Source organism: Thermodesulfovibrio hydrogeniphilus (genome assembly GCF_054657355.1).
Genome location: NZ_BAAHYW010000001.1, coordinates 113,609 through 1,036,354, shown reverse-complemented (window position 1 = coordinate 1,036,354; position 922,746 = coordinate 113,609). Strand labels below are relative to the sequence as shown.

The 922,746-nt window shown below is 35.9% G+C and carries 890 protein-coding genes, 12 tRNA genes, 1 rRNA gene, 1 other RNA gene, 13 pseudogenes, 2 CRISPR repeat arrays and 2 riboswitches (1 of these 921 running past the window's edge); of the genes and pseudogenes, 501 read left to right on the top strand and 416 right to left on the bottom strand.

Annotated features, from left to right (window positions below; translation table 11 throughout):
• The 11 genes from ACYQ3P_RS05205 to ACYQ3P_RS05155 all read left to right on the top strand — a co-directional run.
• Positions 1-775: the final stretch of a complex I subunit 5 family protein gene (locus tag ACYQ3P_RS05205; protein WP_460176881.1), read on the top strand. 776 nt of this gene lie to the left of the window's left edge; 775 of the gene's 1,551 nt are visible here — the last part of the coding sequence; its start codon lies off the left edge, out of view; its stop codon occupies positions 773-775.
• A 10-nt stretch (positions 776-785) separates the two neighbouring features.
• Complete coding sequence (locus ACYQ3P_RS05200; RefSeq protein WP_460176880.1) at positions 786-1,253, top strand: NADH-quinone oxidoreductase subunit B family protein; 468 nt, start codon at positions 786-788, stop codon at positions 1,251-1,253.
• Entirely contained in the window at positions 1,243-1,704 is a 462-nt protein-coding gene (locus ACYQ3P_RS05195; protein ID WP_460176879.1) for a hydrogenase 3 maturation endopeptidase HyCI, read from the top strand. The genes ACYQ3P_RS05200 and ACYQ3P_RS05195 overlap by 11 nt, the downstream gene beginning before the upstream one ends.
• A 48-nt stretch (positions 1,705-1,752) precedes the next feature.
• Positions 1,753-2,628, top strand: a complete 876-nt coding sequence (gene dapA, locus ACYQ3P_RS05190; protein ID WP_460176878.1) for a 4-hydroxy-tetrahydrodipicolinate synthase — start codon at positions 1,753-1,755, stop codon at positions 2,626-2,628.
• Positions 2,625-4,286: a DNA repair protein RecN gene (gene recN / locus ACYQ3P_RS05185; RefSeq protein ID WP_460176877.1), complete on the top strand. Its 1,662-nt coding sequence runs from the start codon at positions 2,625-2,627 to the stop codon at positions 4,284-4,286. The genes dapA and recN overlap by 4 nt, the downstream gene beginning before the upstream one ends.
• A 517-nt stretch (positions 4,287-4,803) precedes the next feature.
• Positions 4,804-6,153: a TldD/PmbA family protein gene (locus ACYQ3P_RS05180; protein WP_460176876.1), complete on the top strand. Its 1,350-nt coding sequence runs from the start codon at positions 4,804-4,806 to the stop codon at positions 6,151-6,153.
• A gap of 156 nt (positions 6,154-6,309) precedes the next feature.
• Positions 6,310-7,188, top strand: coding sequence for a UDP-3-O-acyl-N-acetylglucosamine deacetylase (gene lpxC, locus ACYQ3P_RS05175; protein ID WP_460176875.1), 879 nt, complete (start codon positions 6,310-6,312; stop codon positions 7,186-7,188).
• A 310-nt stretch (positions 7,189-7,498) separates the two neighbouring features.
• Positions 7,499-8,839, top strand: coding sequence for a Trk system potassium transporter TrkA (trkA, locus tag ACYQ3P_RS05170; protein WP_460176874.1), 1,341 nt, complete (start codon positions 7,499-7,501; stop codon positions 8,837-8,839).
• Positions 8,836-10,284, top strand: coding sequence for a TrkH family potassium uptake protein (locus ACYQ3P_RS05165; RefSeq protein ID WP_460176873.1), 1,449 nt, complete (start codon positions 8,836-8,838; stop codon positions 10,282-10,284). Before trkA ends, ACYQ3P_RS05165 begins: the two co-directional genes overlap by 4 nt.
• Positions 10,285-10,321: 37 nt before the next feature.
• The gene (locus tag ACYQ3P_RS05160; RefSeq protein ID WP_460176872.1) at positions 10,322-11,551 is read left to right on the top strand and encodes a putative DNA modification/repair radical SAM protein; all 1,230 of its coding nucleotides are present in this window, start codon (positions 10,322-10,324) and stop codon (positions 11,549-11,551) included.
• Positions 11,548-12,234: a TIGR03915 family putative DNA repair protein gene (locus ACYQ3P_RS05155; protein ID WP_460176871.1), complete on the top strand. Its 687-nt coding sequence runs from the start codon at positions 11,548-11,550 to the stop codon at positions 12,232-12,234. The genes ACYQ3P_RS05160 and ACYQ3P_RS05155 overlap by 4 nt, the downstream gene beginning before the upstream one ends.
• 16 nt (positions 12,235-12,250) lie before the next feature.
• Here ACYQ3P_RS05155 and ACYQ3P_RS05150 read toward each other — a convergent pair whose 3' ends face one another.
• From ACYQ3P_RS05150 to ACYQ3P_RS05140, 3 genes are all read right to left on the bottom strand, one after another.
• A complete protein-coding gene (locus ACYQ3P_RS05150; RefSeq protein WP_460176870.1) occupies positions 12,251-13,066 on the bottom strand; it encodes an SDH family Clp fold serine proteinase in 816 nt (271 codons plus the stop codon).
• A 309-nt stretch (positions 13,067-13,375) separates the two neighbouring features.
• The gene (locus ACYQ3P_RS05145; RefSeq protein ID WP_460176869.1) at positions 13,376-13,546 is read right to left on the bottom strand and encodes a hypothetical protein; all 171 of its coding nucleotides are present in this window, start codon (positions 13,544-13,546) and stop codon (positions 13,376-13,378) included.
• Positions 13,547-13,745: 199 nt separating this feature from the next.
• Positions 13,746-14,357, bottom strand: a complete 612-nt coding sequence (locus ACYQ3P_RS05140) for a hypothetical protein (RefSeq protein ID WP_460176868.1) — start codon at positions 14,355-14,357, stop codon at positions 13,746-13,748.
• A 66-nt stretch (positions 14,358-14,423) separates the two neighbouring features.
• A riboswitch (cobalamin riboswitch) is annotated at positions 14,424-14,713 on the top strand.
• A gap of 32 nt (positions 14,714-14,745) precedes the next feature.
• Between ACYQ3P_RS05140 and metE the strand changes: the two genes are divergently transcribed.
• Positions 14,746-16,977, top strand: a complete 2,232-nt coding sequence (gene metE, locus ACYQ3P_RS05135) for a 5-methyltetrahydropteroyltriglutamate--homocysteine S-methyltransferase (protein ID WP_460176867.1) — start codon at positions 14,746-14,748, stop codon at positions 16,975-16,977.
• Positions 16,978-16,979: 2 nt separating this feature from the next.
• Positions 16,980-19,133 carry a ribonucleoside triphosphate reductase gene (locus tag ACYQ3P_RS05130; protein ID WP_460176866.1) on the top strand — a complete coding sequence of 718 codons (2,154 nt, stop codon included), beginning with the start codon at positions 16,980-16,982 and terminating at the stop codon, positions 19,131-19,133.
• Positions 19,134-20,182: 1,049 nt separating this feature from the next.
• Here ACYQ3P_RS05130 and ACYQ3P_RS05125 read toward each other — a convergent pair.
• From ACYQ3P_RS05125 to ACYQ3P_RS05110, 4 genes are read right to left on the bottom strand one after another with little or no spacing between them, the layout of a single operon-like run.
• Positions 20,183-20,923 carry an ABC transporter ATP-binding protein gene (locus tag ACYQ3P_RS05125; protein ID WP_460176865.1) on the bottom strand — a complete coding sequence of 247 codons (741 nt, stop codon included), beginning with the start codon at positions 20,921-20,923 and terminating at the stop codon, positions 20,183-20,185.
• A gap of 10 nt (positions 20,924-20,933) precedes the next feature.
• A complete protein-coding gene (locus ACYQ3P_RS05120) occupies positions 20,934-21,626 on the bottom strand; it encodes a BsaWI family type II restriction enzyme (protein ID WP_460176864.1) in 693 nt (230 codons plus the stop codon).
• Positions 21,613-22,773: a DNA methyltransferase gene (locus tag ACYQ3P_RS05115; protein WP_460176863.1), complete on the bottom strand. Its 1,161-nt coding sequence runs from the start codon at positions 22,771-22,773 to the stop codon at positions 21,613-21,615. Before ACYQ3P_RS05115 ends, ACYQ3P_RS05120 begins: the two co-directional genes overlap by 14 nt.
• A gap of 25 nt (positions 22,774-22,798) precedes the next feature.
• Positions 22,799-23,590 (bottom strand): MlaE family ABC transporter permease, encoded by a 792-nt coding sequence (locus ACYQ3P_RS05110; protein WP_460176862.1) that lies wholly within the window; start codon positions 23,588-23,590, stop codon positions 22,799-22,801.
• A 34-nt stretch (positions 23,591-23,624) separates the two neighbouring features.
• On the opposite strand from ACYQ3P_RS05110, the gene ACYQ3P_RS05105 reads away from it, so the two are divergent.
• Positions 23,625-24,209, top strand: a complete 585-nt coding sequence (locus tag ACYQ3P_RS05105; protein WP_460176861.1) for a DJ-1/PfpI family protein — start codon at positions 23,625-23,627, stop codon at positions 24,207-24,209.
• On the opposite strand, the gene ACYQ3P_RS05100 is transcribed toward ACYQ3P_RS05105, so the two are convergent.
• Together ACYQ3P_RS05100 and ACYQ3P_RS05095 are read right to left on the bottom strand one after the other, a co-directional pair.
• Positions 24,206-25,861 carry an ATP-dependent helicase gene (locus ACYQ3P_RS05100; protein ID WP_460176860.1) on the bottom strand — a complete coding sequence of 552 codons (1,656 nt, stop codon included), beginning with the start codon at positions 25,859-25,861 and terminating at the stop codon, positions 24,206-24,208. The genes ACYQ3P_RS05105 and ACYQ3P_RS05100 overlap by 4 nt on opposite strands.
• Positions 25,862-27,124, bottom strand: a complete 1,263-nt coding sequence (locus tag ACYQ3P_RS05095; protein ID WP_460176859.1) for an endonuclease Q family protein — start codon at positions 27,122-27,124, stop codon at positions 25,862-25,864.
• A 548-nt stretch (positions 27,125-27,672) separates the two neighbouring features.
• Here ACYQ3P_RS05095 and ACYQ3P_RS05090 point away from each other — a divergent pair.
• On the top strand, positions 27,673-29,334 hold the full coding sequence (locus ACYQ3P_RS05090; RefSeq protein ID WP_460176858.1) for an IS1634 family transposase: 1,662 nt from the start codon (positions 27,673-27,675) through the stop codon (positions 29,332-29,334).
• 59 nt (positions 29,335-29,393) lie between these two features.
• Here ACYQ3P_RS05090 and ffh read toward each other — a convergent pair whose 3' ends face one another.
• The 7 genes from ffh to ACYQ3P_RS05055 form a co-directional block, all read right to left on the bottom strand.
• Entirely contained in the window at positions 29,394-30,716 is a 1,323-nt protein-coding gene (gene ffh / locus ACYQ3P_RS05085) for a signal recognition particle protein (RefSeq protein WP_460176857.1), read from the bottom strand.
• Positions 30,716-31,192 carry a peroxiredoxin family protein gene (locus ACYQ3P_RS05080; RefSeq protein ID WP_460176856.1) on the bottom strand — a complete coding sequence of 159 codons (477 nt, stop codon included), beginning with the start codon at positions 31,190-31,192 and terminating at the stop codon, positions 30,716-30,718. The genes ffh and ACYQ3P_RS05080 overlap by 1 nt, the downstream gene beginning before the upstream one ends.
• Positions 31,193-31,225: 33 nt before the next feature.
• Positions 31,226-31,558, bottom strand: a complete 333-nt coding sequence (gene trxA / locus ACYQ3P_RS05075; RefSeq protein ID WP_460176855.1) for a thioredoxin — start codon at positions 31,556-31,558, stop codon at positions 31,226-31,228.
• Positions 31,559-31,793: 235 nt separating this feature from the next.
• A complete protein-coding gene (locus ACYQ3P_RS05070; RefSeq protein WP_460176854.1) occupies positions 31,794-31,970 on the bottom strand; it encodes a hypothetical protein in 177 nt (58 codons plus the stop codon).
• Between the two features lie 117 nt (positions 31,971-32,087).
• Positions 32,088-32,657 carry a transposase gene (locus ACYQ3P_RS05065; RefSeq protein WP_460176853.1) on the bottom strand — a complete coding sequence of 190 codons (570 nt, stop codon included), beginning with the start codon at positions 32,655-32,657 and terminating at the stop codon, positions 32,088-32,090.
• Complete coding sequence (locus ACYQ3P_RS05060; RefSeq protein ID WP_460176852.1) at positions 32,584-33,195, bottom strand: IS4 family transposase; 612 nt, start codon at positions 33,193-33,195, stop codon at positions 32,584-32,586. The genes ACYQ3P_RS05065 and ACYQ3P_RS05060 overlap by 74 nt, the downstream gene beginning before the upstream one ends.
• A 243-nt stretch (positions 33,196-33,438) precedes the next feature.
• Positions 33,439-34,098 carry a hypothetical protein gene (locus ACYQ3P_RS05055; protein WP_460176851.1) on the bottom strand — a complete coding sequence of 220 codons (660 nt, stop codon included), beginning with the start codon at positions 34,096-34,098 and terminating at the stop codon, positions 33,439-33,441.
• Positions 34,099-34,317: 219 nt separating this feature from the next.
• Here ACYQ3P_RS05055 and ACYQ3P_RS05050 point away from each other — a divergent pair, with 219 nt between their 5' ends.
• The 8 genes from ACYQ3P_RS05050 (at position 34,318) to malQ (ending at position 47,432) form a co-directional block, all read left to right on the top strand.
• Positions 34,318-36,195, top strand: a complete 1,878-nt coding sequence (locus tag ACYQ3P_RS05050; protein ID WP_460176850.1) for a helicase-related protein — start codon at positions 34,318-34,320, stop codon at positions 36,193-36,195.
• Between the two features lie 149 nt (positions 36,196-36,344).
• A complete protein-coding gene (locus ACYQ3P_RS05045) occupies positions 36,345-39,023 on the top strand; it encodes an Eco57I restriction-modification methylase domain-containing protein (protein WP_460176849.1) in 2,679 nt (892 codons plus the stop codon).
• Between the two features lie 9 nt (positions 39,024-39,032).
• Positions 39,033-39,851 (top strand): TaqI-like C-terminal specificity domain-containing protein, encoded by an 819-nt coding sequence (locus tag ACYQ3P_RS05040; protein WP_460178050.1) that lies wholly within the window; start codon positions 39,033-39,035, stop codon positions 39,849-39,851.
• 677 nt (positions 39,852-40,528) lie between these two features.
• Positions 40,529-40,610, top strand: a tRNA-Leu gene (locus tag ACYQ3P_RS05035).
• An 85-nt stretch (positions 40,611-40,695) separates the two neighbouring features.
• Positions 40,696-41,904 (top strand): saccharopine dehydrogenase family protein, encoded by a 1,209-nt coding sequence (locus ACYQ3P_RS05030; RefSeq protein ID WP_460176848.1) that lies wholly within the window; start codon positions 40,696-40,698, stop codon positions 41,902-41,904.
• Positions 41,905-41,998: 94 nt separating this feature from the next.
• Positions 41,999-43,711, top strand: a complete 1,713-nt coding sequence (locus tag ACYQ3P_RS05025; RefSeq protein WP_460176847.1) for an ABC transporter permease — start codon at positions 41,999-42,001, stop codon at positions 43,709-43,711.
• 2 nt (positions 43,712-43,713) lie between these two features.
• Entirely contained in the window at positions 43,714-45,003 is a 1,290-nt protein-coding gene (locus ACYQ3P_RS05020; protein WP_460176846.1) for an ABC transporter ATP-binding protein, read from the top strand.
• 470 nt (positions 45,004-45,473) lie between these two features.
• Positions 45,474-47,432 carry a 4-alpha-glucanotransferase gene (gene malQ, locus ACYQ3P_RS05015; RefSeq protein ID WP_460176845.1) on the top strand — a complete coding sequence of 653 codons (1,959 nt, stop codon included), beginning with the start codon at positions 45,474-45,476 and terminating at the stop codon, positions 47,430-47,432.
• On the opposite strand, the gene mtgA is transcribed toward malQ, so the two are convergent.
• Positions 47,392-48,219, bottom strand: coding sequence for a monofunctional biosynthetic peptidoglycan transglycosylase (mtgA, locus tag ACYQ3P_RS05010; protein WP_460176844.1), 828 nt, complete (start codon positions 48,217-48,219; stop codon positions 47,392-47,394). The genes malQ and mtgA overlap by 41 nt on opposite strands.
• 40 nt (positions 48,220-48,259) lie before the next feature.
• Between mtgA and ACYQ3P_RS05005 the strand changes: the two genes are divergently transcribed.
• Positions 48,260-49,465, top strand: a complete 1,206-nt coding sequence (locus ACYQ3P_RS05005) for a cation:proton antiporter (protein WP_460176843.1) — start codon at positions 48,260-48,262, stop codon at positions 49,463-49,465.
• Here the strand turns inward: ACYQ3P_RS05005 and ACYQ3P_RS05000 are convergent.
• The 10 genes and pseudogenes from ACYQ3P_RS05000 to ACYQ3P_RS04955 form a co-directional block, all read right to left on the bottom strand.
• A complete protein-coding gene (locus ACYQ3P_RS05000) occupies positions 49,462-50,817 on the bottom strand; it encodes a TrpB-like pyridoxal phosphate-dependent enzyme (protein ID WP_460178049.1) in 1,356 nt (451 codons plus the stop codon). The genes ACYQ3P_RS05005 and ACYQ3P_RS05000 overlap by 4 nt on opposite strands.
• Entirely contained in the window at positions 50,807-51,259 is a 453-nt protein-coding gene (gene hepT, locus ACYQ3P_RS04995) for a type VII toxin-antitoxin system HepT family RNase toxin (protein WP_460176842.1), read from the bottom strand. Before hepT ends, ACYQ3P_RS05000 begins: the two co-directional genes overlap by 11 nt.
• Positions 51,231-51,662, bottom strand: coding sequence for a nucleotidyltransferase domain-containing protein (locus tag ACYQ3P_RS04990; RefSeq protein ID WP_460176841.1), 432 nt, complete (start codon positions 51,660-51,662; stop codon positions 51,231-51,233). Before ACYQ3P_RS04990 ends, hepT begins: the two co-directional genes overlap by 29 nt.
• An 11-nt stretch (positions 51,663-51,673) precedes the next feature.
• A complete protein-coding gene (gene thpR, locus ACYQ3P_RS04985) occupies positions 51,674-52,249 on the bottom strand; it encodes an RNA 2',3'-cyclic phosphodiesterase (RefSeq protein WP_460176840.1) in 576 nt (191 codons plus the stop codon).
• Positions 52,250-52,273: 24 nt separating this feature from the next.
• Positions 52,274-52,705, bottom strand: a complete 432-nt coding sequence (locus ACYQ3P_RS04980; RefSeq protein WP_460176839.1) for a phosphatidylglycerophosphatase A family protein — start codon at positions 52,703-52,705, stop codon at positions 52,274-52,276.
• Positions 52,695-53,708, bottom strand: a complete 1,014-nt coding sequence (gene trpD, locus ACYQ3P_RS04975) for an anthranilate phosphoribosyltransferase (protein ID WP_460176838.1) — start codon at positions 53,706-53,708, stop codon at positions 52,695-52,697. The genes ACYQ3P_RS04980 and trpD overlap by 11 nt, the downstream gene beginning before the upstream one ends.
• A 10-nt stretch (positions 53,709-53,718) precedes the next feature.
• A complete protein-coding gene (locus ACYQ3P_RS04970; RefSeq protein ID WP_460176837.1) occupies positions 53,719-54,288 on the bottom strand; it encodes an anthranilate synthase component II in 570 nt (189 codons plus the stop codon).
• Complete coding sequence (trpE, locus tag ACYQ3P_RS04965; protein ID WP_460176836.1) at positions 54,285-55,805, bottom strand: anthranilate synthase component I; 1,521 nt, start codon at positions 55,803-55,805, stop codon at positions 54,285-54,287. The genes ACYQ3P_RS04970 and trpE overlap by 4 nt, the downstream gene beginning before the upstream one ends.
• A 661-nt stretch (positions 55,806-56,466) precedes the next feature.
• Positions 56,467-57,024: pseudogene (locus ACYQ3P_RS04960) on the bottom strand (Uma2 family endonuclease).
• Positions 57,025-57,196: 172 nt separating this feature from the next.
• Positions 57,197-58,450 (bottom strand): ISNCY family transposase, encoded by a 1,254-nt coding sequence (locus tag ACYQ3P_RS04955; RefSeq protein ID WP_460176835.1) that lies wholly within the window; start codon positions 58,448-58,450, stop codon positions 57,197-57,199.
• Positions 58,451-58,689: 239 nt separating this feature from the next.
• Between ACYQ3P_RS04955 and speD the strand changes: the two genes are divergently transcribed.
• Complete coding sequence (speD, locus tag ACYQ3P_RS04950; protein WP_460176834.1) at positions 58,690-59,097, top strand: adenosylmethionine decarboxylase; 408 nt, start codon at positions 58,690-58,692, stop codon at positions 59,095-59,097.
• Positions 59,072-59,971, top strand: a complete 900-nt coding sequence (speE, locus tag ACYQ3P_RS04945; RefSeq protein WP_460176833.1) for a polyamine aminopropyltransferase — start codon at positions 59,072-59,074, stop codon at positions 59,969-59,971. The genes speD and speE overlap by 26 nt, the downstream gene beginning before the upstream one ends.
• Here the strand turns inward: speE and ACYQ3P_RS04940 are convergent.
• From ACYQ3P_RS04940 to ACYQ3P_RS04925, 4 genes are all read right to left on the bottom strand, one after another.
• Entirely contained in the window at positions 59,968-61,182 is a 1,215-nt protein-coding gene (locus ACYQ3P_RS04940) for a phosphoglycerate kinase (RefSeq protein WP_460176832.1), read from the bottom strand. The two genes, speE and ACYQ3P_RS04940, sit on opposite strands and share 4 nt — an antisense overlap.
• Before the next feature lie 10 nt (positions 61,183-61,192).
• Positions 61,193-62,197 (bottom strand): type I glyceraldehyde-3-phosphate dehydrogenase, encoded by a 1,005-nt coding sequence (gap, locus tag ACYQ3P_RS04935; protein WP_460176831.1) that lies wholly within the window; start codon positions 62,195-62,197, stop codon positions 61,193-61,195.
• Between the two features lie 18 nt (positions 62,198-62,215).
• Positions 62,216-63,457, bottom strand: coding sequence for a DUF1015 domain-containing protein (locus ACYQ3P_RS04930; RefSeq protein ID WP_460176830.1), 1,242 nt, complete (start codon positions 63,455-63,457; stop codon positions 62,216-62,218).
• Positions 63,458-63,751: 294 nt separating this feature from the next.
• Positions 63,752-65,032: an IS1380 family transposase gene (locus tag ACYQ3P_RS04925; RefSeq protein ID WP_460176829.1), complete on the bottom strand. Its 1,281-nt coding sequence runs from the start codon at positions 65,030-65,032 to the stop codon at positions 63,752-63,754.
• A gap of 128 nt (positions 65,033-65,160) precedes the next feature.
• Positions 65,161-65,427: riboswitch (cobalamin riboswitch) on the top strand.
• A gap of 29 nt (positions 65,428-65,456) precedes the next feature.
• Here ACYQ3P_RS04925 and ACYQ3P_RS04920 point away from each other — a divergent pair.
• The 3 genes from ACYQ3P_RS04920 (at position 65,457) to ACYQ3P_RS04910 (ending at position 70,240) form a co-directional block, all read left to right on the top strand.
• Positions 65,457-67,292: a TonB-dependent receptor plug domain-containing protein gene (locus tag ACYQ3P_RS04920; protein WP_460176828.1), complete on the top strand. Its 1,836-nt coding sequence runs from the start codon at positions 65,457-65,459 to the stop codon at positions 67,290-67,292.
• A 71-nt stretch (positions 67,293-67,363) separates the two neighbouring features.
• The gene (locus ACYQ3P_RS04915) at positions 67,364-68,350 is read left to right on the top strand and encodes an ABC transporter substrate-binding protein (RefSeq protein WP_460176827.1); all 987 of its coding nucleotides are present in this window, start codon (positions 67,364-67,366) and stop codon (positions 68,348-68,350) included.
• 228 nt (positions 68,351-68,578) lie between these two features.
• Positions 68,579-70,240 (top strand): IS1634 family transposase, encoded by a 1,662-nt coding sequence (locus ACYQ3P_RS04910; RefSeq protein WP_460176826.1) that lies wholly within the window; start codon positions 68,579-68,581, stop codon positions 70,238-70,240.
• 357 nt (positions 70,241-70,597) lie between these two features.
• Here the strand turns inward: ACYQ3P_RS04910 and ACYQ3P_RS04905 are convergent, their stop codons facing one another.
• Positions 70,598-72,034, bottom strand: a complete 1,437-nt coding sequence (locus ACYQ3P_RS04905) for a transposase (RefSeq protein ID WP_460176825.1) — start codon at positions 72,032-72,034, stop codon at positions 70,598-70,600.
• A gap of 730 nt (positions 72,035-72,764) precedes the next feature.
• Here ACYQ3P_RS04905 and ACYQ3P_RS04900 point away from each other — a divergent pair.
• The 4 genes from ACYQ3P_RS04900 (at position 72,765) to ACYQ3P_RS04885 (ending at position 74,874) form a co-directional block, all read left to right on the top strand.
• Complete coding sequence (locus ACYQ3P_RS04900) at positions 72,765-73,361, top strand: IS110 family transposase (protein WP_460176824.1); 597 nt, start codon at positions 72,765-72,767, stop codon at positions 73,359-73,361.
• A gap of 25 nt (positions 73,362-73,386) precedes the next feature.
• The gene (locus ACYQ3P_RS04895) at positions 73,387-73,632 is read left to right on the top strand and encodes a transposase (protein ID WP_460176823.1); all 246 of its coding nucleotides are present in this window, start codon (positions 73,387-73,389) and stop codon (positions 73,630-73,632) included.
• Between the two features lie 3 nt (positions 73,633-73,635).
• Positions 73,636-73,779 carry a hypothetical protein gene (locus tag ACYQ3P_RS04890; protein ID WP_460176822.1) on the top strand — a complete coding sequence of 48 codons (144 nt, stop codon included), beginning with the start codon at positions 73,636-73,638 and terminating at the stop codon, positions 73,777-73,779.
• A 273-nt stretch (positions 73,780-74,052) separates the two neighbouring features.
• A complete protein-coding gene (locus ACYQ3P_RS04885) occupies positions 74,053-74,874 on the top strand; it encodes a metal ABC transporter permease (RefSeq protein WP_460176821.1) in 822 nt (273 codons plus the stop codon).
• A 157-nt stretch (positions 74,875-75,031) separates the two neighbouring features.
• On the opposite strand, the pseudogene ACYQ3P_RS04880 reads toward ACYQ3P_RS04885, so the two are convergent.
• Together ACYQ3P_RS04880 and ACYQ3P_RS04875 are read right to left on the bottom strand one after the other, a co-directional pair.
• Positions 75,032-76,137 (bottom strand): annotated as a pseudogene (locus ACYQ3P_RS04880) (IS4 family transposase).
• 248 nt (positions 76,138-76,385) lie between these two features.
• A complete protein-coding gene (locus ACYQ3P_RS04875; protein WP_460176820.1) occupies positions 76,386-76,562 on the bottom strand; it encodes a hypothetical protein in 177 nt (58 codons plus the stop codon).
• Between the two features lie 124 nt (positions 76,563-76,686).
• On the opposite strand from ACYQ3P_RS04875, the gene gltX reads away from it, so the two are divergent.
• Both gltX and ACYQ3P_RS04865 read left to right on the top strand, forming a co-directional pair.
• On the top strand, positions 76,687-78,084 hold the full coding sequence (gene gltX / locus ACYQ3P_RS04870) for a glutamate--tRNA ligase (RefSeq protein WP_460176819.1): 1,398 nt from the start codon (positions 76,687-76,689) through the stop codon (positions 78,082-78,084).
• A complete protein-coding gene (locus tag ACYQ3P_RS04865; protein WP_460176818.1) occupies positions 78,074-78,271 on the top strand; it encodes a Trm112 family protein in 198 nt (65 codons plus the stop codon). Before gltX ends, ACYQ3P_RS04865 begins: the two co-directional genes overlap by 11 nt.
• Before the next feature lie 207 nt (positions 78,272-78,478).
• Here ACYQ3P_RS04865 and ACYQ3P_RS04860 read toward each other — a convergent pair whose 3' ends face one another.
• The 35 genes from ACYQ3P_RS04860 to ACYQ3P_RS04690 all read right to left on the bottom strand — a co-directional run bounded on the left by ACYQ3P_RS04860 (position 78,479) and on the right by ACYQ3P_RS04690 (position 109,881).
• The gene (locus ACYQ3P_RS04860) at positions 78,479-79,300 is read right to left on the bottom strand and encodes a DUF169 domain-containing protein (protein ID WP_460176817.1); all 822 of its coding nucleotides are present in this window, start codon (positions 79,298-79,300) and stop codon (positions 78,479-78,481) included.
• Positions 79,301-79,314: 14 nt separating this feature from the next.
• A complete protein-coding gene (gene fliW / locus ACYQ3P_RS04855; protein ID WP_460176816.1) occupies positions 79,315-79,725 on the bottom strand; it encodes a flagellar assembly protein FliW in 411 nt (136 codons plus the stop codon).
• Positions 79,712-79,957 (bottom strand): carbon storage regulator CsrA, encoded by a 246-nt coding sequence (gene csrA, locus ACYQ3P_RS04850; RefSeq protein WP_460176815.1) that lies wholly within the window; start codon positions 79,955-79,957, stop codon positions 79,712-79,714. Before csrA ends, fliW begins: the two co-directional genes overlap by 14 nt.
• Before the next feature lie 2 nt (positions 79,958-79,959).
• Positions 79,960-81,324 carry a flagellar hook-associated protein FlgL gene (flgL, locus tag ACYQ3P_RS04845; protein ID WP_460176814.1) on the bottom strand — a complete coding sequence of 455 codons (1,365 nt, stop codon included), beginning with the start codon at positions 81,322-81,324 and terminating at the stop codon, positions 79,960-79,962.
• A gap of 2 nt (positions 81,325-81,326) precedes the next feature.
• Entirely contained in the window at positions 81,327-82,967 is a 1,641-nt protein-coding gene (gene flgK / locus ACYQ3P_RS04840) for a flagellar hook-associated protein FlgK (RefSeq protein WP_460176813.1), read from the bottom strand.
• Positions 82,968-83,417, bottom strand: a complete 450-nt coding sequence (locus ACYQ3P_RS04835; RefSeq protein ID WP_460176812.1) for a flagellar protein FlgN — start codon at positions 83,415-83,417, stop codon at positions 82,968-82,970.
• Positions 83,401-83,700 carry a flagellar biosynthesis anti-sigma factor FlgM gene (gene flgM / locus ACYQ3P_RS04830; RefSeq protein ID WP_460176811.1) on the bottom strand — a complete coding sequence of 100 codons (300 nt, stop codon included), beginning with the start codon at positions 83,698-83,700 and terminating at the stop codon, positions 83,401-83,403. The genes ACYQ3P_RS04835 and flgM overlap by 17 nt, the downstream gene beginning before the upstream one ends.
• Positions 83,701-83,729: 29 nt before the next feature.
• Positions 83,730-84,482, bottom strand: a complete 753-nt coding sequence (locus ACYQ3P_RS04825) for a M23 family metallopeptidase (RefSeq protein WP_460176810.1) — start codon at positions 84,480-84,482, stop codon at positions 83,730-83,732.
• A gap of 7 nt (positions 84,483-84,489) precedes the next feature.
• Positions 84,490-85,599 carry a flagellar basal body P-ring protein FlgI gene (locus ACYQ3P_RS04820; RefSeq protein ID WP_460176809.1) on the bottom strand — a complete coding sequence of 370 codons (1,110 nt, stop codon included), beginning with the start codon at positions 85,597-85,599 and terminating at the stop codon, positions 84,490-84,492.
• Positions 85,600-85,663: 64 nt separating this feature from the next.
• Complete coding sequence (locus tag ACYQ3P_RS04815; protein WP_460176808.1) at positions 85,664-86,389, bottom strand: flagellar basal body L-ring protein FlgH; 726 nt, start codon at positions 86,387-86,389, stop codon at positions 85,664-85,666.
• Entirely contained in the window at positions 86,386-87,063 is a 678-nt protein-coding gene (gene flgA / locus ACYQ3P_RS04810) for a flagellar basal body P-ring formation chaperone FlgA (RefSeq protein WP_460176807.1), read from the bottom strand. The genes ACYQ3P_RS04815 and flgA overlap by 4 nt, the downstream gene beginning before the upstream one ends.
• 343 nt (positions 87,064-87,406) lie before the next feature.
• Positions 87,407-88,195 carry a flagellar basal-body rod protein FlgG gene (gene flgG, locus ACYQ3P_RS04805; RefSeq protein WP_460176806.1) on the bottom strand — a complete coding sequence of 263 codons (789 nt, stop codon included), beginning with the start codon at positions 88,193-88,195 and terminating at the stop codon, positions 87,407-87,409.
• Positions 88,196-88,208: 13 nt separating this feature from the next.
• A complete protein-coding gene (flgF, locus tag ACYQ3P_RS04800) occupies positions 88,209-88,928 on the bottom strand; it encodes a flagellar basal-body rod protein FlgF (RefSeq protein ID WP_460176805.1) in 720 nt (239 codons plus the stop codon).
• A 109-nt stretch (positions 88,929-89,037) separates the two neighbouring features.
• Positions 89,038-89,220, bottom strand: a complete 183-nt coding sequence (locus tag ACYQ3P_RS04795; RefSeq protein WP_460176804.1) for a hypothetical protein — start codon at positions 89,218-89,220, stop codon at positions 89,038-89,040.
• Between the two features lie 2 nt (positions 89,221-89,222).
• Complete coding sequence (locus tag ACYQ3P_RS04790) at positions 89,223-90,062, bottom strand: HDOD domain-containing protein (RefSeq protein WP_460176803.1); 840 nt, start codon at positions 90,060-90,062, stop codon at positions 89,223-89,225.
• An 18-nt stretch (positions 90,063-90,080) separates the two neighbouring features.
• Complete coding sequence (locus tag ACYQ3P_RS04785; protein WP_460176802.1) at positions 90,081-91,142, bottom strand: protein-glutamate methylesterase/protein-glutamine glutaminase; 1,062 nt, start codon at positions 91,140-91,142, stop codon at positions 90,081-90,083.
• Between the two features lie 16 nt (positions 91,143-91,158).
• Complete coding sequence (locus ACYQ3P_RS04780; protein WP_460176801.1) at positions 91,159-92,343, bottom strand: protein phosphatase CheZ; 1,185 nt, start codon at positions 92,341-92,343, stop codon at positions 91,159-91,161.
• 19 nt (positions 92,344-92,362) lie between these two features.
• Entirely contained in the window at positions 92,363-94,102 is a 1,740-nt protein-coding gene (locus ACYQ3P_RS04775) for a chemotaxis protein CheA (RefSeq protein ID WP_460176800.1), read from the bottom strand.
• Complete coding sequence (locus tag ACYQ3P_RS04770) at positions 94,102-94,509, bottom strand: chemotaxis response regulator CheY (RefSeq protein WP_460176799.1); 408 nt, start codon at positions 94,507-94,509, stop codon at positions 94,102-94,104. Before ACYQ3P_RS04770 ends, ACYQ3P_RS04775 begins: the two co-directional genes overlap by 1 nt.
• Positions 94,510-94,518: 9 nt before the next feature.
• Positions 94,519-94,896, bottom strand: a complete 378-nt coding sequence (locus ACYQ3P_RS04765) for a response regulator (RefSeq protein WP_460176798.1) — start codon at positions 94,894-94,896, stop codon at positions 94,519-94,521.
• 11 nt (positions 94,897-94,907) lie between these two features.
• Entirely contained in the window at positions 94,908-95,756 is an 849-nt protein-coding gene (locus ACYQ3P_RS04760; protein ID WP_460176797.1) for a CheR family methyltransferase, read from the bottom strand.
• Entirely contained in the window at positions 95,753-97,642 is a 1,890-nt protein-coding gene (locus ACYQ3P_RS04755; protein ID WP_460176796.1) for a HEAT repeat domain-containing protein, read from the bottom strand. The genes ACYQ3P_RS04760 and ACYQ3P_RS04755 overlap by 4 nt, the downstream gene beginning before the upstream one ends.
• A 76-nt stretch (positions 97,643-97,718) precedes the next feature.
• Positions 97,719-98,423, bottom strand: a complete 705-nt coding sequence (locus ACYQ3P_RS04750; RefSeq protein ID WP_460176795.1) for a sigma-70 family RNA polymerase sigma factor — start codon at positions 98,421-98,423, stop codon at positions 97,719-97,721.
• Between the two features lie 8 nt (positions 98,424-98,431).
• The gene (locus ACYQ3P_RS04745; protein WP_460176794.1) at positions 98,432-99,253 is read right to left on the bottom strand and encodes a MinD/ParA family protein; all 822 of its coding nucleotides are present in this window, start codon (positions 99,251-99,253) and stop codon (positions 98,432-98,434) included.
• Positions 99,243-100,262, bottom strand: coding sequence for a flagellar biosynthesis protein FlhF (locus tag ACYQ3P_RS04740; protein WP_460176793.1), 1,020 nt, complete (start codon positions 100,260-100,262; stop codon positions 99,243-99,245). The genes ACYQ3P_RS04745 and ACYQ3P_RS04740 overlap by 11 nt, the downstream gene beginning before the upstream one ends.
• Positions 100,263-100,272: 10 nt before the next feature.
• Positions 100,273-102,324, bottom strand: coding sequence for a flagellar biosynthesis protein FlhA (flhA, locus tag ACYQ3P_RS04735; RefSeq protein ID WP_460176792.1), 2,052 nt, complete (start codon positions 102,322-102,324; stop codon positions 100,273-100,275).
• A gap of 19 nt (positions 102,325-102,343) precedes the next feature.
• Entirely contained in the window at positions 102,344-103,411 is a 1,068-nt protein-coding gene (gene flhB / locus ACYQ3P_RS04730) for a flagellar biosynthesis protein FlhB (protein ID WP_460176791.1), read from the bottom strand.
• A gap of 3 nt (positions 103,412-103,414) precedes the next feature.
• Positions 103,415-104,146: a flagellar biosynthetic protein FliR gene (locus ACYQ3P_RS04725; RefSeq protein ID WP_460176790.1), complete on the bottom strand. Its 732-nt coding sequence runs from the start codon at positions 104,144-104,146 to the stop codon at positions 103,415-103,417.
• A complete protein-coding gene (gene fliQ, locus ACYQ3P_RS04720) occupies positions 104,143-104,412 on the bottom strand; it encodes a flagellar biosynthesis protein FliQ (protein ID WP_460176789.1) in 270 nt (89 codons plus the stop codon). The genes ACYQ3P_RS04725 and fliQ overlap by 4 nt, the downstream gene beginning before the upstream one ends.
• Positions 104,409-105,410, bottom strand: a complete 1,002-nt coding sequence (fliP, locus tag ACYQ3P_RS04715; RefSeq protein ID WP_460176788.1) for a flagellar type III secretion system pore protein FliP — start codon at positions 105,408-105,410, stop codon at positions 104,409-104,411. The genes fliQ and fliP overlap by 4 nt, the downstream gene beginning before the upstream one ends.
• 8 nt (positions 105,411-105,418) lie before the next feature.
• Entirely contained in the window at positions 105,419-105,847 is a 429-nt protein-coding gene (gene fliN, locus ACYQ3P_RS04710) for a flagellar motor switch protein FliN (protein ID WP_460176787.1), read from the bottom strand.
• A 2-nt stretch (positions 105,848-105,849) separates the two neighbouring features.
• Positions 105,850-106,815, bottom strand: a complete 966-nt coding sequence (gene fliM, locus ACYQ3P_RS04705; protein WP_460176786.1) for a flagellar motor switch protein FliM — start codon at positions 106,813-106,815, stop codon at positions 105,850-105,852.
• Positions 106,816-106,818: 3 nt separating this feature from the next.
• Positions 106,819-107,301: a flagellar basal body-associated FliL family protein gene (locus tag ACYQ3P_RS04700; RefSeq protein WP_460176785.1), complete on the bottom strand. Its 483-nt coding sequence runs from the start codon at positions 107,299-107,301 to the stop codon at positions 106,819-106,821.
• Between the two features lie 421 nt (positions 107,302-107,722).
• Positions 107,723-109,363, bottom strand: a complete 1,641-nt coding sequence (mutL, locus tag ACYQ3P_RS04695; protein ID WP_460176784.1) for a DNA mismatch repair endonuclease MutL — start codon at positions 109,361-109,363, stop codon at positions 107,723-107,725.
• A complete protein-coding gene (locus ACYQ3P_RS04690) occupies positions 109,363-109,881 on the bottom strand; it encodes a Slp family lipoprotein (protein ID WP_460176783.1) in 519 nt (172 codons plus the stop codon). Before ACYQ3P_RS04690 ends, mutL begins: the two co-directional genes overlap by 1 nt.
• Before the next feature lie 283 nt (positions 109,882-110,164).
• Here ACYQ3P_RS04690 and ACYQ3P_RS04685 point away from each other — a divergent pair, with 283 nt between their 5' ends.
• The 4 genes from ACYQ3P_RS04685 to ACYQ3P_RS04670 are packed head-to-tail and all read left to right on the top strand — an operon-like array spanning position 110,165 to position 113,526.
• A complete protein-coding gene (locus ACYQ3P_RS04685; RefSeq protein ID WP_460176782.1) occupies positions 110,165-111,241 on the top strand; it encodes a 3-methyl-2-oxobutanoate dehydrogenase subunit VorB in 1,077 nt (358 codons plus the stop codon).
• A gap of 3 nt (positions 111,242-111,244) precedes the next feature.
• Positions 111,245-112,270: a mechanosensitive ion channel family protein gene (locus ACYQ3P_RS04680; protein WP_460176781.1), complete on the top strand. Its 1,026-nt coding sequence runs from the start codon at positions 111,245-111,247 to the stop codon at positions 112,268-112,270.
• A gap of 49 nt (positions 112,271-112,319) precedes the next feature.
• On the top strand, positions 112,320-112,886 hold the full coding sequence (locus ACYQ3P_RS04675) for a hypothetical protein (RefSeq protein ID WP_460176780.1): 567 nt from the start codon (positions 112,320-112,322) through the stop codon (positions 112,884-112,886).
• A complete protein-coding gene (locus ACYQ3P_RS04670) occupies positions 112,858-113,526 on the top strand; it encodes an HAD family hydrolase (protein ID WP_460176779.1) in 669 nt (222 codons plus the stop codon). Before ACYQ3P_RS04675 ends, ACYQ3P_RS04670 begins: the two co-directional genes overlap by 29 nt.
• A gap of 12 nt (positions 113,527-113,538) precedes the next feature.
• On the opposite strand, the gene ACYQ3P_RS04665 is transcribed toward ACYQ3P_RS04670, so the two are convergent.
• From ACYQ3P_RS04665 to rpmB, 6 genes are read right to left on the bottom strand one after another with little or no spacing between them, the layout of a single operon-like run.
• Entirely contained in the window at positions 113,539-113,910 is a 372-nt protein-coding gene (locus tag ACYQ3P_RS04665; protein ID WP_460176778.1) for a DVU0772 family protein, read from the bottom strand.
• A gap of 18 nt (positions 113,911-113,928) precedes the next feature.
• Positions 113,929-114,255, bottom strand: a complete 327-nt coding sequence (locus ACYQ3P_RS04660; RefSeq protein WP_460176777.1) for a ferredoxin-thioredoxin reductase catalytic domain-containing protein — start codon at positions 114,253-114,255, stop codon at positions 113,929-113,931.
• A gap of 1 nt (position 114,256) precedes the next feature.
• Positions 114,257-114,505 carry a glutaredoxin family protein gene (locus ACYQ3P_RS04655; protein WP_460176776.1) on the bottom strand — a complete coding sequence of 83 codons (249 nt, stop codon included), beginning with the start codon at positions 114,503-114,505 and terminating at the stop codon, positions 114,257-114,259.
• Complete coding sequence (locus tag ACYQ3P_RS04650; protein ID WP_460176775.1) at positions 114,498-114,848, bottom strand: hypothetical protein; 351 nt, start codon at positions 114,846-114,848, stop codon at positions 114,498-114,500. The genes ACYQ3P_RS04655 and ACYQ3P_RS04650 overlap by 8 nt, the downstream gene beginning before the upstream one ends.
• 11 nt (positions 114,849-114,859) lie before the next feature.
• Positions 114,860-115,300 carry a DciA family protein gene (locus tag ACYQ3P_RS04645; RefSeq protein ID WP_460176774.1) on the bottom strand — a complete coding sequence of 147 codons (441 nt, stop codon included), beginning with the start codon at positions 115,298-115,300 and terminating at the stop codon, positions 114,860-114,862.
• Between the two features lie 18 nt (positions 115,301-115,318).
• Positions 115,319-115,507: a 50S ribosomal protein L28 gene (gene rpmB / locus ACYQ3P_RS04640; protein WP_460176773.1), complete on the bottom strand. Its 189-nt coding sequence runs from the start codon at positions 115,505-115,507 to the stop codon at positions 115,319-115,321.
• 83 nt (positions 115,508-115,590) lie between these two features.
• Here rpmB and infB point away from each other — a divergent pair, with 83 nt between their 5' ends.
• From infB to ACYQ3P_RS04620, 4 genes are read left to right on the top strand one after another with little or no spacing between them, the layout of a single operon-like run.
• On the top strand, positions 115,591-117,921 hold the full coding sequence (infB, locus tag ACYQ3P_RS04635) for a translation initiation factor IF-2 (RefSeq protein ID WP_460176772.1): 2,331 nt from the start codon (positions 115,591-115,593) through the stop codon (positions 117,919-117,921).
• Between the two features lie 2 nt (positions 117,922-117,923).
• On the top strand, positions 117,924-118,280 hold the full coding sequence (gene rbfA / locus ACYQ3P_RS04630; protein ID WP_460176771.1) for a 30S ribosome-binding factor RbfA: 357 nt from the start codon (positions 117,924-117,926) through the stop codon (positions 118,278-118,280).
• Positions 118,277-119,248 (top strand): DHH family phosphoesterase, encoded by a 972-nt coding sequence (locus tag ACYQ3P_RS04625; protein ID WP_460176770.1) that lies wholly within the window; start codon positions 118,277-118,279, stop codon positions 119,246-119,248. Before rbfA ends, ACYQ3P_RS04625 begins: the two co-directional genes overlap by 4 nt.
• Positions 119,233-119,997 carry a ParA family protein gene (locus ACYQ3P_RS04620; protein WP_460176769.1) on the top strand — a complete coding sequence of 255 codons (765 nt, stop codon included), beginning with the start codon at positions 119,233-119,235 and terminating at the stop codon, positions 119,995-119,997. Before ACYQ3P_RS04625 ends, ACYQ3P_RS04620 begins: the two co-directional genes overlap by 16 nt.
• On the opposite strand, the gene uvrC is transcribed toward ACYQ3P_RS04620, so the two are convergent.
• Positions 119,981-121,789 carry an excinuclease ABC subunit UvrC gene (uvrC, locus tag ACYQ3P_RS04615; protein ID WP_460176768.1) on the bottom strand — a complete coding sequence of 603 codons (1,809 nt, stop codon included), beginning with the start codon at positions 121,787-121,789 and terminating at the stop codon, positions 119,981-119,983. The genes ACYQ3P_RS04620 and uvrC overlap by 17 nt on opposite strands.
• A 48-nt stretch (positions 121,790-121,837) precedes the next feature.
• On the opposite strand from uvrC, the gene ACYQ3P_RS04610 reads away from it, so the two are divergent.
• The 11 genes from ACYQ3P_RS04610 (at position 121,838) to ACYQ3P_RS04560 (ending at position 134,199) form a co-directional block, all read left to right on the top strand.
• On the top strand, positions 121,838-122,440 hold the full coding sequence (locus ACYQ3P_RS04610) for a TetR/AcrR family transcriptional regulator (protein ID WP_460176767.1): 603 nt from the start codon (positions 121,838-121,840) through the stop codon (positions 122,438-122,440).
• A gap of 425 nt (positions 122,441-122,865) precedes the next feature.
• Positions 122,866-124,152, top strand: coding sequence for a TolC family protein (locus ACYQ3P_RS04605; RefSeq protein WP_460176766.1), 1,287 nt, complete (start codon positions 122,866-122,868; stop codon positions 124,150-124,152).
• Positions 124,149-125,240 (top strand): HlyD family secretion protein, encoded by a 1,092-nt coding sequence (locus tag ACYQ3P_RS04600; RefSeq protein ID WP_460176765.1) that lies wholly within the window; start codon positions 124,149-124,151, stop codon positions 125,238-125,240. Before ACYQ3P_RS04605 ends, ACYQ3P_RS04600 begins: the two co-directional genes overlap by 4 nt.
• A complete protein-coding gene (locus ACYQ3P_RS04595; protein WP_460176764.1) occupies positions 125,230-126,516 on the top strand; it encodes a TolC family protein in 1,287 nt (428 codons plus the stop codon). The genes ACYQ3P_RS04600 and ACYQ3P_RS04595 overlap by 11 nt, the downstream gene beginning before the upstream one ends.
• 477 nt (positions 126,517-126,993) lie before the next feature.
• Positions 126,994-128,154, top strand: a complete 1,161-nt coding sequence (locus tag ACYQ3P_RS04590; protein WP_460176763.1) for an efflux RND transporter periplasmic adaptor subunit — start codon at positions 126,994-126,996, stop codon at positions 128,152-128,154.
• Positions 128,154-128,849, top strand: a complete 696-nt coding sequence (locus ACYQ3P_RS04585) for an ABC transporter ATP-binding protein (RefSeq protein ID WP_460176762.1) — start codon at positions 128,154-128,156, stop codon at positions 128,847-128,849. The genes ACYQ3P_RS04590 and ACYQ3P_RS04585 overlap by 1 nt, the downstream gene beginning before the upstream one ends.
• Positions 128,846-130,075 (top strand): ABC transporter permease, encoded by a 1,230-nt coding sequence (locus ACYQ3P_RS04580; RefSeq protein WP_460176761.1) that lies wholly within the window; start codon positions 128,846-128,848, stop codon positions 130,073-130,075. Before ACYQ3P_RS04585 ends, ACYQ3P_RS04580 begins: the two co-directional genes overlap by 4 nt.
• A 24-nt stretch (positions 130,076-130,099) precedes the next feature.
• Positions 130,100-130,187 (top strand) — tRNA-Ser (locus tag ACYQ3P_RS04575).
• Positions 130,188-130,664: 477 nt separating this feature from the next.
• On the top strand, positions 130,665-131,315 hold the full coding sequence (locus ACYQ3P_RS04570; protein ID WP_460176760.1) for an ABC transporter substrate binding protein: 651 nt from the start codon (positions 130,665-130,667) through the stop codon (positions 131,313-131,315).
• Between the two features lie 47 nt (positions 131,316-131,362).
• The gene (locus ACYQ3P_RS04565; protein ID WP_460176759.1) at positions 131,363-131,686 is read left to right on the top strand and encodes an ABC transporter substrate binding protein; all 324 of its coding nucleotides are present in this window, start codon (positions 131,363-131,365) and stop codon (positions 131,684-131,686) included.
• A complete protein-coding gene (locus ACYQ3P_RS04560) occupies positions 131,683-134,199 on the top strand; it encodes an ATP-binding protein (RefSeq protein ID WP_460176758.1) in 2,517 nt (838 codons plus the stop codon). Before ACYQ3P_RS04565 ends, ACYQ3P_RS04560 begins: the two co-directional genes overlap by 4 nt.
• Here the strand turns inward: ACYQ3P_RS04560 and ACYQ3P_RS04555 are convergent.
• The 10 genes from ACYQ3P_RS04555 to ACYQ3P_RS04510 all read right to left on the bottom strand — a co-directional run bounded on the left by ACYQ3P_RS04555 (position 134,196) and on the right by ACYQ3P_RS04510 (position 144,234).
• Entirely contained in the window at positions 134,196-134,576 is a 381-nt protein-coding gene (locus tag ACYQ3P_RS04555) for a response regulator (RefSeq protein ID WP_460176757.1), read from the bottom strand. The two genes, ACYQ3P_RS04560 and ACYQ3P_RS04555, sit on opposite strands and share 4 nt — an antisense overlap.
• 1 nt (position 134,577) lies before the next feature.
• The gene (locus ACYQ3P_RS04550) at positions 134,578-135,852 is read right to left on the bottom strand and encodes a phenylacetate--CoA ligase (RefSeq protein ID WP_460176756.1); all 1,275 of its coding nucleotides are present in this window, start codon (positions 135,850-135,852) and stop codon (positions 134,578-134,580) included.
• Positions 135,839-136,318: a 2-oxoacid:acceptor oxidoreductase family protein gene (locus ACYQ3P_RS04545; RefSeq protein WP_460176755.1), complete on the bottom strand. Its 480-nt coding sequence runs from the start codon at positions 136,316-136,318 to the stop codon at positions 135,839-135,841. Before ACYQ3P_RS04545 ends, ACYQ3P_RS04550 begins: the two co-directional genes overlap by 14 nt.
• A 261-nt stretch (positions 136,319-136,579) precedes the next feature.
• Positions 136,580-138,373, bottom strand: coding sequence for a thiamine pyrophosphate-dependent enzyme (locus ACYQ3P_RS04540; RefSeq protein WP_460176754.1), 1,794 nt, complete (start codon positions 138,371-138,373; stop codon positions 136,580-136,582).
• A gap of 5 nt (positions 138,374-138,378) precedes the next feature.
• Positions 138,379-139,476, bottom strand: coding sequence for a hypothetical protein (locus ACYQ3P_RS04535; RefSeq protein ID WP_460176753.1), 1,098 nt, complete (start codon positions 139,474-139,476; stop codon positions 138,379-138,381).
• The gene (locus tag ACYQ3P_RS04530; RefSeq protein ID WP_460176752.1) at positions 139,473-139,787 is read right to left on the bottom strand and encodes a transposase family protein; all 315 of its coding nucleotides are present in this window, start codon (positions 139,785-139,787) and stop codon (positions 139,473-139,475) included. The genes ACYQ3P_RS04535 and ACYQ3P_RS04530 overlap by 4 nt, the downstream gene beginning before the upstream one ends.
• A gap of 6 nt (positions 139,788-139,793) precedes the next feature.
• Positions 139,794-140,258: an IS200/IS605 family accessory protein TnpB-related protein gene (locus ACYQ3P_RS04525; protein ID WP_460176751.1), complete on the bottom strand. Its 465-nt coding sequence runs from the start codon at positions 140,256-140,258 to the stop codon at positions 139,794-139,796.
• A gap of 169 nt (positions 140,259-140,427) precedes the next feature.
• Positions 140,428-141,267 (bottom strand): DNA-methyltransferase, encoded by an 840-nt coding sequence (locus ACYQ3P_RS04520; RefSeq protein ID WP_460176750.1) that lies wholly within the window; start codon positions 141,265-141,267, stop codon positions 140,428-140,430.
• Between the two features lie 38 nt (positions 141,268-141,305).
• Positions 141,306-142,094 carry an indole-3-glycerol phosphate synthase TrpC gene (trpC, locus tag ACYQ3P_RS04515; RefSeq protein ID WP_460176749.1) on the bottom strand — a complete coding sequence of 263 codons (789 nt, stop codon included), beginning with the start codon at positions 142,092-142,094 and terminating at the stop codon, positions 141,306-141,308.
• A 556-nt stretch (positions 142,095-142,650) separates the two neighbouring features.
• Complete coding sequence (locus tag ACYQ3P_RS04510) at positions 142,651-144,234, bottom strand: L-lactate permease (RefSeq protein WP_460176748.1); 1,584 nt, start codon at positions 144,232-144,234, stop codon at positions 142,651-142,653.
• Between the two features lie 507 nt (positions 144,235-144,741).
• Between ACYQ3P_RS04510 and ACYQ3P_RS04505 the strand changes: the two genes are divergently transcribed.
• Positions 144,742-145,281, top strand: a complete 540-nt coding sequence (locus tag ACYQ3P_RS04505) for a coiled-coil domain-containing protein (RefSeq protein WP_460176747.1) — start codon at positions 144,742-144,744, stop codon at positions 145,279-145,281.
• Here the strand turns inward: ACYQ3P_RS04505 and uvrA are convergent.
• Complete coding sequence (uvrA, locus tag ACYQ3P_RS04500) at positions 145,278-148,112, bottom strand: excinuclease ABC subunit UvrA (RefSeq protein WP_460176746.1); 2,835 nt, start codon at positions 148,110-148,112, stop codon at positions 145,278-145,280. The two genes, ACYQ3P_RS04505 and uvrA, sit on opposite strands and share 4 nt — an antisense overlap.
• Positions 148,113-148,441: 329 nt before the next feature.
• On the opposite strand from uvrA, the gene ACYQ3P_RS04495 reads away from it, so the two are divergent.
• The 3 genes from ACYQ3P_RS04495 to ACYQ3P_RS04485 all read left to right on the top strand — a co-directional run bounded on the left by ACYQ3P_RS04495 (position 148,442) and on the right by ACYQ3P_RS04485 (position 150,886).
• Complete coding sequence (locus ACYQ3P_RS04495) at positions 148,442-148,621, top strand: hypothetical protein (protein WP_460176745.1); 180 nt, start codon at positions 148,442-148,444, stop codon at positions 148,619-148,621.
• A gap of 62 nt (positions 148,622-148,683) precedes the next feature.
• Positions 148,684-150,219: a sigma-54 interaction domain-containing protein gene (locus tag ACYQ3P_RS04490; protein ID WP_460176744.1), complete on the top strand. Its 1,536-nt coding sequence runs from the start codon at positions 148,684-148,686 to the stop codon at positions 150,217-150,219.
• A complete protein-coding gene (locus tag ACYQ3P_RS04485; protein WP_460176743.1) occupies positions 150,203-150,886 on the top strand; it encodes a type 1 glutamine amidotransferase in 684 nt (227 codons plus the stop codon). The genes ACYQ3P_RS04490 and ACYQ3P_RS04485 overlap by 17 nt, the downstream gene beginning before the upstream one ends.
• A gap of 66 nt (positions 150,887-150,952) precedes the next feature.
• Here ACYQ3P_RS04485 and ACYQ3P_RS04480 read toward each other — a convergent pair whose 3' ends face one another.
• Positions 150,953-151,081: a hypothetical protein gene (locus tag ACYQ3P_RS04480; protein ID WP_460176742.1), complete on the bottom strand. Its 129-nt coding sequence runs from the start codon at positions 151,079-151,081 to the stop codon at positions 150,953-150,955.
• A gap of 96 nt (positions 151,082-151,177) precedes the next feature.
• On the opposite strand from ACYQ3P_RS04480, the gene cimA reads away from it, so the two are divergent.
• The 4 genes from cimA to ACYQ3P_RS04460 are packed head-to-tail and all read left to right on the top strand — an operon-like array spanning position 151,178 to position 154,015.
• Positions 151,178-152,761 (top strand): citramalate synthase, encoded by a 1,584-nt coding sequence (gene cimA, locus ACYQ3P_RS04475; RefSeq protein WP_460176741.1) that lies wholly within the window; start codon positions 151,178-151,180, stop codon positions 152,759-152,761.
• Positions 152,762-153,094 carry a phosphoribosyl-AMP cyclohydrolase gene (gene hisI, locus ACYQ3P_RS04470; protein ID WP_460176740.1) on the top strand — a complete coding sequence of 111 codons (333 nt, stop codon included), beginning with the start codon at positions 152,762-152,764 and terminating at the stop codon, positions 153,092-153,094.
• A gap of 15 nt (positions 153,095-153,109) precedes the next feature.
• Positions 153,110-153,451: a histidine triad nucleotide-binding protein gene (locus ACYQ3P_RS04465; protein ID WP_460176739.1), complete on the top strand. Its 342-nt coding sequence runs from the start codon at positions 153,110-153,112 to the stop codon at positions 153,449-153,451.
• Positions 153,452-153,457: 6 nt separating this feature from the next.
• Positions 153,458-154,015: an NUDIX hydrolase gene (locus ACYQ3P_RS04460; protein WP_460176738.1), complete on the top strand. Its 558-nt coding sequence runs from the start codon at positions 153,458-153,460 to the stop codon at positions 154,013-154,015.
• 32 nt (positions 154,016-154,047) lie between these two features.
• Here ACYQ3P_RS04460 and ACYQ3P_RS04455 read toward each other — a convergent pair whose 3' ends face one another.
• Positions 154,048-154,230, bottom strand: a complete 183-nt coding sequence (locus ACYQ3P_RS04455; protein WP_460176737.1) for a ferredoxin — start codon at positions 154,228-154,230, stop codon at positions 154,048-154,050.
• Positions 154,231-154,313: 83 nt separating this feature from the next.
• Here ACYQ3P_RS04455 and ACYQ3P_RS04450 point away from each other — a divergent pair, with 83 nt between their 5' ends.
• From ACYQ3P_RS04450 to ACYQ3P_RS04410, 9 genes are all read left to right on the top strand, one after another.
• Complete coding sequence (locus ACYQ3P_RS04450; protein ID WP_460178048.1) at positions 154,314-155,570, top strand: glutamate-5-semialdehyde dehydrogenase; 1,257 nt, start codon at positions 154,314-154,316, stop codon at positions 155,568-155,570.
• On the top strand, positions 155,567-156,187 hold the full coding sequence (gene nadD, locus ACYQ3P_RS04445) for a nicotinate-nucleotide adenylyltransferase (protein WP_460176736.1): 621 nt from the start codon (positions 155,567-155,569) through the stop codon (positions 156,185-156,187). Before ACYQ3P_RS04450 ends, nadD begins: the two co-directional genes overlap by 4 nt.
• Positions 156,188-156,191: 4 nt before the next feature.
• Positions 156,192-157,097, top strand: coding sequence for an AAA-type ATPase lid domain-containing protein (locus ACYQ3P_RS04440; protein ID WP_460176735.1), 906 nt, complete (start codon positions 156,192-156,194; stop codon positions 157,095-157,097).
• Between the two features lie 89 nt (positions 157,098-157,186).
• Entirely contained in the window at positions 157,187-157,552 is a 366-nt protein-coding gene (gene rpsF, locus ACYQ3P_RS04435) for a 30S ribosomal protein S6 (protein ID WP_460176734.1), read from the top strand.
• A 1-nt stretch (position 157,553) separates the two neighbouring features.
• Entirely contained in the window at positions 157,554-157,940 is a 387-nt protein-coding gene (locus ACYQ3P_RS04430) for a single-stranded DNA-binding protein (RefSeq protein WP_460176733.1), read from the top strand.
• A gap of 9 nt (positions 157,941-157,949) precedes the next feature.
• Positions 157,950-158,183 carry a 30S ribosomal protein S18 gene (gene rpsR, locus ACYQ3P_RS04425; RefSeq protein WP_460176732.1) on the top strand — a complete coding sequence of 78 codons (234 nt, stop codon included), beginning with the start codon at positions 157,950-157,952 and terminating at the stop codon, positions 158,181-158,183.
• A complete protein-coding gene (locus ACYQ3P_RS04420; RefSeq protein ID WP_460176731.1) occupies positions 158,180-158,461 on the top strand; it encodes a DUF507 family protein in 282 nt (93 codons plus the stop codon). The genes rpsR and ACYQ3P_RS04420 overlap by 4 nt, the downstream gene beginning before the upstream one ends.
• Positions 158,458-158,736: a DUF507 family protein gene (locus ACYQ3P_RS04415; protein WP_460176730.1), complete on the top strand. Its 279-nt coding sequence runs from the start codon at positions 158,458-158,460 to the stop codon at positions 158,734-158,736. Before ACYQ3P_RS04420 ends, ACYQ3P_RS04415 begins: the two co-directional genes overlap by 4 nt.
• A complete protein-coding gene (locus ACYQ3P_RS04410; RefSeq protein ID WP_460176729.1) occupies positions 158,737-159,051 on the top strand; it encodes an HNH endonuclease in 315 nt (104 codons plus the stop codon). It abuts the gene before it with no gap.
• Here the strand turns inward: ACYQ3P_RS04410 and ACYQ3P_RS04405 are convergent.
• Together ACYQ3P_RS04405 and ACYQ3P_RS04400 are read right to left on the bottom strand one after the other, a co-directional pair.
• The gene (locus ACYQ3P_RS04405) at positions 159,048-159,911 is read right to left on the bottom strand and encodes a cation diffusion facilitator family transporter (protein ID WP_460176728.1); all 864 of its coding nucleotides are present in this window, start codon (positions 159,909-159,911) and stop codon (positions 159,048-159,050) included. The two genes, ACYQ3P_RS04410 and ACYQ3P_RS04405, sit on opposite strands and share 4 nt — an antisense overlap.
• A 1-nt stretch (position 159,912) precedes the next feature.
• Positions 159,913-160,602: an N-acetylmuramoyl-L-alanine amidase-like domain-containing protein gene (locus ACYQ3P_RS04400; RefSeq protein WP_460176727.1), complete on the bottom strand. Its 690-nt coding sequence runs from the start codon at positions 160,600-160,602 to the stop codon at positions 159,913-159,915.
• A 15-nt stretch (positions 160,603-160,617) separates the two neighbouring features.
• Between ACYQ3P_RS04400 and ACYQ3P_RS04395 the strand changes: the two genes are divergently transcribed.
• Positions 160,618-161,439: a hypothetical protein gene (locus tag ACYQ3P_RS04395; protein WP_460176726.1), complete on the top strand. Its 822-nt coding sequence runs from the start codon at positions 160,618-160,620 to the stop codon at positions 161,437-161,439.
• Here ACYQ3P_RS04395 and dksA read toward each other — a convergent pair.
• The gene (gene dksA, locus ACYQ3P_RS04390) at positions 161,426-161,797 is read right to left on the bottom strand and encodes an RNA polymerase-binding protein DksA (RefSeq protein WP_460176725.1); all 372 of its coding nucleotides are present in this window, start codon (positions 161,795-161,797) and stop codon (positions 161,426-161,428) included. The genes ACYQ3P_RS04395 and dksA overlap by 14 nt on opposite strands.
• Before the next feature lie 1,221 nt (positions 161,798-163,018).
• Between dksA and ACYQ3P_RS04385 the strand changes: the two genes are divergently transcribed.
• From ACYQ3P_RS04385 to acs, 5 genes are read left to right on the top strand one after another with little or no spacing between them, the layout of a single operon-like run.
• The gene (locus ACYQ3P_RS04385; RefSeq protein WP_460176724.1) at positions 163,019-164,896 is read left to right on the top strand and encodes a DUF294 nucleotidyltransferase-like domain-containing protein; all 1,878 of its coding nucleotides are present in this window, start codon (positions 163,019-163,021) and stop codon (positions 164,894-164,896) included.
• A 2-nt stretch (positions 164,897-164,898) separates the two neighbouring features.
• Positions 164,899-165,591 carry a 3'-5' exonuclease gene (locus ACYQ3P_RS04380; RefSeq protein WP_460176723.1) on the top strand — a complete coding sequence of 231 codons (693 nt, stop codon included), beginning with the start codon at positions 164,899-164,901 and terminating at the stop codon, positions 165,589-165,591.
• Positions 165,592-165,604: 13 nt separating this feature from the next.
• On the top strand, positions 165,605-165,904 hold the full coding sequence (locus tag ACYQ3P_RS04375) for a DUF485 domain-containing protein (protein WP_460176722.1): 300 nt from the start codon (positions 165,605-165,607) through the stop codon (positions 165,902-165,904).
• The gene (gene actP, locus ACYQ3P_RS04370; protein WP_460176721.1) at positions 165,901-167,442 is read left to right on the top strand and encodes a cation/acetate symporter ActP; all 1,542 of its coding nucleotides are present in this window, start codon (positions 165,901-165,903) and stop codon (positions 167,440-167,442) included. The genes ACYQ3P_RS04375 and actP overlap by 4 nt, the downstream gene beginning before the upstream one ends.
• A gap of 44 nt (positions 167,443-167,486) precedes the next feature.
• Positions 167,487-169,454, top strand: a complete 1,968-nt coding sequence (gene acs, locus ACYQ3P_RS04365) for an acetate--CoA ligase (protein WP_460176720.1) — start codon at positions 167,487-167,489, stop codon at positions 169,452-169,454.
• 185 nt (positions 169,455-169,639) lie between these two features.
• On the opposite strand, the gene ACYQ3P_RS04360 is transcribed toward acs, so the two are convergent.
• Positions 169,640-170,083 carry a hypothetical protein gene (locus ACYQ3P_RS04360; RefSeq protein ID WP_460176719.1) on the bottom strand — a complete coding sequence of 148 codons (444 nt, stop codon included), beginning with the start codon at positions 170,081-170,083 and terminating at the stop codon, positions 169,640-169,642.
• Positions 170,084-170,214: 131 nt separating this feature from the next.
• On the opposite strand from ACYQ3P_RS04360, the gene ACYQ3P_RS04355 reads away from it, so the two are divergent.
• Together ACYQ3P_RS04355 and ACYQ3P_RS04350 are read left to right on the top strand one after the other, a co-directional pair.
• The gene (locus tag ACYQ3P_RS04355) at positions 170,215-170,598 is read left to right on the top strand and encodes a transposase (protein WP_460176718.1); all 384 of its coding nucleotides are present in this window, start codon (positions 170,215-170,217) and stop codon (positions 170,596-170,598) included.
• 40 nt (positions 170,599-170,638) lie between these two features.
• Positions 170,639-171,316, top strand: a pseudogene (locus ACYQ3P_RS04350) (IS256 family transposase); the annotation flags it as partial.
• 40 nt (positions 171,317-171,356) lie between these two features.
• Here ACYQ3P_RS04350 and ACYQ3P_RS04345 read toward each other — a convergent pair.
• The 6 genes and pseudogenes from ACYQ3P_RS04345 to ACYQ3P_RS04320 form a co-directional block, all read right to left on the bottom strand.
• Positions 171,357-172,163, bottom strand: coding sequence for an IS1634 family transposase (locus tag ACYQ3P_RS04345; RefSeq protein ID WP_460176717.1), 807 nt, complete (start codon positions 172,161-172,163; stop codon positions 171,357-171,359).
• Positions 172,164-172,464: 301 nt separating this feature from the next.
• Complete coding sequence (locus tag ACYQ3P_RS04340) at positions 172,465-172,845, bottom strand: hypothetical protein (protein WP_460176716.1); 381 nt, start codon at positions 172,843-172,845, stop codon at positions 172,465-172,467.
• A gap of 846 nt (positions 172,846-173,691) precedes the next feature.
• A complete protein-coding gene (locus ACYQ3P_RS04335; RefSeq protein WP_460176715.1) occupies positions 173,692-173,985 on the bottom strand; it encodes a hypothetical protein in 294 nt (97 codons plus the stop codon).
• The gene (locus ACYQ3P_RS04330) at positions 173,975-174,994 is read right to left on the bottom strand and encodes an Ig domain-containing protein (protein ID WP_460178094.1); all 1,020 of its coding nucleotides are present in this window, start codon (positions 174,992-174,994) and stop codon (positions 173,975-173,977) included. Before ACYQ3P_RS04330 ends, ACYQ3P_RS04335 begins: the two co-directional genes overlap by 11 nt.
• Positions 174,995-175,057: 63 nt before the next feature.
• A pseudogene (locus tag ACYQ3P_RS04325) lies at positions 175,058-175,138 on the bottom strand (prepilin-type N-terminal cleavage/methylation domain-containing protein); the annotation flags it as partial.
• Between the two features lie 11 nt (positions 175,139-175,149).
• Positions 175,150-175,362, bottom strand: a complete 213-nt coding sequence (locus ACYQ3P_RS04320) for a hypothetical protein (RefSeq protein ID WP_460176714.1) — start codon at positions 175,360-175,362, stop codon at positions 175,150-175,152.
• Between the two features lie 375 nt (positions 175,363-175,737).
• Between ACYQ3P_RS04320 and ACYQ3P_RS04315 the strand changes: the two genes are divergently transcribed.
• Positions 175,738-176,571, top strand: coding sequence for a tetratricopeptide repeat protein (locus ACYQ3P_RS04315; protein WP_460176713.1), 834 nt, complete (start codon positions 175,738-175,740; stop codon positions 176,569-176,571).
• Positions 176,572-176,983: 412 nt separating this feature from the next.
• Entirely contained in the window at positions 176,984-178,288 is a 1,305-nt protein-coding gene (locus tag ACYQ3P_RS04310) for a nucleotide sugar dehydrogenase (RefSeq protein ID WP_460178047.1), read from the top strand.
• On the opposite strand, the gene ACYQ3P_RS04305 is transcribed toward ACYQ3P_RS04310, so the two are convergent.
• Both ACYQ3P_RS04305 and ACYQ3P_RS04300 read right to left on the bottom strand, forming a co-directional pair.
• Entirely contained in the window at positions 178,269-180,896 is a 2,628-nt protein-coding gene (locus ACYQ3P_RS04305) for a CBS domain-containing protein (protein WP_460176712.1), read from the bottom strand. The genes ACYQ3P_RS04310 and ACYQ3P_RS04305 overlap by 20 nt on opposite strands.
• The gene (locus ACYQ3P_RS04300; protein ID WP_460176711.1) at positions 180,897-181,877 is read right to left on the bottom strand and encodes a DUF128 domain-containing protein; all 981 of its coding nucleotides are present in this window, start codon (positions 181,875-181,877) and stop codon (positions 180,897-180,899) included.
• 359 nt (positions 181,878-182,236) lie between these two features.
• On the opposite strand from ACYQ3P_RS04300, the gene ACYQ3P_RS04295 reads away from it, so the two are divergent.
• The 3 genes from ACYQ3P_RS04295 (at position 182,237) to ACYQ3P_RS04285 (ending at position 185,624) form a co-directional block, all read left to right on the top strand.
• Positions 182,237-182,707 (top strand): CinA family protein, encoded by a 471-nt coding sequence (locus ACYQ3P_RS04295; protein WP_460176710.1) that lies wholly within the window; start codon positions 182,237-182,239, stop codon positions 182,705-182,707.
• Positions 182,704-184,719: an NAD-dependent DNA ligase LigA gene (gene ligA / locus ACYQ3P_RS04290; protein WP_460176709.1), complete on the top strand. Its 2,016-nt coding sequence runs from the start codon at positions 182,704-182,706 to the stop codon at positions 184,717-184,719. The genes ACYQ3P_RS04295 and ligA overlap by 4 nt, the downstream gene beginning before the upstream one ends.
• A gap of 464 nt (positions 184,720-185,183) precedes the next feature.
• Positions 185,184-185,624: a 23S rRNA (pseudouridine(1915)-N(3))-methyltransferase RlmH gene (locus ACYQ3P_RS04285; RefSeq protein WP_460176708.1), complete on the top strand. Its 441-nt coding sequence runs from the start codon at positions 185,184-185,186 to the stop codon at positions 185,622-185,624.
• Here the strand turns inward: ACYQ3P_RS04285 and ACYQ3P_RS04280 are convergent.
• From ACYQ3P_RS04280 to ACYQ3P_RS04240, 9 genes are all read right to left on the bottom strand, one after another.
• Positions 185,618-188,032: a Lon protease family protein gene (locus ACYQ3P_RS04280; RefSeq protein WP_460176707.1), complete on the bottom strand. Its 2,415-nt coding sequence runs from the start codon at positions 188,030-188,032 to the stop codon at positions 185,618-185,620. The genes ACYQ3P_RS04285 and ACYQ3P_RS04280 overlap by 7 nt on opposite strands.
• A 262-nt stretch (positions 188,033-188,294) precedes the next feature.
• Positions 188,295-189,107, bottom strand: a complete 813-nt coding sequence (locus ACYQ3P_RS04275) for an ExeA family protein (RefSeq protein WP_460176706.1) — start codon at positions 189,105-189,107, stop codon at positions 188,295-188,297.
• A 2-nt stretch (positions 189,108-189,109) separates the two neighbouring features.
• Positions 189,110-190,333 carry a type II secretion system F family protein gene (locus ACYQ3P_RS04270; protein WP_460176705.1) on the bottom strand — a complete coding sequence of 408 codons (1,224 nt, stop codon included), beginning with the start codon at positions 190,331-190,333 and terminating at the stop codon, positions 189,110-189,112.
• Positions 190,330-191,970 (bottom strand): GspE/PulE family protein, encoded by a 1,641-nt coding sequence (locus ACYQ3P_RS04265; RefSeq protein ID WP_460176704.1) that lies wholly within the window; start codon positions 191,968-191,970, stop codon positions 190,330-190,332. The genes ACYQ3P_RS04270 and ACYQ3P_RS04265 overlap by 4 nt, the downstream gene beginning before the upstream one ends.
• Positions 191,967-193,556, bottom strand: a complete 1,590-nt coding sequence (mshL, locus tag ACYQ3P_RS04260; RefSeq protein ID WP_460176703.1) for a pilus (MSHA type) biogenesis protein MshL — start codon at positions 193,554-193,556, stop codon at positions 191,967-191,969. Before mshL ends, ACYQ3P_RS04265 begins: the two co-directional genes overlap by 4 nt.
• Positions 193,529-193,939, bottom strand: a complete 411-nt coding sequence (locus ACYQ3P_RS04255; RefSeq protein WP_460176702.1) for a hypothetical protein — start codon at positions 193,937-193,939, stop codon at positions 193,529-193,531. The genes mshL and ACYQ3P_RS04255 overlap by 28 nt, the downstream gene beginning before the upstream one ends.
• A 161-nt stretch (positions 193,940-194,100) precedes the next feature.
• A complete protein-coding gene (locus tag ACYQ3P_RS04250) occupies positions 194,101-194,613 on the bottom strand; it encodes a hypothetical protein (protein WP_460176701.1) in 513 nt (170 codons plus the stop codon).
• Complete coding sequence (locus tag ACYQ3P_RS04245; RefSeq protein ID WP_460176700.1) at positions 194,610-195,908, bottom strand: hypothetical protein; 1,299 nt, start codon at positions 195,906-195,908, stop codon at positions 194,610-194,612. The genes ACYQ3P_RS04250 and ACYQ3P_RS04245 overlap by 4 nt, the downstream gene beginning before the upstream one ends.
• Positions 195,909-195,986: 78 nt before the next feature.
• Positions 195,987-197,240, bottom strand: coding sequence for an ISNCY family transposase (locus tag ACYQ3P_RS04240; RefSeq protein ID WP_460176699.1), 1,254 nt, complete (start codon positions 197,238-197,240; stop codon positions 195,987-195,989).
• A gap of 440 nt (positions 197,241-197,680) precedes the next feature.
• Between ACYQ3P_RS04240 and ACYQ3P_RS04235 the strand changes: the two genes are divergently transcribed.
• The 5 genes from ACYQ3P_RS04235 to ACYQ3P_RS04215 all read left to right on the top strand — a co-directional run bounded on the left by ACYQ3P_RS04235 (position 197,681) and on the right by ACYQ3P_RS04215 (position 202,757).
• The gene (locus ACYQ3P_RS04235) at positions 197,681-198,301 is read left to right on the top strand and encodes a prepilin-type N-terminal cleavage/methylation domain-containing protein (RefSeq protein ID WP_460176698.1); all 621 of its coding nucleotides are present in this window, start codon (positions 197,681-197,683) and stop codon (positions 198,299-198,301) included.
• A gap of 96 nt (positions 198,302-198,397) precedes the next feature.
• Entirely contained in the window at positions 198,398-198,757 is a 360-nt protein-coding gene (locus ACYQ3P_RS04230) for a hypothetical protein (protein WP_460176697.1), read from the top strand.
• A gap of 1,252 nt (positions 198,758-200,009) precedes the next feature.
• Positions 200,010-201,314 (top strand): cytochrome ubiquinol oxidase subunit I, encoded by a 1,305-nt coding sequence (locus tag ACYQ3P_RS04225; RefSeq protein WP_460178046.1) that lies wholly within the window; start codon positions 200,010-200,012, stop codon positions 201,312-201,314.
• 2 nt (positions 201,315-201,316) lie between these two features.
• Positions 201,317-202,342, top strand: a complete 1,026-nt coding sequence (cydB, locus tag ACYQ3P_RS04220) for a cytochrome d ubiquinol oxidase subunit II (RefSeq protein WP_460176696.1) — start codon at positions 201,317-201,319, stop codon at positions 202,340-202,342.
• Entirely contained in the window at positions 202,338-202,757 is a 420-nt protein-coding gene (locus ACYQ3P_RS04215; protein WP_460178045.1) for an RrF2 family transcriptional regulator, read from the top strand. The genes cydB and ACYQ3P_RS04215 overlap by 5 nt, the downstream gene beginning before the upstream one ends.
• Here the strand turns inward: ACYQ3P_RS04215 and ACYQ3P_RS04210 are convergent.
• A complete protein-coding gene (locus ACYQ3P_RS04210; RefSeq protein ID WP_460176695.1) occupies positions 202,752-203,297 on the bottom strand; it encodes an HD domain-containing protein in 546 nt (181 codons plus the stop codon). The two genes, ACYQ3P_RS04215 and ACYQ3P_RS04210, sit on opposite strands and share 6 nt — an antisense overlap.
• Before the next feature lie 21 nt (positions 203,298-203,318).
• Between ACYQ3P_RS04210 and ACYQ3P_RS04205 the strand changes: the two genes are divergently transcribed.
• The gene (locus ACYQ3P_RS04205; protein ID WP_460176694.1) at positions 203,319-203,795 is read left to right on the top strand and encodes a methylated-DNA--[protein]-cysteine S-methyltransferase; all 477 of its coding nucleotides are present in this window, start codon (positions 203,319-203,321) and stop codon (positions 203,793-203,795) included.
• Here the strand turns inward: ACYQ3P_RS04205 and glgP are convergent.
• Both glgP and ACYQ3P_RS04195 read right to left on the bottom strand, forming a co-directional pair.
• Entirely contained in the window at positions 203,761-205,455 is a 1,695-nt protein-coding gene (gene glgP / locus ACYQ3P_RS04200) for an alpha-glucan family phosphorylase (protein ID WP_460176693.1), read from the bottom strand. The genes ACYQ3P_RS04205 and glgP overlap by 35 nt on opposite strands.
• Complete coding sequence (locus ACYQ3P_RS04195; protein ID WP_460176692.1) at positions 205,446-206,252, bottom strand: 1,4-dihydroxy-6-naphtoate synthase; 807 nt, start codon at positions 206,250-206,252, stop codon at positions 205,446-205,448. Before ACYQ3P_RS04195 ends, glgP begins: the two co-directional genes overlap by 10 nt.
• A gap of 84 nt (positions 206,253-206,336) precedes the next feature.
• Here ACYQ3P_RS04195 and rpsT point away from each other — a divergent pair, with 84 nt between their 5' ends.
• Positions 206,337-206,639 (top strand): 30S ribosomal protein S20, encoded by a 303-nt coding sequence (gene rpsT, locus ACYQ3P_RS04190; protein WP_460176691.1) that lies wholly within the window; start codon positions 206,337-206,339, stop codon positions 206,637-206,639.
• Between the two features lie 55 nt (positions 206,640-206,694).
• On the opposite strand, the gene ACYQ3P_RS04185 is transcribed toward rpsT, so the two are convergent.
• From ACYQ3P_RS04185 to cobA, 3 genes are read right to left on the bottom strand one after another with little or no spacing between them, the layout of a single operon-like run.
• Positions 206,695-207,606 (bottom strand): AEC family transporter, encoded by a 912-nt coding sequence (locus tag ACYQ3P_RS04185; protein WP_460176690.1) that lies wholly within the window; start codon positions 207,604-207,606, stop codon positions 206,695-206,697.
• The gene (gene hemG / locus ACYQ3P_RS04180; RefSeq protein WP_460176689.1) at positions 207,606-208,958 is read right to left on the bottom strand and encodes a protoporphyrinogen oxidase; all 1,353 of its coding nucleotides are present in this window, start codon (positions 208,956-208,958) and stop codon (positions 207,606-207,608) included. Before hemG ends, ACYQ3P_RS04185 begins: the two co-directional genes overlap by 1 nt.
• The gene (gene cobA, locus ACYQ3P_RS04175) at positions 208,940-210,478 is read right to left on the bottom strand and encodes a uroporphyrinogen-III C-methyltransferase (RefSeq protein WP_460176688.1); all 1,539 of its coding nucleotides are present in this window, start codon (positions 210,476-210,478) and stop codon (positions 208,940-208,942) included. Before cobA ends, hemG begins: the two co-directional genes overlap by 19 nt.
• A gap of 232 nt (positions 210,479-210,710) precedes the next feature.
• Between cobA and ACYQ3P_RS04170 the strand changes: the two genes are divergently transcribed.
• A complete protein-coding gene (locus tag ACYQ3P_RS04170) occupies positions 210,711-210,980 on the top strand; it encodes a hypothetical protein (protein WP_460176687.1) in 270 nt (89 codons plus the stop codon).
• Between the two features lie 2 nt (positions 210,981-210,982).
• Here ACYQ3P_RS04170 and ACYQ3P_RS04165 read toward each other — a convergent pair whose 3' ends face one another.
• Complete coding sequence (locus ACYQ3P_RS04165; RefSeq protein WP_460176686.1) at positions 210,983-211,390, bottom strand: hypothetical protein; 408 nt, start codon at positions 211,388-211,390, stop codon at positions 210,983-210,985.
• Positions 211,391-211,714: 324 nt separating this feature from the next.
• Here ACYQ3P_RS04165 and ACYQ3P_RS04160 point away from each other — a divergent pair, with 324 nt between their 5' ends.
• From ACYQ3P_RS04160 to ACYQ3P_RS04150, 3 genes are read left to right on the top strand one after another with little or no spacing between them, the layout of a single operon-like run.
• Positions 211,715-213,637, top strand: a complete 1,923-nt coding sequence (locus ACYQ3P_RS04160) for a thioredoxin domain-containing protein (RefSeq protein ID WP_460176685.1) — start codon at positions 211,715-211,717, stop codon at positions 213,635-213,637.
• A gap of 20 nt (positions 213,638-213,657) precedes the next feature.
• Positions 213,658-214,173, top strand: a complete 516-nt coding sequence (locus tag ACYQ3P_RS04155; RefSeq protein WP_460176684.1) for a type 1 glutamine amidotransferase domain-containing protein — start codon at positions 213,658-213,660, stop codon at positions 214,171-214,173.
• Entirely contained in the window at positions 214,166-214,735 is a 570-nt protein-coding gene (locus ACYQ3P_RS04150) for a sulfite oxidase-like oxidoreductase (RefSeq protein ID WP_460176683.1), read from the top strand. The genes ACYQ3P_RS04155 and ACYQ3P_RS04150 overlap by 8 nt, the downstream gene beginning before the upstream one ends.
• 6 nt (positions 214,736-214,741) lie before the next feature.
• Here ACYQ3P_RS04150 and ACYQ3P_RS04145 read toward each other — a convergent pair whose 3' ends face one another.
• Positions 214,742-215,419, bottom strand: a complete 678-nt coding sequence (locus ACYQ3P_RS04145; protein WP_460176682.1) for a pentapeptide repeat-containing protein — start codon at positions 215,417-215,419, stop codon at positions 214,742-214,744.
• Positions 215,420-215,934: 515 nt separating this feature from the next.
• On the opposite strand from ACYQ3P_RS04145, the gene ACYQ3P_RS04140 reads away from it, so the two are divergent.
• Together ACYQ3P_RS04140 and ACYQ3P_RS04135 are read left to right on the top strand one after the other, a co-directional pair.
• Positions 215,935-217,596 carry an IS1634 family transposase gene (locus ACYQ3P_RS04140; RefSeq protein WP_460176681.1) on the top strand — a complete coding sequence of 554 codons (1,662 nt, stop codon included), beginning with the start codon at positions 215,935-215,937 and terminating at the stop codon, positions 217,594-217,596.
• Positions 217,597-217,640: 44 nt separating this feature from the next.
• Positions 217,641-217,886 (top strand): hypothetical protein, encoded by a 246-nt coding sequence (locus ACYQ3P_RS04135; RefSeq protein ID WP_460176680.1) that lies wholly within the window; start codon positions 217,641-217,643, stop codon positions 217,884-217,886.
• A 74-nt stretch (positions 217,887-217,960) separates the two neighbouring features.
• Here ACYQ3P_RS04135 and ACYQ3P_RS04130 read toward each other — a convergent pair whose 3' ends face one another.
• Positions 217,961-218,239: a hypothetical protein gene (locus tag ACYQ3P_RS04130; protein WP_460176679.1), complete on the bottom strand. Its 279-nt coding sequence runs from the start codon at positions 218,237-218,239 to the stop codon at positions 217,961-217,963.
• Between the two features lie 745 nt (positions 218,240-218,984).
• Between ACYQ3P_RS04130 and ACYQ3P_RS04125 the strand changes: the two genes are divergently transcribed.
• Positions 218,985-219,683: a hypothetical protein gene (locus ACYQ3P_RS04125; protein WP_460176678.1), complete on the top strand. Its 699-nt coding sequence runs from the start codon at positions 218,985-218,987 to the stop codon at positions 219,681-219,683.
• A 452-nt stretch (positions 219,684-220,135) separates the two neighbouring features.
• Here the strand turns inward: ACYQ3P_RS04125 and ACYQ3P_RS04120 are convergent, their stop codons facing one another.
• The 10 genes from ACYQ3P_RS04120 to ACYQ3P_RS04075 all read right to left on the bottom strand — a co-directional run bounded on the left by ACYQ3P_RS04120 (position 220,136) and on the right by ACYQ3P_RS04075 (position 232,117).
• Complete coding sequence (locus ACYQ3P_RS04120) at positions 220,136-221,974, bottom strand: putative nucleotidyltransferase substrate binding domain-containing protein (protein WP_460176677.1); 1,839 nt, start codon at positions 221,972-221,974, stop codon at positions 220,136-220,138.
• Positions 221,975-221,980: 6 nt separating this feature from the next.
• A complete protein-coding gene (locus tag ACYQ3P_RS04115; protein ID WP_460176676.1) occupies positions 221,981-222,214 on the bottom strand; it encodes a YggT family protein in 234 nt (77 codons plus the stop codon).
• Complete coding sequence (locus ACYQ3P_RS04110) at positions 222,211-224,211, bottom strand: VC_2705 family sodium/solute symporter (RefSeq protein ID WP_460176675.1); 2,001 nt, start codon at positions 224,209-224,211, stop codon at positions 222,211-222,213. The genes ACYQ3P_RS04115 and ACYQ3P_RS04110 overlap by 4 nt, the downstream gene beginning before the upstream one ends.
• 1 nt (position 224,212) lies before the next feature.
• A complete protein-coding gene (locus ACYQ3P_RS04105; protein ID WP_460176674.1) occupies positions 224,213-224,473 on the bottom strand; it encodes a DUF4212 domain-containing protein in 261 nt (86 codons plus the stop codon).
• 10 nt (positions 224,474-224,483) lie between these two features.
• The gene (locus ACYQ3P_RS04100; RefSeq protein WP_460176673.1) at positions 224,484-225,161 is read right to left on the bottom strand and encodes a 3'-5' exonuclease; all 678 of its coding nucleotides are present in this window, start codon (positions 225,159-225,161) and stop codon (positions 224,484-224,486) included.
• 118 nt (positions 225,162-225,279) lie between these two features.
• A complete protein-coding gene (locus ACYQ3P_RS04095; RefSeq protein WP_460176672.1) occupies positions 225,280-226,629 on the bottom strand; it encodes a sigma-54-dependent transcriptional regulator in 1,350 nt (449 codons plus the stop codon).
• Complete coding sequence (locus ACYQ3P_RS04090; protein WP_460176671.1) at positions 226,626-229,322, bottom strand: bifunctional acetate--CoA ligase family protein/GNAT family N-acetyltransferase; 2,697 nt, start codon at positions 229,320-229,322, stop codon at positions 226,626-226,628. The genes ACYQ3P_RS04095 and ACYQ3P_RS04090 overlap by 4 nt, the downstream gene beginning before the upstream one ends.
• Positions 229,309-231,786, bottom strand: coding sequence for a DNA gyrase subunit A (gyrA, locus tag ACYQ3P_RS04085; protein ID WP_460176670.1), 2,478 nt, complete (start codon positions 231,784-231,786; stop codon positions 229,309-229,311). The genes ACYQ3P_RS04090 and gyrA overlap by 14 nt, the downstream gene beginning before the upstream one ends.
• A gap of 9 nt (positions 231,787-231,795) precedes the next feature.
• Positions 231,796-231,981 carry a hypothetical protein gene (locus ACYQ3P_RS04080; RefSeq protein WP_460178093.1) on the bottom strand — a complete coding sequence of 62 codons (186 nt, stop codon included), beginning with the start codon at positions 231,979-231,981 and terminating at the stop codon, positions 231,796-231,798.
• Positions 231,917-232,117 (bottom strand): FmdB family zinc ribbon protein, encoded by a 201-nt coding sequence (locus ACYQ3P_RS04075; protein WP_460176669.1) that lies wholly within the window; start codon positions 232,115-232,117, stop codon positions 231,917-231,919. Before ACYQ3P_RS04075 ends, ACYQ3P_RS04080 begins: the two co-directional genes overlap by 65 nt.
• Before the next feature lie 116 nt (positions 232,118-232,233).
• Here ACYQ3P_RS04075 and ACYQ3P_RS04070 point away from each other — a divergent pair, with 116 nt between their 5' ends.
• The 13 genes from ACYQ3P_RS04070 to ACYQ3P_RS04010 all read left to right on the top strand — a co-directional run bounded on the left by ACYQ3P_RS04070 (position 232,234) and on the right by ACYQ3P_RS04010 (position 248,748).
• The gene (locus ACYQ3P_RS04070; RefSeq protein WP_460176668.1) at positions 232,234-232,824 is read left to right on the top strand and encodes a SurA N-terminal domain-containing protein; all 591 of its coding nucleotides are present in this window, start codon (positions 232,234-232,236) and stop codon (positions 232,822-232,824) included.
• 2 nt (positions 232,825-232,826) lie between these two features.
• Positions 232,827-233,594 (top strand): diadenylate cyclase CdaA, encoded by a 768-nt coding sequence (gene cdaA / locus ACYQ3P_RS04065; protein ID WP_460176667.1) that lies wholly within the window; start codon positions 232,827-232,829, stop codon positions 233,592-233,594.
• Positions 233,591-234,244 carry a CdaR family protein gene (locus ACYQ3P_RS04060; RefSeq protein WP_460176666.1) on the top strand — a complete coding sequence of 218 codons (654 nt, stop codon included), beginning with the start codon at positions 233,591-233,593 and terminating at the stop codon, positions 234,242-234,244. The genes cdaA and ACYQ3P_RS04060 overlap by 4 nt, the downstream gene beginning before the upstream one ends.
• A complete protein-coding gene (glmM, locus tag ACYQ3P_RS04055; RefSeq protein ID WP_460176665.1) occupies positions 234,245-235,600 on the top strand; it encodes a phosphoglucosamine mutase in 1,356 nt (451 codons plus the stop codon).
• Positions 235,600-237,858 (top strand): DNA internalization-related competence protein ComEC/Rec2, encoded by a 2,259-nt coding sequence (locus ACYQ3P_RS04050; RefSeq protein WP_460176664.1) that lies wholly within the window; start codon positions 235,600-235,602, stop codon positions 237,856-237,858. The genes glmM and ACYQ3P_RS04050 overlap by 1 nt, the downstream gene beginning before the upstream one ends.
• 10 nt (positions 237,859-237,868) lie before the next feature.
• Positions 237,869-238,480: an imidazole glycerol phosphate synthase subunit HisH gene (hisH, locus tag ACYQ3P_RS04045; RefSeq protein ID WP_460176663.1), complete on the top strand. Its 612-nt coding sequence runs from the start codon at positions 237,869-237,871 to the stop codon at positions 238,478-238,480.
• A complete protein-coding gene (gene selB, locus ACYQ3P_RS04040) occupies positions 238,477-240,387 on the top strand; it encodes a selenocysteine-specific translation elongation factor (RefSeq protein WP_460176662.1) in 1,911 nt (636 codons plus the stop codon). The genes hisH and selB overlap by 4 nt, the downstream gene beginning before the upstream one ends.
• 490 nt (positions 240,388-240,877) lie before the next feature.
• A complete protein-coding gene (locus tag ACYQ3P_RS04035) occupies positions 240,878-242,308 on the top strand; it encodes a DegQ family serine endoprotease (RefSeq protein ID WP_460176661.1) in 1,431 nt (476 codons plus the stop codon).
• On the top strand, positions 242,305-243,303 hold the full coding sequence (locus ACYQ3P_RS04030; RefSeq protein WP_460176660.1) for a PIN/TRAM domain-containing protein: 999 nt from the start codon (positions 242,305-242,307) through the stop codon (positions 243,301-243,303). The genes ACYQ3P_RS04035 and ACYQ3P_RS04030 overlap by 4 nt, the downstream gene beginning before the upstream one ends.
• Positions 243,296-244,465 carry a 2-C-methyl-D-erythritol 4-phosphate cytidylyltransferase gene (gene ispD / locus ACYQ3P_RS04025; protein WP_460176659.1) on the top strand — a complete coding sequence of 390 codons (1,170 nt, stop codon included), beginning with the start codon at positions 243,296-243,298 and terminating at the stop codon, positions 244,463-244,465. The genes ACYQ3P_RS04030 and ispD overlap by 8 nt, the downstream gene beginning before the upstream one ends.
• Positions 244,466-244,516: 51 nt before the next feature.
• Positions 244,517-244,591, top strand: a tRNA-Pro gene (locus ACYQ3P_RS04020).
• Positions 244,592-245,417: 826 nt separating this feature from the next.
• On the top strand, positions 245,418-246,404 hold the full coding sequence (locus ACYQ3P_RS04015; protein WP_460176658.1) for an Rpn family recombination-promoting nuclease/putative transposase: 987 nt from the start codon (positions 245,418-245,420) through the stop codon (positions 246,402-246,404).
• Between the two features lie 418 nt (positions 246,405-246,822).
• A CRISPR array of direct repeats spans positions 246,823-247,296; the repeat unit is 36 nt; unit sequence GTCCGAACCTTGACCCCATCTAAAGGGGATTGCGAC.
• A 465-nt stretch (positions 247,297-247,761) separates the two neighbouring features.
• A complete protein-coding gene (locus ACYQ3P_RS04010) occupies positions 247,762-248,748 on the top strand; it encodes an Rpn family recombination-promoting nuclease/putative transposase (protein WP_460176657.1) in 987 nt (328 codons plus the stop codon).
• 627 nt (positions 248,749-249,375) lie between these two features.
• On the opposite strand, the gene ACYQ3P_RS04005 is transcribed toward ACYQ3P_RS04010, so the two are convergent.
• From ACYQ3P_RS04005 to ACYQ3P_RS03995, 3 genes are all read right to left on the bottom strand, one after another.
• Positions 249,376-249,531 (bottom strand): hypothetical protein, encoded by a 156-nt coding sequence (locus ACYQ3P_RS04005; protein WP_460176656.1) that lies wholly within the window; start codon positions 249,529-249,531, stop codon positions 249,376-249,378.
• Between the two features lie 35 nt (positions 249,532-249,566).
• Positions 249,567-251,429: a tRNA uridine-5-carboxymethylaminomethyl(34) synthesis enzyme MnmG gene (mnmG, locus tag ACYQ3P_RS04000; protein WP_460176655.1), complete on the bottom strand. Its 1,863-nt coding sequence runs from the start codon at positions 251,427-251,429 to the stop codon at positions 249,567-249,569.
• Positions 251,430-252,647: 1,218 nt separating this feature from the next.
• Positions 252,648-253,349, bottom strand: a complete 702-nt coding sequence (locus ACYQ3P_RS03995) for a class I SAM-dependent methyltransferase (protein WP_460176654.1) — start codon at positions 253,347-253,349, stop codon at positions 252,648-252,650.
• A gap of 602 nt (positions 253,350-253,951) precedes the next feature.
• On the opposite strand from ACYQ3P_RS03995, the gene mfd reads away from it, so the two are divergent.
• Entirely contained in the window at positions 253,952-257,095 is a 3,144-nt protein-coding gene (gene mfd / locus ACYQ3P_RS03990; protein WP_460176653.1) for a transcription-repair coupling factor, read from the top strand.
• On the opposite strand, the gene cas2 is transcribed toward mfd, so the two are convergent.
• The 4 genes from cas2 to ACYQ3P_RS03970 are packed head-to-tail and all read right to left on the bottom strand — an operon-like array spanning position 257,081 to position 259,202.
• Positions 257,081-257,347, bottom strand: a complete 267-nt coding sequence (cas2, locus tag ACYQ3P_RS03985; RefSeq protein WP_460176652.1) for a CRISPR-associated endonuclease Cas2 — start codon at positions 257,345-257,347, stop codon at positions 257,081-257,083. The genes mfd and cas2 overlap by 15 nt on opposite strands.
• Before the next feature lie 5 nt (positions 257,348-257,352).
• Positions 257,353-258,330 (bottom strand): type I-B CRISPR-associated endonuclease Cas1b, encoded by a 978-nt coding sequence (gene cas1b / locus ACYQ3P_RS03980; RefSeq protein ID WP_460176651.1) that lies wholly within the window; start codon positions 258,328-258,330, stop codon positions 257,353-257,355.
• A complete protein-coding gene (cas4, locus tag ACYQ3P_RS03975) occupies positions 258,331-258,846 on the bottom strand; it encodes a CRISPR-associated protein Cas4 (protein WP_460176650.1) in 516 nt (171 codons plus the stop codon). It lies immediately after the preceding gene.
• Between the two features lie 8 nt (positions 258,847-258,854).
• A complete protein-coding gene (locus ACYQ3P_RS03970) occupies positions 258,855-259,202 on the bottom strand; it encodes a hypothetical protein (RefSeq protein ID WP_460176649.1) in 348 nt (115 codons plus the stop codon).
• Positions 259,203-259,667: 465 nt separating this feature from the next.
• Between ACYQ3P_RS03970 and ACYQ3P_RS03965 the strand changes: the two genes are divergently transcribed.
• Together ACYQ3P_RS03965 and ACYQ3P_RS03960 are read left to right on the top strand one after the other, a co-directional pair.
• The gene (locus ACYQ3P_RS03965) at positions 259,668-260,681 is read left to right on the top strand and encodes an IS110 family RNA-guided transposase (protein WP_460176648.1); all 1,014 of its coding nucleotides are present in this window, start codon (positions 259,668-259,670) and stop codon (positions 260,679-260,681) included.
• Between the two features lie 493 nt (positions 260,682-261,174).
• A CRISPR array of direct repeats spans positions 261,175-268,390; the repeat unit is 29 nt; unit sequence ATTTATATCCCACATGGTTCAGATGAAAC.
• 426 nt (positions 268,391-268,816) lie between these two features.
• Positions 268,817-268,966, top strand: coding sequence for a hypothetical protein (locus ACYQ3P_RS03960; RefSeq protein WP_460176647.1), 150 nt, complete (start codon positions 268,817-268,819; stop codon positions 268,964-268,966).
• Here the strand turns inward: ACYQ3P_RS03960 and ACYQ3P_RS03955 are convergent.
• The 11 genes from ACYQ3P_RS03955 to ACYQ3P_RS03905 form a co-directional block, all read right to left on the bottom strand.
• Entirely contained in the window at positions 268,963-270,111 is a 1,149-nt protein-coding gene (locus ACYQ3P_RS03955) for an ATP-binding protein (RefSeq protein WP_460178044.1), read from the bottom strand. The two genes, ACYQ3P_RS03960 and ACYQ3P_RS03955, sit on opposite strands and share 4 nt — an antisense overlap.
• A 21-nt stretch (positions 270,112-270,132) precedes the next feature.
• On the bottom strand, positions 270,133-270,255 hold the full coding sequence (locus ACYQ3P_RS03950; protein WP_460176646.1) for a hypothetical protein: 123 nt from the start codon (positions 270,253-270,255) through the stop codon (positions 270,133-270,135).
• Between the two features lie 80 nt (positions 270,256-270,335).
• Positions 270,336-272,495: a CRISPR-associated helicase Cas3' gene (gene cas3, locus ACYQ3P_RS03945; RefSeq protein WP_460176645.1), complete on the bottom strand. Its 2,160-nt coding sequence runs from the start codon at positions 272,493-272,495 to the stop codon at positions 270,336-270,338.
• Between the two features lies 1 nt (position 272,496).
• A complete protein-coding gene (gene cas5b, locus ACYQ3P_RS03940) occupies positions 272,497-273,183 on the bottom strand; it encodes a type I-B CRISPR-associated protein Cas5b (RefSeq protein WP_460176644.1) in 687 nt (228 codons plus the stop codon).
• On the bottom strand, positions 273,164-274,069 hold the full coding sequence (gene cas7i / locus ACYQ3P_RS03935) for a type I-B CRISPR-associated protein Cas7/Cst2/DevR (protein ID WP_460176643.1): 906 nt from the start codon (positions 274,067-274,069) through the stop codon (positions 273,164-273,166). Before cas7i ends, cas5b begins: the two co-directional genes overlap by 20 nt.
• A 3-nt stretch (positions 274,070-274,072) precedes the next feature.
• Entirely contained in the window at positions 274,073-275,677 is a 1,605-nt protein-coding gene (gene cas8a1, locus ACYQ3P_RS03930; RefSeq protein ID WP_460176642.1) for a type I-B CRISPR-associated protein Cas8b1/Cst1, read from the bottom strand.
• 60 nt (positions 275,678-275,737) lie between these two features.
• Positions 275,738-275,992 carry a nucleotidyltransferase domain-containing protein gene (locus tag ACYQ3P_RS03925; RefSeq protein ID WP_460176641.1) on the bottom strand — a complete coding sequence of 85 codons (255 nt, stop codon included), beginning with the start codon at positions 275,990-275,992 and terminating at the stop codon, positions 275,738-275,740.
• A 1-nt stretch (position 275,993) separates the two neighbouring features.
• Entirely contained in the window at positions 275,994-276,782 is a 789-nt protein-coding gene (gene cas6, locus ACYQ3P_RS03920) for a CRISPR-associated endoribonuclease Cas6 (RefSeq protein ID WP_460176640.1), read from the bottom strand.
• 266 nt (positions 276,783-277,048) lie between these two features.
• On the bottom strand, positions 277,049-277,831 hold the full coding sequence (locus ACYQ3P_RS03915; protein WP_460176639.1) for an IS3 family transposase: 783 nt from the start codon (positions 277,829-277,831) through the stop codon (positions 277,049-277,051).
• Positions 277,832-277,863: 32 nt separating this feature from the next.
• The gene (locus tag ACYQ3P_RS03910; protein WP_460176638.1) at positions 277,864-278,133 is read right to left on the bottom strand and encodes a transposase; all 270 of its coding nucleotides are present in this window, start codon (positions 278,131-278,133) and stop codon (positions 277,864-277,866) included.
• A gap of 98 nt (positions 278,134-278,231) precedes the next feature.
• The gene (locus ACYQ3P_RS03905; RefSeq protein WP_460178043.1) at positions 278,232-278,453 is read right to left on the bottom strand and encodes an integrase core domain-containing protein; all 222 of its coding nucleotides are present in this window, start codon (positions 278,451-278,453) and stop codon (positions 278,232-278,234) included.
• A gap of 349 nt (positions 278,454-278,802) precedes the next feature.
• On the opposite strand from ACYQ3P_RS03905, the gene ACYQ3P_RS03900 reads away from it, so the two are divergent.
• Complete coding sequence (locus ACYQ3P_RS03900; RefSeq protein ID WP_460176637.1) at positions 278,803-279,000, top strand: hypothetical protein; 198 nt, start codon at positions 278,803-278,805, stop codon at positions 278,998-279,000.
• Between the two features lie 24 nt (positions 279,001-279,024).
• Positions 279,025-279,228, top strand: coding sequence for a hypothetical protein (locus tag ACYQ3P_RS03895; protein ID WP_460176636.1), 204 nt, complete (start codon positions 279,025-279,027; stop codon positions 279,226-279,228).
• Positions 279,229-279,474: 246 nt separating this feature from the next.
• Here the strand turns inward: ACYQ3P_RS03895 and ACYQ3P_RS03890 are convergent, their stop codons facing one another.
• Positions 279,475-279,675, bottom strand: coding sequence for a hypothetical protein (locus tag ACYQ3P_RS03890; protein ID WP_460176635.1), 201 nt, complete (start codon positions 279,673-279,675; stop codon positions 279,475-279,477).
• A gap of 157 nt (positions 279,676-279,832) precedes the next feature.
• On the opposite strand from ACYQ3P_RS03890, the gene ACYQ3P_RS03885 reads away from it, so the two are divergent.
• On the top strand, positions 279,833-280,156 hold the full coding sequence (locus tag ACYQ3P_RS03885) for a CBS domain-containing protein (protein WP_460176634.1): 324 nt from the start codon (positions 279,833-279,835) through the stop codon (positions 280,154-280,156).
• A 180-nt stretch (positions 280,157-280,336) separates the two neighbouring features.
• Here ACYQ3P_RS03885 and ACYQ3P_RS03880 read toward each other — a convergent pair.
• From ACYQ3P_RS03880 to ACYQ3P_RS03825, 12 genes and pseudogenes are all read right to left on the bottom strand, one after another.
• A pseudogene (locus ACYQ3P_RS03880) lies at positions 280,337-280,744 on the bottom strand (DUF1284 domain-containing protein).
• A 228-nt stretch (positions 280,745-280,972) separates the two neighbouring features.
• Positions 280,973-281,365: a transposase gene (locus tag ACYQ3P_RS03875; protein WP_460176154.1), complete on the bottom strand. Its 393-nt coding sequence runs from the start codon at positions 281,363-281,365 to the stop codon at positions 280,973-280,975.
• Positions 281,366-281,390: 25 nt separating this feature from the next.
• Positions 281,391-281,816: an IS110 family transposase gene (locus ACYQ3P_RS03870; RefSeq protein ID WP_460178042.1), complete on the bottom strand. Its 426-nt coding sequence runs from the start codon at positions 281,814-281,816 to the stop codon at positions 281,391-281,393.
• A 27-nt stretch (positions 281,817-281,843) separates the two neighbouring features.
• The gene (locus ACYQ3P_RS03865; RefSeq protein ID WP_460176393.1) at positions 281,844-281,987 is read right to left on the bottom strand and encodes a hypothetical protein; all 144 of its coding nucleotides are present in this window, start codon (positions 281,985-281,987) and stop codon (positions 281,844-281,846) included.
• Between the two features lie 137 nt (positions 281,988-282,124).
• Positions 282,125-283,627, bottom strand: a complete 1,503-nt coding sequence (locus ACYQ3P_RS03860) for an IS1634 family transposase (protein WP_460178041.1) — start codon at positions 283,625-283,627, stop codon at positions 282,125-282,127.
• 29 nt (positions 283,628-283,656) lie between these two features.
• On the bottom strand, positions 283,657-283,785 hold the full coding sequence (locus ACYQ3P_RS03855) for a hypothetical protein (RefSeq protein WP_460176633.1): 129 nt from the start codon (positions 283,783-283,785) through the stop codon (positions 283,657-283,659).
• A 556-nt stretch (positions 283,786-284,341) separates the two neighbouring features.
• Positions 284,342-285,679, bottom strand: a complete 1,338-nt coding sequence (locus ACYQ3P_RS03850) for a sigma-54-dependent transcriptional regulator (RefSeq protein WP_460176632.1) — start codon at positions 285,677-285,679, stop codon at positions 284,342-284,344.
• 1 nt (position 285,680) lies between these two features.
• Positions 285,681-287,282 (bottom strand): ATP-binding protein, encoded by a 1,602-nt coding sequence (locus ACYQ3P_RS03845; RefSeq protein ID WP_460176631.1) that lies wholly within the window; start codon positions 287,280-287,282, stop codon positions 285,681-285,683.
• Complete coding sequence (gene phnD, locus ACYQ3P_RS03840; RefSeq protein WP_460176630.1) at positions 287,245-288,888, bottom strand: phosphate/phosphite/phosphonate ABC transporter substrate-binding protein; 1,644 nt, start codon at positions 288,886-288,888, stop codon at positions 287,245-287,247. The genes ACYQ3P_RS03845 and phnD overlap by 38 nt, the downstream gene beginning before the upstream one ends.
• Entirely contained in the window at positions 288,875-289,504 is a 630-nt protein-coding gene (locus ACYQ3P_RS03835; RefSeq protein ID WP_460176629.1) for an MBL fold metallo-hydrolase, read from the bottom strand. Before ACYQ3P_RS03835 ends, phnD begins: the two co-directional genes overlap by 14 nt.
• The gene (gene murJ, locus ACYQ3P_RS03830) at positions 289,501-291,057 is read right to left on the bottom strand and encodes a murein biosynthesis integral membrane protein MurJ (protein WP_460176628.1); all 1,557 of its coding nucleotides are present in this window, start codon (positions 291,055-291,057) and stop codon (positions 289,501-289,503) included. Before murJ ends, ACYQ3P_RS03835 begins: the two co-directional genes overlap by 4 nt.
• 2 nt (positions 291,058-291,059) lie before the next feature.
• Entirely contained in the window at positions 291,060-291,767 is a 708-nt protein-coding gene (locus tag ACYQ3P_RS03825; protein WP_460176627.1) for a tetratricopeptide repeat protein, read from the bottom strand.
• Between the two features lie 763 nt (positions 291,768-292,530).
• Here ACYQ3P_RS03825 and ACYQ3P_RS03820 point away from each other — a divergent pair.
• From ACYQ3P_RS03820 to ACYQ3P_RS03735, 18 genes are all read left to right on the top strand, one after another.
• On the top strand, positions 292,531-293,127 hold the full coding sequence (locus tag ACYQ3P_RS03820; protein ID WP_460176626.1) for a hypothetical protein: 597 nt from the start codon (positions 292,531-292,533) through the stop codon (positions 293,125-293,127).
• Between the two features lie 142 nt (positions 293,128-293,269).
• Positions 293,270-293,941, top strand: a complete 672-nt coding sequence (locus ACYQ3P_RS03815) for a sulfite exporter TauE/SafE family protein (protein ID WP_460176625.1) — start codon at positions 293,270-293,272, stop codon at positions 293,939-293,941.
• 136 nt (positions 293,942-294,077) lie between these two features.
• On the top strand, positions 294,078-294,365 hold the full coding sequence (locus ACYQ3P_RS03810; protein ID WP_460176624.1) for a DUF5320 domain-containing protein: 288 nt from the start codon (positions 294,078-294,080) through the stop codon (positions 294,363-294,365).
• 42 nt (positions 294,366-294,407) lie between these two features.
• Positions 294,408-294,785: a CGGC domain-containing protein gene (locus tag ACYQ3P_RS03805; RefSeq protein WP_460176623.1), complete on the top strand. Its 378-nt coding sequence runs from the start codon at positions 294,408-294,410 to the stop codon at positions 294,783-294,785.
• 9 nt (positions 294,786-294,794) lie between these two features.
• The gene (locus ACYQ3P_RS03800; protein ID WP_460176622.1) at positions 294,795-295,166 is read left to right on the top strand and encodes a NifB/NifX family molybdenum-iron cluster-binding protein; all 372 of its coding nucleotides are present in this window, start codon (positions 294,795-294,797) and stop codon (positions 295,164-295,166) included.
• A gap of 15 nt (positions 295,167-295,181) precedes the next feature.
• The gene (locus ACYQ3P_RS03795; RefSeq protein ID WP_460176621.1) at positions 295,182-295,493 is read left to right on the top strand and encodes a NifB/NifX family molybdenum-iron cluster-binding protein; all 312 of its coding nucleotides are present in this window, start codon (positions 295,182-295,184) and stop codon (positions 295,491-295,493) included.
• A gap of 13 nt (positions 295,494-295,506) precedes the next feature.
• Positions 295,507-296,349 carry a P-loop NTPase gene (locus ACYQ3P_RS03790; protein ID WP_460176620.1) on the top strand — a complete coding sequence of 281 codons (843 nt, stop codon included), beginning with the start codon at positions 295,507-295,509 and terminating at the stop codon, positions 296,347-296,349.
• A gap of 2 nt (positions 296,350-296,351) precedes the next feature.
• On the top strand, positions 296,352-297,083 hold the full coding sequence (locus ACYQ3P_RS03785) for an MBL fold metallo-hydrolase (RefSeq protein WP_460176619.1): 732 nt from the start codon (positions 296,352-296,354) through the stop codon (positions 297,081-297,083).
• Positions 297,073-297,723 (top strand): class I SAM-dependent methyltransferase, encoded by a 651-nt coding sequence (locus ACYQ3P_RS03780; RefSeq protein WP_460176618.1) that lies wholly within the window; start codon positions 297,073-297,075, stop codon positions 297,721-297,723. The genes ACYQ3P_RS03785 and ACYQ3P_RS03780 overlap by 11 nt, the downstream gene beginning before the upstream one ends.
• The gene (locus ACYQ3P_RS03775; protein WP_460176617.1) at positions 297,720-298,550 is read left to right on the top strand and encodes a P-loop NTPase; all 831 of its coding nucleotides are present in this window, start codon (positions 297,720-297,722) and stop codon (positions 298,548-298,550) included. The genes ACYQ3P_RS03780 and ACYQ3P_RS03775 overlap by 4 nt, the downstream gene beginning before the upstream one ends.
• On the top strand, positions 298,547-299,401 hold the full coding sequence (locus tag ACYQ3P_RS03770; RefSeq protein ID WP_460176616.1) for an ATP-binding protein: 855 nt from the start codon (positions 298,547-298,549) through the stop codon (positions 299,399-299,401). Before ACYQ3P_RS03775 ends, ACYQ3P_RS03770 begins: the two co-directional genes overlap by 4 nt.
• Before the next feature lie 550 nt (positions 299,402-299,951).
• A complete protein-coding gene (greA, locus tag ACYQ3P_RS03765; protein ID WP_460176615.1) occupies positions 299,952-300,425 on the top strand; it encodes a transcription elongation factor GreA in 474 nt (157 codons plus the stop codon).
• Positions 300,418-301,167, top strand: coding sequence for a dihydroorotate dehydrogenase electron transfer subunit (locus tag ACYQ3P_RS03760; RefSeq protein ID WP_460176614.1), 750 nt, complete (start codon positions 300,418-300,420; stop codon positions 301,165-301,167). Before greA ends, ACYQ3P_RS03760 begins: the two co-directional genes overlap by 8 nt.
• An 18-nt stretch (positions 301,168-301,185) precedes the next feature.
• Entirely contained in the window at positions 301,186-302,109 is a 924-nt protein-coding gene (locus tag ACYQ3P_RS03755; RefSeq protein ID WP_460176613.1) for a dihydroorotate dehydrogenase, read from the top strand.
• Positions 302,081-302,884 carry an SAM hydrolase/SAM-dependent halogenase family protein gene (locus tag ACYQ3P_RS03750; protein WP_460176612.1) on the top strand — a complete coding sequence of 268 codons (804 nt, stop codon included), beginning with the start codon at positions 302,081-302,083 and terminating at the stop codon, positions 302,882-302,884. The genes ACYQ3P_RS03755 and ACYQ3P_RS03750 overlap by 29 nt, the downstream gene beginning before the upstream one ends.
• Entirely contained in the window at positions 302,877-303,740 is an 864-nt protein-coding gene (gene hslO, locus ACYQ3P_RS03745) for an Hsp33 family molecular chaperone HslO (protein WP_460176611.1), read from the top strand. The genes ACYQ3P_RS03750 and hslO overlap by 8 nt, the downstream gene beginning before the upstream one ends.
• Positions 303,737-305,218: a glycoside hydrolase family 3 N-terminal domain-containing protein gene (locus ACYQ3P_RS03740; RefSeq protein ID WP_460176610.1), complete on the top strand. Its 1,482-nt coding sequence runs from the start codon at positions 303,737-303,739 to the stop codon at positions 305,216-305,218. The genes hslO and ACYQ3P_RS03740 overlap by 4 nt, the downstream gene beginning before the upstream one ends.
• Positions 305,209-306,429, top strand: a complete 1,221-nt coding sequence (locus tag ACYQ3P_RS03735) for an AmpG family muropeptide MFS transporter (protein WP_460176609.1) — start codon at positions 305,209-305,211, stop codon at positions 306,427-306,429. The genes ACYQ3P_RS03740 and ACYQ3P_RS03735 overlap by 10 nt, the downstream gene beginning before the upstream one ends.
• Here ACYQ3P_RS03735 and ACYQ3P_RS03730 read toward each other — a convergent pair.
• Genes ACYQ3P_RS03730 through ACYQ3P_RS03715 form a run of 4 tightly spaced genes read right to left on the bottom strand, consistent with a single transcriptional unit; the run spans position 306,426 to position 311,093 of the window.
• The gene (locus ACYQ3P_RS03730) at positions 306,426-307,085 is read right to left on the bottom strand and encodes a ComF family protein (RefSeq protein WP_460176608.1); all 660 of its coding nucleotides are present in this window, start codon (positions 307,083-307,085) and stop codon (positions 306,426-306,428) included. The genes ACYQ3P_RS03735 and ACYQ3P_RS03730 overlap by 4 nt on opposite strands.
• Entirely contained in the window at positions 307,054-308,331 is a 1,278-nt protein-coding gene (locus ACYQ3P_RS03725; protein ID WP_460176607.1) for an adenylosuccinate synthase, read from the bottom strand. Before ACYQ3P_RS03725 ends, ACYQ3P_RS03730 begins: the two co-directional genes overlap by 32 nt.
• A gap of 21 nt (positions 308,332-308,352) precedes the next feature.
• Entirely contained in the window at positions 308,353-309,942 is a 1,590-nt protein-coding gene (serA, locus tag ACYQ3P_RS03720) for a phosphoglycerate dehydrogenase (RefSeq protein ID WP_460176606.1), read from the bottom strand.
• Positions 309,939-311,093, bottom strand: coding sequence for a pyridoxal-phosphate-dependent aminotransferase family protein (locus tag ACYQ3P_RS03715; protein ID WP_460176605.1), 1,155 nt, complete (start codon positions 311,091-311,093; stop codon positions 309,939-309,941). The genes serA and ACYQ3P_RS03715 overlap by 4 nt, the downstream gene beginning before the upstream one ends.
• A 754-nt stretch (positions 311,094-311,847) precedes the next feature.
• On the opposite strand from ACYQ3P_RS03715, the gene ACYQ3P_RS03710 reads away from it, so the two are divergent.
• Positions 311,848-312,096 (top strand): hypothetical protein, encoded by a 249-nt coding sequence (locus ACYQ3P_RS03710; RefSeq protein ID WP_460176604.1) that lies wholly within the window; start codon positions 311,848-311,850, stop codon positions 312,094-312,096.
• A gap of 419 nt (positions 312,097-312,515) precedes the next feature.
• Here the strand turns inward: ACYQ3P_RS03710 and ACYQ3P_RS03705 are convergent, their stop codons facing one another.
• Both ACYQ3P_RS03705 and ACYQ3P_RS03700 read right to left on the bottom strand, forming a co-directional pair.
• Complete coding sequence (locus tag ACYQ3P_RS03705; protein WP_460176603.1) at positions 312,516-314,231, bottom strand: DUF2207 domain-containing protein; 1,716 nt, start codon at positions 314,229-314,231, stop codon at positions 312,516-312,518.
• A 372-nt stretch (positions 314,232-314,603) separates the two neighbouring features.
• Positions 314,604-315,152, bottom strand: a complete 549-nt coding sequence (locus ACYQ3P_RS03700) for a LemA family protein (RefSeq protein ID WP_460176602.1) — start codon at positions 315,150-315,152, stop codon at positions 314,604-314,606.
• Between the two features lie 393 nt (positions 315,153-315,545).
• Between ACYQ3P_RS03700 and ACYQ3P_RS03695 the strand changes: the two genes are divergently transcribed.
• The 4 genes from ACYQ3P_RS03695 to ACYQ3P_RS03680 are packed head-to-tail and all read left to right on the top strand — an operon-like array spanning position 315,546 to position 317,799.
• On the top strand, positions 315,546-316,229 hold the full coding sequence (locus ACYQ3P_RS03695) for a ubiquinone/menaquinone biosynthesis methyltransferase (RefSeq protein ID WP_460176601.1): 684 nt from the start codon (positions 315,546-315,548) through the stop codon (positions 316,227-316,229).
• A gap of 30 nt (positions 316,230-316,259) precedes the next feature.
• Entirely contained in the window at positions 316,260-317,033 is a 774-nt protein-coding gene (gene lgt, locus ACYQ3P_RS03690; RefSeq protein ID WP_460176600.1) for a prolipoprotein diacylglyceryl transferase, read from the top strand.
• Complete coding sequence (locus tag ACYQ3P_RS03685) at positions 317,030-317,467, top strand: ClpXP protease specificity-enhancing factor SspB (RefSeq protein WP_460176599.1); 438 nt, start codon at positions 317,030-317,032, stop codon at positions 317,465-317,467. Before lgt ends, ACYQ3P_RS03685 begins: the two co-directional genes overlap by 4 nt.
• Before the next feature lie 2 nt (positions 317,468-317,469).
• Complete coding sequence (locus tag ACYQ3P_RS03680; RefSeq protein ID WP_460176598.1) at positions 317,470-317,799, top strand: hypothetical protein; 330 nt, start codon at positions 317,470-317,472, stop codon at positions 317,797-317,799.
• Here the strand turns inward: ACYQ3P_RS03680 and phoU are convergent.
• A complete protein-coding gene (gene phoU / locus ACYQ3P_RS03675; RefSeq protein WP_460176597.1) occupies positions 317,785-318,489 on the bottom strand; it encodes a phosphate signaling complex protein PhoU in 705 nt (234 codons plus the stop codon). The genes ACYQ3P_RS03680 and phoU overlap by 15 nt on opposite strands.
• 633 nt (positions 318,490-319,122) lie before the next feature.
• Here phoU and ACYQ3P_RS03670 point away from each other — a divergent pair.
• The 3 genes from ACYQ3P_RS03670 to ACYQ3P_RS03660 all read left to right on the top strand — a co-directional run bounded on the left by ACYQ3P_RS03670 (position 319,123) and on the right by ACYQ3P_RS03660 (position 322,624).
• Positions 319,123-320,106, top strand: a complete 984-nt coding sequence (locus ACYQ3P_RS03670; protein WP_460176596.1) for a KpsF/GutQ family sugar-phosphate isomerase — start codon at positions 319,123-319,125, stop codon at positions 320,104-320,106.
• Positions 320,106-321,155, top strand: coding sequence for an LptF/LptG family permease (locus tag ACYQ3P_RS03665; RefSeq protein ID WP_460176595.1), 1,050 nt, complete (start codon positions 320,106-320,108; stop codon positions 321,153-321,155). Before ACYQ3P_RS03670 ends, ACYQ3P_RS03665 begins: the two co-directional genes overlap by 1 nt.
• A 356-nt stretch (positions 321,156-321,511) precedes the next feature.
• Complete coding sequence (locus ACYQ3P_RS03660) at positions 321,512-322,624, top strand: LptF/LptG family permease (protein WP_460176594.1); 1,113 nt, start codon at positions 321,512-321,514, stop codon at positions 322,622-322,624.
• A gap of 99 nt (positions 322,625-322,723) precedes the next feature.
• Here the strand turns inward: ACYQ3P_RS03660 and ACYQ3P_RS03655 are convergent, their stop codons facing one another.
• Genes ACYQ3P_RS03655 through ACYQ3P_RS03640 form a run of 4 tightly spaced genes read right to left on the bottom strand, consistent with a single transcriptional unit; the run spans position 322,724 to position 325,966 of the window.
• Positions 322,724-323,425, bottom strand: coding sequence for a phosphate ABC transporter ATP-binding protein (locus ACYQ3P_RS03655; RefSeq protein ID WP_460176593.1), 702 nt, complete (start codon positions 323,423-323,425; stop codon positions 322,724-322,726).
• A gap of 2 nt (positions 323,426-323,427) precedes the next feature.
• Positions 323,428-324,264 (bottom strand): PstA family ABC transporter permease, encoded by an 837-nt coding sequence (locus ACYQ3P_RS03650; RefSeq protein WP_460176592.1) that lies wholly within the window; start codon positions 324,262-324,264, stop codon positions 323,428-323,430.
• Positions 324,265-324,296: 32 nt separating this feature from the next.
• Complete coding sequence (locus ACYQ3P_RS03645; RefSeq protein WP_460176591.1) at positions 324,297-325,145, bottom strand: PstC family ABC transporter permease; 849 nt, start codon at positions 325,143-325,145, stop codon at positions 324,297-324,299.
• Positions 325,142-325,966, bottom strand: coding sequence for a phosphate ABC transporter substrate-binding protein (locus tag ACYQ3P_RS03640; RefSeq protein ID WP_460176590.1), 825 nt, complete (start codon positions 325,964-325,966; stop codon positions 325,142-325,144). The genes ACYQ3P_RS03645 and ACYQ3P_RS03640 overlap by 4 nt, the downstream gene beginning before the upstream one ends.
• A 233-nt stretch (positions 325,967-326,199) precedes the next feature.
• Here ACYQ3P_RS03640 and ACYQ3P_RS03635 point away from each other — a divergent pair, with 233 nt between their 5' ends.
• The 8 genes from ACYQ3P_RS03635 (at position 326,200) to rrf (ending at position 333,707) form a co-directional block, all read left to right on the top strand.
• Positions 326,200-326,508 carry a hypothetical protein gene (locus tag ACYQ3P_RS03635; RefSeq protein ID WP_460176589.1) on the top strand — a complete coding sequence of 103 codons (309 nt, stop codon included), beginning with the start codon at positions 326,200-326,202 and terminating at the stop codon, positions 326,506-326,508.
• The gene (locus ACYQ3P_RS03630) at positions 326,495-326,671 is read left to right on the top strand and encodes a hypothetical protein (RefSeq protein ID WP_460176588.1); all 177 of its coding nucleotides are present in this window, start codon (positions 326,495-326,497) and stop codon (positions 326,669-326,671) included. The genes ACYQ3P_RS03635 and ACYQ3P_RS03630 overlap by 14 nt, the downstream gene beginning before the upstream one ends.
• A 64-nt stretch (positions 326,672-326,735) precedes the next feature.
• Positions 326,736-327,566 (top strand): glycosyltransferase family 9 protein, encoded by an 831-nt coding sequence (locus tag ACYQ3P_RS03625; RefSeq protein ID WP_460176587.1) that lies wholly within the window; start codon positions 326,736-326,738, stop codon positions 327,564-327,566.
• 5 nt (positions 327,567-327,571) lie between these two features.
• The gene (locus ACYQ3P_RS03620) at positions 327,572-329,944 is read left to right on the top strand and encodes a heavy metal translocating P-type ATPase (RefSeq protein WP_460176586.1); all 2,373 of its coding nucleotides are present in this window, start codon (positions 327,572-327,574) and stop codon (positions 329,942-329,944) included.
• A gap of 141 nt (positions 329,945-330,085) precedes the next feature.
• Entirely contained in the window at positions 330,086-330,238 is a 153-nt protein-coding gene (locus ACYQ3P_RS03615; RefSeq protein ID WP_460176585.1) for a DUF2283 domain-containing protein, read from the top strand.
• Positions 330,239-330,654: 416 nt separating this feature from the next.
• Positions 330,655-331,428 (top strand): undecaprenyl-diphosphate phosphatase, encoded by a 774-nt coding sequence (locus tag ACYQ3P_RS03610; protein WP_460176584.1) that lies wholly within the window; start codon positions 330,655-330,657, stop codon positions 331,426-331,428.
• Complete coding sequence (locus ACYQ3P_RS03605) at positions 331,428-333,545, top strand: DNA translocase FtsK (RefSeq protein ID WP_460176583.1); 2,118 nt, start codon at positions 331,428-331,430, stop codon at positions 333,543-333,545. The genes ACYQ3P_RS03610 and ACYQ3P_RS03605 overlap by 1 nt, the downstream gene beginning before the upstream one ends.
• A gap of 45 nt (positions 333,546-333,590) precedes the next feature.
• Positions 333,591-333,707, top strand: a 5S ribosomal RNA gene (gene rrf, locus ACYQ3P_RS03600).
• Positions 333,708-333,769: 62 nt separating this feature from the next.
• Here the strand turns inward: rrf and xerD are convergent.
• The 5 genes from xerD to ACYQ3P_RS03575 all read right to left on the bottom strand — a co-directional run bounded on the left by xerD (position 333,770) and on the right by ACYQ3P_RS03575 (position 337,717).
• The gene (xerD, locus tag ACYQ3P_RS03595) at positions 333,770-334,651 is read right to left on the bottom strand and encodes a site-specific tyrosine recombinase XerD (RefSeq protein ID WP_460176582.1); all 882 of its coding nucleotides are present in this window, start codon (positions 334,649-334,651) and stop codon (positions 333,770-333,772) included.
• Positions 334,620-335,423: a ribonuclease H-like domain-containing protein gene (locus ACYQ3P_RS03590; protein WP_460176581.1), complete on the bottom strand. Its 804-nt coding sequence runs from the start codon at positions 335,421-335,423 to the stop codon at positions 334,620-334,622. Before ACYQ3P_RS03590 ends, xerD begins: the two co-directional genes overlap by 32 nt.
• A gap of 454 nt (positions 335,424-335,877) precedes the next feature.
• Positions 335,878-336,477: an RNA-guided endonuclease TnpB family protein gene (locus tag ACYQ3P_RS03585; protein ID WP_460176580.1), complete on the bottom strand. Its 600-nt coding sequence runs from the start codon at positions 336,475-336,477 to the stop codon at positions 335,878-335,880.
• 12 nt (positions 336,478-336,489) lie between these two features.
• Positions 336,490-337,158, bottom strand: coding sequence for a hypothetical protein (locus ACYQ3P_RS03580; protein ID WP_460176579.1), 669 nt, complete (start codon positions 337,156-337,158; stop codon positions 336,490-336,492).
• Positions 337,136-337,717, bottom strand: a complete 582-nt coding sequence (locus tag ACYQ3P_RS03575) for an IS607 family transposase (protein ID WP_460176578.1) — start codon at positions 337,715-337,717, stop codon at positions 337,136-337,138. The genes ACYQ3P_RS03580 and ACYQ3P_RS03575 overlap by 23 nt, the downstream gene beginning before the upstream one ends.
• Before the next feature lie 103 nt (positions 337,718-337,820).
• Between ACYQ3P_RS03575 and ACYQ3P_RS03570 the strand changes: the two genes are divergently transcribed.
• The 5 genes and pseudogenes from ACYQ3P_RS03570 to ACYQ3P_RS03550 all read left to right on the top strand — a co-directional run bounded on the left by ACYQ3P_RS03570 (position 337,821) and on the right by ACYQ3P_RS03550 (position 341,281).
• Positions 337,821-338,021 (top strand): hypothetical protein, encoded by a 201-nt coding sequence (locus ACYQ3P_RS03570; protein WP_460176577.1) that lies wholly within the window; start codon positions 337,821-337,823, stop codon positions 338,019-338,021.
• Positions 338,021-338,277 (top strand): annotated as a pseudogene (locus tag ACYQ3P_RS03565) (ParE family toxin-like protein). Before ACYQ3P_RS03570 ends, ACYQ3P_RS03565 begins: the two are co-directional and overlap by 1 nt.
• 3 nt (positions 338,278-338,280) lie before the next feature.
• Entirely contained in the window at positions 338,281-339,021 is a 741-nt protein-coding gene (locus ACYQ3P_RS03560; RefSeq protein WP_460176576.1) for an aminotransferase class IV, read from the top strand.
• Between the two features lie 4 nt (positions 339,022-339,025).
• Entirely contained in the window at positions 339,026-340,057 is a 1,032-nt protein-coding gene (locus tag ACYQ3P_RS03555; RefSeq protein WP_460176575.1) for a chorismate-binding protein, read from the top strand.
• Between the two features lie 63 nt (positions 340,058-340,120).
• Positions 340,121-341,281 (top strand): ATP-binding protein, encoded by a 1,161-nt coding sequence (locus ACYQ3P_RS03550; RefSeq protein WP_460176574.1) that lies wholly within the window; start codon positions 340,121-340,123, stop codon positions 341,279-341,281.
• Here the strand turns inward: ACYQ3P_RS03550 and ACYQ3P_RS03545 are convergent.
• Genes ACYQ3P_RS03545 through ACYQ3P_RS03535 form a run of 3 tightly spaced genes read right to left on the bottom strand, consistent with a single transcriptional unit; the run spans position 341,270 to position 345,737 of the window.
• The gene (locus ACYQ3P_RS03545; protein ID WP_460176573.1) at positions 341,270-342,802 is read right to left on the bottom strand and encodes a bifunctional aminoglycoside phosphotransferase/ATP-binding protein; all 1,533 of its coding nucleotides are present in this window, start codon (positions 342,800-342,802) and stop codon (positions 341,270-341,272) included. The genes ACYQ3P_RS03550 and ACYQ3P_RS03545 overlap by 12 nt on opposite strands.
• Positions 342,799-343,986: an L-2-hydroxyglutarate oxidase gene (lhgO, locus tag ACYQ3P_RS03540; RefSeq protein WP_460176572.1), complete on the bottom strand. Its 1,188-nt coding sequence runs from the start codon at positions 343,984-343,986 to the stop codon at positions 342,799-342,801. The genes ACYQ3P_RS03545 and lhgO overlap by 4 nt, the downstream gene beginning before the upstream one ends.
• Complete coding sequence (locus ACYQ3P_RS03535; protein ID WP_460176571.1) at positions 343,983-345,737, bottom strand: carbon starvation CstA family protein; 1,755 nt, start codon at positions 345,735-345,737, stop codon at positions 343,983-343,985. The genes lhgO and ACYQ3P_RS03535 overlap by 4 nt, the downstream gene beginning before the upstream one ends.
• Positions 345,738-345,858: 121 nt before the next feature.
• On the opposite strand from ACYQ3P_RS03535, the gene ACYQ3P_RS03530 reads away from it, so the two are divergent.
• The 3 genes from ACYQ3P_RS03530 to mqnC all read left to right on the top strand — a co-directional run bounded on the left by ACYQ3P_RS03530 (position 345,859) and on the right by mqnC (position 348,556).
• A complete protein-coding gene (locus tag ACYQ3P_RS03530; RefSeq protein WP_460176570.1) occupies positions 345,859-346,335 on the top strand; it encodes a rhodanese-like domain-containing protein in 477 nt (158 codons plus the stop codon).
• A gap of 107 nt (positions 346,336-346,442) precedes the next feature.
• The gene (mqnE, locus tag ACYQ3P_RS03525; protein ID WP_460176569.1) at positions 346,443-347,522 is read left to right on the top strand and encodes an aminofutalosine synthase MqnE; all 1,080 of its coding nucleotides are present in this window, start codon (positions 346,443-346,445) and stop codon (positions 347,520-347,522) included.
• Positions 347,510-348,556, top strand: coding sequence for a cyclic dehypoxanthinyl futalosine synthase (mqnC, locus tag ACYQ3P_RS03520; RefSeq protein WP_460176568.1), 1,047 nt, complete (start codon positions 347,510-347,512; stop codon positions 348,554-348,556). Before mqnE ends, mqnC begins: the two co-directional genes overlap by 13 nt.
• Here mqnC and ACYQ3P_RS03515 read toward each other — a convergent pair.
• Positions 348,553-349,038, bottom strand: coding sequence for a peroxiredoxin (locus ACYQ3P_RS03515; protein WP_460176567.1), 486 nt, complete (start codon positions 349,036-349,038; stop codon positions 348,553-348,555). The two genes, mqnC and ACYQ3P_RS03515, sit on opposite strands and share 4 nt — an antisense overlap.
• A gap of 104 nt (positions 349,039-349,142) precedes the next feature.
• Here ACYQ3P_RS03515 and ACYQ3P_RS03510 point away from each other — a divergent pair, with 104 nt between their 5' ends.
• From ACYQ3P_RS03510 to ACYQ3P_RS03490, 5 genes are all read left to right on the top strand, one after another.
• Positions 349,143-350,012, top strand: coding sequence for a DUF4405 domain-containing protein (locus ACYQ3P_RS03510; RefSeq protein ID WP_460176566.1), 870 nt, complete (start codon positions 349,143-349,145; stop codon positions 350,010-350,012).
• Between the two features lie 91 nt (positions 350,013-350,103).
• A complete protein-coding gene (gene dnaJ / locus ACYQ3P_RS03505; protein ID WP_460176565.1) occupies positions 350,104-351,186 on the top strand; it encodes a molecular chaperone DnaJ in 1,083 nt (360 codons plus the stop codon).
• Positions 351,187-351,188: 2 nt separating this feature from the next.
• Positions 351,189-351,527 (top strand): MerR family transcriptional regulator, encoded by a 339-nt coding sequence (locus tag ACYQ3P_RS03500; protein WP_460176564.1) that lies wholly within the window; start codon positions 351,189-351,191, stop codon positions 351,525-351,527.
• Positions 351,528-351,570: 43 nt separating this feature from the next.
• Positions 351,571-354,201 carry an ATP-dependent chaperone ClpB gene (clpB, locus tag ACYQ3P_RS03495; RefSeq protein ID WP_460176563.1) on the top strand — a complete coding sequence of 877 codons (2,631 nt, stop codon included), beginning with the start codon at positions 351,571-351,573 and terminating at the stop codon, positions 354,199-354,201.
• 14 nt (positions 354,202-354,215) lie between these two features.
• The gene (locus ACYQ3P_RS03490; protein ID WP_460176562.1) at positions 354,216-354,665 is read left to right on the top strand and encodes an Hsp20/alpha crystallin family protein; all 450 of its coding nucleotides are present in this window, start codon (positions 354,216-354,218) and stop codon (positions 354,663-354,665) included.
• Positions 354,666-354,687: 22 nt separating this feature from the next.
• On the opposite strand, the gene nusB is transcribed toward ACYQ3P_RS03490, so the two are convergent.
• The 8 genes from nusB to ACYQ3P_RS03450 form a co-directional block, all read right to left on the bottom strand.
• Entirely contained in the window at positions 354,688-355,155 is a 468-nt protein-coding gene (nusB, locus tag ACYQ3P_RS03485) for a transcription antitermination factor NusB (RefSeq protein WP_460176561.1), read from the bottom strand.
• A gap of 11 nt (positions 355,156-355,166) precedes the next feature.
• Positions 355,167-355,628, bottom strand: coding sequence for a 6,7-dimethyl-8-ribityllumazine synthase (gene ribH / locus ACYQ3P_RS03480; protein WP_460176560.1), 462 nt, complete (start codon positions 355,626-355,628; stop codon positions 355,167-355,169).
• Between the two features lie 12 nt (positions 355,629-355,640).
• On the bottom strand, positions 355,641-356,768 hold the full coding sequence (gene rodA, locus ACYQ3P_RS03475) for a rod shape-determining protein RodA (protein ID WP_460176559.1): 1,128 nt from the start codon (positions 356,766-356,768) through the stop codon (positions 355,641-355,643).
• The gene (gene mrdA, locus ACYQ3P_RS03470; protein WP_460176558.1) at positions 356,755-358,509 is read right to left on the bottom strand and encodes a penicillin-binding protein 2; all 1,755 of its coding nucleotides are present in this window, start codon (positions 358,507-358,509) and stop codon (positions 356,755-356,757) included. The genes rodA and mrdA overlap by 14 nt, the downstream gene beginning before the upstream one ends.
• Positions 358,509-358,997, bottom strand: coding sequence for a hypothetical protein (locus ACYQ3P_RS03465; RefSeq protein WP_460176557.1), 489 nt, complete (start codon positions 358,995-358,997; stop codon positions 358,509-358,511). The genes mrdA and ACYQ3P_RS03465 overlap by 1 nt, the downstream gene beginning before the upstream one ends.
• A gap of 16 nt (positions 358,998-359,013) precedes the next feature.
• Positions 359,014-359,769, bottom strand: a complete 756-nt coding sequence (gene mreC / locus ACYQ3P_RS03460) for a rod shape-determining protein MreC (RefSeq protein ID WP_460176556.1) — start codon at positions 359,767-359,769, stop codon at positions 359,014-359,016.
• Positions 359,769-360,806, bottom strand: a complete 1,038-nt coding sequence (locus ACYQ3P_RS03455; protein ID WP_460178040.1) for a rod shape-determining protein — start codon at positions 360,804-360,806, stop codon at positions 359,769-359,771. Before ACYQ3P_RS03455 ends, mreC begins: the two co-directional genes overlap by 1 nt.
• Positions 360,807-360,880: 74 nt before the next feature.
• Entirely contained in the window at positions 360,881-361,297 is a 417-nt protein-coding gene (locus ACYQ3P_RS03450; RefSeq protein WP_460176555.1) for an RDD family protein, read from the bottom strand.
• A gap of 136 nt (positions 361,298-361,433) precedes the next feature.
• Here ACYQ3P_RS03450 and ACYQ3P_RS03445 point away from each other — a divergent pair, with 136 nt between their 5' ends.
• Together ACYQ3P_RS03445 and ftsY are read left to right on the top strand one after the other, a co-directional pair.
• Positions 361,434-363,212 (top strand): hypothetical protein, encoded by a 1,779-nt coding sequence (locus ACYQ3P_RS03445; protein ID WP_460176554.1) that lies wholly within the window; start codon positions 361,434-361,436, stop codon positions 363,210-363,212.
• A complete protein-coding gene (gene ftsY, locus ACYQ3P_RS03440) occupies positions 363,212-364,117 on the top strand; it encodes a signal recognition particle-docking protein FtsY (protein WP_460176553.1) in 906 nt (301 codons plus the stop codon). The genes ACYQ3P_RS03445 and ftsY overlap by 1 nt, the downstream gene beginning before the upstream one ends.
• A gap of 3 nt (positions 364,118-364,120) precedes the next feature.
• Here ftsY and ACYQ3P_RS03435 read toward each other — a convergent pair.
• A tRNA-Met gene (locus tag ACYQ3P_RS03435) sits at positions 364,121-364,197 on the bottom strand.
• 44 nt (positions 364,198-364,241) lie between these two features.
• Here ACYQ3P_RS03435 and ACYQ3P_RS03430 point away from each other — a divergent pair.
• From ACYQ3P_RS03430 to qmoC, 9 genes are all read left to right on the top strand, one after another.
• Positions 364,242-364,856 carry an XTP/dITP diphosphatase gene (locus tag ACYQ3P_RS03430; protein ID WP_460176552.1) on the top strand — a complete coding sequence of 205 codons (615 nt, stop codon included), beginning with the start codon at positions 364,242-364,244 and terminating at the stop codon, positions 364,854-364,856.
• Positions 364,857-364,950: 94 nt separating this feature from the next.
• Positions 364,951-365,601, top strand: coding sequence for an adenylate kinase (locus tag ACYQ3P_RS03425; RefSeq protein WP_460176551.1), 651 nt, complete (start codon positions 364,951-364,953; stop codon positions 365,599-365,601).
• A 14-nt stretch (positions 365,602-365,615) separates the two neighbouring features.
• Positions 365,616-367,001: a sulfate adenylyltransferase gene (sat, locus tag ACYQ3P_RS03420; RefSeq protein WP_460176550.1), complete on the top strand. Its 1,386-nt coding sequence runs from the start codon at positions 365,616-365,618 to the stop codon at positions 366,999-367,001.
• A gap of 12 nt (positions 367,002-367,013) precedes the next feature.
• Positions 367,014-367,415, top strand: coding sequence for a DUF6955 family protein (locus tag ACYQ3P_RS03415; RefSeq protein ID WP_460176549.1), 402 nt, complete (start codon positions 367,014-367,016; stop codon positions 367,413-367,415).
• A gap of 24 nt (positions 367,416-367,439) precedes the next feature.
• The gene (gene aprB / locus ACYQ3P_RS03410; RefSeq protein ID WP_460176548.1) at positions 367,440-367,868 is read left to right on the top strand and encodes an adenylyl-sulfate reductase subunit beta; all 429 of its coding nucleotides are present in this window, start codon (positions 367,440-367,442) and stop codon (positions 367,866-367,868) included.
• A 24-nt stretch (positions 367,869-367,892) separates the two neighbouring features.
• Positions 367,893-369,881, top strand: a complete 1,989-nt coding sequence (aprA, locus tag ACYQ3P_RS03405) for an adenylyl-sulfate reductase subunit alpha (protein ID WP_460176547.1) — start codon at positions 367,893-367,895, stop codon at positions 369,879-369,881.
• Between the two features lie 140 nt (positions 369,882-370,021).
• Positions 370,022-371,272 (top strand): FAD-dependent oxidoreductase, encoded by a 1,251-nt coding sequence (locus tag ACYQ3P_RS03400; protein ID WP_460176546.1) that lies wholly within the window; start codon positions 370,022-370,024, stop codon positions 371,270-371,272.
• Between the two features lie 3 nt (positions 371,273-371,275).
• Positions 371,276-373,510 (top strand): FAD-dependent oxidoreductase, encoded by a 2,235-nt coding sequence (locus ACYQ3P_RS03395; protein WP_460176545.1) that lies wholly within the window; start codon positions 371,276-371,278, stop codon positions 373,508-373,510.
• A gap of 40 nt (positions 373,511-373,550) precedes the next feature.
• Positions 373,551-374,699, top strand: coding sequence for a quinone-interacting membrane-bound oxidoreductase complex subunit QmoC (qmoC, locus tag ACYQ3P_RS03390; protein WP_460176544.1), 1,149 nt, complete (start codon positions 373,551-373,553; stop codon positions 374,697-374,699).
• A 59-nt stretch (positions 374,700-374,758) separates the two neighbouring features.
• Here qmoC and ACYQ3P_RS03385 read toward each other — a convergent pair whose 3' ends face one another.
• The 3 genes from ACYQ3P_RS03385 to rpsO are packed head-to-tail and all read right to left on the bottom strand — an operon-like array spanning position 374,759 to position 378,439.
• The gene (locus ACYQ3P_RS03385; RefSeq protein ID WP_460176543.1) at positions 374,759-375,943 is read right to left on the bottom strand and encodes a M16 family metallopeptidase; all 1,185 of its coding nucleotides are present in this window, start codon (positions 375,941-375,943) and stop codon (positions 374,759-374,761) included.
• A gap of 57 nt (positions 375,944-376,000) precedes the next feature.
• Positions 376,001-378,163 (bottom strand): polyribonucleotide nucleotidyltransferase, encoded by a 2,163-nt coding sequence (gene pnp / locus ACYQ3P_RS03380; protein ID WP_460176542.1) that lies wholly within the window; start codon positions 378,161-378,163, stop codon positions 376,001-376,003.
• Positions 378,164-378,169: 6 nt separating this feature from the next.
• Positions 378,170-378,439, bottom strand: a complete 270-nt coding sequence (rpsO, locus tag ACYQ3P_RS03375) for a 30S ribosomal protein S15 (protein ID WP_460176541.1) — start codon at positions 378,437-378,439, stop codon at positions 378,170-378,172.
• A 215-nt stretch (positions 378,440-378,654) separates the two neighbouring features.
• On the opposite strand from rpsO, the gene ACYQ3P_RS03370 reads away from it, so the two are divergent.
• Both ACYQ3P_RS03370 and ACYQ3P_RS03365 read left to right on the top strand, forming a co-directional pair.
• Entirely contained in the window at positions 378,655-378,927 is a 273-nt protein-coding gene (locus ACYQ3P_RS03370; RefSeq protein ID WP_460176540.1) for an HU family DNA-binding protein, read from the top strand.
• Between the two features lie 65 nt (positions 378,928-378,992).
• Positions 378,993-380,135: a small ribosomal subunit Rsm22 family protein gene (locus ACYQ3P_RS03365; protein ID WP_460176539.1), complete on the top strand. Its 1,143-nt coding sequence runs from the start codon at positions 378,993-378,995 to the stop codon at positions 380,133-380,135.
• 468 nt (positions 380,136-380,603) lie between these two features.
• Here the strand turns inward: ACYQ3P_RS03365 and ACYQ3P_RS03360 are convergent, their stop codons facing one another.
• Positions 380,604-381,923: a DNA recombination protein RmuC gene (locus ACYQ3P_RS03360; RefSeq protein ID WP_460176538.1), complete on the bottom strand. Its 1,320-nt coding sequence runs from the start codon at positions 381,921-381,923 to the stop codon at positions 380,604-380,606.
• 860 nt (positions 381,924-382,783) lie between these two features.
• On the opposite strand from ACYQ3P_RS03360, the gene ACYQ3P_RS03355 reads away from it, so the two are divergent.
• Positions 382,784-383,131 (top strand): ArsR/SmtB family transcription factor, encoded by a 348-nt coding sequence (locus ACYQ3P_RS03355; protein WP_460176537.1) that lies wholly within the window; start codon positions 382,784-382,786, stop codon positions 383,129-383,131.
• Between the two features lie 73 nt (positions 383,132-383,204).
• Positions 383,205-384,374: a permease gene (locus tag ACYQ3P_RS03350; protein WP_460176536.1), complete on the top strand. Its 1,170-nt coding sequence runs from the start codon at positions 383,205-383,207 to the stop codon at positions 384,372-384,374.
• Here ACYQ3P_RS03350 and ACYQ3P_RS03345 read toward each other — a convergent pair.
• The 5 genes and pseudogenes from ACYQ3P_RS03345 to guaB all read right to left on the bottom strand — a co-directional run bounded on the left by ACYQ3P_RS03345 (position 384,342) and on the right by guaB (position 389,303).
• Positions 384,342-385,097 carry a TlyA family RNA methyltransferase gene (locus tag ACYQ3P_RS03345; protein ID WP_460176535.1) on the bottom strand — a complete coding sequence of 252 codons (756 nt, stop codon included), beginning with the start codon at positions 385,095-385,097 and terminating at the stop codon, positions 384,342-384,344. The genes ACYQ3P_RS03350 and ACYQ3P_RS03345 overlap by 33 nt on opposite strands.
• Complete coding sequence (locus ACYQ3P_RS03340) at positions 385,098-385,985, bottom strand: polyprenyl synthetase family protein (protein WP_460176534.1); 888 nt, start codon at positions 385,983-385,985, stop codon at positions 385,098-385,100.
• Between the two features lie 48 nt (positions 385,986-386,033).
• The gene (guaA, locus tag ACYQ3P_RS03335; protein WP_460176533.1) at positions 386,034-387,566 is read right to left on the bottom strand and encodes a glutamine-hydrolyzing GMP synthase; all 1,533 of its coding nucleotides are present in this window, start codon (positions 387,564-387,566) and stop codon (positions 386,034-386,036) included.
• Positions 387,567-387,643: 77 nt separating this feature from the next.
• A pseudogene (locus ACYQ3P_RS03330) lies at positions 387,644-387,703 on the bottom strand (erythromycin resistance leader peptide); the annotation flags it as partial.
• Positions 387,704-387,842: 139 nt separating this feature from the next.
• Positions 387,843-389,303 (bottom strand): IMP dehydrogenase, encoded by a 1,461-nt coding sequence (gene guaB, locus ACYQ3P_RS03325; RefSeq protein ID WP_460176532.1) that lies wholly within the window; start codon positions 389,301-389,303, stop codon positions 387,843-387,845.
• A 32-nt stretch (positions 389,304-389,335) separates the two neighbouring features.
• On the opposite strand from guaB, the gene ACYQ3P_RS03320 reads away from it, so the two are divergent.
• Positions 389,336-389,408 (top strand) — tRNA-Arg (locus ACYQ3P_RS03320).
• On the opposite strand, the gene ACYQ3P_RS03315 is transcribed toward ACYQ3P_RS03320, so the two are convergent.
• Positions 389,409-390,632, bottom strand: coding sequence for a bifunctional 3,4-dihydroxy-2-butanone-4-phosphate synthase/GTP cyclohydrolase II (locus ACYQ3P_RS03315; RefSeq protein ID WP_460176531.1), 1,224 nt, complete (start codon positions 390,630-390,632; stop codon positions 389,409-389,411).
• Between the two features lie 579 nt (positions 390,633-391,211).
• On the bottom strand, positions 391,212-391,463 hold the full coding sequence (locus tag ACYQ3P_RS03310) for a hypothetical protein (protein ID WP_460176530.1): 252 nt from the start codon (positions 391,461-391,463) through the stop codon (positions 391,212-391,214).
• A gap of 4 nt (positions 391,464-391,467) precedes the next feature.
• Between ACYQ3P_RS03310 and ACYQ3P_RS03305 the strand changes: the two genes are divergently transcribed.
• The 3 genes from ACYQ3P_RS03305 to ACYQ3P_RS03295 are packed head-to-tail and all read left to right on the top strand — an operon-like array spanning position 391,468 to position 393,377.
• The gene (locus tag ACYQ3P_RS03305; RefSeq protein ID WP_460176529.1) at positions 391,468-391,605 is read left to right on the top strand and encodes a hypothetical protein; all 138 of its coding nucleotides are present in this window, start codon (positions 391,468-391,470) and stop codon (positions 391,603-391,605) included.
• Positions 391,606-391,621: 16 nt separating this feature from the next.
• The gene (locus ACYQ3P_RS03300) at positions 391,622-391,954 is read left to right on the top strand and encodes a hypothetical protein (protein WP_460176528.1); all 333 of its coding nucleotides are present in this window, start codon (positions 391,622-391,624) and stop codon (positions 391,952-391,954) included.
• The gene (locus tag ACYQ3P_RS03295) at positions 391,923-393,377 is read left to right on the top strand and encodes an SDR family oxidoreductase (protein ID WP_460176527.1); all 1,455 of its coding nucleotides are present in this window, start codon (positions 391,923-391,925) and stop codon (positions 393,375-393,377) included. The genes ACYQ3P_RS03300 and ACYQ3P_RS03295 overlap by 32 nt, the downstream gene beginning before the upstream one ends.
• Positions 393,378-393,383: 6 nt before the next feature.
• Here the strand turns inward: ACYQ3P_RS03295 and ACYQ3P_RS03290 are convergent, their stop codons facing one another.
• The 4 genes from ACYQ3P_RS03290 to ACYQ3P_RS03275 form a co-directional block, all read right to left on the bottom strand.
• Positions 393,384-394,337 carry a ketopantoate reductase family protein gene (locus ACYQ3P_RS03290; protein ID WP_460176526.1) on the bottom strand — a complete coding sequence of 318 codons (954 nt, stop codon included), beginning with the start codon at positions 394,335-394,337 and terminating at the stop codon, positions 393,384-393,386.
• The gene (locus tag ACYQ3P_RS03285; protein ID WP_460176525.1) at positions 394,334-396,541 is read right to left on the bottom strand and encodes a penicillin-binding protein 1A; all 2,208 of its coding nucleotides are present in this window, start codon (positions 396,539-396,541) and stop codon (positions 394,334-394,336) included. The genes ACYQ3P_RS03290 and ACYQ3P_RS03285 overlap by 4 nt, the downstream gene beginning before the upstream one ends.
• Before the next feature lie 249 nt (positions 396,542-396,790).
• Entirely contained in the window at positions 396,791-397,183 is a 393-nt protein-coding gene (locus ACYQ3P_RS03280; RefSeq protein WP_460176524.1) for a transposase, read from the bottom strand.
• Positions 397,184-397,208: 25 nt separating this feature from the next.
• On the bottom strand, positions 397,209-397,805 hold the full coding sequence (locus ACYQ3P_RS03275) for an IS110 family transposase (RefSeq protein WP_460176523.1): 597 nt from the start codon (positions 397,803-397,805) through the stop codon (positions 397,209-397,211).
• Between the two features lie 523 nt (positions 397,806-398,328).
• Between ACYQ3P_RS03275 and rd the strand changes: the two genes are divergently transcribed.
• Both rd and ACYQ3P_RS03265 read left to right on the top strand, forming a co-directional pair.
• The gene (gene rd / locus ACYQ3P_RS03270; RefSeq protein WP_460176522.1) at positions 398,329-398,490 is read left to right on the top strand and encodes a rubredoxin; all 162 of its coding nucleotides are present in this window, start codon (positions 398,329-398,331) and stop codon (positions 398,488-398,490) included.
• A 17-nt stretch (positions 398,491-398,507) separates the two neighbouring features.
• Entirely contained in the window at positions 398,508-398,993 is a 486-nt protein-coding gene (locus ACYQ3P_RS03265) for a ferritin family protein (protein ID WP_460176521.1), read from the top strand.
• Between the two features lie 25 nt (positions 398,994-399,018).
• Here the strand turns inward: ACYQ3P_RS03265 and dapB are convergent, their stop codons facing one another.
• A complete protein-coding gene (gene dapB / locus ACYQ3P_RS03260; protein WP_460176520.1) occupies positions 399,019-399,822 on the bottom strand; it encodes a 4-hydroxy-tetrahydrodipicolinate reductase in 804 nt (267 codons plus the stop codon).
• Complete coding sequence (locus ACYQ3P_RS03255; RefSeq protein WP_460176519.1) at positions 399,776-400,054, bottom strand: DNA gyrase inhibitor YacG; 279 nt, start codon at positions 400,052-400,054, stop codon at positions 399,776-399,778. Before ACYQ3P_RS03255 ends, dapB begins: the two co-directional genes overlap by 47 nt.
• 763 nt (positions 400,055-400,817) lie before the next feature.
• Between ACYQ3P_RS03255 and thrC the strand changes: the two genes are divergently transcribed.
• From thrC to ACYQ3P_RS03230, 5 genes are all read left to right on the top strand, one after another.
• Positions 400,818-402,164, top strand: a complete 1,347-nt coding sequence (gene thrC / locus ACYQ3P_RS03250) for a threonine synthase (RefSeq protein WP_460176518.1) — start codon at positions 400,818-400,820, stop codon at positions 402,162-402,164.
• Positions 402,157-403,356: a trans-sulfuration enzyme family protein gene (locus ACYQ3P_RS03245; protein ID WP_460176517.1), complete on the top strand. Its 1,200-nt coding sequence runs from the start codon at positions 402,157-402,159 to the stop codon at positions 403,354-403,356. The genes thrC and ACYQ3P_RS03245 overlap by 8 nt, the downstream gene beginning before the upstream one ends.
• A gap of 15 nt (positions 403,357-403,371) precedes the next feature.
• Positions 403,372-404,934, top strand: a complete 1,563-nt coding sequence (locus ACYQ3P_RS03240; protein WP_460176516.1) for an MBL fold metallo-hydrolase — start codon at positions 403,372-403,374, stop codon at positions 404,932-404,934.
• 1,142 nt (positions 404,935-406,076) lie between these two features.
• The gene (locus tag ACYQ3P_RS03235) at positions 406,077-407,321 is read left to right on the top strand and encodes an HD-GYP domain-containing protein (RefSeq protein WP_460176515.1); all 1,245 of its coding nucleotides are present in this window, start codon (positions 406,077-406,079) and stop codon (positions 407,319-407,321) included.
• Entirely contained in the window at positions 407,318-408,562 is a 1,245-nt protein-coding gene (locus tag ACYQ3P_RS03230) for a replication-associated recombination protein A (RefSeq protein WP_460176514.1), read from the top strand. Before ACYQ3P_RS03235 ends, ACYQ3P_RS03230 begins: the two co-directional genes overlap by 4 nt.
• A gap of 348 nt (positions 408,563-408,910) precedes the next feature.
• On the opposite strand, the gene ACYQ3P_RS03225 is transcribed toward ACYQ3P_RS03230, so the two are convergent.
• Complete coding sequence (locus tag ACYQ3P_RS03225; RefSeq protein WP_460176513.1) at positions 408,911-409,648, bottom strand: RNA methyltransferase; 738 nt, start codon at positions 409,646-409,648, stop codon at positions 408,911-408,913.
• Between the two features lie 360 nt (positions 409,649-410,008).
• Here ACYQ3P_RS03225 and ACYQ3P_RS03220 point away from each other — a divergent pair, with 360 nt between their 5' ends.
• The 15 genes from ACYQ3P_RS03220 (at position 410,009) to ACYQ3P_RS03150 (ending at position 426,457) form a co-directional block, all read left to right on the top strand.
• On the top strand, positions 410,009-410,926 hold the full coding sequence (locus ACYQ3P_RS03220) for an ROK family protein (RefSeq protein WP_460176512.1): 918 nt from the start codon (positions 410,009-410,011) through the stop codon (positions 410,924-410,926).
• Positions 410,923-412,707 (top strand): translation elongation factor 4, encoded by a 1,785-nt coding sequence (lepA, locus tag ACYQ3P_RS03215; protein WP_460176511.1) that lies wholly within the window; start codon positions 410,923-410,925, stop codon positions 412,705-412,707. The genes ACYQ3P_RS03220 and lepA overlap by 4 nt, the downstream gene beginning before the upstream one ends.
• Positions 412,708-412,716: 9 nt before the next feature.
• Complete coding sequence (gene lepB, locus ACYQ3P_RS03210) at positions 412,717-413,322, top strand: signal peptidase I (protein ID WP_460176510.1); 606 nt, start codon at positions 412,717-412,719, stop codon at positions 413,320-413,322.
• Positions 413,322-413,978 (top strand): riboflavin synthase, encoded by a 657-nt coding sequence (locus ACYQ3P_RS03205; RefSeq protein WP_460176509.1) that lies wholly within the window; start codon positions 413,322-413,324, stop codon positions 413,976-413,978. The genes lepB and ACYQ3P_RS03205 overlap by 1 nt, the downstream gene beginning before the upstream one ends.
• A gap of 5 nt (positions 413,979-413,983) precedes the next feature.
• Positions 413,984-415,411 (top strand): mannose-1-phosphate guanylyltransferase/mannose-6-phosphate isomerase, encoded by a 1,428-nt coding sequence (locus ACYQ3P_RS03200; RefSeq protein WP_460176508.1) that lies wholly within the window; start codon positions 413,984-413,986, stop codon positions 415,409-415,411.
• The gene (locus ACYQ3P_RS03195) at positions 415,392-416,771 is read left to right on the top strand and encodes a phosphomannomutase/phosphoglucomutase (protein ID WP_460176507.1); all 1,380 of its coding nucleotides are present in this window, start codon (positions 415,392-415,394) and stop codon (positions 416,769-416,771) included. The genes ACYQ3P_RS03200 and ACYQ3P_RS03195 overlap by 20 nt, the downstream gene beginning before the upstream one ends.
• Before the next feature lie 35 nt (positions 416,772-416,806).
• Positions 416,807-419,053, top strand: coding sequence for an outer membrane protein assembly factor BamA (bamA, locus tag ACYQ3P_RS03190; protein WP_460176506.1), 2,247 nt, complete (start codon positions 416,807-416,809; stop codon positions 419,051-419,053).
• 26 nt (positions 419,054-419,079) lie between these two features.
• Positions 419,080-419,616: an OmpH/Skp family outer membrane protein gene (locus ACYQ3P_RS03185; protein WP_460176505.1), complete on the top strand. Its 537-nt coding sequence runs from the start codon at positions 419,080-419,082 to the stop codon at positions 419,614-419,616.
• Positions 419,613-420,632 carry a UDP-3-O-(3-hydroxymyristoyl)glucosamine N-acyltransferase gene (gene lpxD, locus ACYQ3P_RS03180; RefSeq protein ID WP_460176504.1) on the top strand — a complete coding sequence of 340 codons (1,020 nt, stop codon included), beginning with the start codon at positions 419,613-419,615 and terminating at the stop codon, positions 420,630-420,632. Before ACYQ3P_RS03185 ends, lpxD begins: the two co-directional genes overlap by 4 nt.
• A complete protein-coding gene (fabZ, locus tag ACYQ3P_RS03175) occupies positions 420,629-421,051 on the top strand; it encodes a 3-hydroxyacyl-ACP dehydratase FabZ (RefSeq protein ID WP_460176503.1) in 423 nt (140 codons plus the stop codon). The genes lpxD and fabZ overlap by 4 nt, the downstream gene beginning before the upstream one ends.
• A 9-nt stretch (positions 421,052-421,060) precedes the next feature.
• Positions 421,061-421,837: an acyl-ACP--UDP-N-acetylglucosamine O-acyltransferase gene (gene lpxA, locus ACYQ3P_RS03170; RefSeq protein ID WP_460176502.1), complete on the top strand. Its 777-nt coding sequence runs from the start codon at positions 421,061-421,063 to the stop codon at positions 421,835-421,837.
• Positions 421,828-422,637 (top strand): LpxI family protein, encoded by an 810-nt coding sequence (locus ACYQ3P_RS03165; RefSeq protein ID WP_460176501.1) that lies wholly within the window; start codon positions 421,828-421,830, stop codon positions 422,635-422,637. The genes lpxA and ACYQ3P_RS03165 overlap by 10 nt, the downstream gene beginning before the upstream one ends.
• Before the next feature lie 107 nt (positions 422,638-422,744).
• The gene (locus ACYQ3P_RS03160) at positions 422,745-423,629 is read left to right on the top strand and encodes a hypothetical protein (RefSeq protein ID WP_460176500.1); all 885 of its coding nucleotides are present in this window, start codon (positions 422,745-422,747) and stop codon (positions 423,627-423,629) included.
• A 222-nt stretch (positions 423,630-423,851) separates the two neighbouring features.
• Positions 423,852-425,462, top strand: a complete 1,611-nt coding sequence (locus ACYQ3P_RS03155; protein ID WP_460176499.1) for an acyl--CoA ligase — start codon at positions 423,852-423,854, stop codon at positions 425,460-425,462.
• A 2-nt stretch (positions 425,463-425,464) separates the two neighbouring features.
• Positions 425,465-426,457 (top strand): NAD(P)H-dependent glycerol-3-phosphate dehydrogenase, encoded by a 993-nt coding sequence (locus ACYQ3P_RS03150; RefSeq protein WP_460176498.1) that lies wholly within the window; start codon positions 425,465-425,467, stop codon positions 426,455-426,457.
• 416 nt (positions 426,458-426,873) lie between these two features.
• Here ACYQ3P_RS03150 and ACYQ3P_RS03145 read toward each other — a convergent pair whose 3' ends face one another.
• From ACYQ3P_RS03145 to ACYQ3P_RS03135, 3 genes are read right to left on the bottom strand one after another with little or no spacing between them, the layout of a single operon-like run.
• Entirely contained in the window at positions 426,874-427,284 is a 411-nt protein-coding gene (locus ACYQ3P_RS03145; RefSeq protein ID WP_460176497.1) for an archease, read from the bottom strand.
• On the bottom strand, positions 427,281-427,691 hold the full coding sequence (locus tag ACYQ3P_RS03140; RefSeq protein WP_460176496.1) for a HEAT repeat domain-containing protein: 411 nt from the start codon (positions 427,689-427,691) through the stop codon (positions 427,281-427,283). The genes ACYQ3P_RS03145 and ACYQ3P_RS03140 overlap by 4 nt, the downstream gene beginning before the upstream one ends.
• Before the next feature lie 4 nt (positions 427,692-427,695).
• Positions 427,696-428,634, bottom strand: coding sequence for an NAD(P)/FAD-dependent oxidoreductase (locus ACYQ3P_RS03135; protein WP_460176495.1), 939 nt, complete (start codon positions 428,632-428,634; stop codon positions 427,696-427,698).
• 169 nt (positions 428,635-428,803) lie between these two features.
• Between ACYQ3P_RS03135 and ACYQ3P_RS03130 the strand changes: the two genes are divergently transcribed.
• Positions 428,804-429,067 carry a hypothetical protein gene (locus ACYQ3P_RS03130; RefSeq protein WP_460176494.1) on the top strand — a complete coding sequence of 88 codons (264 nt, stop codon included), beginning with the start codon at positions 428,804-428,806 and terminating at the stop codon, positions 429,065-429,067.
• Positions 429,068-429,180: 113 nt separating this feature from the next.
• On the opposite strand, the gene ACYQ3P_RS03125 is transcribed toward ACYQ3P_RS03130, so the two are convergent.
• The 7 genes from ACYQ3P_RS03125 to ACYQ3P_RS03095 form a co-directional block, all read right to left on the bottom strand.
• Positions 429,181-429,381 carry a heavy-metal-associated domain-containing protein gene (locus tag ACYQ3P_RS03125; protein WP_460176493.1) on the bottom strand — a complete coding sequence of 67 codons (201 nt, stop codon included), beginning with the start codon at positions 429,379-429,381 and terminating at the stop codon, positions 429,181-429,183.
• Positions 429,368-429,865, bottom strand: coding sequence for a 5-(carboxyamino)imidazole ribonucleotide mutase (purE, locus tag ACYQ3P_RS03120; RefSeq protein WP_460176492.1), 498 nt, complete (start codon positions 429,863-429,865; stop codon positions 429,368-429,370). The genes ACYQ3P_RS03125 and purE overlap by 14 nt, the downstream gene beginning before the upstream one ends.
• Positions 429,866-430,708, bottom strand: a complete 843-nt coding sequence (htpX, locus tag ACYQ3P_RS03115) for a zinc metalloprotease HtpX (protein ID WP_460176491.1) — start codon at positions 430,706-430,708, stop codon at positions 429,866-429,868.
• Positions 430,709-431,355: 647 nt separating this feature from the next.
• Positions 431,356-431,493, bottom strand: coding sequence for a hypothetical protein (locus tag ACYQ3P_RS03110; RefSeq protein WP_460178092.1), 138 nt, complete (start codon positions 431,491-431,493; stop codon positions 431,356-431,358).
• 140 nt (positions 431,494-431,633) lie between these two features.
• Positions 431,634-432,044: a hypothetical protein gene (locus ACYQ3P_RS03105; RefSeq protein ID WP_460176490.1), complete on the bottom strand. Its 411-nt coding sequence runs from the start codon at positions 432,042-432,044 to the stop codon at positions 431,634-431,636.
• A 344-nt stretch (positions 432,045-432,388) separates the two neighbouring features.
• Entirely contained in the window at positions 432,389-435,781 is a 3,393-nt protein-coding gene (locus tag ACYQ3P_RS03100) for an Eco57I restriction-modification methylase domain-containing protein (protein WP_460176489.1), read from the bottom strand.
• Positions 435,774-438,887 carry a helicase-related protein gene (locus ACYQ3P_RS03095; RefSeq protein WP_460176488.1) on the bottom strand — a complete coding sequence of 1,038 codons (3,114 nt, stop codon included), beginning with the start codon at positions 438,885-438,887 and terminating at the stop codon, positions 435,774-435,776. Before ACYQ3P_RS03095 ends, ACYQ3P_RS03100 begins: the two co-directional genes overlap by 8 nt.
• On the opposite strand from ACYQ3P_RS03095, the gene ACYQ3P_RS03090 reads away from it, so the two are divergent.
• The 3 genes from ACYQ3P_RS03090 (at position 438,830) to ACYQ3P_RS03080 (ending at position 441,343) form a co-directional block, all read left to right on the top strand.
• On the top strand, positions 438,830-439,237 hold the full coding sequence (locus tag ACYQ3P_RS03090; RefSeq protein WP_460176487.1) for a sugar nucleotide-binding protein: 408 nt from the start codon (positions 438,830-438,832) through the stop codon (positions 439,235-439,237). The genes ACYQ3P_RS03095 and ACYQ3P_RS03090 overlap by 58 nt on opposite strands.
• Before the next feature lie 120 nt (positions 439,238-439,357).
• Entirely contained in the window at positions 439,358-440,443 is a 1,086-nt protein-coding gene (locus ACYQ3P_RS03085) for a glycosyltransferase family 4 protein (RefSeq protein ID WP_460176486.1), read from the top strand.
• 66 nt (positions 440,444-440,509) lie between these two features.
• Positions 440,510-441,343, top strand: coding sequence for a Wzz/FepE/Etk N-terminal domain-containing protein (locus ACYQ3P_RS03080; protein ID WP_460176485.1), 834 nt, complete (start codon positions 440,510-440,512; stop codon positions 441,341-441,343).
• A gap of 37 nt (positions 441,344-441,380) precedes the next feature.
• Here ACYQ3P_RS03080 and ACYQ3P_RS03075 read toward each other — a convergent pair whose 3' ends face one another.
• Positions 441,381-441,632, bottom strand: coding sequence for a hypothetical protein (locus ACYQ3P_RS03075; RefSeq protein ID WP_460176484.1), 252 nt, complete (start codon positions 441,630-441,632; stop codon positions 441,381-441,383).
• 121 nt (positions 441,633-441,753) lie between these two features.
• Here ACYQ3P_RS03075 and ACYQ3P_RS03070 point away from each other — a divergent pair, with 121 nt between their 5' ends.
• The 3 genes from ACYQ3P_RS03070 to ACYQ3P_RS03060 all read left to right on the top strand — a co-directional run bounded on the left by ACYQ3P_RS03070 (position 441,754) and on the right by ACYQ3P_RS03060 (position 442,964).
• Positions 441,754-441,957, top strand: coding sequence for a nucleotidyl transferase AbiEii/AbiGii toxin family protein (locus tag ACYQ3P_RS03070; protein ID WP_460178039.1), 204 nt, complete (start codon positions 441,754-441,756; stop codon positions 441,955-441,957).
• Between the two features lie 11 nt (positions 441,958-441,968).
• Positions 441,969-442,277 carry a nucleotidyl transferase AbiEii/AbiGii toxin family protein gene (locus tag ACYQ3P_RS03065; RefSeq protein ID WP_460176483.1) on the top strand — a complete coding sequence of 103 codons (309 nt, stop codon included), beginning with the start codon at positions 441,969-441,971 and terminating at the stop codon, positions 442,275-442,277.
• Positions 442,278-442,688: 411 nt separating this feature from the next.
• Positions 442,689-442,964 carry a hypothetical protein gene (locus ACYQ3P_RS03060; RefSeq protein WP_460176482.1) on the top strand — a complete coding sequence of 92 codons (276 nt, stop codon included), beginning with the start codon at positions 442,689-442,691 and terminating at the stop codon, positions 442,962-442,964.
• Here ACYQ3P_RS03060 and ACYQ3P_RS03055 read toward each other — a convergent pair.
• Positions 442,927-443,352, bottom strand: a complete 426-nt coding sequence (locus ACYQ3P_RS03055) for a hypothetical protein (RefSeq protein WP_460176481.1) — start codon at positions 443,350-443,352, stop codon at positions 442,927-442,929. The genes ACYQ3P_RS03060 and ACYQ3P_RS03055 overlap by 38 nt on opposite strands.
• Before the next feature lie 159 nt (positions 443,353-443,511).
• Between ACYQ3P_RS03055 and ACYQ3P_RS03050 the strand changes: the two genes are divergently transcribed.
• From ACYQ3P_RS03050 to ACYQ3P_RS03030, 5 genes and pseudogenes are all read left to right on the top strand, one after another.
• Positions 443,512-443,742 (top strand): TIGR01212 family radical SAM protein, encoded by a 231-nt coding sequence (locus tag ACYQ3P_RS03050; protein ID WP_460176480.1) that lies wholly within the window; start codon positions 443,512-443,514, stop codon positions 443,740-443,742.
• Between the two features lie 14 nt (positions 443,743-443,756).
• Positions 443,757-443,942 (top strand): annotated as a pseudogene (locus ACYQ3P_RS03045) (hypothetical protein); the annotation flags it as partial.
• The gene (locus tag ACYQ3P_RS03040) at positions 443,887-445,413 is read left to right on the top strand and encodes a YifB family Mg chelatase-like AAA ATPase (protein WP_460176479.1); all 1,527 of its coding nucleotides are present in this window, start codon (positions 443,887-443,889) and stop codon (positions 445,411-445,413) included. The pseudogene ACYQ3P_RS03045 and the gene ACYQ3P_RS03040, both read left to right, overlap by 56 nt.
• Positions 445,414-445,770, top strand: coding sequence for a LysE family transporter (locus tag ACYQ3P_RS03035; RefSeq protein WP_460176478.1), 357 nt, complete (start codon positions 445,414-445,416; stop codon positions 445,768-445,770).
• Positions 445,761-446,051, top strand: a complete 291-nt coding sequence (locus ACYQ3P_RS03030) for a LysE family transporter (protein WP_460178038.1) — start codon at positions 445,761-445,763, stop codon at positions 446,049-446,051. The genes ACYQ3P_RS03035 and ACYQ3P_RS03030 overlap by 10 nt, the downstream gene beginning before the upstream one ends.
• Here the strand turns inward: ACYQ3P_RS03030 and ACYQ3P_RS03025 are convergent.
• From ACYQ3P_RS03025 to ACYQ3P_RS03010, 4 genes are read right to left on the bottom strand one after another with little or no spacing between them, the layout of a single operon-like run.
• Complete coding sequence (locus ACYQ3P_RS03025) at positions 446,038-447,282, bottom strand: glycosyltransferase (protein ID WP_460176477.1); 1,245 nt, start codon at positions 447,280-447,282, stop codon at positions 446,038-446,040. The two genes, ACYQ3P_RS03030 and ACYQ3P_RS03025, sit on opposite strands and share 14 nt — an antisense overlap.
• Positions 447,275-448,669 carry a DUF5752 family protein gene (locus ACYQ3P_RS03020; protein ID WP_460176476.1) on the bottom strand — a complete coding sequence of 465 codons (1,395 nt, stop codon included), beginning with the start codon at positions 448,667-448,669 and terminating at the stop codon, positions 447,275-447,277. The genes ACYQ3P_RS03025 and ACYQ3P_RS03020 overlap by 8 nt, the downstream gene beginning before the upstream one ends.
• Positions 448,662-449,441: a trehalose-phosphatase gene (gene otsB / locus ACYQ3P_RS03015; RefSeq protein ID WP_460176475.1), complete on the bottom strand. Its 780-nt coding sequence runs from the start codon at positions 449,439-449,441 to the stop codon at positions 448,662-448,664. The genes ACYQ3P_RS03020 and otsB overlap by 8 nt, the downstream gene beginning before the upstream one ends.
• Position 449,442: 1 nt before the next feature.
• A complete protein-coding gene (locus ACYQ3P_RS03010) occupies positions 449,443-451,683 on the bottom strand; it encodes an alpha,alpha-trehalose-phosphate synthase (UDP-forming) (RefSeq protein ID WP_460176474.1) in 2,241 nt (746 codons plus the stop codon).
• 36 nt (positions 451,684-451,719) lie between these two features.
• On the opposite strand from ACYQ3P_RS03010, the gene ACYQ3P_RS03005 reads away from it, so the two are divergent.
• On the top strand, positions 451,720-452,016 hold the full coding sequence (locus ACYQ3P_RS03005; RefSeq protein ID WP_460176473.1) for a cation:proton antiporter domain-containing protein: 297 nt from the start codon (positions 451,720-451,722) through the stop codon (positions 452,014-452,016).
• Here ACYQ3P_RS03005 and ACYQ3P_RS03000 read toward each other — a convergent pair.
• Entirely contained in the window at positions 451,956-453,224 is a 1,269-nt protein-coding gene (locus ACYQ3P_RS03000; protein ID WP_460176472.1) for an ISNCY family transposase, read from the bottom strand. The two genes, ACYQ3P_RS03005 and ACYQ3P_RS03000, sit on opposite strands and share 61 nt — an antisense overlap.
• 187 nt (positions 453,225-453,411) lie before the next feature.
• Between ACYQ3P_RS03000 and ACYQ3P_RS02995 the strand changes: the two genes are divergently transcribed.
• The 3 genes from ACYQ3P_RS02995 (at position 453,412) to ACYQ3P_RS02985 (ending at position 457,207) form a co-directional block, all read left to right on the top strand.
• Positions 453,412-454,665 (top strand): DNA methyltransferase, encoded by a 1,254-nt coding sequence (locus ACYQ3P_RS02995; RefSeq protein WP_460176471.1) that lies wholly within the window; start codon positions 453,412-453,414, stop codon positions 454,663-454,665.
• Complete coding sequence (locus ACYQ3P_RS02990; protein ID WP_460176470.1) at positions 454,662-455,366, top strand: MvaI/BcnI family restriction endonuclease; 705 nt, start codon at positions 454,662-454,664, stop codon at positions 455,364-455,366. Before ACYQ3P_RS02995 ends, ACYQ3P_RS02990 begins: the two co-directional genes overlap by 4 nt.
• 242 nt (positions 455,367-455,608) lie before the next feature.
• A complete protein-coding gene (locus ACYQ3P_RS02985) occupies positions 455,609-457,207 on the top strand; it encodes a conjugal transfer protein TraG N-terminal domain-containing protein (protein ID WP_460176469.1) in 1,599 nt (532 codons plus the stop codon).
• 27 nt (positions 457,208-457,234) lie between these two features.
• On the opposite strand, the gene ACYQ3P_RS02980 is transcribed toward ACYQ3P_RS02985, so the two are convergent.
• Positions 457,235-457,420, bottom strand: a complete 186-nt coding sequence (locus ACYQ3P_RS02980) for a hypothetical protein (protein WP_460176468.1) — start codon at positions 457,418-457,420, stop codon at positions 457,235-457,237.
• A 205-nt stretch (positions 457,421-457,625) separates the two neighbouring features.
• Between ACYQ3P_RS02980 and ACYQ3P_RS02975 the strand changes: the two genes are divergently transcribed.
• From ACYQ3P_RS02975 to ACYQ3P_RS02950, 6 genes are all read left to right on the top strand, one after another.
• Entirely contained in the window at positions 457,626-458,939 is a 1,314-nt protein-coding gene (locus tag ACYQ3P_RS02975) for an ATP-dependent helicase (RefSeq protein WP_460176467.1), read from the top strand.
• A gap of 781 nt (positions 458,940-459,720) precedes the next feature.
• Positions 459,721-461,205, top strand: a complete 1,485-nt coding sequence (locus ACYQ3P_RS02970; RefSeq protein ID WP_460178037.1) for a helicase C-terminal domain-containing protein — start codon at positions 459,721-459,723, stop codon at positions 461,203-461,205.
• A 92-nt stretch (positions 461,206-461,297) separates the two neighbouring features.
• Positions 461,298-461,654, top strand: coding sequence for a hypothetical protein (locus ACYQ3P_RS02965; RefSeq protein ID WP_460176466.1), 357 nt, complete (start codon positions 461,298-461,300; stop codon positions 461,652-461,654).
• A 155-nt stretch (positions 461,655-461,809) separates the two neighbouring features.
• Positions 461,810-462,025 (top strand): macro domain-containing protein, encoded by a 216-nt coding sequence (locus tag ACYQ3P_RS02960; RefSeq protein WP_460176465.1) that lies wholly within the window; start codon positions 461,810-461,812, stop codon positions 462,023-462,025.
• 258 nt (positions 462,026-462,283) lie between these two features.
• The gene (locus tag ACYQ3P_RS02955) at positions 462,284-462,511 is read left to right on the top strand and encodes a hypothetical protein (RefSeq protein ID WP_460176464.1); all 228 of its coding nucleotides are present in this window, start codon (positions 462,284-462,286) and stop codon (positions 462,509-462,511) included.
• Between the two features lie 152 nt (positions 462,512-462,663).
• Positions 462,664-462,969, top strand: a complete 306-nt coding sequence (locus tag ACYQ3P_RS02950) for a hypothetical protein (protein ID WP_460176463.1) — start codon at positions 462,664-462,666, stop codon at positions 462,967-462,969.
• On the opposite strand, the gene ACYQ3P_RS02945 is transcribed toward ACYQ3P_RS02950, so the two are convergent.
• The 4 genes from ACYQ3P_RS02945 to ACYQ3P_RS02930 form a co-directional block, all read right to left on the bottom strand.
• A complete protein-coding gene (locus tag ACYQ3P_RS02945; protein ID WP_460176462.1) occupies positions 462,966-464,288 on the bottom strand; it encodes an HD domain-containing protein in 1,323 nt (440 codons plus the stop codon). The two genes, ACYQ3P_RS02950 and ACYQ3P_RS02945, sit on opposite strands and share 4 nt — an antisense overlap.
• Positions 464,285-465,082, bottom strand: a complete 798-nt coding sequence (locus ACYQ3P_RS02940; protein WP_460176461.1) for a hypothetical protein — start codon at positions 465,080-465,082, stop codon at positions 464,285-464,287. Before ACYQ3P_RS02940 ends, ACYQ3P_RS02945 begins: the two co-directional genes overlap by 4 nt.
• Entirely contained in the window at positions 465,082-465,345 is a 264-nt protein-coding gene (locus tag ACYQ3P_RS02935) for a helix-turn-helix transcriptional regulator (protein WP_460176460.1), read from the bottom strand. Before ACYQ3P_RS02935 ends, ACYQ3P_RS02940 begins: the two co-directional genes overlap by 1 nt.
• Positions 465,346-465,472: 127 nt before the next feature.
• Positions 465,473-466,306 (bottom strand): hypothetical protein, encoded by an 834-nt coding sequence (locus ACYQ3P_RS02930; protein ID WP_460176459.1) that lies wholly within the window; start codon positions 466,304-466,306, stop codon positions 465,473-465,475.
• Positions 466,307-466,751: 445 nt separating this feature from the next.
• Between ACYQ3P_RS02930 and ACYQ3P_RS02925 the strand changes: the two genes are divergently transcribed.
• From ACYQ3P_RS02925 to ACYQ3P_RS02900, 6 genes are all read left to right on the top strand, one after another.
• Positions 466,752-467,033 carry a hypothetical protein gene (locus tag ACYQ3P_RS02925; protein WP_460176458.1) on the top strand — a complete coding sequence of 94 codons (282 nt, stop codon included), beginning with the start codon at positions 466,752-466,754 and terminating at the stop codon, positions 467,031-467,033.
• Positions 467,034-467,550: 517 nt separating this feature from the next.
• Positions 467,551-468,585, top strand: coding sequence for a hypothetical protein (locus tag ACYQ3P_RS02920; protein WP_460176457.1), 1,035 nt, complete (start codon positions 467,551-467,553; stop codon positions 468,583-468,585).
• Positions 468,586-468,620: 35 nt separating this feature from the next.
• A complete protein-coding gene (locus ACYQ3P_RS02915; protein WP_460176456.1) occupies positions 468,621-469,100 on the top strand; it encodes a hypothetical protein in 480 nt (159 codons plus the stop codon).
• Between the two features lie 14 nt (positions 469,101-469,114).
• Positions 469,115-470,005 (top strand): hypothetical protein, encoded by an 891-nt coding sequence (locus ACYQ3P_RS02910; protein ID WP_460176455.1) that lies wholly within the window; start codon positions 469,115-469,117, stop codon positions 470,003-470,005.
• 63 nt (positions 470,006-470,068) lie between these two features.
• A complete protein-coding gene (locus ACYQ3P_RS02905) occupies positions 470,069-470,257 on the top strand; it encodes a hypothetical protein (protein ID WP_460176454.1) in 189 nt (62 codons plus the stop codon).
• Positions 470,258-470,345: 88 nt separating this feature from the next.
• Complete coding sequence (locus ACYQ3P_RS02900) at positions 470,346-470,726, top strand: hypothetical protein (protein ID WP_460176453.1); 381 nt, start codon at positions 470,346-470,348, stop codon at positions 470,724-470,726.
• Positions 470,727-470,765: 39 nt separating this feature from the next.
• On the opposite strand, the gene ACYQ3P_RS02895 is transcribed toward ACYQ3P_RS02900, so the two are convergent.
• Entirely contained in the window at positions 470,766-471,170 is a 405-nt protein-coding gene (locus ACYQ3P_RS02895; protein ID WP_460176452.1) for a hypothetical protein, read from the bottom strand.
• Between the two features lie 491 nt (positions 471,171-471,661).
• Here ACYQ3P_RS02895 and ACYQ3P_RS02890 point away from each other — a divergent pair, with 491 nt between their 5' ends.
• Positions 471,662-471,904 carry a helix-turn-helix transcriptional regulator gene (locus ACYQ3P_RS02890; protein ID WP_460176451.1) on the top strand — a complete coding sequence of 81 codons (243 nt, stop codon included), beginning with the start codon at positions 471,662-471,664 and terminating at the stop codon, positions 471,902-471,904.
• Between the two features lie 33 nt (positions 471,905-471,937).
• Here the strand turns inward: ACYQ3P_RS02890 and ACYQ3P_RS02885 are convergent, their stop codons facing one another.
• Positions 471,938-473,101: a tyrosine-type recombinase/integrase gene (locus tag ACYQ3P_RS02885; RefSeq protein WP_460176450.1), complete on the bottom strand. Its 1,164-nt coding sequence runs from the start codon at positions 473,099-473,101 to the stop codon at positions 471,938-471,940.
• Between the two features lie 240 nt (positions 473,102-473,341).
• Positions 473,342-473,414 (bottom strand) — tRNA-Ala (locus tag ACYQ3P_RS02880).
• 123 nt (positions 473,415-473,537) lie between these two features.
• On the opposite strand from ACYQ3P_RS02880, the gene ACYQ3P_RS02875 reads away from it, so the two are divergent.
• The 4 genes from ACYQ3P_RS02875 (at position 473,538) to ACYQ3P_RS02860 (ending at position 476,525) form a co-directional block, all read left to right on the top strand.
• Positions 473,538-474,557 (top strand): alpha-hydroxy-acid oxidizing protein, encoded by a 1,020-nt coding sequence (locus tag ACYQ3P_RS02875; protein WP_460176449.1) that lies wholly within the window; start codon positions 473,538-473,540, stop codon positions 474,555-474,557.
• Between the two features lie 3 nt (positions 474,558-474,560).
• Positions 474,561-475,163, top strand: coding sequence for a plasmid pRiA4b ORF-3 family protein (locus ACYQ3P_RS02870; protein WP_460176448.1), 603 nt, complete (start codon positions 474,561-474,563; stop codon positions 475,161-475,163).
• Between the two features lie 347 nt (positions 475,164-475,510).
• A complete protein-coding gene (locus tag ACYQ3P_RS02865; RefSeq protein ID WP_460176447.1) occupies positions 475,511-476,107 on the top strand; it encodes an IS110 family transposase in 597 nt (198 codons plus the stop codon).
• 25 nt (positions 476,108-476,132) lie between these two features.
• On the top strand, positions 476,133-476,525 hold the full coding sequence (locus ACYQ3P_RS02860) for a transposase (RefSeq protein ID WP_460176154.1): 393 nt from the start codon (positions 476,133-476,135) through the stop codon (positions 476,523-476,525).
• A 252-nt stretch (positions 476,526-476,777) separates the two neighbouring features.
• Here the strand turns inward: ACYQ3P_RS02860 and ACYQ3P_RS02855 are convergent, their stop codons facing one another.
• The 23 genes from ACYQ3P_RS02855 to yedF form a co-directional block, all read right to left on the bottom strand.
• A complete protein-coding gene (locus ACYQ3P_RS02855; protein WP_460176446.1) occupies positions 476,778-478,439 on the bottom strand; it encodes an IS1634 family transposase in 1,662 nt (553 codons plus the stop codon).
• Between the two features lie 420 nt (positions 478,440-478,859).
• Positions 478,860-480,125 (bottom strand): flagellar hook protein FlgE, encoded by a 1,266-nt coding sequence (gene flgE / locus ACYQ3P_RS02850; protein ID WP_460176445.1) that lies wholly within the window; start codon positions 480,123-480,125, stop codon positions 478,860-478,862.
• A 13-nt stretch (positions 480,126-480,138) separates the two neighbouring features.
• A complete protein-coding gene (locus ACYQ3P_RS02845) occupies positions 480,139-480,555 on the bottom strand; it encodes a flagellar hook assembly protein FlgD (RefSeq protein WP_460176444.1) in 417 nt (138 codons plus the stop codon).
• Between the two features lie 9 nt (positions 480,556-480,564).
• A complete protein-coding gene (locus ACYQ3P_RS02840) occupies positions 480,565-481,617 on the bottom strand; it encodes a flagellar hook-length control protein FliK (RefSeq protein WP_460176443.1) in 1,053 nt (350 codons plus the stop codon).
• Between the two features lie 107 nt (positions 481,618-481,724).
• A complete protein-coding gene (locus ACYQ3P_RS02835) occupies positions 481,725-482,177 on the bottom strand; it encodes a MotE family protein (RefSeq protein WP_460176442.1) in 453 nt (150 codons plus the stop codon).
• A gap of 2 nt (positions 482,178-482,179) precedes the next feature.
• Positions 482,180-482,605 carry a hypothetical protein gene (locus tag ACYQ3P_RS02830; protein ID WP_460176441.1) on the bottom strand — a complete coding sequence of 142 codons (426 nt, stop codon included), beginning with the start codon at positions 482,603-482,605 and terminating at the stop codon, positions 482,180-482,182.
• Between the two features lie 2 nt (positions 482,606-482,607).
• Positions 482,608-483,918: a FliI/YscN family ATPase gene (locus tag ACYQ3P_RS02825; protein WP_460176440.1), complete on the bottom strand. Its 1,311-nt coding sequence runs from the start codon at positions 483,916-483,918 to the stop codon at positions 482,608-482,610.
• Positions 483,890-484,567 carry a FliH/SctL family protein gene (locus ACYQ3P_RS02820; RefSeq protein ID WP_460176439.1) on the bottom strand — a complete coding sequence of 226 codons (678 nt, stop codon included), beginning with the start codon at positions 484,565-484,567 and terminating at the stop codon, positions 483,890-483,892. Before ACYQ3P_RS02820 ends, ACYQ3P_RS02825 begins: the two co-directional genes overlap by 29 nt.
• Entirely contained in the window at positions 484,545-485,525 is a 981-nt protein-coding gene (fliG, locus tag ACYQ3P_RS02815; protein ID WP_460176438.1) for a flagellar motor switch protein FliG, read from the bottom strand. The genes ACYQ3P_RS02820 and fliG overlap by 23 nt, the downstream gene beginning before the upstream one ends.
• Positions 485,526-487,055, bottom strand: coding sequence for a flagellar basal-body MS-ring/collar protein FliF (gene fliF / locus ACYQ3P_RS02810; protein WP_460176437.1), 1,530 nt, complete (start codon positions 487,053-487,055; stop codon positions 485,526-485,528).
• A 6-nt stretch (positions 487,056-487,061) separates the two neighbouring features.
• On the bottom strand, positions 487,062-487,355 hold the full coding sequence (fliE, locus tag ACYQ3P_RS02805) for a flagellar hook-basal body complex protein FliE (RefSeq protein WP_460176436.1): 294 nt from the start codon (positions 487,353-487,355) through the stop codon (positions 487,062-487,064).
• A gap of 10 nt (positions 487,356-487,365) precedes the next feature.
• A complete protein-coding gene (gene flgC, locus ACYQ3P_RS02800; RefSeq protein WP_460176435.1) occupies positions 487,366-487,773 on the bottom strand; it encodes a flagellar basal body rod protein FlgC in 408 nt (135 codons plus the stop codon).
• On the bottom strand, positions 487,773-488,108 hold the full coding sequence (gene flgB, locus ACYQ3P_RS02795; RefSeq protein ID WP_460176434.1) for a flagellar basal body rod protein FlgB: 336 nt from the start codon (positions 488,106-488,108) through the stop codon (positions 487,773-487,775). The genes flgC and flgB overlap by 1 nt, the downstream gene beginning before the upstream one ends.
• Before the next feature lie 53 nt (positions 488,109-488,161).
• Entirely contained in the window at positions 488,162-489,436 is a 1,275-nt protein-coding gene (locus ACYQ3P_RS02790) for a sigma-54-dependent transcriptional regulator (protein WP_460176433.1), read from the bottom strand.
• Complete coding sequence (locus ACYQ3P_RS02785) at positions 489,433-490,521, bottom strand: two-component system sensor histidine kinase NtrB (RefSeq protein ID WP_460176432.1); 1,089 nt, start codon at positions 490,519-490,521, stop codon at positions 489,433-489,435. The genes ACYQ3P_RS02790 and ACYQ3P_RS02785 overlap by 4 nt, the downstream gene beginning before the upstream one ends.
• Positions 490,518-492,032, bottom strand: coding sequence for a tetratricopeptide repeat protein (locus ACYQ3P_RS02780; RefSeq protein ID WP_460176431.1), 1,515 nt, complete (start codon positions 492,030-492,032; stop codon positions 490,518-490,520). Before ACYQ3P_RS02780 ends, ACYQ3P_RS02785 begins: the two co-directional genes overlap by 4 nt.
• An 88-nt stretch (positions 492,033-492,120) precedes the next feature.
• Positions 492,121-493,113 (bottom strand): sigma-54 interaction domain-containing protein, encoded by a 993-nt coding sequence (locus ACYQ3P_RS02775; protein ID WP_460176430.1) that lies wholly within the window; start codon positions 493,111-493,113, stop codon positions 492,121-492,123.
• A 50-nt stretch (positions 493,114-493,163) separates the two neighbouring features.
• Positions 493,164-493,247: transfer RNA gene (locus tag ACYQ3P_RS02770), tRNA-Leu, on the bottom strand.
• 166 nt (positions 493,248-493,413) lie between these two features.
• Positions 493,414-494,637, bottom strand: a complete 1,224-nt coding sequence (locus tag ACYQ3P_RS02765; RefSeq protein ID WP_460178036.1) for a S41 family peptidase — start codon at positions 494,635-494,637, stop codon at positions 493,414-493,416.
• A gap of 65 nt (positions 494,638-494,702) precedes the next feature.
• Positions 494,703-495,809: a murein hydrolase activator EnvC family protein gene (locus ACYQ3P_RS02760; RefSeq protein WP_460176429.1), complete on the bottom strand. Its 1,107-nt coding sequence runs from the start codon at positions 495,807-495,809 to the stop codon at positions 494,703-494,705.
• 71 nt (positions 495,810-495,880) lie between these two features.
• On the bottom strand, positions 495,881-496,744 hold the full coding sequence (locus tag ACYQ3P_RS02755) for a cell division protein FtsX (RefSeq protein ID WP_460176428.1): 864 nt from the start codon (positions 496,742-496,744) through the stop codon (positions 495,881-495,883).
• Positions 496,741-497,385, bottom strand: coding sequence for a cell division ATP-binding protein FtsE (gene ftsE / locus ACYQ3P_RS02750; RefSeq protein ID WP_460176427.1), 645 nt, complete (start codon positions 497,383-497,385; stop codon positions 496,741-496,743). Before ftsE ends, ACYQ3P_RS02755 begins: the two co-directional genes overlap by 4 nt.
• A 47-nt stretch (positions 497,386-497,432) precedes the next feature.
• Positions 497,433-498,017 carry a sulfurtransferase-like selenium metabolism protein YedF gene (yedF, locus tag ACYQ3P_RS02745; protein ID WP_460176426.1) on the bottom strand — a complete coding sequence of 195 codons (585 nt, stop codon included), beginning with the start codon at positions 498,015-498,017 and terminating at the stop codon, positions 497,433-497,435.
• A gap of 819 nt (positions 498,018-498,836) precedes the next feature.
• Between yedF and glgC the strand changes: the two genes are divergently transcribed.
• Genes glgC through ACYQ3P_RS02730 form a run of 3 tightly spaced genes read left to right on the top strand, consistent with a single transcriptional unit; the run spans position 498,837 to position 502,864 of the window.
• Entirely contained in the window at positions 498,837-500,078 is a 1,242-nt protein-coding gene (gene glgC / locus ACYQ3P_RS02740) for a glucose-1-phosphate adenylyltransferase (protein ID WP_460176425.1), read from the top strand.
• The gene (locus tag ACYQ3P_RS02735; protein WP_460176424.1) at positions 500,071-502,239 is read left to right on the top strand and encodes a sensor histidine kinase; all 2,169 of its coding nucleotides are present in this window, start codon (positions 500,071-500,073) and stop codon (positions 502,237-502,239) included. The genes glgC and ACYQ3P_RS02735 overlap by 8 nt, the downstream gene beginning before the upstream one ends.
• Positions 502,223-502,864 carry a response regulator gene (locus tag ACYQ3P_RS02730; RefSeq protein WP_460176423.1) on the top strand — a complete coding sequence of 214 codons (642 nt, stop codon included), beginning with the start codon at positions 502,223-502,225 and terminating at the stop codon, positions 502,862-502,864. The genes ACYQ3P_RS02735 and ACYQ3P_RS02730 overlap by 17 nt, the downstream gene beginning before the upstream one ends.
• Here the strand turns inward: ACYQ3P_RS02730 and ACYQ3P_RS02725 are convergent.
• On the bottom strand, positions 502,842-503,990 hold the full coding sequence (locus ACYQ3P_RS02725; RefSeq protein ID WP_460176422.1) for an MFS transporter: 1,149 nt from the start codon (positions 503,988-503,990) through the stop codon (positions 502,842-502,844). The genes ACYQ3P_RS02730 and ACYQ3P_RS02725 overlap by 23 nt on opposite strands.
• Before the next feature lie 538 nt (positions 503,991-504,528).
• Here ACYQ3P_RS02725 and rsmG point away from each other — a divergent pair.
• The 20 genes from rsmG to ACYQ3P_RS02625 all read left to right on the top strand — a co-directional run bounded on the left by rsmG (position 504,529) and on the right by ACYQ3P_RS02625 (position 527,482).
• Complete coding sequence (rsmG, locus tag ACYQ3P_RS02720; RefSeq protein WP_460176421.1) at positions 504,529-505,191, top strand: 16S rRNA (guanine(527)-N(7))-methyltransferase RsmG; 663 nt, start codon at positions 504,529-504,531, stop codon at positions 505,189-505,191.
• Positions 505,173-505,853 (top strand): tRNA (adenosine(37)-N6)-threonylcarbamoyltransferase complex dimerization subunit type 1 TsaB, encoded by a 681-nt coding sequence (gene tsaB, locus ACYQ3P_RS02715; RefSeq protein ID WP_460176420.1) that lies wholly within the window; start codon positions 505,173-505,175, stop codon positions 505,851-505,853. Before rsmG ends, tsaB begins: the two co-directional genes overlap by 19 nt.
• Entirely contained in the window at positions 505,850-506,281 is a 432-nt protein-coding gene (gene rimI / locus ACYQ3P_RS02710) for a ribosomal protein S18-alanine N-acetyltransferase (protein WP_460176419.1), read from the top strand. Before tsaB ends, rimI begins: the two co-directional genes overlap by 4 nt.
• A gap of 357 nt (positions 506,282-506,638) precedes the next feature.
• Positions 506,639-506,800, top strand: coding sequence for a hypothetical protein (locus ACYQ3P_RS02705; RefSeq protein ID WP_460176418.1), 162 nt, complete (start codon positions 506,639-506,641; stop codon positions 506,798-506,800).
• Between the two features lie 45 nt (positions 506,801-506,845).
• Positions 506,846-507,613 (top strand): MlaE family ABC transporter permease, encoded by a 768-nt coding sequence (locus ACYQ3P_RS02700; protein WP_460176417.1) that lies wholly within the window; start codon positions 506,846-506,848, stop codon positions 507,611-507,613.
• Positions 507,610-508,359, top strand: a complete 750-nt coding sequence (locus ACYQ3P_RS02695) for an ABC transporter ATP-binding protein (RefSeq protein ID WP_460176416.1) — start codon at positions 507,610-507,612, stop codon at positions 508,357-508,359. Before ACYQ3P_RS02700 ends, ACYQ3P_RS02695 begins: the two co-directional genes overlap by 4 nt.
• On the top strand, positions 508,340-508,783 hold the full coding sequence (gene mlaD / locus ACYQ3P_RS02690) for an outer membrane lipid asymmetry maintenance protein MlaD (RefSeq protein ID WP_460176415.1): 444 nt from the start codon (positions 508,340-508,342) through the stop codon (positions 508,781-508,783). The genes ACYQ3P_RS02695 and mlaD overlap by 20 nt, the downstream gene beginning before the upstream one ends.
• Positions 508,764-510,122: a TolC family protein gene (locus ACYQ3P_RS02685; protein WP_460176414.1), complete on the top strand. Its 1,359-nt coding sequence runs from the start codon at positions 508,764-508,766 to the stop codon at positions 510,120-510,122. Before mlaD ends, ACYQ3P_RS02685 begins: the two co-directional genes overlap by 20 nt.
• A 439-nt stretch (positions 510,123-510,561) precedes the next feature.
• On the top strand, positions 510,562-511,173 hold the full coding sequence (locus ACYQ3P_RS02680) for an MlaC/ttg2D family ABC transporter substrate-binding protein (protein ID WP_460176413.1): 612 nt from the start codon (positions 510,562-510,564) through the stop codon (positions 511,171-511,173).
• Positions 511,170-511,637 carry a response regulator gene (locus tag ACYQ3P_RS02675; RefSeq protein ID WP_460176412.1) on the top strand — a complete coding sequence of 156 codons (468 nt, stop codon included), beginning with the start codon at positions 511,170-511,172 and terminating at the stop codon, positions 511,635-511,637. The genes ACYQ3P_RS02680 and ACYQ3P_RS02675 overlap by 4 nt, the downstream gene beginning before the upstream one ends.
• Entirely contained in the window at positions 511,630-514,455 is a 2,826-nt protein-coding gene (locus tag ACYQ3P_RS02670) for a valine--tRNA ligase (RefSeq protein WP_460176411.1), read from the top strand. Before ACYQ3P_RS02675 ends, ACYQ3P_RS02670 begins: the two co-directional genes overlap by 8 nt.
• A gap of 9 nt (positions 514,456-514,464) precedes the next feature.
• On the top strand, positions 514,465-514,944 hold the full coding sequence (locus ACYQ3P_RS02665) for a hypothetical protein (RefSeq protein WP_460176410.1): 480 nt from the start codon (positions 514,465-514,467) through the stop codon (positions 514,942-514,944).
• Positions 514,944-515,801 carry a carboxylating nicotinate-nucleotide diphosphorylase gene (gene nadC / locus ACYQ3P_RS02660; RefSeq protein ID WP_460176409.1) on the top strand — a complete coding sequence of 286 codons (858 nt, stop codon included), beginning with the start codon at positions 514,944-514,946 and terminating at the stop codon, positions 515,799-515,801. The genes ACYQ3P_RS02665 and nadC overlap by 1 nt, the downstream gene beginning before the upstream one ends.
• A complete protein-coding gene (purM, locus tag ACYQ3P_RS02655; RefSeq protein WP_460176408.1) occupies positions 515,798-516,826 on the top strand; it encodes a phosphoribosylformylglycinamidine cyclo-ligase in 1,029 nt (342 codons plus the stop codon). The genes nadC and purM overlap by 4 nt, the downstream gene beginning before the upstream one ends.
• The gene (locus tag ACYQ3P_RS02650) at positions 516,823-517,962 is read left to right on the top strand and encodes a sensor histidine kinase (RefSeq protein ID WP_460176407.1); all 1,140 of its coding nucleotides are present in this window, start codon (positions 516,823-516,825) and stop codon (positions 517,960-517,962) included. Before purM ends, ACYQ3P_RS02650 begins: the two co-directional genes overlap by 4 nt.
• A gap of 2 nt (positions 517,963-517,964) precedes the next feature.
• A complete protein-coding gene (locus ACYQ3P_RS02645) occupies positions 517,965-519,380 on the top strand; it encodes a sigma-54-dependent transcriptional regulator (protein ID WP_460176406.1) in 1,416 nt (471 codons plus the stop codon).
• A 159-nt stretch (positions 519,381-519,539) separates the two neighbouring features.
• Entirely contained in the window at positions 519,540-522,617 is a 3,078-nt protein-coding gene (fdnG, locus tag ACYQ3P_RS02640; protein ID WP_460176405.1) for a formate dehydrogenase-N subunit alpha, read from the top strand.
• A 10-nt stretch (positions 522,618-522,627) separates the two neighbouring features.
• Positions 522,628-523,362 (top strand): 4Fe-4S dicluster domain-containing protein, encoded by a 735-nt coding sequence (locus tag ACYQ3P_RS02635; RefSeq protein ID WP_460176404.1) that lies wholly within the window; start codon positions 522,628-522,630, stop codon positions 523,360-523,362.
• A 297-nt stretch (positions 523,363-523,659) separates the two neighbouring features.
• Complete coding sequence (fdnG, locus tag ACYQ3P_RS02630; protein WP_460176403.1) at positions 523,660-526,722, top strand: formate dehydrogenase-N subunit alpha; 3,063 nt, start codon at positions 523,660-523,662, stop codon at positions 526,720-526,722.
• 10 nt (positions 526,723-526,732) lie between these two features.
• The gene (locus ACYQ3P_RS02625; protein WP_460176402.1) at positions 526,733-527,482 is read left to right on the top strand and encodes a 4Fe-4S dicluster domain-containing protein; all 750 of its coding nucleotides are present in this window, start codon (positions 526,733-526,735) and stop codon (positions 527,480-527,482) included.
• Between the two features lie 342 nt (positions 527,483-527,824).
• On the opposite strand, the gene ACYQ3P_RS02620 is transcribed toward ACYQ3P_RS02625, so the two are convergent.
• Positions 527,825-529,060, bottom strand: a complete 1,236-nt coding sequence (locus tag ACYQ3P_RS02620) for an IS1634 family transposase (RefSeq protein ID WP_460176401.1) — start codon at positions 529,058-529,060, stop codon at positions 527,825-527,827.
• Positions 529,047-529,487: a hypothetical protein gene (locus ACYQ3P_RS02615; RefSeq protein ID WP_460176400.1), complete on the bottom strand. Its 441-nt coding sequence runs from the start codon at positions 529,485-529,487 to the stop codon at positions 529,047-529,049. Before ACYQ3P_RS02615 ends, ACYQ3P_RS02620 begins: the two co-directional genes overlap by 14 nt.
• Before the next feature lie 664 nt (positions 529,488-530,151).
• Between ACYQ3P_RS02615 and rho the strand changes: the two genes are divergently transcribed.
• From rho to argS, 4 genes are read left to right on the top strand one after another with little or no spacing between them, the layout of a single operon-like run.
• A complete protein-coding gene (gene rho, locus ACYQ3P_RS02610; protein WP_460176399.1) occupies positions 530,152-531,426 on the top strand; it encodes a transcription termination factor Rho in 1,275 nt (424 codons plus the stop codon).
• A complete protein-coding gene (locus tag ACYQ3P_RS02605; RefSeq protein ID WP_460176398.1) occupies positions 531,423-531,821 on the top strand; it encodes a PaaI family thioesterase in 399 nt (132 codons plus the stop codon). Before rho ends, ACYQ3P_RS02605 begins: the two co-directional genes overlap by 4 nt.
• On the top strand, positions 531,818-535,720 hold the full coding sequence (gene purL, locus ACYQ3P_RS02600) for a phosphoribosylformylglycinamidine synthase (protein WP_460176397.1): 3,903 nt from the start codon (positions 531,818-531,820) through the stop codon (positions 535,718-535,720). Before ACYQ3P_RS02605 ends, purL begins: the two co-directional genes overlap by 4 nt.
• Positions 535,721-535,754: 34 nt before the next feature.
• Positions 535,755-537,401, top strand: coding sequence for an arginine--tRNA ligase (argS, locus tag ACYQ3P_RS02595; RefSeq protein ID WP_460176396.1), 1,647 nt, complete (start codon positions 535,755-535,757; stop codon positions 537,399-537,401).
• On the opposite strand, the gene folP is transcribed toward argS, so the two are convergent.
• The 5 genes from folP to ACYQ3P_RS02570 all read right to left on the bottom strand — a co-directional run bounded on the left by folP (position 537,402) and on the right by ACYQ3P_RS02570 (position 541,219).
• A complete protein-coding gene (gene folP / locus ACYQ3P_RS02590; RefSeq protein ID WP_460176395.1) occupies positions 537,402-538,244 on the bottom strand; it encodes a dihydropteroate synthase in 843 nt (280 codons plus the stop codon).
• Positions 538,241-540,052: an ATP-dependent zinc metalloprotease FtsH gene (gene ftsH / locus ACYQ3P_RS02585; protein ID WP_460176394.1), complete on the bottom strand. Its 1,812-nt coding sequence runs from the start codon at positions 540,050-540,052 to the stop codon at positions 538,241-538,243. The genes folP and ftsH overlap by 4 nt, the downstream gene beginning before the upstream one ends.
• 152 nt (positions 540,053-540,204) lie before the next feature.
• Positions 540,205-540,597 carry a transposase gene (locus ACYQ3P_RS02580; RefSeq protein WP_460176154.1) on the bottom strand — a complete coding sequence of 131 codons (393 nt, stop codon included), beginning with the start codon at positions 540,595-540,597 and terminating at the stop codon, positions 540,205-540,207.
• 25 nt (positions 540,598-540,622) lie between these two features.
• Complete coding sequence (locus ACYQ3P_RS02575) at positions 540,623-541,048, bottom strand: IS110 family transposase (protein ID WP_460178035.1); 426 nt, start codon at positions 541,046-541,048, stop codon at positions 540,623-540,625.
• A gap of 27 nt (positions 541,049-541,075) precedes the next feature.
• A complete protein-coding gene (locus ACYQ3P_RS02570; protein WP_460176393.1) occupies positions 541,076-541,219 on the bottom strand; it encodes a hypothetical protein in 144 nt (47 codons plus the stop codon).
• A 457-nt stretch (positions 541,220-541,676) separates the two neighbouring features.
• Between ACYQ3P_RS02570 and ACYQ3P_RS02565 the strand changes: the two genes are divergently transcribed.
• The 29 genes from ACYQ3P_RS02565 (at position 541,677) to ACYQ3P_RS02425 (ending at position 566,470) form a co-directional block, all read left to right on the top strand.
• Positions 541,677-542,180 (top strand): nucleotidyltransferase domain-containing protein, encoded by a 504-nt coding sequence (locus tag ACYQ3P_RS02565; protein ID WP_460176392.1) that lies wholly within the window; start codon positions 541,677-541,679, stop codon positions 542,178-542,180.
• Between the two features lie 112 nt (positions 542,181-542,292).
• Positions 542,293-542,583, top strand: coding sequence for a HEPN domain-containing protein (locus ACYQ3P_RS02560; protein WP_460178034.1), 291 nt, complete (start codon positions 542,293-542,295; stop codon positions 542,581-542,583).
• A 184-nt stretch (positions 542,584-542,767) separates the two neighbouring features.
• Positions 542,768-543,301: an ArsR family transcriptional regulator gene (locus ACYQ3P_RS02555; protein ID WP_460176391.1), complete on the top strand. Its 534-nt coding sequence runs from the start codon at positions 542,768-542,770 to the stop codon at positions 543,299-543,301.
• 2 nt (positions 543,302-543,303) lie between these two features.
• Positions 543,304-543,819 carry a UpxY family transcription antiterminator gene (locus tag ACYQ3P_RS02550; RefSeq protein WP_460176390.1) on the top strand — a complete coding sequence of 172 codons (516 nt, stop codon included), beginning with the start codon at positions 543,304-543,306 and terminating at the stop codon, positions 543,817-543,819.
• Positions 543,820-543,931: 112 nt separating this feature from the next.
• Positions 543,932-544,600: a Wzz/FepE/Etk N-terminal domain-containing protein gene (locus ACYQ3P_RS02545; RefSeq protein WP_460176389.1), complete on the top strand. Its 669-nt coding sequence runs from the start codon at positions 543,932-543,934 to the stop codon at positions 544,598-544,600.
• A gap of 133 nt (positions 544,601-544,733) precedes the next feature.
• Positions 544,734-545,024, top strand: a complete 291-nt coding sequence (locus ACYQ3P_RS02540; RefSeq protein ID WP_460176388.1) for a GIY-YIG nuclease family protein — start codon at positions 544,734-544,736, stop codon at positions 545,022-545,024.
• Between the two features lie 402 nt (positions 545,025-545,426).
• Complete coding sequence (locus tag ACYQ3P_RS02535) at positions 545,427-546,599, top strand: GDP-L-fucose synthase family protein (RefSeq protein ID WP_460178033.1); 1,173 nt, start codon at positions 545,427-545,429, stop codon at positions 546,597-546,599.
• Positions 546,600-546,683: 84 nt separating this feature from the next.
• Positions 546,684-547,085: a four helix bundle protein gene (locus ACYQ3P_RS02530; protein ID WP_460176387.1), complete on the top strand. Its 402-nt coding sequence runs from the start codon at positions 546,684-546,686 to the stop codon at positions 547,083-547,085.
• 81 nt (positions 547,086-547,166) lie between these two features.
• The gene (locus ACYQ3P_RS02525; RefSeq protein WP_460176386.1) at positions 547,167-547,787 is read left to right on the top strand and encodes an oligosaccharide flippase family protein; all 621 of its coding nucleotides are present in this window, start codon (positions 547,167-547,169) and stop codon (positions 547,785-547,787) included.
• Positions 547,788-547,827: 40 nt separating this feature from the next.
• Positions 547,828-548,502: a flippase gene (locus ACYQ3P_RS02520; protein WP_460176385.1), complete on the top strand. Its 675-nt coding sequence runs from the start codon at positions 547,828-547,830 to the stop codon at positions 548,500-548,502.
• The gene (locus ACYQ3P_RS02515; RefSeq protein WP_460176384.1) at positions 548,495-549,898 is read left to right on the top strand and encodes an asparagine synthase-related protein; all 1,404 of its coding nucleotides are present in this window, start codon (positions 548,495-548,497) and stop codon (positions 549,896-549,898) included. Before ACYQ3P_RS02520 ends, ACYQ3P_RS02515 begins: the two co-directional genes overlap by 8 nt.
• 14 nt (positions 549,899-549,912) lie before the next feature.
• Positions 549,913-550,080, top strand: a complete 168-nt coding sequence (locus ACYQ3P_RS02510) for a hypothetical protein (protein WP_460176383.1) — start codon at positions 549,913-549,915, stop codon at positions 550,078-550,080.
• Complete coding sequence (locus ACYQ3P_RS02505) at positions 550,070-551,215, top strand: CapA family protein (protein WP_460176382.1); 1,146 nt, start codon at positions 550,070-550,072, stop codon at positions 551,213-551,215. Before ACYQ3P_RS02510 ends, ACYQ3P_RS02505 begins: the two co-directional genes overlap by 11 nt.
• Positions 551,212-552,123, top strand: coding sequence for a glycosyltransferase (locus ACYQ3P_RS02500; RefSeq protein WP_460176381.1), 912 nt, complete (start codon positions 551,212-551,214; stop codon positions 552,121-552,123). The genes ACYQ3P_RS02505 and ACYQ3P_RS02500 overlap by 4 nt, the downstream gene beginning before the upstream one ends.
• A 71-nt stretch (positions 552,124-552,194) precedes the next feature.
• The gene (locus ACYQ3P_RS02495) at positions 552,195-552,791 is read left to right on the top strand and encodes a methyltransferase domain-containing protein (protein ID WP_460176380.1); all 597 of its coding nucleotides are present in this window, start codon (positions 552,195-552,197) and stop codon (positions 552,789-552,791) included.
• Positions 552,788-553,609 carry an FkbM family methyltransferase gene (locus ACYQ3P_RS02490; RefSeq protein ID WP_460176379.1) on the top strand — a complete coding sequence of 274 codons (822 nt, stop codon included), beginning with the start codon at positions 552,788-552,790 and terminating at the stop codon, positions 553,607-553,609. Before ACYQ3P_RS02495 ends, ACYQ3P_RS02490 begins: the two co-directional genes overlap by 4 nt.
• Before the next feature lie 43 nt (positions 553,610-553,652).
• On the top strand, positions 553,653-554,573 hold the full coding sequence (locus ACYQ3P_RS02485) for a polysaccharide deacetylase family protein (RefSeq protein WP_460176378.1): 921 nt from the start codon (positions 553,653-553,655) through the stop codon (positions 554,571-554,573).
• Positions 554,570-555,814 (top strand): glycosyltransferase family 4 protein, encoded by a 1,245-nt coding sequence (locus tag ACYQ3P_RS02480; RefSeq protein WP_460176377.1) that lies wholly within the window; start codon positions 554,570-554,572, stop codon positions 555,812-555,814. Before ACYQ3P_RS02485 ends, ACYQ3P_RS02480 begins: the two co-directional genes overlap by 4 nt.
• A 111-nt stretch (positions 555,815-555,925) precedes the next feature.
• A complete protein-coding gene (locus tag ACYQ3P_RS02475) occupies positions 555,926-556,900 on the top strand; it encodes a glycosyltransferase family 2 protein (RefSeq protein WP_460176376.1) in 975 nt (324 codons plus the stop codon).
• Complete coding sequence (locus ACYQ3P_RS02470; protein WP_460176375.1) at positions 556,887-557,933, top strand: hypothetical protein; 1,047 nt, start codon at positions 556,887-556,889, stop codon at positions 557,931-557,933. The genes ACYQ3P_RS02475 and ACYQ3P_RS02470 overlap by 14 nt, the downstream gene beginning before the upstream one ends.
• Before the next feature lie 169 nt (positions 557,934-558,102).
• Positions 558,103-559,263 (top strand): glycosyltransferase family 4 protein, encoded by a 1,161-nt coding sequence (locus ACYQ3P_RS02465; protein ID WP_460176374.1) that lies wholly within the window; start codon positions 558,103-558,105, stop codon positions 559,261-559,263.
• Positions 559,264-559,596, top strand: coding sequence for an NAD-dependent epimerase/dehydratase family protein (locus tag ACYQ3P_RS02460; protein WP_460176373.1), 333 nt, complete (start codon positions 559,264-559,266; stop codon positions 559,594-559,596).
• A gap of 41 nt (positions 559,597-559,637) precedes the next feature.
• Complete coding sequence (locus ACYQ3P_RS02455) at positions 559,638-560,327, top strand: NAD-dependent epimerase/dehydratase family protein (protein ID WP_460176372.1); 690 nt, start codon at positions 559,638-559,640, stop codon at positions 560,325-560,327.
• A 43-nt stretch (positions 560,328-560,370) separates the two neighbouring features.
• Positions 560,371-560,733: a four helix bundle protein gene (locus tag ACYQ3P_RS02450; RefSeq protein ID WP_460176371.1), complete on the top strand. Its 363-nt coding sequence runs from the start codon at positions 560,371-560,373 to the stop codon at positions 560,731-560,733.
• A gap of 37 nt (positions 560,734-560,770) precedes the next feature.
• A complete protein-coding gene (locus tag ACYQ3P_RS02445; protein ID WP_460176370.1) occupies positions 560,771-561,976 on the top strand; it encodes a zinc-dependent alcohol dehydrogenase in 1,206 nt (401 codons plus the stop codon).
• Positions 561,943-562,998 carry a Gfo/Idh/MocA family protein gene (locus tag ACYQ3P_RS02440; RefSeq protein ID WP_460176369.1) on the top strand — a complete coding sequence of 352 codons (1,056 nt, stop codon included), beginning with the start codon at positions 561,943-561,945 and terminating at the stop codon, positions 562,996-562,998. Before ACYQ3P_RS02445 ends, ACYQ3P_RS02440 begins: the two co-directional genes overlap by 34 nt.
• Positions 562,995-564,212 carry a glycosyltransferase family 4 protein gene (locus ACYQ3P_RS02435; protein ID WP_460176368.1) on the top strand — a complete coding sequence of 406 codons (1,218 nt, stop codon included), beginning with the start codon at positions 562,995-562,997 and terminating at the stop codon, positions 564,210-564,212. The genes ACYQ3P_RS02440 and ACYQ3P_RS02435 overlap by 4 nt, the downstream gene beginning before the upstream one ends.
• Positions 564,213-564,224: 12 nt before the next feature.
• Entirely contained in the window at positions 564,225-565,337 is a 1,113-nt protein-coding gene (gene wecB, locus ACYQ3P_RS02430; RefSeq protein ID WP_460176367.1) for a non-hydrolyzing UDP-N-acetylglucosamine 2-epimerase, read from the top strand.
• Positions 565,338-565,357: 20 nt separating this feature from the next.
• On the top strand, positions 565,358-566,470 hold the full coding sequence (locus ACYQ3P_RS02425) for an NAD-dependent epimerase/dehydratase family protein (protein WP_460176366.1): 1,113 nt from the start codon (positions 565,358-565,360) through the stop codon (positions 566,468-566,470).
• A 762-nt stretch (positions 566,471-567,232) separates the two neighbouring features.
• Here the strand turns inward: ACYQ3P_RS02425 and ACYQ3P_RS02420 are convergent.
• The 4 genes from ACYQ3P_RS02420 to ACYQ3P_RS02405 are packed head-to-tail and all read right to left on the bottom strand — an operon-like array spanning position 567,233 to position 569,239.
• The gene (locus ACYQ3P_RS02420) at positions 567,233-567,643 is read right to left on the bottom strand and encodes a HEPN domain-containing protein (protein ID WP_460176365.1); all 411 of its coding nucleotides are present in this window, start codon (positions 567,641-567,643) and stop codon (positions 567,233-567,235) included.
• Entirely contained in the window at positions 567,640-568,131 is a 492-nt protein-coding gene (locus ACYQ3P_RS02415) for a nucleotidyltransferase domain-containing protein (protein WP_460176364.1), read from the bottom strand. The genes ACYQ3P_RS02420 and ACYQ3P_RS02415 overlap by 4 nt, the downstream gene beginning before the upstream one ends.
• A 39-nt stretch (positions 568,132-568,170) precedes the next feature.
• Positions 568,171-568,491 carry a hypothetical protein gene (locus tag ACYQ3P_RS02410; RefSeq protein WP_460176363.1) on the bottom strand — a complete coding sequence of 107 codons (321 nt, stop codon included), beginning with the start codon at positions 568,489-568,491 and terminating at the stop codon, positions 568,171-568,173.
• The gene (locus ACYQ3P_RS02405) at positions 568,469-569,239 is read right to left on the bottom strand and encodes an MraY family glycosyltransferase (RefSeq protein ID WP_460176362.1); all 771 of its coding nucleotides are present in this window, start codon (positions 569,237-569,239) and stop codon (positions 568,469-568,471) included. The genes ACYQ3P_RS02410 and ACYQ3P_RS02405 overlap by 23 nt, the downstream gene beginning before the upstream one ends.
• Before the next feature lie 441 nt (positions 569,240-569,680).
• On the opposite strand from ACYQ3P_RS02405, the gene ACYQ3P_RS02400 reads away from it, so the two are divergent.
• Positions 569,681-569,830 (top strand): hypothetical protein, encoded by a 150-nt coding sequence (locus ACYQ3P_RS02400; RefSeq protein ID WP_460176361.1) that lies wholly within the window; start codon positions 569,681-569,683, stop codon positions 569,828-569,830.
• A 190-nt stretch (positions 569,831-570,020) separates the two neighbouring features.
• Here the strand turns inward: ACYQ3P_RS02400 and ACYQ3P_RS02395 are convergent, their stop codons facing one another.
• The 6 genes from ACYQ3P_RS02395 to ACYQ3P_RS02370 are packed head-to-tail and all read right to left on the bottom strand — an operon-like array spanning position 570,021 to position 575,839.
• The gene (locus ACYQ3P_RS02395; protein WP_460176360.1) at positions 570,021-571,142 is read right to left on the bottom strand and encodes a baeRF10 domain-containing protein; all 1,122 of its coding nucleotides are present in this window, start codon (positions 571,140-571,142) and stop codon (positions 570,021-570,023) included.
• Entirely contained in the window at positions 571,135-572,208 is a 1,074-nt protein-coding gene (locus tag ACYQ3P_RS02390; protein ID WP_460176359.1) for an AI-2E family transporter, read from the bottom strand. The genes ACYQ3P_RS02395 and ACYQ3P_RS02390 overlap by 8 nt, the downstream gene beginning before the upstream one ends.
• 3 nt (positions 572,209-572,211) lie before the next feature.
• The gene (locus ACYQ3P_RS02385; protein WP_460176358.1) at positions 572,212-572,844 is read right to left on the bottom strand and encodes a gamma-glutamyl-gamma-aminobutyrate hydrolase family protein; all 633 of its coding nucleotides are present in this window, start codon (positions 572,842-572,844) and stop codon (positions 572,212-572,214) included.
• Positions 572,841-574,394 carry an N-acyl-D-amino-acid deacylase family protein gene (locus ACYQ3P_RS02380; protein ID WP_460176357.1) on the bottom strand — a complete coding sequence of 518 codons (1,554 nt, stop codon included), beginning with the start codon at positions 574,392-574,394 and terminating at the stop codon, positions 572,841-572,843. Before ACYQ3P_RS02380 ends, ACYQ3P_RS02385 begins: the two co-directional genes overlap by 4 nt.
• The gene (locus ACYQ3P_RS02375; protein ID WP_460176356.1) at positions 574,395-575,609 is read right to left on the bottom strand and encodes an N-acetylmuramoyl-L-alanine amidase; all 1,215 of its coding nucleotides are present in this window, start codon (positions 575,607-575,609) and stop codon (positions 574,395-574,397) included.
• Between the two features lie 5 nt (positions 575,610-575,614).
• The gene (locus tag ACYQ3P_RS02370) at positions 575,615-575,839 is read right to left on the bottom strand and encodes a NifU family protein (RefSeq protein ID WP_460176355.1); all 225 of its coding nucleotides are present in this window, start codon (positions 575,837-575,839) and stop codon (positions 575,615-575,617) included.
• A 116-nt stretch (positions 575,840-575,955) separates the two neighbouring features.
• On the opposite strand from ACYQ3P_RS02370, the gene ACYQ3P_RS02365 reads away from it, so the two are divergent.
• Complete coding sequence (locus ACYQ3P_RS02365) at positions 575,956-576,198, top strand: hypothetical protein (RefSeq protein ID WP_460176354.1); 243 nt, start codon at positions 575,956-575,958, stop codon at positions 576,196-576,198.
• Positions 576,159-577,394, top strand: coding sequence for a molybdopterin-binding protein (locus ACYQ3P_RS02360; protein ID WP_460176353.1), 1,236 nt, complete (start codon positions 576,159-576,161; stop codon positions 577,392-577,394). Before ACYQ3P_RS02365 ends, ACYQ3P_RS02360 begins: the two co-directional genes overlap by 40 nt.
• Here the strand turns inward: ACYQ3P_RS02360 and ACYQ3P_RS02355 are convergent.
• Entirely contained in the window at positions 577,384-578,265 is an 882-nt protein-coding gene (locus tag ACYQ3P_RS02355; protein WP_460176352.1) for an SDR family oxidoreductase, read from the bottom strand. The two genes, ACYQ3P_RS02360 and ACYQ3P_RS02355, sit on opposite strands and share 11 nt — an antisense overlap.
• A 96-nt stretch (positions 578,266-578,361) precedes the next feature.
• Here ACYQ3P_RS02355 and ACYQ3P_RS02350 point away from each other — a divergent pair, with 96 nt between their 5' ends.
• Positions 578,362-578,529 (top strand): hypothetical protein, encoded by a 168-nt coding sequence (locus ACYQ3P_RS02350; protein ID WP_460176351.1) that lies wholly within the window; start codon positions 578,362-578,364, stop codon positions 578,527-578,529.
• 616 nt (positions 578,530-579,145) lie between these two features.
• Here ACYQ3P_RS02350 and ACYQ3P_RS02345 read toward each other — a convergent pair.
• From ACYQ3P_RS02345 to ACYQ3P_RS02330, 4 genes are read right to left on the bottom strand one after another with little or no spacing between them, the layout of a single operon-like run.
• Positions 579,146-579,802, bottom strand: coding sequence for a formate dehydrogenase subunit gamma (locus ACYQ3P_RS02345; RefSeq protein WP_460176350.1), 657 nt, complete (start codon positions 579,800-579,802; stop codon positions 579,146-579,148).
• A complete protein-coding gene (locus ACYQ3P_RS02340) occupies positions 579,792-580,766 on the bottom strand; it encodes a 4Fe-4S dicluster domain-containing protein (RefSeq protein ID WP_460176349.1) in 975 nt (324 codons plus the stop codon). Before ACYQ3P_RS02340 ends, ACYQ3P_RS02345 begins: the two co-directional genes overlap by 11 nt.
• Positions 580,767-580,806: 40 nt before the next feature.
• Positions 580,807-580,995 (bottom strand): FmdB family zinc ribbon protein, encoded by a 189-nt coding sequence (locus ACYQ3P_RS02335; RefSeq protein WP_460176348.1) that lies wholly within the window; start codon positions 580,993-580,995, stop codon positions 580,807-580,809.
• 14 nt (positions 580,996-581,009) lie between these two features.
• Positions 581,010-581,273: a metal-sensitive transcriptional regulator gene (locus ACYQ3P_RS02330; protein WP_460176347.1), complete on the bottom strand. Its 264-nt coding sequence runs from the start codon at positions 581,271-581,273 to the stop codon at positions 581,010-581,012.
• A 62-nt stretch (positions 581,274-581,335) separates the two neighbouring features.
• On the opposite strand from ACYQ3P_RS02330, the gene ACYQ3P_RS02325 reads away from it, so the two are divergent.
• The gene (locus tag ACYQ3P_RS02325) at positions 581,336-582,298 is read left to right on the top strand and encodes a selenium metabolism-associated LysR family transcriptional regulator (protein ID WP_460176346.1); all 963 of its coding nucleotides are present in this window, start codon (positions 581,336-581,338) and stop codon (positions 582,296-582,298) included.
• On the opposite strand, the gene pyk is transcribed toward ACYQ3P_RS02325, so the two are convergent.
• Genes pyk through ACYQ3P_RS02285 form a run of 8 tightly spaced genes read right to left on the bottom strand, consistent with a single transcriptional unit; the run spans position 582,293 to position 590,504 of the window.
• Complete coding sequence (pyk, locus tag ACYQ3P_RS02320; protein ID WP_460176345.1) at positions 582,293-583,711, bottom strand: pyruvate kinase; 1,419 nt, start codon at positions 583,709-583,711, stop codon at positions 582,293-582,295. The two genes, ACYQ3P_RS02325 and pyk, sit on opposite strands and share 6 nt — an antisense overlap.
• Entirely contained in the window at positions 583,698-585,278 is a 1,581-nt protein-coding gene (nadB, locus tag ACYQ3P_RS02315; RefSeq protein ID WP_460176344.1) for an L-aspartate oxidase, read from the bottom strand. The genes pyk and nadB overlap by 14 nt, the downstream gene beginning before the upstream one ends.
• Positions 585,279-585,280: 2 nt before the next feature.
• On the bottom strand, positions 585,281-586,978 hold the full coding sequence (gene pilB / locus ACYQ3P_RS02310; RefSeq protein ID WP_460176343.1) for a type IV-A pilus assembly ATPase PilB: 1,698 nt from the start codon (positions 586,976-586,978) through the stop codon (positions 585,281-585,283).
• A gap of 10 nt (positions 586,979-586,988) precedes the next feature.
• Positions 586,989-587,867, bottom strand: coding sequence for a methylenetetrahydrofolate reductase (locus ACYQ3P_RS02305; protein WP_460176342.1), 879 nt, complete (start codon positions 587,865-587,867; stop codon positions 586,989-586,991).
• Positions 587,857-588,525: a methylenetetrahydrofolate reductase C-terminal domain-containing protein gene (locus tag ACYQ3P_RS02300; protein ID WP_460176341.1), complete on the bottom strand. Its 669-nt coding sequence runs from the start codon at positions 588,523-588,525 to the stop codon at positions 587,857-587,859. The genes ACYQ3P_RS02305 and ACYQ3P_RS02300 overlap by 11 nt, the downstream gene beginning before the upstream one ends.
• Positions 588,522-589,397, bottom strand: coding sequence for a bifunctional methylenetetrahydrofolate dehydrogenase/methenyltetrahydrofolate cyclohydrolase FolD (gene folD, locus ACYQ3P_RS02295; RefSeq protein WP_460176340.1), 876 nt, complete (start codon positions 589,395-589,397; stop codon positions 588,522-588,524). The genes ACYQ3P_RS02300 and folD overlap by 4 nt, the downstream gene beginning before the upstream one ends.
• The gene (gene folE, locus ACYQ3P_RS02290) at positions 589,397-589,960 is read right to left on the bottom strand and encodes a GTP cyclohydrolase I FolE (protein ID WP_460176339.1); all 564 of its coding nucleotides are present in this window, start codon (positions 589,958-589,960) and stop codon (positions 589,397-589,399) included. The genes folD and folE overlap by 1 nt, the downstream gene beginning before the upstream one ends.
• Positions 589,953-590,504 carry a 5-formyltetrahydrofolate cyclo-ligase gene (locus tag ACYQ3P_RS02285; RefSeq protein WP_460176338.1) on the bottom strand — a complete coding sequence of 184 codons (552 nt, stop codon included), beginning with the start codon at positions 590,502-590,504 and terminating at the stop codon, positions 589,953-589,955. The genes folE and ACYQ3P_RS02285 overlap by 8 nt, the downstream gene beginning before the upstream one ends.
• 268 nt (positions 590,505-590,772) lie before the next feature.
• On the opposite strand from ACYQ3P_RS02285, the gene ACYQ3P_RS02280 reads away from it, so the two are divergent.
• The 8 genes from ACYQ3P_RS02280 (at position 590,773) to ACYQ3P_RS02245 (ending at position 600,545) form a co-directional block, all read left to right on the top strand.
• A complete protein-coding gene (locus tag ACYQ3P_RS02280; protein WP_460176337.1) occupies positions 590,773-591,987 on the top strand; it encodes an acetylornithine transaminase in 1,215 nt (404 codons plus the stop codon).
• Entirely contained in the window at positions 591,984-592,883 is a 900-nt protein-coding gene (gene argF, locus ACYQ3P_RS02275; RefSeq protein WP_460176336.1) for an ornithine carbamoyltransferase, read from the top strand. The genes ACYQ3P_RS02280 and argF overlap by 4 nt, the downstream gene beginning before the upstream one ends.
• A gap of 104 nt (positions 592,884-592,987) precedes the next feature.
• Positions 592,988-594,757: an L-lactate permease gene (locus ACYQ3P_RS02270; protein ID WP_460176335.1), complete on the top strand. Its 1,770-nt coding sequence runs from the start codon at positions 592,988-592,990 to the stop codon at positions 594,755-594,757.
• Positions 594,754-596,145, top strand: a complete 1,392-nt coding sequence (locus ACYQ3P_RS02265; protein WP_460176334.1) for an FAD-binding oxidoreductase — start codon at positions 594,754-594,756, stop codon at positions 596,143-596,145. Before ACYQ3P_RS02270 ends, ACYQ3P_RS02265 begins: the two co-directional genes overlap by 4 nt.
• A complete protein-coding gene (locus tag ACYQ3P_RS02260) occupies positions 596,146-597,453 on the top strand; it encodes a (Fe-S)-binding protein (RefSeq protein WP_460176333.1) in 1,308 nt (435 codons plus the stop codon).
• Positions 597,446-597,982, top strand: coding sequence for a LutC/YkgG family protein (locus tag ACYQ3P_RS02255; protein ID WP_460176332.1), 537 nt, complete (start codon positions 597,446-597,448; stop codon positions 597,980-597,982). Before ACYQ3P_RS02260 ends, ACYQ3P_RS02255 begins: the two co-directional genes overlap by 8 nt.
• An 11-nt stretch (positions 597,983-597,993) precedes the next feature.
• Positions 597,994-600,126: an L-lactate dehydrogenase (quinone) large subunit LdhH gene (gene ldhH / locus ACYQ3P_RS02250; protein WP_460176331.1), complete on the top strand. Its 2,133-nt coding sequence runs from the start codon at positions 597,994-597,996 to the stop codon at positions 600,124-600,126.
• Positions 600,123-600,545, top strand: coding sequence for a PPC domain-containing DNA-binding protein (locus ACYQ3P_RS02245; protein ID WP_460176330.1), 423 nt, complete (start codon positions 600,123-600,125; stop codon positions 600,543-600,545). Before ldhH ends, ACYQ3P_RS02245 begins: the two co-directional genes overlap by 4 nt.
• Here the strand turns inward: ACYQ3P_RS02245 and ACYQ3P_RS02240 are convergent.
• From ACYQ3P_RS02240 to ACYQ3P_RS02210, 7 genes are read right to left on the bottom strand one after another with little or no spacing between them, the layout of a single operon-like run.
• On the bottom strand, positions 600,542-601,459 hold the full coding sequence (locus ACYQ3P_RS02240; protein WP_460176329.1) for a histone deacetylase family protein: 918 nt from the start codon (positions 601,457-601,459) through the stop codon (positions 600,542-600,544). The two genes, ACYQ3P_RS02245 and ACYQ3P_RS02240, sit on opposite strands and share 4 nt — an antisense overlap.
• Before the next feature lie 52 nt (positions 601,460-601,511).
• Positions 601,512-602,879, bottom strand: coding sequence for a sigma-54-dependent transcriptional regulator (locus tag ACYQ3P_RS02235; protein WP_460176328.1), 1,368 nt, complete (start codon positions 602,877-602,879; stop codon positions 601,512-601,514).
• The gene (locus ACYQ3P_RS02230; protein ID WP_460176327.1) at positions 602,876-604,813 is read right to left on the bottom strand and encodes a c-type heme family protein; all 1,938 of its coding nucleotides are present in this window, start codon (positions 604,811-604,813) and stop codon (positions 602,876-602,878) included. The genes ACYQ3P_RS02235 and ACYQ3P_RS02230 overlap by 4 nt, the downstream gene beginning before the upstream one ends.
• Before the next feature lie 3 nt (positions 604,814-604,816).
• Complete coding sequence (locus tag ACYQ3P_RS02225; RefSeq protein WP_460176326.1) at positions 604,817-605,317, bottom strand: DUF4410 domain-containing protein; 501 nt, start codon at positions 605,315-605,317, stop codon at positions 604,817-604,819.
• Positions 605,301-607,430 (bottom strand): tetratricopeptide repeat protein, encoded by a 2,130-nt coding sequence (locus tag ACYQ3P_RS02220; protein ID WP_460176325.1) that lies wholly within the window; start codon positions 607,428-607,430, stop codon positions 605,301-605,303. Before ACYQ3P_RS02220 ends, ACYQ3P_RS02225 begins: the two co-directional genes overlap by 17 nt.
• A 2-nt stretch (positions 607,431-607,432) precedes the next feature.
• Entirely contained in the window at positions 607,433-608,515 is a 1,083-nt protein-coding gene (locus ACYQ3P_RS02215; RefSeq protein ID WP_460176324.1) for a hypothetical protein, read from the bottom strand.
• 11 nt (positions 608,516-608,526) lie between these two features.
• Entirely contained in the window at positions 608,527-609,435 is a 909-nt protein-coding gene (locus ACYQ3P_RS02210; protein WP_460176323.1) for a hypothetical protein, read from the bottom strand.
• 119 nt (positions 609,436-609,554) lie between these two features.
• On the opposite strand from ACYQ3P_RS02210, the gene ACYQ3P_RS02205 reads away from it, so the two are divergent.
• Together ACYQ3P_RS02205 and ACYQ3P_RS02200 are read left to right on the top strand one after the other, a co-directional pair.
• The gene (locus ACYQ3P_RS02205) at positions 609,555-609,725 is read left to right on the top strand and encodes a hypothetical protein (RefSeq protein ID WP_460176322.1); all 171 of its coding nucleotides are present in this window, start codon (positions 609,555-609,557) and stop codon (positions 609,723-609,725) included.
• 601 nt (positions 609,726-610,326) lie between these two features.
• Positions 610,327-611,631 (top strand): UDP-glucose dehydrogenase family protein, encoded by a 1,305-nt coding sequence (locus tag ACYQ3P_RS02200; RefSeq protein ID WP_460176321.1) that lies wholly within the window; start codon positions 610,327-610,329, stop codon positions 611,629-611,631.
• A 40-nt stretch (positions 611,632-611,671) separates the two neighbouring features.
• Here the strand turns inward: ACYQ3P_RS02200 and ACYQ3P_RS02195 are convergent, their stop codons facing one another.
• The gene (locus tag ACYQ3P_RS02195) at positions 611,672-612,754 is read right to left on the bottom strand and encodes an HD domain-containing phosphohydrolase (protein WP_460176320.1); all 1,083 of its coding nucleotides are present in this window, start codon (positions 612,752-612,754) and stop codon (positions 611,672-611,674) included.
• A gap of 2 nt (positions 612,755-612,756) precedes the next feature.
• Here ACYQ3P_RS02195 and dtd point away from each other — a divergent pair, with 2 nt between their 5' ends.
• The 6 genes from dtd to ACYQ3P_RS02165 all read left to right on the top strand — a co-directional run bounded on the left by dtd (position 612,757) and on the right by ACYQ3P_RS02165 (position 618,675).
• Positions 612,757-613,224 carry a D-aminoacyl-tRNA deacylase gene (dtd, locus tag ACYQ3P_RS02190; RefSeq protein WP_460176319.1) on the top strand — a complete coding sequence of 156 codons (468 nt, stop codon included), beginning with the start codon at positions 612,757-612,759 and terminating at the stop codon, positions 613,222-613,224.
• Positions 613,209-614,477, top strand: coding sequence for a tRNA nucleotidyltransferase/poly(A) polymerase-related protein (locus ACYQ3P_RS02185; RefSeq protein ID WP_460176318.1), 1,269 nt, complete (start codon positions 613,209-613,211; stop codon positions 614,475-614,477). The genes dtd and ACYQ3P_RS02185 overlap by 16 nt, the downstream gene beginning before the upstream one ends.
• 615 nt (positions 614,478-615,092) lie before the next feature.
• Positions 615,093-615,977: a GGDEF domain-containing protein gene (locus ACYQ3P_RS02180; RefSeq protein ID WP_460176317.1), complete on the top strand. Its 885-nt coding sequence runs from the start codon at positions 615,093-615,095 to the stop codon at positions 615,975-615,977.
• An 830-nt stretch (positions 615,978-616,807) separates the two neighbouring features.
• The gene (trmB, locus tag ACYQ3P_RS02175) at positions 616,808-617,749 is read left to right on the top strand and encodes a tRNA (guanosine(46)-N7)-methyltransferase TrmB (RefSeq protein WP_460176316.1); all 942 of its coding nucleotides are present in this window, start codon (positions 616,808-616,810) and stop codon (positions 617,747-617,749) included.
• The gene (locus tag ACYQ3P_RS02170) at positions 617,749-618,162 is read left to right on the top strand and encodes a hypothetical protein (protein WP_460176315.1); all 414 of its coding nucleotides are present in this window, start codon (positions 617,749-617,751) and stop codon (positions 618,160-618,162) included. The genes trmB and ACYQ3P_RS02170 overlap by 1 nt, the downstream gene beginning before the upstream one ends.
• 30 nt (positions 618,163-618,192) lie before the next feature.
• A complete protein-coding gene (locus tag ACYQ3P_RS02165) occupies positions 618,193-618,675 on the top strand; it encodes a tetratricopeptide repeat protein (RefSeq protein WP_460176314.1) in 483 nt (160 codons plus the stop codon).
• Here ACYQ3P_RS02165 and ACYQ3P_RS02160 read toward each other — a convergent pair.
• On the bottom strand, positions 618,650-619,324 hold the full coding sequence (locus ACYQ3P_RS02160; protein WP_460176313.1) for a phosphorylase family protein: 675 nt from the start codon (positions 619,322-619,324) through the stop codon (positions 618,650-618,652). The two genes, ACYQ3P_RS02165 and ACYQ3P_RS02160, sit on opposite strands and share 26 nt — an antisense overlap.
• A gap of 671 nt (positions 619,325-619,995) precedes the next feature.
• On the bottom strand, positions 619,996-620,370 hold the full coding sequence (locus ACYQ3P_RS02155) for a hypothetical protein (RefSeq protein ID WP_460176312.1): 375 nt from the start codon (positions 620,368-620,370) through the stop codon (positions 619,996-619,998).
• A 155-nt stretch (positions 620,371-620,525) separates the two neighbouring features.
• Between ACYQ3P_RS02155 and hisD the strand changes: the two genes are divergently transcribed.
• Entirely contained in the window at positions 620,526-621,797 is a 1,272-nt protein-coding gene (hisD, locus tag ACYQ3P_RS02150; protein WP_460176311.1) for a histidinol dehydrogenase, read from the top strand.
• 257 nt (positions 621,798-622,054) lie between these two features.
• On the opposite strand, the gene ACYQ3P_RS02145 is transcribed toward hisD, so the two are convergent.
• On the bottom strand, positions 622,055-622,288 hold the full coding sequence (locus tag ACYQ3P_RS02145; protein WP_460176310.1) for a hypothetical protein: 234 nt from the start codon (positions 622,286-622,288) through the stop codon (positions 622,055-622,057).
• 96 nt (positions 622,289-622,384) lie between these two features.
• On the opposite strand from ACYQ3P_RS02145, the gene ACYQ3P_RS02140 reads away from it, so the two are divergent.
• Both ACYQ3P_RS02140 and ACYQ3P_RS02135 read left to right on the top strand, forming a co-directional pair.
• A complete protein-coding gene (locus tag ACYQ3P_RS02140; RefSeq protein WP_460176309.1) occupies positions 622,385-622,831 on the top strand; it encodes a transposase in 447 nt (148 codons plus the stop codon).
• Positions 622,809-623,486, top strand: a pseudogene (locus tag ACYQ3P_RS02135) (IS256 family transposase); the annotation flags it as partial. The gene ACYQ3P_RS02140 and the pseudogene ACYQ3P_RS02135, both read left to right, overlap by 23 nt.
• A gap of 40 nt (positions 623,487-623,526) precedes the next feature.
• On the opposite strand, the gene ACYQ3P_RS02130 reads toward ACYQ3P_RS02135, so the two are convergent.
• The 11 genes from ACYQ3P_RS02130 to ACYQ3P_RS02080 all read right to left on the bottom strand — a co-directional run bounded on the left by ACYQ3P_RS02130 (position 623,527) and on the right by ACYQ3P_RS02080 (position 634,877).
• On the bottom strand, positions 623,527-624,723 hold the full coding sequence (locus ACYQ3P_RS02130) for an IS1634 family transposase (RefSeq protein WP_460176308.1): 1,197 nt from the start codon (positions 624,721-624,723) through the stop codon (positions 623,527-623,529).
• A gap of 388 nt (positions 624,724-625,111) precedes the next feature.
• Positions 625,112-625,768, bottom strand: coding sequence for a cell division ATP-binding protein FtsE (locus ACYQ3P_RS02125; protein WP_460176307.1), 657 nt, complete (start codon positions 625,766-625,768; stop codon positions 625,112-625,114).
• A complete protein-coding gene (locus ACYQ3P_RS02120; protein ID WP_460176306.1) occupies positions 625,759-626,469 on the bottom strand; it encodes an ABC transporter permease in 711 nt (236 codons plus the stop codon). Before ACYQ3P_RS02120 ends, ACYQ3P_RS02125 begins: the two co-directional genes overlap by 10 nt.
• Entirely contained in the window at positions 626,466-627,266 is an 801-nt protein-coding gene (locus ACYQ3P_RS02115) for an ABC transporter substrate-binding protein (protein WP_460176305.1), read from the bottom strand. Before ACYQ3P_RS02115 ends, ACYQ3P_RS02120 begins: the two co-directional genes overlap by 4 nt.
• A gap of 11 nt (positions 627,267-627,277) precedes the next feature.
• Positions 627,278-628,405, bottom strand: a complete 1,128-nt coding sequence (locus ACYQ3P_RS02110) for a glycosyltransferase family 4 protein (protein WP_460176304.1) — start codon at positions 628,403-628,405, stop codon at positions 627,278-627,280.
• Positions 628,402-629,412, bottom strand: a complete 1,011-nt coding sequence (locus ACYQ3P_RS02105) for a glycosyltransferase family 9 protein (protein ID WP_460176303.1) — start codon at positions 629,410-629,412, stop codon at positions 628,402-628,404. Before ACYQ3P_RS02105 ends, ACYQ3P_RS02110 begins: the two co-directional genes overlap by 4 nt.
• Positions 629,409-630,584 (bottom strand): O-antigen ligase family protein, encoded by a 1,176-nt coding sequence (locus ACYQ3P_RS02100; protein WP_460176302.1) that lies wholly within the window; start codon positions 630,582-630,584, stop codon positions 629,409-629,411. Before ACYQ3P_RS02100 ends, ACYQ3P_RS02105 begins: the two co-directional genes overlap by 4 nt.
• Before the next feature lie 27 nt (positions 630,585-630,611).
• Complete coding sequence (locus ACYQ3P_RS02095) at positions 630,612-631,568, bottom strand: CgeB family protein (RefSeq protein ID WP_460176301.1); 957 nt, start codon at positions 631,566-631,568, stop codon at positions 630,612-630,614.
• Positions 631,565-632,680 (bottom strand): glycosyltransferase, encoded by a 1,116-nt coding sequence (locus tag ACYQ3P_RS02090; RefSeq protein WP_460176300.1) that lies wholly within the window; start codon positions 632,678-632,680, stop codon positions 631,565-631,567. Before ACYQ3P_RS02090 ends, ACYQ3P_RS02095 begins: the two co-directional genes overlap by 4 nt.
• A complete protein-coding gene (locus tag ACYQ3P_RS02085) occupies positions 632,667-633,512 on the bottom strand; it encodes a GT-D fold domain-containing glycosyltransferase (RefSeq protein WP_460176299.1) in 846 nt (281 codons plus the stop codon). The genes ACYQ3P_RS02090 and ACYQ3P_RS02085 overlap by 14 nt, the downstream gene beginning before the upstream one ends.
• 258 nt (positions 633,513-633,770) lie before the next feature.
• Positions 633,771-634,877, bottom strand: coding sequence for an IS4 family transposase (locus ACYQ3P_RS02080; protein WP_460176298.1), 1,107 nt, complete (start codon positions 634,875-634,877; stop codon positions 633,771-633,773).
• A 185-nt stretch (positions 634,878-635,062) separates the two neighbouring features.
• On the opposite strand from ACYQ3P_RS02080, the gene ACYQ3P_RS02075 reads away from it, so the two are divergent.
• The 5 genes from ACYQ3P_RS02075 to ACYQ3P_RS02055 are packed head-to-tail and all read left to right on the top strand — an operon-like array spanning position 635,063 to position 639,102.
• Complete coding sequence (locus tag ACYQ3P_RS02075) at positions 635,063-635,350, top strand: hypothetical protein (RefSeq protein WP_460176297.1); 288 nt, start codon at positions 635,063-635,065, stop codon at positions 635,348-635,350.
• Between the two features lie 30 nt (positions 635,351-635,380).
• Positions 635,381-636,478, top strand: a complete 1,098-nt coding sequence (locus tag ACYQ3P_RS02070) for a glycosyltransferase family 4 protein (protein ID WP_460176296.1) — start codon at positions 635,381-635,383, stop codon at positions 636,476-636,478.
• Positions 636,475-637,575, top strand: coding sequence for a glycosyltransferase family 4 protein (locus tag ACYQ3P_RS02065; protein WP_460176295.1), 1,101 nt, complete (start codon positions 636,475-636,477; stop codon positions 637,573-637,575). Before ACYQ3P_RS02070 ends, ACYQ3P_RS02065 begins: the two co-directional genes overlap by 4 nt.
• Positions 637,565-638,350 (top strand): polysaccharide deacetylase family protein, encoded by a 786-nt coding sequence (locus ACYQ3P_RS02060; protein WP_460176294.1) that lies wholly within the window; start codon positions 637,565-637,567, stop codon positions 638,348-638,350. The genes ACYQ3P_RS02065 and ACYQ3P_RS02060 overlap by 11 nt, the downstream gene beginning before the upstream one ends.
• Positions 638,347-639,102, top strand: coding sequence for a BUD32 family EKC/KEOPS complex subunit (locus ACYQ3P_RS02055; RefSeq protein WP_460176293.1), 756 nt, complete (start codon positions 638,347-638,349; stop codon positions 639,100-639,102). The genes ACYQ3P_RS02060 and ACYQ3P_RS02055 overlap by 4 nt, the downstream gene beginning before the upstream one ends.
• Here ACYQ3P_RS02055 and ACYQ3P_RS02050 read toward each other — a convergent pair.
• Positions 639,078-640,178 (bottom strand): DUF763 domain-containing protein, encoded by a 1,101-nt coding sequence (locus ACYQ3P_RS02050; protein WP_460176292.1) that lies wholly within the window; start codon positions 640,176-640,178, stop codon positions 639,078-639,080. The genes ACYQ3P_RS02055 and ACYQ3P_RS02050 overlap by 25 nt on opposite strands.
• A 529-nt stretch (positions 640,179-640,707) precedes the next feature.
• On the opposite strand from ACYQ3P_RS02050, the gene ACYQ3P_RS02045 reads away from it, so the two are divergent.
• Positions 640,708-641,301 carry a tetratricopeptide repeat protein gene (locus ACYQ3P_RS02045; protein ID WP_460176291.1) on the top strand — a complete coding sequence of 198 codons (594 nt, stop codon included), beginning with the start codon at positions 640,708-640,710 and terminating at the stop codon, positions 641,299-641,301.
• A gap of 325 nt (positions 641,302-641,626) precedes the next feature.
• Positions 641,627-643,192, top strand: a complete 1,566-nt coding sequence (locus ACYQ3P_RS02040; protein WP_460176290.1) for a thiamine pyrophosphate-dependent enzyme — start codon at positions 641,627-641,629, stop codon at positions 643,190-643,192.
• On the opposite strand, the gene ACYQ3P_RS02035 is transcribed toward ACYQ3P_RS02040, so the two are convergent.
• Genes ACYQ3P_RS02035 through ACYQ3P_RS02015 form a run of 5 tightly spaced genes read right to left on the bottom strand, consistent with a single transcriptional unit; the run spans position 643,181 to position 647,273 of the window.
• Positions 643,181-643,612 carry an ACT domain-containing protein gene (locus ACYQ3P_RS02035; protein ID WP_460176289.1) on the bottom strand — a complete coding sequence of 144 codons (432 nt, stop codon included), beginning with the start codon at positions 643,610-643,612 and terminating at the stop codon, positions 643,181-643,183. The genes ACYQ3P_RS02040 and ACYQ3P_RS02035 overlap by 12 nt on opposite strands.
• A 10-nt stretch (positions 643,613-643,622) precedes the next feature.
• Positions 643,623-644,927 (bottom strand): phenylacetate--CoA ligase family protein, encoded by a 1,305-nt coding sequence (locus tag ACYQ3P_RS02030; protein ID WP_460176288.1) that lies wholly within the window; start codon positions 644,925-644,927, stop codon positions 643,623-643,625.
• A gap of 25 nt (positions 644,928-644,952) precedes the next feature.
• The gene (locus ACYQ3P_RS02025; RefSeq protein WP_460176287.1) at positions 644,953-645,381 is read right to left on the bottom strand and encodes an ACT domain-containing protein; all 429 of its coding nucleotides are present in this window, start codon (positions 645,379-645,381) and stop codon (positions 644,953-644,955) included.
• Positions 645,382-645,391: 10 nt separating this feature from the next.
• Positions 645,392-646,687, bottom strand: a complete 1,296-nt coding sequence (locus ACYQ3P_RS02020) for a phenylacetate--CoA ligase family protein (protein ID WP_460176286.1) — start codon at positions 646,685-646,687, stop codon at positions 645,392-645,394.
• Positions 646,638-647,273 carry an indolepyruvate oxidoreductase subunit beta gene (locus ACYQ3P_RS02015; protein ID WP_460176285.1) on the bottom strand — a complete coding sequence of 212 codons (636 nt, stop codon included), beginning with the start codon at positions 647,271-647,273 and terminating at the stop codon, positions 646,638-646,640. The genes ACYQ3P_RS02020 and ACYQ3P_RS02015 overlap by 50 nt, the downstream gene beginning before the upstream one ends.
• 70 nt (positions 647,274-647,343) lie before the next feature.
• Here ACYQ3P_RS02015 and ACYQ3P_RS02010 point away from each other — a divergent pair.
• The 3 genes from ACYQ3P_RS02010 (at position 647,344) to ACYQ3P_RS02000 (ending at position 648,450) form a co-directional block, all read left to right on the top strand.
• Positions 647,344-647,414 (top strand) — tRNA-Gln (locus ACYQ3P_RS02010).
• Between the two features lie 10 nt (positions 647,415-647,424).
• Positions 647,425-647,499 (top strand) — tRNA-Glu (locus ACYQ3P_RS02005).
• A 24-nt stretch (positions 647,500-647,523) separates the two neighbouring features.
• Positions 647,524-648,450, top strand: coding sequence for a L,D-transpeptidase family protein (locus ACYQ3P_RS02000; RefSeq protein WP_460176284.1), 927 nt, complete (start codon positions 647,524-647,526; stop codon positions 648,448-648,450).
• Between the two features lie 8 nt (positions 648,451-648,458).
• Here the strand turns inward: ACYQ3P_RS02000 and ACYQ3P_RS01995 are convergent, their stop codons facing one another.
• Positions 648,459-648,767, bottom strand: a complete 309-nt coding sequence (locus ACYQ3P_RS01995; protein ID WP_460176283.1) for an alanine-zipper protein — start codon at positions 648,765-648,767, stop codon at positions 648,459-648,461.
• A gap of 197 nt (positions 648,768-648,964) precedes the next feature.
• On the opposite strand from ACYQ3P_RS01995, the gene ACYQ3P_RS01990 reads away from it, so the two are divergent.
• Together ACYQ3P_RS01990 and ACYQ3P_RS01985 are read left to right on the top strand one after the other, a co-directional pair.
• Positions 648,965-650,245, top strand: a complete 1,281-nt coding sequence (locus ACYQ3P_RS01990; RefSeq protein ID WP_460176282.1) for an IS1380 family transposase — start codon at positions 648,965-648,967, stop codon at positions 650,243-650,245.
• A gap of 1,064 nt (positions 650,246-651,309) precedes the next feature.
• Complete coding sequence (locus ACYQ3P_RS01985; RefSeq protein WP_460176281.1) at positions 651,310-652,041, top strand: hypothetical protein; 732 nt, start codon at positions 651,310-651,312, stop codon at positions 652,039-652,041.
• On the opposite strand, the gene ACYQ3P_RS01980 is transcribed toward ACYQ3P_RS01985, so the two are convergent.
• Entirely contained in the window at positions 652,021-652,269 is a 249-nt protein-coding gene (locus ACYQ3P_RS01980) for a hypothetical protein (protein ID WP_460176280.1), read from the bottom strand. The genes ACYQ3P_RS01985 and ACYQ3P_RS01980 overlap by 21 nt on opposite strands.
• A gap of 146 nt (positions 652,270-652,415) precedes the next feature.
• Here ACYQ3P_RS01980 and ACYQ3P_RS01975 point away from each other — a divergent pair, with 146 nt between their 5' ends.
• The 4 genes from ACYQ3P_RS01975 to ACYQ3P_RS01960 are packed head-to-tail and all read left to right on the top strand — an operon-like array spanning position 652,416 to position 655,091.
• Positions 652,416-652,934 carry a YceD family protein gene (locus ACYQ3P_RS01975; RefSeq protein WP_460176279.1) on the top strand — a complete coding sequence of 173 codons (519 nt, stop codon included), beginning with the start codon at positions 652,416-652,418 and terminating at the stop codon, positions 652,932-652,934.
• The gene (rpmF, locus tag ACYQ3P_RS01970) at positions 652,927-653,109 is read left to right on the top strand and encodes a 50S ribosomal protein L32 (RefSeq protein WP_460176278.1); all 183 of its coding nucleotides are present in this window, start codon (positions 652,927-652,929) and stop codon (positions 653,107-653,109) included. Before ACYQ3P_RS01975 ends, rpmF begins: the two co-directional genes overlap by 8 nt.
• A 7-nt stretch (positions 653,110-653,116) precedes the next feature.
• Positions 653,117-654,124 (top strand): phosphate acyltransferase PlsX, encoded by a 1,008-nt coding sequence (gene plsX / locus ACYQ3P_RS01965; protein WP_460176277.1) that lies wholly within the window; start codon positions 653,117-653,119, stop codon positions 654,122-654,124.
• Positions 654,114-655,091 carry a beta-ketoacyl-ACP synthase III gene (locus ACYQ3P_RS01960; protein WP_460176276.1) on the top strand — a complete coding sequence of 326 codons (978 nt, stop codon included), beginning with the start codon at positions 654,114-654,116 and terminating at the stop codon, positions 655,089-655,091. Before plsX ends, ACYQ3P_RS01960 begins: the two co-directional genes overlap by 11 nt.
• Here ACYQ3P_RS01960 and ACYQ3P_RS01955 read toward each other — a convergent pair.
• The 8 genes from ACYQ3P_RS01955 to ACYQ3P_RS01920 form a co-directional block, all read right to left on the bottom strand.
• Positions 655,081-655,818 (bottom strand): TVP38/TMEM64 family protein, encoded by a 738-nt coding sequence (locus tag ACYQ3P_RS01955; protein ID WP_460176275.1) that lies wholly within the window; start codon positions 655,816-655,818, stop codon positions 655,081-655,083. The two genes, ACYQ3P_RS01960 and ACYQ3P_RS01955, sit on opposite strands and share 11 nt — an antisense overlap.
• Positions 655,805-656,578, bottom strand: a complete 774-nt coding sequence (locus ACYQ3P_RS01950; protein ID WP_460176274.1) for a slipin family protein — start codon at positions 656,576-656,578, stop codon at positions 655,805-655,807. The genes ACYQ3P_RS01955 and ACYQ3P_RS01950 overlap by 14 nt, the downstream gene beginning before the upstream one ends.
• A 24-nt stretch (positions 656,579-656,602) precedes the next feature.
• Positions 656,603-656,995: a metal-dependent transcriptional regulator gene (locus tag ACYQ3P_RS01945; RefSeq protein ID WP_460176273.1), complete on the bottom strand. Its 393-nt coding sequence runs from the start codon at positions 656,993-656,995 to the stop codon at positions 656,603-656,605.
• A gap of 49 nt (positions 656,996-657,044) precedes the next feature.
• A complete protein-coding gene (locus tag ACYQ3P_RS01940; RefSeq protein WP_460176272.1) occupies positions 657,045-657,188 on the bottom strand; it encodes a hypothetical protein in 144 nt (47 codons plus the stop codon).
• A gap of 465 nt (positions 657,189-657,653) precedes the next feature.
• Positions 657,654-659,075, bottom strand: a complete 1,422-nt coding sequence (locus ACYQ3P_RS01935; RefSeq protein WP_460176271.1) for an efflux transporter outer membrane subunit — start codon at positions 659,073-659,075, stop codon at positions 657,654-657,656.
• Entirely contained in the window at positions 659,072-662,203 is a 3,132-nt protein-coding gene (locus tag ACYQ3P_RS01930) for an efflux RND transporter permease subunit (RefSeq protein WP_460178032.1), read from the bottom strand. The genes ACYQ3P_RS01935 and ACYQ3P_RS01930 overlap by 4 nt, the downstream gene beginning before the upstream one ends.
• Complete coding sequence (locus ACYQ3P_RS01925) at positions 662,203-663,348, bottom strand: efflux RND transporter periplasmic adaptor subunit (RefSeq protein WP_460176270.1); 1,146 nt, start codon at positions 663,346-663,348, stop codon at positions 662,203-662,205. The genes ACYQ3P_RS01930 and ACYQ3P_RS01925 overlap by 1 nt, the downstream gene beginning before the upstream one ends.
• A gap of 156 nt (positions 663,349-663,504) precedes the next feature.
• Entirely contained in the window at positions 663,505-664,077 is a 573-nt protein-coding gene (locus tag ACYQ3P_RS01920) for a TetR/AcrR family transcriptional regulator (protein ID WP_460176269.1), read from the bottom strand.
• A gap of 476 nt (positions 664,078-664,553) precedes the next feature.
• Here ACYQ3P_RS01920 and ACYQ3P_RS01915 point away from each other — a divergent pair, with 476 nt between their 5' ends.
• Together ACYQ3P_RS01915 and ACYQ3P_RS01910 are read left to right on the top strand one after the other, a co-directional pair.
• Positions 664,554-664,964: a nucleotidyltransferase substrate binding protein gene (locus ACYQ3P_RS01915; protein WP_460176268.1), complete on the top strand. Its 411-nt coding sequence runs from the start codon at positions 664,554-664,556 to the stop codon at positions 664,962-664,964.
• The gene (locus tag ACYQ3P_RS01910) at positions 664,957-665,259 is read left to right on the top strand and encodes a nucleotidyltransferase domain-containing protein (protein WP_460176267.1); all 303 of its coding nucleotides are present in this window, start codon (positions 664,957-664,959) and stop codon (positions 665,257-665,259) included. Before ACYQ3P_RS01915 ends, ACYQ3P_RS01910 begins: the two co-directional genes overlap by 8 nt.
• Positions 665,260-665,263: 4 nt before the next feature.
• Here ACYQ3P_RS01910 and ACYQ3P_RS01905 read toward each other — a convergent pair whose 3' ends face one another.
• From ACYQ3P_RS01905 to hisG, 6 genes are read right to left on the bottom strand one after another with little or no spacing between them, the layout of a single operon-like run.
• Positions 665,264-666,016, bottom strand: coding sequence for a carbon-nitrogen family hydrolase (locus ACYQ3P_RS01905; RefSeq protein WP_460176266.1), 753 nt, complete (start codon positions 666,014-666,016; stop codon positions 665,264-665,266).
• The gene (proB, locus tag ACYQ3P_RS01900; RefSeq protein ID WP_460176265.1) at positions 666,016-667,113 is read right to left on the bottom strand and encodes a glutamate 5-kinase; all 1,098 of its coding nucleotides are present in this window, start codon (positions 667,111-667,113) and stop codon (positions 666,016-666,018) included. Before proB ends, ACYQ3P_RS01905 begins: the two co-directional genes overlap by 1 nt.
• Entirely contained in the window at positions 667,110-668,111 is a 1,002-nt protein-coding gene (gene obgE / locus ACYQ3P_RS01895) for a GTPase ObgE (RefSeq protein ID WP_460176264.1), read from the bottom strand. Before obgE ends, proB begins: the two co-directional genes overlap by 4 nt.
• 48 nt (positions 668,112-668,159) lie before the next feature.
• Complete coding sequence (rpmA, locus tag ACYQ3P_RS01890; protein ID WP_460176263.1) at positions 668,160-668,429, bottom strand: 50S ribosomal protein L27; 270 nt, start codon at positions 668,427-668,429, stop codon at positions 668,160-668,162.
• Between the two features lie 3 nt (positions 668,430-668,432).
• On the bottom strand, positions 668,433-668,747 hold the full coding sequence (gene rplU, locus ACYQ3P_RS01885) for a 50S ribosomal protein L21 (RefSeq protein WP_460176262.1): 315 nt from the start codon (positions 668,745-668,747) through the stop codon (positions 668,433-668,435).
• A gap of 14 nt (positions 668,748-668,761) precedes the next feature.
• Positions 668,762-669,640 carry an ATP phosphoribosyltransferase gene (gene hisG, locus ACYQ3P_RS01880; protein ID WP_460176261.1) on the bottom strand — a complete coding sequence of 293 codons (879 nt, stop codon included), beginning with the start codon at positions 669,638-669,640 and terminating at the stop codon, positions 668,762-668,764.
• A 706-nt stretch (positions 669,641-670,346) separates the two neighbouring features.
• On the opposite strand from hisG, the gene ACYQ3P_RS01875 reads away from it, so the two are divergent.
• From ACYQ3P_RS01875 to ACYQ3P_RS01840, 8 genes are all read left to right on the top strand, one after another.
• Positions 670,347-670,496: a hypothetical protein gene (locus tag ACYQ3P_RS01875; RefSeq protein ID WP_460176260.1), complete on the top strand. Its 150-nt coding sequence runs from the start codon at positions 670,347-670,349 to the stop codon at positions 670,494-670,496.
• Between the two features lies 1 nt (position 670,497).
• Entirely contained in the window at positions 670,498-671,229 is a 732-nt protein-coding gene (locus tag ACYQ3P_RS01870; RefSeq protein ID WP_460176259.1) for a class I SAM-dependent methyltransferase, read from the top strand.
• Complete coding sequence (locus ACYQ3P_RS01865) at positions 671,210-672,340, top strand: glycosyltransferase (RefSeq protein WP_460176258.1); 1,131 nt, start codon at positions 671,210-671,212, stop codon at positions 672,338-672,340. The genes ACYQ3P_RS01870 and ACYQ3P_RS01865 overlap by 20 nt, the downstream gene beginning before the upstream one ends.
• 1 nt (position 672,341) lies before the next feature.
• The gene (locus ACYQ3P_RS01860) at positions 672,342-672,914 is read left to right on the top strand and encodes a class I SAM-dependent methyltransferase (RefSeq protein WP_460176257.1); all 573 of its coding nucleotides are present in this window, start codon (positions 672,342-672,344) and stop codon (positions 672,912-672,914) included.
• A gap of 155 nt (positions 672,915-673,069) precedes the next feature.
• On the top strand, positions 673,070-674,851 hold the full coding sequence (gene asnB / locus ACYQ3P_RS01855; protein ID WP_460178031.1) for an asparagine synthase (glutamine-hydrolyzing): 1,782 nt from the start codon (positions 673,070-673,072) through the stop codon (positions 674,849-674,851).
• Positions 674,827-675,966: a glycosyltransferase gene (locus tag ACYQ3P_RS01850; protein ID WP_460176256.1), complete on the top strand. Its 1,140-nt coding sequence runs from the start codon at positions 674,827-674,829 to the stop codon at positions 675,964-675,966. Before asnB ends, ACYQ3P_RS01850 begins: the two co-directional genes overlap by 25 nt.
• 695 nt (positions 675,967-676,661) lie before the next feature.
• Positions 676,662-677,984, top strand: a complete 1,323-nt coding sequence (locus tag ACYQ3P_RS01845; protein WP_460176255.1) for an amidohydrolase family protein — start codon at positions 676,662-676,664, stop codon at positions 677,982-677,984.
• Positions 677,985-678,578: 594 nt separating this feature from the next.
• The gene (locus ACYQ3P_RS01840; RefSeq protein WP_460176254.1) at positions 678,579-679,118 is read left to right on the top strand and encodes a thermonuclease family protein; all 540 of its coding nucleotides are present in this window, start codon (positions 678,579-678,581) and stop codon (positions 679,116-679,118) included.
• Here ACYQ3P_RS01840 and lpxK read toward each other — a convergent pair.
• From lpxK to rplI, 14 genes are read right to left on the bottom strand one after another with little or no spacing between them, the layout of a single operon-like run.
• Complete coding sequence (lpxK, locus tag ACYQ3P_RS01835) at positions 679,072-680,073, bottom strand: tetraacyldisaccharide 4'-kinase (RefSeq protein ID WP_460176253.1); 1,002 nt, start codon at positions 680,071-680,073, stop codon at positions 679,072-679,074. The genes ACYQ3P_RS01840 and lpxK overlap by 47 nt on opposite strands.
• Position 680,074: 1 nt before the next feature.
• Positions 680,075-680,698 carry a histidine phosphatase family protein gene (locus ACYQ3P_RS01830; protein ID WP_460176252.1) on the bottom strand — a complete coding sequence of 208 codons (624 nt, stop codon included), beginning with the start codon at positions 680,696-680,698 and terminating at the stop codon, positions 680,075-680,077.
• Positions 680,695-681,291, bottom strand: coding sequence for a MarC family protein (locus ACYQ3P_RS01825; protein ID WP_460176251.1), 597 nt, complete (start codon positions 681,289-681,291; stop codon positions 680,695-680,697). The genes ACYQ3P_RS01830 and ACYQ3P_RS01825 overlap by 4 nt, the downstream gene beginning before the upstream one ends.
• 20 nt (positions 681,292-681,311) lie before the next feature.
• Positions 681,312-681,476, bottom strand: a complete 165-nt coding sequence (locus tag ACYQ3P_RS01820) for a hypothetical protein (protein WP_460176250.1) — start codon at positions 681,474-681,476, stop codon at positions 681,312-681,314.
• A gap of 26 nt (positions 681,477-681,502) precedes the next feature.
• A complete protein-coding gene (recO, locus tag ACYQ3P_RS01815; RefSeq protein ID WP_460176249.1) occupies positions 681,503-682,279 on the bottom strand; it encodes a DNA repair protein RecO in 777 nt (258 codons plus the stop codon).
• A 3-nt stretch (positions 682,280-682,282) separates the two neighbouring features.
• Complete coding sequence (locus tag ACYQ3P_RS01810; RefSeq protein WP_460176248.1) at positions 682,283-682,735, bottom strand: bifunctional nuclease family protein; 453 nt, start codon at positions 682,733-682,735, stop codon at positions 682,283-682,285.
• 1 nt (position 682,736) lies between these two features.
• Positions 682,737-683,618 (bottom strand): GTPase Era, encoded by an 882-nt coding sequence (gene era / locus ACYQ3P_RS01805; RefSeq protein WP_460176247.1) that lies wholly within the window; start codon positions 683,616-683,618, stop codon positions 682,737-682,739.
• On the bottom strand, positions 683,615-684,802 hold the full coding sequence (locus tag ACYQ3P_RS01800; protein ID WP_460176246.1) for a pyridoxal phosphate-dependent aminotransferase: 1,188 nt from the start codon (positions 684,800-684,802) through the stop codon (positions 683,615-683,617). Before ACYQ3P_RS01800 ends, era begins: the two co-directional genes overlap by 4 nt.
• A complete protein-coding gene (gene alr, locus ACYQ3P_RS01795; RefSeq protein ID WP_460176245.1) occupies positions 684,799-685,887 on the bottom strand; it encodes an alanine racemase in 1,089 nt (362 codons plus the stop codon). The genes ACYQ3P_RS01800 and alr overlap by 4 nt, the downstream gene beginning before the upstream one ends.
• Positions 685,888-685,889: 2 nt before the next feature.
• Positions 685,890-686,078 carry a twin-arginine translocase TatA/TatE family subunit gene (locus ACYQ3P_RS01790; protein ID WP_460176244.1) on the bottom strand — a complete coding sequence of 63 codons (189 nt, stop codon included), beginning with the start codon at positions 686,076-686,078 and terminating at the stop codon, positions 685,890-685,892.
• Positions 686,066-686,668 carry a molybdenum cofactor guanylyltransferase gene (gene mobA / locus ACYQ3P_RS01785; RefSeq protein ID WP_460176243.1) on the bottom strand — a complete coding sequence of 201 codons (603 nt, stop codon included), beginning with the start codon at positions 686,666-686,668 and terminating at the stop codon, positions 686,066-686,068. The genes ACYQ3P_RS01790 and mobA overlap by 13 nt, the downstream gene beginning before the upstream one ends.
• Positions 686,658-687,464 carry an AmmeMemoRadiSam system protein B gene (amrB, locus tag ACYQ3P_RS01780; RefSeq protein WP_460176242.1) on the bottom strand — a complete coding sequence of 269 codons (807 nt, stop codon included), beginning with the start codon at positions 687,462-687,464 and terminating at the stop codon, positions 686,658-686,660. The genes mobA and amrB overlap by 11 nt, the downstream gene beginning before the upstream one ends.
• Positions 687,465-688,844: a replicative DNA helicase gene (gene dnaB / locus ACYQ3P_RS01775; RefSeq protein ID WP_460176241.1), complete on the bottom strand. Its 1,380-nt coding sequence runs from the start codon at positions 688,842-688,844 to the stop codon at positions 687,465-687,467.
• A gap of 40 nt (positions 688,845-688,884) precedes the next feature.
• Entirely contained in the window at positions 688,885-689,328 is a 444-nt protein-coding gene (rplI, locus tag ACYQ3P_RS01770; protein WP_460176240.1) for a 50S ribosomal protein L9, read from the bottom strand.
• A gap of 638 nt (positions 689,329-689,966) precedes the next feature.
• Here rplI and ACYQ3P_RS01765 point away from each other — a divergent pair.
• Positions 689,967-691,727: a sensor domain-containing diguanylate cyclase gene (locus ACYQ3P_RS01765; protein WP_460176239.1), complete on the top strand. Its 1,761-nt coding sequence runs from the start codon at positions 689,967-689,969 to the stop codon at positions 691,725-691,727.
• A 7-nt stretch (positions 691,728-691,734) separates the two neighbouring features.
• Here ACYQ3P_RS01765 and ACYQ3P_RS01760 read toward each other — a convergent pair whose 3' ends face one another.
• Together ACYQ3P_RS01760 and ACYQ3P_RS01755 are read right to left on the bottom strand one after the other, a co-directional pair.
• Positions 691,735-692,574: an HDOD domain-containing protein gene (locus ACYQ3P_RS01760; protein ID WP_460176238.1), complete on the bottom strand. Its 840-nt coding sequence runs from the start codon at positions 692,572-692,574 to the stop codon at positions 691,735-691,737.
• 628 nt (positions 692,575-693,202) lie between these two features.
• On the bottom strand, positions 693,203-694,432 hold the full coding sequence (locus ACYQ3P_RS01755; RefSeq protein ID WP_460176237.1) for an MFS transporter: 1,230 nt from the start codon (positions 694,430-694,432) through the stop codon (positions 693,203-693,205).
• A 141-nt stretch (positions 694,433-694,573) separates the two neighbouring features.
• On the opposite strand from ACYQ3P_RS01755, the gene ACYQ3P_RS01750 reads away from it, so the two are divergent.
• A complete protein-coding gene (locus ACYQ3P_RS01750) occupies positions 694,574-695,680 on the top strand; it encodes an IS4 family transposase (protein ID WP_460176236.1) in 1,107 nt (368 codons plus the stop codon).
• A gap of 213 nt (positions 695,681-695,893) precedes the next feature.
• A complete protein-coding gene (locus ACYQ3P_RS01745) occupies positions 695,894-696,169 on the top strand; it encodes a hypothetical protein (protein ID WP_460176235.1) in 276 nt (91 codons plus the stop codon).
• A gap of 86 nt (positions 696,170-696,255) precedes the next feature.
• Here the strand turns inward: ACYQ3P_RS01745 and ACYQ3P_RS01740 are convergent, their stop codons facing one another.
• Positions 696,256-697,509, bottom strand: a complete 1,254-nt coding sequence (locus ACYQ3P_RS01740; protein ID WP_460176234.1) for an ISNCY family transposase — start codon at positions 697,507-697,509, stop codon at positions 696,256-696,258.
• 192 nt (positions 697,510-697,701) lie between these two features.
• On the opposite strand from ACYQ3P_RS01740, the gene tpiA reads away from it, so the two are divergent.
• The 10 genes from tpiA (at position 697,702) to ACYQ3P_RS01690 (ending at position 707,134) form a co-directional block, all read left to right on the top strand.
• Complete coding sequence (gene tpiA, locus ACYQ3P_RS01735) at positions 697,702-698,448, top strand: triose-phosphate isomerase (RefSeq protein ID WP_460176233.1); 747 nt, start codon at positions 697,702-697,704, stop codon at positions 698,446-698,448.
• Between the two features lie 10 nt (positions 698,449-698,458).
• Entirely contained in the window at positions 698,459-698,800 is a 342-nt protein-coding gene (secG, locus tag ACYQ3P_RS01730; protein ID WP_460176232.1) for a preprotein translocase subunit SecG, read from the top strand.
• Entirely contained in the window at positions 698,800-700,386 is a 1,587-nt protein-coding gene (locus tag ACYQ3P_RS01725; protein WP_460176231.1) for a peptide-binding protein, read from the top strand. Before secG ends, ACYQ3P_RS01725 begins: the two co-directional genes overlap by 1 nt.
• Positions 700,387-700,614: 228 nt before the next feature.
• A complete protein-coding gene (locus tag ACYQ3P_RS01720) occupies positions 700,615-700,938 on the top strand; it encodes a hypothetical protein (RefSeq protein ID WP_460176230.1) in 324 nt (107 codons plus the stop codon).
• 57 nt (positions 700,939-700,995) lie between these two features.
• On the top strand, positions 700,996-701,655 hold the full coding sequence (locus ACYQ3P_RS01715) for a LolA family protein (RefSeq protein ID WP_460176229.1): 660 nt from the start codon (positions 700,996-700,998) through the stop codon (positions 701,653-701,655).
• Between the two features lie 28 nt (positions 701,656-701,683).
• Entirely contained in the window at positions 701,684-702,634 is a 951-nt protein-coding gene (gene pdxA / locus ACYQ3P_RS01710) for a 4-hydroxythreonine-4-phosphate dehydrogenase PdxA (RefSeq protein ID WP_460176228.1), read from the top strand.
• Positions 702,634-703,734, top strand: coding sequence for an oxidoreductase (locus ACYQ3P_RS01705; RefSeq protein WP_460176227.1), 1,101 nt, complete (start codon positions 702,634-702,636; stop codon positions 703,732-703,734). The genes pdxA and ACYQ3P_RS01705 overlap by 1 nt, the downstream gene beginning before the upstream one ends.
• A gap of 261 nt (positions 703,735-703,995) precedes the next feature.
• Complete coding sequence (gatA, locus tag ACYQ3P_RS01700; protein WP_460176226.1) at positions 703,996-705,450, top strand: Asp-tRNA(Asn)/Glu-tRNA(Gln) amidotransferase subunit GatA; 1,455 nt, start codon at positions 703,996-703,998, stop codon at positions 705,448-705,450.
• An 11-nt stretch (positions 705,451-705,461) separates the two neighbouring features.
• A complete protein-coding gene (gene gatB, locus ACYQ3P_RS01695) occupies positions 705,462-706,892 on the top strand; it encodes an Asp-tRNA(Asn)/Glu-tRNA(Gln) amidotransferase subunit GatB (RefSeq protein WP_460176225.1) in 1,431 nt (476 codons plus the stop codon).
• A gap of 2 nt (positions 706,893-706,894) precedes the next feature.
• The gene (locus ACYQ3P_RS01690) at positions 706,895-707,134 is read left to right on the top strand and encodes a c-type cytochrome (protein ID WP_460176224.1); all 240 of its coding nucleotides are present in this window, start codon (positions 706,895-706,897) and stop codon (positions 707,132-707,134) included.
• Between the two features lie 2 nt (positions 707,135-707,136).
• On the opposite strand, the gene ACYQ3P_RS01685 is transcribed toward ACYQ3P_RS01690, so the two are convergent.
• A complete protein-coding gene (locus ACYQ3P_RS01685) occupies positions 707,137-708,051 on the bottom strand; it encodes a branched-chain amino acid transaminase (RefSeq protein WP_460176223.1) in 915 nt (304 codons plus the stop codon).
• A 782-nt stretch (positions 708,052-708,833) separates the two neighbouring features.
• Here ACYQ3P_RS01685 and ACYQ3P_RS01680 point away from each other — a divergent pair.
• From ACYQ3P_RS01680 to ACYQ3P_RS01665, 4 genes are all read left to right on the top strand, one after another.
• On the top strand, positions 708,834-710,222 hold the full coding sequence (locus ACYQ3P_RS01680) for an alginate export family protein (protein WP_460176222.1): 1,389 nt from the start codon (positions 708,834-708,836) through the stop codon (positions 710,220-710,222).
• Positions 710,223-710,591: 369 nt separating this feature from the next.
• Positions 710,592-711,737, top strand: a complete 1,146-nt coding sequence (locus tag ACYQ3P_RS01675) for a metallophosphoesterase (protein WP_460176221.1) — start codon at positions 710,592-710,594, stop codon at positions 711,735-711,737.
• A 169-nt stretch (positions 711,738-711,906) separates the two neighbouring features.
• Positions 711,907-712,596, top strand: a complete 690-nt coding sequence (locus ACYQ3P_RS01670; RefSeq protein WP_460176220.1) for a hypothetical protein — start codon at positions 711,907-711,909, stop codon at positions 712,594-712,596.
• A 231-nt stretch (positions 712,597-712,827) separates the two neighbouring features.
• Positions 712,828-713,022, top strand: coding sequence for a CARDB domain-containing protein (locus ACYQ3P_RS01665; protein WP_460178030.1), 195 nt, complete (start codon positions 712,828-712,830; stop codon positions 713,020-713,022).
• A gap of 46 nt (positions 713,023-713,068) precedes the next feature.
• On the opposite strand, the gene ACYQ3P_RS01660 is transcribed toward ACYQ3P_RS01665, so the two are convergent.
• Together ACYQ3P_RS01660 and ACYQ3P_RS01655 are read right to left on the bottom strand one after the other, a co-directional pair.
• Positions 713,069-714,058, bottom strand: a complete 990-nt coding sequence (locus ACYQ3P_RS01660) for an acetyl-CoA carboxylase carboxyltransferase subunit alpha (protein ID WP_460176219.1) — start codon at positions 714,056-714,058, stop codon at positions 713,069-713,071.
• On the bottom strand, positions 714,055-717,453 hold the full coding sequence (locus ACYQ3P_RS01655; protein WP_460176218.1) for a DNA polymerase III subunit alpha: 3,399 nt from the start codon (positions 717,451-717,453) through the stop codon (positions 714,055-714,057). Before ACYQ3P_RS01655 ends, ACYQ3P_RS01660 begins: the two co-directional genes overlap by 4 nt.
• 721 nt (positions 717,454-718,174) lie before the next feature.
• Here ACYQ3P_RS01655 and hrcA point away from each other — a divergent pair.
• The 6 genes from hrcA (at position 718,175) to ACYQ3P_RS01625 (ending at position 724,999) form a co-directional block, all read left to right on the top strand.
• A complete protein-coding gene (gene hrcA, locus ACYQ3P_RS01650) occupies positions 718,175-719,221 on the top strand; it encodes a heat-inducible transcriptional repressor HrcA (protein ID WP_460176217.1) in 1,047 nt (348 codons plus the stop codon).
• Positions 719,222-719,230: 9 nt separating this feature from the next.
• A complete protein-coding gene (grpE, locus tag ACYQ3P_RS01645) occupies positions 719,231-719,806 on the top strand; it encodes a nucleotide exchange factor GrpE (RefSeq protein WP_460176216.1) in 576 nt (191 codons plus the stop codon).
• 17 nt (positions 719,807-719,823) lie between these two features.
• Positions 719,824-721,725, top strand: coding sequence for a molecular chaperone DnaK (dnaK, locus tag ACYQ3P_RS01640; protein WP_460176215.1), 1,902 nt, complete (start codon positions 719,824-719,826; stop codon positions 721,723-721,725).
• Positions 721,722-722,822 (top strand): molecular chaperone DnaJ, encoded by a 1,101-nt coding sequence (gene dnaJ, locus ACYQ3P_RS01635; RefSeq protein WP_460176214.1) that lies wholly within the window; start codon positions 721,722-721,724, stop codon positions 722,820-722,822. The genes dnaK and dnaJ (ACYQ3P_RS01635) overlap by 4 nt, the downstream gene beginning before the upstream one ends.
• A 478-nt stretch (positions 722,823-723,300) precedes the next feature.
• Positions 723,301-724,227, top strand: coding sequence for a metal ABC transporter substrate-binding protein (locus ACYQ3P_RS01630; RefSeq protein WP_460176213.1), 927 nt, complete (start codon positions 723,301-723,303; stop codon positions 724,225-724,227).
• Positions 724,217-724,999, top strand: a complete 783-nt coding sequence (locus ACYQ3P_RS01625; RefSeq protein ID WP_460176212.1) for a metal ABC transporter ATP-binding protein — start codon at positions 724,217-724,219, stop codon at positions 724,997-724,999. The genes ACYQ3P_RS01630 and ACYQ3P_RS01625 overlap by 11 nt, the downstream gene beginning before the upstream one ends.
• Before the next feature lie 601 nt (positions 725,000-725,600).
• Here the strand turns inward: ACYQ3P_RS01625 and ACYQ3P_RS01620 are convergent.
• Positions 725,601-726,854 (bottom strand): ISNCY family transposase, encoded by a 1,254-nt coding sequence (locus ACYQ3P_RS01620; RefSeq protein ID WP_460176211.1) that lies wholly within the window; start codon positions 726,852-726,854, stop codon positions 725,601-725,603.
• Positions 726,855-727,017: 163 nt separating this feature from the next.
• On the opposite strand from ACYQ3P_RS01620, the pseudogene ACYQ3P_RS01615 reads away from it, so the two are divergent.
• The 7 genes and pseudogenes from ACYQ3P_RS01615 (at position 727,018) to ACYQ3P_RS01585 (ending at position 736,485) form a co-directional block, all read left to right on the top strand.
• Positions 727,018-728,411 (top strand): annotated as a pseudogene (locus ACYQ3P_RS01615) (OmpP1/FadL family transporter).
• Positions 728,412-728,413: 2 nt separating this feature from the next.
• On the top strand, positions 728,414-729,934 hold the full coding sequence (locus tag ACYQ3P_RS01610; protein ID WP_460176210.1) for an AMP-binding protein: 1,521 nt from the start codon (positions 728,414-728,416) through the stop codon (positions 729,932-729,934).
• Positions 729,935-730,503: 569 nt separating this feature from the next.
• The gene (ilvB, locus tag ACYQ3P_RS01605) at positions 730,504-732,234 is read left to right on the top strand and encodes a biosynthetic-type acetolactate synthase large subunit (protein ID WP_460176209.1); all 1,731 of its coding nucleotides are present in this window, start codon (positions 730,504-730,506) and stop codon (positions 732,232-732,234) included.
• Between the two features lie 9 nt (positions 732,235-732,243).
• Entirely contained in the window at positions 732,244-732,732 is a 489-nt protein-coding gene (gene ilvN, locus ACYQ3P_RS01600) for an acetolactate synthase small subunit (RefSeq protein ID WP_460176208.1), read from the top strand.
• Positions 732,733-732,758: 26 nt separating this feature from the next.
• On the top strand, positions 732,759-734,000 hold the full coding sequence (locus ACYQ3P_RS01595) for a homocitrate synthase/isopropylmalate synthase family protein (RefSeq protein WP_460176207.1): 1,242 nt from the start codon (positions 732,759-732,761) through the stop codon (positions 733,998-734,000).
• Positions 734,001-734,043: 43 nt separating this feature from the next.
• Positions 734,044-735,126: an isocitrate/isopropylmalate dehydrogenase family protein gene (locus tag ACYQ3P_RS01590; RefSeq protein ID WP_460176206.1), complete on the top strand. Its 1,083-nt coding sequence runs from the start codon at positions 734,044-734,046 to the stop codon at positions 735,124-735,126.
• 27 nt (positions 735,127-735,153) lie between these two features.
• Positions 735,154-736,485, top strand: a complete 1,332-nt coding sequence (locus tag ACYQ3P_RS01585; RefSeq protein ID WP_460176205.1) for a hemolysin family protein — start codon at positions 735,154-735,156, stop codon at positions 736,483-736,485.
• On the opposite strand, the gene nrfD is transcribed toward ACYQ3P_RS01585, so the two are convergent.
• From nrfD to ACYQ3P_RS01555, 6 genes are all read right to left on the bottom strand, one after another.
• Positions 736,441-737,622 (bottom strand): NrfD/PsrC family molybdoenzyme membrane anchor subunit, encoded by a 1,182-nt coding sequence (gene nrfD / locus ACYQ3P_RS01580; protein ID WP_460176204.1) that lies wholly within the window; start codon positions 737,620-737,622, stop codon positions 736,441-736,443. The genes ACYQ3P_RS01585 and nrfD overlap by 45 nt on opposite strands.
• Positions 737,609-738,562: a 4Fe-4S dicluster domain-containing protein gene (locus ACYQ3P_RS01575; RefSeq protein WP_460176203.1), complete on the bottom strand. Its 954-nt coding sequence runs from the start codon at positions 738,560-738,562 to the stop codon at positions 737,609-737,611. The genes nrfD and ACYQ3P_RS01575 overlap by 14 nt, the downstream gene beginning before the upstream one ends.
• 129 nt (positions 738,563-738,691) lie before the next feature.
• Positions 738,692-740,242, bottom strand: coding sequence for a sulfate respiration complex hexadecaheme cytochrome HmcA (gene hmcA / locus ACYQ3P_RS01570; protein WP_460176202.1), 1,551 nt, complete (start codon positions 740,240-740,242; stop codon positions 738,692-738,694).
• Complete coding sequence (locus ACYQ3P_RS01565) at positions 740,239-741,564, bottom strand: (Fe-S)-binding protein (protein WP_460176201.1); 1,326 nt, start codon at positions 741,562-741,564, stop codon at positions 740,239-740,241. The genes hmcA and ACYQ3P_RS01565 overlap by 4 nt, the downstream gene beginning before the upstream one ends.
• A gap of 56 nt (positions 741,565-741,620) precedes the next feature.
• Complete coding sequence (gene tmcC, locus ACYQ3P_RS01560) at positions 741,621-742,298, bottom strand: TmcC family electron transfer complex membrane anchor subunit (RefSeq protein ID WP_460176200.1); 678 nt, start codon at positions 742,296-742,298, stop codon at positions 741,621-741,623.
• A complete protein-coding gene (locus tag ACYQ3P_RS01555) occupies positions 742,298-743,539 on the bottom strand; it encodes a TolB family protein (protein ID WP_460176199.1) in 1,242 nt (413 codons plus the stop codon). The genes tmcC and ACYQ3P_RS01555 overlap by 1 nt, the downstream gene beginning before the upstream one ends.
• An 85-nt stretch (positions 743,540-743,624) precedes the next feature.
• Between ACYQ3P_RS01555 and ACYQ3P_RS01550 the strand changes: the two genes are divergently transcribed.
• The 6 genes and pseudogenes from ACYQ3P_RS01550 to ACYQ3P_RS01525 all read left to right on the top strand — a co-directional run bounded on the left by ACYQ3P_RS01550 (position 743,625) and on the right by ACYQ3P_RS01525 (position 748,352).
• A tRNA-Arg gene (locus ACYQ3P_RS01550) sits at positions 743,625-743,698 on the top strand.
• A 308-nt stretch (positions 743,699-744,006) separates the two neighbouring features.
• Complete coding sequence (locus ACYQ3P_RS01545; RefSeq protein WP_460176198.1) at positions 744,007-744,153, top strand: hypothetical protein; 147 nt, start codon at positions 744,007-744,009, stop codon at positions 744,151-744,153.
• 12 nt (positions 744,154-744,165) lie between these two features.
• A pseudogene (locus ACYQ3P_RS01540) lies at positions 744,166-744,594 on the top strand (DsbA family protein); the annotation flags it as partial.
• Positions 744,578-745,666 (top strand): cytochrome-c peroxidase, encoded by a 1,089-nt coding sequence (locus ACYQ3P_RS01535; protein WP_460176197.1) that lies wholly within the window; start codon positions 744,578-744,580, stop codon positions 745,664-745,666. The pseudogene ACYQ3P_RS01540 and the gene ACYQ3P_RS01535, both read left to right, overlap by 17 nt.
• A 14-nt stretch (positions 745,667-745,680) precedes the next feature.
• Complete coding sequence (locus tag ACYQ3P_RS01530; protein ID WP_460176196.1) at positions 745,681-746,418, top strand: formate dehydrogenase accessory protein FdhE; 738 nt, start codon at positions 745,681-745,683, stop codon at positions 746,416-746,418.
• Positions 746,418-748,352 carry a molybdopterin biosynthesis protein gene (locus tag ACYQ3P_RS01525; RefSeq protein ID WP_460176195.1) on the top strand — a complete coding sequence of 645 codons (1,935 nt, stop codon included), beginning with the start codon at positions 746,418-746,420 and terminating at the stop codon, positions 748,350-748,352. Before ACYQ3P_RS01530 ends, ACYQ3P_RS01525 begins: the two co-directional genes overlap by 1 nt.
• On the opposite strand, the gene ACYQ3P_RS01520 is transcribed toward ACYQ3P_RS01525, so the two are convergent.
• On the bottom strand, positions 748,349-749,296 hold the full coding sequence (locus ACYQ3P_RS01520) for a C40 family peptidase (protein ID WP_460176194.1): 948 nt from the start codon (positions 749,294-749,296) through the stop codon (positions 748,349-748,351). The two genes, ACYQ3P_RS01525 and ACYQ3P_RS01520, sit on opposite strands and share 4 nt — an antisense overlap.
• Before the next feature lie 12 nt (positions 749,297-749,308).
• A complete protein-coding gene (gene scpB, locus ACYQ3P_RS01515; RefSeq protein WP_460176193.1) occupies positions 749,309-749,845 on the bottom strand; it encodes an SMC-Scp complex subunit ScpB in 537 nt (178 codons plus the stop codon).
• A 112-nt stretch (positions 749,846-749,957) separates the two neighbouring features.
• Between scpB and ACYQ3P_RS01510 the strand changes: the two genes are divergently transcribed.
• The 7 genes from ACYQ3P_RS01510 (at position 749,958) to ACYQ3P_RS01480 (ending at position 758,678) form a co-directional block, all read left to right on the top strand.
• A complete protein-coding gene (locus ACYQ3P_RS01510) occupies positions 749,958-752,642 on the top strand; it encodes a cation-translocating P-type ATPase (protein ID WP_460176192.1) in 2,685 nt (894 codons plus the stop codon).
• 248 nt (positions 752,643-752,890) lie between these two features.
• A complete protein-coding gene (locus tag ACYQ3P_RS01505; protein WP_460176191.1) occupies positions 752,891-754,051 on the top strand; it encodes an ABC transporter substrate-binding protein in 1,161 nt (386 codons plus the stop codon).
• On the top strand, positions 754,033-754,941 hold the full coding sequence (locus ACYQ3P_RS01500; protein ID WP_460176190.1) for a branched-chain amino acid ABC transporter permease: 909 nt from the start codon (positions 754,033-754,035) through the stop codon (positions 754,939-754,941). The genes ACYQ3P_RS01505 and ACYQ3P_RS01500 overlap by 19 nt, the downstream gene beginning before the upstream one ends.
• A gap of 60 nt (positions 754,942-755,001) precedes the next feature.
• Complete coding sequence (locus tag ACYQ3P_RS01495; RefSeq protein WP_460176189.1) at positions 755,002-755,871, top strand: branched-chain amino acid ABC transporter permease; 870 nt, start codon at positions 755,002-755,004, stop codon at positions 755,869-755,871.
• An 8-nt stretch (positions 755,872-755,879) separates the two neighbouring features.
• Complete coding sequence (locus tag ACYQ3P_RS01490) at positions 755,880-756,629, top strand: ABC transporter ATP-binding protein (RefSeq protein WP_460176188.1); 750 nt, start codon at positions 755,880-755,882, stop codon at positions 756,627-756,629.
• Complete coding sequence (locus ACYQ3P_RS01485) at positions 756,630-757,370, top strand: ABC transporter ATP-binding protein (protein ID WP_460176187.1); 741 nt, start codon at positions 756,630-756,632, stop codon at positions 757,368-757,370.
• Between the two features lie 9 nt (positions 757,371-757,379).
• Positions 757,380-758,678, top strand: coding sequence for a phenylacetate--CoA ligase family protein (locus tag ACYQ3P_RS01480; RefSeq protein WP_460176186.1), 1,299 nt, complete (start codon positions 757,380-757,382; stop codon positions 758,676-758,678).
• 41 nt (positions 758,679-758,719) lie between these two features.
• On the opposite strand, the gene ACYQ3P_RS01475 is transcribed toward ACYQ3P_RS01480, so the two are convergent.
• From ACYQ3P_RS01475 to ACYQ3P_RS01455, 5 genes are all read right to left on the bottom strand, one after another.
• On the bottom strand, positions 758,720-760,675 hold the full coding sequence (locus tag ACYQ3P_RS01475) for a TRAP transporter permease (RefSeq protein WP_460176185.1): 1,956 nt from the start codon (positions 760,673-760,675) through the stop codon (positions 758,720-758,722).
• A gap of 21 nt (positions 760,676-760,696) precedes the next feature.
• Complete coding sequence (locus ACYQ3P_RS01470) at positions 760,697-761,056, bottom strand: hypothetical protein (RefSeq protein ID WP_460176184.1); 360 nt, start codon at positions 761,054-761,056, stop codon at positions 760,697-760,699.
• A complete protein-coding gene (locus tag ACYQ3P_RS01465; RefSeq protein ID WP_460176183.1) occupies positions 761,053-761,751 on the bottom strand; it encodes a hypothetical protein in 699 nt (232 codons plus the stop codon). The genes ACYQ3P_RS01470 and ACYQ3P_RS01465 overlap by 4 nt, the downstream gene beginning before the upstream one ends.
• Positions 761,752-761,799: 48 nt before the next feature.
• Positions 761,800-762,807, bottom strand: a complete 1,008-nt coding sequence (locus ACYQ3P_RS01460) for a TAXI family TRAP transporter solute-binding subunit (RefSeq protein ID WP_460176182.1) — start codon at positions 762,805-762,807, stop codon at positions 761,800-761,802.
• Positions 762,808-762,869: 62 nt separating this feature from the next.
• A complete protein-coding gene (locus ACYQ3P_RS01455) occupies positions 762,870-764,273 on the bottom strand; it encodes an NAD-dependent malic enzyme (protein ID WP_460176181.1) in 1,404 nt (467 codons plus the stop codon).
• An 80-nt stretch (positions 764,274-764,353) separates the two neighbouring features.
• Between ACYQ3P_RS01455 and sdhA the strand changes: the two genes are divergently transcribed.
• The 5 genes from sdhA (at position 764,354) to ACYQ3P_RS01430 (ending at position 768,814) form a co-directional block, all read left to right on the top strand.
• Positions 764,354-766,087, top strand: a complete 1,734-nt coding sequence (gene sdhA / locus ACYQ3P_RS01450) for a succinate dehydrogenase flavoprotein subunit (protein ID WP_460176180.1) — start codon at positions 764,354-764,356, stop codon at positions 766,085-766,087.
• Complete coding sequence (locus ACYQ3P_RS01445) at positions 766,087-766,806, top strand: succinate dehydrogenase iron-sulfur subunit (RefSeq protein WP_460176179.1); 720 nt, start codon at positions 766,087-766,089, stop codon at positions 766,804-766,806. Before sdhA ends, ACYQ3P_RS01445 begins: the two co-directional genes overlap by 1 nt.
• Entirely contained in the window at positions 766,803-767,147 is a 345-nt protein-coding gene (sdhC, locus tag ACYQ3P_RS01440) for a succinate dehydrogenase, cytochrome b556 subunit (protein ID WP_460176178.1), read from the top strand. The genes ACYQ3P_RS01445 and sdhC overlap by 4 nt, the downstream gene beginning before the upstream one ends.
• Positions 767,147-767,461, top strand: a complete 315-nt coding sequence (gene sdhD, locus ACYQ3P_RS01435; RefSeq protein ID WP_460176177.1) for a succinate dehydrogenase, hydrophobic membrane anchor protein — start codon at positions 767,147-767,149, stop codon at positions 767,459-767,461. Before sdhC ends, sdhD begins: the two co-directional genes overlap by 1 nt.
• 141 nt (positions 767,462-767,602) lie before the next feature.
• The gene (locus ACYQ3P_RS01430; protein ID WP_460176176.1) at positions 767,603-768,814 is read left to right on the top strand and encodes a type II secretion system F family protein; all 1,212 of its coding nucleotides are present in this window, start codon (positions 767,603-767,605) and stop codon (positions 768,812-768,814) included.
• On the opposite strand, the gene bioF is transcribed toward ACYQ3P_RS01430, so the two are convergent.
• Positions 768,780-769,955 carry an 8-amino-7-oxononanoate synthase gene (gene bioF, locus ACYQ3P_RS01425; RefSeq protein WP_460176175.1) on the bottom strand — a complete coding sequence of 392 codons (1,176 nt, stop codon included), beginning with the start codon at positions 769,953-769,955 and terminating at the stop codon, positions 768,780-768,782. The two genes, ACYQ3P_RS01430 and bioF, sit on opposite strands and share 35 nt — an antisense overlap.
• A gap of 68 nt (positions 769,956-770,023) precedes the next feature.
• Between bioF and mraZ the strand changes: the two genes are divergently transcribed.
• The 21 genes from mraZ to ACYQ3P_RS01320 all read left to right on the top strand — a co-directional run bounded on the left by mraZ (position 770,024) and on the right by ACYQ3P_RS01320 (position 792,113).
• Positions 770,024-770,479 carry a division/cell wall cluster transcriptional repressor MraZ gene (mraZ, locus tag ACYQ3P_RS01420; protein ID WP_460176174.1) on the top strand — a complete coding sequence of 152 codons (456 nt, stop codon included), beginning with the start codon at positions 770,024-770,026 and terminating at the stop codon, positions 770,477-770,479.
• The gene (gene rsmH, locus ACYQ3P_RS01415; RefSeq protein WP_460176173.1) at positions 770,454-771,359 is read left to right on the top strand and encodes a 16S rRNA (cytosine(1402)-N(4))-methyltransferase RsmH; all 906 of its coding nucleotides are present in this window, start codon (positions 770,454-770,456) and stop codon (positions 771,357-771,359) included. Before mraZ ends, rsmH begins: the two co-directional genes overlap by 26 nt.
• Complete coding sequence (locus ACYQ3P_RS01410; RefSeq protein ID WP_460176172.1) at positions 771,347-771,679, top strand: hypothetical protein; 333 nt, start codon at positions 771,347-771,349, stop codon at positions 771,677-771,679. The genes rsmH and ACYQ3P_RS01410 overlap by 13 nt, the downstream gene beginning before the upstream one ends.
• An 80-nt stretch (positions 771,680-771,759) precedes the next feature.
• A complete protein-coding gene (locus ACYQ3P_RS01405) occupies positions 771,760-773,400 on the top strand; it encodes a peptidoglycan D,D-transpeptidase FtsI family protein (RefSeq protein WP_460176171.1) in 1,641 nt (546 codons plus the stop codon).
• Positions 773,401-773,812: 412 nt separating this feature from the next.
• The gene (locus ACYQ3P_RS01400; RefSeq protein ID WP_460176170.1) at positions 773,813-773,971 is read left to right on the top strand and encodes a hypothetical protein; all 159 of its coding nucleotides are present in this window, start codon (positions 773,813-773,815) and stop codon (positions 773,969-773,971) included.
• Between the two features lie 9 nt (positions 773,972-773,980).
• Complete coding sequence (locus tag ACYQ3P_RS01395; protein WP_460178029.1) at positions 773,981-774,409, top strand: IS110 family transposase; 429 nt, start codon at positions 773,981-773,983, stop codon at positions 774,407-774,409.
• Between the two features lie 25 nt (positions 774,410-774,434).
• Positions 774,435-774,827: a transposase gene (locus ACYQ3P_RS01390; RefSeq protein WP_460176169.1), complete on the top strand. Its 393-nt coding sequence runs from the start codon at positions 774,435-774,437 to the stop codon at positions 774,825-774,827.
• A 307-nt stretch (positions 774,828-775,134) separates the two neighbouring features.
• Positions 775,135-776,637 carry a UDP-N-acetylmuramoyl-L-alanyl-D-glutamate--2,6-diaminopimelate ligase gene (locus tag ACYQ3P_RS01385; protein WP_460176168.1) on the top strand — a complete coding sequence of 501 codons (1,503 nt, stop codon included), beginning with the start codon at positions 775,135-775,137 and terminating at the stop codon, positions 776,635-776,637.
• Positions 776,637-777,977: a UDP-N-acetylmuramoyl-tripeptide--D-alanyl-D-alanine ligase gene (locus ACYQ3P_RS01380; protein WP_460176167.1), complete on the top strand. Its 1,341-nt coding sequence runs from the start codon at positions 776,637-776,639 to the stop codon at positions 777,975-777,977. The genes ACYQ3P_RS01385 and ACYQ3P_RS01380 overlap by 1 nt, the downstream gene beginning before the upstream one ends.
• The gene (gene mraY, locus ACYQ3P_RS01375; RefSeq protein ID WP_460176166.1) at positions 777,974-779,059 is read left to right on the top strand and encodes a phospho-N-acetylmuramoyl-pentapeptide-transferase; all 1,086 of its coding nucleotides are present in this window, start codon (positions 777,974-777,976) and stop codon (positions 779,057-779,059) included. Before ACYQ3P_RS01380 ends, mraY begins: the two co-directional genes overlap by 4 nt.
• 4 nt (positions 779,060-779,063) lie before the next feature.
• The gene (locus ACYQ3P_RS01370) at positions 779,064-780,122 is read left to right on the top strand and encodes a D-alanyl-D-alanine carboxypeptidase family protein (protein ID WP_460176165.1); all 1,059 of its coding nucleotides are present in this window, start codon (positions 779,064-779,066) and stop codon (positions 780,120-780,122) included.
• Positions 780,094-781,542 carry a UDP-N-acetylmuramoyl-L-alanine--D-glutamate ligase gene (murD, locus tag ACYQ3P_RS01365; RefSeq protein WP_460176164.1) on the top strand — a complete coding sequence of 483 codons (1,449 nt, stop codon included), beginning with the start codon at positions 780,094-780,096 and terminating at the stop codon, positions 781,540-781,542. The genes ACYQ3P_RS01370 and murD overlap by 29 nt, the downstream gene beginning before the upstream one ends.
• The gene (gene ftsW / locus ACYQ3P_RS01360; protein ID WP_460176163.1) at positions 781,539-782,720 is read left to right on the top strand and encodes a putative lipid II flippase FtsW; all 1,182 of its coding nucleotides are present in this window, start codon (positions 781,539-781,541) and stop codon (positions 782,718-782,720) included. Before murD ends, ftsW begins: the two co-directional genes overlap by 4 nt.
• Positions 782,717-783,814, top strand: a complete 1,098-nt coding sequence (gene murG / locus ACYQ3P_RS01355) for an undecaprenyldiphospho-muramoylpentapeptide beta-N-acetylglucosaminyltransferase (RefSeq protein ID WP_460176162.1) — start codon at positions 782,717-782,719, stop codon at positions 783,812-783,814. Before ftsW ends, murG begins: the two co-directional genes overlap by 4 nt.
• Positions 783,811-785,184: a UDP-N-acetylmuramate--L-alanine ligase gene (gene murC, locus ACYQ3P_RS01350; RefSeq protein ID WP_460176161.1), complete on the top strand. Its 1,374-nt coding sequence runs from the start codon at positions 783,811-783,813 to the stop codon at positions 785,182-785,184. The genes murG and murC overlap by 4 nt, the downstream gene beginning before the upstream one ends.
• Positions 785,181-786,068: a UDP-N-acetylmuramate dehydrogenase gene (gene murB, locus ACYQ3P_RS01345; RefSeq protein WP_460176160.1), complete on the top strand. Its 888-nt coding sequence runs from the start codon at positions 785,181-785,183 to the stop codon at positions 786,066-786,068. The genes murC and murB overlap by 4 nt, the downstream gene beginning before the upstream one ends.
• A gap of 3 nt (positions 786,069-786,071) precedes the next feature.
• Positions 786,072-786,992, top strand: a complete 921-nt coding sequence (locus tag ACYQ3P_RS01340; protein WP_460176159.1) for a D-alanine--D-alanine ligase — start codon at positions 786,072-786,074, stop codon at positions 786,990-786,992.
• An 88-nt stretch (positions 786,993-787,080) separates the two neighbouring features.
• Positions 787,081-787,776: a cell division protein FtsQ/DivIB gene (locus tag ACYQ3P_RS01335; protein ID WP_460176158.1), complete on the top strand. Its 696-nt coding sequence runs from the start codon at positions 787,081-787,083 to the stop codon at positions 787,774-787,776.
• Between the two features lie 11 nt (positions 787,777-787,787).
• Entirely contained in the window at positions 787,788-789,053 is a 1,266-nt protein-coding gene (gene ftsA, locus ACYQ3P_RS01330) for a cell division protein FtsA (protein ID WP_460176157.1), read from the top strand.
• Between the two features lie 17 nt (positions 789,054-789,070).
• Complete coding sequence (ftsZ, locus tag ACYQ3P_RS01325; protein ID WP_460176156.1) at positions 789,071-790,495, top strand: cell division protein FtsZ; 1,425 nt, start codon at positions 789,071-789,073, stop codon at positions 790,493-790,495.
• Positions 790,470-792,113 (top strand): radical SAM protein, encoded by a 1,644-nt coding sequence (locus tag ACYQ3P_RS01320; protein ID WP_460176155.1) that lies wholly within the window; start codon positions 790,470-790,472, stop codon positions 792,111-792,113. Before ftsZ ends, ACYQ3P_RS01320 begins: the two co-directional genes overlap by 26 nt.
• 181 nt (positions 792,114-792,294) lie before the next feature.
• Here the strand turns inward: ACYQ3P_RS01320 and ACYQ3P_RS01315 are convergent, their stop codons facing one another.
• Both ACYQ3P_RS01315 and ACYQ3P_RS01310 read right to left on the bottom strand, forming a co-directional pair.
• The gene (locus ACYQ3P_RS01315; RefSeq protein WP_460176154.1) at positions 792,295-792,687 is read right to left on the bottom strand and encodes a transposase; all 393 of its coding nucleotides are present in this window, start codon (positions 792,685-792,687) and stop codon (positions 792,295-792,297) included.
• A 25-nt stretch (positions 792,688-792,712) separates the two neighbouring features.
• A complete protein-coding gene (locus ACYQ3P_RS01310) occupies positions 792,713-793,309 on the bottom strand; it encodes an IS110 family transposase (protein ID WP_460176153.1) in 597 nt (198 codons plus the stop codon).
• Positions 793,310-793,990: 681 nt separating this feature from the next.
• Here ACYQ3P_RS01310 and ACYQ3P_RS01305 point away from each other — a divergent pair.
• On the top strand, positions 793,991-794,527 hold the full coding sequence (locus tag ACYQ3P_RS01305) for a DUF996 domain-containing protein (protein WP_460176152.1): 537 nt from the start codon (positions 793,991-793,993) through the stop codon (positions 794,525-794,527).
• 1 nt (position 794,528) lies between these two features.
• Here ACYQ3P_RS01305 and ACYQ3P_RS01300 read toward each other — a convergent pair whose 3' ends face one another.
• The 4 genes from ACYQ3P_RS01300 to ACYQ3P_RS01285 form a co-directional block, all read right to left on the bottom strand.
• Entirely contained in the window at positions 794,529-796,073 is a 1,545-nt protein-coding gene (locus ACYQ3P_RS01300; protein ID WP_460176151.1) for an ATP-dependent DNA helicase, read from the bottom strand.
• Positions 796,070-796,483: a L,D-transpeptidase family protein gene (locus ACYQ3P_RS01295; RefSeq protein WP_460176150.1), complete on the bottom strand. Its 414-nt coding sequence runs from the start codon at positions 796,481-796,483 to the stop codon at positions 796,070-796,072. The genes ACYQ3P_RS01300 and ACYQ3P_RS01295 overlap by 4 nt, the downstream gene beginning before the upstream one ends.
• A gap of 55 nt (positions 796,484-796,538) precedes the next feature.
• Complete coding sequence (gene mtnP / locus ACYQ3P_RS01290) at positions 796,539-797,318, bottom strand: S-methyl-5'-thioadenosine phosphorylase (protein WP_460176149.1); 780 nt, start codon at positions 797,316-797,318, stop codon at positions 796,539-796,541.
• Between the two features lie 27 nt (positions 797,319-797,345).
• Positions 797,346-797,419 (bottom strand) — tRNA-Arg (locus tag ACYQ3P_RS01285).
• A 617-nt stretch (positions 797,420-798,036) separates the two neighbouring features.
• On the opposite strand from ACYQ3P_RS01285, the gene ACYQ3P_RS01280 reads away from it, so the two are divergent.
• Positions 798,037-799,050, top strand: coding sequence for an IS110 family RNA-guided transposase (locus tag ACYQ3P_RS01280; protein ID WP_460176148.1), 1,014 nt, complete (start codon positions 798,037-798,039; stop codon positions 799,048-799,050).
• A 257-nt stretch (positions 799,051-799,307) separates the two neighbouring features.
• On the opposite strand, the gene ACYQ3P_RS01275 is transcribed toward ACYQ3P_RS01280, so the two are convergent.
• Together ACYQ3P_RS01275 and ACYQ3P_RS01270 are read right to left on the bottom strand one after the other, a co-directional pair.
• Positions 799,308-799,970 (bottom strand): DUF1828 domain-containing protein, encoded by a 663-nt coding sequence (locus ACYQ3P_RS01275; protein WP_460176147.1) that lies wholly within the window; start codon positions 799,968-799,970, stop codon positions 799,308-799,310.
• Between the two features lie 31 nt (positions 799,971-800,001).
• Positions 800,002-800,124 (bottom strand): hypothetical protein, encoded by a 123-nt coding sequence (locus tag ACYQ3P_RS01270; RefSeq protein ID WP_460176146.1) that lies wholly within the window; start codon positions 800,122-800,124, stop codon positions 800,002-800,004.
• Positions 800,125-800,237: 113 nt separating this feature from the next.
• Between ACYQ3P_RS01270 and ACYQ3P_RS01265 the strand changes: the two genes are divergently transcribed.
• Positions 800,238-801,002, top strand: coding sequence for a vitamin K epoxide reductase family protein (locus ACYQ3P_RS01265; protein ID WP_460176145.1), 765 nt, complete (start codon positions 800,238-800,240; stop codon positions 801,000-801,002).
• Here ACYQ3P_RS01265 and ACYQ3P_RS01260 read toward each other — a convergent pair.
• Both ACYQ3P_RS01260 and ACYQ3P_RS01255 read right to left on the bottom strand, forming a co-directional pair.
• Positions 800,948-801,727 (bottom strand): DUF72 domain-containing protein, encoded by a 780-nt coding sequence (locus ACYQ3P_RS01260; protein ID WP_460176144.1) that lies wholly within the window; start codon positions 801,725-801,727, stop codon positions 800,948-800,950. The two genes, ACYQ3P_RS01265 and ACYQ3P_RS01260, sit on opposite strands and share 55 nt — an antisense overlap.
• Positions 801,700-802,692, bottom strand: coding sequence for a dTDP-glucose 4,6-dehydratase (locus ACYQ3P_RS01255; RefSeq protein WP_460176143.1), 993 nt, complete (start codon positions 802,690-802,692; stop codon positions 801,700-801,702). The genes ACYQ3P_RS01260 and ACYQ3P_RS01255 overlap by 28 nt, the downstream gene beginning before the upstream one ends.
• Before the next feature lie 99 nt (positions 802,693-802,791).
• On the opposite strand from ACYQ3P_RS01255, the gene ACYQ3P_RS01250 reads away from it, so the two are divergent.
• From ACYQ3P_RS01250 to ACYQ3P_RS01175, 16 genes are all read left to right on the top strand, one after another.
• Complete coding sequence (locus ACYQ3P_RS01250) at positions 802,792-803,046, top strand: FmdB family zinc ribbon protein (protein ID WP_460176142.1); 255 nt, start codon at positions 802,792-802,794, stop codon at positions 803,044-803,046.
• Positions 803,047-803,808 (top strand): sugar phosphate isomerase/epimerase family protein, encoded by a 762-nt coding sequence (locus tag ACYQ3P_RS01245; protein ID WP_460176141.1) that lies wholly within the window; start codon positions 803,047-803,049, stop codon positions 803,806-803,808.
• A 246-nt stretch (positions 803,809-804,054) separates the two neighbouring features.
• A complete protein-coding gene (gene aroA / locus ACYQ3P_RS01240; protein ID WP_460178028.1) occupies positions 804,055-805,371 on the top strand; it encodes a 3-phosphoshikimate 1-carboxyvinyltransferase in 1,317 nt (438 codons plus the stop codon).
• Entirely contained in the window at positions 805,368-806,036 is a 669-nt protein-coding gene (gene cmk / locus ACYQ3P_RS01235) for a (d)CMP kinase (protein ID WP_460176140.1), read from the top strand. The genes aroA and cmk overlap by 4 nt, the downstream gene beginning before the upstream one ends.
• Before the next feature lie 22 nt (positions 806,037-806,058).
• A complete protein-coding gene (gene ispH, locus ACYQ3P_RS01230) occupies positions 806,059-806,904 on the top strand; it encodes a 4-hydroxy-3-methylbut-2-enyl diphosphate reductase (protein WP_460176139.1) in 846 nt (281 codons plus the stop codon).
• A 14-nt stretch (positions 806,905-806,918) separates the two neighbouring features.
• The gene (locus tag ACYQ3P_RS01225) at positions 806,919-808,517 is read left to right on the top strand and encodes a 30S ribosomal protein S1 (protein ID WP_460176138.1); all 1,599 of its coding nucleotides are present in this window, start codon (positions 806,919-806,921) and stop codon (positions 808,515-808,517) included.
• Positions 808,514-809,371, top strand: a complete 858-nt coding sequence (sppA, locus tag ACYQ3P_RS01220; RefSeq protein ID WP_460176137.1) for a signal peptide peptidase SppA — start codon at positions 808,514-808,516, stop codon at positions 809,369-809,371. Before ACYQ3P_RS01225 ends, sppA begins: the two co-directional genes overlap by 4 nt.
• Before the next feature lie 11 nt (positions 809,372-809,382).
• Complete coding sequence (locus ACYQ3P_RS01215; RefSeq protein WP_460176136.1) at positions 809,383-809,661, top strand: HU family DNA-binding protein; 279 nt, start codon at positions 809,383-809,385, stop codon at positions 809,659-809,661.
• A 1-nt stretch (position 809,662) separates the two neighbouring features.
• Complete coding sequence (locus ACYQ3P_RS01210) at positions 809,663-810,580, top strand: ABC transporter ATP-binding protein (RefSeq protein ID WP_460176135.1); 918 nt, start codon at positions 809,663-809,665, stop codon at positions 810,578-810,580.
• A 19-nt stretch (positions 810,581-810,599) separates the two neighbouring features.
• Positions 810,600-811,883 (top strand): glutamate-1-semialdehyde 2,1-aminomutase, encoded by a 1,284-nt coding sequence (gene hemL, locus ACYQ3P_RS01205; RefSeq protein ID WP_460176134.1) that lies wholly within the window; start codon positions 810,600-810,602, stop codon positions 811,881-811,883.
• Positions 811,880-812,404, top strand: a complete 525-nt coding sequence (locus ACYQ3P_RS01200; protein ID WP_460176133.1) for a TorD/DmsD family molecular chaperone — start codon at positions 811,880-811,882, stop codon at positions 812,402-812,404. Before hemL ends, ACYQ3P_RS01200 begins: the two co-directional genes overlap by 4 nt.
• A complete protein-coding gene (locus tag ACYQ3P_RS01195) occupies positions 812,401-812,655 on the top strand; it encodes an AtpZ/AtpI family protein (protein ID WP_460176132.1) in 255 nt (84 codons plus the stop codon). Before ACYQ3P_RS01200 ends, ACYQ3P_RS01195 begins: the two co-directional genes overlap by 4 nt.
• A complete protein-coding gene (locus ACYQ3P_RS01190; protein ID WP_460176131.1) occupies positions 812,624-812,998 on the top strand; it encodes an ATP synthase subunit I in 375 nt (124 codons plus the stop codon). The genes ACYQ3P_RS01195 and ACYQ3P_RS01190 overlap by 32 nt, the downstream gene beginning before the upstream one ends.
• Before the next feature lies 1 nt (position 812,999).
• Complete coding sequence (locus ACYQ3P_RS01185; RefSeq protein WP_460176130.1) at positions 813,000-813,152, top strand: hypothetical protein; 153 nt, start codon at positions 813,000-813,002, stop codon at positions 813,150-813,152.
• Complete coding sequence (locus tag ACYQ3P_RS01180; protein ID WP_460176129.1) at positions 813,146-814,486, top strand: glucose-6-phosphate isomerase; 1,341 nt, start codon at positions 813,146-813,148, stop codon at positions 814,484-814,486. The genes ACYQ3P_RS01185 and ACYQ3P_RS01180 overlap by 7 nt, the downstream gene beginning before the upstream one ends.
• Before the next feature lies 1 nt (position 814,487).
• On the top strand, positions 814,488-815,180 hold the full coding sequence (locus ACYQ3P_RS01175; RefSeq protein WP_460176128.1) for a SapC family protein: 693 nt from the start codon (positions 814,488-814,490) through the stop codon (positions 815,178-815,180).
• Positions 815,181-815,182: 2 nt separating this feature from the next.
• Here the strand turns inward: ACYQ3P_RS01175 and ACYQ3P_RS01170 are convergent, their stop codons facing one another.
• Positions 815,183-817,324 (bottom strand): methyltransferase domain-containing protein, encoded by a 2,142-nt coding sequence (locus ACYQ3P_RS01170; protein WP_460176127.1) that lies wholly within the window; start codon positions 817,322-817,324, stop codon positions 815,183-815,185.
• Positions 817,325-817,492: 168 nt separating this feature from the next.
• Here ACYQ3P_RS01170 and ACYQ3P_RS01165 point away from each other — a divergent pair, with 168 nt between their 5' ends.
• From ACYQ3P_RS01165 to ACYQ3P_RS01135, 7 genes are all read left to right on the top strand, one after another.
• Positions 817,493-818,785: a sigma-54 interaction domain-containing protein gene (locus ACYQ3P_RS01165; protein WP_460176126.1), complete on the top strand. Its 1,293-nt coding sequence runs from the start codon at positions 817,493-817,495 to the stop codon at positions 818,783-818,785.
• A gap of 169 nt (positions 818,786-818,954) precedes the next feature.
• The gene (locus ACYQ3P_RS01160) at positions 818,955-819,101 is read left to right on the top strand and encodes a hypothetical protein (RefSeq protein WP_460176125.1); all 147 of its coding nucleotides are present in this window, start codon (positions 818,955-818,957) and stop codon (positions 819,099-819,101) included.
• Positions 819,102-819,153: 52 nt separating this feature from the next.
• Positions 819,154-820,407, top strand: a complete 1,254-nt coding sequence (locus ACYQ3P_RS01155; protein ID WP_460176124.1) for a sulfite exporter TauE/SafE family protein — start codon at positions 819,154-819,156, stop codon at positions 820,405-820,407.
• 1 nt (position 820,408) lies between these two features.
• Positions 820,409-821,155, top strand: a complete 747-nt coding sequence (locus tag ACYQ3P_RS01150) for a hypothetical protein (RefSeq protein ID WP_460176123.1) — start codon at positions 820,409-820,411, stop codon at positions 821,153-821,155.
• A gap of 1 nt (position 821,156) precedes the next feature.
• Positions 821,157-821,987: a universal stress protein gene (locus tag ACYQ3P_RS01145; RefSeq protein ID WP_460176122.1), complete on the top strand. Its 831-nt coding sequence runs from the start codon at positions 821,157-821,159 to the stop codon at positions 821,985-821,987.
• A 70-nt stretch (positions 821,988-822,057) separates the two neighbouring features.
• Positions 822,058-824,271 (top strand): sensor histidine kinase, encoded by a 2,214-nt coding sequence (locus ACYQ3P_RS01140; RefSeq protein WP_460176121.1) that lies wholly within the window; start codon positions 822,058-822,060, stop codon positions 824,269-824,271.
• A gap of 15 nt (positions 824,272-824,286) precedes the next feature.
• Complete coding sequence (locus tag ACYQ3P_RS01135) at positions 824,287-824,706, top strand: sigma-54-dependent transcriptional regulator (RefSeq protein WP_460176120.1); 420 nt, start codon at positions 824,287-824,289, stop codon at positions 824,704-824,706.
• Here the strand turns inward: ACYQ3P_RS01135 and ACYQ3P_RS01130 are convergent.
• Positions 824,703-827,261: a PEP/pyruvate-binding domain-containing protein gene (locus ACYQ3P_RS01130; RefSeq protein WP_460176119.1), complete on the bottom strand. Its 2,559-nt coding sequence runs from the start codon at positions 827,259-827,261 to the stop codon at positions 824,703-824,705. The genes ACYQ3P_RS01135 and ACYQ3P_RS01130 overlap by 4 nt on opposite strands.
• 526 nt (positions 827,262-827,787) lie before the next feature.
• Here ACYQ3P_RS01130 and ACYQ3P_RS01125 point away from each other — a divergent pair.
• The 8 genes from ACYQ3P_RS01125 to ACYQ3P_RS01090 are packed head-to-tail and all read left to right on the top strand — an operon-like array spanning position 827,788 to position 834,833.
• Positions 827,788-828,528 (top strand): GntR family transcriptional regulator, encoded by a 741-nt coding sequence (locus ACYQ3P_RS01125; protein ID WP_460176118.1) that lies wholly within the window; start codon positions 827,788-827,790, stop codon positions 828,526-828,528.
• A gap of 17 nt (positions 828,529-828,545) precedes the next feature.
• Positions 828,546-829,067: a CBS domain-containing protein gene (locus tag ACYQ3P_RS01120; protein WP_460176117.1), complete on the top strand. Its 522-nt coding sequence runs from the start codon at positions 828,546-828,548 to the stop codon at positions 829,065-829,067.
• A 9-nt stretch (positions 829,068-829,076) separates the two neighbouring features.
• Entirely contained in the window at positions 829,077-830,588 is a 1,512-nt protein-coding gene (locus ACYQ3P_RS01115) for a DASS family sodium-coupled anion symporter (protein WP_460176116.1), read from the top strand.
• A 10-nt stretch (positions 830,589-830,598) separates the two neighbouring features.
• Entirely contained in the window at positions 830,599-831,309 is a 711-nt protein-coding gene (locus ACYQ3P_RS01110) for a hypothetical protein (RefSeq protein WP_460176115.1), read from the top strand.
• A gap of 9 nt (positions 831,310-831,318) precedes the next feature.
• Positions 831,319-833,046, top strand: a complete 1,728-nt coding sequence (locus tag ACYQ3P_RS01105; RefSeq protein WP_460176114.1) for an ArsB/NhaD family transporter — start codon at positions 831,319-831,321, stop codon at positions 833,044-833,046.
• Between the two features lie 18 nt (positions 833,047-833,064).
• Positions 833,065-833,994 carry a universal stress protein gene (locus tag ACYQ3P_RS01100; protein WP_460176113.1) on the top strand — a complete coding sequence of 310 codons (930 nt, stop codon included), beginning with the start codon at positions 833,065-833,067 and terminating at the stop codon, positions 833,992-833,994.
• Between the two features lie 9 nt (positions 833,995-834,003).
• Positions 834,004-834,393: a response regulator gene (locus ACYQ3P_RS01095; protein ID WP_460176112.1), complete on the top strand. Its 390-nt coding sequence runs from the start codon at positions 834,004-834,006 to the stop codon at positions 834,391-834,393.
• On the top strand, positions 834,390-834,833 hold the full coding sequence (locus ACYQ3P_RS01090; protein WP_460176111.1) for a response regulator: 444 nt from the start codon (positions 834,390-834,392) through the stop codon (positions 834,831-834,833). The genes ACYQ3P_RS01095 and ACYQ3P_RS01090 overlap by 4 nt, the downstream gene beginning before the upstream one ends.
• A 33-nt stretch (positions 834,834-834,866) precedes the next feature.
• Here the strand turns inward: ACYQ3P_RS01090 and ACYQ3P_RS01085 are convergent, their stop codons facing one another.
• Positions 834,867-835,280, bottom strand: a complete 414-nt coding sequence (locus tag ACYQ3P_RS01085; RefSeq protein ID WP_460176110.1) for a hypothetical protein — start codon at positions 835,278-835,280, stop codon at positions 834,867-834,869.
• A 12-nt stretch (positions 835,281-835,292) separates the two neighbouring features.
• A complete protein-coding gene (locus tag ACYQ3P_RS01080; protein WP_460176109.1) occupies positions 835,293-836,237 on the bottom strand; it encodes a sulfite exporter TauE/SafE family protein in 945 nt (314 codons plus the stop codon).
• 162 nt (positions 836,238-836,399) lie between these two features.
• Here ACYQ3P_RS01080 and ACYQ3P_RS01075 point away from each other — a divergent pair, with 162 nt between their 5' ends.
• The gene (locus ACYQ3P_RS01075) at positions 836,400-836,858 is read left to right on the top strand and encodes a response regulator (protein ID WP_460176108.1); all 459 of its coding nucleotides are present in this window, start codon (positions 836,400-836,402) and stop codon (positions 836,856-836,858) included.
• Here ACYQ3P_RS01075 and ACYQ3P_RS01070 read toward each other — a convergent pair whose 3' ends face one another.
• Genes ACYQ3P_RS01070 through ACYQ3P_RS01060 form a run of 3 tightly spaced genes read right to left on the bottom strand, consistent with a single transcriptional unit; the run spans position 836,859 to position 839,559 of the window.
• Positions 836,859-837,488: a hypothetical protein gene (locus ACYQ3P_RS01070; RefSeq protein ID WP_460176107.1), complete on the bottom strand. Its 630-nt coding sequence runs from the start codon at positions 837,486-837,488 to the stop codon at positions 836,859-836,861.
• Complete coding sequence (locus ACYQ3P_RS01065; RefSeq protein ID WP_460176106.1) at positions 837,485-837,859, bottom strand: response regulator; 375 nt, start codon at positions 837,857-837,859, stop codon at positions 837,485-837,487. The genes ACYQ3P_RS01070 and ACYQ3P_RS01065 overlap by 4 nt, the downstream gene beginning before the upstream one ends.
• Complete coding sequence (locus tag ACYQ3P_RS01060; RefSeq protein WP_460176105.1) at positions 837,841-839,559, bottom strand: sensor histidine kinase; 1,719 nt, start codon at positions 839,557-839,559, stop codon at positions 837,841-837,843. Before ACYQ3P_RS01060 ends, ACYQ3P_RS01065 begins: the two co-directional genes overlap by 19 nt.
• A gap of 181 nt (positions 839,560-839,740) precedes the next feature.
• On the opposite strand from ACYQ3P_RS01060, the gene ACYQ3P_RS01055 reads away from it, so the two are divergent.
• The 5 genes from ACYQ3P_RS01055 to ACYQ3P_RS01035 all read left to right on the top strand — a co-directional run bounded on the left by ACYQ3P_RS01055 (position 839,741) and on the right by ACYQ3P_RS01035 (position 844,506).
• Positions 839,741-840,847, top strand: coding sequence for an IS4 family transposase (locus ACYQ3P_RS01055; protein WP_460176104.1), 1,107 nt, complete (start codon positions 839,741-839,743; stop codon positions 840,845-840,847).
• A gap of 117 nt (positions 840,848-840,964) precedes the next feature.
• Entirely contained in the window at positions 840,965-841,141 is a 177-nt protein-coding gene (locus ACYQ3P_RS01050) for an alpha/beta fold hydrolase (protein WP_460176103.1), read from the top strand.
• A 515-nt stretch (positions 841,142-841,656) separates the two neighbouring features.
• The gene (locus ACYQ3P_RS01045) at positions 841,657-842,472 is read left to right on the top strand and encodes a chordopoxvirus fusion protein (RefSeq protein WP_460176102.1); all 816 of its coding nucleotides are present in this window, start codon (positions 841,657-841,659) and stop codon (positions 842,470-842,472) included.
• 284 nt (positions 842,473-842,756) lie between these two features.
• Entirely contained in the window at positions 842,757-843,353 is a 597-nt protein-coding gene (locus tag ACYQ3P_RS01040; protein WP_460176101.1) for an alpha/beta fold hydrolase, read from the top strand.
• 445 nt (positions 843,354-843,798) lie between these two features.
• On the top strand, positions 843,799-844,506 hold the full coding sequence (locus tag ACYQ3P_RS01035; protein WP_460176100.1) for a hypothetical protein: 708 nt from the start codon (positions 843,799-843,801) through the stop codon (positions 844,504-844,506).
• 478 nt (positions 844,507-844,984) lie between these two features.
• Here the strand turns inward: ACYQ3P_RS01035 and ACYQ3P_RS01030 are convergent, their stop codons facing one another.
• Genes ACYQ3P_RS01030 through xerC form a run of 6 tightly spaced genes read right to left on the bottom strand, consistent with a single transcriptional unit; the run spans position 844,985 to position 850,210 of the window.
• On the bottom strand, positions 844,985-846,154 hold the full coding sequence (locus ACYQ3P_RS01030) for a class I SAM-dependent RNA methyltransferase (RefSeq protein WP_460176099.1): 1,170 nt from the start codon (positions 846,152-846,154) through the stop codon (positions 844,985-844,987).
• A complete protein-coding gene (locus ACYQ3P_RS01025; RefSeq protein WP_460176098.1) occupies positions 846,151-846,741 on the bottom strand; it encodes an FmdE family protein in 591 nt (196 codons plus the stop codon). Before ACYQ3P_RS01025 ends, ACYQ3P_RS01030 begins: the two co-directional genes overlap by 4 nt.
• Positions 846,731-847,411 carry a septal ring lytic transglycosylase RlpA family protein gene (locus ACYQ3P_RS01020; RefSeq protein WP_460176097.1) on the bottom strand — a complete coding sequence of 227 codons (681 nt, stop codon included), beginning with the start codon at positions 847,409-847,411 and terminating at the stop codon, positions 846,731-846,733. The genes ACYQ3P_RS01025 and ACYQ3P_RS01020 overlap by 11 nt, the downstream gene beginning before the upstream one ends.
• Positions 847,412-847,437: 26 nt before the next feature.
• Positions 847,438-848,784, bottom strand: a complete 1,347-nt coding sequence (hslU, locus tag ACYQ3P_RS01015) for an ATP-dependent protease ATPase subunit HslU (protein ID WP_460178027.1) — start codon at positions 848,782-848,784, stop codon at positions 847,438-847,440.
• Complete coding sequence (gene hslV / locus ACYQ3P_RS01010; RefSeq protein WP_460176096.1) at positions 848,775-849,308, bottom strand: ATP-dependent protease subunit HslV; 534 nt, start codon at positions 849,306-849,308, stop codon at positions 848,775-848,777. The genes hslU and hslV overlap by 10 nt, the downstream gene beginning before the upstream one ends.
• On the bottom strand, positions 849,305-850,210 hold the full coding sequence (xerC, locus tag ACYQ3P_RS01005) for a tyrosine recombinase XerC (protein ID WP_460176095.1): 906 nt from the start codon (positions 850,208-850,210) through the stop codon (positions 849,305-849,307). The genes hslV and xerC overlap by 4 nt, the downstream gene beginning before the upstream one ends.
• Positions 850,211-850,338: 128 nt before the next feature.
• Between xerC and ACYQ3P_RS01000 the strand changes: the two genes are divergently transcribed.
• Genes ACYQ3P_RS01000 through tadA form a run of 7 tightly spaced genes read left to right on the top strand, consistent with a single transcriptional unit; the run spans position 850,339 to position 854,200 of the window.
• Entirely contained in the window at positions 850,339-851,436 is a 1,098-nt protein-coding gene (locus ACYQ3P_RS01000; protein ID WP_460176094.1) for an inositol-3-phosphate synthase, read from the top strand.
• Between the two features lies 1 nt (position 851,437).
• Entirely contained in the window at positions 851,438-852,010 is a 573-nt protein-coding gene (locus tag ACYQ3P_RS00995) for a CDP-alcohol phosphatidyltransferase family protein (protein ID WP_460176093.1), read from the top strand.
• 38 nt (positions 852,011-852,048) lie between these two features.
• Entirely contained in the window at positions 852,049-852,456 is a 408-nt protein-coding gene (locus tag ACYQ3P_RS00990; protein ID WP_460176092.1) for a DUF948 domain-containing protein, read from the top strand.
• Between the two features lie 2 nt (positions 852,457-852,458).
• Complete coding sequence (locus tag ACYQ3P_RS00985; protein ID WP_460176091.1) at positions 852,459-852,776, top strand: YtxH domain-containing protein; 318 nt, start codon at positions 852,459-852,461, stop codon at positions 852,774-852,776.
• On the top strand, positions 852,776-853,132 hold the full coding sequence (locus ACYQ3P_RS00980) for a hydrogenase maturation nickel metallochaperone HypA/HybF (RefSeq protein ID WP_460176090.1): 357 nt from the start codon (positions 852,776-852,778) through the stop codon (positions 853,130-853,132). The genes ACYQ3P_RS00985 and ACYQ3P_RS00980 overlap by 1 nt, the downstream gene beginning before the upstream one ends.
• Positions 853,122-853,766 (top strand): hydrogenase nickel incorporation protein HypB, encoded by a 645-nt coding sequence (gene hypB, locus ACYQ3P_RS00975; protein ID WP_460176089.1) that lies wholly within the window; start codon positions 853,122-853,124, stop codon positions 853,764-853,766. The genes ACYQ3P_RS00980 and hypB overlap by 11 nt, the downstream gene beginning before the upstream one ends.
• Complete coding sequence (tadA, locus tag ACYQ3P_RS00970; RefSeq protein ID WP_460176088.1) at positions 853,763-854,200, top strand: tRNA adenosine(34) deaminase TadA; 438 nt, start codon at positions 853,763-853,765, stop codon at positions 854,198-854,200. Before hypB ends, tadA begins: the two co-directional genes overlap by 4 nt.
• Here tadA and ACYQ3P_RS00965 read toward each other — a convergent pair.
• Complete coding sequence (locus tag ACYQ3P_RS00965) at positions 854,194-855,432, bottom strand: serine hydroxymethyltransferase (RefSeq protein WP_460176087.1); 1,239 nt, start codon at positions 855,430-855,432, stop codon at positions 854,194-854,196. The two genes, tadA and ACYQ3P_RS00965, sit on opposite strands and share 7 nt — an antisense overlap.
• Positions 855,429-855,884, bottom strand: coding sequence for a ribose 5-phosphate isomerase B (gene rpiB, locus ACYQ3P_RS00960; protein WP_460176086.1), 456 nt, complete (start codon positions 855,882-855,884; stop codon positions 855,429-855,431). Before rpiB ends, ACYQ3P_RS00965 begins: the two co-directional genes overlap by 4 nt.
• Before the next feature lie 762 nt (positions 855,885-856,646).
• Here rpiB and ACYQ3P_RS00955 point away from each other — a divergent pair.
• From ACYQ3P_RS00955 to rnr, 11 genes and pseudogenes are all read left to right on the top strand, one after another.
• The gene (locus ACYQ3P_RS00955) at positions 856,647-857,117 is read left to right on the top strand and encodes a DUF3617 domain-containing protein (RefSeq protein WP_460176085.1); all 471 of its coding nucleotides are present in this window, start codon (positions 856,647-856,649) and stop codon (positions 857,115-857,117) included.
• Between the two features lie 526 nt (positions 857,118-857,643).
• Entirely contained in the window at positions 857,644-858,837 is a 1,194-nt protein-coding gene (locus ACYQ3P_RS00950; protein WP_460178026.1) for an argininosuccinate synthase, read from the top strand.
• The gene (gene dprA, locus ACYQ3P_RS00945) at positions 858,810-859,907 is read left to right on the top strand and encodes a DNA-processing protein DprA (protein WP_460176084.1); all 1,098 of its coding nucleotides are present in this window, start codon (positions 858,810-858,812) and stop codon (positions 859,905-859,907) included. The genes ACYQ3P_RS00950 and dprA overlap by 28 nt, the downstream gene beginning before the upstream one ends.
• A complete protein-coding gene (locus tag ACYQ3P_RS00940) occupies positions 859,907-860,182 on the top strand; it encodes a hypothetical protein (RefSeq protein WP_460176083.1) in 276 nt (91 codons plus the stop codon). The genes dprA and ACYQ3P_RS00940 overlap by 1 nt, the downstream gene beginning before the upstream one ends.
• Positions 860,173-862,434, top strand: a pseudogene (gene topA, locus ACYQ3P_RS00935) (type I DNA topoisomerase); the annotation flags it as partial. The gene ACYQ3P_RS00940 and the pseudogene topA, both read left to right, overlap by 10 nt.
• Before the next feature lie 22 nt (positions 862,435-862,456).
• Positions 862,457-862,555: signal recognition particle sRNA small type (gene ffs, locus ACYQ3P_RS00930), an RNA gene on the top strand.
• 16 nt (positions 862,556-862,571) lie between these two features.
• A complete protein-coding gene (dnaX, locus tag ACYQ3P_RS00925; RefSeq protein ID WP_460176082.1) occupies positions 862,572-864,257 on the top strand; it encodes a DNA polymerase III subunit gamma/tau in 1,686 nt (561 codons plus the stop codon).
• Positions 864,254-864,598 (top strand): YbaB/EbfC family nucleoid-associated protein, encoded by a 345-nt coding sequence (locus tag ACYQ3P_RS00920; protein WP_460176081.1) that lies wholly within the window; start codon positions 864,254-864,256, stop codon positions 864,596-864,598. The genes dnaX and ACYQ3P_RS00920 overlap by 4 nt, the downstream gene beginning before the upstream one ends.
• Complete coding sequence (gene recR, locus ACYQ3P_RS00915; protein ID WP_460176080.1) at positions 864,595-865,188, top strand: recombination mediator RecR; 594 nt, start codon at positions 864,595-864,597, stop codon at positions 865,186-865,188. The genes ACYQ3P_RS00920 and recR overlap by 4 nt, the downstream gene beginning before the upstream one ends.
• Positions 865,181-865,984: a helix-turn-helix domain-containing protein gene (locus ACYQ3P_RS00910; protein ID WP_460176079.1), complete on the top strand. Its 804-nt coding sequence runs from the start codon at positions 865,181-865,183 to the stop codon at positions 865,982-865,984. Before recR ends, ACYQ3P_RS00910 begins: the two co-directional genes overlap by 8 nt.
• On the top strand, positions 865,981-868,065 hold the full coding sequence (gene rnr, locus ACYQ3P_RS00905; protein WP_460176078.1) for a ribonuclease R: 2,085 nt from the start codon (positions 865,981-865,983) through the stop codon (positions 868,063-868,065). Before ACYQ3P_RS00910 ends, rnr begins: the two co-directional genes overlap by 4 nt.
• On the opposite strand, the gene ACYQ3P_RS00900 is transcribed toward rnr, so the two are convergent.
• A complete protein-coding gene (locus ACYQ3P_RS00900) occupies positions 868,046-868,798 on the bottom strand; it encodes a methyltransferase domain-containing protein (RefSeq protein WP_460176077.1) in 753 nt (250 codons plus the stop codon). The genes rnr and ACYQ3P_RS00900 overlap by 20 nt on opposite strands.
• Positions 868,799-869,482: 684 nt before the next feature.
• Here ACYQ3P_RS00900 and ACYQ3P_RS00895 point away from each other — a divergent pair.
• The 4 genes from ACYQ3P_RS00895 to ACYQ3P_RS00880 are packed head-to-tail and all read left to right on the top strand — an operon-like array spanning position 869,483 to position 873,258.
• Entirely contained in the window at positions 869,483-870,061 is a 579-nt protein-coding gene (locus ACYQ3P_RS00895; RefSeq protein WP_460176076.1) for a superoxide dismutase, read from the top strand.
• Positions 870,062-870,071: 10 nt separating this feature from the next.
• The gene (locus ACYQ3P_RS00890; protein WP_460176075.1) at positions 870,072-870,695 is read left to right on the top strand and encodes a TusE/DsrC/DsvC family sulfur relay protein; all 624 of its coding nucleotides are present in this window, start codon (positions 870,072-870,074) and stop codon (positions 870,693-870,695) included.
• Between the two features lie 15 nt (positions 870,696-870,710).
• A complete protein-coding gene (locus ACYQ3P_RS00885; protein WP_460176074.1) occupies positions 870,711-872,423 on the top strand; it encodes a 2-oxoacid:acceptor oxidoreductase subunit alpha in 1,713 nt (570 codons plus the stop codon).
• The gene (locus ACYQ3P_RS00880; RefSeq protein WP_460176073.1) at positions 872,407-873,258 is read left to right on the top strand and encodes a 2-oxoacid:ferredoxin oxidoreductase subunit beta; all 852 of its coding nucleotides are present in this window, start codon (positions 872,407-872,409) and stop codon (positions 873,256-873,258) included. The genes ACYQ3P_RS00885 and ACYQ3P_RS00880 overlap by 17 nt, the downstream gene beginning before the upstream one ends.
• Here ACYQ3P_RS00880 and rph read toward each other — a convergent pair.
• The 6 genes from rph to ACYQ3P_RS00850 all read right to left on the bottom strand — a co-directional run bounded on the left by rph (position 873,255) and on the right by ACYQ3P_RS00850 (position 877,407).
• Positions 873,255-873,962 (bottom strand): ribonuclease PH, encoded by a 708-nt coding sequence (gene rph, locus ACYQ3P_RS00875; RefSeq protein WP_460176072.1) that lies wholly within the window; start codon positions 873,960-873,962, stop codon positions 873,255-873,257. The two genes, ACYQ3P_RS00880 and rph, sit on opposite strands and share 4 nt — an antisense overlap.
• Complete coding sequence (gene murI / locus ACYQ3P_RS00870; RefSeq protein WP_460176071.1) at positions 873,959-874,765, bottom strand: glutamate racemase; 807 nt, start codon at positions 874,763-874,765, stop codon at positions 873,959-873,961. The genes rph and murI overlap by 4 nt, the downstream gene beginning before the upstream one ends.
• Positions 874,762-875,271, bottom strand: coding sequence for a GerMN domain-containing protein (locus ACYQ3P_RS00865; protein ID WP_460176070.1), 510 nt, complete (start codon positions 875,269-875,271; stop codon positions 874,762-874,764). Before ACYQ3P_RS00865 ends, murI begins: the two co-directional genes overlap by 4 nt.
• Positions 875,268-876,233 (bottom strand): N-acetylmuramoyl-L-alanine amidase, encoded by a 966-nt coding sequence (locus ACYQ3P_RS00860; protein ID WP_460176069.1) that lies wholly within the window; start codon positions 876,231-876,233, stop codon positions 875,268-875,270. Before ACYQ3P_RS00860 ends, ACYQ3P_RS00865 begins: the two co-directional genes overlap by 4 nt.
• Entirely contained in the window at positions 876,226-876,996 is a 771-nt protein-coding gene (locus ACYQ3P_RS00855) for a sulfite exporter TauE/SafE family protein (protein ID WP_460176068.1), read from the bottom strand. The genes ACYQ3P_RS00860 and ACYQ3P_RS00855 overlap by 8 nt, the downstream gene beginning before the upstream one ends.
• Positions 876,997-877,059: 63 nt before the next feature.
• A complete protein-coding gene (locus tag ACYQ3P_RS00850) occupies positions 877,060-877,407 on the bottom strand; it encodes an alanine-zipper protein (RefSeq protein WP_460176067.1) in 348 nt (115 codons plus the stop codon).
• A 427-nt stretch (positions 877,408-877,834) separates the two neighbouring features.
• Between ACYQ3P_RS00850 and ACYQ3P_RS00845 the strand changes: the two genes are divergently transcribed.
• The 8 genes from ACYQ3P_RS00845 (at position 877,835) to ACYQ3P_RS00810 (ending at position 887,068) form a co-directional block, all read left to right on the top strand.
• Positions 877,835-878,389: a DUF4390 domain-containing protein gene (locus ACYQ3P_RS00845; RefSeq protein WP_460176066.1), complete on the top strand. Its 555-nt coding sequence runs from the start codon at positions 877,835-877,837 to the stop codon at positions 878,387-878,389.
• A complete protein-coding gene (locus ACYQ3P_RS00840) occupies positions 878,386-880,383 on the top strand; it encodes a sensor histidine kinase (protein WP_460176065.1) in 1,998 nt (665 codons plus the stop codon). Before ACYQ3P_RS00845 ends, ACYQ3P_RS00840 begins: the two co-directional genes overlap by 4 nt.
• Positions 880,380-881,753, top strand: coding sequence for a sigma-54-dependent transcriptional regulator (locus ACYQ3P_RS00835; protein WP_460176064.1), 1,374 nt, complete (start codon positions 880,380-880,382; stop codon positions 881,751-881,753). Before ACYQ3P_RS00840 ends, ACYQ3P_RS00835 begins: the two co-directional genes overlap by 4 nt.
• A gap of 9 nt (positions 881,754-881,762) precedes the next feature.
• A complete protein-coding gene (gene der, locus ACYQ3P_RS00830) occupies positions 881,763-883,106 on the top strand; it encodes a ribosome biogenesis GTPase Der (protein ID WP_460176063.1) in 1,344 nt (447 codons plus the stop codon).
• Positions 883,107-883,320: 214 nt separating this feature from the next.
• A complete protein-coding gene (locus tag ACYQ3P_RS00825; RefSeq protein WP_460176062.1) occupies positions 883,321-883,491 on the top strand; it encodes a hypothetical protein in 171 nt (56 codons plus the stop codon).
• 62 nt (positions 883,492-883,553) lie between these two features.
• Positions 883,554-886,004, top strand: coding sequence for an ATP-dependent Clp protease ATP-binding subunit (locus ACYQ3P_RS00820; RefSeq protein WP_460176061.1), 2,451 nt, complete (start codon positions 883,554-883,556; stop codon positions 886,002-886,004).
• 9 nt (positions 886,005-886,013) lie between these two features.
• Positions 886,014-886,541: a TlpA family protein disulfide reductase gene (locus ACYQ3P_RS00815; protein ID WP_460176060.1), complete on the top strand. Its 528-nt coding sequence runs from the start codon at positions 886,014-886,016 to the stop codon at positions 886,539-886,541.
• Positions 886,541-887,068, top strand: a complete 528-nt coding sequence (locus ACYQ3P_RS00810) for a DUF4416 family protein (protein ID WP_460176059.1) — start codon at positions 886,541-886,543, stop codon at positions 887,066-887,068. The genes ACYQ3P_RS00815 and ACYQ3P_RS00810 overlap by 1 nt, the downstream gene beginning before the upstream one ends.
• 559 nt (positions 887,069-887,627) lie before the next feature.
• Here ACYQ3P_RS00810 and ACYQ3P_RS00805 read toward each other — a convergent pair.
• Both ACYQ3P_RS00805 and ACYQ3P_RS00800 read right to left on the bottom strand, forming a co-directional pair.
• Entirely contained in the window at positions 887,628-888,194 is a 567-nt protein-coding gene (locus ACYQ3P_RS00805; protein ID WP_460176058.1) for an NUDIX hydrolase, read from the bottom strand.
• Between the two features lie 26 nt (positions 888,195-888,220).
• Positions 888,221-888,303, bottom strand: a tRNA-Leu gene (locus tag ACYQ3P_RS00800).
• A gap of 840 nt (positions 888,304-889,143) precedes the next feature.
• Here ACYQ3P_RS00800 and ACYQ3P_RS00795 point away from each other — a divergent pair.
• Complete coding sequence (locus tag ACYQ3P_RS00795) at positions 889,144-889,764, top strand: energy transducer TonB (RefSeq protein WP_460176057.1); 621 nt, start codon at positions 889,144-889,146, stop codon at positions 889,762-889,764.
• A gap of 113 nt (positions 889,765-889,877) precedes the next feature.
• On the opposite strand, the gene ACYQ3P_RS00790 is transcribed toward ACYQ3P_RS00795, so the two are convergent.
• Positions 889,878-890,069 carry a DUF6722 family protein gene (locus ACYQ3P_RS00790; RefSeq protein ID WP_460176056.1) on the bottom strand — a complete coding sequence of 64 codons (192 nt, stop codon included), beginning with the start codon at positions 890,067-890,069 and terminating at the stop codon, positions 889,878-889,880.
• 31 nt (positions 890,070-890,100) lie between these two features.
• Between ACYQ3P_RS00790 and ACYQ3P_RS00785 the strand changes: the two genes are divergently transcribed.
• Both ACYQ3P_RS00785 and ACYQ3P_RS00780 read left to right on the top strand, forming a co-directional pair.
• A complete protein-coding gene (locus ACYQ3P_RS00785; RefSeq protein WP_460176055.1) occupies positions 890,101-890,643 on the top strand; it encodes a MotA/TolQ/ExbB proton channel family protein in 543 nt (180 codons plus the stop codon).
• Positions 890,633-891,031 (top strand): ExbD/TolR family protein, encoded by a 399-nt coding sequence (locus ACYQ3P_RS00780; RefSeq protein ID WP_460176054.1) that lies wholly within the window; start codon positions 890,633-890,635, stop codon positions 891,029-891,031. Before ACYQ3P_RS00785 ends, ACYQ3P_RS00780 begins: the two co-directional genes overlap by 11 nt.
• Position 891,032: 1 nt before the next feature.
• Here the strand turns inward: ACYQ3P_RS00780 and ACYQ3P_RS00775 are convergent, their stop codons facing one another.
• The 3 genes from ACYQ3P_RS00775 to ACYQ3P_RS00765 are packed head-to-tail and all read right to left on the bottom strand — an operon-like array spanning position 891,033 to position 891,630.
• The gene (locus ACYQ3P_RS00775) at positions 891,033-891,218 is read right to left on the bottom strand and encodes a hypothetical protein (RefSeq protein WP_460176053.1); all 186 of its coding nucleotides are present in this window, start codon (positions 891,216-891,218) and stop codon (positions 891,033-891,035) included.
• A gap of 43 nt (positions 891,219-891,261) precedes the next feature.
• Positions 891,262-891,387 (bottom strand): hypothetical protein, encoded by a 126-nt coding sequence (locus ACYQ3P_RS00770; RefSeq protein WP_460176052.1) that lies wholly within the window; start codon positions 891,385-891,387, stop codon positions 891,262-891,264.
• Between the two features lie 6 nt (positions 891,388-891,393).
• Positions 891,394-891,630, bottom strand: a complete 237-nt coding sequence (locus ACYQ3P_RS00765) for a DUF433 domain-containing protein (protein ID WP_460178025.1) — start codon at positions 891,628-891,630, stop codon at positions 891,394-891,396.
• 258 nt (positions 891,631-891,888) lie between these two features.
• On the opposite strand from ACYQ3P_RS00765, the gene ACYQ3P_RS00760 reads away from it, so the two are divergent.
• A complete protein-coding gene (locus tag ACYQ3P_RS00760) occupies positions 891,889-894,087 on the top strand; it encodes a TonB-dependent receptor (protein ID WP_460176051.1) in 2,199 nt (732 codons plus the stop codon).
• Positions 894,057-894,341: a hypothetical protein gene (locus tag ACYQ3P_RS00755; RefSeq protein ID WP_460176050.1), complete on the top strand. Its 285-nt coding sequence runs from the start codon at positions 894,057-894,059 to the stop codon at positions 894,339-894,341. The genes ACYQ3P_RS00760 and ACYQ3P_RS00755 overlap by 31 nt, the downstream gene beginning before the upstream one ends.
• 30 nt (positions 894,342-894,371) lie before the next feature.
• Here ACYQ3P_RS00755 and ACYQ3P_RS00750 read toward each other — a convergent pair whose 3' ends face one another.
• Positions 894,372-896,033, bottom strand: a complete 1,662-nt coding sequence (locus ACYQ3P_RS00750) for an IS1634 family transposase (protein WP_460175987.1) — start codon at positions 896,031-896,033, stop codon at positions 894,372-894,374.
• A 158-nt stretch (positions 896,034-896,191) separates the two neighbouring features.
• On the opposite strand from ACYQ3P_RS00750, the gene ACYQ3P_RS00745 reads away from it, so the two are divergent.
• The 10 genes and pseudogenes from ACYQ3P_RS00745 to ACYQ3P_RS00700 all read left to right on the top strand — a co-directional run bounded on the left by ACYQ3P_RS00745 (position 896,192) and on the right by ACYQ3P_RS00700 (position 906,594).
• Entirely contained in the window at positions 896,192-896,947 is a 756-nt protein-coding gene (locus ACYQ3P_RS00745; RefSeq protein WP_460178024.1) for an ABC transporter substrate-binding protein, read from the top strand.
• Positions 896,934-897,953 (top strand): FecCD family ABC transporter permease, encoded by a 1,020-nt coding sequence (locus ACYQ3P_RS00740; protein ID WP_460176049.1) that lies wholly within the window; start codon positions 896,934-896,936, stop codon positions 897,951-897,953. The genes ACYQ3P_RS00745 and ACYQ3P_RS00740 overlap by 14 nt, the downstream gene beginning before the upstream one ends.
• Positions 897,954-898,004: 51 nt before the next feature.
• Positions 898,005-898,772, top strand: a complete 768-nt coding sequence (locus ACYQ3P_RS00735; RefSeq protein WP_460176048.1) for an ABC transporter ATP-binding protein — start codon at positions 898,005-898,007, stop codon at positions 898,770-898,772.
• Positions 898,773-898,782: 10 nt separating this feature from the next.
• A pseudogene (cobN, locus tag ACYQ3P_RS00730) lies at positions 898,783-902,652 on the top strand (cobaltochelatase subunit CobN).
• A complete protein-coding gene (locus ACYQ3P_RS00725; RefSeq protein ID WP_460176047.1) occupies positions 902,649-902,921 on the top strand; it encodes a magnesium chelatase ATPase subunit I in 273 nt (90 codons plus the stop codon). Before cobN ends, ACYQ3P_RS00725 begins: the two are co-directional and overlap by 4 nt.
• Complete coding sequence (locus tag ACYQ3P_RS00720) at positions 902,918-903,658, top strand: magnesium chelatase ATPase subunit I (protein WP_460176046.1); 741 nt, start codon at positions 902,918-902,920, stop codon at positions 903,656-903,658. Before ACYQ3P_RS00725 ends, ACYQ3P_RS00720 begins: the two co-directional genes overlap by 4 nt.
• Positions 903,636-904,775 (top strand): AAA family ATPase, encoded by a 1,140-nt coding sequence (locus ACYQ3P_RS00715; RefSeq protein ID WP_460176045.1) that lies wholly within the window; start codon positions 903,636-903,638, stop codon positions 904,773-904,775. The genes ACYQ3P_RS00720 and ACYQ3P_RS00715 overlap by 23 nt, the downstream gene beginning before the upstream one ends.
• A gap of 3 nt (positions 904,776-904,778) precedes the next feature.
• Positions 904,779-905,459, top strand: a complete 681-nt coding sequence (locus ACYQ3P_RS00710) for a vWA domain-containing protein (RefSeq protein WP_488199851.1) — start codon at positions 904,779-904,781, stop codon at positions 905,457-905,459.
• Positions 905,460-905,463: 4 nt separating this feature from the next.
• A complete protein-coding gene (gene tsaA / locus ACYQ3P_RS00705) occupies positions 905,464-905,850 on the top strand; it encodes a tRNA (N6-threonylcarbamoyladenosine(37)-N6)-methyltransferase TrmO (RefSeq protein WP_460176043.1) in 387 nt (128 codons plus the stop codon).
• 534 nt (positions 905,851-906,384) lie between these two features.
• Positions 906,385-906,594, top strand: coding sequence for a hypothetical protein (locus ACYQ3P_RS00700; protein WP_460176042.1), 210 nt, complete (start codon positions 906,385-906,387; stop codon positions 906,592-906,594).
• 809 nt (positions 906,595-907,403) lie between these two features.
• Here the strand turns inward: ACYQ3P_RS00700 and ACYQ3P_RS00695 are convergent.
• The 11 genes from ACYQ3P_RS00695 to ACYQ3P_RS00645 form a co-directional block, all read right to left on the bottom strand.
• Positions 907,404-908,168: a GGDEF domain-containing protein gene (locus ACYQ3P_RS00695; RefSeq protein ID WP_460176041.1), complete on the bottom strand. Its 765-nt coding sequence runs from the start codon at positions 908,166-908,168 to the stop codon at positions 907,404-907,406.
• Between the two features lie 142 nt (positions 908,169-908,310).
• Positions 908,311-909,576, bottom strand: a complete 1,266-nt coding sequence (gene purD, locus ACYQ3P_RS00690; RefSeq protein ID WP_460176040.1) for a phosphoribosylamine--glycine ligase — start codon at positions 909,574-909,576, stop codon at positions 908,311-908,313.
• Positions 909,573-910,466, bottom strand: a complete 894-nt coding sequence (locus ACYQ3P_RS00685) for a protoglobin domain-containing protein (protein ID WP_460176039.1) — start codon at positions 910,464-910,466, stop codon at positions 909,573-909,575. Before ACYQ3P_RS00685 ends, purD begins: the two co-directional genes overlap by 4 nt.
• 2 nt (positions 910,467-910,468) lie before the next feature.
• Positions 910,469-912,004: a bifunctional phosphoribosylaminoimidazolecarboxamide formyltransferase/IMP cyclohydrolase gene (gene purH, locus ACYQ3P_RS00680; protein ID WP_460176038.1), complete on the bottom strand. Its 1,536-nt coding sequence runs from the start codon at positions 912,002-912,004 to the stop codon at positions 910,469-910,471.
• A 46-nt stretch (positions 912,005-912,050) separates the two neighbouring features.
• Positions 912,051-915,329, bottom strand: coding sequence for a carbamoyl-phosphate synthase large subunit (carB, locus tag ACYQ3P_RS00675; protein ID WP_460176037.1), 3,279 nt, complete (start codon positions 915,327-915,329; stop codon positions 912,051-912,053).
• Entirely contained in the window at positions 915,329-915,619 is a 291-nt protein-coding gene (locus ACYQ3P_RS00670; RefSeq protein ID WP_460176036.1) for a hypothetical protein, read from the bottom strand. Before ACYQ3P_RS00670 ends, carB begins: the two co-directional genes overlap by 1 nt.
• Positions 915,619-916,725 carry a glutamine-hydrolyzing carbamoyl-phosphate synthase small subunit gene (carA, locus tag ACYQ3P_RS00665; protein WP_460176035.1) on the bottom strand — a complete coding sequence of 369 codons (1,107 nt, stop codon included), beginning with the start codon at positions 916,723-916,725 and terminating at the stop codon, positions 915,619-915,621. The genes ACYQ3P_RS00670 and carA overlap by 1 nt, the downstream gene beginning before the upstream one ends.
• The gene (locus ACYQ3P_RS00660; RefSeq protein WP_460176034.1) at positions 916,722-918,062 is read right to left on the bottom strand and encodes a dihydroorotase; all 1,341 of its coding nucleotides are present in this window, start codon (positions 918,060-918,062) and stop codon (positions 916,722-916,724) included. The genes carA and ACYQ3P_RS00660 overlap by 4 nt, the downstream gene beginning before the upstream one ends.
• Positions 918,059-918,970, bottom strand: coding sequence for an aspartate carbamoyltransferase catalytic subunit (locus ACYQ3P_RS00655; RefSeq protein WP_460176033.1), 912 nt, complete (start codon positions 918,968-918,970; stop codon positions 918,059-918,061). Before ACYQ3P_RS00655 ends, ACYQ3P_RS00660 begins: the two co-directional genes overlap by 4 nt.
• Complete coding sequence (pyrR, locus tag ACYQ3P_RS00650; protein ID WP_460176032.1) at positions 918,967-919,497, bottom strand: bifunctional pyr operon transcriptional regulator/uracil phosphoribosyltransferase PyrR; 531 nt, start codon at positions 919,495-919,497, stop codon at positions 918,967-918,969. The genes ACYQ3P_RS00655 and pyrR overlap by 4 nt, the downstream gene beginning before the upstream one ends.
• A 311-nt stretch (positions 919,498-919,808) precedes the next feature.
• On the bottom strand, positions 919,809-920,183 hold the full coding sequence (locus ACYQ3P_RS00645) for a transposase (protein ID WP_460176031.1): 375 nt from the start codon (positions 920,181-920,183) through the stop codon (positions 919,809-919,811).
• Positions 920,184-920,273: 90 nt separating this feature from the next.
• Between ACYQ3P_RS00645 and ACYQ3P_RS00640 the strand changes: the two genes are divergently transcribed.
• Genes ACYQ3P_RS00640 through ACYQ3P_RS00630 form a run of 3 tightly spaced genes read left to right on the top strand, consistent with a single transcriptional unit; the run spans position 920,274 to position 921,547 of the window.
• Positions 920,274-920,720, top strand: coding sequence for a transposase (locus tag ACYQ3P_RS00640; RefSeq protein WP_460176030.1), 447 nt, complete (start codon positions 920,274-920,276; stop codon positions 920,718-920,720).
• A complete protein-coding gene (locus ACYQ3P_RS00635; RefSeq protein WP_460176029.1) occupies positions 920,698-920,970 on the top strand; it encodes a hypothetical protein in 273 nt (90 codons plus the stop codon). The genes ACYQ3P_RS00640 and ACYQ3P_RS00635 overlap by 23 nt, the downstream gene beginning before the upstream one ends.
• A complete protein-coding gene (locus tag ACYQ3P_RS00630) occupies positions 920,906-921,547 on the top strand; it encodes an IS256 family transposase (protein WP_460178023.1) in 642 nt (213 codons plus the stop codon). The genes ACYQ3P_RS00635 and ACYQ3P_RS00630 overlap by 65 nt, the downstream gene beginning before the upstream one ends.
• On the opposite strand, the gene ACYQ3P_RS00625 is transcribed toward ACYQ3P_RS00630, so the two are convergent.
• Positions 921,511-922,434, bottom strand: coding sequence for a transposase (locus ACYQ3P_RS00625; RefSeq protein WP_460176028.1), 924 nt, complete (start codon positions 922,432-922,434; stop codon positions 921,511-921,513). The genes ACYQ3P_RS00630 and ACYQ3P_RS00625 overlap by 37 nt on opposite strands.
• Positions 922,435-922,746 lie beyond the last annotated feature (312 nt).

Below are 922,746 nucleotides of genomic sequence, written 5' to 3'. Positions count from 1 at the left end.
TCACATATGGCTTCCAGACTCTTATGCTGAGGCTCCTACTGCTTCTACTGTGTTTATGACAGGATTGATAACAAAGCTTGGAATTTATGGGTTGATTAGAACAACTTCAGCCTTTGCCTTGTATTTGGATGAGTTTAAATTTTTTATAGTTTGCCTTGCTTCAATAAGCATGCTGTTTGGAGCTTTGATGGCATTTACTCAAAAGGATGTAAAAAGAATGATAGCTTACAGTAGTATAAGTGAAATGGGAGCAGTGACAGTAGCAATAGTGTTAAATAGTTATACTGCTTTTTTTGGAGCAGTGTTTCACATGTTAAATCATACTTTGATGAAAGGAGCTTTGTTTTTCTCAGCAGGACTTTTAATTTATCATTCTTCAACAAACACAAGCCATCAATTAAGAGCTTCTTTAATTTCAATACCATTTTTCATTGGAGCTTTGGCAGTAGGTGGAATGCCTCCTTTTAGCAGTTTTTCAAGCTCTATTACTATTTTGTTTGCTCTTGCAGATAAAGGATTTTTATGGACATCTGCAGTTCTTGCAATTTCAGGATTTATTAGTGCACTGGCTCTTTTAAGATTTGCAATAAAATTATTTTGGCATAACTCTCACTTAAGTCGTCAAATACATGCCAGTGTTCAAGAATTTCCTTATTCAATGGTTATTTGCTCAGCTTTGGTTGCAGTGCTTTTGATTGTCATGGGAATTTATCCAAAGCTTCTTTATACTTTACTTGATGCTACGGTAATTTCAATCATGAAAACAATGTATTAAGGGGGAAATTATGTCTTTGCTTCAAAAGTTGGCGCAGAGAGCTTTTAAAAAATCAGTATGGGTGTTTCATGTAAATACAGGAGCATGTAATGGCTGTGACATAGAGCTTCTTGACATACTTACTCCCTATTATGACATAGAGAGATTTGGTATGAAAGCTGTAAGTTCTCCAAGACATGCAGATGCCCTTGTTATTTCTGGTCCTGTAACACGAGCAACAGTTGATTTTGTAAAGCAGGCTTACGAAGCTACTCCCTCTCCAAAAATTGTTATTGCTCTTGGTTCTTGTGCAACTGAAGGTGGGATATGGTTTGACAGTTACAATGTTGTTGGAGGGGTTGATAAAATTATTCCAGTAAATCTTTATATTCCGGGATGTCCTCCTCGTCCAGAGGCTATTCTTTTTGGAATTGCTCAGGCATTAGGAATATCAAAGAAAAAAATAAAGCCTCTTATTGCAGAGCAAATTGAATCTTGAAGATTTTCTGAAAAATCTTAAAGGCAAAGTTTTAATCCTATCAGTAGGTCATCCTTTAAGGGAAGATGACGCAGTAGGAAGCTATGTGGCAGAAAAAATCAAAGGTAAAATAAAGGCAGATGTAATCAATTGTGGTGAAAGTCCTGAAAAATTTACTGACAAAATTGTTCAATTAAATCCAGATGTATTAATTTTCATTGATGCAGTTGAAATGAACTCTGAAGCAGGAAGCATAGCCTTTTTTTCAGAAGATGAAGTTAATTCTAAAATTTTGTTCACCCATAAAAGCAGTCTTGGAGTTTTAACAAAGTATATTAAAGCAAAGATAGACTGTAAAGTATTTCTTATTGCTATTCAACCTATGAGTACCAATTTTGGTCATTCATTAAGCGAAAAGGTACAAAAGACTGCAGATATTTTGTCAGAATTGTTGATTGAAAAACTTTCCTGATTTGCAATATATTTTGTATAATTTATAAAAACTTTTGGAGGTTTAAAGATGTTTAAAGGTTCAATGGTTGCAATTGTTACACCGTTTAAAGATGGAAAAATTGATGAGAAGGCTTTGGAAGAGCTTATTGAGTGGCATATACAGGAAGGCACCCATGCAATAGTTCCATGTGGCACAACAGGAGAGGCATCAACCCTTGATTATGAAGAGCATTACAGGGTTATTGAAATTACAGTTAAAGTTGTAAACAAAAGAATTCCTGTTATTGCAGGAACAGGTTCAAACTCAACTGATGAGGCAATTATGATTACTCGTAAAGCAGAGGAGCTTGGTGCTGATGCAGTGCTTTCTGTAACACCATATTACAATAAGCCAACTCAAGAAGGACTATACAGGCATTTTAAAACAATTGCTGACAATACAGGACTTCCAATTATTCTTTACAATGTGCCAGGAAGAACTTCTCTTAATATGCTTCCCCAGACCGTTGCAAGGCTGAGGGAACATCCAAGAATTGTTGGGATTAAAGAAGCAACTGGAGACATGAAGCAAGTAAGTGATTTGATTAGACTTTGCGGCAGTGATTTTACAGTGCTTTCAGGCGATGATTTTACAAATCTCACCCTTCTTGCTCTTGGTGGAAAGGGCTTTATCTCAGTTACAGCAAATGTATGTCCAAAGGATGTAGCAGAAGTTTTCAATTCATGGGAAAGAGGAGATATTGCAAAGGCAAGAGAGATTCACTATAAGCTTGAGCCAATGAACAAGGCGATGTTTATTGAGACAAATCCTATTCCAGTTAAAACCGCTCTTGCAATGATGGGAAAAATAAGGGAAGAATTCAGACTACCCCTTTGTGAAATGTCTCAGGCAAACAAAGAAAAACTTGCGGAGGTTTTGCGTAGCTACGGCTTAATTAAATGATAGAAGAAATCAGGATAAAGGACTTTGCAATAATTGAGAGGCTTTCTGTTTCTATAGGAAAGGGTTTTAATGTTATTACAGGTGAGACTGGTGCCGGCAAGTCTATAATCGTTGATGCCTTAAGTGTGCTTCTTAAGGAAAAAGTATCTTCTGCTGATTATGTTCGTTATGGAAGTAATGAGGCTACTGTTGAGGTTGTCATTACTGAGGTTGAACATGAATTTGGTGATGATATTTTAATTTTAAGAAAAGTTCTTAATCTTCAGGGAAAAACAAGGGCATACATTAATGATTCTGCATATACTTTGCAAGGTTTTTCAGCAGTTGCAAGCAGATTTATAAATATTCATGGACAACATGAACACACCGCACTTCTTAAGAAAGAAAATCACATTGAATTTTTTGATACAATTGCAGGGTTACAAACTGAAGTAAGTAAATTTAACAGTTTATATTCAAAATATTTGACCCTAAGGGAAGAGACAGAAGCTCTTAAAACTCAAATCAGCGAAAAAAAGCAGAAAGCAGAGCTTTTAGCCTTTCAAATTGAAGAAATTGAAAAGGCAAAATTAAGTATTGACGAGGAAAAAGACCTTAATGAAAAGCGTCAGATTTTAAGGAATGTTCTCAAAATTAAAGAGATTGCAGAATCTGCATTTGAGCTTATTCACAATGACAGAAATTCAGTTTATACAAATCTTTCAAAAGTTCTTGTTCAAATTAAAGAGCTTATAAAATTTGATTCAAAGGCTGAGGATTTAAAGAATCTTTTAGAAACCGCCTTTGCACAGATTGAGGAGGCTGTATATCTTTTAAGAAAATTAAAGGAAGGTTATGAACCAGACCCGCATCTCCTTGAAAATATTGAGGAAAGACTCACATTGATTAACAGGCTTAAGTCAAAGTATGGTGGAAGTATTGAGGAAGTTTTAAGATATTGCGAACATGCAAAAAAGGAGCTTGAAGTAATGGCTTGTTCAGAAGAGGAGCTTCAAATCAAAGAAAAGGAATTGAATGCTCTTTTGAAAGAACTGAATGAACTTGCCATAAACATTTCAGATAACAGAAAACAGAAGAAAAGAGAAATTGAGGAAAAAATTATTGAGGAACTCAAATTTCTTGGATTTTCAAATCCTGTTTTTGAAGTTAGAATTGTTACAAAACCCTTAGGTTTAAATGGAATTGACGATGTTGAGTTTTACTTCTCTGCAAATCCAGACCAGCCTCCAAAGCCTTTAAACAAAGTCGCCTCAGGAGGAGAGCTTTCAAGACTTATGCTTGCAATAAAAAGCGCTGAGATTCAATACTTAAAATCCAATACTCAGCAGTCAATACATCTCAATCAACTTACACTTTTTTTTGATGAAATAGATGCAGGCATTGGAGGAAAAGTGGCTGAGAATGTTGGTAGAAAGCTTAAGCAACTTGCAACCTTTCATCAAGTATTATGCGTTACTCATCTTCCACAGATAGCAGCTATGGCTGACAATCATTTAAAAGTTGAAAAAAATGTTGAAGATGGAAAAACAAAGGTTGAGATAAAGCCTCTTAGTGAGTATGAAAGAAAGGAAGAGATTGCCCGTATGCTTAGCGGAAGGGTTACGTCAAGCTCTCTTAAGCATGCAGAGGAGCTTTTAAGCGGTAAAAATATAGATTGAGCGATTCTAAAATGTCATTGCAATTGTTCTTTTTCGTAGCGTATGTTAAATATATGGAGAGTGCGAGATACTTTAGTCCTGAAGCAATTCTGTCTTTTTATGAGATTGCCACGCCTGCCTTTCAGCAGGCTCGCAATGACCCCTTTTTTCGGTATTGGAAGGCACACCCCTTTTCGTCATCGCAAGACTTGCCGACAAGCAAGCTTTGCAATCTCTCCGTTATATCATACGAAGAAAAAAATAAGAGATTGCTTCTCTATGCTCGCAATAACCCCTACTTCTTCATCGCAACACATTCCCTCTCTTTTTCATTGCGACGCATTCCCCGTTTCTTCATTGCGATGCATTCCCCTCTCCGTAATTGCGACGCGTTCTCCTCTTCGTCATTGCGAGGGCACGAAGTGCCCGAAGCAATCTCGTCTTTATCAGATTGTCAAGGAGTACTTTGTACTACTTGCAATGACTGGTTAATAAAGGTTTTTATACAATTAAAATAAGTTAGAAAAATGGAGGAAATATGGAATTTGCTGATATCTTAACCAAAATACAGGGTGATTATGCAGATGTATTTTATGAAGAAAAAATTACAAATCAGCTAAATATGGAAGAGAACAAAGTGCAGAAATGTTCTTCAACTTTTGATAAGGGCATTGGTGTAAGAGTTATCAAGGATGAAAAAGTCTTTTATGCTTACACAAATGATTTGACAAAGGATGGTATAGAAAGGGTAATTGAACAGCTAAAGGCAGAGCAAAAAAATTTAATAGACCTTAAGAGAATTGAGCCAAAATTTTCTTTCACGATAAAAAACTATCCGCAGTCTTTTACTCTTACAGATAAGCTCAAATTTGTAAAAAGAGCAAATGATTATGCTTGGGGATTAGGAAAAGATATAAGACAGGTTAAAGTGCTTTATGGAGATTCAATTCAAAAAGTAAAAATTGCCACTTCAGAAGGATATTACACTGAGGAAGAAAGAATTTATACAATTTTTCTTGTTCATGTTGTAGCTTTTGAAGATGGAGTAATTCAGACAGGATATGAGGTTATAGGCGGACTCAAGGGAATAGAAATTTTTGAAGAAACGCAGCCTGAAGAACTTGCGGAGCAAGCTGGAAAAAGGGCTTTAATGATGCTTAAGGCAAAAAGAATAAAGGGTGGAAGAATGCCCGTTGTAATATCCTCAGAGGCAGGTGGAACAATGATACATGAGGCAATAGGACATGGGCTTGAGGCAGACCTTGTTCAGGAAGGACTTTCTGTTTATGCAGGGAAAATTGGTCAATCTGTTGCTTCACCATTAATTACTGTTGTTGATGATCCAACCCTTCCAAATATGAGAGGTTCATATTTGTTTGATGATGAAGGAACTCCTTCTCAAAAAACAGTACTTGTTCAGGATGGAGTTTTAGTGAATTATCTTTATGACAAAGCAACAGCAATGAAAGAAGGGAAAAAATCAACAGGAAATGGAAGAAGACAGTCATATGAGCATTATCCAATTCCAAGAATGAGCAACACTTTTATTGCACATGGAAAGCATTCTCCAGAGGATATCATTCGTTCAGTTGAAAAAGGATTTTTTGTAAAAAAAATGGGCGGTGGACAGGTAAATACAGTTACAGGTGAGTTTGTTTTTGAAGTTCAAGAAGGTTATCTGATTGAAAAAGGACAGATTGGAGAGCCTGTAAGAGGAGCACTTCTTATTGGAACAGGGCAGGAGATTTTAAAAAGTATAGATATGGTTGGAAATGACTTGGGCTTTTCTGTTGGAACATGTGGCAAAAATTCTCAAGGAGTGCCAGTCACAGACGGAATGCCTACAATAAGAATCCCAGAGATTGTAGTAGGAGGAGAAGCGAATTAGTGATGTTGGATGATAGATGGTAGATTGAAAACAATGGTGTGGTAATTTTGCCACATTTTAGATGTCAAATTTTGCTTTTCTGTTTGAGAAGTTACTGATAAACAAGAATCTTCATATTTTATCTTTTTTGGCATAAAAATTGTTTATTTAATTCTGATGCCATTTCAAAAGACCATAAAATCAGAGGTTTATCTTTCTGGTGTAGGAATTCACACTGGAAGAAAAATTAATATAAGGCTTATACCTGCCCAGAGAGATACAGGAATAGTTTTTTACAGAAAGGACAGAGGCGTTTATGTAAGAGCCAAGCTTCCTTTTGTCATTGATACTTCCTTTGCAACTACAATTGGCATTGACGGAATAAAAATAAGAACCGTAGAGCATTTTCTCGCTACCCTGCATATTTTTGGAATAACAAATTTGATTGTAGAAATTGATGGCAGTGAAATCCCTGTTCTTGATGGAAGTGCGTTAGGTTTTGTAAATGCAATCTCTGAAGCAGGGATAGCAAAGCAGGGAAAAACTGTACCAATTTTTAGAATAAATAAGCCAGTAGTTTATGAAGAATCGCATTCAAAGATTATTGCAAAGCCTTACAACGGATTTAAAATAACATACAAAATTTTTTACCAGCATCCTTTAATCATGGAGCAGACCCTTTCAATGGATATCAATGAAAAAAACTTTGTCAAAGACATAGCTCCTGCAAGGACTTTTGGCTTTTTAAAAGATATTCAGTATCTGCTAAAAAATGGCTTTGCTCGTGGTGGTTCCCTTGAAAACGCGGTTGTGCTTGATGATAAGGGATTGGTTGCTGGAAGCTTAAGATTTAGGGATGAATTTGTCAGGCATAAAATTCTTGATGCTATTGGAGATTTATCCTTAATCGGATACTCCTTACAAGGACATTTTATTTTTGAAAGGGGCGGACATACTTCGCATGTTAATTTTTTGAGGCATCTGATAGAATCAGGTGCTTATGAATTAAAAGAAGAGCCATATTTTTCCTTCCAATTTTCTCCTCAGAGAGTTTAATTTCTATTCTTACCGAAAAATAGAGAAGACACTCGTCACTGCGAGCCCCCTGTTGCGAGCGATAGCGTGGCAATCCGCAACATCGTCACTGCGAGCCTCCGAATGAGGCAAAGCAGTCTCTAATAAGGCTTTATTGAAAAACAAAGTAGAGATTGCTTCGCATCCTTCGGATGCTCACAATGACAGCAAAAAAACATAAATTTTCAAATGGTTATACCAATTATTGGATTTCTATCGCTATTTTTGGGTCTTATTGCTCATTTTGATTTTTTAATGATATAATTTTATCCATTACAATGAAGGATTTGCTATGCGAGTTATAATTATTGGAGCAGGAGAAGTTGGGTATCATGTAGCGAAATTCCTCAGCTACGAAGGAATTGATGTTGTTATTATTGATAGGGATAGAAAAAAGTTAGAAATAATTGCAGAAGAGCTTGATGTTGCTACAATTGAAGCAGAAGGTAGTGACCCTTCAGCATTTAAAGAAGCTGGAGCAGACAAAGCTGACCTATTGATTGCAGCAACTAACAGTGATGAAACCAACATGATAGCCTGTCTTCTTGGTAAGGCTATGTTTAATATAAAAAGAAAAATCGCAAGAATTCGCAATCCAGATTACTTTTTTAACAAAGAACTTCTCGGCAAAGCAAATCTTGACATAGAACCCGCAATAAATCCAGAGCTTGAGGCAGCAGAAGCTGTTGTTCGGACAATAGAAAACCCATTTGCCAGTGAAGTAATAGGTTTTGAAGAAGGCAAATTTTTAGTTATAGGTTTTAAAATTCCAAAAGAAAGCCCTGTTAACGGAAAAAAGCTTAAAGCAATAAGAACCCTTGTAAAGAAGGATTTCATAATTGGCGTCATTGAAAGGGATGAAAATATAATAATCCCAACAGGAGAGGATTATCTACAAGAAGGAGATATTATATATGTGCCTGTTCCTAAAGAACAGAAGCAGGAATTTGCTCAGATATTTGGAGTTCAGTGGGCACCCCTAAAAAAAGTAATGATTTTGGGAGGTGGAAGAATAGGATATTATATAGCGAGCAAATTAGAACATAAGGCAGATGTAAAAATAATAGAGAAGGATTCAGAAAGATGCAAATTCTTAAGCAAGCATCTTGGCAAGTCACTGATTCTTCATGGAGACGGAGTTGATAAACAGCTTTTGCTTGAGGAAAACATAAGCAATATGGATGTCTATATTGCCTCATCAAACATTGATGAGCTAAATATTATGGCATCCCTTCTTGCCAAGAAGCTTGGCGTTAAAAAAGCCATATCCATTGTAAATAGAACCGACTACATTCCCCTTGCTCATAATCTTGGAGTTCAGTCAGTTTTAAGTCCAAGATTAATCACAGCAAGTATAATATTGAGATATATTAGAAGAGGTGATATTTTATCTCTTACCGCTATTGCTGGCGACAAAGCAGAAATCATGGAAGTGAGGATACAAAAAAACTCGCAGATTGTCGGAAGAACTTTAAAAGAAGGCTTTTTCCCAAAAAATACAATACTCGGTGCTATTATTCGGGATGATAAAATTATCATTCCTTCTGGAGAGCACTCTATCAAGGAAAATGACAAACTGATTATTTTTGCTCTTAAAGATTCTATAAAGGAAGTGGAAAAACTCCTCACATGAATTTCAAAACAGTTTTAAATATAGTTGGAATAATCCTGATTATTCTCTCAATTTTTATGGTTGCACCCATAGGAGTTGCTCTGATAAATAAATCAGCAGATTTTATGGCTTTGCTACTTTCAATGTTGCTTACTCTTTCTTCAGGAACAATAATGCTTTCTCTGACAAGACAATACAGGCACGAGGAAATAATGTACAGGGAAGCCTTCATGATAGTCACTCTTTCATGGTTATCTGTCACATTTTTTGGTAGTTTGCCATTTATATTTACAGGAGCCACCGCTTCTTTTACAGATGCATTTTTTGAAGCCATGTCTGGTTTTACTACAACTGGAGCAAGTATATTTGCCGATGTAGAAAGCCTTCCTGCTGGGCTTCTTTTTTGGAGAAGTATGACTCAATGGATAGGTGGAATGGGTATTATAGTCTTTGCTCTTGCAGTGCTTCCAATAATTGGAACAGGCGGGATGCAGTTATTTAAAGCAGAGGTGCCAGAGATAAGCGTTGAAAAGCTTAGACCAAGAATTATTGATACAGCAAAGGCTTTATGGTTGATTTATGTGGGACTCACTGGATTGATAATTTTTTTATATTTAATTGCTGGTATGAACTTATATGATGCTGTATGTCATGCTTTTACAACAATTTCAACAGGTGGTTTTTCAACGAAAAATGCAAGCATAGCGTATTTTAATAATCCCTTTCTTGACTATATATCAAGCTTTGGAATGTTTCTTGGCGGAGTAAATTTCACGCTTTATTTTTATTTAATGCGAGGAAATTATAAGGTATTTTTTAAAAGCGCGGAATTCAGGTTCTACTTTGCGATTATTTTGTTTGTTATTTTTTTGGTGACCATTGACTTAAGACTTAATACATACCAATCTGCATTAGACTCTTTAAGGTATGCTGTTTTTCAAGTTATTTCAATTATGACTACAACTGGCTTTGCAACTGCAGACTATTTAAAATGGAATTACTTTTCTCAAATAATTTTGCTGATTATAATGTTTTTTGGCGGCATGATAGGCTCTACTGCTGGAGGAATAAAGCAAGTAAGAATTTATCTTATGATTAAGCAGATTTTTAGGGAGTTCCATCAGCTTATTCATCCAAGAGCTGTATTGGCGTTAAAGCTGGATGACAAATTTCTCACAAAAGAAACTCTCGGAAGCATCTGGGGTTTTGTATTCCTTGCTTTATTTTTATGTGCTATTGCAAGTATAGGAATGGCAGCAACAGGTCTGGATTTGATAACCTCCTTATCTACTGTTGTCTCTGCCATGAACAATGTTGGCCCTGCATTTGGAGAAGCTGGTCCAGCAAGCAATTACTCTTCAATCCCTGTTTTTGGTAAATGGATACTCATTTTCTGCATGCTTGCAGGAAGACTTGAATATTACACTGTGCTTATCCTCTTGACTCCTGCCTTTTGGAAAAGATAAACGAAAAAAGATTTATTTGCATTGTATAATAATACAAATGGAGCTTCTTGAAAAATTAGAAATACTTTCAAATTCAGCCAAATACGATGTTAGCTGTGCAACATCAAAGTCCTCCCTCTTTGGAAGTAGCAGGGTAAGGTTGCCTGGAATCTGTCATTCCTTCTCTTCAGATGGACGATGCGTTTCACTTCTTAAAATTCTGTTAACTAACATGTGCGAGTATGACTGTAAATACTGTATCAATAGAAAATCAAACAATGTAAAAAGAACAGCATTCACACCCAATGAAATCGCTTATCTTACAACTGAGTTTTATAAAAGAAACTACATTGAAGGGCTTTTCCTCAGTTCAGCTGTATTGAGAAATCCAGACCATACAATGGAACTTATGCTAAGAACAATAAAAAAATTAAGAAAAGAATATGGATTCAGAGGTTATATTCATGCTAAAATTATGCCAGATGCAGACTCACGCCTCATAGAAGAAATTCTTCTCTATGCAGACAGAGTAAGTGTAAATATTGAACTTCCTGAGGCATCAAGATTTCCACAGATTTGTCCTGACAAAAGAATGGAGAAAATTCTCAAAACAATGACCCACGCTAAGGAAAAACTCTTTGAAAAATTTGAAAAAAAACCGCATGGCGGACAGTCTACCCAGCTTATTGTCGGAGCAACTCCTGATACTGATTATAAAATTCTTGAACTTACCTCAAAGCTTTATTCAGAAATTATGTTAAAAAGGGTTTATTATTCAGCCTTTGTTAAAGTAAATGATGATGAATGTCTTCCTCCTGTTAGTGCCCCTCCTCTTGTTAGGGAACACAGGCTTTATCAAGCTGATTGGTTACTAAGGATTTATAAATTTAAGCTTGAGGACATAATAGATAAAGAACAAAATCTCCCTTTGGAGTTTGATCCAAAAACTCATTGGGCTTTGAGAAATCTGGATATGTTCCCAATAGAGATAAACAGTGCGTCTTATGAAGAGTTAATTCGTGTTCCCGGAATAGGCATTAGAGGAGCAAAAAAAATAATCATGGCACGAAAATACTCAAGGCTATCCTTTGATGATATGAAAAAGCTGAGGATATCAATGAAAAAAGCTGTTCACTTTCTAAAATTCAACGGAAAGTATTTTGGAAAAATAAGAGGAAATCATGAAAAGGTCAAGGAACTTCTTGTTGAATACAAGCAGGGCAGTCTTTTTGAAGATGCAGAGGTGCTTAATGTAACTGCACACTCTGCAAACACTGGAGAACTATGAATTTTATCTATAACGGTAGCCTTGAAAGCTTCCTATTAGCAATTGAAAAGGCAGTTTTACAAGAGAATTCAACAATTTCAAAAGAACCCTCTTTATTTGATGAAAACATAGAAGTTCATGAAGAGAACATTGAAAACAAAATTTTTGATGAAAAGCTTTACTCAGATATAGTAGTTTTGTATCTTTCAGAGTCAGAGGGCTTTGAAAATTTAGCATTGAATTATGCTAAATACATAATCAGAGAGAAAAAATACAACAACATATCCAATGAATGGGTCAGAAAAGTAAATGAGATAAAAGGAAGGTTTTTCAGAGAACTTCATAAATACAAAGGTTTTACGAGATTTTATGAAATTGATGAAAATCTTCTTTTTGCAAAAATTGCTCCCCAGAACAACATCATTATTTTTCTTGCAGAATACTTCAAAAAAAGAATGAGAGAAAATTTTATAATTTATGATACCCAAAGAAAGCTTGCTGCATTTAGGAGCTGTTCAGATATATATTTGAAAAAAGTCGGAGAAATAAAAATTCAAATAGGGCAAAAAGAAAGGGAGATTAACAAATTGTGGAAAAGCTTCTTCAATGAAATTGCGGTTAAAGAAAGGAAAAACTACAGGCTCCAAAGAAACTTTGTTCCCTTACGATACAGAAAACATATTTTAGAATTCTTGCCAGAATAGCTTTCTAAGACTTCTTCTATACTTTGCTTTTTCTCACAGGTATATATTCAACTGATTGTCTTACAGGCTGAGGATAAAGATTCATTAGTAGCAGTATTTCCTTTGGTATGTCAGTAGAAACCGGGAGTCCAAGCTCTTTTGCCTTTTCAGCGCTGATTGGATAATCATGAGTCCAATGCCCAGATACAAGATGCTCAGCAATTTCCTTTGCTTTGTCTTCGGATAAATTGCGGGATACAATTTCTATAATTGTCTCTTTCATCTGCCTTATTGCCTTCTCAGCCTGATCAGCGAGTATAAGAGTTGAGTCATCAATCTCACTTATTGGTTTTTTATGAACTACATTTAAAACTGATACAGCAGGAAACTGTCCAAGCTGAGGGTCAAGCGGACCAAGAACCGCATGTTCACACATTACTATTTCATCAGCAGAAAGGGCAATTAAAGTGCCGCCAGACATTGCATAGTGCGGTACAAAAACTGTAACTTTTCCTTTATGCTTTGAAAGAGCCCTTGCTATTTGAGTTGTAGCAATTGCAAGTCCACCGGGCGTATGGACAACAAGGTCAATTGGCATGTTGTCGTCAGTAAGATGGATAGCCCTAAGTACCTCTTCAGAATCATTTATATCAATATATCTCATTATTGGAAAGCCTAAAAAACTCATTGTCTCCTGCCTGTGAACAAGAAGAATGACCCTGCTTCCACGATTTTTTTCTATCTCAGCAATAAGCTTCATTCTTGCACTTTCAAGCATTTTTTGCCTGATAATTGGCTGTAAAGCTATAATCACCAAGAAAATCCAGAAAAATATCGTCGGATCAAAATGCATAACCTGCCTCCAAGAGAGATTTTAAAATTAGTTTATCAAATTTTTTGGAAAATCACAAGTAATCGGCTAACACATGTGTTATCCCAAACATAGAGATAGACAATTATCAAAAGAAGTTTGACCCTATTTAAGTCAATTTTTTATGAAAATTATCCTCTATCTCCTCCGATTTCTTCCCTTTCGTAACAAACCTGCTTTTTTAGAATATATCAGCCTTCTTTATCACTCTATCGTCCAATCCCTTTTTATCTTTGTTAACTATTAAATGCTATTGCAGAGCTTGATGGGACTCTCTCTATGCCTATGCTCTCACTTAATACTTTTGTCCTCAGCAATTTCTCTTAAATCATCTATATGTCTACCACCTGCAATCAACATAATCACAATTGGATAAATATAATGCCGTGCATCATATCCTCTGTTTGAGCCTGCTGGAGACATCAACTGCTGAATAAGCCTTTGAACCCCAAAGGATAACATAAACTCAGTAAAAAGAGTAGCTCATGCATAGGATGTTAGTTTCTCATTCTGTTCTTTTGGGCTTGAAAATTAGAAGCTTTTGCTTTATCGTATTGATATGCTCCTTTGTGTATAATCTTTCACCAATTGGGTGAATTTTTTTACTATTATTCGCAAAGGAGCTTTCTTATTTTTTATTGTCCTTATCGCCATTTTAGGGTTATTGATAAAGTAATTTATCACGCAGGTATCTCATTATGTCATCATATGTTGGAGGAACAATCAAAAACACGTCAATATCGTTCGGTATATCAAGCTTTATTCTTTCATCATCTCGTAAAATCAGTATCCCTGACTCTCCTTCATTGAGATTATTTAGGATTATATTTTTTATCGTCTCTATCCTCTTTTTGCTTATTTGCTCAAAAAAATCAAACACTTTTTGCAACACTGAAGTTGTCTTAACAATTCTAAGACAGTTTGCCCAATCAATAAATTCACCAAATATTTCTGGGTCTTCTATTCCCTTTACTATTGCTCCGTCTGAGACTTTCTTCTCAATCAAGGGATAAAGATACGGATTTGTCTCTCTTATTACATCAACAGCATCCTGTCCTTCAATAAATATTGTTTCAATAAAAATTTTTGTAACGAAACCCAATTTTTCAAGCTTCTCAATCTGTTCAAGTGCCTCTATCCAATATTTCTCAACTAAATTTTTTAAGGCTTCATCCTCGTCGTCTGGTATAAAAAGATTAGGAATGCAAAAAAGTCTTCTCTTTCCCTTAAATTCATCTATTCCCAATCTTTGAATTTTACCTATCTCTGCCATAGCTTCTTACCTCTCAACTTTTATTTTAATTATAACATTTAAAAATCAGAAAGTTAGAAATTTAACTTGACAGGTTAATTTGAAGTTTTTTAAGCTCAAAATTGCTGGATGTAAGGGAAGAAGGGTGAGAATCCCTCGCTGCCCCGCAGCCGTGTTGGGAACGAAAGCCCATAAAAGCAGTGAATGGTGATTGGTGGCAGATGGTTGGTGAGAAAATCATTGTTCACTACTTGAGCCACTGGAGCTTCAGCTCTGGGAAGGCGGGCGAGTAGGTTGTGGGTCCCCAAAAAAATCAAGGATTTTTTGGGGTACTGCTTTAGCCCTAAGCCGGAAGACCTATCCAAGCTGGAAGCCTTTGGCTTCCATAACTTCCTCGAGGGAGGATTATATGAACATGTACAATACTGTCTTTGGCTTTCCAAAAATTGGTTCAAACCGAGAGCTTAAAAAAGCATTGGAGGCTTACTGGAGCGGAAAAATATCAGAACAAGAATTAATCAATCAAGCTCAAACTCTAACCCTTAAGATGGCAAAAAAGGCATTTGACAGTGGTATTGATATCGTCCCATCAAATGAATTTTCGCTTTATGATTTTGTGCTTGATGTATCTGTAATGTTTAACGCTATTCCTGAAAGATTCAGAAAAATCAAATCCTTAATAGATTTGAAATTCGCAATGGCAAGAGGAACTCAGGATGCTCAAGCATGTGAGATGACAAAATGGTTCAATACTAATTATCATTACATTGTCCCTGAGCTTGATGAAAAAGCTTCCTTTTCTTTAACTGAAAATAAAACTCTTGATGAATATACTCTCATAAAAGAAAAGCTCAATATAGAGACAAAACCTGTTATTTTAGGACCTTTTACATATCTTAAGTTAAGTAAGATTAACAGAGATTTATTTGAAAAATTATTCCCAAGCCTTATCAATTCTTATTGTCAGCTTATCGCAGAGTTGTGTAAAGCAGGAGTAAAGTATATTCAGATTGATGAACCTGCCTTTGTTTTAGACCTTGAGGATTGGGAAATAGATGAACTGTCTGCTGGATATAAGAAAATTGCAAGTATCAAAGGGAACTCTAAGCTGTTTGTTCAAACTTACTATGAGTCTTTATCAAAATTTGAGCAAATAGTTTATTCTTTACCTGTTGATGGCATAGGGCTTGATTTCGTGGATGGAAAAGAAAATGCGGATTTTATAGTTAAATACGGTTTTCCAAAGGATAAAACTCTAATTGCAGGTATTGTTTCTGGAAGAGATCCATGGCGAACCAATATGAAAGAAGCTTTGCGTCTGATTGAAAAGCTCGCATCCTTTACAGACAACAGGCTCATTCTATCAAATTCATGCCCGCTTTTCCATCTACCAGTTTCTCTTAAACCTGAACAAGGACATATTCCTGAGGAGGTTTTAAAAAGACTTTGTTTTGCTGAAGAAAGATTAGAGGAACTTACAGCAATTAAGGAATTTTTAAAAACAGGTAAAACTCCAGAGGGCTTTGAAGATTTCCCAGTGCCATCAAATAATAAGACTGTTGAATACATGGAAAATTCTACTTTTGACCGAAATCCAGAATTTAAAGTTCGCTATAAACTTCAGAGAGAATCACTAAAACTTCCTCTTTTTCCTACGACAACCATAGGAAGTTTTCCACAGACAAATGAATTAAGAGCAATCAGGGCAAAGTATAAAAAGGGGGATATATCAGCTGATGAATATCAAAGATTTATTTTCAATGAAATAAAAAAGGCAATTCAGATTCAAGAAGAAGTTGGATTGGATGTATTAGTACACGGTGAATTTGAAAGAACAGATATGGTAGAATTTTTTGCTGAGAGGCTTGATGGTTTTATATGCACTAAAAATGGATGGGTTCAATCATATGGTTCAAGGTGCGTAAAACCTCCTATTATTTATGCAGATATTTCAAGACCAAATCCACTGACACTTAAAGAGACTCTATATGCTAAATCACTTACCAATAAACCGGTAAAAGGAATTCTCACTGGTGCGGTAACAATCCTGCAATGGTCATTTTACAGAAAAGATATCCCTAAAAAGGAAATAGCCTATCAGATAGCCCTTGCTCTTCGTGAGGAGGTTCTTGACCTTGAAAGTTCGGGGATAAAGATAATTCAGATTGATGAACCGGCATTCAGAGAAGGACTTCCTTTAAAAAAGAAGGACCACGAAGATTATTTTGACTGGGCAATAAAAAGCTTCAAAATAACATCCTCCTCAGTAATGCCTACAACCCAAATACATACCCATATGTGCTATTCAGAGTTCAACGAAATAATTGAAAAGATTTATGCTCTTGATGCAGATGTAATATCTATTGAGGCATCAAGAAGTAAAGGTGACATCCTTAAAGCCTTTGAAAAATTCAATTATGATCATGGGATAGGGCTTGGTGTTTACGATATTCACTCACCAAGAATTCCATCTCAAGAAGAAATGCTTGAAATTGTGAATAGGGCAATAAAATTTATTGATAAAAACCTCTTCTGGATCAATCCAGACTGTGGACTAAAAACAAGAAATTGGGAAGAAGTAATCCCCTCACTTAAAAACATGGTAGAGACTGCAAAGATTTTCAGAAAAAAGGAGGCTTAATTATGTTTAAGAACATCATCAAAAGGGATGGAAGAGTCGTTCCTTTTGATCCTGAAAAAATTACTGTAGCCATTGCAAAGGCAGGAAAAGCAACGAGTGAGTTTGATTACAACACTGCCCGTAGGCTTACCATCAAAGTCCTGCTTCTTGCTGAGGAATTAATTAGAGACAGAGACCCGCATGTTGAGGAAATTCAAGACATAGTAGAAGAAATACTACTTGACAGTCCATACAGAAAAACTGCAAAGGCTTACATTATTTACCGTGAACAACATGCGCGTATGAGAGAAATTGCTCGTCAAAGCGGAATAGACATCGTTGACAGCTACTTGAGCAAGGTTGATTGGCGAGTAAATGAAAACAGCAATATGAGTTACTCTCTGCAAGGGTTGAACAACTATATCTCATCAGAAATTAGCAAAACTTACTGGTTGAACAAAATTTATCCACCTGAAGTAAGAGATGCTCACATAAATGGAGATTTTCATATTCACGACTTAAATATTCTTGGACCATACTGTGTGGGCTGGGACTTACTTGATTTACTCATTCGTGGTTTTGGAGGTGTTGAAGGTAAAGTCTGGTCTCGCCCAGCAAAGCACTTTCGTTCAGCTCTTGGTCAGGTGGTAAACTTTCTTTATACACTTCAGGGGGAAGCAGCAGGTGCACAGGCTTTCTCAAACATAGACACTCTTTTAGCACCATTCATTGCATATGATGGATTGAACTACAAACAGGTAAAGCAGTGTCTTCAAGAGTTTGTATTCAATCTAAATGTGCCAACAAGAGTAGGTTTTCAGACACCTTTTACCAACATTACTTTAGACCTTCGCGTGCCTAATCATCTAAAAGACCAAGCAGTAATCATAGGCGGCAAACCTCAGAATTCCACTTACGGAGAGTTTCAGAAGGAAATGGATATGTTTAACCGCGCTCTTTTTGAAGTATTTATTGAGGGCGATGCAAAGGGAAGAGTTTTTACCTTTCCAATTCCAACCATAAACATCACAAAAGACTTTGACTGGGAAACTCCTGTTGTTGACCTAATCATGGAAGCTACAGCAAAGTATGGAATACCTTACTTTGCAAATTTTGTAAATTCAGATATGAGCCCTGAGGATGCCCGTTCAATGTGTTGTAGGTTAAGACTTGAGACAACTGAGCTGAAAAAGCGTGGCGGTGGTCTTTTTGGTGCAAACCCGCTAACTGGTTCGACGGGAGTAGTTACACTTAATCTTCCAAGACTTGGATACTTAAGTCAGTCAGAGGAAGAATTTTTTGAGAGACTTAGCATGCTTATGGATATTGCAAAAACATCCCTTGAGATAAAAAGAAAAGTGCTTGAAAGATTCACAGAAGGCGGTCTTTATCCTTTTTCCCGATATTATTTGACTCAAGTAAAAGAGAGAACTGGCAAATACTGGAGCAATCATTTTTCAACAATTGGCGTGATTGGAATGAATGAGGCAATAGCAAACGCAAAGTGGCTTAGCTCAGATGGAATATGGCATGAAGATGGAAGAAAATTTGCCATTAAAGTGCTTGACTTCATTCGGGAAAGACTTATTGAGTATCAAAAAGAGACAGGTAATCTTTATAATTTGGAAGCGACACCGGCTGAAGGCACCAGTTACAGGCTGGCAAAGATTGATAAGTCAAAATATCCTGACATTTTAACTCAGGGCAAAGAAAATCCATATTATACAAATTCAAGCTGGTTACCTGTTGGATTTACTGAATCAATTCATTATATTCTGGACAATCAGGACGAGCTTCAATGTAAGTACACTGGTGGAACAGTTCAGCATCTGTTTTTTGGAGAAATGCCAGATGCAATAAAGCTTAAAAACTTCATAAAAGCTGTCTTTTCCAAATACCAACTGCCCTACATAAGCATTACTCCTACATTCAGCATCTGCCCTGAGTGTGGATATGTGGAAGGAGAACATTTTACCTGTCCAAAATGTGAGGCAAAAACAGAAGTTTACTCAAGAGTTGTTGGGTATCTAAGACCTGTAAGCAATTGGAACAATGGAAAGAGGGAAGAATTCAAAGACAGAAAATATGTTCAGATGAAGATGAAACATGTTGATTTTAACAAATTAAATTCTCAAACTGAGGAATTTTATAAAAATTGTGAAGTTTGTGTTGATTAAAGTATATCGCGTTCAACGAGAGCCTGCTTTTTACTTAGGCTGTAATTGAGCCTAACGGAAACTGCTATGTTTGTCATTTCTTCGGCATCCCTCAGGATGCCGAAGAAATCCCATTCGTTGATGCCTCCATCATGTCCTTGCGAGCAGTCCGAAGGACTGCGAAGCAATCTCTTTCCTTATTGCAATAAGAAAAACGAGATTGCTTCAAAACTAAAGTTTTTCCCAATTACAAGAAAGAGTTCGCTGTGATAGGAAATATTCTCTAACGACAAACAATCTAACATCCAAAATCCAAAATTCACTATTCACTAATCACTATCCACTAATCACCAATTAGAGATTGCTTTGCTTCGCTTTGCTCGCAATGACGGAAAGGAGGAAGACAGTCGCGAGCTGAAGGCGCGGCGACCTCGCAATGACTCCCCTTTTCTGTCATCAAGAGGCTTGCGTCAGCAAGCCGAAGTGATCTCTATTTTTTGTTATTTGGAATAGAAAAACGAGATTGCTTCCTCCTCGCTTCGCTCGGAGTCGCAATGACGGAGAGGGGTACCCTCGCGATGACGAAGAGTTGTTCACCATTCACCATTTACCATTCACTATCCACCAATTTAGAGACTGCTTCGCCTCCTTCGGAGGCTCGCAGTGACGATGCTGCTGATTGCCCCGCTATCGCTCGCAACAGGGGGCTCGCAGTGACGAAATAGGGCGTCATTGCGAGCCTCACCGAAGGTAAGGCGTGGCAATCTCATCAATGCAAAAAGAGAGACGAGATTGCTTCGTCGCTTACGCTCCTCGCAATGACAGAAAAGGAAGTCCCTCGCAATTACGGAAAGGTAGGAGCCTGTCGCGAGCCGAAGGCGTGGCGATCCTTCGCAATGACCAATTGAGCGAGGTATCGCAATAAGAAGGATAGAGGATGCCTCCAATTACAGAGTAGTTGATTGTGATGCCCTTGGCTTGAAATGACGGAGCGGCAGATTGCAGACCTCACTTAAGTCGCAATAAAAAATTAACAAAGGTTTTATAAAAAATCACTCATTAGCTCTGAATTATACGATCTTGAAAAATAGCTCTTTTATGAATTCTCTTACAGATTCTATGTTTGTTTTTATAAGGACTTCTTTGGGGCCATCAAAAATGAGTTGTCCGTCCTTAAGAAATATGAATCTTTCGCATAGTTGCCATGCAACATAGACAACATGGGTTATTATCATAAAGCCTATGTTTTCATTATTTGCAAGCTCATCAATAAGGGCTATGATTCTTTGAGAGTTAATTGGGTCAAGTCCTGCGGTAGGTTCATCGTAGAGAAACATTTTAGTTTTTCCAATTGCTAAAGCTCTTGCAATTGCCACTCTTCTGTGCATTCCACCGCTTAATTCCTCCGGCATGAGTTCCTCAGCTCCATAAACTCCAACCTTATTTAGTAATTCTGATACTTTTTTATAAATCTCATCATCGGGAAGTTTGAGAATCTCCCTCATGAAGAAGGCTACATTTTCCTTAACTGGAAGAGAATCAAATAATGCTCCTTCCTGAAACACAATGCTAAATTTTTTTCTGAATGGTATTAACTCTGCCTCACTAAGCCTTGTAATATCTGTTCCATCAATTAAAATTCTGCCTCTATCAGGCTTTATAAGTCCAAGAATTAGCTTAAGAATTGTTGTTTTTCCACCACCGCTTTCCCCTAAAACAGCGATCCTTTCATTGAAGTCTGCTTGAAAGCTGACCCCCTTTAAAACTTCTCTGTTTCTGTATCCAAACCAAACATTATCAAAGATTATCATTTTTTAGAACTTAAGACTCGCAGGTCATTAAAAAATCTTTCAAATTTTTTGACTTTTCACTTTCTTCTATCTTTTCCTCAGTCATCACATAACAACCATCCGTATCAACTTCTACAATAGCGCGTCCTTTTTTTGTTGGAAATTTTTTAAATAAAGTCTTATCTTCATCTGGAGTGATAAAGAAAACTTTAATATGTTTAGTAATACAATCAGATGCAAGCTTTAATTTCCAATATCCTGTCTGCGCGATTCTCTCTCTTAGAGTGATTTTACTTGAGATAACAGATAAAACTCTTAAGTCTTTCGGATTATAGATTATTAAATCTACATCCGGAAGATGAGAACCAAATTCTCCGTAATGGATAAGAAGATTTCTTTTAATCGTATTAAGTTCTTGTCCTAATTTTTCACTTCTTTGTCTTTCTAATTTATTCCCTTCAATTATTTTTAGCCCGAGATTACTTACTTGGTCTTTAATTATAAGTTTTATTAGTTTTTCAAAGTTTTTTCCCTTAAAAGCTCGCCAAGATTGTTCATGGTCTTTTTTTGTGGTTGGGTGTTGTTCCCATATTTTTTTATGTTCAACTTTCAATTCTTCAAGGAATTTTGATATATGGTTATAAGACTTTGTTCCAAATCTTTCTTTGAATGCATTATAGAGTTTTACTACATCATCAAATTTTAGCCTTCTATTTTCTTTCATACATAGTCCAATTGATTTTTCTGTGAGATTTGTTGGATGAATTTTTATTGGACTCAGGTTTTCTCATGATATGAAGATACTTAAAGCCTCTTAAATAGAAATTAAATTTCAAGGCTCTGTTATGCCAAATTCCTGTATTTGAAGTTTGATTTCGTCTTGCCACAGCAATAATATCAACAGGCTCAAAATATTTGCATAATCTTTCAAAAACTTTGAATCCAACAGGTGTAAACTTTTTCTTTACCCATTGATCTCCTATCAACCATGCAATGATTTTGCCGGGTTTAAGCACTCTATAGCATTCAGCCATAACCTTTTCAAGTTCATCATAAAACTGTTCTTTTTCTGCTGATATTTTTCCTATATTTAATGGATGGTCATTATAGTGAATGTTATCGCCATACGGAGAATCAATAAAAATCATGTCTATAACTTCATCTTTAACAGGTAAAGACCTTGCATCACATTGAATTATGTCGGGTCTTGTTGGAGATATGTCAAAGGCTATAAATCTTCTTCCTTCTTCTTTGCAAACATCAATTGTAGTGCCACTACCAGCCATTGGATCTAAAACTATGTCACCCGGTTCAGTGTATCTCTTTATGAGATTATAAATTATGAAAGCAGGTGTTACGCCTGGATACTTGTTATTGCCTTTTGGTGTTTTTCCATAACTTTGTTTAGGATAATCCCATAATGTTGTAGACTCAAGCTTTGGTTTGTCATCTTCTTCATCTGCAGAAATAGATACTTTTTCAAGTTCAACTTTTTCACCGTTAAGTATTTTAATCAAAACATCAACGACTTTTTCGTTTATCGTTTTTTCCTTCCATGCAATCCTTAATTTTTTAAGAATTGCAGAAATTTTTTCTACAGATTTTATCTCACCGTTTTGTGAAACTAATACCTGATAGGGATATTTACCATCCCAAAGTTGAGGGGCAAGATTTTTACCGCCGTCTGATTCAGCAAAAAAAGGACCATAAAGTATATCAGTGTCAATATTTATTAGAAATAAAACATTGCCTTTTTTGACTTTGAAAACCTTTTCTGAATAAAGTTTGTTTGTTCCAAAAACTTTGTATTTGATGCAATCATTAAAGCTTTTATCAGTACATGCAAATATGCATCCCTTTTTCATTTCCATGTTTTATTATATCAAAGTTTGCATCTTATAAGCTGTATCCAAGAACGTATAGCAGTATTCTGGTAAGAATAAAATCTGTAGCTATAACTATAACAATGGATGTTACCACTGCCTTTGTAGTTGAAAGCCTTAAACCCTTTGCTCCACCGCGAGTTGTAAGTCCGTAAAAACAGCTAATACAGGATATAAGATAGCCGAAAATAAAGGGCTTTATCGTGCCAGAGAATACATTCTCAAAGGTTAGTTCTTTTATTATGCTTGCCCAGTAAAATGACCCGCTTTGATTGCTTACAAAAACAGCTATATAGTATCCGCCAAAAAGACACACAAGGTCACCTATTATTGTAAGACAAGGAAGCATTATCAAAGATGCGATGACTCTGGGAATTACAACTTTTTTAATGGGGTCTATTCCATAAACTCTCAAAGTATCAATCTGATGTCCAAGTATCATAGAGCCTATTTCAGCTGTCTGCCCCGCGCCAACTCTTCCAATAAAAACAAGGGCTGTCACAAGTGGTCCTATCTCTCTTATCACTGCAATACCAACAATTTTACCTGTATACATTTTAAGTCCCAATCCACTAAGCTCGGCACTTAGTTGAAGACTCAACGCCATTCCAACAAAAAGACAAACGAGACTGACAATAAAAACAGATGATGCTCCAGCATACTCCATCTGCTCAATTATATCATCAAAATAAATGGGTCTTTTAAAAAGCTTTGCAATTGAATTGAAGCAAAGTAGGTAGAAGTCCTGCAATTCAGAGATTATGAGCTTCAGGTCTTTTTTCATTGCCATTTTAAATGTTAACATAGAATTAAATATCAATAAAAATAGGAGGTGTGCTATGGCAAAGAAAATTTTAATGCTTGTCGGTGATTATGTTGAAGATTATGAAGCAATGGTGCCATTTCAGATGCTTAAAATGGTTGGACATACTGTGCATGCAGTTTGCCCCGGAAAGAAAGCCGGAGAAACAGTAAAAACCGCAGTTCACGATTTTGAAGGTGACCAGACATATTCAGAGAAAAGGGGACACAACTTCATGATAAACGCAGATTTTGAGAAAATTAAGCCTGAAAGTTATGACGGGTTAGTTATTCCAGGTGGAAGAGCTCCCGAGTATCTTAGGCTAAATGATAAGGTTTTAGAAATCGTTAAGTATTTTGTAGAGTCTGGTAAGCCCGTTGCAGCAATTTGCCATGGAATTCAGCTTTTGACAGCAGCAAATGTTATTAAGGGCAGAAAGCTGACAGCCTATCCTGCTGTAAAGGCAGAAATACTTCTTGCAGGTGCTCAGTGGTGCGATGTAAATGCAACTTATTCAAATGCATGTGTTGATGGAAATATAGTAACAGCTCCTGCATGGCCAGCTCATCCTGAGTGGATAAGAAAATTTTTAGATTTATTGGGAACAAAGATAGAGGCTTAAAAAAGCCCTTTTTGCTTAGGATTCCTTTTTGCGCTGGCTTTCTTTAATAAAAGATATTCAGAGGGCAACTCTTTGAGAAAACTTGATACTTTCATCTCTCTGGGTTGCCCTCGTATGTTTCTCTTTTTGGCATGGGTTATTATGAGCTCATCCATAGCACGAGTCATTCCCACATAAAATAATCTTCTTTCCTCTTCAATGTCTGAATCTGAAAAAAGTGTGCAAGGTATTAAACCTTCTTCAAAGCCTATAATGAAAACAACAGGAAACTCAAGCCCCTTTGAGCCATGAAGAGTAAGCAGGCTCACAGCATTAATACTTTCAGGAAACAAATCCTGCGCTGTTATTCCGCTTAACTCATCAATAAAGCATTGAAATTGTTCCAAAAGATTACCTTTTCCATAGAATTTTGCAATTTTTTCAATAAGATTTCTCTCATTAGAGCTAAGCATATCTAAAAGATTAGTTGAAGAAAGAAACTGAGGCAGACTATTCATGGTTAACAGCTTTTTAATAGCCTCTTTATCTTTAAAAAGTTTTCTGATTTTATCAAGGAATTCATCAATCCATGTATGTTCATTTTTAATAGTTTTTATTGGTATGCCAGCTTTCATAAGGGATTCTTTTATTAAATCCAACTCCCTGTTTGTCCTTGCAAGCACTGCAAAACTTGAGAATGTATATTCTTTGTCTTCCTGTTTATCATAAAGCTCTGTAAAATCAGTTGCTCCAAGCCTTGACTTAATTTCCTTAATAATTGTTTTTGCCTCATCATATTCATCAGTTGTTTCAATTATCTTTATCTTTGAAGCTGAACTTTTGATTGGTTCAAGCTTTTTAGAGAATCTTTTTGTGTTTGCAGTGATAAACTTGTTTGATGCATAAACGATATTTGCCTGAGAACGATAGTTTATTGAAAGATTAATCAAAGAAAGGGAGGGGAAATCTTTGGGTAAATTCAAAAAAAGTTTCACCTCTGAACCTCTAAAAGAATATATTGCTTGATCTGGGTCTCCAAAAACAGCGAGATAGCCTTCTTTTTTAAGAATAAGCTTAACAATCTCGTATTGAATCTTGTTTATATCCTGAAACTCATCAACAATTACATGTTCAAACAGAGGCGGAATAGAGCCCGATTTTAACATTTCGTAAGTTTTTATTAATAAATCATCAAAATCCAATAGGTTGAGCTCTTTCTTTTTTCTTTCATAGGATTGATATATTGATAGAGTTTCCTCATCAAGAGGTTCAGAAACATTTTTAAATCGTGAGATTTTTTCTAAGATTTTCTCTATTTTTTTAGCTTTCAGCTCTTTTAAAAGCTCAATTTGTCTCTGTCTTGTGCATAGTTTAAAATTTCTTAATTCCTCTGGTAAAAATTCTCTAAGAAGTCTGATACAAAGTAGATGAAAAGTACCAATAAATGGAAATTTCTCTGAATTGATTTTTTTTATAATGCGCTCTCTCATTTCAATTGCAGCCTTCTGGGTAAAAGTAAGGGCTGCGATGCTTTCAGGATTTACAGATTTTTCAAGAAGATTTAATACTCTTGCTGTAATTGTATGGGTTTTTCCAGTGCCGGGACCTGCAATAACGCAAAGATATTTATCTTGTGTCTCCGCTACTATTTTTTGATTTCTATTCAAACTCATCTAAAAAAGTATCGTTTGTCCTTTTACTTCCATATCTTCAGGTTCACCAAATATCTTTATTTTTCCGTACTCACCATCATATCCTGCTTCCAAAATAACTTTACCATTCCTTACTTTTTCTATTGCCTCGCTTAACAGGGGATTGATTTTTTCAATTTCATTAATATCTGCATGCATAAGCACGCTATATTCGTCTCCAATTTTATCAATAATGCTCATATACTTATTAAATGCCTGTTTGCTTTGAGCAGTTGTTTTATTTATCTCAGCTATAATTTCAAGAAGAGGGACAATTGAATGATAAGGAAGCGCTGTTTGAGGCACAAAACCCTCATCTCTGTCACTTAAAAGCTCTACTCTATGCATAACGCCAACAGTTACTTTTTTACCACACACAGGGCAAAGATAATTTCTCTTTATCGTTTCTTTTGGTGACAATCTAACTTTGCAATTTCTATGTCCATCGTAGTGATATTTTCCCTCTTCTGGAAAAAATTCCACAGTTCCCAAAAAGCCTTTTCTGGTCTTGATAGCCTCTGTTATTGCATTGTAGCTTATTTCTGTATCAAATAAATTTGCTTCCCGTCCAATTTTCATTGGCGAGTGGGCATCTGAATTGGATACAAGTGTAATTTTATCAAGCTTGCTTATCCTCCAATTCATAGGTGGATCAGAGCTCAAACCTGTCTCAATCGCATATATGTAAGGAGTCAGCTCTTCAAAGCATTCCTCAAGGCTGTCAAACCCTGATTGGGAACCAAAAACTGAAAAATGAGGTGTCCATGCATGGGCAGGAATAACCATTGATGAAGGTGAAACATCAAATATAATTTTAGTTATTTCCTTAGCATCAGCTCCTAAAATAGGTCTTCCATCGGATATCAAGCTTCCAATCTTTGATAGAGCGTGATTTATCTTAAAAGCATCTTTTAGGGAAGGCGTCATAATAAGCAGATGAATCTTTCTAAGCTTACTATTTTTCTGATAAATACAGCTTATTTCAGATGTAAGAATAAAAAATATATCCTTTCTGCATGAGAGAGGCACATCAAGTTTAAATTGTTTTTTTAAGGTGAATACTCCGTTTTCATGCTCTTCAAGTTTTTCTTCAATCTCCTTAAGCCATTCAGGATGGGTAAAATCTCCTGTACCCATTACTTTGATACCCTTAATCTGAGCCCACTGGTCAATTACTTCAAGGGTCATATCTTTACTCGTTGCCCTTGAGTATTTTGAGTGGATATGCAAATCTGCATAAAACATGAATTGATTATAACATTTATTTTTAAATCCTCTCTATGGTTATGGTTTGACCGAAAAATAGAGATAGACAATCGTCACTGCGAGCCCCCTGTTGCGAGCGATAGCGTGGCAATCTGGGGCGAAGCAGTCTCTAATAAGGCTTTATTGAAAAACAAAGTAGAGATTGCTTCTGGTGCTAATGCACCCTCTCAATGAAGAGGAATAATTAACAAAAGCATTGTATCTTTTTGCAATGACATCCTACTCAGTCATTGGAAGCCCTATCGTTTATTTTTTTCAAATAGTTATGGCTATTTTGAGTATTAATTACTATTTTTGCAGATTGTAGTCAGATTAAAATGACAAAAAATGGATGGTTTATGTATTTATCCCAACTTCATCAATTTTCAGCCTTTAAAGATATCAAAAGCTTTATAATTCAATAAGTTATATCTTTTTTCATTCAATTTTGTAGTCTAATCTAATTTTATTATTTTTGCTTATTTATTCCCTTAAATATTGACTTTTTTGTCTAATTTTTGTATACTAATATAAAAAAGGAGGTAACTATGTTCGTAAAAGAATCTTGGTCAACAAAAAAAGGTAAAAAATACAAAACCTACGAAATATCTAAAGCTTACAGAGACAAAAAAACTAAAAAGGTTAGGCATGAAAAAATTGCCAATATCACTCACTTAGGTGAGCCTCTTATTTCCAAAATAAGGCAACTGCTTAAGTCACCTGAGAAAAAGGTTGTAGTGGACAAAGACAAGTTTTTTGAGGATGCAACTTCAGTAGGGCATATACTGTTACTGTTAGGATTTATGATGAAGATAGGGTTTCTGGGATGGTTAAGGCATTTTCCAAAGAAGGTAAGAGATTTGCTTTTGGCAGTAGTGCTTAACAGGATAATAGAGCCAAGGAGTAAGTATGCATCAGTGGGATGGATACGAAGAAGTGGTTTTATGGAACTGTTTGATTTAAGGGAAGAGGATATGCATGTAAATGAGATATACAGGGCAATGGACAAGTTGTATGAGAAGATGGATAATGTGTTAGATGATTTTTATAAGACGGGAGCACAAGGGACAAAGTTGTTGCTTTATGATATTACCTCAGTATACTTTGAGGGTCAAGGACCTCTGGGGCTCGCAAGATATGGATACTCAAGGGATGGGAAGCCTGATAAAAAGCAAGTATTGTTGTGTTTATGTTTGAACGAGAATAAATTTCCAGTGCATTTTGATGTTATAGAAGGCAACATATCAGATAAGGAGACAGTAAAGGGACTAATAAGTCAGTTAAAGAAGAGATACGACATCAAGGAGGCAGTATTTATAGGAGACAGGGGGATGGTGACATTACAGAATATAGAGTATCTTGAGAGAGAGGGGATAAACTACATATTAGCGATGAGATTTAGGGAAGCAAAGAAAATGGTAGAGCAGAGGGGTATACAGTTAGATATATTTCAGAAGGAGTTGCCAGTGACCATCTATATAAGTGAAGAGGAAGGGGTAAAGAGCAGATATGTACTATGTGGGTCTGAATACAGAGAAAGCCATGACAGGGAGACATTGGAAAGTATACTTAAAAGGGGCAGGGAGGCATTGGAAAAAGTAAGGCAGATGGTAGAAAGAGGAAAGCTAAGAGACAGGGAGAAAATACTGAGGAGGGCGCAGAGGAAACTGACAAAAAGTGGAGCTGAGAATTATTATGATTTCAGATACAAAGAAGGCAGATTTCAGATAATAGCAAAGCAAGAAGCTATAAAGAAGGCATATGATATGTGTGGGAAGTATATTTTGCAGACGACATTAATGAAGGAAGAAGATGAAGAGATAGAGAGGCAGTATAAGGAATTACAGACAGTGGAGGATGCATTCAAGCAGTTAAAGGATTTTGTAGAGATAAGACCGATATATCATTATAAAGACAGGAGAGTAAGGACGCATATATTTTTATGTGTGGTAGCCCAGACAGTGTTAAACAGGCTAATGGATGAGTTGAAGGAGAAAGGATGGTTAAGGGAGAGCAAAGAAAACAGTCTGAAGAAGTGTTTGGACAAATTTTATGAGATAGGGATAGGAGGTTTTGAGATAGAGGGGGAGAAAATAAGGATTATGAGCAAAGCTAAGGAGGAACATAAAAAGATACTTAGAATATTGGGAGTAGGGGATAAGATTTTCAGAACTTACGAAAGTGCGAGAGAATTTTGTAGGCTAATCTAAAAATTATAACTCATTGATTTTAAAATTTTTTTATTCAAAAGTTGATGAAGTGGGGTTTATCAAAAAGGGAAAAACTTTGGAAGTCTGAAGCCTTTACCTTGTTTCATTTTTTTCATTAGCTTTTTCATCTCATTGAACTGTTTAATAAGTCGGTTGACTTCTGTAACAGTTGTTCCACTTCCTTTTGCAATACGCAATCTTCTGCTCGCATTTAAAATTTTCGGGTTTCTTCTTTCTTCAGGTGTCATGGAGTTAATAATAGCTTCAACTCTTACAAACTCTTTTTCATCTATTTTTATATCTTTCAACATCTTATTCGCACCCGGTAGCATTGATAAAATATTCTCCAGCGGTCCCATTTTTCTCATTTTTCTAATTTGTTCCTTCAAATCCTCAAAGGTAAAGTCTTCTTTTTCAATTTTTTCTTTAAGCTTTAAAGCTTCTTTTTCATCGTAAGCTTTCTGGGCTTGCTCAATTAAAGAGAGGACATCACCCATTCCAAGAATTCTTTTTGCTATTCTGTCAGGATGAAATTCCTCAAGGGCATCAAGTTTTTCACCAGTGCCGATTAGTTTGATAGGTTTGCCTGTTACTTCTTTTATTGAAAGGGCAGCACCGCCTCGGGCATCTCCTTCCATTTTTGTAAGAATAACTCCATCTATGCCTATTTTTTCATTGAAGCTTTTTGCAATATTCACTGCATCCTGTCCTGTCATTGCATCAGCAACAAATAGAATCTCGTGGGGATTAAGGATGTTTTTTACATCCTGTAGTTCCTGCATGAGTTCTTCATTTACATGCATTCTTCCTGCAGTATCAACTATGACAGGGTCAGCTCTGTCAATGACAGCCTTTTTTAGGGCTTCTTTACAAATCTCACGGGGGTCTTTAATTTCATAGGAATGAAAAACAGGAACATCTATTTGCTTGCCAAGAACTACGAGCTGATCAATAGCTGCAGGTCTTTGAAGGTCTGCTGCCACAAGCATTGGCCTACGCCCTTGTTTTTTGAACATCCTTGCAAGCTTAGCAGATGTTGTTGTCTTACCACTTCCGTGTAGTCCTACCATCATTATTATTGTCGGAGGATTAGGATTGAGTTTTATACGGGAAGTGCTACCACCTAAAAGTTCGCAAAGCTCATCGTATACTATTTTGATAACCTGTTGTCCAGGAGAAAGACTTTCAAGAATCTCTTTTCCAATGGCTTTTTGACGAACCCTTTCAATAAATGATTTAACTACTTTGAAATTGACATCTGCCTCAAGCAGAGCTATTCTTATCTCTTTTAAAGCTAAATCTACATCCTCTTCTTTAAGAACGCCTCTGCTTTTTAGTTTTTTAAATATTGATTCAAGTTTATCTGCTAATGCTTCAAACATTACTTTTTACCCTGGAAGTTTTTTTCTATTTCCCTATTCAATAGCTCAAACATATCCTTTGTTATTCCTCTAAATAACTGGACAATTATCTTTTTTTCATTTAAGATGAAGAAATGAGGAAAGCCATACAAATTATACAGCTTTTTATTTTTGCTATCACTAATATAAAGTGGATATTTAATTTGCCTATCTTCTGCGAATTTTTTTAATTTAACAGGATTGTCAATTTCGTCTGTAAATAGCACGCCAATAATCATCACATTTTTTCCATTAAATTTTTCATATAGTCTATTGATATCAGGTATCACATACTCACAGGCATAACATTTTACGGATAAAAACTCTATAAGAATTATCTTTTCCTTAAACTGTGATATGCTATAGCTTTTTCCTTCAGTATCTGTAATAACAAAATCAGGCGCTACATCCCCCTTTTTTATTATGCTTTGAGCTGTATTGGGGATTAACCAGATCAAAAAGATGATTAAAACAAGAAAATTCTTCACGGACTAACTGTTCAGAAGAATGTCTATTTTACTTTTTAAAGTTGATTTAGGAACTACGCCAACTATCTGGTCAACTCTCTGCCCATCTTTGAAAAACATTATTGTGGGTATTCCCATAATTCCGTAACGAGTTGCAATATCAGGATTGTCATCTGTGTTAAGTTTCCCAACTTTTATTTTACCTTGATATTCTTTGGCAAGTTCTTCTACTGTTGGAGCAATAATTCTACATGGACCGCACCAAGGTGCCCAGAAATCAACCATTACTACACCTTTTGAGTTTAAAACTTCCTTTTCCCATGTAGAGCTTGTAAGTTCTACAATGCCTTCTGCCATTTTTTACCTCCGAAGATTTTTGTTTACAACTTTTTTAAGATAAATAGTTTTCGTGCTTTTTGTCAAACTTTTAAGTCTAATCCTAATAATAAGATATGCAGCAGTCAATACAAGCCACTTAAGGAAATAAGCAATCTATTTTTGTCTAAATTGAAGATTTTTTATATAACCTTTGTTAATCCCCACTTCATCAACTTTTGAATAAAAAAATTTTAAAATCAATGAGTTATAATTTTTAGATTAGCCTACAAAATTCTCTCGCACTTTCGTAAGTTCTGAAAATCTTATCCCCTACTCCCAATATTCTAAGTATCTTTTTATGTTCCTCCTTAGCTTTGCTCATAATCCTTATTTTCTCCCCCTCTATCTCAAAACCTCCTATCCCTATCTCATAAAATTTGTCCAAACACATTGCTGTCCAAAATAATCTAAACTCATAAAAAACATCCGCATAAAATAAGACTTTTGGACAAGAAAATTTGCTTTTTCAAAATCAGGTTACCCCCCTTTCTTTTTATTTGCTGTCCAATTAAACAAGTCTAAATTTTAACTGTTCTATTTGAGGCTCAATTTGCAGTGTCTCTGTCGGTTTATTTATCCATTCCCATAAATTCCTATATGTAAATAGGTTTAGTCTCAACAATGCAACTAGATTACTTAATGACCATCCAAATGTTGATAACTCCTTCAGATACTTCAGTATCAGTATCGCTATTAATGCCGTCCATATCTGTATCTTAAGTGCATTCGCTGATGTCCCTACAAAGGTTTTTACTCTTAGATTTTGTTTCAATGTCTTAAAAAATCTGCCCTGCCATCTGTCTTTGTATATCTCTGATATGGTCGTTGCACCAAAGTTCAGTTGGTTCGTGAGTAGCACAACTGTATCTTTTGTTTCCTTATCCATGACCTCTATCCTCCGTAGCTCATATGGACAGTCTTGCTCTGCATAAAAACCCTTAAGCTTGATTATCTCGTCCCGAATTATGTTTCTGTTCTTTGGCACTGGTAGGCTCTTTATCACTTTATAAGAGGCGTTGTCCTTTAACCTTGTTACAAAATATACCCCCCTCCTCTGTCCATCTACCAAATAAAGCATAGTCAACACACCCTCTGTCTATTACTACTATGGCACCAGAACAAAAATGAAGTCTCCTTAATATGTTTACTTCGTGCACTTTACCTTCTGTTATATGCGCATATTCAGGTAAATATCCTGAGTGGTCAAGTAGTAAATGCAACTTTACCGCACCTTTAGTCTTTCTGAATTTTGCCCAGTCAAATACTGTTGCACACAACTCTATTACAGATGCATCAAAGCTCATTAGCTTGTTCTTAAATCTGAATTTCCTCTTGCCAGTAAATTTAGACTGACATCTCTGAAGAAGCATATAAAATACTGCTTGAAAGAGTTCCCACGGTCTGTGTTCATTTGCATAGGCAAGGGTAGACCTCTTTGGAGCTTCTTTTATACCAAGATGCCTTAACTTGCCAACGCAACTGGCAAGTCCATTACATATCTCTCTTAGAGAATGCGCCTGCCCAAGTTGACAAAATAACATAGCTACAAATTGCCCCCAACTCGTAAACCCTTTTGCTCTACGCTCAGCTTCTGTCTGCTTTGACTGACTTCTCAAATTCTAATCTTGGAAAAAGGGATAGAATTTGACTGAAAATACTGCTATACTTATTCATATACACCTCCGATCTGGGTCTTTAATTTTTAAGCTAAATGTTTATCTATTTTACCCAGATCGGAGCTTTTTAAAAAATTTATTTTGGACAAGAGTGTAATGCGGTAGAGAATATAAATAGCAGGCTGGAAGTCTTAAGGGTAAACTCTGGAGGGTATTTTCAATCTGAGAAAACTGCATCAGTGGCTATATATGTGATAGTAGATAAAATAAGAAAAGGCAGATGGAGCAAACCGATGGCTGTATCTCGTGGGGTATTGTATGAACTTCAACAAATGTTTCAGATGAGATTTGCGCATGAGACACAAAATTCTTGACAACTGTCTCTAACACATTATCCATCTTCTCATACAACTTGTCCATTGCCCTGTATATCTCATTTACATGCATATCCTCTTCCCTTAAATCAAACAGTTCCATAAAACCACTTCTTCGTATCCATCCCACTGATGCATACTTACTCCTTGGCTCTATTATCCTGTTAAGCACTACTGCCAAAAGCAAATCTCTTACCTTCTTTGGAAAATGCCTTAACCATCCCAGAAATCCTATCTTCATCATAAATCCTAACAGTAACAGTATATGCCCTACTGAAGTTGCATCCTCAAAAAACTTGTCTTTGTCCACTACAACCTTTTTCTCAGGTGACTTAAGCAGTTGCCTTATTTTGGAAATAAGAGGCTCACCTAAGTGAGTGATATTGGCAATTTTTTCATGCCTAACCTTTTTAGTTTTTTTGTCTCTGTAAGCTTTAGATATTTCGTAGGTTTTGTATTTTTTACCTTTTTTTGTTGACCAAGATTCTTTTACGAACTTAGTTACCTCCTTTTTTATATTAGTATACAAAAATTAGACAAAAAAGTCAATATTTAAGGGAATAAATAGGCAAAAATAATAAAATTAGGTTAGACTACAAAATTGAATGAAAAAAAGATATAACTTATTGAATTATAAAGCTTTTGATATCTTTAAAGGCTGAAAATTGATGAAGTTGGGTCTAACTACCTTGCAAAGAGGATTAGGGATGTTATAGAGCCTGTTACTATAAGGCGAAACAGGCTTGATTTGCAGAACAATCCATTTTATAAGGACGAGATAAAAGAGCTCTCAAAAGTCGCTGATCCAATTGAGTGGTTTTTTGAACTTACAAAGGAGCAGTCAGAGTTCTATGACCGTGTTATCAAGGATTACTTTGGTGATCCTGATGAAGGAGGTTATTTTAAAGGTGCTATATACAGGCCCTTTGAATACAAAATTGAAAAGAAAAAGCTTGCAGGGGAAAAGTTTACTGAAAAGGAAAGCTTTCAGTATGTTCAGCAAAGAAACCTCTATGACTTTATGCGTCGTCTTCTTGTTAAAAGATTTGAAAGTTCCTTTGGTTCATTCAAGCAGAGCATAGAAAACTTTAAAAAAATTACAACTGATGCACTCACATTTATAGAGAAAACTCATAAATACATTCTTGATCGTTCACTCCTTGAAAAGATTTACGAACTTGATATAGATGAGATAGAAAAGCATCTTGAAGAATATGCAAGGAAAATCAAAAATGGCGAGTATCCAAAAAATCACGAAGTCTACGAAGTTGACAAATTCAAAAACAAAGAACAATTCATTGCAGATATAAAGGCAGATATAGCACTATTTGACAGAATTCTCAACGAACTCAACCAGATGAATCTTGTTGATAATGACCCGAAAGCAGAGTGTCTGTTACGAAATCTCAAAAAAGTTTTAACCCAAACACCACCAAAAGGTGAGCCTAAAAGAAAGGTTGTTATATTCTCTGAATACCTTGATACAGTAAGATATCTTGAACCAATCCTGCAAAAGAATTTTAATGACCGTGTGCTAATTATTAAAGATAATCTTACATCATCAAAAATTGATGAAATAAACAAAAACTTTGATGCATCCTATGAGGAGCAGGAAGACAAATATGACATTCTTCTTGGCACTGACAGAATTTCAGAGGGTTTAAACCTTAATCGGGCTGGCATGGTAATAAATTATGACATACCCTGGAATCCTGTTAGAGTTATCCAGAGGGTTGGAAGAATTAACCGTATAAGCAAGAAAGTCTTCAATGAGCTTTACATTGTTAACTTTTTCCCTACTGAACAAGGTGCTGAGCTTGTAAAATCAAGGGAAATAGCAAGCAACAAGATGTTTCTTATTCATAACACACTTGGCGAGGAGGCAAAGATATTTGACATTGAAGAAGAACCAACACCATCAGGACTTTATGAGCGTATCCAGACTAATCCCGACTATCTTGAAGAAGAAAGCTTTTATACAAAGGCATTAAGGCTTTATATTGAAATCAAGGGAAAATATCCTGAGCTTGTAAAGAATATAGATAACTATCCGACAAGGATAAAAGTTGCAAAAAAGAGTTCAGACAATGAACTGCTCGTATTTTTCAAAAAAGGCAGACTTTACATCCGTGCATTTAATTATGATGAAGACCAGCTATGGCATCCAACATTTGAGGAAGTATTTGAAAGAATTAAATGTGAAAAAGATGAACCTTTACTACAATTAAGCAGTCTATTTTGGGATAAATATGAGCAAATAAAGAACCTAAAAGAAAGCCGAACTCAACCTTCAACAGAGCAAAGCATAGAGACAAAAGCACTGACCAACATAAAAACTCTTTTGCAAAAACCATGGGACGACTTACTTCCTTTTTTGAACTTTTTAAGAACCCTTAGGGAAGATATCTTAGATTACGGAACTCTTCCAGACTACACTCTACGGAGAATTGCAAATCTCCCAACTATTGATGAAAAAGAAGAGAGCAGAAAAAAGTTAATAACTGAATTGTCATCTCTGAGAGACACACTCGGCGAGGACTATCTTGAAAGGGAAAAGCAAAAACTCACAGGATTGGCAAAGGAAATCATCATAGCAATTGAAAATCAAAGAGGATTTGATGCTTAAAACATCCGTTATGGACAAGTATGAAGTCAAATTAAAATCGCCATCTTGACAATTCTGTAGCAATAGAATATACTCCACAATAGTCTAATTATTTTGGAGTATGCTCAAATGAAGGAACTCAAAAGCATACTGAATATTGGAAATAAAAGATGGGCAGGCAAATTCTTGAAGACATAATCAACGACTTTGAACCTAAAAAATTTATCCGATTTTTCCGTGAAAAAAGCAGATCCTTTGCCCAGCTCAATGAAGACCTGACTTACTATGACAGTGAAGATTTCACTGGTGGAGAAAAGCTTGGTGAGATAAGGTTTACTGATGATAATATCCTTATCTGCTGTTTTAAGGTCAAAAAGCCCCTTTCCGAACGGTCTGGCAAAAAATCGCAGTATGAACTGGCAAAGAAGATTCTTAAAGGCGAAAACATTGATGCAGGAATATTCATTTTTTACGATGATAAAGGCGACTTTCGTTTCTCCCTTGTTTACACCAACTATCTTGGTAAAAGAAGGGATTTCAGCAACTTCCGAAGATTCACCTTCTTTGTAAGTAATGAGCAAACCAATAAGACCTTCCTTAAACAAATTGGCGAAGGCGACTTTTCAAGCCTTGAAAAGATAAAAGAGGCATTCAGTGTAGAGCCTGTAACAAAGCAGTTTTACACAGAGATTCAGAACTGGTATTTCTGGGCAATGGATCAGATAAGATTCCCTGAAGATTACAAATACTCCAATGACCCCCAGAAAGATAAAGAAATAAGAAATGCAACAAACTTGATAAGGCTAATTACGAGAATCATCTTCATATGGTTTCTAAAGGAGAAAGGTCTTATTCCGACAACTCTTTTTGATGAAAGAGTTTTAAAAAACATAGTAAAAGACTTCAAAAAAGCAGACAACTACTACAATGCCATACTGCAAAATCTATTCTTTGCAACATTAAATCAAAAACAAGACGAGCGTAAATTTGCTGAGGAAGGTGATTTTCTGCACAACAGGTTACATTACGGAGTAAAAAACCTTTACAGATACAGGGATAAATTTTTAGTAAGCGAAGATAAGGTTTTGGAACTCTTCAAGGACATTCCATTCCTAAATGGAGGTCTTTTTGACTGCCTTGACAAAGAAGATGAAAACGGAAAGGTTATCTACATAGACGGTTTCTCAAGAAATCCAAAAAAGCAGGCAAAGATACCAGATTGCCTATTTTTTGATGAAAATGAAAAGACCGTTGACCTTTCGGACTATGGCATAGGAAAAAACAAAATAGTTCGTGGATTAATAAACATCCTTTCAAGCTACAACTTCACCATAGATGAGTCAACACCGGTTGATCAGGAGATAGCCTTAGACCCTGAGCTACTCGGCAAAGTCTTTGAAAACCTTCTTGCCTCATACAATCCAGAGACAGCTACCACAGCAAGAAAGGCAACAGGAAGCTACTACACACCAAGAGAGATAGTGGACTACATGGTAGAAGAAAGCCTTACAGAGTATCTTCACACAAAATGTAAAGACATAGGAAGAGAAAAAATAAAAACACTTCTTTCCTATTCAGACGATGTGCCTGATTTGTCTGATAAAGAAAAACAAATGCTCATCACAGCCATTGATGAGGTGAAAATCCTTGACCCTGCATGCGGAAGTGGTGCATTTCCGATGGGAATACTTCACAAACTCGTTAATGCCCTTCAGAAATTAGACCCTGACAATACATACTGGCGGCAACGGCAGTATCAAAAGGCATTGAAAGATGCAGAAGAAGTATTAAAGGAAAAGGATAAAAAACTGAGAGAAGAAAGGCTTTGGGAGCTGGAAGAAGCCTTTGACCAAAACATAAACCATCCTGACTATGCAAGAAAGCTTTATCTCATAGAAAACTGTATTTATGGAGTTGACATACAACCCATAGCCATCCAGATAAGCAAGCTTAGATTCTTTATCTCCCTTATTCTTGATCAGAAGGTTGACCCAACCAAAGAAAACTCTGGTATAAAGCCACTGCCAAACCTTGAGACGAAGTTTGTATGTGCAAATACATTGATAGGATTTGATAAACCTGAGCAACTCCTATTGCGAAATCAGAACATAGAACAATTAGAAGAAAAACTCAAAGAACTTAGACACAAATACTTTACCGCTAAGACATGGACAGATAAACGCAAATACCAGAAAAAGGACAAAGAATTAAGGGAAGAGCTGGCAAAACTTCTGATAAGTGATGGCTGGGTTGACAAAGTAGCCGAGAAAATAGCTAAATACGACCTCTACGACCAGAACGCATCAGCCGACTGGTTTGATCCAGAATGGATGTTTGGGGTAACCGAAGGATTTGATATCGTAATTGGAAATCCGCCGTATATACAGCTGCAAAAGAATCACGGGCAGCTGGCAAATCTTTACAAAGATAAAGGATATGAGACATTTGACCGCATGGGCGATATTTACTGTCTGTTTTATGAAAAAGGATTGCAGTTGTTGAAACCTGATGGAATTCTTTGTTATATAAGTTCAAACAAATGGATGCGAGCTGGCTATGGTGAGAAACTATGCAGTTTCTTTATTAAACATAACCCTATCATTCTTATAGATTTAGGACCAAATATTTTTGAAAATGCCACTGTGGATACAAACATCCTGCTTATACAAAAGGCAGAGAACAGGCAGCAGTTAAGGGCTGTAACACTAAAACGAAGCAACAACGAGCCAGTAAACATAGAAGAACAGTTAAAAACCAATGGACTGCAGCTAATAAATCTCAATAAAAATGCTTGGTTTATAGGAAGTAGCGCTGAACAAAAGCTTAAAGAAAAAATTGAACGAATATGAAAACCACTTATTTATTATGGTATTAAAACCGGCCTCAACGAAGCTTTTATTATTGATAGCAAAAAACGTGAAGAGATACTCAATAATTGCAAAACTGCTGACGAACGCCGCCGTACCGAGGCTATCATCAAACCCATCCTGCGAGGACGAGATATTAAACGATATTACTACGAATGGGCTGGACTGTGGGTAATTTTTATTCCATGGCATTTTCCTTTACATGAAGATTTATCAATTCAAGGTGCAAGTGAAAAAGCAGAAAAAGAATTTCAAAAACAATATCCTGCTATTTACAACCATTTATTACAATTTAAAGATGTTTTATCAAAAAGAAATAAGGATGAGACAGGTATAAGATATGAGTGGTATGCATTGCAAAGATGTGCTGCCACCTACTACCCCGAGTTTGAGAAGGAGAAGGTGGTGTGGAAAACACTAAGTCTAAAGCCTGAGTTTACTATAGTCCCTGCAGGTTTTTTTAATAATGACAAAGCTAATTTGCTAACTACCTCACAAAACTATTTGAAATATCTTTGTGCTGTTTTTAATTCTCACGTTTTTCAATATTATTTTTCTTCAATCGGAATAGATATGGGTTCTGGTTTTGAGTATAAAATTCAATTCGTAGAAAAAATCCCCATTCCCCCCATCACCTCATCCAACCAGCCCACTGTGCAGCAAATAGAGGCATTGGTGGATGAGATACTTACAGCAAAAAAACAAAACCCTCAGTCAGATACCAGCCACTGGGAGCAAGAGATAGACAGGCTGGTGTATGAGTTATATGGACTGACGGATGAAGAGATAAAAATTGTGGAGGGAAAATAAGAGTCCAAAAATAAGAGATTGCTTCGCTTCGCTCGCAATGACGATGAGGGTGATGCTTTGCAGCGACTATCCTTTCCTGTCATCACGAGGCTTGCGAAGCAAGCCGAAGTGATCTCTTCGTTGAAGGAAGGAAAGGCAAGATTGCTTCGCCTGCCTGTCGGCAGGCTCGCAATGACCCCTTCCTTTGCCATTGCAAGCCTCAATGATAATTTTTTTCTGTCATTGCGAGCCTCACTGATTATTTTTTCTGTCATTGCGAGCCTCACCGAAGGTGAGGCGTGGCAATCTCTCCGTTGCAAAAAGAAGTGAGATCGCCATGCTATCGCTCGCAACAGGGGTGCTTACAGTGATGGTATGGTGAATTTACTCTACCGATCCCAACGAGAGGCTTGCAGTGACGATTGCCTATCTTCTTTCATCGGTATCAACCGAAAAATAGAGATAGACACTCTTCACTGCGAGCCACTCAATGTGGCGAAGCAGTCTCTAATTGGTGGTTGGTGAATGGTGGATGGTTAAAGGAACGAGATTTCTTCGCATCCTTCGGATGCTCGCAATGACAGCAAAAAATACTTAATTTTCAAATGGTTATACCAATTATTAGATTTCTATTGCAATTTTTGGGCATCAAATTCACAGTTGAAACAAAAATGATTTTCTTGTTATTATTAATAGAAGCCGAAGTGGTGGAACTGGTAGACACGCACGTTTGAGGGGCGTGTGGGGAAACCCGTGCGGGTTCGAGTCCCGCCTTCGGCATATCAATTCCCATTATGATATCAATTAAAAAAATTATTCTATCTTGTCTTCTATCATTTTCAGCATTTTCTAAAGGTGATTAATTATGAAGATTGCAGTTGTAGGAATTGGAGCAGTCGGATTTTTTATCTGCAAGTATTTTCTGAATAAAACAGATTTTTACATAAAGGCAATAGACAAAAGCACGAAAAATTTATCAAGACTAAAGGAAGCTCTATCTACTAACAGGTTAAGTTTAAACAGAATTTCTATTAATGACGGAAAATCTTTTGGAAAAATTATATCCGACGTTGATCTTATTATAAACTCTGCAACGCCTGCTTTGAATAGAAAACTCTTGGAACTTGCTTTGAGGTATTCTGTAAATTATCAAGACCTTGCCTCAGAGCTTGAAGACCCTATATTTTCTGAACAACTTGAATATGACGAAAAATTTAGGCAAAAAGGAATTCTTGGGCTAATAAACACAGGAGTAAGCCCCGGATTAACTAATTTGATTGCAGGAGAACTTGCTTGTCGCTTTGAAAGTCTAAGTTCAATAAAAATAAGAATGTTTGAAGACCAGCAACCGCCCGGTACAATATGGTCTTGGTCTCCGAGAATTTTGCTTTCAGATATTATTTCAGCACCTGTAATTTTTGAAAATGGCAAGTTCAAACAAGTTGAACCATTTAGTAATTTAGAGTATTATCACTATCTTGAACCGATTGGATGGAGAAGAGCCTACCATGTATTGGGTGAAGAGGTAGCAACAATTCCAAGATTCATCAAAGTAAAGAATGTTGACATAAAAGCTGGCGGTTCAGACATCGAGTTTATGATGGCTCTATATAATATGGGTCTGTTGAGTGAGAAACAACTAAGAATTAACGGAACATTAGTAAGTCCCTATGAAGTTCTTAAAAAGATAATTAGCAAAGTATCATCTTTGAGGGAATTGGTTAAAAAAGTTAAAGAAGGAGTATTAGAAGAGGCGATACTTGGTATCGTGGTGGAGGGAAGAGGAAAAATAAAAGAAAAGAGAAAGATTATAAGAGGATACCTTATCTCACCGTCAATAAAAGAACTCAATAGGATGGCTCCTGGCACAACTCATGTTTCTTATTCAACGGCTTTGGTTGCATGTATTATGGCAAAATTTATAAGGAAAATTCATACAGAATGCAATGGCATCATTCCTCCTGAAGCAATTCCCAAAAAAATAAGAAGAAAAATTTTCTCCGAGCTTTCAAAAGAAGGCTTTAAAGTTATATTTGAAGAGGTGCATCAAAGGAGCATCCGAAAAGCCTTTTAAACTTCTTCGGTAATTTTATTAACCTTAAACTTTTGTTTTGGCAAAATAACTGGATTTTGTTTTATAATTCTAAGATTTCCCTTTTGGAGGCAAGATGAAGTTACCTATCTCTATTCCTGCAGAAACTTTTAGGATCAGGGCAATTGATGTTGTAGTTTTTTTGATAATTATAGGGGTCTTTGCATTTATTTTATATATTGCCTCTACATGGAGTTCTCCCTATGATAGAAATATTGAAATTAATTTAGATCTAAAAAAAATACCAGAATATGCCCTTCAATCTCTGGCACGAATATTCTTTGCCTATCTTTTATCTCTCGTTTTTTCAATATGGTATGGATATACTGCCTCTCGTAGTAAGATTTATGAGAAAATCATGATTCCTATTCTAGATATACTTCAAAGTATACCAGTGCTTTCTTTTTTGCCTGGCGTTGTCCTTGCAATGATTACTCTTTTTCCGGGTCAAAGATTGGGACTTGAGATCGCCTCTGTATTGTTAATTTTTACTGGGCAAGTATGGAATATGACTTTCAGTTTTTATCACTCAATCAACACTATTCCAAAAGAAATGAGAGAGGCAGTCAATGTTTTTAAGTTAAACAAATTTTCTAAATTTCTAAGACTTGACCTTCCTTTCAGTGCAATTGGTCTGATATGGAATAGTATGATGAGCGTGGCTAGTGGATGGTTTTTTCTCATGGCATGCGAAATGTTTGTATTGGGAGACAAAGATTTTAGACTTCCGGGGCTTGGCTCTTATATACAAACAGCAGCGCAAGCAGGAAATATTGAACATTTGATTTACGGACTCGGTACTATGATTTTACTCATAATCTTACTTGATATTTTTGTCTGGAGACCTTTAATTGTTTGGTCTCAAAGATTTCGTATTGAATCTATACCTCCAGAGGACGAGAGGGAATCTTTTGTGCTTAATATATTAACAGGCTCTATTTTCTTAAGAAAAATTGGAGAACTCATATCTACAACTATCAGCAAGATTGAAAAGTTAAGCTATAGAAAATTTACTAAAACTGACAATGTTGTTTTAAATAAATTGAGCAAGCTCTCTGGTATTTTTATAATTTGTGCCTTGTCCGTTGCTCTTTTATTTGGAATTATAAAAGCTTTAGCACTTGTAGCCAATGTTAATTTTAGCCATATACTTACAATTGTTGAAGCATCATTTTATTCATTTCTCAGGGTTGCTTTTGCACTTACTATAGCTTTGGCTTGGACTCTTCCCGTTGGAGTTTATATTGGTATGAATCCAAAGGCTGCTCAATATCTTCAAGGGATAGTTCAAATTGCTGCAAGTGTTCCTGCAACAGCTGTTTTTCCAATAATTTTGCTATTTCTTATAAAACTTGGCGGAGGACTTGATATTGGGGCAATTTTCCTTATGCTTCTTGGCTCTCAGTGGTACCTGCTTTTTAATATTATTGCAGGAGCATCCGCTATTCCGAAGGATTTGATAGAAATATCTAAGGCTTATGGAATTAAGGGGTTAAAAAAGTGGCGTGTTCTTATTTTGCCTGCAATTCTTCCATACCTTGTAACAGGACTTATTACTGCGTCAGGTGGAGCATGGAATGCTACAATTGTAAGTGAGTATGTATCCTTCGGAGGAGAGATAATGAGCACAAAGGGTTTAGGAGCTCTTATAAGTCAGTCAAGTGAATCTGGTAATTTTGGTATGCTTCTTGTTTCTACTTGCTTTATGTGCGCAATAGTTGTTGGAATTAATAGACTTATCTGGAAGAGATTGTTTATACTTGCTAAAACAAAGTATACTTTGGATTAGATATGGAAAGAGAAATCATCCTTGAAACAAAGAACATAAAAAAATCATTCAAAGTAGGGCAAGGGAAGGAGATTACTGTCTTAGAAGATATAAATCTGAAAATCTTCTCAGGCGATTTCATCTCAATACTCGGACAGTCTGGAGCTGGAAAGTCAACTCTTTTGAGGATTATAGCAGGCCTTGTTGAGCCATCTGAGGGAGAAGTTTTGTACAAAGGCGTGCCTTTAAAAAAGTCTAATGCAAAAATCGCAGTTGTATTTCAAAGCTTTGCTCTATTCCCTTGGTTTACTGTTTTAGAGAATGTCAAGTTGGGGCTTACGGGTTTAGATTTAAGCGAAGAGGAAAAGGATGAGAGAGCCATCCGAGTAATTGACCTTGTAGGACTTGACGGATTTGAAGATGCCTATCCAAGAGAGCTGAGCGGAGGTATGAGGCAAAGAGTTGGTATAGCAAGGGGTTTGGCTGTTGAGCCAGAAGTTTTGCTTATGGATGAACCATTTTCTGCTTTAGATGTTCTTACAGCAGACAACCTTAGAGGAGACATTATAGACCTATGGAAGGATGGCAAATTGCCTTCAAAGGCAATCGTGCTCGTAACTCATAATATAGAGGAAGCAGTTAGTATGACTTCACGGGCTGTAATTCTTAGTCATAATCCTGCAAGAATTAAGGCAGAAATTCCTTTGGAACTACCTTATCCTCGTGATAAAAATTCAAGGGACTTCAAGTTCATGCTTGACAAAATTTATACCGCCCTTGTAAAACCACCTGAGGAGATTCCATTTTTACTTACCGCTGAGAGATATCAGTTCCTTCCTCATGCTAAGGTTGGAGCAATTGCAGGTCTTGTTGAGCTCGTGCATGACAAAGGAGGAAGGATTGATATATATGCATTAAGCTCTGAGCTCAGCATGGAAGTTGATGATATTTTCCCACTTATTGAATCAGCAGTGATTCTCGGGTTTGGTTTAGTTAAAGAAGGTGACTTTATTCTTACAGAAAAAGGAATAAAATGGGCAGAGGCAGATGCCCTTGAGAAAAAGGAAATATTTAAAGAATCAGCCCTCAAGAATGTTCAGTTAATTAGACAAATTATGCATGTTCTTACAACAATATCAAAACATAGAGTCTCTGAAGAATTTTTCTTGGATATTCTTAAAAATCATTTTACACCTGAGGAGGCTTGGAATCAGCTTGAAACTGCTATAGATTGGGGAAGATATGCCGAGCTTTTTGCTTATGATTACGATGCAGGAGAACTGTATCTTGAAGAAAGCACTGTCAGTAGTTAGTAATTTTAAATTGAGCGATTTTTTATAGAAAAACTTTGTTAGATTGACATTGCGAATATAGTGAAACAAGCTTTTTGAGATTGTTTCGGGACTTCGTCCCTCGTAATGACGGAGTGGGAGATACCGTGCAATGACACCTCTATCTGTCATCACGAGGCTTGCGAAGCAAGCCGAAGTGAACTCTCTTTGGGGTAAGAGGAAAAAAGCGAGATTGCTTCGCTACGCTCGCAATGACGGGGCAGGAGGGTCATTGCGAGGCATCCGCAAGGATGCTGTAGCAATCTCTAAAATCTTCACGTTTTCGCTCACAAGAGGGGGCTTGCAGTGACGAATTGTTGGATTTCTACGCTGTCGCTCTCTGGCACTATGACGACGAGCTTGCTTCGCTACGCTCGCAATGACGGATTAGGGAATACATAGCAATGACGGATAAGGCACGCAATGACACTAAAGAATAGAGCAAATTAGGAATGAATAATTCAAGCCAAATTACCAAATTTGCAGAGGAATTAGGAATACTTCCATTTTACTACAACTACAAAGGTGAAAAAATTGAAATATCCTTTGAAACAAAATATTCAATTGTATCTAAAATATTCTCCCTTGAAACACCACTCACCATCCACCAACCACAAATAATAGAACCTGTTTATGTAATAGAAAATCAACCACTTAATATAAAAATCGCAAAAACTTTAAATTTGGCAAAAGTTGAAATATTACCGAATGAAGACATCGGAATGACAGGCGAGCCAATTATCTTTGAAATTAAAAATGCTGATTCTATACAATTGCCAATATTACCTTTTGGCTATTATAAACTTCATCTATTCACTAACCACCAATCACCAGCCACCAACCACCAATCACCAGCTACCAGCCACTTAATCATTGCACCTTCTGAATGCTATGATGTTTTTAAAAGAAAAACATGGGGATTGCATATAAATTTATGGAGTTTAAGGGGCAACAGAGAAGAGGGAAATTTTTCACATTTAAAGAAAATTGCAGAATTTGCTAAGCAAAAAGGAGGATTTATCAGCATAAATCCATTACATTTTAATGATCCTGAAGATGTTTTTGGAATAAGTCCCTACTCTGCCATATCAAGAGAGTTTAAAACTCCTTTGTATCTTTCAGATGCTTCAGTAGTTGAAAAAAATGAAAAATTTTTTGAATACAAGAAAATTTGGCAAGAGAAAATAAAAAAGTTAAAAGAAAAGTTTCAGCAAATACTCAAAAATCAGGCTCAAAAAATTGATGACTTAGAAGAATACAAAAAAAGCCTATGTCCTGCAATAAGAAAAGATTTAGAGTATTTTGCAGTTTTTTGCTATTTAAGAGAAAAATTTGGAAAAAACTGGCAAAGCTGGAAAGAAGAGCTTAGAAATTTCAATGAATCAGTGATTGATAAAATTTATGAAGAGAATCAAAGAGAAATTCTCTTTTACGAATACCTTCAAATGCTCATTGATAAAGAGCTTGAAGAAATTAAAAAATACAATCTCTGCCTTGACCTTGCCTTTGGCTCAGTAAAACAAAGTTTTGATGTTTGGAGACATCAGGAAATATATGCACTTCAATGTGAGCTTGGTGCTCCACCTGATGATTTTAATCCAAAGGGACAAAAATGGGGATTTCCACCTTTGATTCCATTTAAGCTTAGGCAGGAAGGCTACATTCCTTTTATAAAAATCTTAAAAGCCAATATGAAAGGAAGCATTCTTAGATTTGACCATGCCTTAGGACTTTTCAGAGCTTTCTGGATTCCTGAAGGTTTCTCAGCTAAAGACGGAGCTTATGTAAAATATCCTTATCAGGAACTCCTTTCAATTATAGCCCTTGAATCTTGGATTAATAAAACAGCAGTAATTGGTGAAGATTTAGGAACTGCTGAGGATTGGATGAGACAGGAACTTATTAAAAGAAAAATGAGTTCATGGAGAGTTTTTTACTTTGAAAAAAGGGATGAAGGATTTAAAAAATCAGATGAGTATCCAGAGGAAGCCCTTTGTAGCATCACAACCCATGATTTGCCAACTTTAAAAGGTTACTGGATGGGCAAAGATTTAGAAATAAGAAAAAAGCTTTCTCTTTTTGATGACTCTACATATGAAAAAGCTTTGCAGGATAGAGAAGGGGATAAAAAAAAGATACTTGAACTTTTAAATATAAGCCAAGAATCACTGCATAAAATTCTTCTTTCAATTATAAAATTTCTCTCAAATACAAAATGCAAATATCTTTTGCTTTATCCTGAAGATTTACTTTTGATTGAAGAGCAGACAAATCTTCCAGGGACAACTACAGAGTATCCAAACTGGCAAAGAAAACTGCCGTTGACAGTTGAAGAGTTTTTAAAACTGCCAATATGGGCAGAAATTGAGCTTATTTTGAGGGACTCTGGTCGGACTGCTCATTCTGAATAGGCTCTTTTTGTAATTCAGGTTCTTTTTCAAGGTCTTTCTGAGGCTCAACAAGAGCTGGTTCTTTTTCATTTTCCTCAGGTTGAGTGTATTCTTCTTTTATAATTCCTCTTTTTTGCATTATAAAGTAAATAAGCCTCGCTCTTCTTTCAACAAATTTTGAATTTCCTGAAGGGCTGTACTTAATTGGATTTGGAAGTGAAGCAGCAAGCCTTGCAGCTTCCCAAGCTGTAAGAGCAGAAGCAGATTTTCCAAAATGATAACGAGCTGCAGCCTCAGCACCAAAAATTCCCTCTCCCCATTCTGCAATGTTTAAGTAGAGCTCAAGAATTCTCTTTTTTGAAAGTGTTCGCTCAAGTCTCCAAGTTATTATTGCTTCTTGAATTTTTCTAATTGGATTTTTAGATGGACTTAAATACAAATTTTTTGCAAGCTGTTGAGAAATTGTGCTACCACCATATTTTAATTTTTTCTCTTTTATGTCCTTTTCAATTGCCTTTTTAATTCCTTCAATGTCAAAACCTGAATGTTTGTAAAACTTATCATCCTCTCCTATGAGAACAGCCTTTACAAGATATGGAGAAATCCTGTTAAGTGACACCCAATACTGTTTAATTTGAATGCTTTTACCTTCTTTTTTGTATTGCTCCATTCTGTACTTCATCATTGCAGTAAGTTTTGGATTTTTCTTCTTCAACGAAGAGACATCAACAGTGAAAGGATAAATAAAGATATAAACAAGATAGCAAGCCAATCCAAAAAGTATTACTCTAAAAATCCACTTAAACATTTTTTATTTTAACAAATTGTGAATTTAGTTATAATATTACATGGATTTACATCTGATATTTCTATATCTTGCAATCCTTCTATTTACTGCAAGGCTAACAGGTGATATTTTCGCAAAATTTGGTATTCCGTCTGTTTTGGGAGAGATCTTTGTCGGAATAATTTTGGGACAAAGTGTATTAGGAATAATTCCTTTAAGTGATGTAATGAAGCTTCTTGCAGAGCTTGGAATTATTTTACTGTTGTTTCATATCGGACTTGAAGCAGATTTAAAGCAACTGCAGAAAGTGGGTTTCTCCGCTGCAATGGTTGCAATAACAGGTGCGCTGGCTCCAATGATAACAGGCTTTTTAGTTTCTTATTATGTATTTAATTTCCCACTAATCACATCTTTATTCATTGGCGGAACTCTTACTGCAACAAGCATAGGCATTACTGTGAGAGTTCTTAAGGATATTGATAAAATGAAGGAAAGATTTGCTCAGATTGTGCTTGGTGCAGCTGTCCTTGATGATATATTTGGTGTTGTCGTTCTTGCAGCTCTCTATGAGTTTTCAAAATCTCTGGAGATAAATGTCAATGCCACACTAATTTTAGTTTTATACATAGGAACATTTTTCATTGTAGCTCCTATAATAGGTAAAATATTTGCTTATTTTGTGAGTAATTTATCAAAAAAGCTTAATACCCTTGATTTTGTTCCACCTGTTGTTATAGCTATAATTTTGCTTTTTGCATACGCAGCCCATGAAATAGGTTCTCCAGAAATACTTGGTGCTTTTACTGCAGGAATAGCCTTTTCAAGAAGGTTTACAATTCCATTTGCAGCAGCCTTTCAGGCTGACAAAGAGATTATACATAAGACTGAAGAGTCTTTAAATCCACTAATATGGCTTTTCACGCCTATCTTTTTTGTTTATGTAGGACTTCAGTTAAATCTTAAGGCAATAGATTTCACTTCATTAAATTTTTATCTGATGAGTGCTGTATTTTTCATCGTTGCCCTTGTAACCAAGTTAGTAGCAGGCTTTTTTGTAAAGGGCAACATGAGAGAAAAGTTAAGTGTTGGCTTTTCTATGCTTCCAAGAGGAGAAGTAGGACTTATATTCGCAGAGTTTGGCAGGCTAAGCGGAATATACGATAATACCCTTTATGCAGTAATAATCTTTGTCGTTGCCCTTACAACACTGCTTGCACCTGTAGTTTTAAAAAGTATTTGGAAAAACGAAAAAAAGCCTTTGATTTAAATTTTAATCTCTGGCAATCTGCATAGGGATTCTCTAATCTTCTCATCAGGATATTCAAAGTCCTGTAACTTTCCAGAAAGATATGCCTCATAGGATGGAAGATCAAGAAATCCTATGCCACTTAAATTAAAGAGTATTACTTTTTCTTTTCCCTCCTCCTTTGCTTTTAAAGCCTCATCAATAGCGACTCTGATTGCATGGGCACTTTCAGGTGCTGGAATAATTCCCTCAGTCCTTGCGAAAAGTATTGCAGCTTCAAATATTGCGGTTTGTCCCACAGCCACAGCTTCAATCAATCCATCATTACATAACTGGCTTACAAGCGGAGAATCGCCATGATATCTGAGTCCGCCTGCATGAATTCCCGGTGGAACAAAATCATGTCCTAAGGTATACATCATAAGAAAAGGTGTTAGTCCTGCTGTATCTCCATAATCATATCTAAATTCACCTTTTGTAAGTGTTGGACATGAGGAAGGCTCAACTGCAATGACTCTTAAATCTTTACCGTGAATTTTGTCATAAAGATATGGAAAGCTTACTCCACCAAGATTGCTTCCTCCACCACAGCAGCCAATTACTATATCTGGATACTCCCCTATGAGCTCAAACTGTTTTTTGCATTCAAGCCCAATAATTGTCTGATGAAGCAGAACATGGTTAAGCACTGAGCCAAGTGCATAATTAGTGTCATTATGAGTTGCTGCATCTTCAACTGCTTCAGAAATAGCAATTCCTAATGTTCCTGGATGGTCAGGATTTTCCCGAAGAATTTTTCTGCCCGATTCAGTTTTATCGGAAGGGGATGGATAAACATTTGCTCCCCATGTTTCCATCATTATCCTTCTGTAGGGCTTTTGATTGTAACTGACTCTGACCATGTAAACAGTTACCTCAATTCCCATTAAAGCTCCTGCTAATGCAAGAGCAGAACCCCATTGCCCTGCTCCTGTCTCTGTAGCAATTCTCTTTATTCCTTCCTTTTTATTGTAGTAAGCCTGTGGTATTGATGTGTTTGTTTTATGACTTCCAGCAGGTCCAAATCCTTCGTGTTTAAAATAGATTTTTGCAGGAGTATTCAAAGCTTTCTCAAGTCCTTCTGCTCTGTAAAGGGGAGTTGGTCTGAAGCTCGCATAAATATTTAAAACTTCCTCAGGAATATCTATCCATCTTTGTTGAGTTACTTCCTGTTCAATAAGGGACATAGGAAATATAACTTTTAAATCATCTGGAGAAACTGGTTTCTTGGTTTGGGGATGAAGTGGCGGTGGAGGAAGCTTAGGCATATCAGCCTGTATATTATACCACTGCCTTGGCAAATCTTTTTCTGAAAGTAAAATTCTACGCATTATTCTCCTCCTGTATTTTTGATAAAAATTTTTGAATTTCATTTATAAATCTTTCTATATCACTACGATGATTTTTTATGATTGCGTAAAGCTCTTCAGGCGGAATTTCATGATAGAAATGAACCATTCTATTTCTATAGCCTGCCATCTTTATTAAAATTTCAGCATAATCTTTATCTACTATGCCTTTTTTACCAAGCTCATTTGCTATTCTTTTGTATTCTAACTCTTTGAAGTTGTATGTTTTTGAAAGAATATGTCTGGAAATATCAAAAATTGCCTCAAGTGCTCTTCTTAAAAAACTCTCTGCTGCAGCTTGAGTTTTTTTATCTGCAAGGAATTCTTCTAAACTCAACTGAGCAAGACTTTCTATCTCTACAAGATACTCTTGTATAAGAGATAAAATTTTTTGAATTTTATTTAAGTTCAATCTTGCGATAACCATCTTTTATAGCCTCAAGGAAATCCTTAAAAATTTCTTTTTGTTTAAAGGATAAATCTTCAGCCTTTTTCATAACAATTTCTTCGTAATTTTCCAAAAATTCCTCATCTTCTGAGTAAATTAACATTCCCTTAATTGCCTCATACTGAAAAAGTGAATCTGTTTCCTGCAAAAAAACCAAATCAATCTCAAAGGGATCAAACGCTTTTGAAAGCTCAATATATAAGTCACCATAAACAGAGATTTTATTGGTTGGAAGCTCTTCAAATACAACACCAATATCAAGGTCAGAGCCTTTTTTGACTTTGTATTTTTCTCCTTTCAAAAATTTTAAGCCCTCTTTCATCTGAGAACCAAAAAGATAAGCTATTTTCACATTGTATTTTTTGAAAATATCATCAAGCATGGAATTTTTTATTATACAAAAACTTGCTCGCCAAAACGAAATTTACAAAGAGCCTCGTATATTGAACCAGAAGGAGTAAGAGTGCTTTTCATAAGCACAAACTCATTTACATCAAATATAAGTTCTGATGTCATCTTTTCTTTGAATGTTTTTGAAATTTTGTAAAAAAGGTATCTTCCATTTTGAAAGTTTTTAACCCTCGCAAGGGTGATATGGGGGGTGAATTCTTTCTCTTCCTTTTTAAAACCATACTGAGCCATGCTTTCTTCAATTTTTGATACGAGCTTTTTAAGCTCTTGATTTATATCTGTTCCTATCCATATGATTCTTGCTTTTGAACTATTTGGAAATACTCCGGGATAAGTTATTTTGAGGTTGAAAGGAGCGACTTCCTTTGCTAATTCAAGAAGAGAAGCCTTTATTTGCGATATTATTTCTTCTTGAACCTCACCAAGAAACTTTAGGGTAATATGAAAATTTTCCTTTGGCACTATATTGATTCCTTCCACAGGAGCTTTAAGGGATACAAGCTCAGATAGAAATTGTTTGATATTTTCAGGAAGCTCTATGGCAATAAATAGTCGCATGAAATATAATAGCACAATGAAGTTTTAATTGAAAATTCTCATTAAAATATTTGTGATAGCTCCTGCAATTACATCATCAATCATTATTGCAAATCCTCCTGAGGCAAGTTTTTCAATCTGCCTAATAGGAGGAGGCTTAAGTATATCAAAAAATCTAAAAAGAACAAAGGCAATTAAAAGGTTTTGAATGGTAAGTGGAATCCAAAGAACAGATGTAAGATAACCAGCAAACTCATCAATTACTACACACGAAGGATCGCTCTTTCCAATCTGCTTTTCAAGTCTGTGGGCTGAAAAAATGCCAAGCATAAAAGACAAGATTAACATAGCAAATACTGCTTCATGAGAGGGCTTCAGCAATAAAAGCAAAGCCAATGCAAAGGCTGAACCGAATGTCCCAGGTGCAAATGGAATGTAGCCAATGAAAAAAACAGTTGCTATGATTTTATAAAGCATTTGAGAGTTTTTTTAGAGTCTCAAATTTCTCATAAGCTCTTCCGCTTTTTATTGATTCCTTAGCAATTTCAACTCCCTCTTTTAAATCAGAAGCTTTTCCAGCAACCATAAGAGCTAAGGCAGAATTAAGAAGCACGATATCTGTTTTTGGACCTTCTGAGCCTTTAAGAATTTCTAAAATTATTTTGGCATTTTCAATTTTGTCTGCACCTTTAATTTCCTCAATAGATGCTCTTTTTAAACCAGCATCTTCAGGTGTAATTGTTAATAAATCTATTTTTCCATTTTTAGCTCTTGCAATATATGTTTTTCCAGATATAGATGCTTCATCAAGTCCTTCTTCGCTGTGAATTACAATAACATCCTCAACTCCAAGCCTCAAAAGCACCTTTGCAATCACTTCCATGTAGTCTTTTGAAAAAATACCCAAAAGAAGTCGTTTAACCTGAGCAGGATTGAGCATAGGTCCAAGAATGTTAAATATTGTTCTTATTTTAAGCTCTTTTCTTATTGGAACAACTCTTTTCATTGCAGGATGATAAAGGGGAGCAAAAAGGACAGTAATTCCGCATTCCCATAGGCATTTTTCAGCAGTCTCTGGTTTCATGTCAACCTTAATTCCTATCTGCTCAAGAACATCTATGCTTCCACAAAGGCTTGATGCAGAACGATTTCCATGTTTTGCAACAGGAGCACCTGCTCCAGCTAAAACAAAAGCTGTTGCAGTTGAAATATTGAATGTGCCTGAGCGGTCTCCTCCTGTTCCAACCACATCAATTGTTCCTTCAGGAGCATTTATTTTTACAGCATATTCTCTGAAAAGCCTTACAGTTTCTGTTATTTCCTCTTCAGTCTCTCCTTTAACTGAAAGTCCCATCAAAAAGGCTGAAATTTGAACATCAGAGGCTTTTCCCTCAATGATTTCAATGAAGCTTTTTCTTATGATTTCATCGGAAAGATTTTCCCTTTTGCTAAGTTTAATTATTGCCTCTTCAATTATCATGAAGCCTCCACTACAACTTTAGAAAATTTCTCAACAAATCTTTTCCAACTTTTGTCAATATGCTTTCTGGGTGAAACTGCACTCCTTCAATCTTAAATTCTTTATGTCTTACTCCCATAATCAAGCCATTTGATGTCCAAGCTGATATTGTTAAACATTCTGGTAGAGTCTCTTTTTCAATGACCAATGAATGGTATCTTGTTGCAAGGAATGGATTGGGAAGATTTTCAAAGATTGTCTTTCCATCGTGATAAATTAATGAAGTCTTACCATGCATTATCTCAGGTGAACGAATTATTTTTCCTCCAAAAGCAGCTCCGATTGCTTGATGTCCGAGACATACTCCAAGAATTGGGATTTTACCTGCAAAATGCTTTATAACATTTATTGAAATACCTGCCTCATGAGGAGTGCATGGTCCGGGTGAAATTATGATTTTTTCTGGTGAGAGCTTTTCTATTTCTTCAATTGAGGTTTCATCATTTCTGTAGACTATTACTTCTGTTTTGATACTTATTTCACCAACGTATTGATAAAGATTGTATGTAAAGGAGTCGTAGTTATCAATGATTAAAATCAATCTTGCCCTCCATTCTGCAGAAACTGCAATGTTTTAAGCATTGCCTTGGCTTTATTGACTGTTTCCTCATACTCCATCTCAGGCTTGGAGTCCGCAACAATTCCTGCACCTGCTTGCACATATACCTTATTGTCTTTTATTAAAAGCATTCTTATGCCAATGCACATGTCCATATTTCCACCAAATCCAAAATAACCTATTGCACCAGCATAGGGACCTCTCTTTGTTGGCTCAAGTTCTTCAATAATTTGCATGGCTCTCACCTTTGGTGCACCTGTTACTGTGCCTGCGGGAAAGCAACTCATAAATACATCAAACATGTCAAGCCCTTTCCTAAGCTTTCCTTCAACATTGCTTACAATATGCATTACATGGCTGTATCTTTCAATTGTCATCAGTTCAGTGACGCTTACAGAGCCTATTTCTGCAACTCTGCCAACATCGTTTCTTCCAAGATCAACAAGCATTATATGCTCAGCTTGTTCTTTTTCATCGCTCAATAACTCTCTTTCAAGGGCGAGGTCTTCCTCATCAGTTTTTCCTCTGGGACGAGTTCCAGCAATTGGCCTTAAAGTAATTTTGCCTTCTTCAAGCCTTACGAGAATTTCAGGAGAGGAGCCTACAAGGAAATCTTTGCCTGTATCAATATAAAACATGTATGGCGATGGGTTGATAATCCGTAAAATTCTATATATATCAAGGGGATGAGCTTTTGTATCTGCTTCAAATCTTTGAGAAAGCACGACCTGAACAACATCTCCACTTAATACATAATCCTTAGCCTTTTGGACAGCTTCTATGAATTTCTCCCTTGTGAAATTGGACTTAAAATTTTTTAATATGGTTTGTTGTTTTTCTGGAGCAGTAAGATATGTTCTAAATCTCTTATCTTCGTGACTTTTTAAATCAGAGATTAGCTTCTCTATTTTTTCAATAGCTTCTTTGTAAGTCATTTCAGGATTATCGCTAATAAAGGCATTGAATACAATTTTAATTGATTGCTTGAGATTATCAAAAATTAGCACGGTTTGAGGAATCATGAGATATATATCTGGCATCTTTAAACAAGGCTTTGAAGTGTCAGGAACTTTTTCAAAGAGTTTTACTGTGTCGTATGAAATATACCCAACCATTCCTCCGTAGAATCTTGGAAGCTCTGGAGCAAAATAGGGCTTGTATTTGTTGAAGTATTTTTTTAAGAAATCAAAAGGCAGGATATCTTGTTCAGTAAATTCGCTTTTTGAAGAGGCTATATTTTCAACGACGGTTACATTTCTTCCCTCAGCAGTGATTATTACAGAAGGTTCTATTCCAATTATTGAGTATCTTCCCCACTTTTCACCTCCTTGAACACTCTCAAGAAGAAAAGAAGGACTCCGATTAAGTTTAAGAAAAGCACCTACAGGAGTATCTAAGTCTGCAATAATCTCCTTGTAAAGGGGGATTACATTGAATTTTTTTGCAAGCTTGAGAAATTCCTCCTTAGTTAAATTAAGCGATTTATCTTGCTGCAACATAAAATAGTTTAAAAAATTAGACCTAAAAAAGGCAATTTCGGAGGTTTGTCCGTAAAATGAAGATAGAAATCTAAAAATTGCTAAAACCTTTTGAAAAATAAAAATTTTTAATTGTTATTGTGAGCTATGCCTCTTAATCGTCATCGTATGATAGATATATGGACATTGCGAGAGAATTTATTTCTGAGGCTATACTTTCTTTTTATGAGATTGCTTCGCCTGCCTGTCGGCAGGCTCGCAATGACGGGAAAAAAATAAACGGCAGGCTCGCAATGACAACCCCAGTCGTCGTTGCAAGCGCTCTCTCTATCAGTCATTGCGAGGCAGACCGAAGGGATGCCGAAGCAATCTCTCTTTTGCCTTTCACTCCTCACTTCTCACTTTTTACGTATTACGAATGTTTAGAGATTGCTTCACTTCGCTCGGAGTCGCAATGACGGAGAGGTGTTCACTATTTACCATTCACTAATCACCATCCACCAATTACCAATTAGAGACTGCTTCGCCCCAGATTGCCACGCTATCGCTCGCAACAGGGGCTCGCAGTGACTGTATTGACAAATGGACACTATGGTTCTTACCAATGCTCTAAGGGATTAACAAGGGGATTGCTCACTCATTGTTTTGATAGAAGTGCGATGATGCTTGAAAATAGCATAATTTAACTTTCACTGAAAATTTCATTCAAATTAATTTTCAATCCTGCAATGACTTCAGACTCCAAAGTGTCTTTTTCGTTGTAAGTTTTTAATGTGCTGAATTGTCCATTCTTCAGAAGATATATTTCAACAAACTTATGTTCTGGGGCGACTATCCAGTATTCTTTAACTCCGTATTTTTTATAAAGCTTCTTTTTAATAATCAAATCCCTGTATACAGTAACCTCAGAAAGTGTCTCTATTACAAGGTCTGGCGCACCCTGAATGTTTTTATCTTTGATAATTTCTTTTCTATCGTTTGATATAAATATAATATCTGGCTGAACAACATTTTCATCATCAAAATAAACATCAAGAGGAGCTATGAAGACTTAACCGAAATTATTTTTAATTACAAAACGTTTGATAGCAAAAAATAGTTTTCCAACGATTCTTTGATGCATTGGCACTGGTGAAGGCGTCATAATTAATTCTCCTTCAATGAGTTCATACCTTTTGTCATCAGGCAATTTTAAATAATCTTCATATGTGTATTTTATTTTTTCAACTACGAGGTCCATTTTAAACTCCCAAGTATTTGATTTTATTATATCAAAATTGCTTATACTAAATCTCTGCAAATCGGAAAATTATGACTTTCATTGTCTGAAGTCTATTTCTATTTTGATGGCATTTTTTAGTGTTATTACTAAAGTCAAGTCACACTTTATTACTACATTAAAATGTCACATTTTATTTTAAGCTTCTCCTCCAAGGGTGATTAGCTGCAGGTTTATATTTTTTCTTTTCCTTCTGCTCTCTCTGTTCCTCTATATAAGTCCTGAGATTTAAAATCTCTTCTTTCTCTTTAAGTCTCTCTTTTTCTGTCTTATCTAATCCTTTTATTTCTGAATATCCTATACGTTTGCCTTCCCATAATATCTCCATTCTACCGTCTCTAAGTTCACAAACCTCTACCCATTTGCCTGCAAGGCTCTTAATTCCCTTTACACGAAGTATCTGATAAACTCCTCCACAGTATCTTAATGTGTTGTCTTTGTTCACTTTTCTTGGATGTTTTATTGAAAAGACAAGGTCAAGGTCTTTTTCTTTAGCCACCGGCATATAAAGACTCTCTACAGAAAGAGTGTATCTACTGTTACTCCATGTAAGAAATTCCTCTTTGAGAAACTTGTTAGCCTCATCATAATCCCTTATGCCACTTAATCTCATCTCCTTAATAAGCCTGTCCTGAAAAAATCTAAACTTACGTTCAACTCTTCCTTTTGCCTGCGGAGTATTTGCATTGATTAGTTTAATCCCCAATTCATTTAATGCTCTTGCAATCTGGGTTTCTTTATGTTGTACTTCAACATGATAGTGAAGTCCTCCATGTCTTGTTGTCCTAAAGTGAGAGGCTTTATCAGTGTATAAAGCCATAAAGACACCTCTTTGCTCTATATATGCTCTTATTACTGACATATTTGCCCATACTGTCTCAGATGGATGAAATTCAGCATACACAAATCCATCTGCATCATCTATCATTGCTACAAGCCACCATTGCTGCCCAATACCTTCAATCCACCTATGTTGAGATGAATCCATCTGCACAAGCATTCCTGCCTTAGGCATCCTCCTTCTCCTTCGGTATACTTTTCTTTTCTTCTTAGGTTCATGTAACCCTTCCTGTATCAATATCTTTCTTATACTTTCATAGCTTAAGTTAATGTCATGAACATCCTTAAGTTTATCCTTAAAGTGAAGTATGTTGAAATCCCAGTACAAAGACTTTCTCAAGCTTATGATCTCATCCTTGACGGAAGAGTCAATCTTTAGGGCTGTGGGTGGCTCAGGTATTTTCCTTAAAAGCCCCTCAAAACCCTGAAACTTGAACCTCTCCTTTAGCCTTAAAACCTGTCTGTAACTCAACCCTAATATCTCCTGAGCTTGTTTAAGGGTTAAAAAGCCTGATAAGACTTGATTCATTACTTCAAACCTCTTCAATTCTTCCTCCGTAAAAATGTATTTTTTTCTCCATAAAACCTCCTTCCTTTAGATTGCTTGCCTAAAAGAAGGAGGTTAACATATATGTGACATTTCAATTTAGTAAAAACAGATGACATTTTAATATAGTAACCACATGATGGCATTTTTTATTTGACAAAAAAATTTTTTTTACATTATCATATATAGTTTGCAGGGGCTTTGTCCCTGCCTTCATACCTTTGGGAGGAGGTAGCAAATTGTATGCTTTAGGGACCCATCTTTTAATTGAAATGAAAGATTGCAATCCTGAGATCCTCAAGGATCTTGAAAGTGTTCAAACCATTCTGGTTGATGCAGCAAAAAAAGCCAATGCAACAATAATTAACATCAACTTCCATGAATTCAGCCCATTCGGCATTAGCGGTGTGGTTGTTATTGCCGAGTCCCATTTGACAATTCATACATGGCCAGAGTATGGATTTGCTGCAGTAGATGTATTTACATGCGGCGATACGATAAAGCCTGAGATAGCTGCACAGTATATTATTGAGGCTTTTGAGTGTCAAAATCCATCCATCGTTGAGATGAAAAGGGGAATAATTTCTTATAAGAATGAAAAATTGCCCCATAAGGTGTGCCATGAAGAATTACAAATGGTATATTGAGCAAACATCCGAAGACGAGGTTCTTCTTCATTCTTTAAAGGAAATTATATACGCGGGAGAGTCTCAATATCAAAAAATTGAAGTCATTCGCACTGGGCAGTTCGGGCGATGTTTGCTTCTTGACGGTAAAATGCAGTCAACAGAAAGAGATGAGTTTATTTATCATGAATCTCTGGTGCATCCAGTGATGATGTTGAGTGACTGCGTGGAAAGAGTTCTTGTAGCAGGTGGTGGAGAGGGAGCAACTTTAAGAGAGATTTTGAAATATCCCGTTAAGGAAATAGTAATGGTTGACCTTGATGAAACTGTTGTGGATGTGTCAAAAAAATATTTGCCGGAATGGAGTTTGAATGCTTTTGATGATCCGAGGGTCAGGTTGATTATAGATGATGCGCGAGCTTATATTGAAAAAACGAAGAATTATTTTGATGTTATCATTTTGGATCTGCCTGAGCCAGCTGAAGATGGTCCTGCATTTATGTTATATACAAAAGAATTCTATGAAAAGGTGAGAGATGCTCTTACTAAAGATGGAATGATGGTAACTCAGGCTGCATCTACGGCGATTAATAATATAAAAGTCTTTGTTTCAATAGCAAAGACTGTAAAACAGGTGTTCCCATATGTTAAACCATATATAACCTTTGTGCCGTCTTTTTTTGCTCCGTGGGGTTTTGTGCTTGCATCAAAAACTTTAAATCCTGATGCCCAGATGGAAAAAATAAATAAAAAGCTTGAGAGTATAGAGAATACTTTAAAGTTTTATGATGTTGATGCTCATCTGAGTATGTTTTCTTTACCAAAGCACATTAAGAATGCTGTTGAAAAAGAAGGGGTGATCATCTGTGATGACCACCCCATTTCATTCTATTAATCCTTTTTCTTTGATGGAAGCACAGCAAGTCCGACTAATTCCTTGCCTTCAAGGAGCTGTAAAGCAGCTCCTCCTCCTGTTGATATAAAAGATATTGAATCACTCACTCCTGCTTTATGGACTGCAAAATCTGTATCTCCGCCACCAACTATTGTGAATGCGTAAGAGTTAGCAATTGCATGGGCTAATGCCAATGTGCCTCTGCTAAAGGCATCTATCTCAAAAACACCCATTGGACCATTCCAAAGAATTGTCTTTGCATCGTGTAATGCTTCTGTAAAGAGTTTTACTGAAGCAGGTCCAATATCAAATCCTGCCCAATCTTGAGGAATTTCCTGAATGGGTAATATTTTGGCTTCTGTAACTTTGTCTATACTTGGAGCAACTACAACATCCACTGGCAAATAAAATTTAACCTTGTTTTGGCGAAGTTTTTCCATTGTTTTCTGGGCAAAATCCAACATATCATCTTCAACAATTGAATTTCCAACATCATATCCCAAAGCTTTTATAAATGTAAAAGCCATCGCACCACCGATTATAACTTTATCTGCCTTGTCAGAAAGATTTTCAAGAACTCCGATTTTCCCCCTTACCTTTGCACCACCAAGTATTACAACAAAGGGTCTGATTGGAGATTCAACAGCGCCTTTCAGATATTCAATCTCTCTTTTTAGCAGAAAACCGGCAGCAGATGGTAGAAATTTAGGAATCCCTACAATTGAGGCATGCGCCCTATGGCTTGCTCCAAATGCATCATTGACATAAAAATCTGCCAAAGAGGCAAGCTCCTTTGCAAACTTTTCGTCATTTTTCTCTTCCTCAATGTGAAACCTCAGGTTTTCAAGCAGTAAAACATCGCCATCTTTCATTTTAGAGACAAGTTGTTGAACTTGTGGACCTATGCAGTCTGGTGCAAAAATCACCTCTTTATTGAGAAGTCTTTGAAGTCTTCTTGCAACAGGAGCTAAGGATAATTTGGGGTCCATCTTTCCCTTTGGTCTGCCAAGATGGGATGCAAGAATTACCTTTGCTCCTTCATCAATTGCATAATTGATTGTTGGTAAAGTTGAACGAATGCGTCTGTCATCAGTGATCATTAAATTCGCATCAAGGGGAACATTGAAGTCTACTCTTATAAATACCCTTTTACCCTTAATGGGCAAATCTTCAATTGTCATTTTGTTAAAGGAATTATTGAATGGTGCCATAAGAGCCTCCCTAAATCTTGTTAATTAAATAAAGTATTAAATCTCTTACTCTGCAGCTATATCCATATTCATTGTCATACCATGATATAACCTTTGCGAGTCTTCCTTCAATGACCTTTGTTACCAAAGAATCTACAATTGATGAATAGGATGAGCCATTAAAATCAACTGAAACAAGGGGTTCATCTGTAACATAAAGAATTCCTTTTAGCTCTTCTTGAGAAGCTTTTATCAAAGCATCATTGATATCTTTTTCAGTAACATCTTTACTGAGTTGGGCAACCAAGTCAACCAAAGATACATTTGGAGTAGGAACTCTTATAGCCATTCCATCAAGTTTACCTTTTAGCTCAGGAAGAACTTTACCAACAGCTTTAGCTGCTCCTGTGGTGGTTGGTATCATTGACAATGCTGCAGCCCTTGCTCGTCTTAGGTCTTTGTGAGGAAGGTCAAGGATTCTCTGGTCATTTGTATAGGAATGCACTGTTGTTGCAAAACCTCTTTCAACACCGAAATTTTCATGGAGAACCTTAACTACTGGTGCAAGACAGTTTGTGGTGCATGAGGCATTTGATATGATTTTGTGTTTGTATGGATCAAGCATGTGATGATTAACTCCCATAACCACTGTGATGTCCTCTTCCTTTGCTGGAGCGGTTATTATGACCCATTTTGCTCCAGCTTCAAGATGCTTGGATGCTCCAGCTCTGTCTGTAAATCTTCCTGTTGATTCAACTACTATATCAATATTGAGTTCTCCCCACGGAAGTCTTTCTGGTGATGTTTCAGCAAATACCCTTATTTCTTTGCCGTCCACTGAGATATTGTTGCCGACTGTTTTAACTTCGTTTCCAAATTTACCATGAACTGAGTCATACTTAAGCAAATGGGCAAGGGTGTGAGAATCAGTTAAGTCATTAATCGCAACAATTTCAATATCTGAATTTCCGTAGCATGAGCGGAAAAAAAGTCTTCCAATTCTTCCAAAGCCATTAATTGCGACTTTTACTGACATGGCTTAACTCCTCCTTTTTTAAATATTTTCTTTTAGACTGTTAATTACCATTCCTGTGAGGAGTTTCGGATAAAAGTATGTTGACTTGGGAGGCATTCTAAGTCCAGAAAGGGCAACTTTTTCAATGTCCTTTACTTTAGTTGCTCTTAAAAGAAAGATTGCATTGCATTTTCTCTCTTTGTTCATTTTAATTGCTTTTTCTACATCTATATCATAGTAAAGCTCTTTGTCTGGAAACATTCTTTTTAATATTACTTCTTCAAGAATGCTTACATCAAGCTCTCTTAATTCTTTGGGAAGATAATCAAGACAAGGACCTGTATATTGCAGGATATAAAATTTGTTATCAGTAAAAAGTCCGAAATGTTTCGGACCTTTTTTTTCAATAATTTCAAGGATGTCATTGGATAAATTATGCGAAGTGTTAATCTCATCTGCCCTAATGAGGTTTTGATTTTTTTGAATCTGCTCAATTACTGATACGGAAGTTTTAATTATCCTGTGAGTTGGAAGAATCAGATATCCGTCATCTTCAATATTACTTAAAAACATAAGAACATATTGCCAAGAAGCATTTTTTTTCTCTGGATAGAGTTTTTCCATCTCCTTTTTAAATTCAAGGGCAACTTCATATCTGTGATGTCCATCTGCAATAAAAATTGGCTTACTATCAAAGTCTTTGATTATATTTTGAATATCTGTATCTTTATCTATTCTGTAAAGCCTGTGAATGTTGCCGTTTAAATCATTAGCCTGAAGGTAGGGATTATTTTGATTTTCAAGTATTTGGGAGGTTATTCTTTCCTTTGAGCGATAAATTCCAAAGATTAAAGATGTATTTGCCATGCATGATTTCATCAGATTTAATCTATCTGCCTTGGGCTTTGAATATGTTTGCTCATGAGGATATACTCCTCTGCCAAGTTCCTCAAGCTTTATTAAGCCTACTATGCCCCTAAGTGTTTTTTTTATATTTTTATATGTATATTCAATCTCATAGCCATAGAAGCAAGGTTTGTCATCCATGATTAGTATTTCTTCTTTGAGCCAGTTTTCAAGGTATTGCTTTGCTAATGTGTATTTGTCAGGTTCTTGTGAATCTTTTCCGTAGTCTATTCTTACGATGTTGTAAGGGCTTTTTTGATAAAGGAATTCTCTAAGGTCTTCAGAAATAATATCATAGGGTGGAGACATGACATCAGTGGCAGAAACTTTTTCAGGGTTATAATGTATGCCTTTAAAGGGTTTAATTATAGCCATAGGTTTTATGATAACATTTAAAAGCTATACAGCTCAACTTGGTCTAAAATCCCAAAAATAGAGATAGAAAACTGACAGATTTATTTTGACCCTTTTCAGGACAATTTTTTATTAAAATTATCCTCTATGTCCTCCTATTTCTTCCTTTTCGTAATAATTTTCCCTATTTTTTTCTCTCTTTTTTATAATTTTCACCTATTAATTAACCTCAAACTTGCCTTTTTAGACAATATTCACCCGTGTTTGTTTTTTATTGCTCTATTTTTTTATCATTGTATCTTGCAAATACTCTTCTTATACAAATGCCATTATTTTTTTTCTTATATGAAGTAGAAGATTAAATTTCTCAACTGTGGTTGATACATGAAGCCATAGCCTTCTGCCATGTTTTACCATTTTCCCTGCTATCTCTATAAAAAACCACCTTATTGTGCTTATAGTCTTGTTCTTATACTCTTGCGGTAAAATAAGCTCCCTCTTCAAAACAAAAACATTATATGCAAGCACTCCAAGACAAAACCACATCGCATTTCCCTCAAATTCTCCGCTGGGTAAACTCTCCATCCCTATCCCGTTCTTTAATTCCTTAATGATATTCTCCATCTGCCCCCGCTTGTTATACTCCCATACAACTTCTTCTGCTGAACTTTCTCTGTCAGTTGCTATCACATGGTAACAATAAGGCTCGCTATCAAATAAATCTATCTGCTCTTTCTTCCACCTCTGCACAACCAGCCTGAATGCCTCTGTGCCCTTCATAACATGCACTGTCTCCCCTATCTGTCTGTTTGTAAGTATCCCTTCCTCTGTCCTCAATTCTCTCCAATGCTTTATTCTCTTTATAGCATCCATCACTGCCCCTGTCTTATCTGCTACTATACTGAATGTTGTGCCTTTGCTTCTGAGAAAATTTATTACTTCTGCTGTGTAAAACTCACTGTCAAGACAGGCATGCTTTATCCTTTTTCCTTCAGGCAACAGTTCATATGCATGTGAAAGTGCTTGAAGTGGAACTCCCGCTACATTCCCATGCCTAAACTCATGATAAACGATAATGGGCAACTCCTTAAATGCGGTAACTATAGGTTTGTACCCCTTCACCCCTTTATAGGTCATCTTTGCATCATACTTTTCAGTCTCTATTATTGTAGGGTCTGACCAAAGAGTATATTCTTTCGCTTCATGTATTTGCAATGCTTTCCTGTTTGCTTCATCTATAACTGTTTTCAATTTAACTATGCCTTCGCCATTGCCACTTCTTCTTATCCAGTCACCTACTGCAGAGCTTGATGGGACTTTTCCCATGCCAGTGCTCTCCCTTAAAGCTTTATCTTCAGCAATTTCTCTTAAATCATCTATGTGTCTTCCTCCTGCAAGTAACATAAGAACGATGGGATGAATATATTGCCAAGCATCATATCCTCTGTTTGAACCCGGAGATGGCATTATCCTCTGAATAAGCTTTTTAACTCCAAAAGCCAACATGAATTCTGTAAAAAGAGTAGCTCCTGCATGGGGAGTTAACTTTTCATCTGTTCTTTTAAACTTGAAATTAAGCAGAGTTTGTTTTATCATATCTTAAGCTCCTTGTGTATAATAGTTCACCCAATGGGTGATTTTGTTGTTTCCATATAAACTATTATACACAAAGGAGCCTCTCTATTTTAGTAGATTTCTATTTTAGGGAAAATTTTTATTTCTGTTAATATTATAAATGGCTGGATTAAGGGAAGGAGGTGAAAATCCTCCGCTGCCCCGCAGCCGTGTTGGGAACGAAAGCCCATTAAGGCAGTGGATAGTGAATGGTGGCTCGTGATTGGTGAGAAGACATTATTCACTGCTTAAGCCACTGGAGATTATATGGCTCTGGGAAGGCGGGCGAGTAGGTTGGGGGTCCCCAAAAATCAAGGATTTTTTGGGGTACTGCTTTAGCCCTAAGCCGGAAGACCTGTCCAGCCTGGAAGCCTTTGGCTTCCAAAATGCCTCGAGGGAGGGCAAGATGATATTATTTCTTGTCTTAATCTTATCACTTCTTTTTTCATCTCAAGCCTTTGCAGCTCAAGAATCAGTGCTTGATGAAATCGTTGTTACTGCATCAAAAACAGAGGAGACTGTTAGGGAGACTTCAGCAAGTGTTGTTGTAATTACTGAGGAGGATATTAAAAAGCTTAATGTTCAGTTTTTGCCTGATGTTTTAAGAACAGTTGCTGATTTAAATATCACACAAACTGGAGGAATTGGCTCTCAAACAAGTATCTTTCTTAGGGGCGGAGCTTCCAAGCATACTTTAATTCTTGTTGATGGAGTTAAAGTAAACAGCCCTACCACAGGTGATTTTGACTTTTCCCATTTATCTGTTAATGACATTGAAAGAATTGAGATCATCAAGGGACCTCAAAGCACTATTTATGGCTCTGAGGCAATGGCAGGAGTGATAAACATAATTACAAAAAAAGGCAAAGGAAAACCATCAATAACAGCATCCTTTGAAGGAGGCTCATACGGAACATACTCTTCAACTGCAACATTTCAAATGGGAACTGACAAATACGACTTAAAATTAACGGCATCATATTTTAAAACTGAAGGAATATCAGCATACAAAAATGGAACAGAAAGGGATGGATACAAAAATGCCTCTGTATCAACCCGTCTTGGAATAAAACCTTTGGAGAATCTTGAGTTTGAACTTATTGGTGGATATACTTATGCAAGGAAAAAGGTTGATTTTTGCGACTATTTTAATCCTGATAGTCCATTATGTATTTCCTATTCTTATAGAAATTTTTTAAATTTTAAAACAAGTTGGAATACAACAAAATTTTGGCATCAGATTATTAGTTTATCAAGGTTTCAAGATATATATAAAACAAGAGACCGTGAGCATCCTTTTGCAGAGGTTGATATAGACTCCAATAGATATCTTATTGACTGGCAAAACAATTTTTCTTTTTCTGATATGCATATAACCACTGGTGGATTTGAGTATAAAAAAGACAAGGCTGAAAATCCTTCTGCAAAAATTGACCACTCTGTAGAAAATAAAGCCTTCTACTTAAACAACAAATTTCAAATAATTAAGGAAATTTTAACCATAAATGTTGGATTAAGATATGACAAACATGAAACTTTTGGAGATCACACAACTTATCGTGTTGGCTCAGTTGTTTTTATTAAAGATTTAGACTTAAGATTAGAAGCCTCATATGGAACAGGATTTAGAGCACCCTCTTTAAATGATCTTTACTACAAGGATGATTGGGGCTTCAGTGGTAATCCAAATCTCAAGCCTGAAAAAAGCAGAGGTTGGGATGTAGGGTTTGATAAAGAGTTTTTAAATAAGAAACTATATCTTTCTATTAAATATTTCAATCAAAAATATACGGATTTAATTGCTTGGAAATGTGATCCTTTGACTCGGCAATGTTCACCAATAAACATCAGTCAAGCCAAAGCAAAGGGTATTGAATCTTCATTAAACATAAAAATTTCAAAACCAATTACCTTTACTGTTGGCTATACATATCTTGATGCAAAGAATGACAAAGATGAACCACTTGACAGAAGACCAAGAAACAAGGCTTCTTTTGGGCTTGGATATGCTGATGATAAATTTAACATTTATGCAAATTTGATTTATGTTGATAGAAGAAAAGATGGCATTCATTATCTCCCATCCTACTCAGTCTTTAATCTTAGCGGAGATTACAAAATTTCTAAAAACATTACAATCTTTGGAAGAGTGCAGAATTTGTTTAACAACAAATATGAAGAAGCTTATGGATACGGCACATATGGAACAAGTGTATTTTTAGGGACAAGGGTGAGTTTGTAAGAAGGATGCATGTGTAGGTGCAAGTGTATGTGCATGTGCGTGTGTAAGTGTAAGTGAATGGTTAGGTGTATGTGAAAAGGTATTTTTTTATAGTTGGCTGGCTGATTGTTTTAGGTGGACTTTTTTTATTAATAAACCCGAGCCACTATTTACCAATCACCAACCACCAGCCACTATCCACCAATCATGAGCCACCAACCACCAGCCATAAGTCACCAATCATAAATGCGGAGAGGGTCATATCCCTCTCTCCGCAGATTACATCATCAATCTATCTTCTTGGGGCTCAGGAAAAGCTCGTTGGAGTAACTTCTTACTGTAAGGCAAAGGGAGTAGAGGTTGTTGGAAGTATCAAGGAAATTAATATTGAAAAAATACTCAAGCTAAAGCCTGATTTAATATTTGCCACTGACCTGAATGATAAAGCACAAATTGAATACATAGAATCATTTGGTTTGAATGTAATGGCGCTTCCAATCCCAAAAAGTTTTAATGAGCTTTGCGAACAGTTTGTTTTAATTGGAAAAATTTTAGGGAAAGAAAAGAGAGCTAAGGAAATAATTCAAGAACTCCAAATAAGACTCCAAAAAATTTTGAATCAGTCTCCAAAAAACGCCGACCACTATTCACAATCCATCAACCACCAACCACCACCCACCAGTCACCAATCACCAACCACCATCCACCAGTCACCAATCACCAACCACCATCCACCAAAAGTTTTTATTCAGCTTGGCGCAAAACCACTTTTTACAGCCACTAAGGACAGCTATATTGATGAGATGATATCAATGGCAGGCGGAATAAATATTGGAAGAGACTCAAAAAAAGGTCTTTACAGTATTGAAAAGGTTATAGAGAAAAATCCAGATGTGATAATAATTATAGATATGGGGATTGAAGCTGAGAACGAAAAAAAGAGATGGAAGAAGTTTAAAATGCTTAATGCAGTCAAAAACAATGCAATTTATTTTATTGATGCATACAAAATCGGCAGTCCCAATCCTCAGGAATTTGTAGAAACTGTAGAGATGCTTTCAAAGCTCATTCATAACTAATCTAAAATAGGCGATTTTCCTTGTCTTTGCGAGTGTTGCCACGCCTTCACCCAACTTCATCAATTTTCAGCCTTTAAAAATATCAAAAGCTTTATAATTCAATAAGTTATATCTTTTTTCATTCAATTTTGTAGTCTAATCTAATTTTATTATTTTTGCTTATTTATTCCCTTAAATATTGACTTTTTTGTCTAATTTTTGTATACTAATATAAAAAAGGAGGTAACTATGTTCGTAAAAGAATCTTGGTCAACAAAAAAAGGTAAAAAATACAAAACCTACGAAATATCTAAAGCTTACAGAGACAAAAAAACTAAAAAGGTTAGGCATGAAAAAATTGCCAATATCACTCACTTAGGTGAGCCTCTTATTTCCAAAATAAGGCAACTGCTTAAGTCACCTGAGAAAAAGGTTGTAGTGGACAAAGACAAGTTTTTTGAGGATGCAACTTCAGTAGGGCATATACTGTTACTGTTAGGATTTATGATGAAGATAGGATTTCTGGGATGGTTAAGGCATTTTCCAAAGAAGGTAAGAGATTTGCTTTTGGCAGTAGTGCTTAACAGGATAATAGAGCCAAGGAGTAAGTATGCATCAGTGGGATGGATACGAAGAAGTGGTTTTATGGAACTGTTTGATTTAAGGGAAGAGGATATGCATGTAAATGAGATATACAGGGCAATGGACAAGTTGTATGAGAAGATGGATAATGTGTTAGATGATTTTTATAAGACGGGAGCACAAGGGACAAAGTTGTTGCTTTATGATATTACCTCAGTATACTTTGAGGGTCAAGGACCTCTGGGGCTCGCAAGATATGGATACTCAAGGGATGGGAAGCCCGATAAAAAGCAAGTATTGTTGTGTTTATGTTTGAACGAGAATAAATTTCCAGTGCATTTTGATGTTATAGAAGGCAACATATCAGATAAGGAGACAGTAAAGGGACTAATAAGTCAGTTAAAGAAGAGATACGACATCAAGGAGGCAGTATTTATAGGAGACAGGGGGATGGTGACATTACAGAATATAGAGTATCTAGAGAGAGAGGGGATAAACTACATATTAGCGATGAGATTTAGGGAAGCAAAGAAAATGGTAGTGCAGAAGGGTATACAGTTAGATATATTTCAGAAGGAGTTGCCAGTGACCATCTATATAAGTGAAGAGGAAGGGGTAAAGAGCAGATATGTACTATGTGGGTCTGAATACAGAGAAAGTCATGACAGGGAGACATTGGAAAGTATACTTAAAAGGGGCAGGGAGGCATTGGAAAAAGTAAGGCAGATGGTAGAAAGAGGAAAGCTAAGAGACAGGGAGAAAATACTGAGGAGGGCGCAGAGGAAACTGACAAAAAGTGGAGCTGAGAATTATTATGATTTCAGATACGAAGAAGGCAGATTTCAGATAATAGCAAAGCAAGAAGCTATAAAGAAGGCATATGATATGTGTGGGAAGTATATTTTGCAGACGACATTAATAAAGGAAGAAGATGAAGAGATAGAGAGGCAGTATAAGGAATTACAGACAGTGGAGGATGCATTCAAGCAGTTAAAGGATTTTGTAGAGATAAGACCGATATATCATTATAAAGACAGGAGAGTAAGGACGCATATATTTTTATGTGTGGTAGCCCAGACAGTGTTAAACAGGCTAATGGATGAGTTGAAGGAGAAAGGATGGTTAAGGGAGAGCAAAGAAAACAGTCTGAAGAAGTGTTTGGACAAATTTTATGAGATAGGGATAGGAGGTTTTGAGATAGAGAGGGAGAAAATAAGGATTATGAGCAAAGCTAAGGAGGAACATAAAAAGATACTGAGAATATTGGGAGTAGGGGATAAGATTTTCAGAACTTACGAAAGTGCGAGAGAATTTTGTAGGCTAATCTAAAAATTATAACTCATTGATTTTAAAATTTTTTTATTCAAAAGTTGATGAAGTGGGGCTTCAGCTTACGACAGTTTCTACTACTTTCCATCATTGCGATGGTGCGTTAGCGCTCGAAGCAATCTCGCTTTTTTCCTTTCTTAAAAGGAGTTCACTTATGCTTGCAAAGCAAGCCTCGTGATGACAGGAAAGAGAGAGTTATCGCGAGACATCCTCTGCTTCATCATTGCAAAGGCTCTCCTTCCATGTCATTGCGAGGGCTCGCCTTCTATGTCATCGTATGATAAATACCCAAAAATAGCGATAGCAATCCAATAATTGGTATAACCATTTGAAAATTAAGCCGTAACTCTGCCTATTTTAAGTAATATGTAAATCAAGCTTTAACTTTTCAGCAATCAATCTTGCTTGTTTTGGAATTTCTGAAATTTCCCATCCATGAGGCATTTTTAGTTTATATATCCTTCCAAGATGTATTAGTACATCCTTGACTGAATACCTACTCAAAAGTTTTGCCTTCCTTAACTCATTGTATATCCTGTAATACATCATTAATGATACAAAGTTTACAAACATCCATCCATTCAAACTTTCGTCATCCCTCAAATATGTCCTGTCTGCATTAAGAAAATTCTTGAAAGTGTCAAACGCTTGCTCTATTTGTGCCCTGCCCTTAAGCAATTCAAACACTTCCCTGCTATCATAATCTGTATTTGTTAAAACCTCTATACTGCCAAGTCTGTGCTCTATCTCATAAAACCTCTCTTCCTCTATTCTGCCATCTTGTATATGCCCTATTATGTCCTTTTCCTCTTCAGCCTTAAGTCTTGGGTCAAAATACAATATTACTTTCTTGCCATCTAATCTTTTCTCCTTCCACCATATCACTCGCTTTTCAAATATAAAATATCCATCAAATTCCCTTCTTCTCCCACTGCCAACAACACTATAGTCTATTAATGAACTATTCCGCCTTAAAGGCATAATAAATTTTAGATTCTCCTGTTCAAGAAATTTTATGTTGTTCTCTGAGTAAAAACCCTTATCACATATTATCACAGCATCCTCAATGGCTGCCTCCTGTAGAGTTCTCTTGAATGCAGATACATCTCTTATGTTTCCGGTCAGTATCCTGAAAAATCCAGGCTCTTCTTCTTTAAGAGAAAACACCAACAGAAAGTTTACCTGAGGCACATACTCCCCATGACCATTATATCCTAATGTTGCACTAATAACATTGTCTGAATAAGAGAAAACCTGCGTTATGTCTATCACCTGATATTGTCTATCTTTCAGAAAGTGCCTTAAAAATTCAACCACTTTTTGTCTTTGCCTTCCCACCTCCCTTATAATCTGTGAGAGACTCTTTGCAGATAATGAAGCATCAGGATACACTTCAGACAGATATGAAGCCCTAAAGTGGTGTATCACATTTTTAATCGCTGATGAATGAAAAAGCCTAAGTAGTGAAAATACAAGTAAGGATTTGAAGAAATCTGGAAAATAGACTTTCAGAAGTTCCTCTATATCCTGAGCAATACTTAACACATAAGAGGTTGCACCAAACTCCTTTACAGTTATTGCCTTCATAGAGTCAAGAATTCTCTCATGTTTTGGCTTAATGAGACCATCCTTAGTGATTTTACCAAGATATTTTTCGGTAATCTTTTTTGCTCTTGCTTTTTGAGGGTCCCACTTAGAGGTTATCTGATACAAATAAAAGGAATTACCTTTTTTGATAATCTGAGTGTTTTTTCTCTTATGTTTTAATACCCAATCAGGAAAATCGTTTTTCATATTACTTAAATAAGTAATAGCATAAAGGAAATATTTTTGTCAAGCAAAAATGAGAGTTTTAATATTTAGAAGGGTTTAATTTTCATGAAAAGTTGAACTAATAATCCTATTACTTAAAAATTGCGGAGTTACAGATTAAGTATTTTTTGCTGTCATTGCGAGCATTCGAAGGATGCGAAGCAATCTCTTTGAAGGGGAAAAGGCAAGATTGCTTCCTCCTCGCTACGCTCGGAGTCGCAATGACGTAGAGGGGGTATCCTCGCAATTACGGAGAGGTGTTCACCATCCACCATCCACGAATCACCATTCACTAGTTACCAATTAGAGACTGCTTCGCCCCAGATTGCCACGCTATCGCTCGCAACAGGGGGGCTCGCAGTGACGAGTGTCTATCTCTATTTTTCGGAAATATATGGACATTGCGAGAGATTTTATTTCTGAGTCTATAGAGATTGCGTCGCCTGCCTGTTGGCAGGCTCGCAATGACCCCTTCCTTCGTCATCGTATGATAAATATATGGACACTAAACAGGGATAAGTTAAAATAAAAGGAAGAAAGAAGGTGGGCAAGGAGGATTTGTCATAGGTCTTAAAGACCGTTCGCAATGTTGTCCACCACCTTCTCCCTTCCCTTAAGCCTGAACGGAACATTAGGCTCAGACAGCCTGAATGAGTTCCCACGATGATAGGATAAGGGAAGAAAAACAAAAAAATCAAATGGAGGAAGAGAAATGACAAAAGAGAAGTTCATAGTTGGAGTAGATGTGGCAAAGGATACCATAGCAGTAACAATTAGGGAAAGAGGTAAAGGTAAAAGAGCTTCTTTCAATCTAAAGAATCATGCAGAGCAGTTGCATAAGGCTTTGAAAAAGGAGCTACCTGACTGCTGTAAAGAGGATATACTGGTTGTTATGGAACATACAGGGGTTTATCATTTAAAATTAGCCCATGCCTTATATGAGCAAGGGTATAAGGTAGCAATTTTGAATCCGCTGCAGACAAAGAAACTTGCGGATGCAAAGTTTAATAGAGCGAAGACAGACAAAATAGACTCTGCAGTGATAGCTGAGTGTGTGGAGATTTGCGAAGAGATAAGATTATTTAAGCCAATGGCTGAACCCCAGCGGAAGATTAAGATACTATTAACTTGCCTTGCGAAGATTCAGAAACATCTTAATTGTTTAAAGAATCAAAGAGAAGCATTAAGATATGAACCGATAATGGTAGATACAGTAATAGAAAATTTTAACGAGCTCATAAAAAATGCAGAGGAAACAATACAGAAGATGGAGAAGGAATTGGAAGAATTGGCGGTAGGCCAGTTATGAGAAACAGATAAAGTTAGCGGAGAGTGTGCCTGGAGTTGGCAAGAGGACAGCATGCATAGCAGTATCAATGCTTGGATGTTTTGAAAATTTTGACAGAGTAAAGGCAGTAGGCAGTTATATAGGGATAAGCCCGAGAGTATATGAATCGGGCAAGAGTGTAAAGAAAAAGGGGAGGATACAGAAGAAGGGGAGTGCATATATAAGGAAGATATTGTATATGGCAGCGATGTCAGCGATGAGATATAATAAGGCATGCAAAGCATTGTATTAGAGGATGATACAAAGGGGCAAGAGCAAGATGCAGGCATTGATAGCAGTAGCCCATAAACTAATAAGGCAGGTATATGGAGTTTTAAAAAGTGGGATACCATACAATGAAGAAATTGCAATGAATGGAAAAAAATACTTGACAAATTAACACGGAACATTGCGAGACATCCGTCAGGATGCCGAAGCAATCTTGTATTTTACTGCTTACATTTTACTAATTTTCAGAGACTGCTTCGCCTTTGGCTCGCAGTGAAGCGTTTCTATCTCAATTTTTTGTCCCTAATTGCTCGTTTGATGGTATTTTTTATATAATTACTATTGTTAAGAGTAAGGCGTGAAAATCAGAAATCACAAAGTTATTGAATCATTAAATCAGAATGTCTTCAAAAATTTGATCTTTCCAAACTTAAAGGAATGATTTATGCTTGAAATTTTTGAATTAAATTTAATAAAAAGAGCGATACTTGTTGTTGGACTAATTGCACCGTTAGCTCCGCTATTTGGAATTTTTCTCCTTTTAAGAAGATATGCATTTTTTGCAGACACTCTCGCCCATGTTGGATTTCTTGCATTGGCATTGAGTGTATTTTTCAATTTAAACTCCCTTTTGATGCTTATCGTTTTAAGCATGATTGTCTCAATATCTGTTGAAAATCTTCGTCAGAGGGGAAAGTTACCAGCAGAGGGTTCTTTGTCTTTGTTTCTTTATGCAGGAGTGGCATTGTCAGTTGTCCTTATAACATTTTCTGGGAAAACAGGCTCAGTGATGGGGATATTATTTGGAAGTTTATCCACTGTTACAACACAAGATGTTTATTTAATAGCTATAGGAGCTATGGTTTGTTTAGTTTTTCTGATAAAATATTACAGGCAAATGTTGAATCTTTGTATTGATGAGGAACTTGCCCATGCATTTGGTATAAATATCTCAAGGCTTAAAATTACATTTGCACTGATTGTGGCTTTGTGTATTTCAATCTCAATAAAAACTATGGGAGCGCTTTTAATTGGTTCTTTAATGATTATTCCTCCTTTGGCAGCCATGCAGATAACAAGAAGCTTAAAAAGCACAGCTTTTTTATCTGTCATTTATTCTGTTTTTGCAGCGATTTCAGGAATTTTTTTGTCCTATTATTCAGGAATTCCTCTTGGTGCTTCAATTTCTCTAATTTTGTTAGGAATATTTGCATTGTCCTTTATTATTAAAACTATTCCTTTTGCAAATTACAGAGTAATGAATTGAGAAATTAATTTTCTCTTAATTGTTTAATTCTCAACTCATTGCTGTCCAAAATAATCTAAACTCATAAAAAACATCCGCATAAAATAAGACTTTTGGACAAGAAAATTTGCTTTTTCAAAATCAGGTTACCCCCCCTTTCTTTTTATTTGCTGTCCAATTAAACAAGTCTAAATTTTAACTGTTCTATTTGAGGCTCAATTTGCGGTGTCTCTGTCGGTTTATTTATCCATTCCCATAAATTCCTATATGTAAATAGGTTTAGTCTCAACAATGCAACTAGATTACTTAATGACCATCCAAATGTTGATAACTCCTTCAGATACTTCAGTATCAGTATCGCTATTAATGCCGTCCATATCTGTATCTTAAGTGCATTCGCTGATGTCCCTACAAAGGTTTTTACTCTTAGATTTTGTTTCAATGTCTTAAAAAATCTGCCCTGCCATCTGTCTTTGTATATCTCTGATATGGTCGTTGCACCAAAGTTCAGTTGGTTCGTGAGTAGCACAACTGTATCTTTTGTTTCCTTATCCATGACCTCTATCCTCCGTAGCTCATATGGACAGTCTTGCTCTGCATAAAAACCCTTAAGCTTGATTATCTCGTCCCGAATTATGTTTCTGTTCTTTGGCACTGGTAGGCTCTTTATCACTTTATAAGAGGCGTTGTCCTTAACCTTGTTACAAAATATACCCCCTCCTCTGTCCATCTACCAAATAAAGCATAGTCAACACACCCTCTGTCTATTACTACTATGGCACCAGAACAAAATTGAAGTCTCCTTAATATGTTTACTTCGTGCACTTTACCTTCTGTTATATGCGCATATTCAGGTAAATATCCTGAGTGGTCAAGTAGTAAATGCAACTTTACCGCACCTTTAGTCTTTCTGAATTTTGCCCAGTCAAATACTGTTGCACACAACTCTATTACAGATGCATCAAAGCTCATTAGCTTGTTCTTAAATCTGAATTTCCTCTTGCCAGTAAATTTAGACTGACATCTCTGAAGAAGCATATAAAATACTGCTTGAAAAAGTTCCCACGGTCTGTGTTCATTTGCATAGGCAAGGGTAGAGCTCTTTGGAGCTTCTTTTATACCAAGATGCCTTAACTTACCAACGCAACTGGCAAGTCCATTACATATCTCTCTTAGAGAATGCGCCTGCCCAAGTTGACAAAATAACATAGCTACAAATTGCCCCCAACTCGTAAACCCTTTTGCTCTACGCTCAGCTTCTGTCTGCTTTGACTGACTTCTCAAATTCTAATCTTGGAAAAAGGGATAGAATTTGACTGAAAATACTGCTATACTTATTCATATACACCTCCGATCTGGGTCTTTAATTTTTAAGCTAAATGTTTATCTATTTTACCCAGATCGGAGCTTTTTAAAAAATTTATTTTGGACAAGAGTGTTCTCAAGTGAATTGTAATTGTAGGCTTGCAGTGACGATATGGATGATTGAAAAACTATAACGCTTGCAACAGGAGGCTTTCAGTGATGAGTTCTTATTGCTTTTTTCGCATATATCCCAAAAATAGCGATAGAAATCCAATAGTTGGTATAACCATTTGAAAATTAAGTATTTTTTTACTGTCATTGCGAGCATCCGAAGGATGCGAAGCAATCTCTACTTTGTTTTTCAATAAAGCCTTATTAGAGACTGCTTCGCCCCAGATTGCCACGCTATCGCTCGCAACAGGGGGGCTCGCAGTGACGAGTGTCTATCTCTATTTTTCGGATATATTTGAAGCTTTTTGATTAAAGGTCGTATAATAAAAAGTTAAATTTTATCAAAAGGAGGCTGTTTTGGTTAGGGTTAGATTTGCACCAAGTCCTACAGGACATTTACATATTGGAGGCGCAAGAACTGCGCTTTTTAATTGGCTTTTTGCAAGACATCATAATGGAAAGTTTGTTTTAAGAATTGAAGACACAGACAGATCCCGTTCAACTGAAGAATATATAGAATCAATCATTGAGGCAATGAAATGGCTTGGATTAGACTGGGATGAAGGTCCTTTCAGACAAACTGACAGAATGGAAATATATAGAAATTATGCATATAAGCTTTTGGAAGAAGGTAAGGCATACAGATGTTATTGCACTCCAGAGGAGCTTGAAGAAAGAAGACAGCAGGCTATGAAAGAGGGTAAGCCTCCAAGATATGACCGCCGTTGCAGAGAATTAAAAGAAGTTCTTGATAAACCATTTGCGATAAGATTTAAAATGCCCCTTGAGGGTGAAACAGTGGTCAATGATTTAGTAAAAGGAGAAGTTACATTCAAAAACAGCGAAATAGAAGACCTTGTTATTCTAAGAAGTGACGGTACTCCTACCTATAATTTCTGCGTTGTTGTTGATGATTTTGAGATGAATATAACGCATGTCATAAGAGGTGAAGACCACCTTAATAATACTCCAAAGCAGATTCATATCTACAAGGCTTTAGGAATGAAGATTCCAGAATTTGCACATATTCCCATGATTCTCGGTCCTGACAGGTCCCGTTTAAGTAAAAGACATGGAGCAACATCTGTTCTTGCATACAGAGATGAAGGATATTTGCCTGATGCGGTTGTCAACTTCCTTGCAAGACTTGGATGGTCTTATGGAGACAAGGAGATATTTACGAGGGATGAGTTAATAGAATACTTTGACCTTGACCATGTGGGTAAGGCTAATGCTATTTTCAATGCAGAGAAGCTTTTATGGCTTAACAGTGAATATATAAAGTTAACTCCAGAGGAAAAACTTTTTGAGCTTGTCAAACCTTTCTTAATAAAAGAAGGCTATCTAATGGAAAATGACTCAGTAGATATTGAGTGGGCAGCTAAAGCAATAAAATCTCTTAAGGAAAGATGCAGAACCCTTAAAGAGCTCGCCAATGCTATGAGATACTATTTGCTTGAATATGTTGAAATAGAGCCAAAGGCTAAAGAAAAATATATAAATTCTGAGACAATTCCTTTGCTTAAGGAAATTACAGAAAGACTGTCATCCATTGAAGACTTTACTCAGCATAATATAGAAAAAGTTTTCATGGATATTGTTAATGAAAAGGGTTTAAAACTTGGTGCAGTTGCTCAGCCTGTAAGGGTTGTCATTACAGGAAGCACAGTAAGTCCCGGAATATATGAGGTTTTAGAGATTGTGGGTAAGGAAAAGACACTTAAAAGATTAAGGAGGGTAATAGATGCCTCTTGATAAAGAATTGCTTGAAATAATAGCCTGTCCTAATTGTAAAGGTGATTTAATTTATGAGCCAGAAAATGAAAGATTAATCTGCGAAAAATGTTCTGTTTATTATCCAATTAGGGACGACATACCAATTTTACTTGTTGAAGAACCGAAAAATAGCGATAGAAATCCAATAGTTGGTATAACCATTTGAAAATTAAGTATTTTTTTGCTGTCATTGCGAGCATCCGAAGGATGCGAAGCAATCTCTACTTTTTTTTCAATAAAGCCTTATTAGAGACTGCTTCGCCCCAGATTGCCACGCTATCGCTCGCAACAGGGGGGCTCGCAGTGACGAGTGTCTATCGCTATTTTTGGGAAGAAGCTGTACCTTTACAGAAGCAGTAATTTTCTGCCAAAATTAGGCTTTTTTGTCTAAAAGAGACAGCCATACAGGCCTTTGGAGAAAACTTCCATCTACATTTTCTTCCATCTCCAAAAACATCTCATAGGGAAATGTAATAGTAAGAATGTTGTTTCCCAGTTGTTTTCTTAAATTTTTCCTTGCTGAAATGTCTGTCAAACCAATTACCGCTTTCTGAGGTTTGGATTCAGCTGATTTGTAAGCCAATATTCCTACTGTCTGACATCCTGCTGCCCAAGGAATTATTACATTCTCAAAACCTTTTCCGGTATAGTTTGCAAGTATAACTAATGCAGAAAGCTGATGAGGATTAACAGGAAAGACTACTACTTTGGGCTTTTCAATATCAGGATTGACATCATTTAAGGGTTTAAAAATAATGTATTTTGCTGGGATGTCCATTATTGGTAATTGCTCTACAAACTCTTTTACTTTCTCAGGATTTTTTAAGTATCTCTCTCCTTCAAGGAAGTCATTGTAAAATTCTTCGGTGATATAAGGTTTAATTTGTTCTGCAACAGCTCTGCCTTTATCCCATTCTTTGTTCCCTGATGAGAGAAAATAATAAAAACATTCTATTCCCCCGGGAAATTTTTCATATACATTTCCAAAACCAAGTCCAACTCCTCCACCCCAGCATCCGTAAGTGTTTCTGTCAAACACAGCAATTTTACCTTTTACAGCACTTGCAAAAAGCCACATCACACATCCCCATTTTCCTTCTTTAAACTGGAGTGCTCCTTGAGGTTTTTCATCAGCCCATAAAATAGCAACAGGATTTAATTCCATTCCTAAAGCCTTTGCAATTTTACTTTCCATCTGTTATATCCTATTTATTTCTTGATTGGCTCTTTAAATTTGTATCGTTCATCTTCAAGGAGAATCTGGACTCCGATTTTTTTATTTTTGTTGATTATAAATGGAGATTTAAGGTTTGCCGCAACTGTATCATTGTCTTTAAGAAGTGCAACATAAACCTCAAGCTCATCCTCGCTTTCTGCTTGTAAAACTTCTGCAATTTCATCACTTAATTCAAATCCATAGTTTGGAAAATATTTAAAAGGAGAAACAATTAACATTGCTATATCTGGATCATCAACAGATATTAGCCATTTTATCGGGTCAATAAGTTCTTTTATGATAAATCTGCAAAAAGGAATACCGGGAATGCCAATGGGAAAGTTGATTATATCTTTTTCTTCAATAATCAGTTCGCCAAATCGCTCTGATTTAATCGTTATCACCCTTTTTCTCCTCAAAAGAAATTATCGCATCAAGATTGAGTTCCTTTGATGCTTTCAATGCTTCTATGTTGCTTTCCTTTAATTTTTCATAGAGCTCTTCCCTAAAGATAGCAATACCTTTGGGAGCTTCAATCCCTATCTTGATTTGGGAGCCATCAATATCTACAATTTTTACTATGATGTCATCGCCAATACGTATTGACTGACCTATTTTTCTTGTAAGAATTAACAATGCTACCTCAGAAAGTCAAAAAGATTTGTTCTGAAAAAATCAGTGAGTGTAACTCTTAATGCCTGCAAAACTGTCATCCTCTGGTTTAGTTCTGAAATCAGCTGAACTGCGTCTGCATCCCTGTCATTGGATAGAGATTGATTAGTGTTTGTTTTAATTTCAAGATTATAGTCAGTTGTAGTTTCAATTTTATTCAGCCTTGCTCCAATTATTGATTGCTGTTTGTATAAGTTGTCTGAAATGTTGTCAATGTATCCAACAGCAGCCTGAATTCTTCCTTGATCATTGTTTTCAAGAGCCACTTTTAAGAAATACAATGCTCTCAAGTAATAGTTTTCGTTGAGATAGTTGTTGTTGAAGCTGTAGTAATTTGGGTCAGTTGGGTCGGTAATGTAGTTGTATCCGTTTATGTTGTGTTCAAGTGTCATGTTTGAAAGGAGATTAAGATTGTCTCCAGCTGGAGCATTTACTGAAATCCTTAATTGGTCAGACTTTCCATTTGGTATGCTGTTTATAACAAGCCTGTAGTCAGGATTTGTTGTAGTTCCTGTGTTTACTACCCAAGCCTTGACCATATCGCCTGCTTGAGTATTTATAGCATTTGCTATATCATTCAATGAAGCTCCGGGATTGATTGAAATGTTTGCTGAGCTGTCGGAAAAGTTAATTGTTATACTGCCGCCATTGGTTGAAAAAGAAGCATCGGGATCAGTAATAGGTGTTGAAGGAGAAGGCATTAAAAGGGCTGAAAGAGGGTCAACATCATGAACAGCTCCTGTGTCAGTGCTGTTGTATGGGACAAATACCTGATTTGTATCTGCTGCATAGGTGAAAAACTCTGTTGCAGGAAGATTAACTGCAACATCAAGGAAAAAGCTGATGTCAACATACTGTAAGTTTGTATCAGACTGATATGTTCCAGAGTATTTGTTTACTGGTTCAATGTCTGCTTTATAACCTCCAAACACATAACGATTTGCTACCTTTGTATTTACTGCTTCAATGCTTCTTTCAATTAAAATCTGAGCTTCCCTTGCTAAGGCAAGTCTGTCTGTAGGCGAAAGAGTATCTGTAGAGCCTTGTACTGCAAGTTGTTTGGCTTTAATTGTCATATTTTTTAAATCATTAATCGCTGTTTCAATTGCTGAATTATAAATTTTGGCAGTGTCAATTACTCTTTTGTATTCATCAATGGCTGATAAAGAGGCATTATATTTAACTATTCTTGACATTGCCACGGGATCATCGCTTGGTGCAAGAATTCTTTTGCCTGTAGCAAGTTGTTTCTGTGCTTTAAACATGGCATCTATTTGTCTGTTTAAGTCTTTTAAAAATGTCTGATAAAAAAATGATGTTGTTACTTTCATGTCTACCTCACCATATCAAATAATGTTGCAAGTATTTCATCTGCAACCCTTATTACCCTTGCAGAGGCTTCATACATTTTCTGATACTTTATAAGATTAACTGCCTCTTCATCAAGGCTTACACCTGAGATATCTTGCCTTCTTTTCTGTAGCTCCTCAACAAGAGCATCCTGAAAATCTCTTTGAGTTTTAGCACTTGCTGTGAAAATTCCAACCTGAGAAACTATACTTCTGTAAAAATCAGTAAAAGTATTGTCACCAACTATCTCTGCATTAATTAGAGAATATATTTTCCGTGCATTGCCATTGTCCATTGGTCCGCTTGCAGAGGATGTGGGATCATTGCTGGCTGCTGCGATTTTGTTGATATCTGTTATTGCAACATCAAAGAATAAAGCTGTATGGGATTTGATTTGAAATGTCATATCCAAGTTGTTGCTTGGATTTTTTATTGTTAACTCCATTCCATTGAAGCTTAGTCTATAATAAGTATCAGTGCCGTCTGTCCATGAAGAGACTGTTGGAGTAACAGGGGTTCCTGTTGTGTTGTTTGTTATTGTCCAGTTTGTGCCATCAAACTGAATTGAATAACTGTTAAAGGTGTTTTCGTTTACATTATTTATCTTGAAGATGATGTCATCCATTGTTCCATTTGTTAAAGTCATATCATACAAGGGTTTGAAGAAGTTATTTCCAGTTGAGCCATCAAGTCCGTATCCTTGTCTGTGTTGAGCATTAATTGCTTCTGTAAAATCAAAAACAAGCATGTTAAGCTTATCCATATATTCAGGAATTGTCTGATCCCTTAAGTCAATTGCTGCTTTAAGTTTGCCTCCTTGAATGAGCTGAGTAACATTCATCGGGCTTCCACCTTGCTCAAGCATAAATTGCATTTTATCATTGCTGTCTAACTGAAGACTTAAATGATATACCTTTCCACCATCAACCAAAGGCATTCCACCAAGAAGAATTGAATATCTTCCAGCATTGTCTTCAAAGTAAGTTATATTAACAATATCATTTAGCTTTTTAACAAGATTTTCTCTTTGGTCTTTTATATCAAGAGCACCCGGTGAGGCTGCAATTTTTTCGTTGAGTTCATTTATCTGGTCAAGTAATTTATTAATTTCATCAATGTAATTTTTTGTGTCCTTGTAAAGTTCCTGCCTTTCATCTATCAATGACCTGTAACTTATGTTTATTCTCTCTGTAAGATATTTTGCTTTATCTATCAAAAGAGTCCTTTCAGCTGTTCCTGAGGGATTTTGGCTGATTTCCTGCCAAGCATTGAAAAAGTCATTTACTGCATTGCTTAAAGCTACATCAGAGGCATCATTGAATATATTTTCAAGTCTAACCATGCCGTTATAGATAACATCCCAATAGGCAAAGTTGGAGCTTTCTGTTTTAAGCTGAAGTTCTATAAATGAGTCATACATTCTGCGAATATCTTGAAGTCTAACTCCTCTGCCTGTAATTCCTGCATAACTTTGAATTCCAGAGGACATGTTAACAAAAATTACATCCTGCCTTGTGTATCCCTCTGTTGCCGCATTTGATATGTTGTGGGAGACCACTTGAAGAGCCTTTTGATATGTAAGAATTCCAGTCTTGCCTATGTCAAAAAGGGCTGTAAGTGCCATTTAAGCCTCCCTTGAAACACTTTGCTTAGGAGTTATTCCAAAACTTTCAATGAATTTCATTGCCGTAGTTATATGAACAATTGAACGGTCAATGAGCTGTTCATTTATTCTTTGTATCTCTGAAATACTCTCCAAAAGCGTCTTCATTGATAAATAATATTGCTTAAGCTCATTAGCTTCTGTTGATTTTTTCATATTTTCAAAATAATCAATAATTTCAGAAAGACTCTTTCCATTTAAATCATGCATTGAAAGAAGCTTTTCCCTCTCCTTTTCCAGCAAAGAAAGCTTAAGAAGAGTTTCCTGTTTTTTAGTCAGAATTCTCTCAAGCTCCTGTGAGTTTAATCCAACAATAGCATCCCTTTCTTCTGATACAACCTGATATAAACTGACCAGAAGAGCTTTTTCTTCTTTAAGAATTGCAATTAATTCTTCATGCAAGCTTGTCAACTAATGCCTCCTTAATCATCTTGCCTGCTATTTCACTGCCCCTTACTTCGTATGTGCCAGAATTAATAGCATTTTTTATCTGCTCAACTCTATCTGCCCTTATGTCTGGAATATTGCTTGCTTCAATCATTAATCTTGAAATCTGTTTTGCCTGCTCTGAAAGAGTTACCTGATCCTTTGTAAGAACTTCCTCACTCCTTTCAGGAGACTTTCCTGTAGCCCTCTCAGGCATCACTCCTGTGTTTGGAGCCATTCCATCTATTTTTATAGGTCCGCCTATCATTTAAACACCTCCTGTAAAAGTTTTTTTAATTATACAATCGGCGATTTTTCAGAATTATTTAGAAGTGTGAGAGGATTAACAGGTTTTCCGTCTTTCCTGACTTCAAAATGCAGATGCGGACCTGTTGTTCTTCCAGTTGAACCTGAAAGGGCAATGACTGTGTTTGCATCAACCCTATCACCGACTTTTACCAGATTTTTTGAATTATGGGCATAAACTGTCTGAATACCATTTTCATGCTCAACAATAACGCAGTTTCCATATCCTTTTGTGTATCCTGAGTAGATTACCTTGCCTGACATAACAGCTTTTATTGGTGTTCCTTCTGCTACGGCAATATCAATTCCATTGTGATGCCTTCTTTTGCCATCAATTGGGTCAAGTCGCATACCAAAGGAAGAAGTCAGCCTGCCCGGAACAGGTAGTGATATCTTTTTAGGTAAACTGATATTGCTATCTTTTTCATCGTTTACAGTTTTGTTTGATGGTGATAACTCAATTTTCTGATTTTTTGATATGGATCTGATAAATGTCGGGCTTTCTGTAAGATATCTTCCTATTCCAATCTCTCTTTCAGCCATCATCTGAGCTATTTCTGGAATAACCACTGTCATGTAGGTTGAGGTTGTCCTGTCCTTTGCAAAGGAAGTATTAGACAGCATGATTTTTAAAAGTTCGTTCAGAAACAATGTCTCTATCTTTTTTGACAACTCCTTCAACTGGGTTGATGAAATCTGTTCTGCTTGGCTTTGATTTTTGTTTATAGGACTTGTCAGCGACATGGCAACCTCACATTAATACCAATTCAGCCTTTAAAGCACCTGCAGTTTTAAGAGCCTGTAGAATTGAAATCAAATCTTTAGGTGTTACTCCGAGAGCATTAAGGGCTTTAACAAGTTCTCCAACAGTAGAGCCACTGACTTCTAATAAAGAAGCCTGTTTTTCTTCAACCTTTAGCTCTGTTCTTGGCACAACTTCAGTCTGTGCTCCACGAGGAGCAAGGGGCGGAGGCTGAACAGCCTCAGGAGTTTCTTTTATTGTGATGGTCAACCCACCATGTGCAAGGGCAGTGGGAGATATCTTTACATTTGAGCCTATGACAACAGTTCCTGTCCTTTCATTAATAACAACCTTTGCAGGCACATCTGTTGCAACTTCTATCTTTTCAACCTCTGCCATAAAATCCACAACCCTTCCTCTAAAGTTCTCTGGAACAATTATTGAAACAGTTAATGGGTCATCAGCCTTTGCAATGTTTGTCTTGAATTTTTCGTTAATTTTTTCAGCTATGTTTGTTGCTGTTGTTATGTCCTGAGACTGCAAAATTAACTGAACCTGATTTTTAGCGTTCAAGTTAACAGGAACTGTTTTTTCAACTACTGCTCCTTCGGGAATATATCCAACATTTGGATGATTTTTAACTGCCTGCGCAGCTCTTCCTGCTGCGATGAATCCTCCAACTGAAACAGGTCCCTGTGCCAAGGCATAAACTTCTCCGTCTGGACCAACAAGAGGAGTAAGCAAAAGTGTTCCACCCTGTAGGGATTTAGCATCACCAATTGAAGAGACCTGAACATCAATTTTAGCTCCGGGCTTTATGTTAGTAGGCAATTTAGCTGTTACCATTACAGCTGCAACATTTTTAACCTTACCTTTTAAATCCTTGACATTAACAGTGATTCCCATTCTGCTTAACATGTTAGCTATAGGCTGATAAAGATATGTTCCATCTTTATCGCCTGTTCCATTGAGTCCTACAACAAGTCCGTAGCCTATTAGCTGGTTTTCTCTAACTCCTGCCCAATTTGTTATATCTTTAATCCTTTCAGCAGAGGAAATGTTGAATGTGAAAATAATAACCACCAAAGTCAACAGAGCTATGGTTTTTACTCTTTTCATTTCTGTATCCTCCAAATTTTTATATTTTCACTATCCACCATTCACCAACCACCAATTACCGATATCAGAAGGGCCATATTTTGTCAAGAAATCTGACAAGCCAGCCCTGAGACTGCTTATCACCCAAAGTACCTTCACCTACAAGGAATATTTGCGCATCAGCTACATATTGACTGAGAATAGTGTTATTCTGGCTTATATCATCTGGTCTTATTATTCCCCTTAGTACTAAGATTTCTTTTTCATTATTTACAAAAATCTCTTTTCTGGACTCTATAACAAGATTTCCATTGGGAAGCACTTCTACAACCTTTGCAGTAATCGTTCCAGAAATAGTTCCACCCCGAGTTGTATCACCACTACCTTTAAAGTCACTTTTGGCTGAACCTGAAACCGAGGGAGAAAAAATGTTTCCAGCCTTGTAGAATCCGTTTATGATTGGAAGATTGTGGATATTGAAATCCGTATTCATGCCAAAAAATGTATCAAGTCCATAGTTTGACGATGAATCCCTTGAAGCTGAGGTGGATGCCTTTTTTTGGGCTGATGTTGTCTCATTAATTATGATTGTTACAAGGTCATTAACTCTACGAGCTTTTTTGTCTTCAAATAGGGATGCTTTGTTTTTCCAGAGAGATCCCTCGCTTGAGGATGTTATATTCTGCTGAGGCTCTGGATAATACTTAGGTGGCATGCCAGCATTTTTTACTTCTCTAACTTCCCTAAGTTCTGAACACGCTGCTATGCCAATTAAAACACAGATTAATATTAATAATTTTAAGATTTTCATAAGCTCACCCTCACTTTGTCTTTTTCTATGAGCTTACCTACAATTTCCTTGCCAGTTTGAAGGCATTGTACTTTAGCTAAATCTCCAACAGTAGCGTCAGATTTTAAAACACCTTCTGTCATAATACTGACCTGTCCAGAATTAATCATCACAAAAACTTTACTTCCCCTTTTCACTGGTATGCCGGAATAGAGATGGTCATCTTTGATGATTAATCCTTGCGCCAATGTCCGTTTGACAATTCTTCCAATAATTTCTTGTTTTTCCATTATTGCACCTGATGGAATTCTGTTTAAGGGTTTTTTGATTTCAATAATATCTGATTCAGTGATTACATCACCTCTCTTTAAAATTCTTTGAGAAACAAAGATAGTTGCCAGAATTTCATAATTTGCAACAGCCCTGTATTGTCTTGTTCCGCAGTAGAATGTAAACTCAACTGAGCTTGGTCTTTTTATTTCTGTAATTTTCAATTTCTGAGGCATGCAGTTTTCTGTAGGTGCAAAACCGATGAATTTTATCTGTCCAATCTGGATGTCATTCTGATTGGTTATTTTCTTCATCTCTTCCTTAAGCATGGCAGAAAGCAAAACTGTATCAAAGGCATAGGTGAACGAGGCTATAAAAATTAGCAAAATCATTATGAAAATATAGCCTATCTTAAAGGCTTTCATTTTCCACTCCTTAATTCTTCGTTCTTGTGATGCATCCGATAGGAGGCCGAAGCAATATAAAAGAAGAGATTGCTTCGTCGCTTCGCTCCTCGCAATGACAAAGAGGTTGATGCCTTGCAATGACGAAGGATGGGGTCATTGCGAGCCTGCCGACAGGCAGGCGAAGCAATCTCATAAAAAGAAAGTATAGCCTCAGAAATAAAATCTCTCGCAATGTCCATATATCTAACATACGATGACGAAAAAAAGGCTCGCAATGACGAAAAGGAAACTCGCAATTAAAGCAAAAATATAACTCGCGATGACAGGCGAAGGGAGCTCGTTTCTTAAAGTCTCTCATTTTTTACCTCTTAAGTGTGGATACTGTTTGTAACATTTCATCTGAGGTCTGAACTGCCTTTGAGTTAATCTCAAATGCCCTTTGGGCAATTATCATATTTGCAAGCTCTTCAACAATATTTACATTGGACATTTCTAAAAAGCCTTGAATTATTGTGCCTCTTCCCTCAGTGCCGGGTGCTCCTGTTGTTGGAGCTCCTGAGGCATCAGTTTCAAGGAATAGGTTTTTACCAATTGCCTGAAGTCCTCCGGGATTAATAAATCTTGCAAGCTCAATTGTTCCTATTTCAACTGGTGCAACAGTTCCTGGTTGCTGGACTGTTACTCTGCCGTCTGCTCCAACTGTTATTCTTATAGCATCTGCTGGAACTGTAATTCCCGGCTCAATGGGATAGCCATCGTTTGTTACAATTCTTCCGTCCTTGTCTAATCTGAAATTGCCAGCCCTTGTGTAGGCAATTGTTCCATCAGGCATTGTTACCTGAAAAAAGCCCTCTCCGTCAATTGCTAAATCCAAAGGATTACCAGTATTTATTAGATCCCCTGTGTTAAAAAATTTAGCAACTGCAACTGGTCTTACTCCATGTCCGATTTGAATGCCTGAAGGATATTGAGTTCCGTCATCAGATGGCGCTCCGGGTTGAATAATGTTTTGATAAAGCAAATCCTGAAATTCAGCCCTGTTCTTTTTAAAACCTGTTGTATTAACATTTGCGAGGTTATGGGATATTACATCTAAGTTTAATTGCTGTGCATACATGCCTGTTGCTGCAGTAAAAAGTGACCTTAACATTTTATACCTCCTCCTAAATCCTTGCTATCTCAGAAACAGCTCTTTGAGCGAGCTGGTCAAAATTAGCTGTAATTCGCTGGGCGAATTCAAAGTTCCTGATTGCTTGTATCATGTGGACCATCTCGGTCATAGGATTAACATTTGAACTTTCAATCCAACCCTGCAGTATTTTACCTGCTGCTGGTCCTTCTTCATTGCCTTCGTAAAGAGACTGTCCTACATGCCTTATGTTATTTAATCTGGCAAGTTTGATTTTTGCGACCTGATTTCCATCAACAAAAACACTTCCATCCTGCCCTATCTCTATCTTTGTTCCATCAATTATAATAGGAGCATTGTTTTCATCAAGAACTCTTAATCCAGCTTGATTTACAAGATAGTTTTCGCTGTCTCTTGTAAAAGAACCCTCCCTTGTGTAAAGAGTCCTTTGCCCGACTTGAACAGCGAAAAATCCTTCTCCTTGAATGGCAAGGTCAAAGGGATTTTCGGTTTTCCTTAATTTACCCTGAGAAGTGTCAATATACTGCGTTCCGAAAAAAGTCTGAGCCCTTGCTCCCTGATAAATAGCTCTTGGCTCTGAGGGTCTGCCTGAAAGCAGAGGATAAAGGGCACTACCAAAGCTTTGCCTTTTATATCCTGTTGTATTAATATTGGCGAGATTATTGGAGACCGCATCAAGTTCATACGCCCGCATACTCATTCCAGTCATTGATATATAAATGCCTTTATACATTATCTCACCTCCTGCGAATGAGTAAACAAAGTTTGTGCCAGTTTTAAAGATAAGTCCAGACTTGAATTTTTATTAGAGTGGATAGGAAATTTTTTCCTGAGGCGGAAAGTTATGCTTCTATGTCAATCCTGTGTTCTGAATCTTTTTTCTCTTTTGGAAGTTTTTCTTCTTCGGAGGACTCTTTTTTGGGAGTTTTTTTCTTTACTTTATATCTTGCAAACACAGAGCCTTCTTTTATAGGTCTTATACTTCTGTAAGGTCCAACACTATCTATTTCATCGCGAGGAGACATTTTCAGTTTAGTAGTAAGTCTTTTTGCTTTTCAAATTTTAGTTTAAACAATCCTATAACTTCAGCCATTTCCTCCTCATTCATACCAACCAAGTCATTTTCTATTGGAACCTCTATTGGTTCTTTTAATCCAATTCCAAGATTTAGGCATATCTGGTCTGAGACTTTTATAATGTTGCAAATATCCGCAAATGCAGGGTCTTCATGGTCAGCATATGTACTTTCATGATGATAGGTTATTACTATTTCATATTTTTCAGGTAGTTTCCATTTTTTAGAGATAAGATTTCCGATAATCGTGTGATTAAAACCTAATAATTCATTTTCAATTTCAATGGAAAGCCTTTTTTCTTGGTATACTTTTTCATATACTTTTATATACATCTCAGGCATTGCATTATTAATTACAGTCTTGCCCACATCATGTATTAATCCGCATACCAAAGCTTCATCTGAATTTGATAAATGTGTTATCATGGCTATAAGGCTTGCACAAAGTCCTACACCAAGTGCATGCTCCCATAGCTTTTGTTCAAATGGTCCGTACTTTCTATGGAGGTCTCTCAGTGATGTTGCTAATATTAAAGACCTGAGAGTATCAAAGCCTATTAACATAATAGCCTGAGAGATGCTCTCTATTTTTCTGTCCTGTCCATAGTATGGCGAATTGGCAATTCGCAAAAGCCGTGTTGTAAAACCTTGATCCCGGGTGATAATTTCCTCAAGGGATTTTAAAGATGCATAGTCATCCTTTACTAATTGCATTACCTTCATAGCAATAGGAGGCAAAGAAGGTATGTCTACTGTTTTAAGTATAATCCTCTCAATTATTTCTTCCTGCACTTTTCCTCCCCTTACTTTTTATACTGCGTTTATTATTTCTCCAGCCATTTCCTCAAGAGGCACAATCTTGTCAGCAATACCAGCCTCAACAACAGCACGGGGCATACCATATACTACGCAAGTATCCTCACTTTGGGCAAATATTTTTCCCCCTGTTTCTTTCATTTTTTTGCATCCCTTTTCTCCATCATTTCCCATTCCTGTTAGTATAACTCCAAGACATCTACCGGGAAAAGTTTCTGCAACAGAGCCCATCAAGGCATCAACGCTTGGACGATAAATAAAATCTTCTTTATCTTCAGATATTGAAATCAAAGTCTCAATGCCTCTTCTTTTAAGCCTCATATGACCTCTTCCTGGTGCAATGTAAACCATTCCGGGTTTTATGGGTTCGCCCTCTTCTGCTTCCTTTACAGTTAACTGACTTAGTTGATCAAGTCTTTCAGCAAAGGGTTTTGTAAAATTAGGTGGCATGTGCTGAGCTATTACAATTGGAACAGGAAAGTCCTTTGGAAGTTTTGGAATGATTTCCTGTAATGCTTTAGGACCACCTGTTGAAGTTCCAATTGATACAATACCTATTCTTCTCTCAGTGGTCGCTAATTTTACCTTTGGTGGTTCTACTTTAGGTGTCTCTACTCTGGTAGGTTCAGCAGGTCTCACTGTTGGTTTTCTTTTAACCAGTCCTCTTCTGCCTATTGTTTTTATTTTATCTATGAGCATACCTTTAATTTTTACTATGTTTACTGAAAGCTCGGACAGATTTTTAGGAATAAAATCAACTGCTCCAAGATCCAAAGCCTCCAAAGTTACTTTGGCACCTTCTGTAGTAAGGGAACTTACCATGATTACAGGAACAGGACATTTTTGTATGATTTCCTTCAATGCAGTAAGTCCATCCATTCTTGGCATTTCTACATCCAGTGTGACTACATCTGGTTTCAGTTTTTGAATTTGCTCAATTGCTTCTAATCCGTCTCTGGCAGTTCCAATAACTTTTATTTCTGGGTCTTCCTGAAGCATAGATGTCAAAGCTTTTCTCATGAAAGCTGAATCATCAACAACAAGAACCTTTATCATATTAAATCATACCCTCCTAAAATCCAAATTCTTTAAGTAATTCATCTACATCTTCCTGAGATACCTTCTCTACCTCTTTTTTAATTGGCTCTTTTTCTTCAATTTTTAGACCAAATGTGGCAATCAATTTTACAAGCTCTACTTCAAGGTCTCCAACAAGTGCTATCACCTTCTTTAATACCTGACCTGTTAGGTCTTGGAATGATTGCGTGGTTAAAATTTCCGTTAGGTCATCTTCAAGGGAATCCTTAAACTCCTTTAAAAATTTTACTGCCTCCTCATTCCCTTGAATGTTTCTTATATGAGAAGCAAGGTCATCCATTTTAAGTATGTATTTTTCAACGATTTCCATTGTTTTGTTTGCAGCTTCTTCTGTTTTGTCAATAACCATTTGAAGCTGATCAACTACTCTTGGCATTTGCTCAACAGCTATGTCTCTTAATCTCGGATCAAGGGCTTCTTTTACACTTTTTAGAGATTCATGTAGTTTTCTTGCAACTTTTCCAACCTCTTTAAACAACTCACTCTGACTTTTTTGAATAACGCTGTTTAAAATTTTTTCAGCCTTCTCAAATTCTCCCGCAGATACGGTCTCCATAAATTTTGCAATTTCTTCTATTAACTGGTATCTTGGGTCATCCTGTGATATTCCCTTCATTTCAAGGAGAGACTTCGCATCAATGACTTCTTTTACAGTTGTTTCTCCACCAATACCAGTTACTTTTTTGATAACCTCTACTTTATCGCCTTCTTCAACAATATCAACAATTTCTTCTTCAAAAAGACTCTGGTCTTCAACGGGAATAAGTTTTTTTACTTCAAGTAAAATCAAAAGTCTATCATCAAGCCGTGCAACACCTTCAATCTGATTTTGTCCTTGCTGCATAAACTCTTCAGCAGGCTCAATGCTTTTTTCATCAATATTGACAACGCCAGTAATATTATCAACAAGTGCGCCAAATGTTAATTTACCAGCTGTCATTACTATTACCTTGGTTCCCTGTTCCTCCTCAGGCATGCCCAAAATTCTTTTTAAATTGACAATTGGAATTACTCTTCCACGAAGATTTGTAACTCCCTCAACATAGTAAGGTGCATTTGGCATTTTTGTGATATTTGGGAGTTTAATTATTTCCTGAACAACAAGAATAGGAATGGCATATTCGTTTTCTCCCAAAATAAAACCAATATACTGTTTCATTTTATCTACTCCTGTATCTTTATTTTGTGCTTAAAAATCTTCTTGAAATAATAGCAAGGTCAAGGATTAAAACGACCTTGCCTTCGCCTGTAATGGTTGCTCCCATTATGCCGCATTCCTCAGAGTTTATTCCGTTTATAGTCTTTATCACAATTTCTTCCTGTCCTAGCACAGAATCGACTCCTATGCAGAATCTTCTATCTCCAACAGATGCAACAAGAACATATTTTGTTTGTGTTTCATTTGTTCCAAATGTTCCGAGTATTTCATTTAGCATAAATATGGGTAATACTTTATTTCTTACTGTTAAAACTTTTTGTCCTGTAACTTCCTTTATCTCGCTTACTTTGATTCTTAATGTCTCTTCAATCATTGACTGAGGAATTGCATATGTTTCATCTCCAACATGCACCATCATTGCCTGAATTATTGCAAGGGTAAGCGGTAGACTTATTCTAAATGTTGTTCCTTTGCCTTTTTCTGTAAATACCTCAACATAACCATTGAGTTTTGCTACATTCGTTTTTACAACATCCATTCCAACGCCTCTTCCACTAACCTCAGTGGATACATCTTTCGTTGAAAAACCGGGCAAGAAAAGAAGATTTATTGCAGCTTCATCGGTCATTTTTTCAGCTTCTTCAACAGTGATTAATCCCTTAGTAATAGCTTTAGCTTTTACTGCCTCTATATCAATGCCTTTGCCGTCATCTGATATGTCAATTATTATTTGGGTGCCCTTTTGATAGGCATTAATTATAATTTTTCCTTTTTGAGGTTTACCCTTTGAAACTCTTTCCTCTGGAGGCTCAATTCCGTGATCTATTGAATTTCTGATTATATGAACCAGAGGGTCTCCTATATTTTCAATTACTGACTTGTCAACTTCTGTTTCCTCACCAATTATTTCAAGTTCTACCTCTTTTCCAAGAGTTCTTGCAAGGTCACGAACCATTCTTGGAAATTTGCCAAAAACCTTCTGCAAAGGCTGCATCCTCATCTTCATCACTGCGAGCTGTAAATCCGATGTGACTCTATCCAAAAAAGCTGTTGTCTCCACAAGCCCTTCTACATTTTCATCGCCAGCAAATTTAGCCTCAAGCTTATTTGCAAGATTAAGCAATCTATTCCGTGCAAGAACAATCTCTCCTGCTAAATCCATAACTTTATCTATTCTTGCTACATCCACTCTGAGCGTTGCTACTTCTTTAGGTATTTCTTTGGTTGTTTCCTTTGGAGTTTCTTTTGGTGCTTCTTTTTGTGTTTCTGCGGGCTGAATTGGTGCTGTTTCTTCTTGAGCGGGTTCTTCTTTTGAAGGTTGAACTTTTTCAGGTTCTTCTTTATGTCCGATTTCCTCTGGTTTTCTCTCTTCAGAATGCGATAAAATGCTGTCCAGAATTTGCAGTGTTGGATTTATATCTTCTTGAACATCTTCTTTCGCTTTTATATGAGATATTAAAAGACGAAGCGTATCTGTTGCTTTTAGAATTGCATCTGTAATTTCTGGAGAAATTGACATCTCTCCTTCTCTGATTTTCTTAAGAATTGTCTCCGCTCTGTGGGCTACATCAACGATCTGCTGAAATCCTAAGAATCCAGCAGCTCCCTTTAATGTATGCATTCCTCTGAAGATTTCATTTATAATGTCAAGGTCTTCACCTTTTTGCTCAAGCTCTACAAATAGGGGGTCTAAGTTTTCAAGTATTTCTTCGGCTTCAACTATAAACTCTTGTATTATTTCATCCATCTCATCTGGCATTAGCTACCCTCCTTAAGGAAAGGTTTTTTCTGCACAATTTTTTCAAGCTTTTCTTTTAAAACCTCGCCGGTAAATGGTTTTACGATGTAGTTGTCAACTCCTGCCTTAATTGCCTCAATAACTTTTTCCTTTTCAGCCTCTGCTGTTACCATTAGAAATGCTATATCCTTGAGCTGAGGATCATTTCTTATGTGTTTCAAAAGCTCTATGCCTTCCATAACAGGCATATTCCAGTCAGAGACAACAAGCTTGTAATCACCACTACTTTTTAATTTGCGGAGAGCATCCTCTCCATTTTCAGCCTCATCTATGTTTTCAAATCCAAGCTGTTTTAGAAGATTTTTCACTATTCTTCTCATTGTAGGGAAGTCATCAACAACTAATACTTTGATTTTATAATTAAACATTTCTCCCTCCTACATTTTACCAAATATTTTTTTCATGATTCTTTTCATTGACTCTACAATTTGTTCTGCTGTCGCAGGTTTTACAAGATAATCATCAACTCCCGCTTCATAGGCTCTTTTTTTCTCTTCTTCATCTGCCTCTGTTGTAAGCATTACTATAGGTATATTAGAGTATTCTGGAGAGTTTTTTACTTGCTTTGTAAATTCTATTCCGTCCATATAAGGCATGTTCATATCTGTTAAAATTAAGTTTATCTGTTCAAGCCCTAATTTTTGAAGTCCGTCCATGCCATTTTCTGCTGTTACTACATCATATCCTTTGCTTTTAAGGATTAGTTGTAACATTTTTCTTGTTGTTTTATCATCATCTACTACAAGAATTCTCATATAAACCTCCACTATATTTTTTGATAGACAATGACTTTATTAATAACAACTGGTCTGAAAGCTCTTGTTATGTTATGCAAGCTTTCAGAAGTACCAACAAATAAATAACCCTTTGGACGAAGAATATCGTAAATCAGGGAGACCGCTTTTTTCTTAGCCTTGTCATCAAAGTAGATTAAAACATTTCTGCAAAAAACAACATCTATGCCTTTAAGTTGTCTTACTTCTTTCTCATCAATGAGATTTATGTTCATAAATTTTACCATTGATTTTACTTGTTCTGAAAGAACATAAAGTCCACCAGAGTCCTTAAAATATTTTGCCATATAAACAGGCGGAATGTTCCTTACTGCATAAGAGCCATAAATTCCTTTTCTTGCAGACATAAGAACTGATTCGCTAATATCAGAGGCATAAATTTCTTTTTTTATCAATGAAAGCTCCGGTTTTTCAAGAAGAATCATTGCAATTGTATATGGTTCTTCGCCTGTTGAACATGCTGCTGACCAGATTTTTATATCCTTTCTTCCCATCTGGGCATTCTCTTTAAGTATTTGAGGTATTAAGTGATTTGCCAAAACATCAAATTGCTGTGGTTCTCTAAAGAAAAAAGTTTCATTTGTTGTAACCGCATCAAAAAGTCTTGCAATATCAGTTTTAGTGGCACTAAATTTTAGATAATTAAGATAGTCCTCGTAATTACGAAAATTTCTTTCTTTGATAATCCTGCTAAGTCTGTTTTCAAGAAAGTATTTTTTGTTGTCAGGCACATAAATACCAGTTTTTTCATAGATGAAATCTCTCAATTGTCTAAAAACATCATCTGACATAGTTGTTGAAGAGGTTGTAACAGTTGTCATAGTCTATTTAAAACCTCCTCTATTTTTTCTCTAACTTCTTCATTCGGATGCTCTCTTTTTGCAGAGAGTATTTCATAAACTTCAGCTCCACCTATTTCACCTAAAGCCTCCACTACAGCTATCACTACAGGTGGAAAGGGATCATCAAGCAGGGGAGTTAATTTTTCTAAAATTAACTCTGCATCGCAACTTAAGTTTAATGCCTTAACTGCATAATAACGGACCCACGGGTCTTCGTCTTGTAAACATTGAAAGAGTATATCAGAGCAAAATCTTGCCTCTCCAAGTGCTGCTATAGCTGCTTTTTTTAGTTCTTTATTATCCGATGAGATAAATTCAATAATCTTATAAATAGCTTCATCAGTTCCTACTCTGCCCAATCCATAAATAGCAGCCTTTTTTACTTCCATATCCTCGCAATTAATTAACATATTTAAAATATCCATTGATAGCACTATACCAGCTAATATTTTTTTTACTTCACTCCTGTAGTTTTTCAATCCACTTAAAAACTTGTCTTGATTAATTTCTATTAATGAGATAATGATTGTCTCAATGATGTCTGGATAAATTTCAATATCAAGTTGCTTCAGAAGTGGTTCAAATGCTTCTTCAGCTCTAATCATTCCGAGTGCCTCTATCGCTGCTTTGCGTACATTTGCATCAGGGTCTTCTATACCCTTTTTTATAAGTGCCTGTACTGCTTCGTCATCAGCAATTTCGCCAAGAGCCTTTGCTGAGGCTATTCTTATATCTCTTTTTATGTCCTCTAAAAGTTTTAACAAAATCGGAACAGCTTTCTTACTTCTCATCATGCCAAGTGTTCTTATTACAAAAGCTTTTGCCCTGTATTTTAACTTGTCCTTTTCAAGAAGAAATATTAATTCATCTTCAGAATCAATTTTCAAAAGCGTATCATGAAGCATGCTTATTTTCTCATCATAGTCAAAACAAGATGGATCCAGTGCTCCGGCTTCTTCTATTATTAATGGTATAGCCTCTGTTAAATTTGTTAGCTCAATACCTTTCAATGCTAATATTTTTTCTTCCCAATCTCCCTCTTTAAAAATTGATATGAGAATATCTTTAACTTCGGTATTGGGTGGGATTATGCCAACTCTTATCAGAGACTTTATGATTTCTATTTTTTCATCCCGAGTTGCCATAGGAAAATACTTCAAAAGAGGTTCAATAATTTTTTCAGTTCCAATTCTTCCGAGAGTCTCTATTGCCTCAGATTTTACAAGCAAGGAATCAGTAGTAAGAAGAAGTTCACCTATTGCATCTATGGCTTCTTCAGCCTTTAAGTTTGCCAATGCTTGAAGCACATAGAAAACAACCCATTCTTCATCTTGAAGTGCTTCAATTAATGCAGGAGTAGCTTTTTTATACTGCGTCTCTCCAATTACTCGTGCAGCAGCAGCTCTTACATTTGCATTTGGGTCTTTGAGCAAGGGAATGGAATAGGAAATATCAAATCCCTCCTTTATGTCAGCCATTAAATCAAGGGCAAATTTTCTTATGTCTGGGTCTTTATCCTGCAAAAGTGGATACAGAAGATTCGGAGCTTTTTTTGCTACCTCAGTTAAAATAAGAAGGGTTGTATTTCTTAAATAAGCCTCATTTTCCCTAAGGAGTGGTAAAACCATGTATGTTACTATTTCGCCTGGATTTACAAGGAAATTTTCTGAATCCGAAATTCCTATTGTAATCAAAGATTGAGAAGCTGCTTCCTGTACTGCAGGACTCTCATCTCTTAAGGCTTTTATAAGTGGATATATAGCTCTTTCATCTGTGTATGCAAGTTCCTCTGCTGCTTCTCTTCTTTTGGAGGAGTCCGGATCATTCAGCAAAATAAAGACCAATTTTTTTATTCCCTTTTTCATGATATTCCCTCCAAAATTCAAAAATTATTTAATTGCCAAAAATTTTTCTATATTATATCAAAAATTTTTATTTTTTTTAACTTTTGTCAAGGAGATTTTTTAATTTAACCAAAATTTTTCCATGAAGTTGACTTACCCTTGAGACAGAAACTCCCAAGATTTGGGCAATTTCTTTCATATTCAGCTCTTCAAAATAATAAAGGGATATCAATAGTTTTTCCTGCTGAGGTAGTTGTTCTATTGCCTTTGCGAGTCTGTCTTTGAGTTCTTTAAAAGTTATTTCATCAAATACATTTGTCTGTTCTGAGATTACATTGAGAAGATTTAATTTATCGCCATTTTCGCCTTCTATGTTTTCATCCAAGCTTATTATGTCAGAAGCCCTGATGCTTTGATAAACATTTTGCAGTTCTTCAGATGTAATGTTAAGATGTGATGCAATCTCTTCATCAGTTGGCTCATCTCCTTTATTTTTTAGCTCTGTGTAAGCTTTTTTAACATCCTCTATCTTTTTGCGGAACTCTTTTGAGAATACATCGCAGGAGCGAATTTCATCAAGAATAGCTCCTCTGATTCTGTAATCTATGAAAGATGCAAGGGGCACATTCAAAGAAGGGTTGTATCTGTTTAGTCCTTCCAGTAATCCCTTTATGCCAGCTGAGATTAAATCTTGAACTTCTAACAAATTCTGAACACAATAATGGTATCTTAAAGCATAATGCTTTATTTTCGGCAAAAACTGTTGAATGATTGCCTCTTTTTCCTGTTCCGTATAATTCATTCCATATTTTAACGATTAAATGCTTTTTTTAGAAAGAACTGCATTCCTCCTTTAAATAAATTAACCTCTTTGCCAAGAAGTCTCCTTGCTATATCAGTAAGTTTTTTTGAAAAATCGGATGTAGGATAGAGATTTACATATGGTTTTTGAGTTACAATTGCGTCTTTTACTTTTTCATCATAGGGTAAATAACCCATGTAATCAAGGGATATTCCCAAAAATCTCTCTGCTACCATAGATAGCTTTTTAAAAGTAGCAGTTGCTTCCACATTCTTCCTAACATTATTAACAACTATACGGAAATTCTGTTCTCCGTGCTCTTTATAGAGAACTTTAATTAGAGCATAAGCATCAGCAATGGAAGTTGGCTCTGGAGTGACAATCACAATATTGTCATGGGCAGCTGAACAGAAAAATGTTACATTATCAGATATTCCAGCTCCAGTATCAATGAGGAATATATCGTAATCTGAGTCAAGGCTATCAAGTTCTTCAACGATTTTCATCTTGCTTTCAAAGGAAAGTTGGGTCAGTTCTCTAATCCCAGAACTTGCAGGTATAATATCAATTCCTTCCTTTGTCTGCACAATAATATCCTTTATTGACTTTTCTCCGGCAATCAGATGTTTTATGTTATATTTTGGAGCTATACCAAACATTATATCAATATTACTTAAACCAATGTCAGCGTCCATAAGAAGCACTCTTTTTTGAAGAGTTCTAAAGACAATTGCTATGTTTGTTACAAAATTTGTTTTTCCTACGCCTCCCTTTCCACTGGATACAGATATTATTCTTGGGATATTACTCTTCATACCATTAGTTTTCACATACACCTCCAACTACAAGATTTTTTATTGAACTCGGAGGTATTACTTTAGCATTTTCATCCAGATATGCGCCCAAAGACAGAAAGCTGACTGGTTTTCCTGAGAGAACTGCTACATTGTATAAATTTCCATAATTGGATGTTAAATCAATTTTGGAAAATCCTATGCAATCCACAGCTGTGTTGTCCATTGTTTTAAGTATTCTAAAGTTTGCCTGTTTTGACATTGTAGCATCAATAACAAGACATTTCCTAAGAGGTGTGTCTTTTAGTAAATGCTTAAGTTCTGTTGCATAATTTATGTTGCCATCACCGGGTGTGTCAATTAGTATCTTGTGCTTTTCAATTTCTTTGTGAATTATTTTGTATAATTCCTTAGGCTCTCTTACTATTGTTGCCTTGCATTTTAAAATTGATGCCATTTCTTTTACGCTCGCAACCGAGCTGATTCTTTCATCAAGGGAAACAATCATTATTTTTTCATTATTTGCTCTTAGAAGTCTTCCCAATTTAAATACAGTTGTAGTCTTACCAACACCGGGCAGTCCATAGAAAATAAAGCCCCTTTCTTCGTTGAAAGGTTTTGGAGGAGTTTTTATTTCCCTCTGGATAACATCTCTTAATTCATCCATATCTTTTGCTTTCTCTAAAAGCATAAGAGCAAGATGAGGCTCAATGTTATTTTTTATGAGCAGGTTATAAAAGCTAACCTTCGAATTATCATTGAGAGTTGGAAAAAGTTTCGTTACGCTTTCTCTAAGCATGGCTATCTCAAATTTTAATCGCTCAACTTCTTTGTGCAAAGCAGAATCGCCATTCGCTATATTCAGCTTATTTATAGAAGGAGTATCTTCTTCATCTACCGCAGCTGTAACTTCAATAAAGGTCTCACCTGACAAGGGATCCTTTTTTGAATTATTTGAAAGTATTACTGCATCAGGACCTAATTCTTGTTTTACAGTTTCTAAGATTTCTTTAAAGCTTTTTCCATGAAATTTTCTTATCCTCATTTATCCCTCCCTAATCGGGTTTTACAGTAGCAAGCATAAGTATTTTTACTCCAGAAGCTATTTCCTGAGGCGAAATAACAGGTAATGAAGGTGCTACCCTTTCTAAAGTTCTTCTTACAAATCTCCTTATTGCCTGAGAACAAATTAATACAGGCTGATAGCCCTTTATTGTCGCCTCATCTGCAATATTTTTTATTTTTTCAATTAACTTTTCCATCAATACAGGATCAGGAGCAAAATTTATGCCTTGTGGAGTGGTATGTAAAGACTCAATAAGAGTCTTCTCAACTGCTGGGTCAAAAAGTATTGCTGTAATTGTACCGTCAGGATTTTGGACACTCTTTGTTATCTGTCTTGACAGTGCCTGTCTTACATATTCTGTGAGTAAATCCGGGTCCTTTGTAACTGACGCATACTCTGACAATGTTTCAAGAATTGTCTGCAAATCTTTTATAGAAATCCTTTCTCTTAGAAGATTCTGCAAAACCTTCTGAACCTGCGAAAGGGTTAATTGATTTGGAATTAAATCATCAACAACACGGGGATGGGTTTTTGCTAAATTATCAAGCAGTCTTTGGGTTTCCTGTTTTCCAAGAAGTTCGTAACCATAATTTTTTATGATTTCCCTCAGATGTGTCACAATAACTGATGGAGCATCAACAACAGTAAAGCCAAGCATCTGAGCCTTTGACACGTCTTTTTCCTCTATCCAAAGGGCATCAACCTGAAAAGCAGGGTCTTTGGTAGGAATTCCGTCAAGTCCTTGATTAAGCTTTGCGCCAATTGCGAGGAATCTTCCCGGATATATCTCACCTGTTGCTATCTCAACTCCTTTGATAAGTATGCTATACTGAGATGGCTTTAACATAAGGTTGTCTTTTATGTGAATAGATGGCACGATATAGCCCATATCAATAGCTATCTGCTTTCTTAAAGAACGAATTCTGTCAACCAGTGAGCTTTCACCTTCAACGAGGGGAATAAGATTGTAGCCGATTTCCAGAGAAATAGGATCAACTCTGAGAAGACTCTCAAGTTGCTCCTGCAGACTTAAAGGTTTTTGCTCTTCTTCAGCTGGGGCAACCTCCTTTTCCTCTTTTTTCTCCTTAGTAATCATAAGATAGGCAATTGCACCTGAGACTATGGCAATAAGAATAAATGGCAGATGTGGAAGCCCTGGTATTAAGCCAAGTAAAAATAAAACGCCAGCTGCGGTTGCGAGAGTTTTTGGGCTTTTAAAAAGTTGATGAAGAATATCTTGTCCAAGATTTGACTCTGTAGCAGCCCTTGATACAACAATACCTGCTGCAGTAGATGTTATAAGAGCTGGAATCTGGGCTGCAAGTCCATCACCAATTGTAAGAATAACATAGGTCTGCACAGCATCTGAAATTGACATCCCCTTTTGCAAAGCTCCAATTAGAATTCCGCCGATGATGTTTATGATCATGATTATTATAGCTGCAATGGCATCTCCTCTTATGAATTTGCTTGCACCGTCCATTGCTCCGTAAAAATCTGCCTCTCTGCTAATCTCTTCTCTTCTTCTTCGTGCTTCTTTGTCATCAATAAGTCCAGCGTTTAAATCAGCATCAATGCTCATTTGTTTCCCTGGCATTGCATCAAGGACAAAACGGGCTGATACTTCAGCAATTCTTCCAGCTCCCTTTGTGATGACTATGAAGTTGATTATGACGAGAATCAAGAATATTATTAATCCTACAATAAAGTTTCCACTGACAACAAATTCTCCGAAGGCTTTTATAACCTTTCCCGCAGCCTCTGTTCCGAGCTCACCCCTTGTAAGAATTAAACGAGTTGAAGCGATGTTTAAAGATAGCCTCATAAGGGTTGCGATGAGTAACATAGACGGAAATACTGAAAAATCAAGTGGTCTTCTTACATAGGATGCCACAAGTATTATAAGGATTGACAACGTTATGCTCATTGTTAATGAAAGATCAAGTAAAAAAGGAGGTATTGGCACTATCATAAAGAGTAAGATTAGAATAATGCCTATTGCTACTATAACATCACTCTTTATATATGCTAAAAAGTTCATATTCCTTTTCTACCTCTAATCATGCACCAGCCACCATTTTACCCTTAAGCTTATAGACATGTGCTAAGATCTCTGCAACAGCCTTGTAAAGGACTTGTGGAATTTCACCACCTATGGGAATTTTATAAAGAGCCCTTGCAATTGGTTTGTTTTCATATATTGGGACTCCAGCTGCCCTTGCAATCTCTTTAATTCTTTCAGCAAGTAAATTTGCACCTTTAGCAACAACCTGTGGTGCATTCATTTTTTCAGAGTCATACTTTATACAAACAGCTATGTGTAAAGGGTTTGTTATAACAACATCTGCCTTCGGAACTTCCTGCATCATCCTTTTTCTTGCCATTTCTCTCTGAAGACTTCTAATTCTTGCTCTAACCATTGGAGAACCCTCTGTTTCCTTGAATTCTTCTTTTACTTCCTGCTTTGTCATTCTTAAATTTCTCTCATACTGCCATCTTTGATAAGCAAAATCCATACCTGCAAAAACAGTAAGCATGATTAAACAGGCAAGAACAAGGATGTGTATAAATTCAAATGACTGACCTGCAATTGCCTTTACATTCATATCAATAAGAAGCGGTAAGATAACGCTATACTTTTTAATAATTAGATAGATGATGAATCCTAAAGCTGTCAATTTTAAAACACCTTTTAAGGTTTCAAAAACAGCGTTTAGAGAAAACATTCTCTTTATGCCTTTTATTGGGTCTATGCGGGAAAGATTTGGGACAAGGGGAGCTCCTGTAAATAGAAAACCCGTTTGAATGAAATGGACAATTAAAACACTAAAAACTGTGAGTGCAGCTATAGGGAGAAACTTTATTAAAAACCAGATAGCTTCTTCTTTTAAAATTGATAAAATTGCACCTGATGCAAAATAAGGGCTTTTAATTCTCAGAAAGGCTTCTTTCATGTGATTCATAATTGATAAAAGAAAGCTGCCTGAGAAGGCAAAATAAAGAAAAATCATCCATGTTCCAGTAATACTCGTAAGTTCTCTGCTTCGGGGAACTTCACCTTTCTGTCTTGCCTTTTCCCGCCTTCGCGGGGTAGCTTGTTCAGTTCGTTCCTGTAGTTCTTCTGGCATGGATTACCTCAGCAAAGCAAACAAAGCATCTTTTAATTTCAATAAAAGTTTAGCAAGCACCATTGTAAAAATTGGAGTGCTGAGCCAAAGCACAGCAATGCCTGTTGCAAGAAGTAGGGGGAATCCAACAAAAAATACATTTGCTTGCGGCATTATTCTGGATAAAAATCCAAGTCCGATATTCATAAGGACCTGTACAAGCAAAACAGGTGCCGCAAGTTTCAGCGCAAAGGGAAACATTATATATGAAAACTCAATTATATTGCCAGCAAATGAGGATTTGAATGGGAATTCAAAGCTTTTAACCATTAACTCAATCAGGCTTAAATGAAGGTCAAGGGAAAAGAAAAGGGCAATTGTAAACATTTCGTAAAAAATAGTCAGAGGTCCCATAATTTCCTCAAACTGAGGATTAAAAACATTGGCAACTAAAAAACCTATCTGAAAGCTCATCCACTGAGAAGCCATCTCTACTGCTGAAATAACAATTCTTACCATCAAACCAACAGCAATTCCGAAAAGTAAAGCATCAAAAAGAGACAGCAAAAAATTCTCCTCTCTTTTTGGCACATAATCAAGTATAGCAAGGGAGACAGCTAATGCAAAGAAAAATCTGAATGTTAAAGGCACTGTTTTGCTCCCTAAATAGGGAAGGAAGAAAAGAATTATTGATACCCTGATAAATACTGGAATAAAACTGTAAAAATTTGTTGTCAAAGCCTCAAGATAATTCATTTCACATACATAGGAAGATTTTCAAAAATCCCTCTTGTAAACTTTGTCATAATATTGACAATCCAAGGAAGGGTAAGCAGAAGTGTTAAAAACACTGCAAACACCTTAGGCACAAAGCTTATAGTCATTTCTTGCAATTGTGTAATTGCTTGAAAAAGTCCAATTAAGAGTCCTACAAGGAGACTTACTAAAAGAACAGGTCCTCCAACAAGTAAAATTGTCTCAAATGTTTGCTTGGAAATATAATTTAAAAGCTCTACTGTCATTTAAAACCTCCTGCAAGAGAACCTATAATAAGTTCCCATCCATCTACAAGAACAAACAGTAACAATTTAAAAGGCATTGAAATCATAACTGGTGGAACCATAAACATTCCCATTGAAAGCAAAATGCTTGCCACAACAATGTCTATTACCAAAAAAGGCAAGAAAATCAAAAATCCTATCTCAAATGCCCTTTTAAGTTCTCCTAATGCAAATGCTGGTACAACAATTTTCATTGGAAGGTCCATTGGAGTAGCTGGTTTTACTTCAGTTTTTGAAAGTTTTAGGAAAAGGGCAAGGTCCTTTTCCCTTGTCTGTTTAAGCATAAATTCTTTGAAAGGAACTGATGCTCGGCTTATAGCCTCTTCCATTGTTATCTCCTTTTTTGACAGAGGAATATAGGCTTCATTGTAAACCCTGTCAACTGTTGGAGACATTATAAAAAGTGTAAGAAAAAGAGCTAGTCCAATAATTACCTGATTAGGTGGAACAGTTGGAGTTCCAAGTGCCTGCCTTAGAAGGGAAAGAACAATAACAATTCTTGTAAAGGATGTCATCATTATAAGGACTGCTGGAAGAAAACTAAGCAGAGTGATAAATACAAGAAGGTCAACCGCTGAGGAAAAACCAAAAAGTCCTCCTCCTGCCTGAGGTGCTGCATAGGAAAAGGAGGGAAACAGCAAAAATAAACTGAAAAGACTGCCTTTAAATATCTTTTGCAGTTTAGATTTTTTCTCCTCAGGCTCTTTCTCAAAAATAGTCTCTATTTTTTCTGCATCAAGCTTTGTGATTAGATTAATTCCATTTTCCGTAATTCCAAGCAAATAATACTCGTCAAAGGCTTTTACAACTCCAATTCCCTTTTTGTATCCTATGGGCTGATAATAAAGCATACGAATGAATCCACTTCCAGCGGTTATTTTACCTTTCATCATTCTTAGAACGAAATATAGCACTGCTATCACAATCAAAAGGGAAATTATGACTTTCAAATACTCCATTTTTTCACCTATCCAAGCTGTTTTACTCTTTCTTGAGGGCTGATGATATCAGTTATTCTTATTCCAAACTTTTCGTTTACAACAACAACCTCACCTCTTCCAATCAGTTTTCCGTTAACATAGACTTCCATTGGCTCTCCAGCAAGTTTGTCAAGGGCAACAACTGAACCTTGAGTTAACTGAAGAAGCTCCTGCACAAGAATTTTCGTCCTACCTATTACAACAACGACTTCAAGGGGAATGTCCAGTATGAACTCTATATCTCTCATAGTTTTCTTTTCCTGTGTTGGAACAAATTCGTTTATGCTTGGAGAACTTATTTCTTGCTGAGCTTTCATTGCTCTTTCCATCTCAAGAGCCTTTCCCATATCAAGCTCTTCTTCAAGCTCTTGTTGAAGCTCTTCTTGGGATGTCTGCTCAACCTTCTCCTCTTCCATTTTTACACCTCCCCTGTTATTTTGATTGCATAATTTCCTTTAAATGTGCCTAATACACCCTTAAATTTAGGCACTCCCTCCACAAGAACTTCTAAATCTTCATCAATTCTTTTTGAAAGCGTCAAAACATCACCCTTTTTAAGATTGATAAGGACTTGAAAATCTATTTTTGCCTTTCCAAGCACAGCCTCAATCTCAACAGGAGCATGTTTTATGTTTTCTTTAAGCCTATTTATCCATTTCATGTCCATCTCATCCCTGTCTGCAAGAAATGCGCTGTAAAGCTTGTCTTTAATTGGCTCCACAGAGGAATAAGGAATGCATACCAAAATTTTACACTCCCTTGTTTCAATTTCAAGCGTGAACTCAGTTTCAATAACAACATCAACAGGAGTCACTATTGTTACAAACTGAGGGTTCATCTCACTTCTTATATAATGGGGCTTAATCGGAAAAATTGGTTTCCACGCATCCTCCATTGCATCTAAAAACATTATCACCACTTTGTGAATAATTCTCTGTTCAATTGGTGTGAATTCTCTTCCCTCAGGCTTATAATAGCCTTTTCCTGAGCCACCAAAATAAAATTCAATGAGCGTAAAAATCATTGGTGCATCAAATGCTACAAGGCTAAATCCTCTTAGGGGCTCAAGTTTTATAATATTTAGGTTTGAGGGAAAGGGAACAGAACGCAAAAAGTCATAGAATTTAGTTATATTTACGTTAACATTGACTACATCAACGATTTTTCTGATGTCAGATGCAAGGCTGACCCTAAAACTTCTCGCAAGTCTTTCATTGATGATATCAAGGGAAGGCATCTTCCCTCTGACAATTTTTTCTTGAGAAGTAAAATCATAAACTCTTATGCCAGACGGAGCTTCTGCGGTTTCAGTTTCAACTTCTCCGCCTTCAATGCCTTTTAATAGGGCGTCTATTTCATCCTGTGAAAGAATTTCGTCTGCCATGGCTTATTGCATCACAAAATCTGTTAAATAAACGTTTAAAACGCTATTTTCACCAAGAACCTGATTAGCTCTCATTTTGATCTCGTCCTTTACTATGAGCTTTCCTTCAGGAGTTATGAGTTCTTCGGATGACTTGCTTGATAAAATTGTTATGATCGCATCTCTTATCTGAGGAGTTTTTGCCTTTGCTGTTTCCATTAACTTGGGATTTGAAAGTTCAATTTGAATGCTTACCTTCAAATATTTTTGATCCATCAGATTAACAACAAAGGGTTCAAGGGCAAAGTTTACACCCTGTGCTTCCTTTGATTCTTTAGTGGCATGAGCTTTGTCTTTTTCTCCTCCTTTGTTTAAAAGGAAAAAGTATGCACCCGCACCCCCTGCTAAAAGAACCACCACTGCAATGATAATAATCAGCAGTTTTCCTTTTTTCTTTTTCTCTGGAGCTGGTGCCTGCTCTTGTTCTTCATTTTTTTCCTTTGCCATAACCTCCTCCTTAAAAGCTTTTTTCTAAATTTAAAACAAAAAGCAGATTTCATGCCAGAAATTATTTCACAACCATATTAAGGGTTTTTAATAGACCTCCTGTTAATCAGTTATTGCGAGCCTCACCGAAGGTGTGTGGCAATCTTGTCATCATAGTGCCATAGAGCGACAGTGCTACAGAGCGACAGAGTTTATTTTAAGAAAAGATTGCTTCGGCATCCAAACGGATGCCTCGCAATGACTGATAAAAGCGTCAATGCGAAGACTTCCCCTTTTCAGTCATTGCGAGGATGCCCCCACCTCGTCATTGCGACTCCGAGCGAAGCGAGGAGGAAGCAATCTCGCCTTTTTTCACATACACATACACTTGCACTAATAATTGACTGTTAATAATTTGACACTTTTGTTTATTTGTCTGACACTATCTCATGAACCATCTTTTGATTTCACGAAATGGAACAAATCTTTTTAATGGCCTTCCGTGTGGACAATGGTCAGGGTCTTGAGTATTACCGAGTTCGATGAGTAATTTTTTTATTTCAAAGGAATTAATAGGATTGTTTGCCCTTAATGAGCTGTGACAGGCAATTGTAGCAGCAATTTTTCCTTTAATATCTGCAAAGTTTGGTTTTATAATCTCTTCTTTAATTTCCGAAGCTATGCTTTCTATAATGCTTACAATATCCGCATTTTTTAGAAATTGTGGGATTCCTCTTACAATAACAGAGTTGTTGCCAAAATCTTCAGCTTCTATCCCAAGTTCTCTTAATATGGAGAGATTATCCTTAATAATAGCGTAATCTTTTGGATTTAAATTTATAATTTCAGGGAAGACAAGTCTGTAAATGTTATCAGACATTCCTTTTAGAAGTTTTTCAAAGTTAATTCTTTCATGGGCTGCATGATAGTCAAGAAAAAGAATTCCGTCTTCCTGCTTGATTGCAATAATCGCATCCCCAAGATTTAAAAACTGAACAGGCTCCTCCTTTGTTAAAAAGAATTCGCCTTTAAAAAGAGGCGATTGTTCAAAATTACTGCTATTTGTGCTTTTATCCCAAATCCTCTCGCTCTCTGCAACAAAAGATGGCTCTGTTTTCTCGCTTAAAGCAGATATTTTAAAAATTAATTCGCTTATCAAGTTTGGCTCTCTAAATCTTATCTCCTTTTTTGCTGGATGCACATTGAAATCAACCTTTTCAGGAGGAAGATAAATAAAGATTGCAAACTGAGGGTGCATATCCCTGACTTGAAAAGCTTTATATAGGCTGGATGTAACAATAGAATCTTTGACAGGTCTTTTATTGACAAAAATCAGCTGTCTCATTCTGCTTCTTCGTTGAAGTTGTTCCTTTCCCCAGAAGAGTTCTATTTTATAACCTGCCTTTGATATGCTCCTGAATTCACTATTTTCTATGAAATCATGACCAAGTATCTGTGAAATCCTTTCTTGTAGAGAAGCTGCTTTTGGAATGTTTAATATCTCTTGTCCGTCAATGTTCAAATAAAGAGCTATTTGAGGAAAAGCAATTGCATAATTCTGAACAGTTTCAATAATATGGGCTTTCTCTGTTGCAGGAGCTTTCAGGAATTTCTTTCTAACGGGCGTATTAAAAAATAAATCATTTATCTGTATGCTTGTGCCCTTTGTTACCGCTGGTTTTTTTTCAACTATTTCACCGGCAATTAAATAAAGCTCTGTGCCAAGAGGCTCATCTCTGTGTTGAGTAGTTATTCTTGTTTTGCTTATCTGGGCTATTGAATATAGAGCTTCACCCCTGAAACCAAGAGTTTGAATTCTGAAAAGGTCTGATTCTTTCTCTATTTTGCTTGTTGCATGTCTTTGAAAGGACAGTTCAACATCTTCTGATGAAATTCCTTCTCCATCATCAATAACTTTTATCTCAGCAATGCCATACTCTTTTACATAAACAGAGATAGAGTGCGAATCTGCATCTATTGAGTTTTCAATAAGCTCTTTGATAACTGAGGCAGGTCTTTCAACAACCTCACCTGCAGCAATTTTACCTATCAGTGCTTCTGGTAATATTTTAATTTTCTTCATTACCACCAAGGTCCGTATTCAAACCACCATCTTGGAGAGCCATACCAAAACCAAATTGATGGGCGAATGTAGGGATAGTAGTATCTTTTTTTCCACAAATAAATCGCCTTTGCCTCTAAAAAGGGAAAACTATAGGGCATTTCATCAATTTTGCCTTCCAAAAATCCTTTAAACTGACCAACAGCAGTAAGATATCTTCCCTTTGAGTATATGGCACAGTCAAGGAAATTTTTTGATTTTACAACAAATCTGCCCTCTGAGACATCTTTTTCCTGAGGATATCCTTCGTTGTCAAGGGGCAGATACAGGATTTCAATATAAGTGCCATCCTGAGCATTTGAGCAGTTTGTTATTCTTCCTCCCCAAAGAAGCACTACATCTGTGTATCTGGAAGGGTTATTTTTTATTTGTGCGAGGGATATGTGTTTCTCAGCTGGAATATCACGAAGGGGTTTTGGTAGGGTTGCGCAACCAGCAAGCAGAAAAAGTATAACAATCCCTAAAACAAATCGCCTCATACCTTTATTATATCAATGTTATGTTAAAATAAAAAGTTACCTGGATTGAGTGATTTTTTATATAAAAAATTTAGCGTGTCATTGCGAGGCATCCTCCTCTTCGTCATTGCGAAGCATCCGATAGGATGCCGAAGCAATCGTAGAGACTGCTTCGCCTCCTTTGGAGGCTCGCAGTGACGATGTGGGGCATAAAAAAGCGAGATTGCTTTCTTATCGCTTTGCTTGAAGTCGCAGTGACATTTGAGGATCGCCTAATTTAGGAATTAATAAACGGAGGTTGCAGATGAATAAAGTTTTAATGAAAGGTAATGAAGCAGTAGCAGAATCAGCCATTAAAGCAGGTTTACAATTTTATGCGGGATACCCCATAACACCTCAGAATGAAATTCCAGAAATATTATCAAAGCGTCTTCCAGAGGCCGGAGGAGTATTTATTCAGGCAGAAAGCGAAATTGCTGCAATAAATATGATTTACGGAGCATCAGCTTGTGGTGCAAGGGTTATGACATCGTCAAGTTCTCCGGGAATAAGCTTAAAGCAAGAGGCAATTTCATACATGGCAGCTGCTGAGCTTCCTGCTGTGATAGTAAATATGATGCGTGGTGGACCGGGTCTTGGTAACATATCAGGAAGTCAGGCGGATTATTTTCAAGCTGTAAAGGGTGGTGGACATGGCGATTATCGCCTATTAATATATGCTCCATTCAGCGTTCAAGAGTTGTGGGACTACACAATTCTTGCCTTTGAGAAGGCAGATGAGTGGAGAAATCCTGTAATGATTCTCGGTGACGGTGTAATTGCTCAGATGATGGAACCTGTTGTTCCTCATATACCTTTAATTAAAAAATTTGATAAGTCCTCATGGGCTTTAACAGGCGCTAAGGGAAGACCTTCAAGATTTATAAGAACTCTGCTTATGGGCGAAGGAGAACTTGAAAAGCATAATTGGAAATTACAGAGAAAATATCAGCAATGGAAAGAGAAGGAAGTAAGATACGAGACATATCTTATTGATGACGCAGAGGTTGTTGTTGTTGCATTTGGCTCAGCAGCAAGAATTTCTCTTTCAGCAATAAGAAAGTTTAGACAAAGAGGAGTAAAAATTGGACTTTTCCGTCCAATAACCCTATTTCCTTTTCCTGAAGACCCCATCAGGCAGATTGCAAGAGAAGTTGAAAAATTAATAGTTGTGGAATTCAATGCTGGGCAAATGGTTGAAGATGTAAGACTTGCGGTAAATGGCATCTCTGAAGTTTCTTTCTACGGAAGACCGGGTGGAAGCATTGTAACAGATGACGAAGTATATGAAGCTCTTTCTGAGCATTTAAAAACAGAGATGGTATTTGTTTCTGCTAAATAAAAAATGAATTTTGAAAATATGACTAAATTTATTTTGACTGTAGTTGTTGTTACAGGCATTTTATTTATATTTAGAGCTTTTTTATTCAAGTTTCTGCACAGATGGGCAAGCAAGACACAAACAGATATTGACAATATTATAATTAACACCATCAAAACCCCATTTGTATTATTGTGTGTTGGAATAGGTCTTCATGTTGCTGTAGAAACTTCAGAAATTCCTACGAAATACAGCTTTTATCTGATTAAGATAATCCACACACTGTTAGTCTTATTTTTCACAATAGCAGTTGCTAATGTTTCTACTCAGCTTTTCACAAAATATATAGAGAAAAAAGAAATATCAATTCAATCAACGAGTTTGTTAAATGTTATTATTAAAATCGCAATCTATCTCATTGGCTTCATTATAATTTTAAGCATTTTTGGAGTCTCCATAGCTCCATTAATTACTGCTCTTGGAATTGGAGGCTTAGCAATAGGTCTTGCTCTTAAAGATACGCTTGAGAATCTTTTTGCTGGAATTCATATAATGACAGAAAAAACAGTCAGGGTAGGAGATTTTGTCCAAATTGATAAGGGGCAGGAAGGATTTGTTGAGGACATATCTTGGAGGACTACGAGAATAAGAACTCGCCAAAATAATATGATAGTAATACCAAACAGTAAACTTGCGCAGAGCATTGTAGTAAATTATCACTTGCCTGAAAAAAGGATGGCTCTTCAAATACCAATAAGTGTTAGCTATTCTTCAGATCCGGAAAAGGTTGAAAAAATTCTTATTGAAGAGACCAAAAAAGCTTTGAATGAAATTCCCGGACTCCTTCCTGAACCAGAACCCTTTGTAAGATTAATTCCGGGATTTGGTGAAAGCTCTCTTGATTTCACGCTTATATGTCAGATTAGCGAGGTCAGTGATCAATTTATAGTTCAACATGAGTTGCGCAAGAGAATTTTTAAAAGATTTATTGAAGAAGGTATAGAGATTCCTTTCCCTCAAAGAGTTGTTTGGTTAAAGAGGGAAAACTGAGTGAGTATAATGGTATAATGTTTTATTAACAAAGAGTTAGGAGGAAAGCATGATAAGATTTGAAGAATTACAAATGAGACTGGTTGACTCTGCTAAAAATTACCTTAATGTATTTGATTTGGCAACCCTTGTAGAACAATATTCCCTAAATAAAGAAAGCAAAATCAGCATGTCATTACCAGAACTCAGACAACCATATCCTCTTTCTGCAACGATTTCGTTTTCCTATGATGTAGAACAATCAAGCATATCATCTTGGTCAGATCCTGAGCTTGACGAAGAACTTGACTATGCTGTTGACATTGAGATTTCAATAAATTTGCCATTTGTTCAGTCTTATAACGAAATAGCGGATATTTTTGATGAAATAGTAAGTAAATATGAGGAGCTTGACCCGCTTTTAATCAAAAAAGAGTTTTACGGAAGGAACGAAATTGCAGGAGAGGAATATGAAATCATGTATTCTATAACAATTGACAACGAAGACATAAATAATCCTGGATTTTTTGAAGAGATGTTCTTTGATTTAGGAAATATTTTAAAATTAATTTATGACAGGTCAAAATTTTATATTGATATGACATGGTATGGGGAAAGGGAAGATGAGAGTTTTTAAAGACATAAAATTTGTGCTTTTAGACATGGATGGCACAATCTTAGATAAATACTATGATGACTACTTCTGGGAAGTTTATGTGCCAATGAAATATGCAGAAAAAGAAGGATTAAGCTTTGAAGAGGCACAGAAAATTCTTTTTTCAATGTACAAAGCAGAAGAGGGAACATTAAACTGGACTGACATTGATTTCTGGAGCATGAAAACTGGACTGGATATTTTTAAATTAAAAAAAGAAGTTTCTCATCTTATCAATCCTCACCCAGACACTGAGGACTTTTTAAAATTCATCAGCTCCAATGGTAAAAAGGTCTATCTTGTCACCAATGCTCACAACAAGGTTATGGAGCTAAAGTTACAAAAAACTGGATTACGGAAGTATTTCCACTCTACATTTACTTCCTTTGATATAGGTTGTCCAAAGGAGAAAACGGATTTCTGGATAAAGCTCTCTGAATTAATTCATTTTGAGCCAGAAAATTCAATGTTTATAGACGACACCGAAGAAATTCTTCACACAGCCAAAAATTCTGGAGTTAAACTTCCAATCCTTCGGGCAGTATCAAGTTCAAAGGCTAAACCAAAAAAATCCGAAAAATTCCTTACAATCTATAACTTTTATGAGCTTTTAAAAAGCTAAATCAAAGCCTTATTATATCAAGCCTAATTCTTTCTTGAGCCAGTTCTTGATTTTGTCGTTAATGGGGCAGATGTTATATTTTATGAGATGTTTGTTTTCATTTACAGCTTCTTTTAGCATCTCTTCTGGTATTTCTTCTATCTTAGCAATTGTCTCACTGAAATAATTAGCTTTCTGCATCATTAAAAATAGTTCTGGCTTTTTACCTGAGGTTTCAATATAAAAAACATATCCTTTAACAGGCTCCTTACATACAATATTTGAACCTTCCTGTACAAGTATTGGCTCCATTAACCTTGTGGGATCAAAATCCCAAAGAATATTCTGAATGTAGTAAGGCTCTTTTTTAATATCTTCAAAGCTTAAAAGCTCTTCCCAAATCATAATATCACCTCCCTCATTTTATTTATCTGCTTTTTTCCTTCTTTCTGGCACAACTTTGTATGGTATTTTACCTTCATTAAACTCTTTTGATACATAAAGCCCGCAATAACATCTTCCGTATTCTTTTATATCTTCCTCACTGTAAATGCAAGGGCAGATAATATCTTTGTCCCTTTCCTTGTCTCCTGATGCAAGTCTGCATGGACAGGAACGATATCCAAATCTTTGCTCATTTTTTAGAAGTCCTTCAATTAGTTCCATTACAAAATCTTTGTCTTTATTAAGCTCTAATCCTTTAGAAATGGCAAATTTATTAAGAATTTCGTAAAGCCTTTCTTTATCCATTTTATATTTCCAAAAGCTTTTTCAAAGCCTCCTCATCATATCCTACAACTGCCTTTTCAACTACAACAGTAGGAAATGTTTCTTCTGGATTAATCTTTTTAAGCTCTTTAAGTGCTACCCATTGTTCACCGCCCTCAAGGAGGTCAACCTCTATTAATTCATAGTCAACATTGTTAGAGTTAAGTAAATTTTTAACCTTTTTACATACAGGACAAGTGCTTAATGAATATAATTTAACTTTTCTAAGCATTGCCAGCTCTCTTATTTTTATTGAAAGTGTTATTAAGTGTCATTTCAATGTCTTCCAACATTTCAAAATTTGCCTCTCTTACCCTTTCAATTGGAAGTCCGAGCATTTTGGCAAGTTCCTCAAAGGGAATCTTTGAAACATAACAAAGTTCAGCTATAAGAATTTTAAGGGCATCGTCCTCTATAAAAGCTTTTAATTCAGGCTCGGATACTTCTACCTTGTCAATGGCTTCCTGAAAACTCATGCCGTTTTTAATGTTCAGTAGAATTTCCTGCATAGCTTTCTCATAAATTTTGCTCTCTTCATCTGAATATTCCCTGTAGATAAAATCAAAATCGTTCATTTTTTTCTCCTTTATTTGTCAGAATTTACATAAATCAAATATTTTGTCAGAACATTTTTCATCATCAATTTTATTTCTTCTTCTCTCACATCTTTTAAAACATCATTAATCCAGCATTTTTGTTCTTCTGATAATTCCCGCAACTTATTTTCAAATTTCCTATTTTTCCGTTGTTTATAAATTCTGCCAAATTTAAAAACAACATCCTTAATCCCATATTTAAGTAACTTGCTTAAAAAGTCATCCTTTAGGAGTATCAGCTCATTAAGCCAAGCATTTGAATCTACTATTACGATTAAAGTGTTTTCCTTTATTTCTTTTGGAAAAGTATGTTTTGCAATGGGAGCATTAAAAATGCTATCCCATTGCTTTCTCAACATTTTCAATACTACCGCATCCTCAAAACCTATGTTATTAAAAATCGGTGATAGTATAGAGGATAATTTTTCCATTACCGAGTGAACTTTAAATTAAACTGCCTTTTGAACATAACCAGAACGAAGACATCTTGTGCAAACATGAACTCTTTTTGGACCCTTTTCTGTGATGATTTTCATCCTTTGCAGATTTGGGTAAAAATATCTTTTTGTTTTGTTGTTTGCATGACTTACGTTTTGTCCTACGACCTTTTTCTTACCACATACATAACAAGTTGCCATCTCAAATCCTCCTTCAATTTGCATAGACTTATTTATTTATGATAACATTTTATTGAGTTGTTGACAAGGAGGGCGAAAAGTTTATGTCAGATACTGCTGTAAAAAGTATTGAATTAGCAAAGGAAATCGGAGTTAAACCTTCAGAGATTGTTAAATATGTTGAAGAATTACGAAATGTTCAATTCAAGAAAGGCACTACCAACATTAGGATAGAGCCTAATGAGATAGAAAAGATTAAAAGGCATTTTAAAGGAGAAAAAAAAGAGGCTGTTAAAGAAGAGAAGATTGAAGAAAAGAAGGAAGAAAAAATAATTGAGAAAAAAGAGGAACAGATAAAACCAAAGGAAGAGATTGTTCCTGAGACAAAACCTACAAGCTTTGAAGATAAAGAACAACAGAAGATTTCAGAGAAGCCTAAAATATCACCAAAACAAATTATAGAAGAGGAAGTTAAGGAAGAAGATGATTTTGCCCTTCCAGGAAGATTTAGAAGAGAGATATCCTTTGAAAAAATTGAGAAAATAAAACCAAAGCCAGTATCTGCAAAGATTCCTCCTAAAAAAGTAGAGCCTAAAAAATGGCTTGATATAAAAGAACAAAAGAAAAGCAAAGATAAAAATAAAAAAGAAGAAGCAGTTCCTCCGCCTATAACAGCTCCAAGAAAAAAATCCTTAAAACTTGAAGAAGGAACAACAGTAAAAGAGTTTGCTGAGTTGATTGGTCAGAAGGTTTCAGATGTGATCAAAAAATTCATGGAACTTGGATACATGCCAACCATTAACCAACCTGTTGATTTAGATGCTGCACAGATTGTTGCAGAAAGCTTTGGAGTAAAAATTGAGCTTTCTCAAGCTCAGGAAATTGATGTCATAGAAGAAATTGAGGATCCACCTGAGTCATTAAAGCCAAGACCACCGATTGTGACTGTTATGGGACATGTTGATCATGGAAAAACTTCTTTGCTTGATGCTATAAGAAAAACAAAGGTAACTGAGCAGGAAGCGGGTGGCATCACCCAGCATATCGGTGCATACAAGGTAACTCTGCAGGGGAAAGACATAACCTTTCTTGACACTCCGGGTCATGAAGCATTTACAGCTTTAAGAGCAAGAGGAGCTAAGGTAACAGACATTGTCGTTCTTGTTGTAGCTGCTGATGACGGAGTAATGCCTCAGACAATTGAAGCAATTAACCATGCAAAGGCTGCAAATGTTCCTATAATTGTTGCTGTTAACAAAATAGACAAACCTGAAGCAAATCCCCAGAGAGTAAGAACTCAGCTAAGTGACTACGGAATTATTCCTGAAGAATGGGGAGGACAGAATATATTCGTTGATATCTCTGCAAAAAAAGGCATTGGTATAGAAAATCTACTTGAAATGATACTTCTTCAAGCAGAGATTATGGAGCTAAAGGCAAATCCAAACAGACCTGCAGTAGGTACAATTATTGAGTCAAGGCTTGACAAAGGACGTGGACCTGTTGCCACATTGATTGTACAGAACGGAACGCTAAGGATTGGAGAAGCTTTTGTTGCAGGAACAACTTATGGCAAAGTAAGGGCATTGATTGATGATACTGGAAAAAGAGTAAACGAAGCTCCGCCTTCAACTCCTGTTGAAGTTATCGGATTTGAAGAAGTTCCACAGGCAGGAGATGTTTTCAATGTTGTTGAAGACGAGAAAGTAGCCCGCCAAATAGCAAATTTAAGGGTTCAGAAAAAGAGACTCGCAGAAATGCAAAGGGCGCAGAAGATAACACTTCAGGATATATATGAGAAAATCAAAGAGGGAGAAGTAAAGGACCTCAATCTAATTATCAAAGGAGATGTGCAGGGCTCAGTTGAGGCTTTAAAGAAGGCAGTTGAGGATATTACCCATCCTGAAGTTAAGGTCAAGGTTATTCACGCTGCTGTTGGTGGAATTACTGAAAGTGATGTTAACCTTGCAGCAACAGCGAATGCGATTATCATTGGCTTTAATGTAAGACCTCAGACAAAGGCTCAAGAGTTAGCTGAAAATCTTGGGGTTGAGATAAAACTCTACAGCATTATTTATGATGTAATTGAAGATGTGAAGAAGGCTCTTGCAGGAATGCTTCAGCCTGAGATAAAGGAAAAGATTCTTGGAAGGGCTGAAGTAAGAGCGGTATTTAAGATTTCAAAAGTTGGAACAGTTGCAGGATGCTATGTATTAAATGGCGTAATATCAAGGGCAAGTGATGGCATCAGAGTGATAAGAGACAATATTGTTGTCTATGAGGGCAAAATAAGCTCTTTAAAAAGATTTAAAGAGGATGTTAGAGAAGTTCAGGCAGGTTATGAGTGTGGCTTGACAATTGAAAATTTCAATGACATAAAAGAAGGCGATATTCTTGAAAATTATGCATTAGAAAAAATAACCAAAGAATTGTAAAAATGCGACCATACAAAAGGTCTCAGAGATTAAGCGAATTATTAAAGGAAGAAGTTGCGGATATTGTTTTACACAAGATTAAAGACCCAAGACTTGGCTTAATAACACTAACAGCAGTTGAACTTACTGATGATTTAAGGCATGCAAAAGTTTTTTTCACAGTGCTAAAAGAAGAAGACAAAACTTTAACACTTCAGATTCTAAATGAGGCAAAGGGATTTGTGAGGGGTGAAATAGCAAAAAGGCTCAGAATAAAGATAATTCCCACATTTGAGTTTGTTTATGATGAATCCATAGACAGAGGATTCAGGATTGATAAACTTCTCAGAGAAATAAAAAAATCTTCGGAGGAAGCTTGAGCTTCCTTGAAATTGTTGAGACATTAAAAAAAGAGGACAATTTTTTAATACTTACGCACACAACTCCAGATGGAGACGCCTTTGGCTCAGCCATTGCTTTAAAACTTCTATTAAAAAGTCTGAACAAGAAAGCTGAAGTATATACAGAGCAGCCAATACCCTTGCAGTATAAATTTCTTCCACATATTGATAATCTTAAAGACCTCAAAAATCTTGCCCCCGAAGCTTTTAATGTTTTAGTTTTGGTTGATTGTAATAATCCATCCCGTGTAAACAATGATAAAAATCTTATTGCAAGTTTGAAAAATTTTTCTGGCAAAAGAGTCATCATTGACCATCACATTGAAGATAAAAAGAATGACTTTAATGCCTTAAAGTGGATAGAGCCTGAGGAATCTGCAACAGGTATTATGATTTATAAATTGATAAAGCACTTAAATATTGATATAAGCTCAGATATGGCAAAAGCCCTTTATACGGCAATTATTGTTGATACAGGCAATTTTCAATTTGACAACACTTCAGACAAGGTTCTTTCAATCGCAGCTGAACTTGTAAGAGCAGGTGCTAAACCTTCTTTTATTTATCAAAATTGCTTTGAGATGTGGCATAAGCAAAGATTTCAACTTTTTGTTAGAATGCTCAATAGGGTTGAAATAATCCCTCCTGTTGTCATAGGCTGTATTACAAAAAAAGATTTTGACGAGACAAAAACATCTGAACCTGATACTGAGAGATTTGTGGAATTTTTAAGAATTTTAAATGATATACAGATAGCAGCGCTTTTTAGAGAAATTGAAGAGGGATTTTTTAAAGTTAGTCTTCGTTCTAAGGGTGATATAGATGTGAGCTTAATATCAAGGGAGTTTGGAGGCGGTGGACATAAAAATGCCGCTGGATACAGAATTAGAGCAAATTATGAAGATGCCAGAAATGAACTTATTAAAAAAATATGGGAAAAATCGTAGCAATTGCGAGTCAAAAAGGTGGAGTAGGCAAAACAACAACAGCTATAAATCTTGCTGCCTGCCTTTCAGTTAAAGGGAAAAGGGTTCTTGTCATAGACTCAGATCCACAAGCAAGTCTTACCACAGGATTGGGAATCAGGAGAAATGGAGACAAAATTATAGGATTATACGAGCTTTATTCACAAAAGGCTGACTTTAAAGATGTAGTAATTCAATGTATTGACAATCTTTTTGTTATTCCCTCAAGAATTGACCTTTTTATGGCTGAAATTGAGATATTTGACTCTGACGAAAGAGAAAAAAAGCTTAAAGTCTTGCTTGAAAAAATCAAAAATGACTTTGACTACATTTTTATTGACTGTCCTCCTTCGTTTTCCTTTCTTACTCTTACTGCTTTATCTGCTGCTGATTCTGTTTTAATTCCTGTTCAGTGTGAACATTTTGCACTGGAGGCTTTGCGAATCTTTATAAAGTTACTCTGGAGAATCAAGGGGAACTTCAATGATTCTCTTGAACTTGAAGGAATTCTCCTTACAATGTTCAGTAGGCATCTTACGCTAAGCAGAAACATAGCAGAAGACATAAAAAAAGTTTTTCGCTCAAAAACATTTGAAACTCTTATACCGAGAAATATAGCCCTTGCAGAAAGTGTAATTAACGGAATTCCTGCTGTTTTTTACGCTCCCAATGCTTCTGGAACTCTTGCTTATATGGAACTGGCAGATGAATTTCTCAGCAAAAACTCTTAAACTCTTCCAAAAGCCTCTGTGCTAATTTCAGATTAAATCCGGGCAAAGAGGCTATTTCTTCTGCGGAAGCATTTTTTATCTTTTGAATACTTCCAAAGTGTCTAAGCAATGTTATTCTTCTTTTTTTGCCAATTCCTTTAATTTTCTCAAGGACTGATTCAAAGGTTGCTTTTTTTCTTAATTTCTTGTGATATGAAATTGCAAATCTGTGAGCCTCGTCCCTGATTTTTCTTAAAAGCAGACTTGAGGGCTTTTTATCATCCAAAAATATCTCTTTTCCATCTGCAAGAAAGAGCCTGTCGGGTTCTTTTGCAATGGCAAAGGTGTGTATATTTTCTCTTAGCTCTTCCATCACCTTTATTGCAATGTTAAGATGTCCTTTTCCGCCATCTATCAGGATTATGTCAGGCTTTGGAATTCCTTGCTCAGTGTCAAATTTTTTTACAACTCTCATAACAGTCTCTTGCATTGAAGAGTAATCATCAATTCCTTCTGTTTCCTTTATCTTTAAATGCCGATAATAGCTCTTATTAAAATCTCCATCTTCCCAGTAAACAAAACTACCAACAGAATGGACTCCAAAAAGCGTTGAAATATCAAATGCACCAATTTTTGATGGAGATTCATCAAGTTGTAGCCTTTCTCTCAGCTCTTCAAGAGTTTTTTCAATTCCCGATGACTTGGTTTTTAGATGAATCTTTGCATTTGTCAGAGCCATATCCATAATTCTTGATTCTTCTTCTGTCTGTGGTTTTCTAATTTCAACAGAATCTCCGCGAATACTTTCAAGCCATGCTGAAACATCATCTGCGTGCTCAGGAAGGTTTTGAAGAAGAATAGTTTTTGGTGGTATCAGCTCATCCTTTAAATATAGTGCTTCAATTATTGAACGAATGAGCTCATCTTCGCTTTCATAAAGAGCTTTTTTTATAAGATAGTTTTTTGAACCTACAAGAAAGCCATTTCTTACAAAAAGAACATTTACACTGATTGGAGAATAGGAAACTGTCCCTGACGGCTTCATTTCTTCACTATCCTTATAAATTCCTATTACGTCCAAATCATCAAGATTAACTGAGATAACCCTTTGTTGTTCAAATATTCTTTCCAGCCTTTTAATCTGGTCCCTTATTCTAGCAGCCTCTTCAAACTTTAATTGCTCGCTAAACTTTTTCATTTTTTCATATAGAGTCTTAACAAGCTCTGCTTTCTGTCCTTTGAGAAAAAGAATTACCTCTTCAACTCCCTTCATGTATTCATCTCTACTTATTAGTCCTGCACATGGCGCAGGACATCTTTTCATCTGATAATGAATACATGGTCTCATAGGCTTATTGAGATTGTATTTACATGTTCGTATAGGAAAGTTTCTTCTTATAAAAGAAAGGGCTTCCCACATGGATTGAGCAGGAACATATGGTCCAAAATACAGATTGCCATCTTTTTTAGGTCTTCTTACAACATCAATTTTGGGCCATTGCTCAGTTAGCGTTATTCTCAAGTAAGGGTAATTTTTATCATCCCTCAGGACAACATTAAAAGGAGGTCTGTATTGCTTTATTAAATTACATTCAAGAACCAGAGCCTCAAATTCACTATTTGTAACGATGTAGGAGAAATCTTTGATCTGAGTGAGCATTTTTAATTTTCTCTGGTCCAGTTCTCTCTCTTGGGTATAGCTTCTAAGGCGATTGCGAAGATTTTTGGCTTTACCCACATAAAGAACTCTTCCTTTTTTGTCTTTGAATATGTAAACTCCAGGAGATGTAGGTATATTTGATAAATCCAGCATATTAATATTCTACAAACTCTTTCTTGACTTTGTCTTTTTTTTTGAGGTATGTTAGTAATTACTGACATGAAAACAACTAAAGACAGAATTTTAGAATCTGCCCTTAAGCTTTTTTCCCAAAAGGGCTATCTTGGGACAACCACTAAAGAGATTGCCAAAGAGGCAAATGTTGCTGAGGTGACACTTTTTAGATATTTTACCTCTAAAGAAAATCTTTTTATTGAGGTGATAAAAAGCCAGTCCTTTCTTCCAACGCTTAAGGATTTAATTCCAAAACTTAAGGAGATGGATTATTATAAGGCTCTTGAGACAACTGCAAAATATTATGTGAAACTTCTCAAGAAAAAGCAGAACTTAATTCACATAATGCTATCAGAAATGTTTAAATATCCTGAGGAAATCAGAGAAATCCATAATAAAATTATTCAGGAAGTGCATCGAGTATTTGCTGAATATCTTGATTATTTAAAAACTTCTGGCAATGTAAAGAACGATATCAATTCAGTATATGCTTCATCAGCTTATTTTGGAATGCTTTTCAGCATTTTTTTAAAGAAAGAACTTTTTAAGAAAGCAGTAAATCTCAATGAGGCAATTCATACTTGCGTCAAAATATTTTATGAAGGCACAAAGAAGAGGGAGTTTGAATGAGTTTTAAATCAATAAGGAACGAGATTGCTTCGGGCACTTCATGCCCTCGCAATGACGAAGGAGAGGGGTCACTGCGAGCCTGCCGACAGGCATTTCTTCCGTCACTGCGAGCCTCCGAAGGAGGCGAATCAGTCTCAAAGGCGAGATTGCTTCTCCTCACCTTCGTTGAGGCTCGCAATGACGGAAAAGCTGTTAAGGCTCGCAATAGCGGAAAAGATGTTGAGGCTCGCAATGATGAGAAAAAGGGCGTTGAGTCTCGTAATGACGATCTAACAAAGGTATTATAGAAAGTCGTCCAATTTAGGATTGAATTATAAATTGATGGGTTGGGAATCAATAAAAATAATCAACGGGGTGTAAATATGAGAAAAATCCAAAAAGCTAAATTAATAACCATTAAAATTCTCCTTTTATCGCTCTGCTTTATGTTATTTTTTGTAATCAATGTCTTTGCCCAACAGTCATTGACTATAAACGATGTATTCTCCCTTGCTCTTAAAAAGGCTGAAAAGGTAAGAATTGCGGAGGAAAACTTGACAATTTCAAAGGAAGGCACATATAAAGCCCTTGCTGGGCTTCTACCAACCATTACTGCCTTTGGAAAATATACTGATTACAACAAAGAAAAGGTAGTAAACAATGCAATTGTTCAACCCGATAAAAGCACAGCATGGGGAATTACTGCAGAAGAGAGACTTTCGCTGGGTGGTAAAGAGTTTATTAATTACTCCATGTCAAAGGATGCTTTTACAAAAACGCAATTTGATGTTAATTCTTTCAAGGAGCAGTATCTGTTAAGAGTAGCGCAGGATATATACAATTATCTAAAGGCAAAAAGGTCTGTGGAGATAGCAGAGGCAAATTTAGAAAGACTGAAAAAACACAGGGATGCGGCAAAGATAAGATTAAAAGTTGGCGAAGTTACAAAAACAGATTTACTGAGAGCAGAGGCTGAATTAAGTGGTGCAGAGGCTGAGCTTATTTCTGCAAAAAATACCCTTAAAATTGCCAAAACAGTGCTTGCAAAGGATGCGGGAATTGAGGGAGATTATGAATTAATAGAATCTAAGCTCAATGATCCTTTTTTAAATCTTATGCTTGAGCAAATAAAGGCTACAGCAAAAGATAATCGCCCTGAAATAAAGGCTGCTGAACTGGCAAAGGAAATAGCCAGAAAAAATGTATCCTATGCAATGGGTTCTTTTTTACCCTACATATCTCTTTCTGCAAATTACCAAAAACTTAATCAAACACCTTCCAATCAGATGACTAATAAGGAATATTCATCATTTATTGCAGCTTTAAACTTCCCAATTTTTGAAGGTGGACTGAGAAGAGCAGAAGTCTCTGAAGCAAAGGCAAAATTAAGACAGGCTGAGCTTCAGTATGAAGACACCCTTAAGGAAGTTTTTATTGATGTTGAATCTGCATATCATAATTACATTACTTTCAGAGATACAATAAAGTCCCTTGAAGACGAAGTAGCATATGCAAAGGATAACTTCAACTCTGTATCAAAACAATATCAATACGGGCTTGCAAACAGTATTGACGTAACAGATGCGAATACTTTTTTAGTTACCGCTGAAAGAAAACTTATGGAAGCTCAGTATAATTATCAGATAGCTATATTAAGGCTTAGACAGGCAACAGGAACACTTCTCAAATCCTTCATTAACAATGAAATTGTTGCAGGAGTGAGCAGCAAATGAACGCAGCAATTGAGAAGATTAAAAACTCAAAGAAAATAAAAATCGCAATTTTAAGTATCTCAGGAATCATCGCTCTAATTTTCATGGCAATAGAGCTTTACGAATACATTGTTTACGAAAGGACTGATGATGCCTATGTTGAAGGAACAATTGTCCCAATTGCACCTCAAATTTCAGGAAAAGTTGTTAAAGTCTATGTTGACTACAATCAAAGGGTAAAAAAAGGAGATCCTCTCTTTGAGATAGAGCCAGATGATTATCTTGCTGAGCTTAACACAAAAAAAGCATCTGTAAACACCTTACAAAATCAATCAGCTGAGATAGCCTCATCATTGAATGAAGCAATGGCAAGGCTTAACACAGCAGAGGCAAATCTTCAGTCTGCAAGGGCAAACAGAATGCTTGCTGAAAGGGAATATGAAAGGGTAAAAAAGCTTTACGAGGAAGACCTTGTTTCAAAAAGCAGATTTGATAATGTAGAAGCTTCTTTAAAAGTAGCTATTGCGCAAGAGAAAGCAGCTGAATCTTTAATAAAGGAAATTAGCACAGCAATTAATACCCTTAAAATAAAGCTTAAAACACAGGAATATCAGATTAAAAAAGCACGGGAAGAACTCAGAATTGCTGAGATTAATTTTAAAAGAACCACTATTTTCGCTCCAATTGATGGAAGAATTGCAAAAAAATCAGTAGAAATAGGACAATTTGTAAGAGCTGGACAACTTGTAATGGCTGTAGTTGACGAGCATGACACATGGATTGTTGCAAACTTTAAAGAAACCCAGTTGAAAAAAATGAGAGTAGGGCAGCCTGTTAAAATAAAAGTAGATGCTTATGGAAAAGTTTTTAAAGGACATGTTGAAAGCTTTCAGCCTGGCACTGGTGCTGTATTCAGCCTTTTTCCGCCTGAAAACGCTACTGGCAATTTTGTGAAAGTGGTTCAGAGAATTCCTGTAAGAATCATAATAGACTCTTCCTTTGACCCAAATTATCCTCTATGGCCCGGGATGTCTGTGGTTGCATCTGTGGATGTAACTGTTAACACAGGTCCAAAGCTTAAGGATGTTGAGAGGAGAAATGAGAAATAATCAACTTTTACTCATAAAAGCTTTGGTAATATCACTTTTTATATTAATTACCTACTACGAATCACCAGCCACCAGCCACGAACCACCAGACACTGTTTACTCCCTGCAGGATTGTATAAATATAGCCTTAAAGAAAAATCCTGACCTGCTCGCATCAAAGGAGCAGGTGAGCAAAAGCTATTTTAAAATAGGTGAGGCTCGCTCTGGATACTTCCCTGAGATTGATTTATCTCTGGGCTATCAAAGGAGCTATCAGGAAGCAAACATTTTGAATAAGTATTCAACAAACTATTCTGGGCAGATAACTTTCAATCAAACGCTCTTTGATTTTGGTAAAACAGGCACAAAAGTTGATATTCAGAAGGAAAGTTATAAGGCATCACAACAGCAGGATAGAGAAGCAACATTGCAAACAATATACAATGTAAAGGAAGCATATTTTAATCTTCTTAAGGCAAAAAAACAGAAAGAGACAGCTGAGGAAGTTTTAAAACAGGCTCAGAAACATCTTGACCTTGCTAAAGGTTTTTATGAGGTAGGGCTTAAGCCAAAGATAGAAGTAACAAAGGCTGAGGTAGAGCTAAGTAATGCGAAGTTAAATTTAATCACAGCTGAAAAAAGTGTTAGACAGGCTCTTTTAAATTTGAAGGTTGCAATGGGGATTGTGAGTCTTCCAGATTTTGATATTAAGGACGAAGACTACGCTGTAAGAAAGCTTGATGAAAATGAATCAGTAAGCATAGCCATTGAGAAAAATCCTCAGCTTCAGGCTATAAGATTTAATAGGCAGGCATCTATGTATTCTGAAGAGCTTGTAAAAAAGGAATATCTTCCAACACTTTCATTAAATGGAAAATATGGATACAGTGGTTCAGACTTTCCGCTTGATAAGGGATGGACTATGTTATTGCAGTTTAATCTACCGCTTTTTAGCGGATGGTCAACTACATATAAGTTAAAACAGGCTAAGGCAGATGTAGCATATTATGAACAGAAAGAAGAGTCCCTGAAGCAACAGATCATTTCACAGGTAAAAAATCTCTTCGTTCAGCTAAAAGAGGCTTCACAAAAGATAGAAACCTTAAAAATAGCTTTAAAGCAGGCTAAAGAAAACCTTGACCTTGCAATGGGCAGATATGAGGTTGGAGTTGGTAGCTCCATAGAAGTTGTAGATGCAATAGTTCTTTATGAGCAAACTAAAACTCAATACTGGCAGGCAGTTTATGATTACAATGTAACTTATGCAGCTATAGAAAAGATAGTGGCTATTGATTAATGGATGGTGAATAGTGAATTTTGGATTTTGGATATTTGATGTTGGATTTTGGATTGTGGATGGTATTTTGTCTGTCATGATAAAGTATTTTCTATCATTGCGAACATTTTTCCTTATAATTGCGATGAATTTCCTTATTTTTGGCGTTGCGAGAAACGAGCCTCCTTCTCCTGTCATCGCTATTTCCCTTTTTACTGTCCTTGCGAGCTCTCTTTCCATCATTGCAAGAACTTACTTTTCTGTCATTGCAAGAACTTACTTCTCTGTCATTGCGAGGACTCTCTTTTCTGTCATTGCGAGCATTCGAAGGATGCGAAGCAATCTCATAAATTTTCTTTGCATACTAAGAAGAGATTGCTTCTGGACTTCATCCCTTGCAATGATTGACAGAGGAGCGAAAATGCATCGGAACAACTAAAATTGCATCCTTTCAAGATGACATATGCAAAATAGATTAATAAAAAAGAGGATGGAGAGATGAAGAAAAAGAAAAAAATATTAATCATTATAGCCATTTTTGTGATTATTGCAGCGCTAACCGCAATTTTTGTGCTTTCTGGTTCAAAGAAACAGCAATTTAAAACTGTTAAAGTTCAAAAAGGAGAAATAACTCAGATAGTTACAGCAACAGGTACAGTCAATCCTGTTACAACAATCATAATAGGAACTCGTGTTTCAGGAACAATTGTTGCCCTTTATGCAGACTATAACTCTCAGGTTAAAAAAGGACAGCTCATTGCTCAAATAGACCCAACTCCCTTTGAGAATGAGTTAAAACAAGCAGAAGCAGACGTTCTTAATACTAAGGCATCTCTTTTTAAGGCAGAAGTAACTCTTAAGGACGCAGAAAGAACATTAAAAAGAAAGCAGGAACTTTTTAAAAGAGATTTAATTGCAAGAAGCGAGCTTGATGATGCTGAAACTGCCTATAACAGTGCAAAAGCGCAGTATGAAATAGCTCTGGCACAGGTAAAAAAAGCAGAGGCAGGATTGAGACAGGCAAAAACTAATTTGGGATACACAAGAATTGTTTCACCAGTTAATGGAGTTGTAATTGCCAAAAATGTTGAAGTAGGGCAGACTGTTGCTGCAAGCTTTCAGACTCCTACTCTTTTTACTGTTGCTCCAGACCTTACAAAAATGCAGGTTGACACAAATGTTGATGAGGCAGATATTTCCAAAATAAAAACAGGGATGGATGCTACTTTTACCGTAGATGCCTATCCTGACAGAAAGTTTAAAGGAACAGTTTCTCAAATAAGGCTTTCACCAACAGTAACTCAGAATGTTGTAACCTACAATGTTGTAATATCTGTTGATAACTCCCATCTTTTGCTTAAACCAGGCATGACAGCCAATGTAACATTTGTGGTGGAAAGTAAAAAAGATATTATAAAAATTCCGAATGCCGCACTTAGGTTTAGAATGCCAAATGCACCTGTTTCAAAACAACAGGGAGTTTGGGTTTTAAGAGAGAGGAAACCTGTAAGAGTGAATGTGAAAACAGGTATCAGTGATGGTGAATGGATAGAAGTGATTGAGGGTCAATTAAAAGAAGGCGAAGAAGTGATTGTTGATACAGGGAAATCCCAAAAAGGTAGTTCCCAAAATACACCCAGACCTCCAGTAAGATTCTAATGGCAATTATAAAATTAGAGAATGTCGTCAAGATTTATAAATTTGGAGAACACGAGCTAAAGGTGCTGGACAATATCTCCATATCTATTGAAAAGGGTGAATTTGTCTGCATCATGGGACCATCTGGTTCAGGTAAGTCAACATTTATGAACATTGTTGGATGCCTTGATACACCTACATCTGGTAAGTATTTTCTTGATGGTATTGATGTTTCAACATTTGGAGCAGATGAGCTTGCTGAGATAAGAAATCAAAAAATCGGCTTTGTTTTTCAGCAATTCAATCTTCTTCCAAGAGCAACAGCTCTTGAGAATGTTGAACTTCCTCTTATTTATGCAGGAGTTCCAGCTAAAGAGAGAAAAGAGAAAGCAAAGGAAATTCTTTCAAGAGTTGGACTTGGAGAAAAGATCAATAATTATCCAAGACAGTTAAGCGGTGGTCAACAGCAGAGAGTTGCAATTGCCCGTGCCCTCGTTAATAATCCCTCAATTATTCTTGCAGATGAACCAACTGGAAATCTTGATTCAAAGGCAAGCATAGAAATAATGGAGATTTTTAAAAAACTCAACGAAGAGCAGGGACTTACAACTATTATAGTCACCCATGAGCCTGATATTGCATTATATGGAAAAAGACAGGTAAGATTTCTTGATGGAAGAATCATTTCTGATTCAAAAACTGGAGAGACAACATGATTTCAATCTCTTCTATAATCAACATTGCTGTAAGGTCTTTAATTGCCAATAAAATGAGGAGTTTTCTTGCAACACTTGGAATAATCATTGGTGTCGGAGCAGTTGTAACAATGGTAGCCATAGGCACAGGTGCAAGCAGTAAGATATCTGAGCAGATATCAAGCATCGGAAGCAATCTTGTATTGATACTTCCAGGAGCAACCACACAAGGCGGAATAAGGATGGGACATGGAACTCAGCAGACACTCACAATGGCAGATGCAGAGGCAATAGCAAAGGAATGCCCTGCAGTTGCAGCAGTTGCTCCTGTGATTTCTGGTACAGCACAGGTGGTATTTGGCAATCAGAACTGGTCAACCGCAGTTATGGGAACAACTCCAGATATGGTAATTGTTCGTGAATGGAGTATAGTATCAGGAAGATTCATAACAGAGCAGGATGTAAGAAGTGGTTCAAGGGTAGCAGTAATTGGACAAACAGTGGCAGAGAGACTTTTTGGTGACCTTGAGCCTATCGGAAAGCTAATAAGAATAAAGAAAATACCTTTTGAAGTAATTGGAGTTCTTGAAAAAAAAGGACAGACATTAACGGGACAGGATCAGGATGACATAATCTATGTTCCAATTTCAACAGCTCAGAGAACTCTATTTGGTCAGGTGCTTCCCGGAAGAGTAAGGCTGATTTATGCAAAGGCTGTTACACTGGAGTCTATTCCTCAGGCAACTGAACAGATTAAGTCTCTTCTGAGGCAGAGACATAGAATTGGACCTAATCAAGAAGATGACTTTACTGTAATGGATTTAACCCAGATGCTTAAGGCAGCGGAAGAGTCAACAAGAACCATGTCAATACTTTTAGGAGCAATTGCATCAGTTTCATTATTAGTTGGTGGAATAGGAATTATGAACATCATGCTTGTTTCTGTTACTGAACGAACAAGGGAGATAGGAATAAGAATGGCAGTTGGTGCAAAGCCAAAGGATATAAGAATGCAGTTTCTGATAGAATCCCTTTTTCTTACTACAATTGGTGGTATATTTGGACTTCTTTTAGGAGTTACAACATCGCTTATTGTTTCCTCTTTAATGCAATGGCCCGTTAGCATATCTTTATTTTCTGCAATCGTTGCCTTTGGATTTTCAGCATTCGTAGGAATATTTTTTGGTTTTTATCCAGCATACAAGGCTTCAATGCTAAATCCAATAGAAGCATTAAGATACGAATAAGATTTGTGATATAATATTTATGTTGGAGAGGTGGCCGAGTGGCTTAAGGCGGCGGTCTTGAAAACCGCTGTAGGGTAATACCCTACCGGGGGTTCAAATCCCTCCCTCTCCGTTTTCAATTTCATACTTCAAAAATTTTAAAAATTCCTTGACTTTTTATCGCTACTAATTTTTTCTATCGTCATCAATCTTTGCTTTTTAGTCAGTGCAAGCTTTTTTCTGTCATTGCGAAGGTTTTCCTTTTCTTTGTAATTGCGAACCCTATTCTTGTCATTGTGAGCCCTCTTTTTCCGTCATTGCGAGCGAAGCGAAGCAATCTCTTCTTTTTCTTTCACCAAAGAACAGGATTGCTTCGGCATCCTTACGGATGCCTCGCAATGACTGAGTAGAAGGGTCATTGCGAGTGGTAGCCATGCCTTCGGATAGCGACAGGCATTTTTACTTTCTGTAATTGCGATACATCTATCATATCGGCATTACGAGGGGATTTTTTATCTGTCATTGCGAGGGACGAAGTCCCGAAGCAATCTCGCCTTTTTTCTCAGTTAAATATTGCTCTTTTTGTCATATATTGTTTTAAAATACAAACATGTGGAAAAAGTTATTGATATTATTTACTTGCCTTTTACTTTTTGGCTGTTCTCAACAAAAGCCTACAATCTATATAATTGCAAGCTATGATGAGCAAGATGTGTGCGGAGCACCTCAAGTAGAAAGTGTAAAGGATGCATTAAAAGAATTAAAAGATTTTTCAATAAAAGAATTTTATCTTGATGCAAGAAGATTAAGCAAAGAGCAAATGCAAGAAAGATGTGACAGGGTTGCTCAAGAAATAAAGACAACAAAAAATTTAAAAGCAATCATAACAATAGATGATGCTGCAATGCAGTGTGCTGCAAAGCATTTTATGGGTAAAAAAGTGCCTGTAGTGTTCTCAGGCATAAATATTACACCAGAAGAGTACAATAAAAAATATCAATTTTTAAAAGGAAGAACTCCAATCAAAAATTTCACAGGAGTTTATGAATACCTTTTTATAAAAAGGCAGTTTGCACTTCTTGAAATTTTAGTCAAAGATGTAAAAAATATAGCAGTTCTTTACTCAACAGATTTAGTAGGAGAGACACTTAAAAATCAGGTTTTGGATGAGATAAAGGCAACACCATATAATGAACACCATATAATGATAGAATTATTCTTTATCCAGTATCTGACATTAAAGAACTGGATAAGGCAATAAAAGAAATTGCAAAAAGAAAAGACATAACAACTTATTTTCCCTTAGTCATGTCAATACAGGGAAAAGATAAAAGGCTAACGCTTCAGGATGTTGCTCCTGATTTGCAAAAAAATATTAAGAAAATTGATTTAGCAATTAATGAGGCATTTGTAAATCTTGGATTTTTTGGAGGAGTATCAGTTGATTTTTATCAGATGGGATACAGGACAGGTGAAATTGCAAAGGCTATCATAAAAGGGAAAAAGGTTTCTGATTTTAATGTTGAAGATGCTCAAAAATATGTAAAAATAATTAATTTAAAAAGAGCCAATGAAATCGGATTAAAAATAGATGACAAAATTATGAGCATTTTTGATGAAGTGGTAAAATGAGCTCAGAAGTTTTATTAAATGCCTCTGATTTGATAAGATGTACAATAATTCTTTTTTCATTTCTTTCATATTGGTACTTTTATCATTGGAAAGCAAAATTATACACAAATATAAACAAGAGAGCAATCTTATTTTTATTTATTGGACTAACTTTTTCACTTTTTATAAATATGGGATTTTTGTTTGAACACCTTTTGGGCAAAAATTTTTCACTATTTATTTCTTCTTTTCTTGTTTTGTTTGGCATTTTTATTTTTTATGCATCTATCAGAGCAACCAATAAAAAATTTTATTATCTTATGTTGATTCCTTTGATATCTTCCTTATGCATAGTCACGGAAGAAGATAAGTATTTGTTTTTTAACTTTATAGTTCTTACGGCATGGTATATACATTTCTATATAACAAAGCTTAAAGTAAGAAAACTTCAAGAAACATTTTCATTCATTGGTGGTTATAAACCTTTTTTAATATTTGGACTTCACTTTCTCTTTCTTGGGCTATGGCTTCTTTTAGATTTACCAATCTTTAATTTAATTGCGACAATTGTTGTATTTTTATCCATAATCATGAGAATTAACCAGTTTTATGAAGAACGATACAGCCAAGTTTTTAGTTATCTAATATTTTTTAGCCTATCAGTAGTATTTCTTTATGGTTTAGCTGAAAAGTCCGTTGAACATTTAAAAAACAACGAGATATTCAGAAAAAACTTAATCAATGAAAAATTTAGAGACCACTTCAGAGAGAGAATAGATTTCTATTCCAATGCTTTAAAATTTGTAAGCTCATCTGAAACTTTTAAGAATAGCTTAAAACAAGGGCATGAGGCTTTATGTAACTGGCTAACCTATGTAAATGAAACATTTGCCACTGACATTATCTTCTTTGTAAATTCTCAAGGCAAAATTACTGCAGTATCACATCTTTACAGAAATGTTATTTTAAATAGAGATGTCTCTTCAAGAAAGTATTTTAGGGAGGCAATGGAGGGAAAAACTTCAATATTGATTGCAAAAGGAATTTATATAAAAAAAGAAGACATAAGAGTGGCTCATCCTGTTTATGTAGATGGTAAAATAGCAGGAGTTTTGGTTTTTCAGTTTTCACCAAGCAAAAAATTGGTTAATTTCATTAAAACTGAAAATGTATTCATAATGCATAAATCAGGTGCAGTTCTAATAGGTCCTGAAAACATTAAAAATCATTTTATTTTCCCTCCTTCAAAAGAAGACTTAGATTTCATATATAAAGAAAAAATTTTTGCAGATGAGAAACTTTACCTATCAAACTTCAAAATAAAAGATGACATTTTTGAGGATGTGGATAAAAATAAGTGGCAATTAATAAAATCTGAAATAATACCTGATTGGTACATGGCAAGTTTCGTTAATCTTTCATTTTTTGATAGATATAGATCGTTCTTCTTTTTGGCTTTACTTCTTATTGGCTTTGTATCCCATAACATTGCAATCATGGAATTTGAAAGAATTAGAAAAATGTTTATTCAGAATACTGAAACACTTCTTTTAAGAAACCTTACACTTGATACAATAAGAAGAGGAGTTATTCATACTGATGCAAATGGAAAAATAATTTATATTAACAAGCCAGCACAAGAATTGCTTGAAATTGATGAGCAAGAAGTCATTGGGAAAGAACCTGAAGAAATTTTTAATGTCACTGAGCATCCTGAATATTCAATGTATAAACTTTTAAAAACCAACAAAAAAGAAATTCCTGTTCTTTACTCCTACAATGAAGTTATTTATAAAGGATTAAAACAAGGGCAAGTAATTACATTTAGGGATGCCTCAGAAGAAATAAAATATTTACAGATGCAACAAAAATTAAATAGGCTTGAAATGCTTGAAAAAATATCAGCTTCTGTAACACACGATTTTAACAATTCTTTGATGATTCTTACTGGAAATCTATCACTTCTTGAAAAACAAGAAACATCAGAGAGTAAGAAAAAATTAATAAGCAGAATGCTTGAAGCAACAAGGATGATGGCAATGACAATTGAGGATTTTAAAGCCATATCTCCAAGTTATTTGAGGAAAAAGGAGTTAATAAACATAAATAAATTAATTGAGAGGGTTGCAAATTTTGTCTTAAGTAATACCAAAATTAATTGGCAGTTAAAAGCTGATAAGTCTTACTATGTAGTTGGAGAGGAAGTTCAGCTCTTTAGAGTCTTTCAAAATTTAATAAACAATTCAAGGGAAGCTTTGAACAATGAAGGTGAAATAAAAGTTGAAATCTCCGAAGAAAAACTTAATGAGAAAAAATATGTTTTAGTCAAAGTTCAAGACAACGGACCCGGAATTCCTGAAGAATTTATAGAAAAAATTTTTGAACCTTATGTTTCACCAAAAGGTGAAGGAAGAGGTCTTGGGCTTACTATTGTAAAGTCCTTAGTTGATAAGCAAGATGGAAAAATAGAGGTTCAAAGCAAAGTAGGAGAGGGAACAACTTTCTTTGTTTATCTGCCTTACGAGGCTGACTAAACTGAAAATCCTATTTTTGCAAGCACATCCTTTAATTCATCAAAAGTATAGGGTTTATTTAAAACTCCTGAAAAACCATATTTTTCACAGTTAAGCACAGCAGGATCATCAGAATATCCACTTGATATTATTGCCTTGAATTCAGGATTTATCTTCTTCAGCTCCTGCATTATTTGAATCCCTGACATTTCAGGAAGTAAAAGGTCTAATACAACAAGCGAAAAGGGCTTGCCTTCATTTATGGCTTCTTTAAATTTCTCTATTGCCTCTTTTCCGCTTTCTGCACCAACTGCCTCAAAACCAAAAAATTCAATCATTGCCTGCAAAGTCTCCCTCACAGGCTCCATATCATCAACAATTAGGACTCTTTTTGACATTTTATTTTTTCCTCTTGTCTACAATTCTTACTGCCTTTCCGGGAACCCTTTGAATTGTTCCCTCAGGCACAACCTGTATTTTGCTACGGAAACCTAAAAAGTCATAAAGCTCAAGATCAAGATTTTCAAGCTCCTTTTGAGTAATTCCGTTATCAATCTTTTCAACAATTATAGTCATTTCATCTTTTCCTTTTACTGTCTCTATAACAAGCTGATAATATGGTGAAAGTCCTTTGTATTTAAGCAAAATTTGTTCAACCTGTGCAGGATAAAAGTTTACACCTTTAACCTTAAGCATATCATCAAGTCTTCCACGAAGCCTGCTCACTCTCATGTGAGTTCTTCCACAATCGCATTTTTCGTATGATACAACAGATGCAATATCTCTTGTTCTGTATCTTATAAGTGGCAATCCCTCACGAGTAAGGGTTGTAACAACCATTTCACCTTCTTCTCCAATTTTGGCAGGCTCTCCTGTTTCAGGATTTATAATTTCTACAATGTAGTGGTCTTCCCATACATGAATTCCTGCTCTTGCTTCACAGTCTATTCCAAGTCCTACTCCACCGGTTTCAGTTAAACCGATAATATCAAATGTTTTTACTCCCATTTCTTCTTCAATTCTTTTTCTGTATTCATCAGACCAAGTTTCTGCGCCAAGAATGGCTACTCTAAGTTTTGTTTCTCTAAAATCAAAACCACTCTCCTTTGCAACTTCAATAAGTCTTGCAGGATAGGAGGCAATTGCACCAAAGGCTGTAACTTCCAAATCTTTTATAAGCTTAAGTTGCATAAGAGACCTTCCAGCTCCAGCAGGAACTATAAAACATCCAAGACGCTCAGCTCCATAATGGAAACCAAATCCGCCATTGAAAAGTCCAAATGATGGCATAATCTGAATCTTGTCTTTTTCTGTCAATCCTGCTGAAACAAAACATCTTGCCATTATTTCTCCCCATTGGGCAATGTCATTACGGGTCATAGCGTTTATAACAGGAGTTCCTGTTGTTCCAGAACTCATATGCATTCTTGCACATTGAGAAGGTTCAACTGCTATATGTTCAAAAGGATAACAATCTCTAAGTTCATCTTTTGTTGTAAGAGGAAGTTTTTTTAGGTCATCCAAGCTTTTAATGTCTTCTAGTTCAATATCTTTGTATTTTTCCTTAAGTCTTGAGCGTGAATTTTTGAGATATTTTAAAGTTTTTCTTAAGCCTTCAAGCTGAATTTTTTCAATTTCTTCTCTTGGAAGAGTTTCCTTTTCAGGATTGAACATATTCACACCCCTTTATAAAAGATTTTTTATTTTCCTCATCAAAAATTTGCAAAAAATCTTCACATTCAAAAAAACCTGTCTTTTTAACAAAAACACCAAGTAAGAATGTATTTACATATCTCATTGGAATGTTTTTCATAGCATAATCAATTGTAGCCTCATCAAAGGAAAATATTTTTTCTCCAAAAGTCTTTGCATAATCTCTTAAATCCTCATTTAGTAAAATTACTAAATCTGCACTTCCTCTTTTTACAACTCCACTCATTCCTTCTCCTATTTTCATCTGCACCTCAACCGCACCACCTTTTTTAGCCATTCCCTTTATCTCAGTTGCCTTAACGTTTAGCCCTTTTTTAATTGCAGCCTGAGCAATTGCACGAGAAAAAAATATAACTCCCTGTCCACCTTTTCCTAAAATAACTAATTTCATCTTTGGGGTCAGGTCTTGAATTTTGGCTTCAGTCATTAATTCCTCTTCTCTTTAATAATTTTTACCTAAATTGTGCAATTCTCATATGTGATTGCGAGTGGTCGCCACGCCTTCGGCTTACCACAGTCCCCCATTCCCGTCATTGCGACTCAGAGTCAAGCGAGGAGGAAGCAATCTCCGAAATTGCCAACCTCATCTTCCATGAGGCTCGCAATGACATATTAACAAAGCGCTTATCAAAAATCGCTTAATTTAAATTTTAATATTTTACCAAACAAGAAAGCATTTGTTATAGTTTCACTTACAAATTATAGCCTTTGTAGGACAAACATATGCGCAACATCCACATCCTATGCAAAGGGTTCTATCAATTTCAGCCTTATTCTCATTTTCATTAAAAATTAATGCTGAACATTCAAATTCATTAATGCAAATTTTACATCCCTTACATAGCTCTTTTAAAAGCTTAACATTGTATTTTGGATTCTGATTCAGCCCTTCCTTTGTATTAATGCATGGATGCCTAAAAATTATTATTGCAGGGTGAGATTTTTCTTTAATAAATTTTTTTGCTTTCTTCAATGTTTTTATAGATTTTTCAAAATCGTATGGATCAACTATTTCAATAAAATTCACTCCAATGCCTCGCACTACATTTTCAATTAAAATTGGAGTTACTGGCTCACCAAAGGAGCTTATGTTGTCAGAAAGAGTTTTTTGATTTCCCGTCATTGCAACAGTGTGATTGTCAACAATAACAGTTAAAAATGCAACATTGTAATGGACTGCATCAATAAGAGGTGGAATTCCTGTATGATAAAATGTTGAATCTCCAATTATTGAAACTATTTCCTGCTCCTTTACTGCAAGTTCAAATGCCTTTTTCATTCCAAATCCAAAAGAAATGCTTGCTCCCATGCATAAAACAGTATCAGTAACACCAAAATTAAGAGCAAGGGTGTAACAGCCTATGTCTCCTGCATATATTGTCTTTTTACCAAAAACTTTCTTTACTGCATAAAGGGCAATTCTGTGTCCACATCCGGGGCAAAGGGATGGTCTTTTAAGAGGCGGAATTGAAACTAACTTTCCTTTTTTAATAACTCCAATTTTATCAAGAATTTCTTCACATACTTCAGGAGTAAGCTCTCCTTGCTCAGGAACAATACCATTTCTTCTTCCCTCTGTGCAAAGCTGAAGCTCAATAACTGGCGCAGTTTCTTCAACAGTGATAACTCTTTTGTATTCGGAAAAATCAAATTTTTTTAAGGGATATGGCATATCAGCCTTTGCAAGAGTTAATTTGTCAAAAATGCCGTACTCTTCAATTAACTCATAAAGATAGGCAAATACTGCACCACTTGAAATAATTAAAATATCTCCTTTGCCAAAAAATTTCAAAGAATTTTTTTCTCTTATATCATTAATCTTTTCATTCAATTCTTCGTGCAAAAGAAATCTCTGACGAGGAGTTGCAGCATATCTTGGAAGTTTTTTATCCCAATCCTTTAAAGTCTTAAACTTAACATCTATTTCTTCACCCTCAACCCAAGAATTACCAACCTCTAAATCAGCCCTTCCATGAGAGACTCTTGTGACACTTCTAAGCATTACTGGAATTTTGTATTGTCTGCTTATCTGCACTGCTTTTTTTGCAAATTCGTAAGCCTCATTAACTGTGGATGGGTCTAAGACAGGAATTTTAGCAGCCATTGCAAAAAATCTGCTGTCCTGCTCTGTTTGAGAAGAATATGGACCAGGGTCATCAACGCTTACAACTACAAAAGCACCTTCATTTCCTACATATGCAGAATTCATAAAGGGATCCATCGCAACATTAAGCCCAACCTGCTTCATTGTAACTGCTGAATAAACTCCACAAAGGCTTGCAGAGTATGCCACTTCATAGGCAACTTTTTCATTGACTGCCCAGTCTATAAATGCTTTAATTCCTTTTTCTTTAACTAATTTTTGTGCTGAAGGAATTATTTCACTTGAAGGAGTACCAGGATATCCACTTATAAATCTTACTCCTGCCTCAATTAACCCATACGCAATTGCCTCATTCCCTGAAAGATATAACTTCTGCATAGAGCTCACCTTTGACCTTTATTTAAACTTTGTTCATTTATTTTAACCAAAAAAGAATTCTCTTCAGCCTCTTTTTCTAAAAGTGACAAAATATTTTTCTTATTTTGATTTAATTTTTGAAAGTCAAAAACAGGAGAAGTTAATTTTAATAGGGGTTTAGAAGTGTATCTTTTTTCACCAACTTTTAAATTTGTGAGGTTACAGTAAAGTATTATTTTCAAAAGACCATCTTTAATGTCATTAAGAGAAGGTAAAGGTTTCTTTGAAGAATGTTTTGCCTCAATTAAATACAAAATTTTGTTTTTCTCGTCAATTTCTACTTCATCACAAGTAAAATAGTAAAGCCCACCTAAGTAGTTTTTAATAGTAATAGATGCTTTGTTACCACTAATATTTTCTTTTGGCTGAACTATGTTAATTTCTCTTTCCTGTGCTCTTTTTGCCAAATTTCGTGAAAAAGATTGATAATCTTCTATTATCTCTTTTATTCTTTTTTCTGCTTCTTCAAAAGAATGAAATTTGACACTAAGTTTTTCTGATAAATCCTTATAAGATGCTATTGCTTTTTCTGAAATTGTCTCTATTTTTTCAAGCTGTTTAAGATTCCAATGCAGAGCATCTGATTTAAATGAAAAAAACTCCTCAATTTCTTTCTTAATATAATCAACATCTAATGTTTGGGAAGTTATTTTGTTTTCATAGTTTTTATTTTTTATTGCCTTACTGTAATAGCCAATTATTACATAAACACCTAAAAGGCTCATTAAAGAAATCGTGTCCCATTGCAGAAAATCTCTATCTCCATCTGCTCCTTCATCTTTCATAAAAGGTATAATTGTTATTCTTACAGGATAACATAAGGTATCATATACTCTTGCATATGGATATGATCTTGTTCTTTTTGGTGAAACCCATTTGCTTACAGCAATTTTGCATTTTTCCTTTTCTATTAAAAAAACTCCATAAGATTTCAAAGCTTTTTCTAAATCTTCAAAATTGAATGAATTTAATTTTTTCTTGCAAAGAAAAGGTTTATAAGATATTCCTTTTATTTCAGTTACTAGGCATCTAAATAGCTGCTTTTCTGTTTTAAAAGTATTCAAGTTATTACCTCGCAGCTATTTAGACTATCCCTGCCTGCCAATGCAGGCTGACTACCCCCTATCCACATGGACTCAGGCTTACTTTTAAAAATGAAATCATAAAGTCTGAGTTTTAAAGGATTACAAAGTTTCACAAATAATTGCTTCAGTGTAAGTCTAAGTTTGTGGAGCTTTGCCCCAACCCTAAGTATGTTAAATGCACCATTTAAGTCTGCATTGAAAACTTTGCCCAACTCTCTGTCTTTATAAAGTCCTCTTTTCATTCTACTACCAGCGCATTCCAAACTTCCCTTTATGCCTTGTTTTTTCATCTCCTCTTACTTTTGCTGCAACTGAATGATATCATCTGAGATACAGGATGCCTTACTTGTATAAGGCTCTTGTATCTCCTTTGTCTGCATTCCAAGTTCCTCAAGCTTGTATTTAAGCATGTTTATAAGTCTTCTAAATGGAACAAAAACAAATTTCTGGTTGTTTCTTTTACCAAGCTCTATTCCATTTTTAGACTCTGTTGCACCTATCCCTATGTAAATCTTTTTATGCCCTGTCTGTGTATCCTGTAGCAGCTTAAGCTGTTTAGGAGATTTTCTTGAGCTTGTTTTGTCTGCCAGCAATGAATAAATCAGGCTTTCGTTGAGAAGATACTCCCCAAAGTGTTTTTTGTATTCTTTTTCAAAAATAATAAGCAGATTTTTGAAATGTTCTATATCTAATGCAAGTGCACGGCAGTGCTTTCTCCTTCTGTTAGTTATCCTTATCCTCAGTGCTCTTTTAACTTTCACCTAACGCCTCTTGTATGCATTTTTTAGTCTTCTACTGCTGATTCTTAATAATTCCATCACTTCTTTTGCTTTCAAAGTATTTATTATACACTTAAATATATTTATTGAATATAGTTATTGCCAATAAAGTATTAATTAAAAATTTGAAGTTATATCAAGGCTCATATTACTACTTCCTCGCAACAGACTTTTGTTCTTTAATCTTTTTTTGCAAATGGCTTCTTAAATTCAAGGCATCTTCCCTAATAATTATCTCAAAATTTTCTTCCTTAAATAGCCTTTCTTCTCCTATTCCTAATTTTTTCTTAATTACTTCAAGTAAGTCTAAATCTATTTCATATCCCACAGCTCTTCTTCCTAACTTAATTGCCATCTTCAAAGTAGTTCCTGAACCTGCAAATGGGTCAAGAACTGTTTCTCCTTTATAAGAATACAACTTAATCAAACGATAAGGAATCTCTTCAGGAAATGCAGCAATGCCCTTTTCCAAACTATTTTGATTTGGAAGAACATTAACAATTTCCCAAACAGATAAATACCACTTCTTTTTGTTAAATTCGTTAATGTCAATTTTAGAGTCTAAGTCAATTTTTTTTGGATATTTATAATATCCATTTTGAAAAATTAAAATTTCTTCGTAAATATTGTCAGGATAAAAATACATTGGGTATGGATGCTGAATTAAAACTCCGCTTCTTCTACTAATTCTTATATATCCTTCAGGTTTTTTCCAAATAATTTTGTCCCTATAAATAAAGCCTTCATTGCAAAAAATTCTCATTATATCTGAAGTAATTGGATATAACTTACCTTTGACTCTTACATCTTGAGTTACAGAGCAAGCAATCCTTCCAGGAGCAAGAACTCTACGGAGTTGTATAGCTAAAGATTTTATAAGAGATAAAAAGTCTTCATAATTTTTAAACAAATCTGGATAATCAAACGGTGCATTAAAATATGGAGGAGATGTAACAACTAAATGGACAGAAGAATCCGGTAATTCTTCCATAAAACGACAATCACCAAAAATTATTAAATTTTTTCCCTTTATATCCCCCACTTAAGCTCCTTAATTTTTTCTGATGGACTGTCACTTAAAACAATTGAAGTGCCAACTAAAACTGCATCAATGTCATATTGAAGCAATTTTTCAATATCGCCTCTGCTTGAAATTCCGCTTTCACTTACCACAATTTTTCCATCTGGTATAAGCTCTCTTAATCTAAATGTTGTGTTTAAATCAACTTGCAAGGTTTCAAGATTTCTATTGTTAATGCCAATTATATCAACATCCACCTTTAAAGCCTTTTTTAAATCCTCTTCATCATGAATCTCAAATAAAACATCCAAACCAAGAGACTTTGAAAGGCTGAAGAGTCTTTGACATTCTTCTTCAGTTAAAATTTTTGCAATTAAAAGAACAGCATCTGCACCTAAAATTTTAGATTCATAAATCTGATATTCATCAAAAATAAAATCTTTCCTAAGCACTGGCACATCAGGATGCCTTTTTTTTATTTTTACAAGAAAATCTGGGCTTCCAAGAAAGAAATCCTCTTCAGTAAGAACAGAAATAGCATCTGCACCTGAGGATACATAAATGTCTGCCATTTCACAAACATCAAATTCACGAAGAAGTCCCTTTGAAGGTGAGGCTTTTTTAATTTCAGCAATAATTTTTATTGGCTCATCTGAGGAGCGCTTTATTTTTTTAAAAAAATGAGAAGATTTTTTTAAAGATATGGCTTTCTCTGAAAGTTTCTCAAGTGGAATAGCTTTTTTCTGCTCCTCAACCCTTTTTCTTTTTTGTTCAACAATTCTATGAAGAATATTCATCCTCAAATTATATCATTATGTGCCTTTTATGAACAAATTTTCATCTTCTGAAAAATGCCAAAGGAAATATAAAAATTACTATAACCATTTGATAAGATAAATATTTTTGCTTTCATTGAAAGCACCTTGAGTTTTGCGAATCAATCTTGTCTGTCAATCTATGGAGAAAGACGAGATTGCATCGGTTACTAAGCCTGTTACGAGCCAAAGGCGTGGCGACTTCGGAGATTGCTTCGCTACGCTCGCAATGACGACAAGGGGAGCAAAAAGACGAGATTGCTTCCGGTGCTATCGCCCCCTCGCAATGATAGATAAAAAAATCCCTCGCAATGATGAAAAAGAGACCTCGCTATGACTGGGAAAGTAATGTCTTGCATTGAATTTATGGGGAATTTCCACTACGCTCGTAACAAAGTCTCCCAGCGAAACGTCTCTATCTATGTTTTTCGGCATTTCAGCATCAATGCGATTCAAATATTATATGCAGATTTCAAAGCATTATTTAATTATTTGCGAATATAGTCATAAAGTGCGATTTTATGTGAAAAATATTTCTTTACCAATATATAAGAACCATAGTCATTGCTCCTACAATTGCACACATTAGCAACACAGGAATGAGCACAGCCTTTATAAATTGTGCTTCTTCCCTTCCTCCAACTCCAATCACAGCAGCTGCGTTAGTAATCTTAGATGGAGTAATTGCCGATGCTATTCCACCACCTACTGCATGGGCTGCATAAATCCACATGAATGCTCCTGCTCCAGCTGTTGATAAAGTTGCTTCCCATTGGATTTTTGCAAAAAGAACATTAGAGGCTGTCTCACTTCCACCAACAAATGCTCCAAAAAGTCCTAAAAACGGAGAAATGAACGGATATGCAGGTCCGAATACATTTGCCAGTGTTATTCCAATAATTCTATCCATGTTATACTGGGCAAAATACTGGGATGGAACAAGTTTGCCATTTAAAATCTCCATTGCTGACCATGCCATTATAAAAGCAACCGCAAAAAACAGCGAATATGCAAAGAATGGTCCCCAAATCCTTTTTATCCAAAGAGAAGATGCATTTTTTAGCTGAGTTCCTGTTGGCTTTAGAATAAAAATTGAAAGAATGCATACAACCATTATCCAAAACCATACATTTCCAAGTATATTAAGGTCTTCCTTTTTATCAGCGATAATTCTTACCACTTCACTCTGTCCAAACAAATTTTCAAGCTTCATCTTTATTTCTGGTATATTAACAATCAAAGATATAATAATGAGTAAAATAAAAGGCTTACAGGAACGAAAGATTTCTCTGTCAAAGGAAGGTTTATTTAGTGATGTTCCATTATTTCTTTTATAAATCAGATAAACAGTAATCATCGTTAGCAATCCTGCGACAATTCCAATGATTTCTACAGGAAGAATTCTGAAACCTGCAATTGCAAGTGCAGAAAGTGAAAGAACAAGACCTGAGAGGATTGCTGGTTTCCAATGTTTCTTTACTGCCTCCTTTCCTCCAACTACCTTAAGCATCAGAAAGGCAAAAATTACAGAGATAACTGGCAGCAGAATCGTTACCTTGAATGTGTAATCCCAAATAAAATCATGCAGATTTTCAATTCCCGGAGGTTTAATTCCAAAAGACATTGCTACTTTTGCTGATAAAGTAAGGGGCAAGGTGAAAAGTGCAAATGAAGTGAGAGGGTCATAACACAGAATACTTACACCAATTGCTGCAACAGGAGAAAATCCAAGCATGAGAAAAATTGGTGGAAACATAGCAGGAGTAACCATTCCGAGGGCTGTGCTCAGAGAACCAAATCCCATTCCAATAAAGAGCGTTTGCTCCTCTTTTGTTTTTGCAATTCCCTTTACATATTCAATGATTCTTTTCAATGCTCCAGTTTCTCTCATAAGGAATATAAGAAACATGGTAAATATAACTGCCAATGTAATTCCAAAGGCTTTTACAAATCCCATAAGAGTAGCTCCCCATACAACATCCCAAGGAGTTTTAAAATAGTAGACTGCGAATAGCATCGATAATATCCAACTCACAAATGCGACAAAAGTTCCTGATCTATGAAATGCAAGCATTCCTAAAAAGACAACAAGAATTGGGAAAAGGGATAAAAAAAAGTCCATATCTTTACCTCCCGCATTTAGATTAATTGGATAGTATAAATTATTCTAAGCAATGAAAATCAAGTTATGTTGAATTTCCGGAAAATAGCGATAGAAATCCAATAATTGGTATAACCATTTGAAAATTAAATGTTTTTTGTCATTGCGAGCATCCAAAGGATGCGAAGCAATCTCTTTGAAGGGGAAAAGGCAAGATTGCTTCCTCCTCGCTTCGCTCGGAGTCGCAATGACGGAGAGGTGTTCAACACGCACCATCCACCATCCACGAATTACCATTCACCAGTCACCAATTAGAGACTGCTTCGCCCCAGATTGCCACGCTATCGCTTGCGACAGGGGCTCGCAGTGATGAGTGTCTATCTCTATTTTGGGGTCTAACACGAATAGTATTTAAAAATTGATTTTTTTAGGCTATAATAAAAAAAGAATTTGTGTTTGACATATTTTTTTATTTATTGCTTATTTTTATTATTATGATTTTACCTGTTAATTTTCAGGAGGTTGAGGATGGAAATTGAAAAAATCCTTGAAAAATTCAAGGAACTCATCATAAGTGAAGTAAAGGAAGAATTTAAGCTTTTCAAGGCAGAGGTAAGAGGCGAGCTTGCAGGATACAGGCTTGCGATAGAGTCATTAAACGCTCGTATGGGAAATGTTGAAGCTGAACTGAGAGAAATAAGAAATGAGCTAAAATATACAAATAAAAGGATTGACGATTTAAGAGTTGAGCTAAAGCAAGAAATTATGCTAAACACTCAGAGAATTGACGAGACAAACAAAAGAATTGATGAGACAAATAAAAGAATTGACGACACAAACAAAAGGATTGATGAGGCAAACAAGAAAATTGATGATTTAAGAGTTGAGCTAAAGCAAGAAATTATGCTCAATACTCAGAGAATTGACGAGACTAATAAAAGAATAGACGGATTACAGAATCAAATCTCGTTGGTAAGAGCTGAGTTAAACAAGGCTCTTGAGGATAAAGCAGTTCGTGATGACATATTAATAAGAATTCGCAATTTAGAAGAAAAAGTATTCGCTTAAAGCCTTTTTATTGATTTCTTCAAAAAATAGGCGGTGTGGGAGTTGGAGACATTCAAAAAATCATGAAGACTGCCTTCGTGCACAAGGTAGCCTCCTTCATCTCCTCCCTCAGGTCCGAGGTCTATTATCCAGTCTGCATTTGCTATGACATCAAGATTGTGTTCAATTATGATTACAGTGGCTGACCTGTCAAGCAATTTTCTTACAACAGAGAGAAACTTTTTCACATCCTCATGATGAAGCCCTACTGTTGGTTCATCCATAATGTAAACGAAACCTTTGAGAGATGACTTACTTCTTGATGCAAGGCTGTTAAGTATTTCAGAGCAGATTTTTAGTCTCTGAGCTTCTCCTCCTGAAAGGGTTGTTGCAGGCTGTCCAAGAAGAAGATATCCAAGTCCGAGTTCTCTGACCACTGCAATTTTTCCCTTTAACGATTCATCATCAAAAAATTCGTATGCCTCATCAAAGCTCATTGAAAGTACTTCGTATATGTTTTTTTCTTTGTATCTTACTTCCAGCACTTCTTTTTTGAATCTCTTTCCCTCACACTCATCACAAGGCAGAAACATATCTTCAAAAAAATACATCTCAATCTTTACAAATCCATCACCTTTGCAATTTGGACATTGTCCAAGAGAGCTGTTCAGTGAAAAATGTCCAGCAGTAAATCCCCTTAACTTTGAATCTCTTAGAGATGCAAATATTTCTCTTATTTTATCGTAGATGCCCAAATATGTTATTGGAATAGACTTTGGAGTTTTACCAATGGGTGACTGGTCTATGAGTTTGATTGTTCTAAGATGCTGAATTCCTGAAATAAAATCATACTCAAGAGGTTCTCCATTTCCAATTCCAAGCTCCTTTATCAATGCTTGATATAAAGTGTCAATTATAAGCGTGCTTTTACCAGAGCCTGAAACTCCAGTGACAACTGTGAGGGCATTTAATGGAATGTTGATTGTGATATTTTTCAAATTATGTCCTCTGGCACCACTCAGAGTGATAAAATTTTTGAATTTTACCTGTTCAGTCTTTGCTGTTTTTGAAAAATCTTTATCTGCAAAGAAGGACTTTTGTTTGAGAAAGTTCGCAGTTGGAGAGTCTGTTTTTATAAAGTCTTTTTTCGGACCGGAAAAAACAACTTTTCCTCCAAGTCTTCCACCACCCGGACCGAGCTCTACAATCCAATCTGCGCTTGAAATCACATCCTTGTCATGTTCAACAACCAAAACAGTGTTTCCATATTCTGTAAGTTCCCTTAAGATTTTGATAATTCTGTCTGTGTCTCTTGGATGTAGCCCAACTGTTGGCTCATCAAGAACATAAAGCGTAGATGTGAGCCTGTTAGCAAGTTGATTTGAGATGTTGAGCCTCTGGTATTCTCCTCCGGAAAGAGTCTTAATCTGCCTGTCAAGGGTTAGATAACTTAGCCCTACCCTTTCAAGGAATTCAAGCTTCATGAGAATTTGTTTTAATGGCTCTTCAGCAATCTTAGATTCTTCAGAACTGAGGCTTAGTGAATTTATCCATTCTTTGAGTTGTTTTACAGAAATAAAGTTTAAATCGCCAATATCCTTATTATCAATCTTGAACACTAAAGCAGACTCTTTGAGTCTCTTGCCTCTGCAGACAGGACACAGTTGAGGTTTCCTCATTTTTGACAGAAAAATTCTCACATGAACCTTATATTTCTTTCTTTCAAGCTCCTCAAAAAAATCATTAATTCCATAAAAATATTGATTTCCAGTAAAAATAAGCTTTTTATGCTCATCGGGCAATTTTTCATAGGGAATATCTACATTAATCCCTGAAAGCTTTGCTCCCTTTATTAACTGCTCTTTCCACCATCTGAGGGTTGGTCTTTCAAAGATTTCAATAGCACCATATCTAAGAGATAGGTTTGGCGATGGAATAATCAGTTTTTCATCGTATGTCAGAATATATCCAAAACCCTTGCATTCAGGACATGCACCTTGAGGATGATTAAAGGAAAAAAGCATTGGAGAGGCTTCAGAGGCAGTCATTCCACACTCTGGACACTGAGGCTCTGTAGGAAAATCAAGAATGATGAATGGTAAATGGTGAATAGTATGTATAGTCTCTTCAGAAGAGGATTTGAGGTCAATGTAGACTTTCACTTTTCCCATTTTAAATGCCGTTTCCAGCGAGTCCATAAGCCTTGACTTGTCAGAAACTCTTAGCCTGTCTGCAATTATGTAGTATTTAAGATTACTATCCACCAAATCAGCAAGCTCCCTTACAATTGGCTGTCCGTTTTCTATAAAGAAAGCCTTTGAAAATCCAAGTTGAATGAGCTTTTTGGGTGATTCATCGGTTTCAAACATTATAAATGCTCTTTTACCTTTGTATTCTTTGAAAATCTTATCACCTGCCTGTGTTGCATTCCATGCTCTTATCGCTTTGTTGCACTTTGGACAAAATGGCTTTGCTATTTTTGAAAATAAAATCCTTAGATAATCATAAATCTCTGTATGAGTGCCTACTGTAGCACGGGAGCCTTTTACTGGATTTCTTTGTTCAAGGGCAATTGTTGGTCTAAGATTGTCAATCAAGTCAACATCTGGTCTTGGAAGCTTTTCAATAAAAACCCTTGCATAGCTTGACATACACTCAATAAAACGCCACTGACCTTCTGCATATATTGTGTCAAAGGCAAGGGAAGACTTACCTGAACCTGAAATCCCAGTAATTACTGAAAGCTTATTATGCGGAATTTGTAAGTCAATATTTTTAAGATTATTCTGTCTTGCTCCCTTGATTATAAGATAATCTTCTGAGTTGTTTACTTCTTTTCTGTTAATGTCCATCCTTTATTGTAACCTTAAAGTGTAGACTTAAATCCAAAAATCGCAGTAAGTATTTGAAAATTAGCTGCTTTTCAGCAATTGCGAGCTGTTTAAAAAGCGATATTGTTTCAGAACCTCGTCCTTCGCAATGACTGAGGAGGAGTCATTACGAGGTATGATAACATGTCAAAGCAATCTCAGTAATTTTGGGACTGTCGCGAACCTAAAGAGTAACAATGACGGAAAGGCGGGAAGCCTGTCTAAAGCCGTAGGTGTTTCAACCATTCGCAATTACCCAAAAATAGCGATAGACACTCGTCACTGCGAGCCCCCCTGTTGCGAGCGATAGCGTGGCAATCTGGGGCGAAGCAGTCTCTAATAAGGCTTTATTGAAAAATAAAGTAGAGATTGCTTCGCATCCTTCGGATGCTCGCAATGACAGCAAAAAATACTTAATTTTCAAATGGTTATACCAATTTTTGGATTTCTATTTCTATTTTTGGGAATTAAACTTTAATCGCAAAATTTAGGTTGAAGATAACAGACAAAAATGTTATAATATATCTATCGGCAACTAATTGCCGTTCCGAATATGGAAAAATATGAAAACATAGAATTAAAGGCGCTTTTTGAGGTAAGCAAAGTTCTTACTTCTTCTTTCAATCTTGAGGAAAACCTTTACTCGGTTCTTGAGATTCTGTCTAAGATGCTTAATATGAGAAGGGGGAGCATATTTCTCTTTGACAAAAAAGAAGAGGAGATAAGAATTGTTGCTGCCTATGGTCTTTCAGAAGAGGAAATGAAAAGAGGTAAATACAGAGTTGGTGAAGGAATAGTCGGCAAAGTTGTTGAGTCAGGATTGCCGATGTTTATTCCAGACATTGAAAAAGAGCCTCAATTTCTTAATAAAACAGGAAGCAGACCTAATAAAAAAGGCATCTCCTTTTTATGTGTCCCAGTAAAGATAGAGGAAGAAATCTTTGGTGTGCTTTCTGCTGATAGAATTTATGATGAAGAGCAGGGAGATGTTGATGATGACCTCAGAGTGCTATCAATTGTAGCTTCTCTTATCGGACAGTTTCTAAAACTGTGGGAAATTTATAAAACTGTGGAAGATGAGAATATAGTTTTAAGAGAACAGCTGAGGGACAGATACAACTTTCCAAATCTTGTTGGAAACTCTCCAGCCTTTCAGGCAGTTTTAAAGACAGTGATGAAGGTTGCAGGCACAGACGCAACTGTGCTTCTTCTTGGAGAGTCTGGCACAGGCAAGGAGTTAATTGCAAAGACTATTCATTTTCAAAGTAAAAGAGCAAAGGGACCATTTGTTGCAATCAATTGTGCTGCAATTCCTGAAAATCTTCTTGAGGCAGAGCTTTTTGGCTCTGAAAAAGGAGCATTCACTGGAGCTGTGAAAAGAATTGGTAAGTTTGAACAGGCAAATGGAGGGACAATATTTCTGGATGAAGTAGGAGAACTGCCACTTTCCCTTCAGCCAAAGCTTTTAAGGGTTCTTCAGGAAAGATTGGTGGAACCTCTTGGCTCAACAAAGGCTGTTCGGGTAGATGTAAGGATTATATCTGCGACCAATAAAGACCTTTCTGAGGAGATAAGAAAAGGAAATTTCAGGGAAGACCTTTTCTGGAGGCTTAATGTGATTCCCATATACATTCCACCGTTAAGAGAAAGAAAAGAAGACATTCCATTGCTTGTTGATTATTATCTTAAAAGCTTTAGTAACATCTACAAAAAATCTGTATCCATTGATGAAGAGGCACTAAAAAAACTTGTCTCCTATGATTGGCCTGGAAATGTAAGGGAGCTTGCAAATACAATTGAAAGACTTGTCGTAATGTGCGATAGCAACAAAATAAAAGTCTATGACCTGCCTGACACAGTTAGAGGTGTTTTTAAAGTAAGAGCAGAATACTCTGGAGAGCTGAAGCTTCCAACAGAGGTTGAGGAACTTGAAAGGATAAGGATAATGGACACACTTCCTAAATATAACTTCAACATAAGAAAAACTGCCCGAGCTTTAGGGCTGACTGAGAGGCAACTTAATTACAGAATTAAGAAGTATGGCATAATTATAAGAAAGGGAGCAGCATTAAATGATAGCGATAATTAAAAATGTAAAAAGTGAGGGACCGGGTACAATACAGGACTATCTTGATGAAAAGAGTTTGCCATATAAAATTTTTGAAGCTGAAGATGGAGAACTTCCTTCCACTCTTGAAGGCTTTAGCTGTCTTGTTGTAATGGGTGGACCGATGGGCGTTTATGAGATGGAGCAATATCCCTATTTAAAAATTGTCTCAAGGCTCATTAGGGAAGCAATTAATAGAAATTTGAAAGTTCTTGGAATATGTCTTGGTGCACAACTCATTGCACACACTCTTGGAGCAAGAGTTTACAAAGGGCACGGAGAGGAAATAGGATGGCATGATATAGAGCTTACTGGAGATGGCTTAAGAGACCCACTTATGATTGCCCTTGCAAAGCATCCTTCAGTTGGTGATATATGGAGAAAGTTCAAAGTATTTCACTGGCATGGAGATACTTTTGATTTGCCCTTTAATACCTATCATCTTGCAAAATCATCTCTTTACGAAAATCAGGCATTCAGATACAATAATAATGTCTATGCTTTTCAGTTTCATATTGAGGTAAAAGAAGAGCTCCTTCAAGAATGGTTTGAAGACCATCCCAAGAAGGAGCAGTTTTTAAAAGATTCAAAAATTCTTATTGCAGAATATACCGAAAGGGCAAAAAATTTCTATAAAGCGTTTTTCTAATAATCACTTAAACAGATCATTTTTTATAAAACCTCTGTAAGTCTATCATTGTAAGTCTCACTTAAGTTAAGGCGTGGTAGTCCCTTTTCCTTTATGCCCCTTTCTGTCATTGCGAGCATCCGAAGGATTCGAAGCAATCTCTACTTTGTTTTTCAATAAAGCCTTATTAGAGACTGCTTCGCCCCAGATTGCCACGCTATCGCTCGCAACAGGGGGCTCGCAGTGACGAGTGTCTATCTCTATTTTTCTGATAGAAGTAACAGTAGCATTTTTGATATAATTATTTTTAATATGAAAAAGATTGAAATATATGATACAACCCTAAGAGATGGCTCTCAGGCTGAGGATATTTCCTTTTCACTGGATGATAAGATAAAGATTACTGAAAAATTAGATGAATTAGGAGTTGATTACATAGAGGGAGGATGGCCTGGTTCAAATCCAAAGGATGCTGAGTATTTCAAAAAGATTAAAAAAATTAAGCTAAAACATGCAAAGATAGTAGCATTTGGAAGCACCCACAGACCAAAAATTAGTGTTGAAAATGATGCCAATGTAAAATCTTTAATCTCAGCTGAAACAGAAATAATCACGGTATTTGGAAAAAGTTGGGATTTTCATGTAACCGAAGCTCTTAAAATTTCCCTTGAGGAAAATCTACAATTAATTTACAACACTATTAGTTATCTTAAAAAATATGCTCAAAAAGTATTTTTTGATGCAGAGCATTTTTTTGACGGATATAAGGATAACCCAGAATATGCGATAAAATGTCTAAAAACCGCAGAAGAGGGAGGAGCAGATTGTCTTGTGTTATGTGATACAAATGGTGGTACTCTTCCCTATGAAGTTGAAAAAATCTTCAAGGATGTCAGGCAACATACTAAAGCTTCATTGGGAATGCATGCCCACAATGATTCTGACTGTGCTGTTGCAAACTCAGTTGTAGCTGTTTTAAATGGAGCTGTTCATGTGCAAGGCACAATGAACGGATTTGGTGAAAGATGCGGGAATGCAAATCTTTGCTCTGTAATCCCTAATCTTCAGCTTAAGTTGGGATACAAATGCATTAATGAAGAAAATCTCAAGAGACTAACTGAAATCTCAAGATTCGTTTATGAAATTGCCAATTTAACGCCCTTTAAAAGACAGCCATTTGTAGGAGAGAGCGCCTTTGCCCATAAAGGCGGAGTTCATGTTAGTGCAATCAGAAAAAGACCTGAGACATACGAACATATAAGACCCGAGCTTGTTGGAAACAGACAAAGAGTTTTAGTTTCTGATCTCGCTGGCAGAAGTAACATTTTAAAGAAGGCTGAGGAGTTTGGAATTTCTCTTGAACCCAACTCACCAGATGTTCAGGCAATAGTAGACGCAGTAAAAAATTTAGAAAGCGAAGGATTTCAATTTGAAGGCGCTGATGCATCCCTTGAACTTTTATTCAGAAAAGCTTTGGGATTAAGAAGAAAATTCTTTGATTTGATAGGTTTCAGAGTCATAGATGAAAAAAGAAAATGGGATGAACCAACCTTAAGTGAGGCAACAATTATGGTTAAGGTTGGCAAAAACATAGAGCATACCGCAGCAACAGGAAATGGACCTGTAAACGCCCTTGACAACGCCCTCAGAAAAGCTCTTGAAAGATTTTATCCTGAGCTTAAGCGTGTTAAACTTAAGGATTACAAGGTTAGAGTTGTAAATTCAGGAAGGGGTACTGCTTCAAAGGTAAGAGTTTTGATTGAATCAGGAGATGATGAAACCACTTGGAGCACTGTTGGAGTTTCAGAAAACATTATTGAGGCTTCTTGGCAGGCAATTGTTGACGGAATTGAGTATAAACTTTATAGAGAAAAGATGAAAAAAGGAGAAAATTAAATGATTCCTGAGCTTAAATTTGATGAAAAGGGCTTAATTCCTGCAGTGGTGCAGGAGATAGACACTAAAGAGGTTTTAATGGTTGCCTATATGGATGAGCAAGCTTTAAAAATGACAATAGAGACAGGATATACTCATTTTTGGTCTCGTTCAAGACAAAAATACTGGAAAAAAGGTGAGACTTCAGGTAATGTTCAAGAAGTAAGGGCAATTTATTATGACTGCGATGCAGATTGCCTCCTTGTAATGGTTAAACAGCATGGCTCTGGAGCATGTCATACAGGAAACAGAACTTGTTTTTATAGAGAAATTCCATTGAAAAAAAATACTTAAAAAGGGCTTTTTGATATGGAATGCATATTCTGCAGAATCGCAAGAGGTGAGATTTTAGCAAAGAAAGTTTATGAGGACGATAGGGTTTTGGCTTTCCATGACATTGCTCCTCAGGCACCTGTTCATATTTTGATTATTCCCAAAAAGCATTACTACAATTTACTTGAGCTTGAAGAGGAAGATAAGGAATTGGTTGGGCATATTTTTCTAATAGCAAATAAGATTGCAAAAGAAATGGGATTTGATAAGCGAGGATTTAGAGTTGTTGTAAATTGTAACAGGGATGGAGGACAAACAGTATTTCATCTTCATTTTCATCTGCTTGCTGGCAGACAGATGCACTGGCCTCCGGGGTAATACTCCATGAATATAATCAACAAGGAAGTCCTCTGGCAGGGAAGATTTCTAAGAATAGTTTTAATATCTTTCATAGACAAGGATGGAAATCTTAGAAAATGGGAAGCTGTTGAGAGAATTCATAGTAAAGGTATTGTTATAGTGATTCCAATAACAACTCATCAAGAATTTGTTTTCATTCGTCAGTTTAGACCAGTATTTGGTGGATATGTCATAGAATTTCCGGCTGGGCTGAATGATAAAAAACAAGAACTGATAGAAGTGGCAAAGCGAGAGTTAATTGAAGAAACAGGGCTTATGTCAAATGATATTATTTTTCTTGCAGAAGGACCTGTATCCTCAGGGCTTTCAACAGAAGTTCTCACAGTATATGTGGCAAAAAATGTTACAGAAGCACCTGAGGATTTAAAAAAGCTTTACCCTCCAGATGATACGGAAAACATAGAAGTTTTTAAAGTCCCCCATGAAAAGGCTTTTCAATTTTTGGAACAACAAAGACTCAAAGGTGATTTAATTGACCTAAAAATATACGGATTTATTGAGCTTGCAAGGAAGTTTATTTAAAAAAGGGTAGAGCAAAGCTCTACCCCAAATGATTACTCAAATCTTATTGCCTGTGATGGGCAAAGGTCTGCAGCTTGCTGACAATCACATGTGTTGCATTTGTCTGGTCCAACAACCCAAGCCTTGTCATCTCTCATTTCAAAAACTTCAGGACATACTTCTGCACAGCTTCCACATCCTACACAAAGATCATAATCAACTACTGGTGTTGCCATAAAACATACCTCCTTTTTTGATTTATTTTTATAAATATACCAAAAAAAGTTAAAATATGCAAATATAGATTTTGAGGAGGTGAATTTATATGAAGGATAAGGTCTTATCTAAGGCATTGGAAGCAAAAGAGGCTTCAAGATTTATCGCTAAGGCTTCATCGGATTTAAAAAACAAAATAATCCTGAGAATGGCTGACTACATTAAGAGAGACAGTAAGCAACTCATTGATGCCAACAGAGCTGATGTAGAAAATGCTGAAAAAAAGGGACTTACTAAAGCTCTAATTGACAGGCTAACATTAACTGAGAAAAGAATTTCTGAAATGGTAAAAGGGCTTGAAGAAGTTGCAGCACTACCTGATCCAGTAGGCGAAATTACAAAAATGTGGCTAAGACCCAATGGAATGAGAGTTGGACGCATGAGAGTTCCAATAGGAGTTATTGGAGTTATATATGAGGCAAGACCAAATGTTACGGTTGATGTGACGGGTTTGTGTCTTAAGGCAGGAAATGCCGTTGTCCTTAGAGGTGGTTCTGAGGCTTTGAATTCAAATGTAGCCCTTGTCAATATCTTGAAAAAAGCTTTAAAGGATGAGGGAATGCATGAGGGAGTTGTAACTTATATAGATATTCCCCAAAGGGAAGCAGTGCTTGAGATGATAAAGCTTGAAGGAATAATTGATTTAATTATTCCTCGCGGTGGAGAAGGCTTAATAAGAACTGTCACTGAAAATTCAAGAATTCCGGTGCTGAAGCACTACAAAGGCGTTTGTCATGTATTTGTTGACAGAGATGCTGATTTGAAAATGGCAGAGGAGATATGCTTTAATGCAAAAGTTCAAAGACCTGCAACCTGTAATGCAATGGAGACAATGCTTGTGGATGAGGCTGTTGCAGAGAAATTTTTACCTGTAATGCTTAAAAGATTTGAAGATGCTGGAGTTAAACTTAAAGGATGTCTGAAGACAAAGGCAATTTATCCAAATGTTGAAGATGTTCAAGAAGATGATTTTTATAAGGAGTATCTTGACTTGATTTTGAATGTTAAAGTTGTAAAAGACATTGATGAGGCAATTGAACATATTACAAAGTATGGTTCAGCCCATTCAGATTCAATAGTGACAAAGGACTATGACAAGGCAATGAAATTTCTCAAAGAGGTTGACTCCTCAGCAGTATTTGTTAATGCCTCAACAAGGCTTAATGACGGTTATCAATTTGGACTTGGTGCTGAAATAGGAATTTCAACAGATAAAATCCATGCTCGTGGACCTATGGGACTTGAAGAGCTTACTTGCACAAAATTTATAGTTTTTGGAAGTGGTCAACTTAGACAATGAAAATAGGACTTTTTGGGGGCACTTTTAATCCAATTCATTACGGACATTTAAGGGGTGCTGAAGAGGTAAGGGAATTTTTTAATTTAGATAAGATAATATTTATTCCTGCTGGCAACCCACCCCTTAAATCATCAGATATCGCAGATTCTTTGCATAGATTTAAGATGACGGAAATTGCGATATTGGGAAATCCTTATTTTGAAATATCCGATTATGAAGTAAAAAATGAAGGTCCTTCATATTCAATAAAAACAATAGCTTATTTTAAAAAACTTTACGAAAGCCACACACTTTTTTTTATAATGGGTGTTGATTCTTTTTTAGAGCTGCGCCTCTGGCATAAACATTGGGAGCTATTAAAAATGATAGATTTTATAGTTATGTCAAGACCCGGCTTTAATAATTTTGAAGAATCAGAATTCATAGCCTGTAAAGAAAAAGATGGATGCTACAGAATAAAAAATTCTGAGAAAAGAGTTTTTTATCTTGAAATACTTCCCTGTGCTATTTCGTCCTCTCAACTAAGAGAACTGATACGTAGAGGCAAAAGCATCCGATATCTCGTTCCAGACAGAGTAATGGAATACATAAAAGAAAATCAACTGTATCGGGAGTAGAACTATGAGACTAAATTTACTGCCCATCAATGAATGCTTTATTAACATGATACCCCTATCAAAGGTTTACAAAAGTCAAGCTATGCAGAACTTGTTACAACAAATTGCAAAAATTCCTCTTGAAAATACAGTTTTATTTGTCTATGGAGAAACAGGCACTGAAAAGGACTATGTTGTAAAAACAATCCTTAAGAATCAGCCTCAATCTGAAATTCTTAGAATTTCAGGACAATTAGCCAAGAAGGTGCAATCCCTAAAAAGCGAAAATATTATTTATCTCATAGAGAATTTTGAAAACATGGATTTATCTTTTCTCAGTGATGCCCAGATGAAATTTAAATGTGCTATTTTTATATCAGAGCTTGATTTTGAAATTCTCTATAAAGAAGGCAAAATCAACGAGACAGTTTATGGATTTTTATCTAAATCCCATAAAATTTATATTCCACCTTTAAGAGAGAGAAAACAGGATGTAATTCCTCTTGCTTTGTATTTCCTACAGGAAATATCAGATTTTTTAAAAATTCCGACTAAAGAACTATCTAAGGAAGCAAAGGATTTGATTGCTGAACATACATGGAATGGAAATGCCTATGAATTAAAACAGTGCCTTGCTAAAGCGTGTATTTTAAGCAAGCATAAAAAAATAACAACAAAGGATTTATTTGGTGCTTATGATGATAAGCTTTCAATAAAAAGCTTTCTGGAGCAGAAAATTGGAGGTCTGCTGAAGGATTTTGGACATATTAAAAACTCAAATCTTTACGATACAGTCATTCAAGAAGTAGAAAAAGCACTTTTTGCATTAGCGCTGAATGAGACAGGAGGAAATCAAGTCAAAGCTTCCAAGATTTTAGGCATAAACAGAAACACTTTGAATAAAAAATTGAGACATTATGGTTTGATTTAAAAATTATAAATATGTTATAAAAAATATTGTATTTGCTCCATGCTCTTCTTTAAAATTGGAAGGGCTTAATACCCATATGGAGGTTATTAATGACAGAAAATTTTTATGAACAGGTAGTCTTGCTTGTACCAACTCTTTCTGAAGAGGAAGTGCAGGAGGCAATCAAGAAAATTTCCAATCTAATTGCTGACAATGCAGGAGAAGTTTTAAAGGTTGAAAACTGGGGAAAAAGAAAACTTGCGTACAAACTTAATAAGCAGGCAATGGGATATTATGTCCTGTTTTTGTTTAAAGCCCCTTCTTCAACTATAAAAAAGATTGAAGACTTCTATAAGGTTTATGATCCTGTGTTCAAATTTATGATTGTAAAACTTACAGAAAAGCAGATAAAGGCTTTGCCTCCTGAAATAAAAGGCATACCTGTAGAAGCATCAGAGATAGTCTCACAGGCATAAAATGTTTAACAGAATAATACTCATAGGACGTCTTACAAGAGACCCTGAGATAAGATATACACCTGCAGGTGTGGCGGTAGCTACAGTTCCAATAGCTGTAAATTCCAGATACAGACAGGGTGAAGATTTTAGAGAAGAAACCCTTTTCATTGATGCTGTAGTATTTGGAAAACAGGCGGAGACTTGTACGCAATATCTTAACAAAGGAAGAATGGTACTTGTAGAAGGACGTCTCAGAGAAAGACGATGGGAGCATGAGGGACAAAAGAGAAGTAAGGTTGAAGTAATAGCCAACAATATAAGATTTTTATCCAAAAAAGAATCTGCGGATAGTCCAGAAATGGACCAGATTCCACCAGAAGAATATACAGATTTAGAACCATTTTAAGGAGGAGAAATGGCACAGGCAACACAAAAGAGATTTTTTAGAAAGAAATACTGCAAGTTTTGTGCTGAGAAGATTGAGTTTATTGATTACAAGGATGCAAAAATGCTCAGAGGTTTTATGACTGACAGAGGTAAAATACTATCCAGAAAGCAGACAGGCACTTGTGCAGCTCATCAGAGACAATTAACAAAGGCAATTAAAAGAGCGAGATCAATAGCATTACTCCCATATGAGGAAAGATGAGAATTCCTAAAACTTGGGTTCCTTATATAGCAAAAACAATAGTTGAAAATTTACTAAAAAAAGATATGATAGAACCCACAGTCCCTCAAGAGCAACTTCTTGAAGAAGCTGAAAAGCTTATTCTTGATGAGTTGATGGTTGAGGATAGATTAAACGAAGAGGTTAGGGAATTACTAAAAAATTTTGAGGGAGAGATAGAAAAGGGCAAACTTGATTACAGAAAGCTTTTTGAAATGACAAAACAGAGACTCGTAAAAAAGAGGAATTTAGTTCTATGATGTTGTCCGATGAAAAAATATCCCACACATCCCATGTATTGTTTAATGGATTGAAAGAAAAGGGACTTATAAAATTAAAAGTTGATGAGCAGGAAGTAAGAAGAGAAATAAAAAGAAGCTTTATTAATGCCCTAAAAAAGGGCGAAGAGATTGATGAGATAGTAAAGAGAAAGCTTCAATCCTTTTCCAAAAAGCTCGTTGAAGGAAGTCCTGAATGGAATGTCCTTTACAATAAGTTTTTTGAAGAGGAAAATAAAAAAAGATTTAGCCGTTAAATGGAAAAATTCATCCCCTCTGTTTCAGACGATGAAATAAAGAGAGAAAAGCAAAGAGCAAAAATTTTAAGAAAATCCTCATGGTGGCGTAAAAAGATATCAGCTGGTAGATGTTACTACTGTGGAAAGAGTGTACCACCAGATGAATTAACAATGGACCATATAGTTCCATTGATTAGAGGTGGAAAATCAAGCAAAAGTAATATTGTTCCTGCTTGTAAAGAATGTAACAACAAGAAAAAATATCTTCTTCCCATAGAGTGGGAAGAGTATTTAAAAGAGATTGATTCATCGGACCCTGAAAAAATTCTTTAATTTTTCTTGCCCGGTTCTACATGAACAATAACATCCATTACATCTGGAAATTCTCTTTTTATAATCTCTTCCACCCTTTCAGCAATTCCATGACCTGCTTGGACTGTGATAGAAGGGTCAACTTTAATTGTTAAGTCCACAAAAATTTGTCCACCTGTTCCTCTTGTCCTAATATTTTGACAACTTTGAACGCCTTCACAGGAGTTTAGTAGTTTCTCAATGTTAGAACTTTCAATAATAGCTTTATCAATAAGAATATCAGTAGATTCTTTAATTATACTGAATGCCTCTTTTGCAATAAGAACTCCAATTATCAGTCCTGCAATTGAATCTAAAATATAAAATCCTGATTTAATGCAAAATATTGCAAATATTATCCCCAGAGTTATAAAAATGTCTGTTTTAGTGTGAGAGGAATCTGCAATTAAAAATTCGCTTTTTAGCTGTCTTCCTTTCCTTCTTTCATATGCAAAAACAAATATATTAATAATTAAGGTAAAAATCAGAACAACAAATGCTCTCTCGTCTAACTCTGGTGTTTTTGCCTTTACCAGTGCTTCATATGCTCCTTTTAAAATTTCTAAAGCAGAAGCTCCCATAAGCACGCCAATAAAGACAGCGAATACAGTCTCATACTTTCTATGCCCGTAAGGATGCTCTCTGTCTGGTGGTTTACTTGCAAGATAAGTTCCGATAAGTCCTCCGATATTGCTTACTCCATCAAAGAGCGAATGGAAACCATCTGAGTAAATAGCAAGAGAATTAACCATTAATCCATAAGTGATCTTAACGGAAGAGACAAAAATATTGAGAAAAAGAGTGATTAATAGGACTTTTCTGATTTCTCTTGTTCTTTTCATTTTAAATAGGCTTATACAGTATTATACCTTCTTTGTCTTTGATATATTCTACAAAATCCACATCCACAACTTTGCCTTTTATGCTTGACGCATGTCTTAAAATCAAATTTTTCTCCTTTATCAATATTCCAACATGTTTTACATCAAGCCCTTGCATTGATGTATAAAATCCACAGTAATAAACTGAATCCAATTTTTTAACTATGTCAAGAAAAGAAGAAGTTGGAATGTATATTATTGTCCTTTTTTTTATGGGCAATCCTTCTATCCAATGCTCATTTTCATTTTTTTTGTTTAATACCTTTTCAACATGTTTGCAAAAGCTCTCTCCAAGTTTTTCAGTAAAAATTTCAACAGTTTCAAGGCTGTTCCAATCAGTAAAAAAGTGTCTTCTCTTTTTAAAGTCAACTTTTCCGTTGAAGTATCTTACTTTTTTAAGATTTTCAATAAAATCATTAATGTTTTCAGATACTCTTATTGCTTCAACATATTCAATAAAAGTCATGCAATCAACACCTTCAAAGTCAACAGTTAAAATTTCTTCAGTTTCTATACTTCCAATAAGCGAATTTTTCTTGTATGGCAAACCTAAAAAATACTTTGATATTTGGCAGATTTTCTCTTCAGTATTTAATCCTGAAATTTCTTTGCCCATTGAATTTAGGTCAATTTTACCTGTTTTAAATATCATATGTTATGATAAAACATGCAAATTATTGATATCCACTTTCACGGAACAAAAAATATTGATGTAGAAGAAATAAACTCTCCTGAGCAGATAATAGAGATAGCTGAAGAGTATGAAGAAATTGAAGGTTTTCTTTTGGCAATTTATCCTGATGAAATAAAAAAAATGAGGCAAAAATTATCTTACATAAAAAAAGCTATGCAGATGCAAACTTCAGGAACAAAAATTATAGGTGCCTATTTGGAAGGACCATTTTTAAATCCAAAAAAATCAGGTGCATTAAAAATCGAGCATTTTCTTTTGCCAGATATTGATAAGTTAAAGCAACTTATTGATGGATATGAAGACATAGTAAAAATAATCACAATAGCTCCAGAACTGCCCAATGCAATCAGGCTAATAGAGACTTGCGCTCAGATGGAAATCATAGTGAGCATGGGACATTCAGATGCTACTTTAAAGGAAGCCTATGAAGGCTTCAGAGCTGGAGCTCGGCTTATTACACATCTGTTCAATGCAATGCGGGGAATTCATCATAGAGAAATAGGAATTGCAGGTTTTGGCTTAATTAATCAGGAGATTTACATTGAAGTCATAGGAGATGGAAGACATTTAAGCGATGAAATTTTGAAATGGATATTTGAAATAAAAAATCCTGATAGAATAATCCTTGTCTCCGATATGGTAAAAGACAGCGGTGATGAGCAAAAAATAAAAGGTGGAGACATGAATTTACACAGGATAAAAGAAAGACTTCTATCATTGAATTTTGATCATGAGAAAATCTATAATGCAGTCTATAAAAATCCGAAGACTTTATTGGGACTTAACTCTCTTTAAGCTTCTCTTCTTCTTCCTGTTCTTGCTTACATTCAATGCATAAATCTGTAACAGGTCTTGCTTTCAGTCTTTTAATAGGGATTTCAGCTCCGCAAGATTCACAAATTCCGTATGTACCGTTTTCAATTTTTTCAATGGCTTTTTCAATTTTTTTCAGAAGTTTTCTTTCTCTGTCCCTTAGCCTCAGTAAAAAACTTCTGTCAATTTCTTGAGATGCGATATCCCCAATCTCAGATAAATTTGAATCAGAGGGAAGATTGGATTTCATAATTCCAGCATCAATAAGAATTTGCTCCTTTTGTTTTAACAAAAGCTTTTTTATTTCCTGTATTGCTTCATTCCTTGATTTATCACTCATGAATCACCCTGCCGTTTTCTTTTTAATTTACTAACTTATCACAAAAAACATTAAACAGTCAAATTTTTTACCCACCCTAAAAATAACGATAGACACTTGTCACTGCGAGCCCCCTGTTGCGAGCGATAGCGTGGCAATCCGCAACATCGTCACTGCGAGCCCCTCGATGTGGCGAAGCAGTCTCTAATAAGGCTTTATTGAAAAATAAAGTAGAGATTGCTTCGCATCCTTCGGATGCTCGCAATGACAGCAAAAAATACTTAATTTTCAAATGGTTATACCAATTTTTGGATTTCTATCTCTATTTTTCGGTCCACCTAAATTGGGCGATTCTTAACCATCATTACGAGCGTTTTTTTTTTTTTCGTCATTGCTAACATTTTTCTCGTCATTGCGAGCGAAGCGAAGCAATCTCGCCGTCATAGTGCTATAGAGCGACAGTGCTACAGAGCGATAGAACTTATTTTAGGAAAAGTTTGCTTCAGCATCCTTGCGGATGCCAAAGCAATGACGCCCTATTTCGTCACTGCGGGATCCCTGTTGTGAGCAACAGCGTTGCAATTACCCATATTGTCACTGCGAGCCACTCAATGTGGCGAAGCAGTCTCTAATTGGTGAATGGTGATTGGTGGATGGTGAATTTTAGATTTTGGATTGTTTGTTATTAGAGTATTTCCTATCATTGTAATCTTTTCCTTTTAATTGGGAAGTACTTTAGTACTGAAGTAGTTTCGTCTTATTTATCCCCCAAAACAAAAAAGAGATCACTTCGGCTTGCTTCGCAAGCCTCGTGATGACGAAAGAGGATGTCATTGCGAGGGTCTTTTTTTATCCGTTATTGCGAGGATGCGTCACTTCCTCGTCATTGCGAGCGTCAGCGAAGCAATCTCTTCTTTTTCCTTTAATAAGGAAAGGGATTGCTTCGCAGTGCTTTGCCCTGCTCGCAATGACAGGAGGAGGTATAAAAAGAGAGATTGCCTCGCCTCACCTTCGGTGAGGCTCACAATGACTGAATAGGGACCCTCGGACTGCTCGCAATGACACCTGAGAAACGCATAACTTAGTTTATAGACTAATTAGATTACCTAAATAAACATTATTTGTTACTTTTAGTAACATATTTTTCAAGGCATTTTTAACAATCCATTGATTTTCAGTGCGTTAGCTTTGGCATCCTTATTGCATTTATATTTTTTCATGGTAAAAATAATTGAGGATATTATGGATTTTCTTAAATCTGTTCCGCCCTTTGAATTTTTAAGTGATGAAGCGATCAATGCAGTTGCAGTAAAGACTTCTATGGACTATTACCCGAAGGGAACTCATATTCTTCTGCAGGATGGTTCTCCAAGTGAATTTCTCTATATTGTTAAAAAAGGAGGAGTTAAGGTTTACAGAAGAGTTGAAAACGAAGAAATTGTAATAGACTACAGAAGCGATGGAGATAGTTTTGGATTTGTATCTTTAATGAGTGGAGACAAATCAAGGGCAAATGTTGTTGCAGTTGATGATACGATTTGTTATTTAATTCCAAAAGAAACTATTCTAAATCTCATGAGCAAATATCCAGAGGTAAGAGATTTTTTCCTAAGATCATTCACTAACATCTATTTAGACAAAGGATACAAAGCTGAGCAATACAAAAGAACATTAACCTATACGGTAGACAAGATTCTTTTTACTACTCCGATTGAAGACATTGCTACTAAGGATGTCATATCTGTTCCAGAAAATACTCCCATCAGGGATGCTGCCAAAATAATGTGTGAAAATTCCATAAGCTCTTTGATTATCATGGACAATCAGGGTATTCCAGTTGGGATTATTACTGACAAAGATTTGAGAAGAAAGGTAGTTGCATCAGGAAGAAATGTTGACGAGCCGATTAAAAACATAATGAGCTATCCAATTATCAAGATAGATGCAAAGGATTTTTGCTTTGAGGCAGTTGTCAAGATGCTTAAATACAATATTCATCATCTATTGGTTATAAAAAATGGTGAAATAGGTGGAATTATAACAAACCATGATATCATGATGCTACAAGGACTTTCACCGCTTACAATTGTGAGAGACTTAGAGATTCAGCAAAATGTAGAGGGATTAATTAATGCTTCTGCTCAAATAAACTTAATTGTCGGCAATCTCCTCTCGCAGGGTGCTAAGGCAAGCAATATAACTCGTATTATTACTGAGATCAATGACAGGATTGTAAGAAAAATTATTCAGTTTGCAGAAAGAGCACTCGGACATCCACCAGTGCCTTACTGCTGGATTGTGCTTGGTTCTGAAGGGAGAAAAGAGCAAACATTTAAAACAGACCAAGACAATGCTCTTATATATGCTGATCCACCTGATAAACAGCAAGAGGAAGTAAAAAAGTATTTTATGGAATTCACGAAATATGTAACAGATAATCTTTTAAAATGTGGATTTCCTCCATGCCCCGGGAATATAATGGCAAGTAATCCCAAATGGTGTCAGCCCTTGAAGATTTGGAAAAAATATTTCTCCCAGTGGATTTACACTCCTAAAGGTGAACATATAAGTCTTTCAAATATATTCTTTGATTTTAGAGCCATTAATGGAGACATTTCCCTTGCTGAAGAACTCAGAGATTATCTTTTGGGAATTGTGAAAGAGCAAAAGGTGTTTTTAGGCTATTTAGCTAATCTTGCGGTCAGAAACAAGCCACCTCTTGGATTTTTTAAAACCTTTGTTGTTGAAAAAAGTGGAGAGCATAAGGATAAGCTCAATTTGAAAATCAAAGGCATTGCACCAATAGTTGATATAGTTAGACTTTTTAGTCTTGAAAAGGGAGTAAGGGAAACATCTACCCTTGAGAGAATTGAAGCCTTGAGACCAAAACACTCTGTGGTTACTGAACATGCCGATGAAATAATTCATGTCTTTGAATTTCTTATGCTTTTAAGAATAAGGCATCAATACGAGCAGGTGCTTCAAGGAAAAATGCCCGATAATTTCATAGACCCAGAGTCTCTCAGCAATCTTGAGAAAAAATTGCTTAAGGAGACATTTCAACTGATATCCAAATTGCAGGACATCCTCATTGAGAGATACAAATTGATGATTATATAGTAATGCTTAAATTTTTTAAGAAACATAAAGAAAAGATAATTATTTCCGAACAATTAATCGCTGATACAGAGTTTGTGGTGGTTGATACAGAACTTACAGGTTTGAATGAATTCAGAGACAACATAATAGCAATAGGTGCTATAAAAATGACAGGGAAGGCAATAAAAATGGGAGAAATATTTTATAGAACAGTGAGTCCGAATACAACTAAATTTAGAAAAGAAAGTATCATGGTTCATGAGATTACTCCATCTGAGTTACAATCATGCCCAAGTATAGAGCCCATTCTAAAGGAATTTTTGTCTTTTTCAAAAAATTCCATATTTGTTGGTCATTGCCTTGATATTGACCTTTCATTTCTGAAAAGAGAGATTAGAAAAACTCTAAACTCAAATTTCGATCCCTTTGGTATAGATACACTACTCATTTATAGATGGTTGATAAAAAAAGGTATTCTCGAGGAAAGTTTTAATCAAAAAAGTTCTCTTGAGGATGTTGCTCTATCTTTACATATTGAAGCTAAGGAATTGCATGACGCCCTTTCAGATGCTTTTATTACAGCTCAAATTTTTCAAAAATTACTTAGCTATCTCTCAGAACTCAAGATTTACAAAGTTGGAGAGCTAATTAACATAGGTTCTAGCAAAGATTTAAATACAAAATTTTCAACCAAAAAAGAAGCTTATCATTTTTAAAGGAGGAAGTTTTATGAGGAAAGGAATTTTAAATTCCGAGGAATTTAAGGAGATTGTGAGGGGTAAAAATGCCATATCAATAATCCTGACTATCCTAGAATTATTAATCTATTTTGGTTTTATTTTGCTAATCGCCTATAATAAAGAATTTTTGAGCCAAAAAATCTACGGACCTGTAACAGTTGGTATTCCAGTGGGCATAGGAGTAATATTGATGAGCTGGGTGCTAACAGGAATTTATGTTCTTTGGTCTAATAAGATTTATGATGAAAAAGTTTCAAAGATGAAAGAGAAAATTGGAGGTGAATTATGACAGAAACTGTACTTGGACAACCAACGTTCACAGGCATAGCATTTTTCTTACTTTTTGTCGCAGCTACTTTATATATAACCTATTGGGCTGCAAGAAGAACAAGAACAACAGCAGAGTTTTATGCAGCAGGAAGAAGCATCACAGGACTGCAGAATGGATTAGCCCTTGCTGGCGATTATATGTCTGCTGCAAGCTTTCTTGGAATTGCCGGGCTTGTCTCATTAAGGGGATATGATGGATTAATTTACGCTGTTGGTTTCCTTGTTGGATGGCCAATCATTACTTTTTTGATTGCAGAGCCTCTCAGAAACTTAGGTAAATACACATTTGCAGATGTTGTTGCATACAGACTAAAGCAAAGACCAATAAGAACAGCTGCAGCTACAGGTGCATTGATTACTGTTTTACTTTATTTAATTGCACAGATGGTTGGTGCCGGTTCCCTGATAAAGCTGATGTTTGGACTGCCCTATGAGATTGCAATAGTTATAGTAGGTACATTGATGATTGCTTATGTTTTATTTGGAGGTATGTTGGCTACGACATGGGTTCAGATTATTAAAGCGGTTTTATTGCTTGGTGGAGCAACTATATTAGTTTTTCTCACACTTTATCAGTTTGGTTTTAATTATTTGGAGATGTTTTCAAATGTAACACAAAAATATGGTGAAAAATTTGTCCAACCAGGAGGATTAATTACAAATCCTATTGATGCGATCTCTCTTGGAATTGCTCTCATGTTTGGAACAGCAGGACTTCCTCATATTTTAATGAGATTTTATACAGTGCCTGATGCAAAGGAAGCAAGAAAATCTGTTTTTTATGCCACCGGTTTCATAGGTTATTTCTATATACTGACCTTTACCATAGGATTTGGCTCAGCAGCTCTTGTTGGACAAGAAATTATCAGTAAAATTGATAAAGGCGGAAATATGGCTGCACCACTTCTTGCTGAAGCATTGGGTGGAGAGATATTCTTAGGATTTTTGGCAGCTGTTGCTTTCGCCACCATTTTAGCTGTTGTTGCTGGCCTTACACTTGCAGGTGCTTCAGCTGTAAGCCATGATATATATGTTGGAGTAATAAAGAGAGGTAGGGCAGATGAGAAACAAGAAGTCAAGGCTGCCAAAATAGCTACCCTTTGTCTTGGATTTCTTGCTATAATTCTTGGAATTCTCTTTAAAGGGCAGAATGTAGCTTTTATGGTTGGGCTGGCATTTGCAGTAGCTGCTTCTGCTAACTTTCCTGCGCTTTTTATGTCAATATTCTGGAAGAAATTTACCACTCAGGGAGCTATATGGAGTATATACACAGGACTGTTTTTGAGTGTTTTTTTAATAATTCTGAGTCCCACAGTTTGGGTTGATATATTAAAAAACTCTCAGCCAATATTTCCTTTAAAAAATCCGGGCATAGTTTCTTTCTTCGGTGCTTTTGTTGCTGGAATTATAGCTTCTTGGCTGACCAAAGAAAAAGAAGCAGAAGAGAAGTTTGAAACAGAAAAAATAAGGTCATATATAGGCATAGGTGCAGAATAGAATGAAAAAAATGTTAAAATTAATAGAAAAAAAGGAGGTAAGCTATGACACAAGGAATTGATGTTTTGCTTAAGGAGCAGAGGGTATTCCCTCCACCAAAGGAAATTTCAGAGAAAGCCTACATTAAAAGCATGCAGCAGTATGAAGAGATGTACAAGCGTTCTGTTGAAGACCCCGAAGGTTTTTGGGCTGAGATTGCTGAGCAGAACATAACATGGTATAAAAAATGGGATAAAGTATTAGATTATGATTTTGAAAAACCCTACATAAAATGGTTCATTGGCGGTAAGCTAAATGCTTCTTACAACTGCCTTGACCGTCACATAAATACTCTCGGCAATAAGGCAGCATTAATATGGGAAGCAGATGATGGAGAGGTAAAAACCTACACTTATTGGCAGCTTTACAGAGAGGTTAACAGATTTGCCAATGTTCTAAAGAAATTGGGAATTAAGAAGGGAGACAGGGTTGCAGTTTATCTTCCAATGATTCCTGAGCTCCCAATAACTCTTCTTGCATGTGCAAGAATAGGAGCAATTCATAGCGTAGTTTTTGCAGGTTTTTCAGCCCAGTCATTGAGAGACAGAATTAATGACTGTGGAGCAAAGCTTCTTATAACTGCCAATCAAGGAGTAAGGGGAGGAAGATTTGTTCAATTGAAAGCAAATGCAGATGTAGCACTGGAAGGTTCTCCATCAGTAGAGAAAGTCATAGTTGTTAAAAGAACTCCTAACTATGTTGACATGGATCCATCAAGGGATTTTTGGTGGCATGACCTCATGAATGACCCTGAGATAAAGAACTATTGTGAACCAGAGGTTATGGATGCTGAAGACCCTCTATTTATACTCTATACATCAGGCTCTACAGGAAAACCAAAAGGAGTGCTACATACAACAGGTGGCTACATGGTTTATACAAATATCACATTTAAATGGGTATTTGATTATAAACCTGAAGAGATTTTCTTCTGCACTGCTGATATAGGATGGGTTACAGGTCATAGCTATATAGTTTATGGACCTTTAAGCGCAGGAGCTACATCTCTAATGTTTGAAGGAGTTCCAACATATCCAAATCCCGGAAGATTTTGGGATATAGTTGACAAACACAGGGTCAATATCTTTTACACAGCTCCAACAGCAATAAGAGCACTAATGAGAGAGGGAGAAAAATGGCCCAATATGTATGACTTATCAAGTCTGAGGATTCTTGGAACAGTCGGAGAACCTATCAATCCAGAGGCATGGATTTGGTATTACAAATATGTTGGAAGAGAGCGTTGCCCAATAGTTGATACATGGTGGCAAACTGAAACAGGCGGATTTATGATAACACCCCTTCCCGGAGCAATGACTCTTAAGCCCGGCTCAGCTTCAAGACCATTTTTCGGTGTTGTACCGAAAGTCGTGAAAGAAGACGGCTCACCTGCGGGAGTCAATGAAGGTGGTTATCTTATAATAGAAAAACCTTGGCCCGGAATGTTAAGAGGAACATGGGGAGACACTGAAAACAAAAGAATAAAGGAAGTCTATTTCTCCCGATTCCCTGGCAAATACTTTACAGGCGATGGAGCAAGGGTAGATGAAGACGGTAATTATTGGCTTATGGGAAGAATTGACGATGTTATTAATGTGTCTGGGCATAGAATTGGAACAGCAGAGGTTGAATCAGCCCTTGTTGCTCATCCTGCTGTTGCAGAAGCAGCGGTCGTCGGATTTCCACATGATATAAAGGGTGAAGGAATTTATGTTTATGTTGTTCTTAAAGAAGGACATGAGCCATCAAAGGAGCTTGAAAAATTACTCGTATCCCACATTAGACAGATGATTGGACCTATAGCTACTCCAGATAAAATTCAGTTTGCAGGAGGACTTCCAAAAACAAGAAGTGGCAAAATCATGAGAAGAATTCTTAGAAAAATAGCTTCTGGTGCAGTTGAGGAACTTGGAGATACCTCCACACTTGCTGATCCTTCTGTCGTTGAAGAACTCGTCTCAGGAAGAAAATAACATCATAAAATTTCAAAAGAAGGGAGAGACTATTCATCTCTCCCTTCTTCCTTTCTCTAATTTTTATCCGCCCATGCAATTAATGTTACAGTTATTTATTTTAGAGCAACATACAGTGTTTTTATCTTAACCCCACTTCATCAACTTTTGAATAAAAAATTTTTAAAATCAATGAGTTATAATTTTTAGATTAGCCTACAAAATTCTCTCGCACTTTCGTAAGTTCTGAAAATCTTATCCCCTACTCCCAATATTCTAAGTATCTTTTTATGTTCCTCCTTAGCTTTGCTCATAATCCTTATTTTCTCCCCCTCTATCTCAAAACCTCCTATCCCTATCTCATAAAATTTGTCCAAACACTTCTTCAGACTGTTTTCTTTGCTCTCCCTTAACCATCCTTTCTCCTTCAACTCATCCATTAGCCTGTTTAACACTGTCTGGGCTACCACACATAAAAATATATGCGTCCTTACTCTCCTGTCTTTATAATGATATATCGGTCTTATCTCTACAAAATCCTTTAACTGCTTGAATGCATCCTCCACTGTCTGTAATTCCTTATACTGCCTCTCTATCTCTTCATCTTCTTCCTTTATTAATGTCGTCTGCAAAATATACTTCCCACACATATCATATGCCTTCTTTATAGCTTCTTGCTTTGCTATTATCTGAAATCTGCCTTCTTCGTATCTGAAATCATAATAAGGAGGTTATAATAAAATTGTGTCTATTGTGCAGATATTTTTTGGATTAGAGGAAAATGGGAACTAAAAAGAATAATAGCACAAAAAAAACAATTTATGGAATAACCTTAAAAAAGGAGGAATGGGAAGTGATAAGGCAGTTTGGGCTTGAAAATTTTATTAAAGAAATTGCAGAGATGCCACCTCAGGAAAGCATTAAAGTTTTAGCTGAGATGCTTTTTAATTTATTGATGAAGAAAGAAAGAGATTTTTTTGTAGAGGCAGACTCTGACAACAAATCAAATGGGTTTTATCAAAGACAGCTCGGATGTATGTTTGGAAATTTAAATTTGTCAGTGCCAAGAGACAGACAGGGAAGATTTCGCTCCGCAGTGCTACCACCTCATTGGAAAAGATTTGACAAAGATTTTGAGGATTTCATCCTAAATCTGATTCTGTAGAGTTATTCTCCATCAAAAATCAAAAGTCTTCCAGAAAAGCATGAATCTTCCATATTCTCCTGAGCAAATAGAGGAGTTAAAAGAGGAGTTATACAGTAAAGCAAAAGAATTAGTAAGCCGAGAACTGCCTTCTGATTGTTTTGCCCTATTTTGTGATGCATATCATACAGAGATGAAGGATGAAAGCAGAAGAATTCGTAAAGCAGTCATCTATACGGTTTTAGGGATAGATATGCAGATGAAGAAAGATTTGTATGGGTATTATGTTTTTATTGGCTCAGAAAACAAAGGAGATTGGCTCAAGATATTTAACAATCTGATTAGCAGGGGATTGAGGAGAGTAATGATAATTGTCTCTGATGATTTTCCAGGGCTTAGTGAGGCTGTAAAGACCTTATTTCCTCAAACTGACCATCAACTTTGCCTTGTTCATATGCAAAGAAATATTTACAAAAATATGTCAAAGGCTGATGCAAGGCAGTTTAGTGAAGAGATTAACAGAATAAAACACATAGGCGATTATGAGGATACTGTCAGGGAATTTGAAGATGTGCTAAAGAGATTTGAAAAGAAATATCCTGCCTATATAAAGATGCTAAATAGCAAGAAGGAGAATTATTTTTGTTACAAGAAATATCCAGAAGAGATAAGAAAGCACATATATACAACGAATGCGGTAGAGAATATAAATAGCAGGCTGGAAGTCTTAAGGGTAAACTCTGGAGGGTATTTTCAATCTGAGAAAACTGCATCAGTGGCTATATATGTGATAGTAGATAAAATAAGAAAAGGCAGATGGAGCAAACCGATGGCTGTATCTCGTGGGGTATTGTATGAACTTCAACAAATGTTTCAGATGAGATTTGCGCATGAGACACAAAATTCTTGACAACTGTCTCTATAACATCAAAATGCACTGGAAATTTATTCTCGTTCAAACATAAACACAACAATACTTGCTTTTTATCGGGCTTCCCATCCCTTGAGTATCCATATCTTGCAAGCCCCAGAGGTCCTTGACCCTCAAAGTATACTGAGGTAATATCATAAAGCAACAACTTTGTCCCTTGTGCTCCTGTCTTATAAAAATCATCTAACACATTATCCATCTTCTCATACAACTTGTCCATTGCCCTGTATATCTCATTTACATGCATATCCTCTTCCCTTAAATCAAACAGTTCCATAAAACCACTTCTTCGTATCCATCCCACTGATGCATACTTACTCCTTGGCTCTATTATCCTGTTAAGCACTACTGCCAAAAGCAAATCTCTTACCTTCTTTGGAAAATGCCTTAACCATCCCAGAAATCCTATCTTCATCATAAATCCTAACAGTAACAGTATATGCCCTACTGAAGTTGCATCCTCAAAAAACTTGTCTTTGTCCACTACAACCTTTTTCTCAGGTGACTTAAGCAGTTGCCTTATTTTGGAAATAAGAGGCTCACCTAAGTGAGTGATATTGGCAATTTTTTCATGCCTAACCTTTTTAGTTTTTTTGTCTCTGTAAGCTTTAGATATTTCGTAGGTTTTGTATTTTTTACCTTTTTTGTTGACCAAGATTCTTTTACGAACATAGTTACCTCCTTTTTTATATTAGTATACAAAAATTAGACAAAAAAGTCAATATTTAAGGGAATAAATAAGCAAAAATAATAAAGTTAGATTAGACTACAAAATTGAATGAAAAAAGATATAACTTATTGAATTATAAAGCTTTTGATATCTTTAAAGGCTGAAAATTGATGAAGTTGGTTTTAGTTGGATTGTGGAGAAAGGGGAGGAAACTTATCGCAAGGCAAAGGCGTGACAAACATTCAAAATGACGCTTTAAAATCGTAAAATTTAGATTATATTAAAGCTACATTAGTCCCAGATTTTTGAGGATTTCTGCAAGTTTTGGCTCTTGTTTTGCATACTCCTTAAGTACTCTCTCAAGCTTCTCCTCCCTTTCCTCAAGCTCTTTATTTTTCCTCAGTGAAGGAGCAAGTGCAGTGCGTCTGTCCCAAAGAACAAAACCAATAACACCAACAGTCTGTGCAATTACTGCAGCAATCAGTACATAAAGCAAATTCTGTAAGCTGTCAATCCTTTGATTAACTGCCTTCAATCCCTCTTCAACCTTTGTCTCAACCCTGATTAATCTGTCCCTATCATCAATTGTAAATGACACTTCTTTGCTGGCATAAATGGGTGTTGATATAAAGAAAATTAAAAATAAAGAAAATATCAATTTTTTCATAACTTTGCCTCCAAATTTTGGGTTCTGTTTTATTTTAACTGATTGAATGAGTTTAAACAAGATGAAAATTCGCTAAAAAAGATAATCACTGTTTACCGCAAACTGAAAAATAGAGTAGTCTTTGAGACTGCTTCAGCATTATGATGAATGCCTCACATAGACAACCTTTTTTAGTCATTACTAATTTCCTCTTTTATTCTTTCGTCATTGCAAGCCTGCCGTTTATTTTTTTTCGTCATTACGAGCCTCATCGTTTATTCTTTCTGTCATTGTATGACAGATATATGGACATTGCGAGAGATTGTATTTCTAAGGCTATACTTTCCTTTTATGAGATTGCTTCGCTTCGCTCGCAATGACGACTTAGTGCGAAAGAAAGGGGAGATTGCTTTGCTTCGCTCGCAATGACCCTCCCTCTGCCATTATGAGGCTTGCAAAACGACTTTTCCCGTCATCACGAGGCTTGCGAATCAACTTTTTCCCGTCATCACGAGGCTTGCAAAGCAAGCCGAAGTGATCTCCTCATTGAAGAAAGGAAAAGGCGAGATTGCTTCGGTCACTGTGTGCCCTCGCAATGACCTACCTCTCGCGTCACTGCGAGCCTCCGAAGGAGGCGAAGCAGTCTCTGCATTGGAAAAAGTGGGAAGGAAAAAGGTGAGGTTGCTTCCTCCTCGCTCAACTCGGAGTCTCATTGACAGGCGAAGGGTTGTCGTTTCTCGCAATGAAGAAAAAAGGGAATAACTCGTAATCACATTAGAATGTAGCATAATTTTAGGTTTTAACTGATTGAATAAGATTAGGCAGAATGAGAAGATGCCAATATTCAAGCCCTGCGACGAAAATTTATCATCTATCAGTAAACCCTGAAAGAGTGAAGTTAACCTGACAGTCGCCGTCAGTGTCTGCTGAAACAGCCTGCGAATAAGTGAGTGTTTGAAGAACCGAAGATGTACATTTTCCATCCAATGAGCTATGTCTACTAATCTGCCCACCGCTTGAGAGAGTGATTGTTGTGCTTGTAATTTCTGCGCCATTTGCTCTATTGTTTCTGCAGACGCCACTTACTGTAAAGTCTCGTGTAGCACCTGTTTGATTCCATACTCTATAAGCTATACAACCACTACCACTATCACCTTCCACCGCCACCACCGCTTCCACCACCAGAGGGATTAATGGTCAATGTAAAGGTCTTGGTTGCGGATGTACATGTATCATCAACAGTGGATGTGACTGTGTATGTGCCTGCTGTGCCTGTATCGGGTGTTCCTAATATTGAATTGCCCGAACAGATAAGACCAGAAGGACAGGATGGACTTACAGAGATACTCCATGAATATGAGTTTTTTCCGCCAGATGCTGTTATGGTTGCTGAATAAGAAGAGCCTTCATAAGCTGAAGGTAAGGTCTGGGTTATTATTGTTAAGGGTTTGGGCCTTACTGGGATAGAGCCAGTATAGTTTACAGGTGTAGAGCCACCAGAATCACTCACCTGTGCACTAAATGTTATCGTCTCTGAACAATTCTGGAGTTCTCCTGTAGATGTTGCACTATAATAGTTGATGGTGCCAGATATGAGGCCTGAGGAATTAAGTGTGAGCCCGTAGTCACTCCATACTGTCCATGTATATGGTGGTTTTCCACCAATAGCCTGAAGGGTGTGTGTATAAAATGAATCCTCTTCTCCCTGTGGCAGACTTTCTGGTGATGTTATCTCAAGGGGTTGTGAACATCCCCGTAGCGATCTTATCTCATCCAGTGAAACATACGCAACAATGTCATCATATTCTTCAGCCCTGGGCATATCAGAAGTAAAATCATCAATGTGAGGTGTGCCAATTTCATATATTGTATTTTCTGTTTGAATGTTATAATTTTCGCCTCCACTTATAATTACAAAGGCTATGTTTGAATGAGGTGTTCCTTTATCATTGACAGTCAAAGTGGTTGCGTTAACTCCACAGATATTTATAGAACTACCTTCAATTTCGTTAGCAGCGATATATCGTAAAGGCTTACCCCATGCATCATAACCTCTTGTGCCAACCTGCTGAAATGCCTGAACAGGTTGATTCGGATTGTAAGTGCCTTCTTCAGGCAAATATCCATTTTTTATTGCATATCCTACTATAGCCTCCTTAGCCTGTTTCACTATCTCCCTACTCTCCTGATATTTTGCTCTCTTGGTCAAAGGTCCAATTAGGGAGGCGCCTAAGCCAATTAGTACGCCTAAGATGACTAATACGATAGCCATCTCAATAAGTGTGAGTCCTTTATTTTGCCTTAGCAGTCTCATAAAAATAACCTTTAAAGCAAATCTCTCACTTTTAGCATAACTTCATCGATAAATTCAAATTCTTCATCAAAACCATAATACTCTGCCACTTTACTTTCGTGTTTAAATAATATCACTAATTCAGTTTGTAGGTCAACAAGAACAACTCTTTTTTGCCAACTCCCTTCAGGAAGGGAGTTTATGTCTTCATAGGTGAAAAACTTTCTATCCAAAACTGCTTTCATTTCTGCTCTTTTTTCTGCCTATTTTGAGCGATTTTTTATAAAATTACTGTAAATCTGTCATTGCGAGACTGATCCAAAGTGATGCGTGCCAATACGCTTCTTTGTCAATGCGAGGCATCCGATAGGATGCCGAAGCAATCTAAAAGGCGAGATTGCTTCGCTTCGTTCGCAATGACGAAGGATGGGGACATTGCGAGCCTGCCGACAGGCAGGTGTGGCAATCTCATAAAAAGAAAGTATAGCCTCAGAAATAAAATCTTTCGCAAAGAAAAAAGCTCGAAATGTCAATTGAGAATCGCTCATTTTTTTTCTAATTAATCTACCTGTTGACAATGGAATTTGACGAAATATCATAAATTAATTATAATTTTTTGTATGTTCAAAAAAGCCTCTGATAAAAAAGGTGTTCCACCGGGACTATTAAAAATTGTCAGCTCAAAAAGAAAAATGCCAAGCAAAGTATTCATTTTGGTTTCTGCTTTTGTAATTGTCATTGGAGTGTTGGCAGGATATTTTTTTACAGATTTGGCAGAGAAGAATAAAAAGTTAAAGGTTGCACAGATGCAAGCTCCCGAAATTCACCAAACTTATGAAAAGCCTGCTCAACCTTCTCAAATTTCACCTTTACAGCCTAATTCAAAAAGCGAGGAAAAAAAGTCTGAACAGAAAAAATCTGAATTGGAAAGATCTCCAATCAAAACCCCTACTGATTCAAAGACCACTAAAAGCGAAAAACATGATGAATTGCCTAAAGATTTTTCTTTTCCATATTTTGAAAGTCATATATATTATGCGCAAGAGTATGAGAGAAAAGGAGAATATGAAAAAGCAATTGATGAATACCTAAAATATCTTCAACACAAAAAAGAACCTGATGTTTTAAATAAGTTAGCAATTTTATACATGAAAATAAACAATTTAAATCAAGCAAGTCTTTATATTGAACAGGCTTTAAATATTAAACCAAATGACCTAAGATATTTGACCAATTACGGTGTTATTCTTGCAAAAATGAATAAGCATGACAAAGCATTAGAAATTTTTCAAAAAGTTTTAAATATTGAACCTCAAAATCATACAGCCCTTTATAATCTTGCAATCATCAAAGAAAAACAAGGAGATTTACAGACTGCAAAGGAAATTTACAAAAAGCTTGCCTCCGCAGGAGACCGTGATGCCGAACTCGCCCTTAAAAGATTAGGTGATTGAGAGGGTAAATGTCTTGAGTTTGGGTGGGCGTTTGTGATTGGTAAGGAAAGACAAGCTTGCTTCGTCTCTATCGCTCGTAACAGGAAGCTTGCATTGACGATTGTATATAGCATGTTACCGAAAAATAGAGATAGACATTCGTCACTGCGAGCCCCCTGTTGCGAGCGATAGCGTGGCAATCTGGGGCGAAGCAGTCTCTAATAAGGCTTTATTGAAAAACAAAGTAGAGATTGCTTCGCATCCTTCGGATGCTTGCAATGACAGAAAAAAATACTTAATTTTCAAATGGTTATACCAATTATTGGATTTCTATCGCTATTTTTGGGATGTTAAGGTTTATGCGAAAAGAAATGGCAATTTGGACTATAATAAAAAAATGCGATTTAATCACGGTATTAAAGGAGATTGCATGATGGTGAAGTTTGAAGATTTATTAACCCAGAAGGAGAAAATTCTCATTATAGGACTTGGATATGTTGGTCTTCCTTTGGCAGTGGCAATGTCAAAGCATTTTAAGGTTGTTGGATTTGATAAAAATGCAAAGAGAATTAAAGAATTAAGAGAAGGTATTGATTCAACAGGCGAAGTTAAGGCAAATGAACTTCTATCTTCAAATATAGAGTTCAAAAGCAAACTATCCTCTGATGAAAAATATAAATTTATCATAGTAGCAGTCCCAACTCCTGTGGATAAGCTTAAAAATCCAGACCTATCATTTCTTATTTCCGCCTCTGAGATTGTGGGAAAACATATTGAAAAAGGTGGTGTTGCGGTCTATGAGTCTACAGTTTATCCCGGTGCAACTGAAGAGATATGCTTACCTGTTATAGAAAAAGAAAGCAAAATGAAATGGCAAAAGGATTTTTGGATTGGCTACTCTCCAGAAAGAGTAAATCCGGGTGATAAAATGCATACAATAACCGATGTAGTTAAGATTGTTTCTGGTGATACCCCAGAGACCCTTGAGCTTGTAGCAAATGTTTACGGTAAAGTGATTGACGCAGGAGTTTATAAAGCGCCAGATATAAGAACTGCTGAAGCAGCAAAGGTCATTGAAAATATCCAAAGGGATATAAACATCGCTCTTATGAACGAGCTTGCCATGATTTTCCACAAATTAGGACTTGATACAAAAGAAGTGCTTAAAGCAGCTTCTACAAAATGGAATTTTTTACCCTTTGAGCCAGGACTTGTTGGAGGTCATTGCATTCCTGTAGACCCATATTATTTAGCGCGCAAATCTACAGAAGTTGGACATGTCCCTAAACTCATACTTGCTGGAAGAGGAGTTAATGAGCAAATTCCAATATATATAGCCCATGAAGTTGTCAAAATTCTTATAAAATCTGATAAAAAGATAAAAGGTGCAAAGGCTTTGATACTTGGTGCCACATTCAAAGAAAATGTTCCAGACCTCAGAAATAGCAAAATAATAGAGCTTAGCAAGGAGCTTGAGGACTTTGGCATCAATGTTTATGTCTATGACCCAATAGCAGGCAAGAATAACGAACATAGTCTGAACTTTATAGATAATATTGAAAATTTTGCTTCCTATGACTGTGTGATTGTTGCTGTAAAACACAGTTTCTTTGTGGAAAAGTTTAACCTTCAGTTTTATAAGAGCTTATTAACAAAGCCTTACATTTTGATAGATATCAAAGGAATTTATGATAAACAGGAGGCAGTGAAGCAGGGCTTCATTTACTGGAGGCTATAAAATTATTTTTTACAAACTCTATCTCTTCATCCTTTGATAGAAGTTTGCCCCTTAGTTTTTCCCAAAGAATTGCATCAAAAATTTGCCTGTATTGAGGTCCTGGCGGAATACCGAGTTTTTTTAAGTCTTCTCCAGTTACTATTGGCTTAATATCTTTAAGAGACGTCAGATATTTTGAGAGAATCTTTTTTTGATTTTCGTTGGCAAATATCATCATGAGGATAATAGCTTCAATGTTTAATGGACTTAAAAGCCTGTATATTTCAACTGGATCTTCATTATTTAGCAACTGTAAGGTTTGTTTGGCAAGAAAAATATTATCAAAAATTTGCTTTTTTATATTCTCAGGTGCTGAAATTTTTTTAAGAACATCTTTTCGTTCTTCATTTTTCAGTCTCCAAATCATTGTCATGAGATAAATGATTTCCCTACGGTATTCTTCTTTAAGAAAAAGAAGTTCTATTCCTTGAAGCGTTTCATAGGCACGAGAAATGTCGTTAATGATTAAGCTTTCTTCCAATGAAGGATGAATAATTTTCAAAAGTCCGTATTCTTTAAGTCTTTTTAATGAATTTTGTGGAACTGTCTCTTTTAATAGAAGGACTAATTCATCATAAAGTCTTGTGCCTGTTAATTTTTCAAAAACTCCCATTTTGACTGCCAATTTAATGAGATTTTCAGTATGTTTTGAAATTCTAAATCCCAGTTTTTCAGCAAATCTAACAGCCCTTATAGCCCTTGTTGGGTCTTCTACAAAACTTAAATTATGAAGCACTTTTATTCTTTTTTCCTTAATGTCCCTTTGTCCGCCAAAGAAATCAATCAATAAACCAAAATCCTTTGAATTAAGCTTTACAGCAAGTGCATTTATAGTAAAATCTCTGCGATACAAGTCTTTTTTTATTGATGATGTCTCTACTTTTGGCAAGGCTGCAGGAGACTCATAGTATTCTGTCCTTGCTGTAGCTATATCTATTATTGTTTTTTTACCTTTCACCAGCCGAGAGTCTTCAATAATTATTTTTGCAGTTCCAAATCTTGGATGGGGAGCTACTTTACCTCCTATCCTCTCTGCAAGTTTTTGGGCAAATTTAATTCCATCTCCTTCCACAACTATATCAACATCAGGGCTTGGAATCCTCATGAGAAGGTCACGAACACAACCTCCAACAAGATATGCTCCATAACCAAGCTCATCTGCAAGTTTTCCTGCCTCTTGGAAGATTTGATATACTTCTTCAGGAAAGAACTCTCTTAAAAGACCTGAAACATTTCGTCTTATCTCTTCTTGCAAATTATCTTTTGGCTGAGATAGTTTGGATTTCCTTATAAGTTCCTCGTATAAATTTCTCAAAATATCTGTTCTTGTTATAACTCCAACGACCTTGTTGTCTTTGAGAATTGGAACAAACCTTTGATTGAGCTCTACCATGTTTTTTTCTATTTCAATTATTGGCGTATTTTCTTCAGCTGTATAAGCATCTGTTGTTGCAAAGTCTGCACCCCTTGATTTTTGCAAACCGTGAAAAATTGCCTTTTCAACAACGCCCCTCGTAATAATTCCTATATACTCATCATCTTTTACAACAGGCATAGAATTAATTCCATACTTGGTCATAATTTTTTCAACTTCCTTGATCGGAACATTCCACTGGACTGATATTACAGGAGTAGTCATGAGGTCCTTAGCAACCTTATGAGGCTTTATTTGATTGCGAATATTCTTTAAAAGCTCCTCAATTAAGATTTTTACTGGAATTTCTTTGATCGTTGCACTTCCTGCTGCCCAATGTCCCCCTCCTCCAAAGGCTGTAAGGATCGCTCCAACATCAATCTCTGGAAGGTTACTCCTGCCGATAATTAATAGTTTATCTGCCATCCCTATAATCACAAATAGCGCATCTGTATCAATAACATCCATAATCTTATGGGCAATATGGGATATATCCTGTGACTCTTCCATTGCTGCATGGGCAATACTTATTCTTTTCCCTTCAACAATATGTTCCTCAAGGGAGTTTAATAGAGCATTAAAAAGCAATATTTCTTCCCTTGTAAGCTCCTCTTTCAAAAACTGAGATACAATGTTTAAGTTCGCTCCTCTTTTTAATAAATAGGCTACTGCCTCAACATCTCTTGGAGTAGTTGAAGGAAAAAGAAGACATCCTGTTTCTTCGTATATGCCAAGACAGAGAAGCGTTGCTTCAATTGGTGAAATAGGAATATTTTTTTTACGAAAGATTTCTGTAAAAAGAGATGCAAGAGCTCCGATTTGCTCGGTAATTTCAAAATCAGCTTTTATATCATCATCGCCTGATGGATGATGGTCATAAAGATGAACCTTAACTCCCTGCTTCAAGATTTTTGCAAATTCTCCTATTCTGCTTAAACTTCTTGTGTCAACAACAATAAGGGTTTTAATTTTTTCAATTTCTATTTCTTTGAATTTTTTGATTTCAAATAACTTGAAATTATCAAAAAATAGCTTTACCCTTCTTTCCATAGAACCGGGCAGAACAACAACTGCCTCAGGATAAAGTTTTTTGGCTGACATGCATGATGCTAAAGAATCAAAATCAGCATTTAAGTGAGTAGTAATTACCTGCATTTATTTGTACTTTTCATAAGCTTCTTCAAAGGTTATAAGCTCTCTGCAATCATACAATGTTGATATGGCAGTAGTATAAGTGTGTATATTCATCTCTTCAATTGCGGCAATAGGATTTAAACCACCAACTACTATCATTCCAACTCTATCAATTCCAACAGGAATGTCAAGCAGTGATTGATTTGGTTCGCCAAACATTAGTATGCCTTGAAAACCTCTTTTTTGCATAAGAGAATAAATTTCCTTGACCTTCTCAAGACAAACCAATGGAATTTCTCTAAAGCTTGCTAATACTCTACCTGACTCATGATTTACAGCACTTGCAACATCTGTCATTTTACCTCTGATAAATATTTCAAGTGGGTCTAAAGAAGTTCCGTCATAACTTATAAGTGCACCAAATCTGTAAGGCTTACTGTCTCGTATTTCAAGCACTCCTCCAAATCTTGAAATTACAGGAATTCCATATTTTAAAAATATCGCATTTAAAGTAACACTGCATACTGTGCCTATGCATATATGGTCTTTAGGAACAAGAATGTTTTCACTATCCTGTTCAAGGATAAGTATCCTGTCACTCATAACATAGGGAGAGTAGAAAACTCTTTCCATTGCCTTCAAAGCTTTTTTTATTTTATTTTTTGGAATATAGGTTACATTAAGAATCAGCTTACCAGTCATTGAATGGAGATCAAAATCTGAAAGATAGCTTAAAGTTTCAATTTTATTTATTATAAACCCTACCTTTTCAACAGTACTTGCTGTTTCAAGCTCTTTTATACCTTTTTCAGTAATAATTCTGCCCTCTTTTCCGAAAACCTTTGTGAGTCCACGCTCATCAAGAATTTTAAGATGATATCTCACAGTTCTCTCAGAAAGATTTATTCCGTACATCTTTAGTTTCTTCGCTATCTCCTTTGAGCCGATAATTTTATTTTCCTTTGCAAGAATTTTAAGTATTGACAAAAGAGTCCTGTTCATTGCTCCTCCTTTTTACCTCTATTTTAAAATTATCTCAAAATCGGGCATATAAAATCCAGCTAAAGCTATTGCCCCAAAATAGCGATAGAAATCCAATAATTGGTATAAACATTTGAAAATTAAGTATTTTTTGCTGTCATTACGAGCATCCGAAGGATGCGAAGCAATCTCTCCGTTTGCCTTTTACGTCTCATGTCTTACTTTTTACGAATATTTAGAGATTGCTTCGGGCACTGCGTGCCCTCGCAATGACTTAATGAGGGAGTCTGTCGCAAGCCAAAGGCATTGTGACTTTTCGCAATGAGGAAAAGTATTCACAATGACACTTGAGAATGGCGCAATTTAGGTTATAATAATCTATGCAATTGAGAGAAATTGCATATGAAATTGTAAAGATTCTCACACAGAAAGAAAAAACTCTTGCAGTTGCAGAATCCTGCACAGGAGGATTGATTAGCTCCACTATTACCGATGTGCCTGGTGCAAGTAAAGTTTTTCTTTGTGGACTTGTCACATATGCCACGGAAATGAAAAAAATAATTTTAGGCATTGAGGATAAAGTTTTCTCCTTTGGAGTAATTTCTCCTGAAATGGCAAAAAATATGGCTGAAGCAACTAAAAAAATTACATCCGCAGATTACACAATTGCTACCACAGGCAATCTTGGACCGTCTTCAATGGAAGGAAAGCCTGTAGGACTTGTTTATATTGCAGTTGCAACAGAGAAAGATACCTTTGTGAAAGAGCTAATTTTAAAAGGCGACAGAATTCAAAATAAAAAAGATACAACTGCTGAAGCATTAAAATTTTGTCTGGAGGTAATAAAATGAAAGAAATTCCTGAGGAAGTAAAGCAAGAAATAGAAAGACTTGTTAAGGAAATAAATTATCACAATTACAGATACTATGTTTTAGACAGTCCTGTGATCTCAGATGAAGAATACGATATGATGCTCCGAAGGCTGAGAGAACTTGAGGAAAAATGGGGTTATCTTCTCCCTGACTCTCCAACTCAGAGAGTTGGAGCACCGCCTTCAGAAAAGTTTGAAAAAGTTCCACATCGTGAACCTATGCTTTCATTGGATAATGCTTTCTCCTACGAGGAACTCAGAGAATTTGATGCAAGAGTAAAAAGGCTTCTTGGAACAACCAATGAGATTGAGTATACTGTTGAGCCAAAATATGATGGTTTAGCTGTTGAGCTTTCATATAAAAATGGATTTTTACATAAAGCATCTACAAGGGGGGATGGTTATGTTGGAGAGGATATTACAGCGAATATTAAAACGATTAAATCCATTCCTTTAAGAATTGAGGGAGTTGATGTAATCCCAGAAGAAATTGACATTCGTGGTGAAGTTTATATGAATATTGACGAATTTGAGCGAATAAATAAAGAGAGAATAGAAAAGGGTGAACCTGTTTTTGCAAATCCAAGAAATGCTGCATCGGGCTCTGTGCGTCAACTTGACCCATCTGTAACGGCAAGTAGAAAACTTCACATGGCATGTTATGGATTAGGATATGTAAAGGGAATTGAATTTAAAACACAATATGAAGTAATTGAGTGGCTAAGGCAGGCAAGATTTCCTGTCCCAGTTTTTATAAAAGTTGCAGAAGGAATTGAGGAAGTAATCAAAGCTATAGATGAATTTGCTAAAACAAGAGAAACTCTTCCCTTTGAGACAGATGGAGCAGTTGTTAAAGTAAACAGCTTTGAACTACAGCGAAGACTTGGAACTAAGACAAGAGAACCCCGCTGGGCAATTGCATACAAATATCCAGCCCATCAGGGAATTACAAAGCTTGTTGATGTTTTGGCAAGTGTTGGAAGAACAGGCGTTATAACACCTGTTGCAATTCTTGAGCCTGTGCAGATAGGAGGTGTAACAGTATCAAGGTCAACGCTTCATAACTGGGATGAAGTTGAGAGAAAGGACATCAGAATAGGAGATTATGTGATTGTTGAAAGGGCAGGTGAAGTAATTCCTCATATCATAGGAGTTGTTGTTGACAGAAGAACAGGACAAGAAAAAAAGGTAAAAGCTCCTGAACACTGTCCTGTATGCGGCTCTAAGACTGTAAGGGAAACCGGAGAGGTTGCTGTAAAATGCATTAACTTTAATTGTCCAGCTCAGGTTGAGGAACGAATAAAACATTTTGCATCTCGTAGGGCAATGAATATAGAAGGACTTGGAGATAAAACAGTTGAACTATTGCACAAGCGTGGTCTTATAAAAAGTTTTGTTGACCTTTATAAATTAAAAAAAGAACAGCTCAAAGGACTTCCCGGGTTTGCTGAACTTGCATCAAAAAATCTAATTAATGCAATTGAAAAGAGCAAGAAAACAACACTATCAAGATTTTTATATGCATTGGGAATTAGTCAGGTGGGTGAATATGCTGCGAAGCTTCTTGCACAAAACTTTAAATCCCTTGAAGATTTGTATTATGTGAAGGCAGAAAAATTAACTCAAATCCCACAAATTGGTGAAAAAACAGCTAAGGCTATAGAGCAATTTTTTAATAACGAAGAAAATCTTAAGGCAATTGAGGAGTTAAAGGCTTTAGGACTTCATGTGGAAAATATAGATTATGAAAAGGAAAAGACTTCTCAGCCACTCACTGGTTTAACTTTTGTGATTACAGGAACACTTCCAAAGCCAAGAAATGATGTTAAAGAAATGATAGAGCAGGCTGGCGGAAAGGTCTCTTCTTCTGTTTCAAAACAAACAAACTATCTCATTGTTGGTGAAGAGCCGGGAAGCAAACTTGCAAAAGCCCAAAGTTTAGGTGTCAAGATAATTAGCTATGAAGAACTTTTAAAGATGTTAAGTGTATAATGCCTAATTTTAGCTATTTTAGAAAAGTTTTTTTACCCTTTTATTGCGAATATAGTGAGGCAAAATCATTTGAGATTGCTTCGCTTCGCTCGCAATGACGGAAAGGAGGATAGCCTGTGGCAAGCCGAAGGTGTGGCTATCTCGCAGTGACTGAAAGGAGAGTGCCTCGCAAAGACTTACAAAGGGTCATTGAGAGCCTGCCGAAAGGCAGGCATGGCAATCTCTCGTCCTTTAAGCCCCATCCTGTCATTGCGAGGCATCCGTTAGGATGCCGAAACAATCTCATTCCTTATTGAAAGGAAAAAAGACGAGATTGCTTCGCTTCGCTCGCAATGACAGGGGGAGAGAATACCTCTCAATGACAGAGAAGAAGGTAATGACAAGAAAAGAGCTATTAACGCTGAAGAAGGAAAAGAAACGACTTTTGAAAATCGCATAATACAATAAAAATTTGGAGAGGCTCTTTGTATCATATTAATCTAATCTGGATAGGAAAAACAAAGGCAAAGTTTATAAAAGATGGACTGGAACATTATTTTAAACTTTTAAGTCCCTTTTCAAAAATAAACATTAAGGAACTAAAAGAAGGAGCAGGAAGAGTTGAGAAGGTTATTGAGGAGGAGTCAAAAAATATCCTTAATACAGTGCATGGTGAATTCATCCTGCTTCACAGAGAAGGTATGATGCTTGACTCGTTAGAATTCGCTAAATTAATAAAAGATAAAGCAAATCATCAGTTTGTCATAGGAGGTGTATACGGAGTTAATGAGGAGGTCTGGAAGAAATCATCTTTCAGGCTTTCAATGTCTAAAATGACCTTTACCCATGAAATGAGCAGGCTAATTCTTCTGGAGCAACTATACAGAGCAATGACTATCATTCACAACAGGAAATATCATTATTGATTTTTCTTTTCGTTTTCTTTTTCCTTGTCCTCTTTTCTCTTTAGCATTTCAGCCATTTCTTCAAGCTTTTTCATAACAAGATAATTTATCGTTCCTTCTGGATAAGTTCCATCTGGCTGAAGTTCTCCTGCCTTCATATCAGTTAGAATTTCTAAACCTTCCTCAGCATTCTCAATTGCATAGATGTGAAACTTTCCTTCATCAATTGCTCTTTGAATCTCTTCTTTGAGCATTAGATGCTTGATATTTCTCTTTGGAATAATGACTCCATGGCTTCCGTCAAGTCCACGAATTTTGCATAATTCAAAGAATCCCTCTATTTTTTCATTAATACCACCAACTGGCTGAACCTCGCCCCTCTGATCCATTGAACCTGTTACTGCAAAACTCTGTTTTAAAGGCACACCTGAAATACTGCTTAAAATCGCATAAAGCTCTGCGCATGTTGCGCTGTCGCCTTCTACCATTTCATAAAGCTGTTCAAATGTAAGGGAAGCACTAAGGCTTATTGGTTTATTTATGGCATATTTGCTCCACAGGTAGCTGGATAGAATCATTACCGCCTTTTCATGAATTTTCCCAGACATCTTTGTTTCTCGTTCAATGTTGACAATGCCTGCTTTGCCTAAATATGTCCTTGCAGTTATTCTGGAAGGTTTACCAAAGCTATAATCTCCGAGGTCAAGAACCGCAAGTCCGTTGACTTGTCCGACTTTACTGCCTGAAGTCTCTACTATTAATACATCCTCAAGAATAAGTTCTCGGATTTTCTCTTCAATGCTTGCTGTTCTGTAAACTCTTTGCTCAAGTGCTTTTATTACATCTTCTGCTTCTACTAAATTTTTGCCGTGCTTTTTTGCCCAATAATGCGATTCTCTTATTATGTCTGCAATTATGTTAAATTGGGTTGATAGTTTTTCCTGATGCTCAGCAAGCCTTGAGCCATACTCAATAATTTTTGCCACTGCGGAGCGATAAAATGGAAGAAGTCCCTCTTCTTTCTGACAGAGCGTTATGAATTGGGCATATTTGTTAATATTTTCCTCGTTTCTTGGCATTCTTGTATCAAAGTCTGCCTTTACTTTAAATAACTCCTTAAATTCTTCGTCATAGTTATAGAGTAGATAATAAAGAAAGGGAGTCCCTGTAAGTATTACTTTTACATTTAGAGGAATTGGCTCTGGTCTTAAAGTTGATGTTGTTATTAATCTGTATTGTTCCCAGACATCCTCAATTCTAATCTCTTTCCCTCTTAATGCTCTTTTTAATGCATCGTAGGAAAATAAATTTTTCAAAAGTGCAAGAGCGTCAATGACAATGTATCCACCGTTTGCTCTGTGAAGTGTTCCGGCTTTTATCATAGTAAAATCAGTAGTTGCCATTCCATACTGAATCTTATATTCTATGCTTCCAAAAAGATTAAAGTATGTTGGATTTGATTCATAAACAACAGGTGCTCCTTGAGTATTTGAATTATCAACCAAGATGTTAACACTGTATTTTACAAAGGAAGCTTCCTTTGGAATTTTCATAAAAGGAGGCATAGGTGGTGCTATTTCCTCTGTAATTTTGAAATCTTGAATATTATTTAGGATATCTTCTTTAACAGCGCTAAGATATTGAATAATTTTTTCATTAAAGGAATATTTCTTTTTCAAATCTTCTATTGGTTGGTCAATTACATCAAGGGCAATCTGACGCTCTAATTTGGTAAGCATTTCTTTCACGACTTTATCTGCTTCTCGCACAGCTCTTACAACGTCATCAAGTTTTTCCTGAAGAATTTTACCAAGCTCATCAAGTCTTTTCCTTGTTTCTGGATCAAGTGCCTGAAACTCCTCTTCTGTGAGAGGCTCTCCATCTCTTTTTATTGGAACAATTATTAAACCTGCAAGGGCTTTCCTTATTGCAAAGCCCTTTTTTCGGGCTTCCTCCTCAATAGCAGAAAACCACTCTTTTTGTTTCTGTTGAAAATCCTCTAAGATTTTATTTCTTTGCTTGTCATATTCCTTTGATTCAAAGGCTTTTGGAATTTCTATTTTTAGAGAATTTATGAGGTTTTCCATATCCTGCTGAAATTCCCTTGCTTTTCCAGAGGGCAGGGATACAGCAATTGGAGAGTCAGGTTTTTTAAAGTTGTAGAGGTAACACCAGTCGGGTGGAGTAGGTTCTTTTTTAGCCTTCTCAGAAAGCAAAGTTCTAATTGCACGCATCTTTCCAGTGCCTTGAATACCTAAGGCATATATATTAAAACCCTTTGCATTAAGATTTAAGCCAAAATCAAGAGATGCTATAGCTCTGTCTTGTCCAATAGTGCCTTGAAGAGGTGATATTTCAGCTGTGGTGTTGAAGCTAAATATATTTTCATCGCAACTTTTATAAATATCCTTTGATGTAAGCTTTATCATCCAGCCCTCCTTTTTTTCTATTATTATATCAGATATTTACAGCCTTTGTTTCTACCATTTAAAAAAGATTTATATCTATATTGAGCGATTTTTAGTTAGCCTACCATAGCAAGCCTTCCATCGGGCAGGTTTGCAAACTCATGAAAAGAGATATCGCATGGCTTCGCTCGCAATGATCATTAAGTCCGCAAGGACGCCTTTCTCATTATTGCGAGGCAGATCAGAGGGCTGTCGAAACAATCTATAGAAAGATATGCACTTTTTATAAATTAATGTTTTTAAGGGCGTCTTTTACGAAGGATTTTTTTATTGTTTGAGAGTTTTTTAAGTATGCAACCATTAATGCCCTTGAACATATAAGATTGGCAACTCTTGGAATTCCTTTTGATTTTTTGTAAATAAGTTTTAATGCTCCCTTTTCAAAATTGATTGAGCTGTTTCCTGCTTTTCTGAGTTTGAAATAAATGAAATCTCTCATTTCATCCTTTGTAAGGGGTTGCAAATTAACTCTTAATGTAATTCTTTGATTTATTTGCGAATTTTTCTCGGTTTTTAAAATATTCAAAAAAAAGGGTTGTGCAAGCATAAGAATTTTCAAAAGTTTTTCTCCGTTTTCTTCAAGATTTGAAAGATGTTTAATTTCATTTAAAGTATCCTCAGGTAAGTCCTGAGCCTCATCAATGATTAAAAGTGTAGCTAATTTATTTTCTTGATTCTCACAAAGAGTCTGCTTAATATATTCATAAATCTCTACCTTTGTACTTAATGGTTTGTCAATTTTTAAATCTTTCATTATTACATCCAGAAGTTCTGTTGGTGATATGGCGGGATTGAAAATTAAAATTGGATGAACATTTGCTTCTTTTTCCAGTAAATGTTCAAGAATCTTTTTTACAAGAAGCGTTTTACCTATCCCGGGCTGTCCAGTTACAAGCATCATTGACTCAGATGAGCTAAGCATGTATTTAACAGTATCAATGACTTCTTGATGAATTTCTGTTGGATAAAAAAGTGCTGGTTCTGGATTTATGCTAAATGGATCCTTTTTAAGGTTGAAAAATTCTAAATGTTCCATAACTACATTTGCCCAAGCTTTGATATCAGGTCATAAAGAGGTATAAACAAGCTAATCATAACTAATGCAAAAAACAGTCCCAACACTGCAATCATAACAGGCTCAATTACTTTTCCAAGTCTTGTTGCAAACTCCTGCATTCTTGAAATGTAGTATTGCGACAAGAAGTTTAACTGCTCTTCAAGATTACCAGCGGTTTCTCCAACATCAATCATTCTAATGACCATAGGTGGAAAAATTGGCTCTTTTCTAAAAGAATTAGCTATACCCTCACCTAAAACAATTCTTTCTTTGCTTCTTTCAATAGCCTCTGCCATCAAGATATTTCCCACTGCTTCCTTTGTTCTATCCAATGTTTGGTCAATAGGTACTCCTGCTCCAAAAAGAATTCTCATTTGTTCGCAAAAAATTGCAACTGCTCTGTTATATGAAATGTTTTTAATGATTGGCAATTTAAAACTGAGGATATCCCTTAATCTTTTAAGACGAGGATGCTTTTTTGAGAATTTAAAAGCAAAAAAAATCAATAAAATAAGCACAGGGATTAGATAGTAGTATTTTAATAGAAGCTGTCCTGTGTCTGCGAGTAATCTTGTAATAAAGGGTATTTTTACTCCCATATCTTTCATAGCATTAATCACTTTTGGAAGGACATAAATTATCCAGAAAATCATTGCCAGAAGAGTAAAAGTCGTTGCAAAGGCTGGATAAATAAGAGCTCTCTTTATTGCAGTTTTAAGCTCAAGAATTCTTTTAAAGTGCTCTGCAATGTCTTCAAAGGATTTTTCAAGTCTACCTGTTTCCTCACCAATTCTTACAAGATTGTAAAATATTGGAGGAAAAACATCTTTGTAAGTTGCGAATGCCTCACTCAAAGACATTCCTTTTTCAACCATTTCCTTGATATCTATGATTATACTTTTAAGTGTCTTTTTTTGTAAGTTTTCAGCAATATCAGAAAGAGCAACAGTGATTGGAAGTCCAGCTTTAATCATAACTGAGAGATTTGAGGCTATTTCTACAAGGTCCTCATCCTTTGCTCTTGTTTTTCTGGTAAAAAGCAACAATATTGGAGAGAAGGCAGAAGAAATTCTCATAAAGCTTGTTAAATACAGCTCCCTGATGGTCAAAATTCGGATAGCCTCCGCCTCAGAGTCCGCCTTAATAAATCCGTTAACTGTTTTGCCCTCAGGTGTGAGCCCTCTGTAGAAGAAAAAATAGCTCATCCGACTATCCTTTCAAGCTCCTCTAAAGTTGTCAGTCCTTGAGCTATCTTTTTCAATCCATCAATTTTTATCGGAATCATACCATTTTTCATCGCAGCCATTTGAAGTTCACTTATTGAAGCCTGAGCATATATTAAATCCCTTATTTCATCATTAACAACCAAAAGCTCTCCAACTGCCATTCTTCCAATATAGCCAGAAAAATTACAAAGAGCACAACCTTTGCCGAAAGCTATCTCTCCTATCTCAATGTCATGTTGCTTGAATATTTTTAACTCCCTCTCATTGGGCTCTCTTTTATCCTTACAATAGGGACAAATTTTTCTTACCAGTCTCTGACTAAGCACGCCAAGCAAAGAAGTGCTGAGCATGAACCTGTCTATCCCGAGATCAAAAAGCCTTGCTATACTTGTTACTGCTTCGTTGGTATGAAGTGTACTCAGCACAAGATGTCCAGTAATAGATGCTCTTATTGCAATTTGAGCAGTTTCTTCGTCCCTAATCTCTCCTAAAAGTATGATATCAGGATCATGTCTCATAAAGTTTCTTCCGGCTAATTTAAAATCATAATTTATTCTCTCGTTGACCTGACTTTGCTTTACAAAACTAAGTCTGTACTCAACTGGATCTTCAATTGTTACAACAGCTCTTTTAATTCTTGGAACTTCCCTTAAAAGCGCGTAAAGTGTTGTGCTTTTACCAGAGCCTGTTGGACCAACCACTATGATAATGCCATGTGGTTTTCTTATAAGTTCCTTGAGCACAGCAACAAGCTCTTCTGTGAAACCCAACCTTCTCAAAGAATATGTAAGCTGAGAGCCGCCAAAGAGAATTCTCATTACAACTGACTCTCCTTCAATTGTTGGAATGGTTGACACTCTCACTTCAAAGTTTCTTCCAAAAATGGAATAGACAAATGAGCCATCCTGAGGAAGTCTTTGCTCCGCGATGTCAAGTTTTGAAAGAATTTTTATCCTTGTCACTACTGGACTATGCAATGCTCTATGCAGTGCATAACCATACTGAAGTATTCCATCAACCCTGTACATAACAGATAAAACTCCACTTGTCATCATAATGTGAATATCAGTTGCACCTCTTCTTATACCCTCTGCCAAAATTGCCTCAACAAGGGTTGGAATGAATTCTGCTGGAACTGTTCCAGTATTTAAAACATTTTTATTGACTGTTTCCACTGTTAAATCTGTTGGATTTTCAATAAAGTAATAGGCTTTTTCAATTGTGTCATAGAATCCCTCTTTATCTGTGAGATATGCTTTCACTTTTTTCCTAAAAATGCTTTTCGCTGTATCAATAGCAAATAAGTTTGCTGGATCAATGATTGCAATGGAAACAAACTCTTCGTCTTCCCTTAAGGGCAAAAAACTGGCTCGCAAAACGGTGTCTTTGGAAACTTTCTTTATAAGTGCTTCTGGAATGTTAAAAAGCCTTAAGTCCACATACTCAAATCTCTGCTGAATAGCAAGTATTTCTGCCAGTTCCTGATAGGTTATAAATCCGAGTCTGACAAGGCACTCACCAATCGCCTCACCCGTTAACTTTTGAACATTGAGTCCTATGTAAAGCTCTTCTTGGGTAATTATGTTTTGTGAAACTAAAAGGTCACCAAGTCTCATCTTATTAACCTCGGCTGAATAAGTATAACAAGCTCTGTTTTTGTCTCCCGCTTATCCCTTCCCTGAAATGCGTAACCAATTAAAGGAATATCGCCAAGAATTGGAGTCCTTCTGTCTTCAATTGATTCTTCCTTTTTGATAAGCCCTCCAATTATAACCACCTCGCCATTTTTAACCCTTACAGTTGTGCTTAGTTGCCTTAAATCAGCCCAAGGAAGCTGGATAACATAGTTTTGATTACCAAAAGTTTTTTCATCTATTTTTAATAAATTAGAAATTATAGGTGTTATAGTAAGCAATATTTCTCCATTCTCATCAATGTATGGAACAATACCGATCATTATTCCTGAGAGGAGATTACTTGTCTCAATTGTATAAGAAATAGTAGGAGTATCACCAGTAGTTGTTGTAGTTTCCACTTTTGAGATAAATGATATATTTCTTCCAACTGTAAGAATTGATGTTTGCCCATTCATAATGCTAACTCTTGGATTGGAAAGAGTTCTAAGCTCACCAAAAGTTGACAGAGCCCTAATTAAAATACTGAAATCCTGTGTGCCAGATGTAATATATTCAAAACTTAAATCTGTATAAGGAGAGTTTTGAGGAATTACTTCTCTAAATCTTGAAGTACCCCCGCTTATTCCTGCCCTTACCCACTGCCTCATTGCAGTCCAATCAATTCCGTACTGGAAGTTATCTCCAAGAGTGACTTCAATAACCTTTGCTTCAATCAGTACTTGCCTTGCAAGTGTAGATTTTACTTTTTCAATATATTGGGAAATCTTCTCCATATTTCTCTTTGTTGCTGTTACCATGATTGTGCCTGTCATTCTATTTATTACATAGTTTTCTCTCGCTGGCTGTGAGAGAATAGGTGATATCTGTGGCTGTTGAGCTGAAGTTTGTTGTGTAGGAGTAGTAACTGTTTGGCTTCCTAATATTGATTGAATTGCCTTTTCAATTGCATCCCAGAATTTATAGGCAGTTGAGTCAGACTTTTCAGACTTTGTTATGTTTCCCTTAAGTTGAGTAGATGTACCTCCAGATGTGCCACCAGATGTACCTCCTGAGCTTGCTAAAGAACCAGTTACTCCCCCAAGAATATCTCCTCCTACATCAATGCTGTAGTCTTGCGACAAGGGAAGAAAACCAAGATTAAATATCCGAGTGTCAGTAGCCTTTACTATGAGAAGATTTTTTTCAATTTTGTAGAAATAATCAAGGGTGGAAAATATAGCATCTAAGGCATCAATAAGTTTAACTCTGTTTAAAATAATGGTTACAGGTGTATCTGGATTTACATCTTTTTCAAGAACAAGGTTTAAGCCAGCGTCTTTGCATATTACAAATAAAACATCCCTCAATGGGACTGCCCTTGCGTTTATTGATATTGTTTTTTTGCTTAAAGGAGAGATGTCTTCTGTAGCTATTTTAAATTCTGGTTCTGAGATTTTTATTTGCTCCTTTGGCGTTTCGGGCTCTGGTATTTTCGGAATTTGAACTTCCCTTTTTATATCCATGTAACTGCAACTTGCAACAAATATCAAAGCAAAAATTAATAATGCTCTGGCAATTTTATCCATCGCTCTGCTCCTTTATTGTCCCTTATTTTTATCTTGTCTGGATAAATTTTCAAAACTTTAAAATTATAAAACAATTGCCCCTCTCTTACAATTTCGTCATTGACAATTAAAAATCTATCTTTGCCAGAATAAACTAATTTTATCATTTCGGGAGTGATTTCTCCATAAATTGGAGAGCTCAATTTTTTAGTCTCAACTAAAAATGGATTTTTTATATCATACTTTACAGGTTCTCGTTTTTTTAACACCAGTTCCTCAACTGGAACATTTAAAACAGCATTTTGTTTTAATTCGGGGACTTTTAATTTTAATGCAATAATTGGAAAAGACAGAGAAATTATCGCTACTGCTATGGCTATTGTTTTTAATCTATCTTTCTTCATTTTTCTCGCCCCCATCTCGTCATTACGAGGTATTCCCCTTTGTCGTCATTGCGAGTGCACTCCTTGCGTCATTGCGAGCAAAGCGAAGCAATCTCTGAGATTGCCACGCAGTGGCTTCGCACTGTGCGCAATGAATCGCCCTCTATCCACCCATCAACCCCTTAATGTTTTATCAAACTCTGTTTTGGTAATGAAGCGGTAAAGTCTACTTCATATAAAAGCATCTCCTTATCCTTTTTGATTTTATAACTCTTTATAATCACCACAGGAGTTTGTGTATTTTCCAGCTTTTCTAAAATATCTAAAAATTCCTGAAAATTTATAGTCTGACTTTGAATTTTAATTGTATAGCTTTCCAATGTATCTGATCTTTCGGGATTAAACTCTATTTTCGCATTTTTATATATCCGCTGAAGTTTCTCAATAAGCTCAAGTATTTCAATTTTTGGATTTTCCGATACCTTTATTTCCTGCGATAATTTTTTCATTTCGCTAAAGGCAATACTAAATCTTTTTAGAAGCCTTTCTTTTTTTTCAAGATTGCTGCTTTCCTGTTCAACTGCTTTATGATAGCGATAAGCATAAATATTTATTGATAAAACAAGCATTGTGAGGGAAAAAACAAATAAAACAATTAAGAGAAGCCTTCTTATTTTATCCTCATATGCTCTCATTTTTTTCCAATTTCCAATGTAAACTCACCTTTTTTAACATCCCACGACTCTTTTAAAATTGATAACTCTTTAATTATTTCTGTCTTTATTTCATCAAATATCCTTTCCCTATCAGTCAAATTTTCCACATTCACAAAGCCTGTAATTTTTAAAATAGGATTAGCTTCTATTTTGCATTCAATTTTTTTAATTTCAATATTTTTTTTATCAGAGAATACAGAGGAATAGGCAAGTAAATGCCTTGAATCAGGAATTGAATACTTTTTATTTATAAGTTCAACATACGGTTTTAGTTGATTGTAGAGGCTCATATATTCATTGACAAGTCTATCATTTTGCTTATAAAGCATCTGTATCTCCTTTGATTTATAATCTATATCAGCTTTTTCATCAATCGTAGCTGTAATAAGAAATCCAAGAAAAACAAGCCCTGAGGTCAAAAAACCAGAAAGTAGCATTGCTGCTCTGGTGAGAAATTTCAATTTACTGTAAGATTTTTTGTAGTCTTCAGGTAGAATATTTTTGATTTTCAAATCCTTTTCAAATTTCTTTAACAAAAAGGGAATAAGATAATCTGACTCTACGCCCTTAATCTCTAAAAATTGATAATCAAGGTTGAGCCCCTCAAGGCGAGTTTCTTTTGTACCTAAAATAAAGACAACTTCTGGCTGAATTCTTAGATTCTGAATAGCATAAGCATTGGTCATATTAATCTGTGCAATGTCTTCATCTGTTATATTGGAAGATTCACCTTCAACTGCTCTGTAAAAAATGACTTGTCTGTTTTTTGCAATTAAATAGTGCCTCTTATTTCCTTCAAAAAATAGAAGAACAAAATTATTAGCTTTTTTCTCAATCTCATCGGCAACTTTTGTCAAAATTTCAATTGACGGATATAAAGCTCTTATAATGCATCCTGTAGGAATGAAATAATCAATGATTTTGTAAATATCCTTGTGATTAAAAATTGTGCAGAAAAACTGAGTTCCTGTCTCTGTAATTTCCACTTCGTATGTAAAGGAGAAATCCTGAAAGTCCTGAAATCTTTTTTTTATCTCATTTTTCACCATTGCACTTAAAAATCTTCTGTCCTTTTGTTTTTTGGGAGGAATTTTAATTGGAAGGGAAAAATTGAACAGACTTATATTCTCTATAAATACAGATACATCAATCTCTTTGACTTTATTTGCTTTAAGAATTCTGAAGATTTCATCGGGCAAAGCCTCATAGTATTTGTCACCAATAAGTATTTTTGCCGAATCTAACTCAAAGCTTATAAAAGCTCTTTTAGGCATTTGTATGAATTATAACATAAAATTATTGTTATTACTAAAGCCAAGTCACACTTTATTACTACATTAAAATGTCACATTTTATTTTAAGCTTCTCCTCCAAGGGTGATTAGCTGCAGGTTTATATTTCTTCTTTTCCTTCTGCTCTCTCTGTTCCTCTATATAAGTCCTGAGATTTAAAATCTCTTCTTTCTCTTTAAGTCTCTCTTTTTCTGTCTTATCTAATCCTTTTATTTCTGAATATCCTATACGTTTGCCTTCCCATAATATCTCCATTCTACCGTCTCTAAGTTCACAAACATCTACCCATTTGCCTGCAAGGCTCTTAATTCCCTTTACACGAAGTATCTGATAAACTCCTCCACAGTATCTTAATGTGTTGTCTTTGTTCACTTTTCTTGGATGTTTTATTGAAAAGACAAGGTCAAGGTCTTTTTCTGTAGCCACAGGCATATAAAGACTCTCTACAGAAAGAGTGTATCTACTGTTACTCCATGTAAGAAATTCCTCTTTGAGAAACTTGTTAGCCTCATCATAATCCCTTATACCACTTAATCTCATCTCCTTAATAAGCCTGTCCTGAAAAAATCTAAACTTACGTTCAACTCTTCCTTTTGCCTGCGGAGTATTTGCATTGATTAGTTTAATCCCCAATTCATTTAATGCTCTTGCAATCTGGGTTTCTTTATGTTGTACTTCAACATGATAGTGAAGTCCTCCATGCCTTGTTATCCTAAAGTGAGAGGCTTTATCAGTGTATAAAGCCATAAAGACACCTCTTTGCTCTATATATGCTCTTATTACTGACATATTTGCCCATACTGTCTCAGATGGATGAAATTCAGCATACACAAATCCATCTGCATCATCTATCATTGCTACAAGCCACCATTGCTGCCCAATACCTTCAATCCACCTATGTTGAGATGAATCCATCTGCACAAGCATTCCTGCCTTAGGCATCCTCCTTCTCCTTCGGTATACTTTTCTTTTCTTCTTAGGTTCATGTAACCCTTCCTGTATCAATATCTTTCTTATACTTTCATAGCTTAAGTTAATGTCATGAACATCCTTAAGTTTATCCTTAAAGTGAAGTATGTTGAAATCCCAGTACAAAGACTTTCTCAAGCTTATGATCTCATCCTTGACGGAAGAGTCAATCTTTAGGGCTGTGGGTGGCTCAGGTATTTTCCTTAAAAGCCCCTCAAAACCCTGAAACTTGAACCTCTCCTTTAGCCTTAAAACCTGTCTGTAACTCAACCCTAATATCTCCTGAGCTTGTTTAAGGGTTAAAAAGCCTGATAAGACTTGATTCATTACTTCAAACCTCTTCAATTCTTCCTCCGTAAAAATGTATTTTTTTCTCCATAAAACCTCCTTCCTTTAGATTGCTTGCCTAAAAGAAGGAGGTTAACATATATGTGACATTTCAATTTAGTAAAAACAGATGACATTTTAATATAGTAACCACAATAACATAAAATTATTGACAATTGTCATAGAAAGTGTTTAAAATTTGACATATTGATTGATGGAGGAAGGATGCCGTAGCTGTCAAAATGGGCGCCATGGTGGCTACGGTGTTCCGAGTGGCGCAACCGACCTCCTTAAAGAGTATAAATATTGCTTAAATTAAAACAAAAAACTAAATGGAGCGATTTACAATTGTCATTGCGAGCGTAGCGAAGCAATCTCGCAATGACGGAATTAACAAAGGTTGTATGAAAAATCGCTCAATTTAGAAAAAAAACAAAAAACTAAAAAGGAGGTCAGCTATGAAAGTTTTTAGGTCTCAGAAGGGTTTCACACTTGTAGAGCTTGCCATCGTGCTCGTCATCATCGGAATCATCTTGGGAGCAGTGCTTAAGGGACAGGAGTTGATTTATAATGCAAAAGTTAAAAGAGTTCAAAGTCAAATTAAAGAAGTTGCAGCAGCATTTTATACTTATTATGACAAATATGGATATTATCCCGGTGATGATCCAAATGCTTTATCAAGATGGGCTGGTGCTCCCAATGGTAATGGCAATGGATTAGTCGATGGTGGTTATTGTGATGGTACTGGTGATGAATCTTGCTATCTGTGGAGACATTTAAGATATGCAGGAATAATAAGCGGAGATCCAACAGCAACTACTCCAGCAGTTTTATTGCCCAAACATGCATTTGGTGGTCCTATAGATATGTTTACAGGTACATACACTGTTGGAGGTGTTACACAGAGTGGGCTGTGGGTAACCTTAAGAAACTTAGAAGCAACAGCTGCTGAGGCAATTGATAGAGCAATAGATGATGGAATGTGTACTACTGGTTCAATGGCAAGATATGGTGGTACAGGTTGTAGTGGTGCGTACTATCCAACTTCAGGTTATTTAGAGGTTTGGATTAAATTTTAAAAATTTATAATCTCAGGGGAGGCGATTGCCTCCCTTTTGTTTTAAAATTTGTCTGAAATTTGCTATTGTATTATCAGCATTTAAGGAGGAAACAAGATGCCTGCAACCCTTGAGGAAAGAGTAGCATATCTCGAAGGCAAGGTAGAAGAGCACACCACAGGCTTGCGCGATGTTAAAGAGATGTTTATCCATATAGAGGGTAAATTTTTACTTCTTGAACAAAGGCTTTTTGAGACAAATAAAAGAATAGATAGCCTAAACGATACTCTAACCGCAAGAATAAATAGCCTAAACGATACTCTAACGGCAAGAATAAATAGTCTAAACGATACTCTAACCGCAAGAATAGAGGAAACAAATAAAAGAATAGACAAGTTGTTCTATTTCATCCTTGCTTCTCTTGTAAGCTCTATAGGCTCTTTGATTGGTATTATAATTTCCCTTGTTGTCAAATAATGACCATCATCAAGTAGCAGAAAATCCAAAGGTCAAGTCTTGAATTTTAGCGGATTTATACTTTGGGGAAAATAAGGAAAGGCTATTTTTCATGGGAGGCAAATGCCTCTCTTTTTTTATGTTCCCTCTTGTCAGCTGTAGATATTTGAATTGTTCCTTTGTGCCTCTGACACTTTTTTCAACTAAATTTGCAATTACATTGGATCATTGCAAGGTATTCCATTCCCGTCATTTCGAGCAAAGCGAAGCAATCTCGCCTTTTCTTTTTATTTTCAATGAAAAGATCACTTCGGCTTACTGATGCAAGTCTCGTGATGACCAAAAAAGTTGCATTGTAAGGGTGCCCCTTTACTCGTCATAACGAACTCGCCACGCCTCCGACTCGAGACAGGCTCTGAAGCGAAGCGATTTCTCAGTGCTTTTCATTGAGAGCCATGTAAGCAATCTCGTCTTTCTTTTTCAATAAGTAACGGGATTACTACGCAATGCTCGCAATGAAAGGATGAGACATAAAGAAAAGGGATTGCAAGCCTGCCTTGCAGCAGCCTTGCGATGAAAAAGAGAGATTGTTACATCTTACTTGCTGTCATGCTTAATAATTGCAGGCTAACAAATCTTGTCTATAAAATCGCCTCAAGTTTGGTATTTTAAAAAATGTATTTCAAAAAAGAGATATACAAGCGTTAATGCAAGCTCCCTATTGCGAGCGATAGCGTATCAATTTCTGAGATTGCTTCGTCGCTATCGCACCTCGCAATGACGAAGGAAGGGGTCATTGCGAGCCTGCCGACAGGCAGGTGAAGCAATCTCTGAAAAAGGCTTTATTTAAAAATAAAGACGAGATTGCTTCGGGCACTTCGTGCCCTCGCAATGACCGAAAAAAGACAACACCTCGCAATGAGAGTTAAAAATGTCTATTTTTAAAAGGTTTTTGTAATTTTTTGGATTTCTATCATCATTTTTGGTATTCCGAAAAATAGAGATAGACACTCGTCACTGCGAGCCCCCTGTTGCAAGCGATAGCGTGGCAACCTGGAGCGAAGCAGTCTCTAATAAGGCTTTATTGAAAAACAAAGTAGAGATTGCTTCGCATCCTTTGGGTGCTCGCAATGACAGAAAAAAATACTTAATTTTCAAATGGTTATACCAATTATTGGATTTCTATCGCTATTTTTCGGGGTATTCTAAGGGCTTGACAGAAATTTTAAAAGTGGATAAAATTAGTCTAAAACAAAAAATTCTGGAGGGAGGTATGGATGCTTTATTTTTAAGTAGGCTTCAGTTTGCAGTAACTGCAGCCTTTCACTTTATCTTTGTTCCTTTAACTCTTGGGCTTTCTGTTTTGATTGCATGGATGGAAACAAAGTATGTTAGAACTGGGGATGCTGATTATCTGAGAATGGCTAAGTTTTGGGGAAAGCTTTTTGTGATTAACTTTGCCTTAGGCGTTGTAACCGGTATCACAATGGAGTTTCAGTTTGGTATGAACTGGGCTGAATATTCAAGGTATGTTGGTGATATTTTTGGCTCTCCCCTTGCAATTGAGGCAACGCTTGCATTTTTCCTTGAGTCAACATTTCTTGGAGTTTGGATTTTTGGTTGGAACAGAATTTCTCCTAAGCTTCATGCTCTATCTATATGGCTTGTTGCATTGGCAACAAATCTTTCCGCACTCTGGATTCTCATTGCAAACGGTTGGATGCAAAATCCTGTCGGATATGTTATTAATGCTGGAAGGGCTGAAATGGTTGACTTCTGGGCAGTTGTCACAAATCCCTACGCAATTTATAAGTTTTTCCACACAGTTCTTTCAGGCTGGGTTGTAGCAGGATTCTTTGTTCTTGGCATCTCTGCATATCATCTGCTAAAAGCCAATGAAACAGAATTTTTCAAAAAATCTGCAAAAATAGGTGCTGTATTCGCTTTTGTTAGCTCTATTTTGGTTGCAGGCATTGGTGATTTTCATGCAAAAGAAGTTGCCCATACTCAGCCAACTAAACTTGCAGCAATGGAGTCTTTGTGGGAAACTACAAAAAACGCACCGATGTATCTCCTTCTTGTACCAGACCCTGCTAATGAGAGAAATTCAGTTGAAGCTATAGGAATTCCCTCTTTCTTGAGTATTCTCGCAGGCAAAGAGGAGATAAAAGGGCTTAAGGAATTTCCACCATCTGAAAGACCTCCTGTAACTTTAACTTTCATAAGCTTTAGGCTCATGGTTGGACTTGGGTTTTTGTTCATAATTCTGTCTCTGTGGGCATTAATAAAGATGAAAACAATTGAAAATCAAAAAACTCTTCTTAGGCTTCTTTTGTGGTCAATTCCTCTTCCATACATTGCAGGTCAGCTTGGATGGATTGTTGCTGAAGTTGGCAGACAACCCTGGATTGTGTATGGATTGCTTAAAACAGCAGATGCAGTTTCAAAATCAGTAACCACAGGGCAGGTTCTTGCATCATTTATCGGATTTACTCTTTTTTATGGTGCATTAGGTATCATTGACATATACCTTCTTGCAAAGTTTGCAAGAAAAGGACCTGAGCCAAAGGAGGTGTAAGAATGGAGTTTCAAATAATATGGTTTATTTTATGGGGACTTTTATGGGCAGTTTTCTTTGCCCTTGACGGATTTGATTTTGGTGCTGGTATTCTATATCCATTTATCTCAAAAAATGAGATGGACAAAAAGGCTGTAATCCATGCAATAGGTCCTGTATGGAATGGAAATGAAGTATGGCTTATAACTGCAGGTGGTGCAACATTTGCTGCTTTTCCAACTACTTACGCTTATATGTTCAGCTATCTTTACACTCCGCTTCTTATAATTCTCTTCGCACTAATTCTGAGAGGTGTTGCAGTTGAATTCAGACCAAAGGCTTTGACTGAGGGTCAGAAAAAACTTTGGGATTTTGGAATATTTGTTGGAAGCTTTGTTCCTGCTCTTCTTTTCGGAGTTGCATTCGGAAACATTTTTATGGGACTTCCATTTGATGACTCAGGCTATTATGGAACACTCTTTAAACTTCTCAATCCATATGGGCTTGTTGTAGGACTTCTTTTCCTGTTCACATTCATTGTGCATGGTGGACTTTGGATATCAATAAGAGTACCTAATTCTTTGGCTGAAAGGGCTGTAAAAAATGCAAAGACTTTCTGGTATCTTCAGGCTGTCTGTGCAGTGCTATTCTTAATCCTTACTGCAGTTTATACAAATCTCTATGACAATTTTATAAAATATCCAATTTGGTTCATAGTTTTGGCACTGGCTGTTTTATGTCTTCTATCAACCGGATTCTTCATCATGAAAAACAGAAGGGGCAAAGCTTTTGTCACATCAGCTCTTTTCATAATTACCCTTGTATTCAGTGGAGTTATTGGACTTTATCCAAATCTAATTCCCTCATCTATTGACCCAAAGTACAGTCTTACAATTTTTAACTCTTCCTCAAGCCCATACACTCTTAAGATAATGACAATAGTGGTAATACTTTTTGTTCCAATTGTTCTTTTCTATCAAGCATGGGCATACAAGACTTTTATGTATAAAATAACAGAAGAAGAACTTAAAAAGGAGGAAGGCTATTAAGGGACTGCAGATTACAAGGGAAACAGACTATGCAATTAGAGCTGTGCTTTATCTTTCTAAGAAGGCAAAGGAAAATGCTACAGCCATAGCAGAGGAAATAGCTAAGGAGATGCAAATTCCTATGAGTTTTCTGAGAAAGATTTTGAAAAAACTTGAAAAAGCGGGTTTACTGCAGATTAAAAGAGGAGTATCAGGAGGGATTAAGCTTTTAAAACTTCCTCATGAGATTACTCTTTATGATGTTATAGTTGCTATGGAAAAAGAAATAGCACTTAACAGATGCGTAACAAGCAAGAAAACATGCGGACTTTCTAAATTTTGTCCTGTTCATCCTGTATGGTTTAAGGTTAAGGCAAGACTTATAGAAGCACTTAAGGAGATAAATTTTGCACAGCTTTCAGGGGCTGCCTCATAGGGCAGTCCCTTCAAAAATTTCCATCCATTCTTTGAATGTTTTTACTTTCTCCTCCCCGTATCTTGAAAGGTCTTTTAAAATCTCGTCAACGCTTCTAACTTTTACAGAACCATCTGCTTCCTTAGAAAAAAATTTATCCGCATAGGCAATGATTTTTTCTTCCAAACTTACTGGAAGCATGTCCCTTTGAGGCAGGGGAAGGTTGTTTTTTATTATTTCTTCCTTAGTTATTCCTACACCTGTGTGCCTTTCACATACTAATGCATGTAGGACAAGTCCTTCTCCTTCAAGAAGCTGTCTTCCCAAATATCCATGAGCAATGTAGGGATAACTTCCATGACAGTCAAGCTTTGGTGTATTTGTCATAAAAATTCCAATGTCATGAAGCATTGCAGCTTCATAGATAAAATTTTTGTCAACCTCAAATTTTTCAGCTATCCTAAGAGCTTTCTCTGCAACTGCCTTTGAATGGTTTACAAGAATTTGATATGCCTTTGATTTTGGGTCATAAAATTTTATGATTATTTCCAATGGTTCCATGATTGATATTATAATGTCTGTATGAAAATTATTCAATATAACTCTCCGATCGGAAAGCTTTTTCTCTGGTTTGACGATAATCTTATCCTTTTAAAAATTGAAAAAGCCCAAAATACAAAGAATATCGCTGAAATTAATACATCCTATCCGATAATAAAATCTCTTGACGATTACTTCTTAGGCAAGACAAAAAACATTGAATATCCTTTAACCCTTGACATTATTTCAGAGTTTGACAAAAAAGTTTTAAATCTCGTAAGACAAATTCCCTACGGCTCAACAGTTACATACAAGTTTTTAGCAGAAAAGTTAAATACATCAGCAAGGGCGGTAGGACAGGCGCTAAAAAGAAATCCATATCCTCTCATAATTCCATGCCATCGGGTAATAAAATCCGATGGCTCTATCGGAGGCTTCTCTTTAGGAGTCAATGCTAAAAAATGGCTCCTTGAGCATGAAAAAGCTATCTTATGTAGGCTTCTGTCACATAAAATCTAACCATTCTGTGTGTATTGAAATAATAAGCATTCAAGGCAATTGCATTTTTCATAACCTTAATCCAGATATCTCTTTTATCATAAAACATAGGTAATATCTCATTTGAAAGCTTAAAATATAAATCTTCCGCATCCCTTTTAGGATCAGAGGTCTCCTCCATTGTTCCTATTGCCCATCCTGTATATCCTTCTATCCATCCTTCTATCCACCATCCATCAAGAACACTAAAATTTGGAACACCATTATGGGCTGCTTTCATGCCTGAAGTGCCCGATGCTTCATATGGCTTCAGAGGTGTATTAAGCCATATATCAACACCAGAGACAAGCTTCATAGCAACTTCCATATTATAATTTGGCAGGAAAACTATCTTTACCCTATCTTTAAGCCTCTCCTTAACCTCAAATATCTGCTGGATTAACTTTTTACCACCCTCATCTCGTGGATGAGCTTTTCCAGCATAAATAACTTGTATTCGTCCTTCTCCTATTATTGCAAGCCTTTCAGGGTCAGATATGAGCAAATCTGCTCTTTTATAAGGCGTTGCCCTTCTTGCAAACCCAATTGTAAATGTATCGTAATTAAGATTTGCACCAGTAACTCTGTTAACATAGTCAATTAAAGATCTCTTTGCTATCATATGAGCATCCCATACTTCCTCAGGAGGAATTTTCCATACCCTTACAAACATTTCAGGCTCATTTGCCCAGCCAGGAAGGTATTTATTGAAAAGGTTTTTAAATGGCTCGCAAACCCATGTAAATGAATGAACTCCATTGGTGATAGCATGTATTTCATAACCGGGAAACATTTTTTCTGAGACTTCTTCATGTTTTTTGGATACTCCATTTATATATTCACTTAAATTAAAGCCAAGAAGCGTCATATTAAGCATTCCATCGCCTGCAAGCTTTTTAATTAACCACATAGGAACTGGTTCACCAAGAATCTTTTTAACAAGTTCATAGGGAAATCTGTCATGTCCTGCCTCAACAGGCGTATGAGTTGTAAATACGCAAAGCTCCCTTACTTTTTCTACATTCCATACAAGTTCTTCTGCCCAAACTTCCTCAATAGGTCTTTTAAATTTATTTAGCAATTCAAGAGTAAGCAGACTTGAATGTCCCTCATTCATATGATATTTCTTAATCTCAAAGCCAATGGCTTCAAGCATTCTTACTCCACCAATTCCCAAGATAATCTCTTGCTTTAAACGATACTCTAAATCTCCTCCATATAACCAATGAGTAAGGGGTCTGTATTCTTGAGGATTTTCTGGTATATCAGTATCTAAAAAGATTACTGGCACTTTTCCACCTGTTGTGCTTTCAATAACATAAAGCCAAGCAGTAATAAACAAAGGCTTTCCTTCTATTGTGACAGAAACCTTGAAATCAAGTTTTTTCAGATATTTTTCAATGTCCCACGGGTCTGGATGCTCAATCTGCCTGCCAAAAGGGTCAAGTTCTTGCTTGAAATATCCCATTCTATGAATCAGTGTTACACCTACCATCGGAATTCTTAGGTCTGCAGCAGATTTAAGAGTATCTCCTGCTAAAATACCAAGACCACCGCTGTATGTATGCATTTCTGGTCTAATTCCAATTTCCATTGAAAAATAAGCAATTCTGGGTTCTTTTGTAAATATTTCTATCTCCATATTCCCACCTCTTTAATTTTTTTCAAAAAAATGTCTATAGAAGCTCTTCCTTGCTCTGCCAAATCAAATGAAAAATCATTAACATAAGTTTTAATGTGAGACATTATTACCTTATCATCAAGCTCTTGTGCGTATTTTTTGATAAAGGGCATTACTTCATCAATGTTATTTTTTGAATATTTTATACTTTCTCTTATCATTCTTTCCAATGCTTCTTTGTAAGGCATCTGCTTTCTCATAACAATACATCCAAGCGGAATTGGAGTATTTGTCTCTTTTTTCCAAAACTCACCAAGATCAACAATAAGACTCAAACCAAGTGATTTATAAATAAATCTTCCCTCATGAATCAGCACTCCTATATCAACCTCATCGTTCAAAAGTTTGTCAAAAATTTGGTCATATCTTATGAAATGCAAAGAATATCGCTTTTTGCTAAAAAATTTTTTCCAATAAAACCACATAAGAGCCGAAGCAGTAGTAAGCTTTCCAGGAAGGGCTATTCTGATTTTTGGCAATTGGCTAATTTTTTCTAAATCCTTTGTAACAGCAACTGGTCCAAATTCAGAAATAGCACCACCTGAATTGAGAAAATCATACTTATCTTGAAAATAATAAAAAGCGTGAACTGAAACCTTTGAAATGGGAAGCTTTCCTTTCATGCAAAGATTATTAAGCCTTTCAACATCCTCTATGATAAAGTTAAAACTAAAGTTTCTAAGATTTATTCTGTTGTTAAGCATTGAATAGAAAATAAAAATGTCATTAGGACATGGCGAAATTCCAAAATTGAGCATAAATAATTTTACAGCTATTGAAACATTTGTGTAAACTATGGTAATTTTAAAAATTGAATACTATTTTATTAAGGAGGCATAATCTTGGCAACTACAAGGTCAACGATTAAAAAAAGAAGCAAGTCTGTATTGAAAAGAATCAGGCAAAGTGAAAAAAGAAGGATAAGAAATAAGTCATGGATCACAATGATTAAGACACAGGTGAAAAAAGTAGAAGAAGCGATTTCCAAAAACGAGAAAGACGCAATTCAAAATCTCCTGAAGGATGCAGTAAAAATTATTACAAAAGCAGCATCAAAGGGCATAATTCACAAAAACACAGCCTCAAGAAAAATTTCAAGATTAACAAAGAAAGTTAACCTATATCTTCAGCAGTCAGCAAATTAAATAAATATTAAGAGTAAGGAGGATTGAAGGCTCAGATGCGAATTCTCCTTACTCTTTAAACAAAAAATCCGACGATTAACAATGAAAATATTGTTGTAAGAAAAATCATTTCAATAGATGTTCTCATATCAATCCCAAAGGCTGTTGCAAAAATCATACTAAGAAGCATTGAAGGCATTGCTGCCTCAATCATGCAAACATTAAGAGGTACACCTGATAATCCGAACATTTTACCGCAAATTAAAGCCAACATTGCCGAAACTATGACTTTTATTATAATTGCAGGCAAAAGTAAAACAATTCTCTCAGGCGTGACAATTTTGATTGAAAATCCTACAATAGCGAGCATTAAAGCGATAATATAACCTGAAATAATTCCGACTGTATTAATTAGTTCCATTGGCATGGGGAAATTAAATTCCCTTAATAAAAAGCCTGCCAGAAGTCCCCATATTGGTGGAATTTTTAGAACTGTCTTAAAGGAATCCCAAATCCTTATGCTCTTTGCCTTTCCATACTTCATACAAACAGCAACTGCTACTGTCCATGTAAGTGGAGTACTTCCAAAAAAATCATATGTAAAAGCATAACCCATCCCCTCTGTTCCATATAGCTTTGTCAAAATAGGCAAACCTATGTAAAGCACATTTCCAAAAGAAGAGCATACAATTAAGGCTCCTAAAACTTCTGATTTAATCTCTTTGGTATAAATTTTTCTATAAATAAACCAAGCAAGAAAAACACAGCTCAATATAGTAAGGTTTGCCACAAAAGCAATTTTTAGATGGCTTGTACTGAAAGGCATTGTATAGGTAGTCTTCAAACATACAAATGGAATAATATAGTAAAAAACAAAGGAATTTATTCTGTCACGAAAATAATCAACTTTCTCTACTGAAGCTCCAAAAATCGCAAAAATTATTCTAAGAAAAAAGCCTGATAAAATATATAGGAAAATCTCAAACACTACGAATTAAGTTTTTCAGCAAGTCTCAAGGAGTTTTCAATGCAGTCATTTACACTTACGCCTCTGTATGCATTTCCAGTCAAATATAACCCCTGAAAACTCTTGAGAATCTCCTCAATGCGAAGAAGTTTTTCCTCATGCCCAAGTTCATACTGGGGGATAGCCTTTTCCCATCTGAAAATCTTTATAAATTCAGGCGAGCCTTTAATCATTAATAGATTGCTTAATTCAGAAATCGCTGTATCAACAAGTTTATCATCGGGTAACATAGCGAGTTCTGGAGCTCTCCTTCCTCCTATCATGCTTCTTAATAATACATACCCTTCTGGAGCTCTATTTGGAAAGATGCTTGAGTCAAAAAGTGTTCCAAGAATTTTTCTTTTCTCTCTGTAGGGAATGAGAAAGCCATAAAGATTTGTTCCAAATCCTATCTGCTCTTTTTTAAAACCTAAGGCAACTACGCTAAGGGGTGGATAGGGTATGCTATTTAAAATCTCTGAAAGCTCCTTGTTTAAATCCTTCAGTATATTCGCTGAAACATAGGCAGGACATGCAAGAATAACTTTTTTAGCCTCAAATGTTTCACCATTTTCCAAGTGCACAGTATAGAAGTTGCTGTTTTTTGACAAGCCCACTACTACTTTGCTCCTTATAATTTTTGAGGACAAAACAGACTCAAGAGTATGAATCAACTCACTCATTCCGCTTTTAAAAGACATCAAGGTCGTATCAGGCTGAGCCTGCACTTTGCTCCTTTCTTTTTTAAGTGCGAGCAAGCCTTTTATTAGTCCTCCATATTTTTTCTCAAGCCAGTAAACCTTCGGAAAACAGCTTTTCATACTCATGCGCGAGGGGTCTCCAGCATATATTCCTGTTGACATTGCATCAATGAGTTTTTCGTAAAACTCCCTGCCAACCCTTCTTGATACGAAGGATTCAACTGTCTCGTCAATATCATCTTTTATGGGCGGTATAAAATATTCCCTAATCATTCTCATTCTTCCCTTAATGGAAAGAAGCGGGGAGAGGAAAAACTTAACTGGATTGTCTGGTACTCTGGTTAGTTTACCGTCTATAAGAATATATCTGACCTTTGAGCTTTCGCTTCCTTTTACAGGCGTTAAATTTAGCTCCTTTGCAAGATTCAATGTTGAGGGTTTGGTTGGAAGAAAGCCATTTACCCCTCCTTCGCATAGAAATTCAGATGCATTCTCTGTAATAATTTTGCCTCCTACTCTTTTTTCTGCCTCAATTATTCTTATATCAGCTTTCGGATTTTTTTTAAGTAAAAAATAAGCGAGGGAAAGACCTGAGATTCCTCCTCCGACTATTACTATTTCTGCTGCGCCCATTTAATTATTGCCTCCACCATGTCCTTTATTGTTGATTTTTCTGGAATTATGGAAACTTTGTATCCAGCCTTCTCTATTGCCTTCGCAGTGGTTTTTCCTATTGCTGCAATAGCTACCTCTTTTAGCAGAGCAGTGGCATCATCCTGAAGTATTTCAATCAAATTATTAAAGCTTGAAGGAGATGTAAATGTTGCAACAGTAATCCTGCCTTCCCTAAGAAATCTTTTTAGCCTTTTTCCATGCTCAGTAGGCTTAACAGTCCTGTAAGTAATTGGAGCATCAACTGCAATGCCAATTTTTTGGGCATCCTCAATAAAACCTTTCAAAGCGATATCTGAACGGGGATATAGAATTTTCAGTGATTGATGTGTGGTGGATATTGACTCGTGATTATTAAACTTTGATTTGAAGGATTCAAAAAGTCCTTTTGCACTGAATTCTTCAGCAACTAAATCTGCCTTTATACCATAATTTTTAAGGGTATTTGAAGTTTCTGGACCTATAGCACAAATTTTAATTCCCCTTAAATCCCTTATATCATTGTCATGATAAAGAAATCTTTCAAAAAAGAATTTCACAGCCCGTGGTGATGGGAAAACGATTGCAAAATAATCATTTATCTTTTCAATTGCTTTATCCAAATCCGTAAGATCATCGGGAGGAAGAAAATCTATGGTAGGAAACACAAACAGCTCAGCTCCGAGGTCTTCAAGCTTAAGATATTCAAAAGTCAATCTTCTTGTTATGAGAACTCTATGTCCAAAAAGAGGCTTTTTCTCATACCATCTAATCTTTTCGCGCAAAGACACAACATCTCCAATTACAAGAATTGCTGGTGGAGTAATTTTATGCTCCTTTGCCAATGAAGCAATCTCAGCAATTGTTCCTGTAACAACCTTTTGCTCAGGTCTGGTTCCCCAGCGGATTATTGCAGCTGGAGTATCTTTTTTAAGTCCTTCATCTATAAGTTTGTTTGTGATAGAATCTAAATTTCGCACACACATCAAAAAAATTAGCGTTTCTGCAGCATTTGATGCCCTTATGTGAGTAAAAATTCTCTCTTGTTTTGATAAATCCTCGTTCCCTGTGATTACAGTAAAGGCAGATGCTATTCTTCTATGAGTAACTGGAATTCCAGCATAGGCAGGAACAGCTATTGGAGAAGTTATTCCAGGAATAATCTCAAAATCTATTCCCTCTTCATACAAAACCTCAACCTCCTCGCCACCTCTGCCAAATACAAAAGGGTCTCCGCCTTTTAGTCTGCAGACAACCTTGCCTTCCTTAGCCTTCTCAACAATCACCCTATTTATCTCATCCTGCGTCATTTCATGATGTCCGCCTCTTTTTCCAGCATAAACAAACTCTGCTCCTTCTTTGGAATAGGTGAGAAGTCTTGGATTTATATGAAAATCATACACAATGCAGTCAGCCTGTTGAATTGCTCTGACGCCTTTTAAAGTAATAAGTCCTGCATCACCAGGTCCTGCACCAACAAGAAAAACCTTCCCTTTTCCCATCAAGTCTCTCCTATATTGATTGATAATATCTAAATTTTAACACACTCAGATAGGCATTAAAAAGAAACAATAAAATCATCTTCGGGATAAAAGCATTGTATTGCACTTTATATTCAAAGACAGTAAATGTCCATGCCAGTTGAAAAATGAGAGTCTTTCATTGATTATCAATCCTTTATTGCTTTTATTTTTATGTTGTGATATTATAATGCTAAAAAAAGAGGAGGAAGCCATGAAGAAAACATTAGCTGGAGTATTAACAACATTTTTTGCACTATCTTCATTTACATCCTTTGCATGTGCTCAGGATTTAAAGCCTGTGCAGGTTTTTGAGTCAAAGTGCAGTAAATGCCACAGCATTGACAGACCTAAGTCACAGAAAAAAACAGCAGATGAGTGGAGAAGAACTGTTAAAAGAATGCAGTCAAAGAAGAATGCCAACATTAATGATGCAGAGGCTGAAACTATAATTAAATATCTCTCTGAAAACTACGGTAAATGAATTTATTTTTTACCACTGCGCATGTAGGTATTAAAAAGGGCTTTTCCCAAAAAGAAGTCAAGCCATGCTAATGCAATGTATGGAAGAGTGGAGTATTTTATTATGTCCAAAAAGGCAATTGTGCTGATTTCTATTTGTGCTATGCTGTAATGAATCATTAAAACTGTGCCATAAATTACAATCATTCCATTTAAAACATAGCCATATACTGTAGTTTTTCTGAAACAGAAAAGCAAAGATACAAGAGTCAAGTCAAGAAAAGACAAAAATGTGGCTAAAAAATTGGTGAAGTCAAATTGATATCTCCCTTCGTTATCACTGAGAATCAAAAATGGATGAATTTCGTAATGTCTGATAAGTCCCAAAAAAGCAAGAAAAATCAGAGAGACAATAAGTATAATTTTTTTCATAATTTTCGCCTCTTTCCTAAAATCTCACCGAGTATCCGAGATAGAAAGTAAGAGAAACTGCAATTATATGAAGAATCCACCATCCTAATTTATATCTCATGAAATGCTGAATCATCCCAACCTACCCAAAAGATGCCCTAAAGTGTAAACAACGGATATTCCAATTAAATGAACTATCCACCAACCTGTTCTTAAAAAACTAATTTTCTTTGAAAATCTCTCTCCTTTCATTTTCTTTGCTCCTATCAAATCTTATTCGTTATGATAACACTGATTTATAAAAATTTCAAAGAATTAAAAAAGATTATTTTGATATAATTAAACATGGGCGAAAGGTTAAAAAATTCAAAAAGCCCTTATCTAAGGAAAGCCTCTCAAGACCTTGTTGATTGGCATGACTGGTCAGATGAGGCTTTCAAAAAAGCAAAGCTTGAGGATAAACCAATTCTTCTTTCAATTGGTGCAGTGTGGTGTCATTGGTGTCATGTCATGGCTCACGAATGCTATAGAAATCATAAAATAGCTGAATTTATCAATCAAAATTTCATTCCAATCAAAGTTGACAGAGATGAAAGACCTGATATAGACAGAAGATATCAAGAAGCAGTGCACATACTTGCAGGAACAGGCGGATGGCCACTAACAGTATTTTTGACTCCTGAAGGTCATGCATTCTTCGGAGGGACATATTTTCCTCCAGAGCCAAGATATGGCAAACCAAGCTTTTTAGAGCTCCTTCAAAGGGTTATTGATGTTTACCGTAGCGGAAGGGACAAAATAGAAGGCGCAGCTGAAGAGGTTACAAAATTAATGGAAATACAAAAAAAGCAAGAGTCCACTGAACTACCATCCATAGAATTTATTAATGAAAAAGTTAAACAAATTTTATCAAGCATAGATTTACAAAATGGAGGTTTTGGAAAAAATCCAAAATTTTACTTTGCTCCAACCCTTGAATTTCTCCTTGACTTCAATATCATAAAACCTATGGAAATTATTAATCAATTAATTATTAAAACCCTTGATAAAATGGCAATGGGTGGAGTTTATGACCATCTTCTTGGTGGATTTTTCCGATACTCAACTGATGATAAATGGTTAATCCCTCACTTTGAGAAAATGCTATATGACAATGCCCTTTTGCTTAAGCTATATGCAAAGGCATGGAGAATGTTCAAAAAAGAGCTTTATTTAGAAGTAGTAAATGGAATAGTAAGATACTACAGAGATTATGGAAGTTCTCCTGATGTAGGATTTTTTTCATCGCAGGATGCAGATATTGGAGAGCTTGATGAGGGTGGCTATTATACTTTTACTTACGAAGATATTGAAAAAATACTGACTTCCAATGAATTCAGAATAATCTCTCAATATTTTGGAGTTTCAAAGCATGGAAACTTTCATAATTCAAAAAATGTGCTCTATATTGCAAAAACTCCCGAGGAGATAGCAGAAATTGAGAAAATGTCCTCTCAAGCAGTTAAAGAAATCATAAATTCAGCAAAAGCAAAAATGCTTAAATATAGAGAACAAAGAGAAACTCCCTATATTGACAATACAATATACACTGATTTAAATGGAATGATGATTGAAAGTCTTGCCATCTCAGGCAGACTTCTAAAGAATCCAGAATTAATAGCTATGGCTGAAAGGGCTGTAAGGAGAATTTTTAAAGAAAATTATCGCAATGGAAAGCTTCTTCACAGTCAGGATGTTGAAGGATTTGCAGATGATTATGTCTTTTTTGCAAAGGGACTTTTTGAGTTATATCAGGTTACAGCAAATGAGGAGTATTTGACGGAATCTTTAAATCTTGTTAAAAAGGCATTAGAATTATTCTCAGACAATGGCGGGCTTTTATACGATACTGCTGAAGGAAAAGAGCAAGGCTATCTTAGACTAAGAAGCAAAGTAGTTTTTGACAATCCAGCCCAGTCTTCAAACGGAGTGCTTCCTTATTTGCTTATTTGTTTTTACAATCTTACTGCTGATAAATCTTATATGGATTTATCAATTAAAATGCTTAATGAGCTTGTTCCATACATTGAATCAAATCCTATATTTACGGGTTCTTCCCTCAGGAGTCTCTTTGCATACTCCATAGGAATAAGAAAAATAGAGACAAGGGACTACTTTGAAGAAGCTCTATATGATATTTATCCTTTTGCCATTGTGCTTAAAAAGGATATAGATGGCGTAATCATTTGCCAAAATGAAAGGTGCGAAAAATTTGATGATTATAAATAATTGCCTTAAGAGGTGTGAAAATGAAAGCCTTAATTATTAGTGCAGATAACTTTGAGGATACTGAATTGCTTGTTCCCTTTTATAGGTTAATAGAAGAGGGCATCAAAGTTGATGTTGCATCCATTACAAAGGATAAGATTAAAGGAAAACATGGCTATTTGGTGGAGGTAACAAAAATTGTGGATGATATAAATCCAGATGAATATGAAATATTGATTCTACCCGGAGGGAAAGCTCCTTCTGTACTGAGAGAGGACAAAAAAGTTGTTGAGATAGCTAAATATTTTATGGACAAAAACAAGCCAGTTGCTGCTATATGCCATGGACCTCAAATTTTGATATCAGCAGGAGCAATCAAGGGCAAGCATGCAACATGCTACAGAACAGTCAAACAGGAACTCATTGAAGCAGGAGCAATTTATGAGGACAAAGAGGTTATCGTTGATGGAAATCTTATCACATCCAGACAGCCATCAGACCTGCCATACTTTATTAGAGAGATTGTAAAAAAATTAAAGGAGCATAGAGATGTCTGAGGCAAAAAAAGATAGACTTCCTCCAGGTCAAAGATTAATCAAAGACTTTCCAGCACTTCATTATGGAACAGTTCCGTATATTGACATCAGAAGCTGGAGATTTCAAGTTACTGGATTGGTTTTAAACCCATTAATTCTTACATTTGAAGAATTTCTTAAGCTTGAAAGTTCAGTAATTACTGCTGACTTTCACTGCGTTACTGGTTGGTCAAAGTTTGATATAACTTGGAAAGGTGTAAAATTTAAAATTATTGCTGAATTGGTAAAACCTCTTCCTGAGGCAAAATTTGTAGACATTATTGCTGAAAACGATTATACAACAAGCCTTCTAATTGAAGTTGCAATGGATGACGATGTAATATTTGCCTATGAATGTGAAGGAAAGCCATTGACTCCTGAGCATGGCTATCCTCTTAGGCTTGTTGTTCCTAAAAAATATGCCTACAAGAGTGCCAAGTGGGTAAAGGCAGTAGAGTTTATGAAAGAGGACAGGCTTGGATTTTGGGAACAGAGAGGATACAGCAACTCTGCAGACCCTTGGAAAGAGGAAAGATACGGATAGAGTTTTTTAATCCCTTTTCGCACCTTCAAAATTTGCTCTTGTTTGAATTGTAGCTCTCAGTCTTGCTCCTCTCAAATCAGTGTTTGATAGGTTTGATGCATTCAAATTAACATCTAACAAAGAGGCATTCTTTAGGTCTGCACCTGATAAATTAGCTGCATTTAAATCTGCCTTATCCAATACAGTATTCTGAAGAATAGCATCAGAAAGATTAGCACCTGTCAATGTTACTGCAAAGGCATCAACATCTGTTAAGTCAGCTTTGCTGAAATTTGCAAGAGTAGAATCACTCTGTCTTAACTTTGCTCCACTTAATTTTGCATTTTCAAAATTAGAGTGAAGAAGGTGGGAAGCACTCAGATTTGCTTTTATGAGATTTGCTCCAGAGAAATCAACACCAACAAAGGATGAGAAACTCATATCAGCGTTGACGAGATTTGCGTTTTTCATATTAGCTCCTGCAAAATTTGAACTGCTCAAATCACAGCCTGATAAACCAGCATCTTCAAAGTTGGAAAGAGAAAAATTCGCACTATTAAGTTTGGCACCTGTAAATTTACATCCCTTAAAATTAACAGCGATAAGCTCAGTTCCACTGAGGTCAATGCCTGAAAGGTCATAACCAGAAACATCACCTGTAGTAGATGCCAACTCAATTACTTTAAATTTTGAAATTCTTTGCATTTTATTTAACTCCTTTTTTGAAAATTTAATCATTTCGGATATTTATTTGTCAAGGCAAGCATTAAATCAGAAAATAGAGATAGACACTCGTCACTGCGAGTCCCCTGTTACGAGCGATGGCATGTCAATTATCCACACCGTCACTGCAAGCCAAAGGCGAAGGAGTTTCTTAATTTAGTAAGACGTAAAGCTTAAGAATTGAGAGGAAAAGACGAGATTGCCACGCATCATCCTCTGGTGCTCGCAATTACAGTAAAAATGTCTATTTTTTAAATGGTTTTAATTGTTTTAAGTTTTCTATCGCTATATTTTTTGGAATAATTGAAGCGTCTTTAAGCCCAACTTCATCAATTTTCAGCCTTTAAAAATATCAAAAGCTTTATAATTCAATAAGTTATATCTTTTTTCATTCAATTTTGTAGTCTAACCTAATTTCATTATTTTTGCCTATTTATTCCCTTAAATATTGACTTTTTTGTCTAATTTTTGTATGCTAAATAAAAAAGGAGGTAACTATGTTCGTAAAAGAATCTTGGTCAACAAAAAAAGGTAAAAAATACAAAACCTACGAAATATCTAAAGCTTACAGAGACAAAAAAACTAAAAAGGTTAGGCATGAAAAAATTGCCAATATCACTCACTTAGGTGAGCCTCTTATTTCCAAAATAAGGCAACTGCTTAAGTCACCTGAGAAAAAGGTTGTAGTGGACAAAGACAAGTTTTTTGAGGATGCAACTTCAGTAGGGCATATACTGTTACTGTTAGGATTTATGATGAAGATAGGATTTCTGGGATGGTTAAGGCATTTTCCAAAGAAGGTAAGAGATTTGCTTTTGGCAGTAGTGCTTAACAGGATAATAGAGCCAAGGAGTAAGTATGCATCAGTGGGATGGATACGAAGAAGTGGTTTTATGGAACTGTTTGATTTAAGGGAAGAGGATATGCATGTAAATGAGATATACAGGGCAATGGACAAGTTGTATGAGAAGATGGATAATGTGTTAGATGATTTTTATAAGACGGGAGCACAAGGGACAAAGTTGTTGCTTTATGATATTACCTCAGTATACTTTGAGGGTCAAGGACCTCTGGGGCTTGCAAGATATGGATACTCAAGGGATGGGAAGCCCGATAAAAAGCAAGTATTGTTGTGTTTATGTTTGAACGAGAATAAATTTCCAGTGCATTTTGATGTTATAGAAGGCAACATATCAGATAAGGAGACAGTAAAGGGACTAATAAGTCAGTTAAAGAAGAGATACGACATCAAGGAGGCAGTATTTATAGGAGACAGGGGGATGGTGACATTACAGAATATAGAGTATCTTGAGAGAGAGGGGATAAACTACATATTAGCGATGAGATTTAGGGAAGCAAAGAAAATGGTAGAGCAGAGGGGTATACAGTTAGATATATTTCAGAAGGAGTTGCCAGTGACCATCTATATAAGTGAAGAGGAAGGGGTAAAGAGCAGATATGTACTATGTGGGTCTGAATACAGAGAAAGCCATGACAGGGAGACATTGGAAAGTATACTTAAAAGGGGCAGGGAGGCATTGGAAAAAGTAAGGCAGATGGTAGAAAGAGGAAAGCTAAGAGACAGGGAGAAAATACTGAGGAGGGCGCAGAGGAAACTGACAAAAAGTGGAGCTGAGAATTATTATGATTTCAGATACGAAGAAGGCAGATTTCAGATAATAGCAAAGCAAGAAGCTATAAAGAAGGCATATGATATGTGTGGGAAGTATATTTTGCAGACGACATTAATAAAGGAAGAAGATGAAGAGATAGAGAGGCAGTATAAGGAATTACAGACAGTGGAGGATGCATTCAAGCAGTTAAAGGATTTTGTAGAGATAAGACCGATATATCATTATAAAGACAGGAGAGTAAGGACGCATATATTTTTATGTGTGGTAGCCCAGACAGTGTTAAACAGGCTAATGGATGAGTTGAAGGAGAAAGGATGGTTAAGGGAGAGCAAAGAAAACAGTCTGAAGAAGTGTTTGGACAAATTTTATGAGATAGGGATAGGAGGTTTTGAGATAGAGGGGGAGAAAATAAGGATTATGAGCAAAGCTAAGGAGGAACATAAAAAGATACTTAGAATATTGGGAGTAGGGGATAAGATTTTCAGAACTTACGAAAGTGCGAGAGAATTTTGTAGGCTAATCTAAAAATTATAACTCATTGATTTTAAAATTTTTTTATTCAAAAGTTGATGCAGTGGGGTGTAGGGACATCAGCGAATGCACTTAAGATACAGATATGGACGGCATTAATAGCGATACTGATACTGAAGTATCTGAAAGAGTTATCAACATTTGGATGGTCATTAAGTAATCTAGTTGCATTGTTGAGACTAAACCTATTTACATATAGGAATTTATGGGAATGGATAAATAAACCGACAGAGACACCGCAAATTGAGCCTCAAATAGAACAGTTAAAATTTAGACTTGTTTAATTGGACAGCAAATAAAAAGAAAGGGGGGTAACCTGATTTTGAAAAAGCAAATTTTCTTGTCCAAAAGTCTTATTTTATGCGGATGTTTTTTTTGAGTTTAGATTATTTTGGACAGCAATGATCTTTCTTATACTTTCATAGCTTAAGTTAATGTCATGAACATCCTTAAGTTTATCCTTAAAGTGAAGTATGTTGAAATCCCAGTACAAAGACTTTTTCAAGCTTATGATCTCATCCTTGACGGAAGAGTCAATCTTTAGGGCTGTGGGTGGCTCAGGTATTTTCCTTAAAAGTCCCTCAAAACCCTGAAACTTGAACCTCTCCTTTAGCCTTAAAACCTGTCTGTAACTCAACCCTAATATCTCCTAAGCTTGTTTAAGGGTTAAAAAGCCTAATAAGACTTGATTCATTACTTCAAACCTCTTCAACTCTTCCTCCGTAAAAATGTATTTTTTCTCCATAAAACCTCCTTCCTTTAGATTGCTTGCCTAAAAGAAGGAGGTTAACATATATGTGACATTTCAATTTAGTAAAAACAGATGACATTTTAATATAGTAACCACACATTTCTCTTCCTCCATTTGATTTTTTTGTTTTTTCTTCCCTTATCCTATCATCGTGGGAACTCATTCAGGCTGTCTGAGCCTAATGTTCCGTTCAGGCTTAAGGGAAGGGAGAAGGTGGTGGACAACATTGCGAACGGTCTTTAAGACCTATGACAAATCGTCCTTGCCCACCTTCTTTCTTCCTTTTATTTTAACTTATCCCTGTTTAGTGTCCATATATTTATCATACGATGACGACAAAGGGGGGCAACCTCGCAATGATCCCTCTTTTGTCATCACGAGGCTTGCGAAGCAAGCCGAAGTGATCTCAGGGATTGCTTCGGGACTTCGTCCCTCGCAATGACGAATAAAAAATCTCGCAAAGACGAGGAAGTGGCGCACCCTCGCAATGACGAATAAGAGGGATGACAATCAATAATGTGAATAGGGTGAAGCAAAAATTTACAATATGACTCTGATTTTAAAAATCGCACGATTTTAGTTTGAAAAACTATGATAAAATAGAAATAAATATTCCTCTTTGGAGGTTATTATGCCTGTATTAGAAGAAAGGGTCACCAATCTTGAAAAGGTTCTTGAGGAATTCATCACTAATGTTGGCATTGAGTTCAATAAAGTTTACAATCTCCAGATGCAAAACCAAATTGAATTCAAAGCGTTCAAAGATGAAATGAAAGCATTCAAAGAAGAGATGAAAGCCTTCAAGGATGAGATGAAAGCCTTCAAGGATGAGATGAAAGCCTTCAAGGATGAGATGAAAGCCTTCAGGGATGAGATGAAAGAGGAAAGCAGAAAGAAGAACAAAGAGTGGAGCAATCTTGCCAAAAAGATGGGCACTATTGTGGAAGACCTTATCTCACCAGCCCTTCGTCCAGTGATTTCCAAATACTTTGAATGTGAAGTTAAAATGGAAGGACAGAGAATGCGTAGAAGGAATAATGGCAGAAATTACGAAGTAGATGCTATAGCAGCATGTGAAGACAAGGTATTTATGATTGAAGTCAAATCAACTCCGAGAATTATAGATGTTGACGAGATAAAGGAGAAGGCAAAGAGCTTTTTTGAATTTTTTCCAGAGTATGAGGGAAAGATTCTGATAATAATATTTGGGAGTATAACTTTTCCAGAGGATGTAATACATTATGCAAGTAGAAAAGGTATCTATGTGATGGGCTGGAGAGAGTGGGATTATATGGATATTCTGAATTTTGATGAGATAAAAAACCAGTGAAAAGAGGAGATTGCTTCGCTGACGTTCGCAACAGGGATTGCTTCATCGCTATCGCTCCTCGCAATAACAGAGGTGGTGGGTGCCTCGCAATGACGTTCTCTTTTGTCATCACGAGGCTTGCGAAGCAAGCCGAAGTGATCTCAGGGATTGCCTCGGGTGCTGGCACACCCTCGCAATGATGGAGAAAGGACTGTCGTGAGCCGAAGGCGTGCCGACCTCGCTATGACGAAAAAGGGGGGTCATTGCGAGGCAGACTGAAGGGATGCCGAAGCAATCTCATTCCTTTGAAAGTGAAAAGACGAGATTTCCTCTGGCACTGCGCATCCTCGCAATGACGAGTAAGGAAGACTCTCGCTATGACGAAAAAGGGGCACGCAATGATGAAAAGAATAAACGATGAGGTTTGCACTTACATACTCAAAAAGATTTTATATATTAATAGCTTAATTTATTTAGGAAAAATATCTTAAATTGTATTTGTCAAAAAGGAGTTTTTGAAATTCTTTAATTCGCCTGAAAATGTTCTTTAACAAATCTCTTTCTGTCTTTGATAAATCATGAGGATTAATAAAGTTGTCTGGCTCATTTTCTTGTCTTATCTCTTTAGCTTGAAATTTTAGCCGTAATGTCATCAAAAATTTATGACCTTCTTCCAAATCCTTTGCAAATTCTTCAGTGAAAACAGATAAATCCCTAAGACTTCTTATCCTTTCAAAGGTGTTTGTGGTTCTAATTCCATTTTCCAACGACAACACCCTGATCCCTTGAGTTATTGGGAAAATTCCATATTTCTTTATATCTATTTCGCCCTTATGCTTGCCTTCCTTTTCTGTCTGTAGCTTTCCCAAAAATCCCAGAGGAGGTTTGAATTTTATTGCCTCTGATGCAAGGAATGGCAAAAAATGTTTGGATACTTTAATTTTTTCAAAGATAAACTGCCACAAATCATTTGCAAGGTTCTCATCTCCGTAAACATTCCTGAAGTCAAAAAATATACTTATGCTTAATACATTTTCAGGCTTAGGATTTTCCATCCATTTATTTATCTCTTTAAACCACTCTTTCTTGCTTTTTCTCCAATAGGCATTGCTTATCATAACATTGCCTGGACATGGTGGAAATCCTATCTCAAGTAGATAATCTATGTATTTCTTCGCAAATTTTTCAAAGTAACTTTCAGCTCCAGCATTATCATCAAAAATTAATGCATTGTCCTGATCTGTTTTTAAGCTTTGCTCCCTTCTGCCCTCAGAACCTATCACTAAGAGAACATAAGGGCATGTTGGCTTGCCTAATTCTTCCTCAACAAGCTGAGCAACCTTTATCATGAAGTGATCATTTAGCTCTGCTATATATTTTCCAACATATTCGGGGTCTAACCCTGACAAAACTCCCTCTATGACACTCTCGTTGAAAAGACTATAAAGATAAGCCAACTCTTCAATAGTTTTTGCACTGTTAATTTCTTTGATAAGAAATAAAATATTTTTGCTTTCATGAGAAATAATGATTCTGTCATCAAGAATTCCCCAAATTGCACCAGCGTCTTTCACAACAACTTTTCTAATCCCATGTTTTGCCATTGTAAGAAGGACATTAAAAAGAGGTTCTGAGGCATCCATTGAAATGATTGGAAAAGTCGCAACATCCTTTGCTTTTACTGATTGAGGGTCAAGTTCCTTTGCAAGCACTTTCTTGATGATGTCTCTTTCTGTAATGATACCTATTTCTTCATTTTTTTGAACGAGGCAAAAGGTAGAGTCATGGCTTGCCATTGTCTTTGCTGTCTCTGTAATGTTAAAATTTCCCTGTATCAAAATTGGCTCCTTAATTTTCAAATCCCTTATCCTTACATCAAGCAGCCTTTCAAGATGGAATGTACTTCTTGATGTAGGTGTTTTATGGACTCTACTTGCAAGCTCCTTTGTGAAGTATTTGGTAAAAGTCTCATACTTTGAGAGAAGGTTTCTGAATTTTTCCTTTTTTATTAGAAAAATTTCTGTATTGTCCTCAACAATCCTCGCCGTGGATACAGGCGGCATTTCGCTCATGAGAGATACAAATCCAAATATGTCACCGCTTTTCAGATGGGCAATTAGCTGATTCTTTTTTTCAAGAAATACTTCTCCTTTGAGAATAACATAAAGAAAATCAAGGGGTTTGCTCCCTTCTGTAAAAAGCACCATGCCCTTTGGATAGGTTCTAACTTCTGATTTTGCAATAATACTTTCAATTTCCTCATCAGTAAGACTACTAAATGGATATATTTGCTTCAGAGTTTCCTTTGTCATCATAAATCACAAATATTTTACGGTTAAAATACGAAGCAAGACAAGAGCAATCAGGACGAAAACTGTTGTTGCCTTTGGAAAAATCTTTCTGAATATTTTATATAAAGGCTCAGTAGCCTTTAGGAATAATGCCATTATAGGATTATGTGGGTCCTTTATGAAAAAGGAAAGAATGGCTCGTCCTATGACGAGCCACATAAAGAAAGCAAGAGTATAGTTGATAAAAATTTTTACCGTCATTCCTCAGCACCTGCTTTCACAGCACCCTTTGGATATCTTATATTGTCAACGAATTTCTGCAAGTCCTCTTCCGGTGACTTTGTCAGCCTTGATACAATCAATGCTACTATTATATTTGCAGGAAGTCCAAAAATTCCAGAGGCAACAGTTTTTATTCCAAACCAATCAACTCCGTAAAATCTGCTTCCTATCATGTAGTAGAGTGTCAAGGCAAGTCCCACAAACATGCCTGTTACAGCACCAGCCTTATTCATTCTTTTGTCCCAAATTCCAAGAACAACAGCAGGGAAAAAGGTAGCCGCTGCAAGGGAGAATGCCCATGCAACAAGTTCAACTATAATAGCAAGTTTGAAACTTGCAACGTAAGCACCAATAGCTGCTACAACAAGAAGAAGAGCTTTTCCGATTTTAACTCTCGCAGAGGGTGAAAGATAGGGATTAATCATCTTGTAATAAAGGTCATGGGAAATAGCATTAGAGATGGTAATAAGCAACCCATCAGCAGTGGAAAGAGCTGCTGCAAGACCGCCAGCTGCAATTAGTCCTGCAATGACATAGGGTAGTCCTGCTATTTCAGGGGTGGCAAGAACAACAGCATCAGGTTTAATTATTATCTCTGCGAACTGAATAATTCCATCGCCGTTTAAATCTTTAATTGAAATTAAGCCTACTCCTGCCCATTTTGCAGCCCATGCAGGAAGGGAGCTAAAAGCCTGTCCAACAATATTTGTCAAAACCTCACTCCTTGCAAAGGCAGCATAGGCTGGAGCTGTAAAGTAAAGAAGGAAGATAAAGAACAAAGCCCATGCAGCTGAGCTTCTTGCCTCCCGAACTGTTGGAGTTGTGTAAAATCTCATAAGAACATGGGGAAGTCCTGCTGTTCCAACCATCAGACAGAATGTTAATGCGAGGAAATTAATCATACCCTTTGAATCAGTAGGAGGCTGGACATAAGACTTTGGTGGTTTTGCCATTGCTTGTGCTTCTTTCATCGCGGCAGTCCATTTCTCCTTTGCCTCTTCTGGAGATTTTGGATAAGCCTTGAGAGCTTTTTCAACATCAGCTTTCTTTGGGTCTTCCGCAGGTAATGCTTTTAGCTTTTCTTCAAGTTCTGCTTTGCCTTTTTGCCAGCTTTCTGGTAGTCCCTTAATCTTTGCATTAAGCTCATCTGCCTTGCTCTTCCAGATATTTCTAACTTCTATCTCCTTTAAGTCATTCTTAAGGGCAGATTGTTTTTGTTCAATAGTCTGCAAAGCTTGTCCATACATGATCTGCGGTATTGGAACACCTGTGTGCTTGTATGATATGGCAACAACAGGAATCATGTAAGCAATTATCAGTATTATATACTGGGCAACCTGTGTCCATGTAACTGCTCTCATGCCTCCTAAAAATGAGCAAACAAGAATACCAGCAAGTCCGATAAATACGCCTGCTTCAAAGGGAATTCCGATAAATCTGCTTGTTATTATTCCAACTCCAGTAACCTGAGCAGTCAAATATGTGAATGACACGATGATAGCTGAAATAATACCTATGAATCTTGGAAGCTTGCCTCCATACCTTGCTTCAAGAAAGTCAGGGATTGTGTATTGTCCAAATTTTCTAAGATACGGAGCTATCAGAACCGCAAGAAGAACATAACCCCCAGTCCATCCCATTATATATGCAAGACCATCATAGCCTTGATTGTAAAGGGCTCCAGCCATTCCAATAAATGAAGCTGCACTCATCCAATCTGCAGCCGTAGCCATACCATTGAATACAGCAGGCACTTTTCTTCCTGCCACATAGTACTCTGCTACTACTGATGTTCTTGAGATAATGCCAATTGCCGCATAAACCCCTATCGTTCCAAAGAGAAATGCATAACCAATGTATTTAGGCTCTAATCCCATGCTCTCAGCAATCCAGAGGGTTATTACAAAAAGCACAAATACGCCGGTGTAAATTCCGTATATTTTTCTTAATTGTTTTGTCCAAGCATCCATTGCCATTTTAATCCTCCTCGTGTAATTCATATTTTTTGTCAATTTGATTCATCTTTGAGGAATAGATGATATTAAGAATAACAAAAACAATAAGTGAACCCTGTGCACCCATATAATATCCCAATGGAAAACCTAAGATCAGGATATTATTTAAGCTTCCTGCAATTACTGTAGCACCGTATGAGACAATTGCCCAAATAAAGAGTGTAATCATAATTAATCTCTTATTTTCCATCCAATACGCATTCAAAACTTCCCCTTTAACCATAATACACCTCCTAAAATTGATATGTTTTGTCGTAATGACCAAACATGTATCCGTATACATGCGGTTTTCCAATTTTTTTTAAAAAGTCAAACCAACGGGAGTTAATTGATTGAACGAGCGAGATCTCTCTCTGAAAAATCTGCGCTGTAATAAAGGCATCATACAAAGCATCATGTAGGGATTCAACTTTTATATTAAAAACCTCTGCAATTTCAGCAAGTGTTTTTGCTCCTTTGTGCTTTCTATTGATTAGTCCCCTCTCTATTAGCCAGTTGAAAATAATAAATGTATCAATTGCCTCAGGATTGAAATCAATATTGAGTAATCTTTTTATTGCCCTTTTGAGGAATCTTAAATCAATATCAACAAAATGTCCAACGATTGTTCTACTGTTTATGAATGATAAAAATTCTCTGAGTATATTCTTTATATCAGGACATCTTTCAAGCTCAGATGGAGTTAATTCGTGAATCAAGACAGACTCTTCCTTTGGTTTACACTGTGGATTGATCACCCTGTAGAAAATCTCTCCCATTGATATGCTTTTTTCTCTCATTACAATTGCTCCTATTGAGATTATGGTATCGGTTTTATCATCCAATCCTGTGAGTTCTGTATCAACAACAATAAATTCCCTTTTGTTTATGATTTCAGAGCCTAACTCCTTTTTTCTGAAAAATTTAAACATGTAAGGATAGTAACAAAAAATATGCCAAAATATTGGAAGGTTAAAATAAAGATTTTACTTGAAACGCAAAGATGTGAATGTTACCTTTGGTAATTTTTGCTTGAAAAAAAGGTAACACTTATTTTTTGGTGATGCCCCACTTTTTTCTCTTTTCCCATAACGCTTTTCTGGTTATGCCAAGTATGTCTGCAAGTTCCTGTTCTGTATAAACTGATTGGTATTTGAGGATAAATTCCTTTGTGTATTCTTCAATTGAAAGAAGAGGGATGTCTTGCGGTTTACCAAAAAACTTTTCAGGATTTTGAATGTGTTCTGGAAGATGCTCGGGCATAATTGTGTCTTCTTCAGCAAATATTACAGCCTGCTCAATTACATTTTGAAGCTCCCTGATATTGCCGGGCCACGGATAATTATAAAAACGCTTTAAAGCCTCTGGATGTATTTTTTTAAGGTTTTTCCCCATTCGCAATGCAATTTTTCGCATGAAATGATATGCGAGTAATTCTATGTCTTTGCCTCTTTCCCTAAGCGGTGGTATCTTAAATGTAACCACATTTAATCTGAAAAAAAGATCTTCTCTGAATTTCCCCTTTTTTACCTCATCAAGTAAGTCCTTATTGGTGGCAGAGATAATTCGGACATCAATTTTTTTACTGATTGTGCTACCGAGTGGACGAACTTCTTTATCCTCAAGAACCCTTAACAGCTTTGCTTGAAGAGAAAGGGGCATGTCACCTATTTCATCAAGAAAAACCGTTCCGCCATCAGCTATTTCAATGAGTCCCTTTTTGTCTGAAACAGCTCCAGTGAATGCTCCCTTTTGATAGCCAAAAAGCTCAGATTCAAGAAGATTCTCAGGCAGGTTCGCACAATTTATTGCTACAAAGCTTTTTTTTCTTCTGTAACTTGCCTCATGGATAGCTCTTGCGAAAAGTTCTTTACCTGTTCCAGTTTCTCCCAAGAGAAGAACATTTGTAGGAGTATTGGCTATTTTCTTTATTTTTTCAAGTAAAAGCTTAATCTCTGAAGACTCGCCGATAATTGAGCATATTTCCCCTTCTTTATCATTATAGGAAAACGGACGCTCTTTCTTTTGTTCCCTTTTTGGAATCTTGATTAAGCCCATAAGAGATGCTTTTATTTCCTCATAGACAAAGGGCTTTATTAGGTAATCTTCAGCTTTTAATTTTAAAGCCTTAAGAGCTGTTGTTATTGAAGGATAAGATGTGGTTAAGATCACTTTTGCATCAGGATTGAGACTCTTGATTTTATTTGCCAGCTCAATCCCATCACCATCTGGTAATTCTATTTCAATAATCGCAAAGTCGTGGAAATAGGAAGAGTAAGCATTTAAACCCTGCTCAAAGCTATAAGCACAATCAACAACAAAACCTTCTTTTTGCAGATACTGACTTAATTTTTCTGCCTCATTGCTGTGACTATCAACTATGAGCAATCGCTCACTCATGAGTCGTTTTCAAGTTTTAAAAGAACCTTAACACTGTCATCTTCTACCTTGTGAGTTACAAATCCTAATCTTTCTGCAAGACCTAACATGTATGTATTAATTCGCAGAATATCCATCCATATTCTCTTCACACCTAAATCCCTTGCCACTTCAATTGCATAACTGCATAGTGCTTTTCCAACACCTCTTCCCTGCCATTCATCCTCAACCAAAATAGCCATATCCGCATCAAATCCGTCGGGGTCTCGCCCTATTCTCACATCTCCGATTATTTTTTCTTTATCACCCTCTTTAATCACGCAAACAAATGCTAAGTTTCTATCATAGTCAACTTGACAGAATTTAACGAGATTTTCGTGTCTTACATCTATTGCTCTTTGGAAAAATCTTAGGCTGATAGTTCTTTCAGAGCACCTTCCAAAGAGCTCAGCAAAAAGCACTTCATCCTCTGCTTTTATTGGTCTTAAAATTGCCTTTGTGCCATCCTTTAATTCAACTTCTTTATAAAGATGAATAGGGTATGGGCATATGCTCAGATGCGGTGGGCAAAACTCACCCTTTACAAGGGCTTTTTTCTTAGGCGCGGTTTTATCAAGGATAATGCTGCAGTCAAGGGCAAAAATTTCAGAGTCCGTAATAAATACAGGATTGATGTCAAACTCCTTTATCTGAGGGAAATCTGCTATGAGATAAGAAAATCTTACAACCGTCTCTTCAAGCCTTCGGATAACATTCTCATAATGTGGATATTTTGTGAGATATCTGTAAATCTTCGTCTCTTCCATAAGTCTTTTGGCAAGGGTCTGGTTCAAAGGTGGAAGACCTATTGAGTAGTCTTCCAAAGCCTCCAAAAGATTTCCACCTGTACCAAATAAAATCACCGCTCCAAAGGTTGGGTCTTTTTTTGCTCCCAATGCAATTTCATATCCATAGGTGCTTGCCATAGGTTGGACAATTACAGAAGCAGAGGGATCACCGTTTTCTTCTGCTAATCTTTTTAACCATTTAAATCCTTCAACTGCCTCAAGTTCATCCCTAACATCAAGAATAACTCCACCTTTCTTGAATTTATGTATTATTTTTGGAGTATCTATTTTTAGAACTATCGGATATCCGATCTCAGAAATCGCTTTTTTCAGGTCTTCAATGCTGTCTGCTTTTTTAGTGAGCAAAACAGGAATTCCATAGGCAGATAAAATCTCGGCAGCTTCAAAAAATGTTAGGATTGCTCTATTCTCATTTATTGCACTTTCAATTATATTTTCAACTCTTTCAGTGTCAAATTTTACATCTTGAAGAATTGTTTGTGGTGTCTCAAGAAGGAGTTTTAGGTTAAAATCGTATCTATACATGTACATGAATGTCCTTACAGCCTGTTCAGGAGTAACAAATGTTGGAATTCCATGCTTATTTAAAATCTCTCTTCCCTCATAAACAAGTTCTGCACCCATCCAATTAGTAAGAACTGGTTTATAAGGATTTTCTTTAGCTACTTTAGCAACAATCTCTGCTGTTTCTTCAGGTGATGTGCCCAAAGAAGGTGTCAGCATAACAAGGGCTCCGTCCACATTTTTATCTTTCAGGACAATTCTCAAAGCCTTTTCATAATCTGAAGGTTTGGCATCGGAAACTAAATCTAAAGGGTTTCTTATAAATCTTGTAGGAACTGAACCTTCTAATTCTTTTTTTGTTTCCTCTGAAAAATCAGCAAGTTCTCCTCCAAGTTTTAAAAGGGTATCAACTGCTGTTATTGCAGGAGCACCAGCATTTGTAATTATCGCAAGCCTTTTTCCTCTTGGTCTTCTCTGCTTTGAAAGGGTCTCTGTTATGTAAAATAAATCCAGTGTTTCATCCACCCTTACAGCACCGGATCTTTTAAATGCAGCATCGTAAACCTTATCCTCACCAGCAAGTAGTCCTGAATGGGTAAGGGCAATTTCAAGGGACTCAACGAATTTTCCTGATTTTACGATAATAATTGGCTTTGTAAAGGCAAATGAACGGGCTGATGTCATAAACTTCCTGCCATTTTTTACTGATTGCATGTATATTACTATTGCCCTTGTTGATGGATCTACTCCAAAGAAATCAATAAGGTCAGCACAGTCTATATCTATATCTGAGCCTAAGGAGACAAAATAACTGAGTCCAATATTTTTATCAGCAGCTCTGTCCAAAAGCGCAACAGCCAAAGTTGCACTTTGAACTATTAAAGCAATATTTCCTTTGTTTATCTTTCTCCTGTAAAGGCTTGCATTTATATTCAATCCCGGTCTTATAAAACCAAGTGTATTAGGACCTAAAAGTCGGAATCCATATTTTCTGTGTATTTTTTCAATTTTTTCCTCCAACTGCATTGCATCTTTAACTCTTGTTCTAAAATCTGGGCAGAAAAGGATAACTCCTTTTACACCTTTTTGTCCGCATTCATCAAGAACATCAATAACATTTGAGCCGCAGTCTGTTGATACTATGGCAAGGTCTATCTCCTTTGAAATATCACTTAAAGATTTGTAAGCCTCTACTCCTTGAACAGAGTCATACTTTGAATTAACAGGATAAACGATACCTCTGTAACCTTCACCTATAAGATTTCTGAATACTGTATATCCTATTGTGCCAGGTTTGTCTTCTGCACCAATAACCGCAATCCTTCTGGGATTAAAAAAATACTCAAGATTATATATTGACATTGTCTTCCCCCTCTAAAATACGTCCTGCACTTACAACAGAGTCCTGCTCAGACAAGTCTATGAGCTTTACTCCCATTGTATTTCTGCCTCGCAACGGAATATTTGAAACTTTTAATCTTATCATTTTGCTACTGCTACAAAGAATGATTTCATCATCCTCTTTAACCTGCATAGAAGCAACGACTGAGCCTGTTTTCTCGTTAACCTTCATATTGATAACACCTACTCCAGCTCTTCTCTGAAGAGGATATTCCTCAATAGGCGTTCTTTTACCAATTCCTTTTGCTGAAATTGTAAAGACAAAAGAGCCCTCTGTAACAATATCTCCTGATACTACCTCGTCATCTTTTGAAAGCCTTATTCCAATTACACCCCTTGCAGAGCGACCCATTGCTCTCACATCTCTTTCATCAAATCGTATGGACATACCTTCCTTTGTTGCAATAATGAGCTGATTCTCTCCGCTGGTTTTCACTACAGATATGAGTTCATCACCGTATTCAAGGTCAATAGCAATTACTCCTCGGCTTCGGATATTTCTAAATTCTTCAAGGGATGTTTTCTTAACAAGACCCTTTTTGGTAAACATTGTAAGGAATCCCTCTTCAAGGTCTTTGCATACAAGGGCTGTTGTAATCTTTTCTCCCTCCTGAAGGGGCAAAATATTGACAATTGCCTTTCCTTTTGTGACTCGTCCTGCCTCAGGAATCTGATGAACCTTAAGACAATAGACTCTTCCAAGATTACTGAAAAACATTATGTGGTTATGGGTGGAACCAATAATTACAGCATCAAGATAGTCATCGGATAGCGTTTCCATTGGAGTAAGACCTTTTCCACCTCTTTTTTGGGCTCTATAATCATTGAGGGAAGTTCTTTTAATATAGCCAAGATGGGTAAGAGTTATCACCATGTCTTCCTCAGCAATAAGGTCTTCAACATCAAGTTGCTTTGTCTCAGTTACAATCTCACTTCTTCTTTCATCGCCGTATTTTTCTTTGATTTCAATTAGTTCATCCCTGATTATGCTCTTTACCAGTTCTTCGCTTTCAAGGATGGCTTTTAACCTTTCAATTTCCTTAAGAAGTTCTTCGTAATCCTGAATTATCTTTTCTCTTTCCAATCCAGTAAGTCTTTGAAGTTTCATATCAAGGATTGCCTGAGCCTGAATCTGAGTGAGAGGAAACCTTTCCATAATTCTCGTTCTTGCTTCCTCTGGATTTTGGGAGCTTCTAATAATTGATATTACCTCATCAAGATTTTCCACAGCTATTTTAAGTCCAAGTAATATATGAGCCTGATGCTCTGCTTTTCTTAAATCAAAGGCTGTTCGCTTAAGGACAACATCTTTTCTGTGCTTTAAAAATTCTTGGAGGGTTTCTTTCAGATTTAAAATCTTAGGCTGTCCATCAACAATTGCAAGCATTATGGCACCAAATGTTGTCTCCATCTGTGTATGTTTGTAGAGATTGTTAAGAATAACCTGAGGCATCTCCCCCCTCTTTATTTCAAGGACAACCCTGATACCTTCCCTGTTTGACTCATCCCTTATTTCTGTAATTCCCTCAATCTTTTTTTCCTTGACAAGCTCTGCAATCTTTTCTATAAGCCTTGCTTTATTAACCTGATAAGGGATTTCTGTAATGACTATCCTTTCTTTGACAGCTTTTCCTTCTGGCTCTATCTCAAACAGAGGAACTTCCTTTGCCTTTTTACCCTTTGCTTCTCTTTCAATTTTTGCCTTTGCCCTTAATTTAATAGCTCCTTTTCCTGTAAGATAAAGGTCTTTTATACCCTCTGTCCCATAAATAATTCCACCAGTTGGAAAATCAGGTCCCTTAATAGCCTGCATTAAATCTTCTACAGTAACTTCAGGATTTTCAAGGAGCATCAGCAAAGCATCAACTGTTTCGTTTAAGTTGTGAGGTGGAATGTTTGTTGCCATTCCAACTGCGATACCAGAGGAGCCATTAATCAAAAGATTTGGAATTCTTGTTGGTAAAACAAGTGGTTCTTCTGTTGTGCCATCAAAGTTTGGAACAAAGGGAACTGTTTCTTTATCAATATCCTGAAGCAATTCTTCAGCTATTTTTGTAAGCCTTGCTTCTGTATAACGGTATGCTGCAGGAGGGTCTCCGTCAATTGAGCCAAAATTTCCCTGACCGTCAATCAAGGGATATCGCATATTAAAATCTTGGGCAAGTCTCACCAAAGCATCGTATACAGCTTGATCTCCGTGGGGATGATATTTTTTAAGGACTTCTCCTACTACACCAGCGCACTTTGAATACTTCTTGCCTGCAAGAAGTCCCTCACGAAACATTGCATAAAGAATACGCCTTTGCACAGGCTTTAATCCATCTCTAACATCTGGAAGAGCTCTACCTATGATTACGCTCATCGCATAATCAAGGTAGCTAACCTTCATCTCTTCTTCAATGTTTACCCTGACAATATTTGACATCTTTTACCTCTATATTTCTATCATAGCAAGCACCCGAAGGGTGCATGGCAAATCATTCAGATGCTTTAAAAAATCAAGAGATTTGCAAAGACGAGAGTTTATTGATTTTGATTTGCTAATCATCAAAACTTTACTTACAAGAACTACATGAAGAAGACTTACAAGAAGAACAACCTGAATTACCTTTTTGAACACCCTTCATTGCAAAGGCTGAAAATTTTTTTGATATGTCCGTTGAATTGCATTTTGGACAAGTAACTGTTTTGTTGCCAAATACAAGGACTTCAAAATTTTCACCGCAATTTTTGCATACATATTCATAAATAGGCATCTTATCACCCCTTTATCTTTTTGTATAGGCTTTTTTATTATATCATAGCTTGCCTTATACCTAAAAATTCTTTTAAAGTAAATATTAGTCATAGCTATCAACACAGGAGGAATTGAATGATTAAGATTTTGCGTGAAAATGCCAAGTATTTCTATTTTCTATTTTTTCTCGTAATTATCACTTTTATTTTCTGGGGAGTTGGCACAGTAGATAAGCCAAAAATGGAATATGTGGCAGATGTAGACGGACAAAAGATATCAGCTGAAAGGTTCTGGAGAATCTATGAAGAGACAAGAAGATTTTATAGAGAAGTTTTTAAAGAACAAGCTACTCAAATGGAGCAAGGACTTAAAGAGAAAATACTTGAGGACTTGATTAACGAGGAAGTTTTGCTGTGGATTGCCAAAAAATATGAAATAGAGGCAACTGACAAAGAAGTTCAGGATGCCATCATTAATGATCCGAGATTTATGAGAAACGGTGTTTTCCAGAGAGATATTTATTTTCAGGTCTTAAAATTAAACAGATTAAATCCTGCTCAATATGAAGCAAGCTTAAAAAGGGAGATTACGATTGGAAAAACTCTTCAGATCATAGCATCTTCAAAGGGAGCAAGTGACATCTCTGATGAGGCTTATATAAAAGCTTTTTTAAATGCGGTTAAGTCTAATATACCAATAAAGATAAACAAAGAGGCATTATCTTAGGAATGGAGCATTTTTTAAACCAGCTTCGTTGGCAGGATTTATTTGATATTGCAATAGTTTCATACATCATATACAAGGTTTTTTTGCTTGTAAAGGGGACTCGTGCTGCGAGGATGCTCGTTGGAGTTGGAGTTTTGCTTGCTCTTTCTCTTTTTTCAAGATTTCTTGAACTTTACACCCTTGACTGGCTCATACAGAGCTTCTGGACACAAATCGTTATCGTATTAATCATTCTTTTTCAGCCTGAAATAAGAAAAGCCCTTGCCCAGATGGGAGAGACTCCTATTTTTTATAAATTTAGTTCAGCGGGAGAGATGAAAGCCATTGAGGAAATCGTTAAAGCATCTCAATCACTGGCTACTAAAAAAATAGGTGCATTGATAGTTTTTGAGAGGGATGTAAGTCTGCAGGAGTATATTGAAATTGGAGTTCCCCTTGACGCTAAAGTGACAAAGGAGCTTCTTATGAGCATATTTCATCCTACAAGTCCAATACATGATGGAGCAGTAATTATAAAAGGCAACAGAATTGTGGCAGCAGGTTGCTTTCTTCCAATAAAATTAGGTGCGGACATCAGCAAAACCTATGGAACAAGACACAGGGCTGCATTGGGCATCACTGAAGAGACAGATGCAATAGCTGTAATTGTGTCAGAGGAAACAGGAAGTATTTCCCTTGCTGTTGCTGGAACTCTTGAGACTAACCTTGATATGGCAAAGTTAAGGGAAAGACTTACAAGTTTGTTTACCACTGAAAGAGAGAGAAAATGAACAACACTTTAAGAAAAATACTCACGGAAAATATAACAATCAAAATTATCTCTGTTGCCCTTGCGGTTTTCTTATGGTTTTTTGTAACTTTCAAAGGACAGACAGAGACCTCTCTTGAGATTCCTTTGGAATTTAAGAATACTCCTTCTGAAATGGAGATTTTGAAGCAAAGCGTAAAGAAGATAACTGTCTCAATCTCGGCAAGGGAAAGAATTTTTAGAGAGATATCAAGGGCTGAAATCAGGGTTATTGTTGACCTTTCAAATGTAAAATATGGAGAAAACTCCATTCCCATTACCAGATCATCCATAAAACTTCCTCGTGGGATTGAGATTTTAAGAATTGAACCCTCTGTTGTAAAAGTATTCATGGATAAAAAAGAAAGAAAAACAGTGCCTGTCAGAGCAGTTGTTACAGGCAATCCTGCACAAGGCTTTATATTAAGTTCTGTTGAAGTTAATCCTTCAAGTATAACAATTGAGGGAGCTAAAAGCGAACTTGACAGAATCAGAGTATTAAAAACAGAGCCTGTTGATATTGAAGGAATAAATGAAAATTTAACAACGCAGGTAAAAATAAATCCTGACGGAAGGATTTTCAGGTCTGAGAAAGACACTATTTATGTAACAGTCAAGCTGAGGAGGAAATAGATGGGTCTTTTTGGAACAGATGGAATAAGAGGAAAACTTAACAACTTTCCAATGATACCTGAAATTTGTCTTAAAGTAGGAATGGCTTTATGCCATATTTTAAAAGAAAAACTTCCACATAAACCAAAAATTTTAATTGGAAAGGACACAAGAATTTCTGGTTATGTGATTGAATCAGCACTTACATCTGGAATTACTTCAATGGGAGGAGATGTTTATCTTGTCGGACCAATCCCTACTCCAGCTGTGGCATATTTGACAAAAAGCATGAGAATGGATGCAGGAATTGTAATTTCTGCATCCCACAATCCATATGATGACAATGGAATAAAAATTTTTTCAAACAATGGTTATAAACTTTCTGAAGAACTTGAAAAAGAAATTGAAGAACTTTTAAATAAACCAAATTTTCCAGAAACTAGACCAAAGGCACATCAATTAGGAAAGGCATACAGAATTGATGATGCGCAGGGAAGATACATTGAATTTGTAAAATCAACTTTACCTAAAGATTTTAATTTAGAAGGTCTCAGAATTGTTGTTGATCCAGCAAATGGTGCAGCATACAAAATAACTCCTACTCTCTTTAAAGAACTTGGTGCTGAAGTAATTACTATAAATGACAAACCTGATGGTTTTAATATTAATAAAGAATGTGGAGCACTTTATCCTGAAGTTCTTCAGAAAAAAGTTCTTGATGAAAAAGCCCATTTAGGAGTTGCCCATGATGGAGATGCAGACAGAACAATTCTTGTGGATGAAAAAGGCAATATTGTTGATGGAGACTTTATTTTATCAGTATGGGCAAAGGAGCTTAAAAAAGAAGGAAGACTTAAAAATGATACAGTAGTTGCAACAATTATGACAAACATGGGGATTGAAAAATATTTGAAAAATTTAGGAATAGAGCTTGTCCGCACAAAAGTTGGTGACAAATATGTTGTTGAGGAAATGCTAAAAGGTGGATACAATCTTGGTGGAGAGCAGTCAGGACACATTTTATGCATGGATTATACAAATACTGGAGATGGTCCTATTACTGCAGTGCAGATTGCATATATAATAAAGAAAAATCAAACTACATTAAGTGAGCTTGTTAAAGAAATTCCAAGATATCCACAAGTTTTAAAAAATATAAAGATTCCCGAAGGAGCTTCAAAGCAAAAAATTGAAGACGCATTAAAAAAGCTAAATGATAAAGCCTCATCAATTCAACAGAACATGAACGGCAGAATAATAATTAGACCATCAGGCACAGAGCCAAAAATAAGAATTATGGTTGAGGAGGAAGACTCTCAAAAGCTTGATGAAATTGCAGAGGAGCTTGAGAAGTTTGCAAATGAAATACTGAATTGATGATTTACATTTTTTCTGCTATCTTAGGCATTTCCCTTTCTTTAATTTTTAAATTCTTTCCTGTCATATCTACACTTTTTGCCTCCTTGCCTGTCTTAATAAGTTTTTTAAGAAAAAGATATATCCAAGCAATTATTTGTCTTGCTGTTGCTTTAGCTGGTATCTTTTATGGAATTTCAGCTGAAAGCAGAAATGAGATACTGCAACCCTCTACATTCAGAGGCTACATAGTTGGAGAGTCTGATAAACTTTATTTTTTTAAAACTCTTGATGGTGAAAAAATAAAGGTATATTCAAAGGAGAAACTTGAAAAAGGTGTCATTTACAGCATAGAATGCAAAATTCAACCTTCCAATAAAAATCCATATACTATCAAATCTTCTCAAAAATTTTGCATTGCAACAAAAACAACTGCACATGAAAAAGTCAGCTATGGCTTCTTTGAACTTTTGAGGGAAAATATTAACAGTAAACTAAAAGAAAGCCTTGATAAAGAAACTGCAGCAGTTATGATTGCTATGACAACAGGAGAGAAATCTCAGATTTCCAAACAACTTAAGGAAGTCTTTCAAAAAACTGGACTAATTCATCTTTTAACAATTTCGGGTGCCCACTTCAGCTTTCTTTTTACAGTTTGTTTCATATTTTTTAGACAAATAAACAAACTCTTACCTTATAAATGGCTTGTTTATCTTACTTTTTACATTAAACCATCACAATTAAGCATAATTCTTTGCTTTCCTTTAATGCTTTTTTATTTTCTGCTAATTGAGCCAAGTTATCCATCAACCCGTGCATTTATAATGGCAACATTATTTATGATTGGGGTTCTCACAGAGAGAAAAACATTATGGATTTTGACCTTAAGCTGGGCATGCCTAATAATACTTATAATTGAACCAAATGCTTGGCAGGAAATATCTTTTCAGCTGAGCTTTCTTGCAAGTATTGCCATAGGATTTGCATCAGATATTTACAAAACATTAAAAGAAAAAATCAAAAACAAAGCATTATCCTATGTGGCATTAAGCTTTCTCATAAGCCTTTTTGCATCTTTGGCAACTGCACCCATTGTAATTTATTATTTTCACTATTTTTCAACAATTTCTCCCCTTTCAAACCTTACTGCAGGCATTTTAATAGGAATGGTGCTTTTTCCACTGAATATAAATTTTGTAGCAATTTATTTAATTACTGGTTACTATCCCTTGGCAGAGCTTGTAAATACTGTTTCAAAAATCTCTTTTAGCTTAATGCATGCTCTTTCATCAATTCCATTTTCATCAATAACAATTCCTCCAATTCCTTTGGCAAGTGTAATCATTTTTTATATTGGATTTGGATTAATTCTTTTCATTTATTATTCATTCAAAAGCTCTAAAAAGCTCATTCTTTGCCTGAGCATTTTTATTCTTGCAATTACAAGTTTTTTAAGCTTTATTTTAATTAATCAAGACAAAAACTCATTACAAATAACTTTCCTTGATGTTGGACAGGCAGACTCTGCAGTTGTGGAAACTCCTTATGGAGCTTTTCTGATTGATACAGGGAAAACAGGATTTGAGGCTCAAAGTTTTTTAAAGGCAAAAGGTTACAGTGATTTGCAAGCTCTAATTATAACCCATGAGCAAAAGGACCATGCAGGAGGATTTTTAAAAATCCTTGAAAACTTCAATGTAAAAGAAATATGGGATAATGGATACATTCAATACAACATTGCAAATATTCCAGCACAGAGGCATCTTGAAAGAGGTGATGTTTTGAAAATAGGTTCATGCACATTTACAGTTCTTCATCCATATAAAGATTTTTATGTTTCTAAACTTTCAAAAGACAGCAATGAACTTTCATTAATTTTTAAACTTCAATGTTTCAAAAACTCTTATCTTTTTACATCAGACGCTGGAGTGTATGCCCTTGAAAGCATTCCACTTAAGTATGCAGTTTCTGATGTAGTAAAAATTCCCCATCACGGAAGTAAAAATTCTTTAAATAAAGAGTTTTATAAAGCTATTTTTAAAGATAAAAAGCCAATATGCATAATAAGTGTTGGAAAAAGCAATCCATATCATCATCCCCATAAAGAAGTGATTGATTTTATAAGTAAAGATTGCACAATTTACAGAACTGACATAGATGGAGCAATTCAAATTGTAGAAAGTGCCGATGGCAAGCTAAAATTAAAAACCTATGAACAGACAATGTTTAAGCCATATGAAGAAGTAGAAAATTTAAAAAAGCTTTTTATTTTATGGTAAAATTAAGGCTATGATAGCAATAGTTGACTATGGAATGGGAAACATAAGAAGCGTTTCAAAGGCAGTTGAGGCTGTCGGAGGAGATGTTGTCATCACTCATGATCCAGAGGAAATAAAAAAGTCAAAGGCAATTATTCTTCCTGGTGTTGGTGCATTTAAGGACTGCATGGGAAATCTTGCTAATCTTGGAATCCTTGAAGTAATAAAAGAAGAGATTCAAAAGGGAAAGCCATATTTTGGAATATGTCTTGGAATGCAAATTTTGTTTTCAGAGTCAGAGGAATTCGGAATTTGCAAAGGTCTTGATATTTTTAAAGGAAAGGTCGTGAGATTTAATCTTCCCAATGAATATAAAATTCCTCACATGGGATGGAATACTGTTACATTCAAGAAAAAAAGCAAACTGCTTGATGGAATTCCTGAGCATTCCTATTTCTATTTTGTTCACTCATACTATGTGGCACCAGAAGAAGAATCAGTGGTTGCAGGAGTGACTGAATACGGAATAAACTTTACATCAATGCTCATCTATGAAAATATTTTCGCCACGCAGTTTCATCCAGAAAAATCTCAGAAAATAGGTTTAAAACTTCTTCAAAATTTTGTAAACCTCGTAAGATGAAAAAAGTCATACTTGGAACCGCCGGACACATTGATCACGGAAAAAGCTCCCTTGTAAAAGCACTCACTGGTATTGACCCAGACAGACTAAAGGAAGAAAAAGAGAGGGGAATAACTTTAGACCTTGGGTTTGCATATATTACCTATCCTGACCTAATTGTTGGAATTGTGGATGTTCCCGGACATGAGCGTTTGATAAAAAACATGCTTGCTGGCGTGGGTGGGATTGATATGGTAATGCTTGTTGTAGCTGCTGATGAGGGAGTAATGCCTCAGACAAAAGAGCATCTTGCTATCTGCGACCTTTTAAAAATAAAATCTGGGCTAATTGCGCTTAATAAAGCTGACCTTGTTGATGAAGAAACTTTGGAACTTGCAAAGGAAGATGTAAAGGAAGCAGTAAAAGATACATTTCTTGAAAATGCTGAAATTATACCTGTTTCAGCAAAATCAGGATTTAATCTTGAACTTTTAAAGGAAAAAATACGGGAACTCGCTCTCAAAGTTGAGGAAAAATCAAAAGGTGGAATATTTCGGATGCCTATAGACAGGGTTTTTACTTTAAAGGGCTTTGGTACTGTTGTCACTGGCACTGTTTTAAGTGGCAGTATAAGCATTGATAGTCCCGTGGTAATTCTTCCAACAGGACTTAGCTCAAAGGTCAGAGGGCTTCAAAGTCATGGACAGCCACAAAAAGAAGTGTTTGCAGGACAACGAGTTGGAATGAATCTTCAGGGTATTTCAAAGGAGGACCTTAAAAGAGGTGATGTTGTAACAATTCCCAACAAATTGAGATTGACCGATTACATTGAAGTAAAAATAAATCTTCTTAACGATTCTACACCTTTGAGGCACAACGCTCCAGTTCATTTCTATCTGACAACTTCAGAAACAGTAGGCAAAGTAAAGTTATTTGAAAAAAACGAAATAATGCCCGGAGAGTCATGCTTTGCTCATATAAAACTTCAGGAACCAATCGTTGCAATGGCTAAGGACCGCTTCATAATAAGAAGATTTTCTCCATTGGAGACACTCGGAGGCGGAGTAATTCTTGATCCAGACCCACCAAGAAGAAAAAAGGAGATATTACTTGAACATCTAAATGGCCTTGATAGTGATAATCTGTCTGACTGTCTTGAAGTAAAAATAAAAAGAAGAGGCATAAAGGGTATGACCCTTTCTGAGCTTGAGGGATGGATCAATGCTGATTTGTCTGAAATAAAAAAGGCTCTTGACAGGCTTTTAGGTGCAGGCAAAATAGTCAAGGCAGAAAATCATTTCTTTCACTCAGATACATTTCAAAGCTTTAAATCATTAGTAATAACTCTGCTTGAGGAGTTTTATCAAAAAAATCCACTTAAAGAAGGCTTACCTAAGGAGGAACTTGGAGCATTGCTTATGTCTCATTCAAAGAAGCAGTCAGCTGGCGTTTCACGGCTTTTTGATGACAGTTGGAAAAAGTTACTTGAAAAAATAAATGAAATCGTTGTTGAGGGAAATGTTGTTAAATTAAAAACAGCCAAAAAGGAAGAAATTAAGCCTGAAATAGAGAAAAGAATTATTCAAGAGTTAGATAAAAAAGAATTTCAGCCACCATTCAGAAATGAACTTGCAGCTATTTTAAAAATGCCAGAAGAAAGATTAGGTGATATCTTAAAGGCTTTAGCCAAGCAGGGAAAAGTGGTGAGGATAAATGATTCCCTTTATCTTTCAAAGCATAAATATGAAAAAATGCTTGAACTACTTAAAAAATTCTATTCACAAAAGAATGAAATGACAGTTTCTGAATTTAGGACTCTGCTTAATACCTCACGAAAATATGCAATTGAGTATCTTGAGTATCTTGATTCAAATAAAATAACAATCCGAGTAGGTGATGTAAGAAAAATGGTGGCTCGTGGACAGTAAAGTATTCAATATAGCGAGCGGTTTTTGTAGAAAGCTTATGTAATTTGCCATTGTATGTAGAATAGAAGGACATTGTGAGAGTTTTTTTGCCATTGCAAGCCTTATCTAAGGTGAGGTATGACAATGTCTAAAAAGGCGAGATTGCTTCGGCATCCTAACGGATGCCTCGCAATGACAGGTTTAGTGGATGCATTGCAATGACGATTTGGTGGATGCACTGCAATGACGGGCTTGGAGGATGCCTCGCAATGACCATCGCCTTCGTCATTGCGAGGACTACCCCTTCTCATCATTGCGAGGACTTCCCCTTGTCGTCATTGCGAGGAGCGTCAGCGACGAAGCAATCTCATAAATTGCCACGATACACTCAGAATGCTTGCAATGATAGGCTAAAAAAGGTTTTATAAAAATCGCACAATTTATGCATGACATATTGCGAGGATAATGTGATATTATATTTTAAAATTTTTTACGGAGTGACTGAAGAGAAATGAAAAGACAAACACTCATTTTAATTGCAATATTCTTTGCGGGAATTATATTTGGAAGCACTGTTTTCTATGTTGTTACAAAGCCGAAACAGTCAATCCCGATTTATCGGGACATTGTGGAACCTGTCAAAAGTTTCTCTGAAATAGTAAAGGCAGTCTCACCCTCTGTTGTCAATATTTCAACAACCCGTACAGTTCAAAGCCCACCAACCCTTGATGAATTTTTTGAACTTCTTCAGCCATTTGGAAATTCACAAGGAAAAAAATGGAAAGAAATGAGCATGGGCTCTGGAGTTATTGTTTCTGAAGACGGATATATTCTTACAAATTATCATGTGATTGAACAGGCCGATGAAATAAAAGTAACACTCTATGACAGAAGAACTTTTAAGGCAAGAATTGTAGGCGTAGACCCAAAAACAGACCTTGCAGTAATAAAAATTGAAGCAAAGGACTTACCAGTTGCACCGTGGGGAGACTCAGACAAACTTCAGGTTGGAGACTTTGTTCTTGCAATAGGAAATCCATACGGATTGACCCATACAGTAACAATGGGAATAATAAGTGCTACCGGCAGGGCTGATGTTGGAATTGCTGATTACGAAGACTTTATCCAGACAGATGCTGCAATCAATCCGGGAAATTCAGGGGGACCTTTGGTAAATATCAAGGGTGAAATTATCGGAATAAACACAGCAATATTTTCAAGAACAGGTGGATATCAGGGAATAGGATTTGCTGTACCAAGCAACATGGCAAAAGTTATTAAAGACAGCCTGATAAAAGAGGGCAAGGTTGTTAGAGGTTGGATTGGTATAATGGTACAGGACTTAACAGCAGAGCTTGCTGAGAGGTTTAATATAAAAGACTCCTCTGGAGTGATAGTCACTGATGTAATAAAACAAAGTCCTTCTTATAAAGCTGGATTAAAAAGAGGGGATGTGATACTGGAATTTGATGGCAAAAGGGTTTCAGAAAGTGCCATATTGAGAAATTTAGTCGCCCAAAGTAAAATTGGCAGTGTGGTAAACCTAAAAATCTCAAGGGATGTTCAGATTTATACTTTAAATATCACAATTGAGCAACTTCCATTTGAATCTATTACTGAAACAAAGATTACTAAGAAATCTCCAGAAAAGCCTGAAAATCCCTTAAGAGGCTTAACTGTTGTTGACCTTGACTATTCCCTTGCCAAGCAAATAGGCATTGACCCAGAAGAAAAAGGCGTTGTTGTGTATAGAATAGAACCCGGCTCCCCTGCTGAAAGTTCAGGATTAAGAAAAGGGGACCTAATAATGGAGATAGAGAGGCAGAGAATAATGACTGCATCTGACTTTCAAAGGGCTCTGCAGAAGATAAACCGAGCTGATGTTTTGGTATTTATCAACAGAGGCGGAAAAAAGTTTTATACAATACTTTCAGCATCATGAGTTTACTAATCATTCTTTTTCTCATAACAGTTGGTTTTGGAGTTTCCCAGTTTATTCAGGGAGATTATGAAATCTCTTCATCAGCAAATGCTCTGATTATCATTTTAGGCAGTATTTTTCTTTTGATCTTGATTTATATAAGTCTGAAAAAAATGAATGCATCCCATATATTATTTGCACTTGTCGGCATTTTCTTAGGAGTGTTTACAGGCTTTTGCCTTAGTATTCCGCTTTTAATCCTCTCCGCTCAGCTCAAACCCGTTGTTTTTTGCATAATAACTGGCTTTGGATACGCAGGAGGTATTTTTGGATTAAAGCAGGCTGAGAAAATACGAATTACCGATATACTGACAGTTATCAAAAAAGAAACTATATGGGAGGAGCCAAAAATCCTTGATACAAATGTTCTTATTGATGGCAGAATTGCAGAGCTTGTAGAGCTTGGCTTTTTAAGAGGGACTATTTTGGTGCCCAAATTTATACTGCGGGAAATTCAATTTATCGCTGACTCTCCAGACCCATTAAGAAGGGCAAAGGGCAAAAGAGCACTTGACATACTTAACAGAATCAAAAGGTCAGACAAAATAAAGCTTGAAATTATAGAAAAAGACATCCCTGAAATCAAAGAAGTTGACGCCAAGCTCGTTGAACTCGCAAGGACTGTAAAAGCAACTCTTATAACAAATGATGTGAACTTGATTAAAATTGCCCAATTAAGAGGCGTTCCTGTTCTTAATATCAACGAACTTGCTAAAGTAATGAGTCCACCAGTGCTTCCGGGAGAAATTCTCTCATTATTTATCGTCAAGGAGGGAAAAGAGTCAGATCAAGGAGTTGCCTATCTTGATGATGGAACTATGGTGGTCGTAGAAGGTGGAAGGCAGTATATCGGCAAAACCATAGAAGTAATCATTCACAGCGTTCTTCAGACAGGAACTGGAAGGTTAATATTTGGAAAACCAAAGACAGAGAGCACAACTGAAGAGGATGAGTAATTCTCAATTGAAAATAAGAGCAATCATACTATCCGCAGGAATTGGTAAAAGATTTGGCTCACCTGACAAAGTTTTTATAGAAATCAATGGAAAGCCTCTTTTTATATCGGCAACACAGGCTTTTGAAGAAGTTGAAGAAATAGATAGTATCTTTCTGGTGACAAGAAAAGAAATGTTTGAAACCGCTAAAGGTTATATTGAAAAATTTCAAATCACCAAAATAAAGCAAATCATTGAAGGTGGCAAGGAGAGGCAGGATTCAGTTTACAATGCCTTAAAATCAATGCCAGATGACACAGATATAGTTTTAATCCATGATGGTGCACGACCGCTTGTAACCAAAGACCTCTTAGAAAGAGTTTTAAAAGCTTTAACCTCCTCTGTTGATGGAGCAATTCCAGTAATTCCAGTGACTGATACAATAAAATGGATGAAAAGCGCTAACATTGTCGGTGGAACTTTAAATAGAGAAATGCTTAAGGCTGTGCAAACTCCTCAGGTTTTTTGGTTTAAGAAACTCCTTAAAGCTTATGAAAAAGCTTACAAAGAAGGGTTTTACGGCACAGATGATGCATCTTTAATAGAAAGATATGGAGGAAAAGTTGTGACAGTAGATGGAGAGCCAAAAAACATAAAAATTACAACAAAAGAAGACCTTCTTTTGCTGACAACAATTCACCACCCACTATCCACTAATTTAAGAATAGGAATTGGTTATGACAGCCACAGATTTGAGGAAGGAAGAAAGTTAATTATTGGTGGAGTTGAAATCCCATATCATCTTGGACTTAAAGGGCATTCAGATGCTGATGTCCTTACACATGCAATAATAGATGCTCTACTTGGCTCAGCAGGAATGGGAGATATTGGCACTCATTTTCCTGACACAGCTCCTGCGTATAGAGATATCTCAAGCCTTGTCTTGCTTGAAAATACGCTTAACCTGCTGAAAAATCATCAAATAGAGCCAATATGGGTTGATTGCACAATATTTGCTGAAAAGCCTAAGCTTTCTCCCTATATTCCAAAGATGAAGGAAAACTTTCAAAAACTTGGGCTTAATGTCAATATCAAGGCAAAGACAAACGAAGGAATGGGTTTCATAGGAAGACAAGAAGGAATTGCTGCCCAAGCAATATGCTTAAACAGAATTTTAACCTAACAGGCAAAAAATTTGACTTTTTACGCCTTTTTTTATTATTCTAAAGAGTTACGGGGCGTAGCGCAGACTGGTTAGCGCACCTGCCTTGGGAGCAGGGGGTCGGTGGTTCAAATCCACTCGCCCCGATTTTTTCAAGGTTTTTCAGAGCTAACTGCACTAATTTTCACTTCATAGACAATCTTAGCATTTAAAGACTTTACTATTCAACATAAAATTTTTATTATCTAATGGCACATAAGAATTTGACTTTTGCTATTAGAAAAAGGCTATTATGGAATATGCATAGTTATGCATAAATGACTACATTTACTAAATTTTATGGAAAAGGCGAGATGACTTTGTCAAGAAAATAAACATTTCAGAAACTTTGCATAAGTTTTGTCTAAAAAGTGGAAACGATGGACTAAACGCCCTTGTAACTTATTGAAAAAATTGAGAAAATAAGGGTGCAGTCCGAACCTTGACCCCATCTAAAGGGGATTGCGATTTAAGCGTGGATGTCCTTCGCCATCTGTCTTAAACCATGTCCGAAATCTTTTCTTCAATAATTCTCTGCGATTGGATTATTTTCAATGTTCTCCCAAAATAGCCAAAGAAATACGTCACTAAGAGACTCCCTGTTACAATCAATAGCGTGGCAATTTCAGAGATTGCTTCGGCATCCTTACGGATGCCTCGCAATGATGGAGTAGTGTGTCACTGTAAGCCTTCAATTATCATCACTGTGAGCCCCCTGTTGCGAGCGATAGCGTGGCAATCCGCAACATCGTCACCGCGAGCCTTAGATTTTTTTGTCACTGCGAGCCTCAGAAGAAGGCGAAGCAGTCTCTAATTAGTGACTGGTGAATGGTAGGTGGTGCATTTACTCCTGAAGCAGTTTCGTCTCTTTTGGGATAAATTACAAAAGCTAAATTTTTATTGATTTTTCAATAAATTTCAGTTATAATCTTTTATGCAAAATGAAGAAAAAGAGCTTCAAAATCCCCATGATACATTTTTCAAGCACATATTTAGTGACCCAAACAAAGTAAAAGCTTTACTGAGCATTCTATTTCCACAATTATTTGAGCATTTCACAGTCAACACAATACAGCATCAGCCTACAGAGGCATTTTCAGTTGAAGACAAGCAAAGACTCTTCTTTGATGTAGCAGTTGACTGCACCCTACAGCAGAATCCTCTTAAGTTTTACTTTATCTTTGAGCACAAATCATATCCAGACAAAAGAGTAATTCTTCAATTTCTGCGGTACATATTAAGTGTTTGGGAGAAGGACCTAAAAGAGGGGAGAGAGCTGACAGCGGTGATTCCAGTTCTTTTTTACAATGGGAAAGCCCAATGGAGCATTCCAACTGATACAGCTCGGTATTTTAGGCAACTGCCTGAAGAAATAAAGCAGTATCTGCTAAGGCTACAGTATTTGTTTTTTGATATAAGAATGATTGATGATGAAATGACAAGGCAGAAGATAAGGCAACAGCAAATACTGATGTATGAGCTTGAGCTAATGAAACTTTTTGCAACAGAAGCGGAAAAAGAGGAAGTGCTTAATACATTGATTGAGTATTGGGAGATATTGAGAGAAAATTTAAGAGACAGGGCATCTTTAATACTGAATTTGAAAATGGTTATAATTTATATACAGCAGACATTTAAGATAGAGAGTAAAGAGATAAAGGAGAAGATAGAGGGAAAGGAGGTGCAAGAGATGAAAACATTAGTTGACGAGCTTATAGAGGAGGGGTTTGAAAAAGGTTTACTACTTGAAGCTCAAGAGATGGTTCTTTCTGCCATAGAGGCAAAACTTGACTGGATACCAGAGGGAGTTGAGGAGAAAGTAAAGAGTATTAATGAAGTATCCTATTTAAGAGCTTTGCTCAAGAGAATAATAAAGTCGCATGATGTGATTGAGCTTCTTAAGCAAGAGGGATTGACATAAAAAGTTAATTTTTGCTATATTGATTAAACTTTGTTCTTTGAAAAGGAGATTTTTATAAAATCTTTTTTAACCTGTTGTTGCGAGCCGAACGCTTGGCAATCTGCCCCTATTTAACTGCGAGGACACAAAATGGCTCGGCAGTCTGACCCAAAGCCTCATTGCCAAGGAAATAAAGAGCATTGCAAATTATCCCAGTGCGTCATTGCGAGGGCACGAAGTGCCCGAAGCAATCTCTTTAAAAACATGGTCAAAATAAATGACTAAAATTGTCCCTAAAATTCATCGCAATGACAGGATGACTTAGTCAAGAAAAGAAACATTTCAGAAACGTTTCATACGTTTTGTTTCAAAAGTGGAAAAGTTGGACTAAACGCCCTTGTAACTTATTGAAAAATTTGAGAAAAAAGAGGGTGCAGGGGTCCGAACCTTGACCCCATCTAAAGGGGATTGCGACTTACCTCCTTTTTTCTTTTTCCTGCATCAATGATGCAGTCCGAACCTTGACCCCATCTAAAGGGGATTGCGACCTTCAAACTCGAGGAGGTCGATATCCTCCTCGTCGGTCCGAACCTTGACCCCATCTAAAGGGGATTGCGACTGAAAAGAATTCTGAAATATAATCAGACACCAAGGGTCCGAACCTTGACCCCATCTAAAGGGGATTGCGACCTCGGGATGGTTATCAAACCTTATCAGCTTGGAAGAAGTCCGAACCTTGACCCCATCTAAAGGGGATTGCGACATGTCCTCCTCATCAATTCTCCTCAGCAAGGCCTGGTCCGAACCTTGACCCCATCTAAAGGGGATTGCGACGTTGAAGAAGAATTTCCTCCTCTTTACTTAAATCTTCCAGCTCGTCCGAACCTTGACCCCATCTAAAGGGGATTGCGATTTAAGCGTGGATGTTCTTCGCCATCTGTCTCAAACCATGTCCGAAATCTTTTCTTCAATAATTCTCTGCGATTGGATTATTTTCAATGTTCTCCCAAAATAGCCAAAGAAATACGTCACTAAGAGACTCCCTGTTGCAATCAATAGCGTGGCAATTTCAGAGATTGCTTCGGCATCCTTACGGATGCCTCGCAATGATGGAGTAGTGTGTCACTGTAAGCCTTCAATTATCATCACTGTGAGCCCCCTGTTGCGAGCGATAGCGTGGCAATCCGCAACATCGTCACCGCGAGCCTTAGATTTTTTTGTCACTGCGAGCCTCAGAAGAAGGCGAAGCAGTCTCTAATTAGTGACTGGTGAATGGTAGGTGGTGCATTTACTCCTGAAGCAGTTTCGTCTCTTTTGGGATAAATTACAAAAGCTAAATTTTTATTGATTTTTCAATAAATTTCAGTTATAATCTTTTATGCAAAATGAAGAAAAAGAGCTTCAAAATCCCCATGATACATTTTTCAAGCACATATTTAGTGACCCAAACAAAGTAAAAGCTTTACTGAGCATTCTATTTCCACAATTATTTGAGCATTTCACAGTCAACACAATACAGCATCAGCCTACAGAGGCATTTTCAGTTGAAGACAAGCAAAGACTCTTCTTTGATGTAGCAGTTGACTGCACCCTACAGCAGAATCCTCTTAAGTTTTACTTTATCTTTGAGCACAAATCATATCCAGACAAAAGAGTAATTCTTCAATTTCTGCGGTACATATTAAGTGTTTGGGAGAAGGACCTAAAAGAGGGGAGAGAGCTGACAGCGGTGATTCCAGTTCTTTTTTACAATGGGAAAGCCCAATGGAGCATTCCAACTGATACAGCTCGGTATTTTAGGCAACTGCCTGAAGAAATAAAGCAGTATCTGCTAAGGCTACAGTATTTGTTTTTTGATATAAGAATGATTGATGATGAAATGACAAGGCAGAAGATAAGGCAACAGCAAATACTGATGTATGAGCTTGAGCTAATGAAACTTTTTGCAACAGAAGCGGAAAAAGAGGAAGTGCTTAATACATTGATTGAGTATTGGGAGATATTGAGAGAAAATTTAAGAGACAGGGCATCTTTAATACTGAATTTGAAAATGGTTATAATTTATATACAGCAGACATTTAAGATAGAGAGTAAAGAGATAAAGGAGAAGATAGAGGGAAAGGAGGTGCAAGAGATGAAAACATTAGTTGACGAGCTTATAGAGGAGGGGTTTGAAAAAGGTTTACTAATTGATGCTCAAGAGATGGTTCTTTCTGCCATAGAGGCAAAACTTGACTGGATACCAGAGGGAGTTGAGGAGAAAGTAAAGAGTATTAATGAAGTATCCTATTTAAGAGCTTTGCTCAAGAGAATAATAAAGTCGCATGATGTGATTGAGCTTCTTAAGCAAGAGGGATTGACATAAAAAGTTAATTTTTGCTATATTGATTAAACTTTGTTCTTTGAAAAGGAGATTTTTATAAAATCTTTTTTAACCTGTTGTTGCGAGCCGAACGCTTGGCAATCTGCCCCTATTTAACTGCGAGGACACAAAATGGCTCGGCAGTCTGACCCAAAGCCTCATTGCCAAGGAAATAAAGAGCATTGCAAATTATCCCAGTGCGTCATTGCGAGGGCACGAAGTGCCCGAAGCAATCTCTTTAAAAACATGGTCAAAATAAATGACTAAAATTGTCCCTAAAATTCATCGCAATGACAGGATGACTTAGTCAAGAAAAGAAACATTTCAGAAACGTTTCATACGTTTTGTTTCAAAAGTGGAAAAGTTGGACTAAACGCCCTTGTAACTTATTGAAAAATTTGAGAAAAAAGAGGGTGCAGGTCCGAACCTTGACCCCATCTAAAGGGGATTGCGACGTAAGCTTAATTTCCACTTTGCTGCCTCCGTTTACGTCCGAACCTTGACCCCATCTAAAGGGGATTGCGACCTAATCTCTGAATCAACCCCTTTTCTTTTAAGAAATGTAAGTCCGAACCTTGACCCCATCTAAAGGGGATTGCGACCTTTCGGTGCTAAAGAGACCTCTCCAACTTACCTTACTCTTAAAGACGATATACCTATGGGAGCTATGCCTGATTTTTCCTTAAATATTGGTGAAGCAGCTTCAATTGCAACGGGGGAATGCTTCCTGAAGTAGCAGATGATGTTGTCATGCTTGAGCATGTTAATGTAGTGCCTTCTGATCATTATCTATTAACTATCAACAACTCACCATCCACCAATTACCTTTTTTTCTGAAGGGCTATCATAAGGATAGATATTGCTGCAGGAGTAACACCGGGAATTCTCATTGCTTGGCCAATTGTTCTGGGCTTTACTTCGCTGAGTTTTTGGATGACTTCCCTTGAAAGTCCTGAAAGATTAAAGTCAAAATCCTCAGGTATTGTCTTATCCTCAAACTGCTTCATTCTCTCAACAAGCTCCATCTGTTTGGCAATATAGCCTTCATACTTGATATGAATCTCAACAAGTTCCTCAACTTCCTTTGTTATCTGAATCTCTGACGGAGCAAACTTTTTAATAAATTCGTAGTTAATCTCTGGTCTTTTTAGAATTTTATCCAGAAATGTCGCCTCTTCAATTGGTGTAGTTCCAGCTTCAACCAATGCTTTATTCAGCTCTTCAGATGCCTTTATAGTAGTCTCCTTAAGCCTTTTAATTTCTCCCTCAAGCATTTCTCTTTTTTTTCTAAATCCTTCGTAAGTTTCCTCATCAACAAGACCAATTCTGTAACCGTAATCCCTTAGTCTAAGGTCTGCATTGTCGTGTCTAAGAAGAAGTCTAAACTCAGCACGGGAAGTAAACATTCTATATGGCTCGTTTGTTCCCTTTGTCACAAGGTCATCAATCAAAACTCCGATATAAGCTTCATCCCTTCTTAAAATCAAAGGCGATTGACCTTTTATCTTTAATGCTGCATTTATTCCTGCCATCAATCCCTGAGCTGCAGCTTCTTCGTATCCGCTTGTTCCGTTTATTTGCCCTGCAAGATAAAGCCCGTCAATACCTTTTACTTCAAGGGTATGCTTTATTTGGGTTGGATATACAAAATCATACTCAATTGCATAGCCGGGTCTCATTATTTCAGCCTCTTCAAGACCGGGAATTGTTCTTACAAAAGCAACCTGAACATCATAGGGAAGGGATGTAGGGATACCATTTGCATAAAACTCTTTTCTGCTTAAACCTTCAGGTTCAAGAAAAATCTGATGTCTTGTTTTCTCTCTAAATCTTACTACCTTGTCCTCAATTGAGGGACAATAGCGAGGTCCTATGCCCTTTATTTTTCCACTGTAAAGAGGAGAACGGTCAAGGTTATTGAGGATTATTTCATGTGTTTTTGCATTTGTGTATGTAATGTGGCATGGAACCTGTGGATTTGTGATTTCCTTAGTTGAATATGAAAATGGAGGAGGAGGGTCATCGCCCCACTGCTCTTCAGTTTTTGAAAAATCAATGGTTTTTGCATCAATTCTCGGCGGTGTGCCTGTTTTAAGCCTTCCTAACCTGAGGCCAAGTTTTTTAAGTGAATCCGAAAGTTTTTTGGAGGGAAACTCGCCAGCCCTTCCTGCTTCAAAACTATCAAGTCCAATGTGAATAAGCCCGTTCATAAATGTTCCGGGCGTTATTATTACTGCCTTTGCCTCATAAAAAACTCCAAGAGAAGTGACAATGCCCTTGACTTTTCCGTTTTCAACAATAATATCATCCACCATTGCCTGCTTTATAGCAAGATTTTCAGTGGATTCAAGAAGCTTTCGCATATAAACATGATAAAGAATTCTGTCAGCCTGAGCCCTTAATGACCATACAGCTGGTCCCTTTGAGCGATTCAGCATTCTAAACTGTATGCCTGCTTGGTCTGTAATGACTGCCATTACTCCACCTAATGCATCAATCTCCCTTACGAGATGTCCCTTTGCAAGCCCTCCAATTGCGGGATTACAGCTTAGTTGGGCAATGGTATCAAGGGAAATCGTAAAAAGGGCTGTTGCAAGCCCCATCTTTGCACAAGCATGGGCTGCCTCACATCCTGCATGCCCTGCACCAACAACTATTACATCAAAATCTCTTTCCTTATACATTTTCCTTCCCGCATTTTTAATGAATAGTGACTTGTCTTCTAATCGTTACAGACACATTTGCAGTCAGCAAAAAATTCTATTATGATTATAACCTGAATTGCACGATTTTTTATAATTATACTGTCATCCCAAAAATAGCGATAGAAATCCAATAATTGGTATAACCATTTGAAAATTAAGTATTGTTGCTGTCATTGCGAGCATCCGAAGGATGCGAAGCAATCTCTACTTTTTTTAATAAAGCCTTACTATAGACTGCTTCGCCCCAGATTGCCACGCTATCGCTCGCAACAGGGGGCTCGCAGTGACGAGTGTCTATCTCTATTTTTCGGTGTCATGCGATCTACTTTTATCAGAGAAAGAGGTGCAATTCTTCAACGAAAAAAGAGATCACTTCGGCTTGCTGTCGCAAGCCTCGTGATGACGGAAAAGGGTGCTCCGCAAGCCTCGTGATGATGGAAAAAGGTGTCGTTGCGACTCCGAGCGAAGCGAGGAGGAAGCAATCTCGTCGTCATAGTGCCAGAGAGCGACAGTGCTACAGAGCGATAGCGTGGCAATCCAACAATTCGTAACTGCGAGCCACTCGATGTGGCGAAGCAGTCTCTAAGATGATGTAAAACGTAAGACGTGAGGCGTAAAAGGCAAAAGACGAGATTGCTACGCACCTTCGGTGCTCGCAATGACGGAAAAAATAAACGGGCAGACTCGCAATGACGGAAAAAATAAACGAGCAGTCTCCCTATGACGGAATAAGGTGTTCTTCGGTGAGGCTTGCAATGACAAAAAAATATACAATATTTAACGCTTATCTTATTCAACCTTTTCACTTGTGAGGCTTGCAATGACAAAAAAATATACGAATGGCTCGCAATGCCCCACCTACCCCGTCATTGTGAGGAGCATCAGCTCCGAAGCAATCTCGTCTTTTTCTTTTGCAGTGAGGAGATTGCCACGCCTGCCTGTCGGCAGGCTCGCAATGAAATGATGGGGTATGGGAGAACTGAGATTTCCAAGCCTCACCTTCGGTGAGGCTTGCAATAACGAGATAGAAAGATTTCTCGTAATGTCGAGCTTGGAGGATGCCTCGCAATGTCCGAAAGGCGGATTGTCACACAGGAATTGCTCGCAATGGCAGGCTTCAAGCTTTTGTAAAATCGCTTAATTTAAATCTTAACGTTTTGATTGCTAAAATTTTTAATTGGGGAAGGAAAGAAGCTTTTAAAAATATAGTTTTTTAACTTTCCATAAAAGGATTTGAACTCTAACAAAATCTCTAAGCCATATATGATTTTCACTATAATTAACAAATCGTGAAAGTAAGTCTAATTCCTCTTTGCTAACTTTTCTTCCCAGTTTAAACCTCCAGTGTTCAAGCATCTCATAATGGCTATGATAAGCAAAGGAACTTTCGCAACAATAGGATTTATGTAAAATTAACTTGTAGTTTTTGTATTTGGCAGAAAATTTATTAATATCCAAAAATTTCTCTGTAACCAAGAAAATATTTTCTACTTGAGCTTGGAATAATTTATCTAAAGATTTTTCAAGTCCATACTCTGTTAGATGTAAACTATTGCAGGCAATTACAAAATTAAAATTGTCCAATTCTGATAGGGATAAATCCTCAAACTTATTTGAAATAATATTTGGCATTGTACCGTATTTGTTTGCTTCAATGCAAATCAAATCTCTCATGGATTTAGAGGGTTCTAAAATAGTAACATCAAAGCCTTTTTTGAGCAATGGAAAACATAAAACTCCGTCTCCTGCTCCAATGTCAATAATTTTATGATTATTTTTAACAACAGACAATAAAGTATTAATGATTGGTTCATGATAACTGTTATGCTCACGCCAGAGTTTATACCACTTGGCGTATTCATTCCAATAAGAAATAGTATTTATCCTATCTGTTGTCATACTATCCAAAATAAAAAAGGCCACGAGCTAAGGCTTCTGCCTCACTCGTGGCCTTCATGACCACAATTTTTAAATTAATATACTCTACTCAACTTATTAGAATTTTGTCAAATTTTCCATAAGTAGAGATAGAAACTCATCACTACAAGCCTCCCTGTTGCGAGCGGAGCAAAGCAATTACCCACATTGTCACAGCGAGCCCCTCGATGGGGCGAAGTAGTCTTTAATTGGTGACTGTTGATTATTGGATAGTGGATGGCGCATAAAAGCTTGTTTTTGTTACTGCCTTATTAGATGTAAGGGCATTTTTTGACTGTCATTGCGAGGAGCTTACTTCTCCGTCATTGCGAGGGACGAAGTCCCGAAGCAATCTCGTCCTTCTCTTTCAATAAGGAACGGGATTGCTTCGTCGCTGACGCTCCTCGCAATGACAGGATGGGCATAAAGGAACGAGATTGCCACGCCTCGCTTTTGGTGAGGCTCGCAATAACGAGATAGAAAGATGCCTTGCAATGACGAGAGTCTATCTCTTTTTTTCGGTAATGCTTTGCTTGTTAGAGTTCATAACAGATAATTATGATAAAATATCATAAAATATTGAAATGAATTTTACTGAAAGCCAGATATTAAGCATTTCTTCTGTCTTGAGGAAAGAGTCTCTAAGTCTTGTTGAAAAGATAAAAAACAACAAGAAAATCTACAACCTATCTATCTCTTCCCTCGCATTGGGTCTTATTTTTTTAGATGAGAGTTTTATCGTTTTTGAAGATGATGAGGAAAAAGCCTATAATCTGTATATTGGCATAAGGGCATTCTCAGAATTTCTTAATGCACAGAAAAACATTATTTTTCTTCCTTCAGAGGGAAGTGAAAGAATGCCTGCTATCCTAAAAATATTTAACACCGAAGAGAAAAGGGTAATAACAACATTTTCAGCATCAAGGATAAACGCTCAGTTAGCTTCTATGAGCATTAATCTTAAAAAAGGAGAAAATATTGAACGAGATATCTTAAGAAATAAGCTTTTGGAGCTTGGATACAAGCAGGTTGAAATTGTTTTGCAGGAAGGAGAGTTTTCTCATCACGGATGGGTGTTTGATATATGGAGAATAGGAGAAGATTACCCAGCAAGAGTAGAATTTTTCGGAGACGAGATAGATGAGATAAAGCTTTTTTATCCAGATACTCAGCGTTCTTTTAAAGGTTTAGATGAAATATGGATTATTCCTGCTGAGGAAAAAGAAAGAGAAAACGAACTTCTCGGTCTATTTGAATTTGACAGAATTATTGTTTGCGGTAATGAATCAGCAACAATGCCAATCAATCATTCACAATCATCTGTCCATTGGATATCGCATTTGCCTATTCAATTCTCGCCTGATGCAATTGATGGAGAAGACAAGTCTTTATCAGGTTTTGGCATTCTGCCACACGAAAGAAAAGCTTTTTCAGATTTCCCTAAAAATCTTAAAAAACTCGGCATTCCTATAATATTCACTGTTAGTTCCAGAGGAAGAGCAGAAGTTGTTAAAGAAACACTTTTTAATCATGATATCATCGCTCCAATTGTTTATAAAAATGAAGTTGGAACATATTCAGGAAAATATCTGATAACTATCTCTGAGCTTCCAGTCGGATTTTTCAGAGAAAATCTAATGGTAATCACCGAAACCGAGATTTTCAGCGAAAAAATAAAAAAGAAGAAAAAGCTTGCTATTCAAAAGCTTCCGATTGATGGAATTGAGATAAACGAGGGAGACTATGTAGTCCACAAAGATCACGGGATTGGTATATTTCGGGGCATAAAAAGACAAAGATATGAGGACACTGAAGAAGATGTTCTCGTAATTGAATACAAAGACAGAGATGTCCTTTATGTTCCTACTTGGCGGATTGAAAAAATATATAGATATTCTGCAAGGGAAGGATTTGTTCCACCTATTGATAAACTCGGAACTCAAAGATGGAACAAAGCAAAGGAAAGAGAAAGAAAAAGAATTCATGACATTGCAGACAAACTTCTTAAGCTTTATGCCCAAAGGAAGACAGAAAGAGACTATTCTTATAGTGAAGATACAGAGATTCATAGGAATTTTGATGATGTATTTCCATATGAGGAAACTGAGGATCAACAGAAGGCAATAGAGGAAATATTAAAAAAGATGAGAGAGCCTTATCCAATGGAAGTTTTACTTTGCGGAGATGCTGGTTATGGCAAAACTGAGGTTGCGATGAGGGCAGCGTTCAGAGCAGTCTATGATGGAAAACAGGTTGCTGTACTTGTTCCTACCACATTGCTTTGTGAACAGCATTACAGGACCTTCAAAAAGAGATTTGAAGCATTTCCAATAAGAATTGAGCATCTTGACAGATTTCGCTCTGCGAAAGAAATAAAAAAGGTTGTTGAAGATACAAAACTTGGCAAAGTTGACATTCTCATAGGCACTCATATTCTCGTATTAAATGACATTGAATTTGCTGATCTTGGGCTTTTGATAATAGATGAGGAACAAAAGTTTGGAGTAATTCAAAAAGAAAAGCTCAAGGAAAAATATCCTAAAGTAGACCTTCTTACAATAACTGCAACACCGATTCCAAGAACCCTTCAAATAGGGCTTAGCGGATTATGGGATATTTATGTTTTACAGACACCTCCAAAGGAAAGATTAGCAGTAAAAACATTTATAATTCAGGAAAATGAAGCAATAATCAAAGAAGCAATTGAAAGGGAACTTCAAAGGGGCGGACAGGTATATTTTCTTCATAATAGGATACAGGATATAAATGTCGTATTTTCAAAACTTCAGCAAATTGTCCCTCAAGCAAGAATTGCAGTTGCACATGGACGCACCAAAGGAAAAATTCTTGATACAATAATGGTAGATTTTCTTGATGGTAAAATTGACATTTTACTTTGCACTTCAATTATAGCAGCTGGAATTGACATACCAAATGTAAACACTATAATTATAGACCAGGCTCACACTTTTGGACTTAGTGATCTTTATCAGATAAGAGGAAGAGTTGGCAGAGGCTCCAGACAGGCTTATGCATATCTCATTATTCCACCAGAGGATGTGCTGACTGAGAATGCCAAAAAAAGAATTAAGGCTATTCAGGAGATGAGTTATCTGGGTGCAGGATTTCATATTGCCCTTCGAGACCTTGAGATAAGAGGAGCAGGAGAGCTTCTTGGAGTTGAGCAGTCTGGTATCAACAGGCTCGGCTTTGACCTTTACATAGAGATGCTGAATGAGACAATCAGAGAAATGAAAGGTGATGTATTGCCTCAAAAAATGCTTCCAGAGGTTAAACTTTCAGTTTCTGCGTTCATTCCTGAGGACTACATAGAGGAAACTTCAATGAGGATTAGAGTTTACAGAAAACTTAGTCAGGCTAATGATGTAGCTGAGATTAACAAGCTTTATGAAGAACTTTTTGACAGATTTGGAAAATTTCCAACCCCGGTAGAAAATCTTTTCAAAATTGCCGAAATAAGAGCATTAGCTAGCAAAATTAATATCTCTCAAATCTTACAAAAAAAGTCAGGCTTTTTGTTTAAAATACAAGAAAAACTTGATGAAAATTTCATTAAAAATTTAATTTCTGCTCTTACAAGATTTAAAAAACAAGGGATTATCAATACTTTAAAATTTTATCCCAATGGATTTGAAGTTGGAATAACAAATTTTGATAGATTGACAATGCTACTGAAAAAACTTAATGCCACATTAAACAATGTTTGATGTCATATCCTTTTCTATTCCCAATACAGATTTTGAATAATTTAGCCTATTTTCAAGAATGTAAAAATAAACTGAGTCCTCTGCAGGATGAATAACTCGTTTCAGTTCAATTTTGCATTTTTCAAGCTTTCCATATGTTATATCGCCCTCAAATACTGAATTTTGGACCCACATGAGGTATTTTTTGAGCACTTTCCTGACTTTGTTTACCCTCTCTTCTGCTATGTCATAAGTAACAATCACATAAGGCATCTTCCTTACCACCAAGCTTTAAAGGGTTTGTAAATTTCATCACCCAATAAGTGTTTAATTAGCTTATAACATTCAATCCTAATAAGCATTCGGTATGAGACCTTTCTCTGAAGCCTGCGATGCTTTATAGTTGTTGAGAGTTTTTCATCAAACTCTTTAATGAATTTCTTCCTTGCATTTTCAGTAAGATAGCAGTAATTTACATCTTCATCAAAGTCTTCACAGTCAAGCTGAGAAGTGTTTATAAGTTTAAAAATTATTGGATCTGCGATCAAAGGCTTAAATATTTCTGCTATGTCAAGGCAAAGGGAAAATCTTCTCTCCATTGGCTCGTGAAGATAGCTTATTGTTGGATTAAGCTGAGTATGATAGAGTTCATTTAAAACAGTGGTATAAACAAGAGAATTTGCGAATGATATTAAAGCATTTATTGGATTTGTTGGCGGACGCCTTTGCCTTTTTTCAAAAGAGAAATTTTTAAGTATCACATTGAATGCCTGATAATAGGCATTCTTTGCTCTTCCCTCACAGCTCATAAGCTCTGCAATTGAGCCCGAAAGCTTGGCACTTAGAAGTTCTTTCTCAATTTTCTCAATGAATGGCTCTGTATTTTTGTATGCCCTTAAATTTCGCATCATATGATGCATTGCACCTTCCACGCAGCAGTAGGCTAAGTAAAATCTTCGTTCGCTGTCAAGATAATGTTCAACTTGTTTTACCAATAACTCTCCTGACAAATTTTTATCTCTTGGAAGAAAGCTTCCTGAGTAAAAACCGTAGTAGTTGTAAAAGTGAACTGGTTTGTTTTGCTGAGATAGGAAATTAAGAAGCTTTGTATTTAGTTCAACCTCTCCAAAAACATGAATTCCTTCTACATCCTCAATTGGAATAGCCTTCTTTTCCCCTTTTTCATTCTCAATATAAACAGTATTTTCTTTTCGCCTTATTTTGCCATTTGAGAATATGTAATAGTGCCGAGCCATTTATCCAAAACAAAGCTCAAAATAAGCACATTTTCTGCAGTATGGCTTTTTCTGTACAGCAGGTGGGAATTTCATCTGTGTAATCTCATGAACTTTTGTGAGAGCCTCTTCAACTTCCTTTTCAGCCTCAGGAGTTAAAACTACTTCTTCTTTTTTCTTAATTTTTGGATAATTTATTATTCCCTTCTTCTCTATGCCAAGCTGTTTAAGATAATAAAGATAATATAGAATCTGAATTCTGTCAGCATGGGCAAGCTTATTTGAATATTTAACTTCTCTTATTCTTTCGTCATCCAAAATATCTATGCAGATGAGATTATCAATTAAAACCTCTTTTTTGTTTTGTCTTGGATAAACATATTCCTCAAGAAGGCGACCAAGAAGAACTTTCTCTGATGTGTTCTCCATCTGAATACCTCTGTCAAAAAGCCAAAGCTTCCTTTCGCATACATAAAGATAATTAACTTTTATTCCATTTGTCTTAAGTAAATCAAAATCAATAGTTGTCTGGCTCATGGAAACTATTAATCTTTTTCATAAATCTCTTTTAAATGCGGAGGCAGGAGCTCAGCAGGATATCTTTTCTTTCCAATTTCATCTAAGTGCCACCACCATTTCTCTATTGGATACTCCTTTGGCTCAGCCTCATAGGGCGCATCGCTTCCGTGTTTTACTACCCACTCAATAAGCTTTTTATCTATCTCCATAACTTTTGGGTGATTGCTCAAACCAAGCTCCTCTATTTCATCCCTGATTACAAGAAGAGCGGAGGCAAAGTGATAGCAAGTTACATCAGGGAAGCTATGCTCATTAACAGTGGCTGCCCATTCCCACTCTTCTATTAGCTCTTCAATATATCTTGATGATACCATCCCTTTTAAATCTCTTTCCGAATTTTGACAAATCATAAACCTAAAACAGTTTAATCATCTTCTTTACATCTAATTATACCAAAAATGAAGCACTTATTGATTTGGTATGGTTTATCACAAAATAGATATAGACACTCGTCACTGCGAACCCCCTGTTGCGAGCGAAGCAAAGCAATTACCCACATTGTCACTGCGAGCCCCTCGATGGGTCGAAGCAGTCTCCACCACTCCGTCATCGTATGATAAATATATGGAGATTAAACAGGGATAAGTTAAAATAAAAGTGAAGAAAGAAGGTGGGCAAGGACGCTCTGTCATAGGTCTTAAAGACCGCTCGCAATGTTGTCCTCCACCTTCTCCCTTCCCTTAAGCCTGAACGGAACATTAGGCTCAGGCAGCCTGAATGAGTTCCCACGATGATAGGATAAGGGAAGAAAATAAAAAAAATCAAATGGTGGAAGAAAGATGACAAAAGAGAGGTTCGTAGTTGGAGTGGATGTGGCAAAGGATACCATAGCAGTAACAGTAAAAGAAAGAGGTAAGGGTAAAAGAGCTTCTTTCAATCTAAAGAATGATGCAGAGCAGTTGCACAAGGCTTTGAAAAAGGAGTTACCTGACTGCTGTAAAGAGGATGTACTGGTTGTTATGGAACATACAGGGGTGTACCATCTAAAATTAGCCCATGCCTTATATGAGCATGGGTATAAGGTTGCAGTGCTGAACCCACTGCAGGTAAAGAGATTTGCAGATGCACAGTTTAATAGAGCGAAGACTGACTGTGTAGACTCTGCAGTGATAGCTGAGTGTGTGGAGATTTGCAAAGAGATAAGATTATTTAAGCCAATGACTGCCTCTGAACATAAAATGAAAATACTATTAACTCACCTTGAGAAGATGCAGGTAAGTCTTAATCGGTTAAAGAATCAACGAGAAGCTTTAAGATATGAACCGATAATGGTAGATACAGTAATGGAAAGCTATGACAAGCTCATAAAAGAGGTAGAGGAAACAATACAGAAGATAGAGGAGGAATTGGAAGAATTGGCAGATGCCAGTTATGAGAAACAGATAAAGTTAGCGATGAGTGTACCTGGGGTTGGGCATAGGACAGCATGTATTGCGGTTTCAATGCTTGGATGTTTTGAAAATTTTGACAGAGTAAAGGCAGTAGGCAGTTATATAGGGATAAGCCCGAGTGTATATGAATCTGGCAAGAGTGTAAAGAAAAAGGGGAGGATACAGAAGAAGGGGAGTGCATATATAAGGAAGATATTGTATATGGGAGCGATGTCAGCGATGAGATATAATAAAGCATGCAAAGCGTTGTATGAGAGGATGATACAAAGGGGCAAAAGCAAGATGCAGGCATTGATAGCGGTAGCCCATAAACTAATAAGGCAGGTATATGGAGTTTTAAAAAGTGGGATACCATACAATGAAGAAATTGCAATGAATGGAAAAAAATACTTGACAAATTAACACGGAACATTGCGAGGGCACGAAGTGCCCGAAGCAATCTCGCTTTTATGCCCCACCCTGTCATTGCGAATGGTCGCCACGCCTTCGGCTCGCGACAGACTCCGCGACGAAGCAATCCACCCACCCCGTCATTGCGAGGGTGCTTTAGCACCCGAAGCAATCTCGTTTTTTTCCAACGGAGAGATCACTTCGGCTTGCTTCGCAAGCCTCGTGATGACGAAAAGGGGTGTCATTGCGACGCCGAGCGAAGCGAGGAGGAAGCAATCTCCGAGTTTGCCACGCCTGCCTGTCGGCAGGCTCGCAATGACAGAAAAAATAAAGAGCTGCTCGCAATGACAGCAAAAAACAATTAATTTTTAAATGGTTATAGCAATGATTGGATTTTTATCGTTCCTATTTTTGAAATTTGCAAAAACTTTATATAGTGCAATAGAGCTACAGTGCCATAGTAGAATGACTTTATTTTTTTCTGTCGCTCTGTCGCTCTATTGCACTAAGTATCCCACATGGTTCAGATGAAACTGTGAGGTGGTGAAAGTGTTCGAAATCATGTTCGAGCTTTATATCCCACATGGTTCAGATGAAACGGTAGCGGTAACTGTTCGTTTGTGATACCTGTTCCCGTCTTTATATCCCACATGGTTCAGATGAAACTGAGATAGCCCAGCAGACCAATAACTTCGATCAGGCATCTTTATATCCCACATGGTTCAGATGAAACAAGGAAAAAAGTATGTACTTGATGAGATTTTTGAGTCTTTATATCCCACATGGTTCAGATGAAACTGCATCCTTTCAATCTGAGGTCAAGGACATCAAAACTTTATATCCCACATGGTTCAGATGAAACTATCAGGAACACCTGGATCAGAATACGTGTTAGTTCTTTATATCCCACATGGTTCAGATGAAACAAGGTATGCCTTCTGTGCCGTGTTTGGTATCATGACTTTATATCCCACATGGTTCAGATGAAACTTCCCTCATTGCCAGTAGTCTTTCCAGTGTTTCAACCTTTATATCCCACATGGTTCAGATGAAACAGAGTTAAAGAATATCTTGCATAATTTGCAACAAGTCTTTATATCCCACATGGTTCAGATGAAACCGCCTAATAAACTGGTCCTGAAGCTCCATGCTCCATAGCTTTATATCCCACATGGTTCAGATGAAACGCATTGTTTACTGTTTTGGTGAGTCCTTCTGTGGCATCTTTATATCCCACATGGTTCAGATGAAACCTGTCTCTTGTGTCAACTGATTTTTTTGTTGCCATGCTTTATATCCCACATGGTTCAGATGAAACATCTTCCTTCTTCGTCAGTACTTGAGAAAACATCACTTTATATCCCACATGGTTCAGATGAAACATACATCAGTCGCAGGAGTTCCACCCCCAGCACCTGCACTTTATATCCCACATGGTTCAGATGAAACGTGGCATTGGCTTCTCTTCAGCCTCAGTCCCTTCTTGCTTTATATCCCACATGGTTCAGATGAAACTGATGGAAAATTTTGTAATTTTTTTGCTTATAATTGCTTTATATCCCACATGGTTCAGATGAAACAGTCAAAATCCAGAAGGTTCGCTTGATCCACAAGACTTTATATCCCACATGGTTCAGATGAAACGTCTTAATCGTGTAGTGCGTTGTGGTGGTGTTACAGTCTTTATATCCCACATGGTTCAGATGAAACATGGGGGTCTGGGCTTGTATGTATATGCGATAATGTTAACCTTTATATCCCACATGGTTCAGATGAAACGAGAATTGATGAGTTTCAAGAGATGATTAAAGAATGATTTATATCCCACATGGTTCAGATGAAACCGATTTGAGCCTTAGCCCAGTTTAAAGCTTCCTCGCATTTATATCCCACATGGTTCAGATGAAACTTGTTGTGATTGTATCTTTTATTTTTGCGACAATTGAGATTTATATCCCACATGGTTCAGATGAAACGCTAACCGAATCGGGAACTCTCCTTAACATTGAAGAGATTTATATCCCACATGGTTCAGATGAAACCTTTTAAATCAATCGCTTAGAACAACGGCTTTAAAATTTATATCCCACATGGTTCAGATGAAACGCATGTTGTTCAGGCTGGAGATGTTTATGTAATTTTAGAATTTATATCCCACATGGTTCAGATGAAACAATGAGAAAATTGATAGTAAAGAAAAAGAAAAATGGATTTATATCCCACATGGTTCAGATGAAACTTTTCTCCTAAGACTTCAAGTAATACTTTAAGGAGATTTATATCCCACATGGTTCAGATGAAACGAAAAAGAAAAGAAGAAAGAAAAAGAAAGGAAAAGGAATTTATATCCCACATGGTTCAGATGAAACGGATTTCTTTGAACCCAATCATCAGTAAATTCATCATTTATATCCCACATGGTTCAGATGAAACTGGATAGTCGTCTGTGCTCGAAAAAATGTGATTTGTATTTATATCCCACATGGTTCAGATGAAACGAGCATCAGGTGGAAAAGGAACCTCAACAGCATCAACATTTATATCCCACATGGTTCAGATGAAACGAAAAAGAAAAGAAGAAAGAAAAAGAAAGGAAAAGGAATTTATATCCCACATGGTTCAGATGAAACTAACCCCTGCATAAGCAAAGAGAGGGGCTAAATCAAATTTATATCCCACATGGTTCAGATGAAACTTTTTTTTTTATTTTTTTAGCAGCCTCTTGAGATTTATATCCCACATGGTTCAGATGAAACCATTTCGTATTTTAACATTTTTTTCCATCACTGTCAAATTTATATCCCACATGGTTCAGATGAAACAAACCAATTATCCAAAACATCTCTCAACCTTTTTCGTTCATTTATATCCCACATGGTTCAGATGAAACTTTGTCAATTTTGTAAAGTGTTACGGTATTAGCTTTTCCAATTTATATCCCACATGGTTCAGATGAAACATTTTGGGCCCTGTCCTGACCTTGAACCAAAAGACAGAAATTTATATCCCACATGGTTCAGATGAAACCAAAAAATCAGAACAACACAACGAGGACATCTAAAATTTATATCCCACATGGTTCAGATGAAACAGACAACCCAGCAGACCAATAAGACAAATCAGGTTTATTTATATCCCACATGGTTCAGATGAAACATCCTCAAGGTGCACTTGATCCTCAACAGGGAACTGATTTATATCCCACATGGTTCAGATGAAACAAACATTTTCACACCCCCTCCTTACCATCTCACAAAATTTATATCCCACATGGTTCAGATGAAACACTACATATCAGACATAAGTATAACAGAGCCAAAGGATTTATATCCCACATGGTTCAGATGAAACACGCAGAAGAACTTAACCCTAAAAAAGTAACGGAAATTTATATCCCACATGGTTCAGATGAAACCTCAACTTGCCCCGTTCCCTTGCGGACTTAGCCGCGATTTATATCCCACATGGTTCAGATGAAACCGGTAAAGGTTTTTGACTGGGTCTTTTTCGTTTTCATATTTATATCCCACATGGTTCAGATGAAACCAAACTCACCCCCTTTCAGCTTAGTAAGTCCACGAAGCGATTTATATCCCACATGGTTCAGATGAAACACTTTTATTTTCACCTTATAAATCTTTCCAACTTCCAAGATTTATATCCCACATGGTTCAGATGAAACAAAACTGGAGGGCAGTTGAATTGCCTTCTAGTTTTGATTTATATCCCACATGGTTCAGATGAAACGGTTGGGGTCTTTTGTGGGGCAAGCAACACGTTTTAAATTTATATCCCACATGGTTCAGATGAAACTTCTTGTAAAGATGCCGTTAGTTGGAAGTTTAACACATATTTATATCCCACATGGTTCAGATGAAACCAACGCTTCTGTATCTGTATATAGCTTCCCTATATAATGATTTATATCCCACATGGTTCAGATGAAACGTATTATATCAGTTGCTAACTGTCTGTATATATCCAATTTATATCCCACATGGTTCAGATGAAACAGGTAACAATGAAAAAATTAACAGTTAAAGATTTATATTTATATCCCACATGGTTCAGATGAAACCAGGAACCTCAACACTTGTATCAAACCCAGGAACCGCATTTATATCCCACATGGTTCAGATGAAACCACCTCGTCCTTACACCTCCTTACACCTCCTTACACCATTTATATCCCACATGGTTCAGATGAAACACATGATTACTACATCAACCATGAGCCAAACACATGGTATTTATATCCCACATGGTTCAGATGAAACTTAAAATGATAAGAATAATAGTTGGTGTTCCTGGAAGATTTATATCCCACATGGTTCAGATGAAACATATCTACAAAAGTCAAGCACACCAGACGAGTTAAAATTTATATCCCACATGGTTCAGATGAAACAAGAGACACAAAAGCCATCCAGTGTTTTGATTAAAAAGATTTATATCCCACATGGTTCAGATGAAACTTTCTATTTTTTCTAATTGTCAAAATATTAAGAATGTATTTATATCCCACATGGTTCAGATGAAACCTATACGTATCAACAACAAAATCATATAAATGACAATTTATATCCCACATGGTTCAGATGAAACAGGGCGAGCGAACGAAAGTTCGCGAGTGCCAAAGGCAATTTATATCCCACATGGTTCAGATGAAACCTAAAGTTTTTTTATATGATGTTAAAGATGTGACGACATTTATATCCCACATGGTTCAGATGAAACATCTATACGTATCAACAACAAAATCATATAAATGACAATTTATATCCCACATGGTTCAGATGAAACCAAAGAAAGCGAAATTGCAGAAACAACAACCGAAAAAGATTTATATCCCACATGGTTCAGATGAAACTTGAGGATTTTGACTTACCTTAACTTGAGCATCAGGATTTATATCCCACATGGTTCAGATGAAACGAACTATTCTCTGAAAGATAGTTTCAATTCTTTTCAATTTATATCCCACATGGTTCAGATGAAACTTTTCCTGCTTGCAAGCTTGTCTATATAGACCTCCTACAATTTATATCCCACATGGTTCAGATGAAACATTATCAACAAATTCATCTGGTACAGCATCAGCAACATTTATATCCCACATGGTTCAGATGAAACAAGTATCAACAAATTCATCTGGTACAGCATCACTTACATTTATATCCCACATGGTTCAGATGAAACCCACCTTATAAGGTTTTCTTTTGTGTAGTTTTCATCATATTTATATCCCACATGGTTCAGATGAAACTTCGTTGTTGTTCTTTTTTGAGTATCATCGACATCTATTTATATCCCACATGGTTCAGATGAAACCAAGACTACATGGAATTAATTTTATTGACCTCGTAAATTTATATCCCACATGGTTCAGATGAAACTCCTGCTTGCAAGCTTGTCTATATAGACCTCCTACAATTTATATCCCACATGGTTCAGATGAAACCAAAGGCAAGCCACCTGAAAAACACAAAACAACGTCATTTATATCCCACATGGTTCAGATGAAACAAACTCACCCCCTTTCAGCTTAGTAAGTCCACGAAGCGCATTTATATCCCACATGGTTCAGATGAAACACTCAAACATTTTCACACCCCCCCTACCACCTCACAAAATTTATATCCCACATGGTTCAGATGAAACATATCTACAAAAATCAAGCACACCAGACGAGCCGAAATTTATATCCCACATGGTTCAGATGAAACAACAAACTACAATGAATTCTATGTTGCCCTTTCACGATTTATATCCCACATGGTTCAGATGAAACTGTTAAGCATACAGTGAGTGAATTCAAGACATTGAAATTTATATCCCACATGGTTCAGATGAAACCTTTCTCTTTAGAATGCTTTTTATAGATTTATAGCTAATTTATATCCCACATGGTTCAGATGAAACGATATAATAATTAAGCAAAAAATACGCCAAAACCAAATTTATATCCCACATGGTTCAGATGAAACTTGCTGGGTAGTCGTCTGTACTCGAAAAAATGTGATCATTTATATCCCACATGGTTCAGATGAAACGCACTACTTTTTTACGAAGTAGTGCGGCTCTCTGCAGATTTATATCCCACATGGTTCAGATGAAACTTGTTGTACTCCAAAAAACACATATCAAAGAAGGGGAAACAGCAGGAAAGAAAATTTATATCCCACATGGTTCAGATGAAACCCTCAACCGAATGGACTTTTCTAAAAAACATCAGAGAAATTTATATCCCACATGGTTCAGATGAAACTACTGTATAATTTTATATCAATATAGGAGGTTGTTATAATTTATATCCCACATGGTTCAGATGAAACGCATTGCTGGGGTTGTCAATTCACGCAATCCTTGAAAATTTATATCCCACATGGTTCAGATGAAACGTAAAAGCAGACAAAAAAAGAAAAAAAAAGAGAGATAATTTATATCCCACATGGTTCAGATGAAACCCAGAACAAGAGGACTGGATCGAAGAGTATAAAGCTATTTATATCCCACATGGTTCAGATGAAACACTGCTTTGTTCTTTTGAATAGTTGGACATTCTGATATTTATATCCCACATGGTTCAGATGAAACTCAGAAAATAAGAGACAATCTCTATATAGCATTTGGTATTTATATCCCACATGGTTCAGATGAAACTACGGAGACTGAAAATACAACATTGGAATGAACTAAATTTATATCCCACATGGTTCAGATGAAACCGCACCCCAATAAGAGTAAGAGTAAGAGTAAGAAACATTTATATCCCACATGGTTCAGATGAAACTCCCTATATAATGCGGGATCAACTTTATTCTTTCTTGATTTATATCCCACATGGTTCAGATGAAACTTCTTCTCTTTCTATATACCACAAATCATTTTCCTATTTATATCCCACATGGTTCAGATGAAACTTGTTTTGCAACTTGTTGCAAAATCAAAACCAAAAAAGGATTTATATCCCACATGGTTCAGATGAAACCGTGGGGGCTCTCTGCTATGCAGAGAGCCGCACTACTACATTTATATCCCACATGGTTCAGATGAAACTTGGTTTGCAGAACTGGAGTGTATGAAAGAGGCTACAATTTATATCCCACATGGTTCAGATGAAACATTTCATTGGCTCTTTTTAAATTAATTATTTTTACATATATTTATATCCCACATGGTTCAGATGAAACCACTTGGTAACCTTTATACAGTATTTACTTAGTCATTTCGATTTATATCCCACATGGTTCAGATGAAACTTGGAATTAATCCCCAACCTGGCGCTTTTTTTTCTTATTTATATCCCACATGGTTCAGATGAAACCAGTTTGAAATGAAAAAATTAACGATTAAGGATTTATATTTATATCCCACATGGTTCAGATGAAACTTTGTTAGGTCTGGATTAATATCTATACCCGCTATAATTTATATCCCACATGGTTCAGATGAAACGTTTACTGTTTGTGCAAAACTTTTGCTTGTTTCAATTTATTTATATCCCACATGGTTCAGATGAAACAACTTGCCCCGTGCACATGCCCCTAAGGGCGTGTGCGATTTATATCCCACATGGTTCAGATGAAACTGAGATGCAATACATGTCACCGTCACAGCGTCTTTTATTTATATCCCACATGGTTCAGATGAAACGTGGCTCTCTGCAATGATAGCAGAGAGCTTTCTCCTATTTATATCCCACATGGTTCAGATGAAACCCCCTAGCTTGTCACAGAACAGAAATAGTTAGTAAAAAATGTTTTATTTCAATAACTTTAGCAAATTTTGTGTATTAAATGCAATATCTTTTTTATTAAATTTTTTGCAGTGAACCTGAGATTGTGCAAGCAAAAAATTTTTGTTTTTATAATGCATTGTAAAATCTGTATTTTTAAAGTCACTCTTAAAAAGGGGGATGCAAACTATCTTTTTTATATTTTTAAAGTTCAATTAATTCATATTTTTTCAAGCAATTAAATGCGTCTGCAAAATATAATGCTTTATCTCAAAATATCTAAATTTATCATTTTTGTTGCATCACTCCTTTAATAAGATTGCAAGTTCATTCAGAGCTTTTTTTAGTTTGTTTTAAAGCCTACCAAAACAAAGACTTAGCAATACTTTTCCTGTGATAGAAAAAGAAAATGAAAAATAAAAATTTTTATACTAACAATAACATAAAAGCCCAAGCTGGTATAAACAACAAGGTTTGTCCATTTATTTTTTCTTCATCAGCCTTATCAGGAGTTACAACTATTGCCTTTTCTGTTTTGAATTTCTTGCTAAAAGTTTAGTCACTAATATTGAAGGTTTTAAGGTCAATTACCTTTTCTGTTTTGAATTTCTTGCTAAAAGCCTCAATCCCCCTTAAATCTTTATTTGATATATCTTTTTGATATTTTACCTCTATGGGAAATAGTGCTTTATCCTTTTCTAAAACTAAATCAACTTCATATTTTTCACGATAGTAATAAACCATCACATCTTTCATCCTCAATAAATGACTGGCAATTATGCTTTCAATAACACTACCTACATCTTTTTTTGAAAAAGTATTAATTAAGCCTGCATCCAGAATATGCAATTTCTCCGCACTTCTAATGCTTTTTTCCACAGATTTAGAATATTTTTTTAACCGTTTAATGAGAAATGCATAATCAAGATAAAGAAGATATTTTTCTGTATATTCTCTGCTTAGACCGAGAGAATTTGCTATGTTTGTAATGTTTAAAAATTGAGAAGATATATCCATAAGATACAAAAACAATCTTTCAAGAACTTCAAGTTTTTTAATATCATAAAGTCCAACCAAATCTCTGTAAATTACCTTTTCTACAATATCCTCTCTCACAAGTCTTTTCCATAACAAGGGCTCATTGATATGAAACAAATTTGGAAATCCACCTTTTTGAACATACTCTTCAAAGACAATCTTTATCTCGCTTTCATACGGAACTAATTCTGTTAAATCTAAAAATTTAAAATCTTTGAAATTATCACGCATATAATCAATTTTTTTAATGAGATTAGATTTTTTCAGATGAAAGCATAAAAATTCGTAAAAGCTGAAAGGAAAAATTATTTCCTCTATAGTCCTTCCAGCAAGAGATTCTGTTCCCTTTTTAATAAGACTTGCTGATGAGCCAGAGACAATAAACTTTAGTGGATATTTTCTGTCAAAATATTTTTTTGCCATGAATTGCCAGTTTTCTAAAAAATGTGCCTCATCCATAAAAACATAAATAGTTCGCACCTCTTTAATCAGTCTCTTATTAATCTGCTCATAGACTTTGAAAATCTCATCTAAGTCAACTCTGAGGCTAATGTCATCAAAGGAGAGAAAAAGAATGTTTCTGCAAGGAATTCCACTTTTTATAAGTCTATCAATCATCTGATAAAAAATTGTCGTCTTTCCTGTTCTGCGAGGTCCTTTAAGAATAATAATTCTGTCTAAATTTAATTATGACAAAAGGTCATTTATGATTGGTCTTTGATATTCTGCAACCAACTCAGAAGGAACTCTTTCACTTTCCCACCAAGGATTATAAAAATAAAGCGTCTCTTTCAACTTATTTAAATCCATTTTTAAACTTTTTCTTTTTTTGTAAACTTAAGTTTACAATTATTTTAATTTTTTGTCAAGTAAAGTTGGATTTTAAAAAATTAAACAAAATTGCTTAACTTCTCACCAACAATCAATCCTTCTTCTGAAGAATATTTATAATTAACTACATAAAGTCCTTTTTCTTTTAACTCTGAAATCGCTCCTTCCTCTTTAGCTTTAAAAAATGGTATATCCAAAGATTTATCATTTATAAAAATTTCTGCTTTAATTTTTTCAACTTTATTGGATTTTGTTCTAATAATTTTGATTTTTTCCATAATTTCATCACAATATTTTTCAAAAATTTCTTTCGGTATCACACGCACAGAATAAATCTCTCTAAGAATTCTTTGAGCTTCAGCTTTCTGTAACTCATAATCTTTTATGTCGTCAAGTATTTCTAGGGCATTCAAAAATTCTTTATAAAATTTTGTAGATTTAAGCTTTTCTTTATTATAAACTTGTTTCATTATATTAACTTTATCCTTTTCTGTAATCAATTTTTCATTGAATTCTTCAATTGCTTGTTTTGAAAGAATAAAAATTTCTTTATCATAAATAGTTCCTATACCGGAACAATTTTCAGTGAAGATAAAAACATTCGGTTCTTCATCATAGTATTCTCTATTTCTATAAACCCTTCCCATTCTTTGAAAAAGACTATCCAAAGAGGAAAGTTCTGTAAAAAGAATATCAAAATCTATATCTAATGACGCCTCTGCAATCTGGGTTGTAATCCATATTCCTTTATTTTCTGGCACTCTTGTAAAATAATAAATTTCCTCTTCCAATCTTTTTCTGTCCTCACCAATAAATAAAGAATGAAGCATTTTAGGAAAGCAACCTTTTTCTTTTAATTCAGTAAACAATTGGCGAGCTTTTGAAAAAGTATTAGTAATTACTAATACTTTTTTATTTTTTGAAAGCTTTTTAATTAAATCTACTTTTGCATTTATAGGCTCTTGACATATTTTAATTCTATGTCTTTTTAAATCTATTAAAAATTCAGAAATTTCAAATTCTATTCCACTTTCTTCTAAAAAATCAACATAAATTTGCGGAAGAGTAGCGGTCATTATTAAAAACTTTCCACCCATTTTATAAATTTGTTTCAAACCTTTTAATATTACTGCGGCAATTTTTGGTTCATAACTTTGAATTTCATCTATTATTACTTTTGAATAAGTCAATGTAGCTAATATTTTCTCATATCCTCCAAACTTAAATGGAAAAGTAAATAATTGATCAATAGTTGAAACGCTCACTTGATAAGCCAACTGTTTTGAGTTTTTATAAATTTCAAAAGGAGTTTCATCTTCTTTATAACAAAGATAATTAAGACTTGTAGAATGAAGTAATCCTGTATTTTTATAATTTATTTTCTCTTGAATCCTGTCAAAAATTGCATTAACAATTACACGTAATGGCAACGTCAAGAAAGTTTTTTCATTTCCAGCCCAAAGAAGTCCTGCTTCAGTTTTACCTATTCCTGTAGAGCCTAATATTACAAGATTTTTATTTTGATTAGAAAAAGTATATTGTTGAATCAGACGCAAATTGTGTTTTAAATAATCTTTAACTTTTGAAATAAGAGAATCATCTTTTAATTCAATTTCTACCTCTGCTGAAGAAGAATGATCAATTCTGTGTAAAAAACCTTTTAAAAGCACATAAAAAGGATAAATTTTATCTCTTGAAGTGATTCTTATTTCGGGATGACAAAATCTAACATATCCTGTCCATAAAGTTTGAGGCACTGAAATAATATTATTTAACAAATGTTTTCTTTGTTCTAATTCTTCCTTAATTACTTTTTCAATTTCTTTAAAATTAGGAACAGATTCTTTTTCATGATGATAAAATATAGCTTGTACAATAGCTCTAACAATTTCACGATCATAATTAAAAATTTTTTCATCAAAAAATGCAGACGATAAAAAATTATGTGGAATTTCAATTTTTGTTATTAAAGGAATTTGTGAATATCCAATTTTCTTTCTAATTTTATTTTGAAAATGAATGCTTATCTTTCCCAAATCATGATATTTTACTACCAAAGTTAATATATCCCAGAAAAATTGTGAAATTTCTGGAGATAAAACATTTTCTATTTTGTCAGCATACGTTTTTTTAAGAAGTTTTAAATTACTTAAACAATTATCTATATGTTCTTGTAAAGTTTGCAAAGGTTCACTTTTTGCATAAATAATTTCATCCATATCAAACTAAAAAAACTAAATCATCTTCTTCATCAACATAAGTTTTTGTGTATAATTTCCCACTTTCTACATATACTACTTCTACTTGTTTCCATCTTCTAAGGTTTTGATCAATTTCATAATAATAATTAAGTCTATAGTTTACTCCAAATAAATCGTTTTCTAAAGCATAATTTTTTGGAATGTATGCAGGATATTTAATTGGAATACCATTTCTTTTATCCTCTCTTTCAAAAATTTTTACAAAAGAAACTTGATCAATTCTTACCAAATCTTCTTGTCTTCCCAAAGATGGATATCTTGATGGATTTTTTAAAGCTGCTTCAAGATTTTCTAAAATTTCTTTTTCAGCTGAAACATGAATAATAAGATTTACATTGACAAGTAAATTAACATAGTAAACCATACTTTTTATTCCAACTTTTCCAAAAATAAAATCATAACTTGCTTCCCTTCCTTTTCTTACTCCTCCAAATTTATACAATTTTTGAAGATTATTAGTCACACTTGCATATGTCCCTTGAATAGAAATTTTCATTGGGATAAATTGTTCAGCATTTAGGATACTATGTAAAAACCCCTTAACAGTTGAAGGAGGAGGTAAAGGATAAGTCTCTCCTGCCTTAAAAGATAAAGGTTTTCTATATGAAACTAAATCTTGATAAAGTTTAATTTTTAACAGTTCCATAGTATTCATCAATTTCTGTACAAAGTAATTTAAAAATAGTATCAATATCTCCAACAGATTTTACAGGCAATTGTTTTAATTCTTCTTCATTTCCCCAAATACCTGAAACAAATCCTAACAAAGTATTCTCAGCAACTTTTACATTATTCATAAAAGTAATGTTTAATGTATCTTTAATTGGCTCAATACATATACAAGGTTTTGAATTGCGCCATTCTAATTTTATTTTCCCTAAAAAGAAAGGATTTTTAACACTATACACGCCTCCTATAACAAAAAGAGGATTTAAGTTTTCTATTCTTCCTTTTATTTCTCTGTTTAAAATTTTAATAATTGAAAGAAAATCTTTGACTCTTTTGGCTCTCTCTGAATTCGGTAATACTATATCTTCATCAATCCCTACTCTATCTAAATCTACTGTTATAGTATAAGTGTAAAAACTATAATGTTGTTCTATTTGGGCAATATTTGGATCTTCATTAATTCTATCTGCTAAACCTTTATTTGAAAGAAATTCTATATCATTTAAATAAGATTCCAAAGAAATTGCAGGACTCAACCGAACTACCGCGGCTCTCGTTAAAGAGCCTTTTCCTTTTTCTGTTTTCATATATCCAAATAAATCTATTTCTGGTAAGTTTTCTATAGAAGCATCTGGACTAAATTGAACCGTTCTTTGGCTCTTATCTACTGGAGCTAACTGCCATTCAAAATATTTATTACCAAGTCTTACAATATCATATCTTAAAGCTTGCCTTGAAGCAAATGTAAATACTTGTCCATTATCTCGGGAAAACTTTTTAAGTTCAGAAATATTACCTGTTGTTTCTCCATAATTTAAACTTAATGCATTAAAAATTATTGTTAAAGTTAATCCTTTGCTCATTGGTTACTCCTCCTTTTCAGTATTTTCTTGTGACTGTTTACTTAAAAATCCTGTCAAAAATGCATATCCTAAAGACTCAATTTCTAAAATATTATCAGGTTTTAAAGCTTCCAAAAAAATTCGAGGTACATCCTTATTAAGATTTAAATAAAGTCTTAAAATAGTATCATAAAAAGTATTTTTATCTTTCACTCTTAAAGCAGAAAGAAGCCTGTAAGCAATACTTTCTATTTTATTTTCAGCATTTCTATTCCTGAGTTCTTTTGCCACATCTTGCCCTTTAGAGTATAAAGACCATAATTTTTTTGAAATTTCTTCTCTCATTTCATCCCTCCCTGTCTTAAAAAGTTCTAATTTTCTCTGAATTTTTACTAAATTAAAAAGTTCATCAGAAAAATTATGTTTTTTATTAAGAAAATCATGCAATACTTTATTTATAAGCGGATAAAGACTCCGTCTTTCCAAAATACTGTCAATAGATTCGTGTAAAACATTTATAATTGCAGAATTTAAATTTTCAGCATCTACTTTGTAAACTAAATTTTCTAATCCTTTAAAATCTTTATAATTGTCTTCTTCAAATAATTTGGCAATATATTGGGGAACATGGAAATGATAAATTGCAAAAGGTTCTTTTTCTGTATTAAATTCAACAAATAAAATATTAGCTAAAGTCCATCTACTTCTTTTTTGTTGATAATCTAAAAGAATATTCCGAATTATTGATTTGAAAGGATTATCAGATGAAGTAAAAACAAAGTTTTCAAGCATTTTATTATATTTATAAAGTCCCTCCACTGTAGCATCAAAATTAACAAAAAGATAACTGTTTCTTTCTCCTAATAAACTCAAATTTAAAAAACCTGCAAAAGCACACAAATAAATTAATTCACATAAACCGCATAAAGGTGTATTAGGATTTAAATTCCAATAAAAATTTTTACATTCTTTAATACTTTCACCACTTACTTTAAAAGTGCCTTCATCAAAGAGAGTATCTTTCTTAGCTATTCTTTCATTGCATACTATACAATACACTGTTTCTTTTCTTTTTCTTTGAGATTCAAAAATAAATAAAGGATCAATAAAATCTTTCTTAAACTTTTCTTTTATTTTTGTTTTAACAGCTTGATTAAAAATACTTTTACCCTCATAAAAACTTAACAAATAATATTTTGCATACAAATCTTTATATTTTTCCCAATGTTTATACAAAGCCTCAATTAATTTTTGTATCAGCTTTTTTATTGTTTGTATTTCCTTTTCTCTTTTTATCTCATGAATAATTACAAAAATATCTGGATCCTCTTTTAAAATTTTGGAACTTTCAGTTAATCTTTTAACTTCTTGTATATCTTTTTCTTGAATTTTTTCCGAAGAAAGCAACTGTTGTAATTCACTAATTTTTGAAGTAATCTTGTTTGCTTGCGGATAAATATACTGAAAATATCTTTCATGAAAATTTTTCAATATATCCAGCGAAAAAGAGATATAATTAGTATTTATTTTAATAAGTCCTTTATCTCCTGTTTTTTCAAAAATTTTTAAAAAACCTACTATCCCAGCATTATAAAGCCAATCACCAAGATAAACCTTTACTTCTTTCATTTTTTACTCCTCATATATTCCTTAATCTCCAATGTATTTTTTCTGAATTCTGGGTCTGCATCATAGATAATTTTTGCTGTTCATGTCAATTAAATCAACTTCAGTTGATAAATTTAGTGTCTTTTCAATTTTATAGGCAAAAAAATCAAGAGTATGAATTAATTCTCTTCCCTTTGGATATGGCTCTTTAAGAAGAACTGCAATGTCAATGTCACTCATTGGACTAAATTTTCCCGATGCATAAGAGCCAAAAAGATATGCTGAAGCTATATATGGATATTTCTCAAAAACAGCTTTTAATTTCTCAAAATCCATCTCAGCATACATCAATCATTCCAAAGCCTTGACCTGTTCTTAAGCCTATTCCAATTTGATACAAAATCTTTAAATCCTCAGGCTCACCTTCAAGGATAAAGCTACCGCTGAAGCATGTAAGCATCATGACTGGTTTTCCTGTTTGCTGTCTAAAATCTTTTAATGTATGCTTTACAACTTGTTTTTTTATTGATATTGGAGAAAATTTAAGCTCTCTCTTAAGTCCATAGTCTCGTATGTCTTTCAAAATTCTGTCATGGATTGAGTTAAAGTGAAAATTAAATTCTTCAAGATTATCTAAAGGAAGAATAGGATTTTCATCTTTGTCTTCAATTAGAATTGGAGACATAGTTTTAAAAGCAATGTTTTCTGCCTTTATTGGCTTTTCTCTTATATAGTGTATTCTTTGGCGAGTTATAATGCCGTTGTCAAAAAGTTGAAATTGCCCAATTTTAAGAAGACCGTTGTAAAGATGGATTATAAATTTATTGTCACAGGAGCTTACAAAAAATGAAATATTGGAATTATCTTCAAAAAAGTAAACAGTATCTTCTACAGCAAAGTCATTGTCAATTTTAATTAATTGTTTTTCAGCCCTTCTTTTTGCTGGCAAAAGAACACTAAAGCAAAATGGCTTTGTCACTTTAGAGAACTCACTCTTTTTGTCGGGATAAAGCTTTTCTTTATAGCTTTCATCGGATTTTAAAAGGGCTTCTTTGATTAAAGCCATAAAACGATGACGATAAAGAATAGGAAGTTGATTAACTGAAAAGTCAATTTTAAGCCTCATTTTCGCACCTTAAAAATTTTTTTTAATCTTACCTAAAATGTAGGCTCTTTGTCAATAGAACGATTTTCCTCAAAAATAATCTACCCGAAAAAGTATTGTTTCCTCATAATTGACAAGAAAGGCGAGCATCTGATATTCCTTTTATTTTTAGCCAATACACTAAATGAAAGGAGGAATACCCTGATATGCCCCCGTTTTTTGGAACATTATAAATACGAACTTTTGTTTTTATAAAACTAGTGCACTCAAACTTTGTAACAAAATATTTACGAACCATTCCTATAAACCTCAGAAGGTGTTTTTCCTCCAAGACTGCTATGCGGTCTCTCTGTATTATAGAAATTTCTATATTCTTCTATCACCTCCCTTGCCTGCTTCGCATTTTCAAAAATATTTCTACTGAGGCATTCCTCTCTAAGCTTGCCATTGAAGCTTTCCAAAGTCCCGTTTTCCCACGGACTGCCTCTTTCAGTAAATTCATGACGTATACCGTGTTTCCTGATGAACTTTTCAAAGCTCAGACTTCTGAATTCAGGTCCCTGATCTGTCCTGATAATCCTGGGAATTCCATAAACTCTGAAGCATTCTTCAAGTACTTCTATAACCACCTTAGCAGTAATACTAAATCCGACTTCAATACCCAAAGAAAACCTACTCAGTAGCTCTTCAATCGTCATGATTTTAATAAGTCTTCCGTCTTCAAGAGTTTCAAACATGAAATCTATAGCCCAGACATAATTGCAAAATATAGGCTCTGTAAGAGGCTTCTGTACAATAATTCTCTTTTTGTTTTTACGAGGTTTCTGCCTCTGAAGTCCAAGACTTTTGTAAATACGATAGACTCTTTTATGGTTAGCATGAATCCCGCTTTGATTTATAACAAAATGGACGCGTCTGTAACCGTAAAAAGTATATTTAAATGCGATTTCTCTTATCATATCCGCAAGAGCCTGATCTTGTTCTGCTTTAACAGAACGATAATACAGAGTGCTCAGTGGCATCTCAACAATGTCTGCAGCTTTTCTTGTAGTTATTCCAGATTCTATCATTGTTTTAGCTATCTGTCTCCTTTCGTGAGTGGTCAAAAATTTTTTTTAACAATATCTCTGAGCACCTGTATTTCAAGTTCTTTTTCAGCAAGAATTCTTTTAAGGCGAAGATTTTCCTCTTCAAGTACTTTAAGTCTTTTAGCTTCATTAGAGGACATGCCTTTGAATTTTTGTCTACATTTGTCAAAAGTGCTTCTGCTGATAGAGTATTTACGGCAGACTTCTGCAATGGAATTGCCTGGAAGTTCTGCTTCTGAGAGAATCTGGATAATTTTTTCTACAGGATATTTTGTCTGTTTCATAATTAAACCCTCCTTCTCTTTTAATTATATTCGTATTTTTGTTGTTCCAAAAAATGGGGAGCAGGTCAAGGAATAGCTCTTTGACAAGAACAAAGAGATTAGTCAGCCATTGAAAGGATTTTAATCCACTTGCCTTGAATAGTGCTTATGCTATCAAGTTCAGGCAACTGTATGGGTGGCTTGTAGTTCAAAGACATGTGGGGTCTGAGGAAATTGTAGTGAGTAACGAACAGAGTAACCAGAGCAGCAGCACCATTTAGGCTATTAAATCCATGTGCAGGCTTGATGTGAGATTTAAAAGTACGATTGAGGCGTTCAATTAACTGTTTAAAGGGTCTGAACTAAGCAGATTCATCGTCCAGATTTTGAAGTCCAATAACCTTACGATGATTAATGTTACTGCCTGTCTGAGAGTTTATAAAGTGAATACCAGCTGGATAAGAAGGATTGCCATCAGTGATAAGTGTGAATTGCTGGTCTGATAGCCTCTTTCATAGCAATAACAGCTGACTTAACATCTCTGGTATCTGAGACATGGTAAGAGGAGATGGAGAGTTTTTGGCAGCAGAGGAAGAGGAAGACAAAGAAGTGTTTACCCAAGATTTTGATATAAGTCTCATCGCCAGCTTGAGTTGAATCCACAGAGCCTTTGAATTTGAGATTGAATTTATGGCAGTAGAAGGCGGCAGCTTGAGCATAGCTAAGGACAGTCTGATAAGAGATATCTATGTTGAAGACAGAACGGAGGATATAAGCAGTTTTTCTTGCACTAAGACAGAAGGAGACATAGAAGGTAAGCACAGGACCGAGTATTGGCAGAGAGTTGTGAATTTTTCTGAGGTCAACAGCAGGTTTTTGAGGAAATGACAGAGTAAGCTCAGAGGGTTGGAAGTGATACTCTCTGTATTGATAGTTCACTTTGAAGTGGGAAGGAGATTTTTGGCGGATAGAGAGCTCATCGGGGCTAAGTTTATTAAGAGCGCTGATGCGATGGGGGCAGTTATCATTACAGCATTTATAGATGGTGCAGGTTTTAGACTCTTTCCATTTAAAGAGGGCATTGCCACAGTAAGGGCAGAAGTGTTTAGAGTTTGATTTATTGCGAAGGGGACGATTGAGCTGGAAGAGATTACCACAGACTTTGCATTTCAGTTGAGAGCGGTTTTTACCGTTGTTGAATACAGATAGGAATGAGGAGCATTGCAGTTAGGGCAAGATAAGTGATTAGGGAGAGCTTGACTGTTGCCTCTGCGTTTTACAGGTTTGAGAGATTTGCCATGTTTGTTTTGATATTCATCAAGTAATTGTTTGTAGTCTTTTGTAGTGCTGGTAGAAGATTTATCAGGAGGTTGAGACAAGGGAGGAAGGGGGGTCAACATAGAAATTTCTGTAGTTAGGATATTTTTCTTTGAGGTCATCTTTTAGTTTAATATTAGGGTGACGGTTAAGAAGAATATCAAAAAGAGTAAAAGCGATAGTTTCAATTTGAGAGCGAGAGAACTTGGAACAGAGGCAAATAACAAAAGGGAATATTTTATTCACGGCTTGCCTCCTTGGTTTTATTAGAGAGATAGTAGTTTAACCTTAAAGTAGAGGGGGGAGGCAAGCTTTTTTTACAGAATGTATTGAAGAATAAGAGTTTTATAGACTTTTAAGTAGTAAATTTTTGACAATACTCAGTTAAAAACAAAGAGAGAATATGAACCTAAAAGTTAAAGACATTATGAATAACAACATTGAAACAATTAGTCAAGAGTCTTCTGTTTTTGAAGCTATGCAAAAAATGGTAAGCAAAAAAATAAGGTCTTTACTGGTTCCGCCAAAGGATGAAAAGGATGTTTATGGAATTATAACTGTTCGCGATATAGTCTATAATGTAATCTGCAGGAACCTTGACCTTCATAAAACTAAAGTTGGAGAAGTAGCAACAAAGAGAATAGTATGTATAAATAAAGATCCAGATTTGCAGGATTTTATCAAATTGATGGAAAAATTTAATGTCGGTAGAGGTGTTTATAAATGACGGCAGAGAAATAATAGGTGTAGCTTCATTATTTGATGTAGTTAAATTTTTCTGCGAAAACAAATAAAAATAGGATTAAAATAAAAAATTTCTTGTGTTAAATTTTTATCGCTTTAGGATTTAGTATATAAAATTTTAATCTTATAAAGCTTTTACTCTGATGGCGCAATTGCTAATTCTTTAATCTATTGTAAAAGCAATTATTTTCATGAAAAATTTATTTTTCTTACAAACCTTTAGCCAGTTACAATCAATGCAAAATTGTTCAAACCACATTTTAAAAATTTGTGGAAGTTTAATCTTTATCTCATGCCATTTTATTTTTTCAGTTGGAGACACTTCAAGTAATTTCAATGCTTCTTTATCCATGCGTTTTATCTCTTACTCTGCATCTTTAGTGTAGAAGCATTGAGAATTTTGAAGATATGAACATTTCAAACAAATATCATCAGCTACCTCAACAACTTCAATTTCTTCACCTTCACATCTTTTTAGCACATCCATTAAATTCGCGATAAAATCTGTCTCGTAACTTTCACCAGAAAAAAAGTGTAAACAAATAAGATGATGTCCTCTAAGCCTTATCACTTTAAATATTATAATTAAAAAATCCTTTATTTAACTATCCAATTTTCATTCAAATAATGCAAAAGTATTAAAGAATCACCATCAATCTTCTTCGTACTTAAATTGAGCGATTATCACGTGTCATAGCAAATTGTCGCATGCATTCGGCTCTTGAAAGGTTCTGCGAAGCAGTTGTGCATTTTTATGAGATTGCTTCGCAGTCCTTCGGACTGCTCGAAATGTTCCGTGTTAATTTGTCAAGTATTTTTTTCCATTCATCGCAATTTCTTCATTGTATGGTATCCCACTTTTTAAAACTCCATATACCTGCCTTATTAGTTTATGGGCTACCGCTATCAATGCCTGCATCTTGCTTTTGCCCCTTTGTATCATCCTCTCATACAATGCTTTGCATGCCTTATTATATCTCATCGCTGACATCGCTGCCATATACAATATCTTCCTTATATATGCACTCCCCTTCTTCTGTATCCTCCCCTTTTTCTTTACACTCTTGCCCGATTCATATACTCTCGGGCTTATCCCTATATAACTGCCTACTGCCTTTACTCTGTCAAAATTTTCAAAACATCCAAGCATTGATACTGCTATGCATGCTGTCCTCTTGCCAACTCCAGGCACACTCTCCGCTAACTTTATCTGTTTCTCATAACTGGCCTACCGCCAATTCTTCCAATTCCTTCTCCATCTTCTGTATTGTTTCCTCTGCATTTTTTATGAGCTCGTTAAAATTTTCTATTACTGTATCTACCATTATCGGTTCATATCTTAATGCTTCTCTTTGATTCTTTAAACAATTAAGATGTTTCTGAATCTTCGCAAGGCAAGTTAATAGTATCTTAATCTTCCGCTGGGGTTCATCCATTGGCTTAAATAATCTTATCTCTTCGCAAATCTCCACACTCTCAGCTATCACTGCAGAGTCTATTTTGTCTGTCTTCGCTCTATTAAACTTTGCATCCGCAAGTTTCTTTGTCTGCAGCGGATTCAAAATTGCTACCTTATACCCTTGCTCATATAAGGCATGGGCTAATTTTAAATGATAAACCCCTGTATGTTCCATAACAACCAGTATATCCTCTTTACAGCAGTCAGGTAGCTACTTTTTCAAAGCCTTATGCAACTGCTCTGCATGATTCTTTAGATTGAAAGAAGCTCTTTTACCTTTACCTCTTTCCCTAATTGTTACTGCTATGGTATCCTTTGCCACATCTACTCCAACTATGAACTTCTCTTTTGTCATTTCTCTTCCTCCATTTGATTTTTTTGTTTTTCTTCCCTTATCCTATCATCGTGGGAACTCATTCAGGCTGTCTGAGCCTAAACCCCACTTCATCAACTTTTGAATAAAAAATTTTTAAAATCAATGAGTTATAATTTTTAGATTAGCCTACAAAATTCTCTCGCACTTTCGTAAGTTCTGAAAATCTTATCCCCTACTCCCAATATTCTAAGTATCTTTTTATGTTCCTCCTTAGCTTTGCTCATAATCCTTATTTTCTCCCCCTCTATCTCAAAACCTCCTATCCCTATCTCATAAAATTTGTCCAAACACTTCTTCAGACTGTTTTCTTTGCTCTCCCTTAACCATCCTTTCTCCTTCAACTCATCCATTAGCCTGTTTAACACTGTCTGGGCTACCACACATAAAAATATATGCGTCCTTACTCTCCTGTCTTTATAATGATATATCGGTCTTATCTCTACAAAATCCTTTAACTGCTTGAATGCATCCTCCACTGTCTGTAATTCCTTATACTGCCTCTCTATTTCTTCATCTTCTTCCTTCATTAATGTCGTCTGCAAAATATACTTCCCACACATATCATATGCCTTCTTTATAGCTTCTTGCTTTGCTATTATCTGAAATCTGCCTTCTTCGTATCTGAAATCATAATAATTCTCAGCTCCACTTTTTGTCAGTTTCCTCTGCGCCCTCCTCAGTATTTTCTCCCTGTCTCTTAGCTTTCCTCTTTCTACCATCTGCCTTACTTTTTCCAATGCCTCCCTGCCCCTTTTAAGTATACTTTCCAATGTCTCCCTGTCATGGCTTTCTCTGTATTCAGACCCACATAGTACATATCTGCTCTTTACCCCTTCCTCTTCACTTATATAGATGGTCACTGGCAACTCCTTCTGAAATATATCTAACTGTATACCCTTCTGCACTACCATTTTCTTTGCTTCCCTAAATCTCATCGCTAATATGTAGTTTATCCCCTCTCTCTCTAGATACTCTATATTCTGTAATGTCACCATCCCCCTGTCTCCTATAAATACTGCCTCCTTGATGTCGTATCTCTTCTTTAACTGACTTATTAGTCCCTTTACTGTCTCCTTATCTGATATGTTGCCTTCTATAACATCAAAATGCACTGGAAATTTATTCTCGTTCAAACATAAACACAACAATACTTGCTTTTTATCGGGCTTCCCATCCCTTGAGTATCCATATCTTGCAAGCCCCAGAGGTCCTTGACCCTCAAAGTATACTGAGGTAATATCATAAAGCAACAACTTTGTCTCTTGTGCTCCCGTCTTATAAAAATCATCTAACACATTATCCATCTTCTCATACAACTTGTCCATTGCCCTGTATATCTCATTTACATGCATATCCTCTTCCCTTAAATCAAACAGTTCCATAAAACCACTTCTTCGTATCCATCCCACTGATGCATACTTACTCCTTGGCTCTATTATCCTGTTAAGCACTACTGCCAAAAGCAAATCTCTTACCTTCTTTGGAAAATGCCTTAACCATCCCAGAAATCCTATCTTCATCATAAATCCTAACAGTAACAGTATATGCCCTACTGAAGTTGCATCCTCAAAAAACTTGTCTTTGTCCACTACAACCTTTTTCTCAGGTGACTTAAGCAGTTGCCTTATTTTGGAAATAAGAGGCTCACCTAAGTGAGTGATATTGGCAATTTTTTCATGCCTAACCTTTTTAGTTTTTTTGTCTCTGTAAGATTTAGATATTTCTTAGGTTTTGTATTTTTTACCTTTTTTGTTGACCAAGATTCTTTTACGAACATAGTTACCTCCTTTTTTATATTAGTATACAAAAATTAGACAAAAAGTCAATATTTAAGGGAATAAATAAGCAAAAATAATAAAATTAGATTAGACTACAAAATTGAATGAAAAAAGATATAACTTATTGAATTATAAAGCTTTTGATATTTTTAAAGGCTGAAAATTGATGAAGTTGGGTTAATGTTCCGTTCAGGCTTAAGGGAAGGGAGAAGGTGGTGGACAACATTGCGAACGGTCTTTAAGACCTATGACAAATCGTCCTTGCCCACCTTCTTTCTTCCTTTTATTTTAACTTATCCCTGTTTAGTGTCCATATATTTATCATACGATGACGATAAAGGGGAGTCATTGCGAGCCTGCCGACAGGCAGGCGAAGCAATCTCATAAAAATAAAGTATAGCCTCAGAAATAAAATCTCTCGCAATGTCCATATATCTAACATACGATGACGATAAGAAGGACGCCTGTTGCGAGCTGAAGGCGAGGCGACATCCCAATGAGGGGAAAAGAGAAAGCTCCCAATGAGAATTTACATATGCACAATTTAGACTAAAATTATTCCTCAGAGGAGGATAAGAGACCGTGATGTTTCATCTTTGTGCGGAGCTGTTTTCTTGAAATTCCAAGTAGTTCTGCTGCTTTGGTCTGATTCCATCCAGTTGAGTTTAATGCTTTAAGAATGAGAGATTTTTCAACTTCCATAAGATTTAATGTGTCTGACCTTGATGAAAACCATTCGCTCGTTTCCTGAATTCTTTTAGGGAGGTGTTTCATTAAAATTAATCCTGAGGGTGATAGCACAACGGCTCTTTCAATAACATTTGAAAGTTCCCTTACATTTCCTGACCAATCGTATTTTATGAGGGCTTCCATAACTTCTGGTTCAATTTGTGGGATTGGTTTGTTATTTTCTTTTGAGTATTTGCTCAAAAAGTAATTCACAAGCAAAGGTATATCTTCTTTTCTTTCCCTGAGGGGTGGAAGATTTATTCTTACAACATTTAGTCTCCAGTAAAGGTCCTCTCTGAAAGTGCCTTCTTTTATTGATTTTTCAAGGTCCTTATTGGTAGCAGAGATAACTCTGACATCTACTTTAATTCTTTGAGTGCTGCCAATTCTTAAGATTTCCTTTTCCTGCAGAAATCTAAGAAATTTTTTCTGAAGAGACATCGGAAGCTCTCCAATTTCATCAAGGAAAACTGTGCCTCCATTTGCAAGTTCAATTAATCCAATTTTTCTCTCTGTTGCCCCTGTAAATGCACCTTTTTCATGTCCAAAAAGCTCAGATTCAAGAAGATTCTCTGGGATTGTAGCACAATCTACAACAATAAATGGTTTGTCTTTCCTCGGAGAGTTTCTATGAATAGCCCTTGCCACAAGCTCTTTACCTGTACCTGTCTCGCCTGTAATTAGAACATTGGCATTGCTTTCTGAGACCATTTGCATAATGTAAAAAATTTCTTTCATTGCCTTACTTTTTCCGATTATTTCTGGGAAAGGACTTTCATCATCTGTTTTATCTGCAATCAACTTTGATTTTTTAATGGCTTCACTGATTAAATTCAAAAGTAGCTCCGCATTTACAGGTTTTACTAAGTAGTGATAAGCACCTAACTTCATTGCTTCAACCGCCTTCTCTATTGTTCCATAGGCTGTAAGCATAATTACAGGAACAGTTACGCCGTTTTGCCTCATCCATCTTAGCACATCAATTCCATCCATACTGGGTAATCTGTAATCAAGAAGAAGGCAGTCTAAGGAGAAATTTTTTAGAATTTCTATTCCTTCCTCTGCATTTGTGGCAGTGAAGACATCGTATCCTTGTTTTTTTAAAATTGCTGAGATTGCTTTTATTGCACTTATTTCATCATCAATGTAAAGAATTTTTGCCATACTATGCTCCTTTCATTGGTAACTCAATAATAAATTCTGTTCCCTCCCCCACTTTACTGTTTAATATAATACTACCTTCATGCTCATTTATAATTCTCTCAACACATGCAAGACCAAGTCCTGAACCCGTTGTTTTTGTTGTAAAAAACGGTTCAAAAATCTTATTCTTAAGCTCTTCTGGTATTCCCATGCCAGTATCTTTTATTATTATTTTAACCTTTCCATCACTCTGCTGAGTCTTTACATAAATTGTATCGCCGTCTTTAGTTGCATCAACTGCATTTACGAGAAGATTCAGCACAGCCTGCTTTATTTGATGATGGTCAAAATAAAACTCCTTAATTGAAGAGTCAAATTCAGCAACAAGATTTTTATTTTCCTCTTTGATTTCGGGTTCTACAAGCTTAATAACATCCTTTAGGGCTTGATTAATGTCTCCCTTTTCATACTTAATTGGCACTGGGCGAGCATATGAGAGAAAGCTTGTTATGAGTTCGTTAAGTCTTTCTGTCTCTCTTTCAATAATTGAAAGGAATTCTTTTAAAACTTCTCCCTGAAAATTTGACTTTAAATAAGAAGTTGATGCCTTAATTGCATTTAATGGATTTTTTATTTCATGTGCAACTGTCAATGCCATTTCAGCCATCGCAGAAGTTTTTTCAAGCTTTAGTTTTTCTTTGGTTGTTTTATCAAGCTCTTCCAATGATTTTTTTAACTTGAATATCATTTCATTGAATGTCTCTATTAAATAGCCTATCTCATCTCCGCAAGAAATCCTATATACCTCACAATCCTTACAATCAATATGATGACATGCTTTGCAGGTTTCTTTTGCCTCTTGTATAAACCAACATCTTTCTTTTCCATAGGCTGGACAATCTTTTTTTTCGCATTTAAACAAATCCTTGCATAAAACATTTGTCGGATTTTCACATATTTCAAGTTTGTCAGTCTGAATGCTTGCCATTTTATTTTTAAGTCTCTGAAGAGGCTTTACAATAACCTTTGAGAGCAAATATGATAAAACTAAAGTAAGAAAAAAGAAGAAAACACTAAGAATGTATATATAATTTCTCAGTCCCCTTGTTGCCTCATCAATGAACAGAACTATTTTATTTTCAGATATTCCAGCCCTAACAATACCAAAATAGTTATCTCCTGAAATTACTGGTAAATTTATATGAAGTATTCCTTCTCTGTCTGTTTTTTGCCATCTGCTGAAATCTGGTTTTACATAAAGCCCAAGCTGGCTTTTATCTGTGTGCCCTACTATTCTGCCATTTTGGTCTATAATCATTAAATATTCAATTCCGGGATTACTGGTAGCAAATGAGATTTTTTCATCAATAGCAAGAGGATCAAAAAAAACGAGATTATCTATTATATCCTTTGTTAGATTTTCAAGAATGTTTGATATGTTTGTGTATATCTGCTGCCTTAACAATTTCTTTTGATAGTTTAAAATAAGCAGATTTATGGAAAGCATCATAAATAAAAAAAGTATAAGAAAGGAAAAAAAAGTCTTCCAACCAATACTTAGTCCCTGAACATGTTTCAATATTCTTTTAATCGCTGAGCCTTTTAAGAATTGAAAAATCTTCATCAGTTGCCTCTTTAAAAGCCTTTGTATTGGCTTTCTTTAATAACGGTTTAACTTCATCTGATGTAATTAGCTTTTTTACTTTTTCTGTTAGCTCTTGATTTTTATTGTTAACGACAGCAAAGGGCCAATTGGGAAGATACTCGCCATAGTCAAGAATTTTTATTTTTGAAAGGTCAACCTCGTCTGACCATACAATTAGTGCAGACTCTCTTATAAATCCTGCATCTGCTTCACCTTTGTAAACGCCTATTAAAACTTTCTCCTGCCTTTTGGCATCAATTAGTTTGAAATCTCTTTGTAAATTAAATCCTTTCTTCTCTAAATAAAGTTTCTGAGAAAGATATCCACCTGCGGAAGTAGGAGAAACAATCATTATTTTTTTCCCTTTAAGATCTTCAATTTTGCTTATGTTGCTGTCTTTCCTTGTTATGATTATACCCCTGAATTTTTCTCCTCCGCATATTCCTTCATCAGTTGTGCAGTCTTCTCCGATTGTTATTGCTATAGGTCTTATTGGGTATTTTCTATAAATCAGTGAAAAAATATATGGATTTTGATAAGAGAAATGAACCTTACCAGAGCTTACAATTTCCATAAATTCTTCAAAATTTTTTGGAATAACAAGTTTAAATTCATAGCCAGTTTTTGCAGACAGATATCGCATAAGCGGGTCAAATCTTTTATATATAGTAAGGGGACTGTAAAGTGGAAGAATGGCAACTTTTATTGTTTTAGGTCCATATTCAATGTAGTCAACTCCTTTAAGATTTCTGATTATAACCCTTATATAATCAAAATCACGATCTTCAGCTAAAGCAAAATTTGCCACTCCCATTGCTTTACGAACTGTTTCATCTACTTTTTGAATAGAATCTTTAATTTTTTTAACATCTTCATTTTTTAAAGTATTTGTATGGGCGATTAAAAATCTGGGTGTAGGCTCAGATGCTTTTATAATTTTTAGTCCATCTTTAAGATACTTATTTACTGTAATTTCACTCATTGCACCTATGTCATGCTCTCCAATTAAAACTGAAAGAGCAATTCTTTGCTCCTGTCCGAGAAGTTCAACGGATTTAAAATCTTTAAATGAAATATCCAAATCCCTCAACATGGAAAATGGTATTAAGTAGCTGAATGAGGATTTTTCATCTCCTAATGCAAGCTTTTTTCCTAAGGCATCAAAAATTTTCTCAATATTTCTTCCTTCTTTGGTAACGAAAACAGTTCTCGTTTCAGCAATTCCTCCTTCAGGTTTAATAATTGGGAAAATTCTATCTTTCATCCTCCATTTAAGTTCACAGTATGTTGCAGGGTCAACAATGAGAAGATGAACTTTGTGTTGTCTGATTTTATTTTCTAAATCCTTAAAATCTTTTGCTATCTCAATATTTACAGGCTTTTGAAGAGTTAAAGAAATAAATCTTTTAAGTGGATTAAGTCTTTCATAAATTACTTTAGGTGATTCCTCTGGTAATACTCCAATTACAATTGGCTCTCCTTGAAATTCCTGAACCTGAGGATAAGTTTTTTCCTGTTCTGATGATTTACTACAAGAGAGAGTAAATAGCAAAATTAGCAAAATTAAAATTCTAAACAATTTCATGATAATAAGGATTTGTCTTTAGCTCTATCTCTATTTTTGTTTTTGGTCCATGCCCCGGATATACAACTGTATTGTGTGGAAGGTTTGCAATTTTTTTAAGTGACTGTAGCAATGCATTCATACTTCCACCTACAAGGTCTGTTCTTCCAACAGAACCAGCAAAAAGAGTGTCTCCTGTAAAAATTACTCCATCAATATAAACTGAAATACTTCCAGGAGAATGCCCGGGGGTATGAATAAATTTTAATTCTTTGCCAAATATCTGCAAAGTTTCATCATTTTCAAGCAAAATGTCAGGCTCTGGCTGAGGCTCTATTTCAATGCCAAAAAACTGAAGCGCTATCTCAGGTGAATTTCTATATATTTCAAGGTCAGCTTTATGAAGTATAATCTTTGCACCAGTTCCCTCTTTTATCTCTTTCACTGCTCCAATGTGGTCAAAATGTCCATGCGTGCAAATAATATACTTAAGATTTAATCCTTCTTCCTTTATGAAATCAAGTATCAAATCAGGCTCATCTCCCGGGTCAACTACAAAAGCTTCACTGCTTTTTTCATCAAAAACAACATAGCAATTTACAAGCAGTGGACCAACTTCAAATTTTTTGATTTTCATCCTTGCCTCCTAATCTTTTTTAAAATATAACCCAGCACCTCATGTTTCATCAAATAGCAAATCAAAAAATAAGAAACTGCTGCGATAGATATTGCACTTCCAAGCCAAATAAACTTAAGAAGCATACTTCCACTCTGAACCCAAAGAGATGGCTTAATTTCACAAACTATTTTTCCAATGCTTACTCCAACCAAAGCAGCAATTAGGCTTTTTGCAAAGGATGATGATATGGATTTTATTGAAAACTCTGGAATTTTCCTTTTTATAAATGTTGAAAGAAGCAGAAATTGCAAAGTAGCTGCCAAAGAATAAGCAAGTGCCAATCCATTGTGCTTCATTGAATGCATAAGTGCCAAAGAGCATGCAATATTTGTAAGCATTCCAGCAGTAGCACACATTACAGGAGTTTTTGTATCTTGAAAGGAATAAAAAGTTGCAGTAAATGTTCTTGAGCCAACTGTACCAATAATTCCAATGCTATAGAAAAGGAGTGCCTCTGCAGTGTTTACTGTCGCAAAATAGTCAAAAACACCCCTTTGAAAAAGCGTGTTTACAATTGGTTCTCTGAGCATCATCAAACCAATAGTTGAAGGCACAGTCAGGAAAAACAGAAATTTTAAAGCAAAGGATAAATCTTTAATAAGCTGAGTTCTATTTCCCTCAGCCACATGCTGAGAAAGTGTTGGTAGCACTGCCATTCCAACTGCAACTCCAAATACGCCGATTGGAAGCTGAATTAGCCTCATTGAATAATAAAGATATGTAACACTTCCTTCTGGAAGAAAGCTTGCAATGATGGTGCTTATAAAAATGTTTATTTGATTTACTGTCATAGCCAAAATAGTGGGAATAACAAGCAAAATAATCTTTCTCAATGCAGGATGGGGTTTTGTAAAACCCAATGCAAAGCCTGCTTTGTAAAAAGATGGCATCTGAACAAGCCATTGAAGAAGCCCTCCAACTGTTACTCCAACAGCGACAGAAACGATAGGATGAAAAAATAGACTACTGAATCCAACGACAAAAACAATCACTGCAATATTTAAAAAACATGGAGCAAGGGCTGGAACAAAAAATATATTGTTTGTATTAAGAGTTCCCATGACAAGGGATGCAAGACTTATAAAAAGCAAAAACGGAAACATCACTCTTGTAAGAAGCACTGTAAGATTGAATTTTTCAGGATTATCAGTAAAACCGGGAGCAATAAGCTTGACAATCAATGGACTGAAAACTATTCCGGCAATAGTAATCAAACCAACAACAATTATGATAAATGTGAAAAGACTCTTTACAATCTCCTTTGCCTCTTCATGCCCTTTTTTTACCTGATTCTCCTTAAGCACAGGCACAACTGCTGAGGACATTGAACCTTCTGCAAAAAGCTCTCTTAAAAGATTTGGTATTCTGAAAGCAACAAAAAATACATCACTTACACCTGTAGCACCAAAGTATTTTGCAAGAATCATGTCTTTTATATAGCCTAAGATTCTGCTGAAGGTGGTTGCTAAAGAGATTGCTCCTGCAGCTTTGACTATTTTTCCTTTAGCCATTTTTAATATTTTAAAATTTCAAGCAGGTCAAGGATGTCTTCTTGTGGAAGGTCTATTTTACGATTAGATAAAGATTCTTTTAAATCCTTTTCAAACTTCTCAATGTCTCCTTTATATGTTTGGTCAAGTTTTACAGCTTTTTTTAAAGTCTTTGATGCTTCAGAGTAAAGACCCAATTTTTGATAAGCAAGTGAAAGATAAAAATGTGCCGGAATAAGAAGAACATTTCTTGTTAAAGCTTTTTCAAAAGCCTCTTTAGCTTCATTGTATTTACCAAGTTTGTAATATGATATTCCTACGCCAAAGTATGCTTTATCTTGATTTACAAACAAGGGATTGCTTAAAGCTTTCTGAAATGCCTGAATAGCATCACTGTGCTGATTTAGTCTTTGATAGCAAACTCCGAGATTAAACCAAGCATCTGCATACTCACTGTCAATAGAAACTGCCTTAAGAAACAAATCCCTTGCCCTTTCAAATTCCTGAAACTCCATATAAACAAGAGCAAGACCCTGCAAAGCTTCCTTATTGTTTGGGTCAACCTGCAGTGCCTTGTGAAACTCAGCATAGGCAAGCTGATAATTTCTCTCAATATAATATGCGTAACCAATATCTTTGTAAAAATCCGATTCATTGACCTGTCTGATTCTTTCCTCAGACATGCAGGCTGAGAGGGATAAAAGAATAATCAATATCCAAACCCTTCGCATAATACTATTATAACACTTTTTCATAAGAGTTGAGAGACATCTCTAACATCAAAGATAGAGATAGACATGCGTCACTGCGAGCCGCTCGATTAGGCGAAGCAGTCTCTATTTTGTGGTGGGTGGATGGTAAATGGGTAAAGGAACGAGATTGCTTCGGCATCCTGATGGATACCTCGCAATGACCACCTTGTTCGTCTTTGAGAGACATTCACCTTTTCTGTCATTACTAACGAAACATAGCAATCTCATAAAAAGACTGGATTGCTTTAGGACTAAAGTATCTCGCAATCTCCATATATCTAACATAACATGACAAAAAAGTCGGTGACGCTTGAAGTGACAAAAAATTGGGAGAAGTTTTCAATTAGCACCCTCGTCGTCATTGCTATATATTCTCCCTACTCGTCATTGCTATGTACTTTCCCCTCTCGTCATTGCGATGTACTTTCTCTCTGGCATTGCTATTTATTCTCTCTACTCGGCATTGCTATGTATTTCCTCTCTTCGTCATTGCGATGTATTCTCTCTCCTCGTCATTGCGAGGGCACGAAGTGCCCGAAGCAATCTCTTTTTTCTCCATAGATAGAAAGGCGAGATTGCCTCGCAGCACTCAGGTTGCTCGCAATGACAGTAAAAATGTCTACTTTTCAAAGTCTTATTAATTTTTAGATTTCTATCGCCATTTTTAGGTCAAAAAAGAATTTGCTATAATATTTTAAAAACAGTCATAAACTGCTGCATAAAATATGTATGAGAAGATAGAATGAAAAGTGAATATTTAGGCAAAGAGTTTTATTCAAATGTTCGTTGGTTTGAACCTGATGCAGATAAGATAAGAAAAATGAGATTTGGAATTGTCATCGCCTGCATCATGCTCTCTTTTGCAATTTTATTTACCTTTACAGTTTTGTATTATGAAAATTTACAACCTGAAGATAAGCTTTTGATTGGAATATTTTCTCCCATATGGATACTCTATATAGCTCAGTTAATAAATACATACAAAATTATGGAAAACCGATTAGGATTTGACGGAGAGATGGTTTATCTTAGAGACTACAATGGAAAAATTTGGAAAGGAAAACCTTCTGAGCTTGTTTATTCAGGAAAACTTCTTGCTGGCGGAAATATATTTATTATTTATATAAAAGATAAGCACTTTAATCCCTTTTACCCTCCTGAAATTATGAGAGAAATTGACAGAATTCTTTCAAAAGCAGTCAAAATGAATCCTTTGAAATTTGAATTATCTTATGTTATCAAACATGGAAATCTTACAACTCGTCTTTTTATGCTCTATCTGTCCTTTGCTTTAATTTCAGGAACTGTTGTTCTTCTTTTGAAGCATTTCGCAAAATAAATCATAGATGGGTATAAAAACTTGGAAAGTCAAAATTTCATCAATTTCTATTTTTTAGTAATGCATAAAATTTTTAATATTTGAAAGAGCTGCAATCTAAAATCATTGATAGATAATATTATGATTTCATAAAATTTTTTCTATGCAAGAAGGCATTATCATAGTTATTGGTATTGCTATACTTTCCTTTATCTCAGGAATGCTTGGTCTTGGTGTTGCTTTTTCTGCAATTCCTTTTTTAGGACTTTTTATGAATGACCTTGTTCATCAAGTTCAGCCTTTAAGTCTTCTCCTGAATGGAGTAACTGCTCTGCTTTCAACATTTGGATTTGCAAAAAGCGGATTTGTTGATTGGAAAAAAGCGATTTTACTCTCATTGGTCACAACTGCTTCAGCACCAGTTGGAGCTTATATTGTTCAGTTTGTTGACCAAGCCTATGTTTGGATTATTTATTTTGTAGCAGTCATTTATCTTGCCTACAGATTATTTAAGCCTATAAAAAGCTCAAATGAACAGGAAAACTTCAAACTTGCATTAATTTTAGCAGTTCCAATATCTGTTTTATCAGGCTTTCTTGGAGTAGGACCGGGTTTTTTGCTTATGCCAACTCTCATTATTGTTGGATTTGAGACTAAGAAAGCTGCAGGGATTAACGCCTTTGCAGTAACGCCTCCTTCATTTTCTGCGCTACTTCCGCATCTTTCCACATCTCAGTGGAATATTAATTTAACTTTAGCGTTAGTCATAACAGGAGCTATCTTTTTTTTTAGGAGCGAGAACAACAAGCCTTTTTGTTCCAAGCGTGAGAGTTAAACAGATATTTGCAATTTTGATTCTTGTTGTAACAGCATACAAAATTTTCACTTTGCTTAAATAAAAAATTTTTTTCTTGACAAATGAGAATGATTTTCATTAACATAAAACAGTTAAAACAAAAGGAGGTGATAAAATGCCTTGGGGTGACAGAACAGGACCTTTTGGAATGGGTCCAAGAACAGGCAGAGGATGGGGTTATTGTGGAGGTTCTGCTCAAACAGGATTCGGATTGGGTAGGAAGAGAAGATGGTGTGCAAGATTTTTTGGAGGTTTTGGAAGAGGCTGGAGATGGCTTGCGGATTTGCCCTTTTTCGGAGGAGTTAAAGAAGAAGAGATTCTGAAAAGAGAGGCTGAACTTTTGAGACAGGAGCTTGATGCTATACAGAAGAGATTAAGTCAACTTGAGAAAAAAACTGAATAAGCCGGAGGAAAAGCCTCCGGTTAATTTTTTAGGAGGTATAAGATGAAAAGAGTAGGAATTTTAAAATGCAAAATGATTGGTGAACAAAATTTATGTCCCGGAGATGCAAAGTGCTTAGTTGCTTTTTCTCGCAAGGAAGGAGAATTTGAAAGGTATAAAGGAGAGGATGTAGCAATAGTTGGAATTATGGATTGCGGAGGATGTGAAGGTCAGAAAAACAGGGTAGTATGCAGTCTTGCTTTATTAAAAATGCATCTTTCAGCTCTTAAAGAAAATGTTGATGTAATTCATGTTGGAACATGTATCATGAAGTTCTGTAAGAGAAAAGATGACATAATAGCAGCAGTCAAGGAAAAAGCAGGAGTAGAAGTTATTGAAGGCACACATCCATATGCACCACCAAAAATTTTTGGCAGTTAGGAGGGAAAAATGAGATTAGCAATAGCAACAGAGAATGGTCAGGTGGCTCAACATTTTGGAAGATGTCCGGGGTTTATAATTGTAGATATTGACAGTGACGGGAAAGTTATAAATAAACAGTTTGTTGAAAATCCCGGATATAAAGCCCATCAACCGGGTGCTGTCCCTATGTTTTTAAGAAAACAAGGAGCAGATTGTGTAATTGCAGGTGGAATGGGTCCTAATGCTATAATGAATCTTCAGGCTTCAGGTATTAGGGTTATTGTTGGGATTACTGGAAATGTTGAGGAGATAATTGATAAATTTTTAAAAGGTACTTTAAGTTCTGGTGAAAGCCTATGTGAGCATGGTGAACATGGGCATGCGGGTTGTAAACATTAAAATAGGGAAGGAGTTATGAAAGTTTGTATAACAGCAGAAGTAAAAGATTTAGAGTCTAATATTGACCCAAGATTTGGGCGTTGCAACTGTTTTATTTTTATTGATACTGATACAATGAATTATGAAGTAGTTGAAAATCCGTGGAAAGAAGCATCCGGAGGAGCTGGTATTCAGGCTGCTCAGATGGTTGTTTCAAAGAAACCAGAGCTTCTCATCACTGGAAAACTTGGTCCTAATGCTGAACAAATAATAAATTCAGCAAAAATTAAGGTCATAAATAAGACTGGTAAAGTTGTTGATGCAATAAAAGAAATCAAAAACAAATAGAGGAGGGGTTAAAGTGGCAGAGGAAAAACAGAAATGCACTTGCGATGAAAGAGAAGCTGTAAAAAAAGATGTTGCCCTAAAGGCAACAGTATCAGCAATTAAGAAGAAAATTCTTGTTTTATCTGGAAAAGGCGGAGTTGGAAAAAGCACTGTCTCTACAAATTTGGCAGTAGGTCTTGCAACAAAAGGTTATAAAACAGGTCTTCTGGATATTGATATTCATGGACCGAATATTCCGAATATGTTAGGACTTGAAGGAATGCCTCCAATGATAACTGATTTGGGAATTTTCCCTTTAAAGGTTTATGACAATTTAAATGTAATTTCAATAGGTTTTTTCCTTCAAGAAAAAGATACACCAGTTGTTTGGAGAGGACCTATAAAACACAGGATGATTGAGCAGTTTTTAAGTGATGTTCGCTGGGGTGAACTTGATTATCTTGTTGTTGATTCACCTCCAGGTACAGGAGATGAGATAATATCAATAATTCAGCTTCTTGACCAAGTAGATGGAGCAGTAATTGTTGCAACACCACAGGATGTTGCTTTGGCTGATGTTAGAAGAAGTCTAAGATTTTGTAAGGAAGGTTCTATTCCTGTTTTGGGTATAATTGAAAACATGAGTGGATTTGTATGTCCTCACTGTGGAAATACCGTTGAAATATTCAAATCTGGTGGAGGTGAAAAAGTTGCAGAACAGTATAAAGTTCCATTTTTGGGAAAAATCCCAATTGACCCAAAGATAGTTCAAGCTGGAGACGATGGAAAACCTGTAATGATAAATTATCCTGAAAGCAAACCAGCACAGGCATTCAATGAAATCATTAAAAAAATTATTGATAAATTAAAGGTTTAAGAATGATTATTGACATACAGATTTTATTTGATAACTACGCTGGTGAGTCAAAATTCCACACTGGCTTTGGATACAGCTGTTTTATAAAAAAGGGACATGGTGGAATTTTATTTGATACAGGCGGAGATTCTGATATTTTGCTAAAAAATTTAAACCATGCCAAAATAGAACCTTCAAAAATCTCAAGGGTTGTTTTGTCTCATTCTCATAAAGACCACACAGGTGGATTAAAAGGGATTTTAAAGTTAAAGGATAATGTAACAGTATATGCAGGAAAGTCCTTTGTAGAGGCATTACTAAAGGATGAAGAATTAAAGGGTGTTAATATTGTGAGTGTTGGAGAAGAGCCTGTTGAAATTATGCATGGAGTTTATTTAACAGGAGAGCTTGGGTCTGATATCAAAGAGATTTCCCTTGTTGTGGATACAGGAGGAGGATTGGTAATTGCTACAGGATGCGCCTATGCAGGAATTGAAAATATTTTCAAAAGAGTTCATGAAATAATTGATGACGATGTTTTTGCTCTAATTGGTGGACTTCATTTAAAAAACAAAACTGAATCCGAAATTTTGAATATCATTGATTTTCTAAAAAAAGAAGGCATAAAGTATATTGCACCTTCCCATTGCACAGGAGACCTTGCAAGAGAGTTGTTTAAAAAAGCCTTTACATCAGGATTTATTGAAGCAGGAGTAGGAACTCGGATTAATATTGGAGGCTCATGTGAGTATTAGCCCATTTGATGAGTATGCAGATAAGTATGATGTTTGGTATGATGGAGAAGGCAAAATACTTTATGAAAATGAAATAAAATGTGTAAAGAAATTACTAAATGGTTGTGAAGGGAAGGCACTTGAAGTAGGTGTAGGCACAGGAAGATTTGCTATTTTATCAAAAAATATAGTTGGTGTAGATATTTCTTTTCAGCCTCTTAAAATAGCAAAAAAGCGAGAGATTCCAGTAATTCAGGCAAATGCTGAGGCTCTTCCATTTAAAAGTGAGATTTTCTCTTGTGTTATGATGATTGTTACTATATGTTTTCTTAAAAATCCTTTAAAAGCGCTGAAGGAGACATACAGGGTGTTAAAAAAAGATGGAAAATTCATAATTGGAGCAGTTTTTAGAGATTCTTTATGGGGAAAATTTTATGAAGAAAAGAAAACGCAGGGGCATCCTTTTTACAGTGTTGCAAAATTTTATGATTTTCAGGAATTCAAAAAAATAACATATGAATCAGGCTTTAAAATAAAAAAGATTTTTGGAACACTTAAGTATTCAACTCCTGAGTACCATCAAATTGAAGATGCCTTTGAACTAAACAATGACACACAAATTTCAAATTTTGGATTTCTTTGTATAGAGCTTGTAAAATGATAATCTCAGTTGCAAGTGGAAAAGGCGGAACAGGTAAAACAACTGTTGCGGTATCACTTGCTTTAAGCATTGATGATTCTCAAATTATTGACTGTGATGTAGAAGAACCAAATGTTCATCTGTTTTTAAATCCTATAGTTAAGGAAGAAATTTCAGTAAACACAATAGTTCCTGAAGTTGATAAAGAAAAATGCAACTTTTGCGGGCTTTGCAGTCAAATTTGCGCTTATAATGCATTAAGTGTTTTAAATCTTGACAACTCAGGTGATGTTTTGCTATTTCCTCATCTTTGTCATGGTTGTGAAGGATGTATTCTGCTTTGTCCTCATACTGCAATGAAAAGGGCTGAACGAGAAATTGGAAAAATAAGGATTGGAATGGCAGAAGAAGTTGAATTTATTGAGGGAAGATTGAATGTTTCAGAAGTATTAGCTCCAAAGGTTATTGAGAAGGCAAAGCGTTTTATAAAAAAAGATAAAATTGCAATAATTGATGCTCCTCCCGGAACTTCTTGTCCGGCTGTAGCAGCAATAAAAGGCTCAGATGTATGCATACTTGTTACTGAGCCAACTCCATTTGGACTTCATGACCTTGAACTTGCCTATGAAGTTACAAAAGCACTTAATGTTAAATCAGCAGTCATAATAAACAAAAGTGAGAATGATGAAGTTATTGAGGATTTTTGTAAAAAGCATAGCCTTCCCATAATTTTAAAAATTCCTTTTAAAAAAGAAATAGCAGTGGCTTACTCAAAGGGTATTCCACTTGTAAAGGCAATTCCTGATTACAAAGAGGTTTTACATCAGTTGCTTAAGGAGATGGTATGAAGCAGATACTTGTAATAAGTGGAAAAGGTGGGACAGGTAAAACATTTTTTACATCATGCCTTGCTGTTGAACTTAAAAACAAAGTTATTGTTGACTGCGATGTTGATGCACCAAATCTTCATCTTCTGCTTCATCCAGAGATCAAAGAAAAATATGTGTTTTTTTCTGGAAAAATTGCAGAAATAGACAAAACAAAATGTATAGAATGTGGTTTATGTAGAGAGAATTGTAAATTTGATGCTATAAATGAAGATTTCAATGTTGATTCCCTTTCATGCGAAGGCTGTACAATATGTAAGCATTTATGTCCTCAGGATGCAATAATTCTTAATGAAAGGCTTGCAGGACATTATTTTATTTCAGAGACAAAATATGGGCCATTTATCCATGCAAGACTTGGAATTGCTCAGGAGAATTCAGGAAAGCTTATTGCAAAGCTTAGGGAGATTGCAAAGAGGATTGCTGAGGAAAGAGGTTTTGACTACATTATAATTGATGGTCCACCTGGAGTAGGATGTCCTGTAATGGCATCAATGACAGGAGTTGATATAGCAGTGGCTGTTACAGAGCCAAGTCCTTCAGGACTTCATGATTTAGGTAGAGTAATTGAGCTTACAAATCATTTTCAAATTCCTTTGAAGGTAATCATTAACAAATATGATTTAAATTCTGAAATGAGCATGACAGTAGAGAAAGAGCTTAAAGGAAAAGGTATAGAAGTGATTGGAAAAATTCCATTTTCAGAGGAAGTTTTAAAATCTGTAAAGACAAACACGCCTTTTCTTATTTTTTCAAATGATGAAATTGCTCAGAGAATATCTTATTTGTGTGATAAAGTAATTTTATCCTAATTTGTGCGATTCACTATCGTAATTGCAAAAATTATTCCTTGTCATTGCGACTCCATGCGAAGCAAGGAGGAAGCAATCTAGCCATCATAGTACCATAGAGCGACAGTGCTACAGAGCGACAGCGTAGAAATCCAACAATTCGTCACTGCGAGCCACTCGATGTGGCGAAGCAGTCTCTAATATGATGTAATAACGTAAGACGTGAGACGTAAAAGGCAAAAGACGAGATTGCCACGCCTGCCTGTCGGCAGGCTCGCAATGACGGAAAAAATAAACGGCAAGCTCGCAATGACCCCTTCCTTTGTCATCGTGAGGGCACGAAGTGCCCGAAGCAATCTCGTCTTTCCTTCAATAAGAAATGAGATTGCTTCGCATCCTTCGGATGCTCGCAAGGACAGCAAAAAATACTTAATTTTCAAATGGTTATACCAATTATTGGATTTTTAACACTATTTAAGGGATTGAATTAACTCTTTACGGATATTATTTTTTTCTGTTAAATTAAAAAATATAGCAAATCTCAACGGAGAATTGAAGGAGGCAGATATTAATGGATAGAGTTCCGATGACCCAAGAGGGTTATGAAAAGCTTAAGGAAGAACTTGATAGACTTATAAAAATTGAGCGTCCTGCAGTTATAAAAGCCATTGCAGAGGCAAGGGCTCATGGTGATTTGTCAGAAAATGCAGAGTATCATGCAGCAAGGGAGAAACAGTCTTTTATTGAAGGTAGAATTCAGGAACTTCAGGCAAAGCTTGCCCGTGCCTATGTGATAGACCCTGCTAAGATTAATCAGGACAAAGTAGCTTTTGGCGCTAAGGTTAAAGTTTTTGACCTTGACACTGAAGAGGAAAAAGAGTTTCATCTTGTAGGTCCTGATGAAGCAGATGCAAGCAATGGAAAAATCTCTGTAACATCACCTATTGGTAAGGCTCTTATTGGTAAGCAAGTCGGAGATCAGATTTCAATTAAAGTTCCCGCAAGAACTTTAAATTACGAAATAGTGTCAATTCGCTTTGAGTAAATTTACTGAAGCAAAAATAATCAGCAATGAACCTCTTACAGGAGATATTTATTTAATCTCCCTTGAAGTGTCCACCTCTTCACAAAAGCCAAAGCCCGGGCAATTCTATGTTTTAAGGCTAAATAAAAGACTTGACCCTCTTTTGGGAAGACCGTTCAGTATTTTTGATTACGAAGACAATACAGTAAAGTTTTTATACAGGGTCAAGGGCAGAGGGACAACCATATTGAGCCAGACAGAAAAGGGTGAAAAAGTTTTTCTGACAGGACCTCTTGGAAGAAATTATCCTGTACCATCTGGAGATTTTGTTGTTATAGCTGGTGGAATAGGAATAGCTTCTTTTTACTATTTGATAAAGCAATTTCCAAAAAGGGCATATCTATTCTACGGTGTAAGAAACAAGGAAGAAGTGCTTTTCCATGAAAGTCTTTTGCAATTGGCAAAGGAAGTTTGCATATCAACTGAATGTGGCTCTCTTGGATATCAAGGGGTTGTGACTGAAGTTTTCAAAGAACATGGTTTAAAGCTCAATTTGCCTGTTTATGCATGTGGACCTATGATAATGATTAAAGAGTTGAAAAAAATTCTAAAAGATACATCCATTCCTTGCTACGTGGCTGTTGAAGAGAGAATGGCTTGTGGAATAGGTGCATGCCTTGGATGTGTTATAGAGACCGATGAAGGATTGAAGAGAGTATGCACAGATGGACCTGTTTTTGATTTAGGAATGCTGAATTTTTAATGATGGTGAATTAAGAAAATGGAAAATTTGAAGCCAAATTTGCAGGTCAGAATTAAAGATTTGACATTCAAAAATCCAGTCATAACAGCATCTGGCACATTTGGTTATGGACTGGAGTATTCCCAGTTTATTGACTTAAATCTTCTTGGTGGAATTACTGTAAAAGGGCTTTCACTAAAACCAAAGGAAGGCAATCCGCCTCCAAGAATTTATGAGACTCCATGCGGAATGATTAACTCTATTGGCTTGCAAAACATTGGCTATGAAGCATTCGTAAAAGAAAAGCTTCCGATTTTAAGGAGATTTAACACAAATATTATCGTTAATTTTTTTGGCGACAGTCTTGAAGAATACTTAGAACTCGCAGAGAAGCTTGACAGCACAGAAGGTGTGCACGCACTTGAGATGAATATCTCTTGTCCAAACAAAAGTAGCGAGTGGAGAAGGATGGGACTTGACCCAATCCTTTTAAAAAAGGCTATAAGAGAAGTCAGAAAGGTAACAAAAAAAGTTTTAATCATTAAGCTTTCTCCGCAGGTGACTGATATTTCAGAGATGGCAAAAATTTGCGAAGATGAAGGCGCAGATGCAGTTTCTCTAATAAATACAATTCCAGCAATGGTGATAGATATTAAAACAAGAAAAAGCATGATTGGAACTCCAACTGGAGGACTTTCTGGTCCTGCAATAAGACCCGTTGCTGTAAGGGCTGTCTGGGAAGTTGCCCAAAATGTAAGCATTCCCATCGTAGGAATGGGAGGAATTGTTAGCGCTGAGGATGCGCTTCAGTTTATAATCGCTGGAGCAAGTCTGGTTGCTGTTGGAACAGCAAATTTCATAAACCCAGAGGCTACAGTTGAAATCATTGAAGGCATAGAGAAATTTTTAATTTCCGAAGGCATAAAATATATAAATGAGCTCATCGGAACATTCAGCCAATAGAATAATCACCCTTACCACAGACTTTGGATATCAAGACCCTTTTGTTGGGCAGATGAAGGGAGTGATTCTAAGCATAAATCCTCAGGCAAAAATAATTGATATCACCCATGACATTGTATCTCATGATATAGAAGAAGCAGCTTTAGTGATATGGGAAAGTTTTAAATACTTCCCTGAAGGTTCTATCCATGTAGTTGTTGTTGACCCGGGAGTTGGCTCTGGAAGAAAGGCTTTGGCAGTTTTTGCTTATGGGCATTATTTCCTTGCTCCAGACAACGGAGTGCTCAGCTATATATTGAGAGATTTTAAATTTCAAGCATTTTCTATTGAAAATGAAAAATACATGCTTAAAAAATCAAGCTCAACATTTCAGGGAAGAGACCTCTTTGCACCAGCTTCAGCATGGATTTCAAAGGGAGTAAGCATTACAGAGCTTGGACCAGAATGTCAAAATCCAATAAGGTTTGCAATAAAGGAACCCAAGAAGTTTAAAGAAAAAATAATAGGCGAGATTATCAGGATTGACAAATTTGGAAATGCGATTACAAATATAAAGGCAGATGCATCGCATATAAAGAGCGTCATTGTTAAAAACCTCACAATTCCCATTGTTCCTTATTATGCAAGTGTAGCCACTATTGAAAAGCCTTCATCCAATATTAACTGTCTTATAAACAGCGATGGGTATCTGGAAATATTTGTCTTTAAAGGGAATGCAGCAAAAGAACTTGGTTTAAAAAAAGGAGATATCGTGGAGGTTTTATTAAATGGATAAAATTGTCAAAGGCTTAATTAAAGATGAAAATGTTGCTGTTTATGCGACAGTTTGCACAGAGACTGTAAATTATGCAAGACAAATCCATGACACTTGGCCCACTGCTACTGCTGCAATGGGAAGGGTTATTGCAGGCTGTCTTCTTCTTGCAGCAATGTTAAAGGATGGACAAAAGGTCATGATTCAGGTAAAAGGGGATGGACCTCTTCAGGAAATTGTGGCAGAATCTGACTGGAATTATCGTGTGAGAGCTTTTGTAAAGAGACCGCATATTTATATGGGATTAAAGGCAGAAAAGATAGATGTTGGAAGAGCAGTTGGAAAAGGCTTTCTGAATGTAATAAGGGATTTGGGACTAAGGGAGTATTATCAAAGCAGTGTTGCCCTTCAGACAGGAGAGATTGCAACAGACCTTGCATATTATCTGAATGTTTCAGAGCAGATACCATCTGCGGTTTCATTGGGCGTTTTTGTTGAAACAGACAACTCAGTGAAAGCAGCAGGCGGTTTCATGATTCATATAATGCCTGAGGCAAAAGAGGAAGTTGTCAGTTATCTTGAAAGAAAGCTTTCTTCTGTTGAGCCGGTTTCTTCAATGATTTTAAGAGGTCTGTCTCCACATGAGATACTTGAGGAGGTTGTAGGACTTCCAATAGAGATTTTAAAGAAGGCTGAAATAGAATATTTCTGCCCATGCACAAAGGACAGAGTCCTCAATGCAATAGTGACTTTAGGCAAAGAGGAGATTAAAGATATGATAGAAAAGGGTGAAACCATTGATGTTGAGTGCTATTTTTGTAAAAGGAAATATCAGGTTACTGTGGATGAACTGAAGGAGTTGTTAAGGGATATATGATAAACTTTCTAAATCTAATAATTGCAAGGCTTGATGGAGACAGCATCTCTGAGACATCTTACAAAGCATATATTGAAAAACTTGTAAGAGAAGGCATTGCAGGATTTGTTGTTTTTGGTGGAGAATATGAGGAATTAAGGGAGTTTATTGCTAATCTACAACAATTTAATAAATTTCAAGCCTCAAATCACTCTCCACTAATAATTGCTTCTGACATTGAAAGAGGAGTTGGACAGCAGATAAAAGGCGGAACAATTATTCCATCTCAGATGGGAATCACTGCAGGATTTGATTTGGAAAAAGACTCTAAAGAGCTCAAGACTTTATATTCAATTGTAATAAAAGAGGCAAAGGAAGTTGGCATTAATTTCCCGCTAATTCCAGTTGTTGATGTAAACACAGAACCTTATAATCCAATAATCTCCACAAGAGCATTCTCTGATAAATCAACAGTTGTATCAAAATATGGTAATTTTTTGATAGAATTTTTTTCATCCGAAGGACTTAAAACCTGCGCAAAGCATTTCCCAGGGCATGGAGCTTCTTCTTTTGACTCTCACTTAAATCAGGCTTATTTAACAGAGGATTTCAAAAAACATATCAGACCCTTTAAATCAGCAATCAAAGCTAAAGTTCCTGCAATTATGGTTGGACATATTATAGTTACTGACTATGATATAGTGCCTGCAACTTTATCTGAAAAGATAATGAAAAATCTTTTAAGGCAAGATTTAGGCTTTAAAGGATTGGTGCTTACAGATGCGATGAGCATGAAGGCATTAAAAGATTATGACAATCCCCATGCAATGGCACTTAAGGCTGGAGCAGACATTATTCTTCATCCAGAAGACCCTTATGCCGCAGCTGAGGAACTTAAGTTTGCCTATAAACATGGATACATAGATGACAAAATCCTAAATGAAGCTTTATCCCGCATCAGTACCTTTAAATCCTTTATCCACCATTCACCAACAACCATCCACCAACCATCATCCACCAATCACCAAATCCTATCCACTTTAATTCACAATGCCTTTAAAAGAACAGTAACAGTCCTAAAAAAACCTGATGAACCCCTTTCAAATAAGAAAATTATTCCCTATCTTGCAGGATGCTACAGCGAGGCAATACTGAAAATATTCAAAGACTACTTCGGCCAAGCTTACGACATAAATCAATACAGAAAAACCGATGCCATGCCAATGATTGTAATATTTACTGAAATTAAGGCTGCAAATTTGTCATACACTCTCAATGTAGAGCAATTCGGATTTATTGATAAAATTCTTTCAGAAAACAAGGCTATTCTGATTTCATTTGGAAATCCGTACATGGTAAAAAGAGGATTTTACAGAAAGTCTCAATCAGTTGCATTAATGTATGATTGTCACGAGACAGCAGTGCTTGCTTTTTTGGATGTTTTCTCAAATGGGCTTGAGAATGCCACTGGAAGGCTTCCAGTAAGGTTATGGAAATAAACAAAAGAGCCAAAACCTTACTGATTGTTACAGTATTAGGCTTTGCTTCAGGACTTCCATTTCCCCCTGTAAGCGGAACACTTCAGGCTTGGCTTACATCAGAGGGTATAGATATAAAAACTATAGGGATACTTACAATTTTAACCCTTCCCTACAGCCTAAAATTTTTCTGGTCAGCATTTTTTGATAGATTTTCAATTCCCTTTTTTGGAAGGCGAAGGGGCTGGATGCTTATTAGTCAGATTTCAATTTTGCTTGGCTTATTTTTAATGATTTTGCTTACACCAAAAAATCTAATGGAGCTTAGCATAGTTGCATTATGTGTTGCCTTTTTCTCTGCATCTCAGGATATCTCAATTGATGCATACAGAACAGAAATTTTAAAGCCAAAAGACAGAGGACTTGGTGCATCCTTAGCTGTTACAGCATATAGAATTTCATTAATAGTTGCAGGAGGACTATGCCTGCTTCTTGCTGACCATATAGGATGGCAAAATGCACTTTTTCTAATATCTTCTCTTTTGATTTTTGGGATCATTGCCACTTTGGTAGCAGATGAGCCTGATGGAATTGTAAAGCCAAAAACTCTAAAGGAATCCTTCATTGAGCCATTTAAAGATTTACTGAAAAGAGAAAAAAGTATGTTGCTTTTACTCTTCATCATTCTTTACAAAATCGGTGATGCCTATGCATCATCCTTAAGCACAGCATTTTTTATCAGAGGAGCAGGTTTTTCACTTACTGAAGTTGGAACAATAAATAAAATTGGCGGAATGATTTCATCAATTGCTGGAGGACTTTTGGGTGGTATTCTTCTTATGAGGATGAGATTATTCAATGCGCTTTTTTTATTCGGAATATTTCAAGCAGTTTCAAATCTTCTTTTTATGATTTTGGCAATTTCAGGAAAAAATTTTCCTCTTTTTGTCTTAACAGTGGTTGTTGAGAATCTTACAGGTGGAATGGGAACAACAGCGTTTCTTGCTCTTTTAATGGGAATTTGCAATCGCTCTTTTGCAGCAACCCAGTATGCTGTTCTTTCATCTTTAGCTTCATTGGGAAGGACAGTTATCAGTCCAACATCAGGATTTGTTGTTAGCTCCTTTGGCTGGGCTTTATTTTATTTTTTGACTTTTACTGTAGCTTTGCCAGGACTTTTCTTATTGATGACTCTAAAGAAAACAATTAACGAATACGGAAATTCTTCCTAAACAGCTCTTGCAATAGTTATTGCATGCACCTCTGATGCTCCTGCTTTTTTAAGTGCCCGAGCACATTCAGTTAGGGTTGCACCTGTTGTTACAACATCATCTACAAGAGCAATTCTCAAATTTTTAAGATTTTCTTTACATAAAAAAGCATTTTTCACATTTTCAATTCTGTCCATTGCATCAAGGGAAGCTTGGTCAACAGTTTCTCTGATTTTTATAAGGGCTGTGAGATTAAGAGGCAAATTCCACTTACAGGAAAGCACCTTTGACAGAATTGCCGATTGATTAAATCCTCTTTGAATTAGTTTCCTTTTACTTACAGGCACTGCAATTAAAACATCTATCTGAGGTGGTTGAATCCTACTGAGAAGCTCGCCAAGTTTAATGCCTACTCTTTTTACTCCTGCATATTTAAAGCAATGTATTGCTTCCTTTAAAACTCCTTCATAGGAGCCAAAGGAGCTTAAAGAATCTACATATTTCCAAAAATTTTTTGCAAAATTTCCAGTTGTTATTCTGTTAAAACTAAATCCTTCAATTGATTTCCAACAGTCTATGCAAAAAGGTGAAAATTCATAATCTGATTTTTTGCTACATATCGGACATCTTTCATTAAAAATCAGCTCATAAAATAGGCTCCTTAATGATAGTTTCATCTCTTTTTTGTCCAGTTGATATTATTTGGATTTTGACTTTCAATGAATCTTCTATAAACTGAAGATATTTCTTTGCATTTTGTGGCAATCTTTCATAATCTTTTATGCCTGCTGTGCTTTCCTTCCATCCTGCGAGCTCTTCATAAACAGGCTCACAATTTTCAAGAATTTCAAGCTCCTTCGGGAATTCTTCTATAATCTTACCATCGTATTTGTAGCCAACGCAGACTTTTAATTTTTCAATCCCATCTAAGATGTCAAGTTTGGTAATTACAAGTCCTGTAAATCCATTGACCCTTACTGCATGCCTTAGCCCAACAAGGTCAAGCCATCCGCATCTACGAGGTCTGCCTGTTGTTGCTCCGTATTCTCCGCCTTTTTGCCTTATCTGTTCTCCTAAGGAGTCTTTTATTTCTGTTGGGAAAGGTCCGCCACCAACTCTTGTTGTGTATGCCTTGACAATTCCTATGATTTTGTCAATCTTTCTTGGGCTTACACCAGCTCCTGTGCATGCTCCACCTGCAACTGTATTTGAGGATGTAACATAGGGATATGTTCCGTGATCAATGTCAAGAAGTGTTCCTTGTGCTCCTTCAAATAAAACATTTTTTCCACTATCAATAGCTTCATTGATTAGAATGTCCGAGTCTGCAATGTAATTCTTAAGCTTCTCTCCATAGCTAACATACTGAGAGAATATATCTTCCTCATTCAAAATGTCAGCACCGTAAAGATTTTTAAGGAGAAAATTAATAATCTCAAGATTTGCCCTGATTTTGTTTCTTAATACATCCGGGTAGAGAAGGTCTATCATTCGCACGCCATTTCTTGCAATTTTATCAGTATAGCAAGGTCCTATGCCTTTTTTAGTCGTCCCTATTTTCTTACTTTTTTCAGCCTGTTCTTCAATTGCCATGTGGTATGGCATTATTAAATGACAGTGCTTAGAAATATAAATATTCCCATCAATTTCTAAGCCCTTGCTTCTCAAGGTTTCAATTTCCTTTAAAAGCGCTGCAGGATCAAGAACCACACCGTTTCCTATGATGCACTTCTTATTTTTATGCAGTATTCCAGAGGGCAGAAGATGAAGGACATATTTTTCATCTCCCACAACAACTGTATGTCCCGCATTGCATCCTCCCTGAAATCTCACAACATATTCGCATTTTTCTGTTAAAAAATCAACTATTTTACCTTTTCCTTCATCTCCCCATTGCGAACCTATAATAACAATAGTAGGCATAATCAATGTCTCCTTTTTGAATTAATGAGCTGAAATGTATACAGGCTTTACTTCCAAAACATTAGGAAGTTTCTTTATTTGTCCAATTATTTCATCAGTCAATGGAGCATCAATGCTTATTACTGATACTGCTATACCTCCTACTTCCTTTCTTCCGAAGTGCATGTGTCCGATGTTTATATCGTTCTTTCCAAGCAGTGTTCCAATGTTTCCAATAACACCCGGGCGGTCGTGATTCTTCATGAAAATCATATTTCCCTCAGGTATAATTTCCATAGAAATATCGTTGATCTGAACAATTCTTGGATCTCTTTTACTTAATAGCGTTCCAGCTACAACTGCCTTGTCATCCTTTGAAATAAGAGAAATTTTTACTAAGTTTTGATAATCTCCTGCTTCTTTGCCTTTTATTTCTTTAACTTCTATTCCCCTTTCCTTTGCAATGTATGAAGCATTAACAAAGTTGACAGGTTCTCCAAGTATTGGGTCTAAAACTCCTTTTAAAGCTGCAGCGGTCAATGCCTGAGTATTTAATAAAGATATCTCTCCTAAATACTCTATTTGAATTTGTTTTATACTTTTTGTAAAGATTTGAGATACAAAGCTTCCCATTCTTTCAAGAAGAACAAGATAAGGCCTAATAAGCGGAACCTGATCAAAGGGAATTGATGGGAAGTTAACAGCATTTCTGATAGTGCCATTAATCAAGTAATCTACGATCTGTTCTGCAATAGCAACAGCAACACTTTCCTGTGCCTCTACAGTGGATGCTCCGATATGAGGAGTGCAAATAACTCTTTCATCAGCAACTAAAGCATATCCTTCCTCAGGTGGCTCTTTTTCAAAAACATCAAGGGCAGCACCTGCTACTTTACCACTCTGTAGTGCTTCATAAAGGTCTTTTTCGTTGACTATTCCACCTCTTGCACAGTTGATTATGTAAACTCCGTTTTTCATCTTTGCGATTGTGTCTTTATTTATCAAATACTTTGTTTCAGCTGTTAAGGGCGTGTGAATTGTTATAAAGTCAGCCTTTGAAAATAGTGTGTCAAGGTCTGTTTTAGTGATTCCCAGCTCTTCTGCCCTTTCATCGCTGAGGAAAGGGTCAAAGGCTAAAACATCCATTCCCATACAGCGAAGTCTTTTTGCAACCTCAGAACCTATTCTGCCAAGTCCAATTATTCCAACAGTTTTATTGTAAAGCTCCACGCCCATGAATTTCTTCTTTTCCCATTTTCCAGCCTTCATTGATGCTGTTGCCTGAGGAATTCGCCTTGCAAGTGAAAAAAGCATAGCAATGGCATGTTCTGCTGTGGTTACAGTATTTCCACCGGGAGTGTTCATTACAACAATTCCCTTTTTTGTAGCAGCAACTTTATCTACATTATCAACTCCAGTGCCTGCTCTTCCAATTACTTTAAGCTTATCAGCAGCTTCAATGATTTCTGCAGTAACCTTTGTAGCACTTCTTATTACCAAAGCATCATATTCTTCAATTATTGCCTTAAGTTCTTCGGGTTTAAGCCCTGTTTTAACATCAACTTCCAATCCTGCATTTTTTAAAATCTCAACACCCTTAGGAGAAATGCTGTCGCTGACAAGAACTTTCATTTGCTTTCCTCCTTTGTGAAAATTTCCTCTGCCTTTGCAACTCCCTTTCCGAATGTAACAGGATATCCAAGTGATTTAAGAGTCATTTCAAGGGCTGAGATGCCAACTATAACATCAAATTTATCTGCGTATCCAAGATGAGCAATTCTGAAAATTTTTCCTTTGAGTTTATCCTGTCCGCCTGCTGCAGTAACACCGTGTTTTTCTCTTAAGGTTTTATAAATTGCCTGTCCGTCAATACCCTGTGGAGCTTCAATAGCAGTTACAGCATTGCTTGGTGTGCCTTTTGGAAACAGTGAAAGTCCTATTTCCTTCACAGCTTCCCTTGTTGCATGGGCTAAAACAGCGTGTCTGCGGAAGACATTTTCAAGACCTTCTTTTTGCATGAGCTTTATAGCTTCATTAAGTCCAATAATTAAAGATACTGCAGAGGTAAAGTTTGTCTGATTTTTTGCAAGATTTTCTCTTTCTTTTTTAAGATTAAAATAAAATCTCGGAGCTTTGGCTTTCTCATTTCTCTTCCATGCCTTATCACTTACACTTATAAATGCAAGTCCGGGAGGTAACATAAAGCCCTTCTGAGCGCCACTTACCATAATATCAATTGACCATTCATCTGTCTTAATATCGTGGGCAATCAATGCAGAAATTGCGTCTACTATGAAAAGGGTGTCTTCGTAATTTTTGACTATTTTTCCAATGCTTTCAATGTCATGATAAACACCAGTTGATGTCTCACTTGCCTGAACAAAAACTCCCTTTATATCAGGGTTTTTCTTTAACTCCTCTTCAACTCTGTTTACATCAACAGAGTATCCCCATTCAACAGGAATCTCTATTACTTCCAATCCATAGGCTTGGGCAATTTTTACCCATCTTTCTCCAAATTTACCACCATTTATTACAAGAACCTTTTCTCCCGGTGAGAAAAAGTTGTTTACTGCAGCAACCATACCTCCTGTTCCTGTGGAGCAGAGTATGAGAACATCATTTTTTGTCTGGTAAATCCATTGAAGCCCTTTTTTAGCAGAGTCAAGAATTGGTAAAAAGTCTGGGCTACGATGATGAATGATTGGCATTGCCATACTAAGCAGAACTTCTGATGGCACAGGCGTTGGACCCGGTGCAAGAAGATATCTTTTCAAAGTCATTTCATCCTCCTTGAAGGTAAATTTTTAATAAAATATATTACCATAAGTAATCCATTTTGTTTAAACATTATCAGCGAATCGCTTTACTTTTGATGGTTTTTAGGTATTATGAATGAGCCAATTTTTATCTAAATTAAGTTAAGTGATGTGTTAAGTAAAAACTTTTTGGTCTGTCATTTCAAGGCATCCTTATTTCTCTTCATTACGTGCCTATACGTATGTTTTCTTCATCATTGCGAGCCTGCCGACAGGCAGGCGTGGCAAACTCTCCTTCCTTGATATCCCTTATCCTGTCATTGCGAACAGTGAGAAGCACTGTGTCGCAATCCCGTTCCTTTATGCCTCATCCGGTCATTGCAAGGCATCCATCAGGATACCGAAGCAATCTAAAAGCGAGATTGCTTCCTCCTCGCTTCGTTCGGAGTCGAAATGACGAAGGAAGGGAGTCATTGCGAGGCAGACCGGTGGTTTGCCGAAGCAATCTCTTCTTAAAATAAGTTCTGTCGCTCTGTAGCACTGTCGCTCTATGGCACTATGACGACGAGATTGCTTCGTCGCTATCGCTCCTCGCAATGACGGAAGGGGGAACCCTTGCAATGACGAAAAAGAATAAACGGCGAGACTCGGAATGATATACTCAGAATGATATAAAAGAATAAGCATTGAGGATAGCCATGACAGAAAAATTTCTTAATTTTCAAATGGTTATAGTAATTCATGGTTTTTTATCACTATTTTGTTGTATCATCTATTCATGGAAAAAAGGACTGTATATGAAATAGAAGAGAAATGCACAATAAAACAAAAATTTGGAAAATGTCTAATCCCTCTAAGAACAGCTCTTTTCTGCTTGGAATGTTTTACAATTCATATTCAAGATAAATGCCCAAATTGTTATTCCCGCAATTCTGTCAGACTCATTGAGCTTTTCCTGTCTGAACCAGACCCTACTGATGAGCAGATTAGAAAAACTATTAATGAAAAATTCCTTAAGCTTCCATGAGGTTTTAGGCTTTTAAACAATTTTTGTTAAAAACTTTGTTAATCTTTTTTAGAAGTTCCGAAAAAATTTAAAAAATTTTTACTTTGTCTAAAATTGAAGCACACTTTTTTGCAAGCTTAATTGAGCGATTCTCAACTGTCATTGCGAGCGAAGCAATCTCTTCTTTCAGGGAAGAAAAAAGGCGAGATTGCTTCGGCATCCTGACGGATGCCTCGCAATGACGATGAGGGGATACCTTCGTAATGACCGAAGGTGGAAACCTTGCAGTGACGGAAATAGGGGATGCCTCGCAATAACGCACAGAGTGGGTATTGCGAATGTCCGCTATTTCTTTAGCATAGGACAAGCTCCGTTACGAAAAGCCTCATAAATTGCTATGCAGCAGTTAATAGGCTAACAATGACAGCAAAATAACATACTTACCAAGAGCCGCCGCCTCCACCACCTCCTCCACCGCCTGATGAGCCTCCACCACCTGAGCCTGATGAAGAAGGTGTTGATGGTAAAACCTGCGAGGCATTGCTTACGAAGTTGTCAATTGAATTTGCAAAAACCGATGGTGAAAAAGAAGTTCTTCCTTCATACCATTTAGGAGGAGTATAGAATAATCCTTCAAATGCCTCTGTCCATTTTTTTGCCTTTCCAAAGGCAATTGCATAAGGAAGAGTTATTTCAAATATCTCAGGTATTTTATCTGGCGGAAACAATCTTTCAATAACATCCCTTTCAACTCTGCTAATAAACTCCTCATATCCTTTTAGATATTCCTTCATTAAAGAGCCTTTGTGGGTCTTTCTTGGCATAAACTGTCCGAGTATGAACAAAGAAAAGGCTGTAATTACTCCGCATACAAGCAGTGGAAGAGGATTGTAAATAAGATTAAATGCAATCACATCAATGGTTAGTAGTATAGATAAAATAAAGCAAATAACGCCTATACCTGCATAGATATTTCTTACCTTTAAAGGATTTTTAAAGAAAAATCCTCCATTGGTCAGATTTTGAAAAACGGAATTTGATATAGTTGGAATAGATGTGTAAAATTCTTTCTTAAGTTCTGATAGTCTTACCCTTGATTTTCCCTCAAAAATAGCTGAAAGAATTTTCATATCAAAGGGTTTATTTCTTATTTCTTCGTCAAAAGCCTTTGTTTTTTCAAAAATATAGTCTCTTTTTTTGCCAAAGAGCAGCCCCTTTTCCTCTGTCTCAATAATTCTGAGATAGCCTCGCCTTGCTAAATCAATAATCTCTGCAATGATGTCCCTTGTGTGAATTTTTTCATCAATTAAAACTCCCGCTTCAATAGGTGTTAAACCCTCAGGTGGATAATACTGAACCTGTATGACTCCTCTGCCTCCAACATCTCTTCCTTTGTTCCACCAAAGATAGTATAGAAAAACGAATAATCCTATGATATAAATGAAGGCATAGAGCCAGGGATTTTTCCAAATAGGCGGTTCGCTTTCTATGGGTATTAAGCCAGCTTGCCATCCAACAGCAACTGTCATTCCTTCGTAGGGTGCAAGCTGTTTTTTCAGATTAAAGAAAACTTCGTTTGCACTTTTTCTGATTTCGCAAGCCCTTTCCCTGCTTCCCATTTTTCCTGTATAACAGGCAAACTGCACTGATGGATGGTCAAATGGAAGTATTACAGACGCAGAGCCACTTAGTATTGGCACAGCCCAGCCTGTTCCAATTGCATTCCAGTAAAGCTCATCTATGTTTCCAATTTTGTAAAGGGCGTATTTGACCCGATATCTTATGATGTATTTTTGTATACCGCTTACAAATTTGTTGGGGTCACCTATTCTTATTCTCAAATTTCCTTGATGTTGGGATATTTTCGTTTGATAGGGATTAATCTGCTCATCAGTGACAAATATATCTTTTATCTGTATTTTTTTCTTTTTGCCATTTGGAGCATTGAATTCCAGCGGTATATCACGATAGATTCCGTGTTTTTTTTCGTTGCCAAAATCAACAGTAAGTCTTTCAGTGACAAATAAATCGCTATTCTGCTCAACTTTGATATCTACATTATAGTCTTTTATTAACCATGCCCATGAGGAAGATGTGAAAATAAGAAGCGAAAAAGTTATCTTTAATATTGTGCCAAGAATATACTTTACTTTCATTTTACCTCTATCCACCATTCACAACCACCCAAAAATAGCGATAGAAATCCAAGAATTGGTATAAACATTTGAAAATTGAGTATTGTTACTGTCATTGCGAGCATCCGAAGGATGCGAAGCAATCTCATTCCATATTGAAGGAAAGACGAGATTGCTTCGGGCACTTCGTGCCCTCGCAATGACAAACAAGGAGTCATTACGAGGCATCCGAAGGAATATTGAAGCAATCTCTTCTAAAATAAGTTCTGTCGCTCTGTAGCACTGTCGCTCTATGGTACTATTATGGCGAGATTGCTTCCTCCTCGCTTCGCTCGGAGTCGCAATGACGGAGAGATGTTCACCATGCACCATTCCCTAACCACCAATTATCACTTAAAACTTTACCTGAGGCACAGCTCTTTCTTCCTCAGATATCTCAAAAAAGGTCTTAGGAGAGAACCCTAATATGCCAGCAATTAGAGAATTTGGGAAAATAGCAATAGAGGTATTATAATCTCTTACAACAGCATTGAAGTATCTTCTTGCCTGACTTATTGAAGCTTCAATTCTTGCAAGCTCTTCCTGAAGTTTCTGAAAATTAGCGCTTGCCTTCAGGTCTGGATAATTCTCAGCCAAAGCAAAAAGCTGTCTTAAAGCTTTAGTAAGCATATTCTCTGCTTCAATTTTTTCCTCAAGTGAAGTTGCGCTGATTGCAGAGTTTCTGAGCCTTACAACCTCCTCAAGGGTTTTCCTTTCGTGTGTTGCATATCCTTTGACAGTTTCAACAAGATTTGGTATGAGGTCATGCCTTTGCTTCAGTTGAACCTCAACATCAGACCATGCCTGATCTGTCATGATTCTCAATCTGACCAATTTGTTGTAGGTGAGAATCAGCCAGATGGCAACTAAAGCGATTATCAAAAGAAAAATTAAATACGTCATCGCCTTCTCCTTTTTTTCAAATTCTATCATTTAATTTGATTTTTGTCAACGTGCTACTCAACTTTATGACTGAAAAATAGAGTCATTGCGAGTCATCATTTTTGGGGCTTGCGGTGACCATTCTCTATTTACCGAAAAATAGAGATAGACACTCGTCACTGCGAGCCCCCCTGTTGCGAGCGATAGCGTGGCAATCTGGGGCGAAGCAGTCTCTAATAAGGCTTTATTAAAAAAACAAAGTAGAGATTGCTTCGCATCCTTCGGATGCTCGCAATGACAGCAAAAAATACTTAATTTTCAAATGGTTATACCAATTATTGGATTTCTATCGCTATTTTTGGGATTTATTGTTCGTTAGGTTAAAAGCATTTGAGTATGATATAATTTTTGGATATGAAAGAAGTGCCTGAGATAAAATCAATGTTTGATAAAATTGTAAAAAGATACGATTTTCTAAACAGGCTTCTGTCCTTCGGGCAGGACATCCTTTGGAGAAAAAAAATGGCATCTTTAGCCACTGCTCACCAATTAAAAGCTACAAATCACCTGATATTAGACCTTGCAACAGGCACTGGAGATTCTGCAGAGGTACTCATAAAAAAAGGAGCAAAAGTAATAGGTGTTGACATAAGCTTTGAAATGCTAAGAATAGCAAAGACAAAAATCAAGGATAGCTTTGCACCTGTCTGTGCCTCTGGTTATCAACTTTCGTTTAAAGATAATATTTTTGATGCTGTAACATGTGCCTTTGGAATAAGAAACATGCATGAAACAGAGTTGGCATTAAGGGAAATTTACAGGGTTTTAAAAAAAAATGGTAAAATCGTAATTCTTGAGTTTTCACTTCCAGAAGGATTTTTTCGCAAGCCGTATCTTTTTTATTTGAAAAAAATAATTCCCGCTGTCGCGTCTATTTTTTCAGTTCGCTATGCCTATGAGTATCTTGGCTCTTCAATAGAGGGATTTTACAAACCAAAAGAATTTCTTGACTTACTTGAAAGTTGCGGTTTTAGAAATGCGACTTCTATTTCTTTAAGTTTCGGTTGTGTTCATTTGTATGTTGCAGAGAAGGTTTGACAAAATTCAGAGATTATTTTATCTTAAATTATGCTTCCATATCCTAACATTAGCCCTGAGATTTTAAAAATTGGTCCTTTATCAATCCGATGGTATGGATTGATGTATCTGATAGGGTTTATATGTTCCTATCTGATTGTAAAAAGGGAATTAGTCAGACGAGGATTAAGGGTTGAAAAGGATTTTTTTGAAAATCTATATTTCTACTTAATCTTGGGACTCTTAATTGGAGCACGACTTGGCTATGTTGTATTCTATAATCTTTCCTACTATCTCCAGCATCCCTTTGAGATAATCGCTTTATGGCATGGAGGGATGTCTTTTCATGGAGGTCTGATTGGAGTTATAATTGCTGCTTGGATTTATACAAAAATAAAAAAGTTTGATTTTTTCACCCTAACTGATATGCTTGTTTTAACTGCTCCGATTGGGCTTGGGCTTGGAAGAATTGGAAATTTTATTAATGGCGAACTTTACGGAAGAGTTACTGATGTTCCATGGGGAATGATTTTTCCAGAAGGTGGACCCCTTCCAAGACATCCAAGCCAGCTTTATGAAGCCTTTTTAGAAGGAGCAGTGTTATTTGTCATCCTCTGGTTTTTCAAGGATAAATTTAGCCGTTCAGGTATTGTGTCTTCTTTGTTTTTAATCCTTTATGGGATATTCAGATTTTTTGTAGAATTTTTTAGAGAGCCTGACCCTCAAATCGGCTATATACTTGGATTCCTAACAATGGGACAGATTCTTTGTATGCTCATGATCATTACTGGTTCAATCTTACTTTATTATAGGAGCAGAGAGTGATCAATATCTCTGAGGAACTTATTAGAAGATTAAATGAGCTGAAGAAAAAGACATTCTTTGAAATACTTGACCTTGTAGGAAGAGTTTTTATTGTAGTGGATTATGATGAAAGAGTTGTGATAGGAAAACGCGGATTTCTTTCAGAAGAAAAGGAAAGGGGTCTTGTTTTAGTTTTCAACAATAATATGAAATTTGACTGGCATGATGAAGCAATTACAGCAACTCTTGTTTTCGGAAATACTCCAGAAAAATGCTATATTCCCATTGATGCAATTGCAACAGTCTTTTCTCCAGAATTAAGAGTGCAATTAAATGTACCTGTATTCAGGCTTCAAGCTCAAGAGATAGTTAAACAGGATACCGAAGAGGAAGCTGAAAAAGATGAAGGAGATAAAAAAATCATAGATATCACAAAAATGAGGAAGAAAAAATGAGCATGGAAAGGCATTTAAAGGAGCTTTTAATCCATCACATCAAACAAAAGCTCATCAAAGTCAAGCAGGATTTAGAGCTTGTCCAAGAACCACCACCAGATTTAAAAATTTTAAGCTATGGCATGACCATTGGATACATTGATATAATCACTGAAAAGGAAATAAATCCTGACAGATTAGAAAAATGGAAACAGCTAATATCTGATGGCAACAAGCTCGTTATTCTACTTCCAAAGGAAGAAAAACTAAAAATAACAGAGCTTCTCTGGAAGGAAGGACTTGCTGAAAAAGTTAGTGTAGGAACATACGAAATCAGTTTATTTTTGCCTTGACATAAAATCTTCTAAACAAAGTTTATGGATTTCCTCTGTTACAAAAGTTCCTCTTAGCATCTTGCCTTCAACCATATAAATAACCATCTCTGCAATATTTGTTGCATGGTCTGATATTCTTTCAAGATACTTTGCAATAAACATTCTTTTAAGAGCAAGTGGAATTATATCGGGATTTTTTAACATTAATTCAAAAAGTTCATTATGGTTTCTCTCCAAAAGCTTATCTACTTCATCGTCCCTTTTGATAACATCATAGCATAAATCAACATCTTCCTTAACAAAAGCATTTATGGCATCCTCAACCATGCTTTCTGTAATCTCAGCCATCTTTGGAATATTAACAAAGGGCTTAAGAAATGGCTCTTGATTAAGCTCAATGGCTCTTTGTGCGATATTTACTGCATAATCCCCCATTCTCTCAAGGTCTGTGCTTATTTTCATAGCAGTTGTAAGAAATCTTAAATCCTTTGCCATAGGCTGTCTAAGTGCAATAATTCTTATACATTCCTCATTTATTTCAACTTCAAGTCCATTAATAAGATTATCCCTTGAGATAACATGTTTGGCAAGGTCATTATCCCTTTCTATTAGAGCCTTTACAGTCTTTCTTATGCCTTCCTCAACAAGGCAACCAAGTATAAGAATCTTTTCTTTTAATTTCCTTAACTCATCATCTAAAATTGCCATATTAGCCTCCTAAGTCTTCTTTTGGTATTATACCAATTTAATACCAGTGTTGAATAGCATAAAAAGTATAAAAATTTTTTATGAAAATACATTTATTTTTTTGCTTATTAAATATATTTTACCCAATTTGCAGGATTTTCAAGTGTCTAAAAGATGGCGATAGAAATCCAATAATTGGCATAACCATTTGAAAATTAAATATTTTTTGCTGTCATTGCGAACATCCGAAGGATGCGAAGCAATCTCTACTTTGTTTTTCAATAAAGCCTTATTAGAGACTGCTTCGCCCCCTGTTGCGAGCAATAGCGTGGCAATCTGGAGCGAAGCAGCCTCTAATTAGTGGATAGTGGTTTGTGGATGGTGCATGGTGAACACCTCTCCGTCATTGCGACTCCGAGCGAAGCGAGGAGGAAGCAATCTCATTTTAACAAAAAAAGAGAGAACACTTCGGCTCGCTGTCGCTAGCCTCTTGATGACAAAAGAGGGGATCATTGCGAGGGCATCGCCACGCCTTCGGCTCGCGACAGGCTACGCATCCGAAGCAATCTCAAAATAGTTTGCTTCACTATATTTGAACTACAAGATATTACAGTTTTTATAAAAAAACTTTCAATTTAGGTTAAAATAAAATTTATGGAAAATTGGGAGAATATAGATTTGAAGGAAATAGCAAAAAAGGTTATTTCAACAGAGGCACAGGCAGTAGAGGCTTTGAAAGACAGAATTGACGATGACTTCATGAAAGCGGTAGAAATAATCCACAATTCTACAGGAAGAGTTGTTGTTACAGGAATGGGAAAGTCAGGTTTAGTTGGAAGGAAAATTGCCGCAACTTTAGCTTCTACAGGCACTCCTTCCTTTTTTATGCATCCTGCAGAGGCAAGTCATGGTGATCTCGGTATGGTTACAGAGAACGATGTTGTCATAGCCATTTCAAATAGCGGAGAGACTGAAGAGGTCTTAAGGTTGATACCATATTTAAAATACTTCAATGTAAAACTCTTAGCTATCACTGGCAATAAGAATTCAACACTGGCAAAACAGGCAGATGCGGTTTTAGATGTTTCTGTAAAAGAAGAGGCTTGCCCATTTGGATTTATTCCAACTTCCTCAACAACAGCAACCCTTGCAATGGGTGACGCACTTGCTGTTGCTCTTATTATGCGTAATGGATTTAAAAAAGAGGATTTTGCAGTCTTTCATCCGGGCGGTTCACTGGGAAGAAGAATGCTTACAAAGGTAAAGGATTTAATGCACACAGGAGAAGAACTTCCAACATGTTATCCTGAAACATCAATGATAGAAGCATTGCTTGAGATTTCCTCAAAAAGATTGGGAGTTACTGTAATTATTGATAAAGACCGTAAAATATTGGGAATTATAACTGACGGAGACATAAGAAGGGGTATTCAGAAATGGGGAAAGGAGTTATTTGAATTAAGGGCTTCTGAAATTATGACGAGAAATCCAAAGACAATAAATGAAGATGAACTGGCAGCAGCGGCTCTTTCAACAATGCGAAAGTATTCAATTACAAGCCTTGTTGTCCCAGAGATTGATGGAACACTCAAGGGATTGATACATATCCATGATATTCTCAAAAAGGGCATTTTTTAATGCAAGTCATCCACAAATCCTTTGCTAAAGAAATTGTTCAAAATATTCTTCTTTCAGTCGCCTTTTTGAACGCACTTTTAATAATAGAAAAGCTTTTGAAGTTGAGCAAGATTTTTTCTTCTGTGGGCATAGATTTATTTAATCTTGCAACTATCATAATTCTTTTACAGCCCCAATTGCTTGTTTTTACAATTCCAATGTCTCTTCTTTTAAGTATTTTACTTGCCTATGGTCGAGCACAGGCTGATAATGAAATAGTTATTTTAATGGCAAGTGGCATGCCATATAAAAAGGTATTTAAGCCTGTTATAAATGTAGGTGTTATAGTTTTTTTAATTGCCGCTTTAATGAGCATATATTTTGGACCTGAGGGAGTTCGGATTGTGAGAGAAAAAGTATTGACGATTCTTTCTGATAGAGCACCACTGAGCATTGAAGAGGGTGTATTTAACAAAGGTTTTAAAGGTATAACAATATTCGTAAAAGAAAAACCAGACAGTCTCCACATGAAAGAAGTTATCATATTTGACGAAAGAAGAGAGGACTCTAAGATAATCTTTGCCAACGAAGGAAAAATCAAAAAAGAAAAGGATACAATCAGCTTAAGTTTGATTGATGGAAGAGCCTATTTTCACAAGGGTGTTTCATTTAATGAAATAAAATTTAAGGAATATATTTTTAAGCTAACTCCAAACATAGACCCCATAGCAAAGAAAACTGCTGAGCTTTCAGTTATAGAGCTAATTTCAAAAATTTCCAGTGAACGCAAAATAGATTACAAACTTGAACTTTACAAGAGAATATCGCTTCCAATTTTATGCTTGATTAGCATTTTTTTGTCTCCATCACTATGTAAACTTATTGGAAAAAGCGGAAGGCTTGGAGGAGTAACATTAGGACTTGGTGTTTTTGCTATTTACTATATTCTGATGATTTATGGTGCAAATCTTGCAAAGGCAGGTATTATATCTGCTGAGATTGGCTCTTTTTTGCCTGTTGGAATTTTGGGTATATTATCTGCGATTTTGTGGAATAATATTGATAGGTGAATATAGATTGAGCGATTTTGTAAAAATTTTTGTTAACTTGTCATTGTATGTTAGATATATGGACATTGCAAGAGACTTTAGTCCTGAAGCAATTCCGTGTTTTTATGAGATTGCCACGCCTGCCTGTCGGCAGGCTCGCAATGACCCCTTTTTCGTCATTGCGAGGCATCCGATAGGATGCCGAAGCAATCTCATAAAAGACAAGATTGCTTCGTCGCTGACGCTCCTTGCAATGACAGATAGGTGGAAGCCAGTAGCAAGCCGAAGGCGTTGCAACCTATTGTAATGACGAAAAATTTGGCAATGACAATTGAGAAACAATTAATTTTAAGTATTACTTAACTTTAAGGTGATATATGGTGATTAATACTTTTATAAAGTTGTATTTAAAAGAGTTTTTGAAAGTTTTTTTAATTTTAATCCTATCCTTGTCGTCTCTTCTTGCAATTACAGGTCTTATAGAAAAAATTGACGAGTTCGTGCCATATAATCCACCCACGAGTTTCTTTTTTCAGTATGCAGTTTTAAGTATTCCACGATACTTATTTTATCTTATACCCTTTGTCACATTAATAACTTCACTTTTTATCTTTTCAATGGGAGTTCGCAATAGAGAATTTTTAATCATCTCTGCATCTGGTGGAAAATTAAGAAATCTGCTTAAACCCTTTTTATTGCTTGGTATCATAATTGCCATATTTGGCTTTATTTTTGGAGAATTTATTCAGCCCGAATTTACAAAAAAATTAAACTCCATGATAGAGCAACTCTCTGCAAAAGGTAAGGCTCAGTTGGAAAAGGATATTTTTTTAAAAACAAAGGATGGTTCGGTGGTGAAAATTGGAAGCTTTTCGGAAAAAGAGAGGTTGGCTATGAATGTTAAGATATTCGTTATACAAAATAATGCCTTAGTAAAAACAGTTGAAGCTCAATATGCGGAAATTAAAGAAAATGATACATGGAAACTGAAGAATGTATCAGTATATGATTATGAAAAGGGCAAACAGGAAAAGCTTGAGACAATGAATTATCCAATAAAGGCTAAAATTTCTGCAGTTGCCTTTAAGGACATTAAGAAAATTGATGAGTTTGGTATTGCTGAGCTCTTGCAAAAGAGAAAAGAATTAAAGAGAGTTGGGCTTAGTAATCCAAAAATTGATACTGACATAAGCGGTAGATTATCTTACAACTTTGTTACATTCTTTATGATGATTTTAGGTATATCCCTACCTCTTGGTGCTTACGAAAAGTTTATCTTTCTTTTTTCAAAAACAAAAGATTCAAGAGGTGCGAGTGGAGCAATAACCGTTGGAATAGGCTTGTTGATAACCGTTTTTTATTGGGTTGTTTATTCTATCTTTATGGTGATCGGCTACTCAAAAATTCTACCTCCCTTTGTAGCTCCGTGGATAACCCCCCTTATTTTCGGACTGATTTCAATTAAGCTTTACTACAGCATAAGAGAATGAGCTTTTGCTGAAGAGATTATTTATTGATTCTATTTCCAACTACAAATATTCCACATTTGATTGTAAAAATTTATTGTAGAGAAGTTAAATTAATAGCATTTAAATCAATAGAGTCAATTTACCATCCTTGAGAATATACTTATAATCTGCTATCCTGCTAACTTGTTCTTTAAAATGAGATACGAGAATAATGGTAATTTTGTTTTTAAGAGATTTTAGGAGATTTTCTATTTCTAATTTATTTTTTTCATCAAGAGATGAGGTGGGTTCATCAAGGAGTAATATTTCTGGGTCGGAAATTAAAGCTCTTGCTATGCAAAGTCTTTGTTGTTGTCCTGTTGAAAGCTTAAGAGCGCTTTCATGTAGTCTGTCTTTTAATTCTGAGAATAGATTGGTTTTTACTAAAACATCTTGAACTTTTTGAGACATAATGCTTTTATCTCTAATATTACAAATTTTTAGGGGAAAAACTAAATTATCATAAATTGACATTGGAAGAGGATTTGGTATTTGAAATACCATTGCAATTTTTTTTCTTATATCTGAGATTTTAATGTTTTTTTCATTGATATTGAATGTCTTTCCATTTAAATTTATATATACATTTCCTTCACAATAACAGTCCTTTATTTCCTCCCAAAGCCTATTTATCGTAAATAGAAGAGTAGTTTTTCCTGCTCCTGATGGTCCTATTATAGCATTTATTTTATTTTCATAGAACTCAACATTAATATCTTTAAAAACAAATGTATTTGCATATTTAAAACTTAGATTATTAATAGATATCTTTATTTTATTCATCTTTACCTGATCATAAATAGTTTTTTTGCGGTCTTGCCAAGAAATTCTGATGCTGCAAATAAAATCAAACATAACACTAACAGCACAAAGGATGCCCCGAATACCTTTAAAAGCTCATCCTCTGTTCTGTATTCTGCCGATAAGAAAAATACATAATATGCAATTGATTCAAAGGGTTCAAAAACACTCTTTGGTATACCATAAAATATTACGCTACCAGTAAGCATAATAACAGCTACATCAGATATTACTCGAGCGCATGATAGTAATACTCCGCTAATAATCCCATGAATGGAATAAGGAAGAAGAACATAAAAAATATTTTGTATCTTTGAAGCGCCCATGGTAACTAATATTATTCTAATATTAAAAGGGATACTCTCTAAGGAAATTTGAGTTGCTCTTATGATATAAGGCAGGATAAGAAATACAAGAGACAGGCTTGATATAAAAAGACAAGGATAAATATTTCCATGGAAGTATTTATTTATAATAATCACCATTGATAGTCCAAAAAGCCCTATTATAATTGATGGAATTGAGGCAAGAATATCAAAAATGACATTTAAAAAAGTTTTTCTCTTTACATATTCTGATAGATAAATACCTGTAAAAATACCTAATGGCACAGCAATAATTAAAGTTAAAAATACAAGCAGAAAACTACCAATTAAAGCTGGATAAATTCCATCTATTACTGTTTTTTTCATAGTTAATGCATCAATTGCTCTCACATCACCGAAAAATAAACTTAGGGAAAGTGTATTAAATCCTTTAAAAAGAATATAAAATACAATACCTGATATGGAAAAGATAAATATGATAACACAAAGGTACATGAAAAAATTAATTAATCTCTCAATTAAGCGATTCAACTCAATCCCCTTTCTCGTGTTAAATGATAAATAATAGAAACATTAATTAATGTGATGGTATACAATATAATTCCTGCAAGATATATTGACCTGAACTCTAAGCTGTCTATATCAGAAGCTTTTACAAGGGCAATATGGGATGTTAAGGTTCTAACAGAGTCAGTAATTTTTGTTGGAAATTGTGGAGAATTACCTGCTACCATGAGTGCTATTAATGTATCTCCAATTGCCCTTGAAAGCCCTAAAGTCAAGCCTTTAAAGATACCGTTTTTTGAATTTGGAAGAATGACATATAGAAACTTTTGAATTCTATTTGCTCCCATTGAATCCATAGCTAAAACATAGCTTTGAGGTACAGCTTTAAAGGAATCAATAAAAATTAAAATCATTGTTGGTGCGATTAACATTGACAGAAGTAGGGAGGCTGTTAAAATTGAAAAACCCGAACCGATTTGAAAAAAATCCCTGAGTAATGGTATTAAAACAACAATGCCTATGAAACCGTAGATAACAGGGGGTATTGCTAAAGAGAACCTGATTAAATTTTTTAAGAAATTAGTAAGCAATCTATTTTTTATTAAAACAAAAAAGCCTGCGGTGCCTATACTTATTGGCAGGGAAAAAATCAATGCTAATATAGATATAATTACAGTTCCAATCAACATGGGAGCTATTCCATACAAGTCCATTTTAGGATTCCATGCACTTAAGAGAAAGGCAAAAAAATCACCCTTTTTAAAAATCGGAATTCCTAAGACAAAAAGAAAAAAGAATATAATAAATACTACTATAACACTTAAAAAAGTGGAGACAAACAAAATACTTTTAACAAATTTCTCAATCATTTGGCTGGAATCAAGCCATGTTTTGTAATTGTCTTTTTACCCAAATCTGAATAAAGAAGTCTGATAAAAGCAGCAGTAAGTGGTGAAACTTTTTCTTTTGTAACACTATAAAGACCTCTTGAAATTGTGTATTTTCCAGAAACAATATTTTCTATCGTAGGTTCTATGTTGTCAAAATATAAAGGTTTTACTGTTTTATCAACATATCCTACAGAAACATATCCTATAGCTGCAGTGTCCTTTGAAACTGCAACTTTCATTGCACCGTTTGAAGGCACAACAATAGCCTTAGGAGTAATAACACCTTTTTCAAGTCCCTTTGTCCAGAAGACTTCTCTTGTTCCACTGTCATCAGGTCTTGTATAAATATTGATTTGTCTGTCTATTCCACCTAATTCTTTCCAATTAGTTATCTTTCCGCTATATATATCCTTTAACTGTGCTTTAGTTAAATTCTTAATAGGATTGTTGGGATGGACAATAATTGCTATTCCATCCATAGCCCATCTGTAAACTTTCAATCCATATTTATTGATCTCATCTTGAGAAATTTCTCTTCCAGAGTTTCCAATATCAATTAATCCTTCACCAGCTTGTTTGATTCCAAGTCCTGAGCCACCACCAGCTATACTTATTTTGATATCAGGATATTTCTCCATGATTTGTTTTGCCAAATCTTCCATAACAGGAATATGAGCAGTGCCTCCAGCAATTCTGATAGTACCTTTAAGGTCCTTAAAGAGTTCCAAATCATCTGCAAAAACAGCATTGTTAGATAAAATCAATGAAATAAATAGAACAAAAAATAATAATTTTACCATAATTAAACCTCCATTTTGTTTTTGTGTATTATAAAAAACTGATATGATTTATTTTCAAATAGTTTTTATTTTTTTATTCAGCTTTACCAATAGATAAAACCTATAATAAAATTGGTAAGTTAAGAGGCATTATTAAAAATATTATAGATTTTTTGTTCTTTTATCTCAGCTTTACAGCTCAATTTAGATTTTTTTAAAATGATGTAAATTAAAAAATAAGGAGGATTCAAAAAATGCTTGAAATTGATATCCCAGGTTTTGGTTTTATTAGACTTCATCATTTTGTGACTGATTACACAGGTACTCTGTCTTTGGATGGTAAAATTTTACCGGGAGTAAGCGAGAGATTGAATAAAATTGCAGAGTTTTTAAAAGTTCATATTCTTACAGCTGATACATTTGGCATGGCAAGAGAAGAACTAAGAAATGTAAATTGCGAGATTCATGTTCTTGCAGGGAATAATATTGATATTCAGAAAGAAAAATTTGTTAAGATGCTGGGTTCAGAAAATGTTGTCGCTATTGGTAATGGAAAAAAATGACAGAAAAATGCTTGAAGTGGCAAAAATTGGCATTGTTGTTTGCCTTAATGAAGGATGTGCTATAGACGCAATTAAATCTGCTGATATTTTGGTGACCTCACCTTTAGATGCTTTTGATTTATTTTTAAATCCAAAAAGGCTTATTGCTACACTAAGATTTTAATTAAAACGCGTATACTAAAAGCTTGTTATTGTATTTTGTTCTTCTTTTTAATTACCGCAAAGAAATGAAAGCAATGGTATATAGAATGGGAGGATTTGGAGACAGCCTGCTTATTTATCCTGTTCTTGAGATTTTGTCAAAAAAGGGATATGATGTGACTGTATGGGGAAATCCAGATTATTTTACTCTTGCAAAAATAGTTGGCTTTTGCAATAAAACAACGATGTATGAGCCAAAGGAAAGCTTTGATGTGGAAATTATATTTTCTGCTAACTCTGAAATTTTTGCCCATCGTAATGTTTCAATATTTATTCCTCCCATACCAGAAGAAAGGATGTGGGTGGTTGATTGGTATTTGAAGAATTTGAAATTTGAAGGTGAATATTTTTCAAAACAATTGCCTTTAGCCCTATCTCAAAATCCTTCTAATAATCTTTGTATAGTTCATCCCGGAAGTGGCTCAAAGAAGAAAAATCCTAAGCCTGATTTTTTCCTTGCTTTGGAGAAAATTTTAAGAGAATTAAACTTAGAAGTGATTTACATATTAGGACCTGCAGAGAGAGAAATGCTGACAACTTATAAAAACAGCATATATCTTGAAGATTCTCTTTCAATTGCAGAAACTCTTTCTAAAGCCTCCCTTTATATTGGGCTTGACAGTGGAGTAAGTCATTTAAGTAGCTATATTGGTGTTCCTTCAATTGTAATTTTTGGACCATCAGACCCAGTTATTTGGCATCCAATTGGTGAGAGACTTTGGGTTATAAGAAATGAAAAATGTCCACCATGTTTTCCCAATGTTTGTAAAACTCGCGATTGCCTTAACACAGAGTTTTTACTTAATGAAATTGAAAAAATTTTGTTTGACATCCCTTGCTTTAAAGGGCAAAAATAAAATCTATGCAGAAAAAAGTAGAAATTCCAATCAAGGGCATGACATGTGCAGCCTGCGCTCAGGCTGTTCAGAGAGCATTAAGCAAGGTTGATGGAGTAGTCTCTGCATCAGTAAATCTTCTTACTGAAAAAGCCACTGTTGAAGCTACTGATGAACTGGATATCAAGAGACTTATAAGCATTGTGAGAGCAACTGGATATGATATTGGCAAAACATCCCTTTATCTTCAAATTGATGAACTTGACTCTGATATGGCAAGAATGCTCAAAGAAAAATTATCAAAAATTGAAGGTGTCATTGAAATAAAAGAGGACATCGTAGGCAAGACTGTTACAGTTGAATATATTCCGACAATTACAGGCGAAGAAAAGATTTTGTCCCATTTAAAATCCTTAGGCATAAAGGCTAAAAAATACAAGGATGTAACTACAGCTCAAGAGGAAAAAAGAAGGGAATTCACAAAACTTAAAAGAGACCTGATTCTTAGCCTAATTTTCACAATTCCTGTTTTTATGGGTAGCATGTTTCATGTTCCATTTTTTAAAGAGGGACTGATACAGTTTTTATTGACAACTCCTGTACAGTTTATTTTTGGAATGAGATTTCACAGACTTGCCTTTATTGCCCTTAAACATGGCTCAGCAAATATGAACAGTTTGGTCAGTCTTGGAACAAATGCAGCATACTTTTATAGCCTTTATTTGCTCTTTTTCACATCAGCTCATCAACATTTCTACTTTGAAACATCAGCAGTCATAATAACGCTAATATTGTTTGGAAGAACTCTTGAAGAGATGGCTAAAGCAAAGACTTCAGATGCAATACAAAAACTTCTTCAGATGCAACCTAAAAAGGCAACTGTTATAAGGGATGGCAAAGAGCAGGAAATTAGTATTGATGAGGTAATGCTCGGAGACATTGTTATTGTAAGGCAGTCTGAAAAAATTCCTGTTGATGGATTGATAATTGAAGGTTATGCAAGTGTAGATGAGTCAATGATAACAGGAGAACCTATTCCTGTTGATAAATCAGTAGGAGATAAAGTAATTGGAGGCACTATTGCCCTTTCAGGAGTATTAAAAATTCAAGCAACCGCTGTTGGTAAAGACTCTATGCTTAGTCAGATTATAAGGCTGATTCAGGAAGCTCAGACTGGAAAACCTCCTGTTCAAAGGCTTGCTGATAAGATTTCTGCAATTTTTGTCCCTGCAGTGCTTGCAGTAGCGATTTTAACATTTATAGGCTGGTTTGCATTAAAGAATGATATCTCACTGGCATTAAGCAATGCAATTTCAGTTCTTATAATTGCCTGCCCATGCGCACTTGGACTTGCAACTCCGACAGCTATAATGGTTGCAACAGGAAGGGCTGCAAAGGAAGGAATTCTTATAAGGAATGTAGAAAAACTTGAAGAGATTGGAAAAATTGAGATTCTCTTTTCAGATAAAACTGGCACACTCACTCAAGGAAAACCTGAAGTAATACATGTTGATTTCTTTGTCTCTGATAAAAAAGATATATTACATCTTTGTGCCTCAGCTGAAAAATACTCCGAACACCCGCTTGCAAAGGGAATTTTAAGGTATTGTATGCGAGAGGGTGTAAATGCATCAGAGTCATTAAGTTTTGAAGTCATTGCTGGTGGTGGAGTTATGGCAAATGTTATGGATTTAAAAGGAATTGAAAGAAAGGTTTTAATTGGAAGCGAAAAATTAATGTTAAGAAAGAATATTGAATTACCAGACATTTCATATTCAGAGCCTGCCACTTTTGTCTATGTTGCTGTTGATGGAGAGATAAAGGCTGTTTTTTATATATCTGACTTAATCAGAGAGGAAAGTTTTGAGACTATTAAGGAGATTCAGAAGTTAGGCATTGAAATAGCAATACTAACAGGTGATAATGAAAAAAATGCAATGGCAGTAGCTAAGAGATTGGGAATTGAAAAAATCTTTGCGGGATTGTTACCAAGTGAAAAGGCAAAAATTGTCAGGAATTTCAGAGTTGTTGAGAGGAAAATCGTTGCAATGATAGGAGATGGAATAAATGACGCACCAGCATTGGCTGAGGCAAATGTTGGAATTGCTATGGGAAGTGGAACAGACATAGCAATTTACACAGCAGATGTTACCCTTATAAGAGAAGGATTAAAGGGAGTGCCAAAATTGATAAAGCTAAGCAGACTAACTCTAAGGACAATTAAGGAAAATTTATTCTGGGCATTCATTTATAATATCATTGGTATTCCAATAGCTGCAGGAGTTCTTTATCTTTTTGGAGGTCCGCTTCTTAATCCCATGATAGCAGCCTTTGCTATGTCTTTAAGCTCAGTATCAGTTGTAAGCAATTCATTACGGCTAAGAAAAAGAAAAATGTGAATATGACAAATAAATTTTCAAGACACGCAAAAAGAAGGATAAAACTTTATAACATGGCTATCCATTAAAAATTGTATTCGTAATTGAGGAAAATGATATAATTGTTATAACAGCTTATCCTGTTAAGAAAGGAAGAATAAAATGAAAATTTATTATGATGCTGAAGTTGATGCTGCCTATATAAAACTGTCAGATAAAAATCCAACTGGTGTAATAGAAATTACTGAGGGACTAAATATTGATGTTACAGAAGAAGGTGAGATTGTTGGGATTGAAATATCGGATGCCATCTAAAAAATTTCCTATTAAATCTCTTTTTTCCTATGAGCTTGTTTCTGAAGCTTTATCAAGCAACAAATAATTTAAATTTTCTGTCCAAAAATTGGAGTATAATTTGAGCTTTTTTTACAGAAAATTTATTAGTCCGTCATTGAAAGGAACGACGAAGTAATCTTGATTTTTTATGAGATTGCGAGGGACCGCCAAGCCTTCGGTTTGCGACAGGATGCTCTCCTATCCGTCATTGCGAGGCATCCTTTAGGATGCCGAAGCAATCCCAGAGAAGGCTTCGCCTCCTTCGGAGGTTTGCGATGACAAAGTGGAGGATGAAAAGGCGAGATTACCTCGGGACTAAAGTCCCTCGCAATGACGAAAAAAGCTTTTGCAACGACATTTGAGAATCTATTAACTTAAATTTTATGGAGGAGGAAATGGAGGAAATTTTTAGGGCGGTTGTTCTTGGAATTATTCAGGGAATTACAGAGTTTTTACCAATAAGTAGCACCGCTCACCTTGTTATTACTCCCTGGATTTTTGGATGGTCAGGCACAGTGAACTCATTAAGTTTTGACATTGCTGTTCATGTTGGAACACTTTTTTCCCTTCTTTACTGCTTTTGGAAAGACTGGATAGATATTCTTCTGAAAGACAGAAAAATGCTTGCATATTTAATAATTGGCACTATTCCTGCTGGTTTGGCTGGAGTTGCCTTTCATGATGTTATAGAGACAGAGCTTAGGAATCCAATGATTATTGTTTTTACCCTTGTTTTTGTAGGAATTTTAATGCTTGTGGCAGAAAAGGTTGGAAAAAGACAAAGGACTAAAGTTGGGCTTTCAGATGCAATAGTCATAGGAACAGCTCAGGCAATAGCTTTAATTCCTGGGGTTTCTCGTTCAGGAATAACAATTACAGCAGGACTTTTTAAAGGGCTTGACAGAGCCTATGCTGCAAAATTTTCTTTTTTGCTTTCAACTCCTGCAATTGCAGGTGCTGCATTTCTTGATTTTTACAAATCAATGAAAATCGGGCTTCATCACGATTATTCACTTTTTTTTGTAGGCTTTGTCTCAGCTGCGATAACAGGTATAATTGCAATTAAATTTCTGCTTAACTTTCTGAAAAAATATCCCCTTAACATTTTCATTTACTACAGATGGGTTTTAGCAGGAGTGATTTTTTTGTTATATTTCTTTAGAGGCTGATGAAGAAAAAGACAATTTATAAGAAGCCTTCAAAGCTAAAGGTAAAAAATACTGAAAAGAATATTGAAAGGGCAAGTTTATCAGGCAGAGACATATTTAAGTCTATTTTAATTATTGCCTCTGCTGTTTATCTTGCTGTTAGTCTCGGAAGCTACAATCTTTTAGACCCTTCTTTTTTTACCTACTCAAACTCATCGCCGTCAAACTATGGTGGAATTATTGGCTCATATATTTCTGATTTGTTGTTCAGCATCTTTGGAGTGGCTGCTTTTTTGATACCACTTTTGCTTGTTTATTTGGGAATAAGAATTTTTCTTGGGTATTCACAGAGATTGTTTAATCTTATCTTCTGGATTACCCTCTCATTTTCCCTCGCAGTTATGCTGGAGCCTTTGAGAAAAATATTAGAGACTTACAAAAAACTGCCAGAGGGTCTTTCGTGGATTGCTTATCATTTAAGCGAAAAATATATATCAACAGTAGGCACATATTTGCTATGGGGAGCTATTGCAATAGCCTCAGTATTATTATCAAAAACTGAGGTCCTGAAGAAGGAAAAGCCAGAAATTAAACCCGAGCCTTCCCAAGAGGATGATATACGAATTTTAAAGGTTTCCAAAACTGAAGAACTCGCAAAAGAGCCAAATATAAGGCAGTTAAAAGACAAGCCTGTAAAAGAGATTATTCAAGAGCCTGCAGAATCTGAGAGAGTAGAGAAAGATGGTTTCTTGCTTCCACCTCTAAAATTGCTTAAAATTGAAAAATCTGAAGCTTCTATATCTAAGGATGAGATTATAACTTCTGCAAGAAGGATTGAGGAAAGACTGGCAGAGTTTGGAATTCATGGAACAGTTAAAGAGGTTCATCCCGGTCCAGTAGTCACAATGTATGAGTTTGAGCCTGCCAGCGGAATAAAGCTAAGCAAAATTGTAACTTTAAGTGATGACCTTGCCCTTACTCTCAAGGCTCAAAGTATCAGAATTTATCCAATTCCTGGAAAGTCAACCATTGGTATAGAAGTTCCAAACAGAAAAAGAGAAGTTGTATGGCTTGGAGAAATCATTGCTTCAGATGTGTATCAGAAAAGCATTTCACATCTTACACTTGCATTAGGAAAAGATATTTACGGGAATCCTGTTGTGACAGACCTTGCGAAAATGCCACATCTTCTTGTTGCAGGTGCAACAGGTTCAGGAAAAAGCGTTTGTTTAAATACCATGATATTGAGCCTTCTTTACAAGGCAACTCCAGATAATGTAAGGCTGATTTTAATTGATCCAAAGATGCTTGAGCTTTCATCGTATGAAAATATTCCTCATCTTATGTCTCCTGTTATAACTGATCCAAAAGAGGCATCAGATGCTTTAAAGAAGGTAATCGTTGAGATGGAAAGAAGGTACAAGCATCTTGCATCAAGGGGTTTCAGAAATATTCAAAGCTATAATCAATCGGTGAGTGATGAAGAGAAAATGCCTTATGTTGTAGTTATAATTGACGAATTTGCTGATTTAATGTTTACAGCACCAACAGATGTTGAGCAAGCTGTTACAAGAATTGCCCAAATGGCAAGGGCATCTGGAATACATTTGGTAATAGCCACTCAAAGACCAAGCGTTGATGTTATAACAGGCATAATAAAGGCAAATTTTCCAGCGAGGATAGCTTTTCAGGTGAGTTCAAGAATTGACTCAAGGACGATATTAGACACACAGGGTGCGGAAAAGCTTCTTGGGATGGGAGATATGCTTTTTATGGTTTCTGGCGTTAAAATGATGCGTGTTCACGGAGCTTATGTAAGTGAGGAAGAGGTAAAAGCTGTTACAGATTATCTTCGTAATCAAGGGAGCCCTGATTACTCGGTGTTTGAATCAATTCAGTTGCCTGTTGAAAAGAAGGAAAATGGAAAGTCAGATAATCTTGAAAGGGATGAACTTTATGAACAGATTATTGATTACGCCTCACAGGTTGGAGAAATATCAATTTCCTTGATTCAGAGAAAGTTTAAGATAGGCTATAACCGTGCAGCAAGGATAATGGATTTGCTTGAAGAGGATGGACTTGTTGGTCCTCCTCAAGGAGCGGGTAAGCCAAGAAAATTTTTAGGCAAAAATTTTTAAAAAAAACTTGCATTTTTTTAAGACTTTGTGATAATATAAAAATTGTCTGGTGGCGATACCGGCGGGGAAACACCCGTTCCCATTCCGAACACGGAAGTTAAGCCCGCCAGGGCCGATGATACTATGACCGCGAGGTCATGGGAAAGTAGGTCGCCGCCAGGCAATTTTTTATCAATAACCAAATCCTCAATTCCAAAAATCCTAAAATCTTAAATCTTACTTTTTTATTTAGCCCTTGGATGACGCTTTAAATATTCTTTCTTTAGCCTATCCATTGAAACCTTCGTGTAGATTTGCGTTGTTGATATATCACTGTGTCCAAGCATTTTTTGTAAAGACCTCAAATCTGCACCTCCTTCAAGTAGATGAGTTGCAAAGGAGTGTCTTATCATGTGAGGTGTGACTTCAACATTAGCAAGCTTTCCCATAGCTTTCAAGTTCTGCCAGAATCTTTGTCTTGTCATAGGCTCGCCTCTGTTGTTTAAAAACAGGTAATCGGAGGCTTTTTTCTTTAAGAGCTTTGGTCTGAGCTCCAGCATGTATTTTTTTATTCTTTCAATGGTTCTCTGTGCGACAGGAATAACTCTTTCTTTGTCTCCTTTGCCTTTTACCTTGATAAATCCAGCCTCAAAATTTACGTCACCTAATCGTAACTTTACAAGTTCGCTTACTCTCAAACCAGAAGCATACATGAGTTCAAGCATAGCGATATCCCTGAGGAAATATTTACTTTCCAGAAAAACTGCAAGTAACTTTTTTACATCCTCCACATTTAGAGCCTTAGGAAGTCTGAGCCAGATCTTTGGAGATTTTAGCCCCTCTGTTGGGTCATGGCTAATATTACCCTCAAAAATTAAATATCTAAAAAACTGTTTAATTGACGAAAGGATTCTCGCAACTGATGCACTACTGTATCCTTTTTCCTTAAGTATTAAAAGATATTGAACAATATCGTCCTTTTTGCAGTTAAATGCAGAAACTTGCTGGTTTTCAAGATATTTGAGAAATGCCTTTATATCGTTTTCATAAGATTTTACTGTGTTTATTGAAAGACCTTTTTCTGTGATGCTGTAATCAAGAAACTTTTTGAGAACTTTTTCTTCCATTATTCATTAATTCTTCTATGCCAATGTGGGAGCGAAGCATTTCATAAAAAATTTTGGCAAGCTTAAGTAAATTTTCTGTATCAGCCTTGTTGTAGGAAATTAATCTCTCAATACTCTCAGAATTTCCCTTAATGTAAGCTTTCCAAAGCTTAACCGCATCGTATCCATTTAATCCTTTTAGCTCTTCGTTTCTTTCAATCAAAAAAAGATTTTCAAGTTTTTTTAGCCCGCCTTGAATTCCTAATCTTTTACCGGCAAAGTAGAGGTCAAAATGCGGTAGATGGTCAATTTGTAGTTTTGGAAACTGTTTTTTTAGAAAAGGTATATCAAAGACGCTTCCATAGAATGTGATTACATACTTATAGTTATTTAAAGCCTCCTGTAGATTCTCTGATGTCAGGTTTTCATTTCTTATTAAAGCTTGATATCCCTTGACCGAATACAAGCCTACAATTGTTACATATCCACCTTTTTCTAATGTAAATCCGTTGGTTTCAATATCAATACATACAGCGTCATTTATAAATTCTGAGAAAAGTCGCCAGTGTTCCATTTTTTTTAGGTTTTTTGAGAAAAAATTGCAGTCTATTTGATTTAAGGCATCAGTTGCTTTGTATAAAAATTCGTCATAAAATCGTTTTCTTTCTCTGTCAATATCTAATACTTCACTACAGCAAAAAAAATCTTCCCATGAGAGGATTCCTTCTCTCCAGAGTCTTTTCTCCCTTTTCTCTCCTATGCCTTCAAGAATTAAAAATGTGTTTTTAATCATACCTTATTATATCGCAATTTGCAAGACAAGGAAAAGAAAAAAATAAAGATAGAAACTCGTCACTACGAGGGTGTCCCTCTCATCGTCATTGCGAGCGAAGCGAAGCAATCTCGTCTTTTTTCCTTTCAATAAAGCCTTATTAGAGACTGCTTCGCCCCAGATTGTCACGCTATCGCTCGCAACAGGGGGCTCGCAGTGACGAGTGTCTATCTCTATTTTTTCGAATAAGGCTGAATTTGAAAGATTATGCATATTTTATGATATAGTATGAATTTTTATAGACAAATATTACATTGCCTACAAAAACCCTTCAGACTGTGCTACATAGCCCCTGAAATAGGGATTATGCAACAGTAAGTCTTCTGCCTTACTATTGAGGCAGTTTACTCGCTCCATGCTTGATAAAAACTTATTTATCAAAACATGAAGGACAGACTTCTTGCTTTTGTAAACGCTAAATTCCTTCAGAGAACTTCTCTGAAGCAGGTTTCTTGAATGCGTTTACATCAGCATGAAGTCTGGTATTGCACATCCTGCATTTAAATTCACTCTGTGTTGTTCTGTTTTTCTTATCTACATATCCACACACTGAACATGTCTGAGAACTATATGCAGAATTTACATATTCTATTTCTATGCCGTATCTTTCTTCTAAGTCTTTTAGTTTTTGCGTTATTAGAGATTCCCCAAACCAACCAAGTAATCTATTCATTCTTCTTGAAAGCATAGATTTCTGAAAATTCAGTTTTTCAACCACTATCTTTGCAGGCTTATATATTGATATTATCCTATTTAAGCATCTGTTTATCTCATTTTTTAAAAATTCTTTAAATTCTCTAACTCTTCTGTCATATCTTTTACTCCTTGTCTTCAATCCTTGCCTTTGCCTGTTTGAAGCTAAAGTCGTTATTCTTCTATCATAATATTTCAATTTGTCTATAAACTGCCTTCCAAATAAATCCCCTCTGTCTGTCACAAACAGAGTTGATAGTCCTAAATCTATTGCTATAACAGGTGTCTCAGGTATGTATTCCTCTTTTTCAATTTCTTTCATAAATGAAATTTTTTAATTTCCATGTCTGTCTAAGTTAATCTGACAAAAGTTTTTTCTTTTTCCCTTTATACTTTCCCAATAGCTGTTACTTTTAAGTGGAATATAAATAGGATTACCCTTTTGTATAGTTGACAGTCTTATCCAATAGTCAAATTCTTTTGCTTTATCAGGTTCTTTTTCTTTTATCAATGCTACTTTGCTGTCAAGTTGCATATTGATATGGCTAAAGGAAGGTTTCCTATGTTTCTTCATTATATGTTTAAATATCTTTCTTGCAAGCTTTAATTCACTTTCTGTAACTGTTATTCTTGTCTTTACCAGAGAAAACTCTCCTTTTGCAAACCAAAACTTATAAGCATTAATTAACAAAAGTTTTCTTTTTATATCATTAGATAAACTGCTGTTTACTACAACCTCAACAAAATCATTTTGTCTGTTACTTATATAAGATTTAAGAACACTTACTACTTGATACTGACATGTCTGTTTATATCTTTCAGAAAGCGATGATTGAATATGTTTTGTATTTGCATTTTTGTTAAACTGCATTGTCGTAAAAAATAAAAACCATTGGTAGTTTGCTAAATCCTGTGCAGTTTGTATGTATGCTTTTAAAGTATATATAACTTTTTCTATTTTATTTTTATTAGCATAATGATTAAGAGGATATGTTTTTGTCATCTTTTGTCAATTCCTGTATAATTTTTTCAGTTTTTCTTTTACACCTTCTCTGTCCATAAAGTCTTGCACAAAAAGAAGTAATAATGGATACTAAATCCTCTAATAAATCTTCCTTACCATTCTCTGTTTCATTAACTACTTCTATATCTCTGCCATAAACATTAAGCAATTCTTTAAAAGCATTAAAACCAAACCTTGTAAATCTATCTTTATGTTCTACTACTATTAACTGAATGGATTTATCTTTTAACAATTCAATCCACTGTTTCCTTGTGTCACTTACACCAGAACCAATTTCTGTTATTACTTTTGCCACTTTATATCCTTTCGCAGCACAATAATCTAATAACCTTTTCTTTTGAGTCTCTAAATTGCTTTTGTTTTCAGACGAAGAAACTCTACAATAAATTGCTACTCTTTTCTCTGTATCAGGTAATTCTTCTTTTACAATAATAGTTCCTGTATGTGTCTGATAAGCATTAAGCTTGCCTTGCTTAAACCAACGCCATGCAGTCCTATAACTTATCCCTAATTTCTTTGCGTATTCTGATAACTTCATAACAATATTTTAACATTTTTGGCTATAATTGCCAACAATATAATTAAAGTTTTATAATACTTGAATTTGAAGAAATAAGCACTTGATAGGAAGGTGATAAAACATGTCTAAAGTAAAAGAAATAAAATCCGCAATTGAATCTTTATCTGAAAAGGAGTATATTCGCCTTAGAAAATGGTTTTTTGAAAGAGATTGGAAAAAGTGGGATAACAAAATTGAGTCAGATTCTAAGTCAGGTAGACTTAATTTCCTAATTGAAGAAGCCTTATATGAAAAAGAAAGAGGTAGCTTAAAAGAAATTTAATGCACAGAGCTACTACTTGTTTCTGGAAATATTTTGAAAACTTACTGGAATCAATTCAAATTATAGCAAAACAAAACTTTGAACTGCTTAAAACTAATCCAAACCATCCATCTCTTCATTTTAAAAAAAGTTGGCAAATTTTGGTCAGTGAGAATTGGAATTCATTACAGAGCTCTTGCTATTGATGATAATATATATTTGGGTGTGGATTGGCACTCATGACGAATATGAGAAAATGATTAAAGAAAACAAATAAAAGATGGAAATTGTAAGAACCCTTTTATTTGGTGAAGGAATTTTTGAGACAATACTATGGAGAGGAAGGACAAAGAGGCTAAAAAGGCACTATGTCAGACTTAAGGCTTCTGCAGAATTTTTGGGACTTCCTTGTCCTGATTTTGAAGATTTTTGCTCTGCAATTGAGGAAAAAGTAGGAGATAGAAAGAATCTTTATGTTAAGTTTTGTTTGCTGTCAAAGGGAGACTTGCTTTACTATTCAAATCCACAAGACTATGATGTTATTGTGCTTGAAAAGGAGCTTGCTCCAAATTTTGCTCCGAAAAAGCTTTGCCTTTCATCTATAAAAAGGCACAGTAAAAGTCCTGTGATTTATCACAAAACTATGAATTATTTACCAAATATTCTTGTAAAAAGGGAAGCTTTAAGTAATGGTTTTGATGATGCAGTAATTCTTAATGAAAATGATGAGATTACTGAGTGTTCTGCATCTAATATTTTGATAGTGAAACAAGACAAGCTTCTTACTCCTGCAAAGGAATGCGGTCTTTTATTAGGCACAACAATGCAGATTTTGATTGAAAAAATGGGAGTAAAGGAGCAGAGGCTAAAGTTAAAAGACATTTATGAGGCATCTGCTATTTTTATAACAAATAGTTTAATGGGTGCAACTGCAGTTTCCCGTTTTATGGATAAGGAATTTAAAATAGATGAAGATTTTCTTAAAATTCTTAATTCTGCAATTGATGAGGAGAACTTATAGGTAAATGCTTGTTCTTTGTGGGAATTGGCTTGGGAAGGAAGGATTTTACGAGGCAGATATTGAGTATTTTAGATTTTATAGCTCTTTGGATGAGATAGAAAATATTGAGCCACTAAGTTTTGCAGTTTTTTCCTATGATCTGTCAGGAGAAAGTTTAAATTTAAATATAAAAAAATCCAAATTGCCTGCTGTGATACTCTTGAAAATTCGGAATCTTAGGAAAATTAGGCAAATAAAAAACTCATACACCCTGAAGCCTTTAAGTAGCTCTATGAATGATTCTGATTTTATTGAAGGCATATTGAAGATAAAAATGCTTATAGAAGAAGGCACTGTTTATCAGATTAATTTAACAAACAGATTTGACTTTGAGTTTTTGGGAGACAGTCTTTCTTTATTTTTTAATTTTTACAGATCTCAGCCAGTGCCCTATGCATTTTATTTAAGGCTTGATGATTTTTTCTTAATCTCAGGCTCAATGGAGCTTTTTCTTGAGAGAGTTGGCAGTATTATTACAAGCAAGCCAATAAAGGGAACAGCTAATACAAGAAAGTTCCTTGAAAATAGTTTGAAAGACAAGGCTGAAAACCTCATGATTACAGATATGATGCGAAATGACATAGGAAGAATAGCTAAAATTGGCAGTGTTACAGTTCCGGAGCTTTTTAAAATAACAAAATATAAAACTCTTTATCAGATGCATTCTACAGTTCAGGCACATACAGAGAAAAGCTTGATTGAAATACTTAAAGCAACTTTTCCTCCTGCCTCTGTAACAGGTGCTCCAAAGAGAAAGGCTGTCCAAATGATTGATACTCTTGAGTCACATCCAAGAAGTTACTACTGCGGATGTGCAGGATTGATAAAAAATGAGACAGATTTTACACTGTCTGTGCTTATACGAACAGCAGTAGGCTATTGCTCAAAACTTTCATACTATGCAGGATGTGGAATTGTATGGGACTCTGTACCTGAAAGAGAACTTGATGAACTATATCTTAAGATGAAAGCGTTCTACAGTAGAACGAATTTTTAATTTTTAGTTCTATAGCAGAACTAAAATTTGAAAATTATCAAAAAAAAAGTTCTATAATAGAACATGATAAACGATTTAATAGATAAACTTGAGGTCATTTCTGAAAGGCTCAAAAAATTTGTGCCATCCAAAATTCGTCTTTATTTCAAAGATATCAACATTGAAAAATCAAGGGGTGCTCTTGTTTATGGATTGAGGGGTGTAGGGAAGACAACTTTTTTGCTTCATAAAATTGCATCGCAAAATCTCAATTTTCTTTATTTTAGTGCAGATCATCCTGCTGTCAGCCCATATCCTTTGTATGATTTGGTTTCAGCAATATTCAATCGTGGTTATGATGGAGTTGTAATTGATGAGGTGCATCATGCAAACAATTGGAGCATTCATGTAAAAGCTCTTTATGATGAGTATCCTGACAAGTATATATGGATTAGTGACAGTAGCAATATTCTTCTTAGAAAAGCTACTGCAGACCTTTCAAGAAGATTTGTGCAATACAGAATTCCGCTTATGTCATTTAGGGAATACATACACTTTGAAACAGGCGTTGAAATTGAAAAAATTAATCCCTTTGAACCTGAAGATAGTATTTTTGAGAAAACTAAAAATTTGAACATACTCAAACTTTTCAGAGATTATTTGCATTCAGGCACAAGACCTTTTTATCTTGAAGGAAACTACTGTGAACGCCTTAAAGCTCTTGTTGAAAAATCCTTGTTTTATGACATACCTTTTTATGTTCCTTCAGTATCTGAAAATCATTTAAGAGTAATACTTGCTATTGTTGGAACTCTGATTAACTCACCAATTCCTCTGATAAATATATCAGGTATGTGTTCAGAGTGGGGAATAGGCAAGGAAAAGCTTTACAATATCCTTGAAACTATGGCTCAATGCGAGATTTTAAACATAGTTAAAAAACAAGGCAAGCATGTTTACACTAAAGGTGCAAAAATATTTCTTTCCGACCCATCAGTTTATATCTGTTACGATAGAAACTTAGGAAATGTGAGAGAAGCTTTTGCAGTTATGTGTTTTAAAGAGAAATATCAGGTGTTTGCCTGCAAAGATGATGAGGAATGCGATTTTCTGGTAGAGGGGTTTACAGTTGAAATTGGAAGTAAGGATAAAAAGCCTAAAAAAGCTGATTTTATATTTAGCGATGAAATAGATGTTCCTGTCAAAAACCGCAAGCCTTTATGGATATTGGGATTAGGATGGTGATATTTCTTTAATTAATTTTTCAATCAAATCCTCATCCCTTGAAGTATCAAGTTTTATAAGTTTTCCTTTTACTTCATCGGGAGTTTCAAATTTTTCCTTTTGGGCTAAATATATTTCCCATCTTGCATCTGATATGTCTTCGGCTTCTTGTCTTTTTGAAAATCTCTCCCTTACTACATCATCATCTGCAACACACCAAATCCAGTAAATATCTGCAAACGAAAACTCTCTTTCAACTTCTTGCCTGTATGCCTTCTCCCTGAATGTTGCATCAAGTATTACATCTCTTCCCTCAGTAAGTTTTTCTTTTGCAAGCTCTATCATTTTTTTGTAGGTTTTTTCAGTGAATTCCTTGCTGTATATTCCCTTTTCAAATGGCTCATATCTGTGCTCAGTTGGTTTTAGTCCAACAAGGCTTTTTCTTACAATGTCAGATGCAATCCAGTCTGAAAGAGCGATGTCTTTAAGCTTTCTTGCCATAGTTGATTTACCTGTTCCAGAAAGTCCAAAAAATACAAAAATCTTTGGTTTGCCTTCTGCATAAATATAGGCAAGGTCAAAGTATTTTCTTGCATTCTCAAGTGCTTCTTTTCTTTTTTCTTCGCTTAGATGTGGGTCATCTGATGTGAAGCATCCAATTTTTGCCCTAACATATGCTCGGTAGCATTTATAGAAATTAAGAAGTCTGAGAAGATCCTCGTCACCTGATTTTTCAACAAAGCTCTTTACAAAATAATCTGAAAGCTCTTGATAGCCATGAAAGTCCAAATCCATGCTTAGAAATGCTATCTCACTTGCAACATCACCATAGCGAAATCTTTCATTAAATTCAATGCAGTCAAATATGTAAACTTTTTTAAGATTATCAAAGCAGATATTTGCAGAGTAAAGGTCTCCATGTCCATCTTTTATGAAGCCATTTTTAATTCTTGTTTCAAAAAGCTTTTTATTATTTTCTATGAAATCCCGAGTCCATTTCACTATGTATTCATATCGCCATCTGTTAATTGCTCTTCCAACATAGGAGGCAGTTTGGGAGAAGTTTTCTTCAGTGTTAAATGAGATTGTCTCAACTGAACCATACTTATCTGCTCTTTTGGCATTTTCATAAAAAGGAACAAGGGCATCAACAATCAAGTCAATGTGCTTTTCAGTGAGTTTTTTATTTTTTATGATATTCTGCATCATTCCTTCCTCAGGAAGTCTTTTCATCTTTACAGCATATTCAATAGGATTTGTGTTGTTCTCAACTATATATCCATCCTTTGTAAAAGAAATTGGAACTACACCGCGATATATCTCTGGTGAAAGTCTTCTGTTTAGCTCAACCTCTCTTTCACAGTAGAGTTTTCTTAGCTCAAGAGTTGTAAAATCAAGGAATCCAAAGTTTACAGGCTTTTTTATTTTGTAAACCAAGTCATCAGCAATAAAAACATAGGAAATATGAGTTTGGATAACTCTTAAATCCTTTGGATTGTTAGGAAAGCTCTCTCTTTTAAGCTCTTCTTGCCAGTTTATCATCTTTTGTTCCCTAAAATATACTCTTTTACTACAAACTCTGCAAATGCAAAGGCAGAGGTGAAAGCTGGTGAAATAGCATTAAGAATGTGTAAAGTGTTTGCATCTTTTAAAATAACAAAATCCATAACAAGCTCCTTTTTCTCTAAATCAATGAGTTGTGGTCTAATGCCAACTTTTTTTGATGGAAGAAGGTCTGAAATTTGCACATTCTCTATCATGTCTTTTACATCTCTGTAAAAGTTTGCTTTTAAGTATTTTTTAATATCAGACAAAGCCGTTGTCCTGAATTTTTTGTTTTTTAAAATAAGATAGAGGTCTCTCCATAAAATTTCAAATGTTTCCAATCCTATATCTTCTAAAATTTTGTAGTTTTCTCTTCCAAATGCAGGAGTTGCTGTAGGTCCAACATAAACTGTTCCATCATGAGTCTTTGTAAAGTGAACTCCTAAAAAAGGATTTCTTATTTCAGGCACAGGATAAATGTTTCCTTTTACAAGATATGCTTTTTCTTTCCTTAGTTTTTTGTAAAGCCCTTTAAATGGCAGTATTCTGTATTTTGATGCTAATCCAAAGCTGTGAGCTATTTTGTCTGCATGAGCACCTGCTGCATTTATGAAAAAATCAAAATTTATTTTTCCTGAATCTGTTGAAACCGAGTTTCCCTTAGCAAAACCCTTTACTTTCACTCCTTTTATTATTTTTGCTCCTTTTTTTGTGAGTTCCTGTTCAAGGTAATTTAAAACTTCATTGGGATTTATTACTGCTGTATGAGGAGAGTAAAGGGCATGTTTAAATGTTTTTGCATAGGGTTCAATTTTTTTCAGTTCCTTTTCATCAATTATTTCAACTTCTGCTCCGTTTGCCTTTGCTCTGTTGTAAAGTTCATAAAGAGTTGACAGTTCATCTTCCGTTTTCGTTACAATTACTTTTCCTGTCTCAATAAGAGTAAGTCCCTTTTCTCTGCAATATTGCTTCATAAGAAGATTGCCTTTTAGACAGAATTTTGCCTTAAGGGAGTCTGGAGTGTAATAGATTCCTGCATGAAGAACACCGCTGTTTCTTCCTGATGCGTGCTTTCCAATTTGTTTTTCCTTTTCAATGATTGTTATATCAGATATACCACAACTTAGAAGTTCTCTTGCTATTGAAAGTCCTGTAATTCCAGCACCACAGATTAAGATCACGCTTTTGCTGTCTCCCTTGAATTTTTTACATATTCAAAAAATCGCCTTACAGCAATAAAGCAAACAAACCAAGCAAGCACAAAAAGAACCACTGTAATGCCTATTAATGCATAGTTTCCAGTTGGGATGAACTTTTTGATGAGATGATAGCCAAGTGAGTAAATTGTTGTTGCAAGCATGAAAATCGCTGGCAAAACAGTAAAGAAATTAGGCTTTCTCATCATTGTAAGCCAAAGGGATATTGCTATCAAAGCAAGGGCTGCAAGAAGTTGATTTGCAGAGCCAAAGATGGGCCAAATGATTAAAAAGCCCTGTTTATATGCAAGTAAAAACATTAAAACCACTGTTATAAGTGAGTTTGTAAATCGGGAAAGTAAAAATTGTGGGATTCTTTTGAATAAATTTCTCCAGAATTCCTGAAGTATTAATCTTGATAGCCTTACTGCAGTGTCAAGAGTGGTTATAATGAAGCCCTCTATCATTAGAATTCCAAATATTGCACCTATATAAGATGGAATTCCAAGAATTTTTTCAATGAATAATCCTGAACCTAAAGAAAATGCAAGAACGGGATTTGACTTTCCTGCAGTTGGAAAAACTATATCTTTATAAGTTGACAGTGTAAGCCCTACAGAAATAGCTATAATTACAGTAACTGCTAACATACTTTCAAGAAGCATTGCACCATAGCCTATTTTTCTTGCATCAGACTCCTTTGAAATTTGCTTCACTGTTGTTCCTGTTGCAACAAGAGTGTGGAAACCACTTATTGCTCCGCATGCAACAGTTATAAAAAGTATGGGCCAGATTGGTCCTAATTTTGACGAACCTTCTTCAATATTTAAAGCAGGCATGTTTATCTGAAATCCTTTAAGTCCTCCAATTACTGCTGCAAAAAGTAAAACGACAATGCCAGCATACAGGAAAAAGGAGTTGATAAAATCTCTTGTCTGAAGAACAAGCCATACGGGGATTGTAGATGCAAAAAGAGTGTAAACAGAAATCAAAACCATCCATGTTTCTCTTGAAAACCTAACAGGAGCAATGAATCCTATGTAAATGGAAATTGCAATTACAGCAAGGGCTATCACAACTGCAAGAAATACTTTTATGTTTTTTCTGTAAAGAAGATAGCCAAGTATTGGTGCGAATGCCGTTATTATAATTACTGAAGTTGATGCAATTCCTCCAATTACAGCTACTGACTCCCCTGTTTTTGGGTCTTGTATTGTTCTAAAAAGAGTTTGAGTTTCAGGAAGTCCAAGAATTTTTAGCTTTACCATAGATGTTAGAGCAACGCATGTAAGGTCAAGAAATGCTGAACATACAAGAAGTAACATAAAGAAGACAAAGAGAATGAAAAGCAGGTATCCCCATTTACCCATTGTTTTCTTTGCTATTTCTGCAATAGATTTTCCCTTTTCTCTTAGACTTGCAAAAAGGGAGGCACTGTCATGCACTGCACCTATAAAAATTCCGCCTATTAGAATCCAAAACCATACAGGATAAAAACCATAGAGAATTGCTACAATTGGACCAACAATAGGTCCTGCTCCAGCAATAGAAGAAAAATGATGAGAAAATACAACTAAGCTTTTTGACGGTGCATAGTCAACTCCATCATTGAATTGAATAGCTGGAGTAGGTCTTTTGTCGTTTTCATCAAATACTCGTCCAATATATTTTGCATAAAGCTTAAAGGCTAAATAAAAAAGTAAAAAAGATATGATTATTACCCACAAAATATTCATCGCCTATATTTTATCATAAATGAAAACTTGAAAATAATATACCTCATATTTTAGCTTGACTAATTTGTGGTAAAAATTATTACAATCAAACAAGAAATAAAATTAATTCAGGAGGTGTAGCATGAGGAAGTTAAGTTTATTAGTGGCAAGTCTTTTATTGTTGATGTTTTTGGCAGTAGATTCTTTTGCCTACGACAAGGAGATGGCAAAAAGATTTGATGCCTTATTCTCACAGTTTACACCAGAAATGGTTGCTAAAAGACCTTGCGAAGTAGATGGCAAAGGACTTTTTGAGATGATTAAAAAGAAAGAACCCTTCGTAATTCTTGACATCAGAACTCCTCAGGAAATGCAGATGGTTGGAATAACATATAAGGATACAATTAGAATTCCAATGCATGAGCTCTTTAAAGAGGAAAATCTTAACAAGCTTCCAAAGGACAAGAAAATTGTGGTTGTATGCCATACTGGAACTCGTGCTGTTGCAGCATCAATGGCTTTGATGGCTACAGGTTTTAAGAATGTTGTTTATTTTAAAGGTGGAATTTCTGCACTTGCCACTGAGGCTGGAAGAAGTATAGTAGGAAATTTGTGGTAATTAGAAAATAAGTTTTTTCGGGATGCGCCTGTTTGCTTGCGCATCCTTTTTTTATTATTTAATCCCAAAGAAGCCTAAAAAATTCTAAAAGTGCTATAATAAACTCTATGCTTGCAAAGATTAAAGAGAAAATAAGAAATTGTGAAAGATTGTCAAAAGAAGAGGCATTAGCCCTTTTTTACTCTGATGAGATTCATGAAATAGGTGCAATTGCCGATGAGGTATCAAGAAAAATCAACTCCAACAGAGCCTATTTTATTGTTAACAGGCACATAAATCCCACAAACATATGTGTTAACAGATGCAGATTTTGTGCATTCTCGCGTTCAAAGGGAGACAGCGGTGCCTATGAGATGAGCATTGAAGAAGTGCTTTTAAACCTTAAGGAAGCTGAAAAAACCTTAGGATACATCACTGAAGTTCACATTGTTTCAGGACTTCATCCTTATTGGGAATTTGAATATTATTTAGATATGATTTCTGCGATAAAGAAAGAATTTCCAAAAATTGGGATAAAGGCTTTTACTGCAGTTGAAATTGACTATTTTTCAAAGAAATCAGGTTTTTCAGTTGAAGAAGTTCTTAGTAGGCTTAAATCTGCAGGACTTGACATAATGCCTGGTGGAGGTGCTGAGATTTTCAATCCAGATGTTCGCAATATAATTTGTCCTGAGAAAATTTCAGGTGAGAGGTGGCTTGAGATTATAAAGACAGCACACACTCTCGGAATAAAAACAAATTCTACAATGCTTTACGGTCATGTTGAATCCTATGAGGATAGGGTTGAACATTTGTTTAAGATTAGAGAGCTTCAGGATGAAACAGGAGGCTTTCTTGCATTCATTCCACTTAGTTATCAACCTGAAAATACTGACATAAAAGTTCCTTATCCATCTGGAATAGATGATTTAAAAACAATTGCAATTTCAAGGCTTGTTCTTGATAACATTCCTCACATAAAGGCTTACTGGATTATGCTTGGCGAAAAACTTGCTCAGCTTGCCCTTCTCTTTGGTGCAGACTGCCTTGAAGGAACAGTGATTGAAGAAAGAATTGCCCATTCTGCAGGAGCTCGTTCAAAAAAGGGAACAACTATTGATGAACTTGTTCATTTAATAAAAGAAACAGGACGCACTCCTGCTGAAAGAGACACTTTTTACAATGTGATAAGAACATGGCAAGAGTAGATAAAAAACAAGGATTAGAAATTTTAAAAGAAGCCTCTTTGCATGAACTTGGCAAAGAGGCTGATTCTTTAAGAAAAAAGCTTCATCCTGATGGAATTGTTACTTTTGTCATTGACAGAAATATAAATTACACAAACATTTGCATAAACAAATGTAAATTCTGTGCATTTTGGCGTCCAAAGGAGCATCCTGAAGCTTATGTAATAAGCAAAGAAGAGCTTGCAAAGAAGATTGAAGAGACAATAGAGAAAGGTGGCACACAGATACTTCTTCAAGGTGGAGTCAATCCAGAGCTTGGCATGGATTTTTACATTGATTTGTTAAAGTTTATAAAGCAAAATTTTAAAATTCATGTGCACGGATTCTCACCTCCTGAGATTTCTTATCTATCAAAAAAAGAAGGAATTCCCATAAGAGAAGTTTTGCTTAGACTTCATGAAGCAGGACTTGATTCAATTCCCGGCGGTGGAGCTGAAATTCTTTCTGATAGAGTAAGAATGAGGCAGTCACCAAATAAGATAAAATCTGCAGAATGGCTTGCTGTTATGCATGAAGCACATCTTCTTGGTATGAAAACATCCGCAACCATGATGTTTGGTAGCATTGACGCAGAAGAAGACATTATTGAACATCTTGACGCTATAAGAAATCTTCAGGATGAAACAGGTGGCTTTACAGCCTTTATTCCTTGGACATTTCAACCAGGCAATACGGAGCTTAAAAGAGAAAATCCTGAGCTCATGCCTGCAGGAGCAGTAAAATATCTTCGGGTCTTGGCATTTAGCAGGATTTATCTTAATAATTTCAAAAACATACAAGTTTCATGGGTAACACAGGGAATAAAAATTGCCCAAATTGGACTTCGTTTTGGTGCAAATGACTTTGGATCAACAATGCTTGAGGAGAATGTGGTAAGAGCAGCTGGTGTTTGCTACAGAGTAACAATGGATGAAATTATTCAGGCAATAAAATCCGCTAGTTTCAAGCCTGCCCAAAGAGATGCATATTACAAAATCTTTAGATTTTTTGATTAGCTAATAAAGCCCTCAGCTTTCAGCTCTTTGATTATGCTCTCAACATGTCCCTTTGCTTTTACATTATACCAAGCCTTTAATATGGTAGAATCAGGCTTTATGAGAAATGTACTTCTAATAATACCCTCTACCTCCTTGCCATACATTTTCTTTTTTCCGTATGCTCCGTATGCTTTTGCAACTTCTTTATCTGGATCGCTTAGAAGGATAAAGTTCAATCCAAATTTTTCTTTGAATTTCTTATGAGATGCAAGACTGTCAGGGCTTATACCAACAACTTTTATACGGTTGGAGTTGAATACTTCCATATTATCCCTGAAATCCATTGCTTCCTGTGAGCATCCTGAGGTGTTATCTTTGGGATAGAAATAAAGTATCAGAAAAGTAGAAAGAAGCTCTTTAAGACAAAAAATTCCTTCATTTCCATTTTCATCAATTCCTTGCAAACAAAATTCAATCGCTTTGTCACCTACTTTTAGCATATTATCCTCCATTGGCAATTTTTTTAGTATATCAGAATTGACAGTATTTAGATAAAAATGTTATTCCAAAATCAGCTTAAAAAACATCTTAAGGAGGATTAAAGATGAAAAAGATTAACTGGCGAGCTTTTATTTCTCAGCTTACAACATGGAGCTTCATCGCAATAACAATATCAGGTGTAATCCTTTATATAGTGCCGCATACGAGAATTGCAAACTGGATTGATTTAAGATTACTGTGGCTCACAAAGGCACAATGGCAGAGCATTCATATTCTTACTTGTTTTTTGTTTCTAATAGCTGCATCGTTTCATATCTACTATAACTGGAATGCACTGAAGAATTATCTGCTTAAGAAAGTATCAATTACTAAGACATTTAAAAAGGAGTTTATACTTTCTTTTTTGATTTTTCTATTTGTGATAATAAGTAGCATTTATAACATCCCTCCTCTTAAGTATATCATTGATCTGAATGAATACATCAAAAACTCATGGGGCAAAAGCGCAGAATATGAACCACCTTTTCCTTATGCTGATCAAATGTCTTTGAGAGATTTTACAAAAAAGATGAAGATGGATTTGAATATTGCAATGGATGAACTAAAAAGTAAGGGAGTAGTTGTGGAAAAAGAGACAGAAACTTTAAGAGAAATTGCACGAAGAAATAATACAACTCCAATGCAAATTTATGCTTTAATTAAAAAAACTGAACCAAAGGAAGAAGGAATTATCAAATCCTATAATCCTGAAAAGGTTGAAGAGAAGTTTGAGGGTAGAGGAATAGGAAGAAAAACACTGCTACAGATTTGCAATGAAAATAACATAGATATTAGTCTTGCCAAGAAAAAACTTGCAGAACATGGCATTACTGTTAAAGAGAATGACACTCTGAAAGAAATAGCAGACCAGAACAATATTGCTCCAATTGAAATTCTTAAGATTATTCTTGTTGAAAATTACAATGTGAGATGATTTTTCTGGAAAGGACATGGGCAAATAGTTGATAATATTGCATTATTTTTAACGCTTGATATAACTTAACTCAACATGCTAATATAACTTTATGGAACGCAAAGATTATTATAAAATTCTCGGAGTTAGCAAAGACGCCTCACAAGAAGAAATTAAAAAGGCGTATCGCAAACTTGCAAAGAAGTATCATCCTGATTTAAATCCCGGTAATAAGGAGGCTGAGGAAAAGTTTAAGGAGATTAACGAAGCCTATGCTGTTTTAAGTGACCCCAAAAAAAGAGCAGAATATGACAGAGGAGAAAGCTTTGATTTCAGTGGTTATGACTTTAGTGGATATGATTTTACCAAGGGCTTTGATTTGGGAGATCTTTTTGGAGACATCTTTGGTGAAAAAGATATATTCGGAAATGCTTTTACTTCACGTTCAACTTATGCAAGAGGCGAGGATATTGTAATTCCAGTGACTCTTAGTTTTGAGGAAGCCTATAAAGGAACAGTAAAGCCTATCACTTATAACAGATATGAAGAGTGTCCTGAGTGTCGTGGAAGCGGCGCAGATAAAATGGACATCTGCAAAAAATGTGGCGGTACTGGAAAGCTGCAAGCATCCAGAGGTTTTTTAAGGGTTTCCCAGACATGTCCTCATTGTGGTGGTTCAGGTCGGATAGCTTCATCTTTATGCAGAACCTGTTCTGGTGCTGGTAGAATCTTAAAAACAGAGACAGTGAAAGCAAAAATTCCTGCTGGCGTAGATAATGGTTCTACAGTAAAATTAAGGGGATATGGGAATGCGGGTAAAGGTGGAGCTCCTTCTGGGGATGTAATCCTTGAAATCTCTGTTGCTCCTCATCCATTCTTTACTCGTAAGGGAGATGATGTTTATATTGAGCTTCCAGTGACATTTGTTGAGGCAGCACTTGGAGCTAAAGTTGAAGTTCCTCTTCCTGATGGTAATTCTGTGACAATGAAAATACCAGAAGGGACACAAGGAGGGCAGAAATTCAGAATTTCTGCTAAGGGTTTTCCTTCTGTGAAAGGTCATGGCGTAGGAGATATGTATGTAATTATAAAAATCGTTGTTCCAAAGAATCTTTCTCAAAAAGACAAAGAAGAGATAAAAAAGCTGCAGAGGCTTTATCCTGAAAACCCTCGTGAAACATTATTTAGGAGGTAGTTATGCGAAGAGACGAGAGATATTACATGATAAGCATGGTTTGCAAGCTTCTGAATGTTCATCCTCAAACTGTCAGGTTATATGAAAGGGAGGGTTTTATAAAGCCAAAAAGAATAAGAGGGCAAAGAGTTTACACAGATGAAGATTTGGAGAGGTTAAACTTTGTAATAAAGCTTACAAAGGAAATGGGAGTTAACAGGGCTGGAGTTGATATTATTCTCAGGATGAGGGAAAGGATGCAGATGATGAATGAGATGATGAACGAGATGTTTCGTTACATTGATGAGGATATAAAAACAGAGCTTTTTAAAAAATTAGAAAAAATCCTAAAGGATTTTTAATCATTTAAACGACTGTTAAATACAAATTATAAGGAGGAAGAAAATGAGACTTGATAGACTTACATATAAAACACAGGAAGCAATAAGGGAGGCGCAAAAGATTGCCTCTCAGTATGCAAATCAACAGATAGATGTTGAGCATATTTTTTATGCTTTGTTGGATGACTCAGAAGGACTTGTTACAAGAATTCTTAAAGAATGTGGTGCAGATATTAATGCAATAAAAGCGGATTTAAAGAAGGCAATAGAGAAGATTCCAAAAGTTTATGGCTCTCAGCCTCTTGAGCAGATTTATATAACGCCAAGACTTAATCAGCTTTTTGAAAAGGCTGAAAAGGAGGCTGAGCATCTTAAGGACGAATACATAAGCGTTGAACATCTTCTAATTGCGCTTTTTGATGTTGGTGGACCTGCTCTTGATGCAATAAAAAGACAGGGAATTACAAGGCAAAAAGTTCTTGATGCAATGAGGGCAATAAGAGGAGTGCATCAGGTAACAGACCCCAATCCTGAGGAAAAATATCAGTCATTGGTTAAATATGGCAAAAATCTAACAGAACTTGCACGGAAAGGAAAGCTTGATCCTGTTATTGGAAGGGATGAGGAGATTAGAAGAGTAATACAGGTTTTAAGCAGAAGAACAAAGAACAATCCTGTGCTCATTGGAGACCCCGGAGTTGGAAAAACTGCTATTGTTGAAGGGCTTGCTCAAAGAATAGTTGCAGGCGATGTTCCAGAGTCTTTAAGGGATAAGGAGTTGATAGCTCTTGATATTGGAGCATTGCTTGCTGGAGCAAAGTATAGAGGTGAGTTTGAGGAAAGACTAAAGGCAGTGCTAAAAGAGATAACTCAGTCAGAGGGCAGAATTATTACATTCATAGATGAGCTTCATACTTTGGTTGGTGCTGGAGCTGCAGAAGGAGCTGTTGATGCAGCCAATATGTTAAAGCCTGCATTGGCAAGGGGAGAACTTAGATGCATTGGTGCAACAACAGTAAATGAATACAGGAAATACATTGAGAAAGATCCAGCCCTTGAAAGAAGATTTCAGCCAATACTGGTAAAGGAACCTTCTGTTGAGGATACGATTTCTATTTTAAGAGGGCTCAAGGAAAGATATGAAGTGCATCATGGAGTAAAAATAAAGGATTCCGCACTGGTTGCTGCAGCAGTGCTTTCTGCAAGATACATTACTGACAGATACTTACCTGACAAGGCAATTGACTTAATTGATGAGGCAGCAGCAAAGCTTAGAATGGAGATTGACAGCATGCCTATTGAGCTTGATGAAATAGAGAGAAAGCTCAGACAGCTTGAAATTGAGCGTCAAGCTTTAAGTAAAGAGCCAACTGAAGATGCAAAGGAGAAGATTGAAAAGATTTCTCAGGAAATACAACAGCTTCTTGAGAAAAAAGAAGAACTAAGCAGGCAATGGCAGGCTGAAAAGGAGATAATTTTAAAGATTAGAGAAATCAAGGCTGAGATTGAGCAGACCCGAATTGCAAGTGAGCAGGCAGAGAGACAAGGTGATCTTACAAGGGCAGCAGAATTAAGATATGGAAGGCTTATTGAATTACAAAAGGCACTTGAAGAAGCAAATGCTCGGTTGAAGGAAATTCAAAAAGGCAGAAAAATGCTTAAAGAAGAGGTTGATGAAGAAGATATTGCAGAGGTTGTGGCAAAGTGGACAGGCATTCCTGTTAAAAAACTGCTTGAAAGTGAAACTATGAAGCTTCTTAAGATGGAAGAAAGGCTCCGTGAAAGGGTTGTTGGGCAGGATGAAGCAATAGTTGCTATATCCAATGCTATCAGAAGAGCAAGAGCAGGGCTTCAGGATCCAAATCGGCCGATTGGTTCATTCATGTTTCTTGGTCCAACAGGAGTTGGTAAAACCGAGCTCGCAAAGGCATTGGCAGAGTTTTTATTTGACGATGAAAATGCTATTATTCGTATTGATATGTCAGAGTATCAGGAGCGTCATACTGTATCAAGGCTTATTGGTGCGCCTCCGGGATATGTTGGCTATGAGGAGGGAGGACAACTTACAGAGGCTGTTCGCAGGCGTCCATATTCAGTTGTTTTGTTTGATGAGGTTGAAAAGGCTCATCCAGAAGTTTTTAATGTGTTGCTACAGGTTCTTGATGATGGTCGCCTTACAGATGGACATGGCAGAACAGTAGATTTTAGAAATACAATTATCATCATGACATCAAACATTGGAAGCAACTATATTCAGGAGTTCCTTGAAAACAGGAATTTAGAGCACTGGCAGGATATAAAGAAAGACCTTAAGGCAAGGATTTTTGATGAACTGAGAACATTCTTCAGACCAGAGTTTCTCAACAGGATTGATGAGATAATTATATTTAATCCTTTAACAAAGGAGATAATGAGAGATATTGTTGAGATTCAGATGAAGAAAATAAGAAACTATGTAAAGCAGAAGAAGATGGATATTATCCTTACTGATGCAGCAAAGGATTATATAGCAACGATTGGCTATGATCCAGTGTATGGTGCAAGACCTTTAAGAAGAGTGCTTCAAAAACAGATACTTGATGCCCTTGCTATAAAGCTTATTGATGGTACATTCAAGGAAGGAGACACTATAGAAGTTGACTACAAGGATGGTAAAATTGTATTTAATAAGCTTGTAAAAGCAGAAGTAGCTTAAAAAGGAGGTGTAAAATGTCAATTGTTAAGTGGAGTCCTTTAAAAGAGCTTGAAGAGATGAGGAAAGAAATGGACAGGTTATTTGAGGAGTTTTTGTCACCGGCAAGAAGAAGGAGAGATGTTAGCACAGAGGGAATAATTTCGCCCAATGTAGATATTTTTGACAGACAGGGAGAAATTGTAATACAGGTTGAGTTACCGGGTGTAAAAAAAGATGATATTGATTTAACGCTTACTGATGACAGACTTATTGTAAAAGGAGAAATTAAAAAGCCAGAAGGTATTAAAGACGAGGATTATATTCTAAATGAGAGAAGTTATGGAGCATTTACAAGGACTATAAATCTTCCTCAGGATATAGATAAATCCTCTGTAAAGGCAGGACTCAAAGATGGAATTCTTGAGATAGTTTTGACAAGAAAGGCAGAGGCAAAGCCAAAGGAAATAAAGATACCTCTTGAGTAAAGGGTGATACGGGCTGGCGGATTTAAGATTCGCCAGCCCCTTCATTTTTGGCTATTTTATCAAGAATTCCATTTATGAATGACGCACTTTCTTTTGTGGAGTATTTCTTAGCAACTTCAACAGCTTCGTTTATTGTAACCTGAAATGGAATATCGTGGCGATAAAGAATTTCATAGATTGCAAACCTAAGAATATTTCTGTCTACAGTTAACATTCTTTCAAGATCCCATTTGTTTGCGTATTTTATTATTAGCCTGTCAATCTTTTCTATATTCTGCAGTGTTCCTTCAATGAGTTCATTTGCAAAAGATATTATACTATTGTCTTGTTGTTCATTTTGTTCCCAAAAATTATCAAGTTCATCATGCAAAAAATTATAGTCTTTACCATTATTCAATTTTTCTTTTATATCCATTGCATAAAGGAACTGCAGAACATATTCCCTTGCAAGTCGCCTTTTCATAGGTGAGCTTTTTTCTAAAGTATCCAAATTTGCCTTCTTTAAATTTGTTCTAATACTTTTGCCATTTCAATGGCTACCAATGCTGCATCCCAGCCTTTATTTCCTGATTTAGAGCCTGCTCTCTCAATTGCCTGTTCAATGGTTTCTGTAGTTATTACGCCAAAGGACACTGGAACACCTGTTTCAAGACTTACAAGAGCAATTCCCTTTGAAACCTCAGCTGCAATATAGTCAAAATGCGGTGTTGCTCCTCTTATTAATGTGCCAAGACAGATAATAGCATTGAATTTTCCAGATTGGGCTAATTTTTTGGCAACAAAAGGGATTTCAAATGAGCCGGGCACCTTAACGATTTCAATGTCATTCTCTTTAGCTCCATGCCTTATCAAAGCATCAAGGGCTCCTTCAAGAAGCTTGGAAGTTATAAAGTCGTTAAATCTGCTTACAACAATGCCAAATTTTAAACCTTGTGCTTGAAGTTTTCCTTCAATAATTTTCATACTATTGCCTCCTTATGGATAAAATAATTCAAATCTTCTCATTCTAACATTTATTATGAATGCTATGCCTATAAAATTTGCAAGAAGCGTTGTTCCACCGTAACTCATAAAGGGTAAAGGAATTCCTACTACAGGCATAATTCCTGTTGTCATGCCGATGTTTATAAAGAAGTACAGTATAAATATAGATGTAAAGCCAATTGAGATTAGTTTGCCAAAATTATCCTTTGCGATTAAAGATGTTTTAAAGCATCTTGTAAAAAGGATGAAATAAAGAGAAAGAAGAACTATACAACCAAGAAATCCCCACTCTTCTGCAAAGATCGGGAAAATAAAGTCAGTATGCCTTTCAGGAAGGAATTTCAAAGGACCTTGTGTTCCCTCAAGATATCCTTTTCCAAAAAAACCACCTGAGCCAACAGTAATAACAGATTGCATAATATTATATCCAATCCCTTTTGGATCTACAGTGGGGTCTAAAAATGCTAACAGTCTGTTCTTTTGATAATCCTTTAATCCATGCCAAAGCAGTTCCCAAAGGAACAATATTGAAGTTATTGCTATGGATATAAACAATAACAATAGTCTTGTAGGCAAACCTTTGTAGATAATCATTATAAAAGTAACCGTGAAGATTAAAATCGCTGTGCCTAAATCAGGTTGCTTCATAATAAGGAAAGAGGGGATTATTCCAAAAATAGCGATTGTTTTTAATGCATCCTTAGTTGAAAGAGGAGATTTTTTATTTTCAAGAAAAGCAGAGATGCTGATTACGAAGATAATCTTGAATATCTCTGACGGCTGAAATGAAAAGAATCCCAAGTTGATCCATCTTTTTGCTCCCATGGCTGTTTTTCCCGTGAATAGGACTATGACAAGTAGTAAAATGCCAACGATATAAAAAATGAGCCAAACATTCTTGAATTTTGTGTAATCAACGATTACAAATACAATAAGTGATAAAATTGCAATACAAAGCCACAAAAGTTGTTTTACATAAAAAGGGGGATGTTGTCCTTCGTCCATAGGAGGTCTGGTAGCACTGTATATTGTCATAATGCCGATAATGGAAATAAAAATAACAACCATCAATGTCATCCAATCAAAATGCTCAATCATTCTTCTGTCAATCTTTAACATTTAGCTGCCTCTTTTTAATAATGTATCCCTCTAAGATATTTTTTGCCACTGGAGCAGCAACTGCTCCTCCACCACCACCATGTTCAACTATAACTGAAAAGGCAATTTCCGGATTATCTACTGGTGCAAACCCCACAAACCATGCATGATGCTCTATCTTAGCTTTATGGAGTATTTTTTCTTTAACTTTTTTACTTACTACCTGAGCTGTTCCTGTTTTGCCTCCAAATTTTATTATAGCTGAACGGGCTTGGGCAGCTGTGCCTTGTGGTTCGTTAACAACAGCGGATAAAGCATCTTTTATTATTTCTATATTTTTAGGATTAAATGACAAAGATGTAGAGCTTACATCTTGTCCTCTAATAATGTGAGGAGAATATTTTTTTCCACCATTTACTACAGTCGCGGTCATTAAAGCCATTTGTAAAGGAGTAACTCTTAAAAATCCTTGTCCAATGGCTGTATTGAAAGTGTCTCCAAGATACCAAGATATTTTTAATGTTTTCTTTTTCCATTCTTCATCAGGCACAAGACCATCCTTTTCATCAGAACTAAAGCCTGTAGAACTCCCCAGTCCAAGCATTGTTGCATATTTTTTTATTTTATTTATACCAAGAAGTCTTCCAAGTTCATAAAAGTAAACATCACATGACTCCACAAGGGCTCTTCGTAAGTTTACAGGTCCATGTCCTTCTTTTTTCCAACATCCGAAAAACCAAGTTCCATAACTTAATCCGCCACTACAGCTTGCAAGTATTCTGTCTGGAGTTACAACTCCCTCTTCAAGCCCTGCAAGTGCGGTAATTATCTTAAATGTTGATCCCGGAGGATAAAGTCCTTGAATTGCTTTATTAAGTAAAGGTTTTTCTGGATCCGATATTAGCTTAGTCCAATACTCACTGGGCACACCTTCAACAAACATATTTGGGTCAAAAGAAGGAGAACTTATAAGAGCAAGAATCTCACCTGTATCAGGTTTTATGGCGACAAATGCGCCAGAATATCCTCTGAAGGCATTAAATGCAGCTTCTTGCAAAAGGGCATCAATGGTAAGATAGACATCTTCACCCTTTACAGGTGGTGTTTCTTTGATTAATCTTAATTCCCTGCCAAGAGCGTCAACTTCAACGATTTTTTCTCCGGGAATTCCTCGCAGTTTATCATCATATATTTTTTCTATTCCAGTTTGACCAACCATAAAATAGGGAGGCAAGCTTTTCAGAGCTGGATTATTTTGTATTTGTTGCTCTGTAATTTTTCCTAAATATCCTAATAAATGGGCTGTAGCCTCGCCAAATGGATAATGTCTTTTCATCTCTATATCAATCAGCAAGCCCGGTAGTTCTGATTTTCTTGCTTCAAGCATAGCAACTTCCCTAAAGGATAAGTCTTCTTTAATTCTGATAGGAAGATATATGCTTTCAGGTTTTCGACTGAGTTTTTTTTCAATCTCTTCGTAGGGAATATTTAGAATTTTAGAAAGTATTTCTTTGTCAATTTTATCTGCATATTCAGGAGATATTGAAACACTGAATATAGGAATATTTTCAACAAGCGGAATTCCATTTCTGTCATAAATAATTCCACGGGGAGCAGGTATTTTTATTATTCGTATTCTGTTTTGCTCTGCCAGTTGCTTGTATTTGTCCGCATTAATTATTTGAAGCTGCCAAAGTCTTAGTATAACTATCAAAAAAATCAAACAAATTGTTATAAAAAATAGTCTCTCTTTAGCGTTCATCAGGGTTTTTTCCAGCTCAAAATTAAACCAAATGGTATATTTATTAATCCTGAAATTAATATTTTTTTCAATAACAAAGATGAAGAGATTTCAATACTGAAAAAATAAATTACAATAAAGCTGTAAATAGTTTCATCCAGTATGGTAAAACTGAAAATCACAAGAGTTTTAAAAATTTCTGTCCAATGAAAAAAAAGCTGTCTGGTAAGCACGATTAAAAACATTCCACTTATTGATTTAGAAATTATCGCAGGACCAATTATTCCCTGAAATAAATCTTCTATTAATCCAGTCATAGCAAAGAAAAGCAATGGCAATAATTCGGAGGAAGCAATTTTTTTTTGTTCTGTTTCTGTAAATGTATGTTCTATGGCAAAGAGATAAATTAAAAGAAAAGAAAAGTTTAATGTAATTCCATCAATTAAAAAATATTGCTCAGCAAAGAAAGCAAGAAAAATCAATATTACCCACTTCAACGCTCTTTTCACTTTTCACTTCTCACATTCATCTGATTACCGCCACTTCTTCAATATTTAACTCAGATTGAAAGGGAATGACTTCAATATATTGAAATAATCCCTTTTTTTTGTTGATACTTTTTACAGCGCCGACCATTATGCCTTCTGGAAATATTCCATCAGTCCCTGAAGTAACTAATCTGTCACCTATAAGAACCTCTTCTTCCAATGGTAAATATTTTAAAACACATATATTTAAACCAGTTCCGCTTAAAACTGCTTCTACTCTCGTTCTTTCTAATCTCACAGAAGCAGAAAAATTAGGGTCAGTTAATAAAATTACCTCAGAAAAATTATCTGCAGTGTAAATAACTTTACCAATTAAACCTCTATATGTTATTACTGGCATATTTATTTTGATACCGTCATTTAGTCCCTTATCAATCCATATTGTTTTTACAAATTTATTAGAACCTTTTTTGATTACCTTTGCTATAGCTATGATATCTCTTCTTGTTTCCTTCAGATTTAAAAGATTTTTTAACCTTTTATTTTCATCCATCAATTCCTGATATGATTTTGTTTGTAGTCTAAGACCATATAGCTCTTCTTTAAGTTTTCTGTTTTCTTCTCGCAAATACAATACATCATAAAAAAATTCTTTTACTGAATTTATGGCGTAAGAGAACTGTAAAAAATGAATTTTTGTAAAATTAACACTACCTTTTAATTGATAACTTATCAGCAAAAAAGCAATTGCTATAACAATTAATAAAACAATCGTGGTTGATTTTTTTATCATCAGTTAACATTAATAGAGACTTTTCTAAGTAATTCTATTTTGTCAAGCATTGCTCCACAACCTTTTACTACTGCTCTGAGAGGGTCATCTGGAATTATGACTGGAACGCCTGTATGTTCTCTAATCAGAATATCAAGTCCCCGAAGAAGAGCACCTCCTCCTGCGAGAACAATTCCTTTGTCTGCTATGTCTGAAGCAAGTTCAGGCGGAGTATTCTCCAGAGTAACTTTAATAGTCTCCAAAATTATAGATACAGGCTCTTCTAAAGCTTCTCTTATTTCTTCTTCTGTTATATTAATTGCCTTTGGTATTCCACTTACAAGGTCCCTTCCTTTTATCTCCAATGTTTTATTTGAATTTATAGGATATGCACTGCCAATATTGATTTTTATGAGTTCTGCAGTTCGCTCTCCTATCATGAGATTGTATTTTCTTTTTATAAAAGTAATTATTGCCTCATCCATTTTATCTCCACCAACCTTTACTGCCTTTGAACAAACAATACCACTAAGGGATATTACAGCAACATCTGTTGTTCCGCCTCCTATGTCAACAATCATATTGCCTGATGGTTCATCAACAGGTAGCCCTACACCTATTGCTGCTGCCATAGGTTCTTCAATGAGATATACCTCTCTGGCACCTGATGCCATTGCTGCATCTTTTACAGCTCTCTGTTCAACCTGTGTTATACCTGAAGGTACGCCTATTATCACTCTTGGTGATATAAAACACTTTCTGTTATGAGCTTTAGATATGAAATATTTAAGCATCTCTCCTGTTGCATCAAAATCTGCTATAACACCGTCTTTAAGAGGCTTAATAGCTATTATATTTGCAGGAGTTTTGCCCATCATTTCTTTCGCTTCTGTTCCAACGGCAATTACTTTTCTGTTGTCCCTTCTTAATACAACAACAGAAGGCTCATCACAGACTATACCTTTTCCTTTTACATAAACAAGAGTATTTGCTGTTCCAAGATCAATAGCTAAATCATTAGAAAATTTCCCAACTAATTTTTGAATAAACACTATAATCCTCCTACTTATTTTTTTCTCTTGATATTTTAAAATATTTGAGCTTAAACTTGATATTAAAATTTAGGAAATGCTTATTTTATTTCAATCTCATCAATTACATATGTACCTGCTATATAATCGCCAATTCTTTTTCCTTCGGAGCTTCCAATTATGATAATAAATTCAAAGATAATTATTAAAGAGCATATAATCCATCCAAGAATTGGAATGATTAAGAAAAGCAAAGATAAAGCTATCGGAAGATTTCTAATTATAGAGCTTCTAAAATCTGAAGGAACCTGTGTCTGTTCATTCATAACTTTGATTCTCAGAAACTTCTTACCTATGCTACTTCCATTAAAGAGTCCGTCGCTTATTAAGAGATAAAAAATTCCTATAAAAAGTCCAGCATTTGGAAAAATTTTCCACAGTACTAAAACAAGCAATAAGTCAAGCGTTTTTGCGATGGTTCTGAAAAAAATCAAACTTAAATTATTTTTATTAGTCATTTTTATTGTTCCATTATTAATTTAAATGTTCTATAATATATTAACACTTGCCTCTTTTTTGCATAAACAATTATGATAGGATACAATAAATTTTATGGGTAAATCAAAATTCTGAAAATTTTTAAAGGAGGGCAAAATGAACTATAAAAGCCTAAAAGTTTTTGTTCTTTTTCTGTTAATACTTTTCTCGAGTTCAGCATATGGAGAAATTGTTGCTAAACCCGGTACTTTTGACCATTTTCAGATTGATACCCCCGATAAATTAATTGCTGGGGAAGAATCTATAATAATACTTTATGCAGTTGATATATTTGGCAATACTTTAAATATGCCATCAGACAGTTCAAAGAGTTATAAAATTATTGCATCAGGTTCAACAAAAATATTTCCTGAGCAATTTAAATCAAATGAAATAACTCAGTCAGGTTTAAAAATAAAAATCTTCTCTGAAAAGGCAGAGGATATAATTTTACATCTCTATGAAGAAGGCAAGGCATTTCCGGTTTTAGAAAAAAAGATAAAAATCATTCCAAATGTTATAAGTGCCCTTGATATTAAAGCTCCTGAAACTGTTAGCGTAGGCAATGAAATTATAACTAAAATTTTTGGAAAGGATAAATTTGGTAATACTGTCTGTAAGGATTTTGATGCAAATTTATTGAACTTATTTTTTAAAGGAGAAGTGACTCCACAGATAAAGGAGATTCAATTTATTCCTGAAAGTTGCGGTGTTAATGTAAAGATTTATTCTGAAAAGATTGGAAAATTTTACATAGAAGCAAATTTATTGAACAAAAATATTTATGGTAAAAGCAATTTGGTAGAGATAGTTAATGGAGAGGTTTATGGTTTTATTGTTGAGTCTCCAAGTGAAGTTGTTGTTGATGAGTCTTTTGATATAACAATAACAGCAATTGATAAATTTAAAAATATTGTTAAAGATTTGTCATCCCAAAAAGAAAAAGTGATAATAGAAGCTAAGGGTAAAGGATATATTTTCCCCTCAGAACTATCAACGCATGCTTTTTCTAATGGAGTAGCTAAGGTCAGCTTAAGATATGACAGACCTGAGGAAATAAAGATTTATGTTAAAGCTTTTAAAGAAGACAACATAAATGGCGAAACAGATACAATAAGGGTTGTTCCCCCAAAGATTAAAAAATTTCAAGTTATTACCCCAGAGACAATCATTACAGGACAGAAATTCAAAGCAAAGGTTATCGCATACAATCATCTTGATAAAGTGATGGTAAATTACAATCAATATGGCAAAAATGTTCTTTTGATGTCTACAGGTTCAGGAACGCTTACTCCCAATAGAATTCCACCTTCAGCCTTTGTAAATGGAGTTGCGATAGTGGAGTTAATTTATGATAGGGCAGAAAAATTTGACATCATAGCAATTCCCGAGGAAGAAGAGATGCCTTCTATTGAGTCCAAAGTTAAAGAAGAAAAGAAAGAGAAGCCTAAAGAGAAAAAGATAAGCAAGCCAGCAAAGGCAAAAAAATCTGAAATTTCAAAGAAAAAGACAAAAAAGCAGGCTAAAATTAGTAATCATAAAGATAAAAAAGCCGAAGAGCTTTCCCAAGCATCCATTTTAGAGCTTCAAAATATTTCCCTTGTTGAAACAAAAACAAATGCTACATTAACTCTTTTCATTCCTAATATCGGAAAAAGAGGTGGATATCAACCTGTAACCAAAAAGGAAGGTAGCACAATGTCAATAATTTTAGAGGTATATCCTGCCCAGAATAAACTTGAAAAACCAGTGCAGGTTGAATCAGATTTTATCAAAGAGGTTACAGTTACAGAGGATGGAAACAAGGTAGTATTGAATATTGTTCTTAAAAAACCTCTCAAGTATCGGACTTTTAAAAAGCCAGACGAGATAGTAATTGAGTTTAGGAGAAGTTAATGGGTTTTTTTGACAAGCTTAAGGAGAAATTAACAAAAACAAAGCAGAGCATTGTTGAAAAAATTGAAGCCATAATACCTGTTGGAAAAAAGATAGATGAAACTACAATAGAAGAACTTGAAGAAATTTTAATTTCTGCAGATGTTGGAGCAAAGTCAACAGAGGATATAATAGAGACATTAAAGAAAAAAGTAAAAGAAGGAAGTATTAAAGACTCTACAGATTTAAAAGGAGCACTTAAAGAGGAATTAACAAAGCTTCTTGAAGGTGATACGAATTTGAATCTTTCTAAAAAGCCTTCAATTATTCTGGTTGTTGGAGTAAATGGTGTAGGAAAGACAACAACCATTGGCAAACTTGGTTACAAATTTATCAGCGAAGGTAAAAGCGTTGTTTTTGCAGCAGCAGATACATTCAGGGCTGCAGCAATTGAGCAACTTGAGATATGGGCTAAAAAAACCGGGGCTGACATAATAAAACATCGCAGTGGAGCAGATCCAGCAGCAGTTGCCTTTGATGCATGCGAATTTGCGAAGGCAAAAAACAAGGATATAGTTATCATTGATACTGCAGGAAGGCTTCATACTAAGACTCCTCTTATGGAGGAATTAAAAAAAGTTAACCGAGTAGTCCAAAAATCCATATCCGATGCTCCCCATGAAACACTTCTTGTGCTGGATTCAACAACTGGACAAAATGCAATAAGACAAGCAATTTTTTTTAACGAAGCTGTAAATCTTACAGGAGTTGTTGTAACAAAGCTTGATGGAACAGCAAAGGGTGGTGTTGTTTTTGCTATAAAAAAGGAAATAGGAGCACCGATTAAGCTAATCGGTATTGGAGAGGGAGTTGAAGATTTAAAAGAATTCAATGCAAGAGATTTTGTGGATGCTTTGTTTGATTAAAATTGGTTGCGGGGAGAGGATTTGAACCTCTGACCTTCGGGTTATGAGCCCGACGAGCTACCAGACTGCTCCACCCCGCGATAACATTTTAAAATAACATAAAAATTAAGGATTTGTCAAGGCTATGGAACTTGTAATTGCATCAAGAAACAAGAAAAAAATTGAAGAGTTGAAGCGAATTTTAGAAGGACTCAATGTAAAACTTCTTTCAATGGATGACTTTCCTGAGCTTAAGGAAGTTGTTGAAGACGGTGAAACTTTTGATGCAAATGCTCTCAAAAAAGCAAGATATGTCTGCAAAAAAACAGGATTACCCGCATTAGCTGATGATTCAGGGCTGGAAGTGGATGTATTAGGTGGCAAACCCGGAGTAAGGTCTGCAAGGTTTGCCGGAGAAAATGCAACTGACGAGGAAAATATTAAAAAACTTTTGAAAGAATTAGAGGGTATACCAGAGAACCAGAGAAATGCCCGTTTTGTATGTTGCATTGCCTTAGTCTTGCCTAATGCAGAAGAGCATCTTTTCTGGGGCTTTGTAAAAGGCAAAATAACAAAACAGCCTCAAGGGAAAAAGGGATTTGGATATGATCCTGTTTTTATACCTGAAGGTTATGGGAAAACCTTCGCAGAAATGGAACCACACGAAAAAGATAGTATAAGTCACAGGAATGAGGCTCTTGACAAATTAAAGAAATTTTTGATATACTACGCCAATTTTTATAAGCAAAACTTATTATAAAATTATAAAATTTAAGTTGCTTTTTATTGTGTAATGAGTTAAATTATATTCAACCGATTTTTAATGAAGCCAAAATCAAAACAAGGAGGATTCAATGAGATTAGTATTTCTTGGTGCTCCCGGGGCAGGTAAGGGAACGCAGGCAAAAAAGCTTGTAGAGAAATATGGAATCCCGCAGATATCAACAGGTGACCTTTTAAGGGCAGCAGTTGCAGCAGGAACTCCGCTTGGCAAAGAAGCAAAGGCATATATGGATAGAGGAGAGCTTGTTCCTGACCAAGTTGTTCTTGGAATGGTTAAGGAAAGGCTTTCTCAGGATGACTGCAAAAAAGGCTTTATTCTTGACGGTTTTCCAAGAAATGTTGCTCAGGCAGAAGCCCTTGATAAAATGCTTGCAGAAATGGGAATGCCATTAAATCTTGCATTAAATCTTGATGTGCCTTTTGATGACCTTATGAAGAGGCTTACAGGAAGAAGAACCTGTAAATCATGCGGACAGATGTATAACATCTATTATTCGCCTTCAAAGGTAGAAGGGAAATGTGACAAGTGCGGTGGCGAGCTTTTCCAGAGAGATGACGACAAGGAAGAAACAATCAGGAAAAGACTTGAAGTGTATAAAGCCCAAACTGAGCCACTGATTGACTATTACTCCAAAAAGGGAATAATGAAAAGTGTAGCAGGCACAGGTAGCATAGACGAAATATTTAAAAACATCTGTGCAATCTTAGACAAATTAAATTAAAAGGAGGGAAAGGTATGCCAGAAGTAAGAATTAAGACTCTGCCTCCACCTCATGGTGGAAAGCTTGTCGAAAGGGTCGTCCGTGATCCTCAGATGGCAAGAAAATTAATGGAAAAGTGCTCAGCAGTTTATGACATCAAGCCCACACTCTTTAAGGGAAACCCTGTAAGGAATGTTTACAGGGAGATTATGTCTGTATGTTATGGATTTTTCAGCCCGGTTGAAGGCTCAATGACAAAGGCTGAGCTGGAGAGCGTTCTTGAAAGAAGAAGACTTTTAAGTGGATGGGTCTTCCCATATCCAATTCTTTTTGATATCTCAGAGGAAGATTTCAAAAAACTCGGAGTTGGAGCTGGTGATTGGCTCTTGTTAAGATTGAAAGGTGAGCCATTTGCAATCCTTGAGATTGAAGAGGTTTATGAGATAGTTCCAGGTGATGTTGCAGTTAGAGTATTTGGAACACCTGAAAAGAACCCAGAAGTTGTAAAAGTTCCATTTGACCAGAAACACACAGGATATAACATTTACTGTTCACTCAATCCAATTATCCTTGCAGGAAAATACACAATTATCAATGAGCCAAAATTCAGACCTCCATTTGACAGATTCTGGTATCCACCAAAGAGAGCAAGAGAGGAGTTTGAGAAGAGAGGATGGACAACAGTTATTGCCCACCAGACAAGAAATGTTCCACATACAGGTCATGAAGCATTAATGAAACAGGCTGCATATATTGGAGACATCAAACCATGTGATGGCATTGTTGTCAATGCAATTGTTGGTGCAAAGAGAATTGGAGATTTCCCAGATGAGGCAATTGTTGAAGGACACGAGATGATTCATTTAGCAGGATACATTAAGCCTGAGCGTCATCTTGTTACATTTACTCTCTGGGATATGAGATATGGAAACCCGATAGAGTCATTAATTCATGCAGTAATCAGACAAAACATGGGTATTTCCTTCCATATGTTTGGAAGAGACCATGCAGCACTTGGCGAATATTATGATATTTATGCAACACAGATTCTCTGGTCTAAGGGCATTCCAAGCTTTGGATTTGATGCTCCACCATATGAAGTTGATGGTGGTTTCTATATAAGACCACAAAACATTGCTGAGTTCTGGTATTGTCCAAAATGTCTTGAGTTTGCATATTCTGATAACTGCAACCACAAGGGTATTTACTCAAGATACTCTGGAAGCTTTATCAGAGGTCTCATTAATGAAGGTGTAATGCCACCCCCACAGATTTACAGACCAGAAGTTTACAAGGTTGTTGTAAAATGGTGGAAGGAATTTGGATATCCATTTAACAATGAGAAGTACCTCAAAGAGAGAGAGGAGAGATTAGAGATTGATCTCCCTCACATGGAACTTCCAGCTCACTTAAAAAAATAAAGGAGGTGAATAATGGCTAAGTTTTTTGGAGTTGTAATTGACGAAAAAAGATTGGCAGCTATAAAGGGCACTCCCCTTGAGGAAAAAGTAGAGCCAATTTTTGGTGGTGCATTAAAGAGACTTGTTATTGAAGTTCCAGATGATCTTGCCCAGAAAACAATTGATCAATTCACAAAGGCAAGATTTGATGCAAGAGGATTTATTGAAGAAACTCCGGCAGCATTTAAGAGACTTGTGTTCAAAAAGATTGTTGAGTTAAAATCAATGGGGCCAGAAGTAATAGAGAAGGCACTTGCTGAACTTGACAGCATTAAAGACGAGATTGCAAAAGAAAGCCAAGAGCTTCCAATTCCTGATATTGACATTAGCGATATCTTAGAATTGCAAAAAAATCCGGTTCAAAAACCGGCATAAAACACTAAAAAAGGAGGTTAAGCTATGCCAAGTTTTGTAATGGTTGAAAAGTGTGACGGCTGCAAAGCCCAGGACAAGACAGCATGCCAGTACATCTGTCCTAATGACCTTATGACTCTCGACAGAGAGAAAATGAAGGCATTTAACCAGGAGCCAGATCAGTGCTGGGAATGCTACAACTGTGTGAAGATTTGCCCACAGCAAGCAATTGAGATTAGAGGTTACGCAGACTTCTTCCCACTCGGAGCAAGCGTTATTCCAATGAGAGGTCAGGATGCCATTATGTGGACAATTAAGTTCAGAAATGGCGCAATCAAGAGATTCAAATTCCCAATCAGACTTACTCCAGAGGGATATTGGAAAGCTGAGAACATTTACGAAGGATTACCTGAGCCTGATTATTCAAAGATTAAAGGTCCTGGCTACTTTAACTATGAAGCCAGAAAAGAGTAAAAAAACGAAGAAGGAGGTATAAAAATGGAAAAAGAGACTTGCACTTTTTCATATTGTCAAAGACCAGAAGTCGTAGAAGTTGATACTGACTTTCTTATAATCGGCGGTGGTATGGCTGCTTGCGGTGCTGCATTTGAAGCATGCAGATGGGCAACACCAAAGGGAATTAAAGTAACAATGGTTGATAAGGCAGCCACAGACCGTTCCGGTGCTGTTGCTATGGGTCTCAGTGCTATTAACACCTACATCGGTGAGAATAAAGTTGAGGACTATGTAAGATATGTCCGCGCAGACCTTATGGGAATCATCAGAGAGGACCTCGTATTTGACCTTGGAAGACATGTTGACAACACTGTCCACATGTTTGAAGAATGGGGTCTCCCAATTTGGAAAAAGAGCGATGATGGCTGGTCACTTGATGGATTCCAGGCAAGGGATCAGGGCAAGCCAAAGCTCAAAGACGGTGGCGTACCATGCCGTTCAGGAAAATGGCAGATCATGATCAACGGTGAATCCTACAAGGTCATCGTTGCAGAAGCTGCAAAGGCAGCCCTTGAGTACAACAGAAAGGCTCTCAACATTCCACAGAACCACTATGAAAGAGTATTTATCGTTAAGCTTCTCAAGGATGCAAAAGAGCAAAATAGAGTAGCAGGTGCAATCGGATTTAGCGTAAGAGAAAATAAAGTATATGTATTCAAAGCAAAAGCAATTCTCTGCGCTGCTGGTGGTGCAGTTAATGTATTCAGACCAAGATCAGCCCGTGAAGGACAGGGTAGAGCATGGTATCCAGTATGGAACTCTGGTTCCGGATACTATCTCGGAATGTCCGTTGGAGCTGAGCTCACAATGATGGAAAACAGATTCGTCCCAGCAAGATTCAAGGACGGATACGGACCAGTCGGTGCATGGTTCCTCTTCTTCAAAGCAAAAGCAACAGATGCTCTTGGAGCAGATTATTGCGCAAAAGATACACCAGAATTTCAGGATGCGGTTCAGAAATATGGAAAATGGGCTGAGGCACTTGGAACTGCTATTAGAAACCATCTCATGATGCAGGCAATGAAGAAGGGTAGAGGACCAATCCTCATGAATACCCACACTGCAATGCAGGAACTTGCAAAGCAGATGGATACAAAGAGACTCAAACACCTTGAGGCAGAAGCATGGGAAGACTTCCTTGACATGTGTATCTCCCAGGCAGGCCTTTGGGCTGCTAACAATGTAGAGCCAGATAAGGTTCCATCTGAGATTATGCCAACAGAGCCATATCTCCTTGGTTCACACGCTGGCTGCGCAGGCTTCTGGGTAAGCGGACCTGGAGATATTCCTGGAGCACCAGCTGAGTGGTTCTGGGGCTACAACAGAATGAGCACAGTAAATGGTCTCTTTATGGCAGGTGACATTGTTGGTGCATCCGGACACAAATTCTCCTCTGGTTCACATGCAGAGGGAAGAATTGCTGCAAAGGCTGCAATAGCATTCATCCTTGATAACTCAGGATACACACCAACAATCGCTGAAGATGTAAATGCTCTTGTTGCAGAGCTCTATCTGCCATTTGAGATTTATGAGAAATATAAGACATACTCAACAGATCCTAATGTCAACCCACACTACATCAGACCAAGTATGTACCAGGCAAGACTCCAGAAGATTGCTGACGAGTATTTCGGTGGCGTAAGCACATGGTACATGACCTCCAAGACAATGATTGAGGAAGGCTTGAGGAAACTCCAGCTTCTCAAAGAGGATGCTTCAAGATTGGCAGCTGCAAATCTCCATGAGCTCCTCAGATGCTGGGAGAACTATCACAGAACACTCTCCCTTGAAGCTCATGCAAGACACATCCTCTTCAGAGAAGAATCCAGATATCCTGGCTACTACTACAGAGGAGACTTTGACTTTGTTGATGATAACAACTGGCGTGCATTCGTCAACTCAGTCTATGATCCAGCAACAGATACATTTACACTTAAGAAAGTCCCATACGTCCAGATCATTCCAGATTAATATGAGGGTAAAGAAGGGAGGGAGGCATCTCCCTCCCTTTAAACTTTCAAAATTAGAGTCAAATTTTAAATTCGTAATGCAGTTGAAAAACTGTATTACGAATTTTTATGTTTAAGATAATTCAATAAAGGAGGCTGAGAATGCATCACAATGGTAGCCCAAGAATCTTGGTTATTGGTGGGGGATTCAGCGGTTTAACAGCAGGAATTGAGGCTGCCGAGACAGGTGCAGAAGTAATAATAGTAGAGAAAAATCCCTATCTCGGTGGACGAGTTGCTCAGTTAAATAAGTATTTCCCAAAAATCTGCCCACCCCTATGTGGTCTTGAGATTAATTTCCGGCGTGTAAAAGTAAATCCAAAAATAAAATTTTACACAATGTCACAGGTTGAATCTATATCAGGAACACCCGGGGATTATACAGTCAAAATTAAAATAAATCCCCGCTATGTAAATGAAAACTGCACAGCATGCAATGTCTGTGCTGAAGCCTGTCCAGCTGAAAGAGTAAGTGATTTCAACTTTGGACTAAATAAAACAAAGGCAATTTATCTACCCTTTGAGCAAGCATTTCCTTTAAGATATGTTCTTGACAGAACAGCTTGCCCAAATGACTGTCCAGCTCCATGTGTTCAGGCATGTAAATACAATGCAATAGACTTAAACATGCAGGCTGAGACTATTGAGGTCAAGGTTGACTCCATTATAGTTGCTACAGGATGGAAACCATACGATGCAACTAAGATTGATAATCTTGGTTTTGGAAAGGTTAAGAATGTAATTACCAACATGATGATGGAGAGACTTGCCTCAAAGAATGGTCCAACAGGAGGGCAGATTTTAAGACCATCAGATGGAAAACCAGTAGAAAAAGTCGCATTTGTTCAGTGTGCTGGCAGTAGAGATGAAAATCATCTTCCATTCTGCTCATATATCTGCTGTATGGCATCCTTGAAGCATACTCTTTATCTAAAAGAGCAGAATCCTGACGCAGAAGTGTTTATTTTCTACATTGACATAAGAACACCCGGTAGATATGAGAAATTCTTCAATAAGGTATTGGAGCAGGGTGGAGTAAATCTTATTAAAGGTAAAGTTGCAGCTATTGAGCAGGCTCCAGACTCTGATGATGTTATAGTTACTGCTGAAGATATGTTAAGTGGAGCCAAAATACATCAAAAGGTTGATATGGTAGTCCTTGCCACAGGAATGCAGCCAGAGGGAATGGAATTTAAGGTCCCCGGACTTAAGTATGCAATAGATGGTTTTGTTGTTGATGCAGAGGGAATTTATTCAGCAGGATGTGCTAAAAACGCAATGGATGTTGCAGGATGTGGCAAAGATGCAACTGGCGCAGCCCTCAAAGCAATTCAGATAGGTTTAAGGAGGTAACAGATGGAAAAGAAAATAGGACTTTATATATGCAAAGGCTGCGGAATAGGAGAGGCTATTAATACTGAAAAAATTGCAAACATCGCTAAAAATGCCTTGCGAGTTCCTGTAGTTGTAGAGCATGACTTTCTTTGTAGCAATGAAGGCATTGAGCTAATCAAAAAAGATATTAACGAGCAGGGTGTAAACAGCATAGTTATTGCTGGATGTTCACCAAGAGTTAAAACCTATGAATTTACATTCCCCGGATGCTTTGTTGAAAGAGTTCCTGTAAGAGAGCTTGCTGTATGGACTATTGAGTCTCCTGAGGAACAACAGCTTGCTGCAGAAGACTATATTAAAATGGGTGTTATCAAAGCTCAGAAGGGAGAAATTCCAGAGCCCTATGTTATTGAGATAAACAGGACAATTCTTGTTGTTGGTGGCGGTATATCTGGTATGACAGCAGCTGTTGAAGCTGCAAAGGCAGGTTATGATGTTGTTCTTGTAGAGAAAGAGGCAGAACTTGGTGGTTTTGCAAGAAAGCTTTATAAAAAAGTTCCAACTGATGATTATACAAAGGGCGTTCTTGCAGATGTTAACTTAGAGCCTCTCATCAACGAGGTTACATCAAATCCAAAAATAAAAGTTTATACCTCATCAAAGATTGAAAAAATTGACGGTCAACCCGGTGATTTTGATGTAACAATAGCAAAGAATGGTTCAACAGAGACTATTAAGATCGGTGCTATAATTCAGGCAACAGGCTGGAAGTCATACGATGCAAAGAAGCTTGCTAAAAAATATGGTTATGGCAAATTTAAGGATGTTGTAACAAACTTTGAATTTGAGGAGATTGCAAAACGCAATAATGGATTAATCAAGAGACCATCTGACTCAAGAGAGGTAAAATCAGTTCTTTTTGTCCAGTGCGCAGGACAAAGAGACCCTGAGCATCTTCCATACTGTTCTGGAATGTGCTGTACAACATCACTTAAGCAGGCAAGATATGTAACAGACAACAATCCAGAAGCTTCAGCAATGATTATTTACAAGGACATGAGAACACCCGGTAAGCTTGAATACTATTATAAAGAAGCCCAAAACACACCTGGAGTTATGCTTGCAAAGGGTGAAGTCGTTGGCATAAGGGAAGAATGGGATAAACTCTATGTCACTGTAAAGGATTCCATACTCGGAGAAGAAGTTGAGATAGAGACCGAGATGGTTGTTCTTGCTACAGGAATGGTCCCAACAACAAAGGAGCCACAGGATTATCTTAATGGACTCGCTGCAGCAGCTGCAAAAGGTGATGAGGAAAAGGCAAAATACCTTGAAACTACAAAGAAGCCAGAGTTTATTCTTAATCTTGGTTATCGTCAGGGTCCTGAGCTTCCATTCCTTGAGGGTGGCTTTGGCTTTGTTGATTCAAACTTTATATGTTTCCAATATGAAACTCGTAGAACAGGCATATATGCAGTAGGCCCAGTGCGTCAGCCTATGAATATGACAGATGCACAGGAGGATGCAAGAGGAGCTGCATTAAAGGCAATTCAATGTTTAGAGCATGTTGCCAATGGTATTGCAGTTCATCCAAGAGCATGGGATACCTCATTCCCAGAGCCAAATCTTACAAAATGTACAGCTTGTAAGCGTTGTACTGAGGAATGTCCATTTGGAGCTATTGATGAAGATGAGAAGGGAACACCATTCTACAAACCTAACAGATGTCGTAGATGTGGAACATGTATGGGTGCATGCCCTGAAAGAATAGTTTCCTTCAAGGATTACAATGTTGACATGCTCGGAACAATGATGAAGAATGTCTCTGTTCCAGAAGAAGAGGACAGACCAAGAATTATTGTTCTTTGCTGCGAAAACGACGCATTCCCTGCAACTGAGACAGCAGCACTTAATAAGCTAAAACTGGATCCAGCAGTCAGATTTATACAGCTTAGATGTCTTGGCTCAATGAACCTTGTCTGGATTGCAGATGCTCTTTCAAAGGGCGTTGATGGAATGTTATTGCTTGGTTGTAAGTTTGGTGAAGACTATCAATGCCACTTTGCAAAGGGTAGTGAACTTGCAAAATACAGACTTGGAAAGGTTCAGGAGACCCTTGACAGATTACAGCTTGAATCAGACAGAGTTCAGATGTACGAAGTTGCTATTGATGAATACTGGAGAATTCCTCAAATTATCAATGAGTTTATGGATAAAATTAGAGAAATCGGACCAAATCCATTTAAGGGCTTTTAATTAATGTTGAATGTTGAACGAATAATTTAGGAGGGAAAATATGGCGGAAATATTGAAGCCAGATTTACAGTTTGCTAATGAGGTTATAAAAGCTGGTGGTGAGTCTTTGAAAAAGTGTTACCAGTGCTCCACCTGTACAGTAGTGTGCAGTCTTTCACCAGATGACAAGCCTTTCCCAAGAAAGGAGATGCTTTATGCTCAGTGGGGATTGAAGGAGAAGCTTTTCAAAAATCCAGATATTTGGCTCTGTCATCACTGCGGTGACTGCACTGCCTACTGCCCAAGAGGAGCAAAACCCGGAGAAGTTCTTGGTGCTGTAAGAAAGCTCATGATAAAAAACTATTCACCACCAAAGTTTCTTGCCAACTGGGTTGCTGATCCTAAGTATGTTCTTCTAATTTTCATTATTCCTCTTCTTTTCTTCCTCGGGGAGATGGCATTGCTTGGCTACTTTAGCGGAACAGAGATTCCAAGAGGTGAAAACGGCGAGATGTCCTATGTTGCATTTCTACCTGCTGTTCCTTGGATTGATGTGCCATTTATGGCTTTGGCAGGCTTTGCTGTAATTTGTTTTTATCTCGGGGTGAAGAAATACTGGCTTGACCTTACAGAAGGCACAGAGCTGAAAAGGAAGGACATCTACAACTGTATATACGAAACAATTAAGGATGTATTACTCCATAAGAAATTTCAACTCTGCACACTAAACAAAGGCAGAGTAACAGCCCACTTGCTTGTTTTATATGCATTTATCGGACTTGCGATTACAACAGGTATAGCTGCATTTTATGAATGGGTGCTTAGATGGGAATCTCCTTATCCACAGACTAATATCGTAAAGATTATTGGTAACATTAGTGGTATAGCCCTCCTTATCGGAATGTTCCTCATAATTGCAAACAGAACAAAGAATGCTTTAAAGCAGGGTCTTGGAAGCTACTTTGACTGGCTCTTGATTACAGTAATACTCGGGGTTGGTGTTACAGGATTTCTTGCTGAGCTTTTAAGAGAGGCTGAGGTAGAGACACTTGGCTATGCTTCCTATATTGCCCACCTTGTGTTTGTCTTTGTTCTTTTTGCATATGCTCCTCACTCAAAGATGGCTCACATGGTTTACAGAGCAACAGCAATGGTATTCGCAAAGGCTGCTATGAGAGAAGAGACTGTTAAAAAAGAAGAGGTAGCATAAGTTATTGATTTTTAGATTGTGGCTCGTGCTGAATTTTAGCAGTGCGAGCCACAAATTTTTTAAATTTCTAAATCTATTGCTTCCTTGTTGATAGGTCCAAGAAGAGTAATTCCGGGCTTTTTTTCCTTTAGAATAGATGCAACTTCACAGATATCTTTTAAAGTTACGGACTCAAATTTTCTTGCATATTCCTCAGGACTCAAAATAGTATTTGAATATAATTCCTGATATGCCAAATTGTTCATTATAGAGGTTGATGATTCAAGCGAAAATAGAATTTGCGATACAATCTGGGTTTTAGCTCTCTGTAATTCTTCCTCAGTTAATGAATCAGGAAGATTTTTGAATGTATCCATTATAATACTTAGTATTTCGTTTATCTTTTTTTGGTCACAGGCAGTGTAGATTTCAAACAATCCTGTGTCATGATAAAAGGAAACAGATGAGTAGATATTATAGGCAAGCCCTCTTTTTTCCCTAATTTCTTGAAAAAGCTTTGAACTAACGCTACCACCGATAGTGCTGTTTAAAAGTGTTAATGGATAACGGTAAGGATTATTAAAGGAAAAAGTATCCATACCAATCGTAATATGCACTTCATTAAAATCTTCTTCATAAACATTAAGAGAGGGAGTAAAAATTGAAGGTTTAATATCTGGTGTTTTTTTTGAATTCCTGAAAGTAAGATTTTTCTCAAGGGAGTCAAAGAGCGCCTTTTCATCAAAATTCCCAGCACAGGAAATGACACAGTTAGAAAGTGAATAATACTCATCATAACATCTTACAATATCTTCTCTTGTTATATTCAAAACAGTAGCTTCTTTTCCAAGAATAGGCTGTCCAAGTCCCCCTTGAAATGCTTGTTCCATAAAAAGATCATGAACTAACTCTTCAGGTGTGTCACTAATGGTTCTTATTTCATCAAGAATAACTGTTCGTTCCTTTTCAACTTCGTTTTCGGGGAAGGTAGGATTTGAAAAAATATCACATATCAGCTCAATTGCTGTTTCTACATGTTTGGAGAGGGCTTTGATGTATATTGCTGTAAATTCTCTTGTTGTAAAAGCATTAATATCCCCTCCGATGCTGTCAATTTCAATAGATATTGACTTGGCATCACGATTTTTTGTGCCTTGAAAAAATAAATGCTCAAGAAAGTGCGAAATCCCATTTTTTGAAAGTTCCTCATACCTTGAGCCATACTTTACCCATATCCCCAATACAAAAGAATGGGCAAAGGGCATTTTTTGCATTAACAAGGGGACATTAGAAAAAAGATAAGACTTTATTGCCATTAGGGTTTATTCTGCGGTTGAATTGTTTTTAGATATTTCCTTTAAGGCTTCTTTTCTGCTTAATCTTGGTCTTCCTAACTCGTCTAATTCAATTACCTTTACAGGAGTTTGGTCTCCTAATTTTAAAATGTCTGTCACTTTCTGGATTCTCTTATCTGATATTTGTGATATATGAAGAAGTCCCTCTACTCCGGGAAGTATCTCAACAAATGCACCAAAATCAACTATTCTTGTAACCTTTCCCATATATATCTTCCCTAATTCAGCTTCCTGAGTAATACCTTTAATGATATCAATTGCTTTTAAGGCTGAAGCTTCATTGGAAGAAGCGATTCTTACAATTCCTTCCTTGTCTTCAATATCTATCTTTACCCCTGTCTCCTCAATAATTCCTTTAATAACTTTACCGCCGACTCCAATGATATCCCTTATTTTTTCAGGTTTTATCTGAATGGTATATATTCTCGGAGCATATGGAGAAAGTTCTTTTCTTGGAGCAGGTAAAGTTTCTTTGATTTCTTGCAAAATGAATAGTCTTGCTTCTTTTGCCTGCTCAAGGGCTTTTCTGAAAATCTCATAATCAATGCCAGATATTTTTACATCCATCTGGAAAGCTGTTATTCCGTTTTCCGTTCCTGCTACCTTAAAGTCCATATCACCGTAATGGTCTTCCATACCAAGTATGTCAGTAAGTATTACAGTTTGCTCGTCTTCTTTAATAAGTCCCATTGCAACCCCTGCTACAGGAGATTTTATCGGGACACCTGCGTCCATTAAAGAAAGAGTAGCTCCGCATACAGTTGCCATTGATGATGAACCATTGGATTCAAGTATATCTGATACGACCCTTATTGTATAAGGAAATTCTTCTTTTGATGGAATTACATAGCTTAAAGCTCTCTCTGCAAGATAACCATGACCAATTTCCCTTCTGCCCGGAGCCCTAAGAGATTTTACTTCTCCGACACTAAAGGGCAAGAAATTGTAATGAAGCATAAATGACTTAAATATTTCGCCTTCAAGAAGTTCAACTTTTTGCTCATCCTCTGATGTGCCCAATGTAGTTGCTACAAGTGCTTGTGTTTCTCCTCTTGTAAAAAGAGCTGAACCATGAACTCTTGGAAGTAAACCAACAATACAATTGATAGTTCTTATTTCATTAGGCTTTCTTCCATCAACACGAATTCCCTTTTCAATAATGAGCCTTCTGAATGTGTTTTTAAGAATTTTTTCAAATATTTTTTTGATTTCTGCTGAAATATCTGTGTCTGCTTTACCAGTAAGCTTTTCTCTATACTCTTCGGTATTTAATTTTTGCAGGCATTCATCCAACAGTTTATCAATTGCTTTCTGTCTATTGATTTTTCCTGAAGTAAGCAAAGCCTCTTCAATTCTGGATGTTCCATTGGATGAGTGAGAAATAATCTCTAAAACAGCCTTTTTAAGTTCTTCGTTTTCTTGAACTTCGGTTATTTCAAATTTGGCTATGCCTGCTTTTTGTTGAAGTTCTTTTTGAACCGCTATAAATTGCTTGATGTGTTGATGGGCAAATTTTAGCGCCTCTACAAGTGTGTCTTCAGAGCATTCAGAAGCTCCACCTTCAACCATTGTTACAGCTTCTTCAGTGCCTGCTACAACAAGATTAAGATTGCTTTTTTCAATCTCCTCGTTGTCAGGATTTAAAATAAATTCATCTCCAATTTTTCCAACCCTTACTGCTCCAACAGGACCATTAAACGGTATGTCTGAAATTGTCAATGCAGCAGATATTCCTATGATGCTTAAAATATCAGCAACATTTTCATCACCATAAGATAGAACAGATGCTATACCTTGTGTTTCAAAGTTGTATCCCTCAGGGAATAAAGGTCTTATTGGTCTGTCAATAAGCCTTGATACCAAAACTTCCCTATCAGTAGGTTTTCCTTCTCTTTTGAAAAAGCCACCAGGAATTTTTCCTGCAGAGTAAGCTCTTTCTTGATAATCAATTGTCAGTGGGACAAAGTCTAAGCCTTCTTTAGGATTTTTATCTGCTACAACTGTGCATAATACTACAGTATCTCCGTATTTAACTAAAACAGAACCATTTGTTTGTTTTGCAAATATTCCTGTTTGCAGTATGAGTTTTTTACCTTTAATCTCGGTTTCTATTTCCACTCCATTCCTCATTAAAATTTATTTTCTAAGACCAAGCCTTTCAATAAGATTTGCATATCTGTTTTTGTCAATCTTTTTAAGATAACTTAAAAGCTGTTTTCTCTGGGCTACTAATTTAATAAGCCCTCTTCTTGAATGATGATCCTTCTTGTGAATTTTAAAATGCTCTGTTAGATACTTAATTCTCTCTGTGATCAAGGCAATCTGAACCTCAGGAGAACCTGTATCTGTAGGATGCGTTTTAAAAGTTTCAATTATCTCTTTTTTTCTCTCAGTTGAAATTCCCATCTTATTCACCACCTTTCTTGCAAGGATTAACTTTTAAAAATAACATAAAATTGAGGTTTCAGTAAAGTTTTAATTTTTAGACTGATGGTAAAAGCTTTAAATCTCAAAAAAATTTTTTTAAAAATTATTGAAAAAAACACTTGACTTTATATGAAAAATTTGTTATTGTTTATTGCAGAAGCTATAATTATCAATCATAAAAGGAGGTATGAATTATGACAAAGGCAGATTTAGTAGGTAAGATTGCAAGCAAAGCAGGACTGACAAAAGCTGAGGCAGCAAAAGCATTGGATGCAACAATTGAGGCAATTAAGGAATCACTCAAAAAAGGTGAGAAAGTAACATTGGTTGGTTTTGGAAGCTTTTATATTTCCAAAAGGAAGGCAAGGAAGGGAAGAAATCCAAGAACAGGACAGGAGATTAAGATTCCTGCAACAAAGGTTCCAAAGTTTACAGCTGGCAAGACATTAAAGGAAGCTGTAAAATAACCTGACAAAATTTTCTAAAGAGGGAGCTTAGTCTCCCTCTTATTTTTTTTAATTCTGATAGGCATGTGGAAAGATTATACGATTTTATTTTGAATTTCGTATTCAAGGGTAAAGCACCGTCAAAGCAAGAAATAAAAAAGATAGTTTTAGAAATTTCAGATATTTTTACTTTTTCTGAGCAATACAGACCTCTTAATTATCTTAAAGATGAGGCTTTGATAAAGGGGTATCTTCTTTATTTTGTTCCTGTAAATTTGTCAAAAATATATAGCATTTTCAGAGAGCTTTACCGACACCCTGCATTATTGAATAAAAGGGAAATAAAGATTGTGGATATTGGATGTGGTCCATCGCCTGCGATTCTGCCACTTCTATCATTGATTGACCATATGGGATTAAAGCTTAAACATGTAAGATATGTAGGTGTTGAACAGGAAGGAAAAGCCATAGAAATAGCAGAAAAGTTAATTAATTTCTTTAAGCCCAGTAACTTTTCTATTAAATACGATTTTATAAAGTCTGACGCATCGGATTTAAAATCCTATCTGGAAATAAAAGAAATAAAGCCTGATTTAATGATTTTCTCAAACTCTTTAGGAGAGCTATTTGATAAAGCATCTATTGATAGGGAAACGTTCATCAATTTTATAAAACCCTTTACTTATAAAAATCCTGAGTTTACACTCATGATAATTGAGCCGGGAACAAAGAAATCATCTATGAGGCTTCATGAGCTAAGGGATGCTCTTATTAGTGAACTTGATTTCTATCCATATAGCCCCTGTCTTGATAACCTTCCTTGTTCTGCTTTTAAGGTAAGGAATTGGTGTTACGAGGAAAGAAGGTGGACTGCTCCTTCGTATTTGACCTTTTTAAGCTCAGTGGGACTTCAGGTGAATTATCTCAAATTTAGCTATGTTGTATTTAGAAAAGATGGAATTAATATAAAAGAGACTTTTGGCTTAGAGGGAGAAATAATAAAAAATACAAGTCATCTTCTTAATGAAAAAGGCAAGAGCAGACTATGGGCATGCTGGAAGGGTGATTTAGTAGATATTGAAAAATTAAAAAGAGACTTCTCAGAGGATGAGCAATGGCTCAAGATTAAAAAAGGTGCTTATTTTTTAATAGATAAATACTTAAAATTATCTGACAAAAAAGTAAGAATCCCAAAAGACTGCGAGATAAAGATTCTTTATAGTCCATAAAGCATCAAAAAGAAATTTGTGCCTTAGTTTATACTATCCCTAAACTGTGCGATTATCAAACGTTATTGCAAAAGTCGCCACGGCTTCGGCTTGCGACAGTCTATTTTCTTTTCGCTATTGCGAGAAGCTTCAGCGACAAAGCAATCTCCACTACGCCGTCATTTCGAGCAAAGCGAGGAATTCTCGCCTTTCTTTTTTGACAAGGAACGGGATTGCTTCGGCAGACCTTCGGTCTGCCTCGCAATGACCACCCTTCATCGTCATTGCGAGGGACGAAGTCCCGAAGCAATCTCGTCTTCTTACCTTTTTACCAACGAAGAGATTGCCACGCCTGCCTGTCGTGGCATATATTGCTTCGACACTTTCGTGTCCTCTCAATCACAGGGAAAAAGCACTTGCAATTAAATTTGAGAACCTTACATTTAGGTTTAAATTTTATGCCATAAAAATGCCTAATATATCAAAATGTTATTTGTCTTTAGGCTGTTGAATTTCCTTTGGAGACACAGAAATTTCATTAGGTTGAATAAATTCTCTCTCTCCAATCTGTATTTCCTCAAACTTTCTAAGAACTGGATAAACCCTGCTCTGCAAAGAACCTACTGTCTGGTTGTATGCAGTAACTGTTTTTTGTAAGTTTTTGCCGATTTCATTAAAATGTTCGGAAAAAACTTGTAATCTTTTATAGGCTTCTTTTGCATTTCTAATAATTTCCTGTGCGTCCTGAAAAGCCTTGTGTTGCATCCAACCAAAACTTACTACCTTTAGCAGTGCTATAAAGGTTATGGGAGAAGCTAATAAAACACCGCTTGTTAAAGCCTCATCAAGCAGATTAGGATTATACAAAAAGGCAGCTGATAATGCGTGTTCGTGGGGAATGAACATGACAACGAAATTAGCTGTTTTGTCAAAATTTTCCCAGTATTTTTTATCCTTTAATTGCTGAATTGTTTGCCTTACAGTTTTAGCATGCTCTTTTAATTTTTCCTCTCTTATTTTGTCATCTACAGCATGAATTGCATCCAGAAAATGTTGAAGTGGAACTTTTGAATCCACTATCATCAATCCACCATTGGGAAGATTCACAATTAAATCAGGTCGTTTATCGCCTGCGCCCATTTGTTCTTGAAAGTCTACATATGGAAGCATTCCTGTAATTTCAACAATGCGTCTTAGCTGAATTTCTCCCCATGTGCCCCGTAAAGTAGGTGATTTGCGAAACGCTTCTAAAAGATTGTTTGTTGCTGTCTTAAGTTCTTGATGACTTTGTGATAATAACTTAATATACTGTTCTAAAGAGCCGTAAGCTTGCTCCCTTTTGTTTTCAATTTCTTTCACTTGTTTTTCTAATTTTTCAAGCTCAATTTTGAAGGGCTGAAGAAGATTTTCTATTTCCTGCTTGGAAGCCTGCCAGTCTCCTTTGGCTGCTACAAAAAGGCTATCCAGTTGAGCCTTAGCTTTTTTGAGAAATTCTTCTGAATTCAGTTGTAAACTTTTTTCTAAAACCTGCGATGCTAAAGATTGAAATGTTTCTCTTAATTTGCTTTCTGCTTGATTAAGCCAATCTTGCTGCGTAGAAAGCCTTTCAACTTGCCGTATGAGATTTTCATTTTCTTGCCTTATTTTATCAACATCTTGAGCTTTTTCTTGTGCTATCCTTAGTTGTTCCTGAGTGAATGTTAGCTTTTCCTTAGTAATATTCAGCTTATTCCACAAAACAGTAAGCCCGATAGATGCTATAGCCAATCCTGCAATTAATCCTATACCAAATAAAGTAAAATCATGCATTGATTTTTACTCCGTAAAATTTTAAATCTCCTGCAATAAAGCAGGAACTATTTGAATTAAGTATAACAGTATTCTTAAACGAAATTGAACAACTCTGCCAGAAAAAATATAGAGGAGTGTCACAGCGAACCCCCTGTTGCGAGCGAAAGCGTGTCTATTCACCATATCATCAATGCGAGCCCCTTTTGCGAACGAAAGCGTGTCAATGGGGCGAAGCAGTCTCTAATTGGTGGATGGTGAACACCTCTCTGTCATTGCGAGGTATCCGTCAGGATGCCGAAGCAATCTTTTCAAGCATAAAGGGAGATCACTTCGGCTTGCTGTCGCAAGCCTCGTGATGACGAAATAGGGGTCATTGCGAGGGCATCGCCACGCCTTCGGCTCGCGACAGTCTCCGCATCCGAAGCAATCTCCACTACGCCGTCATTTCGAGCAAAGCGAGGAATTCTCGCCTTTCTTTTTCAACAAGGAACGAGATTGCTTCCTCCTCGCTTCGCTCGGAGTCGAAATGACAGGCAAAGGGCTCAAGGAAAAAGACGGGATTGCTTCGGCAGACATTCGGTCTGCCTCGCAATGACCACCCCTCATCGTCATTGCGAGGGATGAAGTCCCGAAGCAATCTCGTCTTCTTACTTTTTTCCCAACGAAGAGATTGCCACGCCTGCCTGTCGGCAGGCTCGCAATGACGGAGAAAAATAGACGGCAGGCTCGCAATGACCAAAAAATAAAGAGATGCTCACAATGACAGCAAAAAATTCTCAATTTTCAGATGGTTATACCAAATTATTGGATTTCTATTGCTTTTTTTGGGATTTGACAATCAGATTGACAAACATATAAAAAATTTTTTATATTTCAACATGGAAAATTTGGTGAATATCTTTAAGGCATTATCAGATGAGACAAGGTTAAAAATTATTAAGCTTCTTGAAAAAGGAGAGCTTTGCGTTTGTGAGATAGTGAATGCCCTAAATATGGTTCAGCCTAAGGTTTCTTTTCATCTTGGAGTTTTAAAGGATGCTGGGCTCGTAAAAATAAGAAAAAAGGGAAAATGGGTTCTTTACAGCCTTGAAAGCGCTGATTTATTCCGCCGTTTTTTAATCTTGTCAGTTATTGAGAAGATTTCAGACGAAGACATAAAAGAAGAACTTAAAAGACTTGAGGAATTTAAAAAAACAGAAGACCCTCGTTATAAGAGTGGTGATTAGTGGATGGTGATTGGTGGTTGGTGGATGGTGGTTAGTGAATGGTGGATAGAGAAATAAGAGAAGGGAGAGGAAGATGAGTGAGAGAAAAAAATTATTTTTTATAGTTTTGCTTTTTTTTATTTTCTATTTTTTGCCAATAGAAAACTCAAGATTTACGAATGCAATTTTTGAATCACTTGCTCTGGCAAAGTGGTATGCAAGAGAGCATGTTCTTCTGTGTCTTATTCCAGCTTTTTTCATTGCTGGAGCAATTGCTGTTTTTGTAAATAAGGCTGCTGTTATGAAGTATTTTGGTGCAAGGGCAAATAAGATTCTCTCATACGGAGTTGCATCTGTTTCAGGTTCAATCCTTGCAGTATGTTCATGCACAATTCTTCCTCTTTTTATGAGCATTTATCAAAGAGGAGCAGGTCTTGGTCCGGCAATTGCATTTCTTTATTCAGGTCCTGCAATAAATGTGCTTGCCATTATTCTTACAGCAAGAGTTCTTGGATGGGATATTGGAGTGGCAAGGGCAGTAGGAGCAGTTGCTTTTAGCATAATTATCGGACTTCTTATGCATCTGATATTTATAAAAGAAGAAAAACAAAGGCAAGCAGATGAGGATTTTGATATTTCAGGTATACAGGCAAAGCCTGTTCATCAAACGGTTCTTCATGTTTTTTTCATGATAGGATTTCTTGTTTTTGCAAACTGGGGAAAGCCTGCGGAGGGTGCAGTTGCTTTCTGGTGGTTTATCTATAATATAAAATGGTTTTTAGCTTTGTTGTTTCTGACCTTGACTTTGATTTCAAGTCTTAAATGGTTTAGTAAAGATGAGCTAAATCAATGGGTTTATCAAACATGGTATTATGCTTATCTTATCATTCCTCTTCTTTTCATAGGTGTTCTTGTTGCAGGTTTCTGCTTTGGAAGAGTAGGGCATGAAGGCATAATACCTTCTGAGTGGGTTTATGCTTTGGTTGGAGGGAATTCTCTTCAGGCAAACTTTATTGCAAGCATTGTAGGAGCTTTTATGTATTTTGCAACCCTTACAGAAGTGCCAATAATTCAGGGGCTTTTAGGTGCTGGAATGGGTAAAGGTCCAGCCCTTGCACTTTTGCTTGCAGGACCAGCATTAAGTCTTCCAAGCATGATGGTTATTGCAAGAACAATTGGATTGAAAAAAACATTTGTCTATGTATGTCTTGTTGTAATAATGGCAACTGTCTCAGGATTGCTCTTCGGAAGCCTCTTTGATTAATATTGCATAAATCAAATATTCAATATTTCCCTTTTGCCCTTTTATCGGTGACTCTATTACTCCTATAACTTTAAGCCCTATACTTTCAAAAAATTTCTTCATATCTTCAACAACCCGAGTCCTTTTCTCAGGTGACTTTATTACTCCTCCGTGTTCAACTTCATCTTTGCCAACTTCAAACTGTGGCTTTATAAGAGCAATTATTTCACCATTTTCTTTTAAAAACTCTAAAACCTTTGGAATAACGAGCTTCAGAGATATAAATGAAACATCAACTGTTGCTATATCAACAGCTTCAGGCACTTTTTCCTTTGGCATGTATCTTATGTTTGTCTTCTCTATTGGAATAACTCTTGGATCTGTCCTCAACTTCCATGCAAGCTGACCATATCCAACATCAACTGCATAAACCTTCTTTGCTCCATGCTGAAGAAGACAGTCTGTAAATCCTCCTGTGCTTGCACCAACATCAAGACATACTTTTTCTTTTACATCTACATTAAACTCTTCAATTGCTGCCTCAAGCTTTAGTCCTCCTCTGCTTACATAGGGAAGTATCTCTCCGCAAAGGTTTATCTCAGAGTTTTCATCAACAAGGGTGCCTGGTTTTTCAATTTTATTTCCATTTACAATGATTTTGCCTTCAAGAATCAAGGCTCGGGCCTTTTCTCTGCTTTCAGTAATTCCTCGTTGATAAATAAGCTGGTCAAGCCGAATTTTCATTTAAGATGTTCGTTTGATTATATATTTTGCAATTTCTCTTAAAGGTTCTGCTTTTTGGTCAAAATCTTTTAATTGCTCAAGGGCTATGTCAATTAATTCCTTTGCCTTTTGCTTTGATTTTTCTATTCCAAAGACTCTTGGATATGTCATCTTCTCTTTTTTTAAGTCAGAGCCTTTAGGTTTTCCAAGCTCCTCAGTTGTGCCTTCAATGTCAAGCACATCGTCAACAATTTGAAAGGCAAGACCAATTGAATTTCCATAGGTTTCAAGTTTTTTAACTTTATCTTCATCTGCCTCAGCAAGAATTGCCCCGGCTTTAACAGATGCTTTAATTAAGGCTGCGGTTTTGTTCAAATGAATAAATTCAACTATATCTTTGTCAGGCTCTTTGCCCTCTGCAATCAAGTCATAAGCCTGTCCTGCAACCATTCCTCTTAAGCCTGCTGCATTGGAGAGTTCAAAAATTACCTTTAACAATGCTTCTTTGCTTACTTTGGCAAATTTTGTATTTGAAAGTATTGTGAATGCCTCAGTTAAAAGTCCATCTCCTGCCAAGATTGCCATTCCTTCTCCAAATACCTTATGATTTGTGGGTTTTCCTCTTCTTAGGTCATCATTGTCCATTGCTGGCAGGTCATCATGAATGAGTGAGTATGTATGAATAAACTCAATAGCGGTTGCATAGGCTGTTATGTCTTCTAAGCCTTCACATGCTTCGTAGGAGGCAATGCAAAGAATAGGACGAATTCTTTTTCCACCTGCAGTTAAAGAGTACATTACTGAGTTATGAAGAATTTCAGGCACCACAGGAGGATTAAAATATGTAGCTATGAAGCTGTCAACCTTTGCCTTTTTCTCTTTTATATATTCCTTTAAATCAAACACCATCCCCCAATCACCAACCACCAGCCACGAGTCACGAGTCACTAACCACCATCATTCCCATTCAATTGTTCCTGGTGGTTTTGAGGTTATGTCATAAACAACCCTGTTAACTCCTTTGACTTCGTTGATTATCCTATTTGAAAGTCTTTCAAGTAATTCGTATGGAAGTCTAACCCAGTCAGCTGTCATTCCATCAACACTATGAACTGCCCTTATGGCAATAACATAATCATAAGTTCTTTCATCGCCCATAACTCCAACTGTTCTAACAGGCAAAATAACAGCAAAGGACTGCCAGACTTTTTTATACCATCCAGAATTTTTAATTTCTTCAAGAACAATTTTATCAGCCTGCCTTAGTATTTCAAGTTTTTCTTTTGTTACCTCTCCAATGCATCTTATCGCAAGACCCGGTCCAGGGAAAGGATGTCTATAAAGAATTTCATCGGGTATTCCAAGCTCCTTTCCTAAAGCCCTCACTTCATCTTTAAACAATTCCCTAAGAGGTTCAATAAGCTTAAGCTTCATTCTCTTTAAAAGTCCACCAACATTGTGATGACTCTTAATTGTTGCTGAAGGTCCTTTAAAAGATACGCTTTCAATTACATCAGGATAAAGTGTACCTTGAGCAAGGAATTTTACGCCTTCAATCTTTTTTGCCTCTTCTTCAAATATCTTTATAAACTCTCCGCCGATTATCTTTCTCTTTTTTTCAGGGTCTTTGACTCCTTTGAGTTTATGAAGAAATCTATCAGTGGCATCAACAACTTTCAAATTTATATGAAAATTTTCTCTCAGCATTTTTTCAACCTTTTCCCTCTCTCCAGCTCTGAGAACTCCGTTGTCAACAAAAATACATGTAAGATTATCTCCAATTGCCTTATGAACAAGAACTGCCGTAACAGTAGAATCAACTCCTCCGCTTAGCGCACATACTACTTTAGAGTCTCCAACTTTTTTTCTTATCTCTTCTATTTGCTGCTCTGCAAAGGAGTGCATGTTCCATGTAGGCTTGCAACCACAGATTTTTATGACAAAGTTTTTCAAAATCTTTTTGCCTTCCTCAGTATGGGCAACTTCTGGATGGAATTGGAGGGCATAAATTTTTTTATCCCTATTAGCCAGTGCTGCATAAGGAGAGTTCTCAGTATGAGCAAGTCTTATAAAGCCTTCAGGCATGGCATCAATTTTATCTGCATGGCTCATCCAAACAACTGTTTCTACAGATACACCTTCAAAAAGGTCCTCAAAGTCATCAATTTTTAGGATTGCTTTTCCGTATTCCCTTTTTTCAGCCTTTGAAACCTTGCCTCCAAGAAGATATGTTATAAGCTGCATGCCATAGCATATTCCAAGAATAGGAATACCAAGAGCAAAAATTTCTTTGTCAATCTTTGGTGAGCCCTCTTCAAAAACACTCGCAGGACCACCTGAAAGAATAATGCCCTTAGGTTTTCTTTTTTTTATCTCAGAAAAAGGAGCAGTGCATGGAACTATTTCAGAGTAAACCTTAAGCTCCCTTACTCTTCTTGCAATAAGCTGGGTGTATTGTGAACCAAAATCTATTACTAAAATTTCATCCATTATTTACTCCTCCTAAAAATACTAAAACCTTTTGAAAAATAAACACTTTTTACTGTTATTGCGAGTTAAGCGTGGCATCAAAAAAGATGAGATTGCTTCGGATGATAGCGCACCCTTGCAATGACGAAGAAAGAGAATACATCGCGATGTCAAAAAGGATGTCATTGCGAGCCTGCCGTCAGGCAGGCGTGGCAATCTCTGACATTGCTTCGCCACATCTATTTGCTCGCAGTGACTTTTGTCTATTTCTATCCTTAGGTCCTTCAGCATTAACGATTAATCCTCTATCCAGTAGTTTGGTGCTTCCCTTGTGATTGTAACATCGTGAACATGGCTTTCTCTTAGCCCTGCATTTGTGATTCTGATAAATCTTGCCTTTTGACGAAGCTCTTCAAGATTTCTGCATCCACAGTAGCCCATTCCAGATTTAAGTCCTCCAACTAACTGATGAACACTTTTGGCAAGTGGACCTCTGTATGGCACTCTTCCTTCAATGCCTTCTGGAACGAGTTTATCTGAGGAAACTCCCTCTTGTTTATATCTGTCACGGGAGCCTTCCTGCATTGCTCCGAGCGAACCCATGCCTCTGTATGTTTTGTAAGTTCTGCCCTGATAAAGAATTATTTCTCCGGGTGCCTCGTCCGTGCCAGCAAAAAGACTTCCAATCATAACACAGTGAGCACCAGCGGCAAGGGCTTTAGTTATATCGCCTGAATACTTAATTCCTCCATCAGCGATTAGGGGAATATTGTATTTTGATGTGACAGAGTAACACTCCATTATTGCGGTCAGTTGTGGAACTCCTGCTCCTGCAACAATTCTTGTTGTACAGATTGAGCCAGGTCCTATTCCGATTTTTACAGCATCTGCACCTGCCTCAATCAGTTCCTCTGCAGCCTCTTTGGTAGCAATGTTGCCAACAACTACATCAACATCAAATCTTCTTTTTAGTTCTTTGAGAGTTTCAATAACACTCTTGCTATGTCCGTGTGCTGTATCTATTACTATGGCATCAACACCAGCTTTAACGAGAAGTTCTGCTCTATAAATAGATGCCTCACCAACTCCAACAGCAGCAGCAACTCTAAGTCTGCCAAGACTGTCTTTGCATGCATTGGGATATTTTTTTCTCTTTTCTATGTCTTTTATTGTGATTAAACCTTTGAGATTAAAATCATCGTCAACAATTGGTAGTTTCTCAATTTTGTATTTATGTAAAATCTCCTGAGCCTCTTCAAGACTTATTCCTTCCTTTGCAGTGATAAGTCTTTCTTTGGTCATAACCTCTTCAACTTTTTTTGTAAAATCTCTTTCAAATTTTAAATCTCTGTTTGTTATAATCCCAACAAGTTTTCCATTTACAGTAACCGGAACACCAGAAATTCTGTATCTTTCCATTAGAGCTAATGCTTCTGAAATTGGTGCATCAGGAGAAATCGTAATTGGGTCAATAATCATACCACTTTCAGATTTTTTTACTTTATCCACCTCAAGTGCCTGCTTCTCCGGTGGCATATTTCTGTGAATAACACCAATACCGCCTTCTCTTGAAATCGCAATAGCAAGATTTGCCTCTGTGACTGTGTCCATTGCTGCAGATACAAGGGGAATATTTAACTTTATGTTTGGGGTAAAGTATGTTGAAACATCTACCTCTGACGGAACAACATCTGATTTTGAAGGTACAAGCAAAACATCATCAAAGGTTAATCCCAATGGAATTTCACTTTCTCTCATGGCTACTCCTTTATGCTATAATTATTTTAGTTGCGCCTGTAGCTCAGGGGACAGAGCATGGGGCTCCGGACCCCAAGGTCGGAGGTTCAAATCCTCTCAGGCGCGTTATACATTTGTCAATAAATGTCCTAACTTCTCCTTCTTAGTTTTCAAATAGCATTGATTTTTATCATTCGGCTTAATTTCAATTGGAACTCTTTCTATGACCTTCAATCCATATCCCTCAAGACCAACAATTTTGCGAGGATTATTGGTCATTAATTTCATTTTTCTTATGCCAAGGTCAACCAAGATTTGAGCACCAATTCCATAGTCCCTTAAGTCTGGTTTAAAGCCAAGTTTTATGTTAGCTTCAACTGTATCATATCCCTTTTCCTGTAGTTCGTATGCCTTAAGTTTATTAAGCAATCCTATGCCTCTACCTTCCTGTCGCATATAAAGAAGAACACCTTTACCTGCCTCTTCTATCATTTCAAGTGCTCTGTGAAGCTGTGAGCCACAGTCACATCTCTTGGAGAGAAATACATCTCCTGTAAGACATTCAGAATGGACTCTTACAAGCACCTCATCGTTTGGCTTTATTTCGCCCTTGACAAGGGCAAGATGAACTTTATCATCAATAAGCGTTGTATATGCTATTGCTTTGAATTCACCATAGTCAGTTGGTAGTTGTACTGTAGCAACTCTTCTTACAAGTGTTTCATTTCGCATTCGGTATCTTATTAAATCCTTTATGGTTGTAATTTTTAATCCCTGATTTTTGGCAAATTCCATTAGTTGGGGCACTCTTGCCATTGTTCCGTCTTCGTTCATTATTTCACATATAACACCCGCTGGATAAAGTCCTGCAATACGAGCAAGGTCAACTGCTGCCTCTGTATGACCAGCTCTTTTGAGAACTCCTCCTCTTTGGGACCTGAGAGGAAATACATGTCCGGGTTTAACAAGGTCCTCTGGCTTGGTTTTTGGGTCTATTGCTGTAAGAATTGTTAGAGCTCTGTCATAGGCTGATATTCCTGTAGTAACTCCTCGCCTTGCTTCTATTGAAACAGTAAATGCTGTTTGATGGGGTGATTCATTGATATCTACCATCATGGGTAGTTTAAGCTCTTCAACTCGCTCAGGAGTAAGTGCAAGACAAATAAGTCCTCTTGCATGTTTAGCCATAAAATTTATTGCCTCTGGAGTTACTTTTTCAGCTGCTATAAACAAATCTCCTTCATTTTCTCTATCCTCATCATCAACAATAATAATCATTTTGCCTTCGCGGACATCATCAAGAACTTCTTCTATTGTATTAAATTTATACTCCTGCTTTTTGCTACCCATTTTATCCTCCTGTTATTTTCCCTAAAAATTTAATTAGGCTGAATAGTATAATATATCAAAACCATTGAATATTTTTCCAAAATTTAAATAGTTCCTAAGTTGAGCCATTTTTTATAAAACCTTTTTTAATCTGAGATTGCGAATATGCTTAAATAATTTTTTTGAGATTGCTTCGGGTGCTAACGCACCCTCGCAATGACGAGGAAGGTAGGAGCCTGTCGCGAGCTGAAGGCGTGGCGACCTATCGCAATGACGGTGTGGTAGAGATTGCTTCGGGTGCTGTTGCACTCTTGCAATTACGAAAATGGATCATCATCGCCTCACCATTTATTTTTTCTCGTCATTGCGAGCCTCACTGATTATTTTTTTTGTCATTGCGAGCGAAGCGAAGCAATCTCGTCCCTTGTTGAAAGAAAAAGGCAAGACTTCCTCGCTTTGCTCCACATGACGGATGGTGGAGATTGGTTCGGGACTAAGGTCCCTCTCAATGACAGAAAGAGGGACGAGATTGCTACGTATGCTAAGCCTGTCACGAGCCGAAGCTCAGCTCCAAATTTTAAAATCAATGGGTTACAATTTTTAGATTAGCCTACAAAGTTCTCTCGCACTTTCGTAAGTTCTGAATACCTTTTCCTCAACTCCTAATATTCTCAATACCTTCTTCTGTTCCTCATTAAGTTTGCTCATAATCTTTATTTTCACTCTCTCTATCTCAAACCCTGCTATCCCTATCTCATAAAATTTTTCAAAACATATCTTGAGACTGTTGCCCTCGCAGAAGTTAAAATAAAATTGTGTATGGTGAAAACAATGTAATTGATGTTCTATCAAAAATATGCATAAGATGATTATGAAAAAAATAGACCCAGCAGTAATTATTTCAATACTGAGAAAAGAGGTTTTTGAGGAATTTGAAAAATCAATTTTGAGATACTTGAATAATAGAATTGATTGTCCGCACAAATATACTTGAGGAGGCTATTTTAACGATGAAAATTCTTCAAATTCCAAACATTTTTAACCAGAATGGTGAATTTATTATTGGCTCTGAACTTACTGACTCCCATGCTTGTTATATGATTTATGGAGTTCTTAAGCCCAGAGAAAAGGAAAGAATAATAAAACCGGGAAAAGGTCATGAAGAAATCGTCTTAATACTTAAAGGAAAAGTTAAGGTTACAGGTGTTTGGGAAGGAATTTTGAAAGAAGGAGAGGCATTTCATATAGTTGAGGAGGAGAGCTGTTATTTTGAAAACATTGCAGAGACTGAAACAGTCTACATAATTGCTGGTGGACATTCAGAGAAAGGACATTCCCATTGAGATGAAAACAGTTTTAATCACAGGCGCAACAGGTTTTGTTGGAAGAAGACTTCTATACAGCCTTCTTGATGAAAAAATAAAAATAAGGCTTCTGGTAAGAAATAAAAACAAGTTAGAGCCTAAAATAGCCCAAAAATGCGAAATATTTGAGGGAGATACATTCAACACCGCTGTTTTAGAAAATTCTCTCCAAAATGTTGATGTTGCGGTTTATCTTATTCATATGATGGGAAAAGATAAGGATTACGAAGAAAAAGAAAGGCAGAGTGCTGAGAATTTCAGGAAATGTTGTGAAAAGGCTTCAGTGAAGCAGATTGTTTACTTGGGAGGTCTTGGAGAGCTTAAAGATGCAAGTCCTCATCTTAGGAGCCGTTACATTACAGGTGAAATCTTAAGTGCAAATTCTGAAAAGGTAAAAACTGCATGGTTTAGGGCTGGAGTGATAATAGGTTCAGGTAGTGCAAGCTTTGAGATAATTAGGAATCTTGTTGAAAAACTTCCAGTTATGATTACTCCAAGATGGGTTAAAACTCCAACCTGTCCGATTTACATTGATGATGTAATTAAATACCTCAAGTCTGCAATTTTAAGTGATAATCCAATTCATGACAAAATTGATATTGGCATGGAAGCAATGACTTTTAAGGAGATGCTTTTGGAGACAGCATCTGTTTTGGGGCTAAAGAGACTAATAATTGATGTTCCTGTGTTATCACCCAAACTTTCGTCTTATTGGCTTGTGCTTTTTACTCCAGTTAATTTTGATTTGGCAAGGGAACTTGTATTAGGTCTTAAATCTAAAACAGTAAAAACCAATGATAATGCAAAAAAGTACTTTCCAGATATAAAAGTTGTAAGTTTTAAAGAAGCCATCAAAAGGGCAATTGAAGAAATAGAGAAAAATCAGGTAATAAGCAGATGGTGTGACAGCTCAAAAGGCATAGTTTGCGATGTTCCACATGTTCCAGAAATATCAAAGGCAGTTTATAAAGATGCCTATATAAAGAAAATTCCCAAAGAAAAGGCAAATGAAATCTTTGAGATTTGCAAAAACTTAGGTGGACAAAAAGGCTGGTATGCCCTTAATTTTTTATGGGCAATAAGGGGTCTGATTGACAAACTTGTTGGAGGATATGGAATTAACAGAGGCAGGCGACCTGCTCGTGAATTGAGAGTCGGTGATGTAATTGATTTCTGGAAAGTTATAGATATTGTTGAAGGTAAAAGACTTCTTCTTGAGGCTCAGATGAAGCTACCTGGCAAAGCATGGCTTGAATTTTCAATAGATGAAGACATTTTTATGCAAACCGCCTATTTTTATCCAAAGGGCTTATGGGGAAGAGTTTATTGGAACATTCTTTTACCATTTCATAAGATAATTTTTAAAATGATGATTGAAAAGATAGTTAGTCAAGTTAAATAAATAAATCTATAATTGGTGTTTTAGTTTAAGCTTTTCCTTGACTTTTATAATATTCGTAATTGTCGCATTAACAGGTGCTGAAATTCCAGCCTCTTTTGCAAGTCTTACAATTGCGCCATTTAGGGCATCTATTTCCGTTTTCTTTCCCCCTTGAATATCATAATACATTGAAGGAAAATGTTTTGCAGTAGGAGGAACAAGATTTTTATAAAAATGTTCAATATATTGCTCAGCATCCTTCCAATTGAGTTTTATTTTGTGGACAGCTGCAACTTCAAAGATTTCCTTAATAATTTGGTTCATTATCGCTTTAGTTTCTTCATTTTCTGCTAAAGTTCCGTAACTGCATTCAAGAATTGCTCCAAGAGGGTTTAAAGCAGAGTTATAGAGTATTTTATCCCATAAAATTGCATATACATCCTGAGATACTCTTGTAGGAATTCCAGATTTATTAAAAATTTTAGCAATTTCATTTAATTTTTCATTTGAAATCAATTGCTCAGGTTGACCAATAACAACATCATCCGCAAAAACTGTAACTTCAGCAAATCCAGGCTCTAAAACTTTAGCTCCGAATATTACTCTTGAAAGAATAACTCTTTCTTTCCCTATTATTGAGCTGGCTATTTCGTAATTTCCATATCCATTCTGTGCAAGAAGAACAAGAGTTTTTTCTCCAAGCAAAGGTCTAATTTGATTTATTGCTTTTTCAGTATCATATGCCTTTACTGCAATGATTATAAAGTCTAAATCTTTAAGTTGAATGTCATCAATATGAGTAAAGAGTCCATCTAATAGAGCTTCTTTATTCCCAAAAAGACCAGTTATTCTCAAAGGTTTATTTTTAAGTTTTTCAATGTATTTCTCTTTTGTCAATCCAAAGACAGTCTGTCCTGTTGTTTTAAGGCATGTTGCAAAAACTATTCCTAAAGCTCCAAGTCCGCAAACTAATATTTTCATAGAAAACTCCTGTTGTCCTTTTGTCCTCCAGAAGGATTGACTGGTCCAGTGGGTTGAGGCGACTGACTCGCATCTTGTTCTGGTTGTTTTGAAGGATTAAAGTCTGTTGCAGGCTCTCCTGCAAGTGCTTCTTTCATAAACTGAGCCCAAATAGGAGCAGAGACTCTTCCGCCTGCCTCTCCCCTCCCAAGACTTTTCCTCATATCATCATAACCAACCCATACTCCTGCTACAAGTTGTGGGGTATAGCCAACAAACCATGCATCCCTAAATTCATTGCTTGTCCCGGTTTTTCCTGCAGCAGGTCTTCCAATATTTGCCCTTGCTCCTGTTCCATATGAAATTACATCTTTTAACATATCAGTAATCGTATAAGCAACCTCAGGGGATATTGCGTCTTCCAACTGCGGGTCATTTTGTAGCAAAACTTTGCCAGAGGCATCAGTAACATATTTGATTGCAATAGGTTTGACTCTTTTACCTCCATTTGCAAATACTGCAAAGGCTGTTGTCAATTCCATTGGAGACAGACTCATGCTTCCGAGAGCAATTGTGAGATCAGCTGGCATATCAGATTTAATTCCTGCTCTCTTTGCTAAATCCATTATTGAGTTAATACCAATTGTTTCTGCAAGCCTAACTGTTGGGACATTTCTTGAAAATGCAAGTGCTCTTCTTAATGTGATTTCTCCCCAGAATTCTCCGTCATAATTAGACGGTGACCACTCTTTCAATCCAGTTGAGTAACTGATAGGCTCATCAAGAATAGTGTCTTCTGGATTAAATCCCTTTTCAATAGCTGCTGCATAAACAAAAGGTTTAAACGAGCTTCCCGGCTGCCTTTTTGCATAGACTGCTCTATTGAACTCTCCCCTCTGAAAGCTGTATCCACCAACCATTGCTCTTATGTATCCTGTCTGAGGGTCTATAGCAAACAAAGCTCCTTCAATTTCTGGTTCTTGCTCAAGGGAGAATAGAATCTCTTTTCCAACTGATTTGAATTTAACCATAATGACATCACCGGGTTTTAGCACATCTGTCAGTTTGAAGTTTTTCAAAATTTTTACATTACCCGATGAATCAATTACTCTACTTGCCCATTGGGCATCTTGAAGATTTAATTTCCCTTTCACACCTCTTGCCTTAATAACTGCTTGATTGGGAGAGACAGAAAGAACCACTCCCCTTGCAATATCTCCTTGAGAAGGCAGAAATGATAACTTTTCCTCACCTTCTTCGTCTTTTATTGACACTTTTCCAATAGGACCTCTCCAACCCATTCTCTTATCAACATCCCTTAAGCCTTCTTGTAGTGCCTTTTGGGCAGATATCTGGGCTTTAGAATCAAGGGTTGTATAGACTTTTAAATTGCCTTTGTAGATTTTTTCAACATCAAAGCTTTCTTCAAGCTGCTTTCTTACATATTCAAGGAAATAATTGTAGTTTTCGGTGGAGATTCTTAATGAACTTAAATGAATGGACTCAGCTAATGCTCTTTTTTTCTCCTGAGGCGTTATAAATTCCTCCTTTTCCATTCTATCAAGAACAGTTTCCTGTCTTTGCTTTGCTTTAACAAGATCATTATACGGAGAATAAGTATTTGGAGCTCTGATTAGTCCAGCAAGCAAAGCAGCTTCAGGAAGAGTAATTCTGCTTACGGGTTTTCCAAAATATATTCTTGATGCCATCTCAACTCCATATGCTCCGTGTCCAAAGTAAACATTGTTAAGATACAACTCCAGTATTTTTTCCTTTGAAAGCTCTTTTTCTATTTTCATGGCAAGATAGGCTTCTTTAACCTTTCTTGTTAGTGTTTTTTCTGGAGTAAGAAACATAATTTTTGCAAGCTGTTGAGTTATTGTGCTTCCGCCTTCTTTAAGTTGCATGTGCAAAATATCTGTAATTAAAGCTCTTCCAATGCCAATATAATCAATTCCTCTATGCTTCCAAAAGCGAGAGTCCTCAACAGCAACAACAGCATCTATGAGATGTTTGGGTATTTGCTTTAAAGGAATATAGATACCTTTTTGAATTTTAAACTCACCGATTAATGTCCCGTCATCGGCATAAACCTTTGTTCCCTCAGGAATTTTTATTTTTCCAAAATCTTTTATTGAAGGCACATCCCTAAAAATTGCAAAACCTGCACCAGCAACAAAAGCTATAATAAGTATGACAATCAGCAGAATTAATTTAATCTTCATAAGTTTTATTATAGCATGATTTACATAATTGTCCTCAGAAATGGGTTGATTTAAATTTTATTGGAAACGCTTTTTCTCTTCATTACGAGAGAGCGCAACACATTGGCTCAAGAGAGGCTCTCCTCCAAGTTATTGCAAGCCTCGCCGATTTTTTCCCTCATAGCGAGCATCCGGAGGATGAGACGCAATCTATTCACTCAATCTATGGAGAAAAACGAGATTGCTTCGCTTCGCTCGCAATGTTCCGTGTTAATTTGTCAAGTATTTTTTTCCATTCATTGCAATTTCTTCATTGTATGGTATCCCACTTTTTAAAACTCCATATACCTGCCTTATTAGTTTATGGGCTACTGCTATCAATGCCTGCATCTTGCTCTTGCCCCTTTGTATCATCCTCTCATACAATGCTTTGCATGCCTTATTATATCTCATCGCTGACATCGCTGCCATATACAATATCTTCCTTATATATGCACTCCCCTTCTTCTGTATCCTCCCCTTTTTCTTTACACTCTTGCCCGATTCATATACTCTCGGGCTTATCCCTATATAACTGCCTACTGCCTTTACTCTGTCAAAATTTTCAAAACATCCAAACATTGATACTGCTATGCATGCTGTCCTCTTGCCAACTCCAGGCACACTCTCCGCTAACTTTATCTGTTTCTCATAACTGGCCTACCGCCAATTCTTCCAATTCCTTCTCCATCTTCTGTATTGTTTCCTCTGCATTTTTTATGAGCTCGTTAAAATTTTCTATTACTGTATCTACCATTATCGGTTCATATCTTAATGCTTCTCTTTGATTCTTTAAACAATTAAGATGTTTCTGAATCTTCGCAAGGCAAGTTAATAGTATCTTAATCTTCCGCTGGGGTTCAGCCATTGGCTTAAATAATCTTATCTCTTCGCAAATCTCCACACTCTCAGCTATCACTGCAGAGTCTATTTTGTCTGTCTTCGCTCTATTAAACTTTGCATCCGCAAGTTTCTTTGTCTGCAGCGGATTCAAAATTGCTACCTTATACCCTTGCTCATATAAGTCATGGGCTAATTTTAAATGATAAACCCCTGTATGTTCCATAACAACCAGTATATCCTCTTTACAGCAGTCAGGTAGCTCCTTTTTCAAAGCCTTATGCAACTGCTCTGCATGATTCTTTAGATTGAAAGAAGCTCTTTTACCTTTACCTCTTTCCCTAATTGTTACTGCTATGGTATCCTTTGCCACATCTACTCCAACTATGAACTTCTCTTTTGTCATTTCTCTTCCTCCATTTGATTTTTTTGTTTTTCTTCCCTTATCCTATCATCGTGGGAACTCATTCAGGCTGTCTGAGCCTAATGTTCCGTTCAGGCTTAAGGGAAGGGAGAAGGTGGTGGACAACATTGCGAACGGTCTTTAAGACCTATGACAAATCGTCCTTGCCCACCTTCTTTCTTCCTGTTATTTTAACTTATCCCTGTTTAGTGTCCATATATTTATCATACGATGACGAAGGAAGGGGTCATTGCGAGCCTGCCAACAGGCAGGTGTGGCAATCAGAGATTGCTTCGCTTCGCTCGCAATGACGGAGAAGGAGAATCCTTGCAATGACAGGCAAAAGGCTCGCTCTTCTGATGATGAAAAAAATTAACTATATGGCTCGCTATAAGAAGCGGGAGAATTCATTGTAATGGTAAATTAGAGGAATTTCCATGCAATGACAACCTAACAAATGTTTTCCTATAAAAAATCACTAAATTTAAGTTATAATAATTATAAAAGCACTCAATGGAGGTGTAGTATGAAGAAGTACAAATGCAGTGTATGTGGATATGTTTATGATCCAGCCAATGGAGACCCAGACAATGGAGTAGCTCCTGGAACACCGTTTGAAAATTTACCAGACTCATGGTCATGTCCTGTATGTGGTGCTACAAAGGATATGTTTGAACCAGCTGAATAGCAAATCGGAGGCTTTTTATGAAATCAGTAGAGCTTGCTTTAAAAATGGAAACGGATGCGATAAAATTTTACACCGAAGCCGCCGAGAAAGTTTCTCATCCAGCGGGAAAACAGATGTTTCTTACTATCGCAGAGGACGAAAAAAATCATATTAAGATGATTGAAGAAGTTTTGAAAGGGCTTGAACTGACCGTAAGAGAAGCTCAGCCTATTAAGACCATAAAAACAATTTTTGAAACAATGAAAGACAAGATGATGGAAAGAATATCCGCATCTGAAGATGATTTGGAAGCCTTTAAAATCGCTATGGAAATGGAAAAGCAGGGAATGGAATTCTATAAAAATGTCGTAAATGAAGTGCAGACTGAAAAGGAAAAAAGGCTTTTTGAAAGGTTAATAATTGAAGAGGAACAGCATTACAAAATATTCTCAGAGACCTATAATTTTCTAAAGGATACTGGCAACTGGTTCATGTGGAAAGAGTTTTCAATTGTTGAGGGATAAAACGGAGGGCTTAGCCCTCCTTTTTTTATTTAATTCCAAGCACATCTCCCATATCATAAAGACCTGCTGGTTTACCATAAAGCCAAATGGCTGCCTTGATTGCACCCCTTGCAAATGTATCCCTGCTTGATGCTTTATGAGTTATTTCAATTCTTTCTCCCAATCCACCGAATATAACTGTATGTTCTCCAACAATATCCCCAGCTCTCACAGTCTGAATTCCTATTTCCTTTTTAGTTCTCTCTCCAACAATTCCTTGCCTTGCATACACAGCAACTTCATCAAAATTTCTACCCAATGCCTCTGCTATAACCTTGCCCATTTTTATTGCTGTTCCGCTTGGTGCATCCTTTTTCATTCTGTGATGGGCTTCAACTATCTCAATGTCATAATCATCTCCCAATATCCTTGCAACATCCTTTAAAACTTTAAACAAAAGATTAACGCCAATACTCATGTTTGGAGAAAGAACAATAGGAATTTTCTCAGCTGCTTTACTTATTTGTGAAAGTTGTTCATTGTTAAAACCAGTAGTTCCTATTACCATCGCTTTTTTATTTTTCTTCACAATTTCCAAGTGAGAGAGTGTTGCTTCAGGATTTGTGAAATGAATAACAATGTCAGTATCATCAATTACTTTTTTAATATTATCAGTAATTTTAACCCCAAGTTCTCCAACTCCTGCAACTAAACCAGCGTCTAAGCCAAGCTTTGGATTGTTACTTGCTTCTACAGCTCCAACAAGTTTCAAGTTGTCATATTCCCTTGAAAGGGCAATAATTCTACTGCCCATTCTTCCTGTTGCGCCACAAACTGTCAATTTTATCATCTTTGTCCTCCTCATTTATATTGATTTCTTCGTCTATTTCTTCTACTTTAATAGAGTATTTTTCATGAACCCAATTCCATAGGTCTATTATTTTACAATTTTTTGAACAAAAAGGCATCCACTGGTTATTTTCAGCATCAAAAAGTTTACCACATACAGGACATTTCATTTTCATTATTATCTCACCTAATAATATTTTTAAAGCCTCCCTAATTTCACACTTTTTAAGCAAAATATTAATTTGTTGGATTGAATAATGTCAAGTTATTTTAAGCTTTTTGACCCAAAAATGAATATTTCTTGCCGTCATTGCGAGCCTGTACTTATATTTTTTCTGTCATTACGAGGCAGACCGATTCCATATTTCTTGTCATTGCAATCCTCACCGATTATTTTTTCTGTCATTGCGAGCCTCACCGAAGGTGAGGCGTGGCAATCTCTCCGTTATACAAAAAGGCTAAAAGGCGAGATTGCTTCGGGACTTCGTCCCTCGCAATGACCGAAAAGATAATACCTCGCCAATGACGATGGGGGCGTCACAATGATGAGGAAAGAGAATCCTCGCAATTACGAAAAGAGGATAGCCATACAATGACGAAAAGGAGAAAGTCCTCGCGATGATGAAAAGGAGGTTATTGCGAGCCTGTCATACAGCCGTGGCAATCTCATGAAAAGAAGTCATTGCGAGCGAAACGAAGCAATCTCGCCTTTTACTTTTCACTTCTTACGTTTTACGAATTTTAAGAGACTGATTCGCCTCCTTCGGAGGCTCGCAGTGACGATGTGTTTGGAGGCTCGCAGTGAAGATGGGGTGGATCGCTACGCTATCGCTTGCAACTGGGCTCGCAGTGACGATTTTCTATCGTCATTTTTAATCAAGTAGTAGACAAGAAAGGACTGTAGGGAGTAAAATTTTTGAATAAACAATTTCTATTTTTGAGGCTTTTACTTTAGAAATTGATAAAATTGTATAAAATGTTTTCGGAGGATGATTTATGCATTACAATGCTTGGTTTGAATGTATAAATGTTGAATGTCATGCCACCTATCCAATCAACAAGATTATATATAATTGCCCTAAATGTGGTTCTCTGCTTGAGGTTAAGCATGACATGAAAGCCCTTAAAAGGAAAACTGCTGACTCATGGAAGGCTCTTTTTGATAAAAGATACAAATCAAATCAATGGCCCTATGGTTCAGGAGTATGGGGCAAAAAGGAGTGGGTTTTACCTAATATTGACAACCAAAATATAGTTTCTTTGTATGAAGGCGGTACAAATCTTTTCTGGGCAGAAAGATTGGCTAAAATACTTGGACTCAAAGAACTATGGATAAAATTATGTGGCAACTCACATACAGGTTCTTTTAAGGATTTAGGAATGACAGTTCTTGTTTCTCAGGTAAAGCAGATGATTAGCGAAGGTGCTCCAATAAAAGCTGTCGCTTGCGCATCAACAGGAGATACATCTGCCTCTTTGGCTGCGTATTGTGCAGCTGCTGGAATACAGGCAATTGTGCTACTGCCAAAGGGTAAGATTTCAATAGCCCAGCTTATTCAACCCATAAGCAACGGAGCTTTGGTATTGGAGCTTGATACAGATTTTGATGGATGCATGAAGGTTGTAAAGGAAATAACCAAAGACGAAACAATATATCTTGCCAACTCTATGAATTCCTTAAGAATAGAAGGTCAAAAAACAGTTGGCATAGAAGTAGTTCAACAACTTGACTGGACATGCCCTGATGTTTTTGTCATTCCCGGAGGAAATCTTGGAAATGTCTCTGCACTTGGAAAAGGATTGACCATGATGAGGGAGCTTGGTTTAATCAATAAAAAACCCCGCATTGTTGTAACTCAGGCAGAAAGAGCAAATCCCTTATACAGAGCCTATTTAAGAGGCTTTGATAGATTGCGACCTGTAAAAGCTAAAAAAACCCTTGCAAGTGCAATTCAAATTGGAAATCCTGTAAGCTATGAAAAGGCTGTAAGGGTTTTAAAAGAATATGATGGAATAGTGGTAGATGTGACAGAGCAGGAGCTTGCGGATGCATCAGCACTTGGAGACAGAACAGGACTTTTTAACTGTCCTCACACTGGTGTTGCATTAGGAGGATTAATAAAGCTCCTCAAGGCTGGAAAAATAGACAGCTCAGAGACCATCGTAGTAATATCAACAGCTCATGGATTAAAGTTTACTGAGTTTAAAGTTAAATATCATGAGGGAAAATTCAAATTTCCAGCAAAATATATGAACAAACCAGTTGTGTTGCCACCAAGCATTGATGCTGTTAAAAAAGTTTTAGATTCAGCAATTAAAAACAGGAGGGAGAATAATGGCTAAAAAATCAAAAAAATGGAAGACTTCTACCCTTTCAATACATGGTTTGTCAAGAATAAAAAATGCTTACCATTCTGTAACAACTCCGATTGTCCATACTTCTAATTTTTATTTTGACAACTGCCAGCAAGTCTGGGATTTTATGAAATCAAAGAAAGAAGGAAAGATCATAAGAGAGCACGAATACGGAAGATATGGAAATCCTACTCAGCAGATATGTGAAAAAAAATTAGCAGCCATAGAAGGAGCTGAAAGGGCTATACTCTTTTCCACTGGAATGAGCGCAGTAATATTGACAATTATGGCTTATATGCAACCCAATGGGCATATAATATTTACAAATGATTGCTACAGGCAAACAAGAGATTTTGCCACTAATTTTCTTGAAAAATTCGGCATAGAAGTTTCCTTAGTTGAACCTAAAGCTGAAGCTATAGAGTCAGCAATAAAGCCAAACACGAACATCATTTTCACAGAAGCACCTACAAATCCATATCTTAGAGTGATTGACCTTAAATCAGTTGTGAACATTGCCAAAAAACATAAAATATTGACAATGATTGATGCTACACTGGCAACTCCCTATAATCTCAGACCCATTGAGTACGGCATAGATATCGTAATTCATTCTGCAACAAAGTATCTTGGTGGACACAATGACCTTCTTGCTGGTGTTGTGCTTGGAAAACACGATACATTGGAGGCTTTAAATAAAGTTCAAAGAATGATTGGTGCAACACCATCTCCAATGACTTGTTTTTTGCTTGAAAGAGGACTTAAAACATTTGCTCTCAGAATGGAACATCACAACAAAGCAGGTCAGGCTATAGCAGAAATGTTAGAGTCCCATCCAAAGATTGAAAGGGTTTGGTATCCGGGACTTAAATCCCATCCAGACCACGAGATAGCAAAGTCTCAAATGAAAGGGTTTGGAAGCGTGATAACTTTCTTAATTAAGGGAGATGGGGAAAAAACATGGAAATTTATTGATTCCCTTGAGCTTTTCCTTATTACACCAAGTCTTGGAGGAAGCGAAAGTCTAATTACTCAGATGTCTACAATGTCATTTTTTGACTATCCTGAGGAGTATCGTCAAAGCATTGGAATGGTTGACAATCTTGTAAGAATTGCTCTTGGACTTGAAGACATTGAGGATTTGATGAACGATTTAAAACAGGCTCTTGATAAAATTTAAATCCTTTGAGGTTGTATGTTTCAACTGTGGCAATCATTAGATAAAAAACAGTATTTATGTAAAACAGTAACATATTTGCCAGACAAACCGGGATATTTAGCTAAAATAGCTAAATTATTTGCAACGCATGATATTAACATTACATTCTTTCATTTCAACAGATCTGAGCATCCAAATCGCGTTGTCATTGAAGGAAAACACGACAAAATAGAATCCTTTGAAATACTGAATCGCATACTTGAAGAAGAAGGATTTTTTGAAGAAAAATGCGAAGAGGAGTTAAAGATAATAGAAGCTGACAAAATCCTTAAAATCTCAGTATACATTGAACACAAACCCGGCACACTTGCCCAGTTTGCTGAACTTCTAAAAAAACATGAAGCAAATGTCGTTTATATGATTTACAATGAAATGCTTTCTGAAAACAAAGCAGAAATAGCATTTTATGTAAAAGACCTGATCCAGATTGAAAATCTTGCAAATGAAATGAACAACGCAGGGTATTACTACAACTTTGAATATAAAGGCATTGATGAAGAGAATACTAATCGGATAATCGGTCTTAATCTAATAGAAAGATTTTATTTAAAACTGCGTAAGTTTCTTAAAGAACAGGAAATTAAAGAGGTAAAAGGGCTTATAGAAGCCTCTAAGAAGCTTTCTGATACACTTGTCCAATTCAACAAGGAAGCAGGAAAAATTTTTGAAGTTGGTCAGATTTACAGCAACATCCTCATATTTGCAATATCATCAAGGACAAAAACAGGAAATAATTTTTCATATCGCAGGCTTCCAAGCATAGCTGTAGGAGAAGTTCTGCTTCATACATTTAAATTGCCAACTGGCGGAAATATTTATATTTTTCAAGATAACGATGAATTTACAATGATTGATGGTTGCTACGGGCTTTATTATAAAGATGTCAAGAAGATGCTCAAGGAAAACGGAATTGAACCATCAAAAATAAGAAAAATATACATATCCCATGCAGATGCAGACCATGTTGGATTGAGCGGATATTTTGAAGAGGAATTTGCAGCAGAGGTTTTTATGCATCCTGCAAGCAAGGGAATTATTGAAAAAAATAACAGAGCCTTTGGCTCAAATACTCCGCTTGGAACTTTGAATCAGTATTTTACAATTTTAGTTAATGCAATAACAGAAACCAAATTCCCTCAACATTGGAAACCCTTTAAGATAGAAAAAGCCAACCGAACAGGAGACTTTTTTGTGATTGATGAGTTCTATATTGGCGAGCTTCAATTTAAAGCACTGGAAAGCATTGGTGGACATATCCCCGGACAAGTCTTTTTTCTCAATGAAGAGGCTGGCTTGTTATTTACCGCTGATTATCTTTTATATTTACCAAGTCTTTCAGAGGAAGAAAAAAATATTCTAAGCATACCAAAATTTTTAATGGTTAGCACAAATGTTGATTCAAAGATTTTTAAAACTGAGATGAAACAACTTTCTGAATTAGCGAAACACATTGATATTAAATTAAAACATCACAAGAAGGGCTTAACAATATTACCCGGACATGGAGATTACTATCCTTCCAAGCTTTTGAATTTATAGCGTAATTAATTGCTCCATTCCTAATCAAATCTAATTTGAGCCGTTTTTTATAAAATTTTTGTTCATCAGTCATCACAAGACTTGCGAAGCAAGCTGAAGTAATCTCTTCTGCAGGGAATTAAAAAGGCAAGATTACTTCGCTTTGCTCGCAATGACGAGGATGGGTAGTCATCGCAATGACGATGAATGGGCACTGTGAGCCTAATAGTGTATTTTTAACCATCATTGCGAGCCTTCCGATAGGTGGCTGTGTCATAACCTTTTTGTCAGATTTTTCTCTCCAAGACTTTTTAAAACTTTTAAAAATATTATAAAAATTTGCAAAAAAAGCAGACTGATTTAAGAGAATTGGCAGATTGTGACACCTCCAGTCAGACAGAAGTGGCAATCTCTCCTTATAACTCATAAAAACCGAGATTGCTTCGTCGCTGTCGCTCCTCGCAATTACAAGGAGCTAAGCCTGTCGCGAGCCGAAGGCGTGGTCATAATTCATAATTAGAATTGAGCATTGCTCAATTTATCTACCAAAAGATAGCGATAGAAATCCAATAATTGATATAACCATTTAAAAATTAAGTATTTTTTGCTGTCATTGCGAGCATCCGAAGGATGCGAAGCAATCTCTCCGTTTGCCTTTTACGTCTCATGTCTTACTTTTTACGAATATTTAGAGATTGCTTCGGGCACTACGTGCCCTCGCAATGACCCCTCTGCCTGTCATCACGAGGCTTGCAAAGCAACTTTTTCCCGTCATAACGAGGCTTGCTTTAGCAAGCCGAAGTGATCTCTTTTTTGTGACGGGGGATAGAAAGACGAGATTGCTTTGGATTTCTAAGCTGTCGCTCTGTAGCACTGTCGCTCTATGGCACTATGACGACGAGATTGCTTCCTCCTCGCTTCGCTCGGAGTCGCAATGACGGAGAGGGGGTATCCTCGCAATTAAGGAGAGGTGTTCACCATCCACGAATCACCATTCACCAGTTACCAATTAGAGACTGCTTCGCCACATCGATTGGCTCGCAGTGACGAATTGTTGGATTGCCACGCTATCGCTCGCAACAGGGGGTCTCGCAGTGACGAGTGTCTATCTCTATTTTTTCGGTTATCTACTAAAAATTTCACCCATTATGCGATAATAAGATATGGCAGTTAATTTTAAATCTCAGGTCAAGAAGCTCTCATCACCCGAGTTAGTAAAAATAAATGCTTCTGTTATCAAAGCAAAAAAACCATTGCCCTTTGATGTTTACACTAAAGACGGTGGAATTGTAAAAAAGCTCTTTAACAAAGGAACGATTATCTCTAATTTAGATCTTCAGATACTTTCTGAACAGGATATCTCTTCAGTCTACATTGAATCGGAGGAAACATCTAAACTTGAGAATTATATAAAACAACCCTTTAAAAAAGAGTCAATCCTTGAATCACCAGTGCTATTCAAAAATTATTCATTTGCAAAGGAGCAATATTTTCAAATAGATAAAAATCTTTTGATTCCCGGGACAGAAATAAATTTTTCCCTTTATTTACTGAAGGACTGGAATATTACACCAGTATTTGATTCCTCAGATACAAATCCAAAATCTATATCAATAGAGCAACTTCCTCAAGAAGGTGACTTATTAATAAGGAAAGAAGACCTTCCCAAATACGAAGATTATCTTCTTTCATTAGAAAAAAGCAAAGAAATTTCAGAAGACAAGGAAACTCTTGCTTTAATTACCAAAGAGAGTGCTAAGGCTCACATGAAGGAATTGCTATCTGACCCAAGAAGCGGTGAAAAAATCAAGAAGATGGAAAAGGTTGTTGAAAATATCATGGTTACTTTAAGTGATAACCCTGATTCAATATATAATCTTCTAACTTTACGCGGATATGATTATTATACTTATACTCATTGTATAAATGTTGGAACTCTTGCAATAGGACTTGGCATTCATATTGGACTAAAAAAAGAGGAAATATTTGAACTTGGTGTTGGAGCTATGTTGCATGATATAGGAAAGGCTGAAATTCCTCATGAAATTTTGAATAAACAGGGAAAACTGACTGACTACGAATACAATTTTATTAAAAAACATGTAATTTTAGGCTATGAAATACTTAGTCAAAACAAGTCTATATCTCCAAAATCTCTTGAGGCAGAGCTTCATCATCACGAGAAGCTATCTGGTAGGGGCTATCCATATGGATTAAAGGGAAATGAGATAAGTCTTTTTGGAAGAATAACTGAAATAGCTGACTGCTACGATGCTTTAACTACCCGAAGACCATATAAACCTCCATACACTCCATTTTTTGCTTTGTCTATAATCGTTAGAGAAAAAGGTGACCACGATATTGCATTACTTAAAGCCTTCATCAAGATGCTTGGCAAAATCAAATGAGCAGTTTGTTTGACCAACAAAATACTGTTTCTAAGTCTCATCCCCTTGCTTATAGAATGGCTCCAAGAACCTTGGAGGAATATGTTGGACAGAAGCATATTTTAGGCGAAGGAAAGCTTCTTAAGAGGGCTATTGAATCAGATAGAATAAGCTCTCTTATACTTTATGGTCCACCAGGAGTTGGGAAAACTGCCCTTGCAAGAATAATTGCCAATAGAACAAAAGCTATATTTCAATGGCTTAATGCATCTACTTTAAATATAGAAGAGATCAGGAGAAATCTGTCTTTAGCCAGACAAAGAAAATCAAAGGGCGAGAAAACAATACTCTTTATTGATGAGATACACAGACTTAACAGGCTTTCACAGGATGCTCTCCTTCCAGATATTGAAGAAGGAAATATTATACTAATAGGTGCTACAACAGAAAATCCTTTTTTCTATCTTAACAGCGCAATTCTCTCAAGGAGTCATGTATTTGAGCTTAAACCTCTTACTGAAGAAGAAATCATATCTATTTTAAAAAGAGCATTGCAAGATAAAGACAGAGGCTTGGGAAACTTTAAAGTCAGTATCACTGATGATGCAATTCAGCATCTTGCAAAATCTTCAGATGGGGATGCAAGAAAGGCTCTTTCTGCCCTTGAAATTGCTGTTTTAACCACTGAACCAGATAAAAACGGAGTGATTAACATAGATATGAAAATCGCTGAAGAGAGTATTCAGAAAAAGCACATTGTATATGACAAAGCAGGGGATCAGCATTATGACACCGCCAGTGCTTTCATAAAGAGCATGCGGGGAAGTGATCCAGATGCTACAATTTACTGGCTTGCCAAAATGATTTACGCAGGTGAAGACCCAAGATTTATAGCAAGAAGAATAATGATAGCAGCAAGCGAGGATGTTGGAAATGCTGATCCAATGGCTTTGGTTTTAACAACCGCAGCAGCAGGGGCTGTTGAAAAGGTTGGAATGCCAGAGGCAAGAATTATTCTTGCACAGGCTGCAATTTATGTTGCCCTTGCTCCTAAGAGCAATGCCTGCTACAGAGCCATTGAAGAAGCATTAGAGGACATCCAAAAGGAGAGAACGCAGTCAGTTCCAGAACACTTAAGAGATGCTCATTATCAAGGAGCAAAACTTCTTGGTCATGGCAAGGGCTATAAATATCCCCATAACTTTGGTGGCTACGTAGAGCAAGAATACATGCCTAAAAAGAAAAAGTATTATAAACCTTAAAATGTACAATTTTGTTTGATCCTCTTTTCTTTCATCATGAGGCTTACAAAGCAATCCAAGTGTTCTCTCTATTCTTTGAAGAGATTGCTTCATCGCTGACGCTCTTCGCAATAACTATTAGGGAGAGTCATTGCGAACTTCACCGAAGTGAGGTTCGCAATCTTTTTTTAGGAGCGAAAAGATGAGATTGCCTTTCTTCGCTTGCAATTATGACAAAGAGGAGACATCGCAATGACGATTTTAGGCGTAAAAGGAAAAAGCGAAAATGATTCGGATACTAAGCCTTTGGTAAGCCGAAAACTCAGCGACCATTTGCAACAACAATTCAGAACCAGGCAATTTATGTTTTTAAAGATTATCTTTCTTGGTATTCATTAATTCCTCAAGATGTGTGCACAATCCATGTAACATTTTTAATTCCCAAAAAGTGATTCCTGTTCTTCCAAAGAAATGCCTTAAATTATTAATAATTCTCTTCTCAATATCGGGATTATCTGGAATGTAACCAATCTTTTTTAATACATGATGAAGTCTTTGATAAAGAGCTTCAAGCTCAGATTGCTCAACATAAAACTGCCTTTCCATATGATAGTCTTCATGCTCTTCACATCTCATTAGTTCATAAGCAACTATTAAAACTGCCTGACTTAGATTTAGTGACGGTTGCAATTCTGAAGTGGGAATTGTGATTAGAAAACCGCATTTTTCAACTTCTTCATTGAATAACCCTTTGTCTTCTCTTCCAAAAAGAATTGCCACCTTATTATTTTGAGCCACCTCATAAATCCTTTTTACTGCTTCTTTTACATCCACTATGGCGCCTCTTTTTGAACCTCGCCTTCTTGTTGTTCCTACGATGAGTGACTTATCTTTTATTGCAGAATAAAAATCATTGTAAATTTGAGCGTTCTCAATGATATCTTTACTTCTCCAAGCCATCCAGAAAGCTTCATCAGTTAATTTGGGAGGATTTACAAGTACAAGTTTAGTAAAACCCATATTTTTTATTGCCCTTGCGGATGAACCAATATTTCCGGGTTCTTTTGGCTCAATTAACACAAAATGAATATTTTCTCTCCAACTCATCTTCCTTTCCTGATTCAAAATTTTAGCAACTTATAGAATAAATTTTAACATTTTGATTATTAAATTTTTTAATTTAAGATGAATCCGAAAATAGAGATAGACATGCGTCACTGCAACCCTACGATGGAGGCAAAGCAGTCTCTAAAAGGTGGTAAAACTTGAAGAAGTAGGAAGTGAAAAGTAAAAGACGAGATTGCTTCGCTCTCAATGATGGAAAAAGTGTCCTTCAGTAAGGCTCGCAATAACGAAAAAATACTTTATTTTAAAATGGTTTGACCGATTTTTGGATTTCTATTGCTTTTTGGTTTAAAACCATAGAGCTTAGAATTCAAAAACTATGATATAATATTCTTTTATGATATGCATTCCATAGGATTAGACATAGGCGGAACTTATATAAAAATTGGAGTAGTTTCCTCTGAGGGAAGTATCATTAAGTTTTCTAAAATTGCCACTACAGACAAAGCAATTGAGACAATATTTGAGGAATTGGACAGTATTTTCAGGGAGTATAAAGTTATAGGAATAGGAGTTGCAATAGCAGGACTTGTGGATAAAGATGGAAATGTAATAAAGACTGCAAATATTCCCTTTTTTAATGACTTTCCTCTAAAGAAGGCATTTGAAGAAAGATATAAAGTTGATGTGGCAGTAGAAAACGATGCAACTGTGGCAACATTAGCAGAGGCTATTTTTGGAGAAGGAAAAAATTGCTCAAACTTTATTTTAATGACTATTGGCACCGGGATTGGCGGTGGTATTTGGTTAAATGGCAGGATTGCTGATTTGCCAATGGAGGTCGGACATATAACAATCAACTTCAAAAGCGAAAGAACTTGTAACTGCGGAAGCACAGGTTGCCTTGAAGTATATGCTTCAGGAAGGGCTATCAAAGAGAGTTTAATTGAAAAAGTTGAGAAGGGTGAAGACAGTATTGTTAAAACTTTGTATGAAGGTAATTTCTACAAAGTAACAACAGAGGATATATATAATGTTGCTATGGATGGAGACCCTGTCTGCAGAAGTGTATTAAAAGACGCAGGTAAGGCTCTCGGTGCAGGCATTTCAACTCTCATAAATATCTTTGGACCAGAAAAGATAATTTTAAGCGGCGGAGTCTCTAAGGCAGTAAATATTTATGTGGAAACAGCTATTTCAGAAGCTAAAAGGAGAGCAATGAAAGGTTTAATTGATAAAGTAAATATTGTCAACTCAAATCTCGTAGATGTAGGTGGAATTTTAGGGGCTGTTGCTCTTCTCTCCAATAGAAAGCCATGAAAAACATAAGAAATTTCTCAATAATTGCCCATATTGATCACGGTAAATCAACTCTTGCAGACAGACTGCTCGAATATACTGGTGCTGTTAATCTCGGCGGTAAAATGGGACAGATTCTTGATTCAATGGACCTTGAGAAAGAAAGGGGCATTACCATCAAAGCCCATGCAGTAAGACTCACTTACAAAGCTGATGATGGTGAGACATACATTCTTAATTTAATTGATACTCCGGGTCATGTAGACTTTTCATATGAAGTGTCCCGTTCTTTAGCTTGCTGTGAGGGAAGTCTTCTTGTGGTTGATGCTACTCAGGGAGTGGAGGCTCAGACAGTTGCAAATGCTTATCTTGCTATTGATCACAACCATGAAATCATACCAGTAATTAATAAAATTGACCTTCCCCAGTCTGATCCTGAAAGGGTTAAGCAACAGATTGAGGATATTCTTGGAATTGATGCTTCTGAAGCAATACTTGCCTCTGCAAAGGAAGGAGTGGGTACAAAGGAGATTTTGGAAGCAGTTGTAAAAATAATTCCTCCTCCAAAAGGAGTTCCTACCGCACCTTTAAGGGCAATGATTTTTGACTCTTGGTTTGACAACTATCTTGGAGTAATTATTCTTGTTAGAGTTTTTGATGGAGAAGTTAAAAAAGGTATGCGTATAAGACTTTTTGCCACGGGGAAAGAATATGAAGTTCAAAAACTTGGAATTTTGACGCCTTTGCCAAAGGAGATAGAAAAGCTCTCTGCAGGAGAAGTAGGTTTCATTGTTGCAGGTATTAAGAATATCTCAGACACTAAAATTGGTGATACTGTTACTGATGCAAAAAATCCTGCTAAAGAGCCACTTCCCGGATTTAGGGAAGTAAAGCCTATGGTTTTCTGCGGACTCTACCCAATAGAAAGCCATCAGTATGAAGAACTTAAGGTAGCCCTTGAAAAACTGAGACTTAACGATTCTTCCTTTTTCTTTGAGCCAGAGACATCCGCAGCTTTAGGATTTGGCTTCAGATGCGGATTTCTTGGACTTCTTCACATGGAAATTATCAAAGAAAGGCTTGAGAGGGAGTTCAATTTATCCCTTATCAGTACAGCACCAACTGTTAGATATAAAGTGACTGAAAAAAGCGGTAAAAGTTATTTAATTGATAATCCGAGCAAAATGCCCAAGATTATAGAAAGCATAGAAGAACCATATATGAAAGTATCCATAATTGTTCCAGAAAGCTTTGTTGGTGAGATTTTAAAGCTTTGTCAGGAAAAAAGAGGAATTCAGAAGGAGTTTTCATATATATCAAAAGACAGGGTGCTTCTGGTATACGAAATGCCCTTAAATGAAATTCTTTGGGACTTCTATGACAAACTAAAATCCCTCTCAAAGGGATATGCTTCTATGGATTATGAGTTTCTTGGTTATAAAAAAAGCGACCTTGTCAAACTGGATATATTGATAAATGGTGAACAGGTAGATGCTCTTTCTGTAATTGTTCATAAGGATAAGGCTTATTACAAAGGCAGGGCAATAGCTCAGAAATTAAGAGAAGTCATTCCAAGACAACTTTTTGAAGTAGTAATTCAAGCTGCAATAGGAGGAAAAATTATTGCCCGTGAAAGCATTGCACCTCTCAGAAAAAATGTTCTTGCAAAATGTTATGGCGGTGATGTAACAAGGAAGAAAAAATTACTTGAAAAGCAAAAGGAAGGTAAAAAAAGAATGAAACAAATAGGAAAAATAGAGCTTCCTCAGGAAGCCTTTTTATCAGTTCTCAAAGTAGAGTAGGAGGGAAAATTGACAGCAAAAAAAATTCTTAATTATATCAAAAGCATAGCAATAGCCATCCTGATTGCTCTTTTTATCAGAGAATACATTATTCAGGCATTCAAAATTCCATCTGGTTCAATGATACCCACATTGCTTATTGGTGACCATCTTCTTGTGACAAAATTTATATATGGTGTTAAGCCTCCTTTTACAGACAACAAAATACTTGTATTTAACCAGCCAAAAAGGGGTGAGATAATAGTATTCAAATATCCAGAAGACCCGAGCAGAGATTTTATAAAAAGAGTTATTGGCGTAGAGGGTGATGTCATTGTTGGAAAGGATAAAAAGATTTATGTAAACGGAGTTGAACTTAAAGAGCCTTATATCAGGCATAGTGATTCTTACATTCATCCAAGAGAGATTGACCCCCGTGATAATTTTGGACCAATCCATGTGCCAAAGGGAAAATTATTTGTCATGGGAGACAACAGGGATCAAAGCTATGACAGTAGATTTTGGGGTTTTGTGGACGTCAAGGATGTTAAAGGAAAGGCATTAATCATTTACTGGTCTTGGGATAGTGAAAAAAATAAGCCAAGATTGGAAAGAATTGGTAAACTAATAAAGTAATGTTTACTGGAATAATTATAGAACTCGGTAAGGTTTATGAAATAAAAAAGCTACCCTCAGGAGCAAGGTTAAAGATTACTTCTAATGAAGTTATCAAAGAAGCATCCCTCGGTGATAGCATTGCTGTTAATGGAGCATGTCTTACTGTCTCGGAAATTAATAAGGAAAAAGGCTTAATAACCTTTGATGTATCCTATGAAACTCTTCAAAAGACAACACTTGGCGAGCTAAAAAAGGGAGACATAGTAAATCTTGAACCAGCTCTTACACTTAATACAAGGCTTGGTGGACATCTTGTTTCAGGACATGTAGAAGGGATTGGAACAATTAAAAGGATTGAACAGAAGGGAGATTACTGGCAAATAGAAATTGAAGCTCCAGATGAAATTCTTAAATACTGTATAAAAAAAGGCTCAATCGCTATTGATGGAATTAGCCTCACAATAGTTGATCTCTATCCTTCATCCTTTACCGTTGTAATCATTCCACATACAGCAAAAATGACAACCATAGGTACAAAAAAAATAGGAGACAAGGTTAATCTTGAATCTGATATAATAGCTAAATACGTAGAAAAATTTGTCAGTCAAATGAAAGTTACAAAGGAAAGCAGACTTTTGGATAAATTAAAAAACTACGGTTTTATTAAGGAATAGGGCTTATGAAATTTATAGTTTTGGCTGGTGGTTCGGGCACAAGGCTTTGGCCCCTTTCAAGAAAGAATTTTCCCAAACAGTTTTTAAAACTGCCTGTTTCAAAGGAAAATCCTCAAGAGAGTTTTTTTCAGAAAACTATAAAGAGACTTGCAGGATATAAAAATTCAGAAATTTTTGTCATAACCAATGAGAAATACAAATTCTATGTGTTCAACCAGATTGATGAAATTTTGAGAAAAATCAATTCAAATCCAAAAATTCATGTAGTTTTAGAGCCCGCTTCCAAAAACACTGCTCCTGCAATTGCACTTGGAGTAAAGTTTGCCCTTGAAAATGGCGCATCAATAAGTGATGTATTTATGATTTGCCCATCTGACCATCTTATCTCGCCTGATGAAGAGTTTTTGAAATATATAGAAAAAGCCGAGATGCTCGCCCAAAAAGGATACATCGTCACTTTTGGTATCATCCCTAAAAAGCCTGAAACAGGATATGGTTATATTAAAGTAAAAAGCAAGGAATTAGGAATAAAAAATAAGACATTTCATAGAGTAGAAAGTTTTACTGAAAAACCCGACTTAGAAACTGCAAAGCAATATTTGAAACAAGGCAACTACTACTGGAACTCTGGCATGTTTGCCTTCACTGCCTCTTTGATTACAAATGAGTTCAAAAAATATATTCCCGAAATTGGCAATAACCTTGAGCTATCGTATGCTGAATTTTTGGATAAATTTAAAGAATTTCCCGAAATATCAATAGATTATGCTATTATGGAGAAAACTGACAAAGCTGTTCTTCTGCCCCTTAGTATTTTGTGGTCTGACATAGGTTCATGGGAAAGTCTATATGATATTCTTGAAAAAGATGAACAAGGCAATGCCGCAACTTCAGAACATATAAAAATAGATACAAAAAACACAATGATTTTGGGTAATAAAAGATTTATAGCTACAATCGCACTTGAAGATACAATTGTAGTTGAGACAGAAGACGCTCTTTTAATAGCTAAGAAAGGAGAATGTCAAAAAGTAAAGGATATAGTGAATGCACTTTCTGAAAAGGGTTCATCACTTGTTGAAGAACATGTTGTATCATACAGACCTTGGGGTAGTTTTACACTTCTTGAAAAGGGAGAAAGATACAAGATTAAGCGTATAACTGTAAGTCCAGAGGCTTCTCTTTCCCTTCAGATGCATCATCACAGGTCTGAGCATTGGATAGTTGTAAAGGGTACAGCTAAAGTAACCATTGGAAATAAGGAGATTTTTGTTCATGAAAATGAGTCTGTGTATGTGCCAAAAAGCACGCTTCATAGATTGGAGAATCCCGGTAAAATTCCTCTTGAAATAATAGAAGTGCAGGTTGGTGAGTATGTTGAGGAAGATGACATAAAAAGATTTGAGGATGTCTATGGAAGACAAAATATTTAGAGAGTACGACATAAGAGGTATTTACGGAAAAGAGATTACAGAAGATTTTGCTTATTTACTGGGAAAAGCATTTATATCGCTCATTAATAAAGAAACTGAAAGAATACCAGATAGAATATCCATAGGCATGGATGTTAGGCTTTCATCGGAATCATTGAAAGGAGCTTTAATTGAGGGTATTACAGACTGCGGAGTTAATGTAATAGATTTAGGTCTTTGCCCAACTCCAATTCAATATTTTTCACTATTTAGATTGCCTGTTGATGGCGGAATCATGATTACTGCGAGCCACAATCCACCTGAGTTTAATGGATTTAAACTAAGTGTAGGAAGAGAAACAATTTTTGGTGAGAAGATAAGGAAATTAAAGGTTATCATAGAGAATAACGATTTTGTTGTATCAAGTTCAAAGGCAACAGTAGAAAAATATAACATAATTGACGAGTATATAAATTTTATGACGGAGCATTTTTCATCCTTTGAGGGAGTAAAAATTGCGATAGACTCAGGCAATGGAACAGCAGGTATTGTAGCGCCAAAGATTTTTAGATCTCTCAAAGCAGAGGTAATTGAACTTTTTAGCGAACCTAATGGAAAATTCCCCAATCATCATCCTGATCCAGTTGTAGAGGAAAATATAAAAGCCCTTAAAAATGCGGTCACCGAGAACAATGCTCATGTTGGTATTGCCTTTGATGGAGATGCTGACAGATTAGGAGTAATTGACGAAAATGGAGAAATTATATGGGGCGACAGACTAACAATTTTGTTTGCCAGAGATATTTTGCAAAATCAAAAAGGAGCGAAAATAATTGGAGAAGTTAAATGCTCAAAGATAATGTATGATGAGATTGAGAAAATGGGCGGCATTCCAATAATGTGGAAAACTGGACACTCTCTCATAAAAAAGAAGATGAAAGAAGAAGGTGCATTGCTTGCAGGAGAAATGAGCGGGCATATCTTTTTTAACGATAGATATTTTGGCTATGATGATGCGATTTATGCTGCATTAAGGCTTGTGGAAATAATCAAAAAATCGGGAGAGCCTTACAGTCTTCAAAAACTTTTGAAAGGAATAAATACTATGTTTACAACTCCTGAGATTAGGATAAATTGTCCTGATGAGAAAAAATTTATGATAGTGGAAAAATTTAAATCCTTATTCAAACCAAGTGACTGTTGCACTATTGATGGAGTCAGAATCAGTTTTAATAAAGGATGGGCACTTCTAAGGGCTTCAAATACTCAGCCTGCTTTGGTTTTGCGTTTTGAGGCAGATACAGAGGAGGATTTGGAAGATATTCAAACTCTTGTTCATCAGCGGCTTTTTGAAGTATTTAAATTTTTTGAAATCTTGTGATATACTGAAAAAACTTTCATATGAGAGGTAGTGTTATGAAAACAAGGATTTTTTTTATATTCATTTGCCTTTTATTATTTCCTCTTCAAGCCATTGCCCAAGAACTTCCATTAGTCACAGGAATTGAAATCAAAGGACTTAAAAGGATCGAAGAGGCAGCTGTAAAGAATAAGATATCTTTGAAGCTTGGTGAGGTTATTTCTCAGGAAAAAATCTCTGAGGACATCAAGGCTATTTACAACATGGGTTATTTTGAGGATGTCAAGGCTGATATACAACCATTTGAAGGCGGAGTAAAAGTTATCTATACAGTCAAAGAAAAGCCAACAATTGTAAGCGTTAGTTTTGAGGGAAACAAAGAGTATGATGAGGAGAAATTAAAGGAAGTTGTAACAATCACAGCAGGTTCCATTGCTGATGTAACTCTTATAAACGATAATTCACTTAGACTGAAAGCCTTTTATGAGTCAGAGGGATATTATTTTGCCAAAATTGTTCCTGTTTTAAAGAAAAAGACTGAAGATGAAGTTGACCTTATTTTTGTTATTGAAGAGAATCAGAGGGTGAAAATTAAAGAAATTAAATTTGAGGGTAATAAGGCAATTTCAAGCAGGAAAATTAAAAAAGTGATGGCTACTTCTGAGAGAAAGTTTTACTCATTCATTACAGGAAGCGGTTTTTATAAAAAGTATGAGATGCTTCAGGATTTGGAAAAGATAAAGGACTTTTACCATGACAATGGATATCTGAAAGTCTCAATAGGTGAACCAAAAATAGATTTTTCAGCAGATAAAAAATGGATGACAATAACTATTCCGATTTCTGAAGGACCTCAATTTAAAGTCAGCTCTGTAAAGGTTGAAGGAATAAGAGATAAAAAGGAAGAAGAGGAAGTAAAGGGGCTGATAAAATTAAAGTCTGGTGAAGTATTCAGTAAAAAGAACATGAGAAATGATGTTGAAAAAATAACCTTATATTATGCTGATAGAGGTTATGCCCTTGCCTCTGTTGCTCCAGATGTTATTCCAAATGAAGAGAAGTTAACGGTTGATGTAATTTACAATATAAAGCCCGGTGATAAGTACACAATTGGCAGGGTTAATATTTCAGGAAATGTCAAAACTGTTGATAAGGTAATTAGAAGAGAAGTAAGAGTGGATGAGGGTGATGAGTATTCAGCGTCAAAGATAAAGAAAAGCAAAACAAGACTTGAGGACCTTCAATATTTTGAGACAGTTGATATAAATCAGAAACCAGATGCTGACCAGAAAATCGTTGACCTTGATGTTACAGTAAAAGAAAAACCTACTGGAATGCTTACAATAGGTGGTGGTTATAGCTCCATAGACAATTTAATAGGTATGGTTGATATTACGCAAACTAACCTATTTGGAAGAGGATACTCTTTAACATTAAGAGGAGAGCTGGGAGGCAGAAGTTCTTACTATACAATTGCATTCAGAGACCCGTGGTTCCTTGACAAACCACTTATATTTGGATTCAATCTTTATAGGCATAAAAGAGAATATGTAAATTATACTAAAACAAGTACAGGAGCAGGAATAACCTTTGGTAAAAGATATGGTGAGGATTGGTCAGCTTCAGTAACATATGAGATAGAAAAATCCCATGTGACTGATTTGGATGAAGATGCAGACACATTGCTTAAAGATATGGAGGGCAGATTAACAACAAGCTCGATAACATTTCAGATTGTAAATGATACAAGGGATAGTTTCATTGATCCTTCAACTGGAAGAAGACATTCTTTAAGTGTGACAGTTGCAGGATTGGGTGGAAATACAGGATTTTGGAAGAGTTTGCTTGATTTGGGTTGGTATTTTCCTATTTTTGAAGAGTCAACTTTACATATAAGAGGCAGACTTGGTATGTCAGATACACTATTTGGCAAAAAATATCCTCTGTATGAGAGATTTTATGTTGGTGGACTTGATACAATAAGAGGATTGGGATATGGAGAAGCAGGTCCAAAGGACAGCAAGAATGAGCCAATTGGTGCAAAGAGGGCTTTAATTTTTAATATTGAATATCTGTTTCCAATAGTGACTGAGCTTAAGCTGAAGGGTTTAATATTTACTGATATTGGGCGAGGATACAACGAAGGAGATAAGTTTAGTTCAAATATAAAATATACAGCAGGCTTTGGATTTAGATGGTTTTCACCAATGGGACCACTAAAAATTGACTATGGAATAAATCTAAACAGAAAACCCGGAGAATCAAAATCCAAAATAGAGTTTGGCTTTGGTTCATTTTTCTAAAATATCAAAACAATAGGGAGGATTAGATGAAAAAGTTTTTAGCAGTTGCATTAAGTATTGTGTTTGTTTTTTCATTTGTTTCAATAGCAAAGGCAGAGTTAAAGGTGGGCGTTGTTGACCTTTACAGGGTTCTCAATGAGTCAGAAGAAGGGAAAAAGGCTGTCAATGAACTTCAAAGCATGTTGGATGCAAGACAAAAGACTTTAGAGGACAAACAGAAAAAAATCCAGACTCTGAAAGAAGAGTATGATAAGAAAAAAGCAGTGCTTAGTGAGGATGCAAGGAAATCAAAGGAAGATGAAATTGACAGACTTGCAAGGGAACTTCAAAGAACTGCAGCTGATTATCAGGTAGAGCTTCAGAAAAAGCAAAATGAAATTACTCAAAGCCTACTTAAGGAAATAAGACAGATTATTAATGAATTTGCTCAAAAGGAAGGTTATAACTTGATTATAGAAAAAGCCGAGCCTCTTGTCATTTATGTAACCCCAGATGTTGAGATAACGGATAAAATAATAAATCTGTTCAATCAGAAAACATCAGCTTCAAAAGGAAAGAAATGAGGCTTTCAGAAATATCAAAAATTTTTAATGCTACAATTATTGGAGACCCAAATCTTGAAATTACTGGAGTTAAAGGAATTGATGATGCTCAAATTGGAGATATAACATACATTGAGTCAAAAAAAACCATTGAAAAATTGAAAAATGGCAATGCCTCAGCAGTTATTACAAAAGACATAATTGATGATTATGAGGGTAGCCAGCTTTTAGTTGATAATCCTAAGTTTGTTTTTGCACAGCTTTTAAAAATTTTTTATACTAAGCCCCATACATTTAAGGGAATTAGCAGTGAGGCATATATTTCAAAAACTGCTAAATTAGGCAAGAATGTCATCATATATCCTTTTGCCTTTATTGATGAAGAAGTTGAAATAGGAGATAATACAGTTGTCTATCCATTTACATTTATTGGACGGGAAAGCAGGGTAGGGCAAGAATGCATTTTATACTCCAATGTTACAATTAGAGAAAGGGTTCAAATAGGTAATCGTGTGATTATTCATTCAGGTGCGGTAATTGGCTCAGACGGCTTTGGATATATTTTTTATGAGGGCAGACATGAGAAGATACCTCAAGTTGGCACTGTAATAATTGAAGACGATGTTGAAATCGGTGCAGGTACAACCATAGACAGGGCTACAACAGGAAGCACAGTTATTGGTGCGGGAACAAAGATTGATAATCTTGTTCAGATTGCTCACAATGTAAAGATAGGTAAAAACTGTATCATTGTAGCCCAAGTTGGAATTGCAGGAAGTTCAAAGATTGGGGATGGATGTATTTTGGCTGGGCAAGTTGGTGTGGCTGATCATGCTGAAATAGAAGCTGGAACTATAATAACAGCCCAATCTGGAGTTATGTCCGGAAAGATAGAACGGGGAGTATATAGTGGTTCTCCTATAATGAATCATAGGGAATATTATAAGGTTTATGCATTGTTTCAAAAGCTTCCAGAGATGCGTAAAAAAATAAGAGAGCTTGAAGAAAAAATAAAGAAAATGGAGGGAGGAAAATGATTGATATCAAAGAAATAATGAGCATACTTCCCCATCGTTATCCATTTCTTTTGGTAGACAGGGTAATAGAATTTGTACCCAATGAAAAGGTTATCGGTATAAAAAATGTTACTATCAATGAACCATTTTTTCAAGGACATTTTCCCAATAATCCTGTAATGCCTGGAGTTTTAATTGTAGAAGCAATGGCACAGGTAGCAGGAATTCTTGCATTCAAATCAGGAGTGCAAGGCAGTGGAGTACTCTTTATGAGTATTGAAAAAGTAAAATTTCGTAAACCTATTGTTCCGGGGGATCAAATAGTTTTTGAAGTTAATGTTTTACATATAAGAGGGAATGTATGGAAATTTGCAGGATTTGCAAAGGTTGATGGTAAAATTGCCACAGAGGCAGAATTTACAGCAATGGTTACAAAATGAGGTGGATAAATGTCAAATATACATAAATCAGCAATAGTTAGTCCAAAGGCAGAAATAGGAGATGATGTAATCATAGGACCTTACTGCATAGTTGGTGATAATGTAAAAATAGGCAAAGGCAGTAAGCTTATAAGTCATGTTCAAATTGAAGGTATTACAGAAATTGGAGAAAACTGTCAGATTTTTCCATTTGCAACAATAGGTTTCCCTCCTCAGGATTTGAAATACAAGGGAGAGCCAACTGGTGTAAAAATTGGAAATAACAACATTATAAGAGAATATGTCACAGTTCACAGAGCTTCAGTATCTGGTGATGGCTGGACTGTTATCGGAGACAATAATTTCATAATGGCATATGTTCATATTGCCCATGATTGCAAGATAGGAAATTCAGTAATAATGGCAAATCTTGCCACCCTTGCAGGTCATGTAATTGTGGAGGATTATGTTTTCATTGGCGGGCTTGTTGCAGTACATCAATTCACAAGAATAGGCGCTCACGCAATGGTTGGAGGCTTTAGTGGAATAGGACAGGACATTCCTCCTTACACAATGGCTTCCGGGACGAGAGCTAAGCTTTACGGGCTTAATAAAGTCGGACTTAAAAGAAGAGGTTTTAGCGACGAGACAATAGACATTCTTAATAAAGCTTACAGGATACTTTTTAGAAGCAAGCTTTCGCTGAAGGAGGCTATTGAAAAAATTAAAGAAGATTTACCCCAGATTCCTGAAATAAAGCATCTAATAGAGTTTATAGAGGCAAACAAAAGAGGTATATGCAGATAGGAATTATCGCTGCACAGGGCAAACTTCCTTTAATTATTTCAAAGGAACTAAAAAAAAGAGGATATCGTGTGATCACTGTTGGGCTGAAAGACCTTGCTAATGAGGAGCTTAAGGAAACGAGTGATGTATTTGAATTTATCAATATTGGACAAGTAGGGAAGGTCCTTGAATTTTTAAAAAAAAACAAAGTAAGCCAATTACTTCTTACTGGTAAAGTTCCCAAAAAAATTATCTTTGAAACGGAAAAAATCAAACCGGATATGCGAGCATTAAAAATGCTTTTTTCCGCAAAATTAAAAGGTGATAACGAACTGCTCAAGATTGTAGAAAAGGAACTTAAAAAGGAAGGCATAAAGGTCGTAGACATCGGAGCGTTCTGCCCAGAACTTTTAACGCCTGAAGGAGTGCTCACAAAAAGAAAGCCTTCAGGAGCAGAATGGCAAGACATAGAGTACGGCTTTAAGATAGCTAAAAAAATTGGAGAGCTTGACATCGGACAAACTGTGATTGTAAAAGATAAATCTGTAATCAGTGTTGAAGGAATTGAAGGGACAGACGAGACAATTCTTAGAGCTGGAAAATTTGTTGAAGATTTCGTGGTAGTAAAAACAAGCAAACCTCAGCAAAATATGAAGCTTGACCCTCCTGTTGCTGGAATGGATACAATATTAGTTATGATAGAATCAAAGGCTTCAGTTTTGGCATTGGAGGCTGGAAAAACAATTCTTGTAGACAGGGATGATGTAGTTAAAAAAGCTAATGAATTTGATATTTCAATAGTAGGTGTTAGAAAAAGTTGAACCTTTTTACATGCATAAATGACGCTTTAAAGACTGTCCACAAAAATTATCAGCTTATTTTTATTCACTTTTTATTTCTGTTTTTCTCCTTTTTCGGCTTGTTCTTAATGTTAGGAGTTCCATTGGGAATATTTTTTGTTGTTTTTAGTGTTGACCTTACAGATATATTAAAAGGTAGCTTCCTTGAAATTTTAATATCATCAGTATCGCTTCTTAAGAAATTTTTTATTTTCGCAATTATCATTCTTCTGAGTTTGATTCTTTATATTTTATCTCTAATTGCTTTTTGGATATATATTTTTGCTGGTACATTGGGAATTATGAATGCCTATCTGCAGGAAGGGAGTATATTTAGTCTGAAAGATTTTTCTAAATATGGGAGAAAATTTTTCTGGAAAGTGGGACTATTCAGCTTGTTTTCTGGTTTAGTTTTCTTGCTTTGTGCATCCCTGTTGGTTATGTTAGGGGAGCTAAATTCTTACTTTATACAAATAATTGAACAATACAGTCATGCTTTTTCTACCTTTATTAATGTTTTCATTTATCTGGTTATTTTAACAGCGAGTATCTTATCTTTTCTTGTCTGGATTACTTACACTCTTTTTGGATTATTTGGATTTTTTGTAAAAGATTTTTCTTTAAAGGAAGCTATTGTAGAGACTAAAAGATTCATTGTTGCCTATCCACAATCAATCGGAAGAGCAGGACTACTTTTTGTCATTTATATTCTTACAGGTGGTTTTCTTTTGTCATTGGGCTCTTTATTCGCAATTTTGCCTCACATAGGGACTGCATTGGCAGCTGTATATCAATTTTTTGTCCAATTTGCCCAAATTTATATAAGCCTTGTTGTTCTGGCTGCATTTATGTCTTATTACATTCGTTTAAACAAAGATATTTCATCTCAACAAGTTCCTGAGCAAGAGCAAATTCTTCAGAAGACAGAGGCTCAACCACAGGAACAAAACCTTCCGCCCTCAGAGCCTGTTTGATATTTTCTTGAAATCTTTCTACTGTAAAACGGGGATAATTAATTAAACAACAATGAGAATCTTAGAGCTCTACTCAACCTCGCGATGACAGAAAGTATGAACGATGAGGCTCAAAATGAAAGGATGGGTCAATAAAGGAAGAGTTGTAGAGAAAAATTTCTTGATTAATCTTTATCATTTTTTTTATGATTTAAAATTATTCACATTTCTTTGGAGGGGTCTATGGAGAAGAGTATTGAACAGTATTACGAGGAGATTAGAAACTTTAAAATTGATGTGCCAGAGAAATTTTCATTCCCATTGGATGTCTTTGACAAATGGGGAGACAGGACTGCCCTTATTTGGACTAATGGTGAAGAGGTAAAAAAGTTTTCCTTTCAGGATTTGACTTCTCTTTCCAGTAAATTGGCAGGTGGGCTGAAAAAACTCGGCATACAAAAGGGTGACAGGATTTTAGTATTACTGCCAAATGTTCCTCAGTGGTGGGTGATAATTCTTGGTATCATGAGAATTAATGCTGTTGCAATTCCCGGAACAACTCTTTTGACAGCAAAGGATATTGAATATAGATTAAAGGCAGCGGATATTAAGGCAGTTTTCTCTAACTCTGAGAATGCAGATAAAATTGAAGAGGCTGTAAATAAATACGGCAAAGATGTCATTTTGATTAATATAGATAAAAAAGAAGGATGGAAAAGCTACGATGAGCTTATTCAGAGCGAAGCATTCATAGGAGAAAGAACATTTTCAGATGATCCTGCATTTATCTTTTTCACCTCAGGCACTACAGGACTTCCAAAAATGGTGCTTCACACACAGGTCAGTTATCCACTTGCACATGTGATAACTGGTAAGTTCTGGCTTGACCTTAAGCCGGGTGATGTTCACTGGAATATCTCTGACACTGGATGGGCAAAGGCTGCATGGTCAAGCTTTTTTGGACCTTGGAACATGGGAGCTACTGTTTTCACTTTTCATAGAAAAGGCAAATTCTCTCCTGCATTTATCGTTGAGACTTTGAAAAAATTTGAAGTGACTACCCTCTGTGCTCCTCCAACAGCCTATAGAATGATAGTAAAGGAAATCCCAACAAGTGAATTAAAATTCAAAACAGTGAGACATTTTGTTGCTGCAGGTGAGCCACTTAATCCCGAAATTATCAATATCTGGAAAGAGGCAACTGGAGAATACATATACAATGGTTACGGACAGACCGAAACCGTCAATACCCTTGCTATGCTTAAGGGAATTCCTATGAAAGCAGGAGCAACAGGATTACCTACACCTGGGTTTGAAATTGACATTATTGATGATGAGGGAAATCCTGTTCCACCAGAAACAGAGGGGAATATTGCCATAAAGATAAATCCTGTCAGACCTGTTGGACTTTTCAAAGAATACATAGGAGACAAACTTGAAATGGCTGCAGCATTCAGGGGGGAATGGTATTACACAAGAGACAGGGGATACAAAGACAAGGACGGTTATTTCTGGTTTGTAGGTAGAGAAGATGATGTTATAATTAGCGCAGGTTACCGTATTGGTCCTTTTGAAGTTGAAATCGCACTTATAAAGCATCCTGCAGTAAAAGAAGCAGCAGTTGTTGCAAGTCCCGATGAGGTAAGAGGAGAGGTTGTAAAAGCCTTTATTGTTCTTACGCAGGAATATGAGCCATCAGAGGAACTAATAAAAGAGCTTCAGCACTTTGTTAAAAAGGAGACCGCTCCTTATAAATATCCAAGAAAAATAGACTTTGTAGATGAACTTCCAAAAACAATAAGTGGTAAAATAAAAAGAAAAGAGCTTAAACTTAAGGAGTTTGGTAAGCTATAAAAATGTCATACATAGCTGTCATAGGAGCAGGAAGCTGGGGTACAACCATTGCTTTCCTGCTTTCCAAAAAAGGATTTGACGTTACCCTCTGGGCAAGGGAGTCTGAATTAGCTGAAGCAATAAACTCAAAGAGGGAGAATTTTCTTTATCTGCCAAATATTAAGCTTCCTGAAAATCTTCATTGCACAAATTTTGTTACCGATGCAATAAAAAAGGCAAGATTTATTGTTAATGTTGTGCCAACTCAACATATAAGAGCTGTATTTAGTCAAATAGCTGGGCAACTTAATGGAGAAGCAATTCTTGTAAGTGCCTCAAAGGGAATTGAAAAAAGCACTTTAAAGACACCCTCTATGATTCTTGAAGAGATATTGGGAAAGAAAGCTTATGTGCTTTCAGGTCCGAGCTTTGCAATTGAGGTTGCACAGGAAAAACCAACAGCAGTTACAATTTCAGGACCAGAAAGAAAAGAAAGGCTTTTGTTACAGGAAATTTTTAACACTTCCTACTTCAGGGTTTATGAACATGATGACCCATTGGGAGCAGAGATTGGTGGTGCAGTCAAAAATGTTATTGCCATTGCAGCAGGAATATGCGATGCACTGCAACTTGGAAACAATGCAAGGGCAGCTCTCATAACAAGGGGATTGCATGAGATTATGAGACTTGGTAAGAAAATGGGGGCAAAGGAGATAACATTTTCAGGATTAAGCGGATTGGGAGACCTTTTTTTGACCTGCACATCAACGCTTTCAAGAAATTATACTGTTGGCTACAGACTTGGCAGTGGAGAGACTATGCAGGAAATTTCTGCAAGTATGCGGTCAGTGGCTGAAGGCGTTGAGACCTGTGTTTCTGCCATGCAACTTTCACAGAAACTCAATGTTGAAATGCCTATCTCATCAGAGATTTATAAGGTCATATACGAAGGAAAGTCTCCTCAAGATGCAGCATCTGACCTTATGAATAGAGCTTTAAAGCCTGAATTTTATTGATTTTTTGAGAAAAACCCACTTTTTTACTCAATTCTTAAATATCATTGACAGAGCATCGAATCAATCTCAGAGACTGCTTCGCCCCAGATTGTCACGCTATCGCTCGCAATAGGGGGGCTCGCAGTGACTTCTCTTTCCGTCATCACGAGGCTTGCGAAGCAAGTCGAAGTGATTTCTCTGTTGTTTGGGAGATAGAAAGACGAGATTGCTTCGCTCGCAATGACGATGAGGGGCAGTGACGAAAAAGGTGTCATCGCGAGCCAGACCGCATATTTTTTATCCGTCATTGCGAGCCTGCCGACAGGCAGGCGAAGCAATCTCATAAAAAGAAAGTACAGCCTCAGAAATAAAATCTCTCGCTATGTCCATATATCTAACATACGATGACACGAAATTTAAGTTCAAATAACCTCATCTTAAATATCAAAAACTACTCGGGCTGAAAACTTGCCATCCTTTTTCTCTATCTTGAGGTCGTGATAAGTTGCTGCTTTTAAAAGAAGCTTGCCCTCGTGTTTGTCTGGATTAAAGTATTCGCCTTCAATTTTTGCCTTCAAAGTGAAATCATGGATAGTGACATCTATCTCTCTACCAAGAAATCCATAAGCGTCAAACAAAAAGATAATTTCATTCAAAAAGCTTACAAGAAGCTCCTCAATGGAGTCTGCTTTTATTTCAATGGCTTTGGTCTCAATTGCTTCAATTGTGCTTGGTTCTGTAATCAAGCTATATAAACCTTTGCCAGCATTTATGAATAGTTCTTCAATGCTGTCTCCTGTGATTCTTAACCCCACATCACCTGCAATATCAATTAATTCGTAAGTCATGACAGTTTATTGATTGCATCTTGAATAAACTCTCTGACCTGCTCGTCTTCTTCTTGTGAAAGAGCCTCTTCAAGCGCTTTTTTTGTAGAGGGGTCAGCAATTATTTCAAGTGCATAGGCTGCATCTCCTCTGATATTCTTCTCCTTTGCCTTTAGCAATATATTCAGAATTAAAGGCACTATATCTTTGAGCCTATCAGGATATTTCTCTTTAAGAGATTCAATTATTGCGAGGGCTCCAACCCTTATACGAATTCTTTCATCCTGAAGCATTTTTGGAATAAGACGCATTTCATTTGGTTCGTGTTCAAAAAAGGTAATTATATTTTCCAGATAGCCATTGTCAAGATAATCAAAAAGCATATTTTCAAAGCCTTCTCCAGTCCAATTTCCATTGTTTCCGTTCATAGTATTACCTCTGCCAATCTGGTTTTATTCTCTGCCCACCGCGAATATATTTTTCCGCCGAGAGGGCTGCTATTGCTCCTTGTGCACATGCAACAACTACCTGCCTCACCATAGGAGATGCTACATCACCAGCTGCAAATACTCCCTGAATGTTTGTCTGCATAAGGTTATCAGTAATTATAAAGCCCCGCTCATCAAGTTGAATTGATTCACCAAGAAAATCCGTAATAGGCTTAGAACCTGCCATGAAAACAAAAACTCCATGCAAAGGAATTGTTTTTTCCTCTCCTGCTTTATCCTTTAAAACAATAGCCTCAACAAAATCTTTTCCCTGAATCTCTTTAACAGAATGCTCAACTATAATCTCTATTTTTGTGTTTGAGAAGATTGGATGCTGCTCATCAACCTTAATTTTTGATGAAGATGTGATAAGATAACACTTTTCAGCAAACTGAGTTAAATATACTGCTTCTTTAGCAGCCTCTTCATTGTCTCCTAAAGCAGCCACTATTTTTCCTCTGAAAAAAGGAGCATCGCATACTGCACAGTAACTCACACCTCTACCAAGCAGTTCTCCTTCTCCCTTTATTGTTGGCTTTCTTCCCATAGAGCCGGTTGCAATAATTAATGCCCGAGCATTATAAGAAGATTGCATCGTAAAAACTTCCTTTGGCTCTGTATTTAGATTAACACCAACTACTTGCTCCTCTTTGTATTCAGCACCCAATGATAGTGCTTGGTTGAGGATTCTTTCAAGCAATTCTTTGCCAGAGATTCTCTCAAATCCGGGAAAATTTTCTATTAATGTTGCGTAGGAAATTGCTCCAGCGGTTTTAGATTTATTAAGAATAAGGGTGCTGAGATTGGCTCTTCTTCCATATATAGCTGCAGTAAGTCCTGCAGGTCCTCCACCTATGATTACAAGGTCATAAATTTCTGCCATAACTTTGCCTCCTTGACATTACGAGACATTTTAAGGATGTCTCAGCAATGATATTATTGAATTTTATTTTTTATTATATCAGTTTGATGAAGTAAATACATAGAAATCGTGAATCCAAAAATAAAGATAGAAACTCGTCACTGCGAGCCCCCCTGTTGCGAGCGATAGCGTGGCAATCTTGGGCGAAGCAGTCTCTAATAAGGCTTTATTGAAAAACAAAGTAGAGATTGCTTCGCATCCTTCGGATGCTCGTAAAGACAGCAAAAAATACTTAATTTTCAAATGGTTATATCAATTATTGGATTTCTATCTCTATCTTTTGGGTTCAGCAAGGCTCATAATGACCTCCTTTTTCAGTCATTGCCAAGGATTCTCTCTCCTTACAAGGAATAAACAGGGCAATGTTGTTTCGCATCTTGGCGCACCATCGTAATAATAATGAGAGTGTTTTGCGATGACAGAATAGAGAAAAATCTATCGCAAGCTGAAGGTATTGCGACCTCTATCAATGAGCTTAAAAAAGAATAATTTAGGACTTAATTTTTTTTAAGATTTTAACTTATAGCCTGCATCCTCCAATGATTTAGATATTATCTGCAAATTTGTTTTATTTTCATCAAAAGTAATAACAGCTTCTCCAATCTGTACTTCAGACTCCTCAACACCTGCTTTTTCAAGTGCCTGAGTAACTCTTTTTACGCAATGCTGACAAGTCATTCCTTCAATATAAATTTTAATAGTTTTCATGTTGCCCTCTAATCTTTTCAGACTTTTCCAAAACTTTATTATACATTTCTTGTCTTTTTAATTTGAGCTTCTCTCTTATTTCAGAATATTTTGTTGCAAGGATTTCACATGCAAGCCAAGCTGCATTTTCAGCTCCATTTATTCCAACTGTTGCCACAGGAACACCGGGAGGCATCTGAACAGTAGAAAGTAAAGCATCAAAGCCATTTAATGCTCCTGAAGAGATTGGAACTCCAATTACAGGCAAAGTAGTATGGGCTGCAATAAATCCAGCAAGATGCGCTGCCATACCAACTCCAGCTATGATAACCTCTATTCCTCTCCCTTCAGCCTCTTCAGCGTAATTCTTTGCCCTATCTGGTGTTCTGTGGGCAGAACATACATCAATCTCAAAAGGAATGCCCATATCCTTGAAAACTTTAGCAGCCTTTTTCATAATATCATAGTCACTATCACTTCCCATGAGTATTAATACTTTAGTCATTTATCTCCTCCTTGTCATTGACTCAAGTCTTGCAATTCTCTCTTCAATTGGTGGATGGGTGCTAAAAAGTTTCATTATTGTTTTGCCAGAAAGAGGATTTACAATGAATAGATGAGCTGTTCCCGGATTTGCATCCATTGGTATTGCTTGGGATGCATAGTGAAGTTTTTTAAGGGCATTTGCAAGATAGAGCGGATTTCCTGCTATTTCAGCTCCTTCTTCATCTGCTGCATATTCTCTTGCTCTGCTTATGGCAAGTTGAATAATCATGGCAACAATAGGAGCGATTATCATCATTAAAAGAGCTACAATCGGATGTCCGCCTTCTTCGTCATCGTGTCTGCCAAAAATATTAGCCCACATTGCCATCTGTGCAAGATAAGAGATTGCTCCAGCGATTGTGGCTGCAATTGTGCTTATGAGAATATCTCTGTGCTTTATATGTGCAAGTTCGTGGCCTATTACACCTTCAAGCTCTTCCCTTGAGAGAATCCTCATGATGCCTGTTGTAACTGCAACTACACCATGCTTTGGAGACCTTCCTGTTGCAAATGCGTTTGGCTGTTCGCTTTCAATGATGTATACCTTAGGCATTGGAAGCCCAGCCCTTTGTGCAAGTCTTCTTACAATATTGTAAAGCTCTGGAGCTTCAGCCTCTGTTACCTCTCTTGCTCCATACATAGAAAGAACAATTTTATGACTGAAAAAGTAGGCAAAGAAATTCATAGCAAGTGCCATAATCAAAGCAATTGTTGCACCTTGTTTACCTCCTATCGCAGAGCCAACAAAGATAAAAAACACTGTAAGAAACACCATTAAAACAAGAGTTTTCAATGTGTGCATCTACTACACCTCCTCGTTTGCAATTTTTAAAAATATATCTTTTTAAATCTAACATTAATCTTAAAAACGAGGCAAGCAATTAAACGAACTGAAAATAGAGATAGACACTCGTCACTGCGAGCCTCCGAAGGAGGCGAAGCAGTCTCTAATTGGTGGATGGTGAATGGTGGATGGTGCATGGTGAAAACCTCTCCGTCATTGCGACTCCGAGCGAAGCGAAGCAAACTCGTCGTCATAGTGCCATAGAGCGACAGCTTAGAAATCCAACAATTCATAACTACGAGTCCCCTGTTGTGAGCGAAAACGTGGAGATTTCAGAGATTGCTTCAGCATCCTGACGGATGCCTCGCAATGACCCATCCGCCTCGTCATTGCGAGGGACGAAGTCCCGAATCAATCTCGTCTTTCTATCCCCCGTCACAAAAAAGAGATCACTTCGGCTTGCTAAAGCAAGCCTCGTTATGACGGGAAAAAGTTGCTTTGCAAGCCTCGTGATGACAGGCAGAGGGGTCATTGCGAGGGCACGTAGTGCCCGAAGCAATCTCTAAATATTCGTAAAAAGTAAGACATGAGACGTAAAAGGCAAACGGAGAGATTGCTTCGCATCCTTCGGATGCTCGCAATGACAGCAAAAAAATACTTAATTTTCAAATGGTTATATCAATTATTGGATTTCTATCTCTATTTTTCGGTGTTTCATACGCAAATCTCATCTGAAACATTTGTTGAAGTTCATACAATACGGCAAATGGATAGAGGTTGACTACAATCGCCTTTATGTTCATAGTGCATTGGGATATAAGAGTCCAGAGGAGTTTGAGATGTTATACTATAAAGAGGCAGGCAGGAGAATAGCATGCCCTCTACACATTTAAGACATCAAAAATGTTCAAACCAAAGGTTAAAAGTTGCAGTTGTGGGCTTATCAAGTTTTAGTTTTAATCTGGCGTGTAAGAGGTAATGTATTGCCCTGTTTTATAATTTCTACTGCCTGAGCAAAACGTCTGTGGAAAGTGGTTTCAGTTAATGTTGTCGCAATGTTTGTTGCTATTCTTCTTTTTGTAATAATAGTAACACGTGTACTGTCTTTGTCAATAGGTTCTATCCATGCTCCCATAACTGATCCATAAGACACAAGATTCATTCCACTACTTGCGAGCATATAACCCTCTGATTTATGCTCCTCAATAGCATCAGCACCTTCCCAACGAAAAACTTTTTTTGCAATCTCCCATGCTTGCTCAAAATTAACAGGATATATTTTTGTTGTTCCTTCCCCAGCTTCTTTAGCTTTTACTACATCACTCAATGTTGCACATCCATAAAGTAATGTCATTGACAAAATCAGCATAAATACAATTAAGCATTTTTTTAATTTCATATGATCACCTCCCTTTCTGCCCACAACTGCAATGAAAAGTTAAAAAAATATCTTTTTATTTTACAACACTAGTAGCCTATTTTGGATACTTGTAGACTAGGCTTTTCAGGCAAAATCCTTCCATCCCTTTGCTTTTAGCTATTCAATCTTTTTGTTGTTTTAACTGTGACTATTATGAGAATCTGGCCTTAATGAGATAAATGCCTTTTTATTTAGACTTGATATAGGATAAATGAAAACGCCAAAATTCAAGACCTGACCCCCCAATTCTCCCACTTTCGATTTTTCAGATGCTTCAACTATTTATTTACCTCTTCAATGATTCTTATTTCGTCTTCGGTTAAATTGTAAAGTTTGTAAACTAACTGATCAATCTCCCGCTCCCACTGACTAGTATCTGCCTGGGGATTTTGCTTTTTGGCAGAAAGGATTTTATCTACCAATGCTTCTATTTGCCGGACAATGGGCTGGTTGGCAGGAGTGATGGGGGCAAGGGGCATGATCTCAACATATTGATTTGATAACCTAAATCCGGTAAATCCGTATTGATGAACAATCATTTCAACATACATGTAAATTAACTTTGAATTAAGTACAGCCATTATAAATTTCAAGTTCCTTCCCGTAAAAAATGCCATACTATCAAGAATAAAAACACTTGGTTCAACTAAACAAAAAGTTGGTTCTTGAGTAATTCTTTGCCACACCACCTTCTCCTTCTCAAACTCGGGGTAGTAGGCAATTTGGTCTTGAGTTTCGAACCACTTGTTGCCAGTTTTCTTGCGGGCGTTAAAGCCTAATTCGGGGTATTTCTTGCCTGACTGTTCTAGTTGTCTGATATCAAAATTATCTAAAAAATATTTTTTAAGAGCGGGATAATCATCGATGTTTAATCGTAAAGCTGGAAAGGTTCCTATCACCCACAGCCCAGCCCATTCGTAGTAATAGCGTTTAATGTCTCGTCCTCTTAGGATGGGTTTAATGATGGCTTCGGTTCGTTTTCGCTCTTCTTCGGTGCGGCAATTAGCAAGTATCTCCTCTCGCTTATTACTATCAATTATAAATGCTTCGTTTAAACCGGTTTTTATTCCATAATATATATTTACATCCCAATCTTTGAGAGGTTTGCCAATGCGTTCAATTTTTTCTTTAAGCAACTGTTCTGCATTGCTACCAATAAACCAGGCATCTTTAGAAAGTTTTGTGAGATATACGCCACGACTATTTAATTGTTGCGCTATGTCCACCGATTCGTTATTCTGCCGCTCAAGGGTCACTGCTTTTAGTTGCTGTTTGTTTTGTGTTTTTTGTATAAGCAATATGTTAGTATCTACTGTGGCACTTTCAAAAATTCCAGGTCCAAGGTCAATAAGAATAACTGGGTTATAATTCAGAAAGAAATCACGAATCTTTTCGCCATAGCCGGCTCGCATCCATTTATTAGAGGAGATAAAACATAAATAACCATTGGGTTTTAGTATTTGTATGCCCTTTTCGTAAAACAGGCAATAAATATCGCCCATACGATCAAAGGTTTTATAACCTTTGTCTTTGTATAGATTTGCAAGTTCACCGTGGTTTTTTTGTAATTGAATATACGGCGGATTGGCAATCACTATATCAAAGCCATTTTTGTGATGGAAGACTTCCGAGAAGTGTAAATGAAAATCAAATTTTATGTTTTTTATGCGTTTGTCAAAACCTGAAAGAAATTCAATTTGTTGTTGAAACAATTTTTCGATTTCCGCTTTAATTTTTATTTTTTCATTTGGCAAAGTCGTTGAAAAGAGTATCTGTTTTTTATTTTCGATTTTTCTACTTATATCGTCATTAGGCAATACATCCTCAGGTATTCCCAAAAGCGAATTACCGCATACCACTTTGTAATCAAGGTTTGGAAGTGGTTTTATGTTATAAAAATCCTCTTCGTCCACTATCAAAGAAAGCCAAAACCTTAATTTACATATTTCAACTGCTCCTGGGTCTATATCAACTCCATAAAGGGAGTTTTCAATGCAATGTCTTTTTAAATCATAGCTTTTTCTCTCTTCTTTAAGATATACAGAAAGCAATCTTCTCAATTTTACAATCTCATGCATCATACCTATGGGAAAAGCACCTGAACCAACAGCAGGATCACAAACTTTTATATTAGCAAGAAGATTGTCAATTTCTTTGGCATTATTCCTTATATCTTCAGGTATCTGGCTTTCGTATTTTGTAGATTTAATCTCTCCATTTTCTATGGCTTGTTGTTTTTGAAGAGCAGTAATTTCTCTTTCTAAAACCGCATCACTAATTTTTACAAACCTTTCAATATTCTCTCTTGGTAGAGAAAGATGTGTTTCAAGATAATTTATTAAACTTTCCTGACACATATAATGGACAATCTCTCTTGGCGTATAATAAACTCCATATTCTTTATTAAACTTTGTTTCCTCTCCCTTTTTCCCAGATTTTAATACTTTTACATATTCATCAAAATTATCTTCTCTTATGGCATTTAATTTTTCATAGATTTTTCCAAGTAATTCAGGGTCAAGGGCAACTTCTTTTTCAAGCGGTTCTTCTTCATTTACTGTGAAATTATATCTATCAAAGACATCTAAAATTCCATCTCCGATATCACCTTCTTTTGTTTTATTGGTATTTGAAAAGAGTTCATTAGAGATAAAGATGTCTTTCTCTACCCAATCGTAATTATTTATTGGGTCAAAAAGTCCTCCATTTAAAAATGGTAGTTTGCAGTCAAATCTACTGTAATAATGGTCTGCATCACTTCTGTCAATTCGTAATGCCTCATAAAAGAGTGGCTCAAGAATATCATTAAAGAAGTTTTTATAATCTCTATATTCCTTGTTAAATAATTTTCTCATAAAATCCCTTGGACCTGTTCCCCAATGCTTTCCTCTTTCAACACCAAACCAACCTTTCTTCTGAAGAAAATAAAGAAATGTAATTTGCCCTAAAAGTTTCTTAGCAAAATCAACAGTGTTTATATTTTTACTTTCAAATTCCCTTTTTACTGCGGTATCTTTTTTGATAATTTCATCAAGCTCTAATTTTGTTCTTATGAAAAGGTCCCTGTATTTCTGGAAAAACTCTTTTGTAACTACTTCTACATTAAATGCCTCTTCTAAATCCTCAAGCGTTGGACGTTCATCATTTACAAGTATTGGAACAAATCTACTCTGAGCAGTATGGCTTTTTTCATTTTTTCCAACTAAAAATGACCATCTTCTTGCAGGTGTGAATTCTTCTTTAATTTTGATTTTTCCAGAAGGTGTTTCTTCAAATCTATAATCCATTTTAACAAGTGAGAATCTCCAGTCCTCACTATCTGGTGATACAAAGGCAACAAGTGCTGCATCTTTTAATTTCCCTCCTCTACTACCTTTTAAATACCAGGCAATAAAGTTTCTTTGCATGGTTCTTGCCCGCTCAATAGAAGTTTCCCTCTTAAGTTGCACTATCAGTAAATCTATTTCTTTATCATCGTATGTATATTTTCCGACTCTTTCTAATGAACTTATGTATTGCGAAAAGGCATCAGGTATATAATTGCCTTTGTAGTTAAATGTGCTTTCTTCAAATGATTTCAAAAGGTTTTTGAGGAAAAGAATAAAATTGTTTTTATCAAAAGAATTTTCAAATGTTTTGATTACAATATTTTTTGCTTGTTCTCTATCCATTAGTTTCCTCTGTTAAATAAAGAGATAAAATTACTTCTCTTTTTCCTTCAGGGATAGCATGACTTTCTGCAAAGTGGCTTTTAAGAAACGTTGGGGAGATCTCTCTTTGTAAAATACCAATTACTTTTAATGGGTTTTGTATATCACCTTTAAGTTTGTTCAGTTTTTCCATTGTTTTCTTGATTGTTTGTTTGGGTAAAGAGCCTTTTTCAACTTGGTTAATAAGTTTTTTAAGGTATTCTTCTTGTTCTTCTGTAAGCTGACTGGCATTTTTTAGGGTTGCCTTTAGGCCTTTCAGAAGCTGAGTATTGCTATCTCTGCCACCCCGAGGATGTTGTACAAGGAGTTCCTCTGAAGTTGCATCAAAAAATGCAGTTTTATTTTTATCGAGAAGTTCATAATAGTCTTTAAGGGGCAGTTTTTCTCTTTTTTCATCTTTTGAACTTTCAAGAATTTTGGCAGCAGTCAAAAAATCAAGTTCAATTGCAGAGTTATTGTTTTTGTTTGATAAAAAGAATTTCATTAGTTTGCCTTTTCTGAAAAAAGTGATTAAAGAGTCAGGTGAAGCAATATCTTGTAAAGATCTTGGGAGTAATTTTGCAGAACGGGCTTTTTTAGGAAGACGTTTTATCTTTTCAAATGTTTCTGGGTCATTATCCCTGATATTTTCAATTATTCTCAAGTATTTTAATTCGCTTTCTTCTTCTTCATCTTCTGAAATAATTTTCTTTGAAAGTAGTTTATCAAAAAGTTCGTGGGATGTGACTGGCTCTCCTTCAGTAAGAATTGCCGCATCCCCACCTAACAATGTTAAAAATGCCTCTATTTTTGACCGTGCAATATTTGTAAGTTCAATCTCAGAATCTGCCTGTTTTGTAGGGAAAAAATTAAAGGTATAGATTCTATCAAAAGGTGTATCTATGCGGTTTATCCTTCCGACCCTTTGCATTAATCTTGTTGGATTCCATGGTATATCATAGTTTATTACTACGTTTGACCTGTGAAGATTCACACCTTCGGAAAGAACCTCAGTTGTAACAAGTATCTTATAATCATCTTTTTTATTCCTTGCCCTTGCATCAAAGTTTTCTGTTATTTTGTCCCTTGTTAGCTCTGATGAACTTCCATGGAATAAAAGTGCGATTTCACCAAAAGTTTTATTTATGTTTTCGGTTAGATATTCTGCTGTCTCTTTTGACTCAGTAAAGATAATTATCTTTTTATCTTTCAAAAGATTGTTATTCTGTAAATTGTTTAGCAATGTTTCGAGTTTTGGGTCTCTTTGTATAGATTGCCACATCTCTTTTATCTTTTTTAAAATCTCAAGGTCATAATTCAGGTCATTTTCAAAATCAGGTCTAAAATCTTTGCTGTCGTATCTTTCTGCTTTTCCTTCATCAATTAGTTTCTGAATTGCCTCATCATCACCCTGTTCTGAAAGTTCAAAAATCTTGTTTATATACTTTTTGCTTATATATACATTTCCATTCTTATATTCCTTAATAAACATTTCATAAGAGTTTATAAATCTATCAATGGTTTTTCTGAATGCATAGAAACTACTTTCAAGGCGTTTTACAAGAAGCACCTTCATAAATCCACCCATATTCTTTTGTGATTGTTCTTCCAATTGAGAAATAGGTTTTTTTAAATAAAGCAATGGCATATAACGAGCATATCTAAATTTCTTAGTTATTAGTTCTACAGTTTGCATAAATGTTCTATCTTCAGCATCATTTAAATGGTAATAAAATGGCTTTGGGTTTTCTATTTCAGGGAATTTAACATTATTTTTCTCTAAGTCCTCTGCAAAATATTTTTCTATTTCAGTTCTTGTTCTTCTGACCATTAAGTACTTCAAAACCTTATCACGGATTTCTCTTGCATTTCTTCTTGTTATCTCAAGATATTTATTGTAGTCCTTATTACGGTCAACTTTTTTAAGTCGTCCTTCAATTGCAGCAAAAAATGTCTCAAGATTTTGAATCCCTGGGATAGTGCTTTTGTTTGGATTTTGAAAGAGTTTGATTTGTGCCAAAATATCCCTTGGTGAGTTATTATAGGGAGTTGCAGAAACTAAAATTATCCTTTTACCACGACAGATTTCTGCTATATTTTCATAACTAATTGTTGTTTCTGTCCTAAAACGATGCGCTTCATCTATGATAATATTCTTGTATTCTCTTATCTCAGTTAAGTTGATTGCCTCATCAAGTTTGCCAATTGACACAAACTCAGCGGGAATATGAAAATCAGAAAAAACATTTGGCCAGGAGCCAGGATTATTTTTATTAAGAAGTGCAGGAGGAGCGATAACAAGGGTTCTACCATCAAGTTGTCCTGTAAGCATCGCAGCAATATAGGTCTTGCCAAGTCCTACTACATCAGAAATAAAAACTCCACCATATTCTTCCAATATCTTCTTTGCGTTTAGAACTGCTTGTTCTTGGTATTCAAATTTTTTGAAATCCGAAGGTAAATATTTAGCAAAGAGCTCATCAGTTCTGCTCAATTCATCTTTAAAATACTCATACAAAAACTTAAGATAAAGTTCATAGGGGGTGATGTTCTGATTTAGCCAGGTTTTTTCATTGATTGTTTGAATATATTCTTCACTAACCTCAACAGCATTATTCCATAATTCTTCAAATCTCTTCTTTGCAAATTCATAATCAGCACGATTCTTTAGCTCAACATTAAATTCAAGATTATCCACAAGTCCTGACTGAGTAAAGTTGCTTGAACCAGTAATAACTCTTCCTACATCTCGGTCACCTTCAGCAAATGTCATAATGTAGAGTTTAGCATGAATATTCTGAGAGGGATAAGCTCTTATTTGAAGTTTTGGCTTTTTATTTGGGTCATTACTTTTGCCATTTATAAGCCATTCAATAAATTTCTGTATGCCTTCTTCAACAGAAAAATTATCATCTGAATTTTCCATCTCTTGTAATACCTCATTTGTAAACTTTTCTTTTGTTTCTGCATGAGATAAAATAGATTCAGTTTGACCTGCCTGTGCTGCGACTTCGGCAGACAGGATTTTGGATGCTTCTATTAAATCATGGGTTTGTTTGTCCGTCCTTATACCAACTAAGATTCTCATTCGTTCTACATTTTCTAATGATTTGTATAACCTGTGAAAGCCGCTTGTATAAAAATATCCGACAAGACAATCAAAGTATCTTGTACGGAGAAGAAGCAAAAGCTTATCTTGAATCTTATGTTTTACACAAGAAAGTGACAGTAAAGCTTACAGGAAAAAAGACATATAATAGACATGTAGGCACTATAGAGCCAATCTTGAGCTCAGAATATCCAACCTTAGCAAAACGACCTGCATACAGTGTGCTTGACAAGTCAAAGATAAAGCGTGAGCTGGGTGTTAAAATCCCTTATTGGAAGGAAAGCCTATGTGAGTGCATTAGAGAATTATTAGAATTTTTTAACATCTAAATTTTCCATTTCATACTAAAAATTTTTTCGAAAAGAAAACCTCTTTTAAAATGAAACCACCTTTTTGTTCAAAATAATATAATTAATAATAAAATAAGATTACAGAGGAGGAATCTGTATATGATAAAGCTTCTAATTATTTCCTTTCTCATTAGCTTTTTCACATCTCTTACTCTCATTAAACTCTCCTCGAAAATAAAAGCTCTTATAACCGATCGTTTTCACATTGGACCACAGCACTTTCACACAAGATCTGCTATAAGATTAGGAGGAATTGGAATTTTTGCGGGATTGCTGGGTTCATATATTTTATTCCTATCAGAAAAACTACAATTTGCGAAATTTTTGGGCTTATTCTTAACCTGCTCATTTCCTATTTTTTTCATCGGACTAATTGAGGACTTAAAAGGAGGACTCTCGCCAAAGTTAAGACTTGTTTTTTTAAGTTTAAGTGGAATTTTAGCATTCTTTTTGCTTGGAGCCCAGATTGTAAGAGTTGACATACCACTTTTTGATACTTTACTCTCTTTTGGTTTGGTTTCTTTTATCTTCACAGTTTTTGCAATTGTTGGTTTTACCAATGCAATAAATATCATCGATGGGTTCAATGGCCTTGCCTCTGGAGTTAGCCTGCTTATTCTGCTTGCAATCGGTTATGTTGCCTTCAAATTAGGAGATTACACCATTTTTGGAATAAGCCTAATTTTAATAGGAGCATTGATGGGATTTTTTATTCTTAACTATCCGTATGGACTTATATTCTTGGGAGACAGCGGGGCATACTTGATAGGTTTTATAGTAGCTGCAATTTCCATTATTCTTGTAAAAAATCATCCTGAGGTCTCAGCCTGGTTTCCTCTTTTGTTAGGCATATATCCTATTTATGAAACACTTTTTTCTTTTTATAGAAAGAAAATTTTAAGAGGAATGTCCCCCTTAGTCCCTGATGGAGCTCACTTTCATATGCTTGTATATAAAATAGCCGTGAAAAAAATATTTAAAGTAAAAGACAAGACCCATAGAAATCCTTTAACTTCGCTTGTGATATGGTTTCTGAATCTTTTTGTTATCATTCCAGCAGTGCTATTTTGGAGAAATACATTTGTTCTTATAGTTTTTGTGATTTTGTTTATAGTTATTTACAATATCATTTATTTTAGATTGATTAAATCAAAACTTCCAAAAATTAAAAAGAATGTTGTTTAAAATTTTTTAGCGTAAGAAAGAAGAACGATTTGTGCTATAATTTTCAAATAATGCAGGGGGAAGAAAATGAGTGAAAAAGAGAAATCAGTAGTTCATGAGGAAGAGATTGATCTTTATGAGCTTTTTAAGTTGATTGTAAAAAGAAAATACATTATCATAGGTTTATTTATTTTTTCTATTGTTGCATCAGCAATATTGATTTTTCTACTTCCAAAGATCTACAGAGGAGAAGTAGTGTTAAAAATTTCGAATAAAGAAGTGATATCAAAAGAGCGAACTACAAAAGAGCGAACTACAAAAGAGCTAATTTCTATTATAGGTAAGCTGGATGCTGAAAGAATAAGAGGTATTCTTCCAAGGACTCATCCCTTTGTATCTAACCTAACCATTAAAGAGATTAAAGAGTCAGCAGACAAAATACAAATAGCTGTTGAATCAAAGTATCCTGACAAAATTTCAGAGATAATAGAAGAGTTTGTTGAATATATAAACAATAACCCATTGATAAAAAGATACTTTGAAGAAAGTAAAGAGAGGCTTCTTCTTCAGTCTGCGCAGTTATCAAAAATAATAAAGGAGGCTGAAGGGTCAATAGATAGTCTTAAAAAAATGCTTATGACAGGGAAACTAACAATTGTAGGCTTTAATCCTATTGAATTGGATAAAAAACTGATGGAGTTAAGACTTGAAAAGTTAGGTGTTGATCAAGCTATTAAAAATCTTAAAGGCGTTGAGATTGTAGAGACACATATCTTAAAAAATCCTGTTAAGCCAAAAATAAAGCTGATTATCGTGATTTCAGCGGTATCAGCCATATTTCTGGGAATAATGACAGCGTTTGCTATTGAGTATGTTGAGAGAATTAAAAAAGAAAGATATGAAAGGAAGGATTTTCAATAGAAAGGAGTTTCTTTTACGGTTAGCTCTCTGGTATCGTTTAATTAGTGGCAGTCTTTTTAGAAGCATTCCTTGCAATTATAGCAATGCCTATTTTGGTGTGTTTGAAGGGTTTTGTAGCATGTGCAACGATTTTTATTTTGATGATGCTTGATGTAGCGCTTGGATCAACTGTGTGGATCAGTTCAAGTTCTTCGCACAGTGATTTTATTAAGTTATCATTCCACTTACCTCTTGGTTCCCATGCAAATATGAAGTTTCCCCTTTTAATGCTTTTAAAAAACTGCACCATATTTTTTATGTTTCTTTCTGTTGGAGTGAAACTTTGAGGGCATTGAAAGAGAATAACTTCAGCATTCAGGGTTTGAGCAAATTTTTCGGTTAATGACCAGAAAAAATGACCAGAAAATGCGATCGAAGTAATCGATCAACTATCAGATAAACTTAATGATTTCTATTTAGCTGGTGGAACTGCTCTGGCGTTACAACTCGGGCACAGAAAATCGCTTGATTTAGATTTTTATTCTCAAAGAATATTCAATGCAGATGTCATCCTTGAGAAAATTAAATCTGATAAAACCTTTTTGGCACAGAAAGGCCAGTGTACTGTGAATTGAATAGGGTTAAATTGTCTTTCCTTTATTACAACCATCCTCTCATCTATCCAACAATATCATGGCAAAAAGTTCGAGTTGCAGATTTTAAAGATATTACTGCTGAAAAAATAAAAGCTATCTCTCAGCGTGGCACAAAAAAGGATTTTTACGATCTTTACGCAGTTTTAAAACTTAAATTGTCAATCAAAGAAGCATGCGTGATTTTTAAGAAAAGATTTGCCTCATCAGGAATCAATTTTTATCATGTTCTTAAGAGTCTTTTTTTGAAGATGCAGAAGATGATCCACAACCCGTCTTTCCTCAAAAATAAATCTACCTGAGATAAGTGGTGTTTCATTATTGACCTTTCTCTTTCTAATATTTCTTAAATCCTCTCCTTAGCTACTTAGTTCTATTGGCTTTTTCAATTCATTCACAAACTTCCATCTGTTATTACAAGCCTCCTCTTTCATCATTGTCTCCTCTTTCTGTCATTGCGAGGAGCGTAAGCGACGAAGCAATCTCTTTTGTCATTGCGAGCGATAGCGAAGCAATCTCCTTAGAGACCCCTCGACCCACTGAGGGTCTCGGGGTGACAGAGGGGCGTCATTGCGCCCCCTTTTGTCATTGCGACTTCGAGCGAAAGCGAGAAGGAAGCAATCTCTTACCCCCCCCACGGTAGAAGAGACTGCTTTCGGCGGGAGTTAGAATAATATTGTGTCTAAGGTATAAAGGAAGGAGGAGGATTTAAAATGGATCAACAGACATTTGAAAAGTTCGAAAACAAAGCAATTGAATCTACATCTGGCTCATGGAGACTTAACATCAATGTGCCAAGGGAGAGAAACAGTGAGTTCCGTCCTCATGTTTTGCCAGAGCCTTTTATCCTTGAGATTAACATAATGCTACAGATTGATAGACTTAAGCAGGGAAAATGGAAGAATCCTTTGTCTGTGATTAAATCGAAAGCATATGAACTTTTACAGCTCTTTAATATGAGGTTTTACAATGAGACACAACATTCTTGATAAGTGCCCTCCAACGGTCCTTAATTACATCTCTTGCATACCAGCATGCCCACTTTGGAACCTGCATAATTACAGGTTCCGCTTCAGGCCACCTTCCTTTGATTATATCCCTGGCATAATAATATGCCGGTTCTGGTTTCTGCATTATTGTTTTTTCTGCCTCTTCCCATCTGCCTTTAATTACATCTCTTGCATACCAGTATGCCCACCATGGATCTTTCATAATTACCGGTTCTCCTTCAGGCCACCTGCCTTTGATTACATCCAGAGCGTATTTAAAAGCAACCTCTGGATCTTCTAAAATAATTGGTTCAAGTTCTGGGACTCTGTCCCCAACTTTAAGAGCATGATCATATGCTTTCCATGGTGTTTCTGGAAAAATTTTCATAACTTTGCCTCCTTCTCAAATATGTTTAGTAACATTCATACATCTATAATAGCGCAAGAGTAAGGAGGTTTTTACAATAGTGATCCAAGTGGACGTGGACGCTGTTGTGTGCGGTACAAGCACTCCAAAATGTCCTACAGTTATCTGTATCAATCTTTTTTGTCCTACGGTGTATTTGTAGGAGGAATACTTGTAGGAGCCCATATAATTGTTGGTCTTCCAACTGAGACAAGACAGGAGTCTCTTAAGATGGCAGATGAGATAAGCTGTCATCCTATAAAATTTCTTAAGATTCATCAACTTCAGATTATAAAAGATACAGTTCTTGCAAGGATTTATGAAAAAAACCTTTTTATGTTTTTGAGCATGAGGAGTATCTTGATTTTGTAGTTGATTTTGTTGAAAGACTTAGGACTGATATAGTTATTCAAAGACTCTTTGCTATGTCTCCAGAGGAAATATTGATTGCTCCTAAGTGGAATTGCTCTAAGCAGGAAATTTTAAATGATATAAACAGAAGGTTTGAGGAAAGAGATGCTCGCCAGGGTTCAAAGTGCTCATTTGATAGGAATAGAGCCTTATGCTGTTGATGTAGAAGTTGATATATCACAAAGAGGACTTCCTCATTTTAATATTGTTGGACTTCCAGATACAGCAGTTAAAGAATCCAGAGATAGAATTAAAGCTGCTTTTAAAAATACAGGTTTTCCCTTTCCAATAAAGCAAATTACTGTTAATCTTGCACCTGCAGATTTGAAAAAAGAAGGCTCTTCTTTTGATCTTCCAATTGCCATAGGGATTCTTTCTGCAGAAGGTCATATTCCAAAAGAAGTCTTGAAAGATTTTTTAGTTGTTGGGGAGCTTTCATTAGAAGGAAAAGTAAGAGAGATTAAAGGAACGCTTTGCATAGTGTCAAAGATGAAAGACAGCGAGATCAAAAAAATCATAATTCCTAAAAACAATGCCTATGAAGCAGGAGTGGTTGATACAGTGGAAGTCTATCCTGTAGAGTCTCTTTCAGATGCAGTAGAGTTTTTAAGAGGTGAAAAATCCATTAAACCTTTTAAAACAGTGGTTTCTTTTTCTGATGAAAAACAATTTTATGAAGATCTTTCAGATGTAAAAGGACAGTTTCAGGCAAAAAGAGCTCTTGAGATATCAGCAGCCGGTGCGCATAATATTTTAATGATCGGGTCTCCAGGAAGTGGTAAAAGCATGCTTGCAAAAAGGCTTGCTGGCATACTTTCTCCACTGACAGTTAGTGAAGCAATTGAGATAACAAAAATACACAGTGTGGCAGGTTTGCTTTCAGATGGAAAAGGGCTTGTAACACAAAGACCTTTTCGAAGTCCGCATCATTCATCAAGTGATGTGAGTTTGATCGGAGGTGGACAGATTCCAAAACCAGGAGAAGTTTCACTTGCCCATAATGGAGTTCTTTTTCTTGATGAACTTCCTGAGTTTAAAAGAAATGTTTTAGAGGTTTTAAGACAACCTCTTGAAGATGGCTTTGTTACAATTGCCAGAAGCTATGCTACTGTTCAGTTTCCTGCAAGATTTATTTTGGTCGGTGCAATGAATCCATGTCCATGTGGTAACTATGGTGACAGTCTAAAACCTTGTAGTTGCACTCCTCAAATTATAATTCGCTATCGCTCAAGGATTTCAGGTCCGCTTCTTGACAGAATAGATATTCATATTGAAGTTCCAAGGGTAAGATACGAAGAGTTAAAAGATGAAAATTACAGTGAGAGTTCAAGCATTGTTTGTGAAAGAGTAATAAATGCAAGAAAAATTCAACTTAAAAGATTTGAAAAAGAAGGAATATACTTTAATGCACATATGAAAACAAAACATCTAAAAAAATTTTGTAAACTCAGCGAAGACTGTCACAAACTATTGCAGTCTGCTATGGAAAAGCTTGGTTTAAGTGCAAGAGCATATTCAAAGATAATTAAAGTAGCAAGAACAATAGCTGACCTTGAGGGAGTGGAGGACATAAAAAAACACCATATAGCAGAGGCAATCCAGTACAGAAGCCTTGAAAGAGTAATTTTTTAAATGTTTAATCTACTTTTTATCATGATCTCATCCTTTGTAATAGCGCTTTCAGGTGCAATGATGCCAGGACCTCTTTTTGCTGTGACTGTATCTGAAACTCCTCGTAAAGGTTGGATAGCAGGGCCACAGTTGGTAGCAGGACACGGATTGCTTGAGCTTTGCTTGGTGTTTTTGATTGTGTCTGGTTTAGGAAGTTTTTTGCAGATGAAGGAGACTTTTATAGTTATTTCATTTTTAGGTGGATTTTTTTTGTTTTTTATGGCTTTTTCAATGTTTCGTTCTTTACCAAACTTAAGTTTAAATAATGAGATTAACAGAAAAGTGAAACACTCACTTTTTTATCAGGGATTTTATTAAGCCTTGCCAATCCTTACTGGTCTTTCTGGTGGGCAACAATAGGAATGAGCTATCTTGTTAGAGCAATGGAAATAGGCACTTTTGGGGTTGTTGCATTCTTTTTAGGTCATATCTTAGGAGACTTAGCATGGTATTTTGCAGTTTCTGTAGGAGTTTACAAGGGTAAAAAATTTTTGGATGACATTCTTTATAAAAGAATAGTCTTTTTATGTGCTTCAATTCTTATCATTTTTTCTTTTTATTTTATCTGGGCAGGTATTCAGAAGATTAAAGATATATAAGTTCTTCTCTGTGATACTGAGAGAGAAACAAAAGCAGATAGTCTTTAAGATGTCTTGTTATCAGAAAGTTTTGCTTTACATGAGCATGTCCATTTTTACCAAGCCATTGGGCAAACTCTTTGTTAGTTAAAAGAGTTTTTATTGCATAAGCAGCACCTTCTATCGAGTGACAGAACATGCCTGTAATCTTGTCCTTTACCTGAAGAAGAATGCCGCCAACAGCTGATGCAACAACTGGCTTACCTTTCCATAATGCTTCTGTTACTGTTAATCCAAAGCCTTCTTTTATTGATTTCTGAACAACAACTGATGCTGCTCTCTGTAAAGCATTTATTTCTATATCACTGTCAGGTGATAAAAGAAGTACATGGATATCGGGATTTTTATCCGCTACTTCTTTAACTTCTTGTAAAACTTTATCTGATTCAGGATCATCAGTTGCTGTTCCTCCTGCAAGGATTAACTGACTTGGTATGGTTTTTCTTACCATCTCAAAGGCTTTTATCACTCCAATAGGGTCTTTAAGGTAATCAAATCTGGAAACTTGAAGGATTATTGGCTTTTTTTTGTCAATTCCATATCTGTCTAAGACAGAATTAATCTGTTGCTCCGAAAGTTCCTTGTTTTTGTTGCTTAGAGGATCTATTGAGGGATATATTAAGAACATCCTAATTTTGAGCATCTTTGCAAAATTTGGAGCAGAAAATACCGCGGCATCATACTGTTCAACATAGTTTTGGATAAAATTCCAAATTTTTTCATCAGGATTTGATATATCAATATGACAACGCCATATCCATTTTTCTCCTACTTCTTTTCTTTTTTGAACAAGTGCAACAGGTTGAGGGTCATGAATAAAGAGTATATCTCCTGAGAAATCAAATGCCTCTGTGTTTTTTTTATTTACTTCAAGAAAATATTCAAATTCATTGTCTCTGAATTCTTCTTTTTTACCATGAAGAGCATTATGAAATTTTTTTGTTATGTTAAAAAATTGATTATCTCCTTTAATTACACTCCATTTTGCATTAATTCCCAATTCATTCATAAATGGAACCATTCTTGCAAGAATCTCTGCAACTCCTCCACCAATGTATGTTGAGTTAATATTCTGAATGGTTTTGTTTGAGAGTTTCTCTGCAAGAATTTTTAATTCCTCTATCGCACATCTTCCAATTATAGGTTCATAATCTTTGAGTTTAGGCTTTGTTTCATGTAGTTTTTTATTCATTGTCTTCCTCTGATTCAAGATAGCTTTCAATTGTAGAAACTATTTTTTCCCTTACACCTTCAATTGTATGCATATAAGGGTCTATGTTAATAATGGCTTCTGCAAGCTTTTTCTCCCCAAGATTTTCATCTATCCAGAGGGAAAAATCATTTGAGACTTTTCCTAATCTTAATTTTGCTTCATATATATGAAAAAATAAAGAATTAGAGCTTATAAACTTTAAAATTTGGACAAACTCTCTCAAATCATGAGCAATGTAAGGTGTGGGCATTACTATGCTTACAGATTTAATAAAATGAAACTCTTTGCCTTCATCACAAATATTTTCACTTGGATTTTTGTTAATGTATTCTTCTATTATATCAGCTATTCTTTTTCTTATTTCACCTATTGTTGAAAACTCAAATATATCTATTGTGGAGAGTTTTTCAGATAGATCCTCATATCCTAAGGCATTTCCGATCCATAAGGCGAACTCATTAGATGGTTGAGGTGTAAGATAGTGATACTCTTCAATGAAGTCATGGGTATGATAGAAAATAACAGAGTCTGGTACTTCTTTTATATATTTCAATAATTCGGATAAGTTTTTTGCTTTTAATCCAGTAAGTTCTTTAGCATTAAGCCTTGTATAAAAACGAAAAGGTTGTTTTGCTTTTTTAGGAGTTTTTCTGAATATTTCAAGTTTGGATTTAATAAGTTTACTGTTAGGTATAATTAATAATTTTTCATCAAATGTTTTTATTTCAGTATGTCTCCATGTTATATTTTTTACAGTTCCTTGTTCTCCAGATTCAATTTTTATGTAATCTCCTTTTCTGATTATCTCACCATTGAGTATCTCAAATCCTGCTATTAAGTTTGAGATGTCTTCTCTTATTGCAAAAACAGCTATCGCAGAGCCAAGAATTATAAAAAGAATAAATGGAGTGGTAGGAAACTTCCAAATTTCAAATAGAATTAAAAAAAAGATTAAGATAAAAATAATGTTTAAAGCGGTTTTAAATCTCTTAAAAGCATTAAAAAGAGGCTTTTTTACTTTGTCTGAATAAAGATTTAATGTTTCTGTAGTAGCTCTATTAAGAACATAAATTAAAATTATAAAAAAAAGTGTTAGAAGTAATCTTGACATAAAGATATAAAGAGAGTTTTTAATTGTTGAAATTTCTAATGCTGTATAGGCACCTAATATTAAAATGCAGTAAAATATTGCAATTGTAATATTAGAAAATAGTATATCTTTCCCTGGCCATTTTATTTGTATTAATTTAGAGTATACGTACTTAGAAAGTTTGAATCTTATCCAGAAGGCTAAAATACTAAAACCTATAAGTACTATTGATGGAACAAATATAGAAATCCAATTTTTTTCAAACCACTCAAACATTAAATGCCTCTTTTAAAACATTGACGAACCTATAAACTTCCCTCTGATTTCTAAGAAAGTATTTTGCCATTGTTTTCTTTGAATATCCTATTTTAACTGTCAATCCTTTATCTTTTATTTCACTAAAAACTGTTTCATCTGTGAGATCATCGCCAATAAAAATTAATAAGACTTTTCTGTTAAAGTTTTCTATAATAAATTTAACTGCTTTACCTTTATTCCAATCAACTGCTGGAAATACCTCAAAAACCATTTTCCCATTTATAACTTTTATGTTTTTTTCCTCATAATTGCTGATAATTTGTAAGAAAAGCCTTTTTAAATCTTTCCTTTGTTTTCTGTCTACCTGACGATAGTGAATGGTAAAGGAAAATGATTTTTTTTCAATAAAAACTCCTGGATACATTTTGGATAGATTTTTAAACTTACTGAAAATTTCATATATATAAGGCTTTAGCTTATAAACGTCAGGATTAGTATATTTTATATCAGGTCCATCTATCTGTAATCCATGACTTCCACAATAGTATATATTTTCAACTGAAATTCTTCTTTTTAAGTCTTTCAAATCTCTACCACTTATTATTCCTATTTTTATTTTGTCTTTAAGTTTATAAAGACTTTCCTTTAATTCACCTGACAAGTAACAATCTTTAGGATTTTTCGATATAGGTACCAAGGTTCCATCAAAATCAAAGAAAAGAAATAAATTTTCTTTTTTTTCTTTTTTTATAAACTCAAGCCAGTTTGTATAAAAAAGATATTGTGGCATCTTATAGTCTTAAAAGAGATGTAATAAGTTCTTTTGTCCAGAAATAGATATTTCTCTCCTTAACAAGATTTCTCATCTTTCGCATTCTTTCCTTTTTTTCATCTTCATCTATATTTAAAGCTTCATATATTGAATCTGCGATACTTTCTATATCGTAGGGATTAACAAGAATTGCATCCCTTAGTTCTCTTGAAGCACCTGCAAACTGGCTCAAAATAAGAACACCACTTTCATCGTCTCTTGAAGCAACAAACTCTTTTGCAACAAGGTTCATTCCATCATGAAGTGAGGTTACCATGCACAAATCTGCTATTTTATAGAAAGGTATAATTGTTGAATGTGGATGATGGCCATTTAAAAAAATTATAGGCTTATAATTATTGCTTTGAAATTTCCAGTTAATTCTATCTGCAACTTCTTCAACTGCATCCATGATTTCTCTGTACTTTTTTATATGAATTCTGCTTGGAGAGCCAAACTGCACAAAAGTGAACTTACCGATAAACTGGGGGTATTTTTCCAGAAATCTTTCAATTCCCAGGAATCTTTCAAGAATTCCTTTTGTATAGTCAATTCTGTCAACACCTACGCCAATATATTCTGCTTTTACTCCAAGTTCCTTAAGAAGTTTTTTTCTCATTTCCTCTTTATTTTCAATGTGGTGTCCAGCAAAATCTTCTACACTTACACTTATTGGGAATGGTTTTACATTTGTAACATGTCCTCTTCTTTCTATTGAAAAATGCTCCCAATCTATCCTAGATTCAAGAAATCTATCAACAGTGTCAAGGAAGTTGTTGCAGTAAAACTGAATATGAAAACCTATTAAATCAGCACCAAGCATACCGATAAGAATCTCTCTTATCCATGGACAAATACCGACTACTTCAGGGTCAGGCCATGGAATATGCCAGAATAAGGCTATTTTCGCATCAGGTCTTTTTTGTTTTATTAAAAAAGGAACAAGAGCAAGATGATAATCCTGCACAAGAACAAGGGGAGAGTCTTCATTTTTTATCTCATCAAGTAAGGCATTTGCAAATTTTTCATTCACCCGTTGATATTCAATCCAGTCATCCCTTCTGAAAATAGGTCTTACATAAGTTATATGACATAAAGGCCATATTCCCTCATTGGAAAATCCATAATAATATTTTTGTTCTTCCTCTTTTGTAAGCCATACCCTTTTTAAAGTATAAGATGGTTTATCAGGTGGAACTTTGATTTTATCATCCTTGTCAACAACTTCCCTATCTGCGTCACCTGCTCCGTGCGCAATCCAAACTCCATTACAAGTTTTCATCACAGGGTCAAGTGCTGTAACAAGTCCTCCTGCAGGAATAACACATTCTATTTTCTCACCCTTTCTTATATGCATATATGGTTCTCTGTTTGAAACAAGGAATAGTTTTTTGTCTCCCAACTTTTCTTTTATAAACTCTTTAAGCCTCTCAGCTGTCCATATGGAGTCTGTAGTTGTTTTGAGTCTTTCCTCTTCTTCAGCTTTTGCTTTTACCATCGAGAGCGTTTTAATAAGAGCTGTAACTTCCTTTACTAAAGGAGCAAGCACATCACCCTTTATGGGCATTTCAGTAGAAGGATTCCCTATCTTTCCTTTTCTTAATTCTTTGAGCCATTCAGCCATACGATCTACAGGACCAGTGATATTCCACTTAATTACAAGAAAAGAGATTGCAACAATTGAAATAGTTAGTGCAAGCAAACGTATTATATTCCGTTTACACACCTCTTTAATCCTTATATCAATATATGAAGCATCCTGAAAGATAGCTAAAGCGCCAATTAGAGGTTTCTCTTCATAGCTTTCTGAAAATAATGGTAAAACATAAAGATAAATTTTTTCTTTGTCAAACTCTATAAACTTGGTTTTGGGAGCTTTTTCAACAAGAGCATTAATTACCTCCACAGGTGCCTCTGATATATGGGATTTAAGAAAAGAGTTTAAAGATACAATATTTCCTGATGCATCAAAAACAGCAACACCTTTTAATCTTTCACGGTTACCAAATTTTTCTACAAGTCGATCTAATCTTTGTGTTTGTGCTCTTTCAATAAGTGGAATAACGGATTCTTTAAGGCTTTCTGCAAGTATTATACTTCTTCTTTCAATATCTGCCTGAAGCCTGTCTTTTTCATCCTTTATCTGAATATAAGAAAAGATTCCTACAACTAAAGAAATACCAATAAAGAGAGAAACGACGAGCTTTACAGTTAATTTCATAAAATATTATAACATCTAAAATGTTATAATTTCAAAATGGATTTGCATCTTATTTTCCTTTATCTTGCAATCCTGCTATTTTTTGCGAGACTTACTGGGGATATTTTTGCAAAAGTTGGCATGCCGTCTGTTTTGGGTGAGATATTTGTTGGAATAATTCTTGGTCAAAGTGTTTTAGGTATTATTCCTCTTAGCGATGTAATAAAACTTCTTGCTGAACTTGGAATAATTTTACTTTTGTTTCATATCGGACTGTTATTACTACAGTCAAGTCACATTTTATTACTACAGGAAAATGTCACATTCTTTCTCCAATCTTTCCTCCATGGATGATTAGCTGGTGGTATGTATTTCTTCCTTTCTCTCTGCTCCTCTGTATTAACCCTCAGATTTAAAATCTCCTCTTCTTTTTTGTGCCTGTCTTTTTCTTTTGCCCCTGTTATTTCAACATACCCAATACTTGTGCCTTCTAAGAGTATCTCTATTCTGCCATCCCTTAATTCACAGATCTCTACCCATTTACCAGCAAGGCTCCTCCCATTTAAAGGAAGTATCTGATAAATCCCTCCATTGTATCTTACGGTGTTGTCTTTGTTTACCTTCCTTGGATGTTTTATACAAAACACAAGATCAAGCTTTGCTGTAGAAGGAGCAGGCATATAGATACTTTCTACACATAGGGTATATCTGGTATTACACCATGGAAGAAATTCTTCCTTAAGAAATCTGTTTGCCTCATCATAATTCTTTATACCCCTTAATCTCATCTCCTTGATAAGCCTGTCCTGAAAGAATCTAAACTTACGTTCTATTCTTCCTTTTGCCTGAGGGGTATTTGCATTGATGAGTTTTATCCCAAGTTCATTTAATGCCCTTTCAATCTGTGTCTCTTTTTGTTCAACCTCTACTTCATTGTGAAGCCCTCCATGCCTTGTGGTCCTAAAATGAGAGGCTTTATCAGTGTATAAAGCCATAAAAAGCCCTCTTTGCTCTATATATGTCCTTATTACTTGCAGATTTGCCCATACTGTCTCAGAGGGATGAAACTCAGCATAAACAAACCCATCTGCATCATCTATCATGGCTACAAGCCACCAGGGCTTTTCAATCTCCTCAATCCATCTGTGCTCTGATGAATCCATCTGTACAAGCATTCCAGCCTTCGGCATTCTCCTTCTTCTTCGATAAACTCTTCTTTTTCTCTTTGCTTCGTGTAAGCCTTCTTTTAGAAGAACTCTCCTTATGCTCTCATAACTTAAGTTTATTCCATGACATTCTTTAAGTTTGTCTTTAAAATGCAGTATGTTAAAATCCCAGTAAAGAGACTTTCTTAAGTTAATGATTTGTTCATGAAGAGATTGAGTAATCTTTAGTGCTTGTGGTACGGGAGGTTTTTTTCTTAGAAGTCCTTCAAAGCCTTCTTGAATAAACCTCTTTTTGATCCTTAAAAGTTGCCTGTAGCTTAATCGGAGTATTTCCTGAGCTTGTCTCAGGCTCATACATCCATTTACTACTTGAGTAATTACCTCTGCCCTTTTCAACTCTTCCTCCGTAACAATGTATTGTACTTCAATAAAAACCTCCTACTTTTGATACAAAGTATCAAAAATAGGAGATTAACATATGTGACATTTTGTTTTAGTAATAACATGTGACATTTTGATATAGTAACCACAGAGGCAATTCGCTGTCTTGTTTTTATAATAAAGAAATAGTTATACTAAAAAAATGTTTACATATGTAAACTCAAATATAGCATTTCGTATCAGAAGATCTGATTTAGATTTTCCCACAGTTCGAGCAAAAGAAGGAAGACATAAAATCCACGATTACCCCGCAATGCTTCACTACAAAGTTGTGGAATATCTGATTAAAGAATTTGGAGAGAAAGCAAAAATTTTATACGACCCTTTCTGCGGCAGTGGAGTTTGTCTTGTTGAAGGGTTAAAACAAGGGAAAAATGTAATAGGTACAGATATAAACCCACTTGCCCTACTTATCTCCGATGTAAGAACCCAAAACATTGCCAATCAAAACTTGGATGATATTTTGCATAAAATCAAACAAATATTTAATAAAGTTGAACCAGATATTCCACAGGTAAAAAACATAGAGTACTGGTTTAAAGAAAATGTGATCACAGCGCTTGGCAAATTAAAAAATGCAATTAAACACTTTACCAACTCAGATATCTACAAATTTCTTCTTGTTGTTTTTTCTCAAACTGTAAGAAAAGTTTCAAATAACCGAAAAGGAGAATTTAAACGCTATCGTATTAATTCTTCAAAACTTATAACCTATAACCCAAATGTATGGGAAGAATTTGAGAAACTCTTTTATGAATATGGAAAAGCCCTTACTGATGAATATCTTCCCCTTTTAGATAAGAAACTTCTGCTTATTGATGTAAGAACTCCTCTTGATTTTTTTGCAGACTTAGTTATAACTTCTCCTCCTTACGGAGACTCAAGAACAACAGTTGCTTATGGAGAATTTTCAAGTTTTAGTCTGGAGTGGCTGCAAGGTTTAAATCCCTATGGAGATATAGGAAAAATAAATATTGATAGGTTAAGTCTAGGTGGCAATAACTTAAAAACTAATATTGCTCAAAAAGTAAGTGATTACGTTTATGAACTTGCAAAAACACTCTGCCATATAGATGAAAAAAGAGCAAGCGATGTTTTTTCTTACTTTGACGACTTGTTTCTTGCTTGTAAAAACATTGTAGAAGTGGTAAGAGAAAATGGAACTATCATTTTTATAGTAGGAAATAGAACGATAAAAGGAATCCAAATCCAAACAGATATTGCGATAAAAGAATTTTTCGAAAGTTTAAATTGTAAACATCTTTTTACTTTTGTGCGAAAAATTTCTAATAAAAGAATGCCTATTTTTAATTCTCCTTCTAATAAACCAGGTCAAACACAAGAGACAATGAACGAAGAATTTATTGTGGTTATGAAGAAAGGTGGTTATATTTGAGGAAAAAGGATTTAATAAATAAATTAAAACAAATTAAAGAACAAGGATTTGTTAAAAGCTTCAGAAAAGGATCAACTGGAGTAGGATACACATTCGAAAAACTGCTTGGAATTCAAGAAAATAATATTCCCGTTCCAGATATAGGCGGCAGACTAGAAATAAAAGCCACACGCAAAGATTCAAATTCATTGTTGACATTATTTACTTTTAATAAAGGTATATGGCAGATAAAACAAAAAGATTTAATTGAACAATATGGATACGAAGATGAAAAAGGAAGAAAAGCTTTAAAGAAAACGTTAACTTTCAGCTCTTCAGATCCAACTTTTAAGCTTAGCATAGATGAAGGAAATCAATCCTTGATTCTTTACGATAAAAAACAAAATGAAATTCTAGCAATATGGAATTTATACGTAATTGTTGGAAAATTTTCTACTAAGTTAGACAAAGTTTTATATGTTCTAGCTGACAGGAAATTTGATGAATATAAAACCGAGTATTTTCACTATAATGAGATATATATATTATCAGAACCCAATATTAACAACTTTATTGCAGCTTTTAAAGATTCTGAAATTGCAATAGATTTACGTATGCATCTAAAAGATAACAAGCAGTCAGTAAGAAATAGAGGAACAGCCTTCAGAATATATGAGAAAAGCATAATGAAACTTTTCAATAAAATTGAACGCATATTGTAAGCAAACTATAATAATTTATTAGACTTAATTATCTTTCAATGTTTTTCGGACTCGTGAACAATAAAATTTTAAAGATATATATGTCTCACTTTTTAAAACGGTATTTATAACGGTATCAGTGAGTTAAATAAATTGCGAAATTCTATAAAAAATAGATAGCTAGCCAGTTTATTTCGAATCCCTTCACCTAATCAAATCGAAAGCATATGAACTTTTACAGCTCTTTAATATGAGGTTTTACAATGAGACACAATATTCTTGACAAGTGCCGAATAGTAGCCATCAGTGCTTTTATCAAAATTAATCTGTGGCTTGCTTTATGGATACCTTTATTTGTTATTCTTAACTCCCTAGCTGATTCTATGTTTGTTTCTTTTATTGAAAAAAGTGGTATAAATGCTTCAGGGATTACTCTGCTTACTGTTGATAAAATTCGCACTGAAGGTTATAGAATTTTAGGTTATATTGGTGCAGCCTCATGGACAGTACCAGCTCTTGCATGGGCAATTTTAAAAGGTGGAGAGTATGCTGTAACACATGCTTTAAGTATGGTTACAGGTGGAACTACGTCTGGAGCAGGTGTAGCACAATCAGTTGGTGCACAGGTAGGTGGTATGGGAAACATAACAGCAGGTGGATTTTCTCGAAATGCATTAGTATCCACCACACAGACAGCATACACAACCACGCATGGAGTTTACCAAGAAGGATTTGTTCGTGCTATGAGAAATATTGCTAGTTTTATGGGAGAGTCGTTACAAAGAGCTACCATGCTTCTTCAGCAACATGGATCATATGTTGACTCTCGAGGAACACGGCATGATTTTTATCTGGGACCAGATGGTAAATTTTATACTACCGGTCAGCGTGTTGGCTCTTCAGGGTATGTAGCACAAGCGGCAACTTCTTCTGAAGGATTGGGTGGTATTACAGCAGTAGGTCCTGAAGGGACTTTAACTATCGATCCAACTGGTCGGCTTGTTAGTGTTCAAACTAATATTCTGGGAATAGAAAAAGCTATGGCAGAACAGATAAGTAATGCACTGCAAGCATTAAATCAAATGAGTTTTTCTCAACAAAAAACGTTTTTAGAGCGATTTACAAGGGGTTCTATAACTACTGATACTGTGCGAACAGCCAGAGAAAAAATGAAATTACTTGATGAAAAAACAGTAGCACAAATAATAGATTTTTTTGGAAAAGCAGGAATGCAAATAAACAGGAGTGAAGCAGAAGCAATAGTTAAAGAAATCGGTGGAACGGCAGATTTATCAGGAATATCTAGGCTAATCGGAAAAGGTAAAGTTGGTCAAATGATTGCAGGTTTACTAGCTAAACTTACTGGTTCAATAAGAGACATACACCGTGATATAAAAAGTGAAGATAACTATGAAGATAGAGGAACATCCAATAATACACAGATTGCCAGCAGAACTGGAGATAGTGACAAACGAATTGATACCACAAGCCATGAAACTGCAAAGGTTGTACAACGTCTGCATGAAATAGCACAGGAGTATAGAAAAGGTATAAGTCAAATATATTCTGAAACTATAAGCAGTATTAAAAGCAGTACAACACAAATTACTACAAATCTTTTGCCAATGTTGGTAGAACGTATAGGAGACAGAAACTTTTATTTTATATCAGATCCATCTGATCGTTATGGACTGGCGTTAAAATATGTAACTAATCTTGCGTTAACTAATCCTCAACAACTGCAAGCTGAATTACAAGCAATAATGTATCAAACTCCAGAAGAAGAAAAAGCAAAAAGTAATATCTTTAATCAAAGAGAAAAAATAGAAGAGCAACAAATTCCACCTAGAAAATCAAAATAAAAAATTAACTTTTTGCAAATAAAAAAATTATTCAAGATCTCTCTCTGGATCACCTGGCATATCAAATATGCCTGGCATTATGTAATAATAACAAATTGCATCATCGTAAGTATCATCCAATACATCATCATATTCGTCGCCAGATACATTATTGCTTTCTTTGTTTTTTACTGTTTCTGATTTTTCAAAAATTCTCTGCAACCATTTAAACATTTTTTGTTACTTCCTCCTTGTAGTATTTTCTGTATTTATATTATAGCAAATTAATCCAGTTTGAATTATTACTTTCTACTACTGTCTCTTTTGTCTACTATTTATGAACTTTGTGAACAGAAACCATTAAAAAAATACCATTTAGAAAGAATGCAAAAAGTAATTAAAAATAAAGTAGTTACAAATTTAAAAAAGGAGGGAGTTATTGCAAGAAAGAAGTAGTTTTTTTACAATTACAGCCTTACAAACCATAAACCTTAACTCCGAGCAGTATCAAGCAGTAACTCACATTAATTCTCCTGTACTTGTTGTAGCAGGAGCTGGAAGTGGCAAAACCAGAGTAATTACTGCCAAAGTGCTTTATTTAATAGAGCAAGGTATTGCCCCTGAGAGAATCCTGGCAATAACCTTTACCAGAAAAGCTGCTGAAGAAATGAAAAAGCGTGTGCAGGATACACTTGGCGTTAGACCTCCATATATACTTACATTTCATAGTTTTTGTCTTAAATTTCTTAAGGAAGAACTTCCCACTGTTTCATCCAGATACACTAAAGATTTTGTAATTTATGATGAACATGACTCCATTACAATAATTGAAAACATTATAGAACAATTTGAATACTCCAGATTAGCCCCTGAGACCGTGGCAGCATCAATTTCAAAGGCAAAGCAAAGGTATATCAATGGTTCAGATCTCTCATCTTATTTAAAAACGGCTGAGCTTATTTCAATTTACAAAGAGTATCAAAAACAGCTTGTGCGTTCTAATGCAATGGATTATGATGATCTTCTTTATCATACGGTAAGAATTCTTCTTAAGTATCCCAAGATAAGAGATAAATGGAATTCTGCTTTTGATTATATTCTTGTTGATGAGTATCAGGATACAAATGAGATACAGTATCAACTTCTTCAACTTCTTACAACCAGACACAAAAACATCACAGTTGTAGGTGATCCTCAGCAGTCGATTTACGGTTTTAGAGGAGCCTGTGTAGGAAATGTTAAAAAATTTGTTCAGGATTTTAATCCTAAAATCGTCAAACTTGGACAGAACTATCGTTCTACTCCATCGATTTTAAATATAGCAAACAGGATTTCTTCTTCAATGAATGGATTTTTTAAAGAGTTGCTTGTGACATTATATACGGAGAATAAGGACGATGGAGAGGTGGCAATTAATGTTTGTGAAAGAGAGGAAGAGTTTATAGCTAAGAAAATTCTTGAACTCACTGCAAAAGGTATTAAGTATCAGGACATAGCAATACTCATTCGGGTGTCTTTTCTTTCTTTTTCGATTGAGAAAGCTTTGGCTCGGTATGGAATTCCTTACCGGGTGCTACATGGGATAGAATTTTTTTCTCGTTCTGAAATTAAAAATCTTCTTATGTATTTGCGTTTTCTTATCAATAATAAAGATACAGTTGCTTTCCAGAGAATAATCAATATTCCAAAAGGAAAAATAGGAAAGAGAAAACTAAGATTAATTGAACAGCATTATGAATCCTCGTGGATCTAGGCTTTAGAAAATGTAAAAATTCACTTAGATAAAATCAGCAACCAAAAATTGAAAAATTTTTGGAATTGTATTATCAATATAGCCCTTCTGCAAATCAAAAACCTTATACTGTACTTTCAGAACTCCTCTTAGCAAAATTATATCATAACCTGATATTTTTGAAATTTTTGAGTAAACTCAAAGAGGATATTGAGTTTTGTATGATTTAGCTCAAAGCTCTTTCTTATAGATGACCTTCATTAAGGTGGTATATTGGAAAAAGGTAAAAAGATAGAGAAGCTAAAAAACTCTATCTTCCCGAAAAAGAAATCCCCTCTTTGAGAGGACAAATAAATAAGAAGAGGTAAAAAGTATGAAACAAGTATCTATGACAGGAGTTGTTGTAAATCCAAAGTACTAAGAGAAAAAGAACTCTAAGCAATTCTTAAAATTAGCAGTTGGTACTCAAAATGCAAAAGGAATAGAGTTTTATGCTTTTAAAATATTTGGTCAGTATTTAAAAACACTCTTTCAGTAGAGAAAGACTGGAAAGGTCGTCTCTATACAAGGAGAGCTTTTTCAGAGGAAAGGTGAAAAAAATACATTCGTTGATATTATAGCTAACAGAGTAGAATTCATTCCTATCTGTAGAAAAATTGAAGAACATTTCTAATGTAACTCTCCTAATCAACAAGCCCTGATAGAGATGTATCGGGGCTTTTTTATTTGTATCCGTAACACATTAAAAATCTTATAGTCTACACAAGAATGAAATTATAAAAAGAAAGGAGGTAAAAATGTTATCTTTTATAAAAAACTTTTATTATCCAAAAAAGAACAAGAAAATCAAGAAAAACATGCAGAAAATTTCTCTTTTGTCTCTACCTCATCTCTTCATCTTAAAAAAGAACAATCCACTATTATTGAGTTCCTACAAAATTCAGACAGAATTGTTGCTGTTGAAGCCCCTGCAGGTATAGGCAAAACTGTTGCTTACCTGTACTACATCAAGGAAACAGGTTGTAGGGCTATTGTCTCCTCGTTCACTAAATCTCTCCAGGACCAGATTGTTCAGGATATCCAAAAATTCTTCCCTGATTTATCTTATGTAATTATCAGAGGAAAAGCAAACTATATCTGTAAAGACAAAATCTCCCTTCTTCCTTCACAAGAACAAAAGCTTATTTTCTCTAACATACCGAAAATCTCTAAACAGGTCTTGGAAAAGGTTAAGGTTACCTCTCAGTACTGCAGACCTGAATACCAATGTCCACATAAACATTCATGCGAATATGCGCTTCTTCGTGAAAAAGCTAAATACGCTCAGGTCATTATTATAAATCACTTTCTAATTAATGCTTTCTCTAACTCTTTTGATGGTTGCCTTATTATCGATGACTGTCAACATCTTGAAAAAGCTCTGAAACAGGAAGTTGAGTTCACTAAAGATGACTTTGAAGAACCTGTTGAACCTAACCCCAGTGCTTTTAACTCACAGCAAAAATACAATAAAGCCTTGGAAGAATATCTCATCCACCTGGAAAAGTTTCAGTTAATTCAACAACTGGAAATCAAAGAGCCCGGAACATATCCCGTCGAAATTCCCCTACAACTGGATAATCCAAGTAAAATTATTTTTATCTCCGCTACTTTACCTGATGTATTCCCGGTGGAAATTCAGGACTCATACATAATCTCCGACAAAAGAAACTGGGAACGTATAAAAGTTACCGTAAAAAATGTTAACTACAAACAAAATAACTACTTCAATGTTCTGTCCAATCAAATACAGTATGCACTTAGACATTATCCAAAGGTGATCATTCTTTCTACCTCTTTCGATCAGCTAAAACTAATTGAACAAAAATTCCCTACAATCCAGACTCAGCTTAAACATTCTCCGTTTCAGCTAGCTCAGATGCTCAAAAACGGTCAAGTTCAAGCTATCGCTGGTTGTAACGCTATGTGGACCGGTATTGATGTCCCCGGAGAAAAGTGCATCATCATGACCAAACTCCCATTTCCCAACCTGGACAAAGAAACTGAATTTACCAAGTCGGTCTCCAAAATGGTTACTACACTCAAACAGGGTTTTGGTCGTATGATGAGATCTCCAGATTGTAAGGGTGAAATTATCCTCCTTGACAACAGGATTTACTCCTATCCCGATGTCATCGGGATCCTCAACGAACTTAAATCTAAAAATGCTACAGTTAACATTGAAGTGCCAGAACCTACTGCACACTCCAACAAGGTTGTTCCTTTAGCTGTTAAGAAAGTATCATAAAATCTTTCAATCTACGTGTGGGTGAGTCTCTACAACACTACCAGAGATTGCTCCAACAACCTACAAATCTTCAGTCTACATCAGGGTAAAAAGTGCCAAAACCAGCTGTGGCTAGAGTTATTCACTTATACAAACCCCTCCAACAAATAAAATCCTTTAGTCTACATATGGGTGAAATTCCCACCTTTGGTGGGTTTATTCCTAAACCAAAAAAGGAGGTAAACATGTCCAGAAGTCCTTTTTGGGAGGTATGGGATGAGCTTTATTTCAAGAAACGCTCTGAACGCTCTGGTTTGCCAGAGCTTAAAGAATTTCTTCGAGAGTTAAACCATTATTATCTCACAATCGAGCAGGCAAAAGAGCTCTGCAGATGCTTGCTAAGCGAATATCAGATCGTTGAATGGGCAGCAGAAATCCTAAAAAATTATATGAAATCAGAAGTGTTCTAAAAATAAAAAAACAGTAAACCAGTAAATCTTTCAGTCTACATGTGAGTGAGTTACACCAGAAAAAAAAAGTACCAAAATCTGCTACACACTTAAATCTTTTATTCTACTTCAAGTGACCTTCCATTGGAAGGGTAACTAACCAATCAGGAGATATTATGATAAAAATTTTAAAAGGCAACTTGTTTAAATCAAAATGTCAAACCCTTGTTAATCCAGTTAACACCGTAGGCACTATGGGGAAGGGACTTACCCTTGAGTTCAAAAAACGTTTCCCCGATATGTTCAAAGATTATAGAAAGCGATGTGCCGAATGCAAGATCAAACTGGGTGAACCTTACCTCTATACAAAAAGTGGGGTATCACCTCCATAGCAATCCCCCCCTTATTAAGAAGATTCTATTTAATACCAAAATTCTTCAGTCTACATATGGGTAAATTTCGTTTATCTCTTTTTTTTGCCTTCGACACAAATAGAAGACAAAAACATAAAAAACAAATCTTTTAGTCTACATCAGGACGAAACTACCACATTAAGACTTGCATCCCTTACTAAACCATCACATAAAACAACTCTTGCCAGTGGCACGTTCTGTTCGTCAAAACAAAAAATCAAAAAAAGGAACTGTTTTTTGTTCGTTAATATAACCAAAGGTTATATTATCCCAGGAAAAAGTTTGGAGAAACCTCTTTTAGACAGACTTATCCCGTTTGAAAAACACCCATTTTCACTTAAAAAGAATAATGGGGCAAAGAGAAATGACTTTGTTCATAAAAAGTATTACTACCAACCTCAAACAACACTAAAAATTAACTCTCCAGCAAACACCAAGTCGACATTTTTAGCTAAAATCGGTTAAAAACATTTTCCAATTTTAACCAGTTGGTTAAAACTTTAAACCTTAACTACACAGTTTTAACCAAATTTAACCAACTTTAACCAATTTTAACCAACAATAAAAAATAATACATCAATAAGCACCTACATATTCAAACAAGAGGAGAGGGAGATATGAAAGTAAAATTTGTAATTACTCTTGATTCTAAAAAGCATGCAGATATTATCAACATTTTTGAAAAGATTGATGCAGAATTAAGGAAGCATGTTATAGTTGCTGGAGTACGTCTTCTTTTACAAAATCCAGAGAATTTTCTTTCGACATTAATTCATGATGAATCAAATTCTGAGAAAGGAGAAACTTTACAGAAAGAAAAAATAAGAAGCCAAGCGTCAATAAAGAAGGACAAGTTGGAAAGTTTTACAAAGGGAGAAGAATCTCAAAATCCGTATAAAATTGACTTTGGCAGTATTTTTTAAGAAGGGATTACTACTTCGATAATTCCCAATCGTCCTGCTGATTTTTTTAAAAGGTCGCTTTTATCGATTTTTAGATATTCTACCACCTTATCCAGGAGTAGGATAAGGTACATTCTTTTGATAGGTTTTCCTTTCCATGCGGTAAGTTGTGTAGTAAGGGTAACTGTTTTTGAGTATTTGTTCAATGGGATATCAGGGGAGACGAGGTTTTCTGTGCGTAATTTTCCAACTATTTTTTCAAGAGCCTGTTCTTTATTTGTTTCGTAGAGGAAGAGTTCATCTACTATTCCATTTTTTATCACCATATCTTTGGCAACATCGTATACCACCTGAGGATCAACAAAGATGTAATCGTTCCAGATGAAGGCTTTCAGTGAATCGGTCTGGACTGAGTCTACGATTTTTATGAGGTTGCCAAGGTAGGTTGACAAATCAAAGTAGCTGTCGAATGATTTAATTGTGTAGTTTCCTTTGCTCATCATTTCGAGAGCTCTTGCTTTATGGTCGGCGTGTTTAAGGAAACTCCACCATTGTTTATCGACATCCTGAGGGACTTCCTGTGAGTGGTGGTATCTGATAACATGCAGTGCTTTTTGTAGCCATTTTGGAGACGGCATAGAGCTGGCAAGGTTAGAGATATATCTTTCAGCAATGATTGGGTGTTCTTTAGTTGTGTATTGACCTTGATGAACTGAAGGGATTTTACCGATATCGTGTCCTAATGCCAGGAACAGGGCAAGTGGGATATGGGGCTGTATGTTTTCGTATGTTTCATCCAAAATTTTCATCATTTCGAAGGCTACGTTATAAACATGTTCTTTCAATGTGACATCGCTTAGCACGTGTTTAACTGTTTTTAGGTCGACCATTTCTCTATCGTTTACAATACTTGGGCAATTTCCTTCTTTTTCGATTAATTCAAGCAGGCTCATTACCAGCTGGTAAGCATTCTGGTTTTTAAATTCCTCGACATTAGGTTCAATGATTTCGGCAATGATTCTTTTTGTTTCGTTACTAATTATGTCATTGCTAACAGATGAAGCTCCTGAAGAAGGTTCAGGTTGAGGTTCTTGTAGTTCTGAATTTTCTTCTGTAACATCTTCGGGGGAAAAATCTGTTTCTATTACAGAAGAGAATTCTTTAGTTTCATTTTCTGGCATTGTAGGTCCATCTTTGTTATATCGAAGCCAGATTGCCTGAGCCAGATCCTCAAGTGGAACTTCAATTACATTTTGAGTGAGATGATTTTTTCTATCTTTTAGGATGATAACGATAATTGCCAGTAACATAGCTGTTATCAAAGCAACAATCACCATCATAGTTTACTTTTCCCCTGACAATCATTTTTGGAGATAGAGCATACTTTTGATGGAACAGAATGTAAAATTGTTTTAAAAAGCAGGTATTCTTTTATTTTGTCAGCTCCAAGCAAAAATTTTTTCTCTCCGTTTTCATTACAGTAAAGGACTGGCACAGAGTTTATGTCTAATGCTTTCAAAATGCTACTTACATTTTCTGCTTCAATTTTTTCAACTGAGATAGCTTTTTTTTCACAAAACTGAATCACTTCCTCACAGTGGGGACAGTTCTTAGAGTATATAAGCACCTGATCAGAGAGAGGAAGTAACTGATTGATTTGAGGACTTACAAAATAAGTCATGAACAAAACTCCAGCAAAGCTGGTAAGAGCGAAAATCATTTCGTTTTTTCTTTTTAGAATTCGGATAATTGTAGCAAGTAGCAAGATTGCAAAAACAGCCAGACAGAAATAGCAGAAGTTTTTTACAACAAATATCTGGAAACCTACAAGATATCCCTCTATAGCAAGAGCTGTAGTAAGAGTGAGGGAGTGTCCAAATGTTGCAAAAGTGGACTTACCTTTTAATTCCCTCAAGGTAAAGATAATTAACAAGCCGAAGAGTGCAATTCCTGTAAGTAGAAGAACCAGGTCTCCTCCTTTTACAAAGCTCTCTACCACTCTACAGCCCTCTGTAGTACATAAACTTTTGCCAGAAAGGTAAAAGACTGTTTCTACCACTAAAAGAATCAAAGCAATAGAATATAATGCCAGCAGAGGGCAGTTAAACCTCACTTTTTGCATTTTTGTTTTCATTAGCAACCTCCTTTTGCTACTTTACCAATATGCTTTTCTCTTTTTGTTATCTGCAAGCTTACCTGCGTAGAATCAACATCAACTGTTTTTTCTTTAAGCCACCTCTCAATTGCCTCTGGATCAAATCTGAGTGCACGTTTTGAAAGACGAATAACAGGAATTTTTCGATAAAAAACTAACTGATAAATGCTCTGTTTCGATAAAGAAAGCATCCTTGCCACCTCATCAACAGTTAATAACTTTTTCTCTTTCATGTCACTCATATTACATCCCTCCCTTTTTTTTTGCTGTTTAAAAGCGTTTTAAAGCCAAAATTAGCCGTTTTGTGAGAAAACCTATATGAAACATCATCTTTCCCCTAAAAAAGGGAAAATTAAGCCTTTTACGCTTTTATGGGGGAGAAGGTGAAGGTAGTCCAAATTTGCTTTTTATGTACTGCAGTATATGTTTAGCTCCGTCGAAGACTATCATACCAAAGCCTGTGTATTGCCATTCAATTTTCAACCTTTTCATATGATTTTCAAGCCATGTTTTAATGCCTTTAAGCTTTGCCACTGCCTCCTGATATGTTTTAAACACTATTTTGTTGATTAGCTCATAGTTAAGGACTCCTCTTGAACTACCCCAGAATTTACCAATGTGGTTGAGGTGTGGAATTTCTTGAGGTTTGCTGATAAGTACTTCTGAGTATTTTTCAAACAAATTTTTGAAAACTATGAAAGGATTTGTTTCTATTGGAAAGTGGTCTATAACATTTCCACCTACCAGTCTGTTCCATGCTTCATCCAGGTGGCTCACAGAAGTTTGTCTTGAAAGAAACATAACCACAACATACTGTTTGTTTTGTATATCGTAGCCAATAAACCAAACAAATTTTATTTCTCTAAATCTTAACAAGTGCAAAAAGGAATTCAATCCACTTTTAAAGTTTTCAAGTTTTTCTTGGGAAGTCTCAAGAGAAAAAATAAAGCAGTATTGCCAGAGTTCTTCTGTATTTCGCATAAAGAAATTCAAACGCTGCACTGATCTTTTAGAAAACTTTCTAATGTTACTTCCCTTTGGTCTTCCTGAAACACGGTCTTTAGAAGAGTTTCTTTTCTTCAAAGAGGGAAAATGCATTTCAATGACAACATCCCGTGGATACTGCTTTACATACAAAACTGTTGGTTCATTTCTACCTTTAATCCTCCTTAACAGCTTATCTAAATACTCTTTCCTCTCCATAACCACTCCTTAAGTTTTTTTCACTGGTCTATTAGAAGTATTACCAACAGTGTTTCTCTCTACTTCTACCAGAAGGTTTGTTTGACACCTAAGAAAAGTTGTTCTTCGAAAGCTATTTTTCACAAAAGTTTGCTATTTTCTTTTTACGAAGTAAAAAGAAAACTTTATTCCATAAAGTACGCTTATATAGTAAAAGATAGATTTTCTCCATATCGTACGTATTTTTTTTTTTTTTTTTTTTTTTTTTTTTTTTTTTTTTTTTTTTTTTTTATCGTACTACTGGTATAAAGCGTTCTATTCTATAAAGAACGTTCTATATAGTAGAAGCGTTCTATACAGTAAAAAAAAAATATATAACTGGCTATTTTTCATTACGGACGAATACCCCTATCTTTTTTTCAAAAGCTGGTAATACAGAGAATAACAACAGAGTTAAGATTGGCTGATGGAAGGTTATGGTGTTGATAGTATAGTTATTGGAGTGGTATCAAAAAACCTACCAGATGCTGAGTGTTATTTAGTTCAGGTATTTGTTAATGGTAACAGAGATGCAGGTAGAGTGTTTGCTCAGCTACCGAAGCAGAATGCGGTAAAGCAGTACAGGATAGGTGAGTCTTTGCTGGCGGCGGTAGAAAGCATTCGTGGTGCACGAATAACTCTTACTCAAAGGAATGAAGTTTTTTCATTCTTCGAACGAACACTGTCATTTAAAAAAGGATCGAACTAAATTTCTTAGCCATCTACATTTTTATATTCATAAAGTATCTTTCTGATTATGAAGGCATATATATTAAGTTACAGGAGTTTATATAAATTTAGAAACTAGCCAAAGCCTTTCTATTTCAACTTATTTGACTAAAAAGAAATAAAAATGGAAATGAAAACTATGTTTTTGGTCCCTTTGAAAGTATCGATAGCTACGAAGACACAAAAGTAGATCTCTTTTACGACGAAAAAGAAGAAAAATACAAACTTGTCCGATACATAGATTTTTGAAATAATCTTCTAATCTACCTCTTATGAATTTCTGCTAAAATACCTGCTTCTCCAAATATATGCGCCATGTGCAGAGTTGTAAGTTGTGCACAAAGCGCATATGAGGTATGTGCCAACTTATAGGTTTGGCACAAAAGACATATGTCCTATGTGCAGACTTGTAGGTTTTGCACAAAAGACATATGTAATACATAACATGAGCAAATAATGGTTATTAGAAGATTTTTATAAGAAAGGAGGACTAGTTAATGAATGAAGGTATTAACAAAGATATGCAAGTAAGTATTCAGGATAGTGCTGATGCTATTCAAAATGTTAGTGATTCAATTTGTTGTTCTGAAAAAGTAATTCCTGATGTTAGTTCTTATGAACATCTTTTTCATGTAGTAAGTGAGCTTTATCGAAAGATATTATCTATGAATGAATTTTTAACTTATCAATCAATAACTTCTTTGTTAAACACGATTTGTCAGCAAAACAACATTCCGTATAATAAGGATTTATTGCACTTAGTATTGGTATATATAACGTTTGTTGATGTTGTAATGATTGAAGAAATCAAGCGGGTAATACCATTAAAAAAAGGAAAAAAACCATATTTTATTCGTCGATTAAGACGAAATATTTTAGAGCGTGGAGTGTATAAAGCTGAGGGGATTCATTATCAGATTTATTTTTTGATATTAAAAAGCAGAGAGAATTATGATAGAAATTCTCCTATTTTTAAAAAGTTACAGCAAAAATGGTTAAAGTTTAAAAGACAGACAGTTTTTGAAGCGATTGTGAAGTTGCGTGGAACACTTTCTGGTGAAGATACTTCAATTCTTAAATTAAATTATCCAAAAACGAATTTTTATCGTGGTATTTTTAGTGTTTTAGAACAAATTAATAATTCTTATGAAATTCGAAAAATTCGTAATGTCAGAATGTTTAGAAAACTTCATAACCTTCCTGCAAATCTTGAATTTAGTGATTTTAATCAACTTTACCAAGAATATTCCCAACTGGTAAATATTTATGAAGAAAAAATTGCAAAATTAACTGCAAAAGTTCAGAATTTGCTTAAAAAGGTAGAATTGTATCGGGAGCAGGCTAATATTGCAAAGGCAATAGCTCTTAATGCTTGTATTCCTGTTTTTGTTACGAATGAAAAAATTATGTGGGATGCTTTATCTCGCATACCAGGCATACCATCTGAAGTTGTTGAAGAACTTGTTAACTACTATTTTGATACAGGATTAAGAGCCTTTTATGACAAAATAGCAAAAAGCAAAATGAAATAACTAAAAAACCATAAAATAAAATTAAGGAGGCTATTATGAAAGAAGAATTTTTTGATGAGCTATTACCTGACGAAATTTTTTTAGCTGAAATAGCAAAAGAACCGCCACCAGCAATTCCTGAACATGTTATTGAAAAAGTTCTCACTAACCCTCAGTCGCCTTTTCATACAGAGCAGATTTATAAACAATTTGAAGAAACTTTTCTTAAACTCCGAAATACAAGCTATTTGAGTGATACAGACCTGTATGTTGAGTGGTTTACAAATCTTAAAAATTCTCTTTTCTTAGAAAAAGTTGCACAGGAATATACAGTAGAAGTATTAGGAGATTTAGCACTACATTTACCTCCTCAGAGAATATTGTTATTTGCTAAGGCATTTAAAACAAGAATTATTGATAGTGCACTTGAAAAGCTTAGAAATTCATCCCCTTCTCTTGAAGAAATTATTCAAGAGACTACTAGATCTATAGAAAAAACATATGGTGTTGAAATATTACCTTTATTCAAAATTTAACTTAGGAGGGTTAAATGCCACTTGCAGGTTTTATTTGTCCTGATGGAACAAAAACAAAACTTAAAGATTGTCTTTCTAAATGTAAACACAAAGAAAAGTTTCCGGCAGGAAGATGTAAAGCAAGACCTTTACTGGTTAGAATAAGTGCAGAAAAAAAATGGGATGGCACACCATCAGAAACACAATTAATCAGTGGAACAAGAGAAATGCTGTTAAAAATTACACAAGAATACTTTGTGTCTCCTGATAGAAAAATTCCTGCTGTCATTGGTAGTAGTGTTCATAGTCAATTATACAAGATAACAGACTCAAAATTTGCAGAAGAAACTTTAGTCAATGACATACTTTCTGGCACTTATGACTTTTATGATCCAGAACTACAAGTTCTTTTTGATTATAAAACATGGGGAGCATGGAAAGTTTCAAAAATTATAAAAGGTAATACTCTTGAACAAGCTGATGCACTTTTTGAAACAGTAATTCAGTTAATGAAGTACAAGATACTTTTAAATGAAAAACATCCATCAATTCCAATTAAAGGATTGGCAATTCAGGTAGTAAGCAGAGAATCTGATCTTAAATCAGCTACAGAAAAAGGAATGAACTCTAATTCTCCATTAATTCTTATTCCGTTAATAGATGATGATGTTGTTAAACAGTACTTTGATTTGAAATCAAGTGCTCTTGAAAAAGCTTTAGCAGAAAAGTGGGCTCCAGTTTGTAGTAATAGAGAATCGTGGAATAAAAGAAAATGTGAAAAATACTGCGATGTTAATGAGATATGTTCAAAAATGGAAGATAAAAATTCTTCTGATTGGGATGATTTGATTTTAGAAATTAGTCTTGTAGAAACAGCTATTGTTAAACAAATAGCTAGTGCATCGAAAAATATAAAAGTTTTCTAATTTTTATATCTTCTGATCTACATAAAGGTGAGATTAAAAAAAATTACACTAGGAGGTGTTTATATGTTTAGAAAAGCTCAAAGAAAAAGAGCAAAATTAAGACTGGCAATAGCTGGTCTGAAGGGATCAGGAAAAACCTATTCAGCTTTATTAATTGCAAGAGGAATTGGTGGAAAAACAGTCCTCATTGACACAGAACATGGCTCAGGAAAATGTATGCTGATCTTTTTGATTATGATGTTGGCACAATAACTTCTACATTTTTTCCAGAAAAATATTTTGTCTTGTGAGCTTTTATTCCTTGTATAGTAAAGAAATAAAAAACTTTTAGGAGGTGTAAGTGACAGGAAAAGAACTAATAGTTACGGAGGAAGGAGATTTAAATCTATTAGTAAGTCGGAAAGAAGAAGAAAGCATATTGAACCACAAATGTCCAAAATGTGGCAAACCATTAAAAAAAGTATTTAACAACCGATTTGTGGTTTATAAGTGTGAGAAATGCAACTGGTCAATTCAGGTAAAGAACAAAAATCAGTGGATAGTTAATCTAGAAAATTTGCATTGTTATGCATGTAATGCCAATTTAGGTGACTACATATTTCAGATCACACAGCAGAGGGGAGAAATTGTTGAACACATAATTACTCGTAAAAAAGGATTACTGATAAGATGTCCAAGGTGTAATGTAGAGTGTGTTATAGATCTTGAAACAATACATTAAGCATATGGAATAAAAATGGATAGATAATCCTCGACTTTTTTAATGCTCAATAATCATTTCTGCAAAATTATCTGTTCCGCATCGGCAAATCCATATAGCTCCAAACTTCCCTGTTGACATATCCTGTCCGATACTGACACTGCTTGCGAATTCTTCTGGACTTAATTGTATGGCTTTCATCCCGCAGTTTTTACATACAGCATCTTCGAGGGAAATATCTAATTTGGCAGGTACTTCTTTGGGAAGTTTTTTAAATTCAAATACATCAGACCACTGACAGTTTGGACAGTATCGCTGAATGGTATCTTTTTTTATCTTTTTAAGTTCAATTTTACTTTCGCATTCAGGACAGAATTCCACATAAGTCTTGGGGTCTTTCTCGTCAAAGTCACATCTTAGGATATACCTTTTTCCTGATTTTGATACAGCTGTTACAAACTTCATAATGCATCCTCCTTTTTATGAATTTATTATAGCAAGCAGTATTGCATCTGCTTCGTCATGTTTAAGTTTTTTTCTTAGTAATCTTTTCAGCTATAGCTAGGTCTAACATTTTTTTCTATGTTTTTTCCACTTATGAGCCTCAACAGTAACTATATCAATATCAAGACTCATAAGTGAACAGACAATTGCTCCGATGAGTCTGTTGTCTTTGTGCAAGGCTTTCTGGTTTAGTGGTGGTCTGTTGCATTTGTCGGTTGATCGTGTAAAGGAAAATCACTCAGCAGTTCCCGGATATCTGCAGTCGTATCCCATCTTTATGGACACGACTTTATTATTGTTGTACATCAGGGAATTTGCCACTCGATAAGATAAAAAATTTTCTGGAAAACCAGAAGCATATCTCTATGATTAATTTTTTGAGTCTATATAGATTCATGAGTAGTAATACATATATAGAAAACTAAAACTTGAAAGGAGGTAAATTATCCAGAATGAGACTCTTAAGGATGAATGAAGTAACAAACAAAGTTGGGTTAAAGAAAGCAGCGATTTACGGTATGATTCAGGAAGGATTATTTCCTCCACAGATTAAGATTGGGAAAGCCTCTCTCTGGCTGGAAGAAGAAATCGATGTTATAATCAGTTTATGGGTAGCACAGGCAAGTAAGGAAGAGATAAAGAAAACTGTTCAGGAGCTTGTAAGAAAAAGAAAAGAGCAAAAAGTAGCGGTATAATTAAGTAACAAATCTGGTTATGGGGACAAATAATTACTTTTTCAACGAATCAAGCCAGTCTGCCCAATCTTGCATCATCTGTTTCCTCTGGTCGTAGAATTTTGTTCTGTTGTAAGCCTCACCAAGTGTATCTGGCACTTTGTGGGCAAGTTGATGTTCAATTACTTCTGGAGGATAGTTAAGCTTTTCGTGAATCAGTGTTCTTGCCATTGCTCTAAAACCATGTGCTGTAATATCCTTTTTAGTGTTATATCCCATGATTCTGAGAGCTTTATTCAGAGTGTTTTCGCTTAAAGGCTTGTCTGGATATCTTCCGTAAAATACATAGCCATCTTTGTTGTAAGAGGGTAACTTTATCATTTCATCAAGTATCTGAAGTGCTTGTTTTGATAGAAATACTCTGTGAGGTTTTTTAAGTTTCATCCTTTCTGCTGGTATATCCCATATACATTCATTCAAGTTAAATTCATTCCATTTTGCCAGTCTTAACTCTCCGGGACGAACGAATGTGAGAATGAGAAACTTAAGGGCATTTCTTACAACTATATTGGGATATACTTCTATTTTTTTCAAAAGCTTGCTTATTTCTTCAGGATTAAATATAGAAGGATAATGGTTTGTTGTAGTGGCAGGAAGATAGTATTTAAGTTTAAGAGTTGGAATTTTATCTACCAGTTCCAGATCCATAGCATAAGAAAGAATGGAATTAATGATTCTGTAAACTCTTTTAGCAGTTTCAATTTTGCCAGCAAGTTTTATTTTTTCAAGAAGAAGAATAATTTCAGGCTTTGTAATATCCTGGATATTTTTGTCTCCTAAAGCTGGCAGAATATAACATTTCAGTCTATACATGATAGTTTTTCTGTGTTTTTCCTTCCATCCTGGACTGTTAACCTGAAACCATCTCTCTGCTATGTCTTTAAAAAGAAAACTCTGCACCTGTTTTTTTATTTTTACAGGATCTTTCCCCTCAGCAAGCATTCGCTTGAACTCCATAAGCTTTTCCCTTGCCTCCTTAACCCCTACCATGGGATACTGCCCAAGTGTAGCTGTTTTTCTTTTCCCATTAAATTTGTAGTCTATTCTCCATGACTTGACTCCAGTAGGAGATACATACAAATAAAGACCATGCTCATCATAAACCTTGTAGGGCTTTTCTTGCGGTTTGAGTGCTTTAATCTTTAAATCACTAAGCATTCCTCTTGCCCTCCTTATTTTAAATGTCCAGTTCGGTTTTCCTTTCGAATATACGGTATTGCTATCAAAAAATTTTTTTTATACCGTGAATAATACCGTATATTACTATTGGATGTCAACGGATTTTAATAAACAGTAGTGGTAAAAAAGTTGTCTAAAAACATAAAAAAATCAATGATTTTGCAACAAAGGTGGATGATTATGGTTTTTTATGGAAAGGTTAAACAAAATAAAAAAAAATGGACGGTAGGGGAGTCGAACCCCCGACCTCCAGAGTGCGATTCTGGCGCTCTCCCAACTGAGCTAACCGCCCTTTTATTTTATGATATCATAAAACTATAGGCATTTTTTTATTATTAAATCTTGTTTGTTTGCTTACTTAAGTATAAATATAATGCAATATGCAATTTAAATATTAAGCAAAAAGGAGGCTTCCATGAATTGGGAAGAAGTAAAAAAATCAGCAAAGGAAAAGCTAAAACCTTACTGTAAAGTTTGTCCTGTTTGCAATGGAGTTGTATGTGCCGGTGAGGTTCCTGGAATGGGAGGCGTTGGGACAGGTTCTTCTTTTAAGGCAAATGTGGAAGCTCTTAACAGATACAAACTCAATCTTTCCACAATCCACGATGTAAAAGAGCCTGATGTAAGAATTGAAATGTTCAATCAAGAGTTATCCTTGCCTGTAATGGCAGCTCCGATAACAGGTACTACATACAACATGGGGGGTGCAATAACTGAAGATGTTTACTGCGAAGAAGTTATTGCAGGTTCTTTAATGGCAGGCACAATTGGATGGACTGGAGACGGTGCAGACCCTTTAATGTATGGAAGTGGTATAGAGGCTATAAGGAAATTCAATGGCAAAGGAATTCCTATTATCAAGCCAAGAGCTCAAGAAGAGATAATTAAAAGAATCAGGCTTGCTGAAGAATCGGGTGCTATAGCTTTAGGTGTTGATATTGATGGTGCAGGGCTTATCACAATGGCACTTAAGGGACAGCCAGTGAGTCCAAAATCACCAAAGGAGATTGAAGAACTTGTAAAATCTACATCTCTTCCATTTATTCTCAAAGGGATAATGACTTTAAGGGAAGCTAAAATTGCCTATGAATTAGGTGTAAAAGCTATAGTTGTATCTAATCATGGTGGAAGAATTCTTGACCATACCCCAGGAGTTGCAGAAATTCTCCCAGAAATAACATCTGAACTTAAGGGAAAAATTACTATAATTGCTGATGGCGGAGTTCGCTCTGGTGTTGATGTTCTGAAGCTTCTTGCCTTAGGAGCTGATGCTGTACTAATTGGAAGACCAGTTGTTATTGCAGTATTTGGAGGAGGCAGAGAGGGACTAAGGCTTTATTTTGAAAAGATTAAGAGCGAGCTTATACAGGCAATGTTACTTACAGGAGTCGCTTCTGTAAAAAATGTTTCAAGTGAAATTTTAAGAAAGGAGTAAAGAATGAAAAAAAGTTATGAATTCGTTTATCAGTTTAAAATAACGCTTTTGGGAATTAAACCGCCTATTTGGAGAAGAATTCAAGTCCCTGAGAACTACTCATTTTGGGATTTACATGTAGCTATACAAGATGCGATGGGACGGACAGACACACATCTTCATATGTTTTTGATAAAAGACCCTAAAACTGGTGGTGCTATGAAAATCGGAATTTCCGATAATGATTTTTCTTTTAAGCCAATATTAGCTGGATGGAAGCAGAAAATAAAAAAATTGTTTTCACCGTATAATATTATTGCCACTTATATTTACGATTTTGGTGATAACTGGCATCATCAAATTAAGCTTGAAAAAATTCTTCCCCGTAAGGAAGGGATTAAATATCCAATATGCATTGCTGGCAAAAGAGCATGCCCGCCTGAAGACTGCGGAGGTCCGTATGGCTACTTAGAGCTTCTTGAGGCAATCAATGATCCAAATCATGAAAGGCATGAAGAGTTACTTGAATGGGTTGGAGGTATTTTTGATCCTGAACACTTTGATCCAAAAGAAGTATTTTTTGATAATCCAAAGGAAAGAAAGCAGATGCTATTTGATAACTTCTAATGTTTAAAATTAAAACAAAATTGTATGAATCTCAAATCTTAATGCAAAAGCTTTGTCTCTGTCATTGTAAGAAGCAAGAATTCTTGGAGGTCATTGCGAGGCATCAACCTCTTTGTCATCGTATGATAAATATATGGACACTAAACAGGGATAAGTTAAAATAAAAGGAAGAAAGAAGGTGGGCAAGGACGATTTGTCATAGGTCTTAAAGACCGTTCGCAATGTTGTCCACCACCTTCTCCCTTCCCTTAAGCCTGAACGGAACATTAGGCTCAGACAGCCTGAATGAGTTCCCACGATGATAGGATAAGGGAAGAAAAACAAAAAAATCAAATGGAGGAAGAGAAATGACAAAAGAGAAGTTCATAGTTGGAGTAGATGTGGCAAAGGATACCATAGCAGTAACAATTAGGGAAAGAGGTAAAGGTAAAAGAGCTTCTTTCAATCTAAAGAATCATGCAGAGCAGTTGCATAAGGCTTTGAAAAAGGAGTTACCTGACTGCTGTAAAGAGGATATACTGGTTGTTATGGAACATACAGGGGTTTATCATTTAAAATTAGCCCATGCCTTATATGAGCAAGGGTATAAGGTAGCAATTTTGAATCCGCTGCAGACAAAGAAACTTGCGGATGCAAAGTTTAATAGAGCGAAGACAGACAAAATAGACTCTGCAGTGATAGCTGAGAGTGTGGAGATTTGCGAAGAGATAAGATTATTTAAGCCAATGGCTGAACCCCAGCGGAAGATTAAGATACTATTAACTTGCCTTGCGAAGATTCAGAAACATCTTAATTGTTTAAAGAATCAAAGAGAAGCATTAAGATATGAACCGATAATGGTAGATACAGTAATAGAAAATTTTAACGAGCTCATAAAAAATGCAGAGGAAACAATACAGAAGATGGAGAAGGAATTGGAAGAATTGGCGGTAGGCCAGTTATGAGAAACAGATAAAGTTAGCGGAGAGTGTGCCTGGAGTTGGCAAGAGGACAGCATGCATAGCAGTATCAATGCTTGGATGTTTTGAAAATTTTGACAGAGTAAAGGCAGTAGGCAGTTATATAGGGATAAGCCCGAGAGTATATGAATCGGGCAAGAGTGTAAAGAAAAAGGGGAGGATACAGAAGAAGGGGAGTGCATATATAAGGAAGATATTGTATATGGCAGCGATGTCAGCGATGAGATATAATAAGGCATGCAAAGCATTGTATGAGAGGATGATACAAAGGGGCAAGAGCAAGATGCAGGCATTGATAGCAGTAGCCCATAAACTAATAAGGCAGGTATATGGAGTTTTAAAAAGTGGGATACCATACAATGAAGAAATTGCAATGAATGGAAAAAAATACTTGACAAATTAACACGGAACATTGCGAGGAGCGAAGCGACGAAGCAATCTCATAAAAACCGATCTTTTGAGCTTTAACTGATAAAGTCGGGTGAAAACACACTTAAAGTAAGCCCCGTATTTCACTGGACAGAGAGAAGGATAAAGGGACATTTTGAAGTATGTTTTATGTCTTTTTTACTTATGAGGACACTGCAGCAGTTACTTAAGCCCCACTTCATCAACTTTTGAATAAAAAAATTTTAAAATCAATGAGTTATAATTTTTAGATTAGCCTACAAAATTCTCTCGCACTTTCGTAAGTTCTGAAAATCTTATCCCCTACTCCCAATATTCTCAGTATCTTTTTATGTTCCTCCTTAGCTTTGCTCATAATCCTTATTTTCTCCCCCTCTATCTCAAAACCTCCTATCCCTATCTCATAAAATTTGTCCAAACACTTCTTCAGACTGTTTTCTTTGCTCTCCCTTAACCATCCTTTCTCCTTCAACTCATCCATTAGCCTGTTTAACACTGTCTGGGCTACCACACATAAAAATATATGCGTCCTTACTCTCCTGTCTTTATAATGATATATCGGTCTTATCTCTACAAAATCCTTTAACTGCTTGAATGCATCCTCCACTGTCTGTAATTCCTTATACTGCCTCTCTATCTCTTCATCTTCTTCCTTCATTAATGTCGTCTGCAAAATATACTTCCCACACATATCATATGCCTTCTTTATAGCTTCTTGCTTTGCTATTATCTGAAATCTGCCTTCTTCGTATCTGAAATCATAATAATTCTCAGCTCCACTTTTTGTCAGTTTCCTCTGCGCCCTCCTCAGTATTTTCTCCCTGTCTCTTAGCTTTCCTCTTTCTACCATCTGCCTTACTTTTTCCAATGCCTCCCTGCCCCTTTTAAGTATACTTTCCAATGTCTCCCTGTCATGGCTTTCTCTGTATTCAGACCCACATAGTACATATCTGCTCTTTACCCCTTCCTCTTCACTTATATAGATGGTCACTGGCAACTCCTTCTGAAATATATCTAACTGTATACCCCTCTGCACTACCATTTTCTTTGCTTCCCTAAATCTCATCGCTAATATGTAGTTTATCCCCTCTCTCTCAAGATACTCTATATTCTGTAATGTCACCATCCCCCTGTCTCCTATAAATACTGCCTCCTTGATGTCGTATCTCTTCTTTAACTGACTTATTAGTCCCTTTACTGTCTCCTTATCTGATATGTTGCCTTCTATAACATCAAAATGCACTGGAAATTTATTCTCGTTCAAACATAAACACAACAATACTTGCTTTTTATCGGGCTTCCCATCCCTTGAGTATCCATATCTTGCGAGCCCCAGAGGTCCTTGACCCTCAAAGTATACTGAGGTAATATCATAAAGCAACAACTTTGTCCCTTGTGCTCCCGTCTTATAAAAATCATCTAACACATTATCCATCTTCTCATACAACTTGTCCATTGCCCTGTATATCTCATTTACATGCATATCCTCTTCCCTTAAATCAAACAGTTCCATAAAACCACTTCTTCGTATCCATCCCACTGATGCATACTTACTCCTTGGCTCTATTATCCTGTTAAGCACTACTGCCAAAAGCAAATCTCTTACCTTCTTTGGAAAATGCCTTAACCATCCCAGAAATCCTATCTTCATCATAAATCCTAACAGTAACAGTATATGCCCTACTGAAGTTGCATCCTCAAAAAACTTGTCTTTGTCCACTACAACCTTTTTCTCAGGTGACTTAAGCAGTTGCCTTATTTTGGAAATAAGAGGCTCACCTAAGTGAGTGATATTGGCAATTTTTTCATGCCTAACCTTTTTAGTTTTTTTGTCTCTGTAAGCTTTAGATATTTCGTAGGTTTTGTATTTTTTACCTTTTTTTGTTGACCAAGATTCTTTTACGAACATAGTTACCTCCTTTTTTATATTAGTATACAAAAATTAGACAAAAAAGTCAATATTTAAGGGAATAAATAGGCAAAAATAATAAAGTTAGATTAGACTACAAAATTGAATGAAAAAAGATATAACTTATTGAATTATAAAGCTTTTGATATTTTTAAAGGCTGAAAATTGATGAAGTTGGGTTAAGGGAAGTGGAAAAGACAACTTGGGGCAAGCAAGAAAAGAAAAGATATGTTTATGAAGCCTGTCACGAACCGAAGGCGTTGTGGCTACTCTTAATGACGAAATGAGAGGATGACCTTCAATTACGAAAGGGCAGATTGGGAACCTGCTCTCCTGCAGTCTCCCAATGGCGGTGAAGACTGCAATAATTATTTCAGAAGCTTACAGTAAACAGACTATGTATTTTGTGTCAACTATTTATTATCTAACAATATTCATTAGCTCATTTAACATGTTGTCAGTGGTTGTGATAACACGAACATTAGCCTGATATCCTCTTTGGGCAGCTATCATTCTTACAAATTCCTCAGCAAGGTCAACATTGCTTGCCTCAAGGGAGTTTGCAAAAACTTTTCCAACTCCCACAGTTCCGGGAGCACCAAGAATAGGTCCACCTGAGCTAAAGGATTCAAGGTAAAGATTGTTTCCCATCTTTGTAAGATTATGGGGAGCTACGAACTTGGCAAGAACAACCTGAGCTACATTTCTTACTTGACCATTTGTGAAAACTCCTGACACTACTCCATTCTGATCAACTGTAACGCCAATAAGATTTCCTGCTGTGTATCCGTTTTGATTCTGAAATACAACGGCATTTGGAGCACCATACTGTGTTGTGTCAGTGAAATCTATTGTAACAGTTTGCGGATTTACTGCGCCCCAGCCTGAAAAATCAAAATCAACTGTTGTAGTAGGTGGATTATTGGTAAGTTTTCCATTTTCATCAAAATTAAGTGTATACGGACCAGAGACCTGAAAGTTGTTCACATCAGGGTCTGCATCAGAGTCATAGACAAAATAAGCATTCCATCTGTTTACTGTTGTATTCTTTACAAAATATGTATAAACAATATGTGGATTTCCAAGACTGTCATATATAGTAATTGCCGTTGAATAGTTGTATTGATCAGAAGTGGGAAGGTCTGTGCCACCTGCATAGGTCCAGGGATTTGTTGGAGGGGTATTCCTTGAGTCAAGGTTAACTTGAGTGTTTATTCTCGTAGTTGCAGAGGGTTCACTCATCAAGCCTGCCAGATAAACATCGCCTATTCCACCTGTTATGTTTCCTTGCGGGTCAAATAAATATGCCTGAAGTCTATATCCATTAGGATCAACAACATATCCATCTTTATCAAGTCTGAATTGTCCTGCACGGGTGTAATAGGTGGGTCCGTTTTCCTGTCTTACCACAAAAAATCCATCTCCCTCAATTGCTAAATCCAGAGGATTTGCAGTTGTCTCAAGTGTTCCCTGTGTAAATAGTTTCTGTATGTCTATAATCATTGTTCCACGTCCAACTTGCATTGCTGAAGCACCGCTTAGGGTTTGACTTAGTATGTCTGCAAAATTTGCCCTGCTTGCCTTAAAACCTACTGTGTTTGCATTGGCTATGTTATCACCAATAACTGAAAGGGCAAGACCATTTGCATTTAATCCACTTATGCCTGTAAAAAGTGATGTTAACATTTTATCACCTCCTCTAAGCCTTAATTTCCTTGACTTGGCTCATACTTATATATATATCATCGCCTACATTGAGTTTAAGTTTACCATCCTCAATTGCAATTCCCTGAACCTGATATTCCTTGCCATCTGTTGTTACCACTGTCTTGCCTATTACTGTTGAGCCTATCATAAGAGCATTTGAATAAATTTGATATGTTGCAAGGTCTTCAAGAGTTTTGTTCATGTTTATGATTTGCTCTAAGGTTGAAAATGTTGCAAGCTGACCAACAAACTCTGTATCCTTAAGCGGATTGAGCGGGTCCTGATACTTAAGCTGGGCTGTGAGGAGTTTGAGAAATGCTTCCTTGTCTATCTTGTTGTTGCCTGTTGCATTTGTTTTTTCCTGAACCATATAAAGCGGATTTTCAAAAATACTGCTAATTTCACTCATTTTTTCCTCCTATGCAAAATATTCAATAAACTTTTGGTTGTCTCTGTTTTTTCTGTTGCCCTGATTTTGATAACTGTCAGAATATCCTTTGTGTTCTTTGGTTAAATCCAGAAGAAAATCAGAAACCTTTATTCCCGATGACTGAAGATTGCTTTTTATTTCTGGGACTAATGCTGTGAGCATCTCTTTAACATGCGGATAGTCAACCTTCATGTCAGCCTTTATTGAGCCATTGTCAAGCGATAACTTTATTAAAATTCTTCCAAGCTCAGGTGGTTCAAGCTGAACAATGAGATTTTTTTGCGAAGTTGAGACAGCTTTAAATATGATGCTGGACACATCATTAAGTCTTGTTATTGGAAGATCAATTTTTGTCTGAATATCATTGAGCTTTGGTGCAAAATCAGAGGTATTAGAAGGAGAAGTAAGATGCTCTTGTTTAACATTATTGCTGGTTGTTTTATCGCTTAAATTAATAGCATTTTCTTCATTTAAGAGTTTTATCAGATTGGCTGAGTTTTCATTTTTAATCTCAGTTGCACTGAAACTTTTTGTTATTTTTAAGCTATCGTCAGCTAATTTTAAGTCCTGATTTGTTAACTTTTCAGTAAGTTTCTGGAGATCAGTGTTTTCAAGATTTTTTGAATTTAATTTTATGATGTTTTCAAAGTCTGCAATTTTTTCAAAACTGGGATTTGATTTGTTTTCTGTTTGAATTTTTTGTAGCAGCTTAAATATTTCACCGCTATTTTCTCCTGATTTAATGAAATCAAGGAGGGAAAAATTTTTGTTTTCAGAATTTTTCAGAAGTTCTAAGATTTGTGATAAATTTTGTTCCCATCCCAAGATAGCTATTCCAAATAATGCCATAGGATTGTTATTAATCAGCAGATCATTGATTTTGTTGTCCACTAAGAGGTCTTTGTTTTCAGATAAAACATTTAATAGCTCATTGAGTAAAATATCAAATTCAGAAGTTTGATTGGAGAAATTGGTTTGTAGATTTACAACATTGTCTGCATTCATTAACAAATTCAAATTTATGTTTCCACTTATCATCATACCATAATAAAAAAACAACTCTCATGCCAAAATAATGGATGGTTCAAGATAAGATTTTTCAGGCTTTTTTCATTGAATGAAGGAGCTAAGAATAGGGAAAATATTTCCTAATTGGATAATTTTTCCTTGATGGCAACAACCTTTTTTGAAATGGATGCAGCTTTCTGGGGATTTACATTGGCAAGAATTTTTCCTGCCTGACGGGGTTTCATAGCAATAAGTATCAGTGCTGCTGTTTCATCATCAAGCTGTTCAAGACGAGCACCACCTTCCTCTGGTGGCATTTGCTCGTAAATCTTTGCCAGTTTCTGAAACTGTTCTGACTGAGCCTTTTCTAACATCGCTTTAATCTCTTCCTGCTGTTTAATTTTTGCCTCTATTTCCTGCTTAAGCTTTTTTAGTTCTTCCATTTTTTTGTCAAGGTCCTGTTGAAGAATTTTTAATCTTTCCTCTTCAATATTTGCAGGCTGTTGGGTTGTGGTCTGCTGTCCAATCAAAGTGCCAGCCATTATACCAAATATAAAGATAAAAATGCCTAATATGACTGCTCTTTTTAGCATTTTCAACTCCTGTATCTGGACATAAGGATATCTGCTATTTCTTTTTCTTCGGTTTTTTCCTTCTCAAACTTTTCTAATGTCAGTACTCTCTCGTAAATTGTCTCTGTTTTTTTTCTCTCTTTGAAGGCATTCTCATACAAAGCCCGCTGAGCTTCTATTTCTTTCTCAATCTGTTCTAAAAGCCCAACTAAGTTATCTTTTTGCTCTAAAAGATATTCAATTTCAGAATATATTGTGTTTAGCTGTTGCTGGGAAATTTCATTTTGATTTTGAATTTCTAATGAGAGAAAGTTAAATCTCCGCTCAATTTCTGCTATTCGCTCTATAATTCTTCTGCGGGTTGAAAGCAACTCTGCAAACTTCTGTTTTTCTGACTCCTCTTCCCATTCTTTTAATTTAAGTATCATATTTAAGGCTTTCTTATTCATTTTTATTCAAACAGGCTATAGAGAGCTTTTACACTCTCTTCAAAATTTGCTTTTTCCTCTATCTTTTGCCTGAGAAAGTTGTTGATTCTATCAATCATTTTAAGGGCAAAATCAACCTGAGGATTTGTTCCTTCCTTGTATGCACCGATGTTGATAATGTCTTCGTATTTTGCATATGTGGCAAGAATATCAAGCAGTTTACCAGCCATTTGTTGATGCTTTTCATCCACAATATCTTTCATAACTCTGCTAACGCTTTTTAAAGGGTCAACAGCAGGGTAATGGTTTCTGTTAGCCAGTTCCCTTGAAAGAACTATGTGACCATCAAGTATTGAGCGGGCAGAGTCTGCAACAGGGTCCGTAAGGTCATCACCTTCAACGAGAACAGTATATATACCCGTGATTGAACCTCTATTTTTTGTAACACCTACTCTTTCAAGAAGCTTTGGCATGAGTTTAAAAACACTTGGTGGATATCCTTTCATTGTAGGAGGCTCACCTGCTGCAAGTCCTATTTCTCTTTGAGCCATTGCAAAACGGGTAAGGGAATCCATAAGCAAAAGCACATCCTTTCCCTTTTCTCTGAAATACTCTGCAATTGCTGTTGCTAAAAATGCACCTCTAATTCTTGAAAGGGCTGGAGTGTCAGAGGTTGCTACCACCAATACAGATTTTTTAATGCCTTCCTTTAGATCATTTTCAATAAACTCCCGAACTTCCCTTCCTCTTTCTCCAATGAGTGCAATAATATTAACATCAGCAGTCGTGTATCTTGCTATCATTCCAAGAAGCACACTTTTTCCAACTCCGCTTCCTGCCATTATGCCTATTTTTTGACCTTTACCACATGTCAATAATGCATTTATTACTCTAATACCAAGATCAAGTGGTTCTTTTATGATCTCTCTTTCTAAGGGATTTAAAGCCTCCCTGTATATTGGATAAGGTTTTCCATGTATGCTTGGACCATAATCAATTGGTTTTCCGATACCATCAATAATTCTTCCCAAAATACTGTCGCTTAGTTCAATATAACTTTGCTTACCTTTAACAGCTATTTTATCTCCTGCCTTGATGCCATAAATCTCTCCTAAGGGAGAAAGTAGAATTGTGCCATTTCTAAAGCCAACAACTTCTGCCTCAACGGAGTAGTCATTACTGATAATTTCACATATATCTCCAATGCTGGCATTAATTCCTGTTCCCTCAACAATGAGACCAACAGCCTTCGTAACCTTTCCGAAGACCTTTACTGTTTGAATACTGTCTAAAGATGATTCTGCCTTATTGATAAAGGACTGTATTGAGAGCATTTTCTATTTCCTTAAGTTTTTCATCAATTTTAGCCTCAACCTGCAAAGATTGAGTTTCAAGGCTACAGTCTCCTCTTTTTAAATCATAAGATGGATGAATTGATAGTTTCTGAGGGTCAACGCCGAGTTCTGATATTTTTTGAGAAACAATTTTGTAATCCTCAGGATTAACTTTTATTATAATCTTGTCTTCAATTACAGGCAATGTATTTAAGGCTTCCTTTATAATACTGATGATTAGTTCCCTTTCAAGATTTATTTTAGCTGCAACAATCTTTTCTGCAATTTTCATTGATAGTTTTAAGATTTGTGGCATTAAAGCAATAATCTGTTTTTGTTTAAATTCCTCAAGGTCTTGCAGAATGTTTTTAAATGCAGCAATTGCGGATTTAAGTTCATTTATTTTCTGGTTTATTTCTTCCTTTCCTCTATTAATTCCCTCTTGATATCCCTTGTTAAAACCCTCATTATAGCCATCATTGAACCCAGCTTTATAACCTGCTTGTCTTTGTTCTTCGGAGATTAGCTTTAACTGTTCTTCGTCTATTTGAGGCTTTACCTCTTCAGTGTTCTCTTGGGAAGTTAATGAATCATCAAAAGGCAAAGGTACAAAGGGTTTTATCTCATCAGACAACAACTTCTTCTCCACCTTTGCCTCCTAATACGATCTTGCCTTCTTCTTCCAGCTTTCTTGCTACTCTTACAATGTTCATCTGAGCCTTTTCAACATCAGATACCCTAACAGGTCCTTTGGCTTCCATCTCTTCTTTTAAAATCTCAACAGCTCTGCTTGACATATTTTTGAATATCTTTTGTTTAAGTTCCTCAGAAGCCATTTTTAAGGCAATTGCAAGGTCATCTGTTGAAATCTCTTTAAGAATTGTTTGTATGCCCCTGTCATCAACATGAATAAGGTCTTCAAAGGTAAACATGAGCTTTCGTATCTCCTCAGCAAGAATTGGATCTCCTTCCTCAATGTTTTTGAGTATTAATTCCTCGCTTGTTCTGTCCATCTGATTGAGTATCTCAGCAACAGTTTTTATGCCTCCAATTCTTCTTGATTGAGTGTAGGACCTTAGCTGACTTTGAAGCACTTCTTCAAGTTCACTTAAAATTGTAGGCGATATCTGGTCAAGGCTTGCAATTCTTTTTGCAACCTCTATTTTTAGCTGTTCTGGAAATTGACTTAATACCTCAGCTGCCTGCGTTGGCTCCAAGTGCGCCAACACTATTGCAACAGTTTGGGGATGTTCTCTTTGAAGCATTGTTGCTATAGAGGAGGAGTCAAGCCATCTTAATATATCAAAGGCGGATGCTCCGCTTTCAATTTTGCTTATAAGCTTCTGTGCCTGCTCCTCACCAAATGCCTTTGTAAGTATGCTTTTTATGTATTCAACATCTACTCTCATGGGCGCAGTGCCTAATTTTTCAGCAAACTCCTTAAGGAGTTCATCAGCCTCTTCCTGTGTAAGTTTAATTCTTGACATCATAGGAATTATTCTTGCAAGTTCAATGGGATCAAAGTGTTTAAAAAGCTCTGTGGCAGCTTCTTCTCCTAAAATTGTCATTAGTGCTGCAACTTTTTCAATGCCAGAGAACTTTTTCATTTATTCAGCCATCCATTCTTTAAGAATAGATACAACCTTCTTAGGGTCTGTTTTTACCATTTCAGTAATTTCCTGCTTTAAATCTCTTTCAGGAGATATAATTTCCTCTTTCTTTAAGCCTATTTCCTCTGGAGAAATTTGCTCTGAGATGATTATCTCCTTTTTCTCTGGAGTTCTAAGAATATTTATTAAGGGTTTCAGGACAAATAGGATGAGAAGCAGAATAATGATCACTGGAACGAGGTATTTTAATATGGTTTTTACAAGTTCCATAATGTCAATTCCGGGTTTTTCCTCTGGAACAGCTTCAAAGGGCATGCTTTCAACTATTACCTGGTCACCTCTTTCTTTATTGTATCCAACTGCTGCTTGAACAAGCTCTTGATATTTTTTTATCTCTTCATCACTTCTTGGTGTGTATATTTTTTTACCTTTATCTTCTTTGTAAGTTCCATCAACCAATACTGCAACTGATATCTTTTTAATCTGTCCAGCAGAACCCAAAATTTTGCTAATGCTTTTGCTGACTTCGTAATTTATAGTTTCCTGCTGTTTCTGGCTAATCACATTTTGCTGAGCAGTTCCTGTCTGAGCCTGACCGGGCTGATTGGAAAGTACACCGGGAATTCCTCCAGTCTGGGGAGCCATTGTTTTTTCCTGTGTTCTCTGTTCGTTTCTAATAGCAATTGTATCTGGATCATATTTTTCTTCAAGTTTTTCAACCTTTGAGAAATCAATGTCTGCAGAAACCCGAACAATTGCCTTTCCTTTTCCAACTATGTTTTCAAGCATGCTCTGGATGTTTTTTTCATAGGTTTTCTCAATTGCTCTTTTGTATTCAAGTTGGGTAGCATCAACAAGTTGGGTTGTCTCCTTTCCACCTGATAGAAGATTGCCATATTGGTCAACAACTGTTACATGCTGGGGTGAAAGTCCTTCCACACTGCTTGATACAAGATGCACTATGCTGGATACCTGCTCTTTAGCAAGAGCTCTTCCTGGTTTTAGCTTTAAAACCACAGAGGCAGTTGGATGGTCTTCTTTCTCTGTGAATATTGACTTCTCAGGTATTGCAATATGAACTCTGACATCATCTATTTCCTGCAGCCTTTTTATTGTTCTTGAAAGCTCACCCTGAAGTGCCCGAATGTAATTGATTCTTTGAGAAAATTCAGTAAGTCCAATGGATGTTTTATCAAATATTTCAAAACCAACTCCACCTCCTGATGGTATTCCTTGAGCAGCAAGCTCAAGCCTTAACTCATGCACTTTATCAGAAGGCACATAAATCGCATTTTCCTTTACCTGATAGGGAATTTTCTTTTCCTTTAGTTTATTGATAACATTTCCTGCATCCTCTGAGGATAAGTTGCTGTAAAGAACCTGATAATCAACCTTTTGAAGCCAAAGCAAGGAGGTGAGTATTAATGACACTATGATTAAGACAACAGCTCCTAATGTGATTTTTTTATTTGTTGGTAAATTTTTAAAATTCTCTACAATTGCGTTTATTCTATCTTTGATTGCCATTTTTCATTAAATCTGCATGCGAGATATTTCTTCGTAAGCTGTGATTACTTTGTTTCTCACCTGAATTAAAGTCTGAAGCGTAAGGTCAGCCTTTTCCATTGCAAGAACAACCTGATGGATACTTACCTCACCCTTTGCAAAATCCTCTATTGCCTTCTGGGCTTCCTGTTCAACCTTTGATGCCTCTTTTATAGCATCCTTTAGAGCCTGCTCAAAGGATTCCTTATCAGCACCTTTAAGATTTTTTAACTCCTCAAGACTTTTCCCTAAAATTTCACTGATATTTTTTATCTCTGTCATCAGTAACCTCCTATGCCCTTAGTAAATCAAGGGTTCTTAAAAACATCTCCTTATATGAGTTTATCATAGTTAGGTTAGCTTCGTAAGCCCTTGATGCTGAAATCATGTTAATCATCTCCTCCATTGGATTTACATTTGGATATTTTACATAGCCATTTTTGTCAGCATCAGGATGGGATGGGTCATAAACAGTTCTTGGCGGTCGCTGGTCTTCAACTATTTTTTGAACATCCACGCCATGTGATATTTGGTCATACATATAGGTCACAAAAAGAACGTCTTTTCTTTTGTACGGACCGCCTTCAGGAGTTCTTGTGGAATTTATATTTGCGAGATTAGAAGCTATTACATTAAGCCTAATTTTCTGTGCTTCAAGACCAGTTGCAGAGACCTTTAAAGGTAAAAATAAATCTGCCATTATCTACCTCCCCGAGCTACATCCTTATACATTCCAATTCTTTTAGAAAGTAGCTGAACCGCACTGTTATACATTAAAAGCGTCTCAGTTAGTTTTGTCATTTCAACCTCAATATTAACCGTGTTTCCATCCCTGTTTGGCATTGTTGTAGGTGCTTCAATGACTTTTAAGGATATACTGTCTGATGTTGCTGCCTTTTTCAGCTCTTCCTGAAAATTTATATCCTTTGCTTTGTAGTCGGGAGTATCAGCATTTGCTATGTTGGAGGCAAGAATTTTTTGCCTATAGGCACAAATATCCATAATTTTTGAAAGTAATTTTATTGAGTTATCCATTTTTTCACCTCTGTTAAATATCGCTAAAAATTTTTTAAGCAAATATTATGCCATTACAAATCCTTAAGTCCATACTCTTTTATTTTGTTGCGCAGAGTCCTTACACTTATTCCTAAAATTTTTGCTGCCTTTGTGCGATTGCCTTCGGTTTTTTTGAGTGCATCAATAATCATCTCTTTTTCAGCATCCTTTAAGCTTCCTGTCTTTAAGGATTTATCCATATCTGGCTCAAAGGCAGGTTCTTCAAGAGGCTTTAGAACTCCATCTGGACTTAAAACTGCAAGCCTGTAAATAAAGTTTTCAAGTTCCCTTACATTTCCATGCCAAGGTCTTTGAATAAGATATTTTTTCATCTCACTGCTTAGTGTAAATTTTTTTGACATTTTGTTGGAAAGTCTTTTTAGGAAAAATTCTGCCAATGGAATGATATCATCTGTTCTTTCTCTTAAAGGTGGAATTCTAATTGGAAAAACATTTATTCTGTAAAACAAATCTTCCCTGAAATTGCCTTTTTTTACCTCCTCTGCAAGGTCTCTGTTTGTGGTAGCAATAATTCTCACATCAACCTTAATCGGTTTAGTTCCGCCTACTCTGTCAACTTCCTTTTCTTGAATAACCCTAAGTAGCTTTGCCTGAAGTCTATAAGCCATTTCACTTATTTCATCAAGCAGTATTGTGCCCTTGTCAGCTAATTCAAATTTTCCCGGCTTTCTTTCTGTCGCACCTGTGAATGCTCCTTTTTCATATCCAAAAAGCTCTGCCTCAAGAAGTGTCTCTGTTATGGCTGCGCAGTTAATTGCGACAAATGAATGATTTGCTCTGTTGCTGTGTTTATGTATATATCTTGCAATTACCTCTTTTCCAACACCACTTTCTCCAGTTAGTAAGACCGTTATGTCTGTCTTTGCTATTTCCTTTGAAATTTCAAGAAGCCTTCTCATCTGTTGGGATTCGGCAACAATCTCTTCCTCATCAGGAATTAGTCTGGAAACAATAGATTTAAGGCTGTCCATTGAAAAAGGTTTCATTAAATAATCAACCGCACCAAGTTTCATTGCCTGCACTGCATCCTGAACATTTCCATATCCTGTAATAACTATAACAGGCGTAAAGATTCCTTTTTTCCTTATCTCTGCAAGAAATTGTAGTCCATCCATTTTAGGCATTTTTACATCGGTAATGATGAGAGAAAAATCAGCAATATTAACATCTGAAAGCACCTGAGTAGGGTCTCTAAAATATTGGGCATTGAAACCAAAACGAGCCATTGCATCCTTTAAAGCAAAGCCCATATCAGGTTCGTCATCTATTATTAAAACTGACCTCATTCTACTGGAAAGTATAATACAAATTCTGTGCCTTCTTTGGGTTTACTTTTTACTTCAATTTTTCCACCGTGAACAGAAACTATGCTATTCGTAATACTTAAGCCAAGTCCTGTGCCTCTGTCCTTTGTTGAAAAGAACGGATCAAATATTTTATCAATGATTTCACTGTCAATTCCTTGACCACTGTCAATAACAGAAATTTTGACAAATTTATTTTCTTCCTTCGCATTTATCTGCAAAACTCCACCATCTGGCATTGCCTGATAAGCATTCATTATAAGATTTATCAGAGCCTGCCTTAGTAAAGAGGGATCAAGCTTGACAGTAATTTTTTTTTGAATTTTGCATTTAAATTCAATTCCTACTCTGTTAAATACTTCATAAAACTCTTTTACAAAATCTGATAAAAAATCGTTTAAACATACCTCTGTCTTTTTGGGAACAATACCCCTTGTGAATCCAAGCATATTTTCAAGAGTGTTTCTGAGCATTTTCACTGAATTTGAAATTCTTCTTGCATAGTCACCATGCAGGGTGTCTTTCAAGTCTTCAGATATCATATTTGCATAAAGTTCAATGCTACCAAGAGGATTTCGTATTTCATGGGCGATTTTCATAACAAGGGAGCCCATTGCACTAAGCCTTCTGTTTCTTTCATTTTCTGCCTCAAGTTCCCTTATTCGTGTTATATCCTTACAGATAAAGACTTTGCCAATTCTGTTTCCATCTGAATCAAAAACTTCGGAAGATGAAACTATTGAGTAAAATGGAGGAGCATCCTTTGGAATCACCCTGTCATTTTCAATTGTAATAGGAAGTTCTTTCTGCCCAATTATTTCCTCTGCCTTAACATTAAATAGGGTTTCTCCAGCTTTGTTGATAAGCCTTATAATTCCCTCGCTGTCAAAAAAAACAACAGCAATGTCAATACTATCAATTATACTGCTAAGAAGTCTTTTTTTCTGCTCAACCTCTTCTGTGAGAAGTTTTATCTTGTTTTCTAAAACATTGTAGTATTTAATAAGTGCATCAGAGGCTGAGGTTATTTTGAGAATTGCTTCATTAAAAAGTTCTTCGTGCTTCATAACTTTTCCAGAAGAGCCTTTGCTGCTTCTTTAAATTGGCTGTTGGACTCAGCAACTTTTTCAAGATACTTCTTGTCCTTTGTGATTTTTCCATACTGATAATAAACCCACATCAATGTCTCAGTATCCTTTACTCCAGCATCTATTGCTTTTTTGTAGTAGTCAGCAGCCTCTCTATTTTTGTTGGAAAGATATAGATAATCTGCGGTTTTGACCATAGCTTCAGCATTTCCAAGTTGAGCTGCTCTGCTCCAGTAGACAAAAGCCTTCTTTTTGTCGCCGTATGAATACTCAAGGTCTCCAAGTTTGGCAATGATTTCTGCATCCTTAATGTTTTTTTCATTTTTTCTTAAATATTGTAAAGCTGATTGTTTGTTACCTTCCTTTTCAAGAGCCACTGCATAAAGGATTGCTGCTTCTTGGTTTTTATCTATCATGGGTTCAAGTAATTTTTTTGCTTCTCCGACTTTATTTTCCTTAAGCAAAATTTTTGCAAGAGGAATGTTTGCATCAGCCCTTCTTTTGCCAGTTTGTAGTTTTCTTAATAAATTCTTAGCTTCACTAAGCTTTCCCTTTGAAATAAGAAAATTTGCAGATTCAAGCAATAGGGAAGATTCAGGGGGTAGATAAAAATAAGACTTTAGAATATAATCCTCTGCTTTTTCAGGATTCTCATCCATAAGCCTTTTTAAAAATTCTTCAATTTTTTCTTGTTTAAATTTTTTGTCCCTTAGTCCTATGAGCATTCTCAATGCCTCATCATAATTTTTCTGGCTAAAATAAACATTGTAAAGTTTTATCTTAAACTCATCATTTGGGATATAAAAATATAACTCCCTACCAACTTTTGCTGCTTCTTCAAATCTGCCTTGCTGAAAATATAAATCAAAAAGCAGGTTTTTAGCTTTAATAATATCTAAATTTTTCTTTGCCCTTTCAATGAATTTTTTCAATGTAGTTTCAGCTTCTTGATACTTACCAGCCTTAATTAAAATTTCGGCTTTATCAATATCATAGTCAGGCTTTTTTAAGGCATAATTTTTTTCAAACTCCTTCAGAGCCTCAACAGGCTTTCCTGAAGCTGTAAGATACTTTACTTTTAACAGGGCAATATCTGGTTCATAAAAGTCTTTTTTATCAAGCTTGTTTAATACTTGTTCAACAAATTTTAAATCACCCTTGTGAAACGCAATCCAAGCTTTGCCTACCATTGCCTGTTTTTCAAAAGGCGAAAGCACTTTGTTTAAAAAGCTCTCAGCATCTTTGATTTTTCCAAGTTTTAGCATTACAAGTCCCATATAGAGATTTCCTTCATTTACATGGGGAGAGTCTTTAAAATCCCTTAAAAGTCTCTTTAAATAAATGGAAGCTTCTGGATAATTTCCCAGAAAGTATTCAGCTTTGCCAAGTCCAATTAACGCATCTGGAGCTAATTTAGGGTCTTCTATGTACTTTATGTAAATTTCCTTTGCCTTGAGGTAATTTTTTGTTTTTAAATAAGTGTCTGCCATTTTTAATGGTTCTTCAGAATTAACCTGAAAGCCAATAAAGAGAAATATTAATAAAAACAAAAAAAAGAGCGCTTTTTTGAAAGAGGGGCTATCCATTTTTAGCTTCATTGTCTTTTATGCCGAGCCTTTTCATTTTTTCTATAAGAGTTGTTCTGTTGATATTTAAATACTTTGCTGCCCGGCTTTTAATCCAATCATTAAGATTTAATGCATGTAGTATGAGCTTTTTTTCGTATTCCTTAATCATTTCATTGAGGTCTATTCCTGAGCTAAATGGATTAAGTTCTTCTGGAATAAGGTCCCGATCAAATTTATTTTCAGAGTATTTTATTTTTTCAGGTAAGTCCTCAACCGAAAATTTACCACCCTCATTTAAAACATAAAGCCTTTCAATCAAGTTCTCAAGTTCCCTGACATTTCCCGGCCAATGATAATTCAAAAATTTTTCAATAACCTGTGCACTGAGCTCTATTTTGTAACCAAAGCTTGATGCATATTTGTTGATAAAAAAATCGCAAAGAATGGGAATATCGTCTTTCCTTTCCCTTAGTGGAGGAATGAGTATAGGAACAACATTAAGTCTCCAGTAAAGGTCTTCCCGAAATCTTCCCTCCTTTACTTCTTGCTCAAGATTTTTATTTGTCGCAGCAAGAATTCTGACATTTACTTTGATAGGCTTTATGCCACCAATTCTTTCAAATGTTTTCTCTTGAATAACACGCAAAATTTTAACCTGAAGATGAAGAGGCATATCACCAATTTCATCAAGGAATATTGTGCCCTCATTGGCAAGTTCAAATCTACCGGGACGGGAATACGCAGCGCCAGTAAATGCACCCTTTTCATGACCAAATAGTTCAGATTCTAATAACTCTGAAGGAATAGCAGCGCAGTTGACAGGAATGAAAGGTTTGTTATTTCGTGGACTTTTTTCATGAATCAGCCTTGCAACTAATTCCTTTCCTGTGCCTGATTCTCCTGTTATAAGAACAGTGCTGTTTACTTTGGCAACTTTATCAATTAGAGCAAGAATTTTTTTTATGGCAGATGAATTTCCAACAATGATTGTTTGATTTAACATGTCAATAATATGACATAAACAATAATAAAATTTCAACAATTAATAATTAATGCCGAAGGCGGGATTCGAACCCGCACGGCGTTGCCACCACCAGATCCTGAATCTGGCGCGTCTGCCAATTCCGCCACTTCGGCATCTTCTTTTATTTTAAAATAAATTGCGAGATTTTCAAGTGTCATTGCGAGCGTAGCGAAGCAATCTCGCATTTTTATTAGATTGCATGCCTCACCGAGGGTGAGACGTGCAATAATAGTTTAATAAACTTTTTGTATAAGATCGCTAAATTTAGATTTAAAATATTTAAGCAGCTTTTTTAAGCTTTTCAATTATTTTCCAGCTTTTTAAAATCTCTATTGCTCTCTGAAGTTGATTATCTTCTTTTTCATCAACTTCCACAGGAACCTTTTCAGTTGGTTCAACTTTTTCGCCTTTTTTATGCTCTTCTAAATCTTTTTCTCTTATAACGGGGACTTCTTTGCCATTTTTAGAAACAAGTTTTACCTCTATGTCAGGCATTATTCCAACTGCGTGTATGCTTCTACCCTTTGGTGTATAATATTTTGCAGTGGTAAGCTTTAGGGCAGAACCATCGCTTAAAGGTATAAGGCTCTGAACTGAGCCTTTACCAAAGGTCTGAACACCTAACACTAATGCCCTTTCCCAATCTTGTAAAGCTCCAGCAACAATTTCAGAAGCAGAGGCAGAGCCCTGATTTACAAGAACAATCATTGGAATATCAGTATAAGCTGGTCTTATGTTTTCTGTGTAATATTCCATTTTTTCTCCTGATTTTCCCTTTATAAATACAACAAGATGTTTTTGAGGTAAAAACTGTTCAGCTACATCAACTGCACTTTGCAACAGTCCACCCGGGTTATTTCTTAAATCAAGAATCAAGCTTTTCATGCCTGATTGTTTAAGCTCCTTTAGAGCATTTGCCAAATCTTCTGCTGTTTTTTCTTGAAATTGAGTAAGCTTAATGTATCCAATTTCTTTATCAATCATTTTGTATTTGACACTCTTAATCTTAATGATATCTCTTATGATTGTAATATCTTTACTGTCCTTCCATCCTTCTCTCATAATTGTAAGAGTTACAGGTTTGCCTTTTGGTCCTCTCATTTTCTTTACAGCTTCATTGATATTCATATCCTTTGTTGACTGTCCATCAATTTTCAGAATTTTATCTCCTGCTTTAATTCCTGCTCTCCATGCAGGAGTATCCTCAATTGGAGCAATTACCGTCAGTGCATTATCTTTAATTCCTATTTGAATGCCTATTCCACCAAATTCTCCTTTTGTTTCAGTTTGAAATTCCTTATAATCCTCTGGACTGAGATAAGCAGAATGGGGGTCAAGGGAATTAATCATACCTTTTATAGCAGATTGTATTAAATCCTTTGCCTTGACATCATCCACATAATGTTTTTTGATGGTTGTAAAAACTTCGGTAAATGTTCTTAAATCTTCATAAACAGAGCCAGTATTTTGTGCTGCTGACCATCTTCCTATAACTACACCCATAAAGGCAATGATTAAAATTATTGAAAAAACTTTAAGCCTTGACCTCACTTCTATATCCTCCTATTTTATTTTCTTAACCACTCCTCTGGATTAAGTGGTTTTCCTCTGTATCTTACTTCAAAATAAACAGCGGGAGTGTCAATTGCTGATTTTTCGCTTACTGTTCCTATAATTTGTCCCGCTTTTACAAAACTTCCCTCTTTTACTGAAAAAGAGCCTAAATTTCCATAAACTGTGTAATAACCGTCTCCATGACTTATTATAACAAGGTTTTCATAGCCTTTGAAATAATTAGCATAAACAACTTTTCCTTCTGCTGCAGATTTAACTCCTGCTCGTGGCGGAGCTTTAATATAAATTCCGCTTCTGAACATAGGAACATTGAATACAGGGTCAGTTTGTTTCCCATAATGGGCAATTACAGGACCACTAACAGGCCAAAGAAGAGTTCCCTTTCTTTTTGTAAAGCCTGTATCTGGTAAATCATCAGTTTTCCCTGTTCTTTTTTCCTTTTTCTCGGTTTCCTGTAAAAGCCTTGTAAGTCTTCTTGCATTCTCCTCAAGTTCTTTTATTTTCTTTTCATACATTGATTTTTCCTGTCTCACTTTAGCAAGAAGAACTTCTCTTTCCTTTTTCTTTATGTTTTGTTGCTGATAGGTTTTTTCTAATGTTATCTCTTCCTGTTTTAGAGAGGCTTGAAGCCTTTTTAATTGATTGTCATATGTTATAAGTTGATTTAATTCGTTTTTGTATTCCTCCATAATTGTTTTGTCAATGTTTACAATTCTTTGAATATTTCTTACAAGCCTAATAGCTTTTGTAAGTTCATTTTCCATTAATACCATCAAAAGTGGATCAGGCTGATTATGTAATCTCTGCGCACTTTTTATTCTGGCAGAGAGATAGTTTTTTCGTGTCTCAAGTTTTTCACTGTAAACTCTTATATCTTCTTCAATCTTTAAAATATTGGCTTGAATACTCTTTATCTTCGCTTTCTGCTCTTTTATCTTTGATTCAATTTCTGCAAGTTCTTTGTTGAATTTGTTAAGTTCTTGAATTACATTTTTTTCAACCTGTTCAGTCTCACGAAGTTTTTTCTTATGAGTTTCTATTTCTTTTTTTATGTTTTTAAGTTCTTCCTTAGATTGAGAGGCAAAAGAAATGGAAATCATAGAAATAGGACAAAAAATTATTGACATGATAAAAATTATTGATGCGATATATAATTTTTTTCCTAACATCTTTACTGATACTTTATTTTTCCAAGTGCAAAAAATGAAGAAAACATTCCAAACAAGACCCCTGTAATTGGTAAAAAATAAAAAATTTCATAGGGAAATACAAGCTGATTTATTGCAGGAAGAAAAGTAGAGATATTTTGAAAATGTAAAACAAAATAAACTACTAATAGAGCAATTTCTGCCCAAATAGCACCAATCAATCCAATTAATCCACCTTCAATTAAAAAAGGATATCTTATATACGAAGGTGTTGCACCTAAAAGTTTTAGTATTTCTATCTCCTCAGTTTTTTTCCAGTAAAAACTTTGAACTGTGGCATAGATTATAAACAGAACCGCTACTGAAAGTAATATAAAGGCTGTTCCTCCTAAATTCAAAACTGTTGCTCTAATTATTTTCAGTCCTGTAATTATTTTAGCTGGATAATAAATCTCTTCAACTGACTGAAATTTTTTAATTTTTTCAACAATTGAATCAATATTTTGCAAACTTTCATCTTTTATAAAAACCTCTACAGTATCTGAAAGTGGATTGTATCCAATGAGTTTTATAAGTTCAGGGTCAATGATATCCCGCATTTCTTTTAGAGCATCTTCCTTTGAAATATATCGCAAACTGGAGAAGGACTGCATTCTTTTTAATTCATTCATCAAGGAAGATACCTCCTCCTCCTTTGTATCGTTTTTCAAATAGATTACTATGGATGCCTTTGTGGATAGTTTTTTTGTAAAAATTTCAAGGTTATACAGTAACGCAAAAAAGCAAGTTATTATGAAAAAACATATGCCAATACTAATAGTTGCTACCAAAGCAGGATACTTGTTGCTCCAAAGCCCTTTAATTGCAGATTTGATATGCTCTGTCATTCTATGACTTTTCCTTCCTTTAAAGTTAAAACCCTGTAAGGACTATTTGCAAAAAGCTCGGGATTGTGCGTTGCTATTAAAACTGTGCATCCCTGTGAATTTATTCTTTTAAAAAGCCCCATAATTTCCTGCGATGTTTCAGGATCAAGGTTGCCAGTTGGTTCATCGGCAAGTATTATCTGAGGTTTTGTAATTATAGCTCTTGCTATTGCTATTCTTTGCTGTTCTCCTCCTGATAAGGTTCTTACAAGTTTATCTGCTTTGTGTCTTAAAGCGACATCTTTTAAAGCTTCTAAAACTTTTTGTTTTATATCTCTTTCTCCCAGTATTCTTAGCGGAAGTGCGATATTGTCAAAAGCTGTTAAGTCTTGTCTAAGTTTAAAATCCTGAAAAACAAAGGTAACAAATCTTCGTAAAAAAGGAATTTGTGATTGTTTAATATTTGAAAGATCAAAATCCCCCACCTTTATCTGTCCCTCATTAGCAATTTCACTTCCAAATATTAGCTTCAACAGAGTAGTTTTCCCAGCTCCAGATGGTCCTGTAATAAACGCAAGTTCGCCTTTATTAATATGAAAACTAACATTATTAAGAATTGATAGGGAGTCATAGTATTTGTAAACATTGGAAAATGTTATCATCTTAAATTTAATTATATATCAAATGCATAAAAAAAGACAGCTTAGATTTATCCAACCCATACAGTTTTTTCAAAATCAAACATTCCTTCAACAAAGTGATTTGTCGTGCCTCTGTATCCAACTTTTAAAGAATCTTCTAAATTAAAAAATTTCAGACATGTTCCACATGTAAAAATCTCTGTTCCCTTTTCTTCAAATCTTTTCAAAAGCTCAATAAATTCTTCATCTGTAGTTGTAAGCTTTACAGCTGTATTCATCAAAAAAATTGTATCTGGCATCTGATTCACTGCCAACATTGTTTCAAAAAAAGCTTTCATCAAAATTCTTCCTAATTTTTCATCCTGTCCAATAATATGAGAAGTAACTATAAGAAGTAGTTTCTTTTTTATCTCCTTTTTAGATTGCGAAATCTGACAGGTATATCCTTTAACTATTGTCACTTTCCAGTCTTTTTCCTCTTTTTTGACTTCGTAATAATAACCAAATCTTTCAGCATACCTTTTAAGATTTTCAGCAGATGATTCATTGTCAATAATAACCGTAATCGTTCCTTCCTCAGTTTTTGATAAAGCCTCTTCAGCCATGATAATAGGTTTTGGGCAACCAAGCCCTCTTGCGTCAATAATTTGCATATCAAATCCTCCTTTAAGGTTTAATAAATTTTTATCATTTTAACGTTTAATTTTGGAAATAGATTTTGTCTATAAAAAAATATTTACAATAGAAAAATTCAATAAAATTTTAGAAAGACATTGGTAACTGCAAATTCATTTCCCTGCTATTGCGACACTGCACGTTAGGATGCCGAAGAAATCCCTTCTTCGAATACAAAGGGAAAAAGACGAGATTGCTTCGTCGCTATCGCTCCTCGCAACGACGGAGAGGGAGGTCATTGCGAGCCTGCCGAGAGGCAGGCGGAGCAATCTCTCTTTTGCCTTTCACTCCCTACGCCTCACTCCTTACTTTTTACGTTTTACGTTTCACGTCTTACGTTTTACGAATATTTAGAGATTGCTTGTCGCGAAGCCTGTCGCGAGCCGAAGGCGTGGCGACCAAGCGCGATGAAGCAGAGGTGTTCACCATTCACCATCCACCATTCACCAATTAGAGACTGCTTCGCCCCATCGATGGGCTCGCAGTTACGATAGAGGGAGACTCACAGTGACAACGTGGGTAATTGCCACGCTATCGCTCGTAACAGGGGCTCGCAGTGACGAATTGTTGGATTTCTACGCTGTCGCTCTGTAGCACTGTCGCTCTCTGGCACTATGACGGCGAGATTGCTTAGCTTTGCTCGCAATGACGGAAAGAGGGACTACAATGACGAAAAGGCGGATTGCCATGCATTATCTGCGGTGAGGCTTGCAATGACAGTATAACAAGGTTTTTATAAAAAATCGCTAAATTTAGATTATAATTAAATAATCAAGATTAAACAAGAGGACAGGATTATGGCAAACTTAAAGGTATTAGCAATTGTACTTGCGGGGGGTAAAGGAGAAAGGCTTTTCCCGCTTACATCATTTCGTTCTAAGCCAGCTGTTCCTTTTGGTGCAAGATTCAGAATCGTAGATTTTGTCCTTAGCAATCTTGTTAATTCCGAAATCTATTCAATTTATCTTCTTGTGCAGTATAAGTCTCAGTCTTTAATTGAACATATCCGGCAAAATTGGTTTTTTTCCTCAGTAGGTAAAGACCATTTTGTTACAGTTGTTCCACCTCAAATGCGTATGGGACCTGAATGGTTTCAAGGCACTGCAGATGCGGTTTTTCAGAATATCGGACTAATAAAAGATAAAAAGCCTGATATAGTGCTTATCTTTGGCGCTGATCATGTCTACAGGATGGATATCAGACAGATGATAGATTTTCATCTTGAGAAAAATGCAGAAGTCACCGTTGCTGCAAGACCTGTTCCAATTGAAACCGCCTCTGCCTTTGGAGTTATAATTGCAAACTCAGACGAGAGAATCACAGGATTTCAGGAAAAGCCAAAAAATCCCATACCAATACCTGATAATCCTGATATGGCATATGTATCAATGGGAAATTATATATTTAACACCGATGTTATCATAGATGCGTTAGTCAGGGCAGAGAAGAAAAAACAACATGATTTTGGCGCCCATGTCATTCCTGATCTCGTTCAAAGAGGTTGCAGAGTTTATGCATATGATTTTGGCAAAAATGAGATCCCAGAGATTAAACCTTACGAAGAAAAGGGATATTGGAGGGATGTCGGAACTATAAAATCCTATTTTGAGGCTCATATGGACATGCTTGGAGAAAAACCTGTTTTCCAAATCTTTAATAAAATGTGGCCTATTTATCCTTCAAGATATAATATTCCTCCAACTAAAATTATTGATGGCGAAATAACCAACAGCATCATTGCTGATGGAACTACTATTTACGGTGGCAAAATAACAAATTCATTCATTGGAAGCGGAGTCATTATTGAAAAAGGAGCAGAAATAAAAGAATCTATCATATTAGACAATGTAATTATCAAGAAAAACACCAAATTAAACAGGCTGATTGTAGATAAGCAGAATGTGATATACGAAGGTGAGGAAATAGGATTTAATCCTGACAAAGACAGATTTCGCTGTCATATAGATCCCTCAGGAATTTCTATTATTCCGAGATCAGCTCGTTATAATGATTGGCTTAAAGAAATGAATAATGTTTAGAAGGCTTATCTCTTTTATTTTCATATTTATTATTTTAGTATCCGCTGTTTACGCTCAAGCAGAGGATAAAAAAAGAATCCTTATTCTTAACTCCTATCATCAGGGATTAAGCTGGACAGACAATATTGTCAAGGGAATCAAAGAATCTCTTAAGCCATTGGAAAACCAGATTGAATATTATATTGAGTATATGGATACAAAAAGGTTCTATGGAAAAGAGCACTTTGATAGAATATTTAAGCTTTTACAAAATAAATACTCAAATGTAAAGTTTGATTTAGTATTCGTATCCGACAATGACGCTTTGCTTTTCACAATAAAACATTACAAAGAATTGTTTACATATTCTCCTGTTGTTTTCTGTGGAATTAACAATTTCAGCGACTCTTTAGTAGAAAAGCATAGAAAATGGTTTACTGGCGTTGCTGAAGAAACTGATGTTGAAAAAACATTAGATATCGCCCTGAGACTTCATCCAGATACTCAGAGGGTTTATATTATCAACGATATCACCACTACAGGCTTGGCAATGAAAAAAACAATTTTAGACATTATTCCCAATTTTTCATCAAAAGTGCAGTTTATTATGATTGAAAATCCAAATATGCAAGAGTTGATACAGGAAGTTGAAAAAATTCCTTCAAGAAGTATTATTCTAATGCTTCTTGTAAACAGAGATAAAACAGGCAATTTCTTTGCCTATGAAGAGAGTCTTGAAATTATTTATCCTCACACAAAAGTTCCAATGTACAGTGTTTGGGATTTTTATCTTGGCAGAGGAATTGTTGGAGGAAAATTAACAAGTGCTTATTTACAGGGAAAGAAAGCAGGAGAACTCGGGCTTCAAATCTTGGGAGGCAAGAGCCCCTCTGAAATTCCAATTGTAAAAGAAAGCCCTAATGAGTATATGTTTGATTATAGGGAATTAAAGAGATTTAATGTTGCTCTTAATCGTATTCCAAAGGAAAGCAAAGTTATAAATCTTCCTGAGAGCTTTTTTTTAAAATATAGAAAAACATTTTTAGCCATAGTCTTTGGATTTGTTTTTCTTTCTTGCATCATAATCATACTTGTAGTTAACATCAATAAAAGAAAAAAAGTTGAGAAAGAATTAAGACTTTCAGAGGAAAAATACAGAGACCTCTATGACAGCGCTCCTGATATGTATCATTCTGTAGATAAAAATGGAAAAATCATTGAATGCAATGAGACAGAGGCAAAAATGCTTGGATACAGAAAAGAAGAAATAATTGGTAAACCTCTCATCTATTTTATGACTGAAGAGTCAAGAAAAGCACAGGAAGAATTTTTCCCTAACATAACTAAATACAGATTTGTTCAGATTGAAAGGGATTTTGTTAGAAAAGATGGTTCAGTTTTTACTGCAGCCCTCAATGTTTTTGTTGAGGTAGATGAAAAAGGCAATCTTATTAAAACAAAAACCATAGGAAGAGATATTACATATAGCAAAAAAATAGAAAAGGAACTGAGAGAGTCAAAGGAAGCCTTAAGAAAACTCTCTTTGTATCTACAAAATGTAAGAGAAAATGAAAGAAAAGAAATTGCTAAAGAAATCCATGACGAACTTGGACAGTCTCTTACTGCCCTAAAACTTTCTCTTTCGTGGATGAAAAAAAGAGTTGAAAACCAAGTTTTGCAAGAGAGGTTTGATGAAAGCATAAGCATTGTAAATGCGCTAATTAAAGAAGTCCAAAATATTTCAAACAGACTTCGCCCTTCCTTGATTGACCATTTAAATTTTCAGGATGCCATAAAATGGCAAACAAAAGAATTTGAAAAAAATACTTCCATAAACTGCATACTTGAAATACAGGAGGATAGCATTAATTTATCCAAAGAAAAATCTTTGGTGCTCTTTAGAATATTTCAAGAAGCATTAACAAACATTGCAAGACATGCTAATGCTACAGAGGTATATGTTAAAATGTTTAGAACAAATGAGAGTTTAATTTTTAAAGTTAAAGACAACGGAATCGGAATTACTGAGGAAAAAATTCAAAGCCCTGATTCATTTGGTTTGATGGCTATGAGAGAAAGAGCCTATTCAATAAATGCAACCTTTGACATTCGCAGGGCAAAGGAGGGAGGAACAGAGGTAATTATTTGTGTTCCTTTGAGCGAAGATGGGAAAAAAGCTTAAAGTCTTAATTGTTGATGACCATACTCTTTTTAGAAAAGGATTAAGAGAAATACTTTTGGATACACTATACATTGAAGAATGTAAGGAAGCTAAAAGTGGCAAAGAAGCATTAGAGATTCTTAAAAACGAGAGTTTTGATCTAATTTTTCTTGACATAGCAATGCCTGACATAAATGGCATAGAAACTTTAATAAAAATAAAGAAAAATTATCCAGAGGCAAAAGTAGTCATGCTTAGCATGTATCCTGAAGAGCAATATGCCATAAGAACACTGAAATACGGAGCTTCTGGATATCTTACTAAATCCGCAGACCCAGATGAGCTTTTAAGGGCAATTGAAAAAGTAATACAAGGTGATAAGTATATTCCAGTAGCTCTTTCAGAAAAAATAATTCGTCAAATTGACAAAACTCAGCATGTTTTTCCCCATGAAACCCTTTCTGACAGAGAGTTTCAGGTATTCCTTATGATAGCTCGTGGTAAAAGCCTTGTAGAAATTTCAAAGGAGCTTTCAATAAGCATAAAAACCGTAAGCACTTACAGAGCAAGGATTCTTGAAAAACTTAATCTTCAAAACAACGCTGAAATTATAAATTATGCGATTAAGCACGGTTTGATAGTCTAAATGCAGAAATAAAGCCTATTGCAATCAAAAGCAACAGTGTGACGATAAACCCAGCCCACCCAAAATTTTTATAAACAATTCCCGGCACATATGAGCCAATTACTCCTCCAGAATAGTAAATAGCTATGTAAGCCCCGTTGACGAGATTTTTCTGAGTTGTTGCAAGTTTATTTAGATATCCTGAGGCTACAGAATGAACAAGAAACATTCCTGAACAAAACCCAAACATAACAATAAAAATAACAGTCAAGCTCGGAATGCTGAACATCAGAAGAAAGATTGCATATACAAAAAGTCCATATATCAAGGCTTTTCTCTCACTCCCGAGAATTTTTATAATCTTCGTAGCTATGAAGGAAATGGCTATTCCAGTTATATAACCAGAATAAATCAAACCAATCGTTAATTCACTACTTTCAGGAAATAAACTTTTTATCCTAAAAGGGAGGTAGTTCGTAATTCCTGTAAAAACAAAGAAAAGGCAAAATATCATAATGTATATCTTTCTGTTTATCACATCTAAAAGAATAGCTTTCAGTTTTTTCAATGGCAAGCAAGTTTCTTCAGTTTTTGGAATCTTAACATCGTCAAGGAAGTAATAAACCACAGGAAGAACAATTAAGAGGCTAACAGCCATAATCTGGAAACATGCTTGCCATCCTAAAAAAGTAGCTACAGTGCTTCCAATAACTCTACCAAGTAATCCTCCTATAGTTGTAAAGGCAATGTAGTAGGACATATAAAACTGTATCTTTTCTGGCTTAGCTGTAAGCGAAATATATGTTGTGTTGGATGTGAGGATGATGGATATTAAAAAGCCCTCAATGAATCTTAAAAAAATTACCAATTGAACTATTTGGCTAAAAGATATTGTTAAAACTGAAATAGAATGAATAAGGGCAGAGAAAAAAATCATTTTTTTAGGCGAGAAAAAGTTCAAAATAAAACCCGAAACAATGGGAATTATTGTAAGAGGAACAAATGTTGCACTCATGATAAGAGATATAGTATCCATCTCAACCCTAAAAACATTACTTAAAAGCGGAAGAAGAGGCTGAGGCATATGTAGTGCCGAAATCGTAAGAACAGTTGCGTATATAATAGCAAGAAAACTCTTCAGTGGCATGAGATAAAGTATTACTTCTCTGCAAACCTTATGTCAAGTAGAAAAATTATTTAAAACTAATTTGAGTGATTCTTAAGAGTTATTGCGAATGATCGCCTCGCCTTTGGCTCGCAACAGACGTTCTCCTTGTCGTCATCGTATGTTAGATATATGGACATTGCGAGAGATTTTATTTCTGAGGCTATACTTTCTTTTTATGAGATTGCTTCGCCTGTCTGTCGTCAGGCTCATAATGACAAAAAAGCTTGCAATAACTTTTCTGCCTGTCATCACGAGGCTTGCAAAGCAACTTTTTCCGTCATCACGAGGCTTGCTTCGCAAGCCGAAGTGATCTCTTTATCGGAAGAAAAAGAGATATTATGACACAGCTACCTAATGGCAGGTTCTCATAGGTTAACTATATTTTTATAAAAAATTGCTCAAAATAGCTAAAAAGAATAGTCAATTTTTCGGTTGTTCACTGTAAAGATTGGACATGCCCAATGAGTAAAGGTTAAAATTTTTTCAGTAATAAAAAAATAAAGCAATTAAAAGGGATATGGAACAATTAAAAAATTTTTTAAAAGATTGCCTTAAAAATGAACAGCTTGGATTTTTAAATTTGACTCCAGATATGCTAAATAACTCAATTGAAAAATTTCTCCTTTATCTTCAAGAGCTTAAGAAATGGAACAGAGCTTATAATCTTACAGCTATTGAAAATGAAAAGGAAATCATTGTAAAGCACTTTATGGATTCTCTTTTGTATTTATGTTATATTCCAGATGAAAAATTATGTATTGCAGATGTTGGCTCAGGTGCAGGATTTCCTGGAGTTCCAATAGCAATTGTAAGAGAAAAGCTTAAAATTACATTAATTGAGCCTTCGTGGAAAAGGAGTGCTTTTCTGAAAAATATCAAAAAAAAGCTTAAACTAAATAATATCTTTGTTTATCAGTCAAAAGCTGAGGAGATAGAAGAAAAGTTTGATATTGTCATAATCAGAGCGGTGTGGAGCACAAAGGATTTCGTTGAAAATTGCGAGCATCTTCTGAAAAAAAATGGATTTTTTATAATAAGTAAAGGTTTAAAACTACAGGATGAACTTAAGAATTTGCCACGTAATTTTAAAGCAGAATTTACAGAATTTTCTCTGCCAATTTCCAATGAAATGCCTAAAAGATTTATAATCAAAATTGAAAGATGCGAATACTCGGTATAGATACATCAACAAAATATGCCAGATTAGCAATTGTTGAAGATGGTGTTTTAATTGCTTGTTCATTAATGCAGTTCATGGCATCTCACTCTGAAAAGCTTATTCCAGAAATTGCTCACATGCTTGAAATAATGGAAATTTCTCTGGAAACAATTGATTGCTATGCCTTAACAGTGGGACCTGGTTCTTTTACAGGATTAAGAGTTGCTGTAAGCACTGTCAAAGGGCTTTCCTTTGCAACAAGAAAGCCTGTAATTGCAGTATCCACGCTTGAGATAATTGCAAGAGGATTACCTTTCGCTAATCATCAGATATGCCCGATCCTTGATGCAAGAAAAAAGGAGCTTTACGCAGCACTTTTCAAATGGCAAGAGGATAAATTAATACGGATAAGAGAGGACTCAATTGTCAGTATTGACTCACTCGTAGATTGGATTGAAGAGAAAACAATTTTTCTTGGCGAAGGTGTAAATATCTACAAAGATAGATTGATGGAAAAATTAGGAAACAATGCCATATTTGCTGAAAATTTACATGGAATTCCTAATCCTGCTCTTGTAGCAATTGTAGGTGAAGAAAAAGCAAAGAGAGGCGAATTTGTTCATGCACATCATTTAGAACCTTTATATCTCAGAAAATCTGAGGCAGAAATAAAATTTGGATGAATATCAGGCTTGCTGAAGCGAGAGATTTGCCATCAATTCATCACATAGCCATACAGAGTTTTTCCTCCCCTTGGTCAATGAAATCTTTTGCAGAAGAATTATCAAATCCTAACTCCAGAGTAAAGGTAGTAGAAGTTGAAGGAGAAATAGTAGGATATGTTGTATACAGAATGATTTCAGATGAAGCAGAAATACTTTCAATAGCAATAAAACCTGAGCAAAGAAGAAAAGGATTAGCAAAAGAGCTTATTAAAAATATTTTGGATGAGATAAAACACAAGGCAAGATCATGCTTTCTTGAAGTAAGAGCTTCAAATATTCCTGCAATAAAACTTTATGAAAAGATGGGTTTTCAGAAAAAGGGACTTCGTAAAAATTACTATCTGATACCTGAGGAAGATGCTATTATCATGGAGTTAAGACTATAATTCCTTTTTGTGTTTACTATTAATCAAATAGTGTGATTTTTAAATTTAATTGCGAAGAGGTTTTCTTTTTCGTACTTGCGAACCTACCGATTATTTTTAGTGTTTGTGGGCAGTGCAAAGCACTGTATGGATATCTCTTTGTAGAACGATAGAAAGAAAGGCGAGATTGCCTTGCTTCGCTCTCAATGATGGAGAGAAATGTTCTATGCACCATTTGGATGCTTGTAATGACAGCAAAAAATACTCAATTTTCAAATGATTATACCAACTATTGGATTTCTGTCGCTATTTTTCGTTACTTCCGAAAAATAGAGATAGACACTCGTCACTGCGAGCCCCCCTGTTGCGAGCGATAGTGTGGCAATCTGGGGCGAAGCAGTCTCTAATAAGGCTTTATTGAAAAACAAAGTAGAGATTGCTTCGCATCCTTCGGATGCTCGCAATGACAGCAAAAAATACTTAATTTTCAAATGGTTATGCCAATTATTGGATTTCTATCGCTATTTTTGGGTTACTTAACTTGAATTGACAAAAGTTTAAAATATCATGTAATTTTAAAATTTAATGCAACTTTTACAATTAATTGGAAAATATTTTTTAGGGCTTCTTAGTTTTCTTGGAAGAATTTTTATTTTTCTTCTGCAAATTATTTATCACATTTTTACTCCTCCCTTTAAGTTTCGCAATTTTTTGAGGCAAGTAAGATTTTTTGGCAATAAATCTTTAATTGTAGTAATTTTCACAGGTGCGTTCAGTGGAATGGTTTTAGCTTTGCAGGGATTTTATGCCTTAAATAAATTCGGAGCTGAGGCTTTGCTCGGACCTGTAGTTGCTTTGTCTCTTATCAGAGAGCTCGGACCGGTTCTTTGTGCGCTGATGGTTACTGGAAGAGCAGGCTCTGCCGTTACTGCTGAAATAGGAATTATGAGAATTACCGAGCAGATAGATGCTTTAACTGTTATGGCTGTCAATCCAATAAAATATATTGTTGTGCCAAACATACTCGCAGGTATCGTAGCTTTCCCCCTTTTAACAGCTATTTTCGACCTAATTGGAATTTATGGTGGATATCTGATTTCTGTTCATGTTCTCGGACTTAGTGAAGGGACATATTTTTCTCAGATGGAGCTTTATGTTGACATGGAGGATATAAGAGTCGGACTTTACAAGTCCTTAAGCTTTGGGGTTCTTGTCACTTGGATTTGCACTTTCATGGGATATCATGCAACTTATGGAGCAAGAGGAGTAAGTAGAGCCACTACCAATGCGGTTGTTCTGTCATCTGTAGTAATTCTTGTATGGGATTATATGCTCGGAGCATTTTTGCTATGATAGAGATAAAAGAACTTTACAAGGCTTTCGGAAAACAGCAAGTCTTAAAGGGTGTAAATCTGAAAATCCTTGAAGGAGAAATAATGGCTATTATAGGAAGAAGCGGAGGCGGAAAATCGGTTCTTTTAAAGCACATTGTTGGACTTCTAAAGCCTGATAGAGGAAGCATATTCATAAAAGGAGAGGATATAACAAACTTAAAGGGTAGCAGGCTTGATAAAATTAGAAGTGAAATAGGAGTTGTTTTTCAAGGTGGAGCACTGTTTGATTCTTTGACAGTGTATGACAATGTAGCCTTTCCTCTTGTTGAAAAGACAAAATTAAGCAAGAAGGAAATTCATGAAAAGGTTTTAAAGGCGCTTTCAGATGTTGGGCTTGAAGGGATGGAGTATAAATATCCTGCAGAACTAAGTGGAGGAATGAGAAAAAGAGTTGCCCTTGCAAGAGCACTTATCTCTAATCCAAAGTTTGTGCTTTTTGATGAACCAACTACAGGACTTGATCCAATCCTTGTTCGTTCAATTCACAGACTTATTAGAGACACTCAAAAGATGTATGGATTTACGGGGCTTATAATAAGCCATGAAATTCCTGAGATATTTGAAATCTCTGATAGGGTTGCAATGTTGCATGATGGAAGGATTATTGAAGTCGGAACTCCTGAGGATATTCAAAAAAGTGAAAATATTATTGTAAAAAATTTTATAATGGGAATGGAGGAGATTAATGAAAAGGGAAAATCTTGAGATAGCGGTCGGAATTTTTGTTTTAATTGGTATTTTTGCTCTCGGATATCTTTCATTTAAGCTCGGTAAGATAGAAATGTTTTCCTCTGGTCACTATATTGTATACGCTGAGTTTGATAAAATTGGTGGAATTAAAAAGGGTTCAGTTGTTGAAATAGCTGGAGTACCTGTTGGTTCTGTTGATAGAATAACGCTAAACGATAAATATCATGCAGTGGTTGAAATGAAGATTAGAGCTACAATAAAGCTTCCCGATGATTCCATCGCATCTGTAAGAACAAAAGGATTGATAGGAGAAAAATATATCCAGATAATTCCTGGGGGCTCTGAGCAGTATATTGCTCAGGGTGGTAAAATAAGGGAAACAGAATCAACAGTAGATATAGAGGAGGTTTTGTCAAAGTATGTGTTCGGTAAGATTTAAAATTTTAATTGTTTTTTTGATTTTTTTATTTTCAGCAGTTGGTTATGCAGAGGATAAAGTTGTTCTTGATCTTAAAGGTTGCATAGAAAGGGTAAAGAAATTTCATCCTGAGCTTGGAGAATATAAAAAAGATGTTGAGATTTACAAAGCAAAACTTCAGCAGGCTGAAGGTGCTGTTTTTCCTCAGATTGAGTTGCTTGCAGTAGGAGGTCCATCACCAAAGGCTGAAAAGGAGTCTATCTCTCCAGTGATAAAAACAGATGTTAAATCTACAACAATTAACGGTGTATTTGGAATGATTACAATGCAGGTGCTTCAGCCTATTTATACTTTTGGAAAGATTTCAGGATACAAGACTGCTGCAGAGGGAGGCATTAAGGTTTCAGAGGCTGAGCTTGAAAAAAAACGTTCTGAGCTTATATTAAAAACAAAGGAATTATACTGGAGCTTGGCTCTTGTTCGTGACCTGAGAACCCTTGCTAATGAGATAAAAACAGAACTTAAGCGAGCAATTAAAAGAACAGAAGAGGATTTAAAGAAAGAAATTCCTTCTGCAGATGAGCTCACTCTTTATAAATTAAGGACTTATCTGGGTGAGGTAAATAGAAATCTTAATGAAATTGACAAAAACGAGGCAATAATTATTGAGGCAATAAAATTCATGACTGGAATTCCAAAAAATCAGGATATTTCAATTATTACAGAGAGCTTGCAGTATGAAGACTTTGGCAAAAGTTTGAATGATTTAATAAATAGTGCATTTGAGTTAAGACCAGAAATGATACAAATAAAAGAAGGTCTTAAGGCAAGGAAAGCATTGGTTGATGTGGAGAAAAGCAATCTTTATCCTCAAATTTTCGCGCTGCTTAAGGGAAATTTATCAAGTGCAACTAACAGGGACAAAATCCATAATCCGTATATTTCAGATCCCTTAAATAGCTCATATCTGGCAGCTGTTGTTGGCATGAAACTTAATCTGGATTTTGGAATAACAAAGGGTAAAATAAGGGAAGCAGAAATCGAGTATGAGAAGATTCTGGAAAAGAAAAAACTTGCCGAGCAAGGAATTCCTGTGCAGATTATGAAAGCCTATTATGAATATCAGGAAGCTTCAAAAAGCGCAAAGGATTTAGAAGATGCCTTCAAAAATGCGAAAAAATGGCTTGTAACAGCTCAGGCTAACATTGATATGGGAATTGGAGAGACAAAGGATTTGGCAGATGCTGCGGTTGCTTATGCTACAACAAAGGTAAATCATCTAAAAGCTCTTTATAATCAAAAAATGGCAATAGCAAATCTTCTTTATGCATCAGGACTTGATCAGGAGGAAAGGAAGTAAAAATGGCGAATGGTGAATACTTATATAGTAATTGCGAGGCTTTCCTCTTCCGTCATTGCGAGCCTCTAAAGGAGGCGAAGCAATCTCTTAAATTATTTGGGTCTGTTGTCGTAAGCATAGCGATGACGAACAGGGGCTTCATTGCAAGTGGTTGCTACGCCTTCGGCTCGGGAAAGACTTGTTTTCCATCGTTGCGAATCCCCCTCCAGTCATTACGAGGAGCTTTAGCGACGAATCAATCTTTCTTTTTAGATTGCTTCGGGCACTTCATGCCCTCGCAATGATATAGAGACGGAATGCTAACCGTTTTAGGAGGCTTGGTGACTGAATTGATGATTGGTGGTTAGTAGATGTTAGATAGCGAATCGCTAAGAGTGATTAATTAATTTGGAAAAGAAGATTTTATGGATACTATATAATACTAAACAGGAGGTTATGGATGAGAAAAATTTTGATTTTCTTTATATTAATTGCTTTTACATTGCCAAACTTTGCCTTTGCAACCCTTTCTCCTATGGAGCAGATTAAGATAACAGTTGACAAAGTGATAAGTATTCTCAAAGACCCTAAATACAAGGTAAAATCAAAGGCTCAGCAGAGAAGGGCATTATTAAGGCAGGAGATTGGCAAAGTTTTTGATTTTGAGGAAATGTCAAAGCGTTCATTAGGAGTTTACTGGAGAGAAAGAACTCCTCAGGAAAGAAAAGAATTTGTGGAACTCTACAGAGACCTTCTTGAGCGTTCCTATGCTGATAAGATTGAATCCTATACCAATGAAGAAGTTATCTATCTTGAGGAGAAGATTGAAAACGGAACATATGCCTATGTAAGAACAAAAATAATTACTACTGACAAAAAAGAAATTCCAATTGATTACAGACTTTATTTCACAGGGAAAGAATGGAAAGTTTACGATGTTATTATTGAAGGAGTCAGTCTTGTGAGCAACTATCGCAGTCAGTTCAATAATATAATTCGCAACCATTCCTATCAAGAGCTTGTCAAAAGGATGAAAACAAAGCAGTTGGAAGCAAAGGAGAGAGAAAAATGATTAGAGCTTTAGTTTTAGAAAAAAGCCCCTTTATATCAGATTTTTTGCAAGACACTTTCAGTCTGATAGCTTGTTCAGACTATAATGATGCAAAAAGGAAGATTGAGAGATTTAAGCCAGATATTGTAGTAATTGACGAGAACTTTGATAAAGCTGGTTTGTTAGATTTTTGTTTGGAGTTAAAAAATTTATTTGGCTTGCCTGTTTTTCTGATTGCCAATTTTTATTCTACCCTTGATATGACTTTATTCCAAAATATTGGAGTTGATGTTATTGTAAAGCCTTTTACAAAGGATGAATTGCTTGAAAAACTCTCTGGTAAAGAAGAGAAAAAAGAGCCTGTTTCCTTTGTTCCAGCGGAAATTCTAGAAAGTTTGAAGCCCTATATTCAAGATGAGATAAGAAAAGAGGTTATAACACTATTTAAAAAACTTACGGAGGTTGTGGAGTCAAAATATGCATAAGGAAGAAATATCAATTCCAGAGACTTACAAGCCTGACGAAGTTGAGACAAAGCTATACAAATTTTGGGAAGAAAATGAATACTTTAAACCAGATGAAGATTTATCTAAACCAAGCTTTTGCATCGTAATTCCTCCTCCTAATGTAACTGGCACACTTCATATGGGGCATGCATTGAATGCTACCCTACAGGATGTTCTTATCAGATGGAAAAGAATGCTCGGCTTCAATGCCTTGTGGTTGCCAGGAACAGACCATGCTGGAATTGCAACACAGAATGTTGTTGAACGACAGCTTCTTCAAGAGGGTTTAGACAGATATACACTTGGAAGGGATGAATTTCTTAAAAAAGTTTGGCAGTGGAAAGAGGCATGCGGAGGCAGAATTATAGAGCAACTCAAAAGATTAGGTTCATCCTGCGACTGGTCAAGATTGAGATTTACAATGGATGAAGGATTAAGCAAAGCAGTAAAAGAGGTTTTTCTCAAGCTATTTGAAGAGGGTTTGGTTTATAGAGATTTAAGGCTTATTAATTGGTGTCCAAGATGCCATACTGCTCTTTCAGACCTTGAAGTTGAACACGAAGAAACAGAAGGAAAGCTTTATTACATAAAGTATCCTTTGAAAGAAGCTCCATCTCAGTATATCACAGTTGCCACAACTCGTCCTGAGACAATGCTTGGTGATACTGCTGTAGCTGTCAACCCTGAAGACAAGAGATATAAAGATTTCATTGGGAAAACACTAATCCTCCCCCTCATTAATCGCGAAATTCCTGTGATTTCAGACAGTGCTGTTGATATGGAGTTTGGAACAGGTGCTGTAAAAGTTACTCCTTCCCATGATTTCAATGACGCAGAAATTGCTCAAAGGCATAATTTGCCTTATGTTTGTATTATGGACGAAGATGGTAAGATGACAGATGAGGCAGGTCCTTATAAAGGACTTGACAGATATAAGGCAAGGGAGAAAATAATCAATGACCTCAAAGAACTTGAACTACTTGAAAAAATTGAAAAGCACAAACACGCAGTAGGTCATTGTTACAGATGCAAGACAACCATAGAGCCTTTCCAGACTGTTCAGTGGTTTGTAAAGATAAAACCACTTGCTGAACCTGCTGTGAAGGTTGTAGAAGAAGGTAAAATTCGTTTTATTCCTGAAAGCTGGGTTAATAACTATTACGCATGGATGAGGGATATAAGAGATTGGTGTATTTCAAGGCAGCTTTGGTGGGGACACAGAATTCCTGTATGGTATTGTGCAGATTGCAAAACTGAAAAAGGCATTAAGCAGGGCGATTTAATTGAGATCAGATTTTATAAACCTATAAAAATCAATGGCAAAGAAATTTGGAGCGGCACTTATACGGAGTTAAGGCAACTTGGCGTTTCAAAGGAGGAGATTGAACAAAAGGCAAAGATTATAAAGATTACTATTGAAGTTAAACCTATTGCAGGCAAGGAAGATGTAAAAACCTGTCCATATTGTGGAAGTAGCGAACTTGTTCAAGACCCAGATGTACTTGATACTTGGTTTTCATCAGCCCTTTGGCCATTTTCAACACTTGGATGGCCCGATGAAACAGAAGATTTAAAGAGATTTTATCCAACGGATGTCCTTGTTACAGGTTTTGATATAATATTTTTCTGGGTAGCAAGAATGATAATGATGGGCTTGAAATTCATGAATGATATCCCATTCAAAGATGTTTATATTCATGCCCTTGTGCGGGATTCAAAGGGACAGAAGATGAGTAAGTCAAAGGGCAATGTTATAGACCCTCTTGTAATGATAGAAAAATATGGCTCTGATGCCTTTAGATTTACACTTGCTGCCTTCGCTGCACAGGGAAGGGATATTAAGTTTTCTGAGGAGAGAGTAGAGGGATACAGAAGATTTATCAATAAGATATGGAATGCAATGAAATACATGATGGGCTTTTATCATCTGAGAACAAAGGAAAGTTTAAGCATTGAAGATGTAAAATCGCCTGAAAATAGATGGCTCCTGTCAAAGCTCTCAGATGCAATAGCTGAAACGAATTCAGCTCTTCATTCATACAGATTTAATGATGCTGCCAGTGCTATTTATCAATTCCTTTGGCATGAGTTCTGCGACTGGTTTATAGAATTTTCAAAGGTTGTTCTCTATGGTGACGGAGACAAAGAAGAGACGGTTAACTGCCTTTTCTTTGCCTTTGAAAATGTGCTAAAGCTTCTTCATCCATTCATGCCTTTTGTCACAGAGGAAATATGGCTCAATATTCTTAAAAAGCCTCAATCCATAATGATTTCCCCCTATCCAACCACTGAACTAATAGGAAAAGATGAGGAAGCATTGCAGAAGATGGAATATGTAATTGATGCAATTTCAGGAATTAGAAGCATAAGAGGAGAGCTTAATATTCCGCCTTCATTAAATCTTGATGTGTATATAAAAACATTGACAAATGAAGCAGAAGAAGTCTTGAGATGGGGCGCAAAATTTATATTAAAGCTGGCAAGGGTCAGTCAATTAAATATTTCAAAGGATATTGAAAGGGAAAGTGGTTCTGCAATTTCAGTAAAAAGGGGATTTGAGATATATATTCCAGTGAAAGACCTTATAGATATTGAGCAAGAGAAAAAGAGACTCCAAAAGGAACTTGTAAAAACTGAGCAGGATATAAATTTTTTAAACAAAAAACTTATGAATGAAGACTTCATTAAAAATGCTCCAAAGGATGTGGTTCAAAAGGACAAAGAAAAATATGAAGAACTTTTGGTGAGAAATGATAAAATAAAAGAGAATCTTAAGATTCTTGAAGAGTTAGGATAGGAGGCAGTCATGGATGAGAGAATAGAAATAGAAAAGCAAAGTATGGATATAGTTGAGGCAGAGTTTATGACCATAAAGCAAAGCACTGTAAGGGCTGTTGAGGCTGGAAGCGCTGAGATGCAGCAAATTTGTGCATTAAGCGTTGATGCTGAGAAGGCTGAGGTCACTCAAGGAGCAATTGGTTTTGTAAATTCCAATGAGCTTAATCTAAATCAATGCATTACCGCTGTTACAATGGCAGAGAAGGCAGAGATAAATGCTTCTTTGTGTCCTGTTGCAATAGGGAAAGAAAAGGCAAAATTAAAAAGGTCAGCAGCTGGTGTTGTCATTGGAAATAATGTTGAGGTTCAAAACTCAGCTTCCTTGATTGTCATTGGAAAAAACATTGAAGGTAATGTGACCACCCTGTTTGATTGGAAAAGTGCTCTTGCAGTGACAGCAGTAGCAGGAGGAATTTTCGGACTTTTAAGACTATTTCTCAAAAAGTAATGTTTAGCCCCCTGGTTGATGAGATTTTAAAGCTGTCAATTTTAGAAGATATTGGAAATGGAGATATAACTTCCGAGCTCATTGTGCCTGAAAACTGCTTTGCAAAAGCGAATATAATATGCAAACAAGAGCTTGTCCTTGCTGGAATGCCCTTTGTGAAAAGACTTTTTCAGATATTAAAAGAAAGCTACATCCCCCAGAGTCAGAATATAGAAATAAAAGAATTTTACCGAGATGGAGATTTTATCAAGAAAGGTGAAGTTATTGCATCAATTCAGGCTAATGCAAAACTTCTACTTGCTGGTGAGCGCATTGCACTTAATTTACTTCAAAGACTCTCAGGAATTGCTACCCTGACGAGAGAATTTATAAGAAAAGTTGAAGGTTATAATGTGAAAATTCTTGATACAAGAAAAACAACTCCCGGTTTAAGATTTATGGAAAAATACGCTGTTCGTATTGGAGGTGGCTTTAATCATAGATTTGCTCTTTATGATGCAATTCTGATAAAGGATAATCATATAAAAATAGCAGGTTCTGTCAAAGAAGCTTTAAGAAAAGTCAAAGATCAATCTGTGCATCAAAAGATTGAGATTGAAGTAAAAAATCTTGAAGAACTAAAAGAGGCAATAGATGAAGGTGCAGAAATTGTAATGCTTGATAATTTTGATTTGGATAAAATGAGAAAGGCTGTTGAGTTTGCAAAGGACAAAGTATTACTTGAGGTATCAGGTGGAGTAACTCTGGAAAATGTAAGAGAAATAGCATCAACAGGTGTTGATTTCATATCTTCTGGAGCATTAACCCATTCAGCTCCAGCTGTTGATATAAGTATGAAAATAGTGGAGGTTTTATGAGTTTAACTTATAAACAGGCAGGCGTTGATATTGACGAGGCAGAAAGATTTGTTCATCTAATTTCACCAATGGTGAAAACTACTTTTCGCAAAGAGGTAATGACTGATATAGGTCTCTTCGCAGGTCTTTTTAAGCTTGATGCAAATAAATATAAAGAGCCTATACTGGTAAGCGGAACAGACGGAGTCGGAACAAAGCTCAAAGTAGCCTTTGAGGCAGACAAACACGACACAGTTGGTATAGACTTAGTTGCCATGTGTGTAAATGATATCCTTACAGTTGGAGCAGAGCCTTTGTTTTTCCTTGATTATTTTGCAACAGGAAAGCTTATGGCTGAGAAGGCATCGCAGGTTATAAAGGGAATTGTTGAGGGATGCAGATTGTCAGGTTGTGCTTTAATTGGAGGAGAAACTGCAGAGCTTCCGGGTTTTTATAGGGAAAATGAGTATGATTTGGCTGGTTTTGCAGTTGGAATTGTTGATAAAAAGGAAATAATTGATGGTTCTCAGATTACAGAAGGCGATGCAATAATAGGCGTTTCATCATCTGGGCTTCACAGTAATGGCTTTTCATTGGCAAGAAAAGTATTTTTTGATGTTGCAAAATACAGGATTGACCAATATATACCAGAATTGGGATGCACTGTTGCAGAAGAGTTATTAAAGCCAACAAAGATCTATGTGAGAGCCTTTAATTCTCTGAAGGAAAGGGTAAAAATTAAAGGCATGGCACATATAACTGGTGGAGGAATTCCGGGAAATCTTCCGAGAATATTTCCAGAAAACGTTGGAGCTGTTATTTATAAAGATAGTTTGGAAATACATCCAGTATTTAAGTTGATTCAAGATATCGGAAAAATAAACGAAGAAGAAATGTTTAGAGTTTTCAATATGGGAATTGGCTATATCTTTGTGATTGAAAACAAAGATGTGGAGGTGGCATTGAATTTATTAAACAATAACGAATACAGGGCAAAGTTGATTGGAGAAGTAAAAAAAGGAAAAAGAGAAACAAAAATAGAATGAAGATATTTCAAGAAGAAATAGTTTTTACGGAGATTTTTTCAAAATTTATTGCTTCCTATCCAGAACCTTTGGTTGTTTTTGATCCAGAAAGGTTGTCAATTATCTATTTAAATGAAAAGGCAAAAGAATTTTTCGCAGGCAGTTCAGACTTGTCTGTTTTTTTTCAAAGAGACGAATATGAGAATTTTTTAAAATTAATGCAGAATTGCCACTATTCCGAAGAAAAGAGAGTTATAACATTTAAGAGATTTGATGGTAAAAAAGGCATTTTGCTTTTTAATCTGTATCCTGTGGCAAATAATGACCGTAGAGTAATTGTGCTCACCTTCAAAGACATTACAGAAAAAATCAAAAATAAAGAAGAAAGGCGAAGAAAAAATGCACAATTAATTATTCAGGACAAATTCAAGTCCATAGATTTAGTCACTTCCAGCATATCCCATGAAATAGATAATATCTGCAATTTCATGGTAAACAATTTAAGAATTGTGCTTCAGGCATGGGATGATGTTTTTAAGTTAATCAAAGAGTACGAGAAAGAAAATGGTGAATTCATAGTTGGTGGAATTTCGTCATCAGAAATTGACAAAGTCATTCCAAAACTTATGATGTCTCTTATTGAGGGAATTCACAGAATATCTGATAGGATGTATGATTTTAAAAAGTATATAAAGGAAGGTTTTATTTCTCAAGCCTCATTGGTTGATGTTAATGAAATTATAAGAAGGGTTATTAATGTTCTTAACTATCACATTTCAATGTATACTGATAAATTCTGTCTTCAGCTCGGAGAGTCTTTGCCTAAAATTAAAGTGAATATTCAGAAACTGGAACAAGTTATTGTAAACTTATTAACAAATGCAATGCAGTCATTGCCTAATAAAAAAAAAGCTATACAGATTTTTACTGGCACAAAAGGAAACAGAGTATTCATAGAAATCAGAGATGAGGGAGTTGGTATATCAAAAAACTTAATGCCCCACATCTTTGAACCATTTTTTTCAACCAAAGGAAGCTCAGGACTTGGGCTTTATTTATCAAAATCTATTATTGAAGAGTATGGCGGAGAAATTATTATAAATTCAGAAGAAAATATAGGCACATCCGTAAAAATATATTTTCCCTTTGGACAGTAGAGATGGAAAACTTTAATTATAGTGTAGCAATAGTTGACGATGAGAAAAATTTTTTGTATACTTGTTCTCTTCTTTTAAAACAGGAAGGTATAAATGACATTATATTAATTGAAGACCCCAGAGAACTTCCTTTAATTTTAAATGAAAGGTCTTTTTCAGTTATTATCCTTGACCTGTCTTTACCCCACATTTCAGGGATTGAAATGCTTAAATTTTTAAATTTAGAATATCCCGAAATACCCATAATCATAATAACAGCAACTAAGGAAATAGAGGTTGCTGTAGAATGTATGAGGCTTGGAGCATGTGATTATCTTGTAAAGCCAGTGGAAAAAAATAAATTAATTTATTCCATTAAAAAAACATTAGAGACAAGCCGACTAAAAGAGGAAATTAAAGGATTAAAATACAGATTAATAGAAGACAAGCTTGAGAATGAGGAAGCTTTTTCTGAGTTTATTACTATTAATAAAAAAATGAGGGGAATTTTTAAATACATTGAAGTTATCTCAAAGACTGACCAGCCTATTTTGATTACTGGAGAAACAGGCACAGGTAAAGAGATAGTTGCAAGGGCAATTCACAGGATTAGCAAAAGAAAAGGAGAATTTGTAGCAGTAAATGTTGCAGGACTTGATGATACGATGTTTTCTGATACTCTCTTTGGACATAGAAAAGGAGCATTTACAGGAGCAATATCTAACAGAGAAGGTTTAATTGCTAAAGCCAAAGAAGGCACACTGTTTCTTGATGAAATCGGAGACCTCACTGAGGCATCACAAATCAAGCTTTTAAGGGTACTGGAGGAAAAAGTATATTATCCGCTTGGTTCTGATATTTCAAAGAAAACAGATACTCGCATAATAGTGGCAACAAATCAGGAACTTCAGGAGTTGGTTACCAAAGGAAAATTTAGGAAAGACCTTTTCTTCAGGCTTAAAGCCCATCATATTCATTTACCTCCTTTACGGGAGAGAAAGGATGACATACCTGTCTTGCTTGAGCATTTCATTACAGATGCCGCTTTATCATTAGGTAAAAAACCTCCTAAATATCCAGAGGAGCTGATCATTCTTTTAATGAATTACACTTTCCCTGGAAATGTTAGAGAATTAAAAATGATGATTTATGACGCGGTTGCCCGTTGCAAGTCACCTATTTTGTCCTTAGAAATTTTTAAAGATATGATAGATATTAGCAATTCTGTTGATAGAGAACTAAAGAGTGAAATAGTTAAATTCTACATTCAAATGAGATTCCCAGACAAACTACCGACATTGAAAGAGATGGAAAAAATTTTAATAGAAGAGGCATTAAGAAGAGCAAAGGGAAATCAGGGCATAGCAGCATCATTTCTTGGAATTACCCGGCAAGCCTTAAATTACAGGATTCAAAGATACAAGATACAAAAAAATTAATCTCATTCATAATCCCTTTCAAAAATTTTTACATATAAAAACACTGCAAAAATTTTTGCATACCTTTACATTGAAATTTTCTATATTTTCAATAAATCTATTCTTGGCATAGATTTTGTTTATATAAACTATCGTAAAAGTCTTTAATGGAGGTAGTTTATGGAGCTTACGAGACGAAGTTTTCTGAAGCTTTCAGGTGGTGCTCTCTTTCTCAGCTCCCTTGGTCTTAATTTAGAGCCCGCAAAGGCATATGCGCAGGAGCTGAAAATTAAGGGAGCTAAGGAGACAACTACCATTTGTCCTTACTGCGGCGTTGGTTGCAGTATCGTTGTATCTGTAAAGGAAGGGAAAGTCATTAACACTGAAGGTGATCCAGATTCACCAATCAATGAAGGAGCACTTTGTCCAAAAGGTTCGTCAGTATATCAGATTGTTGGAACAAACAATCCTTATCGTGTAACTGAGCCATTATATCGTCCAGCCGGGGCAACTCAGTGGAAGAAGATTTCATGGGATGAGGCTTTGGACAGAATAGCAAAGCTTGTTAAGAAGACGAGGGACAAATATTTCATCACAAAGAATGCAAAAGGACAAGTTGTAAACAGAGTTGATGCAATTGCCCATGTTGGTTCAGCTGCCCTTGATAATGAGGAATGCTATATGCTTCAGAAATTGATGCGTTCATGGGGACTTGTCTATATTGAACATCAAGCTCGTATATGCCATTCTCCCAGTGTTCCTGCATTGGCAGAGTCGTTTGGTAGAGGAGCAATGACCAATCATTGGATTGATTTTAGAAACTCAGATGTAATTCTTAACATGGGTGGTAACACAGCTGAGAATCATCCTATCTCTATGAAATGGATAATGAAGGCAAAGGAGCAGAGGGGTGCAAAACTTATTGTGGTGGATCCAAGATTTACAAGAACAGCAGCTGTTGCAGACCTTTATGTGCCTATAAGAATCGGAACAGATATTGCATTTCTTGGTGGACTTATCAAATACATAATTGACAATAATCTTTATTTCAAGGATTATGTTATTAATTACACTGATGCTCCTTTTCTCGTTGATCCTAACTTTAAGACAGCTGAAGACCTTGATGGAGTATTTTCAGGATACGATGAAAAGAAGAGAGCCTATGATAAGTCCACATGGAAGTATCAACTTGATGAAAATGGAATTCCAAAGAAAGATTTAACTCTGCAGGATCCAAACTGCGTATTCCAACTTCTAAAAAAGCAATTTCAAAGATATACAATAGACACAGTCTCAAACATTACAGGTGCTCCAAAGGATAAAATTGAAGAGGCTTATAAACTTCTCGGCTCCTGTGGAAAACCCGATAAAGTTTGTACAGTTTCATATGCAATGGGATGGACTCAACATACAGTAGGAACGCAGTACATAAGAACATTCGCAATCGTTCAGCTTTTACTTGGAAATGTTGGTATGGCAGGTGGAGGTATTAATGCGCAAAGAGGAGAGGGTAATGTGCAGTGTTCAACTGACCATGGACTACTTTTCCACATATTAACTGGTTACAATCCAACACCAGTAGCATCAGATGTTGACCTTAAGACATACATTGAAAAATACACACCAAAGACAAAGGATCCAAAAAGTGTTAACTGGTGGCAGAACAGACCAAAATACATAGTTAGCTACCTAAAAGAGCTTTATGGAGATAAGGCAACAAAGGAGAATGATTTCTGCTACAGTTATCTGCCAAAAAGAGATGATGATCAGAACTGTTCATGGCTCATGATTTTTGACCAGATGTATAAGGGAAAGATAAAAGGTTTCTTTGCATGGGGACAGAATCCCGCATGTAGTTCATCAAATGCAACTAAGGTAAGAAAAGCTTTGGCAAAATTAGACTGGCTCGTATGTGTAAATCTTTGGGATATTGAGACCTCATCCTTCTGGCGTGGACCTGGAATGGATCCAAAGAAGATTAAGACAGAAGTATTTTTACTGCCATGTGCATCATTTGTTGAAAAAGAAGGAAGCATAACAAACTCAGGAAGATGGGCACAATGGAGATATAAAGCGGTTGAACCACCCGGAAAATGCATGTCTGATGCCGAGATAATGAACGAGCTTTACTGGAGAGTAAAGAAGCTCTATGAGAAAGAAAAGGGAGCATTCCCAGAGCCAATTATAAATTTAACTTGGAATTATGGAGAGAAGGACAAGAACGGCAAGATCAAACATGTAGATATTCATAAAGTAGCTAAGGCAATAAACGGATACTTTACAGAAGATGTGCCTGAGCATCCAATAGATAAGAAGTCTTACAAGAAGGGACAGCAGGTACCATCCTTTGTATATCTTTTAGCAGATGGAAGGACAGCATGTGGAAACTGGCTGTATTGTGGAAGCTACACAGATGCAGGAAACATGATGGCAAGGAGAGGGAAAGAGGATCCTACAGGGCTTGGACTATATCCGAACTGGGCATGGTGTTGGCCAGTAAACAGAAGAATACTTTACAACAGAGCGAGCTGTGATCCGCAGGGAAATCCATGGGATCCAAAGAGAGCGATATTGAAGTGGGATCCTGTAGCGAAGAAGTGGTTAGGAGATGTGCCTGATGGACCAGCGCCACCACTTGCACTGGAGGGAGGAAAGTTACCATTCATAATGAAACCAACAGGAGTAGGAACAATATTTGGAGCAGGAATGGCAGATGGACCATTCCCAACACATTATGAGCCCCTTGAGTGTCCATTCCCAGAGAATCCGCTCTATAAAAATAAGAATGCAAGATTTAATCCTGCTTCTAAGTTGTTTACAGGAACTGAAGAGGACATTTTTGTTTACTGTGATCAGAGATATCCATACATGGCAACTACCTTCAGAGCTACAGAGCACTGGCAGACTGGAGTTATGACAAGACATACTGACTGGCTAAGAGAACTGCAGCCACAGGTATGGGTGGAAATAGACCCTGTTCTGGCGAAAGAAAAAGGAATTAAGAGCGGAGACAAAGTAATTGTTTCCTCAGCAAGAGGAAAAGTCTGGGCTATTGCCATAGTTACTGAAAGATGGCAACCTTTAAAGGTAATGGGTATGACTATCCATCAAATTGGACTGCCTTGGCATTTCGGATGGAGATTCCCAGAAGATGGCTCAGGCGGTGACAGTGCAAACCTCCTTACACCCACAGTAGGTGACGCAAACACCATGATACCTGAGACAAAGGCATTCATGGTGAACATAGAGAAGGCATAGGAGGCTGAAGATGGCAAGGAAAGGATTATTAATAACACCAGATATATGCGTAGGATGTAGGGCATGTCAGGTAGCATGCAAGCAATGGAATCAGCTACCTGCATCAAAGACAAAGCAGATGGGAACATTTGAGAATCCACCTGATTTGGATGCTAATAACTTTAATAGGATAAGGTTTATAGAGACAAAGGACTCTAAGGGGCAGTTCAAGTGGTTATTTGTAAGCCACAGATGTATGCACTGTGGAGAGCCAGCCTGTGTACAGATATGTCCTGTTGGAGCGTTAATGAAGGATAAGGATACAGGAATAGTGTATTATGACAAGAATAAGTGTATAGCCTGTCATGCCTGTAAGGAAGCTTGTCCGTTTAACATCCCGAGATATGACCAAGGAGGGAAGGGCAAGATAGCGAAGTGTCATCTTTGCATAGACAGGGTAAAGGCAGGACTGACACCAGCATGTGCGAAGACATGTCCGACAGGAGCGATTAAGTATGGAGACAGGGATGCATTGATAAAGGAGGCAAAGGCAAAGGGATACAAGCTGTATGGAGAGACAGACCTTGGAGGATTGGGAGTAGTGTTTGCGTTTAAGGAATCACCGAAGCTATATAAACTTGCAGAGAATCCGAAGATATCAGAGTCTGTTGCATTCTGGGGTTCAGTGTTAAGGACACTTGTTGGAAGAGATGGCTCTACAACTTCTTCCTTCGTAAAATACTTAGCAAAGTCAACGAAGGGATAAAAATAAGGGGGCTGAATGCCCTCTTTAAAGATATTAAAAAATTTTTTACAATTTCTTTGTGTGCAAAATTTTTTGCATCCCCCTTTTTTTGTCGTTTTTACTTAATTCTTTGATTTTTCTCTGTTAATTATTCTGATAGTCTAAGGTATAAATTTTGCTTAATGAATATAATAGATGTGCCGATTAAAATTTCCATACAGCCCCTGAGAAGTTTAATCGGACAAGGGGATAGAGTTGAGACTTGGAGTCTCAAATGTATCCCATTTTTATTAAAAAATACCGAAGAGGAGGTAGTTTATGGATCTTACCAGACGAAGTTTCTTGAAGATCTCTGGTGGTGCCTTGCTTCTTAGCTCATTGGGGCTCAATTTAGAGCCAGCAAAGGCATACGCAGCAGAGCTAAGAACAAAGGGTGCAAAAGAGACAACAACTGTTTGTCCTTACTGTTCAGTCGGATGCAGTATTATTGTATCAGTTAAGGATGGAAAGGTAATCAACACAGAGGGCGATCCTGACAGTCCTATCAACGAAGGAACACTCTGTCCAAAGGGTTCATCCATCTATCAGATGGCTAATAACCCTTACAGAGTGACAGAGCCACTTTATCGTGCACCAGGAGCAACAGAGTGGAAAAAGATAAGCTGGGAAGAGGCAATTAACAAAATTGCTCGTTTGGTTAAAAAAACAAGAGATAAGTACTTTATAACTAAGAATGAGAAAGGGCAGGTGGTAAACAGAGTTGATGCAATTGCTCATATTGGCTCTGCAGCCTTAGACAACGAAGAGTGTTATATTCTTCAGAAACTTCTACGTTCCTGGGGGCTTGTATATATTGAACATCAGGCTCGAATATGACATTCTCCTACAGTAGCGGCTCTGGCAGAGTCGTTCGGTAGAGGAGCAATGACAAACCAATACAATGATCTTAAAAATGCAGATGTAATTCTTGTTATGGGTGGCAACCCAGCCTCTAATCATCCTGTCTCAATGAAATGGATTATGAAGGCAAAGGAGACAAGAGGTGCTAAACTTGTGGTAGTTGATCCAAGATTTACTACAACAGCAGCCAAGGCAGATCTGTATGTTCCGATTCGTTCAGGAACAGACATAGTATTTCTTGGTGGATTAGTAAAGTACATAATCGACAACAACCTCTATTTCAAAGACTATGTAATAAACTACACCGATGCTTCCTATTTAGTTGATCCAAACTTTAAGACCACCGAGGATCTTGATGGAGAGTTTTCAGGATATGATCCCAAAAAGAGAGCCTATGACAAAGCAACCTGGAAATTTCAGCTTGATGAAAATGGAGTTCCAAAGAAGGATCCAACCCTTCAGGACCCAAACTGTGTGTTTCAGCTTCTTAAGAAGCAATATAGAAGATACACCATAGATACAGTCTCAGATATAACAGGTGCACCGAAGGATAAGATTGAAGAGGCTTACAAGATACTTGCCTCAACAGGAAAGCCTGATAAGGTAATGACAGAATGCTATGCAATGGGATGGACCCAGCACACAGTTGGAGCCCAGAACATAAGAACTATGGCAATAATTCAGCTCCTGCTTGGCAATGTTGGAATGGCTGGTGGTGGTGTGAATGCCCTAAGAGGTGAGTCTAATGTCCAGGGTTCCACTGATGCAGGACTTCTTTTCCATATTTTACCAGGATACAATCCAACACCTGTGGCAAGTGATGTGGATCTTAAGACATACATTGAAAAATACACACCAAAGACAAAGGAACCAAAGAGCGTAAACTGGTGGTCAAATAGACCAAAATATATCGTAAGTTATTTAAAGGCTCTTTATGGTGATAAAGCTACAAAGGAAAATGACTTCTGTTACAGCTATCTGCCAAAGAGAGATGACACTCAGAACTGTTCATGGTTGATGTTGTTTGACCAGATGTACAAAGGAAAAATAAAAGGATTTTTTGCCTGGGGACAGAATCCAGCCTGTTCAGGGGCGAACTCAAACAAAACAAGAAAAGCCCTTGCCAATCTTGAATGGCTTGTATGTGTAAATCTCTGGGACAATGAGACAGCTTCTTTCTGGAAAGGACCAGGCATGGATCCGAAGAAGATAAAGACAGAGGTATTCTTCCTGCCCTGTGCAGCCTCAGTAGAAAAAGAAGGAAGCATAACTAATTCAGGAAGAATAGCCCAGTGGAGATACAAGGCTGTAAATCCACCTGGAAAATGCAGGCCTGATGCAGAGATAATAAATGATCTTTACTTTGCGGTAAAGAAGCTTTATGAAAAGGAAAAGGGAGCATTTCCTGAGCCAATACTTAATTTAACATGGGATTACGGAGAGAAGGACAAAAATGGCAAAGTAAAACACATTGATGTTCACAGGGTAGCCAAAGAGATAAATGGATACTTCACACAGGATATTACTGAACATCCTATTGACAAGAAAGCTTACAAAAAAGGACAGCAGGTGCCAAGCTTTGTTCTATTAAGGGACGACGGAAGCACAGCCTGTGGTAACTGGATATACTGTGGCTGTTACACCGATGCAGGCAACATGATGGCAAGAAGAGGAAAGGAAGACCCAACAGGACTGGGACTCTTCCCCAACTGGGCATGGTCATGGCCATTAAACAGAAGAATCATTTATAACCGTGCAAGTGTTGACCCTCAGGGTAATCCATGGGATCCTCAGAGAGCAGTAATAAAATGGGATTCAGCCAATAAAAAATGGGTAGGAGATGTCCCTGACGGACCAGCTCCACCACTTGCTCTTGAAGGTGGAAAACTTCCATTTATCATGAAGCCTCTTGGAGTTGGAGCCATCTTTGGACCTGGCATGGCTGATGGACCTTTCCCTGCCCATTATGAGCCACTTGAGTGTCCATTCCAGGAGAATCCTCTCTACAAGAAGCACAGAATAAATCCTACTGTTAAGATGTTTGATACTCCTGATGATGCTTTTGTTTATTGTGATACAAGATATCCCTATGTAGCAACAACCTATCGTGTAACAGAACACTGGCAGACAGGTGTAATGACCCGTCATACTGACTGGCTCCGGGAGATGCAACCGCAGGTTTTTGTTGAGATAGGGACAGAGCTTGCCAAGGAAAAGGGTATAAAGAGTGGAGACAAAGTGATTGTATCTTCAGCAAGAGGTAAATTATGGGCAATAGCGATAGTTACTGACAGATTCAAACCCTTCAAGATAAAAGGAACAACCATTCATCAGGTAGGATTGCCCTGGCATTTCGGATGGAGATTCCCAGAAGATGGCTCAGGCGGTGACAGTGCCAATATTCTTGTACCATCTATTGGTGATCCAAACACTATGATCCCTGAAAGCAAGGCTTTCATGGTAAACATAGAGAAGGCATAGGAGGCGAAAAATGGCAAGGAAAGGATTATTAATAACTCCTGATTTATGTATAGGATGCAGAGCCTGTCAGGTTGCCTGCAAGCAGTGGAATCAGCTTCCAGCATCACAGACAAAAAACTATGGAACCTATGAAAACCCACCTGATTTAGATGCCAACAACTTTAACAGAATCAAATTCATAGAAGTCTCTGATCCGAAGGGAGTAAAGTGGCTATTTGTAAGCCACAGATGTATGCACTGTGGAGAGCCTGCCTGTGTTCAGATATGTCCTGTGGGAGCCCTGATTAAAGACAAAGACACTGGTGCAGTTTATTACGATAAGAACAAATGCATAGCCTGTCATGCCTGTAAATCCGCTTGTCCCTTTGACATACCAAGATATGATCAGGGTGGAAAGGGCAAGATTGCCAAATGCCACTTCTGCATTGACAGAGTAAAAGCAGGACTTGTGCCAGCCTGTGCAAAAACCTGTCCAACACAGGCAATCAAGTATGGCGACAGAGACGCACTGATTAAAGAAGCTAAAGCAAAGGGATATAAGACAATTTACGGAGAGACAGACCTTGGAGGACTTGGAGTAGTGTTTGCTCTTAAGGAATCACCCAAGCTTTACAAGCTTGCAGAGAATCCAAGAGTTTCCGAGTCTGTCGCATTCTGGGGCTCAGTGCTAAGGACACTTGTTGGAAGAGGTGGCTCTACAACTTCTTCCTTCGTCAAATATCTAGCTCAGAAATCTACTGACAAATCTAAAGTTGGTTAAAAATGAAGAGGGGGGCTTATAAGCTCCCCTTCTTCTTTAACTTTGTTTACATTTAAAATTAAGAGATTCTTAATAGTCATTATGATTGATTCCCATGCTTTTGGCTTACGACAGGTTCTGCGAGGAAGCAATTTCGCCTTTTTCTTCTACACTCAAAGAGAGATCACTTCGGCTTGCTTTGCAAGCCTCGTGATGACGGAGAGGTGTTATTGCGAGGTGTTTTCTTTTATGTCCACCGTCATTGCGAGGGTGCCTGAGCACCCGAAGCAATCTCTAAATTTTCTTAGACCCCACTTCATCAACTTTTGAATAAAAAATTTTAAAATCAATGAGTTATAATTTTTAGATTAGCCTACAAAATTCTCTCGCACTTTCGTAAGTTCTGAAAATCTTATCCCCTACTCCCAATATTCTAAGTATCTTTTTATGTTCCTCCTTAGCTTTGCTCATAATCCTTATTTTCTCCCCCTCTATCTCAAAACCTCCTATCCCTATCTCATAAAATTTGTCCAAACACTTCTTCAGACTGTTTTCTTTGCTCTCCCTTAACCATCCTTTCTCCTTCAACTCATCCATTAGCCTGTTTAACACTGTCTGGGCTACCACACATAAAAATATATGCGTCCTTACTCTCCTGTCTTTATAATGATATATCGGTCTTATCTCTACAAAATCCTTTAACTGCTTGAATGCATCCTCCACTGTCTGTAATTCCTTATACTGCCTCTCTATCTCTTCATCTTCTTCCTTCATTAATGTCGTCTGCAAAATATACTTCCCACACATATCATATGCCTTCTTTATAGCTTCTTGCTTTGCTATTATCTGAAATCTGCCTTCTTCGTATCTGAAATCATAATAATTCTCAGCTCCACTTTTTGTCAGTTTCCTCTGCGCCCTCCTCAGTATTTTCTCCCTGTCTCTTAGCTTTCCTCTTTCTACCATCTGCCTTACTTTTTCCAATGCCTCCCTGCCCCTTTTAAGTATACTTTCCAATGTCTCCCTGTCATGGCTTTCTCTGTATTCAGACCCACATAGTACATATCTGCTCTTTACCCCTTCCTCTTCACTTATATAGATGGTCACTGGCAACTCCTTCTGAAATATATCTAACTGTATACCCTTCTGCACTACCATTTTCTTTGCTTCCCTAAATCTCATCGCTAATATGTAGTTTATCCCCTCTCTCTCAAGATACTCTATATTCTGTAATGTCACCATCCCCCTGTCTCCTATAAATACTGCCTCCTTGATGTCGTATCTCTTCTTTAACTGACTTATTAGTCCCTTTACTGTCTCCTTATCTGATATGTTGCCTTCTATAACATCAAAATGCACTGGAAATTTATTCTCGTTCAAACATAAACACAACAATACTTGCTTTTTATCGGGCTTCCCATCCCTTGAGTATCCATATCTTGCGAGCCCCAGAGGTCCTTGACCCTCAAAGTATACTGAGGTAATATCATAAAGCAACAACTTTGTCCCTTGTGCTCCCGTCTTATAAAAATCATCTAACACATTATCCATCTTCTCATACAACTTGTCCATTGCCCTGTATATCTCATTTACATGCATATCCTCTTCCTTCTAAATCAAACAGTTCCATAAAACCACTTCTTCGTATCCATCCCACTGATGCATACTTACTCCTTGGCTCTATTATCCTGTTAAGCACTACTGCCAAAAGCAAATCTCTTACCTTCTTTGGAAAATGCCTTAACCATCCCAGAAATCCTATCTTCATCATAAATCCTAACAGTAACAGTATATGCCCTACTGAAGTTGCATCCTCAAAAAACTTGTCTTTGTCCACTACAACCTTTTTCTCAGGTGACTTAAGCAGTTGCCTTATTTTGGAAATAAGAGGCTCACCTAAGTGAGTGATATTGGCAATTTTTTCATGCCTAACCTTTTTAGTTTTTTTGTCTCTGTAAGCTTTAGATATTTCGTAGGTTTTGTATTTTTTACCTTTTTTTGTTGACCAAGATTCTTTTACGAACATAGTTACCTCCTTTTTTATTTAGCATACAAAAATTAGACAAAAAAGTCAATATTTAAGGGAATAAATAGGCAAAAATAATGAAATTAGATTAGACTACAAAATTGAATGAAAAAAGATATAACTTATTGAATTATAAAGCTTTTGATATTTTTAAAGGCTGAAAATTGATGAAGTTGGGTTAGAAAGTAAGGCATGAGACGTAAAAGCCAAAGACGAGATTGCTTTGCAGTCCTTCTGACTGCTCATAATCACAGGATGGGTATAAGGAAGAGAGATTGCCACGCCTCATCTTCGGTGAGGCTCGCAATGACGAAAAAGTGTTTTTCGGATACTCGCAATGATGAGAAAATAAACAGCAGTCTCTTGATGACAGATTAACAGGATTAAAAAAAATTGCCTAAAATAAGTACAATTAAATTAAGAGTTAAAACTTGCTGATTTCTTAAGTATTTAGCGATTTTTTATAAAAAAACGGAGTAAGGCATTGACAAAATTGTGCAAATTTTGTAATCTTAAATTAGTCAATGTTTACCCTCCTGAAGGGTTGCTAAGAACATTTTTGGGAAATTGATATATCCAGTTTAATAAAAAGTGAAAAAAATTCCACCAGTAAATATATCAGAAATTATATTTTTTAAAAATCCTATTTTTGAGGTACAATTGTATGGAAAACAACAATAATATGCGCGTTTCTATTTCCGAGCTCAAACAAAAGAAAATCCCTGAACTTCTTGAAATGGCACAGGATTTAAATATTGAAAATCCTACTTCAATGAAAAGGCAGGAGTTGATTTTTGCCATTCTTCAGGCTCAGATTGAAAAAATAGGGACTGTTTATGGTTCAGGAGTTCTTGAAATATTACCAGAAGGCTTTGGCTTTTTAAGAAGCCCAGATTATAGTTATCTGCCAAGTCCCGATGATATTTATGTTTCTCCTTCGCAGATAAGAAAATTTGGTTTAAGGACAGGAGACCTTGTCACAGGGCAGATAAGACCGCCAAAGGAAAATGAAAAATACTTTGCTCTGCTTAAGGTTGAGGCAGTTAATGGAAAGCAGGTTGAAGATATTCTCACAAGGCCTCTTTTTGATAATTTAACTCCCTATTATCCAACTGAAAAGATTAATCTTGAGTATAATCCTTCGGATTATTCTACAAGGGTTATGGATTTATTGACACCTGTTGGTAAAGGTCAGAGAGGACTTATAGTTGCCGCACCAAGAACAGGTAAAACCATGTTGCTTCAGTCAATTGCCAAGGCAATTAAGAAGAATCATCCTGAAATATATCTAATTATTTTGTTAATAGATGAAAGGCCTGAGGAAGTAACAGACTGGAAGCGACAGGTTACAGATGCTGACATAATAAGCTCCACCTTTGATGAGCCAGCCCAGAGACATTGTCAGGTATCGGAGATGGTCATTGAGAGGGCAAAAAGACTTGTTGAAGAAAAGATTGATGTGGTTATATTGCTTGATAGTCTCACAAGGCTCGCCAGGGCTTATAATGCCATTACTCCTGCATCAGGAAAGGTGCTTTCAGGTGGACTTGAGGCAACTGCATTGCAAAAGCCAAAGAGATTTTTTGGCACCGCAAGGAATATTGAAGAGGGAGGCTCCCTTACGATCATAGCTACAGCTCTTGTGGAGACAGGTAGCAGAATGGATGATGTAATCTTTGAGGAATTTAAGGGAACTGGAAACATGGAAGTCCATCTTGACAGAAAACTTGCGGATAAGAGAATTTTCCCAAGCATTGACATTGCCGCATCTGGTACGAGAAAAGAAGAACTTCTTGTGCCACCTGATGTGTTAAATAAAGTGTGGATACTCAGAAAAGTATTAAGCACCCTTAGCCCAATTGAAGCTATGGAGTTTTTGCTCAGCAAACTTAAAGGAACAAAGTCAAACAAAGACTTCCTTGAGATGATGAACAAATGATGAAAACTGAGGATTACTGTTTTGTCTGTGGCAAGCTTAATCCAAAGGGATTAAAGGCAGTCTTTCAGTATGGCAATGGAAAAGCCTCAGCAGAGCTTGTTCTTTCAAAAGAGTATCAGGGCTGGAGCGGAATTATTCATGGTGGAATAATCTCTGCTTTACTTGATGAAGCCTGTGTTTATGCAGGAAATTCATTGGGATACAATACAGTCACTGCTGAGTTAAAAATAAGATTTAAAAGACCCCTTGCACCTGAAGAAAAAATTGTTGTTGAAGCCAATGCAAATCATGTAAAATCAAAATTAATTGAAGCCTTTGCAATTTTAAAAAACTCTGAGGGCAATATAATTGCTGAGGCAGAAGGAAAATTGATAATAAAGGAAAAAAGAGCGTGATTTTCAGATTTTATAAAAAAGGTGCTTTATCCGAATACAAGAATAAGGAACTCCTTGAAAGGGTTAAAAGCTCTGTATCAAATAAAATTCAAGAAATAGAAACTGAAATTTGTTATAACATTCTTACTGAAGAACCTTTTACAGAGCATGAGATAAAAATTCTTAAATGGCTTTTTACTGAAAGTTTTGAGACCGAAAACTTTTCCTCAGAAACTTTCCTTAAGCCAGACAACGGGATTATATTTGAAGTAGGTCCTCGTCTTAACTTTTCAACAGCTTGGTCAACATGTGCTGTTTCAATATGCCAAAATATCGGACTGAAAAAAGTCAAACGCATTGAGCGTTCTCGTAGATATAAAATAATACCAAAAATTGAAGATTTCAAAGCTAATGCCTTTTTAGAGCTCGTTCACGACAGAATGACAGAGTGTCCATATCCTGAACCTTTAAAAGATTTTTCTCACGGAATAACTCCAAAGCCTTTAAGAATTGTGCCCGTTCTTGAAGAAGGAAGGACTGCCCTTGAAAGAATAAATCAAGAGCTTGGGCTTGGATGGGATGACTGGGATATAGATTTTTATCTTGAGCTTTTCAGGGAAAAATTTAAAAGAAATCCAACGGATGTAGAATGCTTTGACCTTGCCCAATCAAACAGCGAGCACTCTCGTCATTGGTTTTTCAGAGGTATCTTAACAATAGATGGAAAGCCTGCTCAAAAAACTCTTTTTGATATTGTAAAAGAGCCTTTGAGGAGAAATCCCAGAAATTCAGTCATTGCTTTCAAAGACAACTCAAGTGCAATTTATGGAGCAAAAATCTCATATTTAAAACCTGAAAAACCCGGACTGCCTTGCAGATTCAAAATAGAAAAAGGGCTTTATCATCCAATATTTACAGCTGAAACTCACAATTTTCCAACAGGAGTTGCGCCATTTCCGGGAGCAGAGACAGGCACAGGCGGAAGAATAAGAGATGTTCACGCTACTGGAAAAGGCGCGATCCCAATAGCAGGAACAGCTGCATACTGCGTTGGAAATCTTCATATCCCTGCCTATGAACTTCCATGGGAGGATAAAACATTCAAATATCCTCGTAATCTTGCCACTCCTCTTCAGATTGAGATAGAGGCAAGCAATGGAGCATCGGATTATGGAAACAAATTTGGTGAGCCTGTAATTTTAGGATTTACCCGTTCCTTTGGCATGAGACTCTCCGATGGAGAGAGAATTGAGTGGATAAAGCCAATAATGTTTACTGGTGGAGTTGGCGAAATCCTTGATGCGCATACAGAAAAGGATGAGCCAGAAAAAGGCATGTATGTTGTTAAAATTGGTGGACCTGCCTACAGAATTGGAATTGGAGGAGGCTCAGCCTCTTCTGTTATTTCTGGAGAACTTGCTGAAGAGCTTGATTTCAATGCTGTTCAACGTGGTGATGCAGAGATGGAAAATAAGCTTAACAGGGTTGTGCGGGCATGTGTTGAGCTTGGAAAGAAAAATCCAATTGTAAGCATCCATGACCAAGGTGCAGGTGGAAATTGCAATGTTGTTAAGGAACTCGTTTATCCAGAAGGAGCAAGGATTGATATAAGAAAAGTTATTCTTGGAGATGAAACTCTCTCTGTGCTTGAAATATGGGGCGCTGAGTATCAGGAAAATGATGCCCTCTTGATAAAAAAACAGCATGCAAAAATTTTTGCATCCCTCTGTGAGCGTGAGAGACTTCCATGGTCAGTAATCGGAGAGATAACTGGTGATGGAAGATTGATTGTTTATGATAGCAAAGAAGAGCAGATTGTTGTTGATTATCATTTAAAGGATGTTCTTGGAGAGATACCTAAAAAGGAGTTTAAGCTTCAAACAATTGAAAGGAAACTTGAACCTCTTAGAATTGACACAACAATAAATGAGGCTTTAAATAGAGTTTTAAGACTTCTTTCAGTTGGTTCAAAACGTTTTCTTACAAATAAAGTTGACCGTTCAGTAACAGGTCTTATTGTAAGACAGCAGTGTTGCGGAGCAGTTCAGCTTACTGTTTCAGATGTTTGTGTTGTTGCACAGAGTTATTTTGATAAAACTGGAATTGCCCATGCAATAGGTGAGCAACCTATTAAAGGATTAATTAATCCAGAGGCTATGGCAAGGCTTTCTGTTGCTGAGGCTCTTACAAACATAGTCTGGGCAAGGATAACAGATATTGAAGACATAAAATGTTCTGCCAACTGGATGTGGGCTGCAAAGCTTCCAGGCGAAGGTGTTAGACTTTACAGGGCTGCTCAAGCAATGTCTGATTTAATGATTAAGCTTGGAATTGCAATTGATGGAGGAAAAGACTCCCTTTCAATGGCTGCAAAAGTGGTAGATAGAGACTCTGTGGAGATTGTAAAGTCACCGGGAACGCTTGTCATTTCAGCCTATGCTCCATGCCCTGATATTACTAAAGTAATCACACCTGATATAAAAAAGCCCGGTGAGTCTGTAATTATACATATTGATTTGTCAAAAGGAAAAAGAAGACTTGGTGGTACTGCACTTGCTCAGTGTTTTGGTAAGCTTGGCAGTGATTGTCCAGATATGGAGGAGCCAGAGCTTCTAAAGAAAACTTTCAGGATTGTGCAGTCTCTTATTGATAAAAATTTGATTCTTTCAGGACACGATGTCTCAGATGGAGGAGTGATTACTGCACTACTTGAAATGGCTTTTTCAGGAGTTTGTGGACTTCTTATCAAAAAGAGAGATTCCAACTATTCCGAAATTGAAGAACTTTTCTCTGAAGAGCCCGGCCTTTTAATTGAGATTGACAGCAAAAAATTGAAAAAGGTTGCAACCATTCTTTCAGAAAATGAAATACCCTTTTATGAAGTTGCTCATACTTTAAAAGATGATAAAGTCATTATCCTAAGTAAAGGCAATATTGTCTTTGAAGAAGATATGTTTAAACTAAGGGATTTGTGGGAGGAGACAAGTTACAGGCTTGACAGACTTCAAGCAAATCCTGAATGCGTCGATGAGGAAAAGAAAGTAATTTATTCAAGGTTAGGTCCAAAATATCATTTAACATTTACTCCTGAGAAAACTCCCTCAGTAATACTAAAAAGAAATTCAAAACCTCGTGTTGCAATTATTCGGGAGGAAGGAAGTAATGGCGACAGAGAAATGGCTGCAGCATTTTATCTTGCAGGATTTGAGCCTTGGGATGTCTGCATGCAGGATTTAATTGATGAAAAAATAACTCTCAAGGAGTTTAAAGGAGTGGCTTTTGTTGGAGGATTTAGTTATGCAGACGTTCTTGGTTCTGCAAAGGGATGGGCTGCAAATATAAAATTCTCGCATTTGAAAAATGAGTTTGAAGATTTTTATCTGAGAAAAGACACCTTTAGTCTTGGAGTTTGCAATGGTTGTCAGCTTATGGCACTTCTTGGATGGGTTCCTTGGTATGGAATTGAAGATGAAAGACAACCTCGCCTTCTTTGGAATAAATCTGGAAGATTTGAATCCCGTTGGGCAACTGTAAAGATTCTTCCTTCGCCATCAATCATGCTTAAAGGAATGGAAGGCTCAGTATTAGGTATATGGATTGCTCATGGAGAGGGAAGATTTTTCTTCCCTGATGAGAAAATTATGAAAAAAGTTATTCAAAAAGAACTTGCTCCAATGCGTTATGTAGATGATGATGGAAACATTACAGAGACTTATCCTTTTAATCCAAATGGCTCACCTATTGGTATTACTGCTCTTTGCACAGAGGATGGAAGACATCTCGCAATGATGCCTCATCCAGAGAGATGTTTTCAGCTTTGGCAACTGCCTTGGACTCCAGAGAATTGGAAAAAACTGAAAGCCTCTCCTTGGCTTAAATTATTTCAAAATGCCCGTCAGTGGTGCGACAGTTTAGTTTGACTTTAATTCTTTTCATAAGCTATATTTAAATTCTATGCACAAAATTGTAAAAGAAAAAATTTCAAAGGCACTAAAAAAACTTGGCTATCCAGAGGTTTCAGAGATTGAGGTTGAGGTACCAAAGAATGAAGCCTTTGGAGACCTTAGCTCTCCTATTGCAATGGAGCTTGCAAAGATTCTTAAAAAGCCTCCAAGAGAAATAGCAAATGATATAGTTAGTGCTATTGAAAAGAACGAGTTTGAGGATTTATCAGTTGCAGGAGCAGGTTTTATAAATTTTAGATTTAAAAAAGATTTTCTTTTTAAAGCCCTCAAAGAGCTTTTTCAAAAGGGTGAAAAATTTTTCGTCCATGATATAGGAAAGGGCAGAAAAATTCAAATTGAATATGTAAGTGCAAATCCTACAGGACCACTTCATCTTGGGCATGGAAGAGGTGCTGCTATTGGTTCAGCCCTTGCAAACATACTTAAAGAAGCAGGCTATAATGTTTGGACAGAATATTACATAAACGATGCAGGAAGACAGGTTGAACTTTTGGGGTTAAGTGTTTATATTGCCTATCAAAGGCTTTTTGGCAAAGAAATTGAGCTGACTGAGTATTGTTACAAAGGAGACTATATAAATGAGCTTGCTCAGGAGATAAAAGAGAGGTTTGGAGATTCTTTCAAGGACAAGGAATTTGATGAGGTTGGAGATGTAATAACGGAGTATTCATATCAAAGAATGCTTCAGGAAATAAGAAAAGACCTTGAAGATTTCGCAGTTGCCTTTGATAAATGGGTAAGTGAGAAAAAGCTTTATCATACAGGTGAAGTCCAAAGAGCTATTCTTACTCTTAAAGCAAAGGGCTATATTTACGAAAAAGACGGAGCTTTATGGTTTCGCTCTACAGCCTTTGGAGATGATAAAGACAGAGTTGTTGTAAAAAGCGATGGCACATTCACATATTTTGCCTCTGATATTGCATATCATAAAAACAAAATTGAAAGAGGCTTTGATGAACTCATAAATATTTGGGGAGCTGACCATCATGGATATATATCAAGGGTAAAGGCTGCAGCAGAGGCTTTAGGACTTGAGCCTTCAAAAATTCAAATTCTTCTTGTGCAGATGGTAAATCTTCTTAAAGAGGGGAAGCCTTTCCAGATGTCAAAAAGAGCAGGCACTTTTGTAACGCTCAGGGAGCTGATGGATGAGATAGGAGTAGATACAACAAGATTTATATTTCTTACCCGCAGGCATGACAGCCATCTTGAGTTTGATGTAGAGGTAGCCAAAAAACAGTCGCAGGAAAACCCTGTTTTTTATGTTCAGTACGCCCATGCAAGGATAAACAGCATTTTTGAAAAAGCTGGTATTAATGGAAATAGTGAGCGGTGGATAGTGGATAGTGAAAAAATTAAAACAGAACTTTTCAATGAAGATGAGATAAGGCTTATTAAGAAAGTTCTTCTTTATCCGATGATTTTTGAGCTTTCTGTACAATTCAGAGAGCCTCACAGAATAACATTCTATCTTCAAGAGCTTGCTTCAATGTTCCACAGTTATTATCACAAACACAGAGTTATATCAGAAGATGAAGATTTAAGCCAAATGAGGCTTTGTATTTGTTGGGCTGTTATGCTTGTATTAAAGCATGGATTGAGAATGCTTGGAGTTAAAGCTCCGGAAAAAATGTAATCAGCACCTTCCAAATTTTATAGCATCTGCCATTTTTACAATTTTAACCATATAAGCAACATCATGCACTCTTATAATGTTTGCGCCATTAAAAACAGATATTGCTACTGCAGATGCTGTTCCTTCAAGGCGATTTTCAGGTGAAGGTTCATCTAAAACTTTTCCTATAAAGCTTTTTCTTGATGGACCAATCAGAATAGGTTTTTCAAGAAGAGTGAAATCCTTAAGATTTTTAATAATCTCAAGATTGTGTTCAGGAGTTTTTCCAAAGCCTATTCCGGGGTCAATTATGATTTTGTTTTCATCTAAGCCTGAATTTTTGGCAATAATAATTGACTCCCTCAGGTATTCTATTATTTCAGGAATAAGGGCGACATAATGGGGATTTTTTTGCATATCCTTTGGTGCTCCTTTTATGTGCATGATTACAACAGGAACATCATATTTTGCAGCAATACGAGCCATATCAGGGTCAAATCTTAGACCGCTTATATCATTGATAATTGTAGCTCCAGCCTTTATTGCCTCTTCTGCAACTTGTGCCTTGTATGTGTCAATTGATATAGGAATATTAACTTTTTTTGAAAGTTTTTCAATAACTGGAAGAACCCTTTTTAATTCCTCATCAACACTTACAGGCTCTGAGCCCGGTCTTGTGGATTCTCCGCCAATATCAAGAATATCAGCTCCTTCTTCTGCGAGCCTAATTCCTCTCTCAACAGCCTGTTCAACATTGAAATATCTGCCGCCGTCAAAGAAGGAGTCTGGGGTAACATTGACGATGCCCATTATGTAGGTTTTTTTGAGAAAGTCAAACTCAAAATCGTGAAATTTGAGCTTCATGCAGCCTTTTTGATTTCAGATACGATTTTTTCTATTTCATCAGCTTCAAGAGTTTCTCTCTCAAGAAGTGCATTGGCAATAGCATCCAGTAGTTCTCTGTTTTCCTCAAGTAATTTTTTAGTCTCATCGTATGCTTCAGTAACTATTCTTTTGGTTTCTTCGTCAATCTCTTCAGCTGTTTTATCTGAGTAATCTCTGTGTTTTGCAATCTCTCGTCCTAAAAATACATGTTCCTCTCGTTTCCCAAATGTAAGGGGTCCCATTCTTTCGCTCATTCCCCAATCAGTAACCATTTTTCTTGAAAGCTCTGTAGCTCTCTCAAGATCATTTCCTGCTCCGGTGGTCATTGTTCCTAAAGCAATCTCCTCTGCTGCCCTTCCACCAAGAAGCACTTTTATTGTGCCATAAAGGTATTCCTTTGAATAAGTGTATCTATCATCAAGAGGAAGCTGCTGTGTAACACCAAGTGCCCTACCTCTTGGAATAATGCTTACTTTATGAATAGGGTCTGTATGGGGAGTAAGCTTTGCAACCAATGCATGCCCTGCTTCATGATAAGCAGTAATTCTTCTTTCCTCTTCGCTTAAAACCATGCTTTTTCGTTCAATGCCCATTAATACTTTATCCTTTGCTGCTTCAAAGTCGCTCATGCTTACAAATTCTTTATTTTGTCTTGCTGCAATTAATGCAGATTCATTAACCAAATTGGCTAAGTCTGCTCCGGAAAAACCGGGAGTTCCTCTTGCAATTTTTTCAAGGTCAACATCAGGAGATAGAGGAATTTTTTTAGTGTGGACTTTAAGTATTTCAAGTCTTCCTTTCACATCTGGTAAAGGAACCACTATCTGTCGGTCAAATCTACCGGGTCTCAGAAGAGCAGGATCAAGCACATCAGGTCTGTTTGTAGCTGCAAGAACTATTATTCCTTCATTGCTTTCAAATCCATCCATCTCAACAAGTAGCTGGTTCAGTGTCTGCTCTCTTTCATCATGTCCACCACCAAGTCCAGCACCACGCTGTCTGCCTACAGCATCTATCTCATCTATAAAAACTATGCATGGTGCGTTTTTCTTAGCTTGATCAAATAGGTCCCTTACCCTGCTTGCACCAACACCAACAAACATTTCAACAAAATCAGAGCCCGATATTGAAAAGAACGGAACTCCTGCCTCACCAGCTATTGCTTTTGCAAGCAGTGTTTTTCCTGTGCCGGGTGGACCAACGAGAAGAATTCCTTTCGGAATTTTAGCTCCCAGCTTTATGTATTTTTGAGGATTTGTAAGAAAATCAACAACTTCTTTTACCTCTTCCTTTACCTCATCTATACCAGCCACATCAGAGAATGTAACTTTAATGCCCTTGTTAGAAATCATTTTAGCCTTTGCTTTACCAAAGGACATTGCACGAGAACTTCCTGCTTGCATTTGTTTCATGAACATGATCCACAAAAAGACAAGAAAAATTACAGGTCCCCACGAGATGAGAAAATTTACATACCATGGTGTCTGTTCCGGTGGTTTTACTGATATTTTGACTCCCTGTGAAGTGAGATCTTTTATTAAGTCAGGATAGTTTAAATAATAAGTTTTAAATAGCCCTCCGTCCTTGAACTTGCCTGTAATTGAACTATCCTTTATTTGAACCTCTTCAACCTGTCCACTTTGCAATTTAAGAAGAAACTCTGAAAAAATTATTTCCTTTTCGTTTTTAGGAGACACGCTAAAGAGATTAAAAAGAGCAATGATACTTACACCAATAATCAACCATATTAATAATGTTTTTAACGAACCCTTTTGCTGACCATTCATAAGTTAATTGTAACTTAAAAGTAAAAAAAAAGTAAAAATTCTATTGACAAACTGAACATTGCAAATAACTAAAAGTGAAGATAGACAACTCTATTCAAGATCATCTTGAGATTGCCACGCCTCACCTTCGGTGAGGCTCGCAATGTTCCGTGTTAATTTGTCAAGTATTTTTTTCCATTCATTGCAATTTCTTCATTGTATGGTATCCCACTTTTTAAAACTCCATATACCTGCCTTATTAGTTTATGGGCTACTGCTATCAATGCCTGCATCTTGCTCTTGCCCCTTTGTATCATCCTCTCATACAATGCTTTGCATGCCTTATTATATCTCATCGCTGACATCGCTGCCATATACAATATCTTCCTTATATATGCACTCCCCTTCTTCTGTATCCTCCCCTTTTTCTTTACACTCTTGCCCGATTCATATACTCTCGGGCTTATCCCTATATAACTGCCTACTGCCTTTACTCTGTCAAAATTTTCAAAACATCCAAGCATTGATACTGCTATGCATGCTGTCCTCTTGCCAACTCCAGGCACACTCTCCGCTAACTTTATCTGTTTCTCATAACTGGCCTACCGCCAATTCTTCCAATTCCTTCTCCATCTTCTGTATTGTTTCCTCTGCATTTTTTATGAGCTCGTTAAAATTTTCTATTACTGTATCTACCATTATCGGTTCATATCTTAATGCTTCTCTTTGATTCTTTAAACAATTAAGATGTTTCTGAATCTTCGCAAGGCAAGTTAATAGTATCTTAATCTTCCGCTGGGGTTCATCCATTGGTTTAAATAATCTTATCTCTTCGCAAATCTCCACACACTCAGCTATCACTGCAGAGTCTATTTTGTCTGTCTTCGCTCTATTAAACTTTGCATCCGCAAGTTTCTTTGTCTGCAGCGGATTCAAAATTGCTACCTTATACCCTTGCTCATATAAGGCATGGGCTAATTTTAAATGATAAACTCCTGTATGTTCCATAACAACCAGTATATCCTCTTTACAGCAGTCAGGTAGCTACTTTTTCAAAGCCTTATGCAACTGCTCTGCATGATTCTTTAGATTGAAAGAAGCTCTTTTACCTTTACCTCTTTCCCTAATTGTTACTGCTATGGTATCCTTTGCCACATCTACTCCAACTATGAACTTCTCTTTTGTCATTTCTCTTCCTCCATTTGATTTTTTTGTTTTTCTTCCCTTATCCTATCATCGTGGGAACTCATTCAGGCTGTCTGAGCCTAATGTTCCGTTCAGGCTTAAGGGAAGGGAGAAGGTGGTGGACAACATTGCGAACGGTCTTTAAGACCTATGACAAATCGTCCTTGCCCACCTTCTTTCTTCCTTTTATTTTAACTTATCCCTGTTTAGTGTCCATATATTTATCATACGATGACTACCATCATCGTCATTGCGAATACTTCTCTTTTTCGTCATTGCGAATACTTATCTTTTTCGTCATTGCGAGGGTGCGTCAGCACCCGAAGCAATCTCGTCTTTCCTTCCTTTTCAAAAGGTTTTAGTAATTTTTAGATTTTTATCGCCATTTTTGGCGATAAAAAATTATGCTTGCCATTTTTGCCATTTGTAGATTAAGTTATTATAAGTGGCAAAAAGGTGCATGGAAAAGTCAGTATTACATAAAAGCTTTAAAAAAATACTTGAAGAAACACTCAAAATCCTAAAAAACTATTATGGTGAGCGGCTTGTTTCAGTTGTGGTCTATGGCTCAGTTGGCAGGGGAACTCAAAGGTTTGACTCTGATATAGACCTGCTTTTAGTGGTGAAAAACTTGCCAAAGGGAAGGTTTGCACGTATAGAAGAGTTTAGAGAAATTGAAAAAATGCTTGAGCCATTTCTCAGCGAGGCTGAGACTCGTGGTATATACACTGAATTTAGCCCTTTAATAAAAACTCCTGATGAGGTAAAAAGTGGTAGCCCGCTTTTTCTTGATATGATAGATGATGCAAAAATTCTTTATGACAAGAATGAATTTTTTAAAAACTTCCTTGAAGACCTTAGGAAACGTCTCAACAGACTTGGTGCAAGAAGGATATGGCTGGGCAATTCATGGTATTGGGATTTAAAACCCGATTACAAACCAGGTGAAGTATTCAAGATATGACCAATTCAGACCTTGCAAGAAGTTATATTTTTAAGGCACAGAAGAGATTAAAAGCTATTGAAGTTCTCTATAACGAACAAGATACTCTGATGTAGTAAGAGAATCTCAAGAAATTTTTGAGCTCTGTCTGAATGGAATTTTAAGATTTGCAGGCATTGAACCACCAAAATATCATTATGTTAGCAAATTTGTTGCTGAATACAGAAGTAGATTTCCTGAAATAAACGACCAAGAGTTAGAAAAAATAATTCATATCTCAAAAAGTCTGAGAAAAGAAAGAGAGCTTGCCTTTTATGGTGATATAGATTTTATCCCTACTGAAGAATACACGGAAGAGGATGCAAAACAAGCTATGACATGGGCAAACTATGTATATGATGTATGTTTAAGGATTGTGAAATAAAGACCACATACTCATCATACAAAGCATGAGATTAATCATAGAAAACCACTCAGCAGTTTACTATTTACAAAGAATAAAAAAACTTAAATACTAAATGGCTATGACAAAATTTTGATCATTACATTTCAGAATTAAATCATTATTTGACAAAAATGAGTAATTTTATTATACAATTTTTATACATATGCTTGATGCAATAATTACATCTAAGACAAGGATGAGGCTTCTTCTTAGATTTTTTTTAAATCCATCTACCTACAGCTACTTGAGGGAGCTTGCTGCAGAGTTTAATGAATCAACAAATGCCATAAGGATTGAGCTTGACAGACTTTCAGAGTCAGGCTATTTAGAGAAAAAGGCAAATGGAAACAGAATCCTTTACAAAGCCAATGAAAAGCATCCGATTTTTCCTGAGATTCACTCAATTGTAAGAAAATACACAGGAATAGATATAATAGCAGAGCAGATAATTCAAAGGCTTGGAAACATAAAGGCTGCTTATGTGATTGGTGACTATGCGAAAGGAAAAGACACAGGAATCATAGATATTGTTTTAGTTGGAGAGGTAGACAAGCAGTATCTGGATAAAGTAATTGAAAAGGTTGAAAAACTTATAAATCGAAAAATTCGTCCTCTTGTGCTTACTGAAGATGAAAAAGAAAAATTCAGAGAAAAGCTCAAGCTTGATGAAGCCTTAGTATTGATGGAAGAGAAATAAAAATGCAAGAGAGCATAGATAAAAACTGGTATGCCCTTTACACAAAAGCAAGGCACGAATTTAAAGTAAGGAACAGATTAGACCTTATGAACATTGAAACATTTTTGCCCACTGTTGAGAGGACTCAACGCTGGAGTGACAGAAAAAAGAAAGTGACTTTTCCATTATTTTCGTGTTATCTCTTTGTGCGGACATCAATTACATATGAAGATAAAGTTAAAATTCTTCGTACTCCTGGGGTTGTGAAATTTGTATCCTTAAAAAATGGGGCTCCAGAGCCAATACCTGATGAGCAGATATTAAATTTAAAGAAAGCAATAGAAAGCAAAGAGCAAATAGACCTTTATCCGTATCTAAAGGAAGGTTTGAGAGTAAGAGTAAAGAAAGGTCCTTTAGAGGAGGGAGTTATAGGAGTATTGATTGAGAAAAGGGAAGGTTACTTGCTTGTGCTTTCAGTTGATGTAATACAGCAGGGTGCAGCACTTAAAATTGATGCCTCTTTTGTAGAGGCTGTATAGATTTTATTTTGTAGAGTTTAAAAAATTAAATATTTTCAATATCTTTGCCCGCTCAGCCACGAGATGTGACTGAGAGGGCGGAGCATTGGAAAAAAAGAGAAAGGAGCAACAAATGGATGCAAGAGAAACAGTAGCAGATGAAATTGATCTTTATAAGCTTTTAAGGAAAATTGCAAAATATAAGTGGTTTATTCTTATTTTTACTTTAGTGTCTTGCATAACTGCATATATTGTTTTAAGCCTTCTACCACCTAAATACAAAGTAGAAATGACTGTAATGCCGAATAACAAAGAATTTATGAATATCTATCTTTCCCAGTTAAAAGAAAGAGCAGAATTTAAACTTATTCATGGAGAAGTGGATATTAGCATATATACATCAAGCATGGTGGCAAATTTAGCCAGTAGAGATGTTCACAGACAAGCTTTAAATAAAATAGCTGGCAAAACATTAAAAAATCCAGATATAAACATAAAGCCCGACAAAAAAATCTCATTAGCATATAATCTCACGATTGAACATGAAGACAGAGAGCTTGCATACAAACTTGCTTTTGCAATAGTGGATGAAGCAAATGAAAGGCTTCTTAAGCAGTTTGAAATAAAAGACAAAAATGTAAAACTGATTTTGATTACTGATCCACCTCAGATGCCGCAGTTCCCAAGATGGCCAAGAATGGGTATGATTATAGCGGTAGCCTTTGGAGGAGCAATTTTTGGATCAATATTCATTGTGCTTATTTATGATTGGTTTATTACAAACAGAAGAAAAAACGATTAGTAATATATGGTAAGTTAAATTTGCAGGGAATTTCGAGATTGCTTCGTCGCTATCGCTCCTCGCAATGACAACTTAATGGTCACTGCGAGAGCCTCGACGGCTCGAAGCAGTCTCTGAGAAGAAAGGCAAGTAGGTGACAAAAAAAGGCTATGTTTACATACTTACAAATAAAACTAACAGAGTACTATACACGGGAGTGACATCAGACTTAGTGAAAAGAGTATACGAGCATAAAAACAAACTTGTTGACGGGTTCACGAAAAAATACAATGTAACAAAACTAGTTTACTATGAGATTCATGAAAGCATAGAATCTGCAATAGAGAGGGAGAAACAGATAAAGGGCGGCAGTAGAAGAAAAAAGGTAGAGCTGGTTGAGTCTATGAATCCTGAGTGGAAGGATTTGTATGAAAGTATTTTATGAGATTGTTTCGTCGCTTGCGCTCCTCGCAATGACCACTCAACACGTCACTGCGAGCCTCTCAATGAGGCGAAGCAGTCTGTGAGGAACTCGATATGTATAACGAAATACGAGATTGCTTCGATACGCTCGCAATGACTGTCATATGAGTCACTGCGAGAGCCTCGACTTTCTTGTCACTGCGAGCACCGAAGGTGCGAAGCAGTCTCCCAATAGGACGTCAATATGTCACTGCGAGAGCCTCTATGGCTCGAAGCAGTCTCTAACATAGAAAAAAAGAGATAAATTGCAAATGATCCATTTTCTAAAAATGATAAATTATAACAATACCGTAGCAAAGACTGACTCTAAAACATAGAAAAACAGATTTTTGATAACAATTAAAATACCAAAACAACGAAAATGATTGACAAAAACTCAAAAATTGTCGTATTCGGTGCAAGCGGGCTTGTGGGTAGTGCCTTAGTAAGAAGGCTTTTTCAGGGAGGCTATAAAAACATAATTGGCACATACCACACCAGAATGCCTAAAGAACAAAGCATAACTCTCATTCAGCTTGACTGCACCAATCAAAAAGAGATTTTCAATTTCTATGAAAAGATACAGCCCGAATATGTCTTCCTTGCAGCAGCTAAGGTTGGTGGAATTCTTGCCAATAACACCTACAAGGCAGAATTTATATACGACAACATAATGATAGCTTCAAATATAATACATGCCGCATACAAATATGGGGTAAAAAAGCTATTAAACTTAGGCTCATCCTGCATATATCCCAAATTTGCTCCTCAACCTATGAAGGAGGAGTATCTTCTCACAGGAGAACTTGAGCCCACTAACGAGCCTTATGCCATAGCAAAAATTGCAGCTATAAAACTTGTTAGATACTATAACGAACAATACGGAACGAATTTTATTTCAGTTATGCCAACAAACCTTTATGGACCAAACGACAACTTCAATTTTGAGACATCACATGTTCTCCCAGCCCTGATCAGAAAATTTTATCTTGCCAAACAACTGGAAGACGGTAATCTCACATCCATCATCCATAATCTAAAATCCTACCCCATCGGCTTTGGTCTTGATGATAAAATTGACTTTTCCGACGAAACTTCAATTTTAAACACACTCAAACAAATCGGAATCCACCATTCCTCATTAAACATTGAACATTCAACATTGAACATTGAACATGCACCCTCACGTTTTACATCTCACGTCTCACCTGTAACCGTCGTACTTTGGGGCACAGGTAATGTATACCGTGAATTCCTTCATGTAGACGACCTCGCTGATGCAGCGGTGTATCTTATGAAAAATGTAGATGCCGATAAGATGAAAGAGATTAGCCCTGATTACTTTGTAAATATTGGCACAGGCAAGGATATTACAATAAGGGAGCTTGCGTATCTGATAAAAGAAATTATTGGGTTTAAAGGCAATATTGAGTTTGACCCATCAAAGCCCGATGGCACACCACGAAAACTCCTTGATGTCTCAAAATTGCATGCTTTGGGTTGGAGGCATAAGATTGGATTACAGCAAGGTATTGAAGAAGTGGTTGTAAAATTTTGAATTTTGAATGATGAATTATGAATTACGAATTATGAATTTTGAATGTTTAATGTTTAATGGTGAATGATTAATGTTTAATGATAGATGGAATTGTTAGGTATGAGAGCCAATAAAGATAATATAATTTTAGAGAGAGCTTTTAAGTTTGCAGTTAAAGTTGTTAATATCTGTAGATTTTTAATGGAAGAAAGGAAGGAGTTTGTATTATCAAAACAACTTTTAAAGAGCGGTACTTCTATTGGTGCTAATATAAACGAAGCACAGAATGCCCAAAGTAAGAAAGATTTTATAGCCAAAATGTCCATAGCAAGTAAGGAGGCAATGGAAACTAAGTATTGGCTTAACTTATTAATAGAGACTGGGTATTTAAATAATCATGATAAGATGGGTAATGAACTTCTTTCTGATATCGAGGAAATTCAAAAGATTTTAATTTCCATTATTAAAACAAGCCAAAACAACAATAGAAAAAACAATGCAAAATAAAAATTCAATTCAACATTCAACATTCAACATTTATTTAGCCATTCCGGTTTCCTCCGTTACTTCAAAAACACATCCTGGCTTATGGGAGAAAAAATCTTGCGGATGATTGTAAGTTTGTTTGTGGGCGTATGGGTGGCAAGGTATTTGGGACCAGAGCAGTTTGGGTTACTTAGCTATGCACAAAGCTTTGTAGGGTTATTTACAGCCATTGCAACTTTGGGTTTGGATGGGATTGTTGTGAGAGAAATAGTAAAAGATGAAAGCAAAAAAGATGAGTTTATAGGCACAGCTTTCTGGCTTAAAGCAGCAGGAGCCATTGCAATGCTTGGATTTATTGCAATTGCTGTCAACTTCACCTCTTTAGACAGCTACACTAAAACACTTATTTTCATCATTGCCTTAGGTACTATCTTTCAGGCATTTAATGTGATAGATTTCTACTTTCAGGCAAAAGTATTAGGAAAATACATATCTCTTGCAAATGGTACAACACTTTTAATTTCGTCTTTAGTTAAAGTGGTTTTAATCCTTACCCATTCACCATTAATCTATTTTGCCATAGCCTATGCCTTTGATTCATTCATCCTTGCCTTAGGCTACCTTTATTTCTATTATTACCACCAGAAGTCGTTAATTCAACATCAAACATTCATCATTCAAAATTTACAATCCAACATTCAACATTCAACATTCAACATTTAACATTAAAGTTGCAAGACAACTTCTAAAAGACAGCTGGCCTTTGATTTTGAGTGGACTTGTTATTATGATTTATATGCGTATCGATCAAGTAATGATAAAAGAAATGTTAAATGCTGAAGCAGTGGGACAGTATGCGGCGGCGGTAAGAATTAGTGAGGCATGGTATTTTGTTCCCATGGTTGTATCCTCTTCACTTTTTCCAGCTATCATTAATGCCAAGAAGCAAAGTGAAGAACTTTACTATGCAAGACTACAGAGACTCTATGATTTAATGGTATGGATAGCTATAGCTATTGCACTTCCTATGACATTTTTATCGGAGTGGGTGGTGAATTTACTTTATGGTCAGCAATACAATCAGGCGGGGGATGTTTTGATGATACACATTTGGGCAGGGATATTTGTGAGTTTGGGAGTGGCAGGTGGGAAGTGGATTTTAGCAGAAAATCTCCAAAAATATACAAATTACTATTTACTCATTGGTATGATTACTAATATCATTTTGAACTATTTTCTAATCAAAACAAATGCCATCTTGGGAGCTGCAATTGCCACTTTAATAGCCCAAGCGATTGCTTCTTATTTTGCAACATTATTATTTAGAGCTACGAGAGTAAGATTTTACATGCTTACGAGAGCCATATTTCTCTACTCGTCTTTTCGATATTTAAAGCAAAAAATCCATAAGATTTGCGGAGGTTTTACCAATGACTAAAATTGTTGGTTTTTTAATCACTAAACAAAAAGTAAGCGTAGATATTGATTTTTTTAAAAAAGGTTTGAATTTAGTTGAATTTAGGCATGCTGATTATTTTGTCTATTTATGGGGAATAGGGGATATCATAAATTATAAAATATCTGATAAATACTCTCTCTCTTATCCCTTGCATGATAGTCTTTTTGATAGAAATGTTCTCATCACCCTGGTAAAAGATAAGATAATTATAGAAAATGATTGGTTGGGGTCAATTCCAATTTTTTATAATCCTAAATACTCGATAGTTTCCACTCTTCCAAACTTTTGTATCAAAGAGAAAAAATTTCATAATGAAGGTTTAGTAAACTTCTGCCAATTTGGTTATAGCGTATTTGAGCAAACAATTTTTGAGGAAGTTAAGTTTTTAAGGTTCTATTCAAAACTTATAATTACAAAAGAGGGTATCACCGTAGAATACAAAGAGGATCCTATACTTCAAGAAGGAATTTTTGATAAAAAAACTACACCTACTGAAGTTATAGAAAAAGTTCGCTATTATATTAACAACATAGAGCAGAAAATAAATGGTGAAATAATTATACCAACTTCCGGCGGCTTTGATAGTAGAATGTTAAATTACTTAATTAGCGACAAAAGTAGGATTAGAAGTTTTACTTATGGAATAAGTGCTGACCAAAGCAAAAGCTATGAAGTTGTCTATGCAAAAAAAATATCTGAAATTCTTAATACAAAGTGGGAACAGATAGAATTAAGTGAATTTCATAGATATATTAAGGAATGGTTTTCAATATATGGTATATCTACACACCTTCATGGAATGTATCATATTGAATTCTATTCAAAAATTTTACAAAAGCATTATTTTCAAAATCCTACTTTGTTAAGTGGAATTGTGGGTGACGCATGGGCAGGTAGTATTAGACATAAGCCGATAAAATGTGCTGAGGATTTAGTTAACCTTGGATATACACATGGGATTCAACTTGATTTGAGGCATCTGGAAATTTCTTACTTTCCTACTTTAAAAATGTCTTTTTATGAAAAATATAAAAAGGCATTAGAAGATGATAGATTGAAGACGGTCTTTACTATTAGATTGAAAATAATACTTATTTCCTATTTAACTCAGATTCCTGAGTACTTTGGAATTCCTGTTTGGACGCCTTTTTTGAATTTTGAGATTGTAAAGTCTACTTTAAGCCTTCCAGAAGAACAAAGAAAAAATAGAAAATGGGAACGGGATTTTTTCAAAAGTGTGGGGCTTGGACTTGAAGATATGGGTCTAAAGTGTGTCAAAAGTAATAAGCTTGATTATGAGATAGCAAAAAAAACTTCTTTTGAATCTCTCGATGTAGAACGTATGCAAAGATACATCTCAAAAAAAAAAGGATAGAAGAGATAAACAAATTGCTTTCAAATCTTAGCAGGTTTGAAGATATCAAAAATCAACTTTTATATATACCAAAAGTTGGTGGAGTGTTAAGAAGACTTGGTTTTAAAAATGAGTTTTTGAAAGCTCTATACGAATACTATGTCATCAAAGCAATCGAGAAGGGTTTAAAATATGAGTGTTAAACTTTTCGCTTGCGGTGATGTAGTTAATTTCAAGGCAAAGCAGGATTTTGTCGATAATAAATTAATTAAAATTATTCAAAATTCGGATATTGCTATTTGTAATTTTGAAGCACCTATACTTCATCAAGATATGAAACCAATTAAAAAAGCTGGACCTTATGTATTTCAGTCAAAAAAATCTGTTCAATATCTTAAAGATGTTGGTTTCAATATGGCTTCTTTAGCCAACAACCATATCTATGACTATGGACAAAAAGGATTAGTTGAAACAATTAAAGAATTAGAAAAGAACAATATTGATTTTATAGGAGCTGGTATAACTTTTGAGGAGGCTTATAAGCCTAAAATAATCGAAAAAAATGGTATTAAGATTGGCTTTTTAGCTGGTTGTGAAAACCAATTTGGTTGTTTATACGAAAAGAAGGAAAGGGGCGGTTATGCTTGGCTCTTTCACAGCTTACTTGATGATAATGTAATAAAACTAAAATCTCAGTGTGACTTTGTGATTTTAATAGCTCATGCAGGCGTTGAAGATATTGAAATACCGATAAAAGAATGGAGAGATAGGTACAAAAGATTATGTGACCTTGGTGTGGATGTTATTATTGGACACCATCCGCATGTTCCACAAGGCTACGAAAGATACGGTAATAGTTTGATATTTTATAGCCTTGGTAATTTTTATTTTGACACGTGTGGCTTTCAAAATAAAAGTGATGATAGTTATAGTGTAATTTTAAGCTTGAGTAAGAATATGGAAATAGATTATCAAATCATTTACCACAAAAAAATTGATGGCAAGGTATGTCTCACGGATGAAAATCATGTTAATTTTAGTTTGAATGATTTGTGTGATATATTAATCAACGAATATGAATATATAAAACAAAATAATGAATTATCTGTGAAACTTTTTAACAACTATTATTATAAATATTATGAGTTGTCTTTAGGGATATATCCAATAAGTAGAAAAATATTAAATAATGTAAAATCAGTTGCTAAATATTTAGTTAATCTTCCTAACAAAGACAAAGAAAATAGAGCCTTACTCCTATTACATAATATAAGAATCGATTCCCACAGATTCGTAGTGCAGCGTGCTTTAAGTTTAATGTACGAGGAGACCCCATGACCCCAGCACCTATCGTTTTATTTGTCTACAACCGCCCCTGGCATACACAGCAGACAGTGGAGGCGCTTAAAAAAAATGAGATGGCAAAAGAGAGCGAGCTTTTTATATTCTCTGATGGTGCGAAAGCTGAAAAAGACCTAGAAAAAGTTAAGGAGGTAAGGGAATACATAAAAACTATCGATGGATTTAAGAAGGTTACCATTATTGAGCGAGATAAAAACTTAGGACTTGCCAGTAATATTATAGATGGAGTAACAACTATAGTAAATCAGTATGGAAAAATCATAGTGCTTGAAGATGATTTGGCGACGAGTCCATATTTTTTGCGGTTTATGAATGAAGCTTTGGAGATGTATCAGGATGAGGAGAAGGTTATGCATATATCAGGATATATTTATCCGATTAAGACAGAAGGTTTAGATGATACTTTCTTCATAAAACCAACAACCTGCTGGGGATGGGCTACATGGGCTAGAGCTTGGAAATATTTTAAAAAGGATGCCGACTTTTATATAAAACAGTTTAATAAAAATATGATCAAGGATTTCAATCTTAATGGAGCGTATAACTACTTCGATCAAATTGTTAAAAATAAAAAAGGGAAAATAAATACTTGGGCAATTTTTTGGTATGCAAGCGTTTACTTACAAGGAGGTCTCTCACTACACCCAAAAGAGAGCTATGTACTAAATATAGGATTTGATGAAGAAGGAACACATTGTAAAGCAGCCACCAATGTTTATAATGTGGATTTAATAAAAGAATATAAGCCTAATTTCACAAAGACTATAGTAGAAAATATAAGAGCAAGAAAAGCGCTTGAAGATTTTTTTAATTCTATAAAACCTTCGTTTATTTCAAAAGTGAGAAATAAACTTCAAAAAGCTATAAAATTAATAAAATTATGAAGAAACTCCTAACCAGACTACTTAAAAGACCAAATTGGTATAATCTAAGGACATTACAACCTATCTCACGAGTGTTTGGATTTGATAGGGGAACACCTATAGATAGGATTTATATTGATGACTTTCTTATGAAAAATAGTAAATACATAAAAGGAACTGTATGTGAGATAGCTGAGGATACATATTCCAGAAAATTTGGATCTAATGTAAAAAGATTTGAGATATTACACTATACCAATGATAACAAAAAAGCTACAATAATTGGGGATTTGACTAATCTAGTATCCCTTCCACAAAACACAATTGATTGTTTTATTCTTACTCAAACGCTTAATTTTATATATGATTTTAGGTTAGCTATAAAAGGCGTACATTATATGCTTAAAAATGAAGGAGTGGTTTTAGCTACTGTGGTTGGTATTTCTCAAATTAGTAGATACGATATGGATAGATGGGGTGATTATTGGAGATTTACCGATTTGTCTATTAAAAAAGCCTTTGAGGAAGTTTTTGGCAAAGGCAATGTTGAGGTGGAAACTTATGGCAATGTATTGGCAGCGACAGCATTTTTGCAAGGTATCTCAGCTGAAGAACTAACAGAAGATGAGCTTTTTTATAAAGACAAAGATTACCAAGTGACTATAACAATAAAGGCGATTAAAAAATGAAATATTTAGTAAAGAACATGATAAAACCGCTTTATCATTATCTTAAAAATCCATACGAAAGAGAGTTTCAACGTCTATATGATAAATGGGGGGGGGTAAAACGATATGAAAGAGTTAATGATGTCAAATTTCTTAGATTTAAATTTGATATTCCAGACTTGCCAAGTTTTATTTGGCAATTTAAAGAGATATTTGTAGATGAAATTTATAAATTTAATTCGAATTCTGAACAACCAGTGATTTTTGATTGTGGAGCTAATGTGGGTCTAAGTTGTGTTTATTTTAAACGTATTTTTCCAAATGCAAAAATCATAGCTTTTGAGGCAGATCCAATTATAGCTGATATACTGAAATCTAATCTTCTTAAAAATGGTATAAATGATGTAGAAATTATAAACAAAGCTGTTTGGGTGGATTATAATGGAGTAGAGTTTTCGATGGAAGGCGCTGATGGTGGCTCAATAATGGATGATGTGAATAAAGTTAAAGTAGAAAGTATAAGATTGAAGGATTTTTTGGAAAAGGAAGAAAGAATTGACTTACTTAAGATTGACATAGAAGGCGCTGAGTATGATGTTTTATTGGATTGCAAAGATAGTTTAGGAAATGTTAAAAATATTTTCGTAGAATATCATTCCTGGAATAGTTGCCCTCAAAAGCTTAGTGAAATTTTGCATATATTGGAAACAAATGGCTTTAGATATTACATTGAAAATATTGGTAAAAGAAGACATCCTTTTTTAAATCATTTCCGAGACGCAAAGATGGATTTACAGCTCAATATCTTTGGTTACAGAGATGAAAAAGTTTATTATTAACCTTTTATCTAGATGTTCTTTAATTCAAAAGTATTATAGTGGCATGATAACTATTTTTATGCTTCATAGGGTGTGCCCATTTGAAGAGGGTAGACTTCCTCCAAATGAGAATATGAAAGTCTCTCCAGAATTTTTAGAAAGTTTTATTGTTGATTTAAAAGAAAAAGGATATGATTTTATCTCGCTCGATCAAGTTTATGAAATCTTACAGAATAAAGAGATTGTAGAAAAAAAAGTAGTTTTCACTTTAGATGATGGTTATAGAGATAATTACGAAATAGCTTACCCAATTTTTAAAAAATATAATGTTCCGTTCACAATCTATTTAACAACATCCTTTCCTGAAAGGACAGCTCTGCTTTGGTGGTATGTGCTAGAAGACATTATAATCAATAACGATGAAGTTGTTTTAGGAACAGGTCAGAAAATATATTGTAAGAGTATGCGCGAAAAAGTAGAAGCATTTATGAATATACGCAAAATTATCCTTTCTGTTGATCAGAGGAACCTTAAAGAATTTTTGGATAAATTATTTTCAAAATATAATATAGACTGGACAGAAAAATGTAATGAACTTGCGATGAGTTGGGAGCAAATTATAGAATTATCAAAAGATAGTCTCTGTACTATAGGAAATCACACTAAAAACCATTACGCATTAAATAAACTCAGTGAGTCCGAAATCATTTCGGAAATAGAAGATGCAAACCGACTCATAGAAGAAAAAATTAAAAGAAAGGTTGAACATTTTGCTTATCCTTTTGGCAGTAGGAATGAAGTAAATAAAAGAGAATTTGATATTGTAAAAAAAATGGGGTTTAAAACAGCCACTACGACTAGAGACGGCAACATTTTTCCTGAACATAGAAAATATCTTGAGTGCCTGCTAAGAGTAATGCTTACAGAAAAATTTGATTTAAAGCAAATCGGTAAAATTAGGAAGAATAGAATTGTGACAATATGAAAATCCTCATCGTAAACACAAATGACATTCAAGGTGGCGCAGCGCGTGCCGCGTATAGACTTCATAAAGCGCTTTTGGAACAAGGTATCGATAGTAAAATGCTTGTACAGGATAAAAGTAGCGATGACTATACTGTAATAGGACCATCCAACAAAATAGAGAAAGCTATTGCAAAGCTTAGACCGTTTCTTGACAGTTTGCCTGTTAGATTCTATAAAAATAGAACAAAAACACTTTTTAGTCCTGCATGGCTTCCTTTTAGTAATGTGGTTAAAAAAATTAATGAACTAAGTCCTGATATTGTTCATTTACACTGGATAGCCGGTGGTATGATGAGAATAGAAGATATAGCTAAAATAAAAGCTCCAGTTGTCTGGTCATTACATGATATGTGGGCATTCACCGGAGGTTGTCATTATGATGAGGGGTGTGAAGCATACACAAGGGGATGTGGGAAGTGTAAGGTTTTAGGAAGTAAGAAGGGAAAAGACTTAAGCACCAAAATATTTAAGCTAAAACAAAAAGCATTTTTTAGTAAAAAGGATATAACAGTAGTTGGATTGAGTAGTTGGCTTAATGAATGTTCCAGAAATAGTATTCTTCTAAAAGATAAATTACATATTAACCTGCCAAATCCCATAAATACCAATATTTTTAAACCATTTGACAAAGAAAGGTCGCGTGAACTTTGGAATCTACCAAAAGATAAAAAATTAGTTCTTTTTGGAGCTATAGGGGCTACAAGTGATCCAAGAAAAGGTTTTAATCAGCTTACAGAAGCTTTACAAAAGTTAAATAAAAATCTCAATATTGAACTTGTCGTTTTTGGAAGTAGAAAGCCACAGAATGCACCAGATTTTGGTTTTAAAACTCATTATATTGGACTATTACACGATGATATAAGTTTGGTAACATTATATAATGCAGTAGATGTAACGGTGGTGCCAAGCTTACAAGAGAATCTATCTAACACTATTATGGAAAGCCTTGCATGTGGAGTACCTGTTGTTGCCTTTGATGGGGGAGGCAACAGCGATATGATAGAACACCAACTCAACGGCTACTTAGCCAAACCTTTTGAAAGTGAAGACTTAGCTGATGGCATAAAGTGGGTTTTAAATGCTCCAAATTATAAAGAACTATGCAAAAATGCCAGGGAAAAAGTAGTGCGGGAATTTGATAGTAAGCTTGTAGCAGAAAAATATATAAAATTGTACAGGGAGTTGGTGCGTGAGGGGTGAAAGGTGGAGGTTAAGGCAGAGGTAAAGGTAAAGGTGAAGGTGAAGGTTAAGGTTGAGGTTGAGGTTGAGTGAAACGTAAAAGGTGAAAGGTGAGTCGTTGAGAGGTTGATTATGTTTTGTTTAGATGAAAGATACAGCACCACAAGGTGTGTTACAGAAGAAAAACCACAGATTATTAACAGACCAGAGGATAAATTTGAAACTTTGCTATTCCTGCCTCCTGGTGAAGGGCGACAAGGCGAAGGTGGGCTACGCACAAAGGGATATTTTAAAAAGTCGTACAAAGATAAGCCTTTAATTTCAGTAATAACCGTCGTCCTTAATGGCGAAAAATACCTTGAAGAAACCATCCAAAGTGTTCTTAACCAGACATACGATAATGTGGAATATATCATCATAGACGGCGGAAGTACCGATGGCACATTGGATATTATAAAAAAATATGAAGACTATATTGATTATTGGGTGAGCGAGAAGGATAAAGGAATATATGATGCAATGAATAAGGGGATTGATGTGGCAAGTGGAGAGTGGATAAATTTTATGAATGCTGGGGATGGGTTTTATGAAAGGGATGTGATTGCTAAGATCTTTGAGAGAGAATATAAAGATGTGGGAATCATCTGTGGAGACTTTATAGCAGTTCATGATAATCAAAAAGTTTTGCGTAAACCAAAGCCTTTGTATAAGTTTTATAGATATATGTGTCTTTCTCATCAGTCTGCTTTTATTAATATAAATCTAATGAAAAAATTAAGATACAATCAAGATTATAGACTTGCAGCAGACTATGAATTCTTCTTAAGAGCCTTCTATAAAGAAAAAGTAATTTTTAATTATGTTAGTTTAATAGTAAATTATATAGAAGGAAATGTTGGATTTAGTAGTAATTTATTTTTAAGTTATTATGAGGATTTTAAAGCTAACTGGCAATTGAAAACACAAAATCCAGCTAAGTTAATAGGGTATTATATTTTTAGATTCTTTTATACTCTTATAATTAAAATCATACGATTTAAGTTTTTTTCTAAAGTCAGATATTTGATCAGGCGCTTAAGATTTCCGGTGATTAATGATGGTATATAAATTAATTTTTTTATTATTAATAACTTTCTATGTTTTGACTGGTTTTTTTACAGAACTTTTTCAGTTTTCATCTTATGCATTTGGTACTCTACAGCTCGTAATTTTTAGTTTTGTAATGGTTTTTATTATCCCAAAACTAAAGGTTAATATGAAATGGTTATATGGTTTAATACTTTTTTATTTCATTGCAATATTACAATTTTTTGTTTCTTCAATCATATATGGTTTTGAAGGTTATGAAAGAAGTGTCTTTAGCTTGTTCTATTTTATAACACTATGCCTTTTAGCTCCTGTTTTTTATAGTATTGTAACGAAAATACCTAATAATTTCATTAATAAAACTATAAGAATAATTACAATTTTTTTGTTAATGATCGGTTTTTTAGCGTATTATTTATCATCACGAGGGATAATAGGATATAAGCATATGATTCTTATGCCTGAGCCTTCTCATTATGCTCTCATTTTGCTACCTTTTGTTGTCTATTTATATATGCGTTTTGATAAATTTTATAAAAAAATTCTTTTATTCATGTTGGTAAGTATATTGGCTCTACTATTAGAGAATACAACTCTGTTAGTTGGAAATATGATTTTCTTTAGTTTGAATTCATTTTTCTTTGCAAATTTTAAACAAAGAATTTATATGGTTGTTCTTATAGTACTCATTTTAATTATAGTCTTACAACAAGATTATTTTTCTGAAAGAATTATCTTATATAAAGGAGCTGATATAAATAATCTCTCTGCTTTAGTATATCTTTCAGCGTTGGAAAGAACTTTTTTGACATTAGAAGAAAGTTTTTTGATTGGAGCTGGCTTTAATAGAATGGGAATTGTTACACCTGTTGGAGTATATCAGAACATTTTAGCCTATTTAGGATTCTCTGAATTAAATCTTAAAGATGGTGCGGTGACTGGTGCAAAGTTGGTGACAGAATACAGAATTTGGAATATTGGGCATATTTTTTATTTTATTTTATTTGTTTTTATTCTTGAACTTATACGCAATAATACGCAAGAATATTATTAATGAAAAAATTGCTTTTTTTGTATCATTTTATTCTATTTTATTGATTGAACTCTTTATAAGAGGAGTCGGTTATTTTTCCCCCAATATTTTGTTTTTTTTATCATCTTTATATTGGTTATTTAGAAATTATAAAGAACTAAAACGAACTTTTAATATTTGAAAGTAATTTATGCAAAAAAATCGGGAACTAAACATCGCCTTCATGACTTTTAGTGCAAAAGCAGGAGCAGGGATTAGTGTTTTTAAAAGCTTGCTACCTGCAATTGCTAAAGTCGATAAGAGTAATAAATATTACGTTTTTATATCAGAAGATCAGGAAGAAATAAAGAGAGTAATACCCTCTGAATTTCAAGTAATATCTTTTAAAAAAATTCCTAAGAATCCATACTTAAGAGTAATGTGGGAACAAGTTGTTATGCCATTTGTTTTGAAAAAGTATAATATTGATTTGCTTTATTCTGTAGGAAATACTACAGTTCTCTTTGCACCCTGCAAAATTATTTTATTTATAGAAAATCCAAATCCTTTTACTATGGTTAGTCAGAACTGGACAATTTCTGAAAAAATTAGAAATAAACTTTTATTTTTGCTTACTTATTTTTCCTCAAGAAGAGCCAATAAAATCCGATTCTGTTCCTATAGGTCAAAAGAAATTATTAGTAAAAAGTTAAGAATTCCTGAAAATAAGACATTTGTTCTTTATCACGGTTTAAATGATATTTGGTATGGGGATGACATAAATGTTTCTCCTTTGCCCTTTAGTTATATCCTGTCTGTTTCAGTTGTAGCGCCCCATAAAAATTTTGAGGTTTTAATTAAAGCATTTTCATTGCTTAAAAAAGAAAATTATTATAATGGTAAGCTTGTTATAGTAGGAGATACATGCTACCAATTTTATTACGAAAAGTTAAAAAAATTAATTGATAGTCTAAATTTAAAAAATGATGTAATTTTCGCTGGTAAGGTACCTAATGAAGAGATAAAGAGGTTTTACCAAAACGCTGACTTGTTTGTTTTTCCTTCTTTAGAGGAAACATTTGGAATACCATTGATTGAAGCTTTGGTTTCAGGTACTCCTACAATCGCTTCTGATGGCAATAGATATAAAGAACTATTTATTCCTTTTAATGAGCTGGGGAAAAATTATATTGTATATTTTGATCCCTATTCAGAAAATGATTTACTGGAGAAAATGAAAGATTTGCTAAATCGCCGTGATTTGATTTCTGCTAATCTAAAACAAGTAAAAGAAGGTCTAATAGAGCAATATCATATAAATAAAATAGCTGAGATATTGGTTTTTGAATTTAATAAATTAGGAGATAATTAAATGAATATACTTATTACGGGTGGCTCTGGATTTATTGGAACTAATTATGTGGATTATGCATTGGCAAAGGGTGTTAAAAATTTATTAAATATTGATATTAAAGCTCCCTTTAAAAAGGAGCATTATCAGTACTGGAAGCAGTGCGATATTATGGATTATGAAGGGCTGAGACAAATCATACAAGAATTTAATCCTACCCATGTGGTTCATTTGGCTGCCAAAACAGGAGCTCATTCTATAACGGATATAAATGAATTTCAGCCCAATATGAAAGGTGTGGAGAATCTGATAAATGCGTTGAGAGAGGTTCAAAGTTCAAGGTTCAGGGTTTGAGGGTTCAGGGTTCAAGGTTCAAGGTTCAAGGTTATAATGGGGTGGAAAGGGTGGTGTTTACTTCTACATTGCTTGTATGCAAAATCGGTTATATCCCAAAGCATGATACCGATTATGCACCTACCACTGCTTATGGGATGAGTAAGGTAGAAGGAGAAAAGATTGTAAGAAATGCAAAAGATATTAATTTTACATGGTCTATTATTCGTCCTATTTCTGTTTGGGGACCCTGGATGATTGAGCCATATATTGATTTTTTTAAAGCAATTAAAGGTGGTTGGTATTTTCATATTGGCGAGGGTCATTACAGAAGGTCAATGGGCTATGTAGAAAACATTGCCCATCAAATTCATAGTATTCTGCTTGCCCCTAAAGAAAAGGTTCATCAAAAAACCTTTTATGTAGGCGATCCAGAACCAACGGATCTCTATGAATTTGCAGAAAAGGTCAGAGAAAAACTGAACGCACCTAAAATTAGACATATTCCTTTATGGTTAATAACAAACGCAGCAAAAATAGGAGATGTTTTAAAATTTTTAGGCTGGAAAAATGTTCCCATGAGTAGTTTCAGACTTAATAATATTAGGACAGAATATATTTTTGATTTATCACCAATTATGGAAATCTCAGCACCTCTGCCTTATGATATGGATACAGCGATTGAAAGAACAGTGGAGTGGTTTAGGAATGTTCAAGGTTCAAAGTTCAAGGTTCAAAGTTCGAAGTTATAGGTTCAAGGTTCAATGTTCAAGGTTCAATGTTAGAGGGTGAAGGATGAGGATTGAGAGGTTTGAGGATATAGAAGCATGGAAAGAAGCAAGGGAACTTGTTAAAGAAATTTATGATAACTTCAAGGACATTAGAGATTATTCACTTAAGGATCAAATACAAAGAGCTTCAATTTCAGTGATGTCAAACATAGCAGAGGGTTTCGATATAGGTAGCAATAAAGAATTTATACAGTTTTTGGTAATAGCAAGAGGTTCATTATCTGAAGTAAGGAGCTTGCTCTACAATGCGTTAGATTTAGGATTTATAAAAGAGGAAGCTTTTAAAGATTTAACAAAAAAATGCTATAAAATTTCTAACTTAATAAATGGCTTTATAAGATATCTAAAAAACTCTAATAAACATTAAACATTGAACGTTGAACATTGAACAAAAGAGGAGCATTATGAAACAACTTATCCAAAACTACCGAACAGGTAAAATTGAAGTTGCTGATGTGCCAGTGCCTAATTGTGGGTCAAATTCTATTTTGGTGAAAAATCAGGCTTCATTAATTAGTATCGGGACAGAGAAATCTATAATAGAATTGGGTAAAAAAAGTTTATTGGGGAAAGCAAAAGCCCGTCCTGATTTAGTGAAACGTTTTATTGATAAAGCAAAAAAAGAAGGATTTTTAAAAACTTTTCAGGAAGCTTTAGGCAGATTAGACAATCCCACACCTCTTGGTTATAGTTCGGCTGGCATTGTAGTTGAAGTTGGCAAAAATATTCATAAGTTTTCTGTGGGTGATAGAGTAGCCTGTATTGGTGCTGGATATGCATCCCATGCGGAATATATCACAGTCCCAGAAAATTTATGTGTGAGATTACCCGATAATGTCTCTTTTGAAGAAGGCGCCTTTGGAATGCTTGGGATTATTGCTTTACATGGAGTAAGGTGTGCAAATTTAACATTTGGTGAAAAGGTTGCTGTCATAGGTTTGGGATTAATTGGGATTCTTACCGTACAAATTTTAAAAGCATATGGCTGTGAAGTTATAGGTTTTGACATAGATTTAAAAAAAGTGGAACTATCAAAATCCTTAGGACTCGTCTACAGCTATCTTGATTTAGAAGAGTTTAAAAATGCCGTAGATAAATTAACTCATGGATTTGGAGCCGATGCTGTAATCATTACTGCTGCAACAAAAAGCGATGAACCTGTAAATGTGGCTGTGGAAATAGCTCGCATGAGAGGTAAAATAGTTATGGTTGGTGTGGGGGATATTCATCCAAATAGAAATGAAATGTGGCATAAAGAGGTTGAGATAGTGGTTTCAAAGGCAGGAGGTCCTGGAATTTTTGATCCCTTTTATGAAAACAAAGGAATTGATTATCCCATTGGTTACATCCGCTGGACAGAAAATCGCAATCTTGAGGAGTTCATAAAATTAATTTCTCAACAAAGAGTAGATGTAAAAAAACTTATTTCTCATAAAATACCAATTGATAATGCATTGCAGTTTTATGAAGATTTATTAGTCAATTCTGGTAAATATGTGGGAGTGATTATAGAGTATCCTGAAAGGCAGGTGGATGGTGATAAACTGGAGAGAAGCAAAATATTAAAAGATGTTCAATGTTCAAAGTTCAAAGTTCGGTGGAAAAGGTGAGTAAGGTTGAGGGGGTTGAGGGAGTTGAGAAGGTTGAGAGGGTAGAGAAGGTTGTGTTGGGGGTGATTGGAGCTGGTCTTTTTGGTAAAGCTCTTCTTTTGCCTGCTTTAAGTAAAGTAAAGGAAGTGAGATTTCATACTTTGTCAACTTCATCAAGTGCAAATGCTTATCACACCGCAAAAAAATACGGATTTGAGAGATGCACCACTGATTACAGGGAGTTACTTAAAAACGATGAAATAAATACCGTGTTGATTCTTACACCCCATAGTCTTCACGGAAGAATGGTAATAGAGTCACTAAAGGCAGGCAAGCATGTATTCGTTGAAAAACCTCTATGCATTACAGAGGAGGAGCTTAATGAAATTTTAGAGGTAAAACATAAGTTCTCGGATAGATATCTTATGGTAGGTTACAACAGAAGATTTTCTTCTCACTCCGTGTGGGCAAAAAATACGATTAAAGAAAGGTCTAATCCAATTATAGCTAACTATAGAATAAATGCAGGTTTTGTTCCGGCAGATCATTGGGTTCACTCAGAGGAAGAGGGAGGAGGTAGAATCATCGGAGAGGTTTGTCATTTTGTTGATTTCCTGCAGTTTATAACAGGAAGTGAGCCTGTCCGAATCTATGCAGAGAGAGTGTCTGGTGATAACAGAAGCATTCTAAATAGCGACAATGTTAGTATAGTAATCAAATTTAAAGATGGCTCTGTGGGCAATATCTTCTACACCGCCTCTGGCGATAAGGCTTTTTCAAGAGAGAGAGTGGAGATTTTCTCTGAAGGAAAGACAGTTGTCATTGAGGATTTCAGGGTCTCAGAGCTTTACTTTAACGGTAAGAGACGCAAATTTAAAACCATGAATCAGGATATGGGATACAGAAGCGAATTGGAGCATTTCATTAGCTGCATTAGGGAACAGGAAGAACCAAAATTAAGTTTTCATGAGATATATCTTTCTACCCTTGCAGTTTTTAAAATTAATGAGGCATTGGAAAAGGCAGTAGCAATCACGTTATGAATATTTTACTCATTACTGACTCCTATCCTCCTGAGATTAGGTCTGCATCCCATCTTATGCAGGAGTTAGCTGAGGGTCTTGCTGAAAGAGGGCATTCTGTGACAGTTGCCACATGCTATCCAAGGTACAATTTAGCAGAAGACTCTAAGGGGATTAAATTCCCAGAGTATGCAATTGAAAATAAAATTAAAGTCCTTAGAATCGATACCCTGCCTCATCATAAGGTAAATTTTATAGTAAGAGGGATCGCCCAGTTAACTCTGCCGTATGTTTTTCTCAGAAAAATTAAATATTATGTAAAAGATGTAGATGCTGTGATTATCTATAGTCCACCGCTACCTCTTGCTGTCATAGGAGAGAAGATTAAGAAAGTTTACGGTGCCAGGTTTATTTTGAATGTTCAGGACATATTCCCTCAAAATGCCATTGATTTGGGTGTTTTAAAGAACAGATTTCTCATAATATTTTTTGAAAAAATGGAATCGAAAGTTTATAAAAATGCTGATTTTATACTGGTGCATTCTGAAAGCAATGCTGAGTTTATCAAAAGTAGATTCCATGAGCACAAGAGGAAAATATCAGTCTTACACAACTGGATTGACACAAAGGAGTTTGAAGGCATTAAAAGGACAAATCGTTTTAGAAAGATATACGGTTTAGAGGATAGATTTATAATACTTTTTGCAGGTGTAATGGGTCCATCGCAGGGTCTTGATTTTGTTCTTGATGTGGCAGAGAGAGTCAAAGACATAACTGACATATGCTTTTTGTTAGTAGGGGATGGAATGGAGAAGGACAGGTTAATTAGAATTGCTAAAGAGAAAGGCTTGCAGAATGTTGTTTTTAAACCATTTGTCCCCAAAAAGGATTATGTGGAGTTGGTGAAGGATTGCGATGTGGGGTTAGTGTCTCTAACAAATAAAAATAAGACACCTGTTGTCCCTGGGAAAATTCTTGGTTACATGGCAGCAGGTATTCCTGTAGTAGCATTTTTAAATAGAGAAAGCGACGGACATAGAATAATAAGAGATGCTAACTGTGGATACTCAACTGCATGGGGGAATTTGGAGGAGGCAGTAGATATCATCAAGAGAATATACAATATGCGGGACAGGCTTGATGAATTTGGTCGGAAAGGCTTTGAATATGTGAAGAATAACTTTGAAAAGGAAATATGTATTCAAAAATTGGAGTTCATTCTGAAGTCTTCCTGAAATAGAGTCCTTATGAGCCGAAAGCGAATATTGTGTGTATTTGGAACAAGACCAGAAGCTATAAAGATGGCTCCTGTCATAATGGAGCTTAAAAAACATGAAGATCTTGAAACTGTTGTCTGTGTGACTGCACAGCATAGAGAGATGCTTGATCAGGTATTAAAAATTTTTTGCATTACTCCTGACATAGACCTTGACCTGATGAAGCCTTCACAGACATTGGCAGAAGTCACCGCCAATGTAGTGCAAAGCATGGACAATATCTTTAAGACAGAGAAATTCGATTTAACACTAATTCAGGGTGACACTACAACAGTAATGGCAACCTCTCTTGCTGCATTTTATAACAGCGTTAAAGTTGGCCATGTGGAGGCTGGTTTGCGTTCCCACAATATTCTTTCACCTTTTCCTGAGGAGCTAAATAGAAGAATCACTGCTTTAGTTACCCAGTTCCATTTTGCACCAACAACCAATGCAAGAGATGCTTTACTGAAAGAGGGCATTCCCGAGGAAAAAATATTCGTAACAGGAAATACGGTGATAGATGCTCTTTTTTATATATTAAAAAAGCCCATGCCAACCAAAGCAGAGGAGATCTTGAGAAGATTAGGCAGAAATAAAAAAATCATACTTGTTACTGCCCATCGCAGAGAAAACTTTGGTAAGAGGCTGGAGAGCATATGTCTTGGACTAAGGATCCTTGTTGAGAGAAATAAAGATATTACGATAATATACCCTGTTCATCTTAATCCAAATGTGAGAGAACCTGTTTTTAAGATATTGAAAAATTTAGAGAGAGTTATTCTTTTAGAGCCTGTTGAGTATGATGTACTAATTCATCTCATGAATGCAAGCTATCTTGTGTTGACTGACTCAGGCGGAATCCAGGAGGAGGCACCGTCATTGGGTAAGCCTGTGCTGGTAATGAGGACAGAAACAGAAAGACCCGAAGGAATACATGCAGGAACAGCCAAATTGGTTGGACCCTATGAAGAGAGGATTGTTGAGGAAACCGAGAACCTTTTGTATAACAGAGAGGAATACGAAAAAATGGCCAAGGCAGTGAATCCCTATGGAGATGGAAAGGCATCACAAAGAATCGTAGAAATAATCAGAAAAAATTAGTATAACTTTGGAGGAAAGAGATGAATACCTACGAAAAAAGAGTGCAATGGGTTAAGAGTTATATTGAAAAATGCCTTAATGAGGGAGTTTTAAGTGAGGAGATATTCTCATACTACAAAGGTAAATCGATACTTGTTACAGGTGGGGCAGGAGCAATAGGGAGCAATTTGATTATTGCTCTTTCTATGCTGGTGGGTGACAGTGGAAAGATTGTTGTTTTGGACAATCTTTCTGCAATAAAATACAAAGATCCCTGGAATGTAACTCCTCTTCCAAACATAATGTTTGTTTTGGGTGATGTAAGAAGTGATGTTGACCTTAAAAGGGTTTTCAGAGAAAATCCAGAGATAGTTTTTCATCTTGCAGCCTTTTTTGCCAATCAAAACTCTGTTGATTATCCAGAGACTTCTGCTGAAGTGGATGTTATAGGACAAATAAAGCTACTTGAGTATTCCATGCTGACAAGGATTAAAAGATTTGTCTATGCTTCAAGTGGTTGTGCCATATATGGTTCCTATCCAAAGCTACCTCTCAAAGAGGACTTTATATCCATGCATCTTACAACTCCTTATCAGATTAACAAGATGACTGGTGAGATGTATTGTAATTTCTATCATCATCACTATGGTCTTCCAATAGTGAATTGCCGATTTTTTAACTCTTATGGACCAGGTGAAATTCCTGGACAGTATAGAAATGTAATCCCTAATTTTATTTTCTGGGCTATGCAAAATAAACCATTACCTATTACTGGAACTGGTGAAGAAACACGAGATTTTACTTATGTTTTAGACTTAGTGCAAGGACTAATTAAGGCAGGCTTTTATGAAAAGGCAATAGGCGAAAGCTTCAATCTTGCAGCAGGAAGGGAAGTCCAAATTAAATCAGTCGCAGAGATGATTATAAAAGCTACTGCTAGCACTGCAGGAATAATATATAAAGAACGAAGAAAATGGGATACAAAACCAAGACTTCTTGCATCCATTGAAAAGGCAGAACAACTGATTAAATATAAACCAATTGTAGAATTTGAGGAGGGATTTCAAACTAACATAGAATGGTTTAAGGATAATTGGGACAAAATTGTTGCCTTAGCCGATTTTCCACCTGGCATGAGTAGCGCGGTTAGATGATTAGAAAAGTTTGATAAGGCTGAGAAAATTTTGAGTAACCTTATCAGGGTCAGGTCTTGAATTTTGGCGTTTTGGGAAAGTATAGGTGCAAAAGTATGGATTTTGAATGAGGGATGAATGGGTGTGAAAGCTTTTTAGAATGCGATGTTCTGATTTTAGTTTGATAACTTCAACATCTCCAAATTCTTCTTTTTACTGCATCAACTTTTTTCTGTAGTTGCTTAAATACTTTTTCCCTTTTTGCTGTCTCGTCAAGTCTTAGTTTTGTTTCTCCAACTATGTAAACTTCTTTTCCATTTTGCTGTGCCTTTGCAAAGAAGTTTATTTCTTCTTCTCCTATTTCTGCTCTGTTTTCAACTCCTGTAAGTCTTTTCTCAGCAGCCTTATGTGCCTCAATTAGTTCAGCAACAGTTTCTTTTAATTCTTTAATATCTTCCTAAAATGACTTCTCTTAATTCCTGCGGTAGTTTTTCCATTTTTCTAAAAGTTGCACACTAATCATGGTCTCCCTCTTTTTGTTGACTAAATTATAATTTCCAAAAGCACAAAAATATATGTAAATCCAAAATTGATATAACCATTTGAAAATAGAACATTTTTTTACTGTCATCGCGAACAATGAAGGTGCGCAGCAATTTTTCAGTTTGAAAAGGAAGAAAAAGTGAGATTGCTTTGTCGGTAAAAGCTCATTGCAATGACTGATTTAAAAGCACCTTGAAGAGGCTCGCATAACAGGTTAACAAAATTTTTTATAAAATAGATTTAGTTTCCAATTACTCTTTTGCAAGTGTTATAAACAAATTCTGCCCATTGTATAGCAGTATTTGCTTCCTCTTCAGTGTATTCCTCAGTAGGAATAAAATCAATATCTCCATAAAAAGAGAGTTCTCTTTCTTTCCTAAGTCTTTTTGAAATAAAGCAAATTTCTTCAAGTTCATTATCTTTTATTTGAGGAAATTTGTTTCTGTGTTCTTTTAAAAGGTTACTAACATCATGATATTTTGGTGGTTCTACTCCAACTGCTCTAAGAAGTGCTTTAAGGCATAATTCAACAATTTCCTGAGCCTCTCTAACTACATCAGAGTAATCTTGCTCATCATATAAAACTTTAAGAGCTTTTAATCTTTTTTCAGCTTTAAAAAGATAACTTTTAACAAGGTCTTTGTTTGTCAAATCTCGAAAACCTCATCTGGTTTGTAATCTGGCTTTAATTCCCAGTACCAGCTACTGCCTCTTTTTATTCTTCTTGCACCAAGTTTATTAAGTTTTTCTCTAAAGCTTTCAAGAAATTTTTCAAAAAAATTATCCCTATCATATAGAATTTTTGCATCCTCAACCATATCAAGAAATAGAAGGCTTCCTTTTATTACTTCCTCAGGAGTTTTTATAACAGGACTAAGGTAAGTTTGAACACCGATTTTTCTTACATCTTCTACAACTGGTTCTATCATTTTTTCAACGCATTCAAACTCTTCAAGCCTTGCAAATCTTCCTTTTGGAAGGTCTTCTACTACAATAAGGAGGTCCACATCTGAATCAAACCTTTGTGTCTGTCTTCCAACAGAGCCATAAATAACAACAGAAACAAGCCTTTCCTTATAACATTCTTTTAAAGCTTCCAGAGTTTTCTCCAGTATCTTTTCAAAAGCATCAAAAAGCATTATTTTAAATTATATCAAAAAATTTTCCTAAAAAGAGAATCAAATTCTTTTAAGACTCTTTGGCATCCTGTTTCTGATTAACCACCAATAAATTGTTGTATAAATCACTGCAAATAAAATCGTAAAAGCTATAAGTATAGTGGTGTTATTCCAGAAAAGTATGGCTGGAAGCACTGCAATGAGATTTAATATCCACATAAAAGGAGAAGTAATATTGTTTCTTAAATGATATCTTGATACACCTAAGATTTTTTTTGTAATGATTTTGTAAAAAAGCGAGTGAAGATGTAATGAATCTGGCTGTGCTGGAGATGAAGATTTTATAAATTTTCTCCTATTAAATAGAAAAAATCGTCTCATATATAGGATAAAAATTAACAAGCAATGCAAACCATGCAGATACTTGAGGATGTCTTTTTACAAGCAAAATAGATAAAATACCTACAATAAACCCACTTAAATATGCACCGCTGTCACCAAGAAAAATAAATCCGTAGGGATAGTTAAGTATGAAAAATCCAAGCAATGCAAAGGCAAAAAGCACACAAGAAGTTACAATGTAGTAATCGCCAAGTTTATAAGCAACATAAGCTATTGCCATAAGAATGCAAAAACACACCATACTTGCAAGACCGTTAAATCCATCAATTATATTGACTGCATTTGTAATTCCTGTAAGGGCAAAAACAGTAAAAAGAAAAGATACATAAGTAAGTGCCATCAAGCTGTCAACATATGAAATGTCTAATCTTATCACCTTTACATCCAAAATAAAAAAAGCAAGTGCAGCAGAAAAAAGCATAAAAATAAGTCTAATCTTTGGCTTTAGCCTATTTGTTAAATCTTCCAAAAAACCAGAAAGAAATACAGGAAAAGAAATAAGCGCAAGAAAGAGAAGAGAATCAGCAAAAATATCCTTTTTTAAATAGCTTAATGGTACTACTCCCAATAAAGCAATGTAAAGAGCAACTCCGCCAAATCTCGGTGTTGGTCTTTTATGAAACTGCTGTGGACCAGCTCTTTCACCTATTGGCTTAAAGTAAAGCCTGATTATAATTGCATTGATTATAAAGCTTATAAAAAATGTAAGTATTGCGTAATTTAGCATGATTTTCTAATTATTTTACCACAATCCGTAGCATAATTTTTCAATAATTTTACTGTAATGCACCCCTTTGGTTGGACATTTTTGATGTCTTAAATGTGTAGAGGTCATGCTATTCTCCTACCTGCCTCTTTATAGTATAACATTTCAAACTCCTCAGGACTCTTATATCCCAATGCACTATGAACTTAAAGGCGATTGTAGTCAACCTCTATCCATTTGCCGTATTGTATGAACTTCAACAAATGTTTCAGATGAGATTTGCGTATGAAACACAAAATTCTTGACAAGTGTCGTTTATTCACTCTTCATTGCGAGATATTCTCTCTATACATCATTTCGCGACATTTTCCGTCCCATTATTGCAAGAGGGCTTCAGCATCCGAAGCAATCTTGTTTTTTCAATATGGAACTGGATTGTTTCGCATTCCTTCGCTACTCGCTATGAAAGGATGGGGCATAAAGGAAAAGAGATTGCAACGCCCTTTCGGGCTTGCAATGGCAGAACAGGTTGTAAGCGCGAGAAAAATGCTACTCCTTCAGCTTGCAATGACAGGAAGGAGTCGAGATAACAAAGAAAAGGGAGTGAAATGAAAAAATTTCAGTAATTGCATTGACAAAGAAGCTCGTCAATCTCCTTTTAAAATTCCTTTTCAGATCGTCCCCAAAATAGCGATAGAAATCCAAAAATTGGTATAACCATTTGAAAATTAAGTATTTTTTGCTGTCATTGCGAGCATCCGAAGGATGCGAAGCAATCTCTAAAAATCCCTCAATTTACGCATCAAAATCTTAGAAATGCGCCAGCGCCTCCTTGCTGAATAAGGATTTTTCTGTCTTTTTCGTCTTTGACAACCTCAATTAGGGCTGATTGCTCCAATGCCATTTCAGTTGCTCTTTCAATGAGATTGTAGCTTTTCATAACACATCCACCGCATTCCATGCAGCAGTCAATCTGCTGGTTTGTTGCAAATCCGCACTCTGGACAAATAACTCCTTCAATGACATGCTCCTTTGGAATTACAAGCTTCATCACTCTCTTTTCCCTCAAATATTTGAGCACATCGTCAATTCCTAAGACTGCTTTATCATTCTTGCTTGCCTTTGTAATGAGCTCAGAAACTGTAAGATTTTCCTTTGATTTCTCATACTCATCAATGATAGGTGCAACTTTTTCCAATACCTCTTCCTTTGAAGCATCCTTTTCAATATATGCTCTTCCTATAATTTTTTGTTTGATGTTATCTGGAAGCATTGACATTAGTTCACTCAAAGCTTCATCAGGTCCTGCAACAATTAGTCTTCTGATTTCTCTGTCTTTCAAAAAATCACCAAATTTTTCAAGGACATCTTTAAGGTGCATTTTTACATGATAGTCAATATGCCTTTCATATCTTTTCTCTGCGAGAGCAAACCAGCCACCTTTTTTGTGCTTTCCGGGGACATCTTCGTGATGAACCATTCCGTACTCCTCAATATCTCCTAAAAAAACAAGGAAAACTCTTGCTGTTCTTTTATCTACGAGCAAAATTCCGTATTTTTGATAGTTATCCAATAAATCAAAAAGAGGAGTTGTGTAAGGGGTGTTCTCTATAATTAGTTCTTCTTTTAAAGAGTCAATATTTAAATCGTATCTTTGCCAGAGCCCTTTTTTAACGCAACTGTAGAGAACAAGGAATTTTTTAAATGATTCCCTTTCGCTTTGCAAAAATTTCTCAATTTTTTCTATATCCTCTTTTACATTTGCTAATTTTCCCTCAGGAATAGCTTTAACAAGATTTTTGAATTTTGAGATGTATGCGCTTCTTTTTCTTGCATCAGGAGATACATTAAGAAAAACACTGACTACGGGGGTGTTTTCTGAGTTAAATTTTTCTAATGCTTGTAAATCCTTTCTTTCAAACATGCTCCCCACCTCCTATAAAGTTTTTAAGAATCTCAATGAATGAGACAAAAAGACTGAAAATTAGGGGACCAATAATAAATCCAATTAGTCCAAAAACCTTTATTCCACCCAAAACAGAAAGAAAGATGAATATAAGTGGTAGATTAACTCTGCCTTTGATAATTAAGGGTTTTAAAACATTGTCAATGGAACTTATAATAAGTCCACCCACTAAGGCAAGTATTACGCCTTTAAGTATGTAACCTTTAACCAATAAATAAATGGATGCAGGTCCCCAGATTGCAAATGCTCCTAATACTGGTATAAAGGAAGCAATAGCTGTTGCAAATCCCCAAAGTGTAGCTGATGGCATATCAAGAGCGTAAAATGTGATTCCTAAAATCGTTCCTTGAAGGATTGCAATCAGTATTCCTCCATAGAAAGTTGTGTATATGATGTTTTTAATTTGATTTCTTATGGCAACTTTGTCAGACTCTGCAAAGGGAAGAAATTCTATGATTTTTCTTACAAATTTGTCTCCGTCCTTCAAAAAGAAGAATGCAATAAAAAACGTTAAGACAATGTTTATGACAGAGTTGATAATATCTCCGAAACCATGAGCAATTCTTATAGCGCTTTCCTTCATAAGTCCTGATATTTCGTTTTTTATAAGATTTTGTAAAGCTTCTGTGTTTCCACCTGTTATGAAGCTCAGTTTTTCAAATACCTTTGCGATGAAAGGATTTTGAGTCATTTTATTGATTAGTTCTGGTAAGTCAATTTTTTTTATTAAATCTCCTGCTTCAAGTATTATCTGATAGGAGATTATTACAAAGGGAAAGAGAAAGAGTATGGCAACTAAAATGATTGTAATTAAAGCAGAGAGTCCTTTGTATTTTAGATATTTTTGAAGAAAATCAAAAATTGGATGGAAAACCAAAGCAATAACAATTGCCCACCCACCAGAGGCAAAAAAGGGCTTAAGAATCTGATAATTAAGATAAAGAAGTATTCCTATGAAAAAAAGCAAAATCCAAATGTAAAAACTTCTTTCAATTGATACTCTGTATTTTCTTGTGGGACTCATAATTTATTGTATCGTTTTTGCAAAATTTTGCCAAAGGGTCTTTGAGATTTCTCCCTCATCCCTTTCAGGATGCCACTGGACTCCTACGAAAAAAGGATGGTCTTCAAGGTAAAAGCCTTCAATTATTCCGTCAAGGGCTTTGCAAAAAACTTTTAATCCTTTGCCTATATCTTTTACAGCTTGATGATGGGAGCTATTTACTGTGAATATACCTTTTTTTAAGGGAAAATCTTCAAATATTTCAATTTCGTGATGACATTGAGAATGTCCTTCAATGTGCTGGTAAAGGGTGCCACCAAAAAATACATTCATAAGTTGCATTCCAAAGCATATTCCAAGAACAGGCTTTTTTGTGGGAATGAATAATTTTAAAAGTTCCATCTCTGCCTCTACTCTTTCATCGAGAACAAGGTTCTTACATGCAAGATTTCCCTCTCCATAGAATTTTGGATTAATATCACCACCTCCGGACAGAACAAGAGCAGAAATTTTATTTATGATTTCATTTTTTAAAGGAAGCATATCAGGCGTGATTATAAAAGGCATAAAACCTATGCTCAAAATTTTTTGAATGTAATCTCTGTTTAACCACTGTTTTTTCTCGTCAATGCTAAATGTAATTGCAACTGTTTTCATACAATCATTCCAGCTCTTTTTCCAGTTAGCTCTCCATCCTTGACTGATATTGCTCCATTTACAATTACATATTTTATTCCCTTTGAAATTTTAAAGGGCTCCTCAAATGTTGCCAAATCCTGTATCTCATTTGGGTCAAATATTACAATGTCTGCAAAATAATTTTCACGAATTAGTCCTCTTTCTTTAATTCTGAATGTCTTTGCTGGAGTGTAGGTTATTTTTTTAATTGCCTCCTCAATGCTCATTATCTTTTTTTCAAAAACATATTTTCTTAAAAATCTTGGAAAGCTTCCAAAACCTCTTGGATGAGGCTTTCCTTGGGCAGTCACTCCAGAGGAACATCTTGCAGAACTGTCTGTTCCTATCATGACATAAGGTTTTGACATTATTTTTTCTAAGTTTTCTTCACTCATTCCAAAATAAATAACTCCAACATAAAGATTTGAACGAATAAGAAGGTCACATATAAAATCAGAGGCATTCTCAAGCGTTGTAAGCTCACCAATTCGCCTTCCTTCAAAAGATTTGTCTCCTTCAAAGGCAACATCTGATATTTGAAGAGCATCAAGGAACTCTTTGCCTCTTTGTTTTAAGTATTTTTTTATTTTTTCTCTTACACTTTTGTTTTTAAGTCTTTCAATAATTTCATCTCTGCTTCCCTCTACTGTCCAGTTTGGAAGAAAAGCATCAAGGTCAGTTGCAGAGGCAGTATAAGGATATCTGTCTGCAGTTATTTTTATTCCTTCCTTTTGAGCATTCTCTATTGCTTGCAAAACACTTTCTATCTTCCACCAATTCTCCTTACCAGATGTTTTAAGATGGGAAATATGAACTGCAACATTTGCTTTTCTTCCAATTAATATTGTTTCTTCAACTGCTGAAAGAAGTCTCTCACCTTCACTTCTCATGTGGGTTGTGTAAATTCCTTTGTAAGGCTTAAGTAGTTTGCAAATTTCAATTAATTCTTCAGTATCAGCGAACATTCCCGGTGGATAAATAAGTCCAGTTGAAATTCCTTTGATAATATGATTTTTGAGTTGCTCTTTTAAAAGTTTTTTCATGGATGCAATCTGTTTTTTATTTGCAGGTTTATTTTTGTATCCAATAACGCAGGCTCTTAAATTTCCATGCCCGCATAGAAAAGCAACATTAACAGCTGGTTTTGCTTTTTTAATTAAAGATAAATACTCATCAGCAGTTTGCCAGCTTTTAAGTCCTAATGCTTTCAGTTCAGGAAGCCTTCTTTCAAGAGCCTCACCAAACATTGGGAATGCTGAAAGTCCGCAATTTCCATTAATCTCAGTTGTTATCCCTTGAGTTATCTTTCCTTCAGCCCTCGCATCTGCAAGGATAGTAAAATCTGAATGGGAGTGGGTGTCAATAAAGCCCGGAGTTACGTGATATTGCCCAGCTTCTATGACTTTTTTTGCCTTGAAAGTTTCTTTCCCGATATAAAGGATTTTTTTGTCCTTTATCCCAATGTTTCCCTTAAATATAGCTTTTCCAGTGCCATCAATTATGTTGGCATTTTTGATAAGTATATCCATCTATAACCTATTTGATTTTGAAGATTTATTTTTCTTGCTATCTGCTCTATTAAGAAAGTTATCTGTGTATTTAACCTGCTTTACTTTGTTTGATTTGGAAAAATAGTTTTCAATGCCATCAACAATTGCCTTTGCTATGCTCAGCCTGTATGACTCTTCTGATAGTAAAGCTTCTTCTTCAGGATTGCTGATATATGAAATTTCAAGAAGGCAAGATGGCATTTTTGCACCTACTAAAACATAAAATAGGGCTTGCTTTAAGCCATTATCATGCCTTAAATAATTTGCCTTTAGATTGCTAACAATGGAGTTGTGAAGGTATCCTGCAATATGAACTGATTTGTCTCTCTTTGCCTCCCTTTCAAGGGATGCGAGAACAATTCCAAGTTCTCCCTTCAGTTGTTTCTGTTTTTTCACCGATATAGCGTTTTCCCTTGCAGCAACTCTTATAGCCTGTTCATCGTCTGTCCAGTTTAAGATATATGTCTCAATTCCTCTTGCATGATTATTTGGTGCTGCATTTGCATGGATTGATATGAAAAGGTCTGCTTCTGCTTTATTTGCAATTTCTGCCCTTTTATCAAGGGGAATAAAAATATCTGAGTCTCTGGTGAGGATTATCTCATACTGGAGCTTTTTTTTCATCAAGTCTCTGACTTTCAGAGCAACATCAAGCACAACATCCTTTTCTCTGAGACCGTTTGGTCCTATTGCTCCGGGGTCATGACCACCGTGTCCTGGATCTATTACGATTTTTCTTTTGACTATATTTTTAGAGTGTGGAATGTCTCTCTCTTTCTCTTCCTCTTTGAATGAACCTAATTCATGCTGAGTAGGATATATATCAATGACAACTCTGTAAGGGTCCTCAAGCTGGATGACTTTGAATTGATAATTGGAATCAGTCAGGTCAAATACAACTCTTACTGTATTGATGTCAAAACGTCCAATGCGAATTTTGTTTAAAGAGGAGATGTTTACAAAAAATTCTTTTTTTATTTCAGACCCAATGGTAGCATTTTTGAAATCAAAAAAAAGCCTTTCAGGATTTTTTAGTTGTCCCTTTGTAAATTCAACAACTCCAGAAGTTTCAATTACTGTCCTTATTCCATTTGAAATTGCGTAATATCTTATATCTTTTATTTGAACTTTTTCTTCAGCTAAAGCTGCTGTTATGGTAAACAGCAGAAAAAAAATTATTAAAAATCTAAACATTCCATTTAGACAGCTACGACTTCTTTGACTTCCGGTATCTCGCTCTTCAATGTTTTTTCAACCCAGTTTTTAAGAGTAAGAGTAGCCATTGGACATGTTCCGCATGCACCTTTTAATTTTACATAAATAACATTGTCCTTGATGTCAACAAGTTCAATGTTACCACCATCAGCCATAAGTCCTACCCTTATTTTGCCTAAAACTTTCTCTACCTTATCCTTTTCAATCATATCAAGCCTCCATTGTAGTTTTAAATATATTATACACGACAAATTCAACTTTTACCAAAATCGAAAAGTAGAGATAGACACTCGTCACTGCGAGCCCCCCTGTTGCGAGCGATAGCGTGGCAATCTGGGGCGAAGCAGTCTCTAATAAGGCTTTATTAAAAAACAAAGTAGAGATTGCTTCGCATCCTTCGGATGCTCGCAATGACAGCAAAAAATACTTAATTTTCAAATGGTTATACCAATTATTGGATTTCTATCGCTATTTTTGGGAAATAATTTCTCTGCTACCTGCAATGGATTGCATGTGGTATAATAAAAAATGCTTGATAAAAAATATCTCCTTCCTAAAGATGCTTTAAATCTTATCATTGAAAAAATTCCCTTTAAATGCCTGCCTCCTGAGACAGTTCCAATTGAAGAAGCATACGGAAGAGTTACATACAAAGATATCTTTGCTCCTGAAGACTTACCGGGATTTAATCGCTCAACAGTTGACGGATTTGCTGTAAGAGCATCCGATACTTTCGGTGCTAAAGAAACTTCTCCAGCTTACCTTACTCTTAAAGGCGATATACCTATGGGAGCTATACCTGATTTTTCATTAAATATTGGAGAAGCAGCTTCCATTGCAACAGGAGGTATGCTTCCTGAAGGAGCAGATGCGGTTGTCATGCTTGAACATGTTAATGTAGTGTCTTCAGACATGATTGAAGTGTTAAGAAGTGTATCTCCTTGGGAAAATGTAATTTTTAAGGATGAGGATGTAAAAAAAGGTGAGCTCATCATTCCTGCAGGACATAGGCTTCGGGCTCAAGATATAGGAGGTCTTGCAGGAGTTGGCATAGCTGAAGTAAAAGTTGCTGTAAAACCAAGAGTTGCAATCATTTTAACAGGTGATGAAATTGTTCCACACACTGAAAAAGTAACTCCGGGTAAAGTAAGGGATGTGAATTCCTTTACCCTTGCTGGACTTTCAACAGATGCTGGAGCAGTGCCAATCAAAATGGGAATTGTAAAGGATGATTACAAATTGATAAAAGAGACTGTTCAAAAAGCTTATGAAAAGGCAGATGTTGTTCTTATTACTGGAGGGACAAGTGCTGGTGTGAAAGATATGACAGCTCAGGTAATTGATGAGCTTGGTTCTCCGGGAGTTCTTTTTCATGGGGTTTCAATAAAACCCGGAAAACCAATTATTGCTGGAGTATGCAATGGAAAGCCTGTTTTTGGACTTCCGGGACATCCTGTTGCTGTCTATATTTGTTTTGAACTTTTTGTAAGACCTGTAATTGAACACATGATGGGATTAAAGGATAAAAAATTCAAAAAACTCATTAAAGCTCGCCTTGCAAGAAGCATTCATTCACAGGCAGGAAGAGAAGATTTTATAAGAGTTTCATTAGAAGAAAAAAATGGAACACTTTTGGCAACACCACTTCTTAGTAAATCAGGACTTATAATGAGCCTTGTGAAAGCAGATGGAATTTTACATATAGCTGCAGAACTTCTTGGGATAGCAGAGGGTGAAGAAGTTTTAGTAGAGATTATTGATTAGTGGCAGACCATTTTATTGATTCATAATAAGGAATTGGTTTTCTCATAAGAATTTCTTCAGTTGATTTTGCCTCTTTTGAATATCCACATACATTGTCCCTCCACATCATTTTGTATTGTTCAGGAACAAAAATTTTTAAAAATCCTTTCGGAACCGGCAAAAACAATACTCTTTTTCCTCTGTTTTTTGCATAATCTTTAACCATCTCACCAAGAGTCACTTTTCTGTCTCCGCAAAGCTCAAACACTGAGTTGTCCTGCCAATCCAGAGCATTTAAAAAACTTTCTGCCACATCCCTTACATCAATTGGCTGAAAATTATATCCTTTTATATCTGGGAAAATAAAAAAAGGCACTTTTGAAAGAATTTCGTTAAGCCTTACAAACAAAAGTTGTTCAGGACCTAAAATTACTGAAGGACGAAGTATAACATAGGAAAGTCCGCTTTTTATAAGCTCTTTTTCAGCCATAAGTTTTGTAATATGATACTTTGAAGGAGCTTGCTCATCAACTCCAAGAGCACTCATATGAACTACTTTTTTTATGGGAAAATCCTTAAGCACAGTGTACAAAGCCTTTGGATATTCATAATGAACCTTATGAAAAGTAACACCTTTGCCTTTGTCCTCCTGAATAATTCCAATAAGATGTATGACATAATCGGGACTTATATTTTGTATAATTTGTCTCAAAGAATTTAAGTCAGTAAATTCTTTGAGAGCAAAGGCATTAACACTTTCTCCAAAAAGTGCCTTAGCTTTTGAAGGATTTCTTACAATGAGGCAAACTTCGTATTGTCTCTTAAGAGCCTCTTTTACAACATATCTTCCCACAAAGCCTGTAGCACCTGTGATAAGAAGTCTTTTTGACATAATTTATTTTATACTAAATTTAGCGATTTTTTATAGAACCCCGAAAAATAGAGATAGATACTCGTCACTGCGAGCCCCCCTGTTGCGAGCGATAGCGTGGCAATCTGGGGCGAAGCAGTCTATAGTAAGGCTTTATTGAAAAACAAAGTAGAGATTGCTTCGCATCCTTCGGATGCTCGCAATGACAGCAAAAAATACTTAATTTTCAAATGGTTATACCAATTATTGGATTTCTATCGCTATTTTTGGGAGAACCTTTGTTAATGTGTAATGGAGAGTCTCAAAGTAAGGTTCGTAATACGAGATTGCTTCGTCGCTGAAGCTCCTCGCAATGACTTTCATTTCCGTCATCACGAGGCTTGCGAAGCAAGCCGAAGTGATCTCTATTTCGTGCAGAGAAAAAATTCCATGTTGTTTTGCGAAGCTTTTCGCGAGTTGAAGGTGGGCAACCAATCGCAATGACACTACACAGTAATTGCGAGGCATCCATCAGGATGCCGAAGCAATCCCGCTCATTATTGGAAAAAAAGGCGAGATTGCTTCGTCGCTATCGCTCCTCGCAATGACGAGGAGTGGGTGTGTCGCAATGACGAGTAAGGTGGGTGTGTCGTAATGGCGAGGAGGGTGGATGGCTGTGTCATAACCCCTATTTTGTCAGATTTTTCTCCTCAAGGCTTTTCAAAACACATTGAAAATTCTACAAAATTTTTGCACAAAGCAGACTGATTTAAGAGAATTGGCAGATTACGACACAGCCACGAAAGGAGGGAGAGCTTGCCGCAAGCCAAAGACATGGCGATCGTTAGCAATGATGCTTGAGTATCTCACAATTTAGGTTTATTTCATATTATGAAAAAACGATAACTTTGCTAAAATTATCTTACTTTCTAATAATCCTTTCATACCACAATGAGTGTCTGTGTTTTGCATATTCTTCATCTACATAGCCTGTGAAAATGCTTTTAAGAAGGGGCCAGTTTGACCTGAATAAAATAACTGTTCCAACATGGACAATAAAGGCAAGGATAAATATAAAGCCTGATAGAGTATGTACAATAGTATTTATTGATTCAGCCTGTGGGGAAAGTATAATCCATTCAAGGTTTCTTAAAACTTTAATAATTCCTGTTACTGTCAAAACTAATATAACAAAACCTATGCCCACATAAGCTATTCTTTGTTCTGGCAAATACTTATCAGAAGGTGGCTCTTTGCCAAGCCCTATCATTGCTGCAAGAACTTTTACGCTATTTTTAATATCACCCTTTTTAGGCAAAAGAGCAAAGTCCTTTCTTAAACCATGATAAAATATATGAAAAACTACAGCAGATACAAAAAAAATTGCTGCTATGTAATGAATAAGGGTAACATAGTAAAAATCAGCTGTCCATGCAAAGCCGGGTATTTCTGTAATGTAATATCTTTTATACAGTGGAAGGCATCCAAGTCCTGTAAACAAAAGAACAATGCCTGAGATAGCAACGCTCCAGTGTTCAATTATCTCAATTAAACTGTGTCTTTTAATCCTATTTTTCATTGTCTACCTCCTTTGAGTCCTTTTTAGAAGCTATTGCGCCGACTATTGCTCCCAACATTGAAATTGCTCCAGCAGAAAGCAATACTTTGCCGATAGGATTAAATGTTGTTTCTATTTTGTTTTCTACTTTTACTGGCATCTGAAATCTCTCTTTCTTTTCTTTTAAAGCTTTATCAAGTGTTTCAAAGGGAATACTTGAAAGATAAAGTGTTGATGTTCCACCGTTTTGCCTATCGCCGTAGATATAAAGTCCCTCTTCTTTTGCTCTTTTATATGCAAGTTCGTATATTTTCTTTCTTTCCCCAAATGTAAATACTGCTTTATCTCCCAGCCTTTCTTTACATGCAGTTACACATGCTGGCTCCTGTCCATTTTTTATTCTATCCTTACATAAATCGCATTTATACATAACACCACCACCTGCATATTTAGGAAGAATTTGTAAATATATGCCAACTCCAGCCTGTCTCTGGGGAATATGCCACGGACATACATCTCTGCACTTTGCTCCTCCAAAGCAAATTTTATCATTGATCACAGAATTGCCCTCTGGCTGTTTTGTCAAAGCTCCAAATGGACATTCTCTTACGCATGGAGGATTATCACAGTGCATGCATCTTCTTGGCATATAAATGTCTTTTCCATTGATGTTTGCTTTTTGAATAAAAATCCAATTATAAGGGGTCAGGGTGTCAATTTTGTCTCTTTTATCTGACCAATCTTCATAGTTTTTTCTGGGCCAATAGGGCAAAATGGGCTTCTTTGGCTCTGGAAATCTTTCTTTATTATATTCTCTACATGCCTTTACACATCTTGGAATAGGTTCATCTTTGCATCCATCACATTTTGTAAGGTCAATTAAAGTAGCGTATTTACCCTCCACAGCTTCTACTTTATTTCCTAATAAAAGTGAAGCACCAATGGATGATGTTAAAGCAAGAAAACATCTTCTTGATATATTCATAGTTAAACCTCCTCTGGCAGACCGCCAGTCTTTAAATTCTTCATCCTCCACTCCAAGTAAAACATGAGCTTCCTTGATTTGATACAGAGGAGACTTGCGAGATTAACTTTTCTGTCTCCTCAGAACCACAATTAGGGCAGGCTTGATTTCTAATTTCTCTGGATATCATTGGAACAAATACTTCAAAAGTTTTACCGCATTTCTTGCATTTATACTCATAAATAGGCATCTATACGACCTCCTTTATACCGATGAGATATATGTTTTGAGAACCTTTTCTATCTCTTTCTCCATACTTGCAACGGACCCTTGACCTTTGGTCAAACAATCATTAATGTAAAATTTTACAATTAGAAATCCTGCACCCTTTAAACCTCCATTGATAGAGGCAAACTGGGTGATAATCTCTTCGCAGTTTCTGCCAGACTCAATCATTCTTTGTAATCCCCTTATTTGGCCCTCTATCCTTCTTAGTCTTTGAATCAATTTAACTTTGCTTTCTACCACTATACCTTACCCCCTTATATTCATTTTTTATAATATAAAACATGATATCTGGCAATGTCAACATGAGAGGTATATTTTACTTGATTATTAAAATTTTTTATGTTAAAATTAATTTGTTTATGGAAGACCACAAATTAAAAGTATTTTGCACGGTAGCTGAAACAAAAAGTTTCTCCAAAACTTCGGAAATTGTTCATCTTACTCAACCCGCTGTTAGTCTCCAAATCCAAGCCCTTGAAGAATTGTATGAAACAAAATTGTTTGACAGATCATCGGGAACTATTAATCTAACGCCAGCTGGTGAGATTTTATATAAATACGCAAAGCAAATTTTAACATTATATGCAGAGGCTGCAAAGGAGATAAGTAAAATTACAAAGCTCATTAAAGGCTGCGTAAAAATTGGGGCTGGAATAACAGCTGGAAACTATATTCTTCCAGCCATTGCTGTTGATTTTAAAAGAATGCATCCAAAAATAAGAATTAGTGTCACAATCGGAAATGATAAGAAAATTCTTGAAATGTTAAATTCAAGTTTGATTGATTTTGGAATTACCTCAGAATTTGTAGGAAAAAATAAATACATAGTAGAACCAATTATCTCCGATGAATTATGTGTCATATGCTCTTCTGATCATCCAATGGGGAATCAAAAATCTGTCTCAATTTATGATGTTATAAAAGAGCCTTTTGTGCTGAGAGAAGAAGGCTCAAGTACAAGGTTTGTTATTGAAAAATTTTTGGCTGAGCATAATTTGAGCGTTTCAGATATGCATGTATCTTTAATCTTAGGAAGCACTGGTGCTATAAAAGAAGCTGTTGAAAGAGGAATTGGACTATCCATGGTTTCAAAATGGTCAATTAGAAAAGAAGTTGCTTGTGGAAATTTAAGGATTGTAAAGCTCAAAGAAGGTAAAATAAAAAGAGACCTTTATATAGTTCTTCCAAAAAATACAATTCTTTCTCCCGCAGTAGAAGAATTTATAACCTATCTCAAAAATTACAGCTATTCGGACCTTTTATAAAGGGTCACCGATTTTGTGAAGCCTGATTACATTTCTGTTTCCAAGGAATGGAGAGCTTGCTACAAATACAATAGCATCTGAGTCTTTTACAATATTTAGCTCTTTTAATTTGCTCTCTGTTTCCTTTAAGAATGCATTGTCTATTATATCTGTATTTTTATCCATATACATGGGTATAACTCCCCATATAAGTGAAAGGCTTCTGTAAACTTTCTCATCAGGAGTAAATGCTACAATAGGCATTGATGGTCTTAACTTGGAGATTAATAATGCACTAAATCCTGAATAAGAAAAAACAACAATTGCCTTTGCTCTTATATCCTGCGCAACTCTTACAGCACCTGAGGCAGTAGCCTCTGGAAAATAATCACTAACCTTGAAAAAAGAAGTAATTCTATCAAATAGGTTTCCCTCAGTAAAGCTTATTATTGAATCCATTGTTTTAACTGCTTCAACAGGATATTTGCCTGTTGCTGTTTCAGCAGAGAGCATTAAAGCATCTGTTCCATCAAGAACAGCATTTGCAACATCTGTTGCCTCTGCTCTTGTGGGTCTTGTATGTTCTCTCATAGACTCAAGCATCTGAGTGGCTGTAATGACAAGCTTTTTTTTCTCATTTGCAAGCTCTATAAGTAGCTTCTGATAAACAGGAACTTCGTATGTAAATAGCTCTACTCCTAAGTCTCCCCTTGCAACCATTATTCCGTCAACTTCTTCAAGAATTTCATTGATATTCTGGAGAGCCTCTCTTTTTTCTATTTTGGCAATCAAAGGGGGTAGTTTAAAGTTCTTCTCCTTAGCCCATTCTTTAACGGTTTTTATATCCTCAGCACTCCTAACAAAAGACAATGCAATATAATCAACATCAAGATCAATTCCTACGAGAAGGTCATTTTTGTCTTTTTCAGTAAAAGAACTGACTGATGTTCTTGTGTAAGGCAGATTAACACCTTTTCTTGATTTGAGAACTCCACCCTCTATTACAACTCCCTTTAACCTATCATTAAGCTTTTCTATGATTTTTATTCTGATCAGACCATCATCAATTAAAATTTCATCCTTGACTTTAACATCCTCTAAAAGTGCTGGATAAGAGATGTATATTTTTTTTGAGTCAGAAATTTCTTTCCCAGAAAAAATCTCAACAATTTCTCCATTATTTAAGAAAACTTCACCACCCTGCACATCGCTTATTCTAATTTTTATACCCTGTAAATCTTGTAGAATTGCAACAGCTTTTTTAAGTCTGCCTGACTCTTCACGAATTATTCTTACTATTTTCTTAAACCATTCCTCGTTTCCATGTGAAAAGTTAAGACGAGCAACATCCATTCCTTTTTCTATTAGACTCCTGATTATAGTCCTGTCTTCAGAAGAAGGTCCGATTGTGCATACAATTTTAGCTTTTCTCATTTAATATGATTTCCTCTCCTTTTTTATAAATAATTGTATGTTTTTCCCACCCCGGTAGCTTTTCTTTATAATCACTGCGATAATGAGCTCCAACGCTATTTTTTCTATATAGTGCAGAAAGCGTTATCAATAATCCAACTGTAACCATATTTTTTAGTTCTACGGAAAAGGGATCAACAAAAAAAACATCTGAAATTCTCTCATAATAAGGCATGATTTTTGAAAGAGCTATGCCAAGAGATTCACCACATCTTATCACACCTACTTTTTCCCACATTGTATTCTTTAAGTCTTCCCTAATTTGAGTGATTTCTTTTGAATCAGAATGCACAGGCTTTTTAATATCAACATTGCTTGGGAATTTAATTCCTTCTAAACCTTCGCAGTATCTTGATGCCTCTTTACCTGCTCTGTATCCATAAACAAGCCCTTCAAGAAGGCTATTACTTGCAAGTCTGTTTGCTCCATGCACTCCCGTACATGCAACCTCACCAGCTGCAAACAATCCATTGATATTCGTTCTTCCATTTATATCTGTCTCAACTCCTCCCATCATAAAATGGGCAGCAGGAGACACAGGAATTGGCTGCTTTGCGATATTAAAATTAAACTTCAAACATGTTGAATAGATTGTCGGGAATCTTTTTTTTATAAATTCTTCATCAAGATGAGTAAGGTCAAGATATACATGGGTTGAATTTGTCCTTACCATCTCTGATATTATTGACCTTGAAACAACATCTCTTGGAGCAAGCTCAGCTTTGGGATGATAATTTTGCATGAATGCTTCGCCATGAATGTTTCTCAATATTGCTCCTTCGCCTCTTAATGCTTCACTCAGAAGAAAAGCAGGCACTCCCTTTGCATAAAGGGCAGTGGGATGAAACTGAACAAACTCCATATCTTTAAGATATGCACCTGCCCTGAATGCCATAGCCATTCCATCACCTGTTATGACTCTCGGATTTGTTGTTCTGATATATACCTGACCTGCTCCACCTGTAGCAAGCAAGGTTGCTTTAGAATAACATATTATAAATTCATCGCCCTTTAATAAAACCGCACCTTTGCATACTCCTTCATCAACTATTAGATCAACTGCCATTGTGAATGAGGCTTTTTGGACATTGTCCATTTTTGAGACTTTATTGATGAGAACCCTTTCTATCTCTCTTCCTGTTGAGTCACCATGGGCGTGAAGAATTCTTCTTCGGGAATGGGCAGCCTCCATTGTAAAAGCAAGCTTTGAACCTTCTTTGTCAAACTCTGCTCCCCAGTTTATTAGCTCTATAATTCTTTCTGGTCCTTCGCTGACAAGTATCTTTACAGCCTCTTCATTACAAAGCCCATCTCCTGCTTTTATCGTATCTTCATAATGTATGCCTATTTCGTCCTCATCACTTAAGGCAGCAGCAATGCCTCCCTGCGCATATTCAGTACTGCTTTCTGTTGGAATGTCCTTTGTGGCTACTAAGACTTTTCCCTTTGAACCAAGCTCAATTGCAGCCCTTAGGCCAGCCACTCCACTGCCAATTATTAAAAAATCAGTTTTTATTGTAGAAAGCACAATTAATCTCCAGCTGTCACTCTTAAAACTTCTTTCACTGAAGTCAAGCCCTGCAATAATTTGTGTATTCCGCTTTGCCTTAATGTTAACATTCCTGCATTTATTGCTTCTTTTTTAATTTCATCAGCAGTAGCTCCTGTTACAATTAGATCCTTTATTGCATCCGTAATAGGCATAACCTCGTATAAAGCTATTCTCCCTCTATAACCAGTATTACTGCATTCAGAACATCCATGAGGACCATAAATTTTGGCCCCATTAATTTTTTCCTTAGGCACTCCAATTTTTAATAACGTCTCACTTGAAATATTTTCTTCTTTTTTGCATTTTGGGCAAAGCTTTCTTACAAGTCTTTGAGCAACAACCAATATTACAGAGGAAGATATTAAAAATGGCTCAATTCCCATATTTATTAATCTTGTAATTGTGCTTGGTGCGTCATTTGTATGAAGAGTACTAAGTACAAGATGACCTGTAAGCGCAGCTTTAACTGCAATTTCAGCTGTTTCATAATCTCTTATTTCACCAACCATTATAATATCAGGGTCTTGTCTTAAAAATGACCTCAAGGCGGATGCGAATGTAAGTCCTATGTCTTCTCTTACATGAACTTGGTTAATACCGGGAAAATTATATTCTACTGGATCCTCAGCTGTCATTATATTCACCTCAGGCGTGTTAAGTTTCATTAAAGCAGAGTAAAGAGTTGTTGTTTTTCCTGAACCTGTAGGACCTGTGACAAGAATCATACCATAGGGATGTTCCAATGCTTCAAGAAAGAACTTAAGAGAAATCTCTTCAAATCCTAATTTTGTAAGGTCAAGCTGAAGATTTCCTTTTTCCAAAACTCTGAGAACGACCTTTTCTCCATAAATGGTTGGAAGAGTTGAGACTCTGAAATCTACCTCTTTTTCTCCTATCCTCATTTTGATTCTTCCATCCTGTGGAAGCCTTCTTTCAGAGATATCAAGATGAGACATTATTTTTAATCTCGTAATCAATGAGCCTTTTATTTTTGGTGGTAAATCCATTATATTCTGAAGAACTCCGTCTATCCTATATCTTACTCTTACGGATTGTTCATAGGGTTCTATATGAATGTCACTGGCTCTCATTTTTATGGAATCTGCTATTATTTTATTAGCAAGAGTAATAATTGGTGCTTCTACTCTGAATACATCCTCCTGTTTGTTTTCGTCTTCCTCAACTTGAGTTATTTCAGTTACCGCACTTTCTACAAGGTCTAAAACCGCATCGGATTTTTTATTTTCTCTTTGGATAAGATTGCTTAAAAGTTTATTTATATCTGATTCTTTCATTAGATAAATTTGGACATTGTAACCTGCAAGAAGAAATTTTATATGTTCAACCATAGTGGGTTCACAAATTGCTACTTTAACAGTATTTCCAGTCTTTAAAAAGGGCAGTATCTTGTATTTCTTTATTGTCTCCTCAGGAATCAATTTGAAAGAATTTATGTCTACTTCTCTAGGGGTTAAATTAATTATTGGATAACCGTAAATATTTCCCAAAGCTTTTATAAGTTGCTCTTCATTAATATAACCTAATTTTATAAGAGCTCTCCCAAGCCGAATACCCTCTTGCTTTTGAAGTCTTAGGGCATTAACAAGCTGTTCCTCAGTGAGCAACCCTTTTTTGACTAAATATTCTCCTAATAAACTGACCCCAACAAGTCCCATGATTATCTCCTCAATTTCTAATATAATTTAACAAATTTTCAACTTCCTCTACATTTGAAAATGCCATTATATGAACTCCGTGACACAATCCTTTTTTTATTATATCCAAAGTTATTGAAGCTGCCAATTCTATACCAAAAATTTTTACATCCTCATCATTCATATTTTCTATTTTATTGATTATTGCATTAGGTATAACAACTCCGGGAACGTTATTTGCAAGATGATGCAACATTTTCTTGTTTCTTATCATTACAATACCTGCTATAACCTTTGTGTTGAATTTTTCTGCATATTCCATAAATCTTTCAAGTTTTTCAATATCAAAAATCATCTGTGTTTGAAAAAACTGAGCTCCCATCTTCAGTTTCTGTTCAAATCTTTTAAGTTGTGGAGCTAAAGGTTCAACATTCGGATTTACAGTAGCTCCCAAAAAAAATTCAGTCCTTCCATTAAGCTTATTTCCATTGATATCAAATCCGTCATTAAGCTTATTGATAAGTTTTATCAGCAAAGAAGAATCTATGTCAAATACAGGCTTCGCCTCTTTGTGATCTCCCCATATGGGATGATCCCCTGTCATAACTAAAATATTTCTTATTCCTAAAGCATGAGCACCTAAAAGGTCCGACTGAATTGCAATTCTGTTACGATCTCTGCAAGCCATTTGAAACACTGGTTCAAATCCAAGCTCTAAAGAAATTTTGCATGCAGCCAATGAACACATTCTCATCATTGCTGATGGATTATCTGTAAAATTTACTGCATCTGCAAGCTCTTTTAATTGACTAAGCTTATTTATCAATTTTGTTACATCAGGTCCCTTTGGCGGAGTTATCTCAACTGTAAATACGAATTCACCTTTCAGAAGTTTTTCCCTAAGTAACATCTGTTTTTTTCTCCTTTGCGTTGTAAATTCTTGGTGAATTAGCCTTTGACCAATCCTTTGGCCCTAAAATATCTTCATAAAATCTATCTACTAACTCTCTTTTCTGCATAATATCAAAGGCGATTACCCATGCACATCGTCTGTCAGGATTAACCTCGCATCTGCCATCCTTATATCCACCACATGGTCCATTTAACATAGATTTTGGGCATAAAGTTACAACGCAAATACCTGTAATAGCAAGAAAACATTCACCACAAGCTCTGCATCGCTCCTCAAATTCCTTAAATCGTCGCATATTGCCAATGAATAAAGTATCGTTAACAGGAATTACAGTTTTGTCTGGAAATAATTCAGTTATAGACTGAGTTCCTGCTCCACAGGAAAGCACTAAAATACATTCAGCCCTCTCTAAAGAGTCTTTATATTTTGAAGCCTCTCGTTTTGTTCCCAGTATTTGACATCCTGTTTTTGCCACTAACCAACCTGTAACATCTTTCCCTTCACTCTCAAGCCATTCTTTAAGCTGTTTTATTGCTTCTTCATCTCCTGTTCTACACAATGATGCACATTCAGAACATCCTATTAGGAAGAAAGATTTATATCTTTCAATATAACTTGCTATTTCTTCCTGTTTTTTGCTTTTGGTAATTATCATATACTTAACCCCGATTGAATTTTTGTTGCATAAATTGTATTTTCCATAAGCATTGCAATTGTCATTGGTCCTACTCCTCCCGGTACAGGAGTAATGTAAGAAGCCTTCTCCTTTACAGCTTCAAAATCAACATCGCCTACAACCTTCCCATTTTCATTCACATTTATGCCAATATCTATTACAACTGCTCCTTCTTTTACCATATCTTTGATTACAAAGTTTGCTTTGCCTATTGCCACACATAAAATATCAGCCTGTTTTGTAATTTCCTGTAAATTTTTAGTTTTACTGTGGCAGACTGTGACTGTAGCATTTCTTCTCAATAAAAGCAAAGATAGAGGCTTTCCAACTATAATGCTTCTTCCGATGACAACAGCATTTTTACCCTCTATTTCAATGCCATATTCATCAAGCATTCTTATTACTCCCTTTGGTGTGCAAGGGACAAATAGAGGTTTATCAATTATAAGCCTGCCAAGACAGTAGGGAGTAAAACCATCAACATCTTTGAAAGGTGATATCTTCTCGAGTATTCTATTTTGATTTAAATGCTTTGGAAGAGGGAGCTGCACCAAAATTCCATTCACCGATGAATTGTTGTTTAATTCATCTATAAGCTTGATTAATTCCTCTTCATGTGTAGCTTCAGAAAGCCTAAATACAAGGCTTTTTATTCCAAGTTCATTGCAGGTTTTTTCCTTGAAACTTACATATTTCTGAGAGGCTTTGTTTTCACCTACAAGAATAACTGAAAGGCAAGGCTCTATACCTTTTTCCTTTAATTCCTTAACCTCAGCTTTGATATCTTCTTTAATACTTTGTGATAAAGCTTTTCCATCTATTATTTTTCCTGCGGTAATCTGTGTTGACATTATTTTCTCCCTTCTATTAATTCCAATGCTTCCTGCCTTGTAGTTTGACTCTTTCTAAAAATGCCTCTTACTGCAGAGGTAATGGTTTTAGAACCTGGCTTTTTAATTCCTCTCATGCTCATACATAAATGTTCAGCCTCAATCACGACCATACAACCCTTTGGTTTAAGTTTTTCCATGAGCAAATTTGCAAGCTGACTCGTAAGCCTTTCCTGAACCTGTGGTCTTTTAGCAAGATAATCAATCGCCTTTGGCAGTTCGCTTAGCCCAACAATTCTTCCATCTGGGATATAGGCAATGTGAGCATGCCCAAAAAAAGGCAAAAGATGATGCTCACAAACAGAATAAAATGGTATATCCTTTATCAGAACCATCTCATCATGAGTTTCACCTTCAATACACTTGAGCAAATCTTCCTCAGGCGGAAGCATTCCTCTGAAAATCTCCTCGCACATTCTTGCAATACGTGAAGGAGTATCTTTAACTCCTTCTCTTTCTGGATTCTCTCCAATTCCCTCTAAAATAAGCCTTACACCTTTTTCAATTTTTTTTCTGTCAAACACAGCTTATCATCCTTTCGTCAGTAATTATTAAATCAACCTTTTTATCAAAAGGCTCTATTGGTATCTCATCAATGATTTGCTCTTCATAAGCAAGCCCTACAGCTAATCCGTGTGAGAAGGAAAGAAGTCTGTCATAAAATCCTCCGCCATAGCCGATTCTAAAACATTTCTTATCAAAAGCAATACCCGGTACAGCAATTAAATCAATTTCTTGAAGATTAGCTATTTTCCCTTCCTTTGGTTCAAGAATTGATTTATAGCCTCTGTCTAAACATTCTGGTCTATCTACCCAGCAAAGTTCCAAATCTCTGTCTTTTACTTTTGGAAAAGCTGTCTTTATGGAATTGGCGATGCAATAATCAAATATTCTCCATGTGTCAACCTCACTTCCAAAGGATGCATAAAGAAGCACAGATTTGGCTTTTCTCTTCTTAAGAAGCTCAATAAATGAGTTGGTAATTCTTTCATCCTTCTGCTTTTTGATCTCAAAGCCTATATTATTGCGAATTTCAAGCATTTTTTTTCTTATCTGTTTTTTAAGCATAGAGAAAATCAATAAAAATTATAACATAAATTGAACAATTCTCAACCTTTATTGCGACTGGTCGCAACGCATTCTGTTCGCGACACACTCTTCTTTCCGTCATTGCGACTCCGAGCAAAGCGAGGAGGAAGCAATCTCGCCTTTTTAGATTGCTTCGCAGTCCCTCTTACTGCTCGCAATGACAGGCTATAAATTTTATAAAAAATCGCCTGTTTTAGATATAAAAATTATATCATTAATTTTATAATTTGTGGTATCATAAAACTTTATGGAACACAAAGAAATCATATCTCTTACACATAAGCTTCTGGCACCAACATACCAAAGATATCCTCTCGCCTTACGAAAAGGCAGAGGCATTAAAGTATGGGATGTAAGTGGCAAAGAGTATCTCGATTTTCTTGCAGGTATTGCAGTTAATGTGCTTGGTCATTGTCCAAGAAGAGTTGTAGTTGCTGTTCAAAAGCAAGTCCAAAGGCTTATTCATGTGTCAAATCTATACTATACTGAACCTCAGGTAAAGCTCGCAGAAATCTTAATAAATAACTCCTTTGCAGACAGAGTATTCTTTTGCAACTCTGGCACAGAGGCAAATGAAGGAGCATTAAAGCTTGCAAGAATTTACATGAAAAATAAATTTGGTGAGCATCGCTACGAATTCATCGCAGCTTTTAACTCCTTTCACGGTAGAACTTTCGGAAGTTTAAGTGTGACTGGTCAGGAAAAATATCACAAAGGATTTGAACCACTGCTTCCTGATGTAAAATTTGTTCCCTTTAACGATGCCTCTGCAATAGAAAATACAATAAATGATAAAACTTGCGCTGTAATTCTTGAACCAATTCAGGCAGAAGGTGGAATAAATGTGCCTGATAAAGATTATCTGAAAAAAGTAAGGCAAATATGCGATAAAGCAGGAATTCTTCTTATCTTTGATGAAGTTCAAACAGGAATTGGAAGAACCGGAAAACTCTTTGCCTATGAACACTTTGCAGTTGAACCTGATATAATGACCCTTGCAAAAGGACTTGGTGGAGGACTTCCAATAGGAGCAGTTCTTGCTCGTGAAGAAATTGCGCAAGCATTTCAACCAAAAACACATGCATCCACGTTTGGTGGAAATCCTGTTGCCTGCGCTTCAGCAGTTGCAGTTCTTGAGACCTTGCTTGAAGATGGATATCTACTTGAGCATTGTCAAAGGATGTCAAAGCATCTTTTCAAAAAACTCAAAGGGCTACAGGAAAAATATCCTGAAAAAATCAAAGAGATTAGAGGACTTGGACTTTTGATTGGTATTCAACTTCATTTCAATGGAGCAAAAATTGTTGAAAAGTGCATGAGCAACGGTCTTATAATTGGCACAGCTGGAGACGGCTCGGTGCTAAGACTTACTCCGCCTTTAATAATTGAAAAAGATGATATAAATGCTGCAGTTGCGATACTTGAAAAAGCCTTAAGGGAAGATCAGGAGGAGAAAAATTGAAAAGGGATTTTCTAAGAGTTTTTGACCTTGATAAAGAGGAATTCCAGAAACTTATAAAAAGAGCTATTGAACTAAAAGAAGGTAAGGACAAATTAAAATGTCCGCTTATAGGAAAAAGCATAGGAATGATTTTTGAAAAGCCTTCAACTCGCACAAGGGTCTCATTTGAAGTTGCAATATATCAGCTTGGAGCTCATCCTGTATATCTAAGTCCTAAAGAGCTTCAATTGTGCAGAGGAGAAACAATAAAAGATACAGCTCAGGTGCTTTCCAGATATTTAGATGGAATTGTTATCAGAACCTTCGGACACAGTATCATAGAAGATTTTGCCAGATGGACAGATGTTCCTGTAATTAATGCCTTGACAGACTCTCACCATCCTTGTCAGGCTTTAGCAGATATGATGACTATTTATGAGAAAAAAGGGAAACTTGAAGGTATAAAGATTGCCTATGTGGGAGACGGAAATAATGTAGCAAACTCACTAATTGAAGCTTCTGCGCTTGCTGGTACGACAATTCATATAGCCACCCCTGAGGGACATGAACCGCAGGCAAAGTGCATCGAAAAAGCAAAAGAGTTTACCGAAGTAAAACTCTTTTATAATCCTGCTGAAGCAGTAAGAGATGCTGATGTAATATATACTGATGTATGGATTAGCATGGGAGAAGTAGAAAATGATGAAAAAAAGAGAAAATTTAGAGAATTTCAAGTCAATGCAGAACTCTTAAAAAGAGCAAAATCCGATGTTATAGTGATGCATTGTCTTCCAGCACACAGAGGAGAGGAAATAACTGACGATGTTATTGACGGTCCACATAGTGTAGTATTAGACCAAGCAGAAAATAGACTACATACATCTAAGGCAGTTCTTGAATTTTTAATTTCTATGTAGGAATATTCTTACACAAATGTAGGATTTTTCTGATTTACAACCTCTTCAAAAATTTGCATAATATCTGCATATACGAAGTTTAATCTAAAAAAGGAGGTTTAATTATGCCTTGGCAAATGGATGTTAATCCGTTGGGTAGTCTTGCGTTGAGTGCATTGGTCTCTTCTGTTCCGATTCTTTATCTTTTTTGGGCATTAGCCTACAAGAGAATGAAGGGGCACTGGGCAGCCATTTCAGCAGTAGTAATTGCAGCTCTTATTTCCATAGTTGCTTATGGAATGCCTGTTAATTTATCCGTTCTTTCAATCTTCAATGGTTTTATTTTCGGTCTGTGGCCAGTCTGTTGGATTGTTATTACAGCAGTTTACATCTACAATCTTTCAGTCGAGACTAAGCAGTTTGAAATTATCAAAAACTCTCTTGCAACTATATCTGATGACAGAAGAGTTCAGGCTGTAATAATTGCTTTCTCATTTGGTGCATTCCTTGAGGGTGCAGCAGGATTTGGAACTCCGGTTGCTATTTCAGCTGCAATGCTTGCAGGACTAGGATTTAACCCAATATATGCTGCAGGTATCTGTCTTATTGCAAATACTGCTCCTGTTGCATTTGGTGCAATAGGAATTCCTATAGTTGTTGCCTCCGGTGTCTCTGGTGTTGATATGATGGCTATAAGTAAAATGGTTGGAAGACAGCTTCCTTTCTTCAGCATCATTGTTCCATTTTATATGGCTGTTGTAATGGCTGGATGGAAAAAGGCTGTAGAGATATGGCCCATCCTGCTTGTAAGTGGTGGTTCCTTTGCATTGACACAATTCTTAGTATCAAACTATATAGGACCATATCTGCCTGATGTTCTTTCAGCAATCGTATCAATCATTGCAACAGTAATATTCGCCAAAATATGGCATCCAAAGGAATCATGGACATTTGAACATGAAGGTGCTGCAATGGGAAGAGCAAAACTTCAGTATACTGCAGGACAGGTTTTCAGAGCTTGGGCACCATTTATTCTTCTTTCAATCTTCGTTGCAGCATGGGGAATTAAGCCTGTTAAAGCTGCATTGGATCAACTTGCAACAATTAAAATTCCAATTGCAGGACTTGATAAGGAAGTTATTGACCATCTTGGAAAACCTAAAGCAGCAGTGTATGCATTTAATATACTTTCTGCAGCTGGAACAGCAATTCTTTTTGCAGGCATTCTCTCAATCCCTGTAATGGGAACATCTGTTGGAACAGCCTTAAAAGTTGCAGGAAGAACACTTAATCAGCTCAAATGGCCCATTGTAACAATTGGAACAATTCTCGGATTTGCTTATCTTTACAACTTCTCAGGTATGGCAATTACTCTTGGATACGCCTTTGCAACAACAGGCATGCTCTTTCCGTTCTTCGCAGCATTTCTTGGATGGCTTGGAGTTTTCATGACAGGTTCAGATACATCATCAAATGCACTTTTTGGAAAACTTCAGGAAGTAACTGCCCGTCAGATTGGAATTGATCCAGTTCTCACAGTTGCGACAAACTCCTCTGGTGGAGTTTTTGGAAAAATGATTTCTCCTCAGTCCATCGCAGTTGCAACAGCTGCAACAGGATATGTTGGACATGAGGGTGATATATTCAGGTTTACATTGAAGCATTCTATAGTGCTCACATTTATTATGGGTGTTATTGCAATGCTTCAGGCTTATGTATTCACATGGATGATTCCTCACTGGGAACAGGTGGTTCAGGCAGCAGTTCAGGCAGCTAAACCCGGTGCACCAGCTGGAATTCCTCAAGAAGGAATTAACTATCTAATCATTACATTTGCAGTATCCTTGTTTATTGTAATTCTTTCAAGAATAGTTGGCAAAGGAGTTGTAAAATGATTGACAGCACCTTCATAAATAAATGCAAAAACATTTTTGGTGCTGAGAATGTTCTTACTGAAAAAGCTGAATTAATCGCATACAGCTATGATGCCACCCCTGGAGTCCCTCGGGAGATTCCCGGGGTGGTTGTTTTTCCTGAAAATAAAAAACAGATTCAGGAACTTATTCTGCTTGCAAGGCAAACAAAAACTCCGATTTATCCAAGAGGAGCTGGAACATGCCTAAGTGGCGGTCCTGTACCCCTTAGCAAAGGTGTAGTGATTTCGTTCCAAAAGATGAATAAAATCATTGAAGTAGACCCTGATAACCTTACAGCAACAGTTCAGCCCGGAGTTGTAATAGCTGATTTAAATGCCGCTGTTGCAAAGTATGGACTAATTTATCCTCCAGACCCAGGCTCTATGGCAACTGCTACTGTTGGAGGCTCTGTTGCTGAAAACTCTGGCGGACTTAGAGGATTGAAATATGGAGTTACAAAGCATTACATCATGGGAATGGAAGTTGTAATGCCAACTGGAGAGATTTTCCGTTTTGGAGGAAAAACTGTAAAAAATGTCACAGCCTATGATTTCACCCATCTTTTTGTTGGCTCAGAAGGAACACTTGGAATAATTACAGAGATTATTTGCAAACTTATACCTGCACCAAAGTATCGCAAATCAATGATAGCATTCTTTGAAAAACTTGAGGATGCTGGAAAAACTGTAACAGATATAGTCCGTAGCCATGTTATTCCTGCAACCCTTGAAATTATGGATAAGGTTACTATCCAAACAGTTGAAAACTATGCAAAAGTCGGACTTCCAACAGATGTAGAAGCTCTCCTACTGATAGAAGTTGATGGAATGGGTAAGGATTCTGTTGAGTGGGAAGCAGAAAAATGTGTTGAGATAATAAAGCAAAACAACGGTAAATACAAAATTGCCGAGACAGATGCAGAAAGAGACTCTTTATGGGCAGCCAGAAGAGCAGCACTTCCTGCTCTTGCACAGGTAAAACCTGCAACAATTCTTGAAGATGCTACTGTTCCAAGAACAAGACTTGTAGAGATGCTTGTTGCAATACAACAGATAGCAAAAAAATACAACCTTTCAATCGGAACATTCGGTCATGCAGGAGATGGAAATCTTCATCCTACAATACTTGTTGACCCTACTAATAAAGATGAAATGGAAAGGGTTCATAAGGCAGTAGATGAAATATTTGAAAAAGCCCTTTCTTTGGGCGGAACACTTTCAGGTGAACATGGAATTGGAGTTGCAAAGCTCAAATATCTAAAGAGTGAGATTGGACAGTCAGGAATTGAGACAATGAGAAGGATAAAAAGAGCCCTTGATCCAGATAACATACTAAATCCCGGAAAGCTTGTTCCAATGGAGGATTAAATGCCCAAAACTGTTTTTGATGATATAGATACATTAAAAAGAGAGCTTTTAAGATGCATGAAATGCGGAAACTGCATGTCTGTATGTCCAATATACAATGTGGAGAAAAAGGAATCCTCTGTGGCAAGAGGAAAGATTGCGCTTGGTGAGGCAATTCTTGATGACAAGATTGAAATAAATGATGAAACACTTGTAAAGCTTATTTTTAACTGTCTTGTATGCAAGTCATGCATGATGGCATGTCCATCAGGAGTTAGATTTGACAGGATAATACTTGGACTTAGGGCAGCAATTGCAAAGAAAAAGGGAATTCCTTTTGTCAAAAAAGCCCTTTTTGGACTTTTAAAGCAGCCAGAGCTTTTTGACAAAGGAATGAAAGCCTTCGCTGCAATGCAAGGGCTTTTTTTAAGGAAAGAAGATGAAAAACACAGAACACCAAAAGGCTTTCTTAAGACAGTATCTTCAAGATTTGATGAAAAATTTGTTCTTCCAGAGCTTTCAAAGGAAAGTTTCAGAGACAAAGTGAGTGAAGTCATAGATGTAAAAAATCCACAGGCAACAGTTGTATTTTTTCCAGGATGCTCTGTTAACTATTTTTATCCTGAAGTTGGTGATGATTTAATTTATGTGCTTAAGAAAAATGATGTTAAGGTTATTACGCCTAAAAATCAAAATTGCTGCGGAATGCCAGTTATGGTTCATGGAGATATTGAAACAGCAAGGGAACTTGCAAGAAAAAATATTGATGCCTTTGAAAAGGCAAATGCTCAATACATTGTCACTGTTTGTGGCTCATGTGGAAGTGCTCTTAAGCATGAATATCCTATAATTCTTGAGGGAGACTCTACATATGAAGAGAAAGCAAAAAAGTGGGCTGAAAAGGTTTATGATATATCAACATTTTTGCTAAAAGTAATTAAATTCAATCCGCCAAAGGGTGAGGTTAAAATAAAAGTTACATATCATGACTCCTGCCATCTTAAAAAGTCAATGAAAGTATTTGCTGAGCCAAGACAACTAATAAAAATGATTCCGGGAGTTACACTTGTTGAGATGAAAAAGCCTGATGCATGCTGTGGAAGTGGTGGAAGTTATCATCTTACCCACGCTGAAACAGCTTTAAAAATAGCAAACGCAAAGGCAGAAGACATAAAATCAACAGCTTCAAATGCTGTATGCACAGGATGTCCAGCTTGCATGATGGAGCTTTTTGAAAGCCTTCAAAGATTTAATGGTAGTTGCAAAGTATTACATACAATAAATTTATTGGCACAATCTTATAAAACTGAGGAGAAGGGAGATGTTTGAAAAATTTAAGGAAAAAGCCACTGCAATACATTCTGAAGTTTATTTTTTTAGTAATAAAGCAGAGGCTCTTGATTTTATAAAGAATTTCATAAAGCAGAATACATCAAATAAAACCGCTAAAGAAGTTGTATGGCATGACTCCCCATTTCTTGATGGAGTAAATAAGGACAAACTTCAGGAAGAATTGCCACAGATTGAATTTAACATAGAGCTTAATTCTGCTGCCTCAGCAAAAATTGGCATAAATCAAGTTGACTATGGCATTGCTGAAACAGGAAGTCTTGTTGAAATCTCATCGGATATTTCAAAAAGACTTTGTTCAACTTTACCAGAAATTCACATCGCCATTCTACCCATGAAGCAAATATTGCCAGACATGGGAAGTGTTTTAAGGGAGATAGACATAAGACAAATTCCATATATGACCATAATTAGCGGACCAAGCAGAACAGCTGACATAGAAAGAGTTCTTACAATTGGCGTTCATGGTCCAGAAAGAGTAATCATTCTTTGTGTGGATAATTTTTAGGAGGACGAATCATGATAAAAGAAGATATAAAAAAGGCTTTGCAAAATGCTAATCTTTCTGGTGCTTTAACCCGTTTTTCAGAAGCCTATGCTGTCAGCAGAAAAAAAGCATACGAAGGGCTTGATTTTGAAGCTATAAGAGAAAAAATTGTAGCTATCAAGTCATATGTAGCAGAGCATCTTGACGAATTAATTGAGCAATTTATAAACGCAGCAAAGCAGAATGGAGCAAAGGTATTTTTTACGAGAAACGCAGATGAGGTAAGAAACTACATCATAGAACTCGCAAAGAAAAACAATGTCAAAAGCATCGTTAAATCAAAATCAATGGCAACTGAGGAAATCCACCTGAATAAATACCTCAAAGAACAAGGAATAGAAGTCAATGAGACAGACTTAGGAGAGTGGATTATACAGCTTGCAGGGCAAAGACCTTCCCATATGGTTTTACCTGCAATTCATCTTACAAGATATGATGTATCTGAGATTTTTACAAAAAAAGTAGAACCAGTTGAGCCGGATATTTCTCAGATGGTCAAGTTTGCGAGAAAACAGCTAAGGCGCAAGTTTCTTTCTGCTGACATGGGAATCACAGGCGCAAATATTGCAATTGCCGAGACAGGAACTGTTGTCATTTTTACAAATGAAGGAAATGCAAGGCTTACAATGGCTTTGCCAAAAATTCATGTGGCGGTTGTTGGAGTTGAAAAACTTGTCCCAAAGTTTGAAGACATAATTCCAATTGCTCAGGCACTTCCAAGAAGTGCAACAGCTCAGCTTATCACAAGCTATATATCATTTATTACAAAACCATATACACATATAGATGGCTCTCAGAAAGAGTTTCATATCATACTTTTTGACAACAACAGAAGCCAGATAGCTAAGGATCCGAAATTTAAGCAGACACTTCAATGCATCCGTTGCGCCTCATGTTTAAATGTTTGCCCTGTATTCAGACTCATTGGAGGACATGTATTTGGGCATGTCTACACGGGCGGAATCGGAACAATTCTTACCGCATGGACAGAAGGGCTTAAAGCATCAAAAGACATTCAATCCCTTTGCATACAATGTGGAAACTGCTTAAGAGTTTGTCCGGGTAAAATCAACATTCCTGAATTGATTCTTGAAATAAGAAAAAAACTTGCAAAGGAAGAAGGCTTATCCCTTGCTACCAAAACAATTTACTCGGTAGTCAATAACAGAAAACTCTTTCATTCAATATTAAGAGCTGCATCAAAACTTCAAAAACCATTTGAAAATAAAGGATATATAAGGCATCTTCCATTTTTCCTCTCGGAACTTACACAAGAAAGAAGTCTGCCAGCAATTGCAGATGTTCCTTTTAGAGACAGAATTAAAAAGATTAAACAGCCAAAGACTGACAAAAAAGCTGTATTTTTTGCAGGATGTCTTATAGACTTTGCATATCCTGAAATAGGAGAGGCTTTGGTAAAAATTCTTAATACCGCAGGTATTGAAGTTGTCTTTCCACAGGAGCAAACCTGTTGTGGCGCACCTGCAAGATACTCAGGAGTTATGGATGTAGCTGCAAACAATGCAAAACAAAATATTGAAGCTCTTCTTAGCACTGATGCAGACTTTATAGTTTCAGCATGCCCAACATGCACAGTAGCTTTAAAGAAACATTTCATTGAAGACTTAAATGAGCAAAAATCAAGCCCTTCTATAATTGATTCTGCTATAAGGCTATCAAAAAAGGTTTTTGATGCATCAGAGATTGTCAATAGACTTATTAAAGAAGGAAAAATTAAACTTGAAAAGCTTCCAGAAAAAACCTTCACATATCATGATCCCTGTCATTTAATTAGAACACTGAATATCTCAAAAGAACCAAGAGAAAGCCTTGAAATAGCAGGGCTCAAGCTTGTTGAAATGTTTGAATCTGATGTTTGTTGCGGAATGGGTGGCTCATACTCCCTTAAGTTTCCTGAAATATCCGTAAGAATGCTTAAAAGAAAATTAGAAAACATTCAGAAAACCGAAACTAAACTTGTATGCACAGACTGCCCCGGATGTGTAATGCAGATAAGGGGAGGCATTGACAAAGAAGGTCTTGACATAGAAGTCAGACACTCACTTCAAATAATAGCTGAAAGATTGCAGGAGGCTAAAAAATGACAAGAAATTTTATAATCAAAAAAGTTTTACAGGGTCGATTATTTAGAGGAGATGAGATAATATATGAAATTACAAAATTTCTTAAAGAAAACACCATTAAATCAGGCTTAATAAGCGGAATTGGGGCTGTTACAAAAGCAAAAATTGGCTATTACGACCAAAAAAACAGGCAGTATATTACCAAGGAATTTGATGAACCCATGGAGATTTTATCTCTTAAGGGTAATATTTCTCTTAAGGATGGAGAACCTTTTCCTCATGTTCATGTTGTTCTTTCAAAAAAGGATTTCTCATGCATTGGTGGGCATCTTTTTGAAGCCTATGTCTTTGCATTTGAATATGAAATCATTGAAACAGACGGAACTGCATTTGAAAGAGGATTTGATGAGGACACTGGATTGTTCTTATGGAAAAGCTAAGAAAGCATCTCCTCAATTGTTACTTGAACACATTCAGCTAATGCCTGAAGGTCGTATCCACCTTCAAGGACAAAAATTTTGGGAGCATAGGATGAGTTAAGAATGCTTCTTACAATGCTTCTTACTCCCTCTGTTGTTACATTTATATAACTCATTGGATCATTCTGATGGATATCATATCCTGCGGAAACGAGAATAAGCTCAGGTTTTACTTCCCTTATTTTTTGAGGTAATACATCTTGAAAGACCATCAAGTATTCCCTTGTTCCTGAACCTGCCCTCAGTTGAACATTATATGTGCAACCTTCACCTGCACCTCTACCAATTTCAAGTTCTCTTCCTGTGCCGGGATAAAAGGGATATTGATGGGAACTGAAATAAAAAACTGAGCAGTCATCTTCAAAAATATGCTGAGTTCCATTTCCATGATGAACATCAAAATCAATAATGAAAATCTTTTTAAATCCTTTTTTCTTTGCATAAGCAGCTCCAACAGCAATATTGTTAAAAATACAAAATCCCATAGCAGTATCCATCTCTGCATGATGCCCCGGAGGACGCACAGCACAGAAAGCTCTGTCAAAATCTTTTCTTATAACTCCGTCAATTGCCTCAAGCACTGCACCAACTGCATAACATGCAACTTCATAGGAGTTTTCCGAAAGATAAGTGTCTGGATCAAGATATCCTGCAGGTGAATTTTTAATTTTTTCTATGTAGTGGGGCTCATGCGCCAAAGCCAGTTCTTGCTCGTTTGCTTTTCTTGGTTTAATATGTATAAGTTTATCCCAAAGTTTCGTGTTTTTTAATTGGTTTACAATGGAGATAAGTCTTTCCTTTGATTCTGGATGTCCTGATGGTGTTTCATGCTTTAAGAAAACATCATCATACACAAAAGCAACTTTCCTATCCATAGAAAATGATAAAGCAACACCACTACTAAAAGTCAAGTTTTAATCAAACTTTTCAATCTCCGTTTTCAATGCCGTATATCTTTAATTTTTCCCAAAGGGCTTTTCTGCTTATTCCGAGTTTTTTTGCTGCCTCTGTTTTTTTCCAGTTGCAGTCTTGAAGCACTCTTAGAATCAGGTTTTTTTCAAAATTTTCAATACATTCCTTGAGTTTAAAATTATTTGCAAGACATTGTTTTTGAAATTTTACAAAGGGTGAAAACTCTTCAGGCAAATGTTTCAGCTCAATTATACCATTCTTTGAAAGTAGAACTGCTCTTTCTATTGCATGCTTAAGCTCTCTTACGTTTCCGGGATAATCATAGGAGAGTAAAGCTTCATAGGCGGATGGAGAGATTTTTATGTTTTCCTTGTTGTATTTTGCTGAGAAAAATTTAAGAAAATGCTCAATCAAAAGGGGAATATCTTCTTTTCTTTCCCTAAGGGGTGGTAGTTCAATAGGCACTACATTAATTCTGTAGTAAAGGTCATCTCTGAATTTTTCAGTTTTTATCAATTCCTTAAGATTTTTGCTCGTTGCATAAATACATCTTACATCAACTTTTATTGGCTCTTTACCTCCAAGACGATATACAAGTCCATCTTCAATTACTCTTAAAAGTTTTGCCTGAAGGGAAAGGGGCATGTCTCCGATTTCGTCAAGGAAAAGCATGCCTGCATTGGCGAGTTCAAATTTTCCCTTTTTTGTCTCATTTGCTCCTGTGAAAGCTCCTTTTTCATAACCAAAAAGTTCTGATTCAAAGAGAGATTCTGGAATGGCAGCACAGTTTATTTTTATATATGGCTTGTCTTTTCTTAAACTAAGTCTTTGAATTGCATCTGCTACAAGTTCTTTTCCTGTTCCACTTTCACCATAAATAATTACTGGCACATCAGTTTTTGCTACTGCTTCAATTTTATCAATGATTTCCCTTATTGCAGGACTTGAACCAATTATTCCTTCAAATCCTTCAGTTTTACTTACAATTTCACTTAAATGTTTTACTTTATTTTCAAGGCTTCGGAAATGAAGAAATCTTTCTATAATCATCAGAAGCTCATCATTGGAGAAAGGTTTTGCAATGTAGTCAAAGGCTCCATCTTTCATTGCCTGAACAGCAGTTTTCACATCTGCAAAGGCAGTAATCATAATAACACCAGTCTGGGGCTGAATAGACTTTATATGTTTAAGTAAATTCAGTCCGTCAACTCCTGGAAGTTTTAAATCAACTATGGCAATATCAAATGTTTCCTGCTCTATGGCGGATAAAGCTTTATTCCCATCCTCTATGGTTTTTACAGAATATCCTGAAGAGGCAAGGAAATGGCTCATTCCAAGCCTCATGGCAGGATCATCTTCAACTATTAGAATTTTTTCTTTCATCCTTGTATTGGCAATTCAACTGTAAATGTTGTTCCCTTTGATGAAGTATCAACTAATATTCGTCCATTGTGCTGTTCAACTATTGATTTGCTAACAGATAGTCCAAGACCTGTTCCTTGCCCAACTGGTTTTGTTGTAAAAAAAGGATCAAAGATTTTAGGTAAAATTTCACTTGGAACTCCAGGACCTGTGTCTTTAAAAGAAATGTAACATTTTCCATTTTGCGTATATGTTGTTATTGTAAGAATTTTTTCTCCTGAATCCATTGCTTGAATTGCATTTAGCACTATATTTAAGAATACCTGCTCAATTTTGTTAGGGTCAACCATAATTTCTGGCATATCAGTTGCAAAATTTTTAACTACTTTGATTTGTTTTTTTGAAATTAGATAATCAGTAAGTTTTAAAACATTTTCAACAAGACTGTTTACATTAACCTTTGAAATTATAAGTTCTGTTTGTTTTGAAAAATCAAGAAGTTGTTTAATGATTTCTTGAATTTTAAGCAATCCCTGATTTATAACCTCTATATGCATTTTTCTTGTTTCCTCATCCATTTCTGTGGATGTTAGATTATGTAAACAAAGTCTTATTCCTCCAAGTGGATTGTTTATTTCATGGGCAAGTCCTGCAGAAAGCTGTCCAATAGCAGCCAATTTCTCTGTAATTCGCATTTGCTCTTCTATTTTCATTTTTTCAGTTATATCTTTTACATAATGAACAACTTTGACTACTTCACTTTTTTCATCAAATATTGGATAAAAGTGAACAAAGTAATACTTTTCATCATCACCTTCCCAATACTCTGAAAGTGGTTTTTTTGTATCAATAACTCTTTTCAAAAAATGAAGAGGGCAGGGTTTGTCCGCATCAACTTTTTGCAGGTCACATGGAGAGCTAAAAACTGCAGCTCTGCCTTCTTTAATCCATACTCTGTAGGCATGGTTTGTCATTTCAACACTACAGTCCCTATTTATTAGAGCCAGTGGGTCAGTTATTCCCTCAAAAATAGTTTGTAAAGTCTCTGCATATTTTTTTATCGCTTCCTGCGCTTCATAAAGATATTTTCCCATTTGATTGAAGGATTGGATAAGCTCTCCTATTTCATCATGAATTTTTACTTCAATGGTCTTATTAAGAGGTTCAGAGCCATCAACAATGCCTCTAAAAAGACTGCTAAGTCTTTTTAAAGGTTTTATAACAAAACTATAGAAAGCACCCTGAAGGGCAACAAAAAGAAAAATCAATGAAACTACGCCAAATAAAAATGTTGATATTGCAATTCCCTTTATTTCTCCAAGTGTTGCAGCTATTGGCAGAGAAACTGTCTCAACTCCCATTACATCTCCTTCTTTCCAATTAAAATCTCTTGTGCGGGGAAACATTTTCAATAGCGCCTGTGGAGCATCTTTAATTTTCCCATGACAAATAAGACATCCTTTTTCAACTATGACAGGCTTGGCAGTTATTAAAATTTGTTGCCCATTCCATTTCACTATACCGCTCCAAGTCTCTCTATCATGATTTTTAGCAAAATATTCAATAAGTTTAATATGAAGCTCATCAGGTTTATGTTCAGGATTTATAGGGTCTGGAGACACTCGTTTATATGTGTAAGCACCGATTTTATTATTAAACCTTTTCATAACACTAAGCCTTACATGGGTTGTTGACATGCCTTCTACAATAAATTCATTCTGTCTGCCTGTTTCATGAAGAAGTTTGAAAATAGCAGGTCGCAGCTCTTCTTTAACATAATTTCCCAATGCATCAATCTGAGTATGTATTATTCTTGTCTTTTCGTTGGCATCCTCTATTACTTTTTGCTTAAGATGATAGTAAAGAAGTAAAGAAAAAATTATGCAAAAGACAAAGATGATGATAATGATTGAGAGCGTAAATTTTGTATTTAATGAAAGATTTTTGATGTTCATAAGCTAATTAACAGTATTTGATAGAATAGTATCTACAAGCTGATTAGCGAATTGTTCAATTACATCCTCTGTTGTTCCCGCAAAAACCGTACCTCCTGAGGAAATGCTCTCTACATAAAATCTGCCAATAGTTTCTCCTCTGCGAGAATTTTCTATCAATATGTTGCCTGCTATTTTTGCCCTTCCAGCCATAGCTCCAAATAAAAACCTATCTGAAGAACGTACTCTAACAACTTCTGTAATATTCACTCTTATTAAAATATCAGCATCTTTTCTGTCTTTTCTGATAGCACTGAACAGATTGGAATTTTTAAGTTTTTCCAATAGAATAATCTCAATTTTTTCAGCTTCCTTAATGTATTCAGGATTTTTACTTTCAACACATACAGCTATAACTCTGTCAGGTCTAAGAGTAAAAGAGGATTCCATTTGAACCCTTGTTTGAGGAGCACAACCAAAAATTATAAACAAAAATAAAACAACAATACTAAAGCTCTTTCTCAAGCATAACCCTCCATTTGAATATTTGATCTTTAACAGTCTGGACATTTGGTGCACTTGGATAAATTTGCAAATATATTTCCATGTTTTCAATAGCCTTTAAAAGCTCTCCCATTTTTTCATATACAACTGCTTTGTTAAAGTAAATATAGGGGTTGAATGGTTGTAACTGTCTTGCTTTTTCAAGCTCTTCAACTGCCTCTTCAAGTTTGTTATTAGTATATAAAACCTCTGCCTTAAGGAAATGATTTCTTGGCTCTCCTGTTAACTCTAAAAAAGAGGGATTAGATGAAATAATTCTTGATACCCTGCTTCTTATCCATTGAGCTTTTTCAGGATTTGATATTTCAGTGAGTTTTGCATATTCCTGCAAAGCCTGAGATATTTTGCCGGACTTTTCCAGCTCAATGGCTTTGTTTTCTAATTTTTCTATATATGGAGTTAATGCTGAAAATAAAAGTTTCTTACTGTTTTCAGTTATTAAAAGGCTATTTGAATTGATTATTTTTTTATAAGAGCCTACACTTTCATCAAAATTGCCCATTTTTAAATTTGCCACAGTTATAAGAAATAAGGCAAAATCACTATTTTTAACATTTTGAGCTTCACTAATAGATTTTTGATATTCCTTTTGCATCAGTAGATAATAGGATTTTGCAAGCCTGAAATTGTCGTTTTCAGATTCTATCTTTTCAGCCTCATCCAAATATTGTTTTGCATTTTCTATCTGACCTTTTTCCAACATGGCAATGGCTATAAGACTGAGGCAGGACTTTGCAGTATTTTTGTCTGTAAAGAATTTTTCCCTAACTAAAGTCTTTGTAAAAGTCTCATCAGTTTCAGGTTTTTTGAATGTAATTGTAACAGAAGAGGCTTCTGTTCCTCTAAGTAGCTGAATAACTTCGTTAAGTTTCAACTGGGATGTTGATTTTCCATTAATCTCAATAATCTGATAATTCTTCTGAATTCCTGCTTTACTTGCTGGACTATTGGGCTCAACAGATTCAACCTGCACAAAGTCATCTTCAGGTTTTTTAATTCTTATTCCAACTCCTGAAAACTCAAGTTTGCTTATGTGATTTTTTAAAGTCTCTATTGCTTCATTGTATTTTCCCATTTTAATTAAAGTCATGGCTTGCCATACTGGAGCATATAAATCATCAGGTCTGCTTTCAACATAGTTATTTATTGTTTTTAATGCTTTTTCGTATTTTTCTTGATTTATGTAAAGACTGAAAAGCTTCATCATGTAAAGAGCATTTTTGGGAGCAATTGCAATTGCCTGTTCAAGATTTTTAAATGCATCTTTGTATTTTTTTTGGGCAAGATAGGTCTTGTAAAGAAGAAAATATCCATCTGCTTCTTTTGGAGCAATCTGAACAATCATTTGCGAGGCAGCAAAAGCCTCTGGTATGTCATTATTTTTTAAGGAAAGATTTGCAACAACCTTGTAGGCAAGAATATTTGAAGGATTTTGATTTATTATTTGTTTTGCCTCAATAATCTGTGCCTGTGGATTGTTTATAGCTTTATAAATTAACTCTGTTGAATTTTTTACTGAATTTAAAATCGCCTCGTAAGCAGTAATGCCATAGTCTTTGTTATTTACTACTGCAAAAAGACCAGGTTTTGTAAGTTGTCCAGAGCCTGAACTTAAAATAGGCAATGCTATCTCAATTAAGTCACTGTCATAAATAGAAAATTTAGTTTTTGCATTTACGGTTAATTTAAGTGGAAGACAGCATTCTTCTGAAAATGACACTGTATCAACTGAGGCATGAATTACAATTGATTTAGGTGAAGGCATGGAGCTTAAAGATTTCTCATACATTGTTTTTGTAAACATTTTATCAAAATAAATAGGCAAAGCTTGCCTTAAAAGATTTCCTGAAGGAAACTCTACTGTGTGAATTACCTCTGCAGTATAATGAGTCCATCTTGATATTTGAGAGTCGTCAAATATGACAATGGCTTCGCTTGGAATTTTCTTTACATCGCTTACTTGTTTTGGTGGTTCTACCTGAAAAGGTTCTACTTTTGTTGTGACCCTTATGGGTTCACAGCTTATGGATGTTAAAATGAAGGGGATAATTAGCAAAATTCTCCAAAGTCTCATTTTTATTCTCCTTTTAACCATTTGTATATTATTTTTTGTCCTGTGTTCATATCGTTTTCTAAATTTTGCATGAATTCTTCTTTGTTGAAGTTAAAACCTAAGAACTCTGCAGCTCTTTCAGTTTCACTTAAAAATTTATCTAAGGCTGAAAAGGCAAATTTACTGTATATCTTCCTCCCAACATCAGCTACTTCTGCCTGAAGTGTTGGCATTTGAATTAATGAAACGCCTAAATTTATAGTTTCAACTCCAGCTCCTACAGCTCCTTCATTTTTTGCAGCAATTGCAATTTTAAGAATAGGTAAACCTTTTTCATAATACTTTGCTCCCCATTCTTTTCCATATTTTTTATCAAGCCTTTCAACAAGTTTGCCTCCATACTCTTCAATTTTTTCTTGCAGTTTCTCAGTTACCTTATCTTGAATTACATTGCCTACTACAGTGTTGATATCAGATATGGTGATTAATGGTTGCTCAGTATTGTTGGAAGTGGATTGAGATAAAGAAGGAGTATTCCACTGAAATGGAGTAAGCTGACCTCCAAGAGTTTGAAAGGCAAGATTAGATGAACTGCTTTGGCTTGAAGGAGTTTGAACCTGACTTTTTGCCTGTGTAAGTAAGGCATTGTATTGGGAAAGAAGTTTCTTTTTCATTTCCTCTTGCTTTTTCTTTTCTTCTTCAATTTTTCTTTGTTGCTGTTCATACTCTTTTCTTTTTTGTTCTTCATCATCTGAGAAATCAGGCATGCTAAAAAGGGTGCTAAAAAAGCCACTTAAAAAAGCACCCATAATTCCTATAGCCAACTGCTGAGAAGGGGAGAGCTTTGATGAAGGAGTATAAGATGGAGTGTAAGTTGTACTTGCTGAAGAGCCTGATATAGGCGTGCAACCTCCACATCCAACGCATCTGTATTTTACTCCACCATAATATACCTCTTTTACTTGTCCTTTAGGAATAAAAGTTCCATCATACCATTGAGATCCATCGCATGTTGCAGAGGGTGTTGGAATTCCTCCAGCAAAGGATAATGAAGTTTGACTTATAAATAAAAAAATGAGCAAATAAATTAAAATTTTCCCTCTCATGGCAGAACCTCTTAAAGGGTTTGTTGTATATCTATTACTTTTATAACTTTGAAGCCAAAGTTTCTCAAGTCATCAATATTTTTCAGTTCTAAAATCCCACCAACATTTGGGAAAAACACATAAAGGGAAGTATTCTTAAGGAAAACTATTGCCTCCTCAGTTTGAAGAAACTCAATTGCACCATTGTCTTTAATCATTCCAACTCCCTTTGAGGTTTTATAAAATAAGCCAGAAATTTCGTTATACATTAAATCCTGTATTTCCTCTCTCGGGTGTTCATAAATATATTTTATTGTTCCATTTTTGTATTCAATCACTTGTTTTCCTAAGGCAAAATATATATTTCTTCCCTTTCCACTTACTGCTTTTATTGGCTCATTGAAGTTTAAAACTTTTTCAAAGAGATTTGTCTTGTTGTTGAATACAAAAACTTCATATTTTTTGGCTTTGCTGTTAAAACTTACTGCATAAAGAGTTTCATCTCCTTTGAAAATTTTTGAATTTTTAAAAGGCAGTTTTGCTATAGGTTTAATTTTAGCAATGGGAATTAATTTATCGTTTTTTTCTACCACCAGATATCCAATTTGCTCAGCATTTGAAAAAAGCATCACACCGTTGTCAAGGCAAACCATTTCTTTAACAGGCTCTTGTAGGCTTACAATGTAACCTGTAGTTGGATTAATTAAAAGTTTGTCTTCATACAAAAGAATTGGTTCATTTTTAAAGTCAATGGCAAACTTGAATTTTTTTCCTGATTCTTTCGGTAAATAATTTTTTGACTCAGGAGCTAAAATCCAATTAATCTTTACTGCACTTTGTTCTGGCAGGATAAGATATGTTTTTGGCAGGAAATAATTCGTCTCTCCAACTGCTGTGACAGGAAGGAACATGAAGAGAAGTATTAAAAATTTAAATATCATGTTGAATTCTAACAGATTATCGCTTCTCAGTCAAGCACCCGATTTGCCCGAAAAATAGAGATAGACACTCGTCACTGCGAGCCCCTCGATGGGGCGAAGCAGTCTCTAATAAGGCTTTATTGAAAAACAATGTAGAGATTGCTTCGCATCCTTCAGATGCTCGCAATGACAGCAAAAAATACTTAATTTTCAAATGGTTATACCAATTATTGGATTCCTATCGCTATTTTTGGGTTTGCCTTAGAAATAGTCTTAGTGAAAGAGTATTGTTTCAAAAAAAATGGCTATAGAAATTTAAAAATTACTAAGACTTTTAAAAAATAGAAAATTTTTACTGTCATTGCGAGTGAATCGTGGTATCAAAAAGACGAGATTGCTTCGGGTGCTATTGCACCCTCGCAATGACGGTGGAGGATAATCCTCGCAATGACGAAATGGGAAAGTCATTACAATGACGGTGAAGGAGAATCCTTGCAAGGACAATGAAGAAAGCCCTCGCAATGACGCTCTTATCCGGTCATTGTGAGTATCACCGATTTTTTTTCCGTCATTGCAATCCTCACTGGTCTTTTTCGTCATTGCGAGGCATCTGTTAGGATGCCGAAGCAATCTGTATTTTTTCTTCGTATGATATAACGGAGAGATTGTTTCGGCTTGCCTGTCGGCAAGCCTCGTAATGACGAAGAGAGGTCATTGCGAGCCTCACCAATTATTTTTTGGTCATTGCGAGCCTCACCGAAGGTGAGGCGTGGCAATCTCAGAGATTGCTTCGCCTTTGGCTCACACTGACGAATTTATATTGCTGTCCTTGAGATAAAAAATTCCAAACTGAAGTTTGCATAAGCCTTAGGTTATAATATTTAAATATCACTAATTTAGGGAGGTTAACTGATGCATATAGCTGTAATAGGAACAGGCTATGTTGGACTGGTTACAGGAGCGTGTTTTGCTGAATTTGGAGTTTTTGTCACCTGTGTTGATAAGGACAAAGATAAGATAGAGAAGCTAAAACAGGGAATTATTCCATTCTATGAACCAGGACTTGAGGATATTGTAAAGAGAAATATGAAAGAAGATAGACTGCGATTTACTACTGAAATAAGCAAAGCAGTTGAAGACTCTCTTGTTATTTTCATAGCTGTTGGAACACCACCAAGGGGAGATGGCTCTGCTGATTTGAAATATATTGAAGAAGTAGCTCATGATATTGCAAAAAATATGACGAGCTATAAAGTAATTGTAACAAAGAGCACAGTTCCTGTTGGAACGGGCTTTAAAATAAGAGATATCATCAAAAAGCATCGTAAAAAACCCGTAGAATTTGATATTGTCTCTAATCCTGAATTCCTAAGGGAAGGCTCAGCTGTTGAGGATTTCATGAGACCCAACAGAGTAGTTATCGGAGCTGAATCTGAGCAAGCAATTGCCATCATGAGAGACCTTTATAGACCCTTATACTTAATAGAGACGCCTTTTGTTATAACCAACATAACCACTGCAGAGCTAATAAAATATGCCACAAACAGTTTTCTTGCAACGAAGATATCGTTTATTAATGAAATTTCTATGCTATGCGAGGCAGTTGGAGCTAATGTGAACACAGTTGCAAAGGCAATGGGACTTGATGGAAGAATTGGTCCAAAATTTTTGCATGCAGGAATAGGGTTTGGAGGCTCATGCCTGCCAAAGGATACAAAGGCACTGGTTAAAATGGCTGAAGAAAAGGGAGTAAATCTTGGCATAGTTAAATCAGCCATTGAAGCAAATCAAAGACAGAGGGAAAGGCTAACAGATAAAATAATAGATTCATTTAAGGGCGATTTAGAAGGAAAGACAATAGGCATTCTTGGACTTTCTTTTAAGCCTAACACGGATGATATAAGAGAAGCTCCTGCTATTTACCTCATTGGCAGACTTCTTGAGAAAAAGGCAAACATAAAAGCCTATGATCCCGCAGCTATGGAGAATACCAAGAAAATATATCCAAACATTAAATATTGTTCAGATGCCTATTCAGTGGCTGAAGGAGCAGATGCTTTGGTTATAGTAACAGAATGGAATCAATTTAGAAATCTTGACATTGAAAAGATAAGGAGAGTTATGAAAAGCAATCTTTTCTTTGATTTTCGCAATATTTATGAACCGCAAAAAGTAAAAGACTTAGGCTTTATGTATCACAGCGTAGGCAGACCTTAATTGACAAAAGCATAATAAGGACGCTTGAGAATTACACAATTTAGGAATCCGCAAATTCCTCACGCAATTTTAGGAATTTGTCAATGTTGTTAATGAAAAGCTCAAAAAGACGAGGGTCAAAGGAGTTTTGCTCCTTTTTCATAATATCCAGTGCCTTGTTAATTGGAAATGCAGGTCTGTAAACCCTGTCAGATGTCAAAGCGTCAAAGACATCACAAATTGAGACCACTCTTGCATAGATATGTATTTCTTCTCCCTTTAATCCCTTAGGGTATCCTGAACCATCCCATTTTTCATGATGCTGTTCAGCAATTATTCTACCTGCCTTGAGAACTGTAAATCTTGGATCAGATGTAAGAATTTTAGCACCGATTACAGTATGAAGTTTGATTATTTCAAATTCCTCTGGAGTAAGTTTTCCCGGCTTCTTTAGAATATGGTCAGGAATGCCTATTTTCCCAACATCATGTAATGGTGATGCTAATGATATTATCCTTTGCTCTTCCTCTGATAAGCCAGCAATTTCTGCAAGAAGTTTACAAAAAAGGCTCATTCTTCTTATGTGATTTCCTGTTTCCTCATCTTTAAATTCTGCTATCATACCAAATTTTAATACTATTTCATACTCAGCTTCATTTGCAAGTTCAAGAGCTTCTTGCAGTTGCTTTGTCTTTTTTCTTACCTCACTTTGCAATATTTCATTCAGGTTTCTTATCAAATCTTGATATTTTTTAACATGAAGCGCATTCATAACTCTCAGCTTCAGTTCTTCAGCATCAAATGGCTTACTCACAAAATCATTGGCACCTAATTTTAGTGCGTGTCTCTTTTCATTTTCGTTGCCTGAAAGAATTATTACAGGAATATGAGATATTGCAGAGTCTGTTTTAAGTATTTTTAAAACTTCAATTCCACTTATGCCTTGCATGCGAATATCAAGAACAATAACATCAGGTGTTATAGATTGCAATATTTCAAGAGCTTCTTCTCCACTGTTTGCAGTAATTATAGTAATAAGCGGGTCATCTGCAAAAACTGTGGATACTAATTCAAGATTTATTATTTCATCATCAACAACCAAAATTTTTGAGACATCTTCAAGCATGGTATGATATATTAACATAAATGAAGGTTATACTCCAAAGAGTAAGTCGGGCATCAGTAGAAGTTGAAGGAAATTGCTTGTCTGAAATCGGAATAGGAATCCTCGTATTTCTTGGAATTGAAAAAGGCGATTCCGAAAAGGATGCAGATTATCTTGTCAATAAAATCGCAAATTTAAGAATATTTGAAGATGAAAAGGGCAAAATGAATCTATCCATCAAAGATGTTGGCGGTGAGATTATGGTTGTCTCGGAGTTTACCCTTGCAGGAGACTGCAGAAAAGGTAACAGACCCTCATTTGACAATGCAATGCCTCCAGAAGAAGCAGAGAAGCTTTATAGATATTTCATAGATAAACTTAAAATCATGAAAATAGTTGTAAAAGAAGGCAAATTTAGAAGTTTTATGAATGTGTCCCTTATAAATGAAGGACCAGTAACATTTATTATTAATTCTGGCATAAGGGGAGAGCCATGTTTAAAAAATTAAGTCAAAATGAACATTTTCAGAAAGTTAAAGAATTTCTCCAAAGTAAAAACTTAGATCGTAATTCCTTTCTCGTTGGAGGAACTGTAAGGGATGTGCTTCTTAATAGAGAGCTGAAAGATTTGGATTTTGCAATCAATGCAGATGCGCTCAACCTTGCAAGGGAGTTTGCAAAGTACATAAATGGGACTTATGTTTTACTTGATGAAGTTTTTCAAATTGGAAGAGTTGTAAAGGAGCAAGTTACGATAGACTTTTCTCGTCTCAGTGGAGACACCATTGAAGATGACCTCAAAGAAAGGGATTTTACAATAAATGCAATGGCTACTGATTTGGAACTGAAAAAATTGATTGACCCTTTCAATGGTCTGCAGGATTTAAATGAAAAGAAAATCAGAATGGTCAAAGAAAAAAATTTAAAAGCAGACCCACTAAGAATTTTGCGAGCTTACAGATTTCATGCAACTTTGGGCTTTGAAATAGAGGAGAAGACCCGTGAGGCAATGAAAAAACACGCTCATCTTATGAAACTAACCGCTAAAGAGAGAATTAAAGAGGAATTATGGAAAATACTTTCTGTTGCTGACAGTGCAAGGACAGCTGAACTTATGATAGAAGACGAGATATTTAAAGTTATTTTTACATCTCCAGAGCATTTACTATTTAAACCGAATATTAATGCATTAAAATTAATGGAAGAAGTTTTAAAGTCTCCCAAGAAAGTTTTTGACTATTACAAGCCTTTGCAAGGCAAAAATATTATCCAGTGCATGAAATTTGCTGCAATCTTTGGGATTCATGCTTTGTCTATGATTAAACAAATAAAACCCTCTCGGAAAGAGGAAAGATTTATTGAAAACCTTTTAAAGGCTGCAGATAAGCTAAAAAAAATAGAGACTCTCTTAGATAAAGTAAGCTTTCTCAGAAGTTATGAAAGCATCCTATATCCTGCACTCATCTATGGCATAAGCATTGACCCTATTGGACTTGCAAGGGCTTGGTTCTACAAAGATTTGGAGCATTTTTACAAAAAGACTTACTCTAAAAACAAAAAGAAACTCCCTGTCATCAAAGGCGAGGACATTCTTGCACTCGGATTTGAACCTTCTCCATTGGTTGGTCAACTAATTGAGAGAATAGAAATCCTTACACTTGCTGGAAGAATTTCAAACAAAGAAGAAGCGATGAGAGAGCTTAAAAAATATTTAACACTTACAAGACCAACCACGACTGAAGAATTTAAGGAAAAATTTTGAGCAATTAATATGCTGTATTTCCTCAAAATAAAATTTTCCAGAACAGACATTGAAGATTGTCATGGTTGAACCTCGCTTAGTTTTTTTCTCATATACCTCACCAATTGGATAGTTACGAGCATGGATATGTCTCCTTTCATTTACTATATTGCTAATAATAAAAGGAATATCAGACGCTCGCCTTTCTTGTCAATTAGGAGAAAACAATACTTTTTCGGGTAGATTATTTTTGAGGAAAACCGAAAAATAGAGATAGACACTCGTCACTGCGAGCCCCCCTGTTGCGAACGATAGCGTGTCAATCCACAACATCGTCACTGCGAGCCTCCGAAGGAGGCGAAGCAGTCTCTAACTGGTGAATGGTGATTCGTGGATGGTGGATGGTGCATGGTGAACACCTCTCCGTCATTGCGACTCCGAGCGAAGCGAGGGGGAAGCAATCTTGCCTTTTCCCCTTCAAATAGATTGCTTCGCATCCTTGGGATGCTCGCAATGACAGCAAAAAAATACTTAATTTTCAAATGGTTATGCCAATTATTGGATTTCTATCGCTATCTTTTGGGAAAATCAGGTGCTTGCTATCAAAAGTAATTCGGTATTATAATTATTATGGCTATGGAAAAAATATTTTACGAATTAGCAGATAGTCTATACGAAGGCATTTATTTTATTGATACTCAAAGAAGAATTTTATTTTGGAACAAGTCTGCTGAGGAAATAACAGGATACAAAGCAGAGGAAGTAATAGGTAAAGGTTGTAATGATAATATTCTAAGGCATGTTGATGAACACGAAAACAATCTATGCGAAAATACCTGTCCGATGTTAATGGCAATGTCAAGACGAGTAAAGGTTGAAGATACGGTTTACCTACATCATAAAACTGGATATAGGTTAAGGGTAAGAGTAAAAGGCATTCCAATAATAGAAGACAATCAAGTAAAGGGTGTAGTTGAAATATTTTTACCAGTTTTTTCAACTTCTGATACAGAGCAAGATTTGTTAAGTCTTGCTTTAAAAGATTCTCTAACAAAGATATTAAACCGTCGGGGTTTTGAAACACTCTGTGAGTTAAGACAAAGAGAAATGTTAATGCTAAACTATAATCCGGCAATTTTGTTGTTTGATATTGATGATTTCAAAAAAATAAATGATACCTATGGTCATGATATAGGAGACAAGGTTTTAAAAGCAGTTGCTCAAACTTTGCAAAACATTGTAAGACATCAAGATATCGTGAGTCGCTGGGGAGGTGAGGAGTTTCTTATATTGGTATTTATAAAAGAACCAAAGGAAATAAATTCAATTGGCAACAAGATTGTCAAAATTATTCAGAGTACATGGATAGAACACGATGGAGAAATAATAAGATTTACTGTCTCAGGTGGTAGAACTATGTTGAAAAAAGAAGAAAATATATTGGATGCTATAAATCGGGCAGACAATTTGATGTATCAGGCAAAAAAATCTGGAAAAAACAGGTTTATAAGCGATATTTAAATTAAATGAGATATTTTTTATATGCAACCTTTGTTAGCCTTTCATTGTAAATATCTGAAATGCACAGTGGTAAATGTTGAAATTGCTTGGTTTTGGAGACTGTGGCGAGTCGGAAATGTCGCTACCTTTCGCAATGATTATCATGAGAGTTATTGCAAGCCTGCCGATTATTTTTTTTCCGTCATTGAGAGCCTCACCGTTTACCTACGTGCTGTCATTGAGAGCCTCACCGAAGGACACTTTTTCTGTCATTGCGAGCCTGCCGAAAGGCAGGCGTGGCAATCTCGCTTCCTTGGTGACCCATCCTGTCACTGCGAGGCATTCGTTAGGATGCCGAAGCAATCCCGTTCCTTGTTGAAAAGAAAAAAGAGATTGCTTCGGGCACTTCGTGCTCTCGCAATGACGAAGGAAGGGGTCATTGCGAGCCTGACGACAGGCAGGCGAAGCAATCTCATAAAAAGAAAGTATAGCCTCAGAAATAAAATCTCTCGCAATGTCCATATATCTAACATACGATGACGACAAGGGGGGCAACCTCGCAATGACCACTTTTCCAGTCTTCACGAGACTTGCGAAGCAACATTTTCCCGTCATCACGAGGCTTGCGAAGCAAGCCGAAGTGATCTCTCTTTATGATATAGAAAAGATGAGATTGCTTCGGGTGCTATCGCTCCTCGCAATGACGGTGTGGGGGTGTCCTCACGATGATGATGTGGGGGGTGTCCTCTCAATGATGGAAAGGTGGGAGACTTATGCGAGCCGAAGGCGTGGCGAACCTTCGCAATGACAAGTTGGAAGATGTCAAAAAATGAGGATTGAGAGCTCGTATAATGACAATTGAAAACCGATTAATTCAGGATTTAAATTCAATGAAGTTTTACATTGACTACAGAAAAGTGGAAAAACCTCTCACTTTTGAAAACTTCACAGTAGAAATAGGTTTCGGCTCTGGTGATTATCTAATAAAACTTGCGCAAGAGCATAGAGATGAAATATTTTTTGGCATAGAAAAATCATGGATCTCAATTAACAAACTTCTCAAAAGATGTATTAAATTGAATTTATCCAATGTATTCTGCACTCGTCTTGATGCTTATTGGGCGCTTCAGCTTCTATTTAAAGATTGTACCGTAAAAAGAATAATCATGAATTATCCTGACCCGTGGTTTAAAAAATCCCATCAAGAAAAAAGGCTTACAACAAAAGAGAATCTATATGTTTTTGCAAAAAAGTTAATTCCTTCTGGAGAGATAAAAATTAGAACCGATGAGTATTTGTTTGTTGAATTTTCATTACAAGAGGCTAATGCATTGGAATGCTTTGAAGTATATGTTTCAATACCTTCTGTTACAGAGCCTTTAACTAAATATGAAAAGCGTTGGCTCTCAATGGGAAAGAAAATATGGGATATTGTATTAAAAAAAGAAAAAGAGCCTGATCCTATGCCAATTCGGGAAATCAAGGAGGTGAAAGATTTGTTTCCAGTAAAAATACAGCCAAAAGAGCTGAAAATTCAGAATATATCCAATAAGGAATTTAAGATTGAAGAAGGTTTATATCTGAAGTGTTTTTCTGTTTGGCAAAGGAACGAAGATTTTGTTATTGAGACATTAATTTCAGAAAATAACTTTCTGCAAGCCTTTATGGTTACTATAAAGAAAAGGCAGGATTATTATATAATAGATGTATCTCAATTTAGCGAGATTTTAAAAACCGAGGGAGTAAAAAAAGCTTTGATTTTTTTAGGTGAAATTTTGAGCAAGAAGGAGTGATGAAAAAGAAAATTCTTATATGTGTTCAGAAAGATATTGTAAATGCTATAAACTGGGCATTGAAGGACTTACCTGTCATTTCTGCTCAGTATGTTGACCACCTATATCAACTTGAAAAAATATTTGAGAGTGAAATAGATTTCTGTTTGCTAATAATTGATTCTTTAATAGATGGTGAAAGCACAGAGTCTTTTTTACCGAAAGTAAGAGAAAAGTCAAAGATTAAAATTCTTTTTATTATTTCGGCAGATACGAAAAGAGACAAGATTGTAAATCTAATTCAGAACAAATTGGTTGACGGTGTCATCATAAGACCCTTTAATGCAAATCAGATAGTTGATAATGTCTCAAAATTATGCGGATTGGAAAGACCATCAGAAAAACCTTGGTATATGTATACAAAGCCACAATAACTTTGATATAATTTTTAAATGGAGCAAAAAATGACATACGAAGAAAGATTTGAAGACGCCAATGATTTTCTCAGATATAGAGAATTTGACCAAGCATGTAAGATTTATGAAGAACTAATAAATGAAGGCTTTTACTCTCCAGAGCTTTATAACAACTATGGCTTAGCACTCTTTTATCTTGACCAGCTTGAAGAGGCTTTAAAGCAGTTTGAAAAAGCAATTAGTCTTGATAAATCCTTTTCATTGCCCTATACTAATATAGGACTTATTTATTTAAACAAGGAAGAATATGAAAAGGCTGTTGAATACTTTTTAAATTCACTTAAACTTGAACCCAATCATCCAGAGACCCTTTATAATCTTGCAGTTACCTATTATAGAATGGGCGATAAAACTCAGGCGCTTAAGTTTTATGAGGATTTTTTGAATTTTGCAGGCGATGAACATAAAGCATTAAAGGAAAGTGTCAGCAAAATAATTGCTCAGATTAAGCAAGCTCTGCAAGAAGGTTAAAATTATCAAGTATAAATTTCTGAGAAACTTCAGCTGATTTTTTTACTTCATCAATTGTTAAAAGCTTTGTTCTGTCAGTAACTAAATTGCTAATACTTCTTATCTCACTTAACACGACATTATAAATTTTAGCAGCCTTTGCGATCGCAGCACCTTCCATATTTTCGCATATAGCATTAAATTTTCGTTCAAGAAAATTTGCTCTTTTAATATTACCTGTGCATGCAGATACGGTAAGAAAAGTGCCTGTTTTTAAGCCTTTTAGAAAATCTGGCACAAAAAGACTGATTTCTTCCTGTTCTATGAATATAAATGCATCGTCCTTATTTTCACACTGAATTAAAACTCCCTTGTCTGCATCTATTTCTTTATCAGCCACAGCAATATCCCCTATTTTTAATCCTGATGAAGGATAAGCTCCTGCAATGCCTGAAACAATGGCATAGGAGATAGGATTTTTTTCAAAAGCAAGAACCGCAGCAATAGAAGAATTTATTTTCCCAATTCCAGAAATGCAAATCAATGCATCGGTATTTTTGATTTTACCTCTAAGGAAAGGGACACCCTTAATAGAGAACTCGCTTTTATTTGATAAAGATTTTGTAATCAATTCGCATTCTATTTTTGTAGCAAAAAATAACGTAATCATCTCTATATTTTAAACATTTTTTATCTAAATTGGGCGATTTTTTATAAAAATTTTGTTAATCCGTCATTGCACGACTGCGATTATTTTTTAGACATTGTGAGGGTGCAATAGCAACTGAATCAATCTCTTTTTTCTATTCCAAATAACAAAAAAGAGATCACTTCGGCTTGCTTCGCAAGCCTCGTGATGACGGGAAAAAGTTGCTTCGCAAGCCTTGTGATGACAAAAAAAGTTTCTTCGCAAGCTTCGTGATGACAAAAGAGGGATCATTGCGAGGTTGCCCCCCTTGTCATTGCGAGGGCACGAAGTGCCCGAAGCAATCTCTTTTTTCTTTTCAACAAGGAACGGGATTGCTTCGGCATCCTTAAGGATGCCTCGCAATGACTGGATAGGGCATAAAGGAACGAGATTGCTTTGCAATGCTTCGGATTGCTCACAGTGAGAGAATGGAGACATCAAGGAAGAGAGATTGCCACGCCTCACCTTCTGTGCGGCTCGCAATGACAGAAAAAATAATCATTGAGGCTTGCAATGACAAAGGAAGGGGGCATTGCGAGCCTGCCAACAGGCAGGCGAAGCAATCTCATAAAAAGAAAGTATAGCCTCAGAAATAAAATCTCTCGCAATGTCCATATATCTAACATACAATGACAGTAAAAAATACTTAATTTTCAAATAGTTATACCAATTATTGGATTTCTATCGCTATTTTTGGTAAGTTCTTCAATACAGACAGAAAGTATTGGATGAAGCCTTTCTGCACATATAAAACCTGAAAGTTTAAGGCACTGTCTCAATAGTTCAATATGTTGCCAATTGTACTTCCTTTTTCTTTTAGAGTTTTTCTGAGTATTTTTCATCTTTGTATGATATTGTCCTGACAAATACTTTTTTTCAAATCTTTTCAGTCTCTTCTGAGCTGTAGATATTGAAATACCTGAGATTTCAGCATACTGTCTGATAATTTCAGATTTTTTGTTTTTTGATGCGTTTATGTAGTTTTTTATCAACCTTGTCATTAATTGCATATCAAACTCCTGTATCATGTTTTGTCCTCCTGAGTATAATTGTTTTGACTCAGGAGATATTTTAGCATTTTACGGACATTTTATTTTTATCTATCCATCTATATTTCACGGACATTTTTTATTATCTAATGCGATAACTGGCAATTTTTTGTTAAATATCTGTATAATTTCTTATGCAAACGATTAGGACAAAAGAGCAACTTTCAAAAATTTTAAAGAAAATAAGAAAAAGGGCAACATCAAATCCAAAGATTGAAAGGACTGTAAAAAAAATTCTTGATGAAGTCAGAAAAAAAGGTGATGAGGCTTTAATAAAGTATAATCTTTTGTTTGACAAACACAGCCTTCCACTCAAAATTTCATTAGATGAAATAAAGGAAAATGCTAAAAAAGTCCCTGCTGCTGTTGTAGATGCTCTTAAGTTTGCTGCTGAAAGGATAAGAAAATTTCATGAAAAACAGCTTGATGCATCATGGCAGTATGAGGAAGAAGACATTGTTCTTGGTCAGATTATTAGACCAATTGAAAGGGTTGGAGCATATGTTCCAGGTGGAAAAGCCTGCTATCCATCAACTGTGCTCATGAACATAATTCCTGCTCAGGTTGCGGGAGTAAAGGAGATTGCAGTATGTGTTCCAACTCCAGAGGGACATATTAATCCTGTTCTTTGTGCTGCATTTGATATTTTGGAAGTTCAGGAATGCTACAGAGTTGGAGGAGCTCAGGCTGTAGGTGCATTGGCTTATGGAACTGAGACAATCAAGAAAGTAGATAAAATTGTAGGACCGGGGAACATATATGTTGCAACTGCAAAAAAGATTGTTTTTGGTGAAGTTGACATTGACATGGTTGCAGGACCAAGCGAAATACTTGTTATTGCTGATGACTCAGCAAATCCTTCATTTGTTGCATCAGATATGCTTTCTCAGGCTGAGCACGATGAGATGGCTTGCAGTGTCCTTGTTACAGTATCTGAGAATTTGGCAAAAGAAGTGAAAAAAGAAATTCAAAAACAGATAAAGCTTCTTCCAAAGGCATCAATTGCAGAGGCATCTCTTAAAAATTTTGGTGCAATAATAATAACATCATCCCTTGATGAAGCATGTGAAGTAGCAAACATAATAGCTCCTGAGCATCTTGAAATTATGACTGAAAATCCTGAAAGTCTGCTTCCCAAAATTAAAAATGCTGGTGCGGTTTTTCTTGGAAAATGGACGCCAGAGCCAATAGGTGACTATGTTGCAGGTCCAAATCATACTTTGCCAACATCTGGCACAGCAAGATTTTTCTCTCCTTTAGGTGTTTATGACTTTGTAAAAAGAAGCTCATTAATAAAAGTAGGAGCTCAAGGATTTAAAAAACTTGCTCCATATGTTGAGCTTATTGCAGAGGTTGAAGGCTTACATGCCCATGCAAATACTGTAAAGGTGAGACATACTAAATAGTCTTAATCCTACCTTCATTTTTTAATTGAGCGATTCTTATGAGAGCCTCACCAAAGTTAGGCTTGGTAATCTACCTCTTCGTCATCGTATGTTAGATATATGGAGATAGCGAGATACCTTAGTCCTAAAGCAATCTATTCTTTTTATGAGATTGCCACGCCTGCCTGTCGTGGCTGTGTCGCAATCTCCCAAATCTCTTAGACCCCACTTCATCAACTTTTGAATAAAAAAATTTTAAAATCAATGAGTTATAATTTTTAGATTAGCCTACAAAATTCTCTCGCACTTTCGTAAGTTCTGAAAATCTTATCCCCTACTCCCAATATTCTAAGTATCTTTTTATGTTCCTCCTTAGCTTTGCTCATAATCCTTATTTTCTCCCCCTCTATCTCAAAACCTCCTATCCCTATCTCATAAAATTTGTCCAAACACTTCTTCAGACTGTTTTCTTTGCTCTCCCTTAACCATCCTTTCTCCTTCAACTCATCCATTAGCCTGTTTAACACTGTCTGGGCTACCACACATAAAAATAGGAGGTTATAATAAAATTGTGTCTATTGTGCAGATATTTTTTGGATTAGAGGAAAATGGGAACTAAAAAGAATAATAGCAAAAAAAAAACAATTTATGGAATAACCTTAAAAAAGGAGGAATGGGAAGTGATTCAACAGTTTGGGCTTGAAAATTTTATTAAAGAAATTGCAGAGATGCCACCTCAGGAAAGCATTAAAGTTTTAGCTGAGATGCTTTTTAATTTATTGATGAAGAAAGAAAGAGATTTTTTTGTAGAGGCAGACTCTGACAACAAATCAAATGGGTTTTATCAAAGACAGCTCGGATGTATGTTTGGAAATTTAAATTTGTCAGTGCCAAGAGACAGACAGGGAAGATTTCGCTCCGCAGTGCTACCACCTCATTGGAAAAGATTTGACAAAGATTTTGAGGATTTCATCCTAAATCTGATTCTGCAGAGTTATTCTCCATCAAAAATCAAAAGTCTTCCAGAAAAGCATGAATCTTCCATATTCTCCTGAGCAAATAGAGGAGTTAAAAGAGGAGTTATACAGTAAAGCAAAAGAATTAGTAAGCCGAGAACTGCCTTCTGATTGTTTTGCCCTATTTTGTGATGCATATCATACAGAGATGAAGGATGAAAGCAGAAGAATTCGTAAAGCAGTCATCTATACGGTTTTAGGGATAGATATGCAGATGAAGAAAGATTTGTATGGGTATTATGTTTTTATTGGCTCAGAAAACAAAGGAGATTGGCTCAAGATATTTAACAATCTGATTAGCAGGGGATTGAGGAGAGTAATGATAATTGTCTCTGATGATTTTCCAGGGCTTAGTGAGGCTGTAAAGACCTTATTTCCTCAAACTGACCATCAACTTTGCCTTGTTCATATGCAAAGAAATATTTACAAAAATATGTCAAAGGCTGATGCAAGGCAGTTTAGTGAAGAGATTAACAGAATAAAACACATAGGCGATTATGAGGATACTGTCAGGGAATTTGAAGATGTGCTAAAGAGATTTGAAAAGAAATATCCTGCCTATATAAAGATGCTAAATAGCAAGAAGGAGAATTATTTTTGTTACAAGAAATATCCAGAAGAGATAAGAAAGCACATATATACAACGAACGCGGTAGAGAATATAAATAGCAGGCTGGAAGTCTTAAGGGTAAACTCTGGAGGGTATTTTCAATCTGAGAAAACTGCATCAGTGGCTATATATGTGATAGTAGATAAAATAAGAAAAGGCAGATGGAGCAAACCGATGGCTGTATCTCGTGGGGTATTGTATGAACTTCAACAAATGTTTCAGATGAGATTTGCGCATGAGACACAAAATTCTTGACAACTGTCTGCCTTACTTTTTCCAATGCCTCCCTGCCCCTTTTAAGTATACTTTCCAATGTCTCCCTGTCATGGCTTTCTCTGTATTCAGACCCACATAGTACATATCTGCTCTTTACCCCTTCCTCTTCACTTATATAGATGGTCACTGGCAACTCCTTCTGAAATATATCTAACTGTATACCCTTCTGCACTACCATTTTCTTTGCTTCCCTAAATCTCATCGCTAATATGTAGTTTATCCCCTCTCTCTCAAGATACTCTATATTCTGTAATGTCACCATCCCCCTGTCTCCTATAAATACTGCCTCCTTGATGTCGTATCTCTTCTTTAACTGACTTATTAGTCCCTTTACTGTCTCCTTATCTGATATGTTGCCTTCTATAACATCAAAATGCACTGGAAATTTATTCTCGTTCAAACATAAACACAACAATACTTGCTTTTTATCGGGCTTCCCATCCCTTGAGTATCCATATCTTGCAAGCCCCAGAGGTCCTTGACCCTCAAAGTATACTGAGGTAATATCATAAAGCAACAACTTTGTCCCTTGTGCTCCCGTCTTATAAAAATCATCTAACACATTATCCATCTTCTCATACAACTTGTCCATTGCCCTGTATATCTCATTTACATGCATATCCTCTTCCCTTAAATCAAACAGTTCCATAAAACCACTTCTTCGTATCCATCCCACTGATGCATACTTACTCCTTGGCTCTATTATCCTGTTAAGCACTACTGCCAAAAGCAAATCTCTTACCTTCTTTGGAAAATGCCTTAACCATCCCAGAAATCCTATCTTCATCATAAATCCTAACAGTAACAGTATATGCCCTACTGAAGTTGCATCCTCAAAAAACTTGTCTTTGTCCACTACAACCTTTTTCTCAGGTGACTTAAGCAGTTGCCTTATTTTGGAAATAAGAGGCTCACCTAAGTGAGTGATATTGGCAATTTTTTCATGCCTAACCTTTTTAGTTTTTTTGTCTCTGTAAGCTTTAGATATTTCGTAGGTTTTGTATTTTTTACCTTTTTTTGTTGACCAAGATTCTTTTACGAACATAGTTACCTCCTTTTTATATTAGTATACAAAAATTAGACAAAAAAGTCAATATTTAAGGGAATAAATAAGCAAAAATAATAAAATTAGATTAGACTACAAAATTGAATGAAAAAAGATATAACTTATTGAATTATAAAGCTTTTGATATTTTTAAAGGCTGAAAATTGATGAAGTTGGGTTAAATCAGTCTGCATTTGTAAAAATTTTGTAGAATTTTCAATGTGTTTTAAAAAGCCTTGAGGAGAAAAATCTGACAATTATAACACAGCCAACTGTCGGCAGGCTTGCAATGACAAAAGAGTCAGTGGGGCTCGCAATGCCCCCCTTCCTTCGTCATTGCGAGGCATCCGATAGGATGCCTCGCAATGACGCTTAAGAATGACAAAATTTAGGAAATAGTCTTAATCTTTCCTTCATCAAGCAAAAGATGAAAGTCTCCTATTTTCTTTGCAAATTCTTTATCATGGGTTGCAATGATTATTATTGATTTCAATCTCTTTTTAAGTTGAATGAGGATTTTTTCTATTATTTCAGTATTTTCCTTATCAACTGAGGCAGTTGGTTCATCAAGCATTAAAATTTCTGGCTCTATTACAATTGCCCTTGCAATACCCATTCTTTTTGTCTCACCAGTTGAAAGGGTAAGGGCATTCTGATTCTTTTTATGAGCTAATCCAACAAATTCAAGTGCCTCTTGAACTCTTTCTTTAATCTCATTCTTTTTAAATCCCCTTATCTTCAGTCCATAGGCAATGTTGTTAAAAACAGTGCTGTTGAAAACTCCTACATCTGGCAGTAGCAGAGTAATCCTTCTTCTTAGTCTTAAGTCATGGGGAAGGAGTTTATCATCTTCAAAATATTGAACCTCTCCTTTGTCAGGAGACTCAAGAAGTGTACAAATTCTTAGAAGTGTTGATTTTCCAGAACCATTAGGACCTGTAAGAACATAAACTGCACTTTTGCTAAAGGAGTATGAGCAGTTATTAAGAATTTCTTTATTGTTGTAGGATTTATAAATGCTTGACAAAATGAGTTTTAGCCCCATTGCACCTGCGCAGTTCCCTTTTTCTGAATAAGGAAAAGCATAAGATTTATGATGAACGATATTGAAAGAAGAATTATTCCGAGAGCCATTGCAAGCTCAAAATTTCCTTTGTCAGTCTCCATTGCTATTGTTGTTGTCATAACACGGGTGTATCCTGCAATGTTTCCACCAACAATAAGAATTGCACCAACCTCAGCCATTACTCTTCCAAGTGCTGCAATAACACCAGCCATTATTCCATATCTTGCCTCTTTTATGATAGTAAGGGAGCACTGCAGTGCAGTTGCACCAAGTGTAATTGATGCAAGCTTAACTGAAATGTTTACTTTTACTATTGCAGAATGAGTGAGGGAGGCAACAATTGGAGACGCAAGAATTGTTTGAGCAATAATCATTGCTGTTGGAGTGTAAAGCAGACTCAAGAAACCAAGTGGACCACTTCTTGATAGCATCAAATAAAGAAACAATCCTACAACAACAGGAGGAAGTCCCATAAATGTGTTAAGAAGAGTTATAACAATACCTCTTCCTGGAAATTTCTTTAATCCGATAAGGGCTCCAATTGGAAGACCGATTAAAGTTGCAATAATGAGAGCTAATCCAGAGACTTTAAGGGAAAGAATTATTATGCTAAAGAGCTCTCTGTCAAGGTTTATAATCAGATTAAAAGCCTGCCTGAAGGATTCAATTATAAAGTTCATTTTGCATTAGGAATAAAAAGTTGATTTCCATATTTGTCTTTAAATGATGCAATTGCTGATTGTCCTTCCTTTGATGTTATCCATTTTATAAATTGCATTGCTTCATTATATTTTACATGTTTATGCCTTTGTGGATTAACTGCCATGACTGAGTATTGATTGAAAAGAATAGGGTCACCTTGAAATAAAATTGTAAGCTCAATCCTGTCCTTTACAGCAAGCCATGTTCCCCTGTCAGTAAGTGTGTATGCTTGCTTTTCATTTGCAATTCTTAGAGTTTTCTCCATTCCTTGTCCTGCCTCAAGATACCATCTCTTTCCATTTGGTTCAATGCTTGCTTTTTTCCATAGTGATAATTCTTTCATATGAGTGCCTGATTTATCAGCCCTTGAAACAAAAAGACTTTCAGCGTCTGAAATTCTCTTAAATGCATCTGAGGCATTTTTTGCATACCTTACTTTTGCAGGATCAGATTTAGGTCCAACAATTATAAAGTCGTTGTAGCAGACTTCATGCCGATTAACAAAATAGCCCTGCTTGACTGCCTCAATCTCAAGTTCCTTTGCATGAACAAACAATGCATCAGCATCTCCCCTTTTACCCATCTCAATTGCTGCCCCTGTTCCCCTTGCAACAACCTTAACTTTTATGCCTGTCCTCTTTTCAAAAATTGGCAAAATATGATTCAACAATCCAGAATTTTCAACAGATGTAGTCGTCGCAAGAATAATTGTTTCAGCGGCGTATAAAGGATTTAATAATAACATGAAAAATAACAAAACTAAAATAAGATTCATTTTTTAGCCTCCTACAAAATTTTAATGTTCAATTTTTTATTTTTATATAAATCTAACATTTTTTGCAAATTGTTTTTTATATCGTAAAGATAAGCCTTTTTTTGTGCATTTACTGATATTTGGTTATACATATTTTTATCCTCAATCAAGAGTTTTATGTATTTTGCCATTTCATTAACCATTTCTGGCTTTTCTACAATAAACCCGTCTTTCATATGTTCAATAATTTCAGAAGCACCAGCAAGAGATGTTGTAATTACTGGTAATCCACATGCCATTGCTTCAAGAACAACCAAGCCAAATGGTTCATACATTGTAGGAAATATAAATATATCTGATGCAGAGTAGTATTTTTCTATTTCTTTTTGGGGTCCACAAAAAATGATTCTTTGGTTTTTTATGAATTTTTCATACTTTTTTGGATTTCCCTTACCTACAATTAAACCACAGATTGGATGTGGTACTCTTTCAATTGCCTGAATAAAGTATTTTACACCCTTTCTTTCAAATCCTGAACCAACAAAAAGTGCGACAAGATCGCTTTCTTTAATATTGTATTTCTGCCTAATTTCTTTTCTGTAATTTTCATTTTTTTTAAATTTTGTTGTGTCAATTCCATTGTAAATTACAACAATATCTTCAGGATTAACTGAGTAGTGCTCAATAAGATTTTTTTTTACAAGTTCTGATATTGCAATAATTTTTTTGTATTTATGTTTTTTATACATTAAATACTCTGCCAAAAGATACCATTGATGAAAAGGATTAAGAAGAATAGAAAGTTTTTTTAGCAAATTTATTCTTTGCATCCTTTGTTTGAGCCATTCTTTATGAACACCATCACCAGCTCTGATAATATCTTGAAAAAAAGTTTTTTCGTGGGATTGAATAATTTGAAAATTTTTTGATTTTTTAACAGCAATAGAAGAAAAAATAGAGAAGCTTATTTCTCTTAAAAAAGAGGGAAAAGGAATTGTAAATACTTTATGAACTTTTATATTTTTTTCAGATTTTCCACTCCATTTTCTGCAAAATATGTGAACTTCCCAACCAAGTTCAACTAATTTATTAATCAATTCCCTTAGATATGTTTCTCCACCAAATGGAGTATATTTTTTTCTAATAATTGCAATTTTCATATTTTACCATCTAAAATTTTAAGAGATATTTCAAGTACATCAGACACTTTAATATTTCTTACGCATCTAAAAGACTTATCGCATTTTCTTCCAATGCAGTGTTCGCAACGGGGAGCACCTCTTAAAACAAAAGATTTTTCACTTGTTGGTCCCCATCTTCTTTCATCTGCTGAGCCAAAAAGAGCAATTGTTGGAATATTAAATAATGATGCAAGATGCATTGGACCGGAGTCATTTCCAATAAAAAGATTTACTTTACTCATTAAAGCACACAATTCACCTAATGAGAGTTTTCCTGTAAGATTGATTATTCTATCATTAGGCATTTTTATTTCAGTTGCCTCATTTTTGGATCCTATGCAATAGACTGTTGCTTTTGATGAAAGATTTTCAGCAACTTTTAAAAAATTTTCTAAGTCCCATCTTTTATAAATTTTTCCAGCCCAAGGATGAATGCATACTGTTTTATTATTATTATTATTGAGATTAATTTTTTTACTTAGATTTTCAATCCATTCTTCCTTTATTTTAGGTTGAGGAAGTGGAACAACATTAAACCCTAAAGATTTAACCAAAGAAAGATAGAAATTTCTTTTATGAAAATAATCATTATTCTTGATTTCTATTTTTATGTTGTAAAGATAACTTCTATCTCCTGTTTTCAGTCCTATTCTTTTCTTTGCTCCAGATAAAAAAGCAAGCAAAGCACCGGTTTGCCTGCCTTCAAAGTCAATAGTAATATAGGGAGCAAGATTTCTTAATTTTGCAATTAATTTAGTAGTTAACAATATTTTTTGGTATAAATCAGATTTTTTAATTTTTTCACGGGCAAAGGGAATGATTTGTTTTTTTGAAAAGAACATTTCAGGTATATCAATGAATCTTTCATCTACAACAATATATTTTTCAAATTCTTTTAAAGCTTCATTCAATGAGTATAAAGCAGACATTGAAACAATTAGATTTCCCAAATGTTTTTCAGGAATCAAAATTAAAGCATTTTTCATTTTTGTTTTTCCAGTATGTTTACTCCCATAGCAACTATTACTGCTAACCAATGAAGTGATTTGTATGCATCAAATAAACCAATAAAGATGAAATTAAAGATAATTACAGAAGATAAAGCCAAAAATATGTAAGAATGTCTTTTTTTCACTAAAGCTTCATATAAAAATTTATAGCTTGAATAAAAAACTGTCAATACATAAAAAATTAACCCTACTATTCCTGTATGAAATAGCATCCTTAAAAACATACTATGATGACCTTTCCAATCTGGTGGTGTTGTTCCTATACTTTTAAATAACTCTTCATTGTTAACAAAACTGTCACCCCATCCCCATCCTAATAGCGGCTTTTCTTTAAAAGCTAATAAAATTTTTTCCCATATTGTAGTTCTATATGTTAATGTAGTTAAATTTTGAGAGAATGAATGAATTTTTGCTTGGAAAACAGGAACGAATAAATATGAAGCAAAGATTAAAAATAAAAGTCCTATAGTGGTTGGAATTAGATACTTTTTTAGACTAATATTTTCAATTTTTTTTATACCTAAAAACCAAAATAAGGTGAATAAGATGAAAGCTGCTAAGCCAATTCTGTAAGATGAAAATATGTATGCTATAGTTGAAAGAATAATTAAGCAAATGCAAAGAGTTTTGAAAGACTTATTTGGAGTTTTTAAAAAAGCATAAATTACGAATGGGAAATAAAACAAAATAAAATAGGGAAATCTATTTGGTCCTGCATATAAAATAAAAGTATTGGAACTCATTAAACTACAATTGTTTACGAAAAAGAATGTATAAAAGCCTGACAAGACAATAACAGTTAAAGAGAATGCTGCAGAGTAAGCTATAAAGTTTATTTTTTTTACATCTTTTATTGCAGAAGCAAAAATTGTAAAACCTAACAGAGCTTTTAAGGGTTCACTTTTTATTTGTGATAGAGTTTCTTGTGGATTAAAAGAATAAAAATAAGAAATCCCAATTATGGAAATCATGGCATAAAAAAATAAACTAATAGGGTTAATTAGAGTTATTAAGTTTGCATTCTTAATATTTATTAACCAACATACAAAAGCTGAAAACAATGCAATGGTTCTTAATGTTTCCATTTTTGAGAAAAAAAGTGTTGAAAAGTAAAAAACTAAAAGAATAAAAATTACTTTTTCTATCATTTCTCCAATTCTGTTATTAACCACCGTTTATAGAATCTCCTTTTTCAGAATTTCCATCATTTGTTTTATTCTAATTTCATATGTATGTTCTTTTAAAATTTTTTCTTTTCCTTTTTCAGCTATTTTTTTTCTTAATGTTTCATTCTTTATGTAAAATCTTATTTTATCAATCATTTCTTCCTTATCATTAAAAGTTTCTAATTCTTCTCCAATTTTAAACATTTCTTCTATGCCATTTACGTATCTACACAGATAAAATGCACCACATCCCATTGATTTGTACAATCTATCACTCATTGATTTTTTTATATGAGGCATTGAATCTACACCTAAATAAATCTTTGAGAGAATACAGGCTTTTGCATAATCTTCTCCCCAGAGCATTCTTCCACCATATGCTCTATTTAAATTACTTAAAAGTAAAGGTATTGTAGAGATTTTTCTTGGCAGAGGTGGTCCCCACCATTTTAATTTAAATCCCTCTCTTATAATTCTTTTGAGATATTGTCTTCTTATAAGATACTGTGCCTTAGAGCCGAGATTTCCAATATGAGTCACATCGCAACTAAAGTTTTTTATATCATCATCAGTAATCTTAGATATTCGAAAAAGATCCGGCTCAAATGCCTGGGTAAGCCAGAAAGTTTTAGGGTTGTATTTTTTAAATTCCTCAATCAATCCTTCTGACATTGTAAAGAGAACGTCTGTTACTTTCACATACGGAATTAGCCAATCAGGAATTACCGGATCTGGATACCACATCACTAAGGGAACTTTTCCCTTAATCGGCTCTAAAAATTCAACATCAACTTCATCTTTAGTAAATAATATAAAATCAGGTTTATTACTATTAACAAAATTAAGAAGTTCAGAATCTCTTTTCCCGAAAGAATAAACCTTATGACCATTTTTTTCAAATCCCAATTTATAAGAATAAAAGTTATCCCATGGCTTTGAAAAACTTGATAGCAATAAAACCCTCATTGTATCCCCTTCAATCTTAATGTTTCTAAAAATAAACTTTCATATTTTCTCACCACATTTTTAATTGAAAAATTTTCTACTCTCATTTTTGCTTTTGTAGATAATTCTTTTCTTTTATCTTCTGAATTAATTACACTCAAAAGAATTTTTCTTAAATTTTCTACATCTTTGGCTGGAAAATACAGTGCACAATCACCTAATATTCCAACGAGAGAAGGAATATCAGATGCTACAATCGGTAGCTCAGCTGCCATTGCCTCAATGACTGCCAAAGGTAATCCCTCCCACAAAGATGGAAAACAAAAAATGTCAATGGATTTAAGAAAATAAGGAATTTCCTCGTTATCTAAATTGCCAAGCAGTATTAACTCTACATTATATTTATTTGCAATATTTTTAAGATAGTCCTTTAATTCACCCTCTCCAGCTATTACTATCGTAACATTTTTAATATCTGCCACAGCTTTGATAAGATATTCTTGTCCCTTTGCTGGATGCAGTCTTCCAACTGTGCCAATAATAATTTTGTCAGTTGATAAATTAAATTTTTTTCTGATTTCTCTTTTGTCAAATGCTATTTTAAATTTTTCCACTGATATACCATTGTAGATAACTTTTACTTTTGAATGTTTAATCCAATCGTATTTAACAATGTCAGATGCGACAGCTTCTGAGACAGCAATTAAGTAATCAGAAAAATAGGAAAGAATTTTATTAAAAACTCTTCTATGCCATTTTGGTCTTTTAGGGGATACATATACATTGTGAAAAGTAGGTAAAATTAAAGGAACTCCAGCCAGTTTTCCAGCAATTCTTCCGTATAAATTTGCATGATACTGATGAGTTCTAAGTATATCTACTTTTTCTTTTTTTATTATATTATATAAATCTTTTACAGCTTTCCAATCAAAACCATGACTTTGCATCCTGTTTAGAACATAAAGTTTTATCCCTTTCTGTTTAATTTTTTCAGCAACTTCACCTCCTTCTTTAATGCAACAAACTATAGGAATAAATTTTTCTGAATAGTTAATTATTTCATTATATATCATCCATTCAACGCCACCTGAAGGTAATTTGGAGACTACGTGAAGGACTTTAAATTTTTTCATTTTGCAGTTTTTCTAATTGATAAAAGGTGTGGAAAAAATTACCCATATCATAACATCTATACCCAAGATTAATAAGTTCATAACAAAGTACTTTACCGCCAGGTCCTCCTGCTAATAAAATTACAGTATTTGTAGCTGGCAAATCGTTATAATTTATTAATTGAAGAATTTTACTTTTAATTTCATTTAAAACATCAAACATATTCTTATCAGGAATTTTTACAAACCAAACTTTTTTATCCAAATTTTTATTTTTAAACCAATTAAAATATTCGTTTGAATTATGAACCATGATAATATTTTGAAAATCTTTCCATAATAACTCAATTTTTTCATATGGCAATGTGACTTCTGAAGCTCTAAACATATCTGTTTCAGGATATGGCAAGGATGATTTTTCAATTTTATATTTCCAAAGTAAATATCGCATAAAACGCCATATTCCAAAGGTACCCCTTCTTTTAAGTTCTTTAATGTCAGCAGTTAAATTCCAATTTGTTAAAGCCATAAGATAAGGGCTGTTTTCAGAATAATTTTTCCAAATTTCTATAAGTTTTTTTCTTAATTCTTTTCTGTATTCTTGCGTTCCCATATCAAGTCCAACTATTATTTCAGATTCACCATTTCCAAATCTAATAAGAGATTTTTTAGTTTTTAATAATAAATCAAGAGATTCTTCTGCAGATAATGCATTATATTTAAAACCTCTTTTGAATAATAAATTAAAGATAATTACTTTTAACTTGTTAAAACGATAAAAAATTCTCTTTTTTTTTAAAATTGGTTCTTTAGGTCTTTCGCTTTTTATTATTGTAATAGTCGGATTTTTCATAGTAATTATAGTTTGAGATTGTTTTACATTTGTTATTTAATTTTGATATTATAAATAATAATCTCAAATTGATGCAAATTATAGTCTAAAAAAGGATTTTTTAATTTTTATGCGTTTTATTAGAAAATTATTTAATGTCATTGCTGTCCAAAATAATCTAAACTCATAAAAAACATCCGCATAAAATAAGACTTTTGGACAAGAAAATTTGCTTTTTCAAAATCAGGTTACCCCCCTTTCTTTTTATTTGCTGTCCAATTAAACAAGTCTAAATTTTAACTGTTCTATTTGAGGCTCAATTTGCGGTGTCTCTGTCGGTTTATTTATCCATTCCCATAAATTCCTATATGTAAATAGGTTTAGTCTCAACAATGCAACTAGATTACTTAATGACCATCCAAATGTTGATAACTCCTTCAGATACTTCAGTATCAGTATCGCTATTAATGCCGTCCATATCTGTATCTTAAGTGCATTCGCTGATGTCCCTACAAAGGTTTTTACTCTTAGATTTTGTTTCAATGTCTTAAAAAATCTGTCCTGCCATCTGTCTTTGTATATCTCTGATATGGTCGTTGCACCAAAGTTCAGTTGGTTCGTGAGTAGCACAACTGTATCTTTTGTTTCCTTATCCATGACCTCTATCCTCCGTAGCTCATATGGACAGTCTTGCTCTGCATAAAAACCCTTAAGCTTGATTATCTCGTCCCGAATTATGTTTCTGTTCTTTGGCACTGGTAGGCTCTTTATCACTTTATAAGAGGCGTTGTCCTTTAACCTTGTTACAAAATATACCCCCTCCTCTGTCCATCTACCAAATAAAGCATAGTCAACACACCCTCTGTCTATTACTACTATGGCACCAGAACAAAATTGAAGTCTCCTTAATATGTTTACTTCGTGCACTTTACCTTCTGTTATATGCGCATATTCAGGTAAATATCCTGAGTGGTCAAGTAGTAAATGCAACTTTACCGCACCTTTAGTCTTTCTGAATTTTGCCCAGTCAAATACTGTTGCACACAACTCTATTACAGATGCATCAAAGCTCATTAGCTTGTTCTTAAATCTGAATTTCCTCTTGCCAGTAAATTTAGACTGACATCTCTGAAGAAGCATATAAAATACTGCTTGAAAAAGTTCCCACGGTCTGTGTTCATTTGCATAGGCAAGGGTAGAGCTCTTTGGAGCTTCTTTTATACCAAGATGCCTTAACTTGCCAATACAACTGGCAAGTCCATTACATATCTCTCTTAGAGAATGCGCCTGCCCAAGTTGACAAAATAACATAGCTACAAATTGCCCCCAACTCGTAAACCCTTTTGCTCTACGCTCAGCTTCTGTCTGCTTTGACTGACTTCTCAAATTCTAATCTTGGAAAAAGGGATAGAATTTGACTGAAAATACTGCTATACTTATTCATATACACCTCCGATCTGGGTCTTTAATTTTTAAGCTAAATGTTTATCTATTTTACCCAGATCGGAGCTTTTTAAAAAATTTATTTTGGACAAGAGTGAGTTAATATATTTTATTATAGAACTAAAAATTTGTATTATTTAATAAACGAGATTTACAAAAGAGATGAAAATCCTTTAATTGTTGTAACTGCTGATCATCTTCCAGCAATTTTTAATGATAAATTGCAATATGTGCATGATACACATATGGTCAGTGCTTTTATTTTAGATGGAAAAAGGCAAATAAATGTTACAGGGAAAAATATTTACGAATTGTCTTGGATAGCATGGGATATATTAACAAATGAAAATCATAAAAGACCAAAAGAGAATTTAGAAGAACTTTATTACTATTATTTATCTCAGGTAATTAATTAAAAATCTCTTCTTATGTTATCATAAAGTTTCATGAATAGACAGCTAAAAATTCTTCACACTGAATGGTCCGATGGAATGGGAGGACAAGAAAAAAGAGTCCTCTATGAATGCAAAGGATTAATGGAAAAAGGACATTCTGTAACCCTTGTTTGTAGAGAAAAAAGCAGAATAAAAGAAAAGGCAATTGAACTTGGAATTGAAGTTATTACTTTACCATTGAGGAAGCCTTATGATATTGAATCAATCATTAAACTTGTAAAAATTTTAAAGCAGAAAAAAGTAAATATTATAAACACACATAGTGGAATTGACTCTTGGATTGGAGCAATAGCAGGAAAAATTGCTGGAGTTAAAGCAATTGTAAGAACCCGTCATCTTAATCTTCCGCTTAGAAGGAATATTTTTAACTTTGTACACTATTTACCTGATTTATTTATTACCTGCGGTGAAAATATGCGAAAAAACCTGATTGAAAATAATGGTTTTCCTTCTGAAAAAGTAATAAGCATCCCTACTGGAGTTGAAGAAAAATTTTTCTATGTAAAAAGGGATAAAAGTATTAAGCAAAAATTTGGATTAGATCAAAATAATCAAATAATAATAAATGTGGGGATTTTAAGGTTAGTAAAAAATCATGAATTAACAATCATTGCTTTTAGCAAAGTTTTAAATGAATTTCCTTTTGCAAAACTTTTTCTTATTGGAGAAGGACCGAGAAAAAATTTTTTGATGGATTTAGTAAAAAAGCTAAATATTGAAAATTCTGTCATTTTTACTGGTTTTCAGGAAGATGTTACGCCTTTTTACAGTGTGGCAGATGTATTTGTGCTCAGTTCAAAATCTGAAGGACTTCCTCAGGCACTTCTTCAAGCAATGGCAGTAGGAGTTCCAGTTGTTGCAACAGCAGTGGGAGGCGTTCCAGAGGTTGTAAAACATGAAATTACTGGACTGCTCACTAAACCTGATGATGCTGATGAATTAGCTGAAAATATTATTAAAGTTCTTAAGAATCCACGTTTTGGTGAAATAATGGCTGAGAAAGCTAAAAAAGAAATTAAGGAAAAACATAGTTTAAAAGCAATGCTGGATAAAATTGAATCTGTTTATATGGAGCTTGTTTCAAAATGAACATTCTTCATACTGAAACATTAAAAAGATGGGGAGGACAGCAGAAAAGAGTATTAAATGAGTGTATTGGTTTATCTCAAAAGGGACATAAAATAGTGCTTGTTTGTAATAAAAATTCTATGCTAAGTCAAAAAGCTAAAGAAGCAGGCATTAAAGTTTATGAGCTTGATTTTAAAAAAAGCAAAATAATTATAAAAATAATTATAAATATTTTGAAACTGATTAAAATAATAAAAAAAGAAAAAATTGAAATTGTTGCAACTCATAGCTCTACCGATAGTTGGGCAGGAGGAATTGCAGCAAAGCTTTCTGGATGTAAGCTTGTAAGATTTAGACATAATTTGTATCCAATTGGGAAAGACCCATTGACAAGATTTATTTACAAAATACCAGATAGATTTATTGTTTTGACTGAGTTTATAAAAAATGAAATAGAAAAGATAAATAACAAATCAGATAAAATAGCAATAATTCCAAGCGGAATTGATATTGAAAAATTTAATCCAAAAAAATTGAAAAAAAATATAAGAGAAAAATTTGGAATCCCTAATGATGCGCTAATTATTGGAAATACTTCTACTTTTACTCAAGTAAAAGGACAAGAATATCTTTTAAAAGCATTTAATAAAATTTATAAGGTTTATCCTTGTTATCTTGTATTTGCAGGTGCTATTGGTGAGCCTTATAAGCAAAAATATCTTGCCTATGTTGAGGAAAGCTTAAGAGATAGAGTTTTATTTTTAGGACATAGAGATGATATTCCAGAAGTTCTTTCTCTTTATGATGTATTTGTTTATCCTTCCTATCTTGAGGGTCAAGGACAGGCATTAATTGAAGCAATGGCAATGAAAAAAGCTGTGGCTTTATCTGAAATTGATACTTTTAAGGAATTTATAATTGATGGAGTAAACGGAGTATTTTTTAAACCCCGTGATCCCGATGATATAGCTGAAAAAGTTATTTATTTACTTAAAGACAAAGAAAAAAGACAAAGACTTGGAGAAGAGGCAAGGAAAACAGTGCTTGAAAAATTTACTCTTGAACAGATGATTGAAAAAACTGAAAAACTTTACAAGGAGCTTTTAAATGCTAAATAATTCTATTCCTGTAATTATGTATCATCATGTAATGCCTAAGGAGAGGGAGTTAAATGTTACTCCTGAGATTTTTGAAGAGCAGATTTCAGCACTTAAAAGAGAGGGCTGGAAAACTTTGTCTGCTGTTGAGTTTATTTATTTGATGATGCATCCAAAAGAAAAAAGGAAAAAATGCGTTCTTCTTACATTTGATGATGGTTTTTATGATAATTATCTTTTTGCTTATCCAATTTTAAAAAAATACAAAATGAAGGCTGTTATGTTTGTTGTGACTGATATGGTTTTAGATGATTTTAAAAGAGAGAGTTTTTCAGTAGTTGAGCACAAAAAAATGTGGCATATGATTTTTAATGAGGACAGAAGAGACTTTCTTTGCACTTGGAATGAACTTAAGGAGATGCAAGAGGAAGGAATTTTTGATATTGAAAGTCATGGAAGTTCGCATAAGATACCAGAATATTTAAAGGCTGGTAATTACGAAATGATAAAGGAGGATATAAAAAGGAGCAAGGAAACTTTAAAGAGAAAGATAAATAAAGAGTCTTTACATCTTTGTTGGCCCAAAGGAGCATATGATGAAAAATCAATAAATATTGCATGTGGGTGTGGGTTCAAAGCTTTATATACAACAGAAAGAGGTGCAAACATTTATGATTTACTGCATATAAAAAGACTTCCTGTAAAATGCAAAGGTGCTGGATGGTTGCTCCCAAAGCTAAAGATTTACTCATCAAGTGTTCTTTCAAAAATTTATTTGAAGATTAGAATTGGATGAGGAATTTTAAATTTTTTGACGAAGATATTAGAAAATTTGTTCTTAAATTTCTGGATACTGTAAAAGAAAATAGGGATTTGTTAAAACCCTTTAGCGGAATTGCAAATGAATGCGAGGCATTTTTAAAAGAGAAAGGATTTCAAATATACTCAACAAAATCTGACACTTTTGTTTTAAGTGACATCAGCTCAAAATACTTCATAAAAGTTTTCATACCTGTCAAATTCAAAAGAAAAATTAAATATTTCCTTTACAATCCTGCTAAAAAAGCTTATTTGTATTCTCAAAGATTAAGGGCTCAAGGAATTCCTGTTGTAGAAGTCTTTGGATATGGAAAAGTATTTGGTAGACACTTTTACATTATGGCTGGCAGTAGTGGCACAAACTTTCTTGAAATTTTGAAAATCCAGAACAATAAGGATGAAATCGCAAAATTATTTCTAAAAATAATTGATATAACAGTTGCTCTTCACAAAGCAGGATATTCATTAGGTGATGCAAATATTAAACACTTCTTTTTTGTGGGTGATGAGTTAGAATCAATTGTTGATCTTGATAATATTCAAAAAATTTATTTTTTTAAACTGAAAAGATTTGCAAGAGATTTAGGTTATCTTTGGAGACCTGTTCTTCCTTTCAGTAAAGAAGAGATGAAAGCATTTTTTAATTACTATTGCGAAAATATGGAAATATTTAACAGAAAAGAATTTTTTAATTTGATTGAATATTACAAAGATAGAAGATGGAGTTGAGAGGTATTTTCGATTCTTGCCAATCTTTTTAATGCAAGGATTTTATCTTCTCTTCCAATGCGGGCTTCTTCAATTGCTTTTTTGATTATTTCAATTGTTCTGTCATAAAGTCTACTGCTTACCCTGTATGGTGTACCGTCTTTGCCTCCGTGGGCAAAGCTAAAACGAGCTGGATCTGAGAAATTAATAGGAGTGCCATAAACAAGCTCAGCTGTAAGCGCGAGTGCACGCAAGGTTTTAGCTCCTAATCCCTTTACTAAAAGCAAAGATTCAAAATCATTCGGTAGGTTTTCATAGGTTTTAAGTAACACCTTATAAAGATTCTCTGGTTTTATGTCAGACATTGTAATATGATGCCTTTTAGGTTGACTAAGCTCCCTAATTTTTATAAATTCTTTTACAACCTTATCTGGCTTTTCAGAGGATAGCATTACTGTCGCTTTTCTCAGTTCAGAGTTTTCCTTTGCAGTAAAGTTTAATGCCTTAGTTTTTACATCACAGCATACTGCAGCATGAGGCTTTTCAACAAAGCTTTTAAGATTAAGACTTAGCCAATGATATCTTCTTGCAATATTCAATTTTTCATTCATTCCTTGCTGAATTACACACCAGTGTCCTTCCTGAGTGAACACTATTGTGTGATGATAAAGTTGAAAGCCATCTTGAACTGCAGTGTTGTCAACCTTTGCAGAGAGTTTGCTTGCATAAATAAAAGGTTCAGGACCGAAGCCAACTTTATCTGCATAATCAATAATTTCGTTTGGAGTATTAATAGCTCTTTTTCCTTTGCCACCAGCAACAAAAATTCCAAGCTCTGTCTCAGCTCCTTTTAAAGCTTCTTTTATTGCTCCTGTTACAGTTGTTGTAACTCCACTGCTATGCCAGTCAAAACCTAATACACACCCCAATGCCTGAAACCAGAATGGATCAGAAAGGCGCTTTAAAATTTCATTCTTCCCAAGCTCTATAGCCATTAGTTCAATAATTGCCCTTGATAGAGCTATCATTCTCTTGAAAAGCCACTGAGGTGCTTTTCCTGAGTGTAATGGAAGATTTGCAATACCTGTTTTATGCATATTTAAGTCTACTATGAAGTTTTGTTAATATAATATCAACCTAAACAACAATTTATGCTCTTAATATTTCTCCAACTTTTCTCATAGCGGCACGGTTTTACTTGTTATAAGTAATTTTAGCATACTCTCTGATAAAATCAAAAAGCTTTACCAAAAAATGGCGATTTAAATCTAAAAATTAATGAAACTATTTGAAAAAATAAATATTTTTCCGTCATTGCGAGCCTCGCTATTTTTTCTCTTTGTTATTGCGAGGCATCCGTAGGGATGCCGAAGCAATCTCGTCTTTACTTTTTACTTCTTACGTTTTACGAATTTTTAGAGACTGCATTGCCCCAGCTTGCATCGCTTTGATCGCAACAAGGATGCTCGTTGTGAAAGTGTGGGCTATTGCATGCAACGGGTGAGCGAACAGTGAAGCGTGTCTATCTCTATATTTTTGTGCTTTAAGTGAAAAATCTTTTACATTTAGAAAAATTTGCAAATTTGGTTGAAATAAAGTCTGAAAAAGAAATAAAATGTTTATAGTATGTCACAGTCAATAAACAAAAAGCTCAAATTGATAAGAAGTAAAAAGCATGATATTGCTATTGCTAAATATACGAAAATGATAGAACAAGACCCTACAAACCATCAGGCATATAAGGAAAGAGGGAATGCATATTATAGAAAAAAGCTTTATCATCTTGCCATTGCTGATTATACTAAAGCCATTGAACTAAAACCAGATTATTTTCTTGCATATAACAATAGAGGAATAGTTTACTCTGTCCTTGGACTTTATGAGCTTGCTATAGCAGATTATAATAAAGCCATTGAACTGAAACCTAATAATGGAATGCCCTATAATAACAGAGGTTTTACTTTTCTTTTGATGGGAAAACTGGAAGAAGCTGAACGAGATATTAAAAAGTCAATTGAGCTTAATCCTAATAACATTTATGCCTTGAATAGCATGGCTGAACTTTATGCAGCCAAAGGAATGCCAGAAGAAGCTTGCAAATGGCTTCTAAAGGCTATTGAAAAGGGTTATAATAATTGGAATTACCTAAAAACCTCAAAGACCTATGAACCTATAAGGAATCATCCTCTTTTTAAGGCAATTTTAAATTTGAATAAGTAATCTCTTCCTAATTACTTATCTCTAAATTGAGCGATTTTTTGTCCATTGCGAGCATAAATTTATCTTTTCGTCATTGCAAGCAGTGCTTCGCACTGCTTGGCGAGCTGGTTGCTGAAAGAGGAATGCGAGATTGTCTCGCTTTGCTCGAAGTCGCAATTATAGAAAAAATATTCCATTCACTATTCACCATCCACCAACCACCAGTCACAATTACAGACTGCTTTACCTGATCTCAGGGGCTTGCAGTGAGGAGCATCTATCTAATTTTTCAAACAAATGTGGTATATTAGAAATATTTAGCTCATATTCTTCAAAGGAGAAAGATATGGAAAAGAGATTAATGCTTGGAACATCTGCAATAGCTCAAGGAGCAATAGAAGCAGGAATTTCTTATGCTTCATCCTATCCGGGAACTCCTGCAACTCAAATTCTTGAATATGTTGCTCAAAATTCGCCTGTAAAGGCAGAATGGTCTGTAAATGAAAAAGTAGCCTACGAAGTAGCTTATGGAGTCTCCCTTGTAGGAAAAAGAGCTCTCTGTTCAATGAAGCATGTTGGCTTGAATGTAGCTTCAGACCCATTTATGACCTCTGCATATCTTGGTGTAAGGGGTGGACTGGTTTTAGCTGTGGGAGATGACCCGGGAGCTTACTCTTCTCAAAATGAGCAGGATAGCAGATTTTATGCAATGTTTGCAAAAATTCCCTGCTTTGAGCCCTCTGATGTTCAGGAGGCAAAGGATTTGACCATTTTAGCCTTTGATGTTTCGGAAGAATTGGGACTTCCTGTTATGTTAAGAAGCATTACAAGGCTTCTGCATTGCTACGGTCCTGTTACTATGGGAACGAGAAGACAGGAAAATCCTTTAAAAATAGAAAAAAATCCTGAGCAGATGATTGCTATTCCAAAGCATGTTATAAATCTTCATAAAAGACTTAACGAAAAGCAGCAAAAGATACTTGATATCATAAAAAAACATGAGCTTAACAAAATATTTCCCGGCAATTCTAACAAAGGTATTGTAGCATGTGGAATTACTTTTCTTTATGCAATGGAAGTTGCTGAAAATCTTCCAATTCTTAAAATCTCAGCCTATCCTGTAGATGAGGCATTAATCAAAGAATTTGTAAGCAATCTTGACGAGGTTATTGTCCTTGAAGAAGGTTATCCATTTGTTGAGCCTATTGTGAGAAAGTTTCATCAAAATGTTAAAGGCAAGCTTTCTGGTGAGCTACCAATGGAAGGCGAGCTTGGTATTGATGCAGTAAAAAAATTGTTTGCCAATCACCAAATACCACCCGTTACTGCAGAACCGCCAGCCAATCTTCTTCTTCCTCGTCCACCTGTGCTTTGTCTCGGATGTCCACACAGAGAGTTTTATAAGGCACTAAATGAGGCAAAGCCAAATTTTGTGACCGGTGATATTGGTTGCTATACTTTAGGTGCAAATCCACCCCTTAACGCAATTGACACATGTCTTTGCATGGGGGCAAGTATAAGCAAGGCTTCTGGAATTGCACTGCAAGGTGTGAGCCGTGTTGCTGTTGTTTTGGGTGATTCAACATTTATTCATACAGGTATCCCTGCTCTTATCAATGCAGTCTATAACAGGGCAAATATTCTTGTATGCATTCTTGATAACTCTGTTGTTGCAATGACAGGTCATCAACCAACTCCTGAGCTTGGAATTACTGCAAAGGGTGAAAGGACCAAATCCGTTGAACTTGCTGAAATTTGCAAAGCCTGTGGAGCAGACTCAGTTGAAGTTGTTGACCCATATGACAAAAAGGTTACATACGAGGCAATAAAAAAGGGGCTTGATAGCCCCGGGGTTAATGTTGTCATTGCAAAGAGAGCGTGCGTTTTGGTTGCGCGAAAATTAAAGAGCTAAAACATCATCCCAGCTGAGTATTTGCACGCTCTTTTCCTGAAGGACAGATATTGTTTTATCAAGATTTTCAGTCCGCAGGACTACTACTGCCTTCTCGCCAGATTTTTCTACGAAGGCATAAATGTATTCTATGTTGATATTTGCATCGTAAAGATATTTAAGGCACTCTGCAAGTCCACCGGGTTTGTCTTTTACTGCCATAGCAATTACATTTGTAAGCTTCACTGTAAATTCGTTATTCTCCAACACTTCCTTTGCTTTTTCCGGGTCTGTAACAATTAGTCTTAAGATTCCAAATTCAGATGTGTCTGCAATTGAAAGTGCCCTGATGTTTATATTCGCATCTGCAAGGGCACGAAGTGCTTCATAAAGTCTTCCTCTTTTGTTTTCTAAAAATACAGAAACCTGCTTTATCTTCATTTTAGTCCTCCTACTGATTCAAATTTCTTTTATCAATTACTCTCTTTGCTTTACCTTCGCTTCTTGGAAGGCTCTTTGGTTCAACTAAAGTTACCTTTACCCTAATGCCAACAATTTCTTCTATCCTCTTTTCCAATTTCTTCTTCAAGTTTTCAATTTGTTTTACCTCATCGGAAAATGTCTCCTTTGACATCTCAACCATAACCTCTATCTCATCAAGATACTGGGGTCTTGTAATGATAATCTGATAATGGGGTTCAACGCCCTGAACTTCCAAGATAGCCTTTTCAATCTGGTATGGGAAGAGCATGACTCCTCTCACTTTTATCATGTCATCGCTTCTGCCCCTGATTCTTTCTATTCTTGCAAAAGTTCTTCCGCAGGCACATTTTTCTCTGATTATAGAAGTGATATCCCTTGTTCTGAATCTCAACATTGGCATCCCTTCGCGGGTCAGGGGTGTGATAACAAGTTCTCCTCTGTTTCCATCTGGAAGCGGGTCTCCTGTTTCTGGATCAATGATTTCTATGAGAAAATGGTCCTCAAATACATGTAAACCCTTTTTTTCAACACATTCGTGGGCAACTCCCGGACCAATTATTTCAGTAAGTCCGTAGATATTGTAAGCATTGAGTCCAAATCTTTTTTCAATCTCTTTTCGCATCTCCTCTGTCCACATTTCAGCACCAAAACAACCGGATTTGAGCTTAAGAGTGGTTGGCTCTATACCCATTTCCTGAGCAACTTCTGCCATGTAAAGTGCATAAGATGGTGTGCATGTGAGTATAGTTGTGCCGAAGTCTCTCATTATTTCAATCTGCCTTCTTGTGTTTCCTGCAGAGGCTGGCACAATCATTGCACCTATTTTTCTTGCTCCATAATGAACGCCAAATCCTCCTGTGAATAATCCGTATCCATAGGCAACCTGAACAATATCATTCTTCGTTGTTCCTGCCATTGTTAGGCATCTTGCCATTACTTCTCCCCAAATTTCAATATCATTCAGAGTATATCCTGCAACCACAGGTTTGCCTGTTGTTCCGCTTGACATATGAATCTCTACTATTTCGCTGAGTGGCACAGCAAACATTCCAAAGGGATATACTTCTCTTAGGTCAACTTTACCAGTAAAGGGAATGTGTCTTATGTCTTCAAGTTTTTTAATATCATCTGGTGTAATACCCACTTCATCAAACTTTTTCTTATAGTATGGAACTTTTTCGTAAGCCCGTCTTACCACATCTTTTAGTCGTTGAAGTTGTAATTCTCTTAGTTTTTCTTCAGGAATGCATTCTGCTTCTTTATTCCAATACATATTCATCACCCCCATATTCATCACCTCACTTAATTTCTTCAGGAGTTAAGAATTTTAGGTTTTCTCCTTCTAAAGCTTTCTTTGCTTTCTCAGTATCCTCAACTTCAGCAATAAGATAGGCTTTTTTTCTTGTTTCTGCAACATACACAGCAGCACTTTCTATGTTAATTCCCTTTGATGATAATATCTTTACAACCTCATAAAGTCCTCCGGGCTGATCTTTCATTTCTATTCCTATTGCTTCATTTAGCGATACTGTAAAGCCCTTTTCCTTAAAAAGCTTAAAGGCTTCATTCCATTTGTTAACTAAAAATTTTATTACTCCAAAGCCGTTAGTGCTTGTAATTGAGAAAGCAAGTATGTTTATATCAGCCTCAGCAAGTACTTTTGTAATTTTTTCAAGTCTTCCGGGCTTGTTTTCAGCAAAAATCGATATCATATAAACTTTACTCATTGAAACCTCCTTAAAGCGTTCTATTGTCAAATACTCTTTTTGCCTTGCCTTCACTTACAGGAAGTGTGCCGGGTTCAAGTAACTCAACTTTTGGCTTAACCATAGTTGCAGAGCGGATTTTCTCAATTATTTCTTCTTTAATCTTTATAAGTCTCTCTATCTTACCGTCAAAAATTTCTTTGTCTATCTCAACTTTGACTACCAACTCATCAATTGGCTCTAAGACAATCTGATAATTCTGAGCTACTCCCTTGATACTCATCAAAATCTGCTCTATTTGCTGAGGGAATATATTTACACCCTTCACAATAAACATATCATCGGATCTGCCTAAAATTCTTGCAATTCTTCTGTGTGTCCTTCCGCATCTGCATGGTTCTGGTATTATTCTTGTCAAATCTCTTGTTCTGTATCTAATAAGAGGCATTGCTTCTCTGTTAAGAGTGGTTAGAACAAGCTCTCCTATCTCTCCATCAGGCACAGGCTCTCCAGTTTCTGGATTAATTACCTCAAGCAAGAAATTATCTTCCCAAATATGTAAACCGTTTTTATAAATACACTCAAAACCAACCCCAGGACCGTTCATTTCTGTCAATCCGTAACAGTTATATACATCTATGCCCAATAAATCCTCTATTTTTCTTCTTGTCTCCTCTGAGTATGGCTCAGCACCCAAATAGGCTCTTTTTAATTTCAAGTCTTTGCGAGGGTCAAGCCCTTTATCAAATATCACAGAGGCAACATAAAGAGCATAGCTTGGAGTTATATGAATCATTGTAGTTCCAAAATCTCGCATTAAATTGATCTGCCTTTCAGTGTTTCCCGGTCCTGCTGGAATAACAAATATTCCAACCTTTTCTGCACCATAGTGCATTACAAAAGCACCGGTGAAAAGACCATAGGTCATTGAGTTTTGTAAAATATCACCTCTACGGGCTCCTGTCATAACTAAACATCTTGCAATTAGTTCAGCTGAGTTATTTATATCTTTTTTTGAGAAAAAAATAGCCTTTGGCTTGCCTGTTGTACCGCTTGATGTATGAACCCTGATAACTTTTTCAACAGGTATGGTTAAAAGACCAAAGGGATAGTCAACATAAAGGTCTTCTTTGGTTGTAAATGGAAGCTTTCTGACATCTTCAAGGCTTTTTATATCATCAGGCTTAATATTGGCTTGATTAAATTTGGCTTTATAGTGGGGGACTTTTTGATAGACTCTTCGGAGAGTTTTTTTTAACCTTTCAAATTGAAGCTTTTCAAGTTGTTCCCTCGGTAAAGTTTCTACTTCCTTGTTCCAAAATTGCATTTTCTTTTGCTAACCTCCTCCCTTCTTGAAATGCTTTTATATTAAGCTCAACTGTTTTAGGCGGAACTGAGTTTTGAATCACCTCAAGCCATTCTTCTTCTTTGCAATCTAATTTACAATCCAAAAATGCCGACAAATAGCCAATAACAACTGAATTTTCTACCTTTACATTTCCTATTTCTTTGGCAACCTTTTCTGCATCAATTGGAAAAACTTTAAATCCTTTTTCCATCAGAAATTGTTCAATATTCTCGGGATATTTTACATTTTCCAAAGCTGCGGGAGGTATTTTTTTTCTGTTTAAAATAATAATGCCTGAGGGTTTTAAAAATCTCAGATATCTTACAGCTTCCATTTCTTCCAAAGCTACAAGAATATCCGCTTCACCATAAGGGATTGAGGGTGAAAAAACTTTCTTTCCAAATCTTATATGTCCCAGAACACTACCGCCTCTTTGAGCCATTCCGTGTAATTCACTTTCTTTTACATCATATCCGCTTTGAAAGGCTACATGGGTAATAATTCTACTTGCAAGAACAATTCCCTGCCCACCTGTGCCAACCATTATAATGTTTGTAACTGACATGTTGAAAATTTTAACACAAATCTTTTTAATTTGACAATGGGCTTAATTTTATGATATACATATTAATGATTGGGGAGTCGTCTAACGGCAGGACGGCAGACTCTGGATCTGCTTGTAGGGGTTCGAATCCTCTCTCCCCAGTAGTTTAGACGGTCCCATCGTCTAGCCAGGTCCAGGACGTAGCCCTCTCAAGGCTAAAACACGGGTTCGAATCCCGTTGGGACCGTTTTTTTAATGTAAACAAATGAATATGAAAAGATTCATAGTATTATCAATTTTTTTTATTGTTGCTTTGAGCTTTGCTCCTTCATTCGGAGCAACCTTTCGCATTGACTCAAATACAAACATCATTGGCGAGATCAAAAAGCATGTGGTTCAAAATAGAGAATCTTTAATTGAAATTGCCCGTCTTTATAATCTTGGTTACAACGAAATAACAGAGGCAAATCCTCATCTTGACCCATTCGTACCCGGAGAAGGAAAAACAGTCACCGTGCCAACTTTTTGGATTCTTCCTGACAGACCGAATAATTTCAATGGAATAATAATAAATCTTTCCGAGATGAGGCTTTATTATTTTTATAAAAAAGGCAAAGAAGAGTTTGTTACAACATTCCCTATTGGAATAGGGGATGACGGGACTGAGACTCCTGTTGGAAAATACAAAATTAGCCACAAAATGGTTAATCCTCCTTGGTATGTTCCAGAGTCAATAAGACAGGAAAGACCCGAGCTTCCTGCTGTAGTTCCACCCGGTCCTGAAAATCCTCTTGGAACGCATGCAATGAGGCTTTCAGGATTGAGTTATTTAATTCATGGAACTAATAGACCTTGGGCTGTCGGAAGAAAAGTAACGCATGGATGCATAAGGCTTTATCCTGAGGATATTCCAAAGCTCTTTGAAATGGTTCCTGTTGGAACAGAAGTTATTATTGTAAGGCAACCTGTAAAGGTTGCAAAAATTGGAGATGATGTCTATGTTGAAGTGCATTGGGATGATCAATTAAAAGACTTTGATTATCTGCAAAATGCTACTGAACAGCTTGCAAAAAAAGGATTATTAAAATCCGTTGATACATTTAAGCTTTATTATGTGATTAAAAAGAAAACAGGAATTCCTACCTCAGTAACTACAAAAAATAAGCCACAGGTCATACAATCAGACCTGTGGCTATGAAATAAAAATTATTTCTTCTGCTGAAGTTCAAATGCTTTTCCAGCCTTCTGTGCTGCAGCCTCTGCTCTTGATGCTGCATCTTCAGCTCTCTTTGCTGCATCTTCAGCTCTCTTTGCTGCATCTTCAGCCTTCTTTAATGCCTCATCAGCCTTTTTGCAACAAGCATCAATCTTTTTGTCAAGGGCGTCTACTTTGCTTTCAAGCTTTCCAAGTCTGTCAACTATTGGATCAATTTCCTGCTTTACATAATCCTTTGATGCGCAACCAAATGCGACTGCAAACATGACTGCTAATGCAATAGCTAATAATTTCTTCATTTCCCTTTCACCTCCTTTCAAAATTTTTTATATTCATAATTTACACTAATTTTTATTTTTTTGCAACCCTTCTGTCCCACCCCTAAAATAGAAATAGAAATCTACTAAAATAGAGAGGCTCCTTTGTGTATAATAGTTTATATGGAAACAACAAAATCACCCATTGGGTGAACTATTATACACAAGGAGCTTAAGATATGATAAAACAAACTCTGCTTAATTTCAAGTTTAAAAGAACAGATGAAAAGTTAACTCCCCATGCAGGAGCTACTCTTTTTACAGAATTCATGTTGGCTTTTGGAGTTAAAAAGCTTATTCAGAGGATAATGCCATCTCCGGGTTCAAACAGAGGATATGATGCTTGGCAATATATTCATCCCATCGTTCTTATGTTACTTGCAGGAGGAAGACACATAGATGATTTAAGAGAAATTGCTGAAGATAAAGCTTTAAGGGAGAGCACTGGCATGGGAAAAGTCCCATCAAGCTCTGCAGTAGGTGACTGGATAAGAAGAAGTGGCAATGGCGAAGGCATAGTTAAATTGAAAACAGTTATAGATAAAGCAAACAGGAAAGCATTGCAAATACATGAAGCGAAAGAATATACTCTTTGGTCAGACCCTACAATAATAGAGACTGAAAAGTATGATGCAAAGATGACCTATAAAGGGGTGAAGGGGTACAAACCTATAGTTACCGCATTTAAGGAGTTGCCCATTATCGTTTATCATGAGTTTAGGCATGGGAATGTAGCGGGAGTTCCACTTCAAGCACTTTCACATGCATATGAACTGTTGCCTGAAGGAAAAAGGATAAAGCATGCCTGTCTTGACAGTGAGTTTTACACAGCAGAAGTAATAAATTTTCTCAGAAGCAAAGGCACAACATTCAGTATAGTAGCAGATAAGACAGGGGCAGTGATGGATGCTATAAAGAGAATAAAGCATTGGAGAGAATTGAGGACAGAGGAAGGGATACTTACAAACAGACAGATAGGGGAGACAGTGCATGTTATGAAGGGCACAGAGGCATTCAGGCTGGTTGTGCAGAGGTGGAAGAAAGAGCAGATAGATTTATTTGATAGCGAGCCTTATTGTTACCATGTGATAGCAACTGACAGAGAAAGTTCAGCAGAAGAAGTTGTATGGGAGTATAACAAGCGGGGGCAGATGGAGAATATCATTAAGGAATTAAAGAACGGGATAGGGATGGAGAGTTTACCCAGCGGAGAATTTGAGGGAAATGCGATGTGGTTTTGTCTTGGAGTGCTTGCATATAATGTTTTTGTTTTGAAGAGGGAGCTTATTTTACCGCAAGAGTATAAGAACAAGACTATAAGCACAATAAGGTGGTTTTTTATAGAGATAGCAGGGAAAATGGTAAAACATGGCAGAAGGTTATGGCTTCATGTATCAACCACAGTTGAGAAATTTAATCTTCTACTTCATATAAGAAAAAAAATAATGGCATTTGTATAAGAAGAGTATTTGCAAGATAAAATGATAAAAAAATAGAGCAATAAAAAACAAACACGGGTGAATATTGTCTAAAAAGGCAAGTTTGAGGTTAATTAATAGGTGAAAATTATAAAAAAGAGAGAAAAAAATAGGGAAAATTATTACGAAAAGGAAGAAATAGGAGGACATAGAGGATAATTTTAATAAAAAATTGTCCTGAAAAGGGTCAAAATAAAACTGTCAGTTTTCTATCTCTATTTTTGGGTCCCACCGAAAAATAGAGATAGACACTCGTCACTGCGAGCCCCCTGTTGCGAGCGATAGCGTGGCAATCCACAACATCGTCACTGCGAGCCTCCGAAGGAGGCGAAGCAGTCTCTAACTGGTGAATTGTGATTCGTGGATGGTGGATGGTGAACACCTCTCCGTAATTGCGAGGATACCCCCCTCCGTCATTGCGAGCGAAGCGAGGAGGAAGCAATCTTGCCTTTTCCCCTTCAAAGAGATTGATTCGCATCATTGGGATGCTCGCAATGACAGCAAAAAATACTGAATTTGAAAATGGTTATGCCAATTATTGGATTTCTATCTCTATCTTTTGGTAAAAATCAAAAATGGCGATATAATTTAAAAATGGCTATGAATATTTGAATAAATGTTTTTGCTGTCATTAAGAGGCTCGCAGGACATTTTTATCCGTTATTGCGAGCAGTGCAAAGCGAGGCAATGCCGTTCCTTATTAAAAGAGGAAGTAGAGACTGCTTTGTGACTAAAGTCCACCCCAATGACTACTTTTTCAGTCATAACGAGGCATCGTAAGATGCCACAGTGATCTTTTCTTGGGAAGAAAAAAACGAAATTTCCTCGTACACTTCGTGTTATCGCAATTACTAATTAAAAAATATCCTCACAATGACGATGAGGGGGTTATTGCGAAGCATCCGATAGGATGACAAAGCAATCTTTATGCTATTTCGTAGAGACTATTGCAAGCCAAAGTATGGCGAGCATTCGCGATAACGCAAGAGAATCGCTAAATTTAGATTATAATAAATTTTAAGCTTTTAAAATAGGAGGGGAAACCTTTGAAAAAAGAAATAAGATTTCAGTGTATTAAAACTTGCTCATCTGTTTGCTGTGGAGGAGCAACTATAATAACTTTGCCAGAAATAAACAAACTATACAAACTCTTTCCAATCACAATTGGTTTTAGAAAAATCTATCCTGTAAATGATACTCACAGAGATTATCTAAAAGAACTAACATTTAGCTATAAAAATTTTTTCATTATTGGTGACTTCATTGCAGGTAACAGGTTCAGAGCAAAATGCAGAATGCTCAAAAACTCGCTTTGCTCAATTCATAATGATTTAAAGCCTCTTCAATGCAGAACTGTTCCTTTTTCCATCACTTTCCCTGAAGAAATGCAAGATTTGGTAATCAGAGAAAGAAGAAACAAAGCTTTCAGAAAATGCGAAGGTTTTAAGGGGAATTTTCCTGTTATATGGGATGGCTACTTTCTTGAAAACTCATTGAAAACAGCATTTTATACTTTACGGGAGAATTTTTCTGCACAAAGTGAGTTGATGGAAAAAATCTTTGTAACCCTTGAGAAAAATCCTTTCTTTAGCAAATTTATTCTTTTCCCAGACGGTTTTCTTGAAATCCCAATCCCTTCTGAGTTTTTTGAAACACTTTTAATAGACAATATAGCAGAATTTATAAAAAGCCAAAGACAACTTTTTATAAGAGAAATAGGAAGTGATAAAGACAAATCATTTTTGTTCATTGAAGCTTTAAAATTTTTTGAAAAATAAAAAGCCTAAATTATCTAAAATATAATAGCCTAAAAACAGGGTAATCCCAAAAATAGCGATAGAAATCCAATAATTGGCATAACCATTTTCAAATTCAGTATTTTTTGCTGTCATTGCGAGCATCCCAATGATGCGAAGCAATCTTTTTGAAGGGGAAAAGGCGAGATTGCTTCGCTTCGCTCGCAATGACGGGGAGGAGAGAGAGATTGCTTCGCCCCAGATTGCCACGCTATCGCTCGCAACAGGGGGGCTTGCAGTGACTAGTGTCTATCTCTATTTTTGGGTAATTTATTAAATTTACAAATTTTGCTCTTTTTTTGTTAAAATATAAAATCTCCCGTTAATCGGGAGAATTTATTTTTTGAGGTTTTAGAATGAAAATAGAGGTCTTTGATATACCAGAAGAAGGTTTAGATATTGAGATTACTGAATCTCCAGCTCTGGAGGGTATGCGGATCACAACCCCCTTTAAGGCGATTCTTCGTATTGACAAAAAGGGAGATAAAGTTCTTATAAAGGGAGTTGTAAGTGGAGAGATTGAGCTTCAGTGTAGCAGATGTCTTAAAGACTTTATAATGCCTATTAAGTCATTAGTAGATATTTCCTATCATCCAATAGAGGAACTTAATAAGGAAGAGCTAATTGAACTGAAAAGAGATGAGATGGAAGTAGCTTTTTACAGGAAAGGGATTATAGACACAGAGGATATAATTCGTGACCAGATTTTATTGAATATACCAATGAAACCTTTATGTTCAGAGGACTGTAAAGGTTTATGCCCAATATGTGGCAACAATTTAAATGAATTTGATTGTGGATGTCAAAAAGAAGAAATAGACCCAAGATTTGCGGTATTACAATCACTTTTAAGGAGGACAAAAACAAATGGCTAATCCAAGACATCGTCATACTCCATCAAGAAGGGACAAGCGTAGAGCAAATTGGTTTAAATTAAGCAGTGCCAATTTAACTCTGTGTCCTGAGTGCAAGGAGCCAAAATTACCCCATCGGGTTTGCCCGAATTGTGGTTCTTATAAGGGCAAAAAATTCTTAGAGGTTGAAGAGTAATCTCAAAATGCTCAAAATTGCTGTTGATGCAATGGGGGGCGATTATGCCCCCGAAGTAAATATTCTTGGCGCTCTGGAAGCTGTTTCTGAACAAGAAATAGAGGTTATACTGGTAGGTAACGAAGAAAAAATCAAAGAAGCCCTCCCAGAAAAAAGAAGATTAAGAGGTAAAATTTCAATCCTCCACACCGATGACCAAATTCTGATGGAAGAGAGTGTTTCATCGGCAATAAGAAGGAAGAATACTTCTATGAGAAAAGCTGTTGAACTTGTCCGAGCAGGCAAGGCGCAGGCTGTATTAAGTGCTGGTAATTCTGGTGCAATGATGGCTTTGAGTTTTCTACTTATCGGTAAACTTCCAAATGTTGAAAGACCTGCGATTGCCACAGTAATGCCATGCCTGAAAGGACATTTTATTCTCCTTGATGCTGGAGCAAATGTTGACTGCAAGTCTGAACATCTTGTGCAGTTTGCTTATATGGGAGAGGCTTATCATAAAGCTCTTTTTAATTCAACATCACCTCGTATAGCTCTTTTGAGTATAGGAGAAGAAGACACAAAAGGGAATGAGGCAACCAAAGAGGCATTTAAAATTCTTCAAAAATCTAATCTTAATTTCACAGGAAATATTGAAGGCAAAGACATATTCTTTGGCTCGGCTGATGTTGTTGTATGCGACGGATTTGTTGGAAACATAGTTCTAAAAGTTGGCGAAGGACTTGCCGAGGCGCTGATGAAAATGCTTAAAAGAGAAATTACAGAATTGATAACAGGAAAGCTTGGGTATATGATGATAAAGCCTGCTGTAAAAAGTTTTCGCAAAAAAATTGATTATTCTGAATACGGCGGAGCTTTACTCTTGGGTATCAACGGCACGAGTATAATATGTCATGGAAGGTCATCAGCAAAGGCTATTAAGAATGCAATAAAAGTAGCCAGTGAAATGGCAAAGAAAGAAATATATAAAAGAATTTCAGAAAGCTTAATGGCAACGGAGGTTATAAATGAAAGCTAAAATAATAGCAACAGGCTCTTATACTCCTGAAAAGGTGCTTACAAATTTTGACCTTGAAAAAATGGTTGATACATCAGATGAATGGATAACAGAGAGAACAGGCATTAAAGAAAGAAGAATCGCCTCTTCTGAGCAAGCAACAAGTGACCTTGCCTACGAGGCTTCCATGAAAGCATTAAATAGAGCTGGACTTACTCCAGAAGATATAGATTTAATAGTTTTAGCTACGGTCACTCCTGATATGCTCACACCCTCAGGAGCATGCATGCTTCAGATGAAGCTCGGAGCAAAAAATGCAGTAGCCTTTGATATAAATGCAGCCTGTTCAGGCTTTATTTTTGCTCTTTCCGTAGCCGAGAAATTTATAAAAACAGGAGTTTACAAAAGGGCTCTTGTTGTTGGAGCTGAGACTCTATCAAGATTTACTGACTGGACAGACCGTAGCATTTGCGTTTTACTGGCTGATGGTGCTGGAGCAGTAATTCTTGAAGGCACAGAAGAAGACGCTGGAATAGAAATAATTGACATATTCTCAGACGGAACAATGTGGGACTTTATTCACATGCCTGCTGGTGGTTCAAAAATTCCTGTGGATGAAAATGCAATAAAACAAAGATTAAACTTTATTAAGATGCGGGGAAATGAAACATTTAAGGTAGCAGTCAAAACCCTTGAAGAAGTTGTTGAAACAACCCTTAAAAAAGCAGGCATAAACTCCTCCCAACTGAGCCTTCTTGTTCCTCATCAGGCAAACATAAGAATTATTCAGGCAATGGCAAATCGTCTCGGTCTTTCAATGGATAAAGTTATGGTTAACATACACAAATACGGTAACACATCTGCTGCATCAATACCAATTGCCTTAGATGAGGCTTTTGAGATGGGAAAAATAAAGAAGGGAGACTATATAATGCTCGCTGCCTTTGGTGCAGGACTTACATGGGGTGCTGCACTGATTAAGTGGTAGAATTACTGTTTTTCTTATTGCTTTTTTCATTTTTATATTTGTGTATATGCCAAAGCCTTAAGAGTCTTTCTATTCTCTCTTTGAATAACCATACGATTAACATAAATACAGTGGCTATACCTGCAAGGCTAAAAAACTTCTCATATTCATGATGCCTAAGATAACTTCCACCAATAGACAAAAGCACTGTTCCAAGAAGTCTTCCTACTCCTGCAATAACAGTAAATTCAAGCAAAGAAAGCCTGCTTAACCCGAGAAAATAGCTAAGATAATCCTTTGGGAAACCGGGCAAGAGAAACAAAAAAAATACAAGAAAAGCTCCTTTGTGATGGAGAAGATAGTCAAATTTACCTAAAATAGCTTTGTCAACAACCCTTTCAACAAAGGGTCTGCCAAATTTTCTTCCAAGAATAAAAGCAAGCATTGAACCAAGAGTAAGTCCGATAGAGGAAAGAATGATTCCACCTAAAGTTCCATACAAATAACCACCAAGAAGACCTGTAACTTCTCCGGGAATAGGTGCTGCAACAACCTGAAAAGCCTGAAGGATAACAAAACCTATAAAACCAAATGGTCCAAGAGATTTGATAAAATTTTTAAGCTTTTCTTCATTGAGAAAAAAATCTATAATCCCAAATTCGTAAGATAAAAAAACGATTAAAGAAATAAGCACTGCGAGGAGAAATAACCTCAACAGTGCTCTCAATGTAATTTTATTTTTTGTCACCCTTTAATTTCTCCAAAAACGGAGTAACTAAGTCCATTGGAAGAGGGAAAAGTATAGTTGAATTCTTTTCAGATGAAATCTCTTTAAGAGTCTGCAAATATCTTAACTGCAATGCTGCAGGTTCTGATGAAATAATTCTTGCTGCCTCTGTGAGTTTCTCTGCTGCCTGTAATTCTCCCTCAGCATGAATAATCTTAGCCCTTCTCTCTCTTTCTGCCTCCGCCTGTCTTGCCATAGCCCTAAGCATTTCCTGTGGAAGGTCAACATTTTTAACCTCAACAGCGGTAACCTTTATTCCCCATGGTTCAGTCTGCGAATCTATGACCCTCTGAAGCTCAGCGTTAATCTGTTCACGATTTGTAAGAAGGTCCTGCAATTCACTCTGTCCCAAAATACTTCTTAGAGTTGTCTGGGCAATCTGACTTGTTGCATAATAAAAATCCTCAACTGCTGTAACTGCCTTAATTGGGTCAATTGGTCTAAAATAAACAACCGCATTAACCTTGACAGAGACATTATCCTTAGTAATGATATCCTGAGGCGGAACATCCATTGTAACAATTCTTAAACTTACTTTGACCATTTTATCAATTACAGGCCAAATTAGCACTAAGCCTGGACCTTTCACAGGTATAATCCTTCCAAGTCTAAAAACAACTCCTCTTTCATACTCCTTCAACACCTTGATTGCACTGCTAAGCACATAAATAACCAAAAAAACTATTACAATCAATGTTAAAAGCGAAGTTTCAAAGAACATACCCACCTCCAATGGTTTTTGATTTTATTTTGAAAATTCCTTTGTAAAATCTATTATTCTTTCAATTGTCTCTGAAGATAGGTCGTGCTCAATTTTATGAACATCTCTAAGTGCAGTTTCAGGACTGACTTTCAAAATTTGGGTTAAAAAATTGTATAGAATTTGTTTTCTGCTTTCTATCTGTTTTGCAATTTCAAGTCCTTCTTCAGTCAAAGTAATATAGCCATATTTTTGATAATTTATTAATCCCTTTTCTGAAAGACTCTTTGCAGCAATTACAACGCTTGAAAGCTTTACATTTCTTCTTTCAGCAATATCTTTAATTCTTACAACAGGAGCAGATTTTAGAACTTCATAAATCTCATAGAGATAGTCTTCAAGATTTTCAGTAAGCTCTAATTTAATTTCATTTTTCACACTAAATTATAACTTTTTAATCCCTTCGTTTGCAATCACCAGATTTTCATCAAAAATAGAGATAGAAATCCAAAAATTGGTATAACCATTTGAAAATTAAGTATTTTTTGCTGTCATTGCGAGCATCCGAAGGATGCGAAGCAATCTCATCTTTTTCCTTTTCACTCCTCACTCCTTCCTTCTCACTTCTCACTTTTTACGTATTACAAATGTTTAGAGATTGCTTCGGGACTTCGTCCCTCGCAATTGAAGGTGAGGGTGGTCATTGCGAGGCATCCGTCAGGATGCCGAAGCAATCTCTGCTTAAAATAAGTTCTGTCGCTCTGTAGCACTGTCGCTCTATGGCACTATGACGGCGAGATTGCTTCGTCGCTGACGCTCCTCGCAATGACGGAAAAAGAGACGCTCCTCGCAATGACGGAGAGAGGAACGCAATGACGAGAAGGGAGAGGAGATTGCTTCGCTTCGCTCGCAATGACGGGGAGAGGAACGCAATGACGAAAAGGGTGGGCATTGCGAGGCAGACTGAAGGGCTGCCGAAGCAATCTCTAAAAAGTTTGTTTCACTATATTCACATTGGCAGTCTAACAAAGATTTTGTATAAAATCTCACAATTCAGGATAAACAATAGTAGTTAGGGTAGGGTGGGATAGAATATTTAATTGTTTTCTGAAATGCGTTTACTGTATTCACCGCCAATTACTTTGTAAAGATTAATAAGATTTGCCTGTTTTGATAACTTAAGACTATTTAGTTGTTGCTGTGCCTGAAACAATGCTCTCTGAGCATCAAGCACACTTAAGTAACTGTCAACCCCATTTTCATACCTTATTTTTGCAAGTCTGTATGTTTCTGAAAGTGAATTAACATAAGAGGAAATTGCCTGTATCTGCTCATCAATTGTGCCTTTTACTGCCAATGTGTCAGCAACTTCTTTAAATGCTTTCTGAATTGCCTTTTCATAATTTGTCAAAGCAATCTCCCTTTCAACCTTTGCAGCCCGATGGGCAGCCCAAACCCTTGCATCAAATATCGGCATTACTGCAGAGGGCTGGAATTTCCATGTCTTTGTTCCAGATTCAAATAGCCCTGAAAGCTCTCTGGATGCTGTTCCAAAAACCGTTGTAAGGGAAATTCTTGGGAAAAATGCTGCCCTTGCGGCACCTATCTGTGCATTGTATGCTTTAAGCATATGCTCTGCTGCCATGACATCAGGACGACTGAGTAACACTTCAGATGACAGTCCCACAGAAATATCTTGAGCTGGAGTTATGCTTTCCAAACCTTCAGGTAAAAGCTCATCTGGGAGTATTTCACCAACAAGAAAGTCAAGAAAGTTTTTGTCCTGTGCAACTGCCTGTGTGTACCTTGCAACAGCCTCTCTTGCTATATCTACCTGAGTTTTTGCCCTGTGAAGGTCTATTTCAGAGATAATACCAGCTTCATATCTCTTCATCATAAGCTCATACATATTCTGCTGGCTTTTCTGTGTTTCCTTTGCAAGCTTTAGATTTTCATTGTCCGTTGCATAAGTGTAATATGCAGTTGCTACTGCTGAAATAAGAGAGAGTTTTGCAGCCTTGTAGTTTTCCTCTTGTGCAAAATACTGCTCCAAAGCCATTTCACCAAGACTTCTCAGTCTTCCAAACAGGTCAATCTCCCATGAAGTAATTCCTACAGTAACATTGTATCTTGAACTTATCTGAGCCTTGCCACTATTAGAAAGTTCAGCAGGCGTTCTTTCTCTGCTACCAGTTCCACTTAAATCTAATGCAGGCAATAGCTCTGCCCTTTGAATTCCATAATAGGCACTTGCTTGTTCAACATTTAATGCAGCAAGTTTAAGGTCTCTGTTGTTTTTGAGAGCTTTTTCAATAACTTGGCAAAGCTTATCATCTCGTAAAAATTCTTTCCAGCTTAGCTCAAATGCCTTTGGAACGCTTTCATGTTTTATTGAACTGTAAGCATCACCTTTGGGCCATTCTGAAGGAATAGGAGCAGATGGTCTCTTGTATTCTGGAATCATTGTGCAGGCTGATAAAAAAAGGGCTATAAAGATTATGCTTATACTTTTTCTCATTTTACTGTTTTAACCTTAAATAGATTTAAAACAAGCACAAAGAAAAGAGGCACAAATACAATGCTTACAAATGTTCCTGCAATTACTCCGCCTTCAATGGCAACACCAATTGCATTCATTGCTCCAGAGCCAGCTCCTCTTGCAATGGCAAGTGGTAGAATTCCGAAGAAAAGCGCAAGGGAGGTCATAATAACAGGTCTATATCTTATCGTTGCTGCCTCTAAAGTTGCTCTACGGAACTCTTCTCCTTGCTTTATTTTATCCCTTGCAAACTGAATTATAAGAATTGCATTCTTTGATGAAAGACCCATAGTTACAAGAAATCCTATCTGAAAATAGATATCATTACTAAGTCCTGCAAGCCATGTAGCCAATGCAGCACCGAATATACCAATTGGCAGCAATATTAAATTTGTAATCGGGATTGTCCAAGACTCATAAAGGGCTGCAAGGCATAGAAATATAACAAATATAGAAAAAGCATAAAGAATTGGTGCCTGTCCTGTGGCAAGTCTTTCCTGATAAGAAGAACCTGTCCAAGCATGTCCAACTCCCTTTGGAAGCTTAGAGATAATTTCTTCTACAGCCTTCATAGCCTCACCAGAGCTGTATCCTTTCGCAGGCTCACCCCATATATTCAGAGAAGGAAATCCATTGTACCTTTCAAGTCTTGGTGAACCATAAATCCATCTACCTGAGGCAAAAGAGGAAAATGGAACCATTTTACCTTCGTTATTACGCACATATAGACGATTCAAGTCCTCTGGAAGCATTCTATAAGGAATATCTGCCTGAACATAAACTCTCTTTACCCTTCCACCCTTAATAAAATCATTTACATAGCTGCTTCCAAACGCAGCTGAAATAGTGTTATGAATTGAAGTTATAGGTATGCCAAGTGCTCCTGCTTTTTCCCAGTCTATATCAACTTTGTATTCAGGTATATCATCAAGTCCATTTGGTCTTACATTTTTCAAACGATTATCCTGATTTGCAAGATAAAGAAACTGGTTTCTTATTTCCATCATCTTCTGATGCCCAAAACCTCCCATATCCATCAGCTGAAGGTCAAATCCTGTGGCATTTCCAAGTTCTATAATTGATGGAGGAGGGAAAACAAATATCATAGCTTTCTTGTTCTGAGAAAAATGCATCATAGCCCTTTGCTGAATAGCCTTTACCCTTAAATTTGAGCTATCTCTAAGATGCCAGTCTTTCAGCTTTATAAATGCCATCCCAGAAGACTGAACTCTTCCCGAAAAGCTCATTCCTGCAACAGTGATTATGGAGTCAACTGCATCTTTTTCTTTTTCAAGAAAATAGTTTTCAACCTCTGACAAGACATTCTTTGTCTGTTCCAGAGTAGCTCCAGAGGGAAGCATAACCTGTGCAAGCATCATTCCCTGATCTTCATCAGGTAGATAGGATGTAGGTAGCTTAAACAAAATAAAACCAAGAGAGGCAACAATAAGTATATAAATGAAAATGTAAACAGGAACTTTGTGGAAGGAGTTTTCAACAGTTTTTGTATAGATGTATCTTGACTTAAAAAACAAATTATAAAACTTCTCATAAATTAGATTGAAGTAGTAGAATATGTTTTTCCTTTCACGGGAGACTGGAGAATGACTCCTCAAAAATGTTACGCAAAGAACAGGAGCGAGAGTTAGGGCAACAAAAACAGAAAGAAGCATGGCTGAAATGATTGTTACTGCAAACTGACGATAGATTATTCCAGTTGAGCCTTTGAAAAAAGCCATAGGAGCAAAAACAGCAGATAGCACAACACCTATTCCAATCAAAGCACTTGCAATTTGATCCATTGATTTTATTACTGCTTCTCTTACGGGAAGTTTTTCCTCACGCATAATTCTCTCTACATTTTCAACAACTACAATAGCATCATCAACAAGAAGTCCTATTGCAAGAACCATTGCAAACATTGTAAGCATGTTTATTGAATAACCCGCTATTCCAAGAACTGCAAATGTTCCTAAAAGCACAACAGGAACAGTGATGGTTGGTATAATTGTGGCTCTAAGGCTTCCAAGAAACAGCCACATTATAAGAAAAACAAGAACAATGGCTTCAATAAGTGTTTTAACGACCTCTTTTATGGCAACCTTTGTAAATGGAGTTGTGTCATAGGGATAAACAATTTTGACACCTGCAGGAAAGTTTCTACTTAGTTCCTCCATTTTTTTCTTAACTTTGTCAGCCACATCAAGGGCATTTGCTCCGGGAAGAGGTCTTACTGCAAGAGCAGCTGCAGGTTTTCCATTATAAAAAGCTTCTATGTCGTAATAATCTGTTCCAATCTCAACCCTTGCAACATCTTTTATCTTTACAGTTGAACCATCAGGATTTACTCTTACAGGAATTAAAGCAAACTCCTGAGGCTCTTTAAGCATGCTCTGAACAATTATTGGTGCATTTAGTCGCTGACCTTCCTTTGCAGGTGCTCCACCAATCTGCCCACCTGAGACTTCAACATTGTAAGCTCTTAAGGCAGAGACAATATCGCTAATAGTAAGTCCATAGCTTACAAGTTTGTGAGGTTCTACCCATATGCGCATTGCATATGGAAATCCGAAAGTTTCAACTTCTCCGACACCTTCAATCCTTGCAAGAACCTTTTCTACATTTGACTTTAGATAGTCTCTTAAATCATAAGCATCAAGCCTTCCATCCTCTGAGATGAGGGATACTATCAAAAGATAGTTTCTTGTTGCTTTACCTACGCTTATTCCTGTTTTTTGTACTGCCTCAGGAAGGCTTGGCATGGCAAGTTGAAGCTTGTTTTGCACCTTTGCCCAAGCAAGGTCAGGGTCTGTTCCGGGTTCAAAGGTTAGCTCAATTCTGCAGGTTCCTGATGAATCACTTGTCGCAGACATATAAATCATTCTATCCAAGCCTGTCATTTTTTCTTCAATGATTTGCGTTACACTGTTTTCAACTGTTTCAGCAGAAGCACCGGGATAGGTTGCCTGAATATAGATTGAAGGTGGAGCAAGTGATGGATACTGGGCAACAGGTAAATTATATATTGCAAGAGCACCTGCTCCCATTATTGCAATAGCAATAACCCAAGCAAAAACAGGTCTGTCAAGAAAAAATTTATAAAGCATCATTTCACCTTTTGTTGATTATATGGAACAGCTTTAACAGGAACTCCGGGCATCATCATTATTTTTTGAACTCCTTCAACTACCACAAGTTCTCCCTGTTGAAGCCCTTCTGTAACAAGCCACTTATCACCTATTGCCCTGTCAACTTGTATAGGTCTTTGGATGACTTTGTTTTCTTTGTCAACTAAATATACAAAAGGATTTCCCTTATGATCGCGAAAAACTGCCTGCTGGGGAATAAGAATAGCCTGCTTATTTATTCCCTCACGAATTATAGCCCTTACAAACATTCCTGGAAGTAAAATCCCCTTTGGATTTGGAAATATTGCCCTGAGTGTTACTGAGCCTGTTGTAGGATCAACGGTTACATCTTTAAACTGCAAAATTCCTTCAAGTGGATACTCAGAGCCATCTTCTAAAACAATTTTTACCTTATTTTGCTCTTTCCCTGCATATTTAATCCTTCCCTGCTTCAGTCTTTTTTCAAGTTCTCTCAATTCCTTTGTTGACTGAGGGATGTCCACATAAATAGGGTCAAGCTGTTGAATTTTTGTTAACTCCTGAGCCTGATAAGCAGTTACAAGAGCACCTTCTGTAACATTTGATTTACCAATCCTGCCTGATATTGGAGCAGTTATTTTTGTATATCCAAGATTTATCTGTGCCTGCCTTACCTGTGCCTTGAGTGCTTCAATTTCTGATAGAGTTTGCTCATACTGTGCCTTTACATCGTCGTATTCCTGCTTGCTTACAGCATTAACCTTTATAAGCTCCTGATAACGTTCATATCTTGCCTTCACTGATTGAAGAGTTGCCTCAGCCCTTGAAAGTGCTGCTTTTGCATTATCATAAGTTGCCTTGTATGGTGCAGGATCAATCAAATACAAGACTTCTCCAGCCTTAACATTACCTCCTTCTGTGAAATATCTTTTGAGAATAATTCCACTTACCTGAGGCCTTATTTCTGCTACTCTGTAAGGAGATGTTCTTCCCGGAAGCTCTGTTGTAAGCACTACTTCCTCAGTTTCAACTTTTATAACAGATACCTCTGGAGACATTGGCATTTGAGGTTTTTTCTTTTCGCATGCTGAGACTATAGGAACTAATAAAATTAAAATTAAGACAAACGCTCTTTTTACATCCATCTTCACACCTCTTTATTCTTTCCTAAATTGTGTGATTCTCAAGCGTCATTGCGAGCGTAGCGAAGCAATCCCGCTTTTTTTATGAGATTGCCACACCTGCCTAACAGCAGGCTCGCAATGACAGGTTAACAAATGTTTTATAACAAATCGCTTAATTTAGGTCTTTAAAAGACCATTTAAAATAATTTCAAAGCAAGCATTTTCATCTAAAAGATTCTCGGGAGACACAACAACAGAGAGAACATAGCCCCTTATTAGCATCATAATTAACTTTGCAACTTCCTCTTGATTACAATCTCTAAAATCGCCAGCCTTAATACCCTCATTTATAAGTCTCTTCAGAAGCTCCATCTCCTTTTTGAAAAACTCCCTCTTAATCTCCAGACCAAATGTGAATCCCTGTTCCCTGCTGTGCATTATGATAAGCTCTCTGTTTTCTCTTGCAAACTGAAAAGAAGTTTTTAAGTATATTTTTAAAGCCTCCAGAGGAGAGCTTGTGCCTTGCAATGCTTCTTTTATTCTGTTTTCAATCTCTGATATTTTTTCCTTAAGCAAAAATAGGGATAGCTCTTCTTTGTCTTTGAAATACAGATAAACAGCTCCCACACTCAATCCAGCTTCCTTCGCAATCATCCTCATTGTAGCTCCGTTGTAACCATACTGGGAGAAAACCTTAATGGCTGATTGAAATATTCTTTTTTTAGTTTCTTCTGCTGAACGCCTGTTCATGTGAACTAATGTTCAGTTTAGCAGATAAAAAAATAAAAAGTCAAATATCAAGTTAAAACCCAAAAATAGCGATAGAAATCCAATAATTGGTATAACCATTTGAAAATTAAGTATTTTTTGCTGTCATTGCGAGCATCCGAAGGATACGAAGCAATCTCTTTGAAGGGGAAAAGGCAAGATTGCTTCCTCCTCGCTTCGCTTGGAGTCGCAATGACGGAGAGGGGATATCCTCGCAATTAAGGAGAGGTGTTCACCATCCACCATCCACGAATCACCATTCACCAGTTACCAATTAGAGACTGCTTCGCCCCATCGAGGGGCTCGCAGTGACGATGTTGTGGATTGCCACGCTATCGCTCGCAACAGGGTGCTCGCAGTGACGAGTGTCTATCTCTATTTTTCGGGTAAGTCAGAAAAAATTAAGATAGAAACTTGTATTTCAAATTACTCTTTCCAAAGATATGATAAAATAAATCATGGATATCAGGTGGATGCAAAGATTTAATAATTATGAAAGAGCTTTGTTACAGCTAAAAGATGCTGTAGATTTATCTAAAAAAAGAGAACTTAGTGAGCTTGAAAAACAAGGTTTAATTCAAGCCTTTGAATATACATATGAGCTTGCTTGGAATCTTTTAAAGGATTATCTTGAGTATCAAGGTATTTCAGAGATCAGAGGAGCAAGAGATGCTATAAAAAAAGCTTTTAAATATGAGTTAATAGAGAATGCTGATGTGTGGTCTGAAATGATATCTGCAAGAAATTTAACTGCTCATACATATAATACAGCTGTGGCTGAAAAAGTAATTGGAAATATCCTCAATAAATTCTATCCAGAATTTGAAAAGCTTTTGAGAGGATTTAGAGAAATAAAAGAAAATGTATAATTTTGGCATACCTACAGAGCTTGTAGAAAAAATTAAAAAGATAGTTTTTTCTAATCCGAAAGTATTAAAGATGTACATTTATGGTTCAAGGGCGAAAGGAAATTATAAGAAAGGTTCAGACATTGACATAGCAATTGTTGCGCCTGAACTTGATTTTTCTGAATATCTAAAAATTCTTGATCAAATTGAAGAAATAAATACGATTTACTCAATAGATTTAACTCATTATGAACTTTTAGATGATGCGGTTAAGGAACACATAAAAAGAGTTGGGACAGAAATAATTCACGAATGAATGCTTATAAATCATTCAAAAATGGAAATCTTCTGCGAATATCAAGCAGATATTCATGATTTATCTCGCAATAAAAAATACTCTCCCTGTTATCAGTCATTAATAAGGTCTCCCCAAATGGTCCATAAACTGCCGAGCCACCAGCATACTCCAAGCCATTCCCGTCTTTTCCAACTCTATTGACTCCGACAATGTAACACTGGTTTTCTATTGCCCTTGCCCGTAGAAGACAACTCCAATGCTCAGCTCTTGATGAGGGCCAATTAGCAAGCACAAAGATAACTTCTGCCTTAGGAATAACTTTTCTGAATAACTCTGGAAATCTAAGGTCATAGCAGATAAAAACGCTACAGCAAAAATCTTCAATATTGAACAAAACAGGAGAATCTCCTGCAGAGAAATGTTTATGCTCCTCTAAAAGCGAAAAAAGATGGATTTTTGAATAGGATGATAACACTTCACCGTTCCGAGAGAAAACTTTTGCCACATTTTGCTTTTTGTTATTTTTAAGTAAAAAATATCCTGCAATGATATTTATGTTTAATTCAGATGCGAGTTTCATAAAAAACTTCTCTGTGTATTCATTATCCTCATCAATTTTAATATCTTCCATGCAGAAGCCTGTTGTTGATGCTTCAGGCAACACTAATAGATTGCTGCCTGAGGCTGAGGCTTCAAGGGCAATTTTTTCAATTTTTTTTAAGTTTTCTGATGGGTTTTTCCAGATAATATCAAACTGTGCGATTGCAATCTTCATTAAGCCAAAATAACAAGATTGTCTCTGTGGATTACTTCGTCTGAATACTTATAACCGAGAATTTTCTCAATTTCAGATGATTTTTTGCCTTTGATTAGCTTTATCTCGCAAGAAGAATAATTAACAAGCCCCTTTGCTATCCTCTCGCCTTTTTCATCAATACAGTAAACCGCATCACCGACATCAAACTCACCATCCACTTTTCTTATTCCTGAAGGAAGAAGACTTTTTCCGTTTTTTATCAGTGCTTTAACAGCTCCCTCATCAATGTAAATATTTCCCTTAGCCCTTGTGGCATAGGCTATCCAGCCTTTTCTGGAGGTAACCCTCTCCTTAACAGGCTCAAAATATGTACCGATTTCTTTTCCTTCAAGAACTGCTTTAATATTGCCATAGTTTCTGCCGCTAATAATGTGAACAGGAATTCCAAAGGAAGTTGCCTTTTTTGCAGCCAGAACCTTAGAATACATTCCACCTGTGCCAAATCCCGTTGATGTTGGCTTAGCAAGCATTTCAATTTCCTTTGAAAATTCTTTTACATGCTTTATTATTCTTGCAGTGGGGTCCTTCTTAGGATCAGAAGTATAAAGCCCTTTTACATCCGATAAAATTATTAGATAATTAGCCTCAATAAGCCCTGAAACCAGAGCTGCAAGCTGATCATTGTCTCCAAATTTTATTTCATCGGTTGCAACGGTATCATTTTCATTAATTATAGGAACGACTTTCATTTCAAGAAGGGTGAGTATAGTATTTTTCGCATTTATGTATCTTTCTCTGTCACTAAGGTCATCCCTTGTCAGAAGAATCTGGGCAACATTTTTTTTGTATCTATAAAAATACTTCTCATACATCCACATAAGCAAAGGCTGTCCAACCGCAGCAGTTGCCTGTTTTTTTCTTATTTCCTTTGGTTTGCTCTTGAGTCCCAATTTCTTCATGCCAGAGGCAATTGCACCAGAAGAGACCATAACAACTTCTATGCCTTTATCAGTCAACTCAGAAATCTCCTTTGCAAAGGAATGTATTCTTCTTTGATTGATTCTTCCCATCTTGTCTGTTAAAAGATTACTTCCTATTTTTACAACTAATCTCATTTTTCACCTACTCTATCTGCCAGATATTCTAATAATTTATCAATCCCTTCTCTTTTTACTGCACTTATTGCAAAAAAATCAAGTCCCTTTTGCTCACAGTAAGTCTTAAGCCTTTTTAGTCTTTTTCCCTCATAGGCTAAATCAATCTTTGTTCCCACAACTGCTATTGGTTTTTCTAACAAAGCAGGATTATAAAGAACAAGTTCTTTTTGAATTTTTTCAAAATCATCCACAGGGTCTGATTCAAGTATATCAGAGACATCAACAAGATGTAGCAATAGACGAGTTCTCTCAACATGCCTTAAAAACTGATGCCCAAGTCCTGCTCCCCTATGAGCTCCTTCAATTAATCCGGGAATATCAGCCACTACAAAGCTTTTATAATCTCCATATTTGACTAAGCCTAATACAGGTGACAAAGTAGTAAAAGGATAGTCAGCAATTTTGGGTCTTGCGGAACTAATTACAGAGATAAGAGTTGACTTTCCTGCATTCGGAAGTCCAATTAGTCCAACATCTGCCAAAAGTTTAAGCTCAAGAATAATCCATCGCTCTTGTCCTTTTTCTCCTGGCTGAGCATATCTTGGAGCTTGATTTGTTGGAGTGGCAAAATGAGCATTGCCAAGTCCCCCTTTTCCTCCCTTTGCAACAACTACTGATTTTCCTTCTTCATCAAGGTCTGCAAGAATTTCGTCTGTTTCTGCATCCTTTACAACAGTGCCAACAGGAACTTTTATAATCAAATCCTCACCATCCGCTCCCTTCATATTACTGCCTTTTCCGTGTTCTCCTCTTTCGGCTTTATAGGTTTTTTGATATTTGTGATCAAGAAGTGTATGAAGGTCTGAAGAGGCTTGAATTATTACATCTCCTCCTTTTCCACCATCTCCTCCATCAGGACCACCCTTAGGAACATACTTTTCCCTTCGGAAGCTTACACATCCTCTTCCGCCATCACCTGCTTTAACATATATTTTTACATAGTCAACGAATTTCATTGAAGGAAGGTAAAAGCGGATAGTCAATAGACTATCCGCTATAAAAATTTATTGGGCAGGCTGAGTAAGTGGATAAACGCTTACCTTAATTCTTTCCCTGTTTTTTCTCTCAAATTTTACTACACCATCAATAAGAGCGTAAAGAGTATAATCAGAGCCAACACCAACATTTGCTCCCGGATGAATCTTTGTTCCGCGTTGTCTTACAAGTATATTTCCAGCTTTTACAAACTGTCCACCGAACCTTTTTACTCCAAGTCTTTTTGCTTTACTGTCCCTTCCGTTTCTTGAGGAACCAACGCCTTTTTTATGTGCCATTTTTTAACCTCCTATAATTTCTTTTACCTTTACTTTAGTATACCACTGCCTATGTCCTCTTAGTCTTCTCACAGCCTTTTTAGAAGCAGGTCTGTAGACAAGAACCTTATCATCCTTTGCCTCATCAATTACTTCAGCCTTTACTTTTAGTCCATCAATATAGGGATTTCCAACTTTTAATCCAGTCTCAGATTTTACAAATAAAACCTTGTCAAAGACAACCTCATCACCAGCCTTCAAATTAAGCTTTTCTACTTTTAAAACATCTCCTGCCTTTACCTTATACTGTTTGCCTCCAGTTTCTATAACTGCATACATAAAAAATCACCTCCCTATGGAATTACTTTATTCAATGGATATTCTACAAAACCAGATGCTCCAGCATCTTTAAGCTTTGGTAAAATTTCCCTTACCTTTTTCTCATCTATTATAACTTCAAGGGCATACCAATTTTCATCATATAGCTGAGATATTGTTGGAGAGTGCAAAGAATTTAACAAACTTAAAACTCTTTTTAAAGAATCCTTCGGCACATTCATTTTAAGTCCAACCTTTTCCTCTGCTAAAAGAGCTCCTTGAAGAAGCATTGAAATATCCTGCATTTTTTTCTTTTTCCAGGAATCTCTCCATGCATTCTTGTTTGAGATAAATCGTGTTGTTGACTCTAATATCGTTTCAATAACTCTAAGTTTATTTGCCTTAAGTGAGGTGCCTGTTTCGGTTAGGTCAACAATAGCATCCGCAAGGTATGGCGGCTTTACCTCTGTTGCTCCCCATGAAAAATATACATCAGCCTTTATTCCTTTAGATTTTAAATATCTTTTCGTGAAACCCATCAACTCAGTAGCTATTCTTTTGCCCTGTAAATCTTCAATTGTCTTTATGGGAGAGTCTTCAGGAACAGCAATAACCCATCTAACAGGTCTAAAACCCTCTTTTGCATATCTCAATTCAGCAACCTCAACAACATCAACATTCTGCTCAAGTATCCAGTCATATCCTGTTAACCCACAGTCAAGATAGCCTTCCTCAACATATATTGGAATCTCCTGAGCCCTAAGAAGCATACATGATATTTCCTCGTCATCTATAAAAGGATAATAAGACCTATGGGATACATGTATATTAAAACCAGCCTTTTTAAATAGCTTAAGTGTTGACTCTTGTAAGCTTCCCTTTGGTAACCCCATCTTTAAAATCTTATCTCCCATTTAATAAAAGACCTCCTTTTTAAAATATACAGAAATTATAGTTTAAAAACTTTTTGAAATTTCAGTCAACTTTTGAAAAAACAAGCCCAAAAATATAAAGAGAAAACAGGCAGAAGAAGTTTGACCTTATTTTAGGACAATTTTTATGAAAATTATACTCTATGTGTCCTCCTATTTTTTCCCTTGTCTATTAATTCAAGCTCTTCTTTATCCATTTTTCCATAGTTTTTTACCTATTAATTAATTTGAAATTTGCCTTTTCAGACAAAATTCACCCCAAATAACTTTTTTTATAAAAACAAAAGTTCGTATTCATAATGTTCCAAAAAACAAAGGCATATTACAATTTTTTTATTTTACACTGGCTCATATATCCTATTAATTCAGGGACATCTATAACATATTCTTTGTATTCTGGAACATAATTATTATTACTTTATACCTAATGTTTTACCTCCATCAATATGATTTTACAAAGTTATAAAGATTCAGCCGAAAAATAGAGATAGACACTCGTCACTGCGAGCCCCCTGTTGCGAGCGATAGCGTGGCAATCCACAACATCGTCACTGCGAGCCTCCGAAGGAGGCGAAGCAGTCTCTAACTGGTGAATGGTGATTCGTGGATGGTGGATGGTGAACACCTCTCCGTAATTGCGAGGATACCCCCTCTCCGTCATTGCGAGCGAAGCGAGGAGGAAGCAATCTTGCCTTTTCCCTTCAAAGAGATTGCTTCGCATCCTTCGGATGCTCGCAATGACAGCAAAAAATACTTAATTTTCAAATGGTTATACCAATTATTGAATTTCTATCGCTATTTTTGGGTTCAGTTTTTCAATTGTTATAACGCAGGCTGAAGTGTTAAAATATTTAAATTTTATGCAACTGGATTACAGAAAAAGATTTTATGAAAAATATGTGCAGACGCAGATTAGGCATACTGCTAAATATGATTTTAAGGATGAATACAATTTCAGGCGAAAAATTTATAAGCTTAATTATAAAAATATTTTACCTAAAGACAAAGATGCTCATATCTTAGAACTTGGTTGCGGTGCAGGATATTTTTTGAAGTATCTTAAAGAGCTTGGCTATCAAAATATTCATGGAGTTGATATTTCACCTGAGCAGTTAGAACTTGCTAAAAAGCTTGGAGGAAGCTTATACATTGTTCAAGCTGACATTTTTGATTATCTAAAATCAACCAAGCAAAAATTTGACATGATTTGTGCATTCCATGTATTGGAGCATCTATTTAAAAATGAGATTCTTGAGCTTCTTTCTTTTATTTATGAAAAATTAAACAACAATGGTATGATTCTAATTGAAGTCCCTAATGCAGGCTCACCACTTTTTGGAGGACAAAATAGGTATTCAGAATTTACTCATGAAACAGGTTTTACAGCCCCAAGTTTAAAAGAAGTTCTTTTAATTTGCGAATTTTTAGATGTAAAGGTCTTTCCAATAAAAGGAGTTTCTCCATATGCGAGAACTTTTTTTAAAATTTTTAACTATTTTCTTCATTCACGATTTAACAAAGATCTGTTCATAGAAGGGGAAATATTCGGAATTGGATACAAAAAAAATTAAAGTTGTATTTTTAGTAAATTCTTTGGCGGGTGGTGGGGCAGAAAGAGTATTGTCTAATATTTTAAAAAATATTGACAAAAATGTCTTTAACCCATATTTGATTCTTCTCAAAAAAGAAGGTGAACTTTTAAGTGAACTCCCATCAGATATCAATTTGGTAGAACTTGGAATGAAAAGCTATAGTCTTTCAAAGGAATTTTTTTTCCTTTTATTTAAATTGTTTAAATTAATCAAACAAATAAAGCCTGATGTTTGTATAAGTTTTCTCTGGGAATCAAATATAATACTTCTCTCTACTTGCTTATTGAGTAAGGACACAAAAGCAATTATTTCAGAACGTATTGCTCCATTGAGTTATTTTCAAGATATTTTGCGAAAGAGTCTGAAAGTTAGTATCGCAAAATTTATTACAAAAAATATTTATAAAATGGCTTTTTTTATTATATGCGTTTCCTATGGAATAAGAGACGAACTCGTAGAATTAGGTATCAATCCAAAAAAACTAAAAGTAATTTACAATCCTTTAGATATAAATAAAATTAAACACTTATCATACGAGGAAATTAGTTATCCTAAGAAATATATTCTATTTGCAGGAAGATTACATAAACAAAAAAACATACCTTTATTGATTAAAGCATTTTCGCAAGTAAAAGACTTCTATAATGGTAACTTAGTAATAATTGGCAAGGGTAAAGAAGAAGAAAATCTGAAAAACCTTGTTAGAGAGATGCAACTTACTGAGAGGGTTGATTTTTTAGGATTTCAGACAAATCCCTACAAATGGATGAAAAATGCAGACATTTTTATACTACCTTCAAATTATGAGGGTTTCCCGGGGGTTTTATTAGAAGCAATGGTTTGTGGCGTGCCTGTGATATCAACAGATTGCCCATACGGACCAAAAGAAATTATAGATAATGAGGTAAATGGAATACTTATTCCAACTGATAATGTCACTGCACTTGTGGAGGCAATTAAAAAACTTTTGTTTAACGGAGAGTTAAGAGAAAAGCTTGTATTGAATGGTTTTCAAAAAGCAATAAAATTTGATATATCAAAAGTGATAAAAGATTATGAAGAAATTCTTATCAAAGCGGTAAAAGGATAAAATGCCGTATTACAAATTTCATAAAAAACTCAGAATATGGCAATATATGCCAAACTTAACTTTGTCAAATGAAGCACATTTAAAAAAATTTTTAGAAAGATTTAATAGAGATAAAATAATTTTAGACATAGGGAGTGGCGGCAGAAATTTAAATCCTTATATTATTACTGTTGATAAATCATTTGAAACAAAACCCAAAGTCTTAGCAGATATTCATGAATTGCCATTTAGGGATGAATGCATTGATTGCATAATTTGCACTGGAACATTTGAACATATAAAAAATCCATGGAAGGCTGCAGATGAATTTTATAGAATTTTAAAAAAAGGTGGTTTTGTATATATTTCTACTCCATTTATGCAAGGTTATCATCCGGATCCTGAAGATTATTGGCGATTTACAGATAAGGGACTTGAAGAACTTTTCCTTAGATTTGGAAAAATTGACTCTGGAGTTTTGATTGGAAGCGGTTCAGGTTTATATTGGGGAATAGTAGATTTTTTCAGAGCTTTTTCAGATAGAGAATTAATATCAGAGCTTTTTGGAATTTTAGGTAGACTCTTATTTGTATAGGTTAAATATTTTGATGTAATACTAAAAAGGAAGATAAATAACAAATACTTCGCAAGCGGATTCTTTTATATAGGAGTTAAACTTTAAGATGTGCGGAATTTTTGGTTTATACAGTAAAAATAAAGGCGTAACTTTAGAACTGCTAAAAAAAATCAATAAATTGCGTCAAATATCGTGGACCAGATGCAGAAGGCTTTTTTATAAATAAAGAACAAACTGTTGGCCTCGCACATGTAAGATTATCCATAATTGATCTTTCCACTGATGCAAATCAACCAATGAGCAGTTTAGATGGTAGCGTTCATATAGTATTCAATGGAGAAATATATAATTATCAGGTTTTAAAAAAAGAACTTGAAAAAAAAGGCTATCTCTTTAAGACAAATTCTGATACAGAAGTGTTAATAAATTCTTATTTAGAATGGGACGAGAATTTTTTGGAAAAGATAAATGGCATGTTTGCTTTTGGAATATATGATTCAAGAAAGAATAGAATACTAATAGCAAGAGATAGGATAGGCAAAAAGCCTCTGTTTTATTCTTATTACAAAGAAAATTTTTTATTTGCCTCTGAACTAAAATCTATTTACTATTCAGATATAATTCCCGTTGAAATAGAGCCTAAAGCTGTTAATTTTTATTTTTCATATGGTTACATCCCCGGTGAACTCTCAATTTTGAAGAGTATTTACAAATTAAAACCTGCGCATTTTCTTATCTTTGACATTACAAGCAAGAGCATAAAAATAAAAAACTATTGGGAAGTTCCAGAGTTTAGGGAGAAAATCAAAGAAGAGCGTGCAATTGAAGAATTGGAAAGCCTTATTGAAGACTCTGTTAAAATAAGACTAATCTCAGATGTTCCTCTTGGGTCTTTGCTCAGTGGAGGGATTGATTCAAGTTTGGTAACAGCTTTTATGACAAAAATCACCGACCACGAGGTGATGAGTTTTAATGTTGACTTTCAAGGGAGTTCTAAGAGTGAAGCTGGATATGCAAAAATTGTTTCTTCACATTTAAAAACTCAACATCACAACATTGTAGTATCAGTAGACTATCAAAAAGAGCTTGAGTATGTCTCAGGACAAATAGATGAACCCATTTATGATAGCTCACTTTTACTAACTTATATTCTATCTAAATATGTTAAAGATTATGTTAAAGTGGTTCTTTCAGGAGACGGTGGTGACGAAAACTTTGGAGGTTATATTCATTATCACTCAGCTCTTATTGCAAAGAAATTAGGGCAATTGTCCCCTCCCCCTTTAAAATATTTAGCTGGTATGATATCGCAACTTTTACCTGAGGGATTTTTTGGTAAAAATACTTTATATGGTATAGCTAAAGGTTCGGATGGATGGTTTCTTTATCCCACACAAATATTCAAAGAAGAGGAAAGAAAGAAACTTTTCAAAAGAGATTTTCTTGAGGAGATTAATATAAAAGAACCATTTAACTACAGGAAAAGATTTATGGACAGAAATTATGATTTTATATCACAAATGTGTTTTACAGATTTAAAAACAATGCTTGTTGATGACATTCTCGTCAAGGTTGATAGAGCAAGTATGATGAACTCTATTGAGGTAAGATGTCCACTACTTGATTATAGAATCGTTGAATTTTCATTTTCCTACCTTTCAGGTAATTTAAGAATAAAAAATGGTATAAAGAAATACCTTTTAAAGCAAATTGCAAAGAAATATCTTCCTCCTGATTTCCCTTTTGAGAGAAAGCAAGGATTTGATATCCCTAAGGATCTTATTCCAAAAAATTTTATTCTTGAAAGGATCTTAAGTTTTGATGAAAATGAATTTTTAGAAAAATCCTATATTTTAAAGTTAGTAAAAGGGCAAAAAAAAGAAAGACGCAATTTATGGACTAAAATTTTCGCTATTTATTTCTTTTTGAGATGGATGGAGACATGGAGAAAATAAAATTATTAGCAATTATTGACCATTTAGACGGAGGCGGAGCAGAGAGACAATTTTTAAATCTCGTTAATAATTTGAATAGAGAACTTTTTGATATTTATGTTTTTTTAACTGAAAGAAAAGGTAAAAGATTTAATGAATTAAGAAATGACGTCAAGATAAATGGATTGCTTGAAAGTGAAAGAAGAAACACGCTAAAGGCTATTTTAGAAATAAGAAGACAAATAACTAATATTAACCCTCATATCATACAAACTTGGCTTGAATATTCAACGTTTTTAACTGCTATTTCATCAAGTCTTTTAAATTCTCAAAGCTTATTTGTCGCATCCCATAGAGTTAATATGAGAGAACTTTACGATATTGATGTGAATTTTGGTAAATTTAAAAAATTATTAATTGTTAAAGCCTATAAAAAAACGCACTATATTACCACAAATTGTTTTGCCCTTAAAAAAGAACTGGAAGAATACGGAGTTAGGAATATAGAAGTCATATATAACGGTTTCGAAGTGGAATCTTTATTAAAAATTCAAACAAAAAAGAAAGAAATTCGTCAATCCCTAAATCTGAAAAACGAACATTTTTATTTCATATTTTGTGGAAGCCTTGTGAGAAGAAAAGGAATTCAATTACTTTTGGAAGCTTTTCAGCAATTGAATTATCCTAAGTCATATTTGCTGATATTGGGTGACGGAGAATTGAAAAGAGAGGTTATAAAAGCATCTGAGAATGATAAACGGATTTTGTATTTGGGCTATGTTAAAAATCCCATTGATTATATAAAAGCAAGTGATGTTTTAATTTTGCCATCATTTTATGAAGGAATGCCTAATGTTCTAATTGAAGCAATGGCAGTTGGAACACCTGTAGTTGGAACTAAAGTAGATGGAATACCTGAACTTCTTGATAACGGAAAATATGGAATTTTAATTGAATCTGGAAAAACTGAAGCAATACTTGATGCAATGAATTACGCAATTAATAACTATGCGATACTTAAAAATTTAGCTGAAAAGGCAAAAGAAAGAGTGAAGTATTTTAACATACAAAGAATGGTAAAAGAATACGAGAATTTGTATTTGAATCTATTGCAAATAAAAAGCATGGGTAAATAAAATTTCCTCCAATTCTTAAACTTAATGACTCTATTGCGAGTATGTAATCTGTAAGTTTAACTCTTACTTTTGATTTAAAAAGCTCAAATTTTTCTCTCATTTCGTAAAGTATTATGTTTTTAAGTTTCTCAAAAATTTTTCAGTTTCCACTTGTATTTCTCTTAAAAAGAAGATTTTTACCAATATTAACAACAATAAATTTAGAGTTTAACACCAAAAAATAGCGATATAAATCTAAAAATTTTGAAAAATAAATATTTTTACTGTCATTTCAACTGAAGCGTGGCGTCAAAAAAGACGAGATTGCTTCGGGTGCTAACGCACCCTTGTCATGACGAGGATGTAGGAGACTGTCGCAAGCCTAAAGCGTGGCGACCTCTCGCAATGTCCATATATCTAACATACGATGACATTCCCTCTGTCATCACGAGTCTTGCGAAGCAAGGCGAAGTGATCTCTCTTTTTGTGACGGGGGAGAGAAAAGGAGATTGCTTCGGGCACTGCGTGCCCTCGCAATGACGGAAAGGGAGTGCCCTCGCAATGACGGAGAGGGAATGCCTTCGCAATGACACTTGAAAATCGTTCATTTTAGATTATGGTAATTTTGAATTTCTATTTATTCTGGGTAAGCTTATTTTTGTAATATTTTTCGTGTGCTATAATATTTGTTAAAAGCCTATCTTCGGAGGAATGACATGAAGAATCTTATTCTTGTCAGAGGTAAATATGTTCTCACCATGAATGAGAAAGACGATGTCATAGAGGATGGCGCAGTTGTTATAAAGGATGACTCTATTTTTGATATCGGCAGTTTCGCTGAAATTCTTAAAAAATATAAAAACGAAAAAATTCAGATTTTCGGAGATGAGTTCTCGGCAGTGCTTCCAGGATTTATCAACACCCATACCCACGCTGCAATGGTATTATTCAGAGGGATTGCAGATGACCTTCCCCTTCATACATGGCTTTCTCAACATATATGGCCCCTTGAGGCTAAATTTTTAAGCAAAGAGTTCGTTTATGATGGAACAAGGCTTGCATGTCTTGAAATGCTTAAATCTGGAACAACAACTTTCAATGACATGTATTTTTTTACCAACTCAATCGCAGAAGCTGCAAAAAGTCTTGGAATTAGAGCAGTTGTTGGTCAGGGAGTTTTGGATTTTCCAACTCCATCTGGCAAAGGTGCAGATGACTATCTCAGAAAAGCACAGGATTTTATAGATAAATACAAAAATGATTCTTTAATCCAGCCAGCAGTTGCACCCCATGCAATTTATACATGCAGCATAGAGACTTTACTTAAATCAAAGGAGCTTGTCATAAAAAATCAAGTTCCGATGCATATCCATCTGAGCGAGACATTTAAGGAAGTCAACGACTGCATTAAACAACGCGGAAAGAGACCTTTGAAATATCTTTCAGATATAGGATTTCTTGAAGGAAATATTTGTGCTGCCCATGTTGTATGGTTAGACCAAGAGGAAATTGATATATTAGCTGAGAGAAAAGTCGGAGTTTCCCATTGCATAGAAAGTAATCTAAAACTTTCAAGTGGAATAGCTCCTATATCTCAAATGATAAAAAAAGGTATAAAAGTAAGCATGGGCACTGATGGTGCAGCAAGCAACAATAATCTTGACCTGCTTGAGGAAATATCAATTGCCGCAAAAGTTCAGAAGGGAATTACAGGAGACCCAACAGTGGTTGATGTAAAATCCTGTATGAAAATGTTAACTATATGGGGTGCTGAATGTCTTGGTTTGGAGAAAAAAATTGGAAGTATTGAAATAGGGAAAAAAGCAGATATTATTGTAATGGATATGAAAAAACCACATCTTCAGCCAATTTATAACATATTCTCAACAATTATATACTCAGCTAAGGCTTCAGATATAGTTCATGTCTTTGTCAACGGCTGTCCAGTGATTGTTCACGGAAAGCATACTATGGTTGATGAGGAGGAAATTCTTGATAAATGCCTTTTCTGGGTTTCAAAGATAAACACAAAAAATTGACCGTTCCTCAAGGGGCATTGGGAGGACACAGACTCCTTCGCCTGTCTTTGCGAGGTTGCTGCGTCTTTAGCTTGCGAAAGTCTCCCGGACGAAGCAATCTCACCGTCATAGTGCCAGAGAGCGACAGTGCTACAGAGCGACAGAACTTATTTTAAGAAGAGATTGCTTCGCTTCGCTCGCAATGACGCTTTTTGAGGTCGCTTCGGCATCCTGACGGATGCCTCGCAATGACCCTCTCCTCACTGTCATTGCGAGGGCTTCCCCTCCTCGTCATTGCGAGGAGCGTCAGCGACGAAGCAATCTCCACCACCCCGTCATTGCGACTCCGAGCGAAGAGAGGAGGAAGCAATCTCTAAACATTCGTAAGACTTAAAAAGTAAGAAGTGAGAAGTAAGAGGTAAGAGGTAAAAAGTAAAAAGTAAAAAGATGAGATTGCTTAAGTAGCCATTGGGTCTGCTTCACAATGACTGAGAGGCGGATTACCACGCCTCACACAAGACAGTCTCGTAAAGACATTTGAGAGTAGCAAAATTTTGGTTTTATTAAATTGCAATTACTAAGATTTTCTCTAAAAATGCATGATATAATTTATCTATGCAGAAGCGGTTTTATAACTTCTCTATTATCATTGTTTTCCTTCTTTTATTCATTGCTGGAGCTTGTGACAGCAAGCCAAAAGAATACTATAAAGTATCAGAGGTTCATGATGGAGATACGGTAACCATCGTAACATCTTCATTTTTAGTATTTTTTGAAACAACTGAAAAAGTAAGGCTAATAGGAATAGACTCGCCAGAACTTGCCCAAGAGCCGTGGGGAAGGAGAGCTAAGAATCATCTTAGAAAGTTAATAAAAGAAAGCGACTGGATGGTAAAAATTGAACTTGATGTTCAGCACAGAGACAAATATGGCAGACTACTGGCTTATCTGTGGACTAAGGATGGACAGATGATTAATTACTTGATGTTAAGAAATGGTTACGCAATGGTATATACCATTCCCCCAAATGTTAAATACGCAGAGTGGTTTTTGGAAGCCCAAAGGCTTGCAAGACAGGAACGAAAAGGATTTTGGTCAGAAGGCGGACTTAGTGAAGTCCCCTCTGAATGGAGGAAGAAGAATCCAAGACGCTGATTCTACTTAAAATCTTTTCAACTGCATCGTCTGGTATTTCCATAAATACATCAAAATAGCACAAATTAGGAATGAACCTTGATATATGCTTTATTTTTACAAAATCTTTTTTTGTTGTTATTATTAAATCTGCACCTTGAGCATCCTTGTAAATCTTTTTTATTGTCTCTGCTTTGTATTTTTTGTGGTCTATAAATTTTCTTTGTCCTATGATTCTAAAATTAAGCTGAGCGATAAGATTGATAAAGCTTTCAAAGTTTCCAATTCCTGCAAAGACAAAGACTCTTTGCCCTGAAGGTTTAACCTCACTGCCATTTATGTCAAATATGCCTTTTGTTTTAAGAGGAACAAATTCTATGTTGTTTACATTAAATCTACCAAGTTCTCTTCTGAGGCTCTCATTTTCTCTTTTCGTGATAAACACCATATCAGCCTCTGTGACTTCTTCAATGGGAGACCTGAGAAAACCGCAAGGAATGAGTTTTTTGTTTCCAAACCCCTTATAACCGTCAATGAGAAGAATGTTCAAATCCCTATAAAGCCTCCTATGCTGAAATCCGTCATCAAGGATGAAAACAACTCTACTTTTTTCAGTGAGAGCCAATTTTTCAATAGCATATATACCATCACGATATCTATCTGCACACTTTATTACTGTAAGTCCATCCCATGCCATCATTAAAGGCTCATCTCCAACATCTTCAGCTGACATATCTTTTGTTACAATTACAGGTCCTGAAAGTCTGCCTTTATATCCCCGTGTAAGGATCACAGGCGTGTAATTTTTTGATAAAAATTCCTTTGATAGGGCAATAGCAAAAGGTGTTTTGCCTGTTCCACCCAAAGTTAGATTGCCAATGCTTATGACTGGGAAAGGAAGCTTTTTTTGATTTTTTAATGCCTCTTTTTTCTTGCGCTCATAAAAAAACAAATAAAGCCTTTCAAAAATGTTCATCCTACCAGAAAACACCATTAATCAATTTTACAAGAGGTTGTGTTCCGTAAAATTCTATGATGTTAACGCATGCAAACTCTTGCTCTATGCGAAAGATGTTTTCAAGGGGAATATTTAATATATTGCAGAGTATTACCCTGTTTATACCGCCGTGGGCTGTTATGAAAATTTGCTCACCACTGTGAGATGAAAGAATTTCTTTAAGTGCTTTAGCAGCCCTTTCACTTACCTGAAGTGTGCTTTCTCCCCGAGGAGGTGAGAACTTAACAGGATTTGTTCTCCATCTTTCAAATTCTTCAGGATAAAGAGACATTATATCATTTATGCTTAACCCCTCCCATTCTCCAAAACTTCTTTCTTTCAGGATTTCCGTTGGTTTTATTTGCATTGGAATAGCCTTTGCAATAATCTCAGCAGTCTTTACAGCCCTTTTTAAGGGAGAGGAATAGCAAACTTCACAACTTAAGTCATATCTCCTTACAAACTCCTTTAAAAATCTGGCAACCCTTTCAACCTGTTTTTCACCTTCTTTACTCAAAGGCACATCAATGTGACCCTTGTAGACTTTTTTTGGTCCGTCAGTTTCTCCGTGTCTTAAAAGATATATGACATTAGTAGGCTTCATAAATTCACCGTTTCAAGTATTTTGATAAATCCCTTTTTTATAAGGCTAACAGCTATTGCACTGAGTAGAAGTGCCATTACCTTTGCGAATGCCTTTATTCCATGAACTCCCATTACTTTTACTACAAGCTGAGCCTTCTCCAGCATGATCCATGCAATAAAAAGATTAACAAAAAGAGAAATTATTACTATCCAGTAGCCGTATGTTCCTGCCAATATAATAAGCGTGGTTAGAGTAGCAGGTCCAGCAAGAAGAGGTGTTCCTATTGGCACAATTCCAAGTGTCTCGCTCAATGTAAGTTCTTTTTCCTTTACCCTCAAGATATCGGATATTGACAGAATAAGAAGTAAAATTCCACCTGCAATCATAAAGTCTTCAAGCCGAATATTAAGCAAGGAAAATATAAACTTGCCTAAAAAAAGAAAAGATATTGAAACCAGAAAAGCTGTTATAACAGATTGCCTGGCAATGTTTTTTTTCTCCCTGTCCGGAATTCCCTCAACAAGGGAAATATAAATAGGAAGTATTCCAACTGCATCAATGGCAACAAAAAGCGGTATAAATGTTAGAACAAATTCTTTTATAAAATCCATCTGACTTTATCTGCAGATTGTTATTTTTTTTCCTTATCCTTCTCTGTCTCTTCTTCCTCTTCTTCTATCTTTACTGTAACATCCTTAACAAATTCAGGACACTTTTGCCCTGCCTTAAGAGAAAATTGCTTCTGGCAGGTTGCTCTCCATGCGCATATGACACACATCGGTTTTTGCTGATTCATAGTTGCCTCCTGATTTTATGGATTTTTTATTTTAACATGGTTTCATCAGACAAAGGCAGTGAGTCAATGTTTTTTAATCCGTAATCTTTTTCTAAAACTATTTCCAAGTGATTACTTAAAAACTTTTCCACCTCTTCCATTAGTTTGCTTGATATTTTTACTCTTTCTAAAAAATCAAACTTCCATTTAGTTATTTCATTCATTAATTTTTTAACTCCTAAAGCAATCATTGAACTGGAATCAATCTGCTCATTGCCTGTTTGCATGTTCCCAAAGCATGTTTCACAGACAATAAAACCCTTGAAATAGTAACATTGGTTATTTAATTGAGTTTTACATACTCCACAGTGTTTAAAATCAGGAAGATAACCAAGAATATCCAATGTCTTTGTTTTAAGAAAAAGAATGTAATTTCCCGGTTTTTGTGTTTTTTCTATACTAAAAAGGGTTTTGAGCAGAATTGAGAAAAGTTCAGAATTAGGCTCCCTCTTGGGCATTATTCGGTTAATAAGTTTCAATCCCTCAGCAGCTTTAAGAAACAATCTATAATCTTCTCTGATTTTCTGAAAGGAATGTATTATATCTGACTGAATAATTCTCTGCAGTCTCTCTTCTCTGCCAATAAAGGAAATTCTTGAGTATGTCAATGGCTCAAGGGAACTTCCAAATCTACTTTTTATCTTTCGTGGGCTTTTGGCAAAGAGATTTAAAAGTCCGTAATTTTTAGTGAAATATGTAACTATTAAATCTGCCTCGCCGTAAGGATTGCTTTTAAGAACAATAGCTTCAGTAAAGTAATGCATTCATTACATGATGTTGCCAAAATCTTCGGGCTTAAGATTTTTAAGCCATTCTTCAAGTTCATCAGTTTTTCTTGTCTCAAATATCTCTTCCTCAACAAAAATTGGTGCCTGAACTCTTAATGCTATCGCAACAGCATCTGAAGGACGAGAATCAATGGTGACTTCCCTTACACCATCGTAGGCATGAATAAGAGCATAGTATGTGTTTTCTATCAAGTCAGTTATAACTATTTTTGTAATCTGAACTCGCAATGCCTCAAGTATGTTTTTTATCAAATCATGGGTCAATGGTCTTGGAGTGATGACACCACCCAATGCAAGGGCAATTGAGTCAGCCTCTGGTTTTCCGATCCAAATTGGTAATGTCTCATCTCCGTCAACCTGCTGAAGAAGCAAGATATACATCCCGCTTCTTGGATCAAAAAGAAGTCCTTCTACCTTCATCTCAATTAACATTTTAATACCCCAATGCTCTTAAAAATATGTCTCTCTGCCTCCACTTCTTTCTCACCTTAACCCAAACCTCAAGAAAAACCTTTGTTCCAAGAAATCTCTCAATATCAAGCCTCGCTTCAGTTGCTATTGTCTTAAGCCTTTCACCCTTTTTTCCTATTATAATAAGTTTTTGTCCTTCCCTTTCAACATAAATATTTGCCCTTATTTTTATGAGATTTTCGCTTTCTTCCCATGACTCAATATCAACCGCCACTGAATAAGGAATCTCCTCCTCTGTGTACTTCATAATTTTTTCCCTGATAAACTCTGCCACCATAAACCGCTCAGCCTGATCCGTTATCATATCATCTGGATAGAGCTTGGCAGAGGCAGGCAGGTAATAAATAATTCTTTCAAGAAGTTTATCTATTCCATCGGATTTTAATGCAGAAATAGGAATAATCTCTTTGAATGGATATAGGTCTTTGTAAATATCTATCAAGGGCAGAAGGCTTTGTTTTGGAACTTTATCTATTTTGTTTATGGCAAGAATCACAGGTTTGTTTACTTTTTTAAGCTCTTTGATTATAGAAATATCAGCATCTTGAGGATTTTCCGGTTCAACAAGGAGGACTATCAAGTCAACCATCTCCATCGCTTCAAAGGACTGTTTGACCATAAACTCTCCAAGTTTGTGACGAGGCTTATGTATTCCGGGTGTGTCAACAAATATTATTTGAGCCTCAGACAAATTCTTTATTCCGATTATTTTATTCCTTGTTGTCTGAGGCTTTTCTGATACAATAGATATCTTGTCTCCCAATATTGTATTAAGCAGTGTTGACTTGCCTACATTTGGTTTACCAATTAAAGCAACATATCCGCATTTAAATTTTGTAGTCATAATGTATCCAAAGCTCTCTTTATTCTTTCTACTCCCTCTTTAATTCTATCAATACCTGTTGCATAGGAAATTCTTATATATCCCTCTGCTCCAAAGGCTGAGCCGGGCACCAATGCTACATGGGCTTTTTCAAGAAGATAAATGCTTAAATCAACAGAAGACTTTATTCCAGCCTTTTCGCCTTTCTCTGCTAAAATTTTACTTACATTTGGGAAAGCATAAAACGCTCCCTTTGGCATCTTGCATGAAACACCCTGAATTTTGTTAAGCTCCTCAACAAGATAGGTTCTTCTTTTTTCAAACTCCTGCCTCATTTGCTCCACACAGTCCTGTGGACCTTTTAAAGCCGCCACTGCAGCTTTTTGGGCTACTGATGTTGGATTGGATGTTGACTGACTCTGAATTTTTGTCATAGCTTTTATAATTTCAGCTGGTCCTGCGGTATAACCAATTCTCCATCCTGTCATTGCATGGGATTTGCTAAGACCGTTTACAAGTATTGTTCTTTCCTTTATCTCATTGCTTAGGGAAACAATGCTGATGTGCTTTTCATTGTCGTAAATAAGCTTCTCATATATCTCATCGGAGATAATGAAGATGTTGTGCTTGAGGGCAATCTCTGCAATCTTCTCAAGGGTTTCTTTGTTGTAAATAAAACCCGTTGGATTGGAGGGAGAGTTAAGAATTATTGCCTTTGTTTTAGAGGTAATCTTGCTTTCAAGCACCTCTGGACGAAGCATAAAGTCATCTTCCTCATAAGTCTCTACAATAACTGGTGTAGCATCGTTTAAAAGAACTTGGTCAGGATATGAAACCCAGTATGGAGATGGTATTATTACCTCGTCTCCTTCCTGAAACAATGCCTGCGCGATGTTATAGAGTGAATGTTTAGCACCGCATGAGACAATAATGTTTTCTTTGCTGTATTTTAGTCCATTGTCGTTTTCAAGCTTTGAGATAATTGCTTCTTTAAGTTCATCAATTCCACCAACAGGAGTATATTTTGTAAATCCGTCTTTAATTGCCTTGATTGCCGCCTCCTTGATGTGCTCAGGAGTGTCAAAATCAGGCTCTCCAACTCCAAAATTTACAACATCTACACCCTTTGCCTTAAGCTCCTTTGCCTTTGAGTCAACAGCCAAAGTTGGTGAAGGTTTAACTTTTTTTGCTCTCTCTGCTATCATGTCTCCTCCTTCTTATATATTCTCTTTGCTCTATTGCCCAATGAGGTCAGGACTTCGTAAGGTATCGTATTTGCCCATTGGGCTAAATCAGAAGCTGTAATCTGCTCGTTTCCTGACCGTCCGATGAGTGTTACCTCATCATCAATTTTAGCCTCTGCAACATCAGTTAAATCAATCATTGTCAAATCCATGCAAACAATACCAACAACTGGAGCTCTTTTTCCTCTAACCAATACTTCTGCCTTATTGCTCAGGCTTCTAAAATACCCGTCAGCATAACCAACAGGGACAACTCCAATCAGACTATCTCTTTTCGTTACAAAAGTGCCACCGTAGCTTATCGGCGTGCCCTTTGGAAGCCTTCTGATATCAAGAAGCCTCGTTTTTACACTCATGCACGGAACTAAATTATCCAAAAAGCCGTATCCGTAAAGCATTAATCCCGGTCTCACTGCATCAAATAATGCATTTTCATAGGCAAGTCCCTGTGAGTTGGAAACATGAAAAATCGGTTTGATTCCGACTTCATGGAGAGATTTTTTTATTGCTTCAAATTTTCTCAACTGCTCATGTGTCCATTCTTTGTCTTCAGCCTTTGGAAGATGGGTCATAATGCCCTCTATGTAAATGTTTTTCATCTCAGCAATCCTTTTAATTGTCTCACAAGGGTTGTCATATATGCCCAGTCTTCCCATTCCTGTTTCAAGTTTGATATGAACTGGCAGTAGAACACCTCTCCGAGATGCTTCTTTTGACAGTATTTCAGCCTGTTTGAAGTCAAAAATTACAGGCACGAGACTGTATTTAAAAATACCATCTACCTCTCTATCAAAAAGAACGATGATTTTAGATTTAACACCAGATTTCCTTAAAACAACCGCCTCTTCAAAAAATGCAACGCCCAGAGCGTATACATTAAAAGACTCAAGGGCATGGGAAACCTCTATTGCACCATGTCCGTAAGCATCTGCTTTAACAATGGCAATTATTTTACAGGAAGGATTTCTCTTTTGTAAGAGAGATTTTATGCTTAAAAAATTATGAACAAGCCCGTTTAAATCAATCTCAGCTATTAACTCTCTCACATTTACTTTTTCTCTTCTTTTTCATCCTTTTTCGGTGTTACATCAATCTCTTCTTTATCAGATGTGGCTTTCTTGAAATTTTTTATAGCCTTACCAATTCCCTCACCGATTTGTGGAAGCCGTGAAGCTCCGAAGAGAATAACAACAATTATGAGAATAATCATTAACTCCTGTGTTCCTAATCCAAACATTTAATCTCCCTCCTTTGTAGGATTTCTAAATCCTCCTGAGTATTTATATTAATAAAAGATAATCCTTCTTCATCCAAATTTGCAACATCTAAAACAAAAGCACCAATATCCTCAAGTAGTTTTGTCATGCTGAGTTTATCTTCCAACAACAATCTTTCAAGCTCTGACAAAAGGCTTTTTGAATATATGCCGGGAAGAGGATAGATTTTGTTATTATATTTTGCTACTGTGGCTAAATTTCCATTGGAAATATGATTATCCGTCAAAGCATAAATAATCTCTTTTTTCACAAAGGGCATATCACAGGCAAAGGCAAATATGTCGTACTTTGAATTTTTCATTGCACTATGCAATCCTGCCATAGGTCCTTTGAAAGGATAAATATCACCTAAAAGAAATACTCCGCTTGAAAAATAAAGCTCAGGAAAATTAGTAACAATGAAAATCTCCTCAAATATTTCCTTTAAACCGTTTGCAAGTTTATCAACTATTCTTTGATTTCCCAAAGGGATCAGGCATTTTTGAGTTTTCATTCTTGAAGATTTGCCACCTGCAAGAATTATGGCACTAAGTGGAATTTTAGTAGACAATTGCACCTAAATATCCCACAACCCTATCGTAGTCTCTGCTTACTTCAGCAGAGGTCGCATATTTTATAATTTCCACCTGAGTAGCACCAAGAAGTTTGGTAGCATAAAGCATTGTAACAGTGGGAATAACTCCACACATTGAAATATTATGCTCAAGCACAGTTCTGTAAAGTCCTTCTGGATCAAAATTTCTAATTCTATCAATTGCTAATGCATCAACCCGCCTTGTGAGGTCATCGGGAAGAAAATGACTCATATCAGTGCTTGAGATAATTATAGCCTTGTCTAAAAGCTCAAGCTCCTTTAAAGATTCAGCAACAGCACGGGCAAGTTCAATACAATTTTCAAGGGAAAGCAGCTTCAAAGTTATTGGCACAATCTTGGCATCAGGATTAAGATTGTAAATAAATGGAAGTTGTACTTCAAGAGAATGCTCATAAAGATGAGCTTTTATATCATCGGCAGCAAGCGATGTTTTTTCAATGATTTTTTCAGCAAGTTTTGTGTGAACAGAGAGACTTCCAAAGGGAATTTCCCATTCACCCTCTGCCATTAGGGAAACTTCCCGTCCATAACCCGTATGATTTGGTCCGAACAAGATAAATATCTCCTTTGGTTTTAATCTTGCATAAACAGCTCCTGCAACATGTCCTGAATAAACATAACCTGCGTGGGGACATATTGCTCCTAAAGCATCTATCTGTTGTTTTTTTGGCATGCATTCTTTTATCTCTTCAAGAAGTTCCCTTTTATTGGATGGATAAAAATATCCTGCAACCGCAGGTTTTCTTATCATCTATTCCTCCTCTATTTCTGTGCCAACGTATTGGTCAGTAAAATCAAGGAATCTTGTGTATTCGCTTAGATATGTAAGATTTACCACATCAGTTGGACCATTACGCTGTTTTGCTATAATCACCTCTGCCTTACCTTTGTTTGCCGGATTTTTCTTGTTGTAGACTTCATCCCTGTAAAGAAAGATGATTACATCCGCATCCTGCTCAATTGCTCCTGATTCTCTGAGATTAGCCAAAGACGGTCTTTTGTTTGAACTTTTTTCAACATCCCTGTTAAGCTGACTAAGCGCAATAACAGGCACTTTTAGTTCCTTTGCCATAGCCTTAAGCGAACGTGATATTTCAGCTATTTCTTGCTCCCTCACATCATAACTTGCCCTTCCACGCATAAGCTGAAGATAGTCAATGATGACAAGAGCAAGTCTGCCGTGTTCCATCTTAAGTCTTCTTGCCTTAGCCCTTATCTCAAGCACAGTCATTCCAGAGGAGTCATCTATGTAAATTGGAGCTTCACTTAGCTTAACTGCTGTTTCTGTTAAACGCTCCCATTCTTTTTTGCTTACAAATCCTCTTCTTAGGGCGCTGAAGTTAATCATTGACATACTGCTTAGAAGTCTCATTGCAAGCTGTTCCTTTGTCATTTCAAGGCTGAAAAACGCAACTGGCTCTCCAAGCTCTGCTCCAACATGTTGAGCAATATTCAGAGAAAATGCAGTTTTTCCCATTCCGGGTCTTCCACCAATGATGATAAGGTCTCCCGGTTGAAAACCACTTGTAAGCTCATCAAGGTCTTTAAAACCAGATGGCACACCTGTGATAACGGATTTCTTATCGTATAGACTTTCCAGTAATGAAAAAGTGTGCTTCATTACATCCTTCATAGGAGAGAAGGTTGTATTTATTCTCTTGTCTGAAATCTCAAAAATCCGCTTCTCCGCATAATCAATGATTTCTTCTGCATCATCAGGCTCTTCATATATCTTTGACTCAATTTCTCTGCAAGCCCGAACAACTGCCCTAAGAAGTGCCTTTTCTCTTATGAGTTTTGCGTAATATTTGATATTTGCGGATGTTGGAACTACTGTGGCAAGATTGCTGAGATAACTTAAACCACCAACCTCATCAAGTTCTCCCTTCCCCCTTAAATATTCGGTGATAGTTATTAGGTCAATAGGCTCATTTCTGTCAAAAAGGTCAAGCATTGACTGATAAATCTTCTTGTGGGAATCTCTGTAAAAATCCTCAGGAGTAAGAATATCAACAACCTTTGTCAGCGATTCTCCATCAATAATTATCGCTCCTAAAACAGCCTGTTCAGCCTCAATACTTTGAGGAGGAAGTTTATCCACAGAATAATTTACTTCTCTTACATAAGCCATATCACATCTTCCAAATTAACCTCGCATCTGACTTCTTAAACTATTCAGCGACTACATTAACCTTAAGCTTTGCTGAAATACCTTCCTGAAGCTTAATCTCAATTGCGTATTCTCCAACTCTCTTTATTGGTTCTGAAATAACAACTTGCTTTTTATCAACTGAAAATCCTTCTTTCTGTAAAGCCTCTGCAATATCCTTTGCTGTGATAGAACCAAATAACTTTTGGTCTTCTCCAGCCTTTGCCTTAATGGTAAGCTGAAGCTCACTAAGACGCTGAGCAACAGACTCTGCATCTTGACGCCTCTTTTTTGCTTCTTCCTCAAATTTCTTTTTCTGAATCTCAAGCAACTTAACATTCTTTTCATCAGCTATTAAAGCAAGTCCTCTTGGTAATAAATAATTTCTTGCGTAACCGTCTTTTACATTGACGATTTGACCTGCTTTACCTAAGCCCTGAACATCATCTTTAAGGATTACCTTCATCGTCCCTCCCTAAAAAATTTTTTCATAATATATGATACCATATGCCTGCCACTTTTCAAAAAACGATTTTCTTATTCTTTATGTCGTTGACAAAAATTTGGTCTCCCATTCTTTTCTTTGCTTACAAAAATAGATAAAAATTTGAATTTCATTATAAGTATTTGAAAATTAAGTAATTACTCGCCGTCGCAAGCCTGCCGATTATTTTTTTCGTCATTGCGAGCCTGCAATGAGGCGGGCGTGGCAATCTCTCCTTATAAGTCATAAAACCGAGATTGCTTCGGGACTTCGTCCCTCGCAATGACGGGAAAAAGGGTCATTGCGAGGCATCCGTCAGGATGCCGAAGTGATCTCAAAAAGCGTCATTGCGAGCGAAGCGAAGCAATCTCTTCGTAAAATAAGTTCTGTCGCTCTGTAGCACTGTGGCTCTATGGCACTATGACGACGAGATTGCTTCGTCGCTGACGCTCCTCGCAATGACGAGAAGGGGAAGCCCTCGCAATGACGGAGGGAGGTGTCTCCTTGCAATTACAGGGAAAAAATCCTCAAGATGACTCTTAAGAATCACATAAATATTTTATATAAAAATCGTCAATCCAGTATGAATAAAGTAAAAAATTATGTTAAAATTCAAAGAAATGACCATAAAAAGGAAATTCATTCTACTATATATTTTTTATGGCTTGTTGTCAATTGTTTTAATATTTTCATTCTATCAAGCTTTTATCAAAAATTTTGTAAATACAATTGAGGAAAAAGTTATATCAGATGATACGAGCAAATTAAAAATTTACATTCAATCAGAGTATGAAAACCTTTTAGGACTCACAAAGGACTGGGCTGCTTGGGATGATGCTAGGCTTTATATGCAAAATAAAAATCCTTCCTTTGACATTGTAAACATAACCAAAGAATCTTTAGAAAACAATAAAGTTAATCTCATAGCCTATTTTGATTTAAATGGACAACTAAAAGGAGGAACGGAATTAGACCCAAAAACTCAAAAAATAGTGCCTGTAAATACTAAGATTTGGGAAAAGTATGTCAAGCATTATGTTTCTAAGCAGGAATTTAAAAATCAGGGATTAGTGGGTATTACTTTCATTGATGACATTCCTTTCATCGTTGCGGTTTTTGAAGTTTTAAAAGGTGATTTTTCTGGTCCGCCAGCAGGTTATCTCATAATGGGAAGATTTATTTCAAAGGAAAAACTGTATTTCATAGCGAGATTGTTTAATCTTGAAGATTTGAAGATGGAAAAATCAACTGAAAATAATGAATTTCTGTATATAAACGATTATTCAGACAGATACATGGCAGCATTTTCAGAAAAAGATTTCTTTGGCAATTACGGAATTGTTATCAAATTTGAAAAAAAGAAATTTATCTGGGAATTAATAAAAAAGAGTGCGTTAAAGATGACTTTGATAACTACTTTCTTATTTTTGCTATTTGGCATAGTGCTTCATTATGGAGTAATTAAGACAATAACCAAAAAGCTACTCCTCATGGTAGAAAAATTGCAAAAAGATGCGAAAAAACCTGAATTCTCCCATAAAGACGAAATAGATTATCTATCTTTGGTAATAGAAAATTACATATCCCAAATTGAACAGAACAGAAAAATATATGAGTCAATTGCAGAGGAGTCTGAGGCAATTATAGTGGTATTTTATAAAGAAGGCAAGATCATTTTTGCTAATTCAATTGCAAAAGAGATGTTAAGTGCTGAAAGAGAAGATTTATCTCGCTTATATCAATTAGTAAGGGAAATAGCTGAAATAAATTTATGGCAAAAAACCAAGCTTCATGAATTCAAATTAAAAGAGGATTTATTTGTAAGTGGATGGATTATTCCTGTTGGAGAAGAGAAAAAATATCTTCTATTTATTGCCCATGATATAACTTACTTAGTAAAAGAAAAACTTAGATTATTAGACAAGGCTTCATTGGATACTTTAACATCACTTTACAACAGAGGATTTTTTGAAAGGTATCTAAACAGAATACTTAAAACCGAAGATACTCAAAAATACTCCTTAATCTTTATAGACTTGGATGATTTAAAGAAAATAAACGACACTTATGGACATGTAATTGGAGATATGCCTATAAAGTCTGTTGCAGATGCTATAAAAAGCAGCATAAGGAAAGATGACATTGCTGCAAGGTGGGGTGGAGATGAATTTGTTGTTGTGGTTAAGGGAGATACAGAAGTTGCAAAAAATTTAGCAGAGAGAATTAAAGGCAATGTAAAAAGTATAAAAATAAATGATAAAGAAGAAATTACTCCTAATTTAAGTTATGGAATAACAATTATTGAAAAGGGTGAAGATATTGATAAAATTTTGAAAAGAGCTGATGAATTGGCATACAAACAAAAGAGTGAGAAAAAATAGAAAATAATTATTCCTTCATTAGCGATTGCATTTCTTGATTAAGCTGAAAAGAAATATTTTTCCTTATTTCTTGGATTATTTTTTTATCTGCGTCAAACTCTTCCTCTAATCTTTCAACTTCAGGCTTTTTTAATCCATAGCCAAGCTCATTACATATTTGATCAGATACTCTTATGAGTTTACAAATATTTTTACTTTCTGAGTCATTACCATTAGATGCACATTTTACATAATGGTGATATTTAATAGTGTCTTTGATTAACTCTGGAAAATTCCATTTTTCTGCGATAGCCACTCCTACTTCTACATGATTTATACCCAAAATTTCATTTTCTAATTCAATAGAAGACTTTTTTGTATCATGATATTTCTCATAAATCTTTGGATAAACATCAGGCATTGCATTGTTTAAAAGCACTTTTCCTATATCATGCAAAATACCACAGCTTAAACTTTCCTCAGGCGTTGCCAATTCTGTAATATTTGCCAGTAAACTTGCAGATATTCCAACTGCTAAGCCATGTTGCCACAGTTTTTGCTCAAAGGAATCCATTTTTTTGAATAGATATATCAAAGAAGTAGATAAAATCAAAGATTTTGCCGTGTTTACGCCTAATAAAATTATTGCTTCTTTTACAGTCTTTATCTTTCTGCTCATTCCATAGTATGGAGAATTGGCAATTCTTAAAAATCTTGCTGTAAAACCTTTATCACGGGAGAGTATATCTTGCAATTCATCCATTGTTGCAAATTCATTTTCAAGGACTTTAACTACCTTACCTACAATCTTATAATGTGAGGCGATGTCTAAGGTTCTATTGATAATTTCTTCTATTTTCTGTTGCATTATTCATTTTAACCGTAAATTGCACGATTTCGCAAGCTTCATTGCGAGTGGTCGCCACGCCTTCGGCTCGAAAAATGCTCCCCCTTTTAATTATTGCGAGGGTATTCCTTTTCTTCGTCATTGCGAGGAGCGTCAGCGACGAAGCAATCTCGCCGTCATAGTGCCATAGAGCGACAGTGCTACAGAGCGACAGAACTTATTTTAAGAAGAGATTGCTTCGCTTCGCTCGCAATGACGCTTTTTGAGATCACTTCGGCATCTTGACGGATGCCTCGTGATGACCCTTCTTCCCGTCATTGCGAGGGACGAAGTCCCGAAGCAATCTCTTTTTCTATCCCCAATTACAAAAAGAGAGATCACTTCGGCTTGCTTGGCAAGCCTCGTGATGACAAAAAAAGGTGTCATTGCGAGGACTTTCTTCTTCGTCATTGCGAGGGTGCGACAGCACCCGAAGCAATCTCTAAATATTCGTAAGGTGTAAGAAGTGAGACGTAAAAGGCAAAAGAGGAAATTGCCTCTCAGTCCTTTGGACATGCTTGCAATGACGGGATAGGCACAAAGGAAGAGAGATTGCCTCGCTTTCGTTTGCAAAAGAAGACTCGTTGTGCGACAGCCTCTATCTTGAAACCTATTTTTTCAATTTTGGGAGGATTTTAAAAAATAAAATAGAAGAAAACATACATAGAATTGAGTAGATGGATATCACTGTTTTTATATTTAGTTGTTCAACAAGCCATCCTATTAAAAGGTTTCCTATAGGCGTAAAACCCAAAAAAACAAAGGCAAAAAAGCTCATGATTCTTCCTCTCATTCTTTGCTCTGTCTGATGCTGGATAAAGCTGTTGCTTACTGTAAAGAAGTTCACAAAGGCAAAACCTAACAGAAAAGCAAATGACATTGTAACATAGAAATTTTTTGAAAACCCGACTCCCAAAAGTCCTATGGGAATTATAAGAGATGCTTTAAAGATTCGGCTTAGTTTATCATCAATATCTTCTTTTCTGATAGCAATAATTGTTGCAGCTGTAAGAGAGCCAACTCCTATTGAAGAGACAAGGATTCCATAGCCTTTTGCTCCAGTCTTAAGAATCTCCTCAGCAATCACAGGAAGGATAGGAATAAAAGATATTCCAAAAATTGTAAATGTTCCAACCGCGAATATCGTATATAAAATTTGTTTGTTATTAATAATAAAAAGATAGCCTTCTTTTAGAAAATGCTTAACAGATGCCTCTTCTGCGAGGGAATGCAGGGATTTGATAGACAAATTGGAAAGAACGATAATTAGAGGTATAAAACTCAAAGCATTAAAATAAAAACACATATAAAAATTCAAATGGGTTACAATAATTCCAGCTAAAATCGGACCTATAATTCTTGCTATGTTGAAAGACATTGACTGCATTGCTATAGCTGAAGTTAACATTTCTTTGTTAACGATTTCCGATATAAAAGCCTGCCTTGCTGGCATATCAAATGCTCCTGCTATCCCTAAAACAATTGATGCTACGGCTACATGCCAGATATTCACTAAATTAAGTTGGATTAGAACTCCAATAATGACTGCAGGGATTAGAGATACAATCTGGGTCAAAATTAGAATTTTTTTCCTTGAATATCTATCTGCCATAACTCCGGCAAATAGTGTAAAAAGAAGCATCGGAAAGGACTGCAAAAATGAGATCAAGCCCAGATAAAATGCTGATTTGGTTAAAACATATACAAGCCATCCCTGTGCGATGTGTTGCATCCAAGTTCCTGTTAATGAGATAACTTGACATATCCAATAAGCCCTGAATTCTTTAATGCGGAGAGGATGGAACATTTTTTTATTATATCCTAATTCACTCTTGTCCAAAATAAATTTTTTAAAAAGCTCCGATCTGGGTAAAATAGATAAACATTTAGCTTAAAAATTAAAGACCCAGATCGGAGGTGTATATGAATAAGTATAGCAGTATTTTCAGTCAAATTCTATCCCTTTTTCCAAGATTAGAATTTGAGAAGTCAGTCAAAGCAGACAGAAGCTGAGCGTAGAGCAAAAGGGTTTACGAGTTGGGGGCAATTTGTAGCTATGTTATTTTGTCAACTTGGGCAGGCGCATTCTCTAAGAGAGATATGTAATGGACTTGCCAGTTGTATTGGCAAGTTAAGGCATCTTGGTATAAAAGAAGCTCCAAAGAGGTCTACCCTTGCCTATGCAAATGAACACAGACCGTGGGAACTTTTTCAAGCAGTATTTTATATGCTTCTTCAGAGATGTCAGTCTAAATTTACTGGCAAGAGGAAATTCAGATTTAAGAACAAGCTAATGAACTTTGATGCATCTGTAATAGAGTTGTGTGCAACAGTATTTGACTGGGCAAAATTCAGAAAGACTAAAGGTGCGGTAAAGTTGCATTTACTACTTGACCACTCAGGATATTTACCTGAATATGCGCATATAACAGAAGGTAAAGTGCACGAAGTAAACATATTAAGGAGACTTCAATTTTGTTCTGGTGACATAGTAGTAATAGACAGAGGGTGTGTTGACTATGCTTTATTTGGTAGATGGACAGAGGAGGGGGTATATTTTGTAACAAGGTTAAAGGACAACGCCTCTTATAAAGTGATAAAGAGCCTACCAGTGCCAAAGAACAGAAACATAATTCGGGATGAGATAATCAAGCTTAAGGGTTTTTATGCAGAGCAAGACTGTCCATATGAGCTACGGAGGATAGAGGTCATGGATAAGGAAACAAAAGATACAGTTGTGCTACTCACGAACCAACTGAACTTTGGTGCAACGACCATATCAGAGATATACAAAGACAGATGGCAGGGCAGATTTTTTAAGACATTGAAACAAAATCTAAGAGTAAAAACCTTTGTAGGGACATCAGCGAATGCACTTAAGATACAGATATGGACGGCATTAATAGCGATACTGATACTGAAGTATCTGAAGGAGTTATCAACATTTGGATGGTCATTAAGTAATCTAGTTGCATTGTTGAGACTAAACCTATTTACATATAGGAATTTATGGGAATGGATAAATAAACCGACAGAGACACCGCAAATTGAGCCTCAAATAGAACAGTTAAAATTTAGACTTGTTTAATTGGACAGCAAATAAAAAGAAAGGGGGGTAACCTGATTTTGAAAAAGCAAATTTTCTTGTCCAAAAGTCTTATTTTATGCGGATGTTTTTTATGAGTTTAGATTATTTTGGACAGCAATGATCCTAATTAAATGCTAAATCTAAATTGAGCAGTTTTACCGAAAAATAGCGATAGACACTCGTCACTGCGAGCCCCCTGTTGCGAGCGATAGCGTGGCAATCTGGGGCGAAGCAGTCTCTAATAAGGCTTTATTGAAAAATAAAGTAGAGATTGCTTCGCATCCTTCGGATGCTCGCAATGACTCTCTCCTCACCGTCATTGCGAGGAGCGATAGCGACGAAGCAATCTCACCGTCCTATTGCCAGAGAGCGACAATGCTACAGAGCGACAGAACTTATTTTAAGAAGAGATTGCTTCGGCATCTTGACGGATGCCTCGCAATGACAGAAAAAATGCTTAATTTTCAAGTGTTTATAGCAATTATTTGATTTCTATCTATTTTTGGTAATCCTATGCGAGTATTGTTATTACTAAAGTCAAGTCACACTTTATTACTACATTAAAATGTCACATTTTATTTTAAGCTTCTCCTCCAAGGGTGATTAGCTGCAGGTTTATATTTTTTCTTTTCCTTCTGCTCTCTCTGTTCCTCTATATAAGTCCTGAGATTTAAAATCTCTTCTTTCTCTTTAAGTCTCTCTTTTTCTGTCTTATCTAATCCTTTTATTTCTGAATATCCTATACGTTTGCCTTCCCATAATATCTCCATTCTACCGTCTCTAAGTTCACAAACATCTACCCATTTGTCTGCAAGGCTCTTAATTCCCTTTACAGGAAGTATCTGATAAACTCCTCTACAGTATCTTAATGTGTTGTCTTTGTTCACTTTTCTTGGATGTTTTATTGAAAAGACAAGGTCAAGGTCTTTTTCTTTAGCCACAGGCATATAAAGACTCTCTACAGAAAGAGTGTATCTACTGTTACTCCATGTAAGAAATTCCTCTTTGAGAAACTTGTTAGCCTCATCATAATCCCTTATACCACTTAATCTCATCTCCTTAATAAGCCTGTCCTGAAAAAATCTAAACTTACGTTCAACTCTTCCTTTTGCCTGCGGAGTATTTGCATTGATTAGTTTAATCCCCAATTCATTTAATGCTCTTGCAATCTGGGTTTCTTTATGTTGTACTTCAACATGATAGTGAAGCCCTCCATGCCTTGTTGTCCTAAAGTGAGAGGCTTTATCAGTGTATAAAGCCATAAAGACACCTCTTTGCTCTATATATGCTCTTATTACTGACATATTTGCCCATACTGTCTCAGATGGATGAAATTCAGCATAAACAAATCCATCTGCATCATCTATCATTGCTACAAGCCACCATTGCTGCCCAATACCTTCAATCCACCTATGTTGAGATGAATCCATCTGCACAAGCATTCCTGCCTTAGGCATCCTCCTTCTCCTTCGGTATACTTTTCTTTTCTTCTTAGGTTCATGTAACCCTTCCTGTATCAATATCTTTCTTATACTTTCATAGCTTAAGTTAATGTCATGAACATCCTTAAGTTTATCCTTAAAGTGAAGTATGTTGAAATCCCAGTACAAAGACTTTCTCAAGCTTATGATCTCATCCTTGACGGAAGAGTCAATCTTTAGGGCTGTGGGTGGCTCAGGTATTTTCCTTAAAAGCCCCTCAAAACCCTGAAACTTGAACCTCTCCTTTAGCCTTAAAACCTGTCTGTAACTCAACCCTAATATCTCCTGAGCTTGTTTAAGGGTTAAAAAGCCTGATAAGACTTGATTCATTACTTCAAACCTCTTCAATTCTTCCTCCGTAAAAATGTATTTTTTTCTCCATAAAACCTCCTTCCTTTAGATTGCTTGCCTAAAAGAAGGAGGTTAACATATATGTGACATTTCAATTTAGTAAAAACAGATGACATTTTAATATAGTAACCACATAATCCTATGCGAGTATTTGACTAATCTGAGCAATTTTACTTAAACTATTAAATTATGCGAACAAAATTTTGTGTTGCCAATTGGAAGATGCATAAGACTTTAGCGGAGGCTGTTGATTTCATCAATCAATTTTTACCGCTTGTTGAAGGTATTAATGACAGAGAGGTTGGCATAGCTCCTACATTTCTTTGTATTGATAGTGTTGGTAGAAAATTAAAAAACACAAACTTAAAACTTTGTGCCCAGAATGCCTTTTATGAAAATCAGGGTGCTTATACAGGTGAAGTATCTCCCATGATGCTTAAGGATATGGGAGTAGATTATGTAATCATCGGACATTCTGAAAGGAGAAAATATTTCTACGAAACCGATGAAATAATCAACAAGAAAATAAAAGCCTGCATAGGACAGAATTTAAAAGTAATCTTCTGCATTGGCGAAACCATAGAAGAAAGAAAAAGCAATAAAACATTTGAAGTGCTAAAAAGGCAGATACAAAATGGAGTTGAGGGAATAGATACTCTTGAGCCTATTGTAATAGCCTATGAGCCTGTATGGGCAATAGGCACTGGAGTTGTAGCAACAGAAGAACAAATAAAAGAAACTCATGCGTTTATAAGAGAAAAATTAGGTAATCTTTATGGTAGTGAATCTGATAAAATAAGAATACTTTATGGAGGGAGTGTGACTCCTGAGAATATAAAATCCATTATGGCAATAGACAATGTTGATGGAGTTTTAGTCGGAGGAGCAAGCTTAGACCCAATAAAATTTGCAAAAATTGTAAAATTTGATAAATAGCGGAGGAATTATGAAAACATTACTTTTATTTTTTCACATAATCATTTGCTTTGTTATGATAGCAGTCGTTCTGCTCCATAGAGGAAAGGGAGCAGATTTAGGTGCTGCCTTTGGTGGTGGTTCATCACAGACACTTTTTGGACCAAGAGGAGCAGCAACATTTTTAAATAAAGTAGCAATTGGAGTTGCGGTATTATTCATGGTTTCATCCTTATTTCTTGCCTACTTTACAACAAGAACAAAATCAGTTGTTCCAGAAAAAGTTCCTGTACAGACTCAACCTGTTCAAACTCAGCCTGCTCAGCAACTCCCAGCAGAGTCACCGTCAGGAGAACAGCCCAAACAAAAGTAATGTTCAAAAAATATGGCAAATTTTTTTTGCTTCTTTTCCTTTTTCTCTTTGCTTGTCAAAAAGCTCCTGATGTAAAAGAGCCATTCGCACTTACTGGAGCATCATCGGCAGATGCAAAAAGGCTTCTTCCTCTTTTTGCTTCAGATTCAGCAAGTGCTGATATTAGCGGAAGAATCTTTAATGGGCTTACTAAGTATGATAAAGACTTAAATATCATCGGTGATCTATCAGAAAGCTGGACAATATCAAAGGATGGGAAAGAAATAGTCTTTCATTTAAGAAAAGGTGTCAAATGGCATGATGGAGTAGAATTTACTGCAGAAGATGTGATTTTTACCTATCAAGCCATAACAAATCCTAAAAATCCAACCCCTTACAGCAGTAACTATGGTCCTGTAAAGGAAGTAAAGGCTATTGATAAATACACAGTGAAAGTTGTCTATGAAAAGCCCTTTGCTCCTGCATTGGAGTCTTGGGGAATGGGAATCCTGCCAAAGCATCTTTTTGAAGACAAAGCGCTTTTTAACTCCCCATTGAACAGAAAACCTGTTGGCACAGGTCCATACAAGATGAAAGAATGGATTACTGGACAAAGAGTAATTCTGGAAAGAAACACTGAATATTTTGAGGGAGTACCATTTTTTGAGAGGTTTATTACAAGGATTATTCCTGACCCTTCCACAATGTTTCTTGAGCTTAAATTCGGAGGAATAGATTTTATGGGACTAAGCCCTGCACAGTATAAATACTACGGCGAAAAATCAGCTTTTAAAAAATACTTCAATGTTTTTAGATATCCTTCTTTCAGTTACACTTACATAGGTTATAATCTCAAAAATCCGCTTTTTTCAGAAAAAAGGGTTCGTCAGGCAATTGCCCATGCAATAAATAAAAAAGAAATCATTGAAGGAGTTCTTCTTGGATACGGAACTCCTTGCACTGGTCCTTTTCCTCCATCCTCATGGGCTTTTAATCCTGATGTAAAAGACTTTGAATACAATCCCGAAAAGGCAAAAAAGATTTTAGCTGAACTTGGATGGGCTCCTGACAGGCACGGAGTTTTGGTAAAAAACGGAGTTAGATTCTCCTTTGTACTGCTTGTTAATCAGGGAAATGAGGCAAGGCTTAAAACAGCCCAAATCATAAAAGAGCAGTTGAAAAAAGTTGGGATTGAATTAAATATAAGAGTGCTTGAATGGCAGTCTTTCCTTGAGCTTGTAACAAAAAGGCAGTTTCAGGCTGTTCTTCTTGGTTGGTCTTTGTCCAGAGACCCAGATTTATACGATATCTTTCATTCATCAAAAACCAAGCCCGGTGAGTTTAACTTTGTGGGATATAGTAATCCTGAAGTAGATAGCCTCATTGAAAAGGCAAGGGAAATTCTTGACAGAGATGAGAGAAAAAAGCTTTACAGAAAAGTCCATGCTCTAATCGCAGAAGACCAGCCATACACATTCCTGTATGTTCCTGATACAATTATAGCTGTAAACAAAAGGATAAAAGGAATTGAGCCAGCTCCTGCTGGAATTTGGCATAACTATATTCATTGGTATGTGCCAAAAAACAGGCTTGAATGGTATAATTAATAATTGATTATCTGTTGATGATAACTTGTAAAAATTAGGCATTAACTAAGTTGAGCGATTTTTTAGAAAAATTTTGTTATTTGATTGCGAGGAGGAGAAAGAGATTGCTTCGCTTTGCTCGCAATAACATAGTGGGGAAATTGCATGCCAGCAGTTAGACAGGCAGGAAATCCGCCTCTTGGTCATTGCGAGGCATCATTTTATTTTTTGTCATTGTATGTTAGATATATGGACATTGCGAGAGATTTTATTTCTGAGGCTATACTTTCTTTTTATGAGATTGCTTCGCCTGCCTGTCGGCAGGCTCGCAATGACCCCTTCCTTTGTCATTACGAGCAGTCCGAAGGACTTCGAAGCAATTTAAAAAACGAGATTGCTTCGTCGCTGACGCTCCTCGCAATGACTATTTTCTTTGTCATTGCAAGCATGTACGTTTATTTTTTCGTCATTGCGAGCCTCACCGAAGGTGAGGCGTGGCAATCTCGCCTTCCGACTAAAAGGGAGAAAAAGAGATTGCCTCAGGACTTCGTCCTTTGCAATGACAAAAAGTGATAGAATAACATTTAAGAATCGCACAACTTAGCTATTAAGCATAAGGAGGTTTGGGAAATGATGAATAGATTTAGGTTTAAGAAAATTATTTTAACTTGTTTAATTAATGTTTTTCTCGTTTCTTTATTCACAGTCCAATATCTATCTTTCAACGCCTATGCCTCAGAAGAGCTTGTTTTAAGGCTTGAGGAAGCTTATAAAAACATAAATGACGCAAATGGAAAGTTTATCCAGACAGCCTACATAAAGGATTTGGATAAAACTCAAAAATTTACAGGCAGATTCTACATCAAGGGCGATAAAATCAGATGGCAATATCAGGGAGAATTCTCGCAGGTGGTTTACTTAAATAAGACATCGCTGATTGTATATGACAAAGCAAGAAAACAGGCAATTCAGAGCAGTTTTACAGAGGAAAAATACGGTCAGCTTCCCCTCGCGCTTCTCTCAAGAATGGCAGTTCTCAAAAGGGATTTTGAAATCACCCAAAGGTCAGAGAATTCTCTAATACTAATTCCAAAGAGTAAAATGGGTAATATAAAAAGTATTGAAATTATTACCCATGATGAGAGTTTTCCCATAAAGTCACTTAAAGTAACTGATTTTCAGGACAATACCATAAAGATTGATTTCCAATCTGTAAAGATAAATACCAATCTCAAGGATTCCATCTTTAAATTTATCCCTAAAGAAGATGATACTGTTCTAAAATATTAGAATTTTCAAACCCTAATAGGAGGACAAAATGGCTAAAAGAAAAGTTGCCATTACAATGGGAGACCCTGCTGGAGTAGGTCCTGAAATCATTGTTAAAGCCTTTGCACAGGAAGATATTTATAAAATTTGCAATCCCGTTGTTATTGGAGACAGGGCGGTTATAAAGGAAGTAATCAAAAAAATTGGAATGGATTTTGACCCAGACAACATAGAAATATTAAATCTCAATGAAATAGAAAATCCTGCTAAATTACCTAAAGGTGTACCAACTGAGGAATCAGGTAGAGCGTCTTTTTCTTACATCAGAAAGGCTATTGAGCTTTACAGGCTTGGCATAATTGAGGCTATTGTCACATGCCCTATTTCAAAAACTGCTCTCAAAATGGCTGGGCTTCCTTGGATGGGACATACAGATATGCTTGCAGAACTTACAGAAACTGAAGACTATGCAATGGCATTTTATAGTGAATCTTTAAAGGTTATTCTTGTAACAATACATGTTCCTCTTAAGGATGTTCCGCACTTGATAAAAAAAGAAAAAGTTATCCAGACTATATTTTTTGCCAAAAAAGCCTGCGATATGCTTGGCATTTCTGACTCCCGAATTGCAGTATGTGGACTTAATCCCCATGCTGGTGAGGAAGGACTTATGGGAAGAGAGGAGATTGAAGAGATAACTCCTGCAATAAATGAAGCAAAAGCATTGGGTATAAATGTATCTGGTCCTTATCCTGCTGACTCTGTTTTCTGGAGAGCAAAAAATGGAGAATTTGACATGGTTGTTGCAATGTATCATGATCAGGCACTTGCGCCTTTCAAACTCGTTGCCTTTGACAAAGGAGTAAACTTTACAGTGGGTCTTCCTCTTATAAGAACTTCTCCAGATCACGGAACAGCCTATGACATCTCATGGCAGGGAAAGGCAGACCCTACAAGCCTCATTGAGGCTGTTAAACTTGCATCAAGGATGGTGATATAATGAAGCTCTTCTCACCCTTTGAAATCAAGTCAATCAAGATGAACAACCGAATTGTTCGTTCAGCCACCTATGAAAAAATGGCTGATGAAGACGGTTTTGTAACAGACAGACTGATTAATCTTTATGTTACCCTTGCAAAGGGTGGTGTAGGACTTACAATTACTGGAAATGTTCTGGTTCATGTTTCAGGAAGAAGTGCACCAAAAATGCTTTGCATCCATAATGATTTTTACATAGATGGCTTGAAAAAGCTTACTCAGGCTGTTCATGAAGAAGGTGGTAAGATAGTAATACAGCTCAATCATGGTGGAAGACAGTGTGCTTCTGTATTTCTTGGAGGAAAAGCACCTGTTGCTCCATCCTCTGTTTTTGAGCCTGTCTATAAAGTTACACCAAAAGAACTTACCCAAGAGGAAATATGGGAAATTATAGAAGCCTTTGGAAAAGCTGCAAGAAGAGCAAAGGAAGCAGGCTTTGACGGTGTTCAGATTCACGGAGCTCATGGATATTTGATTAATCAATTTCTCTCACCATACACAAACAGAAGAAATGACTACTGGGGAGGAGATGAAGAAAGAAGATTTCATTTTCTTGAGGAAGTTTATCAAAGTATAAGAGACAATGTAGGATACGACTATCCTGTGATGATAAAGCTCAATGCCTGTGATTTTATAGAAGGAGGGCTCACAGTTGAAGAAAGCCTGAGAATAGCAAAGAGGCTTGAAAATCTTGGTATAGATGCTATTGAAGTAAGCGGAGGAATAGTTGAATCAAAACCAGAGGAGAGGCCTGTTAGACCAAAGATTGACTCTCCTGAAAAAGAGGCTTATTTTAGAGAATATTCACGGAAATTCAAGGAAAACCTCAAAGTTCCCATAATGCTTGTCGGCGGAATTCGTTCCCGTTCTGTAGCAGAGGATATCCTGCAAAAAAATGATGCTGATTTAATCTCCCTTTCAAGGCCGCTTATTATTGAACCTGATTTGCCAAAAAAATGGGCTCAGGGAAAGGAAAGATCGGACTGTATTTCCTGCAATGGATGCATGAGATTTATGAAATTAGAATATGTCAGATGCACATACCTTGAAAAAAAGAAATGATTTGCTTTAACCTAATATAAAATTTTTGTTAGTCCGTCATTGCGAGGCATCCGATAGGATGCCGAAGCAATCTCTTCTTCGGAGGAAAAAGGAAAAAAAGAGATTGCTTCGCCGCTAAGCCTGTCGGGAGCTGAAGCAGTGGCGACCTCGAAATGACGGAGAGGGGGAATGCGAGATTGCTTCCTCCACGCTTTGCTCGGAGACGCAGGGACATTTTAGGAGCGATTAATTTATCCTATAAAAATTTGAAGGAGGCTTGCTTTGGAGCTTCATAAATTAACATTGGTAGAGCTGGCAAAAATGATTCATCGTGGAGAAGTCAGACCCCACGAAATTTTAATTGATGTTTTCAAAAGAATTCAGGAAGTTGAAGGAAAAGTCAAGGCATACATAACTCTTACAGTTGAAAAAGCCTATGAAATGGCAAAGGATGCAGAGGATGCTATTTTTAATGGAAAACAAAAATTGCTTACTGGAATTCCTATTGCAGTAAAGGACAACATCTGCACAAAGGGAATACGCACAACATGCGCATCAAATATACTATATAACTTTCATCCTCCCTACGAAAGCACAGTTACCTCAAAACTTCTCAGCCAAAAATATGTAATGCTTGGTAAAACTAACATGGATGAGTTTGCAATGGGTTCTTCAACTGAAAACTCAGCATTTCATAAAACCAGAAACCCTTGGGATTTGGAAAGAGTTCCCGGTGGAAGTTCAGGAGGAAGTGCTGCTGCTGTGGCTGCAGATGAATGTATTGCTGCTCTTGGCTCTGATACAGGAGGCTCAATCAGACAACCAGCTTCTTTTTGCGGAGTTGTAGGACTTAAGCCAACTTATGGAAGGGTCTCTCGTTTTGGACTTGTTGCCTTTGCATCATCCCTTGACCAGATTGGACCAATTACAAAATGCGTTGCTGATTCAGCAATCATGATGAATGTCATTGCAGGATATGATCCAATGGACTCAACTTCTGCTCCCATTGAGGCTTCAGATTTCACAGAATTACTGGGCAAGGATGTAAAGGGAATAAAAATTGGAATTCCCAAGGAATATTTTATTGAGGGAATGGATAAGGATGTTGAGATAAAAATACAGGATGCTATAAAACAGCTTGAGTCTCTTGGTTGTATTCCTGTTGAAATATCTCTTCCCAATACTGAATATGCTGTTGCCACATATTATATTGTTGCAACCTCTGAGGCATCATCAAACCTTGCAAGGTATGATGGTGTAAAATACGGACTCAGAGCTCCGGGCAAGGACCTCCTTGAAATGTATATGAAAACGAGGAGTAAAGGATTTGGTGCAGAAGTAAAGAGAAGAATTATGCTTGGAACATATTCCCTTTCCGCAGGATATTATGATGCCTATTACAAAAAAGCTCTTCAGGTAAGAACATTGATAAAGAGGGATTTTGAGACAGCATTTGAAAATGTTGACTACATAATTACTCCAACTGCTCCATCACCAGCTTTTAAGATTGGAGAAAAAATAGACGACCCCCTTCAGATGTATCTTTCTGACATATTTACAATCTCGGTTAACCTTGCTGGTGTTCCTGCAATCTCAATTCCCTGTGGATTTAGCGAAAACGGTCTTCCAATAGGGCTTCAAATAATAGGAAGACCATTTGACGAAGTTGGAATACTTCAACTTGCATATGCCTATGAACAATCAACAACATGGCATAAAATGAAACCAAATCTATAAAAGGAGAGAACATGCAATACGAAGCAGTAATTGGATTGGAAGTACATGCTCAACTTTTAACAGAAAGCAAAATATTCTGTGCCTGTTCAACCAAATTTGGCGCAGAACCAAATACTCAAGTATGCCCAGTATGTCTTGGAATGCCGGGGGTGCTTCCTGTCCTAAATAAAAAAGCAGTTGAATATACAATCAAAACAGGACTTGCAATGAACTGCAGAATTGCTCAATACAGCAGGTTTGCAAGAAAGAACTACTTCTATCCAGACCTTCCAAAGGGCTATCAAATAAGTCAGTATGAGCTTCCTCTTTGCGAGGATGGATATCTTGAAATTACCGTTGATGGAAAGAAGAAAAAAATTAGAATAAAGCGAATACATCTTGAAGAAGATGCAGGTAAAAACATTCATGATCCTTCAGGCTACAGCTTCGTTGATTTCAACAGAACAGGTGTGCCATTGATGGAAATTGTTTCAGAGCCTGATATTTCCTCACCAAAAGAAGCAGCGATTTACATGAAAAAACTAAGAACCATTCTCAGATATCTTGGTGTATGCGATGGAAATATGGAACAGGGTTCTTTAAGATGCGATGCAAATGTCTCAGTAAGACCTGTTGGCTCAACAGAATTTGGAGTAAAAACAGAGCTTAAAAACATTAACTCCTTCAGATATGTTGAGAAAGCTTTGGAGTATGAAATACAGAGGCAAATAAAACTAATTGAGAATGGCGAAAAAATAATTCAAGAGACAAGGCTTTGGGATGCCCAGACAGGGAAAACCTTTTCAATGCGTTCAAAAGAAGAGGCACATGATTATAGATATTTTCCTGAGCCCGACCTTGTACCTGTGGTAGTCTCTGATGAATGGATTGAAAAAATAAAAGAAGACATGCCAGAGTTACCTGATGCAAAGATTGAGAAATTCATGCAGAAATATGGATTACCTGCGTATGATTCTGAAATTCTCACAGAAGAAAAGGCTTTGGCAGAGTGGTTTGAAGAAGCTGTGCAGTTAGGTGTAAAGCCTAAAGAAGCTGCAAACTGGATAATGGTTGAGCTATTAAGACTTATCAATGAAGAAGGCAAAGAAATAACTGAATGCCCTTTAAAACCTGTTCAGTTAGTTGAACTTCTTAATCTGATTGAAAAAGGCACAATTAACAGAAACACAGCCAAAGAAGTTTTTGAAGATATGTACAAGACAGGAAAAAGTGCAGAGCAGATAGTTAAAGAAAAGGGACTAACTCAGATATCCGATGATACTGTGATTATGGATGCAATCAAGGAAGTTTTAAGCAAAAACCCAAAAGAAGTAGAAAGATTTAAAGCTGGGGAGCAAAAACTCATTGGATTTTTTGTTGGACAGGTTATGAAACTTACAAAAGGAAAAGCCAATCCAAAGTTGGTCAATCAATTGCTTTTAAAAGCATTGAAGGAGGTATGACCATGAGACTATGTATATTTATTATTTCAATCCTCTTATTATTTTCATCTTCAGCATTTGCCTTGAAATGCGACAAATGTCACAAAGATGAAAAAAGCCTGCAAAACATTTTTGCAGACAGAGGAGTAAAATCAAAGGCAGAGCTCTTTAACATTTTAAGAAACGGCAAAATGTCAAAAATTCATAAAAATATTACTGACGAAGATATTAACGAAGCTGCTAAGTTTATGAATTTAAAGTAGAATTATACGAAATCAAGCCAATGCTTGTATTTGGGATTTTTACCTTTGACTACATCAAAGAATAGGTTCTGAATCTTTTCTGTGATTGGACCGCGACATCCTTTCCCAATTATTCTTCCATCAACTTCTCTAATTGGAGTAATCTCAGCAGCGGTGCCTGTGAAAAATGCCTCATCAGCGATATAGAGCTCATCCCTTGTGAAACGCTCTTCCCTTACTTCTATTCCCAAATCCTTAGCAAGTGTCATTACTGTATCTCTTGTAATGCCTTCAAGAATAGATGTAAGCGGTGTGGTTTTAAGAATACCCTTTCTGATGACAAAAATATTTTCTCCGCTTCCTTCAGACACATAACCCTCAGTATCAAGTAAAACTGCCTCATCATATCCGCATGAGATAGCTTCCATTTTTGCAAGCTGACTATTTACATAGTAACCTGCAACCTTACCTCTTGACATATTTGAATTAACATGATTTCTTATAAAGGAAGAAGTTTTAACTTTAATCCCTTTTTGCAGTCCTTCTTCTCCAAGATAAGCACCCCAACTCCATACAGCAATTGCTACCTGCACTGGATTATTTTTTGGATAAACACCCATATTACCATAACCTACAAACACAATAGGTCTTATGTAGCAGGAATCAATCTTGTTTATCCTGATAGTCTCCTTGATAGCCTCAAAGATTTCTTCTTCAGTGAAGGGAATTTGCAGGGTAAAAATATGGGCTGATTTAAAAAGCCTTTCAACATGGTCCTTCAGGCGAAATACAGCAGGACCTTCGTCTGTCTTGTAACATCTAATCCCTTCAAAAACAGCCAATCCATAATGGAGTGAATGGGTAAGCACATGAACCTTTGCATCATCCCAATCAACAAACTTTCCATCCATCCATATCTTCTCTGTCTTCGAAACCATAACATATATTAAACTAAATCCCTTTAAAAAATGTCAAGCTTAAATCCAACACCCGTCATTGCGAGGGCGTCCCCACCCCGTCATTGCGAGGGTGTCCTTTTTTCGTCATTGCGAGGAGCGATAGCGACGAAGCAATCTCCTCATTCCCCCTCCGTCATTGCGAGGGTGCGCCAGCACCCGAAGCAATCTCGTCGTCATAGTGCCATAGAGCGACAGTGCTACAGAGTGTCAATTTCAGAGATTGCTTCGGCATCCTTACGGATGCCTCGCAATGACGGTGAAGTGTGTCACTGCGCGGCCTTGCTTCACACTGTCACTGCGAGCCACTACTTCACACTGTCACTGCGAGCCACTCAATGTGGCGAAGCAGTCTCTGATATTCGTAAAACGTCACAAAAAAGAGATCACTTCGGCACCTAACGGTGCCTCGTGATGACGAAAAAATATCCACAAAAAATACAAAAAATGTATAAAAAATACCACAAATGTGTGGCATTGAAAGGACAGGGAAAATATGACAAAAATGAAAACCCTTTGAAAATAAAGAATTATTTCCCTGGCACATTGTTTGCTTTTTAATAATTAAAAAACAAAAAAGGCTTGACAAGGAGAAATACTTATGTTAAAATTTTCTAAAAACGAAAAATTCAAAGGAGGTGATAAGGAGCGGACACGGTAAAGACCCAGCCAAAGGCTGGGCAGACTGAGGCAAAAGCCTCAAATTATTTGCAGTAAACACCGTCTTGGACGGTGAAACTGAACTAACCGATGGAGGTTAGGAAGTGAAACGATTAACAAGTATTTTAGCAGTATTGGTTCTTCTTTTAGGTGTTGCAGCACTCTCCTACGCAGCACCAGCTGAAATCCCATCAGACACAACAGCAGTAATCGCAAAAGGAAAAACCCAGATTACCCTCGGTGGTGAGCTGCGATTCAGAGGCGCATATTTTAAAAATATGCCTTTGGAAGCAGATAATACTGAGAACAACTCCTACTATGACTATCGTGTAAGACTCAATCTTGAGGCAAAGGTATCTCCAAACACAACTGGTTATGTAGAGATTGAAAGTAACAGAACTGACAATACGTCTGAAAATGTATACTGGGGTTCTGGAAGCACTGGTCCTAGAGGTGTTTATGCAAAAGGTAACTGGCACGATGAGTCAAATCTTTACATAAGACAGGCATGGATTCAGTATCAGGGCTCTGGACTTCTTGGTGTTCCAGCAGGATTTAAAGTAGGTCGTCAGCTCCTCAAACTTGGCTATGGACTCTTCTTTGACCACACATACTATGGCGATGATGCAATCTTAGTATTCGTTCAGCCACTTAAGGAACTCACACTTGCAGCACACACAATCAAATTCTATGAAGGAAATACAAAACGCAATAATGATTCAACCGCATACGGAATCCTTGGTGTTTATCAGGGCAAAGGCTGGAGCATCAGTGCTGATGTAACATATGTTGACGACCAAAAATTTGTTTACGATCCTTCTGTTCCTCCTGCTCCTCTTCATCTTTGGAATATTGGTTTAAGAGGAAACTATGATGACATTGCTGGAACAGGACTTAACTTCAGAGCAGATGTAGAATTCCAGACAGGTAAATATTTACTTTCTGAAGAAGGACTCTCTGATGTTAAACTCCGTGGCTGGGCTGCATTAGCAGGACTTGATTACAAATTCAAGACAATACCTTTAGCACTTACCCTTGAGTATGCAATTGGTAGCGGTGATAAGGACAGCACTGATGACAAGATTGAAACATTCATAACAGCTCTTGGTCCAGAGCAGCACTATACCTTCGTATACGAATATCTTGCTAACTCAGCTTGTAATTTTGATTCTTCTTTTAGTACTGGCAATGGTCTCTGCAATACCCAGTATGTAAAATTCGGTGGTGCCTATGACATCACAAAAGACCTCAAAGCAGAGCTCTATGGCTACTGGTTAAGAGCCCATAAAGCAGTGGCAATTAATGAGTACACCAAGAAAGACAAAGACCTTGGCTGGGAAGTTGATGCAAAGCTTACCTACCAGATTGACAAAGGTCTTACCTACTTCATCGAAGGTGGTTACTTCTGGCCCGGCGATGCTTACAAGCTCAGCGATGGTAAAGACCCAGATGATGCTTGGGGTGTAAGACACGGCATCGTCTTAAAGTTCTAAATTAACCAAAATATACCGTGTCCGCTCTTAGGCGGTGGCTCTGCCACCGCCTTTTTTATTGCCCACTTCTCGTTATTGCGAGGGCATCCCCTTCTCGTCATTGCGAGGGTGCGCCAGCACCCGAAGCAATCTCGTCGTCATAGTGCCATAGAGCGACAGTGCTACAGAGCGATAGCGTGTCAATTTCAGAGATTGCATCGGCATCCCTACGGATGCCTCGCAATGACTGGAAGGGACATAAAGGAATGAGATTGCCACGCCTGCCTGTCGGCAGGCTCGCAATGACGGATAAAAATAATCGGCAGGCTCGCAGTGTTGTAGTCTATCTCTATTTTTGGATAACTCAAAAATATTATAATAATAAATAAAATGACACTCTTTATCATCACATTTTTTAGCCTATATGGTTTTGTTCATCTATATTTTTTTCTTAAACTTAAAAAATTTACCTCCATAAACAGTGCGCAATATCTCATTCCTATAACATTCTTCCTTTTTGTAATGTGGCTATCTCCTTTCTTGATAAGAATATTTGAGAGAAATAGTTATCATTTCTTAGCAGAAAAACTCGCATGGCTTGGATATATTTGGATGGGCTTCATAGCATTATTTTTCTTTTTTTCATTAACCCTTGATATTTTTTCATTTATTCTTAAGTCTATGGAAAAACTTTTATCTCTTGATATTGCGAAATTAAAAATTTCTTCCAAAGCCTTTTTCTTTATTTCTGTAATTTTAGCAATGATGCTTGTAATTTACGGTTATTTTGAAGCAACGAACATTAAAGTTAAGAAAATTCAAATAACATCCTCAAAAATTAGGCAAGATTTAAAGATTGCCCAAATATCTGACCTTCATCTTGGTTTAATTATTAGTGAAAAAAGGTTACTCAAAGTTGTTGAAAATATTAAAAAATTAAAACCAGACCTTTTAATATCTACAGGCGACCTTGTAGATGGACAACTTGATAAAATAGAAAATCTCACCCATATCTTTAAAAAAATAGATATTCCATTCGGCAAATATGCAATTTTGGGAAATCATGAGGTATATGCAGGACTTCAAAGATCTTTAAAATTCACAGAAATGTCAGGCTTTAAAATTTTAAGACAGGATAGTGTTTACATCCCAGAGTTAAATTTAAATATCATAGGAGTAGATGACGAAGCTGTAAATCTTATAAAAACTGATGAAGCATTAAAAAGAGAAGCATTTTTAATTAAAAATCTAAGTAAGAGCAATGCTTTCAATCTATTCTTGCGTCACAGACCATTTATTAATGATGAAACCCAGAGATACTTTGATTTACAACTTTCAGGACATACACATAAAGGTCAATTTTTCCCATTCAGTTTAATTACAAAGATTTATTATTTAAATGATTCAGGTCTAATAAAACTACCATCTGGAGGCTATCTTCATACAAGTAACGGAACAGGCACTTGGGGACCTCCTATTAGAATTTTTGCACCACCAGAGATTACACTAATTGAAATAAAAAAAGTTCATAACTAATTCCATCTTCTTTCGACTTTTTCATTTAACATAAAATTCTGAAGAGTAATGATGACTTGACATTTATAATTATTTAGAGTAAAATGAGCATAAAATACCAAGGAGAAGGGACATGAAAAAAAGAGCGTTTATATTATTTTTTTTTTTGTTGATTTTTTGTGTGTTTGTCTTGGCTGAAATTTCTCTAGCTCAACAGATTAAACCTAATGCGCCTCAGATTACTTTTAAAACTTTCTACTGTGCACAGGTTGAGGATATACTTATTTTACCAGCAGATTTTAATACAAACACGGCAATAACTGTTGGTGTAAAAGTCAAATTTACAAAACAAACCTATTCACCAGCAGGTCGAGGACGTTGTAATTGCGCCTTTGAGGGTCCTTCAGGAAAACTAACACATGCTTGGGGAAAAAGAATGTCCCTACGATTAATTGGTATCAAGTATTCAGAGACAGAAACCAATGTTTTGGAATACACAGGTCCTACTCCAGCCTTTACACCTTATACTTATTCAGGATTTCAAGTTATAGGCTTTACTGTTAATGAGAATGACATAGAGAGAGGATTCAAATATGTTGGAGGCTGGGTACCAAGACAAAATCCTCTAAATGACAGTAGAGAATTTAGAATATTTGCAACCCTTGATGTTAATGGATATGCTCTAACAATTAATGATGACCCAGAATATTTGAGAAAAGGTTGTTTTCCATCTGGAGATTTTGCAAAAAGTTTTCAGCCAAGAAGAATTGAAATTTCAGATGTAAATCTGGAAAAAGCAAAGGATAGTTCAAAAAAAGCATCTCAAGTTATATCAAAACTCCCAGACTTGTCAATAAGAAAGAGTCGAAATTTATCCTAAAATTTCTAAGCAAGAGAATGAACAAGCAGTAATTTATGATGAAGCACATTTAAGATTTAACATTTTAAACAAAGGACATGGCAATGTAGCAAAGTTTAAAACAAAGATAGAGAGAAGATGGGATTTTGAAAAAGATTATTATCCAGAAAAGGGAAGCAAACTAAAGCCAACAACTTATGAGGTTGGTTATTATGGCAATGATGGTAAATGGCGTAGCATAAAAAAGGCGAAATTATAAATGGAATTATTGAACTAGAAAATCTTCAGGCAGGAGGATACATAACAATATCAATTTTTGTTGATAATTCATTTGCACCCAAATCTAATTGCTGGTTTAGAATAACTGCCGACTCAGAGAATGAAATAGCTGAATTGGAAGAGTCAAATAACATGATTACTGATATCTTATTTAAAACCCATTATTAAAAATTAACAAGGTGAAGGTGTCATTATCTTCACCTTGGTTTTGAATTTATCTTTTTCTCTGAGATGTTGAATTCCAGAAATTTCCTATTCTTCTGAATTTTTCATATCTTTTTTTGAGCAGTTCATCTACATTCATTTCTTTTAGTTCTTCTATTGTTGTAAGTATCTTATTTTTTATTCTCTTTGCTATTTCCTGTGGGTCTCTATGAGCCCCTCCAAGAGGCTCTGGAATAATATCGTCAATAATTTCAAAGTTTTTAAGGTCCTGTGCAGTCAGTTTTAAAGTATCTGCAGCTCGAGCATAGTCATCTATTCCTATATCTCCATCTTTTTTCCAAAGAATTGCAGCACAGCCCTCAGGCGAGATTACTGAATATATGGAATGTTCAAGCATAAATATTCTGTCAGCCACACTCAACGCCAATGCTCCTCCGCTTCCTCCTTCGCCTATAACTGTAGCAATTATTGGCGTCTTAATAAGAGACATTTCCATAAGATTTGTTGCTATTGCCTCTGCCTGTCCCCTTTCTTCTGCTCCAATACCCGGATAAGCTCCCGGAGTGTCAATCATTGAAATTATAGGAATTGAGAATTTCTCTGCGATTTTCATTACTCTTAAAGCTTTTCTGTATCCCTCTGGATGGGCTTGACCAAAATTGCGTTGTATTCTCTCCTTTATTGTTCTTCCCTTCTGATGACCAATAATTGCCACTCGCTGATTCTCAATTTTTCCAATACCTGCAACAATTGCATAATCATCTCTAAATCTCCTGTCACCATGAAGCTCTATAAAGTCATCAGCTATCATTGAGATGTAATCAAGGGTATATGGTCTCTCGGGGTGTCTTGCAAGTTGAGTCTTTTGCCATGGAGTTAGATTTGAAAATATTTCAGCCCTTAATTCCTTAAGCCTTTTGTTAAGTCTTTTTATTTCTTGCGATAGATTAATATCACTGTCATCGGAAAGTTTTTTTAACTCCTCAATCTTTGTTTCAAGTTCTTGTATTGGTTTTTCAAAATCAAGATAGAATGTCATGATACTCTCAGTTGACAGTTTTGAATTCTTTTAATTTTCATATCAAAATCTAAACAGGGCTCAAATGGTGTAAGAATTGTAACATTATAATCTGAAAAATCCAAACAGATATACACAGACCCCTCCCCGTTTCTTTTCTGACTAAGACATTTTTTTATTTCTTTTAATGTATTGTAGGCTTTTTCCTCATCTGAGCAGTCAACAATAACTTCATACTTTATCTTTAAATCATTAAGGTCATCTATTTCTCTTGCAAGAAACTTTGTTGTATCTGATGACTTAAAGACAACACCTTTGATGAGAATTGTTTTTGTCTCTTTTAAAATATCACTGCATTTTTTGAAAAGTTCAGGATAGATAACAACCTCCATTCTTCCAGTTTCATCTTCTATTGTAATATAACCTGTGACACCTTTTTCTTTTGCCTTGCTCTTAACCTCTTCAACAATCCCAGCAATGTTTACTTCTTGCGATTCATCAGTTCCTTCAATAAATTCATCCTCAGCTGTATCAAATATATCTGCTATGGTTGATATGCCTTTTTTATTTAAAGCAGGTCTTAGGGGTTTTAGAGGATGACCGCTAAGATAAAATCCAAGTGAGTTTTTTTCTTCGTTCAAAAGCGTTGAGTGATCCCATTCTTTTACATTCTCCGAATCAAAAAATAGCGCTGCTGTTGAGCCACCTTTAAAAGTTACAAGCTCATGCATTGCTAAAGCCCTTGCTTTATGAGGCAGATATGCAGAATAAAGAGAATCAAATGCTCCTGCCCTAATTAATGACTCAATGACTTTTTTATTTACCTTTCTGGTATCAACTCTGGAAAGAAAATCTGTCATGGATTTAAACTTGCCCTTTTTTCTCTCCTTAAGAATACTCTCAAGAGCTGAGCCACCAACTCCCTTAACAGCCTCAAGTCCGAATCGTATTGAATTTTCACTAACAATGAACGCTCTATCAGATTCGTTTATATCAGGACCTTTTATTTCAATGCCCCATTGCTTGCATTCATTGATAAACTTAACGAGCTTGTTTGTATCTCCCATTTCATTTGAGAGGTTTGCGGCAAAAAATTCTACAGGATAATGAACTTTTAAATAGGCAGTAATGTATGAGAGATAGGCATAGGCTGCAGAATGGGATTTATTAAAGCCATACTCACCAAAGGCTGCCATTAAATTAAAAAGGGATTCTGCCTTTTCACGGGACACGCCATTCTTTACTGCTCCCTCTACAAAATCTTCCTTTAAGCTCGCCATTAGCTCGGGAATCTTTTTACCCATAGCTTTTCTGAGAACATCTGCCTGTCCCATGCTAAATCCTGCAATTTTATTAGCTATCTTCATTACCTGCTCTTGATATAGAATAACGCCATATGTTTCATTTAAAATGTCTTGAAGTTCCGGAAGGTCATACTCTACTGGAACCAACCCCTTTTTCCTTTTTATAAAATCATCCACCATTCCTGAGCCAAGTGGACCCGGTCTGTAAAGAGCAACGACTGCTATAAGGTCTTCAAATCTCTCTGGCTGAAGTCTCTGGAGCAGTTCTCTCATACCTCTACTTTCAAGCTGGAATACTCCGATTGTTTCGCCATCTGAGAGAAGTTTGTATGTTTCTTTATCATCAAGCGGAATATTTTGGATATCAATATGTTTTCCTTGTTGAAGAGCGTATTTGATTGTATTGTCAATTACCGTAAGTGTCTTAAGCCCAAGGAAATCAAATTTGACAAGGCCGACATCCTCAAGAGATTTCATATCAAACTGCGTAATTATTATTTCTTCGCCGGGATTTTTGTAAAGCGGAGTAAGGTCTTCAAGGGGGATAGGAGATATTACTACTCCAGCTGCATGCTGTGATGCATGCCTTGCAAGCCCTTCAAGTCTTAAAGCTATGTCTATAAGTTCTTTGACCTTTGCATCATTGTTATACAAAGTTTTCAATCTGGGCTCTAACTCAAGGGCTGAATTAAGTGAAGGACAGGCAAAGGGAATCATCTTAGCAATCTTGTCAACATCTGCGTAAGGAATATTCAAGGCTCTTCCAACATCCCTTACAACAGCTCTTGATGCCATAGTTCCAAAAGTTATAATATGAGCAACCCTGTCCTTTCCATATTTATCAGATACATATTGAATTACTTCCTCACGACGGTCTTTGCAAAAATCAACATCTATATCTGGCATGCTTATTCTTTCTGGATTTAAAAATCTTTCAAAAAGTAGGCCGTATTTTATTGGGTCAATATCTGTAATTTTCAATGCATATGCAACAAGGCTTCCTGCAGCAGAGCCTCTTCCCGGTCCTACCGGGATGTTTTTGCTTCTGGCATAATTTATAAAATCCCACACAATAAGGAAATATGATGAAAAGCCCATCTTTGTTATAACATCAAGCTCCATTTCAAGTCTTTTCAGATACTCATCAGGAGGATTGCCTCTAAATCTCTCATTAAGCCCTTTAAATGCAAGCTCTCTTAAATACTGCTCATCAGTATAGCCTTCAGGAACCTGATATACGGGCATTTTATAACCATTAAGGTTAAAAGTAAAGTTACATTTCTCAGCAATAAATAGAGTATTTTTTAAAGCCTCTGGGATTTCTGAAAAGGCAGAATACATCTCTTCAGGCGATTTAAAATAAAACTCGTCTACCTGAAACTTAAGTCTCTTTTCTTCCTTTATAGTTTTGCCTGTTTGAATGCAAAGCAAAATTTCATGAGCCTTAGCATCTGTTCTATGCAGATAATGACAGTCATTTGTTGCAACAACTGGAATATCAAATTTTTTTGAAATCTCAATCAATCCCTTGTTTGCTATAGCCTGTTCAGGAATGCTATTTGGCTGAATCTCAAGATAAAAGTTTTCTTCAAAAATGTCTTTTAACTGCTTTGCTGTATTGTATGCCCTTTCAATCTTTTCATGAACTATACTGTAAGGAATTTCACCTTTGAGACATCCAGATAAAGCAATAAGTCCTTTGCTGTGTTGACTTAAAAGTTCCATATCAATTCTTGGCTTATAATAAAAACCTTCAGTATAAGAACGAGTTACAAGTCTTGTTAGATTTTTGTAACCATCTTCATTTTCAGCAAGAAGTGTAAGGTGAAAGGATGCTTCCTCAGGCATGACTGGATCTTTATTAATTTTTGTCTTCTCAAATCGACTTTTTGGAGCAATATATACTTCACAACCAATTATTGGTTTTATGCCGGCTTTTGTGGCTTTTTTGAAAAATTCAACAGCACCGAAAAGATTTCCATGATCAGTTATAGCAACCGCAGACATTCCATAAGCTTTTGCTTGAGAAATCAACTCATTAATTCTAATAGCTCCGTCCAGAAGGCTGTACTCAGTATGAAGATGTAGATGAACAAACTCAGGCGTGCTCATACTATTAATGTTAAACTTTTAAGTTTGGACAAGTCAAATTTGAGATAAATCCCAAAAAAAGATATTGACACGCGGCATTGCGAGCTTACTTGTTGCGAGCGAACCGAAGTAATCCAACACATCGTCACTGCGAGCCTCTTGTTGCGAGCAAAAAAATGGAGATTTCAGAGATTGCTTCGGCATCCTAACGGATGCCTCGCAATGACGGAGTAGTGTGTCACTGCGAGCCTCTTGTTGCGGCGATAGCGTGGCAATTACCCACACCGTCACTGCGAGCCTCCGAAGGAGGCGAAGCAGTCTCTGATTGGTTGTTAGTTAATAGTGAATTGTGAATGATGGATTTTGTATTGTTTTGGTTATAGATTATTTCCTATTAAGACGAATCCTCTTCTTTATTGGAGAATAAGCGACAAGATTGCTTCGGGACTTCATCCTTCGCATTGACTTGGAAGGAGAATCCTCGTAATGACGATGAAGGAAAGACCTCGCAAAGACGATAAAGAGATATCCCGCAATGATAGGCTAAAGGGTCTCGCTCATTGCAATGGCAGAGAAGAAAGTCCTCGCAAGAACAAAAATCAAGAATGCCTTGCAACAACAGGCTAACTCAGGTCTTCTATAAAAAATCGCTCAATTTAGGTTAAAATTCAGATATAATTGACTTTAAGAGCTATTTCATGATAATTTTAAATGTTAGCACTTAGCAATAGGGAGTGCTAAAATGGAAAGAATAACAATGGACGACAGAGCAAGAAAAGTATTAAGGGCAGTAGTAGAATCCTACATTGAAAAACCTGAACCAGTAGGTTCCAGATACATCATGAAAAGATACGGATTCAATGTATGCTCTGCTACAATAAGGAATATTATGGCTGATTTAGAAGACGAGGGTTTTCTTTATCAACCTCACACATCTGCTGGAAGAATACCTACAGATAAAGCCTATAGGTTTTATGTGAATTATATATTAGAAGAAGCATTGACTTCCCAATCGGGAGAAATAAGAAAGTATATTGAAGAACTGACAAAAAGGCTTAAAAAGCTTAGAAACGACATGAACTCTCTTTTCCTTGAGGCTACTCAAAGCCTGTCTCAGATTACCAAATATCTTGGGCTTGTTCTTTTACCTGAAACTGACAAAACAGCATTGTACAGGGTTGATTTTATAAAGTTTAAAGACGATATTGTTATAGCCGTAATTGTAAACGATAAAGGCATTGTGAAAAACAAATATATAAAAGCATATCCTGAAATTACTCAGCAAGATTTGAACCGATTGGCTGAATTTGTAAACACGAATTATCAGGGTAAAACTATTGATGAAATCCGAGCTGATTTATTTATTAGGCTTAAACAAGAGAAGATTTTTTGGGATAAGATTATTTCAAAAATTTTAAAAATGTGCAATGAAGCTCTTTACTTTTCAAGGGAAGATGTTTTTATATCTGGATTTTACCACATAATGCATCTTCCTGATTTTTCGGATATTAACAGACTTAGAGAAATTGCAAGAACAATTCAGGACAAGCATCTTTTAATAAAGCTTTTTGAGAATGTTTCTGAAGAAGATGATTTAAAAATTATAATTGGCGAAGAAAATCCAATTGAAGAATTTAGGAGTTTAAGCATTATAGCTTCGCCCTACAAAGAAAGGGATATATCTTTAGGAGTGATTGCTCTTGTCGGACCAAAAAGAATGAACTATCAAAAAGCTATAATGCTTGTAAATGCTCTGGCAAAATCCTTAACTAATACATTATCTGAATAGGAGGCAGATATGGAAGATATAAATAAAGAAGTTGAACAGTTAAAATATGAAGGTGCAGCATTAGAAGACAAACCAAGAGATGTAGCAGAAGAGCTTCAAATGGAACTTGCTGAAATGAAGGAGAAATACTTGAGGCTTTATGCTGAGTTTGAAAACTACAAAAAAATGGTTCAAAAAGAACGGGAAGAGCTTACAAACTATGCGCATGAAAAAATTATCAAAGACCTTTTACCGATTATTGATAACTTTGAACTTGCTATAAAACATGCCTCTGGGGTGGATAGTTCAAAATATGTTGAGAGCATGAAGGCAGGTATAGAGAATACCTTAAAAGAATTTTTTAGAATTCTTGAAAAATACGGCGTCAAGCCAATTGAAACAATTGGGCAAGGCTTTAATCCAGAGGTTCATCATGCAATAAGCACATTAGAGACTGATGAAATGGATGAGAATATTGTTGTTGATGAACTAAGAAAAGGTTATACTTATAAAGATAAACTTCTTAGAGAACCCCTTGTGGTAGTCTCTAAAAAACCTAAACCCTCAGAAGAGGGTTCATCGCACCCATCGGGTGCTGAAAATTAAAAAAAGGAGGCTTAATTATGGGTAAGGCAATAGGAATAGACCTCGGTACAACGAACTCTGTTGTTGCTGTTGTTATAGGCGGTGAGCCTGTTGTAATTCCAAATCAAGAAGGGCAAAGAACAACGCCATCTGTTGTTGCCTTTACTGACAAAGGAGAGAGACTTGTTGGTCAGATTGCAAAAAGACAGGCAATAACAAACCCTGAAAATACTATATTTTCAATAAAAAGACTTATGGGTAGAAAATACAACTCTCCAGAGGTTCAGGAGGCTAAAAAGAAACTTCCATACAAAATAGTTGAAGCACCAAATGGAGATGCCCATGTAGAGATAATGGGAAAAAGATATTCTCCACCAGAAATATCTGCAATGATCCTTCAAAAACTAAAACAGGCAGCTGAAGACTATCTTGGAGAGCCTGTAACAGAGGCTGTTATCACTGTTCCTGCTTACTTTGATGATAGTCAAAGACAGGCAACAAAGGATGCTGGTAGAATTGCAGGGCTAAATGTTTTGAGAATTATAAACGAGCCTACAGCAGCAGCCTTAGCTTATGGACTTGATAAGAAAAAAGAGGAAAAAATCGCAGTGTATGACCTCGGCGGTGGAACATTTGATATATCAATACTTGAGATAGGAGAAGGAGTTATTGAAGTCAAGGCAACTAATGGAGATACCTATCTTGGTGGTGATGATTTTGACCAAAAAATAATGGATTGGCTTATAGATGAATTCAAAAAGCAGGAGGGAATTGATTTAAGAAAGGACAGGATGGCTCTTCAAAGACTTAAAGAGGCTGCTGAAAAGGCTAAAATTGAACTCAGCTCTGCAATGGAAACTGAGATAAATCTTCCCTTTATAACTGCTGATGCTTCAGGACCAAAACATCTACTTATGAAGCTTTCAAGAGCTAAGTTTGAACAGCTTGTTGAAGACTTGGTTGAAAGAACTCTTGAACCATGTAAAAGAGCACTATCAGATGCAGGTCTTTCTCAAAAAGATATAGATGAGGTGGTTTTAGTCGGCGGACAGACAAGAACTCCAAGAGTTCAGCAAGTCGTTAAAGAGTATTTTGGAAAAGACCCTCACAAAGGAGTTAATCCTGATGAAGTTGTTGCAGTGGGTGCAGCAATTCAAGCAGCAATTATTAAGGGAGAAGTAAAAGAAGTTCTTCTTCTTGATGTAACACCTCTTTCTCTTGGAATTGAAACACTTGGTGGTGTATTTACAAAAATTATTGAAAGAAATACCACAATACCAACTAAAAAGTCCCAGATATTTACAACCGCTGCAGATAATCAGACAGCTGTTACAATAAAAGTCTATCAGGGTGAAAGAGAAATGGCTGCTGACAACAAACTACTTGGTGTGTTTGAACTTACAGGAATTCCACCAGCACCAAGAGGTGTTCCGCAGATAGAGGTGACTTTTGACATAGATGCTAATGGAATACTTCATGTCTCTGCAAAAGACCTTGCTACAGGTAAAGAACAATCAATAAAAATAACTGCATCAAGCGGACTTACAGAGGAAGAGATTAAGAAAATGATAAGGGAAGCTGAAGCCCATGCAGAAGAAGACAGACGCAAAAAACAACTTGCAGAGGCAAGAAACGATGCTGACAACATGATTTACACAGTTGAAAAAACTTTAAGAGATATGGGAGATAAAGTTCCAGAAGATGAGAAAAAGAGAATTGAGGAAGCTATTGAAAAATGCAGAAAGATAAAGGATACAAGCAACGATGTCAACGAAATAAGAGCTGCAATTGATGAGTTGGCAAGGACATCTCACAGAATTGCTGAAGAACTTTACAAGAAAGCTGGAGCATCAGCTGGTGCAGGAACATCTGGAGCATCACAGAGCAAAAAAGAAGACGATGTCATAGAAGCTGAGGTAGAGGATAAGGATAATAAATGAAAGACTACTACAGCATCTTAGGAGTTAGCCGGGACGCCTCTCAAGAGGAGATCAAAAAGGCGTTCCGGCGCCTTGCTAAAAAATATCATCCTGACTTAAATCCCGGAGATAAAGAAGCAGAGGAAAAATTCAAAGAAATTAATGAAGCCTATGCATGCCTGTCAGACCCTGTAAAAAGAGCAAATTTTGACAGATACGGAACTCCAGAAGGTCCCAATGGAGGATTTGGCTATCAAACTTATAACACAACATTTACAGACATATTTGAGGACATATTTGAAGACTTCTTTGGAGCTTTTGGATTTAAAAAAGATAGACCCACACGAGGAGCTGATTTAAGATATGACATTAAAATCACCCTTGAAGATGCCGCATTTGGTGTGGAGAAAGAGATCAAATACAAGCGGTGGGAAGAATGTAAATACTGCAATGGAAGAGGATTAAAGCCTGGAACCTCACCTATTATATGCCCAACCTGTGGAGGCACTGGATATATTAGATATACACAAGGATTTTTTTCAGTATCAAAGAGTTGTAATAAATGCGGTGGCAAAGGAAAAATTATAAAAGACCCCTGTCCTGAATGCGAAGGATTGGGTAAAGTAAAAGTTGAACATTCTTTAATTGTAAAAATACCACCCGGTGTTGATACAGGAACAAAATTAAAAGTAACAGGCGAAGGAGAACTTGGCGAGTTTGGCGGACCAAGAGGTGACCTTTATATTTACATTGAAGTCAAAGAACACGAATTATTCAAAAGGGAAGGAACAAATATTCACTACAAGATGCCAATATCCTTTGTCAAAGCTGTATTCGGTGGTGAGATAGAAGTGCCAACATTAAATGGCAAAGAAAAAATAACAATCCCAGCTGGAACTCCATCAGGAGCAACATTTAAACTTAAGGGAAAAGGTTTGCCAAGAGTTGGAGCAACACACAGGGGTGACCAAATTGTGACTGTTTATATTGATGTTCCCAAAAAACTCAATGAAAGACAGAGAGAGCTTCTTGAAGAATTTGCCCGAGTATCTGGCGAGGAAATCAAGAAAAGTTCAAAAGGATTTAAGGATAAGCTCAAAGATATATTCTCAATGTAGATTAAGCGATTTTTATATGAAAACTTTTGCAGGCTGTTATTGCGAATATAGTGAAGCAAACTCTTTTGATATCGTGTTGGGACTAAAGCCCCTCGCAACTACTTATTTTTCTGTCATTGCGATGTATCCGTTAGGATTCCGAATCAATCCCGTTCCTAATGGAAGAAAAAAACGAGATTGCTTCGGGTGCTCAGACACCCTCGCAATGACGAAGAGAGGAACATTGCAGGACTGCCTTTTTATTTTTTCTGTCATTGCTATCCTCACCGATTATTTTTTCTGTCATTGCGAGCCTGCCGACAGGCAGGCGTGGCAATCTAATCATTTGCCTTTTAAGTCTTACTTCTTAAAGAATTTTAAGGAATGCTTCGCTCCTTCGAAGATTCACAGTTGTAAATTTCTCTCGTCACGAAACTTGCGAAGCAAGTCAATGTGAACTCTTTTTTTATTATTTTTTTATTATATGAAAGGGGGAGATATGAATTTTAAAATCCTTTTCCTTAAAAAAAATTATCATCCCTTAGCACTTACTCTTTGCACCCTTTTATTGTTCACCCTTTTATTTTCCTGTGCAAAAAAAACAGAAAAACAAGAAACATCTCTCAAAATTTACACAAGCCTTTTTGCCCTTGAGCATTTTACAAAACAGATTTTACCTAATGCTGAAGTAGAGTCAATTATCCCTGCAGGTATTGACCCTCATGAATTTGAGCCTTCATTAAAGGACATTCAGAAATTACACAATGCAACAATGGTTATCTATCTTGGCAATACTGATGTAGATAGATGGATTGATAAAATTAGAGAAGACCTTATTCAGAAAGGTGTTAAAGTAGTTAGAATACAGGACAGTTTGCCATTAAAAAAATACTCTGCCAGCGATGAAATAGACCCTCATATCTGGTTAGACCCAATCTTTGCTAAAGAAATTTTAAAAATCATAAAAGAAAAGGCAATTGAAATTTCTCCTCAAAACAAGGATATTATTGATAAAAATTTTTTATCCTATGAGCAGAAATTAAAAGAAATGGAGCAAGTATACAGAGAAACTCTCTCTGGATGTAAACTGCGAGATATTGTTTCAACACATGAGTTTTTAAATTACCTATCAGCAAGATATGGCTTTAATGCATACTTTATTGTTCATGAGCCTGAACAAGAACCTTCACCTAAACATATTAAAAGGATCAAAGAATTGATGAAAAACAAATCCATAGAATACATAATTTCAGAACCTGAAGGAGAAAAACTTGCAAGAGCGCTTTCAGAAGAGACAAAGGCAAAAATTTTAAATTTTAATACGTATCATACAAAATCAAATAGCGATTACATAGAAGTCATGAAATCCAATCTAAATCTATTATCCATTGCATTACAATGCAAAAAAATGAGCATTGAACACTGAATTGATGGATACCCAAACTTTAAAATTAAGATTTAAAACGCAATATTTAATTACTCTCTCCAATGTTAGCTATTCAGTCAATGGGATTACAATTCTTGAGAATATTAACCTCAATATAAACGAAGGCTGTTATCTTGGAATAGTTGGACCAAATGGAGCTGGTAAAACCACTCTGCTCAGATTAATTCTTGGAATAATTAAACCCACAAAAGGAGAGGTGCTTATTTACGGTAAAAGACCTGAAGAGTATCTCAAATATGAGCCTATTGGATATCTTCCCCAAAGAATATCTCAAAGCATCTTTGAAATGCCAATCACCGTAGAAGAGCTTGTCAAAATAAGTGTCCAAAAAGGCAAAAAAGATGATATTGAATGGGCAATGGATGTTTTTAAGATATCTCATTTAAGAAAAAAACCTTTAAGAGAACTTTCTGGAGGCGAAAGACAAAAGGCTTTTCTTGCGAGGGCAGTATCTCCAAAGCCAAAGATTTTAATTCTGGATGAACCTACAACAGGCATAGACCCTAATTCAAGGGATGATTTATTGGACATTCTTGAGCTTTTGAATAGAGATTTTCAGATGACAATTTTAGTTGTCACCCATGATATCGCAACATTTGCCCATGAGTCTAAATGCCTTCTTTGCCTAAACAAAAAAATGGTATGCTTCGGCGAGCCTCAAAAAATCCTAAAGGATGAATATATGCACATGTTATATCCAGAGTACAACATTTTCGCTCATAGTAAAAAATTAACCGAAAAACAGCGATAGAAATTTAAAATTTGCTATATCCATTTGAATAAATATTTTTTCAGTCATTGCGAGCCAGCCGATTATTTTTTTCCGTCATTGCGAGCCTCACCGAAGGTGAGGCGTGGCAATCCCGTCTTTTGCCTTTTAAGTCTTACTTTTCACTTTTTACGAATATCAGAGACTGCTTCGCCACATTGAGTGGCTCGCAGTGACAGTGTGAAGCAGTGGCTCGCAGGGACACGCTTCACCGTCATTGCGAGGCATCCGTAAGGATGCCGAAGCAATCTCTGAAATTGCCACACTGTCGCTCTGTATCACTGTCGCTCTATGGCACTATGACGGCGAGATTGCTTCCTACTCTCTTCGCTCGGAGTAGTAATGACGGAGAATGAAAAGTCATTGCGAGGACGCGTCAGTAAGCGACACAATCTCTTCTTTCTCGTTTCAGTAAGGTAGTTCCCATCTCTCACATTCGGAGAGACTCGCAATAACAGGTTAAAAAGGTCATATAAAAAATTGCTTAATTAATTTTTAAAAAATGTTGTAATGACAAATATTTTTATCTGATGTTATTACTAAAGTCAAGTCACACTTTATTACTACATTAAAATGTCACATTTTATTTTAAGCTTCTCCTCCAAGGGTGATTAGCTGCAGGTTTATATTTCTTCTTTTCCTTCTGCTCTCTCTGTTCCTCTATATAAGTCCTGAGATTTAAAATCTCTTCTTTCTCTTTAAGTCTCTCTTTTTCTGTCTTATCTAATCCTTTTATTTCTGAATATCCTATACGTTTGCCTTCCCATAATATCTCCATTCTACCGTCTCTAAGTTCACAAACATCTACCCATTTGCCTGCAAGGCTCTTAATTCCCTTTACAGGAAGTATCTGATAAACTCCTCCACAGTATCTTAATGTGTTGTCTTTGTTCACTTTTCTTGGATGTTTTATTGAAAAGACAAGGTCAAGGTCTTTTTCTTTAGCCACAGGCATATAAAGACTCTCTACAGAAAGAGTGTATCTACTGTTACTCCATGTAAGAAATTCCTCTTTGAGAAACTTGTTAGCCTCATCATAATCCCTTATACCACTTAATCTCATCTCCTTAATAAGCCTGTCCTGAAAAAATCTAAACTTACGTTCAACTCTTCCTTTTGCCTGCGGAGTATTTGCATTGATTAGTTTAATCCCCAATTCATTTAATGCTCTTGCAATCTGGGTTTCTTTATGTTGTACTTCAACATGATAGTGAAGCCCTCCATGCCTTGTTGTCCTAAAGTGAGAGGCTTTATCAGTGTATAAAGCCATAAAGACACCTCTTTGCTCTATATATGCTCTTATTACTGACATATTTGCCCATACTGTCTCAGATGGATGAAATTCAGCATACACAAATCCATCTGCATCATCTATCATTGCTACAAGCCACCATTGCTGCCCAATACCTTCAATCCACCTATGTTGAGATGAATCCATCTGCACAAGCATTCCTGCCTTAGGCATCCTCCTTCTCCTTCGGTATACTTTTCTTTTCTTCTTAGGTTCATGTAACCCTTCCTGTATCAATATCTTTCTTATACTTTCATAGCTTAAGTTAATGTCATGAACATCCTTAAGTTTATCCTTAAAGTGAAGTATGTTGAAATCCCAGTACAAAGACTTTCTCAAGCTTATGATCTCATCCTTGACGGAAGAGTCAATCTTTAGGGCTGTGGGTGGCTCAGGTATTTTCCTTAAAAGTCCCTCAAAACCCTGAAACTTGAACCTCTCCTTTAGCCTTAAAACCTGTCTGTAACTCAACCCTAATATCTCCTGAGCTTGTTTAAGGGTTAAAAAGCCTGATAAGACTTGATTCATTACTTCAAACCTCTTCAACTCTTCCTCCGTAAAAATGTATTTTTTTCTCCATAAAACCTCCTTCCTTTAGATTGCTTGCCTAAAAGAAGGAGGTTAACATATATGTGACATTTCAATTTAGTAAAAACAGATGACATTTTAATATAGTAACCACACAAATATTTTTATCTGATTGATTATTATGATCTTTTTTGTTAAAATAAATCATTTCTGGGGGCACAATAAAACAATTGGGAGGGGCAAGGTGAAAAAGTTTAGGTTAGCAGTTGTTCTCATTGGTGTTTTTTTTGTCTTAATGCAAACGAGCAATGCTCATGCAGCTGGCTTCGCTCTTATTGAACAGAGTGTTAGCGGACTTGGAAATGCCTATGCAGGAGGTGCAGCATCTGCTCAGGATGCAACAACAATATTCTATAATCCCGCTGGACTTACTCAACTGAAAAAGCCTGAGCTAATAATAGGAGGGCATGTAATCATCCCGCATGCAAAATTTCATAATGAGAATTCAACCCATGTTTTACAACCTATTACAGGCATTCCACTTATAGGAAATGATGGAGGAAATGCAGGTGTTACAGTGTTTGTTCCAAATTTTTATTTCTCCTATCCTGTAAATGATAGGTTAAGCGTTGGTATAGGGCTGAATGTTCCCTTTGGGCTTCAGACAGAGTATGACAAAAACTGGGTAGGAAGATACCATGCAATAAAATCAGCTGTACAAACAGTGAATATTAATCCCACAATTGCTTATAAGCTTACTGATCAATTAAGCATTGGGCAGGAATAAGCATTCAGTATATAAAGGCAGAATTGACAAATGCTATAGATTTTGGCACAATCGGAACTTTAAGGGGGATTCCCGGACTAGTACCTCAGTTATCAGACGGATTTGCACAACTAAAAGGAGATAGCTGGTCAGCAGGTTTTAACTTCGGAGTTTTGTATAGTTTTTCAGATAACACAAGGATAGGCTTTTCTTATAGGTCTCAGGTAAAACAAAAATTAGAAGGAAGGGCAAAATTTTCAAATGTTCCTCCACCCTTAAGTGCAATATTTAAAGACAGTGACGCAACTGCTCGTCTAACTCTGCCTGATATGGCATCTCTTAGCTTCTATCATAGCTTTAATGAAAAATGGGCAGTTATGGCTGATGTTACATGGACAGGTTGGAAAAGCTTTAATGAATTGAGAATCCAATACGATAATCCCTTAATGTCAGACACAGTGGTTACAACAAGCTGGAAAAACTCAATGAGATACTCATTAGGATTGTCCTATAGACCTACTGAAAAGTTAATACTTCGCACAGGAATTGCTTACGATGAAACACCAATTCCTGATGCACAGCACAGAACACCAAGAATTCCTGACACAGACAGAATATGGATTGCCTTTGGATTAGGATATAAATTCTCAGACAACATATCATTTGATATTGGTTATGCACATCTTTTCTTTAAGACATCACATGTTGACAAAGACCCTGTGGGAGAAGACAGACTGCGTGGTGGATTAAAAGGCTATTACAAAGGACATGTTGATATAACAAGTTTACAACTTGTATACAGGTTTTAAAGATGCAATTGCACGAGAAATTTATATACACAGCAAAGCAATTTCCTGCTAAGTTAGCCTTCATTGACAAATACTCTGATAGGAAGGTTACTTACAGGAAAGCTTTAATTGCAAGTATCATTTTATCCAAAAAAATAAGAAACTTTAAGGAAAAATTAATCGGAATTATGATTCCCACCTCTGCTGGGTGCGCCTTTTCAATTATAGGAACTTTGATGGCAGGTAAAATTCCTGTCATGATTAATTACTCTACAGGCGCTGAAAATAATGTCAAATATGCTCAGAGAAAGTGTGATTTTAAAACAGTGATAACTTCAAGGGCACTTCTTGAAAAAATTAACTGTCCTGTTGTTGATAGAATGATATTCATTGAGGATATTGTTGATGGAGTTGGTATAAAGGATAAATTAATAGCTGCAGGAATAGCTAACATGCCTCTTAAATTTCTCTTATGGTACTGCAACTGTGACGGCAATGATGAAAAAACATCAGTAATCCTATTTACCTCAGGAAGTGAAAAAGACCCTAAAGCCGTAGAGTTAAGCCATAAAAACATAATTAGTAATATTGAAGGCTTTAGCCAAGTAGTCAAGATAAGTGAACAAGACATAATGTTGGCAAATCTTCCTTACTTTCATGTATTTGACTTGAACATAAATCTTTGGGCGCCCATATATCATGGAATGACAATTATTACTTATGCTAATCCATTGGAATATCAAAAGATATGTCAGATAGTTAGAGAAGAAAAGCCAACAATCATGGTAGGCACGCCAAGTTTTTGGTGGGGATATCTTAAGAAATCAGAAAAAGGAGATTTTGACAGTGTAAGGATTATGGTAAGCGGAGCTGATAAATGTCCTCAAGCTTTAAGAGATGCTTTCTGGGAAAAGCACAATAAAATTCTCTTAGAAGGATACGGAACCACTGAAACATCACCTGTTATATCTGTTAATACGCCAGATGCTAATAAACCCGGAAGTGTTGGTAAGCCTCTTCCAAATTTAAAGGTAATGATAGAGGACTATTATACTGGCAAGGAATGTGAACCTAATAAAGTAGGGAGAATTCTCGTCAGTGGCGATTGTGTAATGAAGGGTTACTACGATGATTTTGAGGAAACAGCAATAAGAATTAGACATGGATTTTATGATACAGGAGACATGGGATTCTTGGATGAAGAAGGATTTCTCTGGCATGCAGGCAGGCTTAAGAGGTTTGTAAAAATTGGTGGGGAAATGGTTTCTCTCGTTAAAGTTGAAGATGAACTTGAAAAAATCCTTCCAAAGGGAGTTGAATGCTGTGCGGTTGAGATTCCTGATGAAATAAAAGGAGCAAAAATAATAGTTGCTGTTACTCAAAAAGTAGATGAAAAGAAAATTATGAAACAGCTTTCAGAGACTTTACCTAAGATTTATCTACCAAAGAGTTTCATAGTTATAGAAGAACTTCCAAAGATGGGCAGTGGAAAAATAGATTTTAGAAAAGTAACGGAGTTGGTAAAAGAGAGAGTCAAAAAATAATTATAAACATTTGTCATTGTATTTTAGATATATGGACATTGCGAGAGATTTTATTTCTGAGGCCATACTTTCTTTTTATGAGATTGCTTCGGGCACTTCGTGCCCTCGCAATGACTGAGAGGGGGAGTCATTGCAAGCCTCACCGATTATTTTTTCTGTCATTGCGAGCCTGCCGACAGGCAGGCGTGGCAATCCCGTCTTTTGCCTTTTAAGCCTTACTTTTCACTTTTTACGAATATCAGAGACTGCTTCGCCACATTGAGTGGCTCGCAGTGACAGTGTGAAGCAGTGGCTCGCAGTGACAGCGTGCAGTAGTGGCTCGCAGGGACACACTACACCGTCATTGCGAGGCATCCGTAAGGATGCCGAAGCAATCTCTGAAATTGCCACGCTTCCGCTCGCAATAGGTAGGCTCTTAGTGACGGTGTAGGGGCATTGCCACGATAACGCTATCAAATTAGGAATAGCATTGACAGATGTCTATTTTAGGGTTGAACAAAACAATTTGATAAAGAAATGACAATTATGTTAAGTTATCATTTAAGTACCAAAAGATTAGGAGTAAACCTATGGGAAAGATGAAAGGGGCAGAAATTTTAATTGAATGTTTGAAAAGGGAGGGAGTTAAACACATTTTTGGTTATCCCGGTGGAGTTATACTTGATATATTTGACCTTCTATACGATGACCCTGATATAAAACTGATTCTAACAAGACATGAGCAGGGAGCAACCCATGCTGCAGATGGATATGCAAGGGTAACAGGCAAACCAGGAGTTGTGCTTGTCACAAGCGGTCCTGGTGCCACTAATACTGTTACAGGAATTGCCACCGCATACATGGACTCTGTACCTCTTGTTATTTTCACCGGACAGGTTCCAACATTTCTTATCGGAAATGATGCTTTTCAGGAAGCTGATATAGTCGGTATAACAAGACCCTGTACGAAATATAATATTCTTGTCAAGGATGTTAAGGACCTTGCTTGGCAGATAAGAGAAGCTTTTTACATAGCCACAACAGGCAGACCAGGTCCTGTTCTTGTTGATCTTCCGAAAGATGTCACACAGGGAAAGACTGAATTTTCATGGCCAGAGAGAATTCAAATTAGAAGCTATAATCCAACATACGAAGGTAATTATTACATGATAAAGAAGGCTGCACAGGAAATTTCAAAGGCTAAGAAACCAGTAATCATTGCTGGTGGAGGTTGCGTAATTTCTGGTGCCCATGAGCATTTAAGAGAGCTTGCAGAAATTACTCAGATTCCTGTAACAAACACATTGATGGGACTTGGAAGTTTCCCCGGAACTCATGAACTTTTTCTTGGAATGCTTGGAATGCACGGAACTTACTATGCAAATATGGCTGTTCAGAATGCTGATTTAATCATTGGAATTGGCATGAGATTTGATGATAGAGTTACAGGAAAAACAGATGCCTTTGCACCTAATGCAAAGATTATTCACATAGATATTGATCCAACCTCTATTCGTAAAAATGTAAGAGTAGATATTCCGATAGTTGGAGATGTAAGTAGAGTTCTAAAAGTGCTAAACAAAATTCTTAAGGAAGAGATAAAACCTCAGTGGGAAGAGGTCAGAAAAGCTTGGTTAAAACAAATAGCTCAATGGAAAAAGGAAAGACCTCTGACTTATGAGTTTGATCCAGAAGTTATTAAGCCTCAATATGTTATTGAGAAGATATATGAAATAACCCATGGTGATGCTATTATTACAACAGAAGTCGGACAAAATCAGATGTGGGCAGCTCAGTTTTATAAATTTGACAAGCCAAGAAGATGGGTTACATCTGGTGGTCTTGGAACAATGGGATATGGTTTTCCTGCTGCATTAGGAGCACAGCTTGCCTTTCCTGATATGACAGTAATTGACATTGCTGGAGATGGTAGCATACAAATGAATATACAGGAACTTGCAACTGCTGTAATATACGATTTACCCGTAAAGGTAGCTATTATCAATAATAGCTATCTTGGCATGGTAAGACAGTGGCAGGAGATATTTTACAACGAAAGATATTCACATACTTATCTAAGCAGTGCACCAGATTTTGTTAAGGTAGCTGAAGCATATGGTGCAGTTGGACTTAGAGCAATAAAACCAAGTGAAGTTGAACCAGTTATCAAAGAGGCTCTTTCTATTAGAAAACCTGTATTTATGGACTTTGTTGTTGACTGGAAAGAAAAAGTTTATCCGATGGTGCCTCCCGGAGCTGCAATTGACCAGATGATTTTTGAAGAAAAGAAAAAAGAAAGAAAACTTAAAGCTGTTAAATAGGAGGAAAAAATGAGGCACACAATATCTGTGCTGGTTGAAAATAAATTTGGAGTTTTAGCAAGAATTGCAGGATTATTTAGTGGACGCGGTTACAATATTGAAAGTCTCTCAGTAGGTCCAACTCTTGACCCACAGATGGCTATAATGACAATTGTAACAACAGGAGATGATAGAGTTATTGAACAGATCACAAAACAGCTGAATAGACTTGTTGATGTTATAAAGGTTATAGATTTAACAGAGCTTGAGCATGTTGAAAGGGAGATGATTTTAGTAAAAGTTGCTCCAAAAAAAGAAAACAGACTTGAAGTATTAAAAACTGTTGAAATATTCAGAGGAAGAGTTGTTGACTCCGGACCAACAACTTATACTATTGAAATAACAGGGGATGAAAAGAAAATACAGGCATTTCTTGAATTAATGAAGCCAATGGGTATCAAAGATTTTGTCAGAACAGGTAAAGTAGCCATTCAACGAGAAATTTCACTGAAAAAATAAAAAAAATAAAAAAACAGGAGGGATAAATGACAGAAAGAAAAAAGGTGTATATTATTGACGTAACAAATAGAGACGGAGTTCAGACATCAAGAATCTTGTTGCCTAAGCTTTCAAAAACTATGTTAAATCTTTATCTTGATGAGATGGGGGTTTATCAGAGTGAAATCGGATTTCCAACTTTAAAACATGAGGTAAACTATATTAACGCTAATCTTGAACTTGCTGAAATGGGAGTAATCAAGAGACTTCATCTTGAAGGATGGGCAAGGGCTATTCCTGAGGATGTAGAATTGGCATTTAAAAATTGTCCCAAAATAAAACATTTAAATTTATCAGTCTCTACCTCTGATATTATGATTCAGGGAAAATTTCAAGGCAGAAAAACATGGGATGATATAGTAAAGGGAATGTACAATGCTGTTAAACTTGCAAAAGAACTGGGAGCAGAAACAGTAGGCTTTAATGCAGAGGATGCCTCCCGTACAGAGTTAAGCAGGCTTATTGAATTTATTTTGGCTGGAAAAGAAGCGGGCGGAGATAGATTTAGATATTGCGATACTCTTGGATGTGAAGACCCAATAACAATATATGAAAGAATACACACTCTTGCCCTTGCAACAAAATTTCCTATTGAAATGCACTGCCATAATGACCTCGGAATGGCAGAAGCAGTTTCAGTTGCAGGAGCTCAAGGCACGATTGAGGCAGGCGTTGAAAGTTATATAAATACAACAGTTAATGGATATGGAGAGAGGGCAGGAAATGCTGATCTTGTATCAACAATATTGGCACTGAAATTTTCACATGGCTTAAGGGAGAAATGTCCATTAGATGAACATATAAATCTTCATATGGCTTGGAAAATTGCAAAATATGCTTCTTATGCCTTTAACATCCCTATCCCAATAAATCAGCCCGGTGTTGGTGCTAATGCCTTTGCCCATGAATCAGGAATTCATGCAGATGGAGTTCTAAAGGATCGCTCAAATTATGAGCTTTATTCTCCTGAGGATGTAGGAAGAGGCGAGCCTGAACTACTTGAAACAGGAAGAATTATAACAACTGGTGAATACGGAGGAATTAAGGGCTTCAGATATGTTTACAGCAAACTTGGCATTGAATTCCCCAATGACGAAGAAGCAAGAAAAATCCTTGAACTTGTACAATATGCAAATTTACATACACAAAAACCTCTTACTGATGATGAGTTGAAATTCATAGCAAATTATCCTGACATTGTCAGGCAGATTCTTACTGTTGTACCATAATTTAGTTGATAAAATGAAACTAACAATAGATTAAGGAGGAGAAATGTATACGATTACACTGATACCCGGAGACGGAATAGGTCCTGAAATTTCTGAGGCTATGACTAAGGTAGTAGAGGCTACAGGAGTAAAAATTAATTGGGAGATTCAAAATGCTGGCGAGGAAGTATATTTAAAAGAAGGAACTCCTCTTCCAGACAGGGTAATAGAATCAATAAAAAAGAATAAAATCGCCATCAAGGGACCTATAACAACTCCAGTAGGAACTGGCTTTAGAAGTGTAAATGTAGCACTTAGACAGGAGCTTGACCTTTATGCCTGCGTAAGACCTTGTAAAAGTTTTAAGGGTGCAAGAACAAGATATGATAATGTTGACCTTGTGATAGTAAGAGAAAATACTGAGGACCTTTATGCTGGAATTGAATTTAAAAAGGGTGAAGCCGACACAATAGAGCTAATAGATTTCATTGAAAAAAAATCTGGGAAAAAGATTAGACAAGACTCTGGAATTAGCATAAAACCAATTTCTGTTTTTGGAACAGAGAGAATCGTCAGATTCGCATTTGAATATGCCAAAAAACATGGCAGGAAAAAGGTTACTGTTGTTCACAAAGCAAATATTATGAAATTTAGCGACGGTTTGTTCCTTGAAGTGGCAAGGGAAGTTGCATCTCGTTATCCTGAGATTGAATTTGAAGATAAAATAGTTGATAACATGTGTATGCAACTTGTTCAAAAACCAGAGCTTTATGATGTTCTCGTTCTTCCAAATCTTTATGGTGATATAATAAGTGACCTTGCAGCTGGATTAATTGGTGGACTTGGTTTAGCACCGGGTGCCAATATTGGAGATGAATACGCAGTATTTGAACCAACACATGGAAGTGCTCCTAAATACAAAGGTCTTAATAAGGTAAATCCCTTCGCAATTATTTTAAGCGCTGTGATGATGCTCAGATATATTGGAGAGACGGATGCAGCTAATAAGATAGAAAAAGCAGTTGCGGAAATAATTGAAGAAGGTAAATATGTAACATACGACATGAAAAATCCTAATGATCCGAATCCACCTGTTGGAACTCAGGAGGTTGCGGAGGCTTTGGTAAGAAAAATAAAAAGCTATTAGCGGGTTTGATTTTAATAGAATTTTATTATGAATGAAATTTTTCTTATACTTTTTCTGATTCTTCTAAATGGTATTTTTTCTGCTGCTGAAATAGGAGTTGTTACACTTAGAAGGTCAAGGCTTCGCCAACTAATTGAAGAGAAGAAGCCAGGAGCTGAGATTATAGAGAAGTTTAAAGAAAATCCTGACAGGTTTCTTGCAACAATTCAAGTTGGGATTACATTTATTGGAAGTCTTGCCTCTGCTGTGGCAGGTGCGTTTGCTATAAAAAATATCAAGCCTTTGATAGAGTCTATCCCTGTCAAATTCATATCAGCCTCCGCAGAGGCATTAGCAGTGACCTTCATAGTAATAATAGTTACCTATATTTCTGTAGTGATGGGAGAACTTGTTCCCAAATCAATCGCCCTTTCAAATCCTGAATGGATAAGTCTTAGAACAGCGAGATTTATAGACAGTTTTTCAAAAATAACTTCTGTATTGGTAAAAATTCTCACAACAACAACTAACTTGCTATTAAGACCTTTTGGATTGAAAGCTTTTTCAGAAAGAGGCTTTATTTCTCAGGAAGAGTTAAAGCTTTTAATTGAAGAGGGAGAGGAAAAGGGAATATTTGAGCCTCAAGAACGTCAATTAATACATAGTGCCTTTAGTTTCTCTGATATCATGGTTAAAGAAGTGATGGTTCCAGCTCCTGAAATGGTTACAATTAGTGTCTATATGAGTATACAAGAGATAAAAGAAATCATTATGGAAGAACAGTTTTCCCGTTATCCTGTAATCGGAAGAGATTTAAACGATGTAAGAGGGATACTGGTAGCAAAGGATTTTTATAATCTTCTTTTTCACAATCCTGAACCCAGAATTGAGGAAGTCAAAAAACTTCTTAAACCACCAATGTTTGTTCCTGAAACCATGAGAATCAACATACTTTTAAATGAAATGCAGAAAAAGAGAACGCACATGGCAATAGTTGTTGATGAATACGGCTCTGTAACAGGACTTGTAACAATGGAAGATATTCTTGAAGAACTTGTTGGTGAGATAAGGGATGAAGATGAATTTGAAACTCCTGCTGTAACGCTTCCTGATGGCTCCATGATTATTGATGCTGGAATATCAATAAGAGATTTGAGAGAAGACTACGGAATTGAACTTGAAGATTCAGAAGAATATGAAACTTTAGGTGGTTTTATTTTGACGAAACTCCAAAGAATTCCAGCAGTTGGAGATGAAGTAAGAGAAAATGGGAAAGTTTTTAAAGTTATTGAAATGGTAGGCCACAGGATTTTAAAAATAAAGTATGAACCTGCCTTAGCTCAAAATAGCCATTCTTCTGACAGTGAATCTGTAAAATAAAACTATTAAAGTTACAACACCTGCAGAAAGTGCAACTTCCATCCAAGTTGGATAATATTTCTCAGTAAGTGGAATGTACCAGTTGTAAGCAATAAGACAAACATTAAATCTGTTAATTATAACGCCAATTATGACAAATATAGCAGAAAATTTAACAAGCTTTGCATTTTTATTTTTTATTGCATGTATCAAAACTAAGGCTGGAGCAAGAACAAAACCTAAGATTTCAAAAAGATACCAATAACCGTAATTTGTATTCAGATAATGCCATTTCTCATAATGGGCAATGTCAAGTATTTTTAAGATTATATAGGCAAAAAGAACTGCAACAAGAGCTTTTCCAAGACCAATAATTTTTGAATTGAACTCTTCATGACTGAAATCTTTGATTCTGTCTTTAAAAAATTTGTGTGCAAGGGTGCTTTCAATTATTACCATTGAAATTCCTGCAAAAATTGCTGAAATTAGGAAAAACAAAGGAAGAAGTGCAGAATACCAGAGAGGATAAATTTTTGTTGGTGCTACAAGGAAAAGTCCACCTAATGCTGACTGATGACCTCCTGCAATTATTACACCAAATACAGTTGCCCAAATACCAAGCTTTGAGAAGAATTCTTTCAGTTTTTCCCTTCCAAGCCATTCAAAAAGAGATGGTGACCATTCAATAAAGCAAATGATTATATAAAGGAAGAAATGCCATGCAATAAGAAACAGAATTGAGTCCAATCCCCATGACCATCCAATTACATAGAAAACTCTGTAATATCTTCCGAGGTCAAACATTAAAGCAAATACAGCAAAAACATATCCAAGAAGACTTGAAAGTATTGCTGGCTTTGCTAATTTTTTGTAGTCCTTCATTCCAAAAAGATAAACAGCTGTTCCAACAGTAAGTCCTGGTGCTGCAAGTGCAATTCCTGCAAGGATATCAAAGGCTATCCAAAGTCCCCAAGGATAAGTATCAGAAAGATTTGTGGCTGGTCCAAGTCCATAAATAAGCCTGTATGCCATTGAGAAAAAGGAAAGTGCAAGAATTATCAATGCAATAAAATTCGACACTGTAGCATGTTTTAATAGATATTCTTTAAAACTCATTCCTAAAAGTATTTTTTCTTTGAAAAAGCTATTCTTCCTCATTTTCTCCCTTTTTCTTTTTTATCATGTAGTAAGCTCCCCATACTAATGCAGGAGCTGCGAGTATCTCAAGAACTTTTACTGTAAAAAGAAAGTTTTTGCTTAGTTTAGGAATTTGAGTTTTGTCAAGTTTTGGAAATCCTAATTTTTCAAATGGAACATGGGATATATAAAGCCAGCTTGTTCCACCTGCTTCATGCTCACCATAGACATGATGAATGTATCTGTCTGGATTATTATTAATTGTCTCATAGGCAAGCTTTAATATTTCGCTTCTTTTTCCAACTTTCATCACATCCGCTGAGCATATTTCAACGCAGGCAGGTAGTTTTCCTTCTGTAATTCTGTCAAAACACATCGTACACTTTGTTACCTGAGGAGTAATTGGATCATAGTATTCGTATGCTGGAATGTCAAAAGGACAAGCAACCATGCAGTAACGGCAACCTACACATAAAGATGGATTATAAAGCACTGCTCCATGTTCTGTTTTTTTGAATGCCTCAACAAAGCATGCTGAAAGGCATGCAGCATCAATGCAGTGCATGCATTGTTTTTTTACATAAACTGGATTTCCATCTACATAAAATCTATTTACAACAGTAAACTGTCCTGCATGTGTTCTTCTCAGTTTGTCAAAAACCGATGATTTCTGGTCTTTTGACTCTTCAAATTCCTTAAGAGATCTGTTTGGATTTTTATTCCATTCATTGCATGCCCATTCACATCTGCGACACCCAATACATTTTGTCAAATCAACAAGAACTGCATAGGGTTCATCAATTTTTATGTTTTGCTTTTTTATATCTTCGTATTTCTGCCAATTTTTTCTATTTGCTAAATTGCCTGTTGCATATATTGATGGCTCAGCACAAGCGTTTTTACCTAAAAGAGTAAGTCCAGTAACTGTAAGAGCTTTTTTAAGAAAATCTCTTCTGTCCATCCTTTGCCCTCAGTATTTCTTTTTCTCTGAAATCATGCTAAAAATTACTATAAAAGTAAATATTGAAATCACTGCCACTACATATTCAATGCCGTGACTTGATGATATTTGCTCAATTAATGGCATTTTTTACACCTTTCTTTCATGACAGTCTGTGCATTTCTTTGGTTTTTCTATTTTCATATTTTCATGACATTTTATGCACATTCCATGATATGAAGACTGAAGTCTTGGTCTTTTTGGTTTTGTTGGTTCAAAGTTTACGCTATGGCAGTTTACACAAAGAGGAGGCTCAGATTGTTTTGCCTCTGCAGTTTCCTTGCTTTTGTGATGGCATCCTCTGCAAATTGTATCCCCATTCGCATGAAAATATGTAGCAAGCCTGCTTGTATTTGATATATCCGTGAGTTTTCTTGACATTCTGTAATGGGGCATTTTTACTGGATCAAATTCTTTTTCTATGTGCTTTATCACAACTTCTTCTTTGAATTTTTCTTTAGGTAAGACAATTTCTGAGGTCTTTTCAATTTCCTTTTTGCCAGTGTGGCATCTCTGGCAAATTTCTCTGTTTGCCAATTCAGTTCTAACGGGTGAAATAAAGTAATGACATCCTGTGCAGTCTTTATTAGAATTTATAATTTTTTGGTGGCATCCCTGACAGCTTACTTGAGAGTTTAATGAATGATATGCAGTTGCAGTATTTACAAATCCTCCTTCCTCTTTTCCTTTAATGTCATGACATTCTTTGCAGGACTTTAATGTTTCATGATGGCAGTCTCTGCAGTGCTTATTATTTTTTTCATGAAGTTCATGATTGAATGAAACACCTTTCATCTTTGCATTTTCTATTGTTATAAAAGCAGTCTTTGGTTGTTCCATCTCAGGTCTTTGAGCATCTTTTAGCTCATCCAAAGTTTTATATTTTCCTGTATGACATTTTGAGCAAACAATTGGTCCTGCTTCAATTCCTTGAATTTTATTGCTTACATGGCAGTTAATACAAAGTAAATGAAAGGAATTCTTTAAATTTAAATTCTTTTCTTTTGCAACTTTTACAATCCTTGAAAGCTCAGGTCCTCTTTTTTTGCTAAAATCATGGCAGTAGTAACAGGATTGCTCAGTTCCTTTCTCATAAACTAAAGCAAGCTCTTTATTTTCTTCCTCTATGTCATAGGTGTGATGGCAAAGGCTACAGTCATTTTGATGTTTTTTAACATGTTTTTCATGAAGTGCAAAGTCAAAATCAAATTGAGGATACTTTACAGTGGCTCTTTCATATTCTTTTTTATGACAATCTCTGCATGAAAGGATTTCAGGTCCTGTTTTTATATTTTTTGCACTGAGTTTTTGATGACAATTTAGGCATTTACTGTGATATGAGTTTTTGATTTCATCGGAAGTCTTACCACTCGCAAAATCAAATGAAAGAGTTCCTTCTTTTTCTTTGTGGCATTCAGTGCATACTGTTTCCTGAGACTTGCCAAGAATTTTAGCCATAGCTTCTACATGTTTTTGATGTTTAAAAATTACCTTTCCATATTCAAGTTTTCCAAATATTTCTTGATGAGCTATTTCAAGTAAGTTTTCTTCCTGAGGCTTTAAAGTTCCGACTGAATAAAGAGTTTTTGTTGCAAATGCAAACACTAATATTAAAATTCCTATTAAAGCTAATCTTTTCATGGTCTCATCTCTTCAGGTATTTCCATTGTTTCTGCAATTATATCTGTAAGGAATTTAACATGCACACCAAGTTTGTAAAAGTCATTTAAATCTTCAATTCCCTTATGGCATGTATGACAAGGAGCTATTACAATTTTTACTCCTGTATCCTTTATTTGTTCAGCCTTTACTTTTCCTCCCTCCATTCTTGCCATTTTCCATGAAGGTCCTGCATCAATCATGCCACCTCCAGCTGAACAGCAGTAGTTGTGGTCATAATTTGGGGTCATTTCAATAATTTTTTCGCATGTTGCTTTTACTATAAATCTAATCATTTCTCCCATTCCTCTGTATCTTACAATGTTGCATGGGTCTTGAATAGTGACAGGTTCTTCAATTTTTTTAGCAATTTTGATTTTTCCATCTCTTATTAGTTCATAAAAGAATTGAACTCCATGTATATATGGAATTGGAGTTTCTTTCCATCCCAAATATCTTACTCCCTCATAGACACCTGTTCTGAATGCATGTCCGCATTCTCCCATAACAATTCTTTTTACATTTAGCCTGAGTGCAACTTCATAATGGGTTTTTACAACTTTGCCCATCGTTTCAAAATCGTGGGCATAAAAGGATTTGTTCGTATAGTCCCATCCATCAGTTTCAGGAACAGTCCAGTCAAGCTTTGCAACATTCATAATTTTAGCCATGTTTGTAAGAAGTCCTGTCATGTATTTTGCTTCAAGTCCATGTGCAAGATAAAGAATTTCAGCATCTTTTTTTCCAATTGGAATCCTCGCATTCTTTATCTCTGCCCTTAATTCATCTTCAAGCCACTGAATTGTATCAAGCCATTCATCTTGCCTGAACCAAAGCATGTTAGTTGTCTGCATGTGGCTGAGAGCCTGATCCTGAATATACTGAGGCACAGCACCAATTAGACAACATATTCTTCTTACAAGGGAGATTAAATATGCTATATCAATTCCAAATGGACAAAACTGCACACATCTACGGCATAGATTACATTCGGAGAACGCAATTCGAGCATATTTTTTTATGTCCTCCTTTGATACATTTCCTTTTTTATCTAACATATCCCATATAGTTTGCTTTACCTTAGCAGCAGGTGCATATGTTGGGTCTCCCTCATGACCAAGATAATGATGACATGAGTTTGTGCACATTCCGCATCTTAGGCATGTCTCAACAAAAACTTTCAGTCTGGCTGAAGCTTCTTTTTTAAGAACCCAATCAATAGCTCTTTTTATTTTCGCCTCATCAACTTTTTTAAGAGTTTCATCAATTCCTATGTCTGTAACTTCTTTTCTAACAAACTCCATTTTCTACCTCTTTCCTTAATTCATTATCCACGAGCCACCATTCACTATTCACCAAATTAGTAATCCCTTGAATGTCTTACTGCTCCAAATTCACTTCCTGTGTGAGCCCTTGTCAAAAAGAATACAAACATGTGACTAAGCTTTGTAAATGGAACTGCAATAAGCATAAGCTCTCCAGCTAACATGTGTATTGTAAGCATTATTTTGTATTCAAGTAAAAGTTCATGATGAGCTAAAAATCCTGTTAAAAATGGAAGAGCAACTATTGCAAGTATTACATAGTCTGAAGTTGAAGTAAGAAATTTTACATCTTTTTGAGTAAGTCTTCTAAAAACTAACAATATTAAGCATACAAGAACTATCACTGTCATGAAGTCACCTAAGCCAACAGGAAGAGACCACCAACTGATTTTCCATGACTCCTGCCATAGCTCTACATGGGCTTTGAGAAAAATAGCAACAGCAAGTAAAGATATGTGAAATGCAAAAGTTATTGCGGTAAACCAAGGATGTCTTCTCATGCTTATGCTTGCACAAGGCACAAGCCAATGGAGCAAAGACCTTAAAGTATATTTCAAACTCAAATAAGGATATATGATTTTTTCTTTCTTTGCCATTTTAAGTATTGAGTAGATGCGCCAACACATACCTGCAAAAAATACAAGGAATGCAATCCAAACCATTGGTCCACGAGCAAAAGTATAAACTGATGGATCAGAGAAAAACTGCTCCATTATCCCAAAACCTCACTAATTTTCATAATCTTTCTCAAATATTTTCCTTCTTTTATACATCTTACAAGTATTTTTTCTCCATCAGGGCTAATATGAGGTTCCCATAGCATTTCATAATTTTCTTTTGAAATTGTTCCATCAATTGCTATAAAATAAGCTCCGTCTTTTTCAACTTTTGCAACAATATACTGTCCATCTGGACTAAACTGTGGAGACCATATCCTGTCAAATCCTGTATTCCAAGGAATTCCATCAACGGCAACTGTCCACTGATTATTTTCCCTTACAACTGCAGCAACTTTTTTTCCATCATTGGAGAAAAATGGTGGAAGCACTGCTTGAGAAAAAGTTCTTTCCCAAGCAATTCCATCAACAGCAATTGTCCATTTTCCAAACTCTGTAGCGACTACACCTACAAGTTTTTCTGTTGGTGAGGATTTTAAGTGCAATATTTGAGTAAAGTTATTCCAAATTTGTTTACCATTTAATGCAACTGTCCATCCTTTTTCAGTTTTTACAGGAGCTGCAACATCGTTTTCATTTATAAAAATGGGTTCCCAAGCATTTAAAAAGATTTCATTCCAAAGAACATCATCTACTGCAACTGTAAACTCCTGCTGAGAAAGCCTTACAGTGGAGGCAACTTTTTTACTGTCAGGGCTAAAGCAACATCCGTAGACTGATATAAAACTTTTCTGCCAAGCAATTCCATCAACAGCAATTGTCCATATTCCTTCTTTTGCGCTGAAAATATCAAGAAGTGGAGGATTTTTTACTTTTACATATGAAGCAGTTCTTTGCCCATCAGGTGAAATAAAAAGGTCTCTTACATCAAAAAATAAATTTTCCCAAACTTTTCCATTTAAAAATACGCCGTAGGAGTCTCCTTTTTTTACATTAAATGCAATTGAGCTTCCTAATGACTGAAGATTCCATGCATAATCAAAAGTTCCATCAATTACGCTATCATCCTTTGCTAAGGTCCATTCATAATTTTGAAGCACCAAACATATAAAACTGTTTTCAGATGTAAACTGAGGAAAGCAAACTCTTTCAAATGAATTTTCCCAATGTTGTCCGTTAATGAAGGGTTTTACCTGCTTGTCTTCAATTTCAACAACTGCTGCTATTTTTTCTCCATCATTACTTACAAGTAGTTCATGAATAAGAGGATATTCATTTTTTATTTTGCTAATGTCGCAAATTAATTTTTCCCTTGTTTGCCAGTCCCAATTTTTCATTATTGGTATATATTAAATAAAATTTTGAGAATCATTGTCAAGTTTTTTTGGATTTAAAATAAAGTTTTTTGGTATAATTTTTTTAGCCCCCTTAGCTCAGTAGGATAGAGCACAGGTTTCCTAAACCTGGTGTCGCAGGTTCGATTCCTGCAGGGGGCATTTTATTAAACCTCGTCAAATTGCCTGCAAAAATTTTTTCAACTCTATCTAAACTGCAATATTATGTTATAATTGAATTAATTTAAAAACTAAATTGAGCGATTCTCATAGTCATCGTATGATAGATATATGGACATTGCGAGAGATTTTATTTCTGAGGCTATACTTTGTTTTTATGAGATTGCTTCGGGTGCTCAGACACCCTCGCAATGACGAGGAGGAAGGATGCCATGCAATTATATAGGCTAACTTAGGTTCATAAAAATGCTTAGTTTAGATTAAAAATTATCTAAAAGGAGGAATTAACCATGAAAAAGTTAATTTTATTAGCTATTTTACTCATTCCGTTCAGTGTTTTTGCAGAACCCCGTTATAATCTTCCAATAGAGAATTCACCATTTATTGGAGCTGCAGATGCTCCGCTTGTAATTGTAGAGTTTATAGATTACCAATGACCACATTGTGTTGAGGTCGGTCCGACCATTGATGGATTGGTAGAGGAGTTTAATGGAAAAGTGAAGCTTGTTATAAAGTTCTTTCCATATAAATACAGAGATTATGCAAGAATAGCTGCTGAGGCTGCAGTTGAAGCATGGAGGCAGGGAAAATTCAAAGAAATGCATAATTTATTGATTAAAAAATCTCCACGACTTGACAGAGAATCTCTCATACAGTATGCAAGGGATTTAAATCTTGATGTTGAAAAATTCACAAAAGCCATTGATAATTTTGAGGGTGCAGATATTATTGAAAGAGATTTGAAACTTGCAAAAGACCTTGACCTTTATGTAACTCCTGCCTTCTATATTAATGGCTTAAAAGTGCTTGGAGTAAGAGATTATGATTACTTTAAAGCTATAATCATGGAGGAGTTAAAAAATGTTAAGAAAAAATAACATTTGGATTTTTTTTGTTATTCTATTTACTGGATGTCTGTTATTAAACATTGACAGTTTTGCTTTAGATAAAAAGAAAAAAGAGCTTGCACCTTTGCCACCTCCTCCAATTCCAAAAGATAATCCAATGACTCCAGAGAAGATTGAACTTGGCAAAAAGCTTTTCTTTGACAGACGCCTTTCAGGTGATGGAACAACAAGCTGTGCAAGTTGTCATGACCCAGAGAAAGCATTTACAGATGGAGCAGAAATATCTCTTAGCTATCCTACAACAAGAAATTTTAGAAATGCACCGACTTTAATCAATACTGCCTATGCAAAAACTCAATTCTGGGATGGAAGAGCAAAAACTCTTGAAGAACAGGCTGAGTTCCCTGTAATGTCTCCCTTTGAAATGAATCAAAATCTTGATTTTGTTGAGGAAGAGATTAGAATTGTGCCTGAATACAGGGAAGCTTTTAAGAAAATTTTTGGACAAGAGGTAAATATTAAATTAATTGCAAAGGCAATAGCTGCATTTGAAAGAACACTTATCTCTAAAAATGCTCCTATTGACAGGTATTTAAAGGGCGATAAGAATGCATTATCTGAGGAAGCCAAAAAAGGCTTGGAAATTTTCAAGGGAAAAGGTAAATGCATTGAGTGCCATTACGGACCTTACCTAAGTGATCAGAAATTCCACGCCTTGATGGTTCCGGAAAATCCAAAGTATGCAAATGAAGATAAGTTTATTGTAACAAGAAGATACATAGCTAAGATAAACAAATTTCCAGATTACATGAATGTTAAGGATGATTTAGGTCGCTATTTTAAAACTAAGAAAAAACAAGATTACAAGGCTTTTAAAACTCCTACACTGAGGGAAGTTGCAAAAACTGCTCCATATATGCATAATGGCATATTTAAAACACTTGATGAAGTAATTGATTTCTTTAACAAAGGCGGAGGACAAGGAAATAAAGCTCTAAAGCCTTTAAATCTTTCTTTGGACGAAAAGAAAGCTTTAAAAACTTTTTTAGTTGAAGCTCTATCTGGCGAAGACTTAAAAATAAAACCACCAGAAATACCCTAAAAATAGGAGGATTTATGGAAATTGAGAAAATAATTAATGAAAAGCCTCATTTGAAGAGTCCCCTTGAGTTATATGAGAAAATAAGAAAATTTACTGATACCTGTAAAAGCGAAAAAGAGAGATTAAAACTGGAAAATAGTTCAGATTTAATAGATGTTGTTTTAACAAATTTTTCTGAAGTTTTTCAAGCTCCTTATGAATCAATAGCATTTTTAAAAGATGAAATTTTAAAATCAGGAAAGGACCCTATAAAAGAACCTCAAACCTTATGGTCTCTTGAGATTCAAGGTGAAGATTTTTCTAAAGATGAAGTTGAAAGGCTTCTATTTGTTCTGAGCAAGCCTTTCTTTGTATTTTTAAGAAAAGAGGGACAAAAAGCTCCTTTTACGGATACAGGAAAATGCCCTATTTGCGGAACAGAGGCTTCTCTTGCAATGATTACTGAAAATAATGAAAAAATAATGATATGTCCTTTGTGTGAGCATGGAGGCAGTTTCTTCAGAATCTGTTGTCCCCATTGTTTCAATAAAAATTCAAGCAGAATAGAGATATTTCTTGATGATGAAGAAATAAGAGTAGAATACTGCTTAGAATGCAACACTTATATAAAAAGCTTTAAAGAAGAGCATTATATTAAATATAAAGACCCTTTTTTAATTGATATTGTAAGTTTGCCTCTTGATATTGCTGTTCAGAAAAAGGGCTATATAAGACGTTCCCCTAATATTCTTGGACTGAGGATTATTGAGTAATGGCTGGGAAAAAAGTTTTCCATGAACTTTTAACTCTTAAAAATGCAAAGGAAAAACTTTTTAGTGAGTTTAAAAATAGAGTAAAACTTCCTATTGAAAGTGAATTAATTCATGTAAGAGATTCTCTCAATCGTGTTACTGCGGAGGCAGTTTTCGCAAAATTCTCATCTCCATATTTCCATTCTGCTGCAATGGATGGTTATGCTGTAAGGGCAAGGGATACTTTTACAGCAACGGAAAGAGAGCCAGTAAGATTAAAAATTGGTACTGATGCAATATGGATTGAAACTGGAGACCCACTTCCAGAGGACTTTGATGCTGTTATTCCTGTTGAAGATGTAAGTTTAGGGGAAGGCTACATAGAAATATATTCGTCAGTTCCACCATACAATGATGTTCGTGTAATTGGTGAGGATATTGTTGCAACTGAATTAATTATTCCTGAAAGTCATGCTGTTCGCCCTGCAGACATTGGAGCCATGCTTGCAAGCGGAATAACCCATATAAAAGTAAGAAGAAAGCCGATTGTTGGAATTATTCCAACTGGCTCTGAACTTGTTGACCCTGACACACTTCAGGATAAACTTCCTGAGCCACCTCATCTACTTGAGTACAACTCTGCAGTTTTAAGTTCATTGGTTGAGGAAATTGGAGCAGTTGCAAAAAGATATCCTGTAGCAAAGGATGATGAGGAAGAAATAAAAAATGCTGTAAAAATAGCTCTTAAAGAGTGTGATTTAGTTTTGCTCAATGCTGGTTCAGGATATGGGAAAGAAGATTTTACATATAAAGTTATTAATGAACTTGGAGAATTAATAATAAATGGAGTTGCTATAAAACCGGGAAAACCTTTTATTGCTGGATTTATTGAAAATAAGCCTATATTAGGAATTCCAGGATATCCTGTCTCAGCATTTCTTTGTTTTGACCTTTTTGTAAAACCTTTAATTGAGTTTTATCTTGGAGTTTCTACAAAGAATGAAGAAACACTTAAGGGAATTCTTTCAAGGCAGATAAGCTCTCCAATTGGAGTTGATGAATTTGTAAGGGTAAAGGTTGGCAAAGTAGGAGAAAAATATATTGTTACACCAATGGGTCGTGGTGCTGGACTTCTTATGTCTGTTGTAAGAGCTGATGGCTACATTGTTATTCCTAACGGTTCTGAGGGATTTTCACAGGGAATGGAGGTCAATGTACATCTTTGGAGAAGAAAGGATGAAATAGACAAAACCATTGTTTGCATTGGAAGTCATGACAATACTTTAGATGTTTTGTACAATTTCCTAAGAAAAAGATATCCCGATGTAACACTTTCATCAGCCCATGTAGGCTCTATGGGAGGCTTGGCTGCAATTAAAAAAGGTGAAGCCCATGTGGCAGGAACTCATCTTTTGGATGAAGCAATAGGTGAGTACAATGTGCCATTTATCAAGAGACTTATGCCAGATAAAAGGGTTGTTCTTATAAATCTTGTCTATAGAATACAGGGATTCATAGTTAAAAAAGGGAATCCCAAAAATATTAAGAATTTTGAAGACCTTGTTCGTGATGATGTTATTTTCATTAACAGACAAGCTGGCTCAGGAACAAGGCTTTTGCTTGATAAATATTTAAGAGAACTTGGTATAAATCCTTCACAAATAAAAGGTTATGAAAAAGATGAGTACACTCACATGGGAGTTGCATCTGCTGTGCTTACAGGAAGGGCTGATGCGGGACTTGGGATTTTGGCTGCTGCTAAAGCATTGGATTTGGACTTCATTCCAGTTGCTGAAGAAAGATATGACCTTTTAATTCCTGCTGAATTTATAGAATCACCTATTATTCAGGCACTTTTGAATGTAATAAAGGAAGACGCAGATTTTAAGAAGGCTGTAATAAGTCTTGGCGGTTATGATGTTCGTGACATGGGAAAAATAATTTATAAAAATTAATTCTCTGCCTGTTCAATAGCCTTTTGAAGCTCTTCTTTGCCTATATCTACAATTCTCTTTGCTCCTATATATCTTTGAAAGTAATAAGGAGCTTCAAGGCTGTCAATTGTAACTTTCTTACCTCTTGTGGATGCGTGTATAAAAAGATTATCGCCAAGATAAATACCTACATGGGATGGAAATTTTGCATAGGTTTTGAAAAATACAAGGTCTCCCGGTTTTAGCTCTTCCTTTGAAACAGGAATTCCAACAGTAAACTGTTCTCTGGCAGTTCTTGGCAGATCAATACCTACCATTGAATAAACCTTCTTAACAAAGAAGGAGCAGTCAAGTCCTGTATAGCTATTTCCACCGAATTTATAAGGTAAATGAAGCATCTTTTTAGCAAACAACAACAATCTTTCAGTAATGCTCATCTGAGATAAATCTTCAGAAGTTTTTATTTCTTCTATTTCCTCAATTTTATTTTCTATATCAACTTTGGCAGTTTTGATAACATGAACATTTTCATTTTCCCTTGCAGTGGAATTCTCCTGTTGGGAATTTGTTTTTTGTGCTGCTTTTACAACTAATTTTTGCCCTAATTTTAAGTTATTGCTACTTAGATTATTCAATCTTTTTATTTCCTCAACAGATACATTGTATTTTTTTGCAATCCTGTAAAGGTTTTCACCCTTTTTAACTGTATGATAAACTGGCTCTGTATTATTTTTAATTGCTTTGGATTTTACTGCAGATGAATTCTTTACAGGAATTTCTAATTTCATTCCTACTTGTAGTTTATTGTTTTGTAAGTTATTTGCCCTTTTTATATCATCAATGGAAACATTATATTTTTTTGCAATTCTGTAAATATTATCTCCCTTTTTTACTGTGTATGTTTCAGCAAAAACAATGCAGGGAATAAGCATTAATATGAAAAATAGAAATTGTATTTTCTTCATACGGCACCTCCTTCATGCAACATTAATTTTCTCAAACTGACTTAACTCTGGTAATTCTTTTAAACTTGATATGCCGAATAACTTCAGAAATTCTTTTGTAGTCCCATACATGAAAGGTCTGCCAGGAACTTCCTTTTTTCCTACTATTTTGATGAGTTTTTTTTCTAAAAGAGTTTTTATTGCATAATCTGAATTAACACCTCTTATTTTTTCGATTTCTGCTTTTGTAATTGGCTGTTTGTAAGCTATTATTGCAAGTGTTTCAAGGGCTTGCTCAGATAGTTTATTAGAGTTATTTAACTTTTTAAAGATTTTTACCCATTCTCCATATTCAGGATTTGTAACCATCTGATAGGAATCTTCAATGTTTATAATTATAATTCCCCCATTTCTTAATTTATAATCATCCATAAGCTCTTGAATAATCTCTTTGATATCCCTTTCTGATATGTTCAGCAGAGATTGTAGAATTTTTATTGAAATAGGCTTTTCAGAGACAAACAATAGAGCTTCAATAATGCTCTTTATTTGGTCTTTGAATAAATGCATGGACATCAAATTATACACTAACAAAATTAAAAAATGCAAATTTAATTTTATAAAGGCAAAAAATTCCCAAATCGTTTATACTGAATATGTAAATTTTTATGGAGGGAGTATTATGGAGTGGTATAGGATAAGTATTAAAGAAGTTTTCAGCAAATTAAATACCACAGAAAAGGGCTTGACAAGTGAGGAGGCTGAAAAGAGAATCAAGATTTATGGGAAAAATATACTGGGTGAAGATGAAAAAATAAGCAAAATTAAGATGTTTTTGCGTCAGTTTACAAGTCCTTTGATTTACATATTAATCATAGCAGGCATAATAACTTTATTTCTGAAGGAATACATTGACGCAGGAGTAATATTTGCAGTTGTTATTCTAAATGCCATAATAGGTTATATTCAGGAATACAAGGCTGAACAAAGCATGAGAGCTTTGAAAAAGATGTTGATTCCTTGGGCAAAGGTAATCAGAGATGGAGTTGAAAGAGAAATAAACAGTGAAGAGCTGGTTCCTGGAGATGTTGTAGTTTTGTATTCTGGCATTCGTGTTCCCGCAGATATAAGATTAATTCATACAGTTGAGCTAAAGATTGATGAGTCAATACTTACAGGAGAATCCCTTCCAGCTGAAAAGCATCATCACACAATAAAGGAAGAAGGGCTAACATACGGAGACCAAAGGAACATGGCATTTAAGGGAACGATTGTTGTAAGCGGAAGAGCAAAGGGAGTTGTAGTTGCAACTGGAATGAATACAGTTTTTGGTAAGATTGCAAAAAGCATAAAGGAAGCAGAAACAGTAAAAGCTCCTTTGCAAGAGAAGTTTACAAAGTTTGCAAACACTATTGGAATCGTAATTCTACTGGCATGTTTATTTCTTTTTATTGCTGGATTCATTGCTGGCGAGTCAATAAAGACAATGTTTATGACCGCAGTGGCTGCAGCGGTTGCTGCAATTCCTGAAGGATTGCCTGTAGTTGTAACAATAACTCTTGCAGTAGGAGTGGCAAGAATGGCTAAACATCACGCCATTATTAGAAAACTTCATGCAGTAGAAACACTTGGTAGCACAACTGTAATTGGCTCGGATAAAACAGGGACACTTACTAAAAATGAAATGACAGTTAAGTTAATATTTGATGGAAAAAATATATACGAGGTTGAAGGAAGTGGATATGAGCCAAAAGGCAAAATCCTTAACAATGGAATACCAATTGAGCCATTAAAACATAAGGAGTTGATTGAGGTTTTGAGAATTGGATTGCTTTGTAACGAGTCATCTCTTTACAAAGAAAACGGTGATTATAAAGTTCAAGGAGACCCAACCGAAGGAGCTTTAATTGTCTCTGCAATGAAGGCAGGATTAAATCCTGAAGAGGAAAAGGAAAAATACAGGCAGGTAGCAATAATTCCATTTGAATCTGAGAGGGGCTATATGGCAACTTTGCATTCTTACAGAGGTAAAAAATATCTATTTTTAAAGGGAGCACCTGAGAGGCTTCTTCCGTTATGTATAAAAGACTCATACGGAAAAGCTTTGGACAATGAAAAAGTTTACGAAATTTCTGAAAATTTTGCAAAGAAAGGTTTAAGGGTTTTAGCATTTGCATATAGAGAGGTATCGGAGGATGTAGAAGAAATCTCATGCAAGGAAATTGAAAAATGTGATACAATTACGGGACTAATTTTTGCAGGACTTCAAGGTATGATTGATCCTCCTCGTCCAGAAGTAATTGAAGCAATAAATGGATGTAAGAGGGCAGGAATAAGAGTAATAATGATAACAGGAGACCATGCAGTTACTGCTAAAGCAATAGGACAGATGCTTGGAATTTCAGATGAAAAATCTAAGGTTCTTACTGGTAAAGAGCTTGAGAAGATGAGCGATGAAGAGCTTTTTCAAAAGGTAAAAGAAGTATCAGTGTATGCGAGAGTTTCTCCCCAACATAAATTCAGAATTGTTGAGCAGTTGAAGAGACATGGTGAGATTGTAGCGGTAACAGGTGACGGTGTTAATGACGCTGCAGCACTGAAAGCTGCCCATATAGGAATAGCTATGGGTAAAAGTGGAACAGATGTTGCTAAAGAAGCCTCTGATATGGTGCTTACTGATGATAATTTTGCAAGTATATTTCATGCAGTGAAAGAAGGAAGGATTGTTTTTGATAATATCAGAAAGGTAACATTTTTTCTTATTCCAACAGGATTGGCATCAATACTATCCATTGCCATGGCAATTTTCTTTGGACTTCCCATTCCATATGTTCCAGCCCAGATACTTTGGATAAACTTAGTAACAAATGGGCTACAAACTTTAGCGCTTGCCTTTGAACCGGGTGAAAAAGATGTTTTAACCAGACCCCCAAGATCTCCAAAGAAAGGTATCATGTCACGGTTATTGATTGAGAGAACAGTGATAGTTGGAACATTAATATCAATAGGTACAATCGTGGCATTTATTTATGAATTGCATTTAGGAGCATCCATTGAAAAGGCAAGGACTATGGCAGTAACAACTATGGTTTTTTTCCAATTTTTCCAAGCTTGGAACAGCAGATCTGAGTATGAATCTATTTTTCGGATTAATCCACTCAGTAATCCTTTCTTATTCTTCGGTCTGGTTGCTTCAACTATTGCCCAGTTGGCATTTATTTATTCTCCCCTATTCCAATGGATATTTAGAACAGAGCCTATTTTACTTTCTGAATGGCTTAAAATTATTCCTTTAGCCCTTTCTGTTGTGTTGGTGGTAGAGATAGATAAATGGATAAGAAGGCGAAAGAGGGATAGAGGCAATTAGAGAGTTGAATTTTATACAAAGTTTTTTTAATATAAATATAAATTAATTTGGGTGATTTTAAAACGTCATCGCGAGTAAAAAAAACATTTTATTTTTATGAGATTGCCACACCTCACCTTCAGTGAGGCTCGCAATGACGAAAAAGAATGAAAAGTAAGATGCGATGACACTTGAGAATTGCACAATTTAGGATTAAAGTGCACTTGGTGAATTTTGATTTTTTAACTCAGCAAAAGGGGGTATTAAGAATGAAAAGGGGTAAAAAGCTGTTGGGATTATTTTTAATGGTTTGTTTTATTGTGTTTTCTCTATCCACCAGTCTCTTTGCAAAGGAACCAATCAAGATAGGGGCGATATTCTCTGTTACAGGTGCTGCTTCCTTTTTAGGGGAACCGCAGAAAAATACTGTTTTGATGTTAGCTGAACAGATTAATAAGGCAGGCGGTATTAATGGTCATCCAATTGAGGTGATTATTGAGGATTCAAAAAGTGATGAGTCGCAGGCTGTTCTTTCTGCAAAAAAGCTTATTGAAAGGGATAATGTTGTTGCTATAATTGGACCTTCTACAACAGGAGAGTCTATGGCTTTGATTCCCATTGTAACTTCTGCAAAGATTCCATTGATATCATGTGCAGCTGGTGCTAATATAACCACACCTGTTAGTGAGAGATATTGGGTATTTAAGACAGCTCAGTATGACACAAGTGCAGTTGAAGCAATTTATAGATATATGCAGAAAAAGGGAATAAAAAAAGTTGGAATATTAACTATCTCTACAGCCTTTGGTGATGCAGGACGAAAAGCACTCTTGGAATTAGCTCCTAAATTCGGAATACAGGTTGTTGCTGATGAGAGATACGGTCCAAAGGATACAGATATGACAACTCAGCTTACTAAGGTTAAATCTGCAGGTGCTCAGGCAGTCATTAACTGGTCAGTAGGACCTGGACAAGTAATAGTAACTAAAAACTGGCATGCCTTAAAAATGGGTATTCCATTATTTCAGAGTCATGGTTGGGGTAGTAAGAAAAACATAGAACTTGCTGGAAAGGCAGCTGAAGGCGTTATTGCTCCACTTGGAAGAATAGTTGTATGGGATAAACTGCCTGATAAACATCCTCAAAAGCCAATACTTAAAAAATATGTTACAGACTACATGGCAAGATATAAAGGTGAACCGGGAACTTTTGGCGGACATGCCTATGATGCTTTTATGTTAGTAGTTGATGCGGCAAAGAGGGTGGGTCCGGATAGAGCTAAAATAAGGCAATACATTGAGAATAATATTAAAAACTGGCCCGGTATTGGGGGTGTGTTTAACATGTCTGCAAAGGATCACTGCGGACTTACAGTAGATTCTTTTGAGATGGTAATCATAAAAAATGGTGATTGGGAGATACTGAAATAGAGCTGTCGGTTTTTTTACAATTTCTGTTTTCTGGGTTAACTGCAGGAGCTGTTTATGCTCTTGTAGGGATTAGTCTGAATATTGTATACAACTCTACATCAATTATTAATCTTGCACAAGGAGAGTTTGTTGTTTTGGGAGGCTTGGGGATGTGGTATTTCTTAGAACATCTCCAGCTTCCATTTTTTTTATCATTCCTTTTAACAATTACAGTCGCTGCTCTTTTAGGACTTCTAATGGAAAGATTGACAATTCGTCCACTAATAAAAAAGGCTAATCTTTTATTAATGATAATGGTCACAATTGCTGTTTCAATACTTTTAAAGGGCTTGCTAATGTTTAAATTCGGCAAAGACCCTTATGCATATGCTCCATTTACTGAAGGAGAGCCAATAAATATATTTGGAGCAGTTATAAGTCAGCAGATACTATGGGTTATTGGAATTACTTTTTCATTGATTCTTTTGCTCAATCTATTTTTCAACAAGACTTTGCTTGGAAAAGCTATGAGAGCCTGTTCACTTGACACTAAAGCAGCAAGGCTCATGGGTATAAATGTATCAAGAATCGTAATGCTTTCCTTTGTAATTAGCGCAATTATTGGTGCGGTTGCTGGAATTGCTATCACTCCTATAACTCTTATGGAATATGACAAAGGCGCTATTCTAACAGTGAAAGGTTTTACTGCTGCCATACTTGGAGGACTTGGCACTTCAAAGGGTGCGGTATTTGGTGGTTTTTTGCTGGGAATTCTGGAATCACTTACAGCGGGTTATATTCATTCGGGAATTAAAGACGCTGTAGCTCTTCTGCTTTTGCTCATTGTTTTGTTTTTTAAACCAGCAGGAATCTTTGGTAGCAAAGAAGTTATAAAATTGAGAAAACTCTAAATGGCGAAGAGAGACTATATAAGTTTGTTGATTTTTGCTCTGTTAATTTTATGTTTTCCTGTGTTCGTTCAGGACAATTATATTCTTACTGTAACAATATTTGCAGCTATAAATTCACTTGTGGCACTTGGACTTACAATTCTTATGGGATACGCTGGTCAAATTTCTTTAGGACAGGCAGGTTTTTATGGAATTGGTGCTTATATTTCTGCTATTTTAAGCCTTAACTTTGGCTTACCAGTTGTTTTTAGCATGTTTTTATCGGTAATCGTTAGTGCTTTGATATCAATTTTACTTGCGATTCCAGCTTTAAGATTAAAAGGTCATTATCTTGCTGTTGCTACATTGGGATTTGGAGAGATTATTTATGTAATTTTAAATGAATGGGGTCCTGGCGGACCATCAGGCTTTGGCGATATACCACAATTTAGTTTTTTGGGTTACACAATGTCAACCCTAACAGAGTATTTTTATCTTTCTTGGTTTTTTGTTGGATTATGCATGATTTTTTCAATGAATCTTATAAATTCAATGGCAGGAAAAGCTTTAAAGTCAATTCACGACAGTGAGACAGCGAGTGTATGCATAGGAATAAATGTATCTAAATTGAAAATTAAAGTGTTTGTTCTAAGTGCGATTTTTGCTTCCCTTGCAGGTTGCATTTATGCTCATTTTGTAACATTTTTAAGTCCAAGCACCTTTTCACTCCATTATTCAATATTAGTTCTTATGATGGTAATCATTGGTGGAATGAGAAGTCTATGGGGAGCTGTAGTAGGAGCTTTGATAATAACTTTTCTGCCTGAGGCTCTTAGAGGATTTAAGGAATACGATATTTTGGTTTATGGCATTGTTTTAACTCTTTCTCTTCTTTTCCTGAGAAACGGAATAGTTCCTTTGATTGAAGATTTATTTAGGAAAAAGGCATGATTTTGCAGATGAAAAATATACATAAAAGCTTCGGTGGTATAAAAAGTCTATCAGAAGTAACAATAAATGTGGCTGAAGGAAATATTCATTCTTTGATAGGTCCTAATGGAGCAGGCAAAACAACTCTGATTAACATCATTTCAGGCATTGAAACTGCGGATGAGGGCGAGATTTACTTTAAATCTGTGCTTATAAATAAAAAGCCACCACATGAGCGAGCAAAAAAGGGCATCGGAAGAACTTTTCAGCATATTGATGTTTTTGGAGAGATGTCAGTATTGGAAAATATCATGGTTGGTTTTTATCCCAAAAAAGAAAAGTCTTTCATAAAATATGCTTTAAATTTGCCTGATGTTAGAAAGAACAAAAAAGAAATTTTGGAAAAAAGCAAAGAGATACTAAATTATATTAATCTCTACGAAAGAAGAGATATTCTTGCTAAAAATCTTCCTGTAGGAGAGCAGCGTATCCTTGAGATAGGAAGAGCACTTGCTATAGAGCCTTCTTTATTATTACTTGATGAGCCTGCTGCAGGACTTAATATGAGGGAAACAAGGGAACTTGGCAAACTAATAACAAAATTAAGGGATGAAAGGGGGATTACAATTTTTCTGATTGAACATGATATGGATTTAATTATGAAGATAAGTGACAAAATTACAGTGCTTAATTTTGGTAGAGTAATTGCAGAAGGAAACCCATTGGAAATTCAGAAAAATGATGAAGTAATTAAGGCATACATTGGAGAAGAAGAATAGATGCTTGTAATAAAAAATTTAGATGTTCATTACGGAAAACTTCATATTTTGAAAAAAGTCTCTCTGCATGTCAAAAAGGGGGAGCTTGTTGTATTACTTGGAAGCAATGGAGCTGGTAAAACAACTCTTCTAAACAGTATTTCTGGATTTATAAAACCAACTTCAGGGCAGATAATTTTTGAAGATAAAGTTATTAATGGATTTTCCCCTGAAAAACTTGTAAGTATGGGAATTGCTCAGGTGCCAGAGGGAAGGTTGATTTTTAAAACATTGACTGTTGAGGAAAATATTATCTTAGGTGCTTATCATAGATACTCAATAAAGAATGCTAAAGCAGTAAGAGAGGATATTGAAATGGTTTATGAACTCTTTCCAAAGCTTAAAGACAGACGCAAACAACTTGCAGGCACACTTTCAGGCGGAGAACAACAAATGCTTGCAATAGGAAGAGCAATTATGTCAAAACCAAAGCTTTTACTGCTTGATGAGCCCAGCATGGGACTTGCACCAAACATCGTAAAGGAGATTTTCTTATATATTGTTAAACTTCAGAGAGATTTTTCCTTAACTGTGCTTCTTGTAGAGCAGAATGCAAGAATTGCACTTAAAATCGCTCACAGAGGATATGTTCTTGAGACAGGCAGATTAATTCTTGAAGGTCCTGCTGAAGATTTGTTTTTTAACAGGGATGTTCAAAGAGCATATCTTGGCAGAGACCTTGATGCAGAAGTAATTATTTAGGAGGGCAGTATGTTTTGGGATAAGGAAAAGGAGTGTATTGATAGAGAGGAATTGAAACAGCTTCAACTTGAAAGACTTCAGTCAACCATTCACAGAGCTTACAGATATGTGCCATTTTACAGAAAGAAATTTGATGATTTAGGCATAGACCCTGATGATATTTCATCCCTTGAGGATTTAAAGAAACTACCTTTTACAACAAAAGAAGATTTGAGGCAAAATTATCCATACGGTCTGCTTGCTGTTCCTTTGAGGGAAGTTGTAAGACTTCATGCATCCAGTGGAACAACAGGTCTTCCAACAGTTGTAGGATATACAAGGAATGATTTAAAGATTTGGACAGAACTCGTGGCAAGAAATCTTGTTGCAGGAGGAGTAACAAAGGATGATGTTATTCAGATAGCTTACAACTACGGTTTATTCACAGGAGCCTTTGGATTGCATTACGGTGCAGAAAAGATCGGTGCTTCAGTTGTTCCTATTTCTTCAGAAAATCCTAAAAAGCAGATTAAAATAATGCAGGATTACAAAACCACTGTTTTGGCATGCACCCCAAGCTATGCTTTAGCAATTGCTGAAACACTCATTGATATGGTAATTAATCCCTCGTCAATGTCTTTAAAATTAGGTATTTTGGGCGCAGAGCCTTGGTCTGAGGGAATGAGAAGGGAAATAGAGGAGAAACTTAGAATCAAAACCATTGATACATACGGATTGAGCGAGATTTATGGTCCGGGAGTTGCAGGTGAGTGCATATATCAAAATGGTCTTCATGTCAATGATGATCATCTTTTTATTGAAATAGTTGATCCTGAAACATTAGAAAATGTTCCTGATGGTCAGGAAGGTGAGCTTGTAATAACAACTCTTACAAGAGAAGCCATGCCAATCATCAGATATAGAACAAGGGATTTGACAAGAATAATTCCGGGAGAATGTGAGTGTGGAAGAACATTTTTAAGAATTGATAGAATCAAGGGCAGAACTGATGATTTGATAATTATAAAGGGAGTAAAAGTATTTCCTTCGCAGATTGAGGAGATACTTTGTGAAATACAGGGCATTGAACCCCACTATCAGATTGTTATGGAAAAGAAGGGATTTGTTGATGAGATTACAGTTCTTGTTGAGGCATCGGAGGAATTATTTTTTGATGAGATGAGAAAACAAAATGAGTTGATTAGGCAAATTGAAGAAAGAATAAAAGAAGAACTTGACATAGATGTTAAAGTCAAACTGGTTGAAAAGAAGACACTGGAGAGATTTAAAGGTAAAGCAAAGAGAGTTATTAATAAGGAAAAAGAATAACCTGACTGGGACGAGGCAGTTCCCAGTCAGGCATATATAATTTATTTTCTAACAATTTGGGCAGGTCTTCTTCCAATTATAGGAATTTGAATATCAAATCTTTCAAGAAGATAGCCTAATAAAAATATTCCCAATCCAATGAAGGTCCAATAACCGGGAGCCATCATAATAAGTCCACCTACAAGATATAGTAGTCTTTCTACAGGAGTGCAAGGCTTTGTGAAATATCCTAACACCGCAGCTTCAATTGCAAACATTGCAATAAATGTTCCTAAAAAAATGAATAATATCTCAGTTGGAGAACCTTTCATTAGAAAAGCTGGAACAAATATAAAGAAGAAGGGCATTATATATCCACCAATACCAAGTTTCATTGAGTTCCAAGCACTTTTGATCCAGTTACTTCCTGCAATTGCTGATGTAGTAAAGACAGTAATACAAACTGGTGGAGTCAGTCCAGACTTAATTGCGAAATAGAAAATAAAAAGATGCGCAGCCAATGGATTAATTCCCATTTGCTGAAGAGCTGGAACTAAAACAGCTGCAGCAATAACATAGGCTGCAGTTGTTGTCATTCCCATACCAAGTATTATAGCTGTTAGCATTGTTGCGATTAAGGCAAGATAAACATTATATCCAGAGATTTCTATTATTAGCTCAGAGACTTTTACTCCAAAACCTGTAAGTGAAATTAGACTTACAGCAATTTGAACACAAGCCATCATTACCATAAGCCATGCTAAGGCTTTTACAACTCCCTCAAATAAACCTTTCCATACTTTCTTGATTCTTCCCCAAACTTCAGTTGGAGTTAACGGACCACCAAAGAAAGTAAAGAAAACTATTGATACAACTATTGCCCATGCAGCACATATCTGGGCTGGAAAGAACATGAAAAGAAGAACTCCAAGAGTGCCTATAGGTAAAATAAATCCTAATATTCTATTCGGTCTAAGAATTTGCTTGAGTTCTGGCATGAGCTCCTTTGGTAGTTTTCCCATACCAGTTCTTCCTGCTTCAATCCATATTCCAGCAGCAATACCGACAAAATAAATTAATGCGGGAATTAAACCTGCAATCATTATTGAGGTATAGGGAATATTCAGAAATTCAGCCATTATAAAGCAACCAGCACCCATAATAGGCGGCATTATTTGTCCACCAGATGATGCTGCTGCCTCAACTGCTGCTGCAAACTCTCTTGAAAAGCCAAATCTTTTCATTAATGGGATTGTGAATGAGCCTGTAGTTGCTGCATTTGCAACGGATGAGCCAGAAAGCATTCCAAATAAAGAACTTGAAATAACTGCGACATGACCGGGTCCGCCTCTTATTTTTCCACCAAAGTATGTGGAAAGCTCCATAACTGTGCTTCCAACACCTGTTGCAAAAAGAATAGGACCAAATATTATAAATGGAGCGATGATTCTGCTTGTCATATCAGTTAAAAGTCCCCATATACCCTCTGTCATCAAATAAAGCTGATAGAGAATATCAACTATATCAAATCCGGGATGGGCAAATCTTCCGGGAATTTTTGGACCTAATATTGAATATCCAATAAAGAAAATAACCAATATTGGTATCGCAAAACCGAGAGCTCTTCTTGTTGCCTCAAGAAGAGACACTATCAAAAGTGTTCCTAACACTAAATGATATGTTTCAAATACTCCCGGGTTTGTTACAATTTCTTCCCAGTGGAGCATTATGTAAATGCAAGGAATAATACTAATCGCTAAAAATATGAGGTCAAGTAAAGAGGGTGAGTTTTGAGTTCCAGTAATAAGATATTGAAGTACTTTAGGAATTTTCTTTTTTAAAAGTCTTTTTGAGAAGGGATATACAAGAAAAACTATTGCAATTCCTATTGATAGGGAGATGCCGCCCTGCAGAAGCGGATGCAGGGCATGCAACAAAGCAGTGTATAAAATAAAAACACCCCAGATTCCAACAAGAACACCAAGAATTATCTTCCAGAAACCTGTTAGTTCACGCATTCTTCAGTAGACCCTCCTTAATTATTTTTTCTCTTTTGGTGTGACCTCAATTTTTGCTTCTGTAACAGAGCCTTTGTTTCCGACAATATCAATTTTATAAGTTCCAGGCTTTGCATTTGTTGGTATGCCTGAATTTACAGAGAATTCACCTTTTTCATTGGTTACTACAACATCTACCTTTTCTGTGCCAAGTCCTACTTTTTCGCCTTCATCAAGGGTTATTATAATATCAATCTCTTCATTTGGTTGAAATCCTTTTCCTTCAATCTTAATTGGTGTTGTTGGAGCTCCTGTTGAAGGTGTAATCGTTACTGTTGGTTGAGCAAAGCATGGCGCAGCCAATAATAACAAAACTATAAAAATCAAAAAAGCTCTTTTCATTTTTTCCCTCCCATTAAACTTGTTTCAATTATTTCAAGCCTTGTTTCGTGATCTTTTAATTGAGCAGAAATGACTCTTTTTTCCTCATAAAGGTCTTTTAAAACTTTAGCAAGAGCATCATTTTGTCTGGCAAGAAAATCAAAATCATAAAATCTGAGTTTGCTTTTGATTTCTCTTAATTCTTGTTCTAATTCAAAGAGAGAGAGTCTCACTGCTTCTCTGACATTTTCTAAAGCAGAGCATAGCCTGCTTTCCATCTCAAGGAAGTCCTCTTTGGTAGCGAAGGCTTTCAAATCTTCCTTCGTAGCAAAAGCCTTCAAATCTTCTTTAGTAGCGAAGACTTTTATGTCTTCTTTCGTAGCAAAAGCTTTGAGGTCTTCTTTGGTAGCAAAGGCTTTCAGATCTTCTTTCGTAGCAAAAGCCTTCAAATCTTCTTTAGTAGCGAAGACTTTTATGTCTTCTTTCGTAGCAAAAGCTTTGAGGTCTTCTTTGGTAGCAAAGGCTTTTATATCTTCCTTTGTTGCGAATGCTTTGATATCCTCTTTATTAGCAAAGGCTTTTAAATCTTCCTTCGTAACGAATGCTTTCAAATCCTCTTTTGTAGCAAAAGCCTTTAGATCATCCTTCGTGGCAAGAGACTTTAATTCGTCTTTGATTATTTTTCTAAATGAATCCAGTAACTCTCTCTCTTCCATTAATAAGTCCTCCGAATAGTTCCTCTCAAATAAAATACTGATAAATCCTTATTTCTTCTTCATCTCAGGTGGAATTAATCTTTCAGGTATCTTTGCTTTTAATACATCTCTGTAGAATTTGACTGCTCCCGGATGTAGAGGAACATTGATGTATTGCAACATTCCAACCATATCGTCAAATTTTCCCTCTTTTAAGGTTGCAAGGGATCCCACGATTTCTTTTCTGTTTTCCCATACAGCTTTTACTATCTTGAATACCACATCTTCAGGAACATCTTTATCAACAAAATCTGCAACAACATAGGCAAGGCTACCTTGAGGTTTTTTCACGCTCTTGAATAAACCTGCAGGAATTTCCATATAAAGTCCCTGCCCGGGATAAACTTTATTGAACTGGTCTATCATTTGTTTTGATACAGGAAGAATTCTAATGTCCATATTAGCTTCAAGGTCAAGAATAGCTGCATCTTTGTATCCAGCTTTATACCAACCTTTTACAACTCCTGATTTCATTGCGTCAACGCTTGCTCCAATTCCCATGTTTTTGTATTCAGGTTTTATATTTAGGGCTTTGAAGAACAAATCAACCACTCTTCCAGATGTTGTTCCAGGATTCATGGCAAAGGAAACTCCATTGAGTTCATTGACTGCTTTTATTCCTGATTTTTCTGATACAACGATATGAATTGGTGTAATATAGCCACCCCACAGAGCTCTTAAATTTGGATTGGCTTTTCCCTGATAGTCAATAATTCCTGCATAGTTTGCATAACCAGCCGCTGCATCTGCGGGTCCCATATGAATTGCTTTTCTTTTAAGCCTTGACAGGTTTTCAATGAATCCACCTGTTTCAACGACTGTAACCTCAATTTCGCCGGGATAAGCTTTATTGACAACCTTAGCCATAGCAACTGTGTTAGCATAGAGTCCTGAACGAACAGAAGTTGCACCCCATTTGATGTAAACCTTTTTCTGAGCATCAGCTACTTCTGAAAGCCCTATGATAAGGGCAAAGCAAATTAAGACACCTAACATAAATAAAACCCGCAATTTCATATCGCCCCTCCTAATTTAGAGATTTTAATGATATTATAAAAAATCTTTAAAAAAGTCAATATTTATCTTGCAAGTTTAAGTTTTTTAGCCTTTTCCGAAACTGCATGGGATACTGCCGTTGCAACCTTTTTATTAAAAATGCTTGGAATTATGTAATCTTCATTGAGTTCCTCATCTTTAATTATGTTTGCAATAGCATTTGCTGCTGCAAAGAAAATTTCTTTGTCAACTCCTTTTGAACGAACATCAAGAAGTCCTTTAAATAAACCAGGAAATGCCAATACATTATTGATTTGATTTGGATAATCTGACCTTCCCGTTGCCATTATTCTTACAAGGGGCATTGCGAGTTCAGGTGCAATTTCAGGATCAGGATTTGCAAGAGCAAAAACAACTCTGTCTTTTGCCATTTTCTCAATGTCCTCAGGTTTTAAAATATTAGGAGCAGAAAGTCCAATGAAAACATCCGCTCCTTCAAGGGCATCAGAAAGTTTACCTTTAATTTTTCTTGGATTTGTTCTTTTTGCAAGTTCTATTTTGTATTCATCCATTTCTTCTTCTCTGCCTTCATAAATAATTCCTGCTCTATCACAGACAATTATGTCTTTTATGCCATATTCCAGAAGCATATATGCATTTGCAGTACCTGCAGCTCCTGCACCGCAAATTACAATTTTAAACTCTCTAATGTCTCGTTTTAGTAATCTTCCAACATTAATTAATGCAGCAAGAACAACAATTGCTGTTCCATGTTGATCATCATGCACTACTGGAATGTCAAGCTCTTCTCTTAATCTCTTTTCAACTTCAAAACATCTTGGAGCAGCAATGTCTTCAAGATTTATTCCGCCAAAGGGAGTGGAGATTTTTTTTATAATATCAACCAGTTCATCTATATCAGTTGTTCTTATGGCAATTGGGAAAGCATCAACCCCGCCGAATTCTTTAAACAACATACATTTACCTTCCATAACTGGCATCGCAGCATCTGGTCCAATGTTGCCAAGTCCTAAAACAGCTGTTCCATCTGTTATGACAGCTACTGTATTGCCCTTTATTGTGTATCTATAAATATGTTCTGGACTTTTATGGATATCAAGACAAACCCTTGCAACACCGGGAGTGTAAACTCTTGATAAGTCTTCTTTTCCTTTTATTGAGACCTTATTAATTATTCCGATTTTACCTCCTTCGTGCATAATAAATGTTTTGTCCATTACTCTGAGTATTTTTACTCCTTCAATATTTCTTAGTGCCTTAATAATTTTCTTTTCATGTTCTTCATCTCTGGCATTTACTGTTACATCTCTTATAATTTTTCCTTTTTCAACCTTTACAATATCAATTGAACCCATGTCTCCACCTGCACTGCTTATGGCAGAGGCAATTTTTACGAACATTCCAATTTTGTTTTCAATCTCTAATCTTATTGTTATACTATAACTTGGACTTGGCACATATCCCATTTTTACCCCCTTTTGCTTGACATGTTGTGAGTAATTATACAAAAATAATATAATTTTTTCAAACAAGAGGAGAGATGGTGATGGAGATTAACAAACACTATTTTGACACAGTTATTATTGGCTCAGGACTCGCTGGCTGCAGAGCAGCCATTGAATGTAAAGACTCAGGCTCGGTAGCTGTGCTTAGTAAACTTTATCCAACCCGTTCCCATTCAACAGCAGCTCAAGGAGGAATAGGCGCAGCCTTAGGTAATGAGGAGCCAGACAGCCCTGAGTGGCATACCTATGATACTGTAAAGGGAAGCGATTTTTTAGGAGACCAAGATGCAATTGAAATCATGTGTTATGATGCTATCCCTACAATTATTGAGCTTGAACATATGGGAGTTCCTTTTTCCAGAACACCTGAAGGTAAAATAGCACAAAGAAGATTTGGCGGACATACAAGAGATTTTGGTGCAGCACCTGTCCGAAGAGCCTGTTATTCAGCAGACAGAACAGGTCACGCTGTGCTTTTTGCTCTATATGAACAAAGTCAGCTTAAGGGAGTTAAATTCTTTCAAGAATTTCAGGTTCTTGATATAGTTGTTGAAAACAATGCTGTGCAGGGAGTTATTGCTTTAAATATCAAGGATGGTTCTTTGCATGTATTTGAGGCAAAGGCAGTTATTATTGCAAGTGGTGGATATGGAAAGATTTTCAAGGTTACCTCAAATGCCTATGCAAGTACCGGAGAATGTCTGAGTATGCTTTTTAGGCAGGGACTCCCTCTTGAAGACATGGAGTTCTTCCAGTTTCATCCTACAGGACTTTATGGTCTTGGAATACTGATTACAGAAGGAGCAAGGGGTGAAGGAGGAATATTAATTAATGGTAAGGGAGAGCGGTTTATGGAAAGATATGCTCCGACTATCAAGGACCTTGCTCCAAGAGATATGGTCTCCCGTGCTATTCTTACTGAAATAAGAGAGGGAAGGGGAATTGATGGGAAGGATTATGTTTATCTTGATTTGAGGCATGTTGACAAGAAAATTCTTGAAGAAAGACTTCCTGAAATTACAACTTTTTGCAAAATATACATGGGAATAGACCCATCTGAGTCTCCAATTCCTGTAGTTCCCACTGCCCATTATGCAATGGGTGGAATTCCAACTGATGTTGACGGAAGAGTTTTAAGAGATGTTGATGGCTCTGCAGTTGAAGGGCTTTATGCAGCTGGTGAATGTGCATGTGTTTCAGTTCATGGAGCAAACAGACTTGGATGTAATTCATTGCTTGACACAGTTGTTTTTGGAAGAAGAGCAGGCAAAGCAGCAAGTGCTTTCATAAAAACTGCTAATAAGGGAAAGGTAAAGAAAGACAGAATTAGCTCTATTGTAGAAACTATTGAGAGTATTAAAAATTCAAAGGGCAAAGAAGGTATTGGTTCAGTTAGAAAAGATTTACAGTTAGCTATGATGGATAAGTGCTCAGTCTTTAGAAAAGAAGAAGAATTAAAGACGCTTCTTGAAGAATTGAAAGTTTTAAAGGACAGATACAAAGAGGTAGCCATATCTGATAAATCAAATACATTTAACACTGATTTACTTGATGCAATTGAGCTCGGACATATGCTTACTTTGGCTGAAGTTATTGCATCATGTGCCTTACAGAGGACAGAAAGCAGAGGAGCTCATTGCAGGGAGGACTATCCACAGAGAGATGATGAAAACTGGCTAAAGCATACTTTTGCATTCCAGTCTGACAAAGGAATTCAGTTTAAATACAGGCCTGTTAAAATTACAAGATTTAAACCGGAGGAGAGGAAATACTAATGAGTAAGTTCTATACTTTCAGAATCAAAAGATATTTACCTGATCAAAATCCACCTACAAGGTGGGATGAATTTAGGATTAAATTAAACAGTATGGAAAGAGTTTTGGACGGATTAGTAAAAATTAAAGAAAATATTGATGGCACTCTTACTTTTAGAAAATCCTGTGCTCACGGTGTTTGTGGTTCATGTGCTATGAACATAAATGGTAAAAACAGGCTTGCCTGTCAGACTCTTGTTAAAGACCTTCCAGAGATAATTGAAATTGAACCTCTGCCCTCGCTACCTGTAATTAAAGACCTTGTTGTGGATATGACCTTATTTTTTGAAAAAAATGACAAGGTTCTTCCATATCTTATTAACGATGAACCACCACCTGAAAGAGAAAGAATTCAGTCACCAGAGGAGCAGCATAGGATTTTGGAGTCAATAACATGCATAATGTGTGGCAGTTGCACAACTTCATGTCCTGTTTTCTGGGCAGACAAGCAGTATTTAGGACCATCTGCATTACTTAAATCTTATAGATTTCTTTTTGACACAAGGGATAGAGCTACTGAGGAAAGACTACAGGCTATCACAGGAGAACACGGAGTATGGAGATGTCATTCAATTTTTAATTGTGTTGAGGTATGCCCAAAGGAAATAGACATAACAAATCATATACTTAAACTTAAAAGGCTTGCAGTTAAAAAGGGTTTTAGAGGAGGTGAACGGTGAGATACAGATGGCATATAGGTTCTTTAGCATGGCTTGTTCATAGAATAACAGGAGTTTTGCTTGCCCTCTATTTAATTGCCCATATTTTTGTTTTAAGCCATTTGAAAGACCCAAGCAGTTACAACCAGATTATGAATATGATGAAGAATCCTGTAATTAAAATAGGTGAATTGATGCTTTTTGCAGTTGTTTTAATTCATGTTTTTGCTGGAATAAGAATAACAATGCTTGAAATAGGATTTTCTACAAAATATCATAAACAGATGGCTTATTTTTCTGCTTTTGCAGTCTGTTTAATTTGGTTGATAGGAGCTTTTTACTTTCTTAAGGAGGTGTTTTAATGTGGAGCTGGCTTTTTCACAGGATAACAGGCGTGATACTTGTTGCGGGGCTTCTTTATCATTTTATCTTTATGCACTTTATGGGACATGATAACTATTCATATGAAGCTGTTGCTCAAAGACTAAAAGAGCCATCTTGGCAGTTTTTTAATATAATATTTTTGCTCTCAGCCCTTTATCACGGATTTTATGGACTCAATGGGCTTGTAAGTGAATATATTAAAGGAAACTATTGGAAAAGATTTATGAAATATGTGGTATTTATTATTCCAATAGTACTTGCTTTTTTTGGGATGAAAATAGTAATCTTTTAAAACCTGATAAAGATTGAACATAAGGGTTGAAAAAATTATTTAACAGTTTAAAAAAAGAAAAAAATGTGATAAAATATAAAAAAATTTAAAGCTTTTCTCAGTTAAACTGAGCTTTTATGCTGAGGAAAGGAGAGGTTTAATATGCCAGCAGTTTACATATGGAAGGGCAGAACAGAAAGTGGTCAAGTGGTTTCAGGAGTAACTGAAGCTGAAAATGAAGCAGCTCTTATTCTTGCCCTAAGGCAAAGCGGCATAATTCCTCGCTATATAAGAGAAAAAGAAGAAAGAAAAGCCTTTGCTTTTGGCAAAGTTTCATCAAAAGATCTTCTGTTCTTTACCCGTCAGTTTGCAACCCTTTTTGCCTCAGGAGTGCCTGTTGTTCAAGCCTTTGAAGGAATAATAGACCAGATAAAAAACAAGACATTCAGAAAAATTCTCATGCAGATGAGGAATGACATAGAAAAAGGGTCATCATTAGCTGATGCTATGAGAAGGCATCCAAGAGTATTTAGTTCTCTTTTTATAAATATGGTTAGAGCTGGTGAAGAAGGTGGTATGCTGGATAAAGTCCTCATGCGAATGGCAGACTATCTGGAGAAAATGATAAAGCTGAGAAGGAAAATTATTGGAGCCATGATATATCCTTCATTGGTTATAGCCATAGCTGTCTTAGTTGTTTCAGTTATTATGATTTTTGTTATACCTACATTTGCACAACTTTTTGGCGAAATGGGTCTTGATTTACCGCTTCCAACAAGGATAACAATTGGAATTAGTAATTTCATGGCAAAAACAGGAATTTTTATATTTTTAGGCATTATAGGATTTTTCATTTTCATTAAACTTTTCCGAAAAACTCCAATGGGACTTAAAGTCACTGATACGGTTTTTCTGAAAATACCTCTTTTAGGAATAATCCTTCAAAAGGCAGCACTTTCAAGATTTGCAAGAACTCTTGGAACACTTCTTGGCAGCGGTGTTCCGATTCTGACAAGTATGGAGATATCTGGAAAGGCTTGTGGTAATAAGGTTATTGAAGATGTCGTTATGTCAATGAAAGATGATATTACAGCAGGTAAATCTTTGACAGAAACCCTAAAATCAAAACCAGACCTTTTCCCGTCTGTTTTTATTCAAATTGTAAACGTTGGAGAATCAACTGGTAAAACAGATGAGATGTTAAACAAGATATCTGATTTTTATGATGAGGAAGTTGACAACGCTGTGGCAAACCTAATGAGCATGCTTGAACCAGCATTGATAGTTTTTCTTGGTGTTACAATAGGGTTTATAGTAGTATCTCTTTACCTGCCAATATTCAAACTTGGCGAAGTTGTTGGCAAAGGCGGATAAGAGCCTTTTTCAGCGTATCAATATCTTCATCAGAATGACCCGCGCTTACTGTTATTCTGATTCTTGGTGTTTTTACTGTCGGCGGTCTTATAACTGGAGCATAAGTCCCTGAATCATATAGAATTTTTGATGCTTTCGTTGCTTCCTCTATACTTTCAAATAGGATTGGAATTATTGGAGTTTCGGTGGCTGTAGTTTTTAATTGAAGGTCTTTTAAAACAGTTATGACTTTATGAGTATTTTCCCAAAGCCTTTCTATAAGAGTTCGCTCTTTTATTATCAATTTTATGGAGGCAATAGCAGAGGCGACTACTGAGGCAGGAAGTCCTGTTGAAAAAATAAAACCTCTCGCATTGTTTATAAACCATTCAACAAATCTTTTGTCTGCGCATACAAAGGCGCCAAAGGAACCAAGTGCCTTTGAGAGTGTGCCCATTTGAATAATAAAATTATCAGCTTTCAGCCCAAAGTGTTGTAGTGCTCCGTGCCCATTTCCAAGAACTCCTGTTCCATGAGCATCATCAAGATATAAAATAGCTTCCTCAGAAATACAAATTTCGTATAGTTCTCTAATTGGAGCAAGATCACCGTCCATGCTGAAAACTGTATCAGTGATAATGATTCTTTGTCCGTTGCATGGAGTTTCTTTTATAAGATTTTTTAGATGTTCCATATCATTATGCCTATAAATGACTTTTTTTGCTTTGCTTAATCTGCAACCATCTATAAGGCTTGCATGATTGAGTTCATCGCTAAAAATCACATCTTCCTCTTTTGCTAAAGCTGGAATTAAAGAGATATTTGCAGTATAGCCTGAGTTTAAGACAAGAGCTGCCTCTGAGCCTTTGAATTCACAAAGAAGATTTTCTAATTCTTTGTGAAACCTACTTCCTCCGCATAATAGTCTTGATGCTCCTGTTCCTACTCCGAAGATTTCAACTGCTTGCTTTGCAGCTTGTTTAACAACTGGATGGTTCTTTAAGCCTAAATAGTCATTTGATGCAAAATTTATGAGTTTTTTTCCATCAATGAAGATTTTCATTCCCTCACAGGCTTCAGGGTCTCTGATAGAACGATATAGATTTAGAACTTTAAGTTCATCAAGTTTTTTTCCAATTTTTTCAAAAACTTTTTCAAACATAAAAAATACCTCTTGACAAAATTTTTTTCTTCATATAATATTGTGGTAAATAGTGGTAAAAAGTGGAAATGATATCCTTCATAGGTAAATATTACCATAATTTAGATCAAAAGGGAAGAGTCATGATGCCCGCTCCTCTTAGGGAGGTGCTGGCAACTAAATATTCATCTGGAAAGTTATTTCTTACAAATGCTCCCTTTGATAAAGCCTTGCATCTGTATCCAATTGAGGAATGGCTGAAATTAGAGGAAAAGATAAGACAACTACCCAGATCCGATGAGGCAGTTATGTATTTTTTAAGAAGAGTTATAGCCTCTGCAGTTCCCTGCGAGCTGGACAAACAAGGAAGACTGCTTATTCCCTATGAACACAGGCAGGATGCGGAAATTAACACAGAGGTTGTTATAGTGGGACAGATTGAGAGAATTGAAATCTGGGATAAGAACATATGGGACAGTGTAACTGACCCATCAAAGGTAAATATTAAGAGGATACAGGATGCCCTTGCTCAGTACGGATTATAAAAAAGTTCACATTCCTGTAATGGTTGATGAAGTTCTACAAATTTTCAACATCAAGGATGACGGTATATATGTAGATGCTACTGTTGGTTGCGGTGGTCATTCTCTGGAGATTCTTAAAAGACTTGGAGAAATAGGAAAGCTTATTGGTTTTGATAGAGACCCTGATGCTATTGAGCATGCCAGAGAAGTTTTAAAAGACAGCAGAGTAATTTTAGTAAAAGCAAGATTTTCTCAAATTAAAAAGGAGTTATATGAGATAGGAATTAAAGAGATTGACGGAATTCTCTTTGATTTTGGGGTTTCAATGCTTCAACTTAAAGATTTTTCAAGGGGTTTTAGCTTTCACTCAAATGAAAGGCTTGATATGAGAATGGATCAGACAACAGAGCTTACAGCATGGGATGTTGTTAACAGGTATTCTGAACAGAGGCTATTGCAGATATTCAGAGACTACGGAGATGAGCCATTTGCAAAAAAAATAGCAAGGGAGATTGTAAAACAGAGAGGAAAAAAAGCGATTGATACTTGCAAAGAATTGGCGGATTTGATAAGCAAGATTGTCCCAAGAAGAGGCAGGACTCACCCAGCAACTCAAACTTTTCAGGCAATTAGGATTGAGGTAAACAGAGAGTTTGATGAACTAAAGGAAGGTCTTAAGCAGGCTTTGAATTTACTGAAAAATGGCGGCAGAATTTGTCTTATCTCATATCATTCAGGAGAAGACAGGATTGTTAAAAACTTTTTAAGGGAAGAGGAGAAAAAGGGGACTATTAAAATTCTTACAAAGAAACCTATATTCCCATCTTTGGATGAAGTAAGTAAAAATCCGGCTTCAAGGAGTGCAAGATTAAGGGGAGGAGAAAAGCTATGCACAGAATGAGCTATAATAATAAAATTTATTTTTTCTTGAGTGCTGGATTAATTTTATTGAGCTTGATTTCTATTTTTGCAATTCTTTGGGTTAGAGCAAATGTTGTATCTATTGAATACAGATTAGGCAATCTTGAGGAGAAGAAAAAGATATTGTTGAAAGAAAAGAAAATTCTTCTTGCTGAAAAGGCTTCCCTAAGTTCCATTGTAAGATTTGACAATCAGGGTAACACAATGGTTTTTCCTGATAGAAAAAAAGTTGTTTACATAGCAGGTAATCCTCAAACACTTATAAAGAATGTAAAATTTAGCAAAATTCAAAAATATTAAAAATGCAAAAAAGACTGATTATTCTTAGTGTCATTATTTCAATCTTTTTTGCGGTAGTTATTTTTCGCCTTGCCCTTATTATGTTCGTTGAGCACGAGAGCTATCTTTCAAGGGCAAAAAATCAACAGATTACAAAAGAACAGATAACTGCCAAAAGGGGAAACATATATGACAGGCAGGGAAGAGAACTTGCAGTATCTTTGGAAAGGGAATCTCTATTCGTTGACCCATCTGCTTTAACATCCTCTCAGTCTCTAACTCCTTTAAAGACCTATGTTAAATTTGACTCCGAAGTCATTGAAAGTATGGCACAGAAAAATATAAGATTTGTATGGCTTGGAAGAAAGCTTGATGATACTGTGGTGCAGAAAATCAAAGCCCTTAAAATAGAAGGTGTTGGTTTTGTAACAGAGGGAACAAGATTTTATCCGAAGGGTTTTCTTGCATCCCATGTAATTGGTTTTGTAAATATTGATGAGAACGGAATGGAGGGACTTGAAAGGCAGTATGACAGATATCTTAGGGCTGAAAAAGCCTCAAAAAGGGTTTTCAGAGATGCGAAAGGTAAAAAGCTTTCTGAGGGAATTTTAGAGGAGATAAAAGGAAATGATTTGTTTCTTACCATTGACGAGGGATTGCAGTATATTGTTGAAAAACATGTTGATGAAGCAATGAAAAAATGGCAGGCATCTGCAGTTACTGCCATAATGATAGATCCTTTCACAGGAGAGATTCTTGCACTTGCAAACAGACCAACATATGACCCTAACAATTTAAAGTCAATTAAAGATATTGGTATAATAAGAAATCGGGCTATAACAGATTTATACGAACCGGGCTCAACTTTTAAAATAGTTACAGCCACTGCTGCATTAGAAGAAGCCATTGTCAAAACATCAACTAAGTTTGACTGTTCAGCCGGATATATAGAAGTCGGAGGTAAAAAAGTCAAAGATGTTCACAGGAATGGAGTGTTGACATTTGAGGAAGTTATCCAAAAATCTTCAAATGTTGGAACTATAAAAATAGCCATGATGTTAGGGAGAGAAAGACTTTATAATTACATAAAAAAATTCGGATTTGGAGAGAAAACAGGGATAGACCTTCCCGGGGAGGTTTCAGGATATGTCAGACCTCCGCAGAAATGGTCAGGCACATCAATAGGTGCTATTCCAATTGGACAAGAGGTTGCAGTTACTGCGATTCAGATCTTAAGAGCATATTCTGCAATCGCAAATGGTGGTTATATTGTAAGACCCTTTGTTGTTTCAGAAATTAGGTCACCCAATGGAGAGATTTTGTATAAATCATACATTCAAAGGGAAAGAATAATTTCCGAAAAAACTGCAAAAACCATGATAGAAATTCTTAAGAAGGTCACAGAAGAGGGTGGAACTGCGACAACTGCAAGGCTTGATGGCAATGCTGTTGCTGGAAAGACAGGCACAGCCCAAAAGTATGACCCTAAAATAAAAAAATATTCCAAAGACAAATATGTAGGTTCTTTTGTTGGATTTATTCCAGCTGATAATCCCCGTATCGCATTGATTGTTGTTATTCATGACCCAAAAGGTGCACATTACGGCGGAGTCGTTGCAGCTCCAATATTTAAGGCTATTGCAAATGAAGCATTGGCGTATCTTAATGTTCCAAGAGATGATGCAAAGGAAAAAGGACTTGTTGTTACTTTTAATGAGCAGAAGAGGATGGTCTCATATTAATTACTTGTTGATGCTTAATTTGAAAGATTTTTTGGTAGGTAATTGCGAGGTATTCTGTTCTTTGTCATCGTATGTTAGATATATGGACATTGCGAGAGATTTTATTTCTGAGGCTATACTTTATTTTTATGAGATTGCTTCGCCTGCCTGTCGGCAGGCTCGCGATGACCCCTTCCTTTGTCATCGTATGATAAATATATGGACACTAAACAGGGATAAGTTAAAATAAAAGGAAGAAAGAAGGTGGGCAAGGAGGATTTGTCATAGGTCTTAAAGACCGTTCGCAATGTTGTCCACCACCTTCTCCCTTCCCTTAAGCCTGAAAGGAACATTAGGCTCAGACAGCCTGAATGAGTTCCCACGATGATAGGATAAGGGAAGAAAAACAAAAAAATCAAATGGAGGAAGAGAAATGACAAAAGAGAAGTTCATAGTTGGAGTAGATGTGGCAAAGGATACCATAGCAGTAACAATTAGGGAAAGAGGTAAAGGTAAAAGAGCTTCTTTCAATCTAAAGAATCATGCAGAGCAGTTGCATAAGGCTTTGAAAAAGGAGTTACCTTACTGCTGAAAAGAGGATATACTGGTTGTTATGGAACATACAGGGGTTTATCATTTAAAATTAGCCCATGCCTTATATGAGCAAGGGTATAAGGTAGCAATTTTGAATCCGCTGCAGACAAAGAAACTTGCGGATGCAAAGTTTAATAGAGCGAAGACAGACAAAATAGACTCTGCAGTGATAGCTGAGAGTGTGGAGATTTGCGAAGAGATAAGATTATTTAAGCCAATGGATGAACCCCAGCGGAAGATTAAGATACTATTAACTTGCCTTGCGAAGATTCAGAAACATCTTAATTGTTTAAAGAATCAAAGAGAAGCATTAAGATATGAACCGATAATGGTAGATACAGTAATAGAAAATTTTAACGAGCTCATAAAAAATGCAGAGGAAACAATACAGAAGATGGAGAAGGAATTGGAAGAATTGGCGGTAGGCCAGTTATGAGAAACAGATAAAGTTAGCGGAGAGTGTGCCTGGAGTTGGCAAGAGGACAGCATGCATAGCAGTATCAATGCTTGGATGTTTTGAAAATTTTGACAGAGTAAAGGCAGTAGGCAGTTATATAGGGATAAGCCCGAGAGTATATGAATCGGGCAAGAGTGTAAAGAAAAAGGGGAAGATACAGAAGAAGGGGAGTGCATATATAAGGAAGATATTGTATATGGCAGCGATGTCAGCGATGAGATATAATAAGGCATGCAAAGCATTGTATGAGAGGATGATACAAAGGGGCAAGAGCAAGATGCAGGCATTGATAGCAGTAGCCCATAAACTAATAAGGCAGGTATATGGAGTTTTAAAAAGTGGGATACCATACAATGAAGAAATTGCAATGAATGGAAAAAAATACTTGACAAATTAACACGGAACATTGCGAGGAGCGAAGCGACGAAGCAATCTCAAAGACTGCTTCGCTTCACTCGCAACAGTGACTCGCAGTGACTGGGTAGGGTATGAAAAGGCGAGATTGCTTCGGGTGCTTAAGCACCCTCGCAATGACAGAAGAAGGGGGGCTCACTCCTCGCAATGATGGAAAAGGGAAAAAGATTGCTTAGCGAAGGTTTGTCGTGAGCTGAAGGCTGGCGACCTTTTGCAATGACAATTGAGAATATCTCAATTCAGGTAATAGTAGATATTGGTAAAAAGGAATAAGGAGATAAAATAAAAAAATGCAACTATTAAAACTTCTTAGAGATGATTTTGAAGTAAAAGGTAATTTGGACATTGAAATCTCATCTGTTCATTACAATTCAAAAGAAGTCAAACCAAACTGCCTTTTTATTGCCATTGCTGGACAAAATATTGACGGACACGAATTTATAGATGAAGCAATAAAAAATGGAGCATGCGCAGTCGTTTATGAAAAAGCAAGATATAAACCTGAAAGTATAAAAGATGTTACATGGATAGGAGTTGATAACTCAAGAGATGCCCTTGCTTGGATTTCAAATAGATTTTATGGATGTCCTTCCAATAAGCTTAATGTTATTGGCATAACTGGTACAAATGGAAAAACAACTACATCTTATTTGATAAGAGAGATTCTTAAACAATACGGCAAAAAGACAGGTGTAATAGGGACAATAAGATATTTAATTGAAGACAAGGAAATAAAAGCCCAGCATACCACACCAGAATCCTTGCAGTTTCAGCAGCTTCTAAGAACTATGCTTGACAATGAAGTTGAATATGTTATCTCTGAAGTCTCATCCCATGCACTCTCTTTAAAGAGAGTTGATTACACAGAATTTAAAATTGCTGTTTTTACAAACTTATCAAGGGATCATCTTGATTTTCATAAAGACATGGAAGATTATTTTCAAGCGAAAAAAAGGCTTTTTACAGAATTGCTTGCAAAAGATGGCACTGCGATAATTAATTTTGATGACGAATACGGCAGAAGGCTTGCATCTGAATTTAAAGGAAAAAAGATTTTATACTCCCTTGAAAATTCAGATGCTGATTTGTATGTAAAAGATTTCAAATTAACATTCAAAGGTACAGAACTACAAATTGTAATAAAAAATCCTGAGACATTCGCAATTTCTTCTAATGTTATATCTATAAAGACTCCTTTGCTTGGTATTCCCAATATTTACAACACGCTCAGTGCATTGTCTGTTGCAATGGCTTTGAATGTCCCAATTCAGACAATTCAATCTGCACTGGCAGGCGCAAAAGCACCAGATGGAAGATTTGAAAATATTGATGAGGGGCAACAATTTCTTGTATTTGTTGATTATGCCCATACACCCGATGCACTTGAAAGACTTCTTTTAAGTGTAAGAAACCTTCGGGAAAAGCTGAGTCAAACAGGTAGAATTATCACGATTTTTGGGTGCGGAGGAAACCGAGACAAAGGCAAAAGACCATTGATGGGGAAAATTGCCACAGAACTAAGTGATTTTGTAATCATTACATCGGATAATCCAAGATGGGAAGAACCGAGAGAAATTATAAGAGACATTGAAGAGGGCATTTCAAGGGACAACTTTATTGTTGTTCCAGACAGGAAAGATGCCTTGCAAATGGGAGTTATGATGTGTGAGAAAGGAGATATTCTAATAGTAGCAGGCAAAGGGCATGAGGATTATCAAGAAATAAAGGGAAAAAGAAATCCATTCAGTGACAGGGATGTATTAAAAAATATTTTGAAGGGATTAAAGAGATAATGTTTACTTTAGAAGATTTAATAAATGCAACAGGAGGCAAGGTATTATCCGAGGGTAAGAAATTTTTTACAAGTGCTTCTATTGATACGCGAACAATTGGTAAAGAAGAACTATTTTTTGCCCTCAGAGGAACCAAAAGGGATGGGCATGATTTTTTAGAAGAAGCTTTATCAAAAGGTGCTGGAGCAGCTATTTCAAAGGATATAGAAATAGACTTTTCAGGAAAAACAGTCATAAAAGTTAAAGATACACTTGAGGCTTTACATTCACTGGCGAGATATTTAAGGAAAAATTTCAAAGGAAAAGTGATTTCTGTAATAGGAAGTAATGGAAAAACAACAACAAAGGAGTTAATCGCTGAATTTCTTTCAACAAAATACAAAGTATTAAAAACAGAAGGCAATTTAAATAATAATATCGGAGTTCCTCTTTGTTTAAGTAAAATTGAGCCAAATACAGAGATAATGGTATTGGAGCTTGGTACTAACAGGATAGGTGATATTAAGGAGCTTTGCGAAATTGTTTATCCCCAGTATGCAGTAATAACAAATATTGGTTATGAACACTTGGAAGGTTTTGGCTCATTGGAAGGTGTAAGGGAGGGGGAGTTAGAGATACTTCCTTATGTAAAAACAGTTTTCGCTAATGGTGATGATCAGTTTCTCTTGGAGGGACTTAAAAACTGGGAAGGTAATTTAATAACATTTGGATTAAATGAAAAATGCGATTTTAATGCTCGGAACATAGAGTTTATTAATGATGGAGTTGAGTTCATTTTTAATGCAGACACCTTTAGTTTTCCAATAAAAACTCATCTCATAGGGTTACATAATGTTTACAATATAACAGCTGCAGCTACGGTAGCTGTGAATTTCGGAATTTCAAAGTGTTTGATTGGGGAAGTGGCAGAGTCCTTTGTTCCTGTAAAGATGAGGGGAGAGGTAATCAAGATAGACGGGATTGAAGTATTCTTTGATGCTTATAATGCTAATCCTTCCTCTATGAAGGTTGCCTTAGAAGAGCTTGCAAGAAGAAAAGGGAGCAAAACAGCTATTGCTGTCTTAGGTGACATGCTTGAGCTTGGACAATACACTGAAAAAGCTCATGAAGAAATAGGCAGGTGGGTTAAAGAATTAGGGATTGAGTATTTTATTGGAGTGGGAAAGTTTATTAAAAATGCTTTAAGATATGTTGATGGGAATATTTTTGATGAAGCAGAAAAGGCTGGTATTTTCCTTAAAACTTTACTTAAAGGAAATGAGGTTATTTTGATTAAAGGTTCAAGGGGGATGAGAATGGAGCAAATTTTGGAAGTTCTTAAAAGGAGTCAGGAAGAATGATTTATGAACTTTTCTATAGTTTAAGTGACCAGATTTCTGTTTTCAATGTATTTAGATATATTACATTTAGAACACTTCTTGCTATTATTACTTCTTTCTTTTTTACTTTTCTCATTGCTCCAGCATGTATAAGATGGTTAAAAAGTCTTAGTCTAACCCAGCATATAAGAGATGATGGTCCAAAATCTCATTTTAAAAAAGAAGGAACACCCACAATGGGTGGCATTATAATTATTGGATCGGTTTTAATCTCTGTTTTATTGTGGGGAAATCTCAGAAATCATTATATGTGGCTTATGATTCTAAGTTTTTTGGGATTTGGTTTAATTGGTTTTATTGACGATTATCTTAAAGTGTCAAGAAGGAATTATAAAGGCTTGCCGGGAAGGTATAAATTAATCGGGCAGTTTATTTTAGCAACTGCTGTAACACTTTTTCTGTATTTTAATCCGAAAGACCCATACACAACTGTATTGAGTATTCCGTTTTTCAAACAATGGCTTATTGATTTGGGTATCTTTTATTTGCCATTTGCTATATTTGTAATTGTAGGCTCCTCAAATGCAGTAAATCTAACAGACGGTATGGATGGTCTGGCTGCAGGACTTGTTGGCATCGCATCAATTGCAAATGCAGTGCTTCTTTATATATCAGGGCATGCTATTTTTGCAAAATATTTGTATGTTCTTTATATACCCGGAACAAGTGAATTAGCTGTTTTTTGTGGAGCAATGCTCGGAGCTTGTCTTGGATTTTTATGGTATAATGCATATCCTGCAGAGGTTTTCATGGGCGATGTTGGCTCCCTTAGTCTTGGAGGTGCTCTTGGAACTCTGGCTGTTATTACAAAGCATGAGATTGTTCTTGCCCTTGTCGGAGGACTTTTTGTTGTTGAAGCTCTATCTGTAATTCTTCAAGTAGTTTATTTCAAGCTTACAGGCGGAAAAAGGATTTTCAGGATGGCACCTATTCATCATCATTTTGAATTAAAGAAAATTCCGGAGCCAAAGGTTATTGTGAGATTTTGGATTATTGGGATAATCCTTGCGCTTTTAAGTCTTTTAACTTTAAAACTGAGGTGATACTATGAAGAGTGTATGTGTAAGTATAAGTGCAAGTGCAAGTAAAAGAGCGGGTTTGTGGGTAATTGAATTGTTAAAGAAATTTCTGATAATTTTTGTTATTACTCTCACATTCACTTTCACATGCACTTTAATATCGCAGGCTCAAGAAATTGATGCAAAAAGTGCTGTTGTTGTAGATGCCCAGACAGGAAAAATTTTATATGGAAAAAATCCCCATCTTAAGCATCCACCTGCAAGCACTACAAAACTTGTCACTGCAATGGTTGCCCTTGAAAGACTTTCACCAGAAGACAAAGTTGAAATTTCCAATAAAGCCGCTAAGACTCAAAGTGTAGACCCTAAATTGATGGAAGGTGAAGTATATACAGTTAGAGACCTCATATATCTTGCTCTAATGCGTTCTGTTAACTCAGCTGCTGTTGCACTGGCTGAGGCAACAGCAGGCACAGAGGCAGATTTTGTAAAACTAATGAATGAAAAAGTTCAAAAAATAGGTGCAAAGGATACGAAATTTGTGAATGCTTCTGGTTTGCCCGGTAAAGGACAGTATACAACAGTATATGATTTAACAAAAATAATATCTAAGGCAATCTCTTATCCTTTAATAAAAGAGGCAATAAATACAAGGGTTTATCTTGTTCATGAACAAAATGGAAAGGAGCATTTTATTCAAAACACAAATCAACTTCTATGGTCAGAGGATAATATGATAGGCGGTAAAACAGGTTTTACAAGCAAGGCAAGACACTGTTTTGTAAGTGCTGCTCGTGTGGGAAACAGACTGGTTTATACTGCTGTATTAGGAGCTCCTAACAGAGAAAAGCTTTGGCAAGATACTCAGATTTTGCTTGCAAAGGCTGATGATGTTCTGTCTGGAAAAAATGAGCCTGTTGTTAAATTAGAAGAAGCTCCTATAGTAAAAGCATCTTACAAGGACAGAAAAGTTAAATCCAAGCAGGTAATAAAGGCTAAGAAAACAAAAAATACAAAGGATATAAAGACAAAAAAATCAAAACAAAAGAGGGTGAGGAATGCAAAGGCTAATACAAAATCTATCTGACCTTAAAGACAAAAAGATTACTGTTGTAGGAATTGGTAAAAGCGGATTATCTCTCATTAATCTTCTTTCCCTATTAGGAGCAAAAGTTATTGCAAATGATAAGAAATCATTAACTGAAATTAAGGAAATTTTGGGTTCAACAGAAGAAAAGCTTTACAGACTTTATGCAGGTGGACATCCTACAGAAGCCTTTGAAGAGGCGGAATTGATTGTTATAAGTCCTGGTGTTCCAATGAGCACACCTTCTGTGCTTTCAGCTATTTATAAGGGAATTCCTGTAATTGGTGAAATTGAGATTAGTTGGCAGATTTTAACTCTTATAAAACCTGATATAAAGATAATCGGCATAACAGGCTCTAATGGCAAATCAACGACTTCAACCCTTACTTATGAATTTTTAAAGAAAGATGGAAAACAGGTTGCACTGGCTGGAAATATTGGACTGCCTATGGCAGACGTGATAGAAAGAATTTACAAAAATGAAATTTTATTAGACTATCTTGTCCTTGAACTCTCAAGCTTTCAACTTGAAGGCATAAAAAACTTCAAATCCAATTATGCAGCAATTCTTAATATAACTCCTGATCACATGGACAGATATTCAAACATGAAGGAGTATATTGAAGCTAAGGCAAAAATTTTTCTAAATCATGCTGGCGATGATGTTTTGGTACTAAACATGGATGATAAAAATACTGTTTCAGCAATTGAACATTTAAGAAATGTATATATGAAAAGGGGCAAATTGCCTCATATTCTCTACTTTAGCAGAAAGCAAAAAGTTTATGGGGCTTTTTTAGAGAATGACAAGATATTGTTTAATGCGAGAGAGGAGTTTTCAGAGACAATAAAACAGGAGATGGAGAATACTATTCTTGATGTAAATTCGTTTAAGATAAAAGGTGTTCATAACATTGAAAACATTATGGCAGCATCTCTTCTTGCATTATCAGCAGGATGCAAAGGAGGAAGCATTAAGGAAGTTGTAAGAGAATTCCCGGGACTTCCTCACAGAATGGAGTTTGTAAGAGAGATTGATGGTGTCAAATATATTAATGATTCAAAAGGAACTAATGTGGATGCAGTTGCTAAATCCCTTGAGAGTTTTCAGGGTAAAGTGATTCTCATTGCTGGTGGAAGAGACAAAGATGGAGACTTCAACTCATTAAGAGAACTGGTTCAGAAAAAGGTTAAAACATTAATTTTAATAGGTGAGGCAGCAGAAAAGATAGCAAAAGCTTTAGGAGACCTTGTTCCGCATTACTTTGAGAATGATATGAAATCAGCGATTTTAAAGGCAAAAGAAGTTGCACAGAAAGGAGATGTGGTATTGCTCTCTCCTGGTTGTGCAAGCTTTGATATGTTTAAAAACTTTGAACACAGGGGCGATGTGTTTAAGGAGATTGTTAATTCCTTATGAATAGGGAAGGCTTTGATAAATCTCTAATTATTGTAGCAACTTTTCTTATAATAATTGGACTTATAGCAGTTTATAGTGCAACCTCTGTTTTACCCTCAATTAAGGCAAGTTATGGAGAAAAGGGAGGATTGGTTTTTTTAAAAAAACAGTTGTTCACACTGTTAATCGGATTATTTCTAATGTTTTTGTTTGCCTTTTTACCAAGGGAAAATCTTAAAAAATTTGTTTTCCCTATTTTAATACTTTCATTTATTATGCTAATTCTTGTTTTTACTCCACTTGGAGTTAGTGCTGGAGGAGCAAGGAGATGGATAAGACTTTGGCCAAGTGTCTTTCAGCCATCTGAATTTGTAAAGCTTGCAATGATATTTTTTCTTGCATTTTTTTTTAGTAAACGAGATTTTAACGGAAATAGCATAAAGCATTTTTTAATACCAATCGCTGTAATGGGTTTATTTCAGATTATTTTCTTAAAACAGCCTGATTTTGGAGCTGCAATGACTCTTGGGATAATAACTTTTGCTATGTTGTACATTGCAGGAGTTAATTTAAAATTTATTGGAATTACTTCATTGCTTGCCCTTCCTGTTATATTTTATCTGGCTAAAGAACCTTATAGATGGAGAAGAATAACATCTTTTCTTGATCCCTGGGCTGATCCGCAGGGAAGTGGATTTCAACTTGTGCAGTCATTAATTGCTCTTGGAAGTGGAGGACTTACAGGACAGGGACTTGGTGAAGGAAAACAGAAACTTGCCTACTTACCAGAAATTCATACAGATTTTATTTTTGCCCATATCGGTGAAGAAATGGGATTTATAGGCGCCTGCGCTGTAGTTGTTTTATTCTTTGTTTTCTTTTGGAGGGGATTAAAAATTGCCCAAAAACAAAATGACCCATTTCATTTTTTCCTTGCCTCTGGTATCACTATCATGATTGCTATTCAGGCACTTATTAATTTTGCTGTGGTAACAGGTTTAGCTCCTACAAAGGGACTTCCATTGCCATTTATCAGTTATGGTGGCTCATCACTGGTTGTAAATCTTATGGCTTTGGGAATTTTGCTTAATTTATCAAAAATTAATTCAGCATTCTATAATAAAAGCATGTTAAACATTACAGAAAAGCCTGCAGTTAGAACTCGTAAGCTTTATTACAGAAGGAGAAAAACTACATGAGAGTAATAATAGCTGGAGGAGGAACAGGAGGACATCTTTTTCCGGGAGTTGCTCTTGCATCTCATATATCTGAAAAATATCCGTCCTCAAAAATAGTTTTTGTGGGCACTGAGCGTGGAATTGAAAAAAAGGTAATTCCAAAAATTGGCTATGAATTAAGACTGATTTCTGTGAGTGGTTTTGTTGGTAAAGGTATAAAGGACAAGGCAAGAGCTATATTGAATCTCCTCAAATCAACATCTGAAAGCAGTAGTATCTTAAAAACCTTCAAACCAGATATTGTTTTCGGAGTAGGGGGTTATGCTTCTTTTCCTGTGGTTCTAACAGCTTCTTTAAGAAAAATTCCAACTATTATTCTTGAGCAGAATACTGTTCCTGGACTTGCCAATAAGCTTCTTGGAAAATTTGCTGATGCCATTGCTATAACATATCCAGAGACTATTGAATATTTTCCGAAAGAAAAAATTTATCTTACAGGTACTCCCATAAGAAAAGAGATTTTATCTGGTGACAAAGACAAGGCTGTCAATCTTTTTCAGCTTGAAAAAAATAGACTGACACTACTTGTATTTGGAGGCAGTCTTGGCGCAAGAAAAATAAACAAAGCAATTATTGATGCACTAACTCATTTGTTGCCTTTAAGGGATAAAATGCAAATAATTCATCAAACCGGTGAGGCAGATTACAGCTGGGTGTTGCAAGAGTATAAGAAATTATCATTCAAAGCAACAGTTCTTCCTTTTATATATGACATGGCAGAAGCCTATGCAGTAGCAGATTTAATAGTATGTAGAGCAGGAGCATCAACTGTTGCAGAAATTACAGCCTTAGGCAAGGCATCAATTCTTATACCTTATCCATATGCAGCATATAATCATCAAGAGATGAACGCAAGGAGGCTTTTAAGTAGGGGAGCATGCGAGATGGTGCTTGACAAAGAGCTAAATGGTGAGAGAATTGCAAAGATAATTGAAAAAATTTTCGGAAGACCAGAAATAAAAAAAGAGATGGAAATTGCATCTCTTGCTTTTGGTAAACCCAACGCAGCAGAGAAGATATTAGAAATCGGTGAATCGTTAATGAGGAGGAGATGATGTATCAATTTAAAAAAATTCATATGATTGGAATTGGTGGAATTGGTATGAGCGGTATTGCAGAAGTTTTAAATAACATGGGTTACACAGTAACAGGTTCAGATATAAGGGAGTCTGAAACAGTAAAAAGACTAAAGGGATTAGGAATACAGGTATTTATAGGTCATAGACAGGACAATATAGATGAAGCTGATGTTGTTGTTTACTCATCGGCTGTCAAGCCTGATAATCCTGAAATTATAAAGGCTAAAGCAAAGGGAATTCCAATTATACCAAGAGCTGAAATGCTTGCTGAACTCTGCAGACTAAAATATTCGGTTTTGGTTGCAGGAGCACATGGCAAAACAACTACAACATCTCTTATTGCCACAGTTTTAAGCGAGGCTGGTTTTGATCCAACGGTTGTTGTTGGTGGAAAATTAAAATCATTAGGCACAAATGCAAAACTTGGACAGGGAGAGTTTTTAGTAGCTGAGGCAGATGAAAGTGATGGAAGTTTTCTTAAACTAAATCCTGCTATTGCTGTAATAACAAACATTGACAAAGAGCATCTTGATTATTTTAAAACATTGCGGAAAATAAAAAGGGCTTTTCTTGAATTTGCAAATAAGGTTCCTTTTTATGGAGTTTCAATACTTTGCCGAGAATGTAGACACATCCGTGATTTAATTCCCCATCTTAATAGAAGATATATCACCTATGGATTTGACAGCTCTTCAGACTTTTATGCAAAAGATATTCGGTATGATGCACCTTATATGCAGTTTAAGGCATTTTTTAGAAATAGCCCAATTGGCAACTTTAAAGTTACTGTACTTGGAAGACACAATGTTTTAAATACTTTGGCTACAATAGCAGTTGCCCATGAACTCTCCATTCCTTTTGATAATTTGAGGGAGGCATTGCAGAATTTTACTGGTATTGGTAGAAGATTTGAATTTAAGGGACAAAAGGCAGACATAAAGTTTTATGATGATTACGGACATCATCCAACAGAAATAAAAGCTGTGCTGAAGACTGCAATGTTGCTTAAACCTAAGAGACTTTGTGTAATATTTCAGCCTCATAGATATACAAGAACAAGAGACCATATGGATGAGTTTGTTTCTGTGTTTAAAAATGCTTTGAGGAAAAAAGATGTTCTCTTTTTGATGGACATATACCCAGCCAGTGAATCTCCAATTGAGGGAGTAACAGGCGAGGAGTTGTATAAAAGACTTAAATCAAATGGAGTTAATGTAAAGTTTAATCCAGACAAGGAAAATATAAAGGATGATATCCTGAAGGAACTTAAAGAAGGAGATGTTGTCTTTACCATTGGAGCTGGAGATGTCTACAAAATTGGAGAATCAGTAAGAGACAGATTATGAGAAATATTGAAATATTTTGCAAAGAAAGAGGAATAACTTATAAAAAAGATGAACCTCTTGCAAACTACACAACACTTGGAATTGGAGGAAATGCAAAGATTATAGTTTTTCCAGATGATGATAACTTGTTAGGACTAATGGAGATTATAAAAAATGAGGGAATTCCGTATTATCTTATTGGAGGCGGAAGCAATTTGCTAATAAGTGACAGAGGCTTTAAGGGAGTCATTATTAACACAAAAAAGATTGATAGAATTGAACTCAAAGGTTTTACTTTAAATGTTGGTGCAGGTGCAATTCTCGGAAGAGTTCTTGCTTTTTTGCTTAAAAATAATCTTTCGGGAATGGAAGGACTTATAGGAATACCGGGAACAGTAGGAGGAGCAGTTTTTGGAAATGCTGGGTCTTTTGGATATGAAACAAAGGATTGTCTTGACGAAATTGAAGTAATTGATGAGAACTTAAATATTAAGAGATTGAAAAGACAGGAAATAAATTTCCGATACAGAAGCTCAGGCTTGCCAGACAGCTTTATCATAAAATCTGCAAAATTTATTCTTAATGAACGTGGTGAAGAAATATTTTCAAAAATGAAGGATTTTCTTGCGAGAAAAAGACTTAGTCAGCCTTTGAATGAACGTTCAGCAGGTTGCGTTTTTAAAAATCCAGAAGGAAATTCAGCCGGATATTTAATTGACAAAGCTGGTTTGAAAGGTATGAGAGTTGGTGATATTATTGTAAGCAGTGTGCATGCTAATTATTTTATCAACGCTGGAAAGGGCAGGGCAGATGATTTTCTTAAGCTTATGGATATTGTAAAAGATAAAGTTTTCACGCTTTTCTCAATAGAGCTTGAACCAGAGATAAAGTATTTGGAGGGATGAGATATGAAGGTAGGAGTAATAGCAGGAGGAATTTCATCGGAGAGAGAGGTTTCCCTGCGAAGCGGGCAGGCAATTTTCAATGCTCTAAAAGAGCTTGGATACGATGCAGTATTTATAGATGCGGATAAAGAGCTTTGTCAAAAAATTGTTCAAGAAAAAATTGATGTCGCATTCTTAGCCCTACATGGTGGATGGGGAGAAAACGGAGGAATTCAAGGAATGCTTGAAGTAATGGGAATTCCTTATACTGGTTCTGGAATTCTATCATCAGCCCTTGCAATGGATAAAGAAGCATCAAAAAAAATATTCCTATATCACGGAATACCAGTTCCTCCATTTAGAGTCATAGAAAAATCAGAATTAAAAAGCCAAGACCCTTTAATTGCTATTAAACAGACAATTGGTTTTCCAAATGTTATCAAGCCTGCTTGTGAGGGTTCATCTGTTGGAGTAAATATAGCAAGGGATGAAGAATCTCTTAATAAAGCCTTAAACGAAGCATTTAAATATGGTGATAGAGTGATAGTTGAAAAATTTATAGAAGGAAAAGAGATTCACATAGGAGTGCTTGGAGAAAGAGCTTTAGGAGGAGTTGAAGTTAGACCAAAGAAAGGATTTTATGATTATGAAGCAAAATATACAAAAGGGCTTACTGAATATATTCTTCCTCCTGAAATTAATGAAAGTTTATATGAAAAGTTAAAGGATTTAGGCTTAAGGGCACATAAAGCACTTGGATGTAAGGGCGGAACAAGGGTTGACATAATTGTTGACAAAGATGAAAATGCTTATGTTCTTGAGGTAAATACAATTCCCGGAATGACAGAGACATCACTTTTACCAAAAATAGCAACACTATCTGGTTATGATTTCAAGGGATTAGTTAAGGAAATTCTTGAACTCGCCATTAAAGAGAGTAAATAGTGACTTGTGACTGGTGGATGGTGATTGGAAATAGGTGTTTTAGGGACAAATAGAATGGAATACATAAAACTACATGGGATTAAAATATATGAGTAGAAGAAAGATTACCATCCTTATGGTTTTGATTGTTGCAGGAGTGGTGGTCTTTTTACTGTTTCATTTACTAAAAATAAGACATTTTGTAATCATTGGGAATAAACATTTAAAGGAGCATGAAATTAAATACGCACTTTCTATTAAGGAGGGAAGCTCATTACTTTACCCGTCATCAAAGACTTTATATGAAAGACTAAAAAAGATGCCATGGATAAAAGATGCTGTCATAAGAAAAGATTTAAATGGAACGCTGACAATATATATTCAAGAGGCTTCTCCTGTGGCAGTAGCTAAATATGATGGGAGTGCTTATCTTATTGATAGGGATGGTAGAATTCTTGAAGATTTTACAGATAAGCTTGAATCATCCCTCATCTTATTGCCTATTTTAAAAAACATTGATCCAATTAACAATAGGGAGACGTTGCAATCAGCATTGGAATTACTGAATTTTTTGAACTCTAAGGGCTTTATTAGTTCTCAGGACAACATAATAATAACTGGCAGTCAGCCAGAAAATTTAACTCTTTTTGTAAATGATTTTCCAATTATTGTAGGTAAAGGTGAACTTGAGCTTAAATTTGCCAAATATGCGATTGTATTGGATGAGATAAAAAAAAGAGGCATTAAAGCACAATATGTTGATTTAAGAGTTCCAGATAGAGTAATTGTCAAACCAGTTGAATAAAGAAGGAGTGAATGAGAGAGTTGTTTACTATAGTTGACATAGGAACAAGCAAAATATGCATTCTTGTTGCACAGGTTGAGAATAACAATCTTGAAATTTTATCTTTAAAAAGTTATCCATCTTCGGGCTTAAAAAAGGGAAAAATCGTTGATATGGAGGCTCTTGTATCCTCCATAAAAAGAGCAATTCAGGATGTTGAAACAGAGTTAAACATAAAGCTTAAAAAATCCTATGTATGTTATTCAGGAGGAGAGGTTCAAGGAGTATACAGTGATGCAGCCATTAGGATAAAGAAGAAAGAAATAACAGAAGAGGATGTGGATTTAGTTATTGAATCTGCCTCAGCCATAAAGACTTCTTCTGACAATGAAGTAGTTCATATTCTTCCTGTGGAGTTTATAGTAGATGGAACTAATGGAATAAAAGATCCAGTTGGAATGAGGGGATTGAGGCTTGAGGCAAAGGTTTACATAATAACTGCACCAAACTCTCATATTCAAAATATCGTTACCTGTTGCAACAGGGCAGGGCTTGAGGTAGAAGAAGTTGTATTACATGGTGTCTCCTCTGCTGAGGCTGTTCTTTCAGAGCATGATAAAGATTTGGGCACAGTTGTTGCAGATATTGGAGCAGGAAGCATAAAGATAGCTGTTTTTTATGATGGTTGTTTAAGACACATAAATAATTACGGCATTGGAGGAAATCACATAACAAATGATATAGCAATCGGACTTAAAATCCCTTTTAATGAAGCAGAGAGAGTCAAAAAAGAATTTGGAGTGGCAATACCTGATATTAATTTTGGTAGCTTGAAGTTTAAAAGTGTCTCCGATGAAGTGGAGATTTGGGGGATGGACAAGCAAGCTGTGAGAGTTCCAATGAGTATTATAAGTGAGATTGTATATGCAAGGTGCGAAGAGATTCTTGATATCTTAAAAAAGGAGATTAATTCCTTGCCTAATGATATCTCATTGTCCTCAGCAGTTATTACAGGTGGAAATGCTCAAATGAAGGGTTTTGTTCAGTTGGCTGAGAGTTTTCTTTCAATGCCTGTAAGAATTGGTCATCCAAATACAGGCATAGCATCAGTTTGTTCTGAAATGGGATTTGATGATACTGTGGTATTGCAAGATGAATTTCTTTCTCCAGAATTTGCTTCAGCCTTTGGAAGTTTGATTTATGCATTAAGAACATCCGAGTTTGACCAAGAAAATTTTATAATAGGCAATATATTGAGAAAAATATCCACTTGGATTAGGGGGGTAATAAAAATTTAATAAAGGGGGAAGGAGAAATGTTTGATATTGAGGAAGTAGAAAGACCAGTTGCAAAAATAAAAGTTATTGGTGTAGGTGGAGCGGGCACAAATGCCGTAAATACAATGATTTCTGCAGGAATAAAGGGAGTTGAATTCATAGCTGTTAATACCGATATTCAGCATTTAGAAATTTCCCTTGCTCCTTTAAAGGTTCAAATCGGAAAAGAGCTCACAAGAGGACTTGGTGCAGGCTCAGACCCTGAATTAGGAAAAAAAGCTGCATTAGAAGATAAAAACACGCTTATGTCATGCATAGAAGGAGCGGATTTAATTTTTATAACAGCTGGAATGGGAGGAGGCACTGGAACAGGAGCAGCTCCAGTTATTGCATCTATGGCAAAGGAGTTGGGAATTCTTACAGTTGCAGTTGTCACCAAGCCATTTTATTTTGAAGGTAAAAAAAGATTGCATAACGCGGTTGTTGGACTAAAGGAGTTAAAGAAATATGTTGACACAGTAATAGTAATTCCAAATGATAGAATTCATCTCATTGTTGATAAAGGAACTCCCCTTGTTAAATCCTTTGCAATAGCCAATGACATTTTAAGGCAGGCTGTTCAAGGAATTTCAGACTTAATACTTAATCCAGGATTCATAAACAGAGACTTTGCAGATGTAAAAACTATCATTGAAAAATCAGGCAAAGCAATTATAGGACTTGGAACATGCTTTAAGGAAGAGGGAGCAAGAGAGGCAGCCTTAAGAGCTATTAATAATCCTCTGTTAGAGGAAACATCCATAGAAGGAGCAAAAAGAATCTTAATCAATATTACAGGTGGCTTTGATCTTACCCTTGATGAGGTGCAAGAAATTGCAGGAACAATTTATGATGTTGCCCATGAAGATGCAAATATAATATTTGGAACGGTAATTAAGCCTGAGATAGAGAATGAGATTTTTGTTACAGTTATTGCAACAGGATTTGATGATAAAACAGAAGAATTAGAACTTGCTACTGAGTCATGGATGCCAAAAAATACATCAAAAAGTGTACTAAAGGCAACAAGAAAAATAATAGCAAAAGATATAGATGCTGTTGAATCATTAAAGCATAAAGAAGAACAGACAGATAAACTATCAAAACCAGCCGAGAGCTTATCTTCTGCAGAAGAAGTCCAATCTTATAAAACAGAAGAAAATATAATTAATACAACACCATTAAATATAAAGCCATTTCACTCAGAAATTAAGGAGCAAAGCCCAACTGAGAATGAAGAAAAAACAAATAAACTTTCAGAGTTTGAAAAAAAGAGCTCTGCAGAGAAACCAGCTGAATCTGTAAAATCAATTGAAAAACCCTTTACAGATATTCCTGACAACATAGAGGATGAATTTGATATTCCAGCTTTTCTGAGAAAAAAGCACAGATTATTAGATGAAGAAAATATACGCAAAGATTGATGAGATTCTCAATTCTGAGAAGGGAGTTATAAGAAAAGACCACGGTGGAAAAATAAAAATATGTCTAATTTATCCAGATATTTATCAAGTTGGCATAAGTAATTTAGGATTTCAGACAGTTTACAGGCTTTTTAATGAAAGAAAAGATGTTGTATGTGAACGATGTTTTCTACCCCAAAAGGAAGAAATCTTTGAGTATGAAAAAGGCATTTCTCTCATTTCCTATGAGTCTAAAAAGCCGCTATATGAATTTGACATTATAGCGTTTAGTCTCTGCTTTGAGAATGATTATCCAAATGTTATTAAAATTCTTGAACTCGCAAAAATTCCATATTTAACATCTGAAAGAACTTATGAGTATCCTCTCATCATTGCAGGAGGTGTTTTATGCTTTTCTAATCCAGAGCCCCTATCAGAGGTTTTTGATATAGTTTTTTTAGGTGAGGCTGAGGAATTAATTGCTGTTTTCGTAGAAAAATATAAACAAGTCAGGGAAGGCTCATATTTAGAAGAATTCAAGCAAAACCTGAAAAAAGAGCTTCTATCATCCGATGGATTTTATATTCCCGAAGCCTACAAAGAAGTTTTTGATGCAACTGGAAAAATAAATGGCAGGCAAATTCTTTGGCATGGTGCACCTTCAATAATAAAGAGAGTTTACTGTAGAGATTTATCTAACAAATTCAGTTATTCCCAAATTGTCACACCAATGGCAGTCTTTTCAGAGAAGTTTCTAATTGAAACAATGCGAGGATGTCCTTTTAGCTGTCGGTTTTGTCTTGTAGGTCAGATTTATAATCCTCCAAGAAAAGTCAAGACTGAGATATTAAAAGCAAAAATTGATGAAGCTATTAGTTATGGATTTAGTCTTGGACTAATTGCACCATCTTTAACTGCTTACAGAGAGTTGCAAACCCTTTTAGATACACCTAACATAGAGATTTCCTTTACCTCATTAAGAGCTGATAAACATACATTACAGGCTTTAGATGTCTTATCCAAAAGAAAAACTGTAACCCTTGCACCTGAAGCAGGCTCAGAAAGATTAAGAAGAGTAATAAAAAAGGGAATTGAAGAGGAGAACATATTGAATATAGCAGAGAAATTATCAAATACAGAGGTTGAGACCCTGAAGCTATATTTTATGATAGGACTTCCATTTGAAAAGGAAGAAGACATAGATGAAATTGTAAAGCTTATACAAAAAATTAGGGCAGTCTTTACGCGGAGAATCACCGCAAGTATTAGTATATTTGTGCCTAAGCCCTTTACACCATTTCAGTGGCATGGAATGGAAAAGATAGAAATTGTGAAGGAGAGATTAAAAAAGCTTAGTAAAGATACATTGAAAATCAAGGGATTTAAACTTTTACACGAAGTTCCAAAATACTCTTATATGCAAGGCTACTTTGCAAGGGCTGATAGACAGGCATTAACCATAGCAGCAAGGGTTTCAAGGGGGGAGAACTTTGGAAAGATATTTGATGAAATAAAACAAGAAATCTACGAAACAAAATCCTTTGAAGATTTTCTTCCTTGGGATTTCATTTTACATGAAGGAATCACAAAAGAAGGTCTGTGGATAGAGTATAAAAAAGCACGAATTGATTCTGAATAAACAAATTGAAAATAGAAATAGACACAAGTCACTGCGAGCCTCCGAGGGAGGCGAAGCAGCCTCTAACAAGGCTTTATTGAGAAAATAAAGACGAGATTGCTTCGTCGCTATCGCTCCTCGCAATGACGGCGAAGGGAAATCTTCGCAATGACGAGAAGGAAAATCCTCGCAATGTTCCGTGTTAATTTGTCAAGTATTTTTTTCCATTCATTGCAATTTCTTCATTGTATGGTATCCCACTTTTTAAAACTCCATATACCTGCCTTATTAGTTTATGGGCTACTGCTATCAATGCCTGCATCTTGCTCTTGCCCCTTTGTATCATCCTCTCATACAATGCTTTGCATGCCTTATTATATCTCATCGCTGACATCGCTGCCATATACAATATCTTCCTTATATATGCACTCCCCTTCTTCTGTATCCTCCCCTTTTTCTTTACACTCTTGCCCGATTCATATACTCTCGGGCTTATCCCTATATAACTGCCTACTGCCTTTACTCTGTCAAAATTTTCAAAACATCCAAGCATTGATACTGCTATGCATGCTGTCCTCTTGCCAACTCCAGGCACACTATCCGCTAACTTTATCTGTTTCTCATAACTGGCCTACCGCCAATTCTTCCAATTCCTTCTCCATCTTCTGTATTGTTTCCTCTGCATTTTTTATGAGCTCGTTAAAATTTTCTATTACTGTATCTACCATTATCGGTTCATATCTTAATGCTTCTCTTTGATTCTTTAAACAATTAAGATGTTTCTGAATCTTCGCAAGGCAAGTTAATAGTATCTTAATCTTCCGCTGGGGTTCATCCATTGGCTTAAATAATCTTATCTCTTCGCAAATCTCCACACTCTCAGCTATCACTGCAGAGTCTATTTTGTCTGTCTTCGCTCTATTAAACTTTGCATCCGCAAGTTTCTTTGTCTGCAGCGGATTCAAAATTGCTACCTTATACCCTTGCTCATATAAGGCATGGGCTAATTTTAAATGATAAACCCCTGTATGTTCCATAACAACCAGTATATCCTCTTTACAGCAGTCAGGTAGCTCCTTTTTCAAAGCCTTATGCAACTGCTCTGCATGATTCTTTAGATTGAAAGAAGCTCTTTTACCTTTACCTCTTTCCCAGATTGTTACTGCTATGGTATCCTTTGCCACATCTACTCCAACTATGAACTTCTCTTTTGTCATTTCTCTTCCTCCATTTGATTTTTTTGTTTTTCTTCCCTTATCCTATCATCGTGGGAACTCATTCAGGCTGTCTGAGCCTAATGTTCCGTTCAGGCTTAAGGGAAGGGAGAAGGTGGTGGACAACATTGCGAACGGTCTTTAAGACCTATGACAAATCGTCCTTGCCCACCTTCTTTCTTCCTTTTATTTTAACTTATCCCTGTTTAGTGTCCATATATTTATCATACGATGACAAGGGGGAGGGCATTGCGAGCCTGCCGACAGGCAGGCGTGGCAATCTCGTTTTTTTACTTTTCACTTTTTACGTCTTACTTCTCGCGCCTCACGCCTTACGTTTTACGAATTTTCAGAGACTGCTTCGCCACATTGAGTGGCTCGCAGTGACAGTGTGAAGCAGGGGCTCGCAGGGACACACTTCACCGTCATTGCGAGGCATCCGTAAGGATGCCGAAGCAATCTCTGAAATTGCCACGCTGTCGCTCTATGGCACTATGACGGCGAGATTGCTTCGGGTGCTGGCGCACCCTCGCAATGAAAGAAAGAGGGACCTCGCAAGAGTTGAGAAGAAAGTCCTTGTAATGACAAGAATTGGGGATGTCTCGCAAATGCCCGGAAAGGTCTACTATAAAAAATCGCTCAATTTAGATTATAATTAGTGAAACCTTTGGACAGGAGGTTATTATGCAACAGGCAGGGAATGAAAAAATTTTAGGTGGATTAGGAGCTTTATTTATAATTTTGGGGCTTATTCCATACATTGGATGGATTTTATGGATAAGTGGATTTGTACTTCTTCTTATATCTTTGAATAAATTTTCAAAAATATTTCAGAATCAGGATATTTTTAAAAAGTTTTTAACTGGAGTTTTAATCTCAATTGTAGGAGGCGTAATTGTTGTTCTTTTTGGCGCTCTTTCAATTGTTCCTATTCTTACACATCATGGAGAAATAGGAAATTTTCCAACTATAGGAATGATTGTTTTGCTATTAGCCGCATACGTCTTAACAATTGTTAGTTGCTATTACTTCAGAGAATCTTTTAAGCTTCTTTATCAATACACCAGTGTAAATCTGTTTAAACTTGCTGGTAATTTCATATTCTGGGGTTCAGTTGGATTGATTATCTTTGGTATTGGTGCTATTGCTATAATTGTGGGATGGATAATGCTTGCAGTTGCTTTCTTTACGCTTCAACCTGAATATAAATACGAGGAGTAAGTTAATCTATTTCATGAATTTCTAATATTTTTTCTACATTGAAATTTCGTTCCTCTCCACGCATCATACACATTGCTTTTAATCCCAAAAAGACTCTACTGCCATACTCCATCTCTCCAATAAAAAGAGGCTTTACTATTCTTCTTGATTTTTCATCCGTTGATTTAAGATACAAAATCTCTAATTTTTTACCATTCTCAATTGCCTTTTCTATCAAAGAAATTTTTTCCTCAAGGGATAGCTTTTTTGCTGCATTTTTATATTGAAACTGAGTAATAAATCTGACAATTCTCCTGTCAAGTAAAATGTGCTTTCTATTTACAGGTTTTTTGAGTATCAAACCTTCAAAATTACTACATCTTGAAAGAGCCACATAAAGTTGTCCATGAGAAAATGTTCCTCTGCCCAAATCAATTATCATTTTATCAAAAGTCAGTCCTTGACTTTTATGTATTGTTATAGCCCATGCAAGCTTTAAAGGATACTGGATAAACTGCCCAATTATTTCAGTTGAAATTTTCTTTTTCTCCTTATCATAGTAAAATTCAAACATCTCCCATGTGAATGGAGATACCTCAACAATATCGCCATTTGTAAGCTCAACAAAAATTATATCTGGCTCAGTTCTTTTTTGCTTAATATCTACAATCTTTCCAATATCTCCATTTACCCATCTGCCTTTGCTGTCGTTGTTAAGAAGCATTACCTGTGCATTGATTTTTAATACTAAATCTATGGAAGTTGGAAGGTCAGTTTCATTGAATTCGCCCTCAATAAAGCCATGATAGACAAATTCTTTTCCTTGTATTTTGGCAAGCTTCTCAAAATTAATTTTTTCAGCCATTTTGTTTGTTGTTGTAAGATAAACATAAAATTCTTCATCTGGTGGTGTAAAATCTGGATTTACCCTGCTGTTGAGTTTTTCTATGAGGTCATCTGTAACAGTATTATTTCTTATGCTGTTTAATATTTCAAGAAAAGCTGAATCAGACTGTCTGTAAACCTTCTCAAGCTCTACAAATTCAAACTCACATTCATTGAAAACCTGTGAGCTAAAAAAATACGGTGAACTGTAATAATCTTTGAAAATAGGCTTTTCCCTTGATGTAACAACAGGAGGAAGCTGATACAAATCTCCGATAAAAATCATCTGGACTCCACCAAAGGGCTTTCTCTTTTTAGGTCCGTGCTTTCTTAAAAAGGCATCAATACAATCAAGTAAGTCAGCTCTTACCATTGATATTTCATCAATTACAATTGTGTCAAGTTTTTTATATAACTCTGAATTTTTAGGCTTGATATCTTTTACTTTATGTATTGTTATATCAGGCTTAAAACCAAAGAATGAATGCATTGTCTGTCCTTTGACATTTAAAGCAGCAACACCTGTTGGTGCAAGCACTGCTATTTCCTTTTTTGTATTGTCTCTAAAATATTTAAGAAAAGTGGATTTTCCTGTGCCAGCTCTTCCTGTTATAAAAAGATTATTGTTAGTATTTTCTGCTATGGATAGGGCTTTTTTAAAACTGTCGTTTAATTCAATCATGGTAGAATTTCTATTGGAGTGCCTTCCGCAACCAACATCCAAATCTCATCCATCTCTTCATTAGTCACAGCAATGCAACCCTCTGTCCAGTCATCAAGAATATGATATTTCCCTAAGTATTCAACATTTTTTGAAAGTCCATGAATCATTATTCCTCCGCCAGGATTAACTCCCAAACGAATAGCCTTTTCAATATCTCTTTCGTTTGGGTAGGAAATCTTTAAGGATTTATAAAAATTACTATTTGGATTTCTCCCAACTATATAATATCTTCCCTCTGGAGTTTTTCCATCTCCCTGTGCATATTTTGCACCTACAGGATTTTTACCTAATGCAACTCTGTAAGCCTTCAGTATTTTTCCCTCTTTCATCAAAAACATAACTCTTTTTGATTTTATAACTACTATCAAATCAGCAAACTCTTGGGCATAGAGGATATTTGAAGTAAACGCTAAGAGTAATATGCTAAAAAGAAGCGTTCTTAAGAGCATCTTTACACGCGCAAGCTCTTTCTTGTGGTAAATTTTTTATTGTTTCTTTTACTATCTTTTTGATAACATCCAAAGAAGCTTTCATAGATTCCACTACTTCTTTTACAGTGAGAGGCTTCTTTGATATTCCCGCTGCGTAATTTGCCACCACAGCAACTGCGGTATAGCAAATCTCAACCTCCCTTGCCAATGAAGCTTCAGGCATAAGTGTCATTCCAACTATATCTGCTCCTATACTTTTGTAAAATTTAATCTCTGCTGCTGTCTCAAGTCTTGGACCATTTACACAGATGTAAGTGCCATTAGAAATAATTGGAATATCTAAGTTTTCAGCGGTTTTTATGAAACATTCTCTCATCTCGTGGCAAAAAGGCTCAGTAAAATCTATATGAACAACTTTTCCTTCCTCATAAAAAGTATTTTTTCTCATACCCTGAATAAAATCTATTATCTGATCAGGCAATACAATACTTCCGGGTGGGATATTTTCATTTAGTGAGCCAACAGCAAAAATTCCTATAATTCTCTCAATTCCCAACTGCTTAAAGCCGTAAATATTTGCCCTGTAATTTACTTTATGGGGAGGGATGCTGTGGTTTAATCCATGCCTTTTTAGAAATAGAGTTTTTGTAAAACCAATATCTTCTACTTCATAAGGACAGGATGGTTCTCCGTAGGGAGTTTGAATTGAAATTTTTTCATTTGATATTTCAGTATCACTAAGACCGCTACCGCCTATTATACCTATTTTCACCTTTTATTCTCTTGCGATTATTTAGAATGCGCCCAGGAGGATTTGAACCCCCGACCTACGGATTCGTAGTCCGCCGCTCTATCCTACTGAGCTATGGGCGCTAAAAATATTATACCATAGCTTTGCTTATTTATATGAAACCTCAGTTTGTCCCAAAAATGGCGATAGAAATCTAAAAATCATTACAACTTGAAAAATAAACATTTTTTACTATTATTGCGAGGATTTTTCTTTTTTCGTCATCATATTTTAGATATATGGGCTTTGCGAGAGATTTTATTTCTGAGGCTATACTTTCTTTTTACGAGATTGCGTCGCCTGCCTGTCGGCAGGCTCGCAATGACAGAAAAAATAATCATTGAGGCTCGCAATGACTGAAAATATGGAATCGGTCTGCCTTGAAAATACAAAAAAATATCGGTGAGGCTACCAACCTTTGTCTTGTCAATACCTGCTATACCGAGCCTCGCAATGCCCTCCCCCTTGTCATCGTATGATAAATATATGGACACTAAACAGGGATAAGTTAAAATAAAAGGAAGAAAGAAGGTGGGCAAGGACGATTTGTCATAGGTCTTAAAGACCGTTCGCAATGTTGTCCACCACCTTCTCCCTTCCCTTAAGCCTGAACGGAACATTAGGCTCAGACAGCCTGAATGAGTTCCCACGATGATAGGATAAGGGAAGAAAAACAAAAAAATCAAATGGAGGAAGAGAAATGACAAAAGAGAAGTTCATAGTTGGAGTAGATGTGGCAAAGGATACCATAGCAGTAACAATTAGGGAAAGAGGTAAAGGTAAAAGAGCTTCTTTCAATCTAAAGAATCATGCAGAGCAGTTGCATAAGGCTTTGAAAAAGGAGCTACCTGACTGCTGTAAAGAGGATATACTGGTTGTTATGGAACATACAGGAGTTTATCATTTAAAATTAGTCCATGCCTTATATGAGCAAGGGTATAAGGTAGCAATTTTGAATCCGCTGCAGACAAAGAAACTTGCGGATGCAAAGTTTAATAGAGCGAAGACAGACAAAATAGACTCTGCAGTGATAGCTGAGAGTGTGGAGATTTGCGAAGAGATAAGATTATTTAAGCCAATGGATGAACCCCAGCGGAAGATTAAGATACTATTAACTTGCCTTGCGAAGATTCAGAAACATCTTAATTGTTTAAAGAATCAAAGAGAAGCATTAAGATATGAACCGATAATGGTAGATACAGTAATAGAAAATTTTAACGAGCTCATAAAAAATGCAGAGGAAACAATACAGAAGATGGAGAAGGAATTGGAAGAATTGGCGGTAGCCAGTTATGAGAAACAGATAAAGTTAGCGGATAGTGTGCCTGGAGTTGGCAAGAGGACAGCATGCATAGCAGTATCAATGCTTGGATGTTTTGAAAATTTTGACAGAGTAAAGGCAGTAGGCAGTTATATAGGGATAAGCCCGAGAGTATATGAATCGGGCAAGAGTGTAAAGAAAAAGGGGAGGATACAGAAGAAGGGGAGTGCATATATAAGGAAGATATTGTATATGGCAGCGATGTTAGCGATGAGATATAATAAGGCATGCAAAGCATTGTATGAGAGGATGATACAAAGGGGCAAGAGCAAGATGCAGGCATTGATAGCAGTAGCCCATAAACTAATAAGGCAGGTATATGGAGTTTTAAAAAGTGGGATACCATACAATGAAGAAATTGCAATGAATGGAAAAAAATACTTGACAAATTAACACGGAACATTGCGAGGATTTTCCTTCTCGTCATTGCGAAGATTTCCCTTCGCCGTCATTGCGAGGAGCGATAGCGACGAAGCAATCTCGCCTTTTTCTCTTCCCAAAAAGTGATCACTTCGACTTGCTTCGCAAGCCTTGTGATGACGGAAATATAAAACAGCAGGGCTTGCGATAACGATAAAAATACTTAATTTTCACATGGTTATAGCAATTTTTAGATTTCTATCTGTTTTTTGAAATGCCTTAAATGATTCTTATGAAAGGTAAAAGATATAAACTGCGGAGAGAATTTGAATAAATTTATATAAATTTTCTGCAATTTTATCAGGCGGTGAATACAGAAAAAGTTCTTCTTCTGTAATTTCTATTCCAAGTTTTTTAGCAGTCAAAGCAACTTTCTCCCTCTGTCCCCTCTCGTGGGGTCTAAAACTTCTTAATATGATTCCATCGTCTGAGAGAAAGTATTCTCCAGTGTCCTTTTTTCTCAATATAATTTGAATCTGTTTTGATTCTTTTGAAACAATAGGTGCTTTAATTATGCATGTACCTTCATCTGTTATTGAATATTTAATTATAGAACTGAAAAATTCATTCAAACTTTCCTTGATTTTTTGAGCTTCCTCAGGTTCTATGGGTTCAGTTACTGACAATAAAGTTCCAAAAAGAAATTCTTTAATAAAATCTTCAGTTTTCTCGGCAATTGCAGCATCTCCAGGGTGCTCACTCCAAAGTATGCGACATGAACGAAATACAAGGCTGTAAATTATTTCTCCAGTAGCTGTTTTTTCATTTAACTGAACATCAAAGGGAAGTGAAAATACAGATTTATCTTTAGTTGTTCTTCGCTTGTCTCTGTAAAAAGTTATACGAGCTAAACCTACTTTTGGTAAGGAAATAGATTTTGTAATTTGATTCATGTGAAAATTATAACACGATTGAAAAAATTTTTTAAAGTTGCCAAAAATAGAGATAGAAATCCAAAAATTGGTATAACCATTTGAAAATTAAGTATTTTTTGCTGTCATTGCGAGCATCCGAAGGATGCGAAGCAATCTCTACTTTATTTTTCAATAAAGCCTTATTAGAGACTGCTTCGCCCCATCGAGGGGCTCGCAGTGACAAGTGTCTATCGCTATTTTTGGGAAGTTGGAGAAAATGTCAATTTTGGGTTATATTATAAAAGTATGAAAATTCAGCTCAGCTCTAAACTCTCGTATGTTTCAAGCTTTTTATATTTACTTGGTTTACTTTTTTCGCTGACTGAACTTATTCTTCATTTTTACAACAAAAGTTTGTGTAAAACCGAAGGATGTAGAATTGTTGAAAGCTTTGTAAGAGGTGGTGACATCGTCCTGCTTTTGATAGGAATTTTACTTTTTAGCGTTTTATTTTATCTTTCTATAAAACAAAAATTTCCTTACATTCATTCTGCTTTATTAATAATTTCTTTAGCCACCGAGGGTTATCTCTTAGGTTTTCAGAGTTTCATCATCAAAGAATTCTGTGTTTTTTGTTTGACAATCTTTACAATTTTGTTTATTTCAGCTGTACTAAGACTTATTCAAGGCAGGCGTGAGCTGGCATTTGCCTTTTTAAGTTTTGTCTCTGTATTTTTTATTACTTACTTTGTAAATCCTCAAATAAATGAAATGCCATCAGCGCAATATGTGCTTTTGTATTCCAAAGACTGTCCCCATTGTAAAGAAGTAATACAGCTCTGCACCCAGATGTCAATACCTGTTCATGCTGTAGATGTAAAGGAAGTAAGCGGAATTTTAAAATCTCTAAAAATCAATTCAGTTCCCGTGCTGTACTGCAATCAAGGAACTGAAAAGAAATTTATAGTAGGTGCTGACAGTATTAAGCAGTATCTTTTTGCAAATGCTGTAAAAATTCAGCAAGCAGAAGGAGTATGCCCTATTTTTTCTTCCTCAGAAGAATGTAAATAATTTTTCAGCTGTAAAGCATTCTTAACAGCAAAACCCATATAGTCATTGTCAAAATAAACAAATGTAGGCATATTCCAATTTTTTATTTTTTCAGCCCATTCAATCAATTCCTCTTTTGTGTACTCAGATGCATAAAGTTTTTTAGAGCCATGTAGTCTTATGTAAACAAAATCAGAAGTTATTGCTTCATAATAAGGATATCTACCTGCTGAATCCGCAATACAGAAAGCAACTTTTTCGCTTTTCAAAATATCAAAAAATTTATCATCAATAAAAGTTTTATTCCTCACTTCAATTGCATATTTGTAATTTTTATCAAGCATTGAAATAAAATCGTTTAATAACATTTCATCAAATTTCAGGGAAGGAGGAAGCTGGATAAGAATTACGCCAAGTTTATCTTTCAGTATGGAAACGTTTTCAATAAAGCTGTCAATAGTATTTTGTTCTACTTTGAGCTTTTTGAAGTGAGTTATTTGTCTTGACATCTTGACAGAGAAAAGAAAATGCTCAGGAACTTCACTATACCATTTCTGAAATGTTGAAGGTTTTACATTTCTATAAAAAGTAACATTAACTTCTAATGTTGAGAAATGTTTACTGTAAAACGAAAGCCATTCTGAATATTTTAAATTTTCAGGATAAAAAATATTTTTCCAATGACCATACTGCCAACCCGAAGTTCCAACATAGACATTTAATGTTCTTTGTAAAGCTTGCTCCATAAATCTTCATAATAGAATAGCTTTTTAAACAACCACGTCCTATTATTCAAATTCCATTCAACTGTGGATTTTAGTCCTGATTCAAATTTAGTTGTAGGTGACCAGCCTAACTTATTTTTTATTTTTTCGCTACATATTGCGAATCTTTTTTCATGTCCCGGTCTATCAGGAACAAATTTGATTAAGGACTCAGGTTTATCAAGTAGTTTCAGTATCTGTTTTACAATGTCAATTATTTGAAATCTCTCACCGCTTCCGACATTAAAAACTTCGCCAGGCTTTCCCTTTTCTAAGACTGCAAAAATAGCTCTTATGCAATCGCAAAGATATAGCCATTCACGAATAATGTCTCCTGTACCATAAATTGGAATTGGCTCATTTCTTAAAGCTTTTAAAACCGTCATTGGAATAAGTCTCTCAGGATTTTGCCATGGCCCGTAAATGCTGCAAAGTCTGAGAGTTATCACAGGAAGTTGTAAGGCTCTCCAATAGACTTGTCCTAACATATCCGCGGAAGTTTTACTTACAGCATATGGGGAACGAGGATGAAGAGGACAATCTTCATCCCTTTCTCCTTCCTTTATTTCTCCATATTCCTCGTATGAGGCTATATTAATAAACTTTTTTATCTCAAACTCCATTGAAAGTTCAAGTAAATAAATAGTGCCTATTATGTTGGTTTCCATAAATACACTCGGCTCTATTACAGACCTGTCTATGTTTGTTTCTGAGGCAAAATGTAAAACAGCTTCGGGTCTCTTTTTTGCAAAAATTTTTCTCATTTCTTCTTTGTCAAGTATGTCAACATTGTAAAAATCTAATCTGTCATAAATAGGTTTAAGTCTATCAAGGTCTCCTGCGTAGGTGAGTTTATCAACAACAGTGACTTTCCAGCCTTTTCTTGCTGCTAATCTTACAAAATCACTTCCTATAAAGCCAGCGCCACCTGTTACAAGAACATTCATAATAAAGACCTCCTTGGGACTTTATGAATTATTATACCAAAAATAAAAAAGGATGTTTTAAAATATTTTTATAAAATATTTCAGCAGGAGGTGGTTGCGATGCCGATTTATGAGTATGAGTGCATGAATTGCCACAAGATTCATGAGGTTATGCAGAAATTCAGTGATGAGCCATTAAAAAAGTGTGCAATATGTGGAGGTGAGTTGAAGAAACTCATTTCTCAATCATCTTTTATCCTTAAAGGTAGCGGTTGGTATGTCACTGATTATGCCCGTAAAAATCATTCAAATAATGGAAGTAATGGGAAAAAGTCCAATGAAAACTCAAAAGCTCAACAAAAGGTAAATTCTTAAATGCTTAAACCCCATATTCATGTTCCATATAACAAGTTTTACGAATATGCTGAAATAATCCAGCGGGAAAAATTAAATCTTGAAATTTATTTTGACGCCAAAAGCCTTGATGAAATTAATGAGAATGATATTCTAAGGCTTAGGAAGGCTCTAAATTATGAGCCTTCCTTGTCTTTTCATGGACCTTTTATGGATTTATCACCCGGTACTGTTGACTCAAAAATAAGAGAAGTTACCATTGAAAGATATAATCAAGTGCTTGATATTGCAGAGAATTTTAATCTTAAAACCATAGTATTTCATTCAGGCTACAACAAATGGAATTATGCTTTCAAAGTAAACATTTGGCTTGAAAATAGTTTAATTACATGGGAAAAAATTCTTCCAAGAGCTGAAAAATTAAAAATTAAGATTGCCATTGAGAATATTTTTGAAGAAGACCCAGAAAATCTAAAACTTCTCATGGAAAAAGTATCCTCTCCATATTTTGGAATTTGCTTTGACACTGGGCATTTTAATTTATTCTCAAAGAGCGGACTTAAATTCTGGATAGAGGAGCTTAAAAAATTTATAATTGAGTTCCATCTTCATGACAACAATGGCAGTGCTGATGAACATCTTTCAATAGGAAGCGGTAGCTTTGACTTTAAAACATTGTTTAATCTAATAAGCAATGAAAATTATGTTTATACAATAGAAGCACACAGCGCTGTTGAAGTTTTTAGGAGTATAGAAAAGCTAAATGAATATTTCAAAAAGTAGTCATATACTCATAAATAGAGATAGACATGCGTCACTGCGAGCCCCCCTTTTGCGGGCGATAGCTTTGCAATTAGGGGCGAAGCAATCCATAATATGGCTTTATGAGAAAATGAAGATGAGATTGCTTCTCAGCACTCAGAGTGCTCGCAATGACAGTAAAAAATGTTTATTTTTCAAAAGTTTTAGTAATTTTTAGTTTTTTATAGCCATTTTTAGGATATAAATCTGGTTGAAAAGGAGAGCATGATGGAAAGGATAATAAATAGGGCAAAATGTTTAAAAGGAGAAATAACGCCTCCGCCAGATAAATCCATATCGCACAGGGCTGTTATGTTTGCCTCAATTGCAAAGGGAAGTTCAAAGATAAAAAATTTTCTATGGGCAAAGGATCCAATAAGCACGCTTAATTCAATGCAGTCGTTAGGAGTTGAGATCGAAATAAATTCCTCAAAGGAGATTATTGTAAATGGCAAAGGTTTAAAGTCTTTAAAAGAACCAGAGAATGTTATAGACTGTGGAAATTCTGGCACAACAATCAGACTTTTAAGTGGTATTCTATCAGGGCAGCCATTTTTAAGCATTCTCACAGGCGATGAATCTCTAAGGCAAAGACCTATGAAGCGAATTATAAAGCCCCTTTCCATAATGGGAGCCAATATCTTGGGCAGAGCAGATAACAGTCTTCCACCTATTGTTATAAAAGGCGGTTCATTAAAGAGAATAGAATACGAAATGCCTATTGCAAGTGCTCAGGTAAAAAGCTGTATTTTGCTGGCAGGTCTCTATGCAGAGGGCGAGACAGTAGTTATCGAGCCTCACAAAAGCAGAGACCACTCAGAAAGAATGCTCAAAAGCATGGGCGTTTCTTTGGATAGTGGATGGAGTATGAGGGATGGGTTTAAAAGACCTTTAGTGAAAATACTACCTCCGCAAAATGAACTTCAGCCCTTTGATCTAACTGTTCCCGGAGATTTTTCATCTGCGGCATTTTTCATTGCAGGAGCAGTTATTTTAGATAACTCTGAGGTTCTTATAAAAAACATTTGCCTAAATGAAACAAGAACAGGTTTTATGGATGTCTTGCTCCAGATGGGAGCGAGTATAGAGATATTAAATCAAAGACAGCAGGCTGGAGAGCCAGTTGGAGATATTTTTATAAAGAGCTCAAAAGGGCTAAAAGGCACTGTTGTTGAGGGAGATTTAATTCCAAGACTAATAGATGAGTTTCCTGTTTTATGCGTTGTTGCATCGCAGGCACATGGCACAACAATTATAAGAGATGCAAAAGAACTTAGGGCAAAGGAATCTGATAGAATAAAGGCAATGGTAACTGAGCTAAGCAAAATGGGAGTGGATATAAAAGAGTTTGAAGACGGAGTTGAGATAAATGGACCGTGCAAACTCAAGGGTGCTGAGGTCTATTCTTACAAGGACCACAGGATTGCAATGGCATTGAGCATGGCAGGGCTTTTTGCAGAAGGAACAACCATTATAAAAGATACTGACTGCGTTGACATATCTTTCCCTGAATTTTATGAATTGCTTGAGAGGCTTCAAAGATGAAAAGAGTCATTGCAATTGACGGACCTTCAGGTGCTGGAAAGAGCACTATTTCAAGAGAAGTTGCAAAGATTTTGGGATTTTACTATCTTGATACAGGAGCTTTGTATCGGACAGTTGCTCTCCATTTTTTCAAAAAATTTCCTAATATTAAAGATTTTTCTAATATGAAGGATGAAAAATTAGAAAGAGAGCTTAATAGCATCGCAATTTACTATGAAAATGGAAAAATTTTCCTCTGTGGTGAAGATGTCTCAGATTTAATAAGATCGCCAGATATAGGTGCTGTTACATCCCAGTTGTCTGCAAAACCCGTAATAAGAAAATTTTTGCTTCCAATACAGAGAAGCTTTGCTATGAAATATGACACAGTTGCGGAAGGAAGAGACATGACAACAGTTGTATTCCCTGATGCTTGGAAGAAGTTTTATCTGGATGCTTCTCCAGAGGTAAGGGCAAAAAGAAGATATGAGCAACTGATTCAACTTTCCAAGCCGATAACCTTTGAGCAGGCTCTTGAAGATGTCATTGAAAGGGATAGAAGAGATTCAACCCGAGACATAGCTCCATTGATGAGAGCCAAAGATGCAATTTATATTGATACATCAAAGCTTTCAATTCAGGAAGTTATTTCGCTGATTCTCAAAAAAGTTGCAGAATCTGCTTAATATCTTGTATTATCAAAAACATATGCATGAAATTATCCTCGTAGAAGGTGCTGGTTTTTGCTTTGGAGTAAAAAGGGCAATTGATATCGCCTTTGACATTGCAAAGAAACATAAGAATGGCGTTTTTACTTTAGGTCCTATCATTCATAATCCACAGGTCATTGAAAGACTAAAAGAAATGGGAATTAACCCTATTGAGGATGTGTCAGCTCAAGAAAACATTAATACGCTTATTATTAGGGCACACGGCATACCAAAGGATAAACTTAAAGAATTAAAAAGCAAAAACTATGAAATTATTGATGCCACTTGTCCTTTTGTAAAAAGAGCGCAAAATATCGCAGAAAAGCTTTCGCAAGAGGGGTATCAGGTTTTAATAATAGGAGACAGCGAACATCCTGAAGTAAAGGGAATTGTCAGCTACGCAGGAGAAAAGGCTGTTGTTGTAAGTTCTGATGAAATTCCCAATTTAAATAAAAAAATTGGCATAATTCAGCAGACAACCCAACCTTTATCAAAGGTAAAGGAAATTCTCAATAAAATAATTAACTCCCTTGATGAGTTTGAAGAGATAAGAATATTCAATACTCTTTGCAACTTTACCTCAAAAAGACTTGAATCCACAGAAAAGGTGGCAAATCAGGTTGATGTAATGATTGTGATAGGTGGCAGAAACAGTGCAAATACAACTCAGCTTGCAAATCTTTGTAAAAAGATAGGGGTTAAAACTTATCATATTGAAGAAGCAAAAGAAATAGACAAAAATTGGTTAAAAGATGTAAAAAAAATAGGAGTAACTGCAGGTGCATCAACACCACAATGGATAATTGACGAAGTAATTGATAAAATTAAAATGCTTATAAATTAAGGAGGACGAGTGCCATGCAGAATCAGTTGAGCGAACAACAAGAAATGGAAAGCCTATATGAGAGTTCTATTCCTCATGTAGAAAGGGGCGAGATAGTAAAGGGAAAAGTTATTAGTGTAAGGGATGATGGAATTATTGTGGATGTGGGTTATAAATTTGAAGGCATTATTCCTTTGAGCGATTTTTCAAAAACTGAGCTTGAAACTCTAAAGGAAGGCGATGAGATTGATGTTTACATTGAAAAAATAGATGATGCTCAAGGAGCTATATTTCTCTCCCGTGACAGAGCACTGAAGATTAGAGCTTGGGAAACGCTTATGGAGAGCTATGAAAAGGGACTGCCTGTAGAAGTTACTGTTACTTCTAAAACAAAGGGCGGTTTGTTGGCATCTTTTTATGGAATAAAGGGGTTTATCCCTGCTTCATTACTTGAGCTTTCAAAACCTAAAAATCTTGATGGATATGTTGGTAAAACATTTAAGGTCAAAATAGAAAAGATTGAGCCTCCAAGAAATCTTTACGGACCTTGGAAGAATTTAAAAACGACTCTTGTTCTTTCCAGAAAAGCTATTCTTACAGAAGAAAAGGAAAGGATAAAGAAAGAGCTTGCTGAGAAAGTTAAAGAAGGGGAAAAGATAAGAGGTAAGGTTAAAAATATTACAGATTTCGGTGTTTTTGTTGACATCGGAGGCGTGGACGGATTCCTTCATATTTCAGACATCTCTTGGGGAAAGGTAAAGCATCCTTCAAAGTTTTTTGAAGTTGGAAAGGAATATGAATTTGTCGTGTTGAAGGCGGATTTGGAAAATGAAAAGATAACACTTGGATACAAGCAAAGAAAACCTGACCCTTGGGAGAACATTGACCAAAAATATAAACCTGGAATGAAAGTAAGGGCTAAGGTAACAAGAATTGAGGATTATGGAATATTTGTTGAACTTGAGGAAGGGGTTGAAGGACTTGTTCATTTAAGCGAGCTTGACTGGACAGAGCCCAAACATCCCACTCACTACACTGAGGTTGACGAATGGATAAATGTTAAAATCCTTGATATTGACAAGGAAAACAAAAAAATAGCATTGAGCCTCAAACAGCTAAAGCCAAGACCATGGGAAATAGTAGGCAAAAAATACAAAGTAGGGGACAGGATCATAGGAAAAGTAAAAACAATTACAGACTTTGGCGTCTTTATAAGACTTCCTGAGGGAGTAGATGGACTTGTGCACATATCTGACATTTCTTGGGCAAAACATGTGGACCATCCATCACAGTTTTTCAAAAAAGGACAGAAGGTTGAGACAGTAATTTTAAATTTGGACCCAGATAAAGAAAAACTCTCTTTAGGCATCAAGCAACTGACAGAAGACCCATGGATAAGAGAAATTCCTGAGAGATTTAAAGTTGGTGAGATTTATACTGGTAAAGTAATTAAAAGGACAGAACACGGAATCTTTGTTGATTTAGAAGGAATTGTTGAAGGACTTGTTTATAAATCTGAGATAGATAAAGACAAAACAGTAAATGAAGGCGATGAAATAAAGGTTTTAGTTGTTAAAGTTGATCCTGAAAAAAGAAAAATAGGACTTAGCATGAAAAAGGCTGAGGGAGAATGAGAAGCAAAAAATTAAAAATTTTTCTGATAATATTAGGCTCTTTCCTGTTTATTAGTTTCCTTGCTGCTATTATGGAAACCAGTCTTTCTTCAGGAAAAATAGCTCTTGTTAATGTCAAGGGCGTTATTGTTGATTCAAGGAACATTGTTGAAGAATTAAAGGATTACAGAAAAAATCCATCAATCAGAGCAATAATCCTGAGAGTGGAAAGTCCCGGGGGTGCGGTTGTTCCATCTCAGGAGATTTATGAAGAGATAAAACGGACAGTTAAAGTAAAACCGGTGGTTGTCTCAATGGGTTCTGTTGCTGCTTCTGGAGGTTATTATATTTCTTGCCCTGCAACAAAGATTATTGCAAATCCGGGCACATTGACAGGCTCTATCGGTGTTTTGATTGAATTACCGAATGTAAAGGGATTGCTTGATAAATTAGGAATACAGGCAGAAATTATAAAAAGCGGAAAATACAAAGATATAACATCTCCATTTAAACAACTTCAGAAGGATGAAAGGGAAGTACTTCAGAAACTCATTGACGATGTACACAGCCAGTTTATCAATGCTGTTTCAGAGGGAAGAAAAATGCCAATTGAAAAAGTTAGGGCAATAGCGGATGGTAGGGTTTTTACAGGCATTAAAGCTAAAGAAATAGGACTTGTGGATGAAATTGGAGACCTTGATTACGCGGTTAAAGTTGCTGCTCAGCTTGCAAAAATAAAAGGAGAGCCGGAGGTGGTAACAAAAAAGACGACAATTATCAAGGAATTTTTAAAGGGAGATACCGAATCCCTGATTAGAAGGATTTTGCCCAGTGTGAATTTATACTTCCTTTATAAACCACAAATTGAAAATTAACGGAGGTAACCATGAAAAAATCAGAACTTGTAGAAACTGTTTCTCAAAAGGTTGATATTCTAACAAAAAAACAGGTTGCATTAATAATAGACATGATATTTGATGGAATGAAAGAAGCCCTTTCAAGGGGAGAAAAGATAGAATTAAGAGGATTTGGCAACTTTAAAGTGAAAGAAAGGGACGCAAGGATTGCAAGAAATCCAAAAACAGGCGAAAAGATTGAAGTGCCTCCTCAAAGGGCAATCCATTTCAAAATGAGCAAAGAACTAAAAGAAGCATTAAATAAGTAAAGTGACCTTATCGGTTAAAAAACTTTGCATTTTTTTTAAAGATTTACTTTTTATTGAAGATATAAATTTTCAAGTTGACAAGGGTGAAATATTTTCAATTGTTGGCGAAAGTGGAAGCGGTAAAAGTTTAACTGCCTTGTCTATAATCAATCTTTTGCCAGATTTTTTTACAGCCAAAGGAGAGGTGTTTTTTCAAGATAAAAATTTGTTTAATCTCAATTCTGAAGAATTGAGAAAAATAAGGGGAAGGCATATTTCACTGATTTTTCAGGATCCGATGGTTTCCCTAAATCCTGTTTTAAAGGCTGGATTTCAAGTTGCAGAGCTTCTTATACATCATTTCCATATGCCCAAAAAAAAGGCATTGGAAATTGCGAGGGAACTTTTTGAAAAGTTTAAGATATCCCATGTTTTTGAAAGCTATCCCCATCAGCTTTCTGGAGGAATGAGGCAGAGAGTAATGATTGCAATGGCAGTTGCCTGTGGACCTGACCTTATATTAGCAGATGAACCTTCAACTGCTTTGGATGTTACAGTTCAGGAAGAGATATTGGATTTGTTGCATTATCTTGTGAAAACAGAGAGAAAATCACTTATCCTAATAACCCACGATATAAATATACTTGGTGAATACGCAGATTCAGTAATGGTAATGTACGCAGGAAGAATTATGGAAAAGGGCTGGGTAGAGGAAATTTACAAAAACCCCCTTCATCCTTATACGAAAGCTTTGTTGGAATGTATTCCATCTGAAGGTAAAAAATTCTCAGGCATTCCCGGAAATGTTCCAAGTTTAAAAACTTTACCATCGGGATGTGTTTTTCATCCAAGATGTAGCATGAAAAAAGACCATTGTTTGACAAATGTCCCAGCCCTTATTGAAAAACAGCCCGGACACTGGGTGAGATGTTTTAATTAGCATTAAAGAGGAGGAGAAAATGAAAACAAAGAAGTCAAAGAAACTTTACAGCAAGGCTATAAAATTAATGCCCGGTGGAGTAAACAGTCCTGTGAGGGCATTCAAAGCAGTTGGTGGAAATCCTCTTTTCATATCAAAAGCTAAGGGTTCTAAAATTTACGATGTGGATGGAAATGAATACATAGATTATGTTCTCTCATGGGGTCCGCTAATTCTTGGACATTCCTATCCCTCAGTTGTCAAAGCTTTGAAAAAAGCTGTTGAAAAAGGAACAAGCTATGGAGCTCCAACTGAGCTTGAAATCAAACTTGCGGAATTAGTGATGAAAGCTTTTCCCTCAATTGAAAAAATCCGAATGGTAAACTCAGGCACAGAGGCGACCATGTCTGCTATAAGGGTTGCAAGGGGATTTATAAAACGCTCAAAGGTTATAAAGTTTGAAGGATGTTATCACGGACATGTGGATGGACTTCTTGTTGCTGCTGGCTCAGGTGGTGCAACATTTGGAATTCCCGACAGTTTAGGTGTTCCATCTTCCTATGCCTCTGAGACCATAGTGCTTCCCTTTAATGATACCGAAGCATTCAAAAACACTATCAAAGAACATTGGCAGGATATTGCATGCGTAATATTAGAACCTATTGTGGGAAACATGGGATGCATTCTTCCAAAGGAAGAATTTTTAAAAACCCTGAGACAGGAGACAGAAAAGCACGGGATTGTTCTAATCTTTGATGAAGTGATGACAGGATTTAGGGTTTCCTTTGGTGGAGCTCAACAGTATTATGGAATAAAACCAGACCTTACCTGTCTTGGAAAAGTGATTGGAGGAGGGCTTCCTGTTGGAGCATACGGTGGAAAGAGAGAAATTATGCAGATGGTTGCACCTGATGGAGGAGTTTATCAGGCAGGCACTCTTTCAGGAAATCCATTGGCAATGACCGCAGGAATAGAGACTTTGAAAATATTATCTAAGCCCTCCACTTACAAAAAGCTTGAAGAGAAGATGACCGCCCTTGAAGAAGGGCTTAAGGATGCAGCAAAAAGGGCAGGAGCAAAAGTTAAATTCTATAGGGCAGGAACCATGTTCTGCACATATTTTACAGATGTTGAAGTTGTTGATGCCCGCACAGCAAAGACTTCTGACATTGAAAAGTTCAAAAAATTCTTCTGGGGAATGCTAAACAGAGGAGTTTACTTAGCTCCATCACAGTTTGAAGCAGGCTTTATATCTCTTAGCCATACAAAAAGGGATATAGAAAAAACTATAGATGCAGCATATAACACACTTAAAGAGCTATGAATTTTTTAGATCCCTTAGAGCAAGAAGAACGGGCTGAAATATATAGATTTTTTGGATACCTTTTTATGGATGTTCCTGATATTGAAATGATAGAGGATTTTCAGACCCTAACAGGCATTACTATAAATGATACTTACGAAGAGATATGCGATGACTATGTTAATCTTTTTACCGAGGGGCAGGTGCCAAACTATGAGGAATTTTACAGAAGTCAGAAATATGCAGACATACCTATTGATTTAAGCCTTAATGATGTTCAGCATTTTTACTGGACAGCAGGAGTAGCAATTGATGAGGAGTTTGACTTAGCTCCAGACCATGTTTCTATGGAGCTTATTTTTATGAGTTATCTGATTGAGCAAAATCTTCAAGACTTGCAGATAGAGTTTTTAAAAAGGCTTTGTGACTGGATTCCTATGTTTTGTGAGACCCTTTATGAAAAAGCCCAGACAGATTTTTACAAAGAAGTTGCATCTTTTCTTAAAGAGTTTGTATTATCAGAGTGTGGAGTAGAAGGGTGAGCGAGGATAAAACAAAAAAATCCATATTTAAAATAATGCTTGAGGCATCAGCCTTAGGTATTAATTTTGTTCTTTGTGTTGTCGTAGGTGTTATACTTGGATATTTTCTTGATAAACTAATCAATACTTTTCCAATTTTTTCAATAATTTTTCTGATGGCAGGCTTTGCCGCTGGAATAAAGGAAATTTTTAGATTTATAAGGAAGGTGAACAGGGAAGATGGACAAGGAAGTAATCAAGAGAATCAATAGGCAAACACTTATTTTAGTGCCATTATTGGCTATTGGTAGCTACTTTATATGGCAAAAAGAAATCGTGGCTTTTAATGTAGTTTTAGGTGGATTTATAAGCTGGCTGAGTGTAAGGGAACTTGCATGGGCTGTTAAAAAATTTTTTGGGAAACCCTTTTTCCAGTTAAAGGTTATTGGACTGAGTTACATAAAGTTAGGATTTATTTTTATTTTCCTGTGGATTATGGCAATAAAGGGATGGTTTGACATCAAAGGGCTACTTATAGGATTTATCGCTATTCTGATTCTCTCCACAAAAGAGGCTTATCTTTATGTTAAAAGGCAAAAGATAGAAGAGTCTTAATATGGGTTGGCAGCTTTATCTTCTCTTAGCCCTTGCCCTTCTTATTATTATGGCATTCAAGCTCACTAAGGTTCTTGCTATGATTGTAATCCTATCAGTGTTTATCATTTTTTTAGTTGCCTATTTTTCTAAAAAAAGGAGGCAAAGGTGGTAAAACTTGACTTTTCAAATGTTTTAGTGGAGGGAATAGGAAATAGCGGAATTTTCATTGAGCAGCTTGAATCCCATGCAAAAAAAGCAGTCTCTCTCATTTCATCAAGCAATTACAAGGAACTTGAATTTCTCAAATTACCTGAACAGGACTTAACAGAGCTTAAGGAGATTGGGAAAAGGGCAAGGGATTATGAGTATTTTGTTCTTCTTGGAATAGGCGGAAGTGCATTGGGTCCGAGAGTTATCCTTGAATCCCTTAGTCCCATGCATAATCTGAAAAAGTCACCAAAGATTTTTATATATGACAATGTTGACCCTGCAACTTTTCGTAATATCCTTGAAACCATAGATTTAAAAAGAACTCTTATCAATGTGATTTCCAAATCAGGAAGCACATCTGAGACCCTTGCATCGTTTTTAATCTTCTGGAGAATGATAAGGGACAAAAAGCTTGATGTAAGTAAACATTTCGTTTTTACCACTGATCCTGAAAAGGGAAATCTTCGCAGGCTTGCTGAAGAGTATGAAATTCCAGCATTAACCATTCCGAAAAATGTTGTCGGAAGATACTCTGTGCTTTCTCCTGTGGGTCTCCTTCTTGCTGAGGCAATAGGTATAAAAAGTGAAGCATTACTTGAGGGAGCAAGGGATGTATCAAGTAATGCTTTTAATGAAAACTTAAATCAAAATCCAATGGCTTGCATGGCATCTGCTCTTTATTTGATGGATACATTAAAAGGAAAAAAGATAATCGTATTTATGCCTTACTCAGACAGGCTAAAAACTCTTTCTGAATGGTTCTGTCAGCTTTGGGCTGAAAGTTTAGGCAAAGAAGGCAAGGGAACAACTCCTTATCCGTCTTTGGGAACTACAGACCAGCACTCACAGCTTCAGCTTTGGATGGAAGGTCCTGAGGATAAAGTTATTTTATTCTTATCAGTTGAAAGGCATGGTTATCAAGAGGAGATTCCAGAGGAGTTTCACGATATTGAGGGATTGAGATTTTTAGGTGGACACACCCTTGAGGAGCTTATAAACACTGAACAGATTGCAACTGAGATGGCTTTATGGATGAACAGAAAGCCTAACATGAAAATCATGCTGTCTAAAATTGAGCCATACATCATAGGACAGCTCTTTCAGTTTCTTCAGGTAACAACTGCAATGGCTGGCATGCTTTATGGCATAAATCCGTTTAACCAGCCCGGAGTAGAGCTTGGAAAAAGGCTTACCTACGGAGCTATGGGCAAGAGAGGATTTGAAACAGAAGGAGAACAGGTTAAACAATATCTTAAACAAGAAAAGATAACCAGTTCACTGAAAATGGAGGGATAAAATGAAGGCTTTATTCAAGGCATTCAGAGAGCCTGAAATTTTAGACAAGGAAACACATGCGGATATTAAAATAAAAAAGCCTGAGAATTACGCATTTATGGAAGATGTAGAGATTGTTCCTGTTGTATACAGTGAACTTATGATTGCATCAATGTATTGCCCTGTGTTCTTTGGTATTTCAGAAAACACTGTATTTCCCTTTGCAGTATTGGGAGCAGGTGGTAGAAATGTATTTGTAAGAGACGATGGCTCATGGAAGATAGATTTCATTCCCAAACTTGTTGAGCTTTATCCGTTTGGTCTTATTAAAGAAGGAGATGATTATGTCGTGATAATAGATAAATCTTGCCACGATGAAAATGGCGAAAGGCTTTTTAATGATGGCGAGGATACAGAGTTTTTTATTTCTCAGAGAAATAAAATAACGGAGCTGGCAAGGGATTTAAATGACGCAATTGGATTTTGCAATGAATTAGTGGCTGAAAATTTGCTAAAACCAATGAACTTGTCAATTGACCTTAAATGCGGAAAGGCATCCATAAAGAACATGCTTGTTCTTGATATTGAAAGATTCAACAGAATATCTCCAGAAAAACTATGGAGTATAAACAATAAGGGTTATTTGCTAGTTCTTCTCTCGCATTATCTAAGCCTACGAAACTTTCAGCTTTTTGATTTTTATGCAATAGGATAGTTTTATCTTACATCACCTCTACTCCATATTATCTCAACAGCTGACATTCTAATTGCTCTTTTTATCATACTTTCAATATCGACTCCCAAACTTCCCTTCACAGCTAATGCATACTGAAAGTTACCGAGATATGGAGAGTTAAGATAAAGGGGCTTCAGCGTTTCAAGAACTATTGCTCTGCTTGCATTTGCATCAATCGTAAACACTTTACCATCAGGCATTTTAAGGTCAACTGCTGGAGGATTAACCCCCTCAAGAACTGTTCCGGGAATAAGAGGCTCTGTAAAAAGATGAATTTCAGAGAATCCTACTTTTTTTAAAGCATAGTATAGAGTCCACAGCTTCCATCGGGTTACATGATGGGGTGGATAGTCATTAAACCACCATTTAAACTTTCTGTATCCATGAGAAATGTTTTCAAATTTATAAAAAGGTGGACAACTTAAAAGAAGGATTCCACCTTCTTCAAGAAGATTAAATATTTCCTGAAGAAAATTAAGTGGTTCATGAACATGTTCTAGCACTTCAAAAGCAGTGATAATATTATAAGGTTTTTTCATGTAATCGGGTAGTTCCTGGAATGTGACAGCATGAGCAATATTTAAGTTAAATTTCTCCTGTCCGATTTTCACAGCACTTTCTGATGCTTCCATTCCATAGGTCTCGTATCCTAAATTTCTCATAATCAACATGAAAAAACCAGTGGCAGCTCCAACATCGAGATGCCTACCTCTTGGAAGAAGTTTAAGAATTGGTATGAGTACAGTGAATCTTGGAACTCTTTTCCATTTTTCAATTTCCTCTTTTTCTCCTTTTACATCTTGAAATGATTTGTAAGCTAAATCAGTAATGCTAAGCAAGTCTTCAAAATCTCCCTTGTAAATTTTCTCATAATCTGCAACTTTCATTGGATATGTAAACTGAAGTCCGCAGGAGGAACATTCAAAAATTCTAAATCCGTTTATAACTTCAAAAAGTGGAATATGACCAGAAAATTCACATAGTATGCATTTTTCAGGCTTTGGATAATCGCTCTCCAAAAGTCTTTCAGCATCAATCAAGGCATGATAAATAACCTCAGCAGGAATGCTTTCAATGCAAGGGCTGTAAAACTGTGCTTTAAGCTGAGCTTCAATGCATGGACTGTCGGTAAAATGCCTTTTACATGGGCTTACACATGTCTGTCCCCTGTAATTTGGTGCAACTCCTATTACAGTTTGATATGTTGAGCATCTGAGTGCTGCATCAATAGGACCAAATACAGCAACAGTAGGCTTTCCAAGTCCAGCTGAAATGTGCAGTGTTGCGGTGTCAGCAGTTATTACTGCATCTGAAAGTGCAACTGATGCAATTAAATATCTCAAATCTTTCATAAAAACCGAAAAATTTGCTGCCTTTATTCCGTAAACATCAAGGGCTGTCTCAACTGTAATATCCTCGTCAGGCAAAGAGCATATTATAGGAACATATTTATCCCATATTAAATCTTCAATTTTCTTTAGCAACTTAGGTGGCAGGGTTCTGTGGATGGATGATGCAAGATAATGAAAAAGCAGAACTTTTTTACCACCAGATGCCTCTCTGATTTTGTCAAATTTCTCCTTCATCTCTTTTAATACATCCTCATCAACAACAATATCCGGTGTTTCTTTTTCTGCATTGTAAAGATGGAACTTCCAGAGAAAATATTCAACCATGTTTAAATTGTCAAACTGGGGAGTATTAACCATTTCAACAACTTTTACAATGTAGTCAGCCTTTGACACTTCCTTGAATTCTACAGGTATGGGAAGAAGTTTATCAATATAGGGAAGCTTTTCAAGGACTTTACGGGCTCTACCTGATATGGTCACATGAAGGCTCATATCAGGATATCTTCTTTTAATCTCCCTCAATGCAGGAGTCATGCAAAGGGCATCACCGATTGCTGCCTGAGCTATGATAAGAAGTGTTTTACCATTTAAATCTTCTCCGTTGTAAAAAGGCGGCAGAACACTCATTGCTTGTTCAAACTGAGCTTTTATTTTTTCAGGTAAAAGTCCGAAAACATCATTTGCAAAGAGAAGTTTATCCCCGGGTTTAAGCTTAAAATGGTAGCCATTGAAATCAAAATTCAAATTACTCTTTGCCTTTGCAACAATCATTTTTGCCTCCGATGGATTAACTAAATTTTATGACTATTTTAACACAACTTTAATGGTATTTCAGCAAAAAATCACTGTGGGCTGAAGGTAAAGCTAAATGTCTATGACTTTTTCAGGGGTGTCAATGGGTATTGACAATTATGTTTAAAAAATTCTATTTTAACTGCAATGGGATTTTTAAGGTCATTCAGTGTTTTAGTTATCTCTAATGAGGCAAAAAAGATTTACGAAATTTTCAACTCTATAGGGATTACTCTTAAAAAGTCCTCTCATACAAAGTCCTCCCTTTCCTCTAATTTATCTGGTTATGATATAGCTTTTCTTGATATTGACTCAGATGGTTGGGAAAAAAGACTTTTTGAGTTAAAACAGTACATGCCAATCATCACTTTTGGTAGCCATGATATAACTAAAGCAGTTAAATCAATGAAGCTTGGTGCAACAGACTTTCTTCAAAAACCTCTTAAAGAGGAAGCTGTAAGAGAGATATTTGAAAATTTCAAAGATAAACCAAAGGTTGAAATACCGGGTTTAATTGGAATAAGCAGAATAATGGAAGATGTTTACTGCGGTATCAGAAAGGCAGCATTGACTGACAGCAATGTTTTAATTACAGGGGAGTCAGGCACTGGTAAGGAACTTGTTGCGAGAGCAATTCATAATTTAAGTGAAAGAAAGGATAATTCCTTTATTGTTATAAACTGCTCAGCTATTCCAGATACATTGCTTGAATCAGAGCTTTTCGGATTTGAAAAGGGTGCTTTCACAGGTGCAAATTATACAAAAAAAGGGCTTATTGAATGGGCAGACAATGGCACATTATTCTTTGATGAAATAGGCGATGTTTCAGCTCTTTTTCAGACAAAGATTCTCAGGGTCATACAGGAGGGAGAGTTTATAAGAATAGGCGGAAATCAACCAATAAAGGTTGATGTAAGATTTATTGCAGCAACAAATAAAGACCTTCCAAAGGCATGCAAAGAGGGAACTTTCAGAGAAGACCTATTCTACAGACTTAATGTAATTAACATTGAATTACCACCACTTAGAAGCAGAAAGGAAGATATTCCGTCTCTTGTTGATTTCTTTATTAAAAAACACTCAATTAAAAGAAAAGACATAACAGTTCGGGGCATCACAGATGAAGCTCTTGATGTTTTGATGAATTATTCTTTTCCCGGTAATGTCCGTGAACTTGAAAACATAATAGAGAGAGCTATTGCTTTTACCAATTCTGCAGAAATAACAGTGAAAGATTTACCAGCCTATTTGCTAAAAACTCAACATACAAGAAGAGTACCGCAGGGAAGCTTGAGGGAGGTTGTAGATAATTTTGAAAAGGAGCTTATCTGGTCAGCACTGCAAAAAAGCAGAGGTAATATTTCAAAGGCTGCAGAGCTTTTAGGTATTCACAGGCAACAACTTCAGCGTAAACTGAAACAATTCAAGATTGCCACATAATTTTAAGGTGAAACATTTTGTTGCATTCACTTTGCCATTTTTTCAGAAAAATTTTTCAAAAATAGAATAAAATGCAATAATTTGTTGCATCTTCTGCTAAATTTTAGTCTTAACGCCTTATTTTTATTAAACACTATCTCTGGCACGCCTATTGCATATTTTATTTTTAATGAAAAAAGTGTTGAAAAAAATGAAGGATTTGCTTGTCTCCATAACATTCTCAAAACCAAAGGAATTTGACAAGCTTAGTAAGAAGTATGAAAAAACCAAAAAGAAAGGAGGTGGGAGTAGAAAGGGATTAAAATGCTTTGTTTGATGTTATAGTTTTTATTAAAGAAAACAAAAAATTTAAAGGAGGAGGCTGTGGAATGAGTAAATTTAGGAAACTATACGAACTTATGATGGCTGGGGCAATATATCAAGCCCAGTGGGAAAAGAAGATGTCAGACAACATTCTGAAGAACAAAAAGAGGCTTTTAATTCTGATTGCTCTCATCTCTCCAATTCTGCTTGTATCTTTTTTAGGAGCTGCTGATTTCTTGGGTGGTAAGTCAGCCTATGCACCATCCCATTACACAACAACAGTTTTTATTGCTTCAATTGCGGTTGGTCTGGCAGCAGGTCTTATAACAGGATGTATCGGTGCAGGCGGAGGCTTTATCATCGCACCAGCTTTAATGGCAGCAGGAGTTAAAGGAATTCTGGCAGTAGGAACAGACCAGTTTCACATCTTTGCAAAGGCAATAATGGGAACAGTTATTCACAAAAAACTTGGTAATGTTTGCGTTGGACTTGCAGTTGCCTTTGTTATTGGTTCTGTATTGGGTGCAACCACAGGTGGTTACATTCAGAGAACAATTTATAACACAGACCCTGTATTGAGTGAGGCTTTCATCAGTATAATCTATGCTGTAATTCTTGGATTTTTAGGTTTTTATGGGCTTAGAGATTTTATAAAGCTTAAAAAAGCTGCTAAAGGTGGAGGACATGTTGATGCCCACGGTGGAGGACCTTTAACAACAACCAAACTTGCAATTAGCATTCAAAAAATTAACATCCCACCTATGATTAATTTTGATGAAGACTTTGGTGGAAGAAGAATATCATGGCTTTTTGTTGCTATGTGCGGTTTCTTGGTTGGACTTCTTGCAGCAGTTATGGGAGTTGGTGGCGGATTTGTAACATTCCCACTTTTTGTCTATGTTCTTGGAGTTTCCACACCAACAACAGTTGGAACTGATATATTGCAAATTATCTTTACAGCTGGTTATTCTTCAATAACTCAGTATGCTATTTACGGATATGTTTTCTATACTTTGGCAATGGGTCTTCTTCTTGGCTCTCTTATTGGAATTCAGATTGGTGCTCTTACAACAAAGGTAGTTCCTGGAATGGTAATAAGAGGATTCTGGGTTCTTACAATTTTAGCTGGATTTGCAAACAGAGCAAGTGTTGTTCCTGATAAATTAAGAAGCCTTGAGCTTTGGTCTATTTCAAAGGAAGCATGCGATATCATAATGCTTATTGGAAATGTTGTATTCTGGGTAGCGGTCGGAGGATTTGGTGTATGGGTATTAGGTAGTTTCTTTAAAAACTTAAAATCCTTTAGGGAGGAGGGATAATATGGCAGCTGATAAAAAACATCTAACATGGGGATTGATATTATTGGCAAGCTTTGCTGGAGTGTTAATACTCATTTTCGCTCCAATATATGGACAGGGAATGAACGGCCTTGAATATTCGGATGACTTATTCAACAAATTGGCAAAGGGTTCAGCCTATCAGATTCCTAAGCTAATTAAAGATGCTGAAAAATTTAAGGGAAAAGCTCTTGATGTTGTCATAGATGCTAAAAAACCTAATGATAAGCCGGGTGATGCTGAGAAAAGAGCTGAGAGAATTGCAAAGATATTCACAATTAATGGAGCTAAGGCGGAAGTTGATGGTTCAAAAGTCCACATAACAGGAGACTTTGGAGCAGTAATGCTTGCAGCCCTTGAGGATTCTGATCAGATGTATAAAAACAACGGTGATTTCATAAAGAAGAAATATGAAGTTACAGATGATGAAAAGATGAAACAGATGTTCAGACAGTGGCACAATGCCTTGAGCCTTGTTAATAAGAGACTGACCCTTGACAAAAAAGCTGAGGATGCAAATTTTGTTAAGAATGTCATTACAAAAGCCATTGAGCCTGCATATAATTTCTATGGAATTCCTGCAGTTAAAATTACGGAAAAAGCAGGCATTGCAACAGGACTTCTTGTATTTTATGTAATATACACAATCTGGTATGGCTTTGGAGTCCTTTATCTGTTTGAAGGATTAGGATTATCTACAAAAAAAGCAAAAGTAAAGAAGGAGGTCTAAGATGGCAATTGGTGCATGCCCATTAACAAAATTAGATAAGATACTCGTTGCAACTGATGGCTCAGAGGCAGCAAAATTTGCAGCTCAGGCTGCGGTTGAGCTTGCAAAACCATGTGGAAGCACTGTTTATGCTATATGCGTTGCAGAAGTTCCAATTTTTGCTGCCGAGTTTGTAGAAACTTTACCACAGGTAATTGATGTAATGGAAAAAAGAGCAAAACAGGCTTTGGATGATGTCAAGGCAGTAGCAGAGAAATCAGGGGTTAAATGCGAGACAATTAGTTACACAGGACCTGAGCCTTATAAGTATATTATTGATGAAGCGATTAAAAACAGCGTTGACCTGATTATTCTTGGCAAAAAAAGTGCTATGCTTGGCTCAGTTGGCAAAAAGGTAATCGGCAATGCACCTTGTAAGGTTCTTGTAATGCCTGTTGGAGCCACACTAAACTTTGAAAAGGTTCTTGTTGCAACAGATGGCTCTGTCTATAGTAATGTTGCTACAGCCGAGGCAATAGGAACAGCTAAAAGATTCAATAGTGAGCTTATTGCTGTATCTGTTGCAAAGAGAGATACAGATGTTCCCTATTGCGAAGAAGCGATAAAAGCAGTAAAAGAGGCAGCAGAGCGAGAAGGCGTTAAAGTTCAAACTTTAGTTTTAAGGGGAGAACCCTTTGAGCAGATAGCAGATGTAGCAAATAAAAATGCTGTTGGAATTATATTTATGGGCACATACGGTAAAACAGGCATTGAAAAATTCTTCATGGGAAGTGTCACGGAAAGAGTTATAGGCACAGTAGCCAGACCCGTAATGGTTGTGAGAAAGAAGTAATAAGTCTTTTCTCAAGGGAGAGGTTACAGCTTCTCCCTTTTTTTTTATCCAAATAAAGTATAATAAAAAAATGCCTTTTCAAAAATTAATAAATAAATTACTCGCCTTTGTTGAAAGATATCATCCTTTCAATATTAAGTATTTCAAACTAATTATATCTATTGCGATGCTAATTCTTTTAGGTATGGTTTTGTTTTTAGGATGGATGTCAACCCATAAGGTAAAAGAGATTGTAGTAGAGAATTTTAATCAGCAACAACTTATGCTTGCAAAGCATGCTGCTAAACAGATTGAAAACTCCATTGAGACATTAAAAAGAGAGATTACTCTCCTTAGTTTATCCCCTGCAATTCAATATTCAGAAAAACCCGCGCTAATAAACAGAATGAACATTACATTTTCAAGTGTGAAATTTGAAGGTGTAAAGGAGATAAAATTCATTGAAAACAGCACAAAAAAGACTTACAGAATAATTGAAGATAAGAAGTGCATGATTGAGAATTTACAAAAAGAAGACGAGCAATTTATTAGATGGGCATCTGATGAGAAAAACAAAGGGGAAGTATATTTTACTGAGATTGTAAAGTGTGAAACTGACCCAAAAGTACTTATTATGAAAATGGTCATCCCTGTTTGGCAGATTTCAATTGATGAGTCCCACCCTGTGGCTACTAATAAATTTTCAGGAGCAATAGTTTTTACAGTTGATGTTACACATTTGGTAAGAAAAATTACTAAAGAAATAAGATCAGGTAAAACAGGATATGCTTGGGTAATTGATCATAAAGGAATTTTTCTTTATCATGAGGAGAGCGGATTTATAGGAGAAAATGCATTTGAAGCAAGAAAAGGTAAAAAGCCTACAATATCATTTACACGAATAAATGAAATTCAACGAGAGAAAATGCTTAGGGGAGAAGAAGGCACAAGCTGGTATATATCTGGATGGCATAGAGGCGAAGAAGGAGAGATAAAGAAATTAATTGCCTACGCACCAATTAAAATTAAAGAGAGTCCACAACCTATTATTTGGTCAATAGCTGTAGTTGCACCAATTAGTGAGGTTGATGGAGCAATACATTCCATACATGTTCAACAGTTTATACTGCAGGGAATAATAATCATAGTTATTTTATTTGGTGGACTTTTTATTAATTTTATTCTTGTTTCATGGTCAAATCTCCTTGAAAAGGAGGTGGCTAAGAAAACTGCAGAGTTAAAGAAATCTGAAGAAAAATACAAATCTCTTATTGAAAATGCTGAGGATATAATTTTTACTGCGGACAATGAGGGCAGGATTCTTTCTATCAACAAGTTTGGAATTAAGTTTTTTAAGAAGCCTGAAGAAGAAATTTTGAATCAAAGCGCTTCTCAGATATTTGTTCCAGATGGCAACATGCTTTATATCAATATCAAGCAAATATTTAAAACAGGAGAAAGCAGACAGATAATACACAGAATAACATCCGATATGAAGGATTATCTCTTTAACACTAATCTGCAGGCTTTAAAGGATGAAAATGGAAATATATATGCTGTTCTTGCAATATCTCGTGATATCACTGTAAGAAAAAAGATGGAAGAGCAGAGTTACTACACAGAGAAGTTGGCTTCAATTGGAACACTTGCAGCTGGAGTTGCTCATGAAATAAATAATCCTCTTGCAATAATCTTGGGCTTTACAGAGATTTTACTTGAGAAGACTAATCCTGAGTCACAGGAATATGATATTCTAAAGACAATAGAAAAGCAGGCAACTAATGCTAAAAGAATAGTTGAAAATCTGTTAAGTTTTGTAAGACACAAGGAACATAAGGAACAGCTTGTAAACATAAATGAATGTATTGAAACTGTTCTTGATGTTATGAAAAACACTATTAACATAAATAACATTGAATTAAAAAAGCATTTGCAAGAAGATTTACCATTGGTAAAAGGAGATCCGGGTGAACTACAGCAGGTATTTTTTAATATTATCAACAATGCAATTTATGTAATGAAGGGCGGAGGAACATTAACTATAGAGACAAGATTTAAAGATGAATGGATTGAGATTTGCATAGCTGATACAGGATGCGGAATTAAAAAGGAACACAGGCAGAAGATATTTGATCCCTTCTTTACGACAAAGGAAGTAGGTAAAGGAACAGGGCTTGGATTGTGGGTTTCATATAATATTATCAAAAAGCATAATGGTATAATAACCTTTGAGACTAAGACAAAAGAGGAATGCGAGGAGACTGGAACTAAATTTATAATAAAATTACCACATGCAAAGGAGTAAAATTAGGAGGGAAATATGCCAGAAAAAATTCTTATAGTTGACGATGAGCCTGATATGCTCAAGCTTTTGTCCATGATAATCAGAGACAAAACACCGTATGAGATAACTACCACAAACAATCCTGTTGAAGCAGTTGAACTTGTAAGAAAAGGTAGCTTTGATATTGTAATTACTGATTTAAAAATGCCAGGACTTGACGGACTTCAGCTTCTTGATGAAGCCAAAAAGCGAGATGAAGATGTACCAGTAATTATCATTACCGCCTATGGAACAATTGATGCAGCAACTGAGGCAATTCAAAAAGGTGGCTTTGACTTCATAACTAAGCCGTTCAAAAAGGAACAAATTCTCTTTACAATTGAAAAGGCTGTAAAGTGGTTAAAGGTTCAGCGGGAAAACAAAATGCTTAAGGAGAAACTAAAATCTGGCTCTTAATTCCAGATATCCTTGATGTATTTACTTATGAATTCGTCTCTATACATCTGAGCGACGATATCATTGAATAGAACCATATCAAGCTGTTTTGTGTAGGCAGTAAGTTTGCCTAAAATTTCAAGTCTTTTCTCAATTTCTGGAATGTTGTATTTTGTAAGTATTGCATCAATAACATCTTCTCTGATTGTTACTCTGAATCCCATTTTCTTAAGAATTTCACTGATTAGCCATACTCTTCTTAATCTTCTATCCACAGCAGCACCACCGCCTTTGAAGAAGAATTTTATGTAGTTGTCATTTATGTTTTCTCCTGCATAGGCTTCAATTTGAGAGAAATGGTAACCTAAACGAATGCTAAAGTTCATATAGTTTTTTGTTATGATACAGAAGCTCTTTTTAGCTGTTTCTCTTAGTTGTTCTTCAGGTATAGATACTGTATGGGCAACCATTTCAAGAAATCCTCCTGCATCAACAGGCGGTGGACCGGGCCACTGCATTGATTTCATTCCACGCAGAATAGCTTGAAACGGAATGGAAAGAATATCTTCAGGTGTTGCTTTTTTTACTCCTTCCCTTAATCCATCTTCTATATCAATAATTAAAATCCCAATGGGAATTCCTGCTAAAAGAGGCACAGCATGATGTTCACTGTCATATTTATCCCACATTGTAAACATCTCATACATCACCATCTCATGGCAGAATCTTGTTATATCGTGGAAAGTCTTACAGTTTTCAGGTTTGAAATCCGGTGAAGTAGGGTCAACCAGTGTCAGTGGAACTATGTGTTTCAAGACTTTTTCAAGAGTCTTAAACAGTATTGTTTCCCTGAAAGGCTCTTTAATTTTTTTATAAGCTTCTATAAGTTCTTCAACTTTTCCTTCATAGATTACGCAGTGAGTTGCATCAACAGTTATCTCTTGTCCATGCTTTATAATTTTTGTTGCATTTTCAGTATTAATTAAAGTTGGTACGTTGTATTCCCTTGAAAGAGATGCCATGTGACCAGTAGGACTTCCTATATCTGTTACAATTGCAGAAGCCTTATTCATTATTAAAACATATTTTGGATTTGTATGTTTTGCAACTAAAATCGCACCTTCAGGGAAATCCTGAAGTTCTTCCTCATGCTGAAGGACAAAGGCTTTACCATATCCTACTCCTTTGCAGGCAGTAATGCCACCTTCTAAGACAATGTTATAGCCCTTGATTCTTGTAGGAAGAACAACTTTTGATTCAGGCTTCTTTTCTAAAACTCTCAATGGTCTTGCTTGAAGTATGAAAATCGTTCCATCCTCATCAATAGCCCATTCAATATCCTGTGAAATACCATAGTAGTTCTCTATCTGAACAGCCATATGAGACAAGGATATTATCTCTTCTTCACTCAAAGCAAACTGGGAAGGCGAATCAGGCAAGGGAATCTCTTCAATATCACCTTCTTCTTTACAGATAAGCATTTTATTTTGTTTCCCGGGAATTTTTTCTAAGATTTTCATCTCTGGAGTCCTTGAAACAACATAGGTTTCTGCGTTCACAGTTCCGTCAACAATAAGTTTTCCAAGCCCCCTTACAGCGCTTATAATAATGTTTTCACTTTCAGGATTATTGGGATTCTTTGAATACATGACTCCACCTGCCTTTGCATTAACCATTTTGAGAACTCCAACAGCCATAGCCATTTCGTTCTCAGAGAATCCCTTTGTTTTATAGTAAAAAATTGCCCTCTTATTAAAAAGGCTTGCTACTACTTTTTTATGATAATATGGGATTAAATGTTCTGGCACATTTAGATAAGAAGAATACTGCCCTGCAAAGCTGAAATCAGAGTCTTCATGAATTGCGCTGCTTCGGACAGAAACATTGCATTTTTTTCCTGTTTTATTGCATAACTCTTCGTATGCTTTTTTTATAGAGTTTTCAATCTCTTTTGGAATTTCTGCATTTATAATAAGTTCTTGAATTTTTTTACTTCCTTCTTCAAGTTCTTCAATTTTATTTATATCAATACTGTTAATGATTTCAGATATTTTTTCTTTCAGATTTGCAGCTTCCAAAAATTTAACAAATGCATAAGATGTAATAACAAAGCCTTCTGGTGCAGGTATTTTCAATTCATTTTTAAGCTCAGCAAGATGTGCAATCTTACCACCAGCAATATTAACTGAGTCTTTATCAAGTTTCTCAAGGGGAATTGCAAAATCTGTTTTAGGGATTTCAATTCTTGCTGCCAGAGTTTTTTCAATTTTTTCTCGGATTTCTCTGCAAACTTTTTCTAATACTTGGTACTTACCATCTGATAGGGCATTCAGATTTTTAATTATATTTTCAACTCCATCAGATATTGATTTTACTGTTGTTTTTATATAGGCACTATCAAAAAGATATTCACCTGTTAGCTTTTCCTCAAGGTCTGCCATTAGGCTTAATACATGATTGTTACTTTGAAGGACGCCCTGAAAATAGGAATACTTTTCTTTAAATAACTCTTTCAGTTTTTTTCTCTCCTCTATTTTCCTTGCCTTAGACTTGAAAAATCCAAAAAAATCTATCATGCTTAATTATAACCTAATTATAGCCTAAATTGTGCGATTCAAGGATGTCATGCGGGGATTTTTTTCATTGCGAGGACTTCCCCCTTATCGTCATTATGAGGACGCTCTTTCATCGTCATTGCAATAGATCGCCATACCTTCGGCTTGCGACAGTCACCCCATTCCGTATTTGCGAGGATTTCTCCTTCTTGTCATTGCGAGCCTCATGGTTTATTTTTTCCGTCATTTCAAGGCATCCTGACGGATGCCTCGCAATGACGGAAAAAAATAAACTGCAAGCTTAGGATGAGAGAAAAAAATAAACCGTGAGGCGTGCAATGACAGACCAATTAAACGGCAATCATGCAATGACAGGTTAACAGAGGTTGTCTATAAAAAATCGCTCAATTTAGGTATAACGAATTTTAATTGTTTTATAACAAAATTTTTTTTGACAAATTTTTTCATAGTTAGTATGATAATTAATATTACAATGTTACATTATAACAATGTTATAATATTATAACAATATAACAAAGAGGTAAGTATGGTTGAGTTAATTAGCAGAGATGAACATGAAAAGTTGTATATGCAACTATTTGAAATTTTAAAGAGAAAAATTGAAAACAAAGAATGGACTCCGGACATGCAGATACCAACAGAAGACCAGCTATGCAGAATGTTTAATGTAAGCAGAGCAACAGTAAGAAATGCTGTTTTGGAATTGGTAAGGCAAGGATATCTTGTAAGACAGCAAGGGAAGGGAACATTTGTAAGCAAAAGTTATATTTCAGAAGGTCTAATCATGACTACAGTATTCAAAAAACTATGGGTTGAAGATGAGTCGGGTTTCAGGAAAGATGTTCTTGCAAAGACAGTTATGATGCCTGTTGGAGACTTAAGTAAAGAGTTGAATGTTCCAGAAAACAGACATGTAATTTATATAAAGGTGTTATGGTTTTTTGAAGATAAACCTTCAATTCTTCAGGAAGCCTTTGTGCCGTTTAATATATGTCCTCAGATACTTGAAGAAGACCTTGAAACTCAATCAATAATTGACCTTTTTGAGAAAAAATACAGCATAAGAACAACGAGTGTGAACAATTATTTTGAATTGCAGTTTTTAAACAAAGAGAGTTCTCAAAGTTTACAGGCGGTAGAAGGCGAGCCTGCAATTTGTCTGACTCAAAAAGTTTTTTCAGGCGATACAGTGATTCTTTTGAATAGATTTTATAAAAAGAATGACAGCAATAAATTATTTATTGCTTTTCAGAGAAAAGCATTATAAACCTTAGGAGGTGGGGTATGTCAGATGGAAAATTAGTAAAGGATGTTATGTTGGGAATATTTGAGTATCCTCATATTCCCTACTGGTTCAGCATTGAACAGGCTATTAAGGTTGTGAAGGCTTCTTTTATTTCTACCCAGAAGCACACAGACCCTCTTGCAGTTTTAGTATTTGATGAGAAGTATAATCTTTTAGGAACCGTGACGCTCAAGGATATTTTGAAAGGTCTTGAACCTTCTTTTCTTAAGCCACCTGCAAAGGCACAGGTTCCAGAAGAGGAAAAAACAGGATTAACAATTGTCTGGGACAGTCTTTTCACTCAAGAGTCTAAAAAACTTGCCCAGAAGCCTGTTAGCGAAATAATGGTTCCTGCAAAGCATTTTGTTGACCCCTCTGACCCTGTTACAAAGGCTGCTTACTTTATGATTCACTTTGAACTGCCTGTGCTACCTGTGATTGAGGACAAAAAGAAGTTTGTGGGCATTGTAAGAATGGTTGAAGTATTTGATGCAATTTCACAGGAAATAATTAAGGAATAGGAGGAGGAGATGGCAGAGAAAAAAAGACCAGAAGGTTTACCTGAACCACCACCAGAAATTTATGTGGCAAAGGAAAAAAGAAAAATTCCTTGGAAGAGAATCTTCTTTATATTTCTGGGACTTGCCTTTTTCTTTGGAATCTATTTTTCCCCAGCATGGCCAGATGCTGTTGATCCAATGGGAAAGCATTTTCCCCTCTCAAAAGAAGCTAAGGGTGCTATAGCGCTTTTTATGCTTGCTGGTATATGGTGGGTATTTGAAGTCGTGCCAATAGGTGTTACAAGTATAGCAATAGGTGTATTTCAAGCACTCTTTGCAATCCGTTCAGCAAAGGATGCATTTCGTGATTTTATGGATCCTTCAGTTATGTTCATTTTTGGTTCTGTTGTTGTCGGACTTGCATTTACAAGAACAGGACTTACAAAGCGTTTAGCATACAATATGCTCAATGTTGTTGGAGAAAGAACAAGCATGATTGTTCTTGGTGCTTTGTGTGTAACAGCTGCATTAGCTCATCTTATGGCACATACTGCCGCAGCAGCTACAGTGTTTCCAATACTTCTTGCAATAAATGCACTCTATGGAGAAGGGGATAAGCCCACTAAGTTTGGAAAGGCGCTTTTCATTGGAATGGCTTATGCAGCTGGTGCGGGAAGTATTGTTACATTTTTAGGTGCTGCAAGAGGTCCTGCAGCAGCTGGAATGTTTAAAGAGTTTACAGGAAGAGACATTGGATTTTTTGAATTAACAAAATATATGTTTTTAATTGGATGGATAATGGTTTTTCTCATCTGGTTGTATTTGATGATTTTCCTCAGACCCGAGAAAAGCGTTATTCCGGGATTAAAACAGAAAGTAAAAACTATGATGAAAGACCTTGGTCCAATGACAGGTCAGGAGAAGTTTGTAATAATCTGTGTTCTTGCAGTTATTGTAGTAATGTCGCTTCAGTCATTTGTTCCAGCTCTTAAACCACTTGATCGTTCTGCAATAATGCTATGTTCAACATTGCTTTTCTTCCTTACTGGCGTTCTTACAATTAAAGAGCTTGAAGATATTCCATGGAACATTATTTTGCTCTTCAGTGGTGCAATGAGCATAGGTTTTTGTCTATGGAAAACGGGTGCTGCACAGTGGCTTGCTGTTAACTGGCTTGTAATGTTTCAGAATGCTCCATGGCTTATATTTGTTCTTGGTATAGCAACATTTGTTCTTCTAATGACCAACTTCATAATGAATGTTGCAGCTATTGCTATTTCACTTCCTGTTTCTCTTGTTATTGCAAATTATCTTGGAGTTGCACCAGATGTAATACTTTATGCATCCCTTGTTACAGCAGGTATGCCATTTGTACTACTGATTGGAGCAGCACCTAATGCAATAGCCTATCAGTCGGGGCAGTTTACACCAGGAGAGTTTTTCAAGCATGGAATTATCATGAGTATTGTGCTTATATTGGTTTTAGCAGTATTTCTTGTCACAGTATGGCCCCTTTTGGGAATGCCAATACTTTTGAAATAGGAGGTAGGCTATGGTTATAAAGCCTATTTTAGAAAGGATATTTGGTAGATTTTATAAAGAGTATGATTTTTTAAAAAAGTCATACGATGTTCTGAAAGATTTTGGCTTTACTGATGATAACGCAATTGCATCGGTTTGTGTATGCAGAGATGAGATTTGTCAGACAGTTAGAAGTCATGTAAAAAGAATGTGGGGAGAGGCTTTCAATTTCTCCAGTCTTGCCGGTCTTTTCACAGCCGGCAAGACTGGCATGAAAGCTTTTATAAGTCATGCACCTAAGGTTGAGGGAAAGGAAAGGTATGTTTTTTATGCCTTCTCCCATATTGCCATTGATGAAAATGAGAATATGGGAGTCTGTAAAAGAAAAGGACTTGAAAAATCGCATGCTTGCGGTGCCTTATGCCTTTTTCTTAATGAGCTTTCAAGTGGAAAAATCAATATAAGGCTTGATGAGGATGACATTGAAGAGAGTCTTTTAAAAAGAAGGATTCTCAGAGAGCTTAAATATGGAGAGGTTCCTGACCTTCTCACCTTAACAAAGATTACGCTTAAAGCAATTGTTGAAGATTTAGAACACATCATTGAAAAGGTCGTGGATCAGAAAAAGGCTGACTATGCAGTTATCTCAGGAATTCAGGTTCACGGACCAGAGGAAAACTACATTGTTCCAGATGAATGTTATGTAGTTATTGATTGTGAAAAGAAAAAACTGAAGATTTAAGGAGGACTCATGAAAAAGATAATTTTGTCCTTGCTGTTTTGTTTTATAATTTTCAATGTCTCTGCTTTTGCTGAGGAAAAGTCTGCAGATTTTGATATATTTTTTATCTCAGGAGCAGTTCTTGATCCCCATAAGGAGCCAGTGAAAGAGGCTGAGATATCCCTTTTTGTTAATGGAAAGCCTCATAAGATAATTGCAGACCATAAAGAAATTGATAAGACCGTCACCTCATCTCATGGAACATTTCAGATTCAGTTTTACTTACCAAAGGGAACGATTGACAATGCGAAGATTCAGATTGAGATTTTAAAAAGCTCTTACAAGAAAACAACCGTTGAGTTTAAAAAAGATGATTTCGCAGTAAAGGGTAATGAGTTTTACTTAAATAAAGACATAATTTTTCAGAGGCATTTAGGTCCTGCTTTCTGGATTGCAACTATAGTATTTCTTCTTGCCTATGTATTAATATCTTTTGAACTTCTTCACAGAACAGTTGCTGCCATGATTGGTGCTGCAACAATGCTCATTTTAACCTACACAATCGGAACAATAAATCCGGAGTATCATATTATCTCCTTTGAAAGAGCAATTGAAGCCATTGACATGAATGTTATCTTTCTTTTAATGGGAATGATGATAATTATTGGAGTGTTGAAACACACAGGAGTATTCCAGTGGTGTGCATACATGTCATACAAAATCGCAAAGGGAAATGTAATGACCCTTGCAATTATTTCATGCATATTCATAGGAGTTACCTCCTCATTTCTTGATAATGTTACAACAATGCTTCTTTACACTCCAGTGCTTATTGAGATTGCAATTGCCCTTAAGATTAATCCCCTTTCCCTTTTAATTCCCGGTATAATGGCATCAAATATTGGTGGAACAGCAACTTTGATTGGTGACCCACCAAACATAATGATTGGCTCTTACACCGGGCTTACATTTATGCAGTTTGTATATAACTTAACAATCCCTGTAGCAATTTCCCTTGTAGCTTTATTTCTTTACAATAAGTTTTTCTATTCAAAGGAATATAAAAAAGGCAGGGTAGAGGATATAAATGCATTTATAAGCTATTTAAGGGAAGAATACAAAATAACAGATAAGGTTCTTCTTGGATATGGACTTGTTGGCATGGCGGTGGTTGTTTTCTTCTTTGCAACACATGGTATATGGCATATGGAAGTGAGTATTCCAGCTCTTTTTGGAGCAGGTGCCTTATTTATGTACGCGATTGTAACAAAAAGAGTAAAGATGCTTGAGCTTATTGAAAAAGACATTGAATGGCCCACATTGCTATTTTTCATATTCTTATTTATCATAGTAGGAGCAGTTGAGGAAGCAGGGCTTTTGGCAGTGATTGCAGACTGGGTTCATAATCTCTCTCAAGGTAACTTAACTCTTGCTATATGTCTTATTCTATGGGTCTCAGCAATAATGAGCGCATTTGTTGACAACATTCCGTTTACAGCTACAATGCTTCCAATTGTTGCTTATCTTACAAAGGTAATTCCTGGTGCAGAGAGCAATGTTCTTTGGTGGGCTTTGGCATTGGGAGCATGCTTTGGAGGCAATGGAACTCTTATAGGTGCTTCAGCCAATGTTGTTACGATCGGAATTGCAGAGAGTGCTGGGCATAGAATAAGCTTTTTCGGATTTTTTAAGTATGCATTCCCTTATATGGTTATAAGTGTTGCAATTGCAAATTTATGGCTTTTGCTGTTTTACTAATATACGGAGGTATGAATTATGGCAAAATGTGCATTTGAAAAAATTTTAATGCCAGTGGACAGAAGCGAGCATTCAAAGAGGGCAATAAATTTTGCTGGTGCATTGCTTTCTGGAGTTGAAGGCTCAGGCATTACAATTCTTTATGTCATGAAAGGTGGCTATCTCAGTGAACACATGAAAAATATTGATTTCAGAGCAGAATTAATTAAGCAGTCAGAGACTTTTAAGAAAATTAGGGCAAAACATATTGAAGAAAACATAATGCCATTTCTTACAGATTATGAAGCTACTTTAAAGGTAAAGGGTTTTAAGGGAAGCATTGCAAAACTTATTGAAGAAGGAGAACCGGGAAATAAGATAATAGAGATAGCATCGCATGAGGGCTTTCAGACTTTAATTATGGCAAGAAGAGGAATGTCAGATTGGAAAGGATATATTATTGGAAGTGTTTCCCAGAGAGTAATACATGGTTTGTACAATGCAAATATCTATATTGTTGGACAGAAAGTGCCAGAGCCATTTACTTTAAACATACTTTTACCTGTGGACGGTTCAGATTATTCAATGAAGGCAGTTCAGCATGTAGCATGCCTTGCAAGTAAAATTTCAGCAGTAAGGAAAATTACAATTTTCAGAGTTATTAATGTCTCCCTTTATCTTGAAAGAGTAAGGCAGGGAATTGACCCTGAGGCAGAGGCAGAAGAGATTTTAAAGAAAGCAAAGGAAATGTTAATGGATGAAGGCATCTCAGAGAATTTAATTTTGACAAAAAGCAAATTAGGTTTTCCAAAGGATGAGATTTTAAAGGAGATAGAAGAGGGTGGTTACAATTTAGTAATCATGGGAAGAAAGGGACGCTCAGCATTAAAGGATATTGTTCTTGGTGGAGTAAGCTCGGCAGTTTTAAATCAGTGCATTGAACCGACTATAGCGATAATTAATCTTTAAGGGAATAAAATGGGGAAATTGAAAATTCTTCTTGTTGATGATGAGGTTGATTTTGTTACTACTCTTTCTGAGAGACTTTCCATGAGGGATTATGATGTTAGAGTTGCCACTTCAGCTGTGGAAGCAATGCCTTTGATTTATAGTTATAGCCCTCATCTTGTTATACTTGATATTAACATACCAGAAATTAATGGCACAGAGTTTCTTAAATTGATTAAAAAAGTTAATCCTACAATTGAGGTGATAATGCTTACAGCTTATGGAAATGTCAATTATATTGAAGAATCTTTGAAATTTGGAGCACTGGAATATATAATTAAACCAATTGACCTGAAAGAGCTTATAATAAAAATAGAAAGAGTTAGAGAAAAAATTCAAAAAAGGGGGGAATTTAAATGACAAATGAAGAACTGAAGGCGAATGTTTTACTTGTTGATGATGAGGAACAGTTTTTAAAGGTTGTTTCACAAAGGCTTGGAATGAGAGGACTTAAATTAGAAACTGCAACAAGTGGTGATGAAGCAATTAAAAAAACTGATCAGAGGGATTTTGATGCTATTATTCTTGACCTTGTCATGCCAGGGAAAAGCGGAATAGAGGTTTTGAAGGAGATAAGAAGTAAACATCCTGATTTACAGATAATTATTTTGACTGGTCATGGTAGTGTTGAAGCAGGAGTTGAGGCTATTAAAGAAGGTGCAATGGATTTCTTACAAAAGCCTGTAGATATTGAAAAGCTTCTTGAAAAGATATCTGAGGCTAAAAATAAAAGATTTCTTATCATTAAAAAGAAAACTGAGGAACATCTTAAAGAGATTCTTCAAACAAAACCTTGGTAATAATAAAAGGAGGCTCAAAGCCTCCTTTTATTATTAATGTCCACCTACATGTAAAATGCCTGATGCAGCAAGAATTAATATTAAACATTCAATAAATGCAATTGTAAAATAAACAAAATCTTTCTTTTTAAGAAAGATTGGCAATATTCTAATGTAACAAAGAATAGTAACAGCACCAAGAAATGCCACTGGTACGAAGTTTAAAAAATCTCCTTTTGTAACAAGACTTAACCATGCCCATCCCGGATGTAGTCCAGCGGAAACCAAATACTCATGAGCTTTTAATTTCCAGTATTTAGGTAAGTCTGATATTGGTATCTGAGGAGAAAGTATGCCTGTAAGATAAATTATAAATGTCAAAATAAGTAAGAGAAGTCCGATTTTCATTCCCCAATCAAGCCATTTTGCATAAACAATCTGTTCTTCTTTAACCTCATGCTTTGTCATGTTTTACCTCCTTTATTTCCATATTCCAAGTCCTTTTAGAAGCGCTCTTACTCCTGCAAAAAGTAACATAGCAATGACAATGTATCTTACTATTTTTGGTTTTGCAACAGCCAGAATCCTTACGCCTACAACTGAACCAAGCATAATTCCTATAATACTTGGAACAACCATCATCGGAAGCACTGCTCCATTGTTTAAATAGATCCATGCAGCGGATGTGTCTGTAATGGAAAGAAGAAATTTACTTGTTGCCACAGAAACTTTTAGGGGCGCTCCCATAAGAAGATTTAATACAGGAACATTAGCCCATCCAGCACCAAGACCAAACATTCCAGCCATAATTCCAATTGCTACAAAAAGTACGAGAGCTTGGGGAGTTCTGTGAACTTTCCAATCAATTTCCTTTCCTGTTGAAATTTCGTGGTATATTCCGCTTATTTTTAGTGCCTGTGATAGTGCATCTGCTTTCTTTACCTCAGGATACTCAGATTTTTTGGCAAGAAGCATAATTGCTACGATCATAAGAATTGTTCCACCAAGTGCGATATTAACAATATGTGGTGGTAGAGCCAGTCCTATCATAGCACCAACAATTGCAGAGGCAGATGCTATTAAAGCAAGAGGCATAGCGAGTCTCAAATCAGCAAATCCTCTTTTAAGAAGTCCAGGTCCTGCTGCAAGTGCACCTGCTAAGGCAACAAAAAGTCCTGCACCTCTAACAAAGTCCATGTTAAAAGGAAAAAAGCCGCCAACTATTGGAACAAAAAGAACACCGCCTCCAACACCGCCAAGAACTGCCAACACTCCGAGTATAAAGGTTGCTACAAATAGAAGCAATGGCCATGTCCACCATGGCATTGAACTATCCGCAGGTGTTGCTGTTTCAGCAAAAGCTGTAGAGACAGAAAGCAAAGACAAAAGCAAAACGATAAACAAACTCAGATACCTTATCTTCATCCTGACCTCCTAACTTTTTAGATATAAGATTATAAAATTATTACATAAATAGCCCAAAAAAAGTTATTATAATTTTTTATAGAAAAATAATTTATATTTTCTTTACATTTTTCTAAAAATTTTTTATTATTTTAAAAAGACATAAATAAAGAGGAGGTAAATATGGGAAGACAGATGAGAGTTTTATTAGTAGATGATGAAGTAGAGTTTGTAAAGACTCTTGCAAAAAGACTTGAGATGAGAGAACTAAAGCCAGATACTGTTTACAGTGGTGAAGAAGCAATAAAGTATGCTGAAGAGCAAGAACCAGATGTTATTGTATTGGATTTAAGAATGCCTGGAATGGATGGTATTGAGGTCTTAAGACAAATTAGACAAGCATATCCTACAACTCAAGTCATAATTCTTACAGCTCATGGAACTGAAAAGGATCAAGAAGAAGCTCAGAAATTAGGTGCTTATGAGTTTTTGAGAAAGCCTGTGGATATTGAAACCCTAATGGATAAAATTAAAGGTGCCTATCAGAGAAAGCTTGAGCTTACTATGTCTGCAATTGCTTTTGCTGAGGAAGGCGAGTTTGACACAGCCAGAAAAATTATGAAAAATAAAGAAGAAAAATAATTAAATAGGTATTTCTATATTAACGACCTTGTCAGTTTCTGAAATTTTTATATTTACGAGCGATGCTATTTCCTGAACTGTTGAAATCTGCCAGATATTTTGAGGGATATTTTCTACGGATTCGCCTTCATATTTTATTGTGAGTTTTATCAGATTATTTTCTTTATTAGCCGTTAGAAGGATAGTTGTATCAGGTTTGGATTTTTTCAAAAAACTGTCTAATGCATAAAATATTAAGAAATGTAATATGAAAGGTGAACTCTCAATATCAGGAAGGTTTGATGGTAACTCATACTTAAAAAAGACTTTTTTCCTGTTTAAGTATCTTTTCATTAATTCAGAAATTTCTTCAATCGCTGAATTCAAGTTAAAAGAACTTTTAAGATTATCCATTCTGTGTGCAAATCTGTTGAAATAGTTTATGAAATTTACACTTTTGTGTATTTGATTTTCAATTGCTTCAATGCTTTCAATTATATACGGCATTTCCTTTTTATCAATTGATTTTTTACCTTTGCATACATCTGCTATAAGTCCTGCAGATTCTTTTATTAGGGCAAGATGGTTATTGATTTCATGCGTAAAGTCAGCAATAATTTTACCAATAAATGCGATTGGCTTTTCTATCATTTTCCTTCCTCCTTTTTTAGTTTTGCTGTTTCAATTTTTGAGATCAACTCATCTATTTCTACAGGTTTTATAAGATAATCAAATGCTCCATTTTGTAAGCTTTTGTTAATTCTATCATCATCTCCATATCCTGAAAGCATTATTACTTGAATTGAAGGATTTATCTCTTTTATTTTCTTTAACACCTCCAGTCCATCTGCGTCTTTCAGTCCTATGTCCAGAATTACAACATCAGGAATTTCATTTATGTATTTGATTGCTTCTAAAAAACTTGTTACACCATTTGTTTTATATCCTCTTATATTAAGTCTTTCAGTAAGAGTTGTGACAAATTCCTGTTCATCATCAATAATTAGAATTTTGCCTTGCATTTAATTTCCTCCAAATCAGGATTAATAGGTAATTCTATATAAAAAGTTGTTCCTTTACCAACTTTGCTTTCTACTTTTATATCTCCTCCGAGTTTTTTAATAATTCCGTAAGAAATGTATAAACCTAAGCCAGTTCCCTTCTTTTTAGTAGTATAGAAAGGTTCAAAAATATGCTTTAATTTGTCCCTTGGAATACCAGGTCCATTGTCTTTTATTGATATCCTTACATGATTACTATCAATAATCTCTGTTTTTATTTCTATTTGACCCCCGATGTCAACAGCATCAACTGCATTGTTTATTATATTTAGCAAAACCTGTTGCAGCTGTCCTTTATCTGTTATAATTTTTGGTATATTTTCATTAAAATCGTAAATTATTTCAATATCTTTAGCCTGAATTTCTTTCTCAATAAAACTCACTACTTCTTTTATTGCTTCATTTATGTAAAATTCTTCCCTTGCTCTATCTATCTTTTTTGAAAAACTTAAAAGCCTGTGAGTAATTGTTTTACACCTTGTAACAGCATCCTGTATTGAACTTATTAGTTGGATAAATCTGTCTTTATTTTGGGATAAATCTCCATACTCAAGAAGGTCTTTCATCAATCCTGCTTTTTCGTTGATAATCGCTAAAGGATTGTTTATCTCATGAGCAACCCCTGCTGCAAGCCTGCCTATTGATGCAAGTTTATCAGCATGTTCAGCATTTGCAATAGCTATCTCTTTTTCTTGATCAAGCTTCTGAAGTCTATTTACGAGATGACTAATAGAAGTTGTTATTACAAAAAATATTACAACAATACTAAAAAAGCTAATTAGAGTAACTTCCTTGGTAAAAAATGCAGGTATTTTTTCATAAGGCTTTGAAAATATTTTTGTCACAAGAATCCAATTAGTATTTTTAATTGGTGTATATGCTATGTAAGCTTCTTTTTTATGGATTTTCAATTTTTGTATATTTACATTGCTTATGTTAAAGTCAAATTTTATATTAACAAATTGTACAGTTTCCATTGCATTACCGAAGAATTTTGAATTTGTCTGAAGAACTCCTTTGTTGTTTAAGAGAAATGCGTCATCCTGTGAGGTTATTTGAAGATTTTTCAAGTATCGCTCCAATATATCCATATTGATTGATACTCTAAGAAGTATAAAATCATTTTGTGATGGGAATTCTTTTTTTATTATTATCGAAAAATGCGGAATTTTTCGGTAGCCAAGAAATACATCTGTTACGTATTCGGTTTTCAATTTCATTTCATTAAACCATTCTGTGTCTGAATAGTCTTTTCCCTTTAATTTGTATGGACCACAATACAATATCTGTATTCCTTGACTATTTATGACTCCCATATCAACGATTCCTACAAATTCTCTTCTAAAATTTGTAAAAAGTTTATAAAATCTCTTTTCATCAGTAAAGTAATTTTCTGGATAGGAACTTGCTAAAAATCGTAAGGCTGACATTTTTTGAGAAATAAAAAATTCAATAGAATGCTGAGTTTCCTCCATTTGTGAGCTAAGATTGTTTTTGAAATCATCATTGACTAATTGATAAATCCAGAAATATGTAATTGTTATAACAATCGCAAGTGGAATTATTGCAAAGAATGTATTTAAAAGAATGAGTCTGAACTTAAGATAAAAGTATCTTTCTTCAGTGAGTTTTGCAAAAAATTGTTTTATCTTAGTAAGCATTAGTTAAATTATAGCAAAATTTAGAAATTATTTGGAATCAATCTTGTCCAAAATAAATTTTTTAAAAAGCTCCGATCTGGGTAAAATAGATTTAAAAATTAAAGACCCAGATCGGAGGTGTATATGAATAAGTATAGCAGTATTTTCAGTCAAATTCTATCCTTTTTTCCAAGATTAGAATTTGAGAAGTCAGTCAAAGGAGACAGAAGCTGAGCGTAGAGCAAAAGGGTTTACGAGTTGGGGGCAATTTGTAGCTATGTTATTTTGTCAACTTGGGCAGGCGCATTCTCTAAGAGAGATATGTAATGGACTTGCCAGTTGCGTTGGCAAGTTAAGGCATCTTGGTATAAAAGAAGCTCCAAAGAGCTCTACCCTTGCCTATGCAAATGAACACAGACCGTGGGAACTTTTTCAAGCAGTATTTTATATGCTTCTTCAGAGATGTCAGTCTAAATTTACTGGCAAGAGGAAATTCAGATTTAAGAACAAGCTAATGAGCTTTGATGCATCTGTAATAGAGTTGTGTGCAACAGTATTTGACTGGGCAAAATTCAGAAAGACTAAAGGTGCGGTAAAGTTGCATTTACTACTTGACCACTCAGGATATTTACCTGAATATGCGCATATAACAGAAGGTAAAGTGCACGAAGTAAACATATTAAGGAGACTTCAATTTTGTTCTGGTGCCATAGTAGTAATAGACAGAGGGTGTGTTGACTATGCTTTATTTGGTAGATGGACAAAGGAGGGGGTATATTTTGTAACAAGGTTAAAGGACAACGCCTCTTATAAAGTGATAAAGAGCCTACCAGTGCCAAAGAACAGAAACATAATTCGGGATGAGATAATCAAGCTTAAGGGTTTTTATGCAGAGCAAGACTGTCCATATGAGCTACGGAGGATAGAGGTCATGGATAAGGAAACAAAAGATACAGTTGTGCTACTCACGAACCAACTGAGCTTTGGTGCAACGACCATATCAGAGATATACAAAGACAGATGGCAGGGCAGATTTTTTAAGACATTGAAACAAAATCTAAGAGTAAAAACCTTTGTAGGGACATCAGCGAATGCACTTAAGATACAGATATGGACGGCATTAATAGCGATACTGATACTGAAGTATCTGAAGGAGTTATCAACATTTGGATGGTCATTAAGTAATCTAGTTGCATTGTTGAGACTAAACCTATTTACATATAGGAATTTATGGGAATGGATAAATAAACCGACAGAGACACCGCAAATTGAGCCTCAAATAGAACAGTTAAAATTTAGACTTGTTTAATTGGACAGCAAATAAAAAGAAAGGGGGGTAACCTGATTTTGAAAAAGCAAATTTTCTTGTCCAAAAGTCTTATTTTATGCGGATGTTTTTTATGAGTTTAGATTATTTTGGACAGCAATGATTTACAGTGAACACAAATGCAGGTTAATCCTGACTCAAGGTATAAATGATAAGATTTTGCCTGTAAAAGCTTTATATGATTTAAAAGAGCTATTTCCAAATGCAGAATTTCATACATTAGATGCATCCCATTGGATTCATTTTAGTAAGATAATCACGTTAAACCTGAATTGAGGATTTTTCACAAAACCTTTGTCAATCTGTCATTGCATGCTTGTAGTCAGGCAGCGTGGCAATCTCGTTTTTTTTATACCTATCCAGTCATTGCGAGCCTCAAAGAAGTTGAGGTGTGACACTCCGTCTTTTCGTCATTGCGAGGGACAAAGTCCCGAAGCAATCTCGTCTTTCTCCATAGATTAAGAGAAAAGATTGCTTCGGCATCCTGACGGATGCCTCGCAATGACTTTGTAGTGTGTCATTGCGAGGGTATCCTCTCCCCCGTCATTGCGTCCCCCTCCCTGTCATTGCGAGCGAAGCGAAGCAATCTCTCCTTTGTTCTCTTTCAATAAGGAATGAGATTGCTTCGCATCCTTCGGATGATCGCAATGACAGCAAAAAATACTTAATTTTCAAATGGTTATACCAATTATTGGATTTCTGTCTCTATTTTTTGGGTATTATTTGAATATTTAAGTCTTCATAGAAATAATGTTATTATATATTAAAAGCAACTTATTAGGAGATTTTTAATGGTAAGTGTTCAGTTTTACAGAAAAATTGAGAAGCTCCCAGAAGATTTTCGGGAGATATTTTTAGATTTAATTGAAGAGGTTGCTAAAACTGTAACAAAAGAAGACTTCAGAGAGTTAAAGGATACTGTAGCTGAAATAGGGAAATCTTTAAACGAATTAGCAGAGGCGCAGAAAAAATCAGAGGAGAGACTTACAAGGCTTGAGAAAGTAGTTGAAGAGTTAGCAGAGGCACAGAAAAAATCAGAGGAGAGACTTACAAGGCTTGAGAAAACAGTTGAAGAGTTAGCAGAGGCGCAGAATAGAGCTGAGCAGAGACTTGGCAGGCTTGAGCAGGTGGTGGAGGAATTAGCAGAGGCGCAGAAGAAGACTGAGGATGAACTTGCAAAACTTGTTCAGGAACATAGAAAGACAAGGGAACAGGTTGGAAATCTCATTAATTTGCACGGCTTTCTCCTTGAAGATAGAGCATACAAGGCTTTACCACAACTACTTGAAAGAGATTTTGGAGCAAAGGTCTTAGAACCTTTCAAAAGAACCTTTGTTTCTTTGAGCAAAGGAAAAGAAATAGAACTTAATATAATTGGAAAAGTTGAAATCAAGGAAAAAAGTTTCTGGGTATTGGGTGAGTGCAAAACTCAATTAAAGAAGAGCGATATAACCGAATTTGAGAAAAAGCTTCAATCTTTGGAAAAGATATTTGGAAAAAATTTCATAAAAATTTTGGTTACAGCCCAAACAATTAACTCAGAAGTAATAAAGTTTGCTGAACAGAGAGGTTTTAAATTATACTTCAGTTATGAGTTTCCAATTTAGATTTTACTAAATTGGAAGATTATTTAGTATCATTGTAAATTTTCTTCGTCATTGCGAGCATTTTTTAGTTGTTGCAGAAATTTTCTTGTTATTGCGACGAGCGAAGCGAGAGGAAGCAATCTTGTTGCCTTTTAGATTAAGTCGCCTGTGTAATGATAGGCTCGCAATTACGAAGAGGCAGATTGCCAAGTCTCACCTTCGTTGAGGCTTACAATGACAGGCTAACAAATGTTTTATATAAAATAGCTTAATTTAGATTTTACTAATTGAGGACTTCTATAAGGATGAATCTTTTCATATCAGGTTGGGCTGGGTTTAGGGAAGCATTAGGAGACATTCCATCTGATTGGAGCTTCATAAATCCCTTCCTTGATTATGACGAGGAAGGGATTTTAAATTTTTTGAAAGATAAATCAGGTGAGACATTAGTTGGCTGGTCAACTGGCGGGCATATTGTTTTGAAAAATCTTGGATTTTTCAGCGAGAGGTTTGATACAGTAATCATTGTTGCAGGATTTAAAAGGTTCACTGATTATGTCAGTGAACGCGTGATAAAAAGAATGATTAAAAAAATGCAAACTGAGCCAGAGGCTGTGGTCAAAGATTTTCTTATTAATGCAGGATGTAATCCAGTAATACCTGATGCTATTGATAAAGATAAGCTAATTAATGGCTTGAATTTTCTGCTTTCCTCAAAAATAACTTCTATTTACAGTGAATACAAATGCAGGTTAATCCTGACTCAAGGTATAAATGATAAGATTTTGCCTGTAAAAGCTTTATATGATTTAAAAGAGCTATTTCCAAATGCAGAATTTCATACATTAGATGCATCCCATTGGATTCATTTTAGTAAGATAATCACGTTAAACCTGAATTGAGGATTTTTCACAAAACCTTTGTCAATCTGTCATTACACGCTTGCCGTTTAATTAAGTTTGTCATTGCACGCATCACGGTTTATTTTTTTCCTCTCATCCTAAGCTTGCAATTTATTTTTTTCCGTCATTGCGAGGCATCCGTCAGGATGCCGAAGCAATCTTTTCGTAAAGTAAGTTCTGTCGCTCTGTAGCGCTGTCGCTCTATGGCACTATGACGGCGAGATTGCCACGCCTCCTTCGGAGGCTCGCAATGACACCCTTTTTTGTCATCACGAGGCTTGCGAAGGAAGCCGAAGCCCAACTTCATCAATTTTCAGCCTTTAAAAATATCAAAAGCTTTATAATTCAATAAGTTATATCTTTTTTCATTCAATTTTGTAGTCTAACCTAATTTTATTATTTTTGCCTATTTATTCCCTTAAATATTGACTTTTTTGTCTAATTTTTGTATACTAATATAAAAAAGGAGGTAACTATATTCGTAAAAGAATCTTGGTCAACAAAAAAAGGTAAAAAATACAAAACCTACGAAATATCTAAAGCTTACAGAGACAAAAAAACTAAAAAGGTTAGGCATGAAAAAATTGCCAATATCACTCACTTAGGTGAGCCTCTTATTTCCAAAATAAGGCAACTGCTTAAGTCACCTGAGAAAAAGGTTGTAGTGGACAAAGACAAGTTTTTTGAGGATGCAACTTCAGTAGGGCATATACTGTTACTGTTAGGATTTATGATGAAGATAGGATTTCTGGGATGGTTAAGGCATTTTCCAAAGAAGGTAAGAGATTTGCTTTTGGCAGTAGTGCTTAACAGGATAATAGAGCCAAGGAGTAAGTATGCATCAGTGGGATGGATACGAAGAAGTGGTTTTATGGAACTGTTTGATTTAAGGGAAGAGGATATGCATGTAAATGAGATATACAGGGCAATGGACAAGTTGTATGAGAAGATGGATAATGTGTTAGATGATTTTTATAAGACGGGAGCACAAGGGACAAAGTTGTTGCTTTATGATATTACCTCAGTATACTTTGAGGGTCAAGGACCTCTGGGGCTTGCAAGATATGGATACTCAAGGGATGGGAAGCCCGATAAAAAGCAAGTATTGTTGTGTTTATGTTTGAACGAGAATAAATTTCCAGTGTGGGAGTAGGGGATAAGATTTTCAGAACTTACGAAAGTGCGAGAGAATTTTGTAGGCTAATCTAAAAATTATAACTCATTGATTTTAAAATTTTTTTATTCAAAAGTTGATGAAGTGGGGCGAAGTGATCTCTCCGTTGGAATAAAAAGGCGAGATTGCCACGCTTCGGGTGGCTGTGTCGCAATCTTTTACGTCTCACTTCTTACGTCTTACGTTTTACGAATGTTTAGAGATTGCTTTGTCGCTATCACTCCTTGCAATGACGAGGAGGGAACCCCTTGCAATGATGAAGAAAGCCCGTTGCAAAGGTAAAGAAAAGAAACCGCTCGGAATGGTAAAGAAATGGAAAACTTCGTAATAACAAAGAAGGAAGCACCCTCGCAATGACAGGGAAAGGAAAATATTGCAATAACGATAGAATGCTCACAAAGACGAAAAAATTGGAATGATGATTTAGAATTACTAAATTTGTTTTTAAGATAATTATTTACTCAAGCCTCATCAAAGCCACATTTTCAATATGATATGTTTGGGGAAACATATCAACCGGCTGAACTTCTAAAAGTCTGTATCCCTGTTCTTTCAAATATTTAAGATCCCTTGCAAGGGTTGAGGGCTCACATGATACATAGATAATTTTTTTTATTCTCCTTTCCACTATTGCCTGCAGAACTTCTTTCATACACCCAACTCTTGGTGGGTCCAATACTATAGCATCTCCTGAAATATCAGACTCCATCAGTGTTTCTTCAGTTTTCTGACAAAGATAGGTGATGTTATCATATTCTTTTAGATTGATTTTGGCATCCTTATAAGCTGAACGACTTTCCTCAATCGCAATTACCCTTTCTGCTTTATCTGCAATAAATGCTGTAAATGTGCCAACTCCTGCGTATGCATCAATGACTGTTTTGTCCTCTGGGCTTAGGTAGTTGAGCACGGTGTTGATTAAATTCTCCGCTTGAAAGGTATTGACTTGAAAAAATGAAGGTGCGGAAATGGTAAATTCCTTTCCAAGAAGCCTTTCAGTATAAAAATTTTGCCCAGTTTTTATTTCGTTTACTTCCATCTCTGGTTGAACCAACCATGTTCCAGTATTTACGCCGTATCTAATAGTTATATTATGGGTTTTTCGTTTTGGATTTTTGCCCTGAAGCTGTGATAGAATCATATTTATTTCTTGGTGCATTATATGGCAATAATCAACATGAATAAATTTATGTGTTCCACGCATTTTAAACCCCAAAGCTCTTTGCCTGTTGATTGAAAAATCACCTCTGTTGCGATAGTTAAATGGATTTTCTGCTTTAATAGTTAAGTTAGTAAAATCCTCTGGATTTTCAAATCCACCAATTCTTTTTAATTGTTCTATCACAACTATTTCCTTGAGTTTTGTCTGATAGATATATGCCACATGTTGAAAACTACATCCACCGCACTGTCCAAATAATTTACATGGAGGAGATTCTCTAAAAAATGATGGTTGTAATATATCTATTATTTCTCCCCTGTAAAAATCTCCCTCATCCTTAATTATTCTTGCCCTGATGATTTCTCCGGGAATTGCATAAGGAACAAAAACGACTTTTCCCTCATGTTTGCCAATTCCCTCCCCAAGATGAGCTATTCCTGTAATTTCAATCTCAATTTCAATCATAACTCACCCTCAAAACAAGGAATGCAAAGTATTCTGCCTTTGAGGAGTCTTGCTTTTATCTCTGCAACTTTTTCTCCGCAAGAGTCACATTTTACGCTTTTGAAAATTCGTGCTTCCTTTGGAGGTTTAATGTTTGGATATGTAATTTTTAAAATCTCATTTTCCGGGGCTTCAAGAATTTTTTTCATTTTTTCAGCCTTTCTTTTTTTTATAAAATCAATCACCTCAGCTGAATTATCGCCTTCCATAAATCTCTGCCAGAGAGACCTTTCCTCATCTGTTTCTTTAAATTCAAAATCAATTGATATTCTAACAGCCTTTTCTGTCTTTCTGTTGTAAAATGTATAAACCTGTTTGCCATAGTCTTTGAATATAAGGTTTCCTTTTCCAAATGTACATCCAGTGATTACCTGTATGGCATCAACTGCACATGAATCATTTTCAACAATACAGACGAGTTCCTCATCTTCTGAGCGATTTATATTAAGTTCTCTGACTGCTGCTCTTGCTACCCTATATCCGAGTGCAAGACCCGGGCATGCGTGTCCGTGAAATTTAACAACATCATCAAAGTGTTCAAATTTCATCCTTCATACCTCCTTCAAAATTGGTAACAAAAACCTTATAACCCTCTTGAGCCATTGATTTTGCCATTCTGTAAGCATCATCATAGCTATTGAATTTGCCAACCCTTACCCTGTAGAATGTTTCTCCCTTTACAAAAGACTTTGTTATATAGACATCCCTGTAACTAAGACTTAAAGCTTGTTTTAAAAGTATAGCATTATCAATTTCCTTAAAAGCACCTACTTGTATTGTAAGAGTTCCTGCAATTGGTCTATAGCTTACATATCTAACATACCTGTAATCTCTTCCTATTGGCTCCATTAAAACCTCTCCAGTGCTTTTTAAATCAATCTTCATTGCAGAAGCATATGAAAGGTCTAAGTCTCTTCCTGCAACAAATGGACCTCTGTCATTGACTGTGCAGATTACTTCTTTGCCATTTTTGATATTTACCACCCTGAGCTTTGTTCCAAATGGAAATTCCCTGTGGGCACAAGTGTAATCATACATGTTAAAAATTTCTCCTGATGCAGTGGGTCTTCCGTGAAATCCCGGTCCATACCATGATGCAACTACTTTTCTTGCTCCAGAGGGAACTTCTTCAATTGTAACAGGCTGTTGTTTTGGTGCACAGGAAAAAATAAACAGGGCAATTAATAATGTCAGATGCCTAACAGAGCATTTCATCATCTTTCCTTAATCCATAATCTAAAATTTTACAAGATATATCTGCTAAGGTCTTCACTCTTGATAATTTCGTTAAGCTTTTCCTTTACAAACTTGGCATCAATTACTATTTTCTTTCCACTAAGCTCATTTGCATTGAATGATATGTCTTCAAGGAGTTTCTCCATTACTGTATGAAGCCTTCTTGCACCAATGTTTTCTGTCTTTTCATTAACAAGCTGGGCGATTTCTGCAATTTCTGCAATTCCATCCTCGGTGAAATGAAGTTCAACATTCTCAGTTTTTAAAAGAGCAGTATACTGTTTTATCAGTGCATTGTCAGGCTCAGTGAGTATTCTTATAAATTCCTCCTTGCCAAGACTGCTAAGTTCTACTCTGATTGGGAATCTTCCCTGAAGTTCTGGGATTAAATCTGAAGGCTTTGATACATGGAATGCACCTGCAGCTATGAAAAGTATGTGGTCAGTCCTTACAGGACCGTATTTTGTTGAAACCGTAGAACCTTCTACTATTGGAAGCAAATCCCTCTGAACACCTTCTCGGGAGACATCAGGTCCATAAGAGCTTCCACGAGATGCGATTTTATCAATTTCATCAACAAAAACTATTCCAGTCTGTTCAACCCTTTCAATGGCTTCTTTTGTAACCTTTTCCATATCTATCAATTTATTTGCCTCTTCCTGAGTAAAAAGCTGACGAGCTTCAGAAACCTTGACCTTTTTTCTTTTAACTTTTTCGGGAAGAAAACTGCCGAGCATTTCTTTAAGATTTATCTCTATTTCCTCCATAGCAACATTTGATATAACTCCAAAAGGAATTACCTTTTCCTTTATATCAATCTCAACATATCTGTCATCAAGTAATCCTTCTCTTAGCTGTTTTCTCAACTTTTCACGGGTTTCTTGATATCTTGACCTTTCCTGTGCCTCATCCATGTCTGCTCTGTATCTTGGCTGTGGCAAAAGTATATCAAGCAATCTCTCTTCAGCCATCTGCTTTGCTTTTTCCTGAACCCTTTCCATATGCTCTTGTTTTACCATGTTCATTGCAACCTCAGTGAGATCCCTTATTATTGATTCCACATCTCTGCCCACATAACCAACCTCTGTAAATTTGGATGCCTCAACTTTGATAAACGGAGCATTTACAAGTCTTGCAAGTCTTCTTGCAATCTCTGTCTTTCCAACACCTGTTGGTCCAATCATTAGAATATTCTTTGGCAAAACTTCATCCCTTAACTCCTTTGGAAGCAGTTGTCTGCGATATCTGTTTCTTAACGCAATGGCTACAGCTTTTTTTGCCTGTTCCTGTCCGATGATAAATTTATTAAGCTCTTCAACTATTCTTTTCGGTGTAAGATGTTCCATTATTCCAATTCCTCCATTACAATCGTGTTATTTGTGTATATGCAAATTTTTGAAGCTATTTCCATAGCCTTTGTTACAATTTCCTTTGCAGAAAGTTCTGTATTGTCATATAAAGCTTTGGCTGCTGCATAGGCATAAGGACCACCAGAGCCAATTGCTGCAATGTTGTCCTCTGGTTCAATGACATCCCCATTTCCTGAAAGAATCAAAATATGCTCCCTGTCTGCAACAACAAGCAATGCTTCAAGTCGTCTTAGAACCTTATCGGTTCGCCAGTCCTTTGACAATTCAACCGCTGCACGAAGTAGATTTCCCTTGTATGTCTCAAGTTTTCCTTCAAATTTCTCAAAAAGTGTGAAAGCATCAGCAGTAGAGCCGGCAAATCCTGTAAGTACTTTGCCATTATAAATCTTTCTTATTTTTTTAGCATTATGCTTAAGCACAGTATTGCCCATCGTAACCTGTCCATCTGAGGCAATAACAACAGAGTTGCCTTTTTTTACACATAAAACTGTAGTTCCACAAATTTTCATTCTTCCTCCCTTGAAAGTGGATGAGATTTATCGTAAATCTCCATCAAATGCTTTAAATCAATGTGCGTATAAATCTGAGTTGTTGAAAGCGACGAGTGTCCAAGCAATTCCTGAATCACCCTTAAATCTGCTCCTTCCATCAAAAGATGACTGGCGAATGTGTGCCTTAATGTATGGGGTCCGATTCTTTCAGAAATTCCAATTGCTTTTGCATATTTTTCTACAATTCTTCTTACCTGCCTGTCAGAAATTCTACCACCCCTATTATTAATGAAAAGCGGAGTTTCATCGGATTTGAGACGCTTTTTTATTCTTAAAACCTGCCTCATGGCAAGATATTTTTTTACAGCTTCTTTAGCCTTTTGCCCAATTGGAACAATTCTTTCTTTATTTCCCTTTCCACGAACTTTTATAAGTCCTTCTCGTAAATCAATATCATCAAGATTCAAGCTACAAAGCTCGCTAACTCTTATTCCGCATCCATAGAGAAACTCCAGAATAGCCTTGTCCCTTTGAGATATAAAATCATTATCTGATACAGAATCTATCATCTTAAAAGTATCATCAACGGTAAGAAATTTTGGTAAGGGCTTAATATTTTTAACAGAAGATACAACTCGGGCTGGATTGATTTCAATAATTCCCTCTGAGTACAGATAGGAAAAGAAAGACCTTATTGAAGACAGCTTTCTTGAAACTGTGCTTTTTGCCTTACCTTTAAGAATCTGCTCAGAGACAAATCCTCTTATAGTGATTGGTTCAACCTTTTCAGGCTCAGTGTTTGCAAACTGAAAAAATTCCACAAGGTCCTTTTTATATGCCCTAAGAGTGTGAGGCGAATCACCCCTCTGCAGTCTAATGTGATTCAAAAAATTGTTTATGTATTCAGTTGTTTTATCCATGTTTAAAAGATATTGTAAAATCCTATGCTAAATTAAATCAACCGTGCAAAGCTTGACAGAAACACATTGATTAGTTTATAAAATTTTGTTTTGGTATTTTTTTATCAATCGCAACAAGGAGAGTAAGGATGGGTAAAATAAAAATTGCTATTGTTGGAGTTGGAAATTGTGCAAGTTCACTCATTCAAGGAATTGAGTATTACAAAAAATACAATTCGCAGGAAAAAATTCCCGGGCTCATGCATTTTAATCTCGGTGGATATCTTCCCGGAGACATAGAGGTCGTTGCAGCCTTTGATATAGATAAAAGAAAAGTTGACAAACCCCTTAAAAAAGCTATTTTTGCAAAGCCAAATTGCACAAAGATATTTTATAAAGATTTGCCTGACTATCCAGTGAAGGTTTCAATGGGACCTATTCTTGACGGTGTTGCTGAGCACATGAAGGACTATCCGGATGAAAAAAGATTTATTCCAGCTGCAAAGAAACCTGTTGATGTTGTTAAGGTGCTTAAGGAATCTGGAGCTGAAATAATGATTAGCTATCTTCCTGTTGGCTCAGAAGAGGCAACAAAGTATTATGCTCAGGCAGCACTGGATGCAGGCGTTGCTTTTATAAACTGCATACCTGTATTCATAGCATCCAATGATGAGTGGATTAAAAAGTTTGAAGAAAAGAAAATTCCAATAATTGGAGATGATATAAAAAGTCAGATTGGAGCAACAATTGTCCATAGAGTCTTGAGCAAGCTCTGTATGGACAGAGGAGTAAGAATAACAAACACCTATCAGCTTAATGTCGGTGGAAACACTGATTTTCTGAATATGCTTAATCGTTCAAGACTTAAATCTAAAAAAATATCAAAAACAGAAGCTGTAACAAGCCAGATTTCTCATGAAATAACTGCTGATCATGTTCACATAGGACCTTCTGACTATATTCCATGGTTAAATGACAATAAGATATGCTTTTTGAGAATAGAAGGTGAAATTTTTGGAAATGTGCCTATAAATCTTGAGCTTAGATTGAGCGTTGAGGACTCACCAAACAGTGCTGGAGTAGTTATAGATGCCATAAGATGTTGTAAGTTGGCATTAGACAGAAAGGTCGGAGGCTTACTCATATCACCTTCAGCCTATTTTATGAAGCATCCGAGAACACAGTATCCAGATGAAGTAGCAAAAAATATGGTGGAGGAGTTCATAGCAGGTAAGAGGGAAAGATAGCTTGCTAAGTGAGAAATTCAGCCATTTTTTAGACAAACCCCTTACCCCTTTAGCAAAAGCATTTCCTATAAATCCGAATATTGTAACATTTTTCGGAATGATTATAACTTCGTCTTCCGGCTTTATAATTCCCTTCAATCTTTTTTGGGGTGGTATATTAATACTTTTAGGCGGAGTATTTGACCTTCTTGACGGTATACTTGCGAGGGTTAATGGAAGGGCTACTAAATTTGGTGCACTCTTTGATTCTACCCTTGACAGGATTGCTGATGGATTTATTTTTTTAGGAATAATCTGGTATTTTGCACGAATCAATGATGAACAGGGATTGATTTTTAGCGTTGTTGGAATGATTGCATCTTTTTTGATTTCCTATGTCAGGGCAAGGGCTGAAGGTTTAGGAGTATCATGCAATATTGGCTTGATAGAAAGACCTGAAAGGCTTATTCTGATTGCCATTGGTTGTTTGACATCCTTTATTTACACAGCAGTAGTAGTTCTTACAATACTCAGCTGGATTACTGTAATTCAAAGAATTATGCATGCAAAAAAAAGCTTGAAAAATTTGTCATAGCAGAGCTTAAAATGTTATCCTTCTAAAAGGAGGTTTTTATGAGCGAAACTTGGATTATTATCCTAAGCATTGGATATTTTCTTGCCACACTAAGCCTTATTGCAGCACTTATCTTTCTAATAGTCGTTGCAGTTGAATTAAGAAGAGGAATTAATGCTTTTAAGGAGTTTCTTAACACTACACAGGAAAAATTAGGTCCAACAATTTATGAAACAGAAAAAGTAATCAAAGGTGTACAAAGTTCTGTTGAGGACATCAATGAGGTAACTGTAAAAGTTCGCGAGCTTTCATCAATGATTGAGAAGTTAAGCATAATAGTAGCTGAACTAATACGCTCAGTGGAAACAGTAAAAAACTCAATTTCAATTAAAAGTAATGCGCTAAAAACAGCTGCTTCTGTTGCTGTATCAGTTTTTTTGGAAAATCTAAAGAAAGGAGGTAAATAAACATGGAAGAAGACAGAGGCTTTAGTGCAAAATCTGTATTTGTATCATTTCTATTAGGTGGAATTGTTGGAGCTGGACTGGCACTGCTTTTAGCTCCACAGGCTGGAAAAGAAACAAGAGCTAAGATAAGAGAAACCGCTGAAGAGGTGAAGGAAAAGGCAGAAACCTACATCAAAGAAGCCAAAGAAAAGATTTCATCTACGCTTGATAAAGCAAAAGAGACTCTTGATGAGAAAAAAACAGCCTTAACAAAGGCATTAGAAGCTGGCAAGGAGGCATACGAAAAAGAGGTCTCTAAGGAAAAGGAGCAAGAGGGCTAATGCATGAGGCATCCATTGCCATTCAATTGCTTAACATAGCAGTAGCAGAGTGTCAAAAAAATGGATATAACAAAATAGACTCAATTAAAGTTATAGTGGGCAGGGCAACAGGTGTTATGACTGATGCCCTGCTCTTTGCTTTTAATGTACTGAAAGATGGCACACCTGCCTCAGAGGCAACCCTCATAATTGAAGAAGTTCCTGTAAGAGGAATTTGTAAAGACTGCAAAAATGAGTTTCAAAGCAATGAAAATTATCTTATTTTTGAATGTCCAAATTGTGGAAATCTATCCATAGATTTAATTTCAGGCAAAGAACTTAATATCATAGAAATGGAGGTAAGTAATGAAAATTAAAGTAACCACAAGAATTCTTGATGCAAACGACAGAATTGCGGAAGAAAACAAAAAAATGTTCAAAGAGGCAGGGGTTTACGTTATAAACCTTATGAGCTCGCCGGGGGCAGGTAAAACTTCGCTGCTTGAGAGAACAATCAATGCAATCAAAGATAAAGTTAAAGTAGGCGTAATTGAAGGAGACATTACAGGAACAAACGATGCTGAAAGAATTGACAGGCTTGGAGTTCCTGTGGTTCAGATAAATACCGAAGGTGCATGTCATCTTGATGCAAACATGATAGCTGACGCAGCAAAGGATTTGCCTTTAAAGGATTTGGACCTTTTGTTTATTGAGAATGTCGGCAATCTTGTATGCCCAGCTGAATTCAAAGTAGGAGAGGACATCAAAGTAATGATTTTAAGCCTTACAGAAGGCGATGATAAACCTCTCAAATATCCGCTTATGTTTCAAGAATCCTCAGTTTTGCTTATAAACAAAATTGACCTCAAAGATTTACTTGATGTGGATATTGAAAAAATCAAAAAAGACGCCAAATTTCTCAATCCCAACATAAAAATATTTGAAGTATCATGCAAAACTGGTCAGGGCATTGAAGAGTGGACGAATTGGCTTCTGACATCTATTTCATGAGAGAGGCTTTAGAGGAAGCACAAAAGGCTTATAAAAAAGGTGAAATTCCAGTTGGTGCTGTAGTGGTAGTTGATGGAAAAATAGTTGCAAAAGCTCATAATCAAAAAGAGACTATTCCAGACCCAACAGCCCATGCTGAAATTTTAGCTATAAGGCAGGCTTCAGAGAAGTTAGGTAGATGGAGACTTACTGATGCTGTGCTATACATAACAAAAGAGCCATGTATAATGTGTTCAGGTGCTATCATTCATGCAAGAATAAAAAGAGTAGTTTATGGATGTGATGACCAGAAAGCAGGAGGAGCTGTCAGTCTTTATAATATTCTTCAGGATAAAAGATTAAACCATCAGGTTGAATTGGTTCGCGGCATTCTTGAAGATGAATGCCGCGAAATCTTAAAAAGATTTTTTCAGCAGTTAAGAGAAAATCAATAAATTGGAAATCTTTTACAAAGGGCTTGGACTTTTTTCTTCATTTCCTTTATAACTGATTCATTACCAACATTTTTGATAACCTTTTCTATGATTTCAGCTATTTCTTCCATCTCTTCCTCTCCCATGCCTCTTGTTGTAACGCATGGAGTTCCTATTCTTATTCCTGATGTGACTGTAGGTGGTTTAGTATCAAAGGGGATTGTATTTTTATTTACTGTAATTCCTGCTTTATCCAGTGCTTCTTCTGCTTCTTTGCCTGTTATGTTCATATTAGTAAGGTCAACGAGCATTAGATGATTGTCTGTTCCATCGGATACGAGTTTAAATCCTCTTTTTTTCAGTGCTTCAGCGAGTGTTTTTGCATTTTTTACAACTTTCTTTTGATACTCTTTGAATTCATCAGATAAAGCTTCCTTGAATGCAACTGCCTTTGATGCAATGACATGAACAAGAGGTCCACCCTGAATACCGGGAAAAACTGCCTTATCTATAGCTTTTGCATAATCAGCCTTACACATAATTACTCCACCTCTTGGTCCGCGAAGAGTTTTATGAGTTGTAGTAGTAACAAAATCTGCATATGGTATAGGATTTGGATGAAGACCTGTTGCAACAAGTCCTGCAATGTGAGCAATATCAGCCATCAGATAAGCTCCTACTTCCTTTGCTATTTCTGCAAAAGCTTTAAAATCAATTGTTCTTGGATAGGCACTTGCTCCAGTAATAATAATTTTTGGTTTGTGCTCGTTTGCAAGCCTTCTTACTTCTTCCATATCAATATAGCCTGTCTCTTTATTAACTCCGTAGAATACAGTTTTATAAAGTTTTCCAGTAAAATTTACAGGAGAACCATGCGATAAGTGCCCTCCATGAGGTAAACTCATTCCCAGTATAGTATCTCCGGGCTGCAAAAAAGCAAAATAAACTGCCATATTAGCTTGACTTCCTGAATGCGGCTGAACATTAACATGCTCTGCACCAAAGAGCTGTTTAGCTCTTTCCTGTGCGAGTCTCTCAACCTCATCAGCATATTCGCAACCACCGTAGTATCTTCTGCCCGGATATCCTTCTGCATATTTATTCGTAAACAAAGAACCCTGAGCTTCCATAACTGCCCTGCTTGCATAATTCTCAGAGGCAATCATAAGAATTTTGTTAGTTTCCCTTTGTTTCTCTTTTTTGATTAAAGAATAAATTTCAAAGTCAACCTCTTTTAAAGATTTTTGTCTCATTTATCCATTCCCATCCTTTCTATAAAATTTATCTTTTCAACTCGCTTTGAATGCCTTCCTGCTTCAAAGGGCGTTGTCATCCATATTTTCACTATTTCTTTTGCTAACCCTATTCCTATAACCCTTGCACCCATGCATAAAATATTTGCATCATTGTGAAGTCTTGACATTTTAGCTGTAAAAAGGTCATTACAAAGAGCAGCTCTAACATTTTTAACCTTGTTTGCTACTATAGACATTCCAATTCCTGTACCGCAAATTAATATTCCTCTGTCATATATACCCTCTGAAACACCCTGAGCAACAGAATGAGCATAATCAGGATAATCAACTGAGCATGAGGAACTCTCTGTTCCCATGTCAAAGACTACATATCCCATATCAGTCAACAAATTCTTGACAAATTCCTTTAACTCAACTCCAGCATGGTCAGATGCAATTGCAATTTTCATAAGTGTTATTATAAACAATTACGCAGACTTGCGTAAATATAATATTTTCAAAATCCTTGCGATAAAGGGATTAACTTAGATAAGTGTATGTGCAAGTGTAAGTGCAGGTGCATGTTTCGTGGAGACCGAAAAATATATAAAAATTGTCACTGCAAGCCCCCCCTGTTGCGAGCAAAAGCGTGGTAATTCTTCAACGAGCTAAGAGAGATCACTTCGGCGCCTAACAGTGCCTCATGATGACGAAAAAAGTGTCATTGCAAGGGTGCCTTTCCTTCTTGTGGTTGTGTCATAGCCCCTTTTTTGTCAGATTTTTCTCCTCAAGGCTTTTTAAAACACATTGAAAATTCTACAAAATTTTTGCAAAATGCAGACTGATTTAAGAGAATTGGAAGATAGCGACACAACCACTTCTTCGTCATTGCGATGGTGTCACCTTTTTCGTCATTGCGAGGGACGAAGTCCCGAAGCAATCTCAAAAAAGATTACTTCATTATACTTGCAATGACATATTAAAAAAGTGGTTCATAAAAAATCGTTCAATTTAGAGATTAAATTAATATTCAAAAACATTATTCAGATGATTTTTTCAGTTTTACAATCTCTTAGACTGTATTATTTAACTTACTGTAGGATTTTTGATTATTAAAATTTGCAATAGAGCTAAACTTATATCTTTTTGATGAAAAACAAGAAATTTTTCCAGTTCAATTGGTATAATTAGGTGTGCTATTTTGGCACTATAAAAAATTAAGGAGGCTAAGGATGAAGAGGCTTGCATTTTTGTTTTTAGTATTGGCAATTTTTTTATTTCAAGGATGTAGTAAAAGCAGTGATCAAAAAGATGTCTCTACAACTACCAAGAGCAGCGGAGTAAAAACTGAATCTGATCCGAATATTAATGAGGGAAAATGGGAAATAACTGTTACAACTGCCATGTCAGGCATGCCAATGAAAATTCCACCTCAGACATATACTACCTGTATGAATAAGAAAGACTATATTCCAAAGCAAGACTCAAGTTATGATCAAGAAAAATGTAAAATAATTAATCAAGAAATAAGTGGTGATACTGTATCATGGACTTTAGAGTGTAAAGGGCAGGAGGGTACAATCATCACTAAAGGCAGATTAACTTATAAAGGTGATTCTTTTGAAGGCGAGGTTTCTACAAAGATTCCAAATCAGGGCGAAATGCTCCAGAAGATGAGCGGAAAACGCATAGGTCCATGCTAATTGGTTCCCCTGATGTTTTGATTGATTTGTATTTGGATTATACCTAATCCGAATCACGCAAGCTTGGGATGATCGATTTTTCAATCATTGCGACTCCAAGCAGAGCGAGGAGACAGCAATCTCTTTTTTTCACAGATGGGGAAGAGGGATTGCCGCGCCTTACTTTAGATCAGGCTCGCAATGATCCTTCTTTCTGTCATTGTATGTTAGATATATGGACATTGCGAGAGATTTTATTCCTGAGGTTATACTTTATTTTTATGAGATTGCTTCGCCTGCCTGTCGGCAGGCTCGCAATGACAGGATGGAGGCATCAAGGAAGAGAGATTGCCACGCCTCACCGAAGGTGAGACTCGCAATGACAGGAAAAAATAAATAACAGGCTCGCAATGACCACCCTCGTCGTCATTGCGAGGGACGAAGTCCAGAAGCAATCTCGTTTTTCTCAGGGATATTTTGCAACTATCATAAAAGCAGGTAAAAATTGTTAAAATATAGTTTAAAAATTTATGCATATGGAGGAGAGATGAAAAAGGTTGTTTTAGCATATTCAGGAGGGCTTGATACTTCTGTGGCAATTAAATGGTTAAAGGAAAAATATAATGCTGAAGTAATAGCCTTTTGCGCAGATATTGGACAGGAGGAAGATTTTGAAGAGATAAGAAAAAAAGCAATTGCTACAGGTGCGTCCAATGTCTATATTGAAGACCTAAAAGAGGAGTTTGTAAAGGATTTTGTTTTTCCAATGCTCAGGGCTAATGCGGTTTATGAATCTGGATATTTGATGGGAACATCAATTGCAAGACCCCTAATAGCAAAAAAACAGATTGAAATAGCCATAAAAGAGGGCGCTCAGGCAGTGGCTCATGGTGCAACAGGCAAGGGTAATGACCAAGTAAGATTTGAACTTACATACTATGCCCTTAAATCTGATATTCAAGTAATTGCTCCTTGGAGGGAGTGGGAATTTGACTCAAGGAGTTCTCTTATTGAATATGCTGAAAAGCATAAAATTCCAGTGCAGGCAACAAAGGAAAAGCCATACAGTATTGATAGAAATCTTTTCCACATAAGCTACGAAGGCGGTATACTTGAGGACCCATGGAGTGAGCCACCAGCTGATATGTACACAATGGTTGTGCCTCCTGAAAAAGCACCAGATAAGCCAGTTTACATAGAGATAGATTATGAGAAAGGCGATCCAGTGGCTATTAATGGAGAGAGAATGAGCCCTGCGGAATTACTTAAGAGACTTAACGAGATTGCGGGGCAGAATGGAATTGGAAAGATAGACATCGTTGAAAACAGATATGTTGGAATAAAATCAAGAGGTGTTTATGAGACACCCGGCGGAACAGTGCTTCACATTGCTCACAGAGCAGTTGAGTCAATTACCCTTGACAGGGAGATATTGCATTTAAGGGATAGCCTAATTCCAAAATATTCAGAGCTAATATATTATGGCTACTGGTTTTCACCGGAAAGACAAGCTCTTCAGACATTGATTGATGATATTCAGAAAAATGTTACAGGCACAGTAAGACTCAAGCTTTATAAAGGAAACTGCATTGTTGTTGGAAGAAAATCTCCTTATTCCCTTTACAGCCAAGAACTTGCAACATTTGAAAAGGACCAGATATATAATCAAAAGGATGCAGAAGGATTTATAAAAATAAATGCATTAAGGCTTAGATGGTTGAAGAAAAGAGATTTGCCTTAGCCCTTAAAGAAATAGATGAAATTGGACCTATAAGCGTTAAGCGACTTCTTGCAAAATTTGGCTCATTCTCAAGCATTTTTAATGCAGAGTTGGAAGAGATTGCAGAAGTTGAAGGAATAGGAATAAACAAGGCAAAGAAGATAAAGTCCTTTGAAAATTGGCGTAAAATTGACAAACTGATTCAAGAATGCGAGAAGCGAGAGATTGAGATTTTTACAAGCATTGATGAGAATTATCCAAAATTTTTAAAAGAGATTCATGATCCACCGATTGTTTTGTTTTGCAAAGGAGAGCTCAGGGAAGAGGACAATTATGGAATTGCGATTGTTGGTTCAAGGAAGCTTACTGAATATGGAAGAAGAGTTACTGAAAAATTTTCATCAGAACTTTCAGCCATTGGCATCACAATTGTAAGTGGATTGGCAAGGGGGATAGATTCTGTGGCGCATCAGTCATGTCTCAACTCAGATGGAAGGACTATTGCGGTTCTTGGAAGTGGTGTCTCCAATATTTATCCGAGCGAAAATAAAATGCTTGCAAACAGAATAGTAAAAAATGGTGCAATTCTTAGTGAATACTATCCAGATGAGTCTCCCAAAAAGGAAAACTTTCCCAGAAGAAACAGAATTATAAGTGGAATGAGTATAGGAACACTCGTTACTGAAGCATCAATTAATTCTGGTGCCTTGATTACAGCATCTTTAGCCATTGAGCAGGGCAAAGAGGTTTTTGCTGTACCCGGAAATATCACATCAAAAAACTCTGAGGGAACAAATCTTTTGATAAAAAAAGGCGCAAAAATTGTAACTTCATTGGAGGACATACTTGAAGAAATTATTGCTTTTATTCCATCATTAAAGGAGTCTCTTGAAAGTGGAAGCAATTTAAATAAAAATTCCCTTGAGGGTGAAGAAAAATTGATTTTTGAAATACTTGATGAGCCTTCCAGTTTGGATGAGCTTGTTGTAAAAACAGGTATAAATGTTTCAAAATTACTTGAAATGCTTTTGAAGCTTGAAATAGAAGGTCATATAATTAAAATAGAAGGTAGGTATGTTAGGAGGAAATAATGAAGCTTCTTGATTTTTTACGAGTCCTTGCAAGACAGCTTATTGACAATGATTACAACGAAGATGCTATAAAGGATTTTTCAGTGTTTGATTTAGACCTGCATCAAATAAAGGAAGAGCTTAATTTTATAGAGGGCAGTGAACTGCTTGAACAGGAAGAGATTGACATGATTCGCGCTTTTTTGGTTTATCTTCTTATGAGGGAGACTGATATGCACGAAGATGACATTTACAGTTTTATTTTTAGTAAAGGAAGACAGATAGTATGGAACTAAAAAGCAAAGGCAGTAAGAAACTTATAATTGTTGAATCTCCTGCAAAGGCTAAAACAATTAACAAGATACTTGGAAATGACTTTGAAGTTAAAGCCTCTGTTGGGCATATAAAGGACCTTCCAGAGGATAAACTCGGAGTTGATATTCAGAATGGCTTTCAGCCTGAGTACATCATCATTCCCGGTAAGGAAAAAGTCGTTAAGGAGTTGAGACAAGCTTCTAAGAATGCTGAGAAAATATTCATTGCCACAGACCCTGACAGAGAAGGAGAGGCAATTGCCTATCACATAGCTGAGGAGATTAAAGCTCCTGAAGACAAAATTTACAGGGCAATTTTTCACGAGATAACTCCCAATGCAGTAAGGACAGCTATTGAAAATCCTACAAAAATTGATATAAACAAGGTATATTCACAACAAGCAAGAAGAATTCTTGACAGACTTGTTGGATATAATTTGAGTCCATTTCTGTGGAGAAAGGTAAAAAAAGGATTATCTGCTGGCAGGGTGCAGTCAGTTGCTTTGCGGATGGTTGTTGAAAGGGAAAAGGAGATTCTTACATTTCAGCCACAGGATTATTGGACAATTCACGGTAAATTTCAGGCTAATCCTGAAAGTATTTTTTCAGCAAATCTTTATAAATACAAAGGCAAGCTTATTGTTGACAGGAGTAAGGACGAGCCTAAATTTTTAATTACAGATGAGCAGAAAGCTGCAGAGATTACAGATGAGCTGAAAAAACTGAATTATGCTTTGACAAAAGTTGAAAAAAAACGGAGAAAGAAAAATCCACCAGAGCCATTCAGAACAGCTACACTTCAAGCTCAGGCATCATCTCAGTTAGGCTTTTCTCCAAAACAGACCATGATGATAGCTCAACAGCTCTATGAAGGCATTGATATAGAAGGCTCTACAGTAGGATTAATTACCTACATGAGAACAGACTCTACAAGAGTTGCAGATGATGCAAAGAAATGGGCGAGAACAATTATAGAGAAAAGCTTTGGCAAAGAATTTGTAGGCCATTATAAAAACAAGGAAGGCAAAAAACAGGCATCAGTCCAGGACGCCCATGAATGTATAAGACCCACATATCCTGATTTTTCTCCAGAGAAAGTTAAAAAATACCTCAGTAAAGAACAGTTTTCCCTTTATAAGCTGATATGGGATAGATTTTTGGCAAGTCAGATGTCACCAGCAGAGATTGAACAGACGACTTATATAATAGAAGACCCAGAATCAGTTGCCCAATTCAGAGTAAGCGGTTCTGTTGTTGTATTTCCCGGATTTCTTATTTTATACAAAGAAGATGAAGCAGAGGAAGAAACAATACTTCCTGCATTGGAAGAAAAAAGCTCTGTTGAGCTGGTTGATATTGAAGCTCAAAAACATACAACAGAGCCTCCTTCAAGATATACAGAGGCAACCCTTGTTAAGGCATTGGAAGACAAGGGAATTGGAAGACCTTCTACATATGCTGCCATATTAGGCACTATTCAGGAAAGGGGCTATGTAAAGAAGATTAAACAGAGACTTTATCCTACCTATCTCGGATTTGTAGTGAGCGATCTCCTTGAGGAGAAATTCCCTGAGCTTATGGATTACAGTTTTACAGCAAGAATGGAAGAGGATTTGGATAAAATATCTCTCCGAGAGGCAGAATGGCAGAATGTTGTTGAAGAATTTTACAAAGAATTTGAAAAGACCTTAAGCCAAGCAAAAACAATATCCAAAATAACAAAGCCAAAGGAAATAAAAACTCCTGTGAAATGTGACAAGTGTGGAAAAGAGATGGTAATAAGATGGAACAAGGGTGTGCCTTTCTTAGCTTGCTCAGGTTATCCTGAATGCAAAAATACCCGTTCATTAAATGGCAAAGAATCCTCAAAGGAATCTTCAGAGCCTGTATCTACTGGAAAAAAATGTCCACTTTGTGGAGGAGAGCTTGTTATAAGAAAAGGCAGAAAGGGTGAATTTATAGCTTGCACAAAATATCCTGATTGTAAATATACTCAACCAATTACTGCTGATGTAAAATGTCCTGAATGCGGAGGAGATGTCATAAAAAGAACAGGCAAATATGGAAGAGTATTCTGGGCATGTTCCAATTATCCAAAATGTAAATTTACCTTTCCCGGTGAACCTTATCCCTACGAATGCCCAAAATGTGGAGCTCACTACATGTTGAAAAAGATAGATAAAAACGGCGAAGAATTTTTAATTTGCCATAATAAGAGCTGTAAGGTTAAAATAGAATTAAACGAAAACTCAGTTGGGACCGACCCTGCGCAACAGAAGGATGTGAACCCCGCCAGGTCCGGAAGGAAGCAACGGTAAGCATCTCATTCTGTGTGCCGCAGCAAGTCGGTCCTTTTAATAAAAAGGGATTGATGGCATATCTTGGACTTGCAAGAAAATATAGACCTCAAAAATTTTCTGACCTCACAGGGCAGGAAATAGTTGTTAAAATTCTTCAAAATTCACTACAAGCAGGAAAAATTGCCCATGCCTATGTTTTTTCTGGACCAAAGGGTGTTGGAAAGACCTCAACAGCAAGAATTCTTGCAAAGGCTCTAAACTGCGCTGATGCAAATATAAAAAATAGACCATGTGATGAATGCTCCTTTTGCATTGCAGTAAAACAAGGACATGCGATGAATGTAATAGAAATAGATGCGGCATCCCACACTTCAGTTGAAAACATCAGAGACCTCAGAGAAAATGTGCGTTATGCCTCTGCAGAAGGGCTTTATAAGGTATATATTATTGATGAAGCTCATATGCTTAGTCAGGCAGCATTCAATGCTTTTCTTAAAACCCTTGAAGAGCCACCTCCCCATGTAGTATTCGTATTAGCAACAACTGAGCCAAGAAAAATTCCAATAACGGTTCTAAGCAGATGCCAGCATCTTCAATTTAGAAGAATTCCAATAAATCTTATAAAGGAAAGACTAAAATATGTCTGCCAAAACGAAGGTATTCAGATCACAGAGGAAGCTCTTCATGCCGTAGCAGCAAGTGCAGAAGGAAGTATGAGAGATGCATTGACGCTTTTGGATCAAATAACAGCTTATTCAGAATCCATCTCTTTGGAGGATGTCAATCTTCTAATAGGTGGAACAGACATAAAAGTACTTCATGAAATCTCAGAAAGTCTTATAGAGGGTGATAGGGAGAAAATTGTTCTCAAAATAGAAGAGCTAAATGACATAGGAACAGACTTTAAAATTCTTATGAGAGATTTGATTAACTTTTTCCGAAATCTTTTAATCATTAAGATTACTCCCAAATTAAAGCTTTATTTAAGCGAGGCTGAGGTAGAATTCATTCAGAAACTTAAGTCAAAAACCTCTGAAGAGCATATACTTCTGTTGCTAAAAGAGCTTATCAATTCTGAATTTGCAGTAAAGACTTCTCTTTTCCCAAGAATTATTTTTGAAATAACGCTTCTTAAGTTAAGCATGCTTTCAAGATTTAAAAATATTGATTTGGCAATTCAAGAGATTTCAAGTGCTTCAGGAGATAATCCCATTCAAGCTTTAACATCTGAAAATGATAATAAACCAATTGAACCTGAATTTTCCCAAAAAATTAATTATCAAAACGAAAAAATACAAGAACCCTCAGCTACCAGCAATCAATCATCTACTGCTACTTCTGAATCGCAAACAATTGTCACTCAACTTGATAAAACCTCAATTTCAGAGAAATGGGGACAGATACTTGAACAGCTTGAGGATAAGAATCACATTTTAACTGCAAAAATAAAGCAGGCAGAAATCAATTTTGAAGACAATGAAATTCAATTAATATATTCTGGCGGTTCTACTGTTTTTGCAGATTTTGTAAGGGACAGGGTTACAGAAATATATGATGTCATGAAAAATATAGGATTGAATGCAAAGATTACCGTTATTGAAAGAAAAAATAATGGCACAGAAGCAGGGAATTTAAATTTGAACAATGGAAGTAATTACAGAGAAAGAATAATAGACAATGAATTAGTGAAAAAAGCCTTACAACTTTTTGATGGAAGGATTTTTAACATAACACCAAAAAACGGAGGTAAAAGATGAACAAGAAAATGCTTGGAGAAATAATGAGACAGGCTCAGAAAATTCAGGAAGAGATTCAGAGAAAGCAGGAAGAGGTAAAAAAGATGACAGTTGAAGCATCATCAGGCGGTGGAATGGTTACTGTAACAGCTAATGGCGCAGGTGAAATTGTATCAATAAAAATTGACAAGGAAGTTGTAAATCCAGATGATATAGAAATGCTGGAAGACCTAATAATTGCTGCAGTTAACGAAGCTATAAAGAGAGCCCATGAGCTTTCACAGGCTGAAATGGCAAAGGTTTCAATGCCTTTTAATCTTCCGGGAATGCCTGACTTAAACAGTTTGTTTGGCAAACTATGAGCAGCCCTTTAGAAAAGCTTATTGACAATCTTTGCAAACTTCCGGGAATTGGCAGAAAAACTGCCCAGAGGCTTGCTTTTTTTATAATGAGTATGGAAAAGGATGAGGCTTTACAAATCGCTCAAGCCATAGTGGACCTCAAACAGAAAGCTAAATACTGTTCTGTATGTTTCAACATCACGGAAAATGAAAAATGTGAAATTTGTAGCAGTCCTGACAGGGATGGTAGTGTCATATGCATAGTAGAAGAGCCGAGCAATATTGTTCTTTTTGAAAAAACAGGATACAAAGGTCTTTATCATGTTCTCGGAGGTACAATTTCACCTGTTGATGGAATAACTCCTGACAAGTTAAAAATAGAGGAACTTAAAAACAGAGTTAAAACAGGCATGATTAGGGAAGTTATAATTGCTACAAGTCCTAATGCAAAGGGAGAATTCACTGCTCAATGGATTGCAGATATGCTGAAAGATTTTGACATTAAAATTACAAGAATAGCCTATGGTCTTCCAATAGGTATTGACATTGAATTTGCAGATGAGGTAACATTGTCAAAAGCTTTAGAAGGTAGGAAGCCATTTAATGCATGAGGAACTGAAAAACAGAAGGATTCAACAGGAAAAGACTCTTGAGGAAATTGCAAATTATATAAAAGTAAAAAAAAGTTATCTTCAAGCTATTGAAGAAGGCAGATTTGAAGAACTTCCAGAGCCTGTTTATACGAAATCTTATATCAAAACCTATTCAATATATTTAAAAGTAGACCCGTCTTTAATTCTAAAAGAATATGAACAATACCTTGAATCTAAACTGTCCTCAAAGAAGCCTGAAAAAGATGAAGTTGCTAAAATACAAGAAATTGAACCGCCAAAGAAGAAACAATTTAAATTACCTGTTACCAAAAATCTTCCGATTACCAAAAATCTTCCGAGTTGGGCTGTCAAATTTGGGATTATACTTTTAGTGATTGTAGTAGTAGCTCTCTTGCTAAATATTGGCAAAAGGGATGAGCAAATTCCGCCACCTCCTCCTATAGTAATTAAAGAAGAGCCTAATCAATCTTCAAATTTAGCAGAAAAAACTGAGACGGCTTTAGAACCCAAAAAGGAAGAACAAAAACCTGCTGAAGAACCCCAAGCCCAAGAGCAGACTCTTAAAATTGAGGCTACTGATCTTGTATGGATGAGGATAACAATTGACAATAAGGAGAGAAAAGAAATAATGCTTAATCCCGGCGACAAAATAAACTTAAAAGCCAATAAAACTTTCAAACTTCATATTGGAAACGCTGGCGGAGTTAAGGTTATTTTCAATGATAAAGATCTTGGTCCACTTGGAGAAAAAGGACAGGTAGTATATCTTGATTTGCCTAAGAAAACCGAATGACACAAGAAGAAATTATAGAAATATTAAAAAAATCTGGCAGACCTGTAAGTTTTAAGGAAATTTCCGAAATCTTTTCCCTTAAAGCCTCAGAAAGAAAAAAACTAAAAAAGCTCCTTCAAGAACTTATGTCTGAAGGTAAAATTATCAGAAACAGAAAAGGTTTATATTTGCCTGTTAGGGAAGCCAGACTTATTACAGGATATTTTGAAGCCCATCGTGAAGGTTTTGGTTTTCTAATTCCTGACTCGCCATCTGAGAATGATGTGTTCATACCGCCCCATGCAACAATGGGAGCAATGCACGGTGACAGAGTTGTTGTTAGGCTTGAGCAGAAGAGAAGAAGAGAGGGTAGGGTAATACGCATTCTTGAAAGAGCTGTCAAAAGAGTTGTGGGAACAGTGGAAAAGGCAGGACCGATTTTCACTCTTCAACCAAGAAAAAGAAATATAACTCAACAGATAGTCATTACTCCTTCGGATATCAAAATTAAACCCGGTGACCTTGTTTTAGCTGAGGTAACTTATACCTCAGGCAACAAACCTCCTGTAGCAAAGGTAATCAAGATTTTTGAGAAACCAAAGAATCCAAAGGAAGATATAGAGATTTTGATTTATGAATATGACCTGCCAAAAAAGTTTCCTTCTGAGGTTTCATCCTTTGCAAAAAATCTTGTCCAAAAAGGCATATCAAAAAGGGAAATCAAAAAAAGGATAGACCTACGGGAGCTTCCAACAGTCACCATAGATGGAGAGAGTGCAAAGGACTTTGATGATGCGGTATCCATAAAGAAAACAAGAAAAGGCTTTATACTGTGGGTTCATATCGCAGATGTAAGTCATTATGTAAAATGGGATACTCCTATTGACAAAGAAGCAAGGAACAGAGCTACAAGCGTTTATCTTCCAGACAGAGTTATTCCCATGCTTCCACCTGAGTTGAGCGAAAATCTTTGTAGCCTTCTTCCAAAAACTCCAAGACTTACCTTTACTGTGGAGATGCATTTTAACAATGCAGGAGAGAGAACAGAAGCCTTGTTTTATCCAAGCATAATACAGACTGCTGAGCGAATGACCTATACATCGGTGAAGAAAATACTGGTTGATAGAGACAAGGAGGAAATCAAAAAATACAAAAAACTTGTTCCCCATTTTGAAAAAATGGCGGAATTATGCGAAATACTCAAAAACAAAAGGCAAAAAAGAGGAAGTCTTGATTTTGACCTTCCTGAGCCAGAGGTCCTGCTTGACTTACAGGGACATCCTCAGGCAATTATAAAGGCTGAGAGAAATCTTGCTCACTTTATTATTGAAGAATTCATGATTGCAGCAAATGAAGCAGTTGCAGAATTTCTCTTTGAAAATAAAGTGCCAAGTATCTATCGCGTTCATGAAGAACCTGAGCCAAACAAAATTCAGTATCTTACGCGAATTATAAGAAATCTTGGTATTCTGAAGGGTGACCTTAAACCAAAGGAATTTCACGAATTTATAAAATTAATCAAAGGCACGCCTTATGAGGAAATCGTTAATTATCTCATTCTCAGGAGTCTTAAGCAAGCTCGGTATAGTCCTGAAAATGTTGGGCATTTTGGTTTGGCATCTGAATGCTATACTCATTTTACCTCACCAATAAGAAGATATCCTGACCTTGTTGTTCACAGAATTCTTAGGGATTTTTTGGAAAAGAAAAAGATTTCAAGGGAAAAAAGAAAAAATTTGGAAGAAAAATTGATGGAGATATCAATTCACAGTTCCAAGATGGAGCGAAGGGCAGATGATGTAGAAAGAGATTCCATACAAATAATGAGAGTATGGTTTATGAAAGACAAAGTTGGCGAGGAATTTGAAGGGAAAGTCACAATGGTCACATCTGAAGGATTGAGAGTTAGACTTGAGGAATACTTTATTGAAGGCTTTTTGCATTTATCCCACATGACTGATGATTTCTATCAGTTTGATGAATACAGATACTGTCTTACAGGATTAAAGAGAAAGAGAAAATTTACAATTGGCACACCTGTCAATGTCAGAATAGCTAAAGTTAACATTGAGGACAGGGAAATTATTTTCGACCTTGTATGAACAAAACCTCATAGGTTGCCAAAATGCCCTCAGAATTTCCAAACATACTTCTATAAACATCGCAAAATTTCTTAAAAGTTGCCTTGCCTGAAAATCTTTTATGCAAAGTATAGTTTGTTCCTGTGAATTTATGAAATTTAAGCAAATCCTCAGGGGATGAAAATTCTTCCCTGAAAGTTTTTAAATCGTATTTGAAAGAAAATGGCGAGTTGCGAAGTAATTTTATATAAAACTCATATTCCTTTAGGGGATAAACTGAACCAAAACCTGTTAAATCAGAAACTTTTTTAAGCTCCTGAAGCGTATTACTTGTAAATATTGAAAAATAGAATTTTCCATTATTGTGCAAAATATCTAAGATTTTAATGAAATTTTTCTCAGGCTCTTTCATCCAGTGAAGAGCTGAAGAACTGATAAGCAAATCAGCAATAGGGCTTCGGAGAGGAATTGCCTCTGCCTTTGCATTGATAAAAAAATGCTTTTTGTTTACTCTATCTCTAAGTTTCTTCAAAAACTCGTGCGATATGTCAATATGAATAAATCTGTCATAGGAAAGATTCTCAGAAAGGGGTTTACTTAAAAATCCAATGCCACTGCCAATTTCAACAACTGTTTTATAGTGAAGATTAAAATCAATCTCTTTTATGAGTTCCTCAGCGATTTTTCTTTGAAGTTTAGCGTACTTTTCATAAGTATTAGCTGCGCGATTGAAATAATGCTTAATATCTCTCACTTTTTATTTTATCATATAAAGATTGTTTAGACTTAAATTGTGCGATTCTTAATCGCTATTATTGATATTTGCGTCGTTATGTTTTCGTATTGCGATAGTCTCAGCGAGGCATTCTCGGTTTTTTTCAGCCGATGGAGAAGAGATACTCTGGCAGCCTCGTTATGACAGAGAAGGAAGGCATTGCAAGCAGTCCGAATATGGCTGTGAAGCAATCTCGCTTTTTGTATCAACCCCTAAATAGAGATAGACCCTTGTCACTGCGAGCACACCTGTTGCGAACGAAAGCGTGGCAATCTGGGGCGAAGCAGTCTCTAATTGGTGACTGGTGAATGGTGATTCGTGGATGGTGGATGGTGAACACCTCTCCGTAATTGCGAGGATACCCCTCTCCGTCATTGCGACTCCGAGCGAAGCGAGGAGGAAGCAATCTTGCCTTTTCCCCTTCAAAGAGATTGCTTCGCATCCTTCGGATGCTCGCAATGACGGAAAAAAATAATCGGGAATGCTCGTAATGACGGAAAAAAAATAATCGGGGATGCTCGCAATGACAGCAAAAAATACTTAATTTTCAAATGGTTATACCAATTATTGGATTTATATCGCTATTTTTCGGATCAAAAAAGATATTGACAAAATTATTTTTATTTTATATCATTTAAAAAAAGGCTTTAACAGGAGGGCAGTATGGCATATCAAGCAAAAGATTATTCAAAGTTAATAGGAATGCAAGGATTTAGTGAAGCTCTTTTGAAAAATCATTTTACTCTGTATCAGGGATATGTTACAAATACAAATAAGTTGATTGAGGCTCTTGATGCAATGCTTAAGGATGGAAAGGCAGGAACACCCGAATTTGCCGAGCTTAAAAGAAGGCTTGGTTGGGAATGGAATGGTATGAGGCTTCATGAATACTATTTTGAGAATCTTGGCGGAGACGGAGTATTTCCAAAGGATGGGAAACTTGCAAAACTTATTGATGAAAACTTTGGAAGCTTTGAAAATTGGATGAAAGATTTTAAATCTACTGGCACAATGAGAGGAATTGGTTGGGTAATTCTTTATCAAGACACTTTAACAGGAAAGCTTTTTAACTTCTGGATTAATGAGCACGATGTAGGACATCCCGCTGGATGCAATCCACTTCTCATCATGGATGTTTTTGAACACGCATTTATGCTTGACTATGGACTTAAAAGAGCAGACTACATTGAAGCTTTCTTTAAAAACATTAATTGGCAAGAAGTGGAAAAAAGACTAAAATAGGAGGAGTATTATGGCTTACACAATTGATGAGTTGAGGAACAAAATTACTGAGATGTATCCTGAAATTAAGGAACATGGATTCAATTTGACAGTTTACTACAGCGAAGAAAATCAAGCATATGTAGTAAGAATTCAAAAGGGCACATCTGAGTTAATAACTTATCTTGATAAGCAGGATGCTGATGACTGCATGAACAATATAAAATGCGTGCATCTTGGACTTCAGGTCGCACAGTTTATAAAAAATATAGCTGAAAAAGAAAGATTTGAAAGGGAAAAACCAGAAACTGTTTCTGTTGTCAAATACCAAGAAGTAAAGGCAGAACTTGACAGCGATGGATATCTCAAAAACTTTGATGCATGGAATGAAGATGTCGCTCAGATTCTCGCAGAAAGAGAAGGAATTGGACCTTTGACAAAGGAACAATTGGATATTTTGAAATTCATAAGAGAATACTATAAAACTTATAATTATTTCCCAATTCTAAATGCAGTATGTAAATACGTAAATCAGCCTAAAAATTGCATATCTGAAAAACTGATTGATCCTCTTGTTGCATGGAAACTTGCTGGACTTCCAAAACCAGATGAAAATGTTGTAAACATTGTAAAATATGGAGTTACTCCAACCTAATTACAAACTAACGCAATGGATTATTCAATAAAAATAGGTGGAGAGGCAGGGCAAGGGATTCAAACGATTGGTGGAACCCTTGCCCGCATATTTGCCAGAGCTGGATATTATGTATTCAGTCATCAGGACTATGAATCCCGAATACGAGGCGGGCATAACTTTTATCAAATAAGAATTTCTGACAGACCAGTAATAGCTCCAAAAAAAGATATTCATATTCTTGTTGCCTTTGACATTGAAAGCATTATTTTGCATGAGAGAGAACTTAGTCAAAATGGTCAAGTTCTTTATGATTCAACATTCCTTAAACAGAAATTTGACAAACCTCGTTTTGTTGACATCCCTCTCTTTGAGCTTGCTATGACTTATGGTGGAAGCAAGATAATGGCAAACACTGTTGCAACAGGGGCTGTCATAGGAATGCTTGGAAAGAAGCCAGACATAATGTATGAACTGATTAAGGAGGCTTTTAAGAAAAAGGGGCAAGATGTTATTGAAGCAAATATAAAATCTGCAAAAGCAGGTTATGAATACGCTAAGGAAAAATGCCTTACATGTTCATTTATGGTTTCAGAGTTTAGCTCTCCAAAAATGGTAATTTCTGGAAATGAGGCAATTGGAGCTGGTGCAATAGCATCTGGATTAAAATTTTATTCAGCCTATCCAATGACTCCTTCCACAGGAATTTTAAATTTTGTATCGGAGAATGCAAAAGAATTCGGGATTGTTGTTGAGCAGGCAGAGGATGAAATTGCTGCAATAAATATGGCAATAGGTGCTTCCTTTGCTGGAGTAAGAGCAATGACAGGCACTTCTGGTGGTGGCTTTGCTTTAATGGTAGAATCTGTCTCCCTTGCAGGAATAACAGAGACACCGCTTGTAATTGCTCTTGCTCAAAGACCAGGTCCTGCAACAGGACTTCCCACAAGAACAGAGCAGGCAGACCTTTTATTTGCCCTCTTTGCAGGACATGGCGAGTTTCCAAAAATTCTTTTTGCACCCGGCACACCAGAGCAGGCATTTTATCTTACAAACAAAGCCTTTGACATGGCAGAAAAATATCAAGTAACAGTCATAATTCTAACTGACCAATATCTTGCTGATTCCCAATTCAGTTACGAAGGCTTTGATTTGAAAAAACTGGTATATAAAAATTACAGATTGGGAGAATCTGAACTTAACGCCATTACCTCATACAAACGCCATGCTTTTACTGAAACTGGTATATCTCAGCTTGCAATTCCTGGAAAGTCAAGACATCTTGTTGTAACTGACAGTGATGAACACGATGAGGATGGGCATCTTATTGAAGATGCTCAGACAAGAGTTAAAATGGTTGAAAAAAGGCTTTTTAAAAAGCTTCCACTTATAAGAAAAGAAATCTCTCCACCTTTGCTTTACGGAGACAGAAATCCTGATGTTTTGCTAATTTGCTGGGGTTCAATATATGGAATAATAAAGGAAGTGGTTGAGGAGCTTTCGGACAGTAAAAAAGTTGCAATGCTTCATTTTAGTGAGCTTTATCCATTGCCTGAAGAGCAAAGTTGGATTGAAATTATTAAAAATACACCAATTGTAATCAATATTGAGCAGAATGCAACGAGTCAGTTTGCAAAGCTTCTTAGGATGGAAACAGGACTGGAGATTAAAAAACATATAAACAGATATGATGGAAGACCTTTTACTGTTGATGAACTTAAGGAGAGGGTTTATGCCTACATTGGATGATTACAAAGGAATTAAGCCTGCATGGTGTCTGGGATGTGGAAATTTTTCAATTCTTAAAGCATTCAATCTCGCAATGGTTGAACTTGGAATAAGTCCTCATGAAATTGTTGTGGTATCTGGAATTGGACAAGCTGGTAAATTTCCACATTACACAAGATGCAATACCTTCAATGGACTTCATGGTAGAACTCTTCCAGTTGCAACTGGAGTAAAGCTTGCAAATCACTCCCTTAAGGTTATTGCTGTAGCTGGTGATGGAGACTGCTACGGAGAAGGAGGAAATCATCTACTTCATGCAATAAGGCGAAATGTTGATGTGAAGCTATTTGTCCATAATAATCAAATCTATGGATTGACAAAGGGACAGGCATCACCTACATCAATGAAGGGAATGATAACAAAAACACAGCCATTTGGTGTTTTATCAGAAGCCCTTAATCCTGTTGCCCTTGCAATTGCCCTTGATTGCAGCTTTGTTGCAAGAGGTTTTGCTGGTGATATTGAGCATTTAAAGGAACTTATGAAACAGGCTATAACACACAAAGGCTTTGCACTTTTGGATATACTTCAGCCTTGTGTATCTTTCAATAAAATTAACACCTTTGAATGGTACAAGCAAAGGGTTTATTATCTTGAAGCAGATTATGATTTATCAGACAGAATTAAAGCCTTTGAAAAATCTTTGCAGTGGGGCGATAAAATACCTATTGGAGTTTTTTACAAAAAGGAAAAACCAACACTTGAGGAGCAAATTCCAGTTATTAGAGAAATTCCACTTGTGGACCAGAAATTTGAGATTAACAAAATTCAAGATTTGATACAAAAGTTTTATTAAACAGCGTTAATTATTCTTAATATTTCTCTTATTCCTTTCTCTGCAAGGGATACAAGCTGCAAAAGATTTTCCTTTGAGAATGGCATAATCTCCGCTGTTCCCTGTATTTCTATGAATTTTCCGCTACCTGTCATCACTACATTCATATCAACCTCTGCCTGTGAGTCTTCGGCATAACACAGGTCAAGTCTTGGTTCTCCGCTTACTATTCCAACACTTATAGCAGCTAAAGTGTCCTTAATTGGATTTTCTGAAATCATTCCAGCCTGCATTGCTTTATTTATAGCTTCCCTTAATGCAATAAATCCACCAGTGATTGATGCGGTGCGTGTTCCTCCGTCTGCTTCTATAACATCGCAGTCAATCCATATGGTTTTCTCTCCAATTTTTTCAAGGTCAACCACTGCCCGTAATGCCCTTCCAATTAATCTCTGAATTTCATGTGTTCTACCACCTACTCTGCCAGCTGTTGACTCCCTAAGCATTCTCACAGGAGTTGAACGGGGAAGCATTGAATATTCTGCTGTTACCCAACCTTTTTTCTGGTCTTTCAAAAATGGTGGGACCTTGTTTTCAATTGAAGCTGTGCAAATAACTCTTGTATTGCCAAGCTCAATCAGCACTGAGCCATCGGCATTTTTGATAAAATCCTTCGTAATCTTTATGGGTCTTATTTCATCATTTTTTCTTCCGTCAACCCTCATTTCTCCTCCTTAAGAGATACTTTTTTTATTTCTTCAATCTCATAGTTTAAAAATATTTCAGCAATTTTTCTAAATCTCTCGGGGTCATCGGTTACATAAAATTTAATTGAGCGGCTTTTATTTGTAGTATTCAAAAGATTTTTCTCAGTTAGTATTTCTCTAACTGTCCTTGCCGCCTCCTCAGCTGAATCAACAAGATTTATCTGCTCCATATATTTATGAATTGAATTTTTAAGCAATGGATAGTGTGTGCATCCAAGAATCAAAGTATCAATACTGCTTTCCTTAAGCTCTTTTAGATATCTTTCAATCACGAGGTCTGCTATAGGACCTTCAAGTATTCCCTCCTCAACAAGGGGAACAAAAAGAGGGCATGGTTTTGATAAAACTTCAAAGGATTGGGATTTTTCTTTGATCTTTTTTTCATAGGCTTTGCTCCTTATAGTAGCTTCAGTTCCTATAACACCTATTTTCCCATTTTTTGTAGCCTTAAGCGCTGCCATGACTCCGGGCTCAATCACTCCAATTACTGGTATGGGAAGCTGTTTTTCAAGTGTGTCAAGACTGACAGATGAAGATGTATTGCAAGCAACGACTAACATTTTTATACCTTTTTTATATAGGAAATTAGCACATTCAATTGAATATCTGATTACTGTTTCCGAAGACCTTATTCCGTATGGAACTCTCGCTGTATCTCCAAGATATATTATATCTTCATCTGGAAGAAGTTTTGATATTTCCTTTAAAACTGTTAGACCTCCTACTCCAGAGTCAAAAATGCCAATCGGTTTTTTATTCATTTATCCTCCAATGCATTTTTCAATGATTTTTCAATTGAGAAGTGTCCTGACAGGGTTTCAACTTCTTTGCCCTCAATCAATATTTTTACATCCTGTATCCACGAGAAATTTTCTTTCAGAGTCATATAAATTGACTTTAGCAAATCAAATTCCTCAGAAGCATCAGACTGATTAATAAAATTTCTTGATAAATCCAAGTAAATTGTATTCTCTTTGTCTCTGTATAATCCCAATATTCTTGTTGTGTTTAATGGAGATGGAAGTTGTCTGATGTAGATTTCTAAGATTTTTTCTATCAAGAGCATTTCATTTTTTTCCATTTCTAAAAATACATGTTCTAATTTTGAATTGGGCAGATATATTTTAAAGGCAGGCAATTTCTCATTTGTTTGACTTTTGGCATCATTGTCATTTTTACCCTTGTTAAAATAAAAAAGAACAGAAAAAGCTCCTGCAGAGGCTAAGACAAATATTATTATTCCAATTAATATCCACTTTTTGTTCATTTTGCTTTTTCCTTTGCTTTGAGAGTCAGCTCTATTGCCTGAACAAAGGTGTCAATTATTTTTTCTGCATATTTTTTATCAGTTGTCAAGGTTCTTTTGGGAATTTCTATCATTAAAGCAGGTGAAAGAGCCTCCTTAAGAATTGTCAAAGGCAATTTTTCAGCATATATGGGCTCTGAAAATTTTTCATTTATCTTTGTCGTAAAATTTTTAACTGCTGTGTTTTCTATTAAAAAAACTTTTGAAGGGTCATCTTTGATAAGATTTTTCTTAATTGAAGAAGTATATATCGTAAATTGCTCTTTATTTGACACATGTATGCTTATCAATATGTATGGCTTCAAACTATTCTCTATTTTTATCCTTCTTTCTATTGACATATCATCATCTGTTGCTCTTGTCAATGAGACCTTAATTCCTTTCTGAGTTAGCCTTGTTGCAGTTTCCTTAGCTATATACAAAGCAATGTCTTTTTCATTGGATTCTTTAAACTGCAAACCTGTGTCTTTCCCACCATGACCTGCATCAATTAATATAACAGCCTTTGAGACTTTTTCTTCCTTCAAAATCTCATCAAAAAAAGCATCCACAATTAATCTTGGTGGATTATCAAGTCTGAAGACCTTGATTTCTTTTACTCCCGTTGTTTTTATAACTAAAATCTTGTCCTTTTTCTCTGTTTGAATTCCCTTTATGTTATCTTTATCAGACAAAGATTTTCCTTCAAATTCAAAATCAAAAGCCAGTGGAAAAAAGAGTTTTATTATTCCGTCATTTGAACCATTACTTACAAGCTTTGCATTGATTGATTTAATTATTTCAATATCCTCACATGTAAAAACAAATCTGTAAAAATCCTTATGTTTCCCGAATTTTAAATATATTTTTTTGCTCTCTTCCTGCGCATGTGCTGGCAGAGATATGAAAAACACGAATAAAATAATAACTACTTTTTTAATCATTTGGCTTTGGTGTTTTTAAAAATTTTATACCTGTCCAAATAATAATCAACGCAAATATCACCCTTAGATTCGCCTCTGAAAGTGCATGGGCAATATTTGAACCGATGTATGTTCCGCCAATGATTCCTATAACCAACCCTGGCAACAAATCTTTTATTACATTTCCGAGTTTCAAATGCGTATAAGCACCCATTGCGCCTGCGGGCACCATACATAAAAGTGATGTTCCTTGTGCAATATGTTGCCCGTAATTTAATATTAAAACAAGAGCTGGAACCATTACAGTGCCTCCACCTATTCCCATCATACCAGCAAGGAATCCAGCAAAAACTCCAACTACAAGAAGCGTTAAAATTTTATAGACACCGCTAATTTCAAAATGATGCATATTCATTAAATAGGGTTTTGCTACCATAAGTATTGCTGCAAATATTAAAAATCCGCCGAATGCTCTTTTTAATTTCCATTCAGGCAAGCTGTGGGCAAATTTTGCACCAGCCCTTGCAGTAAAAATGGCTGTTATTGCAAGAATAATAGATGCAACGACATCTACTGTGCCCTTCATGCCATACGTAATAGCTCCTGTTATACCAGTAAAAACAAGGGCAAAAAGACTTGTTCCGTGAGCCTTGTGTTGGGTGATTTTCAACACAGATACCATGAGAGGTATCATAACCACTCCGCCGCCAAGTCCAACAAGTCCACCAAAACAGCCTGCTACAATACCTATCCAAAGTGAATGAAAAAAAGTACTCTTTTCCATTTTGCTTACCAAATCAAAACAGATTAGTTTGAACCTAAATCAGACTTTAATGTAAAAAAATAATTACTTTTTTTGATGAAGCTCAAAGGCTTTTTTAGATGCCTCAGCTGCTATTTGAGCCTTACGGGCAGCATCTTCTGCACTCATCCTTGCAGCCTGAGCTTCTCTTACTGCATCCTCTGATTTTTTCAAAGCATCCTGAGCAGTCTTTTTGGTAGAAGCCATATCCACCTTTAAATTTGATATTTCTTTGTTCATGCTGTCCTGCTGTTTTTCAATTCTTTCAAGCTGTTTTTCAATTCTTTCAAGTTTTAAGTTAATCGGATCAATCTGTTCCTTTACATACTCCTTTGTTGCGCATCCCCCTAAAAGCATAAAAGTTACTCCGGCTATAGCCAAAAATTTTTTCATGTCTACACCTCCGATTAAATGATTACTTTGTTTATTATAAACATTCCGCAAAATTAAATCAAAAATAATATGCGTAAAAATAGAGATAGACATGCGTCACTGCGAGCCCCTGTTGCGCAAAAAACGTGGAGATTTCAGAGATTGCTTCGGCAGTCCTTCGGTCTGCCTCGCAATGACTCTCCCCTCTCCGTCATTGCGAGGAGCGATAGCGACGAAGCAATCTCTTTTTTTATGCCCTAAAAAAGAGATCACTTCGGCTTGCTTTGCAAGCCTCGTGCTGACGGAAAAATAAAACGGCAGGCTTGCAATGACTGTGTGGGGGCAAACGGTGAGCCTCTCGGTGACAAAGGATCGGATACCTCGTAATAAAAAAGGAAATGTTCACAGTGACATTTTAGAATAAATCAATTTAGGATATAATAAAACTGTGAAAAAGTTTTTTGCACATATAGTAGTTTTGTTTGGAGTTTTACTTGTATGTTCATCAAATGTATCTGCTATTGAGGATATAAGTTTTGAAATAACAAGGGACAAAAATTATATTGTAGTTAATGCCAATATTATCCCTTCTCAGGAATTTATAAATGATTTCCAAGACGGTCTCAGCAAAAATATTCTTGTTACAATTGAACTTTTTAGAAGATGGCCCATTATTCCTGACGAATTTGTAAATGGTGTTCAAATTCAAAAAATAATGCTTTCCAATCCAATTAAAGGCGAATTTATTGTAAAAAGTCTACAAGGAGAGAATCTGATAGAAAAAATATTTAAAGACGCTCAGGAAGCAATTAACTGGGCTTTAAAGATTAACTCGGTTAAAATAGGTCCGCTCAGTACACTTGAAAACGGCAGATATTACGTAAAAATCACTGTTGAATCTAACATAAAAAAGCTTCCGTCAGTGCTTGAGCATATAATATTTTTTATCCCCAAATATGAAAAGAAGATAACTAAAGAATCAGAAATTTTTAGATTGCCATGAAAGAAAGAATTAAAAAATACTTTTTGCCTGTTTTTCTAACAACTTTACTCTTTATTGTCTTAGGATTTGAAATTTATCTTTTACAAATACCGCCTGAGCAAGTTCCCACGAGATTTATAATTGTATCACTTTTTGTAATAAACATAGTGGCAATTGTTACTCTCGCGTTTTTTGTAATAAGAAGCATCTTCAGACTGATAATTGAAAAACATAGAGAAGTGCCCGGATACAGATTTAGAACAAAAATTGTAACAATTTTTGTAGGACTTGTTTTAATCCCCTCTGTTCTTTTATTCGTTGCATTTAGTGGTGTATTGGAACATTCAGTTGAAAGAATTTTCTCAAAGTCAAACAGAGAAATAGTCTCAAAGTCTGTAAATTCTGTCAAAGCCTTCTATGATTTTGAAAAAGCAAGGCTTTTAGGCATGCTTGAGCATTTTGCAGAAGGCAAACTAAAGGATTTACCAGGGGACATTAGAATAGAGCACATTCAAAAACCTGAGCCTGACATGCCCCAATCATTGCAAGAAGCGTTTCAGGGTAAAAAATCAGCTCAAGTGCTCACTTATAATGGAAAAGACATTATAATCGCAGCTGTTCCATACAAAAACGGAATTTTAGTAGCGAAAATGGAACTCCCCTCAGAGCTTAGCAAAAAGGTTGAAGAGCTTAAGGGATTTCATGAGGAATATTTAAAAATGGGCTCTTTCAGAAAAGCTGTAAAGACAAATTATTACTATTTCCTCGGATTTTTAAGTCTTATCGTGATATTCCTTGCACTCTGGACATCTATGAAAATCTCTCAGGAGATAACTAAACCTTTAAAAGAACTTGTTGAGGCAACAAATAGGGCTGCCAAAGGTGATCTCAAAGTAAAAATTTTGACAAAAAGTTCAGATGAAATAGGAATACTCGTTAACTCTTTCAATGAAATGATAGAAAAACTTGATAAAGCCTATATTCAACTGTCCGAAAGGAAAATAATTCTTGAGCAAATTCTCTCAAATATAAGTTCAGGCGTAATTTTTATGAATCCTGACGGAAAAATTTTAACTATTAATAGTGCAGCAGAGGAGATACTCCAGATTGAGAGGGAGCAGTTTGAAAATAAACATTATTCTGAATTATTAAACTCTATAGAATCCGATGAGTTAAAAGAATTTATCGCAAATTTGTCAGAGCAAAAAATATATGAAGTAAAAAAGGTTATTACAGGTAAAATAAAGGGACAAAGCAAAATAGTAAATGCAAAAATTATATCAATTAGGGACATTACAACAGATAGAGCATCGGGAATTCTTGTAGTCTTTGATGATATAACAGAGATTGTAAAAGCTCAGCAGGCAATTGCTTGGGAAGAAGTTGCTCGCAGATTGGCACATGAAATAAAAAATCCTCTGACTCCAATTAAACTTGCAACAGAAAGACTCATAAAAAAATGGAAAAACAAAGATGAAGATTTTGAAAAAATATTTGAAAGGTCAACGAAAACAATAATATCAGAAGTGGATTCCTTAAAAAATCTGATTGAATCATTCCAAAAATTTGGAAGACTGCCAGAGATAAAGAAAAAATCCATAAATCCTTTAAAACTTATAGATGATGTAATAGAGCTTTATAGAGGATACAAGGATATTAAGTTTTCTTTTAATAAACCTGAAGAGATAAGGGAAGTTGAACTTGACCCAGATGAATTCAAAAGGGTAATTATAAACATCGTTGACAATGCAATAAAAGCAATGGATGGTAAAGGTGAGGTCACAATATCTGTTAAACTAAATAATAAGCTTGTTGTTGAAATTTGCGATACTGGTCCTGGGATTGACGAAGAAACGCGAGAAAAGCTATTTCTTCCTTATTTTTCAAAAAGTAAAGGTGGAACAGGGCTTGGACTTGCTATTGCAAGGAAGATTATTACAGAGCATGGAGGAAACATTAAAGTTTCTGAGAATGAACATAGGGGAACTAAATTTATAATTGAGGTACCTGCATGAAGGAAAAGATTTTAATTGTTGATGATGAGATAGGAATTCTTGAGACATTATCTGGAATTCTTGAGGATGAAGGATATATAACTATCCAATCTGAAAACGCTGAGCAGGCATTCAGTATTCTTGATAAAGAAAATATTGACCTTATTTTCCTTGATGTTTGGCTTCCCGGAATAAGTGGCATTGAAGCCATAAAAAGGATAAAGGAAAACCACAGCGATATTCCTGTAATAATGATCTCTGGTCATGGAAGTATTGAAACTGCTGTTCAAGCTGTAAAGTTTGGTGCTTTTGACTTTCTTGAAAAACCACTTTCAATGGATAGAGTTTTACTTACAACTGAAAGGGCTCTGCAGTTTAAAAGACTTGAAAGGGAAAACATCAAGCTTAAAAGCAGTTTGGTCAAGCAGTATGAACTTGTTGGAAGCTCAGATGCAATGAAAAGAATAAAAAAACAAATAGAGCAGATTGCAAAAGGAGATTCAAGAGTTTTAATACTTGGGGAGTCAGGTACAGGAAAGGAGCTTGTTGCAAGAGCTATTCATTCATTGAGTGATAGGGCAAATTCTCCATTCGTTGAGGTAAACTGTGCAGCAATTCCTCAAGAGCTTATTGAATCAGAACTTTTTGGACATGAAAAAGGAGCTTTTACAGGTGCAGTAGAAAGAAAAATAGGGAAATTTGAACTGGCAAACACTGGCACTCTTTTCCTTGATGAAATTGGAGATATGACCTTACTTACACAGTCAAAACTCCTTCGGGTCATTGAAACCCAAAAATTCCAGAGAGTAGGCGGAACAAAGGACATCACAGTTAATGTAAGAATAATTTCAGCCACAAATAAAGACCTTGTGGAGGAAATAAAAAAGGGAAACTTCAGGGAAGACCTTTATTATAGATTAAATGTTGTGCCTATTTACATACCTCCATTGAGAGAAAGAAAAGAAGACATCCCAGAACTTGTAAATCACTTCATAACTGAGTTTGTGAGAGAAAAGGGTTGGAAACCTAAGACACTTACAGGCAATGCTATAAAGATGCTTCAGAATTATGATTGGCATGGAAATGTTCGTGAGCTTAGAAATGCGGTGGAAAGGCTAATGATTATGACAGATTCAGAGATTATTGATGCAGATGCTATTGAGAAAACAGGAATAATCGGGGGCACAACCAAACAAGAAAGTTACTTTAAATACGACTCACTCAAGGATGCCAGAGATGCCTTTGAGCGAGACTTTATAATCAAGAAACTAAAAGAAAACAATTGGAATATGACTAAAACAGCAGAAAAAATCGGAATTGAAAGAAGTAATCTTTATAAAAAAATCAAATCATTGGGAATCCCTCTACCAAAGGATTTTACAGAAAAATAGGAGAGAGAAATGTTTACAGTAGCAATAGTTGGAAGACCAAATGTTGGCAAATCAACACTTTTTAACAGACTGATTAAGGGAGATGAAAAAATAAAGGCTATCACAGATAAAATTCCAGGCGTAACAAGGGATATTAACTACGGAACAGTGAAATTGGATGATAAGGAATTCACTTTGGTTGACACTGGCGGCTTTTTTCCCGGAGAAAAGGCTGAGGACATTATCCAGAAGCAAATGCTTGAACAAGCTGAAATAGCAATAGAAGAAGCAGACTTAATCATACATCTGTTAGATGGTAAAGAAGGATTGCATACTTTTGATATAGAAATCGCAAAAAAACTAAGGGAAACAGGCAAGGAAATTTTATGGGTTGTGAATAAAATTGATGCCCATTCCAAGAGAGATAAAGTTTTTGAATTTTACAGTTTAGGGACTGACAATCTTATTCCAATCTCAGCTATTACAGGATATGGAATGGATGAGTTAATAGAAATTTTGAGTACCAAAGTGCCTGAAATGCCAACTCCTTCTAAAGAGGACGAAAAAATCCCAAAAATTGCAATAGTTGGAAGACCAAATGTTGGAAAGTCAACAATAATAAACGCTTTAATTGGGAAAAAAAGAATGATTGTAAGCCCAATACCGGGAACAACAAGAGATGCCATAGACGCACTTTGTAAATACTATGGAAAGAACTATTTGCTAATTGATACGGCAGGGATTAAGAGGCTTTCATACTACAAAAAAGAAAAATCTGCAGAAACCTATCTGGAGAAACTCTCTTATTTTAAAGCAATACGAAGCATTGAGAGAGCTGATGTAGTAATTCTCGTTATTGACGCTACAGAGGGAATTGTAAATCAAGACCAAAAAATAGCTGGAATGATTGATGAGCAAAAAAAGGGATTGATAATATTATTTAATAAATGGGATTTAATACCTTTGGATGAAAGGGACAAAAGAGCTAAATCGCTATCTGAAGAGATAAAAAGAAAGCTTTGGTTTGTTGATTATGCTCCATACCTTACAGTATCTGCATTAGAGAAAACAAGACTTACAAAAATATTCCCCCTTATTGAGCAAATTCTTGAAGAATACCACAAAAGAGTTTCTACCTCAGCGTTAAATAAGCTTTTTTCACAAAAATTGAAAGATGTTGTTTTGTTTTCTGGTGGAAAGGAATTAAGATTCTATTACATAACCCAACCAAAAGTAGCACCTCCGACTTTTGTCTTATTTGCTAATGAAGAACAAGGAGTAAAACAGCATCACATAAAATTTATTGAAAAAATTCTAAGAGAATCCTTTGATTTCAAATTCACCCCAATTGAAATAAAAATCAAAAAAAGATAGTTTAGATAGACATTTTTCAATGAAATTAAATCTTAAAGAGAGTCTAATTTCACGTGGGAGAGTCAATAGTTGATATAAGAATCCTTTGACAACATAAGAAAATTTAATTTATAAATGGTTATAATAAATTTTGGACTTCTATTGCTATTGTCTGGAAAAATCAAAAATAGTGACAGACACGCTTCACTGCGAGCCCCCTGTTGCGAGCGATAGCGTGGCAATCTGGGGCGAAGCAGTCTCTAATAAGGCTTTATTGAAAAACAAAGTAGAGATTGCTTCGCATCCTTCGGATGCTCGCAATGACAGCAAAAAATACTTAAATTTCAAATATTTATACCAATTATTGGATTTCTATCGCCATTTTTTGGAGAAATCCAAAGATTGACACAATTCCAATAAACGAATTAATATTGATTTAGGAGTAAAATTTCAACAAGGAGTTTATCTATGTTTGAAAAGTTTACAGAAAAGGGTCGTAAAATAATTCTCTTTGCAAGAGAAGAAGCAGAAAAAAGAAATAGCGAATTTCTTGATACAGAGCATATACTTTTAGCAATTCTAAGGGAAGAAGAATCTATACCTGTAGCAATTCTTAGAAAAATTGGAATAGCTCCAGAAAATATTAGATACGAATTGGAAAAGAGAATAACCAGTGAAGGAAATCTTTTAACATACGGTGAGATTCCTTTCTCTCCCAAAGCAAAGAAAGTGCTTGAGTTCGCAGTTGAGGAAGCAAGACTGCTTGGACACCCTTATATTGGTAGCGAACATATTTTCTTGGGACTTATCAAAGAAGAAGACGGAATAGCAGGAAAAGTATTACGGGGATTTGGAATTAATCTTTTATCTGTCAGACAGCTTACAATCAATTTTTCAATAAGACCTCATTTTTATTCCTCCCCACAGAAAGAAAGAAGAAAAACAAATACTCCTGCATTGGATGAATTTGGCAGAGATTTAACAATGCTTGCCATTGAGGGAAAGCTTGATCCTGTGATAGGAAGAGAGGATGAAATAGAAAGAATTATACAGATTTTGGGCAGAAGAATAAAAAATAATCCTGTAATAATCGGTGAACCGGGAGTTGGTAAAACAGCTATTGTTGAGGGACTTGCCCAGAAAATTGTAGAGGGAGATGTTCCTGATGTACTGCTTGGTAAAAGAATAATTGCCCTTGACTTAGGAGCTATTATTGCAGGAACAAAATACAGAGGACAGTTTGAAGAACGATTTAAAGCAGTTATCAAAGAAGCTTCCCAGTCTGACAATGTTATTCTTTTCATTGATGAGCTTCATACAATTATCGGAGCTGGTGCTGCAGAAGGTTCGGTTGACGCATCAAATATGCTTAAACCAGCCCTTTCAAGGGGAGAGCTTCAGTGTATAGGAGCAACTACTCCTCAGGAATACAGAAAATACATTGAAAAGGACGGTGCCTTAGAGAGAAGATTTCAACCAGTATTTATCCAGCCAACATCAGTGGAGACAACTATTGAAATTCTTAAAGGAATAAGGGAAAAATACGAAAGCCATCATAAAGTAAAAATCACAGATGAAGCAGTTGAAGCTGCTGTTAAGCTTTCAGACAGATATATCACTGACAGATTTTTGCCTGACAAAGCAATAGATGTTATAGATGAAACTGCATCAAGAATAAAACTTAGAAGGTCTTTAATGCCCAGAGAGCTCAAGGATTTAGAATTTGAAATTTCACGGGTTTCAAAGGAGAAATCCCTATACATAAAACTACATGACTTGCCTTCTGCTCAGAAAGCAAAATACGAAGAGGACAAACTCAGAAGAGTTTATGAGTCAAGTTACAAAAAATGGAAAGAATCTCAGTATAAAGAAGTTCCTCTTGTTACAGCAGAGGATATTTCCTATACTGTGTCAAAAATGACAGGAATACCGCTTTATAAAATTGAAAAGACTGAGACTGAAAAACTGCTTCATATGGAAGAGGAGCTTCATAAAAGAATTGTTGGGCAAGATGAGGCAATAAAAAGTGTATGCAAAGCCATAAGGCGCTCCCGAGCTGGATTAAAATCAAAAAACAGACCCATTGGCTCATTCTTCTTTTTAGGTCCCACTGGAGTTGGTAAAACAGAGCTTGCAAAGGCTTTGGCAGAATTTATGTTTAATGATGAAAATGCCCTAATAAAATTTGATATGTCTGAGTACATGGAAAAATTTAATGTATCAAGATTAATAGGTGCACCTCCAGGCTATGTAGGCTATGAAGAAGGTGGTCAGCTAACAGAGAGAATTAGAAAAAGACCCTATTCAGTTGTTCTCTTTGATGAGATTGAAAAGGCGCATCCTGATGTATTTAATCTACTCTTGCAGATACTTGATGAAGGAGTGCTTACAGATAGTTTTGGAAGAAAAGTTGATTTTAGAAATACAATAATCATAATGACATCCAATCTCGGAGCAAGGCTTATTGAGAAATCAACACCTCTTGGTTTTCATAAAAATCAGCAGAGTGATATATATATGAAAATTAAAGACAATGTATTTGCTGAACTAAAAAAGACATTTAATCCCGAATTCTTAAATAGAGTTGATGATATAGTTGTATTCCATCCTCTTGAAGAGAGTCATCTGTTGTCAATTCTTGACCTTCTCATTGCTGAAACAAACAAGAAAATTGAGGAATTCGGTCTTATAATAAATGTCTCTGATGAAGTTAAACGCTGGATATTGCACAAATACTATCAGCCTGCATATGGTGCAAGACCTATGAGAAGAGCTATTTCAAAAGAAATAGAAGACCCTCTTTCTGAAGAAATACTCAAAGGCAGATTTAAAGGAGCCAACATAGTGAAGGTTGAATTAAAGGATGAAAAAATTGAATTTGAAGAAGTTTATGAAGAAATCACAACATCAGTGAATTGAGGTGCATAAATGAAAAAAAACGTTTTTTTAATCATATTCATTTTGCTTGCATTAATCATCACAGGAAGCATATTTTTTAAAAAAGGAAAAACTCCCGGTCTTCAAGCAAATACAAAAATAGGGCAACCAGCTCCTGATTTTGAATTAAAAGATATTAACGGACAAAAATGGAGTCTAAAAAAACAGAAAGGCAAAATTGTAATTCTTAATTTCTGGTCATCTTGGTGTAAAGATTGTCAAGAGGAAAAAAAATCCATACAGAGTTATCTTAGCAAAAATGGCTCTGATAAAGAATTAGTATTCATCACCATTGCCTATAAAGACAATCCTACAACAATTGCCGAACTTGTAAAAAAGAAAGGTTATTCTTTTCCTGTTCTCATTGATGACGGCGTTGTTTCAAAAACTTATGGAATCACTGGAGTTCCTGAGACTTTTTTAATTGATAAAAATGGGATTTTAAGACACAAAATAATAGGACCTGTTGAATGGGATAATCCTCATATTGTTCCCCATTTAAAGCAGGTTCTTTCCTGATGGGAAAACCGGGACTTCCAAAGAATGTTTTGCTTTTTGTTGCAACGCTTTATAAGGACAAAGAAAACTACTACCTTGCACTAAAATCTTTGGTAGAGCTTTTTGGAGAAATACTTTTTGAATCATCTCCCAAAAAATGGGAATATTCCAATTATTACACACCGGAACTTGGCAGTCCTATTTTCAGGCGATTTATCTTTTTCAAAAAGCTTATATCTGAAGGTGATATTGCATCTATTAAACTTAAAACAAACCGCATTGAAGAGGAACTCTCTGTAAATAGCAAAAGGAAAATAAATCTTGACCCCGGATATATCTCCAACGGAAAGCTTGTTTTGGCAACTACAAAGGATTACAGCCACAGAATTTATCTTAAAGACGGAATTTACGGAGAAGTTACTCTGATTTATAAGAACAAAACCTTCTGCCCTGCCATTAATACTTACAAAGACTATGCTGATCAAGAATATATAAAACTTTTCAACTTCGCAAGAAAACTCTACAAGGAAATGCTTTTAACTTCGTAAATACCAATTTTTTATGAATTGGGTGATTTTTTACAAGCTTTGTTAGTCCTCCAACTGCGAACACAGTGAAACAAACTTTTTTCATATTGCATTGGTCACTTCGTCCCTTGCAATGAATTTTTTTCTGTCATAGCGAAACCTTCGCACTTCTCGTCATTATGTGTCTCACCGAAGGCAAGGCATGGCAATCTATTTGTCTTACGAAAGGTAGAAAGGCGAGATTGCCTCATCGCCTACGCTCCTCACAATGACGATCAAGGATGATAGTCCGTTGCGAGCCGAAGGTATGCCAATCCACTTCTCTGTCATTGCGAGCCTGCTGTTAGGCAGGCGTGGTAATCTCATAAAAAGGCTGGATTGCTTTAGGACTAAAGTATCTCGCTATCTCCATAAATCTAACATACGATGACTATCATCTGCGTGATTGCGAGCAGTCCGAAGAACTTTAAAGCAATCTAAAGGTGAGATTATTTCTTCATCGTTTTATTCAGATTCTCAATAACGAAAGACGCTTGAAATGACTAAGAAACGCTCGCAGTATACTTGTGGACCGGAAAATTTAGGTATTAAATATGTTGGTTATATTAGGAAATTTAAAAATAGGTAAAGTATTAAACCACAATGGCGTATTTGAACATGTGAATATGTATCTAAAAAACTCTTCTTTAAAGTTATCACTGAAATATCCCAATTTAAGATTTTTTTGAATCTCGTTAATATCCCAAAACAATAGCTCTTCTATCTCAGAGGTGTTAAATTCAAAAGGTCCTTCATGTATCGTCCAGTATGTATAAACCAATTCACTTTCATACTCATTGGAATGAATATATGTGTAAAGGAAATTCAACTCATGGGCAACTACGCCAAGTTCTTCAAACATCTCTCTTTTAGCGGCTGATAAAATATCTTCACCGGGCATTACATGACCACCTACTGATGTATCCCATTTACCGGGAGCGACATCTTTGTGTAATGCTCTTTTTTGTAGAAGAATTTCTCCTTTTTTGTTAAAAACAAGGACATGAACTACTTTATGAAGCAGTGAGGGATTGCCGTGAATGATACTTCTTGGTGCTATTGAGATGACTTTTCCTTCTCTGTCAACAATTTCCAGAAATTCTTCCATTTTTGCCCCGTATTATCTAGATAAAATGCCGGTGGTGGGATTTGAACCCACACGGGATTGCTCCCAGCGGATTTTGAGTCCGCCGCGTCTGCCGTTCCACCACACCGGCTAAAGAAAAAGTTATCACAAAATGTAATAAAAAATCAATTTATTATTTGATCTATGGTTACTATATCCTAAAATATGAGACTTTCAAGAGTCATTCCGAATGGTCGCCATCTCCTTTTTCCCGTCATCCCGAATCTTGCATAGCAAGCCTCGTGATTGCGAGGGACGAAGTCCCGAAGCAATCTATAAACATTCGTAAAACGTAAGACGTGAGAAGTAAAAGGTAAAAGTCGGGATTGTTTCGCATCCTTTGGATGTTCGCAATGACAGCAAAAAATACTCAATTTTCAAATGGTTATACCTATTATTGGATTTCTATCTCTATTTTTCAACTATCATAAGGGCTTGACAAAAGTGTGTAATTTAATGTTTTAATATCTTAACCCACGAAGGGTTAGATTGGTCATGAAGGCCGTGGAAAGGCAGTAGCCTTTAGCACGGCTTTTTTTATTTATACATAATTTGGGTGATTATCAATTGTCATCTTATGTTAAATATATGGAGATTACGAGAGAGTTTAGTCCTGAAGCAATCATGTTTTTTATGAGATTGCCACGCCTGCCTTTCGGCAGGCTCGCAATGACGAAGGAAGAAGGTCATTGCGAGGCAGACCGAAGGGATGCCGAAGCAATCTTCTGTTCTTTCGGAGGAGAAAAGGCTTGATTGCTTCGCTTTGCTCAAAATGACAGAGTGGGTGAAGCCCCTGCGATGAAGGTAGGGTTGATATCATTGCAATGAAGAAAAGGTGGATTGCCACGCCGCTCCTTTGGTGAGGCTCGTAATGAAAGATTAACAGGAGTTTTATAAAAAATCGCTCAATATAGGTTATATTTTATTGACAATGAAAAGATTACATAATTACGGGTTTATAATATCTGTCCTATTACATATGCTTGTTTTTGCGATTCCTATATCAATAGGAATCTCAGAAATTTATAAAGAAATTGAACTTTTTGTAATAGATGAAACCGATAATGTGGAAAAAAAACAGGAAATTAAGAAAAAATCAAAAATAGAACAAATTGTCAGAAGACAACCTCCACAAGAGGTTAGAGAAGAAAACCCAATAAAGCCATTGGAAAGAATTGAAAACATGTCACCTGCTTCATTGCCAGCTGAGGAGGAGAAAAAAACAGAAAAAAGCAATCCTTCCTCAGTTGTTGATAGATATGAAGGAGAATTTGGCACTGCTCAAGGACCTAAGTTTTTGCATAGAGAAATACCAGTGTATCCTTTGATGGCAAGAAGACTTGGAAAAGAAGGAAGGGTGCTACTTAGACTTACAATAGATGAAAAAGGAAATCTTGTAAATGTTGAAGTATTAGAGGGAGCATGTTGTGGATTTACAGAGTCAGCAGTTGAGGCTGTTAAAAAATCAACATTTATACCAGCAAAAATTGATGGAAAGCCAGTGCTATCAAGGGCATTACTTTCTATAAAATTTACATTAAGGAGGGATTAGTGGGATTTCTTGGTTTTTTTCTTCTCAGAGTATTCAGTATAAATAATCAGTCCATATATTATAACAGCAAAAATAAACATGCCTATAAGGGCAGCATAATAACCTTCCATTTATTATTCCTCCTTGTCTTTAGGTATTACATAAAAAGCTATAATTCCTATACATACTGCTGCTACAATTCCCATAATAGTTGTTACAAGATTTATTTTTTCTGTAAAAATATTTCCAATTACAATGATAGTAAGCAAATATTTCACCACATCCACAAGCATCTGTCCAAAAATTTTTCTTCTTTCTCTTATCATACATTAATTATATCAAATTAGGAGGAGATGGATGTTAGAGCTATTTTTAAAAGGTGGTTTTTTGATGTATCCGATTTTATTATGCTCTATTGCAGGAGTTGCCATATTTTTCAACAAATTCTTTGAATACAGAAAAGTATTGGCTGAATTAGAAAAGCCGATTGATGAAATCTTAGAAAAAAATCCCGAGATAATGCAGCCTATATTTGATGGAATAAGAAATGGTTGTAAGGAGAAGGAGATTTCTGTAATTGGAACAAAGCAGGTTCGTAAATTAGAGAGAGGATTAAGCTGGCTTGCTCTAATAGCCACAGTTGCACCTCTTCTTGGCTTGACAGGGACGGTTACAGGAATGATAAAGGCATTTATGGTGATATCCCAAAGCTCTTCTGTAAATCCAGCAATGCTTGCGGGAGGAATATGGGAGGCACTTATAACAACAGCAGCAGGACTGCTTGTAGCAATTCCAATTCACATTGGGCATCACTGGCTTGAAAAACAGGCAGATGAAATAGCATTTTTAATGAAAGAAATAACAACGATTTTTTATACGAGGTATAAAAATGGAGTTTGAAAGAAAAAAACATAATCATACACACATAAACATTGCTCCACTTGTTGATGTAGTATTTTTACTGCTTTTATTTTTCATGCTTACATCCCATCTTATTCAGGAACCAGCAATAAAAATAAAACTTCCCGAGTCAAAAACCTCTGAGGCTCGGAGCGAAAATATAAAAACTATTTACATCACAAAAAATGGTGAAATTTATTTTATGGACAAAAGAATTGATTTAGAGAGATTGAAAACAGTGATAAGCGAGTATATTGTAAATCCAGAAAATGACTTTGTAAGAATTAAAGCTGACAAGGAATCAGAAGTAGGCTTACTTGTAAGAGTCATTGATGAAGTAAGACTTGCAGGAATAAAAAACTACAGCATTGTAACAGAGAGAAAGTAAATTATCTTAACGGAAGTTTTCTGATTCTGTATTCTTTTTCATTTATTGAAACAATTGCCCCTTCAGCAGGCTCTTTTTCAATTAATGGAAGGACTGCAATTAAAAGTTTTGCAACTTTATCTGGCTTGGCATCTTCAAGACGGAGAGAAATAACACTTGGACGATTAAATCCACTTTTAGCAATCATTGCAGAAAAATCTAAATCTTGCGTAATGATTACAGCCTCTTCTTTATATGCTATCAGTAGCTGTAGGAGGAAGTTTATCAGTCACACGGATAATGTCATAGCCTGCGTTTTTAAATGCGTTAACAGCAATTGGAGAAATATGAACATCTGCTAAAAACTTTAATTTCATAATTTTTTATTCAGCAAAAACTGGCGTGGGATAATGATACTCACTTGCAAGCCATGCGGCATACTCAATTGCCTGAAGAATGTCTTCTTTTTCAAGTTCAGGATATGCTTTAAGAATTTCTTCATGAGTCATTCCAGAACCTAATAATTTTAAAATAAAAGCTACTGTTATACGCATTCCCCTTATTGTAGGTTGGCCATTGCAAATTTGAGGATTAATAGTAATACGGTCAAGCTTTTTCACATTAACAACCTCTAATCCTTTTAATTTAATTATACCACTAACTATGCCTAAAACTTGTAAAGCCTTTTGCAAATTTTTAATTAATCTTGACAAAACCTAATTTTTTATGGTTTAATTTTTTTAACCCACGAAGGGTTAGATAGGTCATGAAGGCCGTGGAAGGGCAGTAGCCCTTACCACGGCTTTTTTTATGAATTGGACTCATGAAGGGTCTACCTCTCACGAAGGGAGCTGAAAAAACTCAGATGGAGGGGTAGAATGATTTATCTAATTATTGTCATTTACAGTATCATGCTTATGTTTTCAAGCCTTTCCTATGCAGAGCAGCAGGAGGCAAAGCTTGAGGAAATTGTTGTGACTGCAACGAGAACTGAAAAAGAAGTTGAATTTGCTCCTGCTTCTGTAAGTGTTGTCACAAAAGAAAGAATTGAACTTAAAGCACCGAAGACAATTGACCAAGCCTTGAATGATGTTTCAGGTGTATTTGTAAGAAGAGCAAAGGGTTTAATGGATACTCTTTCATTTATTACTTTAAGAGGAATTCCTGAGCAGAAAAGAACACTGATTTTAATGGATGGAATTGTTTTAAACAATCCTTATACTGGAAATGTAAGAATGGGTGGATATTATCCTGAAGACCTTGAAAGGGTTGAGGTTGTAAAAGGTCCATTTTCCTCTCTTTATGGTGGTTATGCAATGGGTGGTGTTGTCAACTTTATTACAAAGATGCCTGAAAAAAGGGAATTTACTTTTAAAACAGGATATGGTTCAAGCTGGCACAGAGGAGAGGCAATGGATGACTTAAGAAGATTTTATATTTCATATGGAGATAAACTTTGGGATAAATTAAGTATATTTTTAAGCTATGGATGGCAGGGAACAGCCGGATATCCCACTGATTTGAATGTTCAAACAAGGAAACCTCCTGCAGGAATTACAGGTTATGAAGAAACTAAAACAAGGGAAGGGAAAATTGCATATTTGATAGGAGACAGAGGAGACAATCGTTGGTGGGATGATGGAATAACCATAAAGGTTCAGTATGAGTTTACAAAGGATACAAAAATAAGGCTAAGTTTTATGAGGAACAGGTATGAATATAATTATGACGATCCTCATACATATTTAAGGAATGCTTTAGGAAATCCTTTATGGAGCTATACTGGAGTAAGTGAATATACTTTTATTCCTGGTGGAGGTGGAAGAATTCAAAATACATATGGTTTAGGATTTGAGACTAATCTTTACAAGGATTTAAAGATGAAACTTAATATTTCTTATCTTGATACTGAAAAGGATTGGTATGTAACTACTTCTTCAGGTGCAAAAATAGATGGAAGCTGTACTGCCACATCCTGTTATGTTTCAAATACTCCTGCTAATGCTTATATGGCGGATTTACAGTTTAGCCTACCTATTTTTAACAATCAGATTCTTACATTTGGTGGGGCGATTAGATATGGTAAGGCAGATACAACAGAAAAATATCTTAGAACATGGAAAGATGAAAACTCTACAACAACACTAAAATATGAAGCAGGAGGAAAGGATAGAACATTTGCATTATTTATTCAGGATGAAATAATTCTTTTAAATAATTTGACAGCCTATGTTGGATTTAGACAAGACTGGTGGAAAACTTATGATGGATATGCAAATGATGTAGGTAAGCCTGGTTATCCAAAGGAATATCCTTCAAAGACCGCTTCATCTTTTTCTCCAAAATTTGCTTTAGTTTATAAACCCTTTGATAAGACAACATTAAGGGGTTCTATCGGAAAAGCATTCAGACCACCAACAGTTTATGAGCTTTACAGAACTTGGACATCCTCATCTGGAACAACCTATGCAGGAAATCCAGAGCTTTCACCTGAGAAAACTTTTTCATGGGATATAGGAGTTGAGCAGAAACTTTGGGAAGGAGCAAAAATATCTCTTACATATTTTGAAAATTACATAAAAAATTTAATTTATCGGAAAACTGTTACATCTACGCTTCAAGAGCTTGTTAATGTTGGAAAAGCTGAGTCTAAGGGAATAGAGTTTGGAGTTGAACAAAAAATTGGAAACAGGTTAAGGATATTTGGAAATATAACTTATACTGACTCTGAGATAAAAGAAAATGAAGCAAAACCTACAACTGTTGGATGCAGACTAACTTATAACCCTTTATGGAGGGCAAATATTGGAGCAGAATTTGAAAAATATGGATTCTCAGGAAGCATTGTTGGAAGATATGTTGGAAAATGGTTCATCAATGATGACAACTCAGACAAAGTAAACAATGTATATACTTCATATGACCCATATTTTGTTGTTGATGGAAGAATTGCCTATCAGATTACAAAGTTTGCAAAACTTGCTTTCTCTGTTGACAACATCTTTAACAGAAAATGCTATCAATACTATAAAGCACCAGGTAGGTCATGGTTTACAGAGCTTACATTAAAGTTTTAATAATCCTGCTTTTAATGGTAGGGGCAGGTTTTGCCTCTACCATAACTGTTAAAGATAAACTTGAAAGACAGGTTACTGTTCAAGCTCCAGTTAAAAGAGCAGTAGTAGTTATTACCTATGAACTTATTCCTGCACTTAATATATGGAATCAGGTTATAGGTGTTTCAAGATGGGCAGAAGATTATTGCGGACTTTATAAGGCAATTGTTACTGAAAATCCATCTTTAAACCCCACTTCATCAACTTTTGAATAAAAAAATTTTAAAATCAATGAGTTATAATTTTTAGATTAGCCTACAAAATTCTCTCGCACTTTCGTAAGTTCTGAAAATCTTATCCCCTACTCCCAATATTCTAAGTATCTTTTTATGTTCCTCCTTAGCTTTGCTCATAATCCTTATTTTCTCCCCCTCTATCTCAAAACCTCCTATCCCTATCTCATAAAATTTGTCCAAACACTTCTTCAGACTGTTTTCTTTGCTCTCCCTTAACCATCCTTTCTCCTTCAACTCATCCATTAGCCTGTTTAACACTGTCTGGGCTACCACACATAAAAATATATGCGTCCTTACTCTCCTGTCTTTATAATGATATATCGGTCTTATCTCTACAAAATCCTTTAACTGCTTGAATGCATCCTCCACTGTCTGTAATTCCTTATACTGCCTCTCTATCTCTTCATCTTCTTCCTTCATTAATGTCGTCTGCAAAATATACTTCCCACACATATCATATGCCTTCTTTATAGCTTCTTGCTTTGCTATTATCTGAAATCTGCCTTCTTCGTATCTGAAATCATAATAATTCTCAGCTCCACTTTTTGTCAGTTTCCTCTGCGCCCTCCTCAGTATTTTCTCCCTGTCTCTTAGCTTTCCTCTTTCTACCATCTGCCTTACTTTTTCCAATGCCTCCCTGCCCCTTTTAAGTATACTTTCCAATGTCTCCCTGTCATGGCTTTCTCTGTATTCAGACCCACATAGTACATATCTGCTCTTTACCCCTTCCTCTTCACTTATATAGATGGTCACTGGCAACTCCTTCTGAAATATATCTAACTGTATACCCTTCTGCACTACCATTTTCTTTGCTTCCCTAAATCTCATCGCTAATATGTAGTTTATCCCCTCTCTCTCAAGATACTCTATATTCTGTAATGTCACCATCCCCCTGTCTCCTATAAATACTGCCTCCTTGATGTCGTATCTCTTCTTTAACTGACTTATTAGTCCCTTTACTGTCTCCTTATCTGATATGTTGCCTTCTATAACATCAAAATGCACTGGAAATTTATTCTCGTTCAAACATAAACACAACAATACTTGCTTTTTATCGGGCTTCCCATCCCTTGAGTATCCATATCTTGCAAGCCCCAGAGGTCCTTGACCCTCAAAGTATACTGAGGTAATATCATAAAGCAACAACTTTGTCCCTTGTGCTCCCGTCTTATAAAAATCATCTAACACATTATCCATCTTCTCATACAACTTGTCCATTGCCCTGTATATCTCATTTACATGCATATCCTCTTCCCTTAAATCAAACAGTTCCATAAAACCACTTCTTCGTATCCATCCCACTGATGCATACTTACTCCTTGGCTCTATTATCCTGTTAAGCACTACTGCCAAAAGCAAATCTCTTACCTTCTTTGGAAAATGCCTTAACCATCCCAGAAATCCTATCTTCATCATAAATCCTAACAGTAACAGTATATGCCCTACTGAAGTTGCATCCTCAAAAAACTTGTCTTTGTCCACTACAACCTTTTTCTCAGGTGACTTAAGCAGTTGCCTTATTTTGGAAATAAGAGGCTCACCTAAGTGAGTGATATTGGCAATTTTTTCATGCCTAACCTTTTTAGTTTTTTTGTCTCTGTAAGCTTTAGATATTTCGTAGGTTTTGTATTTTTTACCTTTTTTTGTTGACCAAGATTCTTTTACAAACATAGTTACCTCCTTTTTTATATTAGTATACAAAAATTAGACAAAAAAGTCAATATTTAAGGGAATAAATAGGCAAAAATAATAAAGTTAGATTAGACTACAAAATTGAATGAAAAAAGATATAACTTATTGAATTATAAAGCTTTTGATATTTTTAAAGGCTGAAAATTGATGAAGTTGGGTTAAAAAGGGAAACAGTAGGTGCAGGTTCTGATGTAAATGTTGAGGCTGTGATGAAGCTTAAGCCTGATGTTGTTATAACATGGTCATACAATCCAAATACAGTAAAGTTTCTTGAAGAAAGAGGAACAAATGTAATTGCAATATATCCTGATAGTCTTGAAGAGCTTTACAAAGATATGAGAATGCATGGAAGGCTTTTTGGAAAAGAAAAGAGAGTTGAAGAAGTTATAAAGGAGATGAACAATATTTTTAAACTAATTCAAGATAAGGTTAGCAAAATTCCTCCTGAGAGAAGAAAAAAAGTTATTCATCTTGGAGGAGCTCCGACAAGGGTTTCTGCAGGAGTAGGAGTTACAGCAGATGTAATTAAAATTGCAGGTGCAATAAATCCAGCAGGAAATATTATGCAAAGAAACATAGATGTTTCAATTGAAAAGATTATTCAGTGGAATCCAGATGTAATATTTATATGGGGCTCTGCAGGATATGATGAATCCTGGTTATATAATAATTCACAATGGAGATTTGTTAAGGCTGTAAAAAATCATCAAGTTTACAAACTCCCAAAGTGGTCTATATGGTCTCCAAGACTTGCTCCAATTGCTCTTTACATGGCAATGAAAATTTATCCAGAGTATTTTAAAGATGTAAATTTTGAGAAAGTAACTGACGATTTCTATAAAAAAGTCTTTGGAATATCTTATTATAAGGTAAGACATTATGAGGGGTATTAAATCAATATTAATTCTTCTTTCTCCATTTCTCATTGGTTGGATTGCTCTTTTTTTGGGTGCTTATGGAGTTACACCTTTTATGGTTATAAAAATTTTATTTAATGAATTATTTCATACACTTGCACCTACACATGCACTTGATGTCGGAGATATTCCAGAGAAGGCTATAATAATTGATATAAGGCTTCCGAGGGTTTTGCTTGCTGGGATTGTTGGAGCATGCCTTTCAGCTTCAGGGGTTACACTTCAGGGAATATTTCGTAATCCATTGGTTGACCCATTTATACTTGGAATTTCAGCAGGTGCAGCATTTGGTTGTGCAATTACGATCGGGTTTTTAAGCTTTCTTCCAATTCAGCTTATGGCTTTTGGTTTTGCTACATTGGCAGTTATGATTGCCTATTTGGTTGCAAGGACACAGGGTGAGGTTTCAAGACTACCTTTAATTTTGTCAGGAGTTATTGTTTCAGCATTTTTTACTGCAATGGTATCAATAGTTAAATTTTTGGTTGACCCCCATAAACTTCAAAGCATTGTTTACTGGCTTATGGGTAGTTTTTCTTTGGCAGATTGGAGCTCTGTAAAGCTCTCTCTTTTAGGAGTTGTTCTCGGAATTTTACCAATTTTTCTTATGCGATGGAGATTGAATGTGATGAGCATGGGTGAGGAGGAGGCTCAAGCACTTGGCGTAAATATAAGGAGGGAGAGAGTTTTGTTTATAGGATTTTCAACATTTGCAGTAGCAGTTGCAACATCCCTTTGCGGAATTATTGGATGGGTTGGACTTATGGTTCCCCATCTTGTAAGAATGCTTACAGCACCAGACCATAAAACCCTTGTTCCACTTTCAATTTGTGCAGGTGCCTCGTTTATGATAGCTGCAGATACTGTAGCAAGAACTCTTACAAGTTTTGACATTCCAGTAGGAATTATTACTGCCTTAACAGGTGCACCATTTTTTATATATCTTATGAAGCGTGGTGGAAAGGAAGCATGGGGGAAATAGTGGTTGGTGAATAGTGGATGGTGGATAATGGATGGTGAAAAGGAGTAAAGGATGCTTGAGATAGAGGATTTATATTTTAGGCATAAAGGAAGGGAGGAGGTTTTAAAAGGAATAAGTTTTTGTGCTGAAAAGGGCAAGATAACAACAATTCTTGGACCTAATGGTTCTGGAAAGACAACACTTTTTCGCTGTATTGCAGGTCTTTGGAAGCCTTACAAAGGTGAGATTTTGTTTGACGGAAAAAAGATTGACAATTTATCTCATATTAAAAGGACAAAAATTTTTTCAGTGGTTCCACAGGAGCATGAGCCAGCATTTCCATATTCTGTTTTAGATGTTGTTCTTATGGGAAGGGCAAGTTATGTTGGAATTTTTTCAGCACCGGGAAAAAAGGATTATGAAATTGCAATTTCTGCGATTAAAACAGTTGGAATTGAACATATTATGGATAAGCCATATACAAAAATTAGTGGAGGTGAGCGTCAGTTAACCCTTATTGCAAGGGCACTTGCGCAGAACTCACCTGTTATGCTACTTGATGAGCCAACAAGCCATCTTGATTTTAGAAATCAAGTTAATGTTTTAAAGAAAATTAAGGAAATTGCAAAGGAAAAGGCTCTTACAGTTGTTATGACCCTTCATGACCCAAATCTTGCAAGCCTTTTTTCAGACAAAGTTGTTGTCATAAATTCTGGAGCAAAGATTGCAGAAGGTTCACCCGAGGATGTTATTAGTGAAGAGTTGATTAAAAGGGTTTATGGAGTTGAGGTAAAGAAGGCTAACTTTGATGGAATAAGTCTGATTTATCCTGTTTTGTAGGAGGTTGAATATGCTTAAAATTTTATCAATTGTTTGGCAGAGTTATTACAATATGCTTTATAAAGTGTCAAAAAATATAAATGATTTCTCAGTTAAAGTTTACTCTGCAAGAATCCTTGACAGTGAACCTGAAAAGCTGGATAAGATTTTAAAGGAAATTGAAGATTCTGATATTATTTTTCTATATCGTTCAAATGAAGCAATATGGGAAAGTATAGAAAAAAAATTAAAAGAAGAGCCTGCAAAAGCAAAAATTATTTGTCTTGGACATGCCCCTTCATACTGGACTCTATCAAATATTCATCCAGAGATTTTAAGCAAAGCTTATAAATATCTTGTGATAAATGGAGAGAAAAACATAAAAAATATGTTCCTTTTTCTTGCAAATGAAGTAGGAGGTTTGAACATTTCCTATGAAGAGCCAGAAGAGATTCCTTGGGAAGGGCTTTATCATCCTGATGCAGAAAAAATTTTTAAAGACATTGATGAATATCTTTCTTGGTATGAAAAAAGAGGAAAGAGATGTGCAAGTGCAGGTGCATGTGTAGGAATACTTTTTTCAAGGCATTACTGGATAAATGGAAATAAAGATGTTGAAGATTTATTGATAAGGAAGCTTGAGGAAAAAGGAATTAATGTGATTTCTGGTTTTGCATACTCAGTTAAAGATAATGCCTTAGGGACAAAGGGAAGCGGAGAGGTTATTTTGGAATGGTTTATTGATAAAGATGGAAAGCCAAGAATTGATGCTCTTATAAAGCTTATTTCATTTTTCATTGGAACAAGCAGAGAAAAAAGAATGGACAATACTGATGTGGCAAGTGAAGGAGTTGAAATATTGAAAAAACTTAATGTTCCTGTTTTTTCTCCTATAAATTCGTATTATAAAACAATTAAAGAGTGGGAAAAAGAAGAGCTTAATCTTGATATTGGATGGAGCATATCTCTTCCTGAGTTTGAGGGAGTTATTGAGCCAATTATCATTTCTGCTCAAGTAGAAGGTGAAGAATCTGAAAGAAAAAAGATGCCAATTAAAGATAGAGTTGAAAAACTTGTTGAAAGAATTTACAGATGGATTGAATTAAAAAGGACTCCTCCTCAAGAAAGAAGGATTGCCTTTATTCTTCATAACAATCCATGTGCATCCGTTGAAGCAACTGTAGGCTCTGCAGCACACCTTGATAGTCTTGAGTCTGTAGTTGAGATTATGAAGAAGATGAAGGAAGCTGGATATAATGTTCATGTTCCTGAAAAAGGAAAGGCATTAATTGATGAAATAATGAATAAAAAGGCAATATCAGAATTTAGATGGACAACAGTTCAGGAAATTGTTGAAAAAGGTGGAGCTTTAGCATTTGTTGAGAAGGAGAAATATTTAGAATGGTTTAATGAAATTCCTAAGAAAACTCGTTTAAGAATTATTGAGGCATGGGGAGAACCGCCGGGAGAATATAAAAATGGGATTCCTCCAGCAATGCTTTACAATGGAAAAATAGTTATCACAGGTTTAAGATTTGAAAATGTCTTGGTTATGGTTCAACCAAAAAGAGGATGTGCAGGTTCAAGATGTGATGGTCAGGTCTGCAAAATCCTTCATGACCCTGATGTTCCACCACCTCATCAATATATAGCAACTTATAAATGGCTTTCGCGTGAGTTTAAGGCTCATGCAATAGTTCATGTCGGAACACATGGAAATATTGAGTTTTTACCTGGAAAAGGTGTTGCTCTATCTTCTGCCTGCCTACCAGATATTTCAATTGATACAGTTCCTCATCTTTATATTTACAATGCTGATAATCCTCCAGAGGGAACAATTGCAAAAAGGCGTAGCTATGCAGTTTTGGTTGATCATATGCAGACTGTGCTTACTGAAGGAGGACTTTATGATGAACTTTTAGAGCTTGATAGACTTCTTGGTGAATATGAAGAGGCAAAAAGAAAAGAACCTGCAAGAATTCACACACTTCAGCATATGATAATTAATGCAATAGGTAAAGCAAAGCATGATAAAGAAATAAGATATTTTGGAAAGGAAAAACGGTTTCATTAAGTGAGCTAAATCACGAAGAACTTCATCAGGTTCCCTTTGATGAAATTGTTGAATCTGTCCATTCTAAGCTTTCTCTTATAAGAAACACTCAAATTCAGGATGGAATGCATATATTTGGAAAATTACCTGAAGGTGAAAGAAGAGTGGATTTCATATACTCAATTTTAAGATATGGTACTGGAGAGATTTCTTTAAGAAAAGAAATAGCAAAACTTCTTGGATATGATATTTCACAATTGCTTGAAAATTCTGAAAAAGTTGATTTAAAAACTGGAAAATCTTATGGAGCTTTAGTTGAAGAAATAGATAAAATTGGAAAGGAAATTGTTAAGAAAGTTTTAATGGGGGTGGCATGATGGAGATTTTAAATAAAATTGACTGGAATGATCCGAAATGGAAGACAATAAAGGAAAAGATTTTGGAACTTAACAGAAAAATTGAAGATTCAAGAGAAATTGAATCTCTTCTAAATGGATTTTCAGGAGGATATATACCTGCAGGACCAAGCGGACTTATAACAAGAGGAAGGGATGATGTTTTACCCACAGGAAGAAATTTTTACAGTTTAGACCCTCACAGAGTTCCAACTCCTTCTGCCTATGAAATAGGAAGAAAACTTGCTGAAAAACTGATAGAAAAACATTTAAAAGAAGAAGGAAGATATCCTGAAAATATAGCAATTTACTGGCAGTGTACAGACATTATGTGGGCAGATGGAGAAGGAATGGGACAGATTATGAGTCTTTTAGGAGTAAGACCTGTATGGCTTTCAAATGGTAGAGTTAAAGGAATTGAGGTAATTCCCTTAAGTGAGCTTGGTAAACCTCGTATCGATGTAACAATAAGGGTTTCTAGAATTACAAGGGATAATTTCCCAATGTGTATTGAGCTAATTGATGAAGCAGTGAAGACTGTGGCATCTTTAAATGAGCCTGAAGATATGAATTTTATAAGGAAACATACTCTGGAGCAAATTTCACAAAATGGAGGAGATTTTAGCTCTGCAACACTAAGGATTTTCTGTTCAATGCCAGGGACATATCAGGCAGGAACTCAGCTTGCAGTTTATGCCTCTGCATGGAAAGATGAAAAGGATCTTGCAGAAGTATTTCTTTACTGGAATGGATATGCCTATGGAAAGGGAATTTGGGGAGAGAGCAAACATAAAGAATTTGCAAGTATTCTTAAAAGTGTTGATGTAACTTACAATAAAGTTGTCTCAGATGAGTATGATCTTTTTGGATGTTGCTGTTATTTTGGCACACATGGAGGAATGACTGCTGCAGAGCAAGACACTTAAGTGGTAAAGATGTTAAAACCTATTATGGAGATACAAGGGAGCCTGAGCATGTTGAAGTTAGAGATCTTGCTGATGAAATTAGAAGGGTTGTAAGAACAAAATTGCTTAATCCTAAATGGATTGAAGGAATGAAAAGACATGGATATAAGGGAGCAGGGGATATTTCAAAAAGAATTGGAAGAGTTTATGGATGGCAGGCTACAACTCGGGAAGTTGATGGCTGGATATTTGATGATATTTCAAGAGTATTTTTGATGAATGAAGAAAATAGAAAATTCTTTGAAGAGCATAATCCTTGGGCATTGGAAGAAATAGCGAGGAGGCTGATTGAAGCATTGGAAAGAGAGCTTTGGTCTCCTTCAGATGATGTAAAGGAGGCTTTAAAGCAGATTTATCTTGAAATTGAAGGATGGATTGAGGAAAAAATTGGAGATACAAAGGGAGATTTTCAGGGTGGAAGTATAGATGTTGTGACAGCAGATGAGGTTGAATACTGGAAAAATAAAATGAGGGAGGTTTTGAAATGATTTTTCTTTTCACAGCAATTGTTAACCAAGAGGAGATGAAGCTTGCACTGGTTTTAAATGTTATAGACCCAAGTATTGGTGGAGTTTTGATAATGGGAGAAAAAGGAACTGCAAAATCTACCACTGTTCGTGCATTGGCAGAGCTTCTTCCCGAGATAGATGTTGTTAAAGGTTGCAGATTTAGTTGTGCTCAAGAAGGACCTTTTTGCAGTGAATGTTTAGAAAGAATTGAAAATAATGGAAATTTAGAGATTGAAAAAAGAAGATGAGAGTTGTTGAGCTTCCATTAGGTGTTACAGAGGACAGAGTTGTTGGAACACTTGATATTGAACATGCAATAAAAAGAGGTGAAAAAAGATTTGAGCCCGGAATTTTAGCAGAAGCAAACAGAAACTTTCTTTATGTTGATGAAGTAAACCTTTTAGAAGACCATATAGTTGACCTTCTTTTAGATTCTGCAGCAATGGGAATAAACACCGTTGAAAGGGAGGGAATTTCATTTGTTCATCCTGCAAGATTTATCCTTGTTGGAACTATGAATCCTGAGGAAGGAGAACTCAGACCACAACTTCTTGACAGATTTGGACTTTGTGTTCAAGTAAATTCAATAAGGGATAAGGCTTTAAGAATGGAGATACTTAAAAGAAAAATAGAGTTTGATGATGATCCTGAAGGTTTTTATAAAAAGTGGGAAAACAAGCAAAAGGAGCTTTCAGAAAAAATAATTAAAGCAAAGGAAAAGTTAAAGAATATGACAGTTTCAGATGATGCTTTATCCGCAGTTGTTGAAATTACTGGTGAGCTTAATCTTGATGGTCACAGAGCAGATATTGTTATGCTTAAGTCAGCAAGAGCCTATGCTTCATTTAATGGGAAAAAGGAAGTTTCAGTTGAAGATGTAAAAGCTGTTGCACCATTTGCTTTAAAGCACAGGCTTAAAAGACTTCCATTTGAAGATATAACTTATGAGGCTGAAAAATTAAATGAAGTTCTTAAGAGAATTTAAAGTGAATTTTTTAAATTTTGTAAATCAAGAAAATGCAAAACTTACCCTTCTTCTTAATCTTATAGAGCCAAGATGTGGAGGAGTGTTAATTGTAGGAAAAAAGGGAACTGGAAAGTCAACACTTATTAAAGCATTCAGTGAAATTGTTAAAAATGTTGGAATACCGATTTATGAACTTCCGATGAATGCAACAGAGGAGGCAGTTTTAGGAGGAATTGATATTGAAAACACAATTAAATATGGAAAAAGAGTTTTTCAAAAAGGTTTTCTTTCAAAAGTAAACGGAGGTTTCTTAATTATTGAAGACATAAATCTTTTTCCTCTTGATATTCTTTCAGTTGTTTTTGAAACACAAGCAAGAGGTGTAAACATAATTGAAAGAGAAGGCTTCAAATTAAGTGAGCCTTCAAATTTCCAGATACTTGCAACAATGAATCCTGAAGAAGCTGAATTTTCATCTCATTTTCTTGATAGATTTGGTTTATGTGTATTTATGGATGAAAAGATAGATAAAGAAAAGAAGAAGGAGATTGTAAAATTCCATTGCGTGGAAGGAAGAGAGAATTCAATTAATGGATTGATTGAGAAAATTAAAACTTGGATAGAAATATCAAAAAAAGTTCATGTGCCAGACGATGTTAAAGAATTTATTGCTGAAGTTGTTTTAAATGAGGCAGTTTCAGGGCATAGGGCGGATATATATCTTTATTATGCTTCAAAAGCCTTTACAGCATACAAAGGTGAAACAATAGTCACGGAAGAGCATGTTAAGGTGGTTGCGCCTTTTGTATTAAATCACAGAAGAAGATTTATTGAACCTCCTTCTGAGGAGCAAGAACATAGCCATGAATCTTCTAATACCAATTCAGATGAAAATAAAGAAAAGAAAGAGCAGAAAACTTCTCCTATAAAAAATGAAGATTTTGAAAATGCTAAATCTCAAGAGATCCCATCTTCTGAAAAGGAAGAAATTTTTCCAGTTGGAGAACCATTTAAAGTAAAAAGACTGATTTTAAGAAAAGATAGACTAATAAGAACTGTAACTGGAAGAAGGACAAAGACAAAAGCAAAAGGAAGAGGTGGAAGATATATAAGAAGCCTTATTCAGAAAAGGTAAGAAATAGCCATTGATGCAACAATAAGAGCATCTGCACCATTTCAAAAATTAAGAGGAATGAAGGATTCTTTAATCATTCTTGATGAAGATTTACGATACAAAGAAAAAGAAAGAAAAATGAGTCATACCGTAATTTTTATTGTTGATGGCTCAGGTTCTATGGGAGTTGAAAAAAGAATGACTTTAGCTAAAGGATCAATTTTTTCCCTTCTTATGGATTGTTATCAAAAGAGAGATAAGGTTTCAATGATATGTTTTAGAAAAGACAAAGCTGAAGTAGTTCTTCCTACATCTTCAACTGAACTTGCCATTAAAAAACTTAAGGAAATTCCAACTGGTGGTAAAACCCCTCTTGCAGCAGGACTTATGGAAGCATACAAACTTGTGAAAAACTTGCATTTTAAACATCCGGAAATGAGATTTTTGATTTTACTTTTAACCGATGGAAAAGCAAATGTTTCTTTAACTGGAAAACCTCCATTTGAAGAAATTCAAAGTATTTGTTTTATGCTTAGGGATATGCCAGCTACAGATTTTATTGTCATTGACACTGAAAAGAAGAACAGTTTTATAAAAATGGATTTGGCATTTAAAATTGCGGAATGGCTTAATGCGAGATATTTTTTAATTGATGAAATTAAATCAGACACTCTTGCTCAAATTGTAAGTTTTTATAAAAAATAACATTATGCAGTTTATTTTTAAACCAATTGGTTACATAAGGACAAAGGCAGAGACAGTGCCGAGGCATTGGAGTATTTCTGATGTTGAAGGAGAGATTGTTGTTGACCCTGAGTATAAGCTTGGACTGAGAGACACTAAGCCGGGAGATAAAATTGTTGTAATTTTTGTGTTTCATAAATCACCACCATTTACTCCTGAAAAGCTAATTCAGAAGCCACCTCATCTTGATGAGGAGAGAGGAGTTTTTAGCATTTGCTCTCCTCATAGACCAAATCCAATAGGACTTTCAGTGCTTGATGTGATAGAAGTTAATGATAATGTGATAAAAGTAAAAAGAATTGATATGTTTGATGGCACTCCTGTGCTTGATCTAAAACCTTATGCTTTATAATTAAGAATGTTAGTTTTTATCTATCTTTTGCTTCATACCAAAATTGAGAGATTTTTTATAGGAAATTTTGTTAGCCTTTCATTGCGAGTACACCGAAGGTAAGGCTATTCAGTCTCATAAAAGAGAGTTTGCTTCCTTTTCGCTTAGCTGGGAGTCGTAATGACGCACGAGAAGGTCATTGGGTGTCCCGAAGAAGGTGAGGCGTGGCAAACACTCATTGAAGGGCATAAAAGGCGAGATTGCTTCGCTTCGCTCGCAATGACGGGGTAGTGGAGATTGCTTCGGGACTTCGTCCCTCACAATGACGGTGAGGGACCTTTCATTGCGAGCCTGCCGATTAATTTTTTCCGTCATTGCGAGCCTGCCGACAGGTAGGCGTGGCAATCTCTCTTCCTTGATACACCTGTCATTGCGAGCCAAAGGACTGCGAAGCAATCTCGTCTTTTGCCTTTTACGTCTCACGCCTTAAGTTTTACGAATGTTTATAGGTTACTTAGTCGCTTCGCTCCTTGCAATGACAGATAATGGATAGCTGTGAAAGAAAAAATATCTTATTTTCAAATGATTGTAGCAATTCTTGGATTTTTATCTCTATTTTGTTGTATCATCTATTCATGGAAAAAAGGACTGTATTATGAAATAGAAGAGAAATGCACAATAAAACAAAAATTTGGAAAATGTCTAATCCCTCTAAGAACAGCTTTTTTTCTGCTTGGAATGTTTTACAATTCATATTCAAGATAAATGCCCAAATTGTTATTCCCGCAATTCTGTCAGACTCATTGAGCTTTTCCTATCTGAACCAGACCCTACTGATGAGCAGATTAGAAAAACTATTAATGAAAAATTCCTAAAGATTCCATGAGTTTTTAGGCTTTTAAACAATTTTTGTTAAAAACTCTGTTAATCTTTTTAAAAAGTGCTGATAAAAATTTAGAAATTCTTTATTTGCCCAAAATTGTAGCATATCACTTTTTGCTCTATTTGAAGTATTGTCAATCTAAATTATACAATTCTCAGATGTCATTAAGAATATAATCCTGTAATTTTTATGAGATTGCTTCAGGTGCTGAAGTACACTTGTATTGACGGAAAAAATGAATTGCAGGCTCGAAATGACCTTCCTCTCCATCATTGCGAGGGTATCCCCTTCCCGTCATTGCGAGGAGCGATAGCGACGAAGCAATCTCGTCGTCATAGTGCCATAGTGCGACAGTGCTACAGAGCGACAGAACTTATTCTAAGAAGAGATTGCTTCGGCATCCTGACGGATGCCTCGCAATGACGAAAAGGGTGGATGCCTCGCAATGACGAGGTGGAAGGATTCCTCGCAATGACTGGATGGGACATAGAGGAAGAGAGATCACTTCGGCTTGCTAAAGCAAGCCTCGTGATGACGGAAAAATGTTGCTTTGCAAGCCTCGTGATGACGGGAAAAAGTTGTTTGACAAGCCTTGCAAAGACAGAAAAAAACAGACGGTGAGGCTCGCAATCGCTTAAAAAAATCGTCAGGCGCGCAGTCACAGACTAAAAAGATTTATATAAATCGCTCATTAGGATAAAGATAATCCTACTGTATGTTTAAAGCCTACCTCAATTCTGTTTTTCCCTGAATACTTTGCTCTATAAAGTGCATTATCAGCCCTTTCTATAGCATCAATCGGATTTTCGTTGAAGGATAATTCTGCAATTCCTATGCTTACAGTTATGTAGAGTTTTTCTCTTCCTATATTAACAGGCTTTTTTGAAATGCTTTCTCTTACTCTTTCCAAAGCAAAACACGCACTTATTTCGTCAGTGTCAGGAAGTATTACTAAAAACTCTTCTCCCCCATATCTTGAGACAATATCATTCAATCTCAAAGATTTCTTAATCTCCATTGCAATATGCCTTAAAACCCTATCTCCAACAAGGTGTCCATATTTATCGTTAATGGATTTAAAGTTGTCTATATCAATCATAGCAATTGATAGATTGCCTCCGTTTCTTCTCATTCGTGCCATCTCTTCCATTAATCTGTCAAATCCTGCTTTTCTGTTGTAAACTGATGTAAGTTCATCATAATAAAGCTGACTTTCTACTTTTGCAAATAGATTGTTTATTGTTTCTTCTGTTCTTTTTTTCATTATTTTCGCAAACAAAAAATTAAATATAATTGCACCAACTGTGAGGCCTGAAACGATTAAGATTATATCGTTTTTGCTGTATCCGAGAGTTGATAACATCAATGAAGAGATGGCTAAAATTGCTATGATATTTAATAGAAACCATTTATGAATATCCTTTGACAGATTTAAAATTATTGACTTGGCACTCATTTCATCCTCCTTTAAGGTTTTTTAAAGGAAGAACAAAAAGCATGCCAAAATGAATCTTGTTTAAAATAAAGGGATTTTAAAAAGTTAAAATGTCAAAAATCAGGCATTTTTTGCCTGATAGAGTCAATTTTTCCGACAAGTTTTATATGTTCAAGCCGATGTCTTTTCTGTATTGCATTCCCTCAAAGTTTATGAAATTAATAGCACTGTAAGCTCTTTGCCTTGCATCGTGAATATCATTTCCCAAGGCAGTGACTCCGAGTACTCTTCCACCACTTGTGACTATTCTGCCTTCTTCATCAAATTTAGTTCCCGCATGAAAGACTATGACATCCTTCAGCCCCTTTATCATCTCAAGTCCTGAAATTGGCAAGCCTTTTTTATATTTCCCCGGATAGCCCTCTGAGGCAAGAATAACGCAAAGGGAGGATTCTTTTTTCCATTGAACATCTATTTTGTTTAGCTTCTGGTCTGCTATTGCCATAAATATATCAACTAAATCAGTTTCAAGACGAGGTAATATAACCTGCGTTTCAGGGTCTCCAAATCTGCAATTAAACTCCAAAACATAGGGTTTATTATCCACAATCATAAGCCCGGCATAAAGAATTCCTTTATAGGTAATTCCCTCTTGTTTTAAACCTTTAATAGTTGGCTTTATAACTTTCTCCAAAATCTCTCTTTCAAGCTCTGGCGTTACTGTCGGATTCGGGCTAAATGTTCCCATGCCTCCGGTATTAGGTCCATCGTCATTATCAAGAAGTCTTTTATGGTCCTTTGATGTAACCATCGGAACAATGTTTTTGCCATCTGTAAAAACCAAATATGAGACTTCCACGCCTTGAAGGCATTCCTCAATAACTACTCGCTCTCCGGCAGAGCCAAAGACTTTTTCTTTCATAATTAGCTTCAATGCCTCAATTGCATCATCATAATTATGACATACAAAAACTCCTTTGCCTGCAGCAAGACCATCAGCCTTAATAACTATGGGCGTACCTTTAAGCCTTATGTATTCTTCTGCATGAGCTAAGGATGTGAAAACTTTATAGTCTGCAGTTGGAATATTGTGTCTCTTCATAAAATCCTTTGCAAATACTTTACTACTTTCAATCTGTGCTGCAGCCTTGTTTGGTCCTATAATTCTTCTGCCTTCCTTTTCAAATATATCAACGATTCCGCGTGCTAAAGGTTCCTCAGGACCTACTACAGTCAGGTCAATCCATTCATATTTAACAAAATCTACCAATGCAGAGTAGTCTCCTGATTCAATTTCAACACACTCAGCAATTTCAGCAATTCCTGCATTACCCGGAACACAGTATATTTTATCAATTACCCTTGACTGGGCAAGTTTCCAGCATATTGCGTGTTCTCTTCCTCCTGAGCCTATAACAAGGATTTTCATTCTCTCTCCTCTGTCTTTTTAACTAACCAGTAAATAATACCTATAATTAATACAGCGGCTATTAGCGATAAAATGAACTCTGTGCTTTCGTGTTTCAGTGTTCCTATCATGACTTCTCTTATGGTTGTTACAAGAGCAACTCCAACAAATACGCTTATTTTAAATTTTCCTCCTCGCAAATGAGCGATTTCAGTGTTTATAAGTTCAAGCATTACCCAAAGGATTAGAACTGAGCCGAGAGCGGTTATGATAGACTGTTCAAGTTTTCCAGATAAAATTTCATATATATCTCTTCCGCAAAGATATATTACTGCGCCTGTCAGTGTTATCAAGCCCAAAATAAGGATAATGCTTGTCAACTGTGAGAATACCTCACCCAATTGAACAACCTTGCTTTTAACTTTGTAAACAGGAAGGTATCCTCGCCTTTCTTCTTCAATATAGGCAGAGTTGATGATGTCAAGATTAATGTCTAATATTTTGTTTATTGAAACGATATACTTTGTTCTTATTTCCTCAAGCTCTATCTCTTCGCATAAAATGGTGAGTATGGAATTTCTCATTACATTGATAGCTCTTATCATGAAGTGTGGCTCTACTCCAACTCTTTCATGCCTCTTCCCTATTCTTATCAAGCTATCATAGTAGGCATTGTCATATCTGCCTGAGAAAAGGGCAATAAACCATATTTTCACAAGTCTCATTACATGTTTTGCAAGGGCTTCATTTTTGAATATTCTCTTTACCGAATCATTGGAATTAATCCATTGATAAAGAGCTTCAACAACCTTGTCAGCTCTTTTCTCCATTACAGGTTTGAGTTCAAGAAGTCTTGTCTCGTCCTCTTTTGTAAAATAATAATTTGCTTTTATTTCTTTGAATGTCCTCATATTTAGTGCCTAAAATGCCTTATACCTGTAAATACCATTGCCATGTTATACTGATTTGCTGCATCAATTACTTCCTGATCACGGATAGAACCACCGGGTTGAATTATTGCAGGAACACCGTTCTGTGCAAGAACATCTATGTTATCTCTGAATGGGAAAAATCCATCAGATGCAACGACTGTGCCTTTCAAAGGACTTAAAGCATGCATTGTTCCAATTTTTGAGGAAAAAACTCTGCTTGTCTGTCCAATTCCAAGTCCTACTGTGCGGTCCTCTCTTGCATATACAATAGCATTTGATTTGACATGTTTGCAGACTTTCCATGCAAACTTAAGTGCCTTCCACTCATCCTCTGTTGGTTGCCTTTTTGTTACCACTTGGGCATTTGAAAATTCATCTTCAACCGCATCCCATTCCTGAACAATAAATCCTCCGAGAATTCTTTTTAAATCATAGCCTGAAGGATTTATTTTGCTTGAAAGACTGGGGAATCTGAGAAGTCTTAAATTTTTCTTTGTTTTGAATACTTCCAGTGCTTCGGAACTAAAATCAGGTGCTACAATTACCTCATAGAATGTCAAAATGACATCCTCTGCGGTGTTTTTATCAACAATTCTGTTAAATGCTATTATTCCACCGAATGCACTCACTGGATCGCATTCAAAAGCTTTTTTATAGGCAACATGGATATTCTCTCCTATGGCAACTCCGCACGGGTTGTTGTGTTTTACAATTACACATACGGGTTCACTGAATTCATTTGCCAAAAGAACTGCTGAATGGGTATCAAGATAGTTGTTAAAAGACATCTCTTTACCTTGCAAAACTTCAGCATCTATTAAAGATGGCTTTTCTCCTAAAGCATAAAGTGCTGCCTTTTGGTGAGGATTTTCTCCATAACGAAGAGGTCTTATTTTCTTAAGTGGTAATGTCCAGTCATCAGCAAAATCAATAAATTGTGTAACTTTGTCAAAATACTCTGCTATCAGAGCATCATATCTTGCTGTGTGGTGAAAGACTTTTCTTGCAAGCTCAAGTCTTCTTTCAACTGAGATATTTCCATTTTTCAGCTCTTCAATGATTATTGGATAATCCTCTGGGTCAACGATGACTATAACATCTTTATAGTTTTTTGCCGATGCCCTTAAAAGAGTAGGACCTCCGATGTCAATATTTTCAATCGCCTCTTCTAAGCTTACATTTTCCTTTTTTATAGTTGACTCAAAGGGATAAAGGTTAACAACAACCATATCAATGGGCTTTATTCCAAGCTTCTGCATGGCTTCTTTATCTTCTTCTTTGTCTCTTCTGGCAAGAATTCCACCGTGAATAAGTGGATGAAGGGTCTTAACTCTACCATCCATTATTTCAGGGAAGCCTGTATAATCTGATACATCAATTACACTTATTCCTGCTTCCCTAAGCAGTTTTGCGGTGCCACCAGTGGATATAATTTCCACACCAAAGTTTACAAGTTCCTTAACAAACTCTTTAATCCCCCTCTTGTCTGAAACACTTATCAATGCCCTCTTTATCATTTATTTACCCCCATTTATTTTAATAATCCCAACTATACAACAAATACTATTCATAAGCCACCGAATTATGGTATTCCTGAATTGATTTTATATTTACAGCCTCTTCTTTCAATCGTCTAATGGCTTTTACTATGGCATCAGCACCTGATACAGTAGTGGTATATGGAATTTTATATTGAAGAGCTCCCCTTCTTATGTACTTTGAATCCCGCTGAGCCTGTTTGCCAAATACTGTATTTATTATGAAACTTATCTCCCTGTTTTTTATCAAATCAAGCACATGGGGTCTGCCTTCCTGAAGTTTGTTAATTATTTCAACTTGTAGTCCATGCTCAGCTAAAAATTTTGCTGTTCCACGAGTTGCTATCACAGTAAAACCGAGCTCTATAAACTCCCTTGCAATTGAAAGCACAGCTGGCTTGTCTTTGTCTTTTACACTGATAAAAACCTTTCCATTGAGAGGAATTTTGCCCATTGCACTCATCTGGGCTTTGGCATAAGCTAATCCAAAATCCTTGTCTATTCCCATAACTTCTCCTGTTGACTTCATCTCTGGACCAAGAATTATGTCAACTTCTGGGAATTTGTCAAATGGGAAGATTGCTTCTTTGACTGTCACATAAGGCATTTTGATTTCTTTCGTTAATCCGAGTTCCTTTAATGTTTTTCCAACCATGATTTTTGCAGCCATTTGGGCAAGAGGGAATCCGATGCTTTTGCTGACATAAGGAATTGTTCTTGATGCTCTTGGATTTACTTCAAGAACATAGATTTCCGAGTCCTTTACAGCAAACTGAACATTCATTAGTCCCTTGACTTCAAGCTCCTTTGCAATGGCTATAGTCTCTTCTTTGATTTTGTTTATTATTTCGTCAGGCAGAGAATACGGAGGAAGAGAGCAAGCAGAGTCTCCTGAGTGAATTCCTGCCTCTTCAATGTGTTGCATTACTCCTGCTACAATTACATGTTCACCGTCTGAAATCGCATCTACGTCAACCTCTATTGCATCTTCAAGATATCTGTCAATTAAAACAGGATGGTCTTCAGAGGCTTTGACAGCCTCTGTCATGTATCTTCTTAACGAACTCTCATCATATACTATCTCCATTGCTCTTCCACCAAGCACATAGGAAGGTCTCACAAGAATTGGATAGCCGAGTTCTTTTGCTATTTCTAATGCCTCATCAAGGGAAGTAGCTGTGCCACTGGGAGGTTGCTTCAGTCCCAGTTTGTCAACAAGCTCTTTAAATCTTTTTCTATCTTCAGCTCTGTCAATAGCATCAGCCTTTGTTCCGAGAATATTAACACCCTGTGCTTCCAGTGCTTTTGCAAGTTTAAGAGGCGTTTGTCCACCAAATTGAACGATTACTCCAAGTGGTTTTTCCCGTTCAATGATGTGCAGGACATCTTCTAAGGTCAAAGGTTCAAAGTAGAGTCTGTCGGAGGTGTCGTAGTCTGTACTTACTGTTTCAGGGTTACAGTTTACCATGATTGTTTCATATCCAAGCTCTCTTAGTCCAAAAACCGCATGAACACAGCAGTAGTCAAATTCAATGCCTTGCCCAATTCTATTAGGACCAGAGCCAAGAATTATTACTTTATTTTTATTCTCTGTTGGCGGTGCATCGTTGTCGTAAATAGTTGCTGATGTCTGATTATTGGTGGTTGGACATAATTTATAGTAGCCCTTTTCATAGCAGGAATACATATAGGGTGTATAAGCAACAAACTCTGCAGCACATGTATCAACGAGTTTATAGGATGGCTTTATGTTGATTTTTTCTCTAATTTCTCTTATTTCGCTTTCTGTCTTTTTGGTAAGATAAGCAAGTCTTCTGTCTGAAATTCCATTTTGCTTTGCACGGAATAGGGTTTCTCTTATCTCTTCAGCTGTCTGTCCCAAGCCTTTGCTTTTTATCTCTTCCTCAAGCTCTACAATCTCTCTAATATTATTCAGAAACCATGGGTCAATACCACTTAGCTCGTAAATCTCATCTATACCAAAACCTTTTCTTAATGCCTCTGCAATATACCAAAGTCTTTCTGCATTCGGATTTTTCAGCCTCCATCTTATTTCATCATCTGTAGTGTTTATCTCTTCAAAACCATAGGAGCCTATCTCCAGTGAACGAATTGCCTTTCCGAGAGCTTCCTTGAATGTTCGTCCAATTGACATTACCTCTCCAACAGATTTCATTTGAGTAGTAAGAATTGGATTCGCTTCTGGGAATTTCTCAAATGTAAATCTTGGAATCTTTACTACCACATAGTCAAGGGTTGGTTCAAAACTTGCAGGAGTTACTCTTGTTATATCATTTGCAATTTCATCCAGAGTGTACCCAACTGCAAGCTTTGCAGCAATCTTTGCAATAGGAAAACCTGTTGCCTTTGATGCCAATGCAGAGCTTCGGGAAACTCTTGGATTCATCTCTATGATGACCATTCTGCCATTTTTTTGATTAACTGCAAACTGAATGTTACTTCCGCCTGTGTTAACTCCAATCTCTCTTATAGCCTTTATTGCACTGTCTCTCATTATTTGATATTCTTTATCTGTAAGAGTCTGAGCAGGTGCAACAGTGATAGAGTCTCCTGTGTGAACACCCATTGGATCAAAATTCTCAATTGAGCAGATAATGACAACATTGTCAGCCTTGTCCCTCATTACCTCAAGCTCAAACTCTTTCCATCCAAGAAGGCTTTCCTCAACGAGAACCTGACTTACCGGACTAAGCTTTAGTCCCCTTTCAAGTAACTCTTTGTATTCTTCAATGTTATAGGCAACCCCTCCACCTGTGCCTCCCAAAGTAAAGGCTGGTCTTAAAATAACAGGAAAACCTATCCATTCAATTACTTCAAGTCCTTCTTTCAAGTTGTTAACAGCAGCTGAGCGAGGCAGGTCCAAACCAATCTTCATCATTGCTTCTTTGAAAAGTTGTCTGTCCTCAGCCTTTTTTATTGCTTTAAGATTTGCTCCAATCAACTCAACAGAGTATTTATCAAGCACTCCTGCTTCTCCAAGCTCAACTGCTAAATTCAAAGCTGTCTGCCCACCAAGAGTTGGTAAAAGAGCATCTGGTCTTTCTTTTTTGATGATGAGTTCAAGAATTTCTGCGGTCAAAGGTTCAATATAAGTTCTATCTGCCATTGAAGGGTCTGTCATAATGGTTGCAGGATTTGAATTTATCAAAACAATCTCATATCCTTCCTGCTTTAAGGCTTTACATGCCTGTGTTCCTGAATAGTCAAACTCGCAGGCTTGCCCAATTATTATTGGACCAGAGCCAATTAAAAGTATTTTCTTGATATCTGTTCTTTTTGGCATTATTTTATAAGCTCCTCCAGTCCCTTTAATCTCTGTTTTTCCCTTTCAAGGGCAATTTTTAAATCCTGTAATTTTTTGAGTTTTTTCTTTAAGCTTATTTCATCCATTTGCTTCGTGCAATTACAACCAGCTTTGCACGACTGCTGTGAGTCATTTTCTACATTCTCAGAAGTTATACCAAGCTCTTTTTTAAGTTGGGATATTTCCTTTTCGTATTGTTTTATGTAGTCTTTGCAAATATTAATCTCTCTCATTGTTGAAATCCAGACTTCATCGTAAGTTATTCCCATTACACTCCCTCATATTTTTTTACAATATTTCTAAATGTTTCAAATACATCCAATGCATCGTTTGGTCCCGGTCCTGCTTCTGGGTGATGCTGAACTGAAAACAATGGATATTCAACATGCTCCATTCCCTCTTCAGAACCGTCAAACAAATTTTTATGTGTAAGCACAATCTGTCCCTTTAAATCATCAATGCACACGCAGTAGTTGTGATTTTGGGCAGTAATTGCTATTCTTCCTGTTTTTAAATCCTTTACAGGATGATTTCCTCCGTGATGTCCAAATTTTAGTTTGTAAATTCTGCCACCAAGAGCAAGTCCGATTATCTGATGTCCAAGACATATTCCAAAAAGGGGTTTTTTGCCAATTAGAATCTTAGCGTTTTTCACTGCATAATCAAGAATTCTTGGGTCACCCGGTCCATTGCTTAAGAGGATGCAGTTAGGATTCATATCAAACACAGCTTCAGCTGGTGTTTTACCCGGCACAACTTTCACGGAAAAACCAACCCTTTGCAGATTGCGAAGAATGCTATGCTTTACTCCAAAATCGTATACAATGCATAGTGGCTTTTGGCTTGTGGCTGATGGCTCGTTTATATCCACTGAATAAGATTCTTTGCACATTACACTGCTTACATGGTCTATCTCTGAGATATCAGGATGTTCCAAAACCTTCCTGTGCAAAACATAAGGGTCAAGCTCTTCTGTTGAGATTATTCCCATCTGAGCTCCGCAGTCTCTTAAATGTTTTGTCAGTGCTCTGGTGTCTATTCCCTGAATGCCAACTATTTTGTAATGTTTCAAATACTCCCCAAGACTACCCTGTGCTCTCCAATTGCTCGGATATTCCTTATTTTCCCTTACAACAAAGCCCTCAACCTTAGGCCCTCCGATTGATTCAATATCCTCGTCGTTGACTCCATAGTTACCTATCTGAGTGTATGTCATAACAACTATTTGTCCTTTGTAGGAAGGGTCTGTGAGAATTTCCTGATATCCAGTCATTGAAGTATTAAAAACAACCTCTCCAATGCATTCACCTTCTGCTCCAAAGGAAAATCCTTCAAATACTGTTCCGTCTTTTAAAACTAAGACTGCCTTTTTCATTCTTCCCTCATATCAAAAAATTTTTTACCTTTTATGGTCATTAAAACTTTTCCTTTAAGCTTCCATCCATTAAACGGTGTATTTTTACCTAAAGTTGCAAATTTTTCACTGTCAACAACCCATTCTTTATTGATATCAACCAATATCAGATCTGCCTCTTGTCCTTCCATAATTCCAGATTTTTGTATTTTTAAAATTTTTGCTGGATTGATTGTTAGCTTTTCAATAAGTTCCTTTAAACTCATGCATCCCTCGTGAACAAGCTGAAGAGAAAGGGCTAAGGCTGTCTCAAAACCTGAAATTCCATTAGCAGCCTCTTGAAATGGAACTTTTTTCTCGTCAATATGGTGGGGAGCATGGTCAGTTGCAATCACATCAATTATTCCTGCCTTTAAGGCATACTTTATTGCTTCTTTGTCTTCATCTGTTCTTAAAGGAGGATTAACCTTTGCGAAGGTATTATAGTTTTTAACAGCCTCTTCTGTGAGCACAAAATAATGGGGACAGGTCTCTGCAGTAACTGGAATACCTTCTTCTTTGGCAATCTTTAACAATTCAACTGAACCCTTTGTTGATACATGGGCAATGTGCAAAGGTGATTTGAAATACCTGCAAAGTATAATATCCCTTGCAACCATTATCTCCTCAGATGCTTTTGGAATTCCTTTAAGTCCAAGATAAAATGAAAGCCTTCCTTCATTCATCACTCCATCAGCAGTAAGATTTAAATCTTCGCAATGAGAGATTAAAGGAGTATCCAATGCCTTTGAATACTCAAGTGCCCTTCTCATGATTAAAGAATTCATAACAGGCATGCCATCATCAGAAAAAGCAACACACCCAGACTTCTTAAGCAGAGCCATCTCAGAAAGCTCTTCTCCCCTAAGTCCCTTTGTGATTGCGCCAATTGGATGAACATCGCAACTTCCATCTTCCTTAGCCTTTGCAAGAATGTAGTAAGTGACTTCGGGATTATCGTTTACAGGATTTGTATTTGCCATACAGCATACAGAAGTAAATCCGCCTCTTACCGCAGATAGTGTTCCTGTCCGAATTGTCTCTTTATACTCATAGCCTGGCTCCCTTAAATGGCAGTGCATGTCAATTAGTCCGGGAAGTACATAAAGTCCTTGAGCATTTATTTCTAAATAATCAGTTAGCGGCTGAGGCTTTTGACTTGTAAATAAAGGCTCTTGTGTTTTAGCTACCTGACTTAAATTGGTTGGTTTATTGAGTTCAACTCGGGAAATAATACCATTTTCAATAGTTACATTGGCAATGCCTTCTTTTCTATTAAATGGGTCTATCAGATTGGCATTGTAAATTTTTATTATCAATTGCTACCTCCGGGAGTCAAAGAATATATTACAGCCATTCTTATAGCAATACCGTTTGTAACTTGCCTAAGAATTATTGCTTTTGGGCTGTCAGCTATCTCTGTTGCTATCTCAACTCCCCTGTTCATGGGACCCGGATGCATAATTATTGCATCATCCTTCAAATATGGCAAAATATTAGGCTTTAATCCCCACATTGTTGCATATTCTTTAAGAGATGGAATGAATGCACCTTTCTGTCTTTCAAGCTGAATTCTAAGGAGCATAACAACATCAACATCTTTTATACCTTCCTTAAGGTCATAAAAGACTTTTACATTGTCTGGTGGCTCAATGGGAAGAAGAGTAGGTGGTCCGAGAAAACGGATTTCAGTGTCAAATTTGCTTAGAAGATATAGATTTGAGCGGGCAACTCTGCTGTGAATAATATCTCCAACAATTGCTATTTTCAACCCATCCAGTCTTCCCTTAACCTCAAGAATACTAAATGCATCAAGGAGAGCCTGAGTTGGGTGTTCATTTGTTCCATCCCCAGCATTTATTACAGATGCTCTGGTATGTCCAGCAACAAACTTCGCTGCTCCTGAGGAGGAATGTCTGATGACAATGTAATCTACATTGTAGGCTTCAATGGTTTTTAATGTATCATATAAGGACTCACCCTTCACCACACTGCTAGTACTGACTGAAAAATTAAGAACATCAAGGCTCATACGCTTCTCAGCAAGTTCAAAGGAAGTTCTTGTTCTCGTTGAGGGCTCAAAAAAAAGATTAATTGCTGTTTTCCCTCTTAAAGTTGGAACTTTTTTTATATCCCTCTGGAGAACTTCTTTAAAAGCCTTAGCTGTATTGAGGATTTCCTCAATAAAATCTCTTGAAAGCTCTCTTATTTCTACAAGGTCTTTCATTGTTTCATCAAAACAACAGAATCTTTTCCTGAAGTTTCCTTTAAATAAACCTTAATTTTCTCATTCCTTGCAGTGGGAATATATTTTCCAATATAATTTGCCATTATTGGAAGTTCCCTGTGCCCCCTGTCAATTAAAACCGCAAGCTGAATTTCAGACGGTCTTCCAAAATCCATCAGTGCATCCATTGCTGCCCTGACTGACCTGCCTGTATACAGAACATCATCTATGAGAACAACTTTTTTATCGTCAATACTAAATGGAATATTCGTAGGCTGAACTGATTTGTTTGCCTTAATTTTATTTATATCATCCCTGTAGAAAGAGATATCAAGCACACCTAATGGCACATCAATTCCCTCTGTCTCCTTTATCTTCCTTTTTATTCTCTCAGCGAGATATAATCCTCCCGTAACAATACCAATCAAACAAAGGTTTTCTGCTCCGTTGTTTTTTTCCAATATTTCAGAGGTAATCCTTGTTAGGATTCTTTCTATTTCCTGTTCGTTGAGAAGTTCCTTTTCCATAGCAGAAAAACCTAAATCATTAAATTATACAAAATTTTAAAAATATATTCAATCGTCCGCATTAGACCCCAAAAATAGAGATAGAAAACTGACAGATTTATTTTAACCCTTTTCAAGACAATTTTTTATTAAAATTATCCTCTATGTCCTCCTATTTCTTCCTTTTCGTAATAATTTTCCCTATTTTTTTCTCTCTTTTTTATAATTTTCACCTATTAATTAACCTAAAACTTGCCTTTTTAGACAATATTCACCCGTGTTTGTTTTTTATTGCTCTATTTTTTTATCATTTTATCTTGCAAATACTCTTCTTATACAAATGCCATTATTTTTTTTCTTATATGAAGTAGAAGATTAAATTTCTCAACTGTGGTTGATACATGAAGCCATAGCCTTCTGCCATGTTTTACCATTTTCCCTGCTATCTCTATAAAAAACCACCTTATTGTGCTTATAGTCTTGTTCTTATACTCTTGCGGTAAAATAAGTTCCCTCTTCAAAACAAAAACATTATATGCAAGCACTCCAAGACAAAACCACATCGCATTTCCCCCAAATTCTCCGCTGGGTAAACTCTCCATCCCTATCCCGTTCTTTAATTCCTTAATGATATTCTCCATCTGCCCCCGCTTGTTATACTCCCATACAACTTCTTCTGCTGAACTTTCTCTGTCAGTTGCTATCACATGGTAACAATAAGGCTCGCTATCAAATAAATCTAGGAGGTTATAATAAAATTGTGTCTATTGTGCAGATATTTTTTGGATTAGAGGAAAATGGGAACTAAAAAGAATAATAGCAAAAAAAAAACAATTTATGGAATAACCTTAAAAAAGGAGGAATGGGAAGTGATAAGGCAGTTTGGGCTTGAAAATTTTATTAAAGAAATTGCAGAGATGCCACCTCAGGAAAGCATTAAAGTTTTAGCTGAGATGCTTTTTAATTTATTGATGAAGAAAGAAAGAGATTTTTTTGTAGAGGCAGACTCTGACAACAAATCAAATGGGTTTTATCAAAGACAGCTCGGATGTATGTTTGGAAATTTAAATTTGTCAGTGCCAAGAGACAGACAGGGAAGATTTCGCTCCGCAGTGCTACCACCTCATTGGAAAAGATTTGACAAAGATTTTGAGGATTTCATCCTAAATCTGATTCTGCAGAGTTATTCTCCATCAAAAATCAAAAGTCTTCCAGAAAAGCATGAATCTTCCATATTCTCCTGAGCAAATAGAGGAGTTAAAAGAGGAGTTATACAGTAAAGCAAAAGAATTAGTAAGCCGAGAACTGCCTTCTGATTGTTTTGCCCTATTTTGTGATGCATATCATACAGAGATGAAGGATGAAAGCAGAAGAATTCGTAAAGCAGTCATCTATACGGTTTTAGGGATAGATATGCAGATGAAGAAAGATTTGTTATGGGTATTATGTTTTTATTGGCTCAGAAAACAAAGGAGATTGGCTCAAGATATTTAACAATCTGATTAGCAGGGGATTGAGGAGAGTAATGATAATTGTCTCTGATGATTTTCCAGGGCTTAGTGAGGCTGTAAAGACCTTATTTCCTCAAACTGACCATCAACTTTGCCTTGTTCATATGCAAAGAAATATTTACAAAAATATGTCAAAGGCTGATGCAAGGCAGTTTAGTGAAGAGATTAACAGAATAAAACACATAGGCGATTATGAGGATACTGTCAGGGAATTTGAAGATGTGCTAAAGAGATTTGAAAAGAAATATCCTGCCTATATAAAGATGCTAAATAGCAAGAAGGAGAATTATTTTTGTTACAAGAAATATCCAGAAGAGATAAGAAAGCACATATATACAACGAATGCGGTAGAGAATATAAATAGCAGGCTGGAAGTCTTAAGGGTAAACTCTGGAGGGTATTTTCAATCTGAGAAAACTGCATCAGTGGCTATATATGTGATAGTAGATAAAATAAGAAAAGGCAGATGGAGCAAACCGATGGCTGTATCTCGTGGGGTATTGTATGAACTTCAACAAATGTTTCAGATGAGATTTGCGCATGAGACACAAAATTCTTGACAACTGTCTAAATCTATCTGCTCTTTCTTCCACTTCTGCACAACCAGCCTGAATGCCTCTGTGCCCTTCATAACATGCACTGTCTCCCCTATCTGCCTGTTTGTAAGTATCCCTTCCTCTGTCCTCAATTCTCTCCAATGCTTTATTCTCTTTATAGCATCCATCACTGCCCCTGTCTTATCTGCTACTATACTGAATGTTGTGCCTTTGCTTCTGAGAAAATTTATTACTTCTGCTGTGTAAAACTCACTGTCAAGACAGGCATGCTTTATCCTTTTTCCTTCAGGCAACAGTTCATATGCATGTGAAAGTGCTTGAAGTGGAACTCCCGCTACATTCCCATGCCTAAACTCATGATAAACGATAATGGGCAACTCCTTAAATGCGGTAACTATAGGTTTGTACCCCTTCACCCCTTTATAGGTCATCTTTGCATCATACTTTTCAGTCTCTATTATTGTAGGGTCTGACCAAAGAGTATATTCTTTCGCTTCATGTATTTGCAATGCTTTCCTGTTTGCTTCATCTATAACTGTTTTCAATTTAACTATGCCTTCGCCATTGCCACTTCTTCTTATCCAGTCACCTACTGCAGAGCTTGATGGGACTTTTCCCATGCCAGTGCTCTCCCTTAAAGCTTTATCTTCAGCAATTTCTCTTAAATCATCTATGTGTCTTCCTCCTGCAAGTAACATAAGAACGATGGGATGAATATATTGCCAAGCATCATATCCTCTGTTTGAACCCGGAGATGGCATTATCCTCTGAATAAGCTTTTTAACTCCAAAAGCCAACATGAATTCTGTAAAAAGAGTAGCTCCTGCATGGGGAGTTAACTTTTCATCTGTTCTTTTAAACTTGAAATTAAGCAGAGTTTGTTTTATCATATCTTAAGCTCCTTGTGTATAATAGTTCACCCAATGGGTGATTTTGTTGTTTCCATATAAACTATTATACACAAAGGAGCCTCTCTATTTTAGTAGATTTCTATTTCTATTTTAGGGCCAATCTCAAAAATAGCGATAGAAATCCAATAATTGGTATAATCATTTGAAAATTAAATATTTTTTACTGTCATTGCGAGCCTCCGAAGGATGCGAAGCAATCTCATTCCATATTGAAGGAAAGACGAGATTGCTTCGGGCACTTCGTGCCCTCACGATGACAAAGGAAGGGGTGATTGCGAGCCTGTCGTTTAT

What these genes read in the sequence shown, in the direction of transcription:
- ACYQ3P_RS05200 (WP_460176880.1), top strand. Translation starts at nt 786, where the DNA reads ATGTCTTTGCTTCAAAAGTTGGCGCAGAGAGCTTTTAAAAAATCAGTA.
- dapA (WP_460176878.1), top strand. Translation starts at nt 1,753, where the DNA reads ATGTTTAAAGGTTCAATGGTTGCAATTGTTACACCGTTTAAAGATGGA.
- recN (WP_460176877.1), top strand. Translation starts at nt 2,625, where the DNA reads ATGATAGAAGAAATCAGGATAAAGGACTTTGCAATAATTGAGAGGCTT.
- ACYQ3P_RS05180 (WP_460176876.1), top strand. Translation starts at nt 4,804, where the DNA reads ATGGAATTTGCTGATATCTTAACCAAAATACAGGGTGATTATGCAGAT.
- lpxC (WP_460176875.1), top strand. Translation starts at nt 6,310, where the DNA reads ATGCCATTTCAAAAGACCATAAAATCAGAGGTTTATCTTTCTGGTGTA.
- trkA (WP_460176874.1), top strand. Translation starts at nt 7,499, where the DNA reads ATGCGAGTTATAATTATTGGAGCAGGAGAAGTTGGGTATCATGTAGCG.
- ACYQ3P_RS05165 (WP_460176873.1), top strand. Translation starts at nt 8,836, where the DNA reads ATGAATTTCAAAACAGTTTTAAATATAGTTGGAATAATCCTGATTATT.
- ACYQ3P_RS05160 (WP_460176872.1), top strand. Translation starts at nt 10,322, where the DNA reads ATGGAGCTTCTTGAAAAATTAGAAATACTTTCAAATTCAGCCAAATAC.
- ACYQ3P_RS05155 (WP_460176871.1), top strand. Translation starts at nt 11,548, where the DNA reads ATGAATTTTATCTATAACGGTAGCCTTGAAAGCTTCCTATTAGCAATT.
- ACYQ3P_RS05150 (WP_460176870.1), bottom strand. Translation starts at nt 13,066, where the DNA reads ATGCATTTTGATCCGACGATATTTTTCTGGATTTTCTTGGTGATTATA.
- ACYQ3P_RS05145 (WP_460176869.1), bottom strand. Translation starts at nt 13,546, where the DNA reads ATGTTATCCTTTGGGGTTCAAAGGCTTATTCAGCAGTTGATGTCTCCA.
- ACYQ3P_RS05140 (WP_460176868.1), bottom strand. Translation starts at nt 14,357, where the DNA reads ATGGCAGAGATAGGTAAAATTCAAAGATTGGGAATAGATGAATTTAAG.
- metE (WP_460176867.1), top strand. Translation starts at nt 14,746, where the DNA reads ATGAACATGTACAATACTGTCTTTGGCTTTCCAAAAATTGGTTCAAAC.
- ACYQ3P_RS05130 (WP_460176866.1), top strand. Translation starts at nt 16,980, where the DNA reads ATGTTTAAGAACATCATCAAAAGGGATGGAAGAGTCGTTCCTTTTGAT.
- ACYQ3P_RS05125 (WP_460176865.1), bottom strand. Translation starts at nt 20,923, where the DNA reads ATGATAATCTTTGATAATGTTTGGTTTGGATACAGAAACAGAGAAGTT.
- ACYQ3P_RS05120 (WP_460176864.1), bottom strand. Translation starts at nt 21,626, where the DNA reads ATGAAAGAAAATAGAAGGCTAAAATTTGATGATGTAGTAAAACTCTAT.
- ACYQ3P_RS05115 (WP_460176863.1), bottom strand. Translation starts at nt 22,773, where the DNA reads ATGGAAATGAAAAAGGGATGCATATTTGCATGTACTGATAAAAGCTTT.
- ACYQ3P_RS05110 (WP_460176862.1), bottom strand. Translation starts at nt 23,590, where the DNA reads ATGTTAACATTTAAAATGGCAATGAAAAAAGACCTGAAGCTCATAATC.
- ACYQ3P_RS05105 (WP_460176861.1), top strand. Translation starts at nt 23,625, where the DNA reads ATGGCAAAGAAAATTTTAATGCTTGTCGGTGATTATGTTGAAGATTAT.
- ACYQ3P_RS05100 (WP_460176860.1), bottom strand. Translation starts at nt 25,861, where the DNA reads ATGAGTTTGAATAGAAATCAAAAAATAGTAGCGGAGACACAAGATAAA.
- ACYQ3P_RS05095 (WP_460176859.1), bottom strand. Translation starts at nt 27,124, where the DNA reads ATGTTTTATGCAGATTTGCATATCCACTCAAAATACTCAAGGGCAACG.
- ACYQ3P_RS05090 (WP_460176858.1), top strand. Translation starts at nt 27,673, where the DNA reads ATGTTCGTAAAAGAATCTTGGTCAACAAAAAAAGGTAAAAAATACAAA.
- ffh (WP_460176857.1), bottom strand. Translation starts at nt 30,716, where the DNA reads ATGTTTGAAGCATTAGCAGATAAACTTGAATCAATATTTAAAAAACTA.
- trxA (WP_460176855.1), bottom strand. Translation starts at nt 31,558, where the DNA reads ATGGCAGAAGGCATTGTAGAACTTACAAGCTCTACATGGGAAAAGGAA.
- ACYQ3P_RS05070 (WP_460176854.1), bottom strand. Translation starts at nt 31,970, where the DNA reads ATGTGTTTGGACAAATTTTATGAGATAGGGATAGGAGGTTTTGAGATA.
- ACYQ3P_RS05065 (WP_460176853.1), bottom strand. Translation starts at nt 32,657, where the DNA reads ATGCTTTATTTGGTAGATGGACAGAGGAGGGGGGTATATTTTGTAACA.
- ACYQ3P_RS05045 (WP_460176849.1), top strand. Translation starts at nt 36,345, where the DNA reads ATGGGCAGGCAAATTCTTGAAGACATAATCAACGACTTTGAACCTAAA.
- ACYQ3P_RS05030 (WP_460176848.1), top strand. Translation starts at nt 40,696, where the DNA reads ATGAAGATTGCAGTTGTAGGAATTGGAGCAGTCGGATTTTTTATCTGC.
- ACYQ3P_RS05025 (WP_460176847.1), top strand. Translation starts at nt 41,999, where the DNA reads ATGAAGTTACCTATCTCTATTCCTGCAGAAACTTTTAGGATCAGGGCA.
- ACYQ3P_RS05020 (WP_460176846.1), top strand. Translation starts at nt 43,714, where the DNA reads ATGGAAAGAGAAATCATCCTTGAAACAAAGAACATAAAAAAATCATTC.
- malQ (WP_460176845.1), top strand. Translation starts at nt 45,474, where the DNA reads ATGAATAATTCAAGCCAAATTACCAAATTTGCAGAGGAATTAGGAATA.
- mtgA (WP_460176844.1), bottom strand. Translation starts at nt 48,219, where the DNA reads ATGTTTAAGTGGATTTTTAGAGTAATACTTTTTGGATTGGCTTGCTAT.
- ACYQ3P_RS05005 (WP_460176843.1), top strand. Translation starts at nt 48,260, where the DNA reads ATGGATTTACATCTGATATTTCTATATCTTGCAATCCTTCTATTTACT.
- hepT (WP_460176842.1), bottom strand. Translation starts at nt 51,259, where the DNA reads ATGGTTATCGCAAGATTGAACTTAAATAAAATTCAAAAAATTTTATCT.
- ACYQ3P_RS04990 (WP_460176841.1), bottom strand. Translation starts at nt 51,662, where the DNA reads ATGCTTGATGATATTTTCAAAAAATACAATGTGAAAATAGCTTATCTT.
- thpR (WP_460176840.1), bottom strand. Translation starts at nt 52,249, where the DNA reads ATGCGACTATTTATTGCCATAGAGCTTCCTGAAAATATCAAACAATTT.
- ACYQ3P_RS04980 (WP_460176839.1), bottom strand. Translation starts at nt 52,705, where the DNA reads ATGCTTTATAAAATCATAGCAACTGTTTTTTTCATTGGCTACATTCCA.
- trpD (WP_460176838.1), bottom strand. Translation starts at nt 53,708, where the DNA reads ATGATAATTGAAGAGGCAATAATTAAACTTAGCAAAAGGGAAAATCTT.
- trpE (WP_460176836.1), bottom strand. Translation starts at nt 55,805, where the DNA reads ATGTTGCAGCAAGATAAATCGCTTAATTTAACTAAGGAGGAATTTCTC.
- speE (WP_460176833.1), top strand. Translation starts at nt 59,072, where the DNA reads ATGAAGAATTACAAATGGTATATTGAGCAAACATCCGAAGACGAGGTT.
- ACYQ3P_RS04940 (WP_460176832.1), bottom strand. Translation starts at nt 61,182, where the DNA reads ATGGCACCATTCAATAATTCCTTTAACAAAATGACAATTGAAGATTTG.
- gap (WP_460176831.1), bottom strand. Translation starts at nt 62,197, where the DNA reads ATGTCAGTAAAAGTCGCAATTAATGGCTTTGGAAGAATTGGAAGACTT.
- ACYQ3P_RS04930 (WP_460176830.1), bottom strand. Translation starts at nt 63,457, where the DNA reads ATGGCTATAATTAAACCCTTTAAAGGCATACATTATAACCCTGAAAAA.
- ACYQ3P_RS04925 (WP_460176829.1), bottom strand. Translation starts at nt 65,032, where the DNA reads ATGATAAAACAAACTCTGCTTAATTTCAAGTTTAAAAGAACAGATGAA.
- ACYQ3P_RS04920 (WP_460176828.1), top strand. Translation starts at nt 65,457, where the DNA reads ATGATATTATTTCTTGTCTTAATCTTATCACTTCTTTTTTCATCTCAA.
- ACYQ3P_RS04910 (WP_460176826.1), top strand. Translation starts at nt 68,579, where the DNA reads ATGTTCGTAAAAGAATCTTGGTCAACAAAAAAAGGTAAAAAATACAAA.
- ACYQ3P_RS04905 (WP_460176825.1), bottom strand. Translation starts at nt 72,034, where the DNA reads ATGAAAAACGATTTTCCTGATTGGGTATTAAAACATAAGAGAAAAAAC.
- ACYQ3P_RS04900 (WP_460176824.1), top strand. Translation starts at nt 72,765, where the DNA reads ATGACAAAAGAGAAGTTCATAGTTGGAGTAGATGTGGCAAAGGATACC.
- ACYQ3P_RS04890 (WP_460176822.1), top strand. Translation starts at nt 73,636, where the DNA reads ATGATACAAAGGGGCAAGAGCAAGATGCAGGCATTGATAGCAGTAGCC.
- ACYQ3P_RS04885 (WP_460176821.1), top strand. Translation starts at nt 74,053, where the DNA reads ATGCTTGAAATTTTTGAATTAAATTTAATAAAAAGAGCGATACTTGTT.
- ACYQ3P_RS04865 (WP_460176818.1), top strand. Translation starts at nt 78,074, where the DNA reads ATGCCTCTTGATAAAGAATTGCTTGAAATAATAGCCTGTCCTAATTGT.
- ACYQ3P_RS04860 (WP_460176817.1), bottom strand. Translation starts at nt 79,300, where the DNA reads ATGGAAAGTAAAATTGCAAAGGCTTTAGGAATGGAATTAAATCCTGTT.
- flgL (WP_460176814.1), bottom strand. Translation starts at nt 81,324, where the DNA reads ATGAAAGTAACAACATCATTTTTTTATCAGACATTTTTAAAAGACTTA.
- flgK (WP_460176813.1), bottom strand. Translation starts at nt 82,967, where the DNA reads ATGGCACTTACAGCCCTTTTTGACATAGGCAAGACTGGAATTCTTACA.
- flgM (WP_460176811.1), bottom strand. Translation starts at nt 83,700, where the DNA reads ATGATAGGCGGACCTATAAAAATAGATGGAATGGCTCCAAACACAGGA.
- ACYQ3P_RS04825 (WP_460176810.1), bottom strand. Translation starts at nt 84,482, where the DNA reads ATGTCGCTGACAAGTCCTATAAACAAAAATCAAAGCCAAGCAGAACAG.
- ACYQ3P_RS04820 (WP_460176809.1), bottom strand. Translation starts at nt 85,599, where the DNA reads ATGAAAAGAGTAAAAACCATAGCTCTGTTGACTTTGGTGGTTATTATT.
- ACYQ3P_RS04815 (WP_460176808.1), bottom strand. Translation starts at nt 86,389, where the DNA reads ATGAAAATCTTAAAATTATTAATATTAATCTGTGTTTTAATTGGCATA.
- flgA (WP_460176807.1), bottom strand. Translation starts at nt 87,063, where the DNA reads ATGAAAGCCTTTAAGATAGGCTATATTTTCATAATGATTTTGCTAATT.
- flgG (WP_460176806.1), bottom strand. Translation starts at nt 88,195, where the DNA reads ATGTTAAGGTCACTTTTTACTGCAGCAACAGGCATGTATGCACAGCAA.
- flgF (WP_460176805.1), bottom strand. Translation starts at nt 88,928, where the DNA reads ATGTATAAAGGCATTTATATATCAATGACTGGAATGAGTATGCGGGCG.
- ACYQ3P_RS04795 (WP_460176804.1), bottom strand. Translation starts at nt 89,220, where the DNA reads ATGTCTCCTCGCGATGAAATAGATAGTGTTGGACCTTACAGAAGTATA.
- ACYQ3P_RS04785 (WP_460176802.1), bottom strand. Translation starts at nt 91,142, where the DNA reads ATGATAAAGGTTCTTGTTGTTGATGATTCAGCTTTCATGAGAAAAGCT.
- ACYQ3P_RS04780 (WP_460176801.1), bottom strand. Translation starts at nt 92,343, where the DNA reads ATGAAACAGTATATTGGTTTTATTTTGGGAGAAAACGAATATGCCATT.
- ACYQ3P_RS04775 (WP_460176800.1), bottom strand. Translation starts at nt 94,102, where the DNA reads ATGCCAGATGAGATGGATGAAATAATACAAGAGTTTATAGTTGAAGCC.
- ACYQ3P_RS04770 (WP_460176799.1), bottom strand. Translation starts at nt 94,509, where the DNA reads ATGTTTAATTATAAAATCAAAGTATTAGTTGTTGATGACTTCCCTACA.
- ACYQ3P_RS04765 (WP_460176798.1), bottom strand. Translation starts at nt 94,896, where the DNA reads ATGAGAATTCTTGTAGTAGATGATGATAAAACAACAAGAAAAATGTTA.
- ACYQ3P_RS04760 (WP_460176797.1), bottom strand. Translation starts at nt 95,756, where the DNA reads ATGACAACTGTTACAACCTCTTCAACAACTATGTCAGATGATGTTTTT.
- ACYQ3P_RS04755 (WP_460176796.1), bottom strand. Translation starts at nt 97,642, where the DNA reads ATGAAAAAGGGAATAAAAAAATTGGTCTTTATTTTGCTGAATGATCCG.
- ACYQ3P_RS04750 (WP_460176795.1), bottom strand. Translation starts at nt 98,423, where the DNA reads ATGAATTATACGGAACAGGAAAAAGAGGCAATCATTCAACAGTTTTTG.
- ACYQ3P_RS04740 (WP_460176793.1), bottom strand. Translation starts at nt 100,262, where the DNA reads ATGAGGATAAGAAAATTTCATGGAAAAAGCTTTAAAGAAATCTTAGAA.
- flhA (WP_460176792.1), bottom strand. Translation starts at nt 102,324, where the DNA reads ATGAACTTTTTAGCATATATAAAGAGTGATGTTATAGTAGCAATAGGC.
- flhB (WP_460176791.1), bottom strand. Translation starts at nt 103,411, where the DNA reads ATGCCAGAAGAACTACAGGAACGAACTGAACAAGCTACCCCGCGAAGG.
- ACYQ3P_RS04725 (WP_460176790.1), bottom strand. Translation starts at nt 104,146, where the DNA reads ATGAATTATCTTGAGGCTTTGACAACAAATTTTTACAGTTTTATTCCA.
- fliQ (WP_460176789.1), bottom strand. Translation starts at nt 104,412, where the DNA reads ATGACAGTAGAGCTTTTAAATTATATTTCCAAGCAAACATTTGAGACA.
- fliP (WP_460176788.1), bottom strand. Translation starts at nt 105,410, where the DNA reads ATGGAGTATTTGAAAGTCATAATTTCCCTTTTGATTGTGATAGCAGTG.
- fliN (WP_460176787.1), bottom strand. Translation starts at nt 105,847, where the DNA reads ATGGAAGAGGAGAAGGTTGAGCAGACATCCCAAGAAGAGCTTCAACAA.
- fliM (WP_460176786.1), bottom strand. Translation starts at nt 106,815, where the DNA reads ATGGCAGACGAAATTCTTTCACAGGATGAAATAGACGCCCTATTAAAA.
- ACYQ3P_RS04700 (WP_460176785.1), bottom strand. Translation starts at nt 107,301, where the DNA reads ATGGCAAAGGAAAAAAATGAAGAACAAGAGCAGGCACCAGCTCCAGAG.
- mutL (WP_460176784.1), bottom strand. Translation starts at nt 109,363, where the DNA reads ATGAAGAAAATTAAAATATTACCAGAAGCACTGATAGGTAAAATTGCT.
- ACYQ3P_RS04690 (WP_460176783.1), bottom strand. Translation starts at nt 109,881, where the DNA reads ATGAGGCGATTTGTTTTAGGGATTGTTATACTTTTTCTGCTTGCTGGT.
- ACYQ3P_RS04685 (WP_460176782.1), top strand. Translation starts at nt 110,165, where the DNA reads ATGAATAAAGTTTTAATGAAAGGTAATGAAGCAGTAGCAGAATCAGCC.
- ACYQ3P_RS04680 (WP_460176781.1), top strand. Translation starts at nt 111,245, where the DNA reads ATGAATTTTGAAAATATGACTAAATTTATTTTGACTGTAGTTGTTGTT.
- ACYQ3P_RS04675 (WP_460176780.1), top strand. Translation starts at nt 112,320, where the DNA reads ATGATAAGATTTGAAGAATTACAAATGAGACTGGTTGACTCTGCTAAA.
- ACYQ3P_RS04670 (WP_460176779.1), top strand. Translation starts at nt 112,858, where the DNA reads ATGGGGAAAGGGAAGATGAGAGTTTTTAAAGACATAAAATTTGTGCTT.
- ACYQ3P_RS04665 (WP_460176778.1), bottom strand. Translation starts at nt 113,910, where the DNA reads ATGATTTGGGAAGAGCTTTTAAGCTTTGAAGATATTAAAAAAGAGCCT.
- ACYQ3P_RS04660 (WP_460176777.1), bottom strand. Translation starts at nt 114,255, where the DNA reads ATGGATAAAGAAAGGCTTTACGAAATTCTTAATAAATTTGCCATTTCT.
- ACYQ3P_RS04655 (WP_460176776.1), bottom strand. Translation starts at nt 114,505, where the DNA reads ATGCTTAGAAAAGTTAAATTATATTCATTAAGCACTTGTCCTGTATGT.
- ACYQ3P_RS04650 (WP_460176775.1), bottom strand. Translation starts at nt 114,848, where the DNA reads ATGAACGATTTTGATTTTATCTACAGGGAATATTCAGATGAAGAGAGC.
- ACYQ3P_RS04645 (WP_460176774.1), bottom strand. Translation starts at nt 115,300, where the DNA reads ATGGAAAAATTATCCTCTATACTATCACCGATTTTTAATAACATAGGT.
- rpmB (WP_460176773.1), bottom strand. Translation starts at nt 115,507, where the DNA reads ATGGCAACTTGTTATGTATGTGGTAAGAAAAAGGTCGTAGGACAAAAC.
- infB (WP_460176772.1), top strand. Translation starts at nt 115,591, where the DNA reads ATGTCAGATACTGCTGTAAAAAGTATTGAATTAGCAAAGGAAATCGGA.
- rbfA (WP_460176771.1), top strand. Translation starts at nt 117,924, where the DNA reads ATGCGACCATACAAAAGGTCTCAGAGATTAAGCGAATTATTAAAGGAA.
- ACYQ3P_RS04620 (WP_460176769.1), top strand. Translation starts at nt 119,233, where the DNA reads ATGGGAAAAATCGTAGCAATTGCGAGTCAAAAAGGTGGAGTAGGCAAA.
- uvrC (WP_460176768.1), bottom strand. Translation starts at nt 121,789, where the DNA reads ATGCTGGATTTATCAAATATACCTACATCTCCTGGAGTTTACATATTC.
- ACYQ3P_RS04610 (WP_460176767.1), top strand. Translation starts at nt 121,838, where the DNA reads ATGTTAGTAATTACTGACATGAAAACAACTAAAGACAGAATTTTAGAA.
- ACYQ3P_RS04605 (WP_460176766.1), top strand. Translation starts at nt 122,866, where the DNA reads ATGTTATTTTTTGTAATCAATGTCTTTGCCCAACAGTCATTGACTATA.
- ACYQ3P_RS04600 (WP_460176765.1), top strand. Translation starts at nt 124,149, where the DNA reads ATGAACGCAGCAATTGAGAAGATTAAAAACTCAAAGAAAATAAAAATC.
- ACYQ3P_RS04595 (WP_460176764.1), top strand. Translation starts at nt 125,230, where the DNA reads ATGAGAAATAATCAACTTTTACTCATAAAAGCTTTGGTAATATCACTT.
- ACYQ3P_RS04590 (WP_460176763.1), top strand. Translation starts at nt 126,994, where the DNA reads ATGAAGAAAAAGAAAAAAATATTAATCATTATAGCCATTTTTGTGATT.
- ACYQ3P_RS04585 (WP_460176762.1), top strand. Translation starts at nt 128,154, where the DNA reads ATGGCAATTATAAAATTAGAGAATGTCGTCAAGATTTATAAATTTGGA.
- ACYQ3P_RS04580 (WP_460176761.1), top strand. Translation starts at nt 128,846, where the DNA reads ATGATTTCAATCTCTTCTATAATCAACATTGCTGTAAGGTCTTTAATT.
- ACYQ3P_RS04570 (WP_460176760.1), top strand. Translation starts at nt 130,665, where the DNA reads ATGTGGAAAAAGTTATTGATATTATTTACTTGCCTTTTACTTTTTGGC.
- ACYQ3P_RS04565 (WP_460176759.1), top strand. Translation starts at nt 131,363, where the DNA reads ATGTCAATACAGGGAAAAGATAAAAGGCTAACGCTTCAGGATGTTGCT.
- ACYQ3P_RS04560 (WP_460176758.1), top strand. Translation starts at nt 131,683, where the DNA reads ATGAGCTCAGAAGTTTTATTAAATGCCTCTGATTTGATAAGATGTACA.
- ACYQ3P_RS04555 (WP_460176757.1), bottom strand. Translation starts at nt 134,576, where the DNA reads ATGTCAAAAAGAGTCCTAATTGTTGATGATATGGAGCCTGTGAGGGAG.
- ACYQ3P_RS04550 (WP_460176756.1), bottom strand. Translation starts at nt 135,852, where the DNA reads ATGTTCAATCCTGAAAAGGAAACTCTTCCAAGAGAAGAAATTGAAAAA.
- ACYQ3P_RS04545 (WP_460176755.1), bottom strand. Translation starts at nt 136,318, where the DNA reads ATGACTGAAGCCAAAATTCAAGACCTGACCCCAAAGATGAAATTAGTT.
- ACYQ3P_RS04540 (WP_460176754.1), bottom strand. Translation starts at nt 138,373, where the DNA reads ATGCAGAAGTTATATCTTTCAGGGAATGAGGCAATTGCGTATGGGTTA.
- ACYQ3P_RS04530 (WP_460176752.1), bottom strand. Translation starts at nt 139,787, where the DNA reads ATGAAAAAACAAGGCATAAAGGGAAGTTTGGAATGCGCTGGTAGTAGA.
- ACYQ3P_RS04520 (WP_460176750.1), bottom strand. Translation starts at nt 141,267, where the DNA reads ATGGAAGAATTACCGGATTCTTCTGTCCATTTAGTTGTTACATCTCCT.
- trpC (WP_460176749.1), bottom strand. Translation starts at nt 142,094, where the DNA reads ATGAATATTCTTCATAGAATTGTTGAACAAAAAAGAAAAAGGGTTGAG.
- ACYQ3P_RS04510 (WP_460176748.1), bottom strand. Translation starts at nt 144,234, where the DNA reads ATGGACTTTTTTTTATCCCTTTTCCCAATTCTTGTTGTCTTTTTAGGA.
- ACYQ3P_RS04505 (WP_460176747.1), top strand. Translation starts at nt 144,742, where the DNA reads ATGGAAATTGAAAAAATCCTTGAAAAATTCAAGGAACTCATCATAAGT.
- uvrA (WP_460176746.1), bottom strand. Translation starts at nt 148,112, where the DNA reads ATGGACATTAACAGAAAAGAAGTAAACAACTCAGAAGATTATCTTATA.
- ACYQ3P_RS04490 (WP_460176744.1), top strand. Translation starts at nt 148,684, where the DNA reads ATGGAAAAATATGAAAACATAGAATTAAAGGCGCTTTTTGAGGTAAGC.
- ACYQ3P_RS04485 (WP_460176743.1), top strand. Translation starts at nt 150,203, where the DNA reads ATGATAGCGATAATTAAAAATGTAAAAAGTGAGGGACCGGGTACAATA.
- cimA (WP_460176741.1), top strand. Translation starts at nt 151,178, where the DNA reads ATGAAAAAGATTGAAATATATGATACAACCCTAAGAGATGGCTCTCAG.
- hisI (WP_460176740.1), top strand. Translation starts at nt 152,762, where the DNA reads ATGATTCCTGAGCTTAAATTTGATGAAAAGGGCTTAATTCCTGCAGTG.
- ACYQ3P_RS04465 (WP_460176739.1), top strand. Translation starts at nt 153,110, where the DNA reads ATGGAATGCATATTCTGCAGAATCGCAAGAGGTGAGATTTTAGCAAAG.
- ACYQ3P_RS04460 (WP_460176738.1), top strand. Translation starts at nt 153,458, where the DNA reads ATGAATATAATCAACAAGGAAGTCCTCTGGCAGGGAAGATTTCTAAGA.
- ACYQ3P_RS04455 (WP_460176737.1), bottom strand. Translation starts at nt 154,230, where the DNA reads ATGGCAACACCAGTAGTTGATTATGATCTTTGTGTAGGATGTGGAAGC.
- nadD (WP_460176736.1), top strand. Translation starts at nt 155,567, where the DNA reads ATGAAAATAGGACTTTTTGGGGGCACTTTTAATCCAATTCATTACGGA.
- ACYQ3P_RS04440 (WP_460176735.1), top strand. Translation starts at nt 156,192, where the DNA reads ATGAGACTAAATTTACTGCCCATCAATGAATGCTTTATTAACATGATA.
- rpsF (WP_460176734.1), top strand. Translation starts at nt 157,187, where the DNA reads ATGACAGAAAATTTTTATGAACAGGTAGTCTTGCTTGTACCAACTCTT.
- ACYQ3P_RS04430 (WP_460176733.1), top strand. Translation starts at nt 157,554, where the DNA reads ATGTTTAACAGAATAATACTCATAGGACGTCTTACAAGAGACCCTGAG.
- rpsR (WP_460176732.1), top strand. Translation starts at nt 157,950, where the DNA reads ATGGCACAGGCAACACAAAAGAGATTTTTTAGAAAGAAATACTGCAAG.
- ACYQ3P_RS04420 (WP_460176731.1), top strand. Translation starts at nt 158,180, where the DNA reads ATGAGAATTCCTAAAACTTGGGTTCCTTATATAGCAAAAACAATAGTT.
- ACYQ3P_RS04415 (WP_460176730.1), top strand. Translation starts at nt 158,458, where the DNA reads ATGATGTTGTCCGATGAAAAAATATCCCACACATCCCATGTATTGTTT.
- ACYQ3P_RS04410 (WP_460176729.1), top strand. Translation starts at nt 158,737, where the DNA reads ATGGAAAAATTCATCCCCTCTGTTTCAGACGATGAAATAAAGAGAGAA.
- ACYQ3P_RS04405 (WP_460176728.1), bottom strand. Translation starts at nt 159,911, where the DNA reads ATGAAAAGAACAAGAGAAATCAGAAAAGTCCTATTAATCACTCTTTTT.
- ACYQ3P_RS04400 (WP_460176727.1), bottom strand. Translation starts at nt 160,602, where the DNA reads ATGATATTTAAAACAGGTAAAATTGACCTAAATTCAATGGGCAAAGAA.
- ACYQ3P_RS04395 (WP_460176726.1), top strand. Translation starts at nt 160,618, where the DNA reads ATGCAAATTATTGATATCCACTTTCACGGAACAAAAAATATTGATGTA.
- dksA (WP_460176725.1), bottom strand. Translation starts at nt 161,797, where the DNA reads ATGAGTGATAAATCAAGGAATGAAGCAATACAGGAAATAAAAAAGCTT.
- ACYQ3P_RS04385 (WP_460176724.1), top strand. Translation starts at nt 163,019, where the DNA reads ATGGATTTTCTTAAATCTGTTCCGCCCTTTGAATTTTTAAGTGATGAA.
- ACYQ3P_RS04380 (WP_460176723.1), top strand. Translation starts at nt 164,899, where the DNA reads ATGCTTAAATTTTTTAAGAAACATAAAGAAAAGATAATTATTTCCGAA.
- ACYQ3P_RS04375 (WP_460176722.1), top strand. Translation starts at nt 165,605, where the DNA reads ATGAGGAAAGGAATTTTAAATTCCGAGGAATTTAAGGAGATTGTGAGG.
- actP (WP_460176721.1), top strand. Translation starts at nt 165,901, where the DNA reads ATGACAGAAACTGTACTTGGACAACCAACGTTCACAGGCATAGCATTT.
- acs (WP_460176720.1), top strand. Translation starts at nt 167,487, where the DNA reads ATGACACAAGGAATTGATGTTTTGCTTAAGGAGCAGAGGGTATTCCCT.
- ACYQ3P_RS04360 (WP_460176719.1), bottom strand. Translation starts at nt 170,083, where the DNA reads ATGTGTGGGAAGTATATTTTGCAGACGACATTAATAAAGGAAGAAGAT.
- ACYQ3P_RS04355 (WP_460176718.1), top strand. Translation starts at nt 170,215, where the DNA reads ATGGGAACTAAAAAGAATAATAGCACAAAAAAAACAATTTATGGAATA.
- ACYQ3P_RS04340 (WP_460176716.1), bottom strand. Translation starts at nt 172,845, where the DNA reads ATGAAAAAATTGATATTTTCTTTATTTTTAATTTTCTTTATATCAACA.
- ACYQ3P_RS04320 (WP_460176714.1), bottom strand. Translation starts at nt 175,362, where the DNA reads ATGAAAGCAGTTTTGGATAGAAAGTTTTTCACCTATGAAGACATAAAC.
- ACYQ3P_RS04315 (WP_460176713.1), top strand. Translation starts at nt 175,738, where the DNA reads ATGTTCAAAAAAGCCTCTGATAAAAAAGGTGTTCCACCGGGACTATTA.
- ACYQ3P_RS04310 (WP_460178047.1), top strand. Translation starts at nt 176,984, where the DNA reads ATGGTGAAGTTTGAAGATTTATTAACCCAGAAGGAGAAAATTCTCATT.
- ACYQ3P_RS04305 (WP_460176712.1), bottom strand. Translation starts at nt 180,896, where the DNA reads ATGCAGGTAATTACTACTCACTTAAATGCTGATTTTGATTCTTTAGCA.
- ACYQ3P_RS04300 (WP_460176711.1), bottom strand. Translation starts at nt 181,877, where the DNA reads ATGAACAGGACTCTTTTGTCAATACTTAAAATTCTTGCAAAGGAAAAT.
- ACYQ3P_RS04295 (WP_460176710.1), top strand. Translation starts at nt 182,237, where the DNA reads ATGCAATTGAGAGAAATTGCATATGAAATTGTAAAGATTCTCACACAG.
- ligA (WP_460176709.1), top strand. Translation starts at nt 182,704, where the DNA reads ATGAAAGAAATTCCTGAGGAAGTAAAGCAAGAAATAGAAAGACTTGTT.
- ACYQ3P_RS04280 (WP_460176707.1), bottom strand. Translation starts at nt 188,032, where the DNA reads ATGATAAAGCTTACATCAAAGGATATTTATAAAAGTTGCGATGAAAAT.
- ACYQ3P_RS04275 (WP_460176706.1), bottom strand. Translation starts at nt 189,107, where the DNA reads ATGGAACATTTAGAATTTTTCAACCTTAAAAAGGATCCATTTAGCATA.
- ACYQ3P_RS04270 (WP_460176705.1), bottom strand. Translation starts at nt 190,333, where the DNA reads ATGAGCTATTTTTTCTTCTACAGAGGGCTCACACCTGAGGGCAAAACA.
- ACYQ3P_RS04265 (WP_460176704.1), bottom strand. Translation starts at nt 191,970, where the DNA reads ATGAGACTTGGTGACCTTTTAGTTTCACAAAACATAATTACCCAAGAA.
- mshL (WP_460176703.1), bottom strand. Translation starts at nt 193,556, where the DNA reads ATGGATAAAATTGCCAGAGCATTATTAATTTTTGCTTTGATATTTGTT.
- ACYQ3P_RS04255 (WP_460176702.1), bottom strand. Translation starts at nt 193,939, where the DNA reads ATGAAGAAAGATAGATTAAAAACAATAGCCATAGCAGTAGCGATAATT.
- ACYQ3P_RS04250 (WP_460176701.1), bottom strand. Translation starts at nt 194,613, where the DNA reads ATGAGAGCATATGAGGATAAAATAAGAAGGCTTCTCTTAATTGTTTTA.
- ACYQ3P_RS04245 (WP_460176700.1), bottom strand. Translation starts at nt 195,908, where the DNA reads ATGCCTAAAAGAGCTTTTATAAGCTTTGAGTTAGATTCGGCAAAAATA.
- ACYQ3P_RS04235 (WP_460176698.1), top strand. Translation starts at nt 197,681, where the DNA reads ATGAAAGTTTTTAGGTCTCAGAAGGGTTTCACACTTGTAGAGCTTGCC.
- ACYQ3P_RS04230 (WP_460176697.1), top strand. Translation starts at nt 198,398, where the DNA reads ATGCCTGCAACCCTTGAGGAAAGAGTAGCATATCTCGAAGGCAAGGTA.
- ACYQ3P_RS04225 (WP_460178046.1), top strand. Translation starts at nt 200,010, where the DNA reads ATGGATGCTTTATTTTTAAGTAGGCTTCAGTTTGCAGTAACTGCAGCC.
- cydB (WP_460176696.1), top strand. Translation starts at nt 201,317, where the DNA reads ATGGAGTTTCAAATAATATGGTTTATTTTATGGGGACTTTTATGGGCA.
- ACYQ3P_RS04210 (WP_460176695.1), bottom strand. Translation starts at nt 203,297, where the DNA reads ATGGAACCATTGGAAATAATCATAAAATTTTATGACCCAAAATCAAAG.
- ACYQ3P_RS04205 (WP_460176694.1), top strand. Translation starts at nt 203,319, where the DNA reads ATGAAAATTATTCAATATAACTCTCCGATCGGAAAGCTTTTTCTCTGG.
- glgP (WP_460176693.1), bottom strand. Translation starts at nt 205,455, where the DNA reads ATGGAGATAGAAATATTTACAAAAGAACCCAGAATTGCTTATTTTTCA.
- ACYQ3P_RS04195 (WP_460176692.1), bottom strand. Translation starts at nt 206,252, where the DNA reads ATGCTCAATTTTGGAATTTCGCCATGTCCTAATGACATTTTTATTTTC.
- hemG (WP_460176689.1), bottom strand. Translation starts at nt 208,958, where the DNA reads ATGGGCGCAGCAGAAATAGTAATAGTCGGAGGAGGAATCTCAGGTCTT.
- cobA (WP_460176688.1), bottom strand. Translation starts at nt 210,478, where the DNA reads ATGGGAAAAGGGAAGGTTTTTCTTGTTGGTGCAGGACCTGGTGATGCA.
- ACYQ3P_RS04170 (WP_460176687.1), top strand. Translation starts at nt 210,711, where the DNA reads ATGAAGAAAACATTAGCTGGAGTATTAACAACATTTTTTGCACTATCT.
- ACYQ3P_RS04165 (WP_460176686.1), bottom strand. Translation starts at nt 211,390, where the DNA reads ATGAAAAAAATTATACTTATTGTCTCTCTGATTTTTCTTGCTTTTTTG.
- ACYQ3P_RS04160 (WP_460176685.1), top strand. Translation starts at nt 211,715, where the DNA reads ATGGGCGAAAGGTTAAAAAATTCAAAAAGCCCTTATCTAAGGAAAGCC.
- ACYQ3P_RS04155 (WP_460176684.1), top strand. Translation starts at nt 213,658, where the DNA reads ATGAAAGCCTTAATTATTAGTGCAGATAACTTTGAGGATACTGAATTG.
- ACYQ3P_RS04150 (WP_460176683.1), top strand. Translation starts at nt 214,166, where the DNA reads ATGTCTGAGGCAAAAAAAGATAGACTTCCTCCAGGTCAAAGATTAATC.
- ACYQ3P_RS04145 (WP_460176682.1), bottom strand. Translation starts at nt 215,419, where the DNA reads ATGCAAAGAATTTCAAAATTTAAAGTAATTGAGTTGGCATCTACTACA.
- ACYQ3P_RS04140 (WP_460176681.1), top strand. Translation starts at nt 215,935, where the DNA reads ATGTTCGTAAAAGAATCTTGGTCAACAAAAAAAGGTAAAAAATACAAA.
- ACYQ3P_RS04135 (WP_460176680.1), top strand. Translation starts at nt 217,641, where the DNA reads ATGCAGTGGGGTGTAGGGACATCAGCGAATGCACTTAAGATACAGATA.
- ACYQ3P_RS04125 (WP_460176678.1), top strand. Translation starts at nt 218,985, where the DNA reads ATGCCTGTATTAGAAGAAAGGGTCACCAATCTTGAAAAGGTTCTTGAG.
- ACYQ3P_RS04120 (WP_460176677.1), bottom strand. Translation starts at nt 221,974, where the DNA reads ATGACAAAGGAAACTCTGAAGCAAATATATCCATTTAGTAGTCTTACT.
- ACYQ3P_RS04115 (WP_460176676.1), bottom strand. Translation starts at nt 222,214, where the DNA reads ATGACGGTAAAAATTTTTATCAACTATACTCTTGCTTTCTTTATGTGG.
- ACYQ3P_RS04110 (WP_460176675.1), bottom strand. Translation starts at nt 224,211, where the DNA reads ATGGCAATGGATGCTTGGACAAAACAATTAAGAAAAATATACGGAATT.
- ACYQ3P_RS04105 (WP_460176674.1), bottom strand. Translation starts at nt 224,473, where the DNA reads ATGGTTAAAGGGGAAGTTTTGAATGCGTATTGGATGGAAAATAAGAGA.
- ACYQ3P_RS04100 (WP_460176673.1), bottom strand. Translation starts at nt 225,161, where the DNA reads ATGTTTAAATTTTTCAGAAAAAAGGAGTTAGGCTCTGAAATCATAAAC.
- ACYQ3P_RS04095 (WP_460176672.1), bottom strand. Translation starts at nt 226,629, where the DNA reads ATGAGTGAGCGATTGCTCATAGTTGATAGTCACAGCAATGAGGCAGAA.
- ACYQ3P_RS04090 (WP_460176671.1), bottom strand. Translation starts at nt 229,322, where the DNA reads ATGTCAATATATAATCTTGAGTATTTTTTTAATCCCAGAAGGATTGCG.
- gyrA (WP_460176670.1), bottom strand. Translation starts at nt 231,786, where the DNA reads ATGTCAAATATTGTCAGGGTAAACATTGAAGAAGAGATGAAGGTTAGC.
- ACYQ3P_RS04075 (WP_460176669.1), bottom strand. Translation starts at nt 232,117, where the DNA reads ATGCCTATTTATGAATATGTATGCAAAAATTGCGGTGAAAATTTTGAA.
- ACYQ3P_RS04070 (WP_460176668.1), top strand. Translation starts at nt 232,234, where the DNA reads ATGATTAAGATTTTGCGTGAAAATGCCAAGTATTTCTATTTTCTATTT.
- cdaA (WP_460176667.1), top strand. Translation starts at nt 232,827, where the DNA reads ATGGAGCATTTTTTAAACCAGCTTCGTTGGCAGGATTTATTTGATATT.
- ACYQ3P_RS04060 (WP_460176666.1), top strand. Translation starts at nt 233,591, where the DNA reads ATGAACAACACTTTAAGAAAAATACTCACGGAAAATATAACAATCAAA.
- glmM (WP_460176665.1), top strand. Translation starts at nt 234,245, where the DNA reads ATGGGTCTTTTTGGAACAGATGGAATAAGAGGAAAACTTAACAACTTT.
- ACYQ3P_RS04050 (WP_460176664.1), top strand. Translation starts at nt 235,600, where the DNA reads ATGATTTACATTTTTTCTGCTATCTTAGGCATTTCCCTTTCTTTAATT.
- hisH (WP_460176663.1), top strand. Translation starts at nt 237,869, where the DNA reads ATGATAGCAATAGTTGACTATGGAATGGGAAACATAAGAAGCGTTTCA.
- selB (WP_460176662.1), top strand. Translation starts at nt 238,477, where the DNA reads ATGAAAAAAGTCATACTTGGAACCGCCGGACACATTGATCACGGAAAA.
- ACYQ3P_RS04035 (WP_460176661.1), top strand. Translation starts at nt 240,878, where the DNA reads ATGAAAAGACAAACACTCATTTTAATTGCAATATTCTTTGCGGGAATT.
- ACYQ3P_RS04030 (WP_460176660.1), top strand. Translation starts at nt 242,305, where the DNA reads ATGAGTTTACTAATCATTCTTTTTCTCATAACAGTTGGTTTTGGAGTT.
- ispD (WP_460176659.1), top strand. Translation starts at nt 243,296, where the DNA reads ATGAGTAATTCTCAATTGAAAATAAGAGCAATCATACTATCCGCAGGA.
- ACYQ3P_RS04015 (WP_460176658.1), top strand. Translation starts at nt 245,418, where the DNA reads ATGCAAAATGAAGAAAAAGAGCTTCAAAATCCCCATGATACATTTTTC.
- ACYQ3P_RS04010 (WP_460176657.1), top strand. Translation starts at nt 247,762, where the DNA reads ATGCAAAATGAAGAAAAAGAGCTTCAAAATCCCCATGATACATTTTTC.
- ACYQ3P_RS04005 (WP_460176656.1), bottom strand. Translation starts at nt 249,531, where the DNA reads ATGATCAGAAGGCACTACATTAACATGCTCAAGCATGACAACATCATC.
- mnmG (WP_460176655.1), bottom strand. Translation starts at nt 251,429, where the DNA reads ATGTATAAGGAAAGAGATTTTGATGTAATAGTTGTTGGTGCAGGGCAT.
- ACYQ3P_RS03995 (WP_460176654.1), bottom strand. Translation starts at nt 253,349, where the DNA reads ATGACAACAGATAGGATAAATACTATTTCTTATTGGAATGAATACGCC.
- mfd (WP_460176653.1), top strand. Translation starts at nt 253,952, where the DNA reads ATGAATTTTACTGAAAGCCAGATATTAAGCATTTCTTCTGTCTTGAGG.
- cas2 (WP_460176652.1), bottom strand. Translation starts at nt 257,347, where the DNA reads ATGCCTTATGTGATTGTTACTTATGACATAGCAGAAGAGAGGGTAAAC.
- cas1b (WP_460176651.1), bottom strand. Translation starts at nt 258,330, where the DNA reads ATGGCTCGGCACTATTACATATTCTCAAATGGCAAAATAAGGCGAAAA.
- cas4 (WP_460176650.1), bottom strand. Translation starts at nt 258,846, where the DNA reads ATGAGCCAGACAACTATTGATTTTGATTTACTTAAGACAAATGGAATA.
- ACYQ3P_RS03970 (WP_460176649.1), bottom strand. Translation starts at nt 259,202, where the DNA reads ATGGTATCATCAAGATATATTGAAGAGCTAATAGAAGAGTGGGAATGG.
- ACYQ3P_RS03965 (WP_460176648.1), top strand. Translation starts at nt 259,668, where the DNA reads ATGACAAAAGAGAGGTTCGTAGTTGGAGTGGATGTGGCAAAGGATACC.
- ACYQ3P_RS03960 (WP_460176647.1), top strand. Translation starts at nt 268,817, where the DNA reads ATGAAAAATAAAAATTTTTATACTAACAATAACATAAAAGCCCAAGCT.
- ACYQ3P_RS03950 (WP_460176646.1), bottom strand. Translation starts at nt 270,255, where the DNA reads ATGGATTTAAATAAGTTGAAAGAGACGCTTTATTTTTATAATCCTTGG.
- cas3 (WP_460176645.1), bottom strand. Translation starts at nt 272,495, where the DNA reads ATGGATGAAATTATTTATGCAAAAAGTGAACCTTTGCAAACTTTACAA.
- cas5b (WP_460176644.1), bottom strand. Translation starts at nt 273,183, where the DNA reads ATGGAACTGTTAAAAATTAAACTTTATCAAGATTTAGTTTCATATAGA.
- cas7i (WP_460176643.1), bottom strand. Translation starts at nt 274,069, where the DNA reads ATGAGCAAAGGATTAACTTTAACAATAATTTTTAATGCATTAAGTTTA.
- cas8a1 (WP_460176642.1), bottom strand. Translation starts at nt 275,677, where the DNA reads ATGAAAGAAGTAAAGGTTTATCTTGGTGATTGGCTTTATAATGCTGGG.
- ACYQ3P_RS03925 (WP_460176641.1), bottom strand. Translation starts at nt 275,992, where the DNA reads ATGGATTTTGAGAAATTAAAAGCTGTTTTTGAGAAATATCCATATATA.
- cas6 (WP_460176640.1), bottom strand. Translation starts at nt 276,782, where the DNA reads ATGAGGCTTAAAATTGACTTTTCAGTTAATCAACTTCCTATTCTTTAT.
- ACYQ3P_RS03915 (WP_460176639.1), bottom strand. Translation starts at nt 277,831, where the DNA reads ATGATAGAATCTGGAATAACTACAAGAAAAGCTGCAGACATTGTTGAG.
- ACYQ3P_RS03910 (WP_460176638.1), bottom strand. Translation starts at nt 278,133, where the DNA reads ATGAAACAGACAAAATATCCTGTAGAAAAAATTATCCAGATTCTCTCA.
- ACYQ3P_RS03900 (WP_460176637.1), top strand. Translation starts at nt 278,803, where the DNA reads ATGGCAGTAGAAGGCGGCAGCTTGAGCATAGCTAAGGACAGTCTGATA.
- ACYQ3P_RS03885 (WP_460176634.1), top strand. Translation starts at nt 279,833, where the DNA reads ATGAACCTAAAAGTTAAAGACATTATGAATAACAACATTGAAACAATT.
- ACYQ3P_RS03865 (WP_460176393.1), bottom strand. Translation starts at nt 281,987, where the DNA reads ATGACAAAAGAGAAGTTCATAGTTGGAGTAGATGTGGCAAAGGATACC.
- ACYQ3P_RS03855 (WP_460176633.1), bottom strand. Translation starts at nt 283,785, where the DNA reads ATGTTCGTAAAAGAATCTTGGTCAACAAAAAAGGTAAAAAATACAAAA.
- ACYQ3P_RS03850 (WP_460176632.1), bottom strand. Translation starts at nt 285,679, where the DNA reads ATGGCAAAAATTCTTTACATTGATGATGAAATAAGTGCAATAAAAGCA.
- ACYQ3P_RS03845 (WP_460176631.1), bottom strand. Translation starts at nt 287,282, where the DNA reads ATGAAGATTTTTCAATTCTTAAAAGGCTCAGCGATTAAAAGAATATTG.
- phnD (WP_460176630.1), bottom strand. Translation starts at nt 288,888, where the DNA reads ATGAAATTGTTTAGAATTTTAATTTTGCTAATTTTGCTATTTACTCTC.
- ACYQ3P_RS03835 (WP_460176629.1), bottom strand. Translation starts at nt 289,504, where the DNA reads ATGAAAATCAAAAAATTTGAAGTTGGTCCACTGCTTGTAAATTGCTAT.
- murJ (WP_460176628.1), bottom strand. Translation starts at nt 291,057, where the DNA reads ATGGCTAAAGGAAAAATAGTCAAAGCTGCAGGAGCAATCTCTTTAGCA.
- ACYQ3P_RS03825 (WP_460176627.1), bottom strand. Translation starts at nt 291,767, where the DNA reads ATGCGAAGGGTTTGGATATTGATTATTCTTTTATCCCTCTCAGCCTGC.
- ACYQ3P_RS03820 (WP_460176626.1), top strand. Translation starts at nt 292,531, where the DNA reads ATGAAAAGTGAATATTTAGGCAAAGAGTTTTATTCAAATGTTCGTTGG.
- ACYQ3P_RS03815 (WP_460176625.1), top strand. Translation starts at nt 293,270, where the DNA reads ATGCAAGAAGGCATTATCATAGTTATTGGTATTGCTATACTTTCCTTT.
- ACYQ3P_RS03810 (WP_460176624.1), top strand. Translation starts at nt 294,078, where the DNA reads ATGCCTTGGGGTGACAGAACAGGACCTTTTGGAATGGGTCCAAGAACA.
- ACYQ3P_RS03805 (WP_460176623.1), top strand. Translation starts at nt 294,408, where the DNA reads ATGAAAAGAGTAGGAATTTTAAAATGCAAAATGATTGGTGAACAAAAT.
- ACYQ3P_RS03800 (WP_460176622.1), top strand. Translation starts at nt 294,795, where the DNA reads ATGAGATTAGCAATAGCAACAGAGAATGGTCAGGTGGCTCAACATTTT.
- ACYQ3P_RS03795 (WP_460176621.1), top strand. Translation starts at nt 295,182, where the DNA reads ATGAAAGTTTGTATAACAGCAGAAGTAAAAGATTTAGAGTCTAATATT.
- ACYQ3P_RS03785 (WP_460176619.1), top strand. Translation starts at nt 296,352, where the DNA reads ATGATTATTGACATACAGATTTTATTTGATAACTACGCTGGTGAGTCA.
- ACYQ3P_RS03775 (WP_460176617.1), top strand. Translation starts at nt 297,720, where the DNA reads ATGATAATCTCAGTTGCAAGTGGAAAAGGCGGAACAGGTAAAACAACT.
- ACYQ3P_RS03770 (WP_460176616.1), top strand. Translation starts at nt 298,547, where the DNA reads ATGAAGCAGATACTTGTAATAAGTGGAAAAGGTGGGACAGGTAAAACA.
- greA (WP_460176615.1), top strand. Translation starts at nt 299,952, where the DNA reads ATGGATAGAGTTCCGATGACCCAAGAGGGTTATGAAAAGCTTAAGGAA.
- ACYQ3P_RS03755 (WP_460176613.1), top strand. Translation starts at nt 301,186, where the DNA reads ATGGAAAATTTGAAGCCAAATTTGCAGGTCAGAATTAAAGATTTGACA.
- ACYQ3P_RS03750 (WP_460176612.1), top strand. Translation starts at nt 302,081, where the DNA reads ATGAGCTCATCGGAACATTCAGCCAATAGAATAATCACCCTTACCACA.
- hslO (WP_460176611.1), top strand. Translation starts at nt 302,877, where the DNA reads ATGGATAAAATTGTCAAAGGCTTAATTAAAGATGAAAATGTTGCTGTT.
- ACYQ3P_RS03740 (WP_460176610.1), top strand. Translation starts at nt 303,737, where the DNA reads ATGATAAACTTTCTAAATCTAATAATTGCAAGGCTTGATGGAGACAGC.
- ACYQ3P_RS03735 (WP_460176609.1), top strand. Translation starts at nt 305,209, where the DNA reads ATGGAAATAAACAAAAGAGCCAAAACCTTACTGATTGTTACAGTATTA.
- ACYQ3P_RS03730 (WP_460176608.1), bottom strand. Translation starts at nt 307,085, where the DNA reads ATGAAACTATCATTAAGGAGCCTATTTTATGAGCTGATTTTTAATGAA.
- ACYQ3P_RS03725 (WP_460176607.1), bottom strand. Translation starts at nt 308,331, where the DNA reads ATGCCTACTATTGTTATTATAGGTTCGCAATGGGGAGATGAAGGAAAA.
- serA (WP_460176606.1), bottom strand. Translation starts at nt 309,942, where the DNA reads ATGAAAGTTCTTGTCAGCGACAGCATTTCTCCTAAGGGTGTTGAGATT.
- ACYQ3P_RS03715 (WP_460176605.1), bottom strand. Translation starts at nt 311,093, where the DNA reads ATGACTTTGAAAAGATATCTTCTTGCACCGGGTCCAACGCCTGTGCCA.
- ACYQ3P_RS03710 (WP_460176604.1), top strand. Translation starts at nt 311,848, where the DNA reads ATGGAAAAAAGGACTGTATATGAAATAGAAGAGAAATGCACAATAAAA.
- ACYQ3P_RS03705 (WP_460176603.1), bottom strand. Translation starts at nt 314,231, where the DNA reads ATGAAAGTAAAGTATATTCTTGGCACAATATTAAAGATAACTTTTTCG.
- ACYQ3P_RS03700 (WP_460176602.1), bottom strand. Translation starts at nt 315,152, where the DNA reads ATGACGTATTTAATTTTTCTTTTGATAATCGCTTTAGTTGCCATCTGG.
- ACYQ3P_RS03695 (WP_460176601.1), top strand. Translation starts at nt 315,546, where the DNA reads ATGAAAGAAGTGCCTGAGATAAAATCAATGTTTGATAAAATTGTAAAA.
- lgt (WP_460176600.1), top strand. Translation starts at nt 316,260, where the DNA reads ATGCTTCCATATCCTAACATTAGCCCTGAGATTTTAAAAATTGGTCCT.
- ACYQ3P_RS03680 (WP_460176598.1), top strand. Translation starts at nt 317,470, where the DNA reads ATGGAAAGGCATTTAAAGGAGCTTTTAATCCATCACATCAAACAAAAG.
- phoU (WP_460176597.1), bottom strand. Translation starts at nt 318,489, where the DNA reads ATGGCAATTTTAGATGATGAGTTAAGGAAATTAAAAGAAAAGATTCTT.
- ACYQ3P_RS03670 (WP_460176596.1), top strand. Translation starts at nt 319,123, where the DNA reads ATGGAAAATTGGGAGAATATAGATTTGAAGGAAATAGCAAAAAAGGTT.
- ACYQ3P_RS03665 (WP_460176595.1), top strand. Translation starts at nt 320,106, where the DNA reads ATGCAAGTCATCCACAAATCCTTTGCTAAAGAAATTGTTCAAAATATT.
- ACYQ3P_RS03660 (WP_460176594.1), top strand. Translation starts at nt 321,512, where the DNA reads ATGGTGATTAATACTTTTATAAAGTTGTATTTAAAAGAGTTTTTGAAA.
- ACYQ3P_RS03655 (WP_460176593.1), bottom strand. Translation starts at nt 323,425, where the DNA reads ATGAATAAAATAAAGATATCTATTAATAATCTAAGTTTTAAATATGCA.
- ACYQ3P_RS03650 (WP_460176592.1), bottom strand. Translation starts at nt 324,264, where the DNA reads ATGTACCTTTGTGTTATCATATTTATCTTTTCCATATCAGGTATTGTA.
- ACYQ3P_RS03645 (WP_460176591.1), bottom strand. Translation starts at nt 325,145, where the DNA reads ATGATTGAGAAATTTGTTAAAAGTATTTTGTTTGTCTCCACTTTTTTA.
- ACYQ3P_RS03640 (WP_460176590.1), bottom strand. Translation starts at nt 325,966, where the DNA reads ATGGTAAAATTATTATTTTTTGTTCTATTTATTTCATTGATTTTATCT.
- ACYQ3P_RS03635 (WP_460176589.1), top strand. Translation starts at nt 326,200, where the DNA reads ATGCTTGAAATTGATATCCCAGGTTTTGGTTTTATTAGACTTCATCAT.
- ACYQ3P_RS03630 (WP_460176588.1), top strand. Translation starts at nt 326,495, where the DNA reads ATGGAAAAAAATGACAGAAAAATGCTTGAAGTGGCAAAAATTGGCATT.
- ACYQ3P_RS03625 (WP_460176587.1), top strand. Translation starts at nt 326,736, where the DNA reads ATGAAAGCAATGGTATATAGAATGGGAGGATTTGGAGACAGCCTGCTT.
- ACYQ3P_RS03620 (WP_460176586.1), top strand. Translation starts at nt 327,572, where the DNA reads ATGCAGAAAAAAGTAGAAATTCCAATCAAGGGCATGACATGTGCAGCC.
- ACYQ3P_RS03615 (WP_460176585.1), top strand. Translation starts at nt 330,086, where the DNA reads ATGAAAATTTATTATGATGCTGAAGTTGATGCTGCCTATATAAAACTG.
- ACYQ3P_RS03610 (WP_460176584.1), top strand. Translation starts at nt 330,655, where the DNA reads ATGGAGGAAATTTTTAGGGCGGTTGTTCTTGGAATTATTCAGGGAATT.
- ACYQ3P_RS03605 (WP_460176583.1), top strand. Translation starts at nt 331,428, where the DNA reads ATGAAGAAAAAGACAATTTATAAGAAGCCTTCAAAGCTAAAGGTAAAA.
- xerD (WP_460176582.1), bottom strand. Translation starts at nt 334,651, where the DNA reads ATGGAAGAAAAAGTTCTCAAAAAGTTTCTTGATTACAGCATCACAGAA.
- ACYQ3P_RS03590 (WP_460176581.1), bottom strand. Translation starts at nt 335,423, where the DNA reads ATGATTAAAAACACATTTTTAATTCTTGAAGGCATAGGAGAGAAAAGG.
- ACYQ3P_RS03585 (WP_460176580.1), bottom strand. Translation starts at nt 336,477, where the DNA reads ATGAAAGAAATTGAAAAAGAGGAATACATACCTGAGACACCTGTTATA.
- ACYQ3P_RS03580 (WP_460176579.1), bottom strand. Translation starts at nt 337,158, where the DNA reads ATGACAAAAACATATCCTCTTAATCATTATGCTAATAAAAATAAAATA.
- ACYQ3P_RS03575 (WP_460176578.1), bottom strand. Translation starts at nt 337,717, where the DNA reads ATGAAGTTATCAGAATACGCAAAGAAATTAGGGATAAGTTATAGGACT.
- ACYQ3P_RS03570 (WP_460176577.1), top strand. Translation starts at nt 337,821, where the DNA reads ATGTCTAAAGTAAAAGAAATAAAATCCGCAATTGAATCTTTATCTGAA.
- ACYQ3P_RS03560 (WP_460176576.1), top strand. Translation starts at nt 338,281, where the DNA reads ATGGAAATTGTAAGAACCCTTTTATTTGGTGAAGGAATTTTTGAGACA.
- ACYQ3P_RS03555 (WP_460176575.1), top strand. Translation starts at nt 339,026, where the DNA reads ATGCTTGTTCTTTGTGGGAATTGGCTTGGGAAGGAAGGATTTTACGAG.
- ACYQ3P_RS03550 (WP_460176574.1), top strand. Translation starts at nt 340,121, where the DNA reads ATGATAAACGATTTAATAGATAAACTTGAGGTCATTTCTGAAAGGCTC.
- ACYQ3P_RS03545 (WP_460176573.1), bottom strand. Translation starts at nt 342,802, where the DNA reads ATGATAAACTGGCAAGAAGAGCTTAAAAGAGAGAGCTTTCCTAACAAT.
- ACYQ3P_RS03535 (WP_460176571.1), bottom strand. Translation starts at nt 345,737, where the DNA reads ATGAATATTTTGTGGGTAATAATCATATCTTTTTTACTTTTTTATTTA.
- ACYQ3P_RS03530 (WP_460176570.1), top strand. Translation starts at nt 345,859, where the DNA reads ATGAGGAAGTTAAGTTTATTAGTGGCAAGTCTTTTATTGTTGATGTTT.
- mqnE (WP_460176569.1), top strand. Translation starts at nt 346,443, where the DNA reads ATGCTTGCAAAGATTAAAGAGAAAATAAGAAATTGTGAAAGATTGTCA.
- mqnC (WP_460176568.1), top strand. Translation starts at nt 347,510, where the DNA reads ATGGCAAGAGTAGATAAAAAACAAGGATTAGAAATTTTAAAAGAAGCC.
- ACYQ3P_RS03515 (WP_460176567.1), bottom strand. Translation starts at nt 349,038, where the DNA reads ATGCTAAAAGTAGGTGACAAAGCGATTGAATTTTGTTTGCAAGGAATT.
- ACYQ3P_RS03510 (WP_460176566.1), top strand. Translation starts at nt 349,143, where the DNA reads ATGAAAAAGATTAACTGGCGAGCTTTTATTTCTCAGCTTACAACATGG.
- dnaJ (WP_460176565.1), top strand. Translation starts at nt 350,104, where the DNA reads ATGGAACGCAAAGATTATTATAAAATTCTCGGAGTTAGCAAAGACGCC.
- ACYQ3P_RS03500 (WP_460176564.1), top strand. Translation starts at nt 351,189, where the DNA reads ATGCGAAGAGACGAGAGATATTACATGATAAGCATGGTTTGCAAGCTT.
- clpB (WP_460176563.1), top strand. Translation starts at nt 351,571, where the DNA reads ATGAGACTTGATAGACTTACATATAAAACACAGGAAGCAATAAGGGAG.
- ACYQ3P_RS03490 (WP_460176562.1), top strand. Translation starts at nt 354,216, where the DNA reads ATGTCAATTGTTAAGTGGAGTCCTTTAAAAGAGCTTGAAGAGATGAGG.
- ribH (WP_460176560.1), bottom strand. Translation starts at nt 355,628, where the DNA reads ATGAAAATTATTGAAGGAAAACTTCAAGCACAAGGTTTAAAATTTGGC.
- rodA (WP_460176559.1), bottom strand. Translation starts at nt 356,768, where the DNA reads ATGTTAAAGATTGACAGAAGAATGATTGAGCATTTTGATTGGATGACA.
- mrdA (WP_460176558.1), bottom strand. Translation starts at nt 358,509, where the DNA reads ATGAACGCTAAAGAGAGACTATTTTTTATAACAATTTGTTTGATTTTT.
- mreC (WP_460176556.1), bottom strand. Translation starts at nt 359,769, where the DNA reads ATGATAAAAAAATCAACCACGATTGTTTTATTAATTGTTATAGCAATT.
- ACYQ3P_RS03450 (WP_460176555.1), bottom strand. Translation starts at nt 361,297, where the DNA reads ATGACTAATAAAAATAATTTAAGTTTGATTTTTTTCAGAACCATCGCA.
- ACYQ3P_RS03445 (WP_460176554.1), top strand. Translation starts at nt 361,434, where the DNA reads ATGAACTATAAAAGCCTAAAAGTTTTTGTTCTTTTTCTGTTAATACTT.
- ftsY (WP_460176553.1), top strand. Translation starts at nt 363,212, where the DNA reads ATGGGTTTTTTTGACAAGCTTAAGGAGAAATTAACAAAAACAAAGCAG.
- ACYQ3P_RS03430 (WP_460176552.1), top strand. Translation starts at nt 364,242, where the DNA reads ATGGAACTTGTAATTGCATCAAGAAACAAGAAAAAAATTGAAGAGTTG.
- ACYQ3P_RS03425 (WP_460176551.1), top strand. Translation starts at nt 364,951, where the DNA reads ATGAGATTAGTATTTCTTGGTGCTCCCGGGGCAGGTAAGGGAACGCAG.
- sat (WP_460176550.1), top strand. Translation starts at nt 365,616, where the DNA reads ATGCCAGAAGTAAGAATTAAGACTCTGCCTCCACCTCATGGTGGAAAG.
- ACYQ3P_RS03415 (WP_460176549.1), top strand. Translation starts at nt 367,014, where the DNA reads ATGGCTAAGTTTTTTGGAGTTGTAATTGACGAAAAAAGATTGGCAGCT.
- aprB (WP_460176548.1), top strand. Translation starts at nt 367,440, where the DNA reads ATGCCAAGTTTTGTAATGGTTGAAAAGTGTGACGGCTGCAAAGCCCAG.
- aprA (WP_460176547.1), top strand. Translation starts at nt 367,893, where the DNA reads ATGGAAAAAGAGACTTGCACTTTTTCATATTGTCAAAGACCAGAAGTC.
- ACYQ3P_RS03400 (WP_460176546.1), top strand. Translation starts at nt 370,022, where the DNA reads ATGCATCACAATGGTAGCCCAAGAATCTTGGTTATTGGTGGGGGATTC.
- ACYQ3P_RS03395 (WP_460176545.1), top strand. Translation starts at nt 371,276, where the DNA reads ATGGAAAAGAAAATAGGACTTTATATATGCAAAGGCTGCGGAATAGGA.
- qmoC (WP_460176544.1), top strand. Translation starts at nt 373,551, where the DNA reads ATGGCGGAAATATTGAAGCCAGATTTACAGTTTGCTAATGAGGTTATA.
- ACYQ3P_RS03385 (WP_460176543.1), bottom strand. Translation starts at nt 375,943, where the DNA reads ATGCCCTTTGCCCATTCTTTTGTATTGGGGATATGGGTAAAGTATGGC.
- pnp (WP_460176542.1), bottom strand. Translation starts at nt 378,163, where the DNA reads ATGAGGAATGGAGTGGAAATAGAAACCGAGATTAAAGGTAAAAAACTC.
- rpsO (WP_460176541.1), bottom strand. Translation starts at nt 378,439, where the DNA reads ATGGGAATTTCAACTGAGAGAAAAAAAGAGATAATTGAAACTTTTAAA.
- ACYQ3P_RS03370 (WP_460176540.1), top strand. Translation starts at nt 378,655, where the DNA reads ATGACAAAGGCAGATTTAGTAGGTAAGATTGCAAGCAAAGCAGGACTG.
- ACYQ3P_RS03360 (WP_460176538.1), bottom strand. Translation starts at nt 381,923, where the DNA reads ATGCATGATTTTACTTTATTTGGTATAGGATTAATTGCAGGATTGGCT.
- ACYQ3P_RS03355 (WP_460176537.1), top strand. Translation starts at nt 382,784, where the DNA reads ATGGAAAATTTGGTGAATATCTTTAAGGCATTATCAGATGAGACAAGG.
- ACYQ3P_RS03350 (WP_460176536.1), top strand. Translation starts at nt 383,205, where the DNA reads ATGAGTGAGAGAAAAAAATTATTTTTTATAGTTTTGCTTTTTTTTATT.
- ACYQ3P_RS03345 (WP_460176535.1), bottom strand. Translation starts at nt 385,097, where the DNA reads ATGAAAATTCGGCTTGACCAGCTTATTTATCAACGAGGAATTACTGAA.
- ACYQ3P_RS03340 (WP_460176534.1), bottom strand. Translation starts at nt 385,985, where the DNA reads ATGGTGTTTGATTTAAAGGAATATATAAAAGAGAAAAAGGCAAAGGTT.
- guaA (WP_460176533.1), bottom strand. Translation starts at nt 387,566, where the DNA reads ATGGATGAAATTTTAGTAATAGATTTTGGTTCACAATACACCCAGCTT.
- guaB (WP_460176532.1), bottom strand. Translation starts at nt 389,303, where the DNA reads ATGAGAGAAAGTGAAATTCCATTGGGATTAACCTTTGATGATGTTTTG.
- ACYQ3P_RS03315 (WP_460176531.1), bottom strand. Translation starts at nt 390,632, where the DNA reads ATGGGTAGCAAAAAGCAGGAGTATAAATTTAATACAATAGAAGAAGTT.
- ACYQ3P_RS03305 (WP_460176529.1), top strand. Translation starts at nt 391,468, where the DNA reads ATGCATAAGATGATTATGAAAAAAATAGACCCAGCAGTAATTATTTCA.
- ACYQ3P_RS03300 (WP_460176528.1), top strand. Translation starts at nt 391,622, where the DNA reads ATGAAAATTCTTCAAATTCCAAACATTTTTAACCAGAATGGTGAATTT.
- ACYQ3P_RS03290 (WP_460176526.1), bottom strand. Translation starts at nt 394,337, where the DNA reads ATGAAAATATTAGTTTGCGGACTTGGAGCTTTAGGAATAGTTTTTGCA.
- ACYQ3P_RS03285 (WP_460176525.1), bottom strand. Translation starts at nt 396,541, where the DNA reads ATGAAGATTAAATTAATTCTGCTGATTGTCATACTTATTATAGCTTTT.
- ACYQ3P_RS03275 (WP_460176523.1), bottom strand. Translation starts at nt 397,805, where the DNA reads ATGACAAAAGAGAAGTTCATAGTTGGAGTAGATGTGGCAAAGGATACC.
- rd (WP_460176522.1), top strand. Translation starts at nt 398,329, where the DNA reads ATGAAGAAGTACAAATGCAGTGTATGTGGATATGTTTATGATCCAGCC.
- ACYQ3P_RS03265 (WP_460176521.1), top strand. Translation starts at nt 398,508, where the DNA reads ATGAAATCAGTAGAGCTTGCTTTAAAAATGGAAACGGATGCGATAAAA.
- dapB (WP_460176520.1), bottom strand. Translation starts at nt 399,822, where the DNA reads ATGATAAAATTGACAGTTTGTGGCGCAACAGGAAGAATGGGCAGTAGA.
- thrC (WP_460176518.1), top strand. Translation starts at nt 400,818, where the DNA reads ATGCATTACAATGCTTGGTTTGAATGTATAAATGTTGAATGTCATGCC.
- ACYQ3P_RS03245 (WP_460176517.1), top strand. Translation starts at nt 402,157, where the DNA reads ATGGCTAAAAAATCAAAAAAATGGAAGACTTCTACCCTTTCAATACAT.
- ACYQ3P_RS03240 (WP_460176516.1), top strand. Translation starts at nt 403,372, where the DNA reads ATGTTTCAACTGTGGCAATCATTAGATAAAAAACAGTATTTATGTAAA.
- ACYQ3P_RS03235 (WP_460176515.1), top strand. Translation starts at nt 406,077, where the DNA reads ATGGCAGTTAATTTTAAATCTCAGGTCAAGAAGCTCTCATCACCCGAG.
- ACYQ3P_RS03230 (WP_460176514.1), top strand. Translation starts at nt 407,318, where the DNA reads ATGAGCAGTTTGTTTGACCAACAAAATACTGTTTCTAAGTCTCATCCC.
- ACYQ3P_RS03225 (WP_460176513.1), bottom strand. Translation starts at nt 409,648, where the DNA reads ATGAGTTGGAGAGAAAATATTCATTTTGTGTTAATTGAGCCAAAAGAA.
- ACYQ3P_RS03220 (WP_460176512.1), top strand. Translation starts at nt 410,009, where the DNA reads ATGCATTCCATAGGATTAGACATAGGCGGAACTTATATAAAAATTGGA.
- lepA (WP_460176511.1), top strand. Translation starts at nt 410,923, where the DNA reads ATGAAAAACATAAGAAATTTCTCAATAATTGCCCATATTGATCACGGT.
- ACYQ3P_RS03205 (WP_460176509.1), top strand. Translation starts at nt 413,322, where the DNA reads ATGTTTACTGGAATAATTATAGAACTCGGTAAGGTTTATGAAATAAAA.
- ACYQ3P_RS03200 (WP_460176508.1), top strand. Translation starts at nt 413,984, where the DNA reads ATGAAATTTATAGTTTTGGCTGGTGGTTCGGGCACAAGGCTTTGGCCC.
- ACYQ3P_RS03195 (WP_460176507.1), top strand. Translation starts at nt 415,392, where the DNA reads ATGGAAGACAAAATATTTAGAGAGTACGACATAAGAGGTATTTACGGA.
- bamA (WP_460176506.1), top strand. Translation starts at nt 416,807, where the DNA reads ATGAAAACAAGGATTTTTTTTATATTCATTTGCCTTTTATTATTTCCT.
- ACYQ3P_RS03185 (WP_460176505.1), top strand. Translation starts at nt 419,080, where the DNA reads ATGAAAAAGTTTTTAGCAGTTGCATTAAGTATTGTGTTTGTTTTTTCA.
- lpxD (WP_460176504.1), top strand. Translation starts at nt 419,613, where the DNA reads ATGAGGCTTTCAGAAATATCAAAAATTTTTAATGCTACAATTATTGGA.
- fabZ (WP_460176503.1), top strand. Translation starts at nt 420,629, where the DNA reads ATGATTGATATCAAAGAAATAATGAGCATACTTCCCCATCGTTATCCA.
- lpxA (WP_460176502.1), top strand. Translation starts at nt 421,061, where the DNA reads ATGTCAAATATACATAAATCAGCAATAGTTAGTCCAAAGGCAGAAATA.
- ACYQ3P_RS03165 (WP_460176501.1), top strand. Translation starts at nt 421,828, where the DNA reads ATGCAGATAGGAATTATCGCTGCACAGGGCAAACTTCCTTTAATTATT.
- ACYQ3P_RS03160 (WP_460176500.1), top strand. Translation starts at nt 422,745, where the DNA reads ATGTTAGGAGTTCCATTGGGAATATTTTTTGTTGTTTTTAGTGTTGAC.
- ACYQ3P_RS03155 (WP_460176499.1), top strand. Translation starts at nt 423,852, where the DNA reads ATGGAGAAGAGTATTGAACAGTATTACGAGGAGATTAGAAACTTTAAA.
- ACYQ3P_RS03150 (WP_460176498.1), top strand. Translation starts at nt 425,465, where the DNA reads ATGTCATACATAGCTGTCATAGGAGCAGGAAGCTGGGGTACAACCATT.
- ACYQ3P_RS03145 (WP_460176497.1), bottom strand. Translation starts at nt 427,284, where the DNA reads ATGACTTACGAATTAATTGATATTGCAGGTGATGTGGGGTTAAGAATC.
- ACYQ3P_RS03140 (WP_460176496.1), bottom strand. Translation starts at nt 427,691, where the DNA reads ATGAACGGAAACAATGGAAATTGGACTGGAGAAGGCTTTGAAAATATG.
- ACYQ3P_RS03135 (WP_460176495.1), bottom strand. Translation starts at nt 428,634, where the DNA reads ATGGCAGAAATTTATGACCTTGTAATCATAGGTGGAGGACCTGCAGGA.
- ACYQ3P_RS03125 (WP_460176493.1), bottom strand. Translation starts at nt 429,381, where the DNA reads ATGAAAACTATTAAAATTTATATTGAAGGAATGACTTGTCAGCATTGC.
- purE (WP_460176492.1), bottom strand. Translation starts at nt 429,865, where the DNA reads ATGACTAAAGTATTAATACTCATGGGAAGTGATAGTGACTATGATATT.
- htpX (WP_460176491.1), bottom strand. Translation starts at nt 430,708, where the DNA reads ATGCACACATTGAAAACTCTTGTTTTAATGGTGTTTCTTACAGTGTTT.
- ACYQ3P_RS03110 (WP_460178092.1), bottom strand. Translation starts at nt 431,493, where the DNA reads ATGAACATAAAGGCGATTGTAGTCAACCTCTATCCATTTGCCGTATTG.
- ACYQ3P_RS03105 (WP_460176490.1), bottom strand. Translation starts at nt 432,044, where the DNA reads ATGACATTACTTTATGGATGTGCAACATTGAGTGATGTAGTAAAAGCT.
- ACYQ3P_RS03100 (WP_460176489.1), bottom strand. Translation starts at nt 435,781, where the DNA reads ATGGATAGAGAACAAGCAAAAAATATTGTAATCAAAACATTTGAAAAT.
- ACYQ3P_RS03090 (WP_460176487.1), top strand. Translation starts at nt 438,830, where the DNA reads ATGCTTCTATTAAATCATGGGTTTGTTTGTCCGTCCTTATACCAACTA.
- ACYQ3P_RS03095 (WP_460176488.1), bottom strand. Translation starts at nt 438,887, where the DNA reads ATGAGAATCTTAGTTGGTATAAGGACGGACAAACAAACCCATGATTTA.
- ACYQ3P_RS03085 (WP_460176486.1), top strand. Translation starts at nt 439,358, where the DNA reads ATGATAAAGCTTCTAATTATTTCCTTTCTCATTAGCTTTTTCACATCT.
- ACYQ3P_RS03080 (WP_460176485.1), top strand. Translation starts at nt 440,510, where the DNA reads ATGAGTGAAAAAGAGAAATCAGTAGTTCATGAGGAAGAGATTGATCTT.
- ACYQ3P_RS03075 (WP_460176484.1), bottom strand. Translation starts at nt 441,632, where the DNA reads ATGGTGCAGTTTTTTAAAAGCATTAAAAGGGGAAACTTCATATTTGCA.
- ACYQ3P_RS03060 (WP_460176482.1), top strand. Translation starts at nt 442,689, where the DNA reads ATGGATCAACAGACATTTGAAAAGTTCGAAAACAAAGCAATTGAATCT.
- ACYQ3P_RS03055 (WP_460176481.1), bottom strand. Translation starts at nt 443,352, where the DNA reads ATGAAAATTTTTCCAGAAACACCATGGAAAGCATATGATCATGCTCTT.
- ACYQ3P_RS03040 (WP_460176479.1), top strand. Translation starts at nt 443,887, where the DNA reads ATGCTCGCCAGGGTTCAAAGTGCTCATTTGATAGGAATAGAGCCTTAT.
- ACYQ3P_RS03035 (WP_460176478.1), top strand. Translation starts at nt 445,414, where the DNA reads ATGTTTAATCTACTTTTTATCATGATCTCATCCTTTGTAATAGCGCTT.
- ACYQ3P_RS03025 (WP_460176477.1), bottom strand. Translation starts at nt 447,282, where the DNA reads ATGAATAAAAAACTACATGAAACAAAGCCTAAACTCAAAGATTATGAA.
- ACYQ3P_RS03020 (WP_460176476.1), bottom strand. Translation starts at nt 448,669, where the DNA reads ATGTTTGAGTGGTTTGAAAAAAATTGGATTTCTATATTTGTTCCATCA.
- otsB (WP_460176475.1), bottom strand. Translation starts at nt 449,441, where the DNA reads ATGCCACAATATCTTTTTTATACAAACTGGCTTGAGTTTATAAAAAAA.
- ACYQ3P_RS03010 (WP_460176474.1), bottom strand. Translation starts at nt 451,683, where the DNA reads ATGAAATTAACTGTAAAGCTCGTCGTTTCTCTCTTTATTGGTATTTCT.
- ACYQ3P_RS03005 (WP_460176473.1), top strand. Translation starts at nt 451,720, where the DNA reads ATGGATTTGCATCTTATTTTCCTTTATCTTGCAATCCTGCTATTTTTT.
- ACYQ3P_RS02995 (WP_460176471.1), top strand. Translation starts at nt 453,412, where the DNA reads ATGTTTACATATGTAAACTCAAATATAGCATTTCGTATCAGAAGATCT.
- ACYQ3P_RS02985 (WP_460176469.1), top strand. Translation starts at nt 455,609, where the DNA reads ATGAGACACAATATTCTTGACAAGTGCCGAATAGTAGCCATCAGTGCT.
- ACYQ3P_RS02980 (WP_460176468.1), bottom strand. Translation starts at nt 457,420, where the DNA reads ATGTTTAAATGGTTGCAGAGAATTTTTGAAAAATCAGAAACAGTAAAA.
- ACYQ3P_RS02960 (WP_460176465.1), top strand. Translation starts at nt 461,810, where the DNA reads ATGATAAAAATTTTAAAAGGCAACTTGTTTAAATCAAAATGTCAAACC.
- ACYQ3P_RS02950 (WP_460176463.1), top strand. Translation starts at nt 462,664, where the DNA reads ATGAAAGTAAAATTTGTAATTACTCTTGATTCTAAAAAGCATGCAGAT.
- ACYQ3P_RS02945 (WP_460176462.1), bottom strand. Translation starts at nt 464,288, where the DNA reads ATGATGGTGATTGTTGCTTTGATAACAGCTATGTTACTGGCAATTATC.
- ACYQ3P_RS02940 (WP_460176461.1), bottom strand. Translation starts at nt 465,082, where the DNA reads ATGAAAACAAAAATGCAAAAAGTGAGGTTTAACTGCCCTCTGCTGGCA.
- ACYQ3P_RS02935 (WP_460176460.1), bottom strand. Translation starts at nt 465,345, where the DNA reads ATGAGTGACATGAAAGAGAAAAAGTTATTAACTGTTGATGAGGTGGCA.
- ACYQ3P_RS02930 (WP_460176459.1), bottom strand. Translation starts at nt 466,306, where the DNA reads ATGGAGAGGAAAGAGTATTTAGATAAGCTGTTAAGGAGGATTAAAGGT.
- ACYQ3P_RS02925 (WP_460176458.1), top strand. Translation starts at nt 466,752, where the DNA reads ATGGAAGGTTATGGTGTTGATAGTATAGTTATTGGAGTGGTATCAAAA.
- ACYQ3P_RS02920 (WP_460176457.1), top strand. Translation starts at nt 467,551, where the DNA reads ATGAATGAAGGTATTAACAAAGATATGCAAGTAAGTATTCAGGATAGT.
- ACYQ3P_RS02915 (WP_460176456.1), top strand. Translation starts at nt 468,621, where the DNA reads ATGAAAGAAGAATTTTTTGATGAGCTATTACCTGACGAAATTTTTTTA.
- ACYQ3P_RS02910 (WP_460176455.1), top strand. Translation starts at nt 469,115, where the DNA reads ATGCCACTTGCAGGTTTTATTTGTCCTGATGGAACAAAAACAAAACTT.
- ACYQ3P_RS02905 (WP_460176454.1), top strand. Translation starts at nt 470,069, where the DNA reads ATGTTTAGAAAAGCTCAAAGAAAAAGAGCAAAATTAAGACTGGCAATA.
- ACYQ3P_RS02895 (WP_460176452.1), bottom strand. Translation starts at nt 471,170, where the DNA reads ATGAAGTTTGTAACAGCTGTATCAAAATCAGGAAAAAGGTATATCCTA.
- ACYQ3P_RS02890 (WP_460176451.1), top strand. Translation starts at nt 471,662, where the DNA reads ATGAGACTCTTAAGGATGAATGAAGTAACAAACAAAGTTGGGTTAAAG.
- ACYQ3P_RS02885 (WP_460176450.1), bottom strand. Translation starts at nt 473,101, where the DNA reads ATGCTTAGTGATTTAAAGATTAAAGCACTCAAACCGCAAGAAAAGCCC.
- ACYQ3P_RS02875 (WP_460176449.1), top strand. Translation starts at nt 473,538, where the DNA reads ATGAATTGGGAAGAAGTAAAAAAATCAGCAAAGGAAAAGCTAAAACCT.
- ACYQ3P_RS02870 (WP_460176448.1), top strand. Translation starts at nt 474,561, where the DNA reads ATGAAAAAAAGTTATGAATTCGTTTATCAGTTTAAAATAACGCTTTTG.
- ACYQ3P_RS02865 (WP_460176447.1), top strand. Translation starts at nt 475,511, where the DNA reads ATGACAAAAGAGAAGTTCATAGTTGGAGTAGATGTGGCAAAGGATACC.
- ACYQ3P_RS02855 (WP_460176446.1), bottom strand. Translation starts at nt 478,439, where the DNA reads ATGTTCGTAAAAGAATCTTGGTCAACAAAAAAAGGTAAAAAATACAAA.
- flgE (WP_460176445.1), bottom strand. Translation starts at nt 480,125, where the DNA reads ATGTTAACATCACTTTTTACAGGCATAAGTGGATTAAATGCAAATGGT.
- ACYQ3P_RS02845 (WP_460176444.1), bottom strand. Translation starts at nt 480,555, where the DNA reads ATGAGTGAAATTAGCAGTATTTTTGAAAATCCGCTTTATATGGTTCAG.
- ACYQ3P_RS02840 (WP_460176443.1), bottom strand. Translation starts at nt 481,617, where the DNA reads ATGATGATAAGTGGAAACATAAATTTGAATTTGTTAATGAATGCAGAC.
- ACYQ3P_RS02835 (WP_460176442.1), bottom strand. Translation starts at nt 482,177, where the DNA reads ATGCTAAAAAGAGCAGTCATATTAGGCATTTTTATCTTTATATTTGGT.
- ACYQ3P_RS02830 (WP_460176441.1), bottom strand. Translation starts at nt 482,605, where the DNA reads ATGAATAAGAAAGCCTTAAATATGATACTTAAATTAAAAGAATGGGAA.
- ACYQ3P_RS02825 (WP_460176440.1), bottom strand. Translation starts at nt 483,918, where the DNA reads ATGCTCTCAATACAGTCCTTTATCAATAAGGCAGAATCATCTTTAGAC.
- fliG (WP_460176438.1), bottom strand. Translation starts at nt 485,525, where the DNA reads ATGAAAAAGTTCTCTGGCATTGAAAAAGTTGCAGCACTAATGACAATT.
- fliF (WP_460176437.1), bottom strand. Translation starts at nt 487,055, where the DNA reads ATGGCAATCAAAGATAGAATAAACGCAATTGTAGAGAATTTTAAAAAT.
- fliE (WP_460176436.1), bottom strand. Translation starts at nt 487,355, where the DNA reads ATGACAGAGATAAAAAATATCAGTGAAATTTTAGGGAAAAGTCTTGAG.
- flgC (WP_460176435.1), bottom strand. Translation starts at nt 487,773, where the DNA reads ATGGCAGATTTATTTTTACCTTTAAAGGTCTCTGCAACTGGTCTTGAA.
- flgB (WP_460176434.1), bottom strand. Translation starts at nt 488,108, where the DNA reads ATGGATAACTCAATAAAATTACTTTCAAAAATTATGGATATTTGTGCC.
- ACYQ3P_RS02790 (WP_460176433.1), bottom strand. Translation starts at nt 489,436, where the DNA reads ATGAGGTCAGTTTTAATAATAGATGACGAACCTGATATGGGCTTTGCT.
- ACYQ3P_RS02785 (WP_460176432.1), bottom strand. Translation starts at nt 490,521, where the DNA reads ATGAAGCACGAAGAACTTTTTAATGAAGCAATTCTCAAAATAACCTCA.
- ACYQ3P_RS02780 (WP_460176431.1), bottom strand. Translation starts at nt 492,032, where the DNA reads ATGGCAGACACTTATTTAAAAACAAAAAATTACCTCAAGGCAAAGGAA.
- ACYQ3P_RS02775 (WP_460176430.1), bottom strand. Translation starts at nt 493,113, where the DNA reads ATGTTAAATCAAACAATCATTGTTGGAAATTCATCTGCCATAAAAAAA.
- ACYQ3P_RS02765 (WP_460178036.1), bottom strand. Translation starts at nt 494,637, where the DNA reads ATGGGTGTAGTTATAGGAAGATGGTCAGCAGCACAAAATACTGGCTCT.
- ACYQ3P_RS02760 (WP_460176429.1), bottom strand. Translation starts at nt 495,809, where the DNA reads ATGATTTCCATTTCTTTTGCCTCTCAATCTAAGGAAGAACTTAAAAAC.
- ACYQ3P_RS02755 (WP_460176428.1), bottom strand. Translation starts at nt 496,744, where the DNA reads ATGACAGAGCATATCAAATCTGCAATTAAAGGGCTTTGGAGCAACAAG.
- ftsE (WP_460176427.1), bottom strand. Translation starts at nt 497,385, where the DNA reads ATGATAACATTTTCCAATGTTTACAAATACTATGACTCCCTATCAATT.
- yedF (WP_460176426.1), bottom strand. Translation starts at nt 498,017, where the DNA reads ATGCAAATTATTGACGCAAGAGGGCTTGGTTGCCCAAAACCTATTATC.
- glgC (WP_460176425.1), top strand. Translation starts at nt 498,837, where the DNA reads ATGGCAAACTTAAAGGTATTAGCAATTGTACTTGCGGGGGGTAAAGGA.
- ACYQ3P_RS02735 (WP_460176424.1), top strand. Translation starts at nt 500,071, where the DNA reads ATGTTTAGAAGGCTTATCTCTTTTATTTTCATATTTATTATTTTAGTA.
- ACYQ3P_RS02730 (WP_460176423.1), top strand. Translation starts at nt 502,223, where the DNA reads ATGGGAAAAAAGCTTAAAGTCTTAATTGTTGATGACCATACTCTTTTT.
- ACYQ3P_RS02725 (WP_460176422.1), bottom strand. Translation starts at nt 503,990, where the DNA reads ATGCCACTGAAGAGTTTTCTTGCTATTATATACGCAACTGTTCTTACG.
- rsmG (WP_460176421.1), top strand. Translation starts at nt 504,529, where the DNA reads ATGGAACAATTAAAAAATTTTTTAAAAGATTGCCTTAAAAATGAACAG.
- tsaB (WP_460176420.1), top strand. Translation starts at nt 505,173, where the DNA reads ATGCGAATACTCGGTATAGATACATCAACAAAATATGCCAGATTAGCA.
- rimI (WP_460176419.1), top strand. Translation starts at nt 505,850, where the DNA reads ATGAATATCAGGCTTGCTGAAGCGAGAGATTTGCCATCAATTCATCAC.
- ACYQ3P_RS02700 (WP_460176417.1), top strand. Translation starts at nt 506,846, where the DNA reads ATGCAACTTTTACAATTAATTGGAAAATATTTTTTAGGGCTTCTTAGT.
- ACYQ3P_RS02695 (WP_460176416.1), top strand. Translation starts at nt 507,610, where the DNA reads ATGATAGAGATAAAAGAACTTTACAAGGCTTTCGGAAAACAGCAAGTC.
- mlaD (WP_460176415.1), top strand. Translation starts at nt 508,340, where the DNA reads ATGAAAAGGGAAAATCTTGAGATAGCGGTCGGAATTTTTGTTTTAATT.
- ACYQ3P_RS02685 (WP_460176414.1), top strand. Translation starts at nt 508,764, where the DNA reads ATGTGTTCGGTAAGATTTAAAATTTTAATTGTTTTTTTGATTTTTTTA.
- ACYQ3P_RS02680 (WP_460176413.1), top strand. Translation starts at nt 510,562, where the DNA reads ATGAGAAAAATTTTGATTTTCTTTATATTAATTGCTTTTACATTGCCA.
- ACYQ3P_RS02675 (WP_460176412.1), top strand. Translation starts at nt 511,170, where the DNA reads ATGATTAGAGCTTTAGTTTTAGAAAAAAGCCCCTTTATATCAGATTTT.
- ACYQ3P_RS02670 (WP_460176411.1), top strand. Translation starts at nt 511,630, where the DNA reads ATGCATAAGGAAGAAATATCAATTCCAGAGACTTACAAGCCTGACGAA.
- ACYQ3P_RS02665 (WP_460176410.1), top strand. Translation starts at nt 514,465, where the DNA reads ATGGATGAGAGAATAGAAATAGAAAAGCAAAGTATGGATATAGTTGAG.
- nadC (WP_460176409.1), top strand. Translation starts at nt 514,944, where the DNA reads ATGTTTAGCCCCCTGGTTGATGAGATTTTAAAGCTGTCAATTTTAGAA.
- purM (WP_460176408.1), top strand. Translation starts at nt 515,798, where the DNA reads ATGAGTTTAACTTATAAACAGGCAGGCGTTGATATTGACGAGGCAGAA.
- ACYQ3P_RS02650 (WP_460176407.1), top strand. Translation starts at nt 516,823, where the DNA reads ATGAAGATATTTCAAGAAGAAATAGTTTTTACGGAGATTTTTTCAAAA.
- ACYQ3P_RS02645 (WP_460176406.1), top strand. Translation starts at nt 517,965, where the DNA reads ATGGAAAACTTTAATTATAGTGTAGCAATAGTTGACGATGAGAAAAAT.
- fdnG (WP_460176405.1), top strand. Translation starts at nt 519,540, where the DNA reads ATGGAGCTTACGAGACGAAGTTTTCTGAAGCTTTCAGGTGGTGCTCTC.
- ACYQ3P_RS02635 (WP_460176404.1), top strand. Translation starts at nt 522,628, where the DNA reads ATGGCAAGGAAAGGATTATTAATAACACCAGATATATGCGTAGGATGT.
- ACYQ3P_RS02625 (WP_460176402.1), top strand. Translation starts at nt 526,733, where the DNA reads ATGGCAAGGAAAGGATTATTAATAACTCCTGATTTATGTATAGGATGC.
- ACYQ3P_RS02620 (WP_460176401.1), bottom strand. Translation starts at nt 529,060, where the DNA reads ATGCATGTAAATGAGATATACAGGGCAATGGACAAGTTGTATGAGAAG.
- ACYQ3P_RS02615 (WP_460176400.1), bottom strand. Translation starts at nt 529,487, where the DNA reads ATGTTCGTAAAAGAATCTTGGTCAACAAAAAAAGGTAAAAAATACAAA.
- rho (WP_460176399.1), top strand. Translation starts at nt 530,152, where the DNA reads ATGGAAAACAACAATAATATGCGCGTTTCTATTTCCGAGCTCAAACAA.
- ACYQ3P_RS02605 (WP_460176398.1), top strand. Translation starts at nt 531,423, where the DNA reads ATGATGAAAACTGAGGATTACTGTTTTGTCTGTGGCAAGCTTAATCCA.
- argS (WP_460176396.1), top strand. Translation starts at nt 535,755, where the DNA reads ATGCACAAAATTGTAAAAGAAAAAATTTCAAAGGCACTAAAAAAACTT.
- folP (WP_460176395.1), bottom strand. Translation starts at nt 538,244, where the DNA reads ATGAAGCTCAAATTTCACGATTTTGAGTTTGACTTTCTCAAAAAAACC.
- ftsH (WP_460176394.1), bottom strand. Translation starts at nt 540,052, where the DNA reads ATGAATGGTCAGCAAAAGGGTTCGTTAAAAACATTATTAATATGGTTG.
- ACYQ3P_RS02570 (WP_460176393.1), bottom strand. Translation starts at nt 541,219, where the DNA reads ATGACAAAAGAGAAGTTCATAGTTGGAGTAGATGTGGCAAAGGATACC.
- ACYQ3P_RS02565 (WP_460176392.1), top strand. Translation starts at nt 541,677, where the DNA reads ATGGAAAAGTCAGTATTACATAAAAGCTTTAAAAAAATACTTGAAGAA.
- ACYQ3P_RS02555 (WP_460176391.1), top strand. Translation starts at nt 542,768, where the DNA reads ATGCTTGATGCAATAATTACATCTAAGACAAGGATGAGGCTTCTTCTT.
- ACYQ3P_RS02550 (WP_460176390.1), top strand. Translation starts at nt 543,304, where the DNA reads ATGCAAGAGAGCATAGATAAAAACTGGTATGCCCTTTACACAAAAGCA.
- ACYQ3P_RS02545 (WP_460176389.1), top strand. Translation starts at nt 543,932, where the DNA reads ATGGATGCAAGAGAAACAGTAGCAGATGAAATTGATCTTTATAAGCTT.
- ACYQ3P_RS02530 (WP_460176387.1), top strand. Translation starts at nt 546,684, where the DNA reads ATGGAATTGTTAGGTATGAGAGCCAATAAAGATAATATAATTTTAGAG.
- ACYQ3P_RS02525 (WP_460176386.1), top strand. Translation starts at nt 547,167, where the DNA reads ATGGGAGAAAAAATCTTGCGGATGATTGTAAGTTTGTTTGTGGGCGTA.
- ACYQ3P_RS02515 (WP_460176384.1), top strand. Translation starts at nt 548,495, where the DNA reads ATGACTAAAATTGTTGGTTTTTTAATCACTAAACAAAAAGTAAGCGTA.
- ACYQ3P_RS02505 (WP_460176382.1), top strand. Translation starts at nt 550,070, where the DNA reads ATGAGTGTTAAACTTTTCGCTTGCGGTGATGTAGTTAATTTCAAGGCA.
- ACYQ3P_RS02500 (WP_460176381.1), top strand. Translation starts at nt 551,212, where the DNA reads ATGACCCCAGCACCTATCGTTTTATTTGTCTACAACCGCCCCTGGCAT.
- ACYQ3P_RS02490 (WP_460176379.1), top strand. Translation starts at nt 552,788, where the DNA reads ATGAAATATTTAGTAAAGAACATGATAAAACCGCTTTATCATTATCTT.
- ACYQ3P_RS02485 (WP_460176378.1), top strand. Translation starts at nt 553,653, where the DNA reads ATGATAACTATTTTTATGCTTCATAGGGTGTGCCCATTTGAAGAGGGT.
- ACYQ3P_RS02480 (WP_460176377.1), top strand. Translation starts at nt 554,570, where the DNA reads ATGAAAATCCTCATCGTAAACACAAATGACATTCAAGGTGGCGCAGCG.
- ACYQ3P_RS02475 (WP_460176376.1), top strand. Translation starts at nt 555,926, where the DNA reads ATGTTTTGTTTAGATGAAAGATACAGCACCACAAGGTGTGTTACAGAA.
- ACYQ3P_RS02470 (WP_460176375.1), top strand. Translation starts at nt 556,887, where the DNA reads ATGATGGTATATAAATTAATTTTTTTATTATTAATAACTTTCTATGTT.
- ACYQ3P_RS02465 (WP_460176374.1), top strand. Translation starts at nt 558,103, where the DNA reads ATGCAAAAAAATCGGGAACTAAACATCGCCTTCATGACTTTTAGTGCA.
- ACYQ3P_RS02460 (WP_460176373.1), top strand. Translation starts at nt 559,264, where the DNA reads ATGAATATACTTATTACGGGTGGCTCTGGATTTATTGGAACTAATTAT.
- ACYQ3P_RS02450 (WP_460176371.1), top strand. Translation starts at nt 560,371, where the DNA reads ATGAGGATTGAGAGGTTTGAGGATATAGAAGCATGGAAAGAAGCAAGG.
- ACYQ3P_RS02445 (WP_460176370.1), top strand. Translation starts at nt 560,771, where the DNA reads ATGAAACAACTTATCCAAAACTACCGAACAGGTAAAATTGAAGTTGCT.
- ACYQ3P_RS02440 (WP_460176369.1), top strand. Translation starts at nt 561,943, where the DNA reads ATGTTCAAAGTTCAAAGTTCGGTGGAAAAGGTGAGTAAGGTTGAGGGG.
- ACYQ3P_RS02435 (WP_460176368.1), top strand. Translation starts at nt 562,995, where the DNA reads ATGAATATTTTACTCATTACTGACTCCTATCCTCCTGAGATTAGGTCT.
- wecB (WP_460176367.1), top strand. Translation starts at nt 564,225, where the DNA reads ATGAGCCGAAAGCGAATATTGTGTGTATTTGGAACAAGACCAGAAGCT.
- ACYQ3P_RS02425 (WP_460176366.1), top strand. Translation starts at nt 565,358, where the DNA reads ATGAATACCTACGAAAAAAGAGTGCAATGGGTTAAGAGTTATATTGAA.
- ACYQ3P_RS02415 (WP_460176364.1), bottom strand. Translation starts at nt 568,131, where the DNA reads ATGCTTTTTGATGCTTTTGAAAAGATACTGGAGAAAACTCTGGAAGCT.
- ACYQ3P_RS02410 (WP_460176363.1), bottom strand. Translation starts at nt 568,491, where the DNA reads ATGAGACGATTTTTTCTATTTAATAGGAGAAAATTTATAAAATCTTCA.
- ACYQ3P_RS02405 (WP_460176362.1), bottom strand. Translation starts at nt 569,239, where the DNA reads ATGCTAAATTACGCAATACTTACATTTTTTATAAGCTTTATAATCAAT.
- ACYQ3P_RS02400 (WP_460176361.1), top strand. Translation starts at nt 569,681, where the DNA reads ATGAAAGGATGGGGCATAAAGGAAAAGAGATTGCAACGCCCTTTCGGG.
- ACYQ3P_RS02395 (WP_460176360.1), bottom strand. Translation starts at nt 571,142, where the DNA reads ATGTTTGAAAGAAAGGATTTACAAGCATTAGAAAAATTTAACTCAGAA.
- ACYQ3P_RS02390 (WP_460176359.1), bottom strand. Translation starts at nt 572,208, where the DNA reads ATGAGTCCCACAAGAAAATACAGAGTATCAATTGAAAGAAGTTTTTAC.
- ACYQ3P_RS02385 (WP_460176358.1), bottom strand. Translation starts at nt 572,844, where the DNA reads ATGAAAACAGTTGCAATTACATTTAGCATTGACGAGAAAAAACAGTGG.
- ACYQ3P_RS02380 (WP_460176357.1), bottom strand. Translation starts at nt 574,394, where the DNA reads ATGGATATACTTATCAAAAATGCCAACATAATTGATGGCACTGGAAAA.
- ACYQ3P_RS02375 (WP_460176356.1), bottom strand. Translation starts at nt 575,609, where the DNA reads ATGTTTAGATTTTTAATAATTTTTTTTCTGCTGTTTACCATAACAGCA.
- ACYQ3P_RS02370 (WP_460176355.1), bottom strand. Translation starts at nt 575,839, where the DNA reads ATGATTGAAAAGGATAAGGTAGAGAAAGTTTTAGGCAAAATAAGGGTA.
- ACYQ3P_RS02360 (WP_460176353.1), top strand. Translation starts at nt 576,159, where the DNA reads ATGCTTGATAAAAAATATCTCCTTCCTAAAGATGCTTTAAATCTTATC.
- ACYQ3P_RS02355 (WP_460176352.1), bottom strand. Translation starts at nt 578,265, where the DNA reads ATGTCAAAAAGACTTCTTATCACAGGTGCTACAGGCTTTGTGGGAAGA.
- ACYQ3P_RS02345 (WP_460176350.1), bottom strand. Translation starts at nt 579,802, where the DNA reads ATGAAAAATAGGATTAAAAGACACAGTTTAATTGAGATAATTGAACAC.
- ACYQ3P_RS02340 (WP_460176349.1), bottom strand. Translation starts at nt 580,766, where the DNA reads ATGAATATATCAAGAAGATGTTTTCTTGCTTTAACATCATCCATTGGT.
- ACYQ3P_RS02335 (WP_460176348.1), bottom strand. Translation starts at nt 580,995, where the DNA reads ATGCCTATTTATGAGTATAAATGCAAGAAATGCGGTAAAACTTTTGAA.
- ACYQ3P_RS02325 (WP_460176346.1), top strand. Translation starts at nt 581,336, where the DNA reads ATGAGAGGTATATTTTACTTGATTATTAAAATTTTTTATGTTAAAATT.
- pyk (WP_460176345.1), bottom strand. Translation starts at nt 583,711, where the DNA reads ATGAGAAAAGCTAAAATTGTATGCACAATCGGACCTTCTTCTGAAGAC.
- pilB (WP_460176343.1), bottom strand. Translation starts at nt 586,978, where the DNA reads ATGGGACTTGTTGGGGTCAGTTTATTAGGAGAATATTTAGTCAAAAAA.
- ACYQ3P_RS02305 (WP_460176342.1), bottom strand. Translation starts at nt 587,867, where the DNA reads ATGTTACTTAGGGAAAAACTTCTGAAAGGTGAATTCGTATTTACAGTT.
- ACYQ3P_RS02300 (WP_460176341.1), bottom strand. Translation starts at nt 588,525, where the DNA reads ATGATAATTACCAAAAGCAAAAAACAGGAAGAAATAGCAAGTTATATT.
- folD (WP_460176340.1), bottom strand. Translation starts at nt 589,397, where the DNA reads ATGTCAACACAGATTACCGCAGGAAAAATAATAGATGGAAAAGCTTTA.
- ACYQ3P_RS02285 (WP_460176338.1), bottom strand. Translation starts at nt 590,504, where the DNA reads ATGCTTAAAAAACAGATAAGAAAAAAAATGCTTGAAATTCGCAATAAT.
- ACYQ3P_RS02280 (WP_460176337.1), top strand. Translation starts at nt 590,773, where the DNA reads ATGGAACACAAAGAAATCATATCTCTTACACATAAGCTTCTGGCACCA.
- ACYQ3P_RS02270 (WP_460176335.1), top strand. Translation starts at nt 592,988, where the DNA reads ATGCCTTGGCAAATGGATGTTAATCCGTTGGGTAGTCTTGCGTTGAGT.
- ACYQ3P_RS02265 (WP_460176334.1), top strand. Translation starts at nt 594,754, where the DNA reads ATGATTGACAGCACCTTCATAAATAAATGCAAAAACATTTTTGGTGCT.
- ACYQ3P_RS02260 (WP_460176333.1), top strand. Translation starts at nt 596,146, where the DNA reads ATGCCCAAAACTGTTTTTGATGATATAGATACATTAAAAAGAGAGCTT.
- ACYQ3P_RS02255 (WP_460176332.1), top strand. Translation starts at nt 597,446, where the DNA reads ATGTTTGAAAAATTTAAGGAAAAAGCCACTGCAATACATTCTGAAGTT.
- ldhH (WP_460176331.1), top strand. Translation starts at nt 597,994, where the DNA reads ATGATAAAAGAAGATATAAAAAAGGCTTTGCAAAATGCTAATCTTTCT.
- ACYQ3P_RS02245 (WP_460176330.1), top strand. Translation starts at nt 600,123, where the DNA reads ATGACAAGAAATTTTATAATCAAAAAAGTTTTACAGGGTCGATTATTT.
- ACYQ3P_RS02240 (WP_460176329.1), bottom strand. Translation starts at nt 601,459, where the DNA reads ATGGATAGGAAAGTTGCTTTTGTGTATGATGATGTTTTCTTAAAGCAT.
- ACYQ3P_RS02235 (WP_460176328.1), bottom strand. Translation starts at nt 602,879, where the DNA reads ATGAAAGAAAAAATTCTAATAGTTGAAGATGATCCTGCCATGAGGCTT.
- ACYQ3P_RS02230 (WP_460176327.1), bottom strand. Translation starts at nt 604,813, where the DNA reads ATGAACATCAAAAATCTTTCATTAAATACAAAATTTACGCTCTCAATC.
- ACYQ3P_RS02220 (WP_460176325.1), bottom strand. Translation starts at nt 607,430, where the DNA reads ATGAGACTTTGGAGAATTTTGCTAATTATCCCCTTCATTTTAACATCC.
- ACYQ3P_RS02215 (WP_460176324.1), bottom strand. Translation starts at nt 608,515, where the DNA reads ATGAGAGGGAAAATTTTAATTTATTTGCTCATTTTTTTATTTATAAGT.
- ACYQ3P_RS02210 (WP_460176323.1), bottom strand. Translation starts at nt 609,435, where the DNA reads ATGATATTTAAATTTTTAATACTTCTCTTCATGTTCCTTCCTGTCACA.
- ACYQ3P_RS02200 (WP_460176321.1), top strand. Translation starts at nt 610,327, where the DNA reads ATGCATATAGCTGTAATAGGAACAGGCTATGTTGGACTGGTTACAGGA.
- ACYQ3P_RS02195 (WP_460176320.1), bottom strand. Translation starts at nt 612,754, where the DNA reads ATGTTAATATATCATACCATGCTTGAAGATGTCTCAAAAATTTTGGTT.
- dtd (WP_460176319.1), top strand. Translation starts at nt 612,757, where the DNA reads ATGAAGGTTATACTCCAAAGAGTAAGTCGGGCATCAGTAGAAGTTGAA.
- ACYQ3P_RS02185 (WP_460176318.1), top strand. Translation starts at nt 613,209, where the DNA reads ATGTTTAAAAAATTAAGTCAAAATGAACATTTTCAGAAAGTTAAAGAA.
- ACYQ3P_RS02180 (WP_460176317.1), top strand. Translation starts at nt 615,093, where the DNA reads ATGGAAAAAATATTTTACGAATTAGCAGATAGTCTATACGAAGGCATT.
- trmB (WP_460176316.1), top strand. Translation starts at nt 616,808, where the DNA reads ATGACAATTGAAAACCGATTAATTCAGGATTTAAATTCAATGAAGTTT.
- ACYQ3P_RS02170 (WP_460176315.1), top strand. Translation starts at nt 617,749, where the DNA reads ATGAAAAAGAAAATTCTTATATGTGTTCAGAAAGATATTGTAAATGCT.
- ACYQ3P_RS02165 (WP_460176314.1), top strand. Translation starts at nt 618,193, where the DNA reads ATGACATACGAAGAAAGATTTGAAGACGCCAATGATTTTCTCAGATAT.
- ACYQ3P_RS02160 (WP_460176313.1), bottom strand. Translation starts at nt 619,324, where the DNA reads ATGATTACGTTATTTTTTGCTACAAAAATAGAATGCGAATTGATTACA.
- ACYQ3P_RS02155 (WP_460176312.1), bottom strand. Translation starts at nt 620,370, where the DNA reads ATGATACAGGAGTTTGATATGCAATTAATGACAAGGTTGATAAAAAAC.
- hisD (WP_460176311.1), top strand. Translation starts at nt 620,526, where the DNA reads ATGCAAACGATTAGGACAAAAGAGCAACTTTCAAAAATTTTAAAGAAA.
- ACYQ3P_RS02145 (WP_460176310.1), bottom strand. Translation starts at nt 622,288, where the DNA reads ATGGATGAGTTGAAGGAGAAAGGATGGTTAAGGGAGAGCAAAGAAAAC.
- ACYQ3P_RS02140 (WP_460176309.1), top strand. Translation starts at nt 622,385, where the DNA reads ATGGGAACTAAAAAGAATAATAGCAAAAAAAAAACAATTTATGGAATA.
- ACYQ3P_RS02130 (WP_460176308.1), bottom strand. Translation starts at nt 624,723, where the DNA reads ATGTTCGTAAAAGAATCTTGGTCAACAAAAAAAGGTAAAAAATACAAA.
- ACYQ3P_RS02125 (WP_460176307.1), bottom strand. Translation starts at nt 625,768, where the DNA reads ATGGGGCTAAAACTCATTTTGTCAAGCATTTATAAATCCTACAACAAT.
- ACYQ3P_RS02120 (WP_460176306.1), bottom strand. Translation starts at nt 626,469, where the DNA reads ATGAACTTTATAATTGAATCCTTCAGGCAGGCTTTTAATCTGATTATA.
- ACYQ3P_RS02115 (WP_460176305.1), bottom strand. Translation starts at nt 627,266, where the DNA reads ATGAATCTTATTTTAGTTTTGTTATTTTTCATGTTATTATTAAATCCT.
- ACYQ3P_RS02110 (WP_460176304.1), bottom strand. Translation starts at nt 628,405, where the DNA reads ATGAAAATTGCAATTATTAGAAAAAAATATACTCCATTTGGTGGAGAA.
- ACYQ3P_RS02105 (WP_460176303.1), bottom strand. Translation starts at nt 629,412, where the DNA reads ATGAAAAATGCTTTAATTTTGATTCCTGAAAAACATTTGGGAAATCTA.
- ACYQ3P_RS02100 (WP_460176302.1), bottom strand. Translation starts at nt 630,584, where the DNA reads ATGATAGAAAAAGTAATTTTTATTCTTTTAGTTTTTTACTTTTCAACA.
- ACYQ3P_RS02095 (WP_460176301.1), bottom strand. Translation starts at nt 631,568, where the DNA reads ATGAGGGTTTTATTGCTATCAAGTTTTTCAAAGCCATGGGATAACTTT.
- ACYQ3P_RS02090 (WP_460176300.1), bottom strand. Translation starts at nt 632,680, where the DNA reads ATGAAAAAATTTAAAGTCCTTCACGTAGTCTCCAAATTACCTTCAGGT.
- ACYQ3P_RS02085 (WP_460176299.1), bottom strand. Translation starts at nt 633,512, where the DNA reads ATGAAAAATCCGACTATTACAATAATAAAAAGCGAAAGACCTAAAGAA.
- ACYQ3P_RS02070 (WP_460176296.1), top strand. Translation starts at nt 635,381, where the DNA reads ATGAATAGACAGCTAAAAATTCTTCACACTGAATGGTCCGATGGAATG.
- ACYQ3P_RS02065 (WP_460176295.1), top strand. Translation starts at nt 636,475, where the DNA reads ATGAACATTCTTCATACTGAAACATTAAAAAGATGGGGAGGACAGCAG.
- ACYQ3P_RS02060 (WP_460176294.1), top strand. Translation starts at nt 637,565, where the DNA reads ATGCTAAATAATTCTATTCCTGTAATTATGTATCATCATGTAATGCCT.
- ACYQ3P_RS02055 (WP_460176293.1), top strand. Translation starts at nt 638,347, where the DNA reads ATGAGGAATTTTAAATTTTTTGACGAAGATATTAGAAAATTTGTTCTT.
- ACYQ3P_RS02050 (WP_460176292.1), bottom strand. Translation starts at nt 640,178, where the DNA reads ATGCATAAAACAGGTATTGCAAATCTTCCATTACACTCAGGAAAAGCA.
- ACYQ3P_RS02045 (WP_460176291.1), top strand. Translation starts at nt 640,708, where the DNA reads ATGTCACAGTCAATAAACAAAAAGCTCAAATTGATAAGAAGTAAAAAG.
- ACYQ3P_RS02040 (WP_460176290.1), top strand. Translation starts at nt 641,627, where the DNA reads ATGGAAAAGAGATTAATGCTTGGAACATCTGCAATAGCTCAAGGAGCA.
- ACYQ3P_RS02035 (WP_460176289.1), bottom strand. Translation starts at nt 643,612, where the DNA reads ATGAAGATAAAGCAGGTTTCTGTATTTTTAGAAAACAAAAGAGGAAGA.
- ACYQ3P_RS02030 (WP_460176288.1), bottom strand. Translation starts at nt 644,927, where the DNA reads ATGTATTGGAATAAAGAAGCAGAATGCATTCCTGAAGAAAAACTAAGA.
- ACYQ3P_RS02025 (WP_460176287.1), bottom strand. Translation starts at nt 645,381, where the DNA reads ATGAGTAAAGTTTATATGATATCGATTTTTGCTGAAAACAAGCCCGGA.
- ACYQ3P_RS02020 (WP_460176286.1), bottom strand. Translation starts at nt 646,687, where the DNA reads ATGCAATTTTGGAACAAGGAAGTAGAAACTTTACCGAGGGAACAACTT.
- ACYQ3P_RS02015 (WP_460176285.1), bottom strand. Translation starts at nt 647,273, where the DNA reads ATGTCAGTTACAAACATTATAATGGTTGGCACAGGTGGGCAGGGAATT.
- ACYQ3P_RS02000 (WP_460176284.1), top strand. Translation starts at nt 647,524, where the DNA reads ATGAAAAGATTCATAGTATTATCAATTTTTTTTATTGTTGCTTTGAGC.
- ACYQ3P_RS01995 (WP_460176283.1), bottom strand. Translation starts at nt 648,767, where the DNA reads ATGAAGAAATTATTAGCTATTGCATTAGCAGTCATGTTTGCAGTCGCA.
- ACYQ3P_RS01990 (WP_460176282.1), top strand. Translation starts at nt 648,965, where the DNA reads ATGATAAAACAAACTCTGCTTAATTTCAAGTTTAAAAGAACAGATGAA.
- ACYQ3P_RS01975 (WP_460176279.1), top strand. Translation starts at nt 652,416, where the DNA reads ATGAAAATAGAGGTCTTTGATATACCAGAAGAAGGTTTAGATATTGAG.
- rpmF (WP_460176278.1), top strand. Translation starts at nt 652,927, where the DNA reads ATGGCTAATCCAAGACATCGTCATACTCCATCAAGAAGGGACAAGCGT.
- plsX (WP_460176277.1), top strand. Translation starts at nt 653,117, where the DNA reads ATGCTCAAAATTGCTGTTGATGCAATGGGGGGCGATTATGCCCCCGAA.
- ACYQ3P_RS01960 (WP_460176276.1), top strand. Translation starts at nt 654,114, where the DNA reads ATGAAAGCTAAAATAATAGCAACAGGCTCTTATACTCCTGAAAAGGTG.
- ACYQ3P_RS01950 (WP_460176274.1), bottom strand. Translation starts at nt 656,578, where the DNA reads ATGTTCTTTGAAACTTCGCTTTTAACATTGATTGTAATAGTTTTTTTG.
- ACYQ3P_RS01935 (WP_460176271.1), bottom strand. Translation starts at nt 659,075, where the DNA reads ATGAGAAAAAGTATAAGCATAATCTTTATAGCCCTTTTTTTATCAGCC.
- ACYQ3P_RS01930 (WP_460178032.1), bottom strand. Translation starts at nt 662,203, where the DNA reads ATGCTTTATAAATTTTTTCTTGACAGACCTGTTTTTGCTTGGGTTATT.
- ACYQ3P_RS01925 (WP_460176270.1), bottom strand. Translation starts at nt 663,348, where the DNA reads ATGGATGTAAAAAGAGCGTTTGTCTTAATTTTAATTTTATTAGTTCCT.
- ACYQ3P_RS01920 (WP_460176269.1), bottom strand. Translation starts at nt 664,077, where the DNA reads ATGAACAGGCGTTCAGCAGAAGAAACTAAAAAAAGAATATTTCAATCA.
- ACYQ3P_RS01915 (WP_460176268.1), top strand. Translation starts at nt 664,554, where the DNA reads ATGGATATCAGGTGGATGCAAAGATTTAATAATTATGAAAGAGCTTTG.
- ACYQ3P_RS01910 (WP_460176267.1), top strand. Translation starts at nt 664,957, where the DNA reads ATGTATAATTTTGGCATACCTACAGAGCTTGTAGAAAAAATTAAAAAG.
- ACYQ3P_RS01905 (WP_460176266.1), bottom strand. Translation starts at nt 666,016, where the DNA reads ATGAAGATTGCAATCGCACAGTTTGATATTATCTGGAAAAACCCATCA.
- proB (WP_460176265.1), bottom strand. Translation starts at nt 667,113, where the DNA reads ATGAGATTAGTTGTAAAAATAGGAAGTAATCTTTTAACAGACAAGATG.
- obgE (WP_460176264.1), bottom strand. Translation starts at nt 668,111, where the DNA reads ATGAAATTCGTTGACTATGTAAAAATATATGTTAAAGCAGGTGATGGC.
- rpmA (WP_460176263.1), bottom strand. Translation starts at nt 668,429, where the DNA reads ATGGCACATAAAAAAGGCGTTGGTTCCTCAAGAAACGGAAGGGACAGT.
- rplU (WP_460176262.1), bottom strand. Translation starts at nt 668,747, where the DNA reads ATGTATGCAGTTATAGAAACTGGAGGCAAACAGTATAAGGTAAAGGCA.
- hisG (WP_460176261.1), bottom strand. Translation starts at nt 669,640, where the DNA reads ATGGGAGATAAGATTTTAAAGATGGGGTTACCAAAGGGAAGCTTACAA.
- ACYQ3P_RS01860 (WP_460176257.1), top strand. Translation starts at nt 672,342, where the DNA reads ATGCCGTATTACAAATTTCATAAAAAACTCAGAATATGGCAATATATG.
- ACYQ3P_RS01850 (WP_460176256.1), top strand. Translation starts at nt 674,827, where the DNA reads ATGGATGGAGACATGGAGAAAATAAAATTATTAGCAATTATTGACCAT.
- ACYQ3P_RS01845 (WP_460176255.1), top strand. Translation starts at nt 676,662, where the DNA reads ATGAAGAATCTTATTCTTGTCAGAGGTAAATATGTTCTCACCATGAAT.
- ACYQ3P_RS01840 (WP_460176254.1), top strand. Translation starts at nt 678,579, where the DNA reads ATGCAGAAGCGGTTTTATAACTTCTCTATTATCATTGTTTTCCTTCTT.
- lpxK (WP_460176253.1), bottom strand. Translation starts at nt 680,073, where the DNA reads ATGAACATTTTTGAAAGGCTTTATTTGTTTTTTTATGAGCGCAAGAAA.
- ACYQ3P_RS01830 (WP_460176252.1), bottom strand. Translation starts at nt 680,698, where the DNA reads ATGAAGCCTACTAATGTCATATATCTTTTAAGACACGGAGAAACTGAC.
- ACYQ3P_RS01825 (WP_460176251.1), bottom strand. Translation starts at nt 681,291, where the DNA reads ATGGATTTTATAAAAGAATTTGTTCTAACATTTATACCGCTTTTTGTT.
- ACYQ3P_RS01820 (WP_460176250.1), bottom strand. Translation starts at nt 681,476, where the DNA reads ATGAATCAGCAAAAACCGATGTGTGTCATATGCGCATGGAGAGCAACC.
- recO (WP_460176249.1), bottom strand. Translation starts at nt 682,279, where the DNA reads ATGCATTACTTTACTGAAGCTATTGTTCTTAAAAGCAATCCTTACGGC.
- ACYQ3P_RS01810 (WP_460176248.1), bottom strand. Translation starts at nt 682,735, where the DNA reads ATGTTAATTGAGATGAAGGTAGAAGGACTTCTTTTTGATCCAAGAAGC.
- era (WP_460176247.1), bottom strand. Translation starts at nt 683,618, where the DNA reads ATGACTACAAAATTTAAATGCGGATATGTTGCTTTAATTGGTAAACCA.
- ACYQ3P_RS01800 (WP_460176246.1), bottom strand. Translation starts at nt 684,802, where the DNA reads ATGATAGCAGAGAGAGCAAAAAAAGTTAAACCTTCACCAACTTTGGCT.
- ACYQ3P_RS01790 (WP_460176244.1), bottom strand. Translation starts at nt 686,078, where the DNA reads ATGTTTGGATTAGGAACACAGGAGTTAATGATTATTCTCATAATTGTT.
- amrB (WP_460176242.1), bottom strand. Translation starts at nt 687,464, where the DNA reads ATGATAAGAAAACCTGCGGTTGCAGGATATTTTTATCCATCCAATAAA.
- dnaB (WP_460176241.1), bottom strand. Translation starts at nt 688,844, where the DNA reads ATGGCTTATGTAAGAGAAGTAAATTATTCTGTGGATAAACTTCCTCCT.
- rplI (WP_460176240.1), bottom strand. Translation starts at nt 689,328, where the DNA reads ATGAAGGTAATCCTTAAAGATGATGTTCAGGGCTTAGGTAAAGCAGGT.
- ACYQ3P_RS01765 (WP_460176239.1), top strand. Translation starts at nt 689,967, where the DNA reads ATGACCATAAAAAGGAAATTCATTCTACTATATATTTTTTATGGCTTG.
- ACYQ3P_RS01760 (WP_460176238.1), bottom strand. Translation starts at nt 692,574, where the DNA reads ATGCAACAGAAAATAGAAGAAATTATCAATAGAACCTTAGACATCGCC.
- tpiA (WP_460176233.1), top strand. Translation starts at nt 697,702, where the DNA reads ATGCGAACAAAATTTTGTGTTGCCAATTGGAAGATGCATAAGACTTTA.
- secG (WP_460176232.1), top strand. Translation starts at nt 698,459, where the DNA reads ATGAAAACATTACTTTTATTTTTTCACATAATCATTTGCTTTGTTATG.
- ACYQ3P_RS01725 (WP_460176231.1), top strand. Translation starts at nt 698,800, where the DNA reads ATGTTCAAAAAATATGGCAAATTTTTTTTGCTTCTTTTCCTTTTTCTC.
- ACYQ3P_RS01720 (WP_460176230.1), top strand. Translation starts at nt 700,615, where the DNA reads ATGGACATTGCGAGAGATTTTATTTCTGAGGCTATACTTTCTTTTTAT.
- ACYQ3P_RS01715 (WP_460176229.1), top strand. Translation starts at nt 700,996, where the DNA reads ATGATGAATAGATTTAGGTTTAAGAAAATTATTTTAACTTGTTTAATT.
- pdxA (WP_460176228.1), top strand. Translation starts at nt 701,684, where the DNA reads ATGGCTAAAAGAAAAGTTGCCATTACAATGGGAGACCCTGCTGGAGTA.
- ACYQ3P_RS01705 (WP_460176227.1), top strand. Translation starts at nt 702,634, where the DNA reads ATGAAGCTCTTCTCACCCTTTGAAATCAAGTCAATCAAGATGAACAAC.
- gatB (WP_460176225.1), top strand. Translation starts at nt 705,462, where the DNA reads ATGCAATACGAAGCAGTAATTGGATTGGAAGTACATGCTCAACTTTTA.
- ACYQ3P_RS01690 (WP_460176224.1), top strand. Translation starts at nt 706,895, where the DNA reads ATGAGACTATGTATATTTATTATTTCAATCCTCTTATTATTTTCATCT.
- ACYQ3P_RS01685 (WP_460176223.1), bottom strand. Translation starts at nt 708,051, where the DNA reads ATGGTTTCGAAGACAGAGAAGATATGGATGGATGGAAAGTTTGTTGAT.
- ACYQ3P_RS01675 (WP_460176221.1), top strand. Translation starts at nt 710,592, where the DNA reads ATGACACTCTTTATCATCACATTTTTTAGCCTATATGGTTTTGTTCAT.
- ACYQ3P_RS01660 (WP_460176219.1), bottom strand. Translation starts at nt 714,058, where the DNA reads ATGACATTCTATCTTGATTTTGAAAAACCAATACAAGAACTTGAAACA.
- ACYQ3P_RS01655 (WP_460176218.1), bottom strand. Translation starts at nt 717,453, where the DNA reads ATGAGCACGCCTGAGTTTGTTCATCTACATCTTCATACTGAGTACAGC.
- hrcA (WP_460176217.1), top strand. Translation starts at nt 718,175, where the DNA reads ATGGAAAGAATAACAATGGACGACAGAGCAAGAAAAGTATTAAGGGCA.
- grpE (WP_460176216.1), top strand. Translation starts at nt 719,231, where the DNA reads ATGGAAGATATAAATAAAGAAGTTGAACAGTTAAAATATGAAGGTGCA.
- dnaK (WP_460176215.1), top strand. Translation starts at nt 719,824, where the DNA reads ATGGGTAAGGCAATAGGAATAGACCTCGGTACAACGAACTCTGTTGTT.
- dnaJ (WP_460176214.1), top strand. Translation starts at nt 721,722, where the DNA reads ATGAAAGACTACTACAGCATCTTAGGAGTTAGCCGGGACGCCTCTCAA.
- ACYQ3P_RS01630 (WP_460176213.1), top strand. Translation starts at nt 723,301, where the DNA reads ATGAATTTTAAAATCCTTTTCCTTAAAAAAAATTATCATCCCTTAGCA.
- ACYQ3P_RS01610 (WP_460176210.1), top strand. Translation starts at nt 728,414, where the DNA reads ATGCAATTGCACGAGAAATTTATATACACAGCAAAGCAATTTCCTGCT.
- ilvB (WP_460176209.1), top strand. Translation starts at nt 730,504, where the DNA reads ATGGGAAAGATGAAAGGGGCAGAAATTTTAATTGAATGTTTGAAAAGG.
- ilvN (WP_460176208.1), top strand. Translation starts at nt 732,244, where the DNA reads ATGAGGCACACAATATCTGTGCTGGTTGAAAATAAATTTGGAGTTTTA.
- ACYQ3P_RS01595 (WP_460176207.1), top strand. Translation starts at nt 732,759, where the DNA reads ATGACAGAAAGAAAAAAGGTGTATATTATTGACGTAACAAATAGAGAC.
- ACYQ3P_RS01590 (WP_460176206.1), top strand. Translation starts at nt 734,044, where the DNA reads ATGTATACGATTACACTGATACCCGGAGACGGAATAGGTCCTGAAATT.
- ACYQ3P_RS01585 (WP_460176205.1), top strand. Translation starts at nt 735,154, where the DNA reads ATGAATGAAATTTTTCTTATACTTTTTCTGATTCTTCTAAATGGTATT.
- nrfD (WP_460176204.1), bottom strand. Translation starts at nt 737,622, where the DNA reads ATGAGGAAGAATAGCTTTTTCAAAGAAAAAATACTTTTAGGAATGAGT.
- ACYQ3P_RS01575 (WP_460176203.1), bottom strand. Translation starts at nt 738,562, where the DNA reads ATGGACAGAAGAGATTTTCTTAAAAAAGCTCTTACAGTTACTGGACTT.
- hmcA (WP_460176202.1), bottom strand. Translation starts at nt 740,242, where the DNA reads ATGAAAAGATTAGCTTTAATAGGAATTTTAATATTAGTGTTTGCATTT.
- ACYQ3P_RS01565 (WP_460176201.1), bottom strand. Translation starts at nt 741,564, where the DNA reads ATGGAGTTTGTTAGAAAAGAAGTTACAGACATAGGAATTGATGAAACT.
- tmcC (WP_460176200.1), bottom strand. Translation starts at nt 742,298, where the DNA reads ATGGAGCAGTTTTTCTCTGATCCATCAGTTTATACTTTTGCTCGTGGA.
- ACYQ3P_RS01555 (WP_460176199.1), bottom strand. Translation starts at nt 743,539, where the DNA reads ATGAAAAATTGGGACTGGCAAACAAGGGAAAAATTAATTTGCGACATT.
- ACYQ3P_RS01545 (WP_460176198.1), top strand. Translation starts at nt 744,007, where the DNA reads ATGAAAAAGTTAATTTTATTAGCTATTTTACTCATTCCGTTCAGTGTT.
- ACYQ3P_RS01535 (WP_460176197.1), top strand. Translation starts at nt 744,578, where the DNA reads ATGTTAAGAAAAAATAACATTTGGATTTTTTTTGTTATTCTATTTACT.
- ACYQ3P_RS01530 (WP_460176196.1), top strand. Translation starts at nt 745,681, where the DNA reads ATGGAAATTGAGAAAATAATTAATGAAAAGCCTCATTTGAAGAGTCCC.
- ACYQ3P_RS01525 (WP_460176195.1), top strand. Translation starts at nt 746,418, where the DNA reads ATGGCTGGGAAAAAAGTTTTCCATGAACTTTTAACTCTTAAAAATGCA.
- ACYQ3P_RS01520 (WP_460176194.1), bottom strand. Translation starts at nt 749,296, where the DNA reads ATGAAGAAAATACAATTTCTATTTTTCATATTAATGCTTATTCCCTGC.
- scpB (WP_460176193.1), bottom strand. Translation starts at nt 749,845, where the DNA reads ATGCATTTATTCAAAGACCAAATAAAGAGCATTATTGAAGCTCTATTG.
- ACYQ3P_RS01510 (WP_460176192.1), top strand. Translation starts at nt 749,958, where the DNA reads ATGGAGTGGTATAGGATAAGTATTAAAGAAGTTTTCAGCAAATTAAAT.
- ACYQ3P_RS01505 (WP_460176191.1), top strand. Translation starts at nt 752,891, where the DNA reads ATGAAAAGGGGTAAAAAGCTGTTGGGATTATTTTTAATGGTTTGTTTT.
- ACYQ3P_RS01490 (WP_460176188.1), top strand. Translation starts at nt 755,880, where the DNA reads ATGAAAAATATACATAAAAGCTTCGGTGGTATAAAAAGTCTATCAGAA.
- ACYQ3P_RS01485 (WP_460176187.1), top strand. Translation starts at nt 756,630, where the DNA reads ATGCTTGTAATAAAAAATTTAGATGTTCATTACGGAAAACTTCATATT.
- ACYQ3P_RS01480 (WP_460176186.1), top strand. Translation starts at nt 757,380, where the DNA reads ATGTTTTGGGATAAGGAAAAGGAGTGTATTGATAGAGAGGAATTGAAA.
- ACYQ3P_RS01475 (WP_460176185.1), bottom strand. Translation starts at nt 760,675, where the DNA reads ATGCGTGAACTAACAGGTTTCTGGAAGATAATTCTTGGTGTTCTTGTT.
- ACYQ3P_RS01470 (WP_460176184.1), bottom strand. Translation starts at nt 761,056, where the DNA reads ATGAAAAGAGCTTTTTTGATTTTTATAGTTTTGTTATTATTGGCTGCG.
- ACYQ3P_RS01465 (WP_460176183.1), bottom strand. Translation starts at nt 761,751, where the DNA reads ATGGAAGAGAGAGAGTTACTGGATTCATTTAGAAAAATAATCAAAGAC.
- ACYQ3P_RS01460 (WP_460176182.1), bottom strand. Translation starts at nt 762,807, where the DNA reads ATGAAATTGCGGGTTTTATTTATGTTAGGTGTCTTAATTTGCTTTGCC.
- ACYQ3P_RS01455 (WP_460176181.1), bottom strand. Translation starts at nt 764,273, where the DNA reads ATGGGATATGTGCCAAGTCCAAGTTATAGTATAACAATAAGATTAGAG.
- sdhA (WP_460176180.1), top strand. Translation starts at nt 764,354, where the DNA reads ATGGAGATTAACAAACACTATTTTGACACAGTTATTATTGGCTCAGGA.
- ACYQ3P_RS01445 (WP_460176179.1), top strand. Translation starts at nt 766,087, where the DNA reads ATGAGTAAGTTCTATACTTTCAGAATCAAAAGATATTTACCTGATCAA.
- sdhD (WP_460176177.1), top strand. Translation starts at nt 767,147, where the DNA reads ATGTGGAGCTGGCTTTTTCACAGGATAACAGGCGTGATACTTGTTGCG.
- ACYQ3P_RS01430 (WP_460176176.1), top strand. Translation starts at nt 767,603, where the DNA reads ATGCCAGCAGTTTACATATGGAAGGGCAGAACAGAAAGTGGTCAAGTG.
- bioF (WP_460176175.1), bottom strand. Translation starts at nt 769,955, where the DNA reads ATGTTTGAAAAAGTTTTTGAAAAAATTGGAAAAAAACTTGATGAACTT.
- mraZ (WP_460176174.1), top strand. Translation starts at nt 770,024, where the DNA reads ATGATATCCTTCATAGGTAAATATTACCATAATTTAGATCAAAAGGGA.
- rsmH (WP_460176173.1), top strand. Translation starts at nt 770,454, where the DNA reads ATGCCCTTGCTCAGTACGGATTATAAAAAAGTTCACATTCCTGTAATG.
- ACYQ3P_RS01410 (WP_460176172.1), top strand. Translation starts at nt 771,347, where the DNA reads ATGCACAGAATGAGCTATAATAATAAAATTTATTTTTTCTTGAGTGCT.
- ACYQ3P_RS01405 (WP_460176171.1), top strand. Translation starts at nt 771,760, where the DNA reads ATGTTCGTTGAGCACGAGAGCTATCTTTCAAGGGCAAAAAATCAACAG.
- ACYQ3P_RS01400 (WP_460176170.1), top strand. Translation starts at nt 773,813, where the DNA reads ATGACAAAAGAGAAGTTCATAGTTGGAGTAGATGTGGCAAAGGATACC.
- ACYQ3P_RS01385 (WP_460176168.1), top strand. Translation starts at nt 775,135, where the DNA reads ATGCAACTATTAAAACTTCTTAGAGATGATTTTGAAGTAAAAGGTAAT.
- ACYQ3P_RS01380 (WP_460176167.1), top strand. Translation starts at nt 776,637, where the DNA reads ATGTTTACTTTAGAAGATTTAATAAATGCAACAGGAGGCAAGGTATTA.
- mraY (WP_460176166.1), top strand. Translation starts at nt 777,974, where the DNA reads ATGATTTATGAACTTTTCTATAGTTTAAGTGACCAGATTTCTGTTTTC.
- ACYQ3P_RS01370 (WP_460176165.1), top strand. Translation starts at nt 779,064, where the DNA reads ATGAAGAGTGTATGTGTAAGTATAAGTGCAAGTGCAAGTAAAAGAGCG.
- murD (WP_460176164.1), top strand. Translation starts at nt 780,094, where the DNA reads ATGCAAAGGCTAATACAAAATCTATCTGACCTTAAAGACAAAAAGATT.
- ftsW (WP_460176163.1), top strand. Translation starts at nt 781,539, where the DNA reads ATGAATAGGGAAGGCTTTGATAAATCTCTAATTATTGTAGCAACTTTT.
- murG (WP_460176162.1), top strand. Translation starts at nt 782,717, where the DNA reads ATGAGAGTAATAATAGCTGGAGGAGGAACAGGAGGACATCTTTTTCCG.
- murC (WP_460176161.1), top strand. Translation starts at nt 783,811, where the DNA reads ATGATGTATCAATTTAAAAAAATTCATATGATTGGAATTGGTGGAATT.
- murB (WP_460176160.1), top strand. Translation starts at nt 785,181, where the DNA reads ATGAGAAATATTGAAATATTTTGCAAAGAAAGAGGAATAACTTATAAA.
- ACYQ3P_RS01340 (WP_460176159.1), top strand. Translation starts at nt 786,072, where the DNA reads ATGAAGGTAGGAGTAATAGCAGGAGGAATTTCATCGGAGAGAGAGGTT.
- ACYQ3P_RS01335 (WP_460176158.1), top strand. Translation starts at nt 787,081, where the DNA reads ATGAGTAGAAGAAAGATTACCATCCTTATGGTTTTGATTGTTGCAGGA.
- ftsA (WP_460176157.1), top strand. Translation starts at nt 787,788, where the DNA reads ATGAGAGAGTTGTTTACTATAGTTGACATAGGAACAAGCAAAATATGC.
- ftsZ (WP_460176156.1), top strand. Translation starts at nt 789,071, where the DNA reads ATGTTTGATATTGAGGAAGTAGAAAGACCAGTTGCAAAAATAAAAGTT.
- ACYQ3P_RS01320 (WP_460176155.1), top strand. Translation starts at nt 790,470, where the DNA reads ATGAAGAAAATATACGCAAAGATTGATGAGATTCTCAATTCTGAGAAG.
- ACYQ3P_RS01310 (WP_460176153.1), bottom strand. Translation starts at nt 793,309, where the DNA reads ATGACAAAAGAGAAGTTCATAGTTGGAGTAGATGTGGCAAAGGATACC.
- ACYQ3P_RS01305 (WP_460176152.1), top strand. Translation starts at nt 793,991, where the DNA reads ATGCAACAGGCAGGGAATGAAAAAATTTTAGGTGGATTAGGAGCTTTA.
- ACYQ3P_RS01300 (WP_460176151.1), bottom strand. Translation starts at nt 796,073, where the DNA reads ATGATTGAATTAAACGACAGTTTTAAAAAAGCCCTATCCATAGCAGAA.
- ACYQ3P_RS01280 (WP_460176148.1), top strand. Translation starts at nt 798,037, where the DNA reads ATGACAAAAGAGAAGTTCATAGTTGGAGTAGATGTGGCAAAGGATACC.
- ACYQ3P_RS01275 (WP_460176147.1), bottom strand. Translation starts at nt 799,970, where the DNA reads ATGAATCAAATTACAAAATCTATTTCCTTACCAAAAGTAGGTTTAGCT.
- ACYQ3P_RS01265 (WP_460176145.1), top strand. Translation starts at nt 800,238, where the DNA reads ATGAAAATTCAGCTCAGCTCTAAACTCTCGTATGTTTCAAGCTTTTTA.
- ACYQ3P_RS01260 (WP_460176144.1), bottom strand. Translation starts at nt 801,727, where the DNA reads ATGGAGCAAGCTTTACAAAGAACATTAAATGTCTATGTTGGAACTTCG.
- ACYQ3P_RS01255 (WP_460176143.1), bottom strand. Translation starts at nt 802,692, where the DNA reads ATGAATGTTCTTGTAACAGGTGGCGCTGGCTTTATAGGAAGTGATTTT.
- ACYQ3P_RS01250 (WP_460176142.1), top strand. Translation starts at nt 802,792, where the DNA reads ATGCCGATTTATGAGTATGAGTGCATGAATTGCCACAAGATTCATGAG.
- ACYQ3P_RS01245 (WP_460176141.1), top strand. Translation starts at nt 803,047, where the DNA reads ATGCTTAAACCCCATATTCATGTTCCATATAACAAGTTTTACGAATAT.
- aroA (WP_460178028.1), top strand. Translation starts at nt 804,055, where the DNA reads ATGGAAAGGATAATAAATAGGGCAAAATGTTTAAAAGGAGAAATAACG.
- cmk (WP_460176140.1), top strand. Translation starts at nt 805,368, where the DNA reads ATGAAAAGAGTCATTGCAATTGACGGACCTTCAGGTGCTGGAAAGAGC.
- ispH (WP_460176139.1), top strand. Translation starts at nt 806,059, where the DNA reads ATGCATGAAATTATCCTCGTAGAAGGTGCTGGTTTTTGCTTTGGAGTA.
- ACYQ3P_RS01225 (WP_460176138.1), top strand. Translation starts at nt 806,919, where the DNA reads ATGCAGAATCAGTTGAGCGAACAACAAGAAATGGAAAGCCTATATGAG.
- sppA (WP_460176137.1), top strand. Translation starts at nt 808,514, where the DNA reads ATGAGAAGCAAAAAATTAAAAATTTTTCTGATAATATTAGGCTCTTTC.
- ACYQ3P_RS01215 (WP_460176136.1), top strand. Translation starts at nt 809,383, where the DNA reads ATGAAAAAATCAGAACTTGTAGAAACTGTTTCTCAAAAGGTTGATATT.
- hemL (WP_460176134.1), top strand. Translation starts at nt 810,600, where the DNA reads ATGAAAACAAAGAAGTCAAAGAAACTTTACAGCAAGGCTATAAAATTA.
- ACYQ3P_RS01200 (WP_460176133.1), top strand. Translation starts at nt 811,880, where the DNA reads ATGAATTTTTTAGATCCCTTAGAGCAAGAAGAACGGGCTGAAATATAT.
- ACYQ3P_RS01190 (WP_460176131.1), top strand. Translation starts at nt 812,624, where the DNA reads ATGGACAAGGAAGTAATCAAGAGAATCAATAGGCAAACACTTATTTTA.
- ACYQ3P_RS01185 (WP_460176130.1), top strand. Translation starts at nt 813,000, where the DNA reads ATGGGTTGGCAGCTTTATCTTCTCTTAGCCCTTGCCCTTCTTATTATT.
- ACYQ3P_RS01175 (WP_460176128.1), top strand. Translation starts at nt 814,488, where the DNA reads ATGAAGGCTTTATTCAAGGCATTCAGAGAGCCTGAAATTTTAGACAAG.
- ACYQ3P_RS01170 (WP_460176127.1), bottom strand. Translation starts at nt 817,324, where the DNA reads ATGATTGTTGCAAAGGCAAAGAGTAATTTGAATTTTGATTTCAATGGC.
- ACYQ3P_RS01165 (WP_460176126.1), top strand. Translation starts at nt 817,493, where the DNA reads ATGGGATTTTTAAGGTCATTCAGTGTTTTAGTTATCTCTAATGAGGCA.
- ACYQ3P_RS01160 (WP_460176125.1), top strand. Translation starts at nt 818,955, where the DNA reads ATGAAAAAAGTGTTGAAAAAAATGAAGGATTTGCTTGTCTCCATAACA.
- ACYQ3P_RS01155 (WP_460176124.1), top strand. Translation starts at nt 819,154, where the DNA reads ATGAGTAAATTTAGGAAACTATACGAACTTATGATGGCTGGGGCAATA.
- ACYQ3P_RS01150 (WP_460176123.1), top strand. Translation starts at nt 820,409, where the DNA reads ATGGCAGCTGATAAAAAACATCTAACATGGGGATTGATATTATTGGCA.
- ACYQ3P_RS01145 (WP_460176122.1), top strand. Translation starts at nt 821,157, where the DNA reads ATGGCAATTGGTGCATGCCCATTAACAAAATTAGATAAGATACTCGTT.
- ACYQ3P_RS01140 (WP_460176121.1), top strand. Translation starts at nt 822,058, where the DNA reads ATGCCTTTTCAAAAATTAATAAATAAATTACTCGCCTTTGTTGAAAGA.
- ACYQ3P_RS01135 (WP_460176120.1), top strand. Translation starts at nt 824,287, where the DNA reads ATGCCAGAAAAAATTCTTATAGTTGACGATGAGCCTGATATGCTCAAG.
- ACYQ3P_RS01130 (WP_460176119.1), bottom strand. Translation starts at nt 827,261, where the DNA reads ATGATAGATTTTTTTGGATTTTTCAAGTCTAAGGCAAGGAAAATAGAG.
- ACYQ3P_RS01125 (WP_460176118.1), top strand. Translation starts at nt 827,788, where the DNA reads ATGGTTGAGTTAATTAGCAGAGATGAACATGAAAAGTTGTATATGCAA.
- ACYQ3P_RS01120 (WP_460176117.1), top strand. Translation starts at nt 828,546, where the DNA reads ATGTCAGATGGAAAATTAGTAAAGGATGTTATGTTGGGAATATTTGAG.
- ACYQ3P_RS01115 (WP_460176116.1), top strand. Translation starts at nt 829,077, where the DNA reads ATGGCAGAGAAAAAAAGACCAGAAGGTTTACCTGAACCACCACCAGAA.
- ACYQ3P_RS01110 (WP_460176115.1), top strand. Translation starts at nt 830,599, where the DNA reads ATGGTTATAAAGCCTATTTTAGAAAGGATATTTGGTAGATTTTATAAA.
- ACYQ3P_RS01105 (WP_460176114.1), top strand. Translation starts at nt 831,319, where the DNA reads ATGAAAAAGATAATTTTGTCCTTGCTGTTTTGTTTTATAATTTTCAAT.
- ACYQ3P_RS01100 (WP_460176113.1), top strand. Translation starts at nt 833,065, where the DNA reads ATGGCAAAATGTGCATTTGAAAAAATTTTAATGCCAGTGGACAGAAGC.
- ACYQ3P_RS01095 (WP_460176112.1), top strand. Translation starts at nt 834,004, where the DNA reads ATGGGGAAATTGAAAATTCTTCTTGTTGATGATGAGGTTGATTTTGTT.
- ACYQ3P_RS01090 (WP_460176111.1), top strand. Translation starts at nt 834,390, where the DNA reads ATGACAAATGAAGAACTGAAGGCGAATGTTTTACTTGTTGATGATGAG.
- ACYQ3P_RS01085 (WP_460176110.1), bottom strand. Translation starts at nt 835,280, where the DNA reads ATGACAAAGCATGAGGTTAAAGAAGAACAGATTGTTTATGCAAAATGG.
- ACYQ3P_RS01080 (WP_460176109.1), bottom strand. Translation starts at nt 836,237, where the DNA reads ATGAAGATAAGGTATCTGAGTTTGTTTATCGTTTTGCTTTTGTCTTTG.
- ACYQ3P_RS01075 (WP_460176108.1), top strand. Translation starts at nt 836,400, where the DNA reads ATGGGAAGACAGATGAGAGTTTTATTAGTAGATGATGAAGTAGAGTTT.
- ACYQ3P_RS01070 (WP_460176107.1), bottom strand. Translation starts at nt 837,488, where the DNA reads ATGATAGAAAAGCCAATCGCATTTATTGGTAAAATTATTGCTGACTTT.
- ACYQ3P_RS01065 (WP_460176106.1), bottom strand. Translation starts at nt 837,859, where the DNA reads ATGCAAGGCAAAATTCTAATTATTGATGATGAACAGGAATTTGTCACA.
- ACYQ3P_RS01060 (WP_460176105.1), bottom strand. Translation starts at nt 839,559, where the DNA reads ATGCTTACTAAGATAAAACAATTTTTTGCAAAACTCACTGAAGAAAGA.
- ACYQ3P_RS01050 (WP_460176103.1), top strand. Translation starts at nt 840,965, where the DNA reads ATGATTTACAGTGAACACAAATGCAGGTTAATCCTGACTCAAGGTATA.
- ACYQ3P_RS01045 (WP_460176102.1), top strand. Translation starts at nt 841,657, where the DNA reads ATGGTAAGTGTTCAGTTTTACAGAAAAATTGAGAAGCTCCCAGAAGAT.
- ACYQ3P_RS01040 (WP_460176101.1), top strand. Translation starts at nt 842,757, where the DNA reads ATGAATCTTTTCATATCAGGTTGGGCTGGGTTTAGGGAAGCATTAGGA.
- ACYQ3P_RS01030 (WP_460176099.1), bottom strand. Translation starts at nt 846,154, where the DNA reads ATGATTGAAATTGAGATTGAAATTACAGGAATAGCTCATCTTGGGGAG.
- ACYQ3P_RS01025 (WP_460176098.1), bottom strand. Translation starts at nt 846,741, where the DNA reads ATGAAATTTGAACACTTTGATGATGTTGTTAAATTTCACGGACACGCA.
- ACYQ3P_RS01020 (WP_460176097.1), bottom strand. Translation starts at nt 847,411, where the DNA reads ATGATGAAATGCTCTGTTAGGCATCTGACATTATTAATTGCCCTGTTT.
- hslV (WP_460176096.1), bottom strand. Translation starts at nt 849,308, where the DNA reads ATGAAAATTTGTGGAACTACAGTTTTATGTGTAAAAAAAGGCAACTCT.
- xerC (WP_460176095.1), bottom strand. Translation starts at nt 850,210, where the DNA reads ATGGATAAAACAACTGAATACATAAACAATTTTTTGAATCACATTAGA.
- ACYQ3P_RS01000 (WP_460176094.1), top strand. Translation starts at nt 850,339, where the DNA reads ATGGGTAAAATAAAAATTGCTATTGTTGGAGTTGGAAATTGTGCAAGT.
- ACYQ3P_RS00990 (WP_460176092.1), top strand. Translation starts at nt 852,049, where the DNA reads ATGAGCGAAACTTGGATTATTATCCTAAGCATTGGATATTTTCTTGCC.
- ACYQ3P_RS00985 (WP_460176091.1), top strand. Translation starts at nt 852,459, where the DNA reads ATGGAAGAAGACAGAGGCTTTAGTGCAAAATCTGTATTTGTATCATTT.
- ACYQ3P_RS00980 (WP_460176090.1), top strand. Translation starts at nt 852,776, where the DNA reads ATGCATGAGGCATCCATTGCCATTCAATTGCTTAACATAGCAGTAGCA.
- hypB (WP_460176089.1), top strand. Translation starts at nt 853,122, where the DNA reads ATGAAAATTAAAGTAACCACAAGAATTCTTGATGCAAACGACAGAATT.
- tadA (WP_460176088.1), top strand. Translation starts at nt 853,763, where the DNA reads ATGAGAGAGGCTTTAGAGGAAGCACAAAAGGCTTATAAAAAAGGTGAA.
- ACYQ3P_RS00965 (WP_460176087.1), bottom strand. Translation starts at nt 855,432, where the DNA reads ATGAGACAAAAATCTTTAAAAGAGGTTGACTTTGAAATTTATTCTTTA.
- rpiB (WP_460176086.1), bottom strand. Translation starts at nt 855,884, where the DNA reads ATGAAAATTGCAATTGCATCTGACCATGCTGGAGTTGAGTTAAAGGAA.
- ACYQ3P_RS00955 (WP_460176085.1), top strand. Translation starts at nt 856,647, where the DNA reads ATGAAGAGGCTTGCATTTTTGTTTTTAGTATTGGCAATTTTTTTATTT.
- ACYQ3P_RS00950 (WP_460178026.1), top strand. Translation starts at nt 857,644, where the DNA reads ATGAAAAAGGTTGTTTTAGCATATTCAGGAGGGCTTGATACTTCTGTG.
- dprA (WP_460176084.1), top strand. Translation starts at nt 858,810, where the DNA reads ATGGTTGAAGAAAAGAGATTTGCCTTAGCCCTTAAAGAAATAGATGAA.
- ACYQ3P_RS00940 (WP_460176083.1), top strand. Translation starts at nt 859,907, where the DNA reads ATGAAGCTTCTTGATTTTTTACGAGTCCTTGCAAGACAGCTTATTGAC.
- dnaX (WP_460176082.1), top strand. Translation starts at nt 862,572, where the DNA reads ATGGCATATCTTGGACTTGCAAGAAAATATAGACCTCAAAAATTTTCT.
- ACYQ3P_RS00920 (WP_460176081.1), top strand. Translation starts at nt 864,254, where the DNA reads ATGAACAAGAAAATGCTTGGAGAAATAATGAGACAGGCTCAGAAAATT.
- recR (WP_460176080.1), top strand. Translation starts at nt 864,595, where the DNA reads ATGAGCAGCCCTTTAGAAAAGCTTATTGACAATCTTTGCAAACTTCCG.
- ACYQ3P_RS00910 (WP_460176079.1), top strand. Translation starts at nt 865,181, where the DNA reads ATGCATGAGGAACTGAAAAACAGAAGGATTCAACAGGAAAAGACTCTT.
- rnr (WP_460176078.1), top strand. Translation starts at nt 865,981, where the DNA reads ATGACACAAGAAGAAATTATAGAAATATTAAAAAAATCTGGCAGACCT.
- ACYQ3P_RS00895 (WP_460176076.1), top strand. Translation starts at nt 869,483, where the DNA reads ATGGCATATCAAGCAAAAGATTATTCAAAGTTAATAGGAATGCAAGGA.
- ACYQ3P_RS00890 (WP_460176075.1), top strand. Translation starts at nt 870,072, where the DNA reads ATGGCTTACACAATTGATGAGTTGAGGAACAAAATTACTGAGATGTAT.
- ACYQ3P_RS00885 (WP_460176074.1), top strand. Translation starts at nt 870,711, where the DNA reads ATGGATTATTCAATAAAAATAGGTGGAGAGGCAGGGCAAGGGATTCAA.
- ACYQ3P_RS00880 (WP_460176073.1), top strand. Translation starts at nt 872,407, where the DNA reads ATGCCTACATTGGATGATTACAAAGGAATTAAGCCTGCATGGTGTCTG.
- rph (WP_460176072.1), bottom strand. Translation starts at nt 873,962, where the DNA reads ATGAGGGTTGACGGAAGAAAAAATGATGAAATAAGACCCATAAAGATT.
- murI (WP_460176071.1), bottom strand. Translation starts at nt 874,765, where the DNA reads ATGAATAAAAAACCGATTGGCATTTTTGACTCTGGAGTAGGAGGTCTA.
- ACYQ3P_RS00865 (WP_460176070.1), bottom strand. Translation starts at nt 875,271, where the DNA reads ATGAACAAAAAGTGGATATTAATTGGAATAATAATATTTGTCTTAGCC.
- ACYQ3P_RS00860 (WP_460176069.1), bottom strand. Translation starts at nt 876,233, where the DNA reads ATGATTAAAAAAGTAGTTATTATTTTATTCGTGTTTTTCATATCTCTG.
- ACYQ3P_RS00855 (WP_460176068.1), bottom strand. Translation starts at nt 876,996, where the DNA reads ATGGAAAAGAGTACTTTTTTTCATTCACTTTGGATAGGTATTGTAGCA.
- ACYQ3P_RS00850 (WP_460176067.1), bottom strand. Translation starts at nt 877,407, where the DNA reads ATGAAAAAATTTTTGGCTATAGCCGGAGTAACTTTTATGCTTTTAGGG.
- ACYQ3P_RS00840 (WP_460176065.1), top strand. Translation starts at nt 878,386, where the DNA reads ATGAAAGAAAGAATTAAAAAATACTTTTTGCCTGTTTTTCTAACAACT.
- ACYQ3P_RS00835 (WP_460176064.1), top strand. Translation starts at nt 880,380, where the DNA reads ATGAAGGAAAAGATTTTAATTGTTGATGATGAGATAGGAATTCTTGAG.
- der (WP_460176063.1), top strand. Translation starts at nt 881,763, where the DNA reads ATGTTTACAGTAGCAATAGTTGGAAGACCAAATGTTGGCAAATCAACA.
- ACYQ3P_RS00820 (WP_460176061.1), top strand. Translation starts at nt 883,554, where the DNA reads ATGTTTGAAAAGTTTACAGAAAAGGGTCGTAAAATAATTCTCTTTGCA.
- ACYQ3P_RS00815 (WP_460176060.1), top strand. Translation starts at nt 886,014, where the DNA reads ATGAAAAAAAACGTTTTTTTAATCATATTCATTTTGCTTGCATTAATC.
- ACYQ3P_RS00810 (WP_460176059.1), top strand. Translation starts at nt 886,541, where the DNA reads ATGGGAAAACCGGGACTTCCAAAGAATGTTTTGCTTTTTGTTGCAACG.
- ACYQ3P_RS00805 (WP_460176058.1), bottom strand. Translation starts at nt 888,194, where the DNA reads ATGGAAGAATTTCTGGAAATTGTTGACAGAGAAGGAAAAGTCATCTCA.
- ACYQ3P_RS00795 (WP_460176057.1), top strand. Translation starts at nt 889,144, where the DNA reads ATGAAAAGATTACATAATTACGGGTTTATAATATCTGTCCTATTACAT.
- ACYQ3P_RS00790 (WP_460176056.1), bottom strand. Translation starts at nt 890,069, where the DNA reads ATGATAAGAGAAAGAAGAAAAATTTTTGGACAGATGCTTGTGGATGTG.
- ACYQ3P_RS00785 (WP_460176055.1), top strand. Translation starts at nt 890,101, where the DNA reads ATGTTAGAGCTATTTTTAAAAGGTGGTTTTTTGATGTATCCGATTTTA.
- ACYQ3P_RS00780 (WP_460176054.1), top strand. Translation starts at nt 890,633, where the DNA reads ATGGAGTTTGAAAGAAAAAAACATAATCATACACACATAAACATTGCT.
- ACYQ3P_RS00775 (WP_460176053.1), bottom strand. Translation starts at nt 891,218, where the DNA reads ATGATTGCTAAAAGTGGATTTAATCGTCCAAGTGTTATTTCTCTCCGT.
- ACYQ3P_RS00770 (WP_460176052.1), bottom strand. Translation starts at nt 891,387, where the DNA reads ATGAAATTAAAGTTTTTAGCAGATGTTCATATTTCTCCAATTGCTGTT.
- ACYQ3P_RS00760 (WP_460176051.1), top strand. Translation starts at nt 891,889, where the DNA reads ATGATTTATCTAATTATTGTCATTTACAGTATCATGCTTATGTTTTCA.
- ACYQ3P_RS00755 (WP_460176050.1), top strand. Translation starts at nt 894,057, where the DNA reads ATGGTTTACAGAGCTTACATTAAAGTTTTAATAATCCTGCTTTTAATG.
- ACYQ3P_RS00750 (WP_460175987.1), bottom strand. Translation starts at nt 896,033, where the DNA reads ATGTTTGTAAAAGAATCTTGGTCAACAAAAAAAGGTAAAAAATACAAA.
- ACYQ3P_RS00740 (WP_460176049.1), top strand. Translation starts at nt 896,934, where the DNA reads ATGAGGGGTATTAAATCAATATTAATTCTTCTTTCTCCATTTCTCATT.
- ACYQ3P_RS00735 (WP_460176048.1), top strand. Translation starts at nt 898,005, where the DNA reads ATGCTTGAGATAGAGGATTTATATTTTAGGCATAAAGGAAGGGAGGAG.
- ACYQ3P_RS00725 (WP_460176047.1), top strand. Translation starts at nt 902,649, where the DNA reads ATGATTTTTCTTTTCACAGCAATTGTTAACCAAGAGGAGATGAAGCTT.
- ACYQ3P_RS00720 (WP_460176046.1), top strand. Translation starts at nt 902,918, where the DNA reads ATGAGAGTTGTTGAGCTTCCATTAGGTGTTACAGAGGACAGAGTTGTT.
- ACYQ3P_RS00715 (WP_460176045.1), top strand. Translation starts at nt 903,636, where the DNA reads ATGAAGTTCTTAAGAGAATTTAAAGTGAATTTTTTAAATTTTGTAAAT.
- tsaA (WP_460176043.1), top strand. Translation starts at nt 905,464, where the DNA reads ATGCAGTTTATTTTTAAACCAATTGGTTACATAAGGACAAAGGCAGAG.
- ACYQ3P_RS00695 (WP_460176041.1), bottom strand. Translation starts at nt 908,168, where the DNA reads ATGAGTGCCAAGTCAATAATTTTAAATCTGTCAAAGGATATTCATAAA.
- purD (WP_460176040.1), bottom strand. Translation starts at nt 909,576, where the DNA reads ATGAAAATCCTTGTTATAGGCTCAGGAGGAAGAGAACACGCAATATGC.
- ACYQ3P_RS00685 (WP_460176039.1), bottom strand. Translation starts at nt 910,466, where the DNA reads ATGAGGACATTCAAAGAAATAAAAGCAAATTATTATTTTACAAAAGAG.
- purH (WP_460176038.1), bottom strand. Translation starts at nt 912,004, where the DNA reads ATGATAAAGAGGGCATTGATAAGTGTTTCAGACAAGAGGGGGATTAAA.
- carB (WP_460176037.1), bottom strand. Translation starts at nt 915,329, where the DNA reads ATGCCAAAAAGAACAGATATCAAGAAAATACTTTTAATTGGCTCTGGT.
- ACYQ3P_RS00670 (WP_460176036.1), bottom strand. Translation starts at nt 915,619, where the DNA reads ATGGGAATAACTTACGATGAAGTCTGGATTTCAACAATGAGAGAGATT.
- carA (WP_460176035.1), bottom strand. Translation starts at nt 916,725, where the DNA reads ATGAAAAAGGCAGTCTTAGTTTTAAAAGACGGAACAGTATTTGAAGGA.
- ACYQ3P_RS00655 (WP_460176033.1), bottom strand. Translation starts at nt 918,970, where the DNA reads ATGAAAGACCTTGTAGAAATAAGAGAGCTTTCAAGAGATTTTATTGAG.
- pyrR (WP_460176032.1), bottom strand. Translation starts at nt 919,497, where the DNA reads ATGGAAAAGGAACTTCTCAACGAACAGGAAATAGAAAGAATCCTAACA.
- ACYQ3P_RS00640 (WP_460176030.1), top strand. Translation starts at nt 920,274, where the DNA reads ATGGGAACTAAAAAGAATAATAGCAAAAAAAAAACAATTTATGGAATA.
- ACYQ3P_RS00635 (WP_460176029.1), top strand. Translation starts at nt 920,698, where the DNA reads ATGAATCTTCCATATTCTCCTGAGCAAATAGAGGAGTTAAAAGAGGAG.
- ACYQ3P_RS00625 (WP_460176028.1), bottom strand. Translation starts at nt 922,434, where the DNA reads ATGATAAAACAAACTCTGCTTAATTTCAAGTTTAAAAGAACAGATGAA.